The sequence below is a fragment of the Verrucomicrobiia bacterium genome (assembly GCA_023953615.1).
GTDB lineage: Bacteria > Verrucomicrobiota > Verrucomicrobiia > Limisphaerales > JADLHS01 > JADLHS01.
Genome location: JAMLJH010000001.1, coordinates 230686 through 1153431 on the forward strand (window position 1 = coordinate 230686; position 922746 = coordinate 1153431).

The following is a 922746-nucleotide window of genomic DNA, read 5'->3' on the forward strand; positions in this document are numbered from 1 at the left end:
CTCAATGAGGTCAACCTCACCAAGGCGGTGCATATTGTGACCTTGGAAGACCCCGTGGAATTTGTGTATCCGAACGTGCGAGCCACCTTTAATCAGCGCGAGCAAGGCACAGATTTCGACAACTTTTCCAACGGTCTGCGCGCGGCCTTGCGGCAGGCGCCCAAGATCATCCTGGTCGGTGAAATGCGCGACCGCGAAACCGTCAGCATCGCGTTGAGCGCGGCGGAAACGGGTCACCTCGTGCTCAGTACACTGCATACGATTGACGCCGGTCAAACCATCAACCGTATCCTCGGTATGTTTGAACCCGAGGAGCAGGATTCCATCCGCGCCCGCCTGGCGGACTCGTTGCGTTGGATTGTTGGCCAACGACTCGTGCCCCGCATCGGCGGCGGCCGCCATGCCCTGTTGGAAATCATGGCTTCGAATCTCCGCGTTCAGGAAACCATTCGCATGGGTGAATCCGAGGGCAAAAGCTTCTACGAAATCATCCAGGCCAGCTACGCCTTCGGTTGGAAGACCTTCGACCACGCGGTATTGGAAGCCTTTGAACAAGGCAAAATCACCGAGGAAACCGCCATGCTTTATTGCACGAAGCGCGGCGTGGTCACGCGCGGCATTGATAACATGCGCAAATCGCGCGGAGAAATCACCAGCAACGTCGGTTCACTTCGCATGAAAGGCATCGTGGACTTCTCCGGCAAATCCGTGGATCGAAAGCCCGCGTTGAAAATAAAATAACTTCATCCCATGAATGACCAATTTGATTTTATCAGCGCCAGTGACAAACCCGCGCTGCTCGCCTTCTCCACTCCGGAATGGTTGGAGGAGGTCAAAGGCGCGTTGCAACAACTGGGCTACAAAGTCCACACCGCCGCCACGCACAGCGATTTTCTCGTACGCTTCTCGCAGGTCCGCTACCAAGTGGTGGTGATTGAGGAACGCTTCGCCGCCAACAACCTGGAGGAAAATCTGACCCTGCAGGCGCTGCAGCGCATGCCCGTGGCGCAACGCCGCCATTCCACCATCATCCTCATCGGCGAATCCTTTCAGACATTCACCCCGATGCAGGCCTTCCAGCAAAGCGTGCATGCGGTGATCAACAGCTCCGAGCTGTTCCTCATCAACCAACTCATCGAGAAATCCGCCACCGACAACCAGATGTTCCTGCACAGCTTCAACGAAGTGCAATCCCGGCTTTATACCACACCGGTAGCGCGTTAACCCCGGCGCCAGAAACGGGACCAGCGATCACAACGCGCGTGGCGGTAAAGCCGTCGGATTTCAGTCCTTTCCTTGGCCATCCGGACCGAGATCAAACGTGGCCAGAATGGGGCGGTGATCTGAACCTTGGCCCCAGTTGGGAATGGTGAGAATGTAAGTTTCCTCCCGGACCCATTCCCTGGCCATGCCGGGACTCAGCAGCAAATAATCCAACCGCGAGTAACTGTCCTCGACGCCATAATAGTGCGTCCAACTGATGTCGCGGGGAAAGTAACGCGGATTGGTCGGGTTCGGAAGATTGTCGCCGTTGCGTTCGGCGGGACGCGTATCCACCAGTTTGTTTTTTCCGATACCAATCACCGTTTTAACGGCCGGCGTGTTGTAGGTATCGTTCAAATCTCCAACCACCACCAAATTGACCTGGGGATCTTGCGCCAAATAGCGATCCACAATCCCCCGGAGCAACTGCGCTTCAGCCTGTCGCAACTCGGCTTGGTCCGCGTTGGGGATCGGACGGCGCGATTTCAAATGTGCCCCCAACAGGATAAACCGGTAGTGATTGTTTACCTGGATTTCCACATCGGTAAAACCGCGACTGACCTGAAAGCGTTTGCCGCTCAGAAGAAAATTGGCGTTCGTATGCGAACGATGCGCAACAATGGGAAAGCGACTCAGCACGCAGATATGAATGTTGGTGTCAAAACCGCGCACGTACTCGTGGTGCGGCAAATCAAGTCCCGCCGATTTAAGGGAGCGCTGGAGTTCGAGTAACGCGCTGAGCTGTCCCATCTCCTCAAAAGCGATGACGTCCGGTCGCATGGCGAGGATGGTTTCGCGAATCTTGGCCTTCGCGGTTTCCGACTTGATGTAGCGTCGCGACTCAGTTGGTTGATCGAGATAATTTTCCAGGTTGTAAGCCGCAATCCGGAATGTCTCGCATCGAGCGGTTATCGTCGTTAACGCCAGCAAGCCGCCGGCCAGCACGAACTTCAGCCATTTCATGCGAGGGGAAATAGTCCGCCCCATCGGTTATGTCAAAGGCAATCAGCCTGAGGCCGCGCGTGCCGGATTTTCATTGCGTTTTTGCAGGATCATGTTGGCCGCGGTAACCAGACCGCCACCAATGAGCAATCGCGCGGTCAAGGTTTCGTTGGGATAATCCAAACCGCTCCAGGCGGAAAACCAACCTGGAAGAAACAAGGCCATGGCGCTGGCCACCACTGGTTCGAGGCAATAAATCAAACCGGCTTCAGTGGCGGTCACGTCCGGCTGCCAGCGGTTCATAAATAAATAGCCGCCCAGCGTGCAGATGATCACCAGCACCGCCAAAAATCCCAGCGCGGTTGGCGAGGCAAAAGCGCGCCAGCAGGCTTCGGCTCCCGGCATCGTCAGCCAAACCCCCGGCACACAAAGCAACGCGAGCGCGAGGAACATGACAACCGAAAAGCGGAGTGTGTCGTTGCGCGCGTAGCGCCGGTGTTCAAGCAGAAGGATTTGCCCGCCAAAGAAGAACGAGCCAATGATCGTTTCAATTTCGCCGCGCCCCAGCTTGAAGGAGTGGAAATCGAGTCCGGATAAAACCGCCAGCCCCGCCAGCACCAAAACGACACTGAGAATGACTTTCACGGGCGGCCAGCGTCGGTGCGTCACGGCGACCCAAAGGGGAATGAACGCCGCGTAAAGCTCCGTCAGAAAAGCCGAGACCGACGCCTCCGTGTGGGACAATCCATCCATTTGGAATATGATCCCGCCACCGCCAAAGATCGCGAGCCAACAGCCCTGCTCCACTTCCAATCGCGTGAGTTTTCGCAGTTGGCGATGGAGCCATACCGCCAGCAACAGTCCGGCCAGCGCGAAACGATACAGCGCAATAATCAGCGCGTAAAACCAGGTGCTGACTTCCGGCACGAGCTGAAGTTGCTCCATGGAAAGCGCCTTGACGACGGGAAAACTGAGTCCCCAAAAAAGCGTCGCCACCAGCAACATGATGATGGCTTGACGATGGCGGCGATTCGCCGTGGCGGTTGGGGACTTGGTCACAAGTAATTTAATCCGCATCCCGCGGCAACGTGGCTACAAATTTCTCCCACAAGCCGCGTTCCACGTAAAGTTCCAGAAAGAAACCGGGCCGCAATTCGTACAGTCCGGTCATGATCCAGCGTTTATTGGATCGGTCGTCGAGCGCCGCCCCCAAACGCGCCGAGCAAAGTACCACCGGCGCGTAAGGATCTTCGGGCAGTTGTTCATACCAGCCCATCTGCGTCAGTTCGCGCAAGGTCCACGGCAACGGCCAATAGCTGTCCGGGGAAATGACCTTCATCGCCATCGCCGGTCCGTCCGGAGAGACGTGCGCGATAGCTTTGATCCGCGCCGTGAGTTCCCGTTCATGCGGCGAAGTTTGCGCGTAAGTGTAAGGATTGCGCCGATCCGCCGTGAACTGGTGTGTCAGCAACCACGCTTGCACGCCCAGATGCAAAGTCGCCGCGCCCAATAAGAGATTCATCAACAGGCGATTGATCATGCCGCGCACCGAAGCGATCAGCACGGCTGCGCCCACTCCGGCCAACAAGATCACGCCCAACCAAAAGTTGAGCGCGCACCATGGCGTTTTGTAACCGATGACCGTATAGATCGCCGTCAACGCGAGGGTGAAGAAACTGAGAAATCGCACCAAGGACGGGACAGCAACACGCGCGCGATTGCCGCCGAAGCCCGCGACCATTCCGATCAGTGCCAACAGGAGCAATGCCGCTTCGGTCCAAGGCGGACTCTTGGTGGGATGAAACCAGAGCAGGCGTTCAAAATAAAACCACCACGGTTGAATGTGCGGCGAAGCGCCACCAGCGCGCTGCAACCACGGCTGGTACGTGCGCAATGAATCCAGCAGTCCGGCGCTGTTGGTGAAAAACGACGTAAAGAAAAGCAGCCAGACGCTCCCGGTCAAAACACCGGCAAGCACCAGATGCGAAGTTGGAATGTTCAACCGCAATGCTTTTGCCGGCAGCACCCCACGGGTCGTGCTGGCAGACTCGACGCGACCAAGTCGCCATCGGTTCCAAAACGCCGCGGCAACCACACTGAAACCCATTGCCGCCACCGTCAGCACAAAGGTCTCCTTGGTGGCGATCATTAGTCCCAAACTCGCCCCCGTCAGAGCCGCCCAAATCGGTCGGGGCGTTCGCCAATAGCGCCAGCCGGCGGCCAGGGTTGCGAGCGTGAAAAACACCAGCAGCATTTCGTGGATGAAGTAGCGACTATAAAAAACAAACGCCGGCGAAACCGCCAGGAACCAGGCGGACCACGCCGTCGCCACGTCTCCCAGACCATCCCGAAGCAGCAACACCAGCAGCAGCAGCGCCACCCCAAAGCCAACCGCGACCAGACGCAGTTGTGCGTCGGTAAAATTCGTTTTGGCGATGGCGGCAGCGTGAGCTTCCCGGAACTCGCCAGTCGTGGGGTCTTGCGGCGGCGTGGCGAAGTCAGCGTTGGAGTTGGCGACGCCGCTCAGCGCGATGAAGGGCAGCGAAAAATAGTAGAGCGACGGGCCGTGGAATTCGTGGGGGTCGTATTGATACTCGCCCAGCTCATACAACACCGCGAGCTTAGTGGCGTTGATCGCCTCATCGTTGTGCAACGGGCGGTTGCCCAGATCGGAAGTACGCAAAATGAGCGCGCCAGCCACTGCCAACAGTAAAGCCAGAGCGCTCCATTGCTTCATTGATTCGGCACGGCGTAAACTTCAATTTCCTGCCAGCAATTCAACGGACTGATATGGCTGCCGCGCGTGTAACCCCGCACGTAACGGGCTTCGATGCCTTTCGCGTCCACCACCTTGCCGTAATGACGTTCAAAGTATTCCCGATCCGCGCCGACGCCCTGCCCTGACGAATTATCCGTGTCGTTGTTGAACAGTGTGGTCACTCCCGTCTTGAATTCGGGGTCGTTGGAAACTTGCAAAATCACGTCATGCTCCACCTGGATGTAACGATGATCGTGCCACATGGCGATCGCTTCGATCTTGTAAGGTTTGCCGAGGTCCACCTGCACCCATTGCGTGCCTTTGCGCATCTCCACCGTGTCATAATCAAACGCCTCCTTTTTGCCGTCGGTGATCTGGCTCAATTCGCCCGTGAACGGACGGACGCTGCTCGTGACCTCTTTGCCGAACGCCACGTTCTCCGTACCTTTCACCACCTGCAGCGGTGCGGGTGGCTGGTCGGAGTTGGGTTCGATATTGCCGCCGGTCGGCAATTCATCCGGCGTGCCTTTCAAGGTCGGCGCGGGGAACTTCAGTTTGAGCGCTTCCTTGTCCTGCGCCACGGAGGTTGTGGTTAACGCCAAGGCCAGCAACCCGGCGCCACAAACACCAACAAAAAATTTTCCACCCTTCATCTTCATATTTCAAATTTCGGTTGAGACTACCAAACCCCGCGTGGGGTTCAAAACTAATTTACCGACTACTCGGAAACGGGATTTATTCAACCGCCGCTCCCCAGTGCCACCACCGCCTCATGGAGTTGTCGGGCCAAAATTTTGCGATCCGTTGCCGGATTGGTGATGGGGGCAAACCGCACTTCGGCCTGAATGTGCCGCTTCGTCATCAAGTTCAAAAGATGCGGCAGAAAACTGGTTTCGCCCCAAAAGCAAACTTCCGCGCTGGCATCGCCATCAGACAAAACATAACGAAGATACCCAATCCAAAGCGGCCGTTGCAGCGCTACGATCGGCTCCAGTAATGAAGATTTGAATGGCAACACTTCCCGACCGTTCCAGCTCGTGCCTTCGGGAAAAAGCACCACCACGCTCCCGCTGGCGAGAACGGATTCGAGCCGCTCGTTCACCCGGCGCACATCGCCGCGACGGGTACGATCCACAAACAACGTGCCTCCCAGACGCGCGCACCAGCCGAACACGGGCCAGTGCCGCACCTCCGCTTTGGAGATGAACACTGCGGGCGTCAACGCGCTCAACACCAGGACGTCCACGTAGCTGAGGTGATTGCAGATCAACAAACCGGTGGCGGGCGGCGTTCCGACAACCGTGGTCTGCACGGCGAAAACCCGCAAGCTGCGGCGACAACACCACTGCAACCAACGCGAGCGCTCCGCCAGGGTCAGCCGTCCACCAGCGCCAAGCCAGCGACAAAAATAAACCAGAAAGAATAGCGTCAACTCGGCGGCAAACCATGTCGCCCGCAACCCGAACCGCAGTTTGAGCTTCATGCCATCCTCAAGAAGCAAAGTCTCGCGTCAGCGCCGCAAACAACGCTTCGCGCGTGGCCCAAGCCATCCACTCATTCGCACCGGTCACCAAACCAAACCCGGCGCCGTATCCCGGACCGTTCACCACACAGGCGTCGGTGCGACACTCGCGCAGTTGCGCCTCGGCCGCGCGCCGAACCCGGTCGCGATCCCCCTCCACCTCATATTTCCAACCCACCAGTTTGGCCTCGGGAAACCACGCGCGCAGCCGTTGGATAATTTTCGGCGTCGGCACCAACTCGGCGAGCAGCGCGCCATCCCGAGTGGCGATTTTACCAGACTTGATTTCCTCCAATGCTCCCGCCGCCGGGCGCGACCAAATTTTTCCGAAAGCAAAATCACTCACCGCTGCCGCATGAAAAACGGCGCCGAGGTTTCCGCCCGAAAACGCGGCTAATTTCTGCTCCAGATCGTGCGTCGTCGAAAAAGTGATGACTTCCCGGGCCTGCCGCTCGCCCTGGTAGGACGCCGACTCCGACAACAACAAGACCACGTCATGTCCGCGATTGGTGAGAAAATTGGCCAGCTCAATCCCGAGGTGTCCCGTGGAAAAATTAGTCAGCCGACGGACTTGATCCAGCGGTTCATACGTCGGCCCGGCGGTGACGAGGCATTTCATCGGAGCAAAGCATGCCAGCCATGCCTTGATGCGGCAATCCCAGCGATTGCGCCAGTTTCCACGCAGTTCATTTCTGAACGCGATTTCGCTCGACGGCAATTTTTCCTGCGCGCAAAATCCAGTCCATGAAGCATGGACCGCAAACCGTGCAGGCTGAATCTCAATCGCCCCTGTTTCGCATCACGCCATGATGGCCTTGAAACGACAACTCATCCTTCTCGGATCACTGACTTGCTGCATTTTCGGCGGTTGTGCTCACCACGGAGAAGAGACCTTCAGCTTTACCTGTGGTCCGCTCACTTTCGGGGATGTGACCTACTACCCAGTTCATTCTGGAACGATTCATCAACAAGTAGTTGATTACACAACGAATCCCCCGCCGGCGGGCGTCACTCCCTATGTCACCATCATTACCACCAATGCGGGTTGGATCGTCAATTGCGTGGATGGTCCTGCGTTTGCCTCAACGAACACCACCGCCAAATCCGACGGAGAAATTCATCAGCCCCGCAACCGTGCTGAATGAAGTCAGTTCTATTTCAAATCGTGGGGACAGAAAATGGTTGTGTTGCCGGCGGGCGGGAGCCAGGCACAAACCGGTGTGGAAACCCCAAGTTCGTTCCATCCCGCCGCTTCATTTTCAGTATCTCGGTTGGATCCACGAGCGACGGCATCCCGATTTTCTCAGAAAATAGAATGACGCTTCATAACCTCATCCGAACATCCGCATGAATAATTGTTTTCCGCCGCAGTCAATTTTCAAGATGCAGAACATCAATTCACTTCGCTGGCAACCGGTCTTCTCCATTTCGCTCCTGGCGCTCTGTGCCGGGTTATGCGGCTGCGCGCAAACGACTCCACCGGTTAAACCGATCACTTTCCGCGTGATGACCTATAACATCCACCACGGCGAAGGCTTGGATGAAAAGGTGGATACGGCGCGCATCGCGGAATTGATCAAACAACAGGGCGCGGACCTCGTGGCGTTGCAGGAAGTGGACAAGGGCGTGCGCCGCACGGCGGGTCGGGATTTGACTGCCGAGCTGGCCGCGCACACCGGTCTGACCGGTGTGTTCAGCAACAATTTTTATTTCCAAGGCGGCGAATACGGCAACGCGGTGTTGAGCCGTTTCCCCATCAAACGCTGGACCAATCATCACTATCAAATGCTCCACCCCGGCGAACAGCGCGGCCTGCTGGAACTCGAACTGGACATCCACGGGCGCAAAGTGGTGTTCATGTGTACGCACATTGATTATCGCTCCGACGATAGCGAACGCTGGCAAAACGTAAGCGAGATCGAAACGTGGACCGAGAAACAATCCGACGCGCCCACCATCCTGTGTGGCGATTTCAACAGTCTGCCCGAAGGCCGGGTTTACGAGCGATTGACCAAAACGTTCCACGACACCTGGGCCACCATCGGCACTGGCGACGGTTTCAGTTTTCCATCCCGAAAACCTAACCGACGCATTGACTACATCTGGTTCACGCAACCGCAGAAGGTGCAGCCACTCAAAATCTGGCTGCCACAATCAGAGGCGTCCGATCACCTGCCGCTCGTGACGGAATTTCAATTGCGCTGAGCATCGGAGCGCGACCATGCGTCGCGCGACAGCATCTTGGCGCCACTGGCGCGACGGAAGAAAAGCGGTGGCGGGCTGCCGCAGTTCAAGACCTGCCGAATTTTCGCACCACAGGTAAGAACGCTATCTGACCTATTCCGGCAGCGCGCGAATTCACCCGAATACGGCAGTGCCAAGTCGCCGCTCGGCCCATTCGAGAAATACGCGGGCAACCCCATCGTCCATCGCGGCGGTAACGCGCTCGGCTCGGGACGTCAGTACGCCTGCCGATCTCTGCCAACCGGTCCCGACGGCAAAACTTTTGAGTTCCCAAGGATGGCAAGGCGCGAGGCGATGGCGAGGCGATGGTTTTTGACTTTGGCGCTGCGGTCGTGAATCTTTGCCCGGTTGTAAAATGAATGTAAAACTTTGGAGCGGAATCCTCGTCCTCGCTGGCGGCGTTATCTCGGCCTCAGCCTCCCTGGCAACTTATGACGCGCTGATTACCAGCGATGCGGCGGGTGGTTTGACTCCCATTGCGCGGCTGACTTCCGCGTTGACCTTCGATGGCACGGATCGCGCCGCTTGCGATTTTGGCGTCAGTTCAGGCAGCGTGACGATGGAATTTATTCTGGAAGGGGATCCCGGTCCGACCACTTCAGCGTACCTGGCGGTTGGCGCCAATGGCGCCAGTAATCTTCGTTACGAACTCTATAACAACACCGGGCAGCTCGGGTTTACGCAACTTGGCGTGGCCGATTACAGCTTCAATCCGGGCGTGCCTTGTCCCACCGTCCCCACGCACATCGCTTACGTTTGGAATGCCGGCGGCCGCACGATGAGTCTCTACCGCAATGGCACGCTGGCGGGCACTTGCGTCAATGTGGACGCCGGATTCCAGATGCCGTCCGGGGCAGGCTGGCTGGGCGCGAACGTGGGCAACACCGAGAACATGGTGGGCACGGTGCATCGCCTCACCGTTTACCAGGGATTGGTTTCCGAGGAGGTCATCAAAAACCACGCCGATCAGTTCAACGACATCGTGCATCCGCCGGTCATCGTCAACTTCACCGCCACGCCTGAAGTGATCTACACGCCCAATTCCACCACGTTGGAGTGGGACGTGCAAAATGCGGATGCGTTGCGGCTTAACGGCGCGGACGTCTCGGGGCTGCCGGGAATCATACTCGCGCCCACGGTCACGACGACTTACGTGTTGACGGCGACGAACAACGGCGGGGCGGTATCGAAGCAACTGACCGTTCGGGTCAATCCGGCTCCGGTGATTAAAACTTTTTCCGCCACTCCCAGTTACCTGAACAGCGGTCAAACCGCCACGCTCGCCTGGAGCGTGGACTTCGCCCAATCCCTGACCATTATTCCCAGCCTTGGCGACGTGACGGCGCGGACCGTCAACGGAATCGGCAGCACCAACATCCAACCTCCAGCAACAACCACCTACACGCTGGTGGCGGGCAACGGATTCGGTTCGACCAATGCGCAGGTGCGGGTGCATCTGGTGCAGCCCGCCAATCATCTGGTCATTTCCGAATTGATGGCCAATGACAAAACCATTCTGGCGGATGAAGATGGAGAACACTCGGGTTGGATTGAAATTTACAATCCGACGGCGACGGCGGTGAATCTGGCGGGTTATTTTCTCACCGACGCCAAGAACGATCCAACGCAATGGGCTTTCCCGGCCACCAACCTGCCGGCGCAAGCCTATCTCGTCGTGTTCGCTTCCGGTAAAGACCGTTCGATGCCGGGTGCGACGTTGCACACGAATTTTCGTCTGAAAAATGCGGGCGAATACCTCGCGTTGGTGGGTCCCGGGCCAATCGTATTGCACGCTTTTGATCCCGCCTTCCCGCCGCAGCGCACTGACATTTCCTATGGACTGCTCGGAGCGGACCCCGCGCTCGTTCAGTATTTCGGTGTGCCCACGCCGGGTCAGGTCAACGACGCCACACGGCCGCCGCCTGACGCGCCACAATTTACTCAGGCGGGCGGCACCTTTACGCAGCCGTTTCAACTTGGTCTAAGCGCCAGCGAGCCGGGCGCTGAAATTCGTTACACCTTGGATGGTTCCGTGCCCACAGCGACCAACGGCATGCTCTATACCAGCCCCATCCTGATCACCACCACCACTCGCGTTCGCGCCGTCACCATTGAAGAAGACCGGGTGAGTCGCATCAGTGGCACGAGCTTCATCAAACTCGCGCCGGAGTTGGTCGGCTATACCTCGCCGTTGCCGATCATGGTCATTGAAAATTTCGGCGCGGGTGTCATTCCTCAAAAAGGTTGGACTTCCAGCGGCGCCGGCATCAAACAAGTGCATCGTCAATCTGCAACCTGGGCCACGTTCGAGCGCAGCGGTGGCGAAAGTTCGCTGACCAACCCGCCGCAAATGTTCACGCGCATCGGCATCCGGGGTCGCGGCGCGTACTCGTCGCAGTGGCAACAGAAACCGTATAGCGTCGAGGCTCAGGACGAGGAAGGTGAGGAGGCGGATGTTTCCCCGCTCGGCCTGCCCGCGCATGCGGATTGGGTGCTGTACTATCCTGATCCGGATCAGTCCCGCGATCCGGCATTGCTGTTCAACACCTTCGCCTACGAGCTGAGTCAGCACATGGGGAACTACGCGGTGCGCTTTCGCTGGGTGGAAGCTTTCGTCAACGATGACGGCGGGGAACTTACGCTGGCCGATCGGCGCGGGGTTTACGCCATTATTGAGCGGGTTTCCCGCGGCCAGGATCGGCTGAATTTCCAGAAGCTCTCCGCCGATGGCTCGACCGGCGGTTGGTTGCTCAACATTAATCGCATGGACCCCGAGCCGGAGGATGGTTGGCCGGCGGCCAATGGCGCGACTCAACCGCAGTTCTTTCATACGGCGGGACCGAATCGCATCGTGGAAACCGCCCCGAATACTTCCTACGGCACGGTGCCCGGCGACGATCAACCGCAGCAATGGAACGCCTACTTTAACTTTGATAATCCGAAGGGCTATTCGATCAATCCCGCTCAACGCGCCGCCATCGAAGCCTGGCTCAAACAGTTCGAGGATGTGCTCTATGACGATGCGCTCTGGCTCAATCCAACAAACGGATATCGCCGCTACATCGTCGAGCGGGACTTCATTGATTACTTCATCATGAACGTGCTGACCCGCAACGGGGACGGCCTGCTCATCAGCATGTTTCCGTGGAAGGGCGACGACGATAAACTGCGGATGGGGCCGAGTTGGGATTACAACTGGAGCGCGTACTACATCTCCGGGGGGCCAACGGGTTCGCTGATGCACCGTTCGGATCGGCTCTGGTATCCGCGTTTGTTTGCGGATCCAGATTTTCTGCAGGCTTACATTGATCGGTGGTGGGAGCTGCGGCGCGGCCCGCTGAGCAATGCCGCCATGACCGCCATCATTGACGGGCAGGCGGCGGAAATTACTCCGGCGGAGTCACTGTTGAACGGCATGCCCAGCGTTGGCGAATGGGACAATCGTTTGAACCAACTTAAAAACTGGCTCACGCAACGGGCCGATTGGATGGATGGAAATTACCTGCGCCCACCGACGTTCAACCAGGATGGCGGCGCGGTTCCGGACGGGTTCAACGTCACGCTGACCGGCACCGGCGGCACGATCTATTACACCACGGACGGTTCCGATCCGCGGGCCAGCGGCGGCGGTCTGTCTGCGGCGGCGCACGTTTATTCCGCTCCCCTCGTGCTCCACGCAACGACGCAGGTGCAGGCGCGAATCAAGAACGGCGGCGATTGGAGCGGATTGACCTCGGCTTTCTTTTATACGCCACAGAACCTGACGACGCTGGTCGTTACCGAAATCATGTATAACCCCGCGCCGTTCGGTTCGTGGACCAGTGACGATTTGGAATTCATTGAGCTTAAAAACACCGGCACTGAAACGCTCAACCTTGCCGGCGTGTCGTTCACGGCGGGAATCACCTTCACTTTTCCGGGCGGCAGTCTGTTGGCTCCGGGTGGGTTTGCGGTGCTTTCACCGAATGCGGCGGCGTTCCAGGCGCGTTATCCCGGTGTCGCTCTCGGAGGCGTTTACACCGGCAAACTCGCCAATGGCGGCGAGACGCTCCGGGTTTCCAGTGGCACCACGACGCTGTTTGATTTCGATTACAGCGATCGCGCGCCCTGGCCCCTCTTGGCGGATGGCTATGGTTTCTCCGCGGTGCCGCGCGATCCGGTGGCGCGTCCCAACTCCGGCAACGGCGCCAATTGGCGCACCAGTGCCGCGCCGGGCGGTTCACCTGGAGCGGATGATCCGGCCCCCGCCTGGCCCGACGTGGTCATCAATGAAATTCTGACTCACACGGATCTGCCAGAAGTGGATTCCATCGAGCTGTTCAATCCTTCCACTCAGCCGGTCAACGTGGGGGGCTGGTTTCTCAGCGATGACGGCGCCGCGCCCAAAAAATTCCGTATCCCCGATAACACCATTATCCCCGCGAACGGTTATCTGGTCTTTACCGAAGCGGACTTCAATCCCACGCCGCCGACCGCCTTTAACTTCTCGCTCAGTTCGCACGGGGAAGACCTTTATCTCACAGCGGCTGATGCGGCGGGCAACTTCACCGGTTACGGACCCGGCCTTAATTTTGGCGCCGCCGCCAATGGCGTCAGCTTCGGGCGTTATGTGAATAGCACCGGGGAGGAGCAATTTCCGGCGCAAATCACCACGACCTTGGGCGGCCCGAATTCTGGACCGCGCGTCGGCCCTGTGGTTTTTACCGAGATCATGTATCATCCCGCGCCGGGAGGTGAGGAATTCATTGAATTGCAAAACATCAGCACCACCGCCCAGCCGCTGTTCGACGTCGAAAATCCAACCAACACCTGGAAGTTGAAAGGATTGGCGTTTGATTTTCCCACGAATGTCGTGCTGCCGCCCGGTGGACTTGCGCTGATCGTCAATACGGACCCCGTTGCGTTTCGCGCCAAGTATTCCGTCCCGGTAAGCGTGCCAGTGCTGGGGCCGGTCAGCGGCCAGCTTCAAGACGGTGGCGAGCGATTACAACTGCAACGGCCCGATCGGCCCGATGACAGCGGCGTGCCCTACCTCACCGTCGAGGAGGTTCGCTACGACGACGAATTTCCGTGGCCTGCCGCCGCCAATGGCAGCGGCGCCTCGTTGCAACGAATCTTGCCAACCGCGTACGGTAATGATCCGATCAACTGGACTTCCGGTTCGCCCACGCCGGGCCAGTATCTCCTTACCGGCAAACCGCCCGTCATCATCCAAAAACCGCTCAGCCAGTCGGTTGTGCCCGGGGCAACGGTTACTTTGAGTGTGGCGATCACCAATACCGCCACTTTGCCGATTCACTATTCCTGGCAGCGTAACCAAGCGCCCGTGCCCGACGGTTCCGCCTGGTTGCAGAGCCACATCGCCTTCCTCACCATTCCCAACGCGCAACCGCCGTTCACCAACTACACCGTCTGGGTGACCAACACGGCCGGCGTGGCTCAGACCGTGGAGTCCCCGGCGATTCTTACCTTCCTGGCTGACGCGGACGGCGACGGGCTGCCGGACGTTTGGGAAAGCGCGCATGGGCTCGCGCCCAACAACGCGGCGGATGCGCAACTGGATCTGGATGGCGATGGCTTGTCGAACTGGCAGGAATATCTTGCCGGCACGGATCCCGCCGATCCCAACAGTTACCTAAAAATTGATTCCATCACCGCGGATGCGGTGGCGACATTGACCTTCCACGCTCGCGCCGATAAAACTTACACCATTGAATTTACCGACGCGCTTCCGGCGGCAAGCTGGACGCGCCTGACGGATCTCGTGGCCCAGCCCGTGGATCGAGACGAAACGGTGATTGATTTCGATTACCACACCAACCGGTTTTATCGGCTGGTGACTCCACGCCGTCCGTGAGTACAGCACAGATTGGCGATTCAATCACGGCAACGCAAATCGCAACAGCAGCGCAACAGCAAGATGATGAAAGTTTTATTTGAACCGGTAGGTTGGGTCGCCGCGGCCACCCTGATCTGTATTTCCATCGCCCCCGCCGCCGAGCCGGTTTGGAACGTGCGCAATCTCCCGCTCGAACGGGTTTCGGTGGTGGCGCATCGCGGCGCGGGTTTCCTCGCGCCGGAGAACACCATGGAAGCGTTGGAGCTTTCCTGGAGCATGGGCTGCATCCCCGAGCTGGACGTGCGCACCACCAAGGACGGTCACGTGATGATGTTTCACGATGGTAATTTCGCGCGCATTCTCCCGAACGCTCCCGAGGCGATGAAGAAAAAGCGACTCGAAGACCTGACTTACGCCGAGGCGAAGGAACTGGATATCGGCGCGTTTCGCGGTGCGCAGTTCGCCGGGCAACGAATTGTCAGCCTTGCGGAGATCGTGGCCGCGTTGAAAAAAGATCGCAAACGATCCGCCTATCTCGACGTGAAGAACGTGGACTTTGCGCAGATGGCCCGCGAAACGGCCGAGGTGCAGGATCAGGTGATTCTGGCCACTGGTTCGGAGGCGGATTGCGCGCGCTGGAAAGCGGTGGCCCCGCGCAGTGATGCGTTCTTGTGGGTCGGGACCTGGGGCAATACCAATGATGCGCCCGTGGAACAACGCTTCGCCAAACTTCGCGCCAGCGGTTTTACCAACATCAACCGTTTGCAGGTGCATTGTCATTTCAACACCAATACCGGCGCGATGGTGCCGAGTGATGATTTTATTCGCCGCGCGGCCGTTGAAGTGCGTCAGCACGGCATTGAATTTCAAACCATGCCGTGGAACGTGCCCGAGTTGCCGGAAGCCTATTTTCGCCTGCTCGATCTGGGCACGGCCGGATTCGGCACGGACCGACCCGATGTCGCGCAGGCGGCGCTGCGGGAATACTACCGTCGGGGAGTGACCAACTGGAACGTGCGGGATCACCTTCCGTTGCGTGAGTTCACCATGCAGGCGCATCGCGGCGCGGGCGACCTGGCGCCGGAAGGCTCGCGGGAGGCGTTCGAGTTGGGCTGGAAATTGGGCTGCGTGCCGGAAGCGGATTTACGTCGCACGAAAGACGGCGTAATCGTTTCGTTTCACGATAACAACTTCGCGCGCATTCTCCCGGACGCGCCCGAGGACTTGAAAAAGAAGGGAGTCGCCGATCTCACTTACGCCGAAGTGGAAAAGCTGGACGTGGGCCGCTTTCGCCACGAACAGTTTGCCGGGCAACGCATGATCAGTCTGACCGAGATGGTCCGGATCTTGAAAGCGCATCCGGAGCGCTCACTGTACATTGACATCAAGCAGGTGGATTTTCATCAACTCGCCGCCGAAACCATCGCGGTGCATCCGCAGTTGATTCTAGCCAGCACGAAATATGAGGAAATCAAACTGTGGCGTCAGGTCGCGCCGCGTTCGCGCACGCTGCATTGGATGGGCGGTCCGCGCAGTTGGGTGAGTGGTTCGCCGGACGATCCCCAGGGGCCGCAGGCAAAATTGGCGCAACGTATCGCCGCGTTGCGGGCGGAAAACTTCGCCAGCATTGACCAATTGCAGATTCACGTGAACACCGCTCCGGACGGCACGTTTTATCCGAGCGAAACCTTCCTGCGCGCAGTGGGCGATGAACTGCGCGCACACGGCGTGTTGTTTCAAACACTACCGTGGGGCCAGCGCGAGGCAAAGGTTTTCCAGCGCCTGATGGATTTGGGCGTGGCGAGCTTTGCGACCGATTATCCGGACGTGGGCATGGAAGCCGTGCGCCAGTACTACGATGCGCAGTAATCCACCGCTGGGAGCGCGTCGGAGAGTTTTACGTGATGCGCTGATTCACTCAATCCGCAGGCGGAAATATTTCGCGCCCGCGCCAAGGGGAATCCGTGCGATATAGTCAGTGCCGTCCACAACCATGTTTGGTTGCGGTGACAGATCCTCCCAATCGGGAATGTTCAGTTGACTTGCGGTTTGCACGATAGGATTTCCATTTTCCATCCGCCAGGTGAGTTCGATTTCATTAGTAGATAAGTTCACCTCCAGCTTGGGTCCGCCCACCGTTCCCAGCACGTCAATTTCCCACACCAGCGGTGACGCCACCGGCACCGACAAGCCATCATCAAAACCGGTAAAGAAATTCTCGCCGCCAAAAGGATCACGCATTTGTCCCTGGGTGTTGTCCACCGCATAAAAATTAAACTCGATGTCCGTCACGCCACGCGCCAGCGAACCTTCGGAATCAGTCAGTTGCGAGAGCACGACGCGCCAGACGTTAAACGAGTTATTGTTTACCGTCCCGGAATCATGGGATTGAACATAAATAAAATCGCCGAAAGTCTGCCCGTAATCCGAGGAGAAACGCACCGTGTAGGTATGAAAAACTCGCCCGTCACGACCTTCGTTTCCAGTGAACACGCGGACTTCGTCAATGTCGGCTGGAGCAGGCAAGGTGTAGAGCAGCAACTTGGCGGGCAGACCATCGCCCGGATAATCGGCCAGCAATCCCGTCAACCCCGTATAACGCATTCCTTCCCCATCGGTAAATGCCGCCAATTGGTCCAACGGATCCGTATTCGCTGGATGCCACCCCTTATCCCCCGGCAGCACTGTGGGTATCAATCCTTGAATCAAATCCGTCGTGGAAAAAGCGGCGGCCAGATCGGTTTCCTCACCTTGAGTAACAATGAGGTTGATTTCAGCTTGAGCGGTGAATAAACCAGCAACACAAGCGGTAACGAAAGATATTGAAAGCAATTTCATAGGTGGTGGCGTAACTGAAGGATTCGTATCAGAATCGGTCGGAAAACGCAAGGTTTTTCGCTGTTGTTTCACTTCCTCTGGAGTTTGCCACGCTTCACCGGTTGGGCGAAAGCCACGCTGTTGGAAGGTCAACGCCAAGCCGAATCCCCGAGGCTAGAGCGTTTTCTGTATTCCTCTAACCGCCGATCTGACGCAGCGGGCCTCCCAACTTCAAGCCAAACGTTGGCATCAAATTGACGACCGTCATTGGCTCGGAACGAGCACCCGCGCGGCAGCGTCTTGGACTGCGGCAGCCCGCTGCCGCTTTGGAATCATCGACGGACGACAGGAAAGCGGCAGAAGACTGCCGCAGTCCAAAACCTCGCGGACATAAGCACGATTTCCCCGTTCGGACTCAGCCTTCATTGGGTTGCGCTCATTTGGTTCGACGGCTACAACTTTGATTAAACCGCTTTAGCCCGCCCGGACGGATGCTTCACTTGAATTGCACCAAAGCCGTCAGGGGCGCGCTAGCCGACGGAAAGGAGATTGTGCCCGAGGTGGCATCGTAATTGGAGTGCGGTTGGCCGTTCAACGTGACGCTGGCGATGGCGCGTCCTTCCGGATGACGCAGACGCAGAACGATTTGTTTTGCCTGGCCTCGGAGGGGCGGATGGATTTCCAGTGAAACCTCGCGCGCTTGATTTCGCGAAACGACCCGGAAGCTCACCGGACCAAACCGGGTCGGGGCATTTTGGACGGCAAGCGTTTTATCGTTCGCCAACCAGGCGCTCGGGATCAACGGTGCGAGCCACAAATCGTGACCGCGCTCCTCCACCAGCATCAGGCGGGTTTGGTGCAGAAAATAACCGGTCTCGTGCGTTTTGTCCCACGCGCCGCTGTGCCGGAAATGCTCCCAGAGCGTCAGCACTTCCGTGTTGAGCAACGACGCGAGGCTGTTGAAGTAGGTGCGCAGGAACGGCTTCACCTCGTCGCGCAGCGCATAAACTTCCGCGTTGCGACAGTAGTAAGGCTGCACTTTTGCAAAGCCACCAAGGTTGAACCAATCCCGCGCGTTCTCCGCCGCCGGATAATCGAACCAGCCCTCGCCCAAAAACTGCACATCCTCCAGGTGGTTCAGGAGGCGGGTGACTTCGGGATCATGCGGCGCAAACACTCCGGTGGGTATAAGTTGATGCGCACCGAGTTCGACGTCGTAAGCCCAGCTTCGTCCTACGTCATCACCGGGGAAAAAGTCCGCAAGCTGGCCGGGACTGTGAACCTGCGAGGGGTAAAGCGGAATCCACGTGCCGTCGCGCAACGGCAACGCGGGCGACTGCGCTTGCGTCCAGTCATAGGCGCGCCGGATGTTCTGCTGCAACCCGACCGCTCCTTGCGCGTAGGCCCCGGCCCGCGGATCGCCGATGTTTTCCAGTGCCTGCCCCAGTTCGCGCAACGCCGCGTAGTAATAACCGTTGAGCATGAAATGGCAGGCGAACGAATTCCAATCCGCCATTACCGCCGGCGGCATCAAACCGAACTCGGGCAGCGGCGCTCCGTCCGCATTGAAGCGTTTGGTTTTTTCCAGTTGCCGCAAAATCCAATCGCCCGCGCGGCGCAATTCCGCCGCGTTCTGGCGCAGCCACGCCTGATCACGGGTCAGTTGAAAGTGCTCGCCCAACGTCCACAGATGCCACGCCGTGCCGAAGGTGGTGTAGCCGGTGGTGAGAAAGCCGTTCGTATTGTAGCGATGAATAAAGAAATCCAGTCCGCGCCGCGCAAATTCATGATGCCCCAGAAAATCCATGCCGCGAACCACCGAATGTGCTTCGCTTTCCAGCGGCCCATAACTCATCGCCGCAATCCACGGCGCGACGCGCGCCCCATCCGCTTCATTCCGCGCCGCGATGAGGCAACGCACCTGGGACGACCGGATGACGCGATTGAGCAATTCGTCCGGCGTATCAATTTGCGTGGCGGTCGCCAGCACCGCCTGCCAGTACCGTTCCACCGCGGTTCGCAAGTCCGCCGCATCGGCAAGTCGTAATGAATTCACCTTTGCATCGCCCAGATATACCACCGCCCGACGGCTGCCGTTGGCGGGCAACTCGAATGACCAGGCCAGTTTACCGGCTTCGTTCGTTGCGACGGTCGGATCGGTTTGATCCAATACCACCGCAACGTGAGTCGTCCCGAGCCGGGCCGACCAGCGGGTCGAATTCTCCGGTCGGAGCTCCGCTGGTGAGGCCGAAGCTCCAACGCCTCGGAAGGCCAGCGCGAGTTTCGCTGCGGTTGGTTGGGCGCGCAGATTTTCAATCGTGGTTTCGATCACACAAACCGAATCGCGATTCAGTCGCGCGGGATCGGCGCCATCGGCATCCGTAGGCGCAACGAACACCCGCTCCGTGTAGCGCACCCCGTCCCGTTCAATCATGATCACCGGAATCGGCAGCCAACCGCCATCCAACGTGCGACTGGTGCGTTCCGGCTGGCCGCTACCGCAAGTGAAATGCAGAAGCCCCGCCCCGCTAAACCAGTCGTTGTTTTGTGGCGGCGCGACCGGAAAGCGCACGTCACCATTGCGCTCGATCACGTATTTCGTGTTATCGCACGACAAGGACAACATCACCGGCCCTTCATCCTGCGCCGCGTGATGGGTCTTCGCCATCGCCTGCGCCAACGTCTGCTCCGGCAGCGCGCGCACTTCGTCGAGGATGGTTCTGCGCCCGCTGATGCGTCGCTTGTATTCGGCCAACGTCGGCGCGACGGCGGGATTTTCCGCGAGGCGCACATACAAACCGTGACTCGGCACGTAAACGCAGCCATTGGTCATCAAAGCTTCAATCGCGACGCCAATACCACCGTTTGGCAGTTGAAATTGCAGCCGGGTGGCATCGCCCTTGAGGAAGGACGGCAACGCATACTTCAATTGCAGCGCGAGCGGCTGATTCAGTTTCCAATCATTCCAATCCGTCGCGCGCGCGGACGGTTGGTCGTCCGTCGCCAGCAATTCGCCGCTGAACACCCGCACCCGACCGAGCGCGCCAGCGGGCGCATTTTCAACCTCGGCCACCACCTTCACCGGTTCCCAACGTGATCGCGTGAACGCTTTGAGGTTGCGAAGAGTGAGGGACTTTTCCCGCGTCGGCAGCAGCCAGCGGATTTTGCGTGTTTGCAGCAGACCACCCGTGGGGGATCGAGCCGCCAGCCGCACGACGATTTCATCGTTCTCGATGGAAGTCTCGCCGGCAAGCGGCCACCAGTTGCCCTGCCATGCGGATTCGCCAAACCAACCCTGCACGCGCACCGCCTCGGGCGGCGGCAAATGAGCGCGATTCGCTAGCCGCAGCCGCACTTCGCGCAGAGTGCGTTTGCCGAACCACTTCAAACCAACGCACACAACGCCGCTTGCATCCGGAGCGAGAGTATAACTGCCGTCGGCATTGGGCTTGAGTTCCGTTTCGAGCCAAAGGTCCTCGGCCCGGAATTCCTGCAACCGATCCGCGGTCGCACCGTTGGTGCGTTGCGCGTCGGATCCGACCACCTGCGCGAACGGAGCGAGGTCCACCGAATCCAACACCATCGGCGGCCGCGCTTTGCCCGAACGGGTGAGTCGCGCGTTGGCCCAATTGGCCATGTCGCAGGAAATACCGTCACCGGCATCGGTTACTTCGAGCGCCAGTTCCTGCGCGCCCGCCACGGAGACGTTGATCGGTTTCGGCGCGTCGCCATTGCGCAACGTACCGCTGTCAAAGAGGATTTTACCGTCCGCCCGCACGCGAAAAATCACGCTGCCGCCGTTGCAGGGTTGCAAACCCACCTCCGCTTCAAAGCGCGCGAACTCCCCGCCCAGCAGCACCAGGACCTGACCATTGGCATGGTGTCCCAGCCCGTTCGTGTACGTTTGCGAGCCGATGCGTAACGGGTCGCCGGTCTTATGCGCTTCATGCGCCGCGACATCCAGACCGAGCTGCCCCCAGGCTTGCTCATGCGCCAAAAGCAATTCGGGATGCGCGGAAAGATATTCCACCGAACCCGCCTCCTGTCCGCTCACGTTGTCCGCCAAAACCAGAAGCAACGTCAGCGATAGCGCCCCCGCCATTGCGCCCCGCGGAAGCAGTCGGTGACGCGGTGCGCCGCCGGCGACCATCGTGCCGGGCCATTTGGAAAGTGAATCGGGGTGCTGACTGGAATGGTTGTTCATGGACTGTAAAGGCTTCTGCTGGGGACCGAATTTATGTTTGTTTTGCCAACCATAATCCGCTGGCTTCATCCGGGTTGTTTTCAATTCCGTCGTGAGGCAACGCGAGCGTCGGGTTCGGCTTACCGTTGATTGCGATCGCGCTGGCAGCAGGTCAGATAGATGATGGGCAGAATTCCGACCGTGTTGAAGACGGCAATGCAGATGAACCAGGCCAACTGGCGATGACGCGCGCTTTTCCACATGCCGACGCACTTCCAAACGCCTTCCCAGATTGCGAGCAGGATGATGACGGGGAGGAACAGCGCGAGCCAGAGCGGCAGGTGATGCGAGTCAGCGGTTATCATAGCGACAGAGTGAGCGAACGGTTAACGGCGTCAAGAATGAATCCAAACGGGTGGCGTATTTCGCGGTAGTGATCGTGCAACGGCAACTGGGGAGCATACGCGTCTCGCGTGTGCTGGCGAGCGTCTCGCCCGACAGAAATCGCACCGACTTAGCCGGAACGATGCAGTTGGTCCTGGTGGAACGGCCAACTTGGCTGTTCTGGGTGGCAACCTGCCGCCCAGCCGAGTACACGGAGATCGCACGCCATCGAGTTCGTACTTTTTGCGTTCGACTGCCGGGCTGGTAGCCCGACAGAACGGGCCAGTGGCCCGTTCCACCTGAACTCCAATCACGACCATGCAATTCTGTCTGGGGAGCATACGCGTTCTCGCGTGTGCTGTCGGACGTCCCGCCCGACAGGAACCGCACCAGCTTAATCTAATCCAAATCATCCGGTGTTCGACGCGGGACGCGTCGAACCTGCACCCGAGACGGGTGCGCTCCCCAACCCATGACCTCGTTTTCTTGAAGTTCGTAGCCACCGGTAGCATTTGGTCACAACGAAAGTTCAGCTTGTGGTCAGAAGGTACGAATCGTTTGCGTCTGCCTGCAAATCCCGTCAAGTGTACTTCATAACACAAATGCAGCGCACCAGAGCGGTGCGGCAGCCCGCCCACATTTCAGTCAAAACCGGTTCAACGGCTCATGCTTGTTCGATATGAGTTGTCAAAACCAAGAACTGCCCTCTTCACGAGAGATTCCTTCTCACCGTTTGTGCGGGATAGCTGATTCAATGTTGGGAGGAGATCACCGCAAACGCGAGAACCGCCAAACCCATGAGTGGAACAATCACGGAGAGGAACAGCATCACCTTCAATCGTTGTCTGAGATTCCACAATTCTCGGTCGGCCCTCAGGATGGGGAGAGAAGTCCTCCGAAAGAAAAAGAGGAACTTCTCGGGATGCCGAAAGTTGGAGAACGCAAATGGGATCAGCCTTTGAGCCTCTTGTGGGTGTTTGGCACAGAAGGCTCGATACAACCTGGCACTCTGCACCACGGCAGCACCCCAGACGCTGATTACTGCCGCCATGATAGCGATTGGATACCAAATACTCATTTCCAACCGGAATCAGTATCCCAACCCCACGTCCAGTTACCCAAAACGTGGAAGTTGTGCGTGCTCCAGTTGCCATTCCCGCCGTTGTAGCCATGCCAACTAACGGATGAACCGCGAACCACCCGAAATACGCGAAAGGAAATGGCAACCGGGAAAGCCGCTGCTCTCGTCCCAGTTTTCGCGTGGTTGGCGTATTTCACGGTGATGATCATTGTTTGTTGTGCCCCGTTTTACGCACGCTGATGAATTCCGTCATGTGTGCTCCACAACGCAAATGCAGCATCCAAGACGATGCGGCAAGCCACGAAAACGACAGCTCCAGCACGCCAAACCCACAACCTCGTCCGCTTGTGACTATTCATGCCTTTGTGGAATTTGAAGGAAGCGGCTAGCTTCAATCAATAATCCAGCTTTCATCATTACAGAACCGCTGACTAAAAAATACCTGTCCGCAGCAGGAACTGTGATTTTAGCAACTTCGGATTGCAGTGAATCGTTCCTCACTGTGCTTTTTTCATGCTGAGAAAAGGCTTTCTCGTCATCATCCAACTTTTTAAGTGTGGCTTCGCGCAACCTGGCTGGAAATGAACCCAAGCTGTCCAACTCTTCCGATATTTTCTCGAGGCGGTCTGCCAAAACTCCCACTTTGGCCACAAAGTTGGTAGCATTGGTATTGTCCAAATGAAGCACGGCATCCCCAAAGGCATGCTGAATAGAAATGATTTCCTTTGCAATCGCCTCTTGCCTTCTAATTCCCTCATGCGTCCACGATCCATTCGGTTCGCCATCCAGCAGACAAACGCCTTGTCGCGTGTTGCACGATGTCATAAAGAGTAGAGCCATCAGTGCAAATCCTCGTATTGAGCGGTTAACCGTGTTCATGATGATCACTGGGCAACTCGGCAGAAATTGATCAGGTTATTGCACGGCCCCGCCCCGGAGACCTCAAGGTAGCTCGGCGGCGTGCGTTGATTGTATTGGTTCAATCGCTTCATGCGTGAGTGACTGTTGGCCATTCCATCTCAAAACAATAAACGATGCAACCTCATTCCGCAGTGTCCAAGATGTGCGGCAGGCATTGCCGTGATGCCGCACGCAGAGAGGCGGTGGTCCGCGTTACCGCGCCCAATGGACGCGCGGAATCAGCCAGAAGTCGCCAACGAAGGGCGCTTATTTTTACACTCGTCAACGGCGGCGTTTCCCAGTAGAGCTTGAGCGCGATGATCAAACCCGTTCAATCCGCAAAATCCATGATTGCCGCGACGACGAACTCCTTCCGCCCAACGCGATCTCCCGGCACCAGCTCCATCGTCAAACTGGCGGGCGCCGTCTTCCTCGGCCTGGGATTCCTGGCGTCAGCCGCTGCTGACCCCATCCTCGTCCGTTCACTGGCGCAATTGGAAAAGTCGCCACCGGCGGCGCCCGACGCGTTTGATTTCGTCGTCACCGGCGATACCCATTCCAACCGCCAACTGGTGTATCAGACCGACCTGTTCAAGCAGATGATTCAGGAGTGGAACACGCTTCAACCTGCGTTTGCGATTGAGGTGGGCGACCTGGTGATCGGCGGTTCGGCGGAGAACATCCCGCCGCAGTGGGATTTGTTTGAAAAGACGGTGGCCGAATGTCGCGTGCCGTATTTCTCCGCGCCCGGCAATCACGATATCAACGACCGGCAGTCCGAGATCTTGTGGGAGCAACGCATGGGGCCAACTTATTACGGGTTCACCTACGGCAACACGCGCTTCCTCGTGGTGGACAGCGAGGAAGTGGACGCGCTGGATCACATTTCCGAAAAGCAATTCGCCTGGCTCAAACAGGAGATTGAAACCAGTACGGCCACCAACATTCTCCTCTTCATGCACCAGCCGTACTTCACCTCATACGAAGAACCGGGCCAAACGGACGCGGCGATGGCGGGCCGCTGGAAGCGCATGGCGGATTTATTTCGCGGGCATCCGGTGCGCGTGGTGTTCGCGGGTCACGAGCATGGCTATCGGGATTTCGGCGTGCGCGACGGCGTGCATTACGTCATCTGCGCGGGGGGCGCGCGCTTCGGCGACAGCGGCGTGGCGGAAGGTTTGTTCAACCATTACCTCTGGGTGCGCGTGCGCGGCGATAATGTGAGTTGGGCGGTGATCCGCCCCGGCAGTGTGCTGCCCGCCGACGTGTTCACGAACGATCGCGCCACGGAACTTTACGAAATCCGGCATCGTTTGGTGACGTGTGATGAGGTCGCCGTGCCGTTGGGGCAAGCCGTGGATCGCGACGTTACCGTGCGCGTCAAAAATCCATTCCCCAATGCGTTCAGTTCCGCGGTGACGTGGAACGCGCCCGGCGGCTGGCAAATCAGTCCCACCGCCAAGGATTATTCCGTTGCCGCCCACGGCACGACTGAACTCAAATTTCACGTCCGCGCTCCGACCGCGAATGACGCGCGTTTTCCGTTGCCGACCTTCACGACGCATTATGCGAACACCCGTTTCGGTCCGGCCATTGATGCGAACATTCCCCTGCCCTTTGTGCCGGTCGCCAAAGCCGTCCGCGCGCGCCAGCCGGTTCAACTGGACGGTCGGCTCGACGAATGGGCCGCCGCGCCCGCGATTCCGTTGACGTACCTTTCGGGGTTTGATCCGGGTCAACACGACCCGGCGGATCTCAGCGGCGAATGTCGCGCCCTGTGGGACGAGCAGAATCTTTATCTGGCTTTCGATATTACTGACAACGACCACTTCCAACCGTACGGTGGCGACATCGTGTGGCTGGCGGACGCCATCGAATTCGGGGTGGATCGTTGGGCGTGGGGCGTGTCGCTCACCCGGCACGGGCCGGAGGTGTTTTCGTACATTGGTGAAGGACTTTCGGCCGAAACCGTGAACACTGACGTGCAATTGGCAGTGCATCGCGATAGCGGCCGCACCGTTTATGAACTGGCGATACCCGCGCGATTGAATCGTCCGCTCATACTCGAGACCGGCGCAAATTTCCGATTCCGAGTGGAAGTGGCGGATCGCGATTTTAACGCGGAATCGCGCAAGCACGAACTGTCGTTGACTCCGGGCGGAGTGGGCGCCGGCGGCATCCGCGTGGTGCTGGTGGACACACCGTAAAAGCGCAACCCTGCAATTTTCCCCAGCACGCTTCACCTCCTCGGGCTTGCGTGAGGCGACCAATCCGGCTGCCACTCAAGTCATGCCGTAAACTATACGCATGACGATTTACGAATTGCGCAGGTCGTGAGGATGTGCGCGTGGGTTTGGGGAGCACACGCGTCTCGCGTGTGCTGGCGGATGCCGCGTCCGACAGAAACCGCACTAGCTTAACCGGAACGATGCAGTTGGCTCAGGTGGAACGGCCAACTTGGCCGTTCTGGGTGGCAACCTGCCGCCCAGTCGAGTACACGGAGATCGCACCCCAGCGGTTTCGCACTCTTGGCGTTCGACTGCCGGGCTGGTAGCCCGACCGAACGGGCCAGTGGCCCGTTCCACCCAAACCCCAATCGAATCACACCGGCTTAGCCTAATCCGAATCATTCGCGTTCGCCGCGAGGCGCGTCGAACTGCATCCGGGGCGGATGCGCTCCCCAAAATTGTTACAGCATCAAACCAGACTAAACTGCAATTCAGCGTGTAACCCGTCGGGCACAAGTCACAATCCCGAAATCGCAGCTGGGGAGCACACGCGCCTCGCGTGTGCTGGCGGACGCCGCGTCCGACAGAAAGGATAACAGCTCATACGTATCCCACGATTCGTCCACTGACTGAAATCCGTGTTCGCCGCGAGGCGCGTCGAACTGCATCCGAGGCGGATGCGCTCCCCGAATCCACTGCATCGTTCCGACTCAGGAAATGGCTCGGACGCGCCCGACCGCGCCGGCAATCTAAACAGCCAAGCCCCGCCAAGGGCAACATTACAAAACGACGATGGAAGATGAAGGATGGTAGATCGAAGATAAAGCGCGACAGAATATAGGAAGACGATTCACGATTTACGATTTATGAAGGTCGTGACGATGTGAGCGTGGGTTTGGGGGAGCGCGCCCGTCTCGGGTGCGGCGGTTGGTGTCCCGCCAACTGCTCCTGCCAAGAACAGCGTGATCAGACAAGCCCAAGCTCAGAAAGCCGCCCGCACAAGCACGACTGAATCCTATGCAAAGATGGCGTTGGAAAAAAGTTTTGTGGTTAAGTTCGACATCCCGCCGGATTTGACTTAACCACTACCGGACAAATAAAAACGACCGGAGTCATTTGAGCATGAAATCTTTTACTCGTCGCGAGTTCACCAAAACCATGGCGGTGGCCACCACCACCGCGGCGCTATCCTCATTCCGCGTGCTGGGGGCCAACGAACGCATCCGTCTCGGCTGCATCGGCCTCGGCAATCGAGGCGATCAAGTCTTGACCAGCTTTCTAAAACAGCCGGACGCCGAGATCGTCGCCATCGCCGACATTAACCAACCGTACCTTGATTTCGCGGCCAAGAAGATCGGCACGAATCCCAAGCGGTTCACGGATTACCGGCGCTTGCTGGAGTTAAAAGATTTGGACGCCGTGGTGATCGCCACACCGGATCATTGGCACGCGCTCCAGACCATTCACGCCTGCGAAGCGGGTAAGGACGTTTATGTGGAAAAACCGTTCTCGCTTTGCATCGCGGAAGGGCGCGCGATGGTTGCGGCCGTCCACCGTCACCAACGCGTTTGTCAGGTGGGCACGCAACGGCGCTCCTCCGCGCTCTACGGCGAGGTGGCCAACTTCATTCGCGGCGGTGGCATTGGCAAAGTGACCGTGGTGCGTTGCTTTCACATTCAAAACGAATGGCCGGTGGGCATTGGCAATCCCGCCGACAGCGAACCGCCCGTCGGTTTCGATTGGGAGGCCTGGCTCGGTCCTGCGCCGAAAGTGAAATACAACCGGAATCGCGGCCTGTATCGCTTCCGCTGGTTTCACGACTATTCGGGCGGCCAGGTCGCCAACATGGGCGTGCATTATCTCGATTGCATTCAGTGGGCCTTGGGGCACAACGCACCCCTGGCCGTCGCCGCGCTGGGCGGACGCATCGCCGGGATCAAGGACAATCGCGAAATTCCGGACACGCTCGAAGTGACCTGGCAATATCCCGGCGGCACGTTGGTCACCTTTTCGCAATGGAACGCCACCGCCGCTCCGGCCTCCATTAAAAATTGTGAGATCGAATATCGCGGCACGAAAGGCACGCTCTACCAGTTCAATCGCAGTTGGGAAGTGGTGCCGGATGCGCTGACGCCAAATGACTTTCCCTTGCGCACCCCGGTGGATCGTTCGGTGGAACGCGGCTGGCGCACGGGCGAGAAACTCGTCATTGAACCGCAACAAGGCAAGGGCGGCGGCGACACGACCCACGAACACGCGCGCAATTTTCTCGATTGCGTCAAGAGCCGCGCGCGGTGTAATGCCGACGCGGAGACTGGTCATCGCAGCACCACGACCACGTTGCTCGCCAACCTCGCGTTGAAAACCCAGTCGCTGCTGCAATGGGACGCGGTGGCGGAGCGGATCACCAATCATCCCGCCGCCAACCGCCGGTTGCGTTACCCCTACCGCGCGCCATACCAGTTTCCCACCTGACCGCCGCCGGACGGGAGCATTGCCGGGAAAATAAAATCCGGCAGCGATTTGCGTTGTCTTCCGGCGGCAGGCCGGGTTTATTCTCCGCGACGCTTTTCGAACCCACCAAATCACATTGACCATGAAACAGAAATCTTCGCCTCGTGCTGAATCCGCCCGCGCCACCAACCGGCGCGGCTTCCTGAAATCTTCCGCTGCCGCCACCGCCGTCTTCGCCATTGTGCCCGGTTACGTGTTGGGTTTGCGCGGCCAAACGCCGCCGAGCGGACGGCTGAATCTGGCCGGGGTGGGCATTGGCGGCATGGGCCGCAATAATCTCGCGCGGCTGGCCGGAGAAAATATCGTGGCGTTGTGCGACGTGGATTCCGGGCCGCGCGCGGAAAAAATATTCAGTTTGTATCCGAAAGCGAAACGCTACCGCGACTTCCGCGTAATGCTTGAGCGGCAACACGATATTGACGCGATCATCATCGCCACGCCGGACCACACGCACGCCCCCATCGGGATGGCGGCGATGCGCGCGGGCAAACACGTTTATATTCAAAAACCGCTCGCCCATTCACTCAATGAAGTGCGGGCGCTCACTGAAGCGGCGCGCCGCTATCGGGTGGCCACGCAAATGGGAAACCAAGGACATTCCAACGACGGCACCCGCCAAATCTGCGAATGGATTTGGAGCGGCGCCATCGGCAGCGTCCGGGAGGTTCACGCCTGGACCAACCGCCCCGTCTGGCCGCAAAGCATCGAAGTGGAACGCCCCCGGGAAACGCCGCCCGTCCCCGACACGCTGGATTGGGATTTGTGGATCGGACCGGCGCCGATGCGGCCTTATCATCCCGATTACGCGCCAAGCAAATGGCGGGCGTGGTGGGACTTTGGCACCGGCTCACTGGGCGATCTGGGTTGCCACATCATGGACCCGGTGTTTTGGGCGATGAAGCTGGGGCAGCCGACCAGCGTCGAGGGCAACATCTCCACCTATTGGGAAGGATTCTGGCAACGCACCGAACCGAAGAACGAAAACTATCCCCGCTCCACCATTGTGCGTTACCAATTTCCGGCCCGCGACGATCTGCCGCCGTTGCTCTTGACGTGGTGGGACGGTGGGTTGATGCCGCCGCGGCCGGAGGAACTGGCGGATGGGCAACGGATGGGAGACGCGGATGGCGGCGTGTTGTTCATTGGCGACCGGGGCAAATTGATGTGCGGTTGTTACGGCAAGGAGCCGCGTTTGTTACCGGCGCAACGCATGAAGGAATTTCAACCCCCACCGCCCACGCTGGAGCGCATCCCCGGCGGGCAGGATGGTCACGAACTGGATTGGGTGCGCGCCTGCAAAGGCGGTCCGCCCGCCGGCGCAAACTTCGATTATTCCGGGCCGCTGTCCGAGATGGTGTTGCTCGGCAATCTGGCGGTGCGTTATCCGGATCTGCGCCTGCTGTGGGACGGGCCGAATTTGAAAGTCACCAACGACGCGGAAGCGGATGCTTACGTGCGGCGCAAATACCGCGCAGGCTGGACGCTGTGAGGCATGGCGCCAATTGCAGTGATCCCGACTTTTCTCGTTTAGGGAAACGCTGAATCATTCAAATCAACTGGTAATGGCGGCCTTCAACTCCAGGTAAGCTCCAGTTTTTGGCCAGCGCGCAACTCGACCGGTCGGTTGAATTCAAGCCGCGCCCGGGGACCGTCGAAGGTAAGTTGCGTGCGGACGGTTCTCCGTCCCAGCCGAACTTTCACCTTGGTCGGGCGATTCGCCGCCGTCAGGGTGAGTTCGAGGCGGCGCACCGTGAGCGTACCCCAATGCCAGTGAATCCCGGCCTTCGCCGTGTGGCCTGCAAACTGTTGCGTAAAACTTCCCCAACCCGCAGCCGTCGTGAAGGCGCATTTGAAATCCTCCGGCGATATGCGCGGCGCAAAACCGAGTCGTCCCGCCGGTCCATCATACTCGAAACCGCACGCGGCAAGATAGACGCCGTAGCTGGCCATGCTGCGCGCGTAGTGATCACCACATTCGATTTCGTTCCACGGATTGCGTCGGGTCGCGTGGTAGCGATCGTGCAGCATCCGCGTGATGGCGAGGCCTTCCAGCGTGAGTCCTTCCCACAGCATGTGGCCGGCGACCTGATATTCAAAACCGTTCATGCACTCGTTGAAATAACCTGCGGCCCAGTCGGGGCCTCGCCCCTTGGCCTGCGCGTAATCCCAATCCCGGCGCGGGAACGTACACATCAACAGGCCGCCTTCGCCCGCCATCGCATACCAGCGACCCGGCGGGTAGGCGGCGCGATACGGGCCAACATCCGGCGTGAAGTTGTAGCGCCAGAGGGAGCGCAGCGCGGCAAGGGTTTCGGTCGCCGGCAACACGCGACCCAACCCCACCTGCCAGGCCCAGCTCTGACCGAGCACCTGGTCAATCTCACAACCGGTGCCGGAGTTGATGGCGTCGAGGTGTTTCGGATCAGGTTGGTTGATGAAATACTCGCCCTCGAAAAGCTGCCGCACCAGGTTGGGTTGGCCACGCTCAAAAATGTCGCGACAGGTTTGGGCGAACGCCACGTCGCCGACGAGGTCCGCCATGGTTTCACCCGCCCGCAATGCGGCGAGATACAAACCACTGAGCCAGGCCACCGGTCCGAACCAATCCGTATCGAGCGTGTTGTGTTGGTTGCTTTCGATGAGGCCGTCGCCGTTGGCATCCTTGGCGATGAGCCAATCGAGCGCTTTGCGGATGCCGGGCCAGTTGCGCTTGAGCCAGGTGGCATCTGTGGTCATTTGGTGCTCGCGCAGTGCGCGCAAGATCGTGCCGGCCTGGGCGTCAATCGCCGGAAAATCATTGTGCTCGCCGCGAAAGTGAATCGCGCCGTCCGCTTGTTGGGCCAGCCCGAAGTCCACCCGCTCACGCGTATCGCGCTCCAGTTGCGGAAAGAGCCGCGCGACCGTGTGGGCGTATTGCCAGACGTGGCCGCAGGTGCCTTCGCAACAACCGACGCCTTCCCAACCCCAGAAGCGGCCATCGGCGAGCCGGTGACAGGTGGACGAAGCGAGAATCGAGGTGTTGGCGAAGGTGCGATCCAAAAACCAGTACGGCAGCGTGGAATCGTACCAGGTATCGCGCCATAGCCGCGTCTGGGTCGTGAGGCGCTCGAAATTATTCGCGACGTGCTCCGCCACGGCGAGCGCGGAAGCGAACCGGGTCGCGTAATGCCGGCCCGGCGGCAGCTTGGGCAGCTTGAGATGAGGGAAATGCCAGGTGAGCAGGAAGGTGATTTCGCCAGCCTGCCCAGGCTTGAGCGACAGTTGGCGTTTCAGCGAGCCGATCAAAGATTCGCCGAAAGATTTCGTTGCGAGATTTGACTCGTTGCGAGCGGGAGCGAAGAAGGCGGCAGTGAGGGGCGGCGTGAAGGAGCAGGCCGCTTGACCAGTCTGCTGCTGGCCCGGCTCGCCGAGCAGCGCCAATCCCATGGTGCCGAAGTCCGGTTGCTCCGCCAGCGGGCCGGGCGGCGCCTCCGGTTGATCACTGAAGACGATGTAATCCAAACCAATGTTGCCCCAGCCGCCAGTCGCCTGATCCACCGCTTGCAAGCGGGCGGTTTTGCCCGCCCAAGGGCGCACGTTCCAAGTGTGCGGCTTCATTTTGTTGTCGTTGGCGCCCGTAACCGAAAGGACGATTTGATCATCCACCAACAGATTCACGCAGGTTTGGCCTTCGTGCCCGCCACCACCGAGGAGGAAGCGGAGGTAATCCCGCTCAATCGTGAACGGCGGACTGGTAAGCGTGCCCGTGTGCGCGTCGCGGGCGACCACGTCATTAGCCGGAGCCGAGGAATGAGTGTTCACCGCGTGTTGACCGTGCATGCCGAGGTCGCCTTGATAATTGATGACCTGGCTGGCGGCAATGGGGCCGCGACCAAACGCGGTGCCAGCCGCCGTCCACGGCGCGTACTCATCACGCTCAAAATCGTCGAACAAAATATCGGGGCGCGCGGTTTCGGCTTTCCGGGCGGGTGCGGGCGTGGCGCTACATTCGAGGAACATCAATCCACGGCGATGAACCAACCGATTGCGACGCAGGACATCCTGCGCTTTGCCGCTCTGTGCCGCCACATGGTTCTCCAGCCATCCAGCCAACTCGACTTCGAGCTTTTGCTTGCTGGTGTTCGTGAGTCTGAAACGCATCACCGTGACCGGCAGCGAGGAGTCGTCCACCGCCAGCGGAATGAACGGTGAAAAGGCTTCGAGCGAAACTGCAACCGGTGCGGCGGTGTCGTGATAGTCAACGGACCCGATGGGGTACGTTCCGTTGAAAGTCACGTCGCTCCAGCCGGTGTGATCCAGCGCGCGTGTTTGCTCGCGATCGCCCTGGCGAATGTGCAGCGCGAAACCTTGTGCGAACGGAGAAGCCGGCTCCATCGGTTTGGCGTAATGCGGTCCGCCGGTGCCCGAATGGAGGGGTTGATTGAAAATGTCCCAATGCCAAAGCCGGCCGTCGCCACCGAGATAAATCTGCCCGGCGCAAATCCCGCCGACCGGCATGCCGATGAGCCGTGATTCGGGCCAGCGATAAACCGTCGGTGTGCCACGGGCGAACAGTGCCGCCACCCAATCCGACTGGAGTTTTTTGTCTGCCGGGACCAACCGCTCAAAGTCCGTGCGGCTGAACGGACCGGCCACCGTCGGCAAACCCGTCAGCGCCAGACCAGCCGCTGCCAGACTGGAGAGCTTCAAGAACTCCCGACGTCCCCAACCTGTTCGACATCCACAGGCAGAAGTCTGGCAGGGATCATCGAGCATAGCGGGCGACGATTCTGTGGCGGGATTCGCGGCGTCAAGACGTGTTTTCGTTTGCACGCCTCAGCATTAGCCACCAGCCCCGCGCTGTCAGCAGCGAATTGAAGGAAATGAAACCCCGCCTCGAAAGCCGCCGAATCCCGGCGATACGACGATAGCTTGGACTGCTTCGACGGTTGAGTTCGCATCAATAACGCTCCAAGTCCGGTTTCTCCTTGTTTTTTAATGAAACCGACGTAAAAGTTAATCTCAGTCAAAACAATTTTCAGAGAGTGGGACAGGTCCGCTCCGAACCATAATCAGACGAAGATTCATTCCGCATTTAAACTATGAAAGCAACCGTCCTTCATTCTCTCACCAATCGTGGCGCCATTTGTCTTGTGCTGTTCGCCCTTGGCGCTAGCCCGATTTCCGGGGCGGACCGTTTTGTCTCGCTGACCGGCGGCCATGTGGCGCCGTTCACCGATTGGGCCAGTGCCGCCACCAACATCCAGGCGGCGATTGACGTCGCCGACGCGGGCGATGTGGTTTGGGTGACCAACGGTATCTACAACACCGGCGGCAAGGTGATGGCCGGCGATCTGACGAACCGCGTGGCGCTGGACAAGGCCCTGACGGTCAGAAGCGTGAACGGCCCCTTCGAGACGTTTATTGAAGGCGCGTGGGATCCTTCTTGGCAAGGTGCCGGACCGATGGCGGTGCGGTGCGCTTGGTTGACCAATGGTGCCGTGCTGCAAGGCTTTACGTTACAGCGCGGGGCAACACGATCCACTGGTGACTACACCGCTTTACAAAGCGGCGGTGCGGTTTGGAGCTGGCCCAATGGCGTGATAGATCATTGCGTCATGCGGTCGAATATCGCCGCTGTTGGACATGCCGTATATCGCGGGCAAATCAGAAACTCCCTAATCACGCAGAATAGCAAAAGCCCGCCGGTCGGCGGGTATGTCTTACAGGAAGTCACCCTGAATAATTGCACAGTGGTGAGTAACTGGGCGCAAAGTGTCTTCGGTCCGTCCCAAATCACCAATTGCATCGTTTATTACAATAGCAGGCCAGACCCGCTACCGGGTAACGCCACCATCGCGTACTCCTGCACCACCTCGCCGAGTTGGGGTGTGGGCAATATCAGTGCCGATCCACAATTCCTGCCGGGCACCTTCGACCTATCCAGCACCTCGCCGTGCCGCGATGCCGGTGTCTTTTTGGGTGGCGGTACTGATTTGGAGGGACGCCCTTGGGCCAACCCGCCTTCGATGGGATGTTTGCAGTGGCAACCAACCCCTATTTTCATTCAGCAACCCCGGATTGAGTGGGTGACCCATTCGACCGCCGCCACCATCTCCAGCGTGGTGGATGGCCAGCAGCCGATGGCGTGTTGGTGGCTGCGGAACGGCCAACGCTTGGAGGATGGCGTGGATTTTGACGCCACACAGACCACCAATCTTCTGGTCCGCAATGTGACATTGATGGTGGACGCGTCATTTCAAATGGTGGCCAGCAATGCGTTTGGAGTGGTCACCAGCGCCGCGGTTCAGTTGGCCGTGCATTACGCCAATGCGACCTCAAGTGCGTCGTTCCCGCCGTACAACACCTGGCAAACCGCCGCCACGAATATTCAAGATGCAATCAATGCCGCCGCCCCCGGATCACTGGTCCTGGTAACCAACGGCATCTACAACACCGGCGGCAAGGTGATGGCCGGCGATCTGACGAACCGCGTGGCGGTGAACAAACCGCTGTTGCTGCAAAGTGTGAACGGGCCGGAGGTCACGGTGATTCAGGGCCAATGGGATCCGACGACGACGAATGGTCCGCTCGCCGTGCGGTGCGCGTGGTTGACCAATGGCGCCATGCTAAATGGGTTCACCCTGCGCGGTGGTGCCACTCGCGCACTGGGTGATGTCGAAACCCTACGCTCCGGCGGTGGAGTGTGGGCGGCTTCGGAAACAGCTTTGGTGACCAATTGCATCATCACCGGCAACTCGGCGAACCAGTACGGCGGCGGGGCGTATTCCGGCTTTCTAAGCCACTGCACTTTCACAATGAATAACGCCGCTTGGGGTGGCGGAGCCGCAGGGGCTTTGGCCTTGAATTGTCTGGTGACTGACAATCGAGCGGTGGTTAACGGCGGCGGATTGGCCAACGTGAATGCAACCAATTGCGCCATAACTAGAAATTTTGCCGTCGCCGGCGGTGGCGGCGTTAGCTTGTCGGGAATGACGATGTTGCCCGCCTTCACGCAGCTCCAGAACTGCACGATTACTGAAAATGTCAGCATTACCGGAGGAGGTGGCTTGTATTTACTTTCTCCCTATGGACCTTCAGTGGTTAATTGCATCATTTGGAACAACCGCGGCTCGGGCTTGTCCCCGGATTACTCTCCGTCTAATGCAAAACTGAGTTATTGCTGCGTTTCTACCCTGCCCTTCGGTACCGGCGTCGGCCCCGGCAACATTAGTGTGGACCCACAATTATTGGCCGATGGAATTCATCTGGCAGCGACCTCCCCGTGCCGCGGGGCCGGGTTCAATTCGGTTGTCGGCACGGACTGGGACGGACAACCCTGGCTGAACCCGCCTTCCATCGGTTGCGATGAGCCGCATCCCGCTCCGCTGGCGGTCGCCGTCCAACCGCGCCCCAGTCCGCAGGTTGGGCAGGTCAAACTGCGCGCAGTGATTGCGGGCACGGCCAGCGCGGACTGCACCTGGCTCAAGGACGGAGCCGTACTGGAGAACAACAGCAAATACGCGACCGCCCACACCTCGGAGTTGAGGATCAACGAATTCAATTCTGCGGATGCTGGTTACTACCAACTGGTGGCCAGCAACGCGTTCGGCGTCTCCACCAGCCAGGTGCTGCACGTCACGGTTCACTGCGTGGACGCCGCCGGCAATGCGCCCCAGCCGCCTTTTGCCACTTGGAATACCGCGGCACCCGACATCCAAGCAGCCATTGATGTCGCCGCTCCCGGGGCCGTGATTTTGGTGACCAACGGAGTATATGCCACCGGCAGCCGCGCCACTACGCAAAGCTACCCATCAATTTTCAGCGGCTTGAATCGTGTCGTGTTGGATAAAGCGGTGTTGGTGACGAGCGTGAACGGTCCGCAAGTGACAACCATTACCGGCCAGTGGCCGCCAGTAACGCCGGAGGATTCCCCGGGCGTGCGTTGCGTCTGGATGGCGAGGGACTCCGGCTTGAGCGGGTTTACTTTGACGGGAGGCGCCGGCGGAGTTTGGTGCGATTCGCAACAGGCGGAACTGGCGAATTGCGCCATCACAAATTGCAATGACCAAAGCTGGGCTGGTGGTGCTTACGGCGGGACCCTACGCAACTGCATCCTGGTGGATAACATCGGCAGTGGCGTGAGCAGTTGCCAGGTATTCAACAGTTTGATGCAGCGCAATCAGGGAAAACTGGGGGGCGGCGCGGCATATTCGTTTCTACAAAACTGCACCGTCACGGCCAACACCGCAGCGACCGGCGGTGGCGGCGTATATTCCTGTGAGTTGGTAAACTCCATCGTGTACTTCAATTCCGCTCCCAGTTCTCCAGAACACGTTTTTACAACGGGTATTAACTCCTGCTCTTCCGCACCGTTCTTTTTTTGGAGCAATAACATCACCGCTGATCCACAGTTGATTGACGGCCGGCATCTGGCGCTGAACTCGCCGTGTCGCGGCGCGGGCAATCCGCTTTATGTCACGGACACCGACCTGGACGGTGATCCGTGGGCCAACCCGCCTTCCATCGGTTGCGATGAAGTCGTGGCCGCGGCGTTTGTGGGGCCGCTCACGGTCGCCGTACATTCCGGCTACCCGGAAGTGGCGGCCACCGGTAAAATGCCGCTCATTGGCGAGATCACCGGACTGCCCTCACGTGTGGACTGGATGTTTGGGGACGGCACGGGCGCCACAAACGCCAGTTCCTTGGTCTATCACAGTTGGACTGAACCGGGCGATTACCTGGTCACATTGACGGCGTACAACCTGGACCATCCGGAAGGAGTTACCGGACAAACCACGGTGACCGTGGTACCGGCACTGCCAGTGCAGATGCTGGCCGCGTCGGCTTGGAGCGGCACGAACTTCAGTCTCTCGTTCACCGGACAACTGGGTTTCACCTATACTGTGGAACAAACCACCAATCTCACTCCGCCGGTCACCTGGCAGATTTGGAAGACGCTTCCGGGTACGGACGGTTTGATCGAACTGACTGACCCGGGCGCTACCAACGCCATGCGGTTCTACCGCCTCCGCCGACAGTAAGCGCGGACGGATTTGATTGTTACGCCTCTGCATTTCAACGCTTCACTGGGCGATGTTTCCCTCGCTGAGACGCAGGCTTTGCCCTGGCCGCTGACCGCGGGGGCGCTCGTCGTTACCGTGGTTGGCCTCACGTTGATCCGCGCTCCGAAAACCGCGCCCAAAATCGCCACCACCAACCAAGGCGGCGGTTCGCAAGGCGCGCGTTCGCCAGTGGCGGTCAATGTTCCTTGAAGAACTTCGCGATCAATCCGGGCGCGGCCTGGGGAAAAACGTGGCCTCCCGGATGAATGAAAGCGATGACCGGTGTGCCGAGGGTGGATGGATAAATCACCCCGTCCTGCCCCCACGTTTCGCCGTTGGTTGAGCAGCCATTAACGCGCTGCACTTCTTTCAGCATCCTTTCCTGCCAGGAGAACTTCACGAGTGGATCTTTTTGGCCAGCGACCATCAGCATGGGCTTGGGCGATAAACGGGGTGCGTACTTGGCGACCGCTGCGCAAGGCGCGACCGCGCGCAAAGTGGCGCCTCGTTCCAGCCAAAGCAGGTAGGTAAACCCGCCACCGTTGGAATGTCCGGTGGCGTAAATGCGCTGATCCGCCACGCGATAGTCCTTGCGCAACCGCGCCAGCAGGGCGTCGAAGAACTTCAAATCGCGACCTTCGAAAGCATCGGCGGTTGCCTGCCAGCCGTTGCGCCGACCTTCGGGATCCGTCAATTGACCTGGGGTTGGCAGCCCTTGCGGATAAACGACGATTGCCTCCGGCCATTCCCGTTCCAGATGAAACTGACGCTGCACCTGACGCGCGTTGCCGCCATGACCGTGAAACACAAACACGACGGGTGCGGGATTCGTGTGGGCCGAGGCTGGCGCATAGACCGACGCCAGACGCGAAATGCCATCCACCTCGAGGTTGAGTTGCACCGGTTCATCCGCCCAGGTGGCCAGTTGACACCCCAGAAAAATGAGGGTGCTGATGATCGTAGTTTTGATCGGCATAATTTTAGAAATCGAGCGGGGACTGGTTGCGGTTGCGTTGCGGATTCCACCACGACCAATCCCATCCACTCGTTCATTTTCACGAACGGGAAAATCAAAACTCGGCGACCGCGAAAGTCAAGATCGCGTGCGTGACTGGCGTGGACCGCTTGGATCGCCGCCGATGGCTGCAGGCGCAAATTGCGTCCAATTGTCGGCAACGAAAATTTTATACTGGTTGCCGTGCGAATGATTCTTTAGACTCCCCACCATTACGGACTCACCAGGAGGCCGTAAGACATCCAGAATAACCATGAAACAATCATCACTACTATCTGCTTTGGGATTCACTGTCCTCGCACTGGCGACCGCTGGCGCGCAGGGATTGAAATTGGAAAATGTTTGGAGTCTGCAACCGGGTGAGCGCGACTACCTGGGCACCAGCACGGCGGAACGCGGGCTGGCCTATAATCCGGTGACCGACCACGTGTTGATTGTGCATCGTGCCAACCCCGTCGTGGTCGCCGTTTTGAACGCGCAGACCGGGGAGGACGTGAGTGCGCTGGATACTTCCGGCCTGGTGAATCCGGGGACATTCATTTTGAGTAAAATTGACGTAGCTGATGACGGCGCCATTTACGCGGCCAACTTCGGCTCAATTGGAACATCAACCCCGCAGTTCACCATCTATCGCTGGGCGGACGAGAACAGCGGCAGTTCCATTGCCTACGCGGGGGATCCGGGCGAGGGCAACATCCAGCAATGGGGCACGACCTTTACCGTCCGCGGCGCGGGGACGGACACCCAGATTCTGGTCAGTTCCAGCGCCGGGACGATTGCCGCCTTACTCACCACGACCGACGGAATTAATTTCACTTCACAAATTTTGACGACAGATGTCATGCCCGGTCAGATGGGCATCGCGATCGCCTTTGGAGCGGACAACACCTTCTGGGCGAAATCCGTGGACGGGCCGCTGTTGCATTTGGAGTTCGATGCCAATGTCGGAACCGCCACGACGTTGCAAACCTACAACATCACCAACTTCCCGGGGACGGTCGGACCGTTCAACGTGGATGTGGCGAACCATCGCCTCGTGGGCATCAACGTCACCACTCCGGATACCGCGAATCTCTACGATATTTCCAATCTCGCCGCGGCGCCGGAGTTGCTGAACAGCATTGCGCTACCCACCGATTACAACAACGCACTGTTCATGGGCGCCGTGGATTTTGGCGGCAGCCTGGTGTTTACCCTGGACAGTAACAACGGAGTGCAGGCGTACAGTTTGGTGACCTCCAGCGATCCGGTGCCGCCCTCGATGATCCTCGAACCGAAAGACACCACGGTCTATACTGGCGGCAAAGCGGTCTTGGTGGCATCGGCCACTGGCGCCGCGCCACTCTCCTATCAATGGCAGCAGTACGGAATGGATCTTCCCGGCGCCACCAGCCCGGTATTGGTGATTTCCAACGCCCGGCAGGAAGATGAAGGGGCTTATACCGTGGTGGTGTCCAATGCCGCCGGCACCACTTACAGTCTCGCCGCATACCTGACGGTGCTGCCATCGGGAATTTTGTCGCCCATCTGGAGTTTGGCCCCAGGCTCCCGGCCTTACTTGACCGCTTCCGGCAATAACCAGCGTGGCATGACTTACAATCCGGTGACCAAACACGTGGTCCTCGTGAATCGAGCCGGTAGTTTGAGTGTGAATTTGATTGATGGCGCGACGGGCGCGGATCGCGGCACGATGAGTACCGCAGGAGTCAGTGGTGGCACCTTCGCGCTTTCGACGATCGACGTGGCGGATGACGGGGTGACTTATGGCGTCAACTTTGGCAGTGTGGCCGGGACCACTCCAACCATCTATCGCTGGGCGAATGAAGAAGCCGATCCGACGATTGCCTATCAGGGTGATCCCATGCAAGGAACGGCGAACCGACAATGGGGCAACGCGGTTGCGGTCCGCGGTGCCGGCACCAACACGCAAATTCTGTTGCCAACGGGCAATCAGGAGTTTGTGGCCCTCTTTACCACGGAGAACGGCACCGACTTTACTCCCACCGTTTTCTCCAACCTGCCGCCCAACGCCATCATGGAAGGGGTGGCCTTCGGTGCCGGCAACACGATTTGGGGACAGTCTCATGCCGGGGGCACGCTGGCGCACTATAAGTTGGATTTTGAGACTGGTGAAGCCGTCGTCTTGGAAGCCTATGATTGGAATATCTTCGACGCCAATGTGAAACCGATTGCGGTGGATGTTGAACACAACCTCCTGGCAGGTGTGGCCATTGCCACTCCCGACACCGTAAATTTGTACGACATCAGTCAGATTGATGAGTTCACGCCGCCGGTGTTGTTGCACTCAGTGGTTACGCCCACCGACAACGCCAACACGCTGTTCCGTGGCGCGCTGGCTTTCGGCGACGACACCTTGTTCGCGCTGGACACCAACAACGGCATTATCGCGTTGGCACTGCCGTTTCTGCAGATTCAGCCTGATGGTGACAAACTGGAGGTCTCTTGGGCTGCGGCACATGCGGGTTACACGCTCCAAACCCGAAACAGTTCGGAATCCGGCACTTGGAATAATGTTGGCACCGGCACGGTTTCCAACGGACGTTATCGCGTGGAAGTGACCCCGAGCGGCACCCAACAATACTTCCGTCTGAAACGATAAAGGTCGCGGTAACTTCGGTCGTCGCCCCGCAGTCAAGGGCTGCGAATTGGCTGGCGCACCAATACAAGCTACAATTATCGCGCCTGCCACACCGACGAGATGCGGGGTGGCAGGCGCAAACATCGCCAGGCGCGATGCGCCGTCGCGCGAAAGGGACGTTCGCGCGAAGTCCAGGATCACTCCGAATGCACGCGACCTTATCCAAAGAGCAAAGCGCTTTCAGTTGAAGAGCGCTGCTGCTCTTTGATTTCCGCACCGTTCACGGTTGATTTAACTTACGAGTCGGAGTTGGGAGGACTGAGTCGGTTTTGTAAGGCATCGGTCGCACTTCACTCACGATCCGCCAGTTTGGAGCGGTCGCCACATTTTCCATGCGTTCCGAGCAGCCTGCGCAATTTATGAGCTATAAAAAGCAAAAAAAAGAGATGCCGCCCATGAACGTCGGGATAGGATGGCCGCATCATTTACCAGGCCATGCGATTTATCAGGAAAAATAACTGCTTGTGGCAACGAGCGCAGGTCCGTCTGCAAGACTTGGAAGGCGACCCAACGTGGCGGTTGTATAATAATTTGTTCTACGGCGGGGATTTGAACTACCGCGCCATTGAGGATGATCCCAGCCTGTCCGCCTATGATAATTTTTTTGATCGAACGACCATTACACGGGGGCTGAAGACCAAAGACTTCGCGCATGATCACAACGGGCATATCCAAGGAGAAAACCGGCTGAAACCAATAACCGTGAACAATGACGTCATCGTGAACAGCTTCACCTATGTCCACGGTCCGCTGGGAGACTTTTATCACGGCTCCACCGACCTTCTGGATCAGGGCAGCCGCAGTGCCATTGCTGCCGAACTGGACGCCTATACCACCCAAGCCGATCAGACCCCTGACAGCGGAACGGTGGACATCGGGTTTCATTATTATATTGGGAGCGCCCCGACGGCTTTTGCCAATAACGCATATCCCTGTCGGAATGACCCTGTAAACATCACGTTGTCCGGCTACGACCCTGACAACGACTTGCTAAAATATATTGTGCTGACAGGGACTGGATATGGCCCCAACCACGGCACATTGAGTCCGTCCGGTGGCTCCAGCCAATACCGCACCTACACGCCTGACCACAATTACGAAGGCCCGGACAGCTTCACCTTCAAAGTCAATGACGGGATCTTCGATTCCGCGCCGGTTACGGTGACAATTCAAGTGGGGTATCAACCGACGGCCTATGAACAGCATGTGCAAACCTGCCGCGGAGTTCCCATTCAAATCACGCTCCAGGGACAGGATGGCTGCAACGACAGTCTGACGTTCAGCATCGTGAACGGACCGAGTTATGGTTCCTTGAGCGCGATTACGAGCATTGATGATTCCAGCGCCTCGGTGACTTACACCCCCAACACGCCATTCTGCGGTCCCGACGAGTTCAGCTTCAAGGTCAATGACGGCGTGCGGGATTCCGCGCCGGCGACGGTGACCGTTGCCGTGGGCGGTGATTTCATTTACGCCCCTTATCAAACGGTGATGGCGGCGGCGGACACCCCGCTGGACATCCACTTGTGCGCTTCAGATTGCAGTGGCAACGCCGCGCTCACCTTTGCCATTGCCACCGAGCCGGAACAGGGCGAATTGGAGGAAGGCACCGCTCCGGGCCATTACATTTACACTCCGGACCAGACGACGCCCCCGTACACAGGCCCGGATAGTTTCACTTTTACCGTCAGCAATTGCGGGTTCGAGTCGTCCCCCGGAACGGTGAATGTGGTCATTGTCCCCGGATTGGAAACGCTCATGGCTGAGTGTCGGCCCGCCACCATCATCCTGACGTGGGATGCCAGCGCGATTCCGGCCACGTATGGGTTGACGGTGGACGGGTTTGAAGTGTATCGCGCCACCCAATCTGGCGGGCCTTACACGTTGTTGACGCCCGCGCCGTTGCCCGGCACGGAAACGACCTACGTGGATGCCACGGCGGCCCCGAGCACGACGTATTACTATGTGGTGAAGTTCCTGCATAATGAGCCGGATTGCCGGAATCCGGGGCAGTTCATCAGTTACCCCTCGCCGTTCTCCAACGAAAAGACCGCCAGCACCTGCTGTCCCGACCCCGAAGGGGAGTTCTGGACGGATGACACGCCGTCGGCCCAGCAACTGGCCGAATGGTTGAGTAAACCAGGAGACACAGTTGCGAATGCCACATTCACTGGCGCCATAGTTGCGAGAGGAATTTTCGGGAATGCTGGTTCCACAGGATTACCTTTCGACGCAGGAATAATCCTTTCGTCTGGAAACATTCACAATGCAGCGGGACCGAATGATGATTTCGGTGGTAATAAGCATACTCTTCACAGCTTGCCCGGCGACGATGATCTCGATGACTTATTAAGCATGCTTGAGTCCGAGACTTTTCCCGAACTGATGGAAACCGAAGATGCCGCTGTTTTGGAATTCGACCTTACTCCCTCGACAAGCTTGTTGGAGTTTGAATATGTATTCGCCTCAGAGGAGTACCCAGAGTGGCTTTCAGACTTAAAGAATGACGCCATTGCGATCTTTGTGGATGGACAGAACACAGCCTGGGTTCCCGGTGTGTCAAATGATGTTCCGGTTAGTGTTTTTACTGTGAATGCCACGCGTAACAGTGACTATTTTCAGGAAAACCAACCAACGCCAAATGAGGTTTTCGATTTGCAATACGATGGGTTCACTTCATCGGCGCTTCACCCTATGCTCACGGCGACAAAAACTGTACAAATCGGCGTGCCCGTACATATTAAAATCGTGATCGCTGACGAGGATGATGATGGGTACGATTCTGCGATTTTTATCAAAGCGCGACGGCCACTGTGCGAGTAATTACAACGAAAGGAGATCTGAATGAAAAAAGCATTTGCAATAGGTGTCTTGTTCGTGACGGGACTTTCCTTGGTTGGAATAAAAACACAGGCCCAAGGCACGATATACATTTCAAATCTCGACCGCCAGACAACGGGTAGTTTGTCCGTTGGAGCTGACGCGAGGTTGGCGACATGGTTTCGCACCGGTACCGCGCCAAGCGGCTATGTGCTCGATTCGATCCAACTTGCCATGGATGCGCCATCCGGTAATCCCACTGGTCTCAGGGTTATGCTTTGGGACTTTCAACGGGGGGAGAGCATGGCTGATCTTACCGGTCTGGACCCTTTGTCGAATGGAGTTTTCGCCTATGGTACAGAAGGCTTCATGCTGTCACCATCAACCGTATATTGGTTTGTAGTCACGGCAGCTACTCCGCTTTCAGTGGGAGCTTTTCAATGGGAACACGCTGCTACAGGAAATGACACGATAGGAATTGATAATTGGCGGCAGGGGGCCGCGTATCAGACTTCTCTCGATGGAATTGAGTGGGACAGAACCGCGCATGCCGGAAATTTGAAGTTTGCCGTGAGCGCGACAGTAGTCCCCGAACCTTCGTCGTTGGCGTTGGTTTTGTGCGGCGGCGCGCTCTGGCTGGCGGCGCAAGGGCGGCGGACTGAGTCGGTTTTGTAACGCATCGGTCGCACTTCACTCACGGTTAGCCAGTCTGGAGTGCCCGCCACATTCTCCATGCGTTCCGACCAGCCGGGTGGTATGGCTTGTTTCTCCTGGAGCTTCGCATTAGCCTCCTGAACAAATAAGCGCGGGTCCGGAAATCAAACCAATGACTTTTAATTCAATGAAAAACCATCCAAGTAGGAAAAACGGGTTGCGAATGGTGGGGCTGTTATTGGGCTGGCTGGCGTGCGCCGGAATGGTCCGCGCCGAGGAGCCGTCTTACTATCGCGATCTGTTTCCCGATACCTGGGTGGGGCGCGACGCTTTGGGGCGACAACTGCCCACCTCGTCGGAAGTGGGGTCGGTGAAACGGGATCAACGTCGGGTGGTGGGGATTTTCTATGTCACCTGGCACAGCGATTCCAATCATCGGTCGGATCGCACCGGTTACGGTGGCGATGTGACGCGGATTCTGGCGACGGATCCGCAGGCGCGACTGGATGCGAAGCACCCCTTGTGGACCGAACACATGTATCATTGGGGCGAACCGGAATTGGGTTATTTCCTCAGCAAGGACGAGTTTGTGATCCGGCGCGACATGTCCATGCTGGCGGATGCGGGGGTGGACGTGTTGATCATGGATGTGACCAACGCGGTGCGTTACTGGGATGAGTGGGCGGTGGTTTTTGCGGTGATGCAACGGATGAAGGCGGAGGGCAACCGCGTGCCGCAATTCTGTTTCTGGGCTTTCAATGGACCGGTGATCACGGTGGTGCAGGAATTGTACGATCGCATTTACAAAACCGGTCGTTACGCGGATCTCTGGTTCCACTGGGATGGCAAACCGCTGTTGCTTTACAATGACAACCCGAGCGTGGATGCCAATGGTCAGGGGCCGAAGAATCCCAATCCGCATTATGATCCCGACGCCAAGACGAACGTCAGCCATCCGCACCACGGCGATCCGGATTACACGGAGGAATTTTATTCGGACTACACCAAGGAAGTGAAAAGCTGCTTCACGTTGCGCTCAATGTGGTGGGGCTATTATGAGTGGGCCGGAAAACGGTTTGTGGGCACGGAGGATCATTGGAGCTTCGGTCTCGATCTGGGCGATAAACGCGTGGCCACGTTGAAGCCGGAAGCTTTGCTTTCGTTGCACAATGGGCAACGCGAAGAGGCTGCCGTCACTCCGGCGCAGCATCCTTCAAGTTTGATCGGGAAAAGCTGGACGCGCGACAAGGGCGAGCCGGCGCTGAATGAGTTTGATTTGCCCGAGCCGACCTTCGTGCCGTGGCGGCAACGCACCGTCAAACAGCCCGAGGGTTACGGCATTTATTTCCAGCAGCGCTGGGATGAGGCGCTCCAGGCGCAACCGCAATTTCTTTATCTCAACGATTGGAACGAGTGGACGGCCGGCAAATACCCGCCCACCGGCGGTCGGGATACGACGCCGTTCCTGCGGCGTGACAGCACCTATTTCTTCGTGGACCAATACAACAGCGAATTCAATCGCACCATCCAGCCGATGAAGGGCGGTTACACGGATAATTATTATTTGCAGATGGCGCAAAATATCCGCCGTTACAAGGGAGTGCGCCCGATCCCGGAATTGCGCGGATACACGCCGATCAAGGTGGATGGCCGCTTCGCCGATTGGGCGCGTGTTTCGGTGGAATACCGTGATACGGTGGGCGATACGGCGCATCGGGATTACCCTGGTTACGGCGGCTTGCACTACACCAACAACTCCGGTCGCAACGACTTCGTGACCGGCAAGGTGGCGGTGGATCACAAGTCGGTTTTCTTCCTGGCGGAAACCAAGGACGCGCTCACGCCGCACACCGGCCGCAACTGGATGTTGCTGCTGATTGATGCCGATCAAAATCCGGATACGGGCTGGCATGGTTACGATTACTTGATCAACCAGACGGTGATTGACGCGCGCACCACCACGCTCAAGCGCTTCGTTGCGGATGCCGCCGGCGGTGAATGGGAAACGGTGGCCCAACTGGAACTGCGCTACGCGGGCAACGCCTTGGAGCTGGCCGTGCCGCGGAAGTTGCTCGGGTTGGAGGCGAACGCGTTCACGTTTGATTTTCATTGGAGCGACAATCCGGTCGAGTTGCGGGATCCCATTTCGCTTTGCACCGATGGCGACAGCGCGCCAAACCGGCGGTTTAATTACCGCTACCTCTGGAAGATCAAAGCGGACTGATTTTGGGTGGTGGCATCTGCTTGCATCCGGCGGGGTGATCGGGTATCGTCCGCTCCTTGGAAAACGGGCTGGGGAAGCGGGTGCGACCCGACTTTACGGCCTGAACAAGCCAATGTAGCTCAGTGGTAGAGCAACGGTTTCGTAAACCGTAGGTCGTGGGTTCAATCCCCACCGTTGGCTCCATTTTTTGGGGAACACGCACTCCCTGCGGGCGCTTAGCTCAGTTGGTTAGAGCGACTCGTTTACACCGAGTAGGTCGGGGGTTCGAATCCCTCAGCGCCCACCATTTCAACGCCCGAAGCGCAGCCCCATCTCGTACACTGGCAGACCGCGGTATTGTTCCCGCGTGCGCAACGCGAAGGTGTCCACTTCCAAATTATCGCGACCCTGGGTGATTTGGTGCAGCTCGACGCGTTGTTGGTTCAGTTGTTCCACCCGCTGGCTCGCGTTCAGCGCCTGGCGATAGGCTTTATCGGCGGATTGCCGGTATGCCGCGGCGACGTCGCCCAGACGCGAGTGTTGCCACGGATCGAGCGCGTACATTTCCTGATACAAATTCGCCTTTTGATCGAACTCGGTGGTGATTTCCATGCTTTGCACGTATTGGTTACTGGCCACCAACAGGGCGTCGCCCGCCTGCTGAAAATCCTGCGCGGCGCGATCAAACCGCTTCTTCTCCTCGAACGGACCGTGACGCAGCACGATGACTTGGTTGGTGAACGGACCACCGGGTATTTCTTGAATGGCGGCATGAGCCAGCCAGGCAAAGCCGGTATTGGTCAGTTGATTGGAAACGACGCGCACCCACGCGGCCAACGGACGCGGCGGTAACGACACCGGTTCGGCATTGGTGCGCGCGGTGTTGGTGGCGCTGATGGCGCCGGCGTTGGTCCACCAGTGGAAGAGCGGCTGCAGATTTACCCGATGATCGTTGACCAGTCGGACCGGATCGGAAAGGTCCTGTGCGCCCAGCCAACTGGCGGAAAGCAGCAAGATGAACAGGATTGGTTTCATGGCGCATCGGAGTCAGCTCCGTAACCGTCTGACTATTGTAACGACGATTCTATTCGCAGCTTAGGCGCGTGCGTCCAGAGATCAAGCGGTTTGGAGTGCGGCGGCGAAGCGCACGACGTGGCCTTCCGTGGCCAGATCCACCAGCAAGGGGGATTTTTCCCGCGCCACAATTTGTCGGGCTCGCGCGAGCATTTCATCCAGCTTCCCGTCATCGTGGTCGGGATCGTGATGGAATAAGAAAAGTTGTTTCACCTGCGCGCGGATGGCGAGCATGACGACGTCTTCCACGCAACCGTGCCCCCAGCCGATGTGTTTTTCGTATTCGGCGCGGTCGTATTGGGCGTCCAGAATGGCCACGTCCGCGCCGTGCAGGAACTCGATCATTTTGCTTTCCTGGCTGCGGGCGTATTCGAGTGATGCCTCCGCACGGGTCGGATGCGGATGGCCCGCCTCGTCGTAGCGACAATGCGGTTCGTTGTCGGGGAAGAACACGATCAATTCGCTGCCGGTATGGATGCGATACCCCACGCAGATGCCGGGATGATTGGCGAACCAGGCGCGCACGCGTAGATTACCGACCGGGAATTCGAGGTCCTTCAATTCATCCACTTCGATGTTGCCGGGCAGTTCGCCAAACGGCACGGGGAAGTAGGGTGATTCCATCTGACCGGTGAGGACGTTGACCAAGCCGCGGCGCGCGCCTTCAAAACCCAAAATGCGCACCCGGCAACGCGGATGATAGATCGGCGTGAAAAAGGGCAGCCCCTGAATGTGATCCCAGTGCGTGTGCGTGAGCAGGATGGTGATGTGCAGCGGTTGATCCTGAAATTCGGCGAGCAACGCGCGCCCGAGGGGTCGCAATCCGGTGCCGCCGTCCAGGATGATGATTTGGTTCTGGGCGCGGACTTCGATGCAGGTCGTGTTGCCTCCGTAGCGGATCGTTCCTGCACCGGGCGTAGGAACGGAGCCGCGCACTCCCCAAAACTTCAGCCAAGCCGGTTGCGGAGGCGTGAGGGGATGAATCACCTCGGGCGGCGTGATGATTGAAGCGTCGTCCGTGAGACGCGCGATCAACGCCAGCAAATCGTACGGCTTGATAGGTTTGGTGAGATATTCGTCCGCTCCAGCCTCGCGCGCGGCCAGACGGTCGGAGTCATAATCCTGACCGGAAGCGACGACGATTTTGGTGTGGCGCAGGGTGAAATCGCCCCGAATTTTTCGACAAACCAGAAAGCCGTTGCTCCGAGGCATCAGCAGGTCGCACAACACGACATCTGGTCGCTCACGACTGACCGTTTCCAGTCCGGTCTCGCCATCGGCGGCCTCCAGCACCTGCCAGCCTTCCAAGGACAGGACTTCGCCCATCAATTGGCGATATTCGGCGTCATCGTCAATGATCAGTATTTTTTTGGACACAAGGCGCTCCTGCGGATTTATCGGTAAAAATTACGTAACGGTGGCAACCAAGGAAATGAAATTCAGGTTCTCACGGTGAAATTGATGATCGGTCATCAAACTTGTCCGCTCCCAACCGCAATTATTGTTCCAAAAACTCGTATTTGCGCCAACAAAACGGGAAAAACAGGCGCTGGACCAATGACCGCTTCCGGGCCACTCGCTCAAGTCGTGGGCGTTTCACTCTCGGCTTCCGTTGTGGCTTGAGTCGCCGCCTGTTCGGCTTCTTTGCGGGCGTAATAAACCCCCAGGTTGTGCTGCGCGGTTTTATCGCCCTGGCGAGCGGCGCGGAGAAACCAACGCACGGCTTCCTGCTGATCTTCCGGCACGCCGCGCCCCGTTTGATAACACAACCCCAGATTGCATTGTGCCGGCGCGACGCCCTGTTCGGCGGCGGCATTATACCATTTCACCGCTTCATGGAAATTCTGCGACACGACCTGACCCTGCTCATAAAAGACGCCCAGATTGAATTGCGCCTGCGCCTCGCCGCGCTCCGCGGCAGCGTGATACCACTTGACCGCCTCGGCGTAGTTTTGCGGCACGCCCTGGCCGGTTTCGTAAAGCATGCCGAGATTGAATTGCGCCGCCGGATCGCCCAGTTCCGCCGCTTCGCGAAACCATTGCGCGGCGGCACCCAGCTCCTGCGGCACGCCCTGGCCGGATAAGTAGCAGAAACCCAGGTAACATTGCGCCACCGGATCATCCTGATCTGCCGCACGGCGAAACCATTTTACCGCTTCGACGTAATCCTGCGCGACTCCCGCGCCGTTCTGGTAGGAAACGCCGAGGTAGCATTGCGCCTGCGGATCACCTTCCTCCGCGGCTTTGCGCAGGTCTTCAAATCGGTCCCAAGTTTTGCGATGGCCAGCCATGACGATGGTTTCGACACGAGACTTCCGCGCCTACTCGGCGCTGAAGTTTCAACGTCTTCCAGCATATTTTGAGTTGGGCTGAATTCAAGTGATGAATTGCTCAAGCCTCGGCGGCGGCGCGCCCCGGAAGAGCAATGTCTTCGTGCCAGAGGTCCGGATGCGTCCGGATGAAATCCGCCATCAATTTGACGCACGTCGGATCGTTGCGGATATCCAGCGCCACTCCTTGAGAAAGCAGACTGGCCTCCGCGCCCTGGAAGTTTTGATTTTCGCCAATCACCACACGCGGAATTTTGTAGAGCAATACCGCGCCGCTACACATGGGACAGGGAGAGAGCGTGGTGTAAAGCGTGCAACGCGCATAAAACGCGGCGTCTTGCCGTCCGGCATTTTCCAGACAATCCATTTCCGCGTGGCGAATCACGCTGCCCTGTTGCTGTCGTTGATTATGCCCGCGTCCCACGATCTTTCCGTTGTGAACCAGCACCGAACCGATGGGAATTCCGCCAGTCACCAGACCCTTTTTCGCTTCGTCAATGGCGGCTTGGAGAAAGGGATCAGACATATTGTGGATGCGATTACTTTGGTTGCCAGTTGTCGTTATGCGTTTGGAGAATGCGTCGGGAGCGGGCGCTTGTGAAGAAAATTAAAATCAGTGAAATCATTACGCCCGACCCCGGCGCGACTGGCACAATCGAACCGACACTGGCAGCGCGGAATCCTGGTCAAACTGATAGCCTTGCCCAATGGCTCTGCCGTTGCCGCGCTCCAAGCTTGCAGCCAGCCGCTGCTTTCAAATATGCACTTTCAACCGCATCGTTCCGATCTGGTTCGATAAACTGCTGGAGAAAAAAACTGGTGTTACGACCGATTGGCGATATTTTGACGGCATGAAGGCCCATAACGTATCGCGTCAAGGCTTCACGTTGATCGAATTACTGGTCGTGATCGCCATCATTGCCATTCTGGCGGCAATGTTGTTGCCCGCCCTTTCCAAAGCCAAAGAAAAAGCCACGGGAATCGGTTGTCTCAACAACCTCAAGCAGCTTCAGCTCTGTTGGGTGATGTACGCGCAGGACAACGGCGACAAGCTCGTACCCAATGGCGATGGCGCGGTGTACACGGGTTGGATTGGCGGCCAATTTATTGCCAACCCGCTGGACGGCACCAATGTCAATCTGCTCAAGTCGCCCTCCGGATTTTTGTGGAATTACAATCAGTCGCTCGGCATTTACAAATGTCCCGCGGATAAAACCCAGGTGAAGATCGGTAACACGGTGCTTGGACCGCGGGTGCGCAGCATGTCGCTGAACGGCAATATGAACGGCAACAGTTGGTACACCCAACAGACCAAGAACACTTATTTTACGTTCCGGAAAATGTCTGAGATCATCCGACCTTCACCCTCGCAGGCGTTCGTTTTTCTCGATGAAAGTCCCAGCACTCTCGATGACGGTTATTTCCTGGTGGTGTTTGACACCATCATTTGGGGCAATGATCCCGGCAACTTTCACAACGGCGCTTGTGGCCTTTCCTTTGCCGATGGACACAGTGAAATTCATAAGTGGCAGGATCCGGATACCCTGGCGAAGGTCAAGCCGACCAGTCCGAAAGGGCCGCGTGATGTGCCGTGGTTGCAAGTGCGCACATCCGCCCCCATCAATCCAGCCACGCCCTTCCCGTGAGCTGGGCTTCCGCCCAATCCCCTGCACCGTTGCGCTCATCAACCTGTCCTGAAGACGGTTGCCAATGTCTTGAATCAAGCCAACCGGAGATAAATTTGAGTTCATCTCAAGACAGCCAGAGTTTCCGCCCGGTCGTTGCCCGACTACTCGCAGTCACTCAAGACGCACGGTCACCGCGACGTTTTAGCGTAAAACGGGAGTGTGATTGGTGTTGAACCTGCTGATTTTGCGGCATTCGTCGCCAGCTTCATTCCGGTGAAGCGGGTGACGCTGAATTTTACGATGTCAGACACAGTGCATATTTTACTGGTGGAGAGTCACGCCACGATCGCGACGAAATTAGGGAAGTCGCTCGATTCGCCAAATTTGAAACTCATTCACGCTCCCACCACGGAGGAAGCGCTGTTGCGGCTGAACGACAATCGCACCAACGTCGTTTTATTGGACCCGGACCTGCCGGGGCTGCATGGCTCGGAATTCTTACGTCAACTGAAAGAGGTGCCGCACACCCGAAACATTCCGGTCCTGGTGGTGAGCGAGCGCAACCCCGCAACTTCAAACCCGACGGAGACGCCACTCGAAAATAGTGGCTTGCTCGTGCAACCGCTGGCGGGTACGGAGTTGCGAACGCGCGTCACCGCAGTGGTGCAACACCGGCGGCAGTGGCTGGAATTGCAGCGACGCTGCCGGACGCTGGAATCGGAACGTGACGCGGCGATGCTGAATCTCCGCAACAAGTCGGATTTTCTCGCCAATATGAGCCATGAAATTCGCACGCCGATGAATGGCGTCATCGCCATGGCGAGTCTGTTGCAGGAGACCCGGCTTGAGCCCGAGCAGCGCAGTTACGTGGATACGATTTACGCCAGCGCAGAATCCCTGCTCCGAATCATCAACGATATTCTGGATTTTTCAAAAATCGAGGCCGGCAAAATGGAACTGGAACGCCGCCCTTTAAGCGTTTCGAACTGTATTGAAGCCGCGCTGGATTTGCTCGGTCCCAAAGCCGGCGAAAAGAATCTGGACCTGATCTATGAAATCGCTGACGACATCCCGCAGCATATTTATGGCGACATCACCCGACTGCGTCAGGTGCTGGTCAATCTGATCGGTAACGCGGTCAAGTTCACACCGCGTGGCGAGATCGGAGTCGAGGTCAAGCATTACGGGTTGCAACCCGAGCCTGGTACGGAATCCGGCTTTCTGCATTTTCGAATTCGCGACACGGGCATTGGCATTGCGCCGGACCGCTTGGATGGTCTGTTCAGTCCGTTCATGCAAGCGGACGCCTCCACCACCCGTCATTTCGGCGGCACCGGCTTGGGCCTGTCCATCTGTCGCCGTCTCGTTGAACTGATGGGTGGGCGCATGTGGGCGGAAAGCGCGCCAGGGATCGGTTCAATTTTTCAATTCACCTTGCCGTATCAAGTTGCTCCAGCCACCAAGGCCGCGCTATGGGATCAACCGCACCCGCAACTGCGCGGATTGAAAGTGCTGGTGGTGGATGACAGCGCCACGAATTGCCGGATTCTGGCGCGTCAAACCAGCCGGTGGGGGTTGGCGGCCCAAACGACCACGCGCGGTGAGCAAGCCCTGGCTTGGTTGCGGGCCGGAGAGAAATTTGACCTGGTCTTGTTGGATCAACAGATGCCCGAACCCGACGGACTCGCCCTGGCGAAGGCCATCCGCCGTCTCCCCGACGGCGCAAAACTGCCGCTCGTCTTGCTCGCTTCAATGACCGAACGGGCGAACGATCTGGATGCCCGCGCCATTGGATTCGCCGCCAGCGTCACCAAACCGCTCAAGCCGTCGCAATTGATTGAGGTGTTGGTGCGCGTGGTCTCGCATCGCGCTCCAGCGCCGAAACCGGCCACCACGATCCGGAAATTAGACCCGGCCCTCGCGCAACGGCTGCCACTGCGCATCTTGTTGTGCGACGATAATTTGATCAACCAAAAGGTCGCCACGCGGTTACTGGGGCAAATGGGTTATACGCCGAAAATTGCCGGCAACGGTGGCGAAGCGTTGCGCGCGTTGGAGGAAAATCCTTACGACCTGATCTTCATGGACGTGATGATGCCCGAAATGGACGGCCTCGAGGCCACGCGGCAAATCCGCGCGCGTCAGCAGGACCGCGCCACCTACCCGCATTACAAATCGCCGCTCATCATTATCGCCATGACCGCGAGCGCCATGCCTGGCGACCGCGACAAATGTCTGGCCGCCGGCATGGATGATTATCTGGCCAAGCCGGTTCGCCCGGAAGAAGTACGCACCCTGATTGAACGCTGGGGAGTGAAAGCCGCGCTTGATTCGCAGGCGACCACCAACGATTCTTCAGCCGCTACTTTGAACCTGCTTGCACAAACCCAATCGCCTATGAACGAATTGCCCGCTGTTGATCTGGACCGGTTGAACGAATTCTCTGATGGAGATCCGAACAATCTGGCGGAACTGGCCACGCTGTATCTCAACCAAACGACAAAACAACTGGAAGAGTTGCGGGTCGCGATTCAGGCGAATGATCCCGCCGCCGTTCGGCGCCTGGCGCACAGTTGCTCGGGGGCCAGCGCCACCTGCGGCATGAAACGCATCGTGCCGCTGCTCAGCACGCTGGAACAACAGGGTGAAGCCGGACAACTCACCCAGGCTGCGGCGCTGTTTGCGCAGGTGCAGACCGAGTTCGAATTGATCCGCACCATTCTCAATCCATACTTGCAGACCGCTCCGACGCCCCATTCGCCCGCATGAAAAAAATCCTGATGATTGAAGACGATCAAATCGTCGCCAACACCTACCGCAACAAACTGACGGACGAAGGTTTGACCGTGGAGACCGTGGCCACGGCGGAAGCCGGACTGGAGCGGTTGAAAACATTTTCTCCGGACGCGCTCGTGCTGGATTTGATTCTGCCCGGGATGAGTGGATTGGAATTGCTCAAACAACTCCGGGCCACCCCGCAGTATCAAAAGCTGCCCATCATCATTTTCTCCAACACCTATCTAAGCAGTCTGGTTCAGTCTGCCTGGAAAGCGGGAGCCACCAAGTGCCTGTCCAAGGCCAACTGCTCGCCCCAGGATGTCATCGAGTCCATCCGAACGACCTTGGGTTTGAACGTGGATCTTGCCAAGGCGGCGATTCCAGAGCCGAAACCCAAACTCACTCCCGCCGCCAAGCCAGCCAAGTCCGAGTCCATTTTCGTCAAGGAAATGCGCAACTCGTTCGCCCAGTCGTTTCCCGAAACTCTGGCCAAACTCCGACAGGCCATCACCGCGCTGGCCAAGTCTCCCCCGCCCGCCAGGCGCGCCGAGCACACTCAGGAAATTTATTATCATTTGCACGCGCTGATGGGGGTGACGCATCTGGCCGACCTGGGCACGTTTGCGCGTTTGGTCGAAGTCCTCGAAGCCCTGGTGATGGAATTGCACGAGAAACCGGAAACCATCACCGCATCCACGTTGCGCACGCTCGCCGCGGCCATTGATTTTCTGCCCGTGCTCTACGAGCAGCCCGGCACGGGAAAAACAAACGACGTGGCGCGCGCCAAAATCCTGGTGGTGGATGATGAACCGATTTCGCGGCGGGCCGTGACCCACGCGCTGGAAAGTGCGAAATTAAAATCCGTGGGGGTGGATGATCCGAAAGCCGCGCTCCAATTGTTGAGTGATACCGCCTACGACCTGGTTTTCCTGGATGTGGACATGCCGGAAATGAACGGCCACGAATTGTGCGCCCGACTGCGCGCACTGCCGCGTCACAAAAAAACGCCCGTCATTTTTGTCACCGGACTGAATGATTTTCAAAATCGCGCCAACTCCACGATGAGCGGTGGCAATGATTTCATCGCAAAACCGTTCCCGTTTCTCGAACTCGCTGTCAAATCACTCATTCACCTTTTACGCGCCCAACATCCGCCGGCGCTCGCTCCAGCCGCCTGACGCGCCGCTGGCTTCCGCGCCAACGCCGCAAAAGAAAACTTCTGCTCCAACCGACGTACGAGCCGGTTTTCCCGCCGCTTCATGATACGCCGCGCCGCCGGAGTTTGATCGTCTTCACCGCACAGGTGTAAAACGCCATGCACAATGTAGCGGACGACTTCCGCCGGCCACGAAGTTTGAAATACCTCTGCCTGGGTCACGGCCTCCTCGACGCAAACCAGCAATTCGCCGCATAGACGCGAGGGCTGCGGCCCGGCGCTTCTGCGAATGTGGCGCGACTCAAGGTAATCAAAGGTGATGACATCCGTGCTGCCTTCGTGCCGCAGGAACTGCTCATTCACCTGCGCCATTCTGCGCGCCGACACCAAGACAATATTCAGTTCGACCTCCGTAAATTGTAGTTGTTCCGCCAGCAGGGAGCGGACGATTTCCCGCAACCGCCGCACCTTGATGGCGCGGATGCGTTGCTGGTTTTGGAGGCTGAGTTCGAGCTTCACGAAGCGGAGGGTTTTTCACGCTGTGTCTCGTAAGCCGCGATGATGCGCTGCACCAGCGCGTGGCGCACCACGTCGCGCTTGTTGAACTCAATCATCGCAATCCCTTCCACCCCGGTGAGAATTCGATGCGCTTCAAGCAAACCGGATTGCCGGTGCGGCGGCAGATCAATCTGCGTCTCGTCGCCCGTGACCACCGCCTTGGCCCCGTAACCCAATCGCGTGAGAAACATCAGCATCTGCTCGGCGGTCGCGTTCTGCGCTTCATCCAGAATGATAAAGGCATTGTTCAAAGTGCGACCGCGCATGTAAGCCAGTGGCGCGATTTCGATCGTGTTCCGCTCCGTGTGCTTCTGGATTTCCTCGGGCGGCATCATGTCCTGCAACGCATCCAGCAGCGGTCGCAAATACGGCATGATTTTCTCATTCAAATCACCGGGCAAAAACCCCAGCGCCTCGCCCGCTTCAACCGCTGGGCGCGTCAGAATGATCCGGGAAACCTTTCCCTCCCGCAACGCCGCCAAAGCCATCGCCACCGCCAGATAAGTTTTCCCCGTGCCCGCCGGCCCAATACCGAACGTCACATCGTGATTTCGGATCGCTTCCAGATATTTCTTCTGACCAACCGTCTTGGCCGTCACGCCCGGGCGGCGTTCATGCGTCTGCACCCGTTCGCTCATCAAATCACGCAACATCGCCGCACCGTCATGCCGCACCACATTCAGCGCGTGGGCGAATTCACGATTCCGCACCGTGCCCCCCGCTTTGAGCGAAGTTTCCAGCGACATGAATAACTGCCGCGCGCGTTCCACGGCGTCCGCCGCGCCTTCGAGTTTGATCCAACCATCGCGCACCGTGGCCTTGACGCCAAGTTGCGCCTCGAGCGCATCCAGATTACGCGGTTCATTGTTGTAGAGTTGCTGCGCGACGCGCGCGTTATCGAAGTGCAAAGTTTCCGAAGCCATGAAATGAAAATTTATTGGGCCAGTGCCCGCCGCAGTTGATTCGCCAAATCCGTCAACGCCTGCGGCACAACGCCGACGCCGGCGATGACCGGCATGAAATTGGTGTCGCCGTTCCAACGTGGTACGATGTGGATATGCACATGCTCAATAATTCCCGCGCCCGCCACCTTGCCGAGATTGATGCCAACGTTAAACCCATCCGGCCGCATCTCGCGTTTGAGCGTCGCGATGCACCGCCGCACCAGTTTCCACAAGTCCGACACTTCGTCATCCGTCAAACCCTCCAGGTCCGGCGATTGTTTGTAAGGCACCACCATCAGATGGCCCCCCACGTAGGGATAGCGATTCAACAACGCGTAGCAGGTGCGATCCCGCGCGATGACGAGATTGCCTTCATCGTCGCTGGATTGCGCGATGGTCACGAACAAGCTCTCGTCGAGCTTGGGCTTAGGCGCCAGGATGTATTCGATGCGCCACGGCGCGTGGAGTGAGTCCATGCGCGCAGATTAGAAACGCGGCCCGAGAAAGTCAAAAGACGTGTTGAGCAGATACCCGCTGAAACGGATATAAGAGCTGACGCCAAAGTAGTGAGCTAGCGCAAATCCGCTGCTACAACCACTCAAAGCAGGTAAAACCAAGAACTGATCTAGAACCGCTTTATGCCCGTTGTTCAGTCGCAGATTCACTTAGCAGCACGCTTCTCCAGAAATGACTCGATAGAAACAGCGTTGACACTCGCCAAAGCGGTACGCAGCAGATTGTTCAATTCCTTTGAGGAACTGAACAGACGAGTCTTGAATCTCCATTTAACTACGACACACTCTCGATATTCTGGAAGGCGGGACAGTGCCACGAGCAGCCGATTGCCATCACGAACGACTTCTACTACTTGTTCGTCTTGGATTTCTGACAAGCTATGTTGTTGGTAGTCGTCGTCTCCGTGAAGCGATGCAACGAACCTCTGCAAATTTTCCCCTTGAATGATGTAGGCAGGAAAGCTCATTTAAATACTCTGCGGGAAACTGCCGAACCCGCTGCTGTTACGCAAGACCATGCTCGCTGCCCGGTTTGCATCGCTGCCGTAGGATTGCGGATCGGAATCTCCGTTATACGAAACAATTCTCTTCCCGGCGCGAATGCACCTTTGAAAGATGATTCGCCGACAACTCTCATCCTCCCAGATTCCCGCCCATTGCGTGAGCCACTTTTCCGCCTGCCCCATATACCACATGGAACGGCTTGCCGGTCCCAACAGCGATTTGCATTGTTGATGCTCCGCCACGAATTCCAACCTGCGCCAAGCCACCAACCCCGGCTGTAGCAAGGGTTTGAATTGCAGCTCCTCCAACCGGCTTGCTGAACTTAACAGCAGTTTGGTTGTCGCCGTAAAAGTCCCGGAATTGTGCGCCTGGAAGCGCGCCATCAATGCTCGCGGCCAAACCCTCCGCCGCACCCTCAAAAAATGCCCCGGCGACACGTAACGCATCAACTACTTTCCCTAGAAAGAGATGATCCGCCCGTGGATTAGCAATCGCATCCGGCAAGTCCACTGCGATTCCGTAGCCGATGGCTCCGCCTATTGCACCGTACGCTGCCCCTTCAGCAAAGCTTCCCCCCTGCAATTCTGCACCGATGCCCCCACCTAATGCCCCCCCACCTGCGCTCGTTGCGAACCCACTGAGGTCATCTCCCCACCAATCCGGAGAAGGCCCACGCCAAATTTGAACTTGCAACTGACCGACTGCAAACCCAATTCCTCCGGCGATAGCTCCCGTGAGTGCGCCCATCCCGATGTCTCCCTCCGAAACCGCTGCGCTGACTGCACCTCCAGTTGCTCCACCTGCCACAGACCCTAAAAAAGCACTGCCCCAAACACTTCCCGCCCACCGGCGTGTAACTCTGGGCATAAACCTCGCCTGGCATCGTGGCCAAAATCAGCGCCATCAGGGAAACAAAGGTAACCGCTTGTTGCCAGAGGACACGAGGCTGCCAGCACTTTGAGAGTTGCGAATACCTGCACCCGCGAAGCGTCGGCCTGCCCGAAAATTGTCGTCGAGCTTCGGCTTGGGTGCGAGGATGTATTCAATCCGCCGCGGCGCGTGGAGTGAGTCCATGCGAGCAGATTAGAAGCGAGTAGCGGGAAAGTCAAAAGGCTGTTGGCTGACGGATCAAATTCGTGGCGGAGTGGCCATGACGGGAGGGGCCGCGACAACTGGCAGTAACGATCCCGCTGCGACATTAACCGCCTGGAGGGCCGTGGCCCGGAACTGCTCGCCCATCCGCTTCCGGGCCAGAAAATAAAATACCCAGTTCTTGGTCAGCGAAAGCGCCATGGGCACCAAGGTGGTGACCAGCGCATAAAGCTCCAATCGCCTCGTGCCGCCACTTGACCAGCCGGTTAGCACCAGCGTCAGGCTCATCAAAATGCCCGCGCCAAAAGAAATCGCCAGCGACGGAATGACCTGCACAAAGAGGAGCGTTTTTAACGTGGCGGCCAGACTGTTGCGCGACACCAAACCCATCCAAAAGCCAAACCAGGTCAGCGCGATTAAGTTCGTTATCCAGACGACAACTCCGCCCAGCGCGAGAAGGCCGCGAACCGTCGAGCCGGACAGCAGGGAAAACGTCAGACTCGATGCGGCCGTCAGGGGCGCGATCGGATTCGTGAAGCCAACGACTAATAAGACCAGAAAAATAGCGGTGATCGGCAGACCGAAGATTCGCAATAATCCGCGCCAGGCGGTCGGCGCCACTTTTGTGAAATCCAGCGGGGCAACCAACAGCAGTTCGATCCAACGCGCGCCGCGTAATTCCGCAAACAAATGGCAGGCGAGCGACGCCACCCAGAGGCTTAACGCGAGGGGGATCAGTTGCAATATCAGAACCGCGGACAACCCACTCATCACGGAATTACTGCTCTGCTGGGCATAAACCCAGCCGCCCAACAGTATCAATGCGCCCAGCCACAACCACAGCGCCTGCCCGCGCCGCCGTCCGACGAGCCATAGAATCGGACTGCTTTCCAGCCAACTGGTGGACGCGCGAAATCGCCGACGCAACGCGCCTGCCAGCCACCCGCTCCGCCGCATTCCCACATCGGCAGAACGCGCGCCGCGCCGCTCCCGCCACGTTCGTGAAATTAAAAAGCAGGTCGTGGCAAACAATCCCCACGTCAGCCCCTGGCTGACCAGGAGGCTCGGCCAAAACAAGTTCGAATTACTGCTGGCTGATGAGAAGACAAAAAATGGGCTGATCAAAGACCATCGCGGAGTAAACAAACGGGTCTGCGCATACGCCCACCAGCCATCAATCGCAAAGCCCGCTGTCAACAGCACGAACAGCAACGCCAGCGTTCCGAACAACGCTTTTTGTGGATGCCGACTCAATGCCGACACCAACAACCCGCAAATCAGCGAAAAAATCAAGGTATGCGTCAGCGCCAGCATCACGCGCCAGAAGGTGCTCCCCGCCACACCGCCCAGCAATTGAGTGGCGGCAAAAATTGGAAAAATGGCCAGAACCGGAAAAATTGACCGACACGACGTCGCCAGCAATTTGCCGAAGACCACGTCGTAACCGCGCAGGTTGGTCAGGAACAACAACCCCAAAGTGCCCTCGCGCTTTTCCTCGCTTAATGCGTCGGCGGTAAAAAACGCACCCACCAGCGAGGCCGCAATCACCGACATCCAGGTTAACGTCCCAAACAGCACCCGCCCGATGTGCATGCCGACTCCGCCGGGCACCACGGCCAGCAGAACATACAGACCGCACCCCATCAGCAGCGCCACCAACGCCGCCGCCAGACGCAACCAGAACGTCGCGCGGCGCTGCGCCGCCAGGCGCAACTCGCGTTCGACAATCGGCAGGAAAGTCATGGGGCGTGATTTAACCAACCCATTGCGCCACGGCAAGACCGCAGTTCAAGTCTTCCGCTCTTCAATGTCGGCCTAACGCGCGATGAAAATCTCGAAACCACCAACCAACGCGCCAGCGTCTTGGGCAGCGGTAGTTCTCAGCCGCTTTTCTCTGTCCGATTTTCAGCGGGCCGGGTACTGTTTCATGAGTGAACAACCAGACCGACCAACAACTGCTGCGCGCGTATGTTTCGCACCGCTCGGAAGCCGCGTTTACCGAACTGGTGCGCCGCCACATTGACCTGGTTTACTCCACGGCCCTGCGTCACCTCGGGGATGCGTTCCGCGCTGAAGACGTGGCCCAGGCCACCTTCGCGGCACTGGCGCAAAACGCCCGACGATTGACCCCACGCCCCATTCTCTCGGGCTGGTTGCACACCACCGCGCATCACCTCGCCATTAAAACCATCCGCACCGACGCGCGCCGCCAACAGCGGGAAAAGGAGGCCGTCACGATGAATGAATTCACCCACGCTCCCGCCGCAGTCTCGTGGCAGGAAATCGCCCCGCACCTCGATGCGCTCATCGGCAAGCTGGCTGAATCGGAACGCGACGCAATTCTGCTCCGTTACTTTGAAAAGAAGAGCGCGACGGAAATGGCCGAGCGTCTGCACATCAGCGCGGAAGCGGCGCAAAAGCGGGTGAATCGCGCCGTCGAGAAGCTGCGCGATCTGTTCAGCAAACACGGCATCAATATCGGCTCGGGAGGGCTGGGCCTTTTGATTTCCACCCATGCCGTACAAACCGCGCCGGCGGGTTTGGCGCTCACCATTTCGAGTGTCGCGCTCGCTGGAACGGCTGCAACCACTTCAACCCTTATCACCGCCACTAAAACCATGGCCATGACTACTCTGCAAAAAACTCTCGTTACCACCACTGTCGCCGTGCTCGCCGGAGTGGGCCTTTACGAAGCCAAGCAAGTTCACGATGCCCGCGCCGAAGTGCAGACGCTCCGGCAACAGCAAGCGCTATTGGAAGAACAAGTTCAAAGCCTGCAAAAGGACAACGGATCGTTGACGGATCGCATTTCCCAACTGGGAGCGGAATCCGTGGAGCAAAACGGAAACTCACTCGAACTGCTTCGGTTGCGCGGCGCAGTCACGCGCCTGCGCAACGAAAATGCTGAATTGGCGGAACAGCTGGAAGACTGGGAGCACTTTCAGTCGATTCAGTCGAATATCTCTACCGTCCTGTCGAATACTCCCCCCGTCCGGACTTTTACTTCCTTTGGGACCGCCTCATTGAACTGGGACAAAACGCTCGTCACTGGAGGCTGGAAAACTCCATCGGGAAAGCGGGCCATCGCCCTGATAACCGCGCAGCCTGGCGACGACTCCGGTCAGCTCTCGATTAAAACCAAGTTCCTGGAATACACCGAAGCCGCCGGCGAAGAATCCGGCTTGGCGCGGTTCAATTTTGACGTTTTCGACTTCAGCAAAATCGGCTCCAGCCCGAAGGTGCATACCGTAGCAACCGATCAACTCCGTACGATGTTGGAATACGCGGAACGTACCGAGGGAATCAAGCTGCTTGCAGCGCCTGAAGGAACGGCCCCGATCGGACGGCATGTACAATTTCAAGAAGTGGGAGCGGGCAAGATCGCCTCGGGGGAGGTATATTACACCGGTCCAATACTGGACTTTATTCCTACCGTCGCTCCGGATGGACGTTCGGTCACCATCGAATTCAACACGCAATTAAACTATCGGATACCGTTCGTCACTCCATCACCAGAGTCGGAAAGTTCACCCTAGCGGCGCTCAATGTTGGCGACGAAGAAGGGTTTGGGTATCGGTTTATTCACGCGAAAATTACGAACTCTCAAAACCGGGACACCTCCAAGCGCCGTAGGCGCGACATCTCTGTAGTGACCGGAGGTCATAACGGTCCAAGCTCCGTTAGGAGCGGCATAGTCGACGAATCACCCGCTAATCGGTTTGAAGATGTAACGTTGGTCGTATTCCACCTCGAACTTGTCCAGCAAGGCCTTGTACTCGTCGAGAAACGATTTCTTCACGTGATGTTTCTCCTGATCCTCGATGTAACGAATTACCGCTCCGAGTTGCGAGCGGGAATAGGAAAACGCGCCGAATCCTTCCTGCCACGAAAACCGCCCCATCACCCAACGCTTCGCGTTGATGAAGCGGGAAGAGTTCGCCTTGATGTCGCGCACCAGTTCTGAAAGTGCGGCGTCGGGGCGCAAGCCAACAAGCAGATGCAAATGGTCCGGCATATTGTTTATCGCAATCAACTTGTGCCGCTGCGCAGAGACGATGCCGGTGATGTATTTCTGCAACTCGTCGTTGTGTTCGGGGGCGATGAGGTTTTGACGTCCTTCCACGGCGAACACGACTTGAATGTAGATTTGGGTGTAGGTGTTGGCCATGTGCAGAGGATGCCGCTCCTGACGGAGCTTGGAAATCTTAATCATCTCGATTCTACAAAGATGGCGCACCTACGGTGCTTGAGATCTGCATCCGGCTATTGGGAAACAATTCGACGGAGGTGCATTCTAGCTAAGTCGCTCCGCTCCAAACTCGCACTGTATGACGCAATCCTGTTGGGATAGGTCGGTGGCGGAAAAGATTTTCGCACGCACTTATCTTTCGGCGTTCAAACCGCCTTCGCCGCGATGTCCCGGCGAAAATGCGCGCCTTCAAATTGAATACATTCCACCGCGGCGTACGCCGCCGCCTGCGCGGCGCGCAAATCTTTGCCGAGCGCCGTCACGCCGAGAACCCGCCCGCCGTTTGTCACGATCTGTCCGTCCCGCGACGCCGTGCCGGCATGGAACACTTTGGTCTTCGGCAGGCGATTCGCCGCATCCAATCCGCTGATGACTTTGCCCTTTGCGTAGCTGCCGGGATAACCGCCGCTGGCCATGATGACGCAAACGCTGGCCTCCGGTTTCCAATTCAATTCGTGTCGCGCCAACGTGCCGTTCGCGCTGGCGTCGAGCAATTCCAGCAGATCGTTTTCCAAACGGGTCAAATAAACCTGCGTTTCCGGATCGCCAAAGCGGGCGTTGAATTCCAAAACCTTGGGCCCGTTCCGCGTCAGCATGAGGCCCGGATATAAGATGCCGCGAAAATCAATCCCCTCCGCCGCGCAACCGCGCAGGAAGGGATCGAGAATCTGCCGCGCGGTGTCGGCCAGTTGCGCGTCGGTGAGAAATGGCGCGGGTGAATAGGTGCCCATGCCGCCGGTGTTCAAACCTTGATCGCCGTCGAGCGCGCGTTTGTGGTCTTGCGACGTGGGAAAGAGTTTCGCCGTCGTGCCGTCGCACAACGCGTGCAGGGAAACTTCGATGCCTTCGAGAAATTCTTGAATCACGACACGCGCGCCCGCCGCACCGAACGCGCGATTCACCATGATTTCGTCCACGGCTTGCCCGGCCTCAGACTGATTCGCACAGATCAAAACGCCTTTGCCGAGCGCGAGACCGTCCGCCTTCACCACGCACTTACCCAGCGCCGCCGCGAACTTCTTGGCGGCAACCGCGTCGTCAAAAGTGCCGGCGGCAGCGGTCGGGATGCCGTATTTCTCCATGAATTGTTGCGAGAAAACTTTCGACGCCTCAAACTGCGCGGCCTTTTGGTTCACGCCCCAAATTTTCAAACCGTGCTGCTGGAACAAATCCACGACGCCCAGCGCAAGCGGATTGTCCGGTCCGACCACGGTGAAATCAACCCGCTGCTCCTGCGCGAACGCCAGCAATCGGGGCAGATCCTCCGCGCCGAGATTGACCGCTTCCACCGCGCGATCGCTCGCGGCGAGGCGCTCCAACGCGACGCCCGCGTTCCCCGGGGCGCACCACATCCGCGTGACGTGAGGTGATTGGGCGAGTTTCCAAACCAAGGCGTGTTCACGACCGCCCGAACCGATGACCAGAAGTTTCATGGTGGCGCAGATTGAAGCAGTCGCCCGCGTGGAGTTCAAGACCCAGACGCGCCTTCGATTAGATTTTCCCATTCTGATTGCGAAATAACTTGTGACGCCGCCAGCCCCCCCAGCATGCTGGCGACATCGGCAATCAATGCGGGATTTTACCAAGTCATCCGCCCCCCACCGCAAGCAGAGTGACGGTCAGAAATCGGGGTTGCTCATAGAGCCAAAATTCATGGATAAATTTACCGCTGTATTCGCGGCCAAATGCATCATTGGTCGCGTCATCGTGCCAAGCAATTGGTCGCCACTCTGGGATCGTCTCCGCCGACCCAAAATCCGGGGCAAATCCGCGGATGACGCCCAACTCAAACTCTACGGCCAGCTCCTGCCGAACGGTTTTCTGAATTACGGCTACAGCGACGATCCGACCCGCCCGCCCGAACGAATGTGCGTTTATGACATTGAACAAGCCCAACTGCGTTACGCCACCCGGCTCGCGGACCTGATTGTGGATCGGGAGACTGGCATCCTTGATTCCGGTTGCGGCATGGGCGGTTTGACCGCAGTGCTGCTGCAACGCGGCTTGAAGCCCACCGCGTTGACGCCCAATCGCACCCAGATCAAACACATCCGTTCGACTTACCCGCAAGTGCCGTTGCTCGAAGGCAAGCTGGAACAAATCCCGTTGCCCGAAAGCCGGCACGCCTTTGGCACGATTATCACCTCGGAATCCTTTCAATACGTCAACCTGGCCCAAGGACTGGCGGTCATTGACCAGATTCTTCGTCCCGGCGGCCGCTGGATTTTGTGCGACTATTTCCGCAGCGCCACCAGCACGCACCGCTCCGGGCATCAATGGAGCGAATTCACCACGGCGTTACAACAAAACGGCTGGCGCATCACCCATCACGAAGACATCACCGCCAATGTGTTGCCCACCATCGCCTTTGTTCACATGTGGGCCCAACGGGTGGGCCTGCCCGTGGCGCAATTCGCCACCGACCGTTTGGAACGCAAACGCCCCGCCCTGCACTACGTCCTGCAAGACTTGATCCTCAAGGCACGCGAACAACTCCAGGGCCACCTGGACATCGTGGATCCGATTATCTTTGCCCGGGAAAAGAAATATCTGACGCTGGTGATTGAACGGATCCGCGATGCGCGTTGAACGAGGCCACCGCGTCCAAGTCACATCATTCCACCAATTCGGGCTTCCAAACGAGCGCCATAATTATGGAAGTAAAATCATCGTAGTATTCAATCGCGTGTTGATTGCAGTAAGCGAGGCGCAAACGCCGGACTTTTCGCAACAAGGGCAGGTCTTCCTCCTTCAAAACAACGACCGCATCCCTTTCTCCGTCGGAAACTTTTTCAACCAGGTTGTTGAAGGTTTCCCAATTCCCCGCCCCGGCGTCCTGAAATGACTTGAGATACTCCGCGCGGGTCACTTTGGGGGTTCCTTTCCTCGGTTTAATGCTTTGCGGTTTGGCCAGCGCGCTTTTGATGATTTTACGCCCGGTCTTCGAGACTGTGTTCAAATCAACTTTTTTCAATTCCTGCAACGCTTCCGGGGTGGCGAGCCGCGCCAGAATTGCCAGCATCGCCTCGCGATTTTTGTCGGTCGGATCAGCGCTAAGTTTCAACAGCACCGGGAGCGCCTTTGATTCTTCCATGCAGCCCAGCAAAAAGAGCGCCCCGGCCTCGCGCGTCACCTCGTAAGCACCGTGTTCCGGCAGGAAGTATCTCGCCTCGGGATAATTCAGCCAGCGGAGTACGCCTGCTGATACATCATGTCCTTCAACCGCGCGATCCGAAAGCGTTTCAACCCACATCCGCAGGTTGACATCTTCCAAATCCACGTCCAAAAACGCGCGAACCTGAATTATCTTTGCGGTCTCGGAAGGATCAAGTTTCACCAACAGATTGCCGCCATCAAAACGAAACCAAGCATCGGCATTGGTCGCTTCCAGCGCGCTCCGCAAGCAGGGCAGCAGCTCTTTGGGGTTCGCTTCCACCGTGCGCCAAACTTTATCCATCGCATCGGATTTTACACTCCGTTGAGCTTTATCGAGCTTTGATGGTTTGAAATCGTAAGTAGAACGAACCGTCGCCTGAAATTCGGCGCAGTTGTTTTGCGCCGAAGCAATGGATGAACAGACAACCAACAAACCGAATAGTTGTCGAATTCGTGTTCGCATTTTAAGTCCTTTCTATTTATTCCACCCGCGCCTCGCCATTACCTTTGACGACTTCGCCGATGAGCCAAGCCTTGTGCTTTTGCGCCTTGATGAATTTCAGCGCGGCGTCCGCCTGGTCCGCCGCGACGAGGGCGACCATGCCGATGCCCATGTTGAAGACTTGATACAATTCCTCATCCGGCACACCGCTCTGCTGCTCGATGAGCTGGAAGATGGGCAGCATGTCCCACGAACCTTTCTTGATGACGACATCGAGCGTCTCCGGCAGCACGCGCGGGATATTGTCCACGAAACCACCACCAGTGATGTGGGCAAAGGCCCGGATTGCCGATTGCCGATTGCCGATTGCCGATTTGTTAAAACGCGCGAGCAGCTTTTGAACAAGCGGGCCGTAGCTCACATGAACCTTCAAGAGTTCTTCACCGAGCGTGAGCTTCGAGCCGGGGATGCGGCTGAAGGTTTTCAGCTTCAATTGCTCGAAGAAAATTTTGCGCGCGAGCGAATAACCGTTCGTGTGCAGTCCGCTGGATTCAATGCCGATGACGACGTCACCGCGCCGGATGGTTTTCGGGCCGTTGAGCATGCGGGATTTCTCCACCACGCCAACGATCGTCCCGCTCACATCGTATTCACCGGGTTGATAAAAACCGGGCATCTGCGCGGTTTCGCCGCCGATAAGCGCGCAGTGATTTTCCGCGCAGGCGCGGGCAAAGCCCTTGATGATTTCAGTGAAGACGTGCGGCTCAAGTTTGCCCGTGCCGAGGTAATCGAGAAAGAACAGCGGTTCGGCGCCGATGACCGCGATGTCGTTGACGCAATGGTTCACCAAATCAGCGCCAATCGTGTCATGCCGATCCAAGGCGAACGCGAGTTTCAGTTTTGTCCCGACGCCATCCACGCTGCTGACGAGAATCGGTTCGCGATATTTCTTCACGTCGAGCGCGAACAAACCGCCGAAGCCGCCCACCTTCCCCAGCACTTCCCGGCGGTGCGTGCTGGCGAGCAATCGCGGCAGCGTGGCTTTGACTTTATTCCCGAGGTCAATGTCAACGCCGGCAGCGGCGTAGGCTTTCTGTTTCATGCGCCGGCAAGTTAAGCAACTCTCGCCGTCCCAGGCGAGATGAAAGCCACGGTTGCCGCGCAACTTTTCTCCCATTGCTTTTTTCCATTGGTTATGGCAGGCAGATACTCATAAATTGCGTTATGTTCTGGCGTCTCATTTTAGGAGTCTCGCTGCTCGCCAACCTCGGGCTGGCCTTGTGGTGGTATCACGCCAGTTCGCCCGCCGCCGTGCCCCCGACCGCGGCGCCAGTGGCCACCGAATCCATCAACGTAACCAACTCCCGCACCGCGGTCATTGTGCGGCCACAATTCTTCTCCTGGCAGGAATTGGAATCATCGAACTACGCCACCTACCTGAAAAACCTGCGGGCGATTGGTTGTCCGGAAGAAACCATCCGCGACATTCTGCTGGCGGACGTGAATCAGATGTTACGCGAAAAATATTTATCTGGTTTCACCGCCCCCAAAGCCAATCCCCGCTGGTGGACCAATTTTCGCGCCAACGATGGGGGGCGCGATGAACAAGCCTCGGTCACCAATTTTCTGGAAGAGCGCAACACCATCATGACGCAGTTATTCGGGGCGGGCTGGCAAAAAGATTATGGGCGCGATCCGTCAGCAACTCACCCGCCAAGCAATCAAGTTCTCGCCACTCTGGAAGCCGACAGCAGCTTGCGAAATTTAACCGCTGATCAGAAGCAACTCGTGGTTCAAGTATTGTCGTCAACGGCCGATTCGGAACTGGAAAGTCTCGCCGCAGTTCAAGCGGCCGAATCGTCCGATTGGGCCGCGCTCAGCACCGCGCTTAGTCCCGACCAGTTGGAACTGGTTAAATTGCACTTCTCAAGCTGGGCGGAACAGCTTCGTGAAAAATTGGACGGTCTGTTCGGATTCGACACGCAGCCGGAAGAGTTTCGCAGCATCTACCGCAACACCGCTGACCTTCAGACGCGCCTGGCGGCGTTGGCCGGGCAAAGTGATGATGCGGCTAATGACGAGCGCGCCGCTCTCGACACCGAACTCGAAACCGCCATCCGCAACTCGTTGACCCCGGCGCGCTACGAGCTTTACGTCCGGCTGAACGATCCCGCTTATGTTTCCGCAATGTATGAAGTCAAAGCCAGTGAGCGCAACGTGACCCCGGACACATTGGCGTTGATTTATGCCATTAAACGGGAACAAAACGCCGAACAACAGCGCATCGAGAATGACCCGACCCTGACCCATTCCCAACGAGAAATCGAATTGAAACAACTGGAACTGGACCAGCTCAAAGCGGTCACTCTGGCGTACGGCGATGAACTTCCTCCCGAACCTGAAACATCCACTCCGCCAAAACCCGAACCGATGAAAAGCCACAACGTCCGTCCGGGTGAAGGCTTGAATCAAATCGCCGACACCTACGGCGTGGCCCCGGAGGTTTTGCGCGCGGCCAATCCCAATCTGAATTTCGACCACCTCCCCGCCGGCACCAAAATCAATGTGCCGTTGCGCTATCTCTATCCGTTACCCCCGTGAGTCATGCGCGCGGTAATTCAACGCGTCAGTGGCGCCACCGTCAGCATCGCCGGGCAGGTGCGCGGCGAGATTGGTCCCGGCCTGCTGGTGTTGCTGGCCATCGCCGAGGATGACACCACCGCGGACGGCGAATGGTTGGCGGGTAAGATCGTGCGCCTGCGGATTTTTCCCGATGCCGCCGGTTTGATGAATTGCTCCGTAAGCGAGATGGAGGGTGAAATTCTCCTGATCAGTCAGTTCACACTTTTTGCCAGCACCCGGAAAGGCAACCGTCCTTCCTTCATTCGCTCGGCCCGACCCGAAGTGGCCATTCCGCTTTACGAACAATTCCAAACCAGGCTGGCCCAGCAACTGGGAAAAGCGGTGGCCACCGGTGAATTCGGCGCCGAAATGCAAGTGAACCTGACCAACGACGGCCCCGTCACCATCATCATTGATTCAAAACAGCGGGAGTGAGACTCTGCGAGGGCCGCTACGGTGGCGGGCTGGCTCAATTGAGCGACGCTCAGAAGAAACCGTTCCGCTTTATCGGTAATTGCGGTAGACCCGCTCCAAGTACTTTTCACCGGCGCCGATCGGAACGAACAATGGATCACGTTGCGAACCATCATCTCCAGATTCTTCCTTGAACAAATCCCAAGCTAACCAACGCGCTTCATCGCCGTGGGTAAATGAATCAATCCATTCTGAGATCTCGCGGCGTGACTTTGTCGCGAGATCCACCCTATTCCAAAATCGTAAAAACATAATTTGACGATTTGAAGCCGGCGAATTCAGAAAAAGTTCACTCAGTAATTCCGAAGCTTGCCTTCGGTTCAAATCAATCGGGCGTTGGTATGTAATGGATTCTATGGCATCAAGCTGATTGGCAGTAGCGGGCTGGTCATAATAAGCAGTCTTGCGCGCTTCGGTAATCTGCGAGCGGTATTCCTTTGGAAGAACGCGTTCAATTGCGAGCTGAACCTCAAAAATCTCTTCTTCAGTAATTTTTCCGTCCGCACAAATGCGAATCATCAGATCTACCATGAATCTTACTGCGGGCACTTCTAGATGGATATGGCTATTCAGCCACTCCGTGAGCTTTTGAAGTTCCTCGTACTCGAGTACTCCATCAGACGCAATGCCAACCAGTAAGACGACAAATTCTTCAATCTCTGGCATTTTGAGTTGCGCACGGGTCAGAGTGATTCGTCTCGAGGAGGCCGCGCCGCTTTGCGCGTAAAACTCATGCGAACACGAATCACACGTAATAAAGGCGCTTTCTTGACCTTCTTCAACTCGCATCACTATCTTACATTTCGGACAACGCTGTAACATATTCAATGCTTTCCACGAAGAAACCGCGTCGTGGAATTACTTAAGGTCTGCACAAAATTCGGCTCACAAGAAACTACTACGCCGATTTAATCTCGGTGACAAGTTTGCTTTTCACTGCGGGTCTATTCGGTTTTTCTTCAACATTGACACCGGGCGCACCATTGGAACGATCGTATTATCGAACACAGACGCTCCCGACATCCGAGCGCGTCCAGATCCTCGCCAAAACTGCCGGACGCTGCCACATCTGCGGCAGATTTATCAGCGAGGCGAGTTGGCACGCCGATCATGTTTTAGCTCACAGCGCCGGCGGAGCACACAGCGCGGATAACTGTTGATCATCGAGAGGTTGTCCACAGTTTTTTGGGAGGCTGGCAAAACTTAGCCAGAACGATGCGATTGGAGTTTGGGTGGAACGGGCCACTGGCTCGTTCGGTCGGGCTACCAGCCCGACGGCCGAACGCCAAGCGTGCGAACCCAATGGGGTGCGATCTCCGTGCGCTCGGCCGGGCGGCAGGTTGCCGCCCAGAACGGCCGGCCGTTCCACTCAGACTAACTGCCTCCTTCCGGCTTAGCGTAGAGCGCGACCGAAGGCAACCCACGGCGAGGGCCGTGGGTTGAATGCTGCACCGCCCCAAGCCCCAGCGGGGCGACAGAAAGGGCGCGTAGAATTTCAGCGGGTATCGGTTCTGGGCGGACCCGCGAATGTCCCTCCCAGCACAACGACGGCGATGTCGTGAGCGTGTGTCCGACCAACAATGTGGCTGCGGCGTCCCGCCGCAGTTCCAACCAAACCAAGTCGAAACGTCTCGGCGGCTCTTAATTTTGGAACCTGAATGTCGTCCGCGAGACGCGAACGACCACCGCCGAGACGGCGGTGCTCCCCCCAATGCCCATTCCTCTGCCAATAATTCCCTTGTCTTCCCGTTCGCGTATTTCGTGTCTTTCGCGGTTGTAGCCACTTTGGAATTAAACACTTTTCCCCTCTCCCGACCTGTCGGTCACCCTCTCCCCATCGGATGGGGAGAGGGCCGGGGTGAGGGGATATTTCCCTGGGGAGGGACGCGTTCCACCGCGTCCCTGAATAGTTGGGGACGACGTGGAAGCCGTCCCTTCCAACATGATAACCTGCCGACCAGTACAATCCGGTTATCGTTGCCGATCCGTGCAGCGGCACGGCGGAGGCGGATTTGGTTTACTATCTCACCCTCGGCTATGAACGCAGCCCAGCCTCAACCCGAGTCTTTACTTTCGCCACGGAGTTGCCACAGCGGGTCAAGGTGTCGTCAGACGTAGAAAACGATTCGCACCGGTAGCCGGCAGAATCACTTGATAGCGCCCGTTGACTATCGCCGGGGTTACGGCTACCGGAATCCAGGTGGCGGATGCTCCGAGTTCCGCAGTTTCCTCGAGCACACAACTGGCGCAGGCCAACGCCCATTCGACCACCACATTTGTCCCGTTCACTTGAATGCTCAAAGCCGTGGGATCGGCGGTCGGCAGCGCCAAGCGTAAGAATCGCCGTGCTCCGGTCGCGGGCAGGATCACCTGATAATGACCCTCCACCTCACTTGGAGGAGTCGCCACCGGAGTCCAATGCGCCCCGGCCCCCAGTTCGGACGATTCCTCCAGCACACAACTGCTACATCCCATCGGCCACTCGACCAGCACATTGGCGCCGGCGGAACGAATTCGCAGCCCTCCCCATTCCATGGCGCGGAAGAATTCGGCTCCAGCCGCAGTGGGACGCGCCGGTAAAACCGTGCGCAAACCGGTTGGCGTGATCAAATCATCGGCCACCCAATCCGCCGGTTGCGACAGATTCGACGTGCGTTCGATGAGGTAATTCCGATTGGGAATGGCGTAGAGCACCAGTTCCAGTTGGTTATTGGAGTCGCGTTGGGTCTCCAATATCGGCTCGGCCCCCACCACAAAGACTCGTCCCGAGCGGACCGCACCGTCGCCCGGCAGCCCACTTTGACGTTCACCGGTCAACGATTCACCCACCAACGCCACGACCGCAGAATTGGGCGCCGGTTGCACCGTAAAGTTGAGTTGGCCCAATGTGAAGTCGCCATGCAACAATCCGCCGGGCTGCGCGCCCAAGAGGATTTCCACCCGGTTGGATGGCAACACGGTCAGACTGGTGGCGCCGATCTCGGAACTTAAACCGGAGAGCGTGAAATTGGTCAGCCGCGTGGAACTTGAAGCATCCGGCAGCAACCCCTGTAAGCCCAATACCAATCGCAAACTGGTTACATCCGCCCGCGAATGTAAGGTCAGAGCGATGCCTCCAGTTCCATTCGAAAGCACCGCAACGGAGCCCAGTTCCACGGAGAAAGACGGCAAGGCTTTCAACACGTCCACCGCAAAACTCTGGGTCGCCGTCAGCACCGGCGTGCCGTTGTCGGTCACGATGATCGTTATCCAATAATTCGTGCCGCCTTGCGTTTCATCGGGACGCCAACTGAAGACGCCATCCTGCGGCGTGATGCTGGCGCCGGCGGGAGCGTTCGGTCCCAAACTGAAGGTGAGCTGCTGGAAGGGCAGATCGACATCACTCACCACGTTCGTAAAAGTCAGCAACCGGCCTTCGGGAATCGTCACGTTGGCAATCGGCGCCAGTACCGGCGCATGATTAACGGCCTTGACCACCACCAGAAAAGTTTGGGTCGTGGTCATCTGGGGCAACCCACTGTCACGAGCCACAACCGTAATGGCGTTCGTAGTGCCGCCCTGGGTGGGACTGGTCACCCACGTTAAAGCCCCGCTGATCGGGTTGAGCACCACCCCCGACGGGGTACCGCTGCCCAGCAAGAAACTGATGGCGTCCTCGTCTGGATCCGTTGCCGCCAGAGTCAGGCTCAGTGTCTGCCCCGCGTCCACAATCCGATCGGCGATCGGAGCTAACACTGGCGGCTGATTGGAAAACGCGATCGTGGTTTGCGCCTGCGGCACCGCGGGCGCGGCTTCCCGATTGCCAGCCCGGTCCGTGGCGATGCTGTAGAACGCGTAAGCCTTGCCCAATTCGCCTTGGAACAAAGCCGCTCCGGCAGTCGCGCCGCCGAGCCAGCGCTGGAACGGCGCGCCGTCCTCGCTGAAATAAATGTCGTAGCTGGCAATGCCACTGCCGGTATCCTGTCCCGACCATTGGACAGAGAACGCCGTTTTACTCTGCGGCGGCAGGGCCGCCACCGAACTGACCGGAGGCGTGGCATCGGTCTGATCCACCAGCTCATAGGTCAGGGTGTAACTCCCGGTACTGGCGGCATCAAGCAAATGCAGAATGTTTTCACGGATGGGTCGAGTCCCCTGGCCGCGGAAGGTGCGGTCAGTCACCCAGGCATTATTCAGACTGAGGACGACGCCATCGGAGCGCATCACTGAGGCGAGGCGATACTGTCCATTCGCCGGATCCGGAATTCGCAAATACCCCCAGCCCGACGGCAAGACGGCATTGAGTTGCACCTGCAAATTCTGCGGCGACAATGTCCCCACAACCACGCCGTTGGTGATTACCTCCACATGATTGCTGGAGCCGTCGCTCAACCAGAGCGTGTCCGGGAAATCCCGTAAATTCGGAATGTCATTGACTAGAAACGCATGTTGACCCGCCACCTCGACCAACCGATTCATTTTATGGATGCGCACCTCATCAATCAACGACGTGCGCGGATTCCCGTGACTATCCAGGTGCTCGAAGGTGGCGCTGTAATCAATGAATAAACCCTGCAAGGTTGACGTGAACAACCAGCGCCCCACCCCGATTCCACCTGCGGGAATGGTCCCGAAATCCACCGTGAGCGACGGCGTCAGGTTCTGTCCCTGCACCTCGCTGGCGATGATCTGAAAATCAATCAGCAGACCTTTTTCGTTTTCGACGATTTCCGGTTGCGCGGAAGTGATGCGGAAATTTTTCGCCTCACCGGCGCCTTTGTTTTGCACCATGATGGCCAGGTTGTAGGGAATGCTCGGCTCGACGATATCCGTGAACGGATCATCGGAAAACACGTCCCGCTCGTGGAAATAATCCAGAGTCAACCGGGCGGTTGGATTCACGGTAATCGCCACCGGACTGAGCGGCATGGTCACCACCACTCCGTTGAGCGAATAACGGAATTCACCCGAAACAAAATACTCCGTGGGCTCCAGCGGGGCGGCGTCCACCGTGGGCACCAAAACCCAACTGGCCGTCCCCTTGGCACCGCCCGCCACGACGCCTCCCCCCACGACATCCGCCAAACCGCTCAACTCGGGCGCATCAATTCCGAACAATTCGTTGCGGTCATTCCCCTGCCCATCCGTTACCCGCACGGTAATCGCAATTCCTTCAATGGCGCCCGCCGTACCGTTATCAACCTCCAAAGTGGCTTTGAAAGCTTCGCGGCTGAGCACGGCTTCCTGGTCCAGCTTGATTTTGACTCTGGCACAAACCCCGCCGCTTTCCGCCTCGGACCGGAAACGCGCCGTTTCCACAATGGCGTTGATGGGGTCGGTAAATCCGGCGGCCACAGCCTCGCTATGGTACTGGCCCGCCAGGATCATCTTTTCCTTGAGCACCACCATGTCAATGAAGTCCAAGTTTGCTCCTGGCGGCGCATCCGCAGGACGGGAAATGCCCTGATCAATCATGTCCAACGTGCGATTCCAGCGATCCAGGAAACGATTCAATTCCGCGAGCGGCACTCCCGGCGGCAGAACTCCCGTCAACAAACTCGTCCGTTCCGCTGCCGTCACACTGCGGTCACCATCGGAACCGGCCACGGCCGCGGCTTGGAAGCGCGCGTACCAATCCCCGGTGGCCGTGTCGGCCGCTGGATTAAACCACACCCCGTCGGGGGCGCCGGTCAACTCGTTAAACGCATCCAACATGGCGCGGACTCCTTCCTTGTAATGGTCCATCAGGTCATCGGCCCCGGATTGTCCGATGACGCCATCTGAGGAATACACTCGCGTCATCTGATTAGCCGCCCCCGCCCCGCCACTTCCGGCACCAGCCGAAGTGACGCAACGCACCAACGAGTAGAGGCAGGAAGGCAGACCGGCTCCGGGAATCAAGCAGCCCGCGGCGCCTACCGCACAATCCGCCACCGTGCCCAACGTGACGCCGCTCGATCCCAGTCCATCCCCACAAGAATAACCGCTGGCAAAACATCCGATCGGCCCGGGAATGCAACCCAGCGCCGTGAGTATCAGACACTTCGGATCACACCCGAACTTGAATGAGATGGATGGACTGGAGTAACTGGAGTTCACGCTACCGCCGCCCCCGCCACCACCACCGCCGCCGCCCCAACCGCCCCATCCACCGCCGCCGCCACCACCACCACCGCCACCACCGCAATCTCCCACCACGCCAGTAACGGCTATGGCGGTGCCGCCCCCAATCCGAAAATTCCCACACTCGAATCCCCACGAAGCATCCCCGCGGATATTGCAGGGAATACCCGCCTGGGCTGTGACCAGCGACTGTCCGTTGACCGCGCCGCCCGGCAATGCCGCCGGACTGTCAAAATCCGCCACGCGCCGCAGAGTCACCGGAATGGTGAGACTGCTCTTGGCCGGGATGCGCCCCAGATCAGTGATCAACGGTTCGATCGAGTAAAACGGATGCGAACTGAAATTCCATTTCACATCATCCGCGGCAATCAAACCGTGATTCTCAAATTTGACGTTCACCTGTTTGGTTTGACCCACCACGGTCAAATCACTCACGTCGAGTAGTGGCGGATCCAACGTCACCACCGGCGCCGGCACCACCGTTTCAAAAGTCGTTTCAATGGTGATGCGATAACGGTCCTCGATCTCAATGCGTTCGACGGTCCAGGTGTAACGCACGGCTTGATAAGACAGGAACGCCCGAACTTCGTTGGTAATTCCCGCTTCCACAAAGACCGTGCCCCGATAGCCATTATGCTGCTCGGCATCCAATTCCACGTCGTAGTAGCCTTCCATGATTTCCGGCAACCAGAATTGTCCATCTCCACCAGTGACGCCGTTGGTGACCACCTGATGGCTCACGGCATCGCGCACGCGAACGGTGGCGTTGGTCAGAGGTGGTTCGCCTTCCGAGTAGTAGGTAAATTCATCCGCAGCGATGACTTGCAATGTGCCTTTCGCCTCGGACAAGGCGCGGAAGGAGAACGGTACCGAAAGGCCGGTACCCGTACCGTTGATGGCCAGATTGCCGTTATGCATCTGCAAGGGTAAATCTTCCGGCGGGTTAAGTTGCAGCGTCACCGTGTTGGTTTGGCCCGGCGCCAAAGTGGGCAAGGGATTGGGCGAAGCCAGCGACATCCAGGCAATCGGAGGCAATGAAATGGTCAACGGCCCGCTCTCCAGTCCGCCGGTGTTGACGATTTGGAATGAAACAATTCGCTGGTCGCCTCGCTTCATGCCGCCAACCAAACTGCCCGGGTAAGCCACCAGGCGTGGAACCAACGGATCAATGGTGACCCGAACCGGGATTTCCAATACTGCGCCCTCAGCACTGGTAATCCGCAGCGCCAAGGTGCCCGTCGTGAAGGAGGCATCCGTGGCGCTCATTTCATAATGCAACGCCAAACTCGCTTCGCCAGCGAGGTAGTTGGTTTCCAGGCTCGCCCCAACCACGAGATTGGCGGGAACATTGGACACCGCGACCGTGAGATCCGTCAACGGCACATCGGCAAGATTTTGAATTTGAAGCACATTCGCAACACTGCTCCCTTCACTCAAACGCACCGCGGGTTGGCTGGGCGTAGCCTTCATGCCCAACAGATAAAAACTGTCCTGCGTCGCCGGATTGGAGACTCCGGGATGGCTGGCGGCGATTTCATAAAACCCGGCTTCACTCGGCAGCGGTTGCCAGGTGGTGGAGAAATTACCGGCGGCGTCCGTCAGCGCCGCAATAATCCGGGTTGTGCCCCGAACGCGGATCGGAATGTTCACCAGAGCAAACGGAATCTTGTTGCCCGGTTGTCCCGGCTGAAATGCACTGCCACTCAGCGGTACCGGGGTACCCGCGGGAGCCGCCTCAAGAGACGTCTGCACCACGGCATCGTAGGCGGGCGCTACCACCATGGGCGCACTGGAAATGCGATAATTATTATTCTCATCCAGCTCCACCGCGCCATCCATGGCGTCAGCCTGCACGATGACCCAGTATGAACCCGCCGCCTGCGGCAACCGGACGGAGAGGCTTTGTCCAATGGCGGTGCCGGCCGGAAGCGGCCCGTTAAATCCCGCCTGCCCAACGAGCACATTGTGCGGGCCGATCAATTGATTGGTGGAAAGCCAGATGCGTTGGACCACCGAATTGGAAGGCATGGCCACGGTCCCCTGATTCAACAACTGCCAGCCCAGTGAAACATAAGTTTCGGTCGTCGCACTAAGCGGCGCCGTGATGCTGCCAATGACCAGGTCGGGCAAGTTAACATCGGTTACCGTGATCTGGCCGCTGCCGGAGGTGAAGCCGGCGGCGCTGGCCGTCACCGTCACGGGTTTGTTTCCATCAGTGACGCCATCGTCCACCGAAGCCACATTGAATTCCGCACTGCTCGCGCCAGCCGGAATAGTCACCGTCGGGGGCACGGTTAATTCCGCCAGGTCGCTGGAAACGAGTTGCACCACCAAACTGGTCTGGGTGCCGGTATTCCGGGTGACGGTGCCCACTGCCGCCGGAGTCTGGCCTTCAGTCACCACACTACGATTGAAGGAAACACTCAAGGTCGGACCGTCGTCATCCGTCACCGTTAGGTTGGCCGGAACGCCTTCGCCCAAGCGCGTATTAGTGGCGCTGGCCAAAAACCACGACTTCACGGTCACCGCCTTCTCACCATCCACCAGCGAGTTATCCACCGCCGCCACATTGAACGTGATATTGGTTTCGTTGGCTGGGATGGTGACCCGATGCGGTACCTGCACGGCGTTGGTGTTGCTGCTTTCCAAATCCACCACCAGCGGGCGCGGTGAAACCGGCCAGCGCGTCAACGTGGCTTGTGCCGCTTGAGGTCCGGCTCCTTCGGCGAACACCGGAGGAACAATGTCCAAAGTCAGCGTCGGCCAACGACCATCGAGAATGGTGATTTCGGCGCTGCCGGACTGATAACCGGTGGCGGTAGCGGTCGCGGTTACGGACTGGGCAGCCTCGATAAACGTGTTGTCAATAGCGAGCGCGGCAAAGGGCGCGCTGTACTGACCCGCCGGAATGGTGAGCGTCAATGGCAACATCAGCCGGGACGCCACCGAAGCGCTGAAGCTGACTTCGACGCTCTGGTTGGTTCCAGCCTCGCGCGACAGCGTGGCGGCCACGGTACCGCCTTTAGTCACCTGGTTGGTGCTGAATTGAATCGTCAACCGCGGTAGATCCACGTCCACCACTACCAAATTAGCGTTGCCCTCAGCATAACCCGTGGCCGTGGCCTGTAACCCCACCAACTGGTCGCCGTCAGCGATGCCGTCGCGCAACGAGATGATGTTGAAAGTGGCGGACGCCGAACCGGCGGGGATCGTCACCTGACTTGGAGTGGTCAATTTATCGGGACGACCATGCAACAAAGTAACCGTCAACGGCGTGGTCCGACCGCCATTCCGCGTTACCGTGCCAACGATCGGTTGGGAAGCGCCTTCCACAACCTGGGTGGCGGACAGTTGCAACTGGAGGGTCGCCGGCACGCTGGTCTGATTGGTTGCCACACCAAAGTTATTCGCTTCCGTCGCTTCGAGAAGCTGCTCACGACTATCCGTCATCGCGGCAAACCAGAAATTGCCCGCCGGTCCCGTCACTGGAATGACCACCGATTGCGTATGGCTGACAGATGCGCCAGGAGCCAAGCCACCCGGGCGGGTCACCGTGACGAGTTCAATCAAATTTCCGGTTGCAGTCGCGTTGGTGGCCAGGAACAGCGTTTCACTCCAAGCTCCGGCAGCCGTTGCGGCCCCCGAATTGGTGGTGATCCACTGCACGACCACCGGTTCGCCGGGCAGCGCGGTGGACGGTGCCGATAGCAGGCTCACTTGAAGGTCAGGCCGCGGCGGCAAAGTGAGAGTAATGGCTTGCGCGCGCAAGTTGTTGCTTTCATCGGATTCAGCAATCGCATTCTGTCGGTCCACAAAGGCCACGATAAAATACTCGCCGGGCACCGACCCGGCGGTGTGCGGTAAAGTTAAATCCAGCTCGTTGGTATAGCGGGCTCCGGGAGCGAGCGGCACGGTCAACGCGGTTGGGCTGGCCAGCAGGACGGCCCCCGCCAACGAGTTCGATGCGGTGGACAGATAAAGTCCATCCGCCCAGGTCGCGGTGGCGGTCGCCGCGCCCGCATTCGAAATCACCAGGGACACGGAAACATTCTGGCCAAATTGCCCGACCGCCGGAGCGGCGAGCGCAGCGACCTGCAAATCCACCGCCACGATGCTTAATGGTGAAGCGGCAAAAGCGACGTTATTTGTTTTGGTCACTTCCTCGACTTGACCGCCACTATCGAGGGAGACGCCAAAATAGTGCGTCCCCGCGCCCAACGGCGGCACGATGACGTTCTGCGTGACGACCAACGACGTCGAGGGCGCCAGGCCTCCGGGTGGATTCAAACTGAAGACCCCCAGCGTTTGCGCGGCAGAGCCGTCACTGGTGGGAGCAACCAACACGGCGTTTTGCCACGGACCAGAGGCCACTCCGGGACCGGCATTGGAAACAACCAGCGTCATTGGAATCAGCGTGCCGGACTGGGCCGTGGCTGGAACCGCAACCGCGCCCGCTACCAGGTCGGCGGGCGCCAAGGTGGTGAAGACTTGATCGCTCCCCACGGTTTCATTGCCGGCGGCATCCGTGGAGCGCACGCGAAAATGATGCAAAGTGGAAACGTCCAGACCACTCAACCAGATACTGTGATTGGTGCGCAACAGCACCGAACTCGCGGTCTTCCCGTAACTGGCGGTCAGCCCATAATCCACCCGCGAACTGGCTGGTTTATCCGTCACCCAAGTCACCTGAGCGGTACCAGCGGCGGGCACAACCGCAATCCCACTGATCACCGGTGGCGTACGATCAATAAAATCATAATGCGCCACCCAGTTCAGATTGGTTGGGTCGGTCGTGGCGAGGAGCTTGTTGAAGCTGTTCACGTTGGTGTAAAGCACCCCATTCAAGGTGAACCGATTGAACGCATAATAATCCGGCGGCGTATTGGTCACCGCCATCGGCGCGGTGATCTGAACCAACTGTCCATTGGTATAAGCACCCGCACCGGACACCGCAGCCAGGCCCTCCGGACTTGTCGCCGTAGTCACCACATGCGTCAGATTGGCTTCCTGATAATGAGCGCGAACGAAGCGATTGGAAGTCACCACCGCGCTCAAGATCGGATTGTTGCCGACGTGGTTCGTGGCGGTGGCCCAGGAATCGCCATCAGTCCAATGACTGAACTGATAACCGAATGCCGGGATCGCGGTCAGGGTATTGGTTGTGCCCCAGGTAAATGTGCCCGCGCCCAACACGCTCCCCGCTGTCGGTGGCTGGTTGGAAACATTGACGGTGTAAGTGGGGAGGGCAAAAACCGCCAGCAAGTTGACATCGGACAGCAGGGTAAAGGTGTAGCTGGCGCTGGCGCTGCGAACGAGGCCGTTTTCCAGCCAATTGGCAAAATAATAGGGCGCTTGTGTGGTGTTGGGGGTTGCCGTCACGGTCACACTGCTTCCAGCCAAGTACGTGCCGGCGCCGGTCAAGAAGCCGGCCTGGGGCGGGATCGCGCCCAGCGTCAATTGATAGCTGGCGATGATACTGAAGGTGCTGCTGGCCGTATTGTTCACCTTGGCCGCCTGGGGCGAGGTCCCGTCATGCTCGAAAATTTCCTGATCCGGATCCGCTTTGACCTCCACCAAATAGGTCCCAGGCAACGTCGCCGCAAAGCTCACCTGATGGGACACACTCGCACCGACCGTGAATGGCCCGACATTCGTGAATCGCTGATCCAACAACGTGGTGGCGCTGGTCTGATGCTGAACCAGCAAGCGTTCCTTGAAATTGGCCGTCGCGCCATCACCCCGGTTCGCCGTCTGCCAGGTGACCGCATAATTCTGCGACGCATCCGGCCCGGTCACCTGCAGGTTTTCAACCGCCAGATCGGGATACGGGGCCAGCTCAATGACGAACGGCATTTCGGATGCGGTTTCATTGTCATCCTCGAATAAAAATTCATTGACCGTATCCGTATAATCACATGCCGCCACCAGATAATAACTCCCCGAGACGCCATTCGGCAGTTGCGTGGTGTTGGTCACCGTATAGCTCTGACCCGGCTGCAGCACTCCGACGTGCGACCGGAGCGACATTTCGAAATCGCCCAGGCCGCTGACCGGATTGAGGGAAAGCGTAACTCGATCAAACCAGGTGCCCACCTGGGTTGCGAGCGAGCCGACGTTGGCCACCGTGTAGGTGTAGGAAAACGGATCGCCACTTTGGAGTCCGGTCAGCGGCGTCAGGATTGTCAAATCGGTTACCTGTAGATTGGGGAAAGCAACTTCCTCGGTCGGCGCCACGATGACGTCGAGGAGGTATTCACTCATCAGTCCGGCCGAGTTGGCGCGCGAACGCACGGCGGCGTAATACGTTCCGGTTTGCTCGATCCGCATTTCGCCCACGCTGTCATCCGGACGCCCGCTGAATTTCGTCACATACGCTCCCGACGCATCGTAAAGACTCACGACCCCGATCAATGGGCTGCTGCCGGGTTGGCGGGTGCGCAGAAATACGGTCTGCCCGGCGGCAATCGTACCCAGGTTAAAATAATCCAAATCAGCCGAAGTTTTCACATAGCCCCCCACGCTGGCTGTGCGACTGTTGGGAGCATCGGGAGGCACGGTAAACGTCAGGCCATTGGCGGTGGCGATGTTGTTGTTCGGCTCGATCTCAACCGCCTGACCGTTGCGGTAAAGCGAAATCCGAAAGCGATACTCGGAGAACCAGGAATACCAGGTGCTCACGCGCACCGCATACAAGCCATTGGTCTCCAATACCACCGGGGTCGTTTGCAATTGCCCATTGTTTTCCGTCGTCAAATTCGACAACACCTGCCCGTTCGGACGATACAACGTATAACTCAGGCCACTGGAACCCGGATCGCCCGGATTTTGTGCGGCTAAAATCAGCGTATCCCCCGCCTCGGCCTCAAATTGCCAGAAATCCACGTCGCTGCCGTTGCGTAAGTAACCTCGACCGCCGCCTGAAATCAGGTTGGGTTGACTGCTGCTCAAGTTCAGCAGGGTAGCGGTACCCACTACGTCATTGGGTTCCTTTTCCACCTCCAGCCCCGACAGGGCTTCAATCGAGAATTGACGAGACCAAGCAATCAAGGCGTTTCCGGAACGATCCTGAATATTGGTGGTAGCGGTAAACCGATAAGCCCCCGGAAGCAAAGGCGTACTCAAAACATAGGCGGCGGTAAGCCCGCTCGTGTAATTGGGACTGGTGGTCAACGGCCAAAGAATGTCATCCGAGGTATCAAAGAAGCCGTCCGGCCCCGTTGCTCGCAAATCATAGTTTAGCGCGTCATTGGCGCTGGCAGGAAGCAGGTCCTCGGAGAACTCCAAAGTAAATCCACTTAGAAACGCAGTATTCGTGCTGCCTTCCGACGAGAGGCTTGCGGTGGTGATGAATGGGCGCACGACATCGGTGATGCTCAAGGTCAAAAAGTACTGCGCCAACAACCCCGCTTCGCCAGCCGAAGCTTGGATTCGAGCGTAATAAGCGCCGGACGCCGCCGCCGGAATGGTATAGAGCAGATTGGTGGCGCCCGCTGCGCTCGCCGCGACCACGTTGCCGTTAGGGTCAAGGATGGCAAGCAGCGCCTCAAGATTGCTTTGCGAAGGCCGGTTCAACACGACGGCAATTTCCGAAGCCGGAGTCAAATTACCCAACGCGAACACATCGGCGGGGTCGCCGTAGCGTATGTAACCGAGCAGTTGGGCTTCCAAGGCGTTCCCAGCCCACTGGAAGTTGGGGACATTGGCTTGGGCGACGGTGTTGTTGTTCTCGCTCTCCAACTGCCACCAGCCCGGTGCCACACTCACCCGCAACCGATACTCGCCCCAATAACCGTAATTGTAACTCACCCGCACCGTGTAGCGTCCGCTCACCGGCAACGTCAGCGCTCCCGATTGCCCCGTCCCGTTGCTCCCCGCTGTAAAACTGCTCAACTGCACGCCGTCCGGCCGGTAGATCACATAGCTCAAACCACTCCCCCCAAGATGCCCGGGCGTTTCGCTCCCCACCAACAACCGTTCCCCGGCCATCCCATCAAAACTCCAGTAATCCACATCCCCGCTGTCACTCAAATTGCCCCGCCCATACCCGTGCCGCACCCCGCTCCCCACCAGGTCCTCCACCAACGCCGTCGCGCCATACGGCCGCAGCACCGTCACCGAGGTCCCGTAATAGTTCGCCGTCACCAACTCCGGCCCCCCGTCTCCGTCCACGTCCACCGCCACCACCGAAATCGGATACCCGTTCACCGCGTAGTTCGCCGCCCCGCCATACTGCCCGCTCCCGTCATTGAGCAACACGCCCACCCGACTGTTCCCATGACTGGCCACCACCGCATCCAAGGCCCCGTCCCCGTTCACATCCGATAACACCACTTCATACGGGTCCGAACTCCCCGCCCCATACTCCGTGCGCGCCCCAAATCCTCCACCCCCATCTCCATACCACACGCCCAACGTGTTGTTCCCCCGATTGATCGTCACCACGTCCATCCGCCCATCCCCATTCACATCCCCCAACGCCACCCCCCGCGGATTCCCCGCCACCAAATTCGTCACCCCAACCAGACTCCCATCCCCAGCTCCCAACAGCACACTCACCGTCCCCGCCGTCTCGTTGGCCACCACCACATCCAAATGTCCATCCCCGTTCACCGTTCCCAAGGCCACAGCGCTCACCCCGGCCCCGGTCGCATACGTCGTGGCCGCCGCAAACGTCCCGTCCCCAACCCCCAACCGCACCGTCACCACCCCCGCATTGTAGTTACCCACCACCACGTCCAATACGCCGTCGCCGTTCAAATCCCCCAACCGCACCGAGCGCGGATTGTTCCCCACACTATGATGCACGGCCGCCCCAAACCCGCCTACCCCATCGCCCAGCAACACACTCACCGTCCCCGAACTGTAATTGGCCACCACCAGGTCCAACGCCCCGTCGCCGTTCACGTCGCCCAACGCCAACGCCCGCGGACTGCTCCCCACACCGTAGTTCGTCGCCACCGCAAATCCTCCAGCCCCATCCCCCAGCAACACGCTCACCGTCCCCGAGCCGCTGTTCGCCACCGCCAAATCCACATGCCCGTCCCCATTCAAATGGCCCGCCACCACCGCATACGGATTGTTCCCCACCCCAAAACTTCCCCCCCCCCGATACGAACCACTCCAACCCCCGGATTCCGCCAGCCCCAAGCCCGTCGCCCCCTCCACTACGTCGTTCCCCCCATTCTCAAAGACATACCCCAACAAATTCGTCACCCCAAAATAACGCTCATACGGCGTGGATAAGGCGTTGCCGCTCGTATCTTCCAAACCGGTCAGCGCCTTGAAGCGATACGCGTCCGTCTGTAATGGCCCATTGGTAATTAGATAATTCGCATTTGACCCCAGAACATACACGGGCGAAATCGTCAGTTGATAAATTCGATCGTCACCGGTATCGAACGTCCCATCGGGACCGGCGCCACGCAATTCGTAGTTCGTCGGGACGTTGACCGTCGCGGCCTTCATATCCTTGGAAAACGTCAGTTGGAAGCGGTCCACCACGTCGGTCGTCACATTCGCTTCACCGGGCAGTGTATCCGCAACAATCTGCGGCGGCTCAACATCTTCCGGAACCTGAAGTTTGACATTTAAGAAGTACAAAGCCTCAAGCCCGACACTCGCGGTTGCGCCAGTGATCTGGACGTAATGCGGCCCTTCCGCAACGACGGTATAAACCAAATTGGTTTCTCCTTCCGTTCCACCGGCCAATACGCTGCCGGTGGAACTTAATATCTGAAGCGTGCCAAGGAGCGGACTCCGTAGTGGTTGTTCAAGATTCAGATGAATCTCCGTGCCTTCGGGTAGATCCGGCAGATGCGTCTGCGAGTTGCGCGGCAAGTTGCGCAGTTGAAACACATCGGCGGGGTCGCCGTAGCGTATGTAACCGAGCAGTTGGGCTTCCAAGGTGTTCCCAGCCCACTGGAAGTTGGGGACATTGGCTTGGGCGACGGTGTTGTTGTTCTCGCTCTCCAACTGCCACCAGCCCGGTGCCACACTCACCCGCAACCGATACTCGCCCCAATAACCGTAATTGTAACTCACCCGCACCGTGTAGCGTCCGCTCACCGGCAACGTCAGCGCTCCCGATTGCCCCGTCCCGTTGCTCCCCGCTGTAAAACTGCTCAACTGCACGCCGTCCGGCCGGTAGATCACATAGCTCAAACCACTCCCCCCAAGATGCCCGGGCGTTTCGCTCCCCACCAACAACCGTTCCCCGGCCATCCCATCAAAACTCCAGTAATCCACATCCCCGCTGTCACTCAAATTGCCCCGCCCATACCCGTGCCGCACCCCGCTCCCCACCAGGTCCTCCACCAACGCCGTCGCGCCATACGGCCGCAGCACCGTCACCGAGGTCCCGTAATAGTTCGCCGTCACCAACTCCGGCCCCCCGTCTCCGTCCACGTCCACCGCCACCACCGAAATCGGATACCCGTTCACCGCGTAGTTCGCCGCCCCGCCATACTGCCCGCTCCCGTCATTGAGCAACACGCCCACCCGACTGTTCCCATGACTGGCCACCACCGCATCCAAGGCCCCGTCCCCGTTCACATCCGATAACACCACTTCATACGGGTCCGAACTCCCCGCCCCATACTCCGTGCGCGCCCCAAATCCTCCACCCCCATCTCCATACCACACGCCCAACGTGTTGTTCCCCCGATTGATCGTCACCACGTCCATCCGCCCATCCCCATTCACATCCCCCAACGCCACCCCCCGCGGATTCCCCGCCACCAAATTCGTCACCCCAACCAGACTCCCATCCCCGGCTCCCAACAGCACACTCACCGTCCCCGCCGTCTCGTTGGCCACCACCACATCCAAATGTCCATCCCCGTTCATCGTTCCCAAGGCCACAGCGCTCACCCCGGCCCCGGTCGCATACGTCGTGGCCGCCGCAAACGTCCCGTCCCCAACCCCCAACCGCACCGTCACCACCCCCGCATTGTAGTTACCCACCACCACGTCCAATACGCCGTCGCCGTTCAAATCCCCCAACCGCACCGAGCGCGGATTGTTCCCCACACTATGATGCACGGCCGCCCCAAACCCGCCTACCCCATCGCCCAGCAACACACTCACCGTCCCCGAACTGTAATTGGCCACCACCAGGTCCAACGCCCCGTCGCCGTTCACGTCGCCCAACGCCAACGCCTGCGGACTGCTCCCCACACCGTAGTTCGTCGCCACCGCAAATCCTCCAGCCCCATCCCCCAGCAACACGCTCACCGTCCCCGAGCCGCTGTTCGCCACCGCCAAATCCACGTGCCCGTCCCCATTCAAATGGCCCGCCACCACCGCATACGGATTGTTCCCCACCCCAAAACTTCCCCCCACCCGAGACGAACCACTCCAACCCCCGGATTCCGCCAGCCCCAAGCCCGTCGCCCCCTCCACTACGTCGTTCCCCCCATTCTCAAAGACATACCCCAACAAATTCGTCACCCCAAACGTCCGTACATACGCCGTGGGTAACGGATTCAGACTCAAGTCTTGGAGGCTGGGAGAAACCGTCAGCCGATAAAGCCCCTCCTGCAGTGGCCCATCGGTCACCACATAAGACGCATTGGTTCCATTGGCATATACGGGAGCAACCGCAACGGAATACAACAGATCATCAGCGGTATCAAATACGCCGTCCGGCCCGGCATTGCGCAGCTCATACGCACTTTCAACATTTACCGTTGCGGGAGCGAGTTCTTCGGAAAATTGGAGCGTGAACCGATCCAATACATTGGCAACGCTGCTGCCTTCAGTCGGTAAACTATCCCCCACAATCTGGGGCGCGGTGGTGTCTGGAGTAATTACTTCTTCAATCCGCAAGAAATACTGCGATAACAATCCGTCAGTCCCCGCACTGCCGCGAATGCGAGCATAATAGTTTCCAGCCGTATTTTCCTGAACTACGTGAGTGAGATTGGTGGCGCCCGCCGCAGCTGAGGCCACTACCGTGTTGCCGCTGTTGACAATTTCAAGAATGGGCTCCAGCGGACTGGAATTGGGTTGCGTCAGGGTCAAACGGACTTCAGTACCTTCCGGCAACGTCAATACCGGTTCGGTTCGCCCCAAAGGGGCATGAGAAAGCGCGAACACGTCACCGACATCGCCAGCTCGGATATAGCCCAGCAATTGCACCCACTGGTTTGTCACCGTTGGTTGGAAGTTGGGGACATTGGCTTGGGCGACGGTGTTGTTGTTCTCGCTCTCCAACTGCCACCAGCCCGGTGCCACACTCACCCGCAACCGATACTCGCCCCAATAACCGTAATTGTAACTCACCCGCACCGTGTAGCGTCCGCTCACCGGCAACGTCAGCGCTCCCGATTGCCCCGTCCCGTTGCTCCCCGCTGTAAAACTGCTCAACTGCACGCCGTCCGGCCGGTAGATCACATAGCTCAAACCACTCCCCCCAAGATGCCCGGGCGTTTCGCTCCCCACCAACAACCGTTCCCCGGCCATCCCATCAAAACTCCAGTAATCCACATCCCCGCTGTCACTCAAATTGCCCCGCCCATACCCGTGCCGCACCCCGCTCCCCACCAGGTCCTCCACCAACGCCGTCGCGCCATACGGCCGCAGCACCGTCACCGAGGTCCCGTAATAGTTCGCCGTCACCAACTCCGGCCCCCCGTCTCCGTCCACGTCCACCGCCACCACCGAAATCGGATACCCGTTCACCGCGTAGTTCGCCGCCCCGCCATACTGCCCGCTCCCGTCATTGAGCAACACGCCCACCCGACTGTTCCCATGACTGGCCACCACCGCATCCAAGGCCCCGTCCCCGTTCACATCCGATAACACCACTTCATACGGGTCCGAACTCCCCGCCCCATACTCCGTGCGCGCCCCAAATCCTCCACCCCCATCTCCATACCACACGCCCAACGTGTTGTTCCCCCGATTGATCGTCACCACGTCCATCCGCCCATCCCCATTCACATCCCCCAACGCCACCCCCCGCGGATTCCCCGCCACCAAATTCGTCACCCCAACCAGACTCCCATCCCCGGCTCCCAACAGCACACTCACCGTCCCCGCCGTCTCGTTGGCCACCACCACATCCAAATGTCCATCCCCGTTCATCGTTCCCAAGGCCACAGCGCTCACCCCGGCCCCGGTCGCATACGTCGTGGCCGCCGCAAACGTCCCGTCCCCAACCCCCAACCGCACCGTCACCACCCCCGCATTGTAGTTACCCACCACCACGTCCAATACGCCGTCGCCGTTCAAATCCCCCAACCGCACCGAGCGCGGATTGTTCCCCACACTATGATGCACGGCCGCCCCAAACCCGCCTACCCCATCGCCCAGCAACACGCTCACCGTCCCCGAACTGTAATTGGCCACCACCAGGTCCAACGCCCCGTCGCCGTTCACGTCGCCCAACGCCAACGCCCGCGGACTGCTCCCCACACCGTAGTTCGTCGCCACCGCAAATCCTCCAGCCCCATCCCCCAGCAACACGCTCACCGTCCCCGAGCCGCTGTTCGCCACCGCCAAATCCACGTGCCCGTCCCCATTCAAATGGCCCGCCACCACCGCATACGGATTGTTCCCCACCCCAAAACTTCCCCCCACCCGATACGAACCACTCCAACCCCCGGATTCCGCCAGCCCCAAGCCCGTCGCCCCCTCCGCCTCGCCGTTCTCTCGATTCTCAAAGACAAAGTCGCCCCATTTCACCACCGTAAAATCATGCGCCAAAGCCGGAGTCAACGGATTGCCGGCGCGATCGGTAACGGTGGCGGCGATGGTAAAGCGATAATTATCGGGTTGGAGCGGACCCGCTACGAGCATGAAGGTCGCATTGGTCCCCAAGGAATAATTGGGTGGCAGCAGCGGATACAGCACGTCATCCTCCGTGTCCAACCAGCCATCGGGACCGGCGCCGCGGAGGGAATAGTTGGCCAATTGATTAACCGACACCGCCTGCATGGGTTCGGAAAAAGTAACCGTGAAACCATTGATGATATTTGACGCCACGGAGCCAGCTGCGGGTAGAGTCAACGCCGCTACGCTGGGGGGTACGGCATCCGCAATGTTGAGCGTCAGAAAATATTGAGCCAGGAGATCGCGGTTCGTCTGCGTGCTGACACTCATAAAGTAGTCGCCTGGATTGGTTACCACGTAATTAAAGCCGGTGTTCGTGGATAATACAGCCTCAAGTCCACGGTGAAGCGTCAAGGTAATGTTGCTGGCGGACAGCGGACTGTATGGGCCGGCAACCAAGCTGGCCGCGATCGTGTTACCCGGGGCCAGAGCGCCCAGATTGTAAAAATCACCGCTCGTATCGTCGCCGGTCAACGCCCCCGCCACCCGCAATTGGAAATTACCCGCCTGCATTTCCATGGTGAATTCATTGGCTTGCGCCATGGAGTTATTGGGTTCCATTTCCAACTTGGGACCACGCGCCAGGTCAACCCGCAAGCGGTATTCCGAAGCCTGGTTATCCGAAAAGACCTGCACCAAATACGTGCCCGGTGTGGACAACAACACATCATGGAACTCGGCAATTCCAGTCGCCGGGCCATTGATGCTGGTCACCGTTTGGCTGGCCGCATTCAACAGCCGTAGTTTCGGCCGCGAGTTCCCGATGGCCGTTTCGATGCGTACCGTCAATCGGTCGCCGGTTTCAGCTTCCAAAGACCAGTTCTGCCCCTGTGCCACGCCGACGCCATTAAAGTTGTTTGTCAACGCCGCCACGAAAAATCCGCTCGCCGCAGGCGCTTCAACCAGTTCAAGCGGTGCGGTCGGTTGCGCGTGACCACGCCCGGCACAGAACATCCCAAGCAGCAGCGCCGCCGCCAGCGCGGTTCGGCGGAGGAACCAAAGCCGTTGCCTCGCGGCAATAACGCCAGCGCTCAACCGGGAGAGCCGTAACGATCCACTGGTTGACGACACCAGACTGGAAGCATCGGCGGATCCGCGCTGCATGCTGGAGAAATGGGTGGTGTTCATTTTCATATCGTTGCTCATGCTTAACTGTCTGATTTGCTGGAGAGAATTGCATAGCGCCGCCCGCTGCGACAACAACATCTCCCACGGTAAATATCTTCCGAGTGAACTGATCCCTTAAGCGACCCTGCGACACCAAGTCCGCTAGTTGGTGATCATATCGCCACACTGCATTGCGTATGTCAAGCATCTGCTCCCCCCGGAAAATTACCGATTACCGGATGATTACCGGGTTGCTCCGGAGCTCCGGCGCTGGCAGGCTTTTCATCAACAAAAATCTCGGATTGTGAACTGGTTTTTTTTTGTCTGTTTTTTCGTGATATCGAGTGCGTCCGTTGGGGCGGCCAACAGCGCGGCTCGTAATCAACAATTGCTGCTGATGCCGCGGAGCGAAACCGCCAGGTCTGCGCTGCAGGAGTTGCACGCGACTCACCTGGCTCGCGTGATTCGATCCTTCCCGGCGCTGGGCCAGCTTCAAGTGGTTCGCGTGCGTGACGGAGACAATGTTGCCGATGCGATTACCCGTTATGAAGCGAGCGGCTTGGTGGCGTTTGCGGAACCCGATTACGCGGTGTCCGCCGCCGCCACTCTCCCCAGCGATCCGTACTTTCAAAACGGCACCCAGTGGTGGCTGAACAATTATGGCCAAAATGGCGGTGTCCCGGGCGCCGATCTAAACGCTCCGCAAGCGTGGGATGCGTCCCGCTCCGCCAGTAACGTCATTGTCGCCATCATTGACAGTGGCATCCGTTATACCCACGAAGACCTGATGGAAAACCTTTGGACCGCTCCGGGCGATGGCAGTCACGGTTTCAACGCTCTGGACCTTTCCAATGATCCGTGGGACGACAACGGTCACGGCACGCATCTGGCCGGAATTATTGGCGCGGCAACCGATAACGCCCGTGGCGGCGCCGGCCTGGCTTGGCGGGTGCAAATCATGGCGGGTAAATTCCTTGATAGCGCGGCGAACGGCTTTACTTCGGATGCGCTGACCTGCATTGAATTTGCGCTGACCAACGGCGCGCAGGTCATCAACTTGAGCTGGGGCGGTTCGAGTTTTTCCGCCGCCTTGTCCAACGCGATCTACACGGCCCAAGCGAACAATGTCATCTTTGTTGCCGCCGCCGGAAACAGCGGTCAAGACACCGATCTTACGCCCTTCTATCCGGCTTCGATCCGCTTGGACAATCTCATTTCCGTCGGCGCCTCCACGCGCTTGGATGGTCGTTGGAATTCCTCGAGCTACGGGGCAGTGAGCGTGGACTTGTTTGCGCCCGGAGCCGAAATTCTTTCAACCAGCGCCACCGCGGACAATGCGTACCAAAATCGCAACGGAACATCCATGGCCACCGCGTGTGTCGCGGGCGCATTGGCCTTGATGCGTCAACAATCGCCCGACGCTTCGGCAACCGAATTGCGCCATTGGCTGTTGAGTTCGGTGGATTATCGCCCCGCTTTCGCGGGGAAATGCGTCAGTGGAGGGCGACTTAATCTGCGGAAAATTTTAGACCATCCTGGATTGGCCAGCGCCCCCGGAGCCGCTCCGTTCACCGCGCACATCACCGGTCTGCCGGGTCACCGATATACGCTCTGGGCTTCCGACAACCTGAACACCTGGAGTGCGATTCAAACAAATCTCCTGCCGCCTTCCGGAACGTGGCTCTTTGAGGAAAATCCAACCAACACGCCGCAGCGGTTTTTCCGCGCTACGCCCGCACCTTGATTAAATCCCAAACCATCAGGCGATCATTCGGCGTTGGCCAAGGTGACCGGAGCGGCGGCGACAGTGAATTCTGACTGAGGCGCATCCGAAGCCGAGGTTCGGACGCGCTCGGAGCCATGTTCTTTGGCAATCAACACGTAGATGGCGGGAATTACCAGCAATGTAAAAATCGTGCCCAACGCCATGCCGGCGACAATGATCAGGCCAATTGAATTCCGCGCGGCGGCGCCTGCGCCCGTCACCAGCGTGAGGGGAAAATGACCGCACACCGTGGCGATGCTGGTCATCAACACCGGGCGCAATCGCGTCAAAGCCGCCTCCTGCACGGCCTCCATTTTGGTTTTTCCCTGTCGTTGCAACTCGTTGGCGAATTCCACGATCAAAATGCCGTTCTTGGAAACCAGCCCCACCAGCGTCACCAAACCGACTTGCGCGTAAATGTTAAACGTGGTGGTCCAACCATCCGTCCAGAAACTCAAATTGGGATTGGGAAATTTGAGGAAGCAGAAAATCAAAGCACCAAACATGGCCAGCGGCACCGAACCCAGGATGATGATGAGCGGGTCGCGGAAGCTGTTGAATTGCGCGGCCAGGACCAGAAAAATCAGCACCACCGCCAGCGCGAACGCCGGCAGGAATTTATTGCCTTCGGTGCGCAGTTGGCGGGATTCACCGGTATAATCCAGCGTATAACCCTGCGGTAAAATCCGTGCGGCCTCCGTTTCAAAAAACTTGAGCGCCTCATCCAGCGGGCGAATCGGCACGGCGGAAATTTTCACCGCGTTAAGTTGTTGAAACCGATTCAATGAACGCGGCGTCGCCTTCTTTTCCAATCGCGCAAAGGTGTTGATCGGCACCAAGCGGTCGCCCGGTCCCTTGACGTAATAGTTTTCCAACTGATCGGGATTCAGCCGGTCGCCCCGTTTTAATTGTGGAATCACCTTGTACGCGCGACCCGCCAGATTGAAACGGTTGACGAAATTCCCGCCCATCAACGCCGCCAAATCCGCGCTGACCGTTCGCTGGTCCAGCCCGAGCGCCGCCACCTTGTCGTGATCAATCACCAGTTCCACCTCCGGCTGATCCACCTTCGTATCAATGATGGGGGGAAAGGCAAACATACCATTGGTGGCCGCCTGACTTTGCAGTTGTTCCACAAACTGTAGTATGGTTTCCGGTTCAGCCGTCGAACAAATCAACACTTCCACCGGAAAATCGCCGCCCCCCGGCAGGGCCGGAGGCGTTACCATCATCGTCCGGATTCCGGTCACCTGGTTCACGCGCGACTGCACCTCGGGTATGAGTTCGAACACCGTGCGTTGACGGGCGCTCCACGGTTTCAAGACCAGACCGCTCACGCCGTTGTCGGGCAGCGTGATTTGAAAACTGCGGTCGGCTTCCGGAATCTTGAAAAACTCGCGATTCACGGCGTCCGTGTAGAACGCCGTTTGATCAATGGCCGAATCGGCCGGTCCTTCGACGATGCCGAGCGTGACTCCCTGGTCCTCGGCGGGCGCGAGTTCCTTGGGCGAAAGCATCAACATGGGAATGGTGGCCAGCGACAGAGCGATCCAAATCACGTAAACCGCCGGACGCGCGTTCAGGGTCAGATTCAACACCCGGGCGTACTTGCGGCGCAGCCAGTCAAAGCCGTGATTGATCCGTCCCGTCAACCCTTCCTCCTCGCGTCCGCCGCCGCGCAGCAGCCTGGCGGACATTACGGGGGAAAGCGTCAGCGCCACAATGCCGGAAATAAAAACCGCCCCGGCCAGCGTCAGCGCAAATTCCTGGAACAGCGAACCGGTCAACCCTCCTTGAAAAGCGATGGGCGCATAAACCGCCACCAGCACAATCGTCATGGCGATCACCGGCCCGACCAATTCCCGCGCGCCCAGCAACGCCGCTTCCACCGGCGCTTTGCCTTCGCGCACATGGCGCTCCACGTTTTCCACAATGACAATCGCGTCGTCCACCACCAACCCCACCGACAACACAATCGCCAGCAGCGTGAGCAGGTTCAGTGTGAAACCAAACAACTGCATCAAAAACACCGCGCCAATCAGCGAGATGGGGATGGCCACCAACGGAATCAGCACCGAACGGAAGGACCCCAGGAACAGAAAGATCACCACCGCCACGATGATCAAAGTTTCCGTCAACGTGTGGATCACTTCATAAATGGCGTCGTGGATGTACTCGGTGGCGTCGTAGGCAAAATGCCCGGTCAACCCCGCCGGCAGCTCCTGCGTGATGGCGTCCATTTCCGCATGTACCCGCTTGATCACGTCGAGCGAGTTGGCGTTCGGCAGAACCCAGATGCCCATGAACACCGCGTGCTCGCCGCTGAAGCGCACGGCGGAATCATAATCTTCCGCGCCCAAGACCACGTCGGCCACGTCCCGCAACCGCACCAACGTGTCGCCGGATTGGCGCAACACGAGATTTTCGAATTCGCGCACGCTGCGCAAATCCGTGTTGGCGGTCAGGTTCACCTGAATCAGCGCGCCTTTGGTGTGACCCACGGCGGAAAGAAAATTGTTCACCGCGAGCGCCTGGCGCACTTCATCCGGATTGATGCCATAAGCCGCCAGTCGCTCCGCTTTCAACCAGATGCGCATGGCAAAGGTGCGTCCGCCCAATATGTCGGCGCGCTGGATCCCTTCGAGCGCGGCAAGCCGCGGCTGCACCTGGCGCACCAGATAATCAGTGACCTGATTAGCCGCCAAAATTTCCGAGGTGAAGCTCAAGTAAGCCGAAGCGAATTGCGTGTCCGCCGATTCGATATTGATGATGGGCACTTCGGCCTCGGGCGGCAGGTCCTTGCGCACTTGATCCACCTTGGAGCTGATTTCCGCGAGCGCCTTGGTGGCGTCGTAATTCAACTTCAAGCGCGCCGTGATGGTGGACAATCCCAGTTTGCTGATGGATTGCAGATACTCGATGCCATCGGCGGCGGCGATGGCGCGTTCCAACGGCTGCGTAATAAACCCGCGCACCAATTCCGCGCTCGCGCCAACGTAAACGGTCGTGACCGTGACGGTGGCGTTCTCGCTCTTTGGATATTGCCGGACGTTCAGCGTCTTGATGGCTTGTAAACCGGCGATCAGGATCAGCAGGTTGACCACGACCGCGAGCACCGGTCGGCGGATGAAAATGTCGGTAAAAGACCTCATGCGAATAAGTCGCGGCGGAGTTTAACTATCGGCGGGATCGGGGTGCGACTTGGGCGCGGGCGCCAGATCGTTGTTCTCCTCCACCACCATGCCGTTGCGCAGTTTGAAAACGCCGGAAGTCACCACGCGTTCCTCGGGTTGCAGACCGTTGAGCACGATTACGAAATCACCTTGCGCGGCGCCAAGTTGGACAAACCGCTGACGCACCACCAGCCCGCCGGCGTTGTTGGTGTTCGATTCGACCACGTACACCGAATCACCATACGGCGCGCTCAACACGGCGGTCACGGGGATGAATAAAGCCTGGCGTTCGTTCGGCAGGAGGATTTGCACCCGCGCAAACATGCCGGGGCGTAACCGTTCCCGCTCATTGGCGCAGGTGGCCTGTAATCTTACACTGCGGGTGACGGCATCCAGATCGGGATTGATGGCCGTCAACGTGCCGGCAAATTCCTGGTCCGGATACGTATCGGTCGTAACGCGCACCGGCAATCCAGTGGTCAGACGCGCTAATTCCTGTTGCGGCAACGAAAAATCGGCATACACCGGTGCGAGCGATTGCAGTGAGACGATCGGCTTCCCCACGTCCACGTATTCGCCAAGATTGATCTGCCGGATGCCCAGCTTGCCGGCGAATGGCGCGCGAATCACCTTCTTGGCAATGGTCGCCCGCAACGCGTCGGCATTGGCCTGCTTCAATTTCAAATCGGTTTCCGCCTGATCAAACTCGGCTTGCGAAACGGTATCCTCCGCGCGCAAATTCCGGTAGCGTGCCAGATTGGTTTGCGCCCATTCCACCTGCGCTTCCAAGGCGCGTAGTTGCGCCGCTTCCGTCGTGGTGTCCAGTTGCACCAGCAGGTCGCCCTGACTCACGATTGCGCCGGATTCAAACTTGATCTCCGCCACGGTGCCGGGAATTTCCGCCGTCAAATGTACGCCTTGCACCGCGGTAATGGAGCCGACCGCCGAAAGCGTGTCGCGCCATTGATCCGTCTTGACGGCCGCCGTGGAGACCACTTCCGCCGGCGGCTGATAGGATTTGCCAAAGGCGATGAGCGTCTGGATTTGCAACACCTTGATGATCGCCAGACCGCCGACGATCAAAGCGACCAACAACAGTGCGGCGAGAATTTTCTTGATCATACTTTTGGTAATAAGGGACTGGCTGGCCGGATCCGATCGGGTGACTCAGGCCGGAACGGACCCTAATCTGGTGGCCGGGCTGCGCTTGGCTCAGTCGGGATAGCCCGTTGGATATTTTTTATGCCACGCCCAAGCGGTGGCCACAATATCTTCCAGCGTCGGATACCGGGGTTTCCATCCCAACTCCGCCCCGGCTTTGTCGGCGGCGGCCACCAACTTGGGCGGATCGCCCGGACGCCGCGGTTTTTCCACCGCCGGAATTTTTTTTCCGGTCACTTGCTCGCACATCTGGACGACTTCCCGCACCGAATAACCGTCGCCGTTGCCGAGATTGTAAAAACCGGTTTTCCCCGGAGCCAGTCCCAGAATATGCGCCTGCGCCAAATCCGCAATGTGAATGTAATCCCGGATGCACGTGCCATCCGGCGTCGGATAATCCGTGCCGTAAATCTCGCACTGCGGCGCCTGGCCCAGCGCCACTTTGAGCACGTTGGGAATCAGGTGCGTTTCGATGCGGTGATGCTCACCAAACTTTGCGCTCGCGCCCGCCGCGTTGAAATAGCGAAACGCGATGAATTCCAAGCCATGCAGCCGTTGGTACCATTGCAGCATCTTCTCGAACATCAGTTTGGACTCGCCGTAGGGATTGATCGGGCGTTGCGGCAAATCCTCCGCCATTGGCACGCGATCCGGCGGACCGTAGGTGGCGCAGGTGGAACTGAAGACAAATTTCTTCACCCGCGACGCGACCGCCGCGTCCAGCAGGTTCAATCCATTCGCGACGTTGTTACGAAAATACTTGGAGGGATTCTGCATGGATTCGCCCACCAGCGCATTGGCCGCGAAATGTAAAACCGCTTCCGCCCCGGAATCCGCGACGGTTTTGGCGATCAATGCCGCATCGCTGAGGCAGCCCCGGACAAACGTGGCGCGCGCGTCCACCGCCGAGCGGTGTCCTTCGGAGAGATTGTCGAAAACGGTCACGGCATGACCCGCGTCCAGCAGACTTTCGACACAAACCGAGCCAATGTAACCCGCGCCACCGGTCACCAACACATTCATGCGAACACCATACTGATGAACCTCCGCCCGGCTCAATTCGGAAATCGCATCCGCGCCATTTCCACACGAACATGTCTGCGTTCCGACTTCATTCCCAAGCACCAACCCGGTAACGTCGGCGCGTCAAAATCGGCGCGCGATGATCATCACCCTGAAGCTTATGCAACGAAAATTCAGCCTCGCTCTTGGCTTGTTGACCCTCGGCCTGCTCTACGCCAACGCCGAAGTGAAACTCGGCAATGAAATGTTGGCGCAGCGGGGCTTTCGTCCGTTAGCAGGCAAGCGCGTCGGATTGATCACCAACCCTTCCGGCGTCAATCGGAAGTTGGAAAGCACCATCGAGATTTTGCGCCGCGCCCCGGACGTGAATCTCGTCGCGTTGTTCGGTCCCGAACACGGCATTTACGGCGATATTCCCGCCGGCGACAAAGTCACCAGCCGCACGGATGAGCGCACCGGTCTGCCGGTTTATTCGCTCTACGACAAAACCCGCAAACCCACGCCCGAAATGCTCCGGGGACTCGACGTTTTGGTCTATGATCTGCAAGACACCGGCTGCCGCTCCTACACCTTCATCAGCACGATGGGGTTGGCGATGGAAGCCTGCGGTGCCGCCGGCGTCGAATTCGTGGTGCTGGACCGGCCCAATCCACTCGGCGGCCTGCGCGTCGAAGGCCCGCGGCTCGAACAGGAAAATCAGCGCTCTTTCGTCAGCCAATGGGATGTGCCGTACGTCTATGGTCTGACTTGCGGTGAACTGGCGCAAATGATCAACGCCAAGGGTTGGATCACCAATCAATGCCAACTCACCGTCATTCCGATGCGCGGCTGGAAACGCGCCATGGTCTGGGCCGATACCGGACTGCCGTGGGTGCCGGCATCCCCGCACATTCCGCACGGCGCCTCGCCGTTGTATCAAGTCGCCACCGGCATGTTGGGCGAGATCGGCGGGGTGAACATCGGGGTCGGTTACACTCTGCCCTTCCAGTGCATCGCCGCCCCCGGAGTGAACCCGCACGCCCTGGCCGAAGCGCTGAACCATTACCAACTTCCGGGCGTGTATTTCAAACCCGTCACGTTCAAACCCTATTACGCCGCGTTCAAAGACCAGATGGTTGGCGGCGTGCAACTTTACTTCACCGATCCCGCCCGGGCGCCGCTTACGCCCATCAATTTTTACGCGCTCGAAGCGTTGAAGACCGTGGCCGGACGCGACCTGTTCGCCGAGGCGCTCAAGGCCGGCAAGAGTTTCGCGATGTTCGACAAGGTGAATGGCACGGATGCTTCACGGCTGGCGCTCCAACGCGGAAGGTCAGCCGCCGAGATCGTAGCAACTTGGAAAGCTGGTGAGGAAAAATTCCGTCAGGAACGGAAGCCGTTCTTGCTGTATTAAAGCGCGTTAAGTCAGGGCCGCGCCACAAAATCCCCGCGCCGACAATCAGTAAGGGCAGAATAAACAAAAGGCCCAAGCCCATCAGCGTGAAGCGCGATATACGCGTGGGCTTTCTCCAACGCCGCCCGATGATGCATCCCGCCCAAACCGGCAGCAAGCAGACCGCGCCAAATCTCCTCAAGCCTTAGCCGGAACGATGCAGTTGGTCCAGGTGGAACGGCCAACTTGGCCGTTCTGGGCGGCAACTTGCCGCCCAGTCGAGCGCACGGAGATCGCACCCCATTGGGTTCGCACGCTTGGCGTTCGGCGATCGGGCTGGTAGCCCGTCCGAACGGGCCAGTGGCCCGTTCCACCCCAACTCCAATCGGATCGTTCCGGCTTAGTACCGCGGCAATTTGGGATCAATCTCTTCGCTCCAGACGTCGAGGCCGCCTTTGACGCTTTTCACATATTTGAAGCCTTGTTGGCGCAGGAAATCCACCGCCGCCAGCGAGCGATTGCCAATTTTGCAAATCAAATAGTATTGCTGATTCGGATCCAGTTCGGTGAAACGTTGCCGCAACTGGCTGTACGGCAGGAGCGGCAGGCTGTCCACCTTGACGATTTCCGTTTCGAATTCCTCGCGAATATCGAGCACCTGGATGTTCAACTTGGGATCGTCCAACGCCCGCTTCATCTCCTGCACCGTCACCTCGTCGGGATTGACGCCGGGAGCGGCGGGCACCGAGGGCAATCCGCAAAATTGGTGATAATCAATTAATTCGGTCACGGTGGGGTGCTCGCCGCACAGCGGGCATTGCGGATCGCGCCGCAGCTTAAGCTCGCGGAACTTCATGTCGAGCGCGTTGAACAGCAGCAACCGGCCGATGAGCGAATTGCCCTTGCCGAGGATCAGTTTGAAAATTTCGGTGGTTTGAATGCAGCCGATGATGCCCGGCAACACGCCGAGCACCCCGCCTTCCGCGCAACTCGGCACCATGCCGGGCGGCGGCGGTTCGGGATACAAACAGCGATAGCACGGCCCGCCCAGATGCGGCGCGAACACGCTGGCCTGGCCTTCGAAGCGGAAGATCGAGCCATAAACATTCGGTTTCTTGAGCAACACACAGGCGTCGTTGGTGAGGTAACGCGTCGGGAAATTGTCCGTGCCGTCCACCACGATGTCGTAGGGCGCGATGATTTCCATCGCGTTGCTCGAACTGATGGTGGTTTCGTGCAGCATGACTTCGGTGTTGGGATTCAGCGCCTGAATGGTTTCCTTGGCGGACTTCGCTTTGGAACGCCCCACGTCGGCGTCGGCGTGCAGAATCTGGCGCTGTAGATTCGAGTAATCCACCGTGTCGAAATCCACGATGCCCAGCTTGCCGATGCCGGCAGCGGCGAGATACATGGCGATGGGCGACCCCAGTCCACCGGCGCCCACGCACAACACGCTGGCGGCTTTGATTTTCTTTTGTCCGGCCAAACCGACTTCGGGCAGGATCAGATGCCGCGAATAACGGCGGATTTCGTCATTGTTCAAGCTCATAAATCAACACGGGGCGAATCGAATGAGATTCGGGCTTATCAGCCTAGGAGAGTGCGCGGAGAAATCAAGTCGCGCCGTGAGCTTATTTGGTTGAGTGTCACCAACCAATGCGAGTCGTGAATCCGTCGCGGCTGCGTGCAAATGAAAAACGCCTCCCAGCCAAGCAAAGCCGGGAGGCGTTGACGCAAATCCTGTAGCTTCGATTTAACGCACCCAAACCGCCCGATAGTAACGGTAGGAGCGCGTGTTGATCAAAGTGGGATCAGAAATGCTGACCGCAGTGCCGCTCAACGCGGGGATATCCTGCAACACCTGCCAGATGTCTCCAGCAGTCAGGCCATCGCGATACTCCACCCGATAGTGCAAACCGGGAGTGCCCTGGCTCAAAACAACCGTGGCCGTGGTGCCGCTCACCGTCAAGGCGATGGTCGGAGGTTGCACGGCAAATGCCAGGCCGTGATTCTGCAGCACCGCGTCCGGAACAATGCTGTCGTAAACCGTGATGCGATGAATGGTCCCCACCATTGGTTCGCCGAACAAAGCGCTGTTGCCCAGAACCCCGACCTCATTAGGCAGGGTGAAACCACTGTAAACGTCGGTTTTGGTACCCGCCAAAACCCCATTAACATAGGCCTTCACCGTCGTCGTGGTCGAGTCCCAGACGTAGGCCACATGCGTGGACGTGGTAGGTGAAGCCACCGCCGGAGTGAACGAGTAATCTTCAACTCCACTTACGGAGAAACCGAGCTGCCCCGTGGCCGGAGAGAGTTGATACATCAAGCGGCTGTATGGATTATTCTCTCCGTAAGCCAACGTCGAGCCGGCTTGCGCCGCGGGATCACCCTCCAGAATAAACTCCATCGTGGCGTCTCCCGCACTGCCACCGAACCAAAAATTCACCCCGCTGTCCCCGGTGAGAATAAGCGGTGCCAGCAGGCGGGCGGAAGCGGCCAATCCGTCCTGAGCGCTGGTTTCAATGGCTTCGTCGTACGCGTTCAGGGCCGGTTGCGCCGCCGCGAGGAAGGCCTGGCCGTGCTCCCGGATTTTTTCATCGGTCAGGATGCTGTCGTAAACGGTGACCCGGAAAATGGTACCGACCATTCCTTGATCCCCCAACAAGCCGTCGCCGGTCGGCAACGCAAAGCCCGGGTCCACCTCCGTGGTTTCACCGGCAAAGGTGCCATTGATATAAACTTTCATCGTGGTCGCAGCGGCATCCCAAACATAAGTGACGTGCGTCGGCCAGTTGGGCGAGGTGACCAACGGACTAAACTTGTAATCAGCCACGGCGCGTTTGGTAAAACCAAGCTGCCAGACCGCGTCCCATTGCGAATAGCGCAGACTATGGCGAAACACCAGAGGCTCCCCGCTCAGGTCACTCGCAATCGCGGTGCCGGCGCGTGGATTAGGATCGCCTTCCAGGATGAATTCCATGGTCCCGGACCCGGTGTTCGCGCCGAAATTAAACGGCGTGCCGGTGCCGCTGGCCGCAACCAGACTGGTCAGTTTCGCGATCGGTTCGAGACCATTGCCACCATCGGCGGTAATGGCCGCATCATAGGCGGTGAGATCCGGTTGCACCCGCAAGGTCAACTCGGTGTACACACTACCCAACGCATTTTCAGCTTCCAACCGGTAGAGCGTCGAGTTGGCCGCTGAAACACTGACTTGCTCCAGGCCGGTATAATCAACGCCATTCACCGTCACTCGCGTGGCATTCTGCACCTGCCAACTGAGCGTAACGGGTTGGTTGGGGGCGGCCACTGCGGGCGTTGCCGTGAACGAGTCGATGATTGGCGGGGCCAGTAAATCGGCGAAGCTCTTGGCGTGAGTCAGAATGGTTTCATCATTCAACAACGTATTATACGCCGTGACCCGGTACACCGCGCCGTACATTGGTTCCGCTCCGTCATAGCGGCTGCCCAAGGTGCCGGCGCCATGCGGCATGGCAAAATTCGCATCAACGCCGGTCTTCGTGCCAACCCAAACGCCATTGACATATATTTTCATGGTGTGGCTCGTGGCATCCCAGGTGTAAGTCACATGGGTTGGCAAACTGGGTGAGTTTGCCCCCGGCGTGAAGGCGTAATCAGCCACGGCCGTTTGGGTAAAGCCCATTTGTCCGGTGTCATTCCATAGCTCGAAACGCAAGCTGGAAAGTTGGTTCTCACCGACGGCCAACCAGGAACTGTTGTTGGCGGCGGGATCGCCTTCCAGAATGAACTCCAGAGTCGCATTGGCGGGGTTATCTCCGAAATCAAAAGCTGTTCCCATACCCCCATTCAGAATCACGGTCGAATTCATGCGCGCCGTGGGAGTGGCGGTGGTGTCGCTCGTAATGAGCGCGTCGTATGCGGCAAGCGCCGGGCGCACGTGCGCTCCGAACGCACTCGAGTGGCGGCGAATCGCGCCATCCGACACGATGCCGTCATAAGCCGTCACCCGATAAATCGTTCCAGTCATGGCTTCCGCACTCGTCGCCCCGCTGCCACCCAACCAACCTTGGCCGGAGGGCATGGCGAAAGCGGCGCTGACGCCCGTCTTGGTACCGGCCAGCTTCCCGTTGACGAAGATTTTCATCGTCAAGGTGTCAACATTCCACACGTAAGCTATGTGGGTATCTTCCGCCGGCGACGGCACCGCGGGCGTAAAGAGGTAATCCGCCACACCGCCCTGAGTGAAGCCCAGTTGTTCCGTGTCGGGATACGACTCGAACACCAGGCGGCTGACCGGAGTTTCACCCACGGCCAGATAAGAACTCACGCCAGCGGCCGCGTTGCCTTTCAGAATGAACTCGATCGTGGCGCTGCCCGAGTTGTAGCCAAAATAAAAGGGGCTACCTCCGGTCCCGGTGAGCACGACCGGTTCCGTGAGCATGGCAATCGGATATAGCGGCTCGGTAGCACTCAGTGAATCCGCCGCAATGGCGGCATCGTAAACTTCCAGCGGCGTTTGCGCCACCGCCGTGCTCAGCAGTGCGGTCGCAGCCGCCGCTCCCGCCAGCGAGCGCGTGATGCGCGAGAACAGTAATGTAGTCTTCATAAGGCGATTGGTTGAATTGTTGAACCGGTTTTCGTTTGAACGATCCGACCTGCTTCTAGCAGTTCCGTTTGGTTGAGTAAATAAAAATCCATCTCCCTGCCAAAATGATTCTGATGAATAAATGGGGACGATCTGAAAAAATTCAGGTGTCTTTCAATCGGAGCGTTGGTTAATCTCGCTCCCGCATGAACATCCAAGTAGCCGTGCTGTGCGATGCCGCCACCAACGACAACGAAAAGCTCAGTCTGCTCGGCGCGTTCGACACGATCTACGCCCGCGAGCTACCGGCCATCCACCCCCAATGCGCCGTGGCGTTGCGCATCACCTTTTCCAGCGCGGATGAAGGCAGCCACCAATTACGCCTGAACTTCGTGGACGCCGACGGACGTTCCATCATGCCCCCCCTGGATTTTCCCGTGGAAGTTTCGCTGCCGGACGATCTGCATTTCGGCACCCGCAACTTCATCCTCACCATTCAGCAACTGAAATTCGACGCGCCCGGGGTGTACTCGATGGACGTGATTTACGATGGCCAGGTGCGCACCAATATACCACTGCTCGTGCGACACGTTCCCACCCCTTCAGCGTAACACGGCTTCAACGGGGCCGCGCTCAATTGAGCGCGGAGATCATATCGCGGATGAGAATTGGGCGAAGCGTATCCCTCAGCGGCGCGGAGCTGGCCGGGCACTGCGATAATTCCCGTTCGCGTATTTCGTGTATTTCGCGGTTCTATTTCCCTGGAAGAGACGCGTTCCACCGTGTCCCTGATCAGTTGGAGACGACATGGACCGGTACAACGGCGATGGCGCAAGCGCATGGATAAAGCGAGTAGTCCATTGACAAGATGACAGGATGGGGACTGGAGGTCGTCCGCGAGGGCGCGAACGACGACCGCCACAGACGGAGATACGCAGCCGGGTTTTGAGTTATTTATGCAGCGCATCAACCACGGCTGGCCGGGATGCCCTTCTTGGAACGGCGGAACTTTACTGCCGCCAGCGTCCGTTGCAAACGTCTCGCAATCTCCGCGTCAGGCGCGGTTCCCAGCAGCGCGTCTTCTTCCGGTCGCCAATTCGGCGCGGCCTTTTGTACACTTGGAATGCGCCGCTTCGTCCGCGCCTGGCGGACGCTCTTCAAAGAATGTCCCGTCCGCTGCGCGACCTCCGAGTCCGGCAGTTTCCCCAACAACGCCAACTCATCAGGTTTCCAAATTTCATAATGCGTATTGTGGAAGGGAATGCCCAAGGCCAGACGTTTGCAACGCACGTTCTCCAAAGAACGGTTCACCAACGCCGCAATCTCCCGATCCGGCGCGGTACCGAGCAACGCGATTTCCGATTTCGTCCAGTGCCGATGGCGGGGATTGGGATTCCAAAGACCGAGGCGCCAACGGCGGCGACGCACTCGCTTCACGGAATAACCAAGCTTGCGCGCAACGGCTTCATCAGTGAGCTGGCCAAGCAACGCGTCTTCCTCCGCGGTCCAGGTGCAATACGCCGCGCCCGATTTGGCGTTCACCGGATTCGCGGGCGGGGTCCGGGAGTCACCCGAGACCCTGATCTTGATGACTTTGAACGCGGCATCCGGTTTAGCGCGGCCAAGTTGAATGCGGCGACCTTCGACCGCGGCGACCGTGCGACCAAACTTCCGTGCCAACTCGCCGTCCGGCATCGAACCCAGCAAGGCTTCTTCCTCCGGCGTCCACGGCCGCGCCTTGGCCTTCGGCGGAATGCCCAACCGCTTGCGACGCCACCCCACATTGCCCGGGCTGCGCCCCAACAGCAACGCGACCTCATGGTCCACGCGGGTGCCCAACACCTTGTCGTCTTCCGGACGCCAGTCCTTTTTCACACGAATGCGTTTATGGCCCCGGCGCGCCCGCACCGACTTGACCGAGCGGCCAAACTTCCGTGCCAATACCTGGTCCGGCTTCGTTCCGAGCAGCCGATCCTCCTCCAGCGTCCATTCCGGCCGTTGCTTCCGGACCTGGCCGCCGGCCAACTGGCGGCGACGCGTGTAAATCCGTTTGTAACTCCAGCCGAGAATAGCCCGCAGTTCCAGATTGGATTTGGTAGCGAACAACCGGGCGTAACGATCACGCGGCTCGCGTTCCATACGGAGCGGTTGCGGCGCGTGGCCGACCGCCGTTTTACCGAGGAATTTGCGCTGATCCCGGACGGCGCCGAGCGTGCGATTCAATTTCTCCGCCACTTCCCGGTCGGTCAACCTGCCGAGCAACGCGTCCTCATCCTTCGTCCACGGAAATTGCCGCGCGGAGCGTGGCTGATTCGACGCCGGCTCTGCCCCTTTCGATTTGGTCTGTAGAGCTTTCACTGCACCGCCTATCCTTACGGTTTCAAAATAACCTGCCGCAACCAGTCCGTGCCCCGCATCTTTGGCAAAATGACAAAAAATGGCAATCCCTGTTGCGCTCCAAGAGGCATCCCGTTAAAGTTGCGCCATGAAACTCCGTCGTCGCGAATTCCTGGGTCGAACTGCACTGGGATTGGCGGGCAGCGTGCTCGCGCCCTCGTTACTGGCCGATTCGCCCGCACCGCCCAAATTGTTTGCGCCCTATGAATCGGTGGCCATCGGCAAAACTAAACTACGCTTCTCGCGGGTGGTGCTCGGCACGGGCATGCGCGGCGGCAACCGGGAATCCAATCAAACCCGGATGGGTAAGGAGAAATTTGAGACTTTGATTCGCGAAGCCAATGATCGCGGCGTGAACACGTTTGATCTGGCCGACCTGTACGGCACGCATCCCTACGTGATTCCGGCGCTGCAAGGAGTGCAGCGCGACAAAATGAATTTGATCACCAAAATTTGGTTCAGCTCCGGCGGTCTGCCGGAAAAGGAGCGACCGGACGCGGACGTTTGCGTGGAACGCTTCCTGAAGGAGCTGCGAACGGATTACATTGATCTGCTCCTGTTGCACTGCGTGACCTCGGGAAAATGGCCGGAAGAACTGCGTCGGCAAATGGACATTCTCGCCAAACTCAAGGAGCAGGGCAAAGTCCGCGCGCTGGGCGTTTCCTGTCACTCGCTCGCCTCACTCGAGGCCTGCATCAACGAGCCGTGGGTGGACTCGGTGCATACGCGCATCAATCCGTACGGCATGAGCATGGATGGGCCGACGGAGAAAGTGGTGCCGGTGCTCCAAAAGATTCACGCCGCCGGAAAAGGGGTGGTCGGCATGAAGATCATCGGCGAAGGCCGGTTGCGCGATGATCCCGAACGACGCAGTGAATCCATTAAGTTTTCGTTGCGCCTGGGTTGCGTGGACGTGCTGAATGTGGGCTGCGAATCCATCGCTGAAGTGGATGATTTGGCGGCGCGGATTAAAGTCGTGGAACGCCCCAGTTGAACCGCCCATTCCAACAACACCAGACCCAAGCGTCGGCTGGCGCCCTTCCCCTGCCCTTGTCTCCGTCGGGAAATGCCGCGTCGCCCCGAAGCGCCGCAGTCCAAAACCTCGCGGACATACTCCATTCGGACTCAGCTTGCATTGGTTTATGCCTGTTCTGCTTCGGCAGCTACAACCCTAATTAAACCGCTATAGCGAACCGGTCACGTCCAAGTTATCTGGCGTTGCGGAGGATGGGGAATTGGCGGTGTTCCAGTTTTCGATGCAGACTCCGATACAGCTCGCCCGCCACGCCAATTTGAATGAGCGTAACCAGCTGGCGCTCGGTGACCGTATCGAGCTGATGGGCATAGGTAAGCAATGTGAGCAGTCCAACCAGCAGGTCCGGCAACAACAGCACGCTGCTCAAGGTCAGCAGCAGCGCCAGCAGATAGCTCCGGCATTGCAACGAGAAATACAGCCCCGCCACCGGCAGAACCGCATACAGCACGATGAGTGATCCCATGCCCACGGGGGCCGGGCTGGTTTGCCCCTGCCAGTCACTGCCAAGATAAAGCCAGATGCCCAGCAACAAACCAATGGCGGGAAGGAACTGCCCCCAGATGCCGAGCAACCGGCCATTGATGATCTGGCGCACTCGCAGCGGCGAAACCAGCAGCAACTCCAACACACCGGTTTCGCGTTCGCGCCGGAAACTGCCGGCGGCCACCGTCGCCAGACTGAAGAGCAACAGCCCAGCCAGGATTTGATCCACAAAAGCCACCCGGCGGAAGAATTGGAGGTTATTCAGCATGAAGCCATAGACCGAGCCGACAACAGCCAGCCAGGTCCAGATCACCAGGCGGCCGCTCCACTGACGTCGTTCCAACCAGCCGAGTGGATTGCGTTCCAACAACCGCCGCATCCAACGTCGCAACAACTTCGTACCGACGATGGGCCGACAAAATGTCTGCTCCATTTTCTGCGTCACGCGCGAGGCGGGAGTGTCCCGCCAATTCCGGCGCAGACGGTTGCCCGCGAAGAGCAACGAGAAAATAAAGACCGCCGTGGAAATCACCGTCATGGTGCTGGCGACGTAGATGACCTGCGTTGGCTTGAATAACAATGGCGTGGCCCGGACGAAATCGTCGCCCGGCGTGGCCAACAATGAAAATCCGGTGAAGAAATCGTAGCTCGCTTGCGAATAACCCTGCTGCCAGGTCGAGAGCGAATTGATGCCGAGAAGCGCGCCAACCATCCAGGGGAACAACACGAAGCCGGCGCTTTCCAAAACCACCGCCAGCGTGAGCGCGCGATTACTGCCTCGCGACACCGACGAGGCCACGACGGTGAGCCCCAGGCTCCAGCCCGCCACGTTGGCCAGCACCAAAACCGTCCAGGCAACCAACAGCCAGTTGGTCCCGCCCAGCAAAATCGGAATCATCAACACCGGCGCCACCGCCAGCAACGCGGCCATCAACTGCACCGCGTGCGCGCCGACTTTCGCCAACACCAGCGCCACGGGTTTCAGCGGCGTGAGAAACAGCAACGCCAGCGTGCCTTCGCGGCGTTCCCGACTCAAACAGTCGCTGGCGGCAATGGGCACGAGCACCCAGACGGCGCAATACAAGGCGAAATGAATCCGCCGAAACAACTCGCCGCCCATGCCGGGCCGGGTCAGCAAATCGGCAACCAGCCAAAAGCAGCCCAAAGGCAGCGCGCCCGCCACCAGCACCCGGGTCCAATAAGTGAACGGCCGCCGGGCGTGTTCCCGCAGCTCGCGCGTCATCAAGGACCAAACACTCATGCCGCCATTGAAGAATTACACCGATCCAACCCGCTGCCGCCGGACGCCGCCTGAATCAGCAAACGCTCATTGCGTTTCTCCGCGCGTGACCCGGAGGAACACTTCTTCCAGAGACATTTCGTCCTCGCGCAGTTCCAGCAACTTCGCCCCGCCGCGCACCAGGGTTTCGGCGATGAGACTTTGATCCACATCCGCGCCGGTCAACGTGACCTTGAGGCGCTGCTCGACCAGCGTCACTTCCGCCACTTCGGGTCGCGCCTGCAGCAACTGAATGGCTTGCGCCGCATCGCCGCCGACCCGCACCCAGAGTACCACGCCCGCGGACATCTGTTCGCGCACGCCCTGAACCGGGCCGGTGTAAATCAATTTGCCCTTCTCGATGATGCAGACGCGATTGCAGATGGTTTCCAACTCGCTCAGGATGTGCGAGCTGATGATGATGGTTTTGCCGAGCCGCCGCAGCTCACGCAGAATTTCCATCATCTCGATCCGCGCGCGCGGGTCCAATCCGCTCGCCGGTTCATCGAGCAACAGGAGCTGCGGATCATGTACCAGCACGCGCGCCAGGCCCAGGCGTTGTTGCATGCCGCGGCTCAGCGCGCCGATGACCGATCCCTTCTTCTCCGTCAACCCGACCAGTTCCAAAACGTCGTCAATGACTTTGGCGCGCTGCGCGGTGGGGATGCGATAACACGCGCCGAAGAAATCCAGGTATTCCTCCACCTCCATGTCCTTGTACACGCCGAAAAAGTCCGGCATGTAGCCGATGAGCCGGCGCACCGTATCCGCGCCCTTCACGATGTCGTGCCCGAGCACTTCCGCCGTGCCGGAGCTGGGCGTGAGGAAGGTGGAGAGAATCCGCAACGTCGTGGTTTTTCCCGCGCCATTGGAGCCGATGAACCCAAACAAGTCTCCCTGGTTCACGGTGAGATTCAGTTGATCCAACGCCAGCATCATTCCGTAGCGTCGGGTTAAATCACGCGTTTGAATGGCGATGGGCGGAGCGGCTGGAGTAGTCATAAATTATTTTCCTTCGTTGATGGTCACCGGCACGCGCCACAAGGTGTCCACGCTGGTGCGTCTGACGTGGGACGTGATCAAGGGCGGCACCGGCGCGCTATTGGGCGCAAAAGCAAAAAGCACGGCTTCACCCGCGGCCAGGGAAGCGCCCACACTCAGCCCGCGCGGAACGGTAAATTGCGTTTCTTTTTGCCCGCCGCTCATGCTGCCCAACAAAGACACGACAGTCGCGGCACGCGCCGGATCGCTGATCTGGCCGCTACCGGTGCTGCCAAAAGCACGCTGGCGTTGTCGCGCCGCCGTGAGAAATGATCCCAGGTCGCGACGCACAAACATCTCGAGCGTCTCGTTGACCACGGCGGGATTTTCCAACCAAACGGTCCGGGCCTCGCCCGTGGGCAGTTGCCCCAGGCTGAACACTTTTCCGTTCCAAGCCAGATACGCATCGGACATGGGTTGGCCCGAAATATTTCTGACCGTAACGGTGTCGTTCTCCAAAGTGGCCACCAGCGGCGGCGCCAGCGCCGACCACCAATCGCTCAAAAAAAGCTGGCTCGTCCACACGGGCACGAACATCGTCGCCTCGAAATTATCACCGGTTTGAATCACCTGCCCGGACTCGGAGCTTTCCCCGCCGCGCCCGGTCGTGAACTCGGTGCGCAGGGTGGCGAACGGCAATTCGCTGCGCAGCCCGTAATTGCGGTTGACCGGCGCATAGATGCTGGCGTAGGTGCGCCCGCGCAATTCCGCGCGCGCACCGTGCGCGCAGACATCCACCACATGCAGTTCGTTGTATTCGGATTCGCCCGCGCGCAACCAATAGCCGAGGCCGTAGATCAGCAACGAAAACAGCACCACATAAGCTGGAAACGTGATCCACGTCAGCATGGGACGTTTGATCTTCCGCAACCACCAGCGATCAAACGGTCCAATCACCGCGAGGTACACCACCAGCAACACCAGCAACCAACCCACGGGCAACTTGTGAATCTGCCGGCTGTCAATCAGACCGCCAAAAACTCCGTCCACCGACGTGGTCACGCCCGAGTAATAATCCGAGGAGGTATAAAGCGCGGCGGGCACTCCCACGAGTTGCGTCCAAAACGTGGCCAGATTCGACCATGACTTGAACGGCTCCAGTTCGGGACTGAACGTCAACACCGAGACGCGCCCAAAATCGCGCGGCGCCGAAATCAGTAACGGCAAACCGCCACTGGACACCTCGACCCGCCCGTCTCGCAACGCGCCGCGCGCGACGCGGATTTCGGTCCGTTCAAAGGTTTCGTCCCGTTGCAAATCCGCAAACATCCGGGCCGGAGGATTGGGGCTGGCGCGCACGCCACCTGCGGCAGCTACCGCCGACGCCGCGTTGTTGCGTTCCAACCAGGTTTGCAATTCCGGATGTGCCGTCACGCCGACAATTTCCTGCGGCACAAACGGCAGCACCGCCTGCAACCAGGCCGTGCCGGTAATGTCGTTGACCTGCTCGATGGCAACGATCAGATGTCCACCCGCACGCGTCCAGGCCAGCAACGCGTCCGCCTGATCCGAGCGCAGGCTGGTGGCGATGGTGGAATTGAGATAAATCGCATCCACACCATCCAGCAACAGCGGATTGCTGGGGAACATGGCGGGCAACCAGCGTGCGGCTTGCGGTTGCACATCGGGTTGTTTGCGTTTAATGGGGCGCAAACTGATTGCGCCGGCAGCCGTGCGGGAAAGCGAAACGGTCAGCAGAGTGGTGGAACCGATGGCCTGCCGCGCGGAAGCGTCAAGTGACGTTTCGAGCGTGCGCCCGCGCGCGTCCACCAATCGGACCTCCCAACTGGTCTGATAACGCGCCGCCGCAAAAACGGGCACCGCCACCCGTTTCAACGTGCCGGTGGGCAGCTCGATCGGCACGCGTTGCACGGCGCCGCGTCCCATCCCCATGGGCGCAACTTCGATGAAACCGGAAAGGGGCGGACCGTCGTTGCTCAACTCACACTGAATCGGAAACCAAGTTGCCTCCCGTACCACGCCGCCGTAACCCACTTGCGCGTTGAGTCGCACCGCCGCGGTGGCAAACGCCATGAACAGTACCAGCAATCCGCCCCCAAGCAGAAATTGCTTCACTCGTTGGCTCAGGCTAAAAAACGTTCGCTGGCGCATGTGGTTCAATCGCATCCCCATCGTCCCCACTTTCAATTAATGGATTAAGGCGACATTTACCCAGACCGGAACTCGCGACGCAATGCGCAAATTGTCCTCGATTGGTTCAACTGCCTGAACCCGGCGCCGATTCGTACGGCGCGAGTCAGGTAAAACAGAAAAGCCGTGGGTAAAAATGTCCGCGCCCCGATGCGCTGATTAAACAATGGCGAGTGGAGTGAAGGAGCGGCCCAGCACCGGCACGCTTGATGTCTTGAGCCAGTTCTCCAACACGGCCGCATAGACGCAGCGGAAATCCACGGTGTATTGAATATCGCCGTTCAACAAATCTTTGGGCGCCAGACTCGGGTAGCGCCCCAGCAAACCGGCTTTGATGCGATTGCCGATCACAAACATGGGCGCGGCGGCGCCGTGATCCGTGCCGCCACTGGCGTTTTCCGAAACGCGCCGGCCAAACTCGCTGAAGGTCATGACCAACACGCGCTCGAAATTACCCTGCGCCTTCAAGTCGGCCACGAACGCCTGGAGCGCCCCGGTCAATTCGGTGAGCAACCGCGCGTGCGTGCCGGTCTGATTGGTGTGCGTGTCGTAGCCGCCTTGCGAGACGTAGTAAATTCTCGTGGCCATGCCGCCGCCAATCAACCGCGCCACCAGTTTCAGCGAGTCGGCCAGACGCGAAGCGGGATAGGCCGTCTGGTTTGGCGCCTTGCCGGTGATGGCGCGAATTTCATCCGAACTCACCTGCGCATCCAGCGCCACGCGCTCGATGAAATCCAGCGGCGAACCGGCGGGTTGCACCGAACCGTTGAGCATGTCAATCGTTCCGCCGGAAGCTTCCGGGGTCGTCTCGCGGACTTCATTCATCCTCCGATAAATGGCCTCGCTGGTATCCGACTCATCCGCCCGGAGCTGGTCGGATTTGATGAAGCGATAATTCTCCGGATCGTTGAAGCAAACGCCGCGCGGCTGTTTGGCGGCGAGCGCCTGGGGCATTTGCGAGGTCAGGGCAATCGCCACGGACGGATCACAACCGTCACACGTACTGTCAAAATAACGCCCCAACCAACCGGTGTTATCAAACCGGTTGGCGTCGCTGGCGGTCTGCCAGATTTCTGCCGAGCGAAAATGCGAGCGGTTCGGATTTGGATAGCCCACGCCCTGCACCACACCCAGATGTCCCGCTTCAAACAACTCCTTCAAGCCGGCCATGCCGGGATTCAACCCCACGCTGTCGCTGAGGCGGAGCGCGTCTTTCGCCGCCACCGCCAGCCGGGGTCGCGCCCGGTGATAATGATCATCGGCAAACGGCACGACCATGTTCAAACCGTCGTTGCCACCCGCCAGTTGCAACACGACCAGGATCGTCCCATCCTTGCCCGTGGTGATCTGCGTGGCCGCATCCGCCGCGGTGGCGTGCAACGTCGTAAAGGTGTTGGCAAGGAACGAGGGCACGGTCCAGGACAACGCGCTGCCCAGGACGGTGCTGCGCAAAAACTCACGGCGCGTTTTCAAAGTGGGTTCGAATTTCATGGCAAAATTTTATGCGATTCAACCGGTTCGCGTGTCGCTCAAGTCAGTTGATACTCAGGAGTGCTCATGGCCAGCCGGATGACACCGCGAATGTCGTCCTCGTCCAACGCGCCTTGCGAATCCAAATACTCACGCAAGGCGGCTCGCTGCCCGGATTTCAGTTCCGTTTGGAACAAGCGCTTTTCCAAAGCGGCAATCAGCACGGTTTGATCGCGTCGTTCCGATTCCGAAAATATCTTCGCCACCTCGATCTGAAGCGCGGCGGGACGCAGGCGTTTCGCCGGTTTGCGCGCGGCCGGCGGTGAATTGCGCTTTCCGCCTTTGACCGGAGCCAAAGTGCCTTGCACCAGTAACGCGGCCTCGTTGTAACGCGCCAGCAACGTGTTCGTGGTGATCCAGGACAATCCGCCATCCCAACCCTTCACGTTCGGCGGCGCGAACAAATCCTGTCCTAGTTCGCGCGTCAATCCGCCACTCAGTTGCGGCGATGGCAAGGCGGATTCCAACATGCGGATCGTACCCGCCAACCATTGCACCGGACTTTTCACCTGCGCACGGATCAAGGCGGGATCATAAAACTCCTCGCTGCGCAACAGGACGCGCAGGAATGGTTTTAAGTTGTTGCCCTGCTGCCGGAAGTTTGCGGCCAGCGCCTCGGTCAACCCGGACGAAGCCGGTTGTCCCGCAAAGAAATTCCAGAGTTTGGCCGTAATGAACCGCGCCGCCTGCGGTTGCGCCACGATCTGCGCCAACACGTCGCGACCGTTCAACGGCCCGGTACGACCCAACACGGTTTTGACGCCCGCATCATGCAAGGCGGGACGATCAACAAATTTCTGCGTCTCGCGATTGTAACTCCACCCCGTCAACGCCCGCGCCGCTTCAGTGATGTCCTGCTCGGTGTAATGCCCTTCGCCCAGCGTGAACAATTCCATCACTTCGCGGGCGAAATTCTCGTTGGGATGTTGCTTGCGACTCTGGGCCTGATCCAACCAGATGAGCATGGCCGGGTCTTGCGCCATCTCGACCAGCAGCCGCAGCCAGTTGTCGGTGGCGAGACGGCGAAACAGTTCGTTCTGACGCCACATGAGATACGGCTCACGCACCTTGTCCACGCTGGTGGCAAAATGACCATGCCAAAACAAAACCATCTTCTCTTGAAACGGACGGGGACCTTGGGCCATGCGACTCAACCACCAGTGGCGCAGTTCCGTCATTTGCTCGCGTTGAACCTGGCGTTCCTCGCGCTGCATCTGGCGCCGCTGTTCCGCGTCCGCCTTGCGGAGCGCCTGAAGTTTTTTGCGCCGCTCGGGATCGGGTCGCGCCCACTCGGGCGCCGGCGTCGCGTCAGGAATTTTCTCATAATCCACCAACCGGGCGACCGCCGCCTCCGGCCCAAGCGCAACAAGCTGTTGAATTTCGTCCGGTGGACCACCGAAGCCGGCGCGATTCAACAAGTGCGCGGCCGTCGTGTAATTCCAACGATCACTGGTCAGTGGTTTGAGCATGGGTTTGGATGCACTGGCGTTATTGCGGGCGATTCCGCAGTTGGAAGCAATGTTTCATAATTTCGCGTTTTAATCCCAAAAGTCCGGCGCGTCAAATGGAAGTTCGCCGTCCGCGCCGCAAAGTCAATGATTCAACCTCATAGCGCCGAAATAATTTCCTCAACTCACAATCATTTTGATGGTGCGCGCTCAATCTGGTGGTTCGACACACAACTCGAACGCGACGTTCAACGCGTTTCGAGAACCGGCGTGCCGGGTTCGGGCGGAGCATGGCTTGGGTGACATTTGGTGTCCCCCAAAAATTTACCGTAAATCCCGACACGTTACCGGCATTTCACTTGAAGCGCATTTTTTGCGCACCTATGGTGAGCGCGTCGTTTGAAATTTGGAGACATGACCAGCATTACCACCACCCACCCGAATCTATCCACATCGGAAACGCCTCACACCAATCGCATCGCCCCGGACCAGGTCCTGTCCACGTTGGAACAGCACATTCTCGTGGATGGCTTCAAGCTGATTTTTGACACGGAACACAGCCGCGGCTCGCACTTCGTGGATGCCGCCACGGGACGCGAATTCATTGACCTCTACGGCTTCTACGCCTCGCAACCCATCGGCTATAATCATCCGTATCTCAATCGCCCCGAAGTCCAGGCGGATTTGTTGCAGGCCGCCCAGGTAAAAGTGGCCAACGCCGACGTTTACACGCCGCAATACGCCACTTTCGTCGAAACGTTCGCGCGCGTCATCGCGCATCCGCAACTGCCGCGCTACTTCTTCATTGAAGGCGGCGCGCTGGCGGTCGAGAACGCCATCAAGGCGGCCATGGATTGGAAAGTGCGGAAAAATCTGGCGGCCGGTCGCGGCGAACGCGGCACGGAAGTCATTCATTTCAAACACGCCTTTCACGGGCGCTCCGGTTACACGTTGAGCCTGACGAATACCGATCCGAACAAGGTCGCTTACTTCGCCAAATTCCCCTGGCCGCGCATCAGCACGCCCATGCTGAACTTTGCCCTGCCTGAAGCCGAACGGCTCCGGGATGTCATCGCCCGCGAACAACAAGCGGAAAAGGAAATTCGCGCGGTGCTCGCTGAAAAAGCGACGGATATTGCGGCGATCATCATCGAACCGATCCAAGGCGAGGGCGGCGACAACCATTTCCGCCCTGAGTTCATGCAACTGCTGCGCAGCGTGGCCGATGAACATGAGATTCTGCTGATCTTCGATGAAGTGCAATCGGGCATGGGCATCACCGGGAAAAATTGGGCGGCGGAACATTACGACGTCGTGCCGGACTTGATCGCGTTCGGAAAAAAATCGCAAGTTTGCGGAGTCATGGCCGGAAAGCGCCTGGATGAAGTGAAGGATAATTGTTTCCGATTGCCGGGCCGTATCAGCTCGACCTGGGGCGGCAACTTCACCGATTACGTGCGCTCGACCCACTACCTCCGAATTTACGAACGGGAACAGTTGGTCGCGAATGCGCGCACCCAGGGCGAAAAACTGCTGGCGGGACTTTGCGAATTGGCGCAAACCAATCCCGTCGTGACCGCGCCGCGCGGCAAAGGCTTGATGCTGGCGTTCGACCTGCCGAATACCGCCACGCGCGACGCGTTCTGGCGCGGCTGCTATGCCCTGAATCTGCTGGTCATTCGTTCCGGCTCGCGTTCAATCCGGCTGCGGCCAATGATGGACATCCAGGACGACATCATTGAGCAGGCACTCAAAATCATGGATGACGAATGTGGCAAACTATCGCGCTGAAGGTCGGGCGGCTGATTGCCTCGACTTACCGATCCCGCGTCGAAGGACGGAAGCGGACCACCGAGTCCGGGCGCGACGCGGGCCAGAATTGATTCTGTCGGACATCTCGAAACATTCTATCAAACAAGGAAAAATCATCATGGCGAAGAAAATTACCAAAGCAAAAACATCCGCCGCGGCCACCCTGAAGGCGCTCGGGTTGGAAGCCGTTAACCCCGGCGTCTTTGATGGCGCCTGGTCCGGCTCGGGAAAAATTCTGGCCAGTCATTCGCCGAACGACGGCACCCTGCTGGGTTCGGTTCGCACCGCGACTCCGGCTGAATATGAGAGCGCCTTGAAGAAATCCGTCGCCGCGTTCGAGCATTGGAAAACGGTGCCCGCCCCCAAACGCGGCGAAGTCATCCGCCAACTCGGCAACGCCCTCCGCGCCGCCAAGCAAGACCTGGGCAGGCTCGTCACGCTCGAGGCGGGAAAAATCATCGCCGAAGGTCAGGGCGAAGTGCAGGAGATGATTGATATTTGCGACTTCGCCACCGGCCTCTCACGCCAGCTTTACGGACTGACCATTGCCAGCGAACGCCCGAACCACCGGATGATGGAACAATGGCTGCCACTCGGCCCGGTCGGTGTAATCACCGCCTTCAATTTCCCCGCAGCGGTCTGGTCCTGGAATATGGCTCTGGCCATTGTCTGCGGCAACAGCACCGTCTGGAAGCCTTCGAGTCTGACGCCGCTCACGGCGATAGCCATAATCAAGATCGCCGAGCAGGTTGGTCGCGCCAACGGCATTGATCCGGCACTGTTCACTCTGATCATTGGCGACGGCGCCACGGTGGGCCAGCGGATGTTGGATGACAAACGGCTGCCGCTCATCTCCGCCACCGGTTCTTCCAAAATGGGGGTGCGAGTGGCCGAATCCGTTGGCCGCCGTTTCGGAAAAACCATTCTCGAACTGGGCGGCAACAACGCCATCATCGTCGCGCCCACGGCGAATCTGGATTTGGCCGCGCGCGCGATCTTGTTTGGCGCGGTCGGTACGGCCGGACAGCGTTGCACCAGCACCCGCCGGATTATTGCGCATGAAAACATCCGCGAGAATCTGGTTCGCCGCTTGATCGCCGCCTACGAACAGGTGCGGATTGGGAATCCCGCCGAACCGACCACGCTCTGCGGCCCGCTGATTAATGCCGACGCCGTCAAGGACATGCAGGCCGCGCTCAAACGCGTCAAAGCGGAAGGCGGCAAAATCCTCTTCGGCGGCGAACCCTTGAGTGGCCCGGAATTTCCCGGTGGTTGTTACGTGAGTCCCTGCCTCGTGGCGGCCCGGCACAACATGAAAATTGTGCATGAAGAAACCTTCGCACCCATTCTTTATATCTTCGGCTACCGCGATTTTGAGGACGCCATCGCTTATCACAATGAAGTGCCGCAAGGATTAAGCTCCGCCATTTTCACGAATGACCTCCGCGAAGCCGAATGGTTCGTGTCCGCGCGCGGCAGTGATTGTGGCATCGCGAATGTCAACATCGGCACGAGTGGAGCGGAAATCGGCGGCGCTTTTGGGGGTGAAAAAGAAACGGGAGGCGGTCGCGAAAGCGGCAGTGATGCCTGGAAAGCCTACATGCGACGCCAAACCGCCACCATCAATTACGGCACGGAATTGCCGCTGGCTCAGGGGATTCAATTTGGTTGATCCACGACCTTCCCCGGCGCCAACGCTTGACGCTCCCATACTTGGTATGCTACAAAACGCTCACCACTATTAGCAGTGGTTTTATGCGTTGCCCTAAATGCGGTTGTCAGGACGACAAGGTTGTAGATTCGCGCGCCTCGCGTGAGGGGGCGACCATCCGCCGCCGCCGCGAATGTACTGCCTGTCAACATCGCTTCACCACTTATGAGGAAGTGGAACGCGACGGCTTGATGATTCTCAAACGCGACGGGCGCCGCGAGGAGTTCTCCAAAGAGAAACTGTTGTCGGGCATTCGCAAGGCCTGCCAGAAACGGCCCATCAGCCCGAAGGCCGTCGAAGATCTGGCCGATCAGATTACCGAAATGGTGAACAATAAATTTGATGCCGAAGTGCCCGCGGAATTCATCGGCAAACAAGTGATGGATGGATTACGAGAAATTGATGAAGTCGCCTACGTGCGTTTTGCCAGCGTTTACCGGCGCTTCCAAGAAGCCACTGATTTCGTTCACGAAGTCAAGAAACTGGGAACACACTGATGGTTTGCCTGGCCCACGATTTCCTGTTTTTTCGACTGCCCTCCGGCGACTCCGTTCCGGTCTCCACCAAGATGATCTCGGTGGAACTGGGGCACGGCGCGCCCAACCCGAATGCGCAGGAGGTGTTGTCACATGCCGCCGCCTCGGTGTTTCACTACTTCAAACACGAGCTGGGCTACAAATCGGTCACGGTCGCCGAGTTCGCGGCGACGTTTGAAACCGTGCTGGCCAAACTTGGACTCAAGGCGGCCAATCTCACGCTGCAATCGCCGGCTCCAACCCCGGCTGCCACCCATCAAAATCTTCCAGCCCTCGCGCTAAGCGTTGGGGCCGCCGGCGAACTGGGCTTTTTCCCACGTCTGCGCGCCGCCGCCGTGGCCCAAGTCCAGTCCACACCACAGTTGGTACGCTTCTCCGGCCTCCGCCCGTGCGTCAAACAACTGCTCGGCGCCGAACGATGGAGTCCGCGCTGCGACCACTTACGCGACCAAATCCTGATGTTCCTGCGTGGTGTGCTGCGCAAGGAAACGGCGGCGCGCGAGTGCGCGCTGTTGATCCGATGATTTTTCTTTGGCCGTTTGGCGAACTGCGGTAAAACGTCAGCGTGAGCAAAACCTTGTTTGAAAAAATTGCCGCGCGCGAAATCCCGGCGCAGATCATCTATGAAGACGATCAGGTGCTCGCATTTCGCGACGTCGCTCCCCAAGCGCCCGTCCACATCCTCGTCATTCCACGCCAGCCCATCGCCCGCATCGCCGAGGCGCAGCCGCAGGATCAATCGTTGCTCGGCCACCTGCTCCTCAAAGCGGCGCAAATTGCCACCCAACAAGGGCTTGATGCTTCGGGTTACCGTCTGGTCATCAACAACGGTCCGGACGGCGGCGAATCCGTCCCGCACCTCCACTGTCATCTGTTCGGTGGCCGCAAAATGCAATGGCCCCCCGGCTGATCATCGTTTGTGAAACTGATTTCCTGGAACGTCAACGGACTGCGCGCGGTATTGCGGAAGAACTTTCTCGAGTTCCTCGACGCCGAGCAGCCCGACATCCTGTGTTTGCAGGAAACCAAATGTTCGCCCGATCAGGTCGAGCAACTTTGGCCGGCGCAATACACCACCTACTGGAACAGCGCGGAACGCAAGGGCTACTCCGGCACAGCCATCTTCACCAAACTACGGCCGCTGCGAGTCACTCCTGATCTCGGTCTCGCCCAACATGACGGCGAGGGACGGGTGCTCGCCGCCGAATTCAAGGATTTTTTCCTGGTCAATGTTTACGTTCCAAATTCACAACGCGAACTGACCCGTCTGGCCTATCGCCAGCAATGGGATCGGGATTTTCTGAAATTTCTCAAGCGGCTCGAACCAAAGAAACCGGTCATCTGGTGCGGCGATCTCAACGTGGCGCATACTGAAAGGGATCTGGCCAACCCGAAGGCGAACGTGAAAAACCACGGATTTACACCGGAAGAACGCGCGGGATTCAGCGCCTACCTCGAGGCCGGTTTCCTGGATACGTTTCGTGAATTTGAACCCGGCCCGGGCCACTACACCTGGTGGAGTCCCATGGCCAACGCACGCGCCCGGAACATCGGTTGGCGACTGGATTACTTCCTGATCTCGCCAGCCCTGCGCCCCCGACTCAAGCGCGCCAAAATCCTGTCCCAAGTCCTGGGCAGCGACCATTGCCCAGTCAGCATTGAAATAAAGTAGATTTCTATCGGCGATCGGCGGATCGGATCCTCGTCGAACACCAACGGCTTCAAACCTGATGGACCCCACGCGTATTTCGCTACGATGTTATTGCCTGACCACCCCTCGCTCCAGTAAGGTTCTGCACGCTCATGAACCGCCGTAAATTTATCAAAACCTCACTCGCCACCAGCGCGGCGACTCTAGTCACTATGAAACCTGAATCTGCCGCCGCCGCGACCGCGCCGACTCAGCGGGAAGTGTACGAGTTGGAAACCTACTCGCTGCGACCGGGAGCCCCGGCGGAACGTTTCGACGCATTCTATCGCGACGTGGCGGTGGCCGCGTGGAATCGCGCCGGCGTCCAAACGGTGGGCGCGTTCAGTCCGGTGGATAACGCCGCACCGCCCACTCGTCACGTGCTGCTCACGTTCCCCGACTGGAACGCGGCAAAAAATTGTCGGGATAAATTTGAAGCCGACCCATCGGTCTTAAACGCCAGCTTCACCAATCTCCCCGCCACTGATCCGGGTTACCTCCGCAGGGAGAGTTCATTGTTGCTGGCGTTTGCGGGCCTGCCTCGAATTGAAATCCCCGCGCAAACCAGCGCCAAACAACTCCGACTTTTCGAACTGCGCACCTATGAATCACACAGTCGCCAGGCCAACCGAAAAAAAGTGGAAATGTTCAACGATGGCGAAATCGCCATCTTCAAACGAACCGGATTGCAACCGGTTTTCTTCGGCGAAGGCTGGTCCGGCCCGCAACTGCCCAAGCTCACTTACATGCTGGTCTTTGACGATCAAGCCGCTCGGGATCGGAACTGGAAGCGTTTTGTTGGCGATCCCGAATGGAAAAAGATGAGTACCACACCGGGCTACACTGACGCGGAAATTGTTTCGCACATCACGAACGTCTTCCTGCGCCCCACCAGTTATTCGCAAGTTTGAAGATGCGGTGAGTTGACCGGCATTTGCACGTCCACAAACATCAGCGTCTCGCACATCCGCACTCCGCCGATAAACCCCGGATGAAGCGCGGAATTAAATGACTCAAGCCCCGGCTCAGCCCAACGTCAGGATCCAATCCAATGCGGCGGGGAGATCATTGGCGATGGGACAATCCTGCAAACGCACAGCGTATTTCTGCTCCGTCTCGCGACCGTAACCAGTGCGAACCAAGATGCTGCGCCGCACCCCCGCGTTCCAACCACATTCCAGGTCGCTCAATTTGTCGCCGATGAAATAGGAGCGCGCGAGATCGAGTCCAAACTCATCCCGGGCATCGAAGAGAAATTGCGGCGAGGGCTTGCGTCCGTAACTGGGCTGGTCGGGCGCTTCCGGCGCAACGTAAATCTTCTTGATCGTGACGCCGCATCGCGCCAGCTCCGCGAGCAAATACTGATGCACCCGATCCACATCAGTCAGCGTAAAATAACCGCGCCCCACGCCGGACTGGTTCGTAACGATGAAAAACTGAAAGTCCCGCGCCGCGACCCGTTGCAGCGCCGGAAAAATCCCTGGCGTGAACACCACGTCCTCGACCCGATGGAGGTAGTCGCGATCTTCAATCAACACGCCATCACGATCGAGAAAAATTGCCCGCTGTAAACTCATCCGCCGCATTGTGCGATTTTCACTCCATTGTCACCAAACAAAATGAGGGCGGTTCGGAAACCGCCCTCGTGGAGATGGCATCGAATTCGTTTACGGATACGCAAGCCGGAAAAATCGCTGCCCGCCCGACACCGGGTAGTGATACGGACTGGTTGCGCCAGGGACATCCGTGAAACCGCTGGATAAATCTGGAGCCGCTTCCAATCGGAATTGCGGATCGGGCCAAGTCAGGATCACTTCGCCACCGAGGTATTGAATGGTCAAAGCAATCGGATCTGGAGTCGTAATGCCCGTCACGGCCGCAAAAGAGGTCCCAATAACCAGATCATCGAGAGACAACGTGCCCTCGCCAGAGGCTTGTCGCAGTGAGTACTGATAAACGGGGGTGTTTGTAACCGTAGTGGTATCCGTGACGTGGGTATCGCTTTCGCTGGTCGGATTGATCCAGATTGTGGACTGACCGTTGGAAAGCACCAAGCGAGTAACGACAGTGTAATCCTCTCCCGGAGTCAAATCTTGCGGGAATTGACCGCTGGTGGCGCTAACATTGGAAGCATTGCCGATGCTTAAGCGAAGCTTGCCTTCGGCGGCACCATTGGTTGTGGCCCAGACCCGACCGTAGAAACCAAAAGTGCTGTTGTCCTTGAAATGGGCGAAATATGCGCCCGCACTGGTCGGCAGCACGGAGAAATTCACCTTGAAGCTGCTGTATAAAACCGCACTGCTGTTGGTTTCATAAGGAGCACCAATGAGGGGAGCGTTGGCGTCCTGGGAGCGGGTGCCGTCAATTGTCACCTTCCCATTGGACACGGTCAGCGCCGTTGTCCCGCTATGATCGGTCCAAAAACGGCCACTGGCATCAACCAGATTGCCGTCCGTGTAGCTGAAGAGATCATTAAAAATCACCTGATCATTTGGACGCACCACCAACGCGAACTCGGTCGTAGTCGTACTGTTTCCGTCACTAACTGAAACACTAATGGGCGCGGTACCCACTGCGTCACTCACCGGAATCAGCGTCAGCTCCCGGTTGGCGCCGGAACCCGTGATGGTGATGTTGGCAAGCGGTAACAACTCGGTATTTAATGAATCATAGGAAACAGTCAATCCGCTCACGGGGCTGTCATCACCGATCACAAACGGAATGGTAACGGGCGTATTGACCAACGTGTTGGTGTTGGAAATTTGCGTGATTGTCGGCGGAACATCCAGCGGGTCCAGCGTCAGATTAAACCACGTTACGGCAACATCCACTCCATCGGAAACAGAAACCAGGATCGCTACCGTGCCGACGCTCCCGTTCGGCGTAATCGTAAGATTCCGATTGGCCCCCGAACCGCCTGGAGCAATCATAAAATCCGAAACCAACGTTTGGTCATAAGAAATCGCCGTGACGTCCAACGCGCTGGCGGAAGTTTCCGCGTCACCCACGGTAAAGTTGATCACAATCGGAGTATCGCTCCGGGTGTTTTGATTCCCGATGCTGCTGATGGTGGGCGGTGTATTGCCGGCTTCAATCGGCTCTGCCTCAACTTTGACCAGGTCATAGCTCAACGTGCCGCCCGTGCCATACGACGCCGTCGTTCCGGCCAAGCCGACGTAATTTGAATTATCAACGGCGCCGAGCGTGGCGGTGGCTTCAAATTCACTCACCACCCGAAACGCAAAATCAGGGTTATTCGCCACCCCCGGAAATCCGACCAGCGAGTAGGAGCGAGGCTCCCAGACGGACGCCCCGAAAAACGCGGTGCTGGTGGGATAATCCGTGTAGTCCACGCCATTGGTGGTGTACTGCAAGCGGGTGTATTTACTGGCCGTGGAGCTGGCGCGTTGATCGAAGGAAATGGCTAGGTTCTTAAAGCCCACCGTGCTGACCGAGAATTGGACGCCAGCCTGTTTGTTTGACGTACCGTTGTTCGGATAAGTCGCCGTGCCATAGTAATAGTTGGTTGCGCCAATCATGGAATTGTACGGGTCATTGGGCGTGCCGCCAGTCGGTTGGAAGCTATTGGTGGTCCCGACCGTGGTGGTTCGCGCGGTGCCCTGACCTTGCGACGGCGCGGCGCTCGAAGTATCCAATCCGACCGCATTGTAATCCCATGTCACCAATGCGCCGGAAGTCGCAACGTCCAACGTGGCCGGTTCACTGGTGATCGAGCCGTTTCCACTGGTGACGATTACAAAATAGGAGTCCGCATCACCCGCCGCAGTTTCATTGATGTAAAGCGTCTTGGTTTGCGAACCGCTGATTTTTCCGCCATCGCTCAATACCGTGTTCGCTCCCGGTGCCGGCTGACCCCGGTACCATTGATAGGTGAGAGGCGCCACCCCGGCGGCGGTCACACTGAAGGCGGTCGTCGAGCCGGCCAAATTCACCTGGCTCACCGGTTGAAAGTTAATCGCCGGATCCGTGACTGATAAGGTCACGAGCGGACTGGTCGCGGTGAGCGTGGACGCATTGGAAACAATGACGTAATAACTCCCCGCATCGGTTGAGACAACATTGGCCAAAGTCAACGTCGCTCCGGTCTGGTCGAGCAGCAGGTCCGTGCCTCCCGACTTGAACCAGTAATAGGTCAACGGCGCATCACCTTCCGAAAGCGTTACGGTAAAATTGACCGTGGTGCCGGCGTTCACCGTGGCGCTGGTCGGAGAAACTTCCGAGATGACCGGCGGGATCGCAGCTCCACACGAATGGGTCGGACTCGCACTGTTACGAGGATTGGGCGCGCCCACCACAAAGTCGGTGGCGTTATCATCCGAATCCAAGCATCCTTCATTGGCTCGCTGCGCCGAAGTGGTATTGGAAAGCGCGGCTGTGGCGCCCGAACCTTCATACGCGTTGGCGGTTCCGAAACCAACAAAATCAACAATCGCCGGGTCCGTCGGTGCGGCGCCCGATAAAGCCGTCGTTGTATTTACCAAGGCCACCTTTCCATTGGCTGCAGCCATCGCAATTGCCCCAGTGACATCTGGAGTTGGTAAATCCATCGTCCCCCCAGCACCTGGCGCTTCTTGAATGAGAAAATAACCGCCCGGTGGAATAATCGTACTCGTGGAGGCCAACGTTGTTACGGACCAAGAATTACCTGCGGTAGCAGCGTATTGCACGGACCAGCCGTTAACGTCCACTGCGGAGTTACCGCGATTAAAAAGAACGATGAAATCGTTCTTGTAGGTTGCGCCACTATTTCCGCCACCGCCATACACCTCGGCGATGACCAGATTGGGCGAAGCCGCTTCCGCACTGATGGCAGCAAGCAGCAACGCAAAGCTTGCCAGCACGGCTTGCGTGGTTCGATGATTGCGAATGTTTTTCATGGTGTTCTCTTTTGTTGTTGATCGGTTGCTTGGTTGAAGTTTAATCCGGTGTGGTCGGCGTGGGATACCAATAGACCGCACGCGACTTGGCCCACTCGTTGGCGGCCCCGTTGTTGGCTTCCGCCGTGGTGCGCCAGAAATCATTCGTCCGGAAACTGCGGGCGCTGCCGTCCACCATGGAGAAGTTGCCTACTTTGCCGTGCCGGGCGATGGCATAAAAACCCGTGGTAACGCTATTGGCAATTCCAACGGTTGGCGAATTGCCATCCACTTCGGCCAGAAAAACCGTGTCCGTTGGTTTCAAAACCTGTGAAACCTTGACTTGAGCCACACTCGGAGTGCCGAACCGGGTGCTGCGGTTGATGCAAATTCGGGAATTTTCTCCATACATGAAAAATGCCTTGGTCAACGTGGGAATCCCTTTGGGAGGATAGACCGCCGCATTTGGCTTCGGCGCCGTCGGGCACGCATGCAGATTACGGCTGCCGGGCAAAGGCGGGTCAGCCGGGTTTTTTGTGTATAATTCAACCATGGAAGGCTGGCTGATCAATTTGGCCACCGAGTTATACCAAGCCTCGGTCAAATTACCCGAATTCGCATCGTTGATGGCCGCCGCCGTGTTCCCTTCCTCAGGCACAAAGTCGTTATTGTCTTCAGCATATAGTCGGAAACCCAACCCCCACTGACGCATGTTGTTCAAACAAGAAATTTGTTGCGCCTTGGCTTTCGCCTTGGATAACGCGGGCAGCAACATCGCCGCAAGAATGGCGATGATGGCGATGACGACCAGCAGCTCGATCAAGGTAAAGGCGTGCCGGCGTGGAGGAAGTGGATGAAGTGTTGTCATTCGGAACGACATGAAAAAACTGGAAATGCGTGTCAGAATCGTTGGTTATCGTCACCGGGGCGGTTCTTCTTCGACCGCCGTAAACCCCTTCGGTTTTCTTTCGTAACGACTCTAGGCAGCAGACGACAAATTGCAAGGGTTTATCCCGACGAATTATTCACAATTCCGAACGTGAATTCGAAATGTGAATTGACACGCGAGGCGCGCGGCGAGTCAGTTGCGATTATCCAACTCCACGGCGCGACGGAGGCGATCAAAAAAATCCGGCAGTGCGGATTGGATGCGATTCCAATTCGGAATCAGCGGCGTCCACAACGAATCCTCCAAGAACGAACGGGTGGCGGCGCGGATCGAGCGCACAAAGGTGGCCACGGCGCGCTCCTCGTCATGGCGCGGATAGCGCAGGCCATTCAGCACCGCGTCGGCGGAGTAAAAGCGGAGCGTGTCCTCCGCCTGCCGCACGTAGGCGCTCAACAAGGTGTCAAACAAACCGGTATCCAACTTGATGCCTTCAGCGGCCATGCGCCGGAAAAACGAGCGACTCACATCCGTGGCCATTTTGTTCAAGCCTTTTTCCATGTCGCGCGGAGAAAGTTCCTGATGTTTATGATCGTAATTGTCGCACAATTCAGACTGGCAGATCGCGCGCGGGGCGCTGTTACGAAATACTTCCGCCAGCAACCCCACTTCCAACGCCCAATCGTGCGGAATGCGCACCCGGCGCACGAGGTCCATGTCCATCGAAAATTCGCCCGCCAACGGGTATCGGAACGTATCCATGTAAACCAGATACGGATGGTGGCCGATGATGGATTTCAAAGCGCGCAACAAGGGCGTGACCAACAGGCGCATGACCCGGCCGTTCAGTTTATCCGTCACCCGCGCGTAGTAGCCCTTGCAATAATCAAACCCCAGCGCCGGGTGCGCCACGGGATAGCACAACCGCGCCAGCAATTCGCGCGTGTAGGTGGTGATGTCGCAATCATGCACCGCCACCATGTGGGACTGTTCGCTGGCCAGGGCGTAACCAAAACAAATCCAGACGTTGCGCCCTTTGCCCATGGTCCCGGGCGTCAACTCGGCGTCGTCCAACTCGCGAAACAAACTCTGCATGCGCTGACCGTTGTTCCACAACAGCACGGGCTGTTGCGGCAACCGGGCAAAAATTCGCTTGGCCCGCGCCCATTCCCGCTGGTTGGCGCCGTCAATGCCCACGATGACTTGCTTGAGATAACGAACCTGTTGCAATTCGCGGATGATGCCGCGCAACGCTTTCGTTCCCAACTCCCGCACGTGGCAGGGCAAAATCAGCGCGATCGGAGATTCCTCGGCAAATTCCAACAGTTCACCTTCCATCCGGGCCAGGTTGGGTTGCCCCAAACGATGCAGCGTGGCGACCGCGCCAGTTTGAAAAAAATCCGACATGAGGGGAATGTTATCGCTTGTCACGACCAACCCTGACAAGCTTCGATTTCAAAAAGTTCGGTTGGGGTGCGTGTGGCCGTGACGTTGATCATTGTTCATTATCATTTTCGCCCGGGAGGAATCCGGCGCGTCGTGGAGTTGGCGACGCCGCATCTGCGACGGGCGATGCCGCGACTCGATACCGTGCTGCTGGTTTCCGGCGAAGCTCAAGATGTCGTCTGGAATCGGAATTTTGCCAAACTGATCGCGCCCGCCAGACTGCGCTTTCACACTGCGGCCGAATTGGGTTACTTCTCGGAATTATCCGCCTCGAGCCGGGTAATCCGCCGCCGGATTCGACAGCAACTGGCGCAGGTATTCGCCGGGCACACATCTGACAATTGCGTGGTGTGGGCGCACAATCTCGGCATCGGCCGCAACGCCATTCTCGCGGAGGAACTGGCGCGCGATTGCGCGACGCGGCGACTGCGCCTGATCTCGCATCATCACGACTGGTGGTTTGACAACCGCTGGTTGCGCGCGCCGGAATTGCGTCGCTCGGGCTATCCCAACCTGGCGGCAATTGCGCGCACCATTTTTCCGAGTGGAGCGAAAATACGTCACGCCGCCATCAATCAGGAAGACGCGAAAATTTTATCCACCTCCCTCAAGACCAGCAGCGCGTGGTTGCCGAATCTTGCCGAACCTCTGCCACCGCCGCCCGCGGCGCGCGTCACCGAGGCGCGGCGCTGGTTGCACCGCCGGTTGGATCACGATGGCGCACCGGTCTGGCTGCTGCCCTGCCGTTTGTTGCGACGCAAGAACGTGGCGGAAGCACTGTTGCTGACGCGGTGGTTGCGACCCGAGGCGTGGCTGGTCACCACCGGCGATGTCAGTTCGGCGGACGAGCTACCGTATTTTCGAAAGTTATCCGACGCGGCGCGGCGACATCACTGGCGACTGCGCCTGGGCGTTTTGCAAGGAAGCGAAGCACGCAAACCGACGGTACCGGAATTACTGGCGGCGTCCGAAGCCGTTTTGCTGACTTCGATCCAGGAAGGATTCGGTTTGCCATACTTGGAAGCGGCCGCAGCCGGACGCCCGTTGATCGCACGCGAGCTGCCCAACATCGCGCCCGATCTGGCGCGGTTCGGATTTCACTTTCCGCAGGCCTACCCGGAAATCCAAATTCCACTCGAGCTGTTTGATTATCGTGCTGAACGCGCGCGCCAGAAAAAACTCTTTGCCCGCTGGTGTCGCGCTTTGCCAACGGCATTTCGGGCGCTGGCCGGCACCCCGGCCTTACTGCAAACCACGCGCGCGGATCAAACCGTGCCGTTCAGTCGGCTTACACTTACCGCCCAATTGGAAGTGCTGACGATTCCGGTCGCACGTTCATGGGAGCTGGGACAGAAGGCCAATCCTTTTCTGCGCGAGTGGCGGGAACGGGCACGGCGGAAGCGACTGCAGGTGACCACCTGGCCCGCGCCAGCGGATCACTGGCTCAGCGGCCGCAGTTACGCGCGCCGGTTCATTCGGCTGCTGAAAACTCCGCCGCCGCCCGGGTCACGGTCACATCCAACGGCATTACAGGCGGCTTTTGTCGCGAAAAAGCTTTACGCAGCAAACCTTTATCCGCTTTTATGGACGAAAGAACCATGAAAGTTCGCGCGGTTATTTTCGACATTTACGCCACCCTGCTGCAGGTTGGGCTGCCGCCCAAACACGCCGACGAGGAGTGGCAGCAGTTGTTCAAAGATTTGCTGCACCGCGAGCCGCCGCTGGGCCGGTTGGAATTTTCCATCGCGTGCAATCGCGCGATCATGCTGCGCCACAATTCCGCCAAGGCGCGCGGAATCGCCTGTCCGGAAGTGGTCTGGGCGGCGGTGATCCGCGAGTTGCTGCCGGACTTTGCGAAACTCAAAGCCAGCCAGAAGGAGGAATTTATTTATCGCCAAATTCAGATCGGTCGCAGCATCAGCTTGATGCCGGGCGCGGGGGAAACCTTGCGTTGGCTGGACGGCAAGAAATGCGCGCTCGGCATTGCCTCGAACGCGCAAGCTTACACGATCCGCGAAGTGGACGCGGAATTGCAGAAGGAAGGTTGCCATTGGAAGATGTTCGACGCCGACCTTTGTTATCTGAGCTATCGCTTCGGCTTTAGCAAACCCGATCCCTACGGTTTTCAAATTCTGCGCACGCGCTTGGAAGCGCGCGGCATTGATCCCAATGAAACCTTGATGGTCGGAGACCGGTTGGACAACGACATCGCCCCCGCACGACTTCACGGTTTCCAAACCTGGCATTTGAAATCTCCCAGCCCGGAAGCCCAGTCCGGACCGTGGAAGAAACTGCACGCCCACCTCATGCGCGCGCTGTAACGGCGCCGGTCCCCTTACTCTTCCTGCGCCGGACGGAGCGCTGGATCATCCAGATCGAGCCGATACAACACCTGATTGTAATCGTAACGCGGGGTGGGATGCGGATGATTGGCGAAGGTTTGCGTGTACGTGCCCTCGAAGAACAGGAACGCCGCGTTGGCGGACGTAAATTCCGGATGCAGCCGCGGATTGTAGAAGGTGTAATTGGCGTGCGAGAGAATCTTCACCGCGCGGCCCCACGGTCCGGTTGGGGTCGGCGCTTCGGCGTACCACAGTTCGCCAAAGGCGGACGGTTGTCCAAATTTTTCCATGAAGACCGCCACCCAGCGTTGCCGGAATTCATTCCAGGCCAGATGGCCGCTGTGCGGAGTGACTTTTTCATCCGACCCCGAGCGCAACGTGGCGGGCGGCGTCAGTGTTTCCCAATGCTCGGTATCGCGCCAGGCTTCATACGTGGCGGGAAAACGCAGCCGCGGAAACGGATCACCCAACAGCACCCATTCCTGCCCCTGCGCATCTTTCCAAAACGCGGGCTGCCCCTCCGGCAGGGGCGGATGTGTCTCCGACGCTTCGGTCTTTTTCCAGAGCACGCGCCGCGGTTCAAACGTCGCCGTCGCCTCATTCCATTCGCACAAACCAAATTCATACGCCGCCAACGGCGGTTTGATTTTGGCGTAGGTCGCAACGAGATGCGGCTGCCCCGATTGATCGTGCAACGTCAGGTAAGCCGAAAGCCAGGTTGGTCCGCTCCCGGCCATTTGGGCGACGCCGCGCGGCTGCCCGTGGTCATCAGTGAAGTAATCCAGCTTCAATCGCAACGGCGGCTGGAACTGGGTCAGCGGTTGGATCGCACTTGTCGCGCTGGTGCTGTGAAAAACACCCAACGGATAACGCGGCAAGGTTGTGTCGCCCCAAAGCCAGAACAGTTTGCCGCGATAAACAGCGGTTTGCACGCTGTCGCAACCGAACACTCCCGTTTCGGCCCAGTCCAGCTCGCGCCCCAGCTTCTGGCTTTCCGCAAACAGTCCCGCCCCGGTGATCCGACCCATCCGTTTGGCGATCATGGTGCGCCGCACTTCAATGCGCAGTTGTTTGCCTGGCTCCGGTCGCAAGCGCACCCCGCGATAACCAAAGCCGTCCCTGGCCACTTCGTAACCGTCGCCGAAAACTTCAAACCAAACCTCGCGGTCCATCAGCTCGGGCGCATCGCAGGCAATCATGCCCGCGTTATCCGAAAAGAATTCCAGTTGATGCGTCGTGCGCAGCCCCACCAGCGGCACTGGCCAGCCCGTGCCCGCTTCCACAATCGCAATGCCACACGGCGCGGGTTTGCCGCGCTCCGCGCCCCGGAGCGGTGCCACCGGCAGCAAAGCCAGCAGAATTCCGAGGCCGTGATTAAACCAATGTCGTCGCACGTTGATCGCAGTGTGTCGCAGTCGTCAGATCACGCAAGCTTGTTGTCATAATGCGCCGGCCCCAATGGTGCCGCCCCTGCGCAACCGCGCCACCGCGCAAAGTTTCGCTTGTGTCAAAAATGGTCGTCGCTATTGTCGCTCCATGCGCCGATTGCGTTTTTACATCTGGTTGTGGGCCGTATTGCTGGCCAGCGTCGGCAGCGCCACCGCCGCGACCGGTAAAGTGGTCAAGGTCTTGCCGCACCTCCTCGACTTGCAAGGTCGGCACATGTTGTCGCCCAGTCTGTACGATCGGGACGCTTATCAGGCCGAACTCCGCAAGCATCCGGAAAAATGTTCCGGCATCCGGTTCGACATCCAATGGCGCGGGCGGAGTCAGCGGGGCGAGAGCGCCGTGCTGCGCTTGCAGGTGCGCGGTACCGCCAAGAACCAGGCGCCGCCGGAACTGCAAATGGAAACCACGGTGAAACTCACCGGCATCAGCCACTGGGCGGCATTGAAATTGGTGGGTGAACCCTATCAGGAACTGGGCGAAGTCACCGCCTGGCGCGTGACGCTTTGGGCCGGCGACGAATTACTGGGCGAACAGAAATCATTTCTGTGGTGAGGCGATCCGCACGCCTCCCAATGCAGAACTGTAATCGCGCGTTGGTGGCGGCGAATGTTGAACCTTCAACCCCTAAATCGCATGCACCTTTTCCTGCGCTTGCAGGGCGGACTCGTAACATTCCAACGCCTCCTCATAGCGCTCGAGCCGATTGAATAATCCCCCCTTTTGCAGATAGGCGATGGTCAAATCCGTGTTGGCGGCGATGGCTTGATCGTAGCAGGCCAGCGCTTCCTCCGGTTGCTGCAACGCTTCGAAAGCCAGCCCTTTCTTCACCAACGCCTCGCCGTGGTTGGGTTCGTTTTGCAAAATGGCTTCAAAGCAGACCAGCGCTTCCTTGGGCTGGTCCTGCGCCAGAAATTTCTGACCTCGCGCCAATAGACTCGCCGTCGAATCCACTGGTTCGGCGGCGTCGCTTTCGCCATTACGTTCAGCATCCCCCGCCTTTTCGGGCCGGGTTTCCGCCGGCTCGACCAACAACGGCGCGGTGGCGTGTTCCAGTTGTAAAATGCGTTGCTCCAGACGCGATAACACGCCAAACAACCGCTCCGAGGCCGGCGCGGGCAATCCAGTCTTTACCGTGGCGGCCTCGCCGGGCGGCAACGACAGCGTTGGACGACTGCTCTGAATCTGCGCGGAAACTTCCGCCAGCCGATTGACCGAGCGCCATTGCAAATAGCCGGTGGCCAACAAAATGAAAAACCCGACGCCCGCAATCGAACCGCCCACAATCAGGATGAGGCGGTTATTGGTCGCCACGGTTTCCTGCATGGCGGCCCATTCCGCGGATTTCTGCCGATCCAGCGCCGCTTCCAGGTCGCGCAATTTGGCCTCCAGCGCGGCGGTGGTTTTGGTGGCAAGCGCTTCCGCTTCCTGCCGATTGCGTTCCAGCGCGAGTTGCGTGGCGTGCAGTTGTTCCTGCATCTGCAAGTACGAACGCAACGCTTCCGAAGTGAGGTCCACATTGGTTGCCACTGGCCCGGGCGCGATCTCCTCGGGGTCACCGTAAGCGGAAAATAAAAACAGCGCCGCCACTCCCATGAAAACGACTTGCGTCAGGCGCCGGACAAATTTTGGAACGGTGTTCATAAGCCGCCTGAGACTGCGACGCGCGTGAATCGTTGTCAATCCTGCGCCGGTGAATTATTGCCCGTTTCAACTTTCGCCGCGAATGTCCCAGGCGTTCCGGAGGCCGTCGCCCAGAAAATTCAAGGCCAGCAGCGTGGTCACGAGCAATCCGCCCGGATAAACCAGCAGCCACCAATAAATACGGACGGGGTTGATTTGCTCCGCGCCTTCGGCGATCAACGAACCCCAACTGGCCATCGGCGGTTGCACGCCAATCCCCAGAAAGCTCAGAAAAGATTCCGCCAGCACAATACCGGGAATCGTGAGGGTAAGATAGACAATCACCACGCCCAACACGTTGGGCACAATGTGACGCCGCAAAATCCAGAACGGAGAAGCGCCCAGCACGCGGCTGGCATCCACGAAAGCTTGCGTGCGCAGCGATAACACCTGCCCACGCACAATCCGCGCCATGGTCAACCACGAGACCGCGCCCAACGCGAGGAACAGTACGCTCAGCCGGGCCAGTGCCGGCACGCCCGAAAGGGGCAACGCGTCCAGCCATTGACGGAACACAGGCTCAACCACCGCCATCAGGACAATCGCCAGAATGATGGACGGCACGCAATACAGCACGTCCACGGTGCGCATCATCAAACTGTCAATTCGCCCGCCCAGATAACCGGCAACGGCCCCCCAGATCACGCCAATCACCAAGCAAATGCCCGCGCCCACCACCCCGACCAGCAACGAGATTTGCGCACCGTAACACAGCCGCACCAGCAGGTCGCGTCCATGCACATCCGTGCCCATCCAGTGGGTGGCGTTGGGCGGCATGAATTGCGCGTCGGAAAGTTCATTCGGACCGAAACGCGAACCGAGCGGATAAAGAAAAACAAAACCAATTACGAACAGAAGAAACCACGCGCTGACCACCGCGACGCGATGTTGCCGAAAACGCCGCCACGCGCGCCACCCCGGACTCAACTGCTTTATTGGTTTCATCTCACTCATACTTCACGCGCGGGTCGAGCAGAGTGTAGGCGAAATCCACCGCGAGGTTCAGCAGCACCAGCAACACGGCATACAACATCACCAGGCCAATCACCAAACTGTAGTCGCGGTTCAAGAAACCGTTGATGAAGGCCGCACCGAGACCGGGGATTTGAAAAATGGTTTCCACGACAAACGAACCGGTCAACAAATCCGCCAGCATCGGACCGGCATACGATACGACGGGCAGCAGCGCCAGACGCAGGCCGTGACGCAGGAACACGGCGGTTTCACTCAATCCCTTGGCGCGGGCGGTCTTGATGAATTCCGCGCGCATGATGTTCAACATTCCTTCACGCATGAGGTGCGCGACGCGACCGGAATAAAACAATCCCAGCGCCACGACCGGCAACACCGCGTGTCGCGCCGAACCCCACAATGCCACCGGAAACCAGTGCCATTGCACGGCCAGAAACATCACGAGCAGCGGGGCCAGCACGAATACCGGCACGCACACCATCAGAATCGCGTACAAACTGCCGACGTAATCACCCCAACGACCTTGCCGCATGGCGGTGTAGCAGCCCAATGGCAAACCAATGCCCAGCGCCAGACAAAACGCCAGCAATCCCAGCGACATCGAAACGGGTAATCCTTGCCGGATCAAATCGTTCACCGTGTGGTTGCGATACTTGAGCGACGGCCCGAAATCACCGTGCAACAGATCGCCCAGAAACCGGCCGTATTGTTTCCAAAACGGTTCATCCAGATGGTACTTGGCCGCGATCTGACGCTCGATTTCCGGCGAGGCCGGATGCCGTTCACGATCGAACGGCGAACCCGGCGTCAAACGCAGCAACGCGAAGCAAACGAAGCTCACCACCAGTAACAAGGGGATCAGCCAGAGCAGTCGTTTCAGAAAATACATGACTACTCGCGAGGGGTTGGGTTGCCGGTCCCAGCCGAGGCGCTCTGAGCGACTGTCGTGGACTGGCGTTGCGGCGGGCGTTTGTAAATGAACTGGATGGGATGCTCATCCAGAATGTTCGGCCAGATGCCGCCGATTTTCTGGTCGTCGTAATAGTTGTAACCGAGATAAAAATAGAGCGGCACAATCGGCGCCTCTTCGGCAATCAAGATCGTCTCCGCCTGACGAAAGCGATCCGCCCGTTTGGTCTGGTCGGTCTCCGCGTTGGCGGCGGCCACCAGCGCGTCGTATCGCGCGTTCTTCCAACCAGTCCGGTTGTTGCCGCTCGCGCTCAGAAACAAATCGAGAAACGTGTTGGCGTCGTTGTAATCACCAATCCAGCTCGAGGTGGAAATCTGGTAGTCCAATTTCGATTGCGACGCGTAAAAAACCTTGCGCTCAATCTGACGCAACTCAATATCCACGCCGAGGACTTCGCGCCACATCTGCTGCAATTCCACCGCGATTTTGCCGTGCAAATTCGCGCCGCCGGAAGCCGAAAAGAAGGTGTAGGACAAACGCGGAAAGCCTTTGCCCTCCGGAAAACCCGCCGCCGCCAATGCCGCGCGCGCCGCCGCCGGATCGTAGTCCAAACCGGGCGGCGAGGAATAATGTGCCACGCCATCGGGAACAAAATGGGCCGCCGGCCGGCCAATGCCGCGCGTCAGTTTGCTGATGAGCCGCGCTTTATCAGTGGCCAGGGCGAACGCGCGACGAACTCGTGAATCGTTCAGCGGCGGTTCGTTGACATTGAAGCGGTAAAAATAAGTGCCGAGATAGGTGAAGCTGTGAAAGTCGGGGCGCTCGACCAACACATCCATCAATTCAGCGGGCACGAGGTCTTTGTCCCAAACAATGTCGGCGGCGCCGGTGGCGTACAAATTCAGCGCCGTGTTCGGTGAACTGATGGGTAACACGTCCACAACTTCCGAGGCGGTGTTCGCCACGTCCCAGTAGCGCGGATTGCGACGCAGCCGGACTTTGTCGTTCACGCGCCAGGCATCAAGCGTGAACGCGCCGCTGGTGGGCAACGGTTTCGCATGCAACCAGCGATCGCCGTAGGTCTCAATCGTCTGCCGGGGAATTACGGCCAGCGTTGGAAAAGCGCAAAGCTCCGGAAAGAAAGCGAGCGGAACATTCAATTCGACCTGAAACGTGTGGGCGTCCAGCGCGCGAAAACCCACTTCGGCGCGATTGGTGACGCGACCGTTGTACCAGTTCTCCGCGTTTTTAATCCCGAACAACTGTCCGGCGTAATCGCTGGCTGTCATCGGATCCAACGCGCGGAACCAGGACCATTCCACGTCCGCACTGGTGATGGGTTCACCGGTGGACCAGACGGCATTGGAGCGCAGGTAAAACGTGTAAAGCTTGCCGTCGGTCGAGACTTCCCAGCGTTCGGCCAGCCCAGGTACGGGGGCGGCATTGGTGGGATCAAGACGAATCAATCCATCAAAGAGCGCCTTGGTGATGCGCATCTCCGAGACGCCGGTGACAATTTGTGGATCCAGCGATTCGGGTTCGTTGCCGTTGACGATCACCACATCCGCGGGGGATTCCGCTTGAAAACATCCGCTGAGTGTCAGAAGGAGTCCCAGCCACGCGACGCTCAGCATGGCCACCTTACGCGCGCGGCGGCGGCGGGCGGCCCACGCCGGCTTAAAACGAAACCGCAGCCACCGTCGAATAGCGGTGTCGCGGTTCGCGCTGCTCATCGCTCCGATTATTTCGGCGCGACGTTGGTGTCCACGGTTGGCACCGGAACATTCGTAGCCGTCAACAGACTCGCGTCCACGGTTGGAGCCGTCGCGGCGGCGGAAGTGGTGGCTGCAGCCGCTTGCTGATTCTCCTGTTCAATGGCGCTGCGAAAACTGTCCGCGTCAGTATTGTAATGTCCGCGTTGCAGCAGGGAAATGGCGAGCAGCAAAACAAAGAAGGCCACCGCCGAGTACTTGGTGATTTTCGTCAGCGGATTGCCCGCGCCCGCACCGAACAGTGCGTCCGCCGCGCCGCCGCCGAACGCGAGACCAGCGCCCGCCTCTTTCTTGGGCAGTTGCACCAACACCAGCAACACCAGCAACAGGCAATCGAGCACCAGGATTCCTGTCAAAAAACCAATGAATAAACCCATATCGTAATTAGTTTAAATGGAATTTTTAACGATGTCAGCAAAACTTCTCGCCTCCAACGCCGCGCCGCCCACCAGTGCGCCATCCACGTCGGGCTGACTCATTAACTCTCTGGCATTGTTGGGCTTAACGCTGCCACCGTACTGAATCCGCACCTTGCGGGCAGTGGCTTCATCAAAGCGTTTCACCAATAAACCGCGTATGAACGCGTGCGCTTCCTGCGCCTGCTGGGTGGTGGCGGTTTTGCCCGTGCCAATCGCCCAGACCGGTTCGTAAGCGAGCACAGTCTCCAGCATTTGTTCCTGGGTCAACCCCGCCAGACTGCCGGTGACCTGCGCGGCCAAAACCTGTTCGGTCCGATTGCCTTCGCGTTCGGCCAAGGTTTCTCCCACGCAAATGATCGGCTTCAAATTAGCCGTATGCACCGCTGCGGCTTTGCGCGCCACCAACGCGTCCGACTCGTGATGATATTGGCGCCGTTCGCTGTGTCCGAGAATGACGTAACGCGTGGAAAATTCCTTGAGCATGACGGCGGCAATTTCACCGGTGTGCGCGCCCACGTTATGTTCGCTCATGTCCTGCGCGCCGAGCTTGAGGTTGGAATCCAGCACCGCCTTGGAAACCGACTCCAGCGCGGTGAATGGCGGGCACACGACGATGTCCACTTCCTTCACTCCGCCCAACTCGCGTTTCAAGTCGTCCACGAGCGCCAGCGCCTCGGCGACGGTTTTGTTCATCTTCCAGTTGCCTGCAATAATCAGTTTGCGTTCTTTATTCATATTTTGATGTGCCACCGAAGCACCGAGACCCAGGGAAAAATTCGACGCTGCGTCTCTGAACTTCTGTGGCTAAAATCATTATTTATCGGAGAGCGCCGCCACGCCGGGCAGAACCGCGCCCTCCAAAAATTCCAGACTCGCGCCGCCGCCCGTGCTCATGAACGTCACCTGGTCGCCCAGACCGGCGCGGTTGATCGCCTTCACGCTGTCGCCGCCGCCGATGATGGTCTTGGCTCCGTTCTTCTGCGTGGCTTCCACCACGGCCTGCGCGATGGCATTGGTGCCGACGGCAAAACGCGGATCTTCAAAAATCCCCATCGGCCCGTTCCACAGCACGGTTTTGGCGTTCCGCAACGCGTCCGCATATTGCGCCACCGTGGCCGGACCAATATCCACGCCTTCCGCATCGTCCGGAATGTTGTCCTCCGACCAATTGCGCGGATTGGTTAAATCGAACACCGGTCGCCCCTTCTTATTGAGCTTCTCGGTTTTGACGGGCGTCACAATGGTGTTATCCAGCGGCAACAGGAATTGCACGCCGCGTTGCTGCGCTTTATCCAGGGCCGCCTGCGCCACGTCCACCTTGTCTTTTTCCACCAGCGACAAACCCACCTTGAAGCCGCGCGCGAGTTTGAAGGTGTAGGCCATGGCGCCACCGATCAAAATGCAGTTCGCCTTTTCCAGCAACCGATCAATGACCTTGATTTTATCCGAAACCTTGGCGCCACCGAGAATCACCACAAACGGGCGGGCGGGATTTTCCAATTCCTCACCGAGGAACTTGAGTTCGCGCTCCATCAACAAACCGGCTGCCGCTTTGCCGCCGCGTTTGGTAACGATGCGCGCCACGCCTTCCGTGGAAGCGTGCGCTCGGTGCGCCGCGCCGAAAGCGTCATTCACATACACGTCCGCGAGCTTGGCGAATTGCTCCGCCAATGCCGGATCGTTGGCCTCTTCCCCGGCATAAAAACGGACGTTCTCCAAAAGCAACACGCCGCCGGGCGGCAATTCGTTCACCAGTTTTTCCACCTTCTCCCCGACGCAATCATCCACGAAGTTCACCGCCGCGCCGAGCAGTTCAGCCAGCCGCGCCGCCACGGGACGCAGCGACAAACCCGGTTCGCGTTTGCCCTTGGGCCGACCCAAATGCGCGGCCAGAATGACGCGCGCGCCTTTTTCGATCAGCAACCGCAACGTCGGCAGGGTCGCTTTGATGCGGGTGTCATCCGTGATCACCATCTGACCGTTGTGCTCCTCCAACGGCACGTTGTAATCCACCCGCGTGAAAACGCGCCGGGCTTGCACTTCGAGATCGCGAACTGTGAGTTTGGCCATAAAGATAAAAGACGCTTCGGGCAGGAAAACCGTTCCCCAGACCGGACGGAGAGCATAGCGAACCCCTCTGCCGAGTCAATGTTTTCAGCAGCCAGATTTACCCGCAACCACAAACGCCAGATTGCTCAAAACCATCAAGGTAACGCGGCCCAACCGGGTGAGGTATGAATGGATTGAGCGCGACGGGCGCAAGGAAATTGGCGACGGAACCGGCGGCGCCACCGCCGCCTCAACCGACGCGAAAGGAGATGCGTTGAATCAAACTACTGCCGAAGCTGTGTTGCAAGCGCTCCAGAATCTCCTTCCGACGGTAGCGAACGATTTCACTCAGCCAGACGTTGCTGTCCACGGCCACAAACAACGTGCCTTTGCGCAGGCCGCTGGGTTGCGCGTGGGCGGTGATTTGCGGGTCCAGCAAATGATTCCAAACTTTCACGATCTCAACCTCACCGCGCTTTTGCTCGATGTTCGCATTCGAGAGCGCTTGCGCGACCAGATGATCGAGCGGGCGCACGCCGCTTTTGTAGGCGATTTCCAACGGGGTCAAATCCACGCCGCGCCATTGCGCGAGCACCCGCTGCTTGGCGCTGGTGACTGTGCCGTGCGGGCGGGAACGTGATTTTGGTGGGAGAGACATGATTCTAATGACTAACGAGGCAGTTTAATGTCCGCCGGGATAGCGACGGTGAAGCGCAAATTCGGCATGGAATCGCAACGAGAACCCAAAGCATCAATCCATATCAGAGTTGTTTAACGTTGCATCATCAAGCCGCCCCTGCCTCCGCTGGCTTCTCCACCGGCGCGGTTTCGCTGGGTTTAACTTCCGGATACTCGTCCAGCACCAGCACCCCGCGGGGCGGCAGATCGTAAGTACCCGTGAAGGTCGTGCCGGTCAGGAAATCATGCATCGGTTTGTAAAATTGCACCCGCACGGACGACGTTTGGTGGTTCAGCAGGAAGTAAACTTTTACCCCGTCTCCCTGGCGCATGCTGACTTCCACGTTCTCCGGCACTTTCAACAGCGGATGCAAATTGCACAACTGTCGCAACCACGCCACGAGGTCGTGATAGAAAAAGTGTTGGCTCATGGTGCCGATATAGATCGCCTTGCCCAATCCGTAGGTATTCAGCGTCATGGCGGGTTTGCCGGCGTAAAAATCCTTCGAGTACGTCGCCAGCACCTGGCAATCCTTCGGCTCAATCACGTCGCACCACAACCGCGCCGAGTGCAGGTGCGAGGTGGGAAATGAACCTTTGAACGTCAGATGATTTTCCTCGCCGGGCGGTAACGCGTCAAACTCCACCACCTCCAATCCGAACAGGTCGGTCAGACCCAGCGGGTAGCCGGTGTCCGGCGCGATGTGGTGTTCATCCACCAACCCCGTGTTGAACGTGCCCACCAAGGTGCCGCCGTTTTGCACGTAGAGAATCAACCGATCGGCCTCGCCCGCCGGCAGCAGGTGCAGCGACGGCGCGAACACGAGCCGGTAGCGGGACAAATCCTCGGTGGGCCGCGCGAAATCCACCGGAATGTTTTTGTCATGCAGCGCGTTGTAAATCAGTTGAATGTGCTCGCGCAGGCTGAAGTGTCGGTTGGGTTGATTCGGAGTCTCCAACGCCCACTCGTTGTCGTGCGTGTAGAGAATGCAAACCTCCGGCCGCACCCGCGTACCTTTCAATAACGGCGCCAGCATCTTCAATTCTTCGCCGATCTGCGAAACCTCGGAATAGATGCGCGCGGCTTTGCGCAGATGATGCGGCATGAGCGCGCCGTGGAATTGCTCCGAACCAATCCGCGGTTGTCGCCAGCGGAAAAACAACACCGCGCTCGCGCCGCGCGAAATCAATTGGTACGTGAAGAGTCGCAGGTGACCGGGACGCACCAGCGAATTCACCTCCTGCCACGAGACGTTGCCCGCCTTCTGTTCCATCACCCAGAATCCCGGGTCGCCATCCGGGGCGCGCGTGCCGTCCTTTTTCAGCGACCGCAACATGTCAATCTCGCAGGCCAGCTCGGCGGACTTGGTCTTGATGGCTGACGTGCTTTCAATGGAAACAAAGTCAATGTCCTCGGCGAGATCAAAGTGATCAAAGCGATGCCGCAGCGCGCGCAGATTCGTGGTCACTGGCGCTTGCGGCGTGATTTCGCGCAATACTTCCGCTTGCATCCGCACAAAAGCCACGATCGTGTCACTGCAAAATCGCGCCCAATCCACGGCCAAAGCCGGATTATGCTGGGCCGGCGCGCGCATCGGCATGGGAATTTCACTCCAATCCGCAACGGTCTGACCCCAATGCCGCAACCCCATTTTCTCGTTCAGGTTTGCGATGGTTTCGTACTTGAGCTGAAGCCAGTTCTGCCATTCAAGCCGCGAACCTTCGTTGAACGAGGCTTCCGTGAAATGACCACCGATGCCGTTATCTATTTGCCAGGCAATCAACCCGGGGTGCGACCCCAACGCTCGCGCCATTTCCTCGACAATCCGCCGGGCGCGATCCCAAAAGGCGTCAGTATTCAGACACACGGCGTGCCGCGTGCCTTCGTGCTTGATGAGACCACACTCGTCCACCGGCAAAATTTCGGGATATTTTTTGGACAACCACAGCGGCGGAGCGGCGGTTGGCGTGGCCAGCACCACTTTCATTCCCGCCCGATGCAGCACGTCCATCACGCGACGTAACCAGGCGAAATCGAATTTGTCCTCCTGCGCCTCGCACAAGCTCCAGCAAAACTCACCAATGCGAACGACGTTGCAGCCGGCGGCGGCCATCAACTCGGCGTCGGTTTGCCATTGCGCTTCGGGTTTCTCAGCGGTGCCGCCGTAAGGATAGATCCACTGCTCAGGATGATAATCAACTCCGAAATACATAGGTCGTACTGGTTGTTGTTACACCGGGACTGCTACCGTTTCAGTCTAGCCCTTGGATCGCCACCACAGCAACGGAAAATTACCACGGAAATTACCACCGCAGAAACCGGCACCGATGATCTGAATTCACCGGGCTTACGATTCGCGGCGGAGCAGAAATTCCGCCAGTGCTTCGAGCGCCACCGCACGACCTCGGAACGGACGCAGTGCGGCGAAGGCCTTGTCGGTCAATTGCGTGGCAATTTTACGTGATTTCTCCAGGCCAACGATGGCCGGATACGTCGCCTTCTGCGCGCGGGTGTCCTTGCCGGCAGTTTTACCAAGCTTCTCGCTGGTTTGCGTGACGTCGAGAATGTCGTCAATCACCTGAAACGCCAGCCCGACGTGATAGCCAAAATCCGTCAAGGCCCGAAGCTGCGCGGGGGAGCCGTTCGCGCTCATGCCGCCGAGTCGCGCCGAGCAGCAAAGCAAGGCCGACGTCTTTCGTTCGTGGATGTACTTCAACTGCGTCGGCGTGGTCTTGCGTCCTTCGCCTTCCAAGTCTGCCACCTGCCCAGCAATGAGTTGTAGCGAACCGGAGGCGTAAGCGATTTCCAGAATCAAATCACGATGCGGATAACGCGGCCAACTTCGCGCCTGCGCGGCAATTTCAAACGCCTGCGTCAGCAAGGCGTCACCGGCCAGAATGGCGATGCCTTCGCCAAAGACCTTGTGATTGGTCGGTTTGCCCCGACGATAATCGTCGTTATCCATCGCGGGCAAATCGTCATGCACCAGCGAATAGGTGTGGATACATTCGACCGCGCAGGCCAGTGGCAGTGCGTCCGCCACGCGGCCGCCGCATGCTTGCGCCGCCGCCAGCACCAAAGCCGGGCGCATCCGTTTGCCGCCGGCAAAAAGCGAGTAACGCATCGCCCGGTGCAGCGTGGTGGGTCGGGTTTTCTCCGAGGGCAGAAAACCATCCAGCGCGGCGTTGACCAATCCCGTGCTGGACGACAGGAAAGCCTCCAGATCAAACCGGGGCGCGGCAGTTTGTGAACGACGTCGTTTTGGCGCGGACATGTAGGGAATTGATTTAGGTGAAGCGCGTGACCAGAGCAAGTTTGAAAGGCGACGCAAGCGCGATTTTTTACCCATCAACACCAAAAAAACGCGCCGCAAATTCCGCCCCCGGCGGCGTTACAAGCGCGCCAGCTTATTGATGGCGCCATGCAATCGGCGTGCGATGCTCTGCTGCCGTTCCGCCGCCAGCACCTTGCCGCCGTCCGGTTCGCGCACATAGAAACTGTCAATCGCCGCCCCCTTTTCGGTGAGAATGCGCGCCGTCGAAATGTCCACCTCCAGATCCGCCAGCGTTTGTGCGATGGTGTAGAGCAGGCCGATGCGATCTTCCGTTTCCACTTCAATAAAAGTCCGCGTATCGGAACTGTCGTTGTCAAAACGGATTTGCGTCGGCATTTGTTCTCCGCTGTATGCCCGATAAATCGGGCGCGAGGTTTTTTGGGCGGCGATCAACTTCGGGAAATCCACCGTGCCTCCCGTGAGCACGCGGGTGAGCAATTTCTCAAACTCATCGCGCTGCGCGGCCTTGGCGAGTTTGCCGGTCACGGCGTCGGTCACAAAAAACGTGTCCAACGCGATCCCGTCCTGCCGGGTGAAAATTTGCGCGCTCAAAATGGTCAAGCCCACCGCGCTGAGCGACCCGGCAATCTTCACGAACAATCCCGCGCGATCCCAGGTGCAGACGCGCACCACGCTGTAACCGAGGTCCAGGTCGTTGCGCAAATTGACGACGGGCGCAAGCGGGCGATCCTGCTCCGCGAGCTGGCGGTGCATGAACTCATGAGTCAGCAGCAAATCGTCGTGGATTTCTCGCGCGGAATTCACCTGTAAATACCGCGCGGGCAAGGCGTCAAAATGCGCCTTCACTTCTTCCAACGAAACCGCCGGCGGCAGCAAACCCTTCACCTCCTCCATCAACAAATCGCGCTGCTTCTTTCCGGCCGCGACGAATTCCGTGCCGCCAGTCAGCAACGGCAACGCGCGGTCGTGCAGTTGCCAGAGCAGTTGTTCCTTGAAACCGTTCCACAACTTGTCGCTCGTGGCCATTGCGTCCGCAAACGTCAGCAGCGTCAACAACGCCAGCGTCGCCGGCGTCTCAACCGCCTGCGCGAAATTGCGCATCACCGCCGGATCATCCATGTCGTGCCGCTGCGAAACGATGGCCATCAGCAAATGGTGTTCGATCAACGCGCCCAGCATGTGCCGATCCGCCCCGTCCAACCCGAGCCGTTTGCCGACGCGCGCGGCCAGTTGCGCGCCCACCGCCGCGTGTTTGCCGTGCCCGCGCGGTTTGCCGGTGTCATGCAGCAGCAACGCCAGGTACAACAGCGCGGGCCGTTCGAGCTGCTGGAACTGGGCGGCATAGGCCAGGTACGGCGGCGCTTTCGCCTCCCAAAACCGGTCCGCCTGCTCCAGGCAAACCAACGTGTGTTCATCGGCGGAGTATTGGTGATAAAACTCGTGCTGCACCAGACAGGTCAGCTTGCCAAACTCGGGCACGTACTTGCCCAAAAAATCCACCTCGTGCATCGCGCGCAAAATGGGCGCGACCGTGCCGCGTTGGTTGAGGATGGTCAAAAATGTTTCCGCGACGCGCTCGTCCTTGAGGAAATCCCGATTCACCAGCGCGACCTGGCTGCGGATCAATTGCGCCAAATCCGGATGCAGGCGCAGTCCGCGTTGTTGCGCGTAACGAAACACGCGCATCAACCGGCGCGGGTGATCGCGAAAAATGCGCGCGTGCGCCGCGTGAATTTCGCCGTTGATGAATCGGAATCCGTCCACCGGCTCCGCTTCCGTTTGCTTCGGCAACCAGTGCCGTAATGATAATCGCCCGACCGGCTGGGGCAGAAATGCCAGCCGCTGTTCCAGCGTGCGCGTAATGATGAAAATGTTGCGCGTGTGCGAATAAAAATCGCGCATGAACCGCTCGATGCGCTGGCTCGGAGAGCGTTCCGCGTAACCCAGCGCCAACGCCACGGCGGGTTGGAGATTTTTCGTCAGTTCGTCCGTCGGCCGGCTCGCGAGGTAATGCACCTGCGTGCGCACCCGCAACAGGAAATCGTATGCCGCCTCCAATTGTTTGCACTCGCGCGGCATGACCAGTCCGTGCGCCTGCAAATCCGCCAGTGAGCGGGTGCGGTATTTGAAGAACGCCATCCAGATCAGGTTCTGATAATCGCGCAGCCCGCCGCAGCCGTTCTTGAGATTCGGCTCCTGCATGAACGGCGAGTTGCCATATCGGGCGCGGCGTTCCGCTTGATCCTCGAGCCGGGCGGCGATGTACTTTTTCTCGTAGCCTTTGACACACTTCGCCAGCACCGTCTTTTGAAATCGCGCAAACAACTTTTCATCACCGCTGATCAAACGCGCCTCGATGAGCGAGGTGCGCGTCTCGATGCGCCGCGCGTCGCCCTGATCATTGGTGGCGGCGACACATTCAGGGATGGTGCGCACCGCGTGTCCCGGTTTCAACCCGAGATCAAACAGCGTCAGCCACACACCGTTCAACATGCGCTCCAACACCGGCGCCGGCTGCAATGATTCCCGGACCAATCCCTCGTGCAAAAACAGCAGATCAATGTCACTCAACGGATTCAGCTCACCGCGCCCATATCCGCCCAGCGCCACCAATGCCAATGGCGGCTTTACTTTGCGCTCGGTCTCCGGGAGGGCATTCCACGCAATGACCCAAAGCGCGCGCACCACGCAATCCAGCACGCTGGCACGCGTCTGGCAAACCGCCAGACCACTCTGACCGTTTTGATGCGCGAGTTTGAGGCGATGCGCCGCGCGTTTTAGAAAAGCCCGAAAGCGCGGCAGTTCCTGAGCCACTTCCCGTCCCGCCGGCAAGACCAGTCGCTCCCTGGCCTCCGCCGCAATTTTGTCCAATAAATCTTGCACGCGCGACTCAGCTTGTCGGGCGGCCCGCGGAGAAGCAAGTGAGGCGTTGCGGAAACTGCACCTTCTGGAACTGACAAATCACCGGTGCTCCCCTACCCTCCGCTCCCGTGCGGCCCCGCCGTCTTAAATCCGGTTATTTTGTCCTCGAAGCCATCAACAGCTATTCGAGCGCTTTCTTTCTTTTCTACTTATTCTTTCTGACCAGCGACAAATTTGGCTTCACCATGCGCGGCAACCTGCTGCTCATGGCGCTGCACGGATTTTGTTACGTGCTCGGCTCCTGGCAAGGCGGTCGGCTGGCGCAACGCTTCGGCTATTTTACCGCCCTGAAACTGGGTTACGGCGGCATGATGCTCGGCTTGGCCGTCGGCTTCATCTGGACCGAAATTTTTGGCGTGGTGCTGTCCTTGATTCTGTGGACGCTGCCGCTCTGCTGCACCTGGCCCGCGCTCGAAGCGCTCGTCACCGAGAACGAGAAGCGACACGCCACGGCGCGACTGACCGGCGCTTACAGCGTCGTCTGGTCCACCGGCAGCGCCGTGGCCTTTTTCAGTGGTGGCTGGCTCTGGGATCAATTCGGTGCCACCGGACTCTACGGTATAAATCTGGGGCTAATGTTCATCCAACTGCTGTTTGCGCTCTGGTTGGAACGTCAGGCCAACACGCCTGACTTGAACGCTCCGACCGCCCCAACGGCGACGACTCCGCCGATCGAACCGCCGGCTCATTCCACTTTTTCGCAACGTCGGTTTCTGCTCATGGCCTGGTTTGCCAATCCTCTTTCCTACGTGGCCATCAACACGGTGGGCGCGGTCATTCCGCAAATCGCCGGAAAATTTCATCTCTCACCGACACAATCCGGCATGTTCTGTTCCCTCTGGTTTTTCACCCGTGCGGCGGCTTTCGCCGGACTGTGGTATTGGCCCGGATGGCATTATCGCTTTCGTTGGTTGCTGGCCGCATACGTGGGATTAAGCCTCGGCTTCGTTGGCATGATGCTGGCGCCGTGGCTCTGGCTCGTCGTGCTGGCGCAAATCCTCTTCGGCTGCGCCATCGGCTTGGTTTATTACTCGTCGCTCTTTTACTCGATGGATGCGGGCGACGCAAAGGGTGAACACGGGGGTTTACACGAAGCCGCCATTGGCTTGGGCATCGGCATCGGACCGGCGGTCGGAGCCGCGGCGCTGACGTTGACGACACAAGCCGCCAACGCCGGCACATGGGCGATCAGCGGCTTGTTGACCGCCGGGCTGGCGGGCTTGCTGTGGTTGCGCGGGCGGAAGTGAAACTTGAAAAGCCGAGGCAATCCCTGCATCCTACCGCCGATTTTGTAGCGACAGACAACCATTTAACGGATTACCTCAAATCAACATGTCATTACTTGCTGGAAAAACTGGAATCGTCTTCGGCGTAGCCAACAAACGCTCCATCGCCTGGGCCATCGCCCAAGCCTGGCATCAGGCCGGCGCCAAACTCGCGTTCACCTACCAAGGCGAGCGCCTCAAAGACAACGTCGAGGAGCTGGTCGGCACGTTTGGTGACGACACGCTAATCCTGCCGTGTGACGTCACCAAGGACGGCGACATCCGTCACGTCTTCGCCGAAGTCGGTAAAAAATTCGGCACGTTGCACCTGCTTTTACATTCGGTTGCCTTTGCGCCGCGCGAAGCGTTGGAAGGCTCATTCCTCAACACCAGCCGCGATGCCTTCAAGATTGCGCACGACGTCAGCGCGTATTCATTGGTGGCGTTGGCTCGGGAAGCCGCGCCATGGATGACCACGGGCGGCAGCATTCTCGCCATGAGCTATTACGGGGCGGAAAAAGTCGTGCCGCATTACAACGTCATGGGCGTCGCCAAAGCCTCCTTGGAAGCCAGCACCCGCTATCTGGCCTATGATCTCGGGCCGAAAAAAATTCGCGTCAACTGCATCAGCGCCGGACCGGTCAATACGCTGGCGGCGCGCGGCATCTCGGGATTCATTGAGATGATCAAGCGTTACGAAGCCCATGCGCCATTGAAACGCACCTGCACCACGGAGGAACTGGGCGCCACCGGTACCTTTCTCGCCAGCGACGGCGCCGCCGCCATTACCGGCCAGGTTCTTTACGTGGATGGCGGCTATCAGATCATGGGAATGTGAGCGCGGCGGGTTGGGAACGGGAAATTCGCTTGCGGCCCAACGTCCGGTTGCGCATCGTATCGGCGCTGGTGGCCCGCGTGGCGGAATTGGCAGACGCGCTAGATTCAGGTTCTAGTGAGTAACATCGTACAGGTTCAAGTCCTGTCGCGGGCACCACTTTAGACTCCCCCTCGCCTCAAGAAGCTTCCTCAAAAAACATAGCATTTACAGGGTGTTTTGCACTCTGCGTGCTTCGACCCACTGCGGACGACTTCACCCCGGTTAACCGCATCCGGAGCTAATTCACCGAGATCGTCAGCTTTCGCCAGACCAGCGCCCCCGCCCTGGAAGTCATGGAACGCGAGTTTAATTTTGACCCGGAAGAAATCGAAGCCCTGGAACGCGGTCAGTTCATCGCCTGCAACGCGGACACGGGCGTTTTTCAGACGGGCCGCGTGTTCTAATCCGTCGCGTTCAAGCGAAACACGTCGCGTATTTTGATGCGCAGATTGCGACGGCGCTCCAACGTCACCCGCCCTCGCCGTCCGAATAGTTTTGCCGATTCGACCGCGTAGAGAATCGAACAATCGCAGAAGGTTTCCCAATCCATGCCATCCGCGCCGTTCAGCATGACTTCATGCGGATAAGGCGGGCGGCTTTGCCGTTGGCTGGTGCAAAACAGCACGTTCACCACTTTTGCCCGGGCGCAAATGTCCGGGTGCGAAATCAGCACTGCCGGATGTTCGCCGCCCTTGTTCGGGCCAAAGTCATAGCGCCAAACGTCAAATTGATTTTTCATGGAGTCGTTACCGTGGCGCTGAGGCGGTCGAGTTGCTCCTGATCGCGCGCCGCCGTGAGGAACTGGGTCAAGCTTCCCGGCGGAAACGGTTCTTCGGCGGCGGTCTTTACCGGCGTTAGGGTAATGCGCCCGTCGGCAGCTTCTTCGTAAGCGAACTTTGACCGAGGCCGAGCCAATGGCAGACGTACGCGCTGGTAATCGTCAACTGTGAGCGTTTTCACTCCGGTAAATTACCGGGAAAACACATTCCCGCAACTCTCTATTCCCTATTGCTTAATCCTTAACCCAAAACCGCCCAAACCGGTCTTTAAACCTCGCTTCCCGGAAAAGTGCCGCTCCGGGATGCCCTACACGGTGCGTTTCGCAGGTGGGTGGGTGAGGACAGCGGGACATTTCTGATCTCTGTCGCGCCGGATCGGGAAAACTCATTCCTTCAGCTTCCACGCTTACGCGGCCACATTCCACGCCAAGAAGCGCCGCAAGTAACGCCAGCGAATGCGGTTATTTCTCCTCCGGCAAAAGTTCAATCGCCTGAATCATCGCTTCGTGGCCAGGGGTGGATTGGAAGCGCAATTCCACAATGCCATTCTGCGGCTGAACGCCGACAAACTCCCGCACGTAGGCGTGAAAAGTGCCGACCTGTTCGCGCACGTTCAATTTTTCAATTACCCTCTTGCCGTTGATCAGAACGGTGGTCGGACGGGTGACCGATTCCCATTTGTCTCCTTCCCGCTCCATCCACGGGGTCTCCGGTGTGTCGGCCCAGTGCAAACGCACCGTATAAGTGCCTGGCGCCGCGGTAAGGTTCACCCAAAATTCCGGCGCGTGAACGCCGTACCGATAAAGCTCCGCATCCGTCGTTCCGCCGATGAACATGCTCCGGCGCCGACGCCACCAACTGCGCTCCACCGTATCCACCTTCGTACCGAGACGCGCGACAAACTCGGTTCCGGGTCGCCAGGCGTTGCCGTGGCCATCCACGTAGTCCTGCCGTCCGGTGTAGCCCAAAATCAGGCGTTGCGCTTCCGTCGGGCCGCCGCCCGAGCCAAAGCCTGCCGTTCCGGTGGCGGCGGAAAATTGAATGGCCGCAACGCTAACTTGCGCACCAGTGGCCAGCGGATTGCCGGCGCCGCGCGCCACCAGTCGCAGTTCGTGCGGCCCATTGGTGAGACCACTTTTAATCAAAATGGGTTGGCGTGTGCGCGGCGTCGGATTCCACGCTTCCACCAAAGTGGGCTGTTTGACTCCGTCAATAAAAGCGTCGGCCCAACCGCCATTCGGTCCGACGGTGCCCAGCACGCGCACCTGATTGCCGGTGAAACGAAACGTCAATGTCGCGCCGGCCCGTTCAGTTATCCGGGGAGGACGGCTCGCGGCACGATCAGTTTTTTCGCCCGTCCAGGCCGCGTCAAAAATTAGCGCCGGATCATCCGCCGCTGCGACCGCTTGTGGATCTTCGCCGCGCACTTCGATGTGACGACTGCCGTCGTGACGCACAGTCACCAGCCAATCGCCATTGCCCAAGGGGGTACAGGTGAATCCGTTGGCGTCCAAGGCGGAACGAGCGGCGAGCTCCTGACCATCAGCGTGGATCGAACTGGGTCGAAACGCCAGGCGCATGACCTCTTGTACCCCGACTGGCGCGGCGAACGTGGTGTATTGGATCCGCCCCGGCTCGTAAGCCACGTCTTGCACCACGGAAGACGAGCGGACGATGTGATTTTCACGATTGGGCGCAAAATCCTGCGGCAGCCACGCCATGGCTTCGAGGATCTGACACAACGGCCACGGATGCGCCAGGTTCGACCATTCACCGGTGGCTACCGCATCACCAAATAAACCGTCCTTCACCACGCCGTTGGGCAAACTGTCATACGTCGCCATCAGCATCATGCGCCGCCCAACTTCCGTTGCCCACGCGCTGTTCGCCCGGGCACCATAGGCGAGCAGCGTTGGTCCAGCGGTGTATTGATTGTAGGAAAGCGATGTGCCGCAACATACCGAGGATTCCGGAAAAGCCCACGCACCGCTATAAACGTCACCAAAAGATTCTGGCGCCGTGCTGTTGCGATTCCAAATCAGCGATACCATGTTGCGCACGTCATTGTTCCAATTCGGATAAGCTTGCGGATACTTGAGGAAATGGTCCGCGCACATGGACACCATTCCGCAAATGATCGGATTGTCCCAATCCCAATACGTGCGCCCCCAGGTGTCGTTCTCCCACCAAGCGGGCAGCATTTGCTCCCGGAGAAATTTGCGCCCCGCGTCCCGCGCACGGACCAGAGCCGCATCCTTGCCCGTATAACCGAGCTGCAACAGATCCTCCAAAAAATCCACAATCACTGCCGTGGTGCCGGTCAACACATCTGACCACCCCACGACCGACGGGTCCACGTAGCGGTTCCACGGTGCGCTCGCGGGATCAGTGAACTGGCAACGCGCCGCGAAAACATCGCCCCAATGTTCCGCCATTTCCCGGTAACGCGGATTGCCCGTGAGTTGATAGGCGCGCAACACTTCAATGCCCACGATGGCACACAAGTCCAGTTGATTTCGTGCCGTGGGATCACACGGACCATAAATTTTCCCTTTCGTGGGGGTGCTGATGGGAAAGCGCGGCCAGGTGGCGTTCGCATCGGTTAGCGCGTAATCCAACAAATAATCCACCGTCAACGGTATGTAAACGAACGCAATCGGATCGCCGCTGTATTGGTAATACGCAGTTAATCCCTTGATGATGCTCCACGAGCGTTGCGCCAGATCGCCGCACATCCAGTCCGTCGTGGGCGGAATCACAATCGTGCCGTCGGGTTTGATGCTCCAATGCGAGTTGTAAACAAAATCCGGCGCCGCCAGTACCGCCTGGGACTGATCCACCCACGGATAGCGTTTGTAAACATCCACAGCGATGCGCAACCGTTCATCCAGTTGCCCGTTCAATCCGACATGCCACGGTGCGATGACTCCGTGAGCGTCCAACTGCACCGGATGCGCATAATACGCGGGCAGATTGGTGGCGGCCGGAATCATTTGAACCCAACCGATAAGACAACCGAGCAAGCACGACGTCTTAAACGTTTGTGCCAGCCGGATGAAACCAACTGTCAGGCGGTGGCGGCGGAACCGCCGGTCATGAAGACGTGAGGACGACATAGGTTAATTCCCCTCAAGCAACCATTACCACCTCAGTTACCGGTGGAAGTTGTCGGAGTTTGAACATTTCGGAGCAGATGATCGGAAACATTGAGAATTCAAAAGTGATCCTGGGGCTTTCAAGACAGTTGACCTCGCAGGCCGGCATTGAGCGAGTGCGGTCAAACGAGATTGCTTCTGAAATGTGGTGAAGATCGGCATGGCGGATAATGTCACCGGTCTGGTTGGCACCATTTAATTACTTCTTCACACCTGTCTCGCTCGACCGACATCGTAATATTCTGGCAGCGGGTTTACAAATTCACCTTCGTATCAGGCGGAAGAAACTTTGCGTCTCGTCACGCGGCAAGACCACAACCAGCGCACTATCAATCAAGGCGGGTTCAGTCAGCACATCTGACCATTCAGAGTCCAGGCGGGGCGCGGATTGGAGTTGGTAGTTGAACTGGACAGCTGGCCACGCCAAGCGCACCCAATCCGCCTCGGCCGTCATGGACAAATTGGGTCGGGAGAGGAAGCTTGCGTACTCTCCGACCATGACGGTTTCGATTTCCGCTGGCGTCAGCGCCGCATCGAAGACGGCAATTTCGTCCAGCAAACCGTTCCAGGTATGATCAGCGGGCTGGGCCAGCTCACTTCCTATTAAGATTCTGTCATTATATTGAAAATAGCCACCCAATGCCTCGACAACTGGAATTGCGGCCATCCCGCCCAGCGGACCTTTGTTTCCATTTCGATAGATAGTCAGCTCCGCGCCGTTGTACACGACCGCCCAGTGCACCCATTGATCGAATAACGGAGAGAGGTCAGGAAATTCTCCCCAGCCCATTTGCCACCCTAAGTTTCCAATGCGTGACCAGGTATAGAATTGCGGATCCCCACCAGCACCTGAGCTGAACTGAAATGCCCAACCGTCCTCGATTACCAGGATGCGCCCATACGTGGCAACAAACCCACCCGTCCCGTTGGAATCCTCATAAGCCCACGCCGTCACCGTCCAAGGATTGGTTTTTGTCAGGCCGATCATGAGTGAATCATTCTCCGGAATGCTCACGTAGGCCCGATCCGTCCAGTTATTGGTGAATCGCAATGCACCGCCAAAACCCGCTTGGCCTTCCGCCCGGGCCGGCAGGTTGCCGTGCTCCCCCACCAGCTCACCATCGTTGCCCAAACCTGAAGAATCACGCACGCGAAGACCGCTTCCCTCCTCAAACTGCCACAAGCCCACCAAGGGCTGATCCATCACGATGACCGTCGTCGGCTGACTCACGACACTTCCTTGGGCATTGCTGATCCGGACGGAATAAATGCCCGAATGACGTGGTTCGGCATTCGGCAATATCAACGTCGCATTGGTTATGGTCGAGTTGTCGGGGTCGGACAGAGGACGGCCATTAAATAGCCACTGATACTGGAGGGCAGGCTCACCGGCAGCGCCAACTTCACAAATAATGGATGCTCCTTTGCGAACGGCCGACATTGACTCGGGTTGCCGAACGATGCGAACTGGCCCATTGATAAACGGAGCAAAATCACCGTTCATCACGGTCACTATTTCAGCCTCGGTCAATGCTCCGGAAAATACGGCAATGTCATCAAGCATCCCATTCCAATTATGGTCTGCGGCCTGCATCAATTCCGTGCCGATTGTGATCGTTCCCGGGTGTCCCTTGGCTTTAAGGACGGCAGCTACCGGATGGGAACCAAACCCGCCGGACTCCCCCTGATTCCCGTTACGGTAAAGTTTCAAATTTACTCCATCGTAAACAATCGCCCAGTGTACCCATTGATCGAACAGCGGCGTCAGCCCGGCGAAATCGCCCCACCCAATCTGCCAACCCAGGTCGGCACGAGCCCATGTATAGACCTGCGGATCGTTCCAAGCGCCAGAGCAAAATTGAAACACCTCCCCATCAGCGATATCCAGGATCCGACCGTACGTGGCGATGTAGTATCCAGTGCCTCCCGAATCCTCATACGCCCAAGCGGTAATACTCCACTGGTTCGTTTTTGTCTGTCCGACCATCAACGAATTGGCCGCCGGGATTTGTACGTAAGAGTAATCAAGGCTATTATTTGTGAAGTATAGCGCACCGCCAAATCCAGGTTTGCCAGTCACCCAAGCAGGCATGGCCCCATTTTGTCCGACTAATGTTCCGTGATTCCCCAGCCCGGATGAGTCCAGAGCGGTTGTCCCGCTGCCTTCGTCGAAGCGCCACAAACCGACGACGGCAGGAGTGGCAACCACGGTTTGTTGGCAGCCCAAAACGATGGCGCCAGCCAACCACCAGTTACCGAGCTGACGTAAGAAAATGGAGCTATTCATACTTGATTTGGATTTGACGATTTTTTGAGATGAGCCCGATCCTAATGGTGATCTCCTTGTTGTCAATCCTATTACCTCAATCGTCCCATTGCCGCGCCCTGCAGCGAGTTGAGCGAACAAAGACGGAGTTCTCTTTACGTCCCTATCCGGACTCCGATATTGGGCAAACAACATGCTGTATTGGAACGCATGAGGATACTTTTGCTTCTCGCTCTGACCGTCGGACTGGGGAGTGGTTGCGGCGAATCGAGCGGCAAACTGCGCTCGTTGGAATCCGCTTTGGCCGAAACCCAGGCGCAACTCGTCACCGCCACCACGCAGGTCACCAGCTTGCGCGCCCAACTGGCGACGGCCCAGAAAACAATTGACGAACTCAGTCCGTTGGCCGCCAAAGCACGGACGTTACCGATCCGGGTGCAACGCGTGCAAACTGGCGGCAGCACCAACGCGGTCTATCAACTCCAAAATCTCTCGAGCCAAACCCTGGCGGTGAAGGTCAAGTTGCGCAACACGACCTACCAATACAGCAAAAGTCTGACGTGCGCCCTCCCAGCCATGCGCCCCGCGCCAGCGTTCGAAATTGGTCCGGCCAACAACTGGCCAGCTGCAGCCGGCGACGTACTGGAAATGAGTTCACAAGGTTACGATGACCTCACCATTGCCTACTGAGACCGCACCACTGGTGGCGTCGAGAAAATCCCCGTGCCAAACGCGAGCGGATCGGCTATATCACTGGCGGCGCGCATCCGTAGCTCAATTGGATAGAGCTTCTGACTTCGGATCAGAAGGTTGCAGGTTCAAATCCTGCCGGATGCACCAGTTTTAAGTGCTGTAAAATCAAGCGGTTCTACATTGGCCGCCGACGCAAAAAAACCGATGCAAAACGTGCTTGGCCAATTCTTGGCCAATTTTTAGGTCGTGACTTTGCGTAAGAAACCTGACGCGCCATTTTAAGCAGGAGAAATGGCAATCGAGATTCCGGTGTGCCGCCCCGGACTACCGGTTCCACTTCGGGGCCGCCTTGACCATCGCGTTCGTTGTGATTTCGCAAAGCACCATCCCGCTTCCGTTGTAACGCCCGAGAAATTTCACCGTGAATTTTGCCGCTTTATCCAGACGGGATTTCATTGTCTGCAACTCGCTTTTCCTTGTGTCCAAAGTCCGCGCCCGATCAAACAGGCGCAACTCCTGTTCCGTCAGGCTGGCATCCGTGGCCGCGGCGGGAGAGTCGTAGTCGTATTTTGTCGGCAACTTCGCCCGCTGCTCTCGGATCCGTTCGCGCTCCTTTTCAATCTGAGCCTCCTCCCGCTTGACGTACTCGTTTAGCGGAAAATACGCCGCATAATCCTTTTGCACTTCCGGCGGCAACCCGCGCAACAGCACCGGCCCGATCGGAGACAACGTGCATTTCACATAAGGCGGCAATTGCCCCTCAATAGAAAGCAGCGTGACATTGGTAGTATGAACTTTGGCGGTTTGGCCGAACCCCGCCACTGCCCAGCCCAGCAAGACAATGGTGAGAAGTTTTTTCATGCGTCCTTTCCGTTTCCTGGCTTCTGAATATCCGTTCAATTATCCACCGCGATTTGAAAGCTGCAATGCGGGCAGCGGTAGCGGTAGCCTAATCTAAGGAAAATCGCGATTTCGAGTGGAACGAATATAATCACAGTGATCCAAATTATAAGCGTGCCCATCATAGTCAGTGCTTCACCGCCCACTGCAAAGATCAAAATTCCGGCTAAACCTAGGGCTAATAAAAACAAAAACATATTACCACCCCCACGTGGCACTTTATTCGGCAAACCGATATACCCGCAACAAGGGCAGACCATGTGGCCCTTCGGAATGTCAAACTTGGGCTGGCGCAGCGTGCCGTGGCGCAGAGACTTCGGCAAAGCCTGCACTTCCTTGCAATGCGGGCACTTCACCAACTCCCCAAGCTGCTCCTCCGCGTAGCCGATCGTTTTATTGCAATGCTTGCAAAGCATCCTCCACTGCGGCTGTTTCGGCGGCTTGTTTGGTGGCGGAGGTGTAGCCGCTGGTGATTCGGCTGCCTGCTCGGGTTCAATCACTGACTTCGGCACTTCTGGCAACGTCGTTTCCGCCTGGCACAGCGGACACTGGGTTACCTGGTCTGCCGATTCCGGCGCACATCGCAACGCCCCGCCGCAATGCTCGCATGACGCCAGCCACTCATTACCCTTAACCTTCTCGCCTTCCATTGGTGAACTCCGCGCCCAGCATCGGCAACCGCACCCGGCAATGCAAACCTAAATCCGCGCGGCCACCGACAACAAGCCGCAGATCACTCCCGCAAAACGTAGCGACTCCCAAGCGATTCAACTCCTACCGCATCAGTCGAATTGCTTGCTAATTGGTTTTTTTTGACATAGCGACTCGCACGCCTGCTCGTCTCCCCTCGCCCGAGGCTGGAAATCAAAGATTCCTTAGCTCCGTAAAAAACGTGCTTGGCCAATTCTTGGCTCATTTTTGATCCCCTCGCCGGCGAGTTCCATGACGTGCCCTTGAGAAAGGGCGAAGGCCATCAAGCAGACCGGTTCAGTCTCAACCTTCGAGGTGCAATTGCTCCGCCAGGATTTCCGCGATGTCCATGACGCGGGTGGAATCGGATTGCGCGGAGATGCCGTCGGTCATCATGGTGAGGCAGAACGGGCAACTGACCGCCACTGTTTTTGCGCCCGTTCCCAACGCTTCCGCAGCGCGCAAAGTAGATACGCGTTGCTTGGGGTTTTCTTCCATCCAGATGCGACCCCCACCCGCGCCGCAACAAAAGGTCTTTTCCCGACGCCGCCCCATTTCACGCAAATCATTCGTGCTCGCCGACAGCACCGAGCGAGGCGCGTCGTGGATGCGATTCACGCGGGCGAGATAACACGGATCGTGATAGGTAATGGCGTCGCCGCCCGCTTTTGTCTCCGGCACTTTCAGGCGTCCGGCGGCAATGAGTTGATCCAGCAATTGCGTGTGGTGAATCACTTCGTAGTTTCCACCGAACTGCGGATAGTCCTTCAGGAAGGTGTTCAAACCGTGCGGGCAGTGCGTCAGAATTTTGCGCACGTGGTATTTGGCCAGGGTCGCGATGTTGGTTTGCGCCAGTTCTTGAAAGAGGAATTCCTCACCCAAACGCCGCGCGGAATCACCCGTGCATTTTTCTTCGCGGCCCAGAATGGCAAAATTAACCTGGGCGTGATTCAGCAGTTTCACCATGGCGCGGGCGACGCGTTGCGCCCGGCGATCGTACGAGCCGGCGCAACCGATCCAGTAGAGCCACTCGAAATTGGGATTCTCCCGCACTGTCGGTGCCCGCAATCCTTCCGCCCAATTGCCGCGTTCGGCCGGGGGCAAACCCCAGGGATTGCCGCTGGCCTGCATCCGACGCAATGCCGTCGCCGCCGTGCCGCTCAACGCGCCTTCGCCCACCCGATTGCGGCGCATGTCGGTGAGGAGACTTAGTTGGTCAATCCGCACCGGACAGACCTGCACGCAGGCGCTGCAAGCCGTGCAAGCCCACAGCGTTTCCGCCTGGATGGTTTCGTCATGCAACGCGCGCAGGAAGGATTTGGCACCCGGCGCGGCGGCAGCAGCTGGGGCCGGCGCACTGAGATTCCCCGTCATGAGTCCCTTCAAATCCTGCACCAGGCGTTTGGGCGAAAGCGGTTTGCCGGACGCGAACGCCGGGCACGCTTCTTCGCATCGGCCACATTCCATGCACGCATCCAGGCTGAGGAGTTGTTGCTGATCGAAATGCTCGATGGCCGCGACGCCGATGCGTTCGGTCTTTTCCACTTCCTCCAGCGTGATTGGTTTCATCCGCCCCAGTTCGGGTTGGGCAAAAAATAAATTCAGCGGACCGATGAGGATGTGCATCAGGCGCGAGTAGGGCACGGTGACGATGAAAATAAAAACCAACACGCTATGAATCCACCAGACGATCAGATGGGCGGAACGCGCGTCGGCCTCGGTCATTCCGGAAAACCAGTGTGACATCCAGAGTCCGACAAACGAACACTTCGCGCCGATGCCAACCGGTTGTTGCCAGACAATGCGCAGCGCCTCGACGAAATAGCCCGTGACACCGATGGCCAGAAACGACGTCAGCACGTACCAATCGGACGCGCGGTGGCCGAGGCTGGGCGGGCGATGGGTGCGCCGCCAGACAAACATCAGGCAACCCGCCAAAAACAACAGTCCGAACGCATCCAAAGTAAATTCGTAGATGACGTAGTAGGTGCCTTGATGAAAGTGCAGCGACTTGGAAATCCAACTGGCAATGTTATCCACCTCAAGCAAGCTCGTGCCAAGGAACAACATCATGAATCCGGCAAACAACCAAATGTGCGCCAGCGAGGCCAGGCCACGTCCGCGGACGCGTTGCTGTCCCAGCGCGTCCGTCCAGAGCCGCAACAATCCCGGCTTCAACCGCGCATAAACTTGTTTGAACCCGCCGCGAAACAGTTGTTCGACATCAATCGAAACGCCCTGCCGCCACAACTTGAACCGTCGCCACACGCCATGCGCAAAGAGCGCCAGGGAGATGATGGTCAGAAGGTAAAAGAGCAGAATGGACGCCGGCGGGATGTTACCAAAAGTTTCGCGCGTAGGGATCATGGCAACGACGCATCACGGCTTCAATTTGGCCGTCAGTTCCGGCACGGCGGTATAAACATCCGCGACCAACCCGTAATCCGCCACCTCGAAGATCGGCGCGTCGGCGTCCTTGTTGATCGCCACAATCACCTTGCTGTCCTTGATCCCCGCGAGATGTTGAATGGCGCCCGAAATACCCACGGCGAGGTAAAGGTCGGGGGCCACGATTTTTCCCGTTTGCCCAATTTGCAGGGAATTGGGCGTGATGCCGCTGTCCACCAAGGCGCGGGACGAACCGACCGCGCCGCCCAACGCATCGGCCAGGCCGCCAATCAACCGCTCGAAATCCTCGGCGTTCTTGATGGCGCGGCCGCCGGAAACCACGACGCGCGCTTCGGTGGAGTCTGGTCGTCCCGCCACTTTGGCTTCGCGCCCGCCGTACTCGGCAAAGCTCGACAACTGATCAGTCGCCAGTGGAATCGGCACGACCGGCGAAGTTTCTGAACCAGCGACCGCCGGAGCAAAAGCCGCCGGGCGAATCGTCAGGAATTTCAAGTCGCCGGCCAGCGTCACGGTGGCAATGACGTTGCCCGCGTACATGACCCGCTTGAAGATCAATTCCCCCGCTTCCTGGTGCGCGCCCACGACGTCGCTCAACATGCCCGCATCCAGCAACGCCGCCGCGCGCGGCAAGATATCCTTGGTAAAAGTGGAAGCCGCGCCGACGACAATGCCGTAACCGCGCGATTGAGCCACCGCTTCAATCACGCGCGCATAGCGATCGGCGACGGGGTGTTGGAGTTGGGCGTGGTCCGCCAGCAGCACGTTGGCGGCGCCGTAAGGGCGCAGGGATTCGGCAACCGCGCCAACGGTTTCGCCAATGACCAAAATATCGAAAGTGCCGCCGGTGTCCGCCGCGACTTGTCGGGCGAAACTCACCGCCGCCAGCGTGGCCAGTTTGAGTTGTCCCCCGTCGTGTTCCGCAATAACCAGAATGTTTGCCATGATACTTTAACCACCTGCCGCAGCCAGCCACCGAACCCAACGTGTGCCGCGCGGAATCCTCCACTGCGGCGCCGGTGGCATGGCCGCGGATTAAATCGCTTTGGCCTCGTTTTTCAGTTTGTCCACCAATTCATCCACCGTTTTCACGCGCACGCCGGCTTGGCGTTGCGGCGGAGTTTCGTACTTCAAAATCTTCGTTCGCGAAACGGCGGTGACGCCCAGCGCCGCCAGTTCCAATTCTTCCAGCGGTTTCTTTTTCGCTTTCATGATACCCGGCAGCGAAACGTAACGCGGTTCGTTCAGACGCAGATCGGCGGTGATGATGGCGGGCAGCTTCACCGTCAGGGTTTCCAATCCCGCGTCAGTTTCCCGGGCGCAGCGCGCTTGAGTGTGTTGCTCAACCAACTCGAGTTTGGAAACGAAGGTCGCCTGACCAATGCCCAGCAACGCGGCGAGCATTTGGCCGACCTGATTCGAGTCATCGTCAATCGCCTGCTTGCCCATCAACACGAAATCGGGTTGCTCCCGTTGATAGACGGCCGCGAGGATTTTGGCCACGGCCAGCGAATCCAGATCGGCGCTGGTCTTGATCAGGAGCGCCCGTTTGGCGCCCATGGCCAGACCCACGCGTAAAGTTTCGATGGTTTCCTCGCCGCCAACGCTTACGACGACAAGGTCCATTTCACCGAGTTTTTCTTCGAGGCGCAGCGCTTCTTCCAGCGCGATGGCATCGAAGGGGTTTAGCGAAAATTTAACGCCGTCCGACGCCACACCCGCGCCATCCGGCTGGAGGCGGATTTTCGTGTCGGGATCGGGCACTCGCTTGATGGGAACTAAAATTTTCATTGGCACATCTCAAAAATTCCCGCGCCGCCCATGCCGCCACCAACGCACATGGTCACCAAGCCATAACGACCCTGGCGCCGCTTGAGTTCATGCAGAATGGATACGGTCAACTTCGCGCCGGTGGCGCCGAGTGGATGCCCCAGCGCGACCGCGCCGCCATTCACGTTGACCCGATCCGGCGGCAGATCGAGCTGACGAATGACCGCGAGGGATTGGCAGGCGAAAGCTTCGTTCAATTCAATCACGTCCAGGTCCGCAGTCTTGAGTCCGGCGCGTTGCATGGCTTTGGGAATCGCCTCCACCGGGCCGATGCCCATGATGCCCGGCGGCACCCCGCCGACCGCATAAGTGACAAAACGCGCGATGGGTTTCACGCCCAACGCCTTCACCTTCGCGCCAGACATCAGCATCACCGCGGCCGCGCCGTCACTGCGTTGCGAAGCGTTGCCAGCGGTGACCACACCCTTCGGACCAAAAGCGGGTTTCAACGCCGCGAGCCGTTCCAGTGAAGTGTCGCGGCGCGGCCCCTCATCCGCCTCGAAAACATATTCGGTGATTTTGCGTTGGCCGTTGCCATCCAGACCCACCTCACGCACCGGCACGGAAACACATTCCTCCCGGAATCGTCCGGCATCGAGTGCGGCGAGGGCTTTCTGATGACTTTCCCAAGCGAAACGGTCCGCGTCCTCACGCGAAATCTTGAATTGCGCGGCCAGCTTTTCCGCCGTCAATCCCATCGAAAGGTAGGCGTCCGGCATCCGCTCCACGAGCCGCGGATTGGGCGACAATTTGAAACCACCCATCGGCACCTGGCTCATGCTTTCCGTGCCCCCCGCGGCGATGACCTCCGCCATGCCACTCATGATTCGTTGCGCGCCGAGGGCAATGGCCTCGAGGCCGGAAGCGCAAAAGCGATTGACGGTCACGCCCGGCACCTGGTCCGGCCAACCGGCAATCTGTCCGGCAATCCGCGCGAGGTTCATGCCTTGCGCCGCTTCAGGCATCGCGCAACCGAGGATCACATCCTCGATCTGTTCCACCGGTAATTGCGGCACTCGCGCCAGCGCGCCCTGGAGCGCAATCGCCGCGAGATCATCCGGACGCACGGCGCGCAATTTCCCTTTTGGCGCTTTGCCCGCCGGCGTGCGCGCGGCCGCAACAATAAAGACTTCATTCATAACTTCAGTTCCGCAACGGCTTGCCGGTTTTAAGCGTGTGGGTGATGCGTTCCAAGGTCTTCGGCTCGCCACAAAGGCTCAGAAAAGCTTCCCGCTCCAAATCCAGGATGTACTGCTCGGTGACAAAATGCAGCGAGGTCAAATCGCCGCCGCAGAGAATGTGCGCCAGTTTATTGCCGACCTTTTCGTCGTGCTCGCTGATCTGACCGGACGCGCGCATTTGCTGGAGTTGCAGTCGGCAAAGGGCGGTGCCGCTTTCGCCAATGGCCGGGAGATCCGTTCGTTGGGGCCGCGGCGTGTAACCTTGGGCGACCCGGTGCAACACCTCGGCTTTGGCTTCGCCGAGCAACCAGTCCTTGTTCAAAACGATTGTCGTTTCACTCGGTCGCAAATAACGCAATTTCAGCGCTTCGGCGGCGCTTGTACCCACCTTGGCCAGACCGATGGTTTCCCACGCGTGCCGCACGCCGGGGAAGAAATCCGCGCCCTCATCCCGGAGGATGCCTTCCGTGCTGCGAATCAACATTTCCTTTGTGCCTTGCGCGCCGGGAATCAAGCCCACGCCCACTTCCGGCAGGCCCATGTAGGTTTCCGCCGCAATGACGATGTGATCGCAGCCCAGGGAAAGCTCCGTGCCGCCGCCGAGGGTGTAACCGTGACACGCGGCGACGACCGGCTTCTCGAATTGGCGCAAGGTGCTCGTCGCTCTTTGGAAAGTGCGAATCAACAGATCAATCTCATCCCAATCCTGATTTTGAATCTGCGTGGCCAGCAACAGCAGATTCGCCCCGGCGGAAAAATGCTGGCCTTGATTCCCAATCACCAGCCCGGCGAAATTCTGCCGCACGACTTCCAGGGATTGTTTGAGCAAACCCAACTGATCGCCGCCGATGACGTTCATCTTTACGTGAAATTCCAGACACGCGACGCCGTCGCCCAAGTCCACCAGGCTCGCGCCCGGATTACCGCACACGACCTTGTTAGCTTGATGCAACCACGGCAAATGAATGGCTTTGGGAGATTCCACTTCCGCCGTGTAAGCGCACGAACCGAGATCAAAGAATGAACGTCGCCCGTGCGCCAGTTCGTAAAACGAGTTTTTGCCTGCCGCCAGTAAATCGCGTACCACCGACGGCACCGCGCGCCCTTCGGCCTCCAGACGGTCCGCCGTCGCGCGCACGCCCAGCGCGTCCCACGTCTCAAACGGCCCCAACTCCCAGTTGTAGCCCCACTTCATCGCGTTATCCACGGTGACCACGTCGTCGGCGATCTCGGTCAGCCGGTCAGCGGCGTAAGCCAGCACCGCGCTCAGATGTTTCCACGCGAACCCACCGGCCGGGTCCGTCGCGGCGCACAGGGCGCGAATGCGTTCCCGGCGGTCGCTGATTTTGGCGACCGCTTCGAGCGCGGCAAATCGCGGTTTCTGCTGGGGCCGGTACTCCATCGTTTGATAATCCAACGTCAGGATTTGCCGGCCCCGATCGGATTTCACGCGTTGATAAAATCCCTGCCCCTTCTTTTCGCCCCACCAACCGCGCCGCACCATGTCCTCGATGAATCCAATTTCGCGAAAGACGCTGTGCTGCGGATCGTGCGCCAGCAGGCCGCGCAGGTTGCGTCCCATTTGCGCGAGCAAATCCACGCCCACAATATCGCTCAAGCGGAACGTGGCGCTCTTCGGACGGCCAATCGCCGGACCGGTAATGGCGTCCACTTCGTCAATGGTCAAGCCTTGTTCGATCATCAGCAGGACGACGTGTTGGATGTCAAAGCAACCGATGCGATTGGCAATGAAACCGGGCGTATCCTTGGCCATGACCATTCCCTTGCCCAGCGTCGCCGCGCCGAAATTCGCGAACGCCTGGAGCAGGGCGCGATCCGTATCCGGCGTGGGAATCACTTCGAGCAACCGCATATAACGCGGTGGGTTGAAGAAATGCGTTCCGAAGAAACGCCGGCGATATTCCAGCGGCAGGTCCCGGGTCATGCCCGCGATGGATAACCCGGAAGTGTTTGTGGAAACCAATGCGTCGGGCCGCGCGTGCGCCGCGATCCGGGCGTGCATGGCCAGCTTCAACTCCATCCGTTCCAGAATCGCCTCAATGACCCAATCGGCGTCTCGAATCTCGGCCAGATTATCCTCGACGTTGCCGACGCGAATCAGGCTGGCGGTTTCGGGCGTGAACAGCGGCGCCGGCTTTAATTTTTGCATCCGCGCGAACAACGTCCGCGTGACCCGGTTGCGCACCGCCGATGATTGCAGCGTAAGTCCGCGCGCCTGTTCCTCCGGCAACAATTCCGTGGAAGCGACGTCCATCAGCAGTGACGGAATGCCCACGTTGGCGAGGTGCGCGGCGATTTGCGCGCCCATGTTTCCCGCGCCGATGATGGCGGCTTTGCGAATAGTCAGCATGGCTTCAATTCTGTTCCGACACTTTGCGACATCTCCTCAACCAAGCCCTTCCGTGCTCGGCGCCTGAGAGTTGACGGCGGGAGTGTGGCGGCAAGTCGGTTGGCAAGTCAAACAATCCAGTTTCAAATTCAGCTTCAAAATCTGATCCCAATCCATTGCGGGGCGAGACGACGCCTGGCCGCGTCACTGGTTGCGCAATTCGCGACGCAGATATTTGCCCACGCCGGACTTGGGCAAAGAATCCCGGAACGCGACAATTCGCGGAATTTTGTAGCTGGCGAGCCGACCGCGACAAAACGCGACGACCTCTTCGGCGGTGGCGTTCATCCCGTCTTTCAGCACGAGGAACGCTTTGACCGTTTCCCCTCGGTAACCGTCCGGCACGCCGATGACCACCGCCTCCCTCACTTTCGGAAACTCAAACAGGACCTCCTCGACTTCTCGGGGATAAATGTTGTAACCGCCGGCAATGATCATGTCCTTCTTTCGATCCACGATGTAGAAAAACCCTTCGGCATCCTTTTTGGCGACATCCCCGGTGTAAAGCCAGCCGTCGCGCAATACCGCCGCCGTTTCCTCGGGCTTGTTCCAATAACCCCGCATGACCTGCGGACCGCGAATGACAATTTCCCCGACCTCCCCGACCGGCATTTCGCGCGTGCCGGTTTCCAAATCCATGATCCGCGCTTCGGTATCAGCGATCGGCAGCCCGATGCTGCCCGCCTTGGGCACGCCTGCCAATGGATTGATGTGCGTGACCGGGGAGGTTTCCGTGAGACCATAGCCCTCCACCAATTTGCCGCCGGTCAGCGCTTCGAATTTTTGCTTCACCTCGACGGGTAACGGTCCGCCGCCACTCATGCAAACCCGGAGCGAATCAAAACCGTAACGCCGCACGTTGGGCGCGTTGTTGAAGGCGACGTACATGGTCGGCACGCCGTGATAAATGGTGGGACGATATTTGCGAATGAGGTTCAACGCGGCGCGCAGTTGGAAGCGCGGCAGCAGGATGGTGCAGCCCGCCATGTAAACCGAGGAGATCATCACGCACGTCATCGCGTAAATGTGAAACAGCGGCAGACCTGCCACGAAAATTTCTTTGCGTTCCGCTCCGCCCGTGAGCCAGTTCATGGCTTGAGCGGCATTGATGACGAGGTTGGCGTGGGTCAGCATCGCGCCTTTGGAAATTCCCGTCGTGCCGCCGGTGTATTGCAGGCACGCAATATCCGCTGGCTTCGGCCCGTCCGCCACCGGCCCGTCCGCCGGACGCAGCAGTTCCGTCCATTCATGCGTCTGCACCCCGGTGGAACGCAGCCGGTGCGACTTGCCTGCGCCCTGGCTGGATGCCGGCGTGGATGGCACATTCAGTTGAGCTTCGAGGCGCGCGAACTGCGCGGGAGCGTATTGACGCGGCCCCGTTAAAACCACGTGTTCCAAAGTCGGCAACTGCGGCGCAACTCTGCGAAAGATCGGGTTAAAGTGCCGGTCCGCTATCACCAATTTCACCCCGGCGTCGTGCCATTGGTGTTCCACTTCGCGGGCGGTGTACATCGCGCTGGTGGCCGTAACGATCGCTCCAACTCGTAACGCCGCGAAATAGGCGATCACAAACTGCGGACAATTGGGCATCATCAGCGCCACGCGATCGCCTTTGGTGACGCCCAGCGCGCGCAGACCGGCGGCGACCCGATGCACATGATTCGTCAACTGGTCGTAAGTGATCCGGCCTCCAAAGTAGATCAACGCGGGTTGGTCCGGCGCTTTGGTCCGGGCCCGCTCCAGCAATTCTGGCAGGGAGATTTTTGGGTCCATCATGTCTCTGGAATTGTGCCGCAATTTGACACCAGCACCACCGAACCGCAAGGAGTTTTGTGCCCGCCGCTCCGCTCACTTATTTGGCGGCGAGCAAGGCCGCGTAACTGCCCAATTCGCACAACCGTCCGGCAATGGTCCGCCTTAGCGCCACGGTGTTCAACGGAGTCCAACGCAACAGCCGCCGCACCATCCCCAACTGCGCCCGCAATTCGTCTCCCTGCGCAACGGCGGCCAGCGCCTGACGAGCGAGCAGTTCCATCCGCCCCGCCGAGTCGTTGACGAACGTCAACGTCAGGTCACTCCGGATATCCGCGACGCCGCGAGCGGAACGAACTTTGAGCGTGCGCAACAGGGCGCTTTCACCGAGATACACTTCAATGATCAAATCGCTCAACGCGGCGCCGACCTCCTGTTCCTCCGCCATCTTGTCGCCGAACTTCTGATACGCCACGCCCGCGATGAACAGCGCCAGTTTTTTGGCGTTTGCCAACAACCCGCGCGCGGCGAGCAGTGGATCGCCGCCCGAATTGTCCTCAAGCGGAGTTGGATTCAGCAGTTCCTGCGTGACCCGGGTGATGGCGGCGATGAGCGGCAACCGCCCGCGTTGTGCGCGGCGCAACAGCAAACCGGGAATGAACAGCCGGTTGATTTCATTCGTGCCTTCAAAGATGCGGTTGATGCGCGAATCCCGAACCGTGCGCGCCGGGGAAAACTCTTCCGTGAAACCGTAGCCGCCGTGGATTTGCAGCGATTCATCCGCGACGTCATCCAGAATTTCACTGCCCGCCACCTTGATGATGGAACATTCCAGCGCAAATTCCTCCAGACCGCGTGGAAACGGCGGCGTGGTGGAATCCACCGTTTCACCGGTGGCAAACACCGCGTCCATCAGCGCCGCCGTTCGATAGACGGTGCTTTCGCCGGCAAAAATTCGCACGGCCATTTCAGCGAGCTTATGCTGGATCAGACCAAACGAGGCGAGCGGCCGTCCGAATTGCTGACGTTCCAGCGCGTACTGCGTGGCGACCCGCAACGATTCCTTGGCTGCGCCGATCGCGCCCGCGCCCAGTTTGAAGCGTCCCGAATTGAGAATGTTGAACGCGATATAAGCGCCCTTGCCGACACCGCCGAGCAAATTTTCCACCGGCACTTTGGCATCCTCGAGAATCACGCGACGGGTCGAAGACGACTTGATGCCCAGCTTGTGTTCCTCTTTGCCGGTGGAAACGCCGGGAAAAGTTTTCTCCACCAGGAACGCCGTAACCTGCTGCCCATCCACCTTGGCAAAGACGGTGAACAAATCCGCCCAGGCCGCGTTCGAAATCCACATTTTCGTTCCGTTGAGAAGGTAGTGCCGGCCATCGGCGGAAAGCTCGGCTTTGGTGCGCAAACCCAGCGCATCCGATCCCGAGCCGGCTTCACTGAGCGCGTAAGCCCCCATCCATTCGCCCGTGGCGAGCTTTGCCAGATACTTTTTCTTTTGCGCCTCCGTGCCGAAATATTGCAGCGGTTGCGTGCCGATGCCGCTATGCGCACCGCACGTCACGCCAAAACCACCCAGCCGGGTCAACTGTTCCTCCACGCCCACAAGGGTCGTCCGGTCCAGTTCCAGACCGTCGTAATCCGCCGGGACGCCCATGCCCAGCAAACCCAGTTCGCCCGCTTTGTTGAAGAGTTTGCGCGACCAATCCGCGTCCTGATGTTCCAGCGCTTCGAGGTGGGGCAACACCTCCTTCTCCATGAATTTTTCGGCGGTCTGCGCCATGAGCCGCTGTTCCGCTGTCAACTCCTCGGGCGTAAACACCAGGTTGGGATCGGTTTCCGCGAGGAGAAAATGTCCTCCCACCAAGTGGGCGGGTCGTGATTTTAATTCTGGCATCGCGAAATTCTTTTCCGTTACGACCGCGTTTGGCAATCACAATTCCACGCTGCCGCCGCGGCCCAACCCAAACCGATCGAACCGACGCTTGATTGTCGGCGCGCATTTTGAAAGCATGTTCCTCTTTATGGGACACGTAAAATTACACATTCCCGGACCAGTCGAAGTCAGTGAGAAAACTTTCCGCGCTTTTTGCCAGCCGATGATCGGGCATCGCAGCCAGAGCTACAAAGACCTCGTGGCCAAAATCCAGCCGCAACTGCAACAACTCCTTTACACCCAACAACTCGTGTATCTGGCCACTTCCTCCGCGTGGGGCGTGATGGAAGGCGCCATCCGGAATCTCGTGACCAAGAAAGTTTTGAACTGCATGTGCGGCGCGTTTTCGGACAAGTGGTTCAACGTCGCGCAGCGTTGCGGCAAGAACGCCGAAGCGCTGCAGGTGGACTGGGGTTCGCCCATCCGCGCCGAAGCCGTGGACCAAAAGCTGGCCACCGGCCAATTCGACGCGTTGACGCTGATCCACAATGAAACCTCGACCGGCGTCATGAGTCCACTCGCCGAAATCGCGGCATTGAAGCAAAAGTACCCCGACGTCATGTTCATCGTGGATGCGGTCAGCTCCATGACGGCGGTGCCGATCAAATTCGACGAACTGGGCATTGATGTGTTGTTGGCGGGCACGCAAAAGGCCTTTGCGTTGCCGCCCGGTTTTGCGGTGTTCACCTGTTCACCGGCCGCGCTGGCGAAGGCGGCGACCCTCAAAGATCGCGGCTATTATTTCGACTTCCTGGAATTCCAGAAAAACGCGGAACAAAACATGACGCCCAGCACGCCGAGCATTTCGCACACGTACGCGCTCAGCTCGAAGTTGGATGAATTCTTTGCGGAAGGCTTGGAGCAACGCTTTGCGCGGCATCGGCGGACCAATCAAATGACCCGGGACTGGGCGGCGAAACATGGTTTCACGCTGTTCCCGGAAACGGGATCCGAATCCCTGACGTTGTGCTGCGTCAACAATGGCGCGAAAGCCGGAGGTCGGGTGGTGGAAGTGCCCAAACTTCAGCAGCTCACCAAGGAACAGGGCTTCTTGATTGACGGCGGCTACGGCAAAATCAAAGGCAAGACCTTCCGCATTTCCAACATGGGCGACGAAACCGAAGCCACCATGAACCAATTGCTCACCGCGCTCGACAAGGCCATGAGCCAGTTGTAATCCGCCGAAACACTACACTTCGCCGAAGCGTCCAAACGGGAAGCGTTCGCACAGCTGCGTCTCCGCTTGCGTAGGCGTCAAACACGCCACGCATGGTTTCCGCCTCTCATCCGGAATGTCACCATCAGCATCAGCCTCAACACGGCGGCGGCGCCCACCAAGTTGAGTTCTCCTGCTTGTACCCCCGCCATAATGACGGCACGACGCCGTTCTTTCCCACTCATGGTTAATGTTCCCATCGTGGCGGCAGTGGCTACCGCAACTGCCGCCCCAAGGGGACATTTTTAGCGAGTCCAATAGGGGACATTCTCAAAGAGTCGGGACAGAGGTGTCAAAAGAGGTTGCGCGTCTGAACCGATTGAATTAGGTTCGCGCCCAGCAACAATCGGTCAGTTCATTGGAATTTTTTGAGCAATAGCCCTGTTTCCACGCATCATGAAACGAATTCTTGTCTGGTCCATATTTTTAGTTGTTTTGATGGTTTTGATTGTGGCTACCAGGAGGCGACAATCCGCACGCCCTTTTTCGCCATCATCTCTTACTCCTGCCGTCACGCAATCGTCGTCGGCAACCACAAGCGATTTCTCTCAGGAGCGCACGCCTCCAACCAGTTTGGATCCCAAGCAAACCGTCTTCGCGCAACTCCCCACCCCACCCGAGGCCGCTGACATCCGCTGGCGGCAAGCCTCCACCGTGCCGGAGATGGCCGCCTTCCAACACTGGGCTGCGGATTATGCCGGGTCTCCGTCCTCTCAAAAAATTCCGGAGGGCCTCGCTCTGGCCAAGGCCCGCCGCGCCGTGATGCACGATCTCATCCGGCGTGACCCCGAGACCGCCCTCGCCAACGCTACGCCCGAGTTCGTCCGCCGCGCCCTGCCCCCCGAAATCCGCGACCAACTGGAGGAAAAGGTGGACGCCCGCGCCAACATGATGACCTACGGCACCACGGGCAGCTCGGAGGCCCCCGCCGTCATCCGCCGCGCCGAACTCGCCGACGGTCGCCAGTTCAACGCATTCGTCTATGGACACCGGGAATTCATCGCCACCGTGGAAGACCTTCCCGTTCACGGGGTGGCACTGGACGGCGATCTCGCCGTGAGCGAATGGCCCGGGCGAGTGGCGGAAGCCTTGGAGGCCGATGAAGCCAAGGCGCAACTCAGCGCCGATCCGATCTGCTCGGAGTCCGGTCTGGAAACTTCCGCGAACAACACGGAGATCGCCCTGTTCACCGCCGACCGAATCGATTTTTTCTGCGGTCCGGCCCACGCGTTGGGTACGCTCAAACAGTCGGCAACCAAAGAATGGTTCCCCAACATTGATCCGAACACTCCGCCCTTGGCCGCGTCCGACGGCAACGGACTAGCGCCGCCCTTGATTTACACCCGAAGCGATCCTGCCTGGACCATGGGGACCAAACGCCTCCTCGTCGCTCGGGTTCAGTTCAAGTCCGAAAACTCGCCGCCCGATCCCCCCTACGTCAACAGCACCTATCTCAGTGTGGCGGAATGCACGCAGATCGTGGAAAAAGTCAGTGACGCCTGGGACCGGTATTCATACGGCCGCCTTCAGGTGCAGCCGGTGCAGTCCGGCGGCTCCAGGATCACGCCTGTCGTTTCCATGGCGAGAACGGCGTCCGGCTACTGCGAAAACGATATGGATCTCATCCGCATGGAGGTGGAATACAAATTGCTGTCTCAGCACCAGATCGACGCCAGAGGATACGATCATCTAATCATCATTTTAGGCAAGGTCCCGATTCTGAGGGATGACGGCCACATTCCGGAGGCAATAGTCGGCTGGGGAGGGCTTGCGAACATCGGAGGCCGTTACTCCTGGATCCGCGTCAACGGTGAGAACAGGACAAGCATCCAAAAGGTTCGCGACAACGCGACAGTCATCGTTCACGAACTGGGGCATAATCTCGGTTTGCGCCACTCCAGCAATTGGTACACGTTCCGAATTGGTTATGAGAATGAACCGCTCTATGCGGAATATGGCGATATTTACGATGTCATGGGCCACGGAGGGCTCAAACACGACTACAATATTCGCCATAAACTCTGGCTGGGGTGGATGGACGCCGCTCGGGTTCCTTTCGCAATGGGCGACGGCGTGCATGTGATCCGCGCCCACGACCTCGGTTATACCGGCGGCCTTCGCGGACTCCAGGTGGTCCCGGAATCCTTTTACAATCCCTTTGACGGCAAGGAGCCGCTCTATCTCGAGTTCCGTGCCTGGGAGGCCGGCACGGGACGCGATCCCGATTACAACTTTGGTTTCCAGCCCGTTGCCTGCGGCTTGCAGATCCGTCGCGGCCACGTCCAAGTCCCGAGAACCTGGCTTTTGGACGCTACCCCGGAAACCGCCAACGGCGGGAATGGGGATGAGTTCAATCCGGGCAACGCGGATTCCCCCCTGCCCCCGGGGCGCACCTTTTCTTATCACCGTGGCAACAAGACCCTGTTCATCACCAATCTCGGGGCGGATCCGTCCGCCGGGGAAGTGACGGTGGATATCCGGCACGGCCCCTTCCCCGGCAATCATAGCCCGACCGGAACAATCACGGCCACGCCGTCCAAGCCGAACAAAAACCAAACCATCCACCTCCGGGCGCATGCGTCGGACATTGATGGAGACGACCTCGCCTATTATTGGCAGATCAAGGCGGACGAAGGCAATCCCGGTTTCCCACGGGAGATGAGCTATCCCAACTCGGACACGCTCACTGTCATGCTTCCGCACATCGGATCATGGACGGTCACCTGCCGGGTCTCTGACAGGCACGGCGGCGAAAATCTGTTCACCCTTCCCCTTGTGACCGCGCCCAACAACCCGCCGCAAATTGCCGCGATCAGTGACAAGAGCACCGACGAGGACACTCCGGTCACCATTTCCTTCACCATCAGTGATCCGGACGATTTTCCCGAATCGCTGACTGTCAGCGGCTCGGTCACGGATACGAAACTGTTTCCCAGCGGCTCTGTTGTGTTCTCAGGAACCGGCGCCAACCGTGCGCTTACGCTCACTCCCGCCGCCAACCGCTGGGGCACGTCCGAGGTGGCCATCACCGTCAGTGACGGCACCGCCGAAACCGTGGCAGTTTTTATGGTCACCGTGAATCCCGTCACACCCGGAATCAGTCTCATCAGCCCCTCCGCCACCTGGCGCTACCGTGACGCAGCGGGAGCTCCCGATCCGGACTGGCTGCAGAAGAATTACCGCGACGAGCGCGACTGGCCCACCGGCGGCCCCCGCTTTGTCTTCCCGGCGCCGGTTCTTCTCCAGCCTGGGATGACTGTTCTCAGCCCGCTCTCCGACCGTATCACCTGCTATTTCCGCAAGACTTTCAACATGCCGGGCTCTGTGGAGGGGACGCCCACCCTGCGCTTCATGTGCGACGACGGACTGGTCGTGTATCTCAACGGTGCGGAAGTCTGGCGGCACAACATGCCTAACGGTCCGGTTGCCTTCGACACGCGGGCAAGCTCTCCAGTGGAAGGCAAGGGGAGCACGCAGTGGAACACCGTCGTGCTTGATCCCCAGCTCTTCCAAATGGGTTTGAACACGCTGGCTGTCGAAGTCCACGATGTGGGTCCGACTAAGAACGGTGATGTGGACGTGAATTTCGCGATGAACCTCGCTCTGCTGGAGTCGCCGATTGTCAGCAACTGGCTCGAGCATGTTTATGCAAACGAGGACGAGCCGGTGGCATTCACATTCAATGCCCGCGATTCCGAGGACGTGAAGGGCGAGCTTTCCATCCAGGCCGAGTCCTCCAATCCGTCCCTGCTCTCTCCGGTGAACGTGAGCATATCACAGTCGGACTGGGGCATTTGGAAATTTCGCGCCACCCCGCGGCGGGACGCCTTTGGCGACACGGACGTCACGCTCAAGATCAGCGACGGCAGCAGCGAAACCTGGAAGACGGTCCGCATCACCTGGCTGCCGGTGAATGACGCGCCGGTCATCTTCCCGATTCCGAACATGGCCGTGTCACTTGGGGAAACCGTGCCGCTGATCAGCGTCCGCGTGGATGACGTCGACAATCCGCCTGGCTCTCTTGTAATCACCGCGTCATCCGACAACCCCGCGCTGCTGCCGCCCCAAGGCGTGGAAGTCCTCCCCGGCCCGGAGCCCAAGCTCCGCTGGCTCCGCCTCACACCGGCACCGGAAGCCAAGGGTGATGCCACGATCACCGTCGCCACCACTGACGGCGCACTTAACGCCTCGACCTCCTTCATCTTCCGGGTCAGCGCCCCCTTGGATCCCGCGGACACGGAGATATCCCTCCTGCCCGCCGGAAGCATTTGGCGCTACTGGCCGAACGCGCTGCCGTTGGAAAAGGGCGTGCCGGTTGACTTCACCGCTCCGCGGCTCGACGACCGCGCCTGGCCCTCGGGGCGTGCCAAGCTCGGCTACGGCAACGACGGCGAGGTGACCGCGGTTCCCGTTACCCCGTGGCGGATCACCACCTACTTCCGCAACGTCTTCACCGTCGGCGATCCTTCCGCGCTCGGGCAGTTGAACTTGCGCATGATCTGCGACGACGGCGCCGTGGTGTATCTCAACGGCCAGGAAGTCTGGCAAGCCAACATGCCGAACGGGGTTACGGTCACGCCCAACACCCCGGCCTTGACTGACGTCTCCGGCAACAAGGAGAACGCTTGGCAGCTCAAATCCGTTGCACCAACCGATCTTGTGGCGGGGCCCAATGTGATCGCTGTGGAGGTCCACCAAAGCGTCATGCCCGCGCCCTTGCAGGACAACGACATGGGCTTTGATTTGCAAATCACCGCCGACCCCGTGCCCTCGGATTCCATCCACACCTTGATCCCGCCCGGATCGGGCTGGAACTATTGGGACCGCGATGTTTATCCGGACGTCAACTGGCACACGCCCGTGTTTGTGGATTCGGACTGGTCGCAGGGCCTTGCCCGCCTCGGTTACGGCATTCTGGGCGCCACCACCACTGTCAATGCGGACAACAGCGACGGCACCGGCCGCAATCCCAGCGTCCTCTTTCGTAAAATCTTCATGGCCGGAGACCCCTCGGTCTACAGTGTGCTACACCTCCTCACCATGCACGACGACGGCATTCGGGTGTTTATCAATGGCATCCAGGTTCTGTCGGACAATGTCCGCTCGCAAGGCGGTGTAGGGGACTACGCCTGGACGGAAGTTCTCGCCCCGCTGCAAGCTACCTGGCGGCATTATCTCATCAGCCCGAAATCGCTGGTCGCCGGATGGAATCTGATCGCCGTCTCCGTCCATCAGGCATCACCCTCCGGGACCGATCTCGGTTTTGACCTGCAACTCACCGGGGATGTCAGCGGCGTGCCCATTCTCCATATCACTCAAGGGAACAATGGCATGGAGCTTTCATGGCCGGATGCCTTTGCTGATTGGCGACTACAGCGCAGTTCCGATTTGCAATCGTGGTCCCCGGTTGTCACGCCGCCTACAAGCATGGGTGGACAACTCATTATTCTGGAGCCGACACCGCTTTCCACCCAAATGTTTTATCGTTTGGAAAGACCGTGAGAAAACCCACCGTGCGCGTCACACTCAGCGACCGAACGGAGGGGGCAATGGAACTAATAAAACGAATCAGAGCCCAAGGCTTTCTGATTGACGGCGGATACGGCAAAATCAAAGGCAAGACCTTCCGCATCTCCAACATGGGCGACGAAACCGAAGCCACCATGAACCACCTGCTCACCGCGCTCGACAAGGCCATGGGCCAGTTGTAATCCGCCGAAACACTATACCCCGTCAGCGTGGGACCATGCCTACCTCCGATCCCTCCTCGGCTTTTGATGCGTAAGCTCTGCAGAAAAACGAGCTTGCGGACGGGGACGCTCAAACTAAGCTGCTTATGGAGAGTGGCGTGAAGTTCATTGATATAACCATTCCGCAAATCAACTGTCGCCGCTTGCAGCTACGAGGCTTTACCTTGATCGAGCTGCTGGTAGTCATCGCCATTATCGCCATTCTGGCGGCAATGCTGCTCCCCGCCCTGAGCCGTGCAAAAAGCGCCGCCAAGGGTATCTCGAGCCTCAACAACCTGCGGCAAATCGGCATCGCTAATCAGATGTACCTCGACGACAACCGAGGGTATTTTACTCAGCACGAAGGCTATTACTACCAAGGGGCAATCATCGACCGTCAGGAGGGAAAGAACTTGGGTTTGGATAAAACGGCCAAAACCCACTGGCCCGACCAAATGGTCCGCTACGCGCCCCAGCCCAAGATGTTCCTGAGTCCATTTCTGACTACCGAGCAAATTGCCAGTGAGGATTTTTCCCGGCCGTTCGGCATTGACGGGTATCGGCAGTACATTTACGGCGGTTATGGTTACAACCTGCACTACCTGGGGTATGCCACCGGCGAGCATGGGAAGCCCGGATATAACGCCCGGCTAAACGCCGACATCCGCCAGACGACCAGTACGGTGCTCGTGGGGGATACCGCCGGCGCGAAATCGCACGGTGGCACTTTCACCGGCAAGCCCGAGGCGCCTTACGCGCTCGATCCGCCATTGCCTTCCCTGAATCTGGGCGCGAAACTTACCGGATATTACGAAGGGGCCGACGGCATGATTGAAACGCCCAGCCCTGGTCCGTACGATTGGAAGGTGCGCGCCTATCCCGCTCCCCGCAACAACGGCAGGCCCGAGTTCGTCTTTGTGGATTGCCACGCCGAGGCCGTGGATATCAAGAAAATTGACGACTATAACGGCGATGGCGTAAGAGACAACGGCAACTGGAACGGTCTGGGCGATCCATTTAACCGCTGACCTGCAAGGAAGCACAAACCTGCCGCCGGTGACGTGAACCAAGATTGTCTTTGTCGCTGACCGTTTGGGCGGGTTGACGTTTGGTCAGACCTTCAAATGTTCGTCTGCCCGGATCGCGCCGGCGGACCGAATGGTGAGTGTAACGAAACTACGGTAACGAACCAAAGCCCAGGGCTTTCTACCGGCAGAATCAGGTTGACGGATGAACTGCTTTCGCGCAAAGCTCAGCCCCATCAGTTGCACTTAATCCATCATTGAACCAAACAGAAAGCGAAAATACTTATGGAAGATCATGATATCGGAAAATTGATTGGCGTGGCCGTGGGCGGAATGATCGGGTTAATCATCTTCCTGATTCCGCTGATCTTTTACCTGCTGACCTTGCAGAAAACGCTAAATCGCTGTTCGCCCGAATCGCGCGCGATGCAACCGGGCTTGGTCTGGCTCTTGTTAATTCCACTGTTCGGCCTGGTCTGGCATTTCTTTATCGTGCTCAACATGACGAAGACCTTGGAAACCGAATTCCGCAAACGCGGGCTGCACATTGAAGCGGCTCCGGGGAAAACGCTCGGCCTGGTAATGTGCATTCTGGCTTGTTGCAGCATTATTCCCTTGCTGGGATTCCTCTGTTCCCTCGGGGCGCTGGTCTGCTGGATTTTGTATTGGGTCAAAATCGCAGGCTATTCGAAACAACTCCCCAGCTCCAGCGCGCCGCCGTTGGCAGGCTGATTTTGTAAAAGCTTGGCGTGGTGCGATGAGCATGGACGGTAATGCCCACCGATTGGTGCGGCTGGCGAATGGCGATTATACCCTACACGCGACGGCCTACGCCGAGAAAATGCACCCCGGACTGGGGCCGGAAGCTGAGGCCGATTTACTGTATGTGCAGCAACTGGGACTTCCCCAGCGCGCCGCCGCCAGCGAGGAGGAATTCGTGCTCTGGGACGTTGGGCTGGGCGCCGCTGCCAATGCCCTCGCCGGATTACGCGCAACGCGGTCATGCTCCCGCCCGTTGCGTCTGATCAGTTTTGACGACACCCTCGAACCGCTGCGGTTCGCGTTGCAACATCCGGAAGCGCTGGGTTATTTGCGGGACTACGAAGCTCCATTGGCGAGGCTGATCGAAAACCGCCAACTCCGGTTCACCGATGGTCAACATGAAGTAGCGTGGCAATTGCAAATGGGCGACTTCCCTTCCCTGCTCGCCTCCCGGACGGCTCCCGCTCTCCCCTCACCGCACGCCATCATGTTCGATGCCTTTTCACCCGCGCACAATCCAGCGATGTGGACCCTGCCCCTGTTCACGAATTTATTCCAAGCGCTCGATCCGGAGCGGCCCTGCAATCTGACGACGTACTCCCGCAGCACCATGGTTCGCGTCACGCTGTTGCTGGCCGGATTTTTTGTGGGACGCGGCGGCGCGACGGGAATGAAGGAGGAAACAACGGTAGCGGCCAACACACTGGAATTGATTGACGCACCATTGGATCACCGCTGGTTGGAACGCGCGCGCCGTTCGGACTGTGCCGAACCATTATACGAGTCCGCCTATTCGCGGACGGCGCTCTCGACTGAATCTTGGGAAAAACTTCAATTGCATCGCCAGTTCAATCCGTGAACAACCAAACCGAGCCGGTGACGGAGTGGCTGGAAGTAATTTTCCCGCCTGACATTCTGCGGCCTTCAATACCGATAGGGTCGGCTTAACGAAAACACATTCGGCAGGTGCCGCACCTCGCGGACTTCGCCGTCGGTCAACAACACTTCCACGATGTCGAAACGGATTTTGACCTCGGGCTGCTTCAGCAGTCGCAGATAGTCCAGCGCGGTTTGAGAAAGCCGGCGGCGCTTGCCCGCGTCCACCGCGGCCGCCGGTCGAGTCCACTCTTCGGAAGAACGGGTTTTTACCTCAATAAACACGAGGCAATCACGGTCGCGAAAAATCAGATCAATTTCCCCACGGTCCGAGCGGAAGTTGGCGGTGAGATATTTCAGGCCGAGCTTTTGCAGTTGTCGCTTCGCCGCCCGCTCGCCCAATTGACCGCGACGCAAGTGTTCGGGTGTCGCTTTGTCACCCGCACCCAACCAAGCCTGAATGCGTCGCAACCAGTTCATACATCAAGCGCCTGCGAACCCGCGATTACCGATCATCCATGACACCCGTAAAGCCGTGGTATGTTCAATGAATCACCGGCGGTTTGCGAATGGCTTTCTCCCGCTGACGGGCGGCACGGAGAATAGACAGGCTGGTCAGCAAAGCCCAAATCCAGCTAAACGCAAAAACGCCAATGCCGAACAGTGTGCCGCGCATGCCTTGCCACAGACTTTCCAGAAAATCCAGTGGGTCGCCCGAGGGGTGCATCAGTTCCGACCAATGCCGCACCCCCCAGGCGAGAAAACGGCTGCCGAACCACAGAGTCAAAACGAAGCCGATTCCCGCCAGCAAACTTTGCGCGTAACCAATCCTGCGTCCGGCCAGCAACGAGCCGCTGCCGGGAAACGCGCAATTACCGGTGCAGCAAGCCCAGGCATCGGCTGCCGTGAGGTTTCGGCCATCGCCCAGGCGTAGGTTAAATTTCATGATTCCAACCTCAAGGCCGCAACCAGTCGCAGCCCGGCAGATTCCGCGCGATGGCGAAGCCGATCACCAAGCCACAAAGCGCCCACGGCCAGAGGTGGTGCGCAAAGAACCGGGGAAGACGAATCCCCAGCAGTGACTGGAGCAGAGAACCGCATCCGACCCACGCGCCCAGCGGCAACAGGCATACGAACAGCGCATTGCTCTGCAACGCCAGGTTCAAGTGACCGTGCAACAACTGGTGCAATGCGCGCTGGCCTCCGCAGCCCGGGCAGTCCAACCCGCTGAGGGTGTGGAAAAGACAGCGCGGGAAAAATGAATGTTCACTCGGATCAAAGCGGGCGAAGAGATATAAAACCACCAGCGCCGCGCCAGCCACCAAACCAAAGCCGAGCAACTTCCAGCCCGGTTGACGTAGTGGAGTGGCGAAGGCCGTTGAGTGAGACATTCGCATTGATTCAATTCCCGCTGGCCGCCCGCATCGCCATAAACTGAACCACACCGCCAATGACATTGGTCAGAATGCCGACGATGAATCCGATCCAACACCACATCCGGGCTTTGTTCGAAGCGTCTTGCGCGCCAGCGAAATCGCCCACGTTCAGTTTCGTCCGCACCTGCGCCGCGTAAACGATGGCCACAACCCCGAAGGGAATACAGCAACACAGCGTGATCACGATGGATTGCCAAAGGTAATTGGGCACATTCTGGGCAACCGTCTGGGTCGGCGTGGTGGGCAATGGCGGAAGTCCGGCGCCGGACAACTCTGAAAGTTCAGCAACGGTCTTCCATTCCGTCTCGTCTTCGCGGCGGACTTTGGATTGGTGATTCGCCCGGCCTTCGGCGATCCATTGTTGCAGTTGCGCCAGCGAAACCGGCCCGTATTCCTTGCCATCGGCACCAATGATTTTATACATGATTTTTTGTGTTGCGTGTTTCGGCGTCAGAACCATTCCTTCCGACTCTCGACGTAGGTTCGGACAAATTCCTCATCCGATTTGGTGAGATAGATAATGCCTTCGATCAACCCGATCAATCCAATTGCGGGCGCGGCAAAGCCACAGGTTAAAACCGACGCCAGCAGCATGATCAATCCCGCGCCAGTGTAACCGAGGATGAATTTGTGAATGCCCAACGCGCCGATCAGGATGCCGCAAATTCCGGCGGGAATTTTGGTGCTGGCGCGCTCATTATACACCGGTGGGGGCAGCGGGGGCGTATCGAAGCCCAGGTTCAATTCGGCATACGTCACGAAAGGCCGCCAGTCGCCACCGGCCTCGGGCCGCACCAGCGTCCGCAAATTGATGCGCCCCTGGCGCTGCCATTCGCGCAATTGCTCCCGGGTCGCTGGCCCGTATTCTTTTCCGTCGGCTCCGATGATTTTATACATGGCAAACTGGAAGTTAAATCGTCGTCGTGGCCTTCATCCGTAATCGTTGAAGCGCTTTTAAGCAAGCGCGGAAAATAGTTTATTGACTCCGCAGTTGTTCCAGCTTCGCCCAGGCGCGACCGTCATGGATGAGGGCTTCGGTCAGCTCCCAACCGTCGCTGATCGAACGCGCGCGCCCCGCCACGAACAACGCCGCGCCAGCGTTCAGTTTCACCGCGTCGGCGCGCGGGCCACGGTCCTGACCGCGCAGAATCTGGCGAATGATCTCCGCGTTCGCGTCCCGATCGCCACCGCTCAAGTCCGTGAACGCGACGGGTTGCAGCGGGAATTGCGCCGGGTCCAGTTGCGACGTGGTGAAGGCGCGTTCCTGGTAAAATTCCGCCACCGTGCTCAACCCCAACGTGGAAATTTCATCCAAACTTCGCACGCCAAATTCGGGGTCGTCCGTTGGTGCGGTTGGATCGGGCACGGCTCCCGAAACCACCATTGCCCGACGCAATCCCAGTAATTGCAACGCGCGGGCCAGCGGCGCGCAAAGTTCCGGTTTGGGCACGCCGAGCAGTTGCGCCGTGGGCCGCGCGGGATTCAACAGCGGTCCGAGAAAGTTGAAGATCGTGCGTTGTCCCTGGGCCGCGCACAGCTTGCGGATGGGGATGATGTGTTTGAAGTCCGGGTGATAATGGGGCGCGAAGAGAAATGCGAACCCGTGATCGCGCAACGCCGCCGCCGCTTCCGTGGGAGACAAATCAATGCGGATGCCGAGTGACTCGAGCACGTCGGCGCTGCCGGTTTTCGAAGTGACCGCGCGATTGCCATGTTTGGCGACCGTTACTCCCGCCGCCGCGCACACAATGGCCACCGTGGTGGAAATGTTGAACGTGCCCAGGTGGTCGCCACCCGTGCCGCACACATCGAGAATTTCCCGGGCGCGGGTTTCGGCATCCAGCGGCACGGGCACGGAGCGATTCAACAGTTCCGTGGCAAACGCGGCGATCTCCGCCAGTGTTTCCCCTTTGCGCGCCAGAGCGGTCAGGAATTCCGCCTTGGTCGCCACCGCCACCGTTTCGGTCATCAGTTCCGTCAAGGCCCCGGCGATCTGCGCAGCCTCCAAGTCTTCCGCGCGATTCAATTGTTGCGTCAGTTGGTCGAGCACGCCGCCAGCATAAACAGGCGGCGCGATGAACAAAGCGGAAAGTGTTCATTCGCGTCCGTTGCCGTCACGAGCGGAACGGGCCTTTCATGTTTTTAGAAGTTATTTTGACGATTCATACTTTTTCTGCGTCTAATGCGCATCTGGAATTATGGGTAAGCGTAAAAACTCGGGTCTTTTCAAGTGGGTGGTCATCCTCGCGCTACTGGTCGGTGGCGGGGTGGCCGTGAAGTGGTTACTCAAGGAGAAGGGCACGACGAAACCGGAATTTTCGGTCGTCAAGGCGGCGCGCACCAACATCATCCAAACCGTCACCGCGACGGGGGCGTTGCAGCCGGTGGTCAACGTCGAGGTGGGCAGCCAGATTTCCGGAATCATTCAAACGCTCTATGTGGATTTCAATTCCGAGGTGAAATCCAACCAGGTCATCGCGCAACTGGACCCATCCACTTACCAGGCTAACGTGAGTTCGGCGGAAGGCGATCTGGCCAACACGGAAGCCTCGTTGGAACTGGCGCAGGTGAACGCGAAGCGCGCCCGCGATTTGTTCCAGGACAAGTTAATCTCCTCGTCCGACTTCGATCAAAGCGTCGCCACGCTGCATCAAGCTGAGGCACAGGTCAAAATCAAGCGTGCGGCATTGGAGCGGGCCAAGGTGGATTTGGGTCGTTGCACCATTTACGCGCCCGTGGACGGAATTGTGATTGATCGCAAGGTGGATGTGGGGCAAACGGTGGCGGCAAGTCTGAGCGCGCCCGTGCTGTTCCAAATTGCGAATGACCTGACCAAAATGCAGATCAACGCGTCGGTGGCCGAAGCCGACGTTGGCGCCGTGCAATCCGGTCAGGACGTGGAATTCAGCGTGGATGCGTTTCCGTATCGAAAATTCCGCGGCACGGTGACGCAGGTGCGCAACTCCCCCATCACGGTTCAAAATGTGGTGACTTACGACACCATCATCGCCGTCAACAATGACGATCTAAAACTGAAACCGGGCATGACCGCGAACGTTGACATCATCGTCGCGCAACGCAAACAAGTCCTTGCCGTTCCCAACGCCGCGTTGCGGTTTCGTCCTCCGGAAAATCTCGCGTTGAACGCGGGCGGCAATGCGGGTAATGCGGCGGCCCAGCGCCCGGCGGCGGGCCGTTCGGGCGGGCGCACTGGCGGCGCGGAAGGACGCGGCGGCGCCGCCGGCACCGACCCCCGCGCCAACTCTGCACACGATGAAGCCACCCGTCCGCCTCGCACGATGTACACGCTGACAGTCAGCCCGGACAAAGCCACCGAGGCCGACCTCAAGCGGGTCTCGGTCCGGCTGGGCATCAGCGATGGATTCTGGACGGAAGTGACGGAGGGATTATCCGATGGCGAATTGCTCGTCTCCAGCATGACGACCGGCACAACTTCCGCCAATCCGGTGAACAATCCTTTCAGCGGTCGCGGTTTCCCGCGCCGGTAACGCCATGGCTCCCGTCATTCAATTGGAGGACGTTCAAAAGACTTATCAGTCGGGCGAAGTGGAAGTGCGCGCCGTGCGCGGCGTCAACTTGTCCGTCTATCCCGGCGAATTCGTGGCCATCATGGGCGCGAGCGGCTCCGGCAAATCCACGCTGATGAATCTGCTCGGCTGTCTGGATCGCCCGACGGCGGGGCGTTACAGATTGGATGGTGTGGATGTCTCGCATCTGGATCGCGATGAATTGGCGGACATTCGCAATCAAAAACTCGGCTTCGTGTTTCAGGGTTTCAATCTGTTGGCGCGTACGGCGGCCGTGGAAAACGTGGAGCTGCCCATGTTATATCAGCACGGCAGGATTTCCAATCGCGAGCGGCGCGAACGCGCCATGCACGCGCTGGGAATCGTTGGCCTGGCGGAACGGGCGGACCATCATCCGAGCCAGTTGTCCGGTGGCCAGCAACAGCGGGTCGCCATCGCGCGATCCCTCATCAATCGCCCGGCTTTGTTGCTGGCGGATGAGCCAACCGGAAATCTCGACACGCAAACCAGCATCGAGATCATGGGCATCTTTCAGAACTTGAACGCGCAAGGCATCACCATTTTGATGGTGACCCACGAACTGGATATCGCGCAATACACCAAACGCACGGTGGTGCTGCGCGACGGGCTGATCGTGAGCGATACTCCGGTGACCAACCGGTTGATCGCCACCGAAGAATTGGCCCGGCTAAAAACAGAACAACAAGCCGTGCAGTTGGATTAATCCCCGAACGCTTCCATGAAACGCCACCGCCACCAGTCACCTCCGAACCCCGGTCCGCAGCCATGACGCGCATCCTGGCCACTTTCCGGCTCGCCTTGCGCGCGCTGCGCCGCAACAAACTGCGCACGGTGTTGACCATGCTCGGCATCATCATCGGGGTGGGTTCAGTCATTGCCGCCGTCAGCATCACCACCGGCGCGACCAAACAAGTGGAAGACCGCGTGGCCAGCCTCGGCCAGAATGTGGTGACGGTCTTTTCGGGAAATTTCACGACCGGCGGCGTACGCGGCGGTTGGGGTGGCGCGCCGACCTTGACCGTGGAAGACGCCGAGACGATTCGCAACCACATCGCCAACGTGGCGGGCGTCAGTCCCGAAGTGCGCGACCGCAGTCAGGTGCTGGCCAACGGACAGAATTGGAATACGCAAGTCCTGGGTGAAGGGCCGGATTATCCGCAGATTCGCAGTTGGAAAATCCAGGATGGCGCCATGTTCACGGATCAGGACGTGCGCGCGCTTGGCAAGGTGGCGGTGATCGGCAAAACCATCGTGGACCAACTGTTTCCCGGCGAAAATCCGGTAGGCGAAACCATTCGCATCCGCGACATCCCCTTCAAAATCGTCGGCGTGCTGGAAGCCAAAGGATTTAATTTGTTCGGCCAGGACCAGGACGACGTCGTGATTGTTCCGTACAGCAGTCACATGCGCCGCATTTCCAAACGGACGTTTGTCAATTCCATCCTGGTGCAAGCCGCGACGACCGCCAGTATCACGCGGGTGCAGGACGACATCACCAACCTGCTGGCCGAGCGGCGCAAAAATCGCGAGCCTGATTTCACCGTGCGCACGCAGTTGGAACTGGCGGAAATGGCCACGTCCACGTCCAAGACCATGTCCGTGCTTCTCGGGGCGATTGCCAGCGTGTCGCTGATCGTGGGCGGGATCGGCATCATGAACATCATGCTGGTCAGCGTCACCGAACGAACGCGCGAAATCGGCATCCGCATGGCGGTGGGCGCGCACGGACGCGATATCCTCACGCAATTTTTGACGGAAGCCATCGTGCTCAGTTCCGTGGGCGGATTGCTTGGAATTTCGCTGGGGCTGGGAGCGCCGCAGTTGGTGCGCTTCCTGGCCGAGTTGTTCGCGCAATTAAAAATTTCCAGCGAAGCCTTGGCCACCGTTTCCAGTTGGCCAACCTACACGCCCATCGCCACCGTGGTCATTGCGTTCATCTCGAGTGCGGTGGTCGGCGTGGTCAGCGGCTTCTATCCAGCCTGGAAAGCGGCGAAACTTGATCCCATTGAGGCACTGCGGTACGAATGAGGACAGAGCTGCTTCCGACTCACACCCTGGCCTTGTTCGACGCGGCGGTTCAGCGCGCCGCCGAATTGCTTCGTGGCGGCGCCGTGGTGGCGCTGCCCACGGAAACGGTGTACGGCCTGGCTGCCAACGCCTTCGATGCCACGGCGGTGAAAAAAATCTATCAGTTGAAAAATCGTCCGCCGCGCAACCCAATCATCGTGCATGTCGCCAGCCTGGAACTGGCGCAACAGTGCGTCGCCGAGTGGCCGGATTGCGCCGCCCAACTGGCGCGACAGTTCTGGCCCGGTCCGCTGACGCTTGTGCTGCCGCGCGCCGCGCGGATTCCCGACATCGTCACCGCCGGCGGCCCCACCGTGGGCGTGCGCTGGCCCAGTCACCCGTTGATGCAGGCAGTCATCAGCGCCTGCAACTTTCCGCTCGCGGCTCCGAGCGCCAATCTTTCCAATTGCATTTCTCCAACCACGGCGGAACACGTCCGCAAACAATTCGACGGGCAAATCCCGCTCCTCGTGGATGGTGGAGCCGCCGAAGTGGGAATTGAAAGCACCGTGATTGATTTAACCACGTCTCCGTTTCGGGTCTTGCGCCCCGGCATGATCTCTGACGCAACCTTGCGGGACGCGTTGCCGCCAACCCAGATGACCGCCACCACGACCTCCGGCGCGAAGCCGGAAGCTGGCGCGCTGCGCAGTCCGGGACAATTACGCAAACATTACGCGCCCAAAGCCACCTTGCTCGTGCGTTCCTGGCGCAACCCGGCCGATCTGCGGCAACAACTCAGTGCGCTGCCATTTGCGCGAAATCAAATCCAGATCGTCGCGCACACCCGCATCCCTGCCGATGCCGGACTGGCCGGAGTCAGCGTGATTCCCTTGGATGCGGCAGCGTTTGCGCGCGCCATTTACGCGGAGTTGCATCGCAGTGACGACGCGGGAGTGGCGGCGATTATTATCGAAGCTTTACCCGATGGACCTGAATGGCGCGGCATTGCGGATCGTCTGAATCGTGCCGCCGCAGATTGACGGAATGACCCAACTCACTCACACTGAATTGACCATGAGAAAATTAACCTTGGCTGGCTTGTTGGTTCTGACGCTGACGACCGTGACCGCCGCTGACGTCGAACAACAAGTGCGCACCACCATGGAGAAACGGCTGGAAACAAAACACCGAGCGCTGTCGCTCGACGACTGCATCCAGATCGCGCTGGAACACAATCTCGACGTGCAGATCAGCCGGATGGACCCGGAGATTGCGGGCTTCTCCCTGAAAAGCGCTTATGCGGGTTACGACCCTGCGTTCTCCTTGAGTGGCCGACATAATTACGAGTTGTCGCCCGGAGGGTTGGACGATCAAAGCCGCGTGTACTCGGGCACGGAGAGCGAGGTGGACAGCTTTAACGGCTCGATCGGCGGATTGCTCCCGTGGGGCACGCGATACACGTTTGGCGCGGCGGTCAGTGATCGCTCGGGTAATTCGCCGGGCGCGGTGATTGATCCCAGCAACTCCTTCATCACCACCAACACCATCTACGATCTCAACACCGGATTGCCTTCGGGTTACCTTTACGGCACGAATTACGGCACCCTGCCCACGCGTAATCCGTTCGAGAACGCCTCGGCCAACGTCGGTTTTTTTGAACTGCGTCAGCCGTTGCTGAAGGATTTTTGGGTGGACGGAACGCGCTTGCAGATTTTTCTAAATCGGAAAAATCTCCAACGCTCAGAAGTGCAATTGCGCAATCAAATCATCCAGACCATCACGGCGGTCGAGGAGGCGTATTACAATTTTATTTACTCCGAGGAAACCGTGAAGGTGCAGGAGAAGGCTCTGGAGTTGGCGCAGCGTTTGGTCGCTGAGAACCGGCGGCGCGTGGAAGTCGGCGCGCTCGCGCCCTTGGATGAACGTCAGGCCGAGTCCGAGGCCGCCTCGCGCCAGGCCGACCTGCTCGAAGCGCGTTCCAACCGGAACACGCAGCAGCGCGTGCTCAAGAGTCTGCTCAGCGACGATTACGAAGAGTGGTTGACCACGGAAATCCATCCCACGGCCACGCTGCTCGCCGTGCCACAATCGCTGAACTTGCAGGATAGCTGGCGGCGCGGCATGGCGGATCGCCCGGATTTGCAGCAAGCGCGGATTGATCTCAAAATGCAGGAAAGACGGGTGACTTACGCGGATAATCAGCGCTATCCGCAATTGGATTTGGTGGGCGATATCGGCTATGCCGGTTCCGCCAACAACACGCGACAGGCGTTCAAACAAGTGCGCAACCTGGACAACAATTACTACGCCTATGGGGTGCAACTGACCATTCCGCTGGGCAACATTGGTGCCCGCAACAATTACAAAATCGCGCGCACCACGCAGGATCAACTGGAATTGGTGCTCAAGCAATTGGAACAAAACGCGATGATTGAAATTGAAAACGCCATCGCCGTGGCGCGCTCCAGCCTGGAACGGGTGGACGCCACCAAACAAGCGCGCGCTTACGCCGAGGAGGCGTTACGCGCCGAAGAGATGAAGCTTGAAAAAGGCAAGAGCACCAGTTTCGTGGTTTTGGATCTGCAAGGCAAATTGACCGCCGCGCGCTCGGCGGAAATTCGTTCGCTCGCGGATTACAACATTGCGCTGGCGCGGCTGGCCCGTTTCGAAGGCAGCACGTTGGAACGCCACGCGGTTGAACTCAAACTGCGCTGATCACGGCACGTAGCGCGCCCGATAAAACCGGCGGCCTTCCGTGCTGGAAGTGGTGTCCACAACATCAAAGGTTCCGCCGGAAACAACATTGGTGTTGAGCGCGGTCCAGGTGGCGAAATCCGTGGTGGCTTCAATAGCCCAACGGTGGCCACTTTCTCCCTGCAGGCGCAGCAAACTCCACCCCTCCTTTGTGTAGCCGAGCATTTGCAGTTGCGCTGCCGTCGGCGAAAGAGTGGCGGCGGCAAGCTGATAATCATCGAACACCATGAAATTGTCGCCCGGGGTATTGACGTATTCGATTTGTCCCAACCCGTTGGTGACAGCCATCTGGTTGAACAACCAAACGGCGTCAATATCGCCCAGCGTCAACGGCGCGCTGGTCGTGGTGATCGGCTGATTGGTGGCAATGACTGCGTCGTCGAAAGTGGCGCTCCAACGATTCGCCGCAAAATTCATGGTCACGGTCAACAGATAGTCGCGGTCATTTTCAAACGGAATATCAGTGAAAACGGGACTGTTGGTACCATCCAGTTGGTAACTCACATCCAGATACCAGTTGTCCAGATCAATGGAGAACAGGCGATTGACTTGCTGGTTATACACGCTCCAGCGGAAAATATCGTATTCGCCGTTTGGCGAATCGCTGATGCTCACCAGAACGCGGAACGTCACCAACGGATACCCCGCCGCCATCGGATCAAAATTGATGGGCTGCCACAACACCAAGCTCGAATCGGTCGGCTGAGGTGGGTTGAAGCCGAGGTACGCCGACTGTCCATGCAGTCCGTCGGCGATCACTCCGTTCCCGCCCGAACCTTCCCATTGCCAATTATTTTGTCCGGCTAAATCCTGATCTGTCGAATAGCCCTCCACAGCCTCGAAACCAGTGGAATAGAGATTGGTTACAGCCGCCTGGCTGGGCGGTGCGCTGATCAAAATTGTGACCGCCGCCACGGTAATTACCGCAATCCTTTTCATGAAATAGTTTAGCCGCCGCTTACCGGCTGCGCCCTGAAGGCCGGCCTGCTGGACTCGCTGGCTGGCCGCTGGGGCGGGCGGGCGCCGGTTGCACTCTCGGCGCGGCCGGCGCTGGATTAAACGTGGGCCGCGACGGAGCCGGTGGCGTGTAAGTCGTCGGAGGGCTGACCGGTCGGGGAGCGAAAGAGCGCGATTCCGAAACACTCGGTGCGGTATAAGTCGGACGCCCACCGCTCGGTTCGTAACGGGAGCGTGCCGCGTCGTTTCTCGGTTGCCAACGTTCGGCCAGGGTCTCCCGAGGTTGACGATTCAACGTGCCACGATTTTGCGACGGAGAATTGAGATTGGGCGACGGAGTGGGCGTGCGGCCGAGATTGCCATTTCCGGTGGTTGAACGCTCGTTCACATTGGGTTGCGGACGAGTTCCCGGTGTACTCCAGACCGAATAATCTCTGCCCGTCGAGCGTGGCGTGCCGCCGATAACGGTTGGTTGCGAACTGCGCGAATCCGGCGCAACCGTGCGCGGCGGAGCCGTTCGCCGCTCCACCGTGACTGGTTTGTCAAAAATTGGCGTCGGCCGGGTCACTGGCGTCGGCCGGGTCACTGGCGTCGGCCGGGTCACTGGCGTTGCCGGTGATGAAACGCCGGGAGCGGTTCTCGACGGCTGGGTGGCCGTTCGGGATTCGTTGCCACGAATGGAAAGGTTGCGTTCAGTCGGCACGGGTGCGACGGAATTACCCCCCGCAGAATTAGCTCCAACTCCCGAACGCTCCGCACGTCGCAAATCCGTCCCGTGTTCCGATACGTCCCGAGGTGAACGCAATCTGGAAGCCTCCGGCGCGCCCGCACCCACGCTGGCCGCGCCTGTCGTTCGAGAAAGTGCCGGTCGCTCCGCCACCAGCGTACGCCCACCGTTTTCGAAACGATCGCTGCGGATTCCACCCCGGCCCGCCGGCTCAGTTCGCAGGCTGACCGTGCGAACTTCCGCTCGCGACCGTTCCCGCACACGATCCACAGAAATTCCTCGATTGATGACGGTGGTGTTATTGCCGTTGCCGTAATTGTTGACGATGGTGGTTTGATTGAAAATCGCCACCGAACGCGCACTGGACAAATGATAGCGATAGGGATGCGGATCACAGAACCGGGCCCACGGTACGAACAGCCATGACCCGACTCCCAGATGAAAACCGAAACTGGCGCCCACCGAACTGCCAAAGTAGGTGAAGCCCACCCCTGGAGTATAAATGGAATTCGGCGGCAACGGCGCCCAGCCGCAATAGTCATTGTCATACCGCCAGGAAACCCACGAGGGTCCCCACACGCGGTTGGGCCACCAGCACCAGCCCCAACGCGGATCGTTAAACCAGCGCCCATAATGAAACGCCACGGAACCCCACGAATAATCCGACATCCAATACCAGCCGTAATCAGTGTAAACCCAGCGCCCGCCATCGGAATAAGGCCGCCAACCCGGACTCCGCACCCCAATTGTCGGTCGCCACACCCGACCATAACCGTCAATTGTCACCCAGTTGCCGTAGGGTGACAGCGCAGCATCAAAATACTCGTCCGTGACTTCTGCCGGCTCGGACGCGGGTTGAGGTGGATTCACATAAGTCGGCGCCGCAGCCACTACTTCCTGGTCTTCCACGGGAGCACCGGCAAGCCCCTCCGGCTCGTTGATTCCCCACACCGTCTTCAACGCCTGATCGCGGCTCATCATGGAGGTAATGACTTCGCTTGAAACTCCCAGGTCTTTCAAATAAATAATTTCCTCCGCACCCAAAAGGAATGCCGCCGAAGAATTGGTCACGTAGGTCAGAATCACATTTTCATCCACCCCGGATTGAGCCATTTCAATCACATCACCCAAAGCCTTCGAGACGCGCAATTTTTCGGGCATCACGGCAACTGGAGCGGGCGCATTGCTGATGATCAAAGGCGGAACGGTGGTTGCCGGCGCGGCACTCGAAGCCACCGCAGGCGGAACCGGCGTGACGACCTCAACTGCCGGAGCCGCAATCGGAGCTGGATCAACCACCGGCGTCACGGTCATTGGTGGCGCGGCGGGCACAACCGTTTCACTGGTAACGTGATAAGGCGATGGCCCGCTGGCGCTCTGTTGCGTGCAGCCGGGCAGCACCAGAAACGCGGCGCTCGCGCCGACCAGAAAATACCGAAGTCCATTGCGGTTTTTCATAACTTTACCTTGGTTGCACAGTTCCATATCTGTCAAGGGATAGACGACCACACCCCAGGTGTATTCACCGCCCGCAGACACTCGCCGTCAACTCGCTCATGCGAACGTTGGCAGCCCCGTCCAGAATTGAACTGGAATCAACGGTTTAGGAAACCGCTGCTCTATCCATTTGAGCTACGGGGCCACTCGCCAAAATCATAGCAATCCCGATCGCTCCGCACAGCCTAATTCAACTTTGATCCCGAACGCCACGGCCCGGCAAAAACCGGTTTTGCACCAATACATTTCTTTACACTTTTTCCCGGCGGACATACAGTCGCCCCATGCCGACGGAATATGATGCCACGGAATTTGTTGATGCGGATTTCACTCACCACCCGATCGCAAACAGCAGTGTCATGAGTGGCGAGTCTCGCGCGCCTTCGCGCGAGGAGGTGGACTCGCGGGTTGCCGAAGCCCAACGCAAGCTGGCCGACCTGAAACGCGCCCAGGAAGAACTGGAACGTGAACGCGCCGCGCTCGAGGAAGTGCGCCGTCGCCAGACCGAATTTCAAACCGGACGCCAGGAATTGATTCAAAATTTGACGCGCGGCCTGGGCTTGTTGGAGGAAGCGGAATTCGCCACCCGGCGCGACGCGGAGCAAATGGGAAAAACCATTTCCGATCTGCGCGACGCCCTGGTCAAAGTGCGCGACATCAACGAGGAAGGCTGGTCCAAGGAGCAGTTTCATGTCGAACTCACCCGCGCGTTGACCACGTTGGAAAATGCGCGCATGGAATGGAATGGCGCGCGCTTGAAATTTGACGTTCTCTCCGGGGAACACGCGGCGGACGCCAGTGAGGCATCAACCCGCTCGAGCCTCGGCAAACCCGATTTGACGACGTTGAGTTTTGGGCAACTCTGCAAATGGGGACTCGCCTTTACCTGGCCCGTCGCGGTGGTTGCATTACTCGCGCTGGGAGTATTGGTCGCCCTTTTGTTGCGGACACATTAACGAGCCACGCGGTCCAACCGTTGCGACTCATGAGTTGGTGGAAAAAAAGAACCGATCCGATTTCTGACCGGGCGCAGGAGTTGAACGCCAAAATCGCCGCCTTGGAAGCGGAGATTCTGCAGCTCGACGAGCAATTGCATCACGCGCCGGAAGGCGCGCCCCGGCTGCGTTCCACCGCAGTCCCGCACGGCGCAACCGTCAGGCACACCCTTCCAACCGCCACAACTCCGTCGCCCACCTCGCCCAGCTCGGAACCCGTCTTCGAGGAAATCAGCCAGGAACGCATCACCACGGAAAACGAAATGCCGAATCTGCCCGAACACTACAACGAGTTCGGCACGCGCAAACTGGACCTGCCGGCGGTGATCCAGAAAATCCGCCGCTTCTTCACCGGCCCCAACACCAGCAATCCGCAACTGGTGAACTATCTCGCGGCGGGCGGCGTGCAAGGCTTGCGCCCCTTGCGCAAGGAACGCCGGGTCGCGCGCAATCGCTTCATCTTCTTCGCCGCCGTGCTTTTCCTGGTGCTGTTCGGCACCGTCTGGTGGTATCTGCATCATCGCTGAACCGTCGCCACTTTTTGCCGCATGAATTATTGCCTGTCGGTTTCCACAAAAGACGGAGAATTTATCGCCGGTTACTCGGCAACAGGTCTGGCGCAATTAAGTTTTCCCGAGGCGCGCACAACCCGACCATCCGTGCTCCCGGATTTGCCTCCTAAAATTCGCGCCTGGCACCGGCAGACCATCGCGGCCGTAAAGGCGGTTCTAAGCGGATGCCGACCTTCCACTTTGCCGCCATTTGATCTATCGAGCGGTACGGCCTTTCAACAGGATGTCTGGCGCGCCCTTTCGCAAATCAAACTCGGGCACACACAAAGTTACGGTGAAGTGGCATCCGCCATCGGTCGCCCCAAAGCCGTGCGGGCGGTGGGCAGTGCTTGCGGCGCCAATCCCATTCCACTGCTGATTCCCTGCCACCGCGTGCTGGCGGCGCACCAGCGATTGGGCGGCTTTGGCGGTGGCTTGGATTGGAAGCGCAAATTACTGGCGGCGGAAAAGGTTCACTTCTTCTGAAGTGCCGCAACGGGGTGTCACTCCTTGGGCTTCGGCGAGTTTGGATCTCGTTTTAACTGTGCAAGGTATTTGCGCGTGGCAGCGGGTAGTTCGTACCAGATGATTCCCGCCAGTAAAGTGCCGAGGAGGGCGAACGGAATGAGAAACACCGGCCACCAATACCAGCTCCGTCCCGCCAGTTCGCTGAAGCTGAACACAACGTCGGGCACCTGGCTGAGTGTGTGATCTTTTGGCGTTAAAAAACCAATGCCCAACGACTGGATCGTGCTGCCCAGGTACACAAAACCGTCCACAATTCCCGAGCAGGTGGCCGTCGCCTTGCGACCGCCAAAATCCGCCGCTGCCGTGCCCGACATCAGTGAGTGAACGCCGATCACTGCGGCGGACATCAGCAGTGCCAGCAACGCCACCGCCACCGCCGAGCGGAACAGAAAGACCACCATCAAACTGGTGAGCAGAAACATCACCGCACCCAACAAGGCGGCGGGCGGACCGCGGCGTGATTGAAACAGTTTGTCCGACACCAATCCGCCCGTGAACCCGCCGGCAATACCAAATAAGCAGAGTAAAAAGCCCCAGTTATCCTGAAAATACTTTGCGCCCACCTGCGGCACCTCGTGCGCAAAAATGGTGTACCACTGGATGATGCCGTTGCGCAGCACGCCCGAGGTCAACTCCACGGCCGCGATCACCAGCATCAGTTTGCTGGCAAAAATCTTTTTCAACAAATCCGCGGTGGTCAGTTGGATGTGCATTTCTCCCGAGGAAGCGTCGTGCGTATCCAGGTAGGGAAATCCCGCTTCCTCCGGCGTGTCTTTGATGAGCCACCAATCCATGAGCGCCCAGAACAGCATGATGACCGCCGGAATAAAAAAGATCGCCCACGTCGCGTCCACCGCGCGGGTGTCCACCGCGAAAATATGCCGCAAGGTCTTGTGAAACCACCCGGCTGATGCCAGCGAACCCGCCTTGGTCATCGTCACAATGGCGGCGCCCCAATCGAACGCGAAATAAATGCCGAACGAAATCAGCGTGCCAAAGATCGCGCCAAATACGCCGCGTTCGCGCACGTGAAACCAGTAGGCTTTCACCTTGATGATGGAAACCGCGCCGTAACTTTGGAAATACATGTTGACCGCGTAAACCACGGCGTACGCCAGCACGAGGTTGATCTGCAGCTTGCCCATCACCACGAAATACGTGAGCACTCCCAGAACGATGTTGGCCGCCGCCGAACCCACCGCCGCGATGAGGATGCCGCGTTTGCCGCCGATCTTGTCCACCAACGGACCGTTGACCAAAAACGAGAACGCATAGACAAAGGTGCCCGCGCCAAAAATGATGCCGAAATCCTCCTTGCTCATCAGCGAGCCGAGCGCGTTTTTGGAGACCTGCAAGTTGTAGCGGCCCATGTACAGAAACGCGTAAGTCATCCCGAGCGGAAACCAGTTGATGAATCGGCGCATCAAAAACCAGTTACTGTGCCCGAGCGGATTGTTGTAGAAGTAGAGTCCGATGACGGCCGCCAGGCAGAGTAGTACGAAATAGATTTCCATGAAATGTTCGGCGGCGCTCCCGCGGCTCCGGCCACGCTGCGGCGGATGCTAATGAACTCCACCGGAACAGGTCAAACTTTCATTCCCGCGTTTCCGCCTCGCGCGACCGGTGGTTTCCGCGTGGCTTGACGCTCCCCCGCCCCTCCAGTAGTTTGCCGTCACTGATGAGTGATTTAGTGGATCCGAAAAACTTTCTCGTTCCCATCGTCGTCGAACAAACCGGTCGCGGCGAGCGCAGTTGGGATATTTACTCGCGCTTGCTGGTGGATCGCATCCTGTTCCTCGGCACGCCGGTGGATGATCAAGTGGCCAACATCGTGATTGCGCAGTTGCTGTTTCTGCAAATGGCCGACCCCAAAAAGGACGTGCATCTCTACATCAATTCACCCGGCGGCAGCGTCACGGCGGGACTGGCCATCTACGACACCATGCAATACATGACCTGCGACGTGAACACGTATTGCGTGGGTCAGGCCGCCAGCATGGGCGCGGTGTTGCTCGCGGCCGGCACCAAGGGCAAACGCTACGCCCTGCCCAATTCCAACATCATGATTCATCAAGTGCTGGGCGGCGCGGAAGGTCAGGCCAGCGACGTGGAAATCCGCGTCAAGCACATGCTCAAACTGAAAACCACGCTCAACAACATCCTCGCCAAACACACCGGCAAACCGACGGAGCAGGTGGAAAAAGACTGCGACCGCGACAATTTCATGAGCGCGGAAGAGGCCAGGAATTACGGCCTCGTGGATCATGTGGTGCAATCGCGCAAGGAAATTCCGGGCGCGGATAAAAATTAAGGCGCAATCATTTATGGCCCGACCGACCAATCTCACCATGTGCAGCTTCTGCGGCAAGTCGCACGCCGAAGTGAAGAAGCTGATTGCCGGGCCGGGCGTGTACATTTGCGACAATTGCATCATCCTCTGCAAAAACGTCCTCGATCGGGAGACGCAGTTGCAGGAGCAAAAAAAACAACCGCACTTCACCGTTCCCAAGCCGGCGGAAATCAAGCACCGGCTGGATTTGCATTGTATCGGTCAGGAGGCAGCCAAGAAAACTCTGGCGGTAGCCGTCCACAACCATTACAAGCGGATTCAACTCCCGACGGCAACCCCGGCGGGCAACAGTGATGACGCCCCCGAATCCGCCTCGCGTTCCCTGGCGGACGTGGAAATTGAGAAAAGCAACATTCTCATGATTGGGCCGACCGGGTCAGGCAAAACCTTGCTCGCCCGCACCCTCGCAAAAATTCTGGACGTTCCCTTTGCCATTGCCGACGCCACCACGCTGACCGAAGCGGGTTACGTGGGCGAAGACGTGGAAAACATCATTCTCCGATTGTTGCAAAGCGCCGACTACGACGTGAAACGCGCCCAGCGCGGCATCGTCTATATTGACGAGATTGACAAGATCACCCGCAAGAGCGAAGGCCCCTCCATCACCCGCGACGTCAGCGGCGAGGGCGTGCAGCAGGCGTTGCTGAAAATCCTGGAAGGCACGATCTGCAACGTGCCGCCGCAGGGCGGTCGCAAACATCCGCAGCAGGAATACATTCGCGTCAACACCAGCAACGTGCTGTTCATTTGCGGCGGCGCGTTCATCGGTCTGGAAAAAATCATCCAACGCCGGCTCGGACGCCACACCATGGGTTTCGCCGCCGTGCCCCAATCCCAAAAAATGGCGGCGGTGGGCCGCGACGAAATTCTGACGCAAGTGGAACCAGAAGACTTGCTGCAATACGGCTTCATTCCCGAATTTGTGGGGCGGTTGCCCGTGACCACGACGCTGGCCGAACTGACTGAAGAACAACTCGTCACCATCCTCACCGAACCGCGCAATGCGTTAACCAAGCAATACGCCAAACTCCTCGCCATGGACGGCGTTAAGCTCGAATTTACCGCCGACGCCAAAGCGGAGCTGGCCGCGCAAGCGCACAAAAAAGGCACGGGCGCGCGCGCCCTGCGCGGGTTGATCGAAAAGATCATGCTCGAGGTGATGTACGAAGTCCCGGGCAATCCGGATATTTTTCACATCAAGATCACCCGTCCAGCCGTGCTTGGCGAAAGCAAACCCATCATCCGCCGGAAAGAAAGCCAGGCCGCCGCCTGAAGTGGCGACCCCGCACCGCTGCGGCCAGACGGTCGCACTCTTGAAACACCAACTGGACTTTGCGCGAACCACGCGCCTCATGCTCTCCGTGCTTTTAACTCGACGATCAGCGGAAATTGCCGAACCTGTTTTGCGTGACGCGTTTGAGACATTGCGGAAGTGGACTGGTGTTGATCGGGTTGCTGACCGGTTGCGGGACGGTTTCGGATTACTCGCCGCAAGGCGCAACGAGTCAGCCGAAGCCGGCAGATTATCCGATTTACGTGTACCCGGAGGAACTGCCCGTGCCGCGAGCTTACGAGACGGTGGGTTCGATGTACGTCGGTGAAACTCTGTTCACGGTGTTCGGCGGTTCATTCGAAAATGAGTTGAACACCATGCGCAAAAAGGCGCGGCGCGTCGGGGCGGACGCGGTCAAAATCACTTCGATCCAACAACCGGACTTTCTGCACGCCAAGCATCGCGTGGAGGCAAATCTGATCCGCTTCACGCAACCGTGGGAATCCATCCCGATGGATGAGGCGGAGATGAAATTGTATCTGCAGGCGGATCGGGATTTTGATCCGATCGAAGGCATCTGGCACATTCAGGACCCGGCGCAAACGCGGATTGGGATTGTCGAAAACCGGAGCAAACCAGGACGGGATTTCGTCGCATTTCTGTTGGATTCCAGCAATGCGAGTTGGAAACCCGGCGACAAAAAGCTCGATCTTTTACGCGGCGAACGCGACGAAGTCTATCGTGGCAGTTATTATTTCGACGATTATCGCCGCCAAAGCGTGGCGTTCACGTTGCGACCGGGGAATACCAACTCCTTCATGATTCAACTCAGTGTGGATTCGGTGCCGCTCTTCTTTGTGCGCGAACAGCCGAGTGCCCAATAAAAGTTGGCGCACGACGCCGGATTGACGTTGCGGCTGCCGTTGCCCTCGGATCGAAAGGCGTTCCTTGCCTCGGATTCCGATTCTTTTACAATTTTGTCATGCAAAGGATTTCTTTCGCGGGGCGCAAGGGTTGCGCTTTTTTTCGCCCGATGATTTGAAGTCGTGAATTACGGTGGCAGATGGGATGGCTATGGATCTTAAAACTCTTTCACAGCGGGTGGGACTTTCGCCCGGAACGGTTTCACGCATTCTTTCCGGCAAGGGCGATCAATTCCGCATCTCCAAGACCACCCAGGAGCGGGTGTTGCGGGCCGCGAAAAAACTGGGCGTGCAGCCGAACCAACTGGCGCGCAGTCTGCGCCTGAAAACGACGCGGACCATCGGCCTGTTGATTCCTGACATTTCCAACTCCTTTTTCTCCGAGCTGGCCCGGCACATCGGCAAACAGGCGCGCGCCGCCGGATACAGCGTATTGCTGGCGGACGCGGAAGAATCCACCGCCGTCGAAGCCGAATGTGCCAAGGTGCTGTACAGCCGGCGCATTGATGGTTTGATTGTGGCGCCGGTAGGTGGCGAAGCGGCGCACCTGATCCAGTTACATGCGCAAGGCTTGCCCATCACGCAGGTGGACCGCGTGTTTGCGTCGCTGAAAGCCACTTCGATCACCACCGACAATACTGCTGGAGTTCAGGAAGCGGTGCGGCATCTGGTTCAGCGGGGGCGACGCCGGATTGCCTGTCTGCAAGGCGAGCCAAACAGTTCGGTCAATATTGCCCGGGTGCGCGGTTACAAAGCGGGACTGGCGGCGGCGGGGATTCCGTTCCGGGCGGATTGGTTGGTCGGCAATAGTTATCTGCCGCCGTCGGATTGGACCGAAGTAAAGCAGTTGTTGGAAACGCGCGATCGGCCGGAAGCCATTCTGGCGTTGGGAAACATTCTCGCGCTGACGGCGTTGCGGATCGCGCAGGAAATGGAGCTGGCGATCCCGCAAGATCTGGCGGTGGTGTCGTTTGACGACGCGCCGTGGGCGCCGCTGACCATGCCCTCCCTGACGACCATCGCGCAACCCGTGGCGGAACTGGGCGTGCGCGCCTTCCAGGAGCTGCTGGTCGCCATGGCGCGACGCAAATCCTCGGAGGCGAAGCAAATCGTGCTTCCCGCGCGATTGATTGTGCGCCATTCTTCATGACCATAAACCAATCGGATTGGCGAAGTGGTTTTTGACTGAATCATGAAAAATATCGTTTCAATTTTGTTGTTGAGCCTGACGCTGAGTCGGGCGGAGCCGGTACGTTTGATCTTTGACACGGACATGGGCAATGACGTGGACGACATGATCGCGTTGTCCATGATCCACACGTTGGTGGATCGCGGCGCGGTGGAATTGCTGGCCGTCACCATCACCAAGGATCACCCGCAAGCCGCCAGTTTCGTGGATGCGGTCAATACGTTCTACGGACATTCCGAAGTGCCGATTGGCGTGGTGCGTAACGGCGCCACGCCCGAGCCGGGCAAGTTCAACCTCTTGGCTGATGAGCGGAATGTGGATGGCTCGTTGCGTTATCCGCATAAGTTAAAGAGCGGCGCCGATGCGCCGGAAGCCGTGCGGCTGCTGCGACAGGTTTTGGCGCGACAACCGGATGGCAGCGTGGCCATTGCGCAAACGGGTTTTTTCACCAACCTCAAACGCCTGCTCGAATCAAAGCCCGATGCCGCCTCGCCGTTGGATGGTCGGGCCTTGATCGCCCAGAAGGTCAAACTGCTTTCGATCATGGCCGGTGCGTTCCAGACGGTTCTTGATGACACCCGACACCTTGAATACAACGTGGTCAATGACATCCCCGCCGCGCAATTTCTGGCGGTCAACTGGCCCACGCCGCTGGTGTGGAGCGGCTTCGAGCTGGGCGTGAAGGCGGCATATCCGCACCAGGCCATCGAACGGGACCTGAACTACGTGCCGCATCATCCGCTGAAAGAGGCTTACTATCTTTACGAACCGCCGCCGCACGATCGGCCCACCTGGGATCCCGTGGCGGTGCTTTATGCGGTGTTTCCGGATCGCGACTACTTCGGTCTGTCCCCAGCCGGCAATGTCACCGTGGAAGACAACGGAGCAACTTGGTTCCGTCCGGCGGCGAATGGTCAAGGCCGACACCGTTTTCTGACGCTGAACTCCACGCAAACAGCGCGGGTGCGCGAAGCCATTGTGCAACTCAGCATCCAACCGCCACTCCGCGCAAAGTAAACGCTATCCACACCGGTCAAGGCGCACCGACGCGCCCACGCAATCACCAATCAACTCAAGGTCCGCGGCGCAGCGGCGGCGAATTTCAGCCGCACATCCTTGACGATCCGTGCGGCAACGGCGGGCATCCCTCCCTCATGGAATACAGCAAAACCTGGTGTCGTCCGCGAGACGCGGACGACTACCGCCGGGAATGGCGGGGGCAACTTCATCCTCACTCTCTTGGACGGCATCGAGATTTTTGGACTACCCCAAAAACAACCACTACTAAAATCAAGCCGGAAAAAGCCAAAATGCCTCGTAGAATCCATACCGTTTTTGTCTTTGAACGCCTCCTTGGAGGCGACTCCAATTGTTTAAAGCTTCCCATTTTAGTCACTTTTCCACCTCTGCTGGCGAAAAAAGCTCCATTGCTGGCGAATATTTTAGAGACCTGATTGGTGGTAAGAAATTTTGCATCTGAAAAGAAATCAGCCGGAAGCGGTTCGCCAGCGAGCCGCAAAGTATAAATGGTAAACTGACTTGCCGGCTGCCACTGATCTCCCACCTTCTCATATTTTCTCATCTGTTTCGGGTAGCCATCGAAAAGCCAAACGGGGTCAGGATATTCATAAGTGATTAAAGCATAATCTTCCCTGCCTTTTATACCCAGCGACAACGCCTGAGGGAGATTATTCGACAGCTCAAGTCGGCCAATAATAGTGACGTCCGTCTCGCTTTGTGCCGTAAACGCCAAATCATTCCACGTAACCGACCCCGCCTTCGGTCCACCCACGCCAAACCGTAAGAGTTGCGAAATCCAACCGTGTTGTGCTACTCCCCACTGAGAAACAGGATTTTCGGGGTGGCGATCAACGGATTCAAATGAATGCGTTGAAGACCTGATGCCAATTTCATAAGTATTAGTTCCGCTGCGGCCCCATACGGGTTGTCCCATCCCGCCCGCATTGGAAGCGCCTTCAGCGTTTGTGCGCGCGATTACAAAAAAGTTCGTTCCCGCAAAAGCTCCTTCTAAAAACGACGATCGAAGCCAGTTTTTAGTCGTAATTCCTCTCTTCCTCAATTCCGCCTCCACCTCCGGAGGTACGTTGCCAGTTCGTAAATCTTCCTGGCTGGCAACAAAATGTTCCACATCTGGCGGCGTATTGACTGAACGTTTGAGCAATAATAGCAGGTCTTCTTGGTTGCCTTCACTCATTGCAGAAGCACAAATGGCCAGAATGCCAGCCAGCCCGCCGACTGAAATTCTCCAGAGGCGATGGACTTGGCGCGAGCAACTGAGAGAGGGCCCCTTGCCTGTTCTCATCCTGTTTCTTGCCACGGCGACTCTACGAGACTCCGTCCATCTGCGGAAAACTGATAAATAAAAACATCCTCTCTGCTTCGAGGAACATCCGCGTGAAATCGGCAAGCCTTTTAATAGGTGATTCATTCTGTGAAAATTCCGAAACGGCTTGCGGCGGTATAAGTCAAAAAAACCGTCTCATCAACTGCTTATTTAAGCTTTCTTCAAGGCAAGCCAAGCGCCAGACCTGATGTCGTCCGCGAGACGCGAACGACGACCGCCGCGGACGGCGGTGTTCCTCAATTCCCATTCCTCTGCCCATCATTCCCTTGCCTTTCCGTTCGTGTATTTCGCGGTTGTGTTTTCTTGGGAGGGACGCGTTCCACCGCGTCCCTGATTAGTTAGGGACAACGTGGAAGTCGTCCCTCACGATATAACAGCGCCGCCGCCGTGAGCGTGTGCTCGGCCAACAATGTGGCTGCGGCGTCCCGCCGCAGTTCTGACCGAACCGAGTTGAGTCGTCTCGGTGGCCTTTAACTTCAGAACCTGAATGTCGTCCGCGAGACGCGAACGACGACCGCCGAGGACGGCGGTGCTCCCCCCAATTCCCATTCCGCCTCAAATCCGGCGCATGGAGGAGAGCGCAGCCAATGGTGGAAATTTCAGCATTAAAGACTGGACGGCTCCGGGCCGGAGAGTAGAGTCACCAACAACTGGGCCGCACCGTTGAAACACCGACCAAAGACTTATGTCGTGATGAACCATAATAAATCTATTCATCGTCGGTGCCGCGGCATAGGACTAACCAAGTGGCCCTCTGGAGACGCACTACCCTTTATCCATTTGATGGTCGGAATGTCGGCGCTGTTCTCGGTACTGGCTTTTCCAAATACCGGGCGCGCTGAAAAACTGGGGGAGACCTTTATTTCTTCGGGTGAGGGATTCCAAGCTGAAGGCACATTTCGTCGGGTGGCTTACGCGCCGCCGACAACAGATTATGTGGTGTTTGAAGGTTTATGGAGAGCGGTGGTAGGCAAGAATGGAGTTCACGTTTCGGTAACGTATAATAGAACAAAAGCCGGCGCAGCGCACAAATCCGAGGTAGCGGTCATAGGTGCCGATCAGTTTGAATTGTTTACCAATGAAAGAGGCCAACAGCGCGGAACAATCAGAGCCGCAGATCAATTCTTTGTAGGCGGTGAGGGTCAGACCGTGTCGCAGTATATTGTCAAAAGGATCACCGAAATGGGGACGGGGTTAACTCTCTCAAACGGCCCTGCATCTTGGCTTCACCTTGTTACAGCTTTGCCGGCTGACCTGGTCAATGGGGTGCGTCGGTCGCAAGAGATTGACCAGTCGCGGCTAACTGAGAGTTGGTTTGTCAGTCGGTACGCGGCTACCGGTCCGGTTCCCGAATACGGCACGAATGGATTCCTAGCCGTCAAATTTCAAAGCAATACGGGCAGCATCGTTTCTGGTGAGACGATCGAAGTTCAGGAATACTGGCCCAAGGAACATCCGGTTGAGGCGCGTGATGTCAATCTGTTTCGGGAAACAACAATGGAGGTGACAAGTGTGATCAAGGTAACCAATGCCAACTTGTTACCTGTGGTTACTTATATGGACATGGGCTTGGAGGATTTTAGGTTCGGTGGCAACACTAATCCAGTCGGATTTACTTTTTCGCAAGTCTCATGGGTTTCGAAAAACTCGGCAAGTTGGAAGAAGTTGCAAGCAGTGGCTGCGGTTAAATTGAACGCCCCGCAATTTCTCGTTCATCAAGGCATTGATGGATGGCGAAACACCATTCGATACGTAGTTCTGGGAGCTATGGTATTCATCGCCATTTTTGCGAGCGGCACCGTTCTGCATAGATTTTTCCGCAAAGCCCCAAAACCATAGCGCGAACCTCACAGACGCGATTCACTCCTCACCTCAAGTGACAGAAAATATTATGCGGGCGGTGCTCGCCGATCCGCGCATCGGCGGCTGCGGAAAATTCCAACATTAAAAACTGGACGCCCCCGGAGCGGAGAGTAGAGTCACCAACAACCGAGCCGCACCCATTGAAACACCGACCAAAGACTTATTCCGGGATGATGACCATCGTTCAAGGCGCGCCAACCGCCCACTCAGTCACCAATCGGCTTAAGGCCCGCTGCTCGACAACATCGAATTCCAAAAGCGCGTTCGTGTGATTTGCCGCTCCAAACGCAGCGGCCGACACATCCGGTAAATCGTAGGTGTGCAATTGCAGAATTCCCAAAGTTGGATGGCGAATTTCCGCGGGCACCGGAAAATGAAATTTCACCGTTGCGAAATGATTCGTTGGCAGGAGCCGACGTTCGGAAAACCATTGCCGATCCGCGTCGTCGGTAATGGAAACGGCAATGGTTGCGCCGGCGGCATTACGGTTCGACTTGGTGACGATTGGCAGGGTCAGGCTGGTGAAGGCTTGCAGCGCGTCCGGTGACGTAATCCGCAGGCCCCGAGGCGATGCTGATTCGACGTGACCCGGCGGCGCGGCAACGACGGGCAGCGTGGCGAGGAAATCGCGGGCGTAATTGAAGTATGCGTTCGTGGCAATCGCGTGCCAGTTGTAGCTGTTGTAAAGTTCGGTGCCGGCGGCGTACGCCACCCGCAAATCCCAGAGGTGCGTCCCAATGGGGCGGCCATCCGTTTCTTCCCGATTCAAATCCGCCCACGGTCCCCATTCGCGAATCCGATCAAAATCCGACGGCACACTCCACATGCCTTCGATGCCGGCTCGCGCCCCCTTGACGCGCGCCCAATCCGCCGCCGTCTGATTGATCTTCACGCCGGGAAACAGGAGGTCGAGTTGCAACGAGTGCGTGTAGAGCGGAAACCGATTCGTCAGCCCCACCGCCATCAGCGCCGCACGCGCGGCATCAACGGTTTTTTGAAAATAACGGCCCGCGTTGCGTTGCAGCCAGACCAGCTCCGCCGCCGACAAACCATCCGCCGGATCAAGCGTGATACCGTCGCGTTGCGCCGCCGCGATCACGAACGGATTAAAATCCGCCCAACGCTCCCCCGCCCACTGCGGCGTGTCGCGCGTGGATTGGGTGTCCCAATAACGCGGTTCATTTTCCAGGAAGATGCCGGCGATCCACGCGGTGTCGCCCTGCGTCAACCGGTCCAAACTCCGCACGGCTTCCCGCAGACGTTGCGCGCGATAATCGTTCAGCCGCGCGCTGTTCAGCGTGAGCCACGGCGTGTCCGACCAGACATTCGGTGTGGTGCGACAGTAGTGCGAATTGTAGCGCTTCCCCAGCAATTCGCGCAGCTCGGGGTCGTCGGGATGAGTCGCGTCCGGCGTGTAACAAATCTGCTGGTAACGGAGATCGCCAAATTTTCCGCCGTAACCATCCGGGACGTGTCGGGGCGTGCCGTTCCACCAGGAAACCAGACCGAGCAGCACCGGAAGTCCGGTTTGACGCGACCACTGGCGCGCGGTCGCCAGTTGTTGGTAAACCTGATTGGAGGAGCTGCTGGCGTAATAGATTTCGCGCGAAAAGCCTCGCGAGATTTTTCGCTCCGCCGCCCCGGGCAACGAACGCGCGAGTGAGTCCAGTTGCTCTGCTTCCGAAAGGCCATGCCACGGATTGATGATGGTGCCCATCAAATGAAACTGATCTTCACGACGAATCCGCCGCAAATCCTCGGCGGTAACGCTGCGGAGCCGCACGATCAGCGGCGGATGATTCGTATCGCCCAGATTGGTCAACGTAACCGGTCCGGGTGGCGACTGAGCGCAGCGCAGAAAATAGGTGACCGGGCCGAACCCCTTGGCGGCGTAACGCCGTTCGTAAACGGGTAATCCCGGACCACTCACGAGGTAATGGTAGGCGCGCGGCGCAACCGATTCCGGGTACGCCTCGGTGATGGCGACGTATTCCGCAGCGGCATTGGTGAGCGTAAAGTTGGCCGTAGTCGCCACCGGTTGAACTTGCAAGGAAGTGAAATTAGCTCCCACCCAAGCTGAAATTTCCTGCGAAATCGCCGCCGTCGCATTCTCGGGGCGAAGGCTCAATCCGCCCACGCCCAGCAACACCAGCAAACCAACCATCCCGAGCCGAGATTGCTTCATACCTTACGAATTTGGGCGGGTGATCTTGTCCGGATGCCGGGCGCGGCTGATGGCGGTATCGTAGCTGATCAGGCACTTGCAATAGAGATCGTAAAGGCAATCATCCATCAACATCATGCCATCCTTGCGGCCCATCTGGATGGTGTTTTCCAATTGGTGCAGTTGATTTTCACGGATCAAATTGCGCACCGCGCTGTTGGGGACCAGCAATTCATACGCGAGCATCCGGCGCGAGCGGTCGGTCGCCGGCAACAATTCCTGCGCAAGAATTCCCTGCAAACCATTGGCCAGTTGCAGGATGATCTGCCGTTGCGCGCTGCCTTCGAACACGCCGATGATGCGTTCCAACGCGAGCGCGACATTGGGCGAGTGCATGGTGGCCAGCACGAGGTGGCCGGTTTCCGCGGCGGTGAGAGCCGCGGAGATGGCTTCGTAATCCCGAATTTCACCAATCACAATGACATCCGGATCCTGGCGCAACACATGGATGAGCGCGCGATGAAACGAGCGCACGTCGGTCAGCACTTCCTGTTGCACCACGATGGCGCGACGGTTGGCGTGGACGAATTCGATCGGGTCTTCGATGGTAACGATTTTGCAACGGCGTTCCTGATTGATGAGATCAACGAGGTAATTGAGGGTTGTGGTCTTGCCCGCGCCGGTGGGGCCGGTGATCAAAACCAGGCCGTTGGGCTTGCGCGCCAGGTCATCAATCTTGGCCGGCAACCCCAATTCCTCGCGCGTGGCAATGCGTTCCCCGCAGAAGCGAAAACTCATTTCCGGATGGCCGTTGCGGCGATAGAACGTGACGCGCACCCGACCCGCAACGCTGTGCAGCAATGAAATGCACAGCTCCCACTCCGCCGCGAATTTTTGTCGCTGATGTTCATTCAGCAGACCGTCGGCGATTTCCGTGGCGTCCTCTGGAGTGAGGACGTCCGCGTCCGCAATGATGATTTCACCGTTGACGCGGAAGGTGGGCGGCACACCGACGACCAGATGCAGATCGGAAGCTTCGTAGTCGGAAGCTACGGACAGAAAATGATTTAATTTTGCATCGCTCATCAGTGCAACCATCGCCGCCGCCAGCCGATTAGTCGAGTCCAGAGACCGGTTTGGGAAAGCTGCGTCAGTGCGTTTCGGATTTCCGGCGAGTGCGGTTCCAGTTGCAGGGCCTGATTATAAGAATTGCGCGCCAGGCTCGTCAGTCCCAAGGCGCGCTGACAGCGGCCCAATTCCAACCAGAGCAGAAAATGTCCCGTGTTCGATTCCACCGCCTGTTGGAGCAATTTTAACGCAAGGGCGAACTGTTCGTAATAACCTCGAATCCGCCCCGCCAGCCAGGTGATGAACCAATCCTGCCGTGCGAGCAGTAGGGCCTTGTCGAAGCAATAATCCGCGCGGGCTTCCTTCCGTGCCAACAACACGTCGCCGCGCGCCAGCCAGATGTAAGGCGTGTCGCCACGCTCCTCGATTGAGGCATCGGAAAAGGCGAGCGCGGCTTGCAGGTCGCCGCTGCGCCCCAGCGCCACGGCTTTGGCCGCCAGCAGTTCGGGTTCGTTCGGAAATTTTTCGAGCGCCTTGTCCGCCCACAATTTGGCTTCACGATTTTCGCCCAGCTCGATGAGCATGCGCACCTGCGCCGTCCAGGCGGCCGCTCGTTCCGGATTGAACTCCAGCACCTTGGCGTAGAACCGCAGCGCGGATTCGAAATGGCCATTCCGAAAAGCGGTTTCCGCCTCGCTGTAGTAGTAACTCTCGTCCTTGGCCAACGCCTGCCGCGAGTCGGAGAATTGATCCTCCTGCCCGCCTTCAAACTCGAGATTAACAAAACGACTCATGGGGTTAGTTGTTTGCGTCCGAACCAGCGGTGAAAGGGTTTGCCAATGAAGTTCGACTGTCGCACGAGCGCCAGTTCCTGCATGGCTTCTGAAAGCAGAATCCTATTACGGTTGTCAGTTGCCAGATCCGGCCAGATAAACCAGTGATCTTTCGGGACCGTCATCTCTCCGGTCTGGGGCATGTACGCGCGAGCCGACTGAATCTTGCCGTTCACCATCAATCCGTTGGGAGTGAATTCAATCCGGTCGCCGGCCACGGCCAGCACCGGACCCAAACCCAACCCTGGCTGAAATCGCACGCCGCGATGCGCGCTCCGGAGGATTGGCAATTCGTAAGCGACCCAATCCCCTCGGTGAATGGCGGCGGGCGCGGTGATTTTTTGCACTACGACGACCTGACCGCGATAACGCAACGGCCGCAGCACCTGCGTTTGCAGCAGGTTTCGCAAGGGAAGATAAATCAACAGGGAAACCAGGAATAAAACAGAGAGCGTGAACACCGTCCGCACCCAGAAACCGCGGTTCGCGAGCCACGGACGGCAGAGAAACACCAGGCTGGTGACGTGCGCCGCCAGCAGCAGACCGAGGGCGGTGTCCGCGATCGGATAGCCGAGCCACACGATGAAGATCGCGGCGAGCAAAGCGCCGCCCAGCATGAGGATCCGACCGATCCGTTTTTCGCCCTGCACCCACAACGCGAGTCCCGGCCACCAGAGGCCCTTGAAAATTATGCCCCAGGTGAGATCGCCAGGAAGTTGCAGGCGATCAAGGTGCGCATGGCGACGCAACCCGTTGCCCAGTTGGAACAGCGGGCTGTACCACTTGGCGCGCGGCGGATAATAAGATGAATCGGGATGACGCATGTCGCGGTTACAGGTGATCACCGGTTGCACATTTGACGACGGGACACATGAAACTTCGGTTAGTGGCGCTGGTCAATGTTGTATCGCACCTGTTCGTCCGGTTCGTAAAACTCGCTGGTTTCACGTTGCGACTGCAATTCACCAACGATCTGCGCGAACATTTTCATCGCCTCGAGACAACCCTTGCCTTTGTAGCCCTGGACGTGCAACTCCACGTTTCCGTCCGGACCGATCGTAATGTCAAATTCGCGTTGCGGCATAAATCATCCTTCCCAATGGCGCACTTTCAGGCGAATAGCCTGGTTCGCTTCGGTCTCCTCTTCCACGACGACGAAGCCGCGCGCCCGGACTTCATCCATCAATTTCTGATACACATATTGTTGCACCACCCGCTGGCTCAACTCCTGGCCCAGCGCGCGCAACTCGTCCGCGCCCTGCCCCGTGCCGGTCACGCACAGTGACGCCTTGCCGCGCGCATCCCGGGAAAACGTCACGGTGACGCCCTCCCGCATGACGGTCAGGCGTTGATCGCGCCCCAACTGGTTGGTCACCAACTCGCTTTGTTCAATTTCCAGGTTGATGGCACCGGCTTCCAATGACGCGACGGTGGTGTGGCCGTCTTTAGCGGTCTCGGCTACGACCTGGTAGCCGAGTGAAGTCGCCGCCGCCACCACCGCCGCGCTGAAAGCGGGCCAGCCGGCAATAACCACCGGAGTTAAAATACAGACGCAACTCATAATTTTCCTCTGTCGTTGTCACTGACTACTTGAAAAATCAGACCTGGCTCGCAACCAATCCTCACGCGAAAACCTGTATTTTTTTTCAGGGACGCAAACGGGCTGATGCCCAAGCCGTTCAGAACGCAAACGGACCACGGCTGATCCGTTGTTCAAAATCGTGGTCAGAACTCCATGCGCCGCAGTTCAACCGCGCTGTTGATGGGACGCACGACGCTGGCATTGCGCGCCCGGCCCAAAGCCCAATTGCGCTGCGCGGTGATTTTTTCCGCCATGGTTTTAGCCAGCGGCACGGTTTGTCTCAATGCGGCCAGCACATGATCGGTCGTCAGGTCCGTCTTCTCGTAGAATGCGTCATACAGCGCGCTGTTGATGGCTTCCTCGATTTCCGCGCCGCTGAATTCGCGGCTCACATCCACCAGGGCCTCGAGTTCGAACTTTTCCGGATCGCGGCCGCGTTTGGCCAGGTGGATGCGAAAAATCTCGGTGCGTTCTTCTGCCGAGGGCAAATCCACATAGAAAATTTCATCCAGCCGCCCCTTGCGCAGCAGTTCGGGCGGAAGCTGGGAAACATCGTTGGCCGTGGTGACCACAAACACGGGCGCGGTCTTTTCCGAAAGCCATGTGAGGAACGTCCCGAATACGCGCGCGGTCGTGCCGCCATCCGTGGCCCCGGAGCTTTGGGAGCCGACAAACGCCTTGTCAATTTCGTCCACCCACAACACGGCGGGGGCGATGGATTCCGCCACGCTGATGGCGCGCCGGACGTTTTCCTCGGACGACCCGACCAGGCTGCCGAACATGCGGCCCATGTCAAAGCGGAGCAGCGGCAGTTGCCACAAATTGGAAACCGCCTTGGCGCACAAACTCTTACCACAACCCTGGACGCCGAGCAGCAGGATGCCCTTGGGCGGCGGCAGGCCAAACGCGCGCGCTTCGTCGGTGAAGGCCACGGCGCGTTTGTTGAGCCAGTCCTTGAGCACCGTCAGGCCGCCAACCCGGGAGAAATTTTCATCCGTCGCGTAATATTCCAGCAAACCGCTTTTGCGAATGATCTGCTGCTTTTCCGAGAACACTTCATTAACGTCGTCGCCGCTGAGCCGCTCGTCCTTGACGATGATTTTCGCGAAGACATTTTCCGCTTCTCCCAGCGTCAACCCCAGCGCCGCCTGCAACAGGCGCTCGCGCCCGGTGGCGTCCAGGTCAATGGTCACCTGCTTGAACTGCCGCACGTCGGCGATGATCTTGTCCAGCAACCCGCCGAGGTCTTCGCGGGTGGGCCGCGGATAATTCAGAACGGTGATTTCCTTTTCCAGTTCGGTGGGAATTTCCATCACGGGCGAAACCAGCAGGATGGTTTTGAAACTGTTCTTCAAATGCAGCGCAATCTCCTTGAGTTTGCGCACCACCGCGAAATTGTTCTTCGTGAGGAACGGATGAAAGTCCTTGAACACGAAGATGGCCGGCTCGACCTGCTCAATGACCTGATCCAACGCCATCAACGGATCTTTCGTCGCGGCGCTGCGTCCCTTTTGCGATTGGATGGACGTGCCCGCCGGAACGATCCCGGTGCTGTAACTCCACTCGAACACTTTCTTCTGCCGCTTCCGGGCAATTTCTACCACGTCATTTTGCACCCGCACTTCTTCGCTGGTGATGATGTTGAGGATCGGGTAGCGCGCCCGGATCAGGGTTTCAAGTTCAGTTTGAAAGTTCATGTGCGGTGATTGGGGTGGCGTGGTTTTCGATCTGGCAGCGGCGGGCGATCTGTTCCGCTTGCGGATTCAAGACCCTGAGCAGCTCGGCGAAAGCGGTCGTGAGATTATGCACCAGGATTTGACCATCCGGCAGGATCAACAATTCACTGTGCAAACCCGCGGTGGATGCGGCGGGCTTGGACGGGTTGCTTTGGTGGCGTCTTTGCGTTTTCATGGAATCAAATTCAGCCGACACTCTGCGGCGATTTGCCGGGCGCGATGAGTTGCTTCCGGCGTAACCGTTCCGCGCAATTCCGCGTGTCGCGTCGCGTGCCACGCGGGCCAAAAGCCACTGCGCAAGTTGACTTTCACTCCCGGCAGTTCCATCGCGAGCCATTCTGCAACGGGCCGCCAGCAGCAGTCAACGTGGCCGGGCATCAGTAAATGACGCACGATCAACTCGCTATGCGCATTGGCCCAAAGCAGGTTTCCTTTCACCACGCGCTCGTAATTTGCGACCTTGGCCAGCCGTCGCGCGCAATCGTCGTTGCCAAATTTGAAATCCGCCAACCACACGTCAAACATGCCGTCAAGCAGAACGCGCGCTTCCGCCGAACCGTGCGCGTTGGTTTTCCAGACCAGCCGGGCGGAGTCGGGCAATTCCGCAACGAACGCCAGCGCGGCGGGCAGATGAATCGTCGGTTCGCCGCCGAGCACCATGACGGTGCGGGCGCCGGCGTTCAACGCCGCCCGCGCGCGCAGGGCCATTTCCCGTGCCGCGAATCCGTTACCCGCCCGGACGTTCCAGCTTTGCCGTCCGGTGATGCAGAAATCACAGCGTAAATCGCAGCCGCTCAAGGCCACCGCAAAAGTCGGAATCAACTCCAATTCATCCGAAACTTCGATCTGAGCGGAAAAAAAACTCGCGTCCGGTCCGGCGTGACAAAGCCCTGGCTCCCCCGCCAGCCGATTCACACCGCAATGATGCGCGCAGAGTTGGCAGTTGGCCAACCTGCTCCGTGCGAGCCTGGCCCGCTCCCGAGCCAGAGTCGAACGGGTCCGAGCCGACGGTGGAGCGGCAATGGCTTCGGTGCAAATCATAGCTCCAACCTCCCCATCCGCTCTGAAGACACGACGCGGCTGTCACCGCGACGCACCATTTTTCCGCGCAGCCAGACGAAGCATAATCCCGCAGGCACGCCACCAAGCATGATGCCGGCGTTCACCAGTCCCGCGCACGGCAACATGATGACGAAACCAATTACGATCATCAGAATGGCCGCCTGACGCGCCGTCATTTCCCAAATAAACCAAAAGAGAATTTTTTCATAGGGAAACAGCCGTCCCCAGGCAGCCAGCAATCCGAAGACGACCGGCGCGGTTCCCACAATCAGACGCGGGCTGGCTGGTTGAATGACCACCTTGAGCAAGCCGACAGCCAATACGGCCAGAAGACAACACGACCACAGTTCCCAACGCGTCCAAACCCGCTCCAGCCAAACTCCGATAAACAGGATCAAGATCCAGTTGAACAGAAAATCCCAGAGGGTCGCCGGGAGCAGCGCGTAGGTGATCAGCGTCCAAACCCAGCCATGCCAGAAGCGCGGACCGTCGAGGGCGAGCCAGCGGTAGAGATCGTAAGTGTGAGAGAACACTCCGATCAGCGCGGTCAATCCCGCAACCGCCAGGATGAGCATGATCAGCCGCACCCCCGGCGTGAGCGGACCGATAAAACGATGCCAGACGGTTTTCATGGAATCATGAACCTAACAGCCGTCGCCACCAAGGCGAGGCCGGCTTGGGTTCGTTCTGGATGGAGCGGGCCAGCCGTTCGGCGATTTGCGGAGGCACCGTGATTTGCCGGGCATCGTGCCGCAACAACTCTTCGGCGCTGGCAAACTCGCGGACGGACGCGGATTGCGACTCCGTTTCCGCAATCGGTTCCTGCTCGTGCGCGGTATGTTTGGTTTGTTGTTTCATGCGATCTCAGGCGGTTTTTTCAAAATGCACGGCAAAAGCTTTGCGTGCGCGATGCAATTTACCGCGGACGGCATCGCTGGTTTGTTCGGTGAGTCGGGCGACTTCATCGTAGCTCATTTCCTCATCGGCAACGAGCAGGAGCAGCAGCCGGTATTCGTCGGAAAGCGCATCCAAGGCGCGCTGAATGCGTTCGCCCAGTTCCTTGGTGGCCAGCACGCGAAATGGCGAATCCACCGGCGCGGGGGTTTGTTCCCACAGAGCCTCATCCGCGCTCGTGGCCACGTTCCGGCTCTGCCAACTCTGACGCAGGTTGCAACAATGGTTGATGGTGATGCGATACAACCATGTGCGCACGGATGACTCGCCGCGGAACTCGCCAAATTTTCGATGGACCTTCAGAAAAATATCATGCGTGGCGTCTTCGGCCTGATGTGGGTCCCCGAGAAAGCGGAGCGCGAGGTAATAGATGGCGCGACCCTGCGCGGCGTAAAGCCGGGCAAATTCCTCGGGCTCCAGCGACGCCCGCGGCTGGAGTGGGCACTCTGGCTGAAGGGACGGTTGGCTCACGAGTGTTTCCATCGCTGATTAGACCAAGCCGCCGCCGATTCGTCACGCGCGGAGATGTCGCCAACGCTTTTAGTTTTCCGTCCGAGCCGAGTTAGTCGTCCCGTGAGCAGTCGCGCCCCAACTTGACTGAAGCTCCGGGCAACAAACCCATTCCGGGTTATTATCGAGTCCGCAACGGCGATTGATTCGACGTTGATTACTGAACGGAGATCGAACCGTGTGCCCGGCGACCGGTCGGGAGTTGATTGGACTTAAGCGGTATAAAGAGCGGACCGCCCTCAAAAAGCGGAGAATGTTATTGACGAATGGTTTCTTGTACACAATCGTTTGTGCGAATTCCAGACCCGAATGGAAGATTTAGCAAACACGAGGCGGGCGCAACCTTGCGGCAACTCACCGATGACACGGCGGAGGCCTTGGGGTTTCACGCTGATCGAACTTCTGGTGGTGATTGCCATCATTGCCATTTTGGCGGCCATGTTATTACCCGCTCTATCGCAGGCGAAGAGCCGGGCTCACGCCACGCTGTGTTTGAATAACCTGCGACAAATTGGACTGGGAGGCCTGCTGTATGTGGGCGACCAAGACGACAAACTGCCATTCGGCTGGTGGAACACCAACAATGCCAGCGTGAATAATTTCCATTATTTGCTCACCCCGTACGTGTTGAAGGCACAGTTCGGTTCGGGAACCGGCTCGACCAATAGCGATTTTACCCAGGGCGTGTTTGCTTGTCCGACCCGCCAACGGGAGCCGGTCAATTTTTCCGTGGGCGGCATTACGCCACCTTGGGGGGCGAATCCCTGGCCCATCAGCTATGCGATGAACGCCTGGACGACGCCGGATAACGATTCCCCACGGACCATGCGGATGGCATCGGTGGCGCGGCCCACCAGCACGTTTTTTGTCGGCGATAGTTCTTATCAGTTCAATGGACCGGCGGCGTGGACCATTGGCATCCTCGCCATCTACAACCGTCAGCCGATTTATGAAGTGGGTTACAAGCACGGCAAAGCGCATCCGACGGGCAAAATCAACGTCACTTTCATGGATGGACACACGGAAAGTCGCACGACTGCGCAAACGAACGATCTCCTGATGAAATGGTACGCACCGTAAACCGCAACGCACAGACAAATAAACAGAACACATTATGAAAACAGCATGGAGAACCCTTACGGGTAAAATTATCGCCCTGATCGCCGTCACCGGCTGGTTGGGGATGTCGGCAGGAACACGCGCCGCGGCGCAGGAAAACCTGATCGTGAACGGCGAATTTTTGGCAAATGCCGGAGATTTCGTATCGTGGCCCGGAGTACTTAATCACGAGAGTAATCCAGATCAAATCAACAATTGGGCCAATTACTACGGAACCACGATTGGCCTCAACGGTCTGGGTACCGCGATTGGCGAGGGACGCGACGTTTTTGGCCCCGCCTTTCCCGGCGCCCAGACGTACGCCCTTTTGCAACACATAGGGATGTTGTCCCAGCCGCTGGGTGGAAAATACCTGCCCGATCAACAATATGAATTGAGTTTTGATGTGGCGGGTCGGGTCACCAATCCCGAGGGAATTGCTTTTTGGGTGCGGATTGCGGAGCGTGACCCGCTTTCGGAGGGTGGTGCCGTGCATGTGGATTCGCAAATTCTGCCGACGGATTCGGTGCAATTCGTGCATTACCGCTTCACCTTCACCGCACCAGCTTCGTTTGCGGAAACGCCTTCCATACAGCTTATCAATCCCAATCAGACCGAAGATGACAATACCGTGTGTTTTGCCAACGTGAAGTTGGTGGCGTTGCCCACACCGGTCTATACAAACCTGCTGACGGATAACTTTGATACAGCGGACACCGACGACTTGAACGCGGATTTGGAAACCCGCGAGAGCGGAATCTTCGCGCCCGTTTCCGAGTGGATGACTTATGGAAACAGCCTGGCGGATATTCCCGGTTATGGAATCACCAATGGGTCCGTCCATTTGCGGCGGATTGACGATACCGGAAATTTCATTCAGGTGATCTCGCCAATGATGGATTTCACCGGCGACTTCCGCCTGGAATGTGATGTGACCCAAACGGCGCCACCGGAGACGGACAGTTGGTTGGCAGTTACGGTTTGTGGCAACGGCCCCGTCAGCAGTGCGGCCGGAGGAAATAATTTCTCCCTGTTGCTCCGCCCAAACGGTCAATACATCCTGTTTGATGTCAGCAATGCGGTGGGCATTGGACAGTTGCCACCATCCTGGGCCGAAAACTATCACGTGCGAATCGAAGTCCAATCCAATGTGATCCGTCTCTACGTGAACGACCAGCCGTTGTCATTCGGGAATGGGCTTGATCCGAACGCTGGTCATAATCCGACCGATGGACATCATGCGTATGCGCTGTCAGGCGCCGTATCCGGACACCGTTATATTTCCTTCGTGAATTACGCGGCCGCCACAGCGGTTCCGGCGCTGTTCACCTTGGATAACTTGGTGGTTTCGCAGGTCCCCGCACCGGAAAAACCGGATTTGGCAGCAACCGAAGTTTTGGCGGATTCTTTCAGCTCCGAGGATTCCGAGAATCTTAATAACGATCTGGCGGAGCGCCAGACCGGCGTGGCGGCAACTTCATCCTGGACCGCCACCGGTGCGGGCACCAGTGCGGTCTTGGTTGATAATGCGCTGCTCATCTCGAATTTCGGTGACACTTCGGAAGAGGCGATCGGGGGAATGGCCTACTTGGCCAACGACCTGGCGCCGTACGAACGCAATCGTTCTTTCCAAGTGGCGGTGGATATTTCTCCCGTCGTTACGGAAGGAGATAGTTGGGGTGCAATCAAGGTGCGGCAACCCGCTAATTTGTCCCGATGGATTTTGGCCAGCTCCGGAGTGTCAGTTTTCGTGCGGCCCAACGGCACGTGGGGAATGAGCGACGGCGCCGAAGTGGTGGCCACAGGCGCGATAACTCCGGCGACCACGTACCGGGTTCTGATTGAGGTATTCACCAATCTGACCTACCTCACCATTAACGATCAGGCCGTACTGGAAGGATTTACCATCAATTCCACCGAGCCGTATAATTATGTCTCGTTGATTTCCAACGCCGGTCCGGGATCGTCCGGCGCGGCGGCGGCGTTCACCAATTTCAAATTTGATACGTTGGGTGATTTGCCGAGGATTTTACCGCCCCAGTTGAGCAACCCGACCTACGCCGCTGGCGAGATCAGCTTCCAGTTTGACTCACGACAAAATGTCATCTACGTGGTGGAGTACCGCGACGACCTGCCGGGTGGAGATTGGCTGCCGCTTTCCAACGTGGTGGGTAATGGCGCGACCGTGACCGTTACGGATGCCACGGGGACCGCCCAGCGGTTTTATCGCGTGCGCGCGGTGGCTGGCGAACTGGCGGCCGAGTGACCACGCGGCGCGGTCGGTAAATCGTAGTTGGTTGCAGCGCGGATGGAGTTTGTGCAAGTCATGGACTCCATCCGCGTCGTTCGTACGCGCGGGTGATTTCGCCGCCATGTACCTAAGTCGGAACGATTCGATTGGAGTTTGGGTGGAACGGGCCACTGGCCTGTTCTGTCGGGCTACCAGCCCGATAGCAGAACGCCAAGCGTGCGAACCCGATGGGGTGCGATCTCCGTACGCTCGGTTGGGCGGCAGGTTGCCGCCCAAAACAGCCAAGTTGGCCGTTCCACCCGGACCAACTGCATCCTTCCGGCCAAGTCCGATTCAGTTGATTCCAAGCGTTGGTAATTTTCCATTGAACCAACCGGCTCAGATTGTCCGCGCACTCGCTGTTCGCAAACTTTAATACTGCTTCATGCGGCGGAATCCTTTAGAAGCAGGAGATGCAACTGATTAAATCAATGCCCTGGCTGACGCTGCTGGCTGGCCTGACGTTGGCGCGCGCCGCAGCGGAACCAGCAAAGCCATCATCCGAACCGACCATCTCTCCGGTTGTGCCCGGGGTGGTGATTGATTATTCCCCGGCTGCGTCCGGTCTGTATATCGGCTCGCCCAGTCTGGTCGTGCTCACCAGCGGTCATTATCTGGCGGCACACGATTTTTTCGGACCGGAAAGCCACGAGTTCGAAGCGCCCGTGACGGCGATATTTTTATCGGAAGACCGCGGCGAGCATTGGCAGCCCATCGCCCGATTGACCGGACAATTTTGGTCGGGCTTGTTCGTCCATCGCGACGCGGTGTACCTCATGGGCACGGACAAACATCACGGGCGGATCATCATCCGACGCTCCCGGGATGGCGGACGGCATTGGACGCAGCCGACCGATCGGCACATGGGTTTGTTGACGGCGCAGGGTGAATACCATACCGCGCCGACGCCCGTGGTGGAGCATGACGGTCGGTTGTGGCGCGGATTCGAAAGCGCCATGGGCGGCACGCAATGGGGGCGGCGCTATCAGGCGGGTATGTTGTCGGTGCCGGTGGATGCCGATCTGCTGGAGGCGGACCAATGGACGTTCAGTAATTTTCTACCGCGCGATCCGGCCTGGCTGAACGGTGAGTTCAACGCGTGGCTCGAGGGCAACGCGGTGGTCGCTCCCAACGGTCAGATGGTGGACGTGTTGCGCGTGGATTTGCCTCGAGGTCCGGAAAAAATCGCCACGGTGACGATCAGCGCCGATGGTCAAACCGCCGCGTTCGATCCGGCCACGGGTTTCAGCGATTTTCCTGGCGGCGCCAAAAAGTTTTCGATCCGCCCCGATCCGCGCGGCGGCGGTTACTGGACTTTGAGTTCAATCGTACTGCCGCAATTCGCTTCGGCAACAACCCCCAAGCCGCTGCGTCCGGCGCAGGTGCGCAACACGCTGGCCTTGCTGCACAGTCCCGATCTGGTGCGCTGGGAAATTCGTTGCGCGCTATTGCACCATCCGGAAGTTGAAAAGCATGGGTTTCAATATGTGGATTGGCAGTTTGATGGGGCGGACCTGATCGCCGCCTGCCGCACGGCTTACGATGACGGGCAGGGCGGCGCGCATAATTGCCATGACGCCAACTACCTGACGTTCCATCGCTGGCAACAATTCCGCGCGCTGACGTTGAAAGACTCGGTGGTACCGTTGCCCTGAACGCTGGCTGGAAATCCCGTCGCACCAAAGCGTTTCAAGTATTCCTGTAACTGCCGTCGTGACGTGGCAAACCTCCCCATTTCAAACCGAGAGCCGGTATCAGATTGGTGGTAACCTGAATGTCGTCCGCGAGATGCGGACGACTACCGCCGTCTCGGCGGTGCTCCACCAATGCCCATTCCCTTGCCAATCATTCCCTTGTCTTCCCGTTCGAGTATTCCGTGTATTTCGCGGTTGTATTTTTCTGGGAGGGACGCGTTCCACCGCGTCCCTGAACCGCAACGAAAACAACTGACAGGATAACAAGATGACAGGATGAGGACCGGATGTCATTCGCGAAGGCGCGCACGCCCTCCGCCGAGGACGGCGAGGCCACTTTGGATCTGGGTGGAACGGCCAACTTGGCCGTTCTGGGCGGCAACTTGCCGCCCAGCCCAGCGCACAGAAATTACACACCACCGGGTTCGCACTCTTTGTGTTCAACTATCGGGCTGGTAGCCCGACAGAACAAGCCAGTGGCCCGTTCCACCCAAACTCCAATCGAATCGTTCCGGCTTAGATTTTCAAAAACAGTTTCCGCCGGTACATCCAGAAGAGAATCAGCCACAGGAAAAATAACACCGCCGCGCCATGCACCAATGGTTCGTACGCCACGCCGAACCATTTGAAAACATTGACGCCGAGATTGGTGGTCAACGCTTCACTGATGAAGCCATCAAATAGGTGCGCCATGCAGTAGGCGGCGATCGAGTTCATGCCCACCACCATCAACGGGTACGACCAGCCTTTCCGTCCCCACCAATCAATCACCGCGTAAAAACCCGCCAGCAGCAGGAAACTCCAGCCGCCGCTGTAGAGCGTCCAACTGGGCGTCCAGATGCGCTTGACCACCGGACAAATTCCCAGTGCTCCAAGCAACGCCCCGCCGCCGAGCGCCACCACTCCCGCAAGCGCCAGCCATTTGACTTTGCCCGCCGCGGTGCGGGTGCTGCGCAACACGCCTCCAGCCAGCAGACCGAGGATCATCGTGCCCAGCGTCGGAATAAAACTGAGCGTGGCATAACCACCGCCGTTGAACGCAAACGGTTTTTCACGCGGAAACAGATTGAGCCACCAGGTGTCAAACGCCCACGCCAGATTGCTGTTTTTGTTCCAATGCGCCCCGAAGCCGGACATGAGGTGCGGCCAATCGTTCGGCACGCCCACGCTGGCGTAATCAAAACCGGCGGCCGGCAACGGATACCAGACAAACGCCAGCCAATAACCGACCAGAATCGCGCCAAGCGCAATCCATTGATCGCGCACCGGACGAAACCCCAACACGAACAACACAAGATAGCCCAGGCCGATTTGGGAAAGCGTATCTTCAAAGGTCCAGTACGTTTGCGCGCGACCGATGGACCGCAGCAACACCCCCAGCAAAACCAACACCAGCGCCCGCCACGCCGCGTGCCCGATCAGATGGCTTTGGGATTGACCGCGCGCCAGGCGGTTGCCGATGGAGAACGGCAACGCCACCCCGACCAGAAACGAGAATCCAGGTTGGATGAGATCGTGCAGCGAGCAGCCGATCCATTCCACATGCGTTTGGTGATAGGCCAGAAATTTCCAGAACCCGCTCTCCGGCACCGCGCGCGCCACCCGCGAAAGATGCAGCACCTCGGCCATCATCAGCAGCATTACGAAACCGCGATAGGCATCCACCGAGGCCACCCGGACTTGGCGGGGCGACGATTGGATTTTATCGCCCGACGGGTTGGGTGGCTGGTCCGGTTTGGCAGTGGCCATGGGGCATGGTTTCTAATCCATACCCGCTGGGTTAGCCAGCAATTTTGCACCGACTTTCGCGGGGCTGAGGCCGTCCACCCGCGCCATGCCCTGAGCGACGGCTTCGTCTCCATAAATTTGGCTCGCGCATTAACCGGCGGGGAATACGAAGAAATGCTTGATAATTCGTTCCGAATCTGTAGCATCAAGGCAATTCAAACTCGGCACTCAGTCAGCCCATGACCAAACTGGTAAAACCATGCGAGGTAACGATGAAACTGAACCAACTGGCCTGTCCTTTAACTCCCGCCACCGCAGGGCGGAGGCCCGGTCAAACGCGCAGTTCCCTAAACCAAAACACCGAGGTGAAATTCCAAGCCATTGGAAGATGAAAGGTAGAGTTGTCAATACCAAGACCCCTTTCTGAAGGAGAGATGCAAAATGAAAAGAATCTGTTTTATTGCGCTTTGCGCTTGTCTGCTAAATTCATTAACAACCTTGTGCGTGTGGGCACAAGGCTCGATGACATACGTTTCCAGCCTGAGCGGACCCTCCGGAGGTTCTGTGGCCGTTGCCAGCGATTCGTGGTTTGCTCAGGGTTTCACGACTGGGACGAATGCTCCGGGCTACTCACTGGAATCAGTGAGTTTATTGATGGCGAACGCATTGGGCAATCCAAGCGGGTTTACGGTGTCACTGTATAATGATAGAGGGGATAGAATTTTTCCCGGCAGCAGCGTTGTGGGAACATTGTCTGGCTCATTAGCTCCAGTGCTCGTCGGAACCTATAGTTTCATGTCCTCCGAGCCAATCATTCTATCTCCGTCAACGGGCTATTTTATCGTTGTGACTGCTTCACAACTGCTAACCACTGGTTCATACCGTTGGAATTATATGGCGCCTTCCACAAATCCACCGTTTTATGTAACTGACGGCTGGCATTTGGGGTTGCAAGCCATGTCAAGCAATGGCTCTGTTTGGGAAAGGGTAGGCGGCAGCACTATTAATGGCGGCCATTTTCAATTTTCAATTGATGCCACAGCTATTCCCGAGCCGTCGTCGTTGGCGTTGGTTTTGTGCGGTGGGGCGCTTTGGCTGGCAGGGCGAGGGCGCCGGCGCAACGGAGGCGCGGTCAAATACCCAGTTCCCTAAACTAAAACACCGGGATGCGATTCCGAGCCATTGGAGGATGAAAGATAGAGTTATCAATACCAAGACCCTTTTACTATGAAAATTCAGATCCGCCATTTTGTATTGCTGTGCCTCTTCGCTTCCAAAATGTATTTGCTCACGTCCTCGCTGTATGCTCAAGGCGCTTATCTTTCAAATCTCAGCAGAACCCCTGTAGGTAGTGTCGGAATCGGAAACGATGCTTGGTTCGCGCAAAATTTTACCACCGGGACAAACTCAGCAGGGTATTATTTTGACAGCGCTTTACTCTCGATGGATTCGCTTTCCAGCGTGCCGCTCGGATTTTCTGTGTTTTTATACGATGATAGCGGCCTACTAAGACCTCAAAGCATCCTCGCAACTCTGGCGGGAGAATCCCATCCAACCAGTGCTGGCATTTATACTTATACCGATTCCGATCTGGTTCTTTCTCCTTCCACAAGGTATTGGGTTGTCCTTACTTCTCAGTCGCCCATCTCAGATGGGGCGTATAACGCCCAGCTTGTGACGGCCACTTTTCCTAACTACGATGCCATCGAGGGATGGTTTATGGGGCGTTCTTATTATGCTTCTCCGGACGGCTTGAATTGGACTTTAACGGGAGGTTATGCGCTTCAATTCGCAATTAACGCCACAGCCATCCCCGAGCCGTCGTCATTGGCGTTGGTTTTGTGCGGCGGGGCGCTCTGGCTGGCGGCGCGCGGGCGGCGGCGCAACGGAGGCGCGGTCAAACGCCCAGTTCCCTAAACCAAAACACCGGGATGCGATTCCATGCCATGAAATCAAGCCCTCCTTCCCGAACTGCTGAAACCGTGGCGTGACACATTACGCCGCGTACTATGAATTCGAGATCGTCTTTGAACCGGAATGAAAGGAATTATGAGAACCTATGAATCCCAATGGGCGCGGTGTGCCAGTCTGTTGTTTGGTTTGGCGGTTGTTTCACCCGCTTTTGGTCAAGGCACCCTGATTGGCCCCTCCATCCGCAACGGAAGCTTCGAGGACGGAGTAATCACACCGTGGAGTGGGAATAATCTCACGGCAGCTCAAGATTCCAGTTTCGCGAGCCATGGAAGTTGGTACGCAGTGGTGAGTTCACTTGTCTCAACCGCCCAAAACCTGACACCAGACCCAACTGACGGGCTCACTTTCTTACTCACTTTCGACGCCAGAATGGGTGTGCCCGGCTTCGATTCAGTCTCAACGCGGATGGATGCTCGGACGCCAGAGGGTGCTTCATTAAGCGCCAGCATCACCCCCATTGCCGTTCCACCATTAAGCGCCTCCGCTTGGCAGAGCTATCAATACCAACTTGAAATGCCGGGGGCTTGGGATAGCGCGGGCATCTTCTTCTCGATCGCCTTCAGCAAAAGTCAGCCGCTTGGCGGGGTCACACATTTTGCGTATTTGGACAATGTGGTCCTCCAACAAATTCCCGAGCCATCGTCGTTGGCGTTGGTTTTGTGCGGCGGCGCGCTTTGGCTGACGGCGCGAGAGCGCCGGCGCAACGGAGGCACGGTCAAACGCCCAGTTCCCTAAACCAAAATACCGGGATGCGATTCCGAGTCATGAAATCAAGCCCTCGATTCGACCGTTTTCATCAAAGCGTCAATCCCATATCAATAAGCTTAACTTTATGAGCAGCAAATTGATTCAAATCGCACTCTTCGGTTTAACGCTCGGCTCCGCTGAGCTGCGGGTTGTGGCTCAAGGTTACATTGCCTTCAACAACCTGCCGCCGGCCAATGGTCTGGTTTATCTTGCCAGCGACATCCCGGGTGGACTCTTGTTAGATCAGGATGTCAATTTTGCGCTCCTTGCCGGAACGGATTCGCTTAATCTGCAACTGATCAGCAAATGGCTTTTGAGCGATGGTTCAGCCACCGGAATCAATGTGGCTCCCGGCCGGTTCGCTGATCCGAACCAAGCCGCCTATGCCGTGCCCGGCACCGAGCCGGGAGATGCCGTGTATATCGTGGTCATGGCTTGGGCTGGCCCGGTTGATTCTTGGGAGGCTACGGGTCTGCATGGTATTGCAGAATTCTGGAACCCCAGCGGCACCGCCGATCTGCCTTCCAGCTTAACTGGCATGGACTCCTTCATTATCGGTATTCCCGAGCCATCGTCGTTGGCGTTGGTTTTGTGCGGCGGAGCGCTCTGGCTGGCGGCGCGAGGGCGGCACAACGGAGGCGCGGTCAAACGCCCAGTTTCTTTGTAATTCCCCTTTCTCTCTGCGCCTCGGCGCCTGGATAGCTCTTAACTTCAAAATCTGATGTCGTCCGCGAGACGCGAACGACCACCGCCGAGGACGGCGATGCTCCCCCATTCCTCTGCCAATTATTCCCTTGTCTTCCCGTTCGAGTATTTCGTGTATTTCGCGGTTCTATTTCCCTTGGGAGGGACGCGTTCCACCGCGTCCCTGAACCGCAACGGAAACAACTGACAGGATGACAGGACGACAGGATGACAGTCCCCTGCCGCTTTGGAATCATCGGCCCGCGACCGGAAAGCGGCAGAAGCCTGCCGCAGTCCAGGACGCTGTCGCGGGAATGCTCGTCCCGAACCAAGAGCGGTCGTCCGTTTGACCCCAACGCTTGGCTCGAAGTTGGAAGGCCCGCTGCGTCATGTCGGCGGTTAGAGGAATACTGAAAATGCGCTAGCGTCTGGGGCCTACTTGGCGCAGGTCCAGCGGTTGGAAGCCGAGCTTGAGCGCCGGCGACTGACGGCGGAGACGGAAGTCGTCCTTTTGCGGCGCGATAAAAAGCGGATCGGCAATGAGCGAATGTCGGTCGTGCCCGCGCGCGCGCCATTGGTCCAGGGTCGCCCCGGCAAATTTCATTGCGGCAGGATTGGTGGCCAGGCGCGTGTCCCAATAAACATTGTCGTCGAGGTTGAATTGATCGTTCTTCCAGGTGCTGCCGAGCAACACGCCTTGATTGAAATAGACGATGTTGTTGGTGAAGCTGAAGCTCAGGTGATCCTCGTCACGCGAGCGCTGGAGCTGCTGGTCGCGCGCGAAGGCGAAGATATTGTTCCGGATGATGTTCGTCTCCCCGTAGTGCTGATGAAATCCGCCGTGCGTGGTGCGATAGACCAGATTGCTTTCGAGCAGAATGCCGCTACTGCCTTCGTCGGTGTAAAGGCCCCAGCCGCCATATTTCGTCGCGGCCACGTCGTGCCAAAGATTGTTGATGACGCGTGTGCCGGGTTGTTTGCCCAGTAAATAAATGCCCGCCATATCGCTGAGCACCGGCCCATCGCCATCGGACGCCACGCCGATGTGGTGGACGTGATTGAACTCAACCAAGTTATTGGAGGCGAGCGCCGTGCCGTAACCCCATGTCCAGCCAATGGATACGCCCGAGTAATAGAAGTCGTTGATTTCGTTGTGGGACAGAATGTTGTTGGGCGATTGCCCGATCCACACGCCGATGCCGCTCTGGAACATTTTTCCGCCGTGATGAATGTAGCAGTCGGAAACCTCGTTGCCGCCGGATTGCTCGGCTTCCGTTTTGCGAATGGCGGTTTCGCCCAGCTTCAATCCGCCGGCGCCCAAGTCATAAATGTCGCAATGGGTGATGCGATTCCACGAACAGCCCCGGGCCAGTTCGATGCCGTAAGTGCCAACGTGCGCGATGGTGCAGTTGGTGAACACGCATTGGCGCACGCCCTCGCCCCAGATCGCGCCGGGCACGCCGACTGCGGCTTGATTGAATCCGCCGACTTCATTTGCGGGCGCGGGCCAGCCGCCCGTTGCGGTTTTGTCGTCGGGTCGGGGCAAATTCCATTCGGCGTGCGCGAACGTCAGACCGTTGAACTGAATCTCCCGAACGTATTGTTCCTTGGCGATATCGCCTTCGAGCCGCAGGATTTGACTTAACACCGGTGCAATGGCGGTAAAATTCTTGATGCGCTCGCCGGCTTGCGGCGCGTAATAAATCATCCCGGCAGCCGCGTCGAGATACCATTCGCCCGGAGCATCCAGCGCTTCAAAAACGCCTTCGACGTAATAAAGATCGTCGGGTTGCAGCTCGAAGACCGAGCGTTTGGCCAGATTGACGCGATGGGACGCTTCGTCCACGGACGCAATCGGCAGGCGCGATTCCACCCAACGACTCATCGCAACAATTTCACCGTTGGTCAGCGAAGGCCAGTTGCGCAGGTCGCCGGCGTTGAACTCGAACCGGCGATGTCCCTCCGTCCATTGCGCCACTTTGTCCGGCAGGGCCTTGATCTTGAAGTAACCGGTGTTCGGATGTCGCGCCCGCACGCGGCGCTCGCCGTTGACCCATAGCTCGCGAAAATACCAGTCGCCACGACGCGCCGCCGGCACTTCTGCAACCCAGAGCTTGCGGCCGTTCGCCGTGGTTTCGCGCCAATGGGTAATGGCACGCCCACCACTGAGGATCGGTTTCTCGCCGGGATAAGCCTGCCATTGCAGCGCGGAATCCTCGGGACGCAACACAATCGGCGACTCCAGAAAATAAATGCCGCGCCGTTGATAAAGTTTGGCGCTGGCCGTGTTACCGGATTGCTGACGCTGCGCGCGGATGGCTTGCAACGCGTGCGCCACAGTGGCGAAGGGGCCGTCGGTGCGCCGACGATTCGGTTTGGCCAAAGTGCCGCTCCAGGCGTCGTTGCCGTTGGTCGCCACGAAAAAAGTGCGTCCGTCTTGCTTTGGCGTCGCCGCGAAGGCAGGGCCGGCCTCGATCAGCACCATAAGCGCCGCAATCAGCAGTCCGAACGCGCGCCGGCGGTAACGTCGGATGAAAGCCATCCCAAACCCAACCGAGGCGGGCCGGGAGTTTTTAGTTTGAACAGGTTGATTCATTTTTTCACCTCGTCGGCGGCGTTGTTCGCGATGACGATATTGCCTTTACTGTTGTTGATAATGCGGCTCGGTCCGTGCATGAGGTTACCGGTGATCACCGCGCGTTGCACGCCGCTACCCAATTCAATCTGGGGTTTATTTTCCTGAAATTCGCAACCGCGCACCAGCACGTTGCCGCCTTCGACTTGCAGGGCCGCCCGCCCTTCCTGGCGGCGATCCCACTGAACGAAAATGCAATCGCCAAAGCCCACCGTGCCTTTTCCAGCGATCTTTGCGATTTGATTGCACGGGCCCCAAAACGCGGAATTCACGAAACGCACGCTGCCGGAGTTGTTCGGGCCGACGCGGATCATCGTCGGGTCGGGGCCGTGAAACGAAACGAATTCGCCGTTCGAAATCAGCAAGCCGATGCGCGAACACTGCTCAACTTCCAGCGCCGTGAAACAATCGTCCGCGCCGATGCCGAGGAAGTTGCCGTTGCAATCGCCGGTTTGAGTCCGGATGAACTTGTAGCCCACGCCGTAGCCGAAGCAGAACGTGTTGAAGACGTATTGCCAGTCACTCTTGCCAAAGATGAACGCCTCGCCGTGTTGCTGTTGCCATTCAAACAACTTGGGTTTCATGCTCCACCAGGGATTGAAGTGGACGTTTTCGATGCGTCCGATGTCGTAGATGGCGTCCACAAAAATGCCGCGCCGCAGCGGTTGTCCATGCACGTCGCGAATCAGGTGCCGTTCATTCTGCGACGCATCAATTCCGTTGTACGGATTCAACAACTCGACCGCGAGCACCGCCGGGTTCTTCCCGCGCATGGCGATGGCGTAGGGATACGGCTTGGGTTCGGCATCCACGTTTTGCTCGGGATAATAAATCACGACGCCTTTCAACGTGCTGTTGTGATTGAGCGTGATGAACGGCGGCGCGTCTTCCGTGCCTGCATCGGCGGTGACGAGCAACGTCGTGCCATCCTCCGTCGGCTTGGGCAGGCCGGGATTGCGGATGCCGTTGTGCGCGGGGACGGATTCCCAGATGCCCTTCAACGTGACGGCGGACGGCACGTTGAGGTGTCCGGCGAAGAAATAATTTCCGCGCGGCGCCTGCACCACGCCGCCACCGGCCTGGCCCGCGGCATCCAGCGCCTTTTGAAAAGCCGCCGTGTCGTCGGTTTTACCATCCGCCTTCGCACCGAAGTCCAGGACGGAAAACGTATCGGCGCTCCAAGCGGTGCCAGCGGCCCAAATCAGACCGCAGATGAGGAGAAGTTGTCGGTTCATGTTTTTATCAAACGCTCTATGGATTATTACGCGCCACGATTCAACCCTATTTGGCGGCGCTTGCCAACCTCGGTTCGCCCCAAAGCACCTCGCTCGAGTACGCGTAGCTTTCGCTTCGGGTCAGGCAGGTCAACAGGATCGGCTGACCGCGCCACGGGGTAAGATCAATTTCCACCGGCAACCAACCATCATGGGATTCCATCACTCGCTCGAACTGCGACGCTCCGTTGACCAGCACTTCGCAACGCGTCCGCTGCGCCGGCGGGCCATCGCGAAAACCAACGGCCGCAAGCAAACGCACCGGCGCGTCCGGCAACCGCACCAGCCAATCCACCAAGGCGCGGCCACGAATCGGCGGTTGCAGACTGAGCGCGTGTTTTTGCACGCCACCCGAAGTCGCCCGGGTTACGCCGTTCAGATACGGCGGTGCGGCCGGTATTTCAATACCCGTCTCGAAAGTGATCTGTTGAGTAAAACGGGTGGCCAACAGATCCGTGGTCGCGGTGACCGGCGCGGGTTCAGCGAACATCAAAATCAGCGGCCCCGGCAGCGGCAGGCTCACCATGGCGGTGCCGGTGGGGCTTGCGTTCAGGGCGAGTTGATTTGTGCCCGACCACGCCGCGCGGACCTCTTTCAAGGCGGCCAGATGAATGGTTTGCGCCACGGGCGGCGCGCTGGATTGCACAACAATCCGGGGTTGGTTCAATAGCGCCCAATCGAACGACGGATCATTTTTAGGTCCGGCATCCACGGTCAGGCGAAGCTGAACCAACTGCCCGGCCAGCGGGGTGAGGTCCAGCTCCAAAGGCTGGGGCTGGGCGCTGTCTTGATGAATCTCCGCCGCGTATTCTTGAGGGCCGAGCCGAACCGAGACGCGATAAGTTGCGCCATCGGATTGCCCAACGGCTGCGTCCCGCAATCGGGCCGCGCCCGTAAAGCGAACGCGTTCGCCTTGCGGCAGGCGCACCGTAAATTCGACAAAGGTGATCGGTCGTCCGTGAGCGGCTGCCTCACCGCGCCACGGCGGATGAATGAACAGGCCGTCCTGGTCGGTTTGCAACAAGCCACCCGAGTCAGAATCCTCAAAATGCAGCGTGTCGCCGACGCGGGTGGTGCCGTCGGCAAAGCGCACGCCGGTTTTGACCGGCCCCTCAAAATCCCAAAGCTGAATTTCATTGGGCGCTTTTAGATTTTGAAATTGAAAGCGGGCAAAATTCTCATGCACGCCAGCTTGTTCAAGCGCCATACCTTCAGGCAAAGCGGTGAGGTGCGGAACATTCAAATCGCGGGGAGTCGCGGACCAAGCGTAGGCGCGTTTCGGATCGAGGCCGAGCAGACGCTTTCCGTCGTACGCCGGCCAACCGGGAATCGAGCCGGCCAGAGTCACCTCATTCACGCCTTCAATGCGACGGCTGAGAATTGGCTCGGTCGCATTGGTGGTCGCGGGTTGCCAGCCGAAGACCACACCGTGATCCTGGCGATAGAAAGCCGTGCCGCCGTCGGCGAGCCGATAGCGAAACACGTCGTTCGGCTGCCAGACTGAATCAAAGTCCGGCCGGGGTTGATGTCGTTGAAAAAATTGAGCCAGTCGAAACACTTCAACGGCGGGCGGCGAAAGGTGAGTCAATTGGGTGGCGTCAGGTTGGTTGTAAGTTGGAAGCGCGCCGAACGCCTCGTAAGCGCGTTGCCAGACGGTGAAGAGATCGCCCTGTCCCGGATTGGCCATGCCGATGTAGCCGTAGATTTTTGTGTCGGGCGCCAGCACTGCGGAGCTGACCGGATGTGACATCGCCACCAGGCGATCGTTCCAGGTGAAGTGCATGTGGTCCATGCTCCAGATGTGGCGTTGCGCGAAGGCTTCGTAAGGGCTGGTGATTTCGTTCAAGCCTTCGCCACTCAAAGCGACATCGGGCAACGCGGCGCGCAGTTCGCGATGCAGAGCTTGGCTGCCTTCGATGCCGGTCAGTCCGTCCACCAGTCCATTGGCGTCATTGTAAATGCAGAGCGTCTGATCGAGGTGCAGCGCGTCCACGTAATGAGTGCGCACCAACTCGGTCATGCGCGCGATGAACATTGCCCGCCAGACACGACTTGCCGGATTGATGTAAGCAAACTTGATGGGCGGATGGGCCGGCCATTCCCAGCCGAGCAATTCGCCCGTGAACGAATTGCGATAGTGCGCGTGCTTGACCTGCTCGTAAAAGGGATGGTCGGTCTGGCAGCCAAAATAGTTTACGTGCGGCATCACGCGAAAACCCAGCCGGTGCGCCGCCGCGATGAAGCCATCAAATTCCGGTACGGCGGTGTAATCGGGATAATCACGGTCGTAGCCGGCGGCACGCCAGTCCGTAACGTAGAGCAGGGTTTGTGCGGGATTACAATGGCGCGCCAACTCCGGCAACAGCGCCGCTGATTGCACCGACAAGGTCACGACGAATTGCGTGTTACGCACCCAGTCCGGTCGCTCCTGGGAACCGGGTGTCGGATGCCGCCGCGCCGCCCACTGCCGGTAAAGCGCCGCCCCGGTCAGCCAATCGCCCTGATAAGCAGTGAGACGCCAGCGACAGGAGGTGATGCGCTCTTTATCGGTGAATGGCGCGAGGTTGCGACTCTCGAAACGCAGCCGAAAACTTCGGTTGCTGTGTTCCACCGTCAGATTTTTGTAGCGCGGGGCATTGTCATCAGCGCGGATGAGAAACCCACCCGCGCGGCCCTGGAGCAGAACAAATCCGGCTTCCCACATCATGGGATAATCAAACTCCCGGCGCCCCGCCGGGGCGGACGCGCTGAAGCGTTGGCCGCTGCAACCGGGAACAAGCACTTCAAACTGGTCGGGAATATCCGCAATCGCCCAAGAAATACCGGCGAGTTTTTTCTGCGGGGACGTGCCGGTCTGCGTAAGCAACACATCACCGGTGTCGGGTTCAATTTCCGCGCGCAACTCGAAATCACCCAGCCCGGGCCAGACGCCGGTTTGCGTCGCCACCAAACTGCTGACGACCTCACGACTGTTGGTGACGGGCAGCAGCGGCTCGTTCAATCGGTGCAATCCCGCCGGGAGCGCCATGCTTTTGGGTGACACCACGAACGCTTCCTGCGTGAGTTGATTTCTCAGTTCAACCACGACGCCATCTCGCAGCGTCAATGCGAGTTGCGACGAACGAAGCTCAGCTCCATTCGTCGCGCCCAGCCCACTGCAAAATACCGCCCACAGCAGCGTGGTGGCCGTGCGGTTGGGACGCTTCATGCGCTACGGCTGATTGGCCTGGCGCACGGCGTCAACATCCATCTTGATGATGGCGCGGTCGTAAGTCATCAAGCCGTTGACCTCGACTTCCACGTCGGTGGTTTGCGTGTAAATGCCGGCGGACAATCCGTCGGATTTGACCAACGGATGCAATTTTTGCAACAAGTCCACATAGGCGGCGGTCAACTCGGTGGCGTTGGTGAAGCTGCGATAGCCCCAGTTCTTTTCGTCCTGCCAGGTGTGGCCCGGCAGCGGCAGCCCCAGCCCGCCAAATTCGCCCAACACCATGGCGCGATCCGCCACCTTGGGCGGCAGACCGGGGCCGGGATACTGGTGATGGTCAATGATGTCGCCGGCCGGAAAATGATTGCCGCCGCTCGCGCCGTCCACCAGACGCGTGGGATCAAGTTGTTTGGTGAGATTCAAAATGCGCACGGTGTCGAACTGCCCCCAACCTTCATTGAACGGCACCCACACGACAATGCTCGGGTGATTGTAGCGGCCCGCGACGAGCGCTTTCAGTTCACGCTCATAAATTTGCGCCGACTCGGGCGTGCGCTGCATTTCCTCGCCATCGAAACCGCTCGGGCCTTGCCACCTGGCGCTCTTATCGCCGCTGGGCAGGTCCTGCCACACGAGCAGGCCGAGTTTGTCGCACCAGTAATACCAGCGCTCGGGCTCCACCTTCACGTGTTTGCGCGCCAGGTTGAAACCGAGCTTCTTGGTCACTTCAATGTCATAACGCAACGCTGCATCCGTCGGCGCGGTGTAAAGGCCGTCCGGCCAGAACCCCTGATCCAGCGGGCCGAGTTGGAAATAGGGCCGGTTGTTCAGGCACAACCGCAGGAAACCGTTTTCATCCTTGCCCAATGAAATTTTGCGCATGCCGAAATACGATTTGACCTCGTCAATCTTCTTTCCATCTTCAAACAACGTGATCCGCAAATCGTAAAGATGCGGCGACTCGGGCGACCAAAGTTTCGCGTTCGGCACGTCCAATTCGATCGCGGGCAGAATTTGCGGCGGCAGCGAGCGGGTGGAGATCATTTGTTCCACCACGCCTTCCCGCACCACGCGGCGACCATCCAGCACCTGCACTTTCATCGTGGTTTTGCCGTTGCCGCCAATACCGCGCGCCGCGATGCGGACCGAGGCGTGGTCCACGTCTGGCGTAATTTTCAATTCCTGCAAATGCGCGGGCGCCACCGGTTCGAGCCAGACGGTTTGCCAGATGCCGCTCGTAGGCGTGTACCAAATGCCGTGGGGATTGCGGACCTGCTTGCCGCGCGGCTGTGGCCCGGCGTCCGAGGGATCCCAAACGGCAACCACTATTTCCTGTTCGCCTTTCGGTTGGAGCGCGGCGGTAATGTCGCAACTAAATCCGTCATAACCGCCACGATGCGATCCGACCTCCTGGCCGTTGATCCAAACGGCCGTTTCCCAATCCACCGCACCGAAGTTCAACAGGACATTTTTGCCCTTCCAACTGCGGGGAATTTTGAACGTGCGCCGGTACCACAACTGGTTCGTTTCATACACGCGCTTCATCACCCCGGAAAGCGCGGATTCGATCGGGAACGGCACGAGGATTTGTCCGTCCCAAGCGGTGGGTTGCGACGCGGCCTGGGCGGTGATGGCGTAATCCCACAGACCGTTGAGGTTCTGCCAGGTTTTGCGGACCAACTGCGGGCGCGGGTATTCGGGGTGCGCGTTCTTCGGAGAAACGTCCGCCGCCCAACGCGTCAGGAGCGGACCGGGCGCCGGCTGCCATTTTTCCGCTGCGCTCAAAACCGACGCTCCGGCCAGCAGGCTGATGCCGATAAGCCCTAATCGTTTTCGTATTGTGCTTTGCATAAATTAACGGGCGCGAAATTGCCGGCGCCGCGGCGATCTGGTTTTACTCCACCAACAAAACGCGATCAATCCTTCGACCCGCGCCATTCCCGAATTCCACCGGACGGTTCCGGCAGTCGCAAGCTCCGAGCCGCAACGCCGTGGTTTTCACGGATGCGAAGGGCGCGCGACCCGACCCGCCACCCCATCACTCACCGCATCGGTGAGGTCGCCGACCAAGCCACGAGAAGCGCTCGTTTGATACACGGCTGGCTTTCCTGGCGATCTCGAAAAAATTTAACTTCGTCATGGATCATGGACTCGACTTGGCGCATTAAACCGGAGCGGTCAAAGTCAAGTCAAGTAATGCCCATTTGAAAGTTTTTTCGGTTGTCAGAAAAATAATCTGGCGTAGGATGAAACCGTAGTCAGGGATTGGCACAAAGGGTGCAAAGGGGAAAAACGACCAAGCAGTCATTGCTCTTTGGAATCAAAAGTTCAAGCAGGAGATTTTACCCTGCCCTGCATGTGGTTTGTAACTGAATCCTTGAACCGTAATAAATACGAAATCCTGGTGCGCGTCCGCTTGACCGCCGACAGGCCTTGATTGGAAGTCGAACGTCTCCCGGCAAACACCGCAAGTTGAACTCAACTTGTTCAAAGGAGTTGTTACACACGGCAATGGTGGGGTGACTTTAACGGGTGGCCGCAGCGCAAATCGCGCGCGCCGCCCGTTTTTCTTTTCCGCCACCGCCGCGTCACTGCTAGTCTTGAATCGTGACGCGCGACGACTTGTTTTCATCCACCAACCCGGCGCCGGTCGCCCCGACCGCAGCGCCGCCCGCCCAACCGTTGCGCCACCAACCGCTCGCCGCCCGATTGCGGCCGCGCCAACTGGACGAGTTCATCGGCCAACAACACCTCCTCGCGCCGGGATTATTGCTGCGCCGCGCCATTGAAGCGGATCGGATCCAATCACTGATTTTTTACGGGCCGCCCGGCACGGGAAAGACCTCCTTGGCGCAAATCATCGCGCAGCGGACGAAAAGTAAATTTGAACGACTCAGCGGAGTGGAATCCAACGTCGCCGATATGCGGCGCGCGTTGAGCGGTGCGCATAACCGCCTCGAAAACACCGGGCAGCCCACCATTCTGTTCATTGACGAAATCCATCGCTTCAGCAAACCGCAGCAGGACGTGCTGTTGCCGGATGTCGAGAGCGGCGTCATCCGCCTGATCGGGGCCACGACGCACAACCCGTTTTTCTTCGTCAATTCGCCGCTGGTTTCGCGCTCCCAGATTTTTGAACTGCGCCCGCTCACCGCGGAGGATTTATGGCAATTGTTCAATCGCGCTTTGCGGGATGCGGAGCGGGGTCTGGGTTATCTGAACATCAACGCCACGGAAGCCGCGCTGCGGCATCTCGCCACGATGGCGGACGGGGACGCGCGCAAAGGCTTGAACGCGCTGGAGATCGCCGCGCTCACCACCAACCCCGACCCGAACGGCGTCATTCAACTCGATCTGGCGGTGGCCGAACAAAGCATTCAAAAGAAAGCCATCGTCTATGACGGCGATGGCGACGCGCATTACGACACCATTTCGGCTTTCATCAAATCCATGCGCGGCAGCGATCCGGACGCGGCGCTCTATTGGCTGGCAAAGATGATTCACGCGGGAGAGGACCCGCGGTTCATCGCGCGGCGCATCGTCGTTCACGCGGCGGAAGACGTGGGCCTGGCTGATCCGATGGCACTGGTGCTGGCCAACGCCGCCTTTCAAGCGGCGGAGTTTATCGGCTGGCCGGAGGCGCGAATTCCGATTGCCGAAGCGACGATCTACATCGCCACGGCGCACAAGAGCAACACCAGCCTCAAAGCCATTGACGCCGCGCTCGCGGATGTGAAGTCGGGCGTCACGCTGCCCGTGCCGGAACATTTGCGCGACACCCACTATTCGGGCGCTGAAGCTCTGGGTCATGGCGCGGGCTACCAGTACGCCCACGATTACGAAGGCCACTTCGTGCCCCAGGATTATTTGGGCGCCGCCAAGCGGTACTACGAGCCGACGGAGCAAGGCGTGGAAAAAAAGATCAAGGAACGGCTGGAACACTGGCGCCGGTTGCGCGCGCCAACTCAGAAGGAATGAGCGTCCGGCGCGCGCTCGACAAAACCGCTGGTTCGCGCCATGCTCCAAGCGATGGCATTCGAATCCGATTCGCCCCTGGATCAACTCTGGAAAGGCTACAGCCGGACCTTCCAGGCTTTCGACGATCTCACCCTGGCGCGCTGGCTGGCCCAGACGTTGGGACAGTTGGAAGGCCGGGCGTGGCGGTTGTCGCATCCACTGGTCGGCGCGTATCGGCTGGCGGCGTTGATTGCGCACGAACGGCAGATCTGGTTGCAGCGGCTGGCCACCATCCCCGTAGTTTATCTGGATTCTCCCTGCTGCCGCGCGCCGTTGCTGCCGCTGTTGACCCGCGACGTGCGCGAGTCCGGTTTGATCTGCCAGCACTGCAACGAAACGCTGGTCGCTTTTGCCGAACTGCCCAGCGAGGTGAGCGAGTTGCTCGCGGCTTGGGCGGAGGAATACGAACCGATTCACGCCGTGGCGCATTGGGACGACCGTCGGCGCCGGGCGGCGGGTGATTACGACCGCGCTTACGAACACGCGGCGCAACAGGCGGAGCGGATGTTGCGGCACGCCGGCATGAAGCTCGCCCCGCGTTTACTCGAACATTATCCCGCCATCATCTGGGAAGATCAGGATGAATGTCTCGAAGTCCGACCGGAGGATGTGCGCACCGAAGTTTGATTCGCCATTGAGCCGGGCGGCGACCCGACGCATACTGCGGGCATGTTGCGTCTGATCAAATGGCTGTTCCTCGCGCTGGTGGTGATGGGCGCGCTGGCGGTCGCGCTGCTGCTTTCCAAAGATGCGGTGGCCCGGACGGCGGTGGAACAACAACTCCGCGCGCAAACCGGCATGGAGGTCAAAATCAAGAAGCTCTCGCTAAAAGTCTTCTGGCCGACCGCAACGCTCGAAGACGTCACGCTCTACAATCCCGCTGATTTCGGCGGTATTCCGTTCCTGCGAATTCGTGAAATGCAGGTGGAATACGATCCGGAAGCGCTGGCGCACCGGGAGGTGAAACTTAAACTCATGAAACTGGACGTCACCGAGCTGGCGGTGGTGCGGAATGACCGCGATCAAACCAACATCATCGCGCTGGCAACGGGCGCGAAACCGGCGCGGCGCTCGGAGTGGTTCGATTTCAAGGCGATCGACGTGCTCAACCTTTCCATCCAACACGTCAATTTTGTGGACCTGCAAAACCAGCGCCAGCAGCGCCAGTTTAATTGGAACGAACGCAACCAGATCTTTCGCGACATCAAATCGTCCGACGAATTTTATCGCGCTTTCGTGACGCTTTGGAACCGCCACCAAACGCCCTGAAGCCGCCGTTCAAATCTGGAAATCCGCGATGAAGTCGCGGTCCAGCGCGCTCCCCCGATCGTTCTTGCTCAACACCCGCACGTCGAGGCCATCGTAAACCACCAGGGAATTGGGCGGCACACTTTTCATGATGAACACGTTGCCGCCGATGGTGCTGCCGGCGCCGATGACCGTTTCACCTCCCAAAATGGTCGCGCCGGGATAAATCGTCACCTCATCCTCGATGGTCGGATGACGACGGTGGCCCCGAAGCTGTTGGCCTCCCGAAGTGCTGCGCGCTCCGAGCGTGACGCCGTGATACAACTTCACATGATTCCCGATGACGGCGGTTTCGCCAATCACCGTGCCCGTGCCGTGATCAATGAAAAAGTGCGAGCCGATGGTCGCGCCCGGATGCAAATCCATTCCCGTTCGCGAATGTGCCCATTCGGTCATGATGCGCGGAATGAGCGGTACGTTTTTCAGATACAATTCATGCGCGAGCCGCTGCACCGAGATGGCTTCGATGAACGGGTAAGCCACAATGATTTCCTCCATGCTGAACGCCGCCGGATCGCCATCGAACGCGGCCTCGGTATCCGTGTGCAGCACCTGCCGCAGGCGCGGCAGCCGGCCCAGGAATTCCAACGTGATTTGGTAGGCGGTGGCCGCGATCTGGCCGGGCGGCAATTTTTCGGGTGGGTTATATTCCAGGCTCTTGCGGATTTCCGTTTCCAATTTGCCGAACACCGTGTCCAACAGAGCGGCAGTCTCCGCCTTGATTGCGGAGGAGTGAACCAGTTGCTCATCGAAGAATCCCGGAAACAGCAGTCGCAACAGATCGCAGGTGATTGAGGTGATCGCCTGTTTGGAAGGAAGATTTTGACCGTCAAGATGATTGATGCCGCCAACCTGGGCGTACGAGGCAATCAACTCATTGGTTAATCGGGTAACCGGATCGTTCACTGGAACAGTATTCGCGAGCGCGACAACACTGGCAAGTTTCGGAACAAAGTCCTGAATCCGTGCGCGGCGATGAAATCGCAGAGCAACCGCCAAAAATCAAAGGCGGCGGTGCGAAAGTTTCCGCGTGGCAACCAGCGCAACGGACTGGCTCGAACCTTGCTAAAATTGCGGTATGAGTGCCTTGACTTTCAAAGTGACCCGGAAAAGCGGCGAATACATCAAACCGGCCCTGCTGCCGTCCAATCGCAGCGCCGCGCCGCATTTTAGTTTGGCGGACGGCATCGTCATCGGATTTTTCCTCGCGTGCCTGACTGCGTTGATTTTTCTCCTGATTCGGATTTAATCGGAGTTGCTACTGATCAAAGCCTCCATTACGCGGCGAGGTGACGCGCGGTTTGGATTGCGCCGGTTGGTCCGACGTGGATTTCTTGGAGAAGGCCGACCGGAAAAGCCAGTGGCGCTTCAACCCTTGCACGAAATCATCCGCATGCACCACCGCCTCGGAGACTGAAGTCAGGATATTCGTGTTAGCCGCGACCTGAGCGCGCAAGTCGCCGGTGATTTCCGCCAGATTGTTCAGTGACTCGCCGAACTGCTCCAATACGGCGGTCAGATTGGTGTCGGTGTTGGTCAACAGCCGATCCGCACTCAGCAGCACCGCATCCAATTGTTGTCGTCCGTTCACCCCCAACGCCCACTCGCCCAGCGCTCCCGGCCCGCGCACTTCCTCGCTGAGCCGGGCCAGATTGGAAATCACCGGCTGCGATTGCCCGGCCACCAGATTCAAGTTCGAGATCAGGGTTACGCCCTGATCCAGCGTGGCGTTGATTTTGTTGGTCAGGTTTAGCAGTCCCGGCAGGGTGGCTTCAACTTGATTGATGAGCTGCTCCAAACGCTCGCTCACGGCCGGCGTTTCCAGCGGCATGATCCAGTAACTCTCCTGCAGGTTCGTGTAAAACTGTTGCGGCTGCGCATGCACCAGGCGTTCCAACTCGTCTTTCACGCGCCAGTTGAACGCAGACAGATTCGTCTGCTCCAGCTCGGGGAACTCGCGGCGCACTCGTTCCGCCTGTTCACGCCGCGCTTTCGTCGCCGCCTGCCAGTCCAACATTTGCAGGGCCACGCGGTTGGTATCCTCCTGCACCGTCGGCACGCCGAATACGCCTTTGGTGATTTCCAGAAACCGGTTGCCGAGCAGGTCCGAGGAAACTTTGACGCGCGAGTCGTCCCAGATGTAACCGTAATTCGGTTTCCGAATCGTGAAGTTCACCGTCACTCCAAACCACGCGTCCGGTTCGTTGGGAATGATGTCGGTGATCGCGCCGACCGGAAATCCCATCAGCTTGACCGGATCGCCCACTTTCAGGCCGGCGGCGTTGTTGAGCGACGTTTCGTAGTTGAGCTTGGGCGTGAACCAGCCCTTGCGCTGCGCCGTGTTGCGCAGGTAATAACCGAAGCCCGCCAGCAACAAGGCGGCCGCCACGAGTACGAACCAGCCCACCGCCCGTTCCATGCGGTTCAGGCGGGTGCGAAGTTGCGGTGTTAAATCCGGCTGCGCCATGCGTTTGCTTTTCGCTCCGTCCCGCTTACGGTTTCAAATTCCAGTCTCCGGGACAATCTCATTCCCGCCACAACTCCCGCACGTCGGCCTCGGCCCGACCGGCGACCGCCGCCCAATCTCCCAGCACCTGAAATTCGCGTTGGTGCAGACTGGCGAAGCGATTCGCGCACTGTCGCCACGGCTGTAAATTGCTGGCCGTGACGCAGAGGGTTAATGGCGTTCCCTCCATGATTTCATGGCCGCGCGATAGCGCCGCCAACATTTCCAGCCACCAGGAGGTATGGCGAACATCCAAACCGGCGAGTGGACTATCCACGAGCAACAACTCGGGCGCCAAAGCCAGAACGCGGGCCAATCCCGCGCGCTGCAACCAACTCCGCGCCACATGCACCGGCATCAAGTTCGCCCACGGCGTGAGTTCCATCACTTCCAGCAACCGGGCCACGCGACGCTGGATGTCAGTTGCTTCCCAACGCGCATGATAGTGCAACGGCAAAGCGATGTTTTCCGCCACGCTGAGGGAATTGAGTAATTGTCCGCCCGCGAAGACCAGGCCCAGTTTCAAACGCAACGCCAGCCGTTTCTCCTCAAAAATCGGCAGTGGTTCGCCCCGAAACAAAACGGTGCCCTCCCGCGGCGGCATCAAACCGGCCGCGGTCATCAGAAAGTCGCTTTTGCCTGAACGTTGCGGCGCGCCGATCACCCAAAACTCGCCCGCGCGCACCGTCCAGTTGACCTGCCCAGCCACGAGCCATTTCGGATTGCGCAGGGCCGTGACCGTGACGTTCCGCATTTCCAAAATCGGAGCTTCGACCGTCGCTGATGGAATTCCCGGGTTCACAAGGTCAAATAGGCGATAATAAACAGCGTGTCCAACAGCACACAGGCCACAACGCTTTGGCTCACGGCGCGCACGGTTGCCCGCGAGATTTGATCGAGTTGCAGCGGGTGCGCGAGTCCGTAATAGCAGGTGACAATGGCGATGATGAAACCAAAGCTGCCGGTCTTCAGCGCGAGCATCACGAAGTCGAGCGCGGTCAACGCCCCGGCCAGTTGGCTGAAATAATCGGCGGGTTGAATCGGCACCTCCTGCACAAACGCCCAGAGATAACCGCTCCCCAACGCGCCCAGGATCAAATACACCGTGAGTGAAAAAGTGCCCACCACCATCCCCACAACGCGCGGCACCACCAAATAATGCACGGGGTCCACACCGACCGCTTCCAACGATTCCACTTCGCCCAGCGCGCGCGCCATGCCCAACTCGACCACGTTGGCCGTCCCCACGCGACCCAATACCAGGAACGCCATCAAGAGCGGACCGAGTTCGCGCACGACCACAATGACCATGATGTTCCCCAACAGTTCATTGGCGGCGCCCACGCGGGTCAACACCGCCACGGTCTGGCCAATCACGAGAAACCCCAGCGCCAGCGCCGCAAACAACACCATGGGCAACAACTGGATGCCCACGCGAAAAATTTCCCGTTCGATCAAGGGTCGGATAACCCGGGTGGCCACGCCAAATTTACGCGGCATGACGGTGAGCGTAATCAACGCAAACGCGCCCAATCCCTGCAACGTCGCCAAGGCGTCAATGACGCGCCGCCCGATCCGCCCGGCATAATAATGCCCGATGAACGGGCGCCGCGAATCGGCGTCCAGTGTGGTTGATTCAACCTCCGACATAACGACGGCCTCCGATCTGGTTCCCGCACGAATCCGTTATCTCATTCATTGGCGCGAGGCTTCTCCCAAGCCACTCAGCAGCGAGCGGGCGACCGACGAAATGATGTCTTTGTCCTTCGAATGATTCTTCGTGAAAATGGCAAACACGTACTTACCACCGGAAGGCAGCTCGACATAGGCCAGATCATGGCGCACTTCGCTGGTCCAACCGGCTTTGGACCACAACTTCGATCCCGGCGGCAAAGCGGCGCCAACGTACTCGCGCGACTGGGTGTTGGCGTCGGCGGCGAAGGGCTGGCGTTCAAGCAGAGTCAGCATCTGCTTGCAGCGTTCGGGCGTCACGGATCGGCCGGTGACAATTTCCGTCAGCAACCGGGCGGAAGCCTCCGTCGTCAACCAGTTCCGATGATTAGGCGACGGTTCATCGGACAATTGCTTTTCCCGTCCGTACGGACCTTCGCACCACGTCTTGCGGCTCACGTTGATTCGGGTGTAACCCAACGCGGCGAAATACTCATTGACCACGTTGCGTTTGGCGGCCCAGACCGCAAATTCCGCCGGAGGCAATTCCGGTCCGCTCGTCGTGCCGCTCAACCGATCAAGCACGTAACCCGTCGGTTCGTTGTAGGAATCCACAATCATGTCGCGCAGCGCGCGGCGCAACTCGGGAGTGTCCGTCATTCGCCCGTCCTCCAGCCAGCGATGTGCGGCCACCAGATAAAACGCTTTCACCACGCTGGCCGGATAAAACTGTTCTGTTCCACGATAACTGGCCCAAGCCGGCGGGTCGGCATCGGGCCAGGCCACCAGCGTGACGGCCAGTTCATCACCTTGCAAACGCAACTCCGCGAATTGTTGGAGCGTGTCCGCGACCGCCTGCTGGACGATGGTTTGCAATCGCGGAGAAGTTTGAAAAGGCAAAGGCGTCATGGCGGCAGTTGACACGTTGCGGGAAGGTAGTGCGGCCTCACGCGAAAGAGAAGTCGAACTTTTACTCGAACAGCCGGCGCAACCGAGCGCCACCGCAACCGCAAATGCCGCGGCTAAAATCAATCCGGCGTTCATACCCGACGTTCCCGCGCCGAGGAGTGGATGGAGATGCTTTTTCATAAAATGTGTTCCTACGGATTGTGCTAACACGATGCGGGTTAAAAATCAGGCTTTAATTTTCATCTCGACCGTTCGTTTACGTCGGAAGATTCATGGAAATTCAACGGAAACCGGATTTTATTTTCCGGTTACACGTCGCATTTGCCTCCACCCGAAAGTCAGCACAGACTGAGCGTCGAGACGTGAAACGAGCGGCAAGCAGATTTTGCGTTGAGGCTTGACGAGTTTGGTCGGGAATTGTTAAGCCACAGCGCCATAATCATCCGATGAATGTTAACGCGCTGAAAAAAATCACCCGTGACCTTACTCCCGCAACTTCCCGCGCCCGCGCCCATCCATTGACCAAGCCATTGCGCGTTGGCGCTTTTCTCTTTGCCTGGATCGTCGGCGTTCACTTGTTGGCGGCCAGCTCGGAAAAGGAGACGGCGATCGTCGGCGGAGCGACGGCGGCAGTCAGTTCGGAAAATTCCAACGTGGGCGGTGGCGGCTACCGATTGCTGCTGACGAACGGTGCGGCGCGCGTGCCGGTGGTTGTGGTCGGCGGCACTCCGTATCAAATGGGCTGGCATCTGGGGTACTTGTTGAAGCCGGAAATCCAGCGCTTCGTTCCGGCGGCCGTGGCGGGATTCAAGCAACAGCTCAAACTTTCTGACGAGCAGTTGGACCAGGCCTGGGCCACGACGTCCGCGTTCAGCGATCCGCGCTTCGTCCAGGAATTGGCCGGGCTGGCGGCGGGCGCGGAGATACCGATTCGCGCGCTGCAACACGCGCATTGTCTGCCGCTGTTGATGCCGTATTCGTGCAGTGCGGTTGCCGTCTGGGGCAAGGCCAGCGCGGATGGGCATCTGTATCAAACACGCGACCTGGATTGGAATCTTGAGGTCGGCGCGCACAATTTTCCCGCGCTGGTGGTTTATCTGCCATCGGTCGGTCAAGCCCACGTCCTGCCCACGTTCGCGGGAATCATTGGGGCGAATTGCGGCATGAACGCGGCGGGTATCGCACTCTCGGAAATGGGCGATTCACCTGAACGCGAGATGCCGTATTTCCTCCAAGCCCCGCATTTCACAGCGTGGTTCCGCACGGTGCTTTACGACGCTCCCGCCCTGTCGGGCGCGTTGGACCTCTTCAAGCAACAGCCCATGACCAAGCGCTACCATTTCGTGTTTGGCGATGGGCGAGCGGAAAAGCGCGCCGTCAAAATTCGCGCTCATAGTCCCGAGTCGGGCGACGACCGAATCCGCATCTGGCGCGACAACGATCCGACGGATGAATTTGCTCCGAATGTGCTGGCGGACGTGGTTTACAACGACGAAGGGCGCGGCGCGTTTCCAACGCTGCGCCAAAACTACGGCAAGTTCGACGGCGAACGCATGATGCAACTGGCTTGCTCGATTCCGATTCGCGGCGGCAACGTGATGAACACTGTTTTTGACGCGACCGCACTGCGTCTCTGGGTCACCTACGCCGGACCGAGCGACGAGGCTTATCAGCGACCGGCGGTTTTCCTTGATCTCACCAAGCTGGACGGCGACCACGATGGTCGGCCGGATTTGCAGGAGGGTTCACAACCGGGCAGCGACGGTCGTCCGGCGTTTCTGGATCAAACCCGCTGAGATTGGTTCGCGGCGTCACCCGGGATGATCACTTCTCAGGTTGCGTCTGCCGCTCGGACCACAACTCGATCGCGCGCATCACGCGCAGCGGGTAGTCCGTTTGGATCAGGTCAATCCCCCATTCCATCGCCCGCAAATACTCCTCGACCCGCTCGAATTCGCCGAGCGCATCGGAAAACACTTTGATGCCGAGTGCGTGACAGCGAGCGATCAATTCTGGCGACAGGATTTTCCAATCCACATCCACGGCGTAAGGCTTCAGTCGGGCGACCGCCTCCAACTGCTCCACCTGGCGCAACGGCGGCAGCCCGCGCAGGGCGGGATTGAGCGCTTGCAGTTGCGCGATGAACTGCGGCGATTGATAAATCACCGTGCGCTCAATCATACCCTGCGCTTTCAAGGAACTGGCGACCAGGTCAGCGGGAATTTGTTTGGCGTCAAAATAAAAATTCACCCTCCCCGCAAAGGCGGCCATGAATTGCTCGAAACCGGGTACTGGGGTTTGGGCGAAGGCGCGACTGAACTTCACCCCGGCATCCAGCGCCTGAACCGTGGCGGTGCTCGCTTCACTGATTGGCCCCACTCCGTCCGTGGTACGATTCAAACGCGCGTCATGTAATAGAAAATGACCGCCGTCCCGAGTGGCGCGCACATCAAACTCCACGTAATCCACGCCCAACCGGATGGCCTTCTCGAACGCCGGCATCGTATTCTCCGGCGCATATCGGCCGGCGCCGCGATGCAAGGAGATTTGCACTGGTCGTTGGGTGATGCGCCGCCACAAGGCGTGCGCCAGCACCTCCTCGGGCACATCCGTTTGCAACCAGTCCACGCCCGCAACCATGGCGCGTTCCCAAAAATCAGGCTGATCCCCTGAATCTGCCATCATCGCCTGCACCTTGATGCCTGCGCGATGAAAGGCCGCGACGTTTTCAGGTGTCAAATCCGGCGCCGCAATCGCCACGGCGGTCAGACCATTTTTCACCGCCCAATCCGCCCCGCCCAACGCCGGTTGCCATTGGGTCATCGTAGCGATCTTGCCGCCGCTCAACCACCGAACCTGCCGACATTCTTTCGCATTCAAACAAACTACCACCTGCGCTTCCATGTGCGCGTCCAAAATCTCCCGAACGAGCTGCGCCACATCCGCCGCTCTACCCTCGAGCAAAAGATTCAGCCGACCGCGACAAAGCGCGAAACCATCTTCCAACGCGAGCAACGTCGTGCCTCGAAAGCGCTCGGCAAACGTCGCCCCCACGTCCACTCGACGCAGCGTGGTCCAGTCGGTTTTGTTGATCTTGAAGGTTGCGCCGTTGGTATCGGTGACGCTGGCGGAAGGCGCGAGCACATGCCGGCCGTCGCGAGTGCGACGCACGACCACTGCGCCCCATTCCAATTGATCTTCGATGCAATGTTCGAGCGCGGGTTGAGTATTGGATGGCGCTGACCGCGCGGCCCCGCCGCAGGCCACGACCTGCAGCGCACGCGGCGGTTGCACCGGCTCAAAAAACGGAAACGCAGAGGCAGCCACGCCTGTCGCCGCCGCCAATCCGAGCGAAAGCCACTCGCCAATAATCGGTAATCGCAACCGGCGAGTCGTGCGGAATGTCATGCCGCGAATCATCGTGAAGTCGCGTCTCAATACAAGCCGTAAAAGCGCAAATCCATTCGCACCGGGGCGGGAGCTGCCGGACTCACGATTGGCGAACGGAATTGCGTGAGCAGGTTCAGCGTTGCTTGTTCGCGAGCCAAACGCTACAACGCCCGCAACAATTATGAAATTGGCAATGAGATTTTCTGGCTCGGGCTGGCGGGTCGCCCTCGGTCTCGTCATCGGAATGTTGTCCAGTCACGGATGGGCCGCACCAACGGATCAGGCGCTGCAAGCCCAATGGATCTGGCTCAAGGGCGCGGATGGGTACGCCTACAATCAGGCGGTCGTGGCGCAAAAGAACTTTCATCTCACCCAACCGGAGCGGGCCGCGCTGCGCATCACAGCGGATAGTTTTTACCGGCTGCTCATCAACGATCAATGGGTGAACGACGGCCCGGCGCGGAGTTGGCCGGAGCATTTCCAATACGACGTCATTGACGCAACGCCTTATCTGCGCGACGGCTCGAATGAGATCCGCGTCATCGCGCGTTATTACGGTGTCGGCGATTTTCATCGCGTGCCCAAGCAGGCCGGGTTGCTCGCGCAATTGGACGTCGCGCTCGCCGATGGCAAAACCATGCGGATCAGCACGGATGACTCCTGGCAGGTGGCGGCGTTTCCCGCGCTGATCGCCAATACGCCCAAAGTCAGCATCCAAATGGAGCCGGTCGAACTTTACGACGCGCGATTGGCCGAGGCGTTGTCCTTCCAACCCGCCGCCGTGTTGTTCAACGCGAACGATGGCCCTTGGAAGGACCTGAATCCCCGCGATGTCGCCCTGCTCACCAAGGAACCGTTTGCGTTCAAATCCTTGAGCGCGGCCAAAGTGGTCAAAGCCGATGGCTGGAATTATTGCGTGCCGGCGGCGCGATTAGTACATCCCGGTTTGATCGAAGCCAATCAGGAAGTCAGTTGCGCGTTTGGCATGGCGACGATTCTGACCGCCGACCGGGAAACCACGGTGAACCTGCAATCGGAAGGCATGAAGCTCGCCATTGACGGCGCGCGCCGCGACGGCGCAGTGAAGCTTGCTGCCGGCACCCATTTCGTGCTGGCGTTTCCCAACCAGATGTTTGGGCACGACAAGGAAAAAGCGGTGCGCTTTATGAATCCGCAAGGATTCAAACTGCACAACCCGTTGCAGCCGGATCGGGAGAATCCATGGGTTTTCATCCGCCTGCCCGATTACGCCATCGCCACCAACGATCTCGTCTGGATGCAATTTCGCCGCCACGATTCCTTCGGGGAAGCGGCCCGCGATTACGCCAAAAAGTCCGATGGCTGGCTGACCGCGATCAAGGACACCGCCGCGCTGCAACAGACTTTCGGTCGGAATTGCGAGTTGCTGCCCAGCGAACGCATGTTCGTTCAAGATGCGTTCTGGCAATTCACGCAGCGACAGGTGGTCGGCGACGCGACGGCGTTGGTAACCAATCCCTCGGGCGCGCTCCACGACAACCCCGAGTTCACCACCATTCAACCCAGCCCGGATGGCGACGTGGAACTGCGGTACGATCTCGGCGAACAAAACTGCGGTTATTGGAACTTCGATCTCCAGGCGGAGGGCGGAGTGGAGGTGGATCTTTTCGCCGTGGAATACATCGCGCCCGACGGTCGCATCCAATTCCCATGGAGCAACCGCAACGGCCTGCGTTACGTCACGAAGCCGGGCAACAACCGTTTCACCTCGCTGAAACGCCGTTCCGGTCGCTACGTTTATCTGACCCTGCGCAATCAGCACGCCCCCGTGCGGCTGCGCCACTTCAACCTGATCGAATCCACCTATCCAGTGAATTGCATCGGCAGTTTCAGTTGCAGCGATGCGCGGTTGGATCGCATCTGGGACATCTCCACGCGCACGCTCAAACTGTGCATGGAAGACACCTACACCGATTGTCCGCTCTACGAGCAAACGCACTGGGTCGGTGACGCGCGGAACGAATCGCTGCTGGCCTATGGCGTGTTCGGCGCGCACGACCTGGCGCGGCGTTGCATCAACCTCACCGCGCAATCGCTCGAACACTATCCGTTTGCCGGCTGCCAAACCCCGTCGGGTTGGGACGTGCTCCTGCCCGCGTGGAGTTTGCTCTGGGGTATTTCCACCTGGGATCATTACTGGGAAACCGCCGACGCCGAGTGGCTGCGTACCGTTTATCCCGCCGTGATTCAGAACTTGAAAGGTGTGGAAAAATACGTGGATGACCGCGACCTGTTCAGCGGACCGTTCTGGAATTTCTTTGACTGGGTGAACATTGACCAGGCGCACGAAACCGTTTTGCACAACAGTTTTTTTGTCGTGGGCGCGATTGACGCCGCACTGAAGGAAGCCGAGGTGTTGCATGACCCCACGCACGTCGCCTGGCTGAAATCCCTGCGGGCGCGACTGGTCAACGGCATCAACCGCCTTTGGGATGACACCAAGCAAGCCTATCCGGATTCCATACACGGCGATGGCTCAGTCAGTTCTTCGATCTGTCAGCACACCAGTTTTCTGTCTCTGCTATACGATGTCGTGCCGAAGAAACACGCGGCGTCCGCCATCAACAACGTGACGAATCCACCGCCTCAAATGGTGAAAGTGGGGTCGCCGTTCGCCGCGCTGTATCTCTACGAAGCGTGTGAAAAACTCGGCCTCGACGACGTGATTCTGCGGGAAATTTATCAGCAATACCTGCCGATGGTGGAAGCTGGTGCGACGACCGTGTGGGAAAGTTTTCCGACTGGCACAACGGGCGGCAGCGGCTTTCCAACGCGCAGCCACGCGCACGCCTGGTCCAGCGCTCCCTCGCGTTTCCTGAATCGCATCGTGCTCGGCGTCAAGGACACCGCGCCGGGTGCGGCGACGATTCAAATCAGCCCGCGCCTGAACGGTTTGACCTGGGCACACGGCACCACGGCCACGGCGCGCGGTCCCGTGCAGGTGGATTGGAAGGTTCAAGATAACACCTTGACCGTCACTTACTCCGCTCCCGCCAACGTGAAAGCGACTTTCGTCAAAAACGCCACGCACAACGGCCTGAAAGTCGTGGTTAACGGCCAAGTGCTGGAATAACGAAACCATTCAACCACCTGATCTTGCCACATCCTTTGAACGACCAAGTGCCAACCTTGATTTTTCCCGGTGCAACCTCTGAAATACGTCGCGTGAAAATAATTGCCACCCGCTCTGAATCGGCCGCGTCAAAAGCAACGCCAACCGTTTCCACCTTTAGCCTCATAAAGCCACAGCGCATTCGTGTTGGCTCCGGTTTGCCGATGATAGCGGTGCTCGCACTGGCGCTTTGGTTTTCCGCTGGGCTTAGTCGTGCCGATACATTTGCCGCTGCGCCAGAGGCTCGTGGGATTTGGGTTCACCTCACCCATTTCAATGCGGATCCGATTCAAGGCAAAGCGGAGGTTCAAGCGTTTGTAGATCGTTATGCCGACGCCAATTTCAATCTCGTGCTCCCCTGGGTACTCAGCGAATACATGGCCGCGCTGACCGATCCCGCGTACCAAAGCAGTCAGCCCACCGCCAAGTGGGACGCGCTGGGAGAACTGGTCCGCTGCGCCCAGCAACGCCATCTGCAGGTGCATTTCTGGTATTCCTTCACTTACTACAAATCGGCGGGCAGTCCGGATTTCAATCCGCAACACGGCGGCGATCCCGCCTAGGCCGCACGGCGCGTCATGCCTCCCAAAGAACCGGGGCAGCCGCCAGTAGTGTCCGCGCCGATGACGGACGTCTGCCCCATGCACCCCGAAGCGCGCGCCTGGCAGGTGAAATTGCTCGAATCCATGCTGGACCGTTATCCGGGGATTTCCATTCACATCGAAGAACCGGGGTTTGGTTATCCTGGCAGTTGCGCCTGCGACCTGTGCCAATCATTGTTCCAAAAAATTTATGGCGCGGATCTGGTCGCCTCCATCAACACCCCGGCGGCGGAGGATTTTCGTTGTCTGGGCATGACGGAGTTCATCCGCGAACTGCGCGCGAAACTGGAACAACGCACGCCACGGCCAATCCTCTCCGTCAACGGCGGTCCGCTCTGGCGCAATGATCGCCGGCTCGGGCGCGATTGGAAACGCTGGGCGGACTTGGGCTGGCTGGATTATTACGCCTCGCAAAATTATACCGACAACTTGGACAACTTCACCCGTCTGACCCAAGGCGTTCTGAAGGATTTGCAGCCCTGCCCCGTGTTCATCGGCATTGGCGTAAAATGGAGTGGTGGCGCGACCCCGTTGCCAACGGTTTTGCAGGAAGTGGAACGAGCGCGACAACTCGGCGCTGCGGGCGTCATTCTGTTCAGCGCCTCGGCGCTCACCGACGACGATTTGGCCACGCTCAAGTCCGGCCCATTCAAACAACCGTCCGAGTATCTCAACGCTCGACGCTAGGGCATTTTAAGTATTCCTATAACCGCCGACATGACGCAGCGGCCTTCCAACCTCAAGCCAAGCATTGGGGGCAAACGGACGAGCGCCCTGGGTTCGGGGCGAGCACTGGCGCGACCGCGCCTTGGACTGCGGCAGTCTTCTGCCGCTTTCCGGTCGCGGGCCGATGATTCCAAAGCGGCAGAAGACTGCCGCAGTCCAAAACCTCGCGGACAGAGGCGCAATTCCCCATCCGGACCCCACCTTCATTGGGTTACACTCGTTCGGTGCCACGGCTACAACTTTAATTAAACCGCTATAGCGCGCGTCACTCCGGGTCCCGCCAGGCCGGGCGGGACGACTTCCACGTCGTCCCTAACTAATTTGGGACGCGGCGCAACGCATCCCTCCCAGGGAAATAGAACCGCGAAATACACGGAATGCTCGAACGGGAAGACAAGGGAATGATTGGCAAAGGAATGGGCATTGGGAGAGCATTGCCGTCCAACCAGCGGTAGTCGTTCGCGTCTCGCGGACGACATCCGGTTCTAAAGTAAACCGTTCCACTCAAACTGAACCCACCCAGCCAGTCGTGAGCGATTGCGCCGTCGTATTATCGCCTCAACGCAGACATCACTCCACCAAGCGCGCGCGGTAAAATCGTTGCGTTGCCGTTTCCGCATCCTGGTACTCCACCACGCCATTACTGCCAATAAGCAGCGCCGGGCCGGTCCACTCGGAAAAGTCGCTGGTGTGTTCGAGATAATATCCAACGCCCGGATCGCCGCGCAGCTCCAACCGAATTCCGGTTTCCGGAGTGTAATCAATTGGCCTGAGTTGCGCGTAGGCGGGTTTGGGGGCTGGGAGCCGCGCCAGTATTTCCGGCAAATCGTCCGCCTTTACCAACAACCAATCCACCTCCCACCAACCTTGGCCAGTCACCAGTCCCACCTGTCCGGTCGCTTCGGGATGGGCCGGAAAATAATCGTACCAGGTCCTCCATTGTTCCGGCTCCGACGTTTCCCCATTGGCTGGCCACAAGCGAGTCAATAAATCCGGATAGTTGGTAAGTGCGTTGGTCTGGTGTCGCACGCGCAACCAATACCAACGATTGGTGGTCCACGTCGCTGCCGCCAACGGTCCTGCCGTGGCGCCCGGACCGAATATTCCGATCTGGGTCACCCCTTGGTTCGCGCCCAATTGACTGGAATACTCGCCCGCCGCATTGGTGGCCGCGCCCACAGCCAGTCCGCCCAGCCAACCTTCGCCCGGCGGCAGCGACATCGGTCGCACCCGGGCAAGCAACTCCACGGTGGATTGATTTCCAAGCGTGGTTGCGATCAGGACCGCGTTGTTGCCATTGGTTATCGGTTGCACCCGGAGGACGCCGCCTTGTTGCTGAAACGCCTGTGGATCACCGCGCACGACCCAATTGGTTTCCAACGGCACTCCAAAGTCCTGCTGCCAGCCGTGCAGATTCTGCCCCGATTCCACCGGCACGCCCAGCCGCATCACCCGCACCTCGCGCACATGCAAAGTCGTGGCACTCGGCGACAGTGCGATCCGGAAATCCGCTCCGCCATTTTGCGAATTGAGAAAGCGGGCTTCGGACAGGCGGAACCGGGCGGTTTTCCACTGGCCGCTGCCCCCCAAAGTGATGCTGGTGCCGCTGGCCGTGTAGGCGCCGTTGAACGGCGCGTTGGTATCTGACCCGTCGTACTCGAGGTGAAAACTCCCGCTGCCGGTATCAAAGTAATCCACCTCCACGTCCACGAGCATGGTGTCCGCCCATTTGAACGAGTCATCCATCTTCAGGTAAATGTAGCGGCCGCCGTAAATGGTCGGCACCACCACCCGACACGGCTGCCCGCCGATCACCGTATTGGTGGTCACCCCGTCGGCGGACTCGAACTGGATCAATCCATGCGCGTCATTCGTTGCGGACAGCGTGGTGCGAATGGATTTGAAATCCGAATAGTCGCCGCGCGGACGGGGCGGCACGACGCCCGCCTTGAACCAATCCACGTATTGCCGGTTCAGTTCAATGTACTGTCGGCCATACTCCAACGACGCCGCGATGTCAGTGCCCTCGTGATATTCATTCCAAGTTTCAATGTGGACCAGCCGCGTGGGGGCGCGCAGCAGTCGGATCCAGTTGCGCTCAAAAAAAGCGCCCTCCTCGCGGGGCACAACGAGCGGAGTGCGACCGGGCACCGCGGAGTGATCGTAACCCGGCCCCAAAGCGGCCACGCCGGAATTACGCAACCCCAGCGCGCCACCCCAGGCGTAGGTGTTGTCTGCCGTAACATTCCAGGAAATTTCCCGAACGATGTACGGATCACAACCGCTGAAATCTTTGGCGAACTCCTGCCGCACATAATCAATACAGCCTTGATCATGCGCGGCGGCAAAACTGGCCGAATAAAGAAATATGATCGGACGACCTTCAATCGTGGCCCAATGCCAGGCCGGCACGAGCGAAAAGAAATCCCGAATGCTCTCGTAAAACCAGCGTTGCCCGGCCTCCGTGGTCAGATCCACATGCTGACCTGCCGCATTATGTTGGAGCGTGGAAGTATCGTAGAACAGGCCGATGCCCGGTGGCTGCGCACCCTCCGCCACCAACGCGGCGCGCGCCGCCACCAACGGCGGCAATCCGGAAAAGCTCCAAGGTTGACTGCTGATGGGTTGCCCGGAAAGACGTTGCGAAGGTTCGCCCCAGTACACCGGCAGCAGCACGTCTATCCCGGCGGCGATCATATCCTCCAGTTGCTCGCGATGCCACGACTCCAGCTTATACGAAAATCCGGTCAAGGTCGGCGGATGGTCGGTCAAAGCATCCGAGCCGTCGTGATTCGTGAGGTGCGCGCCCGACAGAACGTCGTACCAATAAAAATAGGTGGTCAGCACCACGGGCGACTGACTGGTAAAGTTCTTCGCTAAAGCCAGATCCTCGGCGCGCGGATGCAAGTACGGCCCGAGCGGCGGATTGATGGACTGCGCCCCACCGCCGACATTCCATAGTACAAAAGCAATTGTGAGCAGGTGGCTCACACTGAAACCGAGCGCACGGATGCAGGTTGTCATGACCTGAAATTATCACCGCAAAATTCGCTGTCGAGCCTTTCAGTCGAGTCTGAATCATCAAGTCAGAAAGAACGTGATGGCCGTTGCGTTGGAAAAACGCACCTTAAAAAAGAATTGCAAACACTTTGCGGAGATGAAAGAATGCGAGCGTTACCAACAGGTGAGACGTGCATTACGGCAGAGAACAGGACATTCAGCCACGTACACCGGTGGGTATGGATATAGTAACCAAATTCAAACTAAGAGCCACCATGAATATTAAAAGCAAAACCCTTCCTGGTTTAATCACTTCGTTGTTAGTGCTCGGAGCCGTCACGCTGACCCACGGACAGGACGGACCATTCGATCCCGAGGCCTGGCCCTCCACCATCAACCCGGACCTGCCCGTCCACTTCGTGGTGACGGATTACCTGCTCACTTCACCGGGGGGCGCATGGATTGAGGATGCGCTCATCATTCGCAACGACGGCGATCAAACGACGACCGACATCACCCTCGACGGGCACACTGGCAAAAAGACCACCGCCGGATATCTAAACGTCGCCGACCTCTACTTCACGGAATGGGCCAATTACGAAACCATTGACATCCTTCTGCAGGTTTACGGCGATACGACACTGCTCAACAATCAAGGACAACCGCGTAATTTCAATTTTCTAACCGGCACCCTGCCTGAAATCCGTGATGTCAACGGCGGCCAACTTCCGGTGGAGGTGAACAACAAACGTTGGAACTGGGTACTGTTTCGGATCCCAAACGATATCCGACCTTCGGATGGAGGTCGCTACATCGGCACCATCCCGGGTAACGCCCAAGGCGCCTACCAATATGGCGGGGTCAATGGCGGAACGATTCGCTTCCAATCCGTACCCGGATTGACGGTGCGCGTCATTGCTTTTGGGCCGCAAGGAGTTTTTGGCGAACCGGAACAAATCAATCAATTTTTGCCTCCAGAAACCTGCGACCCCGAGCCGGACACCAATCTTGCCAGCTTGGACATTGCCCATAACACAGCCGATCACATGGAAGTAATTGACCAAGGCGATCAGGTGGTTGAATACCAGGACAACGTGGGTCCGGAAGGCGACAAACGCCGCGCGATCCGTCCGGTATGGAACTACCTGAACTTCGGCATCACGGATAACTATCTCGGCCAACCGTGCAATGATCCGCACACCATCAAGGTCTGCGTGGAATTTTATGATGATCCCAATTTTGCGGGTTACGACGTGCGCTTCGGGCCGGAAGCTTTTGCCACCGACGCCTCGGGAGGCGTGGCGTTTGTGCCGGAAAACCAACGTCACACCCTGGAAGGCACGGGCGAATGGATCCGGCGTTCCTGGGCCATTCCCAACGTAAATTTATACGGCGTGAATGTCGCCCCGACGCACACGGCTGGCCCCCGATTCATCTCCGAAAATGCGCAGGTCTTTGTTTCCTCGATTCAACTGGCCGTACTGCGCACGGGCGACCACCCCTTGGCCGGACAGGACCCGCTGGCGGATTGTTATGAAGACCCCAACATCTGCACCGAGCGATATGGCAATTATGCCGAACTAGATTTGGCTCAGGGAATCCACGACGGCTTGGAATTAGGCACCAGCAGTGGCGATCAGGAAATGATCGAGGAAGAAGCCGGGCCAGCCGGTGACCGACGCATGGCGGTCCATCCGGCACGAGACGACGGCACGCCAGGCGCCAAGCACGAGTTCCTTAACTTTCAGATTGTCGGAGAAGCCCTCGGGCCAACCACCCAACCCAACGCGCATTTGGCCATCTGCGTCACCTACTATGATGATCCCGCTCTGGCCGGCACGCGCTTCCGTCCCGAGGTGTATCGCACCATGAAAAATGGAATCCTGTCCTTTGCCTACACTCCGGATAGCTATTACGTAACGCTCGAAGGCAGCGACACCTGGAAACAAGGCTACTGGGAAATCGAAGACATGAACTTTACCGGCGTCAACCAAGGCCCCCAGGCGGCGGCCCGGTTCATTGTGCAGGATGCGAACGGCGTACCGGCGAAAATTGCAGTGACGCAAGTCCGCTACGGCGTCATCCGGCCGTGCGGCCCACTGGCCGGAGTGAATCCCCTCGAGGACTGCAAACCCGTGGAAGTCACCCTGAACATCAGCCTGGAAGGAAACGAAATCGTTCTCAGTTGGCCGGCAACCGCCACCGGTTTCGTGGTCCAGAGCGCCGAGAACCTGAATGACCCGCAATGGGGCGGTATCAACGTAACGATTGAAGTGATTGGCGATCAGCAAGTGGCGCGTCTGCCCACCAGCAACAGCACCCAGTTCTTCCGATTAGTTCGATAGTTACGAAGCCAGACCACAATCATCTGAGATCAGCGTGGTGAAACCGGTCGGCACTGGTCGGCACATTGCCGACCGGTGCGGCCAAGTTGGCTGTTCCAGCCAGACCCAAGGTGATACCGCCGTCCTCGGCGGTGGTCGTTCGCATCCTCGCGTACGATATCCAGTTCTGATACTTCAGTTGACTTACTTCCGACTTTACTCCCGCCGGGGAAAAGCGGAGCATCAATATCGGTTTGCGAGGCCAGATGCGGCCCGACAAGCCAAGCGCAATTGATACTACCCGACATTTCGGTCGCAACCACTTTCCGGAATTAACGAAAAATCATTATGAAAATCATGACTCTGAAACCGTTCCTGCAAAATGTTCTCGCCGTGTGGCTGGTGGCAGCGCTCGCGGGATGTGCCACGGATAATTACAAAAAGGGCGACCGCACCGCTTCGGACCTGATGGATGCAGCCAACAGTATCGCCACCGGACAAACCAAGATTGACACGGTGCTCAGCAGCCTGAGTGAGCTGGTCAACAATCCCCAGGGCGATCTCAGTGGAGATTTCAAGAAGTTCACGGCAGCGGTCAAGAGCCTGGAATCCACCGCGGCCGACGTGCGCAAGCAGGTGGAGGGAATGCGCAAGGACGGGAATACATACTTCCAGCGCTGGGATCAACAACTCGCCGCCATTCAAAACGAGGACATTAAGAATCGCAGCGCCGCGCGCCGCGCCGAAATGCAGCAAAAATTTATCGAGGTCAAGAGCGGTTACACCGAAGCGAAACAGGCGTTTGATCCGTTCATGCAGGATTTAAAGGACATCCAAATAGCGCTGAGCACGGATCTGACGGCGGGCGGTCTGGCCGCCATCAAAGACGTGACCGACAAAACCACCCGCGACGGTCACACGCTGCAAGATTCCGCGCAGAAATTAGTCAACCACTTTCGGAATCTGGGCGTGGAGTTGTCCGCCACCGCCCCAGCCCCATAATTGTTAATTGTTCAGCGCTCACCAAGCTGGCCGGTCGGAAGTTTCCGCGCCCGGCCAGTTTGATCCAGCGAGTGAATCGGGATATCCGTGACGTCGTAATGGTTTTCTGCCAACCTGACGCATGGCTCAAACTCAATTCCGACTCGTCCTCGTCACGGCGCCCAATCTGAAAACCGCCCGTCACCTGGCCAAACTGGCGTTGTCAAAACGGCTCATCGCGTGCGCCAATTTGCTGCCGCAAATTGAGTCCCATTACCTCTGGCAAGGGCGCTTGGAACGCAGCTTTGAGGTTTTACTCCTGCTCAAAACGGTCCGCTCCCGTGTTCCCGCTTTACAGCGACTCATTCTTGAAGCGCACCCCTACGACACACCGGAATTTGTGGTGCTGAACATTACCGCCGGCGCAAAGCGTTATCTGGATTGGGTGCGGGGAAGTTGCGCGTAAGCCATTGCCTCACGATCAGTTTTGCGTTTCAGTCCGAACGCCCGAGCCTCAGGGATTGGCGGCGGGGCTGGCGAAGCGCGCGCGAATCAAATGCGACAGCGCTTTCATCGCCAATTCGATGGGCAGGATCGGCTTGATGATCCAATCACCATCCGTGGTGCCGGCGGCCTTGGCGCGGTGTTCAAAATCCACGTAGGACGTGATATAGACCACCGGCAAGTTCGCGTGCCCCGGCAATTCCCGCAGTTTGCGGGTCAACTCAAACCCATTCAGTTGCGGCAACTCGACGTCCAGCAGAGCGAGATCAAATTGTTCCTGTGTTGCCAGGTGCAAGGCCGCGTTGGGATGGGTGACGGCTTCAGCGGTTATTCCCACACGGCGCAGCGCGGAGAGCACCACTTCGTTCGACGTCGGATCGTCGTCAACCGTCAGCACCGTGCCCAGTTTGGGGTCGGAGTAACGCTCCGTCGGAGCGCGTTGAATCAAGTCGCCCAACAGAGTCACCGCGTTGGTCACCGTGCGAGTGGTGGACGCATTGATGAGTTGTGGTTTGTCGGTTAATTCCACCAACAAGGCCTCCAGCGCATTGCTTAATCGCGCCAGGTACGGCAGCCCCGCCAAACCCGCCGAGCCGCTCAGGCGATGCACGCGCTGACCAAGGTCACTTAAGCTGCCGGTGCGACTGGCCAACGCCGAGTCGCGACCAAATTCCTCCGTCAGCGTGCGCAGCGTTTCATATTCTGCCGCGACTTTTTTGAGAAATCCAACCCGGAAGGCTTCCACCTCCGGACTGCGTGGGGCCGGAAGAGCTGCGTCCGGGGATTGCGCGTCAGCCGTCGGGGCGGAATCCGGTTTATCGCTGGTCATTTCGTTCGCCAGCTCCAATAGCTTCGCGGGCGTATAGTCGCCTTTGACGATGGCGCGACTGATCCCCAGCGCATTGACCTGACGCGCTTGCTCGCTCATGAAGGCATTTGTCCAAACGGCGACCGGAACGCGGGCCAATGATGGCTTGCTCCGAATGAATTTCATGACATCCGCGCCTGAGAGCCGGGGCATCATCAAATCCAGCACGATGAAATCAGGCACCATTTCGCCGAGCAGCTTGATGGCGGCCAATCCGTCAGTGGCGGTGTGAACTTCATACCCACCGGCCACGAGCTTTTTTCGATACAATTCCAGCACCAACGAATCGTCGTCCACTAACAAGATTGTTTTTGTCATCATGGATTAAGCGAGTACCGGCGCGGCCGGCAGATAAATGATAAAAGTCGTTCCCTCTCCCGGCACGGTTTTCACCTGGAGCACGCCGTTCCCTTCCTTGACCAGGCGCGATACGATGTTCAAGCCCAGACCGGTGCCATGACGCGCGTCCTTGGTACTAAAGCGCGGCTCAAAAATCCGAGGTAAAATCTCGAACGGAATTCCGGGGCCGTTATCGCTGACCGTCAATTTCACCAGTGGCGGGACATTGCGAAAATTCTCCACATTGAGACAACGCTCGCCCGGACCATCCTTGAATTGTTCCAACGCCAGCGGTTCGGACAAGGCGCTGCCCGCAAGGCGAACCCGGTGCGCGTGGGACGACGCTTGCAGCGCATTCACGGTCAGGTTCTGCAACAACTGGATCAAATCCGTGCCGTTCATTTTCACGGCCAGATTCTGCGCGAGCGGCTGCACTTCCAGTTCATTGCCGGTCATACTGGAATGTAGCTTCAGCAGCGACTCGAGATCCGCCAACAGTTGATTGACGCTAATGTGCGTGAACTCGTCCGGACGGCGCCGCAAAAAGCTGAGGTAGCGACGCGCAATTTCGACGCAATTCGTCACCTGCCGGGTCACAATCCGCAACCGATCTTTGACAAACGTCAGCGTCTCGGCATCCACGGAATCTCCCGATCCGAGCCGTTGGTGGATGAGTTGGAGCGAACCGGAAATCACCGTCAACGGATTGTTGATGTCATGGATGACGCTGGCGTAAATGTCATTTCGGCCCTGGGCGATCTGGCCCTCCACCTTCTCCCGCTGCAATTCTTCGTATAGTTTTTGCAGCTTCTCGTTGTTGTTAAGGATGACGGTGTCCAAGGTCCGACGTTGCATGGCGTTCGCCACGGCGGCGCGCATGTCGGCCAGATCGTAGGGCTTGTTCAGATAATCACAGGCGCGCAGTTTCAGCGCCCGGCGGATGGTGTCCGTGGTTTCAAACGCCGTGATCATGACCGCCTCGATGGTGGGATCAATGAACTTGATTCGTTCGAGCACGTCCACTCCCGACATGCCTTCCATCCGAATATCCAGAATGGCGACTTCAATCCGCTCTTTTTGAACGATCTCAATCGCCGCCGGCCCGTCAGCGGCCAGATGAATCGTGTAATCACCCTGGAACGCTACGCGCAGGGATTCACGCACGCCGACTTCATCATCTACGATGAGCAGCGTTCCCCGCTTGCGCGGCTTTATCGTTTCATCTGTGGAATCAGCCATGACTTGTTCTACTTTGACTCTTCACGCTGCGGCCCCGCTTCAGTCGTCGTAATCCGACGACAACCGACACGTCATCGTAATCACGCAGGGTTCGGGAACAAGCCGGAAAGCCGCCCGCCCCATCAATTCCGCTTCTCGGACAACAGGCCCGTCGCCACGTACTTCAATCACCCAGGTAATGCAAACTGACCTTCCGCGCGTGCGGCGCGTGGCGGTGTTCCCAAACGTAAATCCCCTGCCAGACGCCCAAGGTCAGCCGACCTTGCTGCAGGGGCAGACTGAGATTCACCGACGTCAACGCCGTTCGAATATGCGCCGGCATATCGTCGGGACCTTCGCAATTATGAACCCACCGGCGGTCGCCATCCCGCACCAGTTGCGCGAAGAAATGTTCCAAATCCGTTCGCACGTCCGGATCGGCGTTCTCCTGAATCAACAACGAAGCCGAAGTATGCCGCAGCAGCAGCGTCACCAGTCCGTTTTGAAAGCCCCCGGCCTCGATCCAAGCGATCACTTCAGACGTGATTTCATACAAACCACGTCCGCGCGTGCTGAGGGATAATTCGTGAAAGGCCTGGCGGCTCATGATTATCGCGCCACACCGCTTTTGGTTGCCGCAGCTTTCGTCTCGAACAACTGCTCCAAATCGGGGTTGCGCGGTTGCCCCGCTTTGATGGCTTTCTCATAGTGAAAGCGCGCCAACGGAATATTGGGCGGCTCTTCCGAAGCGTAAAACACCGCCAGATTGTTTTGCGCGCCGCCATGCGCTGGATTGAGCGTAATGGCTTTGCGAAACGCCTGCTCGGCCGGACCGCGCAGCCCCTTCTGGCTCAGCGTAACCCCCAGATAATTTTGGATGTCGGCATTCTGCGGATTCAACTTCGCCGCCCGATTCAACGCGGCAATGGCTTCGTCATATTTTTCTTCCCGAAACTTCAAGTAACCCATCAACTGATTCGCGTGCGGATGGTCCGGGGCGAGGGCCAGGGCTTGGTTCAGATGAGTCTCGGCGTCAGACAAGTGTCCCAGTTCGATCTGGATCGCGGCGAGATTCGCCAAGGTCTTTGGATCGTTTTCATCCTGACGCAAGATGGCGAGGTAATCCTCCTCCGCCTTGTCGTATTGCCTCGAGGCGAACAGTTGCTGCGCGCGGGCGGCCAACGCCATGACGCTTCCCGGCGTCCCCTGCCCCGCCACCGCGCCGTTCACGGATGGACTGGAAGCCGAGCTGGGTAACGCCGTCAGTTCCGGTGTCGGTTTGGGCGCGGCCATCAAAGCCAGCTCTTCTGCGGAATAGGGAATCGCTTTGGCCTCGAAGACTTCAAGTCGCGCTTTCAAGCTCTCCACTTCGCGGGTCAACTGATTCACCTGCGTCATCAACTGCTGGGTGCGCGCATTATCCACGCTGCCGGCGTTGCGACGCTCCAACGCCCGATAAAGCTCGTCGCGCTGGCGTTCGAGTTCCTTGATTTGCTCATCCGCGCCCCCGCGCGATACGATTTCCGACTTTGCGGCCGGCGTCGCTTGCGCGGCCCGGGCCGCGACCAACCGGTTTTCCAACGCGACCTTTTCCAATCGCATCACCTCGGCATCGGAATTCAGCGCCGCAATCCGGGCCTGGGCTGCCGCCAATTGCTGCGCCAGCTCGGTCGAGCTGGAATCCGGAGCCGAGGTCGCCGCCGCTTGGGCTTGAGCCAGTTGCTTTTTCAACAACTCATTCTCCGCGCGCACGGCGGCCAACGCCTCGGTTTCGCTCGGCGCCGTGCGTTTCTGCTCCTGTTCCAAACGGGCTTGCAACAACTCGTTTTCCTTGAGCAAGGTTTGAATGCGCGCCTGCGCTTTTGCCAGTTCACCGGGATCAATCGCCGCGGGTTGGGTGCTGAACGCTTCTTTCAGTTTGGCTTCTAGGATCGTCTTCTCCGATTGCAACTGCCGCACGGACTCCTGCAAAGAAGCAATTTCCCGCTTCAAATCAGCATTATCCGCCACCGTTGGCTCGGTCCCTTTCACCACCTGAGATTGGGTTGCTTCCTGCGCGCCGCTGGCGGCGGGCGCTGGAGTTGATTTGGAAACGGCGGCGATCCGGTTCTCCAAAAATTGGAGGCGGAAATTGACCACCTTGGGATTCCAGCTTGGATAAACTTTCTGGATTTGGTTCAGGGCCGTTTGCGCCTCCAGGTATCGGGTCAGAGCACTCGATTCGTCGCCCGACGTGCGCAACGCCTCGGCCTCTTGCATGAGGTTGTAAACGTGGACGTATTGTCCCTCCACCGATTGCGCGCGCGCCCACCCCAAAATCCCCAGGCAACACAGCCACCAAACACAGATGCGCTTCATGGCCACAAGTTAATGAACCGGACGTTGCTTTGGCAATGACGGCGTGTGGAATTTGACACGGGAACTGCGGTCGTGATAGCGTCACCGCCGTCAGTTGCCTCGTTATGAGCTCAATCCTGAACCAACATGTTCTGGTGTTGAACCGGCTGTGGCAGGCGGTAAATATCTGCACGGCCCGGCGCGCGCTGACGTTGTTGTTTCAAGGGCACGCGCAGGTTGTTCTAAATCACGCTGACGGATCGTTCCAAACCTATAACTTCTCCGCCTGGCATGATTTTTCCCAGCAGGAACCTCATCCAGAATCCATCCACGCCATCTCGTTCCGCCTTCGGTTGCCGCGCGTCATCCTGTTGCTGGCGTACGACCGCATGCCCAAGAAGGAGGTCAAGTTCACGCGCCACAACATCTTCGAGCGGGATCGCAACACCTGTCAGTACTGCGGCAAAGTCTTTGATCGCAAAGACCTCAATCTGGATCACGTGATCCCGCGCGACCGTGGCGGGCCGACGACGTGGGAAAATATTGTCTGCTCCTGCATCGAGTGTAATACGCGCAAGGCGAACCACACGCCGCAGGAAGTGGGCATGAAACTCGTCAAGAAGCCGAAGCGGCCCAAGTGGCGACCCTTTGTGCAGATCAACTTCAGCCTGCATCAACACGACAGTTGGAAGCACTTCGTCAACCTCGCCTATTGGAACGTCGAATTGGGCGAAGACGTGGAATAACCGCAGCGCGGAGTTGCGTTCGGAACGCGCCAGGGCATTAACCACCCGCCGCCGCCGCAAACAATCATTTCACTGCCCGCGCATGGGTGCGTCGGCGACGCTTACGTCCCGAATTTTAATGGCGCGATAGGCGGCGCTGGTGTCCCAGGAACACAAGCCGAACGGTTTGGAGAGCATGATTTCGCCAAAGCGCACTTCGAAGCCACGCCCGGCAATCGGCAGGTCCACCACCTTTTTCTGCTCGACCCAGGCTTCGATTTTCTGTTCGGTCACCCGCAAGCGAAGGCGATACCAACGCCCGGTTTCGAAGCTGATGTATTTGGTCGTCTCATTCTCAGAAGCGTTGTTGCCATCCACATTGGAGAGGCCGACGATGCCGCCGCCCCAGCCGCCGACGATCCAGCTGCAGTGCATGTCATGAATCGGAAACGTCAGGCCGCAGAAAAAATCTTCCCCGGCCACCCGCATCGCATCAAAAGCCACTTCGTAATTGATCTGGGGAATTGGATTCGTCGCATTCACCCCCACGAACGGCGTGCCACGCTCCAGCACCATCAAGCCGTTGGTGAGGTAAACGCGGCCTCCTTCATCAAACTCCGTTTGCCGCCAACCCGTGAAGTTGCGTCCGTCAAAAAGATCACGCCAATCACCGGGACCGAACGGTGCGAGCGGTTGTGTCGCCGCCAGACTAAGCAGCCCGGCTTCAGGCGGCGGGGTCGTGACCTCGGGCAATAGCGCGCGGGGTTCGCCGGGATAAACCGGCGGCGTCGTGTAACGCTGACGCGCGCAACCACTCAGTATTGCCAGCGCCAACGCTCCCATCATAAAATAATTGCGGTTCATTGCAGCCATCACTCGTAGCGAATTATCGCCTCATGCGCCAGCCGAAGAACAGCAATTTTAGACCGCCATCCGCGCCAGCCGCACCGCCCAGTTCCACGCCCATGTTTCTGACGGCGCACCCGGATGGCTGCACGCTGACCATCCGGTTGCAACCTCGCGCCTCCAAAAATGAAATTGTCCCGAACCCCGGCGCTGAACTGCGCATCCGCGTAACCGCCCCTCCGGTGGACGCCGCCGCGAATGAAGCACTGTTGCGATTATTGGCAGAAGCGCTGGATTGGCCGCGCGGCAAAATCGAATTACTTCGCGGACACACCGCCCGGCTCAAGGTGGTGAAAATTTACGGAATCACGGCGACCGAAGCGACACAACGGCTTCCCATTCCGCCGCTACGGAATTAACCCGACCGTCGGTGCCTCCACGCGCGACGCCTTGTCGGAATCAAGTTGAATCACAAGTTGAATCAGACTTGGCGCAACCCCGGCCACTTGTTTTACTCCGCAAGCCTTGAATCTTTGGCCACAGCAACTTGAACCAACCGGTGCATACGCTCCGTGGTGGTTTCTGGGCATCTTCATCGCCGCTTCACTTTTGATGATCTGGCGATTGGAAGCGCTCAGCGCCAACGGCTTTGAGGGGACGGTGCTCGGCACGTTGATCATGCCATATTGCTCGGGCGCCGGAAATCTGCTGTTCACCTTCATCATCGCGAAAAATCACGGTCCCGGCGCGGAAGTAATGACCAATGCGCTGGTCAACAACCTCACCAACATGACGCTGTTGATCGGCCTGCCCATACTGTTATGGCCGGCGGTGTCCGCCAACGGCTCCAGCTCACGCAAACGCAAATCGAAGCGAAAACACGATCCGGGCAAAGTCACTGCGGAGATCAATCGGTTGTCGGTGTTATTGACGTTGCTCGCGCTTTTGTTTTTTACCGGAGCAACCTGGGCGTTGGGGCGCGACGGTCGCCTCACGTTCAATGACGGTCTGGTACTCGTGGGCTTGTTTCTGTTCTGGCAAAGCTTTCATGTGTTTGAAGTTTTGAAACAACAAGCCGGCAGCCCCACTAAAACCCTTACCTGGTCGGCGGGTCTGGAACTCGGGTTGCTCGGCCTTGCCACGTACGCTTCCTACGTCAGCCTGGAGGGACTGGTGAATTGGTTGAACACCCGGCCCACTGGTTTCATCAGTCGCGAAAACCTGGGCTGGCTCACCGGATGGCTGACGGTGCTGCCGAACGCGTTCCTCGCGCTGTATTACGGTTGGCGCCGCAAGCCGGAAGTGGTCTTCACTTCACAGATCGGTGACGGCCACATTTGCATTCCGTTGTGCGTCGGCATTTACGCTCTTTACCAACCGTTGGCCCTGCCGCCCGTCTTCATGTCGAGCATGTATCTGTTGGCGGGCGTCACCGTGGCGCAATTGTTTTTTATCGGGGTGTTCGGGCGATTACCGCGCTGGACGGGGTTCGCCCTCATCCTGGCGTACGGCTATTTTCTGAAGTTGGGGCACTTGAATTAAACCGCGCAACTCCGGGGGGCTTCCGTCGCGGCGCAAATCTTTTCGCTCAGATCCGCGAACGGCACCTGCGCGCTCAACCAACGGGGATTTCGGGCGATGTCCTCCATCGAAGCGCGGGTGTTGTTACAAATCAAATAAACGCCGCGCCCCAGGGCCATGAACGCCTCGAAACAAGTACCGCGGCCGTGCCGTTCAAATTCAAAATCCCCCGGCCGATGGCGGCCACTGAACAATGCGTCCCGGAGCGAGCCCAGGTCGCGCAAAAAGTTCTGGCGGAATTCGTAATGGCGCGGGCCGAAGTAATGCAGAATTCGCGGGTTAGGTTGAGACAGAGAAATGACGACCCATTCGTCAAAGACCGTATCCCCATATTGCGAATCCATTTGTGCCGCGCAAAAACGGACCGCCGTCATCATGTCATCCAAATTCAGTGAATTGTTCATTGCGCCAAGCCCGGACTGGAACAAATTCAGTGCCAGCGCCGCGAATTTAATTTAGGCGCGCTTTCGGCTCGAAATCCTGCGTAAATCGCGTGCGGACGGGGTTTTTGCAGCCTTATTACCCGGGTTGAGTGTCCATTTTTGAGCTTCGCTTCAAGCGGAATTGGTTTACGCTCGGACTGCCAATGCCGCCGAAATTCATGCTGCCTCGCCCGCCCGCTTCGAGCGCCAAACCCTTCGAACAGCGGTTGAATCAAATCGTTGCCTGGACGGCGACCGCTCTGATGTTGGGGAGCTTTCTCGTGCTGGTCTGGCAAATTTTATCTTCCGGAACCCTGGTGGAGCGCAACGGTTGGAGCTGCGGTTTATTTCTCATTACTGCCGCGTTGGGCACGATGCTCACGCAGGCACATCATAGTTCCGGGCTGAAGGTCATCCTGGCCGCCATCATCATTGGCCTGGGCGGCGGCGCAACGCATTGGGTCGGAGCGACAACGAACCTGCCCTTCGGCCCGATCGTTTTCACAGAAGACAGCGGACCAAAGATCGTGGAGAAAATAAGCTGGGCCATGCCGTGGTTGTGGATCATCGTCGTTCTAAACACCCGTGGCGTGAGTCGGCTCATCTTACGCCCGTGGCGCAAAACGAAAACTTACGGCTTTTGGGTGATTGGCCTCACGACTGGACTGGTCACTTTGCTGGCGGTCGCCCTCGATCCATTTGCCACTCACACCGGGCATTACTGGCTCTGGTTGCCCACCCGGTTTCCCTTCACCTGGTATAACATGCCGTGGTCGAATGCGCTGGGCTGGGCTTTGACCACTTTGCTGCTGCTGGCGTTTGTCACTCCGTTGCTGATCAGTCGCGGCTCCCGTACGCGCAAACTGCCGCCGAACTATCAATCGCTGCTGATCTGGGGGCTGTTGCTCAGCTTGGGGGCAATCGGGGCGGTGGCGGGAAAACTCTGGGCGGCGCTGGTCTTTGACGTTTTGGTGCTGACGATTTCCACTTACTTCGCCATTCGCGGCGCCCGTTGGTGACGGCGGCAAATTCTCTCCCGATTCGACCGAACGCAAAATCGCGCCGCGCCGCACCATTCAAATCTCAGGCGCAGCCGCCACCGGAGGTCGGGTGATGCGCAACCGGCTGACGAGGGTGCCGTTCATTTCTTCCACGCGCAAATGGCAATTCCCCGCGCTCAAGCGATCTCCCACCTTGGGAAACCCGGCCAGCTTGTGCGTCACCCAACCACTGGTCGTGGTAATGCCTTCGGTTTGCAGATCGCAGCCGACCAATTCTTCCAGCTCGTGCAACGGCAACGTTCCGTCCGCTTCCCATTCATTGTCCGCGACCGCCACCAACAACGGTTTCTCCTGATCGAACTCATCCTGAATCTGGCCAATCAACTCCTCGACGATGTTCTCCATCGTCACCAAACCGAGGGTGCCGCCGTATTCATCCACCACGATGGCCAGATGCAATTTACGCTCTTGAAACAACTGCAGCACCCGCTCCAGACGCGCCGTTTCCGGGATATAAACGATCTTGCGCGCCACGGAGCGCAAATCCGCTCCGGTGTGCGCCTTGATGCGGGCAGCATATAAATCCTTGATGTGGACCGCGCCCCAGGTGCGATCCAGGTTGCCGGCTTCGCATAATGGAAAGCGCGAGTAGCGTGATTTTTCCGCCACGCCGAGGCACTCCGCAATGGTCGCCTGCGTGTCCAACGCCGTGATTTCCTTGCGCGGCCGCATTACGTCGCGCGCCACCCGATGGCGTAAATCAATCGCGTTTTGCAGAATGGCCCGGCTGAATGGGGACGCACCGGTTTGCCGTTGCGCCGAGGCGATTACCAGTCGCAACTCGTCTTCCGTTTGCACGCCCTCGCTTTCGTGCGCCGGCTGCAACCCAACGCTGCGCAACAACAACAGCGCGCTTTCGTTCAACAACCAAATGAACGGATACATCGCCAGATAAAACCAGCGCATCGGATACGCCACCCACAACGCGGTCGGCAACGCCAGGCGAATGGCCATGGATTTCGGCGCCATTTCACCCACGACAATGTGCAAAAACGTAATGACGCTGAACCCGACCACCACCGAGATCGTCTGCTGCAGCTCGGCGCTTTGCAACTCGAGCAGTTGGAAGATTGGCCGCAACAATTCCGCGAACACCGGTTCGCCAATCCAGCCGAGACCAAGACTCGCCAGCGTGATGCCCAATTGGCAGGCGCTTAAATACTCATCGAGATGCCGCGCCAGATGCAACGCCATCCGGGCGCGCCGGTTTCCCTGCGCGGCCAGCGGCTCAATCTGCGTCGCCCGCACCTTGACCAGCGCAAATTCCGTCGCGACGAAAAAGCCGTTCAGAAAAACCAGAAACACCACGGCCAGCAGCTTCAACGCAATGGCCATGAATAATTCGCCACTCATCAGAACTGCACCTCGCCAAAAATGGTTTTCAGAATATTGTCCAGTCCCACAATCCCCGTTTCCCGACCGTCCGGCCCCAGCACGATGGCCAGCCGCTGACCGCCGCGTTGCATTCGTTCGAGCGCGACGTCCAGGCGAATGTCCTCCGGCAAAAACAGTCCGGGAGTAAGCAACGCGCCGACCGGCATTTGCTCATCGAGATCCGTGTGATAAATCAGATCATCCACACTCACCACGCCCGCGACGCGCCGACGTCCATCCTGTTCCTGCCAGACCGGGAAGCGGGTGAACCCACTGGTCCGCGAAGCCGCCAGCGCCACGACCACCGTGTCGGTGGCCGAAATACTCACCGCCTCCGACAACGGCCGCATGACTTGCCGCACGGCGACATTTTCCAAATCCAGCACGCGCAAAATCATCACCCGCTCGTCCGAGGTAAAAACCTGGCCCGATTCCTGGGTGGCCGCGCGCAGTTCTTCGCGATTGCCAAAAAGCCTGCGGGAAAATCGGCGTCCGCCGGTCCATCGCAACAACTGATGCGCCACCCATTCCACCAGCACCACCAGCGGACGCAACCCGATGTGCAGCAGGCGGAACGGTCGAGCCAGCCATAAACAGAGGCGGTTGGGATAAAGGCCGAACAGCATCTTGGGCAGCAAATCGAAGCAGGTGTAGAACACCAGCACCGCCACGAGAAACCACAACCAAAACCAACCGGACCGCAGCGGCACACGTCCATGCAAAACCGCAAAAAAACTGCCCAGGGCAACGAAGTTGAACAGCGTATTACCCACCACGATGGTCCAGAGAAAGTTCTCCGGGTTTTCCAAAAATTGGTGCAGTAATCGCGCCGAGGCATCCCCGGTACGCGTCAGGCGACGCACCCGCAAACGGCTCAGCGCAAACACCCCGGCTTCCATGCCGGAAAGGAGAAACGAAATTCCCAGACAAACCCCCAGACCAATAAAGATGAGAAAGTTGGTTTCCATTTATTTCAATTGCTCGACGAGGAGTTCGCGCACGCGCCGATCCTCCACCGCCCGGGCCGTCAATTTAAGCCCGCGAACCACCACTGATTCCCCAACGGTCGGTACCACCTCCCGCAAATGCACCAACCATCCGCCCATGGTTTCCAAGCCGGGCACATCGGGCAGCGACGGACATTCCCGCCGAAAGTCATCCATGCGCATCGTGCCATTCACCCGCCAGCGACCCGGGCCGAGTTTCTCCATGACAAAGCCCGGCGTCTCGACCTCGCGATAAAACTTGCCCACCAGCTCCGCCAGAATGTCGCTCATGGTCACCACGCCCGCGACGCTGCCAAACTCATCCACGACCACCGCCATGCCGCGGCCCTGCCGTTGCAAACTCTTGAACAATTGCAACAAGTTCATGGTCTCGGGCACGAACGAGGGAAATTCAATCGCGTCCGCAAGGTCCGCATTCGGGTCCAGCAGCAACGTCCGCGTATTCAAAATGCCAACGATGGTATCGGGCGACTCATCGTAGATCAGCAGCCGCCGATGATGAAAACGGCGCGCGGCCTCCACCATTTCTTCAATCGAAAGATCATCCGGAATCGCCGCCAGCCGCGTGCGCGGTTGCATCACGTCTTTCACCGTGTGCCGATCCAGATTGACGATCTGCAGAATGATGTCGCGGGCGGAGCGGGCCAGATTCCCCTGTTGAAAGGCAAAATCCACCAGCTCCTGATAATCTCCATCCGTCAGGGTAAGCTGCGGCTTGACGTGCCGCGGCACCATCCATTTGATGATGGCCCGATCCACAAATTGAGCCACCCGGTTCAGCGGTTGCGTGAGCCGTTGCACCAGTAACAACGGTGCGGCCACGCGGCATGCCCAAACTTCCGGCCGATGCACCGCGAGGATTTTCGGCACGACTTCGCCCACGAACAAGACCAGCACCAAAACCACGCCCAAAGCCAGCCACAACGGCCAGCTTCCGGTCAACCCCAGCCAAATGCCGATGGCCAGAATGGCCGCATTGGCAAAGGTATTGCCCAACACCATCGTCGCCAGCAAATCCTGCGGGTGCTCCAACAATTGCGCGACCTGCGCGCCCCGGCGGCCTTTTTGTTCGGTAAGCGACCGCACCTGCCATTTGTTGAGCGAGAAAAGCGACGTTTCCGCCAAGGCAAAGAAGCAGCCCATCCCGGTCCAACCCAGGATGATCAGCAAGGCAACAAACTCTGCGGCTTCCACACCGAAAGCATGGAAAAATCAAGCCGTTGTTGGAAGTTGAAAGTCCGACCGATCGCGCCAGGCAGCCGGTTCAACTGAAAAAAGCCGGTCCGCGAAGGCAGGAGAACCGGCCCGCCTCAGATTACGGCCGCCAATAGGCACGCCAGTATTGTTGCGCTGGCGTGATTGCGTTGGTGAATTCCAATGTAGCGCCGGTAAGCTGATTGGTGGATTGATCCGTCCAATGATTCAAATTGGTCGAAGTCTGAATGACGTAGCTCGCGCCCGGCTGCCCATGCAACTGGAAGCGAAACGCGCCGGCAGCCGGCGGAACGATCTCGAGTCGCGGAGCGGCGGGCGTGAACGTGAACAAAGTCAGCGAGAGCCGGGGAAACTCATGCGTAAAACTAGTGCCGACACTGGCAAGCAGATTCGTCGTGAGATCCTGTTGCGCCATCGGAGCGTTCGTGCGCGCCGCTTCGTCATTGGGAATGCCATAGAACCGTACCGTGGCGGTACTCGCCGGGTCGTAACCCGCCAGTGAAATGTTGCCGGTCAAATCCGCGGCCAGTGATTTGTTCAACACGAGCAAGGTCAACGACCCATTCTCCCGCCTGACCGCATAAGCGGCGAGCCAGGGATAATCGCTGTTCGCGCTTACCAGGTGATCGCCTGGTTCCGCCCACAGCCGCATCAATTTGGCCGCGTAAAAAGTGGGGTGCCGTTGGCTCACACCATTCACGAAACCAAGATCGCCATAGTCGCGCCATCCATACAGGGAACTGTCAAAATTTCCACCGTGATCCGTGCCGTTCCGCAGACACCACCAGACAAAACCTTGAAATTCGGTTTGCAGCAAACGCCCCAAACTATCGGCGTAATACAAGCCATTGACCAGACTGGTGGATTGGCGACCTTGCGCACCGGAATCGCTGTTATTCTCGGTGACGACCAGCTCGATATTGTCACCACCGCTGCCGAAATAATCCTGAATTTGTTGCCGCAGATCGGCGGCGTCCGCCTGCCAGTTTCCCGTGGATTGCAGGAGCGTCACGTCGCTCACCGAAGAGTTGCCCGGATTATTCGCATCGGTCCACTCCGGATAATGATGATGGATCAAAAAGTCCGGCGTCGCGCCGAGGGACTTCAGGGTGGTCAACATGACGGGCGTCCAACCGTTATGCGTCTTTCCGGTGCGCGGATTCAACGCGGGATGATCTGAATATCCATTGGCGGAAGCATCCTCGCCCGGCACCGCGACCACGCCAATTTTGATGGCCGGATCCGCAGCGCGCATTTGCGCCAGGTATTGAGCGGCGCGCACAGCGTAGGTGTAAGCGTGATGGGCGGGAACATTCGTATCCGTTTCCCAAGTGCCAAAACATTCGTTGCCAATTTCCCAATACTTGAAACCGAGATGATTCGTTACGTTGGCATGGCGCACCCAGGCGGCGGCCTCCTCGGGAGTGCCACTGCCATAATTCACCACGACAAAAGCCTGGGCGCCGACATTGGTGGTGACGTGAACCATGTCCGCAAAAGAGGCCGCCCACTGCCAGGTGTTGTTCAACGTGACATTGGCAGCCCAATGATACTCATCGGAAAGTGAACCGCCGGGCATTCGCACTGCGGTTGCGCCCATTTCTTGTAACAGCGCCGTGGTGGTGGTGGCGTAAGGCGGATCGAAATACTGGTCCCACATGGTGAGGTTCACGCCAAAGTGCCGCGCGTCAATGGTGCGGATCGTTGGGGTGGCCTCGACGTTGATGTTGACCTGCTCGGGCACCGGCTCCGGGTCAAATTGAACGTCGTCGAGGTAAAATGTTCCGTTCGCACCCGCCGCCGTAAGTTGCAGGTTGATCCGATGCAAATTGGTGGCGTTGACGACGCCGAGTGAACTTAGGGGAATCCGATACTGCTGCCAGGCGTTCGCGGGCAACGGACTCGGAAGCGTGACCGCCGGCCCATTCGAGTCATCGGAATAACTAAAATAAACCTGCAACTGCTGCCCTCCGGCCGTTCCGCCATGCGCCCAAAATGAAAAATGCGTGTAACCGTTGAGATGATAGTCCGAATGGTAAAACGACGCAGCCTGCCATGCGCTCGCCGTCACCCGGATCGAGAATGTGCCGGAATGAACGGGGGAAGAGTTATCCAAACTGCGACTGGCCCAGCTCCAATCCTGAAATCCGTTTAGCAGGCTGTCAGTGTAAATGGGCCACGGCAATTGAGCGGGTAAAGTCGCTGTCGCCAGCCACAGCCCGAGCCAACCTCCTGCGACCGCGCGCCAGCCGCGGCCCCACTCCCAGTATCCCAGTTTGAATAACATCACGCTTAGATTAAATCCTGACCTGAATCGCCAAGACTGACGGCGGGGTCAAGGTGAATCCGCTGCCGGGCTGATTGGCAATCGTCTTTCACGACCCGCTCGACTCCCGGAAATCGCCGCCTCACAAGCCTTGTTCTCAAAGGAAAAGCTGGAGCCGTGTCCATCTGACGGCTCCAGCTCAATCCAATCCGACCCAGTCCAACCTCACTCCCAAACTACATTCACTTCAGAACTCGTCGCTTCCGGCATGGTTTCCGACGAGGTATTGGTCGCCGTCACTGTCCAGGTACCGACATTGCCGAATTGCATCACCTGCTCCAAGGTGCCATTCACCAGAGAAGCATCCACCGGGAAAACCGCGTACTCATCGGAACTGGTCAGATGAATCGAACCCGTGGCGTTCCGAACGATATGGAACGTGTCATCCACGGCATTGATGGTCACGGTGGTGAAGTCGCCAAACAACACCGGAGTCGGCGTGCCGGCCTTGCCCGTCGGAGTGTTGGGAGCATTGGTTTCACCCGGTAACAACACCTGCAATTGCGTGGCCTTCCGTTTGATCAATCGGAAGAACGCGGCGTTCCCCGTCGGGATCTCGTCTCCGGCCACCAACTGCGCCCGCACTCCGTTCATTGAAAGGACCGGCCCGGTGGCGGGATCCGTCCAGGCCGCTGGGTTCGCCAGATTGTCGCTAATCTGAAGATTGAAGCCAGGATCGGGCAACGTCCACGTCACCCAACTGGCCGCCGGATCCGTGATCAAGAACACTCCACTGGGAGAAGGCGAGGCCGAGGTGTTCCAGGTGAAATCGGTGTCCAGTTCAGTATCCGTCAGGAAATTTTCCGAATACGGACTGATGGTTCCCGTGATGGCGAAATCCGCAATCACGAGCGCCTGATTGAAGGCATTCGCATTGTTCGCCTGCAATCCGAGATACACGTAAAATCCGGGGGCCGTCTGTTCGGCAAAGTAATCCACGTTGTATTCGGGCAACGTCATCTCGGCGGTCGCGCCATTGGGAGCGATCAGAGTGATGGCGGTATCCGAAGTAAATTTGACCTGCCATTGCCCCAGAATCGTGTCGCTGGCGACCTGCCCGAGGAAGCCGGATTCCAAATAATTGGGCGTGACTCCATCCCAACTGCCGGGAGCGTTGGTGTAGGCGCCGCGCGTTTCCTCACCCCCGTAATACATCGCTTGTTGGTGATCTTCGTTGACTTTGTATTGGAACTGCATCACCCCGCTGGTGGCGGAACCTTGCAAGCGAATTTTGACGCAGTTGGTCGCGTTCCAATCCGGCGCGCTATGCAAATAATCCGGATTGGGCACCAGGAACAGCCACGCTTCGCAATCCACTGAATTGGGGTAACCAGCGATTGTAAACGCATAGGTGACCGGATTCTCCACGGTGGCCTGCCCCACCCAGCTCAAGCCGTAATCCTGACGAAGCACCACCGATTGGCGATCATACAATCCTCCCGCGCTGGTAAAAATGTTGAGTCCTTTCGTCGCTGGCGCAGGCAACTGCACCACGGGCGGCGGCGGTTCGGCCTCCGTGCCGGTTAATATGACGTTATCAATCCAAAACCGCGCTTGGGCGTCATTTTCAATCGCCCCGCTATTACTGACCCACTTGTGAAAAACGATTCCGGTAACACCGTCAATCTGACTCTGCGATTTATTGATGGGAATCTTGATATGCACCCAACCCGTCGCCGCTTCCGCAGGGATGGGAATATTCCCAATCACCGGTGCCAACTGTCCGCCGGGTCCGCCGCACAAAGCCACGTCCAAGTTCTTGATTCCTCCCAGACTCCCCTGCCCACTCTGCAGAATGTTCTGTCCCAGTTGATTCGTAGCATCAGGCGCAATGGTGCTGTAATCATTAAACTGGCCAATGGTTAAATCCGAGGTGTTATCCCATTTGAGGTCGAATTCCAGATTATCGTAACTGGAAAAATTTAGGGTTTCACCGCCATTCCACCACGGATTGCCAAATTTGCATATCCAAGCTGTGGTCGGTGTATCCTGCCCTTGGGTCAACACCGTCGTAATCAACAACGCGCCGGGTTCCAAGCCTTCATTCCCGTCCCAAGCAAATTGCCCGGGACCCCATTCATTCCCCCAGTGGTTGGCTGAATCATCCACCTCGAACGTCTGGATGACATTGGTGACGGACATTTGCGCCCAAGCCGGGCCAGCGCCCACCATCAGGGACAACGCAGCCCAACCAAGACAGATACGTCGTTGGATCGAGTTTATTTTCATAATTTTGAGTTTATTAGGTTCGGAGTGTTTATCGCAAAATTAGTTCTACCGGCGACGAAATACATTCCACATCAACCGGGCGGCCAACTCCTAGCGCGGCCTCCTCCAGTTCAATCCTGGTCCGTCTCGGTGCTTTCATCGTCGTTATCCTAACCATCCGCCTCCGCACGTCACGTCATTAAAAGTCATTACAAGCATCAATCACCAAACCGCCCCGGCGATCGGCGCTTCAATCACCGGTGGCAATGGTCCACATCCCCCGAGGCGCACTCAAGGTTCCGGTACCAATCGTCTCCCCCACTTTTTGGGCCTGGACGTGCCCGTCATGGAACAAGTAGTTAAATCGTTCGCCATGCGCCTTGTACAAAGCGGTGCCTTGGTTGACGCCGCCGGTCGCCGTTGGGTCCTGCGAGGGATGGCTCGGGTCCATCTGATGCAGCGTGGACCCGTTCTGACTCGGCCCGAGACTGATGGAGGGCCAGACGTTGCCCACCGCGCCCTGCCCGTTGGCCTGTTCCACCAACAAGAGGGTGCCGGCGGCATCCTTTACCACGGAGGTCTTGTAACTCTTTGCGTTCCAATCCGGCAAGTTGGACGCCGGCAACCCCGCGTCCTGCCAGTAAATCCCGACGCCGCGGTTCACCCGGGGCAGAGGATACGATTGGTTGCGGGTGCTGATCTGGTAGTCCACCGACCAATTGGGGCCGGCGGCGTTCATGGAATACGAACGCACGCCGGAAGCGGTCTCGGTTATCCACCACACTTTAGCGCCGCGATCCGCCGGGCAGCGCTCAATTTTTGGCGCCAGCGCCACGTCCACGATGCCCTGGTTCAAATCCGCTTCCGCAGCTCGTCCGCCGAGATATTGATAGATGTAGGTATCCCAGGCGAGTTGCCCGCGCGCCGCCTCGTAAGCCGCCGGGGGAAACATCTCCTCGCGATCCAACGTGAACAACAGAATGCCCAAGCCTAATTGTTTGAGTTGCGACACGCATTGAATGCGGTGCGCCTTGGCTTTGGCCTGGGCTAACGCCGGCAACAGCATGGCCGCCAGGATCGCAATAATCGCGATGACCACGAGTAACTCAATCAATGTAAATGCCGCAGGCCGGACCGCTGACGCCCGCGCCCGTTCCGTCGGGTGCAAATCAAGAACGGTTCGGTATGATTTCCAGAGTCTCATTATTTTTCATCCACCAAAATCACCCGCATTTCCCGGCTCAACGCATACTTTTTACCCGGAGGTGGCGGCGGCACGGTGATTTGAGCGTCAGCCATCACCTCCTCAAAACTGCCCGGCCGTTTTTTGGTGGCGATGATCCAGCGACGCACCTCGCGGGTCAGTTCCGCCAGATTCGCATCCGCATAAGTGCTGGCGGCCTCCGCCGAGGCGCCTTGCGTAGCCAACCCTGATGTCGGCACATCCGCCTCATGCTTGCCGCAACTGGTGATCCAGACCATCCCACCGGCCACCAGACCGACTCCTAACCATGCATGTTTTCTTTTCATCAACTGCGTGCCAATCCCATGCCGATTATCTCAATCGGCCTGCGTTATACAAACATTAGCTGCATCGCCGATCAACCTCACGTCATCAAAACCAATTACAAGGACCGAATCCCAGTCGCAGCGCCAACCCCCCTATTTTACCGCGAAAGGAATGGACCGTTCCCCCCGACTCGCGATCGCTGCTCCTCCAGAACTTATTCCCACCGAGCCGCCGATACCGCCAACGTGTCGCCCCAGTATTGTCGGCTTGTGTGCTCCGGCGAATTGCTTTAATTACGTACCGCCCCGACATGATCGCTCGTTTGATTTCAAGGCCAAAATGGCTCGTGCTGGATCGGCGCCACGGCGCGTTCCGGGGTTGGAAATTCATCGGCAATCTCGGCTGGCTGCTCGCGATCAGCCCGATGGTTGCGCAGCCAACGAATGTGTCCTGGCTGACTTCGGCGAGCGACGCCTACGCCATTCAAACCTGGCGCACGGATGACGGGCTGCCGCAGAACAAAATCACCGCGCTGCTGCAAACGCAACGCGGCTACCTCTGGGTCGGCACGTACAACGGCATCGCGCAATTTGACGGCCTCCAGTTTCGCGTCTTCAACGCCTCAAATACGAGGGGCTTGGATAACAGCCAGATCACCAGCTTGTACGAGTCGCCCGACGGCACCATCTGGATTGGACACGAATCCGGCGCGGTCTCACGTTACAACGGCGAAACGTTCAGCGCGGTGGCCTCGCCGAGCAATTGGAGTCGCGCATTGATTCAAGATTTCATCACGGACGAACGCGGACAGGTTTGGGCGCTCAATCAACCGGGAGCCGCGCAGCGCATCCAGGACGGCCTCATCATCCAGCCGACAACGGCCATGGGCGAAAATCCCTTTGTCGCTCCGCGCACCATTCACAACGAACTGCACGAGGCTTTCGTCCTGAGAAACGGGGTTTTGGCCCGACTGAGTCCGAGCGGCTATCAGCTGATCAATTTCGGTGATCCAGCGGAACACCCATACTACGCGGGCGTGACCCGTTCGCGTCGCGGCGGCTGGTGGGTGGTTGGTGAAGGCCAACTGCGGCAATGGAACGGGCAAACCTGGACCACCAACTACGGTGATCTTTCCTGGCTCAACGCTTCGGTCACCGCCATGCACGAAACCGCCTCGGGGAAATTATTGATCGGCACATTGCAACGTGGCTTGTTCATCTTTGACCCCGGCACGGCGCAATGGAGCAGGTTGGATCGCACGCACGGTTTGCCACAAGATTGGATTTGCAGCCTGATCGAGGATCGCGAGCAGAACCTCTGGGTGGGCACGGCGGGCGGCCTCGCGGTGCTGCGCCAGCGGAAAGTGCGCATGCAAAGCCCGCCCGACAACTGGGAGGGCCGCCCGGTCCACGCCATCACGCAAGCGCGCGACGGCAGCGTCTGGGCGGCGAGTGAAGGCGCTGGAATCTATCGGCTCCACACCAACCAATGGACGCATTTCACCCTGGAAAATCAGTACGCCTGGGCTGTGCTGGCCGACAGCCAGAATCAAATTTGGGCCGGCACCTGGGGCGGCGGTTTGTTTCGATTGGAACACGACGCGTTCGTGGCCCAGACCAATCTCATTTCTCCGGCCATTCCGGTGACTGCGCTCGCGGAATTCCCATCGGGCACCTTGTGGTTGGGGACGGGCAACGGCCTGGCCCGGATGCGCCAGGGACGATTGGAATGGCTCGCTTCACTGGGCGGCGCGGCGGCGGGTGATGTTCGGGCGATCGAACCCGGACCGGATGGCGCCATTTGGATCGGAGCGCAAGGCGCGGGACTGGGCCGACTCAAGGATGACCATTGGGAAACTTTCCAAGCTGCGGAAGGTTTCCCCGCCAAGTTTGTTCTCGCCTTGTACGCGGACACCGACGGCACCCTTTGGATCGGCACGCTGGATGATGGCCTGGGCGGTTACCGCGACGGACGGTTTAGCATCATCAACCGCAGCCAGGGTTTGCCCGCAAACACCATTTTTCACATCGCGGACGATCACGCGGGTCACCTCTGGTTCAATTCATTGGCGGGACTGTTCCGCCTCGACAAGGAACAGTTGCTCGAATGTGCCGCCGGCCGGCGCAATAACGTATCCGCGCTGGCACTCGGTCTCACCGAAGGTTTGAGCACGTTGACGGGCACGGGCGGATTCACTCCGTCCGGTTTCCGATCCACCGAGGGACAACTCTGGTTTCCCACCACGCGCGGCATGGCCACCATCTCTCCCGCTTCCATTCATTCTGATCCGGTACCGCCGGCAGTGTGGATCGAGGACGTCTCCATTGACGACCAACTCACGACACCAACCGCTCCGAAGAAATCCTTTCAACTGGGCGGCAAGGCGGCGGTGGCCGCGCGTCAGTTGGTGGTCGTGCCGCCCGGACGACGGCAGTTGGACGTGCAATATACGGGCTTGAGTTTCATCGCGCCCGAACGAGTGCAATTCAAATACCGCCTCGACGGCTCGGGAGTGGAAGCCGATTGGGTCCCCGCCCACACGCGGCGGCGGGTGACTTTCAGTTTTTTGCCTCCGGGCGAATACGTGTTTCGCGTGGCCGCACGCAATGGCGACGGGTTGTGGAACGAGGCCGGCGACACGCTGGCGATTCGCGTGCTGCCATTCTTCTGGCAGACTTGGTGGTTCAAAGTGCTGCTGTTCAGCGCCACCGCAGTGATTCTGGTCGCGGTGGTCTTCCTGGAATCCCGAGGCCGCCTGCGTCGCCGTTTGGAGCGCATGGCGCGCGAGCGTGAATTGGAACGCGAACGATCCCGCATCGCCCAGGACATCCATGACGACCTTGGCGCGAGCCTGACACGCATCGGAATGTTGAGCCAGTCGGCGGTGGATGATATGCCCGACGCGGCGCGCGCCACATCCAGTTTGCACCAAATCTATCAAACCGCGCGCGACCTGACCCGGGCCATGGACGAAATCGTCTGGGCGGTGAACCCCCGCCACGACACCTTGGACAGCTTGATCAACTACGTCGCCCGATTCGCGCACGATTTTTTGAGCGCCGCGCAGATCCGCTGTCGCCTGGACACGCCTTTGCAAACTCCGGAAGTGACCGTACGTTCGGAGATTCGTCACAATCTTTTTCTGGCGTTTAAGGAAGCATTGAACAATGCCGTCAAACACTCCGGCGCCACTGAGGTGCGAGTGAGATTGGAGCTTCCGCCGGATGGTTTGCGGCTTGCAATCATGGATAACGGCGCGGGTCTGGCCTCCGCCAAGCATCCTTCCAACCGCGATCGGGTAAGTTCGGGCTACGGCTTGGCCGGCATTCAAAGCCGGTTGCAACAAATCAATGGTCACGCGCAAATCCACAGTCCGCCCGGCGGCGGCACGACCGTGGAACTGTATGTGCCTCTCGCCCACGCGGCCACAACCAGACTCGATAAATGATCCCGGCCCGCGCCTCATCTTCTCGCCTGTAATGAAAAAGCACTACAATACCCGCGCGCCCCGGCCTGCTATAAATCCACCAATGGCCATCAAGGTTTCCATTGTGGAGGACGATCCGAAAGCGCGCGAAATTCTCGTGGACTGGATCAACCGCGCCGAAGGCTTCCAGTGCGTGAGTCATCACGGCTCCGGCGAGGACGCGGTGGCTCACCTGCCGCAGGCCAGACCGGAAGTCATCTTGATGGATATCAATCTGCCGGGCATGAACGGACCGGAATGTGTGCGCCAGCTCAAACCACAGTTGTCCGAGGCGCAATTCGTCATGCTCACGGTGTATGAGGATTCGGATCACATCTTCCAGGCGCTGCAAGCTGGCGCGGCGGGGTATCTGCTGAAGCAGACGCCGCGCGCGGGCTTGATCGCCGCGCTGCGCGACGTGCATCAAGGCGGCTCGCCCATGACCGCCAACATCGCGCGCCAGGTGGTGCGCGCCTTTCATCGCCCCGTGTCGCCACAGCCGGCGTTGCCGGAACTTTCCGCGCGGGAAACCGAGGTGCTGCAATTGCTCGCTCGCGGTTTTTTATACAAGGAAATCGCGGACAACCTGAACGTCGCGGTGCCCACGGTGAACACTTACATCCGCCGCATTTACGAAAAACTGCAGGTACGCTCCCGCACCGAAGCCGTGGCGCGATTTGCCCATCTACCCATCCGCGATGCCGGAGCATAAGTCTTGATGACGCGGCGCCAAGGGCTGGCCGCCAACCCGACCGCTCACTCGCGCAGGCTGCACTTCAGAATGGAGCAGAGCGTTTCGGGATCATTCTCGTGACGCAACTGTTCACGAAATTTTTCGTCCATCAAACGCCGCGCCAACTGGGAAAAAATCTTCAAGTGTTCGCGGGCGGTCCCCGTTTCGCGCATCACCAGCAACAGCACCACGCCCACCGGTTCGCCATCCACGCCTTTCCATTCGACCGGTTCGCGCAGCTTGACCAGAATCAGCGAATCGAGTTGCACGAAATCCGTCTGGCAGTGTGGAATCGCGAACCCGTGACCAAAACCCGTGGCGTAAACGGATTCGCGCTGCCACAAGGCGGCTTCCACCAACCGCGGTTGCGCCGTGCGACCGGTGACATACAACCGGTCAGTCACTTCCTTGATCACCTCTTCCTTGCTGGCGCTGTCCGAATCCACAATCACCAGATCCGGCCCAAATAACTTGGTCGTGCGACGCGTCGTGGCTTCCGCCAAAATCCGGCGCACTTCAGCAGCGGTGGCGCACGCCAGCGCGCGGGTGGCCAACTCGCGGGCCGCGGCGACCGACCATTGCGTCACCTCGGCCTTGATCGGGGCCAACCGCGAGATGGCGACGCTGCTTCGCTCCAAACCAAGCCCCATCAACAGCGGCACACATTCGAGCCGGCCGCTCATTTCGCCGCACACGCCAACCGGTTTTCCAGCGGCTTGCGCGGTGGTCGCAATCTGGTGCAGCAAGCGAAGAAACGCGGGGTGCAGCGGATCAAAGTGCCGGCTCAACCGTTGATCCGTGCGATCCGCCGCGGCGAAGTATTGCAACAAATCATTCGAGCCGATGCTGAAAAAATCCAGTTCCCGTCCCAACGCATCGAGTGAAAAGGCCGCCGCCGGGACTTCGATCATGGCGCCGATGGACATCATCGGGTCCAACCGCACGCCCGCCGAACGCAACTGCTCCTGTTCCTCGCGAATGATCCGCCGGGCCCATTGCACCTCCTCCACCAGGCTCACCAGGGGAATCAATAATTTCAACTGACCGAACGCCGAAGCGCGAATCAGCGCGCGAACCTGGGTGCGAAACAGGGTTTCAAACTCGGGATAAAGTCGCACCGCGCGATAGCCCAGGAACGGATTGCTCTCGACCGGCAAATTCAGATAAGTCAACGGCTTGTCACCGCCAATGTCCAACGTGCGAATGACCACGGCACGCCCCTCCATCGCCCGCACGGCGCGCTGATATTCAGCGAACTGTTCGTCTTCCGTCGGCGGCGTGGCTCGATCAAGAAAGAGCATTTCCGTGCGAAACAGGCCAATCTCATCCGCTCCAGCCGAGCGAGCCACCTCGGCTTCCACGGCGGCGGTGATGTTGGCGCCAACCCGGATCGTGGTGCCATCGGTTGAACGCAATTCCGGGCGCGCAAAACGCCGCAGCCATCTTTGTCGGCCGGTCAATCGTCGCCGCTCTAATTCATAATAGCGGCGCACCGCACCAGTGATCTCAGTCACCAGCAAACCACATTCGCCATCCAGAATCGCTTCCGTGCCGAGGCCCGGTTCCTGCCCCAAACTGACCACACCGGTCAAAGTCGGAATGCCAAAGGATCGCGCTAGAATGACCGTGTGCGAAGTTTCGCCGGCCATCCCTAAAATCAATCCGCGCAGGTGCCGGCGATCCAGACTCAACAACTGATTCGGCGTCAACGCTTCCGCCACCAGAATCGTGGCCTCGGTTAAATTCAACTGCTCGCTGACCGCCGCCGAACCATAGACTTGTTGCAGCAACTGAAAACATACGTCGTGCAGGTCCAGCACGCGTTCGCGCAACAATGCCTGACCGGTGTGAATGAGTTGTTTGGAAAAATGCGCTTCAGTCGCCAACACCGCGCCGGCAATGGAACAGGAATCCTTCCGGATGGACTCGTGTAAATACGCCCAGAATTCCGGATCCCGCGCCATGGCCCGATGCGCTTTCAGCAGATCACGTCCGAGCGAAGCCTCCTGACGCCGCAGTTGGATTTCGTACTCCGCTCCCAAAGCCGCCAGCGCCGCATCTAACCGCCGAACCTCAGCCTCCACGTCGACCCCGTTTCGCAGCGGGATGTTTTTTGACAAGTGCAACCCCTGCCCGCGGCGCAAACGGCCGTGACCGATGCCGTTCACCACCGGTTTTCCCGGGTGGATTCGCCCGCCCGCCTGGCGCAACAACCGGGGCAGTTCGCCTATTTCGTCCGACATCGTCACCGGCCCGGGCAGCGAGACATCACAATGCGGAAATTTGTGCTGCAAAAAATGGCGGAGCGCCACCCAGGCCTCATCGGCATCGCGCCCGCCGATCACCAGGCGACAGCGATCTCCCTGACGGATATCCGCGCCGACGATGGCCAGCACGCTTTTGGCATTGGCGGTGTAACCGGTGCGTTCATTGATGAGACTGGTTTCCGCCGAGAAATTGCGCGTCACTTCCTCCAAAGCGCTCGCGGGACGGGCATGAATCCCGTTGGGCAACGCGCATTCGAACTGGACTTCGCGGGACATGACCAATCAGAGATTTTGCGCCCGCTGAAAAATGGCTTCGGGATTTTTCAAAGCCGACTGCACCGACACTTCAATTTTGCGAACCTGCTCAAAGCGTTCGGGTTTCTCAATCGCAATGTCGGTGGCCAGAATGACCGCGTCCGCCGCGTTGATTTCCTCGGGCTGCAACTCGTTCTCGATTCCCATGGCGCCTTGCGTTTCCACCTTGATGCTGTGCCCCAACTGGCGCGCGGTCCGCTCGAGTTGTTCCGCCGCCATGTAAGTGTGCGCAATGCCCGTGGGACATGCCGTAACTGCAACAATTTTCATTTTCAAGCTCCTGCCGGAGTTTCCACCGGCTTTTCCGTTATCCGTTTCAAGGTATTGATACAAAGCGCGGTCACTATCGAGCCGACCAGAATGGCCACGATATATGCCAAACGGTTGTCCACCACGGGCAACACAATCGGTCCGCCGTGCGGCGCATGATCGCCAACGCCACTCAACATCGCCACCGTGGCGGCCACCATCGAACCGATCATGATGGACGGAATGACGCGAAACGGATCGCTCGCGGCAAACGGAATCGCCCCTTCGGTGATTCCCACCAATCCCATCCCGAGCGCGGCCAGACCCGCCTCGCGTTGTTCGCCCGCCCACCGCCGCCGACTGATCAAGGTGGCCAATCCCAACCCCAATGGCGGGGTGCAGATGGCCGCGGCACACGCGCCCATCACCGCGAAATTACCCTGCTGAATCATGGCCGCGCCAAAAAAGAAGGCCGCTTTGTTGACCGGTCCGCCCATGTCAAAGGCGATCATTGCGCCCAGGATCATGGCCAACACCACTTGCGATCCGCCTTGCAGTCCTTCCAAAAAATTCCCCAAGCCGATCATGGTTTTGGCGATGGGCAGGTTGATTCCCAACATCAATAATCCAATCGGGACGGTGGCGAGAATCGGAATGATGATGATGGGCATGACCGGGCGCAGCAATTTGGGCGCGGGCAGTTTTTTGATCCAATTAACCACATGACCGGCGGCCAGACCAATGACCAGCGCGCCAAGGAATCCCGCGCTGGCACTTTTTTCACCAACCACTTGAGGCAATCCCGCGATGAAGCCGCCCACAAAGCCCGGCACCAATCCGGGCTTTCCCGCCATGGCGTAGGCAATGAACCCCGCGAGTACCGCCGGGAACAATTGGAATGATTTTTCTCCAATCAACGCAAGGTCCTGGATCAAGCGCGGCGCCTGGGAAAAATCCGGACGCCCCTGAGCGTCCAGAAGTTGAAACTGAAACACGTAAGCGATCGCCACGGCGATGAGAATTCCACCACAGGCGATGAAGGGAATCACGTAGGATACCCCGGTCAGCAAGTATTGCTTGTGTTTGCGAAGCGCTTCTTTCACTTTGCGCGACGTGTGCGGTTGTCGGAAAACCATAGTCAAGGGAGCAGCGCCAGGTCACAAGCGGAAAGATGTAACTTTTATTGAACTAAAGTATCATTTCCCCCGACAACAGTTCACCCCCGACCGCGCATGAGTTTGGTCCCTCCGATTTCCTCCTGGCCGGAAGCGCTGTTGCGCCGCCAAAACATCCAGCGCGTTTACGTTTGCGGCCACGAACTCGAACCACCGCGGCTGAGCCATGTGGTCAACTTTCCCCGCTTGGAAGTTCCGTTGAGTGGCTGTTACGAAAACCAAATTGAAGCGCAGCACCAGGTCGCCACCGTCCGCCTGCGCCCGGGAACAGCGCTCTTTGCGCCGCCGAACGGTTGGAATCTGCCCACCTGGCGACAGCCGGTGCAATTGCTCTCCATTTTATTTGGCAAAAAGCAGATTGGCATCAGCATCGTCAGCTCGCGCAACCCGCGCGCGCCCCGCCTGACCGCGCAAAAATTCTCCCGCCCGCGACCGTTGACCGGCCCCATTCCCAAAATTCTGGAAGCCCTGTTGGAACTGCCGATGACGGAACGCACCGCGCCGGCGTTTACCGACCTGTCCCGCGCCTTGTTGCTATGCCTGGGCGAGAACTATCCGGTCGCCCAAACCCACGCCCTCAGTCCGACCCGGGCCTTGCTGGAGGAAATTTGCGTTTATTTACAAAGCCATTATCAATACGAAGTCACCCGGGAATCGGTCGCCGAACATTTCAACATTTCGCCCAACTACCTATCCCGCATCTTTCAAGTGCAGGGTCACATGACCTTCAGCCAGTACTTGATGCACGTCCGCGCGGATCGGGCGAAACACCTTCTACGCACCTACAATCTGAAACTCGGCGAAGTCGCCGCGCGATGCGGCTACCGCGATCTGGCCTATTTCTGTCGCGTCTTCAAAAAGTTGGCGAAGGTAACTCCGGCAGAATATCGCGGAAGCCAAGCGAAGTTTGCTCATGAAACTGCCGCTGTCTCCGAGTCGTCCAACGTTTGAAATCACCGCCCTTGCAACCCGCGGCCGTCATGACCAGTGGCAAGCAGTGACGACCACGAAGCGGCTCGCTCACGGAGAATGAATTGCCGCTGCCTGAACGGATTCGGGGCAGAATTTCAGCTTAACTCGAAAGCGCTCCCGCCGTCGGCGCGCTCTGATTGAAGGTCAGCTTTTCCTTATCGCTGCTGACCTGGATCGGATCACCTTCGTGCAGATGCCCGCGCAAAATCTCCTCGGCCAACGGGTCTTCGAGATAACGCTCGACCGCCCGCCGCATGGGCCGCGCGCCGTATTGCGGATCGTAACCTTTCTCCACCAGGAAATTTTTGGCCGGGTCGTCCAATTCGATTTTCAGGTTCTTCCCTTTCAATCGCTTCGCCACCTTGCTGATTTCCAGCTCGAGAATTTGAATCAAGTCCGGACGCGTCAACGTGCGGAACACAATCACATCGTCCAAACGATTCAGGAACTCCGGTCGGAAAACCTTCTTGGATTCGTCCAGAATGCGTTCCCGCATCTTTTCGTACGTGAACTCATCGGAAACCGGTGAGAAGCCCAGCGTTGCCCCGCGCTTGATCGTGTCCGAACCGACGTTCGACGTCATGAGAATGATCGTATTGCGGAAATTGACAATGCGCCCCAGGCTGTCGGTCAGTTTCCCTTCCTCCAAAATCTGCAACAGCATGTTCCACACATCCGGGTGCGCTTTTTCAATTTCATCAAACAACACCACAGAGTACGGTTTGCGCCGCACTTGTTCGGTTAACTGACCGCCTTCCTCATATCCAACATAACCCGGAGGCGAACCAACCAGTCGCGACACGTTGAACTTCTCCATGTATTCACTCATGTCGAGTTGAATGAGGGATTTGCCGTCGCCAAACATCTGTTCGGCCAACGTGCGCGCAAGCAATGTTTTCCCCACGCCGGTCGGTCCCAGCAACAGGAACGTGCCAATGGGTCGGCGCGGGTCCTTCAAATCGGCCCGTGAACGGCGGAGCGCTTTGCAAATCGCCGAAACGCCTTCCCGCTGACCGATCACCACCTTCTCCATCTCGTCTTCCACAGCCAGCAGCCGCGCCATTTCATCCTGGCCCATGCGTTTCAACGGAATGCCAGTCCACTTGGAAACCACCGTCAAGATGTCTTCCTCATCCACGACCACCCGTTTCTCTTCCCGCGCCGTGCGCCAGTCGGTCAAAATTTTTTCGAGCTTTTCCTTGGCCTGCTTTTCCTGGTCCCGCACCTTGGCCGCGCCTTCAAAATCCTGATTCTTGATCGCCTTTTCTTTTTGGTTCTTGAGGGCTTCGATCTCGGTTTCGATATGTTTCACCTCGGGCGGACGCGTCATGGTGCTGATGCGCGCGCGCGAGCCGGCCTCGTCGAGAACGTCAATGGCCTTGTCCGGCAAAAAGCGATCAGTGATGTAACGGTCGGAAAGTTTGACCGCCGCGGTCACTGCGTCCTCCGTGAATTCGGCTTTGTGATGGTCTTCGTACTTCGGCTTCAGACCTTTCAGAATTTCGACCGCGTCCTCCACCGAGGGCGCTTCCACTTTGACCGATTGGAAGCGTCGTTCCAACGCCGCATCCTTCTCGATGTACTTGCGATACTCGTTCAACGTCGTGGCTCCGACGCATTGCAGCTCGCCACGGCTCAAGGCCGGTTTGATGATGTTCGAGGCATCCATCGTGCCTTCCGCCGAGCCGGCGCCCACGATTGTGTGCAATTCGTCAATGAACAGAATGATGTTTTTGGCGCGACGAATTTCGTCCATGACCGCCTTGATGCGCTCCTCGAACTGGCCGCGATATTTTGTGCCGGCGACCATTAACGCGAGGTCCAGCGTCACCACCCGTTTATCCCGTAAAATTTCCGGCACGTTACCCCGCGCAATTTCCTGCGCCAATCCTTCCACGATGGCGGTCTTGCCCACGCCAGCTTCTCCCAATAAAACCGGATTGTTCTTGGTGCGGCGGCAAAGAATCTGGATCACGCGCTCAATTTCGTCCTTTCGGCCGATGACCGGATCCATGTCGCCCTTGCGGGCGATTTCCGTCAAATCGCGCCCGAACGCCTTGAGCGCGGGCGTCTTGACTTCGCCCTTCTTTTCCGGAGCGCCGCCCGTGGTCAGCGCAGATTTTTCCGATTCCTCGCCGAGACCGGATTCATCCTGGCCGGTGAAATTCGGATCCAACTCCTTCAAAATCTCCTGGCGGGTTTGTTCAATATCCACCTCGAGATTCTTGAGCACACGAGCCGCGACGCCATCACCCTCGCGCAATAATCCGAGTAAAATATGTTCCGTGCCGACGTAGGTATGGTTCAGCGCCTTGGCTTCCTTTGAGGCCAGAGCCAGCACTTTTTTTACGCGAGGTGTATAGGGAATGTTCCCGATCATTTTTTGATCCGGTCCGGTCCCCACCTGTTTCTCGACCTCCATGCGCACCGTATCCAGATCAAGTCCCATCTTCTCCAGTACGTTGACCGCCACGCCCTGCCCCAACTTGATCAAGCCCAGCAACAGGTGTTCCGTGCCGACAAAGTTATGGTTGAACCGATCCGCCTCTTTGCGGGCGAGGGCCAAGACCTGTTGCGCGCGCGGGGTGAAATTGTTCATGGCTTCTTCGCTCATAGGTGCTCCAAGTTGTTATGCTTTCTCGTTCTTGTCCAATCCCGCGCCGTTTGCCCCGCCTGACTTGATGACCGGCCGATTCACGGGTTTCAATTGCTCGCGCAGCATGTCCGCTCGAAGCAGGTCACGTGCCTCGGCAGAAAGCTTGTCCGCATGGGACTTTTGCAAATGGGCGGGTTGCGTCAAAATGAACAACTCATCCACGATCAAGCCGGCACTGCTTGGAAACAATCGCAACTCCACGCCCAACCGCATCAGCGACAGCAGATTCATGGTTTCTTTTGAGGAAATACTGTGCGCATTGGCCAGAATGCCATAGGCGCGACCGATGTGGTTATAGACCATCTTGGCCTTCCGCTCGAGCAATGTTGCCCGCGCGTTTTCCTCGTGCTCGATAATCTGCGCCAACACTTTTTCCAACCGTTCGACAATGTCCGTTTCCGACTCGCCCAGCGTCATCTGATTGGAAACCTGAAAAATATTGCCCAGCGCCTCCGTGCCTTCACCGTACAATCCGCGGACGGCCAGACCCAATTTGTTCACCGAGGTAATGATCGGATTGATCTGCTCGGCGAGCACCAATCCCGGCAGATGCAACATTGCGCTGACGCGGATTCCCGTGCCCAGATTGGTTGGACAGGCGGTGAGATAACCCAGTTGGTTGCTGAACGCGTAATCCAGCTTCTCTTCCAGTTCAGAATCCAATCGGTCCACCAACTGCCACGCCTGCCGGATTTGCAAGCCCGGATGCAGCGCCTGAATCCGGAGATGATCCTCTTCGTTGATCATGACCGCCAGGGTTTCGCCAACATTGATCACCAACCCGCTCCCGGCGCTCTTGGCGGCGTGTTCGCGACTGACCAGATGCCGCTCCACCAGAATCTGCTTATCCAGCGGCGCGAGGTTGTCCATGGTTTCGGAAAACGCGCCCTTCATCTCGGGGAGACTTTCAATCGCCGGCCGGATGATTTCCAACACGCGCATCCGCTCGGGCTTTTTGGCCCAACCCGGGAACGCCCCGTCCCGAATGTTCCGCGCCAGCCGCACGCGACTCGACAACACAATCCGGTCGTGCGGCCCTTTGCGGTGGACGCTTTTCGAGGCTGGCTCTAAAAACTCGTCGAGGTTCATCGGTTCATTTCACGGTGGCGGCGGGCAACGGCCCTTTCAATCGCTTGATCTCATCACGCAACTGCGCGGCCTGCTCGAAGTTTTCGGCTTCCACCGCTTTTTCGAGTTTCTTTTGCAAGGAGGCCAGTTGCAGTTCGAAATTGCGTTGCGCGCGCAACCGTTCCGGCACCTTCCCTTTGTGCTGCGTGCGTTTTTGCGTGGACTTGATCAACATTTCCAAGCCTTCCGCAAACGTCTGATAACATTCCGGACACCCCAGGCGACCGCTCTTCTTGAAATCCGCCTGCGTGAAGCCGCACTTGGGGCACTTCAGTGTCGCGCCACCCGCCGCCTGCTCCAACTCTTGCGACGCGCCCAAGCCCAACAACAAATCCGCCAGTGAAAACCCCGAGGGATCATTGACGCCCTTTTCCTTGGCGCACTCTTCGCACAAGTCAATCTTGTGCATTTTATCCCCGGTAATTTGGGTTAAATGCACCGTCGCGGTTTTCTCTTTGCAGATGTGACACAGCATAACGATCAACCTCTGATTCTATATTGGCTCGCCGGTGGAATTCGTCAAGTTGCGGTAACTGGCCACCAACTTCCGGGTCCAGCGCCCCGGTTTGCCGTTTCCAATCACCCGTCCGTCAATCTTGACCACGGGCATGATTTCCGCCCCGGAACCGGTCAGAAAACATTCATCGGCATTAAACAAATCGTACCGCGTGAGATTGGGTTCACCCACTTGCATGCCGGCCGCGGCGGCCAGATCCATCACCGTCTTGCGGGTGATGCCGTACAACGCGCCCGCCGCGAGCGGCGGCGTCAATAACGCGCCGGCCTTCACGATGAACAAGTTGTCCGCCGTGCCTTCCGCGACGTAACCCTCCGCATTCAACATCACCGCCTCTTCCACGCCCGCGTTATTCGCCTCGATCTTGGCGAGGATATTGTTCAAGTAATTCAGCGACTTGATGGCGGGATTCAACGCGCTGTGCAGATTGCGCGTGGTTGGCACCGTGACGATGTCCATGCCCTTGGCGTACAACTCCGGTGGGTACACCTGAATTTTTCCGGCGATGATGATCACCACTGGCCGTTTGCACTTTCGCGGATTCAACCCCAGCGTGCCGACGCCCCGGGTCACCACTAACCGAATGTAGCCATCGCGCACTTTGTTTTTGCGGCAGGCCGCCAGCGTCGCCTGCATCAATTCCGCGTGGGACATCGGAATGTCCAGCAGAATTGCCTTCGCCGAGTAGAACAGCCGGTCAATGTGCTCCTTCAACTTGAAGACGCGTCCGTTGTAGGCCCGGATGCCCTCAAAAATTCCGTCGCCATAAAGCAGTCCGTGATCGAACACCGATACGGTTGCCTTGTGTTCGTCATAGTATTTTCCATCAATAAAAACTTTCATCTTTATGTCTTGCACACTAGAAAAAAGCTCCCGGCAGCGCAATCGAACAATCTTGCGCGCCAGATGCGCCGCGACGCGGGCGGATTTGGTTTTTTCTTCCTAATCCCGGGCGAACGCCTAAAATCTCCATCCGCAACGGCCTTGCGGCCAGTGGTTGCGGTCATCCCCGCGAAAAATTATGAGCCATCCTGTAGTAAGCATTTTAATGGGCAGCGATTCCGACTGGCCCATCATGAAAGCCTCCGCCGAAGCACTGAAAGAATTCGGATTGGAAGCGGAAGCCAAAGTCATCTCCGCCCATCGCGATCCGCATGGCTTGGAAGCATACGTCCAGCAAGCTCCGGCTCGCGGACTGCGCGTGTTCATCTGTGGCGCCGGCGGCGCGGCGCATCTCGCCGGAGTCACGGCCGCGTTCACCACCCTGCCCGTCATCGGCGTGCCGATTCTCGGTAAATCCACGGAGGGATTGGACGCCCTGCTCTCCATGGTCCAGATGCCGCCCGGAGTCCCCGTCGCCACCGTCGCCATCAACGGCGCGCGCAACGCTGGAGTCCTCGCCGCCCAAATCCTGGCCGTCGCGGATCCGCGGTTGCAGCAGGAATTACAACAATTCAAAGTGCGCTTGATGGAAGCCTCGCGCGCGAAAAATAAAAACCTCACCCCTTAATTCCGCTGATGGAAAAACTCCTCGCCGGCGTCCGCAAATTTCACATTCAGGAACAGCGCCAATACACCCAGCTCTTCCGCCGACTTTCGCGCGACGGACAGGACCCGCACACGCTGTTCATCACCTGCTCGGATTCCCGCGTCATCGCCGAATTGATCACCCAAAGTCAACCGGGCGATCTCTTTGTGGTAAAAAACATTGGTAACATTGTGCCTCCGGCTGATGTCACCGGCAGCACCAACTCCACTGCCGCCGCCATTGAATTCGCCGTTGCTTTGCTGAACGTCCAGGACGTCGTCGTCTGCGGTCATTCCCAATGCGGCGCCATTGCCGCCCTGCTCCACGGGCTGCCGCCCGAAACTCCCGAACACTCGAACCTGCACGAATGGCTCGCGCTCGCCGCGCCAGTGCATACCGCGCTGCAAACCCGCTATTCACCCTTGCAAAGCCAGGCCGAACGCGCCGTCGCCGCCACTGAGGAAAACGTCTTGCTCGCGCTCAAAAATCTCCGCACGTATCCCTGCGTGCAAAAGCGTTTGCATGAAGGCTCCTTGCGCTTGCACGGTTGGATTTTCCAGATCGCCACCGCCGCGGTACACGCTTACGACCCGGCCCGGGACCAATTCCTGCCCCTGACACCTGAGCCAGCCTCTCCTCCAACCGATCATTGAGATAACGTGGATGGTTCACAGTCGTGGCTTCAACAAAGGCAAGCCAGTCCGAAATCGAAACCAAGCCGAGCAGCAAATTCGCCGGCATGAAGCGATACCGGTCGTCAATTTGATACCACCGCTAGGCTTGAAACTGAGAGGCCCGCCGCCGCGCGACGCCGGCTACACCTGCTTAAAACGCGCTAAATCCTGCGCTTTGCATGTCTTCACGATTCTACTAATGTGAATCCATTAGTGCAAAATAACGGAAATACAACAAACACCACCCCCAACCAATCCGGTGGTTACAAGCTCATACTCGAACAAGTACGACAACTCTAACCCCCGCAGCCGCGGCATGCTAAAGGATCAATCATACTGGTTGCACAAGCTTGCCACGCTCAAGATTGATCGCGCCAGTGGCGACCCAGCGCCCCACAAACCATTTCTGCTTTTGATGGTTCTCGAAATGGCGGATCGAGGAGAAATCAGCTCTCCCGAGTTGCCGCTGTCGCCCGACTTGGCCTACCGCTTCAGCTTGTTCAACCAAGTGATTGCTGATCGGAGGCGACCGCCTTTGGAACTGCGTTTGCCATTTCATCATCTCAAGACTTCCGGAATCTGGCAGCCGCTCATGGCCGACGGCAACCCGTCGCCTGATCGGAAGCTCACAGTCAAGGTTCGTTTTGATCCTGATTTTTTCGCATGCCTGAAAGACGCGGCATTCCGGGAGAAAGCCAAGATGGTACTGATCAAAACGCCACCATACTTCCTGAACGACGAGCGCACCGCGCTACGGAGTATGCTGCGGATTGAACCAACGACCGCCGCGGCCAAGCTCAAGGATTCCGGACCGCTTTACACTGCGCCAGTTGAGCGCGGTCGCGACGCACGCTTCCGCATTGAGGTCGTGGTTGTTGCTTACAGACACACATGCGCGTTGACGGGCTTCCGAATGACCACGCTTGGCAAGAGCAGGATGGAGAGCATCGTGGACGCCGCGCACATTCATGAGTTTCGCGACAGCCGGAACAATGACCCGCGCAACGGGCTTGCCTTGTGCAAGAATGCTCACTGGCAATTTGATCGCGGCTTGTGGTCAATCACGGACGACTTTCGAGTCATTGTGAACCGGGAGAAATTCCTGGAAGAAGGCATCGCGGGTCAACGACTGGCAGATTTTGAGGGCCACAGGCTTTTCTTGCCCAGTGATCCGAAGTATTGGCCTGATTCCACTTACCTGAACTGGCATCGGGAGCAACGCCTTCCCGTTTAGCCAATCTGCAAGTCACCGGACCGGCCCGGCAGTTCTGGAAGGATGGAGGGAAATAGCGGAGCAAACCGCGAAACACACGAAATACACGAACTCCTATTTTTGCGTGTTTGGCGCGGTTCGAGGTTCAAGTCCTGAGCGTTCCCAATCCGCGTAGATGCTCAAGGAAAACGCGTTGAATCAGGCCGCCACCAGCGGACGCACGCAGCAAACTTCGTCTTCGCGGAGCGGGGCGAGGGAGGATTCCGGGACGGTGATGACGGCGATGGAGTCGCCCAGCGCATTGAACACCTCGGCACTGTAGCCATCCTCCTGGTCGGAGCGACCGGGATGGTGTTCGACCAGTTTGACGATGTCGCCACGCTTGAGCCGTTCCGTCGGCAGGTCGCGGGTGAGCACCATGTCTTTGTAGAGTTCAAACTTCATTGCGTTTTTTGCTTGTCCGGCAGCAAGGTAACAAACTTGGTCACACCCGACAAGTGCTCGGTCATCCAGATTGTCCGGATTGGCTTTGAGCGCCGCATGAATCGCCGCGTTGTTGCTCTCCGTGGCGCAGGAGGTGAAAAGGACCTCACGCCCGTCCGCCCCAATCAGTTCGGCGATTTGTTCTCGCGCCGCTTCGATCGCCCCTTTCAATTTTGCGCCAAATTTATAGCTGCTGGATGGATTACCCCATTCCGTAGTCAGGTACGGCAACATTGCCTCCAGCACCTTCGGAGCAATGGACCTCGTGGCATTATGGTCCAGGTAAATCACTTCGGATCGGATGGTAGTCTGCGCTCCCGTAATCAGCAAGGGACAGCATTGCGGCGCGGCATTCAGGCTTGTGAAGATGCGAGGCTCGTGACACTGTTTTGCACAATGAAATTGCGATGCGTCTGGCCAATCGCGCCAGTAATTCTTTTCCTAATCAGCAGCCTTCTAAAATCCGCGGCGGGAACGATCACCATCGCGCCAACGCCCATCCTCAACACGGTGCTAACGAGCAACGTCACGTATGAGGTTGAATTCTCCACCAACGGGACAACCTGGCTGGCTTCCGGCGTCCTGGTGACCGGCAACGGCGAGGCAAACTCAATCCGGCTGGACACCTTTCCGGAACACGCGAGTTACCGGCTGACTCCGGTTGGCTCCGGCGCCGCCGTCGTCCCGGCAGTTTCAACCGGTTGGCATCTCCAGGCGGCATTCCCCGGCGCGAGCGAATTGCGCCTCGAAGCCTCGCCACTGGTAGATGAAGCAACTTGGACGCACCGCGCCTTTGTCTTCACGAACTTACAGGGAGCGTTCGTTCATCCACTGACACTGCCACTCACCGGCAGCGAGTTCTTCCGTGCAGTACAACCCGCCGCACCGCTGCAATTGGCCTCCTTGACCAGCTACCCGGTCAATCTCAATGCGACGCTCTCGGGCTACGGCGTGGTGTTGGGTGAAATGCCGCAATTATATCGGGACGGTTACGTCGCTGCGGTGTGTGCGGCGGTTTACAATCGCGACGGCGTCAACGCGGCCGCTGCGGGTGAATGTTATGAATTAGTCGGGACGCGCGGTCAGACCACCGTCATGGTGGCCGACCTGGCTTTTGACACGCCAGCGGGCACATGTGATGTCGGCCGCCCCTTCTTCGACCTCGGCACCGCGGCGTTCACGAACCTTTTCGGCCCCGGCGATGGTTACGGAATCGCGACGTATCGGCTGGTGCCGGCCCCGGTCACGGGCAACCTCAAAATGATTTGCACCCTGAACTCGGGCGGCTATTACGTCACCTTTCGCCCCTACAATCATCGCGCGGGTATCAGCAAACTCGAGTTACAACCAACGGCCAACGGACCTTGGATCGAGCTGTCTCGGGACACTGCTAACAACTTCGTTTACAGCTTGACTCCTCCCCTCAGCGTTCCGTTTAACGCGCGCATCACCAGCCGATTTGGTGAAGTGGTGACGTTCCCGACGATTACCTCCCTGAACACCGACGATAAAATCACCGCGAATGGTCAGTTCGCCATTTTCCCCGATCAGGGGCCATCACCCGTGTGGATGCTTCCTCCGGTGTACACTGAGGGACTCACGAACATCTTTGGCGCTCAGTGGACCACCACAACAAGCGGCGGACTGAGCGTCACCCCGGCCTACTCCGGAAGCGCCTATCAAGGCAACTACAGCCTGCGAATCGCCAACTTCGTTGGTTACAGCCAATTAAGTCTGTTCAGCCTGCTTAAGTTTCCCAAACCTCCAGGTGGTTACTTGGAATTTGCCATTCGTTCCGAGGGCGCCGTGATCAATGGCCTGACGCTCAGAATCAGAGGTTCCAGTGCGAGCGGCGCGACGGCTTGGTCAGCCCTCATGCCCCTGCCGGCGGTCAACAACACCTGGCGCGTATTTCACATTCCTTTGGACCTGAACGACGTGCCGGCACAAATTGACACCATTCAATTGAGCAACTCGACCAGCTCAACTTTGCCTTCCGTTAATCTCGATTCGATTGCTTTCCGTTGGTGAGAAACAGTTGAAGTTGGCGACGAATTCCCCTGAGTGGAAATCACCAGCTTGTAACAAACTTACAGCAGTTCGATGCGATGATTTGCGCTGACGCTGATTGAGATTGGAATTACGTCAAACCTGAGATTCTCCCGGCTGCCGGGCTACCAGACATCCGCCCTGACCGTTCACCAATCGGAAGAATCATCCTCGGTTTCCGCGTGCCCCCAACGGGAGACTTTGGCCCATTCGCGCTCGTAACCGTCACAGGTAACCTGGTAGGCCGGGCACAACGGGCAGCCATCGCCGCGGATGATTTCCACATTGGGCGTGGGCGGATAACGTCGCATCAGATCCTCCGCCGTAAACCGCACCTTCATCTCCTTGGAAGTCAGACCACGCGACGGCAATTCGGTGATGCCGGCGTCCCGCAGACAAATCTCGCCTTCGATAAACAACACCGAATTTTCCGCGTCAATGTGGTGTTGCATCGCCTCAATGTATTGCTCGGTGGCGGCGCGGAGTCGGATCTGCTCCGCCGGGGACAACGACCGCTGTTCGACCCACTGCTGAAGTTGATCCAGGAGGACCCGGAATTTGCGGTGATCATCCGTCATGACGGCAATCGGGCCGCGATCGCCGGGAAGCTGGAGCCGGTTGACCAGGACCGCGAACAACACTTCCTCTTCCCGGGCATGGTGGAATTCATCGGCAATGACGCGAAAAAAAGTGATGAACCGCGACAGGTCCTTCGGACGCGCCTGGCCCCCGATGAGTTGAATCACCGCCGTCCGAAAGGAATCCAGCATCTGGTCAATCAAATCGTGCTCGGCGCGCAAGTCTTTCAGCAATTTCATGGTAGCAAAATGACAGGTGCGCGGACGGGAATCAATGCCGCTATCAGCCACATACTCAGGAACACTCAAATCAGTCTCGCACGAGCGGCGACGATAGTTCACGTAGATTACGTGAGATGTTTTCGTTGCCAACCGCGCAACTCTTGACCAAGGACGAGATAATCGAGGTCTGGGTAATGAGCACGCCGAGCAGGCAAAAGAATGTGGTCACGCAAACTCGCCTTGAATTCAGCCGCACCGCCATCCCAACCAATCGAATGAAGTTCAGACATTCGCCGTTCGTTGAGGACAAGTGAATAGTCACGTTTGATTCCAAGGAGACCGTTGTCAAATGCGCGGTGATGCAGTGTACTCAGGCACAGTCCGTTTTTCAGTTCGTCTGTCCCGCACTCATGATCAACTGGGATGATGTGTGCTGCGTCCACCAAATCAAGTTGCATTCCACTGACTGCGCAGCGGTTGCCATAGGCGGCGAGGACGTTCCGACGGAAGCGAGCATCGCGCACCTTGCGGTTAATTTGTTGCAACACTGTTTTTCTAGGTCCTGCTGGGATGTCCCTAATTTCCTGTTCAATATCTGTGTTGGCGATTCTTTTAAGCTGTCGAAGATCTTCGGGCTGTTGCGCCGTTCTATGTAATTCTTCGAGTTCTTGAGCGTAGGCCGCAAAGAAATCAGGGCGAAACGCGATGACGATTTCCTGATTATCGCGAGTCTGCGGAAAGAACGCCTTGGCTCTGGCCTCATTGACTGTTTCACGCCTCACTTGCAGAGACGGCGAACGCCCCTCCATTGAAATGAGGTGTTTAGTCACGTCGAAGCCCGCAAACATCTGCTCATCTTGTTCCCAGCCAAGAAGTAACGTCTTTGCTCCTTCTTCCACACGAAAGCGGTCAACGCCGGTAATTTGGATTCGCAATTCGTTCGGGTTTCGCGGATAGCCGCCGTGCGTCATGTTCCAGATGTAACAGAGGACGACAACTCTCTGTTCGCCACAAAACAGTGATAGCTTGAATGGATGTGCGACCGAGAGAACGATTGCGTTCCAGCCGGAAAGCTTGATTGCTGCGAGGATTCGCTGAAGCAAGTCGGATTTACTGATGCGAGTGGCCATACTCGAAACTCACTTACCCTTGCCTTTTTGCCGTTTCGAAGCGCGCGGGTAGGTTTCCAGAAAAGCCATCTGCGTCGGCTTGAGTGCGGCACGTGGCACTTTTGCAGCCGATTGTTTCCGGTCATTTTTCCTGACAGTGCGCTTCGCACCGCCATCCGTTGGCAGCGGCTCGTCGTCTTCGACGCCGTTCCACAAAAGGCCGGGTTTCACTGCACGATACGAATCGTCACCGTTTGACTTCTGCGGTTTTGCAGCCGAATACTTTTTAAGTTCTCCGCGCTGGAAGCGACCGAGAGCACCTTTCAGATAATCTTCAACCAAATCGCAGCAAATCCACTCGCGCCGCGTCCGCTCCGCCGCTTCGCCCGTCGCACCGCTGCCGCAAAACGGATCAACCACCAAGTCGCCAACCTCGGTCAACATGCGTATGAAGAACTCCGGAATTTCAGTTGGGAAGCGTGCCGGGTGCGGAGTGATTCCGTTGTTGCGACAGTAGCGGATATAAGCCGAGTTGCTTTCCGTGTGAGCCAAAGCGATCAAGTTCGGCGGAATCGCCGCACCGTTGTCCGTGCCGAAGCGATCAGAAATGTCATGGCCCGATGGGCGAAGTTTTGGCGTGTAGCCTTTTTTTAAGAGCACCTTCATGCTGTCGGAGTAGGGCTGAAGCACACGGCGGTTGCTCGCTTTCGGCCACGGTGTTGGTGATAGCCACCAAATGCAATTGATCGCATCCTTCACCCGAATACGCCGGACCGTTACCCACTCGGCGGGCGTTGGCAAACGCGCTGGATTCCACCAGAAAAATTCCTGCGCCAGATGAAATCCGAATTCCTTGCACAGCATGATAAGCAGTTCGTAGTGGTAAAGACTGCGCGTCGGCTGCCCCGAAATCCATGCGCCGCCGATATCAATGACGAGCGAACCCTGTGGCCTCAGTGCTTTATGGAACGCTGCTGCGAAAGGGCGAAACCATTCCAAATATTCGTCTGCGTCCGCGTTACCGTAATCCTTCTTGCGCACTAGGCCGAATGGCGGACTGGTCATGATGAGATCAACGGACTGTTCCTCGACTTTATCATGAAACATCGCCAGCGAATCGCCGAGGAAAATTCGTCCAAGCACCGTCTCGTGAAAGAGTTTTACGGTGGTCTCGGCGGCTTTCTGTGGCGCAATCGGCATCTGGGTGATTCTTATCATTTTCAAGACCTTGAGCAATCATATTGACAGCCCACAGCCGATTGCTGGGAGTATTCAATCAGATAATCTTTGCGCTGAAACCAAAAAGGCGAACGGTGGTCCGCCCGCCTTTCGTTATTTTAGATTTTGAGTTCGCTTAATACCGATAGTGCTCGGCTTTATACGGGCCGTCCATCGGTACGCCGAGGTAATCGGCTTGCGCTTTGGTCAGCTTGGTCAGTTTGACGCCAATCTTTTCCAGGTGCAGGCGGGCGACTTCCTCATCCAGTTTCTTGGGCAGACGATAAACCGCCTTTTTGTACGTGCTCTTGTTGGCCCAGAGGTCAATTTGCGCCAGCGTCTGATTGGTGAAGCTGTTGCTCATCACGAAACTGGGATGTCCCGTGGCGCAACCCAAATTTACGAGCCGTCCTTCCGCCAACAGATAGATGCTCTTGTTGCCGGGCAGATAATAACGATCGTATTGCGGTTTGATATTTTCGATGCGCACGCCCTTGGTGCGCCGGAGCTGTTCCACCTGAATTTCATTATCGAAATGACCGATGTTACACACGATGGCTTGATCCTTCATTTTGAGGATGTGTGGCGCGGTGATGACGTCGCAATTGCCGGTGGTGGTGACGTAAATATCGCCCGTACCCAGCGTGCTTTCGAGCGTGTTGACTTCAAAACCTTCCATCGCGGCCTGCAACGCGTTGATCGGATCAATCTCGGTGACGATGACGCGCGCCCCGTAAGCGCGAAGCGAATGTGCCGAGCCTTTGCCGACATCGCCGTAACCGCAGACCACGGCGACCTTGCCCGCCACCATCACGTCGGTGGCGCGTTTGATGCCGTCAGCGAGTGATTCGCGGCAGCCGTAAAGATTGTCGAACTTGGATTTGGTGACCGAGTCGTTGACGTTGATGGCGGGCACGAGGAGTTTACCCTGCTCGGCCAGTTGGTAGAGACGATGAACGCCCGTGGTGGTTTCTTCCGAAACGCCCCGCCACTCTTTCACCAGCTTTGTCCAGATGCCGGGCTTCTCCTTGGCAAGACGGCGCAACAAGGCTTTCACCACGCTGACTTCGTGACTGTCGCCTTTGGTCTGGTAAGCCCATTTCGAACCGTGTTCGAGTTCATAACCTTTGTGAATCAGCAGGGTTACGTCGCCGCCGTCGTCCACAACCAGTTGCGGTCCCTGGTCACCGGGAAAGAGAATCGCCTTCAAGGTGAGTTCCCAATACTCCTCCAGCGCTTCCCCTTTCCACGCGAAGACGGGAGTGCCGGTGGCGGCAATGGCGGCGGCGGCATGGTCCTGGGTGGAAAAGATATTGCACGAAGCCCAACGCACTTTGGCGCCAAGGGCCACCAGAGTTTCGATCAACACCGCCGTCTGGATGGTCATGTGCAGCGAACCCGTGATCCGCACGCCCTTGAGCGGCTGCTGCTTCGCGTACTTTTTGCGCACCGACATCAGGCCCGGCATTTCGTGCTCGGCCACGGCGATTTCTTTGCGTCCCCAATCGGCCAGCGCAATGTCGCGCACGATGTAATCCTTGCCGGTGGGGGTTTTGGCAGCAAACGCGGCGAGGTTGGGCAACGCGGCACTGACTTCCGCCAGAATGGAACTGACTTTGGACTTGGCAATTTTAGGCATGATTCAAAACGAAACTAGTTCAGGTTTATTGGTTGATTCTCAGTTGGTGGAAACTACGCCGCCTCCGCTCGCTCAGCCGCGCGGAGATTGCGAAACAGTCGTTGGTCAAAGGGCGCGGAGCAAAGCCTCGGCTTTATTGGTGGTTTCCCAAGTGAGGTCTTTGTCGTTCTTACCGAAATGACCGTAGTTGGTGGTCTTCGAGTAAATCGGCCGGCGCAACTTCAACTGCTCAATGATGGCGGCGGGTTGGAAATCAAACACCTTGTTCACCGCCTTCAGAATCTTGGCGTCGTCCACCTTGCCGGTGCCAAACGTGTCCACATGCACGCTGACCGGATCGGGATAACCGATCGCGTAAGCGAACTGGATTTCGCATTTCTCCGCCAGCCGAGCCGCGACAATGTTCTTCGCCACCCAACGCCCCATGTAAGCCGCGCTGCGATCCACCTTGGTCGGGTCCTTGCCCGAAAAAGCGCCGCCGCCGTGACGTCCGGTGCCGCCGTAGCTGTCCACGATGATTTTGCGACCGGTCAAGCCGGTGTCGCCCTGCGGACCGCCCACCACAAAACGACCGGTGGGGTTAATCAGGAATTCGGTCTTCCGGGTCAGCAGTTTGGCGGGCAGAACTTTCCTGATGAGTTGTTCGATGCAAAATTTCTCAATCTCCGCGTGCGTCACTTCCCGACCATTCAATCGGTCGGCGTGCTGGGTGGAAATGACCACGTTGGAAATGGCCACCGGCCGGCCATCTTCGTAAATCACCGATACCTGCGACTTCGCGTCCGGACGCAGCCAGGCGGGGCCTTTGCCGCTCTTGCGAATGCGGGTCAGTTCGCGACCGAGCCGATGCGCGAACATGATGGGCGCCGGCATCAACTCCGACGTTTCGTTACAAGCGTAACCGAACATCAATCCCTGATCTCCCGCGCCCTGCTTGGCGGTTTTTTTGCCGCGGGCCTTCCGGGCATCCACGCCTTGCGCAATGTCCGGAGATTGCGAAGTCACCAGCACGTTCACGAAGACCTTATCCGCGTGGAAAACATCGTCATCATTTACGTAACCAATGTCGCGAATGGCCTGCCGGGCGATTTTCACAAAATCCAATTTCGCCTTGCTGGTAATTTCGCCGCCCACCACTACGAGGTTGCTCTTGGCGTAAGTCTCACAAGCGACGCGGCTGAACTTGTCCTGCGCCAGACAGGCGTCCAGCACGGCGTCGGAAATAGTGTCACAGACTTTGTCGGGATGACCTTCCCCGACCGACTCGGAAGAAAAAATGTAAGTTTTGCTCATTCGGCAGATGGTTTAGTTATTGACGTATTAACGTATCAGGATAGGACGATACACTGGAAAGCAATTTGGTCAACCTCGTTCTTTGCCTCGCCACCAACCCGGGGCCAATGCTTCTTCCGAAACTTGCTGACGCCCAATCGGCCCGCATAATTGCCCCGCCCATCAAGGCCTTTGACCGAACCGGTCAGAACGGCAATCGAGAAAGTTCGTCCGGACGAACCATCAAAAATTCGCGATCAAACCAATCCTGAGCGGTCTGCGGAGCGGTGGCGTTACCGGGCGGATCATCAAAGCGGGGTACCGCCGCTAATACCAGCGACTTGGCTTCCAGCCAGCGACGGACATTCGCCCCGTATCCACAAACCGCCACAACTTTCAGGGAACGCGCGGTAATTTTGGCGGCCAGTTCCGGCGACCAGGCCGGCAATCCAGCGAAGACGAGCAAAACTTTTGCATCCGGATTTTTCTCGATTGCCGCCAGGAATTGTTCGGCGGAAACCGCCCCGACATCCATCACCCCTGGCGGACGAGGCGCCCATTCGGTAACCAGAGTGACTCCAGACTGGCGGCGTAAAGTTGCCATCAGGGCGTTTATCCGCTCGCCGTTGGCGTCCACTTCGTTCTTATCCACCGGTCGGCTGAGCAAGACTACTGGCCCCGCGTTATCGGCCAGTTGCACCGCCTCGCGAGCTAAAACTTCGCCCACGGCCGCGCTGGGCTTGAGATTGATTTTGGGTGGAGAAAAGTAACGCCAGAGAAAAATTCCAGCCGCGCCCAACAACAAAACACTGACCAAACCCAGCAGTTTTTGCGATTTCATCCGATAGCAATGGTGGACTTGAAAAACGCCCCGGCGTCACTCGGTATCCCACATCCAACGTGGATCGTAGATTTTGTTGCCCGAGCCGGTCCACCGTGGATTACCGTAAGCAACCCGGCCCGAGAGATCCCGGCCCGGATAGTATTGCAAGCCGATCAGGCTTACCTTGATCGCCCCCGCATGCCCGTCCGAAAATCCAACCACACATCGCCCCGCGTGACGCGACACGGGCCGCTGGGGATCGTCGTTGTAGTAACCCACGTTGGTTGGCGTGCGATAATACAACTCCTGCATGCCTTTTTTCTCCACCCAAAGATCAGGATCACGTTCCGTGGAATTGGCGATCAAACCAGAGTCGGCAAAGGGCACGGTTTCACTCGGATGCTTGATGGAGTTCAGCTTGATCGGATCGCGCAACCAGCCGCCGATCTCCGGGTGATTCAGAGCCACTCCCATGGCGCCGTAGGTACTGGATAACACCGAGGGGCACGCAATGATGTTGGTGGTGGTCATGTACGGACGCAGCGCGTCCGGCCAGAGCATGCTGTTCGCCCCGGCGTTCCACCAGGCGTCGGCCGGGGATTGTCGCCCATCATCCAGAAATAAAACCATCGCATCGTTGTTATCGCTGCCATAGAGGATCATGGACAAGCTGACCTGGCGCAGATTATTTATGCACTTTGTCGCTTTGGCTTTTTCCTTCGCCTTCCCGAGCGCCGGCAAAAGCATGGAAGCCAAAATGGCGATAATGGCGATCACCACCAACAGCTCGATCAAGGTAAAGGCACGGGCGCCACTCCCGGAACGCTGGGGCAAGTGCGAGCCAGCATAACCACTTTGAGCTGGCGCTCGGCCCGGAGGGCGCTGGCGAACCATGACATTCACATTGGGGTTTAGCATCGCCTAATAGCTGGCACATGCCAGCGACGGTGTCAAGACTGCGTTCCTGCGTAACTGCGAACTTGTTAAGCGCGGTCGGATTTGGCAGGTCTATGCGCGATGAGTTCCACGCTGAAATCGCTGCGGGCCCTAGCCGACGCCACTCGACTGCGCATCATTGCGCTGCTCGAAAAGGACGAACTTTCCGTCAATGAACTGCAGGAGATCACGCGCATGGGGCAATCGCGAATCTCCACGCACCTGGGTCTGCTGGCGGATTGCAATCTGGTCACGGCGCGGCGCGATGGAAAGCGCACCTTCTACAAATTGAATCCGGAGGCGAAAGGGACGACAGCGGAATTCATCCGCGTGGCCAGCCAAGGCGCGCAGGAGCTGCCTGAACACGCGCACGATCGAATCAATCTGAAACGGATTCTCAACCGACGCCGCGAACAGGAAAAAGTCTTCTTCAACCAGGTCGCGGGCCGATTTGATCGCGTCTATGGTCCAGGCCGTTCCTGGCCGGCCTTTGGACAATTGCTTTTACACATGCTGCCGCCGCTGATCGTCGCCGACCTGGGTGCGGGTGAAGGGTTGTTGAGTGAGCTGTTGGCGCGGCGCTGTAAAAAGGTCATTGCCGTGGACAACTCAAAAAAAATCGTCGCGTTCGGTGCTGCCAAGGCGAAGAAGAACGGTCTGAAAAATCTGGAGTTTCGGTGCGGTGACCTGCAACAGCCGCCCATCGAAGCTGCCAGCGTGGATGTCGTCATCCTCAGCCAGGCGCTGCATCACGCTGAAGATCCGGCGGTCGCCCTGGTCAGCGCGGCACAATTGCTCAAACCCGGCGGCCAGGTGCTCATCCTGGATTTGCTGGCGCACAAATTTGAGCAGGCGCGCGAACGGTATGGAGACCGCTGGCTCGGGTTTGCCGAAAGTGAATTGCATCATTGGCTGGAAGCTGCCGGTTTCAAAAAAATTGACGTCAGCGTGGTGGCGCGCGAAGAGCAACCGCCCCATTTCCAAACGCTGCTGGCGGTCGGCGAAAAATAATCCTGACCTCGGTCGGCGCAGTTCGGGGTCAGACACGGGCCGCGACTTCATTTCCGCGCGGGGTCGAAAGGCATTTCGCTGACGTGAGTGGTCTCGGTTTATTCAAAATTAAAAATTCAAAAATCACCTCCTCGCTCGAAGAGCCGAGCCGCGTCGCCGTCTCATGCTCGTATGAAAAAAATACTGCTTGCAACAACAGTGCTGGCCGGGGGATTGATGGTTTCCCTGGCGGGCATCAACATCAGCATCGGAATCGGGATTCCGTTCCCACCACCGGTCGTGGTCCGGCCACCCGTCATCGTGAGGCCACCGGCCATCGTGGTGCCAGCGCCGGTTTACCCCGCGCGGATAATTGTCCCGACGCCACCACCCCGGTACGCGCCGCCGCGGTTGCGCAACCCGCATGGGCATGGTCCAGCACATGGGGATCGCCGCCGACCGCGATGCTGACGGATTACACCACAATCAATCGAGACCAGCCGGAACTTTTGTTCCGGCTTTCATTTAAGCGGCACGGGTGAAGGAAGGCTGAAGGCAAATAAACTTCAGCAACAGATGGAGCGGCTGGTTGCCAAGGCTAACGTAATAAATCATCCACCTGTTGAGCCAGGGCCGCCAGATAATCGTCGCCGCGCGGATGATGAGTCAGCGCGACTAAAATGTAATGTCGCCGCGCGCCGGTCACGACCGCCGCATCATGCAACCAATCTTCCCACGAACCCCATTTGCGTATGATCTGGACGTCCCGCCCCTTAAGGCCGCGCACGAATTTGATGTCATCGTGCGGAATATCCGGCGACCTAAAAATATCGCGCATGGTCTGGGAGGCCGCTGGCGAAACCAACTTGCCTTGTTCGAGCATCAGGAAATAACGCAACACCTGTCGCACCGTGGCGGCATGTGAATTATCGCCCACCGGTGAACCGTAGCGCTCATCGCCGCGTCCATAATGTTTGCCGACCCAAAGTCCGCCGCCCCGGTCAGCATCATAGAAACCGTATGAATTGAGCACCGCTTGAATTTGCTTCAAGCCGAGTTCGCGGGAAAACTTTGCCGCCATGGCGTTGTCTGAAGCCTTCGCCATCAGTCCCAGCTCGTGCCGCGTTGTCGGCGCGAGGTTGGTGGCCGCTTCGGGATGCAGTTGAAAATACGCCAGCAAAATTCCGATCTTCGGAACGCTGGCGGCGTACTCTTCGCGATCCGGATTAATCATCGCCAGGCGCAAAGTCCGCAGGTCCAGCACGCCGACGGCGGTTTGTTCCGGCGTCAGGCCGAACCGGGCGCGCAGACCGCGATCTATCTGCTCCAACGCCGATTGCAAGCGCGGATCGGTCGGCGTCGAGTAATCCAATTGGTAATGGAGATAGGATTGATTCACAGGACAAGTTTGCGTGATGCAGCCACTCAACCCGACGCCGCCCAGCAAAGCCAGGAAGAAAGTCGGAAAGGAAAACGAGCGGCGGCGCATGGACTATTTCAGCAGATATTTCGCCACAGCTTCACCGCGCGAATGGACGTGGAGTTTGCTGTAAATGCTTTTGATGTGCATGCGCACGGTGTCAATGCTCAGTCCGAGCGAATCCGCAATTTCCTTGTAGGCGATTCCCTCGGCCAGCCGATCCAAGACCTCGCGTTCCCGGTTGGAGAGTTTTTCGATTTCGTTTTCGGCCACCCCGCGCCGGTTGAAATACTGCACCACTTTGCGCGCAATATGACCGGACATGGGCGACGCACCGCGATAAACGTCCTCAATCGCCTGGAGAATTTCGCTTTGCGGGGTGCGCTTCAACAAGTAGCCGCTGGCCCCCGCCAGCAGCGATTTGAAAATTTTCTCGCTGTCCTCGTAAGCGGTCAGCATCAGGATTTGCGTTTCCGGCAGCAGCGCCTTGATTTTACGCACGCACTCGATGCCGTTCATTTTCGGTAAATTGATATCCACGACCACCACTTCCGGAGGCTCGGCAGCAAGGGCGGCCAACGCCGCTTCCGCAGTCGCGTAACCCTTCCCAAGAGCAAGCCCTTTGCGCCGGGTGATCTGGTTGGCGAGGTTTTCGCGAATCCAATCGTCGTCCTCGATGAGGGAAACTTTGATCGGCTTGTCGGCTTTCTCAACCATGAACAGTGTTAGCTTAAGGCGAGCGAACCCGCGCCCGCCAGTGCCACGAAGATGTGTAGGCCAGCGGGGCTTGTCACGCCCAATCCCCCGGCAAATGCAACGTAATCAAGGTGCCGCCCTCGGCATTGGTCGTCATCTCGAATCGGCCGCCAATTTTCGTCAGACGCTGTTGCATGGTTTGCACCCCGATCCCCGTCGGATCGGCAGACATGGTTTCATGTCCGCGTCCGTTATCGCTGATCGTCAGCGTCAATTCCTTGTCGGTCACATTCAAACCCACCTGCACCTCGGTTGCGGCCGCGTGCTTCAGCACATTGTTCAGCGCCTCTTTGACCGCCATGAACAGGTTGTGTCTCTGCCCGGTGGAAATCCGCGCGTCCGGCAAAGCGGGCGGCAATTGCAGGCGGCAACGCACGTGCGTGTGTTGAAAATACTCCTGCGCATAATGAAAAATATAATTGGCCAGACTATCGAGCGTGTCGTTGCGCGGATTGACCGTCCAAACGATTTCATCCATGGCCCGCGTCATGTCCTGAACCGTTCGGGAAATTTTTTGCAGCGGCGCTTTGCCCGGATTGTTCGGCGCCATTTCGCGCTCCGCGGATTCCGTCAACATGGCGAGCTTCGTCAAACGCGAGCCGATGTCGTCATGCAAATCCGCCGCGATCTTCCGGCGCAAATTTTCCAATCCCCGCAGCCGGGCGACGCGAACCCGATACAGTCCCCCGGCTGCGATCAGCACCAGCGCCGCCACGCTCAAACGGAACCACCACGTCTGCCAGAAGTGCGGCAGAATCTCCAGGAGCAGGCGCGCGCCATCCACCGCCCACACGCCGTCATTATTGCTGGCCAGCACTTCAAACTCGTAGCGGCCCGGCGGCAGGACATCGAAGTAAGCAATCCGTTGGTGGCCCGCCTCGATCCATTGCGGGTCCAGTTTGGCCACCCGATAGCGAAACTCATTTTTCTCCGCCGCCTGCAAACTGAGCGCGGTAAAATGGATTCCCAAACGCCCCCGTCCCGGCGGCACTCGCACCACCTCGCGGCCATTCCGCGGCTCCGCCGCGCGCGGCACCACCTGCTGGTCACGCACGACTTCCTCAATCACCACCCGGGGCGGCAACGGATTTAATTTAATTCCTGGCTCGACGATTAACGCCCCGCGAATGGTGGCAAACCACAGCCGACCATCAGTCCCCTTCCACCCCGAAGGCTGGGCCACCCCGTTGCACTGCGCGGTCGCCAGGCCGTCCTCCGGGCCGAACACGGTACAGTTCAACTGTCGGTTTTGTGCCGACGCGAGATTGTCAAATTGCCAGCGGCTGATTCGGAAAATCCCGCGCAAACCGCTCATCCAAAAATTGCCCGCCTCATCTTCCAAAATCTCGAACACCTCATCACTCGCCAGCCCCTCGCGAAGCCCATAAGTAACCACGCTTCCATCACGCCAACGGCTCACTCCCACCCCGCGAATGCTGATCCACAGATTGGTTTCCGCATCCTCGTACAACGTGTTGACGTAACCAGCGGGCACCTCGGGCGCGGACACAAATTGCCCCGTCGCATCATCATCGGTGAAACACAGGCCCGCCTCCGTGCCGATCCACAGCCGTCCCGAGCGGCTCTCACAAATCGCCGTGATGTTGCTGCCCACCAGGCCGTTCGTCATGGTGTAGGTGTCCATTTGATTGGCGCGTTGGGCGTTCAAACCACGCGCGGTGCCCACCCAGGTGGTTCCGCGACGATCCTCGTAGATCACCCGCACCGGTGCGGGAATCAGCTCGGAGTTCTGCGTGAACACATTGGTCAATGCCGCAGTCAGTTGGTTTACGCCTCCAGGAGCGTCCATTCCCACCATCAGGCTGCCGTCGCGTTTGGGCCACAAGGACAAAACCATGTCATGCGTTAATCCACTGGTTTCGTTCACCACCGTGAACTGGCCATCGCGCCAACGGTTCACGCCTCCGCCCCAGGTGCCGAACCACAGGTCGCCCGCGCGATCCTCACAAACGGACGTGACGTTGTTGTAGCTCAAGCCGTCCTGCGTGGTTAAGGAGACAAACCGGGTCGGCGTCAGCCGGTACAAGCCATCCCGTCCGCCCACCCAAAGATTCCGCTCCTGATCCTCGAAAATAGTGTTCACCATGTCGTTGATGCCCATTTTGTTTCGCGCCCACGGCAACACGGCGCCATTGACCCGCCGCAATAATCCGCCATACGAGCCTACCCACAATTGGCCCAGGCGATCCTCGCGGACGGCAGTGGTAATCTTCTCGGGCAATGACTGGTGCTCGACAAAATTGGTGCGATGACCTGCGGCCAGGCAAGACAACCCATCCGTGGCGCCCAACCAAAGTTGTCCGGCCCGATCCAGCCACGCCGCTTTCAAAATGCCGCGCATCGGCCCCAGACCAAAGTTTTCCGCACTAACCACACCCTGGGAATTAATGCTGGCCAGCCCCGTCACCGTGGCGACCCGTAAAATCCCATCCGGCCCCTCGGCCAGGGCTTTGACCGAATTATTGCGCAAGGGCCAGGCCGCCGACATGGAGGTGAACCGGCCATCGCGAAAATAAGTCAAACCGGTTTCACTGCCGATCCATAGCGTGCCGTCACTGGCTTCAAACAAGCATTGCACCTGATTATCCGCCAGTCCGTTGGTTTGGGTAAATGACTGCGGGTGATCCGCCGCCAGCCGCGTCAACCCGCGCGCCTCGCCCGCCACCCACAACGCGCCATCGCGGGTTACGCACAAAGCCGTGATGGAGGCCTGTTCAAGATGAGAGATTTCCATCTCCGCCGTGGAGGTAAAGCGGACGCCATCGAAACGGCGTAAACCGCCCCGTGTTCCCACCCAGAGATAACTGTCCGGAGTTTGCGCCAGGGCGGTAACGGTATTCTGAGGCAGGCCCTCATCCGTCTGCCAGACGCGCAAGTCGTAATGCGCCGGCAATCCGGGAGCGGCCAGCACCCGACTCAACGTCCAGCCAATCAATCCCGCCCCGCCGCAAAAATGCCGGATGAAACGGCAACAACGAGCGGCAGTGCTAATGCGGGCCAACGACATAATGACGAATAAACCTACTGATTATGTCCGCTGAGACAAAGCATTGTTACATGAATATGTCTGGCGCAGTCATTGAAAATACTTTTGCTGACCGTATAGACTGCGAGGAACAAATTGTTAAACCAAGCTTTATGCCAAAAACCCGCGTATGCAAAGAGAGATGCTTTAATCAGAACCCCGTCAGCAAAATCAAATCCACACCAGGAAGAAACAATATGAAGAAAGCCATACTTACCACTTCTGTAATCGCGCTCATTTCAGGCTATGCGCTGGCGGATGTGGTTTACATCACATCCAGACCCAATCCGGAAGGTGCCGGCGCTCAAAGCGACGGCACCTATGTCGAGTACGTCATTCCCTTTGGGGATTACGGAGCCAAGGGAACAGCGCCGGGGCGTCCTTCGACCTCTACGGCAACGCGATGCTACATCGGTGGTGCTATCATTGACGATCCTGAAGCCGGCGCGGATCTGATGCCGACTCTGGGCACTGCCGGAGGCACATATGAAATCAGCTATAACTTTAATAGCACGGCGGGGAATACCACGACTGACGCCGTATTCTCAGTCAGCGCCGATTATGCGACGCTGTCATTTGATGAAACCGATAAATTCCAAAGACAATTTGGGAGCCCGGCGAATGTTTGGCAACACATGGGCTATCTCACCAACGACGTGGGTAGCGCCAATCCGGTTATTAAATTCCGCTACAAAAGTGGCAGGATCACCGCGACTGATGGCAATCGCATGATTTTCGATGCGTGGCGGTTCACTCTCGTCGAACCTTGCCTTTCCGTTCCCCTGGCTACCGTGATCGGTCCAGTGGGTGCGAGCTCCACCGAAGTAACGGTTTCGGGAATAAATGAAGCCGCCACCACCATCAAAGTGTATCAAGACAACGGCAGTGGCTTGGTTTTGATCGGTCAAAAGACGTCAAGCATTACGGCCGGCAACAACGCCGTAGCAGTATCCGGCTTGGTGAAAGGTGCTCGCGTTGTCGCGACGCAAACAGTGGGTGAACTGGAAGGTTGTCTCCCCGGGTCTAACACCGGACTTCTGGTGGGAGGCGGTGCCAATCCCAGTATTCGTATCGGACTTAGCATCCGCGAAACCACGAGCGAAGGTCCGATTGGCGACCCTGGAATTTCCACCAGCGCCAACCTACATTTCCTTGGCGCAACCGAGATAAGTGGTGGCGCCCCAATTAACGCACCGGTTATTTACCCGAGCAACGATTGGCAAACCGTGACGTTCGATCGTGGCAGTGGCGCTACCGTCGGTGATGCGACTGGTCTCGTAGCCAGCACGACTTCCGAATCAGGATACAATCCGACCGATATCGTGGAACTCCAAGTCTATGCCTATCGCACCCTGCCCAACGGCAACATCATTTACTCCGAAACTCCGGCGCAGTCGGACGTGGTGACCAGCAATGATGTGTTTGCGGTCAATTGGGCTTGGAATGCGGTGCCCGGTGCGGACGGATACCGTCTGTTGCGCAGCTACTGGTACGGTGGCTTTTACGAATACGTGGACGTCACGGATACTCAATACCATGATCAAAATAGCAACTGGATCTATGATCCCAATGAAACGGTGGACACCATCGCCATCAAGACCGCGCAGGCGGGCGCCTCAATTCAATGGAATCCGACCGCGTCCAACACCAACAACCTGCCCGGTGATTGGGGAATTTTGGAAGCGATTGCTTTTGTGATTGACGATCCGGACAATACCGGACCGTTTGATCTCTACATTGATAACTTCAAAAATGGCGACACCGTATTCCAGACGTTTGAAACCGCGCCCTCCGGTTCGATAGATTACGGTTTCCGGGTGCCGGGATTTTCAGGCAGCACGTCGGCCAATATCATGACCGCGCCTAACATTGGCCGGGTTTCCAACCTCGCTGCCGATACCGGAACAAAATCATTCCGCGTCAGTTTTCAGTGGCTGGGTGGTAAGGACAACGCCTGGCTGCGGTTCACCACCTCCGGAGTCAACAACCCGCAAGTGAATCTCAATGAGCCGATTTCTTTCCGGCTCTTGATGCAACCGGTCGGCGCCACGCCGCCCACTCCGCCGGCAGCGCCCGAGTTGAGCATCACCAAAACGGACGCCGGCGTCGTCTTGAACTGGGAAGGCGGCCACCGTTTACAGTCGGCCACCACCGCCAACGGACCGTATGTCAACGTCCCTCAGAATAATAGCCCCAATGTTTGGACGAATATCACCAGCGGCGCGTTCTTGGGGCCTTGGACGAATAGCTACACGGAGCCAGCCCGGTTCTTCCGCTTGGCGGATTGACGGTCCGGGAATAGAACCTTCAGGAAACCGGGGCCAAATTCGCCCCGGTTTCTTTTTGACCCTCGAACTCATAACGCCGCTGCAATCAAATTCGCCCTGACCAGAAACGCCATCGGGATTCCCAATTCAAATGATACCGCCCGAGGATTTGAACTTTACCAACCGACGCTGCGGGTTAATGATGAATCACAAGCTGACAATTATGAAACGGCACACGCCAGACCTCTCCAGTAAACCGTGCGACGGGTGCGTTCCCCCGACGGCAGCTTTGGCGCTCGTTGCGGAGCCGGCGGATAAACCGGACTGTCCGTGGACCCGTCATGCGTTCACTTTGATCGAACTGCTGGTGGTCATCGCGATCATTGCCATCCTGGCGGCCATGCTGCTGCCCGCGCTTTCCAGCGCCAAGGAAAAGGCCAAGCGCGTGGCGTGCGTCAGTAATTTGCGCCAGGTCGGATTATCCGTTCACATGTATGGCAATGAATTTCAGCAGAAGCTGCCCAGCGGCCGTGATAACAACGGCGAATGGCATTCCATCCGCATCAATCGCGACACCTATACCAACCTGGTTCGTTATACCGGTAATTTTAAAATCATGGATTGCCCGAACTTTACATTCGGCACTCAGACCCGCTACAGCGGCGACTATGGTTACCTGATTGGTTACAACTATTTGTGCGACGCAAAATTGCCGACATCCAATCTTGCAGACGCCCGCTCCTGGCGGGTTGCCACCCGACTGACCGATTCGCCAACCAACGCCATCGCCGCCGATGAGAACCACTGGGGCGACACGTTGACCATGGCGCCGCATACCAAATCGGGACCTTATCAAGTGAACGGAGCCACCTTCACTCGTGCAGGCCGAACGGCGGTGCAAGCGGGCGCCGCCGGAGGCAACGTACTTTATCTCGACGGTTCGGCACGTTGGTTGAAACTTCAACAAATGAAAACCAACTACGCCTCCTCTTACGTGCTTTATTACGGCTTGTGGTAATCCGACCCGCATCAAGATGTCACGCTTAAACGCGGACATTTCCCGTTCGCGGGCTATATTGTCGGTGGAATTATGGGCTTACTGCAAAAAACTCCATCACCCGGACCGCGTCGCCGTGCGTTTACGCTGATTGAACTCTTGGTGGTGATCGCCATCATCGCCATTCTCGCCGCCATGCTGCTGCCCGCGCTCGCCAAGGCAAAACAGAAAGCGTATCAAGTCAACTGCACCAGCAATCTCAAGCAGGTTGGTCTGGCCATCGAAATGTACACGATGGATAACAATGACCGGCTGCCAGGCCCGTGCTGGACGGGAATGTTTTTCACCTACCGCGATACCGGGGTGAATGGTCCCAACCGCTACAACGGATCGCTGGCGGCGTACATCGCGTCCTATCTGGCCTACCCGCCGCCCGCTACCACGATTACCCGCACCGCCGCCGTGGCGATCTGCCCGGCCTCTTTTCGAGCTCTGCCCAAGCTGACGCCGAATCCGCCACTGTATGTTCCGGTCAGTTATTTTTCTTTAAGCACCGTGACCAACGATCCGGGAGTGGGACTGAACGTCATCACTTTCCCCTTTGGCCGTCCGGAAAATCCACTGGCGGAACCGAAAAAAGCCTCATCCATTCTGCGACGCTCGGATAACTGGGCGATGACTGATTGCGACAAACAATTGCTGACCAGCGTGGGCATCACCAGCTCCACCTACATGAATTACATTCCTTTGCTGCCCGTCCATGGCGGCCCTGCCCCGGCCACCCGACAATATCTGTTCTTCGATTGGAGTGTGCGCTCCATGCGCACTCCGAAATAACGCCGATCTCGCGCCTCAACTGCTTGTGCGTCGCTCACCCTCGCTTGTCGCGGGCAGGCTTCAATCAAAACCACTCGCGCCTTTTGCCAGTTAGCGACGACATGAAAGTCGTCCCTCCCGGCATAACGACGTTGTCGCCGTGAGCGTGTGCCCGGCCAATAATGTGGCTGCGGCGTCCCGCCGCAGTTTCGACCGAACCGAGTCAAGACGCCTCGTGGCCTTTAGCTTCAAAACCGGATGTCGTCCGCGAGACGCGGACGACGACCGCCGAGGACGGCGATGCTCCCCCATCCCCCATTCCTCTGCCCATCATCCCTCTGTCTTCCCATTCGCGTGTTTCGTGTATTTCGCGGTTGTATTTTTCCCTGGGAGGGACTCGTTCCACCGCGTCCTTCATGAGTTAGTCCGGACGCGCGAAACCAATCGCTTCTTCGGATGGCTTTTCCGCTTGGTGGCAACGATGTTCCAGCCCGACGATCCATTGGCACGCATTTACTAAACTTGACGAGACCCTAAGTAATCCTCACAGTTTATTGGAACATAGACTTCATTTTGGTCTGAATTTTTTATGAGTAACGCAAATCCATTCGACTCCCAGGTCTTTCGCACTTTTGATCCCGGTACGGGCAAGGAAGGCAATTTCTACTCACTGCCCGCTTTGGAAAAAGCAGGACTCGGCCCGATCTCGCGGCTGCCGGTTTCCATTCGGCTGGTGCTGGAATCGGTGCTGCGGAATTGTGACGGCACCCGGGTCACTGAAGCCGCCGTCCGCGCGTTGGCCAATTGGAAACCCCAGGCCGAGCGCACGGAAGAAATTCCGTTCGTCGTGGCGCGCATTGTTCTGCAGGACTTCACCGGCGTGCCGCTGCTGGTTGACTTGGCCGCCATGCGTAGCGCGGTGGCGCACCTCGGCCGAAATCCGAAAATTGTCGAACCGTTGGTGCCGGTGGATCTCATCGTGGACCATTCGGTGCAGGTGGACTTTGCGGGAACGCAATTCGCCATGCAGCGGAACCTGGACCTGGAATTTCATCGTAACCGCGAGCGCTATCAGTTCCTCAAGTGGGGGATGCAGGCGTTTGACACCTTCAAGGTCGTTCCGCCGGGCATCGGCATCATCCACCAGGTCAACTTGGAATATCTCGCGAAGGGCGTTTTGAGCGCCAACGGCGTGTATTATCCTGACTCGCTGGTGGGCACCGACTCGCACACAACGATGATCAATGGTCTTGGGATTGTCGGCTGGGGAGTGGGCGGGATTGAAGCCGAAGCCGGAATGTTGGGGCAGCCCGTTTATTTCTTAACCCCCGACGTGGTGGGAGTGCATCTGACCGGCGCGTTGAAGGAAGGCGTAACCGCCACCGATCTGGCGCTCACCATCACGCAACTGATGCGCAAGACCAAGGTCGTCGGCAAATTCGTGGAATTCTTCGGCCCGGGCGCGGCCGCCCTGCCCGTGGTGGATCGAGCCACCATTGGCAACATGGCGCCAGAATACGGTGCGACCGTGGGCTTTTTCCCCATTGACCAGGAATGTCTCAATTATCTGCGGGCGACGGGGCGCACCAATGGCGAATGTAAACTTTACGAAAACTACTATCGCGCCCAAGGGCTGTGGGGCATGCCCGGGCTTGGTGATATTGACTATTCGCAAGTGGTCGAGTTGGATTTAGGCACCATCACCCCGAGCGTGGCCGGACCGCGCCGGCCGCAGGACCGGATCGAACTGGCAAATCTGCGGCGTGAATTTTTCGCGGCTTTCCAGCGACCCATTACCGAAAATGGATTTGGCAAAGTCCGAAGCGCCTACGCCACCACGGTCACGGTTGCCTCGGATGGAGATTACCATCCGGGCGGCGGCAGCGAGTCGCCCGTGTTGCAACAACAAGCCCTCGCCGCCGGGACTAATCCCGTCACCGAACGAGAGATGGTTTTGAACCGCCCCTCGCCGGATCTCATTGAAGCCCACGCGCCAGCAATCAAAGCCAAGCTGCACCATGGTTCGGTGGTGATCGCGGCCATCACGAGTTGCACCAACACGTCGAACCCCAGCGTCATGCTGGCGGCCGGGTTGCTCGCCAAAAATGCGGTTGAGCGCGGCCTTAAAGTTCCGGCGGCGGTCAAAGCGTCGTTGGCTCCCGGCTCCCGGGTCGTCAGCGATTACCTTAAAAAGACCAATCTGCAGAAGTATCTCAACAAGCTGCGATTCAATGTGGTCGGCTATGGTTGTACGACGTGCATCGGCAACTCCGGCCCGCTGCATCCGGCCATTGAAGATGCGGTGGTAAAAAATGATCTCGTGGTGGCGGCAGTTTTATCGGGGAATCGCAATTTTGAAGCGCGCATCCACCAAAACATCAAGGCCAACTTCCTGATGTCGCCGCCGCTCGTGGTGGCGTTCGCGTTGGCGGGCCGGGTGGACATTGATCTTAGTTGCGAACCGCTTGGCAAAGACAAGGACGGCAACCCGGTTTACCTCGCCGACATCTGGCCGACGTTGCAAGAAGTGCGCGCAGCGATGGAGTCCGTTTTGAAACCGGAGGTCTTCCGAAAACTGTATCGGGATTTTGTCGCTCAAAATCCGAAATGGAACGAAATTTCTTCCCCGACCGGCGACGTGTACGAATGGGACACCAAATCCACTTACATTCAGGAGCCGCCGTTCTTTGAAGGCTTCACCCTGAATCCCCCCAACATTCAGCCAGTCACCGGCGCACGGGCCTTGGCGGTGTTCGGCGATAGCGTCACCACGGATCACATTTCACCGGCCGGCTCAATCAAGAAAACAGCTCCGGCGGGCAAGTATCTGACGGGAAATGGGGTCGAACAATCCGACTTCAACAGTTACGGTTCGCGGCGCGGAAATGACCGGGTAATGACACGAGGGACTTTCGCCAATGTTCGCATCAAGAATCTGATGTGCCCCGGTATCGAAGGCGGCTACACGGTTTATTTCGGTGAGCGTGAAGTGACAGCCCCCGACAAACCGATCCAGGTCGCCGCTGGAAAACCCACGTTTATTTACGATGCCAGCATGGCCTACAAAGCCGATGGTGTGCCGTTAATCGTTCTAGCCGGGCAGGAATATGGAACCGGCTCCAGCCGTGACTGGGCGGCCAAGGGCACCAATCTGCTGGGGGTGAAAGTTGTGGTCGCGCAAAGCTTCGAACGCATTCACCGCTCCAACCTCGTCGGCATGGGGGTTCTGCCGCTCCAATTCAAGGATGGTGCCACGGTCCAAACCCTCAAACTGGATGGCACGGAACATTACGACGTGATTGGGTTGGGTGAGGAATTGCATCCGCAGCAGGACTTGACCTTGAAGATCACCCGCAAGAACGGTGCGGTTGAAACCATTCCCGTCCGTTGCCGGATTGATACGCCCATCGAGGTGGACTATTACCGGCACGGCGGAATTCTCGCTTACGTCTTGCGCCAATTGCTGGCGAAAGCTTAAGCGCCGGGCGCGCGACAGGAATGTTCCGGGTTTTCTTCCATCTCGATATGGATGCGTTTTACGCCTCCATCGAGCAACGCGACCACCCGGCCCTCATAGGCAAACCGGTTATCGTCGGCGGTTCACCGACGCAACGCGGAGTCGTGTGCGCGGCAAGTTATGAAGCGCGCAAATTCGGAGTTAAATCAGCCATGCCTAGCGTCACGGCGGGAAGACTCTGCCCCAAAGGAATCTTCCTGCGACCGCGAATGGACGCATATCGCACTGAATCGCGAGAAATCATGGCCATCGTTCGGGAACGAGCCGGAGAACGCATCCAGCAAGTCTCGATAGACGAAGCTTACGTGGAGGTTTCAGCCCGGTTTCAAGGCGCGACCGCCGATGCCAGCTTGGAACTGGCTCTCCCCCTCGCCCGCGCAATCAAGGCGGCCATTCTTCAAATGCGCCAACTCACCGTCTCCATCGGGATCGCTCCAAACAAACTCCTGGCCAAACTGGCAAGCGACTATCAGAAGCCTGACGGGCTGACGCTGATCCGCGAATCCGAGAAGGTTGAATTCCTGAAACGATTGCCGGTTCGAGCGCTGCATGGAGTGGGAAAAATCACGGAGGAAAATTTGCGCCGGGTCGGTATTCAAACCATCGAGGATTTACAGAATTACCCGGGCGATCTGCGCTCCATCGTCGGCTCCTGGGGAACTGAGCTGCGCCGCTTTGCCTTCGGCGACGATGAGCGACCCCTGGATTTGAGCGACGAAGTAAAGAGCATCAGCAGCGAAAACACATTTCTCCGCGACACGGAAGACCGTCCGACTTTGCGCGCCTGCTTGAAAGAACTCGCCGAAGACATCGCGGCGCATCTGGAACATCACCGCCTGGCAGCCCGCACCGTGCAGGTTAAGATTCGCTACGGAGATTTCACCACGCTCACTCGCCAGATTTCCATGGAAGAACCATTGACCCAAGGGCGGGAGATTTATCGGCTGGGATGCTGGCTGTTGGGGCGCGAACGATTGGTTAATCGCCCGTTGCGCCTGTTGGGACTGGGCGTCAGTGGTCTAATGGAAGCGAGCATCAATCAACTCCAACTCCCTTTTCCAAAGCAACAAGCAACCTCAAACGCCAGCGCCCGGCACCCCCTCGGTCGCAGCCAATAAAAAAGCGCGCAGCCTTTTTCGCTACGCGCTTGGGAGAAAAAACTGATCAAGCCTTGCGCTTGCCGCAACCAAACAATGCGAGCATTCCCAGCAACGCAATGGTCATCGAGGACGGCTCCGGAACGCTGACCGTAAATCCCATACCGTCAAATCCCTTTTTCGCGATATACGCCACAGAACCGGACTCACTCATTGCGAGCAGCGTATTATCCAGATTTACCCGAACCTCCGTGGCTCCGCTTGTATATGAGATTGAATTCGCGTCAAGTGCGGCATTGATGTCGAAATTGATTCCCCCAGACCAAAACAAACCGATACCAGAGTTGCTGATCAGATCGAACTGCCCGTTGGCGTTCGGGGCAAAAACCATGCTGGCCGTCAGGCTGATTGGATTTATGCTGATTCCATCCACGCTCAAAATATCGAAGAAGAAGGAAGTAGCTACGGCCACCTTCGTGTTACCCGTACCCGTTCCAGCCAGAGAGAAATCGCCCGCTTCATAGAAGCGCAACTGGGAAATTGAATTCCCTTCGGTCGCCTTGATCAAAAAATTCAACTGACCATCCGTTAAATCAACACCCCCGCCTTGTGAAAAAGCGGCAAAATTTTGCGGATTAAAATCCAAAGTATCTCCCGCGAGAATTGGGGCGCCAAACAGTGGTCCGACATCCGTGATCGAAGACTCCGTCACTCCTTGGAAAATAACTGAAGAGCCAAAAAAATCTCCGTAAGAGTAGGTTGCGGCCTTACTGCTTGTTGGCCCAACGACCAAAACCAGACCCAGCGCCAAAATTCCACTCCCGATTCCAGCGCTGGAAATAAATGCGTACGACTTTTTCATAGTTGTTAACAGGGCTACAGTTGCTTGGGTTCTCTACTGGGTTCTGGGCTACTGTTTAGCTGCTCAGATTTAACTCTAACCGCGCAAAATTTACAAGGATTTTTTCCGTGTATTTCTGAATATTTGCCTTAAATATCGAATTTATCCGGAGAAGACCCGACGACAACCAACGCATAACTACATACGATGCCGTCACCGGACCAAAACGATGCTGAAAAAGCAAAATGCGCCAGTGATTTACTGGCGCATTTACTTAACGTGATGAAAAGGTTTTTAGCTCAATAATGCTTGGCGACCTCTGCCCAATTGACGACGTTCCAGAAGGCTTTCAGATAATCACCGCGCTTGTTCTGGTACTTGAGATAGTAGGCGTGCTCCCATACGTCCACGCCGAGCAACGGTTTCCCTTCGCAGCCGGCAATCGCTTTGCCCATCAACGGATTGTCCTGATTCGCAGTGGAAACCACTTCCAACTTGCCATGATGCGAAACCAGCCAGGCCCAGCCGCTGCCAAAACGCTTCAACCCGGCGGCTTCAAATTTCGCCTTAAATTCGTCGAAACTGCCGAAAGCGGTCTTGATAGCGTCCGCCAATTTACCATTCGGCGCGCCGCCGGCATGCGGGGCCATCGTTTTCCAGAAGAAGGAATGATTCCAGTGTCCGCCGCCATTGTTGCGCACCGCGCCCCGAATGTTCTCAGGAACAGAAGCCAGATCCTGAATCAATTGATCCAAGGACTTCGCTTCGAGAGCGGCGTGACCAGCAATGGCCTTGTTCAAATTATCCACGTAACCTTTATGATGCCGGCCGTGGTGAATTTCCATCGTTTGAGCGTCAATGTGTGGTTCCAATGCGGATTTGTCGTAAGGAAGAGCAGGTAGTTCAAATGCCATAATAATTCTCCAATAAACAGTTTAATAACTACTTATAGCGTAGCAAAGGAAGCCGAATTGCCAAGCGCCGAAAATCATTTCGTCAACGCCACAAAATTTTTCAGTAGCTGCAGACCAACGCGCTGGCTCTTCTCGGGATGAAACTGCGTGGCAAAGACGTTGTCCTTCCAAACCGAGGAAGCGAATGTTTCGCCGTATTCGGTTTGTGTGGCCACAACGTTTGGGTCAGTTGGCTGCGGAAAAAAACTGTGGACGAAATAAACGTAACTCCCGTTGGCAATTCCGCGATAGAGCGGACAATCCGAACGAGTAATCTCAATTTGATTCCAACCGATCTGCGGAACCTTCAGTCCACTGGCCGACGAAAAGCGCACAACTTTACCCGCCAAAACTCCCAATCCCGCCGCGCAACTGTTGAATTCCTCGCTGCGCTCAAAAAGCGCCTGATAGCCCACACAAATGCCAAGAAAGGGACGGCCTGATTTGATAAAGTCTCGCGAAGCTTCCAGTAAGTCCTGACGCCGCAAGGCGTTGATGCAATCGTCAAATGCACCAACCCCGGGCAACACCAAACCGCTGGCCTCCGCCAGCCCATCCGGCGATTGAGTTATGCGCACCGCAGCTCCGACCTGGAGCAAGGCTTTATGCACACTCCGCAAATTGCCCGAACCGTAATCAAGCAAAGCAATCACCAGAGCATTAAAGCAAAAAGCGGCTCCGGGAAAAGCCGGAAGGCGCAGACACGAACTTACGCGGGCAAGGTACCGGCGGGCAACTGCGTCGCCCGGGTGCCAATGCGCAGTCCCTGCCGCAGCCACTCGCCGGGCGCGTGGCCGAGCTGAATTTCCCGGGCGACCGCAGCCAGAAGCGCATCGCCCGCACCGACGGTATTGCGCGGCTTTCCGCGCGGCGGGACAGCAAAGGACTGGAAATTTTCAGCGGAATTTATCAATAAACCTCGTTGCGCGCCGCGTGACACCAGCACCCATCCATGCGTGGCCTCGGATAGCCTCCGGGCGGCTTCGAGCAGCCCCGCCTCCGAGCGCACGGGACGTCCCCACCATTGCGCCAGTTCATGTTCATTGGGTTTAACTAAAAACGGATGCGCTTTGACCGCGACGCGCAATGGCGCGCCATCACAATCCACCAAGGTTTTGACTTTCAGCCTTCGGGCCAGGTGGATGAGTCGGAAGTACGCATTGGTCGGAACTCCACGCGGCAGGCTGCCGGACAAAATCAAAAGGTCACCCGGTGACAACAGTTTTCGCACCGCCATTTGAATTTGCGCCCAATCCGTGGAAGACAACTTCGGCCCCAGCGGGTTGAAACGCATCTGCCGACCGGATTGGGCCGTCACGATGATATTGGTCCGCGTGGCTTCACGAATGGGAACAATCTGCGCCCGGATGGTTTCGTTTCGCAAATGAGCGGACAACTCGGTCCCGGAGCGCCCACCCAACGGCAACAGCAACCGGGGTTTGCTTCCGAGATGCCTCAGCCAGCGAACGACGTTGATCCCTTTGCCCCCGGCCCAGCGGCGCTCGGAATCAATGTTGTTCTTCTCTTCCCACAACACTTCCCGAACCCGCCACTCCACATCAATGGAAGGATTTAACGCGAGGACCAGAGGGTTCGTCACGGCAACAGAACGAGCCGATAGTACACCGTATTGAACGAACCGGTTTGCGTACCATCATCCAGGTATTGGTAGATACCCGTGGCGGAAGTCACGATTTCCGGAAACGCGGTCCAGACGGGCGGCGACAACTGCGACGACCATTCCACCTGATACTGTTGACCGGGCGGGCCGCTCCAAGTGATTTCAACGCCATTGAAGCGCTTGAGAATCCTAAGGATCACCGGCGGCGGCACATAGGTGGACAGCGCCTGACCCTCGCGAACGCGGAAGAAGTGGTACGGTGAAGGCAAGGGCACGCAATAGGTCGTTGCGTCACCCGTGCCGTAAACCGTAGGCGACACGGCAACCCAATCGGAACTGGGCAAGTTTGTCACTCCTTCGACGAAATACGGCGCGCCATCCAGCGACGTCCAGGTCAGGCAGAAGCTGTTTGATCCCAGAAACGCATTGGTGATCATAATGTTCGTGCCGTACATGTTCCATTCGCGCACCGCCGCGCAATAGCTCACCGGACCAGGCGATAGGTTGGCAGCCGCAAAATACCAGTCTCCCGGAGTCAATGGCACGGGCTGACTGAAATCAAAGACGGTAATGATTTCGTCATTGGTATAAACATTCGCGCTTAGATAATCGAACACCGCCAGCGTGGGCGGCAGTTCGCGCCGCAAAACCAGCGTCATGTCCCCACTTAAATCCCGCAACTCGAATTGGGCGCGAACCGCTCCCGCCGAAACGGAGTAGTGGTAGTAATCAAGCGAGAACGGTAACGGATTGACCGCGCAATAAGGGATGGCGTTGGTCAGCTCAACCGTGGGCGGGAACGTTGCCAGGTCAAAGTCCACGTAAATGATGTACGTGGCGTTGACCGGATTGAGGTTTTCCACCGCCAGATAATAACGCTCACCCGGCAGCAAATTCGCCTTGGTGCTGGTCGGCGGCACGATGCTGGTAGCACTCAACACCTCGGTATGATTGGCGGCGTTCAGCGCGAAAACCACATCGTTGGCATTGGTGGCCCCAGAAGCGGGCGGCGCGGTCTGATTGAAGTAGAAATTCAATCCCGGCGTGGCACGGAACAACACGTTCGTGGCATAACGGGCGAACGGCGGCACATCCACCGCGTAATAGATGATTCGCCCCGCCGGAATCTCCTGCTCCAAAGGATCGCCCGGGCGCAATATGCGCGGGGCCGGAGTGTTGGTTTGCAAAATGAATTGCAACTGCCAATCCAGCAACGCGACGTTGTTGGTCGCACCCGTCCGCGAATCCAGAATTTCCAACTGCCACAACCCGTAAGCGCTCTCACCTTCAAGAACCTTCAAGGACTCCTCCGGCAGAACGTAAAGGGAGCCGCCGGCTTCCGTCACGGTAAAGTGATCCACCAAGACCTCAGACGATGAATTGGTTTCCACCGGCCCCAAGTGAACGGTGGTTAAATTGCTGGTAGCGGTAAAGAACAGTCCACCCAGTCGCCAATCACTGCCTCCCGTGAAGGTATTGGTATCAACGTTGGGAATATAAATCTGCGCTCCCAAGCTGTCCGCACAAACTTCTGGAGGCGACATCATCCCGCATTTCCCGGCCGCGCCAGCGTCGTAGATGGCTTGAATTTCTGCCGCCGACAGGGCGCGACCATAAAGCGTAGCCTCGTCAATGATACCACGGAAAAATTCTCCTTCTGGAGAAGACGCACCAATGATCAGGGACGCCGAATTGAGGGTAGCGGCCAGATTGCCTGGTATCGTCCGCGTACGAACTGACACCCCATCCAGGTAGGTCACCAACTCGATGGAATTTCCCGGAAGCTGACGAAAAGTAGTCGCCAAATGGTGAAAGGTATTCTTGCTGGGAACGGGTTGATAGCGGGAGGCCTCATAAGTTCCCGGATCATCTCCCACACCCGCGTAATTAGGGTCGTTGTAGTAAGGTCCAATTCCCGATAACACGACGTTGATCCCGTAATTGCACGGAATGGTGGAAATGCCACGTTTCGCAATCAGACCATAATCGTATAGCGACGGATTAGTGTCCTGGTACCAAAGTTCAATGCTAAATTCATTGAGCAAATTAAGCGAAGGACTGTTGGCAATCTCAAGATACGAACCGGAGTTTCCATCGAAATTGAACCCCTGTCCGACCACTCCCGTCCCGTAGGTGACTCCACCACGTACCACCGCATGGTTTCCCCCCACAATATCCAGAGTATTTCCGTCTCCCGGCCACCAACTGATGATGCCGTCCAACGTCGGGGCTTTCCGATACGCATAGCCCAACTGGTATGAGCGACCAGGCGTCGTAACCATCGTACGGTTGATTTGACCCGCTCGCAACGCCAGTGAGTTGGTCCCCGCGTACGCCGAATTGGTCGTGACCGTGACGGTCTCATCAACCACGTTCCAGCCATCCGGCACGCCCACGGTTGGCGCGGCGTAATCCTGCGCCAGCGTGGGAAACTCAAAATCGCTCAACACGTAATTCGCTCCCGCCAGTCCGCGGAATGGCGGCGGCGCAAACTTGATCGGCAGCGTGGTCTTGTTCGTGTTATCCGTAAAAATCAGATAGCTGTGCATGCTGCCGATGGAACTCACCGAGTATTCCCACAGCGTATTCGTTTCGGCGTTGCCAAATTCGTTCATCCGGATTTCAACGAACGTGGAATGGCCGGGACCGTAACTCAAAGTAACCTGCCCGGTCCCGCTGACCATGCCGGAATTGAAAATCTGAACTCCTTCATAATAGGCGGTCAGTTGATCCGGCAGTTGAAAGAAATCATACTCGATCGTCATTTTTCCGGAAACCGCGCCGGTATCAATCGGCACCGAATTGCTGGTCGGGCCACCGTTGGCGGCCACCGGAACAAAATTCGTTACCGTCAGCGTGCTGCCGAAACCGTCGGCACTCAAACCGCCGCGATTTTCCGCCAGTAAAACCCGCGTTCCTTTCGGGCTGATCAAGGTCAACGACAAATCCGAAACCCGGGGATGATCCAGTCGCAACGCCACGTCCATTTCCGCCACCGGCAAGGTGTTCGTAATGAAAATGGAGTAGTTGGTGACCGCATCATCCAGCAAACTTTGCTTGCCGCTCAAGCCAACCGGAATGGATTGCGGCGGCGGCCCCAGCAAAATCGTGCTGCGGTACACAAAGGTCTGACTGGTGTTGTTGGGGTTGTAAACGCTGATGAAGTAGCGCCCGGCTGACAACGGGGGCAGTGACGTATTATCAATCGTCAAACACCCTCCCGGCGGAACAACCGTCTTCTTGAAATCATAAGCCTCGCGGGTGGGCCGCCGGTCTTTGCGGACATAGATTTCCAAAGGCTTGGGATTGCTGGTGGTGATGATGTCCACGCAAATGGTCAGGTTGGTGGCTTCCACCGGCACGTTGCGCGAGAAATGACGCCAGCCCAAACCCGCCACGGTATTCGTGATATCACAATCGTCCTCGCATTGCCGATCCAGTCGAATGGCCACGGTGTTGACCCGACCGGTCTGCGTCAGCGCGTCATCGCTGTAAGTGAAATACCAGGTGCCGCCGGGAGCTTCCCCCATGAAACCCTCGAAGGTCCCCGGTCCCGAAGGCGGAATTGAATTGAGGAAATCGCCCTCGCCGCTGTCGTCATACAGAAACGCATACGGTCCCGGTGGATCGTTATACGGTGGATTGGGCACGCTGCGGTGATTGTCAAAAGTTACCGCCCGCAAATTATGATCCACGGTGGCAATGACATCTCCGTAGCGTTCGTGCGTGACGTTGTTGGTAATCAACACCCGGCGGATGGATTCATTCACCCCGGTTAACGAGGCGCGGGTGATCGCCACAAAACGCGTGCCGCGCGGCAAACTGGGGCTGCCATCGGGAATGTCATATCCCAGCATCGGATACGCGGTCACGAAGCCGTTCCCATCCTCGGCGCCCAACGGCAGCTCACTGAATATCCCCCACAACTCGAATTCGGCCGCCTGTTGATCCTCGGATTTCACCCCGATGTAATAAATCGCGCCCATGGTGGAATTAGTGAAGGCCACAAATTCGTCGCCGCTCAAATCATTACGACTCAACGAAACCTCGGCCGTCGCCAACACGGCGGGATCAAGATTGGTGAGGGCGGCATTGGTTGAGACGTACAAATCCAGATCCGCATACCGCCGCGTGGCTTCGCCTTCCACCGCCGAAAACACTCCCATCCGCGGCGTGGCCAGATCGCGCTGTTGCGAAATGAGGAACGACGCGTTGGTGAAGCTCGTATTATTGCTCATCATGTAGAAGCGCCATTGATTGGTCATGCCATTCGAGGTGCCCAAGAGCGGCGTATTCGCCCCCACATGCTGCCCGACCAGCGTGCCACTGGAAAAGGTCGCCACATTGAGCGAATTGCTCACATAAGTCACCACGGCTGGCGCCACCGAAAGCAGCGTCCGGCCCGGGTCCAAGGTCAGCGACGTCGGCCATTCGCCTTCACCGGAGGAAATCACCAGCGCGTAATCCTGCACCGTGTCATTGGGATGCGCCGTCACGGCGTTCACATTGACCGCGCGCGCCATCACGGTGATGGAATAATTCGTGCCCAACTCCGGCCGCAAATACACATTTTCCACGTTGTTGATCACGTCAAGATTTGGCGGATCATTCGTGTCCCATGGAGCCGTGTAGAGACTGCCCGACATGAAATCGTTGCCCAGATAAATATCGCCGGTATCCAGATTGGTTACGATCAGGTCGAGGTTGTTCACCAACTTGATCCCGGCCACCGGATTGCCGGCGGGATCGGTCCAAGCCAGCGTGACGCGCAGCGACAGAAAGCGTCCGTCCTCATCCAAGGACACAAACCGCGTCACGCTCTGCCCCGTCGCCAGGGCATCCGCAGGGGACTGATCGAACGCCAGCACCGAGTTGGGTTGATCCAGTGCGAACGCGTTGGTAATGCCCGGAGGCAGCGTGCTGTCCAATTGAATCGCTCCCCATCCCTGATAGTTGATCGAACTTTGCGCCTGAAAACTGTAAAGGTTGCCCGCGGAACGCGCGCCATTGATCAGCAAGGCCTTCATCAGCGCCGGACTGTTGGTGCGATGCAAATTCTGCTCGAAGAATCCCTGCATCAACGCCAGCGTGCCGGAAGCGTGCGCGGCGGCCATGCTCGTGCCGGATTCATACCGATAATAATGCGGCCCCTCGCCATTGGTGCTGGTGATCGAATTGTTCAAATTGCTCAACACCTGATAGTAGTCACCCAGGTCGTTCGTGGTAACGATGATGGTGTGCAGATCAAAGGCCACGGTGTTGGAAGTGGTGTTGACAACGCGATACGACCAGTTTTGTCCGACTGCACCGCCCAAGTCCGGCAGATCAGGCGGTATTGAGACGCTATTGGTCCGGGTCAAATCATTATTGCCCGGTGTCGCCAGGCCATTCTTCTTCACGTAAATGGGCAGATCTGGAAAAGGAGTGGGCGAGTCAAGGTTGGGACTGACGAAAATACTGAAGCCCACCGTGTTGACCGGCAGGAACAGAAAATAATCCTTACCCGTACCGGCCGGAAGCGATTGGTCCGTCAACGCGGTGTTATGATAGTTGGTCGGATTATAATACTCCGGCTCATCCCACTGGCTCGAACGCGCCGAAATCACGAACGTGCCGGGCGCAACCACGTCGGGTTTGACGCGACCAGACTCCCCTTCGATTCCCACGCCCACGTTGCCCCGGCTGGAAAAACGCGCCACTTGATTTTCCGAGCTGGTCATTTCCTTCCACGGCGTGGTGGTATTCGTGGTCGTCACGTCACCGGTGGTGGTGATCTTGTTGACTTCATTGGTAATGTCTCGGGCCAGCTCAATCGCACCCACCGTCAACACGTTCTTGGCCGTGGCCGGAGACCAAATCGTGCCGGCGCGGCCGCCCAATCCATTATCATTTCCGTCGCCGTCGTTGCCGGCGGCAAACACAAACAGAACGGGTTGCGATCCCGTTACGCCCGGCAACGCATCGCGCACGGCGGCATCGTAACTCGCAGCCGCCAGACTATAGGAATGGTCGCCGCGGTAACCCCAACTGTTATTGGAAATGAAAATGTTCGTGCCGGCCGTCACTTGTTGCAGTTCGGCGTCGGACGCGGCGGCAACGGATTGCGAAAACAACTCCGCTTCCGGCGCCATGCCGCGAAGCTGATTGGTCGTGGCAGGATTGATGGAGCCGAACGCATTGGAAACCGTCAAGGACATGGCGCCGCTCCCGGCAATGCTGCCCGCGATGTGCGTGCCGTGACCCAAGGTATCCGTCAACCCGCCGGGACCAGTGCCCACCACGCGATTGAGAAGATCAGGATGCGTCGCATCCACCCCGAAGTCGTTAATGCCCACGCGAACGCCCTGCCCCGTTAATTCGAAATAATTGGTTTCCGTCACCGAGTCTTCAGCTACTCCCAACCGCGCCCGACTCAGATCGTTGGCCGGCTTGCGCGCATAGGCGAGTTCCAGCAATTGCACGCCTGACGACCGGGCCAAAGCCAGCCAATCGGCTTCGGCCGCAACCGTTACCACCGAGCCGAACGGACTGCGCTCTTCAGCCAGAATTGCGACGTCCCGCGCGCCCAACCATTCGCGCACCTCGGTTTCCGCGCCCGCAAACATCAGCACATTCAAACGCGCCCCCTCCGGGAGCGGTTCGGCATCCAGGGCATAAGCCAGCAATTCGGATTTCAGTTTGTAAACGGGCGCGAACGGCAACACGGCTTGAATGCCCGCTTGCGTTTGCAACTGGTTCGCCACCGCGGCACTGGCCCGCACGAGATAGGCGTTGTTGGGGATGTAAGAAACCAACTCCGCTCCGGCGGCGTTCAACCGCGCACGGAAGGCATCGTCCACCGGCCCGGTGGCTTGAACCACGTAACTGCCCGGATCGCCGCTCGACTGCAAACTCGCGGGCACCTGAAAATTCACCGGCTGCCGCGTGTCAATCAACGCATTCTCAAGCAAAACCGCATGGGTATCCCGCGCCAGTTGATTGAGGGGTTCCCGGGTATTGGATAGACGGTACGTCAGCAGATTGGTGCGGTTCCGTTCCGGATTTTGACGCGCTGAAAAATCCGGCGCCTGCGCCGCACTGACCACCGTCTCCGAAACTTGCGGCTTACGAACGGAGGCCGAGGCGGCCGGGTTTTCCGAAGCCACTTCACGCTCGGTCCGGGGAGCGCGGCTCGTTTGCCACCAGAACACGCTCAATATCACCAGGCCGATCAGCCCGGTTAAAATCAAGATTCGACGACGCATAATCTTTCCTTCCGACTTTTTTCCGCTTTTAGCCAACGCTCCACCGCGACCGGCTCATTCCGGCCCGAGAGGATTAAAGCTCTCCACAATAATCCGCGGTGGATACCGACGCGCAACCGGCAGATTGGTGCTGGTGTTTCGCGGATCGGGACTACCTTCCACACGCACCACCGCGCGAATCGCCTGCTCGGCGGTGATGGCATAATTCGTACATAAACCGGAATAAGCTCCGCCCGCGAGAATGGAGTCCGGTGCGGGTTGCAATGCCTGACCGTAGGCGTAAATCACAAAACGCGGCGTTCCCAGTTGCAGCAAAGACATCACCTGTTGCGGCAGCCATTCATACGCGGCATCGTTTATTCCTTTTTGCAATCCGGCGCTGCCGGCTTTCAAATTCAGGAATGGCGAAGCATCCGTCAATTCCGGCACGGCCAGAATGTCGCCCAGATGCTCGAACGTGCCGCCGCGGAAATAGTTCGTATTCCAACGGGTGCGGTTGATGCCATCCACCAGCCGTACCAACGGCGGCCAGAGATTGGTCGCTTGCGCGTCATAAATTCCGGCCGGCTGGATAACTTGCAGATCGTACTTCATCCGCGACGATGGCCGATTCTCAATGGAGTTGGTCAGAACGGTTACGCCGCTGAAAACCGCCGACCAAGCGGCCAGTCCGGATTGATTGACCGAGAGTCGGCCGCGCGAGGCGTTGTCGTTCAATGCCGTGGTGAATACATCGAACAGGAGCCGATCGGTCACGGGACGGTTGTAAAAGCCTCCTTCCAAAGTCCGGCTACCGGCCCAATTCGCCCATTTTTGAGCCGCCTTCTGAAAGGCCGAGTTATGCGCCCATTCTGTCGGGGACGAGGCAATGCCCGCCAACCCGATGTCAAAAGCTTTCAAGTAAACGCTTTGCCACGGCGTGCCGCGATGCACCCGACCCAGCCAGCCAATGGTCGGCAGCGCATTGGTCGGAAAATCCCAGGAATCTGAAGCCGTCACCATTGGATCTTTGAGCGCGGGATTATACGCATCCGGATCGGAGGCTGCTATGGCCGGATCTGACGCCCACGGATGGTAGCGCGCATTCGGATCCCCAATGGTCCCCGCATTACCAGGCGGAGCGCCAGAAGGATTGAGCGAGGTGACCGGTTGCGCGAAGCCGGAACGTTGTAAATCAAACAGGTCATCCGAGAGGTAATGAACCAAAGGATCGTTGGCCTCATAAATCATAGGCACATAAAATTGCGCCGTTGGCGTGAACGGGGCGTCAGCTTCCAGCTCGTCTGCTGCCAGATTATTGATCGGCCTTTTAGATAAAAAATTACTGAAATTTCTTATTGCCGAGCTCACATCATCGGGATTTCCCTTCCGATATGAAGCCCAACCTTCAGAATCATCCGGTATCCGGGGCATGCCCTGAGAAATGTTAATTTGCTGCAAGACACCGACCTGGCCCGAGAGATAGGGTCCGCTCAGGGTATTGGTTGCCCAAAGCAACTTGAGCGGATCACCAGTGCCAGCTTCGGAAGTGCAAATCATATCAGTCCAATTGGTTTGAAACACCATGTTTCCCAATAGGACGTAATCAATGATCCGATCCGTCCCCGCTTCCAAAATCATTGCATGCACGCGATTACTGATCGTCACCCCCCAACGCGGCATCGGAAAACTCGGGTCCGGATCATAGACCGCCGTATTGGTCGCCATCACGAAACCAGTCCGATAAGCGGGCAACGTCACGTAGCCCACCACGGGCAGGAATGGAACGTTGGTGCTCATCGGAACGATGAACGGTCGCTTGGAATCGGGCATATGACGTGACCAGTTGTTGGTGGAATAAAATCCGCTAGTGACGAAAGCCGGAGGAGAATAACGCAGTCCAAGGTCGTTGGTAATGGTTACCGTGGCCCGGTTGGTCACAAAGATATTGACCGGGCGCGTGTAGTTACTGGCGTAGGAATTCCAAAACTCCGCCCCCGACGGCATGATCACCGACATGGTGAAGAATTGGTTTGTGCTCACCAGATTGCCCGCCGTGTTTTTGCGCACTTTTAATTTACGCGTCATGGTCAGGGTTGGCGCCGCTGAAAACTCATTGAAGTTGGGCAGCCCCTTATGCACCCCGACCACGGGTGGCGCGCCAAAAATCATGACGTTGCCATTGCCAATGGCGGTGGCCGGATTGTTGGTGGCCATGATGTCCAACAATGGCAGACCGTTGAGTTCCCGCGCATTATCCAGTTCCACAAAGCCGGAAATGTACACGTTGGTCCCCACCGGATCGGCCTGAAACAGCGGTCGGAAAATCGTCGGGAAACCTTGCAGCGCGCGCGGATTGGGCTTCGTATCCCAGAGGTTCGCCGCCAGTTGCAACAACCGATGCACCGCGGGCGAGTACACAAACTGATTACTGATGACGACCGGGATGTTCGTCACGCCAAAGGCATAATCAATACGAAATAAATTCGTATAAACCGCGTAATCAGAAGCCAGCCATTCCGTCGAGTAAGTGCGCAACAACCGGTCCACCGCATTGGTGAAGAACAGCAACGCCGGATTCACCGTCGCGCCAAAATGGGCTTGCAGGCGCGCCGTGTCCGTCCAGGCAATGAAGTTGGTGGCGGACAAACCACCGATGTTCACGTAATTGAGGTTCAATTTCTCCGCGTCTTCCGGCGCGGAGTCGGTGCCCAATTGTTCCAGCAACCGGTAATACGTGTTGCGGTCGTAGGTCGAGACATTGGTGCCGGCAGCGGCCAGACGATCGGGCAGTCCGTACGGCATGCCCGAACGGGCTTTGGCTGGATCAAAAAGGTCTTGGGGCGAATAAAAATGATTTTCAAAATCAGCCCCGGGCCAGGGTGTTGACATGGTGGCATTGGCCTGATCCGGATCCTGAGTGTAGCCCGAGCCAAAGGGATAAGCCAGCAACGGCCCCGCGCCGTACGCATCGGAAAAATCCGTCGTCAACGCATTCACGCCATTAATGCCGAAGAGACCTTGAACGCTGGCCTGGCCGGCGCTGCCCATGCGCCAGTTCCACAAACTCCAAGCGTCATCAAACGCCGTACCGACACTGACTCCACCTGGCGTGTTGGTGGAATAGAGGTTGTAGGTCCAGTAGTTGGTGTTCAGGTCGCGCAAAAATGCGGCGAAATTCAGCTCCCAGGTGCCTACGCCTTGATTGCGGAAAAAGCCGTTCTGCGGCAACCGCTTGCTGTTGTTATGCGCATAATTGAGATCGAGAGTATTGCCAATCGGCTGCGCCAGAAACGCGTACCGTGATAGAAATGGGTTATCGGGTCCGTGCGATAAATTGACGCGATCCATGATGCCGATCCATTCCGGATCTCCCACGACGTAATTGGTCTCAAGAACACTCGCATTGGTCGCTGAAACGACCGCCTGCCCCAACGCGTTCGTCAGCGGCTGATAACCAGTCCAATCCGGTCGGCCATTACGATCCAGGTCCACGTAATAACGAAACTCATTGCTGTTCGCAAAAGCGCGGTTGGTGACGTACACCGGCGGGCGCGGATCGTAGAGCAGGTTGGTCAGATTTCGCAAAAACTGGGCCGCAGTCAGCGGGTTGCCATTGTCCTGATAATCGTAGTTGACGTTGGTCAACTGATTGACGGCAGCGGAATCGAAGCCGGAGCGATTGATGAAATTGGTGGAAACCAGCAGACCAAAATCCGAAGCGTTCGTGGTGGCCAGGATGCGCGCCAGCAGTTGGGCTTTCGCCCGCTCGAATCCCGCTTCCGCCGCCTGACGCGCGGCGCTTTGGTTGACTGATACTTTGACCGCGCCGGATTCCCGACCGGTCAACGCCAGAAAGACCACCGCCAGAAAGGTGATGATGGACAACAGAACAATGGTGACGACCAACGCCACGCCCCGCTGCTTCGCGCGGCGAACGGTTGATTGAGGATGAACGAAAACTCTCATGGGTAGGCGACGGGATCCACGTTGCGGAGGCTGGTGCGCGTCCGGAACACATGCACGCTGTTGGCTCGATCCTTCAGAAAATTACGGCGCGCGGCCGCCGTGGGAAACGCCCGCGCTTTGGCGACTGTCGCATCCTCCAACACGTCAAGTTCCACCTCGACGGATGCGGGAATGGCGTTGCTGCGGAAGAGGTAATACTCCATTTCGCCCACGCCAAACAATCCCGGCGTCACCGGCCATTCGGCAATGAGATTCGTCCGGTTCAACCCGGTGAGCCAAACGCCATTCGGATCATAGGCGCGCACGGTGAACCCAACCACGCCCTCCACCATGCGGTTCATATCCTGCAACGGCGCGTTGGTAAAATTGACGAACAACCAGGCCGGATCAGTTCCGTAAGGCGCGGTCAATTCATAGCGATACAGCGTGCCCATGCCGGCTTGATTGGTATCCGCCACCAGATAGCCGATCCCGGTCCAACGTTGATTCTGCCGGGTCAAAAAGAACAGCGCGCTCAACAGGTTGGTGCGTTCGATATCCGGCATCCCGGAGAGCGTCTGCAACAACGGCTGCGGTGAAATGATTTGCGCGTAAAAATTGACGCAATTGCTGCCGTAGGAGGGGGTGGCTTGCACCAGTTCGCGATTGAATTGATCCGCCAGCATCCGCCCGCTTTCCATCACGTCCACCTGCGTTGTCCCCAACTTATAGGCGCGTTGCACCTGCCCAAACATCATCATCAAGCCGAGAATGATGAACGAAAGCAGCGCCACCACCACCAGCACTTCGAGCAGGGAAAACGCCGCCCTCAGCCGCAAGGCCCGCGATCGGGCGGAAAATAAATTGGAGGCGAAAATGCGCACGGCGAAACTAATAGGTGTTGGCGTTAAAATAATAAACCGGTTGTCCGTTCAATTGATAGGCGCTCAAACGTCCGCCGACGAGCGTGCGAAACGTTTGCCGACCGTTGCCCAGCCGCCCGCGCGGCAACACCGGCCAGGCGTATTTCAGCCGGACTTCATGCAGACGATCCTGCAATCGCAGCGCGTACTCGTTGTTGGTCGAGACGTCCACCTGCGCCAGCGGATAGATCTCCGGCACGAGCCGGTAGGTGAACGCCAGGTCCTGCACGATCGTGTTGGTCTGCGGAAATTTTTCCGCCGCCGAACCGCTGATCGCGCGGATGATCGCCACGAGATGATTGCTCCGCACTTCGGTGCCGCCGAGATAATCAAAGGTGGGCTTGCTGATCAGTCCCATGATGTTCAACCCGTTGGTCAACGGGAATGAATCATTGGGAACGGAAATTGAAGTAACCCGGGAACCAGTCGGCGTATAACCGTCCACGCCGGAGGCGCCCGGAATCCACTGGCTGTTGAGCGGCACGTTCGTGTCGTAGTTTTGCCAGTAGTTGGTGATGCTGACCACGTGGTTGGTCAGCTTATCCAGACCGCGCGCGCCGCTGCGGATGGCGTCCATCAGATAATTCGCATCCTGCGTGACGATGGTTTCCTCGCGGTTATTTTTCTGCACGTTCAAGCCGGCGGGCAAAACGCCGATGATCGCCACCAGCGCAAATCCGATGATGGCCAGCGCCAGCGCGATTTCCACCATGGTAAAACCTGCCCGGGACCGGGCGAGCACGGCGGAGGCAGTTTTGGCAGGCAACAAAATCATGGCACCAACTCCTGTTGCACCAGTCGGGCGCGACCGGTCAATTTATCCACGCGCACCACGGTGAACGCATTGGTGCTGTTCCCCGGTGGAGACTCGAACATCGTGGGCGATTGCGCCACCGGCACCTGGCTGGCGTTTTTGGCGTAACTGACGGAACCGCGCGCCAGCGGGATGAATTCATCTTCGCCGCTTTCCGGCTGCCCCAGGTAATTGAAGGCGATGTACGGCAGGTTGAAACCAGTGCCGCCATCCACGGACGGAAACGGGATGTTGTTCGTGTAACTAAAACCATAGATCGAATACACCTCATACTGCGGCGGCGCGTAAGAGGTGTAGTTCGTCAAATTAACTTCCGGCACTCCACGCCGCGGCATGAATTTCCAGGCGGGAATGATCGCGCCCTCGGGCAGTTTTTTCCACGGTCTCAAGTAACGCGGCGACACGCGCCCCGGTTGATCGCCCACACTGCGCAAGGTAATGAAAGCGTAGGCATCCAGTTGTTTGTCGAAGAGTTTTTCCGCTTTGATCTGTTCGGCCGGGAGCAAACTGTTGTAGGCGGTTTGATTCGGAAACGCGCCAAGGTTGTCCCAGAAGTTGGACGGACAAAACACCATGTAAACCGTCGTGCGCTGGCTGATGGCAAACTGCCGCGCGCGCGCCACGTCATCCAACATCTGCCGGGTTGAAGCCAGCATGACGTCCGCCTGACGCATGTTGCCCAGCGTCGGCGCCACCAAGGCCGCCAAAATCCCGATGATGGCGATCACCACCAGTAATTCGATGAGGGTGAACCCTCGTTTTGGCAACGCGGCCGACATAAACTTAGTTGTTCCACTCAAGGACATTGTCCTTGTTCACTCCGCTGTTGAATTTCGCCGTGGTCGAGACCTGACCATCCGGCCCCTTGGACCAGATCAAATAATTCCCGTTATACTCGAAGTTATCGCTGTTCCCATTGGCATCCGGGTTGAACAATCCGCCCACTCCCTGCTGGCCGGTTTGCTGGGCCACTAATCGGCGCGAATACACGGCATCCCGCGTTTTGCCCTCCATGCTGTAATCCAGTGAAATCACGTAAGCGTTCCCCCACGGATCGCGGTATTCACCGTCCAAACCAATGCCGGGGCTGGTGTTATCCACCGCCGAGCGAGCCGGCAGCAGTTTAAGCCGTTGCGGGTTCAGCACATGACCGAAGTTGGCGGACTTGGTTCCGTTCCGGAAAGTTTCTTCGTCCATCAACACCGCGATAATGCCCGAATTGGTCGTCACCGTAATGACGTTGGGCGCCAGCGGCGTCAGGCCGCCCCCGAAGGTGACATCGTTGACTCCCGGCGTGATGCCCGGCAAAATTGGTAACCGACCGTATTTGGATTCGTACTGCGTCAGCGCGGTGCCGATCTGCTGCATTTCGGTCATGGCGCGACTCTTCAAGGCGCGAACTTTTACCGCGCTTAAAGCCGGCAGCAACATCGCCGCGAGAATCGCGATGATGGCGATCACCACGAGCAATTCAATCAACGTAAATCCGCGGCGATCGGATGAGGGGGTGGAGGTGTGCGAGTTCATAATGAAAAGTTAAAGCTCAATGGTGCGTCCCTGGCAAACCGTGGGGTCCGTGATGATTTGATGCGGCCAAAAAACCGGGCGCCGGCGGAAGCCGCCCCAGCGCGCCCGCAGCAACACCGGCGGGAACCACGCCGCATCCTGCCACTGGATCGGCAGGGCCACCACGGCGCGATTTCCAAATGCCTTCGGTTCGGTTTTCATCTCGTTAATAAGAAACTATTTCGGGCGGGCCCGAATTCCAATTCCCAATTCGATTGGTTTTGCCGCCCAAGACCACATCCACCCACAGATCAAAGCTGCCGGGATTATTTGTGCCATTTTTCAGGTAACGCCACGGATTCGCCTGAGTACCTGAAATGATCTGTCCCGAGGACGCCGGCCACAATACCGAGCAGGTCAGCAACCGGATGGTGGAGCCGCCCCTGGCGTATTCGTAGTACTGGTCGGAACGCAATTGTTTCAAAAACTGCTCGGCGGGTTTGGCTTCCTCCGCGTTGGACTTGGTGCAATTCAAAATGGCCCCGACGCTAAAATCGCTCTGACAATCCGCCTCCGAAATCCGGGCCGCACCATCCAGCGAAGTGTAATTGAAATTGGGCGATGCCATCCCTTCGCGCGAGCTGCCCATCAACTCGAAATACAGGGAATTGCGGGCCGGCTGGGCGGGATTATCCGGTGGCAGATAGCCAAAACGCACCTGGTAGCGCTCGATCAATTCCGCCACCTGACGCAATTGCGCCTTCGCCTTGTTGATGGTGGCCTTCTTTTTGATCGCGGCGCCGGCGGGAAACATGAGGGCGGCCAGGACCGCAATCACCGAAATTACCACCAGCAATTCAATCAAGGTAAACGCAGCGCTCCGGACGACGGTATTTTGGGTTTGATGTTTCATGGCTTGCTTAAATCATCGCTCGCGAATTTCTTCTTCCATGCGTTCGCTTAACCACTGTTTGATCATACTTTGATAATTCAAATACCGCGACCGCGCCAACCGCTTGATCCGCGCCAGCATCCGCGGATCAATCCGCAAGGTGATGGTGACCGATTCCGCCACCTCGCTGCCCCCCGCCACCGCCGCTTCCATCAACCGCAGGTCCGGTCGGTTTTCCGACCAGTACTCCGCCTCGGCCGTTTCGTTATCGAAGAGCGGCACTTCTTCCCAACTGCTGATGGTCTGCATTTTTCCGCTCGCGCTTTCGCTTCACTCAGGACAACGTCTGATCCACTTTCCGTTGGTAAAAATATCTTTCTTCCGGCTGGAACGGCCGCGCGTAAATGACGCGAATCAGTTTTCCGTTCGTGCGATACAAGCTGAAAATCCCTTCACCACCCGCTGACTTGCCCAAATTAAAATACCGGGCCTGCGCGCTGAACCGGGCGGAATCCGGCAATAACTTGATTGCAAACGGATCCTCGAAGGACTCTTCGATCTCTCGCGGCGTCAAAGAACTATCCATTTCAAGGGGCGGATTGTTCCAGTCGAACTCCATTCCGGGTTATTTGTAAATAATTCGCCCATGCAATGTCTTTACTTTGTATTTACACTACACCGGCAAATCGTCAATAGATTTTTTACGGTTTTTGTATTTTTTTGAAAAATCGTCGCTGTCGGGCTGACTGCGGAAACACCTTATCTTAACCGCCGTCACCGCCCAGGTTGTTCATCAGGTCAATCAAAGGCAGGAACATCGCGATAACGATGCTGCCAACGATGACCGCCAGAAAAATAATCATGATCGGCTCGAGCAGCGAGGTCATGGCCGCCACGGCGTTGTCCACCTCATCATCGTAGTTATCGGCGATTTTCATCATCATTTCCGGCAACGCGCCGGTCTGCTCGCCCACGTCCACCATGGAGATCACCATCGGGGGAAAGACTCCGGAAGCTTCCAGCGGGGCGGTGATGGTTTCACCTTCCTTCACGCTCTCATGCACGGCCATCACCGCATTGGCCACAATGACGTTGCCGGACGTGTCGCGCACAATGGTCAGCGCCTGCAAGATCGGCACGCCACTGCTGACCAGAGTGCCTAACGTACGGGTGAAGCGCGAGATCGCTACTTTGCTGACAACCGGTCCTAAAACCGGCATCTTCAACTTGAACTTATCCCAGAAATGGCGGCCGATTTTCGTTTTGATCACCAGCAGGAAAATGACCACGGCACTGACAACCACGATCGCGGTGATGATCATGTTGTGGCGCACCATATCGCTGATATTCAAAACCAACTGCGTGAAAGCGGGTAAGGGGCGACCTTCGCCCAATCCGGCGAACACTTCCTTAAATTTGGGAATAACCACCACGATCAAAACCCCTAAAATCGCGACGGCCACCACCAACACCGCGACCGGGTAAAACATGGCCGCGATCACCTTGCCTTTGATTTTTTGGGCTTTTTCCTGGAATTCAGCCAGACGATTCAGCACGACTTCCAGAACACCGCCCAGTTCACCGGCTTTCACCATGTTCACGTAAAGTCGGTTGAAAATCTTGGGATGCTGCGCCAGCGCTTCTGAAAAGGTGCTGCCGCCTTCCACAGACAAGGCCAACTCACCAATGGCGTTCTTCAAGGTGCTGTTACGCTCCTGCTTTTCCAACACGCGCATGCCGCGCAACAAGGGCAAACCGGCGTCCACCAGCGTGGCCAACTGCCGGGTAAATGTGGTGAGAACCTTTGACTTAACCCCGCCGCCCAGGCCGGGAATCTTGATATTGATACTGCCCGCGCCCTTTTTCTTGCCCGAACCTTTGGCGGCGCCTTTTTTCGGCGTGCCCTTCTTTTCCTTGGTGGCGGTGACTTCGACGATTTTGGTGGGAAACAACCCCATCTCCTTGACGCGGCCAATTGCCTCATTTTGGCTGGCGACTTCAATGACCCCCTTTTGCTCCTTCCCCTTTTGATCCATCGCCACGTAGCTGAACTTGGGCATAACAAACTCCGGGTTAAGTGTATTTCACGACTTCTTCAATAGTAGTATCACCGTCAAAGATGCTGCGCAAGCCGTCCTCGCGCAAAGTTACCATGCCCAATTCGACGGCCTTCTGGCGCATGACCACCGTGGGGGCGCGCTCGGTAATCATGGAGCGGATCGTATCACCGCAGACCAATAACTCGTAAATGCCCTTTCGCCCGCGGTACCCCGTATCATTGCAGGCCGAACAGCCGCGACCATAATAGAACACTTTATCGCCGAGATCGTGCGGCGAAAGGTTCAGCATGGATAGCTGTTGGTCCGTCGGTTCAAACGGCGTCTTGCACTCCTTGCAAATGCGCCGCACCAGACGTTGCGCCAATACCGCCATCAAAGTGGAGGAAACCAGAAACGGCTCAGTCCCCATGTCCACCAATCGCGTCACTGCTCCGGGCGCGTCATTGGTGTGCAGCGTGCTCAAAACCAAGTGCCCCGTCAGCGAGGCTTGAATGGCAATCTGCGCGGTTTCCAAGTCGCGCATTTCCCCGACCATGATGATATCCGGGTCCTGCCGCAGGAAGGATCGCAAGGCCTTGCCGAAAGTCATGCCCTGGGCTTCATTGATCGCCACCTGCATGATGCCTTCGATATCGAATTCCACCGGATCCTCGGCGGTCAGCAATTTTGAATCAATCGTGTTCACCCGTCGCAAACACGAATAAAGCGTCGTCGTTTTGCCGGAGCCGGTCGGGCCGGTCACCACGAAAATGCCGTTCGGGCGTTGAATCACCTCGCCCACAAAATCCAACGTGCTTTTGGGAAATCCCAGGGAATCCAAATCCAGGCTGATCGCGGAACGATCCAGCACGCGCAACACCACGGATTCGCCGAATTGCGTTGGCAGCGTGGATACCCGCAAATCAATCTCGCGTTTCCCCAACTTGTAATTGATGCGGCCATCTTGCGGCAGGCGGCGCTCGGAAATGTTGAGGTTCGCCATGACCTTGATGCGCGACACCACCGGCAGCGCCAGATGCTTCGGTGGCGGCGACATTTCATATAACGCGCCATCCACGCGGTAACGGATGCGAAACTCGGTCTCGAACGGCTCGAAGTGAATGTCGCTCGCCCGGTCTTTCACGGCTTGCAACAACACCAGGTTTACAAATCGAACAATCGGCGCTTCGTTGGCCAGCCCCGCCACCAGATCCTCGTCGCTCTCGGCTTCCGCCGCGTTGACGACTTCCTCGGTGATTTTGTCGTCACCGCCCAATTCCTCGAGCAGCTTGCTGACATCTTCACTCGTTTCCTCGCCGTAATAATGATCGAGAGCCGTGTTGATCTCGGCGGGATCAGCCAACACCAATTGGACGTCCTTCTTCACCACAAACCCCAGCTCGTCAATTTTCGCCGGGTCCAACGGGTCCTCGAACGCCACCTGCAGGGTGCTGCCCTCCAAGGCCACCGGCACGCAGCGATACATCTTTGCGGTGTTGGCCGGCAGCGCTTCAATCACATTGCGCGGAATCTCACGGCCCTTGAGCGACACCACCTCCGCGCCGAGATGATTGGACATGGCCTGCAAAATGGAATCCGCATCCATGATTTCAAAATCCTGCAGGAGTTGAAACACGGAGGTGCCGCTACGTTTGAGTTCGGAAACGACTTCCTCGTATTGCAGATCATCCACGAGCCCCTGCTCCCGCACGAGCGCCAACAGCGGATTTGAGATTTCTTCGGCCATGACTGAAAATTATTTCTTGTCGGCGCCCACCGCCTGCGCCAATTCCAATTCCTGCAACTTCTGCTGGATCGTCACCGGATCCTGCGATTTCGTGATGACTTCGTCGCGCGAAATCATCCCGAGCTGATATTTATCCAGAAGAAAACTGTCCAGCGTCACCATGCCGTATTTGGCGCCGGTCTGGATGTCCGATTGCAGGCGGAAGGTTTTGTTGTCGCGGATCAGCGCGGAAATTGAGGGCGTGTTCACCATGACCTCAAAAACCGCCACGCGTCCCGGCTTGTCCACGCGCGGAATCAGCAATTGCGAAATCACCGCCTGCAACACCGTGGAAAGCTGGATGCGAATCGTTTCCTGCTGGTTGATCGGGAACGCGTTCACCAAGCGGTCAATCGTCTTGGCCGCACCCGTCGTGTGCAGCGTGCCGAAGACCAAGTGTCCCGTTTCCGCCGCCGTCACCGCCGCTTCAATCGTTTCCAAGTCACGCATTTCACCGACCAGAATGATGTCCGGGTCCTGGCGCAAAGCGCGCCGCAAACCTTCGGCGAAATTCGGCACGTCCACGTGGACCTCGCGTTGCGTCACCACCGCTTTTTTATGGTGGTGATAGTATTCGATCGGGTCCTCAATGGTGATGATATGCGCGTCGTCCCGCTCTTCGTTGATGATGTTGATCATCGAAGCCAGCGTGGTGGTTTTACCCGAACCCGTCGGCCCGGTCACCAACACCAAACCGCGCGGCTTGTACAGCAATTCCCGGGTGGAGGGCGGAATACCAATCTGCTCCATCGTCAGCAACTTGCTCGGAATCTGACGCAGCACGAGGCCAAAGTTGCCCTTTTCCTTGAAGGCGCTGACCCGGAATCGCGCCGCCTCGCCGAAGGCAAAACCAAAGTCCGCGCCGCCGCGCTCGCGAATTTGCTGAACGTGATCGTCCGACGTGATGCTGCGCATCAATTCCTCGGCATCTTCCGGCGTGCAGGGCGGCCCCTCCACGCGGTGCAAAATACCATGGACGCGGATGGTGGGGGGGATGCCGACGCGAATGTGAAGGTCGGATGACCCTTCGGACACCACCAACTGCAACAAATCGGACATTGAGTAAGCCATGTGCTAAAAATTCTTGGGGTTTCCTGTTTCGTTATGCGCCGTCGTCAATTTTCGTCACCCACGGTTGCGCGAATGACCTCATCCGGCGTCGTCATACCCGCCAACACCTTGCGGATTCCGTCTTCCCGCAAAGTCCGCATGCCCATCTCGCGCGCACGGGACCGCAACACCGCCGTCGGCACCTTGTCGTAAATCAACTTGCGCGCCTCATCATCAATCACAAAAATTTCAAAAATTCCCATTCGTCCGCGGCATCCCGTCCCGGAACAATTGTCACATCCTTTTCCTTTGCGGAACGTCGCGCTGGCGGCCGCCGTCGCGTCAATATCCAACGCCTTCAACTCGTTATCCGGCGGCGTCCAGGGTGCGCCACATTTCTTGCAGACTTTTCGCACCAGCCGCTGGGCCATCAGGGCACGGGTCGAGGAAGCCACCAGGAAGGGTTTGACGCCGATGTCAATCAAACGGGTCACCGCGCCGGGCGCGTCATTCGTGTGCAAAGTCGAGAACACCAGGTGACCGGTCAGCGACGCGTTGATGGCAATGGACGCGGTTTCCAGGTCGCGAATTTCCCCAATCATGATGATGTTGGGCGCCTGGCGCAGAATCGAGCGCAACGCGGCGGAGAAAGTCAAACCCACGAGTTCACTCACCTGCACTTGATTAATACCCGCCAGCACATATTCCACCGGGTCTTCCACCGTGATGATTTTGCGGTCGGGACGATTGATGAAATGCAGACAGGAATAGAGCGTGGTGGTTTTTCCCGAGCCGGTCGGTCCCGTGACCAAAAATAATCCGTCCGGCAGACTGATCAATTTCTCGATCAACTGCTGGTCGTCCGCCAGGTAACCCAGCTCGGCCAGTCCAACGCGCAACCCTTCCTTGTCCAAAATACGCATCACGATGGATTCGCCGTGCTGCGTGGGCAGACAGGAAACGCGCAAGTCAATCAACTTGCCGCCGCCCACCGTGGTTTGAATACGGCCGTCTTGCGGAATGCGATGTTCCGCAATGGACATGTTGGATTGAATCTTGAGGCGCGCAATGATGGCGGGTTGCAGCCGCTTGGGCGGACTTTTTACCTCATGCATCATGCCGTCAATTCGCAGCCGCAACCGGAACCGTTTGGCGAGCGGCTCCAAGTGAATATCCGACGCGCGCATCTTGAAGGCGTCAATGATGATTTGATTCACCAACTTGATCAACGGCGCGTCGCCGTCCGCCGTGGCGGCATTTCCGGCGGACGTAATGTCCTCCATCGGCGCGGCAATCTCCACTTCGCCACGAGTGATCTCCTGAATCATCGTGTCCAATGCCGTATCCCCCCGCCCGCCGTAATACTTGCTCAACGCCGCTTCAATATCCGCGTCGGAAGCCACCTGCACCACGATGTCCGCGTGCAATAAATGGCTTAACGTGTCAATCGTGGCGATATCTGAAGGGTCCGCCAAGGCCACGGTCAGGGTGTTCTCATGTTTGAACACCGGAATGACGCGGTACTTTTTGGCAATGTCGCGACGCACCGCTGCGATCACGTCATCCTCGATCTGCATCGCAGCCAGATTGACGACCTCCGCGCCGAAGTGCGCGGCTTTCGCTTGAGTGACGTCCTCCGGGCGAACTATCTGGTTGGCGACCATCAGGTCCACCACGCCCACGCCGGACGCCTCCGCTTCCTGGCGGGCTTGCGCCACCTGATCTGGGGTCACGAACCCCAAATCCACCAGCATATCAATCAAATAATCGTCTTTCTCAGCCACAAAATAGTTTGGCGTTCCACGAGGTTCACACGTGAAAGCGGCTGGCAGATTAGTCTTGGCCGCCTTGTGGTGTCAAACCTAGAGCCAGATTCGCCCCGGAAATCTTTAGCCTTAACCACAACGCATCGCGCATCTCAAAATCCAGGTTTGAATCCAGGGGTCAACCGATCAGGCGCACAACCAATAAAATCGAGGACGCACCCACCAACCAGAACGGCCAAGTTGGCCGTTTTATCCAGCCTCAAAATGTCACCGCCGACCCCGGCGGTAGTCGTTGGCCCCTCTGCAGACGACATCAGGCGCTGATAAGCAAATCGGGAGAGACGACTTCCATGTCGTCCCTGACTAATCAAGGACACGGTGGAACGCGCCCCTCCCAAGAAAAATAAAACTTGGCCGTTCCACCCAGGCCTTCAGCCCAACCAAGAAGGTTGCACGCCGGACATTCTCTGTTAAAACTGATGCTCATGAATGCGATGGATACACTGACAATCGCATTGTTGACGCTGCCGGTGCTGATGCTCCTCGGCGGCTGGGGCGTGTTTTTGTTCGGGCGACGCCAGCGGCAACGACGCGAACAAGCGGAAGCGCGATTGCGCGCGAAATGGGAACATTCCGTACAACAACTCGGACGCTTCGCTTTTCTGCCGTATCACCCGATTCAAACCCGCCGCCCGCCGCGTTGGCTGGCAGTTCGCACCCGTGATCCCTATCAGGTCCAACTCGCGTTGGGCTTGCGCAACCCGCAGGCTCGCTCCTGGTCAAACCGCGTTTTCTCCGAGGAAAAACTGTTCATCGCCCCGCCCTTCAACGGTTGGGTGCTGGTGTTCGGCACGGGCTTGCCCATCCCGGATGACGACGTGGACGCCTGCTTTCGGTTTCTGCTCCGCCTCGGACGCCAACTGGGGCAGGTGCAATTTTTCCAAGCCGATCCCGTGCTGCAACACCACGCCTGGGTGCAGGTGGAGTTTGGGCGGATTCGCCGGGCCTACGCGTGGGCGGGCAACACGCTCTGGAATCAAGGCGTGAAAACCGACGCCGAGATTGAGCTGGGAATGAATTGCTTCGCGTACGGTGACGACTCGCAAAGCGACGACTGGGCGATGGCCGATCACCTCGTCGCCAATGTGGAAAAAGTTCCGCAACTGGCCCGGCGTTGGAGTTTGGACCCGGCGGATTTGGACGGACGATTGTTGCAGCAAAAACCGGGTATCGCCGGAGACGCCGCGCGGATTTGAGCCAACGGGCAATTCCCACGAGCCATTTCTCCCGTTCACGGCGACTTTTTTCCGCGCCAACCCGCTCGATGGTTGTCCTTCAAAGGAAACTTGCCTCCCGGATTTTGTCCTCACATAATTCGGCAATGATTACCGTCGAGGAACTGTTGGCTGACCCTCCCAAACTACATAGCTTTCAACCTTCGCCCATGACTCCTTCCGGCATGTTTAAGCCGGGGGAATTGATCAATCGCTGGAAACTTTCCGACGAGGAACTGCTGTTCATTGGCCGGACGATTGGGCCTGGCGCCAAAACATTGGAAACGGGCGCCGGCTGCAGCACCGTCCTCTTCGCCCTGCGCGGCGCGCATCACACGGCAATCGCTCCCGACCAAGCCCTGACGGAACGCATCCTGGCCTTCTGCTCCTCCAAAGGCATTTCGACCTCACACTTGAAATTCATCGTGGCGCCCTCGGAACAGGCGCTGCCCCAGATCACCGAAGGAGACCTGGATTTGGTCCTGATTGATGGACGGCACGGTTTTCCGCAACCTTTCCTGGATTGGTACTACGTGGCGGGACTTCTGAAAATAGGCGGTTATGTGGTTATAGACGACCTGCATATCTGGACGTGCGAAACGCTGATGAACCTGCTGCTGGCCGAGCCGGATTGGAAATTGGTGCATGAATCGCTCGGAGGTTGCGTTTTCCAGAAACTGGGAAACAGCACGCACAATAATGACTATGATCACCAGCCTTACGTCATGAAAAATAGCCGTCAATTTTCCCTGCGAGCCAAGGGTCGGTATTTACTGAACCTGCTACGACGCGGCAACTACCGACTGTTCACCGCCACCCTGAAGCTGGGAATACAGTCCGCGCTCATGGGCAAATTCGGCGAACGGCCAAAAGGACGGCGCTAACCTTTCACCATCGCCTCTGAACTCAGGGCGAGTAGATAGCCGCGAAGAACATGTGAGCGCCGGCAGGGAGGCGCACGAACATTCCCCACTGTCTGCTCATCCGGTCGCTCAGCCACGATCCTTCCTGTTTCTTTTGATTTGAGTCAGCGCAACGCGCTACTTGCTGGGGAATACCTCTGCAAGAAAACGCGGTCATGGGTTGGGGAGCGCACCCTTCCCGCTCGTAGTTCCGGCTTCAGCCGGCCGCAACGCAGTCACTCGGTAATGCGCTGCCTTGCGCTTCGCCCCCGCCTGAAGGCGGGACTACAAACTTTGCCCTTCTCGCTCGTAGTTCCGGCTTCAGCCGGCAGCAACGCGGTCACTCGGTAATGCGCTTCCTTGTGCTTCGCCCCCGCCTGAAGGCGGGACTACAAACTTTGCCCTCCTCGCTCGTAGTCGAAGGCCGGATTACGAGCGAATGGCGAATCGATAGAAAAATGATCCGCGATTTAAGGTTGCATTGATTTTCGGGTCGTGCTCTCCTCGCAGTATTCGCCATGAACGCCAGCTTGCACGATGACGATTTCAGCAGCACCGCCTGCTTGGTGACTGCGGGTGAAGACGCCGCCGAAAACCTGTGTGCATGCACTCAGTGAGCACGATATGAAGCCCGCGCAGAAAAACATGGTGAAGCGACTCTGGCTGTTGGCGTGGGCGCTGTATGTTGTGTGCGTCTCCTTCCTGTTGGTTTTGAAGTTTGCGACAACGCTGATGGAGAAGACTTCTACAGCGGAGATTTTTACAGGACCTGCAATCACTCTCGCCTCAACGTTCGTGATTTGGATTGCAGTTAGGACAGTGCTACGCCGAATTTCCAAATACGAATAATGATTGACGCAACGAGATGGGACAGCGCAGCGCAAACCGGCTGTCCCGCACAAATGGTGTAAGGAATCTGGCTCGTCTCAGACGGGCTGCGGAATGAAAGGTCGCCCGCGCCTGCCGCACCGCTTCGGTGCGCTGCATTTGCGTTGTGGAGTACACTTGACGGAATTCACCAGCGGGCGTAAAACGGGGCACAACAAACAATGATCATCACCGCGAAATACGCCAACCACGCGAAAACTGGGACGGGAACAACAGCTTTCCCGGCTGCCACTTCTTTTCGCGTATTTCGGGTGGTTCGCGGTTCATCCGTTGGTTGGCATGGCTACAACGCCGGGTATGGCAACTGGAGCACGCACAACTACTACCATGGTTGCAGACCAATGAGGTCCGGTATATCTATGACGGCATGACGGTGGTGCAGGAACGGAATGCCACCCTGAAGCTGGGAATACAGTCCGCACTCATGGGCAAATTCGGCGAACGGCCAAAAGGACGACGCTGACCTTCTTCCACCGTCGCCTCTGAACTCAGCGGCGAGTAGATAGCCGGAGCTTAACGGGCGCGAGCCCGATAAAACGCACCGGTCACCGGGACTGACAAGTTAGTGTAGGTGGCCGTCCCAACCTCATTGAGATTGACGATGGCGAGGTTATTCCATGGGCCAGAGGGCGTGGTGGCACGTTCCAACTGGTAGGAAACGGTTGGCATTCCTGACAAAGCCAACACCCGACTGCCACCTTGGGCGGTCAACCCGATAAACTGGTTGGAAGTTTCGAAGCAAAAGATCGTGTCAACGGTGTTGCCATAAAATTTTCCGTCTTGTGCGAGAATTACTCCTCCCACGGGATGACGCCCAGAAATGTAACTTCCTAGCAACGCCGGGGTGGCTCCTGCTCCATTGGTAGAAAATCTAAATACACCGGTTCCGCTGGTGCCATAAAGTGCCCCGTCCGGCCCGACAGTCATTGGCCCGGCGGGATAGCTAGGACGGTAGAATCCCGAGGTTGCGACTACTTGAACACTGCCATTGGTCAACACGCGAAATAAAGTGCCGTATTGGCTGGCTGGTTTGTTAAAAACTGTGCCGTATAAGTTTCCATCAGAATGTTGGACCAGCGTTCCCTGGCTGCCTCCGCCGAGCGTACTAGGATTGAATGCGGATAACACAGAGAACACTCCGTTGCTTGTCACACGAAACACTGTTCCAGACGATGACGTGCCGCCCGCTGCCGTTGTTCCATAAAAACATCCGTCTTTTGCACACATTAATCCCGCGCGAGGGAATGCACCCTTGGTATAGTAATCGAACGTAGCCAGGGCAACGATTTTAGCGTTGGTGCCCATGCGAAATATGGTGCCAAATCCCGCGCCACCAGATTCCGCAGTGCCATAAATATTACCGGACACATCCAAAACTAGAGGGCCACTCGGATTTGCCCCATTGGTATTGTCGAAATAAGCCAGCGGTGTGATTGATCCGTTGGTGTTGACACGAAAAAGGGAGCCAAAACCAAACGCACCACCTTTACTCGCTGCGCCATACAGAAATCCGTCCGGCCCGGGCACCAGCGATGACAGCGGCCCCCTGCCAGTAGAGAGTTGCAACGGAATGGAACGGAGTAACTCTCCATTTGTCGAAAGGCAGAACACCGTGCCCACGCCGTTGCTGCCGCCATACGATGTCGTGCCCCAAAGTGTGCCGTCGCTAAGTTGAGTTAAACCACCTCCGAGCGTTTGCCCTCCGGTCGGCCTGAATGAAGCAAGCGTAGTAAAGTCGCCGCCGGTCGTAAGACGAAAGGCTAGCCCGGCGAACGCTTCCCCTCCGCCCGCAGTCGTTCCGTAAAGCACTCCGCCGCCGCCAAGGGTTAAGTCGGAAATCGGGCCAGCTCCGTTCGTCTCCCAGAACGTGACCAGAGTCGTCACAACGCCATTGGTCGTCGCCCGGAAAATGGTTCCACGTGAACCACTGGCTCCGCTTAATTGCGCCGCGCCGTAGAGGAAGCCTGATGGATCCTGAACCAATCCCGTTTGCGGATAATAGCCATTGGCGTTCACTGCCATGTCGAAACTGTAAATAGTCGTCAAGATGCCATTTGTGGTGCAGCGGAAGATGGTGCCCACACCATTCTTACCACCGAAATACGAGGTGCCATAGAGCATGCCATCGGCACCATGGACCAACGCTCCCATGGGCTGACCGTTCGTCGTGCCGAGCGCCGCCACCACTGCGATGCTTCCATTGGTGGTCGCGCGGAAGATCGTTCCATAACCGATGCTGCCCCCCGATGCCATCGTGCCATAGAAAGCCCCATCGGGACCTTCCGTCAGTTCCCCATTCGCCAAACCGCCGTGCTCTGGACTGAACGCAACGAAGTTGGTGAAGTCTCCGGCAATAGTGACACGGTAGCATCCGGCAGTTTCATAACGAGTGCATCCATAGATCGCGCCGTCCTTCCCCAAGCCGATTCCATCCGGTCGGCTGCCGTAGTAAGGCGCGTTTGTCCCCGTGAAAGACACGAGCGTACTTAATTCGCCGTTGGTGGTGACACGAAAAATAGTTCCCAACCCTTCAGCGCCTCCCTCCAAGGTTGTGCCATACAATGCTCCGTCCGATCCCAATAGCATCCGGCCCGACGGCTTTGCCCCATTGGTCGTGGCAAAAGACACCAATGGAACCACCACGCCATTGCTCCCCAGCCGGAATACGAAACCTTGATTGTACTCGCCCGTTCCGGAACAGGTTCCATACAAGTCGCCATCCCCCGCAACCGTCAACCCAGATGGTCCGGGATAAGCAGGAGGAAACTGGTAGAGTTCCGTAAAGGAATAACCGCGCGCTTGCTCAGGAGTCAGCCAGCCCACAATGACCAACAGCAAGCACGATAACCAACGCAGCCAATTCTGAATTCGCTGGTAGTGCAAGGGACTCACACCGGAACCTCTACCTGTCTTTATCTAGAAAGGCAACATGCAATTGACTCCATGTGTATCACCGTAAACGGGCCACCCATTAAGACAGCAGGGCAACAGACAAAAGTCGCCTATCACGGTTTTTCTTCGTTTATACATCGGATCACTTTCCGCTTACCGCTTTGGAGTGACGGCGCCAATTCCGTCTTTTCAGTGGAAACCGACCGTGGCTCAATTTCGTGACCGCGAATTTACGGCTGGGACGCGGGGTCATCGGCGACCGTGGGATTCCCGGATTCCGGCGCGTAGGCCACGAGCATGATGTTGGAATCGTTGCCGGCATGGGCGCGCTGTTCCCAGCGGACAAATCCCGCGCGCGCCAGCATCGCCTCAATTTCCGACCGGCTCTGAAAATGCAATCCTTCACCGGAACGGGTCAGTCCCCAACGGGTGGCGAACCGCTCCCACCGCAGCACCTTGCGGTGGCCGGCGGATGTGGCGCGGGCGCCGTCGCGCAGGACCAACCGCCCGCCGGGCGCCAGCGCCCGGCGCACTTTGTTGAGGATGAGTTGCTGTTTCGACGGCGGCCAGTAGTGCAGCACATCCAATAGCAACGCGACCTCGGCCGCGGGCAATTCCGCGGTCAACAGATCGCCACAGGTAAATTCGACGCGCGGATTTTCCGCCGCGCTGCGTTGGGCCACGCGGATTTTTGCCTCGTCGTAATCCAATCCCCAAAACGTTCGCGTGTCCGTGAACGCCGCCAGCCAATGACTGGCCAGGCCGTAGCCACAACCCAGGTCCAGCACCCGCGACCGCCGCGGCACCACGGCGTCCAGTTGCGCAAAGAACGGATCGAGTTTCATTTTCCATTTCGCGAACTGCTCCACGTAGGCGCCTTGATAGCGGTACAGGCGGGCCACTTTGCGGCGCACCACCGGCGGGGTGTTGAGGGCGTCCAGTTGTTCCTGTAATGCGGCGCGCATCAGCGCTTCGCAATGTTTCATCAACGCCACCACGCCCTGGCGATAATCGAAATTCTGCGGGGTGATCCGCGGCAGCGCGCGCACGGTGGCGTGATACGGCTCGAACCAGTAGGCGTCCCGGGGCATGGCTTCATTCGAACCGCAAATGACGATGGGTAAAAGGTCCTGTCGCAATTCCACCGCCAGCTCAAACGCGCCGCGCCGGAAGCGTTGCGCGTAACCATCAACGGACCGGGTGCCTTCCGGATAGAAATGCACCGAGGCGCCGGTGGCCAGCGTGTCGCGGCAGCGTTGCAAGGTGGTGGCGGGATCATTCGGTTCAACCATGATGTGCCCGAGGATTTTGCAACCAATCCCGAGCATGGGCGCGTCAAACACCCGTTTCTTCGCCGTTTGCCGCACGTCGCCGGGCAGGCTCACCATCAACATCACGTCCACGGCGGATTGGTGGTTGCTGATGACGATGCCGGGTTTGGCGAAAGTGGCGGAGTTGAGGTTTTGAAATTCCAATTTACCGAACGGCATGCCCTTCACCACGCCGCGCGCCATCCAGCGGGTGGCGCGGCGCAACCGATCCTTGGCGTTACGAGGCGAAACGAGGTTCAGCAACGGGCGCAGGACGTAATACAAAAACACCTGACTGCCACCCAGATGAATCAACACCCACAGCGTTCCCAGCACATGCCACCACCGCGGCGCACCGCGTGGCTGCGGTTTATAGAGCAACAATTCCACGCAGGCGGGCGTGATCACCAGGGTCGCCAGAAACGTGCTGGCCATGCCGAGCAGCACCGTCGTGCCCATGGAGAACAGCACCGGATGTTGCGCCAGGATCAACACCGCGAAACCGCAAATGGTGGTGCCCACGGAGATCAACACCGAAGCGCTGGTCGGCGCAATGCGCGGCGGATGCCCGCGCCAGACATCCAGTTTGCTCGTCGCCAGAAACACGCTGTAATCCTCGCCCATGCCGATGACGAAAATGACGAAGACACAGTTCATCACGTTGATCGGCAAACCGAAGAGACCCATCAACCCGAGGGTCCAAAGCAAACCAAAACCAATCGGCAACAGCGTGACCACCACCAGTTCGATGGACGCCAGCGAGAGATACACAATCAAACCAACCGCCACGGCCGTCCACAGCACAAAAAAGCCCAGCCCGTCCCGCGCCAGATCCGCGATGTGATCCGTGAACGCCTTTTGATCCACCAAAATAAATTCCGGCAACGCGGCCTGTAATGTCGCCGCCTGCGACCGGTCGCTCAACTTAACCAGGGTGCTGATGGCGGTGTCGTTCGTCCCCACGGCGACTCGTTCCGCCATGACCGCCTCCAACGGCGTGTCTTTGAAATAGTCCAACGTCAACCAGGCCGGTCGCTCGGTGACGATTTTCCAGAACGGCGCGAAGGCCTCCGGTTGAAAACCCAGTTCCCCACTGATGCGGTTCAAGTCGGCGCGCAGTTCACGCTGACGTTCCGGGGTCCAGAACTGCTGCCACCGCCGCAGGTTTTCCTCCTGCGTGGCGGGGGCGGGGCAAATGGCCGCCAGCGAATAGATATTGGTGACGGCGCTTTGCTGCGCCAGCAGGCCGGCGAGTTGATCGTTCCGCGCCAGCGCGGCGGCGGGCGTTGCTCCCCGCGCAATCAGCAACGACATGCTGAGAGCGTCGCCCCAGGTTTCGCTGATGAGCTGGTCATCGGCGCGCGTGGCTGGCGTGATGCCGTTGAGCTTGGCGAGATCGCCCTCGAACCGCAGCCGTTGCAGCCCCAGCCCGGCCAGCGCCGTGAGCGCCACCAACAGCCCCACCGACCATAACCGGTGCCGTTTCTGCCAGCCGTGAAAGGCTTCCATCCAGTTGGTGAAACGCAACGGTCGCAGCGCGGCGGTGTCCCGCTTCGGCAACGGCACCAACAAGGTCAGCACCGTCAAGGCAAACGCCGCTGACATCAATACGCCCGTCGCGCCAAAAATTCCGAGTTGGCGATAACCGGACATGGGCGAAACGGCCAGCACGATAAACGCCGCAATAATGGTGAACGCGCCAATGAAGGTGGGCAGCAGCAGGCGACTTAAAATTTTGGCGGCGGAAGCGCGGTCGGTGGCGGCGTTGTCCAGGTGATAGACCACGTAAATGCCGTAATCCACGGTGATGCCAATCGCCATGCTGGCGAACCCTGTGGCGATGGCGGAAACGTGATCATCGGTCAGCGCCAGCACCGCGCCCGCAATGGCCGTTCCGAACAGCGACGGCAGAAACGTCACCGTGGCCAGCCAACGACGCCGGTAGGCGGTGAAGCACAAAATGAACATCGCGGACACGGCCAGCGTGAGGCAGCGCATCGCATCCCGACGCAGCAACGTCGCGTTGTCCAGCGCCATTCGGTGACCGCCGGTGATGGCCACATGCACTCCGGGAAATTCCGCCTCCACCGCGCGGACCACCCGCGATATTTCCTGCATCAACCCCGCGCTCAAACGGGAATCCGACGAACCGAAATTCGGTTCCACCACCATCAACACATGCCGGCCATCACCGCTGGTGATGCGGCCATCCACAATTTGCGCGCCGCCAAAACCCGCCTGCAAGGGCAGCGCCTTGGCCGCCATCAATGGCGTGAATCCGATCGGGTCCGCGGCCACCACATTTTTCAACACCATGCCTTCCGGCCCCGCCAGTTTTTGCCGCATGCTGGTCAGATGTTCGCGGATGGATGCCGGCGCCAATTTATCGGTCAACGCGGCGGCATCGGCTTCCGTGAACAGATTTGGAAACGCGCCGGTCAAAAATCCAACCACCTTCCCCAGGCCGCCGGAATTGATTTGATAAGTGATGCGCGTGAAGTTTTGGTTCGTCGCCAGCAATGCGAAAACTTCATCCGCCGCCGCGCCCAGTGATTCGGGATCACCGTGCGAGATCCCGATGTCGAGATAGAGCCGGTCAATCTGCCGGAACTTGCGCAGGGCGTAACGGTAGTCATCCACTTGCGCGTCATTGCCGGGCAGCAGGTCCAGAATGTCCTCCTGCAATTGGACGCGCGAGGAAATCACGAGCGCCGTCACCATCAACAACGCGGCCACCGCCAGCACTCCGCGACGATGTGCGGTCAGCCAGAAATACAAGCGGGCGTAGAGGCGATCGGTCATCGTTTTCGGATCAATTGCGCCACGGCATAAGTGCAGGCCGCGCCCACGACCGCCACGCCCACGGCCAACGCGAAGCTTCCCACCACCCACTCCCACAGATGCTCCCGCGCGGTCGCCCACCAGCTCGAGTCGGAGAGCGCGGTGAAGTCAGCGGCAAACCCGTGCCCATGCAGCAGCCAGGCGCCGGTGTGCAGCGAGCCATAAACCAAAAACGGAATCAGCGGAGGAAACGAGATGTTGCTCGCCACCACCACCACGGCCTTGTTCAAGCGCAACCGATGCGCGGTCCACAACGCCAGCAACAAATGCAGTCCCCACAACGGCGTCAGCCCAAAAAACAAACCCACGCCGACCGAGCCCGCCATCCGGCCCGGTTCGTGCGCGTTGTCGGTGAAAAATTCCCTCACCACCCGACGGAAGCCCTGCTTCTCGCCGCGCGACCACGCCGCGCGCAACGGCAACGGCACAAACCACGCCTGCAACACCAGCAGGATGTTGCGATTGGTGATGTGAACGAAATCGCGCACGGGGCGGAAATGCGAGCGACCGGTCAAATGGGGCGCATACGTGCATTGCACCGGCACGGGGAGAATCGTCGTGCCCACCCACGCGGCGCGCACGAGGAATTCCAGTTCATACGCGTAGCGATCCGAGCGAATCTTCAATTGCTTCACGAGCGCCAGCGGATACGCGCGAAATCCGCATTGCGTGTCGCGCAGGCGCAACCCCGTTTCGACGCGATACCAAAAACTGGCGATGGCGTTGGAACGCTGCCGGTGGCGGGGACAACCGGCTGCCGGCAAATCGCGCACGCCCAGGTGCAACGCTGCGGGTTGAGCCTGCATGGCGGCCAAAAATTTCGGCAAATCCGTCACAAAATGCTGCCCGTCCGCGTCCATCGTGATGACGTGGGTGTAACCCAGCTCCAGCGCGCGACGGAAGCCCGCGCGCAACGCCGCCGCTTTGCCGCCGTTCGCTCCCAAACGCAACACCTCGCAACCGGGCAACTCCGGCAGCGGTTCCGTCGAGCCGTCATCCACCACGATGACCGGCAGCACGGCCACCGCCGCCAGCGCCACCGGGCCGACCGTGGCGGAATGGTTGTAGCACGGAATGACGACGCAGGGTTTCATCGCTGATCCACGAATACCCGTCGCTTCCGCGCGCCCGGCGGTTGTTGCAACGCCATGATTTCATCGCGCGTCACCTGGCGGATGTGCGGCGTGATTCGGGTTTGCGCCTTGAACGCCTCCTCCAGTTCCCGCACCGCCACCGCGCCCTGCACCAGCACCTCGATGCGATCCGACAAATCACTTTCCCGGTGCGCCACCACCACAAAGGTTTCCACGCCCGCCGTCTGTTCCAACACCGCCGTCAACGTGGCGGGATACAGCGAGACGCCTTTGACTTTGAGTTTGTGCTGGCGACGACCAACAATCGGCCCGAGCCGCGGCGTGGTGCGTCCGCACGCGCAAGGCCCGCGAAACAACGCCGCGCAATCGCCGGTGCGATAGCGCAACAACGGCATGGCCTCGACACCAAACGTGGTGGCCACCACTTCCCCCACTTCGCCCTCGGGAACGGGTTGCCCGGCCTCATCCAAAATTTCCAGGTGCAACTGTTGATCGTGCAGATGTCCGCCCTGCCCGACTTCACATTCACAAAGCGAATTGGCCAGCTCGGTGATGCCGTAGGTGGAATACACCTTCGCGTTCCACGCGGCTTCGAGGCTCGCGCCCGAGCGGTTCAACTGAAAATCCGGATCGCGAATCGGTTCCCCAATGCAGATCAATTTACGCACGGAGGCGGCCCGCAAATCCAACCCCTGCTCCCGCGCTTTCTCGGCCACCAGACGCAGGAACGACGGCACGCCGACAATCGCCGTTGGTTGCGCGCGCCGCAGCATTTCCAACACAAGCAACGGCGAACCGGCCCCGGTGCGCACGATGCCAGCACCGATTTCGCGCAGCCCCAGCCAATACGCCAAACCCGCCATGAAACAACGGTCCAGCGCCACCGCAATCAACACGGTGTCGCGCGCGGTCAGCCCGGCGCAGCCGAAGGAGAGTTGTTCATTGATCGCCAGACGTTGCAGATCGGCGGTGGTGAGCTGCCAGAGCAACGGTTGGCCGGTCGTCCCGCTCGTGGTCACGGTCTCGACAATGCGCTCCGGGGCGACGCACAGAAAATCTGCGTTACGCTCGGACAGCGTTTGTTTGTCGAGCCGGGGCACGGAAGCGAACGCGGGCACGGTTTGGTGACGCGCCAACAGCTCGCGGTAATAGGGCGAGTGTTCCTTCACGTAATGGAACGTCTCGGCCCAAAGTTGATCGAATGTTTTGCTCACTTAAACCGGGTCGAAGTTAGAGAATCCACCGCCAAAACTCCAGCCGCCGCGCCAGTCGCCAACCCCAGCCCCATCACCCGCGCGCTGGCGATGGCGTCGGCATCGGCGCTCAGACATTTGCCCGCCATGAACAGATTTTCAAACCGCGCCGCGCGCAGGCAACGCCGCGGAATCTCGTAATGCGTGTGCGGCGGCAAATAACGGAACCGCGCCGCTTGCCCTTCCGGCCATTGCTCAATCGGCCACGCGCCTCGCGCCGCCGCATCTGCAAATTTGCGCCCGCCCAGTACATCCGCACCGGTCAGCACATACGCCCCGATGATCATCCGTCCCGCGCGCGCCGTGACGGTGATCTCCGCTGGAACGGTTTCGCACGGTTCAAAACCCGGAACGTTCGCGCGCAAAAACGCAAGCAACGCCGGCACTTGTTCCGCAGAGCCGGCAAACTTGGCGGTGAATTCTCCGGGCGCAAAACCTGGTTGCAAATGCAGCGCGGGAAAGCGCGCGCGCGCCAGCGGCAAAAGCACTTGCGCCATGTCCGCCACCGAACTAAAAACGCGCCGCACTTTTTTTAGCGGAAAAATTATGGCGGCTGCCTGGGTGCGCGCGTCAGTGGCCAGCGTTTCCGCACCGACCGCTTGCGCCACCGCCGCCACACCACTGCAATCAATCACCGCGCCGACGCGCACGCCGTTGAGCTGCGTAATGCGATTCCCTGCGCAGACAACCTCGGTGACCGAACGATTCCATTCGGCACGCAGATTGGGAGTGTTGGTGGTAAGCTGCGACGCCAGTTCACGAAACCGGGTCGGACGATACGGCAACACCCAGACTCGTCCTTGGCGCTGCGACACACCCGGATGCGGAGTCGCCAGGTCGCGGGTGGATGACGCGCGAGCTGGCGCCGCTTCGTTGGTCTCCGCCAAAGCCTCGGCAAATTCGCGGACAAAACCGTCGTTCAAAAACTTTCCGTCCTCGTCATACAAGCCGCACAGCGTCGTGAGACCGCTGAACCCACCCGTGCCGCCGGGAGCAGGTCGCGCATCCAGCAACAGGGTTTGCGCACCGGTGCGCGCCGCGCTCACCGCCGCCGCCAGACCGGAAGCGCCAGCGCCCACCACCGCGATGTCCACATCAGGGTTCATGGATCAAGCAGGCGCTGTCGCAATTGCGCCGCAAACGCCTGCGCTTCGGCGGCGGAAAAATGGGTGGTGAGGTGAAACACCGTTACGCGCATCGCCCCCTGGAAATAGTAAAAAATCGCGCCCAGACCCGGCGAGGGAGTCGTTGCGCCCACATGCACAAAGTCGGTGATGGTGGCGTTGAAAAACGTGGTGAGAAGCGGCGTGACGTTGGCGGTGTCGCCGTAAAAGAACGAGCAAATTTCCCCTTTCAAACCGTGCTGCTTCAAAATGTAAAGATACAGCGGCAACGGCAGGCCCCGGGACAACTCGGTGATGGCCGTGCCCGCTTCGACGCGGCGCGCGCGCCAGGCCTGCGCGAGTTGCGTTTTGAGCGTGGCCACTGCCGTGGCGGTGGTGGCCAGTTGTTCCGGCAGCAACTGCACCATCAACATCGCGATCTGATTGCTGAACAACGGTTCGGTCGTGCCCTTGGGACGCAGACTGACTGGAATCGGCAAAATGTAACTCGGCGACGGCCGTCCGATCCGGTCGTGCAAACGGTGCAATTCAATGGCGGCCACCGCCGCGTGAAATTGGGCGTCGCCCAGTGCCCCGCATAACCTCGTGCCGTTGGCGCGAATCCGCGCCGTTTCCGCCGCCGAGAAGCGTTCGACGTGAAAGCGCTGCGTCCGCGGCGCCTCCGGGAAACGCACGCCCACCGTGCGCGGGGCGGCTTTGCAGAACTCCGTCAACTGTTGCACGTTTTGGCGTGCCAACAACAAGCGCTCTTTCAGCGGCGGTCGGCGGCGCGCGGGGGGCGGCGTCAACGCCGGCAACGGCACCGTCTCGTTGCCCACCACGGCAAGAAAGTGTTCGGCGCTGAGCGCATCCATCAACGCGTGCGTCCAGGTGAAAACCACTTCCATGCGCCCCTCCGGCGTGGCGATCAAATCGAAACGGAACAACTCGCCATCGCGCAGACGCAAGGGTTCGTCACTCAATTTTTCAATCAGACCGGATTGCGCGGCATGTACCCGCACGGCGCGGGCCAACAAGCCGGTATCCAGCGAGGTCCAACGGGTTTTGAACCAACCCCCCGGGCGGGCGCATAAAATGGGGTGGCGCTGCGCCAGCAACTTGAGGCGCGCTTGCAACATGGCGGCATCAAGCGGGCGATCCAACGTCAGCACGATTTCACAGGAGTTGCCCGCGTAACCTTGCCGCCGCAGTTCGTGATCGAACCCGAGCATCAGGTAATCGGCGCCGTTGAGGGACAGGTCAGCGGACATTGAGCAGACGCGCGAGGGTGGCGGCCAGGGCGCGGACGTTTTGCAAGGCTTCCGTGGTGATCTCGGTTTCCGGAATCCAAAATCCGTAATCGGTTTCGATGAACACGAGCAGACGCACGAGCGACATGGAATCGAAGCCCGCCGCGACGAGATCCAGTTCCGGCGTCACCGCCACGTCGGGCGCGAACACTTCCCGTTGCAGGAAGTCCAGCAGTTTGGCTTCAATTTCGGTTGGGCTGATCATTCAGGCCGCCGGAGCGGCGCGGCGAATCTTGCCAGTGACCGGCGTGCGGGGCAAGGCGGCGACGACGTGAAAACGCATCGGGATTTTGTACGCCGCCAGATGCGCGCGGCAATGGCGCAACACCGAGTTCACTTCCAACGCGCCGCTTTTCGGAACGAGTTCCGCCTCGACCACTTCGCCGAGATGCGGGTGTTGCCGCCCAAACACGCGCGATTCGCTCACGTCCGGGTGTTGGTTCAACACGGCTTCAATTTCTTCGGGAAACACCTTGCGTCCCGCCAGATTGATGACGGCGGTTTTGCGCGAGAGCAATTGCAGATAGCCCTCCGCATCCCTTCGCCCCAAATCTCCGGTGGCAAACCAACCGTCCGTCAAGAACTGAGCCTGACCCATCCACGGGGCCACGTAGGCGTCGCAGATTCCGGGACCGCGCACCCGCAGTTCGCCGCAGCCGTCCGCATCCGGCTGGTGGAGTTGAATTTCAAATGCTCCCGCCGCGCGACCAACCGAATTCCAACGTCCGCGCGGGTCCTCCAGATTGATGGCCACCAATCCCAGTTCAATCACCCCGAGCGCCTGAACGAGCGGACGATTGAACCGCTTCCAAAAATCCTGGGCGACGCTTTCCGGCAACGCGCAGGTGGTGGAAACCGCGAGACGTACCGTCGGCAGTGGCGTGGTGGAAGCGTCCCGCGCAAGGATGGCGTAATGAAACGGCGCCGCGTACAGCAACGTGCCGCGCCAGCGATTGGTGGTCGCGAGAAAGGACTGCGCGAGCACCTGGCGCACCAGCACGATGGTCGCGCCGGCTTCGATGTAGAGCACGATGGTGATCAGGAAATGATGCGCCATCGGCAAACACCAAATCACCGTGTCATCCGCCGTGACGCGGAACGCCTGGTTCGCCGAGGCGATCCGCGCGCGGAGGGTGGTGTGTGATAACGCCACGCCCTTGCGGACGTTAGTGGTGCCGGAGGTGAAACGGATGAAAGCCAGATCCAGCCCGTGATTATCCGGGAGCGTGTCCGGCGTCAGGGGCGTGAAAAAAATGTCCGCGGCCAGCGACACGCTGTCGGCCCGGGGATCGGACGTGATCCAACCCTGCAATTGCATGGCGGCGATGATTTCCCGCGCTTCATCTTCCGAACCTTCCGCCGGCACGGGCACCACCACTGCGCCACACCGCCAAAGCGCATAGGTCAACGCCACGTAATGAACACTGTTCGCGAACGTCAGCCCGATGCGTTGGCCCGCCTCGACCCCGCTTTTTTGCAGCGCTCCAGCCAGCGCTTCGGTCCGTCGCAACAATTCGCCGTAAGTGACCGGCACGTCCGCTTCGATTATCGCCACGTGCTCCGGTCGTTCGCGCGCCGTCCGGGCGAGCGAGTGAAACAGATTGGCGTCAGAATTCATGGTGGCGTTATCCCCGGGCGAACGATGATTCTACTTTGCTTGCCAAACGACTTGGCCATCCACCACGGTGAGCGCCACTTTGACCTGATCGAGCGTGGCTGGATCAACCGCGTGAATGTCCCGATCCAACATCACCACGTCCGCCAGTTTGCCGGGCGTGAAGCTGCCCTTCACGTGTTCCTGAAATTCCGCGTAAGCCGAGCCGACGGTGTACGCGTAAAGCGCTTCGTCGAGCGTGATTTTTTGTTCCGAAATCCAGCCCTCCGGATGCCGTCCATCCAACGTCTGGCGCGTGACGGCAGCTTTGATCCCAGGCAACGGATTCAAGGGCGCAACGGTCCAATCCGTTCCGAACGCAAGCACCGCCCCGGCATCCAACAGCGAGCGGAAGGCGTAGGTGCTTTTCGCCCGCTCGGGGCCAATTCGCTTTTCGCACCAGCGCCCGTCATCGGCGCAATGAATCGGTTGCACCGAAGCGATCACCTTTTGCCGACCAAACCGCGGCACGTCCTGCGGGCGCAAGTGCTGCGCGTGTTCAATGCGGAAGCGCCGGTCGGCCGGGCCATTCTCCCGCACGACCTGTTCATACAAGTCCAGAATCGCGGCATTTGCCCGGTCGCCGATGGCGTGAATGATGATCTGCAACCCGGCGCGATCAGCGGCCAGCGCGCGCTTTAGCATGATGCCCTCGGGAAACATTTGATCGAACCACAGACCGCTGGTTTCCGGGGCGTCGGTGTACGGCTCAAAAAACAGCGCGGTGGTCGAACCGAGACTGCCATCGGAAAAACCTTTCAGCCCGCCAATCCGCAACCACGGATTGCCAAACGCCCGACGCACCCCGATTTGCCCCAGCGCCTCCCACGCAACAATCGAACGCACCGCATAAATGCGCGTCTTCAACTCGCCGCGTTCCAGCAGATATTGATACAACCCGACATCTTCCCCGGCGGACAAATCCTGCACGCTCGTCACTCCAAGTGACGCCGCGTGTTCGGTGGCGGCTCGAAAAGCGGCCAACTTTTCTTCGCGCGTGGATGGCGGAATGATTTTTTCCACCAGTTCCATCGCCGCGTCTTTCAAGATGCCGGTCGGTTCGCCTTGGGCATCACGCACAATCATCCCGCCGGGCATGTCCTGGGTGGAGCGCGTGATTCCGGCCAATTGCAGGGCGCGACTGTTGGCGAGCGCCATATGTCCGTCCAAACGGCAAACGAACACCGGATGCTCCGGCGTGGCGGCGTCAATCATCTGCCGCGTGGGCAGTTGCGCGCCGGGGAAATTCTCGTGATCCCAGCGGCCGCCCAGAATCCAACGCCCGGCCGGAATCTTTCGGGCAAAATCTCCCAACCGCCGCGCCAGTTCCTCCGGCGTCCGCGCGTCGCGCAGGTTCACACCCATGAGGGAAAATCCGCCCATGAGCCAGTGCGCGTGCGCGTCGTTAAATCCCGGCAGGACGGTACGCCGCTGCGCGTCAATCACCCGCGTTCCTTTGCCCGCCAGTGCGAGCAACTCCGCGTTCGTTCCGATCGCCAGGATGCGATTGCCCGCGATGGCGATGGCTTCCGTGCGCGGCTGCGTGCGGTCCATGGTGTGTACGGCGGCATTGTGAATGATCAGACTCGGAGCGAGCGCGACCGGAACGGCGGATGCGGTAGAATGTAACATGATGATGACAAGCCGGGACAACGGAGCCGGCAATTTTACAAGCCGACCAACGGCCAGCCTTCAGCCCGAGATGATGCGGCGCAGCGCGCCCGGACGCCAGAAAAAGAGAAACCGGACGAGTGGAAGCGGCGCCCTTCGATCGCTGTGCCGCAGTTTCTCCTCCGCCTCGCGTTCCGCTTTCCGAAATTGGCCCGTCATCATCAGTATTATCCCGGCCTGAAAAGTTTTGACATTTTTCAACTTTTCCGTAATTAAAAGAACGAAGTCCTTTGCGCGTAGGTTAAGCTTAACAAACCAATGAAAACCTCAATCCCAACTATCTCCACGCTCCTGCTGTTCCTGGCTCTCGCGCCAATGACGCTGCCAGGGCAAAGCGAGGTGCTGACTTACACCAACGACAACGGCGTCATTACGATCACCGGCTACATCGGTACGCCGGTCAACCTCGTCATCCCTGCCACCATCAATGGTGATCCAGTGACGAGCATTGGCGATTCTGCGTTTTACCAGTGCTACGCTCTAAACAGCCTAGCAATTCCCGACGGCGTGACGAGCATTGGAAATTTTGCGTTTTACCAATGCGACGGCCTGACGAACGTGGTGATTCCCAACAGCGTGACGAACATTGGGGATCGTGCGTTTTACCAATGCCACGGGCTGAAGAGCGTGGGGCTTCCCGACGGCTTGACGAGCCTTGGGGATTTTGCGTTTTGGAACTGTACCGGCCTGAAGAGCGTGCTCATTCCCGACAGCGTGACGCATATTGGAAGTAATGCATTTGCCTCCGGCCAGCGCCTGGCGAATGTGGTGATCGGCAATAGCGTAACGAGCATTGGGGATCGTGCGTTTTCCAATTGCGCCGGCCTGACGAATATCACGGTGGCGGCGTTGAATCCGGCTTATAGCAGTATTGACGGGGTGTTGTTCAACAAAACGCAGACCTCCTTGGTTCAATTTCCCAGCGGGCGGAGCGGCAGTTATACCCTGCCCGACAGCGTGACAAGCCTTGAGGATGGTGCGTTTTACAACTGCGCTGGCCTGACGAACATCATCGTGACGGCGTTGAATCCGACTTATAGCAGTATTGACGGAGTGTTGTTCAACCAGGCGCAGACTTCCTTGATTCAATTTCCCTGCGGACGGGGTGGCAGTTATACCTTGCCCATCAGTGTGACGAACATCGGGAATTCTGCATTTTCGTGGTGCACCCTCCTGACGGACGTGATGATCCCCGATAGCGTGACGAACATTGGGGATTCCGCATTTTTGTGGTGTGCCCGTCTGACGGAGGTGACGATCCCCGATGGCGTGACGAGACTTGGAAATTCTGCGTTTTACTATTGTTCCAGCCTGACGAACGTGGTGATTCCGAACAGTGTGACGAAGATTGGGGATTGGGTGTTTGCCAACACCCCCCTGAAAGACGTGGTGATTCCTGACAGCGTGACGAGCATTGGAGATCGTACGTTTTACTATTGTTCCAGCCTGACGAACGCGATGATTCCGAACAGTGTGACGAACATTGGAAATTATGCGTTTTCCGGCTGCTCCAGCCTAACGGACGTGGTGATTCCCGACAGTGTGACGAGCCTTGGGGATAATGCATTTTTCGTCTGCGCCAGTCTGACGAATATCACGGTGGCGGCGTTGAACCCGGCTTATAGCAGCATTGACGGCGCATTGTTCAACAAGGCGCAGACCTCTTTGATTCAATTTCCCGACGGGCGGGGCGGCAGTTATACCTTGCCCAACAGTGTGACGAATATCGAGGATTATGCGTTTTACCGCTGCACCAGTCTGACGAACTTAGTGATTCCCAGCAGTGTGACGAGTCTCGGCGATTATGTGTTTTACTATTGCTCCGGCCTGACAAGTGTGACGATTCCCGACGGCGTGACGCGCCTCGGGGATTATGCGTTTTACCGCTGCACCAGTCTGACGAACGTGGTAATTCCCGACAGTGTCACCAACCTTGGGGATTATGCGTTTTACTATTGTTCGAACCTGACGAGTGTGGCGATTCCCGACGGCGTGACGAGTCTTGGGGATTATACGTTCTACAACTGCCTCAACCTGACGAACGTGGCGATTCCCGACAGTGTGACGAGTCTTGGAGATTATGCGTTTTACAACTGCTCCCGTCTGACGAGTGTGACGATTCCCGACAATGTCACGAGCCTTGGGATTTATGCCTTCTACAACTGCTCCCGCCTGACAAGTGCGGCGATTCCGGACGGCGTGACGCGCCTTGGAGATTACGCATTCTACAACTGCACCGGCCTGACGAACGTGCTGATTCCCGGCAGTGTAACGCGCCTTGGGGATTATGCTTTTGCCAACTGCGGCAGCCTGACGAGTGTGACGATCTCCGACGGCGTGGCGGGCATTGGGGATTACGCGCTTTACAACTGCACCGGTCTGACGAACGTAGTGATTCCCAACAGTGTGACAAGCCTTGGGAATTATGCGTTTTACGGCTGCACCAGTCTGGCGGACCTGGTGATTCCCGGCAGTGTGACGCGCCTTGGAAATTATGCGTTTGCCTACTGCCCCCGTCTGAGGAGTGTGGTGATTCCCGACGGCGTAACGAGCATTGGGATTTATGCGTTTGACCACTGCATCGGCCTGACGAATGTGGTGATTCCCAATAGCGTAACGATCATTGGAGACTCTGCGTTTCAGAGCTGCTCTAGCCTGAGGAGCGTAGTGATTCCCAACAGCGTGACGAGCGTCGGGGATTGGGCGTTTTATAGCTGCTTCAACCTGACGAATGTGGTGATTCCCAACAGCGTGACGAACCTTGGAGCTCGTGCGTTTTATTACTGCGGTAACTTGGCGAGGGTGACGATTGGTGGCGGCATGGCGAGCCTTGGGGATTTAGCGTTTGCCAGCTGCACCCGCCTGACGAACATCACCTTTCTGGGAAACGCGCCAGCATTGGGCAATGGCGTGTTCGGTGGTGTCCCCGGCAAAGTTTATTATTATTACGGCACGAGCGGTTGGGGCGCGACCTATGGCGGCCGCCCCACGGTCATGCTCAACGCACCCCCGCCACAAATCAGCGCGGCCAACGTTGGCCTGCAAGCCGACGATTTCGGCTTCACCGTCACGGACAGCATCAATCATTTCTTTGTGATCGAGGCCAGCGCCGATCTGGTCAACTGGCAGCCCCTCTCGACCAATATCCTGTCCAACCCCGCCACCAGTTTCACTTTCGCCGATCCGCACTGGACAAATTACCCGCAACGCTTCTATCGCGTCGGCGCGCAGATCAATCCACCTCCGCCTTAACCCTTCCGGTCACCACCGTTGCCGGCGCGCCCGGCAACCGAACGAACTTTATGGTCACGGTGCCGGCGGAAACGCCGTCGCTGGCAATCAGCATCTGCGGCGGCAGCGGCGATTCCCAAGTGGCGGCGGATCATCGCCGCCCAAGCCCGAGGTTTATGCGAATACCGGTCCGAATCAATGGCCGTCGTCCGTTTGGTATCGGCTCTCGGCTTGAGGGGGTGACCGTGACGGCGTCTTACTTGGGAACGCTCTTGGTGTAGGCGCTGACGAATTTGATTTTCGCGTCCTTGGCGGCGTCCATCACTTTCACGATCTGCCCAAACGGCGCGTCCTTGTCCGCGTTGATGGCCAATTTCAAATCCGGATTTTTCAAAACCCGCGTGATCAGTTCGCCGCGCAAATTCTCCATCGTCACCGGCAGCGCATCCGCAGTGGCCCCGAGCTGCAGACTGCCATTTGCCTTAATACTCACCACCAACGGCTGCGCTTCGTGCGCGTCCGCCTTTTCGCCCTGCGTAGATTCGGGCAACGCCAGTTTCATCGCGCTCTGTTGGCGGAAGGTCGTGGTGGTCATCAGAAAAATGAGCAGCACGATCAACACGTCAATCAGCGCCACGATGATGATGGCGGGCGGCGAATTGCGTTTGCGGGGGTAGAAGCGCATGGTGGCGGCGGATCAATTCCGATACAAACGGTGCAACAGCTCGTCGCACAAGGTTTCCATCTCGACGGCAAGCATTTCGACTTTTTTGGAATAATAACTCCACGCGACCAGGGCGGGAATCGCGATCAACAAACCGATCAGCGTCGCCTTCAAAATCATGCTGATGCCGTGCGCCAGTTTGGCGGCGTCGTTCAAGCCGGACAGGCCCACGTCCTCGAAGGTATCCATCATGCCGACAATGGTGCCGACCAATCCGAGCAGCGGCGCGATGCCGACAATGATTTCCAAAATCACCAAGCCGCGTTCCAGTTTGACGATTTCATGGCGGGCGCGCGTCTGCAACGCGGCCTCGTTTTCCTCGCGCGGCCAGTCAAGTTGCTGCGTCAACACCAGCAGCAGCCGTCCGAGCGACGACGGATTCTTTTCACAGGCGTGCCGTAACCGGGGCGTCTCGGCGCGCGACTGGCAGTTCGCCACCGCGCTTTCGATCTCGGGCGGCACGACTTTTTTCCAGCGCAAGGCCAGACCGCGTTCCACAATAAACGTCAGCCCGACCACCGAGGTGATGAGCAGCAAAACGTAAACGATCGTTTCCATGTGTTTCCAATGTATTGATTGCCGGGCTTGTCGTCAGTTGTAATAAAAAGTGAAGGTGATGCGGCGGGAATCCTCGCCCACCGCCAGGCGCATCTCGCGCGTCCATTCGCCGAAGGGAGCCGGATCGCGGATCGCCTTCACGCACATCAGCGAGAGCGTCTCGGTCACGGTGTTTTCCAACACTTGCAGGTTGCTGATTTCGCCTTTGTAATTCAGGGTGAACTGCACCACCACCTTGCCCGATTGGTAGCCTTCGTAACTTAAATTATCCAGCAGGTCGTACCAACGCGTGGAAACCGCGTCAATAAACATCCGGTCGTACGCGCCGAAGCCGGTGGCCTTCACGTTATAGGAAGCGTTCGGGCGTTGCACCGCTCCGCCCTCCTGTCGCGAGCGCGGTCCGGGCGCCATTTGCTTTTGCAACATCGCTTCTCGGATGGTGCGGGGGCGCTGCCGCTCCGCCGGCGGCCGCAAATCCGCCTTGGCAATGGTCATCGTGCCGGGTTTGATCACCGGCTTGACCTCCTGCGGCGGCGGCGGATCGGGCATCAATTGATCGAACTGGTTCGGTCGCCCGGCGGTTTCCAGTTTCTGCAGTTCGTTCGGCGCCCCGGCGACCTTGGGTTCGTTCAATTGCAGGTCGGGGGTCGGATTCGCCGCGATGGCGTTCCGATCCGAATAATGTTTCGCTTCCTTGGGCGGCTCGGGAACGGATTGATCCTCGTACACGTCCATGAACATCATCGGCTCACGGTTCGGGGGCGGGACTGCTTCGGACGCGGGCGGTGAAGCGGGTTGCAACCAACGCGGCAGATGCAGTCTGGACGACAATTCAAGTTTTTGCGTTACGGCATACGCGCCCCAGAGGAACAGGTGGGCGGCCACGGAAATCGCCAGAGCGACACCAAGTTTGGTGAACTCCAGCCGCCCGACCCGCAGGGTCACTCTGTCCGTGTGGTCAACCACCATGAGAAATCAGATTGCCGCAGGCCGCGTGCCGGAGCAATAGTTTAGCTCGCTCCCCATCCGCCGCGATCCGCTCCGGGAATCGCGCGCTTTCAGGGCTGGTCATGCACTTTTCCCGAACCGAATGTCACCACCGTTGATTCCAAGCGGTGCCCCTGAAACGGAACCGCACCTTCGTCCCGACCGCGCGATGCAGTCGGGCACACGCGCGAACGCGGGGGCTCCCGGGAAAGAGTGTATTGACCAGTTCCAGCCTTCCATTTTCCGCGTCGCATCGGCAGTGAATCAAACGTCCGCACAAAATCCTTTCGACGTTCCCGTCATTGGTCATTAACTTTCTCGCTGCATGTCTGCCACCGCGCAACTCACCCCGATGATGGCGCAGTATCGCCGCATCAAAGGCGAACTGCCCCGGGACGCGTTGTTGCTGTTTCGGCTCGGTGATTTCTACGAGATGTTTTTTGAGGACGCCAAGACCGGCGCGCAGTTGCTGAATCTGGCGCTCACCTCCCGGCACGGCGTTCCCATGTGCGGCCTGCCCTATCATGCGGCCAACAATTACATCGGGCGGCTGCTCAAGGCGGGCCGTAAAGTCGCCATCTGCGAACAAACGGAAGAGCCTAAACCCGGCAAACTGGTGAACCGTCAGGTCACGCAAATCCTTTCGCCCGGCACGCATTTTGATGAACGCATGCTCACCGCCGAACGGAATAATTTTCTGGCCGCGGTGACGCAGCGCGGCGCGAACTTTGGCCTGGCGGTGATTGATCTGACCACCGGCGATTTCCTGACCACGGAACTGGAATCCGAAACCGCGCTGTTCGGCGAATTGGACCGGTTGCGCCCGGCGGAAATCGTGCATCCGCTGGAAGCCACGGCCCTGCGCGATCAACTCTGCGGAGCGACGCCTCGTCGCAATGAAGTGGCCGCGACGCCCCCGTCGCTCCCTCATTCCGGCGTCGAGGCGACGCCACCCCCCTTCGGCGATGGAGCGGCCTCGGCACGGCCCTGGACGGTCAGCGCTTACGACGATTGGACCTTCGCGCCAGAAACGGCGGAGTTCACCGTGCGCGATCATTTCAAGGTCGCCGCGCTGGACGGTTTCGGTCTGAAAAACCACCCGGCGGCCATCGGTGCGGCGGGGGGCGCGCTGCACTATCTGATCCATAACCTGCGGCGCGACGTGCGACATCTCACGCGGATTTCGTTCTATCAACGGGCGGATTATCTCGTGCTGGACCAGCTCACGCTGCGGCATCTGGAAATCCTCGAACCGCTGCAACGCGACGCCCCCAGCCAGTCCTGTCTTTACGGCGCGTTGAACAAAACCATCACCCCCATGGGCGCGCGCCGGCTTCGCAACTGGCTCTCGCAACCTCTGGCGACTGCGGCGTCCATCTGGCAGCGACAGGACACCGTCGCGCGGTTCATCGAAAACGCGCCGCACCTCGAGGTGTTCCGCGCGCAACTGGGCCACGTCCGCGATCTCGAACGCACCGTGGGCCGGCTCAGCACCGGCAGCGGCAACGCGCGCGATCTCGTGGTGTTGCGCCAGGCGCTGGAACAGATTCCAACGCTGAAACAAACACTCACGGCGTTTGCGGCGCGACGTGAAGACCGATTGAAACTTTCCGAGACGACAGCCAGCGGCACGGCCCCGGCGGGCTTGTTGGAACAACTGGCCACGCAGTTAAGCGAAGCTCCCGAGCTGGTCGAGTTGATCCGCCGCGCCATCGTGGATGAACCACCACTCGCGCTGAAAGAAGGCGGCATGATTCGGGATGGATTCAGCGCCGAGTTGGACGAACTGCGCCACGCCCAGCGCAGCGGCAAGGATTGGCTGGCCAAGCTGCAGCAGGACGAAAGCGAACGCACGGGCATCGCCTCGCTCAAGGTGCGATTCAATTCCGTTTTTGGTTATTTCATCGAGGTCACCAAATCCAATCTCGACAAAGTTCCGCCGCATTACCTCCGCAAGCAGACCATCGCCAACGGGGAACGTTTCATCACGCCGGAGTTGAAGGAGATGGAAGGCAAAATCCTCGGCGCCGAAGAACGCGGCGTGAAATTGGAATACGAACTGTTCCAACACCTGCGCGAGAGCGTGCTCCAGCAATTGGCCATGATTCAGCAAACAGCCGTCGCGTTGGCCCAACTGGACGTGCTCGCAGCCTTCGCGGAAATTGCGCGACTTCACGATTATTGCCGCCCTGAAATCAGCGACTGCGGTCGCCTGGAAATCACCGAAGGCCGTCATCCGGTGCTGGAGCAAAGCTGGATGGAAGAACGGTTCGTGCCAAACGACACGACCTTGACTTCGGCTGACGCGCCTGCGCCGGACGAAACTTCCGCCCGCGCGCCCGCGGCGCCGGCCCGCGAAAATCCAAGCCCGGAAATTCCACAGATCGCCCTGATCACCGGGCCTAACATGGCGGGTAAATCCACTTACATCCGGCAGGTGGCGCTGCTCACGCTGCTGGCGCACACGGGGAGTTTCATTCCCGCCAAAGCCGCGCGCATTGATCTGGTGGATCGCATTTTCACCCGCATCGGCGCCAACGACGACCTCGCGCGCGGCCAATCCACGTTCATGGTGGAAATGAGCGAGACGGCCAACATTCTCAACCACGCCACCTCGCGCAGCCTGGTCATTCTCGATGAGATTGGCCGCGGCACCAGCACCTTCGACGGCCTGTCGCTGGCCTGGAGCATCGTCGAGCATCTGCACAATCAAATCGGCGCCAAAACCCTCTTCGCCACGCATTACCACGAGTTGACGGAACTCGCGCAGCGGTTGCCACGTTTGAAAAATTTCAATGTCGCCGTGCGCGAGTGGCACGATGCGATTGTGTTCCTGCGCAAAATTGTCGCGGGCGGAACGGACAAGAGTTACGGCATCCAGGTCGCGCGACTGGCGGGCGTGCCCCGACCGGTGGTGGAACGCGCGAAAGAAATTCTCGCCAATCTCGAAGCCTCCGAACTGACTCCCGAAGGCAACGTGCGCCGCGCCCGCCGGGATCACGACCGCGATAAGCTCAAGCAGTTAACGCCCCCGCCCCAGTTGGATTTGTTCGGCTGACGCACCCCCAACGCGCAAACCTAAAAGTGAAAATCGGACTGACCGGCGGCCGGCGTGACGCGATCAGGCCGTTTTTTCATCCCTTATCTTTTCAAGAAAAGATGTTGGTTTGGCGACACGGCAGTTTTATGCTCCCGTCCGTTCGAACGAATGAAACTGGTGCCGGACTCTGCGTCCGAAATAATCGAGGTCAGCGGGCGAGCTTGGCGTTTTGTCGAAGCATTTGTGCGCGAGCCGTTGAAGGTTGGGGCCATCTGGCCCAGCTCCGGGCATTTGTCCCAGGCGATTGTTTCCGCCTGTCATTTTGACTCGAACGACACCGTGGTCGAACTGGGTCCGGGCACGGGCAGCTTCACCCAATTGTTACTGCAACGCCTTGGCGCCGAGGGTCGGCTCGTGGCGTTGGAGTTAAGCGAAACGAACGTGAAGGTCTTGCGGCGCCGCTTTCCGCGCAGTGAAATTATTTTTGACTCCGCCGAATACCTGCGCAAATACGTCCCGGCCCAAAGTGCGCGTTGCGTGGTCAGCGGTCTGGCGTGGAGCAACATGTCCCCATCCCATCAACAGCGCATCTTGGACGCGCTCTACGACGCGCTGGCGCCTGGCGGCGAATTCGTCGGCTTCGCCTACAGCGCGTTTCGCTACTATCCAACCACGGTCTGCTTCCGCCGCCTGCTCCGCAAACGGTTCGCCACCTTTGAAACCATCCCCACCATCTGGCGAAATTTGCCTCCCGCTTACGTGTATCGGTGCCGTAAACTGGGTTGAATATGAAACTGATGGGTATTGGCGATGAGGCGGGCGCGAGCCTGGTCACGCAACTTGAAGCCACGCAAGAACTGGGTTGGAAATTCATTGAATTGCGCACTGTGGAAGTCGCGGGGCATCCCAAGGCCAACTTGCACGATCTCTCGGACACCGCGTTCGAGGCGGCGGTGCAATTGATCGAGCCGTCCGGCATTCAGGTGTACTGCTTCGGTTCCACCGTGATGAACTGGGCAAAGCAATTGGCGGATCCATTCGACCTCACCCTCGCCGAAGTGCAACGCTGCATCCCGCGCATGAAACGCCTGGGCGCCAAGTTCGTTCGCATCATGAGCTTCAAACCGGCGGATACGGATTATCGCATTCCGACCGAGGCCTTGCGTCGGGTTAAAGACGTGACGAACCGCTTCCTGGATGCGGGCCTGCAACCGGTGCATGAAAACTGCATGAACTACGGCGGCATGAGCTGGCAGCACACGCTCGAATTGCTCGACCAATGCCCCGGACTGAAACTCGTCTTCGACACCGCCAACCCGGTGTTCAATCCCGATCGCAGCCGCCCGCGACCCTGGCCGCGCCAGGACGCCTGGGAATTTTGGACCCACGTCCGCGATCACGTCGTTCACATCCACATCAAGGATGCGAGCTACGATCCCGGAACCCACACCGAAACCTACCATTGGCCGGGGGCAGGCCAGGGTTACGTCCGGGAAATTTTGGCGGACGCCAAACAACGCGGTTACACTGGCGGTCTGAGCATCGAACCGCACATGGTCACGGTGTTTCACGATCCGCAAGCCGCCGCGAACGTGCCCGCAGATGCCGCGCGAAAAAACTTCGTCGCGTATGGGCAACGTCTGCAAGCGCTGCGACCCTGACTCCCTCGCGTCAACATGACCATTCCGTTGTTGCAGACTCACTTTGCCGTCGCGGTCAGCGCGCTTTCCGGAGTGCTGGCCGCCAGCGGAAAACGGGTGGACCTGTTCGGCGTGCTCGTGCTGGGTCTGGTGACGGCACTGGGCGGCGGCACGATTCGCGATTTGATTTTAGACCGTCCGGTATTCTGGCTTTCCGGCACGGAATACGTGCTCAACGCGGCCGGCACTTCCACCCTGGCCTTCTTCGTGATCCGCTTCGCCAATGTTCCTCAACTGGGATTGGTCGTGGCCGACGCATTCGGCCTGGCGCTCTTCACCATTCTGGGCGCGGCAATTGCCCTGCAAGCCGGGACCGGCGCCACCAACGCGGTTGTCCTGGGCGTCATTACCGGTGTTGCCGGTGGAATTTTGCGGGATGTGCTGGTGGGCGAAATTCCGCTCGTGATGCGCACCGGCATCTACCTCTACGCCACCGCTTCCGTCGTCGGCGCGACGGCGTACGTCATCTTGGAAGCTTACCACAGCGGCAACCATTTGAATCGCGCCATCGGCATCGGCACCACACTGGCCATCCGCCTGCTTTCCATTCGCTGGAAAGTGTCACTGCCCGAATTCCCCAAATAAATTGCCAGCGCACCTTGGCAGACCGGCAACAACCGATCGTGGCAGTTGCCTTCTCACCATCAGCGGAAACATTGGCGTTACTTCGGAATACGACTGCCTCCAGTCGCAGCAATTGTCGAATTGCCAGATAATCTCGATGGAAAGGCAAGGCAATGATTGGCAGAGGAAGTGGGCATTGAGGGGACACCGCCGTCCTCGGCGGTCGTCGTTCGCGGCGCGCGGACGACATGCTGGCTAAAGTTAAAGGCCACCGAGGCTCAGAGGCTCAGAGGGGAGGACGAATTACGAGGGATGATTGTTGCTGAATCTTGGTGCGAAGCAGTTGGAGTTCAAACGCGGGACGCAAACCTATCGTCCCCCGCCGCCAATCAAAAATTTGGTCCGGTAAATCCGGTTCATCCGGTCAAAATCAGGCCCGCCCTACCAATGCGTTCGTATCACCGTTGTGCCGGGAGGGACGACTTCCATGTCGTCCCCAACTCATCAGGGACGCGGTGGAACACGTCCCCTCCCAAGGATATAAAACCGGATTGCGTTCGCCTACCCGCCCAGATACGCGCTGCGGACCTGCGGATCCGCGCGCAGCGTGGCGGAATCGGCTTGCAGAATAATTTTCCCGGTTTCCAGCACGTAACCGTAGTGAGAAATTTCCAGCGCCAGATTGGCGTTTTGTTCGACCAGCAGAATGGTCAAACCGTGCTCCCGGTTGATCTCGACGATTTTCTCGAAAATGGTTTTCACCAACAGCGGCGCAATGCCCAGCGACGGTTCATCCATCATCAAAAACCGGGGTTTGCTCATCAGCGCGCGCCCAATCGCCAGCATTTGTTGCTCGCCGCCGGACAACGTGCCGGCCGCCTGTTTCAACCGCTCCTCCAGCCGTGGAAAAATTTTGAAAACCTGTTCCAGATCCTGTCGGATGCCGATTTTGTCGCGGCGCAAATAGGCTCCCAAAAGCAAATTTTCGTGAACCGTCAGGTTGGCGAACACCATCCGCCCTTCCGGCACATGCGACAAGCCAAGCTTCACGATCTGGTGCGCGGGCAAACCGGCAATGTTTTTGCCTTGGAACAAAATCTCGCCCCGCCACGGCTTTACCAATCCGGAAATGGCGCGCAGCGTGGTGCTCTTTCCCGCACCGTTCGCGCCGATCAACGTCACAATGCGTCCGGTCTCAACCGAAAGTGAAATGTCATGCAACGCCTGGATCGCGCCGTAGCTCACATCGAGATTTTTGATCTCAAGCATGTTTGACGGCCTCCTCACCCAAATAGGCTTCGACGACACGCGCGTTGGCGCGTACCTCGGCGGGCGTGCCTTCGGCGATTTTCACGCCGTAATCCAGCACCACAATACGCTCGCAAATGCCCATCACCACCCGCATGTCGTGTTCGACCAGCAAAACCGCGATTTGAAATTTCTCCTTGATGAAGCGGATCAGTTCGGTCAGCTCGGATTTTTCAGTCGGGTTCATACCTGCCGCCGGTTCATCCAGTAGGAGCAAGCGGGGTTGCGTGGCCAGGGCGCGGACAATTTCCAGACGCCGCTGGTCGCCGTAAGGCAGACCGCGCGCCGGTTCATGGCGCAACTGGTCCAGATGAAAAATCGCCAGCAACTCCATCACCTGCTGTTCCACGTCTGCTTCGGCGCGACGAAATTTACCGCCGCGAATCAGTGCGTCGCGAATACCGTGCGCGCGATGCACCTGGACGGCAGTGCGCACGTTATCGAACACCGTCATGCTGGCGAAAAGGCGGATGTTCTGAAACGTTCGCGCAATCCCGCGCCGCACGAGCTGGTGCGGTTTCAATTTCGCCGTGGGCCGGCCATCGAAATGAATCGCCCCACTGGTGGGTTGATAGACTCCGGTAATGAGGTTGAACAAGGTCGTCTTCCCCGCGCCGTTGGGGCCGATCAAGCCGACCAGTTCCCGCGGCCCCACGTGCAAATCCACCTCCGACACGGCCGTCAAGCCACCGAAGCGGATGGTGACTTGATTGAGTTGAAGGAGCTGGGACATGAATTAAAAGCGCGACGTTAAACGGGTTTAGGGGCGGCGACTGAATTGGCGTTGGAATTTCTCATTTGGAATTTCTTACTTTGAACCCAAAAGTGAACAACCCTTGCGGCCGGGTGATCATGATGATGATGATGAGCAGCGCATAGAGAATCATCCGGTAATCAGAAAATTCGCGCAGATACTCGGGCAACAAGGTCAGCAAAATCGCGGCGATGATCACGCCAACGGTGCGCCCCATCCCGCCTAAAATCACCATGACCACGATGTCAATGGACTTCATGAAATCGAAGCCGGTGGGGGACAGAAACGATTTGTGATGCGCATAGAGTCCGCCCGCGATCCCGGCAAAAAACGCGCCGATGACGAAGGCGGTCACTTTGTAGCGGACGGGATTGACGCCGCTGGCGCTGGCGGCAATTTCGTCGTCGTTCACGGCAATGAAACCGCGACCGTAGGTTGAGTTGACCAGACACGTAACCACAAAAACACAGATGGCCGCGCTGCCCCACGCCCAGCCAAAATTGGTCCAGTTCGGAATGCCGGTCAGTCCGGTGGCCGCGCCGAAGGTTTCGGAGGTTTGGAAAATAACGCGGATGATTTCACCAAAACCCAGCGTGACGATGGCAAGGTAATCGCCATACAACCGCAACGTCGGCACCCCCACCGCCAGTCCGGTCAGCGCCGCAACCGAACCGCCCAAGAGTAATCCCGCCCCGAAGATCAATGGCTGCGCCCAAGGCGGCAGGGCTGGCGACAACATTAAACTGAACTTGGCCGCGATGTATCCGCCCACGGCCATGAAACCCGCGTGGCCCAGACTGAACTGGCCGGTGTGTCCGTTGATCAAATTCAAACTGACCGCCAGGATGATGTTGATGCCCACATCAATCGTCACCCCGAGGTAATAGCGATTAAAGTAAGCCGAGAAAAAAGAAACCACCACGGCGGCCAGCAGCGCGAGTAGCAGATATCTTTTCGCGCCTGATTTCATGCCGTCGCCGTTATGCTGCCCCACCACTGAACTGTGCGACCGAGCCTCGTCTCATTACGCACGCGGTGAAATGTTGGATTGGGTCGCATCGCCTTACACTTTTTCCACCTGCGGTTTGCTGAGCAGTCCGGTGGGGCGGAAGATCAGCACCACGATCAAAATGGTGAACGCGATGCCGTCGCGGTAATTGGATAACCCCGGAATCCCGCCCGCAAACGTTTCGATCACGCCAATCAAAATGCCGCCCAACGCGGCTCCCGGCAGATTGCCGATCCCGCCCACCACGGCGGCCACGAACGCTTTCAATCCGGTCTGCACACCCATGAGCGGATCAATGCTTGAATAGCTCATGGCAAATAAAATTCCGCCCGCCGCCGCCAACGCCGAGCCCAATCCGAACGTGAACGAAATGATGGAGTTGATGTTGACGCCCATCAGCGCCGCGGCTTGTTCGTTGAAGGAAACCGCCCGCATGGCCGTGCCCATGCGCGTTTTTTGCACGATGAAACGAAGCATGATCAGCAATAAGATCGTGGTGACAAACACAATGACCTGCGTGGAGCTGATGACGAGTTGATCCACGTTCCAGGTCGTCACCGGAATCAAGTCGGGAAACTTGCGCGGCGCGGCGCCGAACACCAATCGGTGCTGGCAGGTGTATTCGATGAACAGCGACACGCCGATGGCCGTGATGAGCACGGTCAATTTGGGACGATTGCGCAGCGGGCGGTACGCCAGCATTTCAATCAAGATTCCGAGTCCGGCGCAAATAGCCATGGCCAGCAGCAGCACCACGATGCCGCCGAGATAGGATTGCGGCGGAAAGAAACGTTGGACCACCGGCGTGAGAAACAAACCCGCAAACGCGCCCAGCATGAACACATCGCCGTGGGCGAAATTAATGAACCGCAGAATGCCGTACACCATCGTGTAGCCCAGCGCAATGAGGGCGTAAATGGCGCCCAACGCCAGACCATTGATGAGTTGCTGGAGAAATTCCGTCATTTCGCGTCGGTCAAAGTCCGGCGCAAGAATGGCTTACGGCTCAATCGTTTCCAAGTATTTGTATTTGCCGTCCTGGATGGTCAGAATCACGGCGGACTTCGAGGCGTCGCGTTGCGCGTTGATGGTGATGGTGCCGGTCACCGCCTTGAAATCCCTGGTGGCGGCGAGCGCGTCCCGCACTTTGGCGCCATCCGTCGAACCGGCCCGCTTGATGGCGTCCACCAGAACCAGCGCCGAATCATAACCACACGCCGCCAGCGCATCGGGCCGCTTGCCCTTCCAGCGCTGCTGATAATTCGCCACGAACGCCTTGCTCATTTCGCTCCCCACCTCGGCGCTGTAATGCGTGGAAAAATAATCGCCCTCCACGGCTTCCTTGCCGATCTCGGTGAGTTTTTCCGATTCCCAACCGTCGCCGCCCAGCAGCGGCACGTTCAACCCGAGTTGCTTGGCCTGAATGGCAATCAGCGCCGCGTCCGTGTAATAGCCCGGCACAAAAACCGCCTCGGGATTGGCCGCTTTGATCGCCGTCAATTGCCCTTTGAAATCCTTGTCGCCACCGTTGAAATCCAGTTCCGCCACGACCTGTCCGCCGTTCTTGAGGAATTGATCCTTGAAAAATTTTGCCAGCCCCTTGCTGTAATCGCTCTTCACGTCGGTGAAAATGGCCACGCGCGTCGCGTGCAACGTCCGCGTGGCGAAGTTGGCCATCACCGTGCCTTGGAACGGATCAATGAAACACACGCGGAAAATGTAATCGCCCACCTCCGTCACCTTGGGATTGGTGGAGGAAGGCGAGACCATCGGAATTTTGTTCTGCTGGCAAATGGGCGCGGCTTCCAGCGAACGACTCGATGCGACCTCGCCCAAAACACCAACCACGCCATCGCGCGAAATCAGCTTGTTGACCACCGTCGCCGGCTCCCCCGCCTTGGATTGTGTGTCCTCGGTCAACAATTCGATTTGCTTGCCCAGCACGCCGCCCGCCGCGTTGATTTCCTCGATGGCCAGCACGGTGCCTTCGTGCGACGACTGACCAAACGTCGCCTCTTTGCCCGTCAGGGACGCGAACTCGCCAATTTTGATCACATCCCCTTTGCCACCGCCGGACGGATTACAACCGGTGATCAAAAATAGCAACACCGGCGTCAAGGCCAGCGACCCCAGCCACAGATTCAAAGCTCGTTTCATATTAAATTTTCTGGTTGGCAGCAGCTTTTGCGCAGCGCTACTCCCGTCGGGACGACCTGCTCACCTTAGATAAAACGCGCGGCCCATTCAACTCTCAATGCACACCCGTCAACGCCCGCAACCCGTCTGGCCAAAATTTTGGAGAGCCAACCCCGAAATCGCGCTGGCGTTCCAACCCACGCTGACGCTGCGACCCGCCACGAAGAAATCACTGGCGGTGCGGGCTTGCTTCGCCGCCCAGAAACCCATCCCAATCGTTACGACGACCGTGATGGCGCTGAAGGCGAGGATGTAATAGTCAATGTTCATGATGGTTTTGCCACAGAGTCACAGAGGTGCAGAGTATAAAAGCCAAAGCGAATTCTTCATCTCCGTGGCTCAGTGTCTCTGTGGCTGACTTCTTTCACTTCCTCCTCCTCCAACGCAATTGAGCGGCGGATGAAATAAAACGAAATGATCCACACGGCGGGAAAGAAACCGATGCCCAACAAAAACCAGCTCAAGGTAAAACCCAGGATGCGGGTGGCCATCAATTCCGGCGCCAGATAATTCGCCAGCGGCATTCCCAACACGACCAGCAGGAACGCGAGGGCGCAGGTGATGGAGAGTTTGAGTTGTTTGCGCATCAGCGAACGCAAAAATGCTTCGCCATGCACTTCGGATGTTTTTTCCGGAACCTGGGTTTGCATGAGCCGGAAAGGTTTTAACGAAGCCGCACTTCAATTCCGAGCGGTACTCTTCGCTTGATTGAAAAAGAAATGGTTCAATCGCGTTCCTCGACGCCCTGGGGAGAAGTGCTTATCATGCCGTCATGAGCAGACCGCGGCCTGAAGCACCTCAGCTGCACGCGACGCACGTCGCGCATAAGAATCAGATGAATCCGCGACGTCACCACCGCATTTCAATGGGTGACACGGGGAGACAGCCATTTCAGCCTCCAACGGCTTCCAGCGCAAACGCCAGCACGGAGGCGGGGGATTTACCGGATGAATGTGGTGCTCGCTCGATCCGCCGATCCAGTTCCGCCGGCAAAGCCTTAAATTTCACCGAACACAATGGTCCCGGCGGCGCAAGAGGAGTCCCAAACCGCCCAACGCCAACAGTGCCAGCGAACCAGGTTCAGGAATAGGATTTGCACCTCCGAAAATCATATCGGGAAGTGTGAGTCCGACGAACCGCTCATCACTTGCGTACAGGAAAGTGATATTGAGAGGATCATTAGCACTACCAGTCAGGTTGGCGCCAAACCAATCACCCGCCGTGGAGCCGGTAGAGTCCCCAATGCGCCCCACATAAAATGCTCCCGCTGTAGTGGGCGGCGCCCCCGGAACGTCAATGATGTTACCATAAGTGCTTTGCCCCAGATAATTACCGTCAGGAAACGCGGCACGGAAGGTAATGGCGCCATAGGACCAATCGCCAGCAGCAGCACTAGCCCCATCCATGATCCCAATGGAATCCACCACAACCCAGTCAGCGGGCAAATCCAGAAGCCCATCGTTATCCGTGTCAAGATCGGTGGTGAGTGTGGGAGCGCTGCCGCTACCAATGTTGATCAACATGATGGTGCTGGCCGAATTTTCCCAATCCACCTGGGTGCCGTCGCCGCTGTGCCCCACGGTACTCGCGCCGGTCAAACCCCAGCCCTGTCCCGCCGTGTTTTGCAACACAGTCGCTCCCGGTGCAGTGGAGGTGTACTGACTGTTATTCTGCCGTGCAAAAAGAAACCCGTTGTCACCCAGTGAAAACGAGCCCAAGTCAAAAAACTGATTGATGTCTCCAGCCGCCGCCCCCTGTCCTTCGAGACTCAGCAGATAATAACCGGCCAAGGACATGTTCGGCGTTCCACGTAATTCGAAGTACTCGTTTCCGGTAGTGGCGCTGCTGTCGGACCCGTTAGGATTCGTCAATACTTCGTTGATCCAAACTTGCTGTGCGCTGGCGAAATTTACAACCAGTGACAGAGTGGCGATGGAACTAAGAATTCGTTTCATAGGTTTCTGCTTTCTGTTGCGAACTCTTCTATTAAAAACAACCCGGCTCGACAAGAAAATATTAAAAAATCGAGCGTGCCAACTTGTTTGAGCTGATCCCGATAAAACCAAGGTGCTTAAACAAGCAATCCGGGAGCGCAAGAGATAGACTGATGGTTGGCAAGATACCACGTATCCGGTGCGGATCAAGGTTCGGGCAGGGCTTCGGCCAGTTTGATGTAGTCAGGGTCGTTGGCCGTGGTGGGGCTGGGATTCAAGGGATTAACGGTGGAGGAAGTGCGCTGGGTGCGGGAATCATCCGCGCCGTATTGCTGGTTCAAGCGGATCAAGTTGGGACCGCGCCAACGCCAGATTTCCGCGTGCCCGTCCAGAAATGAAAAGGTCGCGCCGAGGTTATGTCGGGCGGTGGGCGGATTCCAAAATTGCGCCGGCCCCGCCAGGGATTCCACGCCAATCGCGCCGTTATCAATGCTGATCTGATTCTCCTCCGCAAAATCAAACACGCTGGCCGAGCGCCGCACTTCCGTCACCTTTTTGGCGACGCGCGTGTACGCGTTGTTCTTGCCCGCGTTGCAATTCAACTGCACCGAAATGGCGTAGCTGCGATTGTGCGGCTCCAGCTTTCCGCCAAGGCCGCGCAAAAACGCCCGGCTCGCGGGGCAACGGTAAATGCCCGTGCTTTTGTTATACGGAAAGAGCACGCCGGTGCGAATGGTTTCGAGGTAAGTGGGCGACCATTCCTGAACATTGCCTTGAATCCAGGCGTCCGCACCCGCCGCCGTTCCCGCAATGCCGGAAGCGCCGCCGGTGTCGTTGTTGATGAGCCGGTCCTGGTTATCGTCCGAATACATGTGAACCGCGAGCTGCAATTGCTTGACGTTGTTGAGGCAATTGGCCGCCTGCGCCTTGGCCTTGGCCCGGGACAAGGCGGGCAACAACATGGCCGCGAGAATGGCGATGATGGCAATCACCACCAGCAGCTCAATCAACGTGAAGCCCGCCGGGCGCGGACGCGACAACTTCGAGATGCGGACCAGATTCATTTCGGGAGGGTGGCGGCTTACTGGCCGGACACGCGGTAAAAGCGGCTGGAGTCCGAAATGGTGTTGGTAAAGGACGTCGTCGCTCCAGTCGCGATGATCGGCGCGCCCAGATTGCTCCATCCCTCGGTGAGCGTGGCCCGCGATTGAACCTGATAGGTCCGGTTCGCGACGCTCGACCAGGTAAGCACCACGGCCTGGCCACTGGCCCCGATGCTGGTGATGGCAAAGGCGCCCAGTTGCGGTTGGTAATTGGGATCAATGTGAAACGCCTTGAGACCATTGTTGGTATCGAGCGCAAACAGATAGTTTCCGCCAAAGGCGGTGGTGCCCACCCCGCCCAGCGTGATATTGGCGTTACGGGTGGCAAAGACTTCCTGATCGCGGAGAATCGGGCCGGCGTTCAAATCGGCCACCGCGTAAAGTTGCACGTTCGGCGAAAGGTCCGTTGCCAATCCGGCCAGGAATTTTTGATCCGCGCTCACGTTGATGCCACGGAAATTTCCCGGCGTGGGATTCAGGTAGGAATACAGCACCGTCCCCTGCCCCGTCTCCCAGTCGAACTGAATCAAATACGTCGGCGTTTGCGGTCCTTTCGCCCAGAACGTATTGGTACCAGGACCGAACGCCAGCCCCCATTGACCAAAGGCGCTGGCCACGCCCGTCACGGTAATCGCCAACGGCGGCACTTCATACTGAAAATCCATTCCGGAAGCGGTGCGCAACAGCGCCACGCTGGTGCCGGCGCGCGGCGCCACTAAAATCTGCGTGTCCGGCCCCGAACCCCGCACCGCCATGGCATCGCCCCAGCCCAGGTCAGGTTCAACCGCCGCCAAGGGATCTCCGCTAAATACAAGCGTCCGGGTTGCCGCCGCTGTGTCATCACTCCAACGGTAGAGGTCAAAGGGAGTGGTTGATGGTTTCACCGTAACGCTGCCACCATAGACTGCGCCATCAGCCGCAACGCCGACGATATTCAATCCCAGGCTCACACCACCCACCGTACCCGGGATTCCTGCGGTATCGAGGAAATGCTTCTCCGCGCCAGTTTGCGCATCCAATACGACAAGCGCCGGATCCGCGGGCAAGCGACTGACGAGGAGCAGACTATCGCTAATGGGATTGTAAGCCAGACCTCGCTCCGTGGCGGTGGCCGCACCCAAATAACTCCGCGATCCGGGTTCGAGATTCCAGAGGTTCGTCATCTGGGCGGTGTTGAAGGTCGGTGACACCGTAAGAATTCCCGCATAGCTGGTCGCCGTACCAAGCTCATTACTGACGAACAAATTATAGGCACCCGCGTCGGCCAGCGTGACATTGCGGATAACCAAAGTATCGGTGTCGGCGCCACTGATGCGACCGTCATTGACCAAATCAATGCCATCACGCCGCCACTGATAATTAAGCGGGGCCGCCGAACTGGCTTGCGCCGTGAAATTCGCGGTGGCGCCCTCCATCATTTTTTGGTGGCTTGGATTCAGCACAATGGCCACTTCCGGCGGGGTATAATTACGATTCAAAGCAAACGCCTTAAGCCCGTTGTTCGAATCGAGCGCGAACACAAAATTCGTTCCGACCGCGGTGGCGGCGGTGCCGTTCCCATTGTCGTTCTTCACCCAATACGCCTCTTGATCGCTCAAGGCTGGACCGCTGGCCAGATCGCTGATGTCGTACAGGCGTACGGTGTCGTTGGGTGATTCCAACGCCACCCCGGCCAGGAATTTTTGGGCGGTATCGGTCGCAATGCCTCGGACCGAATTGGGGATTTGCGGATCGCTGTAGGTGTGAAGGACCTGTCCGGTGCCGGCGTCCGCGTCGAACTCGATCAGATACAACGGTCCGTTGCCGGTCTTGGCCCAGAAGGTGTTTTCACCCGGACCAAAGGCCAGTCCCAGCGTGATCGCATTAAGATTATTTCCCGCGCCGGACACTTGGATTACGACCGGTGGAATTTCGGTTTGAAAGTCGTTACCGCTTTGAGTGCGGAGCAGGATGACATTGCTCCCGGTTGTCGTTCCAATCAGTATCTGGGTATCCGCACCCGCACCGCGCACCGCCAAATTGTCGCCATAACGCTTGTTCGTCTCAACGGGGTCACCAGGGTCGCCCCAGAACACCGCGAAGCCGGGCACATCCGGCGCATCACTGTCCCAGCGATAAATTTTGTAGCTGGGCGACGTGGCGTTGGCGGTGAGATTGGCGACATACACCACGCCATCTTCGGCCACGCCGACATGATTGATCGCGAACGTGCCATCCGCGACGCCGGTTAAATCGAGTGAATGTTTATACGCCCCCGTGAGCGCGTCCAATACCACCACTTGGTTGGAAGGCGTGCGGCACACCACGAGCAAATTGGTGGTCAACTCGTTGAAAGCGAGACCGCGTTCCGCATTGCCGGTGGAAATGTAAGGGCGATCCCCCGGCAGAATATTCCAGATGTTGACCATCTGTTCGGTGTTCTGGACGGGCACAACCGAGAGAACCGCCGCCGCGCTGGTGGCGCTGCCCGACGCATTGCTGAGGCGCAAGGCGTAACTGCCGACGTTTGCCAACGTCACGTTACGCAGCGTCAACAGATTGCCATGCACGCCGACGACATCCGGGCTTTCCACCAATTCCAATCCTTCAAACAGCCATTGCCGGCTAACGTCAGGCGAAGCCCAACCGTCAGCTTGGAAAGTGACGGTGGCGGTTTGCATGACGTTCCGACTCGCGGGTTGCAGCGTGAATTGAATCGGCAGATCGCCGGTGGCGGGCACGATGGCGATGGCGTTGAAGAAGCCGCGCATTTCCACCCCCACGTCGCCTTCACTGGCCACGAAGAGGGATTCACCGACGCCAATCGTTATGGTAATCACCCCGAAGTTATCCCCTTCCACAAAACCGGCGGTGATGGCCGGTCGGGTATTGGCCACGACCACGTTGAGATCGCTCAAAGTAAAAGCGTAGGTATCGGAACTGGCCCCGGTCCTGGCGTAAAATCGCAGCCCTGCGATTTCAGCAGTGTTGGAATTCCGGCCATGCACCACGATGCGGTAGGTCCCGGCGGGCAATCCATCCACGCGCATTCCGAGCGCGAGGTTGTTCGTGCCTCCCGCCCCGCCAAAAATTCCGTCGCGCACCGGACTGCCCGCGGCGTAAATCCCCGAGTTGAGCACCGTCCCCAAGGCGCTTACGGAATAACCATCGTCGTTAAAATCAATAATGTCATTGCCCTCCGGCCCATCGGCGAAGCTGCGTCCGAGATTCAACGTCACGCCAACAGCGGCTGAACCATCGCTGTAAACCAAACTCGCGGTGTCGGCGACGATCTGATTCCACTCCGCTTCCGCAGCGGGGACGATTCCGGCCGCGTGGGCGGGATCAAGCAAGCGCGCCGCACCGGTGGAGGGCGTGGCGCCAAAATCCAATAAGAGCGCCGGCGCGGCGAACGCGCCGTTAAAAGCACCCAGGGCGAGGGCACTCAGCAGCCCCAACGCGGACGAGGAATAAGATCGGAAAATTTTCATAACAGCTCTTTCGATTTGTTGTCTAGGTGAATGGATTGACTTGATGGGAAACTGATCCGAGACGATTGCACCGCCGCGCGGCCAGTCGGCTTGGGTCACCTCTCACATTCTGATGCCGATCTTAATAATACCCGATTTGATCGTCAACGGAGAAGAACACCGCGCCGCTTCGCTCGCGTTGCTCACGAATTGCCGACCCCGCAATTCCGTGTTTATACTTCGGCGGTTTTCGCGGATGAAAGTTGACCGATTCAATGATGCGTCATGGGACGATCCTATTTATTTGAATGTTCCAAATGCGGTTATCGCGCCACGGTGTCCGGCCGCCGCGATCACGGCCCGCACCTTGCCGTGCAAACCATTCACTGTCTTGATTGCCGCGAATTGTATGATGCGGTCATCAAGTTAAAAGTGCCGGCCAGCCCCGCTTCCAACCTAACGCAATGGAAGCTCAAACCGAGTCCCTTCACCGCGGCGCCGAGTGATGATCCAGCCCCGCCGTTTGCCCAGGCGCTGAACCGGCTCATCCTGGGCAGCGACACACTTTTCCACTGGAAAAAATTCCGACTCAGTTGCCCGGTGGCCAAGCAACATCACATCCGGGTCTGGAAGGCGCCGGGCAAGTGTCCAAAGTGCGGCGCGTTCCTGGATGGCAGTGGTATTCCCGCCAAAATTTGGGATTAAACCCGAAGCCAAGTTCACCGGCTCACTCAACGCTGCCGTCTTTCTCTTGAGCCATTTTGCTGGTGAAATTACGCTGTGTCGCGTGAGTCATCCCACTCACGCACATGATTGAATCCGCCACGGGCATTATTCTGCGAACCCGACCGCTGACCGAGACGAGCCTTATCGTCAATTGGATCACGGCCGAGCATGGGCGCATCAGCACCGTGGCCAAGGGGGCGCGGCGGCCGCGATCACCGTTCGCCGGCAAGCTGGATTTGGGTTACGAAGCCGCTTTCACTTACACGCGCAGCCGCCGTTCCGAGTTGCACACTTTGCGGGAACTCGAGCTGCGCGCAACACACCCCGCGTTGCGCCAGGACCTCGACTGGCTGCAACAGGCGGCGTACGCCATCCGACTGAGCGAGCAGGCCACCGAACGGGAAACACCGCTGCCTGGGGTGTACACCCTGTTGCGCGGTTTGCTGCATCATTTACCCGAACAACCTCCGCAACCCCGCACGGTTTACGCATTTGAATTGAAGCTGCTGGCCGAGCTGGGACTGCAACCGAACCTGGAAGCATCCACCCTGAGCGCGACCACCCAAAAACTGGCCGCCGCGTTGACTGAATCCGACTGGAGTGAACTGCCCGCGCTTCAGGCGACATTGGCGCAAGTGAAGGAACTGCGCCAATTCCTGCACGGCTTTTTGATCTATCACCTGGGACGAATCCCCAAGCACCGCCCCGTTTGAGCCGCGCTCATTCCGCGGATTCCGCGAGCAGTTTTTTGACGACGGCTTCCACGCGATTGGGCTGAAGACCAATGGCGCGCAGGATTCCCTTTCGATCAATGACCGCGTAGGTGGGATAGTAGTTGACCTGCCACAATTTCTCCACGGCCCGGGTGGCATCACGAGCGACGGGATACGCGATCCGATACTCCTTGGCGTTGCTCTCGAAACGGTCCTGGCCGCGGCTCGAAGTACACACTCCAATCACCACCAGGCCGCGTCCCGCGTACTTTTTGCGCAACTCATTATTATGCGGAATGGCCCGCATGCACGGCCCGCACCAGGTCGCGTAAAAATCCACAATCACGACCTTGCCTTTAAGCTCGGACGCCTTGACTTCGCCGTTCAGCCACTGACTCAAACCCTCCAGCGATGGCATCGGCTGCCCCTCGAGAGCGGCGTGTTTCGCGCGTAGTTCCGCCTTGCTGTCCCAGGTCCAACTGTCCGGAAATTCCCCGGCGGCGAGGTTGAACGCGACGAGCCACGTCAGTCCCAGGGCACTCAAGAAAATTTTGGCTGCGATCATAATCAATTGCTTAACATCACTCCAGCCGCCCGGCAACCGAAAAAAGCCTTGGCGACGGGGTCGGCAGATTATCCAAATTTTTTTGAACGATTCTCCGGTAATTTGTCAAATTCGTGTCGTTGGGAATCGTCAGCGCTCCGGTTGCAACTGGAAAAACAGCTTTACCAATGCGGTTTCTCTGATTATTTCCCTCGTTCGCTCGTTTGAGCTTTGCGACGCAAACCATGATCAAAGTAGAGAATTTGGTGAAGGTCTTCGGCACGAAACACGCCGTGGACGGAATTTCTTTTGCGGTGGAACGCGGTGAGGTTTTGGGTTTCCTCGGGCCGAACGGCGCGGGCAAATCCACCACCATGCGGATGATTACCGGTTTCATCGCCCCCACCGAGGGGAAAGTAACCGTGGGCGGCTTTGACGTCGTTGAGCAACCGCTCGCCGCCAAGCGGTTGATGGGGTACCTGCCCGAAAACGCGCCGGCGTACACCGACATGACGGTGCAGGGCTTTCTCGGTTTCGCGGCGGAAATTCGCGGGCTGCACGGGGAAGCCAAGCGGAAGGCGGTCGCCCGCGCGGTGGATTTGTGTTTCCTCGAAAACGTGCGGCATCAAAGTGTCGAAACACTTTCCAAAGGTTATCGCCATCGCACTTGTTTCGCGCAATCCATCATCCACGATCCGGACGTGTTGATCCTGGACGAACCCACCGACGGTTTGGACCCGAATCAAAAGCACGAAATTCGCATGCTCATCCGCAAAATGGGCGAAAAGAAAGCCATCATCTTTTCCACGCACATCCTGGAGGAAGTGGACGCGGTATGTTCGCGCGCGGTCATCATTGATCGCGGGCGGATCGTGGCGAATGGCACGCCGGAACAACTGCGGCAAAAATCCGAGTGGGCCGGCGCGGTCACCTTGCGCGTGGTTGGACAATCCGAAAGCGTGATCAAAGACAAGCTGACGCAATTGCGCGCCACCAAGCGGGTCACCATTCTGGCCAACGGTGCGCACATCAAGGCCACCGCGTTTCCACGCACTGCGGGCGACGGCGATTTCACCCGCGAAGTCATCGAGGCGACGCGCGGCTGGCAGGTCGAGGAACTGCACACCGAGGAAGGTCGCCTGGATGAAGTATTCCGCAGCATCACCATGCCGGACACGAAGGCGTGAATTTTTCAACCATGAATGAATACCACCGTCAGATCGTTAAAGCGTTGCCGGGTGACAACGCCCTGCCGCGAACACACAAGTCGCTCGCGCAACCACCACGTTTTTAACGCTGCAACCATTTAACGATTCATCTGAAATTATGAACAGTTGGGGCAATATCAAAACCATCGCCAAACGCGAACTGGTCGCGTATTTCATGTCGCCGTTGGCGTACGTGTTCATCGTGATCTTTCTGCTGTTGTGCGGCACGTTCACGTTTTTCTTCGGCTACTTCTACGAACGCGGGGTGGCCGAGCTGGGCCAATCCTTCTTCTTCTGGCATCCGTGGTTTTATCTGTTCCTCGTGCCCGCGGTCGGAATGCGGCTCTGGGCGGAAGAACGCCGCGTCGGCACTTTGGAACTGCTGATGACCATGCCCATCACGCCGTGGCAGGCCATTCTCGGAAAATTCCTGGCCTCGTGGCTGTTCCTGGCCATTGCGCTGGCGTTGACGTTCCCGCTGTGGATCACGGTGAACTATCTCGGCAACCCGGACAACGGCGTCATCTTCGCCGCTTACCTCGGCAGTTGGTTGATGGCGGGCGCGTATCTCGCGATCAGTTGCATCACGTCGGCCATGACCCGCGCCCAGGTGGTGAGCTTCATTGTTTCGTTGGTGGTGTGCGCGTTGTTGCTGTTGGTCGGCACGGGCGGCGCGTTGGAGTTTTTCAAAAATCTGTTTGGCGTGAGCATCGCTGAAGCGATCAGCTCCTTCAGCTTTTTAACCCATTTCGTCGGCTTCTCGAAAGGCGTGATTGATTCGCGCGACGTGTTGTTCTTCCTCTCGCTCATCGGCTTCTCGCTCTTTACAACCAGCGTCATCCTGCGCGAGCACCGCCACTAGGCAACCAAGGTATTTCGATGCAAAAAAAATCTCTGCAAACATTTCTGTTCTCGGTCGGCGGTATCATTGCGATGGCGGTGCTGCTCGTCATGGTGAATTTCCTGCTGGCCGGCGCGCGCCAGCGCGTGGACTTGACCCAGGAAAAAGCTTACACGCTATCCGCCGGTACGCGCGCCATTCTCGCCAAACTCGAGACGCCGGTGAAAATCCGGTTTTACTACTCGCAAAGCGCCGCCAGCACGCCGCAGGTGGCCGGCATCAAAACCTACGCCAAGCAGGTTGAAGATTTGCTGACCGAATACCAACAGGCCGCCAAAGGCAAAATCATTCTGGAAAAATACGATCCCAAGCCGGATTCAGACGCGGAAGATTCCGCACGGCTGGACGGCGTGACGGCGGCGCAACTTCCGGGCGGCGATCCGTTCTACCTCGGCATCGCAGTGAGCCAGCTCGACGCCAAGGAGACCATCCCCTTCTGCGCGCCGAACCGCGAGAAGTTGCTCGAATACGATATTTCCCGCGCCATCACCCGCGTCGTGCATCCGGAAAAACCGGTGATCGGAGTGATGAGTTCGCTGCCCGTATTCGGCGGGAGCGCAAATCCGATGATGATGCAGATGGGCCAACGCCCGCAACCGGCTTGGGCGCTCATCGGTGAGTTGCGCAAGGATTTCACGGTCAAGAATGTGGCGCTGACCGCCGACCATATTGACGACGACATCAAGCTGCTCATGGTCATTCATCCCAAGGGGATCACGGACGAAACGCAATTCGCCATTGACCAGTTCGTGCTGCGCGGCGGCAAGCTGATCGCCTTCCTCGACGCCAATTCGCTGGTGGACAGTCGCAATCAACAAAACCCGATGATGGGCCAGATGGGCGGTGGCGGTTCGACGTTGGACAAGCTGCTCAAGGCCTGGGGCATTACGTTTGAAGACAAGAAAGTGGTGGCCGATTTGAACTACAAAATGGTGCTGGGCGATAGCAACGACGCCAATGCGCAACGCCCCACTTGGTTGTCGCTGACGCGCGAAGCGCTGAACGCGGATGACATCATCACCAGCCAGATTGACAACATCTGGTACTTCTCCGGCGGCGCGTTCTCCGGCACTCCCGCCGATGGGCTTCAGGAAACCGTTCTGCTCCAGAGCAGCCCCAATTCCGGACTGGTCGAAGGCTTCCTCGCCAATCTCTCGCCCGAAAGCGCGATGAAAGATTTCAAATCCGGCGGCAAGGATTTAACCCTGGCGCTCAAATTGACGGGCAAATTCAAAACCGCTTTTCCCCATGGCGACCCGAAGGAAAGCGCGGAGGCGCATGACGGCGCCACCAACGCGCCGGCCGCGCCGCTAGCGCCCGCCCTCAAGGAATCCCAGGCGGATACGACGGTTATTCTGATTGGCGATTCGGACCTGGTGAATGACGGCTTCACCATCCAAGACACGCCCACGCCCTTCGGCACGATGCGCCGGTCGCTCAACGCCAATTTGAATTTCACACAAAACGCGGTGGAACAATTAACGGGCGATAACAACCTCATCGGCGTGCGCAGCCGCGCCTCCTTGAACCGGCCGTTCGAGGTCGTGCGCAAAAAGGAAGCGGAGGCGAACCAGAAATTCCAGGGCGTCGTGGACGAACTTCAGAAAAAAGCGGAAGCGGCGCAGCACCGCATCAACGAGTTGCAGGCGCAGAAATCCGATCAAGATCAGCGCTTCATCGTTTCGCCGGAGCAGCAGGCGGAAATCGCCAAACTGCAAAAGGAAAGCGTGGAGACGGACAAAAAATTGCGCGCGGTCAAAAAAGACCTGGCGCGGGAAGTGGATTCGCTCAAGACCCGACTGGCACTCTGGAACATTTTTGCCGTGCCCGCCGGGGTCGTGATCGGCGGCATCTTTTTGGCGGTGTATAAACGGAAATTGACGGGCGCAAAATGAACAAAAAACAGTTTCTCATCCTGTTGGTGGTGGTCGCCGTACTGGCGATCTGGGGCTGGAACCGCTGGAAAAATCAAAACGCCGCCTGGAACGGCGGCGGGCCGGCCGCGGGCCAGAAATTACTGAAAGACTTCGACGTCAATGCGGTCGCCCAACTGGCCTTGCGGCACGGGACCAATGAGGTCCTGCTTGCGCGCCAGGACAAGGTCTGGCGCGTCGCGCAACGTCACGATTATCCCGCCAGTTTCAGCGAGATCAGTTCCCTGCTGATCAAGTTGAAGGATTTGAAAGCCGTGCAGGTGGAGCAAGTGGGCGCGTCGCAATTGTCACGCCTGGAACTTGCGCCAAGCGGAACAAACGAACCGACCGTGGTGGATTTTCGTGATGCCAACGGTAAATCCCTGGAATCGCTCACCTTGGGCAAAACGCTGATGGACCAAAGCAGCGACAACTCGATGATGAACGATTTCGGCGGGGGCGGCTTCCCCAAAGGACGTTACGCGCAGACGGGCGCCGCCAAGGATAGCGTGGCGGTAATTTCCGATCCGCTGTCCGATGTGACCGCCGACGCCGGGCATTGGCTGGACAAAACTTTCTTCCGGGTGGAAAAGCCGAAGCAGATTTCCGTCACCTTTCCGGAAGCGACGAACTCCTGGACGCTGACGCGCGAAAGTGAAACCAGCGAATGGAAACTGGCGGACCTCAAGGAAGGCGAGAAGCTGGATACCAGCAAATCGTCCAGCGTAACTTATCCGTTCTCGTCGCCGTCCTTCACCGACGTCGTCTTGAACCTCACGCCGGAACAATCCGGGTTGGATCAACCCACCGTTATCCGCATCGCTACTTTCGATGGTTTCGACTACACGGTGAACGTCGGCACAAAAACCAATGACCATTTTCTGCTGACCGTGGCCGTCACTGGCGATTTCCCGAAGGAACGCACCGCTGGCGCCGACGAAAAGCCGGAAGACAAGGCAAAGGCCGACAAGGAATTTTCCGAGCAACTGGAAAAGCGCCGCGAAAAACTGACCAAGGAAAAAACTTTCGCGCCCTGGACTTATCAGGTCACCACCTGGACGGTTGAATCTTTGCTGAAAAAGCGGAGTGAGTTGTTGGAACACAAATCGGACGATCACGAAAGCAACGACGTCGCCGCGCCCGGCGCTTAAAGCGCTCCACCGGACGAGCCAAAGTCGCCCGGTCTCCGCACCATCAAAGTTCCAAACCCGACCGGTCCCGAATCGGTTGGGAATTATTTTACGTGCAATCAGTTTGCGGCTTGTCTAGGTTCACGGCCAAAAATTGCATTATCTCGTGAAAAAACTGGCTGTTTCCCGCTGTCTGACCTTGGTTGCGATGTGGCTAAGCTGCGTCGCCCTTTCAACCCTCGCCCAGGAACCCAAATACTCCGGGCTTTCCCCCGAAGAAGCGGTCAAGGCAATGATTCTGCCCCCGGGTTTTCAGGCAACGCTCTTTGCGGGTGAGCCGGACGTGGTGCAACCCATCGCGTTTGCGATTGATGATCGCGGCCGACTTTGGGTCGCGGAAGCGTACACGTATCCCAATCGCGCCCCGGAAGGAAAAGGCCGCGATCGCATCCTGGTATTTGAGGATCAGGACGGCGACGGAAAATTTGATCAACGCATCGTGTTCAAAGAGGGATTGAATCTGGTGAGCGGTTTGGAAGTGGGCTTCGGCGGCGTTTGGGTGGGCGCGGCGCCGTACCTGATGTTCATCCCGGTGAGTGATTGGGATCATCCGCAACCGGCGGGCGAACCCCAAATTTTGCTGGATGGATGGGCGTACCAGGACACGCACGAAACCTTGAACACGTTCGCCTGGGGACCGGACGGTTGGTTGTATGGTTGCCACGGAGTCTTCACCCATTCCAACGTGGGCAAACCCGGCGCGCCCGATAGCGAGCGCACCCGCATCAACGCCGCCATCTGGCGTTATCATCCCACCAAACACGTCTTCGAGATTTTCGGCGAGGGCACGAGCAATCCGTGGGGATTCGATTTCGACGCGAACGGACAGATCATCTCGGAAGCCTGCGTCATTCCCCATCTGTTCCACATCATTCAGGGCGCGCGCTATCAACGACAAGCCGGCACGCATTTCAATCCTTACATCTTCGACGACATCAAAACCATTGCCGACCACCTGCACTACGCCGGCAACCAATGGAATCGGCCGGATATTTCCCGCAGTGCGGAATTGGGCGGCGGTCACGCTCATGCCGGTTTGTTGATCTACAAGGGCGACAACTGGCCCGCCGAGTACCACGGCAAAGCGTACATGAACAATATCCACGGCGCGTGCATCAACACGGACGTACTCGAACGTCAAGGCTCGGGCTTCATCGGTCATCACGCCCCCAACTTGATCAATTTCAATGATGTCTGGTCGCAAATTGTGAATCTGCAGGAGGGCCCGGACGGCGGCGTTTACCTCATTGATTGGTATGACAAAAACCAATGCCACTCCGGCGATGACAATCAGCATGACCGCAGCAACGGACGCATCTTCAAAGTCACCTACGGCAAATTGCAGTCCAAGCCGGTGGACCTGCAAAAACTTGCCAATGCCGAATTGGTGAAGCTCGCCACCACCAAGGATAATTGGTCGGGGCGTCATGCGCGCCGCATTTTACAGGAACGCAGCGCCACCGATTCGACCATCGGACGATTGCTCGATCAGGTCCCGCACGACGGCGGCACCACCGAAGCTTTATATTGGCTCTGGACCAAACATGTCACCGACCATTCCGCGCATCCCACTTACGCGCTGCACCGCGCCAACGAATACATCCGCGCGTGGCAGATTCAATTGCTTTGCGAAGACCACGAGGTTTCGCGCGCCGAACTGAAGGCGTTCGAGCAAATGGCAAAAAATGATCCCTCGCCGGTCGTCCGACTCTACCTCGCTTCTGCGATGCAACGACTGCCGCTGGAAGACCGCTGGGACGTCGTGGCTGCACTCGCGCAACACGCCGAGGACGCGAACGATCACAACCTGCCGCTCATGGTTTGGTACGCCGCCGAGCCGCTGGCCACCGTGGATGCCGGACGCGCGTTGCAGTTGGCGGAGCAAGCCAAATTACCCAATCTGCTCAGCTTCATGATTCGGCGCACCGCCGCCTTGAACACGCCGGAAGCTTTCGCGGCCATCAGCCAAAGCCTGTTACGACTGAAGGATGATTCGCAGCGACTGATAGCCCTGAACGGCCTCAGCACGGCGCTCAAAGGACAGCGGCAGGCCACCATGCCGAGCGGATGGGGCGAGGTCGAAAAAGCTTATGCCGCCAGTGCCAATCTGGAAATCCGCGTCCGCCTGCAATCGCTCTCGCTCACCTTTGGCAATACTCAGGCGCTGCCTTCCTTGCGTCAGACCTTGGCGGATCAAAACGCCGTCGTCGTCGCCCGCAACACGGCGTTCGAGGCGCTGCTGGCGGTCAAAGATTTCGAACTGCCTCCCCTGCTCCAACAACTCCTGAACGATCCTCAATTCCGGGATCCGGCCATCCGCGCTCTGGCCAGTTACGATGATCCGAACACTCCCGCGGCGATTTTATCGCTTTACGCCACGTTGCCCGCAAATGCCAAACGCGACGCGCGCAACACGCTCGCGAGCCGTCCCGCTTATGCCAAGGCTCTGCTCGATGCGGTCGCAGCGCATCAAGTCCCCGCCGCCGATCTGACCGCCGATCTGATTCAACAATTACAGAATCTCAAAAACGCCGAAGTGAACGCGTTGTTGCAGCAGGCTTGGGGAAAAACGCGCGAAAGCAGCGCCGATAAAAAAGCGGAAATCGCGAAGTACCGCGCCATCTTCCACGGTGGCGGCTCCCAGCCGGGCAACGAAATGCGCGGCCACGCGGTCTTCATCAAAGCGTGCAGCCAGTGTCACACCCTCTTCGGCATCGGCGGCAAGGTCGGCCCCGATCTTACTGGATCGAATCGCGGCAACCTGGATTACATTCTCGAAAACATGGTGGACCCCAACGCGGTGATCCCGAACGATTATCTAAGTTGGAACATCGAAACGAAGGACGACCGCTCCATCACCGGCATCGTCAAGGAACAAAACGATCAGGCGGTGACCATTCTCACGGCCAACGACAGCATCACCCTGCCCCGCAACGAAATCGCCTCCATGAAGCAAGGCACGCTGTCCATGATGCCCGAGGGCTTGCTCGAACCGCTGACCGACCAGGAAATTCGTGATCTCATCATCTACCTGCGTCAGCCCGCGCCAGTGCCGCTCATCCCGACCCCGGACATCGCCTCGCTGTTTTTCAACGGCAAAGATTTGAGTTATTGGAGCGGCAACCCGGAAATTTGGCGCGTCGAGAATGGTGAATTGGTTGGCGCCACCACCACGGGTCTGAAAGAAAATGACTTCCTCAAAAGCGACTTCATGCTCGACGACTTCCGGCTGACTTTCCAAGTCAAACTGACGCCGAACACCGCCAACAGCGGCGTGCAGTTCCGGAGCATTCCCTTCGCCGGACATGAAATGAAAGGTCCGCAGGCCGACATCGGCGCCGGGTGGTGGGGCAAGTTGTATGAGGAGAATGGACGCGAGTTGTTGTGGAACAAACCCGGTGATTCATTCGTCAAACCCAACGCTTGGAACACCTACGAAATTCTTGCCGTCGGCGGCAAAATCCGCACCGCCATCAACGGCCATTTGTGCGTGGACCTGGATGATCCTGAAATCGTGCGGCACGGCATCTCGGCGTTGCAGGTTCACTCCGGCGGCCCGACCGAGGTGCGCTTCAAGGATTTTCAACTGGAACTCAATCCGTCGTTCGCGCTGAAAACCGTAAAATCCTCGCCTTGAGCCGGTCCGGGGAACGCGCCCGTTTCGAGCGCAATAATTCCGGCGCGAGCTTGTCATTGGCAACGGCCTCCACTACGTTGCGCGCCTTATGGAACAGGTCATTATCATTGGCTCGGGTTGCGCAGGTTGGACGGCGGCGCTTTACACCGCGCGAGCCAACCTCCAGCCGTTGTTGGTAACGGGGGAACAACCCGGCGGTTTGCTCACCACCACGAGCATTGTGGAAAATTTCCCCGGCTGGCCCGAGGGCATTGACGGTTACGAACTGATGACCAAGATGCAGGCGCAGGCGGAACGCTTCGGCACGCGCGTGCGCATGGCGAGTCTCGTGCAAAAAGTGGATTTCTCCCGACGCCCCTTCACCGTCGTGATTGACGGCGAACCCGTGTCCGCCCGCACCGTCATCATCGCCACCGGAGCGAGTCCGCGCCATCTCGGACTCGAAAGTGAAAAGCTTCTGGATAAAAAGGGCGTGACTTATTGCGCCACTTGCGACGGCGCTCTGCCCATGTTCCGCAACCAACCGCTGGTCGTCGTGGGCGGCGGCGATTCCGCCTGCGAAGAAGCCATGTACCTCACGCGCTTCGCATCCGTCGTGTACCTGATCCATCGCCGCGACACCTTGCGCGCCTCGAAAATCATGGCCGACCGCGTTTTGAGTCATCCAAAAATCAAGCCCGTCTGGGACTCGACACTCACCGAAATCCTCGATGTAAAGCAGGACAAGGTCACGGGCGTCCGCGTGAAGAATCTAAAAACCAATGCTGAAACCGCCCTCGATTGCGCGGGCGTTTTCGTCGCCATCGGCCATGTGCCGAATACGCAAATCTTCAAGCCGTTCATCGAGACGGATGAGAACGGCTACATCCTGCGCACCGGTGCGGCGACCAACGTGCCCGGCGTGTTCGTGGCCGGCGATTGTTCCGACCACGTCTATCGGCAGGCCATCACCGCGGCGGGCATGGGCTGCGCGGCGGCGATTGAAGCCGAGCGTTTCCTCGCGGCGGAACAGGCATGAGCTAAAACCGTTTATTGCCGGATAACCGCAGCGGTGCAAAGAACGCAGGGTTTCGCGGAGATAAATCAGGACCTTTGCGTTTCTATGCACCCTCTGTGTCTCTGCGTTTAGAGCCTTGCTCAAAAAGAAGAGCGGAACCCCTGACGAAAAAGGCGCCCCTCACCCCGGCCCTCTCCCCATCCGATGAGGAGAGGGTGGCCGCCAGGCCGGGTGAGGGGATTCTATTTCCGCCAAACATTTTGAGACCGGTTCTAGTTTTTATCCGGGTTAATCCGTGGTTGAAAAAATTCCCGGCCTTGTCCTGAAAAGTAATTTTCGCTATCGTCACACATGGCCCTTAGCCAGAACAGTCGAATCTACATTGCCGGACATCGCGGGCTGGTCGGCAGCGCCATCTGGCGGGAATTTGCCGCGGCAGGTTACTCAAATTTAATCGGACGCACCCACGCGGAATTGGACCTTCTGGATCAACCGGCTGTCGCCAAGTTCTATCAGGAAACCAAACCGGAAGGCGTCATCATTGCGGCGGCGCGCGTGGGCGGCATCCACGCCAACGATCACTACCCGGCCCAGTTCATCTACGAAAATCTGCAGATTCAAAATCATCTCATCCACGGCGCGCACCTGGCGGACGTCAAAAAGCTGTTGTTCCTCGGCAGCTCGTGCATTTATCCGCGCCTCGCGCCGCAACCGATGAATGAAGACTGCCTGCTCACCGGGCCGCTCGAACCGACGAATCAGTGGTACGCCATCGCCAAAATTGCCGGGGTTAAAATGTGTCAGGCGTACCGGCGCCAATACGGTCGCGATTTCATCGTCGCCATGCCGACGAACATGTACGGCATCAATGACAATTTTGATTTGGAAAACGCGCACGTGTTGCCCGCGCTCATCCGACGCTTCCACGAAGCCAAGGTTGCCAAAGCGCCAACGGTGACCTGTTGGGGCACGGGCAATGTAAAACGGGAATTTTTGTTTTCCGACGACCTCGCCCGCGCCTGTCGGTTTCTGATGGAAACTTACAGCGACGAGCAGATGATCAACATCGGCTACGGCAGCGATGTGACCATTCGCGAACTGGCCGAGACCATCCAGCGCGTGGTGGGCTTTACCGGGGGCATCACCTGGGACGCCGCCAAACCTGACGGCACACCGCGCAAATTGATGGATAGCTCGCGGCTGCTGAAATTAGGTTGGAAACCGCAAGTAAATCTGGAGGAAGGCCTCCGCCGCACGTACGAGTTTTTCCAGAAGCAGGGCGTGAGGCGGTAAAATCAAGCAAGCTTCAGTCTCCCTCAAGCTGCGGACAGCCTCGCGAGAATCAACAGTTAGGCGCTGCAGCGCCTTGGTTAGCCCGCAATCTCGTGAACCTAATCTCCAACATAGTGCTCTGGCCTGATGCCTTCGATACCACGAATGACAAGTGTAGGCGGATTCTCGTTTGTCTGTCCCACCAACTCAAGCTGGTAAAGCCGATACTGACCATCGAACCTTAAGAAGCCGGGATCGTGCTCACCGCGCATCGTCCAAGTGAGATGGTATGTACCGTTCGTGGGGTCGGTGTAGTCGAAGTCAATCCAAGTGTATCGTTGCGCTCCCATCGGTGTGTCCCCCGAATTGGTGAAAGCGATGAAACGAGACTGGCGCTCCACATCACCAAGACGCACCAAGTATAGTCGCCGCAATCGCTCCGTCTTTGGCTGCCATGTGGAATACTCCTGCCAAATCGTCGCTGCTGGTGGCAGAGGCCGCTCCTCGTAACTGAATACGGCCGTCGAACGCCAATCTCCAGTGAAGCCAAACGCTGGCTGTGGTGGATACGGGACACGAAATAGAAAATCAAGCGCAACGAAAAGACCAACCACGACCAAGATACCGCAACCAACAACGCACCCGAGGATGATGGCAACACGCTTCATGCGGGCTAACATGCGGTTGGAACTTGGAGCTTCTACCCCGCCACGCGAATTTCGCCCTTCTGATGGCGGCGTAGCAACTCGATGTCCGCGTCCACCATCAGCTTGGTCAAATCCACGAATTTCGTCTTCGGCTCCCAACCCAGTTTCTGCCGGGCCTTGCCCGGGTCGCCGATCAGCAAATCCACTTCCGCCGGACGATAATAGCGCGGATCAATTTCCACGTACTTTTTCCAGTCCAGTTGGACGTGGTCAAAGGCCACTTCCAGAAATTCCCGGACGGAATGGGTTTCTCCCGTCGCGATGACGTAATCATCCGGCGTCTCCTGTTGCAACATCAGCCACATCGCCTCGACGTATTCCCGGGCGTAACCCCAGTCGCGTTTGGCGTCCAAATTGCCGAGGTATAATTTGTCCTGTAAACCCGCTTTGATATGCGCCACGGCGCGCGTGATTTTGCGGGTGACAAACGTCTCGCCGCGTCGGGGTGATTCGTGGTTGAACAGAATGCCGTTGCTGGCGTGCAGGCCGTAGGATTCACGGTAATTCACCGTGATCCAAAACGCGTACACCTTGGCGCAACCATACGGACTGCGCGGATAAAACGGCGTGGTTTCCTTTTGCGGCACTTCCTGCACACGCCCGTACATTTCTGAAGAAGACGCCTGATAGTAACGGGGTTTCACCCCCGCCTCGCGAATCGCCTCCAACAACCGGATCGCGCCGGTCGCCGTGATGTCAGTGGTGTATTCCGGCGCGTCGAAGCTCACGCGCACATGGCTTTGCGCGGCGAGGTTGTACACTTCATCCGGTTGAACTTTGATCATCAAACGCGACAGCGCACTGGCGTCGGCCAGATCGCCGTAATGCAGGAACAGCCGTTTGCCGCTGGCGTGGGGGTCCTGATAAATGGGTTCGAGCCGGCCGGTGTTGAAAGTACTGGCGCGACGGATAATGCCGTGAACTTCGTAACCTTTGGACAACAACAATTCCGCCAGATAGGAACCGTCCTGTCCGGTGATACCCGTGATAAGTGCGCGTTTCGCCATATTTTAAGGCCAAGAGGGTCAGAAAGTTGCCTGCGCAAAGCAAGCACGGAAGCTACGGAGGGTGTGATTGGAAGTGACGGTCAAAGGCTAATTTTTTGTAAGTGATTTAGCCCTGGCGCCTTGGAACGATTTTGTATATTTGAAGTGGTTCATGAACGATGAACGACCGAAATCCAAAAACGTTTCCCCTTCCCGCCGATCCCTGGAAGAGCGGTTGGCGCATCGGCCCGACGTGCTGGCACGGCTGCACGAACTGGCCGATACGCTCGACCAATCCGTCACCGACGACTGCACCGCCGATGAAGCCGAAGCGCGCGTGAGCGCGCAGGTGCGCCAATTGGCTCAGGAGCTTTTGGGCCAGTGGGCCCGCGAAGCCGAGGCCCACACCCAAGCCCAGGTGCCCCAGCGCCATCCGGATGCCATTCACTACGGTAAAAAAAAAGACTGACGTGGCAGACCACCTTTGGGTGGGTGGAAGTCCAGGAGACGCAATGGCGGCTGGGCCGGCGCGGCCGGTTGTTGCGCCCCTTCTGCCAACGGGCCAGGGTGAATCCGCGCGGCCGTTCGCGGCGGTTGCAACGGGCGCTGGTGGATTTCGGGGCCGAGGAAAGTTTTGCCCGCGCCGCTCAACGCGTGCGGGAACACTACGGGCTGGACGTGACGGCCACAGCGGTGCGCCAGCACACCTTGGCGCACGGGGCGCGGATCAGCGCCTTGGCCGTCACGCCGCCCAAACGCGCGGTCCGCACGCTGGTCACGCAACTGGACGGCAGTCTGATTCCCATCATGGTGCCGCCCACCCACAGCGAAGATCGTCGCTGCGGCAAACAACTCATCTGGCGCGAAGCGCGTTTGTGTCTGGCTCGGCCCAAAGACTCGGCCACGCCCTGCTACGGCGCCACCTTGGGCAGCGTGACGCTGGCTGGCGCGATGTGGCGGGCCACGGCCCAAGCCGCCGGGCTGGGCGCACGCACGCACGTCCATGGGGTGGGCGACGGGGCGGCCTGGATTCTCACCCAGTTCCAGGAACAGTTCGGCGCGCAAGGTGATTACTTGTTGGACTTCTACCACGTGAGCGAATACCTCGCGGCGGCCGCGACGGTGATTCACCCCAAAAATCCCGAACGCTGGCGCCGCCGCCAACAAAGCCGGTTGCTGGAAAACAAGGTGTCGGCCGTGCTGCGGGCGTTGACTGCGCACCTCGAACCCGAAGGCGTGCCGACCGCGCCCGTGCGGGCGGCGTACCGCTACTTGAGCGAACGGCGGGCGCATCTGGACTATGCGGGCGCACGGACGGCGGGACTGGAGATCGGCTCCGGCGAGATTGAAAGCGGCCATCGGCATGTGATTCAACAACGGCTCAAACTGGCGGGCAGTTGGTGGAAGGAAACCAACGCCGAAGCCATGCTAGGCCTACGCGTGGCCCGCGCCAACCAACTCTGGTCGCGCTACTGGTCCACGCCAAAACTCGGCCTCAATTGACCGTCACTTCCAATCACACCCAGCTACGGATACAAGCGGAAATTGAAGGCGCATCCGCGGCAAATGAAATCCCCATGGAGCGTCGAACGCGGTCTTGCGGGTGGCTCATTCAACGCTCAAAACATGCGCGAGGCAGCAGCGGATCGTCAACGCCAGCAGGTCGTTGATGGCGTCCAGAACGACGAATTTTCGCGCGTGGCTCCAGATTTCCGTTTCCACCGCCGTGCTCATGTGGAGCAACAGCGAGTCGAGCATTTCCCGCGTATCGTCGCGAGCCAGCAAACGCTCAAAACCACGGCGGATGGCCGGGTGCGCCACTTGCACCACGTTGCTGTGAGTCAGAGTGCCCTCCAACGTCAGCCGCAGGAGCAACCGAAGCTCGGCAGCGGTCAGAGTCGCCGGGGTCCCGGTTGCGTCGAGCGCCGCGCGCTCCGAAAGCAACTGTCGCAACGCGCTGAAGCGTACTTTCGGAGTGGACGCCGGTAACCAAACATCCGGATTCAACCGGCGCAAAACCGGTTGAATGGGATCCGCGCGATCTTGAACGCGCGCATGGAGCGGCGTGCCGATAATCCGCTCGTCGTCCCACCAGCCTGGAACTTCCTCCAGCTTGCGATGGGTTTCATGAGCCAGGCGCAGATCGAAGTCGCGCACCAGCCGGACTTCGGGGTGAAGATAACCGTAGCGCAACGGCGTGAGGACAGCCTGGCGCAAACGCAGCGGCAACGGCGCCAAATCGGGCAATACCAACCGCACTTCCAATTGTCCGCCGTGGCGTTCCAGCGCGGTGCGCAAACAAAGTTCCCAGCAATTTTCAATCTGCGGCAAATCCCGGTGCAGGTTCATCCCGGCCAACAGCGAGATCATGGCCGTGTGCGTGATTTCCCGGTTGAGCAAGGGAGTCAATCCGTGGCGGCTGGCCAGACCGTACAGGAAATCATAAGCGCGTTCGCCGGCGGCGTGGCGTTGCGCCGACCACGGAAAAAATTGCGCGAGCGCGCAACGCCAGGAAACCTGGTTTCCCGATCCGACAATTTCCCCCAAGCCCTGCTCGTAAAGCGCAAAAGCGTAGGCGCTGCGGAGCAACGCGCGACCGCGGGCGCCCTTCCACTTGCCACATTCCTGCTCCAATTCCCAGGGTTTTAACTGACCAACATTCCAGCCGAAATACAGCGGCGCCACGCGATGCAACGCGGTGAACGCGGAAACGCCAAATCGCCGCAACATTTGTGGCGCCACCTCCTCGAACAAGCGCGCCCACTGACGAAACGTCCGCGCCACGGGATGATTCAAAGTGTCGTCTGAATTAAAAAGTCGGGGCGCTTCCCGGCGGGCCCGATCCAGCACCGCGTGCGCGGCCCGATCCACCAGACTCCAAATCGCTTGTTCGTCGTCGTGACGCACGCGTTGGGGCGTGGCGGTGGTTTTGCCCAGAACGCTTTCAGGCAGATTGCCGATGCCGATTTGCTCAAGAGCGCAACGCAGCACCGCCCGCCAATCCAACAATCCGCTCTCGCGGGTAAAACGCGGAGGGATTCTCACCCCCAACGAAAGAATGGCATCTTCCCAATCCGTGCGTTCAAATGCCCCGATGTTCCAGTGCGGCGCGCCCTCCGAAATCGTGACCAAACGCAGCCCATATTGAATCTGCCAGCATACCGCTTGCATCAGCAAATCCGCCGCCTGATCGTCCGTCAACTCCTGCCGCAAAGTCAGCTTCCAAGGTCGAATGGGAGGGTCTTCGCCGCGAGTGCTGGCGGCATAGACGAATTCGGCCACCGCGCTGGCTCGCACTAATCGAAATCCCGCGCGACGCAGCAACTGGCGCAAGTCGGCATTCTCCAAGTCGGCGCAGGTGCGGAGTCCGAATTTCTGCCCAATTAGATAACGAAGATAAATCGGTGCGCGACGCGCGAAGGTGGCTTGTTGGGTCGGAGACAATTCAGCCAAAGCACTCGGCGGCGCGGCGTGCGATAACGGACACAACAGCGCCTTGGGATAGGAACTCAAAAAGCCGGCTTGCTCCGGGCGGACGCAGAACCAGGCGCTCAAAATCAGCAGCTCATCGTAGTCACGCTGTGTGGTCGCCGGCTCATGGCCGATCTGCTTCGCCGCCAGCCGAAACACCCGCTCGAAATGTGGCAATTCAGAATTCGCCGTGGTGGCAGGTTTGGTTCGCCAACCGCGCAGCTCGGCCTCGGCGCTGGGAAATTGCTCCGAAATCTGACGGGCACGCGCCAAAATTTCCGCATCGAATTCGGGCAACTGAATGCAGGTGCGAGCTTGGTCCGGTTGGGGCAAAATCGTGGCCGGCACCGGCCAGCCATGCCGCCATTCCGGTTCGGCAGACGGCGGCTCGATCGGTTCGGAGCGCTCGGGCAAGACCAAAGGAGCAAACTCCGGGTGAGCCATCGGCGCGGGCAGACCCGACAGATTCTCGGGAGCGCGCGCCGGCAGTGGCGGCGTCACCCGAATCATCTGTGTCTGAGCCAATGTGCTCCTCATGGTTGCTTCAACTTACTACCATTCCCCCCTCCTCATTGCCAACATTTTTGGAGTGCAAAATTTTCAGATCCGGGCGCATCGCAACGCACGCAATGAACGTGCAAATGCCCCATCCGGCTTCTTCAGGAAAAATAAATCACCCGGACGTTTCGGGGTTATTTCCCGCCATTTTTGGAAAGTGAACGAAAATTTTTTATACAAAAAACCCCGATACGGTGTCTATGGGATGAGTGAATGAAGGGAAAACCGCCGCTTGGGCTGAAAGATTGTATCATGCCAAAGCCGCCAAACTGATTCTCTATGGCCGCGCGTTGGGATTGTCGCACGCGGAAGCCGAGGATGTACTCCAGGAGACCTTTCTGGCCCTGTTACAACTGAGCGCGCCACCGGAAAACCCGGCGCATTATTGCCTGCGCAGCTTTCGCAACCAGGCGGCGAACCGCCGGCGCTCGCTCTGGCGGCGACTGACCCGCGAACTGGAAGCGCAACGCTGGTTCGAGCGTGGCGCGGATGAATCGCCCGCCGAACGCGCGGCCATGCGCTGTCTCATGCGTCTGCCCGCGACGCAACGCGAAGTCATCGTGCTAAAACTCTGGCACGACCACACTTTTGAGATGATCGGTGAGCTGTTGGACATTTCGCCGCACACCGCCGCCGGGCGCTACCGTTATGGTTTGGAAAAAATCCGGGGGCAAATGAGAGGAGAACTGAATGAAGCCAATGAATCCTTGGGAAACGTCATTACGCTGCTGGACGCCGCGCGGGCCGGGTCGGAGAGTTGAGCGGCGCTTGTTCGGTCGCCGCCAACCTTCCGCGTTGCCGCGACTGGCCACCGCACTGATCCCCGCCATCGGCTGCCTGCTGCTGACGCTGGCGGGGCTGCCGCAGTTGGATTCAGCTCCGCTCGGTAGCAAGCACCGGCAGGCCGCGTTGATCGCCACCTGTTTGAGCAATCAAAGTTTTGCGCCGTACCTGGCGGGAAATCCGCAATCCGCCGCCAACCGTTGGGATAGTTTTGAATGGACAAACCGGGGGGATTCCCGGTCTAGTATGCTCCGCTTCACCCCCGTGAAGCCATTCGACTTACAATGAGCATGGACAAACGAAGCAAGCGGATCCCGGCGAAGCCCAATCCACCCAATCCTGACGCAACCGCGCCGCTGGCCGCCCCCGCCGCCGAAACTCTGACGAGCAAAATCCCGCCGCTCTTCCGGCGCATTGACTGGCTGACCTTTCTGGTCACGACCTTGTGTGTCTGGCTGGGTTATTTTTACACGCTGGCGCCGGATTTAACCCTCGAGGATTCCGGCGAACTGGCGGTCGCTTCCTTCTACGCGGGCATCCCGCACCCGCCCGGTTATCCGGTCTGGACGTTATACACGTACCTTTGGGCCAACCTGCTGCCAATTGGCAACATTGCGTGGCGCGTGGCGCTGGGCGAAGCCACCGCAGGCGCGCTGGCCTGCGGCTTACTCGGTTTATTGATCTCTCGCGGCAGCAGCATGTTGATGGAGGGCATCGGCCAGCTCAAAGCAATGACCGGCAAATGGGAAAACGCGATTTGCATCGTGTCGGGTTTTGTCGGCGGACTGCTCCTCGGCTTCAACGGTTACATGTGGAGCCAATCCGTAATCGTGGAAGTGTACTCGTTCAGCGTGCTGTCGTTGGTCGCGGTGCTGTTATTCCTGTTGCGCTGGGTTTATGCGCCGCACCAGAACCGGTATCTGTTGCTGGCGTTTTTCATGTACGGCATTTGCGTGAACAACCACCAATCGCTGCTGCCGATTGCCATGGGTTTGGAAACGCTGATCATCGCCGTCCGCCCGAAATTGGGCCGGGAATTTCTGTTTTGGAACGTGTGCGTTTACCTGGTGCTGCTCTGGATGGGTCCCACGCTGCTCGCGGGCAACAAGATGGTCTATCTGTTCTTCAACATCGTCGGGCTTTCTTCGATTGCGGGCTGGATCTGGATCTCCATTCGTGAGAAGCAGGAAACCAGCGGCTGGATCGGCGGGGGCATGGTGGCGGTGACCGCGCTCTTGTTCCTCCTGATGAAGCTCGGCATCAAGGAACCCACCAACGATTACGAAGTCGCGCTGGCGGCGCGCAAACTCGAGAGCATCGTCTGGCTGCCGTTGCTGGGGCTGGCGGGAATTGTGGTGTGCCGATTATACGCGGCCTACGACGCGGTCTTCATGAACAAATTGCGGCGTTCCCGTGACTGGCTGGTCACGCTTGGGGCCGGCGGCACGTTCACGTTGGGCATGGCCTTTTACCTCTACATGCCCCTGGCCGGCGCCACCAATCCGCCCATGCAATGGGGTTATCCGCGCACCCTCGAAGGTTTCATCCATGCGTTCACGCGCGGCCAGTACGAAAAAATCCGGCCCACGGACGGCGTGGGCGAAGGTTTGGATTGGTTCTTCAGTTTTGTATTCACCTACGCCAAGCAATTGCTGATGTATTTTGACGGGCTGGACAACGAATTCAATCTGGTCTGCGTCCTCATTGCCATCAGCGTCTTCCTGTTCTACCGGTTGATGCAAAAGCGCGAACGCAGTTGGCTGATCGGTTTGACGGGCATCTTCATCTGTCTGGGGCCGTTGCTGGTTTTTCTCATGGCGCCGCCTCCGGATCGGGCCGCCCGGGAATTGGTGCGCGTCTTCTTTACCGCCTCGCACGTGCTGGTTTCAATGGGCGTGGGCTTTGGCATCGCGTTGCTGGCGGCAGCGCTGGCTACGCATTATCAGAATTTTCGGCGGATTGGCCTCGGCATCGGCATCGTGGCGGTGGACCTGGCGTTGTATTCGCTCGCGGTGGAAACCTACTCGCTCTTTACCGATCCGGAAATCGCGGGCGCCAACCAGTTCATGAACGCGCTGGTGAAAATCACGTTCCTGCTGCTGACGGGCACCTGCCTCGGCGTGGCCATCCTGCAATTGATGCGCACCTCGGAATCACCCGAGGCGAGCCGCAAACCCATCGTCGCGCTCGCCGGACTGGGATTCATCTGCATGATGATCTGCTTTGTGTTGTTCCGCGGCTCGCTGCCGCCGAGCGCTTCGCCCGAAGCCAAACTGGGCGGGCTGGCCGCATTCGGATTCTTGCTCAAGAACAATGCGGATATTGGCACGGACGCGCCAACCCTGCTGGCCATCGCGAAGTTGATCGCGGTGCTGTTCACCGCCGTTGCCCTGTTTATTGCCCAACAAAGCAAACAACCCTCGGATCGCTCCACTTACCGCTTTCTCGGTTGGGGTATCATGGGGTTCTCGTTGGTGCTCACCCTGGTCATTCTGATGGGAGAACAAATTTCACCCGCCGGCATCGGGGTTTTCTTCAGCACGCTGTTCAAAATTTTCGATCCGGGACAATTCTCCATGCCGGTGCTGGCCAGTCTGCTGATGTTCGGTCTGGCGGTGGCGTTTTTGCTGGGACTGATTTTCTGGAAACAACGCGCACCGCTGGCGCTGACGCTGGGGCTTTTCACCGTCCTTCCCCTGCAATCCTTCATGGGTCATTGGGCCGATAACGAGCAACGCGGCCACCTCTTCGGTTACTGGTTCGGCCACGACATGTTCACGCCGCCGTTCAAGGACCAGGCCGGACAACCGCTGTATCCGGAGATGACGCGGAACGCCATTTTGTACGGCGGAACGGACCCCGGCCGGTTCTGTCCGACCTACACCATCTTCTGCGAAAGTTTCATTCCGCCGGAATGTAAACCACGCGATCCGGAGTACGATCGGCGCGACGTTTACATCATCACGCAGAACGCGCTGGCCGACGGCACCTACTTGAATTACATCCGCGCCCATTACAACCGCAGCGCCCAAAAAATCCGCGGCCTCGACACGCCGTTTTTCCAGGAGGTCTTCCGTTCGGAAAAAGAACGGCGGGAAAACATCACCACCAATGCGGTGGCCCGGCTGGCGCGCTCGCTGGATGTCCTGGTCAATTCCATCGGGGAATCCATTGAAAAGGACCGGCGCGCCGGCTCCTCGTTCTTCAAAGATTCGGACTTTCTAAACCTGGACCACTTCGCCGCCACGTTACGCACGCCGCCCAACGACTTCACGAAACGACTGGCCGACCGGCTTCGCCCGGAAACCAAAGCGTTGCTGGGCAGCGACAAATCCAGCGCGCTCAAAGCCGCCTTGATCAAGGACCTGAACCAGGTGTTGGAGCAGGGACTTTACGACGATTCCGCGCTGGCTACGAACGTCCTGAAGGACTGGCAGGCGCAATTTGAATATGAAGACATTCACGGCCGGGAACAATCACCCGAGGCCCGCGCCAATCCCGCGGTAATGCAAAGAATCCTCAGCGTCAAAGCCGCCAGCGTGCAGAAACTCACGGCGCTCAAGGCCGAACGCAAACAACTGGCTGAACAAGTGGAACGCCAATTGACTGCAGAAGGCGTGCCTTTGACGCCGCGCCTGAAGTCCTTTATCTACGAAGCGCCGCAAAGTTTCACGCGCATCCGTTTGCAGCGCCAGCTCATCGAGGCGGCTTTCCCGCAGGACATTGCCGTCAGCCCCGGCGGCGTTTACCCGGATCAGGAAATGTATATCGCTTCGCCGGTGGATTCGCAGGATTGCTTCAATGAATATCTCACCGACGCCCAAAAGCGCCTGCAGGCCGGTCAACTCAAGCCGGGCGAAGACGTCCGCATCATCGGCGGCAAGGTGCAGGTCTCCGGCCAGGTGGCGGTCATGGCCATCAACGGTCTGCTGACCAAGGTGATGTTCGATGAAAATCCGGATAACGAATTTTTCGTCGAAGAAAGTTTCCCGTTGGATTGGATGTATCCGCACCTGACGCCCTTCGGCGTCATCATGAAAATCAACCGCCAACCGCTGCTGGCATTGTCCGAGGACGTGCTGGCGCGCGACCACGAATTTTGGTCGCAGTATTCCGAACGGCTCATCGGCAACTGGATCACGTCCGACACGCCCATCAGCGACATTGTGAAATTCGTGGAGAAAGTTTATCTCCGGCACAACTGGGGTGACTTGAACAACGAGCAGAGAAAGTTTGCGCGCGACGACAACGGCCAGAAAGCCTTTTCCAAGCTGCGCAGCTCCATCGGCGGCATCTACGCCTGGCGGCTCGGCTATTCCTGCCCGCCCGAATACCGTCCAAAAACCGAGGCGGAAATCCGCCGGCTGTACCAGGAAGCGGACTTCACGTTCAAACAAGCCTTTGCCTTCTGCCCCTACAGTCCCGAAGCGCTGTTCCGCTACGTGCAACTCTTGGTCAACCCGCCCGCTCCGCTGCAACCGCGAATTGATGATGCCCTGGCGCTGGCCCGGACCGCGCTGAAGCTTGATCCCTACAACGGTTCAATCTCCGGTTTGATCAATAACTTGGAAGACGCCAGACACCGCGTAGTAGATACGGCGACGCTGCAAAAATTGGAGGCGGAAGTAAAAGCCAATCCCAGCAACTTCACCGCGATGCTCAATCTGGCCTTTAATTATCTCCAAACCCAACAGTACGACCGCGGCTACGCGCTGCTGGACGCCATCATTGCCAGCCCTCAAGCCACGCTCGCCAATTTGGCCCCGGTGATCGAAGCCTACAAACAACTCCAAAACCTGCCGAAGGTGGAACAGGCGTTGACGCGTTTGACTCAGATTGAGCCGTCCAACCCGGAAGCCTGGTACGATCTGGGCGCGGTTCGAATTCGCTTACAGAAAAGCGCCGAAGCGTTCCACGCCATCTCCAACGCCCTGACCCTGAGCCGGAATCGCCGCGCGAAAGACCCGCAAGCCGCCGACCTGATCGCCATCGCGCGCGCCGACCAGCAACTGGCCGCTTTGCGCGCCAATCCGGAATTTGAAAAGCTCCTCGCGCCGTAGCCCGGCGGCACGGTTGATTTTTCCTGACAGCGACTAGCGAATCTGCCTAAGCTGACGGCAATGGGCCAGCGCCCTTTGATCCTAATTTCTCCGAGCGTCAACGCCAAAGGCGACGACGGCCCGGAACTGAACCTGTCTTCGCGTTACGAACGCTCCCTGCTCAATGCCGGAGCCTGGCCGTGGCCGGTCATGTCTCTGACCTCGCGAAGTGAAATCGCCGCCTGCGTCAAACGCGCGGACGGGATTTTGCTGACCGGTGGCGACGACGTGCACCCAGTGCTCTACGACCAGAAGATGCCGCAACGGTTGCGCAAAAAATGTGCGGTCACGCCCGATGGCGGCGCGCGCGATCTGCGAGAACTGATGCTTGTGGACGAGGTGTTCCGCCAGCGCAAACCGCTGCTGGCCATTTGTCGCGGCCAGCAAATCCTCAACGTCGCGCTCGGCGGCACGTTGTACGCGGATTTGCCCTCGCAAGTGCCATCGGCCTTCGAGCATTATCGAAAGGACCGCCGCTGCGAGAAGGTCCATGATGTTCATTTGACAGAAGGCGGCCTGCTCGCCAAGATAACGCGCAGGCGAATCATGGGGGTGAACAGCACCCACCATCAGGCGGTGCTTCAGCCGGCCGATCTGTTGGTCGTGGCGGGACGCAGCCCCGATGGGATTATTGAAAGCATGCAATTGCATCCGACGGCCCGGTTGCTACCATTCCTGTTAAGCGTGCAGTTTCATCCGGAGCGTCTGGCGGATCGTTATCCGGAACACCACGCGATTTTTGCGGCGTTCGCCAAAGCCTGTATTGCCAAACGATAATTTAAGCTATGAAGGGTAAAGTTCTGTTGGTTGATGATGAACCGGAGGTGCGCGATCTCATCGCGAACGTGCTCCAGCGCGATTACAATGTGTTCGAAGCCGAAAGCGGCGCCGCGTTGCAAAAAGCGTTCACCGATATGCCCCAACCCGACGTCGTCGTGTTGGATGTCAAGCTGCGCGACGCCAGTGGTCTGGATCTGTTGCCCCTGATCAAAAAGCGCTGGCCGGACACGGAAGTCATCATGTTGACCGGCATGGCCACCATGGAAATGGCCGTCGAGGCGGGGCGACTGGGCGCGTTCACCTTTTTATCCAAACCGTTTGAAACGGAGAAACTGCTGGCCGACGTGCGGAACGCTTACGAAAGCAAACAGAAAATTCAGGAGAACGTCGCCCTCCGCAGCGCGCTGGAAATCATGAGCGGCAACTCCTCCCCGGTGTTTAATAGCAGCGCCATGAAAGACGTGGTGCGGACCGTGGAACGCATTGCGCCCAGCGACGTCACAGTACTCATCTGCGGCGAAAGCGGCACGGGTAAGGAGGTCATTGCGGATTTGACGCACAACATGAGTTCGCGCAGCAAGGGGCGCATGATCAAAATCAACTGTGCCGCCCTGCCCCGCGAGCTGATCGAGAGCGAACTCTTCGGCTCCGTCAAGGGCGCCTACACCGGCGCGCATAGCGATCGCGAAGGGCTGTTCCGCCAGGCGGAAGGCGGCACGCTGTTCCTGGATGAAATATCCGAGATGCCCATTGATACGCAGAGCAAGCTGCTCCGCGTGTTGCAGGATCAAAAGGTTCGCCCGGTCGGCGGCAAAACCGATTATCAAACCAACTGCCGCCTCATCGCCGCAACGAATCGCGAGCCGGAGCAAGCCATCAAGGATGGTAAATTACGCGAAGACTTGTATTACCGCATCAGCGCCATTTCGGTGTATCTCCCGGCGCTGCGCGAACGGCGTGACGACATCATGCCGCTGGCCAATGCGTTCCTGCGCCGCTTTGCCGGCCAGGCGAACCGTTTGCTTAAGGGCTTTACGCAATCCGCGGTGGACCGGCTGACCAACTTCGATTGGCCGGGCAACGTGCGGCAGTTGCAGAACGAAATCCAGCGCGCCGTGCTGCTGTGCGAGGGCGAAGTCGTGGACGGCGCGGACCTGTCCATTACCCGGGCCAAGCCGGATAACGCCGAAGCGCAAGACACCAACTTCACTTTGCTGGAAGGCGTGGAACGCAATGCCATCATCCAAATGTTGAAGGAGACCAACGGCAACAAACTCGAGGCCGCGAAGCGCCTCGGGATTGGACGGCAAACGCTCTACAACAAGATCAAAGCTTACGGCATCGAAACCTGACCCTCTGGTTGGGCGCAACTCACAAGACAGAACGAACCCTTCAATGCTCAGTCGCGACCTCGTGGTTGCGTTTCCTCGGCGGAGTTTCCGTAACGCTACAACGTCGTAATCTTCCCCGCCTTGACCTGCCAGCGTTGCAAGCTGCGCCCCAGTTCACGCGGCCAGTTCTCCTCGGTGCAGGTCATAAACACCTGACCCCGACGGTCGCACGTTGCTTCCAGCAACGGCAGCAATCCACTGCGACGCTTGAGGTCCAGTTCCCCCATGACGTCGTCAATGAGCAGCACCGGTGCGGTCCCGTGGCTGACCGTAAGGAAATCCGCCTGCGCCATTTTCAGCGCGATCGCAATGCTCCGCTTTTGCCCTTCACTGGCAAATTGCGCGGCGGACCGATCATCCAACAACAGTTGTAAATCGTCCCGATGCGGCCCCAACAACGTCATGCGAAAACGCCGCTCCCGCTCGCGCATCCGGGCTGATTCCATGGCGAAATCGGCTTTCACACTCGGCTCATAGACGATGCGTAACACTTCGGCGGCATTCGCAATCCGGCGGTAAGCCTGTTGCGCCAGCGGCAATAACCGGGGAATCAACTCCTGGCGTTGGCGGGTGATTTCACCACCGTATTTGATGAGCTGCTCGGTGTAGCTCTCCAGCAAAACGGGATCGGGCGGAAACTGTTTCAGCACCGCGTTGCGCGAACGCACGACGTGCGCGTAGCGTTGCAACAGCGGCAGATAGCTGGCACAGGTCTGCGATAGCAACAAGTCCATGAAGCGCCGCCGCGAACGCCCCGTGCCCTTGACGAGATGCAAATCTTCGGCGCAAAACACCACGGTGCGAAGCGTCCCGAGATAATCGGTCAACTTCTTCACCGGTTGTCCGTCCAGACTTAATTTTCGCTCCCGGCGCGACCAGTACATCTTGATTTCGCGCTCGCCCTGCCCCACCACCCGACCAGCGATGAAATAGCCGCTTTGACCGTGTCGGATCATTTGGGCGCCGCCCACGCCACGAAACGAGCGCAGCGTGGCCATCAAATAAATCGCTTCGAGAATGTTGGTTTTCCCCTGCGCGTTATCGCCCAACAACACGTGCAGCCCCGGAGAAAAGACCACGTCCGTCCGCGCGTAATTGCGGAAGTCCCGGAGCCTCAGATGCGCCAAATGCATGCCGCAAGCATGAAAGGCGCAACGCCGGGCGGCGAGGATAATTCTGCGGCTGGACATTCCCGCGAATTTTACTAACTTTACCGCGTCGCTATGCGCCAGGTAAACGGCGCGGGTGACCGGTTGATATCACCAATATGAAAACACTCAAATTACTTGTTCTTTGTGCCGCGCTGGCCGGCGTAACCACCCTCTTCACCGGCTGCGCTTCGAGCCGAAGCTGTTGCGCTGACAAAGCGGCGGCCTCCTGTCACATGAAATGCTGCGTGGACGCAAATACCGACTGCGCGCATTGTCCATCGTGCAGCGCCAAAAAGTGACGGATTCAATTACTACGCAGGCCAAGGGATTTCCCCTTGGCCTTTTTTTTCAGCCACAACCATGAAGAAATGGGATTGCCCCAGCCATATCGGTGAAATAGCCTTGGCGCCGTCGTCCGTTCTCTCTTGGAATGAACACCTGCTCATATTGTGGAAAAGAGAATTCCGACACCGCAGTCAGGTGCTGGGAGTGCGGAACTGAATTATCCCCACCGCAGGAAAGCCCGCCGCTCACGGAATCCTCACCGGAGCCGCCCGAACTTCCCCAGCCCGAATTGATCAATCCGGAAGCTTTGGAACCGTGCTTTCACTTTGAAGCCGGATTCCATCGCGCTGACTGGCCAGCGATTAACCGTTGGCTTGATGCAAATGTCAGCCCCGTGGATCTCGATGCGGCCTACAACGAGGCCGCCTTGCTCTGGGTGAAAAAACTCCGCGCCGATCTTGGCGGCGATTATTTCGTGCTCCAATCCAATCAAACCATTTTGCTCTGCGACCGACCGGTTACTCAGGCGCGTTGGTTGCTAAATTACTCCGGACAGGTTGCCGCCACGATCAAACATCTCCTGGGGCCTGTCGCTTGGGCTGGAGCTTTGGGATGCGATATTCTTCTCTTGTTTTCGGACGAAGACGATTATTACCAGTATCTCTCGCATCATTCGCCCGATGGCGAACAGGCGGGCAGCGGCGGCGTCTGCATCCACTCCGGCTATACGCACATCGCCATGCCGTGGCGGGGTGACTTGGACGGAGCCGCTAATACCGTCGTACATGAGTTGGCCCATGATTGTCTGGCGCACCTGCCTCTCCCGCTTTGGCTAAACGAAGGAGTCGCCGTTACCGTGCAAAAAACGATCGCGCCACCGGAATTCGAGATGGCTCAAAGCGACTACAGCCGACTAACCACTTCAATGATGAATTATCGCCCCCCACTCATGTGGGATGAATTGGCCGAACGGCACTTTACCTTCTGGACGGAGGAAAACATCCAAACCTTTTGGGCAGGCACATCATTTTTCATCCCGGGTGAATCCAACGAACTCAGCTACAGCTTGGCCGAAGTCTTGGTAAAATTATTGTCTGAACGCAGCACAGCGGCAGACTTCTATGCGCTGCTGCTCGCCGCTCATCAAGACGATGCCGGCCAGACTGCCATGCTGGACATCCTCAACACCGATCTTGGCGATATTGCAGGCACCTTCCTTGGTGCAGGCAACTGGCGTCCAGTGCGAAAAGCCATAGTGCAATGCTGGGAGACGGCCGGTTGGAACAGCAATAAAAGCAGTTCGACAGATCAATGATTGTTCATAGCAGCCGACGTAAGGAGGCTCATTCGGAAGGCCGAAATCCAAATGAATCAGAACATCATGACAGCAGCTACCGCAAGGTTCAAAGCGCCAACAACAGTTTTTTCAGTTCCTTCACCCGACCTTTCGCGTCGGGCTTGGTGAGACGTGGAAACTTGCCGCCCAACATTATGAAGTCGCCCTGACGTGTGATCATCACCTTGCTTTCCTTCACCTCCAAAACCGTGATGTTTCGCGCGTTCGCCAGGAGTTTCAGCTCGGTCACGGCAAGCAATAACTCGACCGGCGGCGGTAACGGACCGAAGCGATCCCGCAGTTCCGTCCGCAAGGCATCCAACGCGGTCGCATCCGCTGCCTGAGCCAGTTTGCGATAAATTTCAATGCGATGCTGCGATTCCGGAACGTAGTCTTCCGGCAAACGCGCCGACTCCAACAGAAAATCCAGAGTCACCCGCGTTTCGACCCGTGCCTTCACCTTCTCGCCCTTCAGTGCGCCAATGCTCTGTTTCAATAATTGGCAATAAAGCTCGAAACCGACCGCCGTAATGTGTCCGCTCTGTTCCGCGCCGAGCAGGTTGCCCGCACCCCGAATTTCCAGGTCGCGCATGGCGATTTTGAAACCGCTGCCCAACGTGGCGTATTGCTTCATGGCGTTGATGCGTTTGCGCACGTCGGTCAGCAAGCGCGCGTGACGCGGCAGCAGCAGGTACGCATACGCCTGGTGCTTGTAGCGCCCCACCCGGCCGCGCAATTGGTAAAGTTCACTCAAACCAAACCGGTCCGCGCGCTCAATGATGATCGTATTGGCGTTTGGAATATCGAGTCCGCTTTCAATGATGGTCGTGGACAACAACACATCCGCTTCGCCATTCACAAACCGCGTCATGACCTCTTCCAACTCGTCGGCGCGCATCTGACCGTGGCCGACCACAATCCGCGCGTGCGGCAACAGGCTTTGCAACTTTTGTCGCACGGTCAGAATGGTGCTGACCCGGTTGTGGAGGAAAAACACCTGCCCGCCCCGCTGCAACTCCCGCTGGATCACCTCGCGAATCAACCGTTCATCATATTGCGTGGCGATGGTTTCCACCGGCAGACGATCGTGTGGCGGCGTTTGGATGGTGCTCAGATCGCGCGCGCCGGTCAGCGCCAGATACAACGTGCGCGGAATCGGTGTGGCGCTCAGCGTCAACACATCCACCAGGGTGCGCAGCCGTTTGAACTTCTCCTTGTGCAACACGCCAAAGCGCTGCTCCTCGTCAATCACCACCAAACCCAGATCTTTGAAAGCGATGTCACTTTGCACCAGGCGGTGCGTGCCCACCACAATGTCCACCACGCCCGCCGCCAGGTCCTTGACCACCCGCGCCTGAGCGCGACGCGAACGAAAACGCGAAAGCAATTCGATCCGCACCGGATAATCCGCCATGCGCTCGCGGAAATGGTTGAAGTGTTGTTGCGCGAGCACGGTGGTGGGCACGAGCACCGCGACCTGTTTGCCGCCCATTACCGCTTTGAATGCCGCGCGGATGGCCACCTCGGTTTTGCCAAAGCCCACGTCGCCGCAGATCAAACGATCCATGGGTTTGGCGCGTTCCATGTCGGCTTTCGTCTCCCCAATCGCCCGGACCTGATCCGGCGTCGCCTCGTAAATGAAGGCGCCTTCAAATTCCCGTTGCCACGCGGTGTCCACGGCAAACGCAAAACCGGGTTGAGATTCGCGCGCGGCTTGAATCCGCAGGAATTCCGCAGCCAGGTCCCGCACCGCCTGCGCGGCTTGCGCTTTGGCTTTCAACCAACGCGTCCCGCTCAATTGGTTCAACGGCGGATGCGCCTTGCCCGCCCCCACATACTTGCTGACCAAATGCGCTTCGGTGATGGGCACGTAAAGTCTGGGCGGCTCCACCCCATCCCCAGACGGCGCAAATTCGATGACCAAGCACTCGGTCGGATCATCCGAATCCGGCGGATGATCTTTCCCAAGTCGTTTGCCGCCACCGGTGGGCAGCCGTTCCAGCCCGCGAAACCGCCCGATCCCGTGTTCGAGATGCACCACCAGATCCCCGGCTTCCAAATCGGCAAAATCTATGTCGAGCGCCGAGCGCGTCCTCTGCGCCTGAACGAGCTTGAGCCGACGCGGGCGTTGGACTTTATAGCGCCCGAAAATTTCCGCGTCGGTGACCACCACCAGTTTGAGTTCATCGCTGATAAACCCTCGCGCGAGCGATCCGATCCGGGACGGCACTGTCGGCGTCAGCCCCAACTCCTTCCAGATTTCCAGGAAACGCTGTCGCTCGCCATCGTTGTTACAGAAAATCTCAACGCGATACGCCTGACGCAACCAGCGGTGCAACTGATTGAAGAAATCCCGTCGCTGCGCTGCGACAATCTGCGGCTCGGGAAGCCGCGCCGCCAACGGGCGGAACGCGTCGAGGGTATTAAAGTGCAGCCCGGGCGCATGGGGCAATTCCCCTTCGGATGCCGCTGCGCGATCGCTGTTTTCCAGAGTCGGCGCCGGCAAATCGGATGCGTCGCTTAAGCGCACCACCGTTAATCCGCGTTGTTGGGCTCGGGTTTGAAACTCTGCCCACGCTAAAAAGAACGGATCGCCTTCCGGGATTGGTTCGGCGTAAGCGTCGGCTTGCGCCTGCAGTTGATCGGGTTGAAGCAACAACAGGATGGTTTCCGGAGGCAGATGATCGAGCAGCGTCGCGCGCGCCGCACTGGCGGCCCCGGAACTTTCCAACTCTCGCCGCAACAACCCCAGTTCTCCGGCGGGCGGCAAAATGAACTGCGAGATCGGGTCGCGCGAAAGTTGCGCCAGCGGATCAAACTCGCGCAACGATTCCAGTTCGTCTCCAAAGAATTCCAAGCGCACTGGCCAGGGGTTGGTCGGTGGAAACACGTCAATGATGCCGCCGCGCATGGCGATTTCGCCGCGTTGCGTAACTTGAGCTTCCGGTTCATAGCCCTGCTCCTCCAACCACTCGACCAAATCAAGCGGATTGATCCGGTCGCCGCGTCTCAGCCATCGAATCCGCGATTCCAATCCGGCCCGGCTGAAAGTCTTCTGTTGTAATGCCGTGACACTCGTGACGATCACGCTCGGAGTGCTTCGGGTTTCCTCATGTCCCGACGCACTCAACCCGACCAAGGTTTGCAAGCGGTCGCCGATGACATCCGCATGAGGCAGCTTGTTCTCATGCGGCAAACTTTCCCAAGCGGGATAAAACCAAGTGGCCGACCTTGACTCTACCGCCGCCACGGGACTGGTCGGAGCAACCGTGTTTTCCGATGGAAGTTTTTGCAGCCAGGTTTCCAGGTCCTGTTGAACGCTTTCCTGAACTTTCAGGTTTTCGGCAACGACCACGAGTGGACGGGTCGGAAACAAACGGTGCAACAGAGCCGCGAAAAAGGGCTGGGCCGGGGTCGCCATTTGATTAAAAGACAAATCGCCTCCCGCCGCCACTCGTCGAGCCAGTATCTGCACGGCGGGCGTTTGAAGCACTTCAGCAAAACAATCACTTGCCGCTGAACCTGTAGCGTCTGGCGCCAAGCCTTCTAAAAATTGCAACGGTACGGAACGGCGTCAAGTATTCCGGAGCGGATGAACCCCGGCGGCGACGGGCTTTTCGCCAAAAGGCGGTGCTACCGAAAGCTCACTTCGCTCACCACCGTGAACGGAAGCGAAGAGGTTGTTGGAGCGCCAAAGCAACGTTCGTTAAAACGAAAACACGCCGGAATCCCGGCGTGTTCATCGTGCTTTACAAATAATCCGGTTTATCGACTGGGCGGGGGCATCATGCCGCCCATTTTTTTCAGCATCTCCTCCTGCATCATCGCCATGACACTATCGTAACGCTTCAAGTCTTTGGCCGCTTCGAATTTGGAGGCGGGCGGGCGCGCCAATTTAATGTCTTTGAACAACATGACAATTTTGGTGCCCGCGTCTTCCATCTCCAGTTTGACGGGAAAGGTCTTCAAGTCTGTCGCATTCCACACCGTGAACTCTTGTTTCTTACCTTCGTCGCTGGTCACCACCACTTTATTCTTAATCGTCGGATGGCCGTCCACCGTTTCCCGGCCCAACTCGGTCGTCTCCAATTTGAGGCGGCTGACAGCTTCGGCACTCTCCGATTCTTTAAGCGGCATTTCCGCATACGCCTTGACGCCCGGATAAACCATGTAGCTCACTTTCCGGTCCGGTCGTGAAATCACAACGATTTGATCCATGCCCAGAGCCTTCATTTGATCCGCGGCGCCCGGTGGCATCTTGGTGCTCTTCATTTTGCCGAGGTCCATTTCGAACCGCGACTTGCCATCGTCGAACGCCAGGCTGCCCACCAAGGTGGTCTCACCCGCCACGCCGCCAGTGGCTTGAATCTCGACTGCCGTGGTAAAATTCGTGTTCGCTCCGAAAATTCGCGAGACACTACCGCCAAAATTCGGGCTGGAATTCCCCAACCCACCGCCGGGTTGAGCCAGCAACAAACCCGTTCCCAAGGCCCCGGCGACCACCGTTAAAAGTGCTTTTTTCATATTATCGTCGTATTGAACGCGTCCAGCATGATATGAAGCCACTACCGACGCAACCTCATTCTGGACGCGCACCAATCACAAGCCATCGCCTGGACAAAACCTTATTTGAGGTAGGTGACAAATGTCCTGCCTCTCAACCAAAATGCGCGGATCGAAACATTCCTTCACTTCCCAAACGAGACTGAATAAGAGTTTGACACTCCGGCGCAGAATTCTATCTTCTCCAAAAAGATTTTATGGCTGAAAATATCCCCAACATTCCCGCCGGAGCAATGCCGCCGAAAAAGGAAACCGGCAAGGTCCAACCCAAGAAGGAAACGGTCCGGATCAACTTGCCGCCGCGTCCCTCAGCCGCTCCCACGATTAAAATGCCGACGCTGCCTCCGGGCGGTCCGACTGGCGCTTCGGGTTCGGCTGCCGCTCCCGCTGCCCCGGCCGCGCCAAAAGCCGCCGCCCCCGCACCGGTTGCGCCGCGCGCTTCCGCCGCGCCGATTGCGCAAAAACCAGCCGCCGCGCCGGCGGCCCAACGCGCCGCTGCCGCACGTCCGGCTCGCGGAACCGCGTCCGTCAGCAGTTTGGATGTGGGGTTGGCCGTAGCCGCAATGGTGGCGGGATTGATCGCCGTGGCGGCCGTGGTTTATCTGGCGTTTCTGTACGAAATTCCACCAGTCTAAACCGAAGTGATCACTGGCGTTTCCCTTTTAATTTTACTCTGAATCCCCATGGCTTCTCCCACGATGGTAAATCTTTCCGCCGATAATTTTGAAACCGAGGTTCTCAAATCCGCCACGCCCGTCTTGGTGGATTTTTGGGCGGAATGGTGTGGTCCGTGCAAACAGATCGCTCCGGTTCTGCATGAGCTGGCCGATGAATATGCCGGCCGGGTCAAGGTGGCCAAGCTCAATATCGAGAGCGGCGACAACCAACAACTGGCCATCCAATATCGGGTGCAATCCATCCCCATGTTTCTGGTGTTCAAAGGCGGGGAAATCATCGCGCAACACGTGGGCATCGCCGGAGGCAAGCCCAAGTTGAAGTCCTTGCTCGATGGCGCGCTGGCCTGAGCGGTTGGCAACGATTTTATCCAGCGCCGGAGTCGTCCGGCGCTTTTATTTTGTCTGCTTGAAGAGGAAGCCATGTCGGTCAGCCGCCTGCAAATCACGCCGGGACAATTAACCCGCCGCGCGGAATTGTATTATCAATTCGCGCAACTGACGACCTCCGGCCTGCCGCTGCTTCAGTGCATTGAACATCTGGAACAACACCCGCCGACGGCTGGATTCCGGCAGCCCTTGCGGGAAATGCGAACCACCATTCTCGCTGGCGGCAGTTTTTCCGATGCGCTGGCGGCAGCGGGTCGCTGGGTCTCGCCGTTCGACCAAGCGCTGCTGCAGGCCGGGGAACGCAGCGGGCGTCTGGATGCCTTCTTTCAAGTGCTGGCGCAATATTATCGGGACCGGGCCAGCACCTTGCGCCAGATGTTGACGGAACTTGCCTACCCCGTTTTCCTCTTTCATTTCGCGATTTTTATTCTGCCCTTCTCCGACTTTTTCCGAACGGGAAACTTGACCGTTTATTTGCTGAAAACTTTAGGCGTTCTCATTCCGCTCTACCTCATCACGCTGATCTTGATTTTGATTGGACAAAAGCAACGCGGCACGATTCTGCGGGCCGGCGTCGAACGCGTGTTGCACCCGGTCCCGTTGCTGGGCGGTGGACGCCGCGCGTTGGCGCTGGCGCGCTTGGCCATGGCACTGGAAGCGTTGTTAAGCGCCGGCGTCTCCATTGTCGAAGCTTGGGAACTGGCGGGTACGGTGAGTGGATCGCCGTATTTGCAAAAAACCATTCGCGCGTGGCGATCGGACGTGCAAGCCGGAAAGACCCCCGCGGAAGCGGTGATTGAATCCCAAGCCTTTCCCGATCTGTTCGAGAACCAATACCATACGGGCGAAGTCAGCGGAAAGCTGGATGAAAATCTGAACTGGCTGCAGCGCCATTATCAGGAGGAAGGCATGCGCAAAATCCATCTGGTCTGCCAATGGGTGCCGCGTTTCATCTATTTGCTGGTGGCGTTGTTTATCGCGTACAAAATCGTTTCGTTCTACAGTGATTACTTCCAACAGGTGAACGAAGTCATGCAAATGTAAGACCGTCAATCCCGCTGCGTCACCAGCACGATTCCCTGTCCCGGTCGTAGCGCGTAATGGAATGGCTCGGGGATAAACTCCATTGGAAATTCGGGGGACACATCACGGAGCGGTGCGCCCGCTTGCACGAAATGGCGGAAGTGATCGGTCGCGAACTCCTGGTGCCGGTGTTGGTCCTTGTTCAAAATGAGCAACGCCTCGCCTTTGCCCCGCGTTGAAGCCTTCCACATGAGCAGGATATTCGGGTTATGGTACGGCAGCACGTTGACCAGACTCTCCTCCTGAAACACTGGAAATCGCTGCTTGATCCGGTTGACGGAACGGATAAATGGCTGCAAATCCACGCCATTCAACTGCCAGTCTGCCGGAGTGGTATGCACCACGTGCAACGGCCGGCGCAGGCCAAACTCAAATCCCATCGGCATCATCACCCCGGCTGAAAACAGCGCGGCAAACAAATATCGCTGCTTGAGACCGTTGAGATTCCCGTTCAGTTCCTCGCACAAACGCGGCGTGTCGTGGCTTTCCGGAAAGCTGATGGACCCCGCCGTTTCCCGCAGGAGATTGTATTGCTCAATCAACCACCAACTGTTCAAGTCCCACCACTTGGAGCTGTTGAACACGTAATCGAATCCGGCGCGCGCGGTGGCGCGAGTTTCATCCACCGAACACCCCAACGTCTCCGCCGCGAAACAAATCCGCGGATGCAGTCGCTTGGTTTCCTCGATCAACCGCCGCCAGAAATTGGTTGGCACCATGTAAGCCGCGTCGCAACGAAAGCCGTCAAACCCCAACGCCAGCAGGTGGGTCACAATTCCCTGGCAGTAACGAAACAGTCCTTCGGCATCCCGAGACTGATGAAAATCCAACTGCGCCAGGTCCGCCCAGACCACGCGCGTCGCGCCGTGTTGACAGGAAGCATGAGCAACGCGCCCGGTGGCATCGCGCGCGAACCAGTCCGGATGTTGTTGCAGCAAAGGCGAATCGTAGGCGCAATGGTTGATCACCAAATCAATCATCAGTTTCAATCCGCCCGCATGGGCCTGCGAGATCATGGCGCGACATTGATCATCCAACGAAGCCGGGTCGCCCGGATTTGCCAGCGCGGGATTCAGTTGATGATAATCGGTGATGGAATAAAGGCTGCCCGACACGCCCGGACGCTGGATGGGATTGATATACACCCAGTCAAAGTCCAGCGCGCGTGCGCGTTCCAAGTGCGGTTGCCAGCGGGCGAACGGCCCGGCCAAAAGCGGAAACAAATTGTAAAGGACCATTTCTTCGTTGCGAGAATGATGCGGAGTTGCGCCGCCCGGAAAAGCTAAATTTCAAGACGCACGGACATTCTCGCGAATGGCAATCGCCTCAAAGTAGTCGTTCGGAAGGTCGCGCTCGTCAGCGTTGATGCGAGAAATAAACTCCCCAACAGATCCGCAAATCGGAACGAACACAGACCGGATATCCTGAACGGAATACATTTGCTCGTGCATCAAATAGCCGATTGCACCTGGTGATTTCTCCAAGTCCACCACAATCAAGTCGCCATTCGGAGCACTTCCGATGATGAAAAGACCGGCCTGAATCACTCTTGGGAATTCCACGTTTCGACGCATTATTGTGGCCTCGTCAAAAATGCAGCCTGCGCCAGCCCATAGCTCGGTCTTCGGACTGTGCGTGGTCAGGAAGCTGACAAGACGAGACGGAAGCAATCGCGATGATTCCAACCAACGGGCGACTTCAGGCGAAGCCCTACCAACTCTGCCTCCACCAGCCTGGGCAAGCCGCCGCATTGTCTTCTCAAAAAGTCCCTTTTTCAGATTCATTACTCAGACTCCTTTCGGCAGCGATCAACTCCGTTAGCCAAGCAATTCATGCGAGTTTTGTTTCCCCTTGCGACTTTGCATCCATCAAACCACGCGCCCGGCCAGCTTTGAGGTATGGCCCAAGCAACGACGAGATGCGCCTGGCTCGATCCGTTTTCCGGCCCTCAAACCGCCGACCGCATAACTTCGTCATTCCTGCGGATACATTAACGCCATCTGATCCAACTGCCTGAGATTGCTCAGGCAGTTGACCTGATGCGCCTTGAGTTTGGCCGATGCAAGCGACGGTAACAGCAAGGCCGCCAAAATCGCGATGATGGCAATCACAATTAGGAGTTCAATCAGCGTGAATGCGGATACCGCTACTCCGCCGGAATAGGGATATTGTCCTTTTCTTCTCATCCTTCATTTGCAATCTGGAAAACACCTTCCAGCCCCAGTTGACGCTTGCCCTCAAATGCTACGAATCGAATCCTATGTCTTGTGCCAGTATCACTTAGCGCGTTTCCCTATTAGCTCGCCCCACGTCTTTGAGTTCTTCCCATGTTGGATATGGTGATCGTCCATGCTTAAGTAGATAAATATTGCCATCCGTGCCTTCGCGCTTGCTCCACTTGGGAAACTTAGTCTGCAATTCTTCCGCCATAATTAGCGCCTTATCCAAGTTATGCTGGTGACATTCGCTGATTATGAGCATGCGGCGCATGTAGGGCTCTATTTCCTTGAGCGGAGTTTCTGAAACCAATGTAAAACGCAAAAACTGTTTGTCCTTCTCAACTTCATAATCTCTGACGTTAGCCAAAATCTCATCAACCTGCACCCTCAACCCTGCGTGATCTCCGATATCAAGGAGAAGGCATGCCCTTACAATCCGAGCAATCTTCGCGGTTCCAGACCGTTCCGACTTTGCGATAATCTCCTTAAGGCGGTCAGCACGCTCTGCGTTTCTATGTTTTGTCTCCGATATGTTCCAGCTACGGTCTGTTGCCGCCTTGGCAAAGACTAACCAAACCTCCGCCAAGTAAGCTTCCTCAGTGTCGGGATATTTTGAGACAAAGCCCTCAAGTGCTTCCCGATTGGTTAGATTATACCAGCCAGGGTTTTCATTTGAACCTATATCTGGGTCTTGCGCTGGCTGCGGTTTCCATAAGGTTGCTTCCAGAATTGGGCCTAATTCATTTTCGCGGGAAAGCGCAATAGCGTCTGGGCGATTGCACCCACCATTCGTCAATAGCAACATACAAGCTAGACAGCACTGTATGATGGAGACAGTGTCTGATGTTACTGGCCTGCCCATTGAGGTTCAGCTTTTAATTCAAAGTTAGAAAGAAACGATTCACCGATAGTTCCCACTAGATGATAGGCATTCTTAGCTTTTCAGAAAAAAACACCCGACGACAGCAATCAAATCACTCCTGCGGATACAGCAAAATGCGATCATGCACCACCACGGCCAGATCGTTTTTCCCGTCCCCGGTCAGGTCGGCCACCACGACTTCGCGAGGTTCGTTGGCGTCTCCCGAACGCGGGCGGAAACTGCGTTGCTCGAACACCGGCCACCGTTCGCTCCGCCGCAACTTGTGCTCCGGCGTGAACGACACCAGGTCCAGATAATGTTTGCTCGTCTCCAGAAACACCAAATCCTTGCGCCCGTTGCCGGCCAGATCGCCCGCCGTCACGTCAGTCAGAAATCCATCCTGGATCGGCGTCTCATAATCATCCAGCACGTTGTAATCCCAAACCTCACCCGCCAGCGACATCCACGCGACCGTATTGCCGCCGGTGAAAGCGACAGTGGGTAATGAGGTTGAGCCAAATTTCACCGCCTGCAGATCGGTAAAGCCGGCCACGGGCAGAGGCGCGTTCCGCACCACCTGCCAGACTCCGGAGGCGTCACGTTCGCACAGCGTGAGCGACTTGCGTTCGGCATCCAGGAGGAAGAGCGCCGGAGCGTCATTCGCGCCGCGCGCCACCGCCGTCGCGCCGATCAAACGCGAGTTTGCCGCCGCGCCGTTGATTTGCTCTTTCACCTGAAATCCCCATTCCGTTTTATTGCTGCCACCCAACGTCGTGGTTTGCGCCCGCAACAAGACGGCGCGTAAAAAATTCTTCTGAGCGAGCAACAACTCCGGTTTTCCATCCGCATCCACATCCGCGATGCTGGACCAAGGTTGTTCCAACAGGCCGCCGGGCGGCGCGACATCCTGTTCCTCGAAATCCTCGCTCCCGGCTTTTTGCAGCAAGACCTTGACTTTTTCGTAAGGCGTCAAGGCGACCAGATCCATCCGCCCATCCTGATCCACGTCATGAAATAACAACGTGGTTGGATTCGCTTTGAAGTTCTGGTTCAACCGCCAGGTCTTTACCGCGCCATCCGCTGAGCGCAGGGTGAGCACGCGCCGATCATCATCTTGCACGCTGATCACCGCCAGCACCGGCCGGGCGGTCGGTTGCAATTGACCGACGGCCAACGTCACGGGTTTGCCCTCCAACGCGATTAGTTCCGGAAACGGCACCCGCCCGCCGGAATCCAACCGGGTGACCCCGACCTGGCGCTCGTCCGCGCTTAACAAAAAGATTTCCACTTGGCCGTCGCCGTCCCAATCGGCCGCCGCAATTTCACTCACGCCGGCCAGCGTGGGGAAACGACGGGGTGAGGCCAGCGACGCATCCTGATTTTGCAGATAAACCGAGAGTTGCCCGCGCTCCGGTTCCGCCACGAGCAAGTCCGGGCGCCCATCCTGATTCACGTCCGCCCAAATCAAGCCGCGTTTGGCTTTGGTGGTCCGATCCAGCGGCAACACCTGAAATTGGCCTTGTTTGAATTCGTCAGCCAGCGGCTCGGCGGGTTTGCGAACGAACTGCGCCACTTGCGCCCGGCCTGAATCCCGCAACACCGTGGTGAGATAGGTCTGGCGGTCATGCTCCAGGTGATCGCCCCAAAATGAACGAATGGCGGGCACGCGAAAGAAAATCTCCGGTCCGAGCTGGCCCTCCGCCTGTTGCAACCGAAAGCGGAAAGGCGTGGTGCCGTCGAAGGTGGTGAGCAGAAGGTCATTGCGCCCGTCCCCGTCCAAATCCAGCACCTGCACCGAGCGGACCGGCTCGGACAACGGCAACTTCTGCGGTTCACTCAACGTATGATCCGCCTGTTGGTAGATGAGGTAAGCGTGATTTTCAGCCAACAAAACCAAATCCAAACGTCCGTCACCGTTGATGTCGCCCACGGTCATCGCGTTAGCGGACATCTGCCCGTCGTCAATCGCAAACCGTTTGGGAGCGCTCCAACCTTCGCCTTTTTCATTATAGAGAACCAGCAGCTCCTTCGGCTCGCCGTAGTAGGCCAGGTCGGGCCGGCCGTCGCCGTTCAAATCAGCCACCGCCAACGCGCCAATCCGCTTTTCCGCCGGAATGGAATCAACGCGAAAGCGCGCGTCCGGAGGCAGATCGTTGATTTCGCCAAGCGACGCCGGACGGTCCGTCGCTTGATTGGTGTTGCCGGTTTGGTTGTAAAGCAGGGAAATTTTGGCGCGCGCATTGTTCACCACCACCAAATCCAACAACCCGTCACCATTCAAATCCGCCGCGTGGAGTTGCGCGATTCCATTTTCGATTGGAAAAATCTCGGGGCCGATGAAACTCAACCGGCGGGCGGAAGACTCAGCGGAAAACGCCAGCTTCGCGCCAGCCAGAAGGATGATTAGGGTCGCCAGACCGCGATATTTGGCCGTGTTCATCAGCGCGGCCAGCCTGCCAGTGCGGGATAACTTTGACCAGTTTTATTCAAGGGCGCGCCGTCAGTTCGTCGCGCCGGAAGCCTTCTCCAACGGCAACGAAATCCGCACTATGCCGGAGTGGTCTCCCGCCGCCGGTACGAGCTCCAATTTGCCGTGATGCGTTTCGAGGACTTTACGCGTCACCGCCAGTCCCAAGCCCAAGCCCACATTTCGAGTCGTGTAAAACGGCGATGCCGCATTGCGAACAGCCTCCGGGGCGAACCCCTTGCCATTGTCGCGCACCTCGATTTGCAGCATGGAATCGCCACTGCCGTTCTCCGCCGCGCTCAAATGCACGTCAATTTTCGGGTCAGTCGGGTTGGCTTGCAACGCGTTGATCAGCACCTCGGCCAAGGCATGCCTCAAGGCTGGCCGATCCCCGCTCACGGACGGCGACTTGAGCGTGCTTTCATATTTCAACGTCGCCTTGATGGGCTGATACTTTCGAGCTTCCTGGTACGCCTCCTCGATGAGCGATTTCATCGCAATCGGTTCCTGACTAATGGCGCCATCCCGCGCCAGAAAACGCATCTGGTTGACCAGGCGGTTGACGCGCTTGACGCCATCCGCCAACGCCGTATCCAGCGAAGCCCGGAATTCCGCGTCCCGGAATTTTTCCGCCAGCAATTGCTGGTGCGTGGAAAGTGGCACCATGGCGTTGCCGACCTCATGCGCCAGCCGGTCGGCCATGGTCTTGACGAGGCGCAGATTGGCGGCCTCGACTTCCAAGCGCCGCAACTGCTCGCTCTGCGTTTGATCATCCATGATGAGCAACGCGGCCACAGTCTGACTGCCGCCCGGCTTTTGCAACGGCACCACCGTCACGGCGAAAACCGTTCCGGGAGCGGACGGAGGTTCATAACGGAACGTGGCGAGCGCGGCGCCGGTCCGCAGCACTTGGAAAATCTTCGCCCCTAATTCCTGGGGCAGATCGGCAAACTCCAATTCCCCGCTCCGACCGGGAGCGTTGCGCAAATGTTTCCGCGCCATGCGGTTCACATGCAAAACCTTCAAGTCGCTGCCGACGACCACGCAGGCGCTGTTCAATTCGCGCAGCACGTTGGCCAGGAGTTCATTGTTCCCAACCAACTGGTCGTGCAACCAGATGTTGCGCACCGCCAGCCCCACCTGCTCCAGCAAATGAAAAATCAATTCCAGCTCGGGATTGGTCAGCGTCTCGCCGGTGATCCGGGTGTCGAAAACCGCCAGCCCGAGCAAACTTTCCCGATCAAAAATCGGCACCGCCACCTGCCCGCCGATGGTGTCGAACTCTTTTTCCACCTCGGGGTCAGCCAGAGCTTCCGGGGCGTTGCGGCGCAAAATATGCCCCAAATGAAAAACCTGTCGGCCAATGCCGGACTCGAGTGACAGCTCGAGGTTTTCGAGCAGGTCAGTGGAAATTCCGAGGGCCGCGCGCGGTTGCAGGCGCGGGATTTGATCCGGCACGCTGCCCAAGCCGTCATTGGTCGAATTGCCGCGCAGGAAAATCGCGGCGCGATTAAAACTGATGATTTCCCGCAGTTGCAGCAAAAACTGCCGCAACATGGCTTCCGCATTCAACGAGTGGGCGAGCAGCGAAGAAAAGCTGCGCAGCACGGTCAGCGATTGCGGCGGAGGCGGAACATTGGCCACCGGCATTGGCGTGGATCGTAGCGGAAACATTGGCTGCAGCGTGATTGCCGGGGGACGAATCTTGAACGACCGTTCCAGCAAGGTCTCCAAGGCACGCGGGCGGAGGGGCTTGGATAACACCTGCGTTGCGCCGCGCAACAACACTTCTTCCTCCCACTCGGATCGCATCCCGCTGGTATAAACGAGGATCGGGCAGTGCGCGCTTTGTCGGCGCAATTTCTCAACCAACCAGACCACCTGAACCTCGGTGAAATCGCTGTCTATGATCACCGCCTGAGCCAGATCATGAGTCAATAGTGGTTCGGCTTCCTCCGCCGAGATGCGATGGATGACGCGGTAATCCGCGGGATTCAGACCGGATCGGACCGCTTCCGCCATTTCTGGGTGCGGCGATAACACAAGCAGCGTTTTCATGGCCCAATCACATCCTTCTGAGTACGACAAAGTTCTTTTGGGTCAACTCCAACTCCTTTGCATTCGGTTCGCCCGAATACGCGAACGACATCTGCCTCCAATACCCGAAGTCGTCCGATCTGTGCCCGACATGCAAAAGCAGCACAGGAGAAACTTCCCGCTCTTAGAAAGACATACCGGAGCCGCTTGGTCAACCAATTCTTGTCCGTGTCACCCCGGTTTGTGTCCGGGATTAACCCGAGTCACGCGCCGCCTCATTTTTTTGGCCAAATTCGACCGGTTTAACCGCCCAATGTCGTCGGGTCGTTGACGTCACCTTTATTGAAATCCACATACGCCTCGGTCAAATCAGCGGCGTACATGACCGCCTCAGCCTTGCCCAGATTCAGGTTGACATGCAATTCAAACTCTTTGGGCGCGGTAGCGACGCAAAGCTGGCGGAAAGTCACCCGCGTCGGTTGACCGCGCTTGAGACTCCACACCAATTTTTTTGATCCGGGAGCGCTGTAGCCAATGTCCACTTTTTCTTCCAGCACCGTGGCCGCCGAGTAGCCCAACGCGTCAATGATGCGCCCCCAATTCGGGTCACCACCGTGCCAACTGGTTTTCACCAGCGCACTGTTCGCCACCGCCCGCGCCGCCGCGTCCGCATCCTGAATCGTCTTTGCGCCCTGCACCCGCACCGTCACCACGCGATGCACCCCCTCGCCGTCGCGCACAATCATCTTCGCCAGTTCCAGAGTAACGTGATTCAGCGCCGCTTGAAATAACGCAAACTCGCGGCGGCCCGGCTGCAAACGCGGATTCCCCGCCAATCCATTGGCCAAAACCAGTACGGTGTCGTTCGTGCTCATGTCGCCATCCACGGTGATGCAATTAAAACTTTGCGCCACCGCTTCCTGCAACGCGGCCTGCAACGCCTTCGCCCCAATCGCCGCATCCGTGGTGATGAATCCGAGCATGGTGGCGTGTAATCCGCCGTGCGGCAAAGCGGCGGGACGTTTCCCCGTCGCCGACATGCCGGGTTGAATCATGCCCGCACCCTTGCAAATGCCGCCGATGCGAACTTTCTTTCCGTTCAACTTGAACTCCACCGCGATCTGCTTTGGCTTTGTGTCGCTGGTCATGATGGCTTCCGCCGCCTCGTTGGCGTGCGCCGGAGCATTGCCCAGAAGTTGCAACGCCTCGCGAATCCCCCGCTTCACGTTGGTGAGCGGCAAGGTCACCCCAATCCGTCCGGTGCTGCCCACCAAAACTTGCGCTTCGGGAAGATGCAATTCCCGCGCGAGTGTCGCGGTCATTTCCCGCGCATCCTTCATACCTTGCCTGCCGGTGCAGGCGTTGGCATTGCCGGAGTTCACCACAATGGCCTGCGCGACGCCCGTCTGCACACGCTCGACGCAAACTTTCACCGGCGCGGCACACACTTGATTCGTTGTGAACATCCCCGCCACTGTCGCCGGCACTTCGGACACAATGAGCGCCAAGTCGCGCTTCTTGCCCTTCTGCGATCCCTTGCCCGTGCCGAGCCGTTTGATGTCACAAAATACACCACTGGCGAGGAAACCTTGCGGTGCGACGATTGAACCTTCGATAACTTTGAATTTTAGCTTCATGAAAAACCGGCAAGAGCTTGCCAGCGCGCCGCCGCGCCGCAATGCAAATCCAGCGCCGGAGGTGCGACAGAAGGTAGCCTACCGCGTGAGCTGGGGGTTTTGGTCGGATAAATCACCAGCCCCGGCAGGGGCAGAGAACCGTCGCCGCGCGACGGATTCAGTCGCCCCTACGGGGCTTGCTTCAAGACCATATTCCCACACGGCTGACACCGTGGGCGGCCAGTTCACGCGGCTTTGCAGCTTTGACTGCGAAAGCTGCGCCGCGTAGTTCACATAAAAATCTCAGGACTGACTTTGAAACGCACCGCCAGTTTTCGGATATGGTCGAGGGTCAGATTACGGTCGCCGCGTAAAATCATGGCTCCCAGATTGCGACTGCCGCCCAAAAGGCGCGAAAGGTCCGCCGCCGTAAGACTGTTTTCGTCGAGCAGGTGTTGCAGGATGTCCCGCCCCTTGAGCTTCGGCCATTTGACCCGCGTGGCGTCATAATCCGTCAGTAACGCGCTGAGCAGATCAAAATAATCGCGTTGGTCCACTGTAAAATCGTCCTGCCACAAGGCCATAGCATCGACGACTTCGGCAGTATTGTCGTATTCGGTTGCGTCGCGAATGGGCCGCGGCAGCAAAACCTCGCGGCACAAACTGACATAGTCCGTTGGCAGGTTGTCGAAACGCAGCTTCGTCTTGGTTTTCATAGTTCGTCTTTCCATTTGGCTTTGCTGTATTCGGCATGGGTAAAAAACCGCAGCGTGTAGGCCGTCTGCCGATCAAAGTGCAACGCCACGATCAACCGGTAGGCATTGCCGCAAACGTTGAACACCAGCACGGATTTCCCACTGGCAACCCACACTTGATCCGCGCTGGGATAGACCGCCCGCACGTCGGCCAGACTCCGCCACCGGGCGGCGCGCAGCACCCGCACCCAAGCCGTCAGATACCTGGCTGCCTTGGGATAAGCCTCGGCCGCATCGCGCAGGAATTTTTCCTTGATGATCCGCACGCATACAGAATGTATGCACAACAGCCGAAATGGGTCAACTCCAGTTCTTTCGGAAAATTGCGGCCCGCTGGGAGCGCGGCGGTCGTCCTGATGCGTTTCGAAAAACATCCGCATCAAGGGAATCGTTGTCGGAAGAATTTTTAAGCGCCGGAGGCGCGACAGAAGGTAGCTCACCGCGTGAGCTTTACGCTTTGCTTCGCCCTTCTCCCCCGAACGACGCCATCCTTACCGACAAAAGATCAGCACCAAAAGTTGCACTGACACGATGCGCAACAGCATGGTCAGCGGATAGACCGTCGCGTAGGCGATGGAGGGCGCGTCAGACTTGCAAACCGCGTTGGCAAACGCCAGCGCCGGGGGGTCGGTCATGCTGCCGGCCAACAGACCGCCGATCGTGGTGAAATTCAACTTGAGAACGGCGCGAGCCACCGTGCCCACGACCAACAGCGGGACCATCGTGATGACCAATCCCGTTCCGACCCACAACAAACCTTCGCTCGTAAACACCGTGCCGAAGAACTTTTCTCCGGCTTTCAAACCGACGCACGCCAGGAACAGCACAATTCCCAACTCACGAAAAGCGAGGTTGGCGGTGGCGGGCATGTACCAGATCATCGAACCAATGCGTCCGATCCGGCTCAAAATGATTGCGAGCAGGAGCGGCCCGCCCGCCAGCCCCAACCGCACGGGCACGGGGATGCCGGGAAAATGCAGCGGTAACATGCCGAACAACACGCCCAGCGCGATACCGACAAAGATCGGCACAAAATTGGTCGCGTTGAGCGCCGAGACGGAATTACCCAATTCCCGGGTGGCCAGCTCGAGCGGTTCCGCTTCGCCCACCAATTGCACCACGTCGCCGAATTGCAACACGAACTGACCCATCGCGGTCATCTCCAAGTCGGTCCGATTCACCCGCGTCACCGTGACGTTGTAGCGCGCGTCCAAATCCAGCGCGTCAATGGTTTTCCCCAACACTTCTTTGCGGGTAACGGCCACTTTGCGGGTGATGACGCGACTGGGTGACTGTGATAAATCCGCATCGCTGCGCAATCCGACAATCACGCGGAATTTTTCCAGATTGCGGCGCGTGCCGATGGCCAGCACAACGTCGCCCGGATGCACGACGGTTTGCTCAGTGGCTGTCTGGACTTCCTCGCCATCTTTGCGACGAATACGCGAAACCACCACGCCGATTTCTTCGCGTCCAGGAATTTCACCGATCGTCACCCCGTCCAGGTTCGTATTGGTCACGAGGACATTCATCCGCTCCACCGGCTCCACGTCGCGCACGCGCTCCGATTGGAAGGCTTCGGATTCCTGTTTGGGATTGATGCGGAAACCAAATTGCAACAGCAGCAACGAGGCGATGATGCCCAACACGCCGCCCGGATAGGCGGCGGCGTACGCCAGCGCCGGCAGCACCGTCTGATCGGCGAGTGGACCGCCAAGAGATTTGATAGTCTGCTGTAAAGCGCCCAACGAAGGCGTATTCGTGGTCGCACCGGTCAGCAACCCCAACGCCGCAATCAAATCCACTTTCAAAATGCGCGCGCCCAGCACCAGGGTCAGACCGACGCCCAGCACCACCACCAACGCCGCCAGTAGATTGAGTTTCAAACCTTGCTTGCGTAACGAAGCGAAGAAGCCGGGCCCCAGTTGCAATCCAATCGTAAACACGAACAGGATCAAGCCAAACTCGCGTACGAATTCGAGCGTCGCCGGCTCGATTTTGATTCCGAAATGGCCGGCCAGAATACCCGCGAACAACACGCCCGTCACGCCAACGCCAACGCCACGCAGCTTGAAGGTTGAAAGCACCAGCCCCCCTGCGCCCACTGCGGATAATATCAGCACCGCCCAGGCCACCGGGTTTGATTCCGCCATTTGAGTTACCCAATCCATACTGGCTATATCAATCCGGCCGTTTCCGGGAAACCGCAGTGGATATTCATGCTATGCACCGCCTGACCGCCCGCGCCCTTGATCAGGTTGTCCTCCGCGCTCATTACGATCAATCGCCCGGTGCGCGGATCAAGTCGCCACGCCATCTCGCAGATATTGCTGCCCACGATATTTTTCGTATCGGGAAACGCCTTGCCTTCCAGCAGCCGCACGAACGGTTCTTGCGCATAGGCTTTTGCGTAACAGGCGGCGATTTTCGCGCCGAACTGCGCCACGCTGGCTTCATCCGAAACCGTTTCCGTCGGCGTCAGATAAAGTGTCGTGAGAATACCGCGGTTCACCGGCATCAAATGCGGTGTGAATTGAATCACGACCTTCGTTCCGGCCGCCAGGGACATCTGTTCCTCGATCTCCGACAAATGCCGGTGCTTGGGCACGCCATAAGGCCGCGCGCTCTCGTTACATTCACAGAACAGGTAATCAATCTCCGCCTTGCGCCCGGCGCCACTGACGCCGCTGTAGGAATCGGCAATGATGCCCTGCGCTTGAACCAAACCCGCCCGGAGCAGCGGCAAGGTGGGCAGCAACACGCTCGTGGGGTAACAACCTGGCGAAGCAATCAACGAAGCGCGTTTGATGGCTTCCCGATAAAACTCCGGCAACCCGTAAACCGCTTGCGCCAGCAGTTCGGGCGCGGGGTGGTCGTGCGCGTAAAATTCCCGATAAACCGCCGGACTGCGCAAACGAAAATCCGCGCTCAAATCAATGACCGTTCCCCCGGCCTTCAGCAACGGCACGGCGTACTCCGCCGCAACGCCGTGCGGCAACGCGAGAAACACCAGGTCCGCCTGTCTGGCCAGTTCGTCCGCGTTCGGCTCTACAAACCGTAGCGACCGGGAAACCGGATGGCTCGCGAATTTGGGAAAGACCTGCGCCAGCGTTTTACCGGCGTTTTGTCGGGAGGTGACCGCGACCAGTTCCACGTGCGGATGGTTCAACAACAGTCGGACCAGTTCTTCCCCGGAGTAGCCCGATGCGCCGATAATGGCGACTTTCTTCGTCTTCATCTTCTATAAATTAGCCGTGATTTTTTCGGTTCACACGCAAATTACCTTAAACCACCTTCGTCCCGGTGCGGTAAAGACCGGGCCGGCGCAGTTCCATGTGATGTTCCGGTCGGCCCGCGGGTTTGAATCCGAAGGCGGCATAAAGCTCGTGCGCGTCCCGGGTCACCAGATTAATCCGACGCAACCCCTGCATTTGTGGATGCGCCATTACACATTCAATCAACCAATGCCCCAGCCCCCGACCGCGATACGCGGCCAGCACGTAAACATCGCAAAGATAGGCAAACGTCGCGTAATCCGTTATCACCCGCGCCAAGCCAATTTGCGCCGGGCCGTCGAACAATCCAAAGCACAAGGAATGTTGCACCGCGCGCGCCACCACTTCGCGCGGAATATCCTCCGCCCAATAAGCGGTGCGCAAAAAGGCGTGGATGGCATCCACGTCCTGCAACGCCGGGTCCGTGGAAATTTTCCAATTATCTCTCTTCCATTCGCGGTGCATAAATAAAAACCCCGCCAGCATCGCCAGCGGGGTTGAAAGGATCCCAGTCGCTTAACGCTTGCTGAACTGGAAGCGTTTGCGCGCTCCCGGCTGGCCGTATTTCTTGCGTTCTTTCATGCGCGGATCGCGCGTGAGCACCCCGCCGCGCTTCAGCGTCGGACGCAGATTGGCGTCGAATTCAAGCAACGCACGAGCGATGCCGTGGCTGACGGCGCCCGCCTGGCCAGTCGGCCCGCCGCCTTTGACGTTGATCTTTACGTCCAGCTTTTCCGCCGTGCCGGTAAGCGACAGCGGCTGCGTCGCCGTCACCCGCAATGTTTCCATGGGGAAATAGTGGTCAAACGCCCGGCCGTTCACGGTGATTTTACCGCTGCCGTTCGCCAAACGAACCCGCGCGACGGACGTCTTGCGGCGGCCCGTGCCGAGAAATTCAGGAGTCTTGGTAGCCATCGAGTAATTTGGTTATCGGAAATTGAAATTAGTGCGCGACCTTGAGTGCCGCCGGCTTCTGCGCCGCGTGATCGTGCTTCGGTCCTTTATACACTTTGAGCTTGGTCATCAACACGCGTCCCAGCCGGTTTTTGGGAATCATCCCCCGCACCGCCCGCGTGATCAGTTCCTCGGGGCGCTTGGCGCGCAGTTGCTCCACGGTGAAATACTTCTCGCCGCCCTTCCAACCGGAATACGTCATGTAGGTTTTATCGGTTTCCTTTTTGCCGGTGACCTTCACCTTCTCGGCGTTGACCACGATCACGAAGTCGCCCGCATCCAGATGCGGTGTGAACACGGGTTTGTTTTTGCCCCGCAAAATATCCGCCACCTGCACGGCCAACCGGCCCAACACCGCGCCCTCGGCATCAATAACGTGCCACTGGCGCTCATTCAAATTCACTTTCGGCAAATGCGTTTTCATTAAATTCCCGTCGAAGGGATGCAGACGTTATCAAATGAACGCCCAAAGTCAATAGCTCTTTACGCTGGATTTTCCCGGGTTGAATCCGGCAAGCTGCCCATCGGAGTGGTAAAATCGCGTGTTGAGCACTGAAAATCCAGCCACCAGTTCGCCCACCCGCCGCCTGCTGGTGGTGGCCGCCAGTCTTTACGCCCTGGACCAACTCACCAAATCCATCGTCCTCCAATTCCTCGGCCAATGGCAGGAACGCGTAATCATCCCTGGATTTTTCAAATTCGTCCATTGGGGCAACACGGGCGCCGCCTGGAGCTTCCTCTCCGGCAATAACAAACTGCTCGCCGGCGTCGCCGCCGTTGCGCTGGTGGGACTATTCCTGGCGCGCAAACACTTCGATTTGCGTTCCAGACTCGGCCAATTCGCGTTCGGCGCAATTCTCGGCGGCATCGCCGGCAACCTGACCGATCGCCTGCTCCCCAGCCGCCAACACGTCATTGATTTCCTTCGGTTCTATCTCGATACCGCTCGGGGCGAAGTTGGCTTTCCCGCTTTCAACGTCGCCGACAGCGCCATCTGTGTTGGCGTTGCGTTAATTTTTTGGGTGACGTGGCGCACGGAAAAAATGGCGCGGCTCGAAACCAAAACCCCCGCTGAACCCAAAGCTTCCTGAGTTTTTGGGATGACCACCACGCGCACGGACACGCTGACCATTGACCGCTCCTACCCGAACGAGCGCCTGGATGCTTTTCTACGACGACAATTCCCCGCCCTCTCGCGCGGTGCGATTCAACGCCTTATCGAACAAGGCCACATCACCGTCAATGCCAAGCCCGTCAAACCCACGCACACCCCGCGCGCCGGCGAAGTGGTTCGCCTTGAATTTCCCGAAGCCAAACCCGCCGCCGCGCAACCCGAGGACATCCCCCTCGATATTCTCTACGAAGACGCGGCGTTGCTTGTCCTGAACAAACCGCCCGGACTCGTCGTGCATCCGGCGGCAGGCAACGAAAATCACACCCTGGTCAATGCGCTGCTGCATCATTGCCGAGGCGAACTCAGCGGCATCGGCGGCGTGGCGCGACCCGGCATTGTCCATCGGCTTGACAAGGAAACCAGCGGTTGCCTCGTCGTCGCCAAAAACGACGCGACACATACCGCGCTCTCGGCGCAATTCGCCGCCCGCTCCATTCAGAAAATTTATCTGGCCCTCGTGTGCGGCCTGGTCCCGAACAACTCGGGCCACATCCGCGCGGCCATCGCCCGACATCCCACCCAACGCAAACGCATGGCCATTCACGACGACGCCACCGGCCGCGCCGCCCACACCGAATACCGCGTTCTCGAACGACTCAACGCCGCCACCTTGATGGAAGCGCACCTGCACACCGGCCGCACCCACCAAATCCGCGTTCACTTTCGTCACCTTGGCTTTCCGATTGCCGGCGACTCCACCTACGGCCAGCGCCAAACCCGTCGGCTGACGGAGCTGACGCATTACGCGCCGCCGCGACTCCTGCTCCACGCTCAACAACTCGCCTTCACCCATCCACGCACCGGAAAGAAACTGGCGTTAACCGCACCCCTTCCCACCGACTTCGAAGAAGCACTCAAGTTCCTGCACATACCTGATTGACGCCCGGTTCAATGGCCGAAAAATCTTCGTTTTTCAAAACGGCCAACGCGACGGAGAAAACAACCGCCCGCGCACCACGTTGTGCCCTCAACCAAAATCCTTCCCGGTGTCTTTTATCTTGAGCCAACGGAATTGAGAGCGGCCAATCGCAGCTTGCTCACAATTTTCTTCGAGGCTAACGTGACCATCATGAGCACGATCACGGTGAGTGAATTGAAGAAAAAGCCGGCCAAGCAATGGTTCAAGTCCGCCAGCAAGGATGACTTGATCGTCACGGCAAAAGGCGAACCGGTAGCCGTGTTATTGCACATTGCCGCAGCCTCGATGGATTCCACCCGGGCGTTGGTGCGCAGCGTGCGGGCGTTGCAGGCGCAAGCCGTCCTGCAACAAGCTGCAGTTGGAAATGGTACTGCGGAGTTTTCCATGTCGGACATTGACGCGGAAATCACTGCCAGCCGTCGCGCCCGCCATCGGAAATGAAAATCGTGCTCGACACCAACGTCGTCGTGTCGGGCCTGCTTCAAGCGCGGGGAAATCCAGCCTGCATCCTCTCGCTGGTGCTGTCGGGCGCAACCCGGATTTGCCACGACAAGCGCATTCTGGCCGAGTATTCAGAAGTACCCGCCCGCCCACGTTTCAAACTCGATCCTCAGCGTGTCCGCAATGTTTTGAGTAAAATTAAAACCGACGGCCTGGCCATCGAGGTCGGCGGCAAATTCAGTTTGAGTTTACCCGACCCAGACGATCAGCCGTTTCTGGAAGTGGCATTGGTAGCGGCGGCAGATTTTCTCATAACTGGAAATCTTGCTGATTATCCGCCGGATAAGTGTAAGGGCTGTAATGTCATTTCGCCCGCGGCGTTTATGGCGGAGTGGCAACGCCAGGCAGGTAATTAGTTGCCGGATTTTTTCCTGGTGTAATCAGCCCGTTGTTTCTCCAATTCAGCGATGTGGGACTGGAGTTTCGCGCGGGCTTCGCGGTTTTCATCCATTTCCATTTACATCATGCCCCGCCCAAGCATCTGCTGGCTGAGCGCCTCTATAGCCTCCTCAAGCGCCGGCAGCGAGGACGCGGGCCAGAGGCCGATTCCCAATTCGTCACACAACAGTTGCAAGGCGGGTTGCAGGCGCGCGCCGGCGATGTGAATCTTCTCCGGCAGCGTTTTACCCATGAGCAGCGCCTTGACCAAGGTGCGTCCAGCGGCTTCACCGGGCGTGAGCGCGCCACTGGCCACATCCATGCCGATGATAAGGCCGGATTGCTGTTCCACCAGCAGGGCAAACCGGCCAAAGCAGGGACGACCCTTTTCGTAAAATGAACCACCGGGCATCATCGTGCAGTCGAATTCACATTCGAAACCAGCTCGGCGCTTGAGCGCGCGGAGTCTTTCCAAATCCGCACTGGAGGCCTGAAACGGCTCGAAGCCGGTGAGCGGCGGCAACAGGAGCGGGCGCCAATCCAAATCTTTGGGCGTGAGCGGACGGTCCGGCAGCGGTTCAGGCAGGAACGGAAGCTCCGTCATATCGCGGTCGTTGTAGAGGCCGGGATGTTGCCCGAACAGCCGACAGAAAATCGTGAGACGCGGCAGGTCGGCAAGGAGTTGATCGGCCTCGGCCTGATTAAAGTGCCACGGATGCCAGCCAGGTTCGGAGGAACGGAATTGCGGCCAGACGAGGCCCTTGCCGACGGGCTTGAACGCGGCGGCCTTGAGCATGGCGAGGTCTTCCTTCCACAGTTCGCGCTTGGAAACAAATTCGAGTTTCAGACAATCCATGCCGTCAACCTGATTGAGGTCTTCGGGATTAGACGCGTCGCTGAGCATGGCGAGAATCCACCGCAATCCAGCGCGGCGATAAAACACGGCGGCAAATACCTCGCCCGCGTTGCCAAGGACATGACCGATGCGCGTCTCGCCCGTGACCGGATCAATCAGCCCGACGGGGTTGCTATCGCACGCGAATTTCCACGGTTCAAGCGCCGCGAACTCGGCGGCAGCGGCGAGCAATGCGCGCCAGGTTTCGGGGGTAACGGGTGGCGGCGGGGCCAATTTGGATTTGGGCATAATTTTCAATGCGCGGGTACCGCGGACAACTTATTGAACGCGACGGCCATCTCCGCCGGTGCAGCACCGGTCATGGCGACCGGTTCAATGGCCGAAAAATCATTGTCTTTCAAAACGGCAGACATGGCGGAGAAAATAGCCGTCCGCGAACAAAACGAAATCTCAAATTTTCTGCGCGTGAACGGCGGGATGGCTGAACGGATTGCTACAAAGCCGCCCCTGACCGGGCTGGACTTTGGCGTAGATAAATGATTCCGAGTTTTGGTCTTTCGGCTGAAAAGCGTGGAAACTCAAAGCCGCGATCCAATTCAAATTCACACTGGCTGAGTAGAACAGCACGACAGGACAGGCCAATTGATTCCTCTGCCGGCGGCGGCCGTAAACGAGGCTTTCCAAACGCGCCAATTTGATTAGTTTACGCGCAGATTATTTATGAAAACTCATCGTCCCGCTACTCACTCCGTAAACCGTCGCGGTTTCCTGAAAACTTCCGGTCTCGCATTGGGCACGGCGGGTTTGACTCTGACCAATTCCGCCGAGGCCGCGCGCGGACCGGTTACGCAGCGCAAGCTGATCGCGAAGCAGGCGACCATTCTGTTTCAAGGTGACTCGATTACTGATACCGGGCGGAGTCGCGACGCCGACAAAACCAATACGCCCAACAACCAGCCCGGATTGGGCAGCGGTTACGCGTGGTTCGCGGCGGCGGAACTGCTCGTCAGCCGTCCGAACGACGGGTTGAGAATTTTCAATCGCGGGGTCGGCGGCAACAAGGTGTATCAACTGGCCGAGCGCTGGCAGTCGGACTGCCTCGATCTCAAACCGGACGTGTTGAGCGTCCTGGTCGGGGTCAATGATTTCTGGCATACGCAGGACCCGCGGTTGAATTATCAAGGCACGGTGGAAATCTACGAGCGGGATTATCTGGCGTTGATCGCGCGAACGAAACAAGTCCTGCCTCAAGTGAAGCTCGTGCTCTGCGAACCGTTTGTGCTGCGTTGCGGCGCGGTCAAGGATTCATGGTTTCCCCAATTTGACCAATACCGCGCGGCGGCCCAACGCGTCGCGGAAAAGCACCAGGCGGTTTTTATTCCGTTGCAGACGATTTTTGACGAGGCAACGAAATACGCGCCGCCGGAGCATTGGGCGGGCGACGGCGTGCATCCGACGGCCGCCGGCGCGTCGTTGATGGCGCACTTCTGGTTGAAAGCGGTGGGCGCGTGAGCCGACGCTATTTCAGCGGCACGAGTCTCACGTAATCCAGCGCGAACATGTAGTTCTTCACGGCCTTGGAGTTGGCGCCGACAATCGTCACGGAAAGTTGATGGTCGCCCGCTGTCAGATGGCGACGGCCCAGCTCCAGTTCGCCGGTCGCGATCACTCCGTTGTTGTAGAGATCAATCGGCCCGCTCAGCGGCTCCCCATCGAGCGCGAGCCGCACGATGCCGTAATCCACGGCTTTGGTGAGTTGCGCCCGCAACTGGTAATCACCGGTTTGCGGCACTGGCAACGCCAGCACCAGTTCGTTGCCGGGCTTGGCGTTGATCCACCACAGGTGCGCGTCGTTGCTCCAATCATCGCCAAATCCGGTCATGTCCTGCTCCTGCGGATCGCCGCCGGTCTTGGACACAATTTTCAGATTCTCGCCTTCGATCGCTCCCGGAATTCGTTTCGGCTCCGGTTGGATGTAGTAACCCAACCGTTCGGAAAGGGGCGCCGGTGGGTACGGATCATGTCCGCCCGGCGCGAGATACCAATAAACCGTCGCGGCGTAGAGCGTGGGTTTGTGGTTGGGAAAATACTTTTCAATCGCCCCCTCGAACGATTGGTGAAACGGAATCTGATCGGCAACGTGCCAGCGGTTGACCGAGATGTGCCCTTTGCAATTGCCGGAGTTGAACGTCTGGTTGTGCAGCGGATGGAAAAACAAATTGGCGCTGCTCCAGGCGTAGCCAAAATAATCCTCCGAACCGGTGCCGAAAGTGGACGGAAACTTTTCGCCATCCACAAAGAATTTTTCATCGCCCTCACCCCACCAACCACCGCGCGGGCTCCAGATGTGCAGCATCACGCCGACGTAACGTCCGCTGCCGGTTGTCTTCAACATCGTCCAGTCAATCTGCCGCTCCGGTTCGGCGGGCAGGAACGCGTCGCGATGCCATTTGGCGTGGAAACGCGCGTAGTCCTTCGCGTCGCCCACGAGCGGAACGCGATACACTTCCAGTTCCACCTGACGATCCGCGCTGCCTTCGTTGACAATTTTCACTTCCGCGCCACGAGCGAATGGCATGAACCAGTTGGCGTAGAACCAGCCATCCTTGGTCAAACCACAGGGAAACGATTGATAGATATTGGCGCCGGGAGCGGTGCCGAAGAAATCGCCCAAGGGACTCCAGACGCTCGGCTGCGCTTCCCCGTCCCACTTGATCTGGAGCGTCAGTTCGCGCAACACATCGCGATCCTCCGGCGCGGCGGGCAGGTCATTGATTTTCACGCGGATCAGATTGATGGCGCCCGAACCATCCAGCGTGGCCGTAGTCGCGCCGCCGTTGCCGTTGAGCCAACCTTTTCCGCCGGACTTCGCGTAACCCTTGCTCGGGTCTCGCGGACCGGAATTCGCCAACGCCCGGTTCGCCGCGTCGAGCGCGGCGTTGTCCGCTGCGCTCAACTCCCGCTGGAACGTCGGCACTTGGGTGCCCGGGGCAAACGTCGTGTAAACGAATTCGTAGTACGCGCCCCAACCTTTATCCGCGACGATCTTGCAGGATTTCTGATAAGGAATCGGGGTGTAATTATTGTAGCCATTGGCCGTGGTGGTATGCACCAATTCCGGTCGCGTGAACGGCGCGTGTTTGCCATCGAAGTAACCGATGAACGGCAGGTCCACCGCCGGCTCACTCGCGCCATCCAGGTAAATTTTTACATGTCCTTCCTTGACGGTCGCCGACCAGATGCGCCAGATGCAACCCGGCCCTTCCATTTCCGCGAAAACCTCGGTATCGCCCTCCTTGCGAATGATGCCGGCGTTATCGCCGTTCGCGTCCCAGTGGAGGTACTTGCCGGTCGCCGCGTCGTATTTGCTGGCGCGATCATAACTCGACCACTGCTTCGTGGTTTCACCGGGCGCAGGCACGGTCGCCAGGTGTTCCAAGTCGGTCAACCGCTTGACCAGATCCGGGTAAGTGAGTTGCGGTTGCGCCTGACCAGGCAGAGTGATGGCCAATCCGAGACTGGCGAGGAAAAAAAGGCGTTTCATGGCTTTGATCGTTCAGTGAAGTTCGTCGTCAGCGCGCAGCCTAACAAACGCATCCACGTTGGCAAGTTCGGCCGCAAATCCTCGGTCCCGCTTGGACGGCGTTCGCGTGGTTGGCGTATTTCGCAGTAGTACTCATGCAACGGCAACTGGGGGAGCATACGCGTCCTCGCGTGTGCTGACGGGCGTCTCGCCCGACAGTAACCGCACCAGCTTAACCGGAACGATGTAGTTGGTCCTGGTGGAACGGCCAACTTGGCTGCTCTGGGTGGCAACCTGCCGCCCAGCCGAGTACACGGAGATCGCACGCCATCGAGTTCGTACTTTTTGCGTTCGACTGCCGGGCTGGTAGCCCGACAGAACGGGCCAGTGGCCCGTTCCACCTGAACTCCAATCACGACCGTGCAATTTGTCTGGGGAGCATACGCGTCTCGCGTGTGCTGGCGGACGTCTCGCCCGACAGAAACCACACCAGCTTCAGCTAATCCAAATCATCCGATGTTCGACGCGGGACGCGGCGAACTGCACCCGAGACGGGTGCGCTCCCCAACCCACGACCGCGTTTTCTTGCAGTTCGTAGCAACGGGTGGTGTATTTCGCGATAGTGATCGTGCAACGGCAACTGGGGACCCGCTTTATAACTAAATTCGAAGCACCCGGCCCGAACTGACACTGCCGCCGGGTGCGGGGACGGTTCACGCAGCAGAGAGTCGGCGTGAGGAGCGCGGACGGTCCCTCGTCCGCAGCGCGTAGCCGTGGGGGAAATCACACGAACCTCCGGAGCCTTCCTCTCTTTCCCGCGCTGCGACTGGAGACCAGTCGCGCTCCAGCAAGCAGCAGGGAGCAAAGCATCAACCCTCCATTCCACTCCACCGGCGCAACTTCGATATCACCAGAAACCAATTGGGACCTGCTTCAACCAAATTCGGAGCACCCGGCCCGAACTGGCGCCGGAGCAGGCATGCTTTTGCTAAACGGTTAACGTGACGGTCGCACTCTATTTTTCAAGAATTTTTGCAACAAAAAAATCTAAAAATATCTGACAGGTCGGCCACGAACCCGACTCTCTTCACCAGCCGCGAGGCTGACCTTGGTTTTGCGTTTGCAACCAATCCAGCAACGGTTGGAAATAGGCAATGAGCGCCGAAGCATCCAACTGGCGGGTGCCAGTGAACGTTTCCAGCGCGTCGGGCCAGGGTTTGGATGCGCCCAAAGCCAACATGCGATTCAGACGTTCGCCGACTTCCTTATGTCCGTAAAACGAACAGCGATGCAACGGTCCATTCCAGCCGATCTGGCGCGCGGCGGATTGATACAATTGAAACTGTAAAATGCACGCGATGAAATAGCGCGCGTACGGCGTGTTGCCGGGGATGTGGTATTTCGCGCCCGGATCAAACGCCGTCGCGGGGCGGACAACCGGCGGCACGATGCCCTGATACTGCAATCGCAACGCGTTCCAATCGCGCTCGTAATTCTCGGGTTGGGTGGTGCCGTCGAAAACGCCCCAACGCCATTTATCCATGAGCAACCCAAACGGCAGAAACGCCACCTTGTCCAACGCCTGCCGCAGCAACAAACCGAGGTCCTTGTCCGCGCCCGGCACCTGGGCGGCATCGAGCAAACCGATTTGCACCAGATATTCCGGAGTGATGGATAGCGCAATGAAATCACCGATGGCTTCGTGGAAACCATCGTTCGCGCCGTTCAGATACAGAAACGGTTGCTGGTTGTAGGCGCGCTGATAATAGTTGTGTCCCAACTCGTGGTGAATGACCCGGAAATCATCACCGTTGATTTTGATGCACATTTTGATGCGCAGGTCGTCCACGTTATCCAGGTCCCACGCGGACGCGTGACAAACCACTTCGCGGTCGGCGGGTTTGACGAAAAGGGAGCGTTGCCAGAACGTTTCGGGCAGCGGCGGAAAACCGAGCGAGGTGTAAAACGCCTCACCGGTCCGCACCATTTTGAGGGCGTCAAATTTCCTGGCGTTCAACAAATCCGTGAGGTCATAACCCACGTCGCCCACGCCCGCTGGGGCAACGAGTGGATAGATGTTGCCCCAATCCTGCGCCCACATGTTGCCCAACAGATCGGCGCGAATCGGCCCCGTCGCCGGCTGCACGGCCGCCCCGTAATGCTCATGCAATTTGGCGCGCACGTAACCATGCAACTGATCGTAGAGCGGCTTGACCTGCAACCACAGCCGATCCAGTTCGCGCGCGAATTCGTCCGGCGGCAGGTCGTAACCGGAGCGCCACATCAAACCGACGTCCGCGTAGCCCAGCTCGCGCGCGCCGGCATTCGCAATCGCCACCAGACGCGCGTAATCCTCGCGCATCGGCGTGCCGACATTGTCATGCCAACTGGTCCACATCTCCTGGAGCAACGCCGGATCGCGCACGGTGCCCATGGCCGCCTCGATGTCCGAGCCGTTGATGGGTTCGCCTTTGATGGTGCCTTTGCCCTTGCCGTAGCTCGATTGCAGCCGGGTGGCGATGCCGCTCAATTCCGCCGCGGCCCCCGGACGATCCGGCGCGGGCAACACAATGCTCTGTTTGAGGAAATCCAGTTTGCGGCGCACGTCGAATGACAAGCCTTCCGTGTGATCAAATTTCGCCGCGCGCTTGGCCAGTCGCACGCTCAACTCGGTGCCGCGCGCCGCAAATTCCGCCGCCAACGCATCGGTATCTTCGGTGAGATAGGTGAGGTTGACCCAATCGGCGCGACTCGCCAGAACCGAGTGCGTCGCCAGTTCCGCTTCGGCTTGCCGGACCAAGGCGCCAGCGTCAGCCACCGTCTGGGTCGGGGCGGAAATAATCGAACTCGTTCCGAAGAGGAGCAGCCACAGCAATTTTCGCATGAGCGAAACCCTACCGCCGCGGAATTGGCGACGTCAACCGCAGACGCGGGTCGTTGCAGCTCGATGCCGCAACTTATTTGGCGGCGAGGTGGTCCTGATATTTCTTGAGCGTGGCCTTCAATTCGTTTTGCAACTCTTCATCGTCGGCCAGACTGATCGCCTTCTTTTGTTGCATGATTGCCTCGGTGACTTTGCCCGAATCAAACAAAGCCCGCGCGTACGTATCCAGAATGCTCGGGTCGCGACCGTCGGAAGCCGCCACCCCCGCTTGGGCCAGTCTGGTGGCAAGTTCAAGGTCGCGATGTTTGACCTCTTCCTCCGTCAAAATGGTCCACGCGATCTGGTTCAACAGTTCCGGATTCTTGAGCTGCAACCCGTCAATCTTTTTGGCCAGGTCCGCGGCCTTGGCCGGATCCCCGTCTTTGCCGACAGCTTCAAAATAAGCTTCCATGACCGCCGAAGCTTTTTGCGTTTCGACCCGCCGGGCAACCGCTTCCTTGAACTCCTTCAAATCAAAGCCTTCGGGAGCGTCGGTGGTTAATTCCTTTTCCAACGCGGCCAGTTGATCCGCGCTGACCGATTCCGCCACGGCCTTCTGATATTGTTGCGCTTTGCCGCTGAACAAAACGCGTTTACGGAAATCCGCCGGATCGGATTTTTTGCCGCCCATCAATCCGCCCACCTCCTCGTCCAGCTTGGTCAATTCGGCTTCCAACTCTTTCACCCGCGCGGCGTCCTGACCTCATTGAATCAATTGCACCAGCTCCATCAGTTTGGGTTGAATGACCGCTTGTTTGGCTTGCTGGTCAGCCGCTTTTTTCTCCTGGGCCTGCGCGGCGGTCAGATCGTAATGCCCCGCAATGATCTGATCCAAAACCTCCTCCAACCCATCCATGGGATGTCCCTGCCAGAGAATGTGGCCGTCCTGGCCAACAACGAAGGCATGCGGGATGCCCCCGATGTCGAAAGCAGCCATGTAACCCTTGCTGGTCTGATCCTGATCATCAATGGCCACCACGTAATCCATTTTGTCGCCCATCTGGGTGACGAACTTTTTGACCACGTCCGGCTTCTCATCGGACACACCAACAAAAATGACGTCCTTGAACTTCTTTTGCATCTTGGTGAGATGCGGAATGCTGACGCGACACGGCGGACACCACGTCGCCCAAAATTCCACCACCACGACCTGTTTGCCTTTGACGGTCGCCAAATCCACCGGGCCGCCTTTGACCCATTCGGAAATCTCCAGGGGCGCGGCGGGATCGCCAAGTTGCCCCGCCATCAGTCCGGGCAGCAACAGCGCCAGCAGCGTTGGCATCAGAAAAAACTTTTTCATAAAGTAAAATGTAAGAGGTTAGCGAACTACGCTTCACGCTAGAGCGCGCTACCCGGCGCGTCAATGCCCATAGTGAACAAAATTTACGCGCGCTGGAGCGCCTTGAAAAATTTGATTTGCGGGCGCTTTAATCAGTCGAGCGCACGGTGATATTTCGGTGGGTCAAGGCCGGTGCCGCCGGGTCCCGATACCAAAAGGTGCGCGCTTCATACGAATGACCAGCCACCACTTGAAAACGCAACGTGAAGGTGTGGTAAAGCGCGTTGGAAAAATCCGCGCCACGCAACTCGCGCCCGGCCACCTCTTGTCCGGTCGCCACATCCCAAATGGAAATTCGGGCGAGGGCCGAAGCGATTCCCGCGAGATAATCCACTTTCAATTCAAAAGCGGCATCGCAGTCCCCGGACGCCAGGTCCTCCGGCAAGGCGCCTTTCACCAGGTAACCGGAAGCATGGTCCGTCGCCGGTTCAGCGACCCATTGGGTTGCGCCCCGCGACCGGCCCACTTCATGTTCGAGCGCCGGCGCCAACCAACGGCGCACTGCGGATTCGGCATCCGCCGCGAGACGCGGTTCGGCCAATGCGCAAATTACGCGCAGGGCGGAGCTGTGCCGCGCCGCATCCACCGCGTCCACCGGTCCGGCCCAACGCCCGCCAAAGCGCCCCTCGGCGTCGCGGTTGTTTTCCCACACGGATTTCGCGTTGCGCTCCATAAATTCGCGGTACCGAACGAAGCCGGTGACTTCATACAACTCCGCCAGATGCCGGATGAATATGCCCTTGAATTGCGGGCCATCACCGCCGCGCAACCCGCGCCTTTCATTCGGCTCGCGCAGAATGCCGGCGGCGTTCACCAACTGCGTCGTCGCCGCGTCGCCAATCGCGATCGCTTGCGCCAGATAATCCGCGCGCCCGGTGCTTCGATACAATTCCACCAGCCCGCCAATGATGACGCCTTGATTGTAGGTCCAGGTGGTCTGGCGATTGTTTTCGCATTGCGCGTTCAAGCCGTCGTTCACGAGTTGCCCGGCATTGATCAGGCCCGACGCTTTGAACCATTCCCACTCGCGTTGCGCCCAATCCAGGTAGCTGCCCGGCCCGCGGTCACCCGGCGTGCGTTGATGCAGACGCGCCGCCAACAACAGAAACAACTCGTTGGGAATGGCGTTTTTGTACCGGCGATCCTTCTTCCACCAAACTCCGCCGCCGCAGTGATCGTCCCAACCGGAAGCCATGTCCGTGAAGATGGTTTGCGCCGCGCGCAGGTAATGGCGTTCGCCGGTCAAATCGTACGCGCGCACCCAGGCCAGCGCCCACCAGCCCTCGTCGTCGTAGAACTCATTGAGGAAATCCCGGGTGCGATTGCGATCAAAGGTCGCGCGCAAAACCTCCAGATATTCGGCGCCGTTGTTCAGCTCGATCATTCGTTCAACGACTTCCAAACAATTGGCGGCGTTCCACCAACCGGTTGTGTCCCACAAACCTTGCGCGTTATACCAATGTTGCAACACCCGCGTTGAAGCCAGGCTTTGCGCGTAGTAATCAGGCGGCGCATCCGCTCGCGCGTCGCTCGCCGCCAACCACCAACTCACGGCCCCGAGGACGGCAACCGTCACGCGAGAGCATTTCCTGAGATGATTTGCAGTCATGGCGGACGCCCCAATGGGCGCGCTCAATCCAGGAGGTGACGCCGTTCGTGGAAGGTTTTCCAGATCAGCTCGCCGAAGATGGTGTTGGCCCAGGCAAACCAGGAGCGGGTGAATTTATTGGGATCATCCTTGTTGAAAGCTTCGTGCATGAAACCGGTGCCCGCGTGAGTTTTCTGCAAAGTCACCAAGCACTGTTTGATCTCCGTATCCTTGGTGGCGGTGAGGGCCTGAATAATGACTCCCAAGGGCCAGATCATGTCCACGCCCACGTGCGGACCACCAAGTCCGGTGGCCGCCTTGCCGACGCACCAATACGGATTATCCGAGGAGAGCAACAATTGGCGCGTATTCAGATACGTCTTGTCTCCCGGTTTGACGGCGCCGAGATAGGGCAGCGATAGCAAGTTCGGAATGTTGCCGTCGTCCGTGCAATAATAATTGCCGTACGCATCCACTTCGAACGCGTACACCCGACCACCTCGAGGATGACGCACGATGGCGTAACGCTTCAAAGCGGTCTCCACTTCTGCGGCCAGCGCGCGCAATTGCCTCGCGAGATCGGCGTCCGCGCGCAACCGCTCCACCATTTCGGCCGCCTGACGCAAACTCACGACGGCGAAAAAATTCGAGGGCACGAGGAACGGAAAAATCGTGGCGTCATCGCTCGGGCGGAACATGGAATAGATCAGTCCCACGGGTTTGGCGGGATTGCCATACCCGCGCCCCGGCAAACTGTCGGTGGCCCATTCAGTGCGACGCAAAAAGTGGTACGGCCCGCGATTTGATTTACGCTGCTGCTCGCGGAAGGTTTGCAGCGTCAACCGGATGGCATCATGCCAGGCCTGGTCAAACGGAGCGGGATCGCCGGAAAGTTGCCAATAACGATAGGCGAGTCGGATCGGATAGCACAGCGAATCAATCTCCCACTTGCGCTCATGCACGCCGGGTTTCATATCCGTCAAATCGTGCTGCCACTCGCCACGTTTCTGATCGTCCTTGTAGAACGCGTTCGCGTACGGGTCTTTCAGGATGCAACGCGTCTGGCGGTTGATGACGCCCGCGATCAGTTGTTGCAGCGGGGCGTCGTCACGCATCAAATCCAAATACGGATAGACCTGCGCCGAGCTGTCGCGCAGCCACATGGCATCAATATCACCGGTGATGACATAAGTATCGGGGCGTCCGTCCGAAGTCCCGAAATCCACCGTGGTATCCAGCGTGTTCGGGAAACAATTCTCAAACATCCACGCCAGTTCTTTATTACCAATGGAAGCCTTGACCTGCGCGATGGCCCGCTCGACGGCGACGCTTTTGAAGTGGCGTTTTTCGAGCGGAGTGCGCACCACCGGGAAATCGGTTGACGCCGCCAGACTGCGCGACGGCAACAACGTCAACGCCGCCGTGGTCAAAACGGTGTTCTGAAGAAATTCGCGTCGGTTCATAAACGGATTCAGGCGGTCAGTTCTTTGCGTCCGATTTTGTGTCCCTTCAAACCGTAGAAGGCCACGTAGGCATACGCCACCAACGGCACGAAGAAGGACACTTGCAGATTGTGCGTCGCGTCCGCCACCCAGCCTTGCAGCGGCGGCAGTATCGCGCCGCCCAGAATGGCCATGACCAACAGGGACGAAACCTGGCTTTTGTAAATTCCCGTGCCTTCCAACGCCAGGGAAAACGTGTTCGACCAACCGATGGAAGTGAACAGCCCGATTGCCACCACGCACCACATGGCGATGGTGCCTTTGGTGAGAATGGCCATGACCAGCAATACAATTACGGTTGCGCAAAAGACGACCAGGGTGCGCGCGGTTTGCGAACGTCCGAATTGAAACAGCAGCCAGCACAGGGCCACGAAAGGCAGATACATCCGGAACACCGGCCAGTTTGCGGAAAATTGTTCCAGCCACAACGCCAGCACCGGTTTATCCACGTCGCCGTGAATGGCCGCCAACGGAGCGCTTTTGGCCACCCACAAAAACAGGTAGGCCGCGAGCGGAATCACGATCAGCGCGGCTTGTTTGCGCGCGCGGCGCATGTCGCTCAACTCCACCGCCCCCATGAAGCGGCCGATCATCAAGCCGCCCCAATAGATGGACACGTATTTGCTCGCCTCCAATTCCGGCAGATTGCCGATGTCCGGTTGCCCCAGAAAATTGATGATGACGCTGCCCACGGAAACTTCTCCGCCCACATACATGAAGATGGCCACAACGCCCAAAACCACGTGCGGAAATTTCAACGCGCCCGCGCCCGGCTCGATGCGTCCCTCGCCGACCTGCGGCAGCCGGATGAAAAAGAAAACCACCGCGAGCAGCACGAAGACCGCGCAAAATACCAGGTACGGCACCTTGACCGAGTCCGCCCCGTGCGCCCCGCTCGAGGCAAAGTATTGGAAGATCAACCAACCGCCGATGATCGGGCCGATGGTGGTGCCGATGGAGTTGAAGCCCTGCGCCAGATTCAACCGGCTCGAAGCGGTCTTTTCCGGACCGAGAATCGTCACGTACGGATTGGCCGCAATTTGCAGCATGGCAAAACCCAACCCCACCACAAATAACGCCGCGAGAAACATGGGGTACGACGCCGCGCCCGCCGCCGGCCAAAACAAGGCACTGCCCAACGCCGAAATCAGCAACCCGATCACCACGCCGTTTTTATAGCCGATGCGCGCGATGGGATCGCCCTTGGTTACTGAAATAACGAAATAGATCAATGCCCCCACAAAGTAAGCGCCAAAAAACGCCAGTTGCACCAGCATCGCCTGAAAGTAATTGAGCGTGAACGCCTCCTTGAAACGCGGGATCAGGATGTCGTTGAACACCGTCATGAACCCCCACAGAAAAAACAGCGAGGTCATGATGGCAAACGGACCATGAAGCGCGGGAGCGTTGGATTGACGGGTCGGTGCGGCGGTCGGTGTCGGGGCCATAAGTATTATCGTTTATTTAGCAATGTGACAGATCGCGAATCCGATTGAAGAAAAAAATGCGTGGGCTGCATCCGCCCCCGCCGGATCAGGATGGGTTCGTGGAGAGATTCAAGGCCACCACCCCTCCGATAATCGCCAATAATCCCACCACCCGCAGCCAGGTGACCGGCTCGCGAAACCACAGCACCCCCACCGTGGCGATCAAGGCCGTGCCCACGCCGCTCCAGATGGCGTAGGCCACGCTCACATCCACTTTCTTCAGCACCAAAGTCAGAAAACCAAAGCAAAGCGCGTAGAACCCTCCCATCAAAATGGTCGGCACGATCCGGGAAAAGCCCGCTGAAAGTTTCATGCAAATCGTTCCCGCCACTTCAAACAGGATCGCCAGAATCAAGAATATCCAATGCACGGGCACCATCCTATCCCAAGCGACCACCGGGAGTCACGCCGATGTCCAGGCCCGGAACTGGAAGCGCGGAAGGAACGTCGCGCCGCCGGTGATGATTGGAAAACATTTTGCACCGTCCCTCCGCAGCCTCGTCAGGTCGCCGCGAGTTCGTCACTGAGCCGCGCGCCATACCACAACATGCGCGGCAGATGGAACGGGCCTTTGTACATCGTGCCCTTGGCCCGGGAAGAAATCCGCCCATCACGATGCAGATAACCGTACCACTCGCCAAACTCCGGATCGGCAAAGTGTTTGAAGCTCCAGTCGTGAACCTGTTGATGCCAGCGGGCGTACTTGGCGTCGCCCGTGAGTTGATACGCCAGCAAGGTCGCAATAACCGCCTCGTTGTGCGGCCACCAAAATTTCATGTCGTGCCAGTATTCCTGCACCGGCAAACCGCGCAGGTCGCGAAAGTAAAACAGCCCGCCTTGTTCCTCGTCCCAACCGCGCCGCCACATCCCATCCAAAATCGTGCGCCCGAGTTCAATAAGCCGCCCCGCACCGCGCCATTTGCCTTCGTGCATGATGAACCAGGCACATTCAATGGCGTGGCCGGGATTCAAGGTCCGTCCGTCATGATGCTCGAGAATCTCGCCGTTCAACCCCACCGTCTCCAGCAACACCTGATGTTCCGGCTTCAGAAAATGTTTCTCAATCGCCGTCAGATTGAAATCAATCCATTCCGTGCAAGTGCGACCGGAGATGGCGACGTCGCCCAGATTCGCGCGAAGTTCCTGCGCCGTGGCCAGTCCGATCAGGTGGCCGCCAAGGCCCTGCATGGGACGCGCCGGCTGGAACTTCGGCGTCATCACGCCCGGGGTAAAGGAATAGCGCAGATAGGTCGCAAATGTTTTAATGGCATCCTCAGCCGCGCGGGTCTCGCCGGTGGCGCGCGCGTAAGCCGCATTCGCGATCGCCGCGAAACTTTCACTAAAAACATAACGCCGCATCCACAAAGGCTGCCCCTCGCGCGTCACGGTAAAGTACATTTTCCCCTCCGGTCCAAAGCAATGCCGCCGCGAGAACTCCAGACACGAACGCGCGGCTTCCAGCCATTCAGCGCGCTTTTCCACCGTGTTGTAGAGCGTGGCGAACACCCAGCCGGCCCGCCCCTGAAACCAGACGGATTTGTCCGTGTCAATCACCGCGCCATCGCGATCCAAACAGGTCAGCATTCCGCCCAGTTGACGATCCAAACCATGTCGCAACCAAAACGGAATGACGTCCTCCAGCAACGTGGAGCGATACAACTCCGCGAGCTGTTGCGGTGAGGCCAGAAGAAAGTTGTTCATTTTAACCGTTCAAGTCTGGAGCGAATCCCATGCGGACCATAATCCACCAAACAATATGCACACGAGTCCAATCGCTCCGCCGCTCAAAACCCCACAGTTTGCCCCACCCCGTCGCCCAGCATCGTCTGCCGACTCAATCGCGTCCGTTTCCACGGACAGCCCAAACTTCCGGCGAACGCACGCCTGGACGCACCTCGCCGCTGGGCAACACAAAAAGACCACGCCATCGCACCGCCGGCAACGTGGCGCGCGCAACGGGAATGTGGTCGAGCTGCGACCAGTTACCGGTGCGTAAATCCAAAGCTTGCGCCAGGTGCGGAAAACCGGGATGCCGCGCCATCGGCTGGAAGTTGACCAGCGAACCGTCATCACCACCAATAAGCAGCAAAGTGGCATCAACTATTGGCGCGGGAGAAGGCGCGGCGACGGAGGGTCGCGGCAAATCCGCCAGCCGCTCCCAGTTTCCAGACGACGGCGAATACTTCCATGCGTCGCGCAAATAAACCCGTTTCACCTTATCGCCCTGCAATCGCAAGGCCGCGCCCCCCATCAGATAGAAAGCGTCCGTCGTCGCGCCGGCAGTGGGAAGAATCCGCGCTTCACCCGGACACGGCGACAGCTCCGTCCAGGCAAGATGCGATTTCCCGGAAGCCGATCTCGTAATTTTGCTTTCTGAATTTGACCCGCCTGCTGCTGCTCTCGATTCGCCTTCTCCCTCACTGGAAGGGAGGATTGGCTCAGCGAGCGCTGCCAATTCCAAGGCGAAGCAGCGATTTAACGCCGCTTGTTCTCCCGGCGCTTCCGAACCCCCGGCAACATAAGCCACCTGTCCCACCAGCGCGCCCGCCGCATTCGCCAGCGGCACGGGCAGCGGCGGCAACTCGTGCGTGACGATTTTGCCGTTGGCCCAAGTCAGCAGAAAGGTGTTCGCGTAATGCCGTGTGGCGTCACTGCCACCAATGCACAGCACGCCGTGTTCTGTGGTCAGCGAAATTCCGTACGCCAAGGGACGGGGTAATTTACCCGCGACGCGCCAGCCGGTATTGGTTTGATCCAGCACATACACCGTGTCGTGCCAGACCTTTTGTCCGCCTTCCCACGGCATTTTGTCAGGAAAGTTGGCGCCGCCCGCCACGATTAGTTTACCATCGCTCACCCCCGCGAACGCACCCGCCACTCCCAGCGCCCCGGGCAACGGCGGCAGTTGCGACCACCGCAATTCGTTCGTCGTTACCTCGGCGTCCATCCGGGTGGCCGTCAGGACCGCGAGCACCATCATTATGAGAAAAACACGGGGCCTGGCGGATTCACGATAAGTGCGGCGCTGGGGTGATGGTTTCATAACGCACACTGCGTCCAGTGGCTCGGTCGGGAGCCTCCTACCCGTCCGTAAAAATGACAAGATAATTTGCTCCAAACCCGCCGCCGCTTGGTGTTAAGTTTGCCGCACATGAAGAATCCTTCACACGCATTAACGGGTCTGATCGCCGCCCCGTTCACGGCCATGCACGCCGATGGCAGCGTCAATTTGTCCGTAATTGATCAACAGGCCGCGCGTCTCGCCGCTGACGGAGTTGCCGGCGCGTTCATCTGCGGCAGTACCGGTGAAGGCTTGTCTCTGACGACGCCGGAACGGCAGCAAGTCGCGCAACGCTGGCGGGACGTCCTTAAAAACACCTCGCTCCAACTCGTCGTTCACGTCGGTCATAACAGCCTCGAGGAAGCCCGCCAATTGGCCGCCCAAGCGCGACAAATTCAAGCCGACGCAGTGGCCTTGGTCGCACCCAGCTACTACAAACCGGCCACCATCGAAGATTTGCTCAGCTTCTGCGTCCCCGTCGCCCGGGAATGTGCGCCGCTGCCGTTTTACTTCTATCACATTCCGCCGCTGACCGGGGTGAACCTTTCCATGTTTGAATTTTTACGTCAGGCCGAGAGCCAGATTCCCAATCTGGCCGGGATTAAATTCAGCTGCATGGACCTCGTGATTTTGCAGGAGTGTCTCAATTTTGCGGACGGACGTTTCAACATTCTGTTTGGTTGCGATGAAATGCTGCTGGGCGCGTTGGCGTTGGGCGTCACCGGAGCCGTGGGTAGCACCTATAATTATTGCGCGCCACTTTATCACGAAATCATCAACGCTTTCCGGGCTGGCCAGCTCGATAAAGCGCGGACGTTGCAACTCAAATCCGTGAAGCTCGTCGAGGCGCTGGGAACTTTTGGCGGGTTGGCCAGTGGCAAAGCGGTGATGAGTTTGACCGGAGTGGATTGCGGCCCGGTGCGATCGCCGCTGCGGAATTTGACGGCGGAACAACGCTCCCGTTTGCTCCACCAAGTTAAATCCCTGGACATCATCGCCCCCGCCCCCGCGACCGCGCACTGACCGGGCCACGTCGCCTCGCGGTCGGGACTCAATCCAGGTAGCGGCGAAGAATCGAGTGAAGATTATCGCGCCGCTGATGACTCGTCGCCGCCTTGCGGACGGATCACCAACACCACCAACACCGACAACAACGCAATCCCGGCGAACACCCCGAAGATGGCGTTCAGCGGCACATGCCGATCGCGCAAGGCGCCAAAGGCCCAATCGCCGAAACCGCCGCAACTGATGCTCACCAGATTCATGATGCCGTAGCCCGTCGCGCGCAATTCGGGGCGCGCGATCTGACACAGGATCGGCATGTTGTTGCAGTCAAAAAAGCCCCAGCCCAAGCCGAAGACGATCAACCCCGCCACCGCCATGCTGACCGTGCCCGCGTTACCCACACTGAACAAGGCAGGCAGGAACAAGACCATGCCAATGGCGCTGACAAAGATGCGTCCGCGTTTGTTGTTGCGCATCCAGCGATCCGCCAGCGCGCCGCCCACCACCGCGCCAATCAACGAAGCCACTTGCACGTACAAAATCGCTTTCACGCCCGCCGCGCCCTGTCCCAGACCGAAACGCTCGCGCAAAATGTCCGGCATCCAATCGCGCACCACCCAGCCCGCGATGGCGGGCAACGTGAAGTACAACACCAGCAAAATAAAATTGCGATTGGTCAACAATCCCCGCCACACACCGGCCTTGAGTTTCTCAGTGCTTGGTTCGGCCACCACCCGTTGCGGGGAGCGCAGCATCGCCATCAGCGGCAAGGCGTAAATCACGCCGATCAACCCGCAGGTCGTGAACGCCCAACGCCAGCCGTGGTCCGATGAATCCGCCACGTAACCGGCGAAGCCTCCCAGTATTTGCCCCACGTAAATTCCCGTTTGATGCACCCCGATCGCTCGCGAGCGGGTCAGGCCGGGATGGTAATCGGCAATGAACGCCAGCGCCGCCGGCATGTAAAACGCCTCACTGATTCCCATCAAGGCGCGTGTGGCTACCAATTCGCCAAAGGTGGTCGTGTGGCCAGTCCACCAGGTTACTACCGACCAGACCAGCAGGCTGGCCGCAATCACCCGATGCCGCCCAATCCGATCCGCCACGTACCCGCCGAAAGGACTGAGAATCGCGTAAGTCCATTTGAACGCGCCAAGCACAAGCCCCCAATCCGCGCGATTCGCAATGGTCGGAATATCCGCCACCATGGACGCCTTCATGGTGGCCAGCATCTGGCGATCGAGATAATTGAGCAGCGCCACGGGAACGAGCAGCGCCACTACAAACCAAGCAAACTTTCCAGGACTGACTGATGAATTCACTTGCGCGGCAGTGTAGGCAGTCTCTCGCCCGAGGACAACGCAGTAAAACCGGTAGGGCGCGTCACTCCCAAGAGAACAATGCCCGGCCAACTCCGCAGAGAGACAAGGGAATGATTGGCAGAGGGATGGGCATTGGGGGAGCACCGCCGTCCTCGGCGGTAGTCGTTCGCGTCGCGCGGACGACATGCTGTTCTAAAGTTAAAGGTCACCGAGGCGTCTCGACTCGGTTCGGTCGGAACTGCGGCGGGGCGCCGCAGCCACATGGTTGGCCGGAACGATTCGATTGGAGTTTGGGTGGAACGGGCCACTGGCCCGTTCCGGCTTGGCGGATGCAGATTCTGTCGGGCGAGACGCCCGCCAGCACACGCGAGACGCGTATGCTCCCCAGTCGCACTGGCACGATCACTACTGCGAAATGCACGAAATACGCAAACGGGAAGACAAGGGAATGATTGGCAGAGGGATGGGCATTGGGGGAGCACCGCCGTCTCGGCGGTGGTCGTTCGCGTCTCGCGGACGACATCCCGTTCTAAAGTAAAGAGCCACCGAGGTATCTCGACTTGGTTTGGTCGGAACTGCGGCGGGACGCCGCAGCCACATGGTTGGCCGAGGTCAGTGTTGTTCCACGGCGATTTGTCGCAAGTCGGCTAGAAACCGATCCACGTCGGCCGGAGTGGTGTCCCAACTGCACATCAAACGCGCTTCCTTCCAGCCGCCCACCCGCACGTAAAATTTCCAGCCGCGATCGTACAAGTGTCGCACCCACGCTTCGGGGATGTCCGCGAACACCGCATTGGCTTCCACCGGGTACGCCACCGTGATCCCCGGAATCTGGCGCAACCCGGCTTCCATCCGCTGCGCCATTGCATTGGCATGGCGCGCGTGCCGCAACCACGCTCCGTCCTTCAACAATCCCGTCCATGGCGCGGAAAGAAATCGCATCTTGGACGCCAGTTGCCCGCCTTGTTTGCAGCGATAATCAAATTCCCGCGCCAGTTCGTGATTGAAGAACACCACCGCTTCGCCCAGCGCCAGACCGTTTTTTGAGCCGCCGAAACCCAGCACATCCACGCCGGATTTCCACGTCGCCTCGGCCGGAGAAATGCCCAGCGCGGCCACCGCATTGGCAAAGCGCGCGCCATCCAGGTGAACGCGCAACCCCAAGCGCCGCGCCTCCTCGGTCAACACGCGCAGTTCGTCCCGCGAGTAAACCGTGCCCACTTCGGTGGCTTGCGTCAGACTCAGCACCTGCGGTTTGGGATAGTGAATGTCCGTGCGTTTGTTGACGGCGCGCTCGATGTCGGCGGGATCAACTTTGCCGTTCGCGCCGCGCAACAGCAGGATTTTGCTGCCGTTGGCAAAAAACTCCGGCGCGCCACATTCCGAGGTTTCCAGGTGCGACATCTCGTGACACAAAATGCTGTGATACGACTGACATAACGCCGCCAGAACCAGCGAATTGGCCGCCGTTCCGTTGAACACAAAGAACACTTCGCAATCCGTCTCGAATACCTCCCGCAACATATCCGCAGCACGTTGGGTCCAGGTGTCGTTGCCGTAACCGACGGCATGATCCACATTGGCCGCCTGCATGGCTTCCCAGGCTTCGGGACAAATCCCGGCGTAGTTGTCGCTGGCAAAATGGCGTCGAGGCAAAGTCGTTTCAGACATGCTCCGAGCTTAATCAAACCTTTGGCCGGGAAAAGCAGAACCGCACGAGCGCCCCTGAACGGATCGAAGCGAGGCAGCGATGACAAGCCCGGAGAAGCGCTGGGGAACGACTGGATACGGCCGCCCGGGGTTTTATGGGGTATTGGGGTGCTATTTGGCTTGGCGGGGGGGGCGGGGCGTTTTATTGTCTGCGTCATGAAATGGACCTGGATTTTGTCACTGACCGTGGTGGCTCTGACTTCCGGCGCGGTGGCGCAGGAGGCGGGCTTTAAATCGTTGATGGATGGCAAGACTTTTGCCGGTTGGCAGCTCGCGACGGAGAACACCAATTCGTTCCGGATCGAGGACGGCGCGTTTGTCGCCAATGGTAACGCCTGCCACTTGTTCTACGTGGGTGACGAGCAGCCGTTCAAAAATTTCCATCTCAAGGTGGAGGTCAAAACGGACCCGGTGTCCAACGGCGGCATTTATTTCCACACCAAGTATCAGGAAAAGGGCTGGCCGCGGGGCGGGTTTGAATGTCAGGTCAACAACACGCACGGGGACTGGAAGAAAACGGGCAGCCTCTACGACGCGGTCAACGTCTCGCAATCCCTGGCCCGCGACAACCAATGGTGGACGCAGGAAATCATCGTCGAAGGCAGCAAAGTCACGGTGAAGGTGGATGGCCAGATCGTGCTGGAATATAACGAGCCGCCCGGCGCGCAGCCGGGCAAGGATTTCGAGCGCAAACTGTCACAGGGCACGTTTGCCTTGCAGGCGCACGATCCCAAGAGCGTGGTGCGCTACCGGAACATCCGCGTCAAACGGCTGTAATTTTCTCCCGGTCGCGGCTTCACGGGCTGAAGGGGGTGCGGGGTTGGATTTGGCAACGCGCGAATCGGCCCTATAATTCCGTAGTCATGCTGGCAACGTCAGAGATCATTCAAGCCGCCGCGCAAACCAACCGGATCAACCGCCTCTGGCCGCGGTGGCGCGAAGTGCCGTTGTATCACGCGACCCTGACGACACCGCATCCGACGCTGCCCGAGTTACCGATCATCACCAAGCGCGAGATGCGCGCGGGCTTCCCCAAAAACTTTCTGCCCGAGCGGCTTTCCCTGGACGACCTGGTTTCCCGGCGCGTGGTGGAACTGGAGTACACCTCGGGCACTTCCGAGGAGCGATTGCCGGTCATCATGCCGTTGGGGTGGTGGAACGAACAGGAAGCGCGGGCGTTGCGGTTGAATCACTTCGTGGCCCGGGTGCTGGAGCAACAGCCCCACGCGCGCCGCGCCACGTTGACGCCGCCCGCCTGCAACGGGCTTACCTGTCCGACGGTCTGGGCTTCTCCGGCGGAACGCACGCTGGGCAACACGCTTTATCTGAACCTCGCGCGGATTCCCTTCACGCTGGATGAAACGGAGCTGCAACGCATGGCGCAGGAGGCGCTGGATTGGCAGCCGCAATTTCTGGATTTGGACCCGGTGCATGGGCTGTGGTTCGCCTTGTTCTGCGAGCGGGCCGGCCTCCGGTTGCTCTCGGTTCAATTCATCCTCTGCAGTTATGAATTCGTCAGCGTCGTACACCGGCGGATTTTGCAGCGGGTCTTTGGCGTGCCGGTGTTCAATCTGTATGGCTCGACGGAGACGGGCCATCTGTTGATGGAAGACGAGTCCGGCGCGATGAAACCCAGCTACGAAACGGCGTTCCTCGAGGTGATGGAACCCGATGCGTCCGGGATCGGTCCGCTGCTGGTCACGACGCTGTCCAACGATTACATGCCGCTGCTGCGCTATCGCATCGGCGACCTGGTGCGGCGGCACGAACGGGCTTACGGCACGGATTACACGGTGCACGGGCGGATTCGGGACGCGCTCACGGCGGCGGACGGGCGGCGCGTCACGACGTGGCAGGTGGATCAATGCCTGCGCGACGTCGGGGGGCTGGCGCATTACCAACTGCGCCAGACGGACGCGGCTCAATTTGACCTGCGCTATATTGCGGACGCTCAAGGACCGTCAGCGGCGGATCAAGCCACCATTGCCACCCGTTTGAAAGCCCTGCTGGGCGTGCCGGTCAAAATGACCGCCGTCCCGCTCTTACTACCCGAAGCCTCCGGCAAATTCCGCCTCACCCATCGGGTCACGACTCCAGATCACGCCACTATGGGCGAGACCACCGAAACGCTGCACAAGAAACAGGGCTGCAAAGAAGAAGCAAACGGCGGCACTGGTAGCGTCGCTCCATGAGCGACGCCATCTGACGATGAATTTAGCGGCGGTCACAGACCGCCGCTACAAGACTGCTACAATCAAGTCGCTCCGGGCAACCGGGGTGGCTTTTCCGTTGTTGGCAAAAAATTCGGATGGAAGTATCATTTCCGCATGAATGGCTATGCCGCAACTTTGGAAGCTCTGTCCGCCTTGCCGTTGGACGAGCAGGAATCGGTCGTTGCCGTCGTGCAGCATCGTCTCGCGGAACAACGCCGGGCGGAGTTGATTGCCACGGTTAAGCAGGCCCGCAAGGAATTCGCCGCCGGCAAAGGCAAATCTGCTTCCGTTGCCGCCATCATGCGGCAGGTCAAACCGTGAAACACCAGTTGCTGACCAGTCCGGCGTTTTTGCGTTCCGCCAAGCGATACCTCAAGAAACACCCGGCTGCCGCGACTGAACTGGAAACGCTGCTCGAATGTCTGACCGCCGATCCGTTTGCGCCCGCGCTTCGCACACACAAACTCAAAGGCGCGCTGGCTGGTTCCTGGGCTTCCAGCGGCGGATATGATTTGCGCGTGGTTTTTCATCTGACCAAACATCGCGGTCACGCCGCGATTGCGCTCGAAGCCGTTGGCGCGCACGACGAAGTTTATTGATAAATTTATTGATGTAGCGTCGCTCTATGAGCGACGGAAATTTAGCGGCGGTCACAGACCGCCGCTACAAGGCCGCTACAATCAAGCCGCTCCGAGCAACCGGGGCGGCTTGGCATTTTCCGTGGCGATGCTGGACACCCTCTCTCGCTTTTGGAAGACTGCGCGGGCGTGAAACAATCAATCGTCACCGTGGATATGGAAGGCGTGTTGACGCCGGAAAGCTGGATCGCCGGCGCCGAGAACATCGGCATTCCGAAATTATCTCACGCCCGGCACCGGCCATGGGCGAAAGGCGGGGACGAACCGACCAGGGCGTCTAACGTTCCGGTGACTCGCACCTGGGCATAACTGGATTGATGAGCCTATCGAACCACTTTCAAGCAAATGGAGTTTTGCTCCCGTTCCCATTATTTTCCATGTCTCCGCGTGAAACTCCCAACGGCTTGAACGCCGCCAACCGATGACCGCAGCGCCACCAGTCAGTACCGAGCGCGTGCCTTTGGTGCGCCTGACCGGCATCTCGAAGCGCTTCGGTCCGGTGCGCGTGCTGCATCAGGTACAATTGGAGGTGGCGGCGGGCGAAGTTCACGTGCTGGCGGGTGAAAATGGAGCGGGCAAAAGCACCTTGATAAAAATTCTCGCGGGCATTCACACCGATTTCGAAGGCCGCATCGAATACGCGGGTCGAGCCGCCCGGCCCCGCTCGCCGTTGGAAGCCAACGCGCTCGGCGTGGCGGTGATCCATCAGGAATTGTCGCTGATCGGCCCCATGAGCGTGGCGGACAACATTTTTCTCGGTCGCATGCCGACGCGCAACGGTTTCGTCCGCGACGCGCGCCAGCATGAGGAAGCCCGGCACTGGGTGCGGCAACTGGGGCTGGAATTGGACGTGCGCCGGCCAGTTGAACAATTTCCCATCGCCGTCCAGCAACTCATCGAGATCGCCAAGGCGCTGAGTCAAAACGCCCGGGTGCTCGTCATGGATGAACCGACCAGCGCTTTGAACGCGCCCGAAGTCGAGAAGCTCTTTGGCCTGATCCGCACCTTGAAAGCCCGCGGCTGCGGGATCGTTTACATCACGCACAAGATGGAGGAGATCGAGCACATCGCGGATCGCATCACGGTGCTGCGCGATGGCGAATGGATCGGCACCGCTCCGGCCAAAGAGCTGCCCCCGGCGCAATTCATTCAATGGATGGTCGGTCGCGAGTTGGGGGAACAATTTCCCCGCCGCGCGCCCCAGCCGGGCGCCGAACGATTGCGGCTTGAAAATTTCAATGTTCATCCTGACGGCTTTGCCGCCAAGCCGGCGGCGGAAAACATCACGCTGGCAGTCCGGGCCGGCGAGATCCTCGGCATCGGGGGTCTGCAAGGTTCCGGCGCGAGCCAATTGTTGCTCGGTCTGTTCGGCGCGTACGGTCACTTGACCCGTGGCCGGGTGTGGTTAGAGGGCCAAGAAACCCGTTTTACAAGCCCGCGCGCCGCAATCAGCTCCGGTCTGGTTTTATTGACCAACGATCGCAAAGCCACCGGATTGGTTTTGCCGCTTTCCATTATCGCCAATGCCACGCTGGCCGGTTTGCGCGAGCTGACCCGCGCGGGTTGGCGTCACCCCGCCACCGAACGCGCCGCGGCGGAACGCACGACCGGTCAGATGAGATTGCGCGCGGCCTCGCTGGATTTGGAGGTCGGCGCGCTCTCGGGCGGCAACCAACAAAAAGTGGCCATCGCCAAATGGCTGCAAACCCAGCCCAAGGTGTTGTTGCTCGATGAACCGACGCGCGGAATTGACGTCGGCGCCAAACGCGAGATTTATCAATTGATGGATGAATGGACGGCGCAAGGCATGGCCATCATCCTGATTACGTCCGAGCTGCCCGAGTTGATGACCTTGAGCGATCGCATCGTGGTGCTGCATCGCGGCCGATTGACCGCCGCCTTCACCCGCGCCCAGGCGACCCCCGAAACCATTCTGGCGGCGGCCATGGGACACGCCGCCGTTCCGACTGCCATCCAAAAATCATGAGCGAAACCTCCCCAACCAAATCGCCTAATCCTTTCATCCAGTGCGTATCCAGCCCGGCGGGGCGCGCGTTTCTCGCGCTGTTGCTCGTGTGTCTGGTCGGCACGATCTTCAATGCTGACGGCGCGTTTTTCAAAATCGGCACGCACCGTGACGCGCTGCGCCAGGCGTCGGTGTACGGCATTCTCGCGTGCGGCTCGACGCTGGTCATCATCACGGCGGGAATTGATCTGGCGGTGGGCAGTGTGCTGGCGTTGGTGGCGGTTTGTTGTTCCAAGATGGCCATCCATTGGGGCTGGAGCGGATGGCTGGTCGTTCCCGCCTGTTTGCTGGTGGGGTGCGCGAGCGGCGGGTTGGCGGGCGTGGTGACGGCGCGACTGCGCGTGCAACCATTCATCGCCACGCTGGCCTTGATGGTGCTGGCGCGCGGCGCGGCCAAATACGCCTCCGGCGGCATGAAGGTTTCCACCGCGGTAAAGAACGCAAGCGGCGGTTACGATTACGTGGATGTGCCCGCGTTGTTTCGCCTGGTGGACACGCGGATCCTTGGCGGCCATCTCTCGGTGGTGACGGTGATTTTTCTCGTCTGCCTGGGGCTGGCGTGGCTGGCGCTGGCTAAACATAGTTGGGGGCGTTACCTGTATGCCATTGGCGGCAACGAGGAAGCTTCGCGACTCTCCGGCGTGCCGGTGGTTTGGGCTAAAATTTTTGCCTATGTCGCCTCGGGCATGTTGGCGGCCGTGGCGGGGATTTGTCAGGCCGCGCAGGAACAACAAGGCGATCCCGAAGCGGGGGTGGGCTACGAATTGATTGCCATCGCGATGGTGGTCATTGGCGGCACCAGTTTGATGGGCGGACGCGGCGGCATGGGTTTGACCTTGCTGGGCGTTCTGACTATTGGTTATCTGGACAAGATTCTTAGCATCAACGCCGTGCCGGAAGCGGGGCGATTGATGTTGACCGGCGTCATCATCGTAACGGCGGTGTTGACGCAACAACGTAAACGAACGTAAACGAACTTTGGCAAATCAAACCAACGCATGAAATCGAAAGCCCCTCGTCTGCTCACCTTACTGTCCCTCGGCTTGACCGCGATCCTATGGAGCGGTTGCTCGGACGCCTCCAAGTCCTCCAGCGACGCGGCCCCATCAGGTGGCGCGCGCACGTTCACCATCGGCATGTCGCAATGCAACCTGGGCGAACCCTGGCGCGTGCAGATGAATGAGGACATCAAAAACGCCGCCGCCAAGCACGCCAACTTAAAAGTGGTTTTCAAGGACGCGCAAAACGACACGCTGAAACAGCGCGCCCACGTCGAGGAATTTGTCAGTTCCAAGGTGGACCTGCTCATCATCAGTCCGAAGGAGGCGCAGCCGCTCACCGAACCGGTGGCCAAAGCGATGGAAGCGGGCATCCCGGTCATCGTGCTGGATCGCCGGTTGCTCGGGGACCAATACACCTGCTTCATCGGCGCGGACAACAAGAAGATCGGCAAAGCCGCGGGTGAATGGATCGTCAAGACGCTCGGCGGCCAGGGCAGCATTGTCGAGTTGATGGGCCTGCAAACCTCCACGCCGGGCCAGGATCGGCACAGCGGCTTTGTGGAAGGCATCGCTGGTTCGAATCTCAAAATCATCTTCAGCGCGGATATGAAGTGGCTTGAACCCGATGCCCGCAAAGAAATGGAATCCGCCCTGTCCCGCTTTGATAAAATTGATCTGGTCTATGCGCACAACGATCCCGGTGCGCATGGCGCCTATCTCGCCGCCAAAGCGGCCGGGCGCACGGGCATCAAGTTCGTCGGCATTGACGCGTTGCCGCAGGAAGGGGTGGCCTACGTGAGCCAGGGTATTTTGGACGCCACCTTTCAATACCCAACCGGTGGTGCGGAAGCGATTGATACCGCCCTGAAAATTCTTCAAGGCGAAACGGCACCCAAAGAAATCGTGCTCGGCACCCGGCTGTTCGACAAAGCGAATGTGACGCAAGGCGGACTGGAACTGAAGTAAATCGCACTTATGAAACAACTGGCAATCGGATGGCTTCTGACGTTCACCCTGGCGACCGCCACCGTCGCCACGACGCAACCACGCACGTTGGTCACAAGCGGTGAGTTCAAACAAATTTACAATCCCAGCGTGGGCGAGTCGTCACCCTGGTACATCAACGATCACTGCTTCATTCGCGCGCAAGACGGCAAGTGGCATTTGTTCGGCATCACGCGCGAGGAGCCGGCCAAGCCGATGGAGGAAATCACCTTCGCGCACGCCACGGCGGACACCTTGACGCAATCGCCGTGGCAGAAGTTGCCACCTGCGCTGACGGTGGCTCGCGAAGCCCCCTGGCGGGAAGTGCATTTGTGGGCGCCGCATGTGATTTTTCACAACAACCTCTATTACATGTTCTATTGCGCGGGCGGGATCAACAGCAACACGAACTATCAGATCTGTCTGGCCACCTCGCCCGATCTGAAGACTTGGACGCGCTCGCCGAAAAATCCACTGGTCGTGGACGGTTACGATGCGCGCGATCCCTATATTCTGCGCCTGTCCGACCGGTGGGTGATGTATTACACCGCCACCAGTCAACCGCAAGGCGGCAATCATATCGTGGCTTACGTAACCAGTCAGGACTTGTTGACCTGGACCAATCGCGGGGTGGCGTTCACTGATCCGGCCACGGGAACGTGGGGCGGCCCGACGGAATCTCCCTTCGTTGTTCCGCATGGTGGGGCTTATTATTTGTTTATCGGCCCGCGCGACGCCTACGACAGCACGCATGTGTTTGTGAGCAAAGACCCCTTCCATTGGAGCATTGAGAACAAAGTGGGCGACATTCCGGCGCACGCGGCGGAAGTCATTCAGGATACGGATGGCCAATGGTATGTCAGTCGTGCGGGTTGGGGTAAAGGCGGCGTTTATCTCGCTCCGCTCACCTGGCACGACACCCCTTGAACGCGTGGTTGAAAATTGCTTGCGCCCGATTGAAACGCAAAGACCTTCTCAACCGCATCCGGATTTTCTGCCAACCGGCAGCTCACTCCGTTCGCAGTAACGGAATTTACTTCAACTCCAGTTCGTCCTTGCTGGGCAACGGTGGGAACTTGCCGTGAGGTTCGGTTTGATACCAGAACGCCACTGACGCGATGTCATCCTTGAGCGGGAGGTACCGTCCCCCCGACATCCAGCCGAGCGCTTGGATGGTCACTTTCAAGTCCTGGTCGAATCGAATCGGATCGGTGATGTGCCAGCGATACAGCCCGAAGCGTTGCTGCGAATCGTAAAGGCCGTCCGGACGAATGACCTGCGGCATCCCCGCGTAGGGCCCGGTAAATTCCGTGTACCGTCGTTTGCCATCCGGTCCGCCAGTATCGAAATTGTAACTGCCACAGAAATAATCTTCCGTGCCCGTGCCGGCGATGGTCGGAAACTCCTTGTCGCCATCCAGATAGAATTTGATTTCACCCTCACCCCACCAACCGGTGCTGTGAACTTCCCACGCCAGATAAGTGCCGACGTAATGTCCCTTGCCCGTCACGCCATCAAGGATGGTGTATAGCCCGGCCTGTCGGAGCGGATCTTCCCGACGGAATTGCGCATGGAAATACGCCGCGTCATCCGGCACCGAGGTAAGCGCGTAATCAATCTGATAATAAATGGTGATTTGCGCGTCATCGAGGTTTTCAATGGTCACCCGCGCCTTTTTGCGAAACGGCATTTGCCAGTAAGAATTAAAGGCGCTGCCCGGGTTGACCCCCACCGCGAGTGAATTGATCTGGCAGTAGCGCGCCCAACCGCACGCAAAAAAATCTCCCAACGGCACCTCCACCGAAGGCTCGGGCTCGTCATCCCAATAAAACCGCAAAATCATCCAACGCGTTTTGTCCAGCGGCGCGGGGGTCAGCCAGATGTGTTGAATGCAACCCGGACCGTCAATTTCCGCCAGCGTGAAAGTTTTCTTGCCCGGAATATGAACGTAAGGCGATAGCTTCCAACCCGGCCCCAAATCGCGGGCCGCATGACGGGCCGGACCATCGGTGGACATGGCGCCCTTCCCTTTTTCGCCCGTGAAATTCTCCGGAGAGATCGAGCGCGATTTGGCATCGGACAGGCGATAGAGATTTCCGATATCGGTGCCCAGACCGTTAAACGGAGTGTCCGCAGCCCAAGTAAAGGCAGCGGCTAAAACAACGCTGAACCAGGTGATGAGAATTTTTGTTTTCATGTTTGGCAATCAAGTCAGGGTGACGAAACAACGATTTATCTTTGTGTAAAATCCCGGAGGCCGTCCAGTGATTTTTATCGCGCCACCCACCACGGTTCACGCCCATCGGGTCGGCGCTCCGAGTCGAACTACGATTTTACCGCGTACTCAGCCATGATGTCAGCGCCGCCGGGTTGAACCCGGATGCGGAAGCCCAGTTTTTTGACCAAAGCTTTCATGCCATGATTTCCGGCCAAAATCTCCGCCGTCACGCGCGACAGCTTTTCGTTCGCGGCCACCTGCAAAATCCGACGCAGCAATTCCGTACCGATTCCCTGTTGCTGCCAGCGGTCACTCACCAGCAGCGCAAACTCGGCCTCGTTCAAACCGCGATGCTTGGTCAGTCGGCCCACGCCGAGGATTTGGTTCGCCGCACCTTTGACCTTGAGTTCGGCCACGAGCGCCATCTCCCGATCGTAATCGTTGAAGCAAATCCGGACCAGGCGCTCGTGCGCAATGCGCTCGTCGAGTTTCAACTGGTTGAAGTAACGCAGATAAACGCTCTCCGGCGACAGCGTTTGATGGAACGTCACCAGCAGCGGTTCGTCCTCGGGACGGATCGGGCGGATGGTGATGGCGGTGCCGTCCTTGGTCTTCCAACGGGAAACGTAGCGCATCGGATACGGACGAATGGCGAGCTTCGGCAAATGCGCCTCCGACATTTGCGGTTCATGCAAAATGACCCGCGCATCGAGTGCCACGAGTTGATCCGCCGAGGCGAAGAGCGGATTGATGTCAATTTCCTTGATCCACCGCTGCTCGGCCACCAACTGGCTGAAGCTCACCATCAATTTTTCCAGGGCCGCCAGATTCACGGCTTTGCGACCGCGCACGCCTTTGAGCGCTTGATAAATCTTCGTTGTTTCCATCATGCGCCGCGCCAGCGTCGTGTTCAACGGCGGCAAGCCCAGCGCCTTGTCCTTGAACACCTCGACCAATTGTCCGCCCATCCCGAAAAGCAGCACCGGACCAAATTGCGGATCCACACTGCTGCCCAGGATCAGTTCATACCCCTCGCCCAACGAAATCATCGGCTGCACGGTCACCCCCTGAAAATGTTGCGCGCCCGCCTTTTTGCCGCAGGCGGATTTGATGGCCTTGAACGCGCGCCGCACTTCCGCGCCGCTGCGCAGATTCAATTGCACGCCGCCGACGTCGGTCTTGTGCGTGATGGTCCGCGAATACAGCTTGAGCACCACCGGAAACCGCAGGCGCGTGGCCAATCGCACCGCCTCGGTCTCCGTCCGCGCGATCTGGGTGGGAACGGTGGGAATTTGGTAACAATCCAGGAGCGCTTTGGATTCAGCCTCGGTGAGCGTCGTGCGCTCCGCGCGCCGGACTTTTTCAATCAAGGCGTTGGCTTGGGCACGACCGGATTCCAAGTTGCCGTCCGCCGCCGAAGGCACGGGCGTTTCGTAGAGAGCGCGAATGTTTTGCGCGTATTTGAACATCTGGGTAAAAACGCGCGCGGCGGTGTCCGGGTAAGGAAAGGTCGGGATTCCGGCGACATTCAGAATCGCCTCCCCCGCCGCCACCTCGTCGCCGCCCATCCAACTGGCCAGCACAGGTTTGCCCTCGATGTGGCCAAACGCCTTCAACTTTTCCGCCGTGCCCGTGCTGTCGGTCATGGCTTGCGGCGTCAGGATGACCAGCAATCCGTTGCTCTGCGGATCACGCCCGGTGATCTCCAGAGTTTTCGCGTACACCTCGGCGCTCGCGTCACCCAAAACGTCAATCGGGTTGTTGTGCGACCAGGCCGCCGGAAGAATTTTGTTCAGTTCCTCCACCGTGGCCTTGGAAAGGTCCGCCAATGCGCCGCCGTTGGTGATCAATGCGTCCGTCGCCAACACGCCCGGACCGCCGGCATTGGTGATCATGGTCAACCGATTTCCTTTTGGACGCGGTTGCCGTCCGATCACTTCGGACATGTAGAACAAGTCGGAAATGTTGTTCACCCGGAGCACGCCACAGCGCTTGAACGCGGCGTCCAGGACGTCGTCGCTACCAGTCAACGAACCCGTATGCGAAGCGGCGGCGCGCGCCGCTCCCTCGGTACGGCCGGGTTTGATGAGGATGATCGGCTTGCTCAAGGCAACTTCGCGGGCGGCGGATAAAAACGCCCGCGCATCGCCAATCGTTTCCATGTAAATGACAATGCTCTTGGTGTGCGGATCGTCCCCCAGGTAATAAATCAAGTCGCCCCAGCCCACATCGAGCATTGAACCCACCGAAGTGAACGTGCTGAAACCGACCTTCTCCTTCAACGACCAATCCAATACCGCGGTGCATAACGCTCCGCTCTGACTCAGAAAGCCGACGTTGCCCGGGCGCGCAATGGTGGTGGCAAACGTGGCGTTTAATCCCTGATGCGGCATCATAACGCCAAGACAGTTCGGCCCCACGATGCGCATACGGCCACCGCGCGCACAGTCCAGAATCGCCTTTTCTAACGCCACCCCTTCCGATCCGGTCTCCTTGAACCCTGCGCTGATGATGATGGCGCCGGGAATTCGCGCCTCGACGCACTCTTGAATGAGACTCGGAACCGTTTTGGCCGGAGTGCAAATAACGGCCAAATCCACCGGCTCAGGCAAGGCGCCGACGCGCGGGTAAGCTTTGACGCCGAGGACGGAATTGCGTTTCGGGTTGACCGGATAAACCGGCCCCCTGAAACCACCGCGACCGAGATTTTGAAAAATGGTGCGACCGACGCTGCCCGGATTTTCCGTCGCGCCAATCAAGGCAAGGGAACGCGGGCGGAAGATTGCATCCAACGGCAATTTTCGCGCGTGGTGAAAAATATCATGCGCGGACTCGATGGCTTGCGAGTTGTGCGAGGCGGTCGTTTCCATGACGCTCTTGTTTTAGCTAATAATAACCTAGCTGCATACGACAATTTCGGCTGACTGCGGATTGTCATTCTATCACCTTGATTTGAGGTCCGACAAATGGTCGGAATATCGGATCATTCTGAAGCTTTTACTGAAACGCCACCTCAGTATAAACTGAACCGAACGAAACAATGAGTGCCAAAACATTTACCGGACGAGCCACACCGACGGCGGACCGTTGAGAGGTTGTTGCGTATGGCCTTCACCGATTTTCCAGACCAGGCGCAGGGCGTCGAGTTGTTGCAGCGCTCGCTGCAACGGGGCCGACTGGGCCACGCCTACCTGTTCACCGGCAACCAGATTGACCCTTTGGAAGCCCTGGCCAAAACTCTGGCCAAAACTTTGAACTGCCAGAATCCGCGCAAGGTTGACGGGCAACCGGTGGATTGCTGTGACGTTTGCCTGAGCTGCAAAAAGGTGGACCAGGAAATTCACGGCGACGTGTTCTGGCTGCGCCCGGAATCCAAATCCCGCCAGATCAAAATCGAATTTATCACTCGTCGCGACGAGAGTCCGTCTCGTGTGCTTCTGGACGCCATCAACCTGAAAGCTCGCGAGAGCGAGTTCAAAATCGCCATCATTTCGGGGGCGGATCGGTTGACCGTCTCCGCCGCCAATGCCTTTCTCAAAACGCTCGAGGAACCGCCACCGAAATCCGTGATTATTTTATTATCCACGGCGCCAACCCGCGTTCTGGAGACGATTCTGTCGCGCTGTCTGCGTTTGAACTTCGGGACGGAAAACTCACGCGATTGGAGTGATGAAGTACAAACCTGGTTGGAGCGTTTCAGCGCCCTGGCCGGGCAGGAGCAGAAAAGTCTGCTGGGTAGATACCGGTTGCTCGACGTGCTGACTTCGTACCTGGCGAAAATGAGAGAGGCGGTAGATGCGGAACTGACCAGCAAATCGCCGCTGGAAAGGTATGAGGAGATCGAGAAAGACTTGCGCAAACAATGGCAGGACGAATTGAAAGCCGCCATCGAAGCCGAATACCGCCACCGGCGCGACGAGGTGCTTCTGGGGTTGCAATGGTGGCTGCGCGATATCTGGCTGCACACCTTGAAGAGTGAACCCAGAATGTTGGGCTTCCCGAAAACGACCGACACGAGCACGATCGCCGGACGGCTCACGCCCCGCGAGGCCCAAGAGAACTTGAAGGTGTTTGACCATTTACACCGTCTGCTTCACACCAACGTCCAGGAAGCTCTCGCACTGGAAGTTTGCCTGCTTAAGTTACACCTTTAACCCGCTCACGCATGTCGCGCCGCCAGGCATCTCTCGCCACTCCGCCCAATCGCGGCCACCGAGCTGCTTTCTGGTTTGCGCTGTTGTGGGGAACTTTCCTCGGGATGGCGCTGCTGAAATTCAGCACGCCAACGGTAATGGATCACTTCCTTGACCTGCCGACGAACGGCTTTGAGTGGTTGGTTTTCGCCTGGCCGCTGCGGGTGGCTTATCCATTCATGGGGTTGGCGGCGCTGGTTGGATTAATGGCCTGGCGCAAACCCGAATTCAGACCGCGATGGTTCATTTTTCTGCCGTTGGGTTGGTTTGCGTGGCAAAGCCTCGCGGCACTTCAAAGTCTCGACCCGGCGCTTTCCTTCGGAGTACTGCCACACTTTTTGGCCTGCTTGGTTGGTTTCTACTTGGGATTGGTTAGCTTGAATCTCCGCGATAAATCCTTCGCTCTATGGCTTCCGCTGACGCTGGCTTTTGGCGTCATGGTCAGCGTAGGGTTTGATCAACACTTCGGCGGCTTGGAAAAAACGCGCGAGTATTTTTGGAAGGAGCTATATCCCAAACTGACCAATGTGCCGCCGGAATACCTGCAAAAAATGCAGAGCAACCGCATTTTTTCGACAGTGTTTTATCCCAACGCCTTCGCCGGCGCGTTGCTGCTCCTGACGCCGCCACTGCTGACTTGGATCTGGCAGGCCAAGCTCCAATTCACCCGCGGCGCGCGCGGTTTGCTGTGCGGCGCGCTCGGCATCGGTAGCGCCGCCTGCCTGTATTGGACCGGCTCGAAAGGCGGCTGGCTGCTCGCATTGTTCGCCGGTTGGATCGCGTTGCTGCACCAAAACTTCTCCAAACAACTCAAGCTGGCGCTGATTGTACTATTGCTCATTGGCGGTGGATTGGGATTTTACTTCAAAAACCGGGAGTATATGCAACGCGGCGCGGCGAGTGTTGTGGCGCGATTTGATTACTGGCGTGCCGCCTGGCAAACCGCATTGGAGCGACCTTGGTTGGGCACCGGCCCGGCAACATTTGCGATCGCCTATCAGAAAGTGAAAAAACCGGAATCTGAAATGGCCCGATTGGCGCACAATGATTATCTCCAACAAGCCTCCGATTCCGGATTTCCCGGGCTGCTGAGTTATCTGATTTTCATTGGCGGAGCAATGGCGCTGACCTATCGCCGGTTGGAGTGGCGCAAAAACCCATTGGCAGCAGGCGTCTGGCTCGGGCTGTTGACCTGGGCACTGCAATCCACATTTGAATTCACTCTCTACGTGCCTTCCCTGGCGTGGATTGCCTTCACTTTGATGGGTTGGCTGTTGACCTTCACCTGGGAAACAAATGGACAAAAGCCGACGTCTGTACCTAACCTGCCCTCGCGATGAAGATTCTCTTTCTTAACGGCCCCAACCTCAACTTGCTGGGCACGCGAGAACCGGAGGTTTATGGCCGGACCACCTTGGCAGACATTGAAGCGCTAGTCCAAGAACAAGCGAAGGCGAGACGAGCAACAGTGGAATTTCGACAGTCGAACCTGGAAGGCGAGCTGGTCGGATGGGTTCAATCGGCCCGGCAGAACTTTCAGGCCATTGTTTTGAACGCAGCGGCTTATACTCATACCAGCATTGCTTTGAGGGATGCCATTTCTGCAATTGGTATTCCGACGATTGAAATCCACCTTTCCAATGTCCACGCACGCGAACAATTTCGCCATAAATCGTTCATCGCCGGCGTTTGCAAAGGACAAATCTCCGGATTTGGAAAATATTCCTACGTTTTAGCACTACTGGCTGCCATTAACCTTATCGAAGCAGAAAACGCAGGTTAGCTCCCACTTCCAGCAGATTATTTTGTATTTTTTGAATTGTCTTTACGCTTGACGGATAGTCGCTCCATCCCTAGCGTGTCCATGTTGTTTAACAGATGAGAAGCAGGATCAAACTTTGGTCTCTGCTTTTTTCGTTCCTGATGCGATTTCTGGAAAAAGAGGAACAAAATACAACTTTAACGATCACAACCTGTGGATCTCAAAGACATTAAGGCCATCATTGATCTGATGAAGAAGAATTCCGTTTCGGAATTCGAGCTGGAAAAACAAGACTTCAAGATTCGCCTAAAGCGCGGAATATCGGGCGGCGTTGCTCCAAGTGAAACCACTGCTCAGCCGGTGCTGGGTTATCCAGCCGCCCCTGCAGCCTTAACCGCTACCGCCGTAACGACCGCTGTTCCGCCCGGGCAAATCGCTGTCTCAAATGATGCCGACATCAAGTCGCCGATGATTGGCACTTTCTATCGCTCTCCTTCCCCGGATGCCGCTCCGTATGTTGACGTCGGTACGGAGGTGAATCCGGAAACGGTCGTCTGCATCATCGAAGCCATGAAAGTCATGAACGAAATCAAGGCCGAGGTTCACGGGGTCATTACCCAGGTCTTGATTGAGAACGCGAAACCAGTGGAATTCGGCCAACCACTATTCAAAATTCGTCCATCTTGAAACCCACCGACTGTCGTGTGCTCCTCGCGCAACTGATCAACTCACATGTTTGAGAAGATTCTTGTAGCCAACCGCGGAGAGATTGCCGTTCGGGTGATCCGTGCGTGCAAAGAGTTGAATATCCGCACGGTGGCGGTTTATTCGGAAGCGGATGCGAATTCGATGCACGTTCAACTCGCGGACGAAGCCATTTGCATCGGAAAGGCCAGTTCCTCGGATAGTTACCTTCGGATTGATCGAATCATCAGCGCGGCGGAAATCGCCGACGTAGATGCCCTTCATCCAGGTTACGGATTTCTTTCCGAGAACGCTCACTTCGCGGATGTTTGCGACAGTTGCAACATCCGCTTTATTGGTCCGGGCTCCCGGGCCATGAACGCCCTGGAAGACAAGGCCATCAGCCGTCAATTAGCCAAAAAGGCAGGCGTGCCAACGCCCCCCGGATCCGATGGTATTGTGGAGAATGAGAAGGACGCTTTGGTCGTCGCAAAAAAAATCGGTTACCCGGTGATGATCAAAGCCGTGGCGGGAGGCGGCGGGCGCGGGATGCGGATTGCGCACAATGACATTTCTCTGATCAAGGGCTATCACACCGCGCGCACAGAAGCGGAAAAAGCGTTCGGCAACTCGGCGGTGTACATCGAGAAATTCATTGAGAATCCTCATCACATCGAATTCCAGATTCTCGGCGACGCCCGTGGAAACATCATCCACCTGGGCGAACGCGATTGCTCGGTTCAACGCCGGAATCAGAAAGTGGTTGAAGAAACCCCTTCTCCATTGATCGAAAACCGGTTCCCCAAGCTCCGCAAGGAAATGGGCAAGGCCGCCATCCGCATCGCCCAGGCGGCGCATTATACCAATGCCGGCACGGTGGAATTCGTCGTGGATGACAAAGGCAATTATTACTTTTTGGAAGTCAACAAACGCATCCAGGTCGAACATCCGATCACCGAAGAAGTCACCGGTGTGGATTTGATCAAACAGCAAATCTGGATCGCGGCTGGAGAACCGTTAAAGCTCTCCCAGAGCAACCTGCAATTTCGCGGTCACGCCATCGAGTGCCGGATCAACGCGGAAGATCCGTTTGATGATTTTCGTCCAAGTCCGGGCCGCATAGAAATGTATTACCAGCCCGGCGGACGCGGCACACGGGTGGACACGCATGTCTATGCCGGCTATTCAATTCCGCCGCATTACGATTCGATGATTGGCAAACTGATCACCTACGGCAAAGACCGCCGCGAGGCCATGGATAAAATGAGTCGCGCCTTGGGTGAGTTTCTTATCAGCGGAATCAAAACGACGATTTCATTCCAACAAGCCATCCTGCAGGACCCCAACTTTCGGCGCGGCGTTTACTCCACCAACTTCGTTGAACAGTTGCTTAGTGGGGCGCGCCGGGAGCTGTTGGAGGAAAAAATCTAAACCTCCAACCGGCTTCGTTCGGCCACCTTGGAGTTTTGGCAAGTTCCACCGGGGGAAGATTTCCGATTGCGCATCCGTTTAATTCCGTCAGGATGACGGGAATGAAATCACTGCCATCACTTCTGCTCGCAAGTCTGTTGACAACACAGGTTGTCGCCCAAACCGGAACAACCTCCACCTCGGTCATCGCTGCCGGAGCGCAACTGGAGAAACTGGCCGGAGACTTCGCCTTCACCGAAGGTCCGACTTGTGATTCCGCGGGCAATCTCTTTTTCACCGATCAACCTAATGACCGCATTCTGAAGTGGAGCGTATCGGGAACCCTATCCACCTTCCTACAACCAGCGGGTCGCGCCAACGGAATGTATTTCGATGCGCACGGCAATTTGATGGCCTGTGCCGACGAAAAGACCGCACTCTGGAGCATCGCGCCGGACCAGACGATCACGGTGATCACCAACGCCTTTCAAAGGAAGGCGTTGAATGGACCAAACGACGTTTGGGTGCGTCGCGATGGATCGCTCTTTTTCACTGATCCGTTTTACAAACGCACCTGGTGGAATTACAACAAACCACCGCAGGGCACGGAACAAGTTTATTTTCTTTCGGCGGATCGTCGTGATTTGCGGCGCGTGACCACGGATCTGGTTCAGCCCAATGGATTGATCGGTACGCCGGACGGCAAAAAATTATTCGTGGCGGATATCCGCGCGAATAAGACCTGGGTGTACGACATTCGGGACGACGGGAGCTTGACGGACAAAACTTTGCGTTGCGACCTAGGCGCTGATGGAATCACATTGGACACCGAAGGGAATCTATATCTTACCGGGCGCAAAGGGGTCACGGTTGTTGATCCAACCGGAAAACAAATTGATTTAATTGTTGTTCCCGAACCTTGGACCGCAAATGTCAGTTTCGGCGGAAGCGATCATCAAACCTTGTTCATCACCGCGAGCAAGGGGCTGTATGCCATCAAGCTGAAGTATAAGGGCGCCAACGCTGCAAAATAATAAGGTCTTCAACGCGATAAAAACCAAAGGCCGGATCGCGTGATCCGGCCTTTTTGAAAGAATGGCGACGACCTACTCTCGCAGAACCTATAGAACTACTACCATCGGCCCGGCAGTGTTTGACGGCCGTGTTCGGAATGGGAACGGGTCGGACCACTGCGGTATGGTCACCATAAAATGTTTAGACTGTTAAAGAACTCCACGGCGGAGGTTCTCTGAAAACTACACACAGGTCATGGGCTACAATTCGTGAGTAAAATCGCAGCTCTCCGGAAGGAGAGTTACGATCAAGCCTCACGACCGATTAGTACTGGTCAACTGAACACCTCGCGATGCTTACATCTCCAGCCTATCAAACGGGTAGTCTGCCCGTGGTCTTTAGGGAGCTTGCGCTCCGGGAAACAATATCTTGGGAGGAGCTTGGCACTTAGATGCTTTCAGCGCTTATCTCTTCCGCACATGGCTACGCAGCGATGCCCCTGATGGAACAACTGCCACACCAGAAGTGCGTCTAACCCGGTCCTCTCGTACTAAGGTTAGAACCCCTCAAGTTTCCTGCGCCCACAGTGGATAAGGACCGAACTGTCTCACGACGTTCTGAACCCAGCTCGCGTACCGCTTTAACCGGCGAACAGCCGGACCCTTGGGACCTTCTCCAGCCCCAGGAAGCGATGAGCCGACATCGAGGTGCCAAACCGCTTCGTCGATATGAACTCTTGGAAGCGATCAGCCTGTTATCCCTAGCGTACCTTTTGTCCGATGAGCGACGGCAATTCCATTTTCCACCGTCGGATCATTTGGGCCTGCTTTCGCACCTGCTCGACTTGTCTGTCTCACAGTTAACCTGGTTTCTAGCCATACCCTCAACGCACGATTGCCAACCGTGCTGAACCAAGCTTCGCGCTCCTCCGTTACTCTTTGGGAGGAAACCGCCCCAGTCAAACTGACCCGCACGCACTGTCCCCCGCCTGGCTTCACAGGAATCGAGGTTAGAATTCTAATTAACTTAGAGTGGTGTTTCACATTGCGACTCCACGAACCCCGAAGGGCTCGCTTCAAAGTCTCCCACCTACGCTACGCAAAATTAATCAAAACCCAATACGAGCTTACAGTAAAGGTGCATAGGGTCTTTCCGTCCTACTGCGGGCAGGCGGCATCTTCACCGCCGTTACAGTTTCGCCGAGATCCTCTCCGAGACAGTCGTTCAGTCGTTACACGATTCGTGCAGGTCGGAACTTACCCGACAAGGAATTTCGCTACCTTAGGACCGTTATAGTTACGGCCGACATTCACGGGGACTTGGCCACCGAGCTTCGCCTTACGGCTGACAAGATGGTTTGATCTTTCCGCATTGGTCACGTGTCACACCCTATACGTCGTCTTCACGACTTGGCAGAGTGCTGTGCTTTTGTTAAACAGTCGCTAAACGCTATTTACTGTGGCTCACCGAAGTGAGCACCTCTTCTCCCGAAGTTACGAGGCAAATGTGCCGAGTTCCTTAGAGAGGTTTCTCTCGCGCGCCTGAGTGCGTTTACACTCACCCACCTGTGTCGGTTTACGGTACGGGTCACCCGGGGAACAACTGCGAATTTTTCTCGGCACAGAATCCCACCCATGCGCTTCGGGCGAACCCTAAGCTCAACATTCGATTGTCTAGTGGATGTCATTCCATGCGTGTTCACAGCCTTAACCCGGGCAAGCGCAGGAATATTTAACCTGCTGTGCATCGTTTACGCCTTACGGCCTCAACTTAGCTCCCGGCTAACCCTGGGAGGACGAACCTGGCCCAGGAAACCTTGGGTTTACGGCGAACAGGATTCTCACCTGTTTTATCGCTACTCGTGTCTGCATTCTCACTAAGCAACGCTCCACTTTCCGTTTCCGTCCAGCTTCACTGCGTTGATTACGCTCTCCTACCACTGAATTCCGGCGAACCGGAATCCAATCCATAGCTTCGGTATGTGATTTGATCGCCAATCATTTTCGGCGCGACATCGCTCGATGAGTCAGCTATTACGCATTGTTTAAATGATGGCTGCCTCTAAGCCAACATCCTCACTGTCTAAGCAACGTCACATCCTTTCCACTTAATCACATTTAGGCACCTTAGCTGATGGTCTGGGCTGTTGCCCTCTCGACCACAGATCTTATCACCTGCAGTCTGACTGCTCTGGTACTGAGACCGACGGTATTCGGAGTTTGATTGGTTTTGGCAGCCTGGTGAGGCCCCTAAGCCATTCAGTGCTCTACCTCCGTCGGGTACTTCCAGAACACTCGCCCTCAAGCGATTTCGGAGAGAACCAGCTATCACGGGGTTTGATTAGTCTTTCGCTCCTACTCTCAAGTCATCTCAGGATTTTTCAACATCCACGAGTTCGGTCCTTCACTGCGTGTTACCGCAGTTTCAACCTGCTCAAGAGTAGATCACCTCCGCTTCGGGTCTATTGCCAGCGACTGATCGCGCTATTGGCACTCGGTTTCCCTTCGCCTCCAGTTCATCGAACCTTAGGCTGGCCACTGACAATAACTCGCAGACTCATTATGCAAAAGGCAAGCTGTCACCACTTGCGTGGCTCCAACACATTGTAGGCAGATGGTTTCAGGTACTATTTCACTCCGCTCGCAGCGGTTCTTTTCACCTTTCCCTCGCGGTACTAGTTCACTATCGGTTGCCAGGTAGTATTTAGCCTTATCCCATGGTCGGGACGGATTCGCACAGAGTTTCACTTACACCGTGCTACTTGGGATACCTCTAGACGTCCTTTCGTTTTCGCTCACCCGGCTGTCACGGTCTTTGGCCCAACTTTCCAGAAGGTTAAACTAACGATCAGACTATCACATTAAGGTCCCACAACCCCGGGAAGACAAGTCCTCCCGGTTTAGGCTGTTCCGCTTTCGCTCGCCACTACTGACGGAATCACTTCGTTTTCTTTTCCTGCGGTTACTGAGATGTTTCACTTCACCGCGTTTTGCTTTGCCGGACTATGAATTCATCCGGTCAATATCCAGATGTAACTCTGGATGGGTTGTCCCATTCGGAAATCCACGGCTGGTAACGCCTGTTTGCGGCTCACCGTGGCTTATCGCAACTTACTACGTCCTTCATCGCCTCCTGGCACCAAGGCATCCACCATAAGCCCTTAGTAGCTTGATCATATATTTGAGAGCCGTCACTGCTGACGGTCACTCAGCGAATTGTAATTTTTGCCCAATATTTTACCTATGTGTAGTTGTCAAAGAACACTCCGAACCGCGCGGCGTGAGGGGTTAACCCCACTCCGTCGTTCCGGCAAATTCACTGCTTAAAGTGGTGGGCGTGACTGGATTTGAACCAGTGACCCTGCGCTTATCAAGCGCATGCTCTAACCAACTGAGCTACACGCCCAACAGAGTTGGTGGAGCTGAGGAGATTCGAACTCCTGACCTATAGCTTGCAAAGCTACCGCTCTACCAACTGAGCTACAGCCCCGTGTCATTTTGTGTTTACGCTTTGATCAACTCGCTTTTGTGAGCGTAATCGCTCATCAAGCAGCTAACCTTCAGCGTAAACCTTGACTCCGGTGGAGTCCGATTTCTACCACTTTAACTTCAAAGAGCAAACTCTTTTGAAAATTGAACTGTGCGATAAGGTATTGAACCTATCCGCCTCTTGCGAGGCGTTCGACCTCGGAAGTCCGGTTTTGATCCCGGACCCGTGGTTTCTCCTTAGAAAGGAGGTGATCCAGCCGCAGGTTCCCCTACGGCTACCTTGTTACGACTTCATCCCAATCACCAGCCATACCTTCGGCACCTTTTGAGGGGCGACTTCGGGTACAACCGGCTTTCATGATGTGACGGGCGGTGTGTACAAGGCCTGGGAACGTATTCACGGCGCCGTAGCTGATGCGCCATTACTAGCGATTCCAGCTTCATGCCGTCGAGTTGCAGACGACAATCTGAACTGGGCCCGGTTTTCTGGGATTTGCTCCACCTAACGGTCTTGCGCCCCTTTGTGCCGGGCATTGTAGTACGTGTGCAGCCCTGGCCGTAAGGGCCATGCTGACTTGACGTCATCCCCACCTTCCTCCTCGTTGAAGCGAGGCAGTCTGTCCAGAGTGCTCCCAATTAAGGGGTGGCAACAGGACACAGGGGTTGCGCTCGTTGCGGGACTTAACCCAACATCTCACGACACGAGCTGACGACAGCCATGCAGCACCTGTGCAAGCTGATATTGCTATCTCGTCTCCCTTTCAGGATTCTACTACTTGCATGTCAAGGCCAGGTAAGGTTCTTCGCGTTGCATCGAATTAAGCCACATACTCCACCGCTTGTGCAGGCCCCCGTCAATTTCTTTGAGTTTTAACCTTGCGGCCGTACTTCCCAGGCGGCGCATTTAACGCGTTAGCTTCGCCACAAGAGGGGTCGATTCCTCTTACAGCAAATGCGCACCGTTTAGGGCCAGGACTACCGGGGTATCTAATCCCGTTTGCTCCCCTGGCTTTCGTGCCTCAGCGTCAGGAAATGTCCAGAGACTCGCCTTCGCCACTGGTGTTCCACTTGATATCTACGCATTTCACTGCTACACCAAGTATTCCAGTCTCCCCTCCATTCCTCGAGCCGAATAGTTTCCGATGCCATTTCGGAGTTGAGCTCCGAGCTTTCACATCAGACTTACCCGACCGCCTACGCACCCTTTACGCCCAGTGAATCCGAACAACGCTTGGGACCTCTGTATTACCGCGGCTGCTGGCACAGAGTTAGCCGTCCCTTCCTCTTTCGCTACTATCAGCTCACGACTTATTAGATCGTAAGGTTTGATCGCAAATGACAGGGGTTTACGGGCCGAAGCCATTCATCCCCCACGCGGCGTCGCTCCATCAGGCTTTCGCCCATTGTGAAAAATTCTCGACTGCTGCCACCCGTAGGTGTCTGGACCGTGTCTCAGTTCCAGTGTGGCTGGTCGTCCTCTCAGACCAGCTACCCGTCTTAGCCTTGGTGAGCCGTTACCCCACCAACTAGCTGATAGGCCGCGGGCTTATCGAAGAGCGTCAGGCCTTACGGTCCCCAACTTTAAGTTCCAGAAGATGCCTCCCGGAAATGTCATCCAGTATTAGCTTACCTTTCGGCAAGTTATTCCAGACTCTACGGCAAATTACCCACGTATTACGCACCCTTTCGCCACTCTCACTACCAAATATTGCTACTCAACAGTGATCGTTCGACTTGCATGTCTTATCCACGCCGCCAGCGTTCGTTCTGAGCCAGAATCAAACTCTCCGTATAAAAACGTTAGTTTAACTCTTGTCCGAGGATTAATCGGACGAATTGCAATTTAAAACTCTTCAGACCCAAACCACTAACTGTTTAGAGCCTGAAGGGGCTCTCACTTATCGCACAATTCAATTTTCAAAGAGCATAGGCGTTACCGCCTAAAAGCCTGACTCAATCGCTTTTCGCCTTCGTGTTCGGAGGACAAAAAGCTGAGTGCCGTTTTATCATCTAACCCGGCATCTCAGGTTTGAGTGTTAAAGAACGCGTCGCTTTTCGCTGTCGCGCCGACTTTCACTTGGTTTTGTTTCAGTCGCCTTCACCTTTTCAGCGAAGGACGGACAAGTTAACAGGCGCAAAATAAAGCGCAAGTGTTTTATGAAAAATTTTTGCAGTGATTTCCTCAATAAAATCAGGCCTTTTCACACCTTGCGAATTTTCTATGAAAAATTTTCTTTGGACGCGCGACGTTTTTCGCTCAAACCGCCCGCTACTGCTGCTCCCGAAAAATTAATCGCAATCCTTCCAGGGTCAAATGCGGTTCCACCCGGGTGATTTCAGGCATCTTTGTCGCCAATAATCGAGCGTAGCTTCCGGTTGCCACCACTGGTAAGCGCGCCGCTTTCAACTCGCGTCGCAGTCTGGTGATCAATTCCCGGATCAGGCCGCGATAACCGTGAACTGCGCCAATCAACATGGCTTGCTTGGTACTCTTACCAATCGTTGAATCAATTTCACGAATCTTCAGGCGCGGCAACAAGGCCGTCCGTTCGTGCAGATAATCCGTCATCGCCGCCAAACCGGGAGCGATGATGCCACCCGCATAATTCCCGTAGCGATCCACCACATCGAACGTGACGGCGGTGCCAAAATCCACCACCACCACCGGTGCGCCAAAGTGATGCCGCGCCGCTGCGGCATTCGCCAAACGGTCGGCTCCAATTGAATTCGGTTGCGGATAATCAATTCCGACTCCGCGCAAAGTTTTTGGGGTTAATTCTTGGGCGCGCAAATTCCATAACTTGCGCAGCGCGCTTCGAACTTTAGGCGTAGCCTGCGGCACCACGCTGCAGATGGCGGCTCGCTGCAAGTGATTGCGACCGATAAAAATCCGCAAACGTTGCGCTGCCGTTCCCTTAAAGAAGTCCGCCGTGGGCAGATCAATCTGCCGCAGCAAGCGACGCTCATTTGCCAACCCGACGTGCGTGTTGGTGTTTCCGATATCAACGAGCAAAATCATTGAGTCCAAGTTACATCACCACCCACAATCCGCTCCAAACCACCGTGCTCCGTCCGCAAGAGCAAAGCCCCTTCGGCATCCAACGCTTCGGCGCGACCGCCGATTTTTCGGCGACCGACCTCCACCGTAACCTGTCTGCCAATCGTGGCGCACTGCGCCTCCCACTCATCGGCCAGCGCCGGGAATTCGCCCCGCCTGATCCGCGCGTAATCCACATCCAACTCACGCAAAATCGCCGTGGCCAATTCCGCACGTTCCACCGGCTTGCCGAGTTCCATTCGCAATGAGGTGGCAATCTTTCTTAGCTCCGCGGGAAACTCCATTTCCGTCAGATTCACGCTGACCCCAATGCCCAGCGTGATGTGTTTGACGCAATCCACTTCGGCGCTGAGTTCCGTGAGGATCCCCACCACTTTTTTCCCACCGATCAAAAGATCATTCGGCCATTTGATTTCAGGGCGCAATCCGGTCACCGCCCGAATCGCCCGTGCGGCGGCGGTGGCGGCGATCACCGTGAGTTGTGTCGCTTCTTGCGGGCGCAATTTCGGGCGCAACAAAAGGGAAAACCAGAGTCCTTTGCGCGTTGGCGAAATCCAGGTACGCCCCAATCGCCCACGCCCCTTCGTTTGCGCTTCGGCAAAAACCACCACGCCCTCCTTGACTCCATCCCGCGCCAATTTTTCCACGATGTCATTGGTCGAAGTGGTCCGTTCAAACACGCGGATGTCGCGACCGAGCGCCTCGGTTTTGCCCAAACGCGCCAGCAAATCGTCCGCGTGCAATACATCCGGCGCGCTCACCAGACGGTATCCCAAAACGGGACTGGCCTGAATTTCATAACCCAGCTTGCGCAGCTCTTCGATGCGCGCCCAGATCGCGGCGCGCGTAACGCCGAGTTGCTGCGATAATTCGGAACCGGAAACGCCGCCGTTTTCCACGGCTCGCAGCGCCATCAGGATTTGAGTATCCACCGTCATGATCCGAAGGTTTTGTAGCTGCCCGCCCAAGACAAGGCAAGTTCCGTCCTGCGGCTCCGCGGCCTCGGTCGCGTTCGGGATTGAATCGTCCGCCGCGTCGGCCCATGCTGTCCGGGTGAGCTATCTGCCCAACGCGCGAAAAGTATTCGATACGGAAGTCGCCGCCCTACGCGCGGTGCGGGCGCACCTGGACCAATCCTTCGACGCGGTGGTGACGCTCCTTTCGCAAACCCTCAGTCAGCGCGGTAAAATTGTCATCGTCGGTATTGGCAAATCCGGCAATGTCGGCGCAAAAATCTCCGCCACCCTGACCAGCACCGGCAGCGCGAGCGTCGTGCTGAACAGCGTCAATGCGTTGCACGGCGATCTCGGCATCATCACTGATGGCGACGTGGTGCTGGCTCTCAGTTATTCCGGCGAGTCGGACGAGCTGCTCAATTTGCTGCCCGCGATCAAGCGATTCTCCGTTAAAATCATTTCGCTCACCGGCAGCCCCAAATCCACTCTCGGTCGCCACAGCGATCTCATCTTGAATGTGCGCGTGCCCAAGGAAGCCTGCCCCTTCGCACTGGCCCCGACTTCCAGCACCACGGCCATGCTCGTAATGGGCGACGCGCTCGCCATGTCCGTCATGCAGGCGCGCGGTTTTCGACAGAGTGATTTCGCCAAATATCACCCCGCCGGCGCCATCGGACGCGCCCTGCTTTTGCGCGTCGGCGAAATCATGCGCACGGGCGAGCGCAGTGCCATCGCGAACGGAAACCTCGCGGTCAAAGAAGCGTTGCTGGTCATGACCCGGGCCAAATCCGGCTGCCTCGCCGTAGTCAACGGACGCAACAAACTCATTGGCGTTTTCACCGATGGCGATTTCCGCCGCAAGATGTCCGCGGACGAACAACTGCTCTCACGCCCGCTCAAATCCGTGATGACGCCTCATCCCATTTCCATTCGCGACACCGCCCTGGCCGTGGAAGCCGTCAAGACGTTCAACGAACGCAACATTGATGATTTAATCGTAGTGAACGCCAGGAACGAACCCGTCGGCTTGATTGATTCGCAGGATTTACCCAAACTGAAAATCGTATGATCTCGTCAATAAAATGGCCGCGTCGCCACGATCCACTTTTGCCACCCGTAATCCCATAAAATCGCCCATTATGAAAACCACTGCTCCGCTGTTGCTCGTCGCATTGACCTGCTCCCTGATCATGCCTATTCAAGCTCAAACCAATGCTCCTCTCACCGCCGCCACGTATCATTGGCAGAGCCACCGCAGCGGCACTTTGCAATATCTATTGTACCTGCCGCCCGGTTACGACGCTGCCGGCCAGAAAGACTGGCCGTTGATGTTGTTCCTGCACGGCGCGGGCGAGCGCGGCAACGACGTCAACCGCGTGGCAATTCACGGCCCCTTGCACCACGTCCAGCAAGGCCAAAGCTTCCCCTTCATCATCCTCGCGCCGCAATGTCCGGCCAACGAACTTTGGCAAAACGAACCATTGCTGGCACTGCTCAACGAGTTTACCGCCACGCACAAAGTGGATAAAAAGCGCATCTACCTGACCGGACTCAGCATGGGCGGTTATGGCACTTGGAGTCTGGGGCTGGCGCATCCCGAATTGTTTGCCGCCATCGCCCCGATTTGCGGCGGCGCCAACATGATTGAGGTCATGCTCGGCACTTGGGACAAAAGACAGGACTTGCAACGGCTGCCCATCTGGGCGTTTCACGGCGCTGATGACAATGTTGTTCCGGTCGCGGAGTCGGAACGCGTGGTCAACGCGCTCAAACAAAGCGGCGTCACCAACCTCCAACTCACCATTTATCCGAACACCAAGCACGATTCCTGGAAACCAGCCTACGCCGATCCCAAGTTTTACGAGTGGATGCTGAAGCAAAGCCGCTGAACCCGGTGAATCCGGGTCCGGTTCAGCTCTTGATCCACGGCAGAATCCGTAGCCGCGACGGCGCAATAAAATGTTGCAGCAACTGCAGGTTGGTGCGACTCGCCTTATCCGCGCGAGGTTGCTGAACCAGCACCACCCGCGCTTCCGGTCGGAGCGGCGCCGGCAACGCGTCAAGAACCAGCCGCACCTGATTGATTGCGCCCAGCTTGTTCGCCGTCACAATGATTGGCGTCGCCTTCAAAGCGACAATCAGATCACGCGAATCAAAATCCGCGCCTAGCGGACTGAGCAATCCGCCGGCGCCCTCGACCACCACGACTTCAAACGCCTTGCCGACCCGGTGAATTTGCCGTACCACTTCACGCAGTTGGACCTTGCGATGTTCTTGTGCCGCCGCCAGCACCGGGGCAATCGGCGCGCGAAAATGCCATGGGTTCACCTCGTCCAGCGAAAGCACTTGGCCTGCCGCCGCGCGCAAAATCCGGCCGTCACTGCGCCCTCCCGAAGCCACCGGTTTCAACGCGGCCACGCGGAATCCCAACTGCCGCAGATACAACGTCGCCAATGCGGTGAAAACAGTTTTCCCCACGCCCGTATCCGTGCCAGTGACGAAAAGTATTTGTGGCGACTTCATTGGGCACGTCCAAATTTTCGTTCCAGCTCGCGATAATTCATCTCGATAAGCGTGGGTCGCCCATGTGGACAGGTGTAGGGCATGGCGCAGTGCCGCAGGTCTTCCACCAAATTTTCCAACTCCCGTCCGGCCAGCGGATCATTGGCTTTCACGGCATGGCGACACACCGTTTTCGCCACCACGCTCTCGCCCAGCCGGGCGGAATTGATGCCCTGCCCCGCCGTCTTCAGTTCGTCAACCAGATCCAGCATGAATCGCCGCGCGTCACCGACTCTGACGAAAGGCGGCAGCGCATCGAGCAGAAATGTCTGTTCGCCAAACTCGCTCAAGCCCACGCCAAGGCGCGTCAACGCCTCAAGCTGGCCGCGCAAGAAATTGGCGTCGCGCGGCGCTAACTCAACCGTCTCCGGCAGCAACAGCTTTTGCGATGGCGCAAGCTCCTTGCGTTCCAATCGGGTCAACATCTGCTCAAACAGGATGCGTTCGTGCGCCGCATGTTGATCCAACAACACCAAGCCTCGATCTGATTCCAACACAACGTAGAGCCGTCCAATGACGCCCACCAACCGCAACGGCACGGCCAGAAGCGGCGGCGCGCCCACCGCGTTCGGGGCTGCCGACAAACTCGTTTCCCGTTCAGCCGTCACCGCCGCTCCCTCAGCGGAATGTTGATCTCCAGGCAGCGCGGGAAGCGGTCTGTCCACCTCGGCCGGACGGGCGGGAGCAAATCCTATTTTCAACGCGCTCTGCTCTGTCGCCCGCGACACTGCCGGTGATTGACTTGGAAATTGCGGTAACGTCGGCGTCACCATTGCGCGCGCCGTCGCCAAATCACTTGCGCGACTGACCTCTTCAGTTCCTGCAACAACTTCCAAGCGCTGCGACTCCGATGGCGCAACGGCTGGGGGTTGCTGATGAAATTTCAACAACGCCTGACGCACCGCTTCCGCCACGCCGCGTGACACTTCGCGCTCGCGATGGAACTTCACTTCGCGCTTGGTCGGATGAATGTTCACATCCACCGCCGCCGGATCAATTTCGAGAAACAAACAACCAACCGGATAACGGCCTTTCATCAAAGCGGTGTGGTAGCCCTCCAACAGGGCAAAATTGACGCTGCGATTTTCCACCGGGCGACGGTTCACGAACACGTATTGGTCCTGCCGATTCGCTCGCGAGACACCCGGCGCACCAATCAATCCCCAAACCCGGAATTGTGGATTTCGAGCTGCGTGCCCCGATGCGGGAAGCTCCGGAAGCGCATTCTCAAATGATTCCGTCTCATCGAAAGTCTCACGCTCCTCCACCGCGTAGTCCGCCGTGAAATCCACTTCGACCAATTTCACTTCTCCGAGCAACGCGCGAATCCGCTCGCGCAAGGCGACTAATTTTTCCGCGGTAGTCGCGCCGGAACGCTGAGCCGGAAGCTGCCAGACTGTGCGTCCGTCCTTGAGAAAAGTGAATGCCACCTGCGGAAACGCCAGTGCCGCCAAGGTCAGATAGTGCTGGATGTGCGCCGCTTCTGTTTCCTCCGTGCGCAAAAATTTTCGACGGGCCGGCAGATTGAAAAACAACTGACGCACCTCGACGCTCGTGCCGGTGGCGCAACCGGCGGCCTTGACCTCGATAATCTTGCCGCCGTTGACCACGACCTGCGTGCCCTCCGGCGAGGCACTATCGCGCTCACGGGTCGTCAGCGTGAAGCGACTGACGCTCGCGATACTCGGCAGCGCTTCCCCGCGAAATCCCATCGTGGCAATCACCGCCAAATCCTGCGCCTTGCTGATCTTGCTGGTGGCGTGGCGTTCGAGACACAGCAGCGCGTCATCGCGGTTCATTCCACGGCCATCATCCGTCACCCGCACCAAACTGCGCCCGCCCGCCTGAACCTCCACCAGAATGCGCAACGCTCCGGCATCCAGCGAATTTTCGACCAGTTCCTTGACGATGCTCGCCGGTCGCTCGATCACTTCGCCCGCGGCGATTTGATTGGCGACCTGTTCCGATAACAGGCGGATGCAATTCATCAACCAGCAGAGTGACGAGAGACGCGGAACAAGTCAAACGGGAGCCACATCATGACGCCTCCAAAAGCTTCAAGTGCGTCGTGCCGATGCGCGCGGCTCCGGCAGCGATCAAGGCTCGCGCCGCCTCAAGCGTTCGGATATTTCCCACCGCCTTGATCGCCAGCTTCGGCGCCAACGCATCCCGAAGCGCTTTGATATCGTCCGCACTGACCCGGCTGTCCGGCCAGAAATCCGTTCCCGTCGCGATGGCTTTCAGCCCCGAATCCGCCACGAGTTCAATGAACTGTAGTCGTTCCGCCGGGGATAAAGCCGCGGATTCAAACGTCACACAAACCGGCCGTTCATCCGCCGCCTCCACCACATCGTGGATCTCCCGCAAAACTGCGCGCGACGAACTGTTTTTCACCTGCTCCAAACTCAGCACCAGCTCAATTTCCTGCGCGCCCAGGTCAACCGCCACTTCCGTCTCGTAACGCTTCACATCCCGGTCATTGAGTCCCAAGGGAAATCCCACCCAAGCGACCAGTTGCGTGGCGCTTTCCTCCAGCGCGTGCGCCGCCGCGAGCAAATGAGCGGTGTTGACCACCAGCGCGCGAACGTCTCGGGCGGAGGCGCAAACCGCGGCGAACTCTGGCGGAGAAACCATTGGCTTCCAGAAAGCCAGATCCGTCCGAGCCGCTAATTCACTGACCGAAAGTTGTGTCATACTTCAAATAATTTGAATTCCTACGTGCATGGGGAGCATGCACCAAGTCCCCGGCTAACGCGAAGCCGGTCGTCCGATGGTAAACCAAACCGTCTCCCCAAGTAGTAGCAAATTCGCGTCGCCCGACACAATCATCCGTGACGACGCGGATTGAATTGGAGTGACGGAAAGCATCAGTAGCGCCCGCATGACCGACGGGATGGCTTCCAGTCATTCTTGCGGCGCTGGCATTTTTCAACCGACTCTGGTGGGTGACGCCGCCCATAAACTGCGCCGAAGCTCATGCTACCTCGGAAAACCGATCGCTCCGCAAGGTCAGGAAAACGCAACAAACGATTTATGGAAAATAAAAACTGCACTTATCAATAACGCGCTTCGCGCTCAGCGTGTAGCATCGAGCACATTGACGCTCCAACTGACGCGGCGTGCGCGGGCGGCTCAAGGCGTGAACAGTTCCCCGAAGTAATAATAAAGCAGGGGCGTCAGGATTCCCGTGGCTGAAAAACAACCCAACCAAATGAACGCGTCGCGCCGCCAGAGCAGAGCCGTCGGCCGAAGGTGATTAAAATTCCGAAGCGCCAGCGCCAGCACCAGAAACGCAAGGCAGAACACGAACGCATTCCAAATACTTGATGGTAATGGATAGGGGATGGAGACGTTTAAGAAAATTAGACCGGATACCCCCAGCATTACGAGGCAGCCCCGCCGCCACCGCCGCCAGCAAAGCGTCACCGCTGCGAGAACCATCACCGCAGCGCCTACGATCAGCACCACTGGCCCGCGCCACAGTTCGTAGCCGAAAAGCGCAAACCAATTACTCAGTAAAAAGCTGTAGGCAAACCACATGCCCGGCCCAAATCCGACCACGAGAATGCCAATGGTCGCACATAACGCCTGGAGGAATTGCTGGGTGAGCGATGACGCATAGAACGCCACCAGTGCCACGATTACACACCCGATGATCCAGCCCTGGATCCAAAAGTTGCTTTCTGGACGCATCAAAGCCAAAGCGACGGGTACCGTCGCTCCTAGCAGAATGCCGCAGCCCAAGGCCACCAATGCCTTCAGCGCAAACTGCCAGTTCCGTGATACTGGCAGACAGAATTGTGCTTCCAGCGTGCCGAACCGACGCTCTTCGGCGATGGCGTTACCGCCCACCAATGCCGGCATGATGATCCAGATGACCCAAAACAGATCCACGGCCACATCGAGTGGAGAATGCCCGGCGGCGGTGTTGGCGAATCGTTGCACGATCAACGCAACGAGCTGCAGCGCCAACAACCCGCCCGCGATCAGGAAGTTGATTTGCTGGAATCGCAATTCCTTGCCCAGCAACGCCCGCAGAGGCCGCGCGGACGGCACGGTGCCCGCCGCGCGGTTCTCCGACCGCCGGCGCGTCATTTGGGGCAACGCCAGGTTACCGCCGGTCCAGGCCGTATCCTGAGCATGGAGGAATTGCCAGCGCGCAAACCAATAGCTCACCACCGAATAGATCAGCAAGAGCACCGTCAGCAGCAGGACTTGCTGGGCGGGCTGAACCATCTCCTCATTAAGGCTGAACACCGTTACCATAACGACAAAGGGAATCAGCAGGGAGATCCAAAAGGCTGCAATGACCTGACGCAACAACAGTGTGGTCCACAACCCGCCCGAAACCGCCGCGACCACAAAAGCCAGCCCCAGCAAGGCCGTTACGACGCCACGATCATCCGCGGGAATAAAGTTTTGATTAACCAGAACCAGGAAGAGGTATAAGAGCCCCACCGCGACCAATAGCACCTTGATTTTGGTGCGCCACAAATCCGTGCGCCGTCGCGGTTGCGCCAGCAACAGCGAGAAGGTGTGCGTATAAATTTCCCGCCCAAAGCTGGTCAATCCCAACAACAAACCACTGATGCCCGTTACAAATATTCCCACCGGAGCAATCTGATCGGCGGCAACGCCCGCCCCCAACACCACGTTCAATAGATTCGGGAGCAGCGCCAGCAGCATGGCGGCTATCCACATCGGCAGCAACAGGCGAATTTCTTTTCGCACCAAGACATTCATGGTTTCGTTCCCGCCAGGGTTTTCGAGACGACAAAAATTTCCTCCAGCGACAACGATTCGCTGCGCAAGTCCTCCGGTTGCAGTCGCTGCAATTGCACCATGAGTTCATCGCCATTCCCGTTCACCAGCAGCTCGACTTCGCGTCCGTCCCACCGCACTTGTAACGCACCGGACACCGGCAGATCATTGAGCGGTTGTTTGAAACGTGCGCGGATTTTCTTAAAACGCTCACGCGCCACATCCGCCGGCAGGGTTAGCAATTCGCGTCCTTGTTCAATGATCGTAAACTCATCAATCAACCCTTCGAACTCGGCGATCAGGTGTGTCGAAACAAAAACCGTGCGCTTCTCCGCGTCGCTGGATTGGTACGCGCCAATGACCGTCTGAATGAACTCGCGACGCACAATGGGATCCAGGCCGGATGTGGGTTCGTCCAGCACCAACAGTTCCGGCTCCGGACAAATCGCGCCGATGAGCGCCAGTTGCGTTTTCTGCCCCTTCGAAAGGTCGGCCGCCTTTTGATCCGGGTTCAGCGCGAATCGCTCCAACAGGTCCGCTTCCATGCGCCGGTTCCAATTCGGACGGAACGAGGCCAGGTATTCCAACGTGTCCCGCACGGTCATCCACGGATAAAACGCCACCGCGTCCGGCACGTAGGCGAGTCGTGATTTGACGACCACTTCGTCGTGCTGAGGATCGAGGCCGAACACGCGCACTCGGCCGGCATCCGGACGCAGCAAATTGAGCAGGCATTTGATGGTGGTGGTCTTGCCCGCGCCGTTGCGACCGAAAAAACCGTAGCAACGACCGGGCGCGACCGTGAGGTTCAGACCGTTGACCGCCTCGAAGCGGCCGTACCGACGCTGTAAACCTTGGATTTCAATAACCGGGGTTGAGTTCATGGCTTCTCCTGTTTGTTTTCGAAGTAATCCAACCGTTCTTTCACCAGCGCCAGGAAATCGGCGCGCTCGACCTGAAGGTGATGTGCCGTCACCACCGCTTCATCAATTTCCTTGAGCAATAGTTTTTGACGCACCGCTTTGGTGAACGGCGTGTTGCCTTCCTTGAGAAAGCAACCCTTGCCGGGAACGGTCTCGATGATGCCCTGGCTCTCCAATTCCGTGTAAGCCTTGGCCACGGTGTTGCGATTGACGCGCAATTCCTCGGCCAACTGCCGTACCGAAGGCAATGCCTCCCCGGCGTGCAACCCGCCCGACGCCGCAGCATACCGCACCTGGTCCACCAGTTGCAGGTAGGCGGGCTTGCCGGTTTTGAAATCCACGTGAAACAACATACGCGCCCAACTGTCCTATTTGCGCATGACAGTAGGACGCTTGGTAAATTTCGTCAATACTTTTTATTCGTCTTTGATCAACCCTTTACGAGCCGGCAAACGTCGGGGACTGTGATGGTCTCAAGGAGTCGGATCTGGTGTTCAGCGCAGACGCGCATCGCGAATGAACTCGGCGTGCCAGTCCAGCATCAGTTGGTTGCGACCACCGCGATGAACGGCCGCGCCTTTGAGTTCAGCCGCCACGGTGGGTGCAGTGCGCGGAAAATACGGGTCCACCGCAAATTCCACGTCGCTTAGTGAAGCGGGACGGCCCGCGATGGGATTGTTCGCTTCACGCAAATCCAGCAATGCCTGTTGCGGGGTTTTGAGCCAAAAATTATCCAACGGCACCGGGTCCTCAATGCGGTCAAACCGCCAGAACCAATAGCTCACCGCGGACCGGGGTTCGTTGGTGCGCGACAACTGCACACATTGCGACCGCGCCATGAGTTGTGGCGCACTGGCCAGTTCGGCGCAGCGCCAGACCTGGGATTCGCCCAGCTCCTGATGAAGCGTGACGGCCGCCCAGCCGCCCCGTGGATCGGATGGCGGCCAATCGGTCCAAGGCCGATAGCCAAGGGCGGTTTTCAAGGTTCGCTGGTCGGGAAAACAGTCAGCGGCATCGGCGAGATACAGGGCAAAGCCCAGACCGATCTGGTGCAGGTTTGAAAGACAGGATGTCTGTCGCGCCTTGGATTTGGCTTTGGCCAATGCCGGAAGCAGCAGCGCCGCCAGCACCGCGATGATGGCAATGACCACCAGCAATTCAATCAGGGTAAAAGCGCGGCGCATGGCACATCACTTTTCCGTCGGCGGCAGCGCAAACGCCACGTACGTGTCACCGTAGGGCGTGCCCAGTTTGTTACCGCCACACGCGGCAATGACCACGTATTGCCGACCGTTCACTTCGTAGGTGGCCGGCGGGGCGTTGCCGGTGTAGGGCAATGGCCCGGACCACAATGCAACCCCGGTTTCCTTGTCGTAAGCCCACAGTTTGTTGTCGCGGGTGCCGGCGCAGAAAACGAGTCCGCCTGCGGTAACAATGGCGCCGCCATAGTTTTCCGTGCCGGTTTTCGACACCCCTTGTGCCGCGAGTTCCGGGTATTCGCCGTGCGGCACTTTCCAGAGCAGTTTACCGGTGTTGAGGTCAATACAGCTCAACGAGCCCCACGGCGGTTGGTTCGCCGGATACCCTTCCGGATCGTAAAACTTGGGATAGCCGGCATCCCGATAACGCGGACGCTCCGTCACGAGTGGCGCGGTGACCGCAGGCCGATCCCGCACCATCAGAAAATCCAGCAGGTGTTGGAGGTCGGCTTGATTGATCACGCTCTCGGGATGCGCCGGCATGGCATTGGTGCCGCGACGCACCACATCGCGGATTTGCGCATCCGCCAACCGATGGCGCAACCCCCGCAAGGCGGGCGCCGTCCCCAGTCCCATGCGGTTCAGGCCGTGACATTGTGCGCAACTGGTTTCATAAATTTTTTGTCCGGGCGTCTTCGGCGCGTTGGGATCGTCCGGCGGATCGTCATCGCGCGCCACCGTGATGAACCAGCCGATGTGGTTCGCCGTCACGTAAAGTCGTCCCGTGTCCGCGTCCACACAGGCCCCGGTCCATTCCGCGCCGCCATCAATGTTAAAAAATAAATTTACGCGGCCCTCGCTGGTTGGACGAAACCAGCCGGTGCTGGCGCTTTTGAATTGGGTCAAGGCAAACTCCGCCGCCGCCTCCGTGCGCTCCGTTAAATCCGCCTGGGTGAATTCCTGCCGGGCAAACGGTTGCGGCAATTCCAAATCCGGCTGGTACGGGGCCGTGATTTCTCCTGGTAAATCGCTCGGGGGCGCGCGCCGCAGGCGGAAGGGAAAAATCGGTTTGCCGCTCACGCGATCGCACAACAACACATGCCCGACCTTGGTGACGGCAGCCACCACGTCCACGCGCTGGCCGTCACGGGTGATGGTGGCCAGATTCGGCGGCGCGGGAATATCCAGATCCCAGAGATCATGCCGCACTTCCTGCAAATGCCAAAGGCGTTGACCGGTGCGCGCATCCAACGCGATCAAGCAGTTGGCAAACAAATTATCGCCACGATGCCCCACGCCGATGAAATTGGGTTTCGGTCCGCCGGTGGTGATATAGGCGATGCCGCGCACTTCGTCCATCGCCATGCCGCCCCAACAATTCGCGCCATACGTGACGGGACGGTCCCAGGTGTCGTAACCAAATTCACCGGGATGCGGCACCGTGTGAAATGTCCACAGGTGTTGACCGGTTACCACGTCGAAGCCCCAAACGTCCTTCTCGAATCCCGGCACGACAACAATGCGCTGGAAGATGGTTGGTCCCGCCGTCGCGGCGCCAAAATCTCCTTGGGCCGCGCCCGGCAGCAGCGCCTTACCCTCATCGCCAAAATCGGAAATGACCTGACCTGTTTGGGGATTCAGCGCGTAAAGAAATTTACCCGCGCAAAACAGCAGCCGCTCACTCGCGTTGGCGTCGCCCGGCCAATAAATCAATCCGCGCCAGGCCGGTTTGCCGGCGGGTTTGAAACGCCACAACTCGACTCCCGTCTCCGCATTGACCGCGGCGATATGTTTGCCGGACGTAGGCGCATACATCACGTTGCCAACGACGATCGGGTTGCACTGAATGAAGTTGTTGCCGTCGCCGGAATGGTAGGTCCAGGCAACCTGTAAATTCGTGACGTTCTGCCGATTGATCTGGTCCAGCGCCGAAAAACGTGTCCCGCCATTGTCGCCGTGCGACCGCTGCCAGGTGCGGTAAGTTTCCCGCTTGGGGAAACCATTCGCCGGCGTAAGTTCATCCGATCGGGCGGCGGGGATGGTTTGATACAGCGGCAGTTTGGCGCGCTCCTCCGCGTCTTCCACCGCCCAATACTTGGGGTCGCTCAAATTCTGGGCAGTTTCGCCAACACGCCACCGTCCGATGGTTTGCGCATCCGCCTTGAAAGCAGTGGCGGCGGATTGTGGAGTGATGGTTCGCACCCCGGTGGAAATCCGCACCTGTTCCACCACTCCGTCACAACCAATCGTTCCCTCGACTAGTTGGCCGATGGCCAATTCCCCGGGAACCGGCTCTCCCTGACGCGGCGAGGCGGGCGCTGTGTGTACCAGCCTGCCGTCCACATACAGTCGGACGCGTTCCGGCTCGATAACGGCCGCAAGATAATGCCATTCGCCATCACAGATGTTGGCGTTGGATTTGAACTCACCGCCGCGGCCCGGTTGGTAAAGACTGAATCCACCGCTGCCGGCATAGGAATACAGCTCCCAATGTTCCGCTGAACTTTTGGGGTCACTGGCCACGAGGATGTTGAAATTACCCGCACTGTTGAGGCGGGCGCGACATTCAATCGTGAGCGGTCGTTGCCGATACTCCGGTTTACCGGCAAGCACCAAACTGCTTGGCGCAATGGATGATCCTGACGCAGCAAGGGCAACTGGTTGCGCGACTTTCGGCCGGGACCAACTGCGCGGTTGCGGTTTGGGGCCGGCGGGCTGGCCGTCCAGTTGTGCGACCAACCAATCCAGCCCGTCGAGGTTGTCTTGGAGACGAAGTTCCGCATCCGCGTTGACCTCCAGAATGAGTCCCACCGGACCGCGCCAGCTGCTGTCGCTGATGACGCGTAAGAGGCGCAAGTCCTGATCTCCCTGTCCGAGCGGCACCGTGCCCAGATCGTGACCGTGCAAGTCACCATCCTTGATCATGCCGTTCAAGGTGATGGCCAGCAGATAAGGTTTCATCTGGTCAAACAGTTCGGCGAACCGGTCAATTTCCCCGTGTCCATGGTGCTGCGTGTAAACCAGCCCCACATTCTCAATACCGCCCTGCCGCAAGCGCCGGATGATCTGAAGCTGATTTTCCGGAACTCCAAACCAGCCACCGTGGTTATACAATGCGACCCGGCAACCGAGCCTGGCCGCAGCGGCGGCAATGGGTTTTACCCGCACCACCAGTTGCTCCACATGAGCCGCCTGCGCCTCGGGCGTGGGTTCGAACGCCTGATCCAGACGCAGATGCGGTCCGCCCTCCAGCATGACCCATAATTGCGGATGAATGTGATTACGCTCGATGCAATCGAGAATGGCGCGCGCCTCGTCATTCAACACGCCGGGAAACCACCAGGCGGTCAGCGCGATGCCGTGGCGTCGCATGGCGGCCACTTCCGCATCGAAGGTCGGGATATGTTCCGCCCGCCAATCGTAGGCCAATTGCGGAATTCCCAATCGCGCGAGCATCTGGGCCCGCGCCTCCGGTCCGCGCTTCTGGGTGTCGAACGGCACGATGCACCACGCGAGAAGATTGGAACGCGCAAAAATATCGGTAGCCGCGCACGCAGGTTGGGGCGCGAGTAGAAATAAAAGGGTCAGCAGCGTAACTGCGCACCCCACCATGCGACGACGCAGACAGTGACGAACCAACCAATGGAATTGAAGCTTTGGTTGCGGGGCAGCAACTCCGCAGACAACAACACGCTCGAACGAGGCTGGAATGAAATCGGCCCGGTTTTTCATGATGACCCGTTGCACGTTAACTGAACCGGACCAAGTAAAGCGAGTGTTTGTGCCAACCGACCAGGTTAGACGGGAATTTATGGCGTTCCGGGCTATCGGCGACTCTACGGCGATCCATCCTTGGGCAGGCCTGTTTCTGCCGCGAAAGACACCCTGGCGACGGTAGGTCAGGCTTCGACTTCGTTCAGCAGGACGACTGTCGAGAAGATTACGCTGACAAAAAATCGGCCGGGTACGAAAGGCTACTTTTTACTCGCGTTCCAGTTGTTTGATGGCGGCGAGAATTGCGGGGCGCACCTGCGCCCATTCGCGATCTTCGTCGCTGGTCTCGAAAATGCCGCGCAATTGGCCCTGCTTATCCACCAGCACAAAAATGGTACTGTGAATAAAAAGATCGTCGTCGCTGGTGCGCTCCGCTGCGGATTTTTCAATCGCCGTCAGCTTCAGGCTGTTAATGGCCAGCGCGGCGATTTCGGATTTGGTGCCGGTCAGAAATTGCCAGCGTTGCGGATCAGCCTGGAAGCGCCCGGCGTATTTGTTGAGCACTTCGGGCGAATCGTAACCGGGATCGGTGGTTAATGAAATCAATCGGACTGGCGCATTTCCGGAGAGCGTTTTTTGTACTTCCGCCATCTGCCGAGTCATGCGCGGACACGGTCCAGGGCAGCGCGTGAAAATGATGTCGGCCAGCCAGACTTTGCCGCGCAAATCGGCCAGCGTCACTGGCTGGCTCAATTGATTGGTCAACGTGAAATCCTGCACCATGCCCAGGACGGGCAGCGCCGTCGCGGCGCTGTGATGGCGTCGCGAGATGATGAGGCTGAGAACCAAGATCAACGCCAGCAGAACCACGCCAATCCACAAAGTCCGAAAGGGAGTTCGTGTTGCTGGGTCCATACGCAGGCTCCGGGCGGCTGCGGTCAGTGGAGACGCATCTCCCACCGAGGCAACGCCAGAATCGGACAACTACTCGAAACTGGCGGAGGCACCCGCTTTGGAGGCCAGCCACTGATCGAATTTCTCCTGGCTTTCCACCACGAGATAACCGCCCGCCATGGCCGCGTGGCCGTTACCGCAAAGTTGCGCGCAGAAGATTTGATAACGCCCCTCTCGCGTTGGCTCGAACCAAATGGGAATCCGCATGCCCGGAATGGCGTCCTGAGCCACGCGCATGGTTTGCAGGCGGAAGGAGTGAATGACGTCTTTGGAACTGATCTGGCAAATCACGGGTTTGTTGACCGGCACGTGAATGTCATTCAGCACCTGCACGTCATCCGCGCCGTGAGTATCCGCCGGGTCCACACCAAACAAGTTGTCCGCCGAAACCAGCTTCATGTCCTGACGACCAAACTGGCCATCGGCACCGGCGTAGCGCGCGTTCCAGGCGAATTGTTGCGCCACGACCTGGATGACGGTGGAATCCTTTTCCTCCGGGAAGCCGCCGGCGTGACGCGCCCAAATGGGGTAGGCCACAAAAATCAGTAGCGCGGCTTCAATGCCGGCCACCGTTAATTCGAGGTAATTTGAGAAATGTCCGCGCATGCCCTTGTAGTCGGCTTTGGCGTTGTTCTTTTTGCTGAACCGCACCAGCGCATAGACAAAATAAATGAACCACCCGAAAAACAGGACGATCATCAGGTAGTGCAAATAGACGATCAAATCGTCAACATTCTGGCCTTCCTTGGAGGCCAACACCGGGAGCTGAAGAAGTTTTTCCATAAACTTAACGATCTACTTGGGTCTCATTGGATTTGGATTCAGGCGGACGGTGACTGCGGCGATTGACGTGGACAAAAAATCCCGCGACTCCGACCAGCACCAAACTCATGATGCCGCCGAGCGAGATAATGCCCCACGTCAACCCGCGGGTCATGGGGGCGCCCGGCTCGCCAAAGCAAACGGCACACGCCCAACCGGAATTCTGGATGAGCACCAGAACCAACATGAGTCCAATCCAATTGAAACCAGACTTACGCATCAGAGATAACTGTGTTGCTTGAGTTTCTTGAGAAAGTAACGACCGTAAATGACGACCGCCACCAAAGCGACCAACGCCGTCACGCCCCAGATCAAATCCGGCGTGGCGCCTTCGGCGCGGTATTGGCGCAGTTTCGTCACGCTCAAGCCGGCGCACAGCAGGCTCAGGACGGTGACGAAAACCAGATGAACAGCTTTTAACGACATAACCTCAAACGCCGGATTTCAGATGCGGCACATCATGATAACCATACGTGCTTAACACCAACAGGGCCACAAAATAGAGCGCGGTGATGAACAACATGCTCAACAGCAACCGGCGCTCGGTTACCAGGTGCATCAAAAAGCAAATCACCAGAGAGGCGTTCACCGCCGCCAGACCGAGGATCAAAGCCAGTCGCACGGAAGGCGCGAGCCCGCTATAGGAGCAACCAACCATCAGGCCGATGCCCACCACGATGACCACGAAAATCGTGGCGTAACGACGCAGGTAACTGTCGAATGTTTTTGCAGGCGTATCACTCATAGTTCAGGTCAGGTAGAATAGCGGGAACACAAAAATCCAAACCAAATCCACGAAATGCCAGAAGAGTCCGGCGGTTTCAACGCGATTGGTAAAACGCGCGGGCGCGGTGAACCACATTTTGCTGCCCGGCCCCCAAAGGTAGGCGAACACGATGATGCCCCCGAGAATGTGGATGGCGTGCAGCCCGGTAATGCTGAAATAAATCGCCAGAAAATTGTTCAGGGCTGGCCCGTAGTTTTTCAGGCTCTTGATGTCCGCGCGGGCAATTTTTAGTTCTTCATGCGCCGGGTGCCCCTTGGCGCGACCGTCCAGGAGTTCAGTGGCGTTCGCCGCGTAATGACCGCGCAACAGGATGTAATCGGCGTCCTTGTTGTTTTCCACCAGGTGTCCGTCCGCAACGCGACCGTCATTCAATTGCACCTGATAGTGGGTGAGCTTGTCGCGGTATTCATAGGATTTGATGCCCAGAAACGCGCACGCGAGCAGAATGGTCAGCAGGCCGAACAGTTTGTAGCGTCCGAATTGCTTCGTCTTCAACGCCGCCCACGCAAGCAAGGTGGTGATGGCGGAAAGCGCCAGCAGGACGGTGTTGATGGTGCCGAGCGTGACGTTCATCCAGCCGTGCGGCCAGGTGTCCGGCGGCGCGCCAATCCGCAGGTAAGTGTAGGCGGAAAACAAACCGCCGAACAACATCACTTCGGAAGCCAGGAACAACCACACGCCCAGCTTGCCATTGTATAATCCGGTATCGGGTCGAACTTTGCTTGTGTAGGGAATGTCCATGCGAAATCAGTGTTTGGCGCCAACGTTGTCCGGTTCGGTCTGCGGCGTGAAATCCCGGCTGAAACCCGGCACGCTGTATTCATAGGGGCCGCGATGCACCACCGGTTCTTTGCGGAAATTGTAAACCCAGGGCGGCGTTTCAGTCTGCCACTCCAGCGTGGTGGCGTCCCACGGATTGTCATTCGCCACTTTGACGCCTTTTCTCATGCTGATGAAGACGTTGAGGATGAAAGGAATCTGCACAATCGCCAGCCCGATCGCGCCCCATAAAATCACGCGGTTCATTTCCATGATCATGTTGGGCAAACTGCCCTCGGCGCCGGTGTGCGATAAGGCGTAGTTGATGCCGCCATCCGACATGCGCCGCAACATGCCGGCCATGCCTTGCGAAAGCATGGGCATGAAGATCACGTTCATGAAGATCAACGATCCCCAGAAATGCACCTTGCCCCAAAATTCATTCATGAAGCGGCCGGTCATTTTGGGATACCAATAATAGATGCCGCCAAACACGGCGAAGATCGTTCCGGGCGCGACCACGTAGTGGAAGTGGCCGATCACGTAGTAGGTGTCGTGCAAGTGCAGGTCACTCGCGCTGAAACCCAGCGGCAGACCGGTGAGTCCGCCAATCGCGAACATCGGCAGGAACGTCAGCGCGAAAAGCATGGGCGTATTGAATCGGATGCTGCCGCCCCAGAGCGAAATCAGCAGGCAGGTCAAAATGATGACCGAGGGAACGGAAACCATCATCGTGGTCGTTTGGAAGAACGTGGCAATCACCGTGCCCATACCAGTGAGATACATGTGGTGCGCCCAGACCAGCACCGAAAGGAAACCCAACGCCAGCGACGCATAGACCATGGATTTGTAGCCCCAAAGCGGCTTCCGGATGTTGTTCGCGATGATCTCCGCGACAATGCCCATGGCCGGCAAAATCAACACGTACACTTCCGGATGCGCCAGAAACCAGAACAAGTGCTGCCACAAGATCGGGCTGCCACCACCGGCCGCATGCGCCGCGGCCCCACTGACCGCCAGGCCGGTTGGCAGGAACATGCTGGAGCCGGTTAGCTTATCCACCAGTTGCAACAACCCGGCGGCTTCCAGCGGCGGGAACGCCAACAGCAACAGAAACGCCGCTACAAATTCCGTCCAGATAAAGAACGGCAGGCGCAGCCAGGTCATGCCCGGCGCGCGCAATTGGACGATGGTGGTGATAATGTTCACCGATCCCAGCAGCGAGGAAGTGATGATGAACACCATGCCCACCAGCCAGTAGGTTTGGCCATCCGTCGGAACGATCAAGCTCAACGGCGGATAAGAGGTCCAACCGGATTGTGCCGGCCCGCCGGGAATGAAGAAGCTCGCCAACATCACGATTCCGCCGAACAGATAGAATTGATAGCTCATCATGTTCAGGCGTGGGAACGCCATGTCGCTGGCGCCCACCTGAATCGGCACGAGGTAATTGCCAAACGCGCCGGTCAACACCGGCACCACCGCCAAAAACACCATGATCGTGCCGTGCATCGCGCCAAACATGTTGTAAAGATCCGGCGAAACCACCCCGTTGATCGCCGCGTCTTTGAAAACCGTTTGCAAAAAATTCCCAATCAACGGCACGGCTTCACCGGGATGCGCAATCTGCCAGCGCATGATTCCCATCAAAAAGAACCCAAACAGCATGAACGCCAGCGACGTGTAGCCGTATTGAATTCCTATGATTTTGTGATCAATGGAGAAAACGTATTTCCGTAGAAAGCCCGGCTCGGAATGAGATCCGTGGCTCGGGTGAGCTTCAGGCTGCGACATAAACGGTATGAGAGATCAATAATAATTCAAATTCGTTTTGCTAAATCAGAATTCGCAAAATGCGGACGGGAGTAAATAATTTCGCAACTTCAGTGTCAAGGGATTTCAATTGCCTTTCAATTGCCTGTCTCGACTCTTTGAGAATGTCCCCTATTTAATCCAATAAAAATATCCCCGCCCGGAAGCAGCCATGATAGTCACTATGACCACGCTGGCGGCTCTGCGCCCGTAATGGAACTGGCCAGTAACGTAAGTTGCGTGCGTTAAAAATCGAAAGTTGAAAGTGCGTGTGCCGCATTCCAAAAGCTGGCGCAGTCTCAATCGCGGCAGTACGTGCGACCGGATTTTGAGTCGTGGACTCACCCTTCGCCCTGATCGAGACGTAAAAGACGCTTGAATCCTCGGCGCGTTTGCCGACCCTCATCGGAAATGAAGCTGTTTATCATGCTGGCCGTCGCGACGGCGGTAATTGCGGGTCATACTGAAACCACCAACGCCGTTCTCAATGATTCGCGCCCGGGTTACTGGCTCGCACAGTCCGCCGACCTTGGCGTTTGGTGGTGCGAAAGTGGTTGGAAAGTCGGACGCGAACGCATGATGCCTGAACGAGCGAACCAGAAATTAGCGCCGCTCAAAGTCTCGGCCGCCCGCGGCGAGTATGAGGCGGTTCAGGTGGTGCTGCGTCCGGAACGCGATGGCGAACTGCTGGCGGCAGAGCTGGGGGCGCTGAAGAGCCGTTGGGGGCGGACGGCAGCCATTACCAGCACGATCGCTGAAGTGGCTTATGTGGAAGTCACGAAGCCGACAGATAAAACCTGCGTGGTGGGTTGGTATCCCGATCCATTGCCGCCATTGCGAACGCCGTTGACGCTGCGTGCCGGGCAAAATCAACCGCTCTGGCTCACGTTTCAGATCGGTCGCGAGGTGAAGGCGGGTAATTACTCAGCCAAACTCAAGTTGCGAACCACTATCGGCGAACTGTCCGTTCCGGTTACCGTCGAGGTGTTTGATTTCACGTTGCCGGAAGCATCGCACCTGCGCAGCGCCCTGGGGATGGGCAGTAGCGCGATCAATCGCTATCACCGGCTCACCGATCCCGCCGATCAGGAACTGGTTTATGAAAAGTATCTGCGGAACTTTGCCGAGCATCGCATCAGCCCCTACTCGTTCTTTGATTATGCGCCCATGGACATCCGTTTTATCGGGGAAGGCGCCGACCAACGGGCACAAATAGATTTCACCAAGTTCGATCGCGCGGCGACCCGGTGGCTGGACGAGCACCATTTCAACTCGTTTCTGCTCCCGTTACGCGGCATGGGCGGCGGCACGTTTCACAGCCGACACCTTGGCGAGTTGCAAGACTTCAAGGAAGGCACGCCCGAACACGCGCGGCTGTTTCACGATTACCTGAGTCAGATCGAGCGACACCTACGCGAGCGCGGCTGGTTGAATCAGGCTTACACCTATTGGTTCGATGAACCGGACCCGAAAGATTATGAATTTGTCACCGAGGGCATGAAACGCATCAAGGCCGCCGCGCCCGGCATCCACCGCATGTTGACCGAACAACCTGAACCCGCGCTCATGGGCAACGTGGAGATTTGGTGCGCACTCACCCCCGAGTGGACGCCGGAAAAAGTCGCCGCCCGCCGCGCCGCTGGCGAAGAGGTCTGGTGGTACATCTGCACCGGACCGAAAGCGCCTTACGTCACCGAGTTCATAGATCATCCGGGCACGGAACTACGCTTGTGGCCGTGGCAATCCTGGCAATACGGCGTGCAAGGCATTCTCATCTGGGAAACGCTTTATTGGACCAGCGCGACGGCCTACCCGAGTCCGCAATTGCAAGACCCGTGGCAAGACCCGATGAGCTGGCAGGTGGGTTACGGTCTGGAAAGCGGAAAGAAATCACCGTGGGGCAACGGCGACGGACGCTTCCTCTATCCGCCGCGGCGACCGTTAAGTGACACGTCACCGAATCTGGACGAACCGATCAATTCGCTGCGCTGGGAAAATTTGCGCGATGGCATGGAAGACTACGAATACTTCTGGTTGTTGAATCGCGAGATCGAGCGAGTGGCTGGCGTAAAAGGTGAGAACCGTTTGGTGCAGGAAGCGCGGGCCTTGCTCCAGGTGCCGGCGGATATTTCGCAAGACCTCACGCACTTCACCACCGATCCGCGACTCATGCTCCAACATCGCGAACGCGTGGCACGAATGATCGAAAAGCTTAGCAAGGTGCACTGAACCAGATCGAGCGCCCCTCGCGCCCAGCCCGGCCTTCGACCCACCTCGGGTCTGGGGGAAACGGCCAACCTGGCCGTTCTGGTCGGCTTTTGGGAGGGACGTGTTTCACCGCGTCCCTGATCAGTTGGGGACGACGTGGAAGTCGTCCCTCCCAGCATAATGGCGCCGTCGCCATGAGCGTGCGCCCGGCCAACAATGTGGCTGCGGCGTCCCGCCGCAGTTCCGCATCACCCAACAGCGCGCACGGAGTGGCGCGCCCTACCGGTTCCAGTTGTCAAAACCTGAATGTTCCCCTCTCCCGACCTGACGGTCACCCTCTCCCCTCGGAGGGGAGAGGGCCGGGGTGAGGGGTTATTTCCTTGGGAGGGACGCGTTCCACCGCGTCCTTGATGTGTTGGGGACGACGTGGAAGTCGTCTCTCTCAGCATAACAACGGCGGCGGCAGCGTATGGGGCGGGCAGTTACTCTCTCCACACTCGGTGGGAGACGGAGGGCAGCTATAAAAATTCCGCCATTAAAAACTGGACGGCTCCGGTGCGGAAGGTAGAGTCACTAACAGCCAAGCCGCATCTATTGAATTATTGACCAAAAACTTATGCCAAAAGAGCAGTTCCGGAATTTCAAAGCAAACAGACAGACCTTTTTAGGTTTGCTGGGGACGATCGGTCTTTTGGAGCTGCTTGTGTTTCTATGGTTGTTAGTGCCGAGGGTTACAGCGCAGCCCCTGCCGGATGCATGGTGGCAGCAAAGTTCCGCAGAGGAAGTTCTGGCGCGAGCCAAGTCAATAACGCGTGATTTGACTTTCTTCCACGGAAAGAAAACCGGCTTGCTAACCGATCAAGGCCAGAAGGAGTCAATCGAGTTCTTTAGCCGGTTGTTACCTGACGGTAGCATCGAAACAAAGTTTGTGGCCGACGGCCACGGCGTCATGGGTGTCGAGTGGCGACTCCGCAACGGAAGGTATTCGCAGATAAGAAGTGCCAAAAGGAATTACTTGGCAAAATGTGATTATGAAGATGATAACAGGGAACAGTTGCTGGCTGAAACTCAGGGACATCATTATGACTATAAAATGCTGAGTCCCGAGCGGGTTGGGACAAATGATTGCCTCGTGGTGGCCCGAATAGCTACACCCGAATTTCTTGAACTGTTAAAAGATGCGTACTACCCCGGGCATGCGACCAATTCCATGCGTAGAGACTCGGTTAAGTCTATCAGATCGGAAATCGACACTTATATCCGCAAAGCCGACGGAGTCATTATCGGCGAGGTAAAAAAGAACCATGCGGGTGAAGTAATGGATGACGAACTTTACTCTGAAGTTCGAATCAACGAGGCGATTCCAGATTTGGAATTTGCCCTTCCCAACATGACCGCAGCAACCGTGACCAACCGGGCACAATTTCTGAGAGGCGTTTCCCAAGCAAAACATGCTCCGGCGACGCCAATAAGTCGTGCGATATTCCGGTTGTTGGCAGCCATTTCGTTGGGCGCGGTAATTTTTATTTTATACAGGATTTTCAGCAAACGGTAGCTAACGCCGGCGCTCCTGGAGACTGGAAAAAGGAAGGAAAAACTGAAACTAAAATTAAAGCAAGCCGTTGTCCGAGAGCCATAGCCAGGCGGACTCACATGCGCTTAACCACGGCCAATTTTTGTCGGTGTTTATTTGGGACACTCAGCCTTGCCTGCATTGGGTTGCTTCGAGTAAACGCAAAGTCGGCCATTGGAACGACATAAAAGTCGTCCCTCCCGACATGATAATGCGCCCTACCATCCCTCGTCTCGTCCGCCGTAAATCATCCCTCGCAATTTGGCCTACCGCTGCCCAAATCGGACAGCTTCCGCTTGATTGACAAATCGGTTCGCGTGTTGTTTCTGTAAGCGATGCGTCTTTTAATCACTTTTCTTTTCAGCCTGTGGGGGTGTGTTGGCGCCCGAGCCGGGGACGGGGTGATCCAGCATCGCCTGAAGCTGATGCAATTTAACGTCTGGCAGGAGGGCACTCAGGTGACGAATGGCTTTGATAAGATGATTGACGTCATGCTCGCCAGCGATGCTGATCTCGTCGCGTTATCCGAGGTGCGGAATTATCAAGGCAAGGATTTTCACGAACGCATTTTGGACGCGCTCAAAGTCAAAGCGCCGGAGCGGAAATACTACGGGGAATACGCGGGCGGCGACGTCGGGTTGATCAGTCGGTTTCCGATCGAAGCCCAGGCGGGCATGTTTGATGGCACGGCGAACGATACCGGTTCGATCAAGGCATGGCGGATGACGTTGCCCGGCGAACTCAAGGCCACGATTTGCTCCGCGCATCTGGATTATCGCGGTTATGGTCTGTATTTGGTGCGCGGCTATGAAGGCGGCTACCCCCATTTCAAGATGCGTGATGCGGATCAGGATGGCGTGCCGGATCGCGTCACGGACGTGGAGGAAATCATGGCTTACAACCGGCGTTCGCAGCGGAATAAATCCATCGCGGACTTCCTGACGTTTGCGCAACAGGAAGAAGCGGCGGGACGGGTGGTCATTCTGGCGGGCGACTTCAATGAAGGCTCGCACTTGGATTGGACCGAACGCGCGAAGCACAGCTTCGGCCACTACGGCGTGGCGCTGCCGTGGGACAACAGCATTGCGTTGCAACGGCATGGTTTCCTTGACGCTTACCGCGTGGTGCATCCGGATGAAATTGAATACCCCGGCTTCACCTGGCCAGCCATCGCCGACGGCAAACAAACCACCTCATGGGCGCTCAAAGCTGACGAGCGTGATCGGATTGATTTTATCTATTACGGCACCCGGGTGATTCCGGCTTTTCGCGCCACCCAAGCGTGGCTGGTTGGCCCGAAAGCCTGTTTCATCGGCAACGAAAAAGTGCCCAACCCGGGCCGCGATTCGTACGTGGGCGACGCTCTGCCCTGGCCGAGCGATCATGCGGGGGTGCTGGTGGAATTTACGTGGTGAAGTTAAGCGAGGGCCGCCGTTACTTCGCGGCCGGGGCTGAGGCCACGGAAACCGCGCGCAAACTCAGACGGCGCAGTTGCAATTCCACATCAAAAACGCCCGGCACTTCCCAACCCACGACGATACCCGTGATCCGATAATCCGCTTCGTTGCGCGAGCCGGTCATGTAACCGCGCTGCCAACCGGCAGCCAGACCCGCGCGCAACAGCGGCAGCAGGTCCTTGTCGAACGTCACCCATTGACCGTCATGCGTGCTTTCCTTGGTGAAGACTTCCGAACTAACGGTGTTGATGAACATCTTCGTATCGCCGAAATCCTGCGCCTGATACATGGGCACGATACGCTCCCGATTGTCGTAAAGCGGAATCCCGAACCAATAATACTGGCCCAAGCCGGGCGATGCCGGATTCCGATTCGCCACGGTCAGGTAGATGATGTATTGCGCGGCGTGCAACCCGGGATTGTAGTCCTCGGTGCGAGCGAGCTTGGAATGTGCGAGGCGCGCTTCCACATGAAAGGGGCAGGCGGACAAATCCGCCAACGACGGAGGATTTTCGAGTTCTTGCTGCACGAGCAGATGCGTCCAGGGGTCGCCGGCGGTCTGACGCGCCCGTTCACCGTATTCCACACTGGCATTCACGCCGAGCGCCAGTTCCGCCCCCGCGCCGCCGCCGGGACCAACGCCGACCCGTTTGGCCACGTTGGTGAAGCAAAGTAGTCCATCGGACGCGCGCCCGGGGACGCCGGGTTGCAGGGGAAACCGACTTGACCACTGACAAAGATCCCATATCGGTTTGCCGGATGCGCCAGCCATGGTGAGTTCGCCGTACACGACTCGCTGACCGGTCTGGGGTTTGAGCAGGATGAACCCGTTTTGAAAATGAGGATCGCGTATCAGTTCCCGTCCAGACTCGGCGGCCTGCCCCACCAACGCCATTAAAAGACCGGCAACGATTCCCGGCAGTACTCGACCTTGATACCGACGAGAGAGACGACTTTGTTTTGATCGCAACAACATGTAATCGAGGTTAGGCCGTGGTTCAGTTTGAAAGCAAACTCCAATCCGGGAACGGTAGTTTCGCTACTCCGGCTATTGCGTCACCGGATACCCCTTGGCCTCCCAAGCAATGATGCCGCCATCGAGGTGAATAATTTCCTTGAAGCCGAGCTGCTCAAAAGCGGGCAAGGCGCGGCGGGAACGATTGCCACTCGCGCAATGCAACAGATAGATCTGGTTCCGATCAAGCCGCTCAAGTTGTGCCGTAAAGTCGCCGGCAAAAAAATCAAGGTTGGTCGCGTCAGCGATATGTTTGGAGGCGAACTCTTTCGGAGTCCGAATGTCCAGCACGGTGACCTGGTGCGCGGCGATCAACTGCGCCGCCTCGTCGGCTTTGACGTACTTGATCACGGTGGTTGGTGCGCTGACTTTTTTAGTCGCGCACCCGCCCACCCAACAAGTGAGTCCCACCAAGGCTGCGGTAAATAATTTTCGAATCATACGCTCAATCGTGAACCAGCTTCAGGCTGAGAAAAAAAGTCCAGGCCGACCCCAGGTGGATTACAAGAACCTGACTCCACCGGGCCGGCCAAGGCGACTCCGCCAGCAGGATCAACTCAAACCCTTCACGCGCCAGCCGCGACGATAAGTGCGCCGGACGTAATGATTGGCTTTACGATTGTCAAAGCGCAGTCGGGCCGAATTCCAATCCAGGGTGGTATGCGGAAAGCGTGAGGCCACGCCGCCAAGCAGTACCGCCTCGGTCAACGGTCCCGAGTAGCCAAAGTGCGCCGAGGTCTGGCCCTTGCCCAAGCAGGCGTCAATAAAGGAACCCCAGTGGTCCACTTCGGTGAGGTTCGGATATTCGTAATTCTGGAATTTGGCGTCCGGATACAAGACCGGCTTGGAAATATGCGGGAGCAACAGCGTGCCCGCCGTGCCCACAAAGATCGAACCCGTCATGGGAGCTTTGTCGCCCTCCAGCAGCGCAATGACATCCGCCGGCGGTCTGGCATCACCGTCATACCACGTGACCGGCAACACGCTCTCCGCGGTGTATTTTGTGCCGGGGAATTGATAATGAATCGTCGAGTTGAGCGCCCAATTCCATTCGTCCGGGGCCACGCCTTCCGAACGCACCGAGGTCGGAGCGGTTAGTTCGAGCGCTTTGAAAACCGGATCAAAAATGTGGCAGCCCATGTCGCCGAATGTGCCGGTGCCGAAGTCCAACCGTTTGCGCCAGTTTTCCGGATGGTAATAACCGTTGCCAATGAACGGTCGCTTGGCGCAGACCCCCAACCAGAGATCCCAATCGAGCGTCGTCGGCACGGGGTCCTGACGCTGGGGCAGCGGCTCGGTATCGCCCCAGGATTTGAAGCACCACGAATGTACCTCCTTGATTTTGCCAATTGCGCCGTCCTGCAGAATGCGCACCGCCACGCGGTAGGCGGCGGCGGAATGAATTTGAATGCCCATCTGGGTCACAAGCTTTTTCTCCGCCGCAATCTCCGTCATCCGCCGAACTTCATAAAGGTCGTGCGCCAGCGGTTTTTGTCCGTAAACGTGTTTGCCCAAGCGCATGGCGCTGACCGCAATGGGCGCGTGCATGTGATCGGGAGTCGCGACGTTGACGGAATCAATGTTCCCGGCTTCCTTGTCGAGCAACTCGCGCCAGTCCTGGTAGAACCGCGCCTGCGGAAACTTCTTCCGCGCGGCTTCACTGCGGTGCGTGTCCACGTCGCACATGGCGACCAACTGAAACTGCGGGTGCGAACTGAATTGCGTGAGATCACTCCAGCCCATGCCGCCGACCCCGAAGCTGGCGTGGCGCAACATCGGTTGCGCGGACTGCGCGAACAGGCGGGAAGTGATAAACGGAGCGGCCGCGGCCGTGAGGCCGACCGCTTTGAGAAATTGACGACGCGAGAAGTTGTTTGGTGATGACATAAGCGAAAGATCTAGTTAAGCGGTTTGATGGAAAGGTTACGGAACATGACCGGGTCATTGTGCCCGGCGAAACCAAAATGTCCAGAGGTGCGGCTCACGCCCGGATGCGCGTGTCCGGCCATGAAGTCCGTCACCTTGGACAGGTCGGCGTTGAGAATCACCGTCCCGTTCAGCTCCACTTTGATGGTGTGCCCGATGACGGTAACCTCTTCATAATTCCATTCGCCGATGGGGCGTTGATAACCGCGCTGCGCGGCGACCATGCCGTACGCCGAGCCGTGCGCCTGCCGGGGGTCAATCTGGCTGCCGGTGGCCTGCTCGTAATGGTCATCCAGCACCTGTGATTCGCACATGCCCACATAGGCCGCGTCGCCCGTTCCCGGATAGCGAATGGCCAGACCGTTGTTACCACCGGGGGGCAGTTTGAATTCCAGTCGCGCCACAAAGTCGCCGTAACTGGCATCGGTGTAAATCGTACCGCCGCGCTTGGGCTTGCAGGTGATGGCGCCCGCCTCGATCTCGTAATTGTCAATCGGCCCCGACCAACCGGCAAAACTATGACCGTTAAAAATGGATTTGAATCCGCCCGCGTCCTTGCCGCGCACGCGTTGGTTGGCCTCCGTGCTGCCGATCTCCCGGATGAACACATTGCGCCAGCGGATTTCGCCGCCGTGCGTTTGCAGTTGGATCGGTCCCGCGACGGGCAGCGGCAGTTTGCGATCGTAATAATTTTCCATGCGCGCGCCATCCACCGTCTGTTGGCCATTCAGCCAGATCCAGGCGCGTTCGCCGCACAGAATCACGCGCAGCGAATTCCATTCGCCAAACGGTTTATCGGCCTTCACCAGCGGGTCCTTGCCGGGCGCACCCGGACTGTTGTTCCAAAGCGCTCCCGAGCCTTTATCCGCACCGATGCTGAATTTGTCCTGCTCGGTGGAATCCCAAATCTGCACCTGCGGACAGCCACGCAGATAAACGCCACTATCCGCGCGCGGCACGGTGCGATACTCCAGCAACAACTCGAAATCCCGGTAGTTCTTATCCGTGGTCAGATACAAACCCTGCCCATCATTGACCAGTTCGCCATTTTGCACCGACCAATGCGCCCGGATGTCCGCCAGGCTATCGCGCTTCTTCTGGTTTAGATCCGCCTCGGGTAACGCGAGGTATTTCCGCGGGTCTTCCGTGGACGCGCCCCACCAGCCGGAAAGATCACTACCATTGAACAAAGCCGTGAAGCCGGCGGGCGGAAGGTTATTGGCCGCACGCGAGCCAGTCGTGCTGCAACCAGTAAAAATAACTGCGCCGATCAACGACACAGCCACGAACATGATTTTCTTCATTGCGGGAGATAATTTTACAAGACGCGCGGCTCCGACAAGCTTAAATGCTATTTTTTATTCTCCCCTCACCGGTAATCTCCTCGGTGGAGCGCGCTTGCCGGACCAACAGCAACTTCCAAATCCCTCTGCCGCGGCTCGCTTTTCAAGAGCGTCGCTGGCTGACAACCACGGATAAGCTTCAGCGTGCCCCCTCCGTTTATCGGATGATCTCCCGGTGCGCTCCCGGGTGGCAACCCGATTCCAGTCAGGCAATCGCGCACTGGTACCGACGTTGCTTTCACCCAGTGCGTATGTCCGCCATCACCGCTGAATCCATCCGAATCGAACCCGCCGCCACGAGCCAAAAGCTCAGGTTTCCGTGGAAAAAAATGCTGCTGTGGGTGGTCGCCAGCCTGGCATTAGGACTGATCTTCGCACTGACCCTGCCGCTGCGCGTCTCGTAAAACCTCCGTTTCAAGGCACCACTGTCCCGTTTCAAGGCGGCGCTACGCCGATCTATATGGTTCGTTGGCCACTTCTTAATCCTTGAGTCGCGTGATCGCTGTTCAATGAGAAGGCCGGGTGGAGCGGGCAACACACCCGTAACCGATCAGTGACTCATCGCCCCGAGCTACAGCAAGCGTTCAGTCGAGCATGACGCAAGCGACAAAGTAGAAATCGGACGGCCCAAACTCGTGCGACAACAGTTCGCAAAGCTACGTACGGTTAGTTCAGATTCCGGTAATACAAATCCTTCGCTTCGATTTTCATGCCGGAATTGTGGCCTTGAATCGCGAAGTGGCCGGTCGTGTATTCGGTGTCGTCGTAGGTCATTACCGGTTGATCGTTGATCCAGAATTGAATGTGGCTGCCGACGGCGCGGATGCGGTAATCGAACCACTCGCCGTCCTTGGTGAGTAACGTCGTGGCCTTGCCCGTCGGTTTGCCCGGCTTCCACAACCAGCCGGTGTAGGCTTCCTGGCTGTGGCAAATCTGCGCTTCGTAACCGCGCGGGAAACCGTCCGGATTATCCACTGGCGGATGGGCGCGGAAGTACAGTCCGCTATTCGCTTTTGCACCCTGCTCGGTGATGCGAAACTTGCCCTTGAACTCAAAGTCGGTGGCGGTGGCGTCCGTATAGATGTGGCCCATGCCACCCAGGCCAATCAGCACGCCGTTCTGCACGGACCAGGTGGCTTTGCCGCGCACGGTCCAACCGGACAGGTCCTGGCCATTGAACAGCGAGATCCAACCGGATTCATGCCGTTGCTGCGTGCAACAACCGGCCACCAACAGCGCCACCCCGAGGAAGATAAATTTTTTCATGTAATCAGATTTGTCGCGACCACTCTATCGTTCGCGCGCGGAATGAAAAGACTGAATCACGCGGCTGGACTTGCCGCCGCCAATCTTGGTTGAATAACCGCATGAGGACCCAATGTTCTGTTTTGCCCCGGGCCGCGTGGCTCGGTGTCGGGCTGCTGCTTGGCTCGTGGTTGGCGGTCGTAGCCGCAACGCCGGTTGTCTTTGAAGCCAACGTCATGATGACCATGCGCGACGGGATCAAACTGGCCGCCAACGTGTGGCGCCCGCAAACTGAGGGGCGTTATCCCGTGATTTTGATGCGGTCGCCCTACGGCAAGATGGATGAAAATTGGGGCGACGCGAAACGCTATACCGAAGCGGGCTACGTGATGGTGACGCAGGATTGTCGCGGGCGCGGCCAATCGGAAGGAGTGTGGGATCCGTTTGCCTACGATGTGGAGGATGGGTTTGACACGCAGGAATGGGTGGGCCAACAACCGTGGTGCGACGGCAAAATCGGTACAGCCGGCGGTTCGTACGTGGGTTGGACTCAATGGGCCTCCGCCGCGAAGGCGAGTCCATATCTCCAGGCGATGGTGCCGGTGGTGCCGTTTGAAAACGCTTACGAAGTGGCTTACGACGGCGGCGCCATGCAACTAGGTTTGTTGATGGGCTGGGGTGCGCTGGTCGGCGGGGCGGACGTTAAACCGGAACGATTAATCGAGGTGTTTCAACATCTTCCGCTCAACACTTTTGGCGATCAATTTGCCAAGAAAATTTTCTATCTCAACGACTGGGTTGCGCATCCCACCTACGATGATTATTGGCAACGGCGGAGCATTGACCATCAGTTCGCCGAGGTAACGGTGCCGATCCTGAACATCGGCGGCTGGTATGACATTTTTTCCAAACCCACATTGGAGATGGCGGCCCAGGTGCGCGCGCAATCCCGGGTGCGCGAAGTGCGGCGCAATCAAGTGGTGGTGATGGGGCCGTGGGCGCACGGGGTGGGCGGGCAAAAAGTGGGCGAGCTGGATTTTGGCGCGGCGGCGCGCTTCAACACCGGCGAATGGCAGTTCAAGTGGTTCGAGTTTTGGTTGAAAGGCCATGAAACCGGCGTGCAAGACTGGCCCGCCTATTACCTGTTTGTGATGGGCGAAAACCAGTGGCGCGGCGAAAATGAATGGCCGCTCAAGCGCACGCAATACGCGTCCTACTACTTGCACAGCGGCGGCCAGGCCAATTCGCTGAACGGCGATGGTCGCCTCGATACCATCGTGCCGAAACAGGAGCCGGCGGATGTGTTTACCTATGACGGCAAAAACCCCGTGCCCACCACGGGCGGCAACAACCTGATCGGCGCGCCCGCCGGTCCGTTCGATCAAACCACCGTGGAACAACGCAACGATGTGCTGGTTTATTCCACGGCCCCGCTGGAACAGGACGTGGAGGTGACGGGGCCGGTAAAGTTGATTTTGCACGCGGCCTCCAGTGCGCGGGACACGGATTTCACCGCCAAACTCGTGGACGTGCATCCGGACGGCAAAGCTTACAATTTGTGCGACGGCATCATCCGCGCGCGCCATCGGCACGGCCCGGCATCATCGGAGTTGCTGCCGCCGGGTCAGGTTGAGCGCTTCGAAATTGATCTGTGGGTCACGAGTAATTTATTCAAACGCGGGCATCGCATCCGACTGGAAGTTTCCAGCAGCAACTTCCCGCGCTTCGACCGCAATCCGAACAGCGGCAAACCGTTTGGCACCGACACCGAATTGCTGACGGCGCAACAAACCATCCGCCATGATGCGAAACATCCCTCGCAGTTGGTGCTGCCAATCATTCCACGATGAACCCAACTCTCCTTCCGTTCCGATGCCCAATCCGTCAGCGGGGCGGGATCAAACCCAGGGGCAATTCTTTCCGGCGCCGGATCGGCCTCATCGTCACCTGCGTTTTCATCATCGGGGTGGCGCACGCGGATGAGGGTCAATTGCTGGCCGGGGCGGCCCGGGTGAATCTGACGCCGCCGTTGGCAATGCGGGTGGCGCTGGGCGGTTACGGCGAACGCCTGAGCCGTCCGGCGACCGGCGTTCACGATGCGGTTTGGGCAAAGGCATTGGTGCTGACGCAAGGCGAACGCAAATTTGCTCTGGTCACCGCGGACGTGCTGGCGTTTCCGCCACAGTTCAAAGCGGCAGTGGTCGCGCGACTGGCGACGACCGGTTGGAACGCCAATCAAATCCTGCTACTGGCCAGTCATTCTCACACGAGTTTCGACATGATGGCGCTGCATCCGGGCAACCGGTTTGATCTCCCGCAAATGGGCATTTTCCACAAGGAACTATTCGAGCGCACGGCGGAACAATTGGCCGAGGTCATCCGCGCGGCGGCCCAGGCAATCGTGCCGGCCCAGGCCGGTTCGGCGAACGTCACCGTGCCGGATCGCAATCGCAATCGGCGCTCCGGCTTGCGCACCCACGATCCGAGTTTGACCGTGACGCGAGTGGATACGCGCAGCGGTCAGCCGCTGGCCGTGCTCGTCAATTGGACCGCGCACCCCACGTTCATGGATGCCGAAGACATGTGGTTTTCGGGTGATTGGCCGGGGCACTTGCAGCGCACGCTGGAAGCGCTCATCGGATCGAACGTGGTCGCGATGTTTTACAACGGCGCGGAGGGTGATCAATCCCCCACGCCGCCCGCCAACGTGACGAGCCACTGGGAACGCGCCGAGCGTTACGGTCGCGAAATGGGCCTCGAGGCGTGGCGCGTTTGGGAAAAAATTGCGCCACACGAAGTCACGGAATTTGCATGGCACACGGAAACCATTGCGTTGCCCCAAATCACCTGGCACGCGGACTTCATGAAAACCGGCGGGACAGAATACGGTTTGAACAAAGCCACGATTGGCAATCTGCTGGGCGCGTTGCTGCCGACGCAAACGCACAGCACCGCGCTGCGTTTGGGCGACCTCGTCATTTTGGGAGTGCCGGGCGAAATGGCGTCCGAGTTGGGGCTGACCATCAAAGCCCAGGCGCGTGAATTTACCGACGCCAAGTGTGTGACCATCGGCGGCCTGGCTGACGAATGGGTGAGTTACATTTTACCGGCCACCGAATGGCGTAAAGGCGGGTACGAAGCGAGCGTCAGTTTTTACGGCGAAACCCTGGGCGACACCGTGATGGCGGGCGTCCTGCGCGCGGCGCGGGGATTGAAATAATCCGCACTCCGTTTTATTTGGCGTTCGCGCTCCGCCGTTCGGCGCGTTGCAATTCGCGGATCGGCCGGTAGCCCATCAGGATGATATTGTTTTCCTGGAGCAGTCGTTGCATGTCCGCATCGTGCGTGAAAACTTCGTATTGCGCAGCGCGCGTGGCCCACGAGCCGGTGATGGCTTTCAGCTCGTCCGTGGGCAGCGCGGCGTGAATGAAAAGTTCCGTCACTCCCGGCTTCAGATTTTTCACGATGCGCAGCCAGAACTCTTTCACCCCGTTTTTTTCCTCGGGCAGTTCCTCGTAAACAAAATCGTCCGTGAACAAAATTCCCTGGGCGGCAATTTGCGCGCGCAGGTCCGGATGGCCAAACCGCGCCAGAGTTTTCTGCGACGCCATGCGCAACGGCAGATCAAACTCGCGTCCCAGTTGCACATAAACTTTCACGTAATCAGGATTCAGTTGCAGCGTGCCCATGTGCGAATCGAGATGGGTGACATCCACTCCGGCCGCGAGCGCCTTTTTGATTTGCGCCCGCCCTTCAATCAGCGCTTCCTCGGGTTGGGCGTGTTGGTAAACGTCCTCCACTTCGTGCCACAAATAGCCGTCCGGATCCAGCAGCCCCGGCACCAGCCGACGATCTGCCACCGGCCCCCAGCGATACTTGATCCACTCCGACGTATGGCACAGATGGATGCCAAAACTTGACTCGGGGTGTTGCCGCGCGTACGCGGCCATCTCCGGAAACCACGGGCACGGCACCATGAGGGTGGCCGAACGCATCGCGCCTTTTTCGAGTGATTCAATCGTTGCCAGATTGGCCGCGTGACACATGCCCGCGTCATCGCCGTTGACGATGAGAATTTTATCCGTGGCCTGATAACCGAGCCGTTCGGCCAGCGAACGCTGGTCGGCGCTGAATCCGGTTGTGGCGACCAGGCCAATGCCGAGAGCCAGAGTGAGGGTACGTTTCATGGAATATACGAGAGGCACGGTGTGGTTCATCGGCGAAATCATTTCTCCCAAGCCAGCACCGGACGCGCCGGCCCGTCGTATGGCGCGGCGCCTTGAGGTTTGGTGGCACGCGGGCTGACGTTGATCAGTTTCGGGTCCGTGGTTTGGGGTGCGGCAATGAAACCGTAGTAGCGGCCCATCCAGTAATCTTCCAACCAGCCAATCGGCGGCGTCATCGCGTGGCCGTTGTCACCGCCGTCGTATTGAATCGCCGAGCGCGCGCCGAAATCCGGACCAATCTCACGCGGAGAGATGGCGCGGGTGCCGCCCTGGTACGGCACGTAACCCGAACGCGGCGCGAGATCACGGCGGTGCGAGTTGTGGTAGGTGTAATTCACCAGGTCCAGCGACCACTCGCGCAGGTGTTGTACGGCCTGCGGCGCTTCGCAATCATTTCCGGTCAAACTGCCGTAGATGAAATTGAAGAACGGCACCTGCTGCATCCGCATGACTTCCCAATGACGTTCGAGGCTGCGCAGGTAAAGGGAGCGCAAATCCGGATCGTGCGCGTAACGGATCAACGGATGATAACAATGAAACGCCAGTTCATCATCCCACGTCACGATGGAATCCGGCGGGAAGGTCAGCTTCTGGCGGACGGTGTAATTTTGATAACCCCACTGCAACAATTGCTCCAGCCCGGCCTGATACTTCGGGTCACCGGTCAAGGCCAGCGCGGTTTGCACGTACGTCTGCGCCTCCATGCCGTTCAAGCCGCGCGACTCGTAACCGTAGGGTCGCAGCAAATACTCCGGATCCCAGCGCCCCCAACGCGTGGGCTGACCATCCACGTCACGCAATACCCAACCGTTGTCCATGATGTGCGAAGTGATGTCGGCCAGATGCTTGGCGGCGCGTTGCCGCTCCGGCCCTTTGGCGGCCAGATCGTGGAACAGCGAAATCGCGTAATAGTGCGAGTTCACTTCGTCACTGGAAGTGTCGCCCTTCCAAAGCCACCGTCCGTCCGGAGTGGGATTCCATTTCGCGGGCAATCCGCCCGAGCCTTGCGTGGCCCGCGCGCCCTGGTCGCTCTTGACCGACCAGACGGCCCGCGCGAAAAAGCCGGGTTTGGCAGTAATGTCTCCCAACCAGATCAACGCCTTGAAAGTTTCCAGCGCCTCGGCGCGCGCCGCCGCGCTGCCGGTCGCGGCGAATTTGAACGTCATGGCGGCCAGATATTGCGCGCTGTTGCCGCCGTCGTTATCGCTGATTTCGCGCAACCAACCGTTTTGCTCGCCGGACCAATAAAGTTTATGCACAAAACCCAGCCGCTGGTAACCGCCCTCCTGCAATTCCCGCTCGAAGTAAGCCGCCTTCTTGGCCAGCGTGTACGGTTCGTACCGAATGATCCCCAGACCGCCATCCGTGGCGATGTAAACGGTGTGATCATTCACCGCGATGTCGCGAACGAATTCACCCGGCAACCAGCGTTGTACGCCAAAGTAGTGAAACTCGCCGCCGGTCTGCCGAATGGCGCCCCGGCTCGTCCCAATCCACAGGTCGTCACCAAAACCGCGCGCCAGACAGGTGGTGTCCTCGTAGGGCAACCCTTCCGCGCCACGCCACGTCGTCAACGCCATCCCGCGCAATACCGCCACTCCGCGATCAGTGGCGATGTAAAGCCGGCTGCCCAGCGAGAGCAGGTCCCGCGTGACCCGCGACGGCATCATCCCCCAATCCACCGGGTCTTCGACAAAGGTGCGTCCTTCCAACAGCGCCAGCCGACCGCGCCGCAGCAAATAAAGCGTGCCGCTGTAGGAGGCGATGCGATCCACCGGCCCGATGTCCACGGGATGGCTCAGGATTTGCGTCCCGTCTTCCATGATCATCGTGGTGTCCGTCTGCAAGTAACCGTTGGCCGGGCGGAGGTTGACGAATTTGCCGTCTTCGAAGCGATACACCTCGCTGCGCGTTGCCGCGTGAACCCGACCGAGGTGCAAACAAAAATCGTTGAATGACTGTTCATCCACGCGTGACCATTGGCCCGCGGCGAAGCGATGCGTCCCCTGTCCGCCCGTCGTCCAGAGCGCCTCGCCGAGTGAACGCATCCGCTTCACGTCGGTCGGCGCGCCCGCAACCTCCTGCAACGCGCCGTCCCGCAGCGCTTTCATCGTGCCGCCAACCACCACGAAAACCGTGTCGTCATGTACCGCAATGCTCGTGGCTGGTTTTTCCGTGGGAATTTTTTGCCCGATCTCTTGCAGATAAACTTCATCCGCCACTGGCGTCCACAAATGCGATGCGGCCGCTCCACTTTGCGCCGGGCTGGCGAGCGGCTGAATCAGCGCACCAACAGCCAGCCCCAACGCAATCCCGGATGACGCGAAGGAAAGCTTGCGACCAATTTGACGGGCACATTTCGACACAAGCGCAATGCGGGCCGCGGAGCGATTTAGGGTTGGTCCGACCACTGGAATAGGACTCATTGCGCACAGCATGTTCAGCCGTGCGCGAGGGGTAAAGCCGAAAGCGCTGGCTCGCCGCCGCCAGCCGCGCCACCACTCGAATTTTTTCTGGCTAGGTCGGAAGGTAAGTCAGATAGTTCTGACCATGCGCCATGGCATTGCCAAACCTCCTCCCCGGCTCCGGTCTAGGACAAACCGCTCCGGCTGGCTCGGGTGTATGGCGGCCCTGCTTCTGTTGTCGGTTGCCGCGCGACCGATCGGCGCGATTGATTTGAAATCGGCGCTGATCGTTGCGCCATCGGATCTGTCCGGGCCGGAACAGAAAGCCATCACCATGCTGGTGGAAGAAGTGGAAAAGCGCACGTTGATCCGCTGGCCGGTGCAGCACGAATGGCCAACGACCAACGTCACTACCATCGCCGTGGGCAATCGCCGCGCGTTGGAATCGTTTGCCGACACGCGCGCCACCGAGTTGCAAACCATCCCCGCTGACCAACGGCCCGAGGGTTATCAACTCGCCGTGACCGGCAGCCCGAGCAACGCGACGGTATTTGTCATGGGCAACGACGCGCGCGGCGTGTTGTTCGGCGTGGGTCGGTTGTTGCGCGAACTGCGGATGGTGTCAGGCGAAGTCAGTTTGCGCGATGACCTGAAGATTGCTTCCGCGCCGAAATACCCGTTGCGCGGGCATCAACTGGGGTATCGGCCCAAGACCCATTCCTACGACGCGTGGGATTTGCCGGTGTGGGAGCAATACTTTCGCGATCTCGCCGTGTTCGGCTGCAACACCGTCGAGCTGATCCCACCGCGTTCGGACGACGATGCAGACAGTCCGCACTTCCCGCGTCCGCCCATGGAAATGATGATCGGCATGTCGCGCCTGGCGGCGGAGTACGGTTTGAACGTGTGGATCTGGTATCCGGCGTTGGACCAGAATTACGCAAACCCAAAGACCGTCACTGCCGCAGTGCGCGAATGGGGCGAAGTTTTTGCGCAATTGCCCCGCGTGGATGCAGTGTTCGTTCCGGGCGGTGACCCCGGCCACACGCAGCCGAAGCATTTGATGGCACTGCTGGAAAAGCAAACTGCGAATCTGCACCGCTTTCATCCCCAGGCGCAGATGTGGGTTTCGCCCCAGGGTTTTACACAGCCGTGGCTGGACGAGTTCCTGGAAATTCTGCGGCGCGAACAACCCGCCTGGTTGAGCGGCGTCGTGCATGGCCCCCAGGTTCGAGTCAGCCCGAAGCAACTGCGCGAACTCATCCCCGCAAAATATCCCATTCGCTTGTACCCGGACATCACGCATTCACAGCAATGCCAGTATCCGGTGTCGCAATGGGACGTGGCGTTTTCAATCACCGCCGGGCGCGAAGGCATCAATCCCCGCCCGCTGGATTACGCAATCATTGCGCGGCACACGCTGCCCGATTCCATTGGTTTCGGCACTTATTCCGAAGGTTGCAACGACGACGTAAACAAATGTGTCTGGAGCGCGCTGGGCTGGGATCCGGACGCGGATGTGCGACAAGTGCTGCGCGAATACAGCCGCTATTTCATCGGCCCGGAAGTCGAGGCGGCGTTTGCCGAAGGACTGTTTGCCTTGGAACGTAACTGGCGTGCGCCGCTCGCGCAGAACGTCGGCGTCGAACAAACGCTGCGGAATTTTAAAATGATCGAGCGGACGGTGCGTCCCGCCACGCGGCGCAACTGGCGTTTTCAACAGGCATTGTTCCGCGCCTATTTCGACGCGTACGTTCGGCACCGTTGGTTGCGCGAAACAAAATTGGAACAACAAGCTTTGCGCGCCTTGCAATTTGCTCCCACCGTTGGCAGCGAAAAAGCAATGGCCGAAGCGCAGATTATTTTACGCCAACCGGAAGCCGATCCCGCCGAGGCCGCGTTGCGGCTCCGCATCTTTCAGTTGGGTGAAGCGTTGTTTCAAAGCATCGCCATGCAACTCAGTGTCGAGCGTTACCAAGCGATTGATGTGGATCGGGGCGCGATGCTTGATTCCATGGATTACCCGCTGAACAACCGGCTGTGGCTCGAAGAACGCTTCGCGCAGATTCGTCAGCTCGATGCTGAACCGGCGCGACGGCAGGCGCTGGATGAAATCGTCAACTGGACCAATCCCGGCCCCGGCGGATTTTACGACGACCTCGGCAACGTCGCCGCGCAACCGCACCTGCTCATCAATTTGGACTTCGACCAGGACCCGGACCGGTTCGCTTCACCGCGCGTGGATTTTACCGAAGACCAGTTTTGGGATGCGCCGGATGACGCGGTCGCGCCCGTGCGGCGGATTTCGTGGAAGGATCATGCCGAGGTGCTTTACGATGCGCCGCTGGAAATGCTTTACGAGAATCTGGATCGCAACGCGCACTACCGACTGCGCGTCATCTACGCGGGTGACAACACCAAAAGACGAATTCGCCTGGATGCGAACGACACGATTCAAATCCATCCCCTGCGCGCCAAGCCGGCGACGATTGAACCGCTGGAGTTTGAGTTACCGGCGGCGGCGACCGCTTCCGGGCGCTTGAAACTGACCTGGCGGGCCGAGCCGGGTCTGGGCGGCAACGGTCGCGCCAATCAGGTCTCCGAAGTGTGGCTCATCAAAACCGCTCCGACGACGCAACCATGACCACCAAGCAAGCGACACTTAAAACGGTCCGCCGTGAGCAAGCGACCGCTGCGTTCCTTGATCAGTTGATTCGCAACCGTTGACCACATTCACTTTTATGCCCACTAAAAAAACCAAATCCACCCAAACGAAATTCCAAAATTCCGTCAAAGCCAAACTGCGCCGTGGCGAGTCCGTGATCGGTGCGACCATCAGCGTCAACAACGTGGAAGTGGCGGTCCAGTGCGCCGCGCTCGGCTTCGATTTCATCTGGCTTGAAATGGAGCACGCGCCGTTAAGCCTCGAGATGGTGCGCCACACCGTGCTGGCCACGCGCGGACTGCCCGCCGTGCCGTTCGCGCGGCCGCCAACGAATGAGCTATGGACCGCCAAACGCGTGCTGGATGCCGGCGTGCTGGGCGTGATCTTTCCCTTCACCCGCACGCCCGAACTGGCCCGCCAGGCCGTGGCCGCGTGCCGCTATCCGCCGCGCGGTTTGCGCGGTTCGGGCGCGAACCTCGCGCAGTTCCGCTGGCCGGCGCCGGAAGGTTATTACGATTTTGCGGACGAGAACGTGCTGGTCGTGGCCATCGTCGAGGAACAACAGGGACTCGAACAGGTGGAAACCATCGCCGCCACCCCGGGCATTGACGTGCTGTTCATCGGCACGAGCGACTTGTCCTTCGCGCTCGGACTGCGCGGCGATCAGAACCATCCCCGACTGGAGGCGGCCATCGCGCGGATTGTAGCCGCCGGCAAAAAGCACGGAAAATACCTGGGTCGCCCCGCGATCACGGCGGAGCAAATTCAACGCTGCCAGAAACAGGGCTTCCGCTTTTTCCAAAGCGCAGCGGATATTGATTTGCTGACGGTGGGCGCGACGCAACTGCTGAAACCGTTTGGCAAAGCCCGCGAATCCGCCTTTGTCGGCGGACTTTGATTCCGCACCACAGCGGCATAACGACGACCGCCGAGGACGGCGGTGCCACTTTGGGTCTGGGTGGAACAGCCAACTTGGCTGTTCTGGTTGGCAACCTGCCGACCAGTACTGCTGAGTTTAATTTCCTTGGGAGGGACGCGTTCCACCGCGTCCCTGATTTAGTTGGGAACGACGTGGAAGTCGTCTCTCCTGCGGGCCGGTTGAAACCGCAAAGAACGCAAAGATCACCAAGCCGGGACGGTGTCGTTGTTCGACGCGGGACGCATCGAACCTGCACCCGAGACGGGTGCGCTCCCAGAAATAATCACCCCATCGAACCTGATTGAACCGCTGATTGGTCCACGGGTCTTTGCACACCTATGATCGTGCCAGTGCGACTGGGGAGCATACGCGTCTCGCGTGTGCTGGCGGGCGTCTCGCCCGACAGAATCTGCATCCGCCAAGCCGGAACGGGCCAGTAGCCCGTTCCACCCAAACTCCAATCGAATCGTTCCGGTCAACCATGTGGCTGCGGCGTCCCGCCGCAGTTCCGACCGAACCGAGTCAAGACGCCTCGGCGGCTCTTAATTTTGGAACCTGAATGTCGTCCGCGAGACGCGGACGACCACCGCCGAGACGGCGGTGCTCCCCCAATGCCCATTCCCTTGCCAATCATTCCCTTGTCTTCTCCCGTTCGCGTATTTCGTGTATTTCGCGGTTGTATTTTCCTTGGGAGGGACGCGTTCCGCCGCGTCCCTGAACCGCAACGAAAACAACTGACAGGATAACAAGATGACAGGATGAGGACCGGATGTCGTCCGCGAGACGCGGACGACCACCGCCGAGACGGCGGTGCTCCCCCATTCCCCATTCCTCTGCCCATCATTCCCTTGTCTTTCCGTTCGCGTATTTCGCGGTTGTAGCCACTTTGGAATCAAACGGTAGTACGAACGCATGGGTAGGGCGGACAGTCCTCTACACGCCGCAGTTCCGCATCACCCGGCGGCGCGATGGATAATTTTCATTTCATAAAAGGCCGGTTGCCGCCATTTTAGGGTCACACGAGTGGAAAATGAAGCGAGCTTTGATGATCATGGGATGCGGGATCGCCGTCTGGTTGAGTGGCGTCGCGGTTCACGCGGACCCACAACTGCAAATGCAGACCGGGATCACTCCGGCAACATTGGCCGCCGGGAGTGAAGCCGTCTGGCACCTCACGCTCACCAACGCCGATATAGCCGGAAGCACCACCGCATCTGATCTGATGGTCGCGGTCAGTTGGTCGGCGCTGACCCACAACGGCTTCTGGCAATATCCGCCGCCCGTGATGATCACCGCGCCGGGCGGCCTGGTTGATTATGACTACGGTGCGGGCGGAATCAGCGGTCTTCGGGTCAGTTATCCGGCACTCCTCCGTGGCGACAGCCGGGAGGTAACCATCCATTTTCAACTGCCGGAGTCCGGCCTGGTCAACGGCACGGTGTTCACGGTCGTCGCCCTGCTGACGTGGACGGCGCCGCCCGGCACGTTGAGCAGCAGCGCGCAAGCGATCATTCAGGTTGCGCCCGAATTGGAAGCGGCGCTGGCCCCCGTTCCGCAATTCACCGCGCCCGGTGGGCACCTCACCCACCGGGTGCAGTACCGCAACATCGGCGGCGGCGTTGCGCACCAGGCCTGGCTGGTTCTACCCACCTCAACCAACCTCAACTCCGCCCAACTCACCATCCAGACCACCAATGTGGCGGTCTGGTATTCCATGTCGCCCCAAACCATCGAGCAGGCCAATTCCGACACCTTCATCCAGACGTTTTTCACACCGGCCACACTGGGTACATGGGGCCGGCCCATCGTGCCGCCCGGAACGATGATGTTGGCGGTGGCCCTGGACGATCTGCTGTTCCGGCAGTTGTCGGCGGGCACTCCACCGCAGGAGTTTGTCTGGCGGGTGGAAAATTTGCCCGTAACGGAAGGTACGGTGATTGAGCAACACGGTTGGATTTTCGCTGCGGATTGGCCCGTCACGGTCATTCCAGCTCGCACGACCTGTCTCCGCGCGCTGCCGACGGATTTTACGCTTTGGAAAACTGCGGACCAGGCCATCCTCACCTTCGCGGGAGAGCCTGAAACCAACTATCAACTGCAACGCTCCACCGATCTCGCGATCTGGACCAATCTGGGCCTGCCGGAACAAACCCATCCGGGACGCTTTCAATTCAACGACCCGCTGCCGCCACCCGACCGAGCTTTCTACCGGATCGCCACTGCGCCCCAATAACGCGTTTTATTCACGGCCATGCCGCTCATCACAGCGTTGGCTGCTGGGGCGGCACGTCAGGGAAACAATTCCAGCAAGGCATCGGCGAAGATTTTCATGCCGCGTTCATCGGGATGATTGATGGAATTGAGCATCAGCGTGTTGTAAGGAATGCCCTGACGCCACAAGCGGCCATAGCGTTTGGCGGCGTCCGCCAGAGCGATCTGATTTCGGGCGGCAAACTGTCGTAACCCAGCCACGTACGGTCGCGGGTCATCGTCAATTTCGCGTTGCCGATCCAGCCCCATCCAGTCCGGACGCACGTAATGCGGCGTGAGGATGATCCACTCCGCACCGATGGCGGCAAAATCCGCGCGCAGCTGGCCGTAGCGTTCCTCCACCTGTTCCGGGTTCAGCCCCGCGTCGTTCACAAACTCGGACACGATCAAATCCGATTTCACGTCCAGCACCTTCTCGCGGTAGTTATGCGGGCTGCCGGGCGGTTCGTTGAAATAACTACTGGTGTTGCGGCCGCCCCAGGCTTCGGTGATCAATTCGATGTTCGCCTTGGGAAAACGCTGGCGTAATCGGGTCACGAATTGATTCTGCCATCGGTTTTGCTCCCAATCCGGCACGAACGTGCCAACCGTAACGCTGTCACCCCACGCCAGCACACGCAGTGGCTCGCCCGATTGAAGCTTCCGCAGCGTCTGCGGCAACAAACGCTCGGCCACTGCGGGCTTGGGTTGGGGCAACGCGGGATAAACGGTCTCCAGGATCGGAAACAAATTATCGGCGGTCAGCCGGACGAGGTCACCGGACAACCAGATGTTGCCCAAGTGACGTTCGCCGGCTTTGATGGGCGGCGGCAATGGCGCTGCGGCGCGAGGTTCGCCCTGGCGCACCAAAATTCCACCTTGAGCAGTGAGCACCACGGCATCCAGGCGAAACAAGCGGTGGCGGTAACTGGCATAAACGATTTGATCGGGTCGAATCACGCGGTTGGTGGTGCGACCGAAGGTGGCCCACTGCGCATCCAACTCGTAATCCTTGCCGCGCTCAAAAATCGGCGCGTCCGATCCGGGGCCAGCGCGCAACACGAAGCTGTCGGCCTCCAGCAATCCCGGCGCGGTTGTTTCCTGGGTGCGCAGCGCCGACAAAGCCGCACCCCGCGCCCAACCACCGGCGGCGGGATTGAACAAAGGCAGTTGAGCGTGCGGTTCATTGACCACGCCGAACCGTTCCGGAGGCGTGACCGCGACCACGGCGCTGATTGCGCTTGGTTCGGTTACTGCGACGCGCACCATCCAGTCGCCCGCCAGAGTGAACGTCGCCGGCGCCGCGGTGGCGGTGGTCAGTAACGCCGCCCACACAGCGGCACCGCCGAGCAAGAAATGTTTGATCATGGTTTGGTTATACCCGCCGCTCAGTTTGAACGACAGCCAGTTGAAATCATCCCCGGCTTTCATGCAAGGTTTTGGCGGCGACGCTGGGAACCTGTCGTCACTCGGAAAGGCGTAATTGGAAAAATTGGTACGGCGCACCGACAAGCGAGGGATGCTGCAGATTGACGGTCACGGTGCCGTCCACCTGCGACCATGCTGCCGGATCGCACGGAGTCCAGGTTTGAAAGTCAGCGGTGCGCCAGAGTTCCACCGTGCCCTCCCATCCCGTGGTCGCCAATTGCAGTTGTCCATCCGGAGTGAGACTCGTGTGGGTAAAGGCAGGCGCATCAGCACGACCGGGAGTGCCACCAAGCACGCCACTGGGACGCCAGTTGGCGGCCGTACTCCAGACCGATTCTTCAGCGGCAGGATCCACCACCACCAGGGAGTAGCCAGTGTTATAGGTTTCCGGATACCACAACCGGGAATAGGTGAAGCTCAGGATGTTGCTGCCGGCGGGGGTTACCAACGAAAGCAACTCACCGCCACGCGCCAGATTGCCGCTCGCCCAAGCCACCAGAGTCAAACCATTGGTCGCATAACGAGTGGCAAAAGCCTCGGGATTTTTGGCCAATACCAATCGCGCTCCCGGATTCAACAGCAGCGGCGCGAACGTCTGATTGATGCCCGCGGCAAACTGCACTCCCTCCAGGTCAAGCGCGCTGCCACCGGTGTTGCGCAGTTCCAACCAGGCGAAGTCATCGTTCTTATACGGACTCTCCGGCTCGGGGGCGACGGGAGCGTACATCAGCTCGGTCACTCGCAGTCCGGAGTAATCCACCGGTGGACGTTGCACCGTCAGGTGATTTTCAGAAAGCGCGCTCCACTCGCCCGCTTGGAATGCGCGTGCCTTGAGTTCGAGATCGTGGCTCACCACCAGATCAACAGCCACATGCGCGTCATCACCCGGCTGCACCAAGGAAAAGTCAAAGTAGAGGTCGGAGCTGGTTTCGTTGCATTGATGCAATGAAACCGTCAACGCGTTGGCGCCCACGCGCAACAGATGCGCCACGTCGGCAGACCGGCTGAAGTACGTGTTCTGATCGGGTGAACCGGCGATGCCCGCCGAGTAAGTACCGTAGGTGTCCGGCCCGAAATTCATGTTCTCACGCAGGATTTCCGTGCCGTTGAGATAAACCACCGCGCCGTCGTCGCGCAAAATTTCCATGAGCAACGCGGGATTGGCATTCGTGGCGGCCACCGTGAATGTCGTCCGAAAATAGGTGGTGGTGACCTGCGGGCCGGACGAACCGCTGACGTACCGGCGGGTGACGGTGGCCACCGGATTCGCGGGGGCCGCGCCCGCAAAACCGAGAGTGGCCGGTCCCTGCGCCCAACCGCCATCGGAATAGCCGACCTCGCGCCAGCTCACACCACCCAGGTTTGGGGGTTCGGTGCCGAAGTCGTAATAGCGCCAGTTCGCGCCGCGGGCGATCAGGGTTTGCGGCCCCGTGGGCGGATTGGTGGTGGTGACCAAAAAGGCGGCGGGATTGATGGTGCCGTCCGGCAGGCGCGGGTCCGTTCCATTAGTCGTGTAGTAAAAGGTGGTCGGGGCGGAGATGTGCAGGGTCGAACCGTTCGGAACGGTTTGGTTCATGGCGGAATAAGCAGGTGCAGCAATCGCGGGAAACCAGCCGCGGGCCCGGAATTGGCCAACGACAATGTCGCGTCGTTGCGTGAGATAGTTGTTGAGCACCTCGTTACACGCGGGAAGCCAGGTGCCATCGCGAGTCTTGCCGCGACCCCAGCGGGCCGATTCGCCAATGACCGCCAGATCAATCTCGTTCATGCGGCTGAGGAAGCGATTTTGCGCGTTGGCCGGCGTGAGCGCGCCATCGCCGAAGAGATGCTTTTGCACCAAATCCGCAAAGCGCCGGCGATACTCCGGATGCTGAATCAGGCGCAAGTGAAGGGTGGCCGGATTGAACCGATATTGTTCGGTAAAGGATTCACCGGCGGAGGTGGTATCGGCGGTAACCCCAAAACTTGGGTTCGCCCCGAGCGAGTGCTCGGCGTCATGTCGCAGCCATTTGAAGCCGGACGGCTCGGCACGATCGAACAGACCGTACATGTTGTTGGGAAAACCGCCCCAGATGGACACGGGCGAATCCGGGTCGCCGGCGTAGTACGCGGAAATCATGTAAACGATCAGGTTATCCTCATCCAGATAGACGGGGTAGGCCGGGTTGGGTGTGCCGTCTGGATTCAGTCCTTTGACGCGCTGATAATTGGCGGCGTTGGCGCCGGTAAAACCCTGGTTTACAGCCAGGTTATGCAGCGCGTAGAAAGCGGCAAAATTACCGTCGCTGGCGGTGGTGACGTACCCCGGTTGACTGGTCTTGATGCAATCCCAATCTGCCGCGGCGCCACCAAGATACGTCTCCGCAAAGTCGGCGTCGCCGCGTTCCTGAGTTTCGTAAAGCCCCCAGTATTGGCCATTGAGATAGAGATGATAATAACGGCTGCGAGTATAGGGCATGCCCATGTCGCGTTGCGTATCACGCGAAAAAGTCTCGCGAATGAAGGTTTCACGGTCACTGTTCTCGAACGCCCACGAGTAGTTTTGCGAGCAACGCAAATCCACTTTGTCAAAACTATCCGCACCCTCGTCACCAAACAGCGGAAAATTCAACCGACCCGCACCGTAGGCGGAACGGAAGAACAGACGCAAACCATGTTTGGGGTTGCTCGTGCTCCGACTGTAAGCGCCGCGAATGCGCAGTCCGGCGTTGATTTGAAATTCATTGGTACTGCCGTGAACGGGATCAATCAGTTCCACTGAAACGGGGCGCTCCCAACTGCGACCGTCATTGCCCGGATTCACATAAATGCCGGTCTGCGGACTGAACAGATTGGCAAGGTCCGTCACGATGGACAGGGTGGGAATGCTGTTGGTCATTCCCTGGCGCAGACGGGCGCCATCGCCGGTCACGATGGCTGAGCGCATGCCGTATTCCATGGCGTGATTGTTCACGGCGCGATCCGCCGGCCAGCCCGGCGGCGGCGTGCTGCCTTGCTGCAATACGTCTTCCAGAAAGAGCCAGGTCACGGTGGTCACATTTTGCTGCACACTTTCCGGATCCACCACCGCCGCTCGCAACGTGGTGGTGACGCTGACCGGGACCGGCGCGGTGTAGAGCGGTGAATCCGCATTGGGGGTGCTGCCATCGAGTGTGTACCGGATTTCCGCGGCTGGCTCGGGGCTGCTCAGAGTGACATTGAAAGGCGCGGTTTTGTAGCCGCGCGGTTCGCTGGCGGTAACCACTGGCGTCGGCGCACTGCGCGGAGTGCCGTTGGGACCTCCGGGGGTGGGCACCGGAAAATAAGCCGCCTCAGTTTCCGGGGTGCGTTGTACGAGCCGTGGTTGAATGAGAAACTCTGTATCCGTGACAGTATTGTTCAGCGCGGTTATTTCCAACAGGTTGGTACCGACCACAAACGCCGCCGTGGGCACCACAAACGTCAGGGGTTGCAACGCCTCCTCCGCCGTGCGCGTGGTGGTTGCCGCGCTGTTCCAAAGCAACGGGGCCGGCACATTCAACGCGGTCAATGGCGTTCCGTTTAGTGATGCGGTAAAACCGTCCGCGCAACGCACCTGTAACTGCGCCGTGTAATCCGCTGGCCAGGGTTCATCCAGCTTGAAGCTCCATTCGGCATCGAGACGAGCGTTCACGCCCCGCATGTCGGAATCCACATCCGTGGTCACGTAAGCGCCGATGGCGCCCGCGTGGCGGAGGCCGTTGATGGCATCGCCCACCAGATGGAAGGCTTCGGACGAGAACCCAGCTTGAAAACCTTGCGCAGCGGATAATTCCAGCGAGGCGTCGCCGCCGTTCTCGTAAAAGATGAGCCATAGCGCGTAATCACCGGCGACCGGAAAATTAAAAGTGGAAAACGTCGTGCCGAATCCGCGCGGGTCCGGAAACTCGCCCACGAAATTCACTCCATGACCGCTCAAGCGCAGGCGAAAACCATCGTCGCTGCCCACCGCAAAAGTCCACTCGCCCGCGGTGGGAATATGAATGACGCCTTCCGCCACCACCACGAAGTTGTCCCGGTCCTCGCCAATATAAGCGTGCCCCGGAAAGGGTTCGTCGTTCACGAAGTAACCCGTCGAGCCATTGGCGTGAAAGTTGATGATCGCATGCGACTCAACGATTGGATAGGCCCGGTCGGTTTTCCAATAACCGCTGTTGGCGAGGCGCGCTTCGGCATCATCCACGTTCGCCATGCTCGAAGTCATTTCGTAGTAACGCACGGTGAACACGGCGTTGGAACCGGTGAAACCCAGGCCTCCGTTCGCCGCATGCCAGGGGGCCGTCCCGGTCGCGTTCGGCACGCGATAACGGGCCGAGGTCGCTGTGCCCACCAATTCATATTCACGCGCGGCTCGACCATAGGAAATATCCTCGAACTGCTCGGGAAACGTCGGGGCAAACTCGTCCTCGACCGTGACGCCATCGGGGCGAATGAGTCCCAGGTATTCACCGTTCTTCGACAGACTGAAATTGGCGTGCAGTTCGCCGTTGGTGATCGCTTCAGACGAACTATCGGCAAAGATGATCAAATAACCCTGAGCTGGAATCGTGACGCCATCGGGGATCCGCCATTGGGTGAGCGCCGTCGCGTTGTCCGTCAAATACCATCCGCTCAAGTCCACCGCCGCGGCGTCCGCATTAAACAGTTCGATCCAATCCGCCGCCACGCCCGCCGCGGTACGCAAGCCGTCCTCGTTGTCCGCGACAAACTCGTTAAGGCGCACCTGGGCCGGGGCCAGCGAAGCCATCAGCAACGGCAGCAATAAAAGCCGCAGCCACCGGCGACGCGCCCTGGCGGGAACTCCCGGGTGAGCGGCTGGAGAGGGAGTGCAGGTTTGGATCGAAGCTCGTTTAGTCATGTGCCGCGCAAAAATAAGCCATGCCGCCGCAATCGGCCACCAGTTTTTCAGGGGCAGTTTTTCAGCGCGGACAGCGGGCGGACCGCGCTACACGCCCAGCCACAGATCAACCGGCTTTTTCACCTGCGGCCGGAAGGGCAGCTTCACCTTTTGTCCGGTGCGCGCCGAAGCGTACGCGGCGTAGATCAATTCCAACACGGCGCGGCCATCCTCACCGGTGACGAGCGGCGGCTGGTTGTCGCGCACGCAGGAAATGAAATGTTTCAATTCCTGCGGATAACCTTGATTGAAGGCCTCCTCGAAAATGGCGAACGTCCAGCCTTTCGTTGCGCCCGCCTTCTCCATCGCGTAACCGTAACCGTTCTCGCTGTAAACCAGGGCGGCATTGCCGCGAAACAAATCAGCGTAACTCACGCCGCCGGTGCCATACACCTCCGCCCAATCCTCCATGCCGCCGAGCTTGGCCCAACTGTTCTCGGCGATGCCCGTGGTGCCGCCCTCGAACTCGACGATGACGACCGCATGTTCCTCGCCGCGCGTGCGCCCTTGATGAATCAGGCTGGTTTGCAAATGCGCCTGGACACTGAGCGCGTGCGGCCGACCGCCAAGCATCCAGCGAAACCACGCCAACGCATGGCAACCCATGTCCATGATCACACCGCCGCCTGACTGATTGATGTCGTAGAACCAATCACTGTGCGGGCCGTTATGTTTCTCAGCCTGCTTGAGCAAATAAATTTTCCCAAACGCGCCCTCGTTGGCCAACGCGCGCACCCGCTCGTACTTGGGCGCAAAGCACAGTTCCTCGGCATACATCAATTTCACTCCGGCAGCCTGACAGGCGGCGATCATCTCGTCGGCCTCCTCCAGCGTGAGACAAAACGGCTTCTCCAAAATGACGTGTTTCCCGGCGCGCGCGGCGGCCAGCACGGCCCGATGATGCAGAAAATTGGGCAGACACACATCCACCACCTCACAGTCGGACTGGGTGATGGCAGCTTCCAAATCGTCGAACCAGCGGGCGATCTGGTGTTTGCGCGCGAACGCCGCGGCCTTCTCCGCGTTGCGGGTGTACACCGCCACGACCTCCGCCTCGGGCACAAACCGACGATAGGATTCCAGATGTATGTCGGCGATGAAGCCGGCTCCGAGCAGTGCTACTTTGGTCTGACGCATAATTTTTCTCGCGTCATTCAGCCAGAAATTGAGCGCGCTGCAAACCTTGATTTTCCTGTCGCCCAATTGGAAACCAGCAACCTTGATCGAGAAAAGCCTGAGCAATCGCTCAGCACCGTCCGCGCAGCGCAACGTAAAAACCACGCGCCCCGATGCCCCTCCGGCCTCTGGCTGCAATCGTAATCTCCGCCGCGCGAACCCGGGCCTGACCAGCCACGGTGAAGGTGCCGCTGCGCGTGTTCATGGCGAATACGGCGAGGAGAGCACGACCCGAAAATCAATGCAACCTTAAATCGCGGATAATTGTTCTATCGATTCGCCATTCGCTCGTAATCCGGCCTTCGACTACGAGCGAGACGGGTGGAGTTTGTAGTCCCGCCTTCAGGCGGGGGCGAAGCCCAAGGAAGCGCATTACCGAGTGACTGCGTTGCTGCCGTCTAAAGCCGGAACTACGAGCGGGAAGGGCAAAGTTTGTAGTTCCGCCTTCAGGCGGGGGCGAAGCATAAGGCAGCGCATTACCGAGTAACCGCGTTGCGGCCGGCTGAAGCCGGAACTACGAGCGGGAAGGGTGGAGTTTGTGGTCTGCCTCCTCGTCGCAGCGCACGCTTGGCGCTCGACTGCCGGGCGGATAGCCCGACTGAAATCGCACCAGCTTGGGTCAATCCAAATCATCCGATGTTCGACGCGAGACGCGGCGAACCTGCACCCGAGACGGGTGCGCTCCCCAACCCATGCCCTCGTTTTCTTGCAGTTCGTAGCAACCGGTAGCATTTGGTCACAACGAAAATTCGGCTTGTAGTCAGAAGGTGTGAATCAATTGTCGGCGCCAGAGTCATCACCCGAGCCACTACAACTCCACGACGGCCAACCACCGGATGAACCGCAAACCACCTGAAATACGCGAAGTAAAATGGCAACCGGGAAAGCCGTTGTTCCCGTCCCGGTTTTCGCGTGGTTGGCGTATTTCGCGGTGATGATCATTGATTGTTGTGCCTCGTTTTACGTCCGCTGGTGAATGCCGCCAAGAGCGCTCCACACTGCAAATGCAGCCTCCAGAGCAATGCACCGCCCGCCCACTTTTCAATCAAAACCGGTTCAACGGCTCATGTTTGTTCGACATGAGTTGTCAAAACCAAGAACGGATCCCTTCATGTGGTTCACTTCACCGCTTGTGCGGGACGCTGGCTCGTTGCGCTTGCCACGTCTCAGCATTCTTCATGGCCCGCCGCAAAACGTCTCGATCCACTTCCCGTCTCTCGTCTTGGTTAATCCAGTTCAACCATTTTCGGACCAAGGCCCATTGCTGCTCCGTGAACAACTTCCATCGTTCCTGCCTCCATGCGCTCAGGTCTTTCTCGTTGATGGACTGAACGGCCTCCGCGATTTCGGGATTTTCTCCAAAGAGTTTTGATTCGGCATCCTTCAATGATTCGGGCCAATGGATTCCGCCATCGGCCAACATATTGATCAGCGAGTCCACGAGGAGACTGGTTTTCTCAACATCGGCTTGCGACTGCTTAATGAACGCCGGAAAAAAATAGTGGAACGCTCGAGGGTTTAACCAAGAGGCGATATCGAAGAGTTCTTGCAACAGATCCGCCCGAAGATCCTCCCACCTTCTGCCCACCAACTTTTCAGCCTCGGTGCGATCCAAATCGTATTCAGACGGCGATTCCCCCTCCGTGGCGCGAACCAAATCCTTGGGGTATTCGCGCTGAAAAGCTTGGTGCAGTTCTGCGTCCGAAATCGCGGTCATCTCGGCATCCTCCCTTTACAGCGGGCCTGTGCAGCCGTTCTTTACCTGGTAAGCGGTGCAATCCCCAATAACCTTCCAAGCGTCTGCCAACGCCTGCTGGTGACCAGGATCACCCCCAGAAAAACATTTTTTATGCAATCTGCTTCGTGCTAGTGCGAGTCCCAACCATGCGCCTGATTTGGCCCTGAGAACTGCGCAGCTATCGCCGCTGTTGCATTTGCCCATAGCTCCCGCAGCTTTCTTTGCGACCTGAACAGCGGCGGCTAACACACAGCATTCTTTGCTCACACCGAGCGTGTCCAATAAATCACTGATGCACTCCTGCTGCATCGCTGGCGTCGGTAGCTTCATGCAAGCTTCCATAGCGCCATCAATACTTGAAATCGCAAGGCCGAGAGAGTCGGTCCGGTCCACGGGATTGTTCTGAACAAAAGTGTAAAGGTTCGGCCCGTCGCCAAGAAGATTCACCTTGCCATGCCGGAGCGTTTCAAATCCCGGTTCGCCGAGCGGGTCGCAATTTGGCCACCGTTGCCAGTTGGGTGAATAGAAGCGGTAGCCGTAATAATACAGGCCGCTTCGTTCGTGTTGCTCCTTGCTGCTGAACCGGTACCCGTTGGCCACTGCTAGACTGCCACTGGCTCCGGCCAGGTTTCCATACGCGTCATACCGGTAACTCGCCGCCAAACCTTCACCCGCAGTCATCAGGTAGGTGATGTTCCCATTCCCATCCGCATGGTAATAATTATGCGTGCTCCAGTTGCCATGCCCGGCGTTGTAACCATCACGCCACGACTGCCAACTAACGGATGAACCGCGAACCACCCGAAATACGCGAAAGGAAATGGCAGCCGGGAAAGCCGTTGTTCCCGTCCCAGTTTTCGCGTGGTTGGCGTATTTCGCGGTGGAGATCATTGTTTGTTGTGCCTCGTTTTACGCCCGCTGGTGAATTCCGTCAAGTGTACTCCACAACGCAAATGCAGCATCCAAGGCCGTGGCGCTCCCGCTGCGAGTGGCATTGGTCAGTTCGTTCAGATTGGCCACACCAAAGGTCTGCACCAGCGCGTTATTGGTGCGGCGTTGGAGGGTGCGTCAGGCAGGTGCGGCATGGCTTAACGGTCCGGCAGGGTGCTGGTGAAGCGGTAACTTCCAGAAGCGAGGTTGAAAATGGCGTGGCCATTGGCGTAATGGACAAAGGATACGCCGTCCACGCGGGTCAGGGCTTGGCCGCGTTCCGTCACCTCGTCCACGTTGGTGGCGGGAACCGACACGGTGGCGGTGCTGTTGGCCGGGAGGGTGATCTCCCAGTTGAACTTGGCGCCGTCGCGCTTCCAGGCGCTGCGGATGAGTCCGTAGGGGGAGGCGTGGGTGGCGGTGACGAATTGCAGATCGCCCACCGGATGCGGTTGCATGAGCAGTTGTTTGAAGCCGGGTTGGGCGGGTTTGATGCCGGCCAGCGCTTCGTAGAACCAGGTGGTCAGGTCGCCCACCAGCATGACGTGATTATGCGAGTTCATGGCGGGATCGGCGGTGTCTCCGTTCCAAAGTTCCCAGACGGTGGTGGCGCCTTTTTCCACCATGTAACCCCAGCTCGGATAAGTGGTGTTGGTGGCGAATTGATAAACCAGATCGGCCCGACCGCCGTCCGTGAGCACGCGATTGAGCCATTGGCCGCCGATCAATCCCGTGCCGATGTGACCGTGGGTGTCGTTCGTGATTTTATCCACCAGATGTTGGAACACGCGGTCGCGCTGGCCGGTCGGGACGAGTCCCAAGGCGAGCGGCAGCACGCAGGAGGTTTGCGAGCCGTTGTCGTAATAACCTTGCTCGGGATTGAAATACTTTTCGTTCAAGGCGGTTTTCAATTGCGCCGCAAGCTGGGTGAACCGCTCGCGGTCGGCGGGGTACTCCAGCATTTCCGCGTAGCGGGACATCAGTTGGAGGCAATGGTAAAAATAGCTGGTCGCGAGAATGGCGGGCGCGGTCTTGCGCAACGGATCGCGCGAGTGAATGAACGCGGGGTCTTCCGGCGGCACGCACCAATCGCCGTAGGTGTCTTTCGCAATGATGCCGTTGGTGATGTAGGCGCGCATGTGGTCCACCCACTGGACCATGCCGGGATAGCGTCCGGCGATGAGGGAGGTGTCGGCATACTGTTGGTACATGTTTCCCGGAATGATGACGGCGCTGCTGGGCCAGGTGACGTCGTCGTTGTAGATGGGCCAATAACTCGGCGCCACGTCGGGGATGCTGCCGTTGTCGCGTTGCGCGTCCAACATGTCCTGCGTCCACTTGGCGTAAAGGGCGGCCACGTCAAACAGATACGTTTCGCCTTTGGATTCCTCCGAACGATCCCCGAGCCAGCCCTGGCGTTCATCGCGTTGCGGGCAATCCGTCGGGACGCTGCGGTAATTGCCGCGCACGCCCCAGATGATGTTTTGATAGAAGCGATTGATGGTTGGTTGCGAACAGGCGAATTCGCCCGCCGTGGCCACGTCGTCGTTCACAACGCAGCCTTCCAGCGCGTTCAAACCGGGTTGACCGGGAAAGCCGGTGACTTCCACGTAACGAAAGCCGTGGTAGGTGAAACGCGGTTCGTAAATTTCCGTGCCCTGGCCTTTCAGGGTGTAACGATCGGTGACTTTGGCGCCGCGGATGTTGTCGAGAAACAGCGAGCCGTCGGGCTTGAGCGTTTCGGCGTGACGCAGCGATACCGTGGTGCCGGCGGGACCGCGCACTTGCAGGCGGCACCAACCCACGATGTTTTGCCCGAGATCGTAAATGAACACGCCCGGTCGGATTTCGTTCACGCGGCGCGGTTTGATTTTTCCGGTGACGCGGATTGGCTCGATCATTTGCGCGGCGAGCCGTCCTCCGGGAGCGGCGACGGTTTGCGCGGCGGCCCAGGCGCGGTCATCAAAACCACTTTCCGCCCAGCCGGAGAGTTCCTGGCGCGCATCGTAATCTTCCCCGTCGTATTCGTTGTTGGCGGTGATGGGGCCGGCCGTGGTCAATTTCCACGAGCCATCGCTGACGATGGTGTCGCGGGTGCCATCGGTGTATTCCAGTTCGAGTTGCAACAACAGTTTGGGGAAACCGTAGGTGGTCGTGCCGAGGGGTTCAGTGGTGCGAGGAGCGTAATAGCGACCGTTGCCGAGCCAGACGCCGAGGGCGTTGCGACCGGATCTAATCTGCTGGGTGACGTCGTGAGTCACGTAGAAAACGCGCCGGGGATATTCACTCAAGGCGGGGGACAAAACGTGATCGCTCACCTTGCGGCCGTTCAGATAAAGCTCGGACAATCCCAGGCCGCTGAGGTAGGCGGTGGCGCGCCGCACTTTTTTGGCCGCGACAAATTCCTTGCGCAACATGCGTGCGGCCAACTGGCGGGCATCCGGAACGTGGATTTCGCCCCACGGCGCCATGCCAACGCGACCCAGCACCCGCGCAGGAACCCAGGCGGAATCATCGTAATCCAACGCCGTCCAGACCCCGGATTCCCGGTCGGTGGTTTTCCACTGGCCATCGGTTTCGATTACCAGCGGTTCGCCCGTTTCAAATTCGATGCGCAACGCGCCGAGCAATCCGGCGGGGTTGGGATCGGTACCCGTATTTTTAACCCAGGCACCAATGACATTTCGGCCTGGCTGCAGACTGTGGGTGACGTCCATGGCCGTGGTGATTTTGAAATTGTTTCCAGTCCCGGCGTGCCGGGCGTTGACGGCGCAGGCCCATTCGTTGTCGCCGGTCAAGTGCAGCGTGGCCGTTTTGATGGTGCGGTTGGCGGGCAACTCAAAAGTCCGACGAAAATAGCGGGTGGCAACGGGCGCGGCGGCCTCCGGTTGGCCCTCGGGAAACCAGATCCACGAGCCGGTGGTAAAACGCGCGTTGCTCTCGGGTTCATCCCGTCCAATCCATTGCCCCCGCCAATCGGAAGGTTGCAACAAACCCATGCTCCACGCCGCGGGTTTGCTCCACGCAGACGCCTTGCCCGCCTCATCCCAGACGCGGACCCGCCAGAAGCATGACTGTTGGGAAGCCAATGGTTTTCCGGCATAGGGAACGAGCACCGATTGATCGGAAGTGATTTTGCCCGAGTCCCATAAATCCGCCTGCCCGGATTTCAGTTTGGCGACGGAACTGGCGACGAGGATTTCGTAAGCGGTCTGGCGGGCGCCGCGTTGCCGGGATTCCAACTGCCAACTGAGTCGCGGCGATTTCACATCAATGCCTTGCGGCTGCTCGAGGAATTCGCAGCGGAGCTTGACGACCTCAACCGCCGTGGCGGCGCAGCCGCACCAAAGCAGGCCAACGGTGATCGCGAGAAGTTGTTGCCAGAATTTGCCAGAACGCATCGCTTTCATAGGCCGACAGCTTTACCGAAGCGCGCGTTCGGGTCACGGTGAAAATGCGCCGGACGCGTCCCTCCCAAGCGAAGAAAGACAAGGGAATGGTGGGCAGAGGAATGGGTATTGGGGGAGCACCGCCGTCCTCGGCGGTAGTCGTTCGCGTCTCGCGGACGATATCCGGTTGTAAAGTAAAAGGCCACCGAGGCACAGAGAAGGAGGCGAATTACGAGGGATGATTTACGAAGGACGAGACGTGGGGTGGTGGGGCGCACTCCGGACGGAACTTGTGGAATTCATAGATTGACCAGCCGTTCGGAAAACCTCATTGTCCCGACATAATGATCTGCCGACGACCAACCCTTGGCAACTATCGCGGACCTGAATGTTAAGCCGGCCGCTGCACACGCCATGACCACTCAACGCGACATCCCTGGCAACATCGCTCGCTGGCTCTTTCGCATCGGCATTATCTGGGCAGTGATACTTCTGCTTCCGACTGTCGGAGCGTTGCTATCTGCCTTCGACCGCGCGTGGCGTATGTGGCTGTTGGGTGTTTATTTTCTTGTTGGATATGGTGTGTGGATTGGCTGGCGGTGGCGCAGCCGACAGTGCCGGGCACTTGTCGCGTCCGCTGCATTCTGGTTGTTCTCTGCTGCCTTCAATTCTGCGTTTATCGTTCTTCTCATCGCCACAGAGTCGCAGTGGCCGAAGATTTTGATTTTCGACGAAACAGCTTTCTATGGTTGGTGGTGGATTGCCGTGACTTTGGCGTCACTGGTGGCATTGGCCTTTGAATTCAGGACACCGAGAGATGAAATACGAGCGGCCTCCTGAGAAGCTAGACATGCAAAAGGTTGATTATCAACAAAACTGGCTGGTCGAGTTTCTTCCGTCATTGCTCCGCGTCCGACGTGGTTGCAATCGTGGCGTTACGTGCGCCGGGTCGCTGAGCTTTTATCGCTGACGGCAGTGCGCGTATGTCATTTCCACAGTCCACACCTGAAGTTGCACGCTGGTGCGCGTTGATTGTTGCGATTGTGCTTGTTTTTCCGACTGTGATCTCAGTTGGGAGTGCGGTGAAGGCCGAGTGGACTGGCACGGCACTTTATTCGTCGAGTCCACGCCTTCCTGCGACAGAGCAGGTAACGCGGGCAGCCTCGCCGGAGAAGTTTCGGGATGCGGTTCTCATGGATTGGCTGAGTGCAGGTTTGTTCGGCGGCCTCACTGTTGTTTCATTTTCTTTTTACCGACGTTTGAGTGAATGATTGAGCTGTCACCCCATACGCTCACGGCGACGGCGTCGTTATATCGGGAGGGACGACTTCCACGTCGCCCCCAACTGATCAGGGAAAATACAACCGCGAAATACACGAAATACGCGAACGGAAAGGCAAGGGAATGATGGGCAAAGGAATGGGGAATGGGGGAGCATCGCTGTCCTCGGCGGTCATCGTTCGCATCTCGCGGACGACATGCAGTTCTAAAGTTAAGGGCCACCGAGGCGCAGAGGCACCGAGGGGCGGGCGAATTGCGAGGGACGCCGCAGCCACGTTACTGACCGGGCACACGCTCACGGTGACGCCGTCGTTATATCGGGAGTGACGACTTCCATGTCGCCTCCAACTGATCAGGGAAATAAAATCAGATTGCAATAATATCGGCAGGTTGCCGATCAAAACGGCCAGATTGGCCGTCTCCCTGGGCTCCGCGCTCAGTCCTGCGCCTCTTTGTGTTCGCGGTATTGCGGATGGCTCGTCAAATTGTAGGAAAGATAAATGTGCTTGGTTTCGTGATTGAAACCTTTCTTGCGGAAAAAGGCCAGCGCGTCGGCATTGCCCTCGTCGGTATCCACCAGCATGATGCGCGCATCGCGTTCAATGAACATTTCGGTCAATCGCGCCAGTAACCGGCTGGCAACGCCGTGCCGTTTGTAGTGCGGTTCAATCCCCAGCCACTCGAGCCAGCCATACCGCCAGGCGTTCCTTGGCTTCTCCATCATGGCCCCCAAAGCGAACCCCACGAGGCGACCGTCCACTTCGGCGACCAAGCACGTCTCGCCATCGGACCCAAACAATTCCAGCACCTCATCGTCATCCCACGAGCGATAGAGTGTCGGCAGTTTTTCCGCGGTAAACAATTTCTGTCCCAATTCAAACACCGGCGGCAAATCGGCCAGCTCCATGAGGCGGATTTGCACCGAAGGCGCGCTCCTGGGTTTTCGCTTTTTCGAAGTCTTCGTTCTACGTTCCATAAAAATTTAGCCCGCCATCAAACGGATCGGAGTTTATCCTCCGACGTATGGTTTCATGGCAGGCAACCGCCCTGAACTTTCCAAGACCCGCCCCCGCCGTCAAGCGAGAACAATTTACCTTTATCGGCTGGGTTACGCTCGATAACCCGTTGAATCACAGACTGTTTCATAGCCACCCCTCGCGCAACTATCCCGACGCTGACGCGGAGTATTCTTTAAGATAATCAAGTCAAGGGCGACCATAAGCGCATCTCGATTGACGTGGTATTCCACAGACTCTCAACCATTTGCAAACCCCGCTTCCAACCAAACGCCCGAGTTGTTAGAATGGCCTTAACCGAAAATAAACGCGCAACGCTCATCATGAAATCCAAGCTTTGTCTGCTGTTGGTCGTCGCAATCGGGAGCAATTGCAATCTCCTGTCGGCGGCGAACTCCAGCCTGTCCGAACTGGCCCATGCCAACAACACCTTTGCGTTTAAACTGCTCAAGCAATTGTCGGTGGAGCAACCCCAAGCCAGCATTTTGGTTTCGCCCTACAGCACGGCCACCGCGCTGCAGTTGGTCGCTCGTGGTGCTGCGGGTCGAACTCTTCGCGAAATGCAGCAAGCTCTCAAAATCTCCGACCTTTCAGCCGACGCCTTGAACGCGGCGACCAAAGCGGCTGCCGAGGGGCTTAATCCGAAGGACACCAACGTCATTCTCACCACTGCCAATGCGCTCTGGTACCGGCAGGGCGTCACCATGAAGCCAGCCTTTCTCGAAGCCAGCCGACAATTCTCCGACGTTGCCATCCGCCCCTTGGATTTCAACAATGCGTCAGCCGCGGAAGCCATCATCAACCAATGGGCCAATGACCAAACCCACGGAAGAATCACCGCCATTGCCGATGGCCTGATTGATCCAATTTACACGGATTTGGTTCTCGCGAACGCAATTTATTTCAAAGGCCGATGGCACGCCCCGTTCGACGCGAAGTTGACGAAGGAGCGTCCGTTTCACCCCATGGTAGGTCCGGCAAAAAATCGGCCGATGATGGAGAAGCATAGCCGATTCACTTATCGCCAAGGTTCTGGATATCAGGCCGTGCGATTGCCTTACGTGGGTTGGCGACTCGGGATGTACGTGTTCTTGCCCGATCCCGGCAGCAATCCAACGAAACTGCTGCGAATCATGAACGGGGACAACTGGCGGCGTGTAACAATACCGGGATTCAGCAAGCGCGACGGCTGGTTGGTGCTGCCCAAGTTCAAACTGGAAAACACACTCGATCTCAAACCGGCAGTACAGGCGCTGGGCATAAAGACTGCCTTCAATGCTCAAAAGAAACAACCCGATGCTGACTTTTCCGGCATGTTTGATGAACCGCATCACCTTTCCGCAGTCCGACAGAAAGCGTTTGTAGAAGTGAACGAACAAGGTACTGAGGCGGCCGCAGTTACAGGTTTGACGGCCAAGTCCGCGGGACCCCAATCGGATCCACCAAAGCCATTTCAGATGATTGTGGACCGACCGTTTCTATTTGCCATTGTGGATGCCCAAACGGAAATGATCTTGTTCATGGGACTGATCAACGAGCTTTGAAGCGGTCGCGCCACTGGAGCTAAAGTTTCCGCCGGATAAACCCGTCCCGAAGCACCACGTTTTTTTACCGGCGACAGCGCTTCAGTCCGCTCCGTTCCTTCCGCGTGACATGCAGCGGTTTTTTTACTTAGACTTCGGCTCATGCGAAACCTTCTGATCGGCATTGATAGCGGAACGCAATCCACCAAGGCCGTCGTCGTTGATGCCAAAACCGGCGAGGTCCTCGGTTCCGGATCGCAAACTTACGATCTGATTCCCCATTTGCCGCCTGGCGCCAAAGAGCAGCATCCCCACACTTGGCGCGACGCGGCTGCGACCGCAATTCGTCAGGCGTTGCGCAGCGCCAAAGCCAGCGGAGCTCAAGTCAAGGCCATCGGCGTTAGCGGCCAGCAACACGGCTTCGTCCCGCTGGATGCCGACGGTGAAGTGATCCGCCCGGCCAAACTCTGGTGCGACACCGCCACCGCCGCCGAGTGCGACGAGTTGACCCGGGCGCTGGGCGGGGAGAAAAAAGTTCTGCGCACGCTCGGCAACGCCATTCTGACCGGTTACACCGCCGCCAAAATTCTTTGGCTGAAAAAACATGAGCCGAAAAATTTTGCGCGGCTGGCCACGGTGCTCCTACCCCATGATTATCTCAACTTCTGGCTCACGGGCGAACGGGTGACGGAATACGGCGAAGCCAGCGGCACGGCCTTTTTCAATGTCAAAACCCGGCGCTGGTCCAAAGCCGCCATCAGCGCCATTGACCCGGATTTGAGCGATAAACTGCCGCGCGTCATTTCCAGCGATCAACCCGCCGGCGTTTTGCGCTCTGAAACCGCGCAACAACTCGGGTTGCAACCGGGCACGCTGGTCAGTGCGGGCGGCGGCGACAACATGATGAGCGCCATCGGCACGGGCAACACCCGGGCCGGTCTCATCACCGCCAGTTTCGGCACGAGCGGCACCATCTTCGCCTGCGCGGATCAACCGATCCTCGATCCGCAGGGTGAGATTGCGGCGTTTTGCGATTCCACCAACCACTGGCTGCCGCTGCTTTGCACCATGAACGCCACCGTCGCCACGGAGATGATGCGGCTGGATTTTGGCTTCACGCACCAGCAATTCGAGAGCAAGGCGAAACAGGTCGCCCCCGGAGCGGACGGTTTGTTGTTGCTGCCGTACCTTGAAGGCGAACGCACGCCCAACGTTCCCGACGGCACCGGCGTGCTGCTGGGGATCACGCCGAAAACTTTTCGCGCCGGCCATTACTGTCGCGCCGCCATGGAAGGCGTGACGCTCGGCATGAATTACGGATTGCGGCGCCTGGGGGAACTCGGCGTAACCGCGAAGCAAATCCGCGCGACGGGCGGCGGGGCCAAATCCAAACTGTGGCGACAGATCATGGCGGACGTGTTCAATGCGGAAGTCGTGACGCTCAAGGTGAGCGAAGGCGCGGCTTACGGAGCGGCCTTGCAGGCGCTCTGGTGCTGGCGATTGCAACAGGGTGAGAAAGTGAAAATTTCCGATCTCACCGACGAATTTGTCACGTTGAACCCAGCCGAAACCACCACGCCCCAGAAAACCAACGTGGCCATCTACCGTGAACTACAGGCGTTGCAGGATGAGCTATCGCGCTCCCTGCGCGGCGTCTTCGTAAAGCACCGGCGGTTCGTGACCGCCGCCACGATTTGAATTTCCATGGATGAATCCAGCAACCAGCGTTTTGAGCGGCTCGAAAGTCTCGTGGCCCATCTGGAACGACAGGTCGAGGCGCTGAACGAGGTGGTGATTGAACAGGGTAAACTGACGCAGCAGTTGAAAAAGGAGCTGCATCGGGCCAGCACCGCGATGCAGTCTTTGGAGCTGGAACGCATCAAGGCCAACAATCCCAAACCGCCGCATTATTCGTAGCTTTTGGCCCGCGACCACCACGCGCTCCATACCGCGCCCGCTCGACTTCGCTCGTTGGTTTGCTAAAGTTTACGCGTGAGTTTTGTCGCTGAGTTCAATTCCCTGCCGATTCAATCGCTGTTGCGGCGCGCGCGGGAAGCTTCCACCGCAACCGTCCGCGAAGCGCTGGGCAAATCAACGCTGTCGCTGACGGATTTCACCCAACTGATTTCGCCGGCGGCGGGTGAAAAACTGGAAATGCTGGGACACCGTTCGCAGCAACTCACCCAGCAACGGTTCGGCAAGGTGATCCGCTTGTTCGCGCCGCTGTACCTTTCCAACGAGTGCATCAACAACTGTAAATACTGCGGTTTCTCACGTGACAACCCGATCTTGCGCGTCACCCTCTCGGTACCGGAGGCGCGCCAGGAAGCCGAGGCGCTGGCGCGTCAGGGCTTCCGCAACATCCTGCTGGTTTCGGGCGAACATCCCAAATTTGTTTCCGAGGGTTATCTCGCCGAGTGCGTGGCGGCGCTGCACGAAACCATCCCCAGCGTTTCGCTCGAAGTGGGGCCAATGGATACGGAGGCGTATCGCGACCTGGTGACGGCGGGTGCGGATGGCTTGGTGGTTTACCAGGAAACTTACGATCGCGCGGTTTACGCGGAAATGCACACCGCCGGACCGAAGAAGAATTTTGATTGGCGACTCGAAACACCCGAGCGCGCTTACGCAGCCGGTTTCCGGCGCATTGGCATCGGCGCGCTGTACGGCTTGGCGGACTGGCGTTACGAGGCGATTTGTCTGGCCGCGCACGCGGAGTATTTGTTGCGCCATTGTTGGAAGGCGCAACTGACCCTTTCGCTGCCGCGCCTGCGACCCAGTGCCGGTGAATTTGAACCGCTCACGCACCTCAGTGATCGCGAGCTGGTGCAACTGGTTTGCGCGTATCGCCTGATGTTTCCCGACGTGGGCATCGTGCTATCCACGCGCGAATCGGCGGCGTTGCGGGACGGCTTGATCCCGCTGGGCATCACGTTGATGAGCGCGGGCAGTCACACGGAGCCGGGCGGTTACACGGGTGCCGGACGCGCGAAGGTGCATCAAACCGTGCAGGGACGCATCGTGAAGGTGGGCGCGAGCGAGTGGGCGGCACCTACAAACGGACATCCCACCAATGCGACCGGCCAGTTCAACATCGCGGATGAACGTTCCAGTCAAGAAGTCGCTCAATCCATCCGGCGCCTCGGCTACGAACCGGTATGGAAGGATTGGGACGTGGCGTTGACAACGTGACCGGCGCGAGCCAGCGTATCACCCATGAACAGAAAGAAAATAATCACTACTGTTCTTGTTGGAATGTTGGCGCTGATTGGTATGGGGGCCATCGTGCCCTTCCTGTTTGCCCGCGCTTCTAACTGCGGCGGTAACAGCGCGACCCTGGTCAACTGCAAACAAATCCTGCTCACAGCTCAACTATTCGAAGCAACCAACTCGTTTTTCCTCGCGGCGACTCAGATGCGTTCGATTGAGCGCGAGCAATTCCTAAAACTTAGCGCGAATTCTTGGACCGGCGATGCGCGGTATTGGGTGCGCACCAACGGTCTGAATTTGACGAGCCCCACTCAAATCGTGGTTTTCTGCGACCAAATGTTCGCCAATGTGCCGCAACCCACCCTCTGGAATCTCTTTCGCCGCAATCCGGCTCACGCGATTGGCTTTGCTGACGGCACGACCGGTTTGATGACACCCGAAGCCTACGCGCGACTCGACAAAACGGACTTTGCTCCGATTGCCAACTTGAAAGAAATTCATCAACCGTGAACGCCATCATCGCCAACGGTCAAACCATCACGACCAAGCTTCCCTGCACCATTGAGGAATTTTTGGTCGCGCAAAAACTGTTGCCGCGCCGCGTCGTGGTGGAGCACAACGGCGAGGCCGGAGCGCCGTCGCAACGCGCCACATACGTCGTTGAGACCGAGGCTGTGGGTGATTTGGGCGTAGAGCAGGCTGACGACATGACTCCACGGGCTGAACGTGCGGCACCGATCTGCCACGCCGGTTTCGCGCGCCAGACGCGGCACCAGATGCGGCGGAATGAAGTGTCAAACTTGCCGCAAGAGCGAGAACTTGCCGGCGGTTGGCTTGATGGTGGTTTTCCTTTTCATGCCCTTCCTTGTGGCAGGGCGCAAACCCGCAAGCCAACCTTTTTTATCCCTTAACCCTGTGAGTCAGCAGTGTACTAAAATCACAAATTCCGAAGAAATTTTAGGTGTGCGTCAGCTCTGCACGGCACTTTCACGGCATCACTTACCACTCCGGTTCCAATCGCGAAATTTCATCTGTTGCTACCAACCCATTGTGGTCGGGGGTTGGGTCGCAGTACGCCTCGCTTAATCAGAATCCCAATCCACAGACAGCGAAATCAATGCGGACGCAGGTTCGTTGGCACTGATAAAAACCAGGTGGCGCTGACAATCCTGGCTAAAAAATTGTGCACTGCTGTAAACTCATCGTCATGGCCGATTTCATGTCAGGCACTGTATTCCTGATAAAACCGGATGCTTGAGTGGCTCAAAATTTCGCTCTCGTTTGCTCCGGCGGGCTGTTACGTTGGCCGAAGTCGCCAAGGCGATCCACTATATGACATCCAAATCCTTCGCCGATCTCGGCCTCTCTCCGGAACTGCTCAAAGCCGTCGCCAAGCTGGGCTTCGAGCAGGCTTCACCCATTCAGGCCGAATCCATTCCCGTGCTTTTATCGGGGCGCGATCTGGTGGGGCAATCGCAAACCGGCTCCGGAAAAACGGCGGCGTTCGGCATCCCCGCCATTGAAAAGACTGATCCAAATTTGCGCGCGGTGCAGGTCTTGATCCTTTGTCCCACGCGCGAGTTGGCGGTGCAGGTTTCGGGCGAGATTCACAAACTCGCGCTGTTCAAACGCGGGATTCAAGCATTGCCCATCTACGGCGGACAATCTTACGAGCGGCAGTTCTACGGCCTTAACCAGGGCGCGCAAATCGTCATCGGCACGCCGGGACGGCTGCTGGATCATTTGCGCCGCCGTACCTTGCGACTCGACGCGGTCAAAGTGGTGGTGCTGGATGAAGCGGACGTCATGTTGGACATGGGTTTCCGCGACGACATCGAGGCGATTCTGCAAACGGTGCCGACCGCGCGACAGACCGCATTTTTCTCCGCCACGATGCCGCGCTCCATTCGCGAGCTGATCGAGAAATACGCGCGGACGCCACAGAGCATCCAAATTGAACAGAAGGCGGTGACGGTGGCGACGGTCGAGCAGATTTATTACGAGGTGGATCGTCGGTTCAAAATCGAATTGCTGACGCGCCTGATTGATCTGCACGACCTCAAGCTGGGCATCATTTTTTGCAACACCAAACGCATGGTGGACGACCTCGTGGATCAGTTGGAAGCTCAGGGATATCAAGCGGACCGGCTGCACGGCGACATGACTCAGGCCATGCGCGATCGGGTCATGAACAAGTTCCGCAAGTCGGGCATGAAATTTCTGGTGGCCACGGACATCGCGGCGCGGGGTATTGACGTGGACGATGTGCAGGTGGTGTTCAATTATGATCTGCCCTACGACGTGGAAGATTACGTGCATCGCATCGGTCGCACCGGGCGGGCGGGTCGCAGCGGGCGGGCGATCTCCTTTGTCTCCGGGCGCGAGTTATTTCAAATCCGCAACATCGAGCGCTACACCAATCAGCGCATTCAGCGCGGTCGCATTCCAACCGCCGCTGAAGTTGAAGACGCGCGGGAGGATTTGTTTCTCGGAAAAATTCGCACGGCTTTGGGGGCGGGCGATTTCAAGCGAAATGAATTTTTGGTGGAACGCTTGTTGGAAGAGGGTTTTTCTTCCGCGGACATCGCCAGCGCCTGTCTAACGCTTTTGCAGACGGAATCCGGCGATGAACCTGCCGGCGCCACGAAATCAGAACCGCCAAAACGAGCGGCCCGGTTTGATGCCGACACCCGGCGCCCGGATCGTCGCGGTCCCACTGAAAATCGCGGCGTCCAGACGGATCGCAGGGAGCGGACGCGGTCGCCATTTCGACCGGATGCATCCAAGCCAACCGCGCCTTCCAGTTGGTCACGTCCGGCGGCAACGGCTCCCGATCAGAGTCGGGTGAAAGCAGCGCCACCGCGCAACACCACCGCACCCGTGACTACTTCGACTCCGGCGGAAAACCCGGTCAAGACTGTGGTTGGCGAGCCGCAATCGCCCGCTTCAGCCAAAGCTCCCGGTTCTGATGTACCTCCACCGCCCGCCAAACCTCGAGTCGTACCGCCTCGTCCGACCCCGGTTTCCACCGCACCGGAAAGCAAAGCGCCAGCGGCACCGACAAAAGCCGCGGCGGTGAAAACTTACTCTGATGAAGAAATTCTGGCTTCGGTAAAGTCGCCAATGCCAGTTCCCGCAAAGTCCGGCAGCTCACCCCATTTACCACCTTGGGCCACAAAGAAGCGCGACCGCGTTCCGCCGGCGAAAGCTCCGCGCCCGAGTCGCGCGACGCCCAAGCACCAGACGCGGCTGTGGATGAGTCTCGGGGCCGCGCATCAGATCCGGCCGGCGGATATCGTGACGGCCATTTCCGGGGAAACGGGTTTGCCCGCCAAAGTGGTCGGCACGGTGGACATTCGGGAAAAGCATTTGTTCGTGGACGTGGACCAGGAGAACGCCAACATCATTGTGTCCCGACTCAAACGCGCGCAAATCAAAGGTCACAAGGTGAAGGTCAAAGTGGCCTGAACTGGCGCGCTAAAACCAACCGCTTCATCCGGTTGGAAGTTACGCGGGCAGCGGCACGGGTAATTCCAATTCGTGCAAGGTTTCGGCGATCGCCGTCAAGAGCGACCGGATTTCCGCTGCGCCAATGCGGCCGATGTTGCCAATGCGGAAACAGTCGAGACGGGTGAGCTTGCCGGGATAAATCACGAAACCCTTCTCGAAGAGGCGTTGGTAAAAATCGGCAAAGTGAAAACGCGCGTCGGTTGGATAATGAAACGTGGTGATGATGTAGCTTTGCGTTTCGGGCGCGAGATACGGACGGAAACCCAGCTTGCGCATGCCGGTGACCAGCAGTTGATGGTTGGCCGCATAACGTCGCCCGCGTCCGGTCACGCCGCCTTCCGCCTCCAATTCCCGCAGCGCCTGATCAAACGCGAGCAGCGCATGGGTCGGAGGCGTAAAACGAAACTGCCCGTCCTTTTCCAACCCTTGCCATTGCGCAAATAAGTCCAGGCTCAATGTGCGCGCCCGCCCGGCGGTTGCTGCTAAAACTTCACGTCGCGCGAGCACAAAGGAAAAGCCCGGCACGCCTTCAATGCACTTGTTGGCCGAGGAAATCAGGTAATCAATTCCCGCCGCCGCCAGGTCCAGTGGGATCGCGCCGAAACTGCTCATGGCGTCCACAATGAAACTGCGGCGCTGCCGGCGAACCAGTTCACCGATTTTCTCAATGGGATTCAGAATGCCAGTTGTCGTTTCACAATGCACCGCCACGACATGCGTGATGGATTGGTCTTGCGCCAATGCGTGATCCAGCGCCGCCAAATCCGGCAATTGATTTTCCTCCGTACGCAACAGCGTAGTGGCAAGGTGATGACGCGCGGCCATGGTGGCAATGCGTTCGCCATACACGCCATTGATGAGGATCAGGATTTTTCCGTCAGTTGGGATTGCGGAACTGATCACGGATTCCACGCCAAACGTGCCGCTACCCTGCATCAAAACCGCTTCGTATCCGGCCGCCTGACTGACGCCGCCGAGTTGCAGCAACCGCTCGCGAATGTCGCGGACCAACGCGATAAACCGCGGGTCCCGCGAACCGGCATCATGCCCCATGGCTTGCTTGACCGTGGAACTGGTGGTCAGCGGGCCGGGAGTGAACAGCAGTTTATCGGCGCTCATGCGGCTGATGCAACGGAGGGTTGATTGGAGCGCAGGAACTGCATAAACCGCTCCTTCACTTCATGCGGCGGCACCGTCGGGCGCCCGATGCTCTTGGGCGAGCCTGGTTTGATTTTAATGTGCAACAACGATGGCCCGGGAGTCTGCCGCAAATGGCGCAGGCTCGCCCGCACGTCGTCCGCGCGATCCGCGGCGTGCGCATTTTGATAATTGGTGGCCGCCGCGATGGCGGCGAACCGCGCCACGGGCGAGGAGGTTTGCTGGCCGCCGGTGGAGTCATGCACTTCGTTGTCGAGCACGATGTGCAGTAAATTTTTCGGTTGGTAATAGCCAATGCTGGCGAAGTTGCCCAGCTTCATCAGGGCGGCGCCGTCGCCGTCCAGCACTACGACTGGCTGGTGCGGCAGGACGTGCGCAATGCCAAAACCAATGGCCGAAGCCGTGCCCATGCCGCCCACGACGTAAAGCTGGTTCGCGCGATCCGCCAGCGTGAACAACTCGCGCCCCGTCATGCCCGTGGTCGCCACCATGGCTTCCCGTCCGCTCAGTTCGCTAAGGATCAATTCGATGGCCTGGGTGCGCGTCAGCCGTTCGGTGGATGACGCGGCGGCGCTGAATTGCGTCGCGGTATTGACCACGGTGATCTGCGGGCGCCGCGTTAATTGATGCGGCGCGACGGTGTCCTTTTTCATCACGAGCGCGAACGGTCGTTGTCGTTCCGTCAGGCTGGTTTCGACCTGCGCCATCACCGTTGGAATTTCCGCTTCGGTGGCGGGAAACGGCAGCCAGGGAATTTCAATCGCTTCCAGCAATCGGTGCGTTACGTGCCCCATGTGAACGTGCTGCGGTTCGTCATCCACGCCGGGTTGCCCGCGCCAGGTCGTGATCAGCAACGTGGGCACGCGAAACGGATGGTTGAGCGACGTCAACGGATTCACCATGTTCCCGAGGCCTGAGTTCTGGCACATCGTCACGGTCTTGCGTCCGCCAAGGTAGGCGCCCAGCGTGAAGCCGACGGCTTCGCCTTCGCTGGTGGCGCCGACGTAATCCAGCGACGGATCATCAATGACGTAATTGATGAACGGTTTGAGGAACGAGCACGGCACGCCGGCATATTGCGCGTAATTCAGGCCGCGCAGGTGTTCAATGAAGAAGCGGGCATTCAGCATGGTTAGAAATTTTGGGCTTCGAGCAACGTCTCGGCGTTGTCCACATCGAGCCAATGGCCGGTGATGAAATGCACCTTGATCGGCGTCGGTTGCGCGAGCAGGTGTCGGAACAGAGCGTCAAAGCGCAATTGGTTAAAGTCCGGTCGCTTTGCCAACTCGGCCAGGGCCGTTCGCAAGCGCTGCGAGCCGGCGGCGGTGGTTTTGATCAAACCAATCCACTCGCCGGTGATTTTATCTTTCGGCAAATCAGCCCCCACAGTTTCCAGCATGACGTCGTCCTCGGAGTATTTGAGCGAGAACGGGCGGTTGGTGGTCACGTAATCCATCTGTCCCACGGGCGGACGTTGCTGCCAGTTCGCGTCCACCACCACCACGATGTCGTGCGGGTCCGCCAGCAGGTTGCTCAGGATGTAACGGCGGAACAAAATGTCGCCAAACGTCAGCACCACTTCGCCGGTGATCCATTCCGCCGCTTTTTGCAACGAAGCCAGTTCCGCCGTGGTTGCATACGCGTCGTTATCCACGAACGTCACCTCGGGCGCGCGCACCTCATTTTTGGCGAAGCCGCGGACCACGACGATTTCCTTGATGCGTTCCGCGCGCAGGTCGGAAACGAGCTTGTGCAACAAGGGCGTGTTTCCGATCCGCACCATTGCTTTGGGAGCGGTGCGGGTGACTTCGCCCAGTTCGGCGCCTTGCGAAGCGGCCAGAATGATGGCGCGCGCAAATTCCGCCTTGCGCGGCAGGTAACGATCCTCGGCCGCCGCCAGTTCATCCGCGCGTTGCAGACGGAACACTTCTTTCACCGTCGCGATTTTGTCCTCGACGCTGACCAGCGAGCGCTGTTGAAAAATGGTGCGCGACACGTTTTGCATCGCCGTGATGGCAGCGCGGCAATTGTGGTTCGCCCAAATGACGAGGTTGTATCCGGCTTGCTCCAGTTGCTCCACTGGCGTGGCGTAATACGTGGTCGGCACGCAGACGAGCGGACATCGCTTTTGCCAGGCCCGCCCGAACGCCAGCACCTGGTCCGGCGTTTTCTTTTTGCTGTGGATGAGCAAAGCGTCCGCCCCGGCGGCATGATACGATTCCGCACGCCGCAGCATTTCATCCAGTCCCCACCCCGCGATGAACGCTTCCAGTCGCGCCACCACGCAAAAATCCGGATCGCTCTGCGCGTCCTTCATGGATTTGATTTTGCCGGCGAACTCATTCAGCTCGGCCAGCGCCTGTTTTTCGCCCCCAATGAAGGAGTTGGTTTTGGGAAAGAGTTTGTCTTCGATGCACACCGCCGCGCAACCGCGTTGCTCGAGTTTGCGCACGAGCCGGCGGGCGTTGTTGAAGTTGCCAAAGCCGGTGTCGCCATCGAGCAAAATGGGAATGTTCGTGGCGTCGCTCATGAACTCGACCACCTCGAGCACCTGCGTCCAACTGGCTTCGTTGTTGTCACGCACCCCGAGTGCAGCGGAGATGGAAAGGCCGCTGGCCCAGATGCCTTTGAACCCGGCCTCCGCCACGATGGTGGCGCTGAGACCATTGTGTGCTTCCATCAGGAATTCAAGGTGGCCAGACTGCAACAAGCGACGAAATTGCGTCGTTTTCTTCATCAAAAAGCTTGTAAGCTTGCCTTGCCACCCCGGGATGACGCAACATCATTTGCAGGACGAGCGGCGTTGGACGCATCCAGTCCGGATTTGAGCTGGTCGCCACCCGCTCCATGATTCATTCATAACTTATGAAAACCGCCACTACTTCCGAGCCGACGTTGGGCCGCGCCGAAATTGAAAGCATCATCGCCAATCAGGTTGCCAAATTGGACGCCGCGGCGTTGCGAAAAACCTATTACGATCAGGATGAGTTTCTGATCCTCGATAATTTTCTGCCGCCGGAAATCATGGCGCAATGGGATGCGCAATTATCCGCGCTGCGACCGCGCTTGCATCGCAGTTTCATTCCGAAGCACAAGAAAGGGGGCAGCGTGGCCTACGACACGGTCTGCGAACTCGCGCCCGCCATGAACGCCGTTTATCAAAGTCCCGCGTTGCTTGGCCTGCTGAAAAACATCACCGATGCCGAAATGAAGGAATGTCCCGACTCGGACCTGCATCGTTGCGCGCTCTACGCCTACACCGAGGAGGGCGACCACATCGGCTGGCACTACGACACCTCGTATTACAAGGATCGCCGGTGGACGTTGCTGGTCGGCTTTCGAGACAACTCCAGCGCGCGGCTCGTGTGCAAATTACACACAAAAAATCCCGGACATAAACCGGAAGAGTTGAGCCTGCAAGTCCCGTCCGGCACGCTCGTGCTGTTCAACGGCGACAAGGTGTACCACGCGGTGACGCCGACGAAGGCCAACGAAGAACGGTTCATGGTTTCGATGCAATACGTCACGTCGGGCGAGATGAATCCGTTCATGCGGTTTGTGTCAAACATGAAAGACTCCATCGCTTACTTTGGCCTGAAACACGTCTTCCTCGGTGGCAAAAAGAAGCCATAGACCGGGTGTGGTGAGAAATACCCTTTGCAGCGAGGTGCGCGGGCCGGGTCAGCGAATCGAGCGCATTGGCGTTTCGCTTTGCGTCCGTCCTTCGTCCCTTTGCTGCCGCCGGTTAATGGTGGAAGCGCGGACGGCGGCGGTCACAGCTCAAAACCTCGCGCGGTTTTGTGAATCAGGATACTTCCGTCCATCGTGAGCTTGCCCGCCGTCATTTTCTGCGCGACTGAATCCGCGGCGCAACGTGTGGCTGGTTTATGCGTATTGGATCGCCTGCTTGTGGCTACTCACCGGACGGGAGCAACCCCGATCACGGTGGTTTCCGCTGCGCCGTTGCCGTCATTAAAACGGACGCCCGCACTGGGGATCCGCTTTCAGATCGTGCCCCAACCACCGATCTTAAACCATCCAGCGCTCGCGCTCTCAACTGGGGTCTTGGTACAAACATTCGACCTGAAGCGCGTTATTGAACAACGTGGACGTTTGGTGAAGCTCGATGGAACACCGTTGCCGGTTGGGGTGCTCGATTCCATTTCCGCCGCCACGCTCGATTCTCAACTGGCGCGCGGTCCGGCCCTAACCGCCAGGGGCGTCGCGGAACTCGTAAGTGATCCAGCTTCCGCCACCCGCGCTACGCAGCAACTCTGGGCTTCGCTCACCTCGGCGGCGGATGGTTTGGTGGACAAGTATTTCAATCGCCCGGTTGGTCGCGTCCTATTCTCGAAGCAGCTCATTCACACCTCCATTTCACCCAATCAAGTTTCGGTGGCGGCGACGCTGATCGGCGTGCTGGCGGCGTGGTGCTTTGCGTTGGGCCACGCGACCGCCGCGATTTGGGGCGCGGTCTTGTTGCAACTTTCCGCCGTGGTGGATTGTGTGGATGGCGATTTGGCGCGGGTGTTGTTCAAAGAATCGCCGCTGGGGAAATGGCTCGACATTGTTGGCGATCAAATCGTGCATATCGGCGTGTTTGTGGCCATCGGCATTGGTCTGCATCGCGCCGGCAGCACCGCGCCGGTTTTGTGGCTGGCGGGCGCGGCGGCCGTCGGCGTGGTCATTTCATTCCTCATCGTCCTGCGCGGCCTGATGCAACCGGAAACGCACCGCAATTCCCGTTTGCAAAAACTGATTGATGCCACCACGAATCGCGATTTCTCCGTGCTGCTCCTGATTCTCGCCGGTCTCGGCAGACTGGACTGGTTTCTCTGGCTCACCGCTGTCGGCGTGCAGGTGTTCTGGGTGCTCGCGCTGGGGTTGCAACTGCAACGCGCGCCCGGCGTCGCGCCGAACCAACCCACCTCGTGAAAACCATCCTGCGCTGGATTTTATTGCTGCTCGGTTTGAGCCTGTTTGGCTGGTTCATCTATCGCGCTGGACCGGCGGAGATTTGGGCGCATGTGCGCCAACTCGGCTGGGCCGCGCCGCTCGTCCTGCTGCCTTATCTGGTGGTTTACGTTTTCGACACCTGGGGTTGGCAGCTTTCGTTTGGGAAATACGCCGGAGCGCCGCCACGGTTTCTAACCCTGTTCCGCGTGCGTTGGGCGGGGGAAGCGGTCAACAACGTGATTCCTTCGGGCTACGTTGGTGGCGAAGCGGTGAAAGCTTATCTATTGCACCGACGCGGCGTGCCTGGCTTAACCTGCGGCACGAGCGTGGTGGCCTCCAAAACCTGCCAGGTGATTGCCCAGGTCGCCTTCATTGGATTGGGCGCCTTGCTCGCGCTGCCCGTGCTGCCGCCGGATTCCGAAGCGCGACGCGGCATGTTTGTCATCACCATCATCGCGTTTGCGGTGGTCGTTTTGCTGTTGCTGCTGCAACGACGCGGCATGTTCAGCACGGTGCAGGCGGTGCTGAAAAAGTTGTCGCTGCGCCTGAAAGTGCTGGAAAAGCACGAAGCCAACTTTCGGAAGCTGGATGACCAAGTGTATCAATTTTATCATTCCGACCGCTGGCGTTTCTTTCAAACCACGTTGGTGTATTTTCTCGGTTGGCTGGCGGACGCTTTGGAGATTTTTGTCGTGTGCCACCTGCTCGGGCTGCCGTTATCCATCGCGGAAGCCGTCGCGATTGAAGCCTTCATCAGCGTGGCCAAGGCCATGGGGATTTTTGTGCCGGCCGCCTTGGGCGTGCAGGAATCGGGCGTGGTGCTGCTTTTCAAAATTTTTGTGCTGCCCATTCCGCTGGCGGTGACTTATGCCATTCTGCGTCGCGGCCGGGAGTTGTTCTACGTCCTCGTCGGCGGTATGCTGCTCTACACGGAAGGCGCTTCGCTGAGAAGCACTTTGGCCCAAGCGGCGCAGGAGGCATCCACCAATCACTAAATCAAGCTGATCAAATCATGCAAGCCATCATCTACGCCGCTGGAATCGGAATGCGTTTACAATCCGCGTTCGGTGAACGCCCCAAAATCCTGCTCGAATTCGGCGGGCAAACTTTGTTGGCGCATCACCTGCAACACCTGCGCGCCGTCGGAGTTCAGCGGCTCACCATCGTCACCGGTTATCAGCAGCAACAAATCGCCGCATTGCTACCGGACCTGACCGCGCGCTACGGCCTCGCCATTCGTCAACTGGTCAATCCCGATTTCACCGAGGGCAGTGTGCTGAGCTTTGCCACTTCCATCCCCGTGCTGCAAACCATCGGCGCGAGCGACCGGGTGTTGCTGATGGATGGCGACGTGCTTTATCCAACCGTGTTTTTGCGCCGGCTGCTTGACGCACCCGCGCCCACTGCGCTGTTGATTGATCGGGAGTATTCCACCGCGGATGACGATCCGGTGCTGGTGCCGATTGCCAATGGCCGCCCGTTTGACTTCGTGAAGCAATGGCAGGGTCAGGCCGAACAAATCGGCGAGTCCATCGGTTTCTTCAAATTGGCGGGCGCGGACCTGCCGGAGTTGATCACGCTCACGCAGCGGCTGAGCACGACCAACCGCAAGGCTTCCTATGACGACGTCCTGCGCCAACTGGTGCAGGACGGGCGATTCGGTCATGTGGATGTCACCGGCTTGCCGTGGACGGAAATTGATTTTCCCGGTGACGTCGAACGGGCGCGCGCCGAAGTGCTGCCGGCGATTGAGAAATTATCCGCATAAGACAACCAGCATGGCAACCGGGCCAGCAACCAATAAATCCGTCACGCGATTGTTTCCGTTCGTATTGAAGGCGCGGGTGTTGATCGTGGGCCGCGACACCCTGGCGCGGAGTAAATCGCGGTTGCAATTCATTCTTGTCACCACCGACCTTTCGGAAAACAGCCGCACGCGAATTTTGCAGGACTACGCGCATTATCCCGTGGTGCAGCATTTCACTTCGGCGGAACTGGAACAGTTTTTCGCGTTGCCGGGAACGAAGGTCGTTGGCTTCGCCAAATCCAGTCTGGCGCAATCCATCTATGCCGAGTTGAAACAGTATCGCCTCAACAAACCAGCGAAGTCGCAGCCGTAAAGCGACGGACTTCCCAATTTCAAGCTGCGGAGCAGCGCAAGACGGTAGCCCACGGCATCAGCCGTGGGAAAATGGCGGTTTTAGAACAAGCCTTGAAGGGGCGGCCGATTCAGGTGTGTGCCGACGATTTTCTGTCGCCCCTGGCGGAGCTTATGATTCATGCGACCGGGACCCCACAGCTTGCGCTGTGGGCTACCTTCTTATCGCGCCTCCGGCGCAGGGATTTGCGACGGTCATAGACCGCCGCTACAAGTTGCCGCGCCGAACCGTCGCTACAGCAGGTCAACGGATAAAGACCTGATGGAAGTGCGCTCAAATTTTCGCCCACAATCGGTCGCTCTCAGTCGCACCCATTAGCCAACGGTGGTGAGTGCCAGTTTGTGTCGGTTGGCCAGTTGAGCACAGATTTCCTGTTCCAAAATCAGACTGCGATTGGATTCAAAGGCGAGAACCGTGATGCCAGCTTGTGCGCAGGTTTCCAAAGTCTTCGGTCCAATGCACGGCACGTCAAAGCGCATATCGTGTCCAAGCTTGGCGACTTTGATGGCCACGCCGCCGCCGTTTTTCCCGGCGAGTTGTCCCCCGCGCAGCAGGCAGTTGTCCGTGCCCTCAAAACCTTCCACGGCCAGCACTGTGCCTTCTTTGACCACCACCAACTGCCCGATCTCGAGTCGCGAAATTTCCTTGGCAATGCGAAAACCAAACGTCACGTCGGCCTCTTGCTCGGAGGTCAATGGGCGTCCGAGTCGGAATCCCGCTCCGGGCATGAGCGGTTGCAGCCAGGGTTCGGCTTCGATCAAAGTGACGCCGTCTTTTTTCAACTCGTCGGCGATGGCGCCAAAAATCGTGTGTGCGTTGCGTTCCTTGAGTCGCAACAAAACGCCCATGGCGCGCAGGTCGGGGCGCACATCAAACAAGTTCTTTGGCGCGATCTGGCCGAGCATCACGCATTGAGTCACTGCGCGATCCGTGAGCGCGGCAATCATTTTGGAGAGTTGTCCGACTTTCACCCACACCATGTCGTCCACCAGCGCCGCCAGCTCCGGATCGGTTTCTCCCTCGAAGCCGACGGCGACGATGCGCTTCACCCCCAGGCGCCGAGCCTGACGGGCAAAGAGCAGCGGCAAAGTGCGGTTGCCGGCCAACAGACCGATGGTTTCCGGAGTCGTTGTCATCGTGATGATGCCTCGTTTGCGAACATGCTTGACCTATTAAAAGGCAAGCGGGGTCGGTTGTAAACCTTCGCGGAAAACGGAGGGGCGGGTAAAGAACACGAAGCGTGGCGGCATTGGTCTTTAAGCTGCTTGCGTTTATGACCTCAACGGGCAAGCCCGGTCGTATGCTTGCTGATTTCAACAGAGCACAATGACGAAGGCGGAATTAATAACACTACCGGCAGACGCCGTGGATTCGACGGAAGCGCCCGAATTGGTTGTCCCGCAACCACCAGATTTTATTCTGCGCGAGCGCCGAACCCTATTGTTGGCGATACTGGCCAGCACCATCCTGGGGGCGCTGCTGACGCTGTCCTTCAACGCCGAAGATTTCCTGCTGCTGGATGACGGTCACGACTTCTTGGCGGCAATCTCCAACTGGCAGTGGTGGGGCATGGCGGCTGTGTTCGGCTTCGGGTTGTTTTTGGCTTCCGTGGTCTGGCTGGTGATGTTTCGGCTGCGCCGAATCTGGATTGAGGCGCAACAGCAGGCTTGGGTGGAAGCGGAACTGAAGGCGGATCGGCTGCGGATTCAAATCGTCGAGAAAACCACCATCGAGGAGCACTTGATCAAACGCCGTCGCGAACTGGAAGCGGCGGTGGCGACGTTGACTCGAACCAACGAGGAAATCCGCGAGGAACTGAATCGCCGTAAACGGAACGAACGTACCATCGTGATGCAGAGCCAGCACCTGGCCGCCAGCAAAGACGTGTTGCAAATTCACGTGCAGGCGCGCTCGCAGCAGTTGCAAAAATTACAGCGCCAATATGAATTGATTCTGAACGCCGCCGGCGAAGGTATTTGCGGCGTGGATGAAACCGGCAAGATCACCTTTGTCAATCCCGCCGCCGCGCGGCTCATGGGGTTGGAGGTGGAAAAGATGGTCGGGCAAAGTGAAGCGGCGCTGTTTGGCGACTCGTTTCCAGGGAATACCACCATTACTTCCAACCCAGCCACCAGTCAGCCCAATGAGGTGACCTTGATGCGCGGAGACAAGGCCACGTTCACCGCTGAATTCTTACGTTCTCAAATCACTGAAAATGACCGCCCCGTCGGTCGGGTGGTCTTGTTCAAGGATATTACGGAACGCAAACAGGCGGCGGAGGCGCTGGAAGAGAAAGCGGCTGAATTGGCCCGCTCCAATGCCGAACTCGAACAGTTCGCCTTCGTGGCTTCCCACGATTTACAGGAGCCGCTGCGAAAAATCCGCGCGTTTGGCGACCGATTGAAAACGAAGTGTGGCAACGCCCTGCCCACCGAAGGCGCGGATTACCTTGCCCGCATGCAAAACGCCGCCGTCCGTATGCAGACGCTGATTGCCGATTTGCTTACATTTTCACGCGTCATCAGCCGGACCGATCCCTTCGTGGAAGTGGATTTGAACGGACTGGTTCGCGAAGTGTTGGGCGATCTGGAGGTGCAAATCGAAAAAACTGGAGCCACGGTCAAGGTGGGCGAATTGCACCGGATCGAAGCGGACCCGATGCAACTTCGACAATTGCTACAGAATTTGATCGGCAACGCGCTTAAGTTCCAGGCACCAGGAGTGAAGCCCTGCGTGGAAATCAATGCCCAGGTCCTTCCATCCGCGGAGGATTGCAGCTCCACCGGACCGATTTGCGAATTGACGGTGAAGGACAACGGCATTGGCTTTGAGGAGAAATATCTGGAGAAAATTTTTGCCGTTTTCCAACGCCTGCACAATCGTCAGGAATACGAGGGGACGGGTATTGGACTGGCGGTTTGTCGGCGCATCACGGAGCGGCATGGCGGGAGCATCACCGCTCGCAGTCAGTTGGGTCAGGGCGCGACGTTCATTGTGCGCTTGCCGGTCAAACCCGCCAAACGGAGAAAAAATCTGAGTTTATGAACCGAGATCGGAATTACTTGATCCTGATGGCGGAGGATGACGCCGATGATCGGCTGTTGGTGCAGGATGCCTTTGCGGAATGTGGCGCGACGGACGCCGTTCGCTTCGTGACGGACGGTGAAGAACTGGTGGATTATCTGCTTCGCCGCGGCCGCTATGAACCCGAGGGCGAATCGCCGCGTCCGGATTTGATTTTGTTGGATTTAAACATGCCGCGCAAAGACGGCCGGGAAGCGCTGAAGGAGATTCGCGCGCACGCGGCGTTGCGCGGGGTGCCGGTGGTGGTTTTCACCACTTCACGCGCCCACACCGATATCACCCGCGTTTATGATTTGGGCGCGAATTCATTCGTGACCAAACCCGCGGAGTTTGACGAGCTGGTCAGCACGATTTCGCAGCTTACCGGCTATTGGTTTCGCACGGTTGAACTTCCTTCCACCTCTTGCGTATGAGTGAAACGGCCGCCATCCGGGTTTTGGTCGTCGAAGATGACGACGAGGATTTCTTTCTAACGAGCGAACTGCTCAAAGAAATCCGGCGGCCGAAATTTTCCATTGCGCGCGCTCGAAATTTTGATGAAGGGCTGCAGGCCATGGCCGCCAACTGCCAGGATGTTTGTCTGATGGATTTCCGGCTGGGCGGTCATGACGGCATCGAATTATTGCAAGCCGCCCGGGCCGCCGGCGCCGAAGCGCCGGTGATTCTGCTGACCGGTGCGGCGGGGGCGGACGCGGATCACGCGGCGATGAAAGCGGGCGCCGCGGATTTCCTGGTCAAAGGTGAAATTGAAGCGCCGCAGTTGGAGCGCACGCTGCGCTACGCCATTGAGCGGAAACGCGCGGCATCAGCGGCGGCTTTCGAGCAAGCCCGGCTCGCCGCGTTTGGCATGCAGGTGGGTTTGGCGTTGACCCGGCGCGCGCCCTTGCCCGAGGTGATGGAAAAATGCGCGGAAAGCATGTGCCAATACCTCAATGTTTCATTGGCGCAAGTCTTGACGTTTGAAACCGACAAGGCGGGTTTTGAACAGCAGGCCAGCGTGGGCACGAAGGCTGATGAATTGCCGTTCCTGTCGCAATGCCTTGATCTCGCCACTTTGAAAGCCGGCCGTCCCGTCTGGAGCGCTTCGCTGGAACAAAGTTCGCCCCCCGCGTTGGCCGCAGCGTTGCAGCAGGCGGAGATCAAGTCGTGCGCCGCTTATCCGCTGATGATGGAGGAGCAGTTGGTCGGCGCGCTGGCGGTTTATTCGCAGGAGCGGCTGCCGGAGACCGTTCTGCAGGAGTTGGGTTCGGTCGCCAATGGCATTGCATTGTGCATTCAGCGCAAACGCGCCGAGGCGCAAGCCGAGAGATTGGCCGCGTTCCCGCGCGTCAATCCCAATCCGATTCTTGAACTGACCAATGCGGGTGAAATCAGTTACGCCAATGAAGCCGCGCACGCGCTGTTGCGCTCGTTGAATAAAAAGCATCTGCTGGAAATTCTGCCGGCGAACCTGCGCGCGATTGTGGCCGGATGCGTCGGGAGCGGAAACAAACATTCCGACGAACTGGTGGTCATTGCCAAGCGCACCATCAGTTGGTCATTTCTGCCGGTGCCGGAAATTCGCGGGGTGCATTGCTACGGTGTGGATATCACCGAGCGACTCAATCTCGAGGCGCAGTATCGCCACGCGCAAAAACTGGAGTCGGTGGGGCAGGTGGCGGCGGGCATCGCTCACGATTACAACAACATCCTCACGGTGATTCAAGGGTATGCTGATTTCGCGTTGCCGCTGGCAGGCACCGACGCGCAATTGATCACTTCACTGAAGCAAATCTCCGGCGCCTCGCGCCGCGCGGCGGCCTTGACCCGGAAATTACTGACGTTCAGTCAAAAGCAGATCATTCAGACCAAACCACTCGATCTCAACGCGGTGCTGGCGGATTTCGGCAAAATGCTGCCGCGCTTGCTGGGTGAGGACATTGCGCTGGAAATCACCACGGCCTCGGGACTGCCCGCCATCCAGGCCGACGTCGGAATGATCGAGCAGGTCATCATGAACCTGGTGGTCAATGCGCGCGACGCGATGCCGAAAGGCGGTCGGTTGACCATCATCACGAGCCTCGCGGAGATCAACGAGGATTACGTGCGGCGGCATGTGGAAGCGCGCACCGGACGCTTTCTCAGCATCAGTTTTCGCGATACCGGCTGCGGCATGGACGCGGACACGATGGTCCGCATCTTTGAACCTTTCTTCTCCACCAAGGGAGCGGATCGCGGGTCGGGCCTCGGTCTGGCCACGGTGCAGGGCATCGTGAAGCAACACCAGGGTTGGATTGAAGTCACCAGCGCGATCAACGCCGGTTCGACGTTCCGCATTTTATTTCCCGCGTTGCCGAGTGCGGTGGTCGAAACCGATGATCGGGACGAAACCGTTATCATGGCGCGGAGCGGGCGCGAGACCGTGCTGCTGGTCGAGGACGAGCCGGAACTGCGGGAATTGGTGGCCACTGTGTTGCGCAGTTGCCATTACCGGGTCTTCGAGGCGAAGAGTGGCGTTCAGGCGTTGCAAATCTGGCAGGAACAACAGGGGCGAATTGATCTGCTCCTGACCGACATGGTCATGCCCGGCGGGATCAGCGGTTCAGAACTCGCCCGTCGGCTGCGCGCGCACAAATCCGATCTGCGCGTCATCTACAGCAGCGGTTACAGTTCCGAAATTATCGGCAGCAATCTCAACGAAAATAATTTCGATTTTCTGCCCAAACCGTACCGCGCGCCGCAATTGGTCATGCGCGTTCGCAAGAGCTTGGATGCTCCGCCGGCACCCATCTTTGAAACGGCGATGATTCGCCGCCCTCGCGAGGCCGAAACTTCACCCGAGCCGGTGCTGACGGTGTAAGGTTTGGCGTTGCGAATTACGAAAGGGGTTCTCTCCTCCGTTCCTCCGGCGCTGTGTCACTTCAAACTGCGGGAAGAGCACTCGATTCAATTGCTTGGAAGTACTTCAATCGATGGATCGAATTCCTCTCCGATGGGTTCGGTCATTTCCTCCAGAACGGGTTCTGGTTCGGTTGTTTTCGGTTGGCGCACGTACGGTTTCGGATTGCCGTTCTCATCCAACACCGGAAACCAGCGCATCTCATCCGCTTGCGCACCAATGGCGGTTTTCCGACAACGCCGCACCAGCGTCTTGTAAAACAGGTCCGCCGTGTCGGGATCACGATCCTTCAACCAACTGCCGGCCGTGCAGAGAATGCGCGCGGTTTCATCGGTGTTATCCGGCAGAAGTTTGGCCGCTTCCCAAGCCAGCAGCGCCGCCTGGTAGCGGTAATGAAAACGCTCGTCCGGATCAGTGCGATGTTGCGCGGCGCGGTTCAATTCATCCTCCGAAGCGATATTGGCAATGGCCGTCTGATTGTTGATGGCGCGAAGCTGCCAGGTCAGACCGGAATCGAACTGCCCATCATTAATAAACCAGTCGGGAGCCAACTCCGTGCCGAGCAGTTCGATGCCGTTGGTGCGGGCCAGCCAAGCCGCGGTGTAGAAGTGTTGCGCGCGCACCGTGGCCGGGGCCGTGGAATTGGCCGCACCATCCAATGCGGTCAGCAAGGCTGCCAATGGTTTTTGCCAGACGACCGGAAAGTAAGGCGTCGCCTCGCGACCGCGTGATTCCCGTGTCAGCCGCCGGGCCAACAGGTAACGTAATTTACTCGGATCGGGTTTGGGACTATACCAGCCAAAGTAATCGAGCCTATCGGTCGCTTCGGCTTCTGACACGTTTGCATTGGTCGTGCCGCTTTCAGGCCAGTTTTGATCCACGTAATTTTTCAGTTCATCCGTGGTGAACACGCGTTCGGCGACGTAGGCGGCGTCTTCCCAGAAACCGCAGCGAAACAGCGTATCCAATGCTTCCGTGTAATCACCCTGGGTCAATGCCAGCGTCGCCCAATCGCCATGCACTTGTGCCAGCCCGTTACGCACCGGCACGATCAACGAGTCGAGCAGGTCCGTATGGTTGGTCCGATTTCTGGAGGAAAGCGGTAATTGGTGCGAGAGCCGTGATAAAATTTTGGCGGCTGGCGCCACTCGCCCCTCGCGCAGCAACAGTTTGGCTTGCAGCCACTGTCCCACGGTCGAACTTCCCGCGCGCTTGGCCCAGCCGGCGGCTATTTCGTACTCGCCGCTTTGGTAAGCGGCCAAAGCCAGCCGTTCGGCATCTTTGACTTCCGTGATCCGCACGGCTTCGATTGCCTTCAACCAACGCTTTGCGGCGGTAGTCGTTTCAGCTCGGGGCTCGGGATCGTACCAGCTCACGGTGCTTGAGATCAAATAAGTGGTCATCACCGCGCGCAAACGTGGGGATTTGGCCAGCTCAACCAAATCCGTCTCGGGATCACTAAACGCGGCCGCGGCGGCGGTCCGCAACGATTCGACACCCGAATCATTACCGCTCGCATATTGATCCAGATACAAACTCAGCGCCGCGGCGTAATGGTGCCGCCGCAATTCCACCAAGGCTTCGCGTCCCAACGAAGCCGCCGCCAGACCGGTGCGATCGGAAAAACCGCGTCGCGCCAATTCCCGAGTTTGACGATAAAATGAAACCGCCTGCTCCGGGTCTTCCGCTTCCCACGATTTGCCCAGCATGTAGGCGGCCCAGGTGGATTTGAATTTCCGTTCCGCTGCGGGCCGTTCAAGTAAGTGCCCCCAAGCCTGTCGCGCGGTGTTGGTATCCGGCGTCAACAGTTGCCAGGCGATGGCGCCGGTAAAGTAATCGGCAAACTCGTCGGGCAGTCCGGGGATGGCGGGAAGTTCCGGCAATTCCGGCACATTGGTCAGCGTAATCGAAGCTCGAAAACCGTAACCGTCGGCAGACTGTTGTTCCCGCCACGCTCCCGCCCGGCGCGTATAGTTGTCGAACTCCTCCCGTTGCTTTCGGTAGGCAACCACGATGAGAACGGCGTCGGCATCCGGCACTTTGGCTTTGCGCAACGCTGCCGTGAGTTCGGCCACTTCCGCCTCGAGCCTTTGCCCGGTATAATTCAAGTCCGGTGGCGGCAGATAGGTAAATTTTCCCGGCGGCAGTTGCATCGCCTCCAGCTCGCTTCGGAAGCTGGCATCCGGCGCCGCCAGCAAACGCGCGTCGCCGCCGCCCAATAAATCCGAGGTGAAGACCGAGATGCACGCCCGGGCCGCCAGCAGTCCGCCACTCAGCAGTCCCAGCCCCAGCGCAACCCGCAACCATCCGCCGGGGCGTCGGGCGCGAATCACATTCACTAAATTACCTTTTGGAAACTTCACAATGCACCTCACAATCCTGATCAAACCGCAGCCACCCCAGAGTCAATTGCTCGCCGGCACGCAACCGGGTCGGTTGGCCTCTGGAAACAAAGGTTGCGGTGGTCGGCCGACGCTCGGCCAGCGCAAAACCGCGTTGCGCATCACCCGCGATCAAGCGCGCTCCAGTCCAACGCGCGGTGATCGTCAAGGGCGCCTGAACATCCAGTTCCCCGTCGTTCATCAGCGCAAGCTCCACCAAATTGGTTTGCACCCGTTGCGCACGACTGTTGAACTGCTCCACTGGCTGGCGTCCGTCGAGAATTGCACTGAACGTTGGCCAGCGCCAGTTAAAATTATCGTCGTTGATCGGCAACCGGAACCAGATCAAACCGCGCAGCGCTGCCGGACGGTTGGCCGTCCAATCCTGCACCAATCCGGCCATTGCCAGCGGGTCCGAGTTGACGTCCCGCAACCGCGCGTCGGCAGGCCAGTTCGGGCGCGGGCCTTCCGCCGAAAGCCCGATGAATTTTTCCGTCGCGTCAAACGCCAGTGTGTAACCGTAAGTGGGCAGGGCCACCCGGAACGGCACCCCAATGCGCCCGGCACGTTCCACCGCGCGCCGGGCGATCGCCGGATCGCACAAGGCAAACGGCGCGGAAATGCTTTGCGGTCGCGTGACCGAATGGACTTGCAGCACGTAATTGGTGGCGTGAACGGCCAATCGCTGAAACGCGCGGGAACGCAGCCAGCTTGGCAACGCGGTGATGGTGACCGGCGTTGGGGCGACGCGCTCCTGGATGGCCTCCAACCAAACCCGATAACCATCAAGTTTGGCGGTGGCGCAATCAAAATCAATTTGCAGCTCGCTCAACGTCAGTCCGTTGGTTCGCGCGTCGTCCACAATCCAGCGGGCCGTGTCGGCGATGAAATTTCCAACCGCGTCGTTGGTGAACGGTCCGGGATACGACCCAATGCGCAGCGCCAGACCAACGGGAACCGTCAACGAGCGGAGCGTTGCGAAATTCACCTGCGCCTTCGCGAGTTGCGGCGTCCGATTTTTTTGCCAGACGATTTCCGCGCGCAGCCCGACGATCTGGTTGAAATTGGTCGCGTGACCGGTGAGAGCTGTGCGCACGGACGGAGTCCAAGCGCGTTGCCAGACATAGACCTCGGCCGGCAGCGGCCCATGAGCGCGCGGCCCGCGCCAGACGGTGACATACCAAACCGCCGCGCCGGTGACGGCGAGCAACAGGAGGATCAAGCTGGCAACGTATGATTTCCGCAAGCGCCGGGAGGATGGAAAATGCCGCGCTGACTGACAAGCGCACGGTGGAGTATCAGGAAGTTAGCCGGTCTGGTTTTTCAGGAGGCCGTATGTTCATGTTCTCCGTCTTCGCGCAATCAACCAAACAATCGTGACACAACCAAGCAAAACGACACCTGCTGCCATCAAGAAAACAAAATACATGACTCCGTCAACCGCGCCACGCTGGCTGGTCTGGTGTTTGGAAATCTCACTAAGAATCGGAACGCTGCCGAGACAGAACATCGAAACCCCAACGAGTGACAACACGGACAATACGCTGCGTAATGAGGGCATCCTAGATCGTCTGAGTAAATCGCAGACCAAGAGCAAACTCCATCCAACGGCGGCAGTAAAACAAACCAATCCGAGCCAACCAGAAATATGAGCGACGAAATGCATCGTGACGGTTCGAGTGGCCTAACATCAGACTTAGGCTCTATGCCGCGACTGTATGCCCGCTTTCCCAAGCTGTCCAGATGGTTTTAGGGCTGGTTCCCGAATCCTTATACTAACTTGCAATCAATATAATACTAATATAAGTTGGCGGAAAATTATGCGTCCGCGCACCGAAATATCCGCCGCCGAAGTTGGCGCGATCCGTCGCGCCATGTTGGCCGCCGCCACCCCCTCCACTTTTCAACGGCTGCAATGCCTCTGGCTGCGCGCCCGGCCAAATCTCTCCACCGAGACGATTGCCCAGACCGTGGGCCTGAGCGTCAGTCATGTCCGGCGGGTCTGGTCGGATTATTTGCGCCACGGGCTGGCGGGGGCCAAAGGCCGGCCCAAAGGCGGACGCCGCCATCAAAACCTGACCGTGGCGCAGGAGCGGGACGTGCTGGCGCCGTTGCAACAAGCAGCCCGGGCCGGGAAACTCGTGACGGCGGAGGGGATCAAAACCCGTTACGAAACGACCGTCGGCCACGCCGTCCCCGGCTCGACGGTTTATCGCCTGCTGGCCCGCCATCAGTGGCGGCGGGTGACGCCCCGCCCCAAACATCCCAAAGACAACCCGCGCGCCCGGGCGGCTTTTAAAAAAACTTCAGGCCAAAGTCACCGCTGTGGCGGCTGGACACCCGGAAGCGCCCTTGCGCCTGATGTTTGAAGACGAAGCCCGGTTCGGGCGCATGAGCAGCCCCATCGGCTGCTGGGCGCCGCCGGGTTGCCGCCCGGAAGTGCCGACGCATCGGGTGCGCGAATACCCCCATGTGTTTGGCAGCGTCTGTCCGCAGGACGGCGAACTCATCAGCCTGATTCCGCCCCGCGCCGACACCGCCGCCATGTCACTCTATCTGGCCGAGGTTTCCCGGCGGCATCCCCGGGAACACCTCCTGATGTTTCTGGATCGGGCGGGCTGGCATCGGGCCAAAAGCCTGGTCGTGCCCGAAAACATCACCTTGGACTGGCTGCCCGCTTACAGTCCCCAATGCAACCCGCAGGAACTGGTCTGGCGGGAAGTGCGCCGCCAGCCCTTCGGCAATCACACCTATGATTCCATGGCCGCGGTGGAGTCGGCCCTGGTCCAACGCCTGCGCCAACTCGAATCCGCCCCAACCCGCCTCCAATCCCTCACCGCCTTCCCTTGGATTATTAATGTTAAATTGAATGCAAAATAGTATGAGCCAGTCTGAGTGGACGCGAGAGCGGCCCGCGGGCGACGTGTGGAACCGGATGAAAATAGGAAGCCTTTGGGGATCGAGGGCTGCGAAGGTGCTCCGACTCGTTCGTCCGGCAGGCAAAGCAGTTGCACCGCTTTCATCAGGTTGTAGGCCAGCGCCCCCAACGCGTAAAACATCCGGTTGGCAAGACGGACAGTCCTCTGCACGCCGCAGTTCCGCATCACCCGATGGCGCGCACGGAGTGACGCGCCCTATCAGAACTGAATGGCGTCCGCGAGGCGCGAACGACTACCACCGCGGACGGCGATGCCCCCCAATCTCCATTCCTCTGCCAATCATTCCCTTGCCTCTCTGCGGAGATGGCTGGGCATGACGATATCGGAATACTTCAAATGCTCCAATCAGGGACGCGAAACACTGGCAGATTCCGGCGGCGCCTTCAGCCATGCCACGTTGAATTGATAGTGTAACGCGCTTGAAATGAGATGGATGATGCCGTCGCGCGTCTGAGTGGCCGCGAGGTAACCGCGCGGTTCGGCGTGCGTGGCGTCCATCGTGAATCCACGCGTCCACGCGCCGCCATCGAATTGTCGCGGCGTCGCCCCCGCCGTCAACAGCTTGCGGACGCTCCAAGTCTGACCTTCGTCGAACGAGAGCGCAGCGAATATTCCGTAACCGATAAACTCCTTTCCGGCGGCATCCTGGAATGGCAGGCCGCGCGGCGCTTCAAGATTCTTAGCGTTGTCCGTGAACGAAACGAACAGCAGCGGGCCTTCATTCAAACGCATCAACACCAGCCGCTGGCCGCTGCCGATGGTTGGCCATTGGCTCGCGGAGTACGTCCAAGTTTTCCCCATGTCCGCAGAGACGCTTTGCGGCATCCGGTCGTCAATGTTGTCGCCGCGCCCAAAGGCCAGCAACCGGCCATCCTTCAGTTGCGTCACACCCGCATGAATCCCCGCAATCGTGCCGCCGGGATCGAGCCACGTCTGTCCGCCGTCCTGGCTGATTTGCAACGCGGCGCCGCCGTGTCCCTCAGTCGAGGCGTCGCACGGTAAAATCATCCAGCCTTCGCGACTGCGAAATTCCGACGAGATGAGCTGATGTCGCGCGTGGTATTCGGGAATAATCATGCGCGCTTTCGACCACGAGACGCCGTTGTCTGTGGAAGTGCGCATGGTGATGGCCAATGGCCCCCAAGTGGCGGCGGCGGAAAGACTGTTGAAATGATAGAGTGTCTTCTTCCCATCAAACCAAAGCATCGGGCAATGGTCATTGCGATCCGGCACGTCCCAGAAGGATGAGGCGGGCTGCCATTCGTCGCTGCCGTAAGGCAGACGGCTGATGGCCACCGCCAGTTCGCGGCCTGCTTCCACCGCCGTGGTGTACCACACTGCCAACAAATCACCGTTGGGACACGGCGCAATGTCCGGATCGTGATTGTGCTGCGAAAAGAGCGGACCTTCCGAACCGGGAGGAATTTTCACATAGACCGAAGGGCCTTTGAAATACGGCTTTCGAGAATCAATTTTTCGCGTCGCGGCACGAGGTGTGGATTGGCGCACGTTTTGTTGGTAAAGCGCAGGGCCGTCCGACGGAGGCTGCGGTGTGTTTGGCATTTCCCCCAACGCAACGCGAAAGCCGATGTACCAACTGCGGCTCTCCGGCGGTGAACCTTGGCGGTTGGCTGAACGCAAATAGTAAGCCGGGGTGCTGTGGCTGCCGCCGCGACTGACTTTGAAATCGCCGTCGCTCCGTCCGCGCGGGTCGGTTTGCTCACCGGGCAGATAGGGGCCGTACCAATCCTCGCACCATTCCTCGACGTTGCCGTGCATGTCGAACAATCCCCACGGATTGGCTGGCGTGCGCCCAACGTGAAGGGGCACAACTTCGGCCCGACCCCGGCTGGCGCTGGGCGCGGGGTACCAACTGTTGCCCGGGTTTTTCAGAAACTCCGCCGGCAACGTGTCCCCGGTGGAGAATGGCGTGGTCGTGCCCGCGCGACCGGCGTATTCCCACTCCGCTTCAGTCGGCAGGCGATAGGGCAAACCTTCCTTTTGCGACAGCCAATCGCAATAAGCTTTCGCTTCGGTCCAACTGACGAAGATCACGGCTTCGTTGTGATCAATGGAGAAACCGTTTTTGCCGCGCAAGTAGGCGTGGCGACGATCAAACTGTTCGTACTCTTCGTTCGTCACTTCATGGATGCCCAGATAAAATGGTTTTGAAATCGTGACCGGATGCGCCGGGTGCTCGTCGTAATCGCCGTATGGCGGCACCCAGGTCTGGCCTCGTGCCTTCAGGATTTCTTCTGGCAATTTCGCGTCGTTGCCGCGAACAAACCGGCCCGGCTCGATGCGCACAAAAGCCATGCCCACGGAATTGGTAAAGTCTCGCCCCTCGGGCAGCGCAGCAATGGAAGCCAGCGCGCCGCACCACCACAGGAAGGCAAAGGTCGCGTAGCGCCATCGGCGCGAATGGTGAGTAAGCGTTGGTTTCAAAGTAAGTTTTCGAGTCCGTTCCGTGTCGGCCCTCAGCTTGGCGACCGATTCAATCACTGGCAAACCAATAAGATCAACTGAACCGAATTTTGAACCGACTCGCAAGCCAGCGGTGTTTTGCAAAAGTCCGGCGCGCGCGCCGTTAGTTTTCAATGCCGGACCATTCAGAAAAATTGTGTTTCAAGAACTTGTGGAGTCATTTGCGAACCGCGCGAAAGAGTTTTGACACCGCACCAACAAAAGTGACATTTTCCCCAAAATGAAGGCGTTACCCCATGAATATTGAAGCGTTGCACATCGGGTTGAAAGTGCGTCACCCGCAATACGGCGTGGGCACGGTGAAATCCATTTCCGAAGTCACCGCGGAAATTCAGTTCACCGACGGCAAGCGTACCATCGCGCCGGCGGCGGCCGGTTTGGAACGCGCCGAACCCCAAGCGGAGTTGAGCGGATTAAGCCTGCCGTTGACGCAGCTCATCCAGGAAACGGTGGCGGCGGTGGCGGACAAACTGGGATTGGAAAAGCCCGAAGATTTTACCGGCGCCCTCGCCGGACGCTGGCAGCGTGGCAAACTGGTGTTGCATCCCGCCGATCCGGGTTTGCAAACCAAGGAAGTCGAACTGGAAACCTTCTTTCACAAAATCGTCATGGTCCGCAATCAACTGCGCGTACTGGAGCAAAAGCTTAACGCTCACGAAAAATTGTCTGAAGCGGAGAAGGTGGAACTACAGGGTTACATCACCCGCTGCTACGGCTCGCTCACCACGTTCAATGTGCTGTTCAAGGACAAGGAAGATCAATTTTAGCAGACCTCCGGAATGGCCGGTCGAGTCCCAGCAGCCGCATCATCCGCACCCCTCGAAAAAATCCTGTTGCCCTCGCTCCAACGGAAGCCCTCGAGGCCGGCGCTAAAATTTAATGGCTTCGTTCAGCTTGCCGCATTGGGCGCAACGGGAACGATCCACATCGGGATCGTCGGTGTAAACCAAACCGCAATTGTCGCAGCGGAAAATGCGGTCTTCACGCACGGTCGGTCGGAATTTGCGGCGGCGAAATTCCGTATAGACCGTCAAGGCCACCAAGCCACCCAACAGCAGCGTCACGTAGCTGAAAATGAGGGCGGGCGTGGTCATGGAGTCGTCGTTTTGGCATCGTCCGGCATCCGGGTCTGCCACTGGAAAACCAGGTGGCCGACCACCACGGAAGTTTGACCGGACGGCGGAATAAAACGCGCGCCGTTGGCAATCCGGAGCGCTTGTTGATCCGCTTCCGTCGAACCGCTGCCCGGCGGCAGAAGTATGGTGGAAAATACCCGACCCGTTTCATCCACGGCAACTTGAACGATGGAGTTGGTCAGCCCCTCGCGACTGCTCCGCACCGGCAGCACCGGCAGCGGTTCGGCAAGCGGCCAATCCGCCAAACTTCCGGTGATGCGAACCGCGCTGTGCGTGGGTGGTGGTGGCGGGGCCAGCGGAAGCAGAATCGCAAAGCTCGGCGCGGGACTCAGGGATGGATACGACGACGGCCGTGGTGGTTCGGCGGGCTGAATCGAAAAGGAATTGCCCAACTGTTCCGAAGCCAGATCGAGGAAGCGCGGCGTATCGGTCCAGCGGAAATTAGGAAAGGGTATCGTCGGCAACGCCAGCCAGGTACTGGCGGCAAAGCCATGCGGATGCGGCCCGGCAAAAACCGTGGGGTCCTGCAAATCCATCATTTCGGTGCGGGTCCACACGACCTCCGCCTGCACCGCGTTTTTGACCGGTCGCGGTTCGATGGGCCGATGACTGCCAAAGATATAAATCAACGCGACGTGACCGACAAAAGCGAGCACCAGAGCCAGCGTCCAGCGCAGCCGCGACCACGACGGCTCCGTAACTTCCGGCGGCTCGGGGAAGCCATTGGCGGCCGTGGCGGACGGAGTCATGGCGAGGTCGCGCCGGTTTGCGGCGTGGTGGCGATGAGGGAGTCGTTGATCCCGGCCGTCCGCGCCAGCATTTGTAATTCCTGCAAATTTTTATAGCGCACCGCTTCGTCCGTCAAAATGACCAGCGTCAGCGGTTCGGAAGCTTGTTGAGTGGCTTGTTGCAGGGAATTTTTCAGCGCCGCCGTGTCAATCAGTTGATTCTGGAAATAGTAACGCCCCGCCGCATCCATGGCCACGGTGACGGTTGGTTTGTCCGTGCCCGGCAAATCCGCGCCGGCGGGCAGGTGGATTTTCACGCCGGGCGTATAAAGTCGCGAGCTAAGCGAGACAAAAATCACCAGCAAAAAAAACACGGCGGCATAGGCCGTTGCATCGAACGGATTACGCAACAAACGTCGGCGCCGCGGAAATTTCATGGCAGTTGGTCGTGGCCGTTTTCCGTGACGATGTTCACGATCTCATTGGCGGTTCGCTCCATGTCCGTGACGATGGCGTTGACGCGGCTGACCAGGTAGTTGTAACCGGCGTGAATCGGAATCGCGACCGCCAGCCCTGCCGCGCAGCAGATGAGAGCCTGCCCCACACCGGCCGCCATCAAATTGCTGTTCGCGTAAAGCGCCTGACTTTGCAGCGTGGCAAAAGTCTTGATGAAGCCCAGGACCGTACCCAGCAACCCAAGCAACGGGGCGAGCTGCGCGATGGTTGCCAGCAGATCCAGGTGTTTTTCGAGGCGCGGCACTTCGCTCAGGCCCGTTTCCTCGAGCGATTCGCGGACGCGCTCGCGGCCAAAGTCGCGGTTGAGAATGGCGGTCTTCACCAACCGCGCCACCGGACCGGGCGTGGCGTCACAGATGGAAATGGCTTCCACCAGATTGTCGCGTTTGATAACGGTGCGGACGCCATTCAGAAATTCGGCGGAATTGATTTGCGAACGATGACAATGCAGGGCGCGTTCGATGAAAACGACCAGGCCCGCGGCGCCCGCAAACAAAATCACCCACAACATCGGCCCGCCATCGGCCAGCAGGTTGGGCATGGTCATTTGCTGCGCCACCGATTCGGCACCAGTGGCGCTGGCGAGCAGCGGAAGCGCGGACATTAAATCCCCATAGGCCAGGAAATTTGGCATGGCAGATTTATAGGGCGTCGCCCGCGAACTTCCAAGTGCCAAGTTGGTTGGTGTTGAGGGATGATTCCGCGAGGTCAGCGGGCCGACAACACCCGCATGTGAAAGCGCCCGGCGTAGCGCGTGAGCCGCACCCGAGCATCAAACACCTCGGTCAAAGCCGGGGTGGTCAGCACCGCCTTCTTTTTGCCCGCAGCCAGAGTCCGGCCCTGACGCAACAGCAAAATGTGCGAAAAGACCGGCATGATTTCGTCCACATGATGCGTAACCAAAACCAACGCTGGCGCATCCGGCTGTCGTCCCAGACGTTGCAAGAATTGCAGGAAACGCTCGCGCGCCGCCGGGTCCAATCCCGCGCACGGCTCATCCAAAATCAACAACGCGGGCCGCGCCATCAGCGCGCGGGCAATGAGAATCCGTTGGCGTTCGCCTTGAGACAGCACTCCCCAGGAACGATCCGCCAGATGCGCGCACCCGACTTGACGCAGCCAACGGCGCGCGGCCCGGCGATCGGCGGCAGTCGGTTGGCCCCAAAAATCTATCATGGCGTATTTGCCGCTGACCACGCTCTCCAGTGCCGGCTCGGCATCGGCCATCCTCTGCCGCAACGCCGAACTTACCAACCCCACTCGCTTCCGCAATTCGCGCCAGTCGGATTCTCCGTAGGTTTCGCCCAACACGGAAATGTTCCCGCTGGTGGGCATCAAATAACCGGTCAACGCGCTGAGCAAAGAGGTCTTGCCGGAACCGTTCGCACCAAGGATCACCCAATGTTCGGAGCGGTTCACCTGCCAATTGATTTCGCGTAAAATGGGGGTGCGACCCCGGCGCACGCGCAGTCGCTGCACTTTCAGGATTGGCAGCGCGGACGCTTGATTCGAGGTCACTGGATTGTTTTGGCTCATCCCGCTTCATCCTGCGGCGAAACGACAATTTCAGCAACCCCGGAGCGAACCACCTGTCGTCTCAACCTCATCGTCTCAATCCAGCTTGGACTTTTTCGACGGATGGGTACAATTCGGCGCATGGGTGTTCCCGAAGAGATTCCAAACGGGAGAGTGATAACGATTGGCAGACGCAAGCCGGATCAGAGCCTCGCGCTTTCCGCCCGCGGGTCGGATTTTTAAGCAAAGAAAAAGTCAATGCCAAACGCAAAACCAGGCCGCAAGATCACTATCTTCACCCTCGTCATCTTGGTCGTGGCGGCGCTGGTGATCACCGCCGTTCTCAAAAATCGTGAAGCCGTCATCACCGTGCAAACCGAACCGGTTACGCGTCGTAATTTGACCGAAATCGTGGTGGCCAACGGTCGCATCCAACCCGTGGTGCAGGTAAAAATCAGCGCCGAAGTCAGCGGCGAAATCATCGAGCTTGCGGTCAAGGAAGGTCAGAGCGTCAAGCGGGGCGATTTGCTGGTGCGGATCAAGCCCGACGTTTATCAGGCCCAACAACGCTCGTCCGAGGCGGCGTATCAATCGTCCCTCTCCAGTTTGAAACTGGCGCAGGCCAACCTCGCCAAGGCCGAATTGGAATCCCAACGCAACGAAGACCTGTTCCACTCGCAACTGATCTCGGATTCGACCTTCCTTGAATTCAAGACCGCGCTCGAGATTGCGCAGGCGCAGGTCGAGTCAGCCCAGCATCAGGCCGATGTAGCCAAGGCGTCGCTGGCGCGGGCCGAAGAGGAACTGGCCAAAACCATCATTGATTCGCCCATCGCCGGCACGGTCAGCAAGTTGAACCTCGAAGTCGGCGAGCGTGTGGCAGGCAACACCATGATGGCGGGCACGGAAATCATGACCGTGGCCGATCTCAACGACATGGAGGCGCGAGTGGATATCGGCGAAACGGACATTGTTCTGCTCCGCCCCGGACAGAAGGCGCAACTCGAGGTGGACGCGTTCAAGGACCACCGGTTTTTGGGACAGGTTTCCGAGATTGCCAACTCATCGAAAACCAGTGCCCAGGGCAACACCAGCCAGGAAGCCACCAAGTTCGAGGTGAAAATCCGCATCCACGACAAGGAAGCCTTCCGACCGGGCATGTCGGTGACCGCTTACGTCGAAACCCGATACCGCACCAACGTTCTAACCGTGCCCATCGCCAGCGTGGCCGCGCGGCTGCCAAAGGAATCGGATCATAAAGCCAACGGTGCGGGTGGCCACGATCCCGCAACCGACCGCACGAATAACCCTGCCGACGTCGCAAAAGCGGGGCGCAAAGCCAAGGACCCTCCCAAGCCCATCTCGGTGGTTTTCGTCCGGGAAGGGGATCATGTGAAAATGGCGCCCGTGAAAATCGGAATCAGTGATGAGGATCATTGGGAAATCACCGAGGGATTGACGGAAGGCATGGAAATCGTGTCGGGGGGCTACAAAGCCATCAACCGCGAACTGGAGGACGGCAAGAAAATCCGCATCGGCAAACCGGACTCCGGGGCAGACCAGGAAAAGCCATGAGGGTACACGCCCGGCACAATGATGGTCGCGGCGGTTCGAGTCGCCCACGGACTGGGTTGGTTTTCCAATGTCCCGGCCCCGGTTGCGGACCATCCGCTTCACCCGCATGAGTCTCATCCGTCTGCAAAATATTTCGCGCCGCTATCAAATGGGGACGGAAACCATTCACGCCTTGCGCGATGTTTCACTGGAGATTCAGCGCGGCGAGTACGTCGCGATCATGGGCCCGTCCGGTTCGGGAAAATCCACGCTGATGAACGTACTCGGCTGCCTGGACTCGCCAACCTCGGGTCGCTACGAACTCAACGACACCGACGTCAGCGAGATGGACGACAACGAACTGGCGGAGGTGCGCAACCGCGAGATTGGTTTTGTGTTCCAGACCTTCAATCTGCTGCCGCGCTCGGACGCCTTGCACAATGTCGAATTACCACTGATCTATGCGGGTCTGCCTTCGGAAGCGCGCCGACAAACCGCCCTGACCGCGCTCCAGCAGGTCGGTTTGGGTGATCGCGTGCATCACCGGCCCAACGAACTTTCCGGCGGCCAACGCCAGCGCGTCGCCGTGGCCCGGGCGCTCGTGAACCAGCCTTCCATCCTGCTGGCCGATGAACCCACCGGCAACCTCGACTCGAAGACTGGCGAGGAAATCATGGCGTTGTTCGAGGAACTCGCCCAAAAGGGCAACACCATCATCCTGGTCACTCACGAGGAAGACATCGCCCGTCAAGCGCGCCGCATCCTTCGCATTCGGGACGGCTTGATCGCGAGCGACGAACGGCTGGAACGCAAATCATGATCCGGTGCGCCACCATTTCCCGATGAACTCCCGACTAAAATTTTCCCCGTCGCGACGGTCACGGCGCGGAATCGCGTTCGGCTCGCCATGAAATTACTGCTCGAGATTGGCGAGGGCTTGCGCATTGCCTGGGATGCAATCGGCGCGAACAAGCTGCGCGCCGCGTTGACCACTTTGGGAATCATCATCGGCATCGTCACCGTGACGCTGATGGGCACGGCGATTCGCGGTTTGAACGCGGCCTTCCTCACCAGCGTATCCGCCGTTGGCACGGATGTTTTCTTCATCCAAAAATGGCCATGGTTCAACGATGAACCATGGTGGAAATTGATCAAACGCCGGGAAATTTATCTGGCCGACGGACGCGCCTTCATCCGCAAGGCGAACCCCAACTGGCACGTCAATTTGCAATCGGTGGGCGTACGCACCTTGCGCTACGGCCACAACGTCGCCACCGGTGTGTTCCTGGTGGGCAATACCGAAACCGCCGTGGCCACCGATGAATTGAGCTTTTCCGCCGGGCGCTATTTCACCGCCGCGGAAGTCGAGGGCAACCGCCCCGTCTGCGTGCTGGGCGCGGACATCGCCAGCAACTTCTTTCCGCACGGCCACGCCATCGGCAACCGCATCCGCATTGACGACATGGCGTTCGAGGTCATCGGGGTGCTGGAAAAAAAAGGCAAGTTTCTGGGCATCGAAAACCTCGATAACACCGCGCACATTCCGGTCACGCTCATGGGACGCGGTTTTACTTTCTTCCCCGGCGTCCGCATCGCGGTCAAAGTCGGCGGGTTGGAACATTTGGAAGACGCCAAGGAAGAAGTGCGCGCCGTCATGCGCAACGTGCGCCGGCTGCCGCCCACCGACGCGGATGATTTTTCCGTCAACTCGCTCGAAGCGTTCATTCAAAAGTTCACCCAGGTCTCCCGGATCATTGGCGGCGTGGGTTTGTTCATCACCGGTTTGTCCCTGTTCGTGGGCGGCATTGGCATCATGAACATCATGTTCGTTTCGGTCACGGAACGAACCCGCGAAATCGGCGTCCGCAAAGCCGTGGGGGCCAAACGTCGCGCCATCTTGATTCAATTCCTGATTGAAGCCGCGGTCATTTGTCTGATGGGCGGACTGATCGGCCTCGGGCTGGCGGCGCTCGTCACCTGGGGCATTTCCCGATTTTTCCCCGCCACCCTGTCGCTGCCCATTGCCGCGCTGGCGCTCGGCGTTTCCGCACTGACCGGCATCCTTGCCGGTTTCCTCCCCGCCTGGCGCGCGGCCCGCATGAATCCGGTGGACGCCTTGAGAAGCGAATGAACGCGCCAACAAAATTCCACAGCCCGACCCAACTGAAAACGTCCGGCACGCGATTCAGAGCCGACGCGACTTTTCCGACGGGCGGCCCTGCTTTCACCCAGGTCTTTGCCGCATGAAAAAACGATGCTCCACCCTGTGGTTCGATGAAGCGCGCGAGAGCTTCGTAATGGCTCTGAACGCCCTGGCCGCCCACAAATTACGCGCGGCTCTGACCTTGCTTGGCGTCGTCGTCGGAGTGTTTTCAATCATTGTGACGATGACCGCCATGCGCGTGCTGCAAAGCAACATCGAACGCGAGTTGAGCGGATTGGGCGCGCACACGTTCACGGTGGACAAGTGGCCGGCCATTTCTTTCGCCGGACCGGCCGGATGGGAAAAGTATCGGCGCCGCCTGCCGCTGACGCTGCATCACCAACAGCTTTTGCGGGAGCGCGCCACGCTCGCCGTCGCCGTGGGCGCTGAATCAGAATTCCGACAGGCGGAAGCCGCCTCGCGTTTCGTCACGACGGATCCCGACGTAACCCTTTTGGGCGTCACGCCGGAAGCGCTGGCTTGCAAGGGTTGGAACCTCGCGGAAGGTCGCGGCTTGTTAAGCGCCGACGTGGACGCGGCGCGATTCGTTTGCCTGCTCGGCAACAAGCTCGCCAAAAAACTATTTCCCCGGGGCGGCGCGGTGGGCCAGACGATCAAGTTTGACGGAGTGAATCACCTGGTCGTCGGAGTTCTGGAGGCCAGCACCCGCATGGGCGAAGGTCAGGACAACTTCGTGGCGGTGCCGATCACTCTGGGCTTGAACCGTTATGGCGGCAACACCTGGCGCAGCCTGACGTTGCTCGTGCAAGCGCGCGATCAGGCTGGTTACGACGATTGCGTGGAGCAGGTCCGCAGCGTGCTGCGCGTGGCGCGCAAAGTGCCGCCGGGCGAACCGGACGACTTTGAAATCTCCTCCAACGATTCGCTCATCAAACAATTTCGCGGGCTAACCCTGGCGGTCCGCGTCGGCGTGGCGGTGATCAGCTCGATTGCGTTGCTCGCGGCGGGCATCGGCATCATGAACATCATGTTGGTTTCCGTCACCGAACGGACGCGCGAAATCGGCATCCGCCGGGCCATCGGCGCCAAGAAGCGCAACATCATGACGCAGTTCATCGTGGAGGCCGTGGTGTTGTGCGAAGTCGGCGGCGCCATCGGCGTATTACTCGGCATCCTCGGCGGCAACGTCACCGCTTATTTTCTCAAAGTGCAACCCGCCCTGCCGCTCGACTGGATTGTGATCGGCCTGGTGATCTGCTCGGCCGTCGGCATCATCTTCGGCACCTATCCCGCCTATAAAGCCGCCCAGCTCGATCCCATCGAATCACTGCGCTACGAATGATGGAAGCCATGCCGGGCTACTTGGCGCGAAATGATTTATCCGGATACCGGGGCGGAGGCGGAACCGGTCGCGGATCTTGCGCGATCAATTTCTGGAGATGGCTGATCGCCGCGTCCAATTGCGCATCCTGACCGTTGAAGGTCGCGTGCGGCAGATTATCCACGATCACGTCCGGGTCCACCCCGCGTCCTTCTATCAACCACTCGCCTTCCGGACCGTACACGCCCGTTTCCGCCGCCGTCGCCATGCCGCTGTCCACGAGCCAGCGTTGAGCCGAAAGCCAGACTTCGCCACCCCACGTGCGCGTGCCGATGACTTTGCCCAGGCCCAACCGCTTGAAACCTTCGCTGAACGCCTCGCCGTCGCTCGCGGTTCGTTCGTTGCACAATACCGTGAGGTGGCCGCGAAACGCGTAGTGCATGTTCCAATACGGATCGCCGACGCGCGGCTGCCAGTAGAACCACGCTTTACGCAGGAGTTTCTCCAAAATCCACGCGTCAATGTTGCCACCGCGATTGTGGCGCACATCAATGATCAACCCCGGCCGGTTGAACACGGGGAAGAAGCCCTTGGCCCAATCGGCAATGTCTTTCGTGCCCATGGCCCGCAAATGCACGTAACCGATCTGCCCCTGCCCCGCCTGCTCCACTCGTTCGCGCCGCGTCAGTTCCCATTCGCCGTAACGCAGGTCGGCTTCCGCCGCGGTGGAAACGGGCGTTACGATCACTTGCCGACGGTGGCCCGGCTTGGACTCAAGCTCCAGTAACACCTGTTTGCCGGATTGATTGCGCAACAGCAGTTCGGGACTGGCCGCAGCCAACGGATTGCGCCCGTTGATGGCGGTGATCAAATCGCCGACTTCAGCGGCCACCCCCGGTTGACTGAGCGGGGCCAGGTCGCCGGGATAGTCCGGATCCCCGCGATAAATATGCTCAATCCGCCAACCGCCGGCGCGGGCATCCGTCACCAACCGCGCCCCCAACGACGCCGGCCGTACGTTGTCCAAGCCGCCCCGTTGATCGCCATAACGGACGAAAATGTGTAACGCGGATAATTCGCCCACCAGATCGTAAATCACATCACTCAGCTCCGCGCGATCGCTGACGCGCTCGATCAACGGCTGATACTTCACGCGCATGGCGGGCCAATCCACGCCGTGCATCTGACGGTCGTAAAAGTAGTCGCGCAACATTCGCCACGATTCCGTGTAAATCTGCCGCCATTCCTCGCGCGGAATAATCGAGAGCGTCCAATCATCCAGCTTCAGGCGCTCGTCCAACTTCGCCGGCGCGCTGCTATCCGTCGCCACCACATAAAACGCGTCGCCTTTGCGAATCAGCAGTTTCTTCCCTTTCGCGGCCCGTTCATAACTCGTCAGGTTTTCCACGAGCGTTTTGGGTTTGGGCTCCTTGTTGGTGATTTCGAGTTGCTTCAATTGCGGCTTGGCCTCAAACCCCACGTCGCGCGCCACGTACAGCAAATGTTTCGCGGTCACTTCCAGACGCGAATAATTCCCCGCTTCCACCGGCACTTCATACAACCGCTCCGACAAGCCCTTCAGATTGACTTTGGTGGCTTTGCTCTTGCCGGATTTTTCCGACTTCTTTTCCGATTGCAATTCGTCCTGGGGTTGAAACGGCCAGCGCAGATCATCTTTCAATGCCAGGGCGTAAATCTTCGTGGTCTCGGTGAAGAACGGTTCAGGTTGCCGCGCGCCCCACGGACTGGTCACCAATGAACGCAATTGTCGGTCGCTCAAAAAATACAGCCAGTTGCCATCCGGCGAAAACGCGGGACTATAACTGTCCACCCGATCGCTGGTCACGGTGCTTGTGGTGCCGTCGGACAGGCGATACAAATGAATCTGCTGCACCAGGTTGCTGGCCGGATCGGTGTAGGCAAGCCATTGACTGTCCGGCGACCACGCAAGCTCGTCGAAGCCGGAGTGCTTTGAGGTGGCGATCAATTTCGTCTTCCGGCCCTTCATCGTGAACAACCACAACTTGCGATCCTTGTCCGTCCATACCAGATGTTTGCCGTCCGGAGACGGTTGGGGACTGAAGCGAAAGACCGTGCCGTTCTTGGTCAACAACTCCGCATCCCCAACGCCGTTGGCCGGAATCTGGCACACCTCCAACTCGCCCGTTTCATCCGACAACGCGAGCAACGATCTGCCATCCGGCAAAAACCGCGCGCCGCGATAACGCACGCCTGCCGGCGCCGGCCATTCAATGAATCGCCCCGAGGCGACGGGCGCCACAAAAATCTTGCCGCGTGCCGTCAGCACCACGCGATCCCCGTCCGGCGAAAGGTGGGCGCTGGTCAGAAAATCCAGCGGACGTTTCACCCAACGCTCCCGCATTTGATCGAAGTCCGAGGAAAGTTGAATGTTCACCACGTCATCCTGGCCGGTCGCCAGTTCGTACAGCCGCAGGTCCGCGCCGTGTTGATACACGATCCGCCCGCCCTGCAATGCGGGTGATTTCACATCAAACTGCCGATGGTGCGTGAGCTGGCGGCGATCTGATCCGTCCGGATTCATGGACCACAGATTCATCACGCCATCCAGATCCGCGGCAAAATAGACGCGGCCCTGCCACCACATCGGATTCCGGCTCTGCCCGCTGAAATCCGACAGCAACGGCGCGGCTTCGGCATCTCCTGCCACGAAGCGCCACAGATTTTCAGCCGTACCGCCGACATAGCGTTTGGCGCTGCTGCTTTGTTGCGCCAACCGCGTGAAGAACAATTGTCGCCCGTCATCGGCATAAACGCCCTGGCTGGCTTGCGCCAGCGGCACGACCGTGCGCGCGCCGGATTTCAGATCGAGTGTGACCAATTGCCAGTTGGGCAAAGTGGAAAACGCTTCCGTGGCGTACATCAATTTGCCGTCCGGCGTCCAGCCCGTCACGCGCGCCGTCGTGCCGTGAAACGTGCGGCGCACCGGCAAACCACCCGCCAACGGCATGGTGTAAACTTCCGTCGGCCCTTCATATTCGGCGCTGAACGCAAGCGTTTGGCCGTCGGGCGAAATGGCCGCGTACGCCTCCGTGCCGAGGTGCGAGGTGATCCGTTCGGCGGTGCCGCCGCTGCGGCGCACGCGCCACAAATCACCTTCGGCCGTGAACACAATCGTGTCGTTGTGCAGCGTTGGAAAACGGTAGTAACCGCGCGGCGCCGCCTCCAGCGACACGGTCGCCAATCCCAGGCAAATCCAAAACAGTCGGAAGCTCATGCGGATCAGGATGCGAACAAGCGCGCGAGGCCGCGAGAATTTTTCACGAAAGCCCGGTAATTTCTCGCGGCGGCGGGATTGTCGCTTGTGCGGACCTGGATTCTCCCCCATGTTCTTCTGCGTGCGAGGGCGTGAATGAAATCCGAGTGGAAAAGATTCCTTAAAACCTGGCTCATCAACACCTTTGCGGTGTTGGTGGCGGTCACGGTTTTGCGCCCGCATCTGGAATGTTCCGGCGTGGCGCAGGTATTCGTCGCCGCGTTGCTCCTGGGAATGTTGAACGCCTTCATCCGTCCGCTGATGCTGTTCTTCGCGCTGCCGTTGCTGGTGTTCACGCTGGGCTTCTTCACCATCATCATCAACGCCTGCCTGCTCTACCTCGTGAAAGCGATGATGAGCGTATTCGGCATGAACTTCGTCATTGAAGGATTTGGCTGGGCCATGCTCGGCGCGATTATCATCAGCGTGGTTTCGCTGCTGCTCAACCTTGCCACTGGCGGTGCGAAAGCCACCATCAAAGTGCGCCGCCGTTCGCCGGGTTCATCCGGCCCCGATGGCGGCGGACCGGTGATTGACGTTTGATTCAATCCCGCGCGTACGCCGCCCGTCGCGTGACGATGCCCTGCGCGTTAAAATCACGTTCAAAATCCGTTCGCACCGCCGCCAGCTCCGCTGGCGTCGCCACCGGATGAAACCGTTGTTCCGCGGCAAATACCGATTGCATCTGCTGAAAATAATCCGCGTCATCCGTGCGCAAATAAACCCGCCCTCCCGGGACCAGGACTTGGTAGGCCAGCGTGGGAAAACGCTCGTTGATAAGGCGAAACTTCCGGTGTTTTTGCTTCGGCCACGGATCGGGAAAATAAATGTGCAACGCGGTGGCGCAATGCGGGGGCAACAGGTATTCGAGGAAATACGCGCTCTCGATCCGCACCCCGCCCAGATTGGTCAGACCGCGCCGCCGCCCTTTGCGATCCAGCTTCTGGATACGTCCCAACAACCGCTCCACGCCCAGAAAATTGGTGGTTGGGTTTTGCGCCGCGTAATCCAGCAGAAAAGACGCATCACCGCAACCCAGTTCCACCTCCAACGGTTGCGCTTGTGGAAAAAGCTGCCGCAGCTCCAACCGCTCCACAATGGACGGCAACTCGTAAAGCAACGCTCTGGATTCAGTCGGCGATAATCCCATCGCCGCAGCTTAAGCGGCCCACGACCACGGTGCAACCGCCCGAAACACGCGCAAGGAAATGGCAACCGGGAAAGCCATTGTTCCCGTCCCAGTTTTCGCGTGGTTGGCGTATTTCGCGGTCGCGATCGTGCAACGGCAACTGGGGAGCATACGCGTCTCGCGTATGCTGTCGGGCGTCTCGCCCGACAGAAACCGCACCGGCTTAACCGGAATGATGCAGTTAGTTCAGGTGGAACGGCCAACTTGGCCGTTCTGGGCGGCAACCTGCCGTCCAGCCGAGCGCACGGAGATCGCACCCCATTGAGTTCGCACTCTTTGCGTTCGACTGCCGGGCTGGTAGCCCGACAGAACGGGCCAGTGGCCCGTTCCACCCAAACTCCAATCAAATCACACCAGCTTGCGGCTAATCCGCTTCATCCGGTGTTCGACGCGGGACGCGGCGAACTGCACCCGAGACGGGTGCGCTCCCCAACTCATGACCTCGCTTTCTTGAAGTTCATAGCAACCGGTAGCATTTGGTCACAACGAAAGTTCGGCTTGTGGTCAAAAGGTGTGAATCAATTGTCGGCGCCGGAGCCGTCGTCCGAGCCGGCGAGCCAGATTCTTTCTCACTGCTTGTGCGGGACACCGAAGGTCTCTGTTTTACTCACAACGCGATGCTAAACCCGATTCGCATAAAGCGTTGGCAACCACGCCACGCCAAGGGCCATCACGACAGCAGCCATGACGAACGCCAACAAGAATGATGGGAAAATGAATGCGACGATTCCCGCACTGGCAACCAAGAAGATACTCGCGAGCTTTGAGAACATCACAAGTTTTGAAAATTTGCCAAGTTTGTTGAAAATGTGGTCTGCATTTTCTCTTTCGTTGTGAGAGAGCGCAAGCCCCAGCCGCTCGATTAGGGACGCAAGAGCCGGATCCTGCAGTCCCGTTAATGGACTCAAAACAACGAATTCCGACTGCCCCTCCTGCGTTGAGATCAACACTCTACCTCGGTGACGAAGCAGGCGTTTGATATTTGTCCATTCGATATGGCGATTCTGAACTTCCAAGCCTTCCCGAGAAGCGACCAGTTCAGACGAGCATGCACCAAACCACTTTAACAAGCCTGTTCCTCTCGGAACGTTGATACGACACGAAAATGTTTGTGAGCACTTGTTCATGAGCGCAAAAGAATTTGAGCCACTTTTTGCGGGGAAACAACTCTATATCTTATCGCCTGTTTGCCATTCCCGGCGTTGTAGCCATGACTCCGCGACTGCCAACCAATGAATAAACTGCGAACCACCCGAAACACGCGAAACCGTGCTCCCTCTCCGCCATCGCGATGGAGGATCTCGAAATGAACATCGCGTCACCGATGAAACGGAGATGAATCGAGCCCCGGATCGAGGCCCAAAATTACTTGCCAAAGCGCGGTCAATTTGCGTTGATAGGCAGGAAATTGTGAGCTTTCCTGCGGAAGGGAGCCGGTAAAAAACAACCAAACATTATTATGAAATCAGTTCATCTCAGTGAAGCATCTGGAAATTCGAGGACCATGATCAGACGGGCACCCATCGGATCACCCTTCTGGCGACGAGCCGGACGGAGTTGTGGTGGCGCGGTGTTATCCACCTTTCTGCTGTTGGCGGGGAGCATGGCTTACGCGCAAACCTACCTGATTGACTTTGGCGGGGCGGTGGGAACGACGCGCGGCGAGGCGCCGGCGAACGATCCAAACCGTTATTGGAACAACGTGAATAACACTCTGGGAGCGACGCTCAATGGCACGTTGACCGGGTTGGTGGACAGCTACAACACAACGAGCAGCATCAGTCTGGTCATCGTGAGTCCGTTCAATGATGTGAACGACAACGGCACCCGGTTTTCCACGCTCTATCCGGAAAACGCCACGCGCGATTCCCTGTACGGCAATACCGAAGAGTGGATCGGCAAGGCCAATGTCACCCCGAAGTTCAAATTGACGGGCTTGGACGCCGCCACGAAATACTCGTTCACATTTTACGCGTCGCGGATGAGTGTGAGCGACAACCGGGAGACGGAATACACGGTGGTTGGGGCCACGACGGAGACGGCGGTGTTGGATGCGTCGGCGAACGAAGAAAACACGACGACGGTATCCGACCTAAGTCCCGATGCCGCGGGAGAAATCAGCATCGCGCTGGCGCCCTCGGCCAACAATGACAACGCGTATCACTTCACCTATCTGGGCGTGCTGCAAATTGAAGCTGTACCGCCGCAGACGCCGTTGGCGTTCACGGAACAGCCGTCGAGCCGGACGGTGATCCAGCTCACTCCGACCACCTTTACGTGTGCCGTCAGCGGTCCCGCTCCGTATTTCGTGCAATGGTACGAGAACGGTAACCCCATCTATAACGCCAATGATTTCACTTATACGGTGGCATCTGCGGACCTCTCAATGGACGGCTACACCTATTCCGTGACGGTGAGCAACCTGCAATACGGCGTATCGAGTACGAACGCGGTGCTGCACGTATCGAACGACACCCAGCCCCCGACATTGCTTTCGGCGGCATGCTATGACGGACAAACGATCGTCGTGACTTTTGACGAGCCATTGGATTGGACGAGCGCGAGCGACACGCAAAACTTCACGGTGAACAACGGTAGCGTGGGCGTGAGCGCGGCCGTACCGGATTACGAAATTGGAAAGACCGTGACGCTGTACCTGTCGGAAAACCTCGCGGGCAGCTTCACTGTGACCGTGAACAATGTTAAAGACGTGGTGGGCAACACCATTGCGCCCAATAGCAGCGTGACGGGTCAGGCACTCGCCATTGAAGATCAAGACCTGCTGTTTGATTTCGGTGCGAACGGCTCACCGACCGGGTTTGGTCCGCTGCCGGCGGATCCCGTCAACTATTGGAATAACATTACCGGAGTGGGCACAATGGAAGGTGGTGAGGCCTACGATATCGTGACGGTTCATAACGCACCGACCCAGATTGGGCTGGTCATGATCGCGCCCTTCAATGGGGTCAACGAGAATGGCACCCTGACTTCAACTCTGTTTCCGGCAACGGCCACGCGCGATTCCTTGTTTGGCAATACTGAAGCGTTCGGATCTGGTGCCAATTTCTTCCCGAAATTCAAACTTACCGGGTTGAATCCGGCGCGTCAGTACACGTTGACGTTTTACGCCTCGCGGACCGGCGTCGGCGACAATCGGGAAACGGGCTACACGGTGGAAGGTGGTAACACGGGCTTCGCCGCGTTGAACGCCGCAAACAATATTGACAATATCGCCACCACGACCGGGATTTCACCCACTGCCGACGGTGAAATTCAAGTGAGCATTGCCCCCACGGCCAACAACAACAATGGCAATCACTTCACCTATCTCGGCGTGCTGCGCGTCGCTCCCTACGTCGTGCCGCTGGAGTTCACCTCGGTGGAGATCAGTGGTGGCAAGGTGCATCTGAGCTGGACCGGCACCGCCCAATTGGAGCGCGCGTCCTCACTCGAGGGCGAAGACCAATGGACGCCAGTCGTACCCGCGCCGACCTCGCCTTACGAGGAGGATGTGGTGACTGGAGAGAACCGCTTCTTCCGGCTCGTACAATAACGGGGTGGTTTAAGGGTGTTTGAATAGTTCACCCACGGAAAGCTTGTTTGGTTTCCGTGGGTGTTTTGTTTTAGTGGCGGCAAGTGAAATGGTCTGCCAAGTTAATCCGGTAAAAATGCAGTTGTTTATGTTGATTCATCGTCTGATTCGTCTCGCCTTGATCGTTGCGCTCGCGGGAGCGGGAACGCAAATGTCGTCCGCTCAAAATCGCGTGCTCTTCATTGGAAACAGTTTCACCATCGGCAGCGGTGGCGGCGGTGTGCCCGGTATTTTTGACCGGCTGGCCCAGGCGGGCGGACACGCGGATCCGGACACGGTGATGCAGGCAACGGGCGGCGTGGATTTCAAATACCATTACGAGAGCGCCGCCACGCTGGCGACCATTGCGTCCAAACCGTGGACGCATGTCATTCTGCAAAACTACAGCACGCAGCCCACGCATCTGGCGAGCGGCAACATCCCCGACCATTACACCTACGGCACGCTGCTCTACGAAAAGATCATGCAGAACTATCCGCAAACGCAGGTGATTCTCTTTGAAACCTGGTCCCGTTCGGCGGCTCATTCCTTGATCACCGGAGTTTCGGGACCAAACAGTTTCGCCAGCACCGCTGAATTTCAAACCGAGTTGCGCACCAACTATCAGGGCCTGGCCAATTCGATCAATTTGAATTATCCGACAAACCTGCAGGTCGCGGTCGCCCCCGTTGGTGACGCCTGGGAGAACGCGGGCGGGTTGCGGGAGTTGACGGATCCGCTTTACGTGCGGTTGCACGGCAGTGACGAATATCACGGCAACAACAACGGTTATTACCTGACGGCCTGCGTGATTTACAGCGTGATTTATGGGGTGAGTCCACACGGGCTGGGAACAAACGCGCTGATCACCAGTCTCGGTTTGGGGCTTACCGTGCCGACGGCCCAGTTGGAGGATGCGGCGTGGGCAACCGTTTCCGGCGGCAGCCAGCTTGGCACGCAATCTTTCCTCTTCGATTTTGGCGCGGACGCCACGCCAACCCTTTACGGTCCCGCTCCCGGCGATCCGGAAAATTATTGGAACAACGTGCTCGAAACGGTCGGCGCTTCGCCCCTTGGCCAACTGAGCAATATCGTCACCACGGCCAACCAGCCGACGGACATCGGATTGGAAATTCTTAGTCGCTTCAACGGGGCCAACGCCAACGGCACGACCGCGGCGGCGGATTTTCCCGCAACGGCCACGCAGGATTCCTTATACGGCAACACGGAATCCTTCAACGGTTTGAGTGATATTTTTCCCAGCTTCAAACTGACCCGACTCAACACCAATCGTACTTACAGCTTCACCTTTTACGCCTCGCGGATGGGAGTCAGTGACCACCGGGAAACGGGCTACACGGTTTCCGGACAAAATTCCGGGGTCGCGGTGCTGGATGCCGCAAACAATCTGAACGCCACCGCGTCGGTGACCGCCATCACCCCGACGGCTGACGGCGCCATCACCATCAGTCTCGCGCCCACCGCGAACAACAATAACGCCAATCATTTCACCTACCTAGGCGCCCTGCGGATAGATGCCGTGCCGGAACAAACGCCGATTATCTTCACCAAAGAGCCTACCGATCAAACCGTGTCCGAATACCTGCCGGCATTTTTCACCGCCGCCGTGCAGGGCACCCCGCCGTATTTCATTCAATGGTTCAGCAACGACGTGGCGATTCCCGACGCGCACCAACTCACGCTGACCATTCCGTCCGTGACCCTGGACCTGGATGGCAGCCGGTATTCGGTCACCGTGAGCAATCTCGCGTTTGGCGTCACCAGCAGTAACGCGGTGTTGCATGTGGTCCCGTCCTCGCAAAATCCCGCGCAGCAAACCCTGCTGTTCGATTTTGGAGGCGTCACCACGACCAGTTATGGTTCGGCGCCTAATGATCCGTTTAACTTTTGGAATAACATCACCACCGCGGTGGGCAGCTCCGACACCGGACGGCTGACCAATATCGTCACCACGCTGAATGGGCCAACCACGGTGGGGCTGGTGATGGTGCGGCGCTTCAATGGGGCGAACGAAAACGGCACCACCAGTTCGCTCTTCCTGCCCGCCAACGCCACCAGCGATTCGCTCTATGGCAACACGGAGACCTTCAGCGGGCTGGCCAATATTTTCCCCAGTTTCAAGCTGGTGGGATTGCAGCCTGACCATTTGTACGATCTGACCTTTTATGCTTCACGGTTGGGCGTGGGGGATAATCGGGAAACTGGCTATACGGTGGAAGGCGACACCCTGCGGTTTGCGACCTTGAACGCGGCCAACAACGTGACCAACACGGTAAAGCTCACCGGCGTGGTACCCACTCCGGGCGGCGACCTCACCATCAGTCTGGCCCCGACGCCAAATAATAATAACGCCAATCACTTCACTTACCTGGGCGTGCTGCGGGTGGACGCATTCTTACGTCCGCCCGAGTTCCTGGCGCCGGTGATTACAAATGGGCAGATCCAACTGGACTGGAGCGGTAACGCGCAATTGGAATGGGCCGACGTCCCCTCCGGTCCGTGGCATCCCATCACGCCGCGCCCCACTCCGCCTTATTCGGAGAATTTGGTGCCGGAACAAAATCGCTTTTTCCGTCTGTTGGCGGTCCCGTGACGGGTTATGATTGCGGTTGAAACATGGCCGTTCTGTCCCGAAGGACAAATTCCTTCCGGGTCACCACGACGCGGAGTGACGGGTCAATCCCCGATAACCGCATCGCCATGCTTTAGAAACCTCGCCCACACGTGAAGTTAATAAAAGGACCACTCCAACTCCTGGGTCTGGGACTGCTCCTAGCTGCTTCCGGGTTCGCTCAGGAATTACCGGGTTGGAAGCTCATTTGGGCGGATGAATTTGATCAGCCCAACGGCACTCGCCCTGACACGAACCGATGGGTTTTCGATCTCGGCCATAGCGGCTGGGGAAACGCCGAGCTTCAGAATTATACCGCGCGCACGAACAATGTTCGCATCGAGAACGGCCAGTTAATCATCGAAGCGCATCCGGATAATTTCCAGGATGTTCGCTACAGTTCGGGTCGGATCAAAACCCAGGGAAAATTTTCGTTCACGTACGGTCGGGCGGAAGCGCGGATTAAAATTCCGCGTGGACAGGGCATCTGGCCCGCCTTTTGGATGTTGGGCGACCGTATTACGACGCATGGCTGGCCTGCCTGCGGAGAGATTGACATCATGGAAAACATCGGTCGTGAACCGAAGCTGATCCACGGCACGATTCATGGCCCCGGTTACTCGGGTAACGGGAGCATTGGGGGCGTCTCGGCGTTGCCGGATCATGGAAATTTCGCCGACGATTTTCACGTTTACGCAATCGAGTGGACTCCCGATCAAATCCGATGGTTCATGGACGGAACCGCATACTTTCAAGCAACGCCCAAGCTATTGCCCGAAGGGGCGACCTGGGCATTTACGCAGCCGCATTTTCTCCTGTTAAACTTGGCGGTGGGCGGACATTGGCCAGGATACCCGGACAATGACACCGTGCTGCCGCAGCGATTGGTGGTGGATTACGTGCGGGTTTATCAATCCACCACGCCGACTTCCATCTCCGGGTCGCCAGAAAATGAAAAACCTTAGCGTCGCTCATCCGTTGAGAGGAGCGGGATGACACTCCGCAGGCAACCGCGCGCGGGTTCTTGAACGGATCTTCTCGAAACGTCGGATAAAGGCGGGAATTTCCGGGAATTTCCCTTGAAAATTTTCCGCGTCTGACCGAGCATCGCCATGCTCACGCGTAGTCCGCGATAGTTCTGATGGGAATGGAGAGATGGCCGAGTGGCTGAAGGCGCTGGTTTGCTAAACCGGTTTACGGTCAAAAGCCGTAACGAGGGTTCGAATCCCTCTCTCTCCGCCACCATGATCTAAATGCGGACTTACAGCAGATCTTTCGCAGTTCATTGAAGGCGGATTAATCGCGTAAAAACTTAAGTTCACTACGAGCCATTGGGTTCATGTTTTGGTGCTTCAAGGGTGTAGAACCTTCTGAATCGGTTCTTTTTCGGGTCCTACCGATGAGCTCGCACCTGACGGGGAAGAGGGTTATTGTAACCTTCCCTTCCTATTCGGAGGTCATGGTCAAAACCATTCTGAACTTCACTTGGCCCGACTTCATTCTTTGGTATGCCTCGAATGCCTTCGCCAATGGCATCACTTCGATTTGCGGGCGCACCCCCACCAGGACGCTGAAAGCGAGCGCCTTTTCGTTTTCGTAGGGAGTGCCAGTGATGGACCCAAGTAAGCTGAGCTCGTCTCCGACAAAATGCCCGGACGAAACTGACAGCGGATTTTTGCCAACACCGAGAAGCACAAGCCGGGCACGCGGAGAAAGCCCAGCGAGCAACGAAGACACCGTTTCCGCATGTCCTATCGTGGAGATGATGGCTTTGGCCCCGCCCATCGCCATAAGTACACCGGCCGCATCTTCTCGGCTTGCGTCAATGTAAACATGAGCTCCCAGCCGCAAGGCCTCGTCCGCGATGTTCCGGCCTCGCCCGATGGCGGCCACCTCGAATCCCATCCGGCGAGCATATTGCAATGCTATGTGTCCCAAGCCTCCGACGCCGAGCACGGCGATGAGATCGCCCGGCTCCGCGCCCGATTTCTTCAACGCATTGAAGGTTGCCAGCCCGGCACAAAGGATGGGACCATCAGCAAGGTGCGCAGTTTCGCGGTACGACCTGATTTCTCCCGCTCGGCCAAACTCCACCGAGTGGACCGGAAACTTGGACTTGGAATCCGCTGCGGGTTTTGTTCCATACTCCGAGTTATTGATGCAACGCCGTACACGCATATCGGGCCTTTTTTTGACTGGCACGCTCTGGTTGAGCGGGGTGATTTCCGCACAACTACCGCCCCCGCCCGGTCAAGTCGCTCCCGGCGAAGCGCCGCGGTATGAAGCCTACCTATTCGCGCACATGATGCAGGGGGATTACGGTCGTCTCTATTATAGTGTCAGCCGCGACGGATTGCATTGGGAGTTGCTTAATCACGGGCGCCGGGTGTTTGAGGATTATCGCGGTCACGCCAGCATCTGCCGCGGACCGGACCACCGCTACTACCTCGTTGGCAACCGCAGCGACGACGCTCCCGACATCAATTTCTGGGTCTCCACCAATTTAATCACCTGGCAAAAATACGGGGAATTCACGCCCAACTTGCAAACTGTGCCCGATTATCCGAAACCCTTGGCCCGCATTGGCGCACCCAAATTATTTTTTGATGCGGTCAGCGCCCAATACCTGCTGACCTGGCACACGCCGCACGACCTGGGACCAACCGATTTGCCGGAACCGTATTGGGCCAGTCAGCGGACCCTCTATGTCACCTCCAAGGATTTGCGCACCTTCAGCGATCCGCCGCGGAAATTTTTCCATTGGGACCTGGCCACCATTGACACGATCGTGCAACCGGAAAACGGCATCTACTACGCCATCATCAAAGACGAGCGTTATCCCACGGTGAATTGGCCGACGGGCAAGACCATCCGCATCTGTCAATCCGGGCAGTTGCGGGGAAATTATTCCCCGCCCGGCCCCCCGATCAGCCCGAGCTTCCGGGAAGCGCCAACGCTGATTCCCGCGCCAAACGGAAAAGCTTGGTATCTCTACTACGAACAGTATCCCGGCGTGGCGTATGGACTTTCGGCGGCTCTGACGCTCGCGGGACCGTGGTTTGAAGTGGCCGGCAACCAGCGACCTGATTGGGATAAATTTTATCTCCCACCCAAGGTGCGTCATGGCGCCATGCTGCCAATTTCGCGTCAGGAATTTGACGCCCTCGTCGCCGCTTTCGGCAAAGCCACCGCGCCATAAATTCCGCCACTACACCGGGAGTGCGGCACGCTGAGCCAACCACCGCAACAGTTGTTCTCCTACTTGCAAACCTTCGCCCGGCTTGATGACCCGATTGTGGTAAAGCAGGTATGCCAGCGTCAGGGGATACAGATAAGCAGCAATTCCTGCCGCTTGTGCGTACTGCTTGAATTGCGGCTGATGAAACAACGCCTCCACGCGGGTCGCCACCGCTTCGGCGGTCAATCGGTGTTTCAAAATTGCGGTCTGGATTTCGTAATGAAACCAATCCCACCCCGGCAATCCCCGCAACGCGCCACGCTCCCAATCCACCACCACCCACGCGTCGTTGGGACGGACCTTCACGTTCCACGGCGTAAAATCACCGTGATGCACCGCCGCGCGCACCTGACGGTTGGCCAGCGTTTCGTTCAACGAAATGAACAACGGATCCGTGGCGCTGACTCGCGCCAGCTCCTGCCACACGGCCGTTGCCCCCACCGTCAGAGTTTCTTTTTCATGCAACCACGAACCCAGAATCCTACCGACCTCGCCGTCATCGGTCGGACTGCGGCCGGCATAATAATCCATCGCCAACGCGCTGCCAGTTTCGCCGGCAAAATGATTTCGGAATTTCGGAATCCCCAACCGGTCGGCTGGCAGTTGCCGCAGCACTTCGGCTTCGCGAGCAATGATTTGTCGGGCTTGCGGCTGCAACCCCGCTTTCACCACGGCCACTGGCGACCGGGTGCCGTCCAACGCCAGCAGAATGAATCGCTGCGCTGCGGCGGGCTGATTGCCGATCAAAATCGCCGGGGTGACGCACGCCGATTGATCTCCGCCGCCCAGTTCGCGTAAGCAAGCAGTCAAGGGTGCGATCGGATCAGCTTGAACCGTGAATTGTTCTCCGAAGGTGCGCAACGGCGTGCCCGCATACCAAGGCAATAATTTCCGCACCAGCCGGGCTGCTGGTCGTTGCGCCGCGTAAAGTTGGGTGGCGGCAGTGGCGGCGCGAAAGTTGGTTGGCAACAAAAGCAGCGGTTTGCCGTGCCGACGAAACACCAGCCACCGGAACTGCGCCAGCGAATCGCCGGCCCGCTCCACCGAACCGAAGAGTTCGCGGACCTGCGCCAAGGGTGCGAGTGAATTTTCCATCCTGATGCCGCGCGACTTATTTCATCTCGTGTTGCCGTCCGTTCCCGCCCAGCGAATTTTGCCGGGCACCGCTCCCGGCGCCACCGCGTCGGTTCCAGTTTGGCGAAGGCTGACATGCTTGATCAACACGCGCGCCGTCATTGGAATCCTTTTACCGGATCGCCTCAAGCTCTTTGCGCCGCCCGCGATTCATTGCGGAACAAAATTCCGCCGGTAACCGGTTCACGTCTCCCGCAATGACTGCCCGCAATGACTGCCCGCATTGACTCCATTCCCCGCTCCGCATAGGCTCTCGCGACATGTCGAAACTACCGTTTGAACTGCTCCTGGCGCTGCGTTATCTGCGGCCCAAACGGTCGTTCGTTTCCATCATCACGCTGATCTCCGTCCTCGGCGTCATGCTCGGCGTGGCGGTATTGATTATCGTCATCAGCGTCATGAGCGGGTTCGACGCCGAACTGCGCGCCAAGGTGCTGGGCTTTACTTCGCATCTGAAAGTTTCCCAATACGCCGCCGGTTCCCCCGGTCGGGAAAGCACGTTGAGCAATTATTACGCGGTGGAAAAACAGGTGGCGGAAAATCCCGAAGTGGTCGGCGTGGCCCCCAACGTCCTGGGCCAGGTGCTGCTGGAAACACAACCGGTGGATGGACAAGCCCTCCTGCGCGCGCCGTTTGTGCGCGGCATTGATCCGGAAGCGGAAGGCGCCGTCAGCAACCTGACCAACAACATGGTCGCGGGCAACTGGGACGTGGAACGCCGCGGCCTGGTCATCGGTCAACGCCTGGCGGACGACCTCGGCCTGGGCGTGGGTGACAAGGTGCTCATCCTCTCCGAGCGGCATCTGCGCAAAATGCGCGACCTGGAGCGGCACGGTCGCAACGCGGAAATTCCGCCGGACGAATACGAAATCCGCGGCATCTTCGACGCCGGCCTCTACGAATTCAATTCGCTCTTTGTGTTCACCTCGCTGGAGCAGGCGCAAATGTTATTCGGACTTTTTGACACCGACGAAATCAGCAATCTCTCCGTGGCCGTGCGCGATCCGTTTCGCGCCACCACAGTCGCCCGCGAACTCCAAAATGAACTCGGCCCGAATTATCGCGTCACCACCTGGATGCAGGACAGTCCGATGATGCAGGCCGTGGCGGTGGAAAAAAACATGATGCTCTACATCCTGTTTTTCATCGTGCTGGTGGCCGCGTTCGGCATCACCTGCACGCTCATCACGTTCATCATGATGAAGACGCGCGAGATCGGTTTGCTGAAAGCCCTGGGCGCGAGCCGCCGGCAAATCATGACCGTCTTCCTCGCGCAAAGCCTGGTGGTAAGCGGCCTCGGCATTCTGGCTGGATTCGGCCTCGGCATCCTGGCCATCACCTATCGCAATGAATTCCTGGAGTTCATGCGGCGCGTAACCGGCGCGGAATTGTTTCCCGCCGAAATTTATGGGTTCACCCAACTGCCCGCGTTGATTCTGCCCGTGGACTTGGTGATCATTGGCGGCGGTTCGCTGCTCATTTGTCTGGCGGCGGCCATTTTCCCGGCCTGGCACGCCAGTCGCCTAAACCCCGTGGAAGCCCTGCGTCATGAGTGAACTGCTGCTGGCCGCGCAAAAAATCGGAAAAACTTACACGCTCGGCAAACGCCGGCTCGAAGTGTTGCGCGACGTTTCCCTGGAAGTCGGTTACGGCGAATTCATCGCCCTCCGCGGCGCCTCGGGCGCCGGTAAAAGCACGCTGCTCCACCTGCTGGGCGGACTGGACACGCCCGATACCGGGACCATCTGGTGCGCCGGCACCCACCTCACCCAGGCATCCGAAAGTGAGCTGGCCCACCTGCGCAACGTCAAGCTGGGCTTCATCTTCCAAGCCTACCATTTGCTCCCCGAACTCGACGCGCTGGAAAATGTTTGTGTGCCCGCGCGTCTGGCGCGGATTCCAGCCCCGATGGCCGCCCGCCGCGCGCAGGAACTGTTGGAGCGGGTTGGTTTGGGCGCGCGCCTGGATCACAAACCTTACGAACTCTCCGGCGGCGAACAGCAACGCGTCGCCATCGCCCGCGCGCTGATCAATGAACCGGAACTCATTCTTGCCGATGAACCCACCGGCAATCTCGATTCGCACACGGGCCAGGAAATCGTGGACCTACTGATCCAGTTACGCGCCGAGAAAAACACCACCCTCATCATTGCCACCCACGACGCCGGGGTGGCCGGACGCGCACCGAAAGTGGTGCAACTGGTGGACGGACAGATCAGTTGATTCCCGCCCCGGCGACGAGGTTTATTGCGCGATACCAGTGGAGGAAAAAGTGCGTTTGACTTTCCGGTCATGACGGAGGTTTTCCAATTCCAACTTACACGGAAGTAAACCGATGTTTTATTTGCATGGAGATGCCACTCGCCTCAATCACCTTTTGTCTCATAAAGAAAAACATGAGGGCAGGCGACTGTTTCCGCGCTAGAGAATGACCGATTCACTTCGCTCGCGCTAAATGATCGCAAAGCTTTCCATCACGGCGTTGGCGCTATTCAGGCCATCGGTTATATCCGCGAGGTTTTGGACTGCGGCAGTCCTCTGCCGCTTTCCTATCGCCCGCCGATGTTTCCAAAGCGGCAGAAGACTGCCGCACTCCAAGACGCTGCCGCGCGGGCGCTCGCTCTGGACCAATAATGGTCGTCAGTTTGAAGCCGGCACGTGGCTTGAAGTTGGGAGACCCGCCGCGTCACGTCGGCAGCTACAGGAGCATTTGGAACACCCTAGAATTCTTTTACCGATTGCCCTTGGCTCGATTGTGAGTCTTGCAGAGCAGTTGACAATTTCTGGCGGTCGTCGCGCCGCCGTGGCTCCACGCGGCGACATGGTCGGCATCCATATCCGCAAGTTTCCAAATCTTGATCTTGTTGGCATCCGGCCCGATGGCGCAAAGCGGACAATTTGATTTGCCTTTCGCCTCCGCCGCCTGCGTCTGCGCCGCATACACGGATTTCTTCGTGGCCTCATCAAAGACGCGGACATTCAGCAATTTCGTATCGGTGGAACCGCCGAGGAGGTATTCGTAAATCCCCCGGCGATCTTTGACGTACGGATCACCGTAAAGTGCTTTCACGGCGGCGGAGATCTTCGCGGGATTGTAGGCGGTCTTGTGATACGCTTCGTAAAGTCGCCCCCACTCCAGTCCCTTCATCTCGCTTTCGACCTCCGTGAAGACGCCCGACACCCAATCAATGACGGTGTTGAAATAGGTTTTCAATTCCCGGATGTCGTTGTCTCCGCGATGGCGGCTCATGTAATCGCTGATGCGCCCTTGGCTCACCCACTCCAGCGCGCGCTCCAAAAAATCCTGCCGATTCGCGCTGCCGCGAATGTACCAACTCCATTTCTGGATGTTGGCATTCTGACTGTTGCTGAACTCCGCCTTGCCCAACGTCACGAACGGCCCCGAAAAAATGGCGTTAAGCAATTCCTGTTCATTGAGCGGGATGCCCGCGATGTTGATGGTCTTGAACCACTCCTTGATCTCACTTTCCGTCCCCTCACATTCGTAAATGGTCAGCTTCGTCCCCGGGTGTGATTGGAAGTGACGGTCAAAGGCTAATTTTTTGTAAGTGATTTAGCCCTGGCGCCTTGGAACGATTTTGTATATTTGAAGTGGTTCATGAACGATGAACGACCGAAATCCAAAAACGTTTCCCCTTCCCGCCGATCCCTGGAAGAGCGGTTGGCGCATCGGCCCGACGTGCTGGCACGGCTGCACGAACTGGCCGATACGCTCGACCAATCCGTCACCGACGACTGCACCGCCGATGAAGCCGAAGCGCGCGTGAGCGCGCAGGTGCGCCAATTGGCTCAGGAGCTTTTGGGCCAGTGGGCCCGCGAAGCCGAGGCCCACACCCAAGCCCAGGTGCCCCAGCGCCATCCGGATGCCATTCACTACGGTAAAAAAAAAGACTGACGTGGCAGACCACCTTTGGGTGGGTGGAAGTCCAGGAGACGCAATGGCGGCTGGGCCGGCGCGGCCGGTTGTTGCGCCCCTTCTGCCAACGGGCCAGGGTGAATCCGCGCGGCCGTTCGCGGCGGTTGCAACGGGCGCTGGTGGATTTCGGGGCCGAGGAAAGTTTTGCCCGCGCCGCTCAACGCGTGCGGGAACACTACGGGCTGGACGTGACGGCCACAGCGGTGCGCCAGCACACCTTGGCGCACGGGGCGCGGATCAGCGCCTTGGCCGTCACGCCGCCCAAACGCGCGGTCCGCACGCTGGTCACGCAACTGGACGGCAGTCTGATTCCCATCATGGTGCCGCCCACCCACAGCGAAGATCGTCGCTGCGGCAAACAACTCATCTGGCGCGAAGCGCGTTTGTGTCTGGCTCGGCCCAAAGACTCGGCCACGCCCTGCTACGGCGCCACCTTGGGCAGCGTGACGCTGGCTGGCGCGATGTGGCGGGCCACGGCCCAAGCCGCCGGGCTGGGCGCACGCACGCACGTCCATGGGGTGGGCGACGGGGCGGCCTGGATTCTCACCCAGTTCCAGGAACAGTTCGGCGCGCAAGGTGATTACTTGTTGGACTTCTACCACGTGAGCGAATACCTCGCGGCGGCCGCGACGGTGATTCACCCCAAAAATCCCGAACGCTGGCGCCGCCGCCAACAAAGCCGGTTGCTGGAAAACAAGGTGTCGGCCGTGCTGCGGGCGTTGACTGCGCACCTCGAACCCGAAGGCGTGCCGACCGCGCCCGTGCGGGCGGCGTACCGCTACTTGAGCGAACGGCGGGCGCATCTGGACTATGCGGGCGCACGGACGGCGGGACTGGAGATCGGCTCCGGCGAGATTGAAAGCGGCCATCGGCATGTGATTCAACAACGGCTCAAACTGGCGGGCAGTTGGTGGAAGGAAACCAACGCCGAAGCCATGCTAGGCCTACGCGTGGCCCGCGCCAACCAACTCTGGTCGCGCTACTGGTCCACGCCAAAACTCGGCCTCAATTGACCGTCACTTCCAATCACACCCTTCGTCCCCAGCACCCTTGCTTTTTTGTCCTTGGCCATGCCGCTAAAGTATTGCTCGTTACCGTCGTCATCCTTCACGGCAAACTTATCCGTGACAAACCGCCCCAGACTGGTGACGCGCTGCTGCCCATCCAACACTTCCAGCCCGCCCTCGCGCACCCGGTTGAAATAAAGCAACCCGATGGGGTAGCCCTTCAACACGGACTCGATGACCGCCATTTCCTTGCTGCCGCCGTCGGAGGCGTAGATGTAATTGCGCTGATACTCGGGCTGAATTGTGAGCTTGCCCGACAAACCGAAAAGCCCTCGGCCTTCCAGTTCGTTATAGACAAACCCGTCGCAAATCTCTTTGACCGTGATGTCGGTTCGGAGGGTGGTTTTCATGATTTTGCCGGCTGGGATTTACTTGCTCTTGTTTCGGATTAGAACGCGCTTGAACACCTTGACGCCATTAACGACTCCGGATGAGTTAAGGTCGTAAACGCCCGGTTTGCCAAATCGTTTCAAATACGCATCGCGGCACTCTCTGGATGTGTACACCCGAGTCCGGTAGTCATTGTTCGGGTCGTTAGACTCAAGCACTCCCACAATCTCAAACTGGTCGGGGTTATATTTATCCAGGAAGCTGATGGGCACGCCCATCACGCCGTCGTAATCACTTGGAATGGCATCCGTGAACGGCACTTCGATGGCATCATAATTATCATATTTGGCATACTGCCGCTGGCCTTTGATTTCCTGGTGTTTGCTGAATTTGAAATTTTCACTCGCCGTCATCAGCGCCAACGGCTGATGTCGTCGTCCGTGATCTAATGTAGTAAACCAGCACACACCGGGCACACGGTTCACTTTTATACCATTCCGCTCGCGCTCAAATTTGTATGTGACGGCATACTTAAAGTTCTCAGGGACGTTGAAATACATGCCGACATTAAAATTCGTTGCACCCAGCCACATCTTGTTCTCCTTTATCTTTGGAAAGATTTCTTTGTAGGTGATCGCATTCATATTGCCGATAACCACAAACTTTTTGTCGTAATCGAAAAGCTGTTTCACATACGATCGGAACAAACTGAACGGCGGATTCGTCACCACGATATCCGCTTGTTTGAGCAGTGCGATGCACTCATTGCTGCGGAAATCGCCGTCGCCTTCCAGCGGCGTCCACTCGTTGTGTTTGTTTGCCTTTAACTTCTTGGCAATAGCGTTCAGCGAGAACTCGCCGCCGTTACCGTCAATGCCGCGCACTTCGTTGATGATGAATCTATTGGCGTTAACCTTGGGTCGCCCTTTTGATTTCGGCAGCGTGAGGTCATCGCCGAATAGCGCCAGTTGCGTGTTGGCGACGGGCGAAGGTTTGTAGCTGGTGGTGATCAACCGTTTCAAGCCGAGCTTGTTGAAATTGAGCACGAAATAGCGGAAGAAATTGCTCTCATACGGATCGTCGCAGTTGCAATAGACCACTTGGCCGCGGAACACATTGGCGTCGTATTCCAGATACGCTTCCATCTCCTTCTGAATATCGCCGTATTGAGTGTAGAACTCGTCGTTCTTTGCCCGCTTCGCGTTGGTGAGATTTTCGTTTGCCATGTTTCCGCTGCGAGCCAGCGGAAACGGGAAATCTAAAAATAGAAGGGGCGCGAACCTAACGCGCCCTGCATCGAGGCACCGCGAAGCGCCCTTACACGAGACGCGCCAAGCCGCGCCCGATTGGGCGCGTGCTCGTCGGTTCGTGTAAAAACGGGCTTGGGAAAATTCGCGGTTTTCGATGCAGCCCGTAGCCGAAGCTACGCAAAGTTGTAGATTAAATTATCTGGTCATTTTGTTTTTCACTAACGCGGTCGAAAGTACCAAACCAGCAGCGGAAGCAAAGCCGGGAGTTGCGCGACGTGGTGCGGCTAATCCGATGCCGCCCTGTGGCCTTCTCCGTGAGATCAAGCGCCCTCCCCCCTCACCTCCAAGGGGGAGCGGGTCGCGGCGAGAAGTTCGTTTGTCGTCACCGTTCTGATTAAATCATCATGGCGCGCGGCCAGCATCCGGGTAAGATGGATTAAAACATGATCGAATTTGAACAGTTCAAAGAATTGATCGCGGAAATTCAGTCGCAAGGATACGACGAAGAAACTGCTTCGCGCTTCGCCGCATTGATAGGCGATTTGCCGTGCTACGACGAGGATGGGAACATGGTCGTGCGAGACGGCGACCGGATTTTGGCGCGGTTGCGACCGTTGAAATTTTACGAGGACTGAACCACGACCGCGCTGGCCGGCAGTGCCGTGACCATCGGCGCGATCGGAGGCGGGCGCGGATTTGTTCGTCACGCGCGAGATTAAATTATGAGTCAAAATATATGGGAAAGCCGGTATCAAACGAGCGACCGGCACTGGGACAAGGGCGCGCCCTCGCCGGGTCTGGTGGATTTTCTGGCCGCGCATCCGAATTTGCCCGGCCACACGGTTTGCGTTCCGGGCGGCGGCACGGGGCACGACGCGGGGGCCTGGGCGCGCGCCGGATTCCGCGTCTATGGCTACGACATCGCGCCCACGGCCATCCGACTCAGCCGGGAACGCGCCGCGAGTCAGAGCTGGCCCGCGCAGTTTCGCGAGCTGGATTTTTTGCGGGACGAGCCGCCGTTCCAATTTGACTGGCTGTTCGAGCACACGTTGTTCTGCGCGATTGAACCGGAGGAACGCGACTTGTACGTTCGCGCGGTGCGGCGCTGGGTGAAACCGGGCGGCACTTACCTGGCCGTGAACTATCTGATCCCCGATACGGACGGGCCGCCCTTCGGCACGACCCGTAAAGAAATTGTGGAACGCTTTTCGCCCCACTTCCGGTTGCGGGAAGATTGGGTGCCGCGCTCGTACCCGAACCGCACCGGGTTGGAACGCATCTTTCGCTGGCAGGCGAATCAAAGTCGGTAGCGTCTGTCTATTCAGGAAACACCGTTCGAGTTAAATCGTCATGGCGCGCCGCCAGCATCCCGGTAGGATGGATTAAAACATGATCGAATTTGAACAGTTCAAAGAATTGATCGCGGAAATTCAGTCGCAAGGATATGACGCGGCAACTGCGTCACGTTACGCGGCGCGGATTGGCGACCGTCCGGGTTATGACCTGCAAGGGAATATCGTCGTGCGGGATGAAAACGACCGGATTTTGGCGCGGTTGCGTCCGCTGAAGTTTTACGAGGACTGAACCACGACCGCGCTGGCCGGCAGCGTCGTGGCCAGCGGCGTGAACGGAGTGGTCGGGCGCGAGGCTAAATCTCACGGCTCGTCCCGAGTCTTGCTTGGTTGGTCATGGACCCTTTACTTTTGCCGGTGCGCTTGCAGGTTGGCGGGTTTCTGTTAGCGTTACGGCGCAACGAGTTGCCGGGGTGGCGAAATGGCAGACGCACAGGACTTAAAATTGGTTTTTCACCGATTTCAGAGGGTATCTTCACATTTCAAAAAACGCAGTTAGACCATTGTTTTTATTGGTCGAAATGCATTTTAGCCGCGTTAATCAAGAGGTTCGATTCAACGGGTGCTAGTGTCGCAAAAAGTGTCGCAAAATAAAATGGCGATCTTGGTCAAAATTGCGACCAAGACAAAATGTGTGTGTGACAAAACTAGCGGGCGATTGAACGAAGCAAACGAAACTTCAACGGGTGCGACCAGGGTCATGGTTTCGTCATCGCGACATCAGACCGATCTTCGGAACTACAGCAGTTTAATTAAAGTTGTCGCCGTGGCATCGAACGAGTGTAACCCCATGAAGGTGGGGTCCGAATGGGGAATGGCGCCTCTGTCCGCGAGGTTTTGGACTGCGGCAGTCCCCTGCCGCTCCTATGGAGCTTGTGATTTGTTGCGGGTGAGTTTCCATACGTATGCCGCGCCGCTGGCGCTGGGAACGGAGCGCGGGCGGTCCCGCGCCCGCAGCGCGGCGCCAGACTAGAAGGCGTTGATTGATCCGCAAGCCGAGCTTCCGGTTCACGCGCTGCGGACGGAGACCGTCCGCGCTCCGGGAACACCTCGGTCTTTATTCCGCTGCCAATGGTTCCCCGGACCGAGCTGGCAGTTGACCACATCACCGGTCGCGCCGGTGCTTGTCCCGAACCCAGGGCGGTCGTCCGTTTGACTCCAGCGCTTGGCTTGAGGTTGGGAGGCCCGCTGCTATAAACGAAAAAATCAAGCGGCCACGGCTTTATTTAATCCGCTCTAATAATTTTTCCACAAGTGCAGACGGTCGTTCGTTTCCGGTTGGCGAAGGAGTGCAAAGCGGCAGCGATGCCAAGCCGGCAGGAACCGAGTTAGCCGCGAATGAACGCTGACGGGAAAATCAAAAAATCCTTGATGGAAGCCGCGTGTCCCTTTCATTTTTGGATTGGCGTTCATTCGTGGTTGCCACTCTTTGCCAGAAAAGCGCATACGGATTTCTGACAATGAGCTGACGAGCAAGTCCGGATTTCTGTAACAACAGCCAGCCAGTTTTTGTTACAAACAGTAACGGCATATTATCGTGAAACCCATTGATAACAGCATAGTTAACCGCGTGCGAGGCAGTCAGTCAGGCAGCGTGTTTTTGCCGAACCATTTCGCAGACTTGCGACAACCAGCCGTCAGTAGAAGTCGCATTACGTGCCGGGAATCAACCTTTTGGTTTCTTCCACGAGCGAATGATCGAACGCGCTGGCATAAATGTCCAAGGTAGATGCTTTGAGGCGAAGTTGTCGCCCGGTTTTGCGCCAGTCTGAAACCGCCTTGAAAACCTCGCGGAGAATTTTCTTCGCCTCGGTCGTCTTGAGACCAAAACGCGGTGCCGCGGCGAGCGCGCCGGCTACAGTTGGTTCTTCCGGATCTTCGGTGATGGCAGTTTTGCTCATACGAATACGATCCATTTCCGGCACGGGGTTTAGGTCATAGGCTGGCGAGAGTGACCAGCGACCGGGCGCGCACATCAGGAATCCGTGGTTGCGCAAATGGTCATCGTAGTTACTGGCGAGGAGCGAGAAAATGAGACGCCGCCACAATTCGCGGAGATCGCCGGGAACATCGTGCCCGAATTGCCGGATGCCGTCGGCCAGCAGCGTGTAAGCACCCGGATCGCCTTGGGGCCGGCCCAGCAGGGTTGCCGCCGAAATAAATGGAATACGACTTTTGCTCGCACGATCAAACCGAGTAATGACCGCCACACTGTGTCCGCCGACCGGCACAAGCTGATGTTCCGCAACTTGAATGCCCGCTTGTTTGGCAAGTGTCAGTGCAAGAATTTCGCCGGCCGCAATGTCCCGCGTATCATCGGGCTTGGGAAACTTTGCGATGCCGAGCTGCGCATCTGCCAGACTGACCGCAGACTTGGGGCGCGCCCCGCCGAGCGGCGAACCAGCGCCAAGGAGAAAACGCAAATCCTGAGCAGTTTCAGTTTCGCTGTGAATGGCGTCGGTGGCTTGAAGCAGTGCGTTAAGGCGAACCAAAGGCGGAAGTTTGCCCGTCGCGGGAGCGAGAAAAGGACTTTCGGAGTTGCGGCGGAAGCGCAACGCGCCGACGCGCGCCACATCGTCCAGTGCCAGCACATAATCAATATCGCGGTAAGGCTTCTGCGTCAGAACTTTTTTCCGAACGGCACGCTCGATGAGGATTCGCCCCCACCGATCCGGTCCGCAATCCTGAATTACCCCAAAGAGCGTTCCTCCGTGATGCGCCCCTCGCTGGAGCGGAAGCGAAGTCGGATCAATCGCAAAAGCATCATCGCGTTGCAACCACTCCGTCGCGTACTCGAAGGAAACCGCAGCGCTGCGTTCAGCCGCATGCAGCCGCCCGACGAGGTGGGTCTGCCCCTGCCAGTCAATGTGAACTTCGAGGCTCATACGCGGGGCCGACGGATGCGTTGTGGCAGCCGACGCTCATCGAGGCTCAAGGCGAGTTCATCGCTGGCGGGCGCGGCGAGGTCGGCCAGGCGATCATGCTGGCCCAGAACGAACATGGCCGTCGCCAAAGTGCCGAGCGCAACCGTTGGATCGCCGCGCTCCAGCCGCCAGAGCGTATCGCGGCTGACAAAAAGACGAGCCGCCATGTCGCTCGTGGAGATGCCGCGCTTGCGCCGCGCGAGCGCGAGATCGCGGCCCAACTTGCGGAGCGCATGGGCCGCGGGCAACGGAATCGAGCTTATTTTCGACATGGTGTTAGCGTCCTGTATTTCCGACGTTAAGTCAATTAACGTCTTGTGTACCTGACACTAAAAACAGTGTTTCGCTGAGGCAGGATTAAATCATACGCGAACGCCACGTTTCTGGGAGTGACCAATCGGCAGCGGCTGTTTGAAGGCGAGCCATCGCCGGTGCGCCTGCGCCCTTTTCAGGCGAATGGGAACATCTCCGAAGCGCCAGACGCGCTGGATTGGGCGCTTGGACGGTCTGGCCTTGCTGCGGGCACACTCGAAAACCGAACCGACCCATCACGTCGTGAACCTTGCCCGGCGTGAGAATGACTACGGTGAGAATCGCAGCGGCGCAGCGATGACGCGGCCCCGCCGTTCAGCATGCTGCTTCACGATCATCGGCGCACACGGAACGACGTTAAGTGGTTCATTGCGGGCATTGAGCAGCGCAGTGGCTTCGGCGCGATTTCTCGTGCCCGTACTTTCTTGTTTGCGGGTTTCGGTGTCTTCGACGTAGAACCTGCCGCCACGCTTGCGGCGGTAGAGGACGAATCGGCGTTTCATAATTTCGGTTTTTTGTCCGAAAGTTATGAATCTGTCCGTGGCCTGGGGTGTCTCAGCGACACCAAACGGGCAGCGAATCCCGTCTTCGCGAGTGATGACCGGTTAATACCGGGGTGATGATATGGTTTTACCCCAGTATTGATTTCACTGGCACTTTCACTGGCACTAGCCTTTTCTGGTTGCGCTATCCTGTTGTGAGCCAACAGGATAGAATTTTGGTGCCGGTGGTGGGACTTGAACCCACACGACTTTTTACGGTCCCAGGATTTTAAGTCCTGTGCGTCTGCCATTTCGCCACACCGGCAACTCTGATTTTATTGGTGATTTTTCGTGATCACCAATCGCAATTTGGCTTTGCGACACTTTTTGCGACACCAGCGCGGTATGAAACGGATTGAAATCGTTGGTCGTCAAGCATCCGTCGCTGTGTGTTGCAAGCCTCATTCGCCCCACAAGTATGTGAAGGTTCTGGATGGACGCAAGCAGCCAATTCGGGGCCTTGGCAGCGCAACGGCAAGTTCGTAGCTTGAATCGCCATTGAGGACGAGTCCGGTATGAAGAGCATCATAACTTGAATGGCGTTCGGGGCAACCTCTTAAAAAATCGCGCAAAGGGCGCCGTTTGCCCCGGCCTCCGGAGCGCGACCGCTTTGACTTCGGCCAGTTTGTGAAGTCCAAAAAGTTTCGGCCCGCCCGGAAGTCCGAATTTTCCCCGTCAATTTCTGATGCTTCTATCGCAAAAAGCGCCGAGCCAGCGGAGGGCCAATGGAGGAAGCTTGAAGCGTGACCGATAATTCCGGGTGAATTTTTGGCACAAGCCTGGTTGTGATGGAGACCCGCAAATCACTCACCACCAGAATCCGGAGCAGATGCCATGAAAACGAAACCAGTGCTCTTCAACAACACGGTGCTTCGGGACGGGCATCAATCCATGGCCGCCACGCGCATGGCCACCGCCCAGATGCTTTCGGCCGCCCCGATCCTCGACGAAATGGGCTTCGCCGGACTCGAAACCTGGGGCGGCGCGACGATTGATTCCTGCCTGCGCTATCTGAACGAAAATCCGTTCGACCGGCTGCGCACGTTGAAAAAAATCGCGCCCCGGACGCCGCAACTCACGCTGCTGCGCGGGCAGAACATCGTGCAATACGCGAGCTTTCCCGATGACGTGGTGGAAACGTTCGTCCGGCTGACCTGCGCGAACGGGCAGGACATCCTGCGCATCTTCGACGCGTTGAACGATGTGCGGAATCTGCAAACCGCCATCCAGGCCACGAAAAAATACGGCAAGCACGCCCGCGGCGAGTTGTGCTACACGATCAGCCCGGTCCACACGGTGGAAAATTTCGTGACGCTGGGCGTCGCGTTGGAAAAGCTGGGGTGTGATTCCATCGGCATCAAAGACATGTCGGGCATCATCCAGCCGCAGATCGCCTATCGCTTGGTGAAGGAACTCAAGGGCAAGGTGGGCGTTCCGATTACGCTGCACACGCACGACACCGGCGGTCTGGGCGCGGCGAGTTATCTCGCGGCGATTGATGCGGGCGTGGATTGTGTCGAGGTTTCCATCGTGCCCTTCGCGAATGGCACGTCGCAACCGGACACGCAGCGGATGCTGGCGTTGCTTGAAGGTCACCCGCGTTGTCCGAAGTTCGACACCGAAAAACTCGCGAAACTGCGCGAATACTTCGAGGGCGTTTACAAAGAACTGTCCAAATTCACCAGCCCGGCGAACGAGCGCGTGGACAGCGATATTCTGATCTATCAAGTGCCCGGCGGCATGTTGTCCAACTTCCGCACCCAGCTCAAAGAGCAGGGCATGGCGGATAAATTCGATCAAGTGGTGAAGGAAATTCCCATCGTGCGCGCGGCGCTCGGTTGGATTCCGCTCGTGACCCCCACATCCCAGATCGTCGGCACGCAGGCGATGATGAACCTGAAGTTTGGGCGCTGGAAAATGATCTGCCAGCCCGCGCAGGACATCGCGCTCGGCAAATACGGCCAGACGCCGGGGCCGATTGATCCGAATGTTCTGGCGCAGGTGGAAAAGCAAACCGGCAAGAAGCGGGTCACGGAACGGCCGGCGGATTTGCTCGAACCGGGGCTTAAAAAATATCGCAAACAATGCGCGGAAAAAGGGCTGCCGACCGACGACGAAACCGTGGTGTTGTTCGCCATGTTCCCGCAACAAGTGGAGGATTTGCACCAGGCGAAATCGAAATCAGCGGCGGCGCCGGCGGCCACGAGTTCAACCGCCGCGCCCGCCGCGCCCGTGGCCCCGGCGAGCGGCCCGCCCGGCAGCGGCGCGGGGCGGCACTTGTTCGTCACCGTGAACGGCAAGCGCCATGATGTAACGATGGAAACGGTGGAAGGTTGAAAATGAGCGCGTCATCCAAAACCAAACTACTCGAGGAGTTCCCGCCGGTCGGCTACGACGATTGGCGGAAGCTGGTTGAAGCGGAACTGAAAGGTGCGCGGTTCGACAAGAAGATGTTCACGGCCACCTATGAAGGTTTCACGCTCCAGCCGATTTATCGGCGGGAAGACATCGCGAATCTGCCGCATGTGAATTCGTTTCCCGGGTTCGCGCCGTTCGTGCGCGGCGCGAGTGCGAGTGGTTACCTGAAAGAATCCTGGGGCGTGGCGCAGGAAATTGCCGTCGCCAGCCCGACCGAGTTTAACAACGCCGCGCGCAACTCGATCAGCCGCGGGTTGAACGCGCTGAACATGGTGCTGGATCGGGCGACGCGCAACGGGCTTGACCCCGATTGGGCCGCGCCGGAAGCCGTCGGCTCGGGCGGCCTTTCCATCGCCACGCTGGATGATCTCAACCGCGCGTTGGAGGGAGTGCAACTGGATCAAACCTCGTTGTTCGTGCGTTCGGGCGCATCGGCGCTGCCGTTCGCGGCGCTGTTGCTGGCGCTGGCGCGGAAACGCAAAACGGCCCGCACGCAACTGCGCGGCTGCATCGAGATGGATCCGCTCGGCGTGCTGGCACACGAAGGCCGCTTGCCGCAATCGCTCGCGGGCGCGTATCGCGAAATGGCCGCCCTGACCGCGTGGGCCGCGCAACACGCGCCGCAGTTGCAGACCATCTGCGTCCACAGCCGCGCCTGGCACGAGGCCGGGGGCAATGCCGGGCAGGAACTCGCTTACGCGCTGGCCACGAGCGTTGAATATCTGCGCCAACTCCAGCGCCACGGCGTATCCGTGAATGCGGCCGCGCCGCGCCTCCGTTTTGCCGTGACGGTCGGCACGAATTTTTTCCTCGAGATCGCCAAGCTGCGGGCGTTGCGGATGCTCTGGGCCCAAGTCGTGGCCGCCGCGGGCGGAAACGAGGCGGCCCGGAAGATTTCGCTGCACGTTCGCACGTCGCAATGGAACAAGTCGGCCGTGGATCCTCACAACAATTTGTTGCGCGCCACGGTGGAAGCGTTCGCGGGCGCGCTCGGCGGGTGCGACAGCATGCAGGTCGGCGCCTTCGATGAAGTCGTGCGGCCGCCGGACGATTTCAGCCTTCGGATCGCGCGCAACACCCAACTCGTGTTGCGGCGGGAATGTAATCTCACCCAGGTGATGGATCCGGCCGGCGGGTCATGGTTTGTGGAAAGCGCCACGGCGGAGCTGGCCGCGCGGGCGTGGGCATTGTTCCAGGAAATCGAAGCGGCGGGCGGCATCGAGCAGGCGATGCGCGCGGGCGGGCCGCAAAAGGCCGTGGCGGAGACGGCAGCGAAGAAACTCAAAGCCGTCACCAGCCGGCGCGATTCCATCGTGGGCGTGAATCAATACGCCAATCCCAAGGAAAAACCGCTGGCCGTTCCGCCGTTTGATTCGACCGCGTTTCACAAACGGCGCGGGCAGCAGGTGGCGTCACATCGCACGGCGTTGGATGAGGCGGACAGTCAGGTCGTCCTCAACTGGCTCGCCAAAATCATCGGTCTCAAGGGCGCGGACCTGTTTGCCGTGTGCGTCGAGGCGGTCAGCGCCGGGGCGACCCTGGGTGAAATCACCCGGGCCTTGCGCATCAATGATTCGCCCGGGGAACCGGTCACGCCGGTTTGTCTGACCCGGGCGGCCCAGCCGATTGAAAGCCTGCGCGCGGCGATGAACCGGCGGGCGGGCGGAGCGGCCCAAGTTTTTCTGTGCAACCTGGGTTCGCTCAAGGAGCACAAGGCGCGCGCGGATTTTGCGCGCGGCTTTTTCAGCGTGGGTGGGTATGACGTGATTTCGCCCGCCGGGTTCAAGACACCGGAGGAAGCCGGGGCCGCCTTCGTGCAATCCGGCGCGGACCTCGCCGTGATCTGTTCGGCGGATGAAAATTATCCCGCGCTTGTGCCGGCGTGGGCTGCCAGCATCCGGGCGCAAAAGCCGGACGCCATCCTGGTGCTCGCCGGTTATCCGCCGGAGCAGGTCGAAGCGCACAAAAAATCCGGCGTGGATGAATTCATTCACCTCCGCGCGGATGTGGTGGAAGTTTTGAGCCGGATCAATGAAAGGTTGGGAATCAGATGAAGGCGCGCGTTGGTCATGGCGAAGTTGAATTTCGGGGAGCCCACGCGCCTCGCGTGCGCTCCCCACTAACCACCGGGCCGAAGCCCGGGGCTAATGAGATTTGAATCATGAATACTTTTCCTGATTACACAAAAATCGAACTGAACACGACGCCCGCGCCAGTGACCTTCGAGCAGTGGCGCGACCGGTTTGAAACCGAAACGGGAAAATCGCTCGACGAATGGGTGCAGACGACGCTCGAACAAATTGATCTGCAACCGCTCTACACCGCCGCCGATCTCGCGCAGTGCGAACATCTCGACACGTTGCCCGGTCTCGCGCCGTTCGGACGCGGGCCGTACGGCTCGATGTATGTGACCAAGCCCTGGACGGTGCGGCAATACGCGGGCTTCTCGACGGCAGAGGAATCGAATGCGTTTTACCGTCGCAACATCGCCGCGGGCCAGCAAGGGTTGTCCGTCGCCTTCGATCTGCCGACGCATCGTGGTTACGATTCCGATCATCCGCGCGCGTTTGCGGACGTGGGCAAGGCGGGCGTGGCGGTGGATTCAATCCTCGATATGAAGGTGCTGTTCGACCGCATCCCGCTCGACCGCATTTCCGTTTCGATGACGATGAACGGCGCGGTGCTGCCGATCCTGGCGTTCTACATCGTGGCCGCCGAGGAACAGGGCGTCCCGCTCGACAAACTGTCGGGCACGATCCAGAACGACATCCTCAAGGAATACATGGTGCGGAACACCTACATCTATCCGCCCGCTCCTTCGATGCGGATCATCGCGGACATCTTCGCGTTCACGTCGCAACAGATGCCCAAGTTCAATTCGATCTCGATCTCCGGTTATCACATGCAGGAAGCGGGTGCGCCGGCGGATTTGGAAATGGCCTACACGCTGGCGGACGGACTGGAATACGTGCGCACCGGCCTCAAGGCGGGCATTGATATTGACGCGTTCGCGCCGCGCCTGTCGTTCTTCTGGGCGCAGGGCAAAAACTTTTTCATGGAGATCGCCAAGATGCGCGCCGCCCGGGTGTTGTGGGCGAAACTCATCAAACAGTTCAATCCGCAGAATCCGAAATCCATGGCGTTGCGGACCCATTCGCAAACGTCGGGCTGGTCGTTGACGGAGCAGGACCCGTTCAACAACGTGGCGCGCACGTGCGTCGAGGCGATGGCGGCGATCCTGGGGCATACGCAATCGTTGCACACGAACGCGCTGGATGAAGCGATTGCGTTGCCGACGGATTTCTCGGCGCGCATCGCGCGCAACACGCAATTGTTGCTCCAGGAAGAAACCGGCCTCTGCCGGGTGATTGATCCGTGGGGCGGCTCGTTTTACGTGGAGGCGCTCACGCATGAAATCATGCGGCGCGCGTGGGGGCATATTCAGGAAGTCGAACAACTCGGCGGCATGGCGAAGGCGATTGAAACGGGCCTGCCGAAGTTGCGCATCGAGGAAGCGGCGGCGCGGCGGCAGGCGCACATTGATTCCGGCCAGGAAACGATCATCGGCGTGAACACGCTGCGGTTGGAGAAAGCCGAGCCGCTCGACGTGCTGGAGGTGGACAACACCACCGTACGCGATTCGCAGATCAAACGGTTGCAAAAGCTCAAGACCGAGCGCGACCAGGCCGGAGTGAACGCCTGTCTGGAGGCGTTGGCGACAGCGGCGGAGACGGGGCGGGGCAATCTGCTCGCGCTGGCCGTGGCCGCGGCGCGCGCGCGGGCGACGTTGGGCGAAATTTCCTTCGCGCTCGAAAAACATTTCAACCGGCACAAAGCCGTCATCCGATCTGTGAGTGGCGTGTATCAATCTGAATTCGGGCGGGACCCGCAAATCGAGCAGGTCCGCAAACTGACGGAAGCGTTCGCGGAAAAGGAAGGACGCCGGCCCCGCATCCTCATCGCAAAAATGGGGCAGGATGGGCATGACCGGGGCGCGAAGGTGGTGGCGACCGCCTACGCGGACCTGGGTTTCGATGTGGACATCGGGCCGCTGTTCCAGCAACCGGACGAGGCGGCGCGCATGGCGGCGGAAAACGACGTGCATGTGGTGGGCATCAGTTCCCTCGCGGGCGGTCACAAAACGCTGCTGGTGCAGTTGCGCGATGAACTCAAGAAGATGGGTCGCGACGACATTATGATTGTGGTGGGCGGCGTGATTCCGTCGCAGGATTATGATTTCCTGAAAGCCAACGGCGCCGCGGCGGTGTTTGGGCCGGGCACGTTCATCCCGGACGCCGCGAAGGAAATTTTAACGCAGTTGAACCAGACGTTGGATTGATGGATGAAACGACATGGCAAAGCGAATGATAAGAGTGGGGGTGGGAGAATGCGGGTACGCTTTCCCCTCACCCCGGCCCGCTCCCCTTCCGAAGGGGAGCGGGAGAAACGCTCGCTGCGGGTTGTTACTTCGGAGTGGACCGGTTGCTCGACCATCCCCCGAACGAATTATGGCGGTAAAGTGGCGATGCGCTTTCGAGCGTCTATTGCGGTCTCATCGCTGTTCCCTCTCCCCGGGGGAGCGGGTCAGGGTGAGGGCGGGCGATTTGGCAAAACTAACTTTGCTATTCCGGCAAAAAATGGGGGAGACATCCAACCGCCAACGCTCAACATCGAACATCCAATGGGCTTCGCCGCGTTGCGCAATGGGCGTTGGAGGTTCGATGTTGGAGGTTGGACGCTTCCCCAAAATCATCGCATGAACGCCGCGACTTCCAACTCATCCGCCGCGCCGCGACATCCGCGCCGGCTGACGGTGGATGATTACGTCGCGGGCGTGTTGGCGGGCGATCGCGCGGTGCTGGCGCGGGCAATTACGTTGGTGGAAAGCAGCGCGCGAAGGCACGAAGCGCAGGCGCAGGAAGTTCTCCATCGGTTGCTGCCGCACACCGGAAAGGCGAAGCGCATCGGCATCACCGGCGTGCCGGGCGTGGGCAAAAGCACGTTCATCGAAACCTTTGGCTGCTTGCTCACAGACAAAGGTCACAAGCTCGCGGTGTTGACGATTGATCCCACCAGCGCGCGGTCCGGGGGCAGTATTCTGGGCGACAAGACCCGGATGGAAAAACTGAGCCTCGCGCCGAATGCCTTCATCCGCCCCTCGCCGGCGGGTGATCATCTTGGCGGCGTGGCGCGGCGCACGCGCGAAACGATGTTGCTCTGTGAAGCGGCGGGCTTTGACCCGATCCTCGTTGAGAGTGTGGGCGTGGGGCAGACGGAGATCGCGCTGCGTTCGATGGTGGATTTCTTCCTGTTGTTGCTGTTGCCGGGCGCCGGCGACGAATTGCAGGGCATCAAAAAAGGCATCGTCGAGATGGCGGACCTGGTGCTGATCAACAAAGCGGATGGCGACAATCGCGCGCGCGCGGCGAACGCCAAGGCGGATCAGGACGCCGCGCTGCATTATCTGCAACCGGCCACGCCCGGCTGGAAAACGGAAGTGGCGCTGGTGTCTGGCCTGACCGGCGATGGGCTGCCGCAGACGTGGGAACGCATCAAAACATTTTATGCGGAACTCGAACCGAAGGGCGTCACCGCGAAGCGGCGACAGCAACAGACGTTGGAATGGTTGCAGGCGCTGATTCAGGACGAACTGCGCCGCCGTTTCGAGCGCAACCCGCGCGTGATCGCGAAGCTGCCGGAATTGCGCGCCGCGCTGCTGCGTGGGGAAACGACCGTGGTGCGCGCCGCCAACGCGCTTTTGGAAGCGCACGAAAGCGCAAAAATTGAGGAGCCAAAATGAAGGTTTCTGCGATTTTGAATCGTATGCGGAATGGAGTGATGCTCGTCCTCTCCCCGGGGGAGAGGGCCGGGGTGAGGGCGAGTGTTAAACCATCCTTTAAGGACCAAACTACTTTTGAAATTTTATGATTCAAAAAATTGACCACTTGGGCATCGCGGTGAAATCGCTCGATGAAGCCGTGCCGTATTACGAAAAGGCGCTCGGCCTGAAATGCGAGCATCGCGAGGAAGTGCCGTCGCAAAAAGTCCGCACGGCGTTTTTCCACTGCGGCGAAGTGCATCTCGAATTGCTCGAACCGACTGATCCCGAAAGCCCGATCGCCAAGTTCCTCGAAAAAAATCCGGCGGGCGGGATTCATCACATCGCGTTCGGCACCGACGACGTGCAAGGCCAGCTCCAGCAGGCCGCGGGCGCGGGCGTGAAGTTGATCCACGAAAAACCTTTCGATGGCGCGGGCGGCAAGCTCGTTGCGTTTTTGCATCCGAAGTCAACCCACGGCGTGCTCACGGAATTTTGCATGCCCAACCCCAACTGATTTATGGCCATACCGAAATCATTCCTGGACGAACTGGACCAGAAACGCGCCGAAGCCCGGCTGGGCGGGGGCGCGGACAAGCTGGCAGCGCGCCGCAAAAAAGGCGTGCTGACCGCGCGGGACCGGCTCGCCGCTTTATTCCAGGCGGGGACCTTTCAGGAATCCGGCATGCACGCCGATCACGATTGCCACAACTTTGACATGGAAAAGAAGTCCCTGCCGGGCGACGGCGTGGTGACCGGCACCGGCTTGGTGGAGGGCCGGGCGGTGGCGGCGTTCAGCCAGGATTTCACGGTGGGCGGCGGCGCGTTGGGGCGCATTCACGCAAAGAAAATTTGCGACATGATGGAGTACGCGATGAAAGCGGGTTGTCCGATCATCGGTTTCAATGATTCGGGCGGCGCGCGAATCCAGGAGGGCGACGATTCGCTGTCGGGTTACGGGCAGGTGTTTTTCCGCAACGTGCTGGCATCGGGGGTGGTGCCGCAGATTGCGGTGATTGCCGGGCCGTGCGCGGGCGGGGCGGCGTATTCTCCGGCGCTGATGGACTTCATCATCATGGTGCAAGGCAGCGCCAACATGTTCATTTGCGGGCCGGAGGTCATTCAAGCGGTGACGGGACAGAAATGCACGATGGCCGAGATCGGCAGCGCGCAGGCGCACGCCAGTGTGAGCGGCAACATCCATTTCATTGCCGAGAACGATGCGGACGCCGTGCGCATCGTGAAGAAACTGCTGTCGTATCTGCCGGCGAACAACGTGATGGATCCGCCGCACGCGCCGACACCGAAACTGGATTTGAGCCTCGACCCGGCGATGAACGAGTTGATCCCGGACAGTTCCAAACTGCCGCTCGATGTGACGAAGGTCATCGCGCGACTGGTGGATGACGGGGATTATCTGGAGGTGATGAAGGAGTTCGCGAAGAACCTCGTGATCTGTTTCGCGCGGATTCAAGGGATCGTGGTGGGGATCATTGCGAATCAACCGGCGGTGAAGGCGGGGACGCTGGACATTGACGCGTCGGACAAGGCGGCGCGGTTCATCCGGTTCTGCAACGTGTTCAACATCCCGATCGTGACGCTGGTGGATGTTCCGGGATTTTTGCCGGGCGTGCAGCAGGAGCGCGGCGGGATCATCCGGCACGGCGCGAAAATGTTGTTCGCGTACGCGGCGGCGACGGTGCCGAAGCTCACGGTGATTTTGCGCAAGGCGTACGGCGGCGCGTATCTGGCGATGTGCAGTTCGGACATGGGCGCGGACGCGGTGTATGCGTGGCCGACGGCGGAGATTGCGGTGATGGGCGCCGAGGGCGCGGTGAAGATTCTCTACAAGCGCGAGATCGCCGCCGCCGCGGATCCGCAGGCCGAGGAGGCGCGGTTGGTGGCCGCGTATCGCGATCATTTTTGTTCGCCGTACGAAGCGGCGAAGAAAGCGATGATCAATGATGTGATCAATCCGGCGGAGACGCGGGCGGTGGTGGCGCTGGCGCTGCGCAATGTGCTGACCAAACGCGAGACCCGGCCGTCGAAGAAACACGGCACCATTCCCCTCTGAGTTATGATTGCCGTCATTGCCGTCATTGTCGCCACTGACGCCAACGCGCCCGCCGGAGCGTTGGCGCTGGTGCAAAAGTATCTGCCCTATCAAGTCGTGGGGTTGCTGGTAGTGTTGCTGACGCTGGCGGGGTTGAGTGGCATTTGTGCCTTCATCGGCGCGCGGTTTGACGCGTGGGCGCGGCGTCAGGCGCGGGCGCCGGGGGCGGCGGGGAAAACCACGCCCGCTCCGGCGGTGGCGCCAGTTCCGTTGGCGGGAGAAGCGACCGATCCGCGCGTGGTGGCGGCGATTGCGGCGGCGATCACCGTCGCGCTGGCGCAGCCCAATCGCATCATTGAAATCAGCGCCGCCGGCCATCCGGTCAGCGGGACGAGCGCCTGGGCGATTGAAGGGCGCTTCCAACATTTTTCATCACACAAAATCCGTTGAATCCCAGAAAGACCAACATGATCCGAAAACTGAGAGTTACTGTTGATGGCAAACCGTTCGATGTGACGGTGGAAATTCCCGATGAAGCGGGGGGCGCTCCCTTGGCCGCGCCGCCGGCCACCCCGGGGGCGGCCGCTCCGGCGACGCCCAGCGCGCCCGTCCCCATTCCGGTGGCGGCGCCGGCGGCGGCATCCGGTCCCGCCGGGCCGGGCGATGTGCCGAGTCCGTTGTCCGGGCGCGTGACGGCCATCATCGCGCAAGTGGGGCAGCCAGTGGAGGAGGGCGACCATTTGATCACCCTCGAAGCGATGAAGATGAACACGTTCGTCTTTGCCCCGCGCGCGGGCAAGGTGGCGGAAATCAAGGTGGCCGTCGGGGCCGCGGTGGATGAAGGGCAGGCCCTTGCACGACTGGAGTGAGTTATGATTGATTCCCTATTGAACCTGGTCCATCTCACGGGCTTCCCGGCGCTCACCTGGCAGATGGTGATCATGTGGGGCGTGGTGATCACGCTGTTGTATCTGGGGGTGTACAAGGGATTCGAGCCGCTGTTGTTGGTGCCCATTGCGTTCGGGGCGTTGCTGGCGAACCTGCCCACGCAGGGCCTGGTGAACGAACCGCCGGGCGCGGTTGCGAGTCCGCAGGCGGGGCTGGTGGAATCCATCGTGGTGAAACCCGATCAAAAGGTGAAGGAAGGGGACCTGCTCGCGATGTTGCGGCAGGCCGACGGGCAATTGGTGGCGTTGAAATCAAAAGGTCATGGCACGGTGGACAAGATCAAGGTCGCCGTCGGCCAGACGGTGCATGAAGGGGAGCCGCTGTTGGAAACCTACGGCAACGAACCAGGCGGGTTGTATTACTATCTCTACAAAGGCATCAGTTGTGAGTTGTTTCCGCCGTTGATTTTTCTGGGGGTGGGGGCGCTGACGGATTTCGGACCGTTGATTGCGAATCCGCGCACGCTGTTGCTCGGGGCGGCGGCGCAACTCGGGGTGTTCTGCACCTTCATAGGCGCGCTGTTGCTGGGTTTCACGGCGGGGCAGGCGGCGTCCATCGGCATCATTGGCGGCGCGGACGGACCGACGGCGATTTTTCTCACGTCCAAACTTGCGCCCGACCTGCTCTCGCCGATTGCCGTGGCGGCGTACAGTTACATGGCGCTCGTGCCGTTGATTCAACCGCCGATCATGCGGGCGCTCACGACGGAAAAAGAACGGAAGATCCGCATGAAATCGTTGCGCCATGTGTCGCAGTTGGAGCGGCTGATATTCTGCCTGATGGTCACCGTTTTCGTCATTCTGCTGGTGCCGGCGGCCTCGGCGCTGGTGGGGATGCTGATGCTGGGTAATTTCCTCCGCGAGTGCAACGTGACCGAACGGCTCGTGAAGGCGTCGCAGAACGAAATCATCAATGTCATCACGATTTTCCTCGGCACGAGCGTGGGCATCACGATGACGGCGGAACGGTTTATCCAGTGGGAAACGATCAAGATCGTGCTGTTGGGCGTGGTGGCATTCGGGTTGTCCACGGCGGGCGGGGTGCTGATGGCCAAATTGATGAATGTCTTCAGCAAGCAGAACCCGATCAATCCGCTGATTGGGGCGGCGGGGGTTTCGGCGGTGCCGATGGCGGCGCGCGTGGCGCACGTGGAGGGGCAAAAAGCGGATCGGAACAATTACCTGTTGATGCACGCGATGGGGCCGAATGTCGCGGGCGTCATCGGCACGGCGGTGGCCGCCGGTTACTACCTGGCCACGTTATCGCGATGAACCTGCCACCTCCCAACTTCGCCGGGACCGTCCGCGCACTGCGCGGCGGCTGGCGGTTGTGGGAGCAGGCTGAAGTCACCTCGACCAATCTGGTTGCCGCCAGGCTGGAGATTTGGAATGCGGTCCGGGCCGACACGCAAACGGCGGGGCGGGGCCGCTTTCAACGCGCGTGGGTTTCCGATTGCGGCGGGCTGTGGCTGTCCGCCGTGGTGCCGGTGGAAACCCATTCCGCGGCCTGGCGGATGTTGCCGCTGGTCACCGGCGTGGCGATCTGTGATGCGCTGCGGGAGTTGGGCGCGCGCGGCTTGCGATTGCGCTGGCCCAACGATGTGTTGCTGGGCAACCGCAAACTGGCGGGATTGTTGATTGATCAATTTCATCCGGGCCGGGCCGTGGTGGGAATCGGACTAAACGTGACGAATCAACCGGAGGCGTGCGACCCCCGATTGGCGGGGCAAGTCGTTCGGTTGACCGAACTGGTGGCCGCCCCTCCCACGCCCGGGGCACTGGCGGAGCGGATTTTGATTTCGCTGCGGAAAGTCTGGCAGCTCGCCTCGGAGGTCGCCCCGGCCCATTTGCTGCCGCGCATCAATGCCTTGTGGGATTTGCCGCGGCGCGTGGCCGTGGATCTCGACGGCCCGATTGTGCGGGGGCAATTCCTGGGCGTGGACGCCGCCGGGCGCTTGTTGCTGCGGGAGGCCGCCGGACCGCGCCGGGCTTTTGAACCGCAAGGCGTTCGGCTCTTGCGGGATCTGGATTGAAACCATCATGAGTACTGTGACGAAACTTACGGCCGCAGAAGCGGCCCGACTCATCAACGACAACGAAACGCTGGCGGTGAGCGGCTTCACGGCGGCGGGCGCGCCCAAAGTGGTGCCGCTGGCCATCGCCCGCCGCGCCGAACAGGAACACGCCGCGGGCCGGCCGTTCAAGGTGAACGTGATCTCCGGGGCGAGCACCGGGCGCTCCCTGGACGGCGCGTTGGCCAAAGCCAAGGCCATCGGCTTTCGCACGCCGTACCAGTCCGATCCGGACTTGCGCAAGAGCATCAACGCGGGCGAAACCCGGTTCTTCGACATGCACCTGTCGCGGTTGCCGCAGGATGTGCGCTACGGCTTTTTGGGGCCGATCCATCTGGCGGTGATCGAAGCGTGCGAGGTGACAAAGTATGGCGAGATCGTGCTGACGTCGTCGGTGGGTGCGGCGCCGACGTTTTGTAACCAGGCGGAGAAGATCGTGGTGGAGTTGAACCGGTATCACCCCAATTTTCTGCGCGGCGTGCATGACATCTTTGAGCCGGAAAATCCGCCCCAACGCAGTGACATCCCGGTGTTCCGCCCGTCGGATCGCATCGGCCAGCCGGTCATTCAAGTGGACCCGGCCAAGATCGTGGGCGTGGTGGAAACAAACCTGCCGGACGAAACGAATGCCTTTCCCCCCGTGGGCGAGACGACCGCCCGCATCGGCAATAATGTGGCGGAATTTTTGGCGGCCGAGGTCAAACGCGGCCTGATTCCGGCGGCCTTCCTGCCGGTGCAATCCGGCGTCGGGGACACGGCGAACGCGGTGTTGATGGCGCTGGCGGATCATCCGGGCATCCCCAATTTCCAGATGTACACGGAGGTGATCCAGGATGCGGTCATTGCGTTGATGCAAAAAGGGCGCGTGACCTTCGCGAGCGGTTCCTCGCTGACCGTGCCCGCCACGACGTTGGAGGGGATGTATAAGGATTGGGCCTACTTCCGCTCGCGCCTGTTGCTGCGCCCGCAGGAGATCACCAACAATCCTGAAGTCGTGCGCCGGATCGGGACGATATCCGTCAACACGGCCCTGGAGGTGGACTTGAGCGGCAACGTGAACAGCACGCACGTGCTGGGACGCAACATGATGAATGGCATCGGCGGCTCGGCGGACTTCGCCCGCGCCGCGTTCCTCTCGATTTTCATCTGCCCTTCGACGGCCAAAGCCGGGACGATCAGCACCATTGTGCCGATGGTCAGTCATCTGGACAGCAGCGAGCACTCGGTCTCCATCGTGGTGACCGAACAGGGGATCGCGGATTTGCGCGGCCGGGCGCCGCGGGAACGCGCCCGGTTGATCATCGAGAACTGCGTTCATCCGGATTATCGTCCGCTACTGCGGGAGTATGCGGCGCGGGGCGGCAGCGGGCACACCCTGCAAAGTCTGGGGGATGCGTTCAAGATGCACCTGGCTTTCGGCGCAACCGGCGACATGCGGCAAACGAAGTGGGGATAAAAACACCAAGCCCCAACCTCCAGTCCCCGGAGAAATTCCAAACACCAGCGGCCGTTCCGTTGGTGTTTGGAGGTTGAAGCTTGAAGTTTCTTGAAATCTGGCGGTTGGGGGGCTTGGCGCTTTTTCCCCCTTCCTGAAAAATCCCGGTGTCAAAACTCTTTAGCCCGAATATTTCATGAGAGCGGGGCGCGGCGGATTTATACCCGTTCTAGTTCGTAATTACACTATTCTCCGTTGCGGTAACGTTTACCTGTTGGACAAGCCAAGGGTGTGAAACCAATCTCCGCACGCGCTCGGCACTTTCGTAAATCGGGCGTAACTCTTCCACCAGCCCCACCGTGCGCAACCCGGCCCAGGCGGCGCGATCGGCAAACCAGTCGAGTTCCGCGCTTTGATAGTAACGCCGCGTCTCCAGTCGGCCATGTCCTTTGTCCACCGTTGCATGCGCCACCAAGGTCGCGGCCATCGGCGAGCGTTTGACGCCTGGCAGCTTGGGCGCGCGGGTTTCCGCCACGGCCGCATCCAGAAAGGTTTTAATCTCTTCATACGCCGTTCCGTGGTTGGCTTTGAGGGCCAGCACGTAGTCGGCGTCGGCTGCCTGGATCTCTTGGGCGATGTGCTTCTGGCAGTTCAGCGCGTCCACCGTAACGATGCGCCCGGCCAGTTCCAGCGCCCGCAGCAGTTCGGGCACGGCGGTGATTTCATTGCTCTTGGCGTCCACCTTGATTGGCCCCAATACCAGCCGGTTGGCGCTGGCCCAAGCGCTGACCAGATGGATCGCGCTTTGGCCCTTGGCCGCATCAAAACTGCGGCGCACGGTCTTGCCATCCAGCGCCACCACTTCGGCCCCCACCGCCTGACGCAGAGATTGCGTCCAGTTTAGGAACACGGCGGAGAATGACTCCGGCGCCAGCAGCATAAAGACCCGCCGGAAAGTATCGTGACTGGGAATGCCGTGGGCCAGGGTCAGGAAGGTGCGCAACCAAGCCTCCTTGGCTTTCCCAAACTGCGCCATGTGGGTGAAGTTTTCCGCGCCGCAGAGCCGCGCGGCGACGGCGATCATCAGCACGTCAATGAGTTCGTGCTTGCGCTTGCGCTGCAAGCGCGGATCGGTCAGTTGGAGGAGTTGGTTTTTCAACGGGTTGATGCCGGCATTTTGCATCCGTAGTATCAACCCTATTTGAACGCGTTTGGGAACCTCTAAATTTCACTTTCTCAAACTAGTGCCACTCAACAACTTGCACTCACTAACTTAAAAATGTTTAATGCGTAGGCCCTGAGGGGCTGTGGGTCGAGTCGTTGGTGGTTCGCTCTGACTTGGTGGCTGCGGTTTTGGTTTGCATCCCAATTATCCACCACAACTGTCGATATTTGTACATTTCATTCGCAAAGAATTTTCATTCTTCACCAAATAGTTGTGGATAATTGAAAGATCGCCATGTCGGTTACAGTTTAACGGGAGAGACTCACTCTGCAAACGCTCTAAACCACATGCAGGAAGACGCCGAGGAAAAGGCGTAATGTTTCATCCGCCATTGATGCGGCCTTCCAACCGCCTGAGAATGCCGAGAACCTCATGGATCGGAAGCGGCTCCGCGAAAAACAGCTACAATCGAATCCGACGAAGCCGCTGCCTTGCCGAGCAAGGGAAAGACCGCAGATTGTGCTGGCAGTAGGGCGGCCCCAAACGAGCTTGAGCCAGAAGGAAGTTCGTAAAGTATGAGTGACCGCACCGCCACCTCGATCGGCGTTCCTTCACTGTTCACCATTCCGACCGGCAAGACGGATTGCGCGTATCGAGCCGATAAACTGACCCCGGAGCAGTTTTAACCGGGCGTTGTTTTCCACCAACATCCACCGACATCCCTATTGCCAAGTTCACAGGGCGTCCATATAGTCGCTCCATGAAAGCCAATGATCGTCCCTGCCCGGTTTCGGAGGCGTTTACGTTGATCGAATTACTGGTCGTAATTGCGATCATCGCGATTCTGGCGGCGATGCTGCTGCCGGCCTTGAGCAAGGCCAAAACCCGGGCCGTGCGCGTCCAGTGTTTGAGCAATTTGAAGCAATGGGGCGTGGCGCTAAACGCCTACGCGGCAGACTATAAAAACGCGTTTCCCGACAATCGCGGCGGTCACGATCTCAGTTGGATGGCCCCCAACCTGAACGACTTCTACAAAAATTATTTACTGCCGAACCATCGCGGGACGGCGGTCAATCAACGGACGCGCAATGATGTTTTATATTGCCCGACCGATGACTGGCATCGCATTGCGGAAACCGGGATCACTTCGGACAACGCGCAGCAGTTGATTGGCTATTTCTATCTGCCCGGCCGCGAGAACAACGCGGGCAATAGCTGGCCCTATAATTCCGCCGGACTGGCGGAGTGGCATTTCAAGAAACAATTTGGCGGCGCGCAACGGCACGCTCCCATCATGAGCGACCGCTTGCAGGCGGTGGGCACCTGGAATTTGGCCGCCAATCGCGGCGCGTTGACCTGGTCTTCGAGTTATGACGGCAAGACTTACCTGACCGCCAGCCATCGCGGCAATGGTGGTGTGCCCGATGGCGGAAATTTTCTTTTCGAGGATGGTCATGTCCATTGGTACCGGTTCGACGTCAGTAACCCAAGAGCCACGGTGGATTACGGCTCCGGAGGTCTGGGTTGGTCGCTCTTCTATCGCCCGTCGGGAATCACTACGAATATGTAAAGTCCGGCCTAACGGTGAGGCGCAGGCAACTCACGACCGCGAAGCGCCAGAACTTGAGAGGTTGTTCAATCCGGACGCTGCGGCGATCCGCTTGTTTTTTACAGTCAGGGCCGTGTTGACCCGCGCGTTTACTTGCCGGGTTGCGTGCAGAGTTCAACCATGTGCCCGTCCGGATCGGTGACGAAAATTTGCCACGCTCCGTCCGGCCGTTGTTTGGGTGGTAGAAACTCCGCACCTACCTGAATCAGGTGTTGGTGCCAGGCGGCAACGTCATCAACCCGCAACGCGAAATGGTTGCTGCGCTTGCCTGAGATGCTGGGTTCGCGACGGCCACCGATTAGATGTAATTCCTGCGTCGCACCCAGACGGAACCACGCGCCCGGAAAATCAAAAGCCGGTCGGGGCAGCGGACTGAGCTTCAGGGCGCGCAGATAAAATTCACAACTGCGTTCCACATCCAGGACGAACAAGGCCACATGGTTGAGTTCAACAATTTGCATTCAGCGAATGGGCGGATTCAACCGCGCGCGAACCATCACGTTTTGCGCCAGGCGCGACACCGCTTACACCTGCTTGGACGACTTGCCTTTTGGTCGCGCGCCGTTGTGATGAGCCGCTGGCCGCGATCCGCAACGTCACGCGCGCGAACGGTCAAAGCGTAGTGGCAAAAATGTGTCGGGTAAAATCTGTTTTTCGGTGCGGTTCATCAGCGCGGTAAAATCACGGCTCGCCAGACGAAAGCGAATTTTCTACGCTCTCGCGCATGATTGCGCTGCCGCACCCCGAAGTCATCCTCACCCACGAAAGCGATCTCGACGGACTGGTCGCCGGGGTGTTGTTGCAGCGCCTGGCCCGACGCCTGTTTAATGCCGAGGTGCCGTTGGAGGCGTATCACTATAATTTTTGGATCAAGCGCGATCTGCGGGAAGCGTCCGCCTGGGTGGCGGACCACACGTTTGATTCGCGGCTGGACAAGCCGAACTGGCTCATCGTGGATCATCACCTAACCGACGCCGTGGCGCAGCGGGCCACGTTGGTGCATGACATCGGCAAGTCCGCCAGCCGACTGGTTTATGAGTTGTGCTGTCAGCATGGACTGCAATCTCCGGAGCTAGATCGGCTCGTGCATCTGAGCGACGTCGCCGACCTGTTCCTGGAGGCGGATCCGGATTTTGTGGTGGCGGGCGATTATGCCAGTCTCGTGAAGGTTTATGGGTTTTGGAACCTGCACGCCCTGATTGATGGCCAGCTCGAGCGGTTGCTGGATCATCCTCTTTTGGAAGTGATGGAAACCAAACGCCGGGTCGAGGACCCGATTGGCTTGGAATGGAGCAAACGCCACATCACCGAGTTGAGCGCCACGGTGGGTTACATGGATACCGTGGTGGGCAGCAGCAATAAAATTGTTCACCAGCTGCTCGAGAGTGGTGCGGTGAAATATCCCGTGCTGGTGACGCTGTTTCGCCGGGGCACGAATGTGATTGCCAGCTTTCGCAGTCGGAATGGCGAGGCGATCAAAGTGGCGGAGAAGTTGCAGGGCGGCGGGCATGCGAACGCCAGCGGCGCCTTGTTGCCGCGCTCCATTCGCAACATTCCCGAGGCGGTGGATTACCTGCGCCACCTCTTGAATCCCCAAACGGAGACGCACGCTAACTTGAACAGCCTGGAAAGCTTGTTCGCGGCGATTGAGAAGAAGTAACCAGAGGCCAGTTACTCACGCTCAACAGCATCTACTGGTCAAGGCTGAGAAACCCACGCCCACGCCGCGCGCTGAATTCCATCGTCGCGCCACAGTCCCAATCAGTTCAGTTGCCTTGAATCCATTGCTCGTAAACGCGGGCGCCGAAATATTCGTAATCGCGGTTTTCCAGCGGCGTGCCAGTCAGCAGTGCGTGAATAAACCCATTACGATCCACTTGAACGGTGTGGAGGATTTTTTTCTCGGGATTTTCCTTCAGGAAGAATTGAATCCGGCCATTTGCGGCAAGGTGCGTCTGCAAGCCCGCATCATTGGTATTGCTGGTGAAAGAAAATTCACGACTCAAGTCCGCCAGCATCGCGTGGCTGCGCCCCCAGGTACCGCCGCGTTCACTCACAAAGGTTTTGCCGTTCAACAACGCAATCGAATCGTGGTAGGCCAACACGCTGAGGTGATGGTGGGAATTGGCGCGCAACCACCGGGACAGCTTGGCCAGATGGTTCGTGGTTTCGTAGGCGTAATTGCTGTCCAGAAAAGCGATGCGCTCCACATCATTGGGAATTTCCGGCAGCGCGTTGAGATAGCCAAACGTCAGACTGCCGCCGCCGCTGTGCCCCGTTAATACGAGGCGCTGCGGATAGGCGGCAAAAATATCGCGCACCACATTGATCAGCGCTGGAATGTCCGCATCGCCATGCTGACGACGCCAGGCGGGCCAGCTTTTCAGCGAGTTTTCCAGGTAGGCAACAACCAGGGTTTGGTTCGTTTGCCGTTGGCGAAGCCAGCGCGTCTGTGCGCCGATCTGCTGTATGTCGAAGCGCCAATCGTCACCAGGTTGCACCCGCTTGCCGATGGTCCATTCAATCGTGTTGCCGTTGGGCACGGCAAAAATGATCAGTTCAACCGGCTGGTTGGGGGCAAAACTTTCCAGTGCCGGCGCGTTGATGACCATGCGCACTCCTTCCGGCAAATGCAGCTCGCGCGTCAATTCGCCAAAGGCTTCACCAACACGAAAACCTTCCGGCCAACGCGCTTGGGGCGACGCGCCCGCCGCGACGCCAGTTACCGGCGTCGGGTAACGCGGCGACAACATTACCCCTTCATCGCTCAGCAGCGGACAAAGATTCGTCGCCGCGAGAACCGCCGCGATGTTGGTTCGTTGGCCGTTGAGTTGAACCGCTTGCGCTACCAGTCGAACGCCATGACTGTAATCCACCCAGGCCGCGGTGTGTCCGAGGAAAAGAGGTTGGATGATCGAACCGTCCAGCCGTGGCCAACCGTAGATCGCCACTTTGTTGGTGACGGACGCGAGCCGCGTCGAGATCACCACGTCCTTTTTGGCGCCGACGGTCAAAGCGCCGAGCGGGTGTTGGGCCAGTTCTTCAGCCCGCTGGGCGCGCACCAAATCATTATGCTGGATAAAAACGGCGGGCGTCGTCATCCGCGAATCGGGCGGCAGAGGTTGCGGCGCCAGGCGCACGGTGGCATTGGCAAAAATGGCGTCCGCCATTTTTCGCGTTGGCAGGATGCAACCGGCGCGATCAGCAATGTCCTGCGCCGTCGCCGGCGTCATGGGCATCAGCAGATAATCATCATTGCGACCAAGAGCGAGGTAATCCGGGGTGGCGTAGAAAGTCAGTGTATTCGTGCGACCGGAATCGTAGTGGGTCACGGTGACGGGACTTAATTGACGCAGGAAATCGGGCACGTTGCCGGAGAGGATTTGGGCGCGAACGAAAGCTTCCCGCGCTTCGAGATTGGTCGAGAGCAGAGTGGCGTTGGTGAGCAGTTGACTCGCCGTCAACGCGGTGGCGGGACGAGGTGGAAGCGTGAGCGTTTGCGCGAGCGACGTAAAGTGAAGCAAATGGCCGATGAGCAACAAGCCCGGAAGCCAGCGCCGGCGGACTTTGATCCGTGACGCGATGGTCGCCCGGCTGAGGGTTGACGTCAGTGGAACGGAGCTTGTCCAGAGCGGCGCCGCGCAAATAGTTCGATGGGAATCCACAAATCAATTGGTTTCACGATGACGGGACTGGCGTTTCGGCCCGGCAGGCCGCACCGGTGCCGTCCGCCTGGGCGCGTCAGGAATGAGGGCCGCGAGAAAGCCGGGTTTGTTCTGACGGCCACCGCGTTGGTAATCGCGCCACAAGACTTCAGCCACTTGTTGCGCGTCGAGTTGATGCGTGGTGGTGAGGTATTCCAGCAACAGTTCCATCAAACGGGACAAGGCGATGCTATCGGTGCGTTGGGTGCGGGAGAACAGCCAGTCGCTCCAGTCGAGAAAGGCCCGGAACGGCGAGGGTTTCCCCGACCAAAGCAACGGCGTGGTTTCAATGAAGTTGCCGCTGTTGCCCACGAGGTCCCAGTACTTGGCAAAGCGGCGCAGGCGTTGCATGGTGGCAAAATCAATCAGCTTGGTTTGCAGAATTTCATACGGTGGTTGCGGATGATAAATCATTTCCCACTTGGCGTCGTGCCGGGCAATGGGCGTGCCGCGCAGGCGTTTGAGGATGCCGACCTGAATCTCCTGGGGTCGCAAAGCCACGAGTTTGTCGAATCCGTCGCCGAAGCTGTTCAGGTCTTCGCCCGGCAATCCGGCAATCAAATCGGCATGCACATGCACGCCCGTGTGTTTGCGCAACCACGTCAGATTATCCTCCAGCTTCGCGTAATTTTGCCGGCGACTGATCAATTGCGCGACAGCCGGGTTAAAGGTTTGAATGCCGACTTCAAACTGCATGGCGGCGGGAGGAAACTTCGCGATGGTATCCCGCAATCCTTCCGGCAAACGGTCGGGAATCATCTCAAAGTGATAGAAGTTACCGGGCTGATGGCGCTCGTGAAAAAATTCGAGAATGGCGCGGCTGATCTTCAGATTCAGACTGAAGGTGCGATCCACAAACTTGAATTGGCGCGCGCCCCGGTCGAGGAGTTTTTGCATCTCGCCGAGGAAGCGTTCGAGATCAACGGCGCGAACCGGCACGTCCAGCGAGGACAGACAAAACTCGCACGAGAACGGGCAGCCGCGCCAGGCCTCGACGTAGAGCACGCGGTGCGCAATGTCCTGCGCGTTGTAAAGCGCGTAAGGCAGGATAATTTCGGAGAAATTGGGTGGCGTCGCTGGAATCACCCTGGGCAACGATACGGCGTTGTTTGCCGCGCGATCACCGGCGGCGGGAGGCTCGATGGCGCCGGCCGGCGGTGGGGTCAACAATTGCCGGCAAACCTCGGCAAATTTCAAATCCGCTTCACCGGTGATGACGTGGTCCGCCAGTTGCACGATGTCCTGTTGCTCGGTTTCGTAACTCACTTCAGGACCGCCGAGGATGACGATGATGTCCGGCCGCACGCGTTTGATGACGGTGAGGACCTTGGCCGTTTCCGTGGTGTTCCAAACGTAAACGCCGAAGCCGATGATTTTGGGATTTTGGGCGAGCAACACTTCCGCCACGTCCAGCAGCCGCTGGTTGATGTCAAACTCGATCAGCGCCGCGCGTGCTTGCAGTTCGCCGAGGTTGGCAAACAAATAGCGCAGGCCAAATGACGCATGAATGAACTTGGCATTCAGCGTGGTAAGAATGATGTCCGGCATCGGCGGCAACGTAACAAAAGCGGCGGCGATCGGAAAGCCAAGAGACGAATTCCCTGCCGGGGTTGACCGCAGACGGCAGCCAACAATGGATCAACCCCAACCCAGTAATCTACCGCCTTGATACGTGATGAAAGCCAACGTCCAAGCCAGCACGCCCATGTACGCCCATTGGAACGCCGGCCACTTCCAGGAGTTGGTTTCGCGATGCACAATCGCCACGGTGCTCGCGCATTGCAGGGCGAAAACGTAAAACACCATGAGCGTGACCGCGACGAGCGTGGTGTAAACCGGCTGCCCGTCAGGCCGTTTCTGCTCGCGCAACGTCTGCTCCAAGGTTTTCATGCCTGCGTCCGAATCACCGGCATCGCTCAGGTTGTAAACCGTGGACATCGTGCTGACAAAAACTTCGCGCGCCGCAAAGGAGGAAATGATGCCGATGCCAATTTTCCAGTCGAAGCCCAGCGGCGTCAAAATCGGCTCGATGGCGCGGCCCATCCGGCCCGCGAAACTGTGGCGCAGGCTTTGGCCAAACGCCGCCTGATCCACGGCGGCCAACTGTTCCTCCATGGCGACGTTCTGATTGGCCAGGCTGCCCGGTCCCGTGGCCAGGGTCACGGCGTTGAATGAATTGGTGATGGCGGCGCGTTGCGCGGCGAATTGTGCGTCCAGGTTGTCGCTCTTGGGATACGTCGCCAGAAACCAAAGCACGATGCTGACGCCCAGAATCACGGTGCCGGCCCGGGTGAGAAACAGTTTGGAACGATCCCAAATGTGTTGCAGCACCACCCGAAGGAGCGGGCGTTTGTACGGCGGCAACTCCATGATGAGCATCGGGGTTTCGCTCTTGAGCAGGGTTTTCTTGAAAACCCAGGCCATCAGCAGGGCCACAATAATTCCCAGTAAATACATGGCCAGCATCGTCAAACCGCGCAGCCCCAGAAAACCGAAGAGATTGAATTGAGCGAAGCCGAGATTGAGGCGGTAATTCAAATCACCCAACACGCGATCCGGAATGGTGGCGCCGATCAACAGCGTGTAAATTGGCAGCCGCGCCGAACAACTCATCAAGGGAGCGACCAAAATGGTGACGAGCCGGTCTTTCGGACTTTCAATGGTTCGCGTGGCCATGATCCCCGGAATGGCGCAGGCGAAGGAGCTTAACATGGGAATAAAACTTTTCCCGTGCAACCCCACCCGGCTCATCAGCCGATCCATCAGAAACGCCGCGCGCGCCATGTAGCCCGTGTCCTCCAACAATCCGATGAAGGTAAACAACATCAGAATCTGCGGCAGAAACACCACCACGCTGCCGACCCCGGCGATCACGCCGTTCACCAGCAAGTCCCGCAAATCCCCCGGCGGCAGCACGTTTCCCACTTGATCTCCCATCCAGGTCATGCCGCCTTCCAGCCAGCGCATGGGGTAATCCGCAAACGTAAAAATGCACTGGAAGATCACGAACATCAGCGCCAGAAAAATCAGGCTGCCCCAGATTTTATGGGTGATGATGCGATCCGCCTTGTCGCTGAAAGTTTCGCCGGGCGGGGCCAGTTCGCTGGTGACGGCTTGCTGAATTTCCGCCACACGAGCGTAGCGCCACTCGATGGGCGCGCCGCGCCAATCCACCTTGGCGGCTTCCAGACGTTGCCGCGCCGCCGTCACGGCGGACTGAATCTCCGGCGGATAATGCGTGCGGCTCGAAGCCACGGCATTTTCATTACTGAGAATCAACAACGCTTCCGCCGTGGCCTGCCGGGGACGATTCTGAAAGGTCGTGGCCAGCAGCCCGGCCAGACCGGTGGCTTCAATCCGGAACAAACCGGGCAGTTGACAAAACAACCGGGGTTGGCGGACGGGCGGGTTGGCAATCAGTTCGACAATTTTTTCGCGTAACTCCGCTACGCCCCGACCCGTGCTCGCCACGATTGGCAAAACGGGCGCTTCGAGACATTGGGCGAGTTGGTTGGCATCAACAACCTGCCCCAACTCTTCCGCCACGTCGGTCATGTTCAACGCGATGATGGTCGGATACCCCAGCTCAATCACTTGGGTGGCGTAGTAGAGATTGCGCTGCAGATTTGCCGCGTCCACCACCACAACGACCAGTTGCGGTTGCGGCACTTCCTTCAACCGGCCGAGCAGCACATCCCGCGAGACCTGCTCATCCATGGAGTTGGGACTGAGGCTGTAAGTGCCGGGCAGATCGAGAATCCGAATTTCCCGGTCGGACGGCCCGTGCTTTAACCGGCCTTCCTTGCGTTCAACCGTCACGCCCGCGTAATTGCCCACCTTGGCGCGCAAGCCGGTGAGCCGGTTGAACAACGTCGTCTTGCCGGAATTGGGATTACCGGTCAGCGCGACGTAGGGAACGGACGTCGGGTTGGCCGGGGCGCTGGACGTGGGATTGACCGGGTCAGGACTGGACTGTGGCGATGGTTCGATCACTTGTTCTCTCGCCGGCAGTTTAATGAATTTCTGCCGCGGTTGGATTGCCGAAATTTGTCATTCTTTATCGGTCACTTGCCGGGACGCGGAAAAAGAGCGGCGAACTCCGGGGAGGACACGGCGTTTTGCGTCACGCCGCGCCGGTGACCAAAATTTGTTCTGCTTCATGCTTGCGGAGGGTGAGATTGTAACCGCGCACCTTGATCTCAACGGGATCGCCCAAGGGCGCAAAGCGGACCAGCTCGACTTTCGTTCCCACCAACAATCCCATTTCCATCAAACGCGGTCGCTGCGCGGCGGGCAACTGGATTTCGACGACTGTGGCCGTGGCGCCCAAGGCGACGGTGGTGAGGGGTTGCGAAGCGGCGGGCATGAAGCGGGCGACCGAGACGTTAAACTGGTTCGACCAAAATCGCCGCCGCCAGTGCCGGGCTGAGGGCGATTCGCGTGTTGCACACCTGACAAATCAAGCTGGGATGCTGGCTGACCAGTCGGATCTGTTGGTGTTCGCCCAACCCGAGTTCCCGCAACCGATCAATCACCGAAGGCTGCGCCAAGTGTCGCTTGATACAGACCACCGTTCCGGCGTTCACCGCCGAAAGCGGGCACATGCCGGTGATTTCGCAACACTCCAACGGAGTGTCTGGGGCGGTGGACGGAGCGTTCTTTTTCAAGCGGCGATAGCATAGAGTCGGGCCACCGTCTCGGCAAGTTGGATTTGCGTTGTCGGTCCGCTCCCGGCAAGCTGGCTTCCACCATGTATCGGGGAAAAAAAGTCGTCGTGGTGATGCCCGCCTACAACGCCGCCAAGACCCTGCGCCAGACCTACGCGGAGGTGCGGGAACAGGAATTTGTGGACCAGATTATTCTGGTGGATGATCGGAGTCATGACGAAACCGTGGCGTTGGCGCTCACCCTGCCGGGCGTGCAGGTTTACGAGCATGAGAAAAACATCGGTTATGGAGGTAATCAAAAAACCTGTTACCGGCTGGCCTTGGCGGCGGGAGCGGACATTGTGGTAATGCTGCATCCGGACTACCAATACACGCCGTTGCTGCTGCCCGCGATGGTTTCCATGATTGCCAACAGAGTGCATCCCTGCGTGCTGGCGAGCCGGATTCTGGGCGGTTACGCGCTCAAAGGTGGGATGCCGGTTTGGAAATACGTGTCGAATCGCTGGCTCACGCTTGTGGAAAATCTGCTGATCGGCGCCAAGCTGTCCGAGTATCACACCGGTTATCGTGCCTTCTCGCGCGAGGTGTTGGAGACGCTCGATTTGAGCGGCAATTCCAACGATTTTGTTTTTGATAACGAAATGCTGGCGCAAATCGTCTGGCACGGATTCTCGATCGGCGAGGTCAGTTGCCCGACGAAATACTTTGCCGACGCTTCCTCGATCAACTTCCGGCGCAGCGTGAAGTACGGTTTTGGCTGTCTCGCCACCGGGCTGCGCTTCCGGTTGAGCCGGATGGGATTGATCAAATCGCGATTATTTTTTCCTCGCCGGGAACGCCGCGAAGAAGCGTAGAAACCGCGTCCGGGTCTGCGCCCGGAAAGGGAGGTGGCCCGTGGATTTATTTCGCGCGATTGAACGCGAGCGTGAGGCGGGATTTTTTGCGGTTGGCCGCGTTGCGCGTCAGCACTTTGGATTTTACGGCCTTATCAATCACCGACAACACCTCGGGGAGGTGCTTGGCGGCCTCATCTTTTTTACCGGAGGCCAGCGTTGCCCGAAGCCCTTTCTCCGACCGGCGCACCCGGGAAATGACGGAGCGGTTATGTAATTCCTTGCGCGCACTGCTGCGCATGCGTTTTTCGGCTGACTTGGTATTCGGCATAAAATCGTCTCTAACTCTATTAAAAGGCTGTCACGGTAGCGAAATACCGCTCGCTGTCAATGCTGAAGCAAGCAGCCTGGGCGAGAAGAGAAAATTCGGTCGGCCTCCGCCTTCCCATCCGCTTTCCGATTCACGATGGACAACCTCAACGCCACTGGCTACGGTTCAATCCAATGAAAGCCATCGGACTGCGAAATTCTCGAGACGGTCTGACCACCGCCTGCGTTTCGCAGCGCACTTAAATTTTTGCCATGATCAATATAGATGTATTCGACATCGCTGTTTTGGGAATGATCTGTTGCCTGATCGGGGTCGGATTCTTATTTCGAAATCTGTCGGGCGTTCGCCTGGCCGTCTTGATAATTCTCTTCGGTATTAACTTTGGTTGCCGCCGACCAGAACGGACAGATTGGCCGTTTCATCCAAGCCCAAGGTGGCGCCGCCGTCCTCGGCGGTGGCCGTTCGTGCCCTCCCGAATGACATCCAGTTCTAATACTTCACGAGGGAAGGACGGCCTCCTGACCACCGTTTTCAGGTGGAGAAAACGAGAAAGTTTAGAGTCGCCAGCGCGACGCGGACCGCGCAAAGTATCGGCGTGCCCGTGAAATTCATCCGGCATTGGTTGATGCCAGTAGTTGTCATGTTTTCGATTGCTCATGCAAAGCCGGAGTTGTCGGCGGATCAAGCCGCCCAAGTGGACGCCATCTTTGCGCCGTTTAATCAGGCGGACGGTCCGGGCGCCAGTGTGGGAATCATTCGCGCGGGGCGGATGGTTTTCGCCAAGGGTTATGGTCTGGCGGATTTGACATCGCGCACGCCCAACACGCCCGAGACCAACTTCCGCCTCGCTTCGGTCAGCAAACAATTCACGGCGCTGTCCGTGCTGATTTTGCGCGAGCGCGGCAAGTTGACGCTTGAAGAAACGCTGCCCGCTTTTTTCCCGGAGTTCCCCGCGTTTGGCCAGACGATCACCGTGCGCCAACTGTTGACGCACAGCTCGGGATTGTTGGATTACGAAGATCTGATCCCGCCGGGCACGACGCTGCCGGTGCTGGATCAGGATGTCTTGCGCCTCATCATTCAAGATGGGCGGACAAATCGCGCGCCGACCTATTTTCCGCCCGGAACGCAATACCGCTACAGCAACACGGCGTATTCGCTATTGGCGTTGATCGTGCAGGCGCGGTCGGGGCAGACGTTCGCGCGGTTTCTACGCGATAACATTTTTCAACCCTTGGGCATGAGCAACACCTTGGCCTACGAAGCCGGCAGTTCACGCGTGTTGCATCGCGCTTTTGGCCATGGACGTCGTGCCGGCGGCTGGGAACGCACGGATCAAAGCCTGAGCAGTTCGGTGTTGGGCGATGGCGGCATTTATTCCTCGCTCCAGGACTTGTTCCAATGGGATCAGGCGCTTTATACAACCAAGCTGGTCAGCGCCGCCACGCGCGAGGAAGCGTTCGCGCCACATATCGCCACGGACAAACCGGGCAAGAGTTACGGGTATGGCTGGTATTTGACGGAATACCGCGGCAGCAAACAAATCTGGCATAGCGGCGAGACCATTGGTTTTCGCACGCGCCTGATGCGGATGCCGGAACAGCAATTGACCGTGATTATTTTAAGCAACCGTTCGGATCAACCCCTCGAGCCATATGCCAACCGGGTCATTGACCTGATGTGGCCAAACCTTTGAAAGGATGGAGTGTCAAAGCGGATGAACAGCATTAAATCAAGCCTCTTTACCAAGGATTAACTCATGAAAAATCTCATTATCGGAATCTTGCTGATCGCCTGTCTCGCATCGGTGGGGATGCTATATCAGGCGCGGCGTCAGACCGGTCACTTGGAAGCCCGGCTGATCGAATTGCAACACGAAGTGGACGCCGCCCAAGCGACGGCAGCCGAGGCGGAAACGCAGCGCCACCGGCTAAGCGAGGCCTTGGAGACGGCGCAACAGGAGTCGCTGGCCAATGCCAGCACGGCCGCGCAGTTGATGCGGCAATTGACCAATCGGACGGAGATTGAAACCGCAGCGACGGAAGCGTCGGCCTCGCAGTCCACCAACCAATTCGCCAGCGCGATTGGGGACATGTTGAAAAATCCGGAGATGCGCGATTTGATCAGGAGTCAGCAAAAGGCAGTCATGGGTGGCATGGTGGACAAGAGCTACGCGGAATTTTTCAAGAGCATGAACCTGACTCCAGAGCAGACCGCCACGTTGAAAGACTTGATCATGAATAAAATGCTGGCGGGAGCGGATCTGGGCATGCAGGCGATCAGCGGAGAAATGACGTCGGAGGAACGCGCCGAACTGACCAAGCGCATCCGGGAAGACCACGCCGCAGTGGACGAACAAATCAAGGCGTTGCTGGGCGACGATAATTACGCGGTCTTTCAGGATTACGAAAAATCCATTCCGGATCGCATGGCCGTGGATCAGTTCAAGGCGCAGTTGGGCGATGCGCAGGCGCTGAATTCCGGGCAGGAACAACTGTTGATCGCGGCCTTGACCGAGGAGCGACGCAACTTCCATTTCACGACGGATTTCAGCAATCAAAATGATTATTCCGACGACGCCTTCTCCAGGTTCAATGAAGCAAATGTGGATCAGTATTTCCTGGAGCTGGACCAGCTCAATCAACGCTACCTGGAACGCGCGCAAAGCATCCTTTCCCCCGCGCAGTACGAGGCCTACACCAGTTCGCTCAAGTCGCAGCAGGACATGATGCGTATAGGGATGAAAATGGCCGCCCAAATGTTCGGCAAGAAGCCGTGAGGGCAGGTTTGACCTAAATCGAACGAAACCACTGCGAACGCCCGCGCCAAGACTGCACGAATCAACCGACGCTTCATCTTTCCGCTCTACCTCTCGCGCGGCGGAAGCAACCCGGCCCGATAGTTAAACCGGTCGTTCGGGGCCGCATCGCCGTTAAGCGTGAAGTCGGTCCAATCACCAACCCGCACGCAATTATCGGCCCACTTGAAATCCAGCGTGGCGGGCGGCGACTTCAAACCCAGCGCCGACCATGGAATCGCCAGTTCCATTTCATTCCCAGCCAGACGCCATTGAACAGTGCCGGCGGCGGCCCAGTTAAAAGCATTACCGACATGGCGCGCCAATGAACCGGGAGCGGCATGGTTGATGACGAAATCATAACCGAGCCAGCCCGTCCGCGAATTGGCGTCCACGTCCAGCCACAGCAGCATCCAGTTCGTGCCTTGCGGGGCGGTGATCGGCTCACGCGTACGCACATAAAACCAGGCGGTTTTTTCGTCCCAACTGATTTTGGCCGCCACCAGATCGTTCCGCCCGGTGTCGTTGCGATACGTGACCTGGGGGTCCCAACCGCGATGATTTCGTTGAACCGGATCGCCAATGGTATCGCGAAACTCCGGTCGCACATCACGCCAATCATCAAACCGTCCATCCACGGTAATCGGCTGCGGCAGGACCGGCGGCAGCGGGCGAGCGCCCTTGTATTGCCGCACGTAACTCACCAACTGGTAATAGTAATCATCACCGTGCCCCCCACACATCGGCTCGATGTCGCGACTGTGCTCCTGATCAAATTGGTCCACAAACATCACCGGCAGTTTCACCCGATTAAATTCGGCGAAACGGCCCATGATCCACTCGTTCCAGCCCGTCACAAAAATAAACCGCGGATCTTCCCGCAAAGCGCGTTGCCATTGTTCGGTCACGTTCAGGCCCAGGCGGACCGCGTCCGACCGCGAGTCGGTGGCCCCTTGATGAAAGCTGCGGCCGAGGGCGCCCGGTTCGCTCATCGAACCCAGCCGTCCGTCCACGGCGTTTTGCGCGACGCCAACGGACATTTGTTCTTTCTGGCCCGCGACATTGGTGAACGTGTGTTGCGGATAGACTTCGAGCCAGCTCCACATGTTCGGCTTGGTCTGGCCTCGGAAATAATCCGGCTGTGGCGCGCGGAAGGTGAAAAATTCCCGGATCGCCTGCGTTTCGACATCCGTGAATGAAAGCCGCAGCGTTCGATCGCCGGAGACCGCCGCGCCATCGGCAAACGCGGTGCCGCGCGAAAACTTGTCCTCGGTATGACTCCACCAACCGACAAGTCCTGCGGGGTCGGAAGCTTCCAGAAAATAGTTTCCAGGCGGGAGCGGCGACTTGAGGGACAAGGTCAGCCAGGTATTGTCACCCACATTTTGGAAGCGTTCAGAAGCGAGCGCGGCACCGGTCGGACCGTTGGAACGCACGGTCAGCGTCACCGCGCCAGTGGTCGTATGCCAGGTGGCGAATCGCGCACTCACGGCGAGCAACGCGCGCTCCGTGGTGAATGATTGGCCCAGGGTATGATCGGCCAACAATTCGGCGGGCGTATTCTGACGTCCGTTTTCCTCGCCGGTGAACAAAAGGTCCGGATCAGCCAGGATCAACGGGCGGCCCTCCCAACGAAACCACAGTTCCGGATGCAAGCCCGGTTGATAAAGATCGTGCCAAAGTTCTTTCACCACTTTTGAAGGACTCCAGAACGGCGCAAGAAAAGCCACCTGCGGCGTGCGATTCCCCAATCGCCGCGCCTCCGCCCACACGCGCAACAACGCGCGATACCAATCGCGATAAGTGATTTGATTGGTGACATCAAAAATCACCACGTCCACGCCCGCATCGGAGAGCATTTGAGCGTGCTTGCGCAAAACGCTCTCGTCATCGGTGAGATAGTAATTGAAGAGCGATTCACCCCAATGATGCGGCACATGCAGCGGCCCCCACAACGGACTGTCCGGTTTTTGCATAGCGTCCGGATCCGTGGCGAGAATTTTCGTTACATCGAACGGTCCGCCTTGGATGTGTTCCCCGAGCCAGAGAAAGTAGAAAATGCCAACCGTGCGGTCCGCTCGCGGGGCGGAAACCTGGGGATAAATCGGCACGACGCGCCCCAGGTCGTCCGTCGCCACCCAGGTATCAGCGTAGTTGTCCCAGACTGGTTGAGCGACTCCGGTCCCTGCGGCAAACCATCCGACCGCCAGTGTAATGGCACCGAGAAGGTGCCGATTTGGAAATTGCACAGACCTTTAATAATACAACGGCTCGCGAGGTCAATCGTCTAACGTCGCCCAAAGCACTTCGTACGGTTGCAAGCGGCGAGTGGGAACGGGACCGGGAACGTTGGCTAAAATGACGGATTCAGCGCTGACGTTGTGCAAACACCAAACGGCGCGAACGCCATCCGCGGATTTTCGTTTCACGGCAAACACGTGCGGGTCCAAATCGAGAACTTCCTGTCGGGCAGCCGGCGCGAAGGCAGAGTGGGCGCGTCGCTGGCGAAGCAACTCGCGCATCCCGCTGAACACGCGCGATCGCAAGGCAGCGGGTTGCTGTAATTCAGTTTCCAGTTCCGCCCGGGACAATTTCTGCCGGTTGATGCGCCGGGGAATCCCGCTGGATGTTGCGCCCGCCTGATCATTGCGCGAGCCGAACAACGAGTGAAAATAGATTCCCGGCACGCCCGCCAGCGCAAACATGATGGCGTGCGCCGCGAGAAAGCGTTTGACCTGAACCTCCAGCGGTTCGGCCGCGACGGGATTGGAAAGCGCATCGAAAAAATTAATGTTCAGTTCGTACGGACTTTCCGAGCCATCCGGATTTTTCTTGTAAGAAACGTAGCCACCATGCGCCTTCACCCGGGCCACCAAGGCATCCAGTTCAGTCGCGCTCAAAATGCCGCGGGCGGGATTCAAGCCAATGCCGTCATGCGAAGCGAGAAAGTTGAAAAAGGTCGTTTGCGGCGAGGGGGTCGTCAAAGTGGCTGCCCAAGCGGATAGTTTTTCAGCGTTGCCCGCGGCCAGCGTGTGCAAGACCAACGGCGGCAGCGCAAAATTGTAAACCAGTTGGGCTTCGTTCGTGCCATCGCCAAAATAGGAGATGTTATCCGCGTGCGGCACGTTGGTTTCGGTGATCAGCCGCACTTCAGGCGCCACCGCGTCCAGCCCCGCGCGCATGAGTTGAATGAGTTGATGCGTCTGCGGCAGGTGCAGACAGGTCGTGCCGATTTCTTTCCAGAGAAATGCGATGGCATCCAGGCGAACGAACTTTGCCCCGTGTCGCACGTAGAACAACAAAGCGCGCAGCGCCGCCAGCAACACCTGTGGATTGCGGAAATTCAAATCCGCTTGATCCGCACTGAAGGTGGTCCAGATTTTTTCCACGCCGCGCGCCGTCTGAAATTCCGTGAGCAGGGGCGAAACGCGGGGGCGGATGACCTTGGACAAATCAGGATCGCCAGCGACCGCGATGAAGAAGTCGCGATACTCGGGCACATCGGCTTTGAATTTTTCGAACCAATCCCCCTGAACCGACAGGTGATTGAATACCGCATCAAACATCAGCGCAAACTCGGGTTGGAACGACTGGAGGTCCTCCCAGCTTCCATATTCCGGCGCTACGGCAAAAAAATCTTTCACCGAAAATCCGTCATCCGAAGACCACGGATAAAACGGCAACAAATGCACGCCACTGACCACGCCGGTCAAATGTCGCCGCGCGAAATCCGCCAGAGTCGCCAGCGGTTTTCGGTTCGGTTCACGCACCTGATCGGCATAAGTGATCAGCAACACATCGCGCTCGGTCAGCTCGGTCGCCCGCGCTCCGTGTGCGGGCCGGGGAAAAGTCGTCAAAAGTTCCGTCAGCGCTTCGCGGAGTGACGCGCTCGCGGCGGCGCCGTAAATCTCGGTTAGCAAAAGAACAATGCGCTCATTCATGAGTATGCTGCGCTAAGGGAAGCACGAATTACTGGCTGAGAAAAGCCTGACGAGTTGTTCCTCGTGCATTTCCGAATACGGCCACCCTTCCCGTGGAAGTTTTTCACTCAGACAAAATATCAATTGGATCGGCTAGTTTGCTTGGCAGGCGGACCATTATCGCGTAAATTTTCAGTGGTCCGGGTGGACCTGGAGTGTTGAGGATTCGACGAATAATAACCGCCGTTACGGACGGCTCAAACCGAGGAAAAAATATGGCTACCAATACAGAAGCTCTGGAACAAAGTGTCGAGATCACGCCGCGCGAACGCGTGCTGGCAGATTTGAAGGTGCTGACCCGTGACGCGGAAGATTTGCTGAAGGCCACCGTGGGCGATGTGAGCGAAAAAGCCAAGGAAGCGCGCACACGGATGACAGCAGCGCTCGAACGCGCCAAAACAACCTGCTCCCAGCTCCAGGAACGAACCGGCGATACCGCTCGGGCAGCCGCCAGGAAAGCGGATAGCATGATCCGTGAACATCCCTATGAATCCATTGGGATCGCGTTCGGCGTGGGGCTGTTGCTCGGCGCGCTGTTGGCCCGCAAATAATCCGCATGGCTGACGAAACGTCCAATCCGTTCGAATGGCGCGAGTCACTGCGCCGGATCGGTGATTCACTGCAGGTGCTCGTGCGCAACCGGCTCGAGTTATTTGCGGTCGAATGGCAGGAGGAAAAACTGCGGCTGATCCGACTGCTGTGCTGGCTGGTGCTGGCGGGCGTCATTGGCAGCGCGGGCGTGTTGATCGCGCTCGGCGCGCTGGCTTGCTGGCTGTGGAGTCGGACCGGGTACCTCGGAGTCATCGGCCTGGTGCTGCTTTGTCTGGCGGCCACCGCCGTGATTCTCTGGAAACTGACGCAACAGTTGCGCTCGGACGCCGTGCCCTTTGCCCACACCGTTGAGGAATTTCGCAAGGACAACTCATGTCTGAAAAATCGCGATTAACGGAACTGGCGGAACACCGCAAGTTGCTGCTCTTGGAAGCGGACTTGCATCGCAGCGTGCTTACGCTCGAATTGGAAAAGCTGCGCACCGCCCTCTCGGAATTATCCGCCGCGCGCCAGCGAGTCACGCACAGCCCGTGGATGGTGGCGGGGGGCGCCGTGGCGGGATTGATGACCCTCCGCTACTGGCGGAAATTCAAACAGTGGGCGCCGGTTGCGGTTTCGACATTTCGCTGGATCAAATCCTTAAAGCAACGATAAGGCTCGCTGCTGACATTCCAAATCGTGAAACGCGTGCCGACGGAGTTGTGTAACCCGGATTAACCCCGTCGCTCACGAGGCCGATTTTTGCCGGAATTATTCCCCACTAAGCTGTCTCCTTGAGCATCGTGAAAGCGAGACGACACCAATGGGGTGCTTGCGTTCACCGGGTTTTCTGACAAGATTGCGGATGGTCGCAGAGGTGATCCCCGCGACCGATAGGACCGATAGGAAAACCATGGCACAAAGCACAAACACCCTGACGTCAGCGCTCGATACTGGCGTTTATTTGGAAAAGTTCAGTTTTTTAGAGCAAAACACGCCGCAACCTGAATGGCTGATGCCCATTCGCAAAGCCGGCATGACTCGCTTCGGTGAAATCGGGTTGCCCACTTTGAAACATGAAGACTGGCGGTTTACCAATGTTGCCGCGATTGCCCAGTTGCCGTTTAAGCCGGCGTTCAAGGCGACAGAAGCGGTGCCGACGGACGCGTTGGGGCAGCTCGCCTTTGCGCAACAATCCGGAACGCGGTTGGTTTTCGTCAATGGCCATTTCGATCCGAAACTTTCCTCGCTCAAGAATCTGCCGGAAGGGGTGAAAGTGAGCAGTCTGGCCGCCGCCATCGCCGCGAAGGAGGCGTTTCTGCAACCGCACCTCGGCAAGTATGCGGCCGACGCGGACAACGGTTTTACCGCGCTGAATCAGGCGTTCTTTTTGGACGGGGGCTTCATCCACGTGCCGGCGGGAAAGATCATTCCCGATCCCATTCAATTCATTTACGTCTGCACGACGCACGAGAGCGGCACGACCATTCATCCGCGGAACCTGATCATCGCCGAGGCCAACAGTCAGGTGACGGTGTTGGAAAGTTACGTGGCGCTGGGGGGGTCAGGTTACTTCACCAACGCGGTCACGGAACTGTTCGTTGGCGAAAACGCGCAGGTCGAGTTTGTAAAATTTCAGGATGAAGCCGAGGACGCGTATCACATTGCGGCGTTCCACGGTGAATTTGGCCGCGCCTCGCAGGTGAATGTACATTCCTTTGCATTGGGCGCAAAGCTTTCACGGAATGACATCCGCACCAAGCTGGCGGGGGAAGGCTTGGAGTGCGTGCTGAACGGGCTGTATCTGACGCGGCACGAGCAACTCGCCGACCATCACATGGTGGTGGAACACGCCCAGCCCAATTGCGCCAGCCACGAATACTTCAACGGCATCCTGGACGACAAATCGCGCGGAGTGTTTCACGGTCGCATCCTGGTTCGCCAAGCCGCGCAAAAAACCGACGCCAAGCAGACCAATAAAAATCTGCTGCTGTCCGACGACGCGGGCGCCAATACCAAACCGCAGTTGGAAATTTATGCCGACGACGTGAAATGTACCCACGGCGCCACGATCGGTCAGTTGAGCGAGAAAAGCATCTTCTATCTCCGGACGCGGGGCATTGGTTTGGAAACCGCCAAACGCATGTTGATTCACGCTTTCGCCGGGGAAATCATCGAGCGCATCAAACACGAAGCCGCGCGCGAGGAACTGGACAAGATCGTCTGGGATCGCTTGGAAGAAAATCCGCGGCTGGCGGAAAAATAATTATTGGTCACACGACGCGACCGGTAAGTCAGCGTCAGGTCGAATACCGTTCCCAGCGAAAAAGCGGATGTTACTTGTCCGTTTGCCGCATCGTGTTTGCCACAGCGATCCTGAGGGTTGGATGAGCTTTTATTTCAGTTAATTTTCCTGGACGCTAATTGCGTTTCCACTGACTCCCGAAATACCGTTATTCCCCAACGACAAACCGCCACTGCCGCCTTGTCCACCGGCTCCGGTTTCCAAAATGATGAAATTTTGAGTCTGATAATTACCGCCGCTGAAGTTGGCGAAAACGCCGACGGCATTACCGCCGGCGCCGCCGCCCCCGCCCCCTCCGTGTCCGCCGTCACCACCTCGACCGCCTTTACCAGCCAGGCCTACGCCAAAGACACTGTGGGCGGGCACACCACCGCCCAAGCCACCACGTCCACCGCGCCCACCATTGCCGCCCCGGCCACCGTTGCCGCCTTTGCCGACAAAGATCGTGTTGTTTTGCAGCGAAGGCTTGAGTCCAGGTGAAGAAGAGATAATGAATACCGCGAATGAACTGCCGCCGGATTGTCCGCCACCGCCACCTTCTCCGGCGCATCCTCCTGAACCGCCACCCCCGCCGCTCGGGCCCAAATTATCAATCATCGGCGCGCACATAGAGGTGCTTTCTGATCCACCGCCTGCCCCACCTCCACCGCCGCCGCCGCCCGGCGTGCCAATCATTCCGTAGCCACCAGCGGTTGGTTGCCAATCGCCACCAGTTATTGAGCCGGCGGTCGTGGCGACACCACCGGACAAACCATCCGGTCCACTCAAGCCATCACCGCCGTCCATGCCATTTTGACTACCGGAGGGGAGTAATAGAACGCAAGTGCCGGTGTTGGTAAACGCAGCATCGAACCCACCCGCACCACCGCTGCCGCCACGTACCGATAAACCATTCGCACCAGCGAATTGTTGGGATTGAAAAACTGGGTTGACGACTCCACCGCCCCGGCCGCCACTGACGTTGATGGATTGGCAAAGGAGAGCGCCACCACTGCCACCCGACGTGGTGTTGGGCATTCCGTGCTTGATTTCAATCGGCAGCTTGCCGGGGGCGCCATCATTGCCGGCGTCCCCATCCAGGCCATTAACGCCGTCCATCCCGTTCAAGGCAGCACCGCCGTAGATGGTATTCCCGGAAATCGTGAACTGAGAGGAACAGTTTTGGAGGCGGAGCGTAATACTGTTGGCGGTGGTCAGCGTTGGTGAAGGGTAGATGATGAACCCGTCCATTACGGTGGGCGTGCTGATATTGGCGGCCGTTACGGTGGCGAGCGCAGCGCTGAAAGATTGGATGATGGAAGGCGTCACGGATGGCATCCGGACTGCAAAGGAGTCGTTGTAGCCCCCGTAAAGATCAATTCCAGCCACCAGAGTCAGCGCTTCCTGATACATACCCAAGGCGACATTCACCCGTGTTCTGCCGGTGGCCATGGCGCGTTGGATTCCGTACTGAATCGTCCGACACGGCTGCTGCAAAGAGCCAGCGGAAGCATCATCCAAGCCGGTCAGTGTCGAAACAAAAATGCTTTGGTTCAGCGTTGCATTGGTTTCCGCTACGACCCGATAAAACATCGGTACCATCGCGGTGAAACTGGTTTCGCCAAAGGACGGAATGAAGTCCAAGCCGTTCCAATTGCGCAGCCAAGGGCCGGACAAAGATGGGGACCACTCGATCCGATAAACGGCCTCCGGAGTGTTGTTGGTCCATCTCAATTCTCCGTTGCCGTGGAAGGAGGTGATTACAAGATCGGCACGGCTGGGCAGTGTGGCACATGCCGAAACCATAAGTGCAATCAAGACCTTGGCCGTTTGATGCAGGGTGGGCTTCATGACGTTTGATACTGAACTTTTTATTTTGGGTATGTCGTTGCTCTGATCCATCCAATGACATCGAAAAAGTAGTCCGCTCAATAAAATCAATCTGACAAAGCGTTCTTACGGGGGAGATAGTAATGCGCCGCTGACGAAAATCTACTGAAAACACTCAATTTTAAGCTGGAAAATTGCACCTAACGATTCACTCGTCATCGGATCGTCGAATGGCTGAGGCCTGATTTGAGGCATGAGTATGGAATTATTTCCCTTAATTCGAATCATTCGGGTCAAGCCATCGCTGGTTTTGGCGTCCCACTCGATTGATTAAAAACCGTCAAGTCTTTCGCAAAAAACGCATAGCCCCAAATGTACCAGCGATTAGGGTCCTGCCCAGTGAGTCTGCGCGTGATAATGGTGGTGGGGTTCGGCGCGGCGATTGGGTGGCTTTGGCAGGTTAGTCAAGCCGACGAATCGCCTGGGCCCGCCAATCTGCCCGTCGTTGCCCGACCGCCGGCGCAACAACCGCCAGTCGGATTGACGGCGGACACGCACCTCGATAAAACGCCGCCGCGCGCCACGAAGGGACTGGACCTCACCAAGGCGGGTTGGACGTACAACTGCATGGAGTGTCACCAACTGTTTCCGGCGCAATGGCATTACGGCGGCACGAACCGTCCGCTCAACGAGCACAAGGACATCGTACTCGACCACGGCAACAACCGGTTCTGCTTGAATTGTCATCATCCGACGAACCGCAACGTGTTCGTGGATTATGACGGAGCGGAAATCGCGCAGGCGGACGTGGTGAAGCTCTGCGCCAAATGTCACGGCACGATCTATCGGGATTGGCAGGCGGGCGTGCATGGCCGGCAGAACGGCTTTTGGCAGACGGAGCTTGGCCCCAAAACGAAGTTGCGCTGCATTCAATGTCACGATCCGCACAGCCCGAAATTCAAGGAGATGAAACCGCTGCCGCCGTTGCGGTATCCGGCGCGCGCAGCCAATCCGCCGCCGTCCAGTCCGGTCGAACCGTCCGCACATCCATGAACTCATGAACAACGATTCACAAAACGTCGCCAGCCCGAAAACCATCGAACAGGTTTACCGGCCGATTACGCGCCGTACGTTCCTGAAAGGCGCGGCGGCCTCGATGGTGGGCGTGGCCGGACTCATGGCGGCGCTCAAGCCTTTGCTCGAACTGGAAAGCGGATCGGTCACGTTGGATGAATTGTTGCAACGGCATTATCGCGAGCTGAAACCCGAGGATTTGCAGCGGATCATGGAATCGCTCGCCGCCAAAGCCGAGCGGGATTACGGGGTGCGTCCGAATCTGCGCGACGTGAAACCAATGGACGGCGTGGAATTTGGTTACGCGCTGAATCTGTCCCGCTGCATTGGTTGCCGCAAATGCGCCCACGCCTGTCTAGCGGAGAACAACCAGTCGCGTGATGACGAGGACGACCTCGAGATGTCTTACATCCGCGTGTTGGAATTGAACCAGGGCGCGATCAACCTGGAAACGTCCACGGCTTATTTCGATCCGGAGACGGTGCCGCAGCCGGACAAGTATTACATGCCGGTGCAATGTCAGCAGTGCCGCGAATCCCCCTGCACCAAGGTCTGTCCCGTGCAGGCGACGTGGCAGGAGGCGGACGGCATCGTGGTGGTGGATTACAACTGGTGCATCGGCTGTCGTTATTGCATGGCGGCCTGTCCGTACGACGCGCGGCGGTTTAATTACAAGAAACCCACGCTGAAGCCGGAGCAGATCAATCCGAATCAAAGTTACCTGAGCAATCGCATCCGTCCGAAGGGCGTGGTGGAAAAATGCACGTTCTGTCTGCACCGCACCCGCGAGGGCAAATATCCGGCGTGCCTGGAAGTTTGTCCGACCGGTGCGCGCGTGTTTGGCAATTTGCTCGATCCGAACAGTGAGATAAATTACATCCTGAACCACAAACGCGTTTACATCCTCAAGGAGGATGTCGGCACGCAACCGCGGTTCTACTACTTCTTCGACAAATGAGCGACTACCTCACATTTCTGTTCCGCGTCTGGAGGCTCTCCTGGCAGGGCAGCGTGAAGTATTACGCGTGGATGACGGCGCTGACGGTGCTCGTACTCGTTGGCCTGCACGCCTGGGCGCGACAATTCGTGGACGGCTTGGAAGTCACCGGCATGACGAATCAGGTCAGTTGGGGCGCGTACATCGCCAATTTCACCTTCCTGGTCGGCGTCGCGGCGGCGGCGGTAATGCTGGTCATTCCGGCCTATGTCTATCGGAAGGAACACATGCACGCCGTGGTGATCTTCGGCGAACTGCTCGCGATTGCGGTCATCGTGATGTGCCTGCTTTTCGTGATGGTGGACCTCGGCCGGCCGGATCGGTTCCATCACATGATCCCGCCGTTTGGTGTCTTCAATTTCCCCAGCTCGATCCTGTCCTGGGACGTGATTGTGCTGAACGGCTATTTGCTGCTGAACCTGCACATTGCCGGCTACCTGCTCTACTGCCGTTACTGCGGCCGTCAACCCACCAAGATGTTTTACATTCCGTTCGTGTTTCTTTCCATCGCGTGGGCGGTCAGCATTCATACCGTCACCGCGTTTTTGTATGTTGGCCTGGCGGGGCGCAGTTATTGGCATCATCCGCTCGTGCCGGCGCGCTTTCTGGCGTCGGCCTTTGTCGCCGGACCAGCGTTGATGATTCTTGCGTTCCAAATCATCCGCCGCACGACGAAGTATTTCATCGGCGATCAACCCATCACCACGTTGCGCATGATCATGACGGTGGCAATGATCATCAACATGTTCCTCCTGTTCAGCGAGCTGTTCACCGAATTTTATTCGCCGACCCAACACGCGGCGGCGGCGCACTATTTGTATTTTGGACTGCACGGTCACCAGGGACTCGTACCGTGGATTTGGACCGCCATGGCGCTCGACGGCATCGGTCTCGTTCTGCTGGTCACCTCGGCCAGCCGACGCATCTTCTGGTTGAACCTGGCCTGCGTGACGTGCTTCGTGGGAATCTGGATCGAAAAAGGCATGGGCCTGATCATTCCTGGTTTTGTGCCGTCGCCGCTTGGTCAAATCGTGGAATACCTGCCCACGCTGAACGAGACGCTCGTGTGCCTCGGCATTTGGGCGCTGGGCGCGCTGATGTTCACCTGGATGCTGCGCGTCGCCATCCCGATCATGAACGGTTCGCTGCGGGCGAATCCTGAACTTGTCTCCCTCACCAAACAAACCTGAGAAGCTTATGAAAATCCCGATCAAACATATCGCGCTGCTCACCGCCGTGGGGCTGTCGCCATTGCCGGCGCGCGCCGGCTTCACCCTCCCCGAACTCTCCGCGCCGAGCCGGGCCTGTGTGGAATGTCACAAAAAGGAAAGCCAGGCGATCTATCAGCAATGGGGCTCGAGTAAACATTATCGCGGCAACGTCGGTTGCTTCGAATGTCACATGGCCCTGCCCGATGACGTGGACGCCTTCGAGCACCACGGGCAGACGATCTCCACGATCGTTACGCCCCGCGATTGCGGGCGTTGCCACGAGAGCGAGGTCAAGGAGTTCAACGCCTCGCACCACGCCAAGGCCGGGCGCATCCTGGGTTCGCTCGACAACGTGCTGGCGGAAATTGTCGAGGGCAACAAAGGCTTCAAGACGCCCATGTTTCCCGCCGGCGTTTCCGCCGCCGCCGTGAACGGGTGCTGGCAATGTCACGGAGCGGAAGTGCGGATTGGTCCCGATCGCAAACCCGATCCGGCCACCTGGCCGAACACGGGCATTGGCCGCATCAACCCCGACGGCAGTGAAGGCTCCTGCGCCGCCTGTCACACGCGCCATGATTTTTCCGCCGCGCAGGCGCGCACGCCGGACACTTGCGGCAAGTGCCACATGGGCCCGGATCATCCGCAGATTGAAATCTACAACGAATCCAAGCACGGCATCGCCTATCGCGCCAACGTGGACAAGATGAACCTGAACAGCTCCAAATGGATCGTGGGCGAGGATTATTCCGCGGCGCCAACGTGCGCCACCTGCCACATGAGCGCGACCAAAAATCAGCGCGTCACCCACGACGTCGGCCTGCGCATCTCGTGGAACAATCGGCCGGAGATTTCCATCCGCCCGGAAATTGCCGACGCCAAACTGGGGCTGCCCACCAAGGACGTGCCGTGGCAAACCCGGCGCGCGAACATGGTTGATGTGTGTTTGAACTGCCACAACCAGAACTTCACCGACGCGTTCTACAAGCAATACGATGGGTTGATTGATCTGTATCACGAGAAATTCGCCCGCCCCGGACTGGCGCTCTATCAAGCCGCACAACCGCTGCTGCGTCCCGCGCAGTTCAGCAATCCGATTGACTTCACCTGGTATGAAATCTGGCATCATGAGGGCCGCCGTGCGCGCCACGGCGCTTCCATGATGGGCCCGGACTACACGCACTGGCACGGCACGTATGAGGTCGCCAAACACTTCTACTCGAAATACGTGCCCGAGTTGCAGGAGTTGATCGAGAAGCACCAAAACTCCGATGATGCGAAGAAGAAGGAGGCGGCCGAAAAACTCGCCCAGCTCCTGGACACCACGCTGAACGGCCCCAATCACCAGTGGTATCTCAACAAGATGAGTCCGGAAGAAAAGGCGCAACGCGACCAGGAACGCAAGGAATTCCAGGATCGTTACGCGAAGTAATCTGCGCCGGCGGGGCGGGCGACCCAGCACCCGTCCCGCTCCGGCGGATTGAATCGCAAACCCGCCAATACGCTCCCGCTGAAACCATGAATGTGACCACGACCGCTGAGTTGCGCAAGCTGAGTTCCGCCGAGCTGGAACAACTCGGCCAGCAAAGCCTGGGCGAACACCTGACGGCGCAAGCGATTGTTGCCCACCAAAAATACGGGCCGCTCACGGCAGCCAAACTCGACGCGCTGTTACACGATCCGGATTGCCTGCGTCACCCCGTGCGGCTCGTGTTCGAATTTGGTGAGATGGCCCTGCACCAATTCGCGCAACCGGACCTTGACTGGCGCAATCAAGCGCAGGACGGACGCGTGCTTTACGTGCGTCCGTTGCTGAAAGGTCGCCCCGACCTGTTGCCACTGGCCGTCGCCTACATGATTCCGCTCATCAACTACGGAGACATCATCACGGACGAACACTGCCTTCGTTACGGCGCGACGTTATTGGGTTTGATGGAAGCTGAGTATTACCAACGCCTTTGCGCGTTGTGCGATTTTCTTGGCGCTGAAAGCCGGGTGCTGCCGTCGGAAAACCATGGTCCGGTCATGGCTACGATCCCCTCGCCCCGTTGATTAAACCGCGGCGCAAAAAGCGTTTCCAAGCAACGCTATTTCGCGTCCGATCGGCGCACTTTTCCAAGACGGTTGCGCCAGTTTTGGAGCACGCTGACAAAAGTCCGATCCAGTCGCGAACTGATCAGTTCGACGAATGATACCCCCTTGCGGATGGCCACCGAGAGCGCGGTTACGAACACGGCAAGAAAGATCAACTGGTTCTGCCAACCGTCGAGTTTCCATTGATGTTTCCAAAACCAGATGGGATGTCGGAACAGCGGCTCGGAATAACAGATCGGCCACAGGTCAGCCACAGTTGGGCCGCGTGAACCCAACAAGTCGCAAAGCAGGTGCAGATGGAAGGTAACCAGGCACAACACCGAAGTCCGCCATTTTTGCCGCGCGCCAATGGTGAGCAGACCGGTGATCAATATGGCGCCCGGCCAGCCGTGCAACAGCAGATGGTGATAAGCATGGTAATAATGAAAAGTGGCTTCCTGGCCGGTAACCCAGGCGGTCACCACGTCGGGAATCAAGCCCAGGCCGTCGGCATCCGGCAATACGCCCGCCCACGTCACCAGTTGGCGATCGCGCCGGTTGTCGGTGGCCACCGCCGCCACCAGCCAACTCCCGATGAGATGGGTAAGAGGTGACATTCAATTTATGTCATCGCGCAAACCGCCGATTGCTTGCGGCGTGAGAATTACTTTGAAGCCCATGCGTCAACCAGCTTCCGCCCGTCTTCGGCGAGGATTCCTGCGCCTTGCCGCGCCTGCAAGCGCGCTTTCTCGATGCCCGCCAGCGAAACGTCCGCCAGCAGTTTATTGATGAGATCAATGACTATTTCCCGGCTGTTCACGCTGAAAAATTATTCGCTTCCGCTGGCTTTGCAAGCGGGATTGCGGCAGAGAAAATTACGGCAATAATTTCTCACGGTGCGGCAGATGATCGCGATTCCAGCGCACGAGGGCCGCGTCGCTGGTGTCTGCAAACAAAAACTTGAGCGTCGGCGATTCCACGTGGCCGTCGCAAAAGAGCACGTTGGCTCTATCTTGGTGACGAAGAATGCTATGGTCGAAGTCGTGGGTCTGATTTCGCATGTAGATCGGCTCATCGCTCTCGCCAAGGGCGATCATTTCTGCAGGTGAAGCAACCTCGGATTCCAGGATCGGCGTGAACAGAGTGGATTCTGCTTCGAGATGACCGGCCAATCCGAAATTCGTGTAATGATTGCCGATGGGGAGAATCCCGTAGCCATTGTAGCCATAATAGGGCTGCATCTTAATTGGTCCTTCCCGCAGTTGTCCGGATGGGCATCGCCAGATGCCTTGCTGATAGTAATAAGGCACTGGGTTGGCCACCTCCAAGCCGCCCCGTTCGAGTTGCGCCAGCCACGTTCCGCCGGGGAGATGGTTGTTGGTTGGTGCTGATATTGTCGGGTAAAATTTGTAGTTCTCGACAAACACACGCAATCCAACTCCCAGTTGCCGCAGATTTGAAGCGCAAGCGATTTGCTGAGCTTTCCGCTTTGATTCAGTCAGACTCGGCAGCAGGAGTGCTGCGAGTATTCCGATAATGGCAATTACCATTAACAATTCCACCAGCGAGAAAGCTAACGATGCTCTGGCGTTCTTCTGAAGCATACTAATTTAACAACGCAAACTCATCTTGGTTGCGCTGGGTTCCGTTACACCATCGCGCGGGCGATGCTGTTCCACCAGGCGTCGTGCAGTTCAGTGAGCGGCGCAGAAAATTCGCCGCTGCCGGTCTTTATCGTCAATTGGTCGCCGCCGACTTTGCCAATCTGCACGGCGGGCACGCCCATGAGCTTGGCGCGTTCGACGACTTTCACCGCATCCAGCGTCTTGCAACTGATGACGACACGCGATTGCGTTTCGCCGAACAGCAGCGCGTCTAGGCGGGTTGTAGCTGCGTCTCGTGAGAGCGCGGCTGATTGTTCTGTTTGGTTTGCCGCGCTCTGACGAGACGCAGCTACAGCGGAAAGATCAATCGTCGCCCCAATCAACCGCGGGGTATTGCGAGCGGTGAGTTGGCTGATACAGCTTTCCGCCAGCGCCACCGCCAGGCCGCCTTCGCTGCAATCGTGCGCGCTTTTCACAAGGCCGCTTTGAATCAAGCCCAGCAAAGTGGTGTGCAAGGTTTTTGCCGTTTCCAAATCGCAACGCGGCGGCACACCGTTTTTCTGGCCGTGAATCACTTGCAGATACGCGCTGCCGCCGAGACCTTGCATCGGCGTGGTTTCCACCGCTTCCCCCAGCAGAATGATGGCGTCGCCTTCGTCCTTGAACCATTGGGTCGTGACGTATTCCGGCTTCTCGATGAGGCCGACGACGGCAATGGTCGGCGTCGGGTCAATCGGCCCGGCGGGACTTTGGTTGTAGAGCGAGCAATTGCCGCCGGTGACAGGCGCGTTGAACGCCTTGCAACCATCGGCGAGACCGCGCACGGATTCCTTGATCTGCCAGAACAACTCGGGTTTAAGCGGACTCGGCATGTTCAAGTTATCCGTCGCCCCGAGCGGCATGGCACCGGAGCAAGCCAGATTGCGACACGCCTCGGCCACGGCGGTTTTCGCGCCTTCGTAAGGATCCAGATAAACGTAACCGCCGTTGCAATCCACGGTCATCGCGATGAGTTTTTCGGGGAACGCATTGGCCTGGGTGGCAACCTGCCGATCAGTAGCTTCCGGCAAGTTGCCGGAAGCAACGGGCGAGTCGCCCGTTCCACCCTGTAAAGAATCAGCCTGCACCGGAATCGAGTCCGCTTTGATGCGAATCACCGCCGCATCGCTGCCGGGCAACACCACCGAACCAGCACGCACTTGATGATCGTATTGCCGATACACCCAGTTCTTGGATGCGATGCTCGGAAAGGCCAGGAGCTTTTTGAGAGCATAGGACACATGGGACTCATTCGGCGAATGGGTCGCATAGGTCGTATCGGGAATGCCCTCTAAGCGAAAAGCTTTCACTTCCGTGATATATGCCGGTTCGCGCGCTTCGCGATGATACACCGGTGATTCGTCCGCGATTTTGTTCGCCGGAATGTTCGCGACGATTTTTCCGCCATGCCGCACGACCATTTTGCCCGTGTCCGTAATGACGCCGATTTCCGCCCACGGCAAATCCCACTTGTCAAAAATGCGTTTCACTTCCTCCTCGCGACCTTTATGAACGACGATGAGCATCCGCTCCTGCGATTCCGACAACATGATTTCGTAACTGCTCATGTTCGGCGCGCGTTGCGGCACTTTGTCCAACTCGATCTCAATGCCCGTTCCCGCGCGGGCGGCCATTTCACAGGTGGAACAAGTGAGACCCGCCGCGCCCATGTCCTGCATTCCCGCGACCGCGCCGGTGGCAAGCAATTCCAGACATGCCTCGCACACGAGTTTTTCCATGAACGGATCGCCCACCTGCACCGCGCCGCGCTGTTGCTCGGCGGATTCCTCGGTCAAATCCTGCGAGGCAAACGCCGCACCGGCCAGACCGTCGCGCCCTGTCGCCGGGCCGACGTAAAACACCGGATTGCCCACGCCTTTCGCCGCGCCGCGCGTGATCTGTTCATGCCGCAGCACGCCGAGACAAAACGCGTTCACCAGCGGATTACCTTGATACGTCTTGTCAAAATACACCTCGCCCGCAACCGTCGGAATGCCGAAACAATTGCCGTAATGCGCGATGCCGCTGACCACGCCCGCGAACAGGCGGCGGTTGGCGGCGAGTGCGGGATTCGGAGTGCGGGGTGCGGAACCGGAATCGCCGTTCGCAGTGTCACATTCCGCATTCCGCATTCCGCACTCCGCACTTTCGGTGATTGGCCCGAAGCGCAGTGAGTTGATGGCGCAAACCGGACGCGCGCCCATGGTGAAGATGTCACGAATAATCCCGCCGACGCCGGTGGCCGCGCCCTGAAACGGCTCGACCGCGCTCGGATGGTTGTGCGACTCGATTTTGAACGCGATGGCCATGCCGTCGCCGATGTCAATGACCCCCGCGTTTTCCTCGCCCGCACCGACGAGGATTTTCGGCGATTTCGTCGGAAAGGTCTTGAGCAGCGGCCGCGTGTTTTTGTAACTGCAATGTTCGCTCCACATCACCGAAAAAATGCCAAGCTCGGTGTAAGACGGCGGGCGACCAAGGATGGCCTGGGCGTTGGCGAATTCTTCCGGTGTGAGGTTGTGTTTGGCAACCAACTCTGGGGTGATGGCGGGTTCGGTCATTTCAAAAATTAAATCGGGCGAACTTCGCAAACGGCGGCGGTGACTACCGAAAGAAGTTCAATTTCGGAGCTGCCAAGCTAAAGCCTTTGCAAGCTGTTGAAAATAAAAAACCGGGTACCCCGGCGAACGGGGTCAGGGCGCAATCAATCGGAAAAAGCGGCGCGGGCCGGTGAGCGGATTGGTGTAGGGACTCGTGGCGTTGGGAAGGCCGAAGTAATAGCCGCTGGGTGTCAAGGCGTATTGCAGGCGAAAATTCGAATTGGTCCAGCTCAACACCAGTTCTCGGTTTTGCAATTGATACTGCAACGGTACAGGCATGAGCTGCGTCGTCGGCTCCGCTTGGGCCAAGTAAACTGAAAGTTTGCCTCCCGCCGCGTGTTGCGCAACACCACCGCGCCAAACCGACTTTCTGCCCGGCGGCGCTCTCGCGGTGCCTGACGGCGATGCCATTATTCCCATTGTAAACCGGCTTCAAGCCGTGTTTCCATTGGCAGTCGCCACGCAGGATTGGCATCCGGTTATGAGACGGTCCGTTTCTGGTAGTAGGGTGGTGGTAGCTAAGTAGTAAATACTTGGTTAAACCGTGCAAGTCCCACCACCGGCTCCAATCGCGGCACAAGAAAAATGCAAACGGCGGGAGGTTGACTCCCGCCGTGGCTCGAAAATTGGAGGTCGTTTTACTTCGCCGCCTGATCTTTTTTCCAAGTGCGTTTCGGCGCCTTGGTGACCAGACCGCGCTTGAGGGCGCGAGTGGAGACGCGGATGTAACGGACTTCGCCATCCACCACGGCTTTTACCCGTTGCAAATTAGGCATGAACTTGCGCTTGGTGATGGCGGTGACGTGCGTGCCGATACCCCCCAGCTTTTTCTTCTTACCCGAACGCCAGATGATGCTGCCTTTGCGCGGGCCGATACCGGTAATTTCACAAATTCTTGCCATAAACTTTTTCCCAAATCAGGGCTGCCTACCTTATCGGATTCGCCGTTGATAGCAAGCTTTCTTTGGGGAATTTTCGTGCGCTCCCGATTCCGCGTGTTATCCTCGCCGTCCTTTATGGCTACAATCAAGCCTTTCGCCGCGCTACGTCCCCAACCCGAACTGGCCGCTCAAATCTGCGAGCTTCCGTACGATGTAATGTCGTCCGAGGAGGCGCGCGCGTTGGCGGCGGATAATCCGCTCAGTTTTCTGCACGTCAGCAAGCCGGAAATTGATCTGCCCCCGGATACCGATCCGTATGCCGCCGGGGTTTACGCCCAAGGCAGGGAGAATTTTGCGCGGTTGATCAAACAAGGCGCGCTGTATCAGGACGCGCAACCCGCTTTTTACCTGTATCGGCAAATCATGGGGGCGCACACACAGGTCGGACTGGTGGCCGCCGCCAGTTGCGCCGAATACCTGAGTGGCAGCATCAAGAAACACGAGTTCACCCGACCCGACAAGGAAGACGACCGCGTGCGGCATATCGAGGCGTTGAACGCACAGACCGGGCCGGTGTTTCTGACCTATCGCGCCGTGCCGGCGCTGGATGAATTCGTGGCGCGGCGCGTGGCCCAGCCGCCGGACGTGGATTTTACGGGCGCGGATGGCGTGCGTCACACTTCGTGGTCCGTGCGAGCGCCGGCGGACCTGCAGTTCATCGGCGAACAGTTTGCGCGAATTCCGTCGCTCTATATTGCGGATGGACATCATCGCTGCGCCGCAGCCGGGCGTATTTTCCAATCCCGGCACGGCGCCGGATCGAGCGGACAATTTCTCTCCGTCATCTTTCCGCATAACCAAATGCAAATTTTGCCGTATAACCGCGTCTTGAAAGACCGGTCGGGTTTAAGCGCCGCCCAACTGTTGGAAAAGCTGCGCGCGATTTTTGAGGTGACGCCGACGACCATCGCCGCACCGACGCGAAAACATGAACTCGGATTATTTCTGGAAGGGCAATGGCATCACCTGCATTTCAAACCACAGTTCACGGCCGCGACGGATCGTGCGGCCACGCTGGACGTGACGTTGTTGCAGCGGCACGTGCTCGAACCAATTTTTGACATTGCGGACCCGCGCACCAGTCGCCGCATCAATTTCATCGGCGGCATTCGCGGCACCGCCGAATTGGAGAAGCTCGTGCGCAGCGGTGAATACGCCTGCGCCTTCAGCCTGTTCCCGACGAGCATCGAAGATTTGATGGCGATTGCTGACGCAGACGGAATCATGCCGCCGAAGAGCACCTGGTTTGAACCGAAGCTCCGGGACGCAATGTTTTGCCATTTGATTTGAACGAGGTCGGGTCCGTCGTCAGCGACAAGCCGTGGCGGGCGCCGGTTTCGGTCAAATTTTCATCCGGACGCAAAACTCTTTCCGTGCGTTTCGGGTGATTTGTGTTCTATCTTTTCGCCGTGCCAGAGCATCGTCAATTTCTTACACGCTTTGCGTGGCTTTCCATCGGGACGGCCGTGTTGACGATTGTGCTGCGCACGGTGGCCTATCTGATCACTGGCTCGATTGGTTTGCTGGCGGACGCGGCGGAATCCCTGGTCAATCTGCTCGGCGCGGTCATGGCGCTGGCGATGTTGACCATTGCCGCGCGTCCGGCGGATGAAGATCACGCGCACGGCCACGGCAAAGCCGAGTATTTTTCCAGCGGACTTGAGGGAGGGTTGATCCTGGTTGCCAGCGTTGGAATTGCCATTGCGGCGGGGATGCGTTTGCTGACGCCGCAACCTTTGGCCGCGCTGGGCGTGGGGCTTGCGGTTTCAGCGGTGGCGGCGCTGGCCAATTTCGTGGTCGCACTTTTCATTGCGCGCGCCGCGCGCCGCTACGATTCCATCACGCTCGAGGCGAACGCCAAGCATCTGCTGGCCGACGTTTGGACGAGCTTGGGCATCCTCGTGGGAGTGGGGTTGGTGGCCATCACCGGCTGGCACCTGTTGGATCCCCTGGTCGCCTTGATTGTTGCCGCCAATATCGCGTGGACTTCCATCGGCATCATGCGCCGGTCCGTGGCCGGGCTGATGGACGTTTCATTATCCGCCGCCGACCTGGAGGCGGTGCGAAAAGTTTTCAAACCCCACGAAGCCGCAGGCATCGCTTTTCACGCGTTGCGCACGCGTCAAGCCGGCGCGCAAAAATTCATCTCAGTGCATGTGCTGGTGCCGGGGGATTGGACCGTGCAACGCGGCCATGAGTTGCTCGAAACCATCGAAGCCGAGTTGCGCCGCGTGGTTTCTGAAGCGGTCGTCCTGACGCACTTGGAATCACTGGACGACCCGGCTTCCTGGGAGGATGAGGAGTTGGAGCGCAAGAAGTTTGACTGATCGGCGCGATGGATTACTTATGCGGCTGAAGTTTGCGCGCGCTTGAGCAAATCGGCGTAACCTTCCCGATAGCTGGGATAGATCAGCTTCACCCCCAGTTCTGCCTTCAATTTACGATTCGAGACGCGCTTGTTGGTCAAGCCGCGCTTACGGCCAGTGGTGGTTTCCAGCGTGGTGGGAGGCGGGGGCCGATGCCACTGGTGCGACAACCAGCGGAAAAACTCCAACTGACTTACCGGCGCATCATCCACCACATTGTAAATCGCTCCGGCGCGAGCGGTTTCCAGCGCCGTAATGATCGTGTGAATCAGGTCGGTGCGATGAATCATGTTGAGCGTCCGTCCACCCTCACCTTCAATCCGCGCTTCGCCCCGCAAAAATTGCTTTAGCAGGTAGCCGCGGTCCGGCCCATAGATGCCCGCGACGCGCAAGACAACCGCCGCAAAGGGCTTTGCCAACGCCGCGCTCAACAAGGTTTGCTCGGTTTCGAGCAGAATTCTGGCGGTCGCGGTGGTTGGCGCGGTGACGCTGGTTTCGTCCACCTCCGAACCGTCATTCTGTCCATACACTCCCGTGCTGCTGGTGTAGAGAAAGCGTGTCGGCCGCCTCGGTTGCGGATCGAGCCAGTGGATCAAATTTCGCATTCCCTCGAGATACAACCGCTGGTAATCCATCGCGTCACCACCACCGGAGGCGACGCAATTCACCACCCAATCGAAGTCGCGCGGCAAGGTTTGCAGTGAGGCGGGTTGAGTGATGTCCGCCGTCAGCAAGGTGACCGGATTAGGCGGGGATGACGGCGCGATCAGTTTCTCAGGCGAGCGGCGCAGACCGAACGTTGTGTGCCCGCGTCGCGCCAGTTCCAGCGCCAACGGCCAGCCGACATAACCACAACCTACAACGAGTACGCGCATTGTTTTAATCTCTTGCAACCACAGCGTTGTAAGCTGCCGCCAATCGTGGCGTCAACGGGGAACGCGCCAGCGGCACACCATTCAGAGCGATGGCTTCCACCACGCCGAGGGAACTCAACGTCAGAAAAACGCCCTGAACTTTACCCAGCGCGGCGGGCGTGATCCGTTGTTCGCGCACGGCCAAATTCAGATCGCGACACAGCTCCAGCACGACGGCACGCGTGACGCCCGGTAAAATTCCGCTGTCCGCCGGCGCGGTGCAAACGGCGTCGTTCTCGATCCAAAACAGATTGGCCGTACTGCCTTCAATCACGAAACCATCGGTGCTTTTCAGCAATGCCTCGTCGGCGCCGGCGGCGTCCGCTTCCGCGCGCGCCAAAATCTGCGGCAGTTTGTTGGCGGTCTTGACGCGGGCCAATTTCGAGTCGGCCGGCAGCGTGATGGACGTGGTTTGCAGCTTCCATTGAGCGTAAGGGCAGACGGAGTTGTCCGCGGTCGCATTAATTTTCGGAAGCGGATGCAAACTCATGACGAGGGTGGGCGCGGTGGCCGCTCGGGGCGAGTAACCGCGCGCGCCGACGCCGCGCGATACGGTCAATCGCAGCAGCGATTCGGGCATTTGATTTAGGATCACCAGTTCGGCAATCCATCCCGCGAAATCCTCCTCTGATCCGGGTAATTGGATTCCCAAAAGTTCGCAACCTGCGCGCAGCCGTTCCAAGTGGTTTGCCCAGCGGAACGGGCGACCTCGCGTCAGCCGCATGGTTTCAAACAAGCCGTCACCGTAGAGAAATGAGCGATCAAAGACCGAGACGGTGGCCTGCGCATCCGGAACAAATTGGCCGTTGAGAAATACGATCATGCGCGCGCCACGGGTTGCGGATGGGGTTGGGACGGATTGAGCGCGGCCAGAAAACCGCGCGCCTTGGCCAGGGTCTCCTCGTATTCTGCCGCGGGATCGGAATCGGCCACGATGCCCGCGCCAACGTAGAAATAGGCGCACTCGTTTCTGCAGATCGCGGTGCGGATGCTGATGCTCAACTGACTTTGCCGGTTAAAACCCAGGTAACCGTGACAACCGCAATACGGTCCCCGGGCCACCGGTTCCAGTTCATCAATAATTTCCATGGCGCGGAACTTCGGCGCGCCGGTGATGCTGCCACCGGGGAACGCCGCCGCCAGCGCCTGCCAATGGGTCACTTCCGGGCGCAACCGCCCGCGCACCGTGGAGATGAGATGTTGCACTTGGGCGAACCGTTCCAAGCGCGCCAGCTCCGTCACGCGCACGCTGCCGTAGGCGCAAAACCTCCCGAGATCGTTCCGCAGCAGGTCCGTGATCATCACCAGTTCCGCGCGTTCCTTCGGACTCGATTGCAGTTCGTGCGCCAGCCGCTCATCCTGAGCCGGGGTCGCGCCGCGAGGCCGCGTGCCTTTGATGGGTTGCGTGATGATCTCCGCGTCGTGGATGCGGAGAAATTGTTCCGGCGAAGACGAGGCCAGTTGGAAATCGCCGCCATCAATAAACGCCGCGAACGGCGCGGGGGAAGCGGCGGTCAATCGGAGGAACAATTCCCAACCGGACGCCGACCAGGGCGCGACGAGCCGTTGCGACAGGTTGACCTGATAAATGTCGCCCGCACGAATGTAACGCTGCGCCTGAGTGATCGCGGCAAGAAAATCAGCGCGCGTACGATTGGACGTGAACTCCCGGCGCGCGTCGGTCGCGTCAAATGCTTCTGCCGGACCTGGAGGCTGAGCCAGCCGGTCCGACCAAAATTCAAGTTGTTCGCGCTGGCGGGTTTCGGAACGGTTGCCATCGGCGCCAAGTCCGGTCGCAACGATCCAGGTGGTTCCCAGCCGATGATCGAAGACGACCAGACTGGCGTAAAAACCAACGTGACTATCGGGCAATTGCAAATCATTGCTGGCGCGGCGCGGCAGTTTGGTCTCGGTAAAATTTTTGAGGTCGTAACCCCAATAGCCGAAGCAACCGCCGAGCGGGAACGGGCTGTCGTGTGGTTCTTGAAATTCGTAGCGCGACCAGAACGCGCCGAGGCTTTGCCAGGGATTATCTATGCGCGTTTCGCGAAGTTGCGGTTCCGTCGCGGTTTCGGTGTGGAAGATTTCACAACGCGAGTCGGTGGAGCGAAATTGCATGAACGGTCGCGCGGTGACGAAGGAATAGCGCGATGCTTCGGAAGGTGCGCCAGCGCTCCGCAGCACGACCAACCCCGGCGAACCGCGCAATTGTGCGCCCAACGATTCCGGCGTGTGGGCGGTGGTCAATTCCTGAATGAGGGGGCGCAGTTTCAATGAAAATGTTGTTTCAGGTCGCTGGCGCGTCCGGCGCGCGCCTCAATGAGTTGTTTGTTTGGCGTTCCACCAGAGCCACACGATTTCATCCAGCATCGCCTGATGGCTCGGATAACCGCGCACCAAATCCACACCTTCACGAATATCCAGCGCACCGCGATTCAACTGCGCGCCGGGAGCGCGCTGCACCAAGGCACGGGTCAGGCGGACGAATTTTTCCATCAGCGAATCGGTGGGCGCGGCGGGGATCAACGGCACGAAGTGGAACTCGTGCGCCTGAATTTCAAAGCGCTTCGTGCCCTCGGCGTTCACCAATTCGAGGATGAACAGGCGCCCGGTTTTCAGTTGGTGCGGTCCGCCGGAGCGGCGCGGCCAGAGTCCGGCGGGTCGCTCCATGGCCGCCGGTTGCGCTTGCGGCGAACCAATTTCCAAATGCGGCACGGCGCCGGCAGCGAGCAGCGTAATTTCCGACCAGGCCAACGGCGTGCCCTGGCCGAGATGATCAAAAACCGACAAGGTTTCCGGCGTAAACTCCAGGCGTTGCACTCGCTGACTGGCGGGCAGAAAGTGCAGCGCCTCCTCCTTCACCAGCGCGACGTTGACGCCTTCCTGCGTGAGCGCGTGATGAAACGCCTTGGCTTCATCCACTCGCAAGTGGCGCATGAGAATGCCCTGCGCATTGGCCGCGAGTCGGATCGCGTCCGCATCGGTAAGGTGTCGAAACACGCGGAAGGCGCGCCGGATCGCATCCGCATTGGGACTGCCCGCGTCCCGCAGCAGGATGGCGTAGGAATTCCAGGCGGCCATAAGCCGGTTTCAAGAAAAGGCCATTGGGACGGATTGCGGCGGACCGGTATGCTCCAGGTAATCGCAAATCACCTGCACCGCCTCGTCCACGTCATCCGTCAGCGTCAGCAAATCCAGATCGCGCGGCGCGATGAAATGGTTTGCTCCGTTCAACTCGGTGCGCAGCCATTTAAGCAGGCCGGTCCAATGTTTGCGCCCGAACAAGATCAACGGAAATTTGGGAATGCGCTCCGTTTGCGCCAACGTCAACACCTCGAACAATTCGTCCAACGTGCCAAACCCGCCGGGCATGTAAACGTAGGCCACGCTGTATTTGGCGAAGCAAACCTTGCGCGCAAAGAAATAGTGAAAGTGCAGCGGGATGTTCGCGTAACCGTTGCTCTTTTGCTCGTGTGGCAAGGCGATGTTCAAACCCACGGATTTGCCGCCGCCCTGGGTGGCGCCTTGATTGGCCGCCGCCATGATGCCCGGACCGCCACCGGTGATGACCGGGATGCCCGCTTGGGCCAGTTTTTTCCCCAACGCCACCGTGGCGCGATAATACTTGTCGCGCGGCTTGGTCCGCGCCGAGCCGAAGATGGACACGGCGGGGCCAACCCGCGACATGGTTTCAAACGACGCCACAAACTCGCCCATGATCCGCAACACGCGCCACGGATCTTCCCGGATAAACCCATTACCCTGATTACTCATGTCGCCAGACTAAGGTTTCGCGCATCCGCAAACAAGCGCGCGTCCGCAGACTCATGGGGTTGGCGAGAACCAATTTACGATTTACGTGGGTCGTGGTTGAGTAGAGGTTAGCATTGGGGAGCGCATCCGCCCCGGATGCGGTTCGACGCGCCTCGCAGCGAACACGCAATTCACTCAGAGGATGAAACGCAGACTGCGTCTAAAGTGTTTTGACTTTCCTGACGGACGAGGCGTCCGTCAGCACACGCGAGGCGCGTGTGCTCCCCGATATACCCACGCCCACACCAGTGCAACCCGCTTAATCATCAATCGGCATTCGCAAATTTTATTGCCTCCACCGAGTAGCGGCTATGTGGCCGATCCGTTCGGAATCACGAAGGACTGAGCACGCGGCGGAATACGTCGAGGTCAGTGATTCAACGAGGCCGGCTGTCTTCCAAGGTCCAGTCGTTGCGACCGTCCGGATGACAGTGACAATGCGCGGCAAAGAAACCGCCGCGATGTTGCCAGAACCACGGCCAGATCCGTTCGCGATCCGTTTGCGGGATGCGCAATCCGTCCAGCGCCGTGCGTTTGAAAAACTGAAAGCGTCCTTCCTGCATTGGCGCGGGCAGTTGTTGCAGTTTCGGTTTCAGCTCAAACAAAAACATGAGCCAGTGCGTTTGCCCCTGATAACCGTGTTCGCTGATCAGCCCGGTGAGATGAAAGTCGGTGGGCAGAAATTTGATGCCGAGTTCCTCATGCGCTTCGCGTGCGGCACACACGTAGGGTGATTCGCCTTCATCCAGGCGTAGCTTACCGCCGCAGGGACTCCAGAAGCCGCGGTTGGGTTCGTGCGCGCGTTCGAGCAGGAGCGTGTCGTCGGCCTCGTTGAAACAGTAGAGCAGCGTGGCGGCCTTGTATGGCAGTTTCACAAGTTCAAATAAACCAGATTTTCGAGTGGGGATTAAGCGGGAAAATCCGGGTGGAACGGCAACAAAAAGCCCGGGTCGGATGACCCGGGCGAAGTTGGTCGTGTGCGCTCAGGGTGCGGGCGTCGCTTCAGGAGCGGTAGCTGCAGCGGGTTTGGCAGCTTCAGCGGCCCTCCTTCTGGCTTCCTCGGCTTTCTCCAGCGCTTCCTGGCGGATAAGTCCGGGCAGATAATGTTCGCCGGTGGCTTTGTAAATGATGGTGTCCCACACGTAGAAGTGGTTCAGCAAGCTGAAGATGAAACACACAATGACGACGAACTTGAGGAAGCCAATCCAGCCGCTGGGTTTCTCACCGTAACGATCCGCGACGGGCACGGCGCCCTCGGGCAGTTTGGCGATGCCGGTCAAGGAAGCGCCGTACGGCACGTTGATGCGGGCCTTGGCGTTCACCGCCCAGCCGTTAGCGTCCAGGATCGGACCGATGTTGCGCTTCCGCAATTTCAGCCAGGCAATGACCATCGAAGGACCGGAAATAACCAGGAGCAGTCCGACGATGGCCAGACACAATTGCCAGAACGGCAGCTGGAACAGGCCCGTCGCGTAACCGAGCAACGAAGTGATCAAAGCGCCAATCCCGGCGATGGCCACGCTGATCGCGGCGACCGTGCCCACGTCCACTTTCTTCGGTGCGGGCTTGGCTTGGTCGGCGTTCACGGTTTTCTCCGCGGCGGCGCTCAGTTTGGCATCGGCGGCGGCATCCGCTGCGGCGGCGCGCTTGGCGGCCATTTCCTCGATCATGCGGACGAGTTTCTTGTATGGCGCCCAGAATGCCTGACGGATGCTGATCGGGTTTTCCACGATCTTGGTGATGGTGGCGTCCCAATCGCGGCCTTTGCGGTCGTAGAACAAGCCGTTGCGGCCCACCATAAGATTGTCGCAGTCGCCGTTGGTGAAGGCGGCAACGAGACTCAGTTTTTCGTCCGAGCCTTTGCGGACGCAATCGAGATAGGCGAGGTAAGTACCCGCCAACGCCGCCATGCTGGCGTGTTTGCCGGCATCAGCCACCGGCAACGTCAGCGTGCAGGAGCGTTGATCCAGATACAACGTGCCCGCCTGGAAGATGGCCGGTTCGCCGCCGTCGTAGAAGTCGCGGAAGTTCACGAAATTGAGGCAGAGCAGAAACAAATTTTTCACGAAGAGCGTGAGCTTCTCGACGTTGGCAATGGCCGTGGCTTCCGGCTCCAAAGCCTGATCCTTGGCGATCAACGCCGCTACATTTTCCTTCGCTTTGCTGGCGAGAATTTCGCGGACGCGCTTGAGTCCCAGCTTTTCCACCGCGGCACCGGCTTTACCAGCGTTCCAACCCGCGTAGTCACCGAGTTTGGCTTGCAAGGCGGCCCAATCCGCCTCCGTCAATTCCGTCTTATCGCCGAGCAACGGTTTAACGGCATTGACGCGCAATGTCGCCAAGGCCGCCGCGTGAGCCGGATTCACGTTGCCTTGCAAGGGCAACGCCTTGCCTGCGGTTACGGAAGCGAGCGGGAAGCTGGCGATTTCCTCGGCGGTGATGGTGAGGTCTTTGGCGGCGATCGCGAGGTATTCCTCTTCCTTGCGATTCAAGGCCGCCACCGCGCGCGGATCAAACGCCGCCAACCGGCAGCGGCCGAAGTAGTCGTCCACCTTGGCCTTGACCGCCTGAACGGCGGCAGCGGCAGCGGCGGTAGCGTCACCGGCGGGCAGGATTTTGGTTTTGTCGGTTTCGGCTTTTTGACTCCAATCGGCGAACGCGGTGCAATCCGCAAAGAACGCATCCGCTTTGGCCTGGTTAATTCCATCCTTGCCAGAGCGATCCGGCACGCCGCCTTGGCAGGCGATGATGTCATTGATGACGGCTTTGGTCGCCTCGTCCGTCGCCGAGTCGGGAATGATGACTCCGTCACCGTTGAACGTGGTGTTGATGAAAATTTTATTGGCGTCGGAAGCGTCCTCGACCGAAATGGCGGTGGCGTCTTTTTTGCCGATGTTTTCAAGAATCTTTCGGGCGGACGCGGCGAGCGCTTCGTCCTTGATGGCCGAGAGTGCAACCGAATCTCCACCTTTGACGAGGTCATCGGGGTTTTTCAGCACGGACCCGGCCCATTTAATGGCGGCGATGAGTTCGGGAACGCGGATGCGTCCGTCCTTGTCGGTGTCAATTAACGCGGCCGTTTTGGGGCAAAATTCAAGCCCGGTCGTGGGACAGGCCAGAGCGACCCAAAGTTTCTGGTCAAGTTGATCCAAGTTCATCAGGTCCGCGCCGGAATCAAGTTTAACCTGATCGAAGCCGCCTGCCGTAAAGAATTTCCATTGATGTTTACTCATAATAATAAAAATGGGGTATAACGGATAAGTTCGTGTCCGTGGCGAAATGATGCAAAACCGCCCGAATCGGCGCAAGCTTAGTATATCGTGGTGCTTTCCTCGCGGAGGATCGGCGCTTTGATCTCGTCGCAGATCACTTCCACGCGGTTGTGCGAGGTGCCGACCATCGCCCCCTTCACCGAGATGGTGAAGGTGACTGATTGCTGGGCCTTGATCAAGGCGATGGTGGGAAAAGTGACGTGCTGTCCGTTGATCGTGCCCTGAGGCGAACTGATGGGCAGCATCAAGTCATCAAAAACGGCCTGAACCTTGAAGTTGTGCAATTCGCCTGAACCTTGGTTGATCAGAACGATCCGGTAGGTGGTGCTCTCGCCGACCTGAATCGGATCGGGCATGTCGGAAAGCTCGAAGGTCAGCGCGGGAATCCCCTTCCAGAGCGTGCAGAGTCTGGTGGCATCGGTCACCGTCCCGGCCCTCGCGGTCACTGTGGCGCAACTGACTCCAGCGTTCTTGGAAGTGAGCTTGATGGTCTTCGTCACCCGACCGCGCGGTCGCAACATGGCCACGGTCCAAGCCGCTTGATTCCCGGTGATCACCGCGCCGGGTGCCGCCACGATGAAACCTTCCTCGGGCGCGACGCTGCTGATGACGACGTTGGTCAACGGCGTATCACCGACATTCGTTACGGTGATCTCATAATCAACATTGCGACCCACCACCTGTTCCTTGGCGCCCGCGCCCTGCACCTGAAGCCGCGGATCAATGATTGTCGAGCAAACCTCGGCGTTCAACTCGGGGGCATTAAGGCTCTGCGCGGTGGTGGTGGCGCAAATGGTTCCGCGCTGGACGGCCTTGAGTTGCGTTGTGAATGACTTCGATTGACCGGGATCAAGATCACCGGCATCGAGCGTGGTTTCATTCACCTCGTTGCTGAAATTGGTTCCTGCCGGTGCCGCCTGACGAATCATCACGCCCCGAACCGTTTCCGAACCGGTGTTCCGAACTTGAATGTGGTAGGTCAGGTCCGCGTTCAGCGGAGCCGTTTCCGGTCCGCTCGCATCCAAGGCCAACCCCGCGCTGCCGACGATCAGACCCGCCGATACTTTGGGCTGAGCCGTGACCGTGGCCGCCGCGCGCGGCACGAGATTAGTGTTCGCTTCGAACCAGGTTTTGAAGTTCAAGCTTTCACCGGTGCGCAGCGCGTCCACCTGCCAAACCAGCTCGTTGCCTTCCATGACCGCGGGCGGCTCGCTGCGTTGCCAGGCGGCGCCGACCGGGATCGCGTCGCGCACGACAAGATTGGTGAGCGAACGGCGCGCGGTAAGTTTCAGTTCGCCGATAAAAGTGCGGCCAGCTTCCGCTTTAATCGGCAGCGACTTTTTGAATTGCAACGCGGCAGTTGTGGTTTCCGCAAAGGCGGCGGTTGACGCCGACGCCATGGGCGTTGGACTCTGAACCGCCGCTCCTTTGGGCGACGCCAGAGGCATTCCCGTTGATGAATCGGATTGCGTCCAGCGCACGGGCTGGCAACCCGTCAGACCGACAAGCCACAGCAGGGTCAGCGCGGCCAGCCTGACTGGCGCGGGCGCGACCTTGATGAATGGAAGATCAACTTTCACGCGGGGCAATCCACTTACTCGACCCCTGCAAAGTGGACGAGGTTCAAAATTTCCGCAAGCCGACTTGAGCGGGTTGGCGAGGCCCGACGGGTCGTCGCCATCGAAGTGCATCGGCATCACCTAGCGCGTAGTTCACGGCCAGATTCATTTCTCTCCGTATCCATGTTTAACCCAGCACCAATTGTCGCAGGCGGTCATGCACGCCAACGGCCGGCAGCGACGCCGCGGGTTGGAGATCAGCCGCATCACCGATGAACACCGGCCACTCGCGTGGATCCGCCGGGCGCGCACCGTGCGAACCTTTCACCAATGTGGCGTCCAGCGGGATGACATCCATCAACATGCGGAAGCCCAGTCGTTTTTGTAACAAGCGCCACGCAAGCTTCGCTTTCACCAGCGGGATTTGGGGATCGAGAAACAATTCCACCGGATCGTAACCCGGCTTCCGGTGAATATCCACCGTCCGCGCAAAATCCGGCGCGCGCCGATCGTCCAGCCAGTAATAATACGTGAACCACGCGCGATCTTGCGCCACGGCAATCAAGTCCCCAGCCCGTGGATGATTCAAGCCGTGCCGCATTTTCTCCGCGGCGCCCCAGACGGCGGCAACACCGGCTTGCTGTTCCAACAGGGTTCGCACTTCGGATTCCAGCGAGAGGTCGTTCAAATAAACGTGCGCCACCTGATGATCCGCCACGGCAAACACGCGGCTCGCGCCGTAATCGAGCAGTTCGAGACCAAGTTCCTCCTTCACCGTCAGCCAGCCGCGTTCGCGAAAGAGCCGATTCAAATGCACCGGCGTGTCCACCGCGCTGATACCGTATTCGGACAGCAGCACCGCTTGCACCGATTGCTTGGCGAAGAAATCAATCAAGTCACCCACGATGGCATCAATACGGCGCAAGTCCGACGGGATGATGGGATGGCTCGGCCCATATCGCTGCAAGTTGTAATCCAGATGCGGCAGGTAAATCAGGTTCAACGTCGGCGCGTATTTGCGTTCAATCCACTTAGCCGATTCCGCAATCCACTTGGACACCGCATCTGCTTTGAATTGCGGCGAATCCACTCCCGCCGCCGGCCCCCAAAACGCTGGGAACGGAAACTCGCCCAACTCGCGCTTGATTTCTTCGCGGATGGAAAACGGCCAGGTGTAAATGTCGAAAATTTTGCGACCATCGGCCGGATACATGGGACGCGGCGTGATGGACCAATTGGCGGTGGAATACATGTTATACCACCAGAACAATTTTGCGCAGGTGAAACCGGGATGCGTCTCGCGCAACGTCTCCCAGATTTTCTTTCCGCCCACGAGCCGGTTGGATTGCTTCCAGAACTGCACCTCGGCGAGTTCGCGATTATACCAGCCGTTCGCCACGATGCCGTGTTCGGCCGGCGTCAATCCGGTGAGGTAAGTGGATTGCGCGGTGCAGGTGACGGCGGGGAACGCCGGCTCGATGCGCGTCAACGCGCCACGGGCATGAAACGCGTTGAGTCGGGGCGTATGTTCGCCCAACAGGGATTCCGATAGACCGACGACGTTGATGACCGCCGTGCGTTTCATGCCGCAAAGCGTTGCGCCAGTTCGGCAATGGATTCCCGGATCAAATCCACCTGCATCTCGTTCACCTCGAAACCCACACCGATATCGCGCAGCAGAGTAATCGCCAGTTGCCCGCCCAGATGCTCACGGAATTCCTCCAGCCCCAGCAACAACCCGTCACGCTGCAGGTCGGGATGAAACAACGCGAAGCCCAATTTCCGCAGCAACTGCAGGACGCGCTCGGAATTGGTCCCGGCCAAAAATCCGGCGCGGCGCGCATAGATCACGTCCAGCGCAATCCCGATCGCCACGGCTTCACCGTGACGCAGTTGGAAGCCGGACAGTTGCTCCAGTTTGTGCGCCGCCCAATGGCCAAAGTCGAGCGGGCGTGCCGAACCAAACTCAAACGGATCGCCACTCGTGGCGATGTGGTTGACGTGCAACTCGGCACAACGCCGGATCAATTGACGCACCGCGTCGGGTCGGAATTGGGCCAACGCCGCGGCGTCCGCTTCCAATGCGGTGAAAAATTCACGGTCGCGAATACAGGCCACCTTGACCGCTTCCACGAAACCCGCGCGCTGGTCGCGTTCGCCCAACGTGGCGAGCAGTTGGAAATCATTGATGACGGCGTGAGGCGGCGCAAAGGTGCCGATGAAGTTTTTTTTGCCGAACGCGTTGATGCCGTTTTTCACGCCCACGCCGGAATCGCACTGGCTCAAGGTCGTCGTCGGGATGCGGACATGTCGCACGCCGCGATGCGCCGTCGCCGCCGCAAGTCCCGCCATGTCCAACAGCGCGCCGCCGCCCACCGCCAACAAATACGAATGGCGGTCAATGTGGTATTGATCAATGGCCGTGTGCAGATCGCTCACCGCGGCCCAGGACGCTTTGACAGCTTCGCCGCCGGAACAAAGTTGCGGGGGCGCCACCAGGGTCACGTCCGGAGCGGCGGTTTGAAAGTAAGTTTCAATGGCCGCGATCAAACCCGCTTGCGCGCCCGCCAAACCCGCATCCACCACCACCAGCGCCCGACGTGGAGTGCCGGTATGGTCGCGACGTAGCTCCTCCCGCAAGGTGGGATTTTGGGAATCAAAAATATGGTCGGTGAACAACACGCGGTGTTGCCATCTGACCTGAATGTTGCGTTCGATTAAATCCATGTAACCAAGAACCGTCAGTTTCCGTCGGCGCGTTCGCCGAGGCAAGTGAAGTTTCCCAACGGATTACGCCGCCGCGCCACGATTCTCGTTTTGCCAGAGAAGAAATCCGCTCCTTTCACGAGTAATCCGACGCGGCCGGAACCACAAATCTTCATCCCACGCACCGGCGCCAACCGCCACCGAATCCCGGTGCGGCGCATAAAGCTCAAGTCGCCGGCACCACTTTTTGAAACAACAACGCCAGACTGAACAACGCGGCAAATCCCAGCAGGGCGCCAAAAGATAAAGTCGCCACCGCTGCCGCATCCACCAATACGATCCCGGCCAGCAGCGCCGCGACGAGCCGGCCCACGTTCGGTTTGGCCGCGCGCCGAAGCGGCCAGAGACATTTGATCAACCAGAGCAGCAGCGCCACCGCCGCCAGCCAGGACCAGACATGGCGGACGGGTTCAATCCAAACATTGGCGATCAACGGTGCCGCCACCAGCAACAACGGCCATACGGGCGCGCCTCCCGGTTTGCTTTCGCCACGCGCGACGAAGCTCAACCCCACGATATACGCGCCCAACGCCGCGCCGTGACCAATCACCGGAAATCGCAACTCGTGCAGCGTGGCCGCTCCCGCCACGAGGTAGAGCAGGAAACGACACAACGCCATGAGGAACGGGGCGAATTCGGTGCGTTTGTGGATGGCGTCGTAGCCAATGATCGCCGCGACCAACGCCAACGCCAGCCCCGCCACGGTCGCGCTCAAAATAAACAGCAGCAGCCAGCCGATGAATAGCAGCAAACCGCCGTACCACCAAACGTCCCACGCGGAAATGTGTCCGGCGGGAATCGGTCGCTCACTGCGAAATTGTCGGTCGAACTCCACGTCGAACGCGTCGTTCAAAAACATGCCGCCGAGGTATAACAGCGAAGCGCCCAGACCAAGCCACAGGAAGGCATACCAGTTCCCCGCACCGCTGATCAACCAGGCCGCGAGACAATTCGACCAGACCGTTGGCAGGTTGGAGGTGCGCCCCAAAACCAGCAGCGTATGCAGTCGTAACGGCGGCCGCGTCATGATCAACCCCTGGGACCGCGAAGCGCCGTCCGGCCCCGTCGGCGTTCGTCGTTTCTGTGGTGGCGTTGCATCGGCTCAATCAGGAAAGAAAAACGCGTCGGTAAATGAAAGTCTTTTTTGCTGGAGCACAAGCCCGCCCCACCGTTCGCGCCGCGCCACCTCAACGCAAGTCATGTTTGGCCAGCTCACGCAAGGTCCACTCGTATTCGCCCACCAACTGATCCACCACGTCGGGGCTGTGCAGAAATTCCGGCATCACCGCCCAGGTGTAGGTTTCCATTTCGAGGTGCGAACATAATTGCGGTTGAGTCTGCAACAACCGCAACAAACCCTGCACATGATCCACCGTGTGGCTCAACGCGCCGGTGGGCTGCCAATGCAAAGGGACGTGAAAATGCACGCGCCATTCTTCCGCCGCCGACAAGGACCGCCCGGCAACGCTCTGCAACGCGGGGGCGACGTCGCGAAACTTCACCAACTGACCGTCCGGTTTGCGCGCGATGACCTGATGCAAATAAACCGGTTCGTCAAAGCGCGCAAGCTGCGACAGCGCCTCGGGAGTGGGCGCGAATCGCAACGCGCTGCTAAAATGGATTTTGCTGATCCGAATGTTGTGCGCCTGGAATTGCGCGATCGCGGCGGCGGGCTCCTCGAACTCCACCGCCAGATGGCAGGCATCGTAGTTCACGCCCAAGTACCGTTCCAATCGCGCATCACCCGGATGATCCTCCCGCAATCGCTCGAAGAATTGCACGGTCTCGGCCGTGTTTTCAAACCAGCCGAACGGCTCGGGTTCCACCCCCAAATGCAACTGCCGATTGGATTTCTCGCTTAGGTCACCGAGAAATTTCACGAGCCGCCAGAAGTGCGCGCGCATTTGTGTTTCCTGTTCCGGCGTAGTGATGAAATCCTTGTGCGAACCGGGCGAAGTGCTGACGCTGCCTTCCATTCCCACCGGCACCAATTGCGCCAGCAGACGAAACAAGCGTTCCGTGTATTCCACCCGCTGCGGGTCCGTCCAGTCCGGGCGATAAACCTGTTCCTTCACACGCACATCGTGAAACTGGCCGAACGGAAACCCGTTGATCGTGAAAACGTAACACTCGTGTTGGTCCAGCCAGCGTTGGAACTGAAGCAAGGTTGGCGCGTCGGACAGCTCGCGCGACGCCCGATCGCTGAGGCGCAGACCGATGGCGTAACGACCGTGCGGTTGCACCCGGGCTTTGACGCGCAACGTGGCGGATTCGAGCGCGGCGAAAGTTTCCGCCCACGTTTCGCTGCGGTGAATGTTCGTGCAATAAGCGAGATGCAGACCGTGTTTAAGAATCATGTGGTAGAAGCGACGCCTCGTCGCGGGTGGGTGGCGGCAACGCTTCCGCCGCACGGCGACGTGGCGTCGCCGCTACCCGAACACAGGCGAAGGCACTGTCTCCAATCAAACGGTAGGTTCGATCAACTTGAACTTGGAACATTGGCTGAGAAAGCGTTTGGGATTTTGATATACGAGCCGGTCAATGGTGGCGGCGTCATGACCGCGCCGCCGCAATTCCTGCGCGGCATACGGAACGGCCAGCGGCACGCTCACGCCCCAATCGCAAGCGCTGTTCATCCATAACCGCTCGCTGCCGTACCGTTCGATCATATCCACCGCGCGCGCCGCCGTGCATTTGGTTTCCGGATACAACGTCATGCCGGCCCAGAACCCCTGATCCAACACCATTTTCACCGTGTGCTCTTCCACATGATCAATCAGACAACGCTCAGGTTTGATGCGTCCGTCCGCCTTCAGCACATCCAAAATCAACCGCGTGCCCTTGAGTTTGTCCTCGAGGTGCGGCGTGTGGACGAGAATGAGTTGATTCTGCCGCGCGGCCAGGTCCACGTGCAATTCCAGCACCTTGAGTTCGTTCCGCGAATTTTTGTTCAGCCCAATTTCTCCGATGCCCAACACGTTGCTTCGCTCCAGAAATTGCGGCATCAGCGCAACGACGTCCTGCGCCAGCTTGACGTCCTCCGCTTCCTTGGGATTGATGCACAACCAACAATAGTGCGGCAGCCCGAACTTCGCGGCGCGGCGCGGTTCGTGTTCGGTCAACTGGCAAAAGTAATCGTAAAAGCCGGCGGCGGAGCTGCGGTCGAAACCGGCCCAGAACGCGGGTTCGCACACCGCCGCGCAACCCGCCACGACCATCGCCTGATAATCGTCCGTGGTGCGACTCACCATGTGCGCATGAGGTTCAATGTATCGCATGAGAGCAAGGAGTTAACGACGGTGCCGCTTTCAAGTTGCCGATCGGCCGGGCCAGGCGCCACACGCGGCTTTGGTGGTGGCGACGGGAATGGGTTCGGTGGTGGGATCACTTAACGCGTTCAACACCCCTTCCGCGCGGGCGCTCGTGGCCGCTTGCATTTGGGCGAGCGCCGCTTTGAAAGCGTCCCAGCGAAAGTCCCCCGCGCCGCTTGCGCGCTCCACCCGATCGAGAAACGCCGCGACATCAATCAACTTGGAACGCGCCTCCAGATAATAAAGATCGAGCAATTGTTGCCGACTCATGCCACAGCCTAGCATGACGCCGCCCCGCCGCGCACTCAAATCTTTATCTCGTTTCGCACCACTCGATGCGATAACGGCAGGACGGCGGCAACTACGAACTCCATCCACACGTCGTGCGCCGCGACCTTGGCTTCGCCACTTGTCGGAAACAGTTGTCCTTCGATTTCCACCGTGGGAATGATGATTGGTAGCTTGACTGCTCAAGGAGGCAAAATAGAATCCCTGCGGGTTGGGCGGAGCGCATTACACTCGTCCCGAATCATTCCAAACATTTACGATCCATGAAATTGTTGAACCTACCTTTCCAAAATCCGACCTGGCTGTCACTCGCACTGGCGCTGTTATGCGGTCTCCCCACGTATGCCGCCAATTTGTATCCCGTCGTCGTGAGCGACCGCGGGGGTTACGCCGATCGCGAAGGCGCCCTGGTGGTTAATCCGCAATTCGAGCGCGCGGAAGCGTTCGCCGAAAATCTGGGAGCGGTCCGCATGGGCAAGCGTTGGGGATTCGTTGACGACACCGGTAAAATGGTGGTCAACGCCCAATTCGACGCGGTGAGTCCGTTTTGTGAGGGCCTCGCGGCGGTCAAACTCGGCGGCCGTTTCGGTTATATTGATCGGGAGGGAAAAATGGTCATCAACCCGCAATTTGACGGCGCCAACCGATTTTCCGAAGGATACGCCGTCGTCAAACAAAAGCGGCGCTACGGCTATATTGATCGAACCGGCAACCTTATCATCAACCCGCAATTCGACAACGCGGGCGATTTCTCCGGCGGGCTGGCGGCGGTCGAGCTGGGCGATCGCTATGGATTCATCAACAACACGGGGCAGTTTGTCATCAACCCGCAGTTTGATCATGCGGAAGCTTTTTCCGATGGACTGGCGGCCATCAAATTGGACCGGCGCTGGGGCTTTACCAAACCGTCGGGCGAGATCGTGATTCAACCGCAATTCGACGCGGTGGGCGCGTTTTCAAAAAATCTCGCTCCCGCCCGTCTGGACGGACGTTGGGGTTACGTGGACCCGGCGGGGAAGTTCGTCATCAACCCGCAATTCGATGCCGCGCTGCCTTTCGGCAAAAATCTGGCCACGGTGAAATTCGCGCGGCGGTGGGGTTACATTAACCGCGACGGCAAGTACGTCGTCAATCCGCAATTTGACGAGGCCGAACCCTTCTACGAAGGATTGGCGCGCGTCAAACTGGATCGCAAATTCGGCTACATCAATGAGTCCGGCAAATACGTGTGGAATCCGAGCAAATAGCCCGGCCCGGAGACGATTGGTGTGTTGCGCAAGTGATCGCCGGCCCCAAACTCCGCTCGCTCCGCTGAGATGACGGTGCCGAATTCCACGCAACATTGGTCGGGCACCGGGCGGCTGCGGGGCGGGCCAACGGGGATCGCGTTCTTCATCAAGTTGATTCGCTGGTTCGGCCCAACGGTCGCCTACGGCTTCGCCATTCCGCCCGCGTTGTATTTCAGCTTTGCCTCGCCCGACGTGCCGGCCACGATGGATTTTCATCGGCGTCTGATGGGGCCGCTGCCGTGGTGGAAGCGCCGCTGGTACGTGTTCAAACATTTCTTCGCGTTCGGTCGCGCCATCATTGATCGCACCGCCATTCTGGCCGGCAATACGCGGCACTTCAGTTTCGACTTTGATGGCGAGCATCATCTGCGCGAGGCGGCCGCCCAAGGCCACGGCGTCTTGTTGTTGACGGCGCACGTTGGCAACTGGGAAGTCGCGGGACAACTGCTCTCCCGCATCGGCTTGCCCGTGAGCGTCACGGGGTTTGATCGGGAAATGCCGGCCATTCGCGCCATGCTCAACCGCGCGCAGGCGGAACAAAAATTCCAGCTCATTCCCCTGACCGGCACCGCCACGGACGCGATTCCATTGGTGGCGGCGTTGCGCCGCGGCGAAGTCGTGGCCATGCTGGGCGACCGCGCTTATGGCGGGCCGACGGCCACCGTGCCGTTTTTGGGGGGCATGGCCTCGCTACCCGTTGGCGCGTACGTGCTGGCCGCGATTGCCAATGCGCCCGCCGTGCAGGTTTTCAGTCTGCGCGAAGCCGGCGGCCATTATCAGTTCTACGGGTTTCCGGCGTTAAACCCGTATCGCCCGCCGCATCACGAACGGGATGCGTATCTCAAAAAATGCGCCGCGCAATTCGCCGCCAACCTCGAATCCGTCGTCAGGCGCGATCCCTTCCAGTGGTACAATTTCTATCCGTTCTGGGATACGCCGCCCGCCGCTCCGGTGCTCGCCAAAAGTTCGGCCCCCGCTTCCACCTTTCCGCCGTCCGTCACCCATCCGGCGAAGTAGTCCATGTCTGTTGCCATCGAAGCCTTGCTACCCCATCGCCCGCCAATGCGTTGGGTGGAGGAATTAATTTCCTGCACCGACACCACCGCCATCGCCACCGTTCGCTTCACCAAGAACCATTTTGCCGTGGCGAACGGCGCGGTGATTGAAGCGGCGTTAATCGAGTGTCTGGCGCAAACCGTGGCGGCTGCCTTGGGACAAGGCCGGCGCACCGATACCGGCGACGATGCTGCCCATCACGGCCTGCTGGCGGCGGTGGCCAATTTTCAAATCCATCAGCCCGTACCGCTGGAGCAAACGTTGCAGGCGGAAACCACGGAAGTGAAGCGGCTCGGCCCGATGCGGTTGATCAACGGGCGCATCACCTGGAACGCGCAACTCATCGCTTCCGGCGATCTTTCGCTGTATGCGTGACGCCACCACAACGACGAGCGCCGCGTTGGCCGGTTGGGGACTGGTCTGCGCCACGGGTAACGGTGCGGCGCCGTTGCGCAACGCGTTGCAACACAACCGAAGCGCTCTCGCCGTGGATTCCCGGTTTTCGCGGGCACTATTTCAAACGAACATGGTCGGCACCGCCCCGCAGGAAGTCACTGACGACCCGGCCTGGCAATTCGCCACCACCGCGCTTCACGAAGCCGTTCGCGCCAGTGAATCCGTCCTGCGCACGATCCCGGCGGAACGGCTCGGCCTGGTGCTTTCAACCACCAAGGCCAACATTGAAGCGTTGGAACGCATCGCGGACGGACGAGCGTGTTCGGCGCCCGCCCGCCGCCATTTGCAGGCGGATTTGCTGGCCGCAGATCTGGCCGCTGAATTTGGCGCGCGCGGTCCGGTGCAAAATGTTTCCAACGCGTGCGTCTCGGGGCTGATCGCCCTGGTGCAGGGCGCCAAGTTGATTCGACGCGGTGTCGCGGACGCGGTGTTGGTGATTGGCGTGGATCATCTCTCAGCTTTTGTCGTGAGCGGTTTCAGCACGCTGAAGGCAATTGATCCCGACGGCTGCCGGCCTTTTGATCAGAATCGCCGTGGATTAAGTCCGGGCGAAGCGGGCGCGGCAATGGTGTTGGTGCGCGCCGATCTGGCGGCTCCGCAATCGGTGTACATTCGCGGCTGGGGTTCGAGCAATGACGCCAATCACATGACCGGACCATCGCGTGACGGCGCCGGGCTGGCCCAGGCCATCCGCGTGGCGCTGCGCGCGAGCGACCTCGCTCCCACGCAGATTGATTACATCAACGCGCACGGCACCGGGACGCAATACAACGACGCCATGGAATCGGCGGCGCTGCTTTCCGTCTTTGGCGACGCCATCCCGCCGGTGAGTGGTTTGAAGGGAATGTTTGGACACACGCTGGGCGCGGCGGGAGTTCTGGAAACCATCGCCTGCGCCATGTCGTTGCAGGAAAAATTTCTGCCCGGCACGCCGCGACTGGAGCACGCAGCCGCCGGCTTTCCCGCCAGTTTGATTAAAACCCCGCGCCCCGCGCCGCACCTCAAGCGCATCCTGAAACTCAACACCGGTTTTGGCGGAATGAACGGCGCGCTCATTCTGGAACAAGCATGAACTCACGCACCGACGATTTTCACGCTTCGGCAACGCGAAACCTTCACTCGCCAGCCATCGGCCATGAGTAACATTTTTATCACCGCAACGAATTGGACGGATCAATCAGAAATCGCCACCGCGCGGTTGGGAACGCGCTTTGGCCGCATGGATTTATCCAGCCAACTCGCGCTGCTCGCCGTCGAGCCGTTGGCGGAGCATTTCAAAGCTTTGCCCGCGGACCGCATCGCACTGGTCATCAACACCCGCACCGGCTCGCTCAGCACCGATGTAGCCTATTGGGCGGGGCACGACCTGGCGGGCGGACTCAGCCCGACGCTGTTCATCTACACGCTGCCCAGCTCCACGATTGGGGAACTGGCGATTCGCCATAAAATCACCGGCCCCAGTCTCTGTCAGGTGGGGGAAGGACGAGATTTGATCGGCGCGAGCGCGGACCTGTTGCAGGCGGACGAAGCCGATGCGGTCATCTGCGTGGACGTGGAAGTTATTTCCGCGGCGCTGGCGGCACTCATCAAGCTTCCGGAAGTAGCGACAGCGCGGGCGTTGCTGCTTCAACGCAACGGTCCGGGCGAACGCGAATGGAGTCAAAATGACCGTGACATCAATCAAGTCTTTGCTACGCTGCGCGAGCAAATCTGAAGAAGTAATTTCATGGCCATTGCAACGACGGAATTAAAGCAGCGAATTATTGAAGCCCTGAACCTGCAGGATATCACCCCCGAGCAGATTGATGACGAGGCGCCACTCTTCGGCACGGGTCTGGGGTTGGATTCGATTGACGCACTGGAACTCGTCGTGATGCTGGAGAAACACTACGGCATTGTGATCAAAGACATCGAGGAAGGGCGGCCGGCCTTCCGCTCCGTCCGCACTTTGGCCGACTTCATTGAAGCCCGGCGACCGGCTGCCTAGTGTCCGCGCGCTTTCCAGTCATCACGGGTCAGGGCGTGATTGCCGCGCCCGGGACGAATGTCGCGGAAGTGTGGCGCGCGGTGGCCGACGGCGCTTGCGGATTGAGGCCGCTCTCACTTTTCACCTCGCCGCGCTACGGCCAGATTCCAGTTGGCGAAATCACCTTTGATCCACATGAACTGGGCGCGCCATTGCGGGGTTCGCGCAGCGACAAACTGGCGTGGCTGGCGGTTCGAGACGCCGTGCGCGCGGCGGAACTTGACCTCGCCAAATGCGGCGAACGTACCGGCGTCGTGTTGGGTTGCTCGGTGGGCGGGTCTTACGACAGCGAACAATTTCTCGTCACGTTGCTCAAGAAAAACCGGATGCGCCCGTGCGCCACGCGCTTTCACGAGTGTTCCGCGCCGGTGGACCTGATCGCGAACAGCTTCGGTTGTTACGGACCGAGTTTTGCGATTTCCACCGCCTGCTCTTCCGGCGGACTGGCCATCGCCACCGCGGCGGATTTGATCCAAAGCGGGGCGGCGGACGTGGTCGTCACCGGCGGGACCGACTCACTATCGCGCACCACTTGGGCGGGGTTTCATTCCCTGTTGCTGGTGGACGCGGAGGGCTGCCGCCCCTTTGACGTGGATCGCGGCGGCATGAGTTTTGGCGAAGGCGCCGCCGCGCTGGTGTTGGAATCCGAGGAACACGCGCTCCGGCGCGGCGCCAAAATCCTCGCCCGACTTACCGGTTGGGGCGCGAGTTGCGATGCGTATCACGCCACCGCTCCACATCCGGACGGCCAAGGAGCCATCGCCGCCATGCAAGCGGCGTTGCGGCGGGCGAACTTGCGTCCGGGGGACATTCATTACATCAACGCGCACGGCACGGGCACCCGCGACAATGACCTGACCGAAGCCAAGGCCATGCGCAAGCTGTTTGGCGCCAACGTGCCGCCGTTCTCCAGCACGAAGCGCGTTTTCGGTCATGCGCTGGCCGCCAGTGGCGCGTTGGAAGCCATCGTGTGCATCGAAGCCTTGCGTCGGCAGCAATTGCCCGGCAATCCCGGTTTCCGGCAGACGGATTCCGCCATTGGCCTGTCGCCTGTGATCAAAACCCAGGCGGGACATCTGCGGCACGTGATGAGCAATTCCTTCGGCTTTGGCGGGAATAACGCCGTCGTGATTTTTTCTCATGCGGACGTGATCCCGCAGACGCGGGCAACGCCCGTCAAACCGGCCAGCGTCATCAGTCTCGGCGCGATTCTGCCGGATCAAGTCGTGGAACGCAGCACGCAATGGCCATTGCCGACGGTAACCGTCACCGCGCACGCTTGCAGCCCATTCAGCGACCTGAACACTTTGAGTCCCATTCAACGGCGGCGGTTGAACCGGTTGAGTCAGATGGCGGTCTTGGCCGCGCGTCGCGCCGGTCGGCCCGAGCCAACCCAGCGCGTGGCGATTACGCTGGGCACCGGATTCGGCAGCTTGGAGGAAGGCGCGATCTTCCTGGAAAACTTGATTGCGAAGGACGAGGCGGAACCCATGCCCACCCGTTTTCCAGGCTCCGTGCATAACGCGCCCGCCGGACAGGTGGCCATTGACCTGGCGGCTCACGGACTCAACTCCGCGCCGACCGCGGACGAAATTTCCTTCGAGAGCGCGCTGTGGCAGGCGCTGAACCAACTGGCCTGCGGCGAAGCCGACGAAGCGTTTGCGGGCGCGCAGGATGAATTAAACAAATACCCGCTCTACCTCGGCAAACGCTGGGGCGTCTGGGACGCGGTGAACCAACCGGGCGAGGGCGCCATGTTCGCGCGGTTGACGCCCACCGCCGCCGCACCGCTGGCGCGCGTGACCGCGTTGCGGTTGGGCCGGTTCCGACAACCGTTTAATCCCGTCGCTGAAGCGCAATGGATTGCCAATACCATTGATCTCACCACCGTCCCGCTCATCATCACCGGCGCGCACGGCTGGCGAAAATTCGATTCGCGTTACCTGGAGGTCGTAACGGAACTGAACCGGCACCGCTCGCAAAAGCTCGAACACCAAACCTACAAGCAGGACTGTGGTGAATTTCCGGCGGCCTCGGGGGTGGGCTTCATTCGCGCCGTGACCGCCGCGAGCGAGCGGGGTTGCCGGGTTTTGCTTTACACCCTGGCCTGGCGGGGCGGCAAAGCGATCTGCCTCATCGAACCCTGAACCTCGCGCCCACGACAATGACCCGATTTCAATGCGTGGCCCTCGCCGCCGGGTTATTGAGCGCTCTGGTCTTGTGGCTGGGATCGTGGACCTGGCTGGTCGTTATTTGGATCATTTTTTTTCTGCTCATGGGCGTGGGCGTGGCGCGACCGCAGTGGCGCTATTTTGGTCCGTTCATTTGCGCGGGCAATCCGCAACGAAAACAAGTCGCGCTCACTTTTGACGACGGCCCGGATCCGCAATCAACGCCGCGACTGCTGGAAGCGCTGCAACAGCATGAAATCGAAGCCGCCTTTTTTGCGGTGGGCCGGAAGGTGGTGGCCGCGCCCGCGCTGGCGAATCAAATTTTGCGCGCGGGACATTTGCTCGAGAACCATTCCTTCGCGCACAGTTACGCCACCAATTTATTCCCGAAGCGCCGACTCACCGCCGATTTGGAGGCCGCCCAACGCGCCATTGAAAAGCACACCGGGACGACGCCGCGCTATTTTCGGCCGCCGGTCGGTTTGTCCAATCCGAACACCTTTCGCGTTGCGAAAGCGTTGCGCCTGCAGGTCATCGGTTGGAGCATCCGCAGTCTGGACACCCGCCAATCCGACCCGAACCGCATCGTGCGCCGCGTCGTGCGCCGCTTGAAACCGGGCGCGATTATTCTATTGCATGACGGCGGCATTCCGGCGGATCAACTGGTGGCCACGGTAAAATTGTTACTCGCCAAATTGCGGGAACAGGGTTACGAAGTCGTGCGTTTGGATCGAATGTTGGCATGAAAAAATTGGTTCTCTCGATGGTGATGATCGCGGCGTTGGCGGCCGGTGCGGACGAGTCCAAACCGGACGCAACTCCCGTTACCGATCCGCAACCCATCCTGGCGCAGCTCCAGCAACAGATGTCCGCGCTGGGTTCGGTCTATCTGGAGTTCAGCCAGAACCGGCAGTTGCAACTGTTTGCCGCCCCGCTGCACAGCGAAGGGGTCATGTTGATTGATCGGCCGGGATGGATCCGCTGGGAAACCACCCGCCCCTACCAATCCATCCTGCTCGGCAGCCAAAAATCCGTCGCGCAATTTGAATTCAATGACGGCCACTGGAACAAACTCAAACTCGGCTTTCCGCAGGCGCTTAAACAAGTGATGGAGCAAATGACTTTGATGCACCAGGGACAATTTGCCGCGCTCACCAACAATTACACGCTCAGCGTGGCGACCGGCGCCATCACCATCGTCACGTTGGTGCCGAAGGACGAAACCATCCGCAGTTTTCTGGCGGCACTGGAAATTCAGTTCCCGCCGGATTTTGCCGGGATTCAAGCCGTGGTGATGCGCGAGCCGGGCGGCGATTTTACCCGCATCAATTTCACCCGTGAAATTCGGAATCCGAAATTTCCCGCTCACACGTTCGATCAAACCACCCCGCTGAACCTTGCGGCCATTCAAACCGCCGTCGCGCCGCCGCGCCCGGCGGACTCGCAATAACATGAAGGCGACCCAGGCGCCAACGCGAGCGGTCCGGAGCTGGAGCGGAGCGGTTTTGTTGTCGCTCAGCTTCGTTTTGGCGGGCTGTGCCACTGCGCCACGCACTCAACTTCAGGTGTCACGCCAGAGCTTTCCGCCCGACGCGCTCATCACGCAACGCGGTGTGTTGACGGTGTTCGGCGGACGACAATTTCCGTTGAACGGCTACGCCGCGTTGAGCGCCGAACACGGACTGCGACTGGTGGTCACGGAAAATTTTGGCGGCGTGCTGGCGGATGTGTTGCTCACGCCGGACGGCAAAACTTACGTGATGCGCTCCAGCCCGACGTTCAAAACCGAGTGGATTGAACGCTTTCTGGCGGCGGACGCGCGTTGTCTGCTCGGATTAAGCCAGACCGACTGTCCCGGCGAATCGCTCGGCCCGGATCGCTACCGCATTGCGCGCCGTTGGTATCGCTTGGAAGTGCAAACGGTCAATGTCGCGCCCGGACCGCAACCTCCCGAATCCTTCGTTCCTCCCGTCGCCAGCGCCCCATGAACTTTCGTGAATCCATCCAGGCGGCCAAAGTGAGCGGACCGGAAAACGCTGCGGACGGTGCCATCGCATTTACGTTTTCGTTTCCCGCCGCCGATCCGACTTTCGCCGGACATTTTCCGCAGCGCCCGATTCTGCCCGGCATTTTCCAAATTGAACTGGCGCGATATGCCGCCGAACTCAGCGCGCGGCAACCCCTGCGGCTCGGCGCCGTGGTCAAAGCGAAATTCCTCCGGCCGATCCTGCCGGAGGAAGTCATTCGTGTGGAATTGAAATGCGGCGAGAAAACCGCCATGCTGCAAGTCCGCGCCAGCTTTTCCGTTCGGGGACAGCCCGCGGGTGAAGCCATATTGCGGCTGATTCCAGAAGCATGAAACGGTTTAGAATCATTTTACTCGGGTTGGGACTGCTCGCCGTGGGCGGGTGGTTTTCGGGTAAATTACTGGTGCGTTCCTGGACGCAAAAACCGCCGCCGCTGCCCGCGGACACTTCGATTTTGCAAGCGCCGGTTGAAACGCGCGAGGGCCGGACCTGGCTCGGGCAATCCTGGACGGCGCAACGCGAGGGCCTGACCGTCATCCGGCTGAAAGGCTCGCCGTTCGCCATGGGCTACGCCTCGGGCAAATTGCTCGAACAAAAAATGCACACCCTCGAGGATGAATTCCTCGTCATGATCCACCACTACGTGCCGCAGCAGTGGAAAATCAATGTGCTCAAAACCTACGTCACCTTTCGCAACCGCCACCTGAGCCGTTTCGTGCCGCTGGATTATCGGTTGCAAATTCTCGGCACCACGCTTGGTTGCTCGGACGCGCATCCGGAACTCGGCGATTATTACGACCGCCTGCTCAACTACCACGCGGCGCACGACATCTCCTACATGATGATTGACAACCCGCTGATCTCGAAAGCCGGTTGCACCGCCTTTGGCGCGTGGGGCGACGCCACCGCCGACGGTCATTTAATCACCGGCCGCAACTTCGATTGGGAAGCGGCGGACGTTTTCAGTCGCGACCGCGTCGTCCTGCTGTACGAACCGGACGACGGCATTCCGTTCGTCTCGTTGGCCTGGGCCAGCATGGCAGGCGTCGTCTCGGGAATGAATCGCGCGGGCGTTTCGATCAGCATCAACGGCGCGCCCTCCAGTTTGCCGGCGGAAACCGCCACCCCCGTGGCGCTGGTGGCGCGGGAAGTTTTGCAGCAGGCCCACAACCTGACGAACGCGCTCGAGATCATTCGCACCAATCGCGTCTTCGTTTCCACCCTGCTGTTGGTGGGCAGTCGGGCCGACGGCAAATTCGTGGTGGTGGAAAAAACGCCGCAAACCACCACGGTCCGTGAAGCCGGGGCGGATTTCATTGTCTCGGCCAACCACTTTGAAACCGATCCGCTCAAGGACGACGAACGCAACCTCCATTATCTCGCGGAAGGCACCTCGCTGACCCGCTACAAGCGGATGAATGAGCTGCTGCAAACCCATCACGGCCACCTCACGCCGTCGCAAGCGGCGGAGCTGCTGCGCGACCGGCATCTGCCCGGTGGAAAATTCCCGGGGAACGGACATCGCGGCACCCTCAACGCGCTGATTGCCACGCACGCCACCATCATGGATCTGACCGAGGGAATCTTTTGGGCGGCTTCACCACCGCATCAACTCGGAAAATTCGTGGCGTTTGACCTGAATGATTTTGATCGCGAGCTACCGACATTGACGATCCCGGACGACGCGATGCTGACGAACGGGGAGTTTGAAAAATTTCAAATGGCCCAACAAGCGTTGCGGGAAGGTCAACGCGATTTGAAAAATCAGCAGGCGACCGAAGCGCTCGCCGCCGCCGAACGGGCGGAACAGAACAATCCCGGTTTCTATCAAAACGCCACGCTGCGTGGAATCGCTTTGTTGCATCTGGGCCGGACTAACGAGGCGCAAGCCGCTCTGGAAGCCGCGCGGACCGCGCCGCCCGCTTTTCAGAGCGAAACGGAGCAATTGGACCAACTGTTGCAACGAATCCGCGGCGAAAAATAATCCGCATGGACTCCGACCCCACCGGACACAAAGCCGCCTTGCCCGCGCGCCGCGCCACCCGTGGTTTGGTTCTGATCCAGTGGTGGCTGGGCTTGGGGACCACGCTCTTTTTTGCGCTTCCCTATCTGCGCCGCGCCCACGGCTTGTCGCGATTGGATCGCCGGCGCCGGCACCTCTTCGTCTGCAACCACGTCAGTTTGCTGGACACAATTCTGTTGGGATCACTCTGCTGGCAGGCGGGTTGCCTCCCCATCCTGGTTCTCGGTGACAAATCCGTCTGGCGGGCCAACTGGATCAAAACCATGCTCAGCAGCAAGATCGGCTTTCTGCTGGAGCGCGGGAGATTCAATCCCAAACGCATCGAGGAATTGCGCGCCTTTGCCCGCTGTCATCAGGAGTTTCAACTGATCGTTTTTCCCGAGGGCACGCGCGGGGATGGAACGAACGTCAAAGCCTGTCAGCCCGGCATTTATTACATCGCCCAGGAAGCGCGGCTGCCACTCGTTCCCGTCTTTTTTAGAAACATGGAATTGATTTCAACCAAGACCGGACCGTTGCACCTCTTCAGCGGTTTGCGGAAGGTGGAAGTCCATTTTGCTCCGAGTGTCGAACCGGACGAATATCTCCACCTGTCGCGCGAGGATTTTCTGGAATTCGTCCGCAATAAAATTGCGGCGGCACGGGAGCAATAAGGGGACGAGCGAGCGGGCGGAGTTTCCGCCCCTTTCCAATCCCTGGCCCGCATCATTTTTGGCAAACGGTGTAGCCATGCCGCCACCCGCTTGTTAGTTTTACGGGTGGTGACTGCGTTTTTGGAAAGATACCTGACAGGCTGGTTGCGTGGACTCGGTGCGTACGGCCAGTTGTGCAAAGAAACGCTGCTCTCCCTGCTGGGATTCCGCATGGCGCTGCGCGATCTGGTGGGACAGATCTACTTCATCGGCGTCAAATCCCAATCGGTCGTGCTGGTGACCGGCGCGTTCACCGGCATGGTTCTCGCCGCCCAAGCCTATTACCAATTTCACCAATTCAAAATGGACACGGCCACCCTGGCGTTGGTCGGCGTTTCCATGTGCAGCGAACTCGGTCCGGTGCTGACCAGTCTGATGGTGGCGGGTCGCGTGGGTGCGGCGATTGCCGCCGAACTCGGCACCATGCGCGTCACGGAACAAATTGACGCGCTCCGCACTCTGGCCACGCATCCGGTGGATTACCTGGTCGCGCCCCGATTTCTGGCCACGCTACTGGTGCTCCCTCTGCTCACGGCGGAAGCCATCGCCATCGGCATCGGTGCGGGTTACGTTGTCGTCGTTTACCTGATGAAAGTGGATTCGGCGTATCTTTGGTACAACATGCTGCGCTACACCGGCTTTGTGGATTTGTCGGTGGGCCTGATGAAATCGTTCGTGTTCGGCGGGGTGATCGCGAGCATCGCCTGCTACAAAGGCATGAACTGTCGAAACGGCGCCGAGGGCGTCGGTTACGCCACCACGGCGGCGGTGGTTTACAGCTCGATTGCGATTCTCATTTCCAACTTCTTCCTGACCCTGCTGTTTGGGCGGCTGTTTCACACGCTATGATCGAAGTCTGCCAGCTCCAAAAGCGGTTTGGCCGCCAAACGGTCCTCGAGGACGTGAGCTTTTCCATTCCCTTGGGCGAATCCCTGGTCATCATTGGGCGCAGCGGTTGCGGCAAAAGCGTGTTGCTCAAACACATCATTGGATTGCTGCAACCGGACGCCGGATCGGTGCGCATTGATGGCGAGGAAATCACGACGATGGACGAGCGCAATCTGATCCGCGTCCGCAGCAAGTTCGGCATGGTGTTTCAAGGCGCCGCCTTGTTCGACTCGTTGACGGTGGCGGAAAATGTCGCCTTCGCCTTTCGCCGCAACAAAACGCTGGGCGCGAAAGAAATCGCCCGCAAGGTTGCCGAGGTGCTCGAAATGGTGGACCTGCCGGGCATTGAAACCAAGAAGCCCTCGGAACTCTCCGGCGGCATGCGCAAACGCGTCGGACTGGCCCGCGCCATCATTTATCATCCCCAGATCGTTCTGTATGACGAGCCCACCACCGGATTGGACCCGATCGTTTCCGACAGCATTGATCAATTGATCATTCGCGTCACCCAGCACTTGAAGGTCACGGCCATCGTGGTGACGCACGACATGCGCAGCGCCCGGCGGGTTGGCGACCGGATCGTGATGTTGCACGACAAAAAGGTTTACGCGAGCGGCACCGCGGAGGATATTTTCAACTCCACCGACCCGGTGGTTCAGCAGTTTATTAATGGTCGAGCCGATCCCTAGTTCAATGTTATGAGTCGAGTGAACCAGCAAATCAAAGTGGGCGTTTTCATCCTGTTCGGATTGGTATTGGTCGGCGGCATGACCGTGCTGTTCAGCCGTAATTCCTTTTCCTACAAGGAGCACTACGAAATTCAATTGCTCTCCAGCAACGTCGGCGGCATCAAATCGGGCGCGCGGGTGTTGATGCGGGGCGTGCCGGTGGGCAACGTCAAAACCATCCAGCTCAACCACGGCGGCACCAACGTCACCATTTTTCTGCGCATTGACCCCCAATTCAAACTTCATTCCGATGCGCGGTTCGAAATCGAGCAAGCCGGATTTTTGGGCGACCAATTCGTCGCCATCTATCCCGCCAGCGATCAAGGTTACGTGCTGACGAATGGCGCCGTGGTCTCGGCGCGCGCCCCGTTCAACATGCAGGAAGCCGTGGCCGTCGCGACGGAGATGATCCTCAAAATCAGTCAGACGACCACCAACCTGAACGCGGCGGTCAGCGACGTCCGCCGCCTGGTGTTGAACGAGCAACGGCTGGAAAATCTGGGCACGGCGCTGGATCGGCTGAACGCCATGACCAGCGAAGCGGAACAGGCGATGCAAAACCTGTCCGCCATCGTCACCAATAATTCCGAACCCATCAACGCCGCCGTCCGGGAACTGCACCAGTTCAGCGCGCAATTGCCCGTGTTGACGGATCGCATCAACGCGGTGGTGGCAACCAATTCAGCGCGCCTCGAAGCCACCATGCTCAACCTGGAAACCAGCTCCACCATCGTCACCAACCTGTTGACGGACCTGCAGGCCGGGCGCGGCGCGGCCGGCCGGTTATTGCGCGATGAAGCGCTGGCCGATTACTTGAGCGATATTGCCTACAACCTTTCCTACACCGCCAGCAACCTCAACACGCGCGGTCTCTGGGGCATCCTCTGGAAACAAAAAAATCCCCCGTTTCCCCGCACCAACACCCCCCCACCTGATCCATGATCCGCTCCCTTTGGGTTGTCCGAATTTTCTTTCTCATCCTGTGCTGCCTCACGGGTTACGCGTTGAGCCAGTTGCGCCCCGATCTGGTGGGGCCGGCCTACAGCGGCCCGCTCGGGGCCGTCATCGGCTTCGGTTTCGGTGGCTTGCTCATTGCCATTGACGAAATGCTGAAGGGCTTTTCGTTGCGCGCGTTTTCCGCCACCACTTTCGGATTGCTCCTGGGCATCGTCGTCGCGCAACTCGTGGATCATTCCGGATTGTTCGATCGGGTGGATGATGACACGCGCTGGCTGGTGCGGCTCGCGCTGTTCCTGGGCTTCAGCTACATCGGCATGGTCCTCGCCATGCGCAGCAACAAGGAGGATTTTTCCTTGATCATCCCCTACGTCCGGTTTTCCCGACGCAGCGACAAAGCGGACAACCTCCTTCTCCTCGACACGAGCGCGATCATTGACGGACGCATTGTGGATTTGATCAAAACGCATTTCCTCGAAGGCATCATCGTGACGCCGGCGTTCGTGATGAAGGAATTGCAACGCCTCGCCGATTCCGCCGAGGAAACCAAACGCGGACGCGGGCGGCGCGGGCTGGACATGCTCACTCGCATCCAGGCCAACCAACAACTCGAAGTGAAACTGCACGAGGGCGACTTTCCGGACGAACCCGACGTGGACGCGAAGTTGTTGCGCCTGGCGCGCAATCTCAACGCCAAGGTCATCACCAACGATTCCAACCTCGGCAAGATCGCCGCGTTGCAAAACATCACTTGTTTGAACCTGCACGAGCTGGCGCGATACCTGAAGCCCGTGCTGCTGGCGGGCGATCCGCTCACGCTGAGAATCGTGCGGGAAGGCAAGGACAAGGATCAAGGCGTGGCCTATCTGCCCGATGGCACGATGGTCGTGGTGAATCACGGCCAGGCGCACGTTGGCCATCAGGTCGAAGCCGTCGTCCAAAGCGTGATCCAAACCGGCGCGGGCGTCATCGTTTTCGCCAATTTGCGCTCCAACTCGTAACCCACTATAACTGAACCATGGATTTGATCACTGTCGCCAACCTGTTCAGCTCGGTTGAAGCCAATCTGACTGCGTCGCGCCTCGAAGCCGCCGGATTTCATCCGCACCTCAAAGGCGAACTCGCCGCCCTGAGCATGGATGGTTACTCGCTGGCCACTGGCGGCATTGAAGTGCAGGTGCCCGAGGCGGAAGCGGCCGAAGCCAAAGAATTTCTCAACAGCCCGGTTACACTACTCGAATGAACTCCTCCGCGTCCGCCCGCTTCGCCTCCCTCCAAAAACTGCTCCCCGGCGAAATCAAACTCGACTCCGACACGCTGGCAAAATATGCCGGCGACAAATGGTTTGCCACCCACCGCCCCGACGCCGTGGCGCTGCCGCGTTCCACCCGGTCGGTGTCCACCATCCTTAAGTTTGCGCAGCGGCATCACCTCCCGGTCACGCCGCGCGGTGCCGGTTATGGCTACGTGGGCGGCTGCGTTCCGCGGCGCGGCGGCATCGTGCTCTCCCTCGAACGCCTGAATCGCATCAAGGAAATTAACGCTGACGATTTTGTGGTGGTGACTGAACCCGGCGTCATCACGGCGGAGTTGCAAGCCGCCGTGGAAAAGCAAAATCGTTTCTATCCGCCCGATCCGGCCAGCAGCAAGGAAAGTTTCATCGGCGGGAACATCGCCACCAATGCCGGCGGCCCGCGCTGTTTGAAGTACGGCGTCACCCGCGATTACGTGCTGGGCCTCGAAGTGGTGCTGGCCGATGGCACAATCGTCCGACTGGGCGGACGCACCCATAAAAATAAAACCGGCTTTGATTTGCACCGCCTCTTCGTCGGCTCGGAGGGATTGCTGGGGGTGATTACCGAGGCCACTCTCAAATTGTTGCCGTTGCCGCCCGACCGCGCGAACCTCGCCGTTGGATTCGGCTCGATGCGTCAGGCCGTGCGCTCCCTGCACGCGATCCTCGGAGCGGGATTCCTTCCCGCCGCGCTCGAATTGGCCGATTCCTTTACCCTGGCGGCGGCGTATCGTCGCACCAAAAGCGAACGACTACGCGGCTGCCGCGCGCACCTCATCGTTGAAGTGGATGGGCAACGCGTCTCGGTGCGAAATGAAATCAAAACCCTCCAGCGCCTCATTCGACCGCAGCAGCCGTTGTTCATTGAAACCGGTTTTGGCACCAAGCAATGCGAACAAATCTGGCAAATCCGCCGTGAGTTTTCCTATTCGCTGCGTGACACCGGTTTGACCAAGCTCAACCAGGACATCGTGGTGCCACGCGGCCGCCTGGAAGACCTGTTCAATTTTGCCGTGCGGTTGCAAAAGCGACACCAACTGCAGCTCGCCTGTTTCGGACACGCAGGCGATGGCAACATTCACACCAACATCATGGTGGACTTTACGCAACCGGGCGCGAAGCGACGCAGCGAAGCCGCGCTGGACGAACTCTTCAAACAAGTCCTGGCGTGGAACGGTTCGATCACCGGCGAACATGGCGTGGGCATCGCCAAAAAACGGTGGTGGCCGCTGGCAACCTCCGCCGAAGCGCGCCGGTTACACCACACCATTAAACACGCGCTCGATCCTCGCGGCATCTTGAATCCCGGCAAATTCATTTGACCCTCAGCCGGATTTAACCAGCCGCCGCCACGATCTCAACGAACGAAGGGCTTCCGTTCTTTTGGTTCGTAAATCGCATATCGTAAATCTAAAATTCCGGTCGTATGAGTTTTTACGACCAACTAAAATTTGATGCGAATGGATTGATCCCGGCGATTATTCAGGAGCAAAAAAGCGGGCGCGTGGTGATGATGGCGTGGATGAATCGCGCTTCGTTGGAGAAAACCATCGCCACCGGAAAAACCCACTTCTGGAGCCGCTCGCGCCAAAAATTCTGGATGAAGGGCGAGGAAAGCGGCAACACGCAAACGGTGAAAGACGTGGCGTTCGATTGCGACGGTGATTGCCTGCTCATTCAGGTGGAGCAACACGGTCCGGCATGCCATGAGGGCTATCAATCCTGCTTCTTCCGTTCGATTGAGGGTCAGGGCGACACTTGCCGGATTACCGAACCGCGTTTGAAAACGCCGGAACAAATGTACCACAAGAAATAATCGGGACGCGGGCGCCGGCCGTTGATCGGTCGAGAACGCGCCCGCATGACACTTCATGGATGATTCAGTTCCATTCGCAAGTCGCGCGTATTTTATTTACCTCGTGGTTCTGCTTCTGGCGCGCGCGGCCGATTTTCTCAGCACCTGGGTGGCGACGCCCAATTTGGTGCTGGAAGGCAATCCCATCGCCAAACGACTTGGTTGGAAATGGGGCATGGTCGTGAATCTGATCGTGGTCGCCAGCCTGGCCGCGTGGCCGTTGTCCGCCATCGTGGTAGCGACGGCCAGCGTGTTGGTGGCCGCGCGTAATTTTCAATCCGCCTGGTTGATGCGCTCCATGGGTGAAGAAGCCTATCGGTCATGGCATGTGCAACGGTTGGAAGAAACGCCCGTTATCCTGTATTTGTTCTGTCTGGCCGGTAACAGCTTGCTTACGTTGGCCGTAGGCGTGGCGTTGGTGGCTTTCAGTGCCACGCGGACTTATCTGCTGCTTGTGCCGTTGGGCATCGGGATGGGCATGATTGCCTACGTGCTGGCGGTGGTCCTCTTTACATCGCTTTCCCTGTGGCGACTGCGGCGCCGCCGGGAACCTTTTGCCGAAGTGAAATTGCCGGAGTAACGGCGCTGGGATTTATCCGAGGGAAGTCCTGAAAGAGAAGGATGACAAATCGGGCAAAGTGTGCTTGATTTTGCAGCACATGTTGCATCTGCCGTATTTCGCACACCGGTTGGAAAAAAAAGGAAGGTCCTGGGTTCAGTTAGGCATGGCGGTCTTGCTGACCGCAGCGGCCTCGGATGGTTTCGCACAGGCCCCCAGCCTCACCGAAGCGCCGGTTTCCCCCACCATTTTTTTGGGCGACCCGATGACCCTGCAGGTTGCCGCCAGTGGCAGCGCGCCACTGTCTTACCAATGGTTTCGCGATGATGCCGCCATCGCGGGCGCCGTCGGTACCAGCTATACGATTCCGGCTGTTTCCGCGACGGATCATCACGCGACCTTTTGGGTGCGGGTCACCAACACCTTGGGCGTGGCGCTTAGTGATGCGGTCAGCCTGACGGTGGATTTTGGTCTGCCCGGCGCGGCGGTGACCAACCACTTGTTGAGCTATAGCAGCGTCTGGCGGTACAACCTTTCCAACAATCTGGATGGCGTCAATTGGACCGACCCCGGTTATGCCGACGCCGTCTGGCCCAGCGGCCCCGGATTACTGGCGGCAGAAAACAACTCCGCCATTACGCCACTGATTGGCACCAGTCTGCGCGCGCCGAACAATCCGGTGACCGGCATGGCCTCGGGACATGCGTACTATTTTCGCGCGGCGATCAACGTCGCGAGCAACAACCTGATTCCGGGACCGTTGATTGCGACGATTCGGGCGGACGATGGCGCAATGGTTTATGTGAATGGCACGGAAGCGTTGCGTCTGCGCATGCCTGCCGGGGTGATCGGGAACACGACTTTCACCCTTAACGGCGCATTCCCACCGGGAGCAAGCGCGGATGCGACAACGGATGAAATCTTCCAGTTGGAAGGAATCAACCTCATGCCGGGCAACAATATCATTGCCGCTTCAGTGCATCAGGCCAACGCCACGAGCAGCGACATCGTCTGGGGCCTGGCGTTGGACAGCATCGGTTACCAGCGCGTTCGCGATACCGTGGCGCCGACGGTCGTGAATCTGATTCCAGCGCCGGGGACCACGGTGCCGACATTCAGTTCGCTCGAGGTGGTGTTCAGCGAAGGCGTTAAAGGCGTGGCGGCGGAAGACCTGCTGGTGAATGGCGTGCCCGCGACCCAGGTGACGGAATACGCGCCGGAGGTTTATAGTTTTCAATTCCCGCCGCAACCCAACGGCGCGGTGCAGGTGGCTTGGTCACCAAATGCCGGGATCGTGGATCAATCGGCCAATTCCAACGCGTTTGTGGGCGGTAACTACCATTATACCGTGGACCCGGAGACGACGGATTTGAACGTACGCATCACGGAATTCATGGCGGGCAATTCCACCACGATCCGCGACGACGATGGGGATTACTCCGATTGGATTGAGTTATACAACGCCGGCACTCAGCCCGTGGACCTGAGCGGTTGGTATTTGACGGATAACGCGGGCAACCTGACCAAGTGGCGTTTGCCGACCGGGCTGAGCCTGGCCCCGGGCGATTACCTGCTGGTTTGGGCTTCGAATAAAAACCGCGGCGTGGTGGGCGCGCCGTTGCACACTAATTTCAAATTAAGCAAATCAGCGGGCAATTACCTGGGGTTGGTCTATTCCGATGGCGCCACGGTGGTTTCAGCGTTTACCGCTTATCCGGCCCAGTATGATGATGTCTCGTATGGACGGGATCGGTTGGATTATTCCCTGGTGGGCTACTTCACCACGCCGACGCCCGGGGCCGTCAATGCGACCGGAGGAGCGGGATTTCTAGCGCCCGTCACCTTCTCGCGCCCCAGCGGCACCTTTCAATCCGCGTTCCAACTGACCTTGAGCACGGAAGCCACCAACGCGGTCATCCGTTATTTTCTGGTCACGGACAGCGCGGCGGCAGCGCTGACCGACCTGCCGGATAACACCTCACCGATCTATACCGGGCCATTGAACATCAGCACCAGCACGCAGGTTCGGGCGCGCGCGTTTCCGGCGCAGGCAGACGCATTTCCCAGCGCGCCAACCAGTGAGACCTACCTGCAAATTACGCCCGGCGCGGCGAGCTTCAGTTCCGAAGCGCCCGTGGTGTTGTTTTACAATTTTGGCGGCAACGTTCCACCCGCGACGACGGACCAAAATGCCGTCATGATGGTGTTCGATACGGACTATGGTCATGCTTCGCTGACCAACCCGCCGGCCGTCGTCAAACGCATCGGCATCCATCTGCGCGGCAGCAGCACGTTGGGCATGGCCAAGAAAAGTTTTGCCGTCGAAACCTGGGACGAATTCAACGATAACCAGAGCGTGGGAGTCCTGGGCATGCCCGCCGGCTCTGACTGGGTTTTCTATGCGCCCAACCTGTATGACAAATCGTGGATTCATAATCCACTGATGCACGACCTGAGCCGTTCAATCGGGCGTTACTCTCCGCGAGCCCGCATGGTGGAGGTGTTCACCTGCTTTAATGGAACGACCGTCAATTATGCCGCCCCGGCAGTGGGGCATTACAACGGCGTCTATGTGTTGATGGAAAAAATCAAAGCGAATGCCGACCGCGTCAATATCCCCCGATTAACCCCGATGCAGACCAATACGCCCGCCATCACGGGCGGGTATATTTTGAAGATTGATCGTGCGGACGCCGATGAACGCACGTTCAGCGCCGGCAATCAAGGTTTGGTGTTTGTCGAGCCCAAGATGAAGGATTACAGCCTCTATCCGGGTCGGGCCTTGCAGCAAAACTACATCGCGGGATACATCAATTCGTTCTACAACGCTTTGACGGGTGCCAATTGGACCAATGCCACCACGGGTTACGCCGCCTGGATTGACGTGGACGCGTGGATTGATCATCACCTTTTGAACGTTCTATCGCTCAGCTCGGATGCGTTGCGATTGAGCGCGTTCATGTTCAAGGACCGCAATCAAAAATTTGCCATGGGGCCGCTTTGGGATTTTGATCGGGGCCTGGGCACGAGCGCCGGCAGCGATTGGCGGGCTTGGAATCCGCGTTCGTGGATGGGTTCCAATCCGTTGGGGGCCGCCAACGGCACGGATTACGGAACGGACTTTTTCAATCCCAACAACGTATTCGGCAATCCCTGGTATTCCCGATTGTTGCAGGACCCGAACTTTTGGCAGAAGTGGATTGATCGTTATCAGACCTTGCGGGACGCACAATTTTCAACCAACGCCATCTTCGCCATTATTGACGGGCTGACCGGCAACTTGGGTGCCGTGTCGGCGCGAGAAATTAGTAAATGGTCTGATTCCACCCCTCGTTCCGGCGTGGTCGCACCCTCGTCGGGCTGGCCGGATCGAAGTTATTCCTACACCTTTCCCGGCACTTACGCGGGTGAAGTGAACTTCCAGAAACAATGGCTGATGGACCGACTGAATTTCATGGATGCCAATTTCCTCGCGCGGCCGACGGTGAACGCGACCAGTGGCCCGGTCAATAGCGGTCAGACGGTTGTCCTCACCCCCGCAAGCAAAGCGAACAGCCGCGTGTTCTACACGCTCAACGGCACCGATCCGCGTTTGCCGGGCGGGGCGATCTCGCCCGCCGCGCTTTCCAACAGTGGCCCGGTGACGATCACCGTCACCAGTAACATTCAGCTTTTCGCGCGTTCATGGAATCCCACCCATCAAAATCTGACCGGCTCGAAAAATCCGCCTATTTCCAGCCCCTGGTCGGGTCCGCGAGAGGTGACGCTCTACACTTCGCTGCCCGCTTTGCGCATCACTGAAATCATGTATAATCCGCCCGCGCCGCCGGTCGGAAACACCAGTGATCCAGACGACTTCGAGTACCTTGAATTACAGAACATCGGGAGCACGTCGCTGAATTTGAATGGGTTCAAAATTGGCGGCGGGATTTCCTATACGTTCCCCAACATGACTCTGGGCGGCGGCCAATACGTGGTGGTGGCCAAAGACCTGGCCGCGTTTCGCGCGCGCTACGGCATGTCACCACTGGTGGCGGGCGTGTACACCAACAAGCTGTCGAATAGTGGCGATCATCTCACCTTGGAAGGCGCGTTGGGCGAACCGATTCTGGACTTCAATTTCTCCGACGCCTGGTATCCGGGCACGGATGGCGAAGGGTTCTCGTTGGTGATCATCAATCCACTGGCAGATCCGGAAACCTGGAGTCTCAAGGAGAGCTGGCGTCCCAGCGGCGCGCTGAACGGTTCGCCCGGTGCGGATGATCCGACACCGACGCCAATTCCTCCCATCCTCGTGACGGAAGCGCTGACGCATACCGATCCGCCTTTGCGGGATGCCATCGAACTTTACAATCCCACCCTCGATGCGGTGAATGTGGGCGGTTGGTTTTTGACCGATGATCCGCATCAACCCCAAAAATACCGCCTTCCCGCCAACCAGTTCATTCCCGCCGACGGATACCTGGTCTTCGATGCGGATCAATTCGGCGTTGGCCCAACCAGCTTCCAACTGAGTTCAACCGGCGAGTCCGTTTACCTGTTTTCCGGCGACGCCAACACCAATCTCACCGGTTACGCGCATGGGTTTGCGTTCGGCGCGGCGCCGAATCCGGTTTCGTTTGGTCGGTACGTGAACAGTCAGCAGCGTGAGTTCTTTGTTTTGCAAAGCGTCAACACGCTCGGACAACGCAACGCTTATCCGCGCGTCGGACCAGTGGTGATCTCCGAAATCATGTACAACCCGCCCCAGCTGCCCGGCGGCGCCAATGATGATTTGAACGAATTCATTGAACTGCAAAATATCACCAGCACCAACGTGCCCTTGTACGATGTGAATTACCCGAGCAGCACCTGGCGCTTGCGAGATGCGGTCACCTTCGATTTTCCTTCCGGCCTCGTGTTGTCGCCGGGACAGCGGCTGTTGGTGGTGAGCTTCGACCCGGAACTTTACGGGGCTTTAAAGACCGCCTTCCTCGCGAAATACAGCGTGCCCGTCAACACGCTCTTGCTCGGTCCCTGGTCGGGCAAACTGAACAACGCCGGCGAAACGGTGGTGCTGGAGCGCCCCGACAATCCCAACCTGCTGCCCACCGGAGTTGAAGTGCCTTATTATCTCGTCGAAACCGTGACCTATTCACCCGTCGCCCCCTGGCCCTCAAGCGCGAATGGCGGCGGCCCTTCCTTGCAGCGGATCGAACCGACGCTGTTTGCGGACGATCCTTTGAACTGGCAGGCGGCAAATCCGACGGCAGGACAGGCCAATCCCGGCGGCCCGCAAGTGGACGTGGATGGCGACGGCCTGCCCGATGTGTGGGAGTTGGCCAACGGCCTTGACCCACAAATCGGCTCGGGACCGTTTGGTGCTGCCGGCGACGCCGATGGCGATGGCGCCGGCAACTGGCAGGAATACGTGGCCGGAACAAATCCCAGCGATCCGGATGATTACCTGCGCTTCAGCTCCATTGCGGCGGACGATCAAGTCTGCGAGCTGCAGTTCTTCTCGCACCTGGGCCGCACGTACGCGGTGGAATTCACCGGATCGCTGACTCCGGCAAATTGGCAAACGCTGGTGAGCGGATTAACCGGCACCGGCGACACCATCTCCGTCACCGATCCGCAGACGGCCACGCGCTATTATCGGCTGCGCGTCAGTTATAATCCGTGAGGTAATCCAAAAAAAACGGCGGGGTGATTAATCCCCGCCCTAGCCAAGGGTAAGTGGGATGACAGGGAAGGATCAAACCGACCGCGACTAATTAACGGAGGAGATGCGGGATAGTGATCGGAGCCTGCACTTGCGCAAATACTGGCGACGCTCACTAAAAAGCCAACCAGTAACGGTTGATTTCAGAGTTCTTGAGTAATGGTGGAGCCGAGGAGATTCGAACTCCTGACCCCCACAATGCCATTGTGGTGCTCTACCAACTGAGCTACGACCCCATCCAAAAGCGCCGAAACTTTAACGAGCCGGACGGTTAAGTCAAAATCAAATTCATCCGCTCTTGAGATTATTGAGGTGAAATCATTTGGTTGGATAAGGCGCTTCACTCCGCGCGCACCGCCGTGGTGAATCAAAACGCGCCAGTATCAGCCAGCGACGGGCAGAGGACTGCCGCTCCACCTTTGAGCGACCAGGTCTGCCGGCCCGACCCGCTTCAAGACGGATGGGTGAGCAGCGTGAGTAAAAATCTTCCCATCACTCCATGGCTGGCTAACATAGTGACATGCCATCATTTGACATTGTCAGTGAAGTGAACTCGATGGAGATCGAGAACGCGGTCAACACCGCGAAAAAAGAGCTGGCCAATCGCTTCGATTTGAGAGGGAGCAAAGCCGAGATCGTGCTGGAAAAGAATGACATCAAACTGAGCGCCGAGGATCAGTTCAAAATCAAGGCGCTGGCCGATATTGTCCTGGGCAAACTCGCCAAACGGAACATCAGTCTGAAAAATGTCGAGCAGCCCGAACCGGATATTTCGCCGCTGGGTCATGCGCGCCAGGTGATCAAAATCAAACAGGGCGTTGCCGCCGAGGTGGCGCGCGAGATCACCACCTACATCCGCAACCAAAAACTCAAAGTGACGACACAAATCCAGGATCAACAGATTCGGGTGACCGGCAAAAGTCGGGATGATTTGCAGGCGGTGATTGCCGCAGTGCGCGCCAAAGATTTTCCGCTGGCCTTGCAGTTTCAAAATTTTCGGGACTGATGGTGGAATGGGCGGTGCGGAAATGAAAACCGTCGGCGGACCCGCTGCTGCAAATCCCTATCCAAGCATAACATCTTCCAGAGTGAAGGACGACAATTGCTGCAACAGCGGGTCCGCCGACGGTTTGGGATTGCCCCCCGTCCAAGGGCTGACAAACTAAAACCGGAAACCGCCCAACACGTAAGAAAGTTTGGGATTGCCCCCCGTCCAAGGGCTGACAAACTTACCCCGAGCCGGCCGAGTTAAATATGAGTGTTTGGGATTGCCCCCCGTCCAAGGGCTGACAAACTTCCGGCGGCTGTTCGAGGATTTACAAGACGGTTTGGGATTGCCCCCCGTCCAAGGGCTGACAAACTTGTGGCTCAAAGGTCTTGAAGTTGGAACAGGTTTGGGATTGCCCCCCGTCCAAGGGCTGACAAACTCTGCCGGTGTCTCGGGCGGTTTGATGCCGGGTTTGGGATTGCCCCCCGTCCAAGGGCTGACAAACTGCGGGCAAAATACGTAGAAGCGCGGAACAGTTTGGGATTGCCCCCCGTCCAAGGGCTGACAAACTCACAGAATCAGCGGAGCCAACACCAACACCGTTTGGGATTGCCCCCCGTCCAAGGGCTGACAAACTTGGATTTAAGCGTGAGCTGATCATTCAACTGTTTGGGATTGCCCCCCGTCCAAGGGCTGACAAACTGAGCAAACGAAAGGCACTTGCTCATTACAAGTTTGGGATTGCCCCCCGTCCAAGGGCTGACAAACTAACATGATCACCATCAAGCTCAACAAAGAAGTTTGGGATTGCCCCCCGTCCAAGGGCTGACAAACTGCGGAGATGATCGGCGAGCCGCCGTTGAGAGTTTGGGATTGCCCCCCGTCCAAGGGCTGACAAACTCCTTCACGCGTTGTTGATGTTCGCGAATGAGTTTGGGATTGCCCCCCGTCCAAGGGCTGACAAACTCACTACGCGAGCCGCTGAAATTCGGCAAGAGTTTGGGATTGCCCCCCGTCCAAGGGCTGACAAACTCATTACTGCCAGTCACCGCCGCCAGAATAAGTTTGGGATTGCCCCCCGTCCAAGGGCTGACAAACTACTCAAGGAGGCGGCAAAGGCGCAGGAAGAGTTTGGGATTGCCCCCCGTCCAAGGGCTGACAAACTTCTCGCGCACGTAGGGGGGTGTGAGTGAGTGTTTGGGATTGCCCCCCGTCCAAGGGCTGACAAACTGACCAGCCGCCCGGCTCGCCGGTCGTGGTTGTTTGGGATTGCCCCCCGTCCAAGGGCTGACAAACTAAAGCCGTTGGTGTAGTGCGTAACTCCGCCGTTTGGGATTGCCCCCCGTCCAAGGGCTGACAAACTCACATATCGAGGGGAACGCTCCACAAGCTGGTTTGGGATTGCCCCCCGTCCAAGGGCTGACAAACTCGCCCGCCACCATCGCCGCCGCTCATTTGCGTTTGGGATTGCCCCCCGTCCAAGGGCTGACAAACTGTCGGAATGGCGTTTGCGAGAGAGAGAAATGTTTGGGATTGCCCCCCGTCCAAGGGCTGACAAACTCAAATCAAAATCGCACCCCGCCTCGGACATGTTTGGGATTGCCCCCCGTCCAAGGGCTGACAAACTGCAAAAACATCACTTGTGCCTTCCATGGTCGTTTGGGATTGCCCCCCGTCCAAGGGCTGACAAACTCGGTCGTGTGGCCGCCGGTGGAAATATCCGGTTTGGGATTGCCCCCCGTCCAAGGGCTGACAAACTAAGACCCGGATAAACAAGAAAGAGCAAATGGTTTGGGATTGCCCCCCGTCCAAGGGCTGACAAACTACGCCGTCAGGTACCCAACTGTCCGAGACCGTTTGGGATTGCCCCCCGTCCAAGGGCTGACAAACTGTCTTGGTATGAATTGCCGGTTTAACATGAGTTTGGGATTGCCCCCCGTCCAAGGGCTGACAAACTGCTAAACGGGGCGTAATGGTTAAAGTTTGGGTTTGGGATTGCCCCCCGTCCAAGGGCTGACAAACTCATTTTCTACAAAAGGACGTTGCCATCCCCGTTTGGGATTGCCCCCCGTCCAAGGGCTGACAAACTTCCACGAACGATTTACAGCCGTCCAGGAATAGTTTGGGATTGCCCCCCGTCCAAGGGCTGACAAACTGCCGCTCGCTGCGCAACGCGGCTCGATTCCGTTTGGGATTGCCCCCCGTCCAAGGGCTGACAAACTTAGAGTGTGCCCGGGTGTGTGAAACTAGGCGTTTGGGATTGCCCCCCGTCCAAGGGCTGACAAACTACTTTGAAGAATAGGCGAAGTCGAAGCTGTGTTTGGGATTGCCCCCCGTCCAAGGGCTGACAAACTTCCTTCGCCGGTTGTAGTGCCGGCGGAACCGTTTGGGATTGCCCCCCGTCCAAGGGCTGACAAACTCAAGACTACACGCACCCAAAAACGAAGACAGTTTGGGATTGCCCCCCGTCCAAGGGCTGACAAACTCTGGATCAGACGACGGATCAGCCTCTTGGGGTTTGGGATTGCCCCCCGTCCAAGGGCTGACAAACTACACGCGCACGGGGCAAACGACTACGGATCGTTTGGGATTGCCCCCCGTCCAAGGGCTGACAAACTCCGACTGGAGCCGGATGGCGCGTATTCAAAGTTTGGGATTGCCCCCCGTCCAAGGGCTGACAAACTCTGTGCAAGGCGTGGTGCGGACTTTTAGAGGTTTGGGATTGCCCCCCGTCCAAGGGCTGACAAACTTACGCCAATGAATCGCCCACACCGGCGGCTGTTTGGGATTGCCCCCCGTCCAAGGGCTGACAAACTGAGACTGGATCGAGGCGCAGCGCAAAGCGTGTTTGGGATTGCCCCCCGTCCAAGGGCTGACAAACTTTTGAGTTTCGAGCATTTCGTTGCGTGGGCGTTTGGGATTGCCCCCCGTCCAAGGGCTGACAAACTCCGCGCGGAGGCCATGCTGCGCGAGATACGGTTTGGGATTGCCCCCCGTCCAAGGGCTGACAAACTTGAATTGGTTATCAAGGTGAGCGCCGTGCCGTTTGGGATTGCCCCCCGTCCAAGGGCTGACAAACTGAGATGATCGAAGCCGAGCGCCACCTTTCCGTTTGGGATTGCCCCCCGTCCAAGGGCTGACAAACTCATGCGCCGGAAAAGAATCGTCCGTCGTCCGTTTGGGATTGCCCCCCGTCCAAGGGCTGACAAACTGATTGCGCCAAAATCGAGCGCGACTCCAGCGTTTGGGATTGCCCCCCGTCCAAGGGCTGACAAACTCATGGGCGCAAGCGGTGAGAGATGCGCGTGGTTTGGGATTGCCCCCCGTCCAAGGGCTGACAAACTTTCGCGAAATCGCCTTGCTGCCACAGGTCAGTTTGGGATTGCCCCCCGTCCAAGGGCTGACAAACTTCGCGGATAACAAACTCGCGCAACTCGGCTGTTTGGGATTGCCCCCCGTCCAAGGGCTGACAAACTTTTGGGGAAATGTTTGGGTTCGCGAAACGCGTTTGGGATTGCCCCCCGTCCAAGGGCTGACAAACTACCGTTAAACGTCTGAACCGCGTGCTGGTCGTTTGGGATTGCCCCCCGTCCAAGGGCTGACAAACTACAGTTTGAGCGGGAGGCCAAAGCCAGAGCGTTTGGGATTGCCCCCCGTCCAAGGGCTGACAAACTCAGGCGAAGATACCAGCCAAGCGCAAGACTGTTTGGGATTGCCCCCCGTCCAAGGGCTGACAAACTTTCATTCCCGCCGCTACCCGTTCCCCACTTGTTTGGGATTGCCCCCCGTCCAAGGGCTGACAAACTGGGGACAGCCGCAACTGCTACGCCTACTATGTTTGGGATTGCCCCCCGTCCAAGGGCTGACAAACTAAAGGCGTTGTTGTTGCGCACTTCAAGTGCGTTTGGGATTGCCCCCCGTCCAAGGGCTGACAAACTTGACGACGTGCAAGCGGTGGTTGCTCCCGTGTTTGGGATTGCCCCCCGTCCAAGGGCTGACAAACTGGGTTGACGGCAGAAAGTGGTTCCGATAAGAGTCTGATCGAGTTGATTCAACCTTTGGACGGGGGGCATCATCTCAAATATGTTGACCAACTCCGGGTTACGCTGGAACGCAGCCGCAAGGCTGCCCACCCCGGAGAGAGTAATTGTAGAAATACGATGAAACGAGGTCTTGAACGGCACTGACTTTCGTCAGTGCCGTTCTTTTTTAGAAGAACATCATTTGCTCGGGCATGTCTTCCGGTTTTTCCTTTTGCTGACTGCGAACCACAATCATTCGCCCCCACTGCGCATCGGTGATCAGTAAGCCACGGACTTCCCCGCGCGAGGGGATTTTGGATCGTAACCGCCGCACCTGAGTTTCCACGCGGTCCGCTGAACCGCAAGGCCGCGCATAGACGCTGAATTGCACCATCATGTATCCGTCCTTGATGAGGTCTTTGCGGAAGTTGGCGGCATCGCGGCGTTCCTCCGGTGTTCCGACGGGGAGATCAAAAAAGACCATGACCCAGGCCATACGATATTTGCTGCATACCGGATTGCGTCCCTGTTTGCCACGGGATTTACGGCGTGATTTTTCAACAGCGGTTGAGGGTTGAAGTTGAAACGGTGGTTCAGATTCGGAAAGCCCGGCAGGTGAAATTAAATCGTTCATCTGCCCCTCACCCGTCCTTGCGGACTCCCTCTCTCCTACCGAAGGGGAGAGGGATAGGGTGAGGGGTTCGTCGTATTTTTGTCGTCGTGGTCGTTCGTCGGGCAACAAATCTTCGTCTGGAGCGCCGGCCTCCGGTCCGGCGTGTTCCGAATCCATTTCTTCGTGCCAGATCGGAGAACGGCGCTCCAAGTCATCTTGGAATTCTTCACTCACGGCAGCATGGGAAATTTTAACTGCGTGGGCAGGCGGGTAAGGGTGGCATTGGCAAAACTTTGGATGGAAATATCAATCGCATGAAGCAGGCGCACTTTGGCTTTGCCCATCGGCACCTCTCGTTGGAGCACCGATACCGCCTGCCGCATCCATTCCGCCATCGGACGCTTGCCGCCTTGTACAAATAAGCGCAACTCGCGATCAATCCACGGGCGGAACGGCTCCACCAAATCATCGGCAAGGGCAAAACTTCCCGCTTTGGGAGTGTGGGCGATGCCGATGGCGGCGATAAATCCGTGCGCGGCCAATGAACGCAAAACCGCAGTGCGGATGATGGCGTAGCCGTAATCCAACATTCCATTCACGCCTTCGCGGGTGCCGGGCACGCGACGACGCTCGTCAGTTTGCTGCCATTCGCTCAAGCGTGGAAGCAGATGTTTCCAGTAATGGCGAGCAGCACGAGATTCGCACGCGTCGGGAGTGTCAGAACGGTAGAGATGGCGTCGAGAAGCGGTGATGTTGGCGAGGGAAATTTTTGTTTGGGGAGCACGCGCGCCTCGCGTGTCGTTCTCCGCGCCCTCGCGGAGAACTTCCGAAGGTTCCGACGTCGGGGCGGCGCCGGGTGCAGTCGAGGCGGCTGCGCTCCCCGTTTCGCATCGCTTGGCGATTTCACTCAAGACGGAATACGCACGTTTGAGGTGCGCGAGGTTGGCAGCTTGGTTGCGGACTTTGGCGGTAATGATTTGCCGCCATATCGCAGTTTTCCAATCTTGGGTCCACTCGATTTGGCGACGCAACAGTTCGGTATTGGTAGCGCGATAGTAGGGCAGAGTGAGGGCGCAAGGCTCAAACTTCTCGTTGCAGACAATCATCAGGACATTCAACTCCGCCATCCGCCGCAATGCGCCCGCAGTAACGGACATATCCTGCGCCGCCGCCACGATTACCGCCACATCCGCCAACGGCACAGTGCGCTCCGTGCCTTTTTCGGAGTCGGTGATGTGAAGTTGGTCAAGTTTGCACCGAACCCGGAGATTGTGACTGAGCAGATGGAGGATGTGGTAGCTCATAACCCGCAGACTTGATGAACGTATCCCAACTGATGTTTACGCCGTTTTCCAAAAAGCCTGATGCTTTCAATGATTCCTTGACGTCAGCTAAATGGATTGGCAAGAGCTTGATGTTTTGTTGCATCGTGGATGCAACGCGATATTTGCCAACCGGCGTATTACGTCCCGGCGAAGTTTTAATTTCGACAGTCTGACCGCGCCGGATTATTGCGACTGCATCGGAATCAGATTTGATTGGAACTTTTGGAATGGGCTTATCCATCCGCCAAAGCGGAACGAAGACCGGGACGAGAGATTTTCCATCTTCGGATGGATGGAGACGAACTTCGCGAAAGCTTCCACGAGCAACAAACCCCCGTGTTCCTGGACTTGCCGGGGCAACAGCACTGTCATCTTCCACGCCGATGTAACCAACCCGCTTGATCGGAATTTTGACATCCTTCGGCCAAGCGAACGGTGGAGCTTCATCTGCACGCCATTGTTGGAAAGCGGAAAAGCAAAGCCTCTGTTGAAAGGATTCCGGCAGGCAGTTTTTGTTCGCTTTGATTTGCTTTTCCCACGCAGGCTCACACTCGCAATAGCTATCCCAAGCCAAAGCTAGATAGTCACCCAATTCAGGCGGGAAGACTTTTGACTTACCAGTTTTAGGAGACTTCAAGTCGGCTGGTTTAAGCGCGGTGATTGGTTCGCGAGAAACATAACAATCTGGGATTGGAATGCCGTTTCGTTTCGGTCGGCCATAAATGGTTGTATCGTATGTCCGCTGGTGTTTGCTCCGCGAGACGTGATGCCTGACGACCACTTTCTCGATTTCCTTTTTCACCGCCTCGTGCATCTGGCCTTCCTTGGGAAAGATTGGATTGGCCGCCTTGCTGCGTTGTTTTTCATCCTGCGTCCACCAGCCATGTCTGCCGAATTGATCTTTGGCGCCGTGAGTGCGATGAGCCAGCCAAGGCAAGGTGCAGGCAATCACCATTGCATCCAGCGCATGATGCCGGAGGTCGCCGCGATTTTTTTCAGTAAATTGTTTTTGTTCCGCCTCGGACAGTTCATCCCAACGGGTGCCATTCGGCAGCGGATGAAGAATCTGATTCAAGCCCCAAGCCTTTCGCAACCGGCTGGTGAGTTGGCCATTGGTGACTTGGAAGCCGAGAGCAGGATTCAATTTTTCAGGCGTTGGGTCGCGGCCATCTTCACCAAGCCAGCCTAGTTGTGTGAGTGCGATATGGCGGATATCTTCCGGGCAGATGAGCACGCCCACATCTTTGAATTGGTTGCTTTTGCGCACGGCGTAGCCAATCGAGCCCGTGCCCACGTCGAAGCCAAAGACGAGTCCGTTGATAAAGTCGGCAGCAGAAGTTTTTAAGGTCATGGATTTTCCGTGATTTGCGTGACTTGTTTGTAGCGGGTCCAGTCGGAAGCGGCAATGTAAAGTTTACTGAAATTTACTGAGATTGAAGTCCCAGCGGCTCCGCACCGGTTGCATTACGTTTGCGAGCTATCCCCTTGCTCAAGTTTCCATCGGATCACTAGGATTGGCGCGTGAACAGTTTGCCGGAACAGGTTGCCCGCCTCATTCAGCAGCAGAAATTGTTTGCCGCCGGTGAGCGGATTCTGGTGGCCGTATCCGGCGGCTTGGATTCCATGGTGCTGGGGACGGTGCTGCGGGAATTGGCGCCGCGCTTCGGTTGGCGGTTGCGCGTGGCGCACTTCAATCACCAGTTGCGCGGTCGGGCCAGCGCCGGCGACGAGCGGTTTGTCGCCCGTTGGGCGCAGCGTTATCAACTGCCTTTTTATTCCGGGCGCGGCGACGTGGCGGGTTTGGCGGCGCGCTCCGGGCTTTCCCTCGAAATGGCGGCGCGGCAGTTGCGCCACGAATTTCTCGCGCGCACCGCGCGGCGATTCAAGTGTCCGACGATCGCGCTGGCGCACCATGCGGACGACCAGGTGGAACTGTTTTTTTTGCGTTTGTTGCGCGGCGCGGGCGGGGAGGGATTGGGCGGCATGCAACCGGTTGCGCCGTCGCCCGCCGATGCGCGGGTGCGTTTGGTGCGCCCGTTATTGACGGTGGATCGCGCGCATCTGGAGATTTTTGGGACCGAACAACGGCTCAAATTCCGCGTGGACACCAGCAACACGTCGCGGGAAATCCTGCGCAACCGCGTCCGACTGGACCTGTTGCCGTGGCTGCGCCAGCAGTTTCAACCGGCGTTGAACCGGATCGTTCCGCGCGTCATGGAATTGATTGGCGATGATGCCGAACACGTCGGCGGCGCGGCGCGGGAGTGGTTGGAATCGGCGTCAGCCCGCGCGCCTTGGGCGGGTTTGTCGCGCGCGTTGCAGCGACGGATCATTCAACAACAATTGCAGCAGTTGCGGGTGGCCGTGGATTTTGATCTGGTCGAACGCTTGCGTCTGGCGCCGGATCAGGCCGTGTCCATCGGGGACCGGTGGATCAAGCGCGAGCGCACCGGCAAGTTCCAATTGTTGACCCGCGTAGCGGCGGCGTTTAATCCGGCGGAACGCGTGGTAAAACTGTTGCCCCGAGGCTCGGTGACGTTTGGTGCGTTACGGATTGACTGGAAATTAGCCAGCCGCGTGAAGGTTAAGGACAAACCCGAGGCGACGGAATTACTCGATGCCGCGCGGGTGGGACGACAGATTGTCCTGCGGCATTGGCGTCCGGGAGATCGGTTTCAGCCGCTTGGCATGAAAACGGCGGTCAAGCTGCAGGATTGGTTCGTTAATCAGAAGATTTCACAGGCAAGGAGGCACGAATTAGTACTGGCTACGACCCCGTCGGGGGTCATTTTTTGGGTGGAAGGTTTGCGTCTGGGCGCGGTGGCGCGGCTCACGTCGGCGACAACGCAAACGCTCGTCTGGAGTTGGCGGCGTTAATCGGCCTTGCAAGTCCTGCATTGCGAGCTTCTCGGACCCATGCTACGCTCGGCCAGCTAAAAAAAGATCATGTCCGAGAATAACAAGATGAACGGCAGCGACAAAAACATGCGTAAGCCGGGCGGGAGTCGGATGCAGCCGAGCACGATTGCGGTGTGGATTGCGATCATTGGCGGCATGGCTTTGCTTTTCAGCATGAAGGGCAAATGGAGCGAGCCGAATCGCACCGAAATTTCCCAGTACGATTTTGTCCAAAAGGTTAATTCCAATCTGATCGCCAGCGCCAAGGTCAATTACGGCCAGCAATCGTCGCTGACGGAAATCACGGGGACTTACTACGAAACCGGCGCGGACGGCGAGAAATTGATGTCGGGCGGCAAACCGGTGGAAGTGGCGTTCCATACCAAGGTGGTGATGACGGAATCGTTTGCGGATCAGTTGCGCAACGTGAAGCAGATTGAGCCGCGCGAGAGCAGCGCCCTGCTGTTCAACATCGGCGTGAACGTCTTGTTCTTGGGCTTGTTCGTTTTCCTCATCTGGTTCTTCTTCATCCGCCCGATCCGCATGGCGGGCAAAGGCGCTTTGAGCTTCGGCAAGAGCAAGGCGCGGTTGCTGGCCAAGGAGCGCAATAAAACCACCTTCAAAGACGTAGCCGGCGTGGAGGAAGCCATTGATGAAGTTTCGGAGTTGGTCGAGTTCTTGAAGGACCCCAAGAAGTTTCAACGGCTCGGCGGACGCATTCCCAAGGGCGTGTTGATGATTGGACCTCCCGGCACGGGCAAAACCTTGCTCGCCAAGGCGATTGCGGGTGAAGCCGACGCGGCCTTCTTCAGCATCAGCGGTTCGGATTTTGTGGAAATGTTCGTCGGCGTGGGCGCCAGCCGCGTGCGCGACATGTTCGAGCAGGCGCGCAAAAACACACCGTGTCTGGTATTCATTGATGAAATTGACGCGGTCGGGCGGTCGCGCGGGCACGGACTCGGCGGCGGCAACGACGAGCGCGAGCAAACATTGAATGCTTTGCTCGTCGAGATGGACGGATTCGATACGCAGGAAGGCATCATTATCATTGCCGCAACGAACCGTCCGGATGTGCTCGATCCCGCGTTGCTGCGTCCGGGGCGGTTTGACCGCCAGGTCACCGTCAATCTACCGGACGTGCGCGGGCGGGAAGCGATCCTGAAGGTTCACGCCAAAAACGTGAAACTGTTGCCGGAAGTGGATTTGTCGGTCATCGCGCGCGGCACTCCGGGTTTCTCCGGCGCGGAACTGGCCAACTTGCTCAACGAAGCGGCGTTGCTGGCGGCGCGCACCAACAAGAAGGGCATCGGCATGGTGGAGTTGGAAGAGGCGCGCGACAAGGTGCGCTGGGGTCGCGAGCGGCGCAGCATGGCCATGACGGATGAAGAGAAGAAATTTACCGCGTGGCACGAGGCCGGTCACGCGTTGGTGAACGTCGTGCTCAAACACACCCACCCGTTGCATAAAGTGACGATCATTCCGCGCGGTCAGGCGCTGGGCGCGACGATGTATCTGCCCAAAGACGACGTACTCAGCCGCCGGCGCAAGGAGATGCTGGACACCATCGCGGTGACCATGGCGGGACGCATCGCCGAGTTGATTGTGTCGGATGACATTTCGACCGGCGCGGCGGGAGACATTCAGCAGGCCACTTCCATGGCGCGAGCAATGGTCATGCACTACGGCATGAGCGACAAGCTGGGCATGGTGCTTTACGGCGAGAGCCAGGAATATGTGTTCCTCGGTCGCGACATGATGCGTTCCAAGGATTACAGCGAGCAAACCGCGCAGGAGATTGACGCGGAAGTAAAACGCATCATTGATGAAGCTTACCAGAAGGCCAAGGACACAATTGACACGCATTACGACAAGTTGGAAATGATCGCCAATGCGTTGCTCGAATACGAAACGCTTGACGGAACGCAGGTCGAGGAAATTGTGCGCACGGGTAAATTCACGCCGCCGCAAAAGCCGAGTGATCCCGGTCCGCTGGTCGGCGCTCCCGCCGGCACTCCGTTGCCCGAGGCCCCGCCCAAACAGGTGCCGCCGACGCTGCCCGGTCTGGGCACGCCCGCGCCCGCACCCGCCGCGCGCACGATGAGTTAGGCGTCATGGACTGCGGTGGCAAGCGAAGCGCGACACCGCCTTCGCGCGCCTGATAGGTTATCTTCAATACGTGAAATTTTCGCGCGTCCGAAAGCGCCGTCGTCGCTACGCTTTGCCGGCGCACTCCAAGACCGCGCCAATCGGTTGCAGAATTATTACGGACAATATTTTCCTTGCACCAAACCGTGTAAGGAGAATAAATCAGGGCGCATGAACTCTCCCAAAATTTGGCTGTGGCTGATGTTGTTGGCGCTGGCAGTAACATCGAGCGCGGCGCAGGAAATGCGCTTCTTCCGCGTGGCCGGGCCGGTGGCGGTGACGATTACCGGAATTTCCGCCGAGGGATTTGTCACTTGGACGAATGTTCCGACCAACGCGACGTTCACCGTGCAGACCGCGACCGATTTGGCGGCGGGCAATTGGATGGATTGGGTGGAAGTGCCCGTGAGCAGCGCAACTACGATTCACCAGATTTTCGATCCAAACCCGCTCGCAGGCATGGTGTTCATCCCCGCCGGGAGTTTCACGATGGGGTCCAATTTGGACCCTATCTCTGTAGAACAGCCTTCGCACACGGTTTATGTTTCGGCGTTTTACATGGACCAGTATGAGGTGACGAAGGCGAAGTGGGACGAGGTATATCAGTGGGCGACGAATCACGGTTATAGTTTTGACTATGCGAACAGCGGACAAGGGAAGGCGGCGAACCATCCGGCGCACAGCATGACGTGGTATGACACGGTGAAATGGTGCAATGCGCGGAGCGAGAAGGAGGGGCGGACACCCGCTTATTACACGAGCGCGGCGCAGACCACCGTGTATCGGACTGGGCAAGTCAGCGTGCAGAATGATTGGGTGAAGTGGGATGCGAATGGTTATCGTTTGCCAACAGAGGCAGAGTGGGAGAAGGCGGCGCGGGGCGGAGTCAGCGGACAGCGGTTTCCGTGGGGGAACACCATTTCGCACAGTCAGGCGAATTATCGCAGTTCTTGGGAGGGTGGAGCGCCTTATTATCCTTACGACGTGAATCCGACGAGTGGTTATCATCCCGCTTACAACGCGGATGATCTTCCTTACACGAGTCCGGTTGGCTCTTTTGCGCCGAATGGATATGGCCTTTACGACATGGCGGGGAACATGTGGGAGTGGTGTTGGGATGGGTATGCGAGTGGCTATTACAGCAATTCACCGAGTAGCGACCCGCGTGGTCACGCGTCAAGCTCGGCCCGCGTGGTTCGGGGTGGCAGTTGGGGCGTCAACGCCTTCGGCTGCCGGACGGCGGGCCGCGACGGCTACTATCCGACCATCAGGGGCTTCGACGGCGGGCTCCGCTGTGTTCGATCCGCAGGTCAGTAGTTCAAGAACCGAACGGCAGCGGGCGGCACGCCAACTTTTGCCAGCGCCTAACGGCGCTGCCAATGGCACGTCCAAACTTTGGAGTGCGGCGTAATCGCGCGGATGTAGCGGCGGTCTGACCGCCGCCATTCAAGCCACGCTCATACGGCATGGCTACCGGCCGAGCCTCCAGAATTATTACGGTTAGGGCATTTTAAGTATTCCTATAGCCGCCGACATGGCGCAGCGGCCTTCCAACCTCAGGCCAAGCGTTGGGGTCAAACGGGCGGCCGCCCTTGGTTCGGAACGAGCACCGGCGTGACCGCGTCTTGGACTGCGGCAGTCCGCTGCCGCTGTGGAATCAGCAGCACGCGATCGGAAAGCGGCAGAAGCCTGCCGCAGTCCAAAACCTCGCGGACAGAGGCGCCATTCTCCATCCGGACCCCACCTTCATTGGGTTACACTCGTTCGGTGCCACGGCTACAACTTTAATTAAACCGCTATAGTGTTTTACTCGCGTCAACCGAACGGAGCGCCAACTTTTGCCAGCGCCTAACGGCGCTCCCGCGTCAGAATGTTTTCGTGGAAAATTTTTTTCTTTTCGCGTGTTTCGTGTGTTTCGCGGTTCAAATCGCTCGTACTTCCATCTTTCCTCGCCGCGCTAATTCTGTTTTCCTGTCGCGCGTGATAATTGCGCCGTCGCTGCTGGCTGCTGATTTCGGTCACTTCGCCAAGGAAACCATCCGGGTGGGAAAAACCGATGCGGAATGGTTGCACCTGGACATCATGGACGGGCATTTCGTCCCGAACCTTTCCTTCGGTCCGCAGGTGGTCAAAGCGGTCCGTCCGTTGACCCGGCAGTTTTTTGACGTGCATCTGATGTGCTCGAAGCCGGAAATTTTGCTCGAACCATTTGTCAAAGCGGGGGCGGATCAACTCATCATTCACGTCGAGCTGGGGGAAGCCGTCCTGCCGCTGATCTGGAAAATCCGCGCTTTGGGACGGCGCGTCGGATTGGCGATCAATCCGCCGACGGAAATCCGTCGTCTGGAACCGTACCTGGATAAAATTGATCATCTGCTGGTGATGACGGTGAATCCCGGTTTTGGCGGCCAGGAATTTATTTACGAAGCCCTGCCCAAGGTGCAGCAGGCCAGCACGTGGCGGCGGGAAAAGAACTTGTCGTTCTCCATCGGAGTGGATGGCGGCGTGAATTTCGAGACGGTGGGGGAATGTGCGCGCGCCGGAGCGAACGTCTTCGTCAGCGGCAGCGCGTTATTCGCCACCCCGAGTCTGAAACGGGCCGTCACCAAGATGCGACGGCTGGTCCAGAGCAATGACCCCGGCCTCGCGGACTTGAAATTTTGAGAGCCGGACTCGAATGAGTTTACGTTCGGGTTTGGCCAGGTGGCCGGCGCGGTCCAAGACCCGATCGGCGCACGGATGTTTTATTACCAGAGATAGTTTTTAACTCATGAGCATCAAATTCGGAACGGATGGTTGGCGCGCGGTTATCGCCGAGGAATTTACGTTTCACAACGTGGCGCGAGTGGCGCAGGCCACGGCGGATTACTGGAATGTGAATCCCGTGCCCGGCACGGAAAAGAAGGTGGTGATCGGCTACGACCGGCGTTTTCTCTCGAACGAGTTTGCGCGTGGCGCCGCCGAGGTATTTGCCGGGAATGGTTTCACCGTTGTCCTGACGCCGACCTCGACGCCCACGCCCTCGGTTTCGTTCGCCGTCCAGGCGTTGCGCGCGATCGGCGGAGTGATGCTGACCGCCAGCCATAACCCGCCTATTTTTAACGGCTTCAAACTGAAATCCCACTACGGCGGCTCCAGCAATCCCCAGACTTGTCGCGACGTGGAGAGCTGGCTGGATAAAAACCCAGTGCGCACGATGGAATTAGCCCGGGCGGTTGAGGCCCAACGCATCCTTCTGAAAGACGTGCGCCCGGCGCACTTTACGGCGTTGAAAAAGCTGGTGGATTTCAAACTCATCGCAAAATCGAAACTGCGCTTTGCGCACGACGCGTTGTTTGGCGTGGGCGCGGGTTGCTTCGAACAGTTGCTTGCGGACACCACCTGTAAAGTGACGACGCTCAACGGCGCGCACGATCCGTTGTTTGGCGGCATCAATCCCGAACCCATCGAAGCCAATTACGGTCGCACACAGGCGTTTCTGAAAAAACATCCGCACGATCTTTGCCTGGTCACGGATGGCGATGCGGACCGTATCGGCGGCATGGATGGACGCGGCCGTTACCTGACCACGCATATCTTGATCTGCCTGCTGTTGGCGCATCTTTACAACAATCGCCACGGTAAAGGGCGCGTGGTCAAAGCGCTGACGACGACTTCAATGGTGGACAAAATGTGCGCCGCCTACGGGTTGCCGCTGACCGAGACCGGCGTTGGCTTCAAATACATCTGCGCTGAAATGTTGCAGGGCGGCGTGCTGCTCGGCGCCGAGGAAAGCGGCGGCATCGGATTTCCGGGACATATTCCCGAGCGCGACGGGATTGCGGCTGGTTTGATGTTGCTGGAAATGTTGGCGGTGGAGCAGACGTCCGTGAACCGCCTGATTGCGCGGTTGGAAAAGCAATTTGGTCCGCATCGTTATGGGCGGATTGACACGCACTTTCCCCTGGAGAAACGGGAGGCGTTGATGGAGTTCCTCAAAAATCAGGCGCCCGACACGTTGCTGCGCTCGCCCGTGGTTCAGGTCAAATCGTTCGATGGCGTGAAATATATTGCCCAGGACGATTCCTGGCTGATGCTGCGCGGTTCAGGGACGGAACCCATCCTGCGCATTTATGCGGAAGCGCGTTCGGAAGCGACCGTGACGGAGCTGTTGCGGCTGGGCGAGACATTGACAAAGCACGTTTAATGGCCACAATGGAAGTTGGTTGGGCGACTAAATTTCCTGTGCGTCCAGCCCGCGGGCAAGCCGCTCGGATTTCGGCGTCAAGACTTCTGCCAGCAGACGCGTGAATCGTCCATCAGAGTCATGAAGCCATGCTGTGCGTCTCCCGGCGTATAAATGGATGAATTGAAATTGAACGCACCACGCTTATGAAAAAGACCACCAAACGAACTTCAGCCCCAAAAGCAAATAAAACCAAGATCAAGGCCGCGGCCACTCCGACGCTGGCCGTCAGCACCCGCACCAGCCCAGCACCGACGCCAACCCGGGCGGCGACGGTCAGTCCGACCACCGCCACCGTGACCATCGAAGCCAAAATTGATGTGGGCTTTGGCAACAACCTGTTCGCGCGCGGCCAGGGTGGCGGGCTGTCCTGGGAACGCGGATTGCCGTTGCAGAACATTGATTCGCGCACCTGGCGACTGCTGGTTCCGGCTCGGGAGCAGGTGCAATTCAAGCTGCTCATCAATGATTCCATCTGGGCGCAGGGCGACGATGTCGTGGCCGCTCCCGGCAAAAAGGTGGAAGTCACTCCGGCCTTTTAGTTCCGGGCGTCGAACTGAGCTGATCTTTCATGTGGCGCAGATTCATGCGCGGCAGGAAAGCCGTTCCTGCGGGCTTGATTTCATCAACGACTCCGATGAACCCAGGCTTCACTCGGCCGCGTAGGTTTTAACCTGAACCGGCCGCGCCACCTCGGGTGGAAAGTGTAATTTGCCGCACCGGTAATCCTCCCGTCGCCACGCCAGGAACGGCGCGCATTTGGCGATGGTGGCTTGGTTGCGCAACGGCCAGTAACGCTTGAAGTCACGCTCCAGTTGGCGCAACGCCTTGATACCGCTTTGCGCCAGCGCCTGGGCCGTTGATGATCGGCCCGCCGCCAAAGCCTGTTGCCAACGCATGATCCGACACGATTCCAACGCCATGCGCGCCGCCAGATCCAGTTCCGCTTGCAGAATTCGCGCCGTTGGCGAGGCGGGCTTGCCCCGGCGCAAAACCGCGCGTTGGCGTTCCACCTCGGCGGCGGCGGCTTGAATCCGCTGCGGTTTGATCCGCGCGTAGTATTTCAATCCGCTGCGACAAAACAGCTCGCGCGTTGCGGGCGGTGGCGCGGCGATGACCGCTCCGAACGGGGTCACGTTGGCTTCCCGGTAGTCAAACTTTTGGTGCGCCACCCCCAGCGCCAATGCCGCTCGGGCGACGCGTTGAGTGGCGTCCTCATACACTTCGCGACTCAACACCGGCACCAGCAATTCTTCCTGGAAAGTTTTGCCGCACCAGGCGTGGGCCGCGCCAATCACATAAAGCGGCCAGCTCACGGCCAGCGGTTGCGGGTGACCGCCATCGCCCCAATCGGTGTTGAGATAGCCGCGCGCGCCATGCTTGCGTCCGGCAGCGGCGGCAAGGCGCAGATTAACCGACGCCGTGTCGTGCCGGCCAATCATCGTCATCCAGGTGGCCGTGCCCGGACAAACGTAGAAGGGAACTTTGGACTTCGCGAACGTCGCCGCTTCTTTTTCAAACGGATGCGTGGCTTCGTAACCCCAATTGAGCGCGATGACGTGTTTCGGAAGGCTTTTGATGAGTTCGGGATGATTCAAAATGATGTCGCCCCAGAACATCATGGTGCGCCCGCGCTGCGCAACTTCGCGCTGAATCTGTTTCAGGAAATCCACATACACCCGACCTTTGCCGCGGCGCTCGCATAATTTTTTGCTCCGGCCGCGACCCAAGTCCCACGTCTCGTCGCAACCGACGTTGAAGAACTTGCTGGTAAAGTTCGGCAGCAACTCGTCGTAAAGTTCGCGGATGAATTTGAGCGTGCCCGGATGATTCGGCGCGAGCGTGGTGGGGAAGCGCAGGAAATCGCCGGTCGAACCTTCGTAAGGCGCGGCCACCTCGGCGAGTTTTTTGACCTTGGGATGTTCAAGAAAATAGCGCAGATGGCCGAAGGAATTTTGGTTCGGCACAAGATCAATACCCAATTCGCGGCAGCGGGCATCCAGCGTGCGAATCTCTTCCGCCGTCAACGCGCCCCAATCCTGCCAGACCGTTTTGTATTTGCGGTAAGCGAAGGTGTGTTCTGTGTAGAGTTGAAACTCGTTGATCTTGAAATCGGCCAGCCGCTCCACGAGGTCCAGCAACGTCTCCAACTTCGGCACGCGTCCGCGCGAAACGTCGAGCATCACGCCGCGTCGCACGAAATCCGGCCAGTCGCGGATTTTGAGACAAGGCAGGCGACGACCGTATTCGCGGAGCAGTTGCCGCAGCGTCGCCCCCGCCGCGCGTAGTCCGCCAATTTCGCGATATTCGATCCGCACGCCGTTGCGATTGATTGTCAGCGTATAACCCTCGGGATGGTTCGGCGCCTTGACGCCGCGGATGAATTGGATGACAGAAAGCGGTTGCCGCTTGGGCAAAAGAAAAGTTCCAGCGGCGCGTTTCAGCGAGCGGGGAAAGGGGAGCAGATTCAACTTCATGACGAATTAAATTTCCTGGCCGTCTGGAAGTTGGCCGGGGTGGAGAAAAGTTTTGATGAGTTCACCCTCGCCGCAGACAGTCATGCCGGGAAATTTCTTGAACCAACGGCTGGCGGGAACTTCAGGCTGGGTGTCGAGCCATTGCGCGAGTCGGCTGATTTGGTCATGGGTGACTTCACGTTCGCGCACTCGCAGCAAAAGATGCCGGAGCAAGGCTTCGGGTAAGGCATTGCGGCGAACCTTAGGCATGAGGTTCGCTACCGTAAAATCCGCGCACAATTTCTTCGCGCAACTGGCTGGCGACCGCCGGGTCTTTTGCTTCGACCATCTGTTTTGCCAAATCGCCCAACTCTTCGCCGGTCAGCTGACGGTTACGCGCAAGCTGAAACGCGAATCGGATCACCTCGACCTGTTCATCAGGCGGCAGGTGTTTGATTTCCTCAATCACTTGGTTTGCGCTCATGGCGGCAAGGTAGCACACGGCAAAGTTGCCCGGCAAGCTTCGGCGCAGCGCGGGGCTGACTTATGGTGAAAAATGCCGCGCGCCACCGTTCCAATTTCAAACGACCTTACCGCGACGCGCTCTGGGACGACGCTTGCCACTGCCCGGCCTCTCTTGCTGACGCACCGACAGCGTCTCATACTAACTTGCAATCAATATAATACTAATATAAGTTGGCGGAAAATTATGCGTCCGCGCACCGAAATATCCGCCGCCGAAGTTGGCGCGATCCGTCGCGCCATGTTGGCCGCCGCCACCCCCTCCACTTTTCAACGGCTGCAATGCCTCTGGCTGCGCGCCCGGCCAAATCTCTCCACCGAGACGATTGCCCAGACCGTGGGCCTGAGCGTCAGTCATGTCCGGCGGGTCTGGTCGGATTATTTGCGCCACGGGCTGGCGGGGGCCAAAGGCCGGCCCAAAGGCGGACGCCGCCATCAAAACCTGACCGTGGCGCAGGAGCGGGACGTGCTGGCGCCGTTGCAACAAGCAGCCCGGGCCGGGAAACTCGTGACGGCGGAGGGGATCAAAACCCGTTACGAAACGACCGTCGGCCACGCCGTCCCCGGCTCGACGGTTTATCGCCTGCTGGCCCGCCATCAGTGGCGGCGGGTGACGCCCCGCCCCAAACATCCCAAAGACAACCCGCGCGCCCGGGCGGCTTTTAAAAAAACTTCAGGCCAAAGTCACCGCTGTGGCGGCTGGACACCCGGAAGCGCCCTTGCGCCTGATGTTTGAAGACGAAGCCCGGTTCGGGCGCATGAGCAGCCCCATCGGCTGCTGGGCGCCGCCGGGTTGCCGCCCGGAAGTGCCGACGCATCGGGTGCGCGAATACCCCCATGTGTTTGGCAGCGTCTGTCCGCAGGACGGCGAACTCATCAGCCTGATTCCGCCCCGCGCCGACACCGCCGCCATGTCACTCTATCTGGCCGAGGTTTCCCGGCGGCATCCCCGGGAACACCTCCTGATGTTTCTGGATCGGGCGGGCTGGCATCGGGCCAAAAGCCTGGTCGTGCCCGAAAACATCACCTTGGACTGGCTGCCCGCTTACAGTCCCCAATGCAACCCGCAGGAACTGGTCTGGCGGGAAGTGCGCCGCCAGCCCTTCGGCAATCACACCTATGATTCCATGGCCGCGGTGGAGTCGGCCCTGGTCCAACGCCTGCGCCAACTCGAATCCGCCCCAACCCGCCTCCAATCCCTCACCGCCTTCCCTTGGATTATTAATGTTAAATTGAATGCAAAATAGTATCACCCCGTGCGAATCAAAGTTTGCTTTTCGGAAATTCTTCATCCCATCCTGAATCGCAGGCAGAGCGGCTACGATACGAATACCATGATCCAACCCCATTTCAGAGATTCGCCAAAGAACGCACCAGCAACCACCTGGTCGCGACGCAGCTTTATCAAGACCAGTTCCACGGCGCTCGGCAGCTTCGCTCTGGCTTCGTCGTTCGGAATGCCTTTCGCCTTCGGAGCCGAGAAACCCTCAGCACTGGCGGTTGCCGATCTGCCCCAAGGCGCCGCCCCGAAACCGCTGTCGTTGCCGCATTTTCCCAGCCGACTGCACGCGTTTGTTTGGCGCAACTGGCCCTTGGTAACCACCGAACGAATGGCGCGAGTAGTCGGCGCCAAGCGGGCCGATATCGAACGCCTGGGTCGCGCGATGGGGCTGGGGCAACCGCCGCGAATTTCGCGCGATCAACAGGCGCGCTCTTACCTCACGGTGATCAAACGCAACTGGCATCTCCTGCCCTACGCACAGTTGCTGACGCTGCTGGATTGGACGCCGGAGCAACTGGCTTTCACGTTGCGCGAAGATGATTTTCTCTGGATCAAACTCGGCAGTTTAAAGCCCGAATGTGAACCGCTGCGCTACGCACCGTCGGACGACGCGACGCGAAAACGCGAAGAGAAAATTGCGGCGATCGTGCGAGAGGAATTTCCGGAAGGTATCACCCGTTCGGGCGAGCCGTTGTTTCACTTCGTTTCCCAGCTTTCCCGGCGACCCTCCCGGATTGCACCTGCGGACCGCGCCGCCTTTCCCAATAATCTGCGGTTTTGTTATTCCTATTTTGCTTTGTATGGCGATCCCTTGCTGGAGCCGCACGCGGACCCGTATCCGGAAGGTTTGCTGGCGCGACTGGCGCAAGCGGGCGTCAACGGCGTCTGGATGCAAGCGGTGCTGCACAAGCTCGCGCCGTTTCCGTGGGCACCGGAGCAGAGCGCACGTTATCAGGACCGATTGCAACAACTCCGCCGCCTGGTGGCCCGCGCGCGGCAGTATGGCATCCAAATTTTTCTCTACCTCAATGAACCACGCGCGATGCCGCTGAGTTTCTTTGAAAAGCACCCGCACTTGAAAGGCGTGGTGGAAGGCGATCACGCCACCCTTTGCACCAGCGTGCCGGAGGTTCAGCAATACCTTGTGAATTCCGTCGCGACCATCAGTCAGGCCGTGCCCGAGTTGGGCGGATTCTTCAGCATCACCGCTTCGGAAAACCTCACCAACTGCTGGTCGCATGGCGGCGGCGCGAAATGTCCGCGCTGCGCCCAACGACCAGCGGCGGATGTAATCGCGGAAGTGAATCGGCTGTTTCATCAAGGTATTCAGCAAGGCAAACCAGCCGCGGCCGCAGCTCGAAAGTCCACCTCGGCGGATCAAAGCGGAGGCCCGATTCTAATCGCCTGGGATTGGGGTTGGAATGATGACTGGGCGGGAGAGGTCATTCGCCAGTTGCCCGCAGCCGTGGCTTTGCAAAGCGTCAGCGAATGGCGCTTGCCTCTCGAACGTGGTGGCGTGAAAACGGAAGTGGGTGAATACTCGATTTCGGCCATCGGCCCCGGCCCGCGCGCGCGCCGGCACTGGCAACTGGCGCGCGAACGCGGCTTGCAAACCATCGCCAAAATCCAGGCCGGCAACACTTGGGAATTGTCCGCCGTGCCATACATTCCCGCCGTGGAAAATGTCGCCCGCCACGCGGAGAATTTGAGTCGCGAAAACGTGAACGGCCTGATGCTCGGCTGGACGCTCGGCGGTTATCCCTCGCCCAACCTCGAAGTGGTTTCCGAAGCGCTCGCCAGTGGTTCGGCGGATGCGGCGATGCAGCGGGTGGCTGAACGGCGCTTCGGCAGCACTTTGGCGCCGGCGGTGATAACGGCCTGGCGGCAGTTCAGCGCGGCGTTTCGTGAATTTCCCTACCACATCGGCGTGGTGTACTCCGGCCCCCAACAACTCGGTCCGGCCAATTTGCTCTGGCGCGAACCAACCGGTTATCGCGCTACCATGGTGGGTTTTCCGTACGACGATCTGGATTCGTGGCGCTCCGTGTATCCACCGGAAGTTTTCGCCGGACAACTGGAAAAAGTTGCCGACGGATTTGATCGCGCCTTGGCGGAACTCCAGCGCGCGACTCAGAACGAAACCAACGCCACGGACGCGCAACGCACCATGTTGACTGCGGAATGTCGCGTGGCAGAAGCGGCGACGATTCACTTCCGCAGTGTGGCGCAGCAAACGCGATTCATTCTCGCTCGCCGCGCGGTTGCTGCTGGCGGCGATGAAACCGAAACCCGAGCGGCGCAAACGGCGGTGATGGAGCGCTGGCTGGAAGCAGAGCTTTCCCTGGCGCGACGATTGCACGCGATTCAATCCGCTGATTCGCGCATTGGTTTTGAGGCGTCGAACCAGTATTACTACGTTCCGATTGATCTTGTGGAGAAGGTGCTGAACTGTCGCCACCTGCTGGCGCAACTACGAAATGACTGAAAGCGGACGCGGTTATTGAGCCGCCAAATTGAGAATTGCTTTCCGGTGGCACGCGCTTAATTTGGTCGCCATACGCAAATCGAATGAACTTGGCTGACACTCAGGATCAAGTGTGGTGGATTGAGGGAACAGCGCGAAACAGACATTCCAAACCATGAAAATTATTCTTCCGTGGGTGCTTTTTATCGGTGCGGCCGTGGGCGCCGGATGGTTTCATCACGACAACCAAACCAAAGCCACCGAACTGGCGCAGCAGCAGGCACAACTTCAGGACTTGGAGCGGTTGCGAAGCGAGGTCGAGGAACTGAAAAAAGATCGGGTGGCGCCAGAGGAACTGGAACGGCTTTACGAAGCCAAGAACGAGTTGTTGCGATTACGCAACCAAGTCCAGCAGTTGACGCGGGACAAAGCGCAATTAAATCAGGAAGCTCAAACCGCCAAGACCCAGGCGAGCCAGGCCCAGGCCCAAGCGCAAGCCTTGACTCAGGCGCAGGCGCAAATGGCCAGGGAGGCTCAGGAAAAGGCGCAAGCCCAGGCCAACGCATGCATCAGTAATCTGCGGATCCTGGCTGCCGCCACCAAGCAATGGGCGTTGGAACACAATCCGCCGCCGGCCGCCATACCTACCGGAGCCGACCTGATACCTTACTTCAAAGATGACACGATGCTCGCCTGTCCGGCCGGTGGGAAATATACCTTGAGCGCGGTGGACGAAGTGCCGACCTGCTCCATCCCCGGCCACGTTTTGCCCCCGCTGACCCAATAGCTCGTCGCGCCGCGCGCAACCGAAACTTGACCGGACGGCGCGGCAAATTTAGTCTGCTGGCTGGTTGGTGACCATAGCTCAATGGTAGAGTCCCAGATTGTGATTCTGGTTGTTGCGGGTTCGAATCCCGTTGGTCACCCCATCCTTCCTTGATCAGCGCTTCAGATTTTGCGGATTCAACGGCTTGAGGTCTTTGGTGACAAACAACCCGTTCTTGCGGATGAGTTCGCCATCGAACCACACTTCGCCGCCACCCCATTCCTTGCGCTGAATCAGCACCATGTCCCAATGCACCGCGCTGCGATTGCCGTTATCCGCGATCCCGTAAGCCTGCCCGGGCGTGAAGTGCAACGAACCGGCAATTTTTTCATCGAACAGAATGTCACACATCGGATTCAGGATGTAGGGATTGAACCCGAGCGAAAATTCACCGACGTAACGCGCGCCGGGATCGGTATCGAGAATCTCATTCAGACGTTTCGTGTTGTTGCTGGTTGCCTTGATGATTTTGCCGTCCTTGAATTCCAATCGCACGTTCTCGAACTTCGTGCCGGCATAAAGCGTTGGCGTGTTGTATTGAATCACGCCGTTGACCGAGTTTTTGACCGGGCAGGAAAACACTTCGCCGTCCGGAATGTTCAAAATGCCTTCGCACATTTTCGCGCCAATGCCCTTGATGCTGAAGGTCAGATCCGTGCCGGGCGATTTGAGATGCACGCGATCAGCGGTTTGCATGCGCTTGAGCAGCGGGACCATCGCCTGGGCCATCCGGCGATAGTCCATCGTGCAAACGTCAAAATAGAAATCCTCAAACGCCTCGGTGCTCATCCCGGCGCTCTGCGCCATGCTCGGCGTCGGCCAGCGCAAAACCACCCAGCGGGTTTTATCCACTCGCTGATTCTGCACGGGCCGAATGATCCGCGAGTACAGCGACATGCGCTCATTGGGAACGTCGGCGTTTTCGCTGCTGTTATCCGCGCCGCGAATGGCGATGTAGCAGTGCATTTTTTTCATCCGCGCCAGATCCACATCGCGAGTCAACACCGCGTGGGCCTGATCGGTACCGCGCAGGATTTCGCGGGTCACACGGGAATGGCGCACGTCAATCAGGGGCGTTCCACCCGCCGCGCGCACCGCCCGCAGCAAGGCGATACTCATGGCATCGGGCACGTCGGTCACGTCAATCAGCACACGTTCGCCCTTTTTGACGCGGCAGGAATAATTGATCAGCAGTTTGGCCAGTTTCGAATAGCGAGGATCACTCATAAACCAAGCCATCCTAGGAGCGATTCGCCGATTGTCGAGCCGGAGATTCGGTTCGCCCCCGGCAACTTTTGATTCGTAAAGATATTACTGGCGCGGAAATTCCGCTGCGGTAACTTCCCCTTCACCGGGCAATCCGACCAACGCAACCGGGCCGGATGGTCCGCGTAAAATGAAAACTCAGCGCACGACGACTATGACGATAATCCGATTGGAAAAACTGAAACTGGCGAGTCTTGTTGGCGGCCTCGCTTTATCGGCTCTGAGCGCTTTGGGACAGGCTTCGACGTTCACCTATCAAGGCCAGTTGGCGAGCAACGGCACTCCGGCGACCGGACTTTTCGAGATGCGTTTCGCGCTGTTCAACCATGTCACCACCGGGAGCCAGGTGGGCAGCACCATCGCCATTGCTCCGGTCGGAGTCACGAACGGTTTGTTCGCGGTGGACCTGACTTTTGGCGCGAACAGTTTCGACGGCAGCTCGCGTTGGTTGGAAATCAGCGTGCGCGCCAGCGGCAGCACCAACGCTTTCACCACGTTGACGCCGCGTCAGGCATTGAACGCCACGCCGTATGCCGTCCGCGCCGCGTCCGTTTCCGGCCTCCTGAACGCCACCAATCTCACCGGCAAAATTTCGGACACGAATTTATCCGTGAATGTCCCCCTGCTCACCAATGATGCCAGTTTCACCCGCACCGTCACGGCTTCGAATTTCGTCGGTAATGGCATCGGGTTGACCAATCTGGCCACCACCAATCTGATCGGGATCGTCGCCGACGCCCAACTTTCCGTCAATGTGCCCCGACTTAACGCGGCGAACAATGTGTTCCAAGGCGGCGTGACGGCGGCGAGTTTTACGGGACACGGCGGCGGACTCACCAATGTGCCGGGACGCATCTTTGAAGTCATCCCGACGGGGAGCAACATTCAAGCACTGGCCAACACGGGTTATTTGGCCACCAACGATAATGCGCCGGTGGTGGTAACCTTGCCGCCCACCGGCAATATTCGCGTCGGCGAAACCGTGCGCGTTTCGGCCAGTGGCGCAGCGGGCTGGACCATCGCTCAGAACGCCAACCAATCCATCCTTATCGCGAATCTGCTCACCAGTGTGGGTACGAGCTGGACCACCAACGACAGTCAGCGCGCTTGGAAAGCCATCGCTGCGTCATCGGACGGCAGTAAAATGGTCGCCGTCGTCAGTAGCGGACCAATTTACACCTCGGGAAATTACGGCGCGACCTGGACGTCGCACTTTTCATCCCTCAATTGGAGCGCCGTCGCTTCTTCAGGCAGTGGCACCAAACTGGCCGCCACTGTCGCTGGCAGCGGTTACGTCCATACGTCCAGCGACTCCGGCGCCAATTGGTCTCAGCAAAGTTCGTCCGGCCTGCGCAACTGGACGGGGATCGCTTCGTCGCTGGACGGAACCCGGCTGGTTGCCTGCGCCGCTGGCAGCCCGAACGGGGGGCTGGCCATCTCGGTCAATTCAGGCGCAACCTGGACTTTTTTGAACAATCCAATTTCCTGGAGTGGCGTTGGTTCGTCCGCGGATGGAATGAATCTGATCGCCGTCGCGCAAGGCGGCCCCATCTACGTCTCAAACAACGGCGGCACGACCTGGACCAATCGCGCAAGCTCCAAGTCCTGGACCTGCGCGACCGTCTCGGCGGATGGCAGCGTGATGGCGGCCGGCAGTTTTAATGGCGATATCCAGGTCTCCACAGATTTCGGGCGGAACTGGATGCCCGGCGCGTTGAATTTGAACTGGGCGGGGATTGCCTGTTCCGCAGACGGAGGGCGCATGGTAGCTGTGGCCAATAACGGCGGGGTTTATCTCTCCAACGATTCCGGCGCAACCTGGCTGCCGCGCAACAATCTCGGCACGGGCCTGACTTACACCGGCGCGACCATGTCAGCCGACGGCGCCACAGTCGCTGCCGTCGCCAGTGCGGGCTACATCTACGTCTCGTCCCGAACCAGCACGACGGTTGGAGTTACCGGCGCACTGCTGGGCGCCCGGCTCGCGGCAGTGGAGTTGCAACACATCGGCAACGGCGTGTTCATTCCCATCAGCTTCGTCGGGAACATCCGGGCGAAATAAATTAACTGCGCCGCTTTTCCTGCTGTCGCCACTGGCGTTCGCGCCGCTTGGTTTCCTGCGACAACAGGGTTTCCGCCGTCCAGCCGCGCGCTTGCGCGTAGGCCGCCAGTTCAAACAACTCCTTCGCCAAAGCGGTTTTGGTGGAACGCCGCGCCGCCGATGATTCTGGCAGCAACTTTGCCTTGCGCGCTTTCTTCACCAGTTTCTCAGCGCGCAATAACGCCGGCAAATGTTTGGGAATCCCATCCAACGCGGAAGGACGCTCGTGTTTTGTCCCCCGTTTCTCGGCCTTCTTGATGCGTTCCCAATTCGCCCAAACCTCATCCACGTCCTTAACCTTGGTGTTGCCAAACACATGCGGATGCCGGCGGATCAATTTGTTCACGAGTTGGCGGGTGACGTTTTCAAAATCAAACGCCCCACGTTCGCGCGCCAACTGGCAGTGGAAAACCACCTGGAGCAGAACGTCACCGAGTTCCTCGATCATCTCGTGATCGTCCCGCGCCTCGATGGCGTCAATCAGTTCATAGACTTCTTCAATCACATGGCGCCGGAGCGTCATATGCGACTGCTCGCGATCCCACGGACAGCCCTGCGGCGAGCGCAGTTGGGCCATGACGCGCAATAAATCTTCAATGGCAGGTTTCTTTTTCATTTACGACATGCGATTTGCGAGCGCACAAATTTTCAACACGGGCGGCGCCAATCATAAAATCACCAAATCATCGCGATGCACCAATTCTGCCTTGGGCAACTGGCGCGCGCACACCGCCGCCGAATCAAACCGCGTGATGCCTCGAGCGAACTCCAGCCCGTCCTGATCACAAATTCGCACCACGTCGCCCGCCGCAAACTCGCCTTCACACCGCGTTACGCCCGGCGGCAATAAACTTTTTCCCGCCGCGCGCAAGGCCTGCTTCGCCCCGGCATCCACAAACAAAGCGCCCTTGGGATGATGAAAGAACGCAATCCAGCGTTTCCGCCCGCGCAACCGTCCTTCGCGCGCGACAAACAGCGTGCCTTCATCCGCGCCCGCCAGAATGTTCGCCAGCACTTTGCGTTTGCGCCCCGACGCAATCACCAGCGGAATGCCGGAGCGCACCACGATTTTTGCCGCTTGAATCTTAGTCACCATGCCCCCGACCGCCGTGACGCTCGTCGTGCCGCCAGCCAGCTTTTCCAGTTCCGCGTCCACCCGCTTGACGAGGGGGATCACCCGGGCCTGCGCCGTGCCGAAATTTTTAATCACTCCCTCCACGGACGTGAGTATCACCAATAAATCCGCGGGTAACAAAGTCGCCACGAGCGCGGAAAGCGTGTCGTTATCACCGACCTTGATTTCGGTGAAGGACACAGTGTCGTTCTCATTGACGATGGGCACAACGCCGCGTCGCAGCAAGGTGACCAATGTATTCCGCGCGTTGAGGTAGCGCTCGTGATGCTCCAAATCCTCGTGGGTCAACAAGACCTGCGCCACGACCAAATGATGTTTGGCGAACAACTTATCGTAGGCCGACATCAACCGCGACTGCCCCACGGCGGCGCACGCCTGCTTATCCGCGAGTTCGGTGGGGCGGGTTTTGAAACCGAGCGCACCCATCCCCGCACCGACGGCGCCGCTCGAAACCAGCACCACCTCTTTTCCAGCGCGGCGCAAGGCGGCTACTTGAGCGACGAGCTGTTCCAGTTGCGCGGGGTCCAGTCGCTTGTGGTCATCAGTAAGAATCCCCGTGCCCAGCTTGACGACGACGCGGGAAACGGGTTGGAGTAATTCCGAACGCACGGCGGTTTGTTAGCAAACCGGACCAGTCGTGTCGAGGCGGGACTCGACAGACAACAACCGTCCCCATCCGTCCGCGTGGGTTCACCAGGTGAGGTAACCAACTCAAGAACGCCGCTTGCAACCACTACAGCCGCCAGCTTTCAAACTGCGAATCGTACCACGAATGACAACACGGTTTCCACTTCCGATTCCACTTGCGCGGCGCGGGTTTTCATGTGAAACACGAGCGAATAAAACATGAAAACCAAGGCGGACATTGTGGCGAACTGGCTGCCGCGCTACACCGGCACGCCGCTCCGGGAGTTCGGCAAACACATTTTACTCGTCAACTTTAACAATTATGTCGAGCGGTTTGCGCGCTGGCACCAAGTGCCCATTCGCGGACGGGATTGTCCCATGCCCAACGCCACCGCCAACGGCATCACCATCATCAATTTCGGCATGGGCAGCGCCAATGCCGCCACGGTCATGGATTTGTTGACCGCAATCAAACCGGAAGCCGCGCTGTTCCTCGGCAAATGCGGCGGCGTCAAACACGTCGCCACGCTCGGCAACCTCGTCCTCCCCATTGCGGCAATTCGCGGCGACGGCGCGTCGAACGACTATTATCCACCGGAAGTGCCCGCGTTGCCGGCATTCAGTCTGCAAAAGGCCATCTCCACCACCATCCGCGATCATCACCGGGATTATTGGACCGGCACGGTTTATACCACCAACCGCCGGGTCTGGGAACACGATCGCAAATTCAAGGAGTACCTGCGCAAAATCCGCTGTATCGGAATTGACATGGAAACCGCGACGATTTTCATCACCGGCTTTTACAACGAAATTCCCACGGGGGCGCTGTTGCTGGTTTCTGATCAACCCATGGTGCCGGACGGAATCAAGACCGCTAAAAGTGATCGCAAGGTCACGCAGCAATTTGCCGACAAACATTTACGCATCGGAATTGATTCGCTCAAGCAACTGATCAATCGCGGTCTTACGGTGAAACACCTGCGGTTCTGACCGCGATCCGCCACGCTCGGAATGCCCCAATCCCGGAGTTGAGTTGCCCGGCCTTCGCTTGCCACTATGCTGGCGGAGACGGAAAGGATTGTCCGTTCCCGTTATGGCGGTGATCTGCCAAACATCCAAAGACTTTTTATGAGTGAATCCGTGGAGTCGAAACCACCGGACCCGGCGGCCCCAAAAATTTGCCTGGCGCGTTCGGTAGCTCGGGCCTTGGCCGAGGACCCCACGCTCGAAGCGGTGACAATTGATCGGTCGCGGCGCGTCGTTTCCGTGGCCACCATCGGTCGGGTGGATCAGGCCCAGTTGGACCAGCGCATCACGGCGAGCCTGCAAGCTGCGACCACCGTGCCCGCTGATCAAGCCTGCGCGTTGTTGACCGGTACCGAGGACTGTCGCACTTGTGACGTGACGCTCTCGGAAGCCGAACGACGGCAAATCACCATCACTCACGCTGGCGACACCACCACCATTGCCCGCGTCACCTGTCCCACGGCACCCAGTTTCTGGCGCTGGCGCGATTGGCCGCTGCCCAAAGTGGTCCAGCGCGACGTCGAGTTTCTGGAGGACGCCGAGGAACCAGTTGGTGAATGGAAGGCGCAATTGCTGGCGGCGGCGCTCTGCGGCGGCTTCGGGCTGACCGGTTATTTCCTGACGCAATCCGGTCGCGCTGGTCTCGGGGTGGCGAGTTTCGTGGCGGCCTATCTGGCGGGCGGTTGGTTTCCGGCGGAAGAAGTTTGGGAACGATTGCGGCAGCGCGCGATTGACGTTCACTTTCTCATGCTGGCGGTGGCGCTCGGCGCGGCCAGCATCGGCGCCTGGGGTGAAGGCGCGATGTTGCTTTTCCTTTTCTCGTTGTCGGGTGGGCTGGAACACTTCGCGCTCGGCCGGACGCAGAAGGAAATTCGTGCGCTGTTTCGCGAAGCGCCCAAGGTGGCCACGACGCTGGATGACGCCGGAAACGAACGTGAGCTTCCCGTTGCGCGTTTGCAGCCGGGTATGAAATTGCGGATCAAACCCGACGCGCAATTCCCGGTGGATGCCGAGGTGTTCAAGGGAAACACCGCCGCCGATGAATCCAATCTCACCGGCGAGGCGACACCGGTGGAAAAAACCATCGGCGACACCGTATTGGCCGGCACGATGAATCTTTGGGGCGCCGTGGACGCAACCGTGCTACGCCCGGTCACCGAAAGCGCGTTGCAAAAAATCATTCATCTGATTCGCGAAGCGCAGCATCAGAAAGCGCCCTCGCAACGCTTCACCGACAAATTCGGCACCCTTTACACCTACGCGGTGCTTGGCCTGTCGCTGGTGATGTTCTTCGTCTGGTGGCAGGGTTTCGGACTGCCGCCGTTCACCTCCACGGCAGCGGCGCACAGCGCGTTTTATCGCGCCATGACGCTGCTGGTGGTGGCCTCGCCCTGCGCGTTGGTGCTTTCCATTCCCTCGGCGGTGCTGGCGGCCATTGCGTTCGGCGCGCGACACGGCGTGCTGATTCGCGGCGGCGCGGCGGTGGAAAAACTGGCGGATGTAAACGTCGTGGCGCTGGATAAAACCGGCACGTTGACCACGGGCGAATTACGGGTGGAAAAGGTTGAAAGCTTTCCGCCGGGGCGCGAAACGGAAATTGCCCGCCTGGCGTACTCCCTGGAAAAGTTGTCCGCGCATCCCCTGGCTCGCGCCATTACCCGTTATGGCAAACAACAACAATTCGAGGCCGCTGAGTTTGAGCAATTCGAATCCGTAACCGGACAGGGTTTGCGCGCACGGCAAAATGGAACTGCCGTACTGCTGGGCCGGCGCGATTGGGTGATTGGATGGCGCGAGACAACCGGGTTGGCGACCACTCCTTCCGGTTCAAGCGCAGACGAACTGCCGGCAGCCGGTGCGGATGCGGGCGCTTCCGAAGTCTGGCTGGCGCGCGAAGGTTTGCTGGGCCGCATCGTTTTGCGCGACGATATTCGTCCGCAAGCCGGGCAGGTCGTCGCGGCCTTGAAACGCAGCGGCCTCCAAACACTGGTGCTCACGGGCGATCGCCAGGCCACGGCTGAACATCTCAAAACGCAACTGCACCTCGACGAAGTGCGCGCGGAATTGAAGCCCGAGGAAAAAGTCGCCGCCATTATGGCGCTCAGCCAGCAAGGCAACCGCGTGGCGATGGTGGGCGACGGTGTCAATGACGCTCCGAGTCTGGCCGTGGCGCATGTCGGCGTGGCGATGGGCGCGCGCGGTTCGGACGCGGCGCTGGAACAGGCCGACGTGGTTTTGATGTACGATCGGCTGGAAAATTTTCTGGCCGCCTTCCGCCTCAGCCAACGCGCCCGCCGCATCATTCGGCAGAATCTGGTCGTCTCGCTGAGCACCGTCGTGGTGCTGGTGACCTTTGCCTTGCTGGGGCGAATTCCACTGCCCGTCGGGGTGGTGGGACACGAGGGCAGCACGGTGATCGTGGTGATGAACAGTCTGCGCTTGTTGTTCAGCGGTCCGGCGCGGAAGGAATGATGGGGCGCCAAGGGCGGATTACTTGCGGCGGCGCTTGGGCGTTTTCACGCTGAATTTGACCATGGGACGGGCGACCTTGGTGGTGACGCGAGAGTGGTTGCGTCGGCGGCGGCGCTCTTGACGCGCCGTAGCGGAAAATAATTTCCGCGCCAACCGCAAACCCATCACCACCAGCAACACGCCGCCCACCGCGATGATCACCAGTTCGCCCAAACTCATGCGTTATTTATGGCAGTCCGCCCGCTGATGTAAAGTCTGGTTGAGTTGCATTTTTTCCGTGCCGGCGAAGATCAGCATGGCTGGGGTGCTGCAACGTGCCGCGATTTCATCCGTTCTTCAGGCGGGCCAATGCAGGCGCACTCCTTGATCGGTCAGACACGCTTGGAATTCCTGCAACAATTCCGGCTTCGCCCGCACCGCGTGCGGTTCATGCTTTTCCTGGAGGCAGTAAGCGACCAACGCGCCCGCCGCTTCGCCGATGTTCCATTCCACCGGGTGCAACCGATAGCAACCGTTGGTGATGTGGGTGACGCCAAGATTTTTGCTGGCCGGCAAAAGATTTTTCACCCGCTGCGGCAGCAACGCTCCCAGGGGAATCTGAAACGGCAGCGACGCGATATCAATGTAGTTGTCGCCGCCGGAGCTTGGATGCAAATCAATCCGGTAACTGCCAATTCCCACCGTATCGGAAAAAGACTCCGCCTTGACCGCATCCTTGGATTGGCCCAGCAACTCCGCGCGCGCATCCGTGCCGACGTGCTGTTCCCGCACCGTGAAAACGGCGCGAATGCGGCGACTCTCCCGAATGTAGGGATACTTGGCCAGTCCATCCTCCGTGCCAACGAGGTCCGGGCGCAATTTCAACCCTTTCCAGCCTTCGCCACCGTCTGGTCGCGGCGCTTTGGTTTGCAACCAGTAAAGCAGTGAAAGACTCAACTGTTTGGCACGAGCCAGGTGGCGCGCGGCTTCATCCGGCGCCCCCTCGAACAGATTTCCAGGCAAATAATCGTTCTGCGGCCAGTTGACCAGCGATACATCGCCGCCGAAAGTTCCCGGAACAAAATTTTTCCGATCCACGATGCGGCGGTAATGAAACAGCCCCGTCGCTTTTTCCGGATCAAAGCCGTAATTGCGCGGCGCCAGCGTGATGGGATGCGAGTAAACCAGATCGAGCAACTTGCCCGGCCAGGCGGGTTTCACAGGCGGAAGGTAATCCCGCCAAAATTCCCACTCGCGCGGTTTCTCGATGGTGTGATCCTCGCCGTGAAGATATTCCATCGCAAAGCAGCAGGTGAACGCTTGCATGTTATGCGGTTGCGCCGTGGGTTTGGCGTGCGGTTCGCCGGTTTCCGATTGTGCCTCCGCACCAGTCACGTATTCCGTGCGGGTCAACGGGAGCAACTCACCGGTTTCCGTGGCATCAATAAAATAGGGCGCGACCAGTTCCACCGGATTTCCCGACCGACGACTTAGCGCGGACACCGTCTTCACGACATCTCCCGATGCGGTGGCGTGAACGGCGGTGTGCTCCAATAAAATCTGAACCCGCCCGCTCGCCACGTATGGCGCGAGCATCTCGTGCAATGCCGCCAACGCCACGCGTGGCTCATGACAAAGCCGCGAGACTCCGCCGTTGCCTGGATTCAACGACGCGTTGTTTCGAGCGGCTTCAATCAACGGAAAATTACGCCGATAGTAATCACGAATATGCGTGCGTAAGTCCTGGTAACTTTTCGTGCCGCCATACGTTTCGATCCATGGGTTTTCATCCGGCGGCACGGCTTGGGACGTAAGCTGACCGCCGATCCAATCCGTCTCTTCGGTCATAATGACGCGCAAACCGTTTCGGGCGGCGGCGAGCGCCGCAGCGCAACCGCCCAGACCGCCACCGATGATTACCAGATCGGCGCGCATGGATTTCGCGACGCTTTTCCGGGGTCGTACGCTCGGCGTCGTTTTCGTGGCACAGGAAGTCAATGCCCCCGCGCCCACCCCCAACGGGACCGCGACGCTGATTTGTTTCAAGAAAGTCCGACGATTTTGTCCTTGCGGTTGCATGGATTGAAACTGCCTGTCCTCGCGCGATTGCACAACGGCAATCTACAGTTGCCACGCACACGGACTCTTAAGTTCCGGATCCGAGGCGCATCCCTGAGGCACGCTTCCTTCACAGACCATTGGTTTGCCGAAGGGCGCGAAATCACAGGGCGGGAGCCGAAGGGGGGCAATTCCTCAACTCTCTGAACCAGATTGGTCTGTGTTCTCGGCGCCGCGGATTGCCAAGTCCTTTCGACCAGGTTGGTGATCCATCCAGCTTTGGGGAGTGCGACCGTTTCCAGTCACAGTGTTTGACACCATGCCAAACCATCCTCGCAAGGAGACCAGAGAATGGGGAATAACGGAATCGGATTTGTGACCGTCTGATCGGCCGCAGATCACACAAAACCTTCAGCGACAAGTTTACTGCCTTGCACGTCAATCTCGTGACGCTGACCCGAACCGACCACCACCCGACACCAACTGTTGCTGATAAGCTTGGGCTGTTCCCCGCTGCAGTCCAACCAGTAGGCAAAGCCGCCGCACATACCGGGCACCGGAAACCAGGTCGGCTGCTTTTCAGAGCGAGAGGTCGTGGCGTCAATGCGCGGGAGTTGAAGCTCAGGCAGTTCGCGGAGAAGATCACCCGCCCGCTCACGAATAACCTTGTGAAAGTGACGTTCCAAGGCACTCAGTATTTCCGCCGGGATTGGTTTCATGCTTCAGGATAGGTTGATTGCAAATTCATCAGGGCAAAACCAGGATGTGAACTGTCGTCACACGGGTTGTCGGCATATCCGGAGTAGGAAAACTTCCATTTTAATCACGGACTCCCGATCAATCCCAAACTGTTCATGCATGGTGTGGGCAAAAAGATGAGGAGGAATGGCTACGTGCCGATAGCCCATGGTCTTCATTCCCAGGATGGCATAATAAATACCGGGTAGCACATCTGCTTGCCTCGCCAAAGTCCTGTTCCGCTCATAAATAATGTTCGACTTGTGCATCTTCGGAGCATGCCAAGCAATGACGGAATTACCATGATTCTCCAAAATATAAGGAATCGGATCCTGTAGAATTGCGTCAAACTCAAGCGGCTCACCCTTGTTGCGGTAGAACTTGAGGACCGCATCAAACCGCTCCGAGTCTTGGATCGGCTCTCCGTAGCCGACGATCTCTTTCAATAATTTGATTCCCGCTCTAATTTTCACATCTGACCCAGAGGTTGGTCCCAATAGTAGATCATTCAGCGCCTAAAGGAGCTGGTGAAATCGCTGGCTTCGGTCGGCACGACTGTTTTTTCCAATTTTGAGTCGGCAATGAGTTGTTGCAGTTCAACTTCCCAGGCCACGCCGTTCATCGGCAGCGTCAAAGCCTCGCGTCGCAGCGAGGAATAAACCATGGCGTTGGCCAGTTCCACCGAGGCCAACCCCTCGGCGCCGGGCGCGATCAAAGGTTCGCCGTGGCGGATGGCGTTAACGAAATTTTGCATCAACGTCGCGTGCGGCGTGGCCGCATTATCGAAGGGGATTTCGGTGGTGCTCGTCTCGGGTTTGCTGAAGCCAGTGGTGGCGGTGCGACTGAATTCCAGCATGTCCACCGCGTTACGCAGGAAGCGCAGGCGGTCCGGCTCCAAAATGATCGTGCCGCGGGAGCCGACGATTTCAAAGCGGTTGGTGCCGGGCACTTCGCCGGTGGAACTGACAAAAACACCGGTGGCGCGATTGGGCCATTCAAGGTAGGCGGTGACGTGATCTTCCACTTCGATGTGATGGAACCGGCCCAACTGGCAGAAGCCTTGGACGCGTGCCGGTTGCCCCAACAACCATTGGAGAACATCAAGATTGTGGAGACACTGGTTCAGCAGCACGCCGCCGCCTTCGCCTTTCCAGGTGGCGCGCCAGGCGCTGCTGGCGTAGTAGGCGTCACTGCGAAACCAATCGGTGTTCACCCAGTTGACACGGACGATCTCGCCCAACTCGCCCTGTTGCAGCAAGGCGCGAATTTTCTCGTAGCGCGGTTCGAGGCGGAGTTGGAACATGCCGGCGAATTGCAATCCGGGATGCTCTTGATGCGCGGCGATCAGCCGTTCGCCATCGGCTTTGTGCGCGGCAATCGGTTTTTCCACCATGACGTGTAAACCAGCGGCGAACGCCGCGATCCCCAAGGTGACATGCTGATAATGCGGCGTGGCAATAATCACCGCATCCACCGCTCCGGATTGGATGAGCGCTTCGGCGTTTTCAAAGACTTTCACGCCTTTAGCCGCGTAATCGGCGAGCTTGTGCGGCGAAGTACTGCAAACCGCCGTCAACTCGCACTCAGACACCTGTCCCGCCAACAAATAACCGGCGTGATGTTTTCCGATGTTCCCCATGCCGATGATGCCAACGCGAACGGATGTCATGACCGCAGGTTAGCGGGAGCCTGGATGAGGTTGAAGCATTTTCCCCAGTGAACGGTCTGATCGGCAGCAACACCGCGTCGCAATTGGTCCTGCATCGGTAGGCGCTGAAGCGCAGTTTTTGATGCAAAATTGCCTAAAAATGTGGTAGAAGTGAATGAAGCTTGGGGGCATTGGTAAAGGAGGGGCATTGGTTTTGCTCTTTTGCAACAGGCAACCGGACAATGAATGACTAATTAAATTGACGTATGGCGCAGGATCATCGCTTACAACCGCAACGGTTCGAACTGAAATACCTGATCAAGGAGCAGATCGTAACCGCGTTGCGTGATTTCGTGAGCGGCTACCTGGAGCTGGACGATTTTTCAATCGGCAAGCCCAATAATTCCTACGAAATTCATAGCGTCTATCTTGATTCGTCCGGCCTGGATACGCACCACGCCACGGTCAATGGCGATAAAAATCGCTACAAATTGCGGTTGCGATATTACGACGGCAAATCGGATTCACCCGTGTTTTGCGAAATCAAACAGCGCATTGACAATTCCATCCTGAAAAAGCGCGCGCCCGTTCCGCGCGACATTATTCCGATGGTGATGGTGGGACAACTGCCCGCCCCGGATCAGCTATACTCCACCGAACCACGGCACTACGTTTCGCTCCAACGGTTCGTCGAGTTGGCGCAACGCCTCAACGCGCGGCCGCGGCTTCACAATCATTATTGGCGCGAAGCGTGGGTCAGCTCGCACGACAATTCCATTCGCGTGACGCTGGATCGCAACATCGAGGTGGAACCCTATTTCGGAAACGAAGCGGTCACGGAGATGATACGCCCCATCCGGATTTATCGGGAATTTGTCGTTTTAGAATTAAAATTTACAGGGCGCTACCCGAATTGGTTTAATGCGCTGGTCAGCCGGTTCAACCTGATGCGTGGAGCGGCCATGAAATACAGTGGCGGCGTGGCGACCGTCGGCGAGCAGTTTTTCCAGCAACACGATCCGGAATGGGACGTGCAGGCAGCCTTCAGAGCAAATTGAACGTGGAACAGGATCTTAAGCAATGAATGATTGGTTTTTAAGGGGCGACTACGGAGCGGTACCAACGGATTACAGCGTATTGTTGCTGGCATTATTGCTGGCGTTTGTGTGCGGACACGCCGTGGCGTGGGCTTACATGTTTACTCACACGGGACTCTCCTATTCGCGCTCCTACGTCAACTCGCTTACGGTCCTGCCGGTATTGGTGGCGCTGGTGATGATGGTGCTGTCCAACAACCTGGTGGTGGCGTTTGGGTTGATGGCGATTTTTGCAATGGTTCGATTTCGCAGCGTGCTGCGGGACACGCTGGATACGACCTACGTGCTGGCAACCATTGTCATCGGGCTGGCGTGCGGCACGGCGAAGTTCACCACGGCCATCATTGGCTGCCTCACAATCCTGGCCATCATGTTGTATTTCTGGGTGACCGGATTCGGCACGCGCCATCGCTACGACCTGATCCTGAACCTGCATTGGAATCGTCCGGCGGCGGAACTGCCGGAGTTGCTGCAACTGCTGCGCCGCCACGCCCGCTCGGTGCTTTGCGCCAGTCAACGCTCGAGCGAGGACTTGCAAGGCGTGGATCTATCCTACCGGTTATTACTGCGAAATCCGGCGCGTAGCCACGAATTGATGGCGGAACTGAAAACCTTCGCCGGTGTCACCCGCACGTCCAGCCTGACCGCCGAAGACGAATCGGAACTATGAGTCGTTTCCGTTCGCCGCAGGTCAAAAGTCCGTTCCGCCAACGGTGCCGCCATTTTTGTACGGCGGTGTTTCCGTCCGTTGTTTTCGGCACCGCAATCCTCAGTGTTGCTTTCCTCTGGTCAGAACAGCAGCACCTCACGGATTTATCTCCGCCGCCGCCCCGTGGCTTCAACGCGGCGCACCCAGCCGAAACACAGTTGACGTCGCCTGACTGGAGCAACACCTCCACGCGAATCGTCAACGGCCGGCTCGCGCCGGAAAATCGCCCGCCGCATTTCGGCGCGTCAAAAATGTCCGAACTCAAACTGCAAACCGCGCACGACTGAGTCGTCGCGATTGGAGCGGCCACCAGACAAAAAAGACCCGCGAAACAAAATTTCGCGGGTCGAATCGTCAGGAAGTGCGAGATCGCTGGTTTGGTTTCTGCACTTCACTCACTGACGACAATCTTTCGCGGCTTGACCGCTTCCGATTTTGGCAGGCTCAAAAAGAGCACGCCTTGATGCATTCGCGCGGTGATGCGATTCGGATCCACGACCGGATCCAGTTCAAATACGCGCCGATAACCCAAGCCCTGACGTTGACGATACAACGCAGTGCCAGGAACCACGGCGTCGGTCTGGTGGCCAATCAGGGTAATCTCATTATTCGCCAGCGTGATTTCGAGACCGTCCTTGCTTACACCCGGCATGTCCGCTTCGATGACGTAGCCTTCTTTATTTTCGTAAACGTTCACGTCCGGCATCACGTATCGAATCGTCTCAGCAGGAGCCGGAGCGGGCGGCGCGGAATCTTTCTTAAACAGCGCTTTCATAATTTATTTCGTACTTTGTTAAAGATTGAGTTCCGGCGAAGCGTTGGCGATCCGCCGGAACCGTGGTTCAGTTAGTTGACCGCGACGTCAATTTGCTTCGGTTTGGCTTCCTCGGTTTTCGGCAGCGTGATGGTCAAAACTCCATCTTTGTAAGCCGCCTTTACCTTATCCGCGGCCACCGATGCCGGCAGCGTTACGGTGCGTTGAAACCGGCCAACAAAGCGTTCCGCCCGGAACACTTCGGTGTCTTCCTTTTCGGTTTCGCTTTTACGCTCGCCGGAAATGCTGAGCACACCTTCATGCAGGGACACTTCGATGTCCTCTTTCTTCATACCGGGCAATTCAGCCTTGACCGTGTAGTTATCCTTATCCTCATAGACATCCAATGCCGGCGTCCAACCTGCCAGTAAATCGGAAGTCTTGGTCAGTTCACTCAACGGGGAATCGAACAGACGATCAATCTCGTCGCGCAGGTCTGACAGCCTTCCGAAACCCGACCAGTTTGCCAGTGTTGGTCTTTGCCATTTTACGATGTTCATAATGTTCTCCTCTCTATTTCTTGGTTAAGTTTTCGCTCTCTCAACAAAAATAATTTAGCTTTTCCAATACCAATTTAAAAATCTGCGAAATCTTCAATAAATAAGGTGTTTTCTTGAAATACACACTTTCGAAATGTGTCATTTAGACATTTTATTTGAGCCAATCAAATTTCGAGTGTGTCAATTTTGCGCTAACCGAGACCTAATGGATACCGCCACAATTTTTCGGTTTTATCGAATCACGGAGATTCCGGAAGGTCGTTGAATTGGACAAAAAGAAAGCCCCGAATCAGAGCGATTCGGGGCGCAAGAAAGCAGTTTGTGATTAGTCAAAAGCGTGGCCGGCGCAGCAAAGAACATCGGTCACTTTGTGACGCACCAGATCTTTGACCAACTTCCGAGCTGGCCCCAAGTATTTGCGCGGATCAAACTCCTTCGGATTTTCCGCAAAGGCTTTCCGAATTGCTGCGGTCATCGCCATGCGCAAGTCCGTATCAATATTCACCTTGGTGCAACCCACGCGCCGCGCAATTTCAATGTCTTCCTCGGGAACGCCTTTCGTATCGGGCATGTTGCCGCCGTACTTGTTGATGTCGTCCGCCAGGTATTGCGGAACGCTGGAGGCTCCATGCAGCACCAGTGGATAATCACCCAAGCCGGCTTCGGAGAGCGCTTTTTTGATCAGCTTGAGCCGTTCGAGGTCCAGGTGTTGTTCGCCTTTGAATTTGTAGGCGCCGTGGCTGTTGCCAATCGCGACCGCCAGAGAATCGCAACCGGTCGCGCGCACAAATTTAACCGCTTCCTCGGGGTTGGTGTAGTGTCCGCTGGACGAATGAGCGCCGCCTTCCTCGCCGTCGTCAAACTGCGCGCCGACCAGGTGGCCCAGCTCGGATTCCACCGAACAATTATGTTTGTGAGCGTATTCCACCACTTTACGGGTGATCTCGACATTCTTCTCGAATGGCTCGTGCGAAGCGTCAATCATCACGCTGGTGAAGCCTTCGTCAATGCACTCTTTGCACAACTCGAAGGTGTCCCCATGGTCGAGATGCACCGCGATCGGAATGTTGCTCAGACTCACCGCGGCTTCGATGAGCTTCTTGAGATAAACGGGGTTCGCATACTGCCGCGCACCCCGGGAAATTTGCAAGATCAGCGGGGCCTTCTCCTCCTCGCAAGCCTCCACGATCCCTTGGATCAATTCCATGTTGTTGACGTTAAAAGCGCCGATGGCGTATTTGCCTTGGAGGGCTTTCGCGAACAGGTCTTTGGTATGTGTCAGTGGCATAATGTATCAAGATATGTCTGCGCCCGGGACTGCCTCCCAAGCGTCCGCAATTCTAGCGAACCCGCAGAACGATGAAAGCAAATTTCATCCGTTCAACCGAGCGGGAGTGGCTTGAAATTCACTGCGTCGAACGACAAATTTAGCGATAAAAATGGAGCAACAACGGCCAAATGAATTTCCAGATCAGCCAGGCTGAGCCACCACCGAGCACCACCGCCGCCAGCAGCAAACGGCGCCGCACCTTGGCTCGATCTGGCTCCTCCCAATACCAGGCAACCCAGACACTTAGCTCGTAAAGGCCGTACAGCGGCACCGCCATCATTACCTGCGTGAGCACTTCGGGAGTGGTCAGTAGCCCACCCAAAATCAGCACGATCACAATCATGTAGCGCCACAGGCCGCGCAGCGTGCGATAACTCAGCACTTCAATCTTCACCAGGACCAGCAGCACGACCGGCAATTCAAATCCCAACCCCATGCCCAGCATGAATTTGCAGACGAAACTGATGTAATCTTCCGCGCGCCATTGCAGCGCGCCAAACCCCAGCCAGTGGGAATACAGTTGCGAGGCGCCCAACGCTACTGGCATCAACAGGAAATAGCAGAACGCCACTCCGGCCATAAACAGGCCGCCGCCAAAATACAAACCGCGGCGAACGTATTTTTGCTCGAGAATCCGGAGCGCCGGAAACACAAAAGCCAGTATGAAATATAAAATGAAGGGCGCGGCTAAAACTGCGCCGCCATAAAGCGCCACCTGAAAGGCGACGATGAATCCTCCCGCGGGACTGAGATTTATCAGCTCCACTTCCAGCTTTTGCGCCGCGGCGGCCAGCGTGGAGTCCGGGTTGACCTGCCAGCCCAAAACTCGATTGGTGCCAAGAATTTGCGGGAACACTTCCAGCGCAACAAACCGGTTGGTGCCCAAGTCCAGATTTTTTTGCTGCGCGTCCGTGAGTGTGAACGTCCCCAACTTGTTGGTGCCGTAAGTAACGGTGACAACTTGATTCGTGCCGGGATAGTGAACTTTGGCGTGCTCCAGCGGCCATTTAAGAATATGAACGACACGGTCACCCGCGATGAGGCAAAGCAACATCGCGACGCCCAACGCGACCAGACTTTTGATCAGGACCCAACGAAGGTCTTCGAGGTGTTCGAGAAATGATTTTACCGGCCCGCCTTCAACTTCGGGCTCGGGGTGTGCCGACTCGGAATCATCCGCCATGCGCCGGGGCGTTCCAATTACGCCTGCGGCGTATCAGAAGAAGCTGGAGTCTCGGTTTGCGCGGCGGCCCCCGACGGCGGCAACTTACGCGGTGCGGGGGGAGGTTCTTGCGCCGCGTTCTGAATTTCTTCGGTGACTTCGCGGGTGGCTTTTTTGAATTCCCGGATGCCCGTGCCCAAGCCTTTAGCCAGATCTGGCAATCGTTTCGCACCAAACAACAACAACGCGATGGCGAGAATCAAAACGATTTCCCAACCGCCGAGCATTGCTGCAAACATGTTATTCATAAAATCACCTGTCGCGAAAACTTAGGCCGGAAAGCTTGGCGAGTAAAGCGCCAAAACTTCCCGGCCCCAGCTGACAACAAAAATCCGCTTATCGCGCGTGTAGCACCACGAACTCGCCGCGACGATTCTTCGCCCAGGCCGCTTCGTTTTGCCCCAAGTCCACGGGCCGGCGTTTACCCCAGCTTTGGGTGATGATGCGGTCTGCGGCGACGCCTTGAGAAATGAGCGCTTCACGCAAGGCGGAGGCGCGGCGCTCGCCCAACGCATCGTTGTAACCATCCGTCCCGCGCTCGTCGCAATGACCTTCAATCAATAAACCGACGGCGGAGTTGTTCCGCATGTAATCCGCCACCGCATCCACATTGCCGCGCTCGTCGCTGCGCACCACCGAGCTGTCAAAACCGAAGTGAACCGTATGGATGGCCAAGGCGGCGCGATCTTGCGTGCTGTTGTCGAGATCGAATTTCCCCGATTGCGCGTGCGCCCCGGTAGTGGGGTCCCATTCTGAACTGTTAATCCCAGAAGTCGTGTCACCGGAATTGAACGGCGGCAATTCATTATTGATTTCGCCGGGACGGATCCGCGTCTCGGACTTATTGATTGGCGTGGGCCCGATGACGCGCTTTTGGCAGCCGGTGCCGAAGAGAGTGAGCGCCAGCACCGCGGCCAGCAGAGAAGTTAATTTGACAGCTTTCATGTTCGTTAAGATTTGGAGACAGGTTGTTGTTATTTAGCCCAACTGGGTTGGGAGCTACTACCCGAAATTCGAGTGATAGTTTTGGTTTGTTTTGTCGGCACGTCAAGCAAAGAGAGTTGGTTGCCATTGCGACCACTGCGGCGGGTATAAACCACCGTGCGCGAGTTCGGCGCCCACGACGGGTCCTCGCCTTCCACCAGCACGGTCGCCGAGCCGCCTGCGGACGAAACAATACAGATATCAAAGCCGCCTCGGCGCTGTTGCGTAAAAATGATCCACTTGCCATCCGGCGACCAGTCCGGCTCGGTGGGGTTTAGAATCCCGCTGGTGGAGATGCGTTGCGGTTTGCCCCCGGTAGGAGAAACCTTGTAGAGGGCGCGAACCTCATTGATTTTGCCCGCGTAACAGATCCATTGCCCATCCGGCGACCAGCAAGGAGAGGATTCATCCTCGCGCGACTGGGTCAGGCGATTCAGAACATTGCCATCCAGATTGGCCACGTAAAGGTCCACCGTTCCGGATTTGCTAAGAATCATGGCAATGCGATTCCCATCCGGCGAAACCGCAGGACTGAAATTCGATCCCGGATAACTGGCAATCGCCTTTCGTTGTCGGGCCGCCAGATTCTGCAGGTAAATCCAAGCTCCCCCGCTTCGGTACGACGTGTAACACAAAGCCTGGTTTCCCGGCGCCCAGGCCGGCGAAATTGCGGTGGAATTATCCTGCGTCACCGGAGCGGCGTCGCTCCCGTCAAAGTTGGCGATATAAATTTCGCTGGTACTCCCTGACGAGCGCGAAAAAGCGATCTTGGTGTTGCCGATTCCCTTGCGCCCCAAAGCCGCCAGGAAATCGTCCACGAACTGATGCGCCTGGCGACGCAGATTGGCGCCGGAATAACTTTTATTGACCAGCACATTGTTGTTGATGCGATCTTGGGCGCGCCCCAGCAGATTATCGCCATTGCTGCCGCTCAACAGATACTGCGCGCTATCTGCGCTCGCCAAGCTGAAGCCTTGCACGATGAGATCGAATTGAATCACCTCCAACGCCTCACCGGTAAACCCCGAGAGATTCACCGGAATGGGGCTTTGGTTCAGGCCCGAAATTCCTGGGATCTCGATTCTATTAACTGCGGCCGATTGCGCAGGTAGCGATAAACTGCCTAACGCCAACCCGATAACGGTAAGTACAAGTCGGTAATTCATCCGAATCCAATTCTAGGTTTGAGATCAAAAACAATGTTAAATGTTCGGGTCGAATCCGTGGTGCCGGACGGAAAGGCAGGCACTTGGCGCACCGAATCCAAGACGCGTTGGGTCAGCCGGTTCAGTTCCGCATTGCCTGACGGTTTGAGGATGCGGGCGCTGCTGACCGTGCCATCCCGCAAAACAACGATGGAAGTCTCCACCTGCGCCTGCCCGTCCGCGATGTCGCCAGCGATTTGGAGTTCACGATCGTAAGCTGCTTTGTAGCGACGCTGGATTTCCTGCGCATAACTGGCATAAGCCGCACCACTCCCACCGCCTTGTCCGTCCGGCATACGCACGTCAGTGCCGGAAGAAAGTCCTTTTCCCAAACCACTCCGCGTGCTGCGCAACGCGGTTGCCAATGCCGAGTTACGCTGGGAATCAGCCGCGGCAGCGCCGTCATTGGCGGGCTTCTGATTCTTGGCGGCAGTTGAGCGATTTAACGGAACCTTGGTCTTGCTGACCTGGACCTGATGGGTTGGTTTCGATTTCGGCGACTTCTCCACCTCGCGATCGTTGAATTTTGTTTCGACCGGTTTGACGACTTTTGGTGCTGGCTTGGGTTCAACCACCTTGGCGGGCGGTTGGGTTTCCACTGGTTGGGGCACCGGGTTCGGAGCCGGAGCTGGCGCGGGCTGGGACGGTTCGGGTGGTGATTGAATGGGGGCGGGACCACCCGGCGCGGCGCCGCCGGGATTGGATAATTGTTCGTCAATCAAAAAGGCGGGTTCAAAAGTGATTTCCGGCAGGTTTAGCGGCTCCTGCTTTTTAACCAAAAAGGCCGGCCCCACCAGCAGCGTCAGCAGCAGCAGCACGTGCAAGGTCGTCGAACCGACCAGACATTTTTTTTGCAACTGACTCATCGCCTCGCGGGGGGTTGCGGGGGTTGCGTGCGGATGGAAAATCGGGAAATACCCACGCCCGTGCAGGCATCGGTCAACGCCACAAAATCCCTCATCCGGCTGTTTTCATCCGGGCGCACGTAGATGATTAAATTGGGGTTCGAGCGAAACTCCTGCGCCAAGGTGGAAACAATTTGCCCCAGTGGTTGGGGGCGTTTCTCCAACGCATACTGGCCGGCGTCGTTGATTTCCACCACGCGCACGTTGTTGCGATCCGGCGGTCGGTCCACCGCGTTGCGGCTGGTCGGTAGATCGAGGTCCATGCCCTTTTCCAGCAAGGGTGTGGTGATGACGAAGATGATCAACAACACAAAAGCCAGGTCCAGCAACGGCGTGATGTTAATCTCGCTGAGCGTTACCAAATGACTGTGTTGGGAGAATCGTCTCATCTTAATCCTGAACCCAAAATCTCATTGAACAATTCGCGTAATCCTTTGACTCAATTCACCGACCGACCTTTGCCGGTTTTGTGCGCGCAACGACCAGACCCCGGCACCGCACGATTTATTCGACCCGATCTCATTCATCTTGCAAATACTCGGTTTCCATTTTGGAGACCAATTCCTGCGCAAAATTATCCAGCTCCACCGTCCGTACCCGGAGGTTGTGAACCAACCAGTTGTAGCCGAACATGGAGGGGATGGCCACCAGCAGTCCCGCCACCGTGGTCACCAAGGCCGCCGCCACACCGGGCGCCATGGCGGACATGGAGGCGCTCCCCGCGCGCGCAATGCCGGCAAACGTATCCATCACTCCCCAAACTGTTCCCAACAATCCCAGGAACGGCGCGCCGCTCACCGCGATCGCGAGCAAAATCAATCCCGATTCGAGCTTCAAGGACTCCTGCGCTACCGTGTTTTCGATGAGACGCTTGACGTGCTCCATGCTTTTCAGCGAAACAGCGGGCTTGCGCGCGGCATCCGAACTACCCTTCAACCGCGTGTCCAAAGCCATGCTACCAGCTTGATAGACGGCAAAGAGCGGACAACCCTCCGCCTGAATGCGACGATCAAACATTTCCAGCACCGATTTCTGCTGTTTGAATTCCGCCTGAAAATACAGGTTCAACTTGCGGGCCCGCCGCATTTGCACGGTTTTGACCGCCATCACGGTCCAGGCGGCAATGGAGAAAAAAATTAAAATGACGATGATGACCTGCGCCTCGGGCGTGGCCTGCTTCCAAATGCTGAATCCTCCGGGAGCGGTAGAGGCGCGGGCGTTCCCCACGGCAGCTAACAATATCGGTACAGTCATAAAAAGTCCGTGTGCTTTAACTCGTCGTGAGGAACCGACCACCGTGCAAGCACCGGGCTGCAACAAACAACAGGCCGTATTGTGGCCGAGATCCCCGGCAAAAAGCAAAACTTTTTATTCCTACCCTCCCGCTTTTTTGACAATTCCAATGCGAGGCATCTTGCTCCCCAACCCGAATCAATCTTCGTTGAGAAATTTCAAGGTGCGCCGCAAAAATTCGGCAGGCGCATCCACATGCAGCCAATGCCCGGCTTCCGGGATCGTCTCGATTTCAGCGCGCGGAAACGTCTCCCGCAGCGCGGGAATATCTTCATCCCGAATGTAATCGGAGCGTCCGCCACGAATGAACAACACCGGCCCGGTGAATTGCGGCTCGGCCGGAATGGCCTCGAGAAGGTGTTGATAATTGGTCCACAGACTTTCAAGATTACATTTCCAGTACATTATCTCGGTATCGTTGCGGCCGATATTTTTCGTCAAAAACTGGCGCAGAGCTTTATCCGGCGCCACCGCGGCCAGCGCCGCTTCCGCTTCGGTGCGCTGTTGCAAGCGGCTCAAATCCAATGCGCGCATGGCTTCCAGAATTTCCTTCTGGCGCGGCGGATTTTCCCGTCGGCCCATGTCCGCCACGATCAATTTCAACAACTGTCGCGGATGTAATTGAGCCAACCGCAGCGCCACTTTTCCGCCCATCGAGTGGCCGAGCACATGGGCGGCGCTCAAGTGATGGTCGTTGATGAACTCCGCGATGTCTTCCGCCATCACGTCGTAGTTACACTCGCTGGCGTGGGGCGACCGACCGTGATTCCGCAGGTCGAGCAGAAAAACCTGGAACTGGTCGGCGACGGCCCGCGCGTAAGGCTTCCAATTATCGAGCGACCCCAACAAGCCGTGCAAAATCAGCATCGGCTCGCCTTGTCCCAAAACTTGAAAATTCAATTTCATCATCAAACCGTAGCGGCCACAGAATTTGCGGTTGTGGCGATGGGCTAATCCACTCGAGGGAAAAGCGACGCTTCGTTCCGTTCCTCAAAACCAAATTGCGCATCAATGTTGCCGCCCAAAACATCAATATTCACTCGTTGCCGCGCCAACTACGGCAATAAATTTCAAAAATGAACCCCAGCAGCACAACTGAAATCAGACGCGTCGAGTCTGGCCAATTGAATCCGTAGCGCACTAACGCGTCTCACCTTCGGGAGGCAGACGGGGATGTTGATCCACGTCATTTGTCACAAGATGAAAGCCAAATCGAAAAAATCCAATCCGGCGTTCAAACAACGGCAAGTTTTACCGTTCCTGCCGGAATTCGTCGCACCAATTGATTTTACCAAGAACGCACTTCCACCGCCACCACTCGACAAAGAAAAGCACCAAATGGAAGTGCTGCATCCCACTTGGGTGACGACTGCATGAGCGCCAAAATGACCGTCGTTCAGACGCTTTGCGTGGGAAGCGACTCGCGAAATTTTTGCCCGGTGATAATAGAAAAAAGTTTCGGATTGGCTTGGCGGAGGAATTGCAGTAGTACTCTCTCACCCTATGGGTTCTCTGAAAAAACGCCGTAAGGCAAAAATTAGCAAACACAAACGGCGCAAGAAGCTGCGCTTGAATCGTCATAAGAAGCGCACTTGGCAGAAATAGCCGCGCGGTCCGATTCTTTACCACCACGCCGGCGGCCGGAAATAATTTCCGCGCCGCCGCGCGTGCTTTGTACCGAACATGAAGCGTTCCATCGCCATCTTCGTCGGGATCGGCTTGAGTCTGTGCTTCGGCCCGCTCGGCTGCCAAACGCAGCGCTATCGCGTTGAAGCGGAATCGCGTCCGGACGAAGGACCGAAATTAACCAGTCGCGCTGCCGCCTTTGCTCACTATTCCTCCGGCATCATCCGCGCACTCAATGGTGATTCGGCGGCGGCCAGCGAGGAGTTTTTTCGAGCCGCTCAACTGGATCGCACGGACGCCGATTTGCTGGCCGATGTCGCGAAACGACTGATTGAGCAACGTCAGTTTCAACTCGCACGGGAGGTGTTGCAATGGGCCACCAAATTGCCCGACGCGGATGACGACCTCTTTCTGCAACTCGGTTTTGCCAGCTCACAACTTGGGCAACATCGCAAAGCCATTGCCGCCAATCGTCAGGCCATCCAGCGGCAACCGCAATCATTGCCGGCCTGGAATAATTTATATTTGAACTACGTGCAGCTCGGGCAGCCGGAAAAAGCCCTGCTCACGCTGGACGAAGCCCGGGCGCAGTCCGAGGTCCCGCCAGAGTATCATCTGAAGCTTGCGATGTTGTACTTGGACTGCGGTGAACGCTTCCCCAAGCAACGCGAAGTGGCGCGCGCCCGGGCGCGGGCGCTGCTGGAACAGGTCAAAACGGCTGACTCCCTGTCCGGCTTGCAGCAAATCCAATTGGCGGATGGGTTCAATCAGCTTGGCGCGGTTGATGAAGCCACACGTTTGTACCTGGCGGCTTTGGATCAAGTCGCACCGGCAGCGGCCTTGCGTGAGTTATTACGCACCAAACTTGCGGAGATTTATCTGCGCCAGCAGGACCAGGAACACGCGCTGGAACAATTGAACGCGCTCGTCCAGGACAATCCCGCGAACGCTGGCGCGCAATACCTGCTCGGCAGCCTGGCTCTCGGACAAAAGCGCTGGGACGATGCGATCCGTCGGTTCCAACTTGCCCTGCAAATCAATCCCGACTTCGAGGCGGCGCGGCTTGATTTGACGATGGCGCGATTGGCGGCGGGGCAAACGGAGGCGGCGCTGGAAGACTTGCGCGAGCAACGCCAGCGAAATCCGAAAAATTTTGCCCTCGAGTATCTCACCGGCATGGCCTATCAGACGCGGCAACAATACCCGCAGGCGCTCGAACATTTTCAAGCCGCCGAGGCCCTGGGGCTGGCGGGTGAGACCAATCGCCTGAACGCCAACTTCTATTTCCAACTCGGCGCGGCGCAAGAACGCACCGGCGCCCGGCAGGCCGCCGCGCGCTCGTTTGAAAAATCGTTGACGCTCGCGCCGGACAATGCCGAGGTGATGAACTATCTCGGCTACATGTGGGCGGAGCACGGCGAGAACCTGAAACGCGCGCGAGGGTTGATTGAACGCGCCCTCAAGCTCGAACCGGATAATGACGCCTTCCTCGACAGCATGGGTTGGGTGCTGTTCAAACAGGGCGATGCCAAAGGCGCGCTGCATTATCTGCAGGAAGCCGTGGCCAAATCCGAACAACCGGACCCGACGCTTTACGATCATCTGGGCGATGTGTACGCGGCTTTGAAAGAACTGAACCACGCGCGGGAAGCCTGGACCAAGGCGCTCGAGCTGGAACCCAATGAAACCATTCGGAAGAAGTTGAACGCCGTTGCCCCGACCCCATGAACTATCGCTTTCAAAATCATTTCACCCGCGAGGAAGCCACGGCGTTGCTGCCCGAACTGCGCGGTTGGTTGCAACAACTGAAACAGTTCCGCGAGGCGATTGAGCGCAGCGATAAACGACTGACTTCTTTGAAGGGAGCGGGCGACGATCTCGGCGGTGATTTGGTCAACCAATGGATTCGCGCGGTCGCGGGAATGCAAGCGGTGCTGAGTGAGTTTCAGCGCCGCGAAATTCTGATCAAAGACCTGGATCGCGGCCTGGTGGATTTTCCGGCGTTGATCGGCGGCAAGGAAGTTTTCCTCTGCTGGGAGGAAGATGAGGAAACGGTGGAATTCTGGCACGACCTCGACACCGGCTATGGCGGGCGGGAAAAAATCTAATCCGCTGCGAGCGCCTGTTTCAGTCGGGTGAGGAAGACCACGTTGTCACATTCGAGATATTTCATCGTTCCGCCCATGCGCGCGTAACTCTTGCAAAAGCGCAAATAATAAGCGGGGTTGGCTTTGGTGGGTTCGCCTTGCGACCAATCCCAGTTGCCGCCGTCCTGAATATCCACCACGTAAATCGTGTGGTCGTGGACGATTTTGCGCCCGACTTGCAGGCGCAGGTTATTGACGCAACTGATGCTCTTCTCGAACACCTGCGGGCCCATGATGGCCGAGCCGACACTCAATACCACGCCACCGTCCAGCCCTTCCACCGCCGCGCCGAATTGCGCGAAATCCATCTGTGCCGCTCGTCCAATCGCGGCCCCGTTGAAAATGGGATGGTTGGAAATGATGTCGTAACCGATGCCCGGATGCACGGTGAGCGGGACCCGGTGTCGAAACGCTTGAGCGACGATGGAACTGTCCTTGTGCGGATGCTTCACCTCGAGGCGTCCCGACGGTAAATTCATTCGCAGCATCGTCTGCAACAATTCCGCCCGTGCCGGGGCGAACGGATGCGCCGGCTCGCGGCGCAAGGCGTCCTCCAATTCACCAGTGGTTGGCAGCGTCGTGCCGTCTTCGTTCATGAAGCGACCCAGACTGCGACCGTACCCTTCGCCGCGCAACGCGCCCGCCAACAGCGCCAGATGAATGTAGCAGCTCGTTTCGTCCCAGGTGCCGAAAGTTCCGGTAGCCACATTTTTGCGCACGCTCTCCTCGGAACGGCCCAGGAAGGAAAGCTCCCAATCGTGGATCGTGCCCGCGCCGTTCGTGGCGAGATGGGTAACCCAGCCTTGCGCGATCAGTTGGTTGACCACGGGCAGCAATCCGTTCTTCACCAAGTGCGCGCCATAAATCAGCATCACGCTGGCCTGCCGTTCCCGCGCGGCCCGGATGCGGGCGGCGCAATCGTTGATGCGCGCCGCCATTTCCGGCGACGGTGGAGCGGGTGCAACCGGCGGGCAGAGCACTTTCTCGATCGTGTTCAGGCTGCAACGTTGGGCGAGCGGGTAAACCCTGATTTTTTTCAGGTTCAGCGGCGCGGGAAAATCTTTCATTGCGACGCGGGGATTTAACCACGGATGACCAGGGAAGGACACGAAATTTTCAGAGCTGGTTGGGCCAACTCAAGCGCGGAGCGCGATAGATGGTAGCCCACGGCGTAAGCCGTGGGTTCTGGTCGGACAAATCACCAGCCCCGGCAGGGGCGATAGAAAACCGTCGCCGCACGCCTGAATCAGCCGCCCCTACGGGGCCTGCTCCAAGACCACCACTCTCCCACGGCTCACGCCGTGAGCTACCCTCTGACACTGCTCCGCCGCTTCCCATCTCCCATTTGCAATCTGCTAAACCATGTCTCGGTGGCTAATCTCTTGGGTTTGCGGCGGTCTATGACCGCCGTTACAAATTTGCGGACGCATTACACGTCGCAAAGCTGAACGGCCTGGCGCAAGGAGGTGAGCGGGTCGCGCTTGGGAATAAATTCCTGTGCCACGTAACCCTTGAAACCCGTCGCCAGAATGGCTTGCATGACGCGCGGATAAAATAATTCCTGCGACTCATCAATCTCATTGCGGCCCGGCACGCCGCCGGTGTGGTAGTGATCAAAGTACTGGTGCTGCTCGCGAATGGTGGCGCAGATGTCGCCTTCCATGATTTGCATGTGGTAAATGTCGTAGAGCAATTTGAACCGCTCCGATCCCACCCGCTTCACCAGTTCCACACCCCAGGCGGAGTGATCGCATTGGTAATCGTGATGATTGCGTTTGCTGTTCAACAGCTCCATGCAAAGCGTCACCTTGTGGCGTTCGGCAAAGCCCACCAAACGCTTCAAGCCAATCGCGCAGTTTTCCAATCCCTGCTCATCCGATAAGCCTTCGCGGTTGCCCGAAAAGCAGATCACCCGTTCGTAACCGTGTTCCGCCGCCACCTGGATGCGCTGCTCGTACGCGGGGACCAGTTTGTCGTGATGTTCCACACGATTGAACGCCTTCGTAATGCCGCCCAGGCCATCCACCGACGGCCCGTTCACCATCGAACAGACCAGGCCATTTTCCTTAAGCACCGGAAAATCGGATGGATCAATCAGGTCCAGCGCCACCAATCCCAGCTCGCGACCCGCGCGCGCCAGTTGCGCCGTGGACAGTTTGCCGTAACACCATTTGCAGGCCGAGTGATGGATGTTGCCCTTCAGTTTTACAGTGCCAACAGAATCAGCGAGCGCGGAGGTCGCCGTCAGCTTGGTCGTAACCGCCACGGCGGCTCCAGCGGCGGCGACTCGCCCCAGTGCGGAACGGCGGGAAAGTTTATGATTCATATTTTTCTATACGCATGAAAATAACAAGCGTCCGGCTGGTTTTCCAGCGGAATACACGCGGAATACATGCGACCGCGCGCGTAATCGGCGCTGCCATTCCTCCCGAGCCGCTCTGCAAAAATCAGATTTCGAGTTGCTCCGGCAGCCCGAGAATTTTGACCTTCGTGCGCAAGCGTACGGAAAGGGGCGCTTCGGTGGTCAACCGCCCGAGCACGCGAATGTCCGCCGGCAACAAACTGGAGGCGACGGCGTCCCGTCGGATCGCCTGGGCAATCGCGCCCTCGATGCGGCGGCGCAGCCGATCTTCGACTTTCAACGGCGCGACGAAGATTCGCTCCAATTGCAAATTGCGTTTGGCCAGCTCAAACAAGCGCGGACCGTCGCGCAGAAATTCCGGCAACCGCGCCCGCGTTCCCTCGCGCCAAAGGCCGTCCCACACTGGCCGCGCTTCGCCTTGCGATAACCGGTCCGGGTCACAAATGCGATAATTCCCTCCGAGCGTGTTGATGATGTATTCCTTCATCCGTTGGTAGAAGGAAGTCCCCGTCTGGCCCACATGAGTAAGCCGGTAAGCGTTCTTGACTCGAATGGCCCAAAAATAAACGCCCGCCGATTTGCGATGCTTGCAACCAGCCAGCACGTCTGCGGTTTCCGAATAGGCGGGATAGGGACCGTCAAAAATAATCGGCCGAATTTTTGGCGGGTTTTGAGGCGAACGTTTTCCAGTCATGGCATTTGTCGCCGCCAAGCGTAGCGAATTTTCCGCCGTCGGTGAAGTTGGTTTTCCATCCAATCGAACTCTCGCTGACACTCCTTGCCACTTGCGTTGGGTGGCCGGAGTAAAATTTTCAGTCGTTACGCCGGCAAATCATTTTGATTCACCGCGCACCAGCAAGACGGGGATGGCGGTTTTGTGTCGCACCTGGCGAATGGTGCTGCCGTGAAAAATATCGCCAAAGAAACGGTGGCCGTGGCTCCCCAGGGCGATCAGGTCAAATTGCCCGGTCTCCGCCACCTTCAAAATTTCCTCGGGCGGATCTCCCAAGGCCAGTTGCGTGTGGACGGTCAAGCCGTGCTCCCGCAGTTTTGCCGCTTCGGCCTCCAGATAAGCCCGGTCCGCTTTCATTTCATCGGACTCGGCAAGTTTCAGTTGATGAAAATACCGCGCGGCGTAGCCATCAGCCACGTGCAGGAGCAGCAGCTCCGATTGCATCCGCGTGGCCAGCACGGTGACGTGAGCCAGCAGATTGCGGTCTGCGGGCTCGCACTCGAGGGCAACTAGAATTTTGCGGTACATGGTCAACCTACGGTAACGCCGGTAATCCGAGTCCAACGGAAATCGTTTCCGCCGCCGGTGCGGGCATGAACGTGTCGAACAATAATTTCAGGTTGAGCGCAATGATCACGATCGTGATGGTCCAGCCCAACAACTTGATCCAAATGGAGTTGACGAATTCACCCATCTTGGCTTTCTCGCCAGTGAATCGCATCAACGGCCAGATGGCAAACCCCAACTGCATGGACAAAATCACCTGGCTGGTCACGAGCAGTTCGGTCGTCTTCGCTTCGCCAAACAGCCCGATCACCAGCACGGCGGGAATGATGGCGAGTCCGCGGGTGATCAAGCGCCGCAACCAGGGACGCAACCGGATGTTGACGAATCCCTCCATGACAATTTGGCCGGCCAGCGTGCCGGTCAACGTGGAATTTTGTCCTGAAGCCAGCAGCGCCAACGCAAATAACATGCTGGCCCCCGTCGCTCCCAAAACGCCGGGCAACAGCCGGTAGGCATCTTGAATTTCGGCCACGTCCTGGTGGCCGGACCAATGAAACGCCGCGGCGGATAACACCAGGATGGCGCCGTTGATGAACAACGCGAACGTCAAGGCCACCGTGGAATCAATCGTGGCGAACTTGATGGCTTCGCGTTTGCCGGTCGCGTTTTGCTCGTACTTCCGCGTTTGCACAATTGAGGAATGTAAATACAAGTTATGCGGCATGACCGTCGCGCCGATGATGCCAATGGCCAGATAAAGCATGCCGGGATTCTGCACGATCTCCGCCGTCGGCATAAAGCCCGTGGCCACGCCGCCCCAATCGGGTTGAGCCAGCAACAACTCAATCGCGAAACAAGTGCCAATGGTGGTAATCAACACCACCACGATGGCTTCCAGGCGCCGGAAGCCGCGCGCCTGCAAATAGAGCACTGCCAACACGTCCAGGGCCGTGATCAAACAACCCCAGACCAGCGGAATGCCAAAGAGCAATTGCAACGCGATCGCCGAACCCACGACTTCCGCGAGGTCGCAGGCCGCAATTGCAACCTCGCAGAGAATCCACAAAAACCAGACCACCGGTTTGGAATAGTGATCCCGACACGCCTGCGCCAGATCGCGTCCCGTCGCAATGCCGAGCTTGACGCAGAGGTGTTGCAGCAGAATCGCCATCAGGTTGGAAATCATGATAACCGACAAGAGCGCGTAGCCAAACTGCGCGCCCCCCGCCAGATCCGTGGCCCAGTTGCCGGGGTCCATGTAGCCTACGGCCACCAGAAAACCCGGACCGGAAAACGCCAGCAATTTGCGCCAGAAACCCGCCGAGGCCGGTACGTGGATGCTGCGATGCGACTCCGGCAGCGACACCTCTTGCCGGTGGCGGCGCCAATTTCCGGTAGGTTCGGTGGGCTGCGGTTGGTCTTCAGTTGGCTGGTGGCCCGAATTCACAGACGGTAGTGAACCTAGGTATCCATTCGCCTCGGTCAAGAAAAAGTGTCAATGCCGCCCGCCGCCAACCTTTCATTCTGGCCGTCGGAAATTTGTCGCTTGCCAAGTCCGCCCGGTTTTGTGTCTTGTGAGTAATGCCTGACTGGCTTGCCGTTATCATCTTGGGAATTATTGAGGGAGTTACCGAATTCCTGCCCATTTCCTCCACGGGACATTTGTTGCTGGCGCAACACTGGTTGGCGCCGCGCACGGAAATGTTCAACGTCGTCATCCAAACGGGCGCGGTCCTCGCCGTACTCGCCGTGTTCGCGCAACGCGCGAAAACCCTGGTTTTACAATGGCGCGAACCGGAGAATTTTGACTATTTGCTCAAACTATCCGTTGCGTTCGTGTTGACGGCGATCGGCGGGCTGACTTTGAAAAAGTTCGGTTTGAAATTGCCCGATGCGGTGGCGCCCGTGGCTTGGGCGACCCTGATTGGCGGGGTGCTCTTCGTCGTTGTGGAACGGTGGTTACGCGACAAAAAGACCTCGGAAAAAGTCACCTGGACGGTGGCCATTGCGGTGGGTTTGGCGCAATTGATCGCCGCCGCTTTTCCCGGGGCTTCGCGTTCCGGCACCACCATTCTCATCGCTCTGGCGCTCGGATTAAGTCGTGGCGCGGCCACGGAATTCTCCTTTTTACTGGGTATTCCAACGTTGCTGGCGGCCGGCGCCAAAGAAGCTTTTGATGCGCTCCGGGATCAGACTCCGCATGAACCTTGGTCGCAAGTGTTGCTGGCCACCATCGTTGCCGCCATCACGGCTTTCATCGTGGTCAAGTGGCTGCTGGGCTATATCCGCCACCACACGTTCATTCCGTTTGGCTGGTACCGCATCGCCCTGGGTCTGGTGATCCTCTGGTTGGTGCGCTGACGCGCGGCTTACTTGTCGGGAATCGGAATCAAAATTTTATCGCCCACCTGCATCCGTTCCGGCTTCAACCCTTCGTTGGCTTGAAGGATCATCTCCGCCGTGATTTTTTTTCCGGTTTCCTTGCTGTAAGCCAGCGCAATGGCCGAAACGGTGTCGCCCGAGGCGACCGTGTGTTCGAGCGCTTCCTTGGGCAGATTGGCGCCGGTGGTGGTGCCGGGACGGGTGGAGGGAACCGGACGCGCCGGGGCGGGCTTGGCGGCGGCGATTCGGGTCAGCCGATCAAACTCCTTTTCCAGAAACGCGCGATCCGCCTTCCGTTTCTCTTCAATCTCCTGAACCTTGCGCGTCAGCTCACGCAAATCATCCTGACTGGCCGTCGGCGCGGTGGAGCGATTTTGATTCTGCTCACGCAACGTGGCCACCTCGCGCGCCAGCGCTTCGATCTGCTGTTTTTGGTTCTGACTTTCCTCCTGCAAAGACTGAATGTAACCGTTCAGGCGCTTGATCCGCTCGTCCAGCAACGCCGCATCCTGCCCGCGCGCCAGAAAGGTCGCCCCCAGCAAAGTCACCATTAGCAAAGCAAAAATCTGTTTCATAACCGGGACAATAAAAGCCCCGCCAAACGGGCGCAAGCCCGGGTTGTCCACCGACCGTCTTCCTTCGACTTTCCCATGGTTTGCGGCTACCTTGTCTCGGCATGAACACGACGCAAACACCCGAATCCACCGCGTCACCGGCGACCCCAACCGGCCCGACCCGATACACCGGGGAAGTCGTTTATATTTATGCCTTCGACATCGCCTACGACACCTCGCGCCGACCAATCTCTCAATTGCTGGGCCAGCCGGTTGAACATTTTTCGATGGACGCCAGCCGCCGCAGTCCGCGGCAGTTGTCCTTCCATCGTCCCGAAATGGTGCGACTGCCCGCCATGGAGCGCGTTGGGCCGCTCGGGCCGGTTCAGGTACAGCGCGTCATCAAGTTTCTCTCCATCGGTGCCATCAGCATCACCGTGCGCGTGCCGTTCGCCGCGAATTGTCTGCCCGACCTGATCGCGTTTCACGATCTGCAATTCAGCGACGGCTCGCTGCAAGACCACGTGTACCAACTCGCGCACGAAGTCGTTGCGGAACTCAAAGGCCGGTTGCAATCACCGCATCCGCAATGGCGGGAAGAAGAAGCCTACACGGTCTTTTGTTTTGCCGCGCCGATCAGCGGTGCCGCGGGTCAGACGATCACCGCCCTGCAATGGTTTCAAAAGCACCGGCGTCAGGTCGCCGGACTGTTGACGCAGGAACTCGAAACCGAGCGCCTGTCCCTGCAGGAAGCCGACGAATCCACCGCGCGTTACCTCAGCTACTACGAGAACGATCTGGTGGTGATTGATTGGGATGCCGCGCTCTTGATTGATGACGCCCGCGCCTTCGATGAAACGCTGCACATCCTGGAGCTGGCCAATCTCCAGTTGACTGAACTCGAGGCCTACGACCGCTTGCTCGATGACGCGCTGGAACGCTCGTATCGCGATCTGAGCCATGATCCGTTGCGGCCGCGCCGGGACATTCTCCGCGAGCTGCGGGAAATCCGCATTGATATGGCGCGCTTCAACGATGAACTTTCGAATACCACGAAGTTTTTCGGCGACTGGCATTTGGCGCGCATTTACGAAAAAATCTCCACGCGTCTGCACCTGGCCGAATGGCATCGCACCATTGAGGGCAAGCTGCGCATCCTCAACGACCTCTACCAAATCCTGAAGCACGATCAAACGAACCGCTGGATGATGATTCTGGAAGCCACCATCGTGCTGTTGTTCATCATTGACCTGGTGATCCTCTTCGTCGGGCTGAAATAAACCGGCGGGCGCCGCGGCGTTTTATTTCAATAGCTCGCGCAGTTTCGCGGGATCACTCGTGGGCGACTGACAGGCCGTGCCGGTGCAAACATACGCCAGCGCTCCCTCCGGCGCCGGCAGACTCCGCACGAATTCTGAAACAGCCCCGGTGGTACCGAGAACGATTTTATTGGGTTGATAAACCGCATGCGCCGCGCGCAACAACGACCGGGTGGCGGCCGAGTCCGCCGCGCCGGCAATCACCACCCGCAACGGCTCATCCACCCAGAAATCGAGCGCTTGCAAAAGGCAGGACGAGGCTTGCGGCAATTTATCGAGTTGTGCGGCCGAACGTTGCAGGGTTCGCTCGGCGGCCTGCTTGAAATCCGCGCGTTCCGTCATGGCGGCCAGTCTCAACAACGCGAGCGTCGCCACGGAATTGCCCGCCGGCTCCGCGCCGTCGTAATCGTCCTTGATGCGGAGAATCAAATCCGGTGCGCGCGTCGGGCTTTGCCAGAATCCACCCTCGAGCGGATCGTAGAACTGGCGCAGCATCGCCTCCGCCAAGGCGATGGCAAAGTCAAGCAGGTCCGCCTGTAAAGTCGCCTCGTAAAGCTCCAACACTCCGGCCAGAAGAAAGGCATAAGCCTCGAGCAATTGCACCTCATCCCGCGTCCCGTTCCGCCAGCGATGATAAAGCGTCGGCTCCGTTGCCACCCACAGGTGGTCCCGGAGGAAAGTCAGATTTTTTTGCGCCGCCGCCAGATAGCGCGGTTCATCCAAAATCACGCCGGCGCGCGCCAACGCGCCCAACATCAGCCCGTTCCAGGAAGCGAGGATTTTATCATCCAGAAACGGTCGGACGCGCTGCGCACGGACCGCCCGCATTTTGGCAAGGCCCGCCGCCAGGAGCGGTTGATCCGCCGCGGGAACATCGGGCTGCACCACGCTCAACACGTTCAACCCCGGCAACGGATGCGGATGACTGTGATCCATGAAATTGCCCTCCTTGGTGATGCCGAAGTAATCCACCACCACGATGAATTCTTCGGGCGACAACAACTTGGCCAGCTCGTCGTGGGTCCAACAATAAAATTTGCCCTCCTGTCCCTCGCTGTCGGCGTCTTCGGCGGAATAAAATCCGCCCTCGGGATGCGTCAGGTCGCGCAGGACGTAATCCAGAATATCGCGCGCGACTTCGGCGTGGCGCTGCTCGCCACTGACCTGGTACGCCTCCAGATAGAGCTGCGCCAGTTGCGCGTTGTCATAAAGCATTTTCTCGAAGTGCGGCACGAGCCACCGTTCATCCACGGAATAGCGCGCGAAACCACCCCCGAGCTGGTCGTGAATTCCGCCCGCCGCCATTTTGTCACCGGTGTGCAACACCATCCGCCGGGCCTCCGCGTCATTGAATCGCTTCGCGTAACGCAGCAGGAAAAGCGGCCGGCTCGGTTGGGGAAATTTGGGCGCCTCGCTGAAACCGCCGGTCACCGCATCGTAAGTCGCCTTGAAGGAAACGCCGGCCCGTTGCAAAACTTCGCGGGAAAGCGCCGTCGGCTCGGTGGCCGCTTGCGTGAGCGTTTGCATGCGCGCATGAATGTCATCCGCCGAAGCCACGATCTCCGGCTCATGCTTTTTCCAGATGGCGGCGATTTCCTGCAACAACGAGAGAAAACTGCGGCGCCCGCCCCGATCTTCGGGAGGAAAATAAGTGCCGCCAAAAAACGGTTTCAAATCGGGCGTCAGAAACACGTTCAACGGCCAGCCGCCGCTGCCGGTCGTGCTCTGCACAAAGGTCATGTAAATTTTGTCCACGTCGGGGCGCTCTTCGCGATCCACCTTGATGCTGACAAAATGTTCGCGCAAAAACGCCGCCACCGGTTCCGCCTCGAACGACTCGCGCTCCATGACGTGACACCAATGACAGGTCGAGTAGCCGATGCTCAGAAACACGGGTTTCCGTTCGGCGCGGGCGCGGGCAAAGGCCGCTTCCCCCCACGGAAACCAATCCACGGGATTGTGCGCGTGTTGCAACAAGTAGGGCGATTTCTCGTGGATCAGGAGGTTGGTGTGCTTCGCGGTTGCGGCCATATCGAACCCAACCATCGGAGCTTCCTCCGTCAACATCCAGAGAAATCTCAAGCGCCGGAGCGCGAGCGGTCCCCGCTCGCAGCGCTCCGCCCAACATGAAAGCGTGGGATATTTCAGCCAGGTTACTCCCCGGCCACACGCTGCGGACAGGGACCGTCCGCGCTCCGAAAAACCAATTCTCGCCCGACGGCAACCGCTGCACTAAGCTGACGCCGTGTGGTCCAATCGTCATTGGAAAACGGAAACCGTCGTGGCTTTTCTGCTCGGCGTGCTGGGTTTTTTGTTTCTCGGCATGGTGCTCACCCGCCTGTTTTTCGGGCCGATGTCCGAGGGCGCGGTCCCGACCGTCCCGCGCGTTGCGCTCGGCGTGCTGTGTTATCAGTTGGGCACTTTGATCTGCGCCGGCTGGTTTCTGCGTCAGCACCAGACGGGCTGGCGCGTCGGGTTTGGCTGGGGCAACATTGGCGCGCCAGTGCTTTGGCTGCCGCTGGTGACCATTGCCTTGTTTCTTCCCGTCGGCGCGCTGCTGCGGGGCGGAATTGCGCTGCTGTTGAAATCAGTGGGCTGGTCGGATCAGGAGCAGAGCGCTTTACTCATTTTGCAAAACGCCAACACGCTGCCCGCCCTGTTGCTGCTGGGATTCATCGTCGTAGTTCTCGCGCCGCTGGTGGAGGAAATCGTCTTCCGCGGCGTGTTGTATCCCTGGATCAAAAACCTGGGATTTCCGCGACTGGCCTTATGGAGCACGGCGATTCTGTTCGGCGTCATTCATTGGAATCTGGCGGCTTTGCTGCCGCTGGTGGGGCTGGCGTTGCTCTTCGTCTGGCTCTATGAAAAGACGGATAACCTCCTCGCTCCCATCCTCGCGCACACTCTGTTTAACGCGGTGAACTTCACCTTGTTTCTGGTGTTGCGCGAACGCACCCCATGAACGTTGCCGCCGTATGAACGAGTTCGAATTGATCGCGCAACTAACCCGCGACTTGCCGACGAATGACTCGGTGATCCTCGGCGCCGGCGACGACTGCGCGGTGTTGGCCGGCGGCACGCCGGGACAGCAGTTGCTGTTCAAGACGGATGCAGTGGTGGAAGACATTCATTTCAACCACGACACGCCGCCGCAAAAGATCGGGCGTAAAGCGTTGGCGCGTGGTTTGAGCGATATGGCCGCGATGGCCGGCACCCCGTTCGCCGCCATCGTCACGCTGGGATTGCCCCGACAATTCTCACCGGAGTTCGTCAGCGAAATTTACGCGGGATTGAACCAACTCGCCCGCCAATACGACGTCGCCATCGTCGGCGGTGAAACCACGACGAATCCCGAACGACTGCTGATTTCAGTGGCGGTGCTCGGCAGGGTGACCGCCGGTAAAGCCATCCTGCGCTCGGGGGCGCAGGTCGGCGATGCGATTTTCGTCACGGGCGAATTGGGCGGCAGCATCAACGGCAAGCACCTGGACTTCACGCCGCGGCTCGTCGAGGCGCGCTGGCTGGCGGAACATTATTCCATTCACGCCATGATGGATTTGAGCGACGGATTGGCGGGGGATTTACCGCACATTTTGCACGCCAGCGAGGTGGGCGCGGAGCTGCTCAAATCCGCCGTGCCCATCAGTGGAGCCGCGCGGGCCCGGGCGCAGCGTGGTGCTGTCGCCAAACCCGCTTTGGTGGCGGCGCTCACCGATGGCGAGGATTTTGAATTGCTGTTCACCGTCGCGAGCCGGGACGCCGTTCCGTTGTTGGATGCGTGGCGGGGACGATTTCCTGAATTGAAACTGAGTTGCATCGGTAAAATTGTCGCGGGGACCGGCTTGCGTCTCCGCGACCAGACCGGGCTGCATCCGATTACCGCTCATGGGTACGTTCATTTCTCATAGTCCGGCGGATACCGAACGGTTCGGCTGCGAATGGGGTCGCCAGGCGCGGCACGGTTTGGTGATCGCCTTGAGCGGTGATCTCGGCACGGGCAAAACCCAATTGGTGCGTGGTCTGGCGCGGGGACTGGGCGCCACCGCACGGGTCCATTCACCCACGTTCACTTTGGTTAATGAGTATCCGGGCGGCCGGTTGAAATTATTTCATCTGGACCTGTACCGACTCGAGACGCCGGAACAAATCCACGGCGCGGGCCTGGAAGAGTTTTTGCAACCCGATGGCGTGGCGGTCATCGAATGGGCCGAACGTCTGTCGGACGATTGGACAACCTGGAAAAAAAACACGCCGACGCCGCCCTGGCGCGCACAGATCGAAGTGATTGGTGAAACGGAACGACGCATTACTTATGAGAATTCTGGCGCTTGATTTCAGTTCCGCGCGACGGAGCGCCGCCGTTGGGAACGGCAGCGGCAGCATTCGGGAAGTTGCGGAGCAACGGCCCGGCCATGACATGCGCCCTTTCGATCTGATCGAGTCCGCCCTGCAAGCCGCCGCGCGGCGCCGGGAGGACATCGAAGTTCTGGCGATTGGAATCGGGCCGGGATCCTACACGGGAATCCGCGTGGCGATCGCCCTGGCGCAAGGCTGGCATTTGGCCACTGACGCAAAACTACTTGGAATCAGCAGCGTGGAGTGCATGGCGGCGCAGATTGCGATTCAGGAAAAGGAAGGTCAATTTCAGATCGTGGTGGACGCGCAACGCGGTGAATTTTATCGCGCCAGTTATCTTGCGGAGTCGGGCCGCGCGCAAGTGGTGACACCCTTGCAAATCGTCACACGCGCCGAAGTGGAACACCACGCCAGCGCGGGAGAGTTGATCGTCGGCCCGGAGGTGACGCGATGGTTTCCGCACGGGCGGGAGGTTTTCCCCTCCGCCGCTACGCTGGCTCAACTCGCGGCCTCGCGCTTGGATTTCGTGACGGCGGAAAACCTGACGCCCATTTACCTTCGGGAAACAACCTTCGTCAAAGCGCCACCGCCGCGCCGCCTGCCGCTTTAATCCGTTCTTCAGTCGGCGGCGTCATCGGACGATGGTGGCTTCATCTGGCGATGCACGAAAAAGTAATAAAGGATGCCAACCACGCCCACAAAACCGACCAGCCAGAACGTCACCTTGTGCATTTCTCCGTTGCTGATGTCCCCGCCGATTTTCACACCCAACCAGCATAACACCGCCGACCAAAGCGCCGATCCCAGCACGGTGTAGAACGAATACTTCCAAAAATTCATCCGCACGATGCCAGCGGGAATCCCGATAAGATGTCGCACCACCGGCAACAATCGTGCGGCGAAAATTCCCATGGCGCCGTAATGCGCCGCCCACCGCTCCGCGCCCTTCACCTTTTCCGGACTGATGAAAATAAACTTTCCATACCGCAGAACAAACGGGCGCCCGGCGATCCGCGACAACCAGTACATCAACGTTGCGCCCAGCCAGGATCCCAAGGTGCCGGCAGCCACGATCGCGCCTTGCGCCGGCCAGCCGCTCAAGCGCCAGCCCAGACAGGAGATGCCTTCGCCCGTCCAGGCCAGATGCGCGGCAGGGGGAATCACCACTTCACTGGGCAACGGCACAATGGAACTCTCCACCGCCATCAACAGCACCACGGCCCAAACGCCCCACGTGCTGAGGACGCTGAAATACCAGTCCACGATTGGTTGCAACAGTTCTCTCATGTGGCGCAGGTTTATAGCGGATATCGCGTGGCTGAAGCAAACTTTCCCCACCAGATTGGCTTGAACCCGGCACACGATCCGTCATCGGAACGGAATCGCCGCCAAAACTCGCCGCTTGACCAAAGACCGCAGACTTCAGAACTTAACCGCCCTAACGATGTTCAAGTCTTACGAATTGTTCGGCTTCATGTCGCCCACGCTGGCGAGTGAAATTCTGACCTTTGCTCACGAATCGGAGAAGCCCACGTATCGCGCGGTCCTGCAAGCCGTGGCCGAGGCGCGCCGGGTGCGACCGGTTTTTCTGGAGCGCCGCGAACGCAACGAGCGTCACGCCACCATGTTGAGCACTCTGGCCCGACCGAATTTGGATGCCGCCGCCGGCACGCTGCTTCGCACCTGGCTCGTCAAAAAATATCAATCCATGCTGACGGATTTCCTCAACGCCTTGGAAATCCCGAACGAAAATGGCGTGGTGGAAGACCTGCCGGAAGCCATGAGCGACGAAAAATTGAAGGCAGCCGTGGAAACATTGCTGACCAAGTACCCGCCGGAAGCCGTGGCGGTTTACCTGAACGCTTTCAACGGAATGAACGAGGCGAACTGGTCGAATCTCCAAAACCTGCTGGAGAACGACACCCGTTTGCAGCTCGGCGCGAGTTGAACTTCGAGTTAAACGTCGCCACTCAATCGAATCCCACCCCGATTCTGCCCTGGCTCGGTCAGAGAGCGGAACCCCGTGACTCGTTCCGTTCTGCCCGGTGAATTTTCACGATCCATAAATCTTCTGGCGGGACGGCGTAACTTTTGTATGGTTCCCTTGTTTGGTTTCCGTTCAAAACGACTACGAATATGCAACCTACAGGTGACATCGCTCTCATTGGTCTGGCCGTCATGGGCCAGAACCTCATCTTAAACATGAACGACCACGGCTTTACCGTCGTGGCTTACAATCGCACCATCGAAAAGGTGGATCACTTTCTGGCGAACGAGGCTCGGGGCACGAAAGTCCTCGGCGCCCATTCCATCGCGGAAATGGTTGCCAAGCTAAAACGGCCTCGTCGCGTGATGATGCTCGTCAAGGCGGGCAAGCCGGTGGATGATTTCATCGAACAACTCCTGCCGCACCTTGAGCCGGGCGACATCATTATTGATGGCGGCAACTCCCTCTTTGAGGATACCAATCGCCGCCAGCAATATGTCGAAAGCAAAGGGTTGCTCTACATCGGTACGGGCGTGAGCGGCGGCGAAGAAGGCGCGCGACACGGTCCCAGCATCATGCCGGGCGGTTCTCCCGCGGCCTGGCCGCATGTGAAAAATATCTTGCAGGCGGTTGCCGCCAAAGTAGAGGACGGCACGCCGTGTTGCGATTGGGTCGGCGAACAGGGCGCCGGCCATTACGTCAAGATGGTGCATAACGGCATTGAATACGGCGACATGCAACTCATTTGCGAAGCCTATAACATCATGAAGCACGGCCTGGGCATGAGCGCCGATGAAATGCACCCCGTCTTTGCCGAGTGGAATCAGGGTGAGCTGGACAGTTATCTGATTGAGATCACGCGCGACATCCTGGCGCACAAAGACACCGACGGCACGCCGCTGGTGGATAACATCCTCGACACCGCCGGCCAGAAAGGCACGGGTAAATGGACGGTGATCAATTCGCAGGACCTGGGGATTCCAATCACGTTGATCGCGGAAGCGGTTTATTCCCGTTGCGTTTCCGCCTTGAAGGACGAGCGCGTGAAAGCCGCGCGCAAATTGAAAGGACCGCGTCCGGTCCTGGGCACAATTGCCACCAATCCGGAAAAGAAAAAAGCGTTTATCAACGACATCAAAAACGCGCTTTACGCTTCAAAAATCATCAGTTACGCACAGGGTTACATGCTGATGCGCGCGGCGGCCCAGCAATACAAATGGAATTTGAATTACGGCGGAATTGCGTTGATGTGGCGGGGCGGCTGCATCATTCGCTCGCGCTTTCTCGGGAAAATCAAAGCGGCTTACGATGCCAAGCCCAAGCTCTCGAATCTGCTGTTGGATGATTATTTCCGCGCTGAAATCAAGAAGGCGCAAAAAGGCTGGCGCAACGTCGTGGCCACCGCCGCGAAGAAGGGGATCCCGGCGCCGGCATTCAGCACCGCACTGGCATTTTACGATCAGTATCGCAGCGCGATATTGCCCGCGAATCTGTTGCAGGCGCAGCGCGATTACTTCGGCGCGCACACTTACGAGCGCGTGGACAAACCGCGCGGCGAATTCTTCCATACCAATTGGACCGGGCGCGGCGGCACCACGAGCAGCAGCACCTACAATGTCTGATGCCTGAGCCAACCCCGTCCGCGCCCATGCGGCCGCCGGGCGGATTGAGCGGCAACGAAATTACAGACTTACAAAGCGCGGGTGTTTCGCCCGCGCTTTTTTATTGCGCCCGCCAACATTCCGTTCGGGACGAAGCGTTCCGCGTCAGCGAACTGACCGCGGTGCCCGGGCCGCGCTTACGCGCCCTGCCCCGGTGGTTGATGATGATCGAAATGCTCAACCATGGCTTGAACCGCCTCTTGTTCGTCGTCGCCGGAAACCTCGACATCCACGTAAGAAACCAGGCTCGAGGCCAGGATCAAGATTCCCAAAATACTCTGGGCGTCGGCCAACTGCGCCTCCGCGCGGAACAGGATGCGGGAACGGAACCGACGCGCGAGTTGCACCATTTGAACGGCTGCCCGCATGGGAAACCGCCGGTCCCAGGCCACTTTTACTCGTGCTTGTTTCATGGTATTTCCAATATTGACCGAGTTCTTCGACCGGACTGAAATGCGTTCGTTCAGATTTTTCGCCGGCAAAAAGTAAACCGCTCAACGGCGGCAATGACCCCACTGGTAAATCGGAAAGCTTACGGATTCGGGCGCGGCGAAACGCTGAGGCCCAACACATTCGCCACAGCCCGCTCGCGCCCATCCGAAGGTTGATTGAGAATTCTGAACGTATTTTGATCCGGATCACGCACCGCCAGCACCGAACTGCCACCGCCATCCAGATTCAAAGCCTCCGAACCACCGCGGGCCAAAATTTCCTGCGCCAGCTCGGCATAACTCATGCCTCGCGCTACTCCCGGTTTGCGTCCATCAACCACCAGCAAAATCAGTTTGGTGGCCGATTGATTCAGCCCCGCCACAGTGCGCGGATGCCGCGCCTGGTTATTATGTTTAACGACTTTCCCCGCCTGCACCAGCATCACGTTTCCCGAAATGATCTGCCAATCGTTCGCGCCTGGTTTTTGCAGGGGGCGAATGGACACCCGACCCGCGCGATCCACCACCAGAGCTGGACGCTCGCCCGTCCCCGGCGACCAAAGCTGGCCCGCGCTCATGGCCGGTCCCGAAACGGAACTCCAAACCGTGGGACGAAAACCGGGGCCCGGTGCGCCCGCGGCGTTGGTTCGACGTATCGAGAAAAAGTCTCCATTTACCACCAGATCGAATTTCTCCCGCATGGCGATTTGCGTCGGGCGCATCAACGTGGTCTGCCACGGGCCTGGCCCATCCGGATCCGCGCCGCCGGGAGCAACGCCCAAACGCAACTGCGGATTCGTCAAATCAATCTCGGCCACGAACAGCCGCTGCGGCGGATTCGTGCGCACTTCGGAATAAAGCAACACGCCCGGAAACGGATGCTCGGTCGTCAAGCTATCTGCGGAAGCCAGGTGCGAACCCAGCAAACCCAATCCCACGCACCCGATTACGAAGCGGCGAATGGAGCGGAGCGAAGCCGCCATCGGTTGATCAATTGCCATTACCACACTCGGTTTTTCTCTTCCCAACCTAAACCTCTCGCGGCTCAAATCAGATTCGGATGTTGCCACGGACCACGATACTCGCGCTTCAGCAATTTGGTGACAACGGCATCTCCCAACGCCACCCGTTGTCCCGGATCGTAGTACACCGGTCGTCCCTGTTCCATGGCCAGGTTGGCGAGTATGCAACTGGCGGTCGAAATGTGTCCCTCCTCGATATCCGCCACCGGACGACTGCGTTTTTCAATGGCCGCAAGAAAATCCAGCATGTGCCGCCGCGTCGCCGGAGCGGCGTTCAGTTCAATATCCTTCTCGGTTAAATCCTCGGGATACTGCTCGCGTTCGTACACGCAATCGAAGTGCAGCGATTTTTCATTCCGATCCATGGGAATAAAATCCGCGCGCATCACGCTGACCTTGAGCGTGCCTTTTTCGCCATAAATAAACAGCGCCCACGGATAATCCGGATCCGGCGCGCTGCCCCAGGTGCGGTGTTGCCACGCGACATTGAACTCCTTGAATTCAAACACCGCCTGTTGCGTGTCCGCGATGTTGGATTTCCCTTCCTTCTGCACGAAGATGCCGCCCGTGGAATGAATGGCTTTTGGCCAACCCAAATCCAGCAGCCAGCGACCAGCGTCCAGCATGTGAACGCACATGTCGCCCATAATGCCGTTCCCGTATTCCATGAACGTGCGCCACCAACTGCGATGCGGCAGCCGGTCGTACGGGCGCAACGGCGCCGGACCGGTCCACATTTCGTAATCCAGAAAATCCGGCACGGGCTGCGCCGGCGGATTGCCATTGGCCCGCATGTGATAATAACAACACGCCTCGACGAGGCCGATCTTGCCCAGCAGCCCGGCATCCACCACCTGCTGCTTTACATCAATCAAATGCGGGGTGCTTCTGCGTTGGGTGCCGATCTGCACCACCCGCCCATGTTTGCGCGCCGTGTCCAGCATCGCTTCCCCCTCGCGCACGTCCCGGCTGATGGGTTTTTGACAATAAACGTCCGCGCCCGCTTCCATTGCGGCGATCGCATGCAGCGCGTGCCAGTGATCCGGCGAACCGACCAGCACCACGTCCAAATCTTTTTCGCGCAGCATCTCGCGGTAATCGCCATAACCGCGCGGCTTGCGTTTCGACTTTTGCCGCTGACTCGCCATCTCCACCGCGCCCGCCAGCAGATTTTTGTCCGGGTCGCAAATGGAAACCACTTCAATGGGAGCGACCTGCATCAGTCGCCACAAATCACTTTTGCCGTACCAACCCGCGCCAATTAATCCCACGCGCTTGGGTTTACCGTTGATCAAGTCCAGCGCGTCCGCGCCCCAACTTGGCAGCGCGGCCAACGCGGTGAGCGCTGAAGCCGATTTGAGAAACTGGCGGCGATTGATGTTGAACGCCGTTGGGGATGAAAATTGATTCCGGGCGAATTTCATGACGGCAATATGGACTACGACGCGTGCCGGAAGCAACCCAGACCGACAAGTGGATGTGGGCGGGTCATTAAAACCGTCCAGACTTCCGTCAAGCATCCAAGCGAGGTCTGGCAATGCTGTGCAGGGATTGCGCGGTCAACTTCAGCCTCCAGGGAATGAGTCTGTAACTGGATGCCAATCGAAAGGAGGTTGTTTATGCATAACCGTAGCCTCCCCCCGTGCGAAGAATTTTCGCGACATTCAATGCCTTGGACCCGTCGAAAAAACCCACCAACGCCAAACCTTGCCTTGCTCTGGAACGCTGCCGGGGAATTGCGGCGGCGCTGGGAGCGCCTCTGGTGTTGGAAAACGTCCGCGCGGCGCAAGCCTTCATTGGGAAAAGCGCGCACCGGATCGGGCCTTTCCATTTGTGGGGCGATGTCCCTTTGCTTTTGCCGGATTACGGCGGGAGGAAAAAAGAAAGCTACGGGAGCCGGAAACGGGCGAGTCGGGCAAAAATACCTCTGGAGCTTGCGCTTGCAGTGGGGCGCTGGCATTTCCCTTTTTAACCGCCCGCTGTCCTTTTACCCTCGCCACGAATGAAACGCGCGCCTGGGGCATCCTGGAGCGTCACTTTTCCGGTGAGCGAGGGTTAAAGGCCGGTTTTTGGGTTTTTGGGTTAAGGGTTAAGCGATGGGGAATTGGGGGAGCAATCGGCAAACATTGACAATCTTTGCAAGGCGTCCGATACTCCCGTCATGGCTACAAAAACCAGAAACATCTCCCTGCCCCCAGCGCTGGACGAATTCGTCGAGCGCAAAGTGAGGGGCGGACAATACGGAAACGCCAGCAACGTGATTCAAGCCGGGTTGCGGGCGTTGGCGCGGGAGGAAATGGGCGCGAGCCTCAAGCGGTTCAACGAAATCATGGCCGATCTGCCCGCTGAACCGATCACGCCGGAAATGGAGCAGGCCATCGTGCGCGCCGTGCGTAAGTCCCGGGCGGAAGAAAAGGCGGGGCGATGATTCCCGCCGTCTTTGATTGCAACATCATCATCGCGGGCCTCGGGTGGAGCGGCAACCCGCGCGCCTGCCTCAGTCTGGTTACGGGACAGCAAGTGCTGCTGTGCGTGACGCCGGACATTTGGGCCGAATACGAAAAACGAGTCCCCGAAGTGCTGGCGGACAAGCAACCTGCCGCCGACCCGCAACCGTTCTTGGTCGAGCTGGTCCGCATCGCGAATTTCGTCAGTCCAGCCCCGTTGGGCAAGCAACGCAGCCGGGACGCAAAAGACGATCGTTATCTGGCCGGCGCGCTGGCGGCGGGTGCGAAATTCGTCGTCACCAATGACCGGGACTTGTTGGACTTGGAAAAGCCGTTTGGCGTCCGTATGGTGACCCCGATTCAATTTCTGCTTTACGTCCGGGGACAAACCACAGGTTAAAATACCCGTCCGGTTTGAAAAACGCCCGTGTCCGCGTTGCAAGCGATGAACTGACCGCGTTCCAGGGCTTCGATTTCTTCCGGGTCAAAGTTAAACTCGCGTTCCATGACTTCCAGGGCGGGGGCGCTGGTCTGGCGAAAGCTGACGATCTCGGTGAATTGGCTCCGGATGCGGTTATGCAGCGAATTGAGGCCGTGCGAAGTCAAAGCGCAATCCAGCGCCACGCTGCGACCATCTTCCATGAGTCGGCAAAGCGGCTGGGGCTTTTGGCCTTCGGTCAGGAGCGCCAGTTCATCGGCCACGAATAGTTTCGTGAAGCCGAACATTTCGGAAACCTTCCAAGCGTAATTGCAAAAAAAATCGAACGCTTCGGGAAGCTGGCCGGGAAAGAGGCGATGCGGGTTGAACACAATCCAGCCGGTATCAATGGCGGCGTCCAATTCGTCGAACGTGCGCGCCGGCACGGCCCCCGCCAGGGCTTCAAACTCGCGCTTGTGGTCAAAGATGAACTTGTAGCGCGCGGACGCGCCCAGGGCGTAGCGGATTTGGTATTGGCTTTTGCCGTAGCCAGAATTTCCGCAGATAACGACCTTCGACGGGCGATGCGTGAAAATGGGGCGCGTGGCGCGTCCGTTGGCAAAGGCGCCCAACTGAGCGTGAGTCACCCGCAAATAATTTTGCGAACGTTGCGCCAGGGCTTTTGCCGTGAGGAACTCATTACAGACGGAAACGACCGTGGCGCGCGGCGGCGCGGGAGAAGTTACGGGACTAACAACGGAAAACCCCTTAGCGGTCTGCACGGCTTCCAAAAGCGCGCGGGCGGCGCGCTCTATGCCGTCCAGTGACGGCCAGAGGAAGGATTGGCTTCACGTAAACCGTTGAAAAACATGGCTCCAGAGGAAGGACTCGAACCTTCAACCACACGGTTAACAGCCGCGTGCTCTACCATTGAGCTACTCTGGAACCCAAAGCGAATCGGACGCGCACTCTACAAATCACCTTTCACAACGTCAAATAATTTCCCCGCCCAACCCCAGGGCTTCTCAGGAAAAATCATTTCTGTGGCAGAAAGGTAAATGGCCGACCTTCTCCATCACGGTCTGAGGCGAGCCGGATTCTTTCACACCTTTTGGCGGGACTGCCGGTATTACTTTGGCGGAGATTGCGACTGCTAATTCGTCAAAAAGTTAAAGTTTATCTGATTTCGCTCACTCTGAATCTCCACAACGCGAAAGGAATCATTTTCTAGGTCCAGCACGGACCGCTCAAGGTAACGGAAGCGTTTGCTCAAAAGCATGACGCGAAGTGCGAACCCGCGCTGACATCCGTCACCGCCAACAACCCGCCCACGCCTCCGGCCCCTTGCATTGACCCGCTCAAATCCAGTCCCCATAGATAAGATTGCACGAGGGCAAAGGAACTGTTCAGCTTGGCAATCAGATTCCAGCCGTCATACAGAAACTTCTCCTCGGACAACACCGTGCTCGTGTCCAGATTGGTCACTTTCTTCCCAATCCGCCGTCCCCGCCAGTCATACGCAAACTCCAGCTTCCGTTTCGAGCCGTTCGGCGCGCCGCTGCGACTCTCCAGCTTCACCAGCCGGTTCTCCGCGTCCCACGTGTAATCCCATCGCCCATCCTGCGTCAGATTCCCGTCGGCATCATACGTGAACGCTTCCGGCGTCTTGGGCACAAACACGTTCCCGCTCACCGTGGTCTCACCCGGCGCGGCGACACTGATTGATTGCCAGACCGGCACGGAACCGTTGGCCACCGTTAGTTCCTTGCGGAAGAACTCACCCTTGCGCCATGGCGCCGAACTGTTGACGGTAATCGTGTTGTTGCCCAGCACCAACCCGGAGACCTCAAGGTAGCCCGGCACGGTACGGCTGGTGTATTGGTTCAATAACTTCATACGTGATTGCTTCTTGGCCATTTCAACTCAAACCAACTTTCAATTCAACTTAAACTTCGCAGCGCCAGGGCGGTGCGGCAGGCGCGGGTGACCGACTCACCCCGGCGCGGCCTGAGCGCCGCTAGATTCTTTCACACCGTTTGGGCGGGACACCGGCGTTGCCTGTTCACATTGGAGCGGACGAACTGAACACGTAAACTCTGACCGCGTCGCGAAATTGCATCGGATTTGAAACCTCCACCTGAAACTCACAAGGAGTTCGATTTTGGACTCCGGAAACAGGCAAGCGGAGCGGGTTGGTGGAACTGGTGATTTCACCGCTGTAGAGTTCAACACGCACTCCCGGAGTGACGAGAGCGAACTTCCCATTCGCCTGTTTCATCTCGAAAGCCGACTGTCCACGATTGATGACGCTGATTTGAACGCGTTGACTCTCAGCTTGCCTTTGAAACCCTTCGAATTCGATGTAGCGAGTTGACATCGTCAACGTCGTCTTGAAATTCGCGGGTGAGGATGACTGCGCTGGCACAGTGGTCACGAGCGACCGTTTGTCACCGAAGAAGATGGAGCATCCACAGAGCAGCAATGCCGATGCACAACACAATGCAGCCCAGGGACGGAATGAATACGCAAACCTGACGACGGGTGTTCGCATGGATTTCCTTTCACCACGGCGCGTAAACAGGAGTCCAACCGGGATTTGATACCGGTTCTGGATCTGTTCGTCCCGCAATCCATCCGCCGCCAATTGCATCAGGGTTTCTGCCAATCAGTTTCGCCATCTGGCGGATGAACGTGTTGCTATTGTTCCCGAGCAACTGATACCAGGAGTTCGGCCAATGCGTTAGCGTGGTGGGGACATTGCCATTCGCGTCGGCTTGCTCCGCGTAAGCGTAACTAGACGCAGCGGCAACAATCTGCTTCCAGCCTTTCTCGCTGCTTCCCCTACCATTGTCCGCGTCCGAGTAAAGGACAAGCAACCGAGTCGCTGCCGAGGCTCTTTCAATGTAGCTGATTGGGACGAATACGAATGTGCGCTGCGGTGGCTCAGTTGGCTTCGGACGAACATAAAAGAAATGCCGATACGAGTGCCACGCAGTCCACAATTGAACAGCGTCCGCGAATTGAGAACCCTTTGGCGGTGAGCCGGGCGAAAACCTGACTCCTTCATGGGGATCGTCGGAGCACGATGCTTTGTAGTAGCGAAGTGACATGTGAACCCCGATTCCCAACACAGGCATGGTTGGCACGGGTAATCCGCCGACAGCGATGAAGTCCTGTCCAAGTGGGTCAATCGTATTTGCAGGATCATTCCCGACGAAGCCATACAGGTTGACGCCCCCTTCCTCGGCGATGGGGTCACTGTTTGGCCACCTCCCCGTGCTTGCGTTGTAATATCTGTAGCCGTAGTAAAGATAGTCGGACTGGTCATCCTGATACTTCGTCGAGAATCGGAACGGATTGGTTTTAGCCATCACGCCCGTGGCGCGGAGGACTTCCCCAAACGGCCCATGCTCGTATTGAGCGGTCAGCCCTGAGCCATCAGCTTTTAGCAAGGCCATCACATTCCCATTCCCATCATACGCGCAGAAGTGCGAACCCGCGCTGACATCGGTGATCGCGAGCAATCCACCCACACCCCCGGCCCCTTGCAAACTGCCACTCAAATCCAGTCCCCAGAGATAGGATTGCACGAGGGCAAAGGAACTGTTCAGCTTGGCAATCAGATTCCAGCCGTCATACAGAAACTTCTCCTCGGCCAACACCGTGCTCGTGTCCAGATTAGTGACCTTCTTCCCAATCCGCCGCCCCTGCCAGTCATACGCAAACTCCAGCTTGCGCTTCGAGCCGTTCGGCGCCCCGCTCCGGCTCTCGAGCTTCACCAGCCGGTTCTCCGCGTCCCACGTGTAATCCCACCGCCCATCTTGCGTCAGATTCCCGTCATCGTCATACGTGAACGCTTCCGGCGTCTTGGGCACAAACACGTTCCCGCTCACCGTGGTCTCACCCGGCGCGGCGACGCTGTTGATTTGGTTCAACTGACTCATGGGTTCGGCAAAACCATTTTCAAGATTTCAACTCATGCCCGCGTTCTATGCAACTCATCTTTCCGTCGCCGCTAAAGCTCTGGCACAGGCGCAGGCGCAGGCGGTGGCGCCGTCCCCGCGCCACCGTGGTTTGGAATGGTCTCGAAAATTTTTGGCTCAGACGGTTTTTGTCCCACCAAGCCAGACAAACTCCCGGCATGAAATTGAAATTCTTTCGATTCTGGCGCCGCGGGGCGGCCGGGAAAACCGTGGTCACTTTTGGCGCGGCGCGCCTGGTTCGCAGGTCCACGGGACAGGTCGAGCTGATCGGCGGCTCGCTGCACGAGCGCCAATGCGCGCAAGAGTGGGCTTCCCTGTTTCTCCACGAAGCCATCGTGGTTTAACCCAGCGCCGCCGCTTTGAAAGCGGCCGGCAGCAGGTCGGCCACCTTGAACTCGCGCACCCGACCGAGGTGGTGGCTATCCGCCACATAGACTTTGGCGCGCGGCGCGTATTCTGCGAGAAGTTGACGGCACGCGCCACAAGGCGTGGCGCCGCCCCGGGTTCGGGCGACCACCGCGATGGCGACGAATTCGCGCTTCCCCTCGGAGAGCGCCTTGAATAACGCGACTCGTTCCGCGCAACAGGTGAGTCCATAACTGGCGCTCTCGACGTTGACGCCACTGATGATTTCGCCGCTTCGCGTCAACAGGGCGGCGCCGACCGAGAAATGGGAATAGGGGGCCACGGCAAATTTCCGCGCCCGCGCCGCGGCTTGAATCAAGGCGTGTCGGTCAGGTTTGGGCATACCCTTTGCCGAATTCGAGCAGCAGGCGGGCGCCGGTGGCTTTAACCCGTTCCGCCGTTTTGAGCACGTCCTGGTGCGAGAGCGGTTGGCGACTCAACCCCGCGCCAAGGTTGGTGAGACAGGAAAGCGCCGCCACGCGCAGGCCGAGTTGCCGCGCCACGATGGTTTCCGGCACGGTACTCATCCCGACGGCGTCCGCTCCCAGCCGGGCAAAGGCTTGAATCTCCGCAGGGGTTTCATAACTCGGACCATTCACCGCGAGATAAACCCCCTGACGAAGCGATACTTTAGCCGCGCGCGCCGCGCGGGACAGCAGCTTGCCCAATCCCGGATCGTAGGCCTGGGTCAAATCCACGAACCGCGAAAAACCGGGAGTGGGACGGCCCCGCAACGGATTCGCTCCCATCAGATTGATGTGATCCGTCAATTGCATGAAATCACCGGGACGAAAGCGTCGGTTGATCGCGCCGGCGGCATTGGTCAGCAACAAATCCCGCACTCCGGCGGCCGCCAGCACGCGCACCGCGAACGTCACGCGATCCAGCGCGTACCCTTCATAATAATGCACGCGTCCGTTCAACACATAAACCGGCGTCGAACCGAGCGTGCCGATGATCAGTTCTCCCGCATGGCCCGCCACGCTGGTTTGCGGAAAGCCCTCCAGCTTCGCGTAAGGCAGGCGACTGACGACGAAAATTTCGGACAGCACCGATTGAAAACCGCTGCCCAGGACCAGTCCGAGCGTCGGGCGCAGGCGGCAATGCTTGAGCAAACGGTTGGCCGTGGCCCGAACCGCCGGGGCGGACACCGCAGGATTTACAAGTGGATTCGGTTTCATCAAACTTACCGTGACGTGCTCAAGGCTAATAAAAATCAAGGGGGCGTAGCGAGCGGAAGTTTTGCGGCATCCATCAAGTGAAATCCTTGATGAACCATATCGCAATCCACCCAGGCGGCGAAACCGAACGAACCAAGACCACAGCCATGTATCCGCAAACCAGAATCCTGACGGGGCGCTGGCGTTTCGTCCTCGGAGCGATCAGCATCACGAGTCTGCTGATCGTGGCGGAAGCGCGGCTGGGCCAACCAGCTTCGCCAGTCCGGTGGATCGGCTTCGGATTGATCGGGCTGTTACTCACGACGGCGGCGGCGTGGTGGCTGTGGCGATATTTCACGCGGCAACTCGGGGAAGAACTGAAGCAACGCGACAAATCCTTCCAGGAACTTTTGGTTAACACATCGGATTTGATCCTCGTGACCGATAATCAGGGCGGCATTAAATATGTCAGTCCCTCGGTTACGCAAATCACCGGTCACGCAACACCACAACTGGTCGGGAACAGCCTCTACAAGTTTGTTCACAGCGGCGATCTGCCCGGCGTTCAATCCGTCCTCGAAAAGCTCACGCTGAGCTGCGGCCAACCGCTTCACCTGGAATTTCGGTTGCGTCATGCGAACGGCAATTGGCAGTCGCTCCAGGCGGTGGGGCACAGCTTTTTCATTTGGGGCGCGCAGCAGTTCATCGCCCTCAATGCGCGCGATCAGACTGAAACCCGCAAACTGCAGGAGGAACTTCAGCGGACGCGAACTCAGGTCGGCTCCGGTCAATCCGTGCGCAGCGCGGCCCACGACATCAACAACACCCTGGCCGTCATCCAAATGCGGCTGGACTTGCTCAAGCAGAGCAACCTGCCTCCGACAACTCTACAGGAATCCCTCGACGCCATCGAGAAGGCCAGCCGCCGCGCCGCCAACCTGACGCGGCAGTTGTTGACGCCCAACCAACCCCCCAAACTCTGAGCCACACGGGGCGGCAATATAATCCGCATGGCGCAGCCAGCGCCGAGGCGAAATCGCCTTTCGTCGTGACGCGCCACCGGCGTTTTGGCATCAATGGGAGCGTCATGAAGCTCGCATCGGTTGAAATTAAAGCCGCCCGCAAAGCGGTTCCCAATTGGGCCAAACGCGGCGCCACCATCTCGCGCACTTTTGTTTTCAAGGATTTTCGCGAGGCGATGAAGTTCGTCAATGCGGTTGCCAAAATCGCCGAGCGAGACCGGCATCATCCCGACATTGATGTGCGCTGGAACAAAGTAACGCTCGCGCTCACCACTCACGATGTCGGCGGCTTGACGCAAAACGATTTTGATTTGGCTCAAAAATTTAATCGCCTTTGACCCATGTTCACCGACGTCCAAGCTTGCTTCAAAAAACACTTTGGCCATGCGCCCACGCACACGGTCCAGGCGCCGGGTCGCCTCGAAGTTCTGGGCAATCACACGGATTACAACCACGGTCTGGTCATGTCCGTGGCGGTGGACAAATACATCAGCCTCGCCGCTTCGCCGCGCACGGATGGCAAGGTGGAACTGGTTTCCTCCGCCTTCCCTCAATCGGAAATTTTTTCCATCAGCAATATCAAATCCAACCCGGCGGCGACCTGGGCTGATTACGTCAAAGGGGTTCTGGCGCAACTCAAGAAACGCGGCGTTAATTTCAGCGGTTTCAATGCCGCCATCCATAGCACGTTACCGATGGGCGCGGGCCTGAGCAGTTCCGCCGCGCTCGAGGTTGCCACCGCGCTGGCCGTGCGCCGCTTGTCGCCTTTCACTCTGACGGAGAACGGTCTGGGCACGCCCCCCAAGGCCGATGCTCGAGGTCGCCTGCCCCATCTGGCGCCGGCGGAGCGAATGGTTTTTGCGAAACTGTGTCGCGCGGCTGAGAACGAATTCGTGGGCGTGCCCTGCGGTATTCTCGATCAGACTTCCTCGCTGTTCGGCAAACGGGCGCACGTCATGGAAATTGATTGCGCCGCGCTCACCGTCGGTCACGCGCCGTTGTTGGGCACGGTCATGGTGGTGTGTAATTCGCTGGTGAAACATGAACTGGTCGGCGGCGAATACAAGGAACTGCGCGACAACTGCGAAGCCGCCGCCGCCAAGCTCGGCGCAAAGTTCCTCCGTACCGTCGAGTTGAAACAAGTGCTCGCCGCGAAGGATAAATTGACGCCGCGCGAATTTGAATGTGCCCACCACGTCGTCAGCGAAATTGCTCGCGTGGTGGCCGGCGAGCGGTCGCTGCGCACCGACGATCTGGCGCAGTTCGGCCAATACATGTTCCAGAGCCATGAAAGCTCGCGGGATTTCCTCAAGAACAGCACCAAGGAACTCGACCTCCTCGTGGCTTTGGCGCGAAAACATCCGGCCTGCCTCGGCGCGCGACTCACGGGTGGCGGCTTCGGTGGCGCGACCATCAATATGGTCAAGCATCATGAAGTTGAAAGCTTCATCGCGCACATGACCGCCGGTTACGAGAAAGCCATCGGCGTGAAGATGACGCCGCTGGTTTGTCAGGTGGTGGACGGGGCGAATTGATTTTTTTGATGGAAGATATTCCGGCTGTTATCCGTAATACCAGTAACGATAATGGCTATTAAGTTGACAGCATTTACGGCACGGGTAGTGTTCAAATTCGAGCACTAAAGAGTTATGAAGAGCCTGAATCGCAGCTCAACTCGCCCTCTGTCCGCCAGAGCCGCAGGATTTACGTTGATCGAGTTACTGGTGGTAATAGCGATCATCGCCATTCTTGCCGCTCTGCTCTTGCCAGTACTTGGCAAAGCAAAGGATCGCGCCTGGCTGGTAAATGACATGAACAACATTCGGCAAGTCGTACTAGGGGCCAATCTATTCGCCAGCGACAACGAGGATTTCCTCCCTTATGCAAGCTGGACTGATTGCGCCCTGCGGGATTCGTGGTGTACCGCAAAAGGCATTCCGGATGGTGCCGGCCTGGCTGATGATGCTATTTGGACAAAACAAATCGCATATTTTCGGCAAAGCCAGCTTGGAAGCTACGTTCAAAACGAAAGAGTTCTGACCTGCCCGAAAGATTTTGCGGAACGGTCTGGTGGCAAAGCAGCAGCTGATTATGCTCGTCGCACTATTAAAATTACCAGTTACCTCTGGAACGGCTCCACCATTAGCTTCAACCTCAATCCAAAAGCAGAAGCGATGTCGCGATTCAAAATTACGCAACTGCGTCCGACCGGAATGTTGATGTGGGAGGCGCCTGCCGAGATGGAAGCCTACAACTTCAACGATGTCGGCAGTTATCCTCACGAAGGAATTTCCCAGCGCCATGTCAACACTCGCAAAGCCAGTAATCAAAGTGAGAATGTTGGCGGCGTTGGCACATTCGGCGATCTATCCGGGCGCTCCTTCACCCTGAAGTTTTCCAAGTGGTTTACCCGAGAGTACGCTGGAACAGGTGTCTGGCCCGCGACACCTGCTTATGATGGCCCAAACGACGCTTGGTATAACCCTGCTTCTGAAACTGGAGGCATGTATTGAACTACTGGCAAAAAACATTTGAAGTTCTAGGCTGCGGGCCTTCCATCTATCATGCCTCGGCGCACATGACCGCCGGTTACGAGAAAGCCATCGGCGTGAAGATGACGCCGCTCGTTTGTCAGGTGGTGGATGGGGCGAATTGATTCGTAGCGCTATGCCGATTTTTCGTGAATGTCAACGTTGCACTGCCTGTTGTCGCTGGCCGGGGCAGGTGCGTTTGACTGAGGCCGAAATCACCCGGATCGCGGCCTTCTTGAAAATCAGCGAATACGATTTCATCCAACGCTACACGCGATTGCGCTCGGATCGGCACGGCCTGGTCTTGCAAGATCAGTCGGACGGGGCGTGCATTTTTCTCGAAGGCGATTCTTGCGCCATCCAATCGGTCAAACCGCAGCAATGTCGCGATTTCCCCAACCTCTGGCACTATCCCGGGGCCGAACAATTCTGCCACGCCATTCCGCGTGAAGTCAGCACGGACGAATATGTGCGCCTCGTAGCCGCCGCCACGCAGCGGACGCCGGAAGACGTGCGGGAAATTCTGCGACGCGAAGCGCAATGAATTTGAACCACGGATAAAACCCAAAGGTTACAGCGTTAAAACGTCGCAACGATTCAACCAGGAAACGATTTTTCGCCATGTGTTTTCGCGTCATCTCGGGCGTTTTATGGTCCGAAATGAGTCTCCTCACGTCGGCACCTACGAAAGTGATTACGAAAGTTTCGTTCCCAGCGGCAGCGGATGTCCGGCTAAAAATTCCGTCGCTGTCAGGCGCCGGCCTCCCTCGCGTTGCAACGAAGTGACGCGCAATGAACCAGTGCCGCAGCCGATGATGATTCCCGCTTTGTCCGCCGCCAGAATTTCCCCCGGAACACCCGCTGGTTCGACCACTTCCGCTTGCCAGAGTTTTAGCAGCGTTGGCGGGGGCGGAGTCGGCAAATAAGTGAAGGCGCCCGGCCAGGGCGTGAACGCCCGGATGCGATTCCAGATTGCGCGCGCCGGTTGCGCCCAATCAATCCGGCCCTGCTCTTTTTTGATCCGCGCGCAGTGCGTCGCCAGCTCGTGCCGTTGCGGGCGTGGTTGAATTTCTCCCGCCGCGTAAGCTGGAATGGTTGCCACCAGCAGTTCCGCGCCGAGTTGCGCGAGGCGATCATGGAGCGTGGCGGCGTTGTCCTCGGGATGGATCGGGGTGCGGCGCTGCGTCAGAATGTCGCCGGTGTCCAGACCTGCGTCCATCTTCATAATGGTCACCCCGGTTTCCAGTTCGTCATGCAAAATTGCCGATTGAATCGGTGAAGCGCCGCGATACCTGGGCAGCAGTGAAGTATGCACATTCAGGCAACCCAGACGAGGCAGCTCAAGAATGGCTTGAGGTAACAGTTGGCCAAACGCGGCAACGGCGATGAGGTCGGGCTGCCAGCCGCGCAATTCAGCGATGAATGAGTCGTCGCGGGCCTTGAGCGGCTGCAGCACGGGAATACCGGCTTGGAGCGCGAGTTCTTTTACCGGTGAAGCTTGCAGTTTGAGCGCGCGACCTTTGGGGCGATCCGGCTGCGTCACGGCGGCCACGAGTTGAAAATTCGGTTCGCGCTGGAGCGCCGCCAGACTGACAGCCGCCAACTCCGGCGTGCCCATGAAAATGATGCGTAGCGGGGCCATCTCGGCGTCAACGCGCGCCCACTTACGGCATGACTTTGTGAATGCGCGTCAGAATGTCGCGCAACACCTTGGTGGGCGATTGCGTGGAATCAATGCGATGAATTTTCTTCTTTCCGTAGTATTTCAGCACCGGCTTGGTTTCGCGCTCATACACCTTGAGCCGTTGCCGGATGACGTCCAGATTCGCATCATCGAGACGATTCTCCTTGAGGGCGCGGCGCTGCAACCGCTGCACCAGTCGTTCAAAATTGGCGCAGTGGAGATAAAGAATCGCCCGCACGTCCAGCGTTGCGCTGAGAATTTCCGCCTGTTGCAAATTCCGCGGAATGCCATCCAGCACCAACACGTCATGCTCCGGATTAAATCGTCCGATGCGTTCGTTGTTTTTGATGAACTGCCGCCACAACTTGACCGTGGGTTCGTCCGGCACCAACTGGCCGCGGCTGGTGTATTCGATGAATACCTTGGCGAGCGGATTGGCCGCGCTAAGCGAGCGGAAAACATCGCCGCACGCGCAGTGGAAAAAGTTGGGAATGGTCCCAAGAATTTTACCTTGCGTGCCTTTGCCGGACCCGGGCGCTCCAAACAGCAGGATGGTCTGATATTTCATGGTTCAATGCGGCGCCCGAAGCAACTCAGGCGTCCTTGGGTTTGAGTTGAATTTCCTGAATATCGCTGAACGCCACCTGCACTTCCTGCGTGGCGCCACCTTTGAGCACCTCCAAGTGCATGTCGCTCGCGGCAATGCGCGTAATGCGATTGGCCACATGTTCGCCCCGGCCCGTTTTCACGACCAGGAGGGTGTCCTTGTCGCTGCCCCGGCGCACGGCCTGGAAGAAGGTTGAGAATTTGGTTTCAATGAAACGGCGATTAAAAGTGAACTGGCCGCGCTTGAAACTTTGCACCGCCGCCGCGCTTGATGCGTCCGGAGCGGCGCTGGCCGCAGCGGCATCTTCCGCATGGGCCGCGGAAGGCAAGGCGATCGCCGCCGTTTCCACGGGAGCGGCTTCCTCCTCTCCCTCGGTGTTCGAGGGCAGCTTGGTCGGCAAACATAAAAAGATGACGGGACCGATCACCGGCGCAACGGCCGCCACACCGCAGACCAATGCCGGCGCATAAGCGCGAACCACCGAGATTTCATACGCCGCGTAGATATTCGCCACAAACAGCAGTAACAGGCAAACCAAGCCCACCGGAGACTTGGTTAGCGCGCCGAACAATGAACCTTTCGCCGGGCGCTCCAATCGCGAAACCGGCTTGATCTCCACCTGGGTTTTCTTGATGACTTCCTCCTCGGGGATTTCGATGTACGGTTCGACGAAAGCGGCAAGTTTCGTGTCCTTGGTATTGGCGGCGACCGTTTGCAACTCTTTCAACGTGTCTTGCGACATCTGCCCCCAACTCAGATTGGTGTAAACTCCACCCACCCGCAGTTGCAGATACGCCGGAGTTTTCTGAATGACATCGCCGGTAAACTTGACTCCGTCGGTGTACTCCACGGTCAATGTGGCAGCGGATAGCGTCATTGCCACCCACATTCCTGACACCAAAACCGCTAGTCTGGATAACTTCACCTTTGTTTCCTAACAAATGCGGGTATCGGAAGGAAAGAAAAAATGCCGCGCTCGTTGGAAAACTGATTTCAACGGGCCGCGCCAATGAGCGTAGTCAAATCTTCGATCACCCAATTCGGACGTTGCCTGGCAAGCTCATCCGCAGCCACGCCGTGTTGCCAGACCGCGCACCGAATCGCTGGTCCGGCGTCATTTTGCAGTCCTGGTTGGGCTAGAAGTCCGGCCACAAAACCGGCCAACACATCGCCCGCCCCGCCTTGCGCCAAATGCGCATTGCCCGATGAGTTGACGTATAGATTGCCCCGATGGCGTCCGATCGAAGTGTTTTTACCTTTCAGCACCACCCAAGCGCCGCCGTACTTTTGCGAAAGCTTTCGAACGGCACCCGCGCGATCCTGCTGCACGGCGGCGGCTGAACACCTCAACAAACGCGCCGCTTCACCCGGATGCGGCGTCAACAACCGCAGCGCGTCTTTAGCTGCGGGCGTCGTCTCCAACCAATCCAACGCGCTGGCATCCACAATCATCGGCACGGGCAATTCTTTCCACCAACGCCGGACCAATGAAATTATTTTCCGCGGCACCGTCGGCGCCGCAAGCCCGGGACCCACCAATACTGCGGTGAAATTTTCGAGTTTGGCGACGGGAGTGGACCAGGTTCGCACCATGGCCGATTGCAACTGCGCCGCGATCGGCGCGTAAACCGCAGGCTGGGTCAGCAAGGTCACCAAACCCGGTTGAGCGCGTTGCGCCGCGCGAGTTGCCAACACCGCCGCGCCGTGATAACCGGCACTGCCCGCCACCACCAGCAAATGCCCAAACGTGCCCTTGTGACCGTCAGCGGGGCGCAAGGGTGGGAAATTCGCGAAGTCTTCCGACTGCGTCCAGCACCATTCCGAATCGCACGGACAGGGGATCAAGCCCACTTCAGTCGCCACTTCCAAACGACCAACAAATTCTCCAGCGACGGTTGGTAGCAGTCCGCGCTTCGGCGCGCCAACGGTCAGCGTCAAAGTCGCCCGGATCGCCGCGCCAGCAGTGACTCCAGTGTCCGCATTCAGACCTGACGGAACGTCCACCGCCAGAATGGGCGCCGCAGCGGCGTTGATGCGATTGATGAAGGCCACCCATTTTGCGTCCAGGGTCCGATTCAAGCCAATGCCGAACAACCCGTCCACAATCCAAGCTGGCTTTTGTCGCAACGCCCGCTCCAAACGCGGCGCCGCACCCATTGGCGAAGTGACGTTGATCAGAATGACCCGGCATCCGTTGAGGCGCTGGGCCGCGGCGCGAACATCATCGCCATTGTGACCTTTGCCCGCGAGCAGGAGGACCGTTTCACCCGTGCCAACCAGCCGCTCGAGGCGCTGGGCAATCCGCGCGCCGACCTGCCGGATCACTCCGGCTTCGCTGACTCCGGCAGCCCAGGAGGCTTGTTCCCATTCGCGCATCTGCGCGACACTGATGATCGGCACGGACATGGCGCCAGCTTACTACAAACGCCGACGCCATAAAACAGAAACCCTCACCAATCGGTGAGGGTTTTGTGGATGGCAAGATTCGTTGACTTAAACGGACCAACCCTTGCGATATTGTCGCTTCACGAACTGCATCGCTTCCGGCGCGTTGGTGGCGCGCATCCCCGGGCCGTCCCACTCGAGCTTCCTACCGGTGCGCATGGCCACGCAACCCAACAGAATGATCTCGGTAAGATAAGCGGCGATATCGAAGTTGGAATACGGTACCGGCCCGCCCTTGCAACCCGCGATCCATTCCAGATGCTGGCGCTTGTCAGCGTCGCCTTCAAATGCGTTCCGTGGAATCGTCTGCGGCACCGATTTCACGGCGTCATGGTTCTTGCCTTCGGTCAATTCCTTTTCGCCTTTCATTTGGATGAAGAACCGGGCGCCGTAGTCGTCAGGAGAAAAGATTTTTCCTTTCTCGCCAATCAAGAGACAGCCGCTCCCTGGAATCGAACCCATCATCTCCTCGATCTCCCGGGTCAACTCGGCCGGCGGCTTGTTGTTGCCGTCGTGACTGTAAGGATCGTTCGGCTTGGGATTACCGCCGTCGTACCACCAGAAATTCACCGGATCCAACCCCTCGCGCGCGGGGAACAAGAAGCGAATCTTGGATTTAAGCGGGTAAGATTCCTTGTTCATCGGCGAAGTTTCCGCTTCGATTTCACTCGGGTAACCCAGCTTCAACGCTCGGAACGGCATGTTGGCCGTGTGGCAAGCCATGTCGCCCAGCGCGCCCGTGCCGAAATCCTGCCAGCCGCGCCACGCGAACGTATGGTAAGCCCCCTTCTTGTATGGACGAAACGGCGCCACGCCCAACCACTCGTCCCAATGCAACGTGCTCGGCACGGGATCGCTGCCTGGCGGGCGATCCATCCCTTGGGGCCAGACCGGACGGTTGCTCCAGACATGGACCTGGCGCACCTGCCCGATCAAACCGGACTGGACCAGTTCCACCGTGCGGCGCAAACCGTCTTCCGCGCTGCCTTGATTGCCCATTTGCGTGGTTACGCCATATTCCTTGGCGATCTTCCGCATGAGGCGCGCTTCGTACACCGTTTGCACCAGCGGCTTCTGGCAATAAACATGTTTACCCATTTTCATGGCCGTGAGGGCCACGATGGCGTGCATGTGATCCGGCGTGGCGACGATGACCGCGTCCAAGGATTTCTCCTTGTCAAACATCTGCCGCCAATCCGTGTAAATTCTGGCGTTGGGATATTTTTGCTTCCGACTGTTCAGGGTGGTTTCATCCACGTCACAAAGCGCGACGATGTTTTCGGATGAGCAGTGATCGGTATCACTGGACCCCTTTCCTCCGGCGCCAACGACGCCGATGTTTAGTTTATCATTAGCGGAAACCCTTCGAGGCCGCGGATGCGTGGTACAACCGGCCATGAGGGCCGCACTGGCCAACGCTGTCGAGGCGATGAATTGACGACGTGTAAATGGTGTTACTGGCATACCCGTGCTGGTTAAACCAGCGCCCCGTGAAGCACAAGAAAAATCTTTTTGGAAAATTGTATCCTGGTCGCTTTTTTGTTCCCCCGCCACGCTCAATTCCTGGGCGCGCAGTCATAAATCCCACCCAGCCCAGTGAAGGTTGAGTGGCAGGGATAACGGCACAACCAAGCCCAAGGGCGAGCTGAACCGGCTGGTTTTTGGTGGAACAAAAGGTCCAGTTGGCAACAAGGCTTTTCAAGCCAACCCGGAGGCGCAGGCACTCCGCCCCGCCTCCGGTCTCACCAACCTGAGCAGTAAAATTTCGGCCAATACGCTGCCGCCGGTTGCTCTTGCAACCGGTGCAGCCCTTCCCTCGACCGAAATGGACGGTTTACTTTTTGAACAGACCTTCCACTGATTTAACCGCATCGCTCCCCAGCGCGTTGTTAATGGTGGTCTTTAAGGCGTCCACCGACTTTTGCTGGTCGGCTGTGAGCTGCAGCCCCGCCAGTCCTTTCAAACTGTTCAACGCATCCTGATATTTCTGCTCGTTCACGAACGACTGCGCTTGATTGATCAGATTTTGCGCCTGACTGTTCGCCGCCGCGGCCGCATCCCCGACGGCCTGTCGCGCTTGGGTTGCCGCTGCCGAGGCCGCGTCCTTGGCCTGGTCCGCAACTGCCGTTGCCGTTTGCTTTACGTTGTCCACCGCTTGATGCGCCGCGTCTTTCAAAGACGCCGCCGCATCGGCAGCACCGGTTTGGTGGGCGGCCGCAGGCGCAGTGGTTTCGGTGGATGATTCTTTGCAGCCAACCAGCAAGGTAGCGGTGGCCAGGATGCTCGTGCAGAGCGTTAACTTGTTCATTTTCATTTTCGAGTTCTTGGTTTGGGAAGTCTGCTGGATGATCCCCGCAACTTCCGGATCATGAGAATAACACGTCCCGCGCCGCCCACAAGGGCGCGAAATGGCGGGATTTCTCCTGTTCTCGAAGGGCGGTTCTCGTAAACTGTCCGAACGGTTATGATTACGCCGACATTGGACGAATTTTTGAAACTGGCGGAGACGGGGAACTTGATTCCCGTCACTTGCCGCATTCTTGCGGACATTGAAACACCCCTCTCGGCCTATCGCAAAATTCGCGGTCAGGGTGAGTCATTCCTGTTCGAGTCGGTCGAAGGCGGTGAACACCTCGGGCGCTACTCTTTTGTCGGCTGCAATCCGCGCGCCGTCATCAAACAGACCAACGATCGCGTGGAGGTGATCGAAGCCGGAAAAGTCGTGGGGCGTTATACGGTCGAACGAAATCCTCTCGCCCCAGCCGCTGGAGAGCCGGACGCGGCGGGAAGCGTTCGCGACGGCCTCGAAGTTGTCGAACGCGTGATGAAAAAATATCGTCCCGTCACGTTGCCGGGACTGCCGCGTTTCACCGGTGGCGCGATTGGGTTCATCGGTTACGAATTCATTCATGACATCGAACCCGTCGTGCCGCGCCCGGCTCACGACGAGTTGCACACTCCGATCATATACTTCCTGGTGGCTGATGAATTACTCGTGTTCGATCACGTCGCGCAAACCATCACCATCTTGGTCAATGCAGCCATTGACGAAGCCACCAGCCCCGCCGAGGCGTATGAAACTGCCGCGGAAGAAATCGAGCGCCTGCTTTCGTTGTTGGAACAGCCATCCGAACACCAGCCCGTGTCCGTCCCGTCGGAAGTTCCATCCATCCCATTCACCTCCAACGTCGCGAAGGAAAAGTTTCTCGCCAATGTCACCGCGTCCAAGAAATACATCACCGCCGGCGACATCATCCAGGTGGTCGGTTCGCAACGCTTCAGCGTCGAGACGAAAGCCTCGCCCGTGGATGTTTATCGCGCCGCCCGCTCGGTGAACCCCTCGCCCTATATGTTTCTGCTGGAACTCGACGGCTTTTCGCTCGTCGGCGCTTCACCGGAAATCCATGTGCGCTGCGAAGATCGGCAGGTGGAAATTCGGCCGATCGCCGGTACGCGCCGCCGCGGCAAAACCGCCGACGAAGACGCCGCCTTGGAAAAGGAACTGCTCGCCGACCCCAAGGAACGCGCCGAACACGTCATGCTGGTGGACCTCGCGCGCAACGACATTGGGCGCGTGTGCGATTTCGGCAGCGTGCAGGTGCGCGACCTGATGATCATTGAGCGTTACAGCCACGTCATGCACATCGTGTCGAGCGTCGGCGGGCAACTGGCGGCGGACAAAACCAACTACGACCTGATGCGCGCGACCTTTCCGGCGGGGACGGTGAGCGGCGCGCCGAAGATCCGCGCCATGCAGATCATTTCGGAACTCGAACGAACCACACGCGGCCCGTATGCCGGTTGCGTCGGTTACTTCAGCTTCAACGGCAATCTGGACACCTGCATCACCATCCGCACGACCTTGCTCAAGGACGGCAAAGCCTACGTGCAGGCCGGCGGCGGCTGGGTCAACGACTCCCAACCCGAAGCCGAATTCCAGGAAACGGTGAACAAAAGCAAGGCCATGCTCAAAGCCGTGGCGCTGGCGGAAAGTTTTGCGAAAACGACGTAAATTCTCACGATTGACCGGCCAGCGCCTTCGGTTCACGATTTGAACAAACCTGATGAAACTCATCACGACCAGCAGTGCAGCGGAAATTCTTGGCGTCACGCCAGTCAGGATCCGGCAACTGATTCAGCAAGGGCAACTCACTTCCGTAAAGCACGGCCGCGACCATCTTCTGGAAGAAGCCGTCGTTCACGAATTCAACCGGCAAGGACGACGCCCCGGAGGTCGCCCACCGAAAGGGAAATCCAGAAAAGAATTGCGCGTACGATAGGGTTTTATAAATTCATTCTATGATTGTCACGCCCGCAAAGAATAGCCGTCGACCTCCAGCAAGCACTCGCGGACGCCAGAAAGCGTTCACCATCACGTCAGAACCAGACAACAAAATTTTCAAAAACGATTTTGTCCAGCTTCACTACGATGACAGCCTAAATGTTTATGATTCGTGGCCGTCACCGACAGTGATTGTATCGGACGGTGGCTATGGGGTGCTGGGGTTTGATGGCGATACTTCCGACCACTTGGCCTTGCCGGAGTGGTATGAGCCGCACATCAAGGTTTGGTCCGGTCGAGCCACGCCGCAAACCACACTCTGGTTTTGGAACTCGGAAATCGGTTGGGCAGCCGTGCATCCTGTACTCGAGAAATACGGTTTTCGCTACGTGAACGCCAATGTTTGGAACAAAGGCAAGGGGCATATCGCGGGGAACGTGAACACGGCGAAAATTCGGCGCTTCCCCGTTGTGACGGAACTTTGCGTTCAGTACTCCTTTGAGGCTCGCTTGAGTGGGGTTCCGCTCAAGGAATGGTTGCTGAACGAATGGAAACGGACTGGACTACCGTTGTGGAAAGCAAATGAGGCTTGCGGCGTTGCGGATGCCGCAGTCAGAAAGTATCTCGACCGGGGACATCTCTGGTATTGTCCGCCGCCGGACAAATTTCAGATGCTCGCCAATTACGCCAACAAACACGGTCATGCGATTGGCAAACCATATTTTTCCATCGACGGAAAACACCCGCTAACTGCTCACGAATGGGAAGGGATGCGCTATAAGTTTCGTTGCCCGCACGGATTTACGAATGTTTGGGAGCGTAATGCCCTTCATTGCGCCGAGAGAGTGAAAGCGCCGAACGGCAAGGCTGCGCACCTGAATCAGAAGCCGCTAGATTTAATGGCCCTGATCATCAATGCCTCGTCCGATGAGGAAGATGTCGTTTGGGAAACCTTTGGTGGCCTCTTTAGTGCGTCATATGCGGCGGAACAATTGCGGCGGAAAGCGTACGCGGCAGAGATTGACCGAACGTATTTTCAAATCGGCGTGGGGAGATTCACTGCACCAATGCCTTTGAATCTTGCGCTGTGATTCCGAACCGCGATTCCAATGCGGCACGAATTGTCTCATCGTCTTTACCGGCCAGCAAACCTCGCCATTCTTGAACCGTGAGTCCATGGACCTCGGTGCCCATGACTTCATTCTTGAACTTCTCAATCTCGGGATGAACGATTCGGTCCATCTTCGCAAAGTTTGTGTCGAGCCGGTAACTAAACTTGCTGAATAGCTGACGGATTTTCGCTTGGTATTCTGGCGTCGGCTTGTATTTGTCGCCGCATCTTCCCCAAGAGGCGACGAGTTTTTTGGCGCGTTGAAATTCTTTGGCCGTCCCTTGGAACTTATATCCGTTGGTGTTCGTCTGTTGCAGGTTGCTCGTTCGTGCCGTCGTATCCTCGGGTTCAAGCACGATGTAGTCCGGCGGATTGTGGTAGTGAGTATCTCTCGCTGCGGCGACGGACTTTCCGGAGAGGACGCAAACTGCGATGATTTCCGGCTTCCCGTAAATCAACTTCTCCGGCAGCCAAGCCAGCATCGCGACGTGTGTGTTGTTCTTGGTAAAGTGGCTCTGACTCTCTTTGAACCGCGCCGTGATTTCTGTCGCCAACGGAAACCACGCTTTGATTTCAAAGCCGGGGACGGGCTTGATTGAGCCGCGAAAAATCGTGTCGGGAAATCCCGGGTCTTGCCGCTGCCAAGTGCCATGCGCGTTGAAATCCGGTTTGTCATTAAGAATTTCAACGGTGTTGAATTCGATCAGATTACCGAGCAGCGGGGAGAGCTTGGAAATTACCTTTGCCAAATTTGCGGCGGCAGCGGGCGAGACGGGCTTTGTGACCGTGAGGACGTTGAATATATGCCCTTTGAGAGCCTGTAAATGCTTGCCTGCCAGATTCAATGCCGTTTGCGTGTCCATCACTCATTTTATAACGCAGACACCTGACATCGCGAAAGCCCATTAAACTCTACTTCACGCGAAACAGTTTTCATAAATTCATCGCCGGCTCATGTACGTTTAAGTAGTGATTCTGGCTGCCCGCGAGACATCCGAACTGCTTTTTATCGAATATTGTGACGTATTCGATTGGAAGCGTTGCCAGAGCGGAAAACGCTTTTCCAAAAACTAAAATCGGTTTGCCCTCAAGGAACGCGCCGAACACGTCATGCTGGTGGACCTCGCGCGCAATGACATCGGACGTGTATGTGACTTTGGCAGTGTGCAGGTCAGGGACTTGATGATCATCGAGTGTAATACCCCATTCTTCGACTTCGGACCCACCACCAACTCTCGTTAGAAAAGTTTCGCGACCGAATCACAAGCGCTGCCGAGCAAACTTCCGCCGGTGAAACCGATTCAGGTTCGGGCGTGTTTGTGCCGGAAAGCCATGTAATACAGCACCGGCACGGCCATGCGACTGATGAGCAAAGAGGCTACTTCTCCCGCCATCAAGGAAATGGCCAGTCCTTGGAAAATCGGATCGGCCAGGATTACGCTGGCCCCCACCACCACAGCCATCGCGGTCAACAGCATGGGACGAAAGCGCACCGCGCCGGCATCCACCACGGCTTCCGCCAGCGGCATACCTTCGCGCAGGCGCAGTTCAATGAAATCCACCAGAATGATGGAGTTGCGCACCACAATGCCCGCGCCCGCCATGAAGCCAATCATCGAGGTGGCGGTGAAAAACGCGCCCAGCGCACCGTGCGCGGGCATGATGCCCACCAGCGAGAAGGGAATCGCCATCATCACCACCACCGGGGTGAAGAACGAACGGAACCAACCGACCATCAACACGTAGATCAGCACCAGGCACGCGCCGAAGGCCAGACCCAGGTCGCGAAAGACTTCGATGGTGATGTGCCATTCGCCATCCCATTTGAGCGACGGCGCGTGATCGGTGAACGGTTGGGCGGCGTTGTGAATTTTGAGGCTTGCGCCCGCGCCGCCAAACTCACGCGTATCGAGTTGGGCCAACGCCTGGTTCATCTTTAGAATCGCATAGACGGGGCTTTCAATTGCGCCCGCGACGTCGCCGATCACGTAGGTGACCGGCATGAGGTTCTTATGATAAATGCTCTTGTCGGTGAGCGTGCGTTCCATGGTCACCAACTCACGCAGAGGAATCAGCGGTGGTGGCGCCGTTCCCGTCGTGACCCCTGCGGATGACGCCACTGGTTCCGGCAAAGCGTTCGCGTCGCCGGAGCGCACGCGCAATGCCAGCAATTCCTCCGGGCTGGTGCGGCTCGCCAAAGGCAGTTGCAACACGATGTTGACATCTTCCTTTTCGCGCGGCACATGCAGCAAATCCACGGAGGCTCCACCGACGGCAATAGCCAGCGTTTGCGAGATCGTTTCGGCGCTAATGCCGTGCAGCGCGGCTTTTTCCTTATCAATGACGAAGCGCACCTTGGGTTGATCGGCTTCGATGTACCAATCCGTATCCACCACGCCGGGGGTATTGGTGAAGATATTGATGACCTGACGCGCGAGGGCGTGACGAGCGGCTTCATCCGGTCCGTAGATTTCCGCGACCAAGGTTTGCAGCACCGGCGGGCCGGGCGGCACTTCGGCGACGGCCACGCGCGCCCCGTATTTCTGCACAATGGCGGTCACGCGCGGTCGCACGCGTTTGGCGATGTCGTGACTCTGCGCTTTGCGGGCGCTCTTGGGTACGAGATTCACTTGAATGTCCGCCACGTTGGCGCCGCGACGCATGAAGTAATGGCGCACGAGACCGTTGAAGTTGAATGGCGATGCAATCCCGGCGTAGATCTGATAATCCGTCACTTCCGGCTCGCTGCGAATGGCGGCGGCGATTTCCCGGGCGGCCTGGGCGGTGCGTTCCAGCGCGCTGCCTTCCGGCATGTTCAGGATGATTTGAAACTCGCTCTTGTTGTCGAACGGCAGCATTTTCACCTTTACCCAGCCAATACCAACCAAGGCCAGCGCGCCGAGTAACAGCGCCACGATGCCGATCAGAAACCCCCAACGCCACTTCGCGCGATAGATGAGCGGGTCCATCATGTGGCGGTAGAGTTTGGTGAAAATATCCTCGGGATGTTCCGAGTGCAGGTGCGGCGAGGGGTCGGCGGTGACGGCCGTTCCGGCCGTAAGCCGGGAGTATTTTCGACCCCAACGCAAAATGCGAATGCTCGCCCACGGCGTGACCATGAACGCGATGAGCAACGACCAAAACATGGCGGCGCTGGAGCCGATGGGAATTGGCCGCATGTACGGCCCCATCAGCCCGCCGACGAACGCCATCGGCAGCACGGCGGCGATGACCGCGAACGTCGCGAGGATGGTGGGGTTGCCCACTTCACCCACGGCTTCAATGGCGATGGTGCTCCATTTGCGGCCTTTGTTGTAGGGCAGATGAAAATGGCGAACGATGTTTTCCACGACCACGATGGCGTCGTCCACCAGAATGCCGATGCTGAAGATCAACGCGAAGAGAGTGATGCGGTTCAGCGTGAATCCGTGCAAGTAAAACACCAACAACGTGAGCGCAAGCGTGGAAGGAATGGCCACGCCCACGATGAACGATTCGCGCCAGCCGAGCGTCAACCAGATCAGTACCGAGACGCCCAACACCGCAATCGCCATGTGCCACAGCAGCTCGTTGGATTTTTCGGCGGCAGTCTCGCCGTAGTGACGGGTGATGGCCACGGAAATATCCGCAGGGATTTCGCGACCCTTAAGTGCATCCACTTTGCGCAGCACCTGTTCGGCCACCGTGATGGCGTTCGCGCCGGGACGCTTGGCGATGGATAGGGTGACGGCGGGCTCCTCTCCGATTGGCGCTGTCGTCGGATGCGCCGCGCCCGCACCGAACAATACATATTGAGTGGGTTCTTCCGCGCCATCCTGAATCTCCGCCACTTCGCGCAGGTAAACCGGTTTGCCGCCGAACACGCCCACGACCACATTGCCGACTTCCTCGGCGTTGCGCAAAAACGCGCCGGTCTCGATCACCACCTCGCGGTTTTCACTGGTCAAACCGCCAGCGGTGAATTGCCGGTTCGCCTGTTGCAACATCGGCACCAGCCCCGCCGGGGAGAGATTGCGCGAGGCCAGTTTGGCGGGATCAAGCAGCACCTGCACCTGACGCTGCGCGCCGCCGATGAGCGTGGTTTCCGCGACCAACGGGACCTGCTTTACCGCGTCATCCACCTGTGCAACCAGCCGGCGCAACGTGAGATGATCGTAGTGCGGACTGTGAAACGTCAGCGCCAGAATCGGCACGTCATCAATGGACCGGGCCTTGATCAACGGTTGGGAAACCCCGTGCGGGATGCGATCAAAGTTCTGCTGCAACTTTTGGTTCAACAACACCAGGCTGCGCTCCAGATCTTCACCCACCTGGAACCGCACAATGGCCAGACTCTCACCGGACTTCGAGGTCGAGTAGATGTACTCCACGCCCGGAATTTCCCAGAGCAATTTTTCCATCGGACGCGTGGCGCGTTCCTCGACCTCCTTCGCGTTGAAGCCGGGCATGGAAACCAGCACGTCAATCATCGGCACCTTGATTTGCGGCTCCTCCTCGCGCGGCAACATCACGACCGCAAACACGCCCAGCAACACCGACGCCACGATGAGCAGCGGCGTCAGTTTGGAATCAATGAAGGCGCGCGCCACCCGGCCCGCGAGACCGAGCGGCGCCACGATTGGTTGAGTCGGTTCGGGGTTCATGGTTTGAGCGTCAACGGTTGACCGTCCTGCAAGCTCGCCGCGTTGGCGGTGACGACTTGTTCACCGGCATTCACTCCGGAAACCACTTCAATCTCCGCGCCAAGGGGTTTGCCGGTTTTCACCAGGCGGAGTTGCGCGTGGCCATCCACGACCACAAAAATAATTTCCATCTGCCCACGCGTCACCACGGCGGAGGCCGGCACGCGCAGCGCGGTGGTTTCGCCCACCGCCATCGCCACGCGACCAAACTGACCAGCGCGCAAACCGGCGGCGCGGGGCAGATCAAGTTTCACAAGGAAGGTGCGGCTGTTCGGATCCGCGGCGGGAGCCATCTCACTGACCACGCCTTCAAGCGCATCGGCAAGCGAGGCGATGCGCACCGGCAATTTATCGCCGAGTTGCAACCGGCCGATGACCGCTTCGGGCACGTCGGCTTCGAGCCGTAACACCGTGGCATCTTCCATTTCCAGCAGGGGCTTTCCGGGCGAAGCCAGATCGCCGACGTCAGCGTATTTGCGGGTGACGACTCCCGCGTAGGGCGACCGGATCTGCGTGTAACCCAAAAGCGTTTCGGCCTCGGCCACCGCCGCTTGCGCCACGCGGGCGCGGGCTTGGGCGTTGTCGAACTCCGCTCGAGTGAGCGTGGCGGTTTCCAACAACGCGGCGAAGCGTTTCAAATCCGCGTCGGCCTGCTGTTGCAGCGCCTGGGCTTGATCAAGCTTCGCCTGAATTTCCGGCGCACTGAGTTGCACGAGCTGATCGCCGGTTTTGACTTTGGCGCCGAGGGCAACCGGCATCTGTTCGATGCGACCACTGACCTTGGCTTCAATCACCGTCCGTAATTTGGCGCGCACCGTACCCACGACTTCCTCCAACGCCGGGCGCTGCTTCAATTCAACGGTGGTGACGGTGACGGCGACTTCGGGCAGGGGCGCGGGCGGGTTGCGTTCCGGTTGCCGACCGCAACCGCTCAGGACCAACGTCATGGCGCTGGCGATTACTCCGATCAAGACGACTGTGGGTTTCATGATTTCAAGGTGACGTTGATGATTCCAGTTGCGACCAGCCCAGCGCTTTGCGCACGGCGGCGGCGGCGATGCGTTGATCCGCCTCCGCTTCGGCGCGCCGCACTTGCGCCGCGACCAGCGCGGTTTCCGCGTCAATCAATTGGGTGGCAAGTGCGAGGCCCTGCTCGAACCGCGAGCGGGTTAGCTCCACACTTTCGGCGGCTTGCGCGATGGTTTTCGCGGTAACGGCCAGGCGTTCACTCGACTCGCGAAACGCCAGCCGGGCTTGTTCAAGCTCGAAAGCGAGATCGAGGCGTAATTTGCGATCCTGTTCGGTGGCGGTCTCGAGATTGGCTTTGGCTTCCGCGCGGCGCGCTTTTGTGCCGGCGCCATCCCATAAATCCCATTGCAACAACACGCCCGCCGTGTAGCTCTTGCCATCGCGCTCGGTGCGCGTGCCGTAATCGTAATCCAAACTGCCAAACGCGTTCAGGCGGGGTTTGTAACCGGCACCAGCGCGACGCACCTCCGCGGCCGCGGCCTCCAATCGCTGCGCACTGGCGGCCAATTCCGGACGTTGGGCCGGAGCGCGCCAATCCGGCGATGACTGCGGTTCTGATGGCGGATCGGCGAGTTCGATGGTTTCCGATTCCATGCCCAGCACGTTTTGAAAAGCGCGCAAGGCGAGCGCGTGGGCGTTGCGCGCCTGCACCGCCGTTTCGCGGGCTTGGGCCAATCGCACTTCCACGTCCAGCACCTCGGATTTGAGCAGCGTGCCGATTTCGTAACGGCGGGTGGCGGCGACCCGATTGGATTCGTAAGCGCGCACGCTCGCTTCGGTGGCCTTGATGAATTCGCGCGCCTTGATGGCGGTGTAAAACGTCCGGGCCACTTCGAAGCTCAGCGCGTTGCGAACGCCGGCGGCGGCTTCCCGCGCGGCGGCGGCTCGCGCCCGCGCCGCATCGCGTCCGGCCACGTTGCTTCCGCCCGCATAAAGCGGCACGGTCAACAGCCCTTTGACATTGAGGTCGTCCTGATCGGGCACGTCGTTGAAATTCAAGCTCGGCGTAACGGCGCGTTGATTTAGAAAACTGCCAAAGGCGAGCAGCGGATTATCCGTGCGCACATAACCGGATTGGAATTGGAGTTGCGGCGAAAAGGCGGCGCGCGACTGCGCCAGCCCCGCTTGCGCGGCCGCAATGCGATGCTGCGCGAGGCGCGCTTCCGGACTGTTGGTGGCGGCGTATTGCAGCGCCTGTTCCAAAGTCCACGGCGCGGCGCTGGAACTGGCCAGTCCAACCGCGAGCCACAAACCGAGCAAACTCCAGACGCGCTTCATGATCCCTTGGGCGGTGCGCAAGTCGGCGTCGGGCCGCCGCCGCAACTTTCCGTTGCCCGACCCACACCGCATTTCTTGAGCATGGTTTCCAGCGGGCAGAAGTTGGTGAAGGACGATTGCAGCAGGTTGAACCCGACGAACGCGGTGAACCAAAGCCAGTAGCGGCTGTGCAGATACGCCAGGAGCAAACTCGACAGGACGAACGCCCCGGCAAACCGGCGGATGATTTGTTGCATTTTCATAAGAATTAAACTTTCGCGTTGGATCCCTCTTAACCACTCACCGCCAGCGCGCCCAACACCGCTCCGATCCCCGTGCTGAGAACGGGATGGCCGATCAGCGGGCACGCACCACTGCGACAACCCACGAACCGATGCGCGGCGAATCCCAATCCGCCGCCCACCAGCGCGCCGAGAACTATTTTGACCAACAGACCCATCTGTCCTTACCGAGCCGCGAGGCGGCAAAAAGTTACAAAATGATTTCACCGCTGAAGACTGAAGAGAATGGCGCCGGCAACGGTCATTACGAACCGCCTGCGGTCCCACGGGTTAAACAACCCGGTTATTTCGACGACGGATCAGCGGCATGAAGTTGTTTCCACTGACGGCGAAGCGCGGTATGCAGGCGCCGCCGGTATTTGACGGGCAGTTCGTAAGGCTGGCCGTCGCGATACAGGGTGATGGTTTGGCGGATGTTATCCACCACCACCTGACAGGGATTGCATCCGGCGAGATGGTGCTCGAATTCCTCGCAGATGGCGGGATCCACCGAACCATCCACGTATTCGTTCAACAACTTCATCAACTCGGCGCACTTCATGTCTGCCAAGGAGTTGAGCCGCGAGGTCGCGGAAAGTTACAATTATTTTTCATGCGTGATCGTGCGGACGCAACAAACGGCGGGCGGAGTCGCCCAGCACGCGGGTTAAATGTTCACGTAGCTGCAAGCGGGCGCGGAGCAGCCGCACCTTCACATTGGCTTCCGTCAACCCCAGGGTGGCGGCTGTTTCGGCACCGGACAAGCCCTCCACATCGCGCAACAAGAAAACGAGACGGTGCTTGTCGTCGAGTTCGATCAGCGCCGCATCCAGCAGTTCCCGGATTTCATTACGCTCCACCAACCGTTCGGGAGATTCGCGCCAGTCAGCAATGTACTCGGGGCGCGGAATGGAATCGTAATCTTCCGACGGTTCGGTCGTCGCTTCGAGCGAAACCGTGTCGAGTCCCTTACGTTTGCGAATGACTTTGAGCGCGGCGTAGGTGGCGATGCGATTCAGCCAGGTGGCAAAACTGGCTTCCTCGCGGAAACCCGCCAGTCCTTCCAGCGCGCTTAGAAAAGCCTGTTGGGTGACATCCTCGGCGTCGTGTTGATTTTGCAGCAGCCGCCAGGCGAGCGTGTAGATCTGCCGCTCGTGACGAGAAACCAGCGTCTCGAAGGCGGCGAGATCACCAGCCTTCGCGCGGCGGACCAGTTCGACGTCTGCGGCAATTGTCGGCATTGCGTAACGACATTGTGAACGGAGCCCTCGCCTTTGGGGAGCTTGTTTTGCTGACGTGCGCAACCAGCGTTCAAAGTCCGGAGCCGCGCGACGAAGCCGGATTGCAAAAAGTTTGCGGAATGGAGGACGCTTGGTAGGCTGACTGCGGTGGAAAAGAGATGAACCGTTACCTATCAACCCTGGTGGTCGTGCTGATGCTTGGCTTGACGTTCAAGCCGCAGGCGGCTCAGGTCGGTTTGATGAAAATCGAGGGGGCGATTGGTCCCGCCACGGCGGAGTACGTGGGACGCGCGGTGCAGGTGGCGGGCGCCCGAGGAGACGAGTGTTTGATCATTCAACTGGACACTCCCGGCGGCCTGCTGGATTCCACCAAAGTCATCGTCCAAAAATTCCTTGCCGCGCCAGTGCCCATTGTTGTTTTCGTGTCGCCTTCCGGCGCCCATGCCGGCAGCGCCGGTTGTTTCATCACCATTGCGGCCGATATCGCGGCGATGGCGCCGACCACGAGCATTGGCGCGGCGCATCCCGTTTCCATTGGCGGCAATCCCACCGGCGGTGAAGAGAAAACCGACGACGTCATGAAACAGAAGCTGGAAAATTTTACAACCAGCTACATCGAAACCATCGCCACCAAACGCAAGCGTAACGTCGAATGGGCGAAGTCGTCCGTCAAAGAGAGCGCGGCCATCACTTCGGAACAGGCGTTGGAAATGAATGTGATTGATATCGTGGCCAAGGATTTGCCGGATTTGCTCAAACAACTGGACGGACGCGAAGCGCACGGCCGCACGCTGCACACGCTGGACGCGGTGATTGAACCGATTCCGATGGTGGCGCGGGAAAGGGTGTTTCAACTGCTGTGGCGTCCGGAGGTGATGTTCCTGCTGATGCTGATGGCGATCTACGGCATCATTGGCGAGTTGAGCAATCCGGGCGCGATCCTGCCAGGAGTCGTGGGCGGCATCGCTTTGATCCTGGCCTTGTATATGGCTTCGATTTTGCCGGTCAATATTGCCGGGCTGGCGTTAATCGGGCTTGCCTTGTTGTTGTTTATTGCCGACGTTTTTGCCGCCACGCACGGCGTGCTGACCGCGGGCGGCATCGCCGCGTTTCTATTGGGCGCCTTGATGTTGTTCGATAAAGCGGAGCCGGGTTTCCGCCTGTCCCTGGCTTATATTGTGCCGGGCGTGGTGGTGACCGCGTTGTTTTTCATTTTCGTGGCGGGCGCCGGTTTGAAGGCGCAATTGCTGCCCGTGCGAGTCGGGCGCGAAACGCTGCTCGGCCAGGTGGTCAAGGCCTTGACGCCAATTGATGCGGGGAGCGGCAAAGTTTTTATCGAAGGCGAGTATTGGAATGCGGTATCGGCAGCGCCAGTGGCCGCCGGCCAACTCGTGGAAGTCATCGCCGTGAACGGATTGACCCTGACAGTAAAACCAAAAACCAGTTAAAACCTATGCCTGAACCTATCGCTTTTCTCGTTAAACTCGCCCCGTGGGTGGTGGCCGTTTTCATCCTCGGCTCGATTGCGTTGCCGAACATGATGCGCATTTTGCGCGAGTACGAACGCGGCGTCATCTTCCGCCTCGGCAAACTGCTGGGCGAAAAAGGTCCCGGCCTCATCTTCCTGATTCCGTTCGTGGATCGCATGGTGAAGATGGATCTGCGCGTGGTGACCATTGACGTCGCCAAACAGGAAGTCATGACTCGCGACAACGTGCCGGTCTCGGTGGACGCCGTGGTTTATTTCCGCGTGATTGATTCGACTTCGGCAGTGGTCAAGGTGGAGAACTTTTTGAAAGCCACCTCGCTGATTGCGCAAACAACGCTGCGCAGTGTGCTGGGCCAGGCGGAACTGGACGAGTTGCTCGCGCACCGCGACAAAATCAACCAGACGTTGCAGGAGATCATTGATCGGCAGACGGATCCCTGGGGCATCAAGGTCACGGCGGTGGAAGTGAAGGACGTGGCGTTGCCCGACGGCATGAAGCGCGCCATGGCCAAGCAGGCCGAGGCCGAGCGGGAACGACGCGCCAAAATCGTCAATGCCGAAGGCGAATTCCAAGCTGCCGAGAAAATGGTGCAGGCCGGACAAATGATCAGTCAGGAGCCGATCGCATTGCAATTGCGCTTCCTGCAAACCATGCGCGAAATCTCCAGCGAACATAACACGACCACTTTCCTGCCGGTACCGATTGACCTGTTCAGTCCGTACCTTAAGAAGTAGGTCGGGCGGCGGGACCACCAACGGACCCGAGTGCCGGATGAGTCATTGATCCCGACACTCGAAGCCATGAAATCGTGAACGCGTAAATCGCGGCGACGCGACAAGGCGCATCAATCTTTAATCGAATGCGAGTAGCGGTTACAGGCGCATTTGGATACTCGGGACGCTATATCGCGCAGCGTTTGCTGACCGCGGGTCACGAGGTGTTGACCCTCACAAATTCGATGCACCGGGAAAATCCGTTTGGGCGTCGGGTCCAAGTCGCGCCGTTTCACTTCGATCAACCCGAATTGCTGCGGCAATCGTTGGCGGGCATTGACGCGTTGATCAACACCTATTGGGTGCGGTTCGATCACAAACTCTTCACGCACGCACAGGCCGTGGCGAACACGCGCGTCATGTTTGCGGCCGCACAACAGGCGGGCGTGCGGCGGATCGTGCATATCAGCATTACCAATCCCGACCTACATTCCCCTCTGCCCTACTTTCGCGGTAAAGCGGAACTGGAGGAAAATCTCAAGACCTTGGGCGTTTCGTACTGCATCCTGCGACCCACGGTCTTGTTTGGAAAGGAAGACATCTTGATCAATAACATCGCCTGGGCGCTGCGGCATCTGCCGGTGTTTGGAGTCTATGGGAAAGGGGATTACCGGTTGCAGCCCATCTACGTTGATGATCTCGCGGCCGCCGCAGTGGAGCAGGCCGCCGGTTCGGGAAATCAAATCATCCAGGCCATTGGACCGGAAACATTCACCTACCGGGAGTTGGTGAAAATGATCGCGCGCCGACTAAATCTGCGGCGTCTGATCGTTGGCGTTCCGCCAGCGCTGGGCTACTGGAGCTGCCGGGTCCTGGGTTGGCTGGTTCGTGATGTAATCGCCACGCGCGAAGAAGTCCGGGGCTTGATGGAAAATCGTCTGGTGGTGGACGCACCACCGCTTGGCCAGACCAAGCTGACCGAGTGGGTGGAACAACATAAAGCCACGTTGGGTCGCCATTACACCAGTGAAATGGCCCGACGACGAAATCGCGTTTCCAGTTATCAGGCGAACTGAGTTTCCATTCGCGCGAGGAACTTCTTTTTCCGACCGCAACCATCGGAGCGCCAAACGGAATGTGCGAACCCAAAGCGAACTTGAGTCGCGTGAGAGACGGCGTTATGAAGGAATTACTGGGATCGGTTACGAGTTTGCTTTTTGAAGAATACGACTGAAGTCATCGCATGAACGTCGAACATCAGCATTTGCCGGAACGCCCAACGCCGCCGCGCCGCCGGCTTAAATTGGTCGGACTGGCGCTGGTATTGGTGGTGAGCGGCGCGGTGGCCTATTGGAAATTTTTACGACCGCATGTGCCGCGCGAGTTGATGCGTGAAATCCAGGCGGGAGTGGCGGCGCGCGACCTCAAAGATCCGGATCAACGCTTTGCCAAATATCTGGAAGGCCGCTACGGTCCGATGACCGACGCTGAAAATCGTGAACGCGCGTTTCTCGATTTTTTCAATCCCGAACACATCCGCGCCTTGCAACTCCTGGTGGCACATTCCCCCGTGGAACAACGCGCGGACAGCATTGCGGCCACGGCGCGTTGGGTGGCGCAATATCGTGAAAACCTCACCCCGGAAGCACGGCGTTCGTTGCAGGCCAAACTCGACACCGATGCGGGTGAAGCAATGTTGCGCCGGGCCACCGCGCAATATAACGACCAGGATGTTTACTATCGCGGCCAGACCGCCCCGGTGATTTCCGAACTGCTCAAAACCATTCATGCGCTCCGCCAACCTTAAACTTTTTTCCGCGCGTCTGACGGGGCTGCATCGTCGGGCGTTTACTTTAATCGAACTATTGGTGGTGATGGCGATCATCGGAATTTTGGCGGCCATGCTGTTGCCGTCGTTGTCCGGGGCCAAGCGGAGCGCTCATGCCATCGCCTGCATCAGCAACCTGCGTCAAGTGGGACTGGCGCTGACGGCTTACGTGGCGGACAACGGAGATCGCCTGCCCATTTGCGCCGGTTATCTGCCCAGTCAACAAAGCCAGTTGCCGCCCATCACCACCACACTGTTCCCCAGGCAACCCACCAATCAGGTCTTTCGCTGTCCAGCGGAACACGCCATTTTTGATGCGGAGCGGACCAGTTATGCGTGGAACTTCTGGTTGAACGACGCGCCCTACTCGGCGCCGGAATGGGCCACCATTTACACGAATGAAGCGAGCGTAATTGTGCGTATTCTTTTTGGTAGTCGGGAGAACACCCCAATTTTAGGCGACGCCAATCCGTTTCACAGCCGCGGCAGCACCCTCAACGGCAAGAACGTACTCTATTTTGATGGCCGGGTTGAAAAGGGAAGAAATATGTAGGCGCACAACTGACCGGTCGCGGTGTCTGGTGGTGGAAAATTTGTGCGGATCAGCGCTTCCGAGTGGCTGACGTTTGCTTCGCACCGGTCAGTAACCGATCAATTTCCTTACGGGTTGGCGCGGACGTTTGTGCGCCCAGTCGAGTCACACTGATGGCGGCTGCGGCGGCACCGAACCGCGCGGCGTCCAACAGCGATTTGCCCTCGGCCAAGCCCACCGCCAAGGCGCCATTAAACACATCGCCAGCGGCCGTGCTGTCCACCGGCTTTACCTTGAACGCGGGAATAAAACCCGCGCCATCAGCACCATCCACCAACGCGCCGCGAGCGCCCAAGGTTACAATGACATTACGAACGCCGCGTTGGCGCAACGCTGCCGCCGCCCGACGGGCCGACTTCTCGTCTTTGACCGTGATCCCGGTGAGTAATTCCGCTTCGCTCTCATTGGGCGTTAAGAGATATAGCTGGCGGAGCAGTTTGTTGGGCAAGGCCTGCGCCGGGGCCGGATTCAAAATGACCCGCATCCTTGACGCGACGGCGCGTTCCGCGGCGGCTTGCACGGTTCGCAGCGGCGTTTCGAGTTGGAGCACCAGAATGCCGTCGGTCGTAAAGGCGCTTTTGGCCTTGAGAACGTCGGCAGGGGTTAACTGGCCGTTCGCTCCGGAGGCGACCGCAATGCTGTTCTCCCCTTTTGCATCCACAAAGATCAACGCCACGCCCGAGGGACTTTTGCTGTCGCGCACGATAAAGTCGGTGCGAATCCGATCCGCCACAAATCCGGCCACCGCTTTGTCGCCGAACATGTCGCGACCAACGCGCGCAATGAAGGTCACTTCGCCGCCGGCCCGCGCCGCGCCAACGGCTTGGTTGGCGCCTTTGCCCCCGGCGGCGGTGGTGAATTCGCCGCCGATGATGGTTTCTCCCGGTTTCGGAATCCGATCCAGTTTGATGATCATGTCGGTGTTGGAACTGCCGACCACGAGCACAGAATGTTTGGCCATAATTTGAAATGATTTATCGCTTCACGGATTTCGGCGCATTGCGCCACTCATAATTTGGAGGCGATTAAAATAGACAATCCCAGCAAATAGAAAATGAACATCGCCACCAGGAATTTGTTCGTGCCAGTCGGCGCGCCTTTGAATTCTTTCCAAATGAACACACCCCAAAATGCGCCGATCATGGTCGCTCCCTGGCCCAAACCGTAAGAGAGCGCCGCACCCGCTTTGGTGCTGGCAATGATGCTGAAGGACATGCCCAAGTTCCAGATCATTCCCCCGAGAATGCCAACCAGATGCAATCGCGCGCTGCCTTTGAAGTAGTCGCCGAAGCGCACGGGCGGGCCAGTAAACGGTTTGACCATCATGATGCTGTTCCAGATGAAATTGGACAGCAACAATCCCAAACTGAAGAGCACCACCGCCGTATATGGACTCAACTTCCCGGCTTCGAGCACCGCCACGTCACCGTCCGTTTCAATTTTGCCCATCGCCTGCGCGACATACTTGTAAAAGAAGCCCATGAGCAAACCGGCGGCGATGGAAATCACGATGCCTTTCACCGGCGTTTTCTTGGCCCCGCTGGAGAGGCGTTTGTAAGCGAGGGCGTCCAGGACGATGGCCACCGCAATAGCGGCCACGCCGAGAGCAAGCATGGGAGCATTGCCATCCCCGGTGGACCAGTAAGTGGTGATCACGCCAAGCACCAACGCCAACCCAACGCCGATCGGGAAGGCGACCGCCATGCCGGCAATATCAATCGCCGCCACGAGCAGAATGTTCGAGAGATTGAAAATTACGCCACCGATGAAAGCGGAGGTCAGCCAGCGCGAATCGGCCTGCTTGAGATCGGCCAAGAACCCGCGTCCGCCATCGCCTGTGCTGCCCATGGTGAAGGCGAGCAGCAGCGCCAACACCAACACGCCGATGGCGTAATCCCAGTAAAAAAGTTGGAAGCGCCATTCCTTACTGGCCAGCTTTTGGGTGTTGGCCCAGGAGCCCCAGCATAACATCGTGATGATGCACATCACCACGGCGACCGCGTATGATTCGATGATGATCATAATGTGTTTTGAGTTCTAATTGGTTGCTGACAACTGTCAATTCCCTTTCGGTTTTTGAGGCTACTTTTACAACAACAATATACAATCCGTCGGTTTGACCACGGCGAAACGGATGCAAACACCTGCTCCCTGCCGCCATCAGTCGGTCCGGATATAATTAACTGACCATCTTTTAACACTCTCAATCGTTTGTGCAAGTACAAGTAAAAAGGACCATGGGAAAGACTGGAGACATCGTGACCCCGGTGGTTAAGCTCAAGATGTCGAGCCGCGCCGCAAACTGGGCCGTTGGTGGGGACGTTGGCGCTGATATTCCCGTTCCCGTCTGCAAATTTTGCTCCCGCTTTGGCGTGTGCGGAAATGATCCGCACCTTCATTGTTTCGATGCAAACTTACGATCGAGCTTCACAATAGGGCGTGCAATAATCGTAAATTTAACCGAAACTGAGACGATGCAACGCGCGTATCAATCATTGCCGCCGCCGGCGCCAAAAGGATCTCACTCGCCGGCAGCACCCGTAGCGTCATGGTTGTTCGTCAGTGCTACCCATTCGACTACGTTCACCAACCGCCACCCGAGACCTCCACGATTAACGTCATGATGCCGGCGGCAATCCCTTGCAGAATTACGCGACGATGACGGCTTTGAGCGAACTTAAAACCATGGCGCTGGTGAATGTGCTGCGCGGTTGTCAGCTCTTCGCCGGATTGCCCCTGGCGGATCTGCAAAATGTGGCGGCCATCTCGACGATCAAGGCGTTGCGCAAAGGCGAGTATTTATTTCGCGAGACTACGCCCACGCACGGATTTTACGTGGTGCAAACCGGCGCGATCAACGTGCATCGCGTCAGTGCGACCGGCAAGGAACAGATCATTCGCGTCTTTCGTCCCGGCGAATCGTTTGCGGAAGTGTCGCTCGCTTCCGAGCATGGTTATCCCGCCGACGCCCGGGCGTTGGCGGATTCGCAAGTGGTGTTGGTGCAAAAAAGCGGCATCATCGCGCTGCTGAAACAACAGCCGACGCTCGCGTTGCGCATGTTGAGCGCCATGAGCAGCCATTTGCGCGTGTTGGTGGGACAGTTGGAGGACCTGACGATGAAGGACGTCGAAACCCGCCTGGCCAACTGGCTCGTGAAACGGTGTCCGGATCGCGAAGGTCAGCAGCCGGTGTCAATCAAACTGCCCATGGCGAAGCGCGTGTTGGCCGCGGAGCTGGGCACGGTCAGTGAAACCCTTTCGCGCACTTTGGCGAAATTTCGGGAACTGCGATTGGTGACGGTAAAAGGCGCCACGATTACGGTTCTGTCGCCCGCCCAATTGTACGCGCTGCTGCGGCGCAACCTCGGCGAATGATTCGACTCGTTTCCAACCAAATCATGAACTCGATCCCCACCAACATCACCGCCGGAAATCACTATCAACCCGTTCCGATCCGCGCGATCGACCAATGACATGCGTATTCTTTTCTTTGCTCAACTCAAGGATATCACCCGCTGCGCAGAGATGACCTTGACCGGCGCGGCGACTGACGCCGACGGAATTTGGCGCGCGGTCCTGGCGGTGCATCCGGGATTGGAACGATTTCGCGGTTCGGTTCGCCTGGCGAAAAATTCCGAATACGCCACACCGGACACCCGGTTCACTGAAACGGACGAAGTGGCTCTGATTCCTCCCGTGTCCGGCGGTTGAAACAGCGCGCATGCAAATCCAAATTCAACTCACCAATAAACCAATCCCCGAGCACCTGCCGCAGCCGGCCATCGCCCGGCTCGGGGCTTGGGTGGAATTTCGCGGCGTCGTGCGGGGCGAAGAGAATGGTGAACCCATCGCCGCGTTGGAATACGAAGCGTACGCGCCGATGGCCGAACGCGAAATCCGCCGCCTGCTGAATGACCTCGCGCAAACCAGCCCCGGCCTGGCGGTGCAGGTGATTCACCGCGTCGGCACTATTTCGGTGGGCGAAACGGCAGTTTACGTCGGCGTGGCGGCTGTGCATCGCGCGGAAGCGTTTACACTGCTCACCGAATTCATGAACTGCTTGAAGCAGGACGTGCCGATCTGGAAACGGCGCGCGCGGCCGCAAGTAAGTTCTGCGCCCGCAGCCGTAACTTCGTCCGTAGCTGCTTCGGGCAAAGCCGCCTCAGCCATCGAGGTGCTGCAATTGCTCAGCAAGCTCTGTTTGCCATTGGCGACCGAGCGCGTTCCCTTAACCGAAGCGCGCGGCCGGGTCCTGCGGGAAGCGGTCTGTGCGCCCGAGGATCAACCGCCTTTCGATCGCTCGGCGGTGGACGGTTACGCCGTGCGGCTGGATGATGCGTCCGCGACGTTCCAAATCGTGGATGAAATCCGCGCGGGCGACTGGAAACCGCGCCCGCTGGAACGCGGCCAGGCCGTGCGCATCGCCACCGGCGGCGCTTTGCCGGCTGACAATTTGCAAGTGGTGATGAAGGAATTCGCCCAGGTGCAGGGCAACACTTTGACATTCTCTGAACGCGATGCCGAACGCTATATTCGCCGGCGCGGCGAGGATGCAACCGCGGGTCAGCAACTGTTGGACGTTGGCGCGGTGTTATCGGCGGGCGCGCTCGGCTTGCTCGCCAGCGTTGGCTGCACAAACCCGTTGGTTACGCGACGACCGAACACGTTGCATCTGGCGACCGGAAATGAAATTGTGGCGCCGGAACAGAATCCCACGCGCGGCCAGATTCGCGACTCCAATTCAACACTAGTGCGTGAGATTCTTGGTCAATGGAAGTTGGTTGCCCAGCAACGTCGCCTGGCCGAAGACGAGGCCCAACTGGCCGCGGAATTGCAGCATCTCGATCCGACGCTTGATCTGTTGTTGATCTCGGGTGGCGCGAGCGTCGGGAAACATGATTTCACCCGCCGCCGGCTGGAGGACGCCGGCTTCAAAATTCACGTCAGCAAAGCCAATGTCCGTCCCGGCAAACCACTCATCGTGGCGCAACGCGGCAACACGCTCGCGTTTGGTCTGCCCGGCAATCCTCTGGCGCACTTTGTGTGTTTGCACTTGTACGTGCGCATCGCGCTGGCGCATTGGTCGGCGGTGGCGGAAAAACCCGGATTTCAGAGGGGTCGGCTCGCGACGGAACTGCGGGCCGACGGCAATCCGCGCGAAACCTTCTGGCCGGCGCGATATGATTGGAGAGACGGAGCCGCCGCGTTGACGCCATTGCGTTGGAGCAGTTCCGGCGATCTCACGGCTTTGGCGGAAGCGAATGCGTTGCTGCGCGTCGCCAGTGGAACTGAGACCCTGCCGCCCGGCAGCGCGGTGGCGTTTTGGCCGTGTTAAAAATGAAATGAAAAAATTCTCGCATCTGGATGGTCAAGGTTCGGCGCACATGGTGAACGTGGGCGCAAAACCCACGCAACGCCGGCGTGCCCGGGCGGTGGCGGCGCTGGTTTGCCAGCCAGCAACCCTTCGCGCGCTGCGCCGCAACGCGCTGCCGAAAGGCGACGTGTTGACCGTGGCGCAAGTCGCCGGCATCCAGGCGGCCAAGCGTACTGCGGAGTTGATTCCACTCTGTCATCCACTGGCCTTGTGCCATGTGGCGGTAAATTTTAAGGTGCAACGGGATCGAGTAATCGTGGAATGTGCAACTGAAACCCAGGCGCCGACGGGCGTGGAGATGGAAGCGTTAACCGGCGCGAGTGTCGCGGCGTTGACGCTTTACGACATGTGCAAAGCCGTGGATAAAACCATGAGCATCGAAGGCGTGCGCGTCACCGAAAAGGTGAAGGAATGAAGATTGGTCGCGTCACCATTAGTGATCGGGCCAGCACCGGCGTTTACGCGGACCGGAGCGGGCCGGAGATTGAAGCGGTCCTGCGGGAGTTCCTCCCGGAAGCGCAGTTCCATGCGGAGCTGCTGCCGGATGAACCGGATCAAATCAGCGCGGTGCTGCGCCGGCTTACGGACGAATTGGCCTGCGATCTCGTCGTGACCACGGGCGGAACGGGAATCACCCCGCGCGACGTCACTCCGGAAGCGACGCGATCAGTTTTGGACCGTGAACTGCCCGGCTTCGGCGAGGCGATGCGAATGGGTTCGTTCGCCACGGTCAAAACCGCCATTCTCTCCCGGGCCATCGCGGGAACGCGCGGACGCAGTTTGATCCTCAACCTGCCCGGCAAACCTTCCGCGGTGCGGGAGTGTTTGGAGATTCTTGCGCCAGCGCTCACCGAAGCTCTGGCGTTGTTGCGCGAAGGCGAAGCGCACGTTTGCGGACAAACGAAATGACGCGCATGGACTCGTTTGGCCGCACCATTGATTACTTCCGCATCTCGGTCACCGACCGGTGCAACGAGCGTTGTCTGTATTGCATGCCCGAGGGCTACAAAGGCTGGGAGCAAAAAGCGGATCACCTGAGCGGCGCGGAAATTTTGCGCGTGGTTCGGGTGGCAGCGGGTCTGGGCTTTCGCAAATTCCGCCTGACCGGCGGCGAGCCGTTGGTTCGCACAGACCTGGTGGAGATTGTGCGCTCCATGCGAGCGCTCCCCGGCGTGGAGCACATCGGCATTTCCACGAACGGCTTAAAGCTCGCCGCGCTGGCGCAACCGCTGCGCGATGCCGGGGCGCAGACCGTAAACGTCAGCTTGGACACATTGGATCCGGCGCTCTACCACCGCATCACCGGAGGCGATGTGAATCGGGTGCTCGCGGGCATTCACGCCGCGGTCCAAGCCGGTTTCACCAGCGTAAAATTAAACCTGGTGCTGATGCGCGGGGTGAACGAGAACGGGATTTGGCCGCTCGTATTGTTCGCCGCCGAACACGAATTGCCGCTCCGCCTCATTGAGTTGATGCCGCTCACCCGCACCGACGTGTTGACGGAAAAAAATTTCCTCGGCGTCGGCGAAGCGATGGCTTTGCTGCGGCAGCACGACGAATTGATTCCGCAACCGGATTGGCGGTTGGGGTTTGGCCCGGCCCGGTATTACCAGCTCCAGCGCACGGGGGCGCGGGTGGGATTCATCGGCGCGATGACCAATCTGCACTTCTGCGAAGCCTGCAACAAAATGCGCCTGACCGCCGATGGCAAAATCCGTCCGTGCCTGGGCGATCACGGCGAGATTGATCTGCGCGAAACCTTGCGCAACACGACCGATGACGCGGCGGTGCGCGAACTATTTTTGCTCGCCTTGCAACGCAAACCGCTCGAACACTCCTTCCGAAGCGCGTACCAACCGCGCCGGCCCATGACCGCCATTGGCGGATGAATCGGATCGGGCCGAGGCTGGCCCGCCCGCGTCCATCCCCTCCATCTCAAGGGTGTAATTGGAAACGCACCGGCACTTCGATTTCTGACGACAACGCTTTGCGCCCCATACGGGCTGGCTCAAATTCCCAATCCTGAACGGCGCGCAATGCGGCCTCGTCCAGCACCGCCACGCCGGAACTTTGCTTCACCATCACCTGGGTCGCCCGACCTTCGGCGCTCACCGTGACGGACAATAAAACCAACCCTTCCTGGCGACGGCGCCGCGCCGCCAAAGGGTACACCGGTTCAGGATTCTTACGATAGTTCGGTTGGGCGCGCACACCGATCGGAGCAAGCCCCGAAATTGCGTTGTTCCCGGTTGCCTCCAAACGGACTGCTCCCGACACAGGCTTTTGAGTGGCGTGGATTCCGGTTGAGACCGATGCGGGGGCCGGAGCCGGTGGAGTCATTGGCGGCGAAATCGGAGCGCCGGCGGACGGCGTAACGAAGTCGCTTGGCGGTAGCGGTTCGGGTTCAGGTTCTGGTTCAATCGCCACTTCAGCCACAGGCGGCGGCGGCGGTTCTGGCAGCACCACTGGTCTCGGTTCGGATACCGGTTCTGGCGGCGGCGGAGGCAGCGGCGGGGGCGGCGGAATTGGATTTGGAACGACGGCCGACGGTGTTTCCTTTGGTAACACAGCAACCAGTTCAGCGGGAGCGGCAACGAGCGAAAGAACCGTTTCCGAATCCCGGCGACCATCAGGGAGCGGCGCCGCCCCCCAACCAAACCCGCCCCAGACCACGACGGCGGAAAGGACCGCGTGCGCCGCCAGCGAGACACATAAAGCAAGCTGGAATCCCGTCAGTTTCACTGATCCACCCCTTCTCAAAATCGCGCCGCGAGCGCGAAGCGCGCCTGGATGGGTTCAACCGGGTGAAAATGAATTTGCGTTTCTGGCGTATCGCCTGGGCGCACCCGCGATTCGTACGCATAATCAATATCGTGATCCCGCCGGTTGAGCAAATTGAACACCTCCGCCGTCAACGTCCAGGTTTGATTGAAGCGATAACCCAGCCGGGCACCGAGCAAAATGGTGCTGCCGGAGCGGAACGAATTATCCTCCATGAGCGGGCGCGGCCCAAAGTAGCGCAGGCGCAAACCGGCGAACCAACCGGCGTCACTGGTATAAGTGATGCCGGCGGCAATCACGCTTTCAATCGAACCGGGAATGTGTCGGCCCACCGGATCATGATCCCGAAATTCAGCGTGCGAGAAGGAGAAGTCCGCGTCCAGCGTGAGGCGCTGGGCCAGCGTGTAGTAGTTGGCCCATTCCACGCCGTAACGACGACTGGGCCGACTGGCTTCGGTGGTGCCCGCATCACCGATGAACACGAGTTCCGAATCCATATCCAACCACCAAACCGACACGGTGCTGTGCAATCCCTCCAGCGCCAGCGTGCGCACGCCCACTTCCGCTCCGTAAGTTTGCACCAGTGGATCAGCCCGCGGCACCGGATTGCCGGTAAGGGGGTCCATTCGCGTCGTGGTCCCGCGACCGTCGTTGCTGTGAAAACCCAGTCCGCCTTGCGCGTAAACTTCCGTCCTGGCCCAGGGACCAAAAATCAAGCTGGCTTTGGGACTGCCAATCGCCGCCGTGCGTTCGCCGGAATTAATCGGCAGATTGCTGTCCACGTCATAATAATAAAGATCGCCCCGCAGTCCGACGACGCTGCGCAGCTTCTCGGCCCATTGGATGCGGTTTTCGTAGTACCCGCCAAAACTCGTTTGCAACACATCATCGGCGCGCGTCGTGGCCGAGAGTACGCGACCGTCATCCGCGTTGACCTTGTCCACCCGCTGACCGGCCTGGGTTTGATACAGGCCATTGCGGATCACGTCATTCCGCAGTTGCAAACCGAAGGTATTCTCCACGTCACGCGCGAACCATTCATTGAACCACGTGTGCCCGGCATTCGCTCCGGCGACCCAGCGCCGATCCGTCTGTTCAAATTGATCGCCGCGATTGGTGTCCACGAGGAAGTAAGTGAAATCCGAGATGAGATCGAGGTCGTAATAAAAACTGTAAGCGGCCAGACGAGTGGCGGAGTTTGCGTCGGCACGGTTCCATTCCGCTTGAAGACTGTAGCGTTGTGAATCGCCTCCCGTCGTATCGTTGAGCGAACCGAAAAACGGCACCAAACCATCCGCGACCGCGCTGGCGGCCACTTGATCGCTCGAAGCCCATTTCCCGTGATAACCACGCGCCGTGACGCTCCAGCCATTGGCAGCATCGCCCTGACTGTAAGTCAACAGACCATTGAATTTCTGATAGTCATCCGGGCGTTTCCACGGGCCGTCGTAATGATACGCCTCCAAACCGTAGAGCAGATGTCCCGATCCCACCTGGGGCGAGGCGGCAAACACGCCGCGCATGAATCCGTACATGCCTCCTTCCACCTGCGCGAGGCTTTGAGGCAGCACCTTGAACGTCTCCAGATGCGCCGCGCCCGCCGAGGCGAAATCGCCGTTCTCCGCGTAATAAACGCCCTTCTGATAATTGACCCGCTGCACCAGTTCCGGGATCACGATGTTCATATCGGTGTAACCCTGTCCGTGGCCGTGCGTGGGTAGATTCACCGGCATGCCATCGAGCAACGTGGCAAAATCCGTCCCGTGATCCAGATTGAAACCGCGCAGAAAATACTGGTTCGCTTTGCCGCCGCCCGCGTGTTGCGTGATGATGACCCCCGGCACCGTCTCCAATACTTCGCCCGCTCGCGCCGTCGGTCGCGCCTCGAGTTGGCGCGCGCCAACCGTTCCCTCCGTCGCCGAATCCGCCACCCCAATCAGACTGTCCGCGCGACCTTCCACCACCACCTCCGGCAGCCGCACCGGTGCGGGCGCGTTGGTCGTTGGTTGCGCGATAAGTTCACCCGGACTGCTGACGACCCCAAGGAGAACACCGGCCGCGCCCAACCATCGGACAACGCTTCGGCGGAAGCACCGCAGAAGGCAAAAGTAATTTGAGTCTTTAAGTCGTCCGATTCTCCGTACGGATTCCATCATTATTATCAAGTTAGGTGGACGCATGACCGTCACCTGGTTCATGCAAATTGCTGAAAGTTTTTTGTGCGGACCATATTTATCAGCAGCCATCCGCCTGAGCCGGTGCAATTTCGCGCCAACACTAATCGGCGAAATATGGCGTGTCGAGCCATTAGCAGAAATGCCGGGGCGCGCGCGGTGAATTTGCTTTTGCCGGGGTGCGTTTGCACTCATCTTGCCAGAGTGAAATTGTCTGCTCACGAGATTCGCGGCGCCGTGCAGGCGGCGCTGCGGGAAGACCTGGGATCGGGGGACGTGACCACTCTGGCCACCATTCCCCAAACCGCCCGCCTGACCGTGCTCCTGCGCGCGCGTGAACCGTTGACCGTGGCCGGATTGGCTTTCGCCGCTACTGCCTTCCAACTCTGCGCGCGCCGGATTCACGTCAAAAAACTGGTGCGCGACGGGCAACGCGTCCGCCGCGGCGCCGGGTTGATGGAAATTTCAGGACCGGCACGCGCCATTTTATCCGTCGAACGCGTGGCGTTGAATTACGTTCAGCGGTTGTCCGGAATCGCCACGCTGACCGGACAATTTGTTGCGGCCGTCCACGGCACGCGGGCGAAAATTCTTGATACCCGCAAAACCACGCCCGGCTGGCGGCGCTTCGAGAAATATGCGGTCGCCTGTGGCGGAGGGCATAACCATCGGTTCGGATTATTCGATCTGGTGTTGATCAAGGACAATCATCTGGCCGCCTTGCGCGACGCCCACCCCAACGCCATCGCTGCCGCCGTGCAGCGCGCCCGTAAAAAATATCCACGGTTAAAAGTGGAGGTGGAAGCAGACACGCTCGCCCAGGTGCGCCAGGCGGTAACCGCCAAGGCCGATATCATCCTGCTGGACAACATGATCCCTGCGGACCTGCGCCGCGCCGTGCAACTGATCGCGGGCCGGGCCAAATCTGAAGCCAGCGGCGGCATCACGTTGTCAACCGTACGAGGTCGCGCGTTGACCGGAGTGGATTTTATTTCCGTCGGCGCGCTGACTCATTCCGCGCGGGCGGTGGACATTGGCTTGGATTATCAGGCTTAACTCGAGGTGCGCTTCAAGTCACTCGGCGGGCCGACGATCACGCGACGGAGCCGGCGCTTTGAGTCGGAACATTTATTTCACCAGGATCAAGCTCAACACTCCGGCGACCGCCACGAAGCTGCCCCATAACGAGCGCGCGGTGGGACGTTCGTTTTCAAAAATGCGCGACAGTGGAATCACCGCCAACGGCGTCAACGCAATGATGGCCAACACAATGCCCGTCGGGGTGGTGCTCAACGCCCATTGCATGCAACTGACTCCCAGCGTCGGACCAGCCAGCGCATTGCCCGCCACCCACCACCCGGGATGTAGCGAGTCGGAAGCTGTCGCCTCGCCGCCGGCGTCGTTCAAAATGATCCGGTGCGGTTGACGTTCCTGCCAGCGGATGAACGCGAGAAAAACCGCTCCCACCAACAAACCGCCGAGGATGCGCTGAAAGGCGGCGTTGATGCCGTCAATGCTCTGGTGCGCGTCACTGACGGCCATGAAGGCGCGGCGGCTGAACACTGCACCCAGCGCGCCGCCCAAAGCGGAAAGCACCCCGTAGATCGAACCCAGCCGCCATTCGCGTGGATCGCGTTTTTCCGTTTCCCGCGGGGCCAGCGCCAACGCCACGCCGGCCATGATGACGGCGATGGAGAGTATTTGCAGCCATGAGAGCCGGGTGCCCAACCAGCAGCGTTCAATGATGATCCCAAACGGCGCGGCCAAACATTGCGTGAATAACATGGTCAATCGGGAACCAAGACGCGGTAGCGCTTGATACAGCGCGACGTCGCCAACGCCGAATCCCATTACGCCACTGATGAAGAAATAAGTAAATCCGCCGCCACCCAGACCAATCCCGGCGAGAAATGACCAGGCGCCCAGCATTGCCGTCGCCATGACCAATCGCCAGAAGTTGGCGCTGGCCCCGCCGAGGAGCCGCGAGGCGCGATGTCCGCAAATGGTTGAGCCCGCAAACAACAGGCAGGCGCCGATGGAGGCAATCATATTTTCGGCAGCCGATGTTCCCGGGCCAAATCCACCGCGCGCCACAAATACCAGGCGGCGACGGAACGATAAGGTCGCCAACGCTCGCCAAAAGCCAGCAGTTCCTTGGGCGTGGGCAACTCTTTCCCGCCATAGACCAGGGCGAATCCGCTGCGCACACCATAATCCGTCGCCGGTAACACATCCGGTCGGCCCAGCGTGAACATCAAGAGCATCTCCACGGTCCACGGCCCGACGCCGCGAATCGTGGTCAAGCGCGCGATAATCTCGGCGTCCGAAAGCCGGGCGATTTGGCGGCGATTCGGCACGACCCCGGCCACCGTCTGCGCGGCGACATCCTTGATGGCGAGCGTCTTGGCGCGCGACAAACCGGCGCGACGCAGGCTCGCTTCCGGGAGAGCGACAATCACTTCGGGCTTGGGCAGTTTCCCGTTGGGGAACAAGGCCAGAAATCGTTGGAAGATGGCGGCGGCAGCCGTGCCGTTGAGTTGTTGATAAACGACGGAACGCACCAGAGCCTGCCAGGGTTGCACTCCGGGTTGCGGCGCCAAGGCGCACGGTTCCGCGCGCCGGATGATGGCGGCCAGCGCGCGATCCCGACGGCGCAAATGTTGACAGGCCGTTGCGTTCATCGCGTCGCCAGAAAAAACCGGTCGGGAGCGCGATTCAGCACCCGCACCGTGGCCACGCTGGTGATCAACCATTCGCCTTCGATCTTAGCCATGCCCAATTTCAGTTCCTGCACAAAGAGATGCCGTTCGCCGGTGCTTTCCGCGTTGACCGTCACTTCCACAGTGGCGTGTTCGCGATCGGTCGCCAGCGTGATGACCGGATCGTAAAAGCGCACCTTGAAAGCGCGGACGCCGGGCAACGAACGCAAGCGCACCATCAACTCGGTCAGGTCCTGGCGCGTCACTTCTTCATTCAGAAGATCACGCGGCTCAAGAAGCAAATGCACCTGCGGCGCGAAAAAGCCGCCGAATTTTTGCGCCGCCAAACCACGCGCCAAAATGCTTTCCCGGCTTTCAAACGAAGCGGCCACGCCCAGGTGCGTCAGTTGCCGGCGAATGGCCGTTTCGGGTGAAGGATTAAAGTATCGCCACAGCCACACCGCCGTGACGAGCAACAAGACACCGACAACGATCCGCAGACTGGACTTCATAACAGCACGCGCCCCACGATCCGTTCGCGCCGCGCCGCCCCTTTCTCATGCAACTCGTAGGGCATCGAGCGATTATCACCCACCACGTAATACTCGTCCGGACCCAATTGATAATGTTGCGGTCGCGCCGTCCAATGGCTCTCGTATTTCAGATAAGGTTCGGACAAAGGCTGACCGTTGATCAACAGTTGGCCGTCCACAAATTCCACCGTTTCGCCCGGCAGGCCCACGACGCGTTTCAACAGCATGATGCTATGGCCGCTGTAACGCACTCCCACCACATCGCCACGGTGCGGCTGGCTGCGCCAGTACGCGAGGCGGTTGATGAAATTGATTGAACCAGACCGGTATGTCGGCGCCATGCTGGGGCCTTCCACCCGGATGGGTAACAGCATGAACTTGAATACCACCCACGCCAGCACCGCCACCCCGACGGCACGCACGAGCGTCATTCGTGGATTGCGCCCGATCAAGGCTGTGCGCACCCATGAATGTTGACTTGGTTGATTCGATTGCTCCGGTGTATCTTCCATGCAGAACCGACCGAAACGGCCATTCCCGAGCCGCCAGTTTCAATGCGGGTGCCGACGGGCGCAAGCGCAGATTGACGTCAACGCCACAAAGCGTTACAAGCAAAGGCGACGACATTCCGCCCGCGGCGCGAAGGTTGGAATCACTGGCGGGATGCGGCGGGCATGATAAATTCATAATATGAGTATGACGGAAAAACCCCTGCGCATGGTCACCTGCGGCTGGTGCGAGACCAAGGTTTTCATTCCGGGCGACCTGGCGCCGCTGGCCACCGTGCCCTGTTCCAAGTGCGGTCACCCGATCATGATGCCCAAGATTCTGCGCCAGTTCGAATTGCGCAACATCATTGCGGCGGGCGGTTACGGAACCGTTTATCGCGCTTTTGACACCATCCTCGAACGACTCGTCGCGGTGAAGTTGATCAAGAAGGAAAAAATGGAGGACCCGGAGGCGATGGGCAGCTTCCTCCGTGAAGCGCGCGCCTGCGCCCGGTTGAATCACACCAACATCATCCACATCTACAACTTCGATGATTTCGAGGGGCAGGCGTACCTGGTCATGGAACTGGCCGATCACGGCAGTCTGGATGGCCGCATCGAGAAGCAAACCCGCGTCGCGGAATTGCACGTGCTGGACATTGGCGTCGCCATCGCCTCGGCGCTGGACCTGGCGCTGAAGCACAACCTGCTGCATCGCGACATCAAGCCGGGCAACATTTTGTTCGATAGCGACAATGTGCCGAAGCTGGTGGATTTCGGGTTGGCGCGCAGCGTCGAGGCGGAGCCGGAGATTGGCTCGGTGACCGACGGCACGCCGTATTACGTCGCCCCCGAAAAAATCAAACGCGAGAAGGAAACGTTCCTTTCGGACATGTACAGCCTGGGCTGCACGCTGTATCAAGCGCTGACCGGACATCCGCCTTTTGACGCGCCCACGGTGGAGGAATTGGTCGCTGCGCACGTGCATACGCCGCTGACGCCGCCCAATTTGGTCGTGCCCGAAATCACGCAAACCACCAGCGACATCCTGGTGAAAGTGCTTTCGAAAAATCCCGCGGATCGTTACCTGAGCTACGACGAATTCCGCATGGCCATGGAAGCGTCACGCAGCTTGTTGCTCGTCCAACAATACACGCAATCTGATCAACCCAAGCCCAAAACCAAAACCAGTTGGTGGCGGCGGTAAACGACCCAGGCCGATAGGGAAAACGATTCTCACGACCTCAAGATGCGCTCCATAGTTCCACCATCGAACCATTCACATCCGCAAACCACACGGCGGTCCGGCGGATGGCTCCGTTGGCTGGCGCTCCTGCTGATGAGTTGGTCGGTGATGGGCGCGAGCGGCGAATTTGCCGCAGCGCCAGCCAACTCAGAGCGTTTGTTGGTGATTGCGCCCGACGCGTTTGAACCGGCGCTCCAGGAATTTATCGCGCACAAACAGCGCTTGCGTCCAACCGAATTCCAATCGCTGGAGATGATTCTCAAAACTTCCGAAGGTGTGGATGATCCTGAAAAACTGAAACGATTTCTCTATCAGCAATGGCGGCAATCCGGACTGGGCTACGTGTTGCTCGTCGGGGACGTGGATGTATTGCCGGTGCGTTACATGACGTTGGACCGCATCACGCCGGCGGCCTTCGACTACGCCTTTTATCCGAGCGATTTGTATTACGCGGACCTGGCCAAGCGCGACGGCGGTTTTGAAAACTGGAACGCGCGCACGGAGGGCTTTCACGCGGGTTACTTCGGCGAGGTTCGGGGCGAAAAGAACAAAGCGGATCCGATCAATTACGACGAAGTGGATTATCTGCCAGAAATCGCCGTGGGGCGCTGGCCGGTCAGCACCGCGGCGGAGGTACGCACCGTGGCCGCCAAGACCGTCGCCTACGAAACCCAGCAACTGACCCGCTCAACCGCGCGGCAGTTGCGCGCCGGTTTTATTGCCGTGGGCGGCTGGATTGACAGTCGCGGCGCGATGGACGATTGGGCGGCGCAACTCGCGCAACCGTGGCAGGTGGAGAAGCGCTATTATTCCGACGCCCACCGAAAAATTCCCTCCGCTCCGCCCGATCACGAGCAGGTGCGTAATCTGTTGAACGACGGCGTGGACCTGCTGGTGCATACCGGTCACGGTCAGCCCAGCGAATGGGAGCAATGCTTCAGCGTCCGCGACCTGAAAGCCATCACCAACGCCACCCGATTGCCGGTCATCATTTCGGCTGGTTGCAGCACCGCCTATTTTGCGCCCCTGCCGCCCTACGAACCTTATGTGGACGTGGATGGTCATCAACACGCCGGTTCGGACCACAAGGAAGTGTTCTCCGCACCGCCACCGCCGCCCGCGCCGTATCAGCGCGGTAAATACAATCCGACCGGCCTCGGCGAACAGGTGTTGAAGGGCAGCGCCAATGGCAGCGTTGCCTACATCGGTTGCAACACCGGCAGCCAGCCTTGCGGCTTGACGCTGGTCGAAGGTTTCGTCGCGGCCTGGTCGCGCACCCAGCAACCGCACCTGGGCGATTGCTGGTCCGACGCCATCCGGCATTACTTCAAAAAAGAGCGGCTCGCAAAACTGGAGCCGAGCGACGGTTGGTATCCGCCGAGCATTTTTTTTCAAGGCATGAAATTCATGCTCTTCGGCGATCCCAGCCTCACGCTGCCCAACGGCGAGTGATCAAATCTTCCCGGCTTGATCGGAGAGGCGGGGGCATCAAACACGATCTTGCGCGAGCCCGGATTCTCGCCGACGAATTATCTTTGGGAAAATCGCACGACGCCACATCACGTTACACCACAATCCGCTTGCAAACTCCGACATCCAACTCCCATTTTGACGGGTGCAATTAATTTCACGCACAACCGAATACGCCTTGCGCGCCATCATCTGGCTGCTCCAGGAACCGTCCCGTTCACAGACAGCCCGCCAGATTGCGCGCGGCACGCGAACGCCTCCGGATTACACTTCAAAAGTGCTGCAATTATTGACCAAAGCCGGGCTGGTGCGCAGTCAACGCGGATTGGGTGGCGGGTTTCGATTCGCCAGCGATCCTACGAAAGTGACCGTCTTGGAAGTCATCAATGCGGTGGACCCGTTGGAGCGCATCCACGCGTGCCCGCTGGGATTGAAAGAACACGCCACCAAGCTCTGTCCGTTGCATTGCGGCATGAATGACGTGGCGGCGCAAATGGAAGCGACTTTCGCGCGATCCAGATTGGTGGACCTGCTGAACACGAATTCAACCTCGGTGCCGCTCGGCATCAAGTTGAAAACAACCAAGCGGACCGCGCCCCGCACCCGCTGAACAAATCATCATGGCCCCGGATGCGCATCGGAAGCGATTGGAGATTATGGGGATTTTATTGCCAACCTCGCGAGCCTTATGAACCCGGACCGGCTTTGGCTGCGCTTCGTGCGTCTGGCGTTGGTTTGCGCGCTCGTGCCAGGATTTGGTCTGGCGGCGTGGATGACCGGTGCGTGGTGGTTCGGCACTCCGCGAGGGTTATGGTATCTGGCCAGCATTCAAACACACTCCGTCGCTTTGATGATGGGTTGGGGCGGCGCCACCATCCTCGGTGTGGCGCTGCACTTTCTGCCTCGTCTCCGAGCCGTCAAATTGTTCCAGCCCAAGTGGGCGGCAGTCCTGTTCTGGTGGCTGGCACTGGGACTCGGGCTGCGAATAATCGGTCAGTTGCTTCTCGCCAGTCTTGATCCAGAGGGACACAACAACGGAGTCCACTGGTTGAACGCGGTCGTCGCCGGCGGCGTGAGCTTGCAAACCATCGGGATCGTTGGGCTGCTGATCATTCTCGTCATCACCTTTCGTTCCGGAAAACCGCTCAAACAAAATGAAGGCTTCCGACAAATCCTGCCGTTGTTGGCAGTCGCCGGAGTCGCGTTGATCCTGGCGCAGTTGGCTTGGTGTATGGGCACGGCGCAGAGCCTGGCCGCCGGCTCGAACCTTGCGGTGCTGCCATCCGAGCCTTCCTGGTTCGCCGCCGATTTGATGTTGTTCGGATTCATTGCGGCAATTTCCATCGGCATGTCAGCACGCCTGTTCCCGCTCACTTTCCGGATCAAGCTGGCCAGCGTCCGCGGTTTGCTGATCGCCGCCGGATTACTGGCTCTCGGACTGATTTTAACCCTGCTGGAAGCGGTGCGTCCCGCACCATCGGCAGCGACGATTGCTTTGGCCGGTTGGATTGCCATCTGCCAGGCCGGGGGACTGGGATGCGGAATTTTCTCAGTGCGGATTTTTCATCGGCGCAAACCCACTTCCAATCCTGCGGCGCCGTATCGCGTTTGGGAGGATCCAGCGGCCGTTGGCGTCGTTTGCGCGTATGCCTGGGGCGCGGTGGCCGCTCTGTTTCTCCTCCTCATCGCGCTCCAACAATTCGGCGTGGCCATACCGCCAGCGCTGGCACAAAAAAATCTGCCGCGCCATGCGCTCGGAGCAGGCTTCATGACTTTGCTGATTATTTCCGTCGGCTGGAAGATGTTGCCGGGCTTTGGCGGGGGACGACCTCAAGGGCGCCGACTGATCTGGAGTGCGATTCTGCTGGGCAATCTGACCGCGTTATTCCGAATCGCCCCCGCCTTGCTCCCTGCGGAAACGGTGATTGCCACAAACTGGACGGACCGATTATTCCCGTTGGCCGGATTGTCTGGTTTGCTGACCATTGCCGCTTTTGCGTTGGCGTTGCGCCTGAGCCTGCGGCGCACCAAGCTGGTTGATCATTGACGAACCGGCGCAGGGTCCACATGCCGCGACCATCCAGCAGCGGCGCTTGGGTTACATTCCCAACTGACGTTTGCCGTCTTCGCTGAGCATCTCCGGCGTCCAATGCGGATCAAACGTCATGGTCACTTCGACGTTCTTGGCGTCGGGCAGCGCGTTCAGCGCGGTCTTGACGCCTTCGTAAATCCATTCGCCGGACGGGCAGTTCTCCGTGGTGAGCGTCATCGTCACGGCAATGTCGCCGTTCTGGTTTTCCACGTTATAGATCAGCCCCATGTCCACGATGTTCAAGCCAAACTCGGGATCAGGAATGGTTTTCAATGCGTCCCACACGGCGGCGGTTTCAGGGGTTACATTCATTTTGTTTGCGATACGGTTAGTTTCGGTTTAAGCGCGGGTGCGGGCGACGGCGCCGGCGCGGGAAACCAGAGATGCTTCATCACGCCCAACATGTCCACAAGAAACAGAATCACGCCAGCGGCAAACAGCCACGCGCCCAAATGCAGCCACAAGTTGTGCTGCGACCAGGCGCCGGCGAGCATTGGCAGCACCGCAAATTGTTGCAGCCCCAAGCCCCATTGCTCAAGACGCGGTCGCGTCAGGGAATGGGCGGGCGGCGTCGGGCGACGTCCCACTTGCGGACCGTAAACGCGCATCCACGTCAGGAACGGCACCACCTTGCACATCATTCCGGCGATGCACGGCATCAGGCCGCCCAGAATGCCGAGGAGCGCGTAGATCATGGGATTGAATCCGCCGACAGCCGTGCTGCGCGTCGAATCGGGAAGCGTCAAAATGATTCCCGCCAGAGCCGCAGCGTAAATGCCGATGCCACCGCGAAGAAACACCGCAATGCCCGGATCCAACTTGCGCTTCTTGCGGGTGGCGAGGGATTGTTTCATGCCGTAGCCCGAGAAGACCAGACCGATGGTTACCGCGACCGCACCGAGGTAGGTCCACAACGCCCATTGCCAGATCAACGCCGGCACCAAGGTGACCAGGCCCAATTGCGAAAACCACAGCCCCGCTTTGGCGGGACCCCAATCGCGCACTTCCCCCATGGTGAACATGGGAATCAATTGAAACGCCACGCCTTGCAGCAGGGTGAGGAAGAAACCGACCAGGCCCAGATGCGCGTGCATCCGCAACAACGACAGCGGCGCAATCGGCACCCAAACGAACAGGCGGTTCAAAGCGAGAAACAACCCAACGAGAACGGCAAGACACAACCAGCCCGCCGCGAGAATAATCGCCCACGCCACAACGTCGCGCCGCGTCGAGCGGCCGACGGTGATCCAGGTGTTCAAGGTGAACAACATGACGCCCAAAATGACGGCGCAGGCGAAGGTGGCCACCCATTTCAATTGGTAACTCTGGAAGAAGAACACCATGCCGGGCACGCCAATCGCGTGCAGCCAGAAATGCCACCACCCCAGATTTTCCTTCCACAACGTGGTGGTCAACGCCACCGGCACGAGTTGATACACCGCGCCACACGCCACAGTGACGAAGAAGCCCAGCATCCAACTGTGCGTCAGCGCGATCACCGGCGGCGCACCGTGTGGCATGCCCAACAATCCGGGATGCACCACCAGCAACGCGGTCGCCACCAGCAACCAGACCAGCGCCAGCCCCATGAACGCGAGCGGTAACCGGCCCTGCGCGGCCAGCCAGCTTTGTTTGCTGGCCGGTCGCGGCGCGGCGGCTTTGGGGGGTTGGGAGCTTGGTTCAGGCACGAGTCAGCACGGTAATCCAACTGCCATCGGGCTGTTGCGTGCAGTCCGTATTGAAGCCACGTTCCTTGGCCTCGCCAAACAAATGGCACGGCTCGCGATCCGTGTGCGCACGCAACTTTTGTCCGCCCGGCAAAGCTTCCAACGCATCCAAAACCCGGACGAGCGGCTCGGGCGGCTCCAGTCCGCGCACGTCAATCTCCTGCACGTCGGCGGCAACAGCTTTGACGACGGGCGCGGGTGCGGAAGAACCGCAACCTTGCGGCGTGGTCTCCGGCGCGCTGACGGCCTTGAGCTTGGTAATTTTAACTCGAAACTCTTCCGGTCCCTGCTCCAGGTATTCCCAGGTAAAGGCTTCCGGAAATTCATGCTCGAATTGATAACGCAGCGGCACGGGATCGTGATCGTTGAGCAGCACGAAAAACTTGCCCACCGGCAAATCGAGCCAGCGTTGGAAAATTTGCGCGTGCTTCACCCGGCCCGGAATGGGACGGACATCGAAAACCACTTTGGGATCACGATGCGGATCCGCGCCATGGACGCCCGTTCCGCAACCGCGCGGCATGGTCTCCGGAGCGATGGCGTGGCGCAGCTTGGTGATTTTCACCCGGAACTCTTCCGGTCCTTGCTCCAAGTACTCCCAGGTAAAGGCTTCCGGAAATTCGCGTTCAAATTGATAACGTAACGGCACGGGATCGTGATCGTTCAACAGGACGAAAAAGCCGTTGAGCGGCAGATCCAGCCAGCGTTGAAAAATCTGCGCGTGCTTCACCCGGCCCGGAATGGGACGAACATCGAAAACCACCTTGGGATCGCGATGCGGATCGGCGGCGGCAGGAGAACTGGGATTGGAGGTGCTCATAGTTGTTTATATCTTCAATTGGTTTCCAAGACTCACTTCAGTCGCGCGATCGAAGCTTCAATCGCAAAACGAAGTTCACGTTGGCAGCGTAGGAGCAGTGAAGTGGATGTCAACGTCCGGTTCGCTTGGGATGACGCGAAGTTTGACTCAAATCAAAAGCTTCCGGCCAATAAAGCGGGCGGAAGCAAAACAGACGGGATCAACATCAACCGGCCATCAGTAAAAAGAAAAACACTGCCGGGAAATTCCGCGGCAGTGTTGAGTAAAACTGATCCGACCGAATTTTAAGCTTTCGCCAGATTGCCGGTGGCTGGCGCACTGTCCGCATTGGCTTGGGCCACGCGCGCCTCCATGGAAGCCAGGAAGCGCCAGACGAAGAGCAGCGTCGTCAGGAACAACCCGGGATAGCCGATGCCCGCCAGAACGTAAGGCAACGTCGGATTGCCCTGCACGCGCACTATGTCCAGGTTGTAGCTCAACAGATTGAACGTGACGATGAAGCCAAAGATCCACATGCCCAGCAACCAGATACCGGCTTCGAATCCGGTGAGCGGACGACTCCAACCAGTGGCCGGCCGGGTGCGCACCGGTTGCGGCACGGTCGCGTTGCTCGGCTCCCGGCCCAGCGTGCTCAGGTCATAGACAATCAACCCCGCCCCCACCGTCAGGACAAAACCGAACGCAGCCACGAACACTTTGTAAATGTTCATAGCCGGCATCAAATCCCCGCCAACCCACTCCAGCCCCAGCGTGCGGCTGATGTAAATCTGCACCGTGCCGCCCAAGGCGAAGGCCAAGGCGAGGCCGATGACTCCGGCAAAAACCAACCAGAAACCCAAGCGACCCAAGCGTTGATCAAAGTCGCCCGCCTTGCCTCGACGTAGCATCGGCACCGCGTAGTAAGCCGCGCCAATGACCAACATGCCGAACGTGCCGAACAATGCGAGGTGACCGTGCGCCGGGGTAATCCACGTCCCGTGTGACCAGACGTTGGTCAAGGCAAACGTCATGGTGAACCCGAGAATGCCCGCGCCCACCTGTTCCAAGACCACCGAGCCGAGGATGAAGTAGAAGGCCGGTGCATTTTCCAGCGGCTTGCGGTTCGCGTGCGCGTCCAGATAAATATGCCAGAAGCAGAAGATCATCGGGAGCGGTTCCAACGCGCTGAAGAGTGATCCCCAGAATTGCCAGAATTCCGGTGTGCCCACCCAGAAGTAGTGGTGCGCATTACCGATCAAGCCGGACAACCACACCAGCGTGATTCCCCAGAAAACGGCGTAACCCACTTCCTTCACGCTCACCTTGAACAGGAGCACAATCAGAATGCCCACCAAGCTGATGTGAATGACTTCCCAAACGCCTTCCACCCAGTAGTGAACGACAAACCAGCGGAAGTATTCCTGCAAGTCCACCCGTGGCACGTAGAACATGCCAAAGACCCAAACCACCGTGAGGGCCACAACCCCAAGCCCGAGTCCCCAGTGAATTTCGTTCCACTCGCGTATTTTTGGAAACGTGCGCAATACGACGTAGCAGAGAATCGCGAAACCGATCAGGACAATCACGTCGAAGACGCGACCGCCTTCGATATACTCCAAACCTTCCTGCAACCACGGCTGTCCCGCCCACCAGCCGGCGACACCCGTCATGGCCAGGCTCTGCGTGCAGACGTTCCAAATGGTCACCGCGACCACCGCGTAAAACAGGAATTTAATCAGCCACGGCGAGGCCAGTTCCCGTTTGGAGAGTAACGGGCCAACGTAAAGAATGGAGCCGATAAAACCGCTGAGAATCCAAATCAACCCCAGGTTGAGGTGCGTCGCGCGCACAATGTTAAAGTTGAGGGTGCCGGCGAGCAGCGTGGGGTCATTGTGTTGTAAGGCCAACAACAAGCCCAAGCTGACTTGAATAAAGAACAGGACCAGCATGAGCATGAAAAACCTCATGCTCAGACGTTGCGTTTGATATTTTGGTTGTATCACTGTGTCTTAGAGAGTTTTGATGTAAGCGATGATGTCCTCGATCTGTTCATCAGTGACCAGACCTTCGTAGGGCGGCATGGTGCCTTCCGGATAACCTTCCACGACTTTGGCGTTCGGCTTCAGAATGGATTCGGTGATGTAAGCGTCATTCACCGTGGCCGCGCTGCCGTCCGCCAATTTCTCCTGCGTACCGTAAATGCCCTTCCACGATGGACCAGTAATCTTCTTGCCATCCGTTGAATGGCAGGCGGCGCAACCCAGCGTCTGCGCCAGTTGCGCTCCGCGTTCTGCCGCGGCGCCCGAGCCGCTCCCCGTGGAGTTGGGAGCGGTTGCCGCGGGTTGGCCACTGGCCGCCGCCGCAGCCACACTGACTCCAACCCGGCCATGAAGCAGTTCCAACCGATGCTCCAAGTTGCCCGTCAGCACCTTGGGCGGCCACCCTTCGGTATTCATCGCCGACGTGTATTTAAAAAACGCGATTAACTGCGAAACCTCGCCCGCCCGGAACCGCAAAGTTGGCATGTAGGAAGGTTTGCCGCCCCGACGCTGCACCCGTTCTTTGGCCTCGGGATATTTCTCGTAATACGCCTCCAAGGTGTCCACGCCGGCATCAGCGGCAATATCCTTGTCCTTCAATTGCGTCTGCACCGCAAACTCCGTCGGCCACATGTTTGCCGACGGTAAAAACGCCGCCAGCCAGGCCGGTCCCAGCGCGGCATATTTCTTGGTAAGGTCCGGCCCCAGATAAGCGCCATTGCCCACAATCGTGTGGCAATCCATGCAGTTATAGGCTTGAAACACCCGCTTGCCTTCGGTGGCAAAGTGCGGTCCAAACGAAATCTCGTCCGGCGTCACCTGGTTTCTCGATCCGAGGAACGAAAAACCGGAAAGCACGATGAACACCAGCATCATCAAACCCAGCATGATCAGCGCGCGCAGGCGCTTGCCGGGCTCTCTACATTCTCCTCCTGGACAACTCATTGCTTACCTTTCTTGTCTGTTTCCGTCTCTTCCAAAGTGGGTCCGGGTTCAATCACGCCGGTTTTGATCAGGTGATCATGGAGAAACAACATGCGGGTGCAGGCGATGAACACATAGAACACGTAAACCCCCATCAAATAGCCCACAACGAAATAGACCCACCAGAAATCGCGCGATTCCGCAAAATACTCGAAATCCCGCCAAAACGGCCACGACAGCGCAAACCCAGCCGCGCTGCCCAGCGCCGAAAGTACCCAATCAACAATTCGTGTCATTTAGTTTAAGGAGTTGGTTACCAGATTACCCGCACGACCCGACCGCCGTTCACCCGATCTGAAGCCACCCGACTCACTTCGCCGGGGCACGCTCGTATTGATGACGATCAACTGGTTCATGTGGAACGTTTCACTGTGAAACAAACCGTCATTGGCAATACCCGACCAAATCCTTCTGGAAAAAAGCCGGGGATGTTCTCAGTCAGTTTGGATTTCATCGCGCCGCCACGGCTGCTCACCATGTTTGCCCACCGGGTGCGGCACGAAACAAATTTCACCGCGCCAAACTATGAAAACATAATTGGATGTCAATATCCCATTTGTTCACATGACCGCACCTTCTTGACTTAGATCAAATTCCCGAGAGCCCGCGGAAACCGCGTACCTTGCGATCAGCCGCGCATTTCTGACCGGTGCAATTTCAAGTTGCGCCACCTCGCTCGCTTCACGTCGCCCCAGAGGACCTTGCCGCTTCCCACCGATCTTAACGACGCAAGTAAAGCTTACTCTTCGAGAGCAAGTAACTGCGCGCTGTGGTCAGCAATGATCGGCTGGCGACCTTGCGGGCTGGCGACGCGATCAGTGCGTCTTCGACAGGGCATGAGCGATTGTGGCTTTGCAAAAAATGCCCGTCCGGTGCGAAATGTTATCGGCAGCTCGAATTTTTGACCCGTAAGCCGTGAAAAGAATTGGCACGGGTTCACCGGACTCGGTAGGATCGCTCCAACAATCAACTTATGCACCGCTGTGTGAACCGTAGTTTTCAGTGGATCGTCGGTGCAGGCGGGCACGGCGAATGGGTTGGCAAAACGTGAACGTGAAAAGCGCGATCAACAAGATGAGTCATTCAATGGTTACCGTCGGAGCCAGACGACGCCGCGGCTTCACGTTGATTGAACTGCTGGTGGTAATTGCCATCATCGCCATTTTGGCGGCGATGCTGCTCCCGGCGCTCAGCAAGGCCAAAGAGAAGGCTCGCACCATTTCCTGCCTGAATAATCTGCGCCAGCTCGGTATGGCGGCGCACCTTTATACCGGTGACGCCAACGATTTTCTGCCTCCCAACATTTCCGGCAGCCAGCCCGGCAGTTGGGTCGAAGGCAAAATGGATTGGACCGGAGGTCTTGAAAACACCAATACGCAGTTGATGCTCAAAGGCGTACTCGGACCTTACGTGCGCAATCCGGGAGTTTACAAGTGCCCTTCGGATTTGATGCCGGGCCGCGTGGGCACCACCATGCAACCACGGTGTCGTAGCGTGGCCATGAACGCGTTCGTGGGCAGCGCCGGCACCGGCGGTCGGCCCGCGCCGACGCCGTATCCCGGTTGGCGGGTGTACCATCGGCTCTCGACCGTCGTGCTACCCAAACCTACCGAGCTGTGGATGATGGTGGATGAACACCCGGACAGCATTAATGACGGATGGATGGTGAGTGAGGTCTCCAACCCAAATTACTGGCGGGATTTGCCCGGCAGTCAGCACGCGGGCGCGTGCGGATTCAATTTCCTGGATGGCCACAGCGAGATCAAACGCTGGGTGGTGGCCGGCGGCAGTGATAGCACGGTGACCCCGGTTCGCCGCGTTGATTTCACCGGCAAGACGGTAACTGACAATCGGGATGTGCTCTGGATGATTGAGCGTTCCTCCGCGCGCGAGTAACGCGGCTCCACCGAGTCGAAACTCGATGTTCAGTCACCTGCGGAACGGAGAGATGGCGTCCGTTTCGGCCTCCTACGAAAAACTCACCGCGTCAATATCCACCGTCAACGTCACGTCTTCCGGCAGGGTTAACGCCTGGATGAGACGCGCCAGTTCGCGACTCAATCGCACCATGGTGCGGGTGCGTAACATGATCTGGTAGCGATAAAAAGTTTCCGCGCGGAGCAACGGCGCGGGCGCGGGGCCGGCAATGATTAAATCCCGGATGAGCGGCGCCGGCCCAGCGGTCGCAGCGGTGGATTTCGTCACCTGCGGTTCGGCGGCGAACAACGACGCGGTTTCCGTGGACGACTCGTTCCTAGGGGAGTGCGCTTCAGAGGGTTGGCTCAATGCCTCCAACTGCTTGCGCACATGGTTGGCGGCGAATTGCACCTTCTGCTCATTGCGCCCCTTGAGCGTCAGCAATGCCACGCGCCGGATCGGCGGATATTTTAATTGTTGCCGGAATTCCAATTCCTGCTCGTAAAAGCCAATAAAATCATGCCGCCGTGCGTATTGAATCGCCGGATGATACGGCGCAAAAGCTTGCACGAAAACTTCGCCCTCCACGTCGCCGCGACCCGCGCGCCCCGCCACTTGGGTCAGCAACTGAAACGTGCGTTCGCCCGCGCGAAAATCCGGACGGTTCAAAGCCAGATCGGCGTAAATGATTCCGACCAGGGTGACATTCGGAAAGTGCAGGCCCTTGGCGATCATCTGCGTGCCGAGCAGGATGTCAATTTTCCCCACGCGAAAATCACCCAGCACGCGGCGATAATCCTCCTTGCGCTTCATGACGTCGGCATCCATGCGTTTGACCCGCGCCTTGGGGAAGAGCTTGCCCAGCACTTCCTCGACTTTTTGCGTGCCCAAACCGGAGTAACGAAACGCCGGGTTGCGGCACTTTTCGTTCGGACAAATTTTCGGCACGGGCGCGTGGTAACCGCAGAGGTGACAGCGCAGTAAATTTTCGGGACGATGATACGTCAGGGTGAGCGAGCAATTCGGACATTCGCAAACGTAACCGCATTTTTCACATTGCAGCGCCGAGGAATAACCGCGCCGGTTCAGAAACAGAATGGTTTGCTCGCCTTTTTCCAACCGTTTGGTGATGGCCTCCTTGAGCTGTGGCGAGAACACCAACATGCCCTTTTCCTTGCGCGCCGCCTGGCGCATGTCCACCACCCGAACTAGCGGCATTTTCTGATCGTCCACGCGCTCCGGCAATTCCAGCAAAGTGAATTTGCCGCGCTGACAATTATCATAGCTCTCCAGTGACGGCGTGGCGGAGCCGAGCACCACCACCGCGCCTTCCATCTGGCCGCGCATGATGGCCACGTCGCGCGCGTGGTAACGCGGCGCTTCCTCCTGTTTGTAAGTGTGCTCGTGTTCCTCGTCCACAATGATCAGACCCAGCGGCTCGACGGGCGCAAAAATCGCCGAGCGCGCCCCAATGACGATCCGCGCGCGGCCCTGACGAATCTTGTGCCATTCATCGTGACGCTCGCCGGCGCTCAAATGCGAATGTAGTACGGCGACGAGCGTTTGCAGTTTGCCGCTGCTGAACCGCGCCTTGAAACGCTCGACGGTTTGGGGCGTCAGCGAAATCTCGGGCACGAGCACAATCGCCCCCTGACCCCGTTCCAGCGCCCGCGCGATGGCTTGCAGATAAATCTCGGTTTTGCCGGAGCCCGTGACGCCGTAAAGCAGAAAGGTGGTTGGTGCTGTCGAAGACGCCGGCGGCGTTTGGGCGGCGGCGCTGACGTCCATGGCGGCACAGATTTTTTCCAAGGCGTTCGCTTGCGCCGGATTCAACGCCAGCGGTTGCGTCGCCAGAATGTGTTCGCGCGCGTACGGATCGCGCTCGGCAATTTCCGTGGTGATGGAAATCAGGCGATGATCCTCCAGTTTGCGCACGGTGGCAGCGGTTGTTTGCGCCAGCGCGATCAATTCGGACAGCAACAGGCTGCGCCGTTCCTCGATGATGTTCCACACTTCGAGCTGGCGCTTGGTCAACTTGGGAAATTCGCGCGGACTGGGCAGCACGCGAACGAAACGCCGTTCGCGCCAGCCCGCCTCCTCCTGACGCACGGCTTCGGGAAGGACCGACTTCAGCGCGATTTCGGGTGCGCAGCAATAGTAATCCGCAATCCAGCGCGCCAGCCGCAGCACTTTGGGCGTCACCAGCGTTTGCGCGCCGATGAGCTTGAGGATGGGTTTCAACTGCGCGTGCGGCGATTCGGTTGGCAGCCCCGTCACCACGCCCAGCACCTGACGCCGACCAAACGGCACTTGCACGCGGCTGCCGACGGCGACGCGGCCCGCCAGGTCCGGGGGGATGGCATAATCAAACTCCCGGCCCAGAGCCATTTCAAGCGTCACCCGCGCAATCATCGCCAACCAGAGTTGAAGCTCTGTTTCCCGGAGTCAAGCGACACCCGCAATCCACCTCCGATTCAGCGTCGCGAACAAAACAGCAAACGAGAAAAAACTTGCCACCACCCGTTCTCCCGGCGCTAAATCAGTTCATCAACTTGATGCCGGAGCGCATCCCAAGTTCCGCAACCATGCCAATCGAAAAAATTATTGTTCTCGAAGACGACGCCCTGGTGCGAAAAAGCCTGGAGCAGTTGCTCCGTCACCGGCGCTATGACGTCGCCGGGGTCGGCACCATCGGCGCCGCGCAGGAATATCTCGCCAAAGACAATTTCGACCTGATTTTCTGCGACGTGCGGCTGCCGGATGGCGATGGCGCGGAATTTTTGCGCCAGCTCCAAAGTCGGCCGAGCAAGCCGTTGGTGGTGATGATGACGGGCTTTGGTTCGATTGAATCCGCCGTGGCCTGCATGAAAGCCGGCGCGTTTGATTACCTGCTCAAACCGTTCTCCAGCGAGCAACTGGAAGTGACCTTGCAGAAGGCGGAGGAATTCACGCAACTGCTCAAGGTCAATCGCTTCCTCGCGCAGGCGGAGGACGCGGGCGAGGCGGAGTTGTTGGGGCAAAGCGCCGCCCTGGAGCAGGTGCGCGAACTCATTCATAAAGTGGCGCGCACGCAGGCCACGGTGTTGATTCATGGCGAAAGCGGCACGGGCAAGGAACTGGTGGCGCGGGCGATCCATCGCGCCAGTCCGCGCGCGGCGGCGCCGTTCATCCGCGTGAACTGCGCCGCGGTTCCCGAAAGTCTCATTGAAAGTGAATTCTTCGGGCACGAGAAAGGCGCGTTCACCGGCGCGTTGACGAAGCGCGAGGGGCGGTTCGAGCTGGCGCACGGCGGCACCATCCTGCTGGATGAAATCAGCGAAATTTCGCCCCAGGTTCAAGCCAAGCTGCTGCGCGTTTTGCAGGAGCGCGAACTGGAGCGCGTCGGCGGCTCGCGCACGATCAAGGTGGACGTCCGGGTCGTTGCCACCACGAATCGCGATCTCGAACAGAGCATCGAGAAGCACGAGTTTCGTCAGGATTTGTATTTCCGCCTGAACGTGGTGCCGATCTTCATTCCGCCGTTGCGCGAGCGGCGCGAGGACATTTTGTTTTTGGCGGAACAATTCCGGCAACGGTTCGAGCGCAAGCACGGCGTGAAGACGGCGGGGCTTGCGACGGCCAGCCGGGTCGCGCTGGAAGGTCACGCCTGGCCCGGCAACGTGCGCGAACTGCAAAACGTCCTCGAACGCGCCGTGATTTTGAGCACGGACGGCGAACCGATTCACCCGGCGGCGCTCGGCTTTCAATCTTCGCCAGCGGGCATTTCCGCGACGCAATTGCCGCTCTCCTCCACAACCGGTACCGCCACCAGTGAAGGCGCGGTGCTGACGTTGAGCGAGGTGGAAAAGAATCACATCCTCGCAACGCTCGACAAATGCGGCGCGAATCGCACTCACGCGGCCCGCAAACTCGGCATCAGCCTGCGCACCCTGCGCAACAAACTGAACGAATACGAACTGGGCGGCAAAGTCGCGGACAGCGTGGACGGCGCGGAGGACGCGCCCGCCTCGACCACCGTTTGAACGCGTAGCTGCCTTTCGCCTTTCCCGTCGCCTTTCCCGTCGCGCTTCCCGCCGCCGGTCCACACCTCGCGGAGCCGCCGTGTGCGCCTGGTCTTCGGACCGTCACTGACTGGTTCAACCGCCGCTCATCGCGCCGATTCACCCGCGGCCGTTTCGCTTCGAGCGCATGGCACAAGCGGTGCTTAAAGTGGCGTAACGATGAAAACTATGAACAAAAAGGAAGATGTTGCCGGGGCATCCCAGCAATTTTTGCCCGGTACGGCTCGTAGTCTTGTCGCCGCCGGCCAAAACCAGCCCGCACCGTCACCAGCCCAGACGCCGCGCTCGCTGGAAGCGGGAAATTCAACTTACCAAACCATGCTTCGTTTGAGCGAGGTCATCGCCCGCGAAATTCGCATGTTCAAACGCGGTGGCGATGATGCCACTGAAGTCATTCTGACTCCCAATCTTCAGACCCAGATTTCGCTGCGGCTCCAATGGCGCGAGGGTCAGGTCGTCGTCCAGGCCTGGTGCGACCGCGGCGAACCCCAAAGCCTGGCTTTACACTGGCCGCAATTGCAGGCGCACCTCGCCGATTATCACGTTCGCCTGGCGGATTTGATCAATCGCACCGCCACCGGTTACACGGAATTTTTCCAGCATTACTCGACCCCGACGCTCAAAGTCGCTCCGCCGCCCAACGTCGCGCTGGCGGCGGAGGAATTGCCCCTGGCTTTGAAAGCGGCGCCGTTGCCGCGCCACCCAGCGGCGCGCAGTGCGGCGAAAAAAACGTACCCGGCCTGATCCGGATTGCGCGGCCTGATTTTATATGTTGTATCCGAAAACCCGCACCGGCGCCTGCCTGCCGGGCCAGCGTTTTTCGCTTTGCAATGTCAGTCTCAACCTCGGGTCGCCACCATCCCAACCCGCGCCGGGGCTGATCCTGTTTCAAGGTAAAGCCGCGCCCGGGACGCCGATCAGCGGCACGCAGACCGCCGCCAATTGGCGCGTCGTCGTGAACACTCCGGACCTCAAGGTGCGGCTCATTCTGGTGACCAGCGTGTTTTAAGTGACGCCGCTTTTGGCGGAGCACAAGGTTGTGAATTAGTTTTGCAAAATTCCGCTTGCGCGGCGGCGGCAATCGGTCAGTCTAAAGCCGCCAGCAAGACTTACGCGCCATGCACGCTCAGTTGTCCATTCTTCTGGTGGAAGACCATCTCGCGGATGCCACTTTGATCTCGCGCGAATTGGAGCGGATGGATTTTACCTTCACGTTGACGCGCGTACAGTCGGAGTCCGACCTCGAGCGGGAACTGACTTCCAATCCACCTGACCTGATCCTCGCGGATGGCGACCGGCAACTTCTCGACGGATTCCGCGCCCTGGAGATCACCCTGAACATCGCGCCGCGATTGCCGTTCATTTTCGTCAGTGGCAGCAACGATCAACGCCTGGTCGAACGCATGTTCAACGCGGGCGCGGCCGGCTACGTTTTCAAACGCGACCTGCATGATCTCAAACCCGTCATCGAATCCCTTCTGGCTGAGGCCATGAAACCCCAATCCCCGGCGGCGGAAAGGAATGGGGTGGATCGCCTCGCGCCGCTGTCCTCGCCGGCCGGCTCACCCATGACATCCTTGTGTCATGATTTCAATTTGTCGAAAGCGCGCTGACCGCGTATAGATGGCCTTACAGATCATGTCGCGCGTTTGGTTTCGTTTCGTTCGCTCCGCCTGGCGGCGGCTGGCCGGGCTCGGTTGCGGAATTTTGGCCGGGTCGGTCACCGCTCAAACCCTCACCAATTTCAATCTGCAACTCGTCACCAACGTCAAGCCGTCAGCGGACCCGATTTCCTACGGCGACGTGTGGGCGGAGGGCGATCTGGCTTGTCTCGGCGTCTGGCTCAATTACAGCACCTACAACTACGGCGTGGGCGTTTATTCCATCAGCAACCCCGCGGCGCCCGTGTTGTTGAGCATTTACAGTCCGAGTCCCAAAAACCAAAACCAGTTCGAGCTGGGCGCGCTGCGCAACCGCATCGGTTACTTCGGCAGTTGGAGTGGGGGCGGCTTGCACATCGTCTCGCTGGCGGAACCCAGCACGCCGCAGTTGCTCTGTCGCGTCGGCGCCACCAGCGGCAACGTCACGAACGGATTCGATTACGTGCATACGGTTTTTCTGGAGCGCCATTTTCTGTATGAAGCCGCGCACGTGCCGGGGATCGTGACGGTGAAGGTTTTTGATGTCAGCAATCCCGCCGCGCCGGTGTACGTGCAGGACATTGTCACCACCAACACGACCAAGGTGCATCAAATCACCGTGCGCCAAAAAGGCGATCGCGTCATCCTCTACACCTCCGGTTGGGGTGGCTACGACAACGGCAATCCGGCGTCGCCGGGGCAGACGGATTTATGGGACGTCACCGAGATGGGATCGCAGCCGGCGCAATGGCTGGGACGCGTTTATTCCGGTTACAACTCGCACAGCAGTTGGCCGACGGAGGATGGCAACACGTTGATTGTCTGCCGTGAAATCCCCGGCGGCGACGTGCGCTTTTTCGACGTGTCGAATCCGGCCACGTTGACCTCCAACACGGCGCCGTTCCTCACGCTCACGCCGGCGAGCATGGGCATCGGCGCGAACATCCCGCACAACCCGGTGGTGGTCGGCCATTATCTGTTCCTCAGTTGGTATCAGAATGGTTTGCAGGTTTTTGATATTTCCGAGATCGCCCGCCCCGTGCGCATCGGTTTTTACGATACCTTTCCCGGCACGGCGACGAGTTCGTATCAGGGCAATTGGGGCGTGTTCCCACATCTGGGTTTTGACAAACTGCTCGTGAGCGACATCCAACGCGGCCTGCTGATTCTGGACGGCAGCGAGTTGTTGACCGCCACGGATCATTTTCCTCCGCTCATCGTGCAACCACCGTCCAGTCAGACGGTGGCGGCGGGAGCGGAAGTTGTTTTTGCGCCGGTGGTGACGGGTTCGGACCTGCATTATCAATGGCAATTCAACGGCGCGAACCTGCCCGGCAACACCAGCAGCAATCTGGTGCTGGCCAACGTGCAGGCGGCGCAGGCCGGCACCTATACGCTCGTGGTTTCCAATACCACCGCCACCGTCACCAGCGTCGTCGCCAGCTTGAGCGTGACGTATCCCCAAAACTGGCAGACGGTGTTCACGGATGATTTTGATTCGCCCGCCTCCAGCGACAACTGGGATTTATTCGCGGATAGCGGCAACGGAATTTCGGATTACACGGCGGACTGGGCGTTTGATTACAGCGCGTATTTCAGCGCCTTCCACGGCGCGACAATTCCGCCCGCGCCCAACGCCTCCGGAGCCACCACTCGCGGACTGCGCCTGACCGTGAACAACAACGATTCGCTGGGCGCGACCGCCGGAGTCAGTTTGTATCCCAAAAACCAGCAGTTCCAGGGGGCGTACCGATTGACGTTTGATCTCTGGATGAATTATCCGGGCGGACCGGGCGGCGGCGCGGGCAGCACCGAACATTTCACCTGTGGCCTCAATCACACCGGCACGCGCATCAATTGGGATTCGCCCACGGCCAGTCCGAGCGACGGAGTTTTCTTCGCCATGGATGGTGAGGGCGGCACGAGTCCGGATTTTCGCGCCTACGTCGGCAACGCTTCCGGCCGCCCCAGCGCGCTTGCCTTTGCCAACAGCGGCTTCAGCGCCAGCGGCGCGGTTGGGGCCGATAACAGCGATCCGGTCTGGCTGAATCTCTTTCCCGCGCCCCAGTTTGAAAGCCCCGGCGCACCCGGCAAACGCTGGGTGGAAGTGGAACTCAGCCAGGACCTCAATCGCGTCGTCACCTGGCGCATCAACGGACAACTCATCGCGCAACGGGTCAATGACTCCGCCTTCACCAATGGCAACGTGATGATTGGTTACATGGATTTGTTCAACTCCATCGCCAATCCTGCCGAGGACGCGTTTGTGATTTTTGACAACGTCCGCGTGGAAACGCTGGTGCTGCCGGACCCGCCCGCGATTTCCACGCCGCCGCTGGCCGTGGCCGTGTACCCGGAAGCCGATGCAACCTTCTCCGTCGCCGCCACCGGTTCCGCGCCGTTGTATTATCAATGGCAGTTCAATGGCGCGCCGATCATTGGCGCCACAAACAACAGCTACACGCGTTTCAACGTCCAGGCGGAAGACGTCGGCGCGTACTCCGTGGTGATCGTGAATCACGCCGGACAGGTCGTCAGTGCGCCGGTGGCGTTGACGTTGCTGGATTCGCCCTATCTCAACTCGGTTCAAGCCACCGCCGGTTCGCATGGCGCCTTGATTTCGTGGACCACCACCGTTCCGAGCGACAGCCAGGTGCAATTCAGCGCCGACTCGGACCTCGAACAAAATCAAGCCGTTGCCGCGGCGCAAGGCAGCTTCGCCTCGGACTCGTACGTGGACCCCGAACGCACCGCCAACCATGTGTTGTTGCTGACCGGATTGACTCCGGGCACGACTTACAGTTACCAGGCGTTATCCCACGACGGCACCAACACCTATCTTTCCGGCGTTTATCAATTCACCACTGCCGGCACCCTGGTGTTGGATAATACCGCCGCCACCTTCACCGGCGACTGGACGCTGGCCACCAGTTCCACCGACAAGTACGGCGCGGATTATCACTTCGTCAGTTCCGTTGCGGGTGCGCCCACCGCCACGGCCACCTGGCGACCCAACCTCCCCACGCCCGGTCGTTACGATGTCTATGTCTGGTATCCGCAGGGCAACAACCGCGCGAACAACGCGCCCTTCCAGATCGCGCACGCCAACGGCACGACCAATCTGGTCGTGAACCAGCAAACGGGCGGCGGCGGCTGGCGGTTACTGGCGGCTGGTTTGGAATTTGCCCGGGGCACGAGCGGTTACGTGCGGCTCGCCAATCAAGCCAACCCTTCCGTGGTTCTGGCCGACGCCGTGAAATTTGAGTACGTCACCGCCCAGGATTTTCCGACCGATCACACCGTGCCGACGTGGTGGCGCGACTTTTTCTTTGGCGGCCCGATGGATCCGCTCGCCGATCCCGATAATGACGGCTACCACACGGCGCGCGAATACGTCATGGGCACGAACCCCACCAACGCCGCCTCGCACTTGCGATTCACCGTCAACGTGACCAACGCCGTCGCCAATCTCTCCTTCTGGCCGCAACACGCGGACCGGACCTATCAACTGCTCAGTCGCCCGGAACTGAGCTTCACCCCGTGGGCGGAAGTCTCGGCGGCGCCGGTGCGGCTGGCTGATGGCACGGGGTTGTTTGCGCTGACGGCCACCAACTCGGCAAAAAACTTCTACCGATTGCAGGTGAGTTTGAATGACGCGGAAAACCCCAATCCCTTGGCCGCTCCCTTGGCCGCGCGCGCGCGACTGGTTTTCGACAACCAATTCTGCGGACCGTATCGCGTCTTTGTCCGTTGATCTTGTAGCGCCAGCAAGACCTCGCGCTGAACCAACCCGCGCGGCAACACTGAAAAGTTCAGAAACCGCTCGTCGGTTTATCTGATCGGTCTTACGCCCCAGGCAGGCGCGGCAACCCCAGTTCCTTCAGAAATGAATTGTGTTGTTTTCGAGCCTTGGTAATTGCGGCTTCCGCGTCCACCAGTTGCTGGTGCGTCGTCGCGAGATCAATTTCCAGCTCCGGCATCGCCGTGCTGATATAGCGAGAAATGTTGAGGTTGTAACCTTCTTCGGCGATTCGCTCCATTGAAATGCGCTTGGCGTAGCGCGCTTCCTCTTTTCGGAACTGGTAGGTCTCGATGATCTTTTCGATGTGCTCGGTGAGAAGAATGTTCTGGCGTTTGCCCTTCTCGAAATGCTCGGCGGCGTTGATGAACAGCACGTCGTCCGGCTTCTTGCACTTCTTCAACACGAGGACGCAGACCGGAATACCCGTGGAGTAAAAGAGATTCGCAGGCAGCCCGATGACGGTGTCAACGTGCCCGTCCTGGAGCAGTTTCTTGCGGATGCGTTCCTCGGCCCCGCCACGGAACAACACGCCGTGCGGCAGGATGATGGCCATGACGCCCTGATCTTTGAGGAAGTGGAAGCCGTGTAGGAGAAAGGCGAAGTCGGCGGCGGACTTGGGCGCTAATCCGTGATTCTTGAAACGCACGTCGTCGCCCATATCGTCCTTGGGCTCCCAACGGTAGCTGAATGGCGGATTGGCGACGATGGCGTCGAATTTCGGCATCTTCGCCGGATTGGTCTCGCGCAGGAAATCCCAGTCGTTGATCAGGGTGTCGCCGTGGTAAATTTCAAACTCCGTATCTTTCACTCCGTGCAGCAGCATGTTCATGCGCGCCAGGTTGTAGGTGGTGATGTTCTTCTCCTGACCGTAAATCTTGCCGATGCCGTGTGCGCCCATCCGCCGACGCACGTTGAGCAACAGCGAGCCGGAGCCGCAGGCGAAATCGAGGATGCTGCCCAGGTATTTAACCGAGCCGGTCTTGGGCTCCTGACTATCCAGCGTGACGATGCCGGAGAGGATGCTGGAAATCTGCTGCGGCGTGTAAAACTCGCCCGCCTTTTTCCCCGAGCCGGCGGCAAACTGCCCGATCAGATATTCATAAGCGTCGCCCAGCGCATCAATGTCGGTGGAAAATTCCGCCAGCCCTTTGGCGATCTCCTTGATGATGTCGCAGAGCTTCTTGTTTTTGTCTGCGTGCGTTCTGCCGAGTTTTTCCGAGCCAAGATTGATCTCGGAGAACAGCCCCTGGAACGTGCTCTGGAACGACTCGTTCTCGATGTATTTGAAACCGTCCCGCAGGGTTTCGAGCAACTCCCCGCTCTGTGTGCGCGCCAGATTCGCGATGCTGGCCCAGAGATGATCCGGCTTGATGACGTAATGCACCTTGCGCCGCATCTGCTTCTCGAACTCGACCACGTCCTTGGGATTGTTGGCATACCACCGTGAAAGTGGCGGGAGCGTCCGGCTCGCGTCTGCGGGAGACTCTGGAGCTGGAAGCTCCAGCCACTCTTTTCCCAACTCCTTCTTGGCGGCGGCTTCGTAATTGTCCGAGAGATAGCGCAGGAAGAGGAAGGCCAGCATGTAATCGCGGAAATCATCCGCGTTCATCGCGCCGCGCAATTGATCGGCGATGGCCCACAGGGTCTTGCCCAGGCGTTGTTGGTTGGATGCGGTCATTTGAATTGAGAATTTTGAAGTAGGAAGTGAGAAAAAGGGATGTTCATGGCGCGCTTTTCACTTTCTTCACGATGGTGGTGAGAATGGCGATGATCTGGTTGGATTCATCGCGCAGACCGGCGAGTTGTTTTTCAGGCAGAATATCGGCGGCCACGAGCAGGCGAATCCAATAGTGGGTTTCCCGGGCTTCCTTGAGCGCAATGGAAACCTTGCACAGAAAATCCGCCCGGCTTTGTCCGCCTTTCGACTCCTGCAAATTCGCGCCGATGGATGTCGCCGCGCGAAGAAGCTGATTTGACAAGGTGCGCGGCGCGCCCGGACGTCCGTCCAGAGTCTGGCACAGCTTCACCACGCGCACGGCAAACGCAAACGCTCGCTCGGATATTTCTTGCGGCTTTTCATCCATGATTTTCTCACTTCTCACTTCTCACTTCTCATTTCCCGCAGGAAAAAGTTGCTGCATCAGTCCGCGCTTGTGAGTCCGGAGAGCTTCGAGCTTGGCACTCTGGGCGGCGATGGCCCACAGGATCTTGCCCAGGCGTTGTTGATTTGATGCGGTCATGTGGTTAGCTTCGAGAAACCCAGCATTCGAAACGCGTCGTTGTAGCGGGTCTGACCTTCCAACGTATTTGCCACCAGCGCCGCCGCGAAACGTTTGCTCACGCGCGCCGCTTGAGTCAGGTAAAAGTTGCCTCCGCTCCCGCGCGGAATGGCTTGCAATCTTTTCACCTCCGCATGGTAAGCCTCCCAAAATTCTTGCTGGTTAAGTCCGCCGACATCATGAATCCGCCGCAGGATGACCAGGGTGCTCACCTTAAAACGTCCGGCCAACCGACTGGTTTCCTCCCGCCACCCGGCTTTGGGACGATATTCGCGCCGCATCCGATCAATGGGCACGAGGAGTTCTGCCGCGACTTCGTTGCACCACCGTTCCACCTGTTGCTCCGGCACGGCCGTGGGTTGGGCATCCGATACGGCCGACTGGCCCAGCCAGATATGCGCCAGTTCGTGCGCCAGGGTGAACATCTGTCCCGCCTTCGTGTCGGCGCCGTTAATGAACACCAGCGGCGCCAGGTCATCGGCCATCGCGAAACCACGGAACTCCTGCGGATCCAAATGCCGGTAATTGTTATTATGAACGACCCCGTTGCACATGACGAGGATGCCCAATTCATCTGCCTGTTCGATGAAACACCGCAGCGCATCCGTCCAGGTCGGCAACTGGCGGCGCGCGTCCAAATCAAAGCCAAGCTCCGCTCCGATCCTGGCGGCGGTGGTGACCACGTCGTCACCCACCCGGGCCGAACCGACAAAGGCCAGAGGCGTCTCTCCCATCGAACGCGCGTAGTTTCGAAACCACTCCTGCCGTTGCTGGCAGACGTAAATCGTGTCCAACAGGTCCGGCGACGGGCGGCTCAGACGCGCATTGGCCGGGGTGCGGAAATCTGGAATCGGAACCTTTTCCACGGGCGGTTCAGGAAGGAAAAGATAGCCGATGGGCGTGTGCGTTGCGTTTGCGAACGCTTCGAGCTGCCTCAAGGTGGGCTGCGCCGCGCCGCTCATCCAGCCCCCCAGATGCGGAAACTTGTGCGCCAGATCGGCGACGTCAAACCCGGCGCGTTCACACGCCCAGCGCAGCAACTGCGGTTTGATGGCCACCCGATTCATGGTCAAAATCTACCGGCTGACATTCCGAACATCAATCTCGCCGGTGCCGGTGGCGTGGTATTGGGCGCATATCAAAAAATGAGCACCTTTTCACAGCCTTTCATTAGCACCCAGCTTTAGCTGGGTGATCGAGGCGTTCAATGTTTACAACCGCTTCAGCGGTTTCTTTCGGCGGATAAACCGCTGAAGCGGTTTTAGTCCTGGGCGCACACCCAGCACCCAGCTAAAGCTGGGTGCTAATGAAAGGCCCGCCATTGCAGGGGATTTTGGATGTATGGCCTGCTCAAATTTTGATATACGCCCGTGGCATTTCCGCAAGCACCATGGGCGTTTGCGGAGCGCGGCATTAATGCCGCTTCAACGCACGACGTTTCGAGGCCGTTGAATCGGGCGAGGCCGTTCGCGCTGCGGGACGTGAAGCGGCGTGAACGCCGCGCGCCATAGCTCCGTCAGGAGCGGCATCTTTGTAGAGCCAACCCCCAAACAAATCCACAGCCCCGGCAGGGGCGACATCGGAATATGTCGCTCCTACGGAGCTTGAAAAATATTGTGACGCGTTTTCTACAAAGATGCCGCGCCTACGGCGCTGGGCTGGCGCGTTGAAATTAGCGAATGGGATTGCGCTCATGCCCCGGCCTCCGATGGGGAGGGAAAAAGTTGCTGCATCAGCCCGCGCTTGTGGGTCCGGAGGGATTCGAGCTTGGCACTTTGATCGGCGATGGCCCACAGGATCTTGCCCAGGCGTTGTTGGTTGGATGCGGTCATGGAAATGAGCGTGGTCGAAATAAATCAGTCCCAAACGTAGCGTTCATCATATTCGACGCCGTATTTTTTGAGGAAGGCCCGGTATTCTTCCTGAAAGGTGCGCGTCCGATGATGTTCTTCCTGCCCGTCTATGTAACGGAACAATGCGTCCCGGTCAGCGGGGCCGACGGAAAACGCGCCGTAACCGCGTTGCCAGGCAAACGCGGTCAGCGCGAGCGATTGGGTTTTCAGCCATTTGGAGGACGACGTTTTCAGGCGTTCGACCAGATCGGCCACGGTGATGGTGCGTGCCAGCCGGATGGCGAGATGAACGTGATCCGCGACACCACCAACGCGGAAACATTCGCAATCGGCATTGCGAGCGACCGTGGCGAGATAGGCGTGAGCGGCCGGGCGGATTTCCGCGTCAAGGAACAGAGCGCGGTCTTTGGTGCTGAAAACAACGTGGATAAGCAGAAATGAAAGTGATTGCGGCATGGTGATATTTAGTCAGGTTGGTTTTTTGATTGCATGGACGTCATCCAATTCATCGGGCAATGCGATTCCACAATGTTAAGGGCCAAAGGCCCGGTGCGATACCAGCCCAGGCCAACGGCCTGGGATTTCCGGCAACCCATATTATTCCAAGGGCCAACGGCCCGGGCCATGAATTGGTTTGGCCGCGCGACGACGTGAATATGGGTCGGGCCTTCAGCCCTCCGTTTTGTAATGTAATGCCGTTCCTGGGGCGTTGCCCCAGGCTGGTATGGGAACGCGCCGTTGGCGCTAGGAAATGCGCTCATGCCCCGGCCTCCGATGGGGAGGGAAAAAGTTGCTGCATCAGCCCGCGCTTGTGAATCTTGAGGGTTTCGAGCTTGGCGCTTTGGGCGGCGATCAGGTCGTCGAGCGAGGCGAGGCAGGTGGCGATGCGTTGCTGTTCGGTTGGTTCTGGAAAGCTAAACAACAACGGGGCAAAGCCGGTGCGCGTGATTTGCGGTTGGGCGGAACCGCTAATGACGGACTTCAAGCCGTGATTCTTGAAATAGTGGAAAATGAAATCTTTGCTAAGGCGCTCATCCTTCGGCCTCACCACCATTGCGTTTCCAGTAATCCACGATTGCGGCAGTGTCCGGGTTACTTCTCCACAGGTCGCGCCACGGCAGGTGACCGCGATCTCGCTTTCCTCATGGTTGTAGCGGTCATGTCGTCCAATGATGCCATTTGCGCCGTAAACCAAATACTCGCCATTCATTTGCAATTCTGACGCTGTTAAGGTTTGCGGTTGGTAGAGTTCGCAGAGCGAGCCGAGCTTATTTTCTTCCCACTCCGGGGCGTTTTGGAACTCGGGGAAGCGGAGGCGGGGGCGGGTTTCGCCGGCGCGGGGGAAGAGTTGCTGCATCAGCCCTTTTTTGTGGGACTGGAGCGCGTCAAGTTTCCGGCTTTCCGCTTCGATCAACTCGTCCAACGTGCTCAGGCACTCCGCAATTTTTTGTTGTTCCTGCTTTGAAGGGAAAGCCAATGCCAATCGTTGGATGGAGGTTGGATATAAGTGAAAGACAGTTGATCCAGAAACAAGCTGAAGAACCTTTTGCTCCAGATGTCTGATGTATCGAGCGAGGAACTCTCCACTGGTTGATTGTTTACTTGTTCTGATCACCAGGATGTCCCCGCCAAGAATTATGTCATCCAACTTGATGCAGCATGCCTTCGCGAGACCCCGTGGCGTAACATCGGAGGTTGGCATCAGCACATCATTATCGACTGACATGTAGAGGTCGTCCTCTGAATCTGTGTGGCTTCTAACTGCTGAAATATCCGCCTGTCATCACGGCTGCGCCCAGCGACGCCATTGCATTGGTGGGTCAAACCGTGACGTTCGCGGTGAGTGCCACCGGAACGGCACCGATGTACTATTGGAAAAAGCGCGGCGAATTCATTCCGGGTGCCACCAACGCCGTCCTGAACTTGCCGTTCGTTTCCGTGGTTGATGCGGGTGACTACTCCTGTTTGGTGAGCAACGTCTTTGGCCAGGCCACCAGCGCCAGCGCCACCCTGACGGTCTATGGGGCACCGGTCTTTACGCAACAGCCGGAGTCGTTTGCCGTCGGGATCGGCTCGAATTTCACCCTGCAGGCTACCGCAATGGGTTTCCCGTGGCCGACGTATCAGTGGTTCAAAAACGGGGAAGCGATCCCGGCCGCGAATGATTCAAGTTACAGCATCGTGGCGGCGCAATCGGCCGATGCGGGAAATTACTCGGTGGTGGCGACCAATTTCTTCGGCGCGGCCACCAGTGCGGTGGCGCAAATAGCCGTGGTTGCCTACCCGCCGGTGATTGTCCTGCAACCGGTGAGCCAGACCGTTCCGGAAGGACAGGGTTTTACGTTGACGGCAGGAGCGGAGGGCACTGCGCCCTTGAGTTATCAATGGCGGTTGAACGGTGTGGATCTTCCCGGAGCGACCTCCTCCACCTACTCGGTCGCCGCCGCCACCGCAAGTGACGGTGGCAGCTATAGTGTGCGGGTCAGCAACGGGGCCGGCAGCGAGGTCAGCGCTCCGGCTGTGGTGGCAATCGCTTATCCTCCACGGATCACGCAACAACCCCAATCGGCAACCAATGCACCAGGAGGCAGTGCCTCCTTCTTCGTGGCGGCAACTGGCACTACGCCACTGTCATATCAATGGTTCAAAGATGACCATCCTTTGCCCCATGCCACCAATGCTCTGTTGGAGTTGTCGGCGTTACAGCCCGGCGACTTTGGCCGCTACACCGTACAGGTGACCAACTACTTTGGCAGTGTGACCAGTGCGCCGGCGGAGTTGCTGTTCGCGGATACCCTGTGGCAGGCGTTGGCCGCGTATTATCCCTTCAATGGCGACGCCAAAGACGCCAGTGGTCACGGCTGGGATGGCGCGGTGGTGGACGCGGTTTTGACGACGGATCGCTGGGGGCAACCAAACTCGGCCTATTCATTCAACGGCAGCAATCAGCACATTGATCTGCCATTTGGGAGCAATACGTTTGCGGGACTGACCTTGGGCGCCTGGGTGCGACACACCAATTACACGCAGTATTCCGGCATCGTCGGTTCGCGCAGTACCAGCAACAATCAAATCATGCTTACCATCAGTCCGGATGGTGCGATCGCGTTCAACTGCACCGCGACCGGGCCCGAGCCACGCTGGTGCGTCGCTCCCGCACCGATCACGTTGGACGGGGAATGGCATGCGGTGGTCGCCACAGTGGATGCGGCCACCGGCGTTCAGCGATTATTCATTGATGGCGCGCTGGTGGCTGCCAGTGAGAACCCCCCGTTCACGCTGCAATCCACCGCCCCTTTCAAAATTGGCTGGGATCCGTTGACCGGTTTGCGCCACTTTGACGGGCAGATTGACGACGTGCGCATTTACACGCGGGTGTTGTCAGCCGACGAAGTGCGCGATCTCTACGTCCTGGACGTGCAGGCGGGATTCCGCCTCACCGCCACGCGCACACCGAATGGAATTGCCGTAAGTTTTCCGGGTGCGGCCAATCTCTCCTACTCGGTGCTCTATACCACCGACCTGACCACGGACCTTTGGCAAAAGCTGATCAACATTCCCGCGCATTCCACCAATCGCACCGTCGTGGTCACGGACCCGGCGAAACCCGCGCCACTGCGCTTCTACCGCGTCGTCACGCCGTCCTGGCCCTGAGTGATCGCGGCGGGTGAACTCGGCAATTGCATGGCGCGCAATTCGTCCTTGTCTGCGCTGGCGGGTTGGCGATGCTGACTTGGCTTGAACATTCGCAACCGATTATCCGTCACCCAACGCTGCATCGCCATGGCGGCCGTGCTGGGGCTGGTGGGCGGCGCCGTTTGGTTCGGCCTCGGACGACTGGCCCATCAGGTGGACTGGGTGAGCGTCATGGCGCCGACACGCGCCCGGGTGGGCGAACCGCTGGTTTTGCGCGTTCAAGTGCAGCGACTCACCGCACCCACTTATCTGTGCGTGGATTTGCATTGGACCACCAACCACCACACCACCCAGGGTTTCCTGACGACCAGTCCGCCCCAATGGACAACCACTCCCGGTCAGGCGTTGGAATTTGAACTGTCGGTGCCGGCGCGACCGGGTTTGCGCTTCGTCAATGGCATTATCTTTCTCAGTCCGACGGGAACGTGGTCGGACCATTCCATGGTCGCCAACACCGATTTAATTCCCGTCACGGAAGCGATGCCCGTGCGGGAATTCCGACCTATATCTCTGTTTTCCTCCAGCACAACAAACGGTTATTCCGTCGCGCCAACGGCGGCCTGGCCGCGAATTTTACTGGGCCTGTTGTGGTTTGCGGCGGCGGTGATGGCTGGGGTTTCCCGCTCGCGCATTTCGGGTTTTGCATCCACAGCACAGAATGCTTGCCGGTGGAACTGGTTGGTCCTTGCGTTGGCGGCCATCGGTCTTTGGGAACTTGCCGGCTGGGAAACCTGGATTGGAATCCGCGTGCGCTCCTTCACCCGCACCGCGGATCTCTATCATCTGCGCCATTGGTTGCAGCGAGGCGTCATTAGTTTGATCGTCGGGGCGATGCTGATCCGCAGCGTGGGTTGGTGGCGACAACGCCGCGCCATGCCGCTTCCGCAATTCGCCCTGGAACTGTACCTGGCGTTGATCGTTGCGGACTTATTTTCGCTCCACGCGTTGGATCAATTTCTGCGATTCAGTTGGCGCGGATTACTGGTGATCCACATTCTGAAGCTGGGTTTGGCGGCGGCAATTCTGATTGATCTGGTGTTGAAGCTCAGACAACGCGCAGAAGTTTCGCAGAACACCGCTTCAACCGCGCGCGAAAGCAAATGAGCGACGAAAAGTTTCGATTTCGCACGTCCGCTTCACGGTGCAGAAATCCGTAGGCGATAAAATTTTTGTGCGGCTTCGTTCTTGTCCGCGAAAATTTGCAACGTCGCTCCGGTGCCCGTGATTGGTGGTCCGAAATCCTGCCAGTCCGGATCAGCAAGCGAGCCGGCCGTCTCCGGCTGATAAATGTGCCCGACAGTACTTTGCCAGGATATGGTAATGGTTGACGGGGTGGCGCCAGAAGCCTTGATCATAAGCGTCACCGGATCACCGGCCGGGCCGCTGAAGATGGGCGAGGTCGCCCCGGTGAACGTATCTCCGAGGATTCCGGTATGGCCATTGCCGCTCTCATCCATGATTACCGTGGTGCCGGTGGGATCGTTGAAATTGTAGAGCAACACCGTGGCCGCGTCGCTGGGTAAATCACCGATGATGGGCGTGAAGGAGTCTCCGCTGTACCGGGCGACTTTGGAAATGCGCAGACTGTCGATGTCCCCGAGAAAACTATCGTAAAGAGTCTGAGCATTATTTCGGACAACGGCGCCCACGACCATCTGGCTCTGAGGACCGTCGGGAATATTGCCGCTGACGCTGCGTGATTTGACCAAATTCCCATCAATGTAAAGACGCTCTTCAAGACCGTCGTAAACAAAAGCGTAGTGGTGCCATTCATTAGTGGTCGCCGTCCCACCACCAATGGTGCTCCCGACCAAGACGCCGTAACCGTAAACACCACAGTTCGTGGTTAAACCAAATTGCTTGTCTTCGGCAAAAGCCTCGATTTCGTTCCAAATGAGCCCGCGCAGAGTGGTGTACGGCCGGACCACCGCCTCATAAGTGGCGGCCGACTCCAGGACCGTGTTCCCCGCAATGGAAATGGTGTCGGTTCTTTGACTGAACGTGGCATAGCCCGCATTCGAGGTATTCGTGATCGCGCCGCAAATGGTCACGACGGTCATCGGAAGGCTGCCGGTCAGATGAATTTTGTGCATATCGCGTAGTGGGTTGTGAGGCTTGGGATTCAGATTGGACTGATAGAACTCCACCGTTCCGGCTTGAAGCTCACCCCCCAGAGGCAAACTCTGATTTCTCATCAGTCACAGATTTGCCACGACCATCTGCAAACCGTTGGATTCTGTCAATCTGAAATCGCAACTTGTTAAAACTCTTTGAGGAAGTCCCCTATTGGACTCGAAGAAAATGTCCCCCTGAGGCCGAGGTTGCGTTAGCTACTACGACCAGGAGTGTCCGACAGATCAGTAGTGATGAGGATGAATTGCAGTCGGGAGCGACGGCACGTCAACCCATTGCGGCCCACGGTTAACCCCCACGCTTTCAACGGGCGACGGATGGGCGATTACTTTTTGGCGGGCGCGGGATTGGCGGTCGGGGTTGCGGGCTTGGCCGTTTCCGCGGCGGGACGCAAACCGTACTTTACCAGGATGGGCAGGTAATCCGGATGTGATTTGCCATATTCCGCCAATTGCAAGGCCGCTTTTTGCAAGGCTTGCATTTGCTTCTGAATGGAGCTGCCCTGCTGTTCCAATTGCGCCACGAACTGACTGATCTGCGTGGCCTGCGGTTGCAAGGCGACGGCCAGCGCGTTGTTGTAACCGGCCTCGCGCCAGAAGAAGGCGCAGAGCGCCAGAATCACCAATAACAGGATGACGCGCAAAGTATGCGTTTGCGATTCCAAGGCGGCGACGGTGGCCTTGAGATCGGTCAGATCATTTCCAGAAGTGGTCGGAGCGGAAATCGGCGTGCTGGCTGGGGTAACGGAGTCACTCATAACAAATCGCGATTATTTCTTGGCGGGGGCGGCGGCCGGTTTGGGCGCGTTGGTCGGTTTGCTGATGATCGTTTCCAGCACGGCGTTGATGCTGGGATTGGTCTTGGCGTATTCCATACTTTCCGCCACCAAACCACGCACCAATTGTTCGTTGTTCTGGAGGCCGCTGAACTGCCCGATCAACGCCTGATACTGCCGCACCGTTCTGGTCTTGTTGTAATACTTGAACACGCACACCAGCAGCGCGACGGCGCTGAGGATCAAGACCACATTCAAAATCCTGCCCGAACCACTATTATTCATAAAACAAGTGGGGCGAGTCTAACGGCTCGCCGCGCGATGTCCATTGAGTTTTTAATCACGGCAGCGCGGCCGGCCGGTGCCAGACGTAACGCGCAAGAATGACGCGCAGCACGGCAGCCAGGGGAATCGCCAGAATTCCCCCTAAAATGCCCCCCAACAAGGTCGTTCCCACCATCAACGCAATAATGATGGTCACCGGATGCAATCCGACCCGGTCGCCCATGATTTTGGGTTGAATCAAAAAACCTTCCAACCCTTGCACCACCGCAAACACCAACAACACGAGCGCCGGATGTTGCCAATCGCCAAAGGCCACCACCGCAATCACCAATGCCGAAACGCAGGTGGTGATGGCGCCCAAAAACGGAATGATGGTCAGGAATGTCGCCATCACGCCGATCAGCAACGCGTACGGCAAGCCAATGAGCGCAAATCCAATCGTGTAGAGAATCCCGTCGCAAATGGCCACCAGCACCTGCCCTCGAAAGAACGCCACCAGGTAGCCGCTGATGGCGTTCAGCACAAAAATCAGTTCGTCTTTGAACCGGGAATCCTGCACCGGCAGATAATCGCGCCACTGTTGGTTGATGCCCTGTTTTTCCAGCAGAAAATAAAAGGCATAAATGGGTACCAAAGCCAGGCCGGCAATAATGCCAAATACCGTGCCCACGAAACCCATCACCTGGCGCATCCATTCCCCAAAGCGCGGCAACAATCGCGTCACATAATCGGTAATCGGATTCCAGGAATTGGGTTCTTCGACCAATGCAGACGACGTCGGGACCGCATTGGTGCCGCTGGCCACTTCCGGCGGGAGCGGAGGCGCCACGGAAGAATTGGTGTCCGCCACCTTCAGCAGACCGCTGAGCGATTCCAGCAATTCCACGCCGCGTTGGGGCAGCCACTCGGGCGGGTTGGCCGCCAGTTTTGCCGTCTGGGCGGGTAGATTTTTGGTCAACTCGCCGGATTTCTGTGCAAGTTGCTGCGACTCCACCACCAGTTGCGGGACCACGCTCGCCGCCAGCCCCAGCACAATCAACAACGCCAGGACGAACACCACCGCCACCGCCCGGGTGCGCGGCACGCGACGTCGTTCCAAAAACCCCACCACCGGATCCAACAAGCACGCCAGCACACCGGCCACGGCCAGCGGCCAGATGACCGGCGATAACACCTCCAGCGCTTGCCCCAATCCCCAGACCAACGCCACCACCAAGGCGACGATCGCGCCAATCGCCAGACCGGTGAGCGCCATCCAAATGATGCGGCTTTGTTTTGGGGTGGGTGGCGGCAGGCTCATGAATTCAGTGGCACTGAGTCTTTCGGTTTCCACCGTGACGCACAATGGAAAAGCGCCTCATTGACCAGTAGTTCATCAGGGGATTCTGACCGGGTTGGTGGGCGGAATGACGCATGGTGCGGTTATTTCAACCCTGCCCCAGTTTTCGTGATTTCTCGGTGGCCGCGCGCACGGCGCTCATTACCGTGCCCCGCAGTTTGCCCTTCTCCAATTCGTGCAAGCCTTCAATCGTCGTTCCGCCGGGACTGGTGACCTGGTCCTTCAAATCGCCGGGATGTTTCCCCGTTTCCAAAACCATCCGCGCGCCCCCCAGAACGGTTTGCGCCGCCAATTTGGTCGCCAGATCCCGGGGCAAGCCCGCCGCCACGCCGCCATCGCTCAACGCTTCAATAAATTGATACACATACGCCGGACCGCTCCCGCTCAATCCCGTAACCGCGTCGAGCCAGGCTTCCTTGACCACCAACGCCAGGCCCACGGCGGCGAGTAACTTTTGCGCCAGCTCGCCATCCGCTGCGGTCGCGGCCTGGCCCAAAGCAAACGCGCTGGCGGACGCGCCAATCAGCGCGGGGGTGTTCGGCATGACGCGGATTACCCGGGTGCCGGCGGGCAAGGCGGCTTCCAATCGGGCCAACGGCATGCCGGCCGCAATGGAGATCAACAAATGCTCCGCGGTGAAAACGGATTTGACCTCGCCCAAAACGGCGGCGGCTTGATCCGGTTTGACGGCCAGAAAAATGACTTGAGCGGAAGCCACCACTTCACGATTTGTCGTCACCGCGTGACCGCCGGTTTCGCGGGCGAACGCCTCGCGCGCCGCCGCCACCGGGTCGCTGGCCCAGAGCCGTTTCGCTTCCACCAGTTGTGCGCGAATGAATCCACGCGCCAACGCGGTCGCCATTTTGCCTGCGCCCAGAAAGCCGATGCCTAGTGATTCCGCCATGCGCGCCATTTAACCTCTTTCCGCGCCGGCCCGGAAGCCAAAAGGAAAGTTTTGCCGGACGGGCCGAGGCCATCAGACCGCAAGCCGGATGAGCCGCCGCGCGGGTCGGTTTCAAAATCGTTGATATTTTGGCGTGACAGATGGAGCGATTCTCGACAAGTACCGACGGAGTGTTTATTGTCGGGGCAAACCTCCACGAGGATTGAACCTCCTCCTGGCAGACGATTAACAAAATTGCGACACATGTTTGGCGAGAAACGAATTTATCGAAGCGTTCGGGCGTCCATTCCCCGCGCGCATTTCACGCCCCAAACCAGGTTTATCATGTTGAGAATTATTTTCGCTACGGCGCTGATGGGATTGCTGGTGGGTTGTCGTCACCATCAATACGCGGTCGTTCCCAATCCACCTCCACCCATCGCCAAGGACGGAACGGAGGAACATTACCAACGGGAGGTGGACGAAATCCTCCGCCTGGCGAACGACAATCGCTGGGAAGACGCCCAGACGCTGACCACGTCGTTACGGGAAAAAGCGCCCGACAACCGCACGGCGGAACGTCTGGATACCTGGGTCCGGCAACAACGCCAACGCATCCGTGATCAACAGTTGGAGGATAAGATCCGGGCCATAGACGCAAAAAATTCGGTTTTCAATCCCACGCCCAAAAGTTTGTTGCTGGAAGAAAAAGATCGCGGCCTGCCCGCCACCAAGGACATTCGAGATACCGTGGCCCGGATCGAAAACTCCCCGTATATCCCCGAAACCTACGGCAAGGTGATTCAGCAAAAGGGACCGTTGTTTGACATAGACGCCGCCAAAGGTCCGATGGCCAAGGTGCTGGATAAAGAGGTTAGTCTGCACCTCGACAACGTCCCGCTCGAAACCATCCTGCTGAATCTGAGCGAATCCACCGGAGTCAACATCGTCGCCGATAAAGCCCTGGCGGCCTTGAAGCAGCAACTCAACATCAACCTGGATAAAGTGCGTCTGGGCGAGTTGTTCAAGTACATCGGGCGGAATTACGATCTGCAATTCCAGGTCGGCCCGGAGTTGGTCTGGGTGGTGGATGCCAAAGACCCCAAGCGTATCATGGAGGAAACGCGGTTTTATCGGTTGCGCAAAGGTTTTGTGTTGCCGGCGCAAATGGGCGCGGACGAAGCCGTGCGCACCCAGGTCACGGCCAACAACGTGACCACGACGTCGGAAACGCAGAAGTTCAACAAGTTTGTCAATGACGACGCGCCGACCATTCCTTCCATCGAGCGTGCCATCACCAATTTGTTCACTGGCTCAAAATACATGATTGATTATGAGCGCAACCTGATCGTGGCGCGCGGCACTCCCGAACAACTGGATGTTCTCGAGAACATCATCAAGGAATTTGACAAACCCATTCAACAGGTGCTCATCGAGGCGCGCTTCGTCACCTTGTCCAAACCCGCCTTCCTGCAACTGGGCGCGATTTGGGAGACCGGCCGCCAGCCCGGTACCCGCAGCCCGCAGGATTTGACCGGACTGTTCACCGGCATCGCGGGCAGCGACTCGACCATAACCAAAAATATCGGTATTGGACTAGCCGAGTCCTTCACCAATGTGCTGAACAGTTCCACGCTCAGCGCCACCATCAGCGCCTTGGAACAAAGTGGTGAAAGTCAAACTCTCAGCTCGCCGCGGTTGACGGTATTGAACAATCTCCCCGCCACGATCGCCGATGGTAAAGTGCAGTATTACTACGAAGAGTACAAGGTAAGTACCACGGTCGGTCAGTACATTACGGCCTCCTCCTTTGTGCCTTCCGGCAAACCCACAAAAATCACCTCCGGCGCCGAGTTGAACGTCATGGCGAGTATCAGCGGCGATGGGCAACACATCCTGCTGGCGCTGAATCCCCGGGTGAACACGGATGTGCAAATGGTTCGCTTTGCCACGCTCACCGATTTTTCGAGCGGCACCCAACCGAGCACCTTTGACATCAACCTCCCGCAATACCGCACGCAGGAACTGGCCACCCGCGTGGTGGTGCGTTCGGGTGAAACGGTAACCATGGGCGGCGTGCTGGAGCGGCAAAAAGCCACGGTGGTCGAATCTGTCCCCGTGTTGGGGAACATTCCGATCATCGGCGTCTTGTTCCGCCGCCGGACGGAAGTGGATCAACCGCGCTACCTGTTGGTCTTCGTCACAGCCACCATCGTCACCGAATCGGGCGAGTTCCTGATTTACGATGACGCGCCCGAGCACAACTGAGAGACGGTATTTGTTCATGCCTAACGCTGCGCATCTCAACTCAATCCGGCGGGTTCTGGCCGTGGATGCGGGCCGGCGTCGGCTGAAACTGACCCTGCTCGAGAAATATTCGAACCGGATCAAAATTGTCCGGGAGGAATCGGTGGACCTGCAGGAGGAGGGGCTGGTCACCGCGGAGGAACTCAAACAGTATTTACAAACCGCACTGGACACCTGGGGGCGACCGCCCATTGCCATCACCCTGCCGCAGCATCTTTCCAATTCCCACCTGATTGATCTGCCGCCCGGTTCCGACGCGGAAGTCCAACAACTGATCGAAGCGGAAGTCGTCAAACTCAGCGGCGTCAGTGACACTCCGATCATCAGCGATTTTGTGCGCGTCGGCGCCACCCCCGCCGGCCGGCCCCAATACTGGGTCACGCTCGCCAAGGAAGGCGATGTTGAAGGACTGATCCAACTCCTGGGGCTGCAAGAGGCCAACTTGTGCGATGTCAGCACCGCGGCCAATTCGCTGGCCGCCGCCTATCTCGCCACCGTGCCCACGGCGACCCAGACCGTCCTGATTCATTTGGGAGCGCAGCACACCCTGGTCGTGGTGCGGCATCAGGCGCAAACGGTCTATGCGGGAAGCTTTCCCACCGGCAGCGATAGTTTCACGCGCGCCCTGGTGCAGGCGCGGCACTGTTCCGTGGCCGAAGCGGAACAACTCAAACAACATTCCGAGACCTTGGGTGGTGCGGCGCCGGTTCCGGAAATGGTCGCGGCGGTGAACCGGTGGGCCATCGAATTGCGCCGCTTCATCGAGGTGGCGCTGCAACAAAGCCAGAAACTCCGCGTGGATGCGGCCACTTTCATCTACGCGGCGAGCGGACTGGGCTTTCGCCAACCCGGTCTGCTGGCGTACTTGAATCATCAGTTGGGCATGTCGTTGCAGGTCTGGCCCAAGCAGCGCTACTCACCCGGCGCCGGGTTCGAGATCGTGTACGGCACGGCATTGCAGGCGCTGGGCGCCACCACGCAACCCGTGTCCCTTCTGCCCGCGCAACGACAGGAACACTGGCAGCAACACCGCAACACGCAACGGCTCGCCCGCATCAACAACGTGCTGTTGGTGATTGCCTCCCTGTTGCTCATCGCCAGCCTGTGGCATTGCATCGCCCGGGTAGTGAACCAGAAAAATCTGCTGCACAAGGTCCGGGAGGCGACCGAGGTATTACGTGCGGAACAGGCGTTGACCACTCAATTTCAAACCGAATACGAAAACCTGCGGCCGCTGTTGCAAGCGCGGCAAAACACGCACGACCTGTTGGAAACTCTGGACCTGCTGGAACAAACCCGCAGCAATCGCTCCTTCTGGTTCGTCCTGATCGCGGACCAGAAAAGTTATTTCCACGGTCTGCGCTACTCCGCCACCGCTCACGCGGGCGCGACCAACGTGTACGGCCCCTGGCTGTTGGAAACCAGCCGACCGTCGGCGACGGCCACCAATCGCTCGCCCGCGCAACCGGGATTGATCGCGGAGTTAAGTGTGCCTGAAAATCTGGACGACGCGCGGCAGGTTCTAAGTTCCATCGTCAACGATTTGAAGTCGCGGCCGCTGTTCTCCAAGGTGGATTTGTTGACCGACGATCTGCGGCAAAATCTGGCCGATCCCAAGGTGCTTCTACCCGAGCGGCATTTTGCCCTGGCCCTGAACTTCTCGAATACGATTTTCCAAGCGCTGCCGCCGGCAATGCGATCGCGATTCGACGAACCCGGCACGAGCCGGTTCAGCCGCCGCGCCGGAGAATCTCCGCAACCCGATTTAATGCAATGAACTGGCTGCGTCATCAGGGTAAACGCGTATTGGCTCCCGGCGCCGCGGTGGTGCTGCTTGCCGGTTACCTCTTCGCGCTGCTTCCCTTGAAACGGCAAGCGGAAAATCTAAAGGCGCCGTTGCAGAAAGAATGGACGGAATTGGCGCGGACCTTGGGCAATTCAAACCAGCTCACTCTTGACTTTGGCGCGATTGCCAACGGTCTGCAACACACCCGGCTCGCGCTGCGCACCCTGGACAACACCCGCGCCCAGGCGGCGGCGCGCTGCGAGTTAAGCCCCGCCACCGAAGCGCGGATGCAAGCTCCATTTCAGTTGGTGGATTACGAAAATGAACGCGGCCGACAGCAGGATGAGTTGCGAGGATTGGCGGCCAAACTCAAGGCCACCATCGCCCCGGCGGTGTTTGAAGGTTTCCCCACCCACTCCACAGCCGTCACCGAGCCCACCCTGCTTTGGGCGGAATTGGAAATGGTCACCGGGTTGCTCCACACCGCCTTGCAATGCGGCATCCCCACCATCGAATCTTTGAACGTGGCCTACACGCCGTCGAATGCGCCCGCCGCCTTCACCAACGCGTGGCTCAAGGAGATTCCCATCCAGATCGAATTGACGGCGTCCGCCCCGGCCGTGAAGCGCCTCCTGCAAGCGCTGCCGATGCGAACCAACGAACTCGCCGCCGCGCCTTCGCCCCTGTCCGTTACCGCCCCCAAACCCGCCTTTTACGTGGAGCGCATCTTGTTGCGCAAACAAACCCCGGCACAACTCGAGGAAGTCCGAGCCACCATGCGGGTGGCGGGCTTCGTGTTCTCACCGCCCCGTTAGTTTTCCCGCCGATGAAAACTCAAACCTTTGAAACGCCGTGGTTCATTCTGGGTCTGCACCTGGGACTATGGATATTCATCCTCATCCTCGTGCTCCAATGGCGGGGCGCAACCTCCGCGTTTCACGACCGCGCGCAGGGAACGCCCCATGCCGACCCCATTCCCCTCGCCGCACTGGCGTCGGTGTTTGCCTCGGAAACCCGGACGCCCGACACCAACCAGACGGAACGGCTCAGCCCTTTTGCCACCCGCCATTTCATTCCGGTCAAACCACCCGCCCCAGTGCCCACGACGCGAAAAATCGCGCTGGTTTATCAGGGTTTTTACACCACGCCCAACGCGGAGAAAGTGTTCCTGGAAACCGATAAGAAACTGCTGGTGTATCCTCTCGGCGGTCAGATCGCGCCGACGCTGTTTGTCGCCGCCGCCACCGCGCGGGAATTGACGCTGACCAATTCCGCCGCCCAAACCAACGTCTTGAAATTGAACGCCGCCACCACTTTGGAGGTCCCCATCAAATGACCGCACCTGAACCCGCCCGGGAAGTGGGCGATATCCTGTTGCAAAAAGGACTTCTCAGCGCGGCGCAGTTGGAACAGGTGCGCCGTCGCCAGCGGCGTTTGCATCTGGAACAACATCGCGCGGTGGTGGATTTGAATTTCGTTTCCGAGGAACAAGCCTGGCGCGCGCTCGCCGAAGTCAGCGGCCTGGAATTCGTGGCGGTCAACACGTTGGATTTGCCGCGCACCACGCTCGAACTCGTCCCGGTCAAATTCCTCTTTCACTATCACATGCTGCCGATTGGGGCTGAAGGCGACGTGATCACGTTGGCGTTCAGCGAACCGCCGCAGCCGATGGAGGCCGGCAACCTCCAACTACTCCTCAACCGCCGCTTCAAAATCGTCCTCGCCACGCCCAGCGCCATTCACGCGGTCATCAAAAAACACTTCGGCCTGGGCGCGGCGGTCATCCAGAAATTGCGCGAGGAACGCGGTGGTGGCGATCTGGACCACGAAATTGTTTTCGACGTTCCCGAACGCGAGGGCGACACCGCGCTCGATGCCACCATTTCCGCGTTTGTGGATCAAATCCTGCAGGAAGCGTTGCGGTTGCAGGCCACGGATATTCACCTCGAACCGTATCCCAACTTCATCCGTTTGCGTTATCGCCTGGATGGAATTCTCGAAACCGTGCCCGTCCCACCGGACATGCGGCATCTGCACGCGGCGGTTGTTTCCCGCCTCAAAATCATGGCCGGATTGAACATCGCCGAAAAGCGCCTGCCGCAGGACGGACGCATCGCCATGAAAACCGGTTCGGAAGAATACGACCTGCGCGTTTCGATCATGCCCACCAAGCACGGCGAGGCGGTGGCGTTGCGGCTGCTCGGCCGGCAACAACTGTTCCTGGACCTCAGCCAGCTCGGCATGGAGCCCGAGCAGGAGGCGATTTTTGCGCAACTCACCAAATTGCCACAAGGGCTGGTCCTGCTGACCGGTCCGACGGGCAGCGGTAAAACGACGACGCTTTACACCGCCCTGGCCCAAGCCAACGATGAAGGCCGCAAAATCATCACCTTTGAAGACCCGATTGAATATCAGCTTGATGGCGTGGTGCAAATCCAGGTGCGCGAGCAGATTGGACTCAGCTTCGCCACGGGATTGCGTTCCGTGCTGCGGCACGATCCGGACGTGGTGTTGATCGGCGAAATCCGCGATTCGGAAACCGCCGAGATCGCCGTACGCGCCGCCCAGACGGGGCACTTGGTTTTCTCCACGTTGCACACCAACAACAGTATCGGCGCCGTGACGCGCTTTCTCGAAATGCGCATCGAACCCTACCTGGTGTCCTCTTCACTGGTGTGCAGTATTTCCCAACGTCTCGCCCGGCGCATCTGCCGGCATTGCTCCGAACCAGACCCGCAGCTGCCTGCGGACGTTCGAGAAGAGATGGCGACGGCCCTGAATATTCCCGCCGACGAAGTGCGGGCGTTTCGCGGCCGAGGCTGCGTGGAATGTCACCAAAAGGGCTACCGCGGGCGCGTTGCCATCTACGAAATGTTCCTGCTGAACGAAACTTTGGCGGACCTGATTCAACCCGGAGTCAAAACTGGCGAGTTGCGCGCCGCCGCCCGGCGCTTCGGTTGGCGTTCATTGCGGGAAATGGGCTGGCTCAAAGTGCAACGCGGCCTCATTCCCGTCTCCGAGCAAGAACGCTGGACGCAGTCCATGAATCCGGGCGCAACCCCCGCTTAACCTCCACGTTTTCAGGCAATTGCGAGTCAGAAATAAACCATTGCCACCGGGCGTTTCTTTGCTACCCTCTACATCCCTTTCGTCAGGCGGCTGACGTGGGGAAAATGGCCTTCAAATCTTGGTTCGTGTGAACCGGGGCGGCCACAACAACACTAAAAATAATCCCGAGTTTCGCGGGATGCCCTGGCAACAGGGTTTTAACCAAAGGAAACATGATTAGCATCGGTATCAAAGAACTGTTGGAAGCAGGCGTCCATTTCGGACATCAAACCAAGCGTTGGAATCCCAAGATGAAACCGTTCATCTTCGACGCGCGCAACGGGATTCACATCATTGACCTCAGCAAGACCGTCCAGCAATTGGAAGCCGCCTGCGACTTCCTCGCCAAAACCGTGGCCAAAGGCAACAAGGTGGTTTTCGTCGGCACGAAAAAGCAGGCGCAACAGGCCATCAAGGAAACCGCCAAGGAATGTGGCCAGCTCTTCGTCACGGAACGCTGGCTCGGCGGCACGCTCACCAATTTCCAAACCGTCAAACGCTCCCTCGGACGTTTGAAGGAAATCGAAAAGATGGAAGCCGACGGGTCCATCAACAATTACGTCAAACAGGAACAGGCCGTCCTCCGCCGCGAAGCCGCCCGCCTGGTGAAGTACTTCGACGGCATCCGCAGTCTGAACGGCAACCCCGGCGCCCTGTTCATCGTGGACACCAAACGCGAACGCAACGCCGTCGCCGAAGCGCGCAAACTGAAAATTCCCGTGGTCGCCATCAGCGACACCAACACCGATCCCGATCTCGTGGATTACCCCATCGCGGGTAACGACGACGCGATCCGCTCGGTGCGCATGATCCTCGCCACGATTGGCCAGGCCATCACTCGGGCGATGGCCGAATACGAATCAAAATCGAGCCACGCCAAGCCTGCGGAAGAACCGGCGACAGCGGAAGCGGCACCCGTTCCCGCGCCCGCTCCGGCTCCGGCGGCCTGATAATTTTCGGGTTCGGCGGCGATGCAGCTGAAGAACATCGCCGCTGTGCCCGGCGGGACCGATGGGTTCCAACCCACAATTTTTAACGAACAACGATCAACATATTTATGGCTGAAATTACTGCTGCCAGCGTCGCGAAACTGCGTCAGATGACCGGCGCCGGCATGATGGAATGTAAAAAGGCCCTCGTGGAAGCGGGGGGCAACATGGACCAGGCGGTGGACAACCTCCGCAAATCAGGCGCGGCCAGCGCGGCAAAAAAATCGTTGCGCGACGCTCGCGAAGGCGTGATTGCCCAACACATCACGCCCGACGGCAAAGCCGGGGTCCTGGTGGAAGTGAATTGCGAAACCGACTTCGTCGCGCGCAACGAAAGCTTCACCGCGTTCTGTGACGAAATCGCCCGGAAAATCGCGGCCAATCCGGCTGCCGACCTCGAAGCTGATCGCCAGGCCGCCGTCACCAAGATTGGAGAGAACATCAAGATCACGCGCCACGCCCGGCTTGAAGTGGCCGGCAACGGTTTGATCGCCGCCTACATTCACACCGGCGGCAAGGTGGGCGTGCTGGTGGAAGTCGGCGCGGACAAAGCCGAAACCGTCAATCGGGACGAGTTCAAGCAACTGGTGAAAGACATCACGCTGCAAATCGCGGCGGGCAATCCCCAGGCCGTCTCCCGCGAACAAGTCGCTCCGGAAGTAATTCAAAAGGAACGCGAAATCGCCGCGCAATCCGACCGCCTCAAAGGCAAACCGGCGCACGCCCTGGAGAAGATTCTCGCGGGCATGTTGGACAAGTTCTACCAGACCTACTGCCTCGTGGATCAAGGCTTCGTCAAACGCAACGGCGAGATCAGCGTCAAGGATCACGTGGCGGAAGTTGCCAAACAACTCGGCGATACCATCGTCATCCGCCGTTTCGTCCGCTATCAGGTGGGCGAAGCTGCGGCCTGATCGCTGCAACAGCCTTTTGCACCAAGAGCGCCTTCACGGCGCTCTTTTTTATTCCCGCCGCCCGGGGCTACTTGGGGATGAGTTGAAAACGCTCCTGCGGACGCATCTTGGAACGGTCGTGCGATGGGCGTATTCCGGGCGGAACTTGTGGAATTCATAGATTGACGGACAGTTCAGAAAACCTCATTGTCCCGGCACAATGATCACGCGACAAACAGGCCAATGCACCCGGCGCTCACTTAACTTTTAGGCATATTCGCGTATGGCATTACTCATCCTATCCTTTTGCGTTGCCTATCTCGCTGGAGTTTTCGGCTTCATCTGGTTTGACCTCCATGTTCTTGACCTTGGAGACCCGAAGTTTAGGACGTCTGTGGATATTTATTTTCCCCTTTGGTCGGCGTTTTATGCGCCAGCGGTTATTGCCGCGCTTATGTTTCTTTGGCGCTCACGACAGCAGGGTTGGCACTTGTGGCGGCTGGCTGGACTTTATCTGGCACTCATCTTTGTGGCGCTGGAGATTTCATTCGTTTTCGATCTGGGCTGGGTTGTTCTGTTGCTGGAGTTCGTCATCTTGGGTTTACTGTTTCGCAAGATTCAGCAGATGTCAGTGAGGATTGAATATGCCTCCTGAGCAACTAGCCTTGTAAGTTCTTGGTTTTCATGATTGGGGGACGAGTTGGTAATGGAGTGACGCGGCCATGTTTTGGAGGCGGGCCAGTTTCCTGCGTTTCATTTTCGCTTCTTACTTCCGGGTTGAACGGCTGTTGGTGTTTGAACCGGTGACAGAGGGTGGCGACAGATTGGTATCTGGAAGAACTGTTGATCCTCGAGAGGTTGTCCACAGTTTTTTGGGAGGCTGGCAAAACTTAGCCGGAACGATTCGATTGGAGTTAGGGTGGGACGGGCCACTGGCCCGTTCGGTCGGGCTACCAGCCCGACGGCCGAACGCCAAGCGTGCGAACCCAATGGGGTGCGATCTCCGTGTGCTCGGCTGGACGGCAGGTTGCCGCCCAGAACAGCCAAGTTGGCCGTTCCACCTGGACCAATTGCATCCTTCCGGCTTAGCGCGGAGCGCGACCGAAGGCAGCCCACGGCGAGAGCCGTGGGTTGAATGTTGCACCACCCCAAGCCCCAGCGGGGCGACAGAAAGGGCGCGCAAAATTTCAGCGCGTATTGGTTCTGGACGAACCGACGTTGAACTGTCGAGCGACCCTCGAATGTCCCTCCCGACATAACGACGGCGGTGTCGTGAGCGTGTACCCGGCCAACAATGTGGCTGCGGCGTCTCGCCGCAGTTCCGACCGAACCGAGTCAAGACGCCTCGGTGGCTCCTAACTTTAGAACTTGGATGTCGTCCGCGAGACGCGAACGACTACCGCCCTGGATTCGGGGCGAGCACCGGCGCGACCGCGTCTTGGACTGCGGCAGTCTTCTGCCGCTGTGGAATCATCGGCCCGCAACGGGAAAGCGGCAGAAGACTGTCGCACTCCAAAACCTCGCGGACGGAGGCGACGTACTGGCAGTGGATCAGCCGGTAACGCGCCCCACCACCCCATGTCTCGCCCTTCGTAAATCATCCCTCGTAATTCGCCCGCCTCTGGCCACCGCATCAAGTTGATTCTGCTGGACAGAACGCTTTCGCTCTGGAGATAGTGCGCCTGCCGCGGCCGTAACGAGCGGCGTATGAGCCAGACCAGCACAACGACCGCTTCCGATCGCGCCTTCCCTCCCGGACTGCATAACGCCTTTTCGTTTTCCGCCTTCAACGCGCTGTCGTTCCAAATCGTCCTGGGCAGTCCGATGATTCTGTACGCCCAGACGCTCGAAGCGAGTGCCACGGTGCTGGGCATCATCGCGGGCATGATGCCGTTGCTGGTCATCTTTCAAATCCCCGCCGCTAGTCACATCAACCGCATTGGCTACCGCCGTTTCGTGCTGGCGGGCTGGGGCACGCGCGTCCTATTCATATTCGCCATGGCGCTCGTGCCCTTGACCAGCGGTTTCCTCAACGTCGCCAACCGGCTGGCGTTGCTGCTGGCGCTGCTGTTTTGTTTCAACCTGTCGCGCGGCATTTCCAGTTGCGCCTGGTTGCCGTGGATCGCCCTGCTCGTCCCGGCGGAAATGCGCGGACGCTACCTGGCGCGTGATGCGGCGGTGCAGAACCTGGCCAGCTTCGTCACGTTTTTAGTGGCGGCGGTGACGCTGGCGGGCGACACCCGATCCTGGCAGTTCGGCTTGTTGTTCGCCTTCAGCGCGTGCATGGGCGCCATCAGCCTGATTTTTCTGAAACGCATTCCGGACGTGCCCATTCCCGAAACGCACCGCACGGCTCCGGCTTCCGTGCCGTGGCTGGCCATGGTGCGCTTTGCCCCGTTCAAAAAACTGCTCCACGCGTCGGTGGGCTGGTCGGTGGCCTACGGCGGCGTCAACGCTTTTACCGTGGCGTTTTTGAAAGGTGACAACGTGTTATCCGAAGGACAAATCCTGCTGATCAGCTCGGTGGCGTTCCTGGGCGGCGTGAGCAGTTTATGGTTGCTCGGCTCGCGCTTTGATCGCGTGGGCAGCAAACCGGTTCTGGGTGCGGCCTGCGTGGGCTGGTTGGTGGTGCTGGCGGGTTGGGGCGCCCTGGCCGGAGGCGCGTTGCATCCGGCGCTTGGAGTCATTCTCGCTTTGGAATTTTTAATGGGGTTGCTGGCAGCCGCCGTGAACATGGCCTACAACAAACTGGCCATGGGCGTCGTCCCGGAAATGGGGCGCAACCATTTCTTCGCCATTTTTTCCGTCGTCTCGAACGTCACCCTGGGACTTGCGCCAATCGCCTGGGGCGTGCTGATTGACGCCATGGGCGCGCACGCCCCCCGTTTCCTCGGGCTGCAATGGAACCGCTTCACCGTGTTCTTCGGCGGCGCCGCCGTGGCGTATGTCGTCCTGCTCGCCATCATCCAACGCTTGCACGAACCCAAGGCCGCCAGCATGCAGGCGTTGCTCCGGGAAATCTTGATCCAATCGCCGCAACGCTTCTGGTTGCGGTTCTGGCCGCGTTGAAAAGGCTTTCCGTTGTCGCAACGCGCCATGAACGTCGCTGGCCACGGTCCAAACAGCGCTGGGGTTTGCGGCGGTCATAGACCGCCGCAACAGGCGACTCCGAAATTATGGCCCGAAGGTTTTTTCCAACTCCTTCACCTTCTCGTAAACCGGTGATGACGATGACACGCGCTCTTTCACCGCCGCGTAAATTTTTTTCGCTTCCGAGGGATTCTCCCGGATCAGCATCTTGCACAACTCCACTTCGATCCACGCTTTGCGCGGGTCCGATAGGAAGCGCTCGTTTTGTTTGAACCATTCCTGGAAAGCCGCCGCGCCACGACCCTTGGCGTCCCGATAACTCAATTCGAGTTGTACCGGCATCCCGGACAAGCTCTCACCGGTCACCACCACGGCGCTTTCGCGTTGCTGCCCTTCGTGTTCCAGTCGCGCCTGATCCCACTGCTGAAACAGCAGGTAACCGACGTAAACCACGAAAAAAATGATCAATACCCAGATGGCTTTGGTCATGATTCCTCGATGCGTTGAATGCGGGCGCCGAGCTTGCGCAACTTGACGTCCATCTGTTCGTAACCGCGATCCAGATGGTACACGCGGTTGACCTGGGTCGTGCCTTTCGCGGCCAATCCGGCGATCACCAGCGCCGCCGACGCGCGCAAATCACTCGCCATCACCGGCGCCCCGCTTAACGGCTTGCCGCCTTTGACAATGGCGCTAGGCCCTTCAATCTCGATATCTGCGCCGAGCCGCCCCAGTTCGCTTACGTGCATGAACCGCGATTCAAAAATCCGCTCGGTGATGATGCTGATGCCCGGGGTCAACGTCATCAACGCCATCATCTGCGCCTGCGCATCGGTCGGGAAACCGGAGTAAGGCAGCGTCGTCACGTCGGCGGCTTTCAATTTGCCGTGGCGGCGCGCAATCAAGTTCGCGCCGCGCCGCTCCACCAGCACTCCCGCTTCGTGCAATTTATCAATCACCGCGCGCAGATGCTCCGCCCGCGCGCTTTTCAAGGTGATCTCGCCATTCGTCGCGCCGGCGGCGATGGCAAAGGTTGCCGCCTCGATGCGGTCCGGGATGACTTCATGCTCGGCACCGTGCAATTCCTTCACGCCAGTGATGGTGATGGTGGGACTGCCCGCGCCCTGAATTTGTGCGCCCATGGCGATGAGGAAATTGGCCAGATCAACCACCTCCGGCTCACACGCCGCGCTTTCGATGAGCGTCACTCCCTCCGCCAGCACCGCCGCCATCATTGCGTTGGCCGTTCCTAAAACCGTGGAGCCGGCCCGCCCGCCGAGGAACATCGGTCCGCCCACCAGTTTTTTCGCGGTGGCCTCCACGTAACCGCTTTCAATCCGGATTTTGGCGCCCAACGCCGCAAACGCCTTCAAATGCAAATTAATGGGGCGCGCCCCGATGACGCAACCGCCGGGCAACGAAACCACCGCCTTCCGCAATCGTCCCAACAACGGGCCCATGATGCAGATGGAGCCGCGCATCTTCCGCACGAGATCGTAATCGGCCTGGCCTTTGATCTTGTGCGCTTGCAGGTAAAGCGAGTCGCCGTCCCGCTTGGCGGTGGCCCCGAGCCATTCGAGAATTTGCGTCATGAACCGGACATCGCTGAGCTGCGGCACACGATGAATGACGCACGGCTCGGCAGTCAGCAGCGTGGCCGCCATGATCGGCAGCACCGCGTTCTTCGCCCCGCTAATCTCGACTTCGCCGTGCAACGGCACCCCGCCTTTGATGAGAAAACTGTCCATGCAAAATTTGGAATGTGATCAACCGGCGCTACCGGAACCTTCTCCGGACTTGAGCCAGCGCCGAAGTCTAGTGCGCGACCGCCGCCGCCACAAGCCTCAGCGCGTGGGGTGCAACTGCGACCAGGAAACATACGTGCCTCACGATTCGTTCACTGACTGAAATCCGTTGACGCTGCGGGATTTTCAGTCTCGCCAAGCCAATCGGAATCGAGGATGCTGAACAACCTTGGGATGGCGGGAGGGTGTGATTGGAAGTGACGGTCAAAGGCTAATTTTTTGTAAGTGATTTAGCCCTGGCGCCTTGGAACGATTTTGTATATTTGAAGTGGTTCATGAACGATGAACGACCGAAATCCAAAAACGTTTCCCCTTCCCGCCGATCCCTGGAAGAGCGGTTGGCGCATCGGCCCGACGTGCTGGCACGGCTGCACGAACTGGCCGATACGCTCGACCAATCCGTCACCGACGACTGCACCGCCGATGAAGCCGAAGCGCGCGTGAGCGCGCAGGTGCGCCAATTGGCTCAGGAGCTTTTGGGCCAGTGGGCCCGCGAAGCCGAGGCCCACACCCAAGCCCAGGTGCCCCAGCGCCATCCGGATGCCATTCACTACGGTAAAAAAAAAGACTGACGTGGCAGACCACCTTTGGGTGGGTGGAAGTCCAGGAGACGCAATGGCGGCTGGGCCGGCGCGGCCGGTTGTTGCGCCCCTTCTGCCAACGGGCCAGGGTGAATCCGCGCGGCCGTTCGCGGCGGTTGCAACGGGCGCTGGTGGATTTCGGGGCCGAGGAAAGTTTTGCCCGCGCCGCTCAACGCGTGCGGGAACACTACGGGCTGGACGTGACGGCCACAGCGGTGCGCCAGCACACCTTGGCGCACGGGGCGCGGATCAGCGCCTTGGCCGTCACGCCGCCCAAACGCGCGGTCCGCACGCTGGTCACGCAACTGGACGGCAGTCTGATTCCCATCATGGTGCCGCCCACCCACAGCGAAGATCGTCGCTGCGGCAAACAACTCATCTGGCGCGAAGCGCGTTTGTGTCTGGCTCGGCCCAAAGACTCGGCCACGCCCTGCTACGGCGCCACCTTGGGCAGCGTGACGCTGGCTGGCGCGATGTGGCGGGCCACGGCCCAAGCCGCCGGGCTGGGCGCACGCACGCACGTCCATGGGGTGGGCGACGGGGCGGCCTGGATTCTCACCCAGTTCCAGGAACAGTTCGGCGCGCAAGGTGATTACTTGTTGGACTTCTACCACGTGAGCGAATACCTCGCGGCGGCCGCGACGGTGATTCACCCCAAAAATCCCGAACGCTGGCGCCGCCGCCAACAAAGCCGGTTGCTGGAAAACAAGGTGTCGGCCGTGCTGCGGGCGTTGACTGCGCACCTCGAACCCGAAGGCGTGCCGACCGCGCCCGTGCGGGCGGCGTACCGCTACTTGAGCGAACGGCGGGCGCATCTGGACTATGCGGGCGCACGGACGGCGGGACTGGAGATCGGCTCCGGCGAGATTGAAAGCGGCCATCGGCATGTGATTCAACAACGGCTCAAACTGGCGGGCAGTTGGTGGAAGGAAACCAACGCCGAAGCCATGCTAGGCCTACGCGTGGCCCGCGCCAACCAACTCTGGTCGCGCTACTGGTCCACGCCAAAACTCGGCCTCAATTGACCGTCACTTCCAATCACACCCATGGCGGGAGGCGGGCTTGCGCCAACCCAATCTTTAATGCATACAGATGCTTTTCTTCAGGACCTGGCGGTGGTGATGATCGTCGCGGGGCTGGTCACGATTGTTTTTCATCGCTTCAAACAGCCGGTGGTGTTGGGGTATATCGTAGCCGGGTTCATTATTGGCCCGCATACGCCACCCTTTCCGCTCATTTCAAGTGAAGAGAGCATCAATACCCTCGCGGAAATCGGTGTCATTCTGTTGATGTTTTCGCTCGGGCTGGAATTCAGCCTTCGCAAGCTCAAGACGGTCGGCGGAACGGCGGTCATTGCTGCATCGCTGGAAATCCTCGGGATGGGTTGGATCGGGTACGAGCTTGGCCGAATGTTCGGTTGGGGCAATACGGACAGCATCTTTCTCGGCGCAATGCTTTCCATGTCCTCCACCACGGTCATCATCAAGGTGCTGACGGAGATGGGGCGCACCAAGGACAAGTTCGCCCAGTTGATCTTCGGCATCCTGATCATTGAAGACATCCTGGGCATCGCCATGATCGCGTTGCTTTCGGGCATTGCCATGACCGGAACGTTGAGTCTGGGCACAGTGGGAGTAACCCTTGGTAAGCTGGGAGTTTTCCTGATTGTGGTACTGGTCATTGGTTTGATCACCGTGCCGCGCGTGATGGGCTACGTTGCCAAATTCAAGAGCAATGAAATGCTGCTGGTTTCGGCCTTGGGACTTTGCTTTGGGGTTTCGCTGTTGGCGGCGAAACTTGGTTACAGCGTGGCTTTGGGAGCATTTGTCATCGGCGCGGTCATTGCGGAGTCTCGTGAGATTCACCGGATTGAAACGCTGGTCGAACCGGTGCGGGACATGTTCAGCGCGGTATTCTTTGTGGCCATTGGGTTGTTGATTGATCCCCAGATGCTGGCCGCCCATTGGTTGCCGGTCGTGGCCATCACCATCGCGGTGATTTTTTGCAAAGTGATCGCCTGCAGCAGCGGCACCTTTCTTGGCGGCTACGACCGGGGAACTTCATTGCGCGTCGGCATGAGCGTGGCGCAAATTGGCGAATTCTCCTTCATCATCGCTTCGCTGGGCGTCACGTTGGCGGTCACCAGCAAATTTCTGTATCCCATCGCCGTCGCGGTGTCCGTGGTGACCACGCTGCTGACGCCCTACCTGATCCGGAGCACGGATGGCGTGGTTAATTGGTTCGATCGCCTGGCACCCAAATCTTTGGTGAACACGCTGGAGCTGTACACCCGCTGGGTCGGGCAATTGGGCGGTCAACGCGAGTCCAGTCTGCCGAAGGCTCCGGTCCGTCAGTGGATCGGGCAGATGATCTTGAATGCCGCGCTCATTGCGGCGGTATTCATTGGCGCGGCTTACATCGGCCGGCGTCCGCCCGCCTGGGTGAGCGATTTGGAGCTGGGCGAAGATTGGCTTAAAGCCGCTCTTTGGTTGGTCGCCACGATTTTGTCACTGCCGATGCTCATCGTCACGTGGCGCAAACTCCAGGCATTTGGTCTGTTTGTGGCCCAATTGAAGGTTGAGGAATCTGCCGCAGGCAAACGCACCACCGCCATTCGCGCCGTGGTTGCTCAAGTTATTCCGATTGCCGGGACGGTGATTTTGAGCGTGTATGTGCTCATGCTCAGTTCCACGTTGCTACCCAGTTTCAAAGCCCTGCTCGGGCTGTTGGTGTTGGCGGGTATCATCGGTTGGTTGTTGGGGCGCTCCCTCATCAAGGTTTACTCGAAAGCACAAGTCGCCTTGGAAGAAACTTTCGCGCATCCGCCTGCCCCCCGACATGAACCCGCTCCGGCGGCGGCATCCATATTTCGTGAAGCGGACCTGGACACGGTGGCCATTACCGCTGGTTGCCCGGCGGCGGGCAAACTCATTCGCGAACTCGAATTACGCACCTGCACCGGGGCGAGTATTGTCGGCATCGAACGCAGCGGCACCAATCTCATCAATCCCGGGCCGGATGAAGAACTGCAAGTCGGCGATCAAGTATTGCTCCTTGGCCTGCCGGCTCAAATCGCTGCCGCCAGGAACTATTTCCAAACGGCGAGGAAGACCTAGCCCGACCCGGGCGTTGCGGCCGGAATCGGAAGATTTCTACCTGGATAATTGGCGGCGGCAGATCCAGTTGCCACCAGGTTGCGGGCGTTGGTTTGAGGGTGGTTTGGATGAAGAAACACCTTTGCATCCGTAATAGTCGGGAGCGTATTTACCCGTCCGCCAAACGGTATGGATATTGACATTATTTTGGGAGTTCAGTAGTCTTTCCGTCAAGTCAGAGTAAAAAGAAAATTCTAAAACTAGCCTCAGAACGAGGCGGAGAAAACCCAAAGCTAAAAAACTATTTATGAAAAAGATCAACTTCATGTTCGGTGGCGTTGCCACCGGTATGGTGGCTTGCGCGTTACTGTGCGCGCCGCGCGCCGCCTCAGCAGCGGAGACGGTATATTATATCGACAGCGCGTTGAGCAGCATCACCCTCTCAGGACAGGCCTTTGGTTTGAATTTCTCGCCATTGGCCGCAGGTGGCGATGTGGCATTTCTCAGTGGCACGATCAAAGCCGACCTGAATGGCGGCGTGCTGACCTTTAGTGGCGGTAGCAGTATCGTCGCCTCGCTGAATCCAGCCGCGCCGTTCACCTGGCCGCCCGATAGCGCGGTCAATGGAGTCCAAAATTATGGAATGCTCGGGCAGGGGACGGTGCCCGGTTATGGTTTTGCACAGATCTCTGGTATTTATCGCGACATCATACTCGACATCAACAGCGGTACGGCGCAAGACGGAGCGGCGCCTTCGGGAATGGCATTGGGATTTGATTCTGGAGCGCTGGATTACAGCATTTTGATCAACAGCAACCCGTTCCAGGTCAACCAAACCTCATCGCCTTTGAATGATGGCAACAACGCGGCGAACACCACGGCATCGTTGGTGTCGCTGAATGGTACGGGGCTTTATGGCGATACTTTGTATCTGCCGATCTCAATGACCACCGAAGGCTCTAATCGGGGTGAAGTTTGGACTGGCGTGATTGTAGCCACCGTGCCTGAACCCTCGACGCTGGCGTTGGTGGGAGTAGGTATCGTGGGCTTGTTGACGATGCGAGGTCGTCGCAGCCACTAATTGTGGCGAACAAGCTCCAGTGTATTTCTGCGGAAGGCCGCTTCAGTTAAGAAGCGGCTTTTCGTCATAGGCCGAGTGAGGAATGCTGGTGCGGCGGGTGAACCCATATCAAAACCACTGTAACTGACTGAAAAAAGCGTTATGAAATCTATCTTGAACTCTTACCGGTCCCATCCTTGGACCAAGCGGCAGCGACTATCATCGTTGCTGGTGGTTGCCGTCGGCTTGCTGTTTGCCAGCCCGCTGGGCGCGCAGGTTTATTACGACTTCGACAACGGAACGGATACCGGCTGGATGAAATCCACGGAGCATCCAGCCACGATCACTTTTCCCGCTGACAGCCTGGGCGGGAAGGCCTACCGGTTGCAAGGGACGCCGATGACGTCTGGAGACGATCCGAGTGCGCGGGTATTTGCATTTTTCACCAATCGGTTTTACACCAATTTTTACGCGGCCGTGGATGTGGTGGCGTGGGATACCAGCCAGGACAGCGACTTGGTTATCGGACTGATCGCCCGCGTGAATGGCAACGACGTGCTTCCCAATACCAGTTTCCAATATTCTACTGACCCGCTGCAGCCGGATGCGCCGAACGGCATCACTTTCAACGTCCGTTTGCACGATTACCGGAGTTACACCGGCCCGGACAACACCGGCCCGTTGGGACATGCGGACCAAATGAGCATTTGGAACATCAATTATGATATTTATCAAAGCCGCTCGAGCCTGGGAGTGCCAGTGACCGTGACGCAATCACGCTTCCGCTGGGTGGCCGGTCACGCCTACCGGCTGGTGCTGACCAGCACCAACGCCTTGGATGCCGATCCCGCCACTTACACCGCCAGTATTTATGACGTCAATGATCTAACCACCCCCTTGCTGAGCATGACGGGCGATACATCCTATCAATACAATGGCGGCTATTTGCTGACTCCGCGTTACGGTTACGTCGGAGTGTTTGCCTACAAATTGAGCGCCGGAGACTACATTCCCGACGTGGATGTCACCTTCGACAACTTTTATGTCGGAGAAACCGCACCCGCCACCGCCGTCGTTGCTCCGGCGATTGCTCATGGCAAACCGGGAGCGCCTCAAGTCATCAACCGCACTCCAGCTTCCTTCAAAAATTTTCATCCGGCGGCCAGTGGAATTGCTTTCAACGCGACGACACTTACCACCACGAACAATATCAAGACGGACGCCATCAAACTGTATTTGAATGGCGTGGATGTTTCGAGTGGGTTGGTGGTTACCGGACCGGCGACCAATGCCAGCGTTTCCTTTGCGGGACTGGCGCCGAATGTGGTTTACGACGCGCGAATTATCGTGGAAGACGTTTTGGGCCGACGCACAACCAACGAATGGACCTTTGACACATTTTCGGACGCTTACCTGGCGAGCGCCTCGGTGAAGGTCATTGAGTCGGAAGACTATGACTTCAACTATGGTTCCTACCTAAATGATCCGCCGGCTTCGGGGTATTATGATTACGATCCGATCTACGATATAGGTACTGTGATCAATGCCGAGGTGGGTTATGTGGATCAATTTGGCGGGCCTGGCGAGGATTTCTTCGATACGGATGGCGGACCGAAAAGCCTAAACAGCCAGTATCGGCATTATGATCCTGTTGGCACGCAACAAGGTAATCTCGGGGATTATTTTTACGGCGACATCAATGAAGTCAATGGTCCGCTCGGCTATGGAGTTTCGCGAAGATACGATACTCAACGGAGCAAATACGCCAATCTGAATCCGACGCTCCAGGAATACGTGGTCACCCGCGTCCGCGGTGGGGAATGGTTGAACTACACGCGTCAGTTCGATGGCAGCAAATACTACAACGTATATCTGCGGGCGGCGGCAGGTTTGGCGATGCCGGTGCGCCTGGATCAAATCACGACGGGGCCGACGACCAACGCCTTGGGACAATTCCAGACGCCCAGCACGTTCTTCAATTTCAATTATCGCTACACCCCACTCACCCAACCGGGAGGAGAATTGGCCACCATCAACCTTGAGGCCGTGAATACATTGCGGGCCACCATTGCCGCTCCCAACAATAGCGCGTATCAGGACGGTTTTGCGATGAACTACATGGTCTTCGTGCCGGCCGTGCCGCAGGTCTATTCGGCCACCACGGCGAACGGGACTTACACTCCGGAATTGAATGTCCTGGTGGATTCGAGCGCCAAGCGCATCGTCGTTCCGCAAAACGGAGCGACGCGCTTCTACCGTCTTGGCTGGCATCAGGCACTCACCATCAACAGCGCGCAGCTTTCGGGTGGCAACGTCGTGCTGACTTACGAGTGAGCGCGGCGTCGGTACCATAACCACGCGCATCTCGAAGTCGCCCGGAACGGTTCCGTGGCGAAGCAAAGGTCGTCTGGGCCTTGAACTGTTATGCAGTTCAAGGCAAACTGCCGCGTATGAAATTTCAATGCTGTGGGCCGTCGCGCTGGTCCTGGCCCGCCAAGGCCATTTTGTTCGGAGCGTTGACCGTTGGGGTTACGTTCTCCGCGCCATCCCAACTCAGCGGTGTCCGGCTGATCTACCCAGCCAAGTCGCTCGAGGAGTCGGCTAGTCGGGGGATTGTGACGCGCGATCCTTCCACCATCGTCAAGTGCCAGGACGAGTATTGGGTCTTTTACACCGGTCGAGGCGTCCCCTCATTTCGATCCAAGGATTTGGAAACCTGGACGCCGGGGCCGCCCGTTTTCAAACAAGCCCCCGATTGGATTGCGCAGGTGGTGCCGGAGAACCGTCAACTCATCTATTGGGCGCCCGACATCATCAAGCTGGGTGACCGTTACCTGCTTTACTATTCGGCATCCACGTTTGGCAAAATGACTTCGGCCATTGGACTGGCCAGCAATCCCACCTTGAATCCTGATGATCCCGCGTATCACTGGACGGATCACGGTTGGGTGGTGCGCACGCGCGAAGGTCAGGCCGGAGCGCAATACAACGCGATTGATCCCGCCATTTTTCAAGATACGGACGGAAGCTTGTGGATGGTCTTTGGCTCGTACTGGAGCGGCATCAAACTGGTGCAGCTCAATCCGCAAACCGGTTTGCGCCTGGCGCCGGACTCCGAGTTGTATCCGCTCGCCTACAATGAATCCATCGAAGCCGCCTTTCTGTGCCGGCACGACGACTTTTATTACCTGTTCGTAAACTGGGGCTCGTGTTGCCAGGGACCCAAGAGCACTTACAACATTCGCATTGGCCGGAGCAAAACCATCACCGGGCCGTATCTCGATAAGGCCGGGGTGGATTTGCTCCACAACGGCGGCAGTATATTTCTGGCCACCACCAACGGACCGCTCATCGGCCCCGGTCACGCCAGCCTGTTGGAGGCGTCAGGGCGCACCTGGTTTACCTCGGATTTCGAGGGCAACCTGCTGATGGAAGGCAAAGCCACGCTCGCGATCATGCCGTTGCGCTGGAATGCCGATGGTTGGCCCGAGGCGACCGTCTTGGATGCGCAGAATCACGCGGCGGCCAAGCCCGAGGAGAAATAGACGTTTTCGCCGTCGGATATTCCGCACCCAAAGACTACGAACGAGAGCGCCGTCTCGCGCTCGCCGGTTTCAAGCTGGTTTCTGGGCGGCCAACACTTCCTGTTCTGCGGCCACGAGAGCGTCGTACATCGCGGCGGCATCGGGAGCGTTGCGTAATTGGGTCAGGACCTCCGTTTTGACCGCGACCATGCACAGGCGCGCCAACGTATGCAGATGCAGTCGGTCGTCCTGGCAGCAGAGCAGGAAGAACAGATCCGTCGGCTCATCATCCGGTGCGCCGAAATAAATGGCGCGGACGAGTCGGCCAATGACGAGGAATGAGGTTTCAAACAGATACGGTTCCTGGACGCGCAAATGCGGCACGGCAAAACCGCCCGGCATGCCCGTGGAGCATAAATCTTCCCGCGCCTCCAGACTGCCGCGCAGCAGTTTGGGATCGTTTAACTTGCCGGTCTGGTCGGCCAGGGTGACGAGATCATGCAGCACCGCGGGTTTGGTGCGGGATTTCAGATGAGGCTCAATGATTCCGGCGGTGAGCATTTCCGGCAGGATCGCTTCATGAGCCAGAAGTTTGCTGGCGCGACGGCTGGACTTTTCATGATACGCCACCAGGCGATCGCTGGAAAATCCCATGATTCGTTGTGAAGCCCACTCGTCAATTTCGCCCTTGCGGAAGATGAGCCGGTCGCCGCGTTTCTCGAACGGGATCACGCGATCCTTGACGCGCTGCTCCACTTCGGCCGGCGTAAAATTCAAGTACTCCGCCACCGCTTCCAGGTTGAGGATTTGAAATGACATAAATGAAAACCCCTGCAGCATCACTGCACTGCGTCGGCAGTTTAGACCGAATTGAGCCGGATAACAACTACGGCCCCCATCGCCGGGTTTCAGCAGTCGCAACGGCCTTTCGCGGAATGACGCGCGTGGCTTGCCTGGGGGTCGGATTATTTGCCGGTAGCTGGCTGGCTTCGATTGCTGATGTTGTCGCCATCATTGTGGCGCAGCCGCGTGAACGTCCAGGAACTCAGGATCGTGAGCAGTCCCAGCGTGATGAAGGCATGATGCAACGCCGGAATGAGCTGGTGCGAATCCGAGCGTTGGATGCCGCCTAAAAACCAGCCGGTGACAAGTGAGGCGCCCGCGACGCCAATGCTGACGGAGAGTTGCTGTGCGGTACTGGCGATGGTGCTGGCGTCGCTGGTTTGAGCGTCGGTGGTGTCCGCAAAGGTCAGGGTATTCATGCTGGTGAACTGGAGCGCGGAGAAACAACCTTGCAGAAAACTTAAGGACAAAATCACCCAGACCGGGGTGCCGATCTTTACGAACGAAAACATCATGATGGTGAGACCGATCAACGTGGTGTTCAACAGCAAGATGACGCGATGCCCGAACCGCGCAAGAATCGGTTGCGTGCAGAGCTTCATGCCGATGGCGGCGGCGGCTTGCGGCATGGTCAGCAGGCCGGCCTGCCACGGCGTATAACCCAAACCAATTTGGTAGAGCAACGGCAGCAAGAACGGCATGCCGCTGATGCCGAGGCGCGTCACGAAACCGCCCACGACGGAAATGCGGAAGGTGCGCAGGCGAAACAGATTCAGCGTCAGCAGCGGGTTGCGCCGCAGTTGCGCGTGCCAGGCATAGGCAAACATCAATACCAACGCCGCGACCAGCATGGCCCCGATCGCGGGTAGCGGCAGGAAATGTTTCCCAAAAATTTCCAACACGTACGAAAGCAGAGCGACGCCGCTCCCGAACAGCAGAAATCCGCGAAAATCAAAACGTCCGACGCTGGGATTGCGATGTTCCGGCATGAACCGGTGCGATAGATAAAGTCCGAGCAGACCAAACGGCAGATTCAACAGAAAGATCATGCGCCACGGCATCCAATGCACGATCAGCCCGCCGGTGACCGGGCCCAGCAATGGTCCAATCAGCGCCGGCACGATCACGTAATTCATGATCCGGATCATCTCGGATTTGGGAAACGTGAGGAGCAGCGCAATGCGGCCCACCGGCAGCATGATGGCCGCGCCGGCGCCCTGGATAATCCGCGAGGCGACCAGCATGGGCAGATTCAGGGAGAGACCGCAGAGCAGCGAACCCAGGGTGAAAACGATGACGGCCAGACTAAAAACGCGCCGGGTGCCAAACCGATCCGCAACCCAACCACTGAGCGGAATGAACACGGCCAGCCCAATGGTGTAGCTGGTGATGACGGATTTGAGGCTGAGGGACGCGACCTGAAAACTGGCGGCCATAGTGGGCACGGCGGTGTTCACGATCGTGCCGTCCAGTTGGAGCATGAACATCGCCACCGCCACGATCCACGGCATGAAGCGAGTGGATTGCGGACCTGCAGGGGCGGACTGGGCAGACCTCATGTCACGCAAAACATAAACTGACCGGGGGAAGTTCCACAATCTCCGCACACGATTGGAGACGGAAAATGTTTGATGACTGACCGGGTGGCGATCCGCCTCCTGCGGTCAGGGAGTGAGGCGTCCCGATTGTTCCAGGTTTAGCAACATTCGTTTGCGCCAGACGCCGCCACCGTAACCGCTGAGCGCGCCGTTTTTGGCCACAACACGGTGACACGGCACGAGCAGATAAAGGCGATTGGTACCGTTGGCGCGAGCCACCGCACGCACGGATTGCGGCGCGCCGATGCGCCGGGCCACTTCAGTGTAGCTGGTGGTTTTACCGTACGGCAGGTTTTGCAGCTCGCGCCAGACGCGCGCTTGAAACGGGGAACCTTTCCAAGCGATGGGAACGGTAAATATTTCTCGTTTCCCGGCGAAATACTCATCCAACTCGCGCCGGGTTTGTTGCAAGACGCCATTCTCGACGGAGACCACGGGGAGTTTGAAACGTCGCTGCAGATCGAGGCGGCTCTGTCGCAGGGTGCGCACATCCGCAAATTCCAACTGACACAGCGCGGTGGCAGTGGCCGCCGCCAGCATCGGGCCGAGTGGTGTGGACAGCAAAACAACGCAAAGGTGATCGCCGGCACGGGCCTGCTTGGGGGTTTGGCCGAAGACGCGCAGGAACGCGCTGCGAAAACCGCTGAAGGACTCGTAACCGTGATCGAACACCACCGCGGCCAAACTCTTGCCCGCGTGAATTTGCGCCAACGCCCGCGCGAGTCGTTGGCCGCGATTCCACTCGGCGAAACTCATGCCGAAGTGAGTTTGAAACCAGCGCCGCACGCGTTCCGGTTGCAGCCCCAATTGACGCAGCTCGCGGGCGTTTAGATTACGATCGGGTTGCCCGGCCGCGAGCCGCATCAATTCTGCGACCCAGGCGGGCGGTTGCCCGGAAGCCAACTCGGGACGGCAACGCTTGCAAGCGCGATAGCCCGCTTGTTTGGCGTCGGCGTCAGTGTGAAAAAATTCCAGATGCTTTTGGGCGGGTCGTGAAGGACAGGATGGGCGACAGAAAATCCGCGTGGTTTTGACGCCAAAATAAAACAACCCATCGTAGTTGGGATCGCGCCGGCGCCAGGCGGCGAGCATTTCGCGACGAGTCAAAGTTCGTTTACTTTTCTGCACACAGGCAGCCTAGCAGATGCGTCCACCGAAAAAACGACACGACATTCACGAACCGACGATTTCGGATGGAGCGGGGTACATGAAAAAGCCGGAGCAGAACATTGCTCCGGCTGAGATCCAGTGCGGCTGAGGATTATTTATTTTCCGGAATCCGCATCGCGTAGAATGAGCGATAGACAAAGATCAACGCCACGATGAAGAAGAACGCGCCGATGGCGGTCTTCGCGCTTTGATTCGTCATGGTCACGGCGATTTCCACCGCGAGCAGACCGAACAGCGTGGTGAATTTGATCACCGGATTCATCGCCACGGAGGACGTGTCTTTGAACGGGTCCCCCACGGTGTCGCCCACGACGGTGGCGGCGTGGAGGTCTGTTCCTTTCTGGCGCAAGTCCACTTCAACGATCTTCTTGGCGTTGTCCCACGCGCCGCCGGCGTTGGCCATGAAGATGGCTTGGAATAAACCGAAGAACGCGATGCCGATCAGGTAGCCAATGAAGAAGTAGGCATTAAAGAACGGTAACGCGAGCGCAAAGCAGAACACGACGATGAAGATGTTCCACATGCCTTTTTGCGCGTACTCGGTGCAGATGCGGACCACTTCCTTGCTGTCTTTGTCGCTCGCGGTGGCGGCATCCAGCTTCATGTTTTCCTTGATGTAAACCACCGCGCGATACGCGCCAGTGACGACGGCCTGCGTGCTGGCGCCGGTGAACCAGTAGATCACCGCGCCTCCCGCAATGAGGCCGAGAATGATTTCCGGGTTCACGATGGAAAGCTTGGCAATCACGTTGCCGAACAGATTTTCCAGAAGGATGATGATGCCGAACACCATTGTGGTCGCGCCGACGACCGCCGTGCCGATGAGCACCGGTTTCGCCGTGGCCTTGAACGTGTTGCCGGCGCCGTCGCCTTTTTCGAGTTGGTATTTGGCGTTCTCGAAATCCGGATCGAAGCCGAAGTCGCGCTTGATTTCGGCTTTGATGTTTTGGCGGCCTTCGATCTGGCTGAGTTCGTAAACCGATTGCGCGTTGTCCGTGACCGGTCCGTAGCTATCCACGGCAATCGTCACCGGGCCCATACCGAGGAAGCCGAACGCGACCAAACCGAACGCGAAGATCGGAGCGGCGAAACGGAAATGCTCGGGCATCAACTCGAGCACGGCGGGGTTCTGCGAGAAGTAATACGAGACAAACATCAGCAGCATGATGACCATGCCCATCCAGAAGGCGGACATATTACCCGCCACAAAGCCCGATAGAATGTTCAAGGACGCGCCACCATGTTTGGAGCAGTTCGTCACTTCCTTGACGTGTCGCGAAGTCGTGCTCACAAACACCTTGGTGAACTCGGGAATCAACGCGCCCGCCACCGTGCCGCAACTGATGATGATGGACAGCACCCACCAGAGCTGCGCCCCCATCCCGGTTTGTTTGGCCAGCAGAAAATAGCTGGCGATAAACGTGATGCCGATCGAAACCGCGGAGGTAATCCAGACCAGATGGGTGAGCGGTTCCTCGAAATCGAAATCCTTCTTGCCGCCATATTTGGCGCGGCTTAACGCTTCATTGACAAAATAGGAAACGAGCGAGGTTACAATCATCAAGGCGCGCATGGCGAAGAGCCAGATGATCAAGGTGCCGCAAACCACCGGATTGGCGGCCAGCGCCAAAGCCAGAAACGCAATCAACGCCACCCCGGTCACCCCGTAGGTTTCAAAACCGTCGGCGGTCGGCCCGACCGAGTCACCCGCGTTATCGCCGGTGCAGTCGGCGATGACTCCCGGATTCTTCGGATCGTCCTCGGGGAGTTTGAAGACAATCTTCATCAGGTCAGAACCAATGTCGGCGATCTTGGTGAAAATGCCGCCGCAGATGCGCAGCACCGAGGCGCCGAGCGATTCGCCAATGGCAAAACCGATGAAGCACGGCCCGACCAGATCGCGCGGCAGGAACATCAGAATGGAGATCATGAAGAATAATTCCACCGCCACGAGGAGCAGGCCGACGCTCATGCCGGAGCGCAAGGGAATGCCCAGGGTGGCAAGCGGATCACCTTTGAGCGCCGAAAAGGCCGCGCGCGAATTGGCCGTGGTATTGATGCGGATGCCGAACCACGCCACGCCGTAACTGCCCAGAATTCCCAGAACGGACGCCAACAGAATGACGATGACATTAAACGTCACGTGACCGGTGCTTAACGCCTGGCCCGCCGCGTCCTTGTGTTCGGTGAGAAAGCCGAAATAGTAAATCATGCAGGCGGCGATCAGCGCCCAGAGCACCGCGAGAAATTTACCCTGCGTGAACAAATACGTTTTACAGGTCTCCCAAATGGTGTTCGACACCTTCGCCATGCTTTCATGCACATCCAGCGTCTTGGTCTGTTTGTACTGCACGAGGCCAAAAATCGCCCCGATAAGACAGATGCCGATGCCGAGATACATCAACAGCGGGCCGCTCGCTCCGCCGAGTCCGTCAAAGGTGATCGCGGTCAGATCGGGAATGTGTATGTCTGCTTCACTGGCGTTTGCGCCCAGTGCCGGTCCGATGATTGAAAGGAGCATGACGCTCCAGAATCGCATTGTTCTAGTTGCCATATTAGCGAGATGAATATGAGAAAGTTGCTCGTTAAAGCCAACGTAATTTTTACCGCTTTTTAGCCGCCCCGGGTAGTTTTATTGCTCCGCTGGAGCGCCGCGGCTAATCTGACGGGGTGCAAATTGAAGCGCTTCAACGCAACGAGCCGTTGCGGCAACACGAGTTTCCAGTTGTTAAAACCAAGATTTTCCTGGGGCACGCCGGCGATTGCCCGTTGCCGCGCCGTGTCGCCCAGGCGATCTCCGATTACGCTTTCCATGCGGCAGCCGGCGATCAGGAAGCGGCCATCTGGCCACAGGCGGTGGAGACGGGCCGGGCGCTCGGAGCGCAGTTGTTGCATTGCGCGCCGGATGAAATCGCTTTTGTCGGGCCGACCTCGCTGGCGCTGAGTTTCTTTGCCAGTGGATTGAGATTTCGCAAAGGCGACAACATCCTCGTTTATCACGACGATTATCCCTCCAATGTTTATCCCTGGCTGGCCCTGGCCGAACAAGGCGTGCAGGTGCGGCTGCTCAACACGCGCAGTCTGGGCGCGATCCGCTCCATTGACGTGTTGGGTCAGGTGGACGAGCAAACCAAACTCGTGGCTCTGGCCAGTTGCCATTTCGTGAGCGGCTACCGACTGGATTACGCGACCATCGGCGCGGCGCTGCGACAACGCAACATTCTATTTTGTCTGGATGGCATTCAGACCGTGGGCGCGTTTCCCATGACGATGGAGGCGGTGGATTTGCTGGCTGCGGACGCGCATAAATGGCTGCTCGGCCCCTGTGGCGCGGGTTTGATGTTTGTGAAAAAGGATTTGCAACCGCAGCTCAATCCGCCGATTTACGGCTGGCACAATGTCCGTTGCCCCAACTTTGTGACGCAGGAGAAAATCGAGTTCAACTCCGGCGCAAAAAAATTCGAGGCGGGCACGCACAATTTGCTGGGATTGGTTGGGTTGAATGAAGCCATGCGGATGCTGCTGGAAGTGGGAGTGGAAAACATCGCCGCGGATTTGCTGCACAAGCGCGCGCTGCTCGTGCCGGCTTTACAGGCCAAAGGTTATACGGTTCTGCACGCGGATGCCGGGCCGGTAAACGCCAGCGGGATTGTTACGTTCTTCAAACCGGCCACCGACATGGCGGCCGTTCATCAGCGGCTTCTGGACGCCCATATCGTCACCTCGCTGCGCTCCGATCGTCAGGGACAGCGTTACATCCGACTCTCGCCGCACTTCTACAATACGGACGCCGAACTTCAGCGCGTATTGGAACTGCTGTAAGCCGCCGGTGCGCCGGTGATCGGAAACTCTGAATCAGCCTGCCGGGCGGCAGATTATTTCAGTTCCTTGATTTGGAGATTGCGGAACCAGACGGTGCCGTGATCGCCTTGCAACAGGATCGGTCCGGGCTGGTCGTAATGGTGGTCCAACTCGCCGCCGGTGCCTTTCTTAATCTCGACGCGATCATGCGTCTTCACGCCGTTATGGATGACCGTGATGCGGTCGCCGATGATGGTGGCTTCGACGGATTGCCATTGGTCGCCCGGCTTGGAAACGAACTGGTCCGGCGCCTTGAAATTGTAGAGCGCACCGTTGCCGGTGTTGTTGGGTTTCCCGCTCGAATAGTCGCCCAGGATTTGGATTTCATAGCGGCCGCGCAAATAGAAGCCGCTGTTGGAATCATTCGGAACCAGGTATTCGTATTTGACGGTAAAGTTCTGGAATTTCTGGTCAGTAAGCAAATCCGTGCCGTGTTCGCCCTGGTTCACGGTGTTTTTGAGAATGCCGTTCTCGACCTTCCAACTGTTATGCCCGTTCGGATCGCGGAGCTTCCAACCGGACAAATCTTTGCCGTTGAAGAGTGGTTTGTAGCCGGCGTCGTCCGCGGCTTGAATGGTCACCAGTACCGCAAGGCTTAGCGTGAAAGCGAGAATGGTTTTTTTCATGCGAGAAAGGAGTTTGAATTGCTGGTTAATGAGGTGAACACGGCGCAACCGTCTTGGGACGATGATTGCGCCGCACAAAATGCTTCATTTATTTTTTGGTCAACACTTTGGCCAAAGCTTGTTCGAGGGCTTCGCCGCGCAGGTTCTTGGCGAGGATCGTACCGTTGCCGTCCAGAAGGTAGGTGGCCGGAATACTATTCACCCCGTATTGCGTCGAGAGTTTGTTGTTCCAACCCTGCCCATCGAAGAACTGTTGCCACGGCATTTTTTTATCTTTGATGAACTTGTCGAGCTTGGCGCGGTCGCTGTCCAGGCTGATGCCGACGATTTCAAAACCGGCGGCGTGATGCTTCTCGTAAGCTTTAAGGACGTTGGGCAGTTCAGCCACACACGGGCCGCACCAAGTCGCCCAAAAATCCACCAGCACTACTTTGCCCTTGTACGCAGCGATGGAAAGAGGTTTGCCGTCCAAGTCCTGCACTTCGAAGTCCGGGAACTTCGCGCCTTCCACCAAGCCCTCGCGAACTTTTTTGGCCGCTTCCTGCTTGCGCATCATCTCCGCCGGTTTGGTGTCCGGAAATTCCTTCAGCAATTGTGCCAGATACGCTTCGCCCTTCTTTTCGTCGTGGAAAATTTGCGAGTATAACTGGGCTTTGATCAGCAACACCTGGGCGACTTCATCCGTTTTCTCGCTTTTGTGTTTTTCCAGCAAGGTGTCGAGTGCCTTCAATTCATCCGTGAAGTTGGCCTCGGTGCGGTCTCCGCCCTTCACCTTGGCTTGCACCTTGGTGAGAATGGCCTTGATCTCCTGGCTCACTTCGCCGGTCTCGGCGGTGGCGGTTGGTTGCCAAGCCAGCCACAGACCGACCATGGCGAGGATGGTGAAAAGTTTGATTTTCATGGTTTCAAATTGGTTTGATGTTTTGCGCGTTGCAACGCAACCAGCAGAACACCGCCATTTCCCGCCAGCAAGGATTATCTCTGGCTTTTTTGGGGGGACAATTTCGGGCGCGAGCCGGCCGGTTTTGGCGCTCAGGCCAGCAACTCTTGAATTTCCTCCCAGCTCAGCGTGCTGGCGAATGTCTCTTCACCGCCCACCGTGGCGGCGATCACGTCCCGTTTGCGTTGTTGTAATAATAAAATTTTCTCCTCGACGGTTTCCCGCGTAATGAGCTTGTAACTGGTCACCACCTGCTGTTGCCCGAGGCGGTGCGCGCGATCCGTGGCCTGATCCTCCACCGCCGGATTCCACCACGGATCAAAGTGGATCACGGTGTCCGCCCCGGTCAGGTTCAACCCCACGCCGCCCGCCTTGAGACTGATGAGGAACACTGGAACGTCCCGCTGAGTTTGGAATCGTTCCACCACCCGCGCCCGATCGGTCGTCGCGCCGTCGAGATAGCAATAATCAATGCCCTCCGCCTCCAGATGCGCCTTCAGCAACTGCAACATCGCGACGAATTGACTGAACACCAGCACCCGATGGCCGCCGTCCAGGACCTGTTCCAACAACTCGCGGAACAAGTCGAATTTACCGGAGGGCGGCGGCGTTTTCTGTTCCAGGGGCAGCAAGCGCAGATCGCAACAGACCTGGCGCAGCCGCAATAACGCCGTCAACACAAGCATGCGGTTGCGCGCCAGATGTTGCGGGCCGCTGGCGGCCAGCACTTCCTGGCGCGTGGCTTCCAGAAATTGTTGATACACCGCGCGCTGGGTCGGCGTGAGTTCGCAGTAGGCCACCTGTTCCAGTTTGGCCGGCAGGTCCGGCGCGACCTCCCGCTTTAACCGTCGCAACAAAAACGGTCGCAGCCGTCGCGCCAGTCGCGTCTGCGCGGCGGCGCTTTTCTCCTTCACGATTGGCACTTCGTAGCGTTCGTGAAAATCCCTGGCCGTACCGAGATAACCCGGCATTAGAAAATCGAAGATGGACCACAGATCGAGCACGGAATTCTCCAGAGGCGTGCCGGTCAGCACCAAACGGTGGCGCGACCGGATCGCCTTGACCGCTTGCGCGTTTTGCGTCTGACGATTTTTGATGTGTTGCGCCTCATCCAAAATCACCGTGTCAAATTCCAGTTTACGATACCGCTCCGCATCACGGCGGATCAACGCGTAACTGGTCACGACGATGTCGCTGATGGAAATCTGCTCGAACAGCTTGTGCCGATCCGGTCCGTGCCACGCCAGCACCTTCAATTCCGGCGTAAACTTCTTCGCCTCCGCGACCCAGTTGAACACGAGACTGGTGGGGCAGACGATCAAGTGAGGCGCGTGGCGGCGGGCATCTGTGCCTGCCGTAGAGTCGGGCTTCCAGCCCGGCGGAATTTGCGTAGAATTTGCGCCGCGCGCGAAAGATTCTGAAGTCCTTTTAATTGCCACGCCAGTTCCGGGCGGCAGGATGCCGCCCGCTACGGCAGGCACGGATGCCTGCCGCCACAAATTCAAAAATGCCAGCGCTTGCAAGGTTTTGCCCAGTCCCATTTCGTCGGCGAGAATGCCGCCGAATTGGTTTTCGCGCAGCAAGCGCAGCCACGCCACGCCTTGCTTTTGGTACGGGCGCAGCACGGTTTCCAACGACCCGAGCGGCGGACATTCCAACTTCGCTTCGCCACTCTGCTTGGTGGCGCGTTCGCGCCACGCGCCTGGCGCTTGCACCCGCCAGGTCGGATGCTGGCGTAGCGTCGCTTCGAGGAAACCGGCTTGCTGGCTGTTGATGCGATAACCGTTTGCGTGTTGTTGCGGGGCGCAATCGAGCAATGTTTCCTGCAGTTCCTCAACCGCGCCGGTGTCCAGCACGGCGAACTTGCCGTTTTTCAACCGGGTATGGCTCTGGCCCGAGCGCAGCAGACGTTGGATGTCCGCCGGTGAAAAAGTCTCACCGCCACTGCTGGAAAACACCATGCCGAGATCAAACCATTGCACGCCGGAGGAAGTGATTTCAAAGTGCGGCTCGATGCGCTCAATGTTCTTCAGCGTGCGTTGCTCCAGATGCGCGTCGAGCGTGACCTGCCACTCCTCTTGCAGGCTCGGATATTCGCGCGCAAAGAAATTCAACACGGCATTCGATCCGTCCAGCACCCACTGATCTTCGCGATCCGGGCCGATGAAACCGTGGCGTTGCAATCGAGCTACGGCCCGTTGTTCCGCCGCGAAGTCGCGAGTGGCGTAATGCGTGGAGCGCTCCGGATCCGGCAACCAGACCGTCTCCACGGTGGCGGGCGGCCCGATGGACAGGATGCGCGAGCCGTAAGCGCAGCGCAGCGTGGCGCGCAGTTGCGCCAACCCTCCGCGTAACGACAACTCGAATCGCGGCGTTTGCGGGTCGAGTGAAAAATCTTCGAGTTGAAAGTTTGTTTCGACCGTGCCCGTCGCTTGCAGTTGCGGCCAATGCTGACTCAGAAACAACGGCACTTGCGTGCGGGAGATGCGAACCGGTCCACGCCAGACATCGCAGATCATGGGCGGCAGATCAAGCGGCTGCAAGGTCTGCTGATGCCACACCCAATCGCCGGCTGTGACGAGAGGTGGCGGCGACGCCTTCGTCGCAGATTGGGCCGGCGATGAGGCGTCGCCGCCACGCAAGGCAAGCACGATTTCGCCATTCGCTTCGAGCGTGGCGCGCAGCGGGAAATGGAATGGTGTGCGCGATACTTTGACCGCGCTCCCTTTGCCGAGCGTGATATTTTCGTGCTCCGCAAGTAGCGGCAGCAGGGCGGCAAAATCCTTTGCGTCCAGTTGCAGCAACGCCGGAGTTTCGCCGTCCGCCAGCGTTTCGAGTCGTTCAATGATGGTGTTGTCTTGGGCGGAAAACTTAAACGATCGGCCTTTGGGCAGCGCGTTGAGCGGGCAACGTCCGCCGCCCCATTTTGCCTCGAATACCACCATCACTTTGTCGCGCGCGATGGCTTGCTCGAAATTCGGCGGGAGGATGAGGAACAGTTCAGCGGGTTCGCCATTGTCTGCGCGTAGCAGTGAAGGCGTGCGTTTTGGCGCAAGGGAGGTAGAGTGAGTCATGCCGGGCACGCCGGTTCGTGACTGGCCAACGCCGACACGCCCGGAGTGCGACGCCCTACCATCATCGGTTTTCTTTGGTTTCTGCGCTTCAATCCAGTGCAACGCTACGGCGACGCTATGCGCGCAGATTTTACCCCACTCACGCGACTCGCGGCAGGTGCAAAGGTTTTCCACATCCACCGCGCTGTGGAGTTTCATGCAAGCCCGGAACGTAACACCCTGGTTTTGCACCAAGCCCTCGAGCCGTGGCGGTTGCCACGAAGCGTGGGACACCTGCCCGGCGGCGACGTAGCTGCGGGCGCGCTTGACTACGTCCCACCCGGCGCACTTCTGCAACAGTGCCTCGGTCAATTCAATGGACATCGGCGACAACGAAAGTTTCTGGCTGGACTGAGGCTGCGCCGACGCGATTGCGCCCAAAGTTAGGGATCATTACCGGGAACATTGGTGGTGATGGCCGGACTGGCATTGGTTGAAATCAGGGCGTCGGTTTGAGCCTGCTGCAACACGCGGATCAACCGGCTTTTCACAACTTCATGCGTGGCGTTCGTGACCAGATTCAAATGCGCCTGCGCCTCCTCGAGACGCCCGGCCTTGATCTTGATGCGGGCAAAGTGCAGTTGGACGCCTTCGCGATCCGTTTCATTGTCGGCCAGCGAGAACGCGTTCGTCCAGGCCCGCAGGGCGTCGTCCACGCGCGGCGGCTGAATGCCGTAAAAAGTCTGCGCCACGTCGGCGGCGAGTTGAAAGTCCTGCGGATTCAAGCGAATGGCGTTGCTGTAAAGTGAGAGCGCGCGATCAAAAACCTGTTGCTCGTTGATGTGGTAATGTTCCCGCGCGTCTTTGCGAAACAGGAAAATGGTCGTGCCGAAATTGTGATAATAAACCGGCTCGTTCGGATTTAGCTCGATGGCTTGGGTGTAGTAATCAAAGGCCTTGGTCACCTCGCCGCTGTGGCCGTAGAGGTTGGCGAGATTGTTCCAGATGGCGGGGTCCCGCGCATCCAGACCGCGCGCTTTTTCCAGTTGCTCGATGGCCGCGTCTTCTTCGCCGAGATCGCCCAGGTAACTTGCGTAAGCCACCAGAACGTCCGCGCGGTTCGTGTGTTGCTGGATCAATTCCTCGTAACCTTTCCGCACCGGAGCGAGCCGCGCCAGAATACGGCGGCGCATGTCTTCGGGCGGCATCCCCGCGCCCTGCGCCGCGAATTTCTCGTTGTCCTCGACCCACTTTTCCACTTCCGCCCGCGCGGCGTCGTCCTCCTGCATCAAGCGGTTCAAGGCCTGCTCGACGGGATCGTTGGTCGTCGTGATCGCCACTTCCAATCCGGTGGTGGCCTGAACCAGATTGCTGACGGCGGCTGGCTGGTTGGTGGCCAGGATGGCGCCGACGGCGGCGATGAGTAAATTCGTCACGTCCCCACGGTAGCAGCCCGCAATCGAATGTCAGGGAAAATGGAGCCGTTCCGCCTGGCCGGGCGGCGTTATTCGTGCGCTTTGCCTTCCGCTTCCGCTTTCAGCCGTTGGCGTTCGGCGACTTTGGCGAAGGGATAATAAACCGCCATGGCCAGGACGATGGAGATCACGCCCCACACGGCCGCTTTCCAATCGCCGCCGGAGACGAGGTAATGCCCGATGATGGGCGGCGTGGTCCAGGGCACGTTGACAAACGGTTTTTGGATGACGCCCCAATCCATCAGCAGATAGGTGGTCGTCGTCAAAATCAGCGCGTTCAAAATATACGGCATCATGAAGATCGGGTTGAGCACGATGGGAAACCCGAAAAAGATCGGCTCGTTGATCTGAAAAATCTGCGTGGGCAACGAGAGCCGGCTGACCTTGCGAAAGCCGGGTTCTTTGGAATTGATCATCACCAGCGCCAAGGCGAGGGTCGCTCCGGTGCCTCCCACATTCACGAAGGTGGTGAAGAAGCCGAGCGCCGTGATGTTGGTCAGCGGCTGGCCAGCGCTCATGGCTTCCGCGTTGGCCATCAGGCCCGCCAGAAACACCGGCGCCACCACGGCATCCATCGCGTTGTCGCCGTTGATGCCCACCGACCACAACAGCGTCACGCAAAAGGCGTACACCAGGATGCCCGGCAGCGTGTTCAACGCAAAGACCAGGGGCTTGAACAACAGTTGCACCTGGTGATTGATGTCCACCCCCAGGCCGAACCGGATTCCCCAAAACACCAGCACCAACACGCACATTGGAATCAACGAAAGAAACGATTCATAAACCACCGCCGGGACGCTCTCCGGCAGCTTGATCACCAGGTTGCGATCCGTGAAAAACTTTTGGACGCGCACACAAATCAGCGCGACGACAATGGCCGTGAACAGCCCGCCGGAGCCCAGACCATCCATGTCGAGCACGATCGTCGGCTCGTCGCCGGCCCCGAGTTGCAACTGCAATAACAGGAAGACCAGGGTGGCAATGGACGCGCTGGACAGCGGGTCCAGTTTGAACCGCGCGCCCAGGTCATAGCCGATGGCGAAGCTGACGAAGACCGCCAGCAGCCCGAACGTGGCTTTGAACGGGTATTCGAGCAGTTGGTGCCAGGGCGCAATGAAGTCCGTCCAGGCGGCCACGGGAAATTCCGCAATCACCATGAACAGTCCGCCGATGATGGTCAGCGGCACCACCGACACCATGCCGGCGCGGATGGCGGAAAGGTAGGTGTTTTCACTCAGCACCGTCAACGCGGGCACGAGATGTCGGTTCAGGAACTCGGTGACCCGCTTCAAAAGACCTCCTTGCGCGGGAGGCGCGATGGTGACATTGCCAGCCTGATCATGCGCACAGTCAACCCATCCGCCGCGCACGGCGCAAGCGGATTAGAATAAAACTCCGGCATCCGCAGCGGCGGGACGCTTTGACAAACCGCCGCTTCCGGCCATCATTTGCGGCGTCATGAACACGGTTCCCAATTTATGAGCGCCCCGCCTTTCATCAGCGGGGTGATTGAAGGATTCTACGGTCGCCCGTGGACGGGCGCGCAGCGCCGGCAATTGTTCCAATGGTTGCAGCAGTGGGGCTTGAACACCTACATGTACGCGCCCAAGGACGACCTCAAACACCGCGCGTTGTGGCGGGAACGCTACGATCGCGCCGAGGCCGCCGAACTGAAACGTCGGGTGGCGGATAGCCAGGCGTGCGGTCTGGATTTTGTCTATGCCCTCGCGCCGGGGCTGGACATTCACTACGCGACCGAGCTGCCGAAACTGCAAAGCAAGTTGCGACAGGTTGCGGAACTGGGCGTGCGTTCGTTTGCCATCCTGTTTGACGATATTCCCCAACGCATGCGTGCCGCGGATACGCGGCGGTTCGGTAGTTTTGCCGCGGCCCAAAGCGCGGTGGCGAATGAACTGTTCCACTGGCTGCCCCAGGTGGCGGCGCGACCCCGGCTTTGGTTTTGTCCAACCATCTATTGCGGGCGCATGGCGGCGGGCGCGGTGGCGCGCTGCGCTTACCTGCGCGAACTGGGCGAGCGGTTGGCGCCGTCCATTGATGTCTTTTGGACCGGACCAGAGATTGTTTCCGAAACCATCAGCCCGACCTCAATCCGTGAATTGCAGAAGGTGCTGCGGCGTGCGCCGCTGATCTGGGATAATCTCCACGCCAACGATTACGACCGGCGGCGCATTTACCTTGGGCCGTACGCGGGCCGTCCGGCACAACTGCGTTCCGAGGTGCGCGGCATTCTGTGTAATCCGAATTGCGAATTCCCGCTGAATTATGTGCCGCTCCGGACGTTCGCGGACTACACGCAAGCACGTCGGACGTGGAATCCCCGGAACGCTTTCAAACGCGCGATCGCCGCCTGGCGACCCGCCTTCGCCAGCCGGACGCGGAATCGGATGAGCCGGCGCGACCTCGAATGGCTGGGAGACGCTTTTTATCTGCCGTTTGCGTTCGGACCGCAAGCCGCGCAATTCGTGAACGATTACGCCAGGTTGCTGCGCGTATCGCCGGAGCGCTGGGGGCGTGCCCGGTCGCGGTTCAACCAATCCAGTCAGGCCTTGGCCGCCTTGCTGACGAAAGTGACGGAACTGACGGATCGCGATTTATGCTATGCGCTTTACCGGCACGTTTGGGATCTCAAGGAAGAGATCGCTTTGATGCAGGCGTATGTGCGTTGGCGTCAATCCCGCCCCCGGCGCAGGGAGCAGTTCGTTTCCGGCGAACATCGTCCACGCTTGTATCGGGGCGGATTGGTCGCCGCACTGCAACGCCAGTTGCCCATGGACGACGCGGGGCATTTTACTTCTGCGCTTTCCAAATCGGGCCGGGATCGGTAAACCTTTCGCGCCATGTTACCCGAAGGATTTCAAATTCGTCCGTATCGCGCGACCGACGCGGATGCGGCTTACCAGGTTTGCCTGACCACTGGTGACAGCGGTGGTGACGGTACGCACCTTTATCGCGACGACCCCCGGGCGCTGGGCAACATCTTCGTCGGCCCGTATCTCCATTTTGAACCGGAACTGGCGTTTGTGTTGGCAGACGCGCAGGGAGTCTGCGGTTACGTGCTGGGCGCGTTGGACTCGAAATCGTTCTACCAAAAGTTCGCGGAACAATGGCTCGCGCCGCTGCGGCGGCAACATCCCGAACCAACCGGCGATCCGGCCGCATGGACGCCCACGCAAAAACTTTATTACCAGTACTACCATCCCGACGTCGTTTGTCCCGAGCCGTACGCGGAATATCCTTCGCACCTGCACATTGATTTGATGCCCCGTGCCCAGGGTCGCGGCATGGGCAACGATCTGATGCGCGTGCTGTTGTCCGCGCTTACGGCGCGGCGGACGCCGGGCGTGCATTTGGGCATGGCGCCGGAAAATGCGCGGGCCGAAAAGTTTTACAAAAAACTCGGTTTCTACGAGCTGCAACGCACCAGCGATACACTCTATCTCGCCCGCCGGCTCCCGTAAAATCACTGCGGGCGGATTTGGAAGAGTGGCGTTGCGTGAGCCTGCGGGGTTGAAATGCGGGGCGCGGTTGGTCACTCTGACGCCGCCTAAATTGACATAACCGAGAAACGCAAATGGCGATCAAGCAGTTGGACCCGGAACAAATTCGCACCTGGACCTTGGAACAGAAGGACCGGTGGTGGTTCGAGAACGTCTGGCGCGGCGACATGCCGCAACTGACCCTCCGCTCGGCGCTCACCGGCATGTGCCTGGGCGGGGTGCTTTCCCTGACCAATCTGTACGTGGGCGCCAAGACCGGTTGGACGCTCGGCGTCGGCATCACTTCGGTCATTCTGGCGTTCGCGTTGTTCAAGGCCCTGTCGGCGCTCAAGATCGGTTCGGAATACACCATCCTCGAAAACAACTGCATGCAATCCATCGCCACGGCGGCGGGGTACATGACGGCGCCGATGATTTCGAGTCTCGGCGCCTACATGCTGGTGACGGATACCGTCATTCCCATGGCCACCACGATGATCTGGATCATCGCGATCGCCGTGCTGGGCGTGCTGTTTGCCTTCCCGCTCAAGCGCCGCTTCATCAACGATGAACAACATCCCTTTCCCGAGGGCCGGGCGGCGGGCATCGTCATGGATGCGTTACATTCGGGCAACGCGGCGGACGGAATATTCAAAGCGAAGGTGTTACTGTCAGCGGGCGGATTGGCGGCGCTGGCCAAGTTGCTGCAAAGCCAGGCGATTCTGGAAAAGCTCAAGCTGGGTTTTCTCCTGATCCCGGAATACCTCGACGGTTGGATTTATAAATTCACCTCGCTCAAAATCGGCGGGGTGGAACTGCGCGAACTGACCGTCCGGCCCGACACGGATTTCGTCATGATGGCGGCGGGTGGTTTGATGGGGATCCGGGTCGGTATTTCGTTGCTGATCGGCGCGCTCATCAATTACCTGTTGCTCGCCCCCTGGGGCATTGCTCTCGGAGACATCGTGGGGCAAACGGGCGCCGACGGCGTCACGCATTACGGTTTCCGCGCCATCACGTCGTGGGCGTTGTGGGGCGGCGTGGCGATGATGACGACGGCCTCGCTGATGGCGTTCTTTGCCAAACCGCAAATTCTGTTCAGCGCGTTTCGCGGCCTGTTCCGCAAAGGTCGCGCGACCGATCACGACGTGCTCCGCCACATTGAACTGCCCATGCGCGTGTTCGTCATCGGCATTCCCATCGTCGGCACGATTGTGGTTTTGCTGGCGCATTACTTTTTCGACGTGAACGTCTGGCTGGGCATCATCGCTGTGCCGCTCGTGTTCGTCTTCACGCTCATTGGCGTGAATTCCACGGCGTTGACTTCCATCACGCCAACGGGCGCGATGGGCAAGCTGACCCAATTGACCTTTGGCGCGCTGGACCCGAAGAACATCAAAACCAACCTGATGACCGCGGGCATCACGGCCGAGGTGGCCGGCAACGCCGCGAACCTGCTCATGGACATCAAACCCGGTTACATGCTGGGCGCGAAACCCCGCCAACAGGCCATCGGCCACGTGCTCGGGATTTTCGCCGGTGCGCTGATTTCCGTGCCCGTATTCTATTGGGTGTTTCTCAAGGGCGGTCCGTCCGAGATGATTCAAGAACAATATCCCATGCCCGCCGTGAGCATCTGGAAGGCGGTCGCCGAGGTGCTGACCGAGGGTCTTTCCAATCTGGCCATGTCCGCGCGCTGGGCGGCGCTCGTAGGCGGTTTGCTGGGGCTGGCGCTCGAAGGTCTCCGGCTCGCCACGAAAGGGCGCTTCTGGCTGTCGGGCGTCGGGGTGGGACTGGCGGCGGTGATCCCGTTCAACACCTGCCTCGCCATGTTCCTGGGCAGCCTGTTTTTCTGGCTGGCGGAACGCGCCTTCAGAAAACCGGAATCAAAGGCCAACCGCATCATCGTGCAAAACCAGGAACCGATTTGCGGCGGCGTGATTGCGGGCGGCGCCCTGACCGGCATCGCCGTGATCCTCATCGAGAATTTTGTGTTGTCATCCTGAACCGGCGGCGTGAGCCGCTCAGGTGCGGAAAAAGTGGCATATTCGTATCTTGCCAATTCGCCCTTGGTGGCTACCGTGACCTGCAAACAGACCAACACCACGACGATGATGATGACCAACGGTTATGGGAGGACTGAATGAAAAAAACATTTCTCATCTGGGCTCTTCTTTTAATGAGCGCTTTCTGGTCCGTCGATGCAGACCAATTAAAACCAAAGAAAGTTTCAACAGCTCTCGCCAAAGGAGAAATCATCTCATTTGCACTGATTCACCAATGGGAAAAAGCGGTGAATAAGGACATCATTTTGAATGAGAAGGATAGAAATGTGCTGTCCAAGATCTTAAAGTCCGGCCACGAGTTAGTGTTTCCACCAGATGTTTATGTCGATTTTGTAGAGCATAAGTTGGTGCTTAACTATTGGGTTTATAAACCTGACTCGGGCGGGCTTGCCGAGCATTCGGTCGCAATTACGGAGGATTTTGAGCTTTTGTGGCATGATTTGCCTGCCGAATCCATGAGGGAACTAAAATTATTACTGGAGAACAAAGGAATCAAATTCCGACTCCACAGCTAAATGAACTCGCGAACCAACCAGCGCACGGCCATCACCAACGTGGACAGTTCCCGCCGGGTCTATCAATACGACAGCCTCGGGCAGATTGACGTTGTCTTTGCGAGCAGGCCCGCGATGGCGTGACGGCTGGCCTTGGTTTTTCGCAGCCGGCATGACAGCGCGGGACGGCGAGCGGGCGGGCGGGCGGGTTTCGTTTACTGGCTTCGCAAACTGTCGAGAACGGTTGCGTCCTTGACGGTGAACATCAGTCGTCTTGAAGCGAGCGGCGCCGAAATCGCGGGGGCAGCAATCACTTTGTTGCGACAAACAATTAACAGGCGCTTCCCGAAATTGTCTTCGGTTAAGCCCTTCAACTTCGCAGCATCCTGGTCGCTCACGACGAGGATGACGGTTTGCTCGCCGGGACGTCCACTGCCGCTGCTTCCGGCGAACACTTTTGCTTCGAAGGCCATGGCGGGAGAGGTTTTCAAATCACTGGCGTCTGCGCTTCCCTCTGCATCAACAGTGGTCGCCACATTTGTCAGATTGTCAGTCGCAAGAAAAACCTGAAAGGACTGCTCTCTAAATGAACCCTGAGAGCCTCCGGCTTGGAGAGTCTTACCTGTCATGCCGGTAACGGGAGCCCATCTCACCACGCGCCCGTCTTTGATATCAATGCCGAAGCCTGTGAGATATGGACTTTGTTGATGCTTGACTTCAAAAGGAAACATGTAGGTAAGTAAAATCGCGCTTTCCGCTACGTTCACCGCCGACCCTGGCAGTCCAAATTTGTTTGTAACTTCCGCAAGGCTCATTCCTGGAGTAATCAGGCTGGTCAATTCAGCTTCAGTGTAAACTTTGGAAGGCCGAGACGGATCAACCAGTATTTCAGACTCGGAAGACTTTCGATGGCAGCCCGAAGCACCTATGACGGCGAAGAAAAATAAAAGTAGTAATTTTCTGTTCATAATACGTCTTGCCGTGCTCATTGTGCGTCCCGGTATTGCGCGCCGGGATGGCCTTTCGCCAAATCGGCAGCGTGCGCCGCGATCTTGTAGGCGATGACCCCATCCTTCACGTCCTTCTTGTTCGGCAGGCCGAGGTGTTCCTTGGGCGTGACGTAGCAAAGCATCGCGCAGCCGGTAGCCCGTGCGGCTCGCACCCAGCCAATCATCGTCGCGCCGATGCCGTTGGTGATGCGGTCATAGCCGGGTGCGATGTTCATGGTTTGAGCCGTTTGAAAATCAGATCCACGGGCGCATTGTATGCGCCGCACTTTCACTGCGCAATCTGATGGCGAGCTCGTGATTGAGGCGGCCCGCCTCAATCCGCAGGCGAGTCGTCCGCGCTACCCTGCACGCCTTTGGCCTACGCGCGCTTGGTGAGTTCGCCCTGCGCTTCGATCTCGCCGAATTGCTTGGTGGCCGTCCGCAAGGACTCGTTGGCGGCGGCAATCGGGCCGTCTGCCTGTGCCGACACGGCAGGCAGGGATCGCAGGCCGTCGCGATGCTGGCAATGATGCAATTCAACTGGGGTTAAACTGCTCAAATTCAACTCACGTCAAAAATTCTTTATAAACCGAAGCTAACTGGCGCGGGCAGCTTCCAAAAGCAAAGAAGGCTCGGGCCAGTCCACGAACGTGTTCCCGACATAGAGTCCGCGCTCATATTCGGCGCAAAAGTTCATCATCGCCCACAGCGCCTCGTCTTCACTGGTTGCCAGAACACGCTTCAAGAACACAACATCATCATCCGGCATGTCGGTTTTGCTCCAAGTGTTGTCGTAGGCTTGAGCGTAATCATCGAGTGCCCGGCATCCGAAGCTCTCCTCTCCGCAGAGGACATCGGTTAATTGGGTTGGCTCAATGTAAACGCGGTTCATTGCAAATCGTTGCCCGTAGTTTAGCTGCGTGGTGAAGGCCGCGTCAATCTGGTAGTTAAACTCCGTGCTTCAAAAAAAACTCGGCCAACGCATCGCCGCACTCCGCAAAGCGCGAAAGCTCACACAAGAGCAGATGGCGGAGGCGCTTGGCTGTTCGGTTGAGTTCATCAGCCTTGTGGAGCGCGGTATCAATGCGCCCTCGGTGGCTGGCTTGGAGAAGTTTGCCAAGGTGCTCAAAGTCGAGGTCAAGGAACTGTTCACCTTCGAGGAGAAGAAGCGATGAGCAGCGAGTATTTTCAGCGATTGAAGGCGACGTTGGATGGTGTCGTCGCGACCTTGACCGCAAGAGGTATCGAGAAACGCCATCTGACGTTTGGCGGAGAAGGCCCAAAGCCGACTCAGAAGCCACGCGTGCCGACGGATGCGCGTTCGGAGTTCTTGGCGAATCGAGCGATGGGCGATTGGGCTGAACGCATGTTGACCGGTGCTATTCTGACCGCGCTTTCAGAGTTCAAAGTCACGCAGTATGGGAACACCGACCGCATTGCAGCGGGGCATCCAGATTTCAAGGCACGTTATCTCGCCGGTTTGGAGGAGACACGAATTTTTGGGAAGCGACCCGACCTGCTTCTGTTTCAGTCAAATGTTGCTGTGGATACGGACTTGTCGGAACGAACGCACGCGGAAACCGAACCGATGGTAAAGCGCGCAGTTGCGACGATTGAAGTGCGGTCGAGCAAGTTCGAAGCGTTGAGATACATGGCGGTTCGACAAAAGCAGCGGGACGGCGGAAACAAGAGTGGACGCGAAACCCCGAGTTTCACGGTGAAGGTTGAAGACCTCGTGATTGTCTATCGCTGGCTGGAGAGGCATCGCGTTCCGCAGACATATTGCCAAGTGTTCTTTGACTCCGTGTTTGCCATCAACTTCCTCGACATCTTCGCGGCCCTCGCCAGTGGCGAGGGCTACTCAATCGAAACTCCGGCCAAGAGTCAGGAAAAGGCAACCATCATGATTCCGATTACGCGCGGCTTGCAGGTTGGAAAGGCAACGAGTCTGCCGACGTTTGCCGCAGAACACCGCGTCACGGAACTGGGGCGGCACGATGCGTATGTCGTCCCGCAGGGCGGCGGGTTTGAACTTGATGCTGCTGTGATGAAGAAGGTTCTTCTGGCTGACGGCTGACTCCCGCCGCAAAGTCGAAATAGCGCTTCACCAATTCGTCAATCTGCGCCGTCCGTTCGTTCAGTGGTAGCGCCTCCAATCTGGCTAGTTTGTAGGCCAGTTCGTTTGCTTCTGCCCGATTCAGTTTTGGCATCGCCGGGCAAGGCATGTCTTCAACATCTTTGGGTTCGAGCTTGTTCAGCCCGTCACCGTAAAATCGGTTCACCTTCGAGAATGATTGCCGCCCCAGACTGCTGTTGAGGAAAAGCGTCAGCAGCGGCGCAAGCGGCTCGTATCCCGTTTTCGCGTAAAGGCCGTGGAAGCAGGTCAGGTTCTTCGCGCCGGAAGTGTTCAGGATGAACTTCACCGATTCGCGCGAAAACACGGCCACCCAGATGTCTGCCACGGCTCGGTTCTCGGGCAGATACCAAACAGGCCTATGACTCGGCAGATGCCGCTTCGGAATTCCCTGCTGCTCGCCAAGTTCAAGATAGCGCGTGAGGCTCTGTCCATTCCGCGAGGGATTGAGAAGAAAACATCGCCGTTCGCGAGTAACTAGCGCCTCAAACTTGTTGCGCGTGAACACCAATCCATCCGCATCCACGGCTTTCGTGATGCACGGCTCGACGTGTGCCTCCGTCAGGCGATGCTCCCGCATTTCAGCCTGGTTGAGGCAGAAATAATCGTTTGCTCCGGTCGCAATGCCCCGTCGGCAATAGAAGTAATCTCCAACACGCTTCGGAAACAGAGTCGAATCAGCCTGCCCTGATCCGTTGAGAAGCAGGTTCAGCCACTTCTTGCGTGGATTGAGTCTCGACAAGTCAAGGCAATCGCCACCGTCTCCTGACAGAGCACCAGAGCATATCTTGCTGACGAAACCCTCCGCCGCTTGCAGTGAATCAACTCGCTTAACCCAAGCTGGTGCTTTTGCTGATCGAGCTTTCTCCAGAAACACAATCGCGCTCGTTGTCAGCGCATCCGCAAAAAGACTTAGGGAGGGTGCAAAGACCACAAGCGCCACCGGACGAATAGCCCGCACCAGTCGCTCTTTGATTTCTTCGCCAAAGTTTGCGTTCAGAAATTCAGCCGGAAGAATGACAGCGGCGCGGCCATGCGGCGCGAGGTCTTCCCAAATCTTCAGCAAGAAAAGCGCGTAGAGATTCGTGAGCCGGTCGAGCGGAGTGCCGAGGCGCTCCTCGAAATAGCGCCAGTCTTTCTCCGAATAATCAAGCCGATGTGCCTTTACGTAGGGCGGATTGGCGATGATGCCGTTGAACAGCCCAGCCTCGGACTTGAGATAATCCGCCAGAATCAGCTTTGTGCCACGCGGCGCGGCAGCTTTCGCTCGTTGCAGGGTTTCGATGTCGCACTCAACACCAACCAAGGTTGCTTCCGAATTCAGTCGGCGACACGCTGAGAGCAATCCTCCCAAGCCCACCGCCGGATCAAGCACAGTGCGTGGCTTGGCCGACATCACCCACTTCGCCATCAATCTTGCGATTGGCTCAGGCGTGCCGACCTGGCCAAGCTGCTTTGTATCCCGCTGCCACGACTCGATTGATGCCGCCAAATCCGCTTCGCCTGTGGCAACCTCCACAGCGTTCGGCTCGTAGTAGAGCGACATGAAGGTTTGGTTGTCGCGAAGCTTCATTGCCGAAACTATGCCAGCAGTTTAACTACGGGTCAACTCCGGCGTGAACTGGCCGCGCCAGTCCCGCAACGCGGGATTGCTCCGCGTCTGGTTGACGACATCCAGCTTTTGGCGGTCAACGGTTTTCATATTGGTCACAACTCGCCCAGCCTGTTCGCTCAGAATAGTGCCTTCCCAGTCGTTTTGACGTATGTAATCAATCCCGCCGCCATTAGCGCAGTCGTGGCCGAAACTACAAACCCGATGAACATGCCGAGAGTCAAAACTCGGGCAAGAAAGCGCGATGGCGTTGACCAAATTGCTTGTGGGCCGGAAGCGCCATCGAGAAGGTCGTCAATCTCCGTCACATTGTTTTTCTTCATCGAAGCCTTGGCTGTGGACTTCATCCAAAGTCCGCCGAGGATTGGCTTTCTGCCTTTCCCATTCGGATTCACCTTCGAGTGATACAACGCATAACGAAGTGCCGAATACGCTATTCCGACTACCACGCACGAGCCAAGCAACCACCACGCAGTCCTTTTCAGCCAGTCGAGGTTCGCCGGCGTCGCTTCGAGCGCCAGAAGAACCATTACAACCGAACAAGCGAGAAAGATAATTCGTTTCGCCATGCCCGGAAGGTCTGCATCCGCTGGACGCCACTTTTCCAACGGGCCTGCCCACAACAAAATGATTGCCCCGCCTGCGGCCATAATCGTCGAAACAATCGCGACGAGTGGCGCAAACACTCCGTATTCGGAAGCGGCGGCAAGTATCATCAGAAATAGGTTGTTACAGCTTTGTAGTCGGGTGGAATCCGAAACACTTGCGAACGCGGCGTGCCGGAAGGATAAGTTGGGCCTTTGCCCTGAAACACGTAGCGTCCAGCGAGCAATGAGTTTTTCACTGGAAAACTTGGCGACCCAAAATTCAGGAAATGGATGAAGTAGGCGTGCGAGAACTCGATGGTAAGACCGGAAGTATTGCACCACATCTCGACGCTCAAGCCACCGCCGGGCGACCAAGACGACGGCGGTGGTGGACCACCAGAACGTCGCCTTCCACCTCCACTCCCGGCAATCCGATATGCGAGGAAATCTCCAAGTCCATTTTGAAGGCGCTCCAAGACATTGTCTGCCGACTCCATGCTGATTCCTTCGTTTTTGCCGTATGCGCGTAGGTAGTCTCGATATTCTTCAAATAGAAATTCAGGTGGAAACGGAAAATGCCGACGAATCCAACGCCACGACCGAAACGGCCGTGGGAATGGCCAATCGAACGGCAACGACATCGGAACTGTCTCTCCTTGCTCGTCATCACCGATTCTCACGCAAGGCATACGTCCATCAAAGTTGCGCGCGAGTTCCCACTGCCAAGCGAATTCTTGCATCACGAAGGTCACGTCATGCAACGGGGCTTCAACCCCGAGTTGTCGCGCGTGCATTTCGAGCGAGACCGTTTCGCGGGACTCTTCGCGCGGAGGACCGTGAAAGTCTTTGACCGTTAGGGAGGCTAGATTTCGACCAAGCTCTTGGCTTTCCTCGTCTGGGCGATAGTCATTATCAGGCATAATTTTGATTGGTTCGCATTTGGCTTACGGCGGGGAATCATATTTCTCACACGGTGGCAAAACAAGCTTCGTCACGCCTCATGCCCGATTCACGCCTTCGCGTAAAGCTCGCTACCTTTCTCCGTGAACTCGCGGGATTTTTCTTCCATTCCCTTTTGCAACGCGGCTTCGCCAGAGATTCCTTGTTCCGCGGCAAACTTCCGCACGTCTTCGGTGATTTTCATGGCGCAGAATTGCGGGCCGCACATGGAACAGAAGTGCGCACTCTTGGCGCCTTCCTGCGGCAGGGTTTCATCGTGGAATTCACGCGCGGTAACGGGGTCCAGCGCCAGGTTGAATTGGTCCTCCCAGCGGAACTCAAACCGGGCCTTGGAAATGGCGTTGTCCCGGTATTGCGCACCCGGATGGCCTTTGGCCAGGTCGGCGGCGTGCGCGGCGATCTTGTAGGCGATGACGCCGTCTTTCACGTCTTTCTTGTTCGGCAGGCCAAGGTGTTCCTTGGGCGTGACGTAGCAGAGCATCGCACAGCCATACCAACCGATCATCGCCGCGCCGATGCCGCTGGTGATGTGATCGTAGCCGGGCGCGATGTCCGTGGTGAGCGGCCCGAGCGTGTAGAACGGCGCTTCGCCGCACCATTCGAGTTGCTTGGCCATGTTTTCCTCGATCATGTGCATGGGCACGTGGCCGGGGCCTTCGTTCATCACTTGCACGCCTTTGGCCCACGCGCGTTTCGTCAATTCGCCCTGTACTTCGAGTTCGCCGAATTGCGCCTGATCATTGGCGTCGGCAATGGCCCCCGGACGCAAGCCGTCGCCGATGCTGAAGGAAATATCGTAGGCGGCCATGATGTCACAGATGTCGTCCCAGTGGGTGTAGAGAAAATTCTCCTGATGATGGGCGAGACACCATTTGGCCATGATGCTGCCGCCGCGCGACACGATGCCGATCATGCGGCTCGCCGTCAGCGGCACAAAGCGCAGCAACACGCCGGCGTGAATGGTGAAGTAATCCACGCCCTGCTCGGCTTGTTCGATAAGGGTGTCGCGGTAAATTTCCCACGTGAGGTCCTCGGGCCGACCGTTGACTTTTTCGAGCGCCTGATAAATCGGCACGGTGCCGATGGGCACGGGCGAGTTGCGCAAAATCCATTCGCGCGTGGCGTGGATGTTCTTGCCGGTGGACAAATCCATCACCGTGTCCGCACCCCACTTGGTGGCCCAGCGCATTTTTTCCACTTCCTCCTCGATGCTCGACGCGACGGCGCTGTTGCCAATGTTGGCGTTGATCTTCACGAGGAAGTTGCGCCCGATGATCATCGGTTCGGACTCGGGGTGATTGATGTTGTTGGGGATGATGGCGCGGCCGGCGGCGACTTCGCTGCGGACAAACTCGGGGGTGATTTCGGCGGGGATGCGTTGGGGAAAGCGAGTGAACACCGAAGGCGTAAACGAGGATGGAGGATGGAGGGTGGAGGATTGAGCCGAACCGACGTGCTGTTTGTGAAGGTCGTTGCGGATAATATCGCGGGACAAATCCGCCAGCTTCAATCCGCCATTCTCCAGTAGCGCCCGACCCATGTTCTCGCGGATGGCGATGAATTCCATTTCCGGCGTGATGATGCCGGCGCGGGCGTATTGCAGTTGAGTGACAACTTTACCGGGTTTGGCTCGAAGAGGGCGGCGCCGCGGCGCGGTCAATCCTTCCAAGCGATAACCGGTCTCGTCCTGGCGGCGGGCGTTGGAACTGGCGCGATGATTGTCAGACAGATATCCGTCGTCAATCGGCTGCACTTTGCGGCCCTCGTATTCCTCCACATCGCCCCGCTGCAGGATCCAGTCGCGCCGCAAGGCGGGCAGTCCCTGTTCCACAGTGCCCTGAAACTCGGGGTCGCCCCACGGCCCGGAAGTGTCGTAAACGCGCACCGGTTCATTCTTGATGGCTTTGCCGCTGCGGGAATGAGTGTCGGCCAGTTGGATTTCACGCAGGGGCACGCGCACTTCCGGGTGCGAGGCGCCGGCCACATAAACGCGGCGACTGTTGGGCAAGGGTTCACGACTGTGCGGTTCGAGGGAATCTTTCTTCGCGATCATAAATTCGTTTTGGTTGTCATTGGTGGCACGAACCCAGCCGGAAGGCGGAGGAAATTCCCTTCGCCGGCATTACCCGGATCAGGTTCGACGGGTCGTCTGCTCTGGCAAACCTCTCAGCCTCGTCACACGCGGCTCCCCGATTGGACTGAGAAACTCTAGGACGCCCGTTGTCACCGGTCAAGCTTGCCCGCAATTGGCGGTCTGAGCGTCAATCGTGTTTTCTCGCCCGATAAAATCAGCGTCAACTTACGAGCGGTCTCAGCGAATATCCCGCAACGGACGGTCGAATACCCAGGCAAGGCCGCGTTCCAAGCGTTCGGCCAGATGCTCACTGTGTTTGCCGGGTGGTTCGTAAAACGTGCAACGCGCCGGGCGGTGACGTAGTTGTTCATACATTTTGCGCGCGCCGACGTTAGCCTTGTATTCATCCTGCGTCGGGCCTTCGAGGTATATGGATTGAGCCGGAGCAAAAACATTCGCATCGCGCGTGATGAGCGTCAGCGGATCGTTATCCATCCAGCGTTGCCAAACGCGCTCACGGAAACGTCCCGCCGCGTCATAAAGCCACTCGAACTGACCGGGATATTCCGAGCCTCGAGGCGCATACGCTGCCGAGAGCCCGAGCGCATAACGCAAATCTCCGTCGCGCGGCAGCGGTATCGCCATTTGCCGAGCCATGCAGGCATTGACTTCGGTCAGCGTGGCGTTGGTCACTCCTGGCAGTTGCACCAGCGGCAGGTGCGAATCTTGAAAATCGGAATCAGGACTCAACGCCATCACCGCGTCAAACAAATCGTGGCGTTGCATGGCGAGTCGCAACGCGCCAAATCCACCGCTCGAATGTCCGGCGATGATGCGACGCGGCGGGCGATTGGTGATCGCGAACCGCGCTTCGAGGCGCGCGACAATTTCATTGCAAACGTAGTCCGCATAATTCCCCTGCGCCGGCGAATTGAGGTATTGGCTGCCGCCCCAGCGGTTGCGCCCGTCCACCACCACGAACCGCACGGGCGCTACTTCATCCGCAACCCGCTGGCAAAACGCCCGCCATTGATCGGCCTTTTCGATGAAGCGATCAGAGGAACTTCCGTAGCCCGGCAGATAATACACCACCGGCAAAGCGGTGGGGTTGGTGGCTTGATCGGGAATGAAAACCGCCACCCGGCGCGTGACGGGATCTTGCAGCGGATTGGATTGCAGCACGGTGCTGGCGAACTCGACCACTTCCAGCCTTGCGCTCCAGACCAGCAAAGGCCAGCCAAGCACCAAGGTCAGCACGAATCTAAAACTTAGGCAGCGAGCCGGAAACCATTTCATACGGCGGGATGGGAGAGGAAGAGGAAATACGCGACCGTGAAATAGATGACGATGCCGGTCACGTCCACAAACGTCGCGACGAAGGGCGCGGAGCAGGTGGCCGGATCGAGTTTGCAACGGCGCAACACCATCGGCAGCATCGCGCCCATCAAACTGCCCCACAGCACCACGCCGATCAGACTGCCGCCAACCGCCAAGGCCAGTTCAAAATGCGCCGCCCCGTAATCCTTGATGCCGATCCATTGCCAAGTGAGAATTCGCACCGCACCCAGCACCGCGAGAATGCAACCCAGCAAAAAGCCCGTGGTCAGCTCGCGACGAAACACGCGCCACCAATCGCGCAACAACACATCGCCCAACGCCATCGCGCGGATGATCAGCGTCGTTGCCTGCGAACCGGAGTTACCGCCGCTGGACAGAATCAAGGGCAGGAACACTGCCAGCACCGCCGCCCGTTCGATTTCCTTCTCGAAATAACCCATCGCCGTGGCGGTGAACATTTCACCGATGAACAACACCGCGAGCCAACCGGCGCGTTTGCGGACCATGTCAAACAAGCTCAAGCGCAGGTAAGGCGCGTCGAGCGCTTCCACACCGCCCATTTTTTGAATGTCTTCGGTGGCCTCCATTTCCGCCACGTCCAACACGTCGTCCACGGTGACCACCCCCACCAACACCTCATTGGAATCCACCACGGCCAGAATGGTGGTGTCGTATTTTTTGAACGCGGCCACGGCGGTTTCCTGATCTTCCATTGCCCGCAGAAAAATCCGCTGATTTTCCAACAACGCGGAGACGGGCGATTCCAACGGCGCCACCACCAGCTTGCGCAACCGCACGTAATCCACCAGTCGTCCCCGGCCATCCACCACGTAAAGCTGACTGATCGTTTCGCACTTGTCGGGTTGCCGCCGCAAATGCGCCAGGACCTCGGCCACCGACCAATCCTGCTGAATCGCCACGTATTCGGGCGTCATGCGGCGACCGATTGAATCGCGCGGATAACCCAGCAGTTCCGTGGCGATGCGCCGCTGCTCGGGCGTGAGCAAGTTCAACAACTTTTGCGTAATGGCGGCGGGTAATTCCTCCAGCAAAGCCGTCCGATCGTCCGCCGACAAATCATTCAGAATCTGGGCGACCTGTTCCGTGCCGAGGGCCTGCACGAGATTTTCCTGATCCTCGACCGGCAGGTTTTCAAACACCTCCGCCGCCAGATCGCGCGGCAGAATCCGCAACAGCACGGCCTCGTCATCCGGGGTCAAATCCGCGAGAATTTCCGCGAGGTCCTGCGCTGGAAAACCCGACAAGACCTCCCGCAACTCGTTGAAGTCACGTTTGCGAATCAACTCCTCCAGCTCAGGCTTGAGCAGCTTGCCAATCACAAAGCCTACTCAACTGTAAAACCGACCTTGGCGCAAAACAAAAGCGGCGGAACGCGGCGCCGCCAAGAAACCGCGCGGTCGGCTGGCTTTATTCCGGTCGCAATTCCAACACGCAGGCATCAGCAGCCGCGAGCTGGGGCGTGAGCACAATTTTCGCCTGATCGAACGCGCCAATTTTGCGGCGTCCGTTTTGATCAAGGCGATAAATATTTCCCGTCGGCGGCAAGCGGTGCCGCTGGTGATCCAGCGCGAGACGCGGCGTCGCGGGCGTCGCACCAATGTTGACCACCGCCACGGCAATCGCGCCCTCACGCGTCCGCCAGGTGGCGGCATGGATCAAGGGTTCAGACTGCTCGAACTCGCGGACACCGCCTTGTTGACCGGCGTAAATCGAGAGCCGCGACATCGGGGTTACCGTGGCGACGTCGGCGTATTCCGGTGGCGGCAATAATTGGCCGTGTAGCAGGTACGGCAGTGCTTGGGCGCGCAACCGCGCCAGTTTCAAAACAAACGCCAATTCCTCGGCCCGCTCCGTCAGTTGATTGGTGCGGAAATTGGCCAACGTGGGTTGTTGTCCCCAAATAAACGCCCGCGCCTGTTCCAGGCGAAACTGCGTCGCGAATTTCCGATCCAATAATTTCAACGGCTCCTGGGGAGCAAACTCCGCGGGCCATAACTCGTCGTAGGGCGGCGCGGTCAGCGACGAGTAGTTGCCGAAGAAAATCGCGTAGTCGTGATACACCGCGTGAAAAAACGGAATGGTCTCCCAACCATCCGCGCCGGCGTAGCGTTCGCGGCTTACCTGCAACGCCAACATCAGGTCCAGATGCGGCAGCCAGTTTTCGCCGCACCCCTCGCCCGCCAGCGCCGGACCGCCACGCACTTGATTTTGCTGACGGATGGCGGCAGCAAGTTTTTGGAAACCCTGCATCCAATACGTGCCGCTGCCCAACGAGTGACCGTGCGTCGGATCATAACAAGCCAGACTGGAGCACGCTTGATCCATGTAAATGCCGTCCACGTCCAATCCGCGAAACGCGGCGGTGGCGAGGCTGGCATATTTATGCCGCCAAAACTCCGTGCCCATGCACATCGAAGCGCAAGGCAGCTTGCTGAACGTGTTGTAAACTTCCGGATGAATCTGACCGTCGGTCGCCTTTACCGCAAAGCGCGCGGCGTTTTCGTTGGTCCAACTCGCTGTCGTCATGCCCCAGAGCCGTTGGTTCATGTACACAATCGCGCGCACGTCATGAGCGTGAGCGGTTTGCAACGCGGCGCGAAACGCCGCTGCGCCTTCACGGGGCGGCAGGTATTCCGGGAAACCGGTGTCGTAGGCGCAACCGTGCCACCAATGCCAGAAGACACTCACCGGCAAACCCAGCTCGCGTTGCAACGCCAGAGCCGGATCAATGACTCCCGGCGATGGACCGCGATTCCACACCCAGAGCGCGGTATTGGTCACCCACGCCGGCGCCAAGCTGTTCTGCAGCCGGCTCGCGCGCGCCCAAGATTGATTCGTCGCCCAGGCGCGATAACGCTCGGCCGCTTGAAACCAATCGCCACGAAAACTTCCCAGCACCACGGAATACGGCAGCTCATAACGCTGCGCCGGATTTTGCGCCGGCTCCGGGCGATGACGAATCTCCAAATTCAGATCGGCATTGGTCGTGGCAAACGCGGCAAAATCCTTCAGATAATCACCCGCGTCATCGCAGGCCAGATAGCAACCCACGCCCGACGCGCTGGTGAGCGCCAGACACTGCAAGGAAAGCAATCCCGGATAATGCCACTCCCAACGGCGCGGCGGGCCGGACGCCGGCGACAACAACGCGCGCGGATTCGCCGCTTGTTGTCCCATCCAAACCGGTACCGCCAGCCGCTCTTCGGGTTGGGGTTGCAGATTGATCAAACGCGGAAACCGGATCGCCGCCAATTCCAGTCCTTCATAATCCTCCACCGCCAGTTTCCAACGGCTCATCGGTTCGTTCGTATCAACAGCAACGCGAACCACCACCTTCAAGCGCGGCGCGGATTCCACATTAAAATCGCTCCAGACCCACTCCTGCGCGTCGGGACGGGCGCTGGTTCGCGACGTAAATGTGCGCGCCCGGGACGGTTGCAAAACGGGTATTTGACCGCCCGTAAATTCCAACTCCCAAAGCGCGCCGGCATTGGTGGCGCTCACAAAATTATGCCCGGACGCGCGATCCACCAATTCCACCAAGTGACCCAGACGCGGCTCGATCCCGATTTGCAACTGCGCGTTGCCGGTGCGAACGACTTCGGCAACACCGGAACGCGCGCAACAAATCGCCAGGCCCAGAGCCACACCCAGCCGCCATCCTCGAGCCAGGTTCACGTAACGATTGCGAGATATTTTCATCAGCCCGAGTTTGTTGCCAAAACCAGTCCGAAGCAATGCCGGCAAAGACCGCGCACGTTATCGCGACCGCAAACAAATACCGTCGAAGACCTAGCTTAAGGCTTGTTTAGAATCTGGATTTGTTGCGGTGCGTTTGTAAAAGAGTAGCCCGGCAGTTCAAGCGAGATCGTGGCGATAAGAAAGGAATTGGTGTACCGGTCGCCCTCCTCATCCAACGCATCCCATGTTTTCTCAATCATTCCGTTGGTGGTTGCGCCAGTTATCGTTTTCAAATGCCGTCCTTCAAGCGACTGCAATACAATCGTGTAGTTTGCATTTGATCCGATAAAGCTGGCGTAAAGAAGGGGACGGCGCGGATCGCCTACCGCGTAATAGGGATAATCTGGAAAGCGCAAAGCATTAGTGGATTCATACCGTACTATCGGCCCATAAAATCGCTGAAAATCATGCTTTGATTTTTGCCCCTGCACATAAAGTTGAAGTTGAAGCTCGTGCCAGCCCGGTGCGTCGTGCGTTGCATCCCACTCGATGAGGACATTGCCGTTCGAAGCGCAGATGATTTCTCGGTATTCACTCTTACCAGATCGTCCAAACTTATTTTGAGACGGGTCAATGTACAAGCTGACATATCCCACTTTTTTCAAAGCCACATAACTGACTGGCAACTCAAACTTTGTAATTCCATCAGCTTCCTCCAGCCCTGTTTTTGGCATCGTCAACAATTCGGCCATGGTTTGTGGCATTGAACCGTTGTTGGTGGTGCGAAGCAGTTCAACAATCGGTCGCCCACCGTAAGTAGGCGCACGGTTTTGCAGATAGCGCAGGCCCAGCCAGCAAATAAAGACTGCAATGATGGCAGGCATGACAACCATTTGGATGAATGTTCGTCTATTTTGCACGCGATGGGGAGTCGTTGTAGTCGAGAAGAAAGCCAGTTCGAGTTATCCCAGCGTAGCCAATAACCCTGACGTAGAAATTATTTTGCGAAACGTTGATGGTTTTTTTGCCTCCCACCATGAGTATTTATTTCTCGATGGAAAATTCAAATAGACTTTATCAAACGGTACCGGCGGCGACTTTTTGCTTGCGGCACGAATACAATCTTCCACCGGCCAAACCGCCAGGTTCACGTAACGATTGCGAGATATTTTCACCAGCCCGAGTTTGTTGCCAAAACCAGTCCGAAGCAATGCCGGCGACATCGAGTCGCCAGCGTACGCCGTCCCAAGTGTTCGAGACGTCTTACGGAAAATCTGATTGACGCTATCCGTCGCATCGCGCTACTGTCCTGACGTGAACGGAATGTTGAATCTGAACCTGCGGTTGGGCGCTCTGCTGCTGGAAAAAGCGGCGGTTGGGTTCTGATTGGTTCCAAAGTTTTTGAACCCCACTGCCAAAATGGCGGTGGGGTTTTTGTTTTGCCAAAACCACGTCCAAACGACATAAATCTACAAGCACATGCTGAAAAATCCGTCTCAGAAATATCGTCCGTTCCCGCCGGTGAACCTGTCGGACCGGCAATGGCCCAGCCGCATCATTACCGCGGCGCCGCGCTGGTGCAGTGTGGATCTGCGCGACGGCAACCAGGCGCTGGCCGTGCCAATGAACGTGGGTCAAAAACTCGAATTGTTCAACACGCTGGTCAAAGTGGGCTTCAAGGAAATCGAGGTGGGTTTTCCATCCGCCTCGAACACCGAGTTCACGTTCAACCGCCGGTTGATCGAGGAGCAGCGCGCGCCGGAGGACGTGTGGTTGCAGGTCCTGGTGCAGGCGCGGGAGGATTTGATCGAACGCACCATCGAATCGCTCGCGGGCGCGAAGCGGGTGATCATTCATCTCTACAACTCGACTTCGCCCGCGCAACGCCGTGTGGTGTTCGGCATGTCCAAGCGGGAAATCATCCAGGTGGCGGTGCGCGGCGCACAAATGATTCAGGACCGGCTGGAACGATTGCGCGGCACCGAGATCATGTTGCAATACTCGCCGGAGAGCTTTTCCGCCACGGAGGTCGAGTTCGCCCGGGAAGTTTCCGAAGCGGTCATGGATGTCTGGCAACCGACCCCGCAGCGCAAAATGATTTTGAACCTGCCGGACACGGTGGAGGTGGCCATGCCAAATGTGTACGCGGACCAGATCGAGTGGATCTGTCGTCACATCAAAAATCGCGATTCACTCATTGTGAGTTTGCACACGCACAACGATCGGGGCACCGGCGTGGCGGCGACCGAACTCGGTTTGTTGGCCGGAGCGGAACGCGTGGAAGGCACGTTGTTCGGCAACGGCGAGCGCACCGGGAATCTGGACGTGGTGGCCGTCGGCTTGAACCTTTACATGCACGGCATTGATCCGAAGCTGGATTTTACCAACTTGAACGCGGTGCGCGCGGTGTATGAGCGTTGCACCGGCATGACCGTGCCGCCCCGCCAGCCGTACGCTGGAGAATTGGTTTTCACGGCCTTCAGCGGCTCGCACCAGGACGCGATCAAAAAGGGTCTGGCCGAATGGGAGGACAAGCAGATTGAATTGCAATCGTCCACGTCCACCGGCGCGGCAAAATCCGAGTTGCAACACTGGGACGTGCCTTATCTCACGATTGATCCGCGCGACATCGGCCGCGAATATCGTGAAGTCATCCGCGTCAACAGCCAGTCCGGCAAGGGGGGCGTGGCGTATTTGTTGGAGAGCGAATATGGTATCGAGTTGCCGAAGGATTTTCAGCGCGAGTTCGGGCCGATTGCCAACCAAGAGGTGGATCGACTCGGTCGTGAGGTGAGTGGCGCGGAGTTAAAAGCCATGTTCTGGCGTGAATACATTGAACGCAATACCCCGTGGGAATTGCTCGGCTTCGAGACCGAAAGTCGAAATGGCGGCGTGAAGTGCAAAGCGCGGTTGCGGCGGGACGGCCAGACCGTGGAATTGACCGGCGAAGGGAACGGCCCGCTGGCGGCCCTGGTCAATGGGTTCGGCAAAGTCGGGGAGTTGCGCTTTGAGATCGCCAGTTACAGCGAGCACGCGTTGGGCGCCGGTGAAACGGCCAGCGCCATCGCCTACATTCAAATCAAACAGGCGGACGGTAAAACGCGGTGGGGCGCGGGGGTGGACACCAACATCGAACTGGCCTCCGTCCACGCCGTGCTTAGCGCTTTGAATCGCAGTTGAAGTTATTACGTCCATTATCCATGCGCTTACTTTGCTGCTTATTGGGTGGGTGGTTGATCGGAGGCATTGCGGCCACGACCCAGGCTGAAACCAATTCCCCAACCGCACTGCGGGTCATGACGTTTAATCTGCGTTATGGCACGGCCTCGGATGGCACCAACGTCTGGCCGAATCGTCGTCCACTCATACGCGAGTTGCTCACCAACGCCACGCCGGACCTCATCGGCACTCAGGAAGGGCTTTACCAACAATTGCGCGAACTGGCGCAGGACCTGCCGGACTACCAGTGGACCGGCGTCGGGCGCGACGACGGCAAAACCAAGGGTGAGTTCATGGCGATTTTCTATCGGCCCACCCGTTTGGAAGCCCTGTCCACCAACCATTTTTGGTTGTCGGGCACGCCCGAAGTGCCCGGTTCAACCACCTGGGGCAACCAGATCCGACGCATGGTGACCTGGATGGAATTTCGCGATCGCGTTACTGACCAGAAATTCTTTTTCTTCAACACGCACTTTGATCATATCGTCCAACTGTCCCGGGAAAAGAGCGCGGAGCTGTTGCGCCAACGGGTGCAGGAATTAAACACCCAGCTTCCAGTGGTCGTTACCGGTGATTTCAATGCCGCCGCCCAGCGCAACCAGGTCTATACGTTGCTCACCGAGGATGGATTTTTCTCGGACACCTGGCTCGTCGCGAAAGAGCGGGTCAATGACGGCGTCAACACCTTCAACAATTATCAGCCGCCCGTTTGGAAGGGAAATCGCATTGACTGGATTCTGACGCGCGGCCCGGTGAAGGTGTTGCGGGGCGAAATCCTGACGGCGCATCAGGAGAACCGGTTTCCGAGCGATCATTTCCCCGTAATGGTCTGGCTCACACTTTGAGCGTCCTCCCAATGAGCGCCACGAATTTTTTACTTTCAGTCTCGTCACGCAGCGGGTTTTACCATAAGTTTCAGTCGTTTTGTTTATGAAGATTCTTGCTTCGGCCTGGTTAATCTTTCTGACCGGCATGATGCCGAGTGCGTTCGGCCAGCCTTGGTCCATCGTGGCCACCAATTCCAGACCGCCCGTACCTGGCGTTCCCAATCCCGTCATACCCGTATCGCCGCAACCGCGCGTCATGCATCCGGCGCAAACGCCGCCATTGGTGAACCAGGTCCTGCCTGATGGTATTCTCGCGTTCGACGCCGAGAAAAAGGAGTATCACGCCAAGGCCGGCGAACAAAACGGTGCGTTTGTTTTCAATGTCACCAACATTGCCTCACACGAAGTCACGATTGCGCGCGTGCAAACCTCCTGCGGTTGCACCACGGCGAATATCCAGTTGCCAATGAAATTGGCGCCAAACCAGGTGGGCGAAATTCCGATCAATATGAATCTCGCCGGCAAATTCGGTAACGTCACGAAAACGGTCACCATCCATTCCGATCAGGGACAAAAGACGTTGCTGGTGACGAGCATCATCCCCGATCGGCAAACCAGCGCCATGACCATGGGGGCGAATCGCGAACGAAATCAGCAAATCGCCCTGGCGGATCGGCAGGCGGTTTTCCATGGTGACTGCGCGAGTTGCCACGTCGAACCGCTGATCGGCAAAACCGGCAAGGAACTGTACACCGCCGCCTGCGGAATTTGCCATGAGGCCGAACATCGCGCTTCCATGGTGACTGATTTGCATCGCCTCCCACCGCCCACCGATGCGGAGTATTGGCGCTTCTTCATCGTCAACGGCAAACCTGGCACCTTGATGCCCGCGTTCGCACAACCGCAAGGCGGACCGCTATCGGACGCGCAGATTGCGTCCCTGGTGGAATATCTGGTCAAAGACTTTCCCAGTTCGGCCAAAGGCCAGTAGCGCCGCCGCTCGCCTGAGCGATTCGTTCGACCCGCTCCCCGGGCGCTGACTTTAAGCTTTGGCGCTCCCGGTCGAGTGCGTATCGTGCGCCTGTGTCAACTTCGGATGACCATGCGGAGCCTCTCGCCGTCCCCATTACCAGCCTCTGGGGTATCGGCTCGGAACGCGCCCACTTGTTGAGCAAATTGGGAATCACCAGTATTGGCGATTTACTATTGCACAAACCACGGCGCTACGAGGATCGCCGCAAGTTTCTCACGATTCGCGAGCTTCAAATTGGCGAACCGGCCACGGTGCGCGGAAAAATTATCGCCGCCGGCGGCAAGAGCTTCCGCCGGGGCGCGCGGCGCATGTTCGAATGTGTTTTGGATGACGGCACGGCGCACCTCCATTTGCGTTGGTGGCAGGCTCAACCGTGGATGGAAAATTACTTCGTCCGCGATCGCGAGTTTCTGGCCTTCGGGAAAACCGACTCGCTGCGGCCCCGGACTTTTGAACATCCGGAAACCGAACTGATCGAGGCGGGCGACGACGATTTCATTCACGTCAACCGCATCGTACCGATTCATCCGTTGACTGAAGGACTGACTGCGCGCGTGATGCGCAGTCTCATCTGGCGCGCGCTCGAACATTACCAAGCCGCCATCACTGAACCCGAATGGAGGCAACTCCTCGATGCGCGTCTCCAGATCACTGCAACCCAGACGCCGCCCGCCTACGAATTGCCTGAATGGTCGCGCGCCCGAGCCATTCACCAACTGCACTTTCCCGATGAACTTGCGAATGCGGAAGCCGCCCGGCAAAGATTGGCGTTGGACGAATTTATCGCCCTACAACTGCAAATTCTGTCGCGCCGCAAAAATTTTGAGAGCAAGGCCAGCGCCCTGCCCTGCGCGGGTACCAACCGTCTGATCAAGCCGTTTCTGGCTTCGGTCGGCTTCAAACTCACCTCCGCTCAAACGCGCGTGCTCCGCGAAATCCGAACCGACATGGGCGGGGCGCATCCGATGCGTCGGCTCCTGCAGGGCGACGTTGGCTCAGGCAAAACGGTGGTTGCCGCCGCTACCGCCTTGATGGCTTTGGAGAGCGGTTTCAACGCCGCCCTCATGGCGCCAACCGAGATTCTTGCCACTCAGCATTTCCATCATTTTTCGCGTTGGTTCACTCCGCTCGGGGTCCGGGTGGAAATTCAAACCGGGGCGCGAAAATCATCCACAACTTCGGCAGCAGTGCCACCGTCTCATGCCCTGGAACGATCCAGCAAGCTCCCGACTTTATACGTCGGCACCCACGCGCTGCTGACTCAGGGTTTTAACCTGCCCCGGCTGGGCCTGGTGGTGATTGACGAGCAACACAAATTTGGCGTGACCCAGCGCGAGCAACTCGTGCGCAAAGGAAATTACCCTCATCTGTTGGTGATGACCGCCACGCCCATCCCGCGCACGCTGGGACTGACGCTGTACGGGGATCTGGACATTTCGATCATTGATAAACCGCCCGCCGGTCGCGGCACGATCAAAACTTTTTTGCGCAGCACCGAACGTCTGCCGCGCGTTTGGGAATTTCTCCGGCAGCAACTCCGCCTGGGGCGGCAGGCTTACGTGGTTTATCCGCGCGTCGAGGAAAACGCCGATGGCTTGAAAGCCGTCACCAAGGAATGGGACGGCTTGCGAAAAAGTCTCGCGCCATTCCGGGTGGGTCTGTTGCACGGTCGCCTCAAACCGGCTGAAAAAGAAAGCACCATGACCGCGTTCCGGGACAACACCATTCAAGTGCTGCTGGCCACTTCGTTGATTGAAGTCGGAGTGGATGTTGCCAACGCCACGGTAATGTTGATCGAAAACGCCGAGTCTTTTGGTCTGGCGCAATTGCATCAATTACGCGGGCGGATTGGCCGGGGCGCGCCGGACAGTTTTTGCATTCTCATTTCCGATGTTCTCGATCCTGCCACTCGAGAGCGATTGCAAACATTGGTGGAAACGACGGATGGTTTTCGCATTGCCGAAGCGGATCTGAAACTTCGCGGCCCCGGCGAATTATTGGGGCAACAACAAAGCGGCTTGCCGCCCTTCCGCTTTGGCTCTCTCGGTGGCGATCTGCCGCTGGTCCAACAAGCGCGTCACCTGGCTGCCGCAGTGCTCGCGGTCAAAGCAGCAAAAGATTGAGTCGCACCGCTGCTTTTTCCCATAATCTTTCGCGGCTATCTTCGTTATGAACGACGACCACATTATTTCCCGTCCACTTGTCAAAACCTTGGTTGGTTTTGGAATGGTTTGCGCCTTGCTCCTGGCCCCGGACCGCGTTGGCGCCGAGAGTATCCATACCCAACCACCCGCCTGGTTGAACCAGCCACTGCCCTTGGTGGATGCGCTCAATCTGGCGCTCAAACAAAACCGAACCATTCTGAAATCCCGTCAGGACCTGGAAGCCGCAACTGGCGTCTCGCTGCAAACCCGGGCCGTGATAATCCCGAAACTTCAATCCTCGGGCAGTTATACCGATACGGACCGACGGATGCTGGAAGCGTTCTATCCCGGCCAGGTAATTGATCGTCAGAACTGGAACGCCGACCTGCAAATCGTCCAATCGCTCTTCGAGGGTGGACGGATGATTTCCTCCCTGCGCGCCGCCAAACTCATCAAGGAACAGGCGTTTCTCCAACATCAAACCGTCGTGGCCGACACCCTGCTTGCCACCCGGATCGCCTATTACGACGTGCTGCTCGCTGGTCAGGAAATCGTCGTGCGCGACGCTTCGGTAAGTCTTTTGACCAAGGAACTCCAGGACGAGCAACACCGTTACGCCGCCGGCACGGTGCCGCGATTTAACGTCTTGCGCGCGGAAGTGGCCGTGGCCAACGCCCGCCCACCATTGATTCGCGCCCGCAATGCCCAACGCATCGCTCAGAACAATCTGGCCCAGTTGCTCGGTTGCAATTTACCGCGCGAAATGTGGGAGACAATTCCCATGCGGCTTACCGATAGCCTGGAGACCGCCCCCTTCGACATTCAATTATCGGTGGCCATCGCCCAAGCTCTGGAAAAACGCACCGAACTGGGCGTGCTCCGCAAGTCCGAGAAGCTGCGCCAGGAAGACATCATCAGCGCACGCAGCGAACGCTGGCCCCACCTGCAGGGATTCGCCGGCTGGGGCTGGCGCGATTCCAGTTTAACCACGGATTTGAGTGATAAAGTGGATGGCTGGCAGGTCGGCGTCCGCATGAACTGGTTTATTTTTGACGGTCTGGCCACGCGCGGCAAAGTGACGCAAGCAAAGGCCGCGCATGAAAAAAGCCTGGTGGAGATTGACGACACGAGCAGTCGCATCGAACTCGAAGTGCGGACGGCCTACACCGCGTTCGTCAGCGCGCGGGAAGTTTTGGAATCTCAGAAAAAAGTTCAGGAACAAGCGGACGAAGCGTTGCGCCTGGCCAAGTCCCGTGCTGAAGCGGGAACGGCGACACAATTGGACGTGCTCACCGCCGAAACGGCGCTGACCGAAGCGCGCACGACTCAGATTCAGGCCGAATACGACTACGCCGTGGCGGTGGCCAAATTGGAACGCGCCATTGGCGCATTCGGAAATGCAGAGCCGGAGTAAACCCTGGGTTTTAAGCCAGAACGATTCGATTGGAGCTTGGGTGGAACGGGCCAACTGCATCCTTCCGACTGAGCCAGATCACTCATCACATCCGCAAGACAAGCGCCCAACCTCCGCTCCTGATGACAACAGGCTCGCAATGTTCCTGACGTTGGGAGTTCGCAGTTCGTAGTTGGGTGGGAATTAAACTTGGTCAAACCGCACTTTAACTTTAGCCTGCCGTCATGGTTCATGTCGGTATTGGTTACGATGTTCATCAGCTGGTTGCGGGACGCAAACTGTTTCTCGGCGGAGTGGAGATTGCCCATTCCAAAGGGCTTGACGGTCATTCCGATGCAGACGCGCTGCTGCACGCCATTTGCGACGCGCTGCTCGGCGCGTTGGGCGAGGGCGACATCGGCCATTTTTTCCCCAACACCGACCCACGTTGGCACAACGCGCCCAGTCGCATTTTTCTCGAAGCCGTGGCCCACAAGATCGCGGAAACCAAGAGCCGGATTGTCAATGTGGACGCAACGGTGATCGCGCAAGCGCCAAAAATATATCCGCACGTCGCCGCGATGAAGAAAGGTATTGCCGGGGCGTTAAACATCTCCGAAGCGCAAATCGGCATCAAAGCCACCACCAACGAACAGATGGGTTTCATCGGACGCGAGGAAGGCATCGCGGCCATGGCGGTCGCCAGTGTGGACCGTCCCTGACCATCAAGTTGGCTCAGCCCGCACCGCCGCAAAATCCAAGCTCCAGCGCGATAGACCACAAACTCTGACTCATGCCTAAAGCTGAAATCAGTTGGAAACGCACCACCGAAACGGGTGAAAAACTGCAAGTCACCGCCCAGCGTGTGGGAGGCGAATGGCGCTTCTCACAACGCGCGAAGCGATTCGACCAATGGCAACCGATGGCCGAGCCGCCGCTCGAAGATTGGTTGCTACTGCTGGACGCCGTGCAACGCCTGATTACGCGCCGCCGATTGCAACCGGACCACGAAGCCCTGGTGCGCCGCCGCATTCTTGAACGCTTTCCCGAAGCCAAACTGGATGCGTAAATTTCCGGGGTGATAAAAGCCGGACGCGACCAGCGGCGGCGAAGTTGCGGCGACAAGCCTACGCCAATAAAAAAGCCCGCTGGTTAAGCGGGCTGGAAAGAACGATTTCTGGTTTACTTGGCAGCAGCGGCTTCTTTTTTATCCGCCTCTTTGGTCGCTTCCGGCGCGGCGGAGATCAACTCATCCACCCATTCCAAGATGGCTTTTGACGCGGCGTCGCCGGGTCGCTGTTCCAATTTGATGATCCGGGTATAGCCGCCCACGCGGTCTTTGAAAGCGGGTGCGATGTCCTCGAACAAGATGCGCAGCACGTCTTCATTGGCGCGCCACTTCTTTTTCTCAGCCTTGCTCAGCGGGGCGGCCGGGCCGCGGGTGTGCAAACGGGCGGCAGCCAACCGGCGGGCCTGAAGCGTGCCCTGCTTGCCCAGCGTCACCATTTTTTCCGCCACCGGGCGGGCGGCCTTGGCCTTGGCCAAAGTGGTGGTGATGCGCTTGTGCTTGATCAAACTGCAGACCATGTTCGCCAGCATCGCATTGCGATGCTCGAACTGGCGGCCCAGCTTGGCGGTTCTTTTCAGGTGTCGCATAAAATTTACAACGCTTTGGATTCTTCTTTCGCTCCGTCAATCAGACCGGGTTCAAAAGTCATGCCCAACGACAAGCCCAATCCCACCAACTTGTCTTTGATTTCGTTCAGCGATTTCTTGCCGAAATTGCGGTACTTCAGCATTTCGGATTCGCTCTTCATGGCCAACTGACCCACGGTGGTGATGTTCGCGTTGTTCAAGCAATTGGCGGCGCGCACGCTCAATTCAATTTCGTTCACGCTCATGTTGAGCAGCTTCTTGAGCTTCAACTTCTCGTCGTCCTGTTTGTCCACCGTTTCTTCAAACTCCACGGCGTTCTTGTCGTAACCAACGAACACGTCCAGGTGGTGCGCCAGGATGGCGGAGGCCTGCGTCAGAGCGTCGTCCGGCGTAATCCGGCCATCGGTCCAAATCTCGAGCACCAACCGATCGTAGTCGGTCCGGTTGCCGACGCGCGCGGCCTCGACGGCGTAACGCACGCGGGTCACGGGTGAGAACAACGAATCAATCGCAATGACACCGATCGCCTGACCCGCTTTCTTGTTTTCGTCGCCGGTCAAAAAGCCGCGCCCGACCTTGACGGTCAGTTCCAGCTCGAGCTTTTTCTTTTTGTCGAGCGTGCAAAGCACTTCGTCCGGATTGACCAGCTCAATGTTTTGATTGAGCTGAATATCCCCGGCGGTCACTGTTCCCTCCTTGTTCACCGAAAGCAACAACACCTGTTCATCGCGGGTGTGCGCCTTGAACTTGAGTTTTTTGAGGTTCAACACGATTTCCGTGACGTCCTCCACCACTCCTTCAACGGTGGCAAATTCGTGCATGGCGCCATCTATCTTGATGGCGGTGATAGCTGCGCCTTCCAGCGAACTGAGCAACACGCGCCGCAACGAATTGCCGATGGTGTGACCGTAACCGGTTTCAAACGGTTCGGCGACAAATTTGGCATAAACCTCCGTCGCGCTTGACTCATCCTTGGTCAAACGCTTGGGCATTTCAAAACGACCGAGACGTACTGGCATGATTTCCTTTCAACAATTTTAATCTGACGCCGCCGCCGTTATTCCCGCCAACGACCGCGTCCGTATAATTGTATTGCAAAAGTTCCGCAGCCGCGGAACGGGTTGTTGTTTAACGGGAATAAAATTCGACCACCGCTTGTTCGTTGGCGATGGGGTTGATTTCCTCACGCGTCGGCACGCGCATCACCACGCCTTTGAACTCGTCCTTGTTCAGGGCCAGCCAATCGGGCACGGCGCGGCTGGTGGATAATTCCAGCGCCCGCGTCGCCATTTGATGAGATACCGTGGTGTCCTTGACCGTGATCACGTCATTCACCTTGAGGGCGTAGGAAGGAATGCTGACTTTGCGTCCATTCACCGCCACGTGACCGTGCGCCACCATCTGTCGCGCCGCGGCACGGGTCGTGCCAAAACCCAGATGGAAAACGACGTTGTCCAGGCGGGTTTCCAAAATTTGCAACATGTGCTCGCCCGTCACGCCACGACGGCGCAGCGCCTTCTGATAAACCCCGCGGAATTGTCGTTCCAGCAAACCGTAGTAGTAACGCAGTTTCTGCTTCTCCACCAACCCCAGACCATAATCGGTCAGTTTGCGGCGGGATTTCGGACCATGCACGCCGGGCGGATAATTGCGCCGTTCGAGATATTTCGTCGGGCCAAACATCGGAATACCGAAGCGGCGGCTGATGCGAACACGAGGACCTTTGTAACGAGCCATAGCAAATGATTAATTCAAATTTAATTCCGATTTAGACGCGGCGTTTCTTGCGCGGGCGACAACCATTGTGCGGCACGGGCGTCACGTCCTTGATCGAGCTGATGTCCAATCCGATTGCTTGCAAGGCGCGGATGGCTGATTCACGCCCCGAACCGGGACCCTTGACCCGCACTTCCACTTCCTTCATGCCGTGCGCCATGGCCTGGCGCGCGGCGTCCTGCGCCACCATCTGCGCGGCGTAGGCGGTGCTCTTTCGGGAGCCTTTGAATCCCACCCGCCCGGCGGCTGACCAGCCAATCAAATTACCGTGCATGTCGGTGATTGAAACCTGCGTGTTATTGAAGGTCGCAAGAATGTTGGCAATTCCGGCCGAAACATTTTTGGCGTGCTTCGCCTTGATGATCTTCTTGGCGCTCGCGTCTTCGCCCAACAGTTCCGCCGCCGTGGGCGCGGCGGCCGCGACTGGCGCGACGGCCTCGGGTTTGGATTCCGCTGCGGGTGCCGCAGCCTTCTTCGCCTTCGGTTCGGCAGTCGCCGTCACCTTTTCCGCCCCAGCTTCCGCGCTGGTTTCCTGGGTCGGAGTGGTTTTTTTCTTCGTCTCGTCAGCCATAAAAATCAAATTTTAGTGAATCCCGGTCTTGGCGTTCGGGTTGCGTTGCACTCCGACCGTCTTACGCGGTCCCTTGCGGGTGCGGGCGTTGGTTTGCGTGCGTTGACCGCGGACGGGCAGGCTGCGCAAATGACGGACGCCGCGATAGCACTTGATTGCCTGCAACCGGCGGAGGTTCAAACCAAGTTCGCGGCGCAAATCGCCCTCGATGACATACTTGCCATCTTGAATCGCCCGGACGATCTGGGACAGTTGCGTCTCGGTCAAATCCTTGGCGCGAATGGCCGGGTCAATGTTCGCGCGTTCGAGAATTTCCAGCGCGTTGACCGGACCGATGCCATAGACGTAGCGCAGCGCGATATCAATGCGCTTGTTCGGTGGAATCTCCACTCCAATAATGCGGGCCATACTTGATTATCCTTGACGTTGTTTATGACGCTTGTTTGTGCAAATGACGCGCAGGACGCCACGGCGACGCACCATTTTACAGCGCTCGCACAGCTTCTTTACCGAGGCTCGAACTTTCATGTTAAATCAGTTTTTCCTTCACCAATCGACCGGTTGACAAATCAAACGGCGTCAGTTGCATTGTTACCCTGTCTCCCGGCTGCACGCCGGCAAATTCGTGTTTCATCCGCCGCGGCGCAAACGCCAGCAGCCGGTGTCCGTTGGCCAATTCCACCCGGAATGTTCCGTTGGGCTGAACGGCCATCACGCGGCCTTCGACCCGGAAGGCGTCCGCACCCATGTTAAAATCTCCGGCGCTCCCGCCGTGATGAGCACCGTATGCTCAAAATGGGCAGAGAGTGAACCATCTTGCGTCACAACTGTCCAGCCGTCTTTCAGGATTTTCACGTCGGGCCGGCCCATATTCACCATCGGCTCAATCGCAATCGTCATTCCGGCCTTCAATTTCGCGTTGCTTCCGGCATCCACAAAATTAGGCACTTGCGGTTCTTCGTGAACCGACTTGCCCACTCCGTGACCGACGAATTCCCGCACCACGCTAAACCCATTGCCTTCCACGTAATTCTGCACCGCGCGCGAAATATCCGTCACGCGATTGCCGGCGACCGCCCGCTCGATGCCTTTGTGCAACGCCTGTTGCGTCACATCCATCAGCCGTTGCGCCGCCGCGCTGCAACCACCCACCGCCACCGTCGTGGCCGTATCCCCCACGTAACCTTCATGGCGCACGCCGCAATCTATGCTGACGATGTCGCCAAAGCGCAACACCCGCTCGCCGGCCAAGCCGTGAACCACTTCGTCATTCACCGACAGGCAGGTATGCCGCGGGTATTTCCGATACCCCAGAAACGCGCTGTGACAGCCGCGTTTCTTCATGGTGGCGCCGGCAAATTCATCCACTTGCAACGTGGTCACGCCCGGTCGAATAAACGCCGCAATCTCATCCAATACTTCCGCCGCCAGCGTTCCCGCCGCGCGCATCAGCTCAAGCTCGGGACCACTTTTGATGAGACTCATGATTCCTGACTGCTTCCGCTTCGCTCCCCGCGCCGCGCCAACGACGTCAGCCGCGCGCCGGAACGAAGCGACCAGCTAAAACCGTCCGCGCATCTTCCCCTTCTTGAGGAAGCCGTCATAGTGCCGCATCAGCAAATGCGCTTCGACCTGCCGCATGGTGTCCAGCATCACGCCCACTATGATCAACAAACTCGTCCCGCCAAAAAAGTGCGAAACCCCCGGCGGAATCTTCATCCATTCACCCAACAAAATGGGGAAAATCGCAATGAAGGTCAGAAAAATCGCGCCCGCCAAAGTAATCCGGCTCATGGTGTTATGCAGGAAGTCGCTGGTCGGCTGACCCGGCCGCACCCCTGGAATGTAACCACCATTCTTCTTGAGATCGTCTGCCACCTGAATTTCGTTGAACTGGGTTGCGACCCAGAAATACGAGAAGAACAAAATCATCGCTCCATATAACGTCAAATAACCGATTGAGCCGTAATTCAGCATGTAAGCCAGATCGTTGAAAAATTTGAGATTGAACCGCGCGCCAATCATGGAGAGCAGTTTTTGTGGAAACATCAAAATCGCCGCGGCAAAAATCACCGGCATGACGCCCGAGTAATTCACGCGCAGGGGCATGAAGGAAGATTGGCCGGCGTAAATTTTACGGCCCACGGCACGCTGGGCGTACTGCACGGGAATTTTTCTTTGCCCCAACGTCACCGCCACCGTCACCCCCACCACCATGAACATCATTGCGATCATGGCCACCGCCTCGACCAATCCGTGCGTGCGCTCAATGCCCTCGCCCGGCCAGAACATTTCCTTCATCTGTCCCACCGCACCGGGTAACGCCGCAATAATACCGATGGTGATGAGCAGGGAGACTCCGTTGCCAATGCCGCGGTCAGTGATCTGCTCGCCCAACCACATCAACAACATCGTGCCCGTAGTCAGCAGGATCACGGTTTGAATCCGGTACCACCAGATGTAGTCCTTATGCAATACCAGGTCGCCGTAACTCCAACCCTGGAAAATCGTTTGGGGGTTTTCCCAACTCAACGTCATCATCGCGCCTTGCACCAGACACAACCCAACGGTCAAATAACGTCCGTACTGAACAATCTTGACCCGCCCGCCGTCCTCGCGTGCCAGCTTGCTCAACGTGGGAATCACCGCCGTCAGCAATTGCAAAATAATGGTCGCGCTGATGTAAGGCATGATGCCGAGGGCGCCCACCGCGCCGTGACTCATGGCTTCACCGGTGAACAGGTTGTACATGCCGAGCATCCCGCCCGTACCCGCGTGGGAATCAAAATACTTCCCCAACGCCTCGACGTTCAGACCGGGCACATGCACGAAAGCGATGAGTCGCGCAATCCCCAGCAACATGACGGTAAACAAAATCCGGGATTTCAGTTCCGGAATCTTGAAACAGTTGGTGAAAGTCTGAATGAGGTTGCCGAGCATGTTTGAAAATCCTGCGATTAAGTCTGAGGCAGCGCGGATTTCGCCGGCGCCAACAGTTCACATTTGCCGCCCTTACCTTCGATTTTCGTGCGGGCCGAAGCGCTGAACGCGTGCGCCACCACCGTCAACTTCTTGGTCAGCTCGCCGTTTCCCAGTACCTTGACGCCGTCGCCCCGGCCATTGACCAGACCGATTTTGCGCAACGCCGCTTCGTCCACCTTGACGCCGTCGTCAAAAACATTGAGGTCGCTCACGTTGACCGGCAAATACCGTGTTCCAAAGCGCGCGTTGTTAAACCCACGTTTCGGAATGCGGCGGATCAGCGGCATCTGACCGCCTTCAAAACCAATTCGTATGGAACTGCCCGAGCGCGCGGACTGACCTTTGCCACCGCGCCCCGCCGTTTTGCCCCAGCCGCTGGACTCACCTTGGCCAATCCGCTTGCGACGGTGTTTGGCGCCTGGACGCGGTTTTAGATTATGTAAACGCATAAGAAATTAATTGGCCGCGGGAGTTGCGGGTGCCGCTTTGATCTCCAAACCACGGCGCTTGTAAATGTCCTGCCGCAAGCGCAATTGCTGCAGACCGTGCAACGTCGCCTTGACCACGTTGGCGGCGTTTTTTGAACCGAGCGACTTGCTCAACACGTCGCGCACTCCGGCCGATTCCAAGACCGCGCGCACGGTCTTGCCCGCGATAATTCCCGTTCCCGGTGAAGCGGGACGCAACAACACGCGCGCGCCATCGAACTCGGAATAAACTTCATGCGGAATGGTGGTGTCCTTCAACGACACCGACGTCATCTGCCGTCGGGCATCCTCGCCACCGCGGCGAATCGCGTCCGCCACCTCGGTCGCCTTGCCCAATCCCAACCCCACGCGTCCTTTCTTATCCCCCACCACCACCAGCGCGCTGAATTTGAAGCGACGTCCGCCTTTCACCACTTTGGACGAACGATTGATAAACACGACCTTCTCGGTCAGCTCCTCACCGGACTGACCATCAAAACGCGCTTCAGGCGCTTCCGTCCGTCGGCCGCGACCGCCACGACCACCGCGAGCGCCATGGCCACCATGACCACCACGACCGCGTGGAGCGGGCGTCTCAGTCACTGGCGCGCTTCCCGCCTCTTCCTTATTAATGATTTCCGTCTCGGAGTCGTTCGCCATAAAAAATTAGAATTGTAGCCCCGTTTCCCGCGCGGCATCCGCCAACGCCTTCACCTTGCCGTGATACTTGGAGCTACCACGATCAAACACCACCGCCTTGATGCCCTTGTCCAAGGCCGCCCGCGCGGCGGCGCTGCCAATGGTTTTGGCACTGGCCACGTTGGCCGCCAACTTTTGTTCCCGCAACGCCTTGCTGCGGGTGGAGGTCGCCGCCAGCGTTTTTCCCACGACATCGTCAATAAACTGCACGTAAATATGCGTGCCGGTAAAAACCACGCTCATGCGCGGTCGCTCCGCCGTGCCTGTCACTTTTTTCCGCACCCGCCAATGGCGTAGCTGCTGCAATTTTTGTTTCTTCTGCGTTTGCATGTTATTTGCGTCACGGTTAGGCCGTAACGATTAAAGCTTATTACTGAACCGTCTTGCCTTCCTTGCGTTCGACGTGCTCGCCGGCATACCGCACTCCTTTGCCCTTGTACGGCTCGGGCGGATAATACGCGCGAATTTCAGAGGCCACCTTGCCCACCAACGCCTTGTCCGGTCCTTCGATGGTCAACTTGGTGTTTTCCTCCACCGTCACCTTGATCTGATCCGGAATGTCATAATTGATCGGATGTGAAAACCCGAGGTTCAGGTTAACCACCTTGCCGGCCACCGCCGCTTTGAACCCGACGCCTTGGATTTCGAGTTTTTTGACGAAACCTTCGGACACGCCTTTCACCATGTTGTTTACCAGGGCGCGGCTCAATCCGTGCAACGCCTTGGCCTGCGAGTC

The 922746-nt window shown here is 58.4% G+C and carries 739 protein-coding genes, 12 tRNA genes, 3 rRNA genes, 11 pseudogenes, 1 CRISPR repeat array and 1 riboswitch (2 of these 767 cut by a window edge); of the genes and pseudogenes, 342 read left to right on the forward strand and 423 right to left on the reverse strand.

Annotated elements, in window-relative coordinates; genetic code table 11:
- Together M9920_00945 and M9920_00950 are read left to right on the forward strand one after the other, a co-directional pair.
- Nucleotides 1–741 carry the 3' portion of a PilT/PilU family type 4a pilus ATPase gene (locus M9920_00945; protein ID MCO5050857.1) on the forward strand. 462 nt of this gene lie to the left of the window's left edge, so 741 of the gene's 1203 nt are visible here — the last part of the coding sequence; the start codon falls outside the window, past its left edge; the stop codon is at nt 739–741.
- Nucleotides 742–750: 9 nt separating this feature from the next.
- Complete coding sequence (locus tag M9920_00950; GenBank protein ID MCO5050858.1) at nt 751–1224, forward strand: hypothetical protein; 474 nt, start codon at nt 751–753, stop codon at nt 1222–1224.
- A gap of 60 nt (nt 1225–1284) precedes the next feature.
- Here the strand turns inward: M9920_00950 and M9920_00955 are convergent, their stop codons facing one another.
- From M9920_00955 to M9920_00980, 6 genes are all read right to left on the reverse strand, one after another.
- On the reverse strand, nt 1285–2226 hold the full coding sequence (locus M9920_00955) for an endonuclease/exonuclease/phosphatase family protein (GenBank protein ID MCO5050859.1): 942 nt from the start codon (nt 2224–2226) through the stop codon (nt 1285–1287).
- Between the two features lie 42 nt (nt 2227–2268).
- The gene (locus M9920_00960; protein ID MCO5050860.1) at nt 2269–3264 is read right to left on the reverse strand and encodes a DMT family transporter; all 996 of its coding nucleotides are present in this window, start codon (nt 3262–3264) and stop codon (nt 2269–2271) included.
- Nucleotides 3265–3271: 7 nt separating this feature from the next.
- On the reverse strand, nt 3272–4942 hold the full coding sequence (locus M9920_00965) for a TIGR03663 family protein (GenBank protein ID MCO5050861.1): 1671 nt from the start codon (nt 4940–4942) through the stop codon (nt 3272–3274).
- Nucleotides 4939–5622: a discoidin domain-containing protein gene (locus M9920_00970; GenBank protein MCO5050862.1), complete on the reverse strand. Its 684-nt coding sequence runs from the start codon at nt 5620–5622 to the stop codon at nt 4939–4941. The genes M9920_00965 and M9920_00970 overlap by 4 nt, the downstream gene beginning before the upstream one ends.
- A gap of 80 nt (nt 5623–5702) precedes the next feature.
- A complete protein-coding gene (locus M9920_00975) occupies nt 5703–6446 on the reverse strand; it encodes a 1-acyl-sn-glycerol-3-phosphate acyltransferase (protein ID MCO5050863.1) in 744 nt (247 codons plus the stop codon).
- 7 nt (nt 6447–6453) lie between these two features.
- Nucleotides 6454–7104 (reverse strand): phosphopantothenoylcysteine decarboxylase, encoded by a 651-nt coding sequence (locus tag M9920_00980; GenBank protein MCO5050864.1) that lies wholly within the window; start codon nt 7102–7104, stop codon nt 6454–6456.
- 187 nt (nt 7105–7291) lie between these two features.
- On the opposite strand from M9920_00980, the gene M9920_00985 reads away from it, so the two are divergent.
- The 4 genes from M9920_00985 (at nt 7292) to M9920_01000 (ending at nt 16437) form a co-directional block, all read left to right on the forward strand.
- Nucleotides 7292–7630: a hypothetical protein gene (locus M9920_00985; protein MCO5050865.1), complete on the forward strand. Its 339-nt coding sequence runs from the start codon at nt 7292–7294 to the stop codon at nt 7628–7630.
- Between the two features lie 202 nt (nt 7631–7832).
- Nucleotides 7833–8690 carry an endonuclease/exonuclease/phosphatase family protein gene (locus M9920_00990; protein ID MCO5050866.1) on the forward strand — a complete coding sequence of 286 codons (858 nt, stop codon included), beginning with the start codon at nt 7833–7835 and terminating at the stop codon, nt 8688–8690.
- A gap of 394 nt (nt 8691–9084) precedes the next feature.
- Nucleotides 9085–14586 carry a lamin tail domain-containing protein gene (locus M9920_00995; protein ID MCO5050867.1) on the forward strand — a complete coding sequence of 1834 codons (5502 nt, stop codon included), beginning with the start codon at nt 9085–9087 and terminating at the stop codon, nt 14584–14586.
- Nucleotides 14587–14652: 66 nt separating this feature from the next.
- The gene (locus tag M9920_01000; GenBank protein MCO5050868.1) at nt 14653–16437 is read left to right on the forward strand and encodes a hypothetical protein; all 1785 of its coding nucleotides are present in this window, start codon (nt 14653–14655) and stop codon (nt 16435–16437) included.
- Nucleotides 16438–16482: 45 nt separating this feature from the next.
- On the opposite strand, the gene M9920_01005 is transcribed toward M9920_01000, so the two are convergent.
- The 4 genes from M9920_01005 to M9920_01020 form a co-directional block, all read right to left on the reverse strand.
- Nucleotides 16483–17406: a hypothetical protein gene (locus M9920_01005; protein ID MCO5050869.1), complete on the reverse strand. Its 924-nt coding sequence runs from the start codon at nt 17404–17406 to the stop codon at nt 16483–16485.
- A gap of 475 nt (nt 17407–17881) precedes the next feature.
- Complete coding sequence (locus M9920_01010; GenBank protein MCO5050870.1) at nt 17882–21589, reverse strand: NPCBM/NEW2 domain-containing protein; 3708 nt, start codon at nt 21587–21589, stop codon at nt 17882–17884.
- 119 nt (nt 21590–21708) lie between these two features.
- Nucleotides 21709–21933: a DUF5652 family protein gene (locus M9920_01015; protein ID MCO5050871.1), complete on the reverse strand. Its 225-nt coding sequence runs from the start codon at nt 21931–21933 to the stop codon at nt 21709–21711.
- Between the two features lie 1451 nt (nt 21934–23384).
- A complete protein-coding gene (locus M9920_01020) occupies nt 23385–23912 on the reverse strand; it encodes a hypothetical protein (GenBank protein ID MCO5050872.1) in 528 nt (175 codons plus the stop codon).
- 368 nt (nt 23913–24280) lie between these two features.
- Between M9920_01020 and M9920_01025 the strand changes: the two genes are divergently transcribed.
- The 3 genes from M9920_01025 to M9920_01035 all read left to right on the forward strand — a co-directional run bounded on the left by M9920_01025 (nt 24281) and on the right by M9920_01035 (nt 30164).
- Nucleotides 24281–26140: a metallophosphoesterase gene (locus M9920_01025; protein MCO5050873.1), complete on the forward strand. Its 1860-nt coding sequence runs from the start codon at nt 24281–24283 to the stop codon at nt 26138–26140.
- A 1143-nt stretch (nt 26141–27283) separates the two neighbouring features.
- The gene (locus tag M9920_01030) at nt 27284–28636 is read left to right on the forward strand and encodes a Gfo/Idh/MocA family oxidoreductase (GenBank protein MCO5050874.1); all 1353 of its coding nucleotides are present in this window, start codon (nt 27284–27286) and stop codon (nt 28634–28636) included.
- A gap of 121 nt (nt 28637–28757) precedes the next feature.
- On the forward strand, nt 28758–30164 hold the full coding sequence (locus tag M9920_01035; protein ID MCO5050875.1) for a Gfo/Idh/MocA family oxidoreductase: 1407 nt from the start codon (nt 28758–28760) through the stop codon (nt 30162–30164).
- An 83-nt stretch (nt 30165–30247) separates the two neighbouring features.
- Here M9920_01035 and M9920_01040 read toward each other — a convergent pair whose 3' ends face one another.
- Nucleotides 30248–33364, reverse strand: a complete 3117-nt coding sequence (locus tag M9920_01040; protein MCO5050876.1) for a non-lysosomal glucosylceramidase — start codon at nt 33362–33364, stop codon at nt 30248–30250.
- Nucleotides 33365–33756: 392 nt separating this feature from the next.
- Here M9920_01040 and M9920_01045 point away from each other — a divergent pair, with 392 nt between their 5' ends.
- Nucleotides 33757–37698 carry a right-handed parallel beta-helix repeat-containing protein gene (locus M9920_01045; GenBank protein MCO5050877.1) on the forward strand — a complete coding sequence of 1314 codons (3942 nt, stop codon included), beginning with the start codon at nt 33757–33759 and terminating at the stop codon, nt 37696–37698.
- A gap of 12 nt (nt 37699–37710) precedes the next feature.
- Nucleotides 37711–37929 (forward strand): hypothetical protein, encoded by a 219-nt coding sequence (locus M9920_01050; protein MCO5050878.1) that lies wholly within the window; start codon nt 37711–37713, stop codon nt 37927–37929.
- Here M9920_01050 and M9920_01055 read toward each other — a convergent pair.
- The gene (locus M9920_01055) at nt 37916–38695 is read right to left on the reverse strand and encodes an esterase (protein MCO5050879.1); all 780 of its coding nucleotides are present in this window, start codon (nt 38693–38695) and stop codon (nt 37916–37918) included. The two genes, M9920_01050 and M9920_01055, sit on opposite strands and share 14 nt — an antisense overlap.
- Before the next feature lie 292 nt (nt 38696–38987).
- On the opposite strand from M9920_01055, the gene M9920_01060 reads away from it, so the two are divergent.
- The 6 genes from M9920_01060 to M9920_01085 all read left to right on the forward strand — a co-directional run bounded on the left by M9920_01060 (nt 38988) and on the right by M9920_01085 (nt 47377).
- Nucleotides 38988–41354: an immunoglobulin domain-containing protein gene (locus M9920_01060; protein MCO5050880.1), complete on the forward strand. Its 2367-nt coding sequence runs from the start codon at nt 38988–38990 to the stop codon at nt 41352–41354.
- 474 nt (nt 41355–41828) lie between these two features.
- Entirely contained in the window at nt 41829–44216 is a 2388-nt protein-coding gene (locus M9920_01065) for a choice-of-anchor L domain-containing protein (GenBank protein MCO5050881.1), read from the forward strand.
- 21 nt (nt 44217–44237) lie between these two features.
- Nucleotides 44238–44888, forward strand: a complete 651-nt coding sequence (locus M9920_01070; protein MCO5050882.1) for a hypothetical protein — start codon at nt 44238–44240, stop codon at nt 44886–44888.
- 166 nt (nt 44889–45054) lie between these two features.
- Nucleotides 45055–47091, forward strand: a complete 2037-nt coding sequence (locus M9920_01075; GenBank protein ID MCO5050883.1) for a hypothetical protein — start codon at nt 45055–45057, stop codon at nt 47089–47091.
- A gap of 108 nt (nt 47092–47199) precedes the next feature.
- Nucleotides 47200–47274: transfer RNA gene (locus M9920_01080), tRNA-Thr, on the forward strand.
- Nucleotides 47275–47300: 26 nt separating this feature from the next.
- A tRNA-Val gene (locus tag M9920_01085) sits at nt 47301–47377 on the forward strand.
- A gap of 2 nt (nt 47378–47379) precedes the next feature.
- Here M9920_01085 and M9920_01090 read toward each other — a convergent pair.
- From M9920_01090 to M9920_01105, 4 genes are all read right to left on the reverse strand, one after another.
- Entirely contained in the window at nt 47380–48105 is a 726-nt protein-coding gene (locus M9920_01090; GenBank protein MCO5050884.1) for a hypothetical protein, read from the reverse strand.
- Between the two features lie 81 nt (nt 48106–48186).
- The gene (locus tag M9920_01095) at nt 48187–49521 is read right to left on the reverse strand and encodes a response regulator (protein MCO5050885.1); all 1335 of its coding nucleotides are present in this window, start codon (nt 49519–49521) and stop codon (nt 48187–48189) included.
- Between the two features lie 203 nt (nt 49522–49724).
- On the reverse strand, nt 49725–50435 hold the full coding sequence (locus tag M9920_01100) for a sel1 repeat family protein (protein MCO5050886.1): 711 nt from the start codon (nt 50433–50435) through the stop codon (nt 49725–49727).
- Nucleotides 50436–50535: 100 nt separating this feature from the next.
- Nucleotides 50536–51000 carry a nucleoside deaminase gene (locus M9920_01105; GenBank protein MCO5050887.1) on the reverse strand — a complete coding sequence of 155 codons (465 nt, stop codon included), beginning with the start codon at nt 50998–51000 and terminating at the stop codon, nt 50536–50538.
- A gap of 325 nt (nt 51001–51325) precedes the next feature.
- Here M9920_01105 and M9920_01110 point away from each other — a divergent pair, with 325 nt between their 5' ends.
- From M9920_01110 to M9920_01120, 3 genes are all read left to right on the forward strand, one after another.
- The gene (locus M9920_01110) at nt 51326–52120 is read left to right on the forward strand and encodes a prepilin-type N-terminal cleavage/methylation domain-containing protein (protein MCO5050888.1); all 795 of its coding nucleotides are present in this window, start codon (nt 51326–51328) and stop codon (nt 52118–52120) included.
- Nucleotides 52121–52321: 201 nt separating this feature from the next.
- Complete coding sequence (locus M9920_01115) at nt 52322–54871, forward strand: response regulator (GenBank protein MCO5050889.1); 2550 nt, start codon at nt 52322–52324, stop codon at nt 54869–54871.
- On the forward strand, nt 54868–56058 hold the full coding sequence (locus tag M9920_01120) for a response regulator (protein MCO5050890.1): 1191 nt from the start codon (nt 54868–54870) through the stop codon (nt 56056–56058). Before M9920_01115 ends, M9920_01120 begins: the two co-directional genes overlap by 4 nt.
- Here M9920_01120 and ybeY read toward each other — a convergent pair.
- The 6 genes from ybeY to M9920_01150 all read right to left on the reverse strand — a co-directional run bounded on the left by ybeY (nt 56010) and on the right by M9920_01150 (nt 61392).
- Complete coding sequence (gene ybeY / locus M9920_01125; GenBank protein ID MCO5050891.1) at nt 56010–56555, reverse strand: rRNA maturation RNase YbeY; 546 nt, start codon at nt 56553–56555, stop codon at nt 56010–56012. The genes M9920_01120 and ybeY overlap by 49 nt on opposite strands.
- Nucleotides 56552–57517 carry a PhoH family protein gene (locus tag M9920_01130; GenBank protein ID MCO5050892.1) on the reverse strand — a complete coding sequence of 322 codons (966 nt, stop codon included), beginning with the start codon at nt 57515–57517 and terminating at the stop codon, nt 56552–56554. Before M9920_01130 ends, ybeY begins: the two co-directional genes overlap by 4 nt.
- An 11-nt stretch (nt 57518–57528) precedes the next feature.
- On the reverse strand, nt 57529–58014 hold the full coding sequence (locus M9920_01135) for an HIT domain-containing protein (protein ID MCO5050893.1): 486 nt from the start codon (nt 58012–58014) through the stop codon (nt 57529–57531).
- A gap of 185 nt (nt 58015–58199) precedes the next feature.
- Nucleotides 58200–58520: a hypothetical protein gene (locus M9920_01140; GenBank protein MCO5050894.1), complete on the reverse strand. Its 321-nt coding sequence runs from the start codon at nt 58518–58520 to the stop codon at nt 58200–58202.
- A 166-nt stretch (nt 58521–58686) separates the two neighbouring features.
- Nucleotides 58687–59304 (reverse strand): hypothetical protein, encoded by a 618-nt coding sequence (locus M9920_01145; protein ID MCO5050895.1) that lies wholly within the window; start codon nt 59302–59304, stop codon nt 58687–58689.
- A gap of 381 nt (nt 59305–59685) precedes the next feature.
- Complete coding sequence (locus M9920_01150; GenBank protein ID MCO5050896.1) at nt 59686–61392, reverse strand: ABC transporter permease; 1707 nt, start codon at nt 61390–61392, stop codon at nt 59686–59688.
- 188 nt (nt 61393–61580) lie between these two features.
- Here M9920_01150 and M9920_01155 point away from each other — a divergent pair, with 188 nt between their 5' ends.
- Nucleotides 61581–63185 carry a sigma-70 family RNA polymerase sigma factor gene (locus M9920_01155; protein MCO5050897.1) on the forward strand — a complete coding sequence of 535 codons (1605 nt, stop codon included), beginning with the start codon at nt 61581–61583 and terminating at the stop codon, nt 63183–63185.
- A 167-nt stretch (nt 63186–63352) separates the two neighbouring features.
- Here M9920_01155 and tnpA (M9920_01160) read toward each other — a convergent pair whose 3' ends face one another.
- Both tnpA (M9920_01160) and purD read right to left on the reverse strand, forming a co-directional pair.
- Nucleotides 63353–63817 carry an IS200/IS605 family transposase gene (gene tnpA / locus M9920_01160; protein ID MCO5050898.1) on the reverse strand — a complete coding sequence of 155 codons (465 nt, stop codon included), beginning with the start codon at nt 63815–63817 and terminating at the stop codon, nt 63353–63355.
- A 227-nt stretch (nt 63818–64044) separates the two neighbouring features.
- Nucleotides 64045–65331: a phosphoribosylamine--glycine ligase gene (purD, locus tag M9920_01165; protein MCO5050899.1), complete on the reverse strand. Its 1287-nt coding sequence runs from the start codon at nt 65329–65331 to the stop codon at nt 64045–64047.
- Between the two features lie 220 nt (nt 65332–65551).
- On the opposite strand from purD, the gene M9920_01170 reads away from it, so the two are divergent.
- Nucleotides 65552–66487, forward strand: coding sequence for a methyltransferase domain-containing protein (locus M9920_01170; protein MCO5050900.1), 936 nt, complete (start codon nt 65552–65554; stop codon nt 66485–66487).
- 25 nt (nt 66488–66512) lie between these two features.
- On the opposite strand, the gene M9920_01175 is transcribed toward M9920_01170, so the two are convergent.
- Together M9920_01175 and purM are read right to left on the reverse strand one after the other, a co-directional pair.
- Entirely contained in the window at nt 66513–67517 is a 1005-nt protein-coding gene (locus tag M9920_01175) for a hypothetical protein (protein MCO5050901.1), read from the reverse strand.
- A gap of 16 nt (nt 67518–67533) precedes the next feature.
- Nucleotides 67534–68598 carry a phosphoribosylformylglycinamidine cyclo-ligase gene (gene purM, locus M9920_01180; GenBank protein MCO5050902.1) on the reverse strand — a complete coding sequence of 355 codons (1065 nt, stop codon included), beginning with the start codon at nt 68596–68598 and terminating at the stop codon, nt 67534–67536.
- Between the two features lie 122 nt (nt 68599–68720).
- Here purM and M9920_01185 point away from each other — a divergent pair, with 122 nt between their 5' ends.
- Together M9920_01185 and dtd are read left to right on the forward strand one after the other, a co-directional pair.
- Nucleotides 68721–70097 carry a LysM peptidoglycan-binding domain-containing protein gene (locus M9920_01185; GenBank protein ID MCO5050903.1) on the forward strand — a complete coding sequence of 459 codons (1377 nt, stop codon included), beginning with the start codon at nt 68721–68723 and terminating at the stop codon, nt 70095–70097.
- 3 nt (nt 70098–70100) lie between these two features.
- Nucleotides 70101–70553: a D-aminoacyl-tRNA deacylase gene (gene dtd, locus M9920_01190; GenBank protein MCO5050904.1), complete on the forward strand. Its 453-nt coding sequence runs from the start codon at nt 70101–70103 to the stop codon at nt 70551–70553.
- A 69-nt stretch (nt 70554–70622) separates the two neighbouring features.
- Here dtd and M9920_01195 read toward each other — a convergent pair whose 3' ends face one another.
- Both M9920_01195 and M9920_01200 read right to left on the reverse strand, forming a co-directional pair.
- Nucleotides 70623–71381: a hypothetical protein gene (locus M9920_01195; protein MCO5050905.1), complete on the reverse strand. Its 759-nt coding sequence runs from the start codon at nt 71379–71381 to the stop codon at nt 70623–70625.
- Nucleotides 71382–72689: 1308 nt separating this feature from the next.
- Nucleotides 72690–91661, reverse strand: a complete 18972-nt coding sequence (locus M9920_01200; protein ID MCO5050906.1) for an FG-GAP-like repeat-containing protein — start codon at nt 91659–91661, stop codon at nt 72690–72692.
- 277 nt (nt 91662–91938) lie between these two features.
- On the opposite strand from M9920_01200, the gene M9920_01205 reads away from it, so the two are divergent.
- Nucleotides 91939–93378, forward strand: a complete 1440-nt coding sequence (locus M9920_01205) for a S8 family serine peptidase (protein MCO5050907.1) — start codon at nt 91939–91941, stop codon at nt 93376–93378.
- 23 nt (nt 93379–93401) lie between these two features.
- On the opposite strand, the gene M9920_01210 is transcribed toward M9920_01205, so the two are convergent.
- The 3 genes from M9920_01210 to galE all read right to left on the reverse strand — a co-directional run bounded on the left by M9920_01210 (nt 93402) and on the right by galE (nt 98756).
- Nucleotides 93402–96551, reverse strand: a complete 3150-nt coding sequence (locus tag M9920_01210; protein ID MCO5050908.1) for an efflux RND transporter permease subunit — start codon at nt 96549–96551, stop codon at nt 93402–93404.
- A gap of 21 nt (nt 96552–96572) precedes the next feature.
- The gene (locus tag M9920_01215) at nt 96573–97694 is read right to left on the reverse strand and encodes an efflux RND transporter periplasmic adaptor subunit (protein ID MCO5050909.1); all 1122 of its coding nucleotides are present in this window, start codon (nt 97692–97694) and stop codon (nt 96573–96575) included.
- Between the two features lie 90 nt (nt 97695–97784).
- On the reverse strand, nt 97785–98756 hold the full coding sequence (gene galE, locus M9920_01220) for a UDP-glucose 4-epimerase GalE (GenBank protein ID MCO5050910.1): 972 nt from the start codon (nt 98754–98756) through the stop codon (nt 97785–97787).
- Between the two features lie 160 nt (nt 98757–98916).
- Between galE and M9920_01225 the strand changes: the two genes are divergently transcribed.
- The gene (locus M9920_01225; protein ID MCO5050911.1) at nt 98917–100149 is read left to right on the forward strand and encodes a DUF1343 domain-containing protein; all 1233 of its coding nucleotides are present in this window, start codon (nt 98917–98919) and stop codon (nt 100147–100149) included.
- Nucleotides 100150–100528: 379 nt separating this feature from the next.
- Here M9920_01225 and moeB read toward each other — a convergent pair whose 3' ends face one another.
- Both moeB and M9920_01235 read right to left on the reverse strand, forming a co-directional pair.
- Nucleotides 100529–101677 (reverse strand): molybdopterin-synthase adenylyltransferase MoeB, encoded by a 1149-nt coding sequence (moeB, locus tag M9920_01230; protein MCO5050912.1) that lies wholly within the window; start codon nt 101675–101677, stop codon nt 100529–100531.
- A gap of 204 nt (nt 101678–101881) precedes the next feature.
- Nucleotides 101882–104719, reverse strand: coding sequence for a hypothetical protein (locus M9920_01235; GenBank protein MCO5050913.1), 2838 nt, complete (start codon nt 104717–104719; stop codon nt 101882–101884).
- A 185-nt stretch (nt 104720–104904) separates the two neighbouring features.
- On the opposite strand from M9920_01235, the gene M9920_01240 reads away from it, so the two are divergent.
- Complete coding sequence (locus M9920_01240) at nt 104905–105309, forward strand: hypothetical protein (GenBank protein ID MCO5050914.1); 405 nt, start codon at nt 104905–104907, stop codon at nt 105307–105309.
- Nucleotides 105310–105664: 355 nt separating this feature from the next.
- On the opposite strand, the gene M9920_01245 is transcribed toward M9920_01240, so the two are convergent.
- On the reverse strand, nt 105665–107056 hold the full coding sequence (locus M9920_01245; protein MCO5050915.1) for a hypothetical protein: 1392 nt from the start codon (nt 107054–107056) through the stop codon (nt 105665–105667).
- 127 nt (nt 107057–107183) lie between these two features.
- On the opposite strand from M9920_01245, the gene M9920_01250 reads away from it, so the two are divergent.
- Nucleotides 107184–108089: an aldo/keto reductase gene (locus M9920_01250; protein ID MCO5050916.1), complete on the forward strand. Its 906-nt coding sequence runs from the start codon at nt 107184–107186 to the stop codon at nt 108087–108089.
- Between the two features lie 214 nt (nt 108090–108303).
- On the opposite strand, the gene M9920_01255 is transcribed toward M9920_01250, so the two are convergent.
- The 5 genes from M9920_01255 to M9920_01275 all read right to left on the reverse strand — a co-directional run bounded on the left by M9920_01255 (nt 108304) and on the right by M9920_01275 (nt 116084).
- Nucleotides 108304–109875 carry an ABC transporter permease subunit gene (locus tag M9920_01255; GenBank protein MCO5050917.1) on the reverse strand — a complete coding sequence of 524 codons (1572 nt, stop codon included), beginning with the start codon at nt 109873–109875 and terminating at the stop codon, nt 108304–108306.
- 66 nt (nt 109876–109941) lie between these two features.
- Entirely contained in the window at nt 109942–110895 is a 954-nt protein-coding gene (locus M9920_01260; GenBank protein MCO5050918.1) for an ABC transporter ATP-binding protein, read from the reverse strand.
- A gap of 3 nt (nt 110896–110898) precedes the next feature.
- Nucleotides 110899–113046: a hypothetical protein gene (locus tag M9920_01265; GenBank protein MCO5050919.1), complete on the reverse strand. Its 2148-nt coding sequence runs from the start codon at nt 113044–113046 to the stop codon at nt 110899–110901.
- Nucleotides 113047–113244: 198 nt separating this feature from the next.
- On the reverse strand, nt 113245–114576 hold the full coding sequence (locus tag M9920_01270; protein ID MCO5050920.1) for a DUF1501 domain-containing protein: 1332 nt from the start codon (nt 114574–114576) through the stop codon (nt 113245–113247).
- A 38-nt stretch (nt 114577–114614) separates the two neighbouring features.
- Entirely contained in the window at nt 114615–116084 is a 1470-nt protein-coding gene (locus tag M9920_01275) for a DUF1800 domain-containing protein (GenBank protein MCO5050921.1), read from the reverse strand.
- 393 nt (nt 116085–116477) lie between these two features.
- Here M9920_01275 and lat point away from each other — a divergent pair, with 393 nt between their 5' ends.
- From lat to M9920_01310, 7 genes are all read left to right on the forward strand, one after another.
- On the forward strand, nt 116478–117854 hold the full coding sequence (gene lat / locus M9920_01280) for an L-lysine 6-transaminase (GenBank protein ID MCO5050922.1): 1377 nt from the start codon (nt 116478–116480) through the stop codon (nt 117852–117854).
- 139 nt (nt 117855–117993) lie between these two features.
- Complete coding sequence (locus M9920_01285; GenBank protein ID MCO5050923.1) at nt 117994–119547, forward strand: aldehyde dehydrogenase family protein; 1554 nt, start codon at nt 117994–117996, stop codon at nt 119545–119547.
- 83 nt (nt 119548–119630) lie between these two features.
- Nucleotides 119631–120083 (forward strand): transcriptional regulator NrdR, encoded by a 453-nt coding sequence (gene nrdR / locus M9920_01290; GenBank protein ID MCO5050924.1) that lies wholly within the window; start codon nt 119631–119633, stop codon nt 120081–120083.
- On the forward strand, nt 120083–120646 hold the full coding sequence (locus tag M9920_01295) for a hypothetical protein (protein ID MCO5050925.1): 564 nt from the start codon (nt 120083–120085) through the stop codon (nt 120644–120646). The genes nrdR and M9920_01295 overlap by 1 nt, the downstream gene beginning before the upstream one ends.
- Before the next feature lie 41 nt (nt 120647–120687).
- Nucleotides 120688–121032, forward strand: a complete 345-nt coding sequence (locus tag M9920_01300; GenBank protein MCO5050926.1) for a histidine triad nucleotide-binding protein — start codon at nt 120688–120690, stop codon at nt 121030–121032.
- A gap of 9 nt (nt 121033–121041) precedes the next feature.
- Complete coding sequence (locus M9920_01305; protein ID MCO5050927.1) at nt 121042–121794, forward strand: exodeoxyribonuclease III; 753 nt, start codon at nt 121042–121044, stop codon at nt 121792–121794.
- A 191-nt stretch (nt 121795–121985) separates the two neighbouring features.
- Nucleotides 121986–122723, forward strand: coding sequence for an NIPSNAP family protein (locus M9920_01310; GenBank protein ID MCO5050928.1), 738 nt, complete (start codon nt 121986–121988; stop codon nt 122721–122723).
- Between the two features lie 114 nt (nt 122724–122837).
- On the opposite strand, the gene M9920_01315 is transcribed toward M9920_01310, so the two are convergent.
- The 4 genes from M9920_01315 to M9920_01330 form a co-directional block, all read right to left on the reverse strand.
- Nucleotides 122838–123389 (reverse strand): HAD family hydrolase, encoded by a 552-nt coding sequence (locus tag M9920_01315; protein MCO5050929.1) that lies wholly within the window; start codon nt 123387–123389, stop codon nt 122838–122840.
- A gap of 90 nt (nt 123390–123479) precedes the next feature.
- Complete coding sequence (locus M9920_01320) at nt 123480–126710, reverse strand: immunoglobulin domain-containing protein (GenBank protein ID MCO5050930.1); 3231 nt, start codon at nt 126708–126710, stop codon at nt 123480–123482.
- Nucleotides 126711–126750: 40 nt separating this feature from the next.
- Complete coding sequence (locus M9920_01325; protein MCO5050931.1) at nt 126751–127557, reverse strand: prepilin-type N-terminal cleavage/methylation domain-containing protein; 807 nt, start codon at nt 127555–127557, stop codon at nt 126751–126753.
- A 213-nt stretch (nt 127558–127770) separates the two neighbouring features.
- The gene (locus tag M9920_01330; protein ID MCO5050932.1) at nt 127771–128982 is read right to left on the reverse strand and encodes a glycosyl transferase; all 1212 of its coding nucleotides are present in this window, start codon (nt 128980–128982) and stop codon (nt 127771–127773) included.
- Nucleotides 128983–129048: 66 nt separating this feature from the next.
- On the opposite strand from M9920_01330, the gene M9920_01335 reads away from it, so the two are divergent.
- The gene (locus M9920_01335; protein MCO5050933.1) at nt 129049–130623 is read left to right on the forward strand and encodes a glycosyltransferase; all 1575 of its coding nucleotides are present in this window, start codon (nt 129049–129051) and stop codon (nt 130621–130623) included.
- On the forward strand, nt 130620–131342 hold the full coding sequence (locus tag M9920_01340; GenBank protein MCO5050934.1) for an HAD family hydrolase: 723 nt from the start codon (nt 130620–130622) through the stop codon (nt 131340–131342). Before M9920_01335 ends, M9920_01340 begins: the two co-directional genes overlap by 4 nt.
- Nucleotides 131343–131356: 14 nt before the next feature.
- Here M9920_01340 and M9920_01345 read toward each other — a convergent pair whose 3' ends face one another.
- Nucleotides 131357–132757, reverse strand: coding sequence for a hypothetical protein (locus M9920_01345; GenBank protein MCO5050935.1), 1401 nt, complete (start codon nt 132755–132757; stop codon nt 131357–131359).
- Nucleotides 132758–132899: 142 nt separating this feature from the next.
- On the opposite strand from M9920_01345, the gene M9920_01350 reads away from it, so the two are divergent.
- The gene (locus M9920_01350; protein MCO5050936.1) at nt 132900–133364 is read left to right on the forward strand and encodes a hypothetical protein; all 465 of its coding nucleotides are present in this window, start codon (nt 132900–132902) and stop codon (nt 133362–133364) included.
- Nucleotides 133365–133436: 72 nt separating this feature from the next.
- Here the strand turns inward: M9920_01350 and M9920_01355 are convergent, their stop codons facing one another.
- The 11 genes from M9920_01355 to glnD all read right to left on the reverse strand — a co-directional run bounded on the left by M9920_01355 (nt 133437) and on the right by glnD (nt 147471).
- Complete coding sequence (locus tag M9920_01355) at nt 133437–134453, reverse strand: tetratricopeptide repeat protein (GenBank protein ID MCO5050937.1); 1017 nt, start codon at nt 134451–134453, stop codon at nt 133437–133439.
- A gap of 66 nt (nt 134454–134519) precedes the next feature.
- Nucleotides 134520–135437, reverse strand: a complete 918-nt coding sequence (locus tag M9920_01360; GenBank protein ID MCO5050938.1) for an ABC transporter permease — start codon at nt 135435–135437, stop codon at nt 134520–134522.
- 1 nt (nt 135438) lies between these two features.
- Nucleotides 135439–136353, reverse strand: coding sequence for an ABC transporter permease (locus tag M9920_01365; protein MCO5050939.1), 915 nt, complete (start codon nt 136351–136353; stop codon nt 135439–135441).
- Nucleotides 136354–136355: 2 nt separating this feature from the next.
- Nucleotides 136356–138107 carry a peptide ABC transporter substrate-binding protein gene (locus M9920_01370; GenBank protein MCO5050940.1) on the reverse strand — a complete coding sequence of 584 codons (1752 nt, stop codon included), beginning with the start codon at nt 138105–138107 and terminating at the stop codon, nt 136356–136358.
- Between the two features lie 8 nt (nt 138108–138115).
- Nucleotides 138116–138523 carry a preprotein translocase subunit SecG gene (secG, locus tag M9920_01375; GenBank protein ID MCO5050941.1) on the reverse strand — a complete coding sequence of 136 codons (408 nt, stop codon included), beginning with the start codon at nt 138521–138523 and terminating at the stop codon, nt 138116–138118.
- 12 nt (nt 138524–138535) lie between these two features.
- Nucleotides 138536–139300 (reverse strand): triose-phosphate isomerase, encoded by a 765-nt coding sequence (gene tpiA, locus M9920_01380; GenBank protein ID MCO5050942.1) that lies wholly within the window; start codon nt 139298–139300, stop codon nt 138536–138538.
- A 78-nt stretch (nt 139301–139378) separates the two neighbouring features.
- On the reverse strand, nt 139379–140635 hold the full coding sequence (locus M9920_01385) for a phosphoglycerate kinase (protein ID MCO5050943.1): 1257 nt from the start codon (nt 140633–140635) through the stop codon (nt 139379–139381).
- Nucleotides 140636–140864: 229 nt separating this feature from the next.
- Nucleotides 140865–141272: a DUF721 domain-containing protein gene (locus M9920_01390; protein MCO5050944.1), complete on the reverse strand. Its 408-nt coding sequence runs from the start codon at nt 141270–141272 to the stop codon at nt 140865–140867.
- A gap of 127 nt (nt 141273–141399) precedes the next feature.
- Complete coding sequence (locus M9920_01395; protein ID MCO5050945.1) at nt 141400–143505, reverse strand: beta-galactosidase; 2106 nt, start codon at nt 143503–143505, stop codon at nt 141400–141402.
- A gap of 135 nt (nt 143506–143640) precedes the next feature.
- On the reverse strand, nt 143641–144567 hold the full coding sequence (locus M9920_01400) for a polyprenyl synthetase family protein (protein MCO5050946.1): 927 nt from the start codon (nt 144565–144567) through the stop codon (nt 143641–143643).
- 117 nt (nt 144568–144684) lie between these two features.
- A complete protein-coding gene (glnD, locus tag M9920_01405) occupies nt 144685–147471 on the reverse strand; it encodes a [protein-PII] uridylyltransferase (protein ID MCO5050947.1) in 2787 nt (928 codons plus the stop codon).
- Nucleotides 147472–147578: 107 nt separating this feature from the next.
- On the opposite strand from glnD, the gene M9920_01410 reads away from it, so the two are divergent.
- The 3 genes from M9920_01410 (at nt 147579) to M9920_01420 (ending at nt 149769) form a co-directional block, all read left to right on the forward strand.
- Nucleotides 147579–148757, forward strand: coding sequence for an MFS transporter (locus M9920_01410; GenBank protein ID MCO5050948.1), 1179 nt, complete (start codon nt 147579–147581; stop codon nt 148755–148757).
- A gap of 85 nt (nt 148758–148842) precedes the next feature.
- Nucleotides 148843–149613: an enoyl-ACP reductase gene (locus tag M9920_01415; GenBank protein MCO5050949.1), complete on the forward strand. Its 771-nt coding sequence runs from the start codon at nt 148843–148845 to the stop codon at nt 149611–149613.
- Between the two features lie 71 nt (nt 149614–149684).
- Nucleotides 149685–149769 (forward strand) — tRNA-Leu (locus tag M9920_01420).
- Nucleotides 149770–150052: 283 nt separating this feature from the next.
- On the opposite strand, the gene M9920_01425 is transcribed toward M9920_01420, so the two are convergent.
- The 4 genes from M9920_01425 to M9920_01440 all read right to left on the reverse strand — a co-directional run bounded on the left by M9920_01425 (nt 150053) and on the right by M9920_01440 (nt 155873).
- Nucleotides 150053–150391 (reverse strand): type II toxin-antitoxin system PemK/MazF family toxin, encoded by a 339-nt coding sequence (locus M9920_01425; protein MCO5050950.1) that lies wholly within the window; start codon nt 150389–150391, stop codon nt 150053–150055.
- Complete coding sequence (locus M9920_01430) at nt 150388–150612, reverse strand: hypothetical protein (protein ID MCO5050951.1); 225 nt, start codon at nt 150610–150612, stop codon at nt 150388–150390. The genes M9920_01425 and M9920_01430 overlap by 4 nt, the downstream gene beginning before the upstream one ends.
- A gap of 280 nt (nt 150613–150892) precedes the next feature.
- A complete protein-coding gene (locus M9920_01435) occupies nt 150893–153424 on the reverse strand; it encodes a malectin domain-containing carbohydrate-binding protein (protein ID MCO5050952.1) in 2532 nt (843 codons plus the stop codon).
- Between the two features lie 424 nt (nt 153425–153848).
- Nucleotides 153849–155873, reverse strand: coding sequence for an immunoglobulin domain-containing protein (locus M9920_01440; protein ID MCO5050953.1), 2025 nt, complete (start codon nt 155871–155873; stop codon nt 153849–153851).
- Nucleotides 155874–156062: 189 nt separating this feature from the next.
- Between M9920_01440 and M9920_01445 the strand changes: the two genes are divergently transcribed.
- Entirely contained in the window at nt 156063–156542 is a 480-nt protein-coding gene (locus M9920_01445) for a hypothetical protein (GenBank protein ID MCO5050954.1), read from the forward strand.
- 73 nt (nt 156543–156615) lie between these two features.
- A tRNA-Arg gene (locus M9920_01450) sits at nt 156616–156692 on the forward strand.
- A 177-nt stretch (nt 156693–156869) separates the two neighbouring features.
- Here the strand turns inward: M9920_01450 and M9920_01455 are convergent.
- The 9 genes from M9920_01455 to M9920_01495 form a co-directional block, all read right to left on the reverse strand.
- On the reverse strand, nt 156870–157406 hold the full coding sequence (locus tag M9920_01455) for a hypothetical protein (GenBank protein MCO5050955.1): 537 nt from the start codon (nt 157404–157406) through the stop codon (nt 156870–156872).
- A gap of 35 nt (nt 157407–157441) precedes the next feature.
- Nucleotides 157442–158095, reverse strand: a complete 654-nt coding sequence (locus M9920_01460) for a hypothetical protein (GenBank protein ID MCO5050956.1) — start codon at nt 158093–158095, stop codon at nt 157442–157444.
- Nucleotides 158096–158438: 343 nt separating this feature from the next.
- On the reverse strand, nt 158439–160502 hold the full coding sequence (locus tag M9920_01465) for a heterodisulfide reductase-related iron-sulfur binding cluster (protein MCO5050957.1): 2064 nt from the start codon (nt 160500–160502) through the stop codon (nt 158439–158441).
- 12 nt (nt 160503–160514) lie between these two features.
- The gene (locus M9920_01470) at nt 160515–161486 is read right to left on the reverse strand and encodes an FAD-binding protein (GenBank protein ID MCO5050958.1); all 972 of its coding nucleotides are present in this window, start codon (nt 161484–161486) and stop codon (nt 160515–160517) included.
- A 90-nt stretch (nt 161487–161576) separates the two neighbouring features.
- Nucleotides 161577–162332, reverse strand: a complete 756-nt coding sequence (locus M9920_01475) for an electron transfer flavoprotein subunit beta/FixA family protein (GenBank protein MCO5050959.1) — start codon at nt 162330–162332, stop codon at nt 161577–161579.
- Entirely contained in the window at nt 162329–163510 is a 1182-nt protein-coding gene (locus M9920_01480; protein MCO5050960.1) for an acetyl-CoA C-acyltransferase, read from the reverse strand. Before M9920_01480 ends, M9920_01475 begins: the two co-directional genes overlap by 4 nt.
- Nucleotides 163511–163514: 4 nt before the next feature.
- Nucleotides 163515–165923 (reverse strand): 3-hydroxyacyl-CoA dehydrogenase/enoyl-CoA hydratase family protein, encoded by a 2409-nt coding sequence (locus tag M9920_01485; protein MCO5050961.1) that lies wholly within the window; start codon nt 165921–165923, stop codon nt 163515–163517.
- A 183-nt stretch (nt 165924–166106) separates the two neighbouring features.
- Entirely contained in the window at nt 166107–167738 is a 1632-nt protein-coding gene (locus tag M9920_01490; protein ID MCO5050962.1) for a long-chain fatty acid--CoA ligase, read from the reverse strand.
- A 76-nt stretch (nt 167739–167814) separates the two neighbouring features.
- Nucleotides 167815–169617 (reverse strand): acyl-CoA dehydrogenase family protein, encoded by a 1803-nt coding sequence (locus tag M9920_01495; GenBank protein MCO5050963.1) that lies wholly within the window; start codon nt 169615–169617, stop codon nt 167815–167817.
- Between the two features lie 127 nt (nt 169618–169744).
- Here M9920_01495 and M9920_01500 point away from each other — a divergent pair, with 127 nt between their 5' ends.
- The 6 genes and pseudogenes from M9920_01500 to M9920_01525 all read left to right on the forward strand — a co-directional run bounded on the left by M9920_01500 (nt 169745) and on the right by M9920_01525 (nt 179247).
- Nucleotides 169745–170833, forward strand: coding sequence for an aminotransferase class V-fold PLP-dependent enzyme (locus M9920_01500; protein MCO5050964.1), 1089 nt, complete (start codon nt 169745–169747; stop codon nt 170831–170833).
- A gap of 435 nt (nt 170834–171268) precedes the next feature.
- Nucleotides 171269–176374, forward strand: a complete 5106-nt coding sequence (locus M9920_01505; protein MCO5050965.1) for a hypothetical protein — start codon at nt 171269–171271, stop codon at nt 176372–176374.
- 83 nt (nt 176375–176457) lie between these two features.
- Nucleotides 176458–176583, forward strand: a pseudogene (locus M9920_01510) (alanine--glyoxylate aminotransferase family protein).
- 125 nt (nt 176584–176708) lie between these two features.
- Nucleotides 176709–177629 (forward strand): prepilin-type N-terminal cleavage/methylation domain-containing protein, encoded by a 921-nt coding sequence (locus tag M9920_01515; protein ID MCO5050966.1) that lies wholly within the window; start codon nt 176709–176711, stop codon nt 177627–177629.
- Between the two features lie 282 nt (nt 177630–177911).
- Nucleotides 177912–178358, forward strand: a complete 447-nt coding sequence (locus M9920_01520; protein MCO5050967.1) for a hypothetical protein — start codon at nt 177912–177914, stop codon at nt 178356–178358.
- Between the two features lie 25 nt (nt 178359–178383).
- Entirely contained in the window at nt 178384–179247 is an 864-nt protein-coding gene (locus M9920_01525; protein MCO5050968.1) for an MnmC family methyltransferase, read from the forward strand.
- A 65-nt stretch (nt 179248–179312) separates the two neighbouring features.
- Here M9920_01525 and M9920_01530 read toward each other — a convergent pair whose 3' ends face one another.
- From M9920_01530 to trpD, 7 genes and pseudogenes are all read right to left on the reverse strand, one after another.
- Nucleotides 179313–179744, reverse strand: a complete 432-nt coding sequence (locus M9920_01530) for a YraN family protein (GenBank protein MCO5050969.1) — start codon at nt 179742–179744, stop codon at nt 179313–179315.
- Nucleotides 179745–179808: 64 nt separating this feature from the next.
- Nucleotides 179809–180210, reverse strand: coding sequence for a hypothetical protein (locus M9920_01535; protein MCO5050970.1), 402 nt, complete (start codon nt 180208–180210; stop codon nt 179809–179811).
- A gap of 10 nt (nt 180211–180220) precedes the next feature.
- Nucleotides 180221–180655 carry a DUF2752 domain-containing protein gene (locus M9920_01540; GenBank protein ID MCO5050971.1) on the reverse strand — a complete coding sequence of 145 codons (435 nt, stop codon included), beginning with the start codon at nt 180653–180655 and terminating at the stop codon, nt 180221–180223.
- A gap of 10 nt (nt 180656–180665) precedes the next feature.
- Nucleotides 180666–181124: a CD225/dispanin family protein gene (locus M9920_01545; GenBank protein ID MCO5050972.1), complete on the reverse strand. Its 459-nt coding sequence runs from the start codon at nt 181122–181124 to the stop codon at nt 180666–180668.
- Nucleotides 181125–181150: 26 nt separating this feature from the next.
- Nucleotides 181151–181405 (reverse strand): TM2 domain-containing protein, encoded by a 255-nt coding sequence (locus M9920_01550; GenBank protein ID MCO5050973.1) that lies wholly within the window; start codon nt 181403–181405, stop codon nt 181151–181153.
- A 96-nt stretch (nt 181406–181501) separates the two neighbouring features.
- Nucleotides 181502–181597: pseudogene (locus tag M9920_01555) on the reverse strand (hypothetical protein).
- Nucleotides 181598–181676: 79 nt separating this feature from the next.
- The gene (trpD, locus tag M9920_01560; GenBank protein MCO5050974.1) at nt 181677–182750 is read right to left on the reverse strand and encodes an anthranilate phosphoribosyltransferase; all 1074 of its coding nucleotides are present in this window, start codon (nt 182748–182750) and stop codon (nt 181677–181679) included.
- Nucleotides 182751–182898: 148 nt separating this feature from the next.
- Here trpD and M9920_01565 point away from each other — a divergent pair, with 148 nt between their 5' ends.
- The 5 genes from M9920_01565 (at nt 182899) to M9920_01585 (ending at nt 188994) form a co-directional block, all read left to right on the forward strand.
- Nucleotides 182899–184209 carry an efflux RND transporter periplasmic adaptor subunit gene (locus tag M9920_01565; protein ID MCO5050975.1) on the forward strand — a complete coding sequence of 437 codons (1311 nt, stop codon included), beginning with the start codon at nt 182899–182901 and terminating at the stop codon, nt 184207–184209.
- A gap of 4 nt (nt 184210–184213) precedes the next feature.
- On the forward strand, nt 184214–184972 hold the full coding sequence (locus M9920_01570) for an ABC transporter ATP-binding protein (GenBank protein MCO5050976.1): 759 nt from the start codon (nt 184214–184216) through the stop codon (nt 184970–184972).
- 62 nt (nt 184973–185034) lie between these two features.
- The gene (locus tag M9920_01575; protein MCO5050977.1) at nt 185035–186297 is read left to right on the forward strand and encodes an ABC transporter permease; all 1263 of its coding nucleotides are present in this window, start codon (nt 185035–185037) and stop codon (nt 186295–186297) included.
- A complete protein-coding gene (locus M9920_01580) occupies nt 186294–187319 on the forward strand; it encodes an L-threonylcarbamoyladenylate synthase (protein ID MCO5050978.1) in 1026 nt (341 codons plus the stop codon). Before M9920_01575 ends, M9920_01580 begins: the two co-directional genes overlap by 4 nt.
- Nucleotides 187320–187353: 34 nt before the next feature.
- Complete coding sequence (locus tag M9920_01585; GenBank protein MCO5050979.1) at nt 187354–188994, forward strand: TolC family protein; 1641 nt, start codon at nt 187354–187356, stop codon at nt 188992–188994.
- Here the strand turns inward: M9920_01585 and M9920_01590 are convergent, their stop codons facing one another.
- From M9920_01590 to M9920_01600, 3 genes are all read right to left on the reverse strand, one after another.
- Complete coding sequence (locus M9920_01590; GenBank protein MCO5050980.1) at nt 188995–189972, reverse strand: hypothetical protein; 978 nt, start codon at nt 189970–189972, stop codon at nt 188995–188997.
- A gap of 19 nt (nt 189973–189991) precedes the next feature.
- Nucleotides 189992–192175, reverse strand: a complete 2184-nt coding sequence (locus M9920_01595) for a hypothetical protein (protein ID MCO5050981.1) — start codon at nt 192173–192175, stop codon at nt 189992–189994.
- 108 nt (nt 192176–192283) lie between these two features.
- A tRNA-Arg gene (locus tag M9920_01600) sits at nt 192284–192359 on the reverse strand.
- A gap of 139 nt (nt 192360–192498) precedes the next feature.
- Here M9920_01600 and M9920_01605 point away from each other — a divergent pair.
- Genes M9920_01605 through M9920_01615 form a run of 3 tightly spaced genes read left to right on the forward strand, consistent with a single transcriptional unit; the run spans nt 192499 to nt 194246 of the window.
- Complete coding sequence (locus M9920_01605) at nt 192499–193170, forward strand: hypothetical protein (protein MCO5050982.1); 672 nt, start codon at nt 192499–192501, stop codon at nt 193168–193170.
- 29 nt (nt 193171–193199) lie between these two features.
- On the forward strand, nt 193200–193736 hold the full coding sequence (locus M9920_01610; protein ID MCO5050983.1) for a hypothetical protein: 537 nt from the start codon (nt 193200–193202) through the stop codon (nt 193734–193736).
- Between the two features lie 21 nt (nt 193737–193757).
- Nucleotides 193758–194246 carry a methylated-DNA--[protein]-cysteine S-methyltransferase gene (locus tag M9920_01615; protein ID MCO5050984.1) on the forward strand — a complete coding sequence of 163 codons (489 nt, stop codon included), beginning with the start codon at nt 193758–193760 and terminating at the stop codon, nt 194244–194246.
- 17 nt (nt 194247–194263) lie between these two features.
- Here M9920_01615 and M9920_01620 read toward each other — a convergent pair whose 3' ends face one another.
- A complete protein-coding gene (locus M9920_01620) occupies nt 194264–195802 on the reverse strand; it encodes an MFS transporter (GenBank protein MCO5050985.1) in 1539 nt (512 codons plus the stop codon).
- A 164-nt stretch (nt 195803–195966) separates the two neighbouring features.
- Here M9920_01620 and clpP point away from each other — a divergent pair, with 164 nt between their 5' ends.
- From clpP to M9920_01645, 5 genes are all read left to right on the forward strand, one after another.
- On the forward strand, nt 195967–196599 hold the full coding sequence (gene clpP / locus M9920_01625) for an ATP-dependent Clp endopeptidase proteolytic subunit ClpP (protein ID MCO5050986.1): 633 nt from the start codon (nt 195967–195969) through the stop codon (nt 196597–196599).
- A gap of 13 nt (nt 196600–196612) precedes the next feature.
- Nucleotides 196613–197911 (forward strand): ATP-dependent Clp protease ATP-binding subunit ClpX, encoded by a 1299-nt coding sequence (clpX, locus tag M9920_01630; GenBank protein ID MCO5050987.1) that lies wholly within the window; start codon nt 196613–196615, stop codon nt 197909–197911.
- Nucleotides 197912–198045: 134 nt separating this feature from the next.
- Nucleotides 198046–198795 (forward strand): hypothetical protein, encoded by a 750-nt coding sequence (locus M9920_01635; protein ID MCO5050988.1) that lies wholly within the window; start codon nt 198046–198048, stop codon nt 198793–198795.
- Between the two features lie 190 nt (nt 198796–198985).
- Nucleotides 198986–199984 carry a LacI family transcriptional regulator gene (locus tag M9920_01640; protein MCO5050989.1) on the forward strand — a complete coding sequence of 333 codons (999 nt, stop codon included), beginning with the start codon at nt 198986–198988 and terminating at the stop codon, nt 199982–199984.
- Nucleotides 199985–200026: 42 nt separating this feature from the next.
- Complete coding sequence (locus tag M9920_01645) at nt 200027–201040, forward strand: nucleoside hydrolase (GenBank protein ID MCO5050990.1); 1014 nt, start codon at nt 200027–200029, stop codon at nt 201038–201040.
- Nucleotides 201041–201254: 214 nt separating this feature from the next.
- On the opposite strand, the gene M9920_01650 is transcribed toward M9920_01645, so the two are convergent.
- A complete protein-coding gene (locus tag M9920_01650) occupies nt 201255–202238 on the reverse strand; it encodes a hypothetical protein (GenBank protein ID MCO5050991.1) in 984 nt (327 codons plus the stop codon).
- Between the two features lie 942 nt (nt 202239–203180).
- Between M9920_01650 and M9920_01655 the strand changes: the two genes are divergently transcribed.
- Entirely contained in the window at nt 203181–204227 is a 1047-nt protein-coding gene (locus tag M9920_01655) for a hypothetical protein (protein MCO5050992.1), read from the forward strand.
- A gap of 208 nt (nt 204228–204435) precedes the next feature.
- On the opposite strand, the gene M9920_01660 is transcribed toward M9920_01655, so the two are convergent.
- From M9920_01660 to M9920_01715, 12 genes are all read right to left on the reverse strand, one after another.
- Nucleotides 204436–206436 carry a hypothetical protein gene (locus M9920_01660; GenBank protein MCO5050993.1) on the reverse strand — a complete coding sequence of 667 codons (2001 nt, stop codon included), beginning with the start codon at nt 206434–206436 and terminating at the stop codon, nt 204436–204438.
- A 3-nt stretch (nt 206437–206439) separates the two neighbouring features.
- Nucleotides 206440–207501: a PilT/PilU family type 4a pilus ATPase gene (locus M9920_01665; GenBank protein MCO5050994.1), complete on the reverse strand. Its 1062-nt coding sequence runs from the start codon at nt 207499–207501 to the stop codon at nt 206440–206442.
- Nucleotides 207501–208277 carry a tetratricopeptide repeat protein gene (locus tag M9920_01670; protein MCO5050995.1) on the reverse strand — a complete coding sequence of 259 codons (777 nt, stop codon included), beginning with the start codon at nt 208275–208277 and terminating at the stop codon, nt 207501–207503. The genes M9920_01665 and M9920_01670 overlap by 1 nt, the downstream gene beginning before the upstream one ends.
- A complete protein-coding gene (locus M9920_01675) occupies nt 208274–209170 on the reverse strand; it encodes a S26 family signal peptidase (GenBank protein ID MCO5050996.1) in 897 nt (298 codons plus the stop codon). Before M9920_01675 ends, M9920_01670 begins: the two co-directional genes overlap by 4 nt.
- 29 nt (nt 209171–209199) lie before the next feature.
- A complete protein-coding gene (locus M9920_01680) occupies nt 209200–209400 on the reverse strand; it encodes a DUF2997 domain-containing protein (GenBank protein MCO5050997.1) in 201 nt (66 codons plus the stop codon).
- Between the two features lie 3 nt (nt 209401–209403).
- A complete protein-coding gene (locus M9920_01685) occupies nt 209404–209877 on the reverse strand; it encodes a DUF1257 domain-containing protein (protein ID MCO5050998.1) in 474 nt (157 codons plus the stop codon).
- 164 nt (nt 209878–210041) lie between these two features.
- Entirely contained in the window at nt 210042–211595 is a 1554-nt protein-coding gene (locus M9920_01690) for an AAA family ATPase (GenBank protein MCO5050999.1), read from the reverse strand.
- Entirely contained in the window at nt 211579–211809 is a 231-nt protein-coding gene (locus tag M9920_01695) for a hypothetical protein (GenBank protein ID MCO5051000.1), read from the reverse strand. Before M9920_01695 ends, M9920_01690 begins: the two co-directional genes overlap by 17 nt.
- Entirely contained in the window at nt 211806–212549 is a 744-nt protein-coding gene (locus M9920_01700) for a radical SAM protein (protein ID MCO5051001.1), read from the reverse strand. The genes M9920_01695 and M9920_01700 overlap by 4 nt, the downstream gene beginning before the upstream one ends.
- Nucleotides 212550–212671: 122 nt before the next feature.
- A complete protein-coding gene (locus M9920_01705) occupies nt 212672–213328 on the reverse strand; it encodes a rhomboid family intramembrane serine protease (GenBank protein ID MCO5051002.1) in 657 nt (218 codons plus the stop codon).
- Nucleotides 213329–213332: 4 nt separating this feature from the next.
- Entirely contained in the window at nt 213333–213554 is a 222-nt protein-coding gene (locus tag M9920_01710; GenBank protein MCO5051003.1) for a hypothetical protein, read from the reverse strand.
- A 6-nt stretch (nt 213555–213560) separates the two neighbouring features.
- Complete coding sequence (locus M9920_01715; protein ID MCO5051004.1) at nt 213561–214133, reverse strand: RNA polymerase sigma factor; 573 nt, start codon at nt 214131–214133, stop codon at nt 213561–213563.
- Nucleotides 214134–214520: 387 nt separating this feature from the next.
- On the opposite strand from M9920_01715, the pseudogene M9920_01720 reads away from it, so the two are divergent.
- The 3 genes and pseudogenes from M9920_01720 (at nt 214521) to M9920_01730 (ending at nt 219203) form a co-directional block, all read left to right on the forward strand.
- Nucleotides 214521–214613: pseudogene (locus tag M9920_01720) on the forward strand (prepilin-type N-terminal cleavage/methylation domain-containing protein).
- Between the two features lie 661 nt (nt 214614–215274).
- Complete coding sequence (locus M9920_01725; GenBank protein MCO5051005.1) at nt 215275–217524, forward strand: hypothetical protein; 2250 nt, start codon at nt 215275–215277, stop codon at nt 217522–217524.
- Between the two features lie 455 nt (nt 217525–217979).
- A complete protein-coding gene (locus M9920_01730; protein MCO5051006.1) occupies nt 217980–219203 on the forward strand; it encodes a glycoside hydrolase in 1224 nt (407 codons plus the stop codon).
- A gap of 555 nt (nt 219204–219758) precedes the next feature.
- Here the strand turns inward: M9920_01730 and M9920_01735 are convergent.
- A complete protein-coding gene (locus tag M9920_01735; protein MCO5051007.1) occupies nt 219759–220991 on the reverse strand; it encodes a DUF5009 domain-containing protein in 1233 nt (410 codons plus the stop codon).
- Nucleotides 220992–221411: 420 nt separating this feature from the next.
- Between M9920_01735 and M9920_01740 the strand changes: the two genes are divergently transcribed.
- From M9920_01740 to M9920_01755, 4 genes are all read left to right on the forward strand, one after another.
- Nucleotides 221412–222122 (forward strand): PEP-CTERM sorting domain-containing protein, encoded by a 711-nt coding sequence (locus M9920_01740; protein MCO5051008.1) that lies wholly within the window; start codon nt 221412–221414, stop codon nt 222120–222122.
- Between the two features lie 75 nt (nt 222123–222197).
- Entirely contained in the window at nt 222198–222887 is a 690-nt protein-coding gene (locus M9920_01745; GenBank protein MCO5051009.1) for a PEP-CTERM sorting domain-containing protein, read from the forward strand.
- Between the two features lie 132 nt (nt 222888–223019).
- Entirely contained in the window at nt 223020–223679 is a 660-nt protein-coding gene (locus M9920_01750) for a PEP-CTERM sorting domain-containing protein (protein MCO5051010.1), read from the forward strand.
- 97 nt (nt 223680–223776) lie between these two features.
- Nucleotides 223777–224358, forward strand: a complete 582-nt coding sequence (locus M9920_01755; protein ID MCO5051011.1) for a hypothetical protein — start codon at nt 223777–223779, stop codon at nt 224356–224358.
- Between the two features lie 438 nt (nt 224359–224796).
- Here M9920_01755 and M9920_01760 read toward each other — a convergent pair whose 3' ends face one another.
- The 4 genes from M9920_01760 to M9920_01775 are packed head-to-tail and all read right to left on the reverse strand — an operon-like array spanning nt 224797 to nt 233346.
- Nucleotides 224797–226917 (reverse strand): right-handed parallel beta-helix repeat-containing protein, encoded by a 2121-nt coding sequence (locus tag M9920_01760; protein MCO5051012.1) that lies wholly within the window; start codon nt 226915–226917, stop codon nt 224797–224799.
- Between the two features lie 50 nt (nt 226918–226967).
- On the reverse strand, nt 226968–228245 hold the full coding sequence (locus M9920_01765) for a glycoside hydrolase family 55 protein (GenBank protein ID MCO5051013.1): 1278 nt from the start codon (nt 228243–228245) through the stop codon (nt 226968–226970).
- A 46-nt stretch (nt 228246–228291) separates the two neighbouring features.
- Nucleotides 228292–231492, reverse strand: a complete 3201-nt coding sequence (locus tag M9920_01770; GenBank protein ID MCO5051014.1) for a DUF6259 domain-containing protein — start codon at nt 231490–231492, stop codon at nt 228292–228294.
- A gap of 3 nt (nt 231493–231495) precedes the next feature.
- Nucleotides 231496–233346: a beta-galactosidase gene (locus M9920_01775; protein ID MCO5051015.1), complete on the reverse strand. Its 1851-nt coding sequence runs from the start codon at nt 233344–233346 to the stop codon at nt 231496–231498.
- 831 nt (nt 233347–234177) lie between these two features.
- Between M9920_01775 and M9920_01780 the strand changes: the two genes are divergently transcribed.
- Genes M9920_01780 through M9920_01790 form a run of 3 tightly spaced genes read left to right on the forward strand, consistent with a single transcriptional unit; the run spans nt 234178 to nt 236781 of the window.
- Nucleotides 234178–235473, forward strand: a complete 1296-nt coding sequence (locus M9920_01780; GenBank protein MCO5051016.1) for a replication-associated recombination protein A — start codon at nt 234178–234180, stop codon at nt 235471–235473.
- Between the two features lie 51 nt (nt 235474–235524).
- Nucleotides 235525–236139, forward strand: a complete 615-nt coding sequence (locus M9920_01785; protein MCO5051017.1) for a hypothetical protein — start codon at nt 235525–235527, stop codon at nt 236137–236139.
- A gap of 42 nt (nt 236140–236181) precedes the next feature.
- The gene (locus M9920_01790; protein MCO5051018.1) at nt 236182–236781 is read left to right on the forward strand and encodes a hypothetical protein; all 600 of its coding nucleotides are present in this window, start codon (nt 236182–236184) and stop codon (nt 236779–236781) included.
- Between the two features lie 9 nt (nt 236782–236790).
- Here the strand turns inward: M9920_01790 and M9920_01795 are convergent, their stop codons facing one another.
- Nucleotides 236791–237726, reverse strand: coding sequence for a serine O-acetyltransferase (locus tag M9920_01795; GenBank protein ID MCO5051019.1), 936 nt, complete (start codon nt 237724–237726; stop codon nt 236791–236793).
- A 172-nt stretch (nt 237727–237898) separates the two neighbouring features.
- Here M9920_01795 and M9920_01800 point away from each other — a divergent pair, with 172 nt between their 5' ends.
- On the forward strand, nt 237899–238069 hold the full coding sequence (locus M9920_01800; GenBank protein MCO5051020.1) for a hypothetical protein: 171 nt from the start codon (nt 237899–237901) through the stop codon (nt 238067–238069).
- Nucleotides 238070–238078: 9 nt separating this feature from the next.
- On the opposite strand, the gene M9920_01805 is transcribed toward M9920_01800, so the two are convergent.
- Genes M9920_01805 through M9920_01820 form a run of 4 tightly spaced genes read right to left on the reverse strand, consistent with a single transcriptional unit; the run spans nt 238079 to nt 242086 of the window.
- The gene (locus M9920_01805; protein ID MCO5051021.1) at nt 238079–239287 is read right to left on the reverse strand and encodes an MlaD family protein; all 1209 of its coding nucleotides are present in this window, start codon (nt 239285–239287) and stop codon (nt 238079–238081) included.
- A 58-nt stretch (nt 239288–239345) separates the two neighbouring features.
- The gene (locus tag M9920_01810; GenBank protein MCO5051022.1) at nt 239346–240080 is read right to left on the reverse strand and encodes an ATP-binding cassette domain-containing protein; all 735 of its coding nucleotides are present in this window, start codon (nt 240078–240080) and stop codon (nt 239346–239348) included.
- A gap of 44 nt (nt 240081–240124) precedes the next feature.
- Nucleotides 240125–240976: an ABC transporter permease gene (locus tag M9920_01815; GenBank protein ID MCO5051023.1), complete on the reverse strand. Its 852-nt coding sequence runs from the start codon at nt 240974–240976 to the stop codon at nt 240125–240127.
- Between the two features lie 45 nt (nt 240977–241021).
- The gene (locus M9920_01820; protein MCO5051024.1) at nt 241022–242086 is read right to left on the reverse strand and encodes a class A beta-lactamase-related serine hydrolase; all 1065 of its coding nucleotides are present in this window, start codon (nt 242084–242086) and stop codon (nt 241022–241024) included.
- Between the two features lie 266 nt (nt 242087–242352).
- Here M9920_01820 and M9920_01825 point away from each other — a divergent pair, with 266 nt between their 5' ends.
- Nucleotides 242353–243702, forward strand: coding sequence for a C45 family autoproteolytic acyltransferase/hydrolase (locus tag M9920_01825; protein ID MCO5051025.1), 1350 nt, complete (start codon nt 242353–242355; stop codon nt 243700–243702).
- A 28-nt stretch (nt 243703–243730) separates the two neighbouring features.
- Here the strand turns inward: M9920_01825 and M9920_01830 are convergent, their stop codons facing one another.
- Nucleotides 243731–245314, reverse strand: a complete 1584-nt coding sequence (locus tag M9920_01830) for a glycerophosphodiester phosphodiesterase (protein ID MCO5051026.1) — start codon at nt 245312–245314, stop codon at nt 243731–243733.
- Between the two features lie 175 nt (nt 245315–245489).
- On the opposite strand from M9920_01830, the gene M9920_01835 reads away from it, so the two are divergent.
- The 3 genes from M9920_01835 to M9920_01845 all read left to right on the forward strand — a co-directional run bounded on the left by M9920_01835 (nt 245490) and on the right by M9920_01845 (nt 249736).
- Nucleotides 245490–248408: an alpha-L-rhamnosidase N-terminal domain-containing protein gene (locus M9920_01835; protein MCO5051027.1), complete on the forward strand. Its 2919-nt coding sequence runs from the start codon at nt 245490–245492 to the stop codon at nt 248406–248408.
- Nucleotides 248409–248611: 203 nt separating this feature from the next.
- Nucleotides 248612–249010, forward strand: coding sequence for a hypothetical protein (locus M9920_01840; GenBank protein ID MCO5051028.1), 399 nt, complete (start codon nt 248612–248614; stop codon nt 249008–249010).
- A 15-nt stretch (nt 249011–249025) separates the two neighbouring features.
- Complete coding sequence (locus tag M9920_01845) at nt 249026–249736, forward strand: family 10 glycosylhydrolase (protein ID MCO5051029.1); 711 nt, start codon at nt 249026–249028, stop codon at nt 249734–249736.
- 609 nt (nt 249737–250345) lie between these two features.
- On the opposite strand, the gene M9920_01850 is transcribed toward M9920_01845, so the two are convergent.
- Nucleotides 250346–252799: a DUF5010 domain-containing protein gene (locus M9920_01850; GenBank protein ID MCO5051030.1), complete on the reverse strand. Its 2454-nt coding sequence runs from the start codon at nt 252797–252799 to the stop codon at nt 250346–250348.
- Between the two features lie 251 nt (nt 252800–253050).
- Between M9920_01850 and M9920_01855 the strand changes: the two genes are divergently transcribed.
- The 3 genes from M9920_01855 to M9920_01865 all read left to right on the forward strand — a co-directional run bounded on the left by M9920_01855 (nt 253051) and on the right by M9920_01865 (nt 256546).
- Nucleotides 253051–255120 carry a hypothetical protein gene (locus M9920_01855; protein ID MCO5051031.1) on the forward strand — a complete coding sequence of 690 codons (2070 nt, stop codon included), beginning with the start codon at nt 253051–253053 and terminating at the stop codon, nt 255118–255120.
- A 327-nt stretch (nt 255121–255447) separates the two neighbouring features.
- Nucleotides 255448–256101: a DUF2959 family protein gene (locus tag M9920_01860; GenBank protein MCO5051032.1), complete on the forward strand. Its 654-nt coding sequence runs from the start codon at nt 255448–255450 to the stop codon at nt 256099–256101.
- A 121-nt stretch (nt 256102–256222) separates the two neighbouring features.
- Complete coding sequence (locus M9920_01865) at nt 256223–256546, forward strand: divalent-cation tolerance protein CutA (GenBank protein MCO5051033.1); 324 nt, start codon at nt 256223–256225, stop codon at nt 256544–256546.
- 48 nt (nt 256547–256594) lie between these two features.
- On the opposite strand, the gene M9920_01870 is transcribed toward M9920_01865, so the two are convergent.
- The 4 genes from M9920_01870 to M9920_01885 form a co-directional block, all read right to left on the reverse strand.
- A complete protein-coding gene (locus M9920_01870; protein ID MCO5051034.1) occupies nt 256595–257773 on the reverse strand; it encodes a response regulator in 1179 nt (392 codons plus the stop codon).
- Between the two features lie 3 nt (nt 257774–257776).
- Nucleotides 257777–259030: a response regulator gene (locus tag M9920_01875; GenBank protein ID MCO5051035.1), complete on the reverse strand. Its 1254-nt coding sequence runs from the start codon at nt 259028–259030 to the stop codon at nt 257777–257779.
- Nucleotides 259031–259193: 163 nt separating this feature from the next.
- Nucleotides 259194–259616: a secondary thiamine-phosphate synthase enzyme YjbQ gene (locus M9920_01880; GenBank protein MCO5051036.1), complete on the reverse strand. Its 423-nt coding sequence runs from the start codon at nt 259614–259616 to the stop codon at nt 259194–259196.
- A 2-nt stretch (nt 259617–259618) separates the two neighbouring features.
- Nucleotides 259619–261367, reverse strand: coding sequence for a tetratricopeptide repeat protein (locus M9920_01885; protein MCO5051037.1), 1749 nt, complete (start codon nt 261365–261367; stop codon nt 259619–259621).
- A 104-nt stretch (nt 261368–261471) separates the two neighbouring features.
- Between M9920_01885 and M9920_01890 the strand changes: the two genes are divergently transcribed.
- Entirely contained in the window at nt 261472–262092 is a 621-nt protein-coding gene (locus M9920_01890) for an HNH endonuclease (protein ID MCO5051038.1), read from the forward strand.
- A 69-nt stretch (nt 262093–262161) separates the two neighbouring features.
- On the opposite strand, the gene M9920_01895 is transcribed toward M9920_01890, so the two are convergent.
- Nucleotides 262162–262944, reverse strand: coding sequence for a DUF1080 domain-containing protein (locus tag M9920_01895; protein ID MCO5051039.1), 783 nt, complete (start codon nt 262942–262944; stop codon nt 262162–262164).
- Nucleotides 262945–262967: 23 nt separating this feature from the next.
- On the opposite strand from M9920_01895, the gene M9920_01900 reads away from it, so the two are divergent.
- Together M9920_01900 and M9920_01905 are read left to right on the forward strand one after the other, a co-directional pair.
- A complete protein-coding gene (locus tag M9920_01900; GenBank protein MCO5051040.1) occupies nt 262968–263336 on the forward strand; it encodes a DUF167 domain-containing protein in 369 nt (122 codons plus the stop codon).
- A 106-nt stretch (nt 263337–263442) separates the two neighbouring features.
- Entirely contained in the window at nt 263443–264459 is a 1017-nt protein-coding gene (locus M9920_01905) for a sodium:calcium symporter (protein MCO5051041.1), read from the forward strand.
- Here M9920_01905 and M9920_01910 read toward each other — a convergent pair.
- Nucleotides 264456–264902 (reverse strand): hypothetical protein, encoded by a 447-nt coding sequence (locus M9920_01910; protein MCO5051042.1) that lies wholly within the window; start codon nt 264900–264902, stop codon nt 264456–264458. The two genes, M9920_01905 and M9920_01910, sit on opposite strands and share 4 nt — an antisense overlap.
- Before the next feature lie 197 nt (nt 264903–265099).
- On the opposite strand from M9920_01910, the gene M9920_01915 reads away from it, so the two are divergent.
- Complete coding sequence (locus tag M9920_01915) at nt 265100–265939, forward strand: carotenoid biosynthesis protein (GenBank protein ID MCO5051043.1); 840 nt, start codon at nt 265100–265102, stop codon at nt 265937–265939.
- A gap of 57 nt (nt 265940–265996) precedes the next feature.
- Here M9920_01915 and M9920_01920 read toward each other — a convergent pair whose 3' ends face one another.
- The 7 genes from M9920_01920 to M9920_01950 all read right to left on the reverse strand — a co-directional run bounded on the left by M9920_01920 (nt 265997) and on the right by M9920_01950 (nt 275641).
- Complete coding sequence (locus M9920_01920) at nt 265997–267334, reverse strand: hemolysin family protein (GenBank protein ID MCO5051044.1); 1338 nt, start codon at nt 267332–267334, stop codon at nt 265997–265999.
- Nucleotides 267334–268323, reverse strand: a complete 990-nt coding sequence (locus M9920_01925; protein MCO5051045.1) for a CNNM domain-containing protein — start codon at nt 268321–268323, stop codon at nt 267334–267336. Before M9920_01925 ends, M9920_01920 begins: the two co-directional genes overlap by 1 nt.
- The gene (locus tag M9920_01930) at nt 268324–269556 is read right to left on the reverse strand and encodes a hemolysin family protein (protein MCO5051046.1); all 1233 of its coding nucleotides are present in this window, start codon (nt 269554–269556) and stop codon (nt 268324–268326) included.
- Nucleotides 269557–269677: 121 nt separating this feature from the next.
- A complete protein-coding gene (locus M9920_01935; protein MCO5051047.1) occupies nt 269678–271867 on the reverse strand; it encodes an alpha-L-arabinofuranosidase in 2190 nt (729 codons plus the stop codon).
- 201 nt (nt 271868–272068) lie between these two features.
- Nucleotides 272069–274132 (reverse strand): hypothetical protein, encoded by a 2064-nt coding sequence (locus tag M9920_01940; protein MCO5051048.1) that lies wholly within the window; start codon nt 274130–274132, stop codon nt 272069–272071.
- 229 nt (nt 274133–274361) lie between these two features.
- Complete coding sequence (locus M9920_01945) at nt 274362–275225, reverse strand: hypothetical protein (GenBank protein MCO5051049.1); 864 nt, start codon at nt 275223–275225, stop codon at nt 274362–274364.
- A gap of 89 nt (nt 275226–275314) precedes the next feature.
- Nucleotides 275315–275641 carry a hypothetical protein gene (locus M9920_01950; GenBank protein MCO5051050.1) on the reverse strand — a complete coding sequence of 109 codons (327 nt, stop codon included), beginning with the start codon at nt 275639–275641 and terminating at the stop codon, nt 275315–275317.
- 290 nt (nt 275642–275931) lie between these two features.
- On the opposite strand from M9920_01950, the gene M9920_01955 reads away from it, so the two are divergent.
- A complete protein-coding gene (locus M9920_01955) occupies nt 275932–279069 on the forward strand; it encodes an ATP-binding protein (protein MCO5051051.1) in 3138 nt (1045 codons plus the stop codon).
- An 82-nt stretch (nt 279070–279151) separates the two neighbouring features.
- Nucleotides 279152–279799, forward strand: coding sequence for a response regulator transcription factor (locus M9920_01960; GenBank protein MCO5051052.1), 648 nt, complete (start codon nt 279152–279154; stop codon nt 279797–279799).
- Nucleotides 279800–279843: 44 nt separating this feature from the next.
- Here M9920_01960 and ptsP read toward each other — a convergent pair whose 3' ends face one another.
- The 3 genes from ptsP to M9920_01975 are packed head-to-tail and all read right to left on the reverse strand — an operon-like array spanning nt 279844 to nt 283754.
- Nucleotides 279844–282363 carry a phosphoenolpyruvate--protein phosphotransferase gene (gene ptsP / locus M9920_01965; protein MCO5051053.1) on the reverse strand — a complete coding sequence of 840 codons (2520 nt, stop codon included), beginning with the start codon at nt 282361–282363 and terminating at the stop codon, nt 279844–279846.
- A gap of 6 nt (nt 282364–282369) precedes the next feature.
- A complete protein-coding gene (locus tag M9920_01970; GenBank protein MCO5051054.1) occupies nt 282370–282672 on the reverse strand; it encodes a PTS fructose transporter subunit IIB in 303 nt (100 codons plus the stop codon).
- Between the two features lie 2 nt (nt 282673–282674).
- Entirely contained in the window at nt 282675–283754 is a 1080-nt protein-coding gene (locus M9920_01975) for a PTS fructose transporter subunit IIC (GenBank protein ID MCO5051055.1), read from the reverse strand.
- A gap of 129 nt (nt 283755–283883) precedes the next feature.
- Here M9920_01975 and M9920_01980 point away from each other — a divergent pair, with 129 nt between their 5' ends.
- Entirely contained in the window at nt 283884–284777 is an 894-nt protein-coding gene (locus tag M9920_01980) for a helix-turn-helix transcriptional regulator (GenBank protein MCO5051056.1), read from the forward strand.
- A 121-nt stretch (nt 284778–284898) separates the two neighbouring features.
- On the opposite strand, the gene M9920_01985 is transcribed toward M9920_01980, so the two are convergent.
- From M9920_01985 to ilvE, 4 genes are read right to left on the reverse strand one after another with little or no spacing between them, the layout of a single operon-like run.
- Nucleotides 284899–287412, reverse strand: coding sequence for an ATP-dependent Clp protease ATP-binding subunit (locus tag M9920_01985; GenBank protein ID MCO5051057.1), 2514 nt, complete (start codon nt 287410–287412; stop codon nt 284899–284901).
- Nucleotides 287413–287427: 15 nt separating this feature from the next.
- Nucleotides 287428–288543 carry a protein arginine kinase gene (locus M9920_01990; GenBank protein ID MCO5051058.1) on the reverse strand — a complete coding sequence of 372 codons (1116 nt, stop codon included), beginning with the start codon at nt 288541–288543 and terminating at the stop codon, nt 287428–287430.
- A gap of 4 nt (nt 288544–288547) precedes the next feature.
- Nucleotides 288548–289057, reverse strand: coding sequence for a UvrB/UvrC motif-containing protein (locus M9920_01995; GenBank protein ID MCO5051059.1), 510 nt, complete (start codon nt 289055–289057; stop codon nt 288548–288550).
- 18 nt (nt 289058–289075) lie between these two features.
- Nucleotides 289076–289942: a branched-chain-amino-acid transaminase gene (ilvE, locus tag M9920_02000; protein ID MCO5051060.1), complete on the reverse strand. Its 867-nt coding sequence runs from the start codon at nt 289940–289942 to the stop codon at nt 289076–289078.
- Between the two features lie 178 nt (nt 289943–290120).
- On the opposite strand from ilvE, the gene purE reads away from it, so the two are divergent.
- The 3 genes from purE (at nt 290121) to M9920_02015 (ending at nt 292535) form a co-directional block, all read left to right on the forward strand.
- The gene (gene purE / locus M9920_02005; protein MCO5051061.1) at nt 290121–290609 is read left to right on the forward strand and encodes a 5-(carboxyamino)imidazole ribonucleotide mutase; all 489 of its coding nucleotides are present in this window, start codon (nt 290121–290123) and stop codon (nt 290607–290609) included.
- Between the two features lie 8 nt (nt 290610–290617).
- Nucleotides 290618–291280 (forward strand): carbonic anhydrase, encoded by a 663-nt coding sequence (locus tag M9920_02010; GenBank protein MCO5051062.1) that lies wholly within the window; start codon nt 290618–290620, stop codon nt 291278–291280.
- A 337-nt stretch (nt 291281–291617) separates the two neighbouring features.
- The gene (locus M9920_02015) at nt 291618–292535 is read left to right on the forward strand and encodes an HNH endonuclease (protein ID MCO5051063.1); all 918 of its coding nucleotides are present in this window, start codon (nt 291618–291620) and stop codon (nt 292533–292535) included.
- Nucleotides 292536–292712: 177 nt separating this feature from the next.
- Here M9920_02015 and M9920_02020 read toward each other — a convergent pair whose 3' ends face one another.
- Nucleotides 292713–293288 carry an aminotransferase class V-fold PLP-dependent enzyme gene (locus M9920_02020; protein ID MCO5051064.1) on the reverse strand — a complete coding sequence of 192 codons (576 nt, stop codon included), beginning with the start codon at nt 293286–293288 and terminating at the stop codon, nt 292713–292715.
- A 105-nt stretch (nt 293289–293393) separates the two neighbouring features.
- On the opposite strand from M9920_02020, the gene M9920_02025 reads away from it, so the two are divergent.
- Complete coding sequence (locus tag M9920_02025; protein MCO5051065.1) at nt 293394–295028, forward strand: hypothetical protein; 1635 nt, start codon at nt 293394–293396, stop codon at nt 295026–295028.
- A 167-nt stretch (nt 295029–295195) separates the two neighbouring features.
- On the opposite strand, the gene M9920_02030 is transcribed toward M9920_02025, so the two are convergent.
- The 8 genes and pseudogenes from M9920_02030 to M9920_02065 all read right to left on the reverse strand — a co-directional run bounded on the left by M9920_02030 (nt 295196) and on the right by M9920_02065 (nt 302801).
- Nucleotides 295196–295864 (reverse strand): hemerythrin domain-containing protein, encoded by a 669-nt coding sequence (locus M9920_02030; protein ID MCO5051066.1) that lies wholly within the window; start codon nt 295862–295864, stop codon nt 295196–295198.
- A gap of 107 nt (nt 295865–295971) precedes the next feature.
- Nucleotides 295972–296976, reverse strand: coding sequence for an HNH endonuclease (locus M9920_02035; GenBank protein MCO5051067.1), 1005 nt, complete (start codon nt 296974–296976; stop codon nt 295972–295974).
- Between the two features lie 9 nt (nt 296977–296985).
- Nucleotides 296986–298173 carry a site-specific DNA-methyltransferase gene (locus M9920_02040; protein ID MCO5051068.1) on the reverse strand — a complete coding sequence of 396 codons (1188 nt, stop codon included), beginning with the start codon at nt 298171–298173 and terminating at the stop codon, nt 296986–296988.
- A 136-nt stretch (nt 298174–298309) separates the two neighbouring features.
- Entirely contained in the window at nt 298310–299812 is a 1503-nt protein-coding gene (gene ahcY / locus M9920_02045; GenBank protein ID MCO5051069.1) for an adenosylhomocysteinase, read from the reverse strand.
- A gap of 105 nt (nt 299813–299917) precedes the next feature.
- A complete protein-coding gene (gene metK, locus M9920_02050) occupies nt 299918–301105 on the reverse strand; it encodes a methionine adenosyltransferase (GenBank protein ID MCO5051070.1) in 1188 nt (395 codons plus the stop codon).
- A gap of 184 nt (nt 301106–301289) precedes the next feature.
- Complete coding sequence (locus M9920_02055) at nt 301290–301925, reverse strand: hypothetical protein (protein MCO5051071.1); 636 nt, start codon at nt 301923–301925, stop codon at nt 301290–301292.
- A gap of 36 nt (nt 301926–301961) precedes the next feature.
- On the reverse strand, nt 301962–302576 hold the full coding sequence (locus M9920_02060) for a hypothetical protein (protein ID MCO5051072.1): 615 nt from the start codon (nt 302574–302576) through the stop codon (nt 301962–301964).
- Nucleotides 302577–302678: 102 nt separating this feature from the next.
- Nucleotides 302679–302801 (reverse strand): annotated as a pseudogene (locus tag M9920_02065) (prepilin-type N-terminal cleavage/methylation domain-containing protein).
- Nucleotides 302802–302924: 123 nt separating this feature from the next.
- Between M9920_02065 and M9920_02070 the strand changes: the two are divergent.
- Entirely contained in the window at nt 302925–303854 is a 930-nt protein-coding gene (locus M9920_02070; protein ID MCO5051073.1) for a metalloregulator ArsR/SmtB family transcription factor, read from the forward strand.
- 577 nt (nt 303855–304431) lie between these two features.
- Here the strand turns inward: M9920_02070 and M9920_02075 are convergent.
- From M9920_02075 to M9920_02085, 3 genes are all read right to left on the reverse strand, one after another.
- On the reverse strand, nt 304432–305322 hold the full coding sequence (locus M9920_02075) for a class A beta-lactamase-related serine hydrolase (GenBank protein ID MCO5051074.1): 891 nt from the start codon (nt 305320–305322) through the stop codon (nt 304432–304434).
- A gap of 3 nt (nt 305323–305325) precedes the next feature.
- Entirely contained in the window at nt 305326–305970 is a 645-nt protein-coding gene (locus M9920_02080; protein ID MCO5051075.1) for a response regulator transcription factor, read from the reverse strand.
- Between the two features lie 73 nt (nt 305971–306043).
- Nucleotides 306044–309037, reverse strand: a complete 2994-nt coding sequence (locus M9920_02085) for an ATP-binding protein (GenBank protein MCO5051076.1) — start codon at nt 309035–309037, stop codon at nt 306044–306046.
- 215 nt (nt 309038–309252) lie between these two features.
- Here M9920_02085 and M9920_02090 point away from each other — a divergent pair, with 215 nt between their 5' ends.
- The 5 genes from M9920_02090 to dinB all read left to right on the forward strand — a co-directional run bounded on the left by M9920_02090 (nt 309253) and on the right by dinB (nt 317770).
- Nucleotides 309253–311343: a hypothetical protein gene (locus tag M9920_02090; protein ID MCO5051077.1), complete on the forward strand. Its 2091-nt coding sequence runs from the start codon at nt 309253–309255 to the stop codon at nt 311341–311343.
- A 202-nt stretch (nt 311344–311545) separates the two neighbouring features.
- Nucleotides 311546–312340, forward strand: a complete 795-nt coding sequence (locus tag M9920_02095; GenBank protein ID MCO5051078.1) for a DUF1559 domain-containing protein — start codon at nt 311546–311548, stop codon at nt 312338–312340.
- A 72-nt stretch (nt 312341–312412) separates the two neighbouring features.
- The gene (locus M9920_02100) at nt 312413–313156 is read left to right on the forward strand and encodes a prepilin-type N-terminal cleavage/methylation domain-containing protein (protein ID MCO5051079.1); all 744 of its coding nucleotides are present in this window, start codon (nt 312413–312415) and stop codon (nt 313154–313156) included.
- A 568-nt stretch (nt 313157–313724) separates the two neighbouring features.
- On the forward strand, nt 313725–316613 hold the full coding sequence (locus M9920_02105) for an aconitate hydratase (GenBank protein MCO5051080.1): 2889 nt from the start codon (nt 313725–313727) through the stop codon (nt 316611–316613).
- 47 nt (nt 316614–316660) lie between these two features.
- On the forward strand, nt 316661–317770 hold the full coding sequence (gene dinB / locus M9920_02110) for a DNA polymerase IV (protein ID MCO5051081.1): 1110 nt from the start codon (nt 316661–316663) through the stop codon (nt 317768–317770).
- 46 nt (nt 317771–317816) lie between these two features.
- Here dinB and M9920_02115 read toward each other — a convergent pair whose 3' ends face one another.
- From M9920_02115 to tadA (M9920_02200), 18 genes are all read right to left on the reverse strand, one after another.
- A complete protein-coding gene (locus M9920_02115; protein ID MCO5051082.1) occupies nt 317817–318611 on the reverse strand; it encodes a hypothetical protein in 795 nt (264 codons plus the stop codon).
- A 278-nt stretch (nt 318612–318889) separates the two neighbouring features.
- On the reverse strand, nt 318890–319504 hold the full coding sequence (locus M9920_02120; protein ID MCO5051083.1) for a superoxide dismutase: 615 nt from the start codon (nt 319502–319504) through the stop codon (nt 318890–318892).
- 74 nt (nt 319505–319578) lie between these two features.
- Nucleotides 319579–320196: an imidazole glycerol phosphate synthase subunit HisH gene (gene hisH, locus M9920_02125; GenBank protein MCO5051084.1), complete on the reverse strand. Its 618-nt coding sequence runs from the start codon at nt 320194–320196 to the stop codon at nt 319579–319581.
- 56 nt (nt 320197–320252) lie between these two features.
- Nucleotides 320253–321143 (reverse strand): 1-phosphofructokinase family hexose kinase, encoded by an 891-nt coding sequence (locus M9920_02130; protein ID MCO5051085.1) that lies wholly within the window; start codon nt 321141–321143, stop codon nt 320253–320255.
- Nucleotides 321140–328408: a S8 family serine peptidase gene (locus M9920_02135; GenBank protein ID MCO5051086.1), complete on the reverse strand. Its 7269-nt coding sequence runs from the start codon at nt 328406–328408 to the stop codon at nt 321140–321142. The genes M9920_02130 and M9920_02135 overlap by 4 nt, the downstream gene beginning before the upstream one ends.
- Before the next feature lie 54 nt (nt 328409–328462).
- Nucleotides 328463–332356 carry a hypothetical protein gene (locus tag M9920_02140; protein ID MCO5051087.1) on the reverse strand — a complete coding sequence of 1298 codons (3894 nt, stop codon included), beginning with the start codon at nt 332354–332356 and terminating at the stop codon, nt 328463–328465.
- Nucleotides 332353–333219, reverse strand: a complete 867-nt coding sequence (locus M9920_02145) for a hypothetical protein (protein ID MCO5051088.1) — start codon at nt 333217–333219, stop codon at nt 332353–332355. The genes M9920_02140 and M9920_02145 overlap by 4 nt, the downstream gene beginning before the upstream one ends.
- 7 nt (nt 333220–333226) lie before the next feature.
- Entirely contained in the window at nt 333227–334033 is an 807-nt protein-coding gene (locus M9920_02150; protein MCO5051089.1) for a type II secretion system GspH family protein, read from the reverse strand.
- Nucleotides 334030–334851 carry a type II secretion system GspH family protein gene (locus M9920_02155; GenBank protein MCO5051090.1) on the reverse strand — a complete coding sequence of 274 codons (822 nt, stop codon included), beginning with the start codon at nt 334849–334851 and terminating at the stop codon, nt 334030–334032. The genes M9920_02150 and M9920_02155 overlap by 4 nt, the downstream gene beginning before the upstream one ends.
- Before the next feature lie 4 nt (nt 334852–334855).
- Nucleotides 334856–335599, reverse strand: a complete 744-nt coding sequence (locus tag M9920_02160; GenBank protein ID MCO5051091.1) for a prepilin-type N-terminal cleavage/methylation domain-containing protein — start codon at nt 335597–335599, stop codon at nt 334856–334858.
- A gap of 9 nt (nt 335600–335608) precedes the next feature.
- Entirely contained in the window at nt 335609–335800 is a 192-nt protein-coding gene (locus M9920_02165) for a hypothetical protein (protein ID MCO5051092.1), read from the reverse strand.
- Between the two features lie 4 nt (nt 335801–335804).
- The gene (locus tag M9920_02170) at nt 335805–336491 is read right to left on the reverse strand and encodes a type II secretion system GspH family protein (GenBank protein MCO5051093.1); all 687 of its coding nucleotides are present in this window, start codon (nt 336489–336491) and stop codon (nt 335805–335807) included.
- A 12-nt stretch (nt 336492–336503) separates the two neighbouring features.
- Nucleotides 336504–336779 carry a BrnA antitoxin family protein gene (locus M9920_02175; protein MCO5051094.1) on the reverse strand — a complete coding sequence of 92 codons (276 nt, stop codon included), beginning with the start codon at nt 336777–336779 and terminating at the stop codon, nt 336504–336506.
- Between the two features lie 25 nt (nt 336780–336804).
- Nucleotides 336805–337056: a hypothetical protein gene (locus tag M9920_02180; protein MCO5051095.1), complete on the reverse strand. Its 252-nt coding sequence runs from the start codon at nt 337054–337056 to the stop codon at nt 336805–336807.
- A gap of 178 nt (nt 337057–337234) precedes the next feature.
- Complete coding sequence (locus M9920_02185; GenBank protein ID MCO5051096.1) at nt 337235–338530, reverse strand: type II secretion system F family protein; 1296 nt, start codon at nt 338528–338530, stop codon at nt 337235–337237.
- 13 nt (nt 338531–338543) lie between these two features.
- On the reverse strand, nt 338544–340256 hold the full coding sequence (gspE, locus tag M9920_02190) for a type II secretion system ATPase GspE (protein ID MCO5051097.1): 1713 nt from the start codon (nt 340254–340256) through the stop codon (nt 338544–338546).
- 9 nt (nt 340257–340265) lie between these two features.
- Nucleotides 340266–341366, reverse strand: coding sequence for a type IV pilus twitching motility protein PilT (locus tag M9920_02195; protein MCO5051098.1), 1101 nt, complete (start codon nt 341364–341366; stop codon nt 340266–340268).
- Nucleotides 341367–341410: 44 nt separating this feature from the next.
- Nucleotides 341411–343129, reverse strand: coding sequence for a Flp pilus assembly complex ATPase component TadA (gene tadA / locus M9920_02200; protein ID MCO5051099.1), 1719 nt, complete (start codon nt 343127–343129; stop codon nt 341411–341413).
- A 467-nt stretch (nt 343130–343596) separates the two neighbouring features.
- Here tadA (M9920_02200) and M9920_02205 point away from each other — a divergent pair, with 467 nt between their 5' ends.
- Together M9920_02205 and M9920_02210 are read left to right on the forward strand one after the other, a co-directional pair.
- Nucleotides 343597–344367, forward strand: coding sequence for a hypothetical protein (locus tag M9920_02205; protein ID MCO5051100.1), 771 nt, complete (start codon nt 343597–343599; stop codon nt 344365–344367).
- A gap of 125 nt (nt 344368–344492) precedes the next feature.
- Nucleotides 344493–345269 (forward strand): class I SAM-dependent methyltransferase, encoded by a 777-nt coding sequence (locus M9920_02210; protein ID MCO5051101.1) that lies wholly within the window; start codon nt 344493–344495, stop codon nt 345267–345269.
- 1419 nt (nt 345270–346688) lie between these two features.
- Here the strand turns inward: M9920_02210 and M9920_02215 are convergent.
- The 9 genes from M9920_02215 to M9920_02255 all read right to left on the reverse strand — a co-directional run bounded on the left by M9920_02215 (nt 346689) and on the right by M9920_02255 (nt 361264).
- Entirely contained in the window at nt 346689–349058 is a 2370-nt protein-coding gene (locus M9920_02215; protein ID MCO5051102.1) for a hypothetical protein, read from the reverse strand.
- 239 nt (nt 349059–349297) lie between these two features.
- Nucleotides 349298–353179: a 1-acyl-sn-glycerol-3-phosphate acyltransferase gene (locus M9920_02220; protein ID MCO5051103.1), complete on the reverse strand. Its 3882-nt coding sequence runs from the start codon at nt 353177–353179 to the stop codon at nt 349298–349300.
- Nucleotides 353176–354312, reverse strand: a complete 1137-nt coding sequence (locus tag M9920_02225) for a DUF2062 domain-containing protein (GenBank protein MCO5051104.1) — start codon at nt 354310–354312, stop codon at nt 353176–353178. Before M9920_02225 ends, M9920_02220 begins: the two co-directional genes overlap by 4 nt.
- Nucleotides 354309–355526 (reverse strand): AMP-binding protein, encoded by a 1218-nt coding sequence (locus M9920_02230; GenBank protein ID MCO5051105.1) that lies wholly within the window; start codon nt 355524–355526, stop codon nt 354309–354311. The genes M9920_02225 and M9920_02230 overlap by 4 nt, the downstream gene beginning before the upstream one ends.
- Nucleotides 355523–356671, reverse strand: coding sequence for an FAD-dependent oxidoreductase (locus M9920_02235; GenBank protein MCO5051106.1), 1149 nt, complete (start codon nt 356669–356671; stop codon nt 355523–355525). The genes M9920_02230 and M9920_02235 overlap by 4 nt, the downstream gene beginning before the upstream one ends.
- A complete protein-coding gene (locus tag M9920_02240) occupies nt 356668–357939 on the reverse strand; it encodes a hypothetical protein (GenBank protein ID MCO5051107.1) in 1272 nt (423 codons plus the stop codon). The genes M9920_02235 and M9920_02240 overlap by 4 nt, the downstream gene beginning before the upstream one ends.
- On the reverse strand, nt 357929–358183 hold the full coding sequence (locus M9920_02245) for a phosphopantetheine-binding protein (GenBank protein ID MCO5051108.1): 255 nt from the start codon (nt 358181–358183) through the stop codon (nt 357929–357931). The genes M9920_02240 and M9920_02245 overlap by 11 nt, the downstream gene beginning before the upstream one ends.
- Nucleotides 358184–359596, reverse strand: coding sequence for an AMP-binding protein (locus tag M9920_02250; protein MCO5051109.1), 1413 nt, complete (start codon nt 359594–359596; stop codon nt 358184–358186). It lies immediately after the preceding gene.
- A gap of 30 nt (nt 359597–359626) precedes the next feature.
- The gene (locus M9920_02255; protein MCO5051110.1) at nt 359627–361264 is read right to left on the reverse strand and encodes an amidohydrolase; all 1638 of its coding nucleotides are present in this window, start codon (nt 361262–361264) and stop codon (nt 359627–359629) included.
- Nucleotides 361265–361561: 297 nt separating this feature from the next.
- Here M9920_02255 and M9920_02260 point away from each other — a divergent pair, with 297 nt between their 5' ends.
- Nucleotides 361562–364555, forward strand: a complete 2994-nt coding sequence (locus tag M9920_02260) for a leucine-rich repeat domain-containing protein (GenBank protein MCO5051111.1) — start codon at nt 361562–361564, stop codon at nt 364553–364555.
- A gap of 235 nt (nt 364556–364790) precedes the next feature.
- Here M9920_02260 and M9920_02265 read toward each other — a convergent pair whose 3' ends face one another.
- The 3 genes from M9920_02265 to M9920_02275 are packed head-to-tail and all read right to left on the reverse strand — an operon-like array spanning nt 364791 to nt 366785.
- Nucleotides 364791–365219, reverse strand: coding sequence for a biopolymer transporter ExbD (locus M9920_02265; protein ID MCO5051112.1), 429 nt, complete (start codon nt 365217–365219; stop codon nt 364791–364793).
- A gap of 12 nt (nt 365220–365231) precedes the next feature.
- Nucleotides 365232–365816, reverse strand: a complete 585-nt coding sequence (locus M9920_02270; GenBank protein ID MCO5051113.1) for a MotA/TolQ/ExbB proton channel family protein — start codon at nt 365814–365816, stop codon at nt 365232–365234.
- Nucleotides 365817–365849: 33 nt separating this feature from the next.
- Entirely contained in the window at nt 365850–366785 is a 936-nt protein-coding gene (locus tag M9920_02275) for a hypothetical protein (protein ID MCO5051114.1), read from the reverse strand.
- Between the two features lie 343 nt (nt 366786–367128).
- Here M9920_02275 and mutS point away from each other — a divergent pair, with 343 nt between their 5' ends.
- From mutS to M9920_02295, 4 genes are all read left to right on the forward strand, one after another.
- The gene (mutS, locus tag M9920_02280) at nt 367129–369861 is read left to right on the forward strand and encodes a DNA mismatch repair protein MutS (protein ID MCO5051115.1); all 2733 of its coding nucleotides are present in this window, start codon (nt 367129–367131) and stop codon (nt 369859–369861) included.
- A gap of 150 nt (nt 369862–370011) precedes the next feature.
- Complete coding sequence (locus M9920_02285) at nt 370012–370629, forward strand: methyltransferase domain-containing protein (GenBank protein MCO5051116.1); 618 nt, start codon at nt 370012–370014, stop codon at nt 370627–370629.
- Nucleotides 370630–370631: 2 nt separating this feature from the next.
- Nucleotides 370632–371504 carry a sugar phosphate isomerase/epimerase gene (locus tag M9920_02290; GenBank protein ID MCO5051117.1) on the forward strand — a complete coding sequence of 291 codons (873 nt, stop codon included), beginning with the start codon at nt 370632–370634 and terminating at the stop codon, nt 371502–371504.
- A 15-nt stretch (nt 371505–371519) separates the two neighbouring features.
- A complete protein-coding gene (locus M9920_02295; protein MCO5051118.1) occupies nt 371520–372128 on the forward strand; it encodes a trimeric intracellular cation channel family protein in 609 nt (202 codons plus the stop codon).
- Nucleotides 372129–372668: 540 nt separating this feature from the next.
- Here M9920_02295 and M9920_02300 read toward each other — a convergent pair.
- The 10 genes from M9920_02300 to M9920_02345 all read right to left on the reverse strand — a co-directional run bounded on the left by M9920_02300 (nt 372669) and on the right by M9920_02345 (nt 383881).
- Nucleotides 372669–373376, reverse strand: coding sequence for an ABC transporter ATP-binding protein (locus M9920_02300; protein MCO5051119.1), 708 nt, complete (start codon nt 373374–373376; stop codon nt 372669–372671).
- The gene (locus tag M9920_02305) at nt 373369–374148 is read right to left on the reverse strand and encodes an ABC transporter ATP-binding protein (protein MCO5051120.1); all 780 of its coding nucleotides are present in this window, start codon (nt 374146–374148) and stop codon (nt 373369–373371) included. The genes M9920_02300 and M9920_02305 overlap by 8 nt, the downstream gene beginning before the upstream one ends.
- Nucleotides 374149–374209: 61 nt before the next feature.
- A complete protein-coding gene (locus M9920_02310) occupies nt 374210–375139 on the reverse strand; it encodes a branched-chain amino acid ABC transporter permease (GenBank protein ID MCO5051121.1) in 930 nt (309 codons plus the stop codon).
- A 93-nt stretch (nt 375140–375232) separates the two neighbouring features.
- Complete coding sequence (locus M9920_02315; GenBank protein MCO5051122.1) at nt 375233–376144, reverse strand: branched-chain amino acid ABC transporter permease; 912 nt, start codon at nt 376142–376144, stop codon at nt 375233–375235.
- Nucleotides 376145–376177: 33 nt separating this feature from the next.
- Nucleotides 376178–377335 carry an ABC transporter substrate-binding protein gene (locus tag M9920_02320; GenBank protein MCO5051123.1) on the reverse strand — a complete coding sequence of 386 codons (1158 nt, stop codon included), beginning with the start codon at nt 377333–377335 and terminating at the stop codon, nt 376178–376180.
- Nucleotides 377336–377443: 108 nt separating this feature from the next.
- The gene (locus tag M9920_02325; GenBank protein MCO5051124.1) at nt 377444–377644 is read right to left on the reverse strand and encodes a hypothetical protein; all 201 of its coding nucleotides are present in this window, start codon (nt 377642–377644) and stop codon (nt 377444–377446) included.
- 56 nt (nt 377645–377700) lie between these two features.
- Complete coding sequence (locus M9920_02330) at nt 377701–378024, reverse strand: DUF485 domain-containing protein (protein MCO5051125.1); 324 nt, start codon at nt 378022–378024, stop codon at nt 377701–377703.
- A gap of 354 nt (nt 378025–378378) precedes the next feature.
- Complete coding sequence (locus M9920_02335; GenBank protein MCO5051126.1) at nt 378379–379329, reverse strand: PEP-CTERM sorting domain-containing protein; 951 nt, start codon at nt 379327–379329, stop codon at nt 378379–378381.
- A 185-nt stretch (nt 379330–379514) separates the two neighbouring features.
- The gene (locus M9920_02340; protein MCO5051127.1) at nt 379515–380372 is read right to left on the reverse strand and encodes a prepilin-type N-terminal cleavage/methylation domain-containing protein; all 858 of its coding nucleotides are present in this window, start codon (nt 380370–380372) and stop codon (nt 379515–379517) included.
- Nucleotides 380373–380389: 17 nt separating this feature from the next.
- Complete coding sequence (locus tag M9920_02345) at nt 380390–383881, reverse strand: DUF4623 domain-containing protein (GenBank protein ID MCO5051128.1); 3492 nt, start codon at nt 383879–383881, stop codon at nt 380390–380392.
- Between the two features lie 264 nt (nt 383882–384145).
- On the opposite strand from M9920_02345, the gene M9920_02350 reads away from it, so the two are divergent.
- Together M9920_02350 and recO are read left to right on the forward strand one after the other, a co-directional pair.
- The gene (locus M9920_02350; GenBank protein MCO5051129.1) at nt 384146–384565 is read left to right on the forward strand and encodes a hypothetical protein; all 420 of its coding nucleotides are present in this window, start codon (nt 384146–384148) and stop codon (nt 384563–384565) included.
- Nucleotides 384566–384669: 104 nt separating this feature from the next.
- Nucleotides 384670–385299 (forward strand): DNA repair protein RecO, encoded by a 630-nt coding sequence (recO, locus tag M9920_02355; GenBank protein MCO5051130.1) that lies wholly within the window; start codon nt 384670–384672, stop codon nt 385297–385299.
- Nucleotides 385300–385306: 7 nt separating this feature from the next.
- Here recO and M9920_02360 read toward each other — a convergent pair whose 3' ends face one another.
- Entirely contained in the window at nt 385307–385864 is a 558-nt protein-coding gene (locus M9920_02360; GenBank protein ID MCO5051131.1) for a TlpA family protein disulfide reductase, read from the reverse strand.
- Nucleotides 385865–386088: 224 nt separating this feature from the next.
- Here M9920_02360 and M9920_02365 point away from each other — a divergent pair, with 224 nt between their 5' ends.
- The 7 genes from M9920_02365 (at nt 386089) to M9920_02395 (ending at nt 396982) form a co-directional block, all read left to right on the forward strand.
- Nucleotides 386089–387030 carry an ATP-binding cassette domain-containing protein gene (locus M9920_02365; GenBank protein ID MCO5051132.1) on the forward strand — a complete coding sequence of 314 codons (942 nt, stop codon included), beginning with the start codon at nt 386089–386091 and terminating at the stop codon, nt 387028–387030.
- A 139-nt stretch (nt 387031–387169) separates the two neighbouring features.
- On the forward strand, nt 387170–387913 hold the full coding sequence (locus tag M9920_02370) for an ABC transporter permease (GenBank protein MCO5051133.1): 744 nt from the start codon (nt 387170–387172) through the stop codon (nt 387911–387913).
- A gap of 17 nt (nt 387914–387930) precedes the next feature.
- Nucleotides 387931–389847 (forward strand): Gldg family protein, encoded by a 1917-nt coding sequence (locus M9920_02375; protein MCO5051134.1) that lies wholly within the window; start codon nt 387931–387933, stop codon nt 389845–389847.
- Nucleotides 389844–391016, forward strand: coding sequence for a DUF4340 domain-containing protein (locus M9920_02380; protein MCO5051135.1), 1173 nt, complete (start codon nt 389844–389846; stop codon nt 391014–391016). The genes M9920_02375 and M9920_02380 overlap by 4 nt, the downstream gene beginning before the upstream one ends.
- Nucleotides 391017–391161: 145 nt before the next feature.
- The gene (locus M9920_02385; GenBank protein ID MCO5051136.1) at nt 391162–394692 is read left to right on the forward strand and encodes a DUF1080 domain-containing protein; all 3531 of its coding nucleotides are present in this window, start codon (nt 391162–391164) and stop codon (nt 394690–394692) included.
- Nucleotides 394693–394780: 88 nt separating this feature from the next.
- Nucleotides 394781–395710: a thioredoxin-disulfide reductase gene (gene trxB / locus M9920_02390; protein MCO5051137.1), complete on the forward strand. Its 930-nt coding sequence runs from the start codon at nt 394781–394783 to the stop codon at nt 395708–395710.
- Between the two features lie 330 nt (nt 395711–396040).
- On the forward strand, nt 396041–396982 hold the full coding sequence (locus M9920_02395) for a GDP-L-fucose synthase (GenBank protein MCO5051138.1): 942 nt from the start codon (nt 396041–396043) through the stop codon (nt 396980–396982).
- Between the two features lie 98 nt (nt 396983–397080).
- Here the strand turns inward: M9920_02395 and M9920_02400 are convergent, their stop codons facing one another.
- Nucleotides 397081–397641 (reverse strand): hypothetical protein, encoded by a 561-nt coding sequence (locus tag M9920_02400; protein MCO5051139.1) that lies wholly within the window; start codon nt 397639–397641, stop codon nt 397081–397083.
- Nucleotides 397642–397661: 20 nt separating this feature from the next.
- Nucleotides 397662–398675: a GDP-mannose 4,6-dehydratase gene (gene gmd, locus M9920_02405; protein ID MCO5051140.1), complete on the reverse strand. Its 1014-nt coding sequence runs from the start codon at nt 398673–398675 to the stop codon at nt 397662–397664.
- A 151-nt stretch (nt 398676–398826) separates the two neighbouring features.
- Here gmd and M9920_02410 point away from each other — a divergent pair, with 151 nt between their 5' ends.
- Together M9920_02410 and M9920_02415 are read left to right on the forward strand one after the other, a co-directional pair.
- Complete coding sequence (locus M9920_02410) at nt 398827–399123, forward strand: hypothetical protein (protein MCO5051141.1); 297 nt, start codon at nt 398827–398829, stop codon at nt 399121–399123.
- Between the two features lie 23 nt (nt 399124–399146).
- Complete coding sequence (locus M9920_02415) at nt 399147–400157, forward strand: UPF0236 family protein (GenBank protein MCO5051142.1); 1011 nt, start codon at nt 399147–399149, stop codon at nt 400155–400157.
- A 105-nt stretch (nt 400158–400262) separates the two neighbouring features.
- On the opposite strand, the gene M9920_02420 is transcribed toward M9920_02415, so the two are convergent.
- The gene (locus M9920_02420) at nt 400263–402662 is read right to left on the reverse strand and encodes a hypothetical protein (protein MCO5051143.1); all 2400 of its coding nucleotides are present in this window, start codon (nt 402660–402662) and stop codon (nt 400263–400265) included.
- A gap of 230 nt (nt 402663–402892) precedes the next feature.
- Here M9920_02420 and M9920_02425 point away from each other — a divergent pair, with 230 nt between their 5' ends.
- The 5 genes from M9920_02425 to M9920_02445 are packed head-to-tail and all read left to right on the forward strand — an operon-like array spanning nt 402893 to nt 410697.
- Complete coding sequence (locus M9920_02425) at nt 402893–403444, forward strand: sigma-70 family RNA polymerase sigma factor (protein ID MCO5051144.1); 552 nt, start codon at nt 402893–402895, stop codon at nt 403442–403444.
- Nucleotides 403445–403451: 7 nt separating this feature from the next.
- The gene (locus M9920_02430) at nt 403452–403754 is read left to right on the forward strand and encodes a hypothetical protein (GenBank protein MCO5051145.1); all 303 of its coding nucleotides are present in this window, start codon (nt 403452–403454) and stop codon (nt 403752–403754) included.
- Between the two features lie 2 nt (nt 403755–403756).
- A complete protein-coding gene (locus tag M9920_02435; GenBank protein MCO5051146.1) occupies nt 403757–408526 on the forward strand; it encodes a DUF2723 domain-containing protein in 4770 nt (1589 codons plus the stop codon).
- A gap of 60 nt (nt 408527–408586) precedes the next feature.
- On the forward strand, nt 408587–409342 hold the full coding sequence (locus tag M9920_02440; protein MCO5051147.1) for a gamma-glutamyl-gamma-aminobutyrate hydrolase family protein: 756 nt from the start codon (nt 408587–408589) through the stop codon (nt 409340–409342).
- Between the two features lie 8 nt (nt 409343–409350).
- Entirely contained in the window at nt 409351–410697 is a 1347-nt protein-coding gene (locus tag M9920_02445; protein MCO5051148.1) for a sigma-54 dependent transcriptional regulator, read from the forward strand.
- 95 nt (nt 410698–410792) lie between these two features.
- Here the strand turns inward: M9920_02445 and recF are convergent, their stop codons facing one another.
- Nucleotides 410793–411926, reverse strand: coding sequence for a DNA replication/repair protein RecF (recF, locus tag M9920_02450; protein ID MCO5051149.1), 1134 nt, complete (start codon nt 411924–411926; stop codon nt 410793–410795).
- 640 nt (nt 411927–412566) lie between these two features.
- On the opposite strand from recF, the gene M9920_02455 reads away from it, so the two are divergent.
- Nucleotides 412567–413487: a hypothetical protein gene (locus M9920_02455; protein MCO5051150.1), complete on the forward strand. Its 921-nt coding sequence runs from the start codon at nt 412567–412569 to the stop codon at nt 413485–413487.
- Nucleotides 413488–413575: 88 nt separating this feature from the next.
- Here M9920_02455 and mfd read toward each other — a convergent pair whose 3' ends face one another.
- Both mfd and M9920_02465 read right to left on the reverse strand, forming a co-directional pair.
- Complete coding sequence (mfd, locus tag M9920_02460) at nt 413576–416983, reverse strand: transcription-repair coupling factor (GenBank protein MCO5051151.1); 3408 nt, start codon at nt 416981–416983, stop codon at nt 413576–413578.
- A gap of 290 nt (nt 416984–417273) precedes the next feature.
- A complete protein-coding gene (locus M9920_02465) occupies nt 417274–418032 on the reverse strand; it encodes a DUF4412 domain-containing protein (protein ID MCO5051152.1) in 759 nt (252 codons plus the stop codon).
- Between the two features lie 236 nt (nt 418033–418268).
- Between M9920_02465 and M9920_02470 the strand changes: the two genes are divergently transcribed.
- From M9920_02470 to M9920_02480, 3 genes are all read left to right on the forward strand, one after another.
- Nucleotides 418269–418706 carry a hypothetical protein gene (locus tag M9920_02470; GenBank protein ID MCO5051153.1) on the forward strand — a complete coding sequence of 146 codons (438 nt, stop codon included), beginning with the start codon at nt 418269–418271 and terminating at the stop codon, nt 418704–418706.
- A gap of 48 nt (nt 418707–418754) precedes the next feature.
- On the forward strand, nt 418755–419096 hold the full coding sequence (gene trxA, locus M9920_02475; protein MCO5051154.1) for a thioredoxin: 342 nt from the start codon (nt 418755–418757) through the stop codon (nt 419094–419096).
- 72 nt (nt 419097–419168) lie between these two features.
- Nucleotides 419169–420179, forward strand: coding sequence for a type II secretion system F family protein (locus M9920_02480; GenBank protein ID MCO5051155.1), 1011 nt, complete (start codon nt 419169–419171; stop codon nt 420177–420179).
- A gap of 5 nt (nt 420180–420184) precedes the next feature.
- Here M9920_02480 and M9920_02485 read toward each other — a convergent pair whose 3' ends face one another.
- From M9920_02485 to rplM, 14 genes and pseudogenes are all read right to left on the reverse strand, one after another.
- Nucleotides 420185–421456: an alpha-amylase family glycosyl hydrolase gene (locus M9920_02485; protein ID MCO5051156.1), complete on the reverse strand. Its 1272-nt coding sequence runs from the start codon at nt 421454–421456 to the stop codon at nt 420185–420187.
- Nucleotides 421457–421507: 51 nt separating this feature from the next.
- A complete protein-coding gene (locus tag M9920_02490) occupies nt 421508–422002 on the reverse strand; it encodes a hypothetical protein (protein MCO5051157.1) in 495 nt (164 codons plus the stop codon).
- A 222-nt stretch (nt 422003–422224) separates the two neighbouring features.
- Nucleotides 422225–422404, reverse strand: a pseudogene (locus M9920_02495) (prepilin-type N-terminal cleavage/methylation domain-containing protein).
- Nucleotides 422405–422498: 94 nt separating this feature from the next.
- Nucleotides 422499–423242, reverse strand: a complete 744-nt coding sequence (locus M9920_02500) for a hypothetical protein (protein MCO5051158.1) — start codon at nt 423240–423242, stop codon at nt 422499–422501.
- Nucleotides 423243–423411: 169 nt separating this feature from the next.
- A complete protein-coding gene (locus tag M9920_02505) occupies nt 423412–425739 on the reverse strand; it encodes a VCBS repeat-containing protein (protein ID MCO5051159.1) in 2328 nt (775 codons plus the stop codon).
- A 60-nt stretch (nt 425740–425799) separates the two neighbouring features.
- Nucleotides 425800–427824 (reverse strand): ATP-binding protein, encoded by a 2025-nt coding sequence (locus M9920_02510; GenBank protein MCO5051160.1) that lies wholly within the window; start codon nt 427822–427824, stop codon nt 425800–425802.
- A 281-nt stretch (nt 427825–428105) separates the two neighbouring features.
- Nucleotides 428106–429440 carry a bifunctional glutamate N-acetyltransferase/amino-acid acetyltransferase ArgJ gene (gene argJ / locus M9920_02515; GenBank protein ID MCO5051161.1) on the reverse strand — a complete coding sequence of 445 codons (1335 nt, stop codon included), beginning with the start codon at nt 429438–429440 and terminating at the stop codon, nt 428106–428108.
- Nucleotides 429441–429709: 269 nt separating this feature from the next.
- On the reverse strand, nt 429710–430135 hold the full coding sequence (locus M9920_02520; protein MCO5051162.1) for a transcriptional regulator: 426 nt from the start codon (nt 430133–430135) through the stop codon (nt 429710–429712).
- A complete protein-coding gene (locus M9920_02525; protein MCO5051163.1) occupies nt 430132–430440 on the reverse strand; it encodes a type II toxin-antitoxin system HigB family toxin in 309 nt (102 codons plus the stop codon). Before M9920_02525 ends, M9920_02520 begins: the two co-directional genes overlap by 4 nt.
- A 225-nt stretch (nt 430441–430665) precedes the next feature.
- On the reverse strand, nt 430666–432327 hold the full coding sequence (locus M9920_02530) for a putative transporter (protein MCO5051164.1): 1662 nt from the start codon (nt 432325–432327) through the stop codon (nt 430666–430668).
- Nucleotides 432328–432350: 23 nt separating this feature from the next.
- Nucleotides 432351–433412, reverse strand: coding sequence for an N-acetyl-gamma-glutamyl-phosphate reductase (gene argC / locus M9920_02535; GenBank protein MCO5051165.1), 1062 nt, complete (start codon nt 433410–433412; stop codon nt 432351–432353).
- A 46-nt stretch (nt 433413–433458) separates the two neighbouring features.
- A complete protein-coding gene (locus tag M9920_02540) occupies nt 433459–433914 on the reverse strand; it encodes a GNAT family N-acetyltransferase (GenBank protein MCO5051166.1) in 456 nt (151 codons plus the stop codon).
- Between the two features lie 51 nt (nt 433915–433965).
- A complete protein-coding gene (gene rpsI, locus M9920_02545) occupies nt 433966–434364 on the reverse strand; it encodes a 30S ribosomal protein S9 (GenBank protein MCO5051167.1) in 399 nt (132 codons plus the stop codon).
- A 28-nt stretch (nt 434365–434392) separates the two neighbouring features.
- Entirely contained in the window at nt 434393–434827 is a 435-nt protein-coding gene (gene rplM, locus M9920_02550; GenBank protein MCO5051168.1) for a 50S ribosomal protein L13, read from the reverse strand.
- A 118-nt stretch (nt 434828–434945) separates the two neighbouring features.
- On the opposite strand from rplM, the gene lspA reads away from it, so the two are divergent.
- The 4 genes from lspA (at nt 434946) to M9920_02570 (ending at nt 437353) form a co-directional block, all read left to right on the forward strand.
- The gene (gene lspA / locus M9920_02555; protein ID MCO5051169.1) at nt 434946–435494 is read left to right on the forward strand and encodes a signal peptidase II; all 549 of its coding nucleotides are present in this window, start codon (nt 434946–434948) and stop codon (nt 435492–435494) included.
- A gap of 9 nt (nt 435495–435503) precedes the next feature.
- Nucleotides 435504–436457, forward strand: a complete 954-nt coding sequence (locus M9920_02560; protein ID MCO5051170.1) for an RluA family pseudouridine synthase — start codon at nt 435504–435506, stop codon at nt 436455–436457.
- Between the two features lie 81 nt (nt 436458–436538).
- Entirely contained in the window at nt 436539–436937 is a 399-nt protein-coding gene (locus M9920_02565; protein ID MCO5051171.1) for a type II toxin-antitoxin system Phd/YefM family antitoxin, read from the forward strand.
- Entirely contained in the window at nt 436934–437353 is a 420-nt protein-coding gene (locus M9920_02570; GenBank protein MCO5051172.1) for a putative toxin-antitoxin system toxin component, PIN family, read from the forward strand. Before M9920_02565 ends, M9920_02570 begins: the two co-directional genes overlap by 4 nt.
- Before the next feature lie 101 nt (nt 437354–437454).
- Here M9920_02570 and M9920_02575 read toward each other — a convergent pair whose 3' ends face one another.
- The gene (locus tag M9920_02575; GenBank protein ID MCO5051173.1) at nt 437455–438519 is read right to left on the reverse strand and encodes a hypothetical protein; all 1065 of its coding nucleotides are present in this window, start codon (nt 438517–438519) and stop codon (nt 437455–437457) included.
- Nucleotides 438520–438552: 33 nt separating this feature from the next.
- On the opposite strand from M9920_02575, the gene M9920_02580 reads away from it, so the two are divergent.
- Nucleotides 438553–438771: a hypothetical protein gene (locus M9920_02580; protein MCO5051174.1), complete on the forward strand. Its 219-nt coding sequence runs from the start codon at nt 438553–438555 to the stop codon at nt 438769–438771.
- A gap of 180 nt (nt 438772–438951) precedes the next feature.
- Nucleotides 438952–439743: an SGNH/GDSL hydrolase family protein gene (locus tag M9920_02585; protein MCO5051175.1), complete on the forward strand. Its 792-nt coding sequence runs from the start codon at nt 438952–438954 to the stop codon at nt 439741–439743.
- A 7-nt stretch (nt 439744–439750) separates the two neighbouring features.
- Here the strand turns inward: M9920_02585 and M9920_02590 are convergent, their stop codons facing one another.
- The 10 genes from M9920_02590 to M9920_02635 form a co-directional block, all read right to left on the reverse strand.
- Entirely contained in the window at nt 439751–441775 is a 2025-nt protein-coding gene (locus M9920_02590; protein ID MCO5051176.1) for a DUF2961 domain-containing protein, read from the reverse strand.
- Between the two features lie 1066 nt (nt 441776–442841).
- Nucleotides 442842–444638, reverse strand: a complete 1797-nt coding sequence (locus M9920_02595) for a M2 family metallopeptidase (protein MCO5051177.1) — start codon at nt 444636–444638, stop codon at nt 442842–442844.
- Between the two features lie 73 nt (nt 444639–444711).
- Nucleotides 444712–445362 (reverse strand): hypothetical protein, encoded by a 651-nt coding sequence (locus M9920_02600; GenBank protein ID MCO5051178.1) that lies wholly within the window; start codon nt 445360–445362, stop codon nt 444712–444714.
- A gap of 18 nt (nt 445363–445380) precedes the next feature.
- Nucleotides 445381–445977, reverse strand: a complete 597-nt coding sequence (locus M9920_02605; protein ID MCO5051179.1) for a TlpA family protein disulfide reductase — start codon at nt 445975–445977, stop codon at nt 445381–445383.
- Nucleotides 445978–446104: 127 nt separating this feature from the next.
- Nucleotides 446105–447592 (reverse strand): glycoside hydrolase family 76 protein, encoded by a 1488-nt coding sequence (locus tag M9920_02610; GenBank protein MCO5051180.1) that lies wholly within the window; start codon nt 447590–447592, stop codon nt 446105–446107.
- A gap of 56 nt (nt 447593–447648) precedes the next feature.
- Nucleotides 447649–449067, reverse strand: coding sequence for a glycoside hydrolase family 125 protein (locus M9920_02615; protein ID MCO5051181.1), 1419 nt, complete (start codon nt 449065–449067; stop codon nt 447649–447651).
- An 8-nt stretch (nt 449068–449075) separates the two neighbouring features.
- On the reverse strand, nt 449076–450554 hold the full coding sequence (locus M9920_02620; protein ID MCO5051182.1) for a sugar MFS transporter: 1479 nt from the start codon (nt 450552–450554) through the stop codon (nt 449076–449078).
- A gap of 85 nt (nt 450555–450639) precedes the next feature.
- Nucleotides 450640–450963, reverse strand: coding sequence for a multidrug efflux SMR transporter (locus M9920_02625; protein ID MCO5051183.1), 324 nt, complete (start codon nt 450961–450963; stop codon nt 450640–450642).
- A 131-nt stretch (nt 450964–451094) separates the two neighbouring features.
- A complete protein-coding gene (locus M9920_02630) occupies nt 451095–452294 on the reverse strand; it encodes an AGE family epimerase/isomerase (protein MCO5051184.1) in 1200 nt (399 codons plus the stop codon).
- Nucleotides 452295–452427: 133 nt separating this feature from the next.
- The gene (locus M9920_02635; protein MCO5051185.1) at nt 452428–453636 is read right to left on the reverse strand and encodes a galactose oxidase; all 1209 of its coding nucleotides are present in this window, start codon (nt 453634–453636) and stop codon (nt 452428–452430) included.
- Between the two features lie 108 nt (nt 453637–453744).
- On the opposite strand from M9920_02635, the gene M9920_02640 reads away from it, so the two are divergent.
- Nucleotides 453745–454677, forward strand: a complete 933-nt coding sequence (locus tag M9920_02640; protein ID MCO5051186.1) for a dihydrodipicolinate synthase family protein — start codon at nt 453745–453747, stop codon at nt 454675–454677.
- A 62-nt stretch (nt 454678–454739) separates the two neighbouring features.
- On the opposite strand, the gene M9920_02645 is transcribed toward M9920_02640, so the two are convergent.
- Together M9920_02645 and M9920_02650 are read right to left on the reverse strand one after the other, a co-directional pair.
- Complete coding sequence (locus M9920_02645) at nt 454740–455981, reverse strand: MFS transporter (GenBank protein ID MCO5051187.1); 1242 nt, start codon at nt 455979–455981, stop codon at nt 454740–454742.
- A 612-nt stretch (nt 455982–456593) separates the two neighbouring features.
- Nucleotides 456594–457652 (reverse strand): low specificity L-threonine aldolase, encoded by a 1059-nt coding sequence (locus tag M9920_02650; protein MCO5051188.1) that lies wholly within the window; start codon nt 457650–457652, stop codon nt 456594–456596.
- Between the two features lie 195 nt (nt 457653–457847).
- On the opposite strand from M9920_02650, the gene M9920_02655 reads away from it, so the two are divergent.
- The 9 genes from M9920_02655 to M9920_02695 all read left to right on the forward strand — a co-directional run bounded on the left by M9920_02655 (nt 457848) and on the right by M9920_02695 (nt 465480).
- Entirely contained in the window at nt 457848–458468 is a 621-nt protein-coding gene (locus M9920_02655) for a DUF1080 domain-containing protein (protein ID MCO5051189.1), read from the forward strand.
- An 86-nt stretch (nt 458469–458554) separates the two neighbouring features.
- The gene (locus tag M9920_02660) at nt 458555–459883 is read left to right on the forward strand and encodes a hypothetical protein (GenBank protein ID MCO5051190.1); all 1329 of its coding nucleotides are present in this window, start codon (nt 458555–458557) and stop codon (nt 459881–459883) included.
- A 135-nt stretch (nt 459884–460018) separates the two neighbouring features.
- Nucleotides 460019–460225: a hypothetical protein gene (locus M9920_02665; protein ID MCO5051191.1), complete on the forward strand. Its 207-nt coding sequence runs from the start codon at nt 460019–460021 to the stop codon at nt 460223–460225.
- Nucleotides 460222–460503 carry a plasmid stabilization protein gene (locus tag M9920_02670; GenBank protein MCO5051192.1) on the forward strand — a complete coding sequence of 94 codons (282 nt, stop codon included), beginning with the start codon at nt 460222–460224 and terminating at the stop codon, nt 460501–460503. The genes M9920_02665 and M9920_02670 overlap by 4 nt, the downstream gene beginning before the upstream one ends.
- 168 nt (nt 460504–460671) lie before the next feature.
- On the forward strand, nt 460672–460851 hold the full coding sequence (locus tag M9920_02675; protein ID MCO5051193.1) for a hypothetical protein: 180 nt from the start codon (nt 460672–460674) through the stop codon (nt 460849–460851).
- Between the two features lie 112 nt (nt 460852–460963).
- Nucleotides 460964–462529 carry a sugar ABC transporter ATP-binding protein gene (locus M9920_02680; GenBank protein MCO5051194.1) on the forward strand — a complete coding sequence of 522 codons (1566 nt, stop codon included), beginning with the start codon at nt 460964–460966 and terminating at the stop codon, nt 462527–462529.
- Complete coding sequence (locus M9920_02685; GenBank protein ID MCO5051195.1) at nt 462526–463539, forward strand: ABC transporter permease; 1014 nt, start codon at nt 462526–462528, stop codon at nt 463537–463539. Before M9920_02680 ends, M9920_02685 begins: the two co-directional genes overlap by 4 nt.
- A 27-nt stretch (nt 463540–463566) precedes the next feature.
- Nucleotides 463567–464535: a substrate-binding domain-containing protein gene (locus M9920_02690; protein MCO5051196.1), complete on the forward strand. Its 969-nt coding sequence runs from the start codon at nt 463567–463569 to the stop codon at nt 464533–464535.
- Nucleotides 464536–464544: 9 nt separating this feature from the next.
- On the forward strand, nt 464545–465480 hold the full coding sequence (locus M9920_02695) for a family 43 glycosylhydrolase (GenBank protein ID MCO5051197.1): 936 nt from the start codon (nt 464545–464547) through the stop codon (nt 465478–465480).
- A gap of 106 nt (nt 465481–465586) precedes the next feature.
- On the opposite strand, the gene M9920_02700 is transcribed toward M9920_02695, so the two are convergent.
- Both M9920_02700 and M9920_02705 read right to left on the reverse strand, forming a co-directional pair.
- Complete coding sequence (locus M9920_02700) at nt 465587–466750, reverse strand: DUF2961 domain-containing protein (protein MCO5051198.1); 1164 nt, start codon at nt 466748–466750, stop codon at nt 465587–465589.
- 128 nt (nt 466751–466878) lie between these two features.
- Nucleotides 466879–469641 (reverse strand): bifunctional acetate--CoA ligase family protein/GNAT family N-acetyltransferase, encoded by a 2763-nt coding sequence (locus M9920_02705; protein MCO5051199.1) that lies wholly within the window; start codon nt 469639–469641, stop codon nt 466879–466881.
- Nucleotides 469642–469875: 234 nt separating this feature from the next.
- On the opposite strand from M9920_02705, the gene M9920_02710 reads away from it, so the two are divergent.
- The 6 genes from M9920_02710 to M9920_02735 all read left to right on the forward strand — a co-directional run bounded on the left by M9920_02710 (nt 469876) and on the right by M9920_02735 (nt 475854).
- Nucleotides 469876–470925 (forward strand): DNA polymerase III subunit, encoded by a 1050-nt coding sequence (locus M9920_02710; protein ID MCO5051200.1) that lies wholly within the window; start codon nt 469876–469878, stop codon nt 470923–470925.
- 104 nt (nt 470926–471029) lie between these two features.
- On the forward strand, nt 471030–472304 hold the full coding sequence (locus M9920_02715; protein ID MCO5051201.1) for an O-antigen ligase family protein: 1275 nt from the start codon (nt 471030–471032) through the stop codon (nt 472302–472304).
- Complete coding sequence (gene aroQ, locus M9920_02720) at nt 472301–472747, forward strand: type II 3-dehydroquinate dehydratase (protein ID MCO5051202.1); 447 nt, start codon at nt 472301–472303, stop codon at nt 472745–472747. Before M9920_02715 ends, aroQ begins: the two co-directional genes overlap by 4 nt.
- Before the next feature lie 192 nt (nt 472748–472939).
- Nucleotides 472940–473413, forward strand: coding sequence for an acetyl-CoA carboxylase biotin carboxyl carrier protein (gene accB, locus M9920_02725; protein MCO5051203.1), 474 nt, complete (start codon nt 472940–472942; stop codon nt 473411–473413).
- Nucleotides 473414–473458: 45 nt separating this feature from the next.
- Entirely contained in the window at nt 473459–474841 is a 1383-nt protein-coding gene (gene accC / locus M9920_02730; GenBank protein MCO5051204.1) for an acetyl-CoA carboxylase biotin carboxylase subunit, read from the forward strand.
- A 101-nt stretch (nt 474842–474942) separates the two neighbouring features.
- Nucleotides 474943–475854: an SMP-30/gluconolactonase/LRE family protein gene (locus M9920_02735; GenBank protein ID MCO5051205.1), complete on the forward strand. Its 912-nt coding sequence runs from the start codon at nt 474943–474945 to the stop codon at nt 475852–475854.
- A 59-nt stretch (nt 475855–475913) separates the two neighbouring features.
- Here the strand turns inward: M9920_02735 and rrf are convergent.
- From rrf to M9920_02770, 7 genes are all read right to left on the reverse strand, one after another.
- Nucleotides 475914–476029, reverse strand: a 5S ribosomal RNA gene (rrf, locus tag M9920_02740).
- A 108-nt stretch (nt 476030–476137) separates the two neighbouring features.
- A 23S ribosomal RNA gene (locus tag M9920_02745) occupies nt 476138–479008 on the reverse strand.
- A gap of 154 nt (nt 479009–479162) precedes the next feature.
- A tRNA-Ile gene (locus M9920_02750) sits at nt 479163–479239 on the reverse strand.
- Between the two features lie 8 nt (nt 479240–479247).
- Nucleotides 479248–479323: transfer RNA gene (locus M9920_02755), tRNA-Ala, on the reverse strand.
- A 240-nt stretch (nt 479324–479563) separates the two neighbouring features.
- Nucleotides 479564–481116, reverse strand: a 16S ribosomal RNA gene (locus M9920_02760).
- The 16S, 23S and 5S rRNA genes sit together here with 2 tRNA genes alongside, the layout of an rRNA operon.
- Nucleotides 481117–481591: 475 nt before the next feature.
- On the reverse strand, nt 481592–482341 hold the full coding sequence (locus M9920_02765; GenBank protein ID MCO5051206.1) for a type III pantothenate kinase: 750 nt from the start codon (nt 482339–482341) through the stop codon (nt 481592–481594).
- The gene (locus tag M9920_02770) at nt 482338–483318 is read right to left on the reverse strand and encodes a biotin--[acetyl-CoA-carboxylase] ligase (GenBank protein MCO5051207.1); all 981 of its coding nucleotides are present in this window, start codon (nt 483316–483318) and stop codon (nt 482338–482340) included. Before M9920_02770 ends, M9920_02765 begins: the two co-directional genes overlap by 4 nt.
- 115 nt (nt 483319–483433) lie before the next feature.
- Here M9920_02770 and M9920_02775 point away from each other — a divergent pair, with 115 nt between their 5' ends.
- Together M9920_02775 and M9920_02780 are read left to right on the forward strand one after the other, a co-directional pair.
- Nucleotides 483434–484405 (forward strand): KpsF/GutQ family sugar-phosphate isomerase, encoded by a 972-nt coding sequence (locus M9920_02775; GenBank protein ID MCO5051208.1) that lies wholly within the window; start codon nt 483434–483436, stop codon nt 484403–484405.
- 70 nt (nt 484406–484475) lie between these two features.
- A complete protein-coding gene (locus M9920_02780; GenBank protein MCO5051209.1) occupies nt 484476–485225 on the forward strand; it encodes a prolyl oligopeptidase family serine peptidase in 750 nt (249 codons plus the stop codon).
- 22 nt (nt 485226–485247) lie between these two features.
- Here the strand turns inward: M9920_02780 and bioD are convergent, their stop codons facing one another.
- From bioD to M9920_02855, 15 genes are all read right to left on the reverse strand, one after another.
- Nucleotides 485248–485859: a dethiobiotin synthase gene (bioD, locus tag M9920_02785; protein MCO5051210.1), complete on the reverse strand. Its 612-nt coding sequence runs from the start codon at nt 485857–485859 to the stop codon at nt 485248–485250.
- Nucleotides 485856–487886 carry a DNA mismatch repair endonuclease MutL gene (gene mutL / locus M9920_02790; GenBank protein ID MCO5051211.1) on the reverse strand — a complete coding sequence of 677 codons (2031 nt, stop codon included), beginning with the start codon at nt 487884–487886 and terminating at the stop codon, nt 485856–485858. The genes bioD and mutL overlap by 4 nt, the downstream gene beginning before the upstream one ends.
- A 49-nt stretch (nt 487887–487935) precedes the next feature.
- On the reverse strand, nt 487936–488592 hold the full coding sequence (gene deoC, locus M9920_02795) for a deoxyribose-phosphate aldolase (protein ID MCO5051212.1): 657 nt from the start codon (nt 488590–488592) through the stop codon (nt 487936–487938).
- Nucleotides 488593–489030: 438 nt separating this feature from the next.
- Nucleotides 489031–490641, reverse strand: a complete 1611-nt coding sequence (locus M9920_02800) for a hypothetical protein (protein ID MCO5051213.1) — start codon at nt 490639–490641, stop codon at nt 489031–489033.
- Nucleotides 490638–491543 (reverse strand): ABC transporter ATP-binding protein, encoded by a 906-nt coding sequence (locus M9920_02805; GenBank protein ID MCO5051214.1) that lies wholly within the window; start codon nt 491541–491543, stop codon nt 490638–490640. Before M9920_02805 ends, M9920_02800 begins: the two co-directional genes overlap by 4 nt.
- Nucleotides 491540–491935: a GntR family transcriptional regulator gene (locus M9920_02810; protein ID MCO5051215.1), complete on the reverse strand. Its 396-nt coding sequence runs from the start codon at nt 491933–491935 to the stop codon at nt 491540–491542. Before M9920_02810 ends, M9920_02805 begins: the two co-directional genes overlap by 4 nt.
- 141 nt (nt 491936–492076) lie before the next feature.
- Nucleotides 492077–492766 (reverse strand): prepilin-type N-terminal cleavage/methylation domain-containing protein, encoded by a 690-nt coding sequence (locus M9920_02815; GenBank protein ID MCO5051216.1) that lies wholly within the window; start codon nt 492764–492766, stop codon nt 492077–492079.
- A 6-nt stretch (nt 492767–492772) separates the two neighbouring features.
- A complete protein-coding gene (locus M9920_02820; protein MCO5051217.1) occupies nt 492773–496420 on the reverse strand; it encodes a PQQ-binding-like beta-propeller repeat protein in 3648 nt (1215 codons plus the stop codon).
- A 342-nt stretch (nt 496421–496762) separates the two neighbouring features.
- Nucleotides 496763–497365 (reverse strand): SCO family protein, encoded by a 603-nt coding sequence (locus M9920_02825; GenBank protein MCO5051218.1) that lies wholly within the window; start codon nt 497363–497365, stop codon nt 496763–496765.
- A gap of 114 nt (nt 497366–497479) precedes the next feature.
- Nucleotides 497480–498232 (reverse strand): cytochrome c oxidase subunit II, encoded by a 753-nt coding sequence (locus tag M9920_02830; protein ID MCO5051219.1) that lies wholly within the window; start codon nt 498230–498232, stop codon nt 497480–497482.
- 4 nt (nt 498233–498236) lie between these two features.
- Nucleotides 498237–498491: a hypothetical protein gene (locus tag M9920_02835; GenBank protein MCO5051220.1), complete on the reverse strand. Its 255-nt coding sequence runs from the start codon at nt 498489–498491 to the stop codon at nt 498237–498239.
- Entirely contained in the window at nt 498491–498697 is a 207-nt protein-coding gene (locus M9920_02840; GenBank protein MCO5051221.1) for a hypothetical protein, read from the reverse strand. The genes M9920_02835 and M9920_02840 overlap by 1 nt, the downstream gene beginning before the upstream one ends.
- A gap of 4 nt (nt 498698–498701) precedes the next feature.
- Nucleotides 498702–499016, reverse strand: a complete 315-nt coding sequence (locus M9920_02845) for a hypothetical protein (protein ID MCO5051222.1) — start codon at nt 499014–499016, stop codon at nt 498702–498704.
- 3 nt (nt 499017–499019) lie between these two features.
- Nucleotides 499020–499799: a cytochrome c oxidase subunit 3 gene (locus M9920_02850; GenBank protein ID MCO5051223.1), complete on the reverse strand. Its 780-nt coding sequence runs from the start codon at nt 499797–499799 to the stop codon at nt 499020–499022.
- Between the two features lie 6 nt (nt 499800–499805).
- Nucleotides 499806–501611, reverse strand: coding sequence for a cbb3-type cytochrome c oxidase subunit I (locus M9920_02855; protein MCO5051224.1), 1806 nt, complete (start codon nt 501609–501611; stop codon nt 499806–499808).
- 429 nt (nt 501612–502040) lie between these two features.
- Between M9920_02855 and M9920_02860 the strand changes: the two genes are divergently transcribed.
- The 3 genes from M9920_02860 to M9920_02870 all read left to right on the forward strand — a co-directional run bounded on the left by M9920_02860 (nt 502041) and on the right by M9920_02870 (nt 506825).
- Nucleotides 502041–503858: a DUF4091 domain-containing protein gene (locus M9920_02860; GenBank protein ID MCO5051225.1), complete on the forward strand. Its 1818-nt coding sequence runs from the start codon at nt 502041–502043 to the stop codon at nt 503856–503858.
- A 595-nt stretch (nt 503859–504453) separates the two neighbouring features.
- Nucleotides 504454–505392, forward strand: a complete 939-nt coding sequence (locus M9920_02865; GenBank protein ID MCO5051226.1) for a hypothetical protein — start codon at nt 504454–504456, stop codon at nt 505390–505392.
- Nucleotides 505393–505745: 353 nt separating this feature from the next.
- Nucleotides 505746–506825, forward strand: a complete 1080-nt coding sequence (locus M9920_02870) for an endonuclease/exonuclease/phosphatase family protein (protein ID MCO5051227.1) — start codon at nt 505746–505748, stop codon at nt 506823–506825.
- A 19-nt stretch (nt 506826–506844) separates the two neighbouring features.
- On the opposite strand, the gene M9920_02875 is transcribed toward M9920_02870, so the two are convergent.
- The 4 genes from M9920_02875 to M9920_02890 form a co-directional block, all read right to left on the reverse strand.
- Complete coding sequence (locus tag M9920_02875; protein ID MCO5051228.1) at nt 506845–507843, reverse strand: hypothetical protein; 999 nt, start codon at nt 507841–507843, stop codon at nt 506845–506847.
- Between the two features lie 72 nt (nt 507844–507915).
- Nucleotides 507916–508323 carry a rhodanese-like domain-containing protein gene (locus tag M9920_02880; GenBank protein ID MCO5051229.1) on the reverse strand — a complete coding sequence of 136 codons (408 nt, stop codon included), beginning with the start codon at nt 508321–508323 and terminating at the stop codon, nt 507916–507918.
- A gap of 111 nt (nt 508324–508434) precedes the next feature.
- On the reverse strand, nt 508435–509769 hold the full coding sequence (locus tag M9920_02885) for a Gfo/Idh/MocA family oxidoreductase (GenBank protein MCO5051230.1): 1335 nt from the start codon (nt 509767–509769) through the stop codon (nt 508435–508437).
- Nucleotides 509770–509780: 11 nt separating this feature from the next.
- Complete coding sequence (locus M9920_02890) at nt 509781–511112, reverse strand: DUF1080 domain-containing protein (protein MCO5051231.1); 1332 nt, start codon at nt 511110–511112, stop codon at nt 509781–509783.
- Between the two features lie 290 nt (nt 511113–511402).
- Here M9920_02890 and M9920_02895 point away from each other — a divergent pair, with 290 nt between their 5' ends.
- The gene (locus M9920_02895) at nt 511403–511555 is read left to right on the forward strand and encodes a hypothetical protein (GenBank protein ID MCO5051232.1); all 153 of its coding nucleotides are present in this window, start codon (nt 511403–511405) and stop codon (nt 511553–511555) included.
- 262 nt (nt 511556–511817) lie between these two features.
- On the opposite strand, the gene M9920_02900 is transcribed toward M9920_02895, so the two are convergent.
- Nucleotides 511818–512417 carry a DUF1080 domain-containing protein gene (locus tag M9920_02900; GenBank protein ID MCO5051233.1) on the reverse strand — a complete coding sequence of 200 codons (600 nt, stop codon included), beginning with the start codon at nt 512415–512417 and terminating at the stop codon, nt 511818–511820.
- A gap of 101 nt (nt 512418–512518) precedes the next feature.
- Here M9920_02900 and M9920_02905 point away from each other — a divergent pair, with 101 nt between their 5' ends.
- Entirely contained in the window at nt 512519–514246 is a 1728-nt protein-coding gene (locus M9920_02905; GenBank protein ID MCO5051234.1) for a CocE/NonD family hydrolase, read from the forward strand.
- Nucleotides 514243–515616, forward strand: a complete 1374-nt coding sequence (locus M9920_02910; protein MCO5051235.1) for a neutral/alkaline non-lysosomal ceramidase N-terminal domain-containing protein — start codon at nt 514243–514245, stop codon at nt 515614–515616. The genes M9920_02905 and M9920_02910 overlap by 4 nt, the downstream gene beginning before the upstream one ends.
- Nucleotides 515617–515629: 13 nt before the next feature.
- Here M9920_02910 and M9920_02915 read toward each other — a convergent pair whose 3' ends face one another.
- Nucleotides 515630–516583 carry a polysaccharide deacetylase family protein gene (locus M9920_02915; protein MCO5051236.1) on the reverse strand — a complete coding sequence of 318 codons (954 nt, stop codon included), beginning with the start codon at nt 516581–516583 and terminating at the stop codon, nt 515630–515632.
- 38 nt (nt 516584–516621) lie between these two features.
- Nucleotides 516622–518988 (reverse strand): hypothetical protein, encoded by a 2367-nt coding sequence (locus M9920_02920; protein MCO5051237.1) that lies wholly within the window; start codon nt 518986–518988, stop codon nt 516622–516624.
- Between the two features lie 256 nt (nt 518989–519244).
- Here M9920_02920 and M9920_02925 point away from each other — a divergent pair, with 256 nt between their 5' ends.
- The 3 genes from M9920_02925 to M9920_02935 all read left to right on the forward strand — a co-directional run bounded on the left by M9920_02925 (nt 519245) and on the right by M9920_02935 (nt 524844).
- A complete protein-coding gene (locus tag M9920_02925; protein MCO5051238.1) occupies nt 519245–521671 on the forward strand; it encodes a hypothetical protein in 2427 nt (808 codons plus the stop codon).
- Between the two features lie 97 nt (nt 521672–521768).
- Complete coding sequence (locus M9920_02930) at nt 521769–522590, forward strand: aldolase/citrate lyase family protein (GenBank protein ID MCO5051239.1); 822 nt, start codon at nt 521769–521771, stop codon at nt 522588–522590.
- Between the two features lie 1051 nt (nt 522591–523641).
- Nucleotides 523642–524844, forward strand: coding sequence for a hypothetical protein (locus tag M9920_02935; protein ID MCO5051240.1), 1203 nt, complete (start codon nt 523642–523644; stop codon nt 524842–524844).
- Between the two features lie 56 nt (nt 524845–524900).
- On the opposite strand, the gene M9920_02940 is transcribed toward M9920_02935, so the two are convergent.
- The 3 genes from M9920_02940 to M9920_02950 all read right to left on the reverse strand — a co-directional run bounded on the left by M9920_02940 (nt 524901) and on the right by M9920_02950 (nt 532341).
- Nucleotides 524901–526292 carry an SGNH/GDSL hydrolase family protein gene (locus tag M9920_02940; protein MCO5051241.1) on the reverse strand — a complete coding sequence of 464 codons (1392 nt, stop codon included), beginning with the start codon at nt 526290–526292 and terminating at the stop codon, nt 524901–524903.
- Between the two features lie 34 nt (nt 526293–526326).
- Complete coding sequence (locus M9920_02945) at nt 526327–531165, reverse strand: lamin tail domain-containing protein (protein MCO5051242.1); 4839 nt, start codon at nt 531163–531165, stop codon at nt 526327–526329.
- Nucleotides 531166–531252: 87 nt separating this feature from the next.
- Complete coding sequence (locus M9920_02950) at nt 531253–532341, reverse strand: Gfo/Idh/MocA family oxidoreductase (GenBank protein MCO5051243.1); 1089 nt, start codon at nt 532339–532341, stop codon at nt 531253–531255.
- Between the two features lie 28 nt (nt 532342–532369).
- Between M9920_02950 and M9920_02955 the strand changes: the two genes are divergently transcribed.
- Nucleotides 532370–532633: a hypothetical protein gene (locus M9920_02955; protein ID MCO5051244.1), complete on the forward strand. Its 264-nt coding sequence runs from the start codon at nt 532370–532372 to the stop codon at nt 532631–532633.
- Between the two features lie 870 nt (nt 532634–533503).
- Here M9920_02955 and M9920_02960 read toward each other — a convergent pair.
- The 3 genes from M9920_02960 to M9920_02970 all read right to left on the reverse strand — a co-directional run bounded on the left by M9920_02960 (nt 533504) and on the right by M9920_02970 (nt 538458).
- Entirely contained in the window at nt 533504–534037 is a 534-nt protein-coding gene (locus tag M9920_02960; protein MCO5051245.1) for a hypothetical protein, read from the reverse strand.
- Between the two features lie 75 nt (nt 534038–534112).
- On the reverse strand, nt 534113–535009 hold the full coding sequence (locus M9920_02965; GenBank protein ID MCO5051246.1) for a hypothetical protein: 897 nt from the start codon (nt 535007–535009) through the stop codon (nt 534113–534115).
- A gap of 197 nt (nt 535010–535206) precedes the next feature.
- Nucleotides 535207–538458, reverse strand: a complete 3252-nt coding sequence (locus tag M9920_02970) for a glycoside hydrolase family 78 protein (protein MCO5051247.1) — start codon at nt 538456–538458, stop codon at nt 535207–535209.
- 345 nt (nt 538459–538803) lie between these two features.
- Between M9920_02970 and M9920_02975 the strand changes: the two genes are divergently transcribed.
- Nucleotides 538804–539277: a hypothetical protein gene (locus M9920_02975; protein ID MCO5051248.1), complete on the forward strand. Its 474-nt coding sequence runs from the start codon at nt 538804–538806 to the stop codon at nt 539275–539277.
- Nucleotides 539278–540154: 877 nt separating this feature from the next.
- Here M9920_02975 and M9920_02980 read toward each other — a convergent pair.
- Complete coding sequence (locus M9920_02980; protein ID MCO5051249.1) at nt 540155–540694, reverse strand: GNAT family N-acetyltransferase; 540 nt, start codon at nt 540692–540694, stop codon at nt 540155–540157.
- Between the two features lie 363 nt (nt 540695–541057).
- Here M9920_02980 and M9920_02985 point away from each other — a divergent pair, with 363 nt between their 5' ends.
- The 7 genes from M9920_02985 to M9920_03015 all read left to right on the forward strand — a co-directional run bounded on the left by M9920_02985 (nt 541058) and on the right by M9920_03015 (nt 548935).
- Nucleotides 541058–542278 (forward strand): serpin family protein, encoded by a 1221-nt coding sequence (locus M9920_02985; GenBank protein MCO5051250.1) that lies wholly within the window; start codon nt 541058–541060, stop codon nt 542276–542278.
- 141 nt (nt 542279–542419) lie between these two features.
- Nucleotides 542420–543955 carry a xylulokinase gene (gene xylB, locus M9920_02990; protein ID MCO5051251.1) on the forward strand — a complete coding sequence of 512 codons (1536 nt, stop codon included), beginning with the start codon at nt 542420–542422 and terminating at the stop codon, nt 543953–543955.
- A gap of 6 nt (nt 543956–543961) precedes the next feature.
- Entirely contained in the window at nt 543962–544174 is a 213-nt protein-coding gene (locus M9920_02995) for a SlyX family protein (protein ID MCO5051252.1), read from the forward strand.
- Nucleotides 544175–544249: 75 nt separating this feature from the next.
- Entirely contained in the window at nt 544250–545449 is a 1200-nt protein-coding gene (gene thiH / locus M9920_03000) for a 2-iminoacetate synthase ThiH (GenBank protein MCO5051253.1), read from the forward strand.
- Between the two features lie 63 nt (nt 545450–545512).
- Nucleotides 545513–545977, forward strand: a complete 465-nt coding sequence (locus M9920_03005; protein ID MCO5051254.1) for a hypothetical protein — start codon at nt 545513–545515, stop codon at nt 545975–545977.
- Nucleotides 545974–546378, forward strand: a complete 405-nt coding sequence (locus tag M9920_03010; protein ID MCO5051255.1) for a hypothetical protein — start codon at nt 545974–545976, stop codon at nt 546376–546378. The genes M9920_03005 and M9920_03010 overlap by 4 nt, the downstream gene beginning before the upstream one ends.
- Nucleotides 546379–546799: 421 nt before the next feature.
- Nucleotides 546800–548935 (forward strand): DEAD/DEAH box helicase, encoded by a 2136-nt coding sequence (locus tag M9920_03015; protein MCO5051256.1) that lies wholly within the window; start codon nt 546800–546802, stop codon nt 548933–548935.
- Nucleotides 548936–548974: 39 nt separating this feature from the next.
- On the opposite strand, the gene M9920_03020 is transcribed toward M9920_03015, so the two are convergent.
- From M9920_03020 to aepX, 3 genes are read right to left on the reverse strand one after another with little or no spacing between them, the layout of a single operon-like run.
- Complete coding sequence (locus tag M9920_03020; protein ID MCO5051257.1) at nt 548975–550096, reverse strand: 2-aminoethylphosphonate--pyruvate transaminase; 1122 nt, start codon at nt 550094–550096, stop codon at nt 548975–548977.
- On the reverse strand, nt 550093–551265 hold the full coding sequence (aepY, locus tag M9920_03025) for a phosphonopyruvate decarboxylase (protein MCO5051258.1): 1173 nt from the start codon (nt 551263–551265) through the stop codon (nt 550093–550095). The genes M9920_03020 and aepY overlap by 4 nt, the downstream gene beginning before the upstream one ends.
- 2 nt (nt 551266–551267) lie before the next feature.
- Nucleotides 551268–552815 (reverse strand): phosphoenolpyruvate mutase, encoded by a 1548-nt coding sequence (gene aepX, locus M9920_03030; GenBank protein MCO5051259.1) that lies wholly within the window; start codon nt 552813–552815, stop codon nt 551268–551270.
- Between the two features lie 185 nt (nt 552816–553000).
- On the opposite strand from aepX, the gene M9920_03035 reads away from it, so the two are divergent.
- The 5 genes from M9920_03035 (at nt 553001) to M9920_03055 (ending at nt 557211) form a co-directional block, all read left to right on the forward strand.
- A complete protein-coding gene (locus M9920_03035) occupies nt 553001–553768 on the forward strand; it encodes a 2OG-Fe(II) oxygenase (protein MCO5051260.1) in 768 nt (255 codons plus the stop codon).
- Nucleotides 553769–554200: 432 nt separating this feature from the next.
- Entirely contained in the window at nt 554201–555070 is an 870-nt protein-coding gene (locus tag M9920_03040) for a CDP-alcohol phosphatidyltransferase family protein (protein ID MCO5051261.1), read from the forward strand.
- On the forward strand, nt 555067–556086 hold the full coding sequence (locus M9920_03045) for a flippase-like domain-containing protein (protein MCO5051262.1): 1020 nt from the start codon (nt 555067–555069) through the stop codon (nt 556084–556086). The genes M9920_03040 and M9920_03045 overlap by 4 nt, the downstream gene beginning before the upstream one ends.
- 17 nt (nt 556087–556103) lie before the next feature.
- A complete protein-coding gene (locus tag M9920_03050) occupies nt 556104–556859 on the forward strand; it encodes a phosphocholine cytidylyltransferase family protein (GenBank protein ID MCO5051263.1) in 756 nt (251 codons plus the stop codon).
- 10 nt (nt 556860–556869) lie between these two features.
- Entirely contained in the window at nt 556870–557211 is a 342-nt protein-coding gene (locus M9920_03055; GenBank protein MCO5051264.1) for a hypothetical protein, read from the forward strand.
- A 353-nt stretch (nt 557212–557564) separates the two neighbouring features.
- Here M9920_03055 and lpxI read toward each other — a convergent pair whose 3' ends face one another.
- Nucleotides 557565–558386, reverse strand: coding sequence for a UDP-2,3-diacylglucosamine diphosphatase LpxI (gene lpxI / locus M9920_03060; GenBank protein MCO5051265.1), 822 nt, complete (start codon nt 558384–558386; stop codon nt 557565–557567).
- A gap of 190 nt (nt 558387–558576) precedes the next feature.
- Here lpxI and M9920_03065 point away from each other — a divergent pair, with 190 nt between their 5' ends.
- From M9920_03065 to M9920_03075, 3 genes are read left to right on the forward strand one after another with little or no spacing between them, the layout of a single operon-like run.
- Entirely contained in the window at nt 558577–560295 is a 1719-nt protein-coding gene (locus tag M9920_03065; GenBank protein MCO5051266.1) for an ATP-binding protein, read from the forward strand.
- Nucleotides 560292–560747: a response regulator gene (locus M9920_03070; protein ID MCO5051267.1), complete on the forward strand. Its 456-nt coding sequence runs from the start codon at nt 560292–560294 to the stop codon at nt 560745–560747. The genes M9920_03065 and M9920_03070 overlap by 4 nt, the downstream gene beginning before the upstream one ends.
- On the forward strand, nt 560744–563173 hold the full coding sequence (locus M9920_03075; GenBank protein ID MCO5051268.1) for a response regulator: 2430 nt from the start codon (nt 560744–560746) through the stop codon (nt 563171–563173). The genes M9920_03070 and M9920_03075 overlap by 4 nt, the downstream gene beginning before the upstream one ends.
- Before the next feature lie 86 nt (nt 563174–563259).
- On the opposite strand, the gene M9920_03080 is transcribed toward M9920_03075, so the two are convergent.
- Nucleotides 563260–565575: a hypothetical protein gene (locus M9920_03080; GenBank protein MCO5051269.1), complete on the reverse strand. Its 2316-nt coding sequence runs from the start codon at nt 565573–565575 to the stop codon at nt 563260–563262.
- Nucleotides 565556–566839, reverse strand: coding sequence for a DUF3142 domain-containing protein (locus M9920_03085; protein ID MCO5051270.1), 1284 nt, complete (start codon nt 566837–566839; stop codon nt 565556–565558). The genes M9920_03080 and M9920_03085 overlap by 20 nt, the downstream gene beginning before the upstream one ends.
- Before the next feature lie 130 nt (nt 566840–566969).
- Between M9920_03085 and M9920_03090 the strand changes: the two genes are divergently transcribed.
- The 3 genes from M9920_03090 to M9920_03100 all read left to right on the forward strand — a co-directional run bounded on the left by M9920_03090 (nt 566970) and on the right by M9920_03100 (nt 568473).
- Entirely contained in the window at nt 566970–567245 is a 276-nt protein-coding gene (locus tag M9920_03090; protein MCO5051271.1) for a hypothetical protein, read from the forward strand.
- 168 nt (nt 567246–567413) lie between these two features.
- The gene (locus M9920_03095; protein MCO5051272.1) at nt 567414–567962 is read left to right on the forward strand and encodes a winged helix-turn-helix domain-containing protein; all 549 of its coding nucleotides are present in this window, start codon (nt 567414–567416) and stop codon (nt 567960–567962) included.
- The gene (locus M9920_03100; protein MCO5051273.1) at nt 567919–568473 is read left to right on the forward strand and encodes an IS630 family transposase; all 555 of its coding nucleotides are present in this window, start codon (nt 567919–567921) and stop codon (nt 568471–568473) included. Before M9920_03095 ends, M9920_03100 begins: the two co-directional genes overlap by 44 nt.
- Before the next feature lie 404 nt (nt 568474–568877).
- Here the strand turns inward: M9920_03100 and M9920_03105 are convergent, their stop codons facing one another.
- The gene (locus M9920_03105; protein ID MCO5051274.1) at nt 568878–570977 is read right to left on the reverse strand and encodes an SUMF1/EgtB/PvdO family nonheme iron enzyme; all 2100 of its coding nucleotides are present in this window, start codon (nt 570975–570977) and stop codon (nt 568878–568880) included.
- Between the two features lie 275 nt (nt 570978–571252).
- Between M9920_03105 and M9920_03110 the strand changes: the two genes are divergently transcribed.
- A complete protein-coding gene (locus tag M9920_03110) occupies nt 571253–571783 on the forward strand; it encodes a hypothetical protein (GenBank protein MCO5051275.1) in 531 nt (176 codons plus the stop codon).
- A 102-nt stretch (nt 571784–571885) separates the two neighbouring features.
- Here the strand turns inward: M9920_03110 and M9920_03115 are convergent, their stop codons facing one another.
- From M9920_03115 to M9920_03135, 5 genes are all read right to left on the reverse strand, one after another.
- Nucleotides 571886–572110: a hypothetical protein gene (locus M9920_03115; GenBank protein ID MCO5051276.1), complete on the reverse strand. Its 225-nt coding sequence runs from the start codon at nt 572108–572110 to the stop codon at nt 571886–571888.
- The gene (locus M9920_03120) at nt 572107–572901 is read right to left on the reverse strand and encodes a hypothetical protein (protein MCO5051277.1); all 795 of its coding nucleotides are present in this window, start codon (nt 572899–572901) and stop codon (nt 572107–572109) included. Before M9920_03120 ends, M9920_03115 begins: the two co-directional genes overlap by 4 nt.
- Nucleotides 572898–573317: a biopolymer transporter ExbD gene (locus M9920_03125; GenBank protein MCO5051278.1), complete on the reverse strand. Its 420-nt coding sequence runs from the start codon at nt 573315–573317 to the stop codon at nt 572898–572900. The genes M9920_03120 and M9920_03125 overlap by 4 nt, the downstream gene beginning before the upstream one ends.
- A complete protein-coding gene (locus M9920_03130) occupies nt 573314–574030 on the reverse strand; it encodes a MotA/TolQ/ExbB proton channel family protein (protein MCO5051279.1) in 717 nt (238 codons plus the stop codon). The genes M9920_03125 and M9920_03130 overlap by 4 nt, the downstream gene beginning before the upstream one ends.
- A gap of 74 nt (nt 574031–574104) precedes the next feature.
- Complete coding sequence (locus tag M9920_03135) at nt 574105–574932, reverse strand: ABC transporter ATP-binding protein (protein ID MCO5051280.1); 828 nt, start codon at nt 574930–574932, stop codon at nt 574105–574107.
- A 237-nt stretch (nt 574933–575169) separates the two neighbouring features.
- On the opposite strand from M9920_03135, the gene M9920_03140 reads away from it, so the two are divergent.
- The 4 genes from M9920_03140 to M9920_03155 all read left to right on the forward strand — a co-directional run bounded on the left by M9920_03140 (nt 575170) and on the right by M9920_03155 (nt 579971).
- Nucleotides 575170–576486 carry an efflux RND transporter periplasmic adaptor subunit gene (locus tag M9920_03140; protein MCO5051281.1) on the forward strand — a complete coding sequence of 439 codons (1317 nt, stop codon included), beginning with the start codon at nt 575170–575172 and terminating at the stop codon, nt 576484–576486.
- 106 nt (nt 576487–576592) lie between these two features.
- Complete coding sequence (locus M9920_03145) at nt 576593–577285, forward strand: ABC transporter ATP-binding protein (GenBank protein MCO5051282.1); 693 nt, start codon at nt 576593–576595, stop codon at nt 577283–577285.
- Between the two features lie 87 nt (nt 577286–577372).
- Complete coding sequence (locus M9920_03150) at nt 577373–578596, forward strand: ABC transporter permease (protein ID MCO5051283.1); 1224 nt, start codon at nt 577373–577375, stop codon at nt 578594–578596.
- A gap of 112 nt (nt 578597–578708) precedes the next feature.
- A complete protein-coding gene (locus M9920_03155) occupies nt 578709–579971 on the forward strand; it encodes an ABC transporter permease (GenBank protein ID MCO5051284.1) in 1263 nt (420 codons plus the stop codon).
- A gap of 16 nt (nt 579972–579987) precedes the next feature.
- On the opposite strand, the gene M9920_03160 is transcribed toward M9920_03155, so the two are convergent.
- The gene (locus M9920_03160; GenBank protein ID MCO5051285.1) at nt 579988–583317 is read right to left on the reverse strand and encodes a S41 family peptidase; all 3330 of its coding nucleotides are present in this window, start codon (nt 583315–583317) and stop codon (nt 579988–579990) included.
- 24 nt (nt 583318–583341) lie between these two features.
- On the opposite strand from M9920_03160, the gene M9920_03165 reads away from it, so the two are divergent.
- Nucleotides 583342–583788, forward strand: coding sequence for a phage holin family protein (locus M9920_03165; GenBank protein ID MCO5051286.1), 447 nt, complete (start codon nt 583342–583344; stop codon nt 583786–583788).
- Between the two features lies 1 nt (nt 583789).
- Here M9920_03165 and trmB read toward each other — a convergent pair whose 3' ends face one another.
- Together trmB and M9920_03175 are read right to left on the reverse strand one after the other, a co-directional pair.
- Nucleotides 583790–584395: a tRNA (guanosine(46)-N7)-methyltransferase TrmB gene (gene trmB, locus M9920_03170; protein MCO5051287.1), complete on the reverse strand. Its 606-nt coding sequence runs from the start codon at nt 584393–584395 to the stop codon at nt 583790–583792.
- 659 nt (nt 584396–585054) lie between these two features.
- Entirely contained in the window at nt 585055–585561 is a 507-nt protein-coding gene (locus M9920_03175; GenBank protein MCO5051288.1) for a hypothetical protein, read from the reverse strand.
- 377 nt (nt 585562–585938) lie between these two features.
- On the opposite strand from M9920_03175, the gene M9920_03180 reads away from it, so the two are divergent.
- From M9920_03180 to M9920_03195, 4 genes are all read left to right on the forward strand, one after another.
- Nucleotides 585939–587987 (forward strand): hypothetical protein, encoded by a 2049-nt coding sequence (locus M9920_03180; protein ID MCO5051289.1) that lies wholly within the window; start codon nt 585939–585941, stop codon nt 587985–587987.
- Nucleotides 587988–588114: 127 nt separating this feature from the next.
- On the forward strand, nt 588115–590619 hold the full coding sequence (locus M9920_03185; GenBank protein MCO5051290.1) for an immunoglobulin domain-containing protein: 2505 nt from the start codon (nt 588115–588117) through the stop codon (nt 590617–590619).
- A gap of 131 nt (nt 590620–590750) precedes the next feature.
- Entirely contained in the window at nt 590751–591602 is an 852-nt protein-coding gene (locus tag M9920_03190; protein MCO5051291.1) for a glycoside hydrolase family 16 protein, read from the forward strand.
- 184 nt (nt 591603–591786) lie between these two features.
- Nucleotides 591787–591879: transfer RNA gene (locus M9920_03195), tRNA-Ser, on the forward strand.
- Nucleotides 591880–592083: 204 nt separating this feature from the next.
- Here the strand turns inward: M9920_03195 and M9920_03200 are convergent.
- Nucleotides 592084–592668, reverse strand: a pseudogene (locus M9920_03200) (zinc-binding dehydrogenase).
- A gap of 160 nt (nt 592669–592828) precedes the next feature.
- Between M9920_03200 and M9920_03205 the strand changes: the two are divergent.
- Complete coding sequence (locus tag M9920_03205; protein ID MCO5051292.1) at nt 592829–593836, forward strand: glycosyl hydrolase family 43; 1008 nt, start codon at nt 592829–592831, stop codon at nt 593834–593836.
- 9 nt (nt 593837–593845) lie between these two features.
- On the opposite strand, the gene M9920_03210 is transcribed toward M9920_03205, so the two are convergent.
- Nucleotides 593846–594970, reverse strand: a complete 1125-nt coding sequence (locus tag M9920_03210) for a hypothetical protein (protein ID MCO5051293.1) — start codon at nt 594968–594970, stop codon at nt 593846–593848.
- 299 nt (nt 594971–595269) lie between these two features.
- Here M9920_03210 and M9920_03215 point away from each other — a divergent pair, with 299 nt between their 5' ends.
- The gene (locus M9920_03215; protein MCO5051294.1) at nt 595270–596565 is read left to right on the forward strand and encodes an ABC transporter permease; all 1296 of its coding nucleotides are present in this window, start codon (nt 595270–595272) and stop codon (nt 596563–596565) included.
- On the forward strand, nt 596558–597232 hold the full coding sequence (locus M9920_03220; GenBank protein ID MCO5051295.1) for an ABC transporter ATP-binding protein: 675 nt from the start codon (nt 596558–596560) through the stop codon (nt 597230–597232). The genes M9920_03215 and M9920_03220 overlap by 8 nt, the downstream gene beginning before the upstream one ends.
- A 508-nt stretch (nt 597233–597740) precedes the next feature.
- On the opposite strand, the pseudogene M9920_03225 reads toward M9920_03220, so the two are convergent.
- Nucleotides 597741–598532: pseudogene (locus tag M9920_03225) on the reverse strand (HNH endonuclease).
- 96 nt (nt 598533–598628) lie between these two features.
- Here M9920_03225 and M9920_03230 point away from each other — a divergent pair.
- Entirely contained in the window at nt 598629–598925 is a 297-nt protein-coding gene (locus M9920_03230) for a hypothetical protein (GenBank protein ID MCO5051296.1), read from the forward strand.
- Nucleotides 598926–599407: 482 nt separating this feature from the next.
- On the forward strand, nt 599408–599959 hold the full coding sequence (locus tag M9920_03235; protein ID MCO5051297.1) for a UPF0236 family protein: 552 nt from the start codon (nt 599408–599410) through the stop codon (nt 599957–599959).
- On the opposite strand, the pseudogene M9920_03240 reads toward M9920_03235, so the two are convergent.
- Nucleotides 599950–600363 (reverse strand): annotated as a pseudogene (locus M9920_03240) (DUF262 domain-containing protein). The gene M9920_03235 and the pseudogene M9920_03240 overlap by 10 nt on opposite strands.
- Nucleotides 600364–600381: 18 nt before the next feature.
- Nucleotides 600382–601569 (reverse strand): adenine-specific methyltransferase EcoRI family protein, encoded by a 1188-nt coding sequence (locus M9920_03245; protein MCO5051298.1) that lies wholly within the window; start codon nt 601567–601569, stop codon nt 600382–600384.
- A gap of 467 nt (nt 601570–602036) precedes the next feature.
- Here M9920_03245 and M9920_03250 point away from each other — a divergent pair, with 467 nt between their 5' ends.
- From M9920_03250 to M9920_03260, 3 genes are all read left to right on the forward strand, one after another.
- Entirely contained in the window at nt 602037–602228 is a 192-nt protein-coding gene (locus M9920_03250; GenBank protein MCO5051299.1) for a hypothetical protein, read from the forward strand.
- Nucleotides 602229–602315: 87 nt separating this feature from the next.
- Nucleotides 602316–602903, forward strand: coding sequence for a TPMT family class I SAM-dependent methyltransferase (locus tag M9920_03255; protein ID MCO5051300.1), 588 nt, complete (start codon nt 602316–602318; stop codon nt 602901–602903).
- Between the two features lie 79 nt (nt 602904–602982).
- Nucleotides 602983–603177, forward strand: coding sequence for a hypothetical protein (locus M9920_03260; GenBank protein ID MCO5051301.1), 195 nt, complete (start codon nt 602983–602985; stop codon nt 603175–603177).
- Between the two features lie 1420 nt (nt 603178–604597).
- Here the strand turns inward: M9920_03260 and M9920_03265 are convergent.
- The 4 genes from M9920_03265 to M9920_03280 all read right to left on the reverse strand — a co-directional run bounded on the left by M9920_03265 (nt 604598) and on the right by M9920_03280 (nt 606988).
- Nucleotides 604598–605830 carry a type II toxin-antitoxin system HipA family toxin gene (locus M9920_03265; GenBank protein ID MCO5051302.1) on the reverse strand — a complete coding sequence of 411 codons (1233 nt, stop codon included), beginning with the start codon at nt 605828–605830 and terminating at the stop codon, nt 604598–604600.
- Nucleotides 605827–606141 (reverse strand): helix-turn-helix domain-containing protein, encoded by a 315-nt coding sequence (locus M9920_03270; protein MCO5051303.1) that lies wholly within the window; start codon nt 606139–606141, stop codon nt 605827–605829. The genes M9920_03265 and M9920_03270 overlap by 4 nt, the downstream gene beginning before the upstream one ends.
- A 309-nt stretch (nt 606142–606450) precedes the next feature.
- Nucleotides 606451–606684 carry a hypothetical protein gene (locus M9920_03275; GenBank protein ID MCO5051304.1) on the reverse strand — a complete coding sequence of 78 codons (234 nt, stop codon included), beginning with the start codon at nt 606682–606684 and terminating at the stop codon, nt 606451–606453.
- Nucleotides 606685–606900: 216 nt separating this feature from the next.
- Nucleotides 606901–606988 (reverse strand) — tRNA-Leu (locus M9920_03280).
- A 569-nt stretch (nt 606989–607557) separates the two neighbouring features.
- On the opposite strand from M9920_03280, the gene M9920_03285 reads away from it, so the two are divergent.
- The 11 genes from M9920_03285 to M9920_03335 all read left to right on the forward strand — a co-directional run bounded on the left by M9920_03285 (nt 607558) and on the right by M9920_03335 (nt 621487).
- Nucleotides 607558–609060 (forward strand): pyruvate carboxylase subunit B, encoded by a 1503-nt coding sequence (locus M9920_03285; GenBank protein MCO5051305.1) that lies wholly within the window; start codon nt 607558–607560, stop codon nt 609058–609060.
- A 2-nt stretch (nt 609061–609062) separates the two neighbouring features.
- Complete coding sequence (locus M9920_03290; protein MCO5051306.1) at nt 609063–611195, forward strand: acyl-CoA mutase large subunit family protein; 2133 nt, start codon at nt 609063–609065, stop codon at nt 611193–611195.
- Nucleotides 611196–611302: 107 nt separating this feature from the next.
- Entirely contained in the window at nt 611303–613480 is a 2178-nt protein-coding gene (gene scpA / locus M9920_03295) for a methylmalonyl-CoA mutase (protein MCO5051307.1), read from the forward strand.
- 417 nt (nt 613481–613897) lie between these two features.
- Nucleotides 613898–614941: a methylmalonyl Co-A mutase-associated GTPase MeaB gene (meaB, locus tag M9920_03300; GenBank protein MCO5051308.1), complete on the forward strand. Its 1044-nt coding sequence runs from the start codon at nt 613898–613900 to the stop codon at nt 614939–614941.
- Between the two features lie 124 nt (nt 614942–615065).
- On the forward strand, nt 615066–615476 hold the full coding sequence (gene mce / locus M9920_03305; protein MCO5051309.1) for a methylmalonyl-CoA epimerase: 411 nt from the start codon (nt 615066–615068) through the stop codon (nt 615474–615476).
- Nucleotides 615477–615479: 3 nt separating this feature from the next.
- Nucleotides 615480–617033: an acyl-CoA carboxylase subunit beta gene (locus tag M9920_03310; GenBank protein ID MCO5051310.1), complete on the forward strand. Its 1554-nt coding sequence runs from the start codon at nt 615480–615482 to the stop codon at nt 617031–617033.
- 3 nt (nt 617034–617036) lie between these two features.
- The gene (locus M9920_03315) at nt 617037–617462 is read left to right on the forward strand and encodes an OadG family protein (protein ID MCO5051311.1); all 426 of its coding nucleotides are present in this window, start codon (nt 617037–617039) and stop codon (nt 617460–617462) included.
- A gap of 17 nt (nt 617463–617479) precedes the next feature.
- Nucleotides 617480–617881 (forward strand): acetyl-CoA carboxylase biotin carboxyl carrier protein subunit, encoded by a 402-nt coding sequence (locus M9920_03320; protein MCO5051312.1) that lies wholly within the window; start codon nt 617480–617482, stop codon nt 617879–617881.
- 3 nt (nt 617882–617884) lie between these two features.
- A complete protein-coding gene (locus tag M9920_03325) occupies nt 617885–619231 on the forward strand; it encodes a sodium ion-translocating decarboxylase subunit beta (GenBank protein MCO5051313.1) in 1347 nt (448 codons plus the stop codon).
- Complete coding sequence (locus tag M9920_03330) at nt 619228–619992, forward strand: biotin--[acetyl-CoA-carboxylase] ligase (protein ID MCO5051314.1); 765 nt, start codon at nt 619228–619230, stop codon at nt 619990–619992. Before M9920_03325 ends, M9920_03330 begins: the two co-directional genes overlap by 4 nt.
- Nucleotides 619993–619999: 7 nt before the next feature.
- Nucleotides 620000–621487 (forward strand): succinate CoA transferase, encoded by a 1488-nt coding sequence (locus tag M9920_03335; protein ID MCO5051315.1) that lies wholly within the window; start codon nt 620000–620002, stop codon nt 621485–621487.
- 208 nt (nt 621488–621695) lie between these two features.
- On the opposite strand, the gene M9920_03340 is transcribed toward M9920_03335, so the two are convergent.
- A complete protein-coding gene (locus M9920_03340; protein ID MCO5051316.1) occupies nt 621696–622625 on the reverse strand; it encodes an ISAs1 family transposase in 930 nt (309 codons plus the stop codon).
- Between the two features lie 766 nt (nt 622626–623391).
- Here M9920_03340 and M9920_03345 point away from each other — a divergent pair.
- Nucleotides 623392–624201 (forward strand): DUF1559 domain-containing protein, encoded by an 810-nt coding sequence (locus M9920_03345; protein ID MCO5051317.1) that lies wholly within the window; start codon nt 623392–623394, stop codon nt 624199–624201.
- Between the two features lie 128 nt (nt 624202–624329).
- Here the strand turns inward: M9920_03345 and M9920_03350 are convergent, their stop codons facing one another.
- Nucleotides 624330–624701 carry a VOC family protein gene (locus M9920_03350; protein MCO5051318.1) on the reverse strand — a complete coding sequence of 124 codons (372 nt, stop codon included), beginning with the start codon at nt 624699–624701 and terminating at the stop codon, nt 624330–624332.
- Between the two features lie 263 nt (nt 624702–624964).
- Here M9920_03350 and M9920_03355 point away from each other — a divergent pair, with 263 nt between their 5' ends.
- On the forward strand, nt 624965–625900 hold the full coding sequence (locus tag M9920_03355) for a DHH family phosphoesterase (protein ID MCO5051319.1): 936 nt from the start codon (nt 624965–624967) through the stop codon (nt 625898–625900).
- A gap of 106 nt (nt 625901–626006) precedes the next feature.
- On the opposite strand, the gene M9920_03360 is transcribed toward M9920_03355, so the two are convergent.
- The 5 genes from M9920_03360 to M9920_03380 all read right to left on the reverse strand — a co-directional run bounded on the left by M9920_03360 (nt 626007) and on the right by M9920_03380 (nt 632611).
- Complete coding sequence (locus M9920_03360; protein MCO5051320.1) at nt 626007–627905, reverse strand: hypothetical protein; 1899 nt, start codon at nt 627903–627905, stop codon at nt 626007–626009.
- A gap of 3 nt (nt 627906–627908) precedes the next feature.
- On the reverse strand, nt 627909–629492 hold the full coding sequence (locus M9920_03365; GenBank protein ID MCO5051321.1) for a B12-binding domain-containing radical SAM protein: 1584 nt from the start codon (nt 629490–629492) through the stop codon (nt 627909–627911).
- A 90-nt stretch (nt 629493–629582) separates the two neighbouring features.
- Nucleotides 629583–631937: a ferrous iron transport protein B gene (gene feoB / locus M9920_03370; GenBank protein ID MCO5051322.1), complete on the reverse strand. Its 2355-nt coding sequence runs from the start codon at nt 631935–631937 to the stop codon at nt 629583–629585.
- Between the two features lie 130 nt (nt 631938–632067).
- A complete protein-coding gene (locus tag M9920_03375; protein MCO5051323.1) occupies nt 632068–632310 on the reverse strand; it encodes a ferrous iron transport protein A in 243 nt (80 codons plus the stop codon).
- A 19-nt stretch (nt 632311–632329) separates the two neighbouring features.
- A complete protein-coding gene (locus M9920_03380; GenBank protein MCO5051324.1) occupies nt 632330–632611 on the reverse strand; it encodes a ferrous iron transport protein A in 282 nt (93 codons plus the stop codon).
- Between the two features lie 83 nt (nt 632612–632694).
- On the opposite strand from M9920_03380, the gene M9920_03385 reads away from it, so the two are divergent.
- Complete coding sequence (locus tag M9920_03385) at nt 632695–633465, forward strand: glycosyltransferase family 2 protein (protein ID MCO5051325.1); 771 nt, start codon at nt 632695–632697, stop codon at nt 633463–633465.
- A 46-nt stretch (nt 633466–633511) separates the two neighbouring features.
- Here M9920_03385 and rpsT read toward each other — a convergent pair whose 3' ends face one another.
- Nucleotides 633512–633775 (reverse strand): 30S ribosomal protein S20, encoded by a 264-nt coding sequence (rpsT, locus tag M9920_03390; GenBank protein MCO5051326.1) that lies wholly within the window; start codon nt 633773–633775, stop codon nt 633512–633514.
- 640 nt (nt 633776–634415) lie between these two features.
- On the opposite strand from rpsT, the gene M9920_03395 reads away from it, so the two are divergent.
- Both M9920_03395 and M9920_03400 read left to right on the forward strand, forming a co-directional pair.
- Nucleotides 634416–635471 (forward strand): beta-lactamase family protein, encoded by a 1056-nt coding sequence (locus M9920_03395; protein MCO5051327.1) that lies wholly within the window; start codon nt 634416–634418, stop codon nt 635469–635471.
- Between the two features lie 63 nt (nt 635472–635534).
- Nucleotides 635535–636554, forward strand: coding sequence for a hypothetical protein (locus M9920_03400; protein ID MCO5051328.1), 1020 nt, complete (start codon nt 635535–635537; stop codon nt 636552–636554).
- Between the two features lie 86 nt (nt 636555–636640).
- On the opposite strand, the gene M9920_03405 is transcribed toward M9920_03400, so the two are convergent.
- Both M9920_03405 and M9920_03410 read right to left on the reverse strand, forming a co-directional pair.
- On the reverse strand, nt 636641–638821 hold the full coding sequence (locus tag M9920_03405) for a hypothetical protein (GenBank protein ID MCO5051329.1): 2181 nt from the start codon (nt 638819–638821) through the stop codon (nt 636641–636643).
- A 30-nt stretch (nt 638822–638851) separates the two neighbouring features.
- Nucleotides 638852–640513 (reverse strand): sugar phosphorylase, encoded by a 1662-nt coding sequence (locus tag M9920_03410; GenBank protein MCO5051330.1) that lies wholly within the window; start codon nt 640511–640513, stop codon nt 638852–638854.
- A gap of 254 nt (nt 640514–640767) precedes the next feature.
- Here M9920_03410 and M9920_03415 point away from each other — a divergent pair, with 254 nt between their 5' ends.
- The 4 genes from M9920_03415 (at nt 640768) to sufD (ending at nt 643349) form a co-directional block, all read left to right on the forward strand.
- A complete protein-coding gene (locus M9920_03415; GenBank protein MCO5051331.1) occupies nt 640768–641103 on the forward strand; it encodes a DUF883 family protein in 336 nt (111 codons plus the stop codon).
- Nucleotides 641104–641108: 5 nt separating this feature from the next.
- Nucleotides 641109–641498, forward strand: coding sequence for a phage holin family protein (locus M9920_03420; GenBank protein ID MCO5051332.1), 390 nt, complete (start codon nt 641109–641111; stop codon nt 641496–641498).
- A complete protein-coding gene (locus M9920_03425; GenBank protein ID MCO5051333.1) occupies nt 641477–641758 on the forward strand; it encodes a hypothetical protein in 282 nt (93 codons plus the stop codon). Before M9920_03420 ends, M9920_03425 begins: the two co-directional genes overlap by 22 nt.
- A 238-nt stretch (nt 641759–641996) precedes the next feature.
- Entirely contained in the window at nt 641997–643349 is a 1353-nt protein-coding gene (sufD, locus tag M9920_03430) for a Fe-S cluster assembly protein SufD (protein MCO5051334.1), read from the forward strand.
- Nucleotides 643350–643487: 138 nt separating this feature from the next.
- Here sufD and M9920_03435 read toward each other — a convergent pair whose 3' ends face one another.
- On the reverse strand, nt 643488–645218 hold the full coding sequence (locus tag M9920_03435) for a hypothetical protein (GenBank protein MCO5051335.1): 1731 nt from the start codon (nt 645216–645218) through the stop codon (nt 643488–643490).
- A gap of 378 nt (nt 645219–645596) precedes the next feature.
- Between M9920_03435 and M9920_03440 the strand changes: the two genes are divergently transcribed.
- The 5 genes from M9920_03440 (at nt 645597) to M9920_03460 (ending at nt 650528) form a co-directional block, all read left to right on the forward strand.
- Nucleotides 645597–646250 carry a hypothetical protein gene (locus M9920_03440; GenBank protein MCO5051336.1) on the forward strand — a complete coding sequence of 218 codons (654 nt, stop codon included), beginning with the start codon at nt 645597–645599 and terminating at the stop codon, nt 646248–646250.
- Nucleotides 646251–646254: 4 nt separating this feature from the next.
- Complete coding sequence (locus M9920_03445; protein MCO5051337.1) at nt 646255–647229, forward strand: 4Fe-4S dicluster domain-containing protein; 975 nt, start codon at nt 646255–646257, stop codon at nt 647227–647229.
- Nucleotides 647226–648458: a polysulfide reductase NrfD gene (gene nrfD, locus M9920_03450; protein MCO5051338.1), complete on the forward strand. Its 1233-nt coding sequence runs from the start codon at nt 647226–647228 to the stop codon at nt 648456–648458. The genes M9920_03445 and nrfD overlap by 4 nt, the downstream gene beginning before the upstream one ends.
- A 7-nt stretch (nt 648459–648465) precedes the next feature.
- On the forward strand, nt 648466–649908 hold the full coding sequence (locus tag M9920_03455; protein ID MCO5051339.1) for a hydroxylamine oxidoreductase: 1443 nt from the start codon (nt 648466–648468) through the stop codon (nt 649906–649908).
- Between the two features lie 86 nt (nt 649909–649994).
- The gene (locus M9920_03460) at nt 649995–650528 is read left to right on the forward strand and encodes a hypothetical protein (GenBank protein ID MCO5051340.1); all 534 of its coding nucleotides are present in this window, start codon (nt 649995–649997) and stop codon (nt 650526–650528) included.
- Between the two features lie 35 nt (nt 650529–650563).
- On the opposite strand, the gene M9920_03465 is transcribed toward M9920_03460, so the two are convergent.
- From M9920_03465 to M9920_03485, 5 genes are all read right to left on the reverse strand, one after another.
- Nucleotides 650564–651166: a metal-dependent hydrolase gene (locus M9920_03465; GenBank protein ID MCO5051341.1), complete on the reverse strand. Its 603-nt coding sequence runs from the start codon at nt 651164–651166 to the stop codon at nt 650564–650566.
- Nucleotides 651167–651213: 47 nt separating this feature from the next.
- Nucleotides 651214–651369 carry a hypothetical protein gene (locus M9920_03470; GenBank protein ID MCO5051342.1) on the reverse strand — a complete coding sequence of 52 codons (156 nt, stop codon included), beginning with the start codon at nt 651367–651369 and terminating at the stop codon, nt 651214–651216.
- Nucleotides 651370–651424: 55 nt separating this feature from the next.
- Nucleotides 651425–652153 carry a prepilin-type N-terminal cleavage/methylation domain-containing protein gene (locus M9920_03475; GenBank protein ID MCO5051343.1) on the reverse strand — a complete coding sequence of 243 codons (729 nt, stop codon included), beginning with the start codon at nt 652151–652153 and terminating at the stop codon, nt 651425–651427.
- Between the two features lie 44 nt (nt 652154–652197).
- Complete coding sequence (gene purL, locus M9920_03480) at nt 652198–654753, reverse strand: phosphoribosylformylglycinamidine synthase subunit PurL (GenBank protein MCO5051344.1); 2556 nt, start codon at nt 654751–654753, stop codon at nt 652198–652200.
- 132 nt (nt 654754–654885) lie between these two features.
- Complete coding sequence (locus tag M9920_03485) at nt 654886–655071, reverse strand: hypothetical protein (protein MCO5051345.1); 186 nt, start codon at nt 655069–655071, stop codon at nt 654886–654888.
- 43 nt (nt 655072–655114) lie between these two features.
- On the opposite strand from M9920_03485, the pseudogene M9920_03490 reads away from it, so the two are divergent.
- Nucleotides 655115–655270, forward strand: a pseudogene (locus M9920_03490) (nicotinamidase).
- 160 nt (nt 655271–655430) lie between these two features.
- Here the strand turns inward: M9920_03490 and rpmB are convergent.
- Nucleotides 655431–655694 (reverse strand): 50S ribosomal protein L28, encoded by a 264-nt coding sequence (gene rpmB / locus M9920_03495; protein MCO5051346.1) that lies wholly within the window; start codon nt 655692–655694, stop codon nt 655431–655433.
- A gap of 114 nt (nt 655695–655808) precedes the next feature.
- Between rpmB and M9920_03500 the strand changes: the two genes are divergently transcribed.
- Together M9920_03500 and M9920_03505 are read left to right on the forward strand one after the other, a co-directional pair.
- Nucleotides 655809–657023, forward strand: coding sequence for a DUF1015 family protein (locus M9920_03500; protein MCO5051347.1), 1215 nt, complete (start codon nt 655809–655811; stop codon nt 657021–657023).
- 101 nt (nt 657024–657124) lie between these two features.
- Nucleotides 657125–658060 carry a cation diffusion facilitator family transporter gene (locus M9920_03505; GenBank protein MCO5051348.1) on the forward strand — a complete coding sequence of 312 codons (936 nt, stop codon included), beginning with the start codon at nt 657125–657127 and terminating at the stop codon, nt 658058–658060.
- Nucleotides 658061–658077: 17 nt separating this feature from the next.
- Here the strand turns inward: M9920_03505 and M9920_03510 are convergent, their stop codons facing one another.
- The 14 genes from M9920_03510 to M9920_03575 all read right to left on the reverse strand — a co-directional run bounded on the left by M9920_03510 (nt 658078) and on the right by M9920_03575 (nt 674004).
- On the reverse strand, nt 658078–658974 hold the full coding sequence (locus M9920_03510; protein ID MCO5051349.1) for an SDR family oxidoreductase: 897 nt from the start codon (nt 658972–658974) through the stop codon (nt 658078–658080).
- 4 nt (nt 658975–658978) lie between these two features.
- Entirely contained in the window at nt 658979–659836 is an 858-nt protein-coding gene (locus M9920_03515) for an aminotransferase class IV (protein ID MCO5051350.1), read from the reverse strand.
- Nucleotides 659833–661287, reverse strand: coding sequence for an aminodeoxychorismate synthase component I (gene pabB / locus M9920_03520; GenBank protein MCO5051351.1), 1455 nt, complete (start codon nt 661285–661287; stop codon nt 659833–659835). The genes M9920_03515 and pabB overlap by 4 nt, the downstream gene beginning before the upstream one ends.
- Nucleotides 661288–661329: 42 nt before the next feature.
- Nucleotides 661330–662094 carry a hypothetical protein gene (locus M9920_03525; GenBank protein ID MCO5051352.1) on the reverse strand — a complete coding sequence of 255 codons (765 nt, stop codon included), beginning with the start codon at nt 662092–662094 and terminating at the stop codon, nt 661330–661332.
- Nucleotides 662095–662103: 9 nt separating this feature from the next.
- Entirely contained in the window at nt 662104–662787 is a 684-nt protein-coding gene (locus M9920_03530) for a TIGR00730 family Rossman fold protein (GenBank protein MCO5051353.1), read from the reverse strand.
- Between the two features lie 416 nt (nt 662788–663203).
- Nucleotides 663204–663701: an NUDIX domain-containing protein gene (locus M9920_03535; protein MCO5051354.1), complete on the reverse strand. Its 498-nt coding sequence runs from the start codon at nt 663699–663701 to the stop codon at nt 663204–663206.
- Between the two features lie 108 nt (nt 663702–663809).
- Nucleotides 663810–666059 carry a hypothetical protein gene (locus tag M9920_03540; protein MCO5051355.1) on the reverse strand — a complete coding sequence of 750 codons (2250 nt, stop codon included), beginning with the start codon at nt 666057–666059 and terminating at the stop codon, nt 663810–663812.
- 77 nt (nt 666060–666136) lie between these two features.
- Nucleotides 666137–667678, reverse strand: a complete 1542-nt coding sequence (locus M9920_03545) for a DUF11 domain-containing protein (GenBank protein MCO5051356.1) — start codon at nt 667676–667678, stop codon at nt 666137–666139.
- 166 nt (nt 667679–667844) lie between these two features.
- The gene (locus M9920_03550; GenBank protein MCO5051357.1) at nt 667845–669242 is read right to left on the reverse strand and encodes an alkaline phosphatase family protein; all 1398 of its coding nucleotides are present in this window, start codon (nt 669240–669242) and stop codon (nt 667845–667847) included.
- The gene (locus M9920_03555) at nt 669239–670384 is read right to left on the reverse strand and encodes a 3-dehydroquinate synthase (GenBank protein MCO5051358.1); all 1146 of its coding nucleotides are present in this window, start codon (nt 670382–670384) and stop codon (nt 669239–669241) included. The genes M9920_03550 and M9920_03555 overlap by 4 nt, the downstream gene beginning before the upstream one ends.
- 205 nt (nt 670385–670589) lie before the next feature.
- A complete protein-coding gene (locus M9920_03560) occupies nt 670590–671450 on the reverse strand; it encodes a UbiA family prenyltransferase (protein MCO5051359.1) in 861 nt (286 codons plus the stop codon).
- A 160-nt stretch (nt 671451–671610) separates the two neighbouring features.
- Nucleotides 671611–672780: a metabolite traffic protein EboE gene (eboE, locus tag M9920_03565; GenBank protein ID MCO5051360.1), complete on the reverse strand. Its 1170-nt coding sequence runs from the start codon at nt 672778–672780 to the stop codon at nt 671611–671613.
- 105 nt (nt 672781–672885) lie between these two features.
- Nucleotides 672886–673701 (reverse strand): TatD family hydrolase, encoded by an 816-nt coding sequence (locus tag M9920_03570; GenBank protein ID MCO5051361.1) that lies wholly within the window; start codon nt 673699–673701, stop codon nt 672886–672888.
- Nucleotides 673702–673731: 30 nt separating this feature from the next.
- Nucleotides 673732–674004 carry a hypothetical protein gene (locus M9920_03575; protein MCO5051362.1) on the reverse strand — a complete coding sequence of 91 codons (273 nt, stop codon included), beginning with the start codon at nt 674002–674004 and terminating at the stop codon, nt 673732–673734.
- A 281-nt stretch (nt 674005–674285) separates the two neighbouring features.
- Here M9920_03575 and M9920_03580 point away from each other — a divergent pair, with 281 nt between their 5' ends.
- The 22 genes from M9920_03580 to M9920_03685 all read left to right on the forward strand — a co-directional run bounded on the left by M9920_03580 (nt 674286) and on the right by M9920_03685 (nt 697708).
- A complete protein-coding gene (locus M9920_03580; protein ID MCO5051363.1) occupies nt 674286–675269 on the forward strand; it encodes a WG repeat-containing protein in 984 nt (327 codons plus the stop codon).
- Between the two features lie 69 nt (nt 675270–675338).
- Nucleotides 675339–676328, forward strand: a complete 990-nt coding sequence (locus M9920_03585) for a lysophospholipid acyltransferase family protein (protein ID MCO5051364.1) — start codon at nt 675339–675341, stop codon at nt 676326–676328.
- 3 nt (nt 676329–676331) lie between these two features.
- Nucleotides 676332–676742 carry a hypothetical protein gene (locus tag M9920_03590; protein MCO5051365.1) on the forward strand — a complete coding sequence of 137 codons (411 nt, stop codon included), beginning with the start codon at nt 676332–676334 and terminating at the stop codon, nt 676740–676742.
- Nucleotides 676735–677895: a beta-ketoacyl-[acyl-carrier-protein] synthase family protein gene (locus M9920_03595; protein ID MCO5051366.1), complete on the forward strand. Its 1161-nt coding sequence runs from the start codon at nt 676735–676737 to the stop codon at nt 677893–677895. The genes M9920_03590 and M9920_03595 overlap by 8 nt, the downstream gene beginning before the upstream one ends.
- Before the next feature lie 63 nt (nt 677896–677958).
- A complete protein-coding gene (locus tag M9920_03600) occupies nt 677959–678537 on the forward strand; it encodes a hypothetical protein (protein ID MCO5051367.1) in 579 nt (192 codons plus the stop codon).
- A gap of 12 nt (nt 678538–678549) precedes the next feature.
- The gene (locus M9920_03605; protein MCO5051368.1) at nt 678550–678810 is read left to right on the forward strand and encodes a phosphopantetheine-binding protein; all 261 of its coding nucleotides are present in this window, start codon (nt 678550–678552) and stop codon (nt 678808–678810) included.
- Nucleotides 678810–680996, forward strand: coding sequence for a beta-ketoacyl-[acyl-carrier-protein] synthase family protein (locus tag M9920_03610; GenBank protein ID MCO5051369.1), 2187 nt, complete (start codon nt 678810–678812; stop codon nt 680994–680996). Before M9920_03605 ends, M9920_03610 begins: the two co-directional genes overlap by 1 nt.
- A gap of 17 nt (nt 680997–681013) precedes the next feature.
- Nucleotides 681014–681766, forward strand: coding sequence for a polysaccharide deacetylase family protein (locus M9920_03615; protein MCO5051370.1), 753 nt, complete (start codon nt 681014–681016; stop codon nt 681764–681766).
- Nucleotides 681763–682470, forward strand: coding sequence for an outer membrane lipoprotein carrier protein LolA (locus M9920_03620; protein MCO5051371.1), 708 nt, complete (start codon nt 681763–681765; stop codon nt 682468–682470). Before M9920_03615 ends, M9920_03620 begins: the two co-directional genes overlap by 4 nt.
- A gap of 1 nt (nt 682471) precedes the next feature.
- Entirely contained in the window at nt 682472–683008 is a 537-nt protein-coding gene (locus tag M9920_03625; GenBank protein MCO5051372.1) for a hypothetical protein, read from the forward strand.
- Nucleotides 683005–683379 carry a hypothetical protein gene (locus M9920_03630; protein ID MCO5051373.1) on the forward strand — a complete coding sequence of 125 codons (375 nt, stop codon included), beginning with the start codon at nt 683005–683007 and terminating at the stop codon, nt 683377–683379. The genes M9920_03625 and M9920_03630 overlap by 4 nt, the downstream gene beginning before the upstream one ends.
- Nucleotides 683376–685031, forward strand: coding sequence for a C45 family peptidase (locus tag M9920_03635; GenBank protein MCO5051374.1), 1656 nt, complete (start codon nt 683376–683378; stop codon nt 685029–685031). The genes M9920_03630 and M9920_03635 overlap by 4 nt, the downstream gene beginning before the upstream one ends.
- 5 nt (nt 685032–685036) lie before the next feature.
- Nucleotides 685037–685723 carry a 1-acyl-sn-glycerol-3-phosphate acyltransferase gene (locus tag M9920_03640; GenBank protein ID MCO5051375.1) on the forward strand — a complete coding sequence of 229 codons (687 nt, stop codon included), beginning with the start codon at nt 685037–685039 and terminating at the stop codon, nt 685721–685723.
- Between the two features lie 108 nt (nt 685724–685831).
- Nucleotides 685832–686611, forward strand: coding sequence for an ABC transporter permease (locus tag M9920_03645; GenBank protein ID MCO5051376.1), 780 nt, complete (start codon nt 685832–685834; stop codon nt 686609–686611).
- Entirely contained in the window at nt 686608–687339 is a 732-nt protein-coding gene (locus M9920_03650; protein ID MCO5051377.1) for an ABC transporter ATP-binding protein, read from the forward strand. The genes M9920_03645 and M9920_03650 overlap by 4 nt, the downstream gene beginning before the upstream one ends.
- Nucleotides 687340–687348: 9 nt before the next feature.
- Entirely contained in the window at nt 687349–688320 is a 972-nt protein-coding gene (locus tag M9920_03655) for an MlaD family protein (protein ID MCO5051378.1), read from the forward strand.
- Nucleotides 688317–689336: a hypothetical protein gene (locus tag M9920_03660; protein ID MCO5051379.1), complete on the forward strand. Its 1020-nt coding sequence runs from the start codon at nt 688317–688319 to the stop codon at nt 689334–689336. Before M9920_03655 ends, M9920_03660 begins: the two co-directional genes overlap by 4 nt.
- A 17-nt stretch (nt 689337–689353) precedes the next feature.
- Nucleotides 689354–689578 (forward strand): DUF2007 domain-containing protein, encoded by a 225-nt coding sequence (locus M9920_03665; protein MCO5051380.1) that lies wholly within the window; start codon nt 689354–689356, stop codon nt 689576–689578.
- On the forward strand, nt 689575–690951 hold the full coding sequence (locus M9920_03670) for an FAD-binding protein (protein ID MCO5051381.1): 1377 nt from the start codon (nt 689575–689577) through the stop codon (nt 690949–690951). Before M9920_03665 ends, M9920_03670 begins: the two co-directional genes overlap by 4 nt.
- 104 nt (nt 690952–691055) lie before the next feature.
- Entirely contained in the window at nt 691056–691445 is a 390-nt protein-coding gene (hisI, locus tag M9920_03675; protein MCO5051382.1) for a phosphoribosyl-AMP cyclohydrolase, read from the forward strand.
- A gap of 55 nt (nt 691446–691500) precedes the next feature.
- Complete coding sequence (locus tag M9920_03680) at nt 691501–692064, forward strand: hypothetical protein (protein ID MCO5051383.1); 564 nt, start codon at nt 691501–691503, stop codon at nt 692062–692064.
- A 79-nt stretch (nt 692065–692143) separates the two neighbouring features.
- Nucleotides 692144–697708 (forward strand): lamin tail domain-containing protein, encoded by a 5565-nt coding sequence (locus tag M9920_03685; protein ID MCO5051384.1) that lies wholly within the window; start codon nt 692144–692146, stop codon nt 697706–697708.
- A gap of 199 nt (nt 697709–697907) precedes the next feature.
- Here M9920_03685 and M9920_03690 read toward each other — a convergent pair.
- Nucleotides 697908–697983 (reverse strand) — tRNA-Ala (locus tag M9920_03690).
- 284 nt (nt 697984–698267) lie between these two features.
- Between M9920_03690 and M9920_03695 the strand changes: the two genes are divergently transcribed.
- Complete coding sequence (locus M9920_03695) at nt 698268–698753, forward strand: YajQ family cyclic di-GMP-binding protein (protein ID MCO5051385.1); 486 nt, start codon at nt 698268–698270, stop codon at nt 698751–698753.
- 122 nt (nt 698754–698875) lie between these two features.
- A CRISPR array of direct repeats spans nt 698876–702739; the repeat unit is 36 nt; unit sequence GTTTGGGATTGCCCCCCGTCCAAGGGCTGACAAACT.
- 205 nt (nt 702740–702944) lie between these two features.
- Here M9920_03695 and cas2 read toward each other — a convergent pair.
- From cas2 to M9920_03710, 3 genes are read right to left on the reverse strand one after another with little or no spacing between them, the layout of a single operon-like run.
- Complete coding sequence (gene cas2, locus M9920_03700) at nt 702945–703604, reverse strand: CRISPR-associated endonuclease Cas2 (GenBank protein ID MCO5051386.1); 660 nt, start codon at nt 703602–703604, stop codon at nt 702945–702947.
- Nucleotides 703601–704674 carry a CRISPR-associated endonuclease Cas1 gene (locus M9920_03705; protein MCO5051387.1) on the reverse strand — a complete coding sequence of 358 codons (1074 nt, stop codon included), beginning with the start codon at nt 704672–704674 and terminating at the stop codon, nt 703601–703603. The genes cas2 and M9920_03705 overlap by 4 nt, the downstream gene beginning before the upstream one ends.
- The gene (locus M9920_03710) at nt 704616–706046 is read right to left on the reverse strand and encodes a hypothetical protein (GenBank protein MCO5051388.1); all 1431 of its coding nucleotides are present in this window, start codon (nt 706044–706046) and stop codon (nt 704616–704618) included. Before M9920_03710 ends, M9920_03705 begins: the two co-directional genes overlap by 59 nt.
- Nucleotides 706047–706216: 170 nt before the next feature.
- Between M9920_03710 and tilS the strand changes: the two genes are divergently transcribed.
- The 6 genes from tilS (at nt 706217) to M9920_03740 (ending at nt 714505) form a co-directional block, all read left to right on the forward strand.
- On the forward strand, nt 706217–707572 hold the full coding sequence (gene tilS, locus M9920_03715; GenBank protein MCO5051389.1) for a tRNA lysidine(34) synthetase TilS: 1356 nt from the start codon (nt 706217–706219) through the stop codon (nt 707570–707572).
- A 69-nt stretch (nt 707573–707641) separates the two neighbouring features.
- Nucleotides 707642–709699, forward strand: a complete 2058-nt coding sequence (gene ftsH, locus M9920_03720) for an ATP-dependent zinc metalloprotease FtsH (protein MCO5051390.1) — start codon at nt 707642–707644, stop codon at nt 709697–709699.
- Between the two features lie 210 nt (nt 709700–709909).
- Nucleotides 709910–711055: a formylglycine-generating enzyme family protein gene (locus M9920_03725; protein ID MCO5051391.1), complete on the forward strand. Its 1146-nt coding sequence runs from the start codon at nt 709910–709912 to the stop codon at nt 711053–711055.
- A gap of 654 nt (nt 711056–711709) precedes the next feature.
- Complete coding sequence (gene rpe / locus M9920_03730) at nt 711710–712402, forward strand: ribulose-phosphate 3-epimerase (GenBank protein ID MCO5051392.1); 693 nt, start codon at nt 711710–711712, stop codon at nt 712400–712402.
- 106 nt (nt 712403–712508) lie between these two features.
- The gene (locus tag M9920_03735) at nt 712509–713924 is read left to right on the forward strand and encodes a phosphoglucomutase/phosphomannomutase family protein (protein MCO5051393.1); all 1416 of its coding nucleotides are present in this window, start codon (nt 712509–712511) and stop codon (nt 713922–713924) included.
- A gap of 185 nt (nt 713925–714109) precedes the next feature.
- A complete protein-coding gene (locus tag M9920_03740; GenBank protein MCO5051394.1) occupies nt 714110–714505 on the forward strand; it encodes a hypothetical protein in 396 nt (131 codons plus the stop codon).
- A 108-nt stretch (nt 714506–714613) separates the two neighbouring features.
- Here the strand turns inward: M9920_03740 and M9920_03745 are convergent, their stop codons facing one another.
- The 3 genes from M9920_03745 to M9920_03755 are packed head-to-tail and all read right to left on the reverse strand — an operon-like array spanning nt 714614 to nt 716939.
- Nucleotides 714614–716440, reverse strand: coding sequence for a family 20 glycosylhydrolase (locus tag M9920_03745; GenBank protein ID MCO5051395.1), 1827 nt, complete (start codon nt 716438–716440; stop codon nt 714614–714616).
- A gap of 6 nt (nt 716441–716446) precedes the next feature.
- Entirely contained in the window at nt 716447–716689 is a 243-nt protein-coding gene (locus M9920_03750; protein MCO5051396.1) for a hypothetical protein, read from the reverse strand.
- Entirely contained in the window at nt 716682–716939 is a 258-nt protein-coding gene (locus M9920_03755; protein ID MCO5051397.1) for a hypothetical protein, read from the reverse strand. Before M9920_03755 ends, M9920_03750 begins: the two co-directional genes overlap by 8 nt.
- Before the next feature lie 189 nt (nt 716940–717128).
- Between M9920_03755 and M9920_03760 the strand changes: the two genes are divergently transcribed.
- The 5 genes from M9920_03760 to M9920_03780 all read left to right on the forward strand — a co-directional run bounded on the left by M9920_03760 (nt 717129) and on the right by M9920_03780 (nt 721616).
- Entirely contained in the window at nt 717129–717677 is a 549-nt protein-coding gene (locus M9920_03760) for a winged helix-turn-helix domain-containing protein (protein MCO5051398.1), read from the forward strand.
- Nucleotides 717634–718188 (forward strand): IS630 family transposase, encoded by a 555-nt coding sequence (locus tag M9920_03765; GenBank protein MCO5051399.1) that lies wholly within the window; start codon nt 717634–717636, stop codon nt 718186–718188. Before M9920_03760 ends, M9920_03765 begins: the two co-directional genes overlap by 44 nt.
- 9 nt (nt 718189–718197) lie before the next feature.
- A complete protein-coding gene (locus M9920_03770; protein MCO5051400.1) occupies nt 718198–720708 on the forward strand; it encodes a hypothetical protein in 2511 nt (836 codons plus the stop codon).
- A 154-nt stretch (nt 720709–720862) separates the two neighbouring features.
- Nucleotides 720863–721474, forward strand: a complete 612-nt coding sequence (locus M9920_03775; GenBank protein ID MCO5051401.1) for a hypothetical protein — start codon at nt 720863–720865, stop codon at nt 721472–721474.
- Between the two features lie 67 nt (nt 721475–721541).
- Nucleotides 721542–721616 (forward strand) — tRNA-His (locus M9920_03780).
- A gap of 11 nt (nt 721617–721627) precedes the next feature.
- Here the strand turns inward: M9920_03780 and M9920_03785 are convergent.
- Nucleotides 721628–722740, reverse strand: a complete 1113-nt coding sequence (locus tag M9920_03785) for an aminopeptidase (protein MCO5051402.1) — start codon at nt 722738–722740, stop codon at nt 721628–721630.
- A 193-nt stretch (nt 722741–722933) separates the two neighbouring features.
- On the opposite strand from M9920_03785, the gene M9920_03790 reads away from it, so the two are divergent.
- Nucleotides 722934–724841: a glycoside hydrolase gene (locus M9920_03790; GenBank protein MCO5051403.1), complete on the forward strand. Its 1908-nt coding sequence runs from the start codon at nt 722934–722936 to the stop codon at nt 724839–724841.
- Between the two features lies 1 nt (nt 724842).
- Here the strand turns inward: M9920_03790 and M9920_03795 are convergent, their stop codons facing one another.
- A complete protein-coding gene (locus tag M9920_03795) occupies nt 724843–725496 on the reverse strand; it encodes a MazG family protein (protein MCO5051404.1) in 654 nt (217 codons plus the stop codon).
- A gap of 51 nt (nt 725497–725547) precedes the next feature.
- Entirely contained in the window at nt 725548–726624 is a 1077-nt protein-coding gene (gene proB / locus M9920_03800) for a glutamate 5-kinase (protein ID MCO5051405.1), read from the reverse strand.
- Nucleotides 726625–726861: 237 nt separating this feature from the next.
- Between proB and M9920_03805 the strand changes: the two genes are divergently transcribed.
- Together M9920_03805 and M9920_03810 are read left to right on the forward strand one after the other, a co-directional pair.
- Nucleotides 726862–727632: an AMP nucleosidase gene (locus M9920_03805; protein ID MCO5051406.1), complete on the forward strand. Its 771-nt coding sequence runs from the start codon at nt 726862–726864 to the stop codon at nt 727630–727632.
- 138 nt (nt 727633–727770) lie between these two features.
- Entirely contained in the window at nt 727771–730140 is a 2370-nt protein-coding gene (locus M9920_03810; protein ID MCO5051407.1) for a heavy metal translocating P-type ATPase, read from the forward strand.
- An 18-nt stretch (nt 730141–730158) separates the two neighbouring features.
- Here M9920_03810 and M9920_03815 read toward each other — a convergent pair whose 3' ends face one another.
- The 5 genes from M9920_03815 to M9920_03835 all read right to left on the reverse strand — a co-directional run bounded on the left by M9920_03815 (nt 730159) and on the right by M9920_03835 (nt 734584).
- Nucleotides 730159–730359 carry a hypothetical protein gene (locus tag M9920_03815; GenBank protein MCO5051408.1) on the reverse strand — a complete coding sequence of 67 codons (201 nt, stop codon included), beginning with the start codon at nt 730357–730359 and terminating at the stop codon, nt 730159–730161.
- Between the two features lie 117 nt (nt 730360–730476).
- Nucleotides 730477–732054: an FAD-dependent oxidoreductase gene (locus M9920_03820; protein ID MCO5051409.1), complete on the reverse strand. Its 1578-nt coding sequence runs from the start codon at nt 732052–732054 to the stop codon at nt 730477–730479.
- A 521-nt stretch (nt 732055–732575) separates the two neighbouring features.
- On the reverse strand, nt 732576–732896 hold the full coding sequence (locus M9920_03825; protein MCO5051410.1) for a hypothetical protein: 321 nt from the start codon (nt 732894–732896) through the stop codon (nt 732576–732578).
- A gap of 57 nt (nt 732897–732953) precedes the next feature.
- Nucleotides 732954–733388 (reverse strand): hypothetical protein, encoded by a 435-nt coding sequence (locus M9920_03830; protein ID MCO5051411.1) that lies wholly within the window; start codon nt 733386–733388, stop codon nt 732954–732956.
- A 35-nt stretch (nt 733389–733423) separates the two neighbouring features.
- Complete coding sequence (locus M9920_03835; GenBank protein ID MCO5051412.1) at nt 733424–734584, reverse strand: Gfo/Idh/MocA family oxidoreductase; 1161 nt, start codon at nt 734582–734584, stop codon at nt 733424–733426.
- 245 nt (nt 734585–734829) lie between these two features.
- Between M9920_03835 and M9920_03840 the strand changes: the two genes are divergently transcribed.
- Genes M9920_03840 through M9920_03850 form a run of 3 tightly spaced genes read left to right on the forward strand, consistent with a single transcriptional unit; the run spans nt 734830 to nt 736656 of the window.
- A complete protein-coding gene (locus tag M9920_03840; protein ID MCO5051413.1) occupies nt 734830–735621 on the forward strand; it encodes a polyphosphate polymerase domain-containing protein in 792 nt (263 codons plus the stop codon).
- 22 nt (nt 735622–735643) lie between these two features.
- Nucleotides 735644–736330, forward strand: coding sequence for a DUF4956 domain-containing protein (locus M9920_03845; GenBank protein ID MCO5051414.1), 687 nt, complete (start codon nt 735644–735646; stop codon nt 736328–736330).
- A complete protein-coding gene (locus tag M9920_03850) occupies nt 736327–736656 on the forward strand; it encodes a hypothetical protein (GenBank protein MCO5051415.1) in 330 nt (109 codons plus the stop codon). Before M9920_03845 ends, M9920_03850 begins: the two co-directional genes overlap by 4 nt.
- A gap of 104 nt (nt 736657–736760) precedes the next feature.
- On the opposite strand, the gene M9920_03855 is transcribed toward M9920_03850, so the two are convergent.
- The 11 genes from M9920_03855 to M9920_03905 form a co-directional block, all read right to left on the reverse strand.
- Entirely contained in the window at nt 736761–737144 is a 384-nt protein-coding gene (locus M9920_03855) for an Hsp20/alpha crystallin family protein (GenBank protein ID MCO5051416.1), read from the reverse strand.
- 71 nt (nt 737145–737215) lie between these two features.
- A complete protein-coding gene (locus M9920_03860; protein MCO5051417.1) occupies nt 737216–737683 on the reverse strand; it encodes an Hsp20/alpha crystallin family protein in 468 nt (155 codons plus the stop codon).
- Nucleotides 737684–738008: 325 nt separating this feature from the next.
- Entirely contained in the window at nt 738009–738971 is a 963-nt protein-coding gene (locus tag M9920_03865) for a ketose-bisphosphate aldolase (protein MCO5051418.1), read from the reverse strand.
- Nucleotides 738972–739110: 139 nt separating this feature from the next.
- Nucleotides 739111–740196, reverse strand: a complete 1086-nt coding sequence (tatC, locus tag M9920_03870; GenBank protein ID MCO5051419.1) for a twin-arginine translocase subunit TatC — start codon at nt 740194–740196, stop codon at nt 739111–739113.
- A 17-nt stretch (nt 740197–740213) separates the two neighbouring features.
- A complete protein-coding gene (locus tag M9920_03875) occupies nt 740214–740474 on the reverse strand; it encodes a twin-arginine translocase TatA/TatE family subunit (GenBank protein MCO5051420.1) in 261 nt (86 codons plus the stop codon).
- 97 nt (nt 740475–740571) lie between these two features.
- Nucleotides 740572–741180: an OmpA family protein gene (locus M9920_03880; protein MCO5051421.1), complete on the reverse strand. Its 609-nt coding sequence runs from the start codon at nt 741178–741180 to the stop codon at nt 740572–740574.
- A gap of 29 nt (nt 741181–741209) precedes the next feature.
- The gene (locus M9920_03885; GenBank protein ID MCO5051422.1) at nt 741210–742385 is read right to left on the reverse strand and encodes a hypothetical protein; all 1176 of its coding nucleotides are present in this window, start codon (nt 742383–742385) and stop codon (nt 741210–741212) included.
- Nucleotides 742382–743290 carry a TonB family protein gene (locus M9920_03890; protein MCO5051423.1) on the reverse strand — a complete coding sequence of 303 codons (909 nt, stop codon included), beginning with the start codon at nt 743288–743290 and terminating at the stop codon, nt 742382–742384. Before M9920_03890 ends, M9920_03885 begins: the two co-directional genes overlap by 4 nt.
- Nucleotides 743287–743718, reverse strand: a complete 432-nt coding sequence (locus M9920_03895) for a biopolymer transporter ExbD (protein ID MCO5051424.1) — start codon at nt 743716–743718, stop codon at nt 743287–743289. Before M9920_03895 ends, M9920_03890 begins: the two co-directional genes overlap by 4 nt.
- Before the next feature lie 130 nt (nt 743719–743848).
- Complete coding sequence (locus tag M9920_03900) at nt 743849–744583, reverse strand: MotA/TolQ/ExbB proton channel family protein (protein MCO5051425.1); 735 nt, start codon at nt 744581–744583, stop codon at nt 743849–743851.
- A gap of 177 nt (nt 744584–744760) precedes the next feature.
- Nucleotides 744761–745531 carry an alpha/beta fold hydrolase gene (locus M9920_03905; protein ID MCO5051426.1) on the reverse strand — a complete coding sequence of 257 codons (771 nt, stop codon included), beginning with the start codon at nt 745529–745531 and terminating at the stop codon, nt 744761–744763.
- 291 nt (nt 745532–745822) lie between these two features.
- On the opposite strand from M9920_03905, the gene M9920_03910 reads away from it, so the two are divergent.
- From M9920_03910 to M9920_03925, 4 genes are all read left to right on the forward strand, one after another.
- On the forward strand, nt 745823–745999 hold the full coding sequence (locus M9920_03910; protein ID MCO5051427.1) for a hypothetical protein: 177 nt from the start codon (nt 745823–745825) through the stop codon (nt 745997–745999).
- A 126-nt stretch (nt 746000–746125) separates the two neighbouring features.
- Nucleotides 746126–746227 (forward strand): AURKAIP1/COX24 domain-containing protein, encoded by a 102-nt coding sequence (locus M9920_03915; GenBank protein MCO5051428.1) that lies wholly within the window; start codon nt 746126–746128, stop codon nt 746225–746227.
- 78 nt (nt 746228–746305) lie between these two features.
- On the forward strand, nt 746306–747976 hold the full coding sequence (locus tag M9920_03920; GenBank protein MCO5051429.1) for a tetratricopeptide repeat protein: 1671 nt from the start codon (nt 746306–746308) through the stop codon (nt 747974–747976).
- Nucleotides 747973–748356, forward strand: a complete 384-nt coding sequence (locus M9920_03925) for a DUF2203 domain-containing protein (GenBank protein MCO5051430.1) — start codon at nt 747973–747975, stop codon at nt 748354–748356. The genes M9920_03920 and M9920_03925 overlap by 4 nt, the downstream gene beginning before the upstream one ends.
- Here the strand turns inward: M9920_03925 and M9920_03930 are convergent.
- From M9920_03930 to M9920_03950, 5 genes are all read right to left on the reverse strand, one after another.
- Nucleotides 748353–749462 carry a hypothetical protein gene (locus M9920_03930; GenBank protein ID MCO5051431.1) on the reverse strand — a complete coding sequence of 370 codons (1110 nt, stop codon included), beginning with the start codon at nt 749460–749462 and terminating at the stop codon, nt 748353–748355. The genes M9920_03925 and M9920_03930 overlap by 4 nt on opposite strands.
- 362 nt (nt 749463–749824) lie before the next feature.
- Nucleotides 749825–750721, reverse strand: a complete 897-nt coding sequence (locus M9920_03935) for a TIM barrel protein (GenBank protein MCO5051432.1) — start codon at nt 750719–750721, stop codon at nt 749825–749827.
- Nucleotides 750722–750842: 121 nt separating this feature from the next.
- Complete coding sequence (locus M9920_03940) at nt 750843–751451, reverse strand: hypothetical protein (GenBank protein ID MCO5051433.1); 609 nt, start codon at nt 751449–751451, stop codon at nt 750843–750845.
- Nucleotides 751452–751589: 138 nt separating this feature from the next.
- Complete coding sequence (locus M9920_03945) at nt 751590–752018, reverse strand: universal stress protein (protein ID MCO5051434.1); 429 nt, start codon at nt 752016–752018, stop codon at nt 751590–751592.
- A 7-nt stretch (nt 752019–752025) separates the two neighbouring features.
- Complete coding sequence (locus M9920_03950) at nt 752026–753444, reverse strand: Nramp family divalent metal transporter (protein ID MCO5051435.1); 1419 nt, start codon at nt 753442–753444, stop codon at nt 752026–752028.
- A gap of 134 nt (nt 753445–753578) precedes the next feature.
- On the opposite strand from M9920_03950, the gene M9920_03955 reads away from it, so the two are divergent.
- A complete protein-coding gene (locus M9920_03955) occupies nt 753579–754358 on the forward strand; it encodes an undecaprenyl-diphosphate phosphatase (protein MCO5051436.1) in 780 nt (259 codons plus the stop codon).
- An 8-nt stretch (nt 754359–754366) separates the two neighbouring features.
- On the opposite strand, the gene M9920_03960 is transcribed toward M9920_03955, so the two are convergent.
- Nucleotides 754367–754954 (reverse strand): LysM peptidoglycan-binding domain-containing protein, encoded by a 588-nt coding sequence (locus M9920_03960; GenBank protein ID MCO5051437.1) that lies wholly within the window; start codon nt 754952–754954, stop codon nt 754367–754369.
- 101 nt (nt 754955–755055) lie between these two features.
- Here M9920_03960 and M9920_03965 point away from each other — a divergent pair, with 101 nt between their 5' ends.
- A complete protein-coding gene (locus M9920_03965; protein ID MCO5051438.1) occupies nt 755056–756213 on the forward strand; it encodes a hypothetical protein in 1158 nt (385 codons plus the stop codon).
- A 21-nt stretch (nt 756214–756234) separates the two neighbouring features.
- On the opposite strand, the gene M9920_03970 is transcribed toward M9920_03965, so the two are convergent.
- Nucleotides 756235–758319 carry a thioredoxin domain-containing protein gene (locus M9920_03970; protein MCO5051439.1) on the reverse strand — a complete coding sequence of 695 codons (2085 nt, stop codon included), beginning with the start codon at nt 758317–758319 and terminating at the stop codon, nt 756235–756237.
- A 178-nt stretch (nt 758320–758497) separates the two neighbouring features.
- Here M9920_03970 and M9920_03975 point away from each other — a divergent pair, with 178 nt between their 5' ends.
- The 4 genes from M9920_03975 to tsaB are packed head-to-tail and all read left to right on the forward strand — an operon-like array spanning nt 758498 to nt 761218.
- On the forward strand, nt 758498–759214 hold the full coding sequence (locus M9920_03975; protein MCO5051440.1) for a CPBP family intramembrane metalloprotease: 717 nt from the start codon (nt 758498–758500) through the stop codon (nt 759212–759214).
- 13 nt (nt 759215–759227) lie between these two features.
- Nucleotides 759228–760160: a thiamine-phosphate kinase gene (locus M9920_03980; GenBank protein ID MCO5051441.1), complete on the forward strand. Its 933-nt coding sequence runs from the start codon at nt 759228–759230 to the stop codon at nt 760158–760160.
- Nucleotides 760138–760584: a tRNA (adenosine(37)-N6)-threonylcarbamoyltransferase complex ATPase subunit type 1 TsaE gene (gene tsaE / locus M9920_03985; GenBank protein ID MCO5051442.1), complete on the forward strand. Its 447-nt coding sequence runs from the start codon at nt 760138–760140 to the stop codon at nt 760582–760584. Before M9920_03980 ends, tsaE begins: the two co-directional genes overlap by 23 nt.
- Nucleotides 760565–761218, forward strand: coding sequence for a tRNA (adenosine(37)-N6)-threonylcarbamoyltransferase complex dimerization subunit type 1 TsaB (tsaB, locus tag M9920_03990; GenBank protein MCO5051443.1), 654 nt, complete (start codon nt 760565–760567; stop codon nt 761216–761218). The genes tsaE and tsaB overlap by 20 nt, the downstream gene beginning before the upstream one ends.
- An 8-nt stretch (nt 761219–761226) precedes the next feature.
- Here the strand turns inward: tsaB and M9920_03995 are convergent, their stop codons facing one another.
- Entirely contained in the window at nt 761227–761895 is a 669-nt protein-coding gene (locus M9920_03995) for a DedA family protein (GenBank protein ID MCO5051444.1), read from the reverse strand.
- Nucleotides 761896–762052: 157 nt separating this feature from the next.
- Between M9920_03995 and M9920_04000 the strand changes: the two genes are divergently transcribed.
- Together M9920_04000 and gnd are read left to right on the forward strand one after the other, a co-directional pair.
- Entirely contained in the window at nt 762053–762556 is a 504-nt protein-coding gene (locus M9920_04000) for a hypothetical protein (protein ID MCO5051445.1), read from the forward strand.
- 188 nt (nt 762557–762744) lie between these two features.
- Nucleotides 762745–764217 (forward strand): decarboxylating NADP(+)-dependent phosphogluconate dehydrogenase, encoded by a 1473-nt coding sequence (gene gnd / locus M9920_04005; protein MCO5051446.1) that lies wholly within the window; start codon nt 762745–762747, stop codon nt 764215–764217.
- A gap of 176 nt (nt 764218–764393) precedes the next feature.
- On the opposite strand, the gene M9920_04010 is transcribed toward gnd, so the two are convergent.
- From M9920_04010 to M9920_04020, 3 genes are all read right to left on the reverse strand, one after another.
- Nucleotides 764394–764669, reverse strand: a complete 276-nt coding sequence (locus M9920_04010; GenBank protein MCO5051447.1) for an HPr family phosphocarrier protein — start codon at nt 764667–764669, stop codon at nt 764394–764396.
- A gap of 119 nt (nt 764670–764788) precedes the next feature.
- Complete coding sequence (locus tag M9920_04015; GenBank protein MCO5051448.1) at nt 764789–765688, reverse strand: phosphodiester glycosidase family protein; 900 nt, start codon at nt 765686–765688, stop codon at nt 764789–764791.
- Between the two features lie 44 nt (nt 765689–765732).
- Nucleotides 765733–767133 carry a Gfo/Idh/MocA family oxidoreductase gene (locus M9920_04020; GenBank protein MCO5051449.1) on the reverse strand — a complete coding sequence of 467 codons (1401 nt, stop codon included), beginning with the start codon at nt 767131–767133 and terminating at the stop codon, nt 765733–765735.
- Nucleotides 767134–767870: 737 nt separating this feature from the next.
- On the opposite strand from M9920_04020, the gene M9920_04025 reads away from it, so the two are divergent.
- Nucleotides 767871–768137 (forward strand): type II toxin-antitoxin system ParD family antitoxin, encoded by a 267-nt coding sequence (locus M9920_04025; GenBank protein MCO5051450.1) that lies wholly within the window; start codon nt 767871–767873, stop codon nt 768135–768137.
- A complete protein-coding gene (locus M9920_04030; protein ID MCO5051451.1) occupies nt 768134–768556 on the forward strand; it encodes a putative toxin-antitoxin system toxin component, PIN family in 423 nt (140 codons plus the stop codon). The genes M9920_04025 and M9920_04030 overlap by 4 nt, the downstream gene beginning before the upstream one ends.
- On the opposite strand, the gene M9920_04035 is transcribed toward M9920_04030, so the two are convergent.
- The 4 genes from M9920_04035 to M9920_04050 all read right to left on the reverse strand — a co-directional run bounded on the left by M9920_04035 (nt 768553) and on the right by M9920_04050 (nt 772518).
- The gene (locus M9920_04035) at nt 768553–769356 is read right to left on the reverse strand and encodes a hypothetical protein (protein ID MCO5051452.1); all 804 of its coding nucleotides are present in this window, start codon (nt 769354–769356) and stop codon (nt 768553–768555) included. The genes M9920_04030 and M9920_04035 overlap by 4 nt on opposite strands.
- Before the next feature lie 88 nt (nt 769357–769444).
- A tRNA-Asn gene (locus tag M9920_04040) sits at nt 769445–769519 on the reverse strand.
- A gap of 324 nt (nt 769520–769843) precedes the next feature.
- Nucleotides 769844–770470 carry an RHS repeat protein gene (locus tag M9920_04045; GenBank protein MCO5051453.1) on the reverse strand — a complete coding sequence of 209 codons (627 nt, stop codon included), beginning with the start codon at nt 770468–770470 and terminating at the stop codon, nt 769844–769846.
- A gap of 665 nt (nt 770471–771135) precedes the next feature.
- Nucleotides 771136–772518 (reverse strand): RHS repeat-associated core domain-containing protein, encoded by a 1383-nt coding sequence (locus M9920_04050; GenBank protein ID MCO5051454.1) that lies wholly within the window; start codon nt 772516–772518, stop codon nt 771136–771138.
- 197 nt (nt 772519–772715) lie between these two features.
- Between M9920_04050 and M9920_04055 the strand changes: the two genes are divergently transcribed.
- The gene (locus M9920_04055) at nt 772716–772901 is read left to right on the forward strand and encodes a hypothetical protein (protein MCO5051455.1); all 186 of its coding nucleotides are present in this window, start codon (nt 772716–772718) and stop codon (nt 772899–772901) included.
- On the opposite strand, the gene cdd is transcribed toward M9920_04055, so the two are convergent.
- Together cdd and M9920_04065 are read right to left on the reverse strand one after the other, a co-directional pair.
- A complete protein-coding gene (cdd, locus tag M9920_04060; GenBank protein ID MCO5051456.1) occupies nt 772898–773305 on the reverse strand; it encodes a cytidine deaminase in 408 nt (135 codons plus the stop codon). The two genes, M9920_04055 and cdd, sit on opposite strands and share 4 nt — an antisense overlap.
- A complete protein-coding gene (locus M9920_04065) occupies nt 773292–774143 on the reverse strand; it encodes a purine-nucleoside phosphorylase (GenBank protein MCO5051457.1) in 852 nt (283 codons plus the stop codon). Before M9920_04065 ends, cdd begins: the two co-directional genes overlap by 14 nt.
- Nucleotides 774144–774232: 89 nt before the next feature.
- Here M9920_04065 and M9920_04070 point away from each other — a divergent pair, with 89 nt between their 5' ends.
- The 6 genes from M9920_04070 (at nt 774233) to M9920_04095 (ending at nt 778219) form a co-directional block, all read left to right on the forward strand.
- Nucleotides 774233–775105, forward strand: a complete 873-nt coding sequence (locus M9920_04070) for a PAS domain S-box protein (protein ID MCO5051458.1) — start codon at nt 774233–774235, stop codon at nt 775103–775105.
- A gap of 104 nt (nt 775106–775209) precedes the next feature.
- The gene (locus M9920_04075) at nt 775210–775482 is read left to right on the forward strand and encodes a 4a-hydroxytetrahydrobiopterin dehydratase (protein ID MCO5051459.1); all 273 of its coding nucleotides are present in this window, start codon (nt 775210–775212) and stop codon (nt 775480–775482) included.
- A 3-nt stretch (nt 775483–775485) separates the two neighbouring features.
- Entirely contained in the window at nt 775486–776679 is a 1194-nt protein-coding gene (locus tag M9920_04080) for a galactokinase (GenBank protein ID MCO5051460.1), read from the forward strand.
- Nucleotides 776680–776793: 114 nt separating this feature from the next.
- Complete coding sequence (locus M9920_04085; protein MCO5051461.1) at nt 776794–777657, forward strand: prepilin-type N-terminal cleavage/methylation domain-containing protein; 864 nt, start codon at nt 776794–776796, stop codon at nt 777655–777657.
- Nucleotides 777654–777800, forward strand: coding sequence for a hypothetical protein (locus M9920_04090; GenBank protein ID MCO5051462.1), 147 nt, complete (start codon nt 777654–777656; stop codon nt 777798–777800). The genes M9920_04085 and M9920_04090 overlap by 4 nt, the downstream gene beginning before the upstream one ends.
- A gap of 11 nt (nt 777801–777811) precedes the next feature.
- Nucleotides 777812–778219 (forward strand): YkgJ family cysteine cluster protein, encoded by a 408-nt coding sequence (locus M9920_04095; protein ID MCO5051463.1) that lies wholly within the window; start codon nt 777812–777814, stop codon nt 778217–778219.
- Nucleotides 778220–778369: 150 nt separating this feature from the next.
- On the opposite strand, the gene fmt is transcribed toward M9920_04095, so the two are convergent.
- From fmt to M9920_04120, 5 genes are all read right to left on the reverse strand, one after another.
- On the reverse strand, nt 778370–779317 hold the full coding sequence (gene fmt, locus M9920_04100; protein ID MCO5051464.1) for a methionyl-tRNA formyltransferase: 948 nt from the start codon (nt 779315–779317) through the stop codon (nt 778370–778372).
- Between the two features lie 22 nt (nt 779318–779339).
- Nucleotides 779340–779927: a nucleoside monophosphate kinase gene (locus tag M9920_04105; GenBank protein MCO5051465.1), complete on the reverse strand. Its 588-nt coding sequence runs from the start codon at nt 779925–779927 to the stop codon at nt 779340–779342.
- Between the two features lie 25 nt (nt 779928–779952).
- A complete protein-coding gene (locus tag M9920_04110; GenBank protein MCO5051466.1) occupies nt 779953–780843 on the reverse strand; it encodes a hypothetical protein in 891 nt (296 codons plus the stop codon).
- Between the two features lie 116 nt (nt 780844–780959).
- Complete coding sequence (locus M9920_04115) at nt 780960–782372, reverse strand: NAD(P)H-hydrate dehydratase (GenBank protein ID MCO5051467.1); 1413 nt, start codon at nt 782370–782372, stop codon at nt 780960–780962.
- An 87-nt stretch (nt 782373–782459) separates the two neighbouring features.
- Nucleotides 782460–783875 (reverse strand): Gfo/Idh/MocA family oxidoreductase, encoded by a 1416-nt coding sequence (locus M9920_04120; protein MCO5051468.1) that lies wholly within the window; start codon nt 783873–783875, stop codon nt 782460–782462.
- A 139-nt stretch (nt 783876–784014) separates the two neighbouring features.
- Here M9920_04120 and M9920_04125 point away from each other — a divergent pair, with 139 nt between their 5' ends.
- Entirely contained in the window at nt 784015–784272 is a 258-nt protein-coding gene (locus M9920_04125) for a hypothetical protein (protein MCO5051469.1), read from the forward strand.
- On the opposite strand, the gene M9920_04130 is transcribed toward M9920_04125, so the two are convergent.
- A complete protein-coding gene (locus tag M9920_04130; GenBank protein MCO5051470.1) occupies nt 784246–784719 on the reverse strand; it encodes a hypothetical protein in 474 nt (157 codons plus the stop codon). The two genes, M9920_04125 and M9920_04130, sit on opposite strands and share 27 nt — an antisense overlap.
- A gap of 156 nt (nt 784720–784875) precedes the next feature.
- Here M9920_04130 and trpE point away from each other — a divergent pair, with 156 nt between their 5' ends.
- On the forward strand, nt 784876–786423 hold the full coding sequence (gene trpE, locus M9920_04135; GenBank protein ID MCO5051471.1) for an anthranilate synthase component I: 1548 nt from the start codon (nt 784876–784878) through the stop codon (nt 786421–786423).
- Nucleotides 786424–786427: 4 nt separating this feature from the next.
- On the opposite strand, the gene M9920_04140 is transcribed toward trpE, so the two are convergent.
- Nucleotides 786428–786613 (reverse strand): hypothetical protein, encoded by a 186-nt coding sequence (locus M9920_04140; GenBank protein MCO5051472.1) that lies wholly within the window; start codon nt 786611–786613, stop codon nt 786428–786430.
- 97 nt (nt 786614–786710) lie between these two features.
- Here M9920_04140 and M9920_04145 point away from each other — a divergent pair, with 97 nt between their 5' ends.
- Nucleotides 786711–787784 (forward strand): site-specific DNA-methyltransferase, encoded by a 1074-nt coding sequence (locus M9920_04145; protein MCO5051473.1) that lies wholly within the window; start codon nt 786711–786713, stop codon nt 787782–787784.
- Here M9920_04145 and M9920_04150 read toward each other — a convergent pair.
- Nucleotides 787750–788667, reverse strand: coding sequence for a hypothetical protein (locus tag M9920_04150; GenBank protein MCO5051474.1), 918 nt, complete (start codon nt 788665–788667; stop codon nt 787750–787752). The two genes, M9920_04145 and M9920_04150, sit on opposite strands and share 35 nt — an antisense overlap.
- Before the next feature lie 226 nt (nt 788668–788893).
- Between M9920_04150 and M9920_04155 the strand changes: the two are divergent.
- A pseudogene (locus M9920_04155) lies at nt 788894–788998 on the forward strand (chorismate-binding protein).
- A gap of 107 nt (nt 788999–789105) precedes the next feature.
- On the opposite strand, the gene M9920_04160 reads toward M9920_04155, so the two are convergent.
- The 7 genes from M9920_04160 to M9920_04190 form a co-directional block, all read right to left on the reverse strand.
- Nucleotides 789106–792447, reverse strand: a complete 3342-nt coding sequence (locus M9920_04160) for an efflux RND transporter permease subunit (GenBank protein MCO5051475.1) — start codon at nt 792445–792447, stop codon at nt 789106–789108.
- Nucleotides 792444–793475, reverse strand: coding sequence for an efflux RND transporter periplasmic adaptor subunit (locus M9920_04165; protein MCO5051476.1), 1032 nt, complete (start codon nt 793473–793475; stop codon nt 792444–792446). Before M9920_04165 ends, M9920_04160 begins: the two co-directional genes overlap by 4 nt.
- A 4-nt stretch (nt 793476–793479) precedes the next feature.
- Entirely contained in the window at nt 793480–794793 is a 1314-nt protein-coding gene (locus tag M9920_04170) for a TolC family protein (GenBank protein ID MCO5051477.1), read from the reverse strand.
- Complete coding sequence (locus tag M9920_04175; protein MCO5051478.1) at nt 794790–795035, reverse strand: DUF2892 domain-containing protein; 246 nt, start codon at nt 795033–795035, stop codon at nt 794790–794792. The genes M9920_04170 and M9920_04175 overlap by 4 nt, the downstream gene beginning before the upstream one ends.
- Nucleotides 795036–795064: 29 nt before the next feature.
- On the reverse strand, nt 795065–795223 hold the full coding sequence (locus M9920_04180) for a hypothetical protein (protein ID MCO5051479.1): 159 nt from the start codon (nt 795221–795223) through the stop codon (nt 795065–795067).
- 134 nt (nt 795224–795357) lie between these two features.
- A complete protein-coding gene (locus M9920_04185) occupies nt 795358–795615 on the reverse strand; it encodes a zf-HC2 domain-containing protein (protein ID MCO5051480.1) in 258 nt (85 codons plus the stop codon).
- Nucleotides 795616–795664: 49 nt separating this feature from the next.
- The gene (locus M9920_04190) at nt 795665–796294 is read right to left on the reverse strand and encodes a sigma-70 family RNA polymerase sigma factor (protein ID MCO5051481.1); all 630 of its coding nucleotides are present in this window, start codon (nt 796292–796294) and stop codon (nt 795665–795667) included.
- Nucleotides 796295–796452: 158 nt separating this feature from the next.
- Here M9920_04190 and M9920_04195 point away from each other — a divergent pair, with 158 nt between their 5' ends.
- From M9920_04195 to M9920_04215, 5 genes are all read left to right on the forward strand, one after another.
- Nucleotides 796453–797742 (forward strand): nodulation protein NfeD, encoded by a 1290-nt coding sequence (locus tag M9920_04195; protein ID MCO5051482.1) that lies wholly within the window; start codon nt 796453–796455, stop codon nt 797740–797742.
- A gap of 5 nt (nt 797743–797747) precedes the next feature.
- Complete coding sequence (locus M9920_04200) at nt 797748–798518, forward strand: SPFH domain-containing protein (GenBank protein ID MCO5051483.1); 771 nt, start codon at nt 797748–797750, stop codon at nt 798516–798518.
- A gap of 125 nt (nt 798519–798643) precedes the next feature.
- Entirely contained in the window at nt 798644–799573 is a 930-nt protein-coding gene (locus M9920_04205; GenBank protein MCO5051484.1) for an NAD(P)H-binding protein, read from the forward strand.
- 167 nt (nt 799574–799740) lie between these two features.
- Complete coding sequence (locus M9920_04210) at nt 799741–800304, forward strand: hypothetical protein (GenBank protein ID MCO5051485.1); 564 nt, start codon at nt 799741–799743, stop codon at nt 800302–800304.
- The gene (locus M9920_04215; GenBank protein ID MCO5051486.1) at nt 800285–800878 is read left to right on the forward strand and encodes a type II secretion system GspH family protein; all 594 of its coding nucleotides are present in this window, start codon (nt 800285–800287) and stop codon (nt 800876–800878) included. Before M9920_04210 ends, M9920_04215 begins: the two co-directional genes overlap by 20 nt.
- Nucleotides 800879–800927: 49 nt before the next feature.
- On the opposite strand, the gene rbsK is transcribed toward M9920_04215, so the two are convergent.
- Complete coding sequence (rbsK, locus tag M9920_04220; protein ID MCO5051487.1) at nt 800928–801878, reverse strand: ribokinase; 951 nt, start codon at nt 801876–801878, stop codon at nt 800928–800930.
- A gap of 47 nt (nt 801879–801925) precedes the next feature.
- Nucleotides 801926–802939, reverse strand: a complete 1014-nt coding sequence (locus M9920_04225) for a GRP family sugar transporter (GenBank protein ID MCO5051488.1) — start codon at nt 802937–802939, stop codon at nt 801926–801928.
- 636 nt (nt 802940–803575) lie between these two features.
- On the opposite strand from M9920_04225, the gene M9920_04230 reads away from it, so the two are divergent.
- From M9920_04230 to moaA, 6 genes are all read left to right on the forward strand, one after another.
- A complete protein-coding gene (locus tag M9920_04230) occupies nt 803576–804292 on the forward strand; it encodes a Crp/Fnr family transcriptional regulator (GenBank protein MCO5051489.1) in 717 nt (238 codons plus the stop codon).
- 99 nt (nt 804293–804391) lie between these two features.
- On the forward strand, nt 804392–804628 hold the full coding sequence (locus M9920_04235; protein ID MCO5051490.1) for a MoaD/ThiS family protein: 237 nt from the start codon (nt 804392–804394) through the stop codon (nt 804626–804628).
- A 10-nt stretch (nt 804629–804638) separates the two neighbouring features.
- Nucleotides 804639–806252, forward strand: a complete 1614-nt coding sequence (locus M9920_04240; protein ID MCO5051491.1) for a molybdenum cofactor biosynthesis protein MoaE — start codon at nt 804639–804641, stop codon at nt 806250–806252.
- Between the two features lie 7 nt (nt 806253–806259).
- Complete coding sequence (gene moaC, locus M9920_04245; protein MCO5051492.1) at nt 806260–806706, forward strand: cyclic pyranopterin monophosphate synthase MoaC; 447 nt, start codon at nt 806260–806262, stop codon at nt 806704–806706.
- The gene (gene mog, locus M9920_04250) at nt 806703–807200 is read left to right on the forward strand and encodes a molybdopterin adenylyltransferase (GenBank protein ID MCO5051493.1); all 498 of its coding nucleotides are present in this window, start codon (nt 806703–806705) and stop codon (nt 807198–807200) included. Before moaC ends, mog begins: the two co-directional genes overlap by 4 nt.
- Before the next feature lie 5 nt (nt 807201–807205).
- The gene (moaA, locus tag M9920_04255; GenBank protein ID MCO5051494.1) at nt 807206–808180 is read left to right on the forward strand and encodes a GTP 3',8-cyclase MoaA; all 975 of its coding nucleotides are present in this window, start codon (nt 807206–807208) and stop codon (nt 808178–808180) included.
- A gap of 46 nt (nt 808181–808226) precedes the next feature.
- Here moaA and M9920_04260 read toward each other — a convergent pair whose 3' ends face one another.
- Entirely contained in the window at nt 808227–808568 is a 342-nt protein-coding gene (locus M9920_04260; protein MCO5051495.1) for an energy transducer TonB, read from the reverse strand.
- Nucleotides 808569–809047: 479 nt separating this feature from the next.
- Complete coding sequence (locus M9920_04265) at nt 809048–811138, reverse strand: TonB-dependent receptor (GenBank protein ID MCO5051496.1); 2091 nt, start codon at nt 811136–811138, stop codon at nt 809048–809050.
- A 312-nt stretch (nt 811139–811450) separates the two neighbouring features.
- Here M9920_04265 and nadC point away from each other — a divergent pair, with 312 nt between their 5' ends.
- Nucleotides 811451–812302, forward strand: a complete 852-nt coding sequence (gene nadC / locus M9920_04270) for a carboxylating nicotinate-nucleotide diphosphorylase (protein ID MCO5051497.1) — start codon at nt 811451–811453, stop codon at nt 812300–812302.
- Between the two features lie 72 nt (nt 812303–812374).
- On the opposite strand, the gene M9920_04275 is transcribed toward nadC, so the two are convergent.
- Genes M9920_04275 through lepB form a run of 4 tightly spaced genes read right to left on the reverse strand, consistent with a single transcriptional unit; the run spans nt 812375 to nt 814942 of the window.
- A complete protein-coding gene (locus M9920_04275; protein ID MCO5051498.1) occupies nt 812375–813295 on the reverse strand; it encodes a DMT family transporter in 921 nt (306 codons plus the stop codon).
- A complete protein-coding gene (locus M9920_04280) occupies nt 813292–813927 on the reverse strand; it encodes a DNA-3-methyladenine glycosylase (GenBank protein ID MCO5051499.1) in 636 nt (211 codons plus the stop codon). Before M9920_04280 ends, M9920_04275 begins: the two co-directional genes overlap by 4 nt.
- Nucleotides 813924–814457, reverse strand: coding sequence for a hypothetical protein (locus M9920_04285; protein ID MCO5051500.1), 534 nt, complete (start codon nt 814455–814457; stop codon nt 813924–813926). The genes M9920_04280 and M9920_04285 overlap by 4 nt, the downstream gene beginning before the upstream one ends.
- Nucleotides 814454–814942, reverse strand: a complete 489-nt coding sequence (gene lepB / locus M9920_04290) for a signal peptidase I (protein MCO5051501.1) — start codon at nt 814940–814942, stop codon at nt 814454–814456. Before lepB ends, M9920_04285 begins: the two co-directional genes overlap by 4 nt.
- 226 nt (nt 814943–815168) lie before the next feature.
- Between lepB and M9920_04295 the strand changes: the two genes are divergently transcribed.
- From M9920_04295 to M9920_04310, 4 genes are all read left to right on the forward strand, one after another.
- Nucleotides 815169–816173, forward strand: coding sequence for a serine/threonine protein kinase (locus M9920_04295; protein MCO5051502.1), 1005 nt, complete (start codon nt 815169–815171; stop codon nt 816171–816173).
- Nucleotides 816174–816215: 42 nt separating this feature from the next.
- Entirely contained in the window at nt 816216–817664 is a 1449-nt protein-coding gene (locus M9920_04300) for a C25 family cysteine peptidase (protein MCO5051503.1), read from the forward strand.
- Nucleotides 817665–817827: 163 nt separating this feature from the next.
- Entirely contained in the window at nt 817828–818292 is a 465-nt protein-coding gene (locus tag M9920_04305; protein ID MCO5051504.1) for an Rrf2 family transcriptional regulator, read from the forward strand.
- A 78-nt stretch (nt 818293–818370) separates the two neighbouring features.
- Nucleotides 818371–819729: a hypothetical protein gene (locus M9920_04310; protein MCO5051505.1), complete on the forward strand. Its 1359-nt coding sequence runs from the start codon at nt 818371–818373 to the stop codon at nt 819727–819729.
- 51 nt (nt 819730–819780) lie between these two features.
- Here M9920_04310 and M9920_04315 read toward each other — a convergent pair whose 3' ends face one another.
- The 6 genes from M9920_04315 to M9920_04340 form a co-directional block, all read right to left on the reverse strand.
- Nucleotides 819781–820086 (reverse strand): metal-sulfur cluster assembly factor, encoded by a 306-nt coding sequence (locus M9920_04315; GenBank protein MCO5051506.1) that lies wholly within the window; start codon nt 820084–820086, stop codon nt 819781–819783.
- Nucleotides 820083–821462: a hypothetical protein gene (locus M9920_04320; GenBank protein ID MCO5051507.1), complete on the reverse strand. Its 1380-nt coding sequence runs from the start codon at nt 821460–821462 to the stop codon at nt 820083–820085. Before M9920_04320 ends, M9920_04315 begins: the two co-directional genes overlap by 4 nt.
- The gene (locus tag M9920_04325) at nt 821455–822321 is read right to left on the reverse strand and encodes a DUF2249 domain-containing protein (GenBank protein ID MCO5051508.1); all 867 of its coding nucleotides are present in this window, start codon (nt 822319–822321) and stop codon (nt 821455–821457) included. Before M9920_04325 ends, M9920_04320 begins: the two co-directional genes overlap by 8 nt.
- A 284-nt stretch (nt 822322–822605) precedes the next feature.
- Complete coding sequence (locus tag M9920_04330; GenBank protein ID MCO5051509.1) at nt 822606–824267, reverse strand: cbb3-type cytochrome c oxidase subunit I; 1662 nt, start codon at nt 824265–824267, stop codon at nt 822606–822608.
- Between the two features lie 42 nt (nt 824268–824309).
- Nucleotides 824310–825284 carry a cytochrome c gene (locus M9920_04335; protein MCO5051510.1) on the reverse strand — a complete coding sequence of 325 codons (975 nt, stop codon included), beginning with the start codon at nt 825282–825284 and terminating at the stop codon, nt 824310–824312.
- Nucleotides 825281–825559, reverse strand: a complete 279-nt coding sequence (locus M9920_04340) for a hypothetical protein (GenBank protein MCO5051511.1) — start codon at nt 825557–825559, stop codon at nt 825281–825283. Before M9920_04340 ends, M9920_04335 begins: the two co-directional genes overlap by 4 nt.
- A gap of 817 nt (nt 825560–826376) precedes the next feature.
- Here M9920_04340 and M9920_04345 point away from each other — a divergent pair.
- Nucleotides 826377–827219 carry a DUF1559 domain-containing protein gene (locus M9920_04345; protein MCO5051512.1) on the forward strand — a complete coding sequence of 281 codons (843 nt, stop codon included), beginning with the start codon at nt 826377–826379 and terminating at the stop codon, nt 827217–827219.
- 72 nt (nt 827220–827291) lie between these two features.
- On the opposite strand, the gene priA is transcribed toward M9920_04345, so the two are convergent.
- Nucleotides 827292–829652: a primosomal protein N' gene (gene priA / locus M9920_04350; GenBank protein MCO5051513.1), complete on the reverse strand. Its 2361-nt coding sequence runs from the start codon at nt 829650–829652 to the stop codon at nt 827292–827294.
- A 173-nt stretch (nt 829653–829825) separates the two neighbouring features.
- Here priA and M9920_04355 point away from each other — a divergent pair, with 173 nt between their 5' ends.
- The 5 genes from M9920_04355 (at nt 829826) to M9920_04375 (ending at nt 836695) form a co-directional block, all read left to right on the forward strand.
- Entirely contained in the window at nt 829826–831262 is a 1437-nt protein-coding gene (locus tag M9920_04355) for a sigma-54 dependent transcriptional regulator (GenBank protein MCO5051514.1), read from the forward strand.
- Nucleotides 831263–831469: 207 nt separating this feature from the next.
- The gene (locus M9920_04360) at nt 831470–832045 is read left to right on the forward strand and encodes a hypothetical protein (protein MCO5051515.1); all 576 of its coding nucleotides are present in this window, start codon (nt 831470–831472) and stop codon (nt 832043–832045) included.
- Nucleotides 832046–832070: 25 nt separating this feature from the next.
- Nucleotides 832071–832310, forward strand: a complete 240-nt coding sequence (locus M9920_04365; GenBank protein MCO5051516.1) for a hypothetical protein — start codon at nt 832071–832073, stop codon at nt 832308–832310.
- A 109-nt stretch (nt 832311–832419) separates the two neighbouring features.
- A complete protein-coding gene (locus M9920_04370; GenBank protein ID MCO5051517.1) occupies nt 832420–832914 on the forward strand; it encodes a response regulator in 495 nt (164 codons plus the stop codon).
- Nucleotides 832915–832939: 25 nt separating this feature from the next.
- Nucleotides 832940–836695: a fibronectin type III domain-containing protein gene (locus tag M9920_04375; protein MCO5051518.1), complete on the forward strand. Its 3756-nt coding sequence runs from the start codon at nt 832940–832942 to the stop codon at nt 836693–836695.
- A 91-nt stretch (nt 836696–836786) separates the two neighbouring features.
- On the opposite strand, the gene M9920_04380 is transcribed toward M9920_04375, so the two are convergent.
- The 6 genes from M9920_04380 to M9920_04405 all read right to left on the reverse strand — a co-directional run bounded on the left by M9920_04380 (nt 836787) and on the right by M9920_04405 (nt 842601).
- Entirely contained in the window at nt 836787–838421 is a 1635-nt protein-coding gene (locus M9920_04380; GenBank protein MCO5051519.1) for a type I restriction-modification system subunit M, read from the reverse strand.
- A 43-nt stretch (nt 838422–838464) separates the two neighbouring features.
- Nucleotides 838465–838827 (reverse strand): four helix bundle protein, encoded by a 363-nt coding sequence (locus tag M9920_04385; protein ID MCO5051520.1) that lies wholly within the window; start codon nt 838825–838827, stop codon nt 838465–838467.
- 152 nt (nt 838828–838979) lie between these two features.
- Nucleotides 838980–840089: an ImmA/IrrE family metallo-endopeptidase gene (locus M9920_04390; protein MCO5051521.1), complete on the reverse strand. Its 1110-nt coding sequence runs from the start codon at nt 840087–840089 to the stop codon at nt 838980–838982.
- Between the two features lie 624 nt (nt 840090–840713).
- Complete coding sequence (locus M9920_04395; GenBank protein MCO5051522.1) at nt 840714–840854, reverse strand: hypothetical protein; 141 nt, start codon at nt 840852–840854, stop codon at nt 840714–840716.
- A gap of 24 nt (nt 840855–840878) precedes the next feature.
- Nucleotides 840879–841331, reverse strand: coding sequence for an IS200/IS605 family transposase (gene tnpA, locus M9920_04400; protein ID MCO5051523.1), 453 nt, complete (start codon nt 841329–841331; stop codon nt 840879–840881).
- A gap of 301 nt (nt 841332–841632) precedes the next feature.
- Complete coding sequence (locus M9920_04405; GenBank protein ID MCO5051524.1) at nt 841633–842601, reverse strand: restriction endonuclease subunit S; 969 nt, start codon at nt 842599–842601, stop codon at nt 841633–841635.
- A 101-nt stretch (nt 842602–842702) separates the two neighbouring features.
- Between M9920_04405 and M9920_04410 the strand changes: the two genes are divergently transcribed.
- Nucleotides 842703–844529 (forward strand): immunoglobulin domain-containing protein, encoded by a 1827-nt coding sequence (locus M9920_04410; GenBank protein MCO5051525.1) that lies wholly within the window; start codon nt 842703–842705, stop codon nt 844527–844529.
- Nucleotides 844530–844613: 84 nt separating this feature from the next.
- Nucleotides 844614–845675, forward strand: a complete 1062-nt coding sequence (locus M9920_04415) for a hypothetical protein (GenBank protein MCO5051526.1) — start codon at nt 844614–844616, stop codon at nt 845673–845675.
- Between the two features lie 32 nt (nt 845676–845707).
- Here M9920_04415 and M9920_04420 read toward each other — a convergent pair whose 3' ends face one another.
- The 5 genes from M9920_04420 to proC all read right to left on the reverse strand — a co-directional run bounded on the left by M9920_04420 (nt 845708) and on the right by proC (nt 850007).
- Nucleotides 845708–846766 (reverse strand): LamG domain-containing protein, encoded by a 1059-nt coding sequence (locus tag M9920_04420; GenBank protein MCO5051527.1) that lies wholly within the window; start codon nt 846764–846766, stop codon nt 845708–845710.
- Nucleotides 846767–847029: 263 nt separating this feature from the next.
- The gene (locus tag M9920_04425) at nt 847030–847461 is read right to left on the reverse strand and encodes a hypothetical protein (protein MCO5051528.1); all 432 of its coding nucleotides are present in this window, start codon (nt 847459–847461) and stop codon (nt 847030–847032) included.
- A 12-nt stretch (nt 847462–847473) separates the two neighbouring features.
- Nucleotides 847474–847764, reverse strand: a complete 291-nt coding sequence (locus tag M9920_04430) for a hypothetical protein (GenBank protein ID MCO5051529.1) — start codon at nt 847762–847764, stop codon at nt 847474–847476.
- A 55-nt stretch (nt 847765–847819) separates the two neighbouring features.
- Nucleotides 847820–849064: an AI-2E family transporter gene (locus M9920_04435; protein ID MCO5051530.1), complete on the reverse strand. Its 1245-nt coding sequence runs from the start codon at nt 849062–849064 to the stop codon at nt 847820–847822.
- Nucleotides 849065–849191: 127 nt separating this feature from the next.
- Nucleotides 849192–850007, reverse strand: coding sequence for a pyrroline-5-carboxylate reductase (proC, locus tag M9920_04440; GenBank protein ID MCO5051531.1), 816 nt, complete (start codon nt 850005–850007; stop codon nt 849192–849194).
- Between the two features lie 324 nt (nt 850008–850331).
- On the opposite strand from proC, the gene M9920_04445 reads away from it, so the two are divergent.
- The 9 genes from M9920_04445 (at nt 850332) to M9920_04485 (ending at nt 862138) form a co-directional block, all read left to right on the forward strand.
- Nucleotides 850332–852254: a type II secretion system protein GspD gene (locus tag M9920_04445; protein ID MCO5051532.1), complete on the forward strand. Its 1923-nt coding sequence runs from the start codon at nt 850332–850334 to the stop codon at nt 852252–852254.
- Between the two features lie 16 nt (nt 852255–852270).
- A complete protein-coding gene (locus tag M9920_04450; protein MCO5051533.1) occupies nt 852271–854070 on the forward strand; it encodes a hypothetical protein in 1800 nt (599 codons plus the stop codon).
- A complete protein-coding gene (locus M9920_04455) occupies nt 854067–854894 on the forward strand; it encodes a hypothetical protein (GenBank protein MCO5051534.1) in 828 nt (275 codons plus the stop codon). Before M9920_04450 ends, M9920_04455 begins: the two co-directional genes overlap by 4 nt.
- Before the next feature lie 11 nt (nt 854895–854905).
- Complete coding sequence (locus M9920_04460) at nt 854906–855415, forward strand: hypothetical protein (GenBank protein ID MCO5051535.1); 510 nt, start codon at nt 854906–854908, stop codon at nt 855413–855415.
- Nucleotides 855412–857148, forward strand: a complete 1737-nt coding sequence (tadA, locus tag M9920_04465; GenBank protein ID MCO5051536.1) for a Flp pilus assembly complex ATPase component TadA — start codon at nt 855412–855414, stop codon at nt 857146–857148. Before M9920_04460 ends, tadA (M9920_04465) begins: the two co-directional genes overlap by 4 nt.
- Nucleotides 857149–857360: 212 nt before the next feature.
- The gene (rpsB, locus tag M9920_04470; GenBank protein ID MCO5051537.1) at nt 857361–858137 is read left to right on the forward strand and encodes a 30S ribosomal protein S2; all 777 of its coding nucleotides are present in this window, start codon (nt 857361–857363) and stop codon (nt 858135–858137) included.
- A 107-nt stretch (nt 858138–858244) separates the two neighbouring features.
- A complete protein-coding gene (gene tsf, locus M9920_04475) occupies nt 858245–859090 on the forward strand; it encodes a translation elongation factor Ts (GenBank protein ID MCO5051538.1) in 846 nt (281 codons plus the stop codon).
- A gap of 262 nt (nt 859091–859352) precedes the next feature.
- The gene (locus M9920_04480) at nt 859353–859724 is read left to right on the forward strand and encodes a hypothetical protein (GenBank protein ID MCO5051539.1); all 372 of its coding nucleotides are present in this window, start codon (nt 859353–859355) and stop codon (nt 859722–859724) included.
- A 1052-nt stretch (nt 859725–860776) separates the two neighbouring features.
- Entirely contained in the window at nt 860777–862138 is a 1362-nt protein-coding gene (locus tag M9920_04485) for a hypothetical protein (protein MCO5051540.1), read from the forward strand.
- A gap of 105 nt (nt 862139–862243) precedes the next feature.
- Here the strand turns inward: M9920_04485 and M9920_04490 are convergent, their stop codons facing one another.
- A complete protein-coding gene (locus tag M9920_04490) occupies nt 862244–862648 on the reverse strand; it encodes a hypothetical protein (GenBank protein ID MCO5051541.1) in 405 nt (134 codons plus the stop codon).
- Complete coding sequence (gene murA / locus M9920_04495; protein MCO5051542.1) at nt 862645–863907, reverse strand: UDP-N-acetylglucosamine 1-carboxyvinyltransferase; 1263 nt, start codon at nt 863905–863907, stop codon at nt 862645–862647. The genes M9920_04490 and murA overlap by 4 nt, the downstream gene beginning before the upstream one ends.
- A gap of 332 nt (nt 863908–864239) precedes the next feature.
- On the opposite strand from murA, the gene M9920_04500 reads away from it, so the two are divergent.
- The 6 genes from M9920_04500 (at nt 864240) to M9920_04525 (ending at nt 872245) form a co-directional block, all read left to right on the forward strand.
- Nucleotides 864240–864536 carry a hypothetical protein gene (locus M9920_04500; GenBank protein MCO5051543.1) on the forward strand — a complete coding sequence of 99 codons (297 nt, stop codon included), beginning with the start codon at nt 864240–864242 and terminating at the stop codon, nt 864534–864536.
- A gap of 23 nt (nt 864537–864559) precedes the next feature.
- The gene (locus M9920_04505; GenBank protein MCO5051544.1) at nt 864560–865570 is read left to right on the forward strand and encodes a UPF0236 family protein; all 1011 of its coding nucleotides are present in this window, start codon (nt 864560–864562) and stop codon (nt 865568–865570) included.
- 57 nt (nt 865571–865627) lie between these two features.
- Entirely contained in the window at nt 865628–867661 is a 2034-nt protein-coding gene (locus M9920_04510) for a cation:proton antiporter (GenBank protein ID MCO5051545.1), read from the forward strand.
- Between the two features lie 286 nt (nt 867662–867947).
- Complete coding sequence (locus M9920_04515) at nt 867948–868721, forward strand: PEP-CTERM sorting domain-containing protein (GenBank protein MCO5051546.1); 774 nt, start codon at nt 867948–867950, stop codon at nt 868719–868721.
- A gap of 141 nt (nt 868722–868862) precedes the next feature.
- Nucleotides 868863–871034 (forward strand): hypothetical protein, encoded by a 2172-nt coding sequence (locus tag M9920_04520; protein ID MCO5051547.1) that lies wholly within the window; start codon nt 868863–868865, stop codon nt 871032–871034.
- Nucleotides 871035–871150: 116 nt separating this feature from the next.
- Complete coding sequence (locus M9920_04525; protein MCO5051548.1) at nt 871151–872245, forward strand: arabinan endo-1,5-alpha-L-arabinosidase; 1095 nt, start codon at nt 871151–871153, stop codon at nt 872243–872245.
- 69 nt (nt 872246–872314) lie between these two features.
- On the opposite strand, the gene M9920_04530 is transcribed toward M9920_04525, so the two are convergent.
- The 4 genes from M9920_04530 to M9920_04545 all read right to left on the reverse strand — a co-directional run bounded on the left by M9920_04530 (nt 872315) and on the right by M9920_04545 (nt 878356).
- Nucleotides 872315–873043: a PTS sugar transporter subunit IIA gene (locus M9920_04530; GenBank protein MCO5051549.1), complete on the reverse strand. Its 729-nt coding sequence runs from the start codon at nt 873041–873043 to the stop codon at nt 872315–872317.
- A 146-nt stretch (nt 873044–873189) separates the two neighbouring features.
- Nucleotides 873190–874626, reverse strand: coding sequence for a DHA2 family efflux MFS transporter permease subunit (locus M9920_04535; protein ID MCO5051550.1), 1437 nt, complete (start codon nt 874624–874626; stop codon nt 873190–873192).
- A 105-nt stretch (nt 874627–874731) separates the two neighbouring features.
- Nucleotides 874732–875757: a methylated-DNA--[protein]-cysteine S-methyltransferase gene (locus M9920_04540; protein ID MCO5051551.1), complete on the reverse strand. Its 1026-nt coding sequence runs from the start codon at nt 875755–875757 to the stop codon at nt 874732–874734.
- Between the two features lie 169 nt (nt 875758–875926).
- Nucleotides 875927–878356 carry a sodium-translocating pyrophosphatase gene (locus M9920_04545; protein ID MCO5051552.1) on the reverse strand — a complete coding sequence of 810 codons (2430 nt, stop codon included), beginning with the start codon at nt 878354–878356 and terminating at the stop codon, nt 875927–875929.
- A gap of 149 nt (nt 878357–878505) precedes the next feature.
- Here M9920_04545 and M9920_04550 point away from each other — a divergent pair, with 149 nt between their 5' ends.
- Nucleotides 878506–879657 carry an aminotransferase class V-fold PLP-dependent enzyme gene (locus tag M9920_04550; protein MCO5051553.1) on the forward strand — a complete coding sequence of 384 codons (1152 nt, stop codon included), beginning with the start codon at nt 878506–878508 and terminating at the stop codon, nt 879655–879657.
- Nucleotides 879658–879710: 53 nt separating this feature from the next.
- Here the strand turns inward: M9920_04550 and M9920_04555 are convergent, their stop codons facing one another.
- From M9920_04555 to M9920_04575, 5 genes are all read right to left on the reverse strand, one after another.
- The gene (locus tag M9920_04555; GenBank protein ID MCO5051554.1) at nt 879711–880322 is read right to left on the reverse strand and encodes a DUF1080 domain-containing protein; all 612 of its coding nucleotides are present in this window, start codon (nt 880320–880322) and stop codon (nt 879711–879713) included.
- Nucleotides 880323–880410: 88 nt separating this feature from the next.
- A complete protein-coding gene (locus M9920_04560) occupies nt 880411–881223 on the reverse strand; it encodes a TlpA family protein disulfide reductase (GenBank protein MCO5051555.1) in 813 nt (270 codons plus the stop codon).
- Between the two features lie 131 nt (nt 881224–881354).
- A complete protein-coding gene (locus tag M9920_04565) occupies nt 881355–884699 on the reverse strand; it encodes an SNF2 family helicase (GenBank protein MCO5051556.1) in 3345 nt (1114 codons plus the stop codon).
- 59 nt (nt 884700–884758) lie between these two features.
- A complete protein-coding gene (locus M9920_04570) occupies nt 884759–885751 on the reverse strand; it encodes a tetratricopeptide repeat protein (protein ID MCO5051557.1) in 993 nt (330 codons plus the stop codon).
- A 68-nt stretch (nt 885752–885819) separates the two neighbouring features.
- Entirely contained in the window at nt 885820–887082 is a 1263-nt protein-coding gene (locus M9920_04575) for a PTS transporter subunit EIIC (protein ID MCO5051558.1), read from the reverse strand.
- 186 nt (nt 887083–887268) lie between these two features.
- Between M9920_04575 and M9920_04580 the strand changes: the two genes are divergently transcribed.
- From M9920_04580 to M9920_04595, 4 genes are all read left to right on the forward strand, one after another.
- A complete protein-coding gene (locus M9920_04580) occupies nt 887269–888636 on the forward strand; it encodes a protein O-GlcNAcase (GenBank protein ID MCO5051559.1) in 1368 nt (455 codons plus the stop codon).
- A 12-nt stretch (nt 888637–888648) separates the two neighbouring features.
- On the forward strand, nt 888649–889269 hold the full coding sequence (locus M9920_04585) for a GNAT family N-acetyltransferase (GenBank protein MCO5051560.1): 621 nt from the start codon (nt 888649–888651) through the stop codon (nt 889267–889269).
- 113 nt (nt 889270–889382) lie between these two features.
- On the forward strand, nt 889383–891293 hold the full coding sequence (locus M9920_04590) for an OPT/YSL family transporter (protein ID MCO5051561.1): 1911 nt from the start codon (nt 889383–889385) through the stop codon (nt 891291–891293).
- 137 nt (nt 891294–891430) lie between these two features.
- Nucleotides 891431–891868 carry a hypothetical protein gene (locus M9920_04595; protein MCO5051562.1) on the forward strand — a complete coding sequence of 146 codons (438 nt, stop codon included), beginning with the start codon at nt 891431–891433 and terminating at the stop codon, nt 891866–891868.
- A 194-nt stretch (nt 891869–892062) separates the two neighbouring features.
- Here M9920_04595 and M9920_04600 read toward each other — a convergent pair whose 3' ends face one another.
- The 4 genes and pseudogenes from M9920_04600 to M9920_04615 all read right to left on the reverse strand — a co-directional run bounded on the left by M9920_04600 (nt 892063) and on the right by M9920_04615 (nt 893728).
- Complete coding sequence (locus M9920_04600) at nt 892063–892815, reverse strand: hypothetical protein (protein MCO5051563.1); 753 nt, start codon at nt 892813–892815, stop codon at nt 892063–892065.
- Nucleotides 892816–892841: 26 nt separating this feature from the next.
- Nucleotides 892842–893075 (reverse strand): annotated as a pseudogene (locus M9920_04605) (phosphomethylpyrimidine synthase ThiC).
- A 140-nt stretch (nt 893076–893215) separates the two neighbouring features.
- Nucleotides 893216–893395: a hypothetical protein gene (locus M9920_04610; protein ID MCO5051564.1), complete on the reverse strand. Its 180-nt coding sequence runs from the start codon at nt 893393–893395 to the stop codon at nt 893216–893218.
- Nucleotides 893396–893431: 36 nt separating this feature from the next.
- Complete coding sequence (locus M9920_04615) at nt 893432–893728, reverse strand: hypothetical protein (GenBank protein MCO5051565.1); 297 nt, start codon at nt 893726–893728, stop codon at nt 893432–893434.
- Between the two features lie 64 nt (nt 893729–893792).
- Between M9920_04615 and M9920_04620 the strand changes: the two genes are divergently transcribed.
- Together M9920_04620 and M9920_04625 are read left to right on the forward strand one after the other, a co-directional pair.
- Entirely contained in the window at nt 893793–894011 is a 219-nt protein-coding gene (locus M9920_04620) for a helix-turn-helix domain-containing protein (GenBank protein ID MCO5051566.1), read from the forward strand.
- Nucleotides 894008–894913 carry an AccI family restriction endonuclease gene (locus tag M9920_04625; protein ID MCO5051567.1) on the forward strand — a complete coding sequence of 302 codons (906 nt, stop codon included), beginning with the start codon at nt 894008–894010 and terminating at the stop codon, nt 894911–894913. The genes M9920_04620 and M9920_04625 overlap by 4 nt, the downstream gene beginning before the upstream one ends.
- Here M9920_04625 and M9920_04630 read toward each other — a convergent pair.
- The 8 genes from M9920_04630 to M9920_04665 all read right to left on the reverse strand — a co-directional run bounded on the left by M9920_04630 (nt 894813) and on the right by M9920_04665 (nt 906127).
- The gene (locus M9920_04630; GenBank protein ID MCO5051568.1) at nt 894813–896543 is read right to left on the reverse strand and encodes an N-6 DNA methylase; all 1731 of its coding nucleotides are present in this window, start codon (nt 896541–896543) and stop codon (nt 894813–894815) included. The two genes, M9920_04625 and M9920_04630, sit on opposite strands and share 101 nt — an antisense overlap.
- Before the next feature lie 158 nt (nt 896544–896701).
- Nucleotides 896702–897298, reverse strand: coding sequence for a hypothetical protein (locus M9920_04635; protein MCO5051569.1), 597 nt, complete (start codon nt 897296–897298; stop codon nt 896702–896704).
- Nucleotides 897298–898089 carry a hypothetical protein gene (locus M9920_04640; protein MCO5051570.1) on the reverse strand — a complete coding sequence of 264 codons (792 nt, stop codon included), beginning with the start codon at nt 898087–898089 and terminating at the stop codon, nt 897298–897300. Before M9920_04640 ends, M9920_04635 begins: the two co-directional genes overlap by 1 nt.
- Nucleotides 898090–898178: 89 nt before the next feature.
- Nucleotides 898179–900182, reverse strand: a complete 2004-nt coding sequence (gene thiC / locus M9920_04645; GenBank protein MCO5051571.1) for a phosphomethylpyrimidine synthase ThiC — start codon at nt 900180–900182, stop codon at nt 898179–898181.
- Between the two features lie 38 nt (nt 900183–900220).
- A riboswitch (TPP riboswitch) is annotated at nt 900221–900331 on the reverse strand.
- A gap of 109 nt (nt 900332–900440) precedes the next feature.
- Complete coding sequence (locus M9920_04650) at nt 900441–901460, reverse strand: esterase family protein (protein MCO5051572.1); 1020 nt, start codon at nt 901458–901460, stop codon at nt 900441–900443.
- A gap of 35 nt (nt 901461–901495) precedes the next feature.
- Nucleotides 901496–902881 carry a magnesium transporter gene (gene mgtE / locus M9920_04655; GenBank protein MCO5051573.1) on the reverse strand — a complete coding sequence of 462 codons (1386 nt, stop codon included), beginning with the start codon at nt 902879–902881 and terminating at the stop codon, nt 901496–901498.
- An 88-nt stretch (nt 902882–902969) separates the two neighbouring features.
- A complete protein-coding gene (locus M9920_04660; GenBank protein ID MCO5051574.1) occupies nt 902970–905264 on the reverse strand; it encodes a DUF6259 domain-containing protein in 2295 nt (764 codons plus the stop codon).
- A 95-nt stretch (nt 905265–905359) separates the two neighbouring features.
- Complete coding sequence (locus M9920_04665) at nt 905360–906127, reverse strand: hypothetical protein (GenBank protein ID MCO5051575.1); 768 nt, start codon at nt 906125–906127, stop codon at nt 905360–905362.
- 595 nt (nt 906128–906722) lie between these two features.
- Here M9920_04665 and leuA point away from each other — a divergent pair.
- From leuA to M9920_04700, 7 genes are all read left to right on the forward strand, one after another.
- The gene (leuA, locus tag M9920_04670; protein MCO5051576.1) at nt 906723–908423 is read left to right on the forward strand and encodes a 2-isopropylmalate synthase; all 1701 of its coding nucleotides are present in this window, start codon (nt 906723–906725) and stop codon (nt 908421–908423) included.
- A 20-nt stretch (nt 908424–908443) separates the two neighbouring features.
- Nucleotides 908444–909307, forward strand: coding sequence for an endonuclease/exonuclease/phosphatase family protein (locus M9920_04675; GenBank protein MCO5051577.1), 864 nt, complete (start codon nt 908444–908446; stop codon nt 909305–909307).
- Nucleotides 909308–909392: 85 nt separating this feature from the next.
- The gene (locus tag M9920_04680; GenBank protein ID MCO5051578.1) at nt 909393–910280 is read left to right on the forward strand and encodes a DUF1573 domain-containing protein; all 888 of its coding nucleotides are present in this window, start codon (nt 909393–909395) and stop codon (nt 910278–910280) included.
- A 92-nt stretch (nt 910281–910372) separates the two neighbouring features.
- Complete coding sequence (recG, locus tag M9920_04685; GenBank protein MCO5051579.1) at nt 910373–912445, forward strand: ATP-dependent DNA helicase RecG; 2073 nt, start codon at nt 910373–910375, stop codon at nt 912443–912445.
- Nucleotides 912446–912491: 46 nt separating this feature from the next.
- The gene (locus tag M9920_04690) at nt 912492–913880 is read left to right on the forward strand and encodes a TolC family protein (protein ID MCO5051580.1); all 1389 of its coding nucleotides are present in this window, start codon (nt 912492–912494) and stop codon (nt 913878–913880) included.
- 224 nt (nt 913881–914104) lie between these two features.
- A complete protein-coding gene (gene ispF / locus M9920_04695) occupies nt 914105–914581 on the forward strand; it encodes a 2-C-methyl-D-erythritol 2,4-cyclodiphosphate synthase (GenBank protein MCO5051581.1) in 477 nt (158 codons plus the stop codon).
- Nucleotides 914582–914652: 71 nt separating this feature from the next.
- Complete coding sequence (locus tag M9920_04700) at nt 914653–914928, forward strand: hypothetical protein (protein ID MCO5051582.1); 276 nt, start codon at nt 914653–914655, stop codon at nt 914926–914928.
- 113 nt (nt 914929–915041) lie between these two features.
- Here the strand turns inward: M9920_04700 and rplQ are convergent, their stop codons facing one another.
- From rplQ to rplF, 13 genes are all read right to left on the reverse strand, one after another.
- Nucleotides 915042–915515: a 50S ribosomal protein L17 gene (gene rplQ, locus M9920_04705; GenBank protein ID MCO5051583.1), complete on the reverse strand. Its 474-nt coding sequence runs from the start codon at nt 915513–915515 to the stop codon at nt 915042–915044.
- A gap of 5 nt (nt 915516–915520) precedes the next feature.
- Complete coding sequence (locus M9920_04710; protein MCO5051584.1) at nt 915521–916507, reverse strand: DNA-directed RNA polymerase subunit alpha; 987 nt, start codon at nt 916505–916507, stop codon at nt 915521–915523.
- A gap of 136 nt (nt 916508–916643) precedes the next feature.
- A complete protein-coding gene (rpsD, locus tag M9920_04715) occupies nt 916644–917252 on the reverse strand; it encodes a 30S ribosomal protein S4 (GenBank protein MCO5051585.1) in 609 nt (202 codons plus the stop codon).
- Nucleotides 917253–917283: 31 nt separating this feature from the next.
- Nucleotides 917284–917655, reverse strand: a complete 372-nt coding sequence (rpsK, locus tag M9920_04720; GenBank protein MCO5051586.1) for a 30S ribosomal protein S11 — start codon at nt 917653–917655, stop codon at nt 917284–917286.
- 219 nt (nt 917656–917874) lie between these two features.
- On the reverse strand, nt 917875–918270 hold the full coding sequence (gene rpsM, locus M9920_04725) for a 30S ribosomal protein S13 (GenBank protein MCO5051587.1): 396 nt from the start codon (nt 918268–918270) through the stop codon (nt 917875–917877).
- A gap of 6 nt (nt 918271–918276) precedes the next feature.
- Complete coding sequence (gene rpmJ / locus M9920_04730) at nt 918277–918390, reverse strand: 50S ribosomal protein L36 (GenBank protein MCO5051588.1); 114 nt, start codon at nt 918388–918390, stop codon at nt 918277–918279.
- 1 nt (nt 918391) lies between these two features.
- Complete coding sequence (gene infA, locus M9920_04735) at nt 918392–918610, reverse strand: translation initiation factor IF-1 (protein ID MCO5051589.1); 219 nt, start codon at nt 918608–918610, stop codon at nt 918392–918394.
- Nucleotides 918574–919347, reverse strand: a complete 774-nt coding sequence (gene map, locus M9920_04740) for a type I methionyl aminopeptidase (protein ID MCO5051590.1) — start codon at nt 919345–919347, stop codon at nt 918574–918576. Before map ends, infA begins: the two co-directional genes overlap by 37 nt.
- Nucleotides 919348–919422: 75 nt before the next feature.
- Nucleotides 919423–920802 (reverse strand): preprotein translocase subunit SecY, encoded by a 1380-nt coding sequence (secY, locus tag M9920_04745; GenBank protein MCO5051591.1) that lies wholly within the window; start codon nt 920800–920802, stop codon nt 919423–919425.
- Between the two features lie 17 nt (nt 920803–920819).
- Nucleotides 920820–921293, reverse strand: coding sequence for a 50S ribosomal protein L15 (gene rplO, locus M9920_04750; GenBank protein ID MCO5051592.1), 474 nt, complete (start codon nt 921291–921293; stop codon nt 920820–920822).
- 6 nt (nt 921294–921299) lie between these two features.
- Entirely contained in the window at nt 921300–921971 is a 672-nt protein-coding gene (gene rpsE / locus M9920_04755) for a 30S ribosomal protein S5 (protein MCO5051593.1), read from the reverse strand.
- Nucleotides 921972–921977: 6 nt separating this feature from the next.
- Nucleotides 921978–922340 carry a 50S ribosomal protein L18 gene (rplR, locus tag M9920_04760; protein ID MCO5051594.1) on the reverse strand — a complete coding sequence of 121 codons (363 nt, stop codon included), beginning with the start codon at nt 922338–922340 and terminating at the stop codon, nt 921978–921980.
- A 40-nt stretch (nt 922341–922380) separates the two neighbouring features.
- Nucleotides 922381–922746 carry the 3' portion of a 50S ribosomal protein L6 gene (gene rplF / locus M9920_04765; GenBank protein ID MCO5051595.1) on the reverse strand. The gene runs 171 nt beyond the window's last position, so 366 of the gene's 537 nt are visible here — the last part of the coding sequence; its start codon lies beyond the right edge, outside the window; the stop codon is at nt 922381–922383.

Bases quoted from the DNA above. Each gene is read 5' to 3' on its own strand.
- M9920_03685 (MCO5051384.1), top strand. From the start codon at position 692,144: ATGTTGCATCTGCCGTATTTCGCACACCGGTTGGAAAAAAAAGGAAGG.
- M9920_03265 (MCO5051302.1), bottom strand. From the start codon at position 605,830: ATGAGCCTCGAAGTTCACATTGACTGGCAGGGGCAGACCCACCTCGTC.
- M9920_04600 (MCO5051563.1), bottom strand. From the start codon at position 892,815: ATGAACAGAAAATTACTACTTTTATTTTTCTTCGCCGTCATAGGTGCT.
- M9920_02095 (MCO5051078.1), top strand. From the start codon at position 311,546: ATGAAACGGCACACGCCAGACCTCTCCAGTAAACCGTGCGACGGGTGC.
- M9920_04370 (MCO5051517.1), top strand. From the start codon at position 832,420: ATGCACGCTCAGTTGTCCATTCTTCTGGTGGAAGACCATCTCGCGGAT.
- cdd (MCO5051456.1), bottom strand. From the start codon at position 773,305: ATGCCCAAACCTGACCGACACGCCTTGATTCAAGCCGCGGCGCGGGCG.
- M9920_04455 (MCO5051534.1), top strand. From the start codon at position 854,067: ATGAACTGGCTGCGTCATCAGGGTAAACGCGTATTGGCTCCCGGCGCC.
- M9920_02560 (MCO5051170.1), top strand. From the start codon at position 435,504: ATGACCACCACGCGCACGGACACGCTGACCATTGACCGCTCCTACCCG.
- M9920_01875 (MCO5051035.1), bottom strand. From the start codon at position 259,030: ATGGCTGATTCCACAGATGAAACGATAAAGCCGCGCAAGCGGGGAACG.
- M9920_02035 (MCO5051067.1), bottom strand. From the start codon at position 296,976: ATGGCCACTCGCATCAGTAAATCCGACTTGCTTCAGCGAATCCTCGCA.
- M9920_01200 (MCO5050906.1), bottom strand. From the start codon at position 91,661: ATGAAAATGAACACCACCCATTTCTCCAGCATGCAGCGCGGATCCGCC.
- M9920_02225 (MCO5051104.1), bottom strand. From the start codon at position 354,312: ATGAAACCCTGCGTCGTCATTCCGTGCTACAACCATTCCGCCACGGTC.
- M9920_01915 (MCO5051043.1), top strand. From the start codon at position 265,100: ATGCTGCCTCGCCCGCCCGCTTCGAGCGCCAAACCCTTCGAACAGCGG.
- M9920_01295 (MCO5050925.1), top strand. From the start codon at position 120,083: ATGGTTTGCCTGGCCCACGATTTCCTGTTTTTTCGACTGCCCTCCGGC.
- M9920_03750 (MCO5051396.1), bottom strand. From the start codon at position 716,689: ATGCCTAAGGTTCGCCGCAATGCCTTACCCGAAGCCTTGCTCCGGCAT.
- M9920_01565 (MCO5050975.1), top strand. From the start codon at position 182,899: ATGGGTAAGCGTAAAAACTCGGGTCTTTTCAAGTGGGTGGTCATCCTC.
- M9920_02480 (MCO5051155.1), top strand. From the start codon at position 419,169: ATGTCGGTCAGCCGCCTGCAAATCACGCCGGGACAATTAACCCGCCGC.
- trmB (MCO5051287.1), bottom strand. From the start codon at position 584,395: ATGGGATTATCGCCGACTGAATCCAGAGCGTTGCTTTACGAGTTGCCG.
- M9920_04275 (MCO5051498.1), bottom strand. From the start codon at position 813,295: ATGATTGCCTCCATCGGCGCCTGCCTGTTGTTTGCGGGCTCAACCATT.
- purL (MCO5051344.1), bottom strand. From the start codon at position 654,753: ATGACCGAACCCGCCATCACCCCAGAGTTGGTTGCCAAACACAACCTC.
- tatC (MCO5051419.1), bottom strand. From the start codon at position 740,196: ATGGCGGATGATTCCGAGTCGGCACACCCCGAGCCCGAAGTTGAAGGC.
- M9920_01340 (MCO5050934.1), top strand. From the start codon at position 130,620: ATGAAAGTTCGCGCGGTTATTTTCGACATTTACGCCACCCTGCTGCAG.
- M9920_04190 (MCO5051481.1), bottom strand. From the start codon at position 796,294: ATGCCGACAATTGCCGCAGACGTCGAACTGGTCCGCCGCGCGAAGGCT.
- M9920_01850 (MCO5051030.1), bottom strand. From the start codon at position 252,799: ATGACAACCTGCATCCGTGCGCTCGGTTTCAGTGTGAGCCACCTGCTC.
- M9920_03590 (MCO5051365.1), top strand. From the start codon at position 676,332: ATGTCTGTTGCCATCGAAGCCTTGCTACCCCATCGCCCGCCAATGCGT.
- M9920_01270 (MCO5050920.1), bottom strand. From the start codon at position 114,576: ATGAAATTCGAACCCACTTTGAAAACGCGCCGTGAGTTTTTGCGCAGC.
- M9920_03875 (MCO5051420.1), bottom strand. From the start codon at position 740,474: ATGTTTGCAGCAATGCTCGGCGGTTGGGAAATCGTTTTGATTCTCGCC.
- M9920_02650 (MCO5051188.1), bottom strand. From the start codon at position 457,652: ATGTCTGAAACGACTTTGCCTCGACGCCATTTTGCCAGCGACAACTAC.
- M9920_02870 (MCO5051227.1), top strand. From the start codon at position 505,746: ATGCGTCTTTTAATCACTTTTCTTTTCAGCCTGTGGGGGTGTGTTGGC.
- M9920_01075 (MCO5050883.1), top strand. From the start codon at position 45,055: ATGAAAAACCATCCAAGTAGGAAAAACGGGTTGCGAATGGTGGGGCTG.
- M9920_04110 (MCO5051466.1), bottom strand. From the start codon at position 780,843: ATGACGCTATCCGCTGCCACATTGACCGTGGAGTACACCGACGGAGTC.
- M9920_04360 (MCO5051515.1), top strand. From the start codon at position 831,470: ATGAACAAAAAGGAAGATGTTGCCGGGGCATCCCAGCAATTTTTGCCC.
- M9920_04355 (MCO5051514.1), top strand. From the start codon at position 829,826: ATGCCAATCGAAAAAATTATTGTTCTCGAAGACGACGCCCTGGTGCGA.
- M9920_03415 (MCO5051331.1), top strand. From the start codon at position 640,768: ATGGCTACCAATACAGAAGCTCTGGAACAAAGTGTCGAGATCACGCCG.
- M9920_02440 (MCO5051147.1), top strand. From the start codon at position 408,587: ATGGGCCAGCGCCCTTTGATCCTAATTTCTCCGAGCGTCAACGCCAAA.
- M9920_02055 (MCO5051071.1), bottom strand. From the start codon at position 301,925: ATGAAATCGCAAAAACTGCTGGGTTTGGTCAGTGTTTTGTTGTTGGGC.
- M9920_03160 (MCO5051285.1), bottom strand. From the start codon at position 583,317: ATGGGGGAGAATCCAGGTCCGCACAAGCGACAATCCCGCCGCCGCGAG.
- M9920_04390 (MCO5051521.1), bottom strand. From the start codon at position 840,089: ATGAATCGGGTGGCCATCAAACCGCAGTTGCTGCGCTGGGCGTGTGAA.
- M9920_02875 (MCO5051228.1), bottom strand. From the start codon at position 507,843: ATGTTGTTGCGATCAAAACAAAGTCGTCTCTCTCGTCGGTATCAAGGT.
- M9920_03935 (MCO5051432.1), bottom strand. From the start codon at position 750,721: ATGAATCATAAACTTTCCCGCCGTTCCGCACTGGGGCGAGTCGCCGCC.
- M9920_01955 (MCO5051051.1), top strand. From the start codon at position 275,932: ATGATCGCTCGTTTGATTTCAAGGCCAAAATGGCTCGTGCTGGATCGG.
- M9920_02830 (MCO5051219.1), bottom strand. From the start codon at position 498,232: ATGGAAAAACTTCTTCAGCTCCCGGTGTTGGCCTCCAAGGAAGGCCAG.
- M9920_04580 (MCO5051559.1), top strand. From the start codon at position 887,269: ATGAGCGCCCCGCCTTTCATCAGCGGGGTGATTGAAGGATTCTACGGT.
- M9920_03055 (MCO5051264.1), top strand. From the start codon at position 556,870: ATGGCAACCGGGCCAGCAACCAATAAATCCGTCACGCGATTGTTTCCG.
- M9920_02970 (MCO5051247.1), bottom strand. From the start codon at position 538,458: ATGAAAGCGATGCGTTCTGGCAAATTCTGGCAACAACTTCTCGCGATC.
- M9920_03735 (MCO5051393.1), top strand. From the start codon at position 712,509: ATGAGCATCAAATTCGGAACGGATGGTTGGCGCGCGGTTATCGCCGAG.
- M9920_00950 (MCO5050858.1), top strand. From the start codon at position 751: ATGAATGACCAATTTGATTTTATCAGCGCCAGTGACAAACCCGCGCTG.
- M9920_01415 (MCO5050949.1), top strand. From the start codon at position 148,843: ATGTCATTACTTGCTGGAAAAACTGGAATCGTCTTCGGCGTAGCCAAC.
- M9920_04015 (MCO5051448.1), bottom strand. From the start codon at position 765,688: ATGGCAATTGATCAACCGATGGCGGCTTCGCTCCGCTCCATTCGCCGC.
- M9920_03915 (MCO5051428.1), top strand. From the start codon at position 746,126: ATGGGTTCTCTGAAAAAACGCCGTAAGGCAAAAATTAGCAAACACAAA.
- M9920_03860 (MCO5051417.1), bottom strand. From the start codon at position 737,683: ATGAACATCGTAAAATGGCAAAGACCAACACTGGCAAACTGGTCGGGT.
- M9920_01770 (MCO5051014.1), bottom strand. From the start codon at position 231,492: ATGAAGCGTCCCAACCGCACGGCCACCACGCTGCTGTGGGCGGTATTT.
- M9920_02615 (MCO5051181.1), bottom strand. From the start codon at position 449,067: ATGAACCGACGCGAATTTCTTCAGAACACCGTTTTGACCACGGCGGCG.
- M9920_02245 (MCO5051108.1), bottom strand. From the start codon at position 358,183: ATGATCAGCCCAACCGAAATTGAAGCCAAACTGCTGGACTTCCTGCAA.
- M9920_01445 (MCO5050954.1), top strand. From the start codon at position 156,063: ATGAGGATACTTTTGCTTCTCGCTCTGACCGTCGGACTGGGGAGTGGT.
- M9920_01740 (MCO5051008.1), top strand. From the start codon at position 221,412: ATGAAAAGAATCTGTTTTATTGCGCTTTGCGCTTGTCTGCTAAATTCA.
- M9920_02410 (MCO5051141.1), top strand. From the start codon at position 398,827: ATGAACGATGAACGACCGAAATCCAAAAACGTTTCCCCTTCCCGCCGA.
- tpiA (MCO5050942.1), bottom strand. From the start codon at position 139,300: ATGAATAAAGAACGCAAACTGATTATTGCAGGCAACTGGAAGATGAAC.
- M9920_03970 (MCO5051439.1), bottom strand. From the start codon at position 758,319: ATGTTGACGGAGGAAGCTCCGATGGTTGGGTTCGATATGGCCGCAACC.
- M9920_03150 (MCO5051283.1), top strand. From the start codon at position 577,373: ATGAAATTACTGCTCGAGATTGGCGAGGGCTTGCGCATTGCCTGGGAT.
- M9920_03165 (MCO5051286.1), top strand. From the start codon at position 583,342: ATGAAATCCGAGTGGAAAAGATTCCTTAAAACCTGGCTCATCAACACC.
- M9920_01750 (MCO5051010.1), top strand. From the start codon at position 223,020: ATGAGAACCTATGAATCCCAATGGGCGCGGTGTGCCAGTCTGTTGTTT.
- M9920_01815 (MCO5051023.1), bottom strand. From the start codon at position 240,976: ATGTCGGAGGTTGAATCAACCACACTGGACGCCGATTCGCGGCGCCCG.
- M9920_01010 (MCO5050870.1), bottom strand. From the start codon at position 21,589: ATGAACAACCATTCCAGTCAGCACCCCGATTCACTTTCCAAATGGCCC.
- M9920_01120 (MCO5050890.1), top strand. From the start codon at position 54,868: ATGAAAAAAATCCTGATGATTGAAGACGATCAAATCGTCGCCAACACC.
- M9920_02260 (MCO5051111.1), top strand. From the start codon at position 361,562: ATGAAAACCTCAATCCCAACTATCTCCACGCTCCTGCTGTTCCTGGCT.
- M9920_03560 (MCO5051359.1), bottom strand. From the start codon at position 671,450: ATGACGCGGCCGCCGTTACGACTGCATACGCTGCTGGTTTTGGGGCGC.
- M9920_02275 (MCO5051114.1), bottom strand. From the start codon at position 366,785: ATGGTGGTTGACCACACGGACAGAGTGACCCTGCGGGTCGGGCGGCTG.
- M9920_03315 (MCO5051311.1), top strand. From the start codon at position 617,037: ATGATTGCCGTCATTGCCGTCATTGTCGCCACTGACGCCAACGCGCCC.
- M9920_04145 (MCO5051473.1), top strand. From the start codon at position 786,711: ATGATTGTCACGCCCGCAAAGAATAGCCGTCGACCTCCAGCAAGCACT.
- M9920_01385 (MCO5050943.1), bottom strand. From the start codon at position 140,635: ATGGCCAAACTCACAGTTCGCGATCTCGAAGTGCAAGCCCGGCGCGTT.
- M9920_02195 (MCO5051098.1), bottom strand. From the start codon at position 341,366: ATGGCTTACTCAATGTCCGATTTGTTGCAGTTGGTGGTGTCCGAAGGG.
- M9920_03835 (MCO5051412.1), bottom strand. From the start codon at position 734,584: ATGACATCCGTTCGCGTTGGCATCATCGGCATGGGGAACATCGGAAAA.
- M9920_03600 (MCO5051367.1), top strand. From the start codon at position 677,959: ATGAGTAACATTTTTATCACCGCAACGAATTGGACGGATCAATCAGAA.
- M9920_01695 (MCO5051000.1), bottom strand. From the start codon at position 211,809: ATGAAAACGCAAAGACGCCACCAAAGCAACCCGTCCAAGCCCGCCGCA.
- M9920_02335 (MCO5051126.1), bottom strand. From the start codon at position 379,329: ATGAAACGAATTCTTAGTTCCATCGCCACTCTGTCACTGGTTGTAAAT.
- M9920_03910 (MCO5051427.1), top strand. From the start codon at position 745,823: ATGAAAGCCAAATCGAAAAAATCCAATCCGGCGTTCAAACAACGGCAA.
- M9920_01540 (MCO5050971.1), bottom strand. From the start codon at position 180,655: ATGTCTCACTCAACGGCCTTCGCCACTCCACTACGTCAACCGGGCTGG.
- M9920_02315 (MCO5051122.1), bottom strand. From the start codon at position 376,144: ATGACGGAATTTCTCCAGCAACTCATCAATGGTCTGGCGTTGGGCGCC.
- M9920_04565 (MCO5051556.1), bottom strand. From the start codon at position 884,699: ATGTCCATTGAATTGACCGAGGCACTGTTGCAGAAGTGCGCCGGGTGG.
- M9920_03215 (MCO5051294.1), top strand. From the start codon at position 595,270: ATGTCGAAACTACCGTTTGAACTGCTCCTGGCGCTGCGTTATCTGCGG.
- M9920_04535 (MCO5051550.1), bottom strand. From the start codon at position 874,626: ATGAGGTCTGCCCAGTCCGCCCCTGCAGGTCCGCAATCCACTCGCTTC.
- M9920_03230 (MCO5051296.1), top strand. From the start codon at position 598,629: ATGAACGATGAACGACCGAAATCCAAAAACGTTTCCCCTTCCCGCCGA.
- M9920_04020 (MCO5051449.1), bottom strand. From the start codon at position 767,133: ATGAAATTCGCCCGGAATCAATTTTCATCCCCAACGGCGTTCAACATC.
- M9920_01810 (MCO5051022.1), bottom strand. From the start codon at position 240,080: ATGCGGAACGTCACGGTCACGGCCCTGCGCAATCCGAAATGGCTCGTG.
- M9920_02375 (MCO5051134.1), top strand. From the start codon at position 387,931: ATGCAAAAAAAATCTCTGCAAACATTTCTGTTCTCGGTCGGCGGTATC.
- M9920_02680 (MCO5051194.1), top strand. From the start codon at position 460,964: ATGACCGCAGCGCCACCAGTCAGTACCGAGCGCGTGCCTTTGGTGCGC.
- M9920_04425 (MCO5051528.1), bottom strand. From the start codon at position 847,461: ATGAGTGACTCCGTTACCCCAGCCAGCACGCCGATTTCCGCTCCGACC.
- M9920_03745 (MCO5051395.1), bottom strand. From the start codon at position 716,440: ATGAAGTTGAATCTGCTCCCCTTTCCCCGCTCGCTGAAACGCGCCGCT.
- M9920_02710 (MCO5051200.1), top strand. From the start codon at position 469,876: ATGGCCTTCACCGATTTTCCAGACCAGGCGCAGGGCGTCGAGTTGTTG.
- M9920_04595 (MCO5051562.1), top strand. From the start codon at position 891,431: ATGAAAAAAACATTTCTCATCTGGGCTCTTCTTTTAATGAGCGCTTTC.
- M9920_03960 (MCO5051437.1), bottom strand. From the start codon at position 754,954: ATGAAACAGATTTTTGCTTTGCTAATGGTGACTTTGCTGGGGGCGACC.
- M9920_03740 (MCO5051394.1), top strand. From the start codon at position 714,110: ATGAAAAAGACCACCAAACGAACTTCAGCCCCAAAAGCAAATAAAACC.
- M9920_03290 (MCO5051306.1), top strand. From the start codon at position 609,063: ATGAGCGCGTCATCCAAAACCAAACTACTCGAGGAGTTCCCGCCGGTC.
- M9920_02220 (MCO5051103.1), bottom strand. From the start codon at position 353,179: ATGACCGATCGCCTCTACGCCCGCTTGTATTTCTGGCTGACCGCACAT.
- M9920_03805 (MCO5051406.1), top strand. From the start codon at position 726,862: ATGAAAACCAAGGCGGACATTGTGGCGAACTGGCTGCCGCGCTACACC.
- M9920_01225 (MCO5050911.1), top strand. From the start codon at position 98,917: ATGCAACGAAAATTCAGCCTCGCTCTTGGCTTGTTGACCCTCGGCCTG.
- M9920_03065 (MCO5051266.1), top strand. From the start codon at position 558,577: ATGACGAAGGCGGAATTAATAACACTACCGGCAGACGCCGTGGATTCG.
- M9920_03455 (MCO5051339.1), top strand. From the start codon at position 648,466: ATGAAAATCCCGATCAAACATATCGCGCTGCTCACCGCCGTGGGGCTG.
- M9920_02240 (MCO5051107.1), bottom strand. From the start codon at position 357,939: ATGTCCGCTGACCTGTCCCTCAACGGCGCCGATTACCTGATGCTCGGG.
- M9920_04000 (MCO5051445.1), top strand. From the start codon at position 762,053: ATGTTCAAGTCTTACGAATTGTTCGGCTTCATGTCGCCCACGCTGGCG.
- M9920_03245 (MCO5051298.1), bottom strand. From the start codon at position 601,569: ATGGCAAACGAAAATCTCACCAACGCGAAGCGGGCAAAGAACGACGAG.
- M9920_01070 (MCO5050882.1), top strand. From the start codon at position 44,238: ATGAAAAAAGCATTTGCAATAGGTGTCTTGTTCGTGACGGGACTTTCC.
- M9920_01505 (MCO5050965.1), top strand. From the start codon at position 171,269: ATGAAACGAATTCTTGTCTGGTCCATATTTTTAGTTGTTTTGATGGTT.
- M9920_01175 (MCO5050901.1), bottom strand. From the start codon at position 67,517: ATGCGAACACGAATTCGACAACTATTCGGTTTGTTGGTTGTCTGTTCA.
- M9920_03050 (MCO5051263.1), top strand. From the start codon at position 556,104: ATGCAAGCCATCATCTACGCCGCTGGAATCGGAATGCGTTTACAATCC.
- M9920_04615 (MCO5051565.1), bottom strand. From the start codon at position 893,728: ATGAACCGCGTTTACATTGAGCCAACCCAATTAACCGATGTCCTCTGC.
- M9920_02855 (MCO5051224.1), bottom strand. From the start codon at position 501,611: ATGTCGCAGCCTGAAGCTCACCCGAGCCACGGATCTCATTCCGAGCCG.
- M9920_02665 (MCO5051191.1), top strand. From the start codon at position 460,019: ATGAATGGCTATGCCGCAACTTTGGAAGCTCTGTCCGCCTTGCCGTTG.
- M9920_01995 (MCO5051059.1), bottom strand. From the start codon at position 289,057: ATGCTGTGTCACATCTGCAAAGAGAAAACCGCGACGGTGCATTTAACC.
- gmd (MCO5051140.1), bottom strand. From the start codon at position 398,675: ATGGCGAAACGCGCACTTATCACGGGTATCACCGGACAGGACGGTTCC.
- M9920_02815 (MCO5051216.1), bottom strand. From the start codon at position 492,766: ATGCGCCGCGCTTTTACCCTGATTGAATTGCTGGTGGTCATTGCCATC.
- M9920_03235 (MCO5051297.1), top strand. From the start codon at position 599,408: ATGTGGCGGGCCACGGCCCAAGCCGCCGGGCTGGGCGCACGCACGCAC.
- clpX (MCO5050987.1), top strand. From the start codon at position 196,613: ATGGCCCGACCGACCAATCTCACCATGTGCAGCTTCTGCGGCAAGTCG.
- M9920_01360 (MCO5050938.1), bottom strand. From the start codon at position 135,437: ATGAAACCAATAAAGCAGTTGAGTCCGGGGTGGCGCGCGTGGCGGCGT.
- M9920_02250 (MCO5051109.1), bottom strand. From the start codon at position 359,596: ATGAATTCTGACGCCAATCTGTTTCACTCGCTCGCCCGGACGGCGCGC.
- M9920_01535 (MCO5050970.1), bottom strand. From the start codon at position 180,210: ATGAAATTTAACCTACGCCTGGGCGATGGCCGAAACCTCACGGCAGCC.
- M9920_01520 (MCO5050967.1), top strand. From the start codon at position 177,912: ATGGAAGATCATGATATCGGAAAATTGATTGGCGTGGCCGTGGGCGGA.
- M9920_01025 (MCO5050873.1), top strand. From the start codon at position 24,281: ATGATTGCCGCGACGACGAACTCCTTCCGCCCAACGCGATCTCCCGGC.
- M9920_03130 (MCO5051279.1), bottom strand. From the start codon at position 574,030: ATGCCAAATTTCCTGGCCTATGGGGATTTAATGTCCGCGCTTCCGCTG.
- M9920_02630 (MCO5051184.1), bottom strand. From the start codon at position 452,294: ATGAACAACTTTCTTCTGGCCTCACCGCAACAGCTCGCGGAGTTGTAT.
- M9920_03885 (MCO5051422.1), bottom strand. From the start codon at position 742,385: ATGAATTACCGACTTGTACTTACCGTTATCGGGTTGGCGTTAGGCAGT.
- M9920_01735 (MCO5051007.1), bottom strand. From the start codon at position 220,991: ATGGCCACTGCCAAACCGGACCAGCCACCCAACCCGTCGGGCGATAAA.
- M9920_03285 (MCO5051305.1), top strand. From the start codon at position 607,558: ATGAAAACGAAACCAGTGCTCTTCAACAACACGGTGCTTCGGGACGGG.
- M9920_02880 (MCO5051229.1), bottom strand. From the start codon at position 508,323: ATGATTCGAAAATTATTTACCGCAGCCTTGGTGGGACTCACTTGTTGG.
- accC (MCO5051204.1), top strand. From the start codon at position 473,459: ATGTTTGAGAAGATTCTTGTAGCCAACCGCGGAGAGATTGCCGTTCGG.
- M9920_04490 (MCO5051541.1), bottom strand. From the start codon at position 862,648: ATGACCAAAGCCATCTGGGTATTGATCATTTTTTTCGTGGTTTACGTC.
- M9920_03550 (MCO5051357.1), bottom strand. From the start codon at position 669,242: ATGAAACGCACGGCGGTCATCAACGTCGTCGGTCTATCGGAATCCCTG.
- M9920_01090 (MCO5050884.1), bottom strand. From the start codon at position 48,105: ATGAAACCAATCCTGTTCATCTTGCTGCTTTCCGCCAGTTGGCTGGGC.
- M9920_01310 (MCO5050928.1), top strand. From the start codon at position 121,986: ATGAAACCTGAATCTGCCGCCGCCGCGACCGCGCCGACTCAGCGGGAA.
- gspE (MCO5051097.1), bottom strand. From the start codon at position 340,256: ATGGCCGAAGAAATCTCAAATCCGCTGTTGGCGCTCGTGCGGGAGCAG.
- M9920_00970 (MCO5050862.1), bottom strand. From the start codon at position 5,622: ATGAAGATGAAGGGTGGAAAATTTTTTGTTGGTGTTTGTGGCGCCGGG.
- tsaE (MCO5051442.1), top strand. From the start codon at position 760,138: ATGGGTACGTTCATTTCTCATAGTCCGGCGGATACCGAACGGTTCGGC.
- M9920_03635 (MCO5051374.1), top strand. From the start codon at position 683,376: ATGAAACGGTTTAGAATCATTTTACTCGGGTTGGGACTGCTCGCCGTG.
- M9920_03325 (MCO5051313.1), top strand. From the start codon at position 617,885: ATGATTGATTCCCTATTGAACCTGGTCCATCTCACGGGCTTCCCGGCG.
- M9920_04075 (MCO5051459.1), top strand. From the start codon at position 775,210: ATGAAGCTCGCATCGGTTGAAATTAAAGCCGCCCGCAAAGCGGTTCCC.
- M9920_03465 (MCO5051341.1), bottom strand. From the start codon at position 651,166: ATGTCACCTCTTACCCATCTCATCGGGAGTTGGCTGGTGGCGGCGGTG.
- rpsB (MCO5051537.1), top strand. From the start codon at position 857,361: ATGATTAGCATCGGTATCAAAGAACTGTTGGAAGCAGGCGTCCATTTC.
- M9920_04195 (MCO5051482.1), top strand. From the start codon at position 796,453: ATGAACCGTTACCTATCAACCCTGGTGGTCGTGCTGATGCTTGGCTTG.
- M9920_01880 (MCO5051036.1), bottom strand. From the start codon at position 259,616: ATGAGCCGCCAGGCCTTTCACGAATTATCCCTCAGCACGCGCGGACGT.
- M9920_03350 (MCO5051318.1), bottom strand. From the start codon at position 624,701: ATGCAAATTGTTGAACTCAACCATGTGGCCTTGTTCGTCCTGGATGTG.
- M9920_01130 (MCO5050892.1), bottom strand. From the start codon at position 57,517: ATGGCTTCGGAAACTTTGCACTTCGATAACGCGCGCGTCGCGCAGCAA.
- M9920_00975 (MCO5050863.1), bottom strand. From the start codon at position 6,446: ATGAAGCTCAAACTGCGGTTCGGGTTGCGGGCGACATGGTTTGCCGCC.
- M9920_03595 (MCO5051366.1), top strand. From the start codon at position 676,735: ATGCGTGACGCCACCACAACGACGAGCGCCGCGTTGGCCGGTTGGGGA.
- rplO (MCO5051592.1), bottom strand. From the start codon at position 921,293: ATGCGTTTACATAATCTAAAACCGCGTCCAGGCGCCAAACACCGTCGC.
- M9920_01705 (MCO5051002.1), bottom strand. From the start codon at position 213,328: ATGAAAACCGTCTGGCATCGTTTTATCGGTCCGCTCACGCCGGGGGTG.
- M9920_03710 (MCO5051388.1), bottom strand. From the start codon at position 706,046: ATGACCTTAAAAACTTCTGCTGCCGACTTTATCAACGGACTCGTCTTT.
- secY (MCO5051591.1), bottom strand. From the start codon at position 920,802: ATGCTCGGCAACCTCATTCAGACTTTCACCAACTGTTTCAAGATTCCG.
- M9920_02105 (MCO5051080.1), top strand. From the start codon at position 313,725: ATGAGTAACGCAAATCCATTCGACTCCCAGGTCTTTCGCACTTTTGAT.
- M9920_04050 (MCO5051454.1), bottom strand. From the start codon at position 772,518: ATGAGTCAGTTGAACCAAATCAACAGCGTCGCCGCGCCGGGTGAGACC.
- M9920_03075 (MCO5051268.1), top strand. From the start codon at position 560,744: ATGAGTGAAACGGCCGCCATCCGGGTTTTGGTCGTCGAAGATGACGAC.
- M9920_01250 (MCO5050916.1), top strand. From the start codon at position 107,184: ATGAAACTCCGTCGTCGCGAATTCCTGGGTCGAACTGCACTGGGATTG.
- M9920_03615 (MCO5051370.1), top strand. From the start codon at position 681,014: ATGACCCGATTTCAATGCGTGGCCCTCGCCGCCGGGTTATTGAGCGCT.
- M9920_02910 (MCO5051235.1), top strand. From the start codon at position 514,243: ATGAACCCAACTCTCCTTCCGTTCCGATGCCCAATCCGTCAGCGGGGC.
- M9920_02780 (MCO5051209.1), top strand. From the start codon at position 484,476: ATGAAAACCACTGCTCCGCTGTTGCTCGTCGCATTGACCTGCTCCCTG.
- M9920_01145 (MCO5050895.1), bottom strand. From the start codon at position 59,304: ATGGGCGCACTCACGGGAGCTATCGCCGGAGGAATTGGGTTTGCAGTC.
- M9920_04185 (MCO5051480.1), bottom strand. From the start codon at position 795,615: ATGAAGTGCGCCGAGTTGATGAAGTTGTTGAACGAATACGTGGATGGT.
- aepX (MCO5051259.1), bottom strand. From the start codon at position 552,815: ATGGAAGCACACAATGGTCTCAGCGCCACCATCGTGGCGGAGGCCGGG.
- M9920_03620 (MCO5051371.1), top strand. From the start codon at position 681,763: ATGAAAAAATTGGTTCTCTCGATGGTGATGATCGCGGCGTTGGCGGCC.
- M9920_02590 (MCO5051176.1), bottom strand. From the start codon at position 441,775: ATGAAACGCCTTTTTTTCCTCGCCAGTCTCGGATTGGCCATCACTCTG.
- ftsH (MCO5051390.1), top strand. From the start codon at position 707,642: ATGTCCGAGAATAACAAGATGAACGGCAGCGACAAAAACATGCGTAAG.
- M9920_04080 (MCO5051460.1), top strand. From the start codon at position 775,486: ATGTTCACCGACGTCCAAGCTTGCTTCAAAAAACACTTTGGCCATGCG.
- M9920_01745 (MCO5051009.1), top strand. From the start codon at position 222,198: ATGAAAATTCAGATCCGCCATTTTGTATTGCTGTGCCTCTTCGCTTCC.
- M9920_01235 (MCO5050913.1), bottom strand. From the start codon at position 104,719: ATGAAGACTACATTACTGTTCTCGCGCATCACGCGCTCGCTGGCGGGA.
- M9920_01370 (MCO5050940.1), bottom strand. From the start codon at position 138,107: ATGAGCAGCGCGAACCGCGACACCGCTATTCGACGGTGGCTGCGGTTT.
- M9920_03665 (MCO5051380.1), top strand. From the start codon at position 689,354: ATGGATTTGATCACTGTCGCCAACCTGTTCAGCTCGGTTGAAGCCAAT.
- rplR (MCO5051594.1), bottom strand. From the start codon at position 922,340: ATGCAAACGCAGAAGAAACAAAAATTGCAGCAGCTACGCCATTGGCGG.
- M9920_02575 (MCO5051173.1), bottom strand. From the start codon at position 438,519: ATGCCCAAATCCAAATTGGCCCCGCCGCCACCCGTTACCCCCGAAACC.
- recO (MCO5051130.1), top strand. From the start codon at position 384,670: ATGATTGAATCCGCCACGGGCATTATTCTGCGAACCCGACCGCTGACC.
- M9920_02770 (MCO5051207.1), bottom strand. From the start codon at position 483,318: ATGACGGTGGATACTCAAATCCTGATGGCGCTGCGAGCCGTGGAAAAC.
- M9920_02295 (MCO5051118.1), top strand. From the start codon at position 371,520: ATGACCATTCCGTTGTTGCAGACTCACTTTGCCGTCGCGGTCAGCGCG.
- M9920_03515 (MCO5051350.1), bottom strand. From the start codon at position 659,836: ATGATCGTATTTCTCAACGGCCAATTTGTTCCGGATGCGCAGGCCACC.
- M9920_03905 (MCO5051426.1), bottom strand. From the start codon at position 745,531: ATGATGAAATTGAATTTTCAAGTTTTGGGACAAGGCGAGCCGATGCTG.
- M9920_04280 (MCO5051499.1), bottom strand. From the start codon at position 813,927: ATGAACGCAACGGCCTGTCAACATTTGCGCCGTCGGGATCGCGCGCTG.
- M9920_03540 (MCO5051355.1), bottom strand. From the start codon at position 666,059: ATGAGTAAACATCAATGGAAATTCTTTACGGCAGGCGGCTTCGATCAG.
- M9920_04380 (MCO5051519.1), bottom strand. From the start codon at position 838,421: ATGACCGCATCCAACCAACAACGCCTGGGCAAGACCCTGTGGGCCATC.
- M9920_02620 (MCO5051182.1), bottom strand. From the start codon at position 450,554: ATGGCCCCGACACCGACCGCCGCACCGACCCGTCAATCCAACGCTCCC.
- M9920_01210 (MCO5050908.1), bottom strand. From the start codon at position 96,551: ATGAGGTCTTTTACCGACATTTTCATCCGCCGACCGGTGCTCGCGGTC.
- M9920_01715 (MCO5051004.1), bottom strand. From the start codon at position 214,133: ATGGAAACACTCGTGAGCCAACCGTCCCTTCAGCCAGAGTGCCCACTC.
- M9920_02115 (MCO5051082.1), bottom strand. From the start codon at position 318,611: ATGAAAAAGTCGTACGCATTTATTTCCAGCGCTGGAATCGGGAGTGGA.
- M9920_03630 (MCO5051373.1), top strand. From the start codon at position 683,005: ATGAACTTTCGTGAATCCATCCAGGCGGCCAAAGTGAGCGGACCGGAA.
- M9920_02850 (MCO5051223.1), bottom strand. From the start codon at position 499,799: ATGGACATTCCCTACACAAGCAAAGTTCGACCCGATACCGGATTATAC.
- M9920_02380 (MCO5051135.1), top strand. From the start codon at position 389,844: ATGAACAAAAAACAGTTTCTCATCCTGTTGGTGGTGGTCGCCGTACTG.
- mutL (MCO5051211.1), bottom strand. From the start codon at position 487,886: ATGAATTGCATCCGCCTGTTATCGGAACAGGTCGCCAATCAAATCGCC.
- M9920_03650 (MCO5051377.1), top strand. From the start codon at position 686,608: ATGATCGAAGTCTGCCAGCTCCAAAAGCGGTTTGGCCGCCAAACGGTC.
- M9920_02930 (MCO5051239.1), top strand. From the start codon at position 521,769: ATGCCCACTAAAAAAACCAAATCCACCCAAACGAAATTCCAAAATTCC.
- M9920_03790 (MCO5051403.1), top strand. From the start codon at position 722,934: ATGACGATAATCCGATTGGAAAAACTGAAACTGGCGAGTCTTGTTGGC.
- M9920_01315 (MCO5050929.1), bottom strand. From the start codon at position 123,389: ATGAGTTTACAGCGGGCAATTTTTCTCGATCGTGATGGCGTGTTGATT.
- M9920_01325 (MCO5050931.1), bottom strand. From the start codon at position 127,557: ATGACAACACTTCATCCACTTCCTCCACGCCGGCACGCCTTTACCTTG.
- M9920_01045 (MCO5050877.1), top strand. From the start codon at position 33,757: ATGAAAGCAACCGTCCTTCATTCTCTCACCAATCGTGGCGCCATTTGT.
- M9920_01840 (MCO5051028.1), top strand. From the start codon at position 248,612: ATGATAGCGGTGCTCGCACTGGCGCTTTGGTTTTCCGCTGGGCTTAGT.
- M9920_01215 (MCO5050909.1), bottom strand. From the start codon at position 97,694: ATGATCAAGAAAATTCTCGCCGCACTGTTGTTGGTCGCTTTGATCGTC.
- argJ (MCO5051161.1), bottom strand. From the start codon at position 429,440: ATGAAGCTAAAATTCAAAGTTATCGAAGGTTCAATCGTCGCACCGCAA.
- M9920_02900 (MCO5051233.1), bottom strand. From the start codon at position 512,417: ATGAAAAAATTTATCTTCCTCGGGGTGGCGCTGTTGGTGGCCGGTTGT.
- M9920_02370 (MCO5051133.1), top strand. From the start codon at position 387,170: ATGAACAGTTGGGGCAATATCAAAACCATCGCCAAACGCGAACTGGTC.
- M9920_01960 (MCO5051052.1), top strand. From the start codon at position 279,152: ATGGCCATCAAGGTTTCCATTGTGGAGGACGATCCGAAAGCGCGCGAA.
- M9920_03275 (MCO5051304.1), bottom strand. From the start codon at position 606,684: ATGAAACGCCGATTCGTCCTCTACCGCCGCAAGCGTGGCGGCAGGTTC.
- M9920_02310 (MCO5051121.1), bottom strand. From the start codon at position 375,139: ATGAAATCAGGCGCGAAAAGATATCTGCTACTCGCGCTGCTGGCCGCC.
- leuA (MCO5051576.1), top strand. From the start codon at position 906,723: ATGCTGAAAAATCCGTCTCAGAAATATCGTCCGTTCCCGCCGGTGAAC.
- M9920_04025 (MCO5051450.1), top strand. From the start codon at position 767,871: ATGGCTACAAAAACCAGAAACATCTCCCTGCCCCCAGCGCTGGACGAA.
- M9920_01605 (MCO5050982.1), top strand. From the start codon at position 192,499: ATGCCGACGGAATATGATGCCACGGAATTTGTTGATGCGGATTTCACT.
- M9920_02585 (MCO5051175.1), top strand. From the start codon at position 438,952: ATGAAAACTCATCGTCCCGCTACTCACTCCGTAAACCGTCGCGGTTTC.
- M9920_04665 (MCO5051575.1), bottom strand. From the start codon at position 906,127: ATGCCTGCCATCATTGCAGTCTTTATTTGCTGGCTGGGCCTGCGCTAT.
- M9920_03580 (MCO5051363.1), top strand. From the start codon at position 674,286: ATGAAATTGTTGAACCTACCTTTCCAAAATCCGACCTGGCTGTCACTC.
- M9920_02135 (MCO5051086.1), bottom strand. From the start codon at position 328,408: ATGCGTCGTCGAATCTTGATTTTAACCGGGCTGATCGGCCTGGTGATA.
- M9920_02885 (MCO5051230.1), bottom strand. From the start codon at position 509,769: ATGTCATCACCAAACAACTTCTCGCGTCGTCAATTTCTCAAAGCGGTC.
- M9920_02470 (MCO5051153.1), top strand. From the start codon at position 418,269: ATGGCTGAAAATATCCCCAACATTCCCGCCGGAGCAATGCCGCCGAAA.
- M9920_01670 (MCO5050995.1), bottom strand. From the start codon at position 208,277: ATGAGTCGTTTTGTTAATCTCGAGTTTGAAGGCGGGCAGGAGGATCAA.
- M9920_03760 (MCO5051398.1), top strand. From the start codon at position 717,129: ATGCGTCCGCGCACCGAAATATCCGCCGCCGAAGTTGGCGCGATCCGT.
- M9920_01655 (MCO5050992.1), top strand. From the start codon at position 203,181: ATGTCGGCGCTGTTCTCGGTACTGGCTTTTCCAAATACCGGGCGCGCT.
- aepY (MCO5051258.1), bottom strand. From the start codon at position 551,265: ATGCTGAATGCCCGCTTCTTCATTGAACACCTGCGCGGCCTGAATTAC.
- M9920_01680 (MCO5050997.1), bottom strand. From the start codon at position 209,400: ATGCCGCAACGCGAATTTGACATTACGATCGGTCCGGACGGAAACGTG.
- rpmB (MCO5051346.1), bottom strand. From the start codon at position 655,694: ATGGCAAGAATTTGTGAAATTACCGGTATCGGCCCGCGCAAAGGCAGC.
- M9920_04430 (MCO5051529.1), bottom strand. From the start codon at position 847,764: ATGAATAATAGTGGTTCGGGCAGGATTTTGAATGTGGTCTTGATCCTC.
- M9920_02365 (MCO5051132.1), top strand. From the start codon at position 386,089: ATGATCAAAGTAGAGAATTTGGTGAAGGTCTTCGGCACGAAACACGCC.
- M9920_02890 (MCO5051231.1), bottom strand. From the start codon at position 511,112: ATGAAGAAAATCATGTTCGTGGCTGTGTCGTTGATCGGCGCAGTTATT.
- M9920_02160 (MCO5051091.1), bottom strand. From the start codon at position 335,599: ATGAACTCGCACACCTCCACCCCCTCATCCGATCGCCGCGGATTTACG.
- M9920_01060 (MCO5050880.1), top strand. From the start codon at position 38,988: ATGAAACAATCATCACTACTATCTGCTTTGGGATTCACTGTCCTCGCA.
- M9920_01920 (MCO5051044.1), bottom strand. From the start codon at position 267,334: ATGAGTGGCGAATTATTCATGGCCATTGCGTTGAAGCTGCTGGCCGTG.
- M9920_03175 (MCO5051288.1), bottom strand. From the start codon at position 585,561: ATGAACAAGTGCTCACAAACATTTTCGTGTCGTATCAACGTTCCGAGA.
- M9920_02995 (MCO5051252.1), top strand. From the start codon at position 543,962: ATGGATGAATCCAGCAACCAGCGTTTTGAGCGGCTCGAAAGTCTCGTG.
- lat (MCO5050922.1), top strand. From the start codon at position 116,478: ATGACCAGCATTACCACCACCCACCCGAATCTATCCACATCGGAAACG.
- M9920_01465 (MCO5050957.1), bottom strand. From the start codon at position 160,502: ATGATCCCTACGCGCGAAACTTTTGGTAACATCCCGCCGGCGTCCATT.
- M9920_04385 (MCO5051520.1), bottom strand. From the start codon at position 838,827: ATGGATGAAAAGCCGCAAGAAATATCCGAGCGAGCGTTTGCGTTTGCC.
- ispF (MCO5051581.1), top strand. From the start codon at position 914,105: ATGGTTCATGTCGGTATTGGTTACGATGTTCATCAGCTGGTTGCGGGA.
- M9920_02800 (MCO5051213.1), bottom strand. From the start codon at position 490,641: ATGAATGTCTTGGTGCGAAAAGAAATTCGCCTGTTGCTGCCGATGTGG.
- M9920_03570 (MCO5051361.1), bottom strand. From the start codon at position 673,701: ATGCGATACATTGAACCTCATGCGCACATGGTGAGTCGCACCACGGAC.
- fmt (MCO5051464.1), bottom strand. From the start codon at position 779,317: ATGGCCCCGCTACGCATCATTTTCATGGGCACGCCGGAGTTGGCGGCT.
- M9920_02985 (MCO5051250.1), top strand. From the start codon at position 541,058: ATGAAATCCAAGCTTTGTCTGCTGTTGGTCGTCGCAATCGGGAGCAAT.
- M9920_04055 (MCO5051455.1), top strand. From the start codon at position 772,716: ATGAAATTGAAATTCTTTCGATTCTGGCGCCGCGGGGCGGCCGGGAAA.
- M9920_01150 (MCO5050896.1), bottom strand. From the start codon at position 61,392: ATGACTTTCCTGCCGATTGTCGAACGCGAGTTGCGCCTGGCGGCGCAG.
- M9920_01645 (MCO5050990.1), top strand. From the start codon at position 200,027: ATGAAAAATATCGTTTCAATTTTGTTGTTGAGCCTGACGCTGAGTCGG.
- M9920_04515 (MCO5051546.1), top strand. From the start codon at position 867,948: ATGAAAAAGATCAACTTCATGTTCGGTGGCGTTGCCACCGGTATGGTG.
- M9920_02660 (MCO5051190.1), top strand. From the start codon at position 458,555: ATGCTGGCAACGTCAGAGATCATTCAAGCCGCCGCGCAAACCAACCGG.
- M9920_03435 (MCO5051335.1), bottom strand. From the start codon at position 645,218: ATGAAGCCCACCCTGCATCAAACGGCCAAGGTCTTGATTGCACTTATG.
- M9920_01255 (MCO5050917.1), bottom strand. From the start codon at position 109,875: ATGAGTGTTTGGTCCTTGATGACGCGCGAGCTGCGGGAACACGCCCGG.
- M9920_02500 (MCO5051158.1), bottom strand. From the start codon at position 423,242: ATGTTGCTATTGACGAATGGTGGGTGCAATCGCCCAGACGCTATTGCG.
- M9920_02905 (MCO5051234.1), top strand. From the start codon at position 512,519: ATGAGGACCCAATGTTCTGTTTTGCCCCGGGCCGCGTGGCTCGGTGTC.
- M9920_02940 (MCO5051241.1), bottom strand. From the start codon at position 526,292: ATGAAAGCCGGGGATGATTTCAACTGGCTGTCGTTCAAACTGAGCGGC.
- mce (MCO5051309.1), top strand. From the start codon at position 615,066: ATGATTCAAAAAATTGACCACTTGGGCATCGCGGTGAAATCGCTCGAT.
- proC (MCO5051531.1), bottom strand. From the start codon at position 850,007: ATGGCGGAATCACTAGGCATCGGCTTTCTGGGCGCAGGCAAAATGGCG.
- M9920_02330 (MCO5051125.1), bottom strand. From the start codon at position 378,024: ATGCAAACCCAGGTTCCGGAAAAAACATCCGAAGTGCATGGCGAAGCA.
- M9920_02915 (MCO5051236.1), bottom strand. From the start codon at position 516,583: ATGAAACGTACCCTCACTCTGGCTCTCGGCATTGGCCTGGTCGCCACA.
- M9920_01365 (MCO5050939.1), bottom strand. From the start codon at position 136,353: ATGTATTTTCTGAAACGACTGCTCTGGCTGATCCCCTTGTTACTGGTG.
- M9920_04680 (MCO5051578.1), top strand. From the start codon at position 909,393: ATGAAGATTCTTGCTTCGGCCTGGTTAATCTTTCTGACCGGCATGATG.
- M9920_01330 (MCO5050932.1), bottom strand. From the start codon at position 128,982: ATGTCGGATTTTTTTCAAACTGGCGCGGTCGCCACGCTGCATCGTTTG.
- M9920_01065 (MCO5050881.1), top strand. From the start codon at position 41,829: ATGCGATTTATCAGGAAAAATAACTGCTTGTGGCAACGAGCGCAGGTC.
- M9920_01615 (MCO5050984.1), top strand. From the start codon at position 193,758: ATGAATTATTGCCTGTCGGTTTCCACAAAAGACGGAGAATTTATCGCC.
- M9920_02705 (MCO5051199.1), bottom strand. From the start codon at position 469,641: ATGGAAACGACCGCCTCGCACAACTCGCAAGCCATCGAGTCCGCGCAT.
- M9920_04240 (MCO5051491.1), top strand. From the start codon at position 804,639: ATGCAAATCCAAATTCAACTCACCAATAAACCAATCCCCGAGCACCTG.
- M9920_04485 (MCO5051540.1), top strand. From the start codon at position 860,777: ATGAGCCAGACCAGCACAACGACCGCTTCCGATCGCGCCTTCCCTCCC.
- M9920_01440 (MCO5050953.1), bottom strand. From the start codon at position 155,873: ATGAATAGCTCCATTTTCTTACGTCAGCTCGGTAACTGGTGGTTGGCT.
- M9920_01805 (MCO5051021.1), bottom strand. From the start codon at position 239,287: ATGGCGCAGCCGGATTTAACACCGCAACTTCGCACCCGCCTGAACCGC.
- trxA (MCO5051154.1), top strand. From the start codon at position 418,755: ATGGCTTCTCCCACGATGGTAAATCTTTCCGCCGATAATTTTGAAACC.
- M9920_02690 (MCO5051196.1), top strand. From the start codon at position 463,567: ATGAAATCGAAAGCCCCTCGTCTGCTCACCTTACTGTCCCTCGGCTTG.
- M9920_01650 (MCO5050991.1), bottom strand. From the start codon at position 202,238: ATGAGTGAAGGCAACCAAGAAGACCTGCTATTATTGCTCAAACGTTCA.
- M9920_04510 (MCO5051545.1), top strand. From the start codon at position 865,628: ATGCATACAGATGCTTTTCTTCAGGACCTGGCGGTGGTGATGATCGTC.
- M9920_02540 (MCO5051166.1), bottom strand. From the start codon at position 433,914: ATGCACCGCGAATGGAAGAGAGATAATTGGAAAATTTCCACGGACCCG.
- M9920_02655 (MCO5051189.1), top strand. From the start codon at position 457,848: ATGAAATGGACCTGGATTTTGTCACTGACCGTGGTGGCTCTGACTTCC.
- M9920_01845 (MCO5051029.1), top strand. From the start codon at position 249,026: ATGCCTCCCAAAGAACCGGGGCAGCCGCCAGTAGTGTCCGCGCCGATG.
- M9920_04460 (MCO5051535.1), top strand. From the start codon at position 854,906: ATGAAAACTCAAACCTTTGAAACGCCGTGGTTCATTCTGGGTCTGCAC.
- M9920_02235 (MCO5051106.1), bottom strand. From the start codon at position 356,671: ATGAACCCTGATGTGGACATCGCGGTGGTGGGCGCTGGCGCTTCCGGT.
- M9920_02320 (MCO5051123.1), bottom strand. From the start codon at position 377,335: ATGAAACGAGCTTTGAATCTGTGGCTGGGGTCGCTGGCCTTGACGCCG.
- M9920_04560 (MCO5051555.1), bottom strand. From the start codon at position 881,223: ATGAAAATCAAACTTTTCACCATCCTCGCCATGGTCGGTCTGTGGCTG.
- M9920_03135 (MCO5051280.1), bottom strand. From the start codon at position 574,932: ATGAGCCAAAACAATCCAGTGACCTCGAATCAAGCGTCCGCGCTGCCA.
- M9920_01530 (MCO5050969.1), bottom strand. From the start codon at position 179,744: ATGAACTGGTTGCGACGCATTCAGGCTTGGTTGGGTGCGGGTGACAAA.
- bioD (MCO5051210.1), bottom strand. From the start codon at position 485,859: ATGAAGTCGCCACAAATACTTTTCGTCACTGGCACGGATACGGGCGTG.
- rpsI (MCO5051167.1), bottom strand. From the start codon at position 434,364: ATGGCTACCAAGACTCCTGAATTTCTCGGCACGGGCCGCCGCAAGACG.
- M9920_04630 (MCO5051568.1), bottom strand. From the start codon at position 896,543: ATGAAGCTTCGCGACAACCAAACCTTCATGTCGCTCTACTACGAGCCG.
- M9920_03810 (MCO5051407.1), top strand. From the start codon at position 727,771: ATGAGTGAATCCGTGGAGTCGAAACCACCGGACCCGGCGGCCCCAAAA.
- dinB (MCO5051081.1), top strand. From the start codon at position 316,661: ATGGATGCGTTTTACGCCTCCATCGAGCAACGCGACCACCCGGCCCTC.
- M9920_03110 (MCO5051275.1), top strand. From the start codon at position 571,253: ATGAATATTGAAGCGTTGCACATCGGGTTGAAAGTGCGTCACCCGCAA.
- M9920_03845 (MCO5051414.1), top strand. From the start codon at position 735,644: ATGAATGATTGGTTTTTAAGGGGCGACTACGGAGCGGTACCAACGGAT.
- M9920_02170 (MCO5051093.1), bottom strand. From the start codon at position 336,491: ATGAAACATCAAACCCAAAATACCGTCGTCCGGAGCGCTGCGTTTACC.
- M9920_01140 (MCO5050894.1), bottom strand. From the start codon at position 58,520: ATGAGCTTTCCTGCCTACATCATTCAAGGGGAAAATTTGCAGAGGTTC.
- M9920_03005 (MCO5051254.1), top strand. From the start codon at position 545,513: ATGTTGGCGCTGATTGGTATGGGGGCCATCGTGCCCTTCCTGTTTGCC.
- M9920_01260 (MCO5050918.1), bottom strand. From the start codon at position 110,895: ATGACTACTCCAGCCGCTCCGCCCATCGCCATTCAAACGCGTGATTTA.
- rplM (MCO5051168.1), bottom strand. From the start codon at position 434,827: ATGAAAACGCATTTGCCGAAAGTGAATTTGAATGAGCGCCAGTGGCAC.
- M9920_03865 (MCO5051418.1), bottom strand. From the start codon at position 738,971: ATGCCACTGACACATACCAAAGACCTGTTCGCGAAAGCCCTCCAAGGC.
- M9920_04295 (MCO5051502.1), top strand. From the start codon at position 815,169: ATGAGTATGACGGAAAAACCCCTGCGCATGGTCACCTGCGGCTGGTGC.
- M9920_02765 (MCO5051206.1), bottom strand. From the start codon at position 482,341: ATGATTTTGCTCGTTGATATCGGAAACACCAACACGCACGTCGGGTTG.
- M9920_01640 (MCO5050989.1), top strand. From the start codon at position 198,986: ATGGATCTTAAAACTCTTTCACAGCGGGTGGGACTTTCGCCCGGAACG.
- M9920_01895 (MCO5051039.1), bottom strand. From the start codon at position 262,944: ATGGCTGCAATGAACCGCAATTATTTTATGATGGGAGCGTTGGCGCTG.
- sufD (MCO5051334.1), top strand. From the start codon at position 641,997: ATGGCACAAAGCACAAACACCCTGACGTCAGCGCTCGATACTGGCGTT.
- M9920_00990 (MCO5050866.1), top strand. From the start codon at position 7,833: ATGAATAATTGTTTTCCGCCGCAGTCAATTTTCAAGATGCAGAACATC.
- M9920_01950 (MCO5051050.1), bottom strand. From the start codon at position 275,641: ATGAAAAGAAAACATGCATGGTTAGGAGTCGGTCTGGTGGCCGGTGGG.
- M9920_02090 (MCO5051077.1), top strand. From the start codon at position 309,253: ATGAAGAAAGCCATACTTACCACTTCTGTAATCGCGCTCATTTCAGGC.
- M9920_03145 (MCO5051282.1), top strand. From the start codon at position 576,593: ATGAGTCTCATCCGTCTGCAAAATATTTCGCGCCGCTATCAAATGGGG.
- M9920_01885 (MCO5051037.1), bottom strand. From the start codon at position 261,367: ATGAAGCGCATCTGTGTTTGGTGGCTGTGTTGCCTGGGGATTTTGGGG.
- M9920_02180 (MCO5051095.1), bottom strand. From the start codon at position 337,056: ATGGATAGTTCTTTGACGCCGCGAGAGATCGAAGAGTCCTTCGAGGAT.
- M9920_02445 (MCO5051148.1), top strand. From the start codon at position 409,351: ATGAAGGGTAAAGTTCTGTTGGTTGATGATGAACCGGAGGTGCGCGAT.
- M9920_04445 (MCO5051532.1), top strand. From the start codon at position 850,332: ATGTTGAGAATTATTTTCGCTACGGCGCTGATGGGATTGCTGGTGGGT.
- M9920_04070 (MCO5051458.1), top strand. From the start codon at position 774,233: ATGAACCATATCGCAATCCACCCAGGCGGCGAAACCGAACGAACCAAG.
- M9920_03260 (MCO5051301.1), top strand. From the start codon at position 602,983: ATGATCGAATTTGAACAGTTCAAAGAATTGATCGCGGAAATTCAGTCG.
- M9920_03310 (MCO5051310.1), top strand. From the start codon at position 615,480: ATGGCCATACCGAAATCATTCCTGGACGAACTGGACCAGAAACGCGCC.
- M9920_02860 (MCO5051225.1), top strand. From the start codon at position 502,041: ATGAAGCTGTTTATCATGCTGGCCGTCGCGACGGCGGTAATTGCGGGT.
- M9920_01515 (MCO5050966.1), top strand. From the start codon at position 176,709: ATGGAGAGTGGCGTGAAGTTCATTGATATAACCATTCCGCAAATCAAC.
- M9920_02945 (MCO5051242.1), bottom strand. From the start codon at position 531,165: ATGACTAAACGAGCTTCGATCCAAACCTGCACTCCCTCTCCAGCCGCT.
- nrdR (MCO5050924.1), top strand. From the start codon at position 119,631: ATGCGTTGCCCTAAATGCGGTTGTCAGGACGACAAGGTTGTAGATTCG.
- M9920_02510 (MCO5051160.1), bottom strand. From the start codon at position 427,824: ATGAAAACGCTGCTTGTGTTATCGCCGCACCCAGAAATGGCGGAAGCG.
- M9920_01575 (MCO5050977.1), top strand. From the start codon at position 185,035: ATGACGCGCATCCTGGCCACTTTCCGGCTCGCCTTGCGCGCGCTGCGC.
- M9920_01105 (MCO5050887.1), bottom strand. From the start codon at position 51,000: ATGTCTGATCCCTTTCTCCAAGCCGCCATTGACGAAGCGAAAAAGGGT.
- M9920_02520 (MCO5051162.1), bottom strand. From the start codon at position 430,135: ATGAAAACCAAGACGAAGCTGCGTTTCGACAACCTGCCAACGGACTAT.
- M9920_03320 (MCO5051312.1), top strand. From the start codon at position 617,480: ATGATCCGAAAACTGAGAGTTACTGTTGATGGCAAACCGTTCGATGTG.
- M9920_04585 (MCO5051560.1), top strand. From the start codon at position 888,649: ATGTTACCCGAAGGATTTCAAATTCGTCCGTATCGCGCGACCGACGCG.
- M9920_04450 (MCO5051533.1), top strand. From the start codon at position 852,271: ATGCCTAACGCTGCGCATCTCAACTCAATCCGGCGGGTTCTGGCCGTG.
- M9920_02285 (MCO5051116.1), top strand. From the start codon at position 370,012: ATGAAACTGGTGCCGGACTCTGCGTCCGAAATAATCGAGGTCAGCGGG.
- M9920_02165 (MCO5051092.1), bottom strand. From the start codon at position 335,800: ATGAAAACCGAACCGAAGGCATTTGGAAATCGCGCCGTGGTGGCCCTG.
- M9920_02950 (MCO5051243.1), bottom strand. From the start codon at position 532,341: ATGCGTCAGACCAAAGTAGCACTGCTCGGAGCCGGCTTCATCGCCGAC.
- M9920_03555 (MCO5051358.1), bottom strand. From the start codon at position 670,384: ATGGATTTAATCGAACGCAACATTCAGGTCAGATGGCAACACCGCGTG.
- M9920_03795 (MCO5051404.1), bottom strand. From the start codon at position 725,496: ATGAAAAAGAAACCTGCCATTGAAGATTTATTGCGCGTCATGGCCCAA.
- M9920_01870 (MCO5051034.1), bottom strand. From the start codon at position 257,773: ATGATGACAAAAACAATCTTGTTAGTGGACGACGATTCGTTGGTGCTG.
- M9920_00980 (MCO5050864.1), bottom strand. From the start codon at position 7,104: ATGAAATGCCTCGTCACCGCCGGGCCGACGTATGAACCGCTGGATCAA.
- M9920_03965 (MCO5051438.1), top strand. From the start codon at position 755,056: ATGAACACGACGCAAACACCCGAATCCACCGCGTCACCGGCGACCCCA.
- M9920_04165 (MCO5051476.1), bottom strand. From the start codon at position 793,475: ATGAAACCCACAGTCGTCTTGATCGGAGTAATCGCCAGCGCCATGACG.
- M9920_02010 (MCO5051062.1), top strand. From the start codon at position 290,618: ATGGAAAAACTCCTCGCCGGCGTCCGCAAATTTCACATTCAGGAACAG.
- M9920_04310 (MCO5051505.1), top strand. From the start codon at position 818,371: ATGAACCCGGACCGGCTTTGGCTGCGCTTCGTGCGTCTGGCGTTGGTT.
- M9920_01135 (MCO5050893.1), bottom strand. From the start codon at position 58,014: ATGGACTCACTCCACGCGCCGTGGCGCATCGAATACATCCTGGCGCCT.
- M9920_04085 (MCO5051461.1), top strand. From the start codon at position 776,794: ATGAAGAGCCTGAATCGCAGCTCAACTCGCCCTCTGTCCGCCAGAGCC.
- M9920_01890 (MCO5051038.1), top strand. From the start codon at position 261,472: ATGAGCTCAATCCTGAACCAACATGTTCTGGTGTTGAACCGGCTGTGG.
- M9920_03575 (MCO5051362.1), bottom strand. From the start codon at position 674,004: ATGAGTCGGCAACAATTGCTCGATCTTTATTATCTGGAGGCGCGTTCC.
- M9920_03015 (MCO5051256.1), top strand. From the start codon at position 546,800: ATGACATCCAAATCCTTCGCCGATCTCGGCCTCTCTCCGGAACTGCTC.
- M9920_03425 (MCO5051333.1), top strand. From the start codon at position 641,477: ATGTCTGAAAAATCGCGATTAACGGAACTGGCGGAACACCGCAAGTTG.
- M9920_04660 (MCO5051574.1), bottom strand. From the start codon at position 905,264: ATGAAAATATCTCGCAATCGTTACGTGAACCTGGCTCGAGGATGGCGG.
- M9920_02530 (MCO5051164.1), bottom strand. From the start codon at position 432,327: ATGGCGGAATCAAACCCGGTGGCCTGGGCGGTGCTGATATTATCCGCA.
- M9920_03585 (MCO5051364.1), top strand. From the start codon at position 675,339: ATGACGGTGCCGAATTCCACGCAACATTGGTCGGGCACCGGGCGGCTG.
- M9920_03255 (MCO5051300.1), top strand. From the start codon at position 602,316: ATGAGTCAAAATATATGGGAAAGCCGGTATCAAACGAGCGACCGGCAC.
- M9920_01055 (MCO5050879.1), bottom strand. From the start codon at position 38,695: ATGCCGATCAAAACTACGATCATCAGCACCCTCATTTTTCTGGGGTGT.
- M9920_03820 (MCO5051409.1), bottom strand. From the start codon at position 732,054: ATGCGCGCCGATCTGGTAATCATCGGTGGCGGTCTGGGCGGTTGCGCT.
- M9920_02210 (MCO5051101.1), top strand. From the start codon at position 344,493: ATGATTACCGTCGAGGAACTGTTGGCTGACCCTCCCAAACTACATAGC.
- M9920_03880 (MCO5051421.1), bottom strand. From the start codon at position 741,180: ATGAAAGCTGTCAAATTAACTTCTCTGCTGGCCGCGGTGCTGGCGCTC.
- M9920_01500 (MCO5050964.1), top strand. From the start codon at position 169,745: ATGGGACACGTAAAATTACACATTCCCGGACCAGTCGAAGTCAGTGAG.
- M9920_00995 (MCO5050867.1), top strand. From the start codon at position 9,085: ATGAATGTAAAACTTTGGAGCGGAATCCTCGTCCTCGCTGGCGGCGTT.
- M9920_02935 (MCO5051240.1), top strand. From the start codon at position 523,642: ATGAAGCGAGCTTTGATGATCATGGGATGCGGGATCGCCGTCTGGTTG.
- M9920_01710 (MCO5051003.1), bottom strand. From the start codon at position 213,554: ATGAAACAACAAACCAAACATACCGCGCACGAGCAGGAACCGATTGCG.
- M9920_02350 (MCO5051129.1), top strand. From the start codon at position 384,146: ATGGGACGATCCTATTTATTTGAATGTTCCAAATGCGGTTATCGCGCC.
- M9920_01435 (MCO5050952.1), bottom strand. From the start codon at position 153,424: ATGATTCCGGCCGCCACCAATCTGCCCGCGTATTATGCGCATCCGGTG.
- M9920_01400 (MCO5050946.1), bottom strand. From the start codon at position 144,567: ATGTCCGCGCCAAAACGACGTCGTTCACAAACTGCCGCGCCCCGGTTT.
- M9920_04555 (MCO5051554.1), bottom strand. From the start codon at position 880,322: ATGAAAAAAACCATTCTCGCTTTCACGCTAAGCCTTGCGGTACTGGTG.
- tsaB (MCO5051443.1), top strand. From the start codon at position 760,565: ATGAGAATTCTGGCGCTTGATTTCAGTTCCGCGCGACGGAGCGCCGCC.
- galE (MCO5050910.1), bottom strand. From the start codon at position 98,756: ATGAATGTGTTGGTGACCGGTGGCGCGGGTTACATTGGCTCGGTTTGT.
- M9920_04700 (MCO5051582.1), top strand. From the start codon at position 914,653: ATGCCTAAAGCTGAAATCAGTTGGAAACGCACCACCGAAACGGGTGAA.
- M9920_03785 (MCO5051402.1), bottom strand. From the start codon at position 722,740: ATGAGTGATCCTCGCTATTCGAAACTGGCCAAACTGCTGATCAATTAT.
- M9920_04525 (MCO5051548.1), top strand. From the start codon at position 871,151: ATGAAATTTCAATGCTGTGGGCCGTCGCGCTGGTCCTGGCCCGCCAAG.
- M9920_04215 (MCO5051486.1), top strand. From the start codon at position 800,285: ATGCGCTCCGCCAACCTTAAACTTTTTTCCGCGCGTCTGACGGGGCTG.
- M9920_04230 (MCO5051489.1), top strand. From the start codon at position 803,576: ATGACGGCTTTGAGCGAACTTAAAACCATGGCGCTGGTGAATGTGCTG.
- M9920_04160 (MCO5051475.1), bottom strand. From the start codon at position 792,447: ATGAACCCCGAACCGACTCAACCAATCGTGGCGCCGCTCGGTCTCGCG.
- M9920_04030 (MCO5051451.1), top strand. From the start codon at position 768,134: ATGATTCCCGCCGTCTTTGATTGCAACATCATCATCGCGGGCCTCGGG.
- M9920_04235 (MCO5051490.1), top strand. From the start codon at position 804,392: ATGCGTATTCTTTTCTTTGCTCAACTCAAGGATATCACCCGCTGCGCA.
- mog (MCO5051493.1), top strand. From the start codon at position 806,703: ATGAAGATTGGTCGCGTCACCATTAGTGATCGGGCCAGCACCGGCGTT.
- M9920_01265 (MCO5050919.1), bottom strand. From the start codon at position 113,046: ATGCGCCAGCGAACGTTTTTTAGCCTGAGCCAACGAGTGAAGCAATTT.
- M9920_02570 (MCO5051172.1), top strand. From the start codon at position 436,934: ATGAAAATCGTGCTCGACACCAACGTCGTCGTGTCGGGCCTGCTTCAA.
- M9920_03400 (MCO5051328.1), top strand. From the start codon at position 635,535: ATGAAAAATCTCATTATCGGAATCTTGCTGATCGCCTGTCTCGCATCG.
- moaC (MCO5051492.1), top strand. From the start codon at position 806,260: ATGAAAAAATTCTCGCATCTGGATGGTCAAGGTTCGGCGCACATGGTG.
- M9920_02325 (MCO5051124.1), bottom strand. From the start codon at position 377,644: ATGAACATTGACTATTACATCCTCGCCTTCAGCGCCATCACGGTCGTC.
- M9920_04625 (MCO5051567.1), top strand. From the start codon at position 894,008: ATGAGCAGCGAGTATTTTCAGCGATTGAAGGCGACGTTGGATGGTGTC.
- M9920_03825 (MCO5051410.1), bottom strand. From the start codon at position 732,896: ATGAAACCAATCCCGGCGGAAATACTGAGTGCCTTGGAACGTCACTTT.
- M9920_03855 (MCO5051416.1), bottom strand. From the start codon at position 737,144: ATGAAAGCGCTGTTTAAGAAAGATTCCGCGCCGCCCGCTCCGGCTCCT.
- M9920_04435 (MCO5051530.1), bottom strand. From the start codon at position 849,064: ATGAGCCTGCCGCCACCCACCCCAAAACAAAGCCGCATCATTTGGATG.
- M9920_02100 (MCO5051079.1), top strand. From the start codon at position 312,413: ATGGGCTTACTGCAAAAAACTCCATCACCCGGACCGCGTCGCCGTGCG.
- M9920_03385 (MCO5051325.1), top strand. From the start codon at position 632,695: ATGTATCGGGGAAAAAAAGTCGTCGTGGTGATGCCCGCCTACAACGCC.
- M9920_01545 (MCO5050972.1), bottom strand. From the start codon at position 181,124: ATGTATAAAATCATTGGTGCCGATGGCAAGGAATACGGGCCGGTTTCG.
- M9920_02925 (MCO5051238.1), top strand. From the start codon at position 519,245: ATGGCGGCCCTGCTTCTGTTGTCGGTTGCCGCGCGACCGATCGGCGCG.
- M9920_04420 (MCO5051527.1), bottom strand. From the start codon at position 846,766: ATGAGAAATCAGAGTTTGCCTCTGGGGGGTGAGCTTCAAGCCGGAACG.
- M9920_04225 (MCO5051488.1), bottom strand. From the start codon at position 802,939: ATGATCATCATCGAATCATACGCGGTCGCCGTGGTGATGTGCATCATC.
- M9920_01585 (MCO5050979.1), top strand. From the start codon at position 187,354: ATGAGAAAATTAACCTTGGCTGGCTTGTTGGTTCTGACGCTGACGACC.
- M9920_03155 (MCO5051284.1), top strand. From the start codon at position 578,709: ATGAAAAAACGATGCTCCACCCTGTGGTTCGATGAAGCGCGCGAGAGC.
- M9920_02205 (MCO5051100.1), top strand. From the start codon at position 343,597: ATGAATGCGATGGATACACTGACAATCGCATTGTTGACGCTGCCGGTG.
- M9920_00965 (MCO5050861.1), bottom strand. From the start codon at position 4,942: ATGAAGCAATGGAGCGCTCTGGCTTTACTGTTGGCAGTGGCTGGCGCG.
- M9920_03210 (MCO5051293.1), bottom strand. From the start codon at position 594,970: ATGGAAAATTCACTCGCACCCTTGGCGCAGGTCCGCGAACTCTTCGGT.
- trxB (MCO5051137.1), top strand. From the start codon at position 394,781: ATGGAACAGGTCATTATCATTGGCTCGGGTTGCGCAGGTTGGACGGCG.
- M9920_02640 (MCO5051186.1), top strand. From the start codon at position 453,745: ATGAAGAATCCTTCACACGCATTAACGGGTCTGATCGCCGCCCCGTTC.
- M9920_03420 (MCO5051332.1), top strand. From the start codon at position 641,109: ATGGCTGACGAAACGTCCAATCCGTTCGAATGGCGCGAGTCACTGCGC.
- M9920_04285 (MCO5051500.1), bottom strand. From the start codon at position 814,457: ATGAAGTCCAGTCTGCGGATCGTTGTCGGTGTCTTGTTGCTCGTCACG.
- M9920_01685 (MCO5050998.1), bottom strand. From the start codon at position 209,877: ATGAGTTGCGTCTGTATTTTAACTCCGGTGGTTATTGCCGGCTGGCCC.
- M9920_02155 (MCO5051090.1), bottom strand. From the start codon at position 334,851: ATGTCGGCCGCGTTGCCAAAACGAGGGTTCACCCTCATCGAATTACTG.
- M9920_03840 (MCO5051413.1), top strand. From the start codon at position 734,830: ATGGCGCAGGATCATCGCTTACAACCGCAACGGTTCGAACTGAAATAC.
- M9920_03395 (MCO5051327.1), top strand. From the start codon at position 634,416: ATGTTTTCGATTGCTCATGCAAAGCCGGAGTTGTCGGCGGATCAAGCC.
- M9920_01785 (MCO5051017.1), top strand. From the start codon at position 235,525: ATGGCATTCGAATCCGATTCGCCCCTGGATCAACTCTGGAAAGGCTAC.
- M9920_03070 (MCO5051267.1), top strand. From the start codon at position 560,292: ATGAACCGAGATCGGAATTACTTGATCCTGATGGCGGAGGATGACGCC.
- deoC (MCO5051212.1), bottom strand. From the start codon at position 488,592: ATGACACAACTTTCGGTCAGTGAATTAGCGGCTCGGACGGATCTGGCT.
- M9920_03140 (MCO5051281.1), top strand. From the start codon at position 575,170: ATGCCAAACGCAAAACCAGGCCGCAAGATCACTATCTTCACCCTCGTC.
- M9920_01970 (MCO5051054.1), bottom strand. From the start codon at position 282,672: ATGAAAATTGTTGCAGTTACGGCATGTCCCACGGGCATTGCGCACACT.
- M9920_04200 (MCO5051483.1), top strand. From the start codon at position 797,748: ATGCCTGAACCTATCGCTTTTCTCGTTAAACTCGCCCCGTGGGTGGTG.
- M9920_01475 (MCO5050959.1), bottom strand. From the start codon at position 162,332: ATGAAAATTTTAGTTCCCATCAAGCGAGTGCCCGATCCCGACACGAAA.
- M9920_03445 (MCO5051337.1), top strand. From the start codon at position 646,255: ATGAACAACGATTCACAAAACGTCGCCAGCCCGAAAACCATCGAACAG.
- M9920_03655 (MCO5051378.1), top strand. From the start codon at position 687,349: ATGAGTCGAGTGAACCAGCAAATCAAAGTGGGCGTTTTCATCCTGTTC.
- rpmJ (MCO5051588.1), bottom strand. From the start codon at position 918,390: ATGAAAGTTCGAGCCTCGGTAAAGAAGCTGTGCGAGCGCTGTAAAATG.
- aroQ (MCO5051202.1), top strand. From the start codon at position 472,301: ATGAAGATTCTCTTTCTTAACGGCCCCAACCTCAACTTGCTGGGCACG.
- M9920_04405 (MCO5051524.1), bottom strand. From the start codon at position 842,601: ATGTCAGTCGATAATGATGTGCTGATGCCAACCTCCGATGTTACGCCA.
- M9920_01455 (MCO5050955.1), bottom strand. From the start codon at position 157,406: ATGAAAAAACTTCTCACCATTGTCTTGCTGGGCTGGGCAGTGGCGGGG.
- M9920_02175 (MCO5051094.1), bottom strand. From the start codon at position 336,779: ATGCAGACCATCAGCAGTTGGGAAGAAGTGCCGCTCTTCGATAACGAA.
- M9920_03920 (MCO5051429.1), top strand. From the start codon at position 746,306: ATGAAGCGTTCCATCGCCATCTTCGTCGGGATCGGCTTGAGTCTGTGC.
- M9920_01000 (MCO5050868.1), top strand. From the start codon at position 14,653: ATGAAAGTTTTATTTGAACCGGTAGGTTGGGTCGCCGCGGCCACCCTG.
- rpsD (MCO5051585.1), bottom strand. From the start codon at position 917,252: ATGGCTCGTTACAAAGGTCCTCGTGTTCGCATCAGCCGCCGCTTCGGT.
- nrfD (MCO5051338.1), top strand. From the start codon at position 647,226: ATGAGCGACTACCTCACATTTCTGTTCCGCGTCTGGAGGCTCTCCTGG.
- M9920_01570 (MCO5050976.1), top strand. From the start codon at position 184,214: ATGGCTCCCGTCATTCAATTGGAGGACGTTCAAAAGACTTATCAGTCG.
- M9920_02840 (MCO5051221.1), bottom strand. From the start codon at position 498,697: ATGTCGTTAAAAGCTGTTCATCTGGTTTTCGTCACCGTCCTGAGCCTG.
- scpA (MCO5051307.1), top strand. From the start codon at position 611,303: ATGAATACTTTTCCTGATTACACAAAAATCGAACTGAACACGACGCCC.
- M9920_04105 (MCO5051465.1), bottom strand. From the start codon at position 779,927: ATGAAATATCAGACCATCCTGCTGTTTGGAGCGCCCGGGTCCGGCAAA.
- M9920_01495 (MCO5050963.1), bottom strand. From the start codon at position 169,617: ATGCCAGAATTAAAATCACGACCCGCCCACTTGGTGGGAGGACATTTT.
- rpsM (MCO5051587.1), bottom strand. From the start codon at position 918,270: ATGGCCCGCATTATTGGAGTGGAGATTCCACCGAACAAGCGCATTGAT.
- M9920_02040 (MCO5051068.1), bottom strand. From the start codon at position 298,173: ATGATAAGAATCACCCAGATGCCGATTGCGCCACAGAAAGCCGCCGAG.
- M9920_03185 (MCO5051290.1), top strand. From the start codon at position 588,115: ATGTTGATTCATCGTCTGATTCGTCTCGCCTTGATCGTTGCGCTCGCG.
- M9920_03775 (MCO5051401.1), top strand. From the start codon at position 720,863: ATGAAAATTATTCTTCCGTGGGTGCTTTTTATCGGTGCGGCCGTGGGC.
- argC (MCO5051165.1), bottom strand. From the start codon at position 433,412: ATGAAGACGAAGAAAGTCGCCATTATCGGCGCATCGGGCTACTCCGGG.
- M9920_01755 (MCO5051011.1), top strand. From the start codon at position 223,777: ATGAGCAGCAAATTGATTCAAATCGCACTCTTCGGTTTAACGCTCGGC.
- M9920_04500 (MCO5051543.1), top strand. From the start codon at position 864,240: ATGAACGATGAACGACCGAAATCCAAAAACGTTTCCCCTTCCCGCCGA.
- M9920_02395 (MCO5051138.1), top strand. From the start codon at position 396,041: ATGGCCCTTAGCCAGAACAGTCGAATCTACATTGCCGGACATCGCGGG.
- M9920_04365 (MCO5051516.1), top strand. From the start codon at position 832,071: ATGTTGTATCCGAAAACCCGCACCGGCGCCTGCCTGCCGGGCCAGCGT.
- purE (MCO5051061.1), top strand. From the start codon at position 290,121: ATGAGCCATCCTGTAGTAAGCATTTTAATGGGCAGCGATTCCGACTGG.
- M9920_02505 (MCO5051159.1), bottom strand. From the start codon at position 425,739: ATGAACACGGCCAAATATCGCGGTCTGGCGACCCTAATCATCCTTCTG.
- M9920_01860 (MCO5051032.1), top strand. From the start codon at position 255,448: ATGAAAATCATGACTCTGAAACCGTTCCTGCAAAATGTTCTCGCCGTG.
- M9920_02075 (MCO5051074.1), bottom strand. From the start codon at position 305,322: ATGCGCCGCCGCTCGTTTTCCTTTCCGACTTTCTTCCTGGCTTTGCTG.
- M9920_04330 (MCO5051509.1), bottom strand. From the start codon at position 824,267: ATGAGGTTTTTCATGCTCATGCTGGTCCTGTTCTTTATTCAAGTCAGC.
- M9920_01170 (MCO5050900.1), top strand. From the start codon at position 65,552: ATGGATAAATTTACCGCTGTATTCGCGGCCAAATGCATCATTGGTCGC.
- hisI (MCO5051382.1), top strand. From the start codon at position 691,056: ATGAGTTTTTACGACCAACTAAAATTTGATGCGAATGGATTGATCCCG.
- M9920_04325 (MCO5051508.1), bottom strand. From the start codon at position 822,321: ATGAGCACCTCCAATCCCAGTTCTCCTGCCGCCGCCGATCCGCATCGC.
- M9920_03365 (MCO5051321.1), bottom strand. From the start codon at position 629,492: ATGCCGGACATCATTCTTACCACGCTGAATGCCAAGTTCATTCATGCG.
- M9920_03220 (MCO5051295.1), top strand. From the start codon at position 596,558: ATGAGTGAACTGCTGCTGGCCGCGCAAAAAATCGGAAAAACTTACACG.
- xylB (MCO5051251.1), top strand. From the start codon at position 542,420: ATGCGAAACCTTCTGATCGGCATTGATAGCGGAACGCAATCCACCAAG.
- M9920_01730 (MCO5051006.1), top strand. From the start codon at position 217,980: ATGCCCTGGCTGACGCTGCTGGCTGGCCTGACGTTGGCGCGCGCCGCA.
- M9920_03530 (MCO5051353.1), bottom strand. From the start codon at position 662,787: ATGAGTAATCAGGGTAATGGGTTTATCCGGGAAGATCCGTGGCGCGTG.
- M9920_03945 (MCO5051434.1), bottom strand. From the start codon at position 752,018: ATGTACCGCAAAATTCTAGTTGCCCTCGAGTGCGAGCCCGCAGACCGC.
- M9920_02265 (MCO5051112.1), bottom strand. From the start codon at position 365,219: ATGCGCTTCTACCCCCGCAAACGCAATTCGCCGCCCGCCATCATCATC.
- M9920_03020 (MCO5051257.1), bottom strand. From the start codon at position 550,096: ATGAGCGCCGATAAACTGCTGTTCACTCCCGGCCCGCTGACCACCAGT.
- M9920_03485 (MCO5051345.1), bottom strand. From the start codon at position 655,071: ATGCCTGTACCGTTGCAGTATCAATTGCAAAACCGAGAACTGGTGTTG.
- M9920_03815 (MCO5051408.1), bottom strand. From the start codon at position 730,359: ATGAGTTTGGGCGAACTGGTGATCATCGCGGTGGGCGGCGTGTTGCTG.
- M9920_04065 (MCO5051457.1), bottom strand. From the start codon at position 774,143: ATGAAACCGAATCCACTTGTAAATCCTGCGGTGTCCGCCCCGGCGGTT.
- M9920_01470 (MCO5050958.1), bottom strand. From the start codon at position 161,486: ATGGCAAACATTCTGGTTATTGCGGAACACGACGGGGGACAACTCAAA.
- M9920_04480 (MCO5051539.1), top strand. From the start codon at position 859,353: ATGGCATTACTCATCCTATCCTTTTGCGTTGCCTATCTCGCTGGAGTT.
- M9920_03035 (MCO5051260.1), top strand. From the start codon at position 553,001: ATGAAAACCGCCACTACTTCCGAGCCGACGTTGGGCCGCGCCGAAATT.
- M9920_01195 (MCO5050905.1), bottom strand. From the start codon at position 71,381: ATGCGAGTTGAAGAAGGTCAAGAAAGCGCCTTTATTACGTGTGATTCG.
- M9920_01030 (MCO5050874.1), top strand. From the start codon at position 27,284: ATGAAATCTTTTACTCGTCGCGAGTTCACCAAAACCATGGCGGTGGCC.
- M9920_02290 (MCO5051117.1), top strand. From the start codon at position 370,632: ATGAAACTGATGGGTATTGGCGATGAGGCGGGCGCGAGCCTGGTCACG.
- M9920_04315 (MCO5051506.1), bottom strand. From the start codon at position 820,086: ATGAATGTAACCCCTGAAACCGCCGCCGTGTGGGACGCATTGAAAACC.
- tnpA (MCO5050898.1), bottom strand. From the start codon at position 63,817: ATGGCCAACACCTACACCCAAATCTACATTCAAGTCGTGTTCGCCGTG.
- M9920_01395 (MCO5050945.1), bottom strand. From the start codon at position 143,505: ATGTATTTCGGAGTTGATTATCATCCTGAGCAGTGGATCTATCCTTAC.
- M9920_03725 (MCO5051391.1), top strand. From the start codon at position 709,910: ATGAACTCTCCCAAAATTTGGCTGTGGCTGATGTTGTTGGCGCTGGCA.
- M9920_02030 (MCO5051066.1), bottom strand. From the start codon at position 295,864: ATGAAATTGCTGAAAGACTTGCGCGCCGAGCACGATTTGATTGACCAG.
- M9920_03510 (MCO5051349.1), bottom strand. From the start codon at position 658,974: ATGCGCGTACTCGTTGTAGGTTGTGGTTATGTCGGCTGGCCGTTGGCG.
- map (MCO5051590.1), bottom strand. From the start codon at position 919,347: ATGAGTCTCATCAAAAGTGGTCCCGAGCTTGAGCTGATGCGCGCGGCG.
- ptsP (MCO5051053.1), bottom strand. From the start codon at position 282,363: ATGTCCCGCGAAGTCCAGTTCGAATGCGCGTTGCCCAACGGGATTCAT.
- M9920_02865 (MCO5051226.1), top strand. From the start codon at position 504,454: ATGCCAAAAGAGCAGTTCCGGAATTTCAAAGCAAACAGACAGACCTTT.
- M9920_03460 (MCO5051340.1), top strand. From the start codon at position 649,995: ATGAATGTGACCACGACCGCTGAGTTGCGCAAGCTGAGTTCCGCCGAG.
- M9920_02085 (MCO5051076.1), bottom strand. From the start codon at position 309,037: ATGTCGTTGGCCCGCATTAGCACTGCCGCTCGTTGTTGCCGTTTCATC.
- M9920_03925 (MCO5051430.1), top strand. From the start codon at position 747,973: ATGAACTATCGCTTTCAAAATCATTTCACCCGCGAGGAAGCCACGGCG.
- M9920_02595 (MCO5051177.1), bottom strand. From the start codon at position 444,638: ATGCGAAAATTGCTGTGGCTGCTCCTCTTCGGAACGAGTTCGATTATT.
- M9920_02025 (MCO5051065.1), top strand. From the start codon at position 293,394: ATGAAATTGCGATGCGTCTGGCCAATCGCGCCAGTAATTCTTTTCCTA.
- metK (MCO5051070.1), bottom strand. From the start codon at position 301,105: ATGAGCAAAACTTACATTTTTTCTTCCGAGTCGGTCGGGGAAGGTCAT.
- M9920_03250 (MCO5051299.1), top strand. From the start codon at position 602,037: ATGATCGAATTTGAACAGTTCAAAGAATTGATCGCGGAAATTCAGTCG.
- M9920_01775 (MCO5051015.1), bottom strand. From the start codon at position 233,346: ATGCAAAGCACAATACGAAAACGATTAGGGCTTATCGGCATCAGCCTG.
- M9920_03625 (MCO5051372.1), top strand. From the start codon at position 682,472: ATGAAGGCGACCCAGGCGCCAACGCGAGCGGTCCGGAGCTGGAGCGGA.
- M9920_04520 (MCO5051547.1), top strand. From the start codon at position 868,863: ATGAAATCTATCTTGAACTCTTACCGGTCCCATCCTTGGACCAAGCGG.
- murA (MCO5051542.1), bottom strand. From the start codon at position 863,907: ATGGACAGTTTTCTCATCAAAGGCGGGGTGCCGTTGCACGGCGAAGTC.
- M9920_04640 (MCO5051570.1), bottom strand. From the start codon at position 898,089: ATGCCTGATAATGACTATCGCCCAGACGAGGAAAGCCAAGAGCTTGGT.
- M9920_01800 (MCO5051020.1), top strand. From the start codon at position 237,899: ATGAGTGCCTTGACTTTCAAAGTGACCCGGAAAAGCGGCGAATACATC.
- M9920_01820 (MCO5051024.1), bottom strand. From the start codon at position 242,086: ATGAAAAAGCATCTCCATCCACTCCTCGGCGCGGGAACGTCGGGTATG.
- M9920_03410 (MCO5051330.1), bottom strand. From the start codon at position 640,513: ATGAATGAGCGCATTGTTCTTTTGCTAACCGAGATTTACGGCGCCGCC.
- M9920_00985 (MCO5050865.1), top strand. From the start codon at position 7,292: ATGATGGCCTTGAAACGACAACTCATCCTTCTCGGATCACTGACTTGC.
- M9920_01690 (MCO5050999.1), bottom strand. From the start codon at position 211,595: ATGAACTTTCAAACTGAACTTGAAACCCTGATCCGGGCGCGCTACCCG.
- M9920_01940 (MCO5051048.1), bottom strand. From the start codon at position 274,132: ATGAAAATAAACTCGATCCAACGACGTATCTGTCTTGGTTGGGCTGCG.
- purD (MCO5050899.1), bottom strand. From the start codon at position 65,331: ATGAAACTTCTGGTCATCGGTTCGGGCGGTCGTGAACACGCCTTGGTT.
- dtd (MCO5050904.1), top strand. From the start codon at position 70,101: ATGCGCGCGGTAATTCAACGCGTCAGTGGCGCCACCGTCAGCATCGCC.
- M9920_04395 (MCO5051522.1), bottom strand. From the start codon at position 840,854: ATGACCGCATCCAACCAACAACGCCTGGGCAAGATCCTGTGGGCCATC.
- M9920_03980 (MCO5051441.1), top strand. From the start codon at position 759,228: ATGAACGAGTTCGAATTGATCGCGCAACTAACCCGCGACTTGCCGACG.
- M9920_03900 (MCO5051425.1), bottom strand. From the start codon at position 744,583: ATGACTGTACCGATATTGTTAGCTGCCGTGGGGAACGCCCGCGCCTCT.
- secG (MCO5050941.1), bottom strand. From the start codon at position 138,523: ATGGGTTTATTCATTGGTTTTTTGACAGGAATCCTGGTGCTCGATTGC.
- M9920_01490 (MCO5050962.1), bottom strand. From the start codon at position 167,738: ATGATGGACCCAAAAATCTCCCTGCCAGAATTGCTGGAGCGGGCCCGG.
- M9920_04690 (MCO5051580.1), top strand. From the start codon at position 912,492: ATGAACGACGACCACATTATTTCCCGTCCACTTGTCAAAACCTTGGTT.
- M9920_01790 (MCO5051018.1), top strand. From the start codon at position 236,182: ATGTTGCGTCTGATCAAATGGCTGTTCCTCGCGCTGGTGGTGATGGGC.
- M9920_01480 (MCO5050960.1), bottom strand. From the start codon at position 163,510: ATGAATGAAGTCTTTATTGTTGCGGCCGCGCGCACGCCGGCGGGCAAA.
- tsf (MCO5051538.1), top strand. From the start codon at position 858,245: ATGGCTGAAATTACTGCTGCCAGCGTCGCGAAACTGCGTCAGATGACC.
- M9920_01725 (MCO5051005.1), top strand. From the start codon at position 215,275: ATGAAAACAGCATGGAGAACCCTTACGGGTAAAATTATCGCCCTGATC.
- M9920_03115 (MCO5051276.1), bottom strand. From the start codon at position 572,110: ATGACCACGCCCGCCCTCATTTTCAGCTACGTGACGCTGCTGTTGGGT.
- M9920_02805 (MCO5051214.1), bottom strand. From the start codon at position 491,543: ATGAACTCAACCCCGGTTATTGAAATCCAAGGTTTACAGCGTCGGTAC.
- M9920_04530 (MCO5051549.1), bottom strand. From the start codon at position 873,043: ATGTCATTTCAAATCCTCAACCTGGAAGCGGTGGCGGAGTACTTGAAT.
- M9920_01005 (MCO5050869.1), bottom strand. From the start codon at position 17,406: ATGAAATTGCTTTCAATATCTTTCGTTACCGCTTGTGTTGCTGGTTTA.
- thiC (MCO5051571.1), bottom strand. From the start codon at position 900,182: ATGATCGCGAAGAAAGATTCCCTCGAACCGCACAGTCGTGAACCCTTG.
- M9920_03335 (MCO5051315.1), top strand. From the start codon at position 620,000: ATGAGTACTGTGACGAAACTTACGGCCGCAGAAGCGGCCCGACTCATC.
- M9920_03355 (MCO5051319.1), top strand. From the start codon at position 624,965: ATGATTGCGCTGCCGCACCCCGAAGTCATCCTCACCCACGAAAGCGAT.
- M9920_04120 (MCO5051468.1), bottom strand. From the start codon at position 783,875: ATGCCAGTAACACCATTTACACGTCGTCAATTCATCGCCTCGACAGCG.
- M9920_02270 (MCO5051113.1), bottom strand. From the start codon at position 365,816: ATGGAAACGATCGTTTACGTTTTGCTGCTCATCACCTCGGTGGTCGGG.
- M9920_02345 (MCO5051128.1), bottom strand. From the start codon at position 383,881: ATGAAAATTTTCCGATCTTATTCCTCGTCCGCGTTGGGGCTGCTGAGT.
- M9920_03330 (MCO5051314.1), top strand. From the start codon at position 619,228: ATGAACCTGCCACCTCCCAACTTCGCCGGGACCGTCCGCGCACTGCGC.
- M9920_03375 (MCO5051323.1), bottom strand. From the start codon at position 632,310: ATGCCCGCCGCTTCGCAACCCCTCACCACCGTCGCCTTGGGCGCCACG.
- M9920_02965 (MCO5051246.1), bottom strand. From the start codon at position 535,009: ATGATCTCCACCGCGAAATACGCCAACCACGCGAAAACTGGGACGGGA.
- M9920_04675 (MCO5051577.1), top strand. From the start codon at position 908,444: ATGCGCTTACTTTGCTGCTTATTGGGTGGGTGGTTGATCGGAGGCATT.
- M9920_02185 (MCO5051096.1), bottom strand. From the start codon at position 338,530: ATGCCCAAGTTCAGCTACGTGGCGATGGATCAAAAGGGGAAGGAGCAA.
- M9920_01925 (MCO5051045.1), bottom strand. From the start codon at position 268,323: ATGGAAACCAACTTTCTCATCTTTATTGGTCTGGGGGTTTGTCTGGGA.
- moeB (MCO5050912.1), bottom strand. From the start codon at position 101,677: ATGAGCTTGAACAATGACGAAATCCGCCGTTATTCGCGGCATCTGATC.
- M9920_01100 (MCO5050886.1), bottom strand. From the start codon at position 50,435: ATGGCTGGCCATCGCAAAACTTGGGACCGATTTGAAGACCTGCGCAAA.
- M9920_02435 (MCO5051146.1), top strand. From the start codon at position 403,757: ATGGACAAACGAAGCAAGCGGATCCCGGCGAAGCCCAATCCACCCAAT.
- M9920_00955 (MCO5050859.1), bottom strand. From the start codon at position 2,226: ATGAAATGGCTGAAGTTCGTGCTGGCCGGCGGCTTGCTGGCGTTAACG.
- M9920_04590 (MCO5051561.1), top strand. From the start codon at position 889,383: ATGGCGATCAAGCAGTTGGACCCGGAACAAATTCGCACCTGGACCTTG.
- M9920_04010 (MCO5051447.1), bottom strand. From the start codon at position 764,669: ATGAAACAAGCACGAGTAAAAGTGGCCTGGGACCGGCGGTTTCCCATG.
- mutS (MCO5051115.1), top strand. From the start codon at position 367,129: ATGTCTGCCACCGCGCAACTCACCCCGATGATGGCGCAGTATCGCCGC.
- eboE (MCO5051360.1), bottom strand. From the start codon at position 672,780: ATGATTCTTAAACACGGTCTGCATCTCGCTTATTGCACGAACATTCAC.
- M9920_03895 (MCO5051424.1), bottom strand. From the start codon at position 743,718: ATGAGACGATTCTCCCAACACAGTCATTTGGTAACGCTCAGCGAGATT.
- M9920_04710 (MCO5051584.1), bottom strand. From the start codon at position 916,507: ATGCCCAAGCGTTTGACCAAGGATGAGTCAAGCGCGACGGAGGTTTAT.
- M9920_02845 (MCO5051222.1), bottom strand. From the start codon at position 499,016: ATGAGTGATACGCCTGCAAAAACATTCGACAGTTACCTGCGTCGTTAC.
- M9920_04115 (MCO5051467.1), bottom strand. From the start codon at position 782,372: ATGTCCGTGCCGATCATCAGTGTCGCGCAGATGCGCGAATGGGAACAA.
- M9920_04045 (MCO5051453.1), bottom strand. From the start codon at position 770,470: ATGAAGTTATTGAACCAATACACCAGCCGTACCGTGCCGGGCTACCTT.
- gnd (MCO5051446.1), top strand. From the start codon at position 762,745: ATGCAACCTACAGGTGACATCGCTCTCATTGGTCTGGCCGTCATGGGC.
- M9920_02715 (MCO5051201.1), top strand. From the start codon at position 471,030: ATGGCGCTGCTGAAATTCAGCACGCCAACGGTAATGGATCACTTCCTT.
- M9920_01460 (MCO5050956.1), bottom strand. From the start codon at position 158,095: ATGGAAGGCGAGAAGGTTAAGGGTAATGAGTGGCTGGCGTCATGCGAG.
- M9920_01660 (MCO5050993.1), bottom strand. From the start codon at position 206,436: ATGAAGCAATCTCGGCTCGGGATGGTTGGTTTGCTGGTGTTGCTGGGC.
- M9920_02895 (MCO5051232.1), top strand. From the start codon at position 511,403: ATGTCCGCCATCACCGCTGAATCCATCCGAATCGAACCCGCCGCCACG.
- M9920_03850 (MCO5051415.1), top strand. From the start codon at position 736,327: ATGAGTCGTTTCCGTTCGCCGCAGGTCAAAAGTCCGTTCCGCCAACGG.
- infA (MCO5051589.1), bottom strand. From the start codon at position 918,610: ATGGGTGCGGACGCCTTCCGGGTCGAAGGCCGCGTGATGGCCGTTCAG.
- M9920_03660 (MCO5051379.1), top strand. From the start codon at position 688,317: ATGATCCGCTCCCTTTGGGTTGTCCGAATTTTCTTTCTCATCCTGTGC.
- recF (MCO5051149.1), bottom strand. From the start codon at position 411,926: ATGTCCAGCCGCAGAATTATCCTCGCCGCCCGGCGTTGCGCCTTTCAT.
- M9920_01985 (MCO5051057.1), bottom strand. From the start codon at position 287,412: ATGAGCGAAGAAGCCATGAACAATTTCACCCCGCGCGCGCAACAGGTC.
- M9920_02695 (MCO5051197.1), top strand. From the start codon at position 464,545: ATGAAACAACTGGCAATCGGATGGCTTCTGACGTTCACCCTGGCGACC.
- M9920_02485 (MCO5051156.1), bottom strand. From the start codon at position 421,456: ATGGTCCTTTACAATTTGTTTCCGCTTTTGGCCGGGCCGTTCGCCCGC.
- M9920_01610 (MCO5050983.1), top strand. From the start codon at position 193,200: ATGAGTTGGTGGAAAAAAAGAACCGATCCGATTTCTGACCGGGCGCAG.
- M9920_03095 (MCO5051272.1), top strand. From the start codon at position 567,414: ATGCGTCCGCGCACCGAAATATCCGCCGCCGAAGTTGGCGCGATCCGT.
- M9920_01620 (MCO5050985.1), bottom strand. From the start codon at position 195,802: ATGGAAATCTATTTCGTACTACTCTGCCTGGCGGCCGTCATCGGACTC.
- M9920_02070 (MCO5051073.1), top strand. From the start codon at position 302,925: ATGAGTTCCACGCTGAAATCGCTGCGGGCCCTAGCCGACGCCACTCGA.
- ilvE (MCO5051060.1), bottom strand. From the start codon at position 289,942: ATGAAAGTTTTTATTGATGGAAAATACTATGACGAACACAAGGCAACC.
- M9920_02140 (MCO5051087.1), bottom strand. From the start codon at position 332,356: ATGAGAGTTTTCGTTCATCCTCAATCAACCGTTCGCCGCGCGAAGCAG.
- M9920_03940 (MCO5051433.1), bottom strand. From the start codon at position 751,451: ATGACTGGAAAACGTTCGCCTCAAAACCCGCCAAAAATTCGGCCGATT.
- M9920_04335 (MCO5051510.1), bottom strand. From the start codon at position 825,284: ATGAGTTGTCCAGGAGGAGAATGTAGAGAGCCCGGCAAGCGCCTGCGC.
- M9920_01185 (MCO5050903.1), top strand. From the start codon at position 68,721: ATGTTCTGGCGTCTCATTTTAGGAGTCTCGCTGCTCGCCAACCTCGGG.
- M9920_03705 (MCO5051387.1), bottom strand. From the start codon at position 704,674: ATGAGCTACCACATCCTCCATCTGCTCAGTCACAATCTCCGGGTTCGG.
- M9920_04150 (MCO5051474.1), bottom strand. From the start codon at position 788,667: ATGGACACGCAAACGGCATTGAATCTGGCAGGCAAGCATTTACAGGCT.
- M9920_03270 (MCO5051303.1), bottom strand. From the start codon at position 606,141: ATGTCGAAAATAAGCTCGATTCCGTTGCCCGCGGCCCATGCGCTCCGC.
- M9920_04170 (MCO5051477.1), bottom strand. From the start codon at position 794,793: ATGAAGCGCGTCTGGAGTTTGCTCGGTTTGTGGCTCGCGGTTGGACTG.
- M9920_02465 (MCO5051152.1), bottom strand. From the start codon at position 418,032: ATGAAAAAAGCACTTTTAACGGTGGTCGCCGGGGCCTTGGGAACGGGT.
- M9920_03475 (MCO5051343.1), bottom strand. From the start codon at position 652,153: ATGCTTCAGAAGAACGCCAGAGCATCGTTAGCTTTCTCGCTGGTGGAA.
- M9920_02400 (MCO5051139.1), bottom strand. From the start codon at position 397,641: ATGTTAGCCCGCATGAAGCGTGTTGCCATCATCCTCGGGTGCGTTGTT.
- M9920_04210 (MCO5051485.1), top strand. From the start codon at position 799,741: ATGAACGTCGAACATCAGCATTTGCCGGAACGCCCAACGCCGCCGCGC.
- M9920_03995 (MCO5051444.1), bottom strand. From the start codon at position 761,895: ATGAGAGAACTGTTGCAACCAATCGTGGACTGGTATTTCAGCGTCCTC.
- meaB (MCO5051308.1), top strand. From the start codon at position 613,898: ATGAACGCCGCGACTTCCAACTCATCCGCCGCGCCGCGACATCCGCGC.
- M9920_03695 (MCO5051385.1), top strand. From the start codon at position 698,268: ATGCCATCATTTGACATTGTCAGTGAAGTGAACTCGATGGAGATCGAG.
- M9920_04545 (MCO5051552.1), bottom strand. From the start codon at position 878,356: ATGCTCCTTTCAATCATCGGACCGGCACTGGGCGCAAACGCCAGTGAA.
- moaA (MCO5051494.1), top strand. From the start codon at position 807,206: ATGGACTCGTTTGGCCGCACCATTGATTACTTCCGCATCTCGGTCACC.
- M9920_01830 (MCO5051026.1), bottom strand. From the start codon at position 245,314: ATGACATTCCGCACGACTCGCCGGTTGCGATTACCGATTATTGGCGAG.
- M9920_03955 (MCO5051436.1), top strand. From the start codon at position 753,579: ATGCCTGACTGGCTTGCCGTTATCATCTTGGGAATTATTGAGGGAGTT.
- M9920_02255 (MCO5051110.1), bottom strand. From the start codon at position 361,264: ATGTTACATTCTACCGCATCCGCCGTTCCGGTCGCGCTCGCTCCGAGT.
- M9920_03120 (MCO5051277.1), bottom strand. From the start codon at position 572,901: ATGACTCCGTCCGCCACGGCCGCCAATGGCTTCCCCGAGCCGCCGGAA.
- M9920_02635 (MCO5051185.1), bottom strand. From the start codon at position 453,636: ATGAAACCATCACCCCAGCGCCGCACTTATCGTGAATCCGCCAGGCCC.
- M9920_01665 (MCO5050994.1), bottom strand. From the start codon at position 207,501: ATGAGCGATGCAAAATTAAATCATTTTCTGTCCGTAGCTTCCGACTAC.
- M9920_01825 (MCO5051025.1), top strand. From the start codon at position 242,353: ATGAATGTTAACGCGCTGAAAAAAATCACCCGTGACCTTACTCCCGCA.
- M9920_04375 (MCO5051518.1), top strand. From the start codon at position 832,940: ATGTCGCGCGTTTGGTTTCGTTTCGTTCGCTCCGCCTGGCGGCGGCTG.
- M9920_01580 (MCO5050978.1), top strand. From the start codon at position 186,294: ATGAGGACAGAGCTGCTTCCGACTCACACCCTGGCCTTGTTCGACGCG.
- M9920_02015 (MCO5051063.1), top strand. From the start codon at position 291,618: ATGCTAAAGGATCAATCATACTGGTTGCACAAGCTTGCCACGCTCAAG.
- lpxI (MCO5051265.1), bottom strand. From the start codon at position 558,386: ATGACAACGACTCCGGAAACCATCGGTCTGTTGGCCGGCAACCGCACT.
- M9920_03605 (MCO5051368.1), top strand. From the start codon at position 678,550: ATGGCCATTGCAACGACGGAATTAAAGCAGCGAATTATTGAAGCCCTG.
- rpsE (MCO5051593.1), bottom strand. From the start codon at position 921,971: ATGGCGAACGACTCCGAGACGGAAATCATTAATAAGGAAGAGGCGGGA.
- M9920_03125 (MCO5051278.1), bottom strand. From the start codon at position 573,317: ATGAAATTTCCGCGGCGCCGACGTTTGTTGCGTAATCCGTTCGATGCA.
- ahcY (MCO5051069.1), bottom strand. From the start codon at position 299,812: ATGCCTAAAATTGCCAAGTCCAAAGTCAGTTCCATTCTGGCGGAAGTC.
- M9920_04130 (MCO5051470.1), bottom strand. From the start codon at position 784,719: ATGAACAAGTTAACGCTCTGCACGAGCATCCTGGCCACCGCTACCTTG.
- M9920_01980 (MCO5051056.1), top strand. From the start codon at position 283,884: ATGAGTTTGGTCCCTCCGATTTCCTCCTGGCCGGAAGCGCTGTTGCGC.
- tadA (MCO5051536.1), top strand. From the start codon at position 855,412: ATGACCGCACCTGAACCCGCCCGGGAAGTGGGCGATATCCTGTTGCAA.
- M9920_02605 (MCO5051179.1), bottom strand. From the start codon at position 445,977: ATGAAAAAGTTTTTTCTGATGCCAACGCTGCTGGCGCTGTTGCTGCCC.
- M9920_03345 (MCO5051317.1), top strand. From the start codon at position 623,392: ATGAAAGCCAATGATCGTCCCTGCCCGGTTTCGGAGGCGTTTACGTTG.
- M9920_04340 (MCO5051511.1), bottom strand. From the start codon at position 825,559: ATGACACGAATTGTTGATTGGGTACTTTCGGCGCTGGGCAGCGCGGCT.
- M9920_03500 (MCO5051347.1), top strand. From the start codon at position 655,809: ATGGCTACAATCAAGCCTTTCGCCGCGCTACGTCCCCAACCCGAACTG.
- M9920_01900 (MCO5051040.1), top strand. From the start codon at position 262,968: ATGCGCCAGCCGAAGAACAGCAATTTTAGACCGCCATCCGCGCCAGCC.
- M9920_03640 (MCO5051375.1), top strand. From the start codon at position 685,037: ATGGACTCCGACCCCACCGGACACAAAGCCGCCTTGCCCGCGCGCCGC.
- M9920_02080 (MCO5051075.1), bottom strand. From the start codon at position 305,970: ATGGTTGAGAAAGCCGACAAGCCGATCAAAGTTTCCCTCATCGAGGAC.
- M9920_02340 (MCO5051127.1), bottom strand. From the start codon at position 380,372: ATGAATCTGGTCCGCATCTCGAAGTTGTCGCGTCCGCGCCCGGCGGGC.
- M9920_03890 (MCO5051423.1), bottom strand. From the start codon at position 743,290: ATGAGTCAGTTGCAAAAAAAATGTCTGGTCGGTTCGACGACCTTGCAC.
- M9920_02700 (MCO5051198.1), bottom strand. From the start codon at position 466,750: ATGAAAACAAAAATTCTCATCACCTGGTTCAGCGTTGTTTTAGCCGCT.
- M9920_02120 (MCO5051083.1), bottom strand. From the start codon at position 319,504: ATGGCATTTGAACTACCTGCTCTTCCTTACGACAAATCCGCATTGGAA.
- M9920_01275 (MCO5050921.1), bottom strand. From the start codon at position 116,084: ATGCTCAAACCACTGACCAGTGATCGTTGGAATTACACGACGGCCGCG.
- M9920_01855 (MCO5051031.1), top strand. From the start codon at position 253,051: ATGAATATTAAAAGCAAAACCCTTCCTGGTTTAATCACTTCGTTGTTA.
- M9920_01240 (MCO5050914.1), top strand. From the start codon at position 104,905: ATGAACATCCAAGTAGCCGTGCTGTGCGATGCCGCCACCAACGACAAC.
- M9920_01320 (MCO5050930.1), bottom strand. From the start codon at position 126,710: ATGAAAAACATTCGCAATCATCGAACCACGCAAGCCGTGCTGGCAAGC.
- M9920_01765 (MCO5051013.1), bottom strand. From the start codon at position 228,245: ATGAACCGACAACTTCTCCTCATCTGCGGTCTGATTTGGGCCGCTGGC.
- M9920_02835 (MCO5051220.1), bottom strand. From the start codon at position 498,491: ATGCGTAAGTCTGGTTTCAATTGGATTGGACTCATGTTGGTTCTGGTG.
- M9920_01350 (MCO5050936.1), top strand. From the start codon at position 132,900: ATGCGCCGATTGCGTTTTTACATCTGGTTGTGGGCCGTATTGCTGGCC.
- M9920_02305 (MCO5051120.1), bottom strand. From the start codon at position 374,148: ATGTCCCAGCTCCTTCAACTCAATCAAGTCACCATCCGCTTCGGTGGC.
- rpsT (MCO5051326.1), bottom strand. From the start codon at position 633,775: ATGCCGAATACCAAGTCAGCCGAAAAACGCATGCGCAGCAGTGCGCGC.
- M9920_03680 (MCO5051383.1), top strand. From the start codon at position 691,501: ATGGATGATTCAGTTCCATTCGCAAGTCGCGCGTATTTTATTTACCTC.
- rplQ (MCO5051583.1), bottom strand. From the start codon at position 915,515: ATGCGACACCTGAAAAGAACCGCCAAGCTGGGCCGCCAGTTCGAGCAT.
- M9920_03525 (MCO5051352.1), bottom strand. From the start codon at position 662,094: ATGGCCGCCTGGAATTCCTACGCCATCCTGCTGCGGGACGCGGGCAGT.
- M9920_04635 (MCO5051569.1), bottom strand. From the start codon at position 897,298: ATGATACTTGCCGCCGCTTCCGAATACGGAGTGTTTGCGCCACTCGTC.
- M9920_02360 (MCO5051131.1), bottom strand. From the start codon at position 385,864: ATGATCGCAGCCAAAATTTTCTTGAGTGCCCTGGGACTGACGTGGCTC.
- M9920_01285 (MCO5050923.1), top strand. From the start codon at position 117,994: ATGGCGAAGAAAATTACCAAAGCAAAAACATCCGCCGCGGCCACCCTG.
- rbsK (MCO5051487.1), bottom strand. From the start codon at position 801,878: ATGGCCAAACATTCTGTGCTCGTGGTCGGCAGTTCCAACACCGACATG.
- M9920_02685 (MCO5051195.1), top strand. From the start codon at position 462,526: ATGAGCGAAACCTCCCCAACCAAATCGCCTAATCCTTTCATCCAGTGC.
- M9920_01110 (MCO5050888.1), top strand. From the start codon at position 51,326: ATGAAGGCCCATAACGTATCGCGTCAAGGCTTCACGTTGATCGAATTA.
- M9920_02300 (MCO5051119.1), bottom strand. From the start codon at position 373,376: ATGCTTGAGATCAAAAATCTCGATGTGAGCTACGGCGCGATCCAGGCG.
- tnpA (MCO5051523.1), bottom strand. From the start codon at position 841,331: ATGCCGCAATCACTTTCATTTCTGCTTATCCACGTTGTTTTCAGCACC.
- M9920_01595 (MCO5050981.1), bottom strand. From the start codon at position 192,175: ATGAAAAACCGCAATGGACTTCGGTATTTTCTGGTCGGCGCGAGCGCC.
- M9920_01990 (MCO5051058.1), bottom strand. From the start codon at position 288,543: ATGAACCTCGACGAGTTTTTAGAGCCAGCCTCGAAAAGCGTCCACCGC.
- purM (MCO5050902.1), bottom strand. From the start codon at position 68,598: ATGAAACAGAAAGCCTACGCCGCTGCCGGCGTTGACATTGACCTCGGG.
- M9920_04175 (MCO5051478.1), bottom strand. From the start codon at position 795,035: ATGAAAATGCAACAAATCATCCGCCGGTTTGCCGGGGCGTTCGTCCTG.
- M9920_01760 (MCO5051012.1), bottom strand. From the start codon at position 226,917: ATGGCTTTCATCCGACGTTACCGCCGGCGCGCGTTCGGACTGCTGATT.
- M9920_02810 (MCO5051215.1), bottom strand. From the start codon at position 491,935: ATGTTGTTTCACGTGGATTTCAAAACCGGCAAGCCCGCCTACCTGCAA.
- M9920_04095 (MCO5051463.1), top strand. From the start codon at position 777,812: ATGCCGATTTTTCGTGAATGTCAACGTTGCACTGCCTGTTGTCGCTGG.
- M9920_01425 (MCO5050950.1), bottom strand. From the start codon at position 150,391: ATGAAAAATCAATTTGACGTTTGGCGCTATGACTTTGGCCCGAACAAG.
- M9920_02150 (MCO5051089.1), bottom strand. From the start codon at position 334,033: ATGATTTTGTTGCCTGCCAAAACTGCCTCCGCCGTGCTCGCCCGGTCC.
- clpP (MCO5050986.1), top strand. From the start codon at position 195,967: ATGAGTGATTTAGTGGATCCGAAAAACTTTCTCGTTCCCATCGTCGTC.
- M9920_01485 (MCO5050961.1), bottom strand. From the start codon at position 165,923: ATGCTGACTATTCGCAAAGCCGCCATCATCGGCGCGGGAAACATGGGC.
- M9920_01020 (MCO5050872.1), bottom strand. From the start codon at position 23,912: ATGAACACGGTTAACCGCTCAATACGAGGATTTGCACTGATGGCTCTA.
- trpE (MCO5051471.1), top strand. From the start codon at position 784,876: ATGATTACGCCGACATTGGACGAATTTTTGAAACTGGCGGAGACGGGG.
- M9920_01390 (MCO5050944.1), bottom strand. From the start codon at position 141,272: ATGTCTCTCCCACCAAAATCACGTTCCCGCCCGCACGGCACAGTCACC.
- M9920_02490 (MCO5051157.1), bottom strand. From the start codon at position 422,002: ATGAATCTGAAAAAGGGACTTTTTGAGAAGACAATGCGGCGGCTTGCC.
- M9920_04205 (MCO5051484.1), top strand. From the start codon at position 798,644: ATGCGAGTAGCGGTTACAGGCGCATTTGGATACTCGGGACGCTATATC.
- M9920_01865 (MCO5051033.1), top strand. From the start codon at position 256,223: ATGGCTCAAACTCAATTCCGACTCGTCCTCGTCACGGCGCCCAATCTG.
- M9920_01035 (MCO5050875.1), top strand. From the start codon at position 28,758: ATGAAACAGAAATCTTCGCCTCGTGCTGAATCCGCCCGCGCCACCAAC.
- M9920_04300 (MCO5051503.1), top strand. From the start codon at position 816,216: ATGCGCTCCATAGTTCCACCATCGAACCATTCACATCCGCAAACCACA.
- M9920_04540 (MCO5051551.1), bottom strand. From the start codon at position 875,757: ATGCTCGCCGCCTGGCGCCGGCGCGATCCCAACTACGATGGGTTGTTT.
- M9920_01525 (MCO5050968.1), top strand. From the start codon at position 178,384: ATGAGCATGGACGGTAATGCCCACCGATTGGTGCGGCTGGCGAATGGC.
- M9920_01015 (MCO5050871.1), bottom strand. From the start codon at position 21,933: ATGATAACCGCTGACTCGCATCACCTGCCGCTCTGGCTCGCGCTGTTC.
- M9920_02420 (MCO5051143.1), bottom strand. From the start codon at position 402,662: ATGAGGAGCACATTGGCTCAGACACAGATGATTCGGGTGACGCCGCCA.
- M9920_02980 (MCO5051249.1), bottom strand. From the start codon at position 540,694: ATGGAACGTAGAACGAAGACTTCGAAAAAGCGAAAACCCAGGAGCGCG.
- M9920_01910 (MCO5051042.1), bottom strand. From the start codon at position 264,902: ATGAACAATTCACTGAATTTGGATGACATGATGACGGCGGTCCGTTTT.
- M9920_03930 (MCO5051431.1), bottom strand. From the start codon at position 749,462: ATGAAAGATTTTCCCGCGCCGCTGAACCTGAAAAAAATCAGGGTTTAC.
- M9920_01835 (MCO5051027.1), top strand. From the start codon at position 245,490: ATGAGATTTTCTGGCTCGGGCTGGCGGGTCGCCCTCGGTCTCGTCATC.
- M9920_03670 (MCO5051381.1), top strand. From the start codon at position 689,575: ATGAACTCCTCCGCGTCCGCCCGCTTCGCCTCCCTCCAAAAACTGCTC.
- M9920_01590 (MCO5050980.1), bottom strand. From the start codon at position 189,972: ATGAAAAGGATTGCGGTAATTACCGTGGCGGCGGTCACAATTTTGATC.
- M9920_03180 (MCO5051289.1), top strand. From the start codon at position 585,939: ATGATCAGACGGGCACCCATCGGATCACCCTTCTGGCGACGAGCCGGA.
- M9920_01355 (MCO5050937.1), bottom strand. From the start codon at position 134,453: ATGAACACCGTTCCAAAATTTGTCCGGCGCCTGACGCAAGTCGTTTTC.
- M9920_02735 (MCO5051205.1), top strand. From the start codon at position 474,943: ATGAAATCACTGCCATCACTTCTGCTCGCAAGTCTGTTGACAACACAG.
- priA (MCO5051513.1), bottom strand. From the start codon at position 829,652: ATGATTGCGCGGGTGACGCTTGAAATGGCTCTGGGCCGGGAGTTTGAT.